This is a genomic window from Nocardia sp. NPDC004340, from assembly GCF_053602575.1.
Window position 1 is genome coordinate 1 of record NZ_JBSGDW010000001.1, and the last position, 919,776, is coordinate 919,776.

Sequence of the window (919,776 nt, forward strand, 5' to 3'; positions counted from 1 at the left end):
GCGCGCTCGGCGATATGACGCGCGGTGACCTTGTCACCCAGATCCCGAATCGACTGCGGCGACGGACCGATCCAGATCAGACCCGCGTCGATCACAGCCTGCGCGAAATCGGCGTTCTCCGACAGGAAGCCGTAACCCGGGTGGATCGCGTCCGCGCCGGCCTTCGAAGCGGCGTCGAGGATCTTGTCGAACACCAGGTACGACTCGGCCGAGGTCTGACCACCGAGCGCGAACGCCTCATCGGCGAGCTTCACGAACGGCGCGTCGGCGTCCGGTTCGGCGTACACGGCCACACTGGCGATACCGGCGTCCTTGGCGGCCCGGATCACGCGCACGGCGATCTCGCCTCGGTTGGCTACGAGGACCTTTGTGATCTGCGCGTTGGCATGGTTGGGCACTGAGCCTCCTGTGCTCTGGATACTTTCGTCTGTCGGCAGTGTAGGCATCGTGCCAACAATGACCGAACCCGGCTAGGGCTACCAATGAGTAGGCCCAGAGAGTGGGCATGCGACTCTCGAGGCCTAATTTTTAGAACCTGTTCTACCAGACTCCGCTGAAGCCTCCACCGGTAATCCCCCGAAGGGGGTTCGGGCGTTACGAGCTTGCCACGACCGAGGGCGTCACGCCGGGTTCTTCACCGATCACGATGGGCGCCCCCACGGCATTGGCCCACTCGGTCCAGGAGCCGTCGTAATTGCGCACCCCGTCCACGCCCAGCAGGTAGGTCAGGACGTACCAGGTCAGCGCCGACCGCTCCCCCACCCGCGAGTAGACCAGCGGCGCGACACCCTCGATCACCCCGCCGTAGATGACGTCCAGCTCGACCCGGGGCCGGAAACGGGCGTCCGCGCCCACCGACGAGGTCCAGGGGATGTTGACCGCGGTCGGAATGTGACCCGCCCGCAGCGCCTGCTCCTCGGGACGGTCCAGCACCACCAGATCGCCGGTGTACTCCTCGAACGCGCGCGAGTCGATGAGCGGCCCGCCCAGATGCGCCACCACGTCCTGCCGGAAGGCGCGCGCGGACTTGTCGTCGCGATCGGCCACCGGGTACTCGCCCAGTCCGGCCGCGGGCACCTCGAAGGTGGTGTCGCGGGCCTCGGAGATCCAGGCGTCGCGGCCACCGTCCAGCAGGCGCACGTCCTCGTGTCCGAAGAGGGAGAACACCCACAGGGTGGCGGCCGCGGTGCCATTGGATTTATCGCCGTAGATGACCACGGTGTCGCCGCGTTCGATGCCCTTGGCCCGCATAAGGTTGGCGAAGGTCGCGCCGTCGACGACATCGCGGGTACGCGGATCGATCAGCTCGGTCCGCCAGTCGATCTTGATGGCACCCGGGACATGGCCGATGTCGTATAGCAATATGTCTTCGTTGGACTCGATGATCTTGAGTCCCGGCGTGCCGATGTTTGCCGACAGCCACTCTGTGGTTACTAGTCGGTGAGGATGTGCGTAGGAGCCGAATGAGTGATGCGGATCCGGAGCGACAGGCACGTTGTGGTCCTTCACGCGTGGTGGGTTAGGTATTGGCTGTTCGATTCTCTGCACCGATCGTAGGCATGTGGCGGTTACGAAACTCGTTTCAGATCACGAATCGGATGATTGGGCGAATTAAGCGCAGCTTCATCCGATAAAGTCTCTCGGAGAGGAGGGGTGAGCTATGTCCGATTCTTGGCCGCGACGGCGACTGCTTGCGATCCTACGTGGCGCCAGCGAGCCTCTCGATGCCCAGGAACTCGCGCGCGTCACCGGACAGCATGTGACAACGGTGCGTTTCCATTTGGATGTGCTGACCCGGGAATCGCTGGTCCGCCAATTCCAGCAGCCGCCGCGCGGCCGCGGCCGCCCGCGCATCGGCTATACCGCTGTACAGCGATCGGTGGGTTATCAGGAATTGGCGCAAGTGCTGGCCGATCAGCTCGGCAGCGACCCGCGCCGCCGCTCGGAAGCCGCGATCAGCGCCGGCCGGGCGTGGGGCTCGAAACTCGAAGCCGCCGACCAGCCCATCGAAACGCTCGAGGACGCCAAGGACCTCACCGTGACCCTGATGTCGGAACTCGGCTTCGCGCCCGAACGCGACCAGGCCGGCGAGACCGAAGAATCCGCCATGATCCGCATGACGGCGTGCCCGCTGCGCGAACTCGCCCGCACCCACTCCGAGGTGGTGTGCGGTGTACACCTGGGCCTGATGCGTGAAGCCCTGGACCGCAACGGCGGCCGGGAGAACGTGAACGTGCGCCTGCACCCGTTCGTGGAGCCCGAATTGTGCGTGGCGCGACTGGAATTGCTCCAGGGCCGCCCCGGCGAGGACGCGCGCGAGGGTCAGGCCGAGACCGGCGAGCCCGGATCAGCCACCGGCGAGCCCAGATTGGCGCCCTCGGCCGGGCGGATCGCGCCGCAACTACGCGCGGCCACCGATCCACAGCCGCGCAATGCCGACACCCACCTCGGCAAGCAGTCGACGAACCAGTGGTAGTCCGATACCGATGACGCTCGACGGGTCGCCGTCGATCTTGTCCACGAACCAGCCGCCCATGCCGTCCAGCGTGAAGGATCCGGCCACCTGCAGCGGCTCCCCCGTCGCGATGTACGCGTCGAGTTCCTCCGGCTCGGGTTTGGCGAAATGCACCGTGGTGGAACTGCAGTCGGCGGCCTCGCCGACGATCTCTCCGGCATTTAGCCGCAGCACACAGTGACCGGTCAGCAGATCAGCGCTGCGTCCGGCCATCTCGGCCCAGCGCGCGCGGGCGACCTCGGGAGTCAGGGGCTTGCCCTGCAGAACGCCGTCGACGAGCAGCATCGAATCGCAGCCCACGACAACGGAATCGGTGAAGGCGGGATCACCCGCCAGTTGCCCGGCCACCTCCAGCGCCTTGGCGCGGGCCAGCTCGATCACCACTCGATCGGGCGGGGTGTCCGGGGGAAGAGCCTCGGCCACGGCGTCCTCGTCCACGTGGGACACCCGGACGACCGGCTCGACGCCCGCGTTGCGCAGGACGCCGAGCCGCGCCGGAGATTGTGACGCCAGTACGAAGACGGTCACAAGCCGTCAGTCGCGCAGGTGCGAGAGGGCCGGAAAGGCGTAGGGGGAGAACGGCGAACTGCCGCGGTGCAGCAGGGTCGGGCGACCCCACATGTCCGCCGGGCCGCGGTCGGCCGGGGCGGCGGCGGTCGCCGACGCGGCGGCGAACACGCTCACCAGGGCGGCGAGCTCGAGGTCGGTCGGGTTGCCCTTCAGGACCTGGATGACCGGACCGGTGCTCGCCGGTTCGATCTCCGCGACGGCGGTGTCGATGGCGTCCGCCAGATCCTCGACAGCCAGATCCAGTTCGGCGGCGCGCAATACCTCTTCATCGGCCATGGTCGTCACAGCGCCAGTCCTCCTGTCCTTCGCCGCGGGGGTGGTGCGGCGTTCCTTCATCTTTGCCCGGATGAGGCGATCGTGCGCGGTACGAGTCCCACTGTCCTATTCGACAGTGTGCGCCTCACACCGCGCATATCGCATTTTCAGAGCGGAATGTTGCCGTGCTTCTTCGGCGGCAGCGACACCATCTTGCGTTCCAGCAGACGCAGCGCCGACACGATCTGGCCGCGGGTGTGCGACGGCGGGATGACCGCGTCGACGTAGCCGCGCTCGGCCGCCACGTACGGGTTCACGAGGGTGTCCTCGTACTCGTTCTGCAGCTCGAGGCGCAGAGCGTCGACGTCGTTGCCCTCGGCGGCCGCGGTCTGCAGCTGCTTGCGGTACACGAAACCGACCGCTCCGGACGCACCCATGACCGCGATCTGAGCGGTCGGCCACGCCAGGTTCACATCGGCGCCCATGTGCTTGGAACCCATGACGTCGTAGGCGCCGCCGTAGGCCTTGCGGGTGATGATTGTGATCTTGCCCACAGTGGCCTCACCGTAGGCGTAGAGCAGCTTGGCGCCGCGGCGGATGATGCCGTTGTACTCCTGGCCGGTGCCCGGCAGGAAGCCCGGCACGTCGACCAGGGTGATGATCGGAATGTTGAAGGCGTCGCAGGTGCGCACGAAGCGCGCGGCCTTCTCCGAGGCGTCGATGTCCAGGCAGCCCGCGAACTGCGAGGGCTGGTTGGCCACGAAGCCGACGCTGCGGCCGTCGATGCGGGCGAAGCCGACGATGACGTTCATCGCGCGCTCGGCCTGGACCTCGAGGAACTCCTCGTCGTCCACCAGGCGCTTGATGACCTCGTGCATGTCGTACGGCTGGTTCGGGGAGTCCGGGACGATGGTGTCCAGCTCGAGGTCGGCCTCGGTGAGGTTCTCCTCGATGGCGCCCGCGTTGGCGGTGGCCGGGAAGCGGGGGGCCTCGGCGCGGTTGTTGCTGGGCAGGTAGCCGAGCAGGTCGCGCACGTAGTCCAGGGCGTCCTGCTCGCCGGAGGCGACGTAGTGCGCGACACCGGACTTGACCATGTGGGTGTGGGCGCCGCCCAGCTCCTCCATGGTGACTTCCTCGCCGGTGACGGTCTTGATCACGTCGGGGCCGGTGACGAACATCTGCGAGGTCTGGTCAACCATGACGACGAAGTCGGTCAGGGCGGGCGAGTAGACGTGGCCACCCGCGGCCGGGCCCATGATCAGCGAGATCTGCGGGATGACACCCGAGGCCTGGATGTTGCGGTGGAAGATCTCACCGTAGAGGCCCAGGGAGACGACGCCCTCCTGGATGCGCGCGCCGGCGCCCTCGTTGATGCCGACGAGCGGACGACCGGTCCGCAGGGCCAGGTCCATCACCTTGACGATCTTCTCGCCGTAGACCTCGCCGAGGGAGCCACCGAAGACGGTGACGTCCTGGGAGAAGATGCAGACGTCGCGGCCGTCGATGGTGCCGTAGCCGGTCACCACGCCGTCGCCCAGCGGACGCTGGTTCTCCAGGCCGAAGTTCACGCTGCGGTGCCGGGCCAGCGCGTCGAGTTCGACGAAGGAGCCCTCGTCGAGCAGGGCGAGGATGCGCTCACGCGCGGTCATCTTGCCCTTGGCGTGGACCTTGTCGACCGCCGCCTCACCCATGGGGTGCTTGGCCTCTTCCAGCCGATTGCGCAGGTCAGCCAGCTTGCCGGCGGTGGTGTGGATATCGGGGGCACCCGCCGAACCCGGCGAAGGCTGATGCTGGACACTCGTCATGCCCCGGAGTGTAACCAGTACCAGACCCGCTTCGTAATCCAGTCGGGGCTACTCGCGAGTACGGTTATTGACTACCCGCCAGTTAAAACCCGCAGGTAGAGCACGATATCCGGCTCCTCCACCGGGCAAACTCGAACAATGTTCAATAGTGGATCTCGCCAGTCATCCCGGCAAGCTTTTGGCGGGGTCCACACTTCGGTTCACCGCGCGTCGCCGGAACCGGCGACGGCTCAACGCATTACGCCCGTGTGGCCCGTCGAGTACCGGCCCGGCTGCGGCCAGATGGTGAGCCCGTGCGCTCCTCGGCCGACCGGAATCCGGGCCAGCAGCTTCCAGTCGACGATGTCGATGGCGTACACCTCGCCGTGGTTGCGACCCGAGACCCAGAACACCCGCCCGTCCGCGGACAGGTTGCCCATATCGGGGCTGCCGCCGCCGGGGATGCGCCAGGTGTCGGCCAGCCGTCCGGTGGCGAAGTCCCAGACCGAGATGCTGCCCTCGCCGCGGTTGGTGATGAGCATCCGCTTCGAGTCGCGGGTGATATAGAGACCGTGGGTGCCGCGGCCGGTCTCGACGAAACCGGTGTTGTCGAAGGTCTGGGCGTCGAAGACATAGATGCCGCCCGCCATCATGTCGGCCACGAAGAAGGTGCGGCCGTCGGGCGAGAGCTTGACGTCCTGCGGCATGCCGGACGACCCGCCGGGCAGGTCGATCATGCGCAGCAGGCTCAGGCCCGCGATGTCGACCACGGCCATGCGCCCACCGAATTCGCAGCTGACCAGGGCGGTACGGCCGTCGGCGGTGAAGTCCATGTGATTGACGCCCTGGCATTCGGGCACCGCGATGTCGTGGAGTTTCTGCCAGCTGTGCGGGTCGTAGAAGTCCAGGGAGCGGTCGGCTTCGGCGACGACCAGGGCGTATTTGCCGTCCGGGGTGAAGTACATGTTGTACGGGTCGCGGACCGGGATGGGGTCGCCGGGCTTGCCGGTGCGCGGGTCGATGGGCAGCAGGCTGCCGCCGCCGATCGGCAGGTCGTTGTTGGCGTAGAGCGTCTGCAGGTCATAGGAGGGCACGACGTGCTGGGGTTCGCTGCCGCCGGAGGGGTAGCTGTCGATGACCTCGAAGGTGGCGGGGTCGATGACGGTGATGGTGTGCGACTCGCTGTTGGGGACGTAGACCCGCGTGGGCTGTCCGGCGACGGCGGGGCTCAGTTCCCGGGTGGCGGCGTAGACGTCGGTGGGTGAGAGCGGCGGCGGCATGCCGGGCAGTAATCGCGGGGCTTCCGCGGCGACGGGGACCGCGCCCGGCGGGGTGGACGACGGTGCGGCGGTGGGCGATGCGGGCCCGGGGTCACCATTCGAGCAACCGGCCAGCATCGCCACCGCGAGAATCAGACCCAGACGTGCACGGCGCGCGATCACAGGCCGCACCGTGCCATACGCGCATTGCGGTGAGCTGACATGTCGTCGAATAGTAGGCGGCGACACGGACGTTCGCGGCGAGATACCGGAGTGTCGTGTCACGCCACGCGGTTCCGGCAAAAGCGATCATCGAGCAAATGGAGGCAAGCCGGACCGCGCGTCCGGCTTGCGGCTCAACCCAATACGCGACCGAGGGCGGCTACCGCCTCGTCGAGTTCCGCCTCGGTTACCGTCAGCGGCGGGCGGAAACGAATGCCGCGTTCCCCGGTGCCGAGGATCAGCACGTGCTCTTCCTCCCGCAGCCGGTTCACCACGTCGTTGCGCCGCTGCGCGGATTCCAGGGTGATGGCGCACATCAGGCCGCGGCCGCGCGGATCGGTGACTTCCGCATGAACGGTGGACAATTCGGTGAGCCGGGCCAGCAGCCGGGGGCCGAGTTCCCGAGCGCGGTCGACCAGGCTCTCGTGCTCGATCACCTCGAGGATCCGCCGGGCCCGGACCATGTCGGCCAGATTGCCGCCCCAGGTGGAGTTGAGGCGCGAGCTGACCCGGAAGACGTTGTCGGGCACCTCGTCCACGCGGCCGCCCGCCATGATGCCGCAGACCTGGGTCTTCTTACCGAAGGCCACCACGTCGGGTTCCAATCCGAACTGTTGGTAGGCCCAGGTGGTGCCGGTCATGCCGACGCCGGTCTGCACCTCGTCGAGGATGAACAGGGCGTCGTGTTCGCGGCACAGCGCCTGGACCGCGCGCAGGAACTCCGGCCGCAGGTGCCGGTCGCCGCCCTCACCCTGGATCGGCTCGGCGATGAAACACGCTATGTCGTGCGGGTTTTCGCCGAAGGCGCGGCGGGCCTGGTCGAGGGCGTGCCGTTCGGCGGCCTCGATGTCGGGATGGTCGGGGCCCACGTACGGGGTGTCGACGCGCGGCCAGTCGAACTTCGGGAAGCGCGCGGTCTTCACCGGATCGGTGTTGGTGAGTGAGAGCGTGTAGCCGCTGCGCCCGTGGAAGGCCCCGGTCAGGTGCAGCACCCGGGTGCCGAGTTCGGCTGGGCGGCCGTGGCTTTCGTTGTGCCGGGACTTCCAGTCGAAGGCGGCCTTGAGGGCGTTCTCGACGGCGAGCGCGCCGCCGTCGATGAAGAACAGGTGCGGCAGTCGCGGATCGCCGAGCACGCGCACGAAAGTGTCTACGAAGCGCGCCATTTCGACGGTGTAGATGTCGGAGTTGCTCGGCTTGTTGAGCGCGGCGGTGGTGAGGCCGGCCAGGAAGGGTTTGTCGCCGAGCAGGGCCGGATGGTTCATGCCCAGCGTGTTGGACGCGAAGAAGCCGAACATGTCCAGGTAGGAGGTGCCGTCGCGGGCGTCGACCAGTCGGAGTCCACGGGACTTGCGGAGGTCCAGTACGAGGTCGAAGCCGTCGGCGAGAATGCTCGCCGACAGGATCTCATGCACCCGGGCGGGGGTGACAAGGGTGGTTTCGGCGGCCGCCCCGAGCCGATCGAGTCCGAGGGTCACGCCCTCAGCGTAAATGAATATTTACGGCAATGCCCGTAAGTTCCGGAACAATTACGTCCGTAACCGTGTCGTCATCCGAATGTCTTCGGCCTGACCGGGGCTACTTGTCATAGAATGTTTGCAGAATGATGGTGCTTCGCGTCCTGACATTGGCCGTAGCGCGGATCTCCTGCAGCAGCTGCTCCAGGTGTCTGGGCGAGGCCACCCGCACCATGAGCATGTAGCTCTCGTCTCCGGCCACCGAATGACACGCCTCGATGCCCGGAATGTGCTGCAGCAGTGCGGGAGCGTCATCGGGTTGCGACGGGTCGAGAGGAGTGATCGCGACGAAAGCCGACAGCATCTGGCCCAGCGCCTCGGGATCGACGTTCGCCGTGTAGCCGCGAATCACGCCCCGCGCCTCGAGCCGCCGCACCCGCGACTGCACCGCGGACACCGAAAGGTTGGCCTTCTCCGCCAGATTGGACAGGGTGGCGCGACCATCGGCAATCAGCTCACGGATCAGCAGTCGATCGATGTCGTCGAGTACAAGTTTCGCCGGTGTATCCGCCATCAGCGAAGGCTAACGCAGCGAAACGAACTCGGTTGCCGGAACCCAACCTGGAGCATGTAATGACTCACGCACTGACCGAGACCGCGACCCGTGAGCTCCGCGAGCGGACGGAGACGCTGCTGCGGCGACTGGGCGTCGACACGCCCGCGCCGGGCGAACTCTCGGCCCGCACCCCGATCACCGGCGGTGAGCTGATCACCCTGCGCGCGAGCGACTCCGCCGCCGTGGACGCCGCCATCGGCCGGGCGCACGCGGCCTTCCGGGACTGGCGGACGGTCCCGGCGCCGCAGCGCGCGGCGGTGGTGCGGCGGCTGGCGGCGCTGCTCACCGACCACCGGGACGACCTGGGCGAACTGGTCACCCTGGAGGCGGGCAAGATCGGCGCGGAGGCCCGCGGCGAGGTCCAGGAGATGATCGATGTCTGCGAGTTCGCCATCGGGCTGTCGCGGCAGCTGTACGGGCGGACCATGCCCTCGGAGCGGCCGGGCCACCGGCTGATGGAGACCTGGCATCCGCTCGGGGTGGTCGGGGTGATCTCGGCGTTCAACTTCCCGGTCGCGGTGTGGGCGTGGAACACCGCCATCGCGCTCGTGTGCGGGGACACGGTGGTGTGGAAGCCGTCGGAGACGACGCCGCTGACCGCGCTGGCCTGTCACGCGCTGCTGCGCCGGGCGGCGGTCGACGTGGGCGCGGATCCCGAAGTGCACCAGTTGATCCAGGGCCCGGCGGCGGTCGGCGAGCAGCTGGTGGACGATCCGCGGGTGGCGCTGGTGAGCGCGACCGGATCGGTGCGGATGGGGCGGCTGGTCGCGCCGCGGGTGGCGGCCCGGTTCGGGCGCTGCCTGCTGGAGCTGGGCGGCAACAATGCCGCCATCGTCGCGCCCTCGGCGGATCTGGAGCTGGCCACCCGGGGCATCGTGTTCGCGGCCGCGGGCACCGCCGGTCAGCGCTGCACCACCCTGCGCCGATTGATCGTGCACGCCGAAGTGGCCGAGCCGCTGCTGAATCGGATCTCGGCGGCGTATCGGCAACTGCGCGTGGGTAATCCGCTCGAGGAGGGCGTTCTCGTCGGGCCGCTCATCAACGAGCGGGCCTACGACGGCATGTGCGCGGCGGTGGCTCGGGCACTGGCCGACGGTGGCGAACTGCTGTGCGGTGGTGAGCGTTTCGAGGGGCCGGACGAGAACGCCTTCTATGTCCGCCCGGCCCTGGTGCGCATGCCCGCGCAGACCGCGGTGGTGCGAGAGGAGACCTTCGCGCCGATCCTCTACGCGATGACCTACCACGATCTGGACGCGGCCATCGAGCTGCACAACGCGGTGCCCCAGGGCCTCTCGTCGTCCATCTTCACCCGGGATCAGCGGGAGGCCGAGCGGTTCCTGGCCGCCGACGGGTCGGACTGCGGCATCGCCAATGTCAATATCGGCACCTCGGGGGCCGAGATCGGCGGCGCTTTCGGCGGCGAGAAGCAGACGGGCGGTGGCCGCGAGTCCGGGTCGGACTCGTGGAAGGCGTACATGCGCCGGGCCACCAACACCGTCAACTACTCCACCGAACTGCCGCTGGCGCAGGGCATCCGGTTCGAGTAGCTAGTCCTCGGAGCCGATCGCGCGCACCTGCTCCTCGTACCGCGCCCGCACCTGCTGGTCGGCGGGGTGCAGGGCGCGGTCGCCGTTGAACAGCCGGCGGACCAGCCGGACCGCGGGCTCGGGCGCGGCGGCCAGGGCGACGTCGATGGGGCCCAGGTAGTTCGGGACGGCGACCTCGGCGCGCCGGCTGCGCACGGTGCCGACGACCGCCGCGGCCACGTCCTCGGGATCCACGGTGGGCATGCCGCCGCCCAGGGCCAGGCCCGAGGACAGCCGGGTGCGCACCGCCGACGGCATGACGCAGCTGACGCTGACACCGTGCGGCGCGAACTCCAGCCGCGTCGCGGCGGACAGGCCGACGGCGGCGAACTTGCTGGCGTTGTAGACGGCCAGGCCCGCGATCGGGATCTTCCCGGCCAGCGAGGCCACGTTCACCACGTGCCCGTGGCCGCGCTCGATCATGCCGGGGACGACCGCGCGCATGCCGTGGATCAGTCCCCAGACATTGACGTCCATGGTGGTGTGACCCACCGTGTCCGATTCGTCGAGGAAGGCGCCCGCGGGCATGACGCCCGCATTGTTGACCAGGATGTCGACGCGGCCGAAGTCGGCGACGACCTTGTCCCACTGCGCCCGGTCCCGCACGTCCAGCTCGAACGCCCGCGCGTCGAGTGCGGCCGCGGCGGCCTGGGCGGCGGCGGTGTCCACGTCGGCGATGGCGACCTGCGCGCCCTTGCTCGCGAACAGTTCGGCCGTGCACTGGCCGATGCCGCGGCCCGCGCCGGTGATCAGGACGCGCGCACCGGCGAGATCGATGGCCGGGTAACCGTTTCCGAGGATGCTCACGCGAAAACTCCCTGTTCGACCCGGCCGCGGAGGCTGCCGAGACTGTGTTCGAAGGTGGGGAGACGGCGGCGGCCGTCCATGAAGTTCGGGCCCATGACCGCGAGGTCCTCGGCGGTGGCGTCGAGGCGCAGCACCTTGACCCCGCTCGCGCGCAGCAGGGCGATCTCGGCATCGAGCTTCTCGCTCATGCGGTTTCGCAGCTGCCGTTCGACGAAGTGGCCCGCGCTGGTGACGGGCAGACGGCCGGTGGAGGCCATGGGCGTGATCACCACGACCTCGTCGAGCCCGGCCGGGATGAGCAGGTCGGCCGAGGCGGTGGAGGCCGCGCCGCCGTCGATGAAGTGCCGGCCCGCGATCGGGACCGCCGGGAACCAGCCGGGCACCGCCCACGAAGCCCGCAGGGCCGCACCGAGATTCGCGTCCGGCGCGGACGGCGATCCGAACGCGACGCGTTCACCACTGGCATTGTCCATGGCCACCAGCCAGGTCGCCGGGTGCCGCACCCAGTCGCGGCCGGGGTTGAGGCGTTCGGCCAGGGACTGCAGCCAGGCCGGGTTGCCGCCCCCCAGCGGCAGCAACCCGCTGCCCGCGGTGAGCAGGGCGTGCCCGTTTCCGGGGCGGGCCAGCAGTTCTCGGACCGCGCGGCCGGGTGCGCCCAGGCGCGGGCGCGGCAGCGGCGGGAATCGTCCGGGCTCCGAACGCATGTGGGCGGTGAGGATCGGGTTGGTCGAGGTGCCGCGCTGCATGGCGACCAGCTCGTCGACGCCGATCCCGCTGCCCAGCATGGTGAGCGCTTCCGCGCCCGCGGAGGTGCCGATCATGACGTCGGCGGTGCGGGGATCCCAGTCCAGGACGTCCTGGACGGCGGCGAGCGCGGCGACGATCCAGGCCATCCCGACGGTGCCGCCGCAACCGATGGCCAGGCCACGTCGCTGTGACCCGTTCCTATTACTCATGGTTTCGCACACTAGCAGTTTTCGAATACCGTCGGTATCCCAAATCTGCGAGAACCTAGAATCTCAGCCATGGCACGACTGACCAGGACCGAGAGCCAGGCCCGCACCCGCGCGGACCTGCTCGCCACCGCGCGCGACATGTTCCTGACAGACGGCTACGCCAAGACCAGCCTGGAACGGGTGGCCGAGGAGGCCGGGTACTCCAAGGGCGCGGTCTACTCCAACTTCCGCACCAAGTCGGCGCTCTGCCTCGAGGTGCTGGCCCTCATTCACGAGACCAAGTTCTCCGAGGTCAGCGAACTGCTCGCGGGCGAGGAGGCGCTGGAGACCCGGCTCGACCGCTTCCAGGACTGGGCCGAACGCACCCTCGGCGACGTCGGCTGGACCATGCTGGAATTCGAGTTCGCCATCGTGGCCCGCGACGATCCGGCGCTGCAGGCCGCCCTGGTGTCGAATCTGAGCCTGGTGCGCGGCACGGTCGCGGCGCAATTGCAGGCGCTGGCCGACTCCACGGGCCTCGCGCTGCCGATGTCACCCGAGGACGCCGCCACCGCGGTGCTGAGTCTCGGTCTGGGACTGGGCATTCAGCGCGCCATCGATCCGAGCCTGCCCGCCCGGCTGATCACCGACGCGGTGCGGGCCATGGTGCTGGCTAACGGAAGTGCAGCGTCCATTCGCCGCGATAGTGCAGCCGGGTCACGCTGATCGGCGGAACGTCGATGCGCCAGAACGAATTCGCGGGCGCGTCCAGGGTGACCAGCAGCGCGGCGCGGATCACCGCGGGGTGCGTGATGGCGATGGTCGGCTCACCGTCGAGGGCGATATCGGCGAGCCACTCCCCCGTGCGCTCGATGACGTCCACGACCGCCTCGCCGCCGTGGCCGCGGAAGTTCGGATCGGTGAGCCAGAGGTAGAGGTCCTCCTTGGGGACGGACATGAGCTCACCTCCGCGCCACGCCCCCGCGTCGAGGTCGCGTAATCGATCGTCCTCGTCACCCATCAGGCCCATGAGGGTGGCGGTCTCGACGGTGCGGCGCTCGGGCGCGGTGATGACGCGCGAGGCGTGCAGCCGCCCGCACGAGGAGACCGCGCGGCGCCCGGCTTCGGTGAGGGGTTCGTCGACGGGGAATCGTGCCTTGCGCATGGCCTCGGTCATACCGTGACTGACCAGGTCCAGCCGGAGCACCTTCTGCACGGTCCGAAGCCTACGCGCGGGGCCGGGGGCCGCGGCGGGATTGCCTGCCCTTCGCTCCGCGCCCGCGCCCCGGGTCACGGGCTCGGCCGGTGGTTCGCGAGCTCTGTCGGTGGGCGGGTGCAGACTGGGACGATGGATCGGTTCTCGCCCGCGACTCGAGCGTGGTTCGACGGCGCCTTCCCCGCGCCGACCGCCGCTCAGCTGGGGGCCTGGGAATCCATCGCGGCGGGGCAGCACACGCTGGTGATCGCGCCCACCGGGTCGGGCAAGACGTTGTCGGCGTTCCTGTGGGCCATCGACCGGCTGGCCACCCGCGAACCCGAGCCGGGGCCGCGCAAGACCTCCGTCCTCTATATCTCGCCGCTGAAAGCGCTGGCGGTGGACGTGGAACGGAATCTGCGCGCCCCGCTGGTGGGGATCACGCAGACGGCGAAACGGCTGGGAGTGGCCGCGCCCGAGATCCGGGTGGGGGTGCGGTCGGGTGACACCAGCGCGGCGGATCGGCGGGGCATGCAGCGCACGCCGCCGGACATTCTGATCACCACGCCGGAATCGCTGTTCCTCATGCTCACCTCGGCGGCGCGGGAGACGCTGAGCGGGGTGCACACGGTCATCGTGGACGAGGTGCACGCCATCGCGGGCTCCAAACGCGGTGCCCACCTGGCGCTTTCACTCGCCCGGCTGGATCAGCTGCGCTCCGCCTCCCCGCGCTTCGAACAGCCGGCGCAACGCATCGGACTGTCGGCGACCGTGCGGCCGCCCGAGGAGGTGGGCCGGTTCCTGGTCGGGGGCGCGCCCATCACCATCGTCGCGCCGCCCGCGCCCAAGACCTTCGACCTGTCGGTGCGGGTGCCGGTGCCGGATATGACCGAACCCGATGCGGGAGCCGAGGATTCGGATCAGCCCGGCTCGATCTGGCCGCACGTGGACGAGGCCATCGTGGATCTGGTGCTCGAGCATCGGTCGTCGATCGTGTTCGCGAATTCGCGGCGGCTCTCCGAGCGGCTCACCGCGCGGTTGAACGAGGCGTACGCGGCGCGGATCGGGGAATCCGTGGACACCGAGCACGCGCCGCCCGCGCAGCTGGGGGCGTCCACCGAGGTGATCCACGGCGCCACAACGCTGCTCGCGCGCGCCCACCACGGGTCGGTGAGCAAGGAGCAGCGGGCGCTCATCGAGGACGACCTCAAGAGCGGGCGGCTGCGGTGCGTGGTCGCGACCAGCAGCCTCGAACTCGGCATCGACATGGGCGCGGTGGATCTGGTGGTGCAGGTCGAGGCGCCGCCCTCGGTGGCGTCCGGACTGCAGCGGGTCGGCCGGGCCGGGCACCAGGTGGGCGAGATCTCGCGGGGCGTCATCTTCCCCAAGCACCGCACCGACGTCATCCACTGCGCGGTGGCGTCACAGCGCATGGTGGCCGGGCAGATCGAGCAACTCCAGGTCCCGCTGCATCCTCTCGACATCCTGGCGCAGCAGACGGTCGCGGCCTGCGCGCTGGAACCCATCGACGCCGACACCTGGTTCGACACCGTCCGCGCCACCGGAAGCTATGCGGCGCTGCCCCGTTCGGCCTACGAATCGGTGCTGGATCTACTGGCGGGCCGCTACCCCTCCGACGAGTTCGCCGAACTGCGGCCCCGCATCGTGTGGGACCACGACGCCGGGACGCTCACCGGCCGTCCGGGCGCGCAGCGGCTGGCCGTCACCTCCGGCGGCGCGATTCCCGATCGCGGCCTGTTCCCGGTGTTCATGGTGGGCGAGAAGGCCTCCCGCGTGGGCGAACTCGACGAGGAGATGGTGTACGAGTCCCGGGTGGGCGATGTGTTCGCCCTGGGCGCGACCAGCTGGCGGATCGAGGAGATCACCTTCGACCGGGTGCTGGTGACGCCCGCGTTCGGGCTGCCCGGCCGATTGCCGTTCTGGCACGGCGATTCCCTGGGCCGCCCGGCCGAACTGGGCGCGGCGCTGGGCGAATTCGTGCGGCACGCCGGGCAGGAGGTCGAGAAGACCACGCGGGCCCGCAAGTCCGCGGCGGACTCCGAGGTCGAAACCGTCGCCCTGCAAGGCGGATTGGACGAGAACGCGACGGCCAACCTGGTCGCGCTGCTGGCCGAGCAGCGGGAGGCCACCGGGCAGCTGCCCACCGACAAGACACTGGTCGTGGAACGCTTCCGCGACGAACTCGGCGACTGGCGCGTTGTGCTGCACTCCCCGTACGGGCTGCCCGTGCACGCGCCGTGGGCGCTGGCGGTCGGGGCGCGGCTGCGGGAACGGTTCGGGGTCGACGCCGCGCCCACGCCCTCCGACGACGGGATCGTGGTCCGGCTCCCGGACACCACCGACGATCCGCCCGGCGCGGAACTGTTCGTCTTCGAGAACGACGAGATCGACGACCTGGTCACCGAACAGGTCGGCGGCTCCGCGCTTTTCGCGTCCCGCTTCCGGGAGTGCGCGGCCCGGGCGCTGCTGCTGCCGCGCCGCGACCCCGGCAAGCGCGCGCCGCTGTGGCAGCAGCGGCAGCGGGCCGCCCAGCTGCTGGACGTGGCACGGAAGTTCCCCGAGTTCCCGATCCTGCTGGAGACGGTCCGCGAATGCCTGCAGGACGTGTACGACCTGCCGTCGCTGCGGGATCTGCTGGGCCGGGTGGCACGACGGCAGATCCGGTTGGTGGAGGTTGAGACCGCCGCCCCGTCGCCGTTCGCGAACTCCCTGCTGTTCGATTACATCGGGCAGTTCATGTACGAGGGCGACAGCCCGCTCGCCGAACGACGCGCGGCCGCGCTGTCCCTGGACTCCAGTCTGCTCGCGGAGCTGCTCGGCCGGGTCGAGCTGCGCGAGCTGCTCGACGCCGCCGTCCTGGAACAGACCGAGCGGGAGTTGCAGCGGCTCACCCCCGAACGTCATGCCCGGGACCTGGAGGGACTCGCCGACCTGCTGCGGCTGCTCGGGCCGTTGACCGCCGCGGAGGCCACCGAGCGGTGCGTGGACGATCCCCGGGAGTGGTTCGCCGAACTCGTGAGATCGCGCCGGGCGCTGGAGGTTTCCTTCGCCGGATCGCAGTGGTGGGTGGCCATCGAGGACGCCTCCCGGCTGCGCGACGCCCTCGGCGTCCCGCTGCCCATCGGCGTCCCCGCGGCCTTCATCGAACCCGTCGCCGACCCGCTCGGCGACCTGATCGGCCGCTACGCCCGCACCCACGGCCCCTTCACGCTGACCCGGGCCGCCCACCGTTTCGGCCTCGGCTCGGCCGTGGCGGCGACCGCCCTGCACCGGCTCGCCCTCGAAAAGCGAGTGGTGGAAGGCGAATTCACACCCGGTGCCGCGGGCACCGAATGGTGTGACAGCGAAGTCCTGCGCCGCCTCCGCCGCCGGTCCCTCGCCGCCGCCCGCAAGGAGGTGGAGCCGGTCGCCACCGCCGCCCTCGGCCGCTTCCTCCCGTCCTGGCAGCACGTCGGCACCGGCGAACTCCGGGGCGTCGACGGCGTGGCCGCGGTGGTGGAACAGCTGGCGGGCGTTCCGATTCCCGCCTCGGCGTGGGAGTCGCTGATCCTCCCGCTCCGGGTCCGCGACTACTCCCCCGCCATGCTCGACGAACTCATGGCCACGGGCGAGGTGATCTGGTCCGGCCACGGCTCCATCACCGCCAAGGACGGCTGGATCGCCCTGCACCCCGCAGAGCAGGCGGGTCTCACCCTGCCTCCGCCCGACGACATCGACCTGTCCGAACGGCACATCAGCATGCTGACGGCCTTGGGCGCCACCGTGATCGGCGGCACCCTGCCCCCGACCGGTGGTTCACCCGGGCGGACCGATGCGGTGAGCCCGGATGACGCCGATGGCCGCAGCGACAGCGCTGGTTCGGGCCGCGAGAGCGCCGAGCCCGTCGGCGTCTCGCTGCCGAAAGGTGAGTACCAGGTCGTCCCGGGCAGCACCGGAGGCGCGTACTTCTTCCGGCAATTGCTCGACAGCGTCCGCGGCCCGCTCCCTTCCGGCCACGCCGCCGGTTCCGGCGGTGGCTCCGATCCGGCGGGCGGCGCCGAGGAGGCCGCGGTGACGGCGGCGCTGTGGGATCTCGTGTGGGCCGGTCACATCGGCGGCGATACCTTCGCCCCCGTGCGCGCGCTGCTGGTGGGGACCGCGCGCACCACCACCGCGCATCGGACGCCCCGGCGCGCGCCCCGCGGCAGGATGTATCTGCCGCGTAGCGGGATGCCCGCGCGCACGTCCTCCCCCCAGGTGGCCGGGCGCTGGTCGCTGCTGCCGGAGCGGGTGGCCGACACCACGGTTCGCGCGCATGCCACCGCGGATGTGCTGCTGGAGCGGTACGGCGTGCTGACCCGGGGTTCGGTGCAGAGCGAAGGGGTGCCGGGCGGGTTCGCGCTCATGTACCGGGTGCTGACCGAGTTCGAGGACCGGGGGCGCTGCCGTCGCGGCTACTTCGTGGATTCGCTGGGCGGCGCGCAGTTCTCGACCACCGATGTGGTGGATCGGCTGCGTTCGTTCGACACCGATCGGAGTCGCTCGGCGGGCGACGGCTTCTCGCACGAGCCGGTGGGTAAGGCCGTGGTTCTGGCCTCCTGCGATCCGGCCAATCCGTATGGCGCGGCGCTGCCCTGGCCCAAGGCCGCGGCCGAGGGCGCGGGACATCGGCCGGGCCGGAAGGCGGGCGCACTGGTGGTGCTGGTGGAGGGCGGGCTGGCGCTGTATCTGGAACGCGGCGGCAAGACATTGCTGACCTTCACCGAGGACCCGGCCGTGCGGACCGCCGCGGCCACCGCCCTGGCCGGACTGGTCCACGACCGCCGCGTCGATTCCCTGGTGATCGACCGGGTGAACGGGGAATCCGTGCACGGCAACACCTTCGCGGGATTCCTCACCGAGGCCGGGTTCGCCGCCACGCCGAAGGGCTTCCGCCTGCGGAGCCGTCCGTGAGGCGCACGACGCGCCCGGCGGCACGACGCCCGGCGTCCTCGGCGGCAGCCACGGGTGGCGGCCGTGCCTGAAGGCGATGCGGTCTTCCACACCGCGCAGCGGCTCCGCAAGGCGCTCGACGGCAAGGTGCTGACGCGCAGCGACTTCCGGGTGCCCCGGTACGCGACGCTGGATCTGCGCGGGCAGCGGGTCGAGAGTGTCGGCACCTACGGCAAGCATTTGTTCGTGCGGACGCCCGAGCTGAGCATTCACACGCATCTGAAGATGGAGGGTGAGTGGCGGGTGTTCGCGCCCGGGCAACGGTGGAATCGGCCGGGGTTCACGGCGCGGCTGGTGCTGGGCACGGAGGACGCGGAGGCGGTCGGGTTCTCGCTGGGGCTGGTGGAGGTGCTGCGGCGGGGCGAGGAGCACACCGTCACCGATCATCTCGGGCCGGATCTGCTCGGGCCGGAGTGGGATGCCGCCGAGGCGGTGCGCCGATTGCTGCGGGAGCCCGCGACGCCGATCGGGCTGGCGTTGCTGGATCAGACCAATCTGGCCGGGATCGGCAATATCTATCGGAGCGAGATCTGCTTTCTGCGGCGCGTGCACCCGGTGACGCCGGTGGGTGAGGTCGACGATCTGCCGGGTCTGGTGGACGAGGCGCATCGGGTGTTGATGAAGGCGGCGCACGAACCGCCCTGGCGGGCACTGGCTTACGGTCGTCAGCGGCGACCGTGCCGGCGCTGCGGCGCCAACCTGGTCGTGCATCTGCTCGGGGACGACGCGCGCGCCGATCGGGCCGAACGAGGCGTCTATTTCTGTCCCCGCTGCCAGCTCCCACCGGACAGCTGACCAGCTCGTACCGGGCGGGCGGGCCGGCGCGCACGGTGACGAGCGGGTTTCAATGGGCTCGAAAGGTGTTCCCGGGCTGGGTTTCCGGGCCTAGGGTGGGCGGCATGAAAATCGGAATCCTGGGCACCGGGGCGGTCGGGCGCACCCTGTCGGCGCGGTTGGCAGAGCTGGGACACGATGTGGTGATCGGCACCCGCGATGTGGCGGCCACCGAGGCGCGGTCGGAGGATCCCTTCCCGGCCCCGCTGGCCAGCGCGGCGGAGGCGGCCGCCGGCGCGGAGTTGATCATCAACGCGACCGCCGGGCAGGCGAGCGTGGTCGCGCTGGACGGCGCGGGGGCCTCGAATCTGGCGGGCAAGGTGGTGATCGACGTGTCGAACCCCCTGGACTTCTCGCAAGGGTTCCCGCCGTTCCTCGCGGTCTGCAATACCGATTCGGTCGGCGAGCGGGTGCAGCGGGCGTTCCCCGAGGCACGGGTGGTGAAGACGCTCAACACGGTGACCGCCGAGGTGATGGTGCATCCGGAGCGGGTGGCGGGTGGCGACCACACCATCTTCGTGTCCGGCGACGACGGCGCCGCCAAGGCCGTGGTCACCGATCTGCTGCGCGAGTTCGGCTGGGACGACATCGTCGATCTGGGTGACATCACCACCGCCCGCGGCACCGAGATGATGCTGCCGCTGTGGGTGCGGCTCATGGGTGCGCTGGGCACCACGGAGTTCAACTACAAACTGGTGCGCTGAACAGCGAACCGGCGCCGCGGAATCCGTGGCGCCGGTTCACCGGACAGGTCTCAGACCGACTCGGGCTGGTTGATCGGCACCGGGTCGAGCACTTCGCGCCGCGCCTCGGGCGCCTCCGAGCGCAGCGCGTCGGCGGAGGCGTCGTCGGGCTGGGTCTGGGATTCGACCTCGGCCCGCACCCGGGCCTGGTACACGCTCACCTCGCGTTCGATATCGGCCTCGGACCAGCCGAGCACCGGGGCCACCAGCCGCGCCACCTCGTCGGCGGAATCCACGCCGCGGTGGGCGTATTCGATGCTGATGCGAGTGCGCCGGGCCAGGATGTCGTCCAGGTGCAGGGCGGCTTCGGCGGCGGCCGCGTAGACGGCCTCGACCCGCAGGTAGCCGGGTGACTCGGTGATCGGTTGCAGCAGATCGGGTTTCCCGGCGGCCAGCCCGAGCACCTCGTCGATGAGGGAGCCGTACCGGTTGAGCAGGTGCTGGATCCGGTACGGGTGGACGCCGTACTTCTCGGCCAGGTGCGGGGTCTGGTTCATCAGCGCGTGGTAGCCGTCGGCGCCGAGCAACGGCACCTTCTCGGTGATGGTGGGCGGCACCCGGCGCGGAATGTCCTGTGCCGCTTCGTCGACGGCGTCGTAGGCCATATTGCGGTAGGTGGTGTACTTGCCGCCCGCGATGGCGACCAGGCCGGGCGCGATGCGGGCGACGGCGTGCTCGCGGGAGAGTTTGGAGGTCTGGTCGCTCTCCCCGGCCAGCAGCGGCCGCAGGCCCGCGTACACGCCGGTGATGTCGGCCTGGGTGAGCGGCGTGACCAGCACCTTGTTGATGCGGGTGAGCAGGTAGTCGATATCGGATTTGGTGGCGGCGGGGTGCGCGAGGTCGAGGTTCCAGTCGGTGTCGGTGGTGCCGATGATCCAGTGGTCGGTGCTCCAGGCGATGACGAAGAGCACGGACTTCTCGGTGCGCAGGATGATGGAGGTGTCGCTGGCGATGCGGTCGCGCGGCACCACGATGTGCACACCCTTGGACGCTCGCACATGGAATCGCCCGCGTTGCTTCGCGAGCGCCTGGAGCTCGTCGGTCCAGACGCCGGTGGCATTGATGACGACGCTGCCGTGCACCTCTGCGGTGCGCCCGTCCTCGCTGTCGCGGACCTTGACGCCGACGACCCGGTCGGCCTCCTTGAGGAATCCGACCACCTGGGTGGAGGTGCGGATGACCGCGCCGTAGTGGGCGGCGGTGCGGGCCACGGTCATGGTGTGGCGGGCGTCGTCGACGACGGTGTCGTAGTAGTTGACGCCGCCGGTGAGGGTGTCCCGCTTCAGGCCGGGGGCCTGGCGCAGGGCGGCGGACCGGGTCAGATGATGCTGTCCGGGAACCGATTTCGCGCCGCCCATGGTGTCGTAGAGAACGAGACCGGCGGTGACGTAGGGGCGTTCCCAGCCGAGGTGGGTGAGCGGGTAGAGGAATTTGAGCGGCTTGACCAGATGCGGCGCGAGGGTCGACAGCGCCAGTTCCCGCTCCTTCAGCGCCTCGCGGACCAGCCCGAACTCCATCATCTCCAGGTAGCGCAGGCCACCGTGGAACATCTTCGAGGACCGGCTGGAGGTGCCCGACGCCAGGTCGCGGGCCTCGACCAGGGCGACTTCGAGCCCCCGGGTGGCCGCGTCCAGGGCGATGCCCGCGCCGACCACGCCGCCGCCGATCACGATGACGTCGAAGGCGTCCTTGCCGAGCTGTCCCCACGCAGCTTCGCGCTGCTCGGGGCCGAGGAACTGCGATCGCGGTTGATTCGTCATACGGAGACTCCTCCGGGCTAATTTTCGGCTACCCAGCGCTACCGTAGCCCACACTAGCCCGGCAGCCGGGCTGTCGTCGGATAGCCTCGATCAATGCGTCGCTATGTGGCCGCCATCGATCAAGGCACGACGTCCAGTCGTTGCATCGTCTTCGATCAGCAGGGCCGAATCACCGGAGTCGCCCAGCGGGAACACGAGCAGATCTTCCCGAAACCCGGATGGGTCGAGCACGATGCCGAATCCATCTGGCGCAATACCGAATCCGTGATCGCCGAGGCCCTCCAGACCTGCGGAATCGGGGCCGTGGACGTGGCGGCCGCCGGGGTCACCAACCAGCGCGAGACCACCGTGGTGTGGGAACGCGCCACCGGCAAGCCGATCCACCACGCCATCGTCTGGCAGGACACCCGCACCGCCGACCTGACCGCCCTGCTGGCCGGCGACCAGGGCCCGAACCGGTACGCCGGCCGCACCGGACTGCCGCTGTCCACCTACTTCTCCGGACCGAAGCTGCGCTGGATCCTGGACACCGTGCCGGGCGCCCGGCTGCGCGCCGAGTCCGGGGAACTGTGCTTCGGCACCATGGACAGCTGGATCCTGTGGAATTTGACCGGCGAGCACATCACCGACGTCACCAATGCCTCGCGCACCATGCTGATGGATCTGCGCACGCTGAACTGGGACCCGCGGATCTGCGCCGAGTTCGACATCCCGATGGCCATGCTGCCCGAGATCCGCAGCAGCTCCGAGGTTTACGCGCCCATCACCTCCGGCGCGCTGGCCGGGGTCCCGGTGGCGGGCATTCTCGGCGACCAGCAGGCCGCCACCTTCGGCCAGGCCTGCCTGTCCCCCGGCGACACCAAGAACACCTACGGCACCGGCAATTTCATGCTCATGAACACCGGCACCACCCCGGTCTTCAGTGAGCACGGCCTGCTCACCACGGTCTGCTATCAGCTGGGCGACCAGCCCGCCGTGTACGCGCTGGAGGGCTCCATCGCCGTCACCGGTTCGCTGGTGCAGTGGCTGCGCGACAATCTCGGCATCATCTCCTCGGCCGAGGAGATCGAACCGCTGGCCCGCACCGTCGCCGACAATGGCGGCGCGTACGTGGTGCCCGCCTTCTCCGGCCTGTTCGCCCCGCGCTGGCGGCCGGACGCGCGCGGCGTGGTGGCGGGCCTGACCCGCTTCGTGAACAAGGGCCATCTGGCGCGAGCGGTGCTGGAGGCCACGGCTTTCCAGACCCGCGAGGTCATCGACGCCATGCGCGCCGACGCCGACGCGCAGCGCCTGGACGTCGAGAAGGTGACCCTCAAGGTGGACGGCGGCATGGTCGGCAACGAACTGCTCATGCAGTTCCAGTCCGACATCCTGGACGCCACGGTGGTGCGCCCGGTGGTCACCGAGACCACGGCGCTGGGCGCGGCCTACGCGGCGGGCCTGGCCGTCGGCTACTGGTCCTCCACCGACGACATCCGGGCCAACTGGGCCGAGGACAAGCGCTGGACCCCGAACATGTCCGCCGCCGACCGCGACCACCTGCTGCGGGAGTGGAACAAGGCGGTGGAGCGCACCTACGACTGGGCGTGAGCCGCCGCCAGCCGATCGACCGCCTGCTCGAGCGTGGCTTCCCCGGAGGTGGTGAAGCACAGGCGCATCGAGCGGGTGTAGTCGGTGGAGACGGCGAAGGCATTGCCGGGCACGTAGGCGACGCCCGCGTCCAGGGCGCGCGGCAGCAGGGCGGTGGTGTCGGTCCCGTCGGCGAAGTCGACCCACACGAACATGCCGCCGGAGGCGTCGGTGCTGACCACGCGGTCCCCGAAGCGGGACCGCACCGCGCCGACCAGCGCCTTGGCCCGGGCGCCGTACACCTGACGCACCGAATCCACGTGGGCGGCAAGCCAATCGGTGTCGGCGAGCAGGTCGGCGGCGATCTGCTGGGTGAGGGCCGAACCGCACAGGTCCGCGCCCTGCTTGAGCAGTTCCACCGCGCGGCAGACCTGGGTGGGCGCGATCATCCAGCCCGCGCGCAGCGTGGGGGCCAGGATCTTGGACGCACTGGACAGGCGAATCACCTGGGGCGAGTGGGTCGCGACCGGCGCGGGTGAGGGCCGGTCGAACCAGAGTTCGCCGTACGGGTCGTCCTCGATGATCCAGAAGCCGTACCGCTCGGCCAGCTCCGCCAGTTCGCGGCGGCGTTCCGGGACCAGGGTGACCCCGCCGGGATTGTGGAAGTTGCTGACCGTGTGGACGACTGCGGGCCGCTCACCGGCGTCCAGTAGTTCACGCAGCGCGTCGATGCGCATACCTTCGGAATCCAGGGGAACGGCCTCGATCCGCGCCCCGGCGGCCCGGAAGACCTGCAGCGCACCGACATACGCGGGATCCTCGACCACGACGAGTGCGCCCGGATCCAGCAGCACCTCCGACAGCAGCGACAGCGCCTGCTGCGAGCCGTGGGTCACGAAGATCTCCTCGACCGGCACCGGGCGGCCCAGCCGGGCGGACTCGCGGACGGCCAGCACCTCGCGCAGCGGACCCCAGCCGGGCGACTCGGTGTACTGCAGCCGGGCGCGGTCGGACAGGGCGGCGTCGGCGGCCGCGGCGATACGGTCGCGGGGCATGAGTTCGGCGTCGGGCAAACCTCCGGCCAAGCTGATGATGTCCGCGCGCGAGGTGAGTTTGAGCAGGTCACGGATCGCCGAGCTCTGCAGGCCGTCGAGCCGCCGCGCGAGGGGCGGGAAGGTCGCGGACATGAACCACCTCCGAGGGAACGCCGGGGTATGCGAAACCCCACCATGTCACACGGAGACCAGGATATGAAATCGCCGTCCCAGATATTGAGACGTCGAGTCCAGTTTCCAGGGCCTGGACCGGACCTGCCCGGGCCTACTCGATGGACTGGATCAGATGCTTGCCGTCGACCACCGCGGTGATGATGTGCTCCACGTACACCTCGGTGGTGCCGTCCACCCGATGCTCGGTGATGTCCACGTCATAGGCCTCCGGGCCGGTCTCGACGATCTTCAGGCAGTAGGTGGTGCCGGGCTTGAGCGGATCGATGCCCTTGGTCTGCATGACCTCGGCGGGCGCCACCGTGGTCGCGCCGGGCACCACGAACGAGTGCGCCTTCGCACCGCTGCGGTCGACATAGAAGGCGTACTGGAAGCCGAGGATGGCGTCCACGCCACTGCCGGTGCCGCCCGCGCCATTGCCGATGGTGAGCTTGCCGTCCCGCTTGGCCGGGCAGCTCAGCGCCGCCACCGTGGGCGAGGGCTTGCCGGTGGTGACCCCGGCCGTCGGAGCGGTGTCGGTGCCGCCCCTGGTCAGCGCGAAGGTGACGCCCCCGGCCACCGCGAGCACCGTCACCGCCGCGCCCGCGATCAGCCCGATCTTGCGCCACGACCGCGGCTCGGGTTCCGGTTTGCGTTGCGGGGCGGTGATTTTCGGCGCGAGCGCCTTGGCGATCGGATCGTCGGACCAGGACAGCGACTCCGCCGGCCCCGCGGCCGATTCCACCGGCGGCGCGGGCGGGAAACCGCTGGGCGCGGACCGCCACCAGGAGTCGGCGGACCCGTCGGCCTCGGCCGGAGCCGAATTCCGTTCCGCGGCCACCGAATCGGCCTCGGGGATCCTGGTCGTCCGCTCCACGTCCACGGCGGCCGATTGCGGCCCGCCAGCCGGGATCTTGACGGTCTTTTCGACGTCGGGGGTAGTGGGAACCTGCGCCACGGGATTCACGGCCGGATACTGGCCCGTGGACGGTCCGGGCATCGCCGGATACTGCCCGGTGGTGGGCTGCCACGCGTCGGGAGCCCGATACTGCGGCGGCGCGCCCGCGGGGCGCCAGGCCAGATCGGGACTCTGCGGACCCGGGGCCGGACTCCAGCCCGGGCCGTCGGCGACCGGGGCCGGACCGAAATCATTGAGGGACGGCCCGAAATCATTGAGCGAGGGCCCGAACTCGGACTCCGGCGCTCCCCCCTCGGATGCCTGACGGTCCGCGGATTCGTCCTTGCCCGAAACCATCACCCGTCCTTTCGCCACAGACACGTGGGGCGGTCGCTACCGACCGCCCCACGCGACGACACTGCTTCTACCGGCACCGTTCCCGGTGTGTTGAACGGTCGGTCAGTACTGGACCGAACCACCCGTCTGCGCGGTCACGCCACCGATGTCGATCGACTGCGACGGCCGCTCGCCTTCGGGGAGCCTACCAATCTGGGCCGCCGCCTCGAGCACCGTGGCGCCGCCCGGGAGCAGGCGGATGAAGTTCTCGGCATTGGCCTTCGCGGCATTGGCCGCGGCGGTGTCCAGCACGAACTCGACCTTCTGGTCGTTGTCCGGGCCGCTGCCCGCGAACGCCGTCACCTTGATCTGGTTGACCGTGGTGAAGTCCAGCGACATGCCGGCCTCGCCCAGCCCGCCCGGCGTGGTGTAGCCGATGGTGCCGACGTAGCCGTCCAGGTTGCTGAAGTGGTGGGTGTTGGCGGCCCAGCCCGGCAGCACCGCGCCGCCGTCGAGGTTGACGCCGAGCTCGGAGTGCGGACCGGACATGGCGACCACCGGGGCGGCCGGGGCCGCGTCCACCGCGGGCGACTGCCACTGCGGCTTGGCCTGCGGGGTGACCGTCTGCGGGCCGGTCATGGTGTCGGCGTCCGGGTTCTGCGCCGGGGTGGTGACCGCCGGATCCGCGCTGCGGTCGTTCGGCTTGACCGGCTGGGTGCCCGGCTGGGTCGACGGCGGGGTGGCCGCGTCCTGCTGCGGGGTGACGACCGCGGGCTGGGCCGGGGTCGACTGGCCCGGCACCGGCAGCGGCGCCACGCGCGGCACGGTCACACCCGGCTGCGACGGGCGCACCGACTTCGGCTGACCCGGGTTGACGCCCGCGGGCTGCGCGCCCTGATCGTTCTTGGGGGCGTTGGCATCCGGCTTCGGGGCGTTCGCGTCCGGCTTGGGCGCGGTGGCGTCCGGCTTCGGGGTGTTGGTGGCGTCGGGCTGGGTCGCGCCCTGCGGCTGACCCGAATCCGGCTTGTCCGCACCGTTGTCCGGCGCGGTGTTGTTCGGCGTGGTGGGGGTGGTGACGCCCGGCTGGCTCTGCTGCGGCTTGGTGGTGCCCGGCTGCGGCTTCTCCGGCTTGGGCGCGGGAACCGACTGCGCCTTCGGGTCCGGGGTGGGGGTGTCGGCGGGCGGCTGCGTGCCGTCGGGCTGCTGCTGGTCGGCGGGTACGGCGCCCGGGTCGGCGGGGGCGGCGTTGGCGGGCGCGGACAGCAGCGACACCACCGCGGCCGCACCGGCCAGCGTCAGGGAGGTGCTCGCCTTGATCCGACTCGGCTTGCGGTGCTTCACGTTTCGCTCAATTCCTTCGTCCCTCGGCGGCACGATCAGCCTGGGCATCGAAGAGCACCGAACGGAGGGAAACGATCACCCCCGATACGTAACACTCGCGACCGCCCTGCCGATCGCTTCCGCCGCGAACTTAATCACAAGGGAGACAAGGCAGCAAGACGGGCCGGTAACAAAGGGGGCGAAACACGTTGCGGTTAGTCCAGATCGTCGTGCCGCATGAGCTGCCGCGCGGCCTCGGTGACCGATCCGGTGAGGGAGGGATACACCGAGAAGGTCTGCGCCAGATCGTTCACCGTGAGGTTGTTCTGCACCGCCAGCGCGATCGGCAGGATCAACTCCGACGCGATCGGGGCGACCACCACGCCGCCGATCACCACACCGGTGGCGGGCCGGCAGAAGATCTTCACGAAACCCCGTCGCAGGCCCGACATCTTGGCCCGCGGGTTGGTGTTCAGCGGCAGCATGACCGTGCGCGCGGGGACCTCGCCCTCGTCGATGGCGGTCTGCGCGACGCCGACCGTCGCGATCTCCGGGCGCGTGAACACCGCGGAGGCAACGGTCTTCAGGCGAATCGGCTGCACGCCCTCACCCAGCGCGTGATACATCGCGATGCGGCCCTGCATGGCGGCCACCGAGGCCAGCGGCAGCAGGCCGGTGCAGTCGCCGGCCGCGTAGACGCCGGGCGCGGTGGTCCGCGACACCCGGTCCACGCGGAGGAAACCACCCTTGTCGAGTTCGATGCCGAGCCGATCCAGGCCCAGCCCGTTGGTGTTCGGGACCGAACCGACCGTCATGAGCGCATGGGTGCCGGTGACCGTGCGGCCGTCGGACAGCTTCACCACGATGCCCTCGGCGGTGCGCTCCACCGCGTCCGCGCGGGCGTGCTTGACCAGCTCCACACCGCGCTCGGCGAGCGCCTCCTCCAGCACCAGCGCGGCGTCGGCGTCCTCACCGGGCAGCACGCGGTCCCGGCTGGAGACCACCTTCACCTGCACGCCCATCTCGGTATAGGCGGAGACGAATTCGGCGCCGGTGACACCGGAACCCACGACCACCAGGGTCTCGGGCAGGTCCCTGAGGTCGTAGAGCTGACGCCAGTTCAGGATTCGCTCACCGTCGGGCTCCGCGCCGGGCAGCACGCGCGGGCTGGCGCCGGTGGCGATCAGCACCACCTCGGCCTCGATGACCCGCTGCTGGCCGTCCTCGAGGGTGGCCTTCACGAGGTGGGTGGCCAGCCCGGGGGCCTGGTCGATGAGCTCGCCGTAGCCGGACAGCACGGTCACGCCCGCGGTCATCAGCTTGGCGCGGATGTCGGAGGACTGCGCCTGCGCGAGCGCCTTCACCCGGGAGTTCACCTCGGCGAGACGCACCTGCGCCTGCGAGGGATGCACGGTGATGCCCAGGTCCCGGGCGCGGCGCAGATCGGTGCGCACGCCGGTGGAGGCGATGAAGGTCTTGGACGGCACGCAATCCCACAGCACGCACGCGCCGCCGATGCCGTCACTGTCGATCAGCGTGACCGGCGCGCCGTGTTGTGCCGCTACCAGTGCCGCCTCGTAACCGGCGGGACCGCCACCGATGATCGCAATGCGGGTCATTGTTCCTCCGCTTCAAGCTCCGGCTCCGGGATCTCCGATGCCGGTCCCTAACGTTATCCGCCCAGCTCCGTGCCGCTATCACCGCATCTCCGGATGATTTTGTCACTGTGGCGCATCCCATTCGTGAAGGTCGGCCGTCATTACCGGAGAGTCGCGCGAACCCGGTGCGGCCGCCCGGTGAATCGCGTCCGAACGGCGGTTTCTACGCAATCCGGCGATCGCGCGGCAATCGGTCATGCGGGGACGAACCGCCTTGTGATCGGGATCAGGGGAGCCTTACGGCGATTGTTCGATAGGCTCTTATGGTGCCGATTTACGCCGCCTATGGGTCCAACATGGATCCCGAGCAGATGCTCAAGCGCTGTCCGCACTCCCCTGTGTACGGAACCGGCTGGCTGGAAGGGTGGCGACTCACCTTCGCCGGGGACGACATCGGCTGGGAGGGACCGCTGGCGACGGTGGTCGAAGAGCCCGGACAACGCGTCTTCGTGGTCCTCTACGACGTTCCCGACGACGACGAGCTGAGTCTCGACCGCTGGGAGGGTTCGGACTTCGGTATCCACAAGAAGATCCGCCTGCGCGTCACCCCCAACCAGGGCCCCACGACCACGCCGGTCCTGGCGTGGCTCTACGTCCTGGACGCCTACGAGGGCGGACTACCCTCCGCCCGCTACATCGGCGTCATCTCCGACGCCGCGGAGAAGGCGGGCGCGCCAGGCGATTACGTGCACGCGCTACGCACGCGCAACAGCAAGAACGTGGGCCCGGGCACCTTCGGGATGTGAGTGTCCGATCGGGCGCCGCGCACCGTGCCGGAAGATTCGGCGCGGCAGCGGCGTTGCGGGAACCGGAACGATCTTCGAACCGTCGAAAGAGGAAGCCGATGCCCGCCACGCCCGTCCCCGCCCCGATCGCCGAATTCCTGGCCCGCCCCAACCCGGCCGTCTTCGCCTCCAACCGCCCGGACGGGCAGCCGGTCTCGGTCGCCACCTGGTACCTGTACGAGAACGACCGAATCCTGGTGAACCTGGCCGACTTCCGCAAGCGCCTGGACTACCTGCGCGAGGACCCGCGGATCACGCTGACCGTGCTGGAAGGCGACAACTGGTACAGCCACGTCAGCATCCAGGGCCGCATCGTCTCCATCGAGAACGACTCGGACTCCTCGGTCATCGACCGCATCGCCGAGCACTACACCGGCGGCGAGTACCCGGTCCGCGATCAGAAGCGCGTCTCGGTCTGGATCGAGATCGACCGCTGGCACGCCTGGGGCGACATCGCCGCGAAGGCGAAGTAACCCGCCGCGCACTGTCTCGACAGCCTCCGAACATGAAGCCGGGCCGCACTTTTCAGTGCGGCCCGGCTTTCGTCTCAGGTGACGCCCGAGTTCAGCGGGCGTTCAGCACGATATTGGTGAACACCCGGACACCCGCCGCGAGCGCGCGCTCGTCGATGTCGAAGGTCGGCTGGTGCAGGTCGAGCTGCTCTCCCGAACCGGACCAGACGCCGAGCCGGCCCATCGCGCCGGGCACCTCCTCCAGGTACCAGGAGAAGTCCTCGCCGCCGCCGGACTGCTGGGTGTCGGCCAGCGCGTCCGGGCCCAGGGCGCGGATCGCGTCCTCGAACATGCGCACGGCCTGCTCGTCGTTCACCACCGGCGGCACGCCGCGCTTGTAGTTGAGCTGGTAGCGCACGCCGGTCGGCGCGAGCAGCCCCTCCACGATCTCGCGGACCATGGGCTCGAGCAGGGACCAGGTGGCGTGATCGCCGGTGCGGACGGTGCCGGTCAGCATGCCGGTCTGCGGAATCGCGTTGGGCGCCTTGCCCGCCGACACCGCGCCCCACACCATGACCGTGCTGGTGCGCGGGTCGATGCGGCGCGAGAGCAGGCCGGGCAGGCCGGTGATGACGGTGCCCATGGCGTAGACCAGGTCGCTGGTCAGGTGCGGGCGGGAGGTGTGGCCGCCGGGGGAATCGAGCACCAGCTCGACGGTGTCGGCGGCCGAGGTGATGGCGCCGATCCGGATGCCGACCTGTCCGACCTCCAGGCGCGGGTCGCAGTGCAGCGCGAACATGCGCGAGACGTCTTCCATGGCGCCGGCGGCGACCATGTCGACGGCGCCGCCGGGCATGACCTCCTCGGCGTGCTGGAACACCAGCCGCACGCCGACCGGGAGGTCCTCGATCTCGGCCAGCGCGAGCGCGGTGCCGAGCAGGATGGTGGTGTGCGCGTCGTGCCCGCAGGCGTGCGAGACGCCGGGCACGGTGGAGGCGAACGCCAGGCCCGTGTACTCCTGCAGCGGCAGCGCGTCCATGTCGGCGCGCAGGCCGATGCGCGGGCCGTCCGGGCCGATGTCACAGATCAGGCCGGTGCCGCTCGGTAGTTTGCGGGGTTCGAGACCGGCCTTGACCAGCCAGGACTCCACGAATTCGGTGGTGCCGAACTCGGTTCGGGACAGTTCCGGGTTGGCGTGGATGTGGCGACGCCACGCCTTCAGGTCGTCCATGTGCTCGGCGAGCCAGGACTCCACGGCCTCGTTCCCGGAAACCGGTTCCCCCGCGACGCCCGACGGCGGCTGCGTAGTCACGCACGACGCCGCGAGTGGCCCGTTGACCCGCGCGGTGTACATCGGGGCGCTCGCGGCGCCCTGCGTAGTTACGCGAGCTGCCGCCTCCGGGCCTGACGCTCCCGCCCGGGACCGGCCGGTTGTGCTCACCGAATGTCCTCCTGTCGCTGAAACTGCCGTTGACCGACTCTCTCCGACAACCTGTCCCTGTGCATTTTGTCGCCTGCGATATGTATCGCCGTCCGGGCCAACGCCGTTGCCCCGTCCAGCACCGCACGGTCGGCCGAGGCGTTGACCGCGGCCGCCGCGAAGGCGGGCTGATGGGTCACCGCGCCCCCGGCATCGATGCCGATGACCGGGTGAATACCGGCGATGACGTTGGTGACGTTGCCCATATCGGTACTGCCCAGCGGCCGTGCCGCCTCGAATTCCGGGGCGATGGGCTCGCGACCGAGCGCGGTTATCTGCTCGCGATAGGCACACAGTAGTGCGCTATCGGGAGTGAGCTCGGTATATGTCGGCGCGAGCTTCCGGATTTCGTGGGTGCATCCGGTTGCCAGGGCACCTGCCTCGAAACAAGCCGATGCTCGTTGCATCAGATCGTCGAGGGTCGCGGAGTCGACCGCACGTAGGTAATACAGCAGTTCCGCGTGACCGGGCACGATATTAGGGGCGACGCCGCCCGACCCGACTATACCGTGCAGCTGCTGCCCGGGGACGAGATGTTGACGCAGCAAACCCAAAGCAACCTGCGCGACGGTGACGGCGTCGAGCGCGTTCCGCCCGTATTGGGGCGCCGCGCTGGCATGCGATTCACGGCCGCTGTAGACCACCGAGAGATCGGCGAGGGCCAGCGAATGCGCGCCGGCGATGTCCTCCGGGCCCGGGTGCACCATCATGGCCATGGCCAGGTCGTCGAACACGCCGCGGTCCAGCATGAGCACCTTGCCGCCGCCCGACTCCTCGGCCGGGGTGCCCAGCACCTTCACGGTGATGTCGCAGGCGTCGGCGACGGCGGCCAGCCCGAGCGCCGCGCCCACCGCGGACGCCGCGATGATGTTGTGCCCGCAGGCATGACCAATTTCGGGCAAAGCGTCATATTCGGCGCAAATACCCACGACGAGTTCGCCACTGCCGAATTCCGCGGTGAATGCGGTCGGCAGCTCCGCCACACCCGATTCGATACGGAATCCGCGTTCGCGCAACGGCTCGATCGTCTTGGCGACACTCCGGAATTCTTCGAACGCCAATTCGGGCTCGGAGTGGATGTCGTGCGAGAGCGCGATCAGCTGATCGCGGTAGCCGGCGATCGCGGCATCGGCCGCGGCCAGCAACGCCGGATCGGCCGATGCCACGGTCGGATGATGCGACGACGACACGGACGTCTCGGGACGTCCGATCGGTGCGCAGGATCTCCGGTCATCGCCGTTGCGCGATGGTGACATCCCAACAGTCTCGCACTGCCGCGCAACTCTGTCGCAGCAGGTAAGCCGGAAAATCTCCGGCGTAGGCGGTCGCTTACGGGTTGAACGCCAGGTTCTCGGGGGTGGTCTCCACGGCCAGGCCGGCCAGCGCCTGCTGATGCAGGGCCTTCTTGATCACCGGCAGGTTCGGCTTGCGGTTGCCCTTGAGCAGGTCCGCCCGGGCGATCGCGGTGGCCAGCAACGTCTCAGCGTCCGCCTTGGCGTCGACGATTCCGGCCGCGAGGGCGTCGTCCGCGCCGTAGCGGCGGCCCGTGGTCATGGCCTCCACCGCGACCTGGTTGATCAGGCGGTTGGTGAGCAGCGCGTTCATGGCGACCGTGAACGGCATGCCCAGATTCACCTCGGGCAGGCACCAGAAGCCGCGATCGGCGCGCATGACCCGGAAATCGCAGGAGGTGGCGAGCATGGCGCCCGCGCCGAAGGCGTGCCCGTTCACCGCGGCCACGGTCGGCATGCCGAAGGTCAGCAGGCGGGAGTACAGCGAGTGCACGCGGTCCAGGTACCAGCAGTTCTTGTCGAAGTTGCCGAACAGCCAGTCGGTGTCGAGGCCGTTGGAGAAGAACTTGCCGTTGGCGGTGACCACCAGCGCGGCCGGGCCCTCGGACGCCTCGACCTCGTCGAGCAGCGCGTGGACCTCGGTGATCCAGTCCGGGTGGAAACGGTTCTCGCTGTCGATGGTCTGACCCCCGGTACCGAGGAACAGCACGAACACATCCCCGTCACGCTTCAAATACGCCATGCGCAGAGGGTAACGCCCGCAAAAGGGATTACTACTCGCGGGTAGCAAGCCTCGCAGGTTCGCGGCCCGCCCCGGTCCGGACTGCGCTCCGCCTCCCCGCGCTCGGAGCGACGGAGCGAAGCGGAGGAGGGAAGACCGGGGTTACGAGGGCCGCGAACAGCCGTAGCGAAGCGGAGGCAATTAGACTCGGCGACATGCTAGCCGAGAAGGCCATGGGCGGGGTTTCCGAACTAGCCGCCACAGCCATTGCCGAACGTACGGGAGTGCAGCAGCATCGCGTCGCCGTGGTGCTGGGATCGGGCTGGCAGGAGGCTGCCGCCGAGATCGGCGAACCATCCACATCCATCCCCATGGCCGAGGTGCCGGGGTTCGGATCGCCCACGGCGCAAGGCCATCAGGGCACCATCCACTCGGTGCACGTCGGCGACTCGCCGGTGCTGCTGCTCATGGGCCGCCAGCATCTCTACGAGGGCCACACGCCGGGCCAGGTCGTGCACAATGTGCGCACCGCGCTGGCCGCGGGCGCGCAGACGGTGCTGCTCACCAATGCCGCGGGCGGGATTCGCGACGGACTGTCGGTCGGCGAGCCGGTGCTCATCAGCGACCACATCAACCTGACCGGCCGCACCCCCATCGAGGGCGCGAACTTCGTGGACCTGGTCGACGCCTGGGATCCCGAATTGCGCACGCTGGCAAAGGAAATCGACCCCAGCCTCACCGAGGGCGTGTACGCGGGCCTGACCGGACCGCAGTACGAGACCCCCGCCGAGATCCGGATGCTGCGCACCATCGGCGCCGATCTGGTCGGCATGTCCACCGTGCTCGAGGCCATCGCCTGCCGCGAGGGCGGGGCCAAGGTGCTCGGCATCTCGCTGGTCACCAACCTGGCGGCCGGCGTCACCGGACAGCATCTCTCGCATGCCGAAGTCCTGGCCGAGGGCCACGCGGCCGCACCGAGATTGGGCAAGCTGCTGCGCGGCGTGCTGGAACGCCTCTAGGCGCGCGGGCATGCTGCGTTTCGGAACCGCCGGGCTGCGCGGTCCGCTCCAGGACGGCCCGGACGGCATGAACATCGACACCGTCGCGCGGGCGTCGGCCGGCATCGCCGCCTGGCTGCGCGACCGCTGCCTCGGCGGCGGGATCGTCATCGTGGGCCGCGACGCCCGCCACGGGTCGGACGAATTCGCCACCGCGGCCGCGGAAGTCTTCGCCGCGGCCGGATTCTCGGTGCTGGCGCTCCCCCACCCGGTACCCACCCCCGTGGTCGCTTTCGCGGTGCGAGAGCTGAAAGCCGTTGCGGGAGTGCAGATCACCGCGTCCCACAATCCGGCCACCGACAACGGCTACAAGGTCTACCTCGACGGCGGCTCGCAGATCGTGCCACCCGCCGACAGCGAGATCGAGCGCTGCATCGACGCCGTCGACGGCCGCATCCCCCGGACCGACCCCGATCCGACCGCCCCCGACCCCGCCCTGCTCGCACTGCCCGCGGGCACCCCGCCGGACGCGATGGGCGAGGAGATCGTCCGCCGGTACCTGACCCGGGTCACCCGGTTGCCCCGCCTCATCGGCGGCGACGCACCACTCAGCGTCGAGGACATCGAGGCGACCGCCGACGATCCCGCCGCGACCGCGCGAGATGTCCGGCAGCGCAGCGATATCCGCATCGTGCTGACCCCCATGCACGGTGTGGGCGGCGAACTGGGCGTCGCCGCGCTGCGGGGCGCCGGGTTCGACGAAGTACTGGTGGTGGCGGAACAGTTCGCCCCGGACCCGGACTTCCCGACCGTGGCGTTCCCGAATCCCGAGGAGCCGGGGGCCGCGGATCTGCTGCTCGACCTGGGCGAGCGGCTCGACGCGGACCTCGCCATCGCGTTGGACCCGGACGCGGATCGGTGTGCGCTCGGCGTGCGCGGGCCGGATGGCTGGCGGATGCTGCGCGGCGACGAAACCGGTATCCTCCTGGGCGATTTCGTGCTGCGGACCGCCGCCCCGGATGCCCTGGTCGCCACCACGATCGTGTCCTCCCGGCTGCTGAGCGAGATCGCCGCCGCTCGCGGGGCGCGGTATGCCGAGACGCTGACCGGGTTCAAGTGGCTGGCCCGCGCGGGCGAGGGGCTGGTCTACGCGTACGAGGAGGCGATCGGGCACTGCGTGGATCCGTCCGCGGTGCGCGACAAGGACGGCATCTCGGCCGCGGTGGTCGCCGCCGATCTGGTCGCCCAACTGAAGGCGCAGGGCCGCACCGTCCTCGACGTCCTCGACGAGTACGCGGTCGAATTCGGCGTGCACGCGGGAGATCAGGTGTCGCTGCGCCTGGCGGACGCGTCGGCCGCGGCCGCGGTCGTCGCCCGGCTGCGCGAGACTCCCCCGAGCGAGATTGCCGGGGAACCCGTGACCTGCACCGATATGGCGCAGATGCGGGGCCGGATGCGCACCGACGCACTGGTTTTCGACGCCGACTCGTTCCGTGTGGTGGTGCGCCCGTCCGGCACCGAACCCAAGCTCAAGTGCTACCTGGAAGCGTTCGAACCCGTGGCCGGGCCGGACGCGCTCGACGACGCGAAGGCCGTCGCCGCGCAGCGGCTCGCCGAGCTCCGCAAGTACTTCCAGCAGCTCTGAGCCGCTGCCACTTCCGGAGCGACGGCCCGGGAGTGGTTCAGCGCGGCCCGAACTGGCGGTCCCCCGCGTCGCCGAGACCCGGCACGATGTAGGCGTCGGAGTTGAGGCCGCGGTCCACCGAGGCGGTGACCAGCAGCACCGCGTGCCCCGACTTCTCCAGCGCCTCAATGCCTTCCGGCGCGGCCACCACGGACACCACGATGATGTCGCGAGCCTTGCGGGCGGCCAGCAGATCCAGGGTGTACACCATGGATCCGCCGGTCGCCAGCATCGGATCCAGCACCATCACCGGCGTGGTGGACAGGTCCTCCGGCAGCGACTCCATGTACGGCGTCGGCTGATGCGTCTCCTCGTCCCGGGCCAGTCCCACGAACCCGATCCGCGCGTCCGGAATCAGATTCTCCGCGGTCTCCACCATCCCCAGCCCCGCCCGGAGCACGGGCACCAACAGCGGCGGCGCGTTCAACCGCGTCCCCTCCGCCGCGGCCACCGGCGTGGCGATGGGAAACCGCTCGACCGGCGCGTCCCGCATCGCCTCGTACACCAGAATCCCCGTCAAATCCCGAAGCGCCGCCCGGAAAGCCGGATTGGTCGTCCGAGCGTCTCGCATGGTGGTCAACAACGCGGCCGCCAGCGGATGGTCCACAACGAGTGTGCGCATAGGAAAACCATAGGTCAGCACCCGCCCTGAAGATCCCTCCACCGCAATTCTCCCCACCCGGAACCGAACAGCCCCCAGCCGCGTCCAACCCGGTACACCACATTTCCGCCCGCCGACCGGGCGAGAAGGGGGCACCATGCACGTCTCGATCCACCCCGATGGCCTGACCACCTACGCGACCACCACCAACGCCCTCGCCACGCGCCTCACCACCGCCGCCCCCACCACCCTCGCCGACGCCCTCGGCTTGATCGGCGCCGACCTGCTGACCGCCTACGCGCGCGCCCACGCCACCCACACCACCACCCTCGCCCACCTCACCACCCTCTTCACCGCAACCAGCGCCGCCACCGAAACCGCCGCGACCACCTACACCGACCACGACCACACCCGGGCCGCCGCCCTGCGCACCGCCACCGAGCTGGACGCATGACCTCCCCGATCCAGATCCCCTGTGCGGCAAGCCCACCCATTCACGGTGACACCCCACTGCCCGAAAGCGGCCACCGTTCAGGGCAATTCGTCCAGGGGTTCGCCGATGAGCGATGACGTGACGGCGGCGGAGCTGGAGAAGCCGATCGTCGAGCTGCTCCGGAGTTTCGGGTCCGGCCGCAGCACCGCTGCCGACGTGTTGCGGGAGACCGTGCGGATTGTCGATGAAGCGCATGCCGAGAGCCGGGGCAGCGTGGATCGGATGTATGACGAGTGGCGGGGGCGGGCCGGGGACGCGGCGTTGGACAAGGCGTTGCGGACCCAGACCACCGCGGCCACCGCTGCTGAGCGGGGGCGGGCGATGGCGGAGATCTTGGACCGGGCGGATGCCGAGGTAGCCACGGGGCGGCGGGAATTGGCGGAGACTCTGCGGGCGTTCCGCGCGGAACTGGCTTCGCTCAGCTCGGAAGGGAACAGTCCGGGTGGCGCGACAGCCGCTGTCGCGTCGGCGATCGACCACATCGGGCGGGCCCTGCGGGTGGTCGAGCGGGTGCGGGCGGAGTTGGCGAGTGAGGCGGCTGCCATGGAGGAGTTGAGTGGGCCGATTCCGGCGCCGGCGGTGGTGGCGCCGGGCGCTCTCGGGGATGGCTACGCGGGGGATGCTCCGCCCGCGGCGGTGACCGGTCCCGGTGCGGTGGGCCCACTTCCGGATTCGGCGGGCGGACCGCCGGACGCGGCGGGCACTGTTCCGGCGGGCACGACCCACGCGGCGGTGAGCGGTGATCCTAGGCCCCGCGCGACAACAGTTCCGGCGGGCCACGACACATCCACTGGCGGCGACACGATCCGGACCATCGGGGGCGGCCTGCTCGGTACGGGGCCGTCCGCGGGCGGCGACGGTCGGCGCGGGGCCGGGCGGTCGAGGGATGACGGGGTGCGGACCACCACCGCGTCGGTGTTCACGGCGAATGGGCCCGGTCATGATTCGCCGGTCGGGTCGCCGCACGAGAGTGGGGTGTGGGTGACGTTGCCGGACGGGAGTCGGGTGGAGGCGCCGAACGAGCGGGCGGCGGAGGCGGTTCGGAAGGCGTTGAGTGCGGTGGGGACGCCGTACGAGTGGGGTGGGGTGACGCCGGGGGTGGGGGTGGATTGCAGTGGGCTGACGCAGTGGGCCTACGGGCAGGCGGGGGTTTCGCTGCCGCGGCTGGCGCAGGAGCAGGGGCTCGGGCATCCGAGTGTCGGTCCAGGGGGCTTGATGCCCGGTGATCTTGCGGTGTGGGACGGGCACGTGGCGCTGGTGATCGGGAACGGGCAGTTGGTGGAGGCGGGCGATCCCGTCCAGATCGGACCGATACGAACGGAGAATTCGGGCATGCGGTTCCTCGGTTTCTACCGGCCGACGGCATGAGCGGGCCGCGGGAATCGGCGCAGGTGCCGCCGGTGACGGTGGCTGCGTCGGGCAATCGGGCGGGCACGGTGACGGTGTCGGCGACCGATCGAGGGATGCCGGTCGAGATCCGGTTCGAGCGCGGCGAATACCGGTACGGCGCACAGGCTCTCGCCGACGAGATCCTCCGGCTGACCCGGCGGTCGGCGCTGGTGGCGCGGTCGCGGCGGCGCGAACAGCTGGCCGCGGCGGGCATGCCCGACACGGTCCTGGACCGGCTCGGCCTGCCCACCCGCCAGGCCGCGGTGGACGAGCTGGATCGGCTCGACGACGCCGACACCGGCCGGGCCAGTTGGTGGCGGAACCGATGAGCGCCGAGATGGACGCCCTGCTCCGAGGCGTCAACTACACGCTGGAAGCCCTCGAGTCGACCCTGCGCGACCTGGGCGGAGTCCGCGGCCGCTGCGCCGCCGAGGACGGTTCGGTCACCGCCGAGGTGGACGCCGACGGCGCCCTGACCGGCCTGTGGCTGGCCGAGTCGGTGACGTCCCGGCCTCCGGCCGAGGTCTCCCGGCTGATCCTGTGGACCGCGCGGCGGGCCGCCGCCGAGGCGACCGCGCAGCGGGCCCGGATCATCACCCGCCTGAACGACGCGCTGATTTCAAAAAATGTTGGGGGCGACCCGGATAGTGCCTGACGCGACGACTGGATAGGCTTCCGGTCATGGCTTCTGGAGACATCGTCCCGATCGCGCTGGGCCTGACCAAAGGCGATCTTGTCACCCTCTGGGCACCCCGCTGGCGAGACGGTGACGATGAGTGGCAGGCATTCCTCGGTCACGAGGAAGACCTCTACGGTTTCGACTCCGTCGCGGAGCTGGCCGCGTTCATCCGCACCAACTCCGACAACGATCTGGTGGATCATCCCGCGTGGAAGATCATCGCCGGTCTGTCGGCGGCCGAACTGGAGCCCGAGGAGCAGTACGTCTTCGATCTGGTCGGCGTGCCCGAGCTGGCCGCCGACGACCCGGATCCGGAGGTGGTCTCCGAGCTCGAGGAGACCCTCGAGATGGTCCGCAATATCGGCGACGTGTGCGAACTCGATCCCGTCACCAAGTTCTTCGGCTCGCACCCGGTACTGGGCGCGCTGGCCGGTGGGGTGAGCGCCTTCCTCGGGCGTGAGGGCGAGGAGCTGTGGGACCAGGTCGGCGCGGCCATCGCCAAGGACTGGGAGAAGGTCATCGACGCCATCGACTCGGTGGTGACGGTGCCCGAGGTGGACGCCGACGCGGTCTCGGTGGCCGAGGCGGAACTGCTTGCGGCGCAGGAGAACATCGTCGACGCCGAGGACGCGGCCGAGGGTGACGACGAGATCGAGGACGTCGACCTGGACGAGGACGACGAGGAGGGCGAGCTGTCCTTCTGGCACGAGGTCGGCATCGACCCGGTGAAGATCATCTCCTCGGACGGCACCTTCTTCACGCTGCGCTGCTACGTCGACGACGAGCCCATCTTCCTGGGCAAGGACGGCTCGATCACGGTCTTCGGTTCCGAGCGCGCGCTGGCCCGCTACCTGGCCGACGACCACGATCACGACTTGGCCCGGGTGAGCACCTACGGCGAGGTGCAGACCGCCGCCGTGGACGGTTCGCTCGAGGTGGAGGTCGACGACGAGAACGTCTACGTGCTGCCCGGTCTGTCCGAGGACCTGGCCTCCGGCCCGAAGTCCGTGGACACCGATCAGCTCGACCTGGCGGTCGAATTGTTCACCGACGCCGCCGACTACGCCGATGACGACGCCGTCGAGTCGGCGCTGGCGGTCTCCACTCCCCTGGGCTGGTACGTCTCCTACCTGCTGAACCCGGACCCGACCCGGATGGCGCCGAACCCGCCGTTCCAGGCCGAGTCGGAGGCGTGGAAGGCGCTGGAGACGGTCTTCGAGGCCCGCCTCCAGAAGGGCTGACCCGGTCCGACCCCCGACACGATTCGAGCCGCACCCCCACGGGTGCGGCTCGAATTGCTTTCCGGCGGGCGCTATCCCAGCAGCACCGCGTAGCCGGGCTTGATCACCTCGTCGATCAGCCGCAGCCGTTCCGGGAACGGGATGAACGCGGACTTCATGGCATTGATGGTGAACCGTTCCAGATCGCTCCAGCCGTACCCGAAGGTCTCCGACAGCTTGAGCATCTCCTTGCTCATGGTGGTGTCGCTCATCAAACGGTTGTCGGTGTTCACGGTGACCCGGAACCGCAGCCGCGCGAGCAGGTCGAACGGGTGCTTGTCGAGCGAGGGCACGGCCCCGGTCTGCACGTTCGAGGAGGGGCACAGTTCCAGCGGAATCCGCATGTCCCGCACATAGTTCGCGACCACGCCGAGGACCGGCCCGTTCGGGCCGTCGGTGATGTCGTCGGTGATGCGCACGCCGTGCCCGAGTCGTTCGCAGCCGCAGAAGGCGACGGCCTCGTGGATGGACGGCAGCCCGAACGCCTCGCCCGCGTGAATCGTGAAGTGCGCGAGGTTGGCCCGCATGTAGTCGAAGGCGTCGAGGTGGCGGCTGGGCGGGTAGCCGGCTTCCGCGCCCGCGATGTCGAAGCCGCCGACGCCGCGGTCGCGCCAGCGCACGGTGAGTTCGGCGATCTCGCGGGAGCGGGCGGCGTGCCGCATGGCGGTGAGCAGGCAGACCACGGTGATGGGGGTGCCCGCCGCGGCGGCGGCCGCCTCGCCCTCCCGGAATCCGGCGATGGTGTGCTCGACGACCTCGTCGAGGGTGAGTCCGGCCTCGATGTGCTGTTCGGGCGCGAACCGCACCTCGGCGTAGACGACGCCGTCGGCGGCGAGGTCCTCGGCGCATTCGCGGGCGACCCGGCGCAGCCCTTCGGGGGTCTGCATGACGGCGACGGTGTGGGCGAAGGTCTCCAGGTAGCGCTCGAGCGAGCCGCTGTCGGCCGCGTCCCGGAACCAGGCGCCGAGGGATTCGGCGTCGCTTGCCGGTAGCTGGTCGTATCCGGCGGCGCGGGCGAGTTCCAGCACCGTCGCGGGTCGCAGCCCGCCGTCGAGGTGATCGTGCAGGACCGCCTTGGGAGCCTGGCGGATCGAGGCGAGAGTGAGGGGCGTCGGTCCAGTCATGTAGCAACGTTAGCCGCATTCCCGTTCTGCGGCAGGACTGTTGACCCGACTCACCGACAGTTCGGCATGTCGTTGCCGTCACGTTGCTGACCGGCACGAATCCTTCATCTTCAGGCGGTGATGCGGTCCAGGATCAGGGGTTGCAGCGGCAACTGGACGGTGCCGTCGATGGTGAACGCGCCGCGCAGCAGGTCCAGCGCCGCCGGGAAGGCCTCGGGGGTGTCGGTGTGCAGGGTGAGCAGCGGCTGCCCCTCGGTGATGGAATCGCCTGGCTTGGCGTGCATTTCGACGCCCGCCCCGGCCTGCACCGGGTCGCCCTGCCGGGCCCGGCCCGCGCCGAGCCGCCAGGCGGCGAGTCCGACGTCGAGGGCGTCGAGGCGGATCAGGGTGCCCCCGGCGGGCGCGCGCAGGGTCTCGGTGTGGCGGGCCTGCGGCAGCGGGGCGTCCGGATCGCCGCCCTGGGCGCGGACCATGGCCCGCCACTGGTCCATGGCGCGGCCGTCGGCGAGCGCGTCGGCCGGGTCGACGTCGGTGATCCCGGCCTGCGCCAGCATCTCCCGGGCCAGGGCGAGGGTGAGGTCGACGACGTCGGCGGGGCCGCCGCCCGCGAGCACGTCGAGGGATTCGCAGACTTCCAGGGCGTTTCCGGCGGTGTGGCCGAGCGGGGTGTCCATGGCGGTGAGCAGGGCCACCGTCCGCACCCCGGCGTCGGTGCCGAGTTCGACCATGGCTGTGGCCAGTTCGCGCGCCTGCGCCTCCTCGCGCAGGAACGCCCCGCGCCCGACCTTCACGTCCAGGACCAGCGCCCCGGTGCCCTCGGCGATCTTCTTGCTCATGATGGAGCTGGCGATCAGGGGGATGGATTCCACGGTCCCGGTGACGTCACGCAGCGCGTAGAGCCGTTTATCGGCGGGGGCCAGGTCGGCTCCGGCGGCGCAGACGACGGCGCCGACGGCGGGATCGGACAGGAGCTCCCGCATGCGCGCGACCGGAAGGTCGGCCTGCCAGCCGGGTATCGCCTCGAGCTTGTCGAGTGTGCCTCCGGTATGCCCCAATCCGCGTCCGGAGAGCTGGGGCACGGCGGCCCCGCAGGCCGCGACCAGCGGTGACAGCGGCAGGGTGATCTTGTCGCCGACTCCGCCGGTGGAGTGTTTGTCGACGGTGGGGCGGCCCAGATCGGTGAAGTCCAAACGCTTCCCGGAGTCGATCATGGCGTGGGTCCAGCGGGCGGTCTCGCGGCGGGTCATGCCGCGCCAGACGATGGCCATGGCCAGCGCCGACATCTGTTCGTCGGCGACCTCCCCGCGGGTGAACGCGTCCACCACCCAATCGATCTGCGCGTCGCTGAGCTGTCCGCCGTCGCGCTTGGCCCGAATCACGTCCACCGCCGAGTGCACCGTCACGCCCTCCACCCTGGCACGGGCTGGGCCGCCTTTCCACGGATTCCCCCGCGCGCCACGATGATCAGCCGTTATAGCGGATTTCTACCGCTGCCCAGCGGCGAGGTCGTCGGGCCCGAAGGAGTCCGGCAGCAGCGTGTTCAGGGTGACTGGCCCGTCGCGGTGATCGACGAGCAAATCGCCGCCGCCGTGCTCGAGCAGAATCTGCCGGCAGCGTCCACAGGGCATGAGCACCGCGCCTCGCGAATCGCAGATCGAGACCGCCCGGAGTCGCCCGCCGCCACCCGAAATCAAGTTACCGACCAGTACACATTCGGCGCAGAGGCCCAAACCGTATGAGACATTTTCCACATTGCAGCCGCTCACCACGCGGTTGTCGGCGGTGAGAGCCGCGGCCCCGACGGGGAATCCGGAATAGGGGGCATACGCCTCTTGCATAACTTCAAAAGCCTTGTAACGCAGGGCTTTCCAGTCAATATCGGACATTTCGGACCATCCTCCTATGGACGTGACAGCACCCCCGTGTTACGCGTTCTGCCTGGTCGCGAAAATCAGGAAAGGCAAACCTAACTCACAACAATTTGAGCCAACGCGCGGCACGCCGAATTAGTTCCCCTCCAAAGCTGGGTTTAGAGTTCACGACAGATCGGTTCAGGTTCCCGACAACGGGCCTGCAGCACTGCCACCGGATGTTGATTCCGCTCGTGAGCAGGTGGTTTCGACAGTCCGAAGGCTCCGCGGCCGGATTCTGACCGGGTCCATCAACGACGTTGGAGGCACCGCACTCTATGACCACGCTAGAAGCTCCGGCCAAGCCGAAGCGAACCTTGTACCGAGGCGACCCCGGCATGTGGTCCTGGGCACTGCACCGCATCACCGGCGTGACGATCTTCTTCTTCCTGTTCGTCCACGTCCTCGATACCGCGTTGGTGCGAGTCAGCCCGGACACCTACGACCGGGCGATCGAGACCTACAAGAACCCCCTCGTCGCCCTCATGGAGATGGGTCTGGTTGTCTGCGTGCTGTTCCACGCGTTCAACGGCATCCGCATCATCCTCGTCGACTTCTGGTCGCAGGGCCCGCGCTACCAGCGGCAGATGCTCTGGATCGTGCTCGCGATCTGGATCCTCGTCGCCGGTGCCGGAGTCGGCCGCCAGTTCTTCTACCTGCTGACGAATTGAGAGCCGACATGACCGCACCTGTTCTCGGTAAGTCCTACGACCGCCCCGCCTCGCTCGACGCCCCGCGCGCGCCCCGCCGCGCCGGCGGCAACAACTTCGAGAAGTACGCCTGGCTCTTCATGCGTGCCTCGGGCCTGCTGCTGGTCATCCTGGTCATCGGCCACATGACGATCATGCTGATGCTCGACGGCGGCGTGCACCGCCTCAACTTCGCGTTCGTCGCCGGCCGCTGGGCCTCCCCGTTCTGGCAGCTCTGGGACCTGACCATGCTGTGGCTGGCCCAGCTGCACGGCGGCAACGGCCTGCGCACCGTGATCGACGATTACGCGCGCAAGGACTCCACCCGCTTCTGGCTGAAGACGGCGCTGGTCATCTCCATGATCCTGGTCATGGTCACCGGCACCTACGTCATCTTCACCTTCGACCCCAACATCAGTTAGGAACAGGCCACCTCGATGAGTGAATCCCGACCGATTCAGGAGCACCGCTACGACGTCGTCATCGTCGGTGCCGGTGGCGCTGGAATGCGTGCGGCGATCGAGGCCGGTCCTCGGGTGCGCACCGCCGTCCTGACCAAGCTCTACCCGACCCGTTCTCACACCGGTGCGGCGCAGGGCGGCATGTGCGCCGCGCTCGCGAACGTGGAAGAGGACAACTGGGAGTGGCACACCTTCGACACCGTCAAGGGTGGTGACTACCTGGTCGACCAGGACGCCGCGGAGATCATGGCCAAGGAGGCCATCGACGCCGTGCTCGACCTGGAGAAGATGGGCCTGCCGTTCAACCGCACGCCCGAGGGCAAGATCGACCAGCGTCGCTTCGGTGGCCACACCCGTGACCACGGCAAGGCGCCCGTGCGTCGCGCGTGCTACGCCGCCGACCGCACCGGCCACATGATCCTGCAGACGCTGTACCAGAACTGCGTCAAGCACGACGTGGAGTTCTACAACGAGTTCTACGTGCTCGACCTGATCCTGTCCGACGGCCCCAACGGCCCGATCGCGACCGGCGTCGTGGCCTACGAGCTGGCCACCGGCGAGCTGCACGTGTTCCACGCGAAGTCGATCATCTTCGCCACCGGTGGTTCGGGTCGTATGTACAAGACCACCTCCAACGCCCACACCCTCACCGGTGACGGCATGGCGATCGTGTTCCGCAAGGGTCTTCCGCTGGAGGACATGGAGTTCCACCAGTTCCACCCGACAGGCCTCGCGGGCCTGGGCATCCTCATCTCCGAGGCGGTCCGTGGTGAGGGCGGCATCCTGCGCAACGCCTCCGGTGAGCGCTTCATGGAGCGCTACGCGCCGACCATCAAGGACCTGGCGCCGCGTGACATCGTCGCGCGCTCCATGGTGCTCGAGGTCCGTGAGGGCCGCGGCGCGGGCCCGAACAAGGACTACGTGCTCATCGACGTGACCCACCTCGGTGAGGACGTGCTCGAGGAGAAGCTCCCCGACATCACCGAGTTCGCCCGCACCTACCTGGGCGTCGACCCGGTCAAGGAGCCGGTGCCGGTCATGCCGACCTGTCACTACGTGATGGGTGGCATCCCGACCCGCATCCGCGGCGAGGTGCTGCGCAACAACACCGACATCGTGCCCGGCCTGTACGCCGCCGGTGAGTGCGCCTGTGTCTCCGTGCACGGCGCCAACCGTCTGGGCACCAACTCGCTGCTGGACATCAACGTGTTCGGCCGGCGCGCGGGCATCGCGGCCGCCGAGTACGCGCAGCGCGCCGAGTTCGTCGAGATGCCGGAGAACCCGGCGCAGATGGTGCAGGACTGGCTGGCCAACCTGCTGGGCGAGCACGGCAACGAGCGCGTCGCCGACATCCGCACCGAGCTGCAGAACTCCATGGACGACAAGGCCGGTGTGTACCGCACCGAGGAGTCGCTGAAGTCCATGCTCGAGGAGATCCAGGTCTTCAAGGAGCGCTACTCGCGGATCACCGTGCAGGACAAGGGCCGTCGCTACAACAGCGACCTGCTCGAGGCCGTCGAGCTGGGCTTCCTGCTGGAGCTGGCCGAGGTGACCGTGGCGGGTGCGGTGAACCGCAAGGAGTCCCGTGGCGGCCACGCGCGCGAGGACTACCCGGACCGCGACGACGTCAACTTCATGCGGCACACCATGGCCTACAAGCAGAGCCCGGAGCTCATCTCCGACATCCGCCTGGACTACAAGCCGGTTGTGCAGACCCGCTACGAGCCGATGGAGCGTAAGTACTGATGACTGCTGTCGCTGAAACGCCGCAGAAGCCGGCTCCGGTGCCGGACGGGTCGACCCTGATCACCGTCAAGGTCGCCCGCTTCAACCCGGAGGACGGGCAGGGCCAGCACTGGGACGAGTTCAAGGTCCCCGTGCTGCCGACCGACCGGTTCCTGAACGTGCTGATCTACATCAAGTCCTACCTGGACGGCACGCTCACCTTCCGTCGCTCCTGCGCGCACGGCGTGTGTGGCTCGGATGCCATGCGCATCAACGGCGTCAACCGCCTGGCGTGCAAGATCCTCATGAAGGACATGCTGCCCAAGGGCGGCAAGGAGCTGACGGTCACCGTCGAGCCGATCCGCGGCCTGCCCGTGGAGAAGGACCTCGTGGTGGACATGGAGCCGTTCTTCGACGCGTTCAAGGCGGTCAAGCCCTACCTGATCACCAAGGGCAACGAGCCGACCTACGAGCGCATCCAGTCCCAGCACGACCGCGCCCGCTTCGATGACACCACCAAGTGCATCCTGTGCGCCTGCTGCACCACCTCCTGCCCCGTGTACTGGAGCGACGGCAGCTACTTCGGCCCGGCCGCGATCGTGAACGCGCACCGCTTCATCTTCGACAGCCGTGACGAGGGCGCCCGCGAGCGTCTGGACATCCTCAACGATGTCGAGGGTGTGTGGCGCTGCCGCACCACCTTCAACTGCACCGACGCGTGCCCCCGTGGCATCGAGGTCACCAAGGCGATCCAGGAAGTCAAGCGCGCGCTGCTGTTCGCCCGCTGAGTCCGGCATAGCCCGAAACACCAAGGCCGCCCGCATCTTCGGATGCGGGCGGCTTTCGTTCGTCAGGCCGGGGACCGGTCCTGGAAGGGGGCCAGCATTTCCCAGGACCAGGTGAGGCTGCCGTCGGCGAGATCCGCGAGAACGCCCTGCAGCCAATGCAATTCGGCTGCCGTGACGGCGCGCTGATACTCGTCCTCGAGCAACACGACGCGCGGGAGGCCGAACTCGGTGGCCCCCGCCAGGCCCGCCTCGATCTCCTCGAGCGCGGCGCGTACGGCGTCGGCCCGCCGGCCGAGTTCGATCCGGGCCGCGTCGGGCGGCAGCAGCATCAGAAACGACAGTGCCGCAGGGAATTCCGGGAATTCGTTGCGCGGCGTCGCGACCATGTCGTCGATCCACGCGAGGCAGGCGGTCCGGCCGTCGTCGGTGATCTCGTAGACGGTGCGCTCGGGGTACTGCTGGTCGCGGACGGTCTCGCGGACGGCCACCAGGCCCGCGTCCTGTAGCCGCGCGATCGTCTTGTACAGCTGCGCCCGCTGGCCGACATTGATGACCTTGTCCTTGCCCCACTCCTTGATCCGGCGCTGGATGGCGTAGGGGTGCATCGGTTCCAGGTGCAGGATGCCGAGCACCGCCATGGCCAAGGGCGAGCGCTTGAACCGCGCGGCCGGAGTCGAAGCTGTCATGTCAACCACCTTACTAGGTGCCCGAAAACTAGTTTCTCCGAACTAGTTGCTTTGCAACTAGTCACCGTGTCACTATTGAGGAGCAGGCGAACCCGACCAGCACCGACTCCTCGAAGGGACCAAGGCCATGAAGACCACCGACACCGTCAAGATCCACACCGATCACGACACCACCAAGCACCTGGGCGACTGGACCGACGCCGCCGCGTTCCAGGTGAAGGTCCGCTACGGCAGCGCCGTCCTGGACCTGCGCTCGCCGCGGATCGCCGGGGACGGGGAGATCGTGATCCACGCCGACCTCGACCACGCCATGGTGAAACTGCTGGTCCCCGAGGACGCGGTCATCGACGCCTCCGAGCTGTCCTGGACCGGCCGCGGCCGGGTCAAGGACATGACCCGCCCCCGTCAGGTCGCCGGCCGCGTCATCCGACTGACCGGTTCCGCCACCACCAGCGAGTTCCGGATCCACCGCGGCGGCATCGCGATCCTGTCGGCGATGTTCAGCCGGGAGTTCCTCGCGGAGGCCAAGGGCCCGGACCGGGAGACCCGGGTGCCGGCCCTGCTCGACCCCGAGCACGCGGCCCGCTGACGCGAGCACGGTGTTCGGCCCGGCTGCAAACGGGACCGAATGCCTAGCTGACGGTGGATCACCGTCCGGAATTCACGGACAAAATGGCGGCCCAGCTGGTCAAACTGACCAGCTGGGCTGCCGTTCGTTGTCTAGATCACCGGTCGGTGCTTGCATCGAAGTATGTTCACCGAGGCCCAGCTGTACTCGCCGGTCACGAAGGGGGCCGACGGCGATGTGACGGTGCACCTGAGCGACGAGCATCCGGGCGTGCACGATCCGGCGTACCGGACCCGCCGCAATGCCATCGCGGCCATGGCCCTCGACTACCGCGCGGGCGATCCCGTACCGCACGTCGAGTACACCGCCGCGGAGCAGGAAGTGTGGCGGATCGTGTCCGCCGAGCTGGCCCGCAAGCGGGCGAAGTACGCGTGCGCGGAGGTCATCGACGCGGCCGAACGACTGGGGCTGCCGTCGGACCACATTCCGCAATTGGACGAGGTGTCCGCGAAGCTGGTGCCGCTCACCGGATTCCGGTACGCGCCCGCCGCCGGACTGGTGCCGCTGCGGCAGTTCTTCGGGTCCTTCGCGGATCGAACCTTCCACTCCACCCAGTACATTCGCCATCACTCGGCGCCGCTGTACACGCCCGAGCCGGACGCCATCCACGAAATCATCGGCCACGCCAATCAATTGGCGAGCCCGCGCTTCGCGGCCCTGTACGAGACGGTCGGCGCGGCGGTGGCCCGGCTGGAGACCGAGCGGGCGCTGAAGTTCCTGGCCGACGTGTTCTGGTTCTCGCTCGAGTTCGGGGTGCTGCGCGAACACGGCGAAGTGCGTTGCTACGGTGCGGGACTGCTGTCCTCGTACGGGGAGATCGAGGAGTTCCGCGACGCCGACCTGCGGCCGCTGGACATCCACGCCATGGGGACCATCGTGTACGACATCACGCACTATCAGCCGGTGCTGTACTGCGCCGAATCGGTCACCGAGATCGAGGACGTGGTGGGCGGGTTCTTCGAGACCATGACCGACGACACGGTGGCGCGGCTGGTGGGCGTGAAACCGGTCTAGAGCGAGGTCATTCCCCCATCGAGGAATTCGATGACACGCACGATCTGGTCCGGCGAGAACGGATACTGGTCGATGAACGCCATCATGGCCCCGGTGAGCGCGCCGGCGAAGGCCATCACCTCGAAGTCGTCGGCGGCGCGCCCGGTCCAGCGCGCGGCGATCTCGGTGACCATCACCATGTTGCGCTGGATCTCCTGGGTGACCGCGCCGCGCAGCTCCGGCACCGAGTAGAGCAGTTCGATACGTTCCTTCTCGAACGCGTACTCCGCGGGGGTGAGCGCCGCGAAGGCGTCCAGGGTGGCCTGTTTGAAAGCGGCCAGCAGGGTGATGTCGCGGGGCTGGGCTTCGATGGACGCGATCATCAGCGGGTCCAGGTCGTCGGCGAGGGCGACCTGTTCCTTGGACGGGAAGTAGCGGAAGAAGGTGCTCGGCGAGATGTCGGCGGCGGCCGCGATCTGCTCGACCGTCGTCTCGGCGTAGCCCTGCTCCCGGAAGAGCCGGAACGCCTCGGTGCGAATGGTGCGGCGGGTGCGTTCCTTCTTCCGTTCACGCAGGCCGCCCCCGGCCGCGGCTTTCGCCGGGGCCGGGGGCGTCGCGGAGGCAGTCTCAGCCGACATGGACCGATTGTCCCGCATCGAGTTCGTCGAGCACGACCGGATCCTTGCGGCGGATCACCAGGGCGGCCAGCACCGCGGCGGCCGCGCAGATGGCGGTGCACACCCACAGCATGGCGCTCATACCGTCGACGAACGCGCTCTGCACGTGCGCCAGCAGCGCTGGATCGCCGAGTTTGCGGGCCACGCCGACCCCGGCGTTCACGCCGTCGGAGATCGGCTCGCGGTCGAAATCACCCAGCCCCGAACGGTATTGGGTCGACAGCACGGTGCCGAGGATGGCGACGCCGATGGTGCCGCCGGCCTGCCGCAGCGCCTGCAGCAGCGCCGACCCGGACCCGGCCCGCTCGGGGCTCAGGTCGTCGGTGGCCGCGCCCATGGCGGCGGGCATCACGAACCCCATGCCGACGCCCAGCAGCACCAGCCCGGTGGCCGCGAACCCGTACCCGCTGTCCACGGTGATCAGCGCCGCCAGTCCGAGACCGGCTGCCAGCAGCACGAATCCGGTGACCAGCACCGCCCGCACACCCACCTTGGGCAGCAGCCGGTCCACCAGCCGGGAGCCGACGGCCAGGCCGCCGATCAGCGGCAGCAGACGCAGGCCGCTACCCAGGGTGTCCGCGCCGAGCACCGCCTGGAAGTACTGCGGCATGGTGAAGAACAGCCCGAACATGGCGAAGTTGACCAGGATCATGAACACGGTGCCCCACCGGAATCCCGGCTCGGCGAACAGGCCCAGATCGACCAGCGGGTGCGCGGTGCGGCGCTGCCACAGTACGAACGCCCCGCCCAGCGCGGCGCCCGCGGCGATGGCGGTCCAGGCCACGGCGTCTCCCCAGCCCTCCTGACCGCAGCGGATGAAACCGTATGTGACGCCGAGCATTCCGGCCGCGGACAGCAGTGCGCCGGGCAGGTCGATGCGGAATCGGTTGCCGCTGCTGGATTCCGGCACCAGCAGGGCGACGGCGAGCGCGCCGACGATCACCAGCGGCACATTGAGCAGGAACGCCGAACCCCACCAGTAGTGCTGCAGCAGCCAGCCGCCGACGATCGGGCCCAGTGGCAGGCCGATGGCGGTGGAGGTGATCCAGATGGTGATGGCCCGCTGCCGCTCCCCCGGTTCCGGGAACAGGGTGGGTAGTACCGCCATGGACAGCGGGATCGTGACCGCGGCCGCCAGCCCGAGCACCACGCGGCCGGCGATGAGCTGGCCGGAGCTGGTGGCGAAGGCGCAGGCGACGGCGGCGACGCCGAACAGCACCAGCGCCCCGAGTAGGAACTTCTTGCGCCCGTAGCGGTCGCCGAGGGCGCCGGCCGGGAGCATGAAGGCGGCCAGGGCCAGGGTGTACGCGCTGCTGAACCACTGCAGCGCGGAGGTGTCGGCGTGCAGGTCGGTCGCCAGGGTGGGCAGGGCGACGGTCAGGACGGTGACATCGAGCCCGATGGTCAGCATCGCGATGGCCAGGGCGCCCAGCGCCAGCCAGCGGCGCACTCCCTCAGCTTTCATGACAGTTCCAATCATTTGAGTGCTTCTCGATAATGAGAGCGTCTCTCATTTTACAGAGACTGTCAATTCTTGTCGTGTCATGGGTTCAGAGAGGCTGCAATGGGGTGTGTCACCATTCCGCTCTTTGGTACTGGTGTCTCAAATGCTCGTCGCGACACGGCATCTCCCTGCTGTTACCGTCATGCGGTCCGTTTTCGAGATCGACGACCCCACAAGGGGTCTGGACACGTGAGGCACGAAATGACCGACCAAGCAACCGAATCCGTCGAGACCCCCCTGCACCTGCAGGGCCGCGACGCCGTGATCGCCGCGGCCGCGCCGGAGGACTGGCGTGAGGGCGCGCCCGACTACCACCTCAGCAAGGAAGTCATCCCGGTCGAGCGCAGCACCCAGCACGCGCCGGATTCGTTGGAGCACATCGTCGAAGAGCTCGTGAAGGTCTTCGAGATGGAGGTCTCGCACAAGAAGGACCCCGCCAAGTGGGTCTCCCTGGTTGCCGAGCACTACCGCGGCCGCGTCAACGGCGGCCAGTGGCAGGACGCCGAGGAGTTCGCGCGCATCGGGTCCTACAACATCCTGATCGGCGAGAACCCCTTCTACGACGTCGCCGGTGAGGACTTCGAGTCCTCGCACAAGATCTTCCACACCGCCTTCCCCGGCGGCTTCTTCTGGGAGGTCCTCGAGGTGCTGTCCGGCCCGCCGACCGTCACCTTCAAGTGGCGCCACTGGGGTCGCTACGAGGGCGAGTACAAGGGCCACCAGCCCACCGGCGAGCTCATCGAGATGACCGGCGTGACCATCGCCAAGGTCTCCGAGGACCTGCGCATCGTCGAACTCGAGCACTTCTACGACAACAACAAGCTGCTCGGCCCACTCGCCCACGGCTGCCCTGTCAACCACTCCGCCAACTAGGCGATAAAGTCGGGCGCGATGAGTAACCGCAGGTATTCGCGCCTTCTCGCCGCCGCGACGCTCGCGACGGGCCTCACCGCGTTCTCGGGCACCGCCTTCGGGCCGGTGCTACCGGGAACCGCGGGAGCCGAGCCGACCACCGCGCCGGCCACCACCACGACGCCGTTCACCACCCCCAATACCGACGACTGCCCGAACAAGACCACGCCGCCATCCCCCATCGACTCCTCCGAGGTGCCCGAACCCGGGCAGAAGGCGCCGGCGGCCCTGCCGATCCCGGATCCGCCCATCGGGGGCAAGCGGCTGGGCGGGTGCGGGGTGATCCTGCCGGCGGGGGCCGCGCCGCTGCCGGAAGGGATTTCGGCGACGGCGTGGGAGGTGGCGGACCTGGACTCCGGCACGGTCCTCGCGGCCAAGGATCCACACGGCCGGTATCGCCCCGCCTCCACCATCAAGGTGCTGCTGGCGGCGGTGGCGATCCCGGCCCTGGACCTGGACACCGTGGTGACCGGCACCCAGGACGACGCGAACGCCGACGGCACCCGGGTCGGCATCGGCCCGGGCGGCAGGTACACCAACAAGCAGCTGTTCCAGGCGCTCATCATGGCGTCGGGAAACGATGCGGCGCATGCCATCTCGACCCAGCTGGGCGGGGACGACGCCACCGTCGCGAAGATGAACGCGATGGCGAAACAGTTGCAGGCGTTCGACACTCGCGCCGCTACCCCGTCCGGACTGGACGGGCCGGGCATGAGCACCTCGGCCTACGACCTGGCCATGCTGTTCCGGCATTCCATGACGCTGCCGCTGTTCGCGGAACTGATCCACACCGAGCAGGTGGACTTCCCCGGCTTCCCCGCCGACCCGAAGATCCCCGGCGACAAGGATCATCCCGGCTTCCCCATCGCCAACGACAACCATCTGCTCTTCGAGTACGACGGCGCGATCGGCGGCAAGACCGGCTACACCGACGACGCCCGGCAGACCTTCGTGGCGGCCGCCGAACGCAATGGCCGCCGCTATGTGGTGAGCCTGCTCAAGGCGGACGTGCGGCCGTTCCGGCCGTGGGAGCAGGCGGCCAAACTGCTCGACTGGGCCTACACGCTCCCGGCCGGGGCGAGTATCGGCACCATGCCCGACGGGTCCGCCGCGGCGAATCCCTCGGTGGCACTGGCCAGTCCGCCCGCGCCGCAGTCGGAGGCCGCCCCGGAGTCGGACACCGGTTCGGGTGACCACCAGGATCTGCGGACCGTGCTCATCGTCGGCGGCGTCTTCCTGGTCGTGGCGCTGCTGCTGGCGGCGCGGAGGCTGAGCCGCCGCCGCTGATCGCGGCCGTTGGTCCGTCATTGGCGCCCCGTTGGTGGGTCCTCGCACAGTGGTCACACGCCGGAATCCCGGTCACGACTCTGGAGGGGACCCCACCATGAAAACCACCCGCAGCTCCCGCCTGCGCCGCCTGGCCCCGCTGGCCGCCGCGGTGCTCGCCCTCGGCGTCTTCGGCGCCACCACCTCCGCCGGGCCCGCGTCCGCGGCCGCCCAGAAGTGGTACTCCTGGGACCACGACCTGCACAGCGGCGACTGCACCCTGTTCGGCGGCGCCAAGTGGACCATCGACTCCGACGGCCACGCCTGGTTCGACGGCACCGTCACCTCGTCGAGCAACAATGACGCCTGGCTGATGTGGGCGGAGCTGCGCGACAGCAGGGGCGCGGTGCTGACCGCGCTGCGCAATGTGCACTTCTACGACGCGCAGGACCAGGCGAAGTTCGCCCAGAACCTGCCCGACAAGCACAAGCAGTACCGCTGGTTCGCGGAGGGCTCGTTCGACAAGAACTTCTACCCGCTCGTCGCGAAGATGAACCTGCGCAGCCACTGCTGAGTCAACGACGGCGCAGCATCGAAAGCAGCACGCCCGCAAACGCTCCCGCCCCGAACCACGCCGCACCCGCTCCCGCCGGGACGCCCGCCGCCGACACCCGCGGCCGGATGACCGCCGGGGCGGGCGCCGGAACATCCTCGGCCACTTCGTTGTCCGAGGCGGTGGCGGCCCAGGCGGTGGCGAACAGGATGATCCGCGCGGTGAAGTAGCTGAACACCATGAGCCCGATGATCGGACCGAACACCACGCCCGCCGGGCCGTTCACCACCGATCGCAGGATGATCGTGGCCAGCTGCTTGAACGCCTCGAACACCACCGCGGCCATCAGGGCCGCGCGGGCCGCGCTGCGGAAGGTGACCGGGTGCAACGGCAACCGCGCGATCATCCACGCGAAGACCGCCCAGTTGGCGAGCACCGCGAGCAGCAACGACACCAGTGTGAGCAGCGCTGTCATCCATGCCGTCTGATGGATGTGCATCCGGTCCAGCAGGCTCCTGATCAGCCCGCTCGACGCCAGCACGGACAGGCCCAGCGAGACGAGGATGGCCAGGAACAACCCGATCAGCGCCAGCAGGTCGGACGCCTTGGATACGAACCAGTTCCGCTTCTTACTGGGCTGGTCCCATTGCTCGGTGAGCGCGGCCCGCAGGTTGGCGATCCAGCCGAGCCCGGCGTACGCGCCGGCCAGCAGACCGATGGTGCCCACGCTCGCCCGCGAATTCACGGCCTGGTGGATCAGATCGTTGATGGAGCTGCCGGCGGCGCCCGGAATGTTCTCGACGATCTTGTCCTGGATGTCGGTGAGCCACTGCGGATTCCGCGACAGCACGAAGCCCGCCACCGCGAATCCCACCATCAGCAGCGGGAACAGCGACAGCACCGTGAAATAGGTGATGCCCGCGGCGTAGTAGTCGCCGCGCTGCCGCTGATACCGGCCGCCGGCCCGGACCAGATGGTCGAGCCAGGGCCGTCGCCGGATCTGCGTCCTGATCCACGTCTCGACGTCGTCGACGAGATTCCCGAACACCGCCACCTCCGCACACCTGGGCGCGCGGCGGCCGGGTCAGCGGGCGAGGAATCCCACCCGGTCGTACACCTGCGCGAGAGTCCGCCCGGCGACCTCCCGTGCCCGCTCGGCTCCGGCGGCGAGGACACGGTCGAGTTCACCCTGGTCAGACATGTATTCTTGCACCTTCGCGCGCAGCGGTGTCACGAACTCGATGAGCGCGTCGGCGGTATCCGATTTCAGGTCACCGTAGCCCTTGCCGTCGTAGTCCTGTTCGAGCGTGACGATCGGAGTGTCGGTGAGCGAGCTGAGGATGACCAGCAGATTGCTCACGCCCGCCTTGGTCTCCGGGTCGTAGCGGATCTCGCGCTCGGTGTCGGTGACCGCGGAGCGGATCTTCTTGGCCGAGACCTTCGGGTCGTCGAGCAGGCTCAGCAGGCCCGAGTCCGAGGCCGCCGACTTGCTCATCTTCGAGGTCGGGTCCTGCAGGTCGTAGATCTTGGCGGTGCCGGTCACGATGTGCGCCTCGGGCACCACGAAGGTCTTCTTGAAGCGAGTGTTGAAGCGCTGCGCCAGGTTTCGCGACAGCTCCAGGTGCTGACGCTGGTCCTCACCGACCGGCACCAGCTGCGGCCGGTAGAGCAGGATGTCGGCCGCCATCAGCACCGGGTAGGTGAACAACCCGACGGTGGCGTTGTCGGCCCCCTGCTTGACCGACTTGTCCTTGAACTGGGTCATCCGGCTGGCCTCGCCGAAGCCGGTGATGCAGTTCAGCACCCAGGCCAGTTCGGCGTGCTCGGGCACCTGCGACTGCACGAACAGCGTCGACTTCTTGGGGTCGACACCCAGCGCCAGCAGCTGCGCGGCCGACACCTTGGTGCGGCGGCGCAACTCCTTGGGATCCTGCGGCACCGTGATGGCGTGCAGGTCCGGAATGAAGTAGAAGGCGTCGAAATCGTCCTGCAGCCGCACCCAATACTGCAGCGCGCCAAGGTAGTTGCCGAGGTGGAAGGAATCGCTGGTGGGCTGGATTCCGGACAGTACCCGCTGCTTACGCTCAGCGGTCGCTTCAGGACTCGACATGCACCGATCTTCGCATGGCCGCTAGGCCGTATTTCTGGCCACCCAGGACCGCGGATCCACCCCCGGCATACTGGCCCGGCCCGAGCCGATCAGGCGCTGTTCGCGTCGGGTGACCAGCTTGTACAGGGGGTAGCTGGGGCCGGTCATGGGGGCGTTGAGGGGGTTGCCGAGCAGGGGTGGGGTGATGTGGGCGGTGCGGACGGCTCGGGCCAGGGCGCGGAAGGCGACTTCTTCGCGGAGTCCCCAGGGGAGGTCGTACATGTCGCGGATGCGGGCGGGGAGGCTGCCCTGGACGAGGAGGGAGAAGCCGGAGAGGGCCTGTTGGGCGGGCATCGGGAGGGGGTGGGGGACGCGCTGGCCCATCAGGTAGGAGCCGACCAGTTTGGCCTCGTCGGTGAGGTGGGGTTCGGCGGAGGCCAGGTAGCCGTCGAAGTAGTCGCGGAATTCGCGATAGGTGTAGGGGGCGGCGGTGCGCGGCATGCCGAACAGTTCGCCCCAGCGGACGTAGTCCTGGTAGAGGCCCTCGCGCTCGGTCGGGGTGAGGCGGCGGACCAGCAGATCGTGCATGACCTCGGCGGAGTCGAAGGTGAAGGCCATGGTCATGAACATCAGGTGCGGGTCGTTGGCGGAGTAGCGGGTGCCCGCCGGGTTCGCCGTGCCCGCGGACTCGGGCAGCGCGCCCTCGACCGGGGCGTGGCGCTTGCGGGTGAATTCCCGTGCGCGGTCGGCTTCTTCGCGGGTGCCCAGGGAGACGGCCTCGAACAGGCGGCCGGTGAGGGCCAGGCGGGTGTACGGGGTGGTCCGGTGCTGGGTGTTCTCGGCGGTCCCGACGTAGAGCAGCGGATGCACCGCGCCGATGACCAGCGCCCGCTGGCCGTAGGTGACTCCGACCGCGCGTTTGCGCATGACCCGCCGGATCATCGAGTCGTCGGAGAAGTAGCCACTCTGTGCAGGCATCGTTGCCTCCCGGTCCGGTGTGATGGCCGCCACCACATCTGGAAACAGAGTCCCCCAGATGACAGATTCTGGCAAGAGCTTCTGCCAGAATCGCTCCCGTGCCAGAATCGGTTCGTGACCGGGCAACGGACCTACGGCGGCGTCTCCGCCGACGAGCGGCGCACCCAGCGCCGCGCCGCCCTGATCGGCGCCGCCCTCGACATCCTCGGCACCCAGGGCCTCGACAAACTCACCGTCTCCGCGCTGTGCACCGGCGCGGGCCTCAACGAGCGCTACTACTACGAGAACTTCGACGGCCGCGACGCCGTGCTGTCGGCCCTGTTCGACACGATCGCCGAGGAACTGGCCGCCGCCCTGATCGCGGGCCTGCACGCCGCCCCCGACGACACCCGCGCCAAGGCGCACGCCGCCATCACCGCCGGCATCGGCGTCCTCACCGACGACCCCCGCAAGGCCCGGGTGGCCCTGGTCGTCAGCACCGCCACCCCCGAATTGCGCACCCGCACAACCCACACCATCAAGGCGTTCGCGAATCTGGTGGCCGCCGAGGGCATCGACTTCTACGGCATCGCCGAGGCCGAACCCGACGCCCTGATCGGCTTCCGCGCCAACTACCTGGTCGGCGGCCTGGTCCACACCCTCTCCGCCTGGCTCCAGGGCGATCTCCCCATGACCCGCGAAGACCTCGTCGACGCCACCACCGACATCTTCGTCCTGCTCGGCGAGGACCTGGCCCGCGGACTGCGGCGCTGATCAGCGCGCGATGGCGGTGACCGTCGCGGGATCGGCGGCGGATTCCACATAGCAGTGGGTGTCGCCGAGGGCGAAGTGGACCTCCTGGCCCGGCTTGTCCGGAATCGACTGCATCCAGCGGATTTTGCTGGTGCGGGCGTCGATGGCGCGCAGGGAGCGGGCGGCCAGCAGGTAGAAGGAGCCCGAGGAACCGTAACCCGCGGCGTCGACGGCGTCGCCCTTGTCGGAGACGGTGAGGCTCCACAGCGGGGAGGTGTCGCCGCCGGGGCTCATGGCGTGCAGTTTCGAACCGTCGCAGAGGAAGTAGGCGTCACCGGAGCCGAAGACCGTGCCGACCGCGTAGGGCAGGGCGGGTGTGGTCCACAGCGCCACACCGGTTCTCGGGTCGAGGCCGGAGACGGTGTGCGCGCCGTCGCTGGCCAGTACCGCGCCTTTGACCAGGCCGGATGCGATGGTGCTCGCCGAGACCGCGCTGTCGCCCGCCCGCGACCAGGCCGTCTCGCCGGTCTCCCGGTCGAGCGCGACGATATCGCCGCCGCTGCCCGGCTTCCGGTTGTACAGCAGCGAACCGCCCTCGGGCACGGTCAGCCCGTCGCTCTCACAGGGCACCCGCCAGCGGACCGTCTTGCTCGCCATGTCCACGGCCCACGCTTCGCGTCCCTTGCCGCCGTGTTCGGTCGCGATCAGGTACAGCACCTGGTCCCGAACCCCGTACACCCCGGCGACCGTCACGCCCTCGGGCGCGTCGAAGGCCCATTTCCGTTGCCCGGACGCCAGATCCACGGCCACCACCCGGTCCCCGGCGGCGTCGGGTTCGGCGCCGGGCACCACCAGGGCCCCGTTCCACAGGCAGGACCGCTGCCCGATACCGGGCGTCGTGATCGGCAGCCGCCACAACTCCCGCCCGGCCTTGGCGTCGATCCCCGTCAGCGTCGAGTCGGATTCGGCCACGACCGTCCCGGCCCCGTACCGCACCCCCTTGACCACGCTGTCGGCCTTGTATTCCCAGGCCACGCTGCCCGACGCCGCGGTCGCGTGCTCCCGCCGCGGCGCCCCGCACGCGGCCAGCACCCCCGCGGTCGCCAGAATCACCCCGCCCCGCAACACATTCCGACGCTCGATCACACCTGTTCCCTACTCGCTCGACACACTGTCAGCGACTATAGGTCCAACCGGCCCCGCCCGAATACGAAACCGCCCGGCCTATTCGAAGCGAAGGGGCCGGGCGGGTTCGGGTCAGCTCGCCGCGCCGGTCCTCGGGTCCAGGCGCAGCACCGGCTGGGCGGGCGTCTGGAAGTCGAACAGGGCGTCCAGGGTTCCGGCCCTCTCGTCGTAGGAGTCGTCGCCGATGCGGCCGGTCTTCCAGTTGTCCTCGATGAACTTCAGGATCGAGGTCTGGTCGGTGACCGTGTGATCGACGAAGTTGGCCTTCGCGTAGGGCGAGACGACCAGCAGCGGAACCCGCTGTCCGTACCCGCACCGGCCCTGATACTTGGCGGGACGCGCCGCCGCGTCACCGCACACGCCGGGCGCGGAGTAGCCGTCCTGCTCGGAGGCGGAGTTCATGACCAGCTGGGGAGCCGCGTGGTCGTACCAGCCGTCGGAGTCGTCGTAGGCGAGCACGACCGCCGTGTCCTTCCACTCGGGCAGCCGCTGCAGGTGGTTGATGGTCTCCACCAGGAACTGCTGCTCGTCGATGGGATCGCTGTAGGCGGCGTGGCCGTCCTGGTAGCCGGGGGCCTTCAGGTAGCTGACGGCGGGCATGTTGCCTTTGTCCGCGGCGGCCCAGAAGTCGGTGAGGTCGTACTGGTGGTTGGCCTGATCGGTGTGCCCGATCCGCTCGACCGAGGTCGGCGGCAGATGGTGCGGGTTGGCTGTCGAGGGGAAGAACTGGAAGGGCTCGTGGTGGGGGATGTAGTCGCCCTTGGTGTCCCACGCCTTGTCGCCGGTCTTGCCGGTGCCGCCCAGGGCCGCACCGACCGTGTGGGTGGCGCCGCAGACCGCCTTGCCGTCCTTGGTGTCGGTGGGCTTGAAGCCGCCCTCGAAGAAGCCCCAGGTGATGTCCTTCTTGTTGAGCAGATCGCCGATGGTGGTGCCGCTCATCTGGACGGTGTCGCGGCTGGAGCAGTCGTCACCGAAGGGCTGCGGGTCGCCGACCACGGTGCCCTGGCGGTTGCCCGCGTTCTCCAGCACGGTGTCCTCGGGAAACGGCTGGCCCGGTTCGGGCGGCTCCATCCGGGTGACGCCGTGGGTCTGTCCCGCGACCAGGTTCAGCGCACCGACGGTGGACGGGCCGAAGGTGGTGGTCCAGGAGTTGTCGCTCATGGCGTAGTGCTGCGCGTAATTCCACAGCGCCGTCACGGAATTGCCGTCGTAGTAGTCCATGACCAGACCGGGCGGACCGTAGGTCGGCTGCTTGCAGGACTTCCCCTCGGACACATTGGTGTGCTGGACGAACTGGTCCATCCGGCCGCCGTTGAGCGCCAGTTGCTCGTCCTTGTACTCGTGGTCCTGGTCGCAGGTGATCTGCTGGCCGGGGCCGCCGAGCCGGACCGGCTGGGCCTGATTGGGGTTGCGGGTCAACAGGTCCGGCGTCAGGCCGTTCACCATCGGGGTGCCCGGCAGCGCCGTGAACGGGGTGCCGTCGGTATTGGCCGCGACCGGATAGGTGCCGAAGTAGTGATCGAAGGAGACGTTCTCCTGGAAGATCACCACCACATGTTCGATCGGGGTCGCGGTGCCGGTGTCCCCGGCCCGATCGGAGCTAGCGGAACAGGCGGTGGCGCTCACCGCGACCAGCGCGGTGAACGCGGCGGCGGCGCGGCCGAGACGCCGTGGGACCGAGGCGGACATGAACCCTCCCGGACTACAGGGATCGCGCGAATCCGCGATCGCACAGTGTGACGATGGCAGCGTCGTGCACAGTTTCGCTCGACCGCGGGTTAACCGGAGGGGAAACTCCGATGAATCACGCCGTCGTGGGTTCCGGATCCAGGGACAGGGGGATCACCGGGAGGCCGGGTGGGGTGGCGTCCTGGAGGACGACGCGGAACGGGATGCCGCGGCCGGCCCAGATGGCGGCGCAGTCGGTCATGGCCTCGGCGAACCAGTCGCGTTCGTCCGGCTGCCGGTCGAGCATGAGGGCCGCGTTGCGGATGACCACCACGTATCCCGGTGCGGCGCCGACGAAATCGTCGATGTCGCGCAGGCACTCGTCGAAGGCGTCCTTGTTCTCCCCGAAGTAGTACGGAAACTGGAAGGCCGCCGCGAACTCGTCGAAGACCTCGGTGACCGTGCGCATCTTGCGGCCGCGCAGTTCCCGGCACAGGTAGCCGTCCGGCATCCGGTAGCGGACGCCGGAGAACTCGGCCGCGCCGACGGGCAGTACACCCAGGACGGGAACGTGGCCGGCCGTGCGCGCGGCGCTATCGGAGATCTCGGTGGCGGTGGGGGCGGAGAGGAACTGCGATAACGGCGTGGGCTCGGTCATTCAGCGCATCCTCGCGAAGGTTTTGTAGTGGTCCCCCGTGTAATAGGCCGAACCGTCGCTGCCGGTGATGATGCGTTCGGCATCGCGGGTCTGACCGCGCTGCTTGGGATTCACATCCCATTCCTGATAGGTGATGGCCTTCCCGGCGGCGTCCTTGCGGGCCAGGCTGCCGTCCCGGTTCTGCCAGGTGTCGCCGCCCTTGGTGCCGGGCGAGTCGGCCGAATCCGGCCAGCGTCCGGCGTCGATCTCCACCAGGGTCGCGTAGGCGCGGTCGGGCACGCCCGCGACCTTGGACGGCGGCGCGGCCTGGTCGGCCGGAGCCGGGGTCGCGCCGCCCGGCTTGGCGGTGGTCCGGACCGTCGAGGTGGCGACGGGCTTGGCGCTGCTCGTGTCCGCCGGATGATCGTTGTTGGCGCGATTGGCGATGAAGGCCACCAGCAAGAGCAGGATCGCGACGCCCAGCGTCAGCCAGGCGCTCGACTTCTTCGACAGCTTCTTCATCGGTACTGCACCGTCACCGGCGCGTGATCGGACCAGCGTTCGGCGTAGGTGGCGGCGCGTTCCACGACGGCCTGCTTGGCACGCGTGGCGATCTCACCGCGGGCCAGCTGGTAGTCGATCCGCCATCCGGCGTCGTTGTCGAACGCGCGGCCGCGGTAGGAGTGCCAGCTGTACGGTCCCGGCACGCCCGGGTGCAGGTCGCGCACCACGTCGGCGTATCCGGCCGACAGCATGGACGACACCCACGCGCGTTCCTGCGGCAGGAAGCCCGCGTTCTTGACGTTGCCCTTCCAATTCTTGATATCGAGTTCGGTGTGCGCCACGTTCCAGTCGCCCATGATCACGAACTCGCCGGGGTGGGCCAGCATGCGCGCGCCGATGGCGTCGAGGAAGCGGTACTTCTCGTCCTGCATCGGGGTGTCGGCCTCGCCGGTGTGGACGTAGACGCTGGCGATGGTGAGGTCCCCGAAATCGGCCTCGACATAGCGGCCCAGGGTGGCGAATTCCTCGACGGGCGACCAGGTTCCGTCGGTGAGCAGGCCGACCCCGATCCGCACCGCGTCCGGCTGGTGCCGGGACAGGATGGCCACGCCCGCCCGGCCCTTCAGACCGGGTTCGGCATGGCTGAGAAACCATCCGGCGTCCAGCGCGGGCGCTAGTGCGCTACGCGTTTGCTCGTCGGTTGCCCGAGTCTCCTGCAGACAGACGATATCGGCCTCGGTAGCGGCCAGCCACTCGAGCAGTCCCTTGCCCGAGGCGGCACGCACTCCGTTCACGTTGCACGTACTGATGATTTTCGCCACTTCACGACCGTACAATGCCCCTTACCGACTCTCTTCACGGACATCGAGGTCCAGGAAGGGGTGACGACGATGACGTCAGGCACCGCCAAGCCCTCCACCCCGCGCGCGCCCGTGCGGGCCCTTCACACCGGCTCCGGTGAACCACTGCTCCTCCTGCACGGATTCATGCTGTCCCCGCACTGCTGGGAGCAGGTGGCGCAACGTATGGCCGGCCATTGCGAAGTGTTCGCTCCCGCCTTCACCGGACATTGGGGCGGGCCCGAGCTCGAGGGCTGGTTCATCGATATCAGCGCCCTTGCCGACAAGGTCGAGGACCAGCTCGACGAGATGGGCTGGCGCACCTGCCATATCGCGGGCAATTCGCTCGGCGGCTGGGTCGGCTTCGAACTCGCCCGCCGCGGCCGGGCCCGCACCCTCACGGCGATCGCGCCCGCAGGCGGCTGGCAAACCCCGTCGCTGCTGCAACTGCGGGTGGGACTGAAATTCGCGTCGATGGTGCCGTTCGTGGAGATCGGCAAGCATCTGCCCGACGCGATCACCTACAGCGGCCTCATCCGGCAGGCGGTGGCCCTGCTACTCACCAAGAACACCGAGGCGGTCCCGCGGGCCGGGCTCGAGGCGGTCATCACCGCGGCCCTGCACTGCCAGGCCATGCTGCCGATGCTGGTGAGCGGCTTGCGTTTCCCCGCCCTCGAGCAGTTGTCCACACTGAGCACGCCGGTGCGGCTGCTGCTGTGCGAGAACGACCGGATCATCCCGAATCGCGTGTACGCGAAGCGTTTTCTGGAGGAACTGCCCGAATCCACGGACCGCATCCTGGTCCACGATGTCGGGCATGTCCCGATGTTGGAGGCCCCGGACCGGATCGCGACACTGATCGCGGAACACGTGTACGCCAGCCGCACCCGCCTGCGCGCGGTCTGAGACCGGGGAACCCCGCGCCGGAAATCGTTCTCTTACATAGGATTGCTGCCACAACGGCGTCCCTCGGAACGGGGTAAGAGGATGATGGAACAACCACAGATCGATCAGTCCAAGCCCAGCATCGCGCGGGTGTACGACTACCTGTTGGGCGGCAAGGACAATTACGCCGCCGATCGGGAGATCGGGGACTTCTTCATCAAGGATCTGCCGGGCTCGGTGGATATCGCGTACGCCAATCGCAATTGCCTGGTGCGCGCGATCGGCGAGATCTCCCGCGCGGGCATCACCCAGTTCATCGACATCGGCAGCGGGCTGCCCACCGCCGACAATGTGCACCAGGTGGCGCAGCGGCACCAGACCGATCCGCACGTGGTCTACGTCGACAACGACCCGATCGTGCTGGCGCACGGCCGCGCGCTGCTGGAGACCGACGAGTTCACCACCGTGCTGCACTCGGACCTGCGCGACTCCGAGGAGATCCGCCACCACTCGGAAGTGGAGCGGCTCATCGACTTCGACCGTCCGGTGGCGGTGATCTTCAGCGCGATCCTGCACCACCTCAACAATGACGAGAAGCCGGACCAGATCGTCCGCTACTGGGCGGACCAGATCCCGTCCGGCAGCATGCTCTACATCTCCCACTTCCGTTCCGGCTTCAACGAGGAGACCCGCCTCGCCGAGCAGAAGCTGCAGGCCAGTTTCGGCCGCGGCCGCTGGCGCTCCGACGAGGAGATCCTCGCCCTCTTCGGCAATCTCGAGATCCTCGAACCCGGCCTGGTCCCCTGCCCCCTGTGGCGCCCCGAACCCACCGCCGAGGGCGTGTCCCGCATCGGCGGCGACCACCACGACCTGAGCGTCTGGGAGCAGCTGATCTCCGCGGCCCTGGCCCGCAAACCCTGACACCTGGCCGGAATCCGCCGGAGAACCCGATCTGAAATGAGTTCCAGTCGAAAGGGTCCCATTCTGGACGATTGACCAGTAGAGTCTGGGCGGCCACCCCAGCGGCGTCGCGCCGCACCCGCACCAGTTCTGGAGATTCCGCCGCGATGAGACCTACGCGCGTCCTGTGTTCGATTCTGTCGGCCGTGGCCATTGTGGCGGGCGGGTCCGCCGTGGCCGCCTCGTCACCCGCGGATGTCGCCGGGACCGGCAGCGCCGGCACGGGCAGCGCGGGCTCGGGTAGCTCCAGCGGTTCAGGATCGGGTAGCGCCAGCGGCTCGGGCACCGGCAGTTCGGGCGCGCCGACCACGGTGAATCCCTTCGGCTCCGACTTCATGTGGGGCGTCGCCATGTCCGGGTTCCAGTCCGAGGGCCGTGCGCCCGACAGCAATTGGAGCCGGTACGCCACCTCCGGGAAGGCACACGACCCCTACCTGAACTCGGTCGACTTCTACGACCGGTACGCCGAGGACATCGACCTCGCCGCGGGTATGGGCCTGAAGGTCTTCCGGCTCAGCATCGAATGGGCGCGCGTGCAGCCGAAGGCGGGCGTGTGGGACGAGCGCGACTTCCAGTTCTACGACACGGTCCTGCAGAAGATCCGCGCGGCGGGCATGCGTCCCATGCTGACCCTCGACCACTGGGTCATCCCCGGCTGGGAAGCCGATCGCGGCGGCTGGAAGAAACAGGACATCGTGACGGACTGGCTCGCCAATATGCGCCGGGTCGTCGACCGGTACGCGAGCTACGACCCGATGTGGGTCACCATCAACGAGCCCATGGGCTATGTCGCGCAGTCGATCAAGATCGGTGACATCGGGGTGCTCGACGCGCTGCCCATGTTCGACCGGATGGTCCAGGCGCACAACTCGATCTACGACTACATCCACGCGCACCAGCCCGGCGCGAAGGTCACCAGCAATATCGCGCAGTACCCGATCGTGCAGGATCTGACCGACATGATGTTCGCCGATCGCATCAAGGGCAAGATGGACTACATCGGCGTCGACTTCTATTACGGCGCGTCCCTGACGAATCTGCCCAGCCCCGCGCTGCTCGGCGACGAACTGTGGAAGAACGCCATCGAACCAGAGGGCATCTACTACAACCTGCGCAACTACACCGAGAAGTTCCCGGGCCTGCCGATCTACGTGGTGGAGAACGGCCTGCCCACCGAGAACGCCGCCCCGCGTTCCGACGGTTACGACCGCGCCGACCACCTGCGCGACACCGTCTACTGGCTGCAGCGCGCCAAGGCCGACGGCATGAACGTGATCGGCTACAACTACTGGAGCCTCACCGACAACTACGAATGGGGCAGCTTCTCACCGCGATTCGGCCTCTACACCGTCGACGCCAAGACCGATCCGTCCCTGACCCGTCGCCCCACCGACGCCGTGGCGGCGTTCAAGGACATCACGGCGCGCGGCGGTGTCGTCTCCGACTACCGTCCCACCCGTAAGCCCGCCTTCTGCTCGGTCGCCATCCCGTTCGGGGACTGCCTGCGCCCGGTCTCCGTGCCCAGCTAGTCGTAGAGCGCCTCGATCACGGCGGCGTACTTCTCGGCGATGGGCTTGCGCTTGAGAGACATCTTCGGCGTGAGCTCATCGCCGCCGGGCTCCCAGGTCACCGGCAGCACCCGATAGCGCTTGATCTGCTCGACCCGCGCCAGCCGGGCATTGGCTTCCCGCATGCCCGACTCGATTTCGGCGAGTACGCCGGGATGCTCGGCGAGCACCGCGGGCGCGCCGTCCGCGAGACCGTGGCGGCGCGCGTAGGCGGCGCAGGCGTCGGGATCCAGGGTCAGCAGGGCCGTCACGTATTTGCGGTTGTCGCCGATGGCCATCACCGACTGCACCAGCGGGCAGGAAACCCGCACCGCGCCTTCGATATTCGACGGCGACATATTCTTGCCCGCCGCGTTGATGATGAGTTCCTTCTTGCGGTCGAGGATACGCACGTAGCCGTCGGCGTCGATGCTCCCGATATCGCCGGTGTGCAGCCAGCCCTCAGCATCGATCGCCGCGGCGGTCTGGTCGGGATCGTGGCGGTAACCACGCATGACCAGCGGTCCGCGAATGAGCAGTTCACCGTCGGCGGCCACCCGCACCTCGACGCCGGGCAGCGCCTGCCCGACCGTCCCGATCCGGATGGCGTCGGGGCGGTTCGCCGTGGCCGCGGCCGAGGACTCGGTCATCCCCCAGGCCTCGCAGACCGGAAAGCCCAGTCCCAGAATGAAGGCCATGGCATCGGGCGCGATCGGTGCGGCGCCGCTGACCGCGATTCTGATGGCGTCGAGTCCCATCCGGGCGCGCAAGGTCCGCAATACCAGGCGGTCGGCCAGGATCAGCTGAATCCGTAGCGACAGCGGCGCGCTCCGCCCCGCGAACCGCAGTCTCGCCGCGCTCGCACCGGTGTCGACGGCCCACCGCAACAACAATCCGCGCGGCGTGGATTGTTCTGCGGCGATGAGGGATTCGATGCCGGATTTCACCTTGTACCAGATGGCGGGGACCGCCAGGAACAGGGTGGGACGGGCCTGCGGCAGGGTGGCGATCAGCTGCTTGGGGTCGGCGACGGTGGTGATCTGCACCCCCCGAATGAGGTTGTTGTAGTGCGCGAACGCCCGATTCGCCAGATGCGCGTCGGGCAGATACGACACCACCCGATCGTCCGGTCCGATCGGGGCCAGCGCCTCCATCGCCGCGAACTCGAACAGCAGATTGGCGTGTGTGAGCTCCACGCCCTTCGGCGGACCCGTGGTGCCGGAGGTGTAGACGATGGTGAGCAGGTCCTCGGCGCGCACCGCACGCCAGGCCGCGCCGAAGTCGAAATCCGCTGCGGGCGTGGCGATGACGGTATCCAGCGTGAGCGTGTCCTCGAATTCACCGTCGACGCAGACGATGTGCTCGATCCGGCCGTCCGGATCGGCGGCACGGACCGTCGCCAGGAAGCGGGCCTCGGTGACCACCACCCGATTTCCCGCGTTCGCGAACAACTGCGCGATCTGTTCGGCGGTGAAGGTGTTGTAGATCGAGAACGGCGTGGCCCCCAGGTGCAGGATGGCGGTGTCGACGAGATGGAACTCGACCCGGTTGGTCAGCATGACGGCGACCGTGTCCCCGGCGACCACCCCGATACCGGCCAGTCCGGCGGCCAAATCCCTTACCCGGCGGGCATAGTCGGCCCAGGTGAGCTCCCGTCCGCAGTCGGCCCCGCGCAGCGCCACCCGGTCCGGGAACCGGGCCGCGGTGCGCTGGAACGCCTCGCACAGGGTGGTCGGATCACCGGTCACGAAGCACTCCATTCGGATCGTGGGTCCACGCGGGCGGCGTGGTCGAGGACGAGGCGCGTGACCTCGGCGGGATAGTCGACCTGCGGGCAGTGTCCGGCGCGCGGCAGCACCACCAGCTCGCTGCCGGGCAGCAGTGCGTGCAGCTCCCGGCTCGCGGCGACCGGGATGAGCCGGTCCTTCGCGCCGTGCACCACCAGGGCCGGGCAGCCGATGCTCAGGTCACCGTGTCCGTTCGGGTGTTCGCGGGCGTAGCGCACGGCATCGCGCGCCCGCGCCGCCGCGGCGGACATGTCGGGGATCGAGCGGAGCCAGGTGTCCACGTACATCGGGTCGGCCGTGACCCCGGGGCCGTAGCAGAAGGCCGCGGCGAGCCGCCGGATCCCCCAGCGCAGGACCGGAGCCGGAACCGGCAGCGCGCCGGCGATGTCGAACAGCCGCGTGTACTCGCGGCGGCGAACCAGCCGGGCCGGGCGATGCCGGGCCAGCAGCGGCTCGTCCAGCAGGACGATCCCCGCCACCCGCCCGTCCCCATGCCGGGCAGCCGCCCGCAGGGTGGTCGCCGCGCCCAGCGAATTCCCCACCAGCACCACCGGACCGTGCGCGGCGACCAGGGCGTCGGCGAACTCGTCGAACTGCGGAGTCAGCGCGCCGGACCGGCGATCCTGCGCCAGGCCGAAGCCGGGCAGATCCACCGCGAGCGCCCGCCGACCGGTCGCGCCCAGCCGGGTCAGCACCCCGCGCCAGGTGTCGGCGCTGTCGGCGTAGCCGTGCAGCAGCACGATCGGTAGCCCGGCTCCCGCGACGGCCAGTTCGCGGGTGCGGACACCGGCGTAGGACACCGTTCGTTCCTCGATCACGGCCCCGGCGGCCGCGTGGTCGTCGGATGACGCCGCCGTCTTGTCGGATGACGCCATTGTCATGCGCTCCTGTCGTCGTGCCGATCGACCCGAGCCGATCAGCGAACGGTCCGCCCGAGCGGTGCGCGGGCGGACCGTGTCGTGGAATCACCGGAACTAGCGGCCGAGCAGGCCCTTGGCGACGTGGGTCACCTGGATCTCGTTGGAGCCCGCGTAGATCATCAGCGACTTGGCGTCGCGGGCCAGTTGTTCGACGTGGTATTCGGCCATGTAGCCGTTGCCGCCGAACAGCTGGACCGCGTCCATGGCCACGTCGGTGGCGACCTCCGCGCAGTACAGCTTCATGGCCGACGCCTCGGCCAGGCTCGGAGGCTTGCCGGCGCGGTTGCGCTCCAGGGCCATGAAGACCATGTTCTGCACATTGATCCGCGCCACCTCCATCTTGGCCAGCTTGAGCTGCACCAGCTGGAAACGGCCGATCTCCTGACCCCACAACTTGCGGGTCTTCGCGTAATCCACACAGAGCCGGTGGCATTCGTTGACGATGCCCAGCGCCATGAAGGCCACGCCGATCCGCTCGGCCGTGAAACTGGACCGCGCGCTCTCGCGGCCGTCGCCGCCCTTGTGCTCCTCGGTCTCGCCGAGCAGCCGGTCCCGGCCCAATCGGACATTGTCGAAGAACAATTCGCCGGTGGGTGAGGCGTGCAGGCCCATCTTCTTGAACGGCTTGCCCTGGGTGAAGCCCTCCATGCCCTTGTCCAGCACGAAGGTCAGCACCTTGCGGTCCCGCTTGTCCGCGCCGTCGCCCTCGTCGAGTTTGGCGTAGACGACCACGGTGTCGGCGTAGGGGCCGTTGGTGATGAAGGTCTTCTGGCCGTTGAGGATGTAGTCCTCACCGTCGCGGCGGACGTAGGTCTTCATGCCGCCGAACGCGTCGGACCCCGAGTCCGGCTCCGTGATCGCCCACGCCGCGACCTTTTTCATGGTCACCAGATCGGGCAGCCAGCGTTCCTTCTGCGCGAGGGTGCCGCGCGCGAGGATGGTGGTCGCGCCCAGGCCGATGCTGACGCCCATGGCGCTCACCAGCCCCATGCACACCCCGGACAGCTCGCTGACCAGCACCGCCATCATCGATTCCTGCCCGGAGAAGGGGCTGCCGTCGCCGGAGCGTTCCTTCTTCTCCGGCAGCGGGTCCCCGGCCGCCAGAGCTTCCTCCCGCTTGCGCTGCCGGGCCAGCAGTTTGGTGATCGCCTCCTCGCCGAGGGCGTCGATCCCGAACTCGCCGAACAGCTTCCGGATGATCGGGTACGGCAGCATCTCGCCGCTGTCGAGGGCGTCGAGGTGCGGCCGCACCTCCTTGGTGATGAAGCCGCGCACCGCGTCGCGGATCAGCTCATCGGTCTCGGACCATTCGAACATCGTTGTCCGCCTTCCTGATTACGGCAGTCGCCCGGCGATATCGTCGATGGCCCACGGGCCCTCGGTCTCGATGGTCTTCACGTCGTGCCAGCCCGCCAGCTCCGAGATGGCGCCGCCCTGCACCGCGAACACCTTGCCGGTGATCGGGCATTTCTCGGTGGCCAGATACGCCACCAGCGGCGAGATATTGGCCGGGCTGAAGGCGTCGAACTCGCCCTCCTCCAGGCCCGCCTGCTGCGCGGCCATCATGTCGCCCATGCCGGGGGTGGCCAGGGTGAGCCGGGTCCGCGCGATCGGCGCGATGGCGTTCACGCGCACGCCGTAGCGGGCCAGCTCATCGGCGGCCACCAGGGTGAGCGCCGCGATACCCGCCTTGGCCGCACCGTAATTCGCCTGTCCCGCATTGGGAACGGTGGTACCCGACGCCGACGCGGTGTTGATGACCGCGGCCGCGGGCTGATTACCCGCCTTGGACTGTTCCTTCCAGTACCCGGCCGCGTGCCGCAGCACCGCCACGTGCCCCTTGAGGTGCACGGCCAGCACCGAATCCCACTGCGACTCCTCCATCCCCGCGATGAAGGCGTCGCGCAGGATGCCCGCGTTGTTCACCACGACATCGAGCCGCCCGAACTCCGACACCGCCTGATCCACCAGGTTCTTCGCGCCCTGCCAGTCGGCCACGCTGTCGGTGTTGGCGATCGCGCGCCCCCCTGCGGCGATGATCTCCTCGGCCACCTGCTGCGCCGGGCCGGCGTCGGCCCCCTCACCGGCATTGCTGCCGCCGAGGTCGTTCACCACGACCGCCGCGCCCTCCCGGGCGAACAGCAGCGCGTGCTCACGGCCGATACCGCGCCCGGCACCGGTGATGATGGCAACCCGTCCCTCGAGTGCACCCATGAATGTCTCCTCAGTTCTCGATCAGTCGGCGATCTCGGCGAGTCCGTCGCTCAGGACGGTGTCGTCGCCGCGCACGGTGCGAAAGGCGTAGGTGGTGATGCCGTCGGCGGAACCGACCTTCCAGATCCGCGTCTCCAGGTCGTCGTTCGGGAAGACCATCTTGGAGAACCGCACCGCGTACCGGCGCAGCTTCGCCACATCCGAACCCGCCACCTGCGACAGCACCCCCCACGACGACATCGCCATGGTGCACAGGCCGTGCGCGATGATGCCGGGCAGACCGGCGTCCTTGGCCACCTGGTCATCCAGGTGCAGCGGCACCGGATCGCCCGAAGCCGGTGCGTAGCGGTAGGTCTGGTCCGCGTCCACGTGCGCCGCGACCGTCGCCAGCGGCGGCAGCTCGGCCAACCCGGCATCGAAGCGGTGCGCCGGAGCGGCCGCGCCGACCTGCCTGCCCGCGTCGACATTCCGGAAGAACGCGGTCAGATACTGCTCGTTGACCAGCTCCCCGGCATCGGACCGGGTTTCGATGTGGATGGTGATGGTGGACCCGTTGTCCTTGCCCTCGAAACCGATGGCGCGGGCCCGGGCGACCAGCTGATCGCCGGGCCGGATCGGGCGGTGGAAGTGGAAGTCCTGCTCCCCGTGCACCACCCGCCCGAAGATGTTCATCGGGGCCACGTCGATGACCGGGGCCATCATGGCGTCGAACACCGGGACGATGGCGAAGACCGGCGGGGCCACATCGCCTTTCAGATGCGCGGCGATGGGATCGTTGGTGGCGGCCGCGTATTCGGCGATCCGTTCCCGGGTGACCTCGAAGGACTCCTCGTCCGACCAGTTGTTCAGGCCGGACTCGTCGAATTCGACTGTCGTCGAGGCCATATCAGGCCGCCGTGGCCAACGCGTCGAGCGCGGTCAACGTCTTGTCCAGCTGGTTCAGGCCGTCCTTCTCGACCGCCTTGCCCAGCGCGCCCTTGATCAGCGCGCCCTCGAAGTCGCCGGCGACGGAGAACTTGCTGCCGCTGCCCTCGGGGGTGATGTCGAAGGAGAACTGCACCTTCACCCCGGCCATGCCGGTTCCGCTGAGCACCAGCTTGTTCGGGGTCTCGACGCTCTCGACCACCCACTCGATCTTGTTGGCCATACCGAGCATGAGGATCTTGGCGGTCAGCTTCGCACCGGGCGCGAGCACGGCGGGCGGCTCTTCCATCCAGCGCTCGTGGATGGAGAACCACTTGTCCCAGGTCTGCGGATCCGAGACCACAGCCCACAGGGCATCGGGGGTCGCGCTGAGGTTCCTGCCGGCTTCGATGTGTCCCATGATGTTTCGCTCCTCGTCGAGTCGTGTGATCAGCGCTCGGCGCGCTGGTAGGCGGTGACGACGGCCGCGCCGCCGAGCCCGATGTTGTGCTGCAGGGCGGCGGTCACGTTGTCGACCTGACGCTTGTCGGCGGTGCCGCGCAGCTGCCAGGTGAGCTCGCTGCACTGCGCCAGACCGGTCGCGCCCAGCGGGTGCCCCTTGGAGATCAGGCCGCCGGACGGGTTCACCACCCACTTGCCGCCGTAGGTGGTCGCGCCGGAGTCGATGAGATGACCGGCCTCGCCCTCCTTGGCCAGCCCCAGCGCCTCGTAGAGCAGCAGCTCATTGGCGGAGAAGCAGTCGTGCAGCTCGATGACCTGGAAGTCCTCAGGCCCGAGACCGGCTTGCGCGTAGACCTTCTCGGCCGCCTGGACATTCATGTCGTAGCCGATGAGGTTCTTGGCGCTGCCGTCGAACGTGGAACCGAAGTCGGTGGTCATGGCCTGGCCGACGATCTCCACCGCCTGCCGCGACAGGTCGTGGCGGTCCACGAAGTCCGCACTGGCGAGGATCACCGCGCCCGAACCGTCGGAGGTCGGTGAGCACTGCAGCTTGGTGAGCGGGTCGTAGATCATCCGCGAGCCCAGGATGTCGTCGAGCGAATACTCGTCCTGGAACTGCGAATACGGGTTGTTCACCGAGTGCTTGTGGTTCTTGTAGCCGATCTTGGCGAAGTGCTCGGCGGTGGTGCCGTACTTGGCCATGTGCTCGCGTCCGGCCGCGCCGAACATCCACGGGGCAACCGGGAACAGCACCTCGGAGATCTCCGCCAGCGCCATGATGTGGCGCGCCATGGGCTGTTCGCGGTCGTCCCACACCGAACCCAGCGAGCCCGGCTGCATCTTCTCGAAGCCCAGGGCCAGGGTGCACTCGGCCAGGCCGCCCCGAATCGCCTGCGCCGCAAGGTAGAGCGCGGTCGAGCCGGTGGAGCAGTTGTTGTTGACGTTCACGACCGGGATTCCGGTCATGCCCAGCTCGTAGACCGCGCGCTGGCCGGAGGTGGACTCACCGAAGACGTAACCGACGTAGGCCTGTTCGACCTCCCGGTAGTCGATTCCCGCGTCCGCGAGCGCCTTGGTGCCGGACTCCCGGGCCATGTCCGGGTAGTCCCAGGCGCTGTCGTCCTCGTTCTTGCGCCGCCCCGGCTTCTCGAACTTCGTCATGCCGACGCCGACGACGTAGACCTTGTTCGTCATCGAACTCCTCACATAGGGGAACAGAAACAAACATACAAAGCTGTATGTAAGGGCGCAAGAGGGTGCGGCGAATCCACGGGGGGACGGCAAGATCAGAAGGTCAGATCGATGCGGCCGCACATACAGCGGCGTCGGTAAGGGTGGCGGTTATCGGTCGCCGAGATGGAAGTCCGGCATGACCGCCGCGGCCGCCAGCCGCAGCTGCGCCGAGGCCCGCAGCCAGCGCCGGTGCGCCCGCTCGGGATCGGGAGAGATGAAGTTGGTGACCAGGATTCCGCGCAGCGTGTCCATGGCCGTGTAGGCGAAGTCGCGGACGTTCTTGCGGTCCAGCTCGTTCGGCACCAGCTGGGCCACCGCCATCAGCACCGCGTTGTTCACGAACGGCTCGACCTTCTCCATCTCCACCGCGAGCACCCGATCGGTGCGGCTGGCCACCCACAATTCGATGGCCGCGATGAACAGCGGGCCCTGATGCAGCTCCCACATGGCCTCGAGGGTCGCGGCGATCGGATCGTCCGTGCTGCGGACCCGCCCGATCTCCTTCATGGCCGCCTCGGTGCGGCGCTGCGCGAGATGACTGATCGCGGCGACGACGAGCTCACTCTTGGAACCGAAGTGATGCACCTGCGCGCCCCGGGTGACGCCCGCGCGCTCGGCCACCCGCGGCGTGGTGGTTCCGGCGTAGCCGTACTCGACCAGGCACTCGATGGTGGCGTCCAGCAATCGCGTGCGCGTCTCGGTGCTGCGTTGTTCCTGGGTGCGGCGCGGCGGCTTCGAGACGGCGGAGCTGGTCATGCCGGAATCTTACACTTACATACACCCGTGTATGTTCGCGCCGGGTTCGCCGGCCGACAGACGGCGTGGGCGCGGTGATGTCACCCACTTCGGTTCCGCGCGACAGCCCGATCTGGTTACCCTGAGCGATACGGCGGTGGGGCTCGCCGCTCCGGACACCGGAACAACCGCGGCGACATCGCCGCCAACAGTCCCTACACCACGAAGACACCAACGTGTGCGCGCTGGAGTAGGAGACCCGTGTGACCCGAGAGCTGGACGCGACCGCCCAGGCGGCCGAACCCATCGACCCCGACATCGATCTGCATCAGCCCGACCAGCGGCAGGAACTGCCGCACTCCCAGGGCGCGATCCTGACCGTCATCTCGATCGGCGGCGCCATCGGCGCACTCGCCCGCTACGGCCTCGCCCAGGTGTGGCCGACTCCCGCGCACGGATTCCCGTGGGCCACCTTCGCCACGAATGTGCTGGGCTGCTTCCTGATCGGCGTGCTCATGGTGATCGTCACCGAACTGCGCACCGCCCACCCACTGGTGCGGCCGTTCCTCGGCGTCGGCATCCTCGGCGGGTTCACCACGTTCTCCACCTACGCCAACGAGACCCGCGCGCTGCTCGAACCCGGCACTGTCGCAACGGCGTTCGGCTATCTGGCCGCCACGCTGGTCTGCGCGCTCCTGGCCACCCTGCTCGCGGTGCGGCTCACCCGCGCGGCGGGCGGCTACCGGAAGGCGGCGGCATGACCGGACTGCTGGTGATCCTCGGCGCGATGGTCGGCGCACCCCTGCGGTACCTCACCGACCGCGCCATCCAGACCCGCCACGACAGCGTGTTCCCATGGGGCACCCTCACCGTCAATCTGGCGGGCTGCCTGATCCTGGGCGCGCTCACCGGCGCGGCCGCCTCCTCCCCCACCTTCGCCCTGCTCGGCACCGGCTTCTGCGGCGCGCTCACCACCTACAGCACCTTCGGCTACGAGACCGTCCGCCTCACCGAGGAACGGTCGTACCTGTACGCCGCCCTCAATGTGACGGTCAGCCTCGTCGCCGGACTGGGCGCGGCGCTGCTGGGGTTCACCACGGCGCACGCCCTGGTCTGACGTGCGCCGGGCGGTTCCGGGCGGTCAGGTGTGCGAGTTGTACATGCAGGCATCGCAGGTCCAGCCCGACGCGGTCATAGCGCAATCCTGCAGCCGGATATAGGAGTTGCCGATCCGCTCGCGACACGCGGTCGCGCAGCCGTTGAGGTCCTGGCCGCAACTGATGGCGTCGGCGGAGGCGATGGCGGGCACGGCGAGGGCGGGCACGATCAGCCCGGCTAGCAAACTCGCGGCGAGGACGGCGGTTCTTACTGCGCGCATGACGGGAAGTCCCTTCTCGGAAGAACGATGTCAGCTCAGCGAAACGCGTGCTCCCACTCCCTACTGGACACTCGAGCGGGTTGCCAGCACTGTTTCAGCAAACAACATTCGCGCCGGTCAGCACAAGACCGGCGCGCACCTGATCCGGGCGGTGTGATCCGGCCCGCAGGCCACACCACACCGCCTGGACAGCGAACGAATCAGGCCGACGCCGACTGCGCCGCCGGAATGACACCGAGCTGCTGCAACATCCCGAGCGTGTCCCAGTTCGCCCAGCTCTCGCCGACCTTGCCGTCGGCCTGGAAGCGGGTGACGGTCATACCCGCGATGACGACCGGCTTGCCGGTGGCGGGCATCCCCATCAGCGGACCCTGATTGGTGCCCGACGCCGTCCACCGGGTGAGGACGAAATCGCCTTCCGCGAACTGCTCGTTGACCAGCATTCTGGTATCGGGGAACGCGGCGAGGTACATCTCCGCCTGCCGCCTGAGCGCCGCGGGACCGTGCACCTCCGCGTGCGGATTCTGTGGATCGTGATCGATGGCGTCCGCCGCGATCACTTCATCGAAGACATCGAGATCCCTGGCGTTCCAGGCATCGAATATGCGCTTGGCCGTGGCTTTGTTCTGCTCTGACATGTCGTTCCCGTCCTTTCGTGCAGGAAACGTCTTCCACTGGTAATTCGGCGCCATATTCATGATCCACCCGCGCCCCCAGAAGGCGAAGGGGCCGAACCGGAAATCCCCGGGCTACCGGCGCTCCGGCCGGCGCGCGAGGGACACGGTCGCCACGAACAGCAGCACGCCCAGCACCGCCAGCCCGGCACCGACCACCGCCGGAGCGGTGTAACCCATCCCCGCGGCGATCACCAGGCCACCCAGCCACGCACCCGCGGCGTTCGCGATATTGAGGGCCGCGTGATTCAAGGCGGCGGCGAGGGTTTGCGCGTCGTGGGCGACATCCATCAGACGGGTCTGCAGGGCCGGGGCCAGCGCCGCGCCCGACGCGCCGACCAGGAACGCCCCGACCGCCGCCGTGTACGGATTGTGGGCCGCCGCAACATAACCCGCCAGAATCACCACCATCGCCAGCAGCGAGACGAACACCGCGCGATCCACGCCGCGGTCGGCCAGCACGCCGCCCGCGATATTGCCCGCCACCATGCCCAGCCCGAACAATGCCAGCACCAGCGGCACCAGGCCGATCCGCACGCCGGCCACATCGGTGAGGGTGGTGGTGATGTAGGTGTAGACCGCGAACATGCCGCCGAAGCCGATCGCGCCGACCAGCAGGGTCAGCAACACCTGCGGACGCCGCAACGCGGTCAGTTCGGTCCGGGGATCGGTCATGCGAATGCCGTGCAGCTCGGGCACGAGCCGGGAGAGCGCGGCCACCGTCGCCACACCGATCACGGCGACCACCGCGAAAGCGGCCCGCCAGCCGAGATTCTGGCCCAGCCAGGTCGCTGCGGGAACGCCGACGACATTGGCGGCGCTCAATCCCAGCATAACCGCGGCCACCGCCTTCGCCCGCTGCCCCACCGGGGCCAAGGACGCCGCCGCCAGCGACGCCACCCCGAAATACGCGCCGTGCGGCAAACCCGAAACGAACCGCGCGAGAGTCAAGGTCGCGAATGTCGGCGCGACCACACTGGCGGCGTTGCCCAGCGTGAACGCCACCATCAACGCCATCAACAGTCGTTTGCGCGGCACCCGCGCGCACAGCGCCGCGATCACCGGGGCGCCCACCACCACGCCCAGCGCGTACGCCGAAACGATATGTCCCGCAGTCGGTTCCGACACCTTCATGGCGTCCGCGATATCGGGCAGCAGACCCATCGTCACGAACTCGGTTGTGCCGATACCGAATCCGCCCGCGGCGAGCGCCAGCATGGCCGCCACCGGCCACCGTCGGGTCTCGCCGGAGGCGACGGCCCCACCCCCGGCGGGAGCGGTCCCGGCGGGAGCCGCGTCGGGCACGTCGGTCGCGGATACAGAGTTCGCCATGGAATTGCGCAACGCCGCCCGCGGCGTCCCGCTTCCCCCTTCGCCCGTGAGTCCGCTCACCCCGCGGGAACCTCCCCGGAAAACAGTTCGGGCACCCGCCCACCCACCGGTTCCGGTGGGGGCAGGTGCCCGTTGGGCGCGGTGGATGTTCTGGCCGGGACTGTGGTCCCGGCCGCCATCGTCACCGCTTCGCGCTGTTCACGTTCGCGCGGCTCTCCTCGGACGTCGGAACGTCCACCCGGAGTAAGGGTTTCAGCGAATCTCGCGAGCCAGGTTGGCGTCCAGCACGCCGAGGAACTCCTCGGTGGTCAGGTAGCCCTGGTCGCCGCCGACCAGCAGCGCGAGGTCCTTGGTCATCTGACCGGACTCGACCGTCTTGATGACGACGTCCTCGAGGGTCTGCGCGAAGCCGATCACCTCGGGGGTGTTGTCCAGCTTGCCGCGGTGGGCCAGGCCACGCGTCCACGCGAAGATCGAGGCGATCGGGTTGGTGGAGGTGGGCTTGCCCTGCTGGTGCTGACGGTAGTGACGGGTCACGGTGCCGTGCGCCGCCTCCGCCTCACAGGTGCGGCCGTCCGGGGTCAGCAGCACGGAGGTCATCAGACCCAGCGAGCCGAAGCCCTGCGCCACGGTGTCGGACTGCACGTCGCCGTCATAGTTCTTGCAGGCCCAGACGTAGCCGCCCTCCCACTTGAGCGCGGAGGCGACCATGTCGTCGATCAGGCGGTGCTCGTAGGTCAGACCGGCCGCGTCGAACTCGTCCTTGAACTCGGTCTGGTACACCTCCTCGAAGGTGTCCTTGAACATGCCGTCGTAGGCCTTGAGGATGGTGTTCTTGGTCGACATGTACACCGGGTAGTTCTGCTGCAGGCCGTAGTTCAGCGAGGCCCGCGCGAAGTCCCGGATGGACTCCTGGAAGTTGTACATGCCCATGACCACGCCGCCGTCTTCCGGCATGCGCACGACCTCGTGCTGGATCGGCTCGGAGCCGTCCTCGGGCGTGAAGGTCAGGGTGACGGTGCCCGCCTGGTGCACCTTGAAATCGGTGGCGCGGTACTGGTCACCGAAGGCGTGACGGCCGATGATGATCGGCTTGGTCCAACCCGGAACCAGACGCGGGACGTTCGAGATGATGATCGGGGCGCGGAAGATCGTGCCACCCAGGATGTTGCGGATGGTGCCGTTCGGCGACCGCCACATCTTCTTGAGGCCGAATTCCTCGACTCGGGCCTCATCGGGGGTGATCGTCGCGCACTTGACGCCGACGCCGTGCTTCTTGATGGCGTTCGCGGCGTCGATCGTGATCTGATCATCGGTCTTGTCGCGGGCTTCGATGCCGAGGTCGTAGTACTCGAGGTTCACGTCGAGATACGGATTGACCAGCTTGTCCTTGATGAACTGCCAGATGATCCGGGTCATCTCGTCGCCATCGAGTTCGACGACAGTCCCTTCAACCTTGATCTTGGACATGGATCTTCGTGTCCTCCTAGGAAGGTGGTGCTCCCATTGCACGGCCGGTGAGCACCGCTTGTAGCGGACCCCAGCTGTTCAACAGACAACGTATACGCATGACTCCCGGCACCGGACCTGTGGTACCAGGTCCATGTCCGATGTGGCGTCAAGCAAGACAAGCGTACTGCTGCTATGGACCTCACCGCGCGGGCAGCCCCCGCTGTGCGGGAACCTGCCCTCAGTTACTCGCAAGTAGGGTGCAAGTGATCGGGCCCACAGTCCCAGTATGCCGACCACCCCCGAGCCCGACCTGCTGGGCATGCGCCTCGCCCACCGCGCCATGATCGCCGACACCGCGCGCTTCACCGAGCTGACCCGCGACATCGCCGCCGGACGCGCGAACTGCCCACCCCGACGAGCCGCGGCCATCGCCGAATACCTGCTGCTGCTCTGCGACAGCATCCACCATCACCACACCATCGAGGACGAGGTGCTGTGGCCGCTGCTGCGCGACACCGGCGCGGTGGACGTGCGCGAACTCGAGGACGACCACGCCCAGCTCGACCCCATCCTGGACAGCGTGCGCGCCGGCGCGCGCGAACTCGCCCGCGCGGGATCCGCGGCGGCGCTCAGCGACCACCTCGCCCACTTGAACGAGTTGCTCAGCGAGCACATCGCCGACGAGGAGGACACCGTCTTCCCGGTGATCACGGCCCACCTCGACGCCCGGCAGTGGAGCGCCGTCGAAGCCGCCGCCCGCAAGGGCGCGACCATGAGCTTCGAACTGCCCCGCATGTTCGGCATGTGCACGCCCGAGGAATGGGAGCGCGCCAACGCCGAGGGCGGGCTCGTGCTCGGACTCATGCTGCGCTGGTTCGGGCGGGGGCATCGGCGACGGGAAGCGCTCATCGCCGGGAACTGATCGGCGGGCCGGGCCGAGTGCCCTGCCGATCAATTCGCGCCCGCCGGTGGGAGGGTCGCGAGCTGGGCGGCGAGATGGGCATCGACCGCGGTCGCGCGGGCTCGATGCGCGGCGGCGGCCTCCGAGTCGCCGAGCGCGTCGGCCAGCTCGGCCAGCACCGTGTCGATCGGACCGTAGACGACCGAACCGGTGTCGAGGCCCGCGACGGCGCCCAAGCGCGGGAGCATGTCCCGATAGCACTCGGCGGCGGCCTCGAGCTCGCCGAGCCGCAGCGCGACCCGGGAACGGAAGACCGCCATGACCGACCAGTAGTGATCCCGGCGGATCGGCGCGGCCGCGGCGAAAACCGCACGCGCCGCGTCGGGTTCACCACTGTCGAGCAGCGCCAGCGCGTACGGGTGCGCGAGCGCCTCGGGCGAGATCGCGTACACCTGCGCCATCGGCTCCACCAGGCCGGACAGGTCGCCGCGCGCCCAGCCCAGCATCATGCCCCCGGCGATGAGCAACTCCGCGCCATTCGCCGCACCCGCCGCGACCATTCGAGCGCTGGCCTCCGCGTACGCGCGCTCGGCGGCGTCGAGGTCGCCGCGCAGCACGGTGAGCACCACATCGAACAGGGTGAGCACGATCAGCATCTGATGCAGCTGACCACCCGTCGCGCACTCCAGCCCGCGCTCGGCCTCCCGGCGCGCCCGCACCAGATCGTTGTCCGCACCGGCGATCAGGCAGCCCAGAAAATGCGCCACCGCCTGGAACTCGACCAGACCCGCCGCCGTGGACACCGCCAGCAGCTCGTCGGCCAACCCCGCCCGTTCGTCCCACAGGTCCGGGCCGAGCGCGACATAGGCGCGGACATTCAAGGCCGCGCACAGCAATTCGGGATCCCCCAGTTCGCGCGCCGTCGCAACCGCCTCCGCGGACGCCGCGAACGCCAGCGCGTCGTCATCACCCTCGACCTCCACGACCAAGGCCACCAGCAGCCGCACCCGCACGGCCGCGGGCAGCGGTCGATCCAGCGCCGCCCGCAACGCACCGATCACCCGATCGTCCGGCAGCCGCTTGTCCCGGGTACCCCAGATCAGCGGCGCCCGCCAGGAACACAGGGCCAGGGCGATGGGATCGATTGCGGCACCGAAGCTCTGGTCACCCATGGCGAGGTGCTCGGCCAGCTCGAGGGCGGCGGCGCGCTCGGCGCGGGCGGCGGCGTCGTTGCCGCGGTAGGCGAGGGCGTTGACCAGGGCGCAGCGGACTTCCAGAATGGCCGCGCCCACAACGGGATCGGGGCCGTCCTCGCGATGGCCCGCAAGCGTGTGCAAATCCAGCGCGGCCCGCCACAGCGGTTCCGCCTCGGCGAACGCGCGGCGGGCACCGTCCTGCCGGGCGGCGGCCAGGACGTACCCCAGCGCCTCCCCGGCGGTGCCCGCGTGTGCGCCGGTCATGGCGTGATGGGCGAGCAGGGCCGGATCCACCGGATTCACCTGCTCGGCCACGCGCAGCGCCGACCAGTGCATGCGGCCCCGACGCAGCGCGGGAATGCCCGCGTAGACCGCGTCCCGGGTCAGCGCGTGCCCGAAACGGATCCGGCCCCCGGGCTCCAGGCGCAGCAGCCCGGCCACCACCACGGTGTCCACCAGATCGACCAGGGCACCTTCGGTTTCGCCCGTCAGCTCCAGCAACGCGTCGAAATCCGACTCGCCGCCCCACACCGCGAGCAGCCGCAGCATGCGCGCCGCCTCGGCGGGCAGACGCGCGATCCGGCGGTGCAGCACATCGCTGACCCCCGCCGGAACCGCCAGCAGATCCCCTTCGGCGGCAGCGAGTTTCGCCAGCTCGGCCACGAACAGCGGATTGCCGCCGGTGCGGTCACGCACCAATTCGGCGGTGGCGTCGTCGATTCCGCGCAGGCCGGCCGTCCTCGCCACGGTCCGCACGGCCTCGAGGTCCAGCCCGGTCAGCTCCAGCCGTCCCGAGGTCACCGCCGCCAGCGCCGCCGACGTGGCCCGAACCTCGTCCCCCACTTCCGATCCGCGCATGGTCACCACGAACAGCACCGGAGCCTGCGCCGACCACGCCACCACCTGCCGCAGGATCTGCAGCGTCGCGCTGTCCGCCCGATGCGCGTCCTCCAGCACCACCAGCACCGGCCCGGCCGCACTCGCCGTATCGACCGATCTCGGGGTATCCGGGGCGACCGGGCCGGGGCTCATCCGCCCACCCGGGGTGTCGATGGGCTGTCCGGTCCATTCGGCGAAGCGATCGACCACGGCCAGCGACAGCCGGAACGGTGTCGCGTCCGCACCGAGATCGGCTGCCTTGCCGCCGGATTCACCGGTCAATTCCATCCAGGCCCAGGCCGCCGGAGCGCCGTCGACCTCGGGGCACCGTCCGACCGCGGTCCGCCAGCCGGCGGCGGCCAGCTCGTCGGCGACCGACCGCACCAGCGTCGTCTTACCGGCTCCCGCCTCGCCTTCCAGCCACACCAATCGGCTGCGGCCGTCCGCGGCTTCGCGGGCGGCGGACAGCAGCGCCGAGCGTTGGCCCGCGTAGCCGACCGGGGCGGACATCGGCGGCACGGGGTCCGGCCGATCGGGCACTACCGATGTGACCGTCGCCGCGAGGTCGGTGGAATGTGAACGGGTCGAGCCTGATTCCGCGGCGACCGGCTCGGCGGGCGTGGGCAGGGTGAGGGCCGGGTCGTGCGCGAGGATGGCGGCTTCCAGCTCGCGCACGGGCGGGCTGGGGTCGATGCCGAATTCGGTGTTGAGGGTGGCACGGAGGTCACGCAGGGTGGCGAGAGCGTCGAGCTGGCGGCCCTGGCGGTAGTGCGCGAGGGCCAGCAGCCGGACGGCGGCCTCCCGTTCGGGGTGTTCGTCGACCAGGCGGCGCAGGGCCGCGACGGCCTCCTCCGGGCGGCCCAGGGCGAGGGCGGCATCGGCCCGCTGTTCCACGGCGGTCCAGCGCCTATCGGTGAGGCGGGCGATATCGGCGGCACTCCAGGCCGCGTCGGCGTAGGCGGCATACGCGGGACCCCGCCACAGCGCCAGCGCGGAATCGAGGAGGCGGTGGCGGGCGGCCGGATCGGATTCGGTGGCGGCGGTGGACACCAGGTGGTCGAAATGCCAGACGTCCACGGCCGAAACCGGCAGGCGCAGCGCGTATCCGGGGGTCTGCGACACGAGCACACCCGCGGGCGCGCGCGGCGGCCGATCCGGCTCCAAGGACCGCCGCAGATACGAGATGTGCGCCTGCAACGCTCCCGAGGCCTTCGGCGGCGGCTCCCCCTGCCACAGATCCTCGATGAGCCGATCCGCCGAAACCACCTCGCCCCCGGCCGAAACCAGGCGCGCCAGCACCGCCCCCTGCCTCGGCCCGCGCAAAGGGGCGGGCCGACCATCCACCGTCACCCGTAGTGCGCCCAGCACTTCCACGAAAACCACGGGTGATACATCGCCTGCGACAGCCGGACCGTAACCGCCGCGGCGAGCCTCACGATCGGAGCGCGCGCACTCCGGCCAGCGCGAGCACCAGTCCGACCCCGATCGTCCCCGGAATGATCCACCAGCCCTCCGCCCCCGGAAGCCCTTCGGCCCCGGCCATCGCGAGCACCGCGACGATCAGCACCACCGCGCCCACCCGGCCGAGCAGCGGACGCGGGGCGGCGAGCGCACACCCGGCCAGCAGCAGGAAACCCACCAGGAAGGCGGCGGCGAGCGGCCCGTTGACCGGGAGCGCGGCCTCCTCGATGGCGGTTTGCTCGTGGTGCGACAGCCGCGAGGCGACATAGACCTCGTGATACGCGCCGATCGGGATCGCGACCGTGAGCCCGACGAACAGCAGGACCCGGGCGGCCGCGGAAACCTTTGCGGGCCAACCCTTCCCATCGCGCCAGGCGGTGAGCAGCACCGGCAGGCCGACCGCCATCAGCACCGCGCCCGTGCCGAAGGTCAGGTGGGCGGCGGCCCAGGTGGCGGACTGTTCGGCCGCCTCGGAGTGTTCCAGCGGGTGCAGGGCATTGCCCACGGCGAACAGCACGCCCCCGGCGATCAGCGCGCCCGCGCGCAGCCGGAGGTCGGGATCAGTCGCGGTGGGCACTTTCGTCATCGTCATGGTCGTACTGTCGGCCGGGGCAATGCACCGCGACTTGCCGCCGACTTGCGGCCGAAACGACGCGTGCCCGCCGCGAGACTCGCGGCGGGCACGGTGCGGAATCACCGGCGGTGGCTCACACGCCCACGTGCACGGCGTGCTCGTCACCCTCGAGCAGGTTCTGCGGCTTGTCCCGGACCATGAACGCCGCGATCGGAACGCACAGCGCGAAGAAGATCGCGCCGATCAGGAACGCCACGTTGTAGGAGTGGATCGAGGCCCGCTCCATCACGTGGTCGACGGTCACGTTGTTGCGCACGTACCGCTCGGCCACCTGGACCGAGATGGTGGTCAGCAGCGCGGTGCCGATGGAACCACCCACCTGCTGGGCGGCGTTCAGCAGCGCGCTGGCCACGCCCGAATCCTCGGCGTCGACCTGGTGCAGCGCGGTGGTCTGCATGGACACGAACAGCGCACCCATGCCCAGGGCGATCAGGATCATGGCGGGCAGCAGGGCGGTCGCGTAGCTGTCGCCGTACTCCAGCCGCGACAGCCACACCAGGCCCGCCGCGCCCAGCACCGAGCCCGCCAGCATGAGCGGCCGCGGCCCGATCTTCGGTAGCACCGCCGAGGCGATACCCGCCGACACCACGATGCCCGCCGGGAACGGCAGGAACGCCACACCCGTCTTCAGCGCCGAGTAGTGCTCCACGATCTGCAGGTAGAAGCTCAGGTTCAGGAACATGGCGAACATGGCGATCGGCACCAGCAGCGCGATCAGATACGACCCGCCGCGGTTGATCTCACCCGGAATACGCAGCGGCAGGAGCGGATTCGCGGTCCGGGCCTCGATGGCCACGAACGCCGCCAGCAGCGCCACACCCACCACGAACAGGGCCAGCGTGGTGGAGGCGGTCCAGCCGTCGGAGGCCGCGCGGCTGAAGCCGTACACGATGGAGATCAGGCCGAGGGTGACGGTGACCGCGCCGGGCAGGTCGTAGCCGCCGGTGCGGGGTGCGGGCACATCCTTGACCACGAAGGCGAACGCGCCGGCCAGGGCGAGCAGCGCGACCGGGGTGTTCACCAGCAGCGACCAGCGCCAGTTCGCGTACTCGACGAGAGCGCCACCGGCGATCAGGCCGAGCGCGGCGCCCGCCGCCGACACACCGGCGAACACGCCGAAGGCCCGGGCCCGTTCCTTGGCCTCGGTGAAGGTCACCGACACCAGCGACAACGCCGCCGGGGCCAGCAGCGCGCCGAACGCGCCCTGCAGCGCGCGGCCCGCGAAGAGTTCGGCCTGGTTCTGGGCGAGACCGGCCAGCGCGGAGGCCGCGGCGAAGCCGATCAGGCCGACCATGAGGATCCGGCGGCGGCCCAGGTAGTCGGCGAGGCGGCCGCCGAGCAGCAGCAGACCGCCGAAGATCAGGGTGTACGCGGTGAAGATCCACTGCTTGTCACCGTCGCTGATGTGCAGATCCTGCTGCGCGAACGGCATGGCGATGGTGACGATCGTTGCGTCCAGGACCACCATCAGCTGTGCCATGGCGATTACGCCGAGCGCCCACCAACGCCTGGAATCTTGTGCGGGACTTGCTTTTTCGTCTGTACCGAGAGCGTCCGTCGCTACGGTCATGAGCCTCTCCTCTGGAGTTCGAAGGCAGCTCCACCATAGTGACCCCCACCGACAATTGGCGTCAAGGGAAAAATGTCGCAGCGCGACAGTTGTCATACTGGGACAGGAAAACGCAGGAAGGACCTACGATGGAGGGATGTCGGAGTTGTCAAGTCACATCGGTGTGATCTCGCGTCACCGCCCCGGCCTGCGTGAACGCAAGAAGCAGCAGACCAGGACCCGGATCATCGACGTCGCCCTGCGGTTGTGCGGCGAACAGGGCTTCGACGCCACCACCGTCGAGCAGATCGCCGACGCCGCCGACGTCTCCCCGCGCACCGTGAACCGGTACTTCGACAGCAAGGAGGCGATCGTCATCGCCCCCATCGAGGGCTGGGGACAGGCCCTCGCCGATCAGCTGCGCGCCCAGCCCGTCACCGGCGACGAGATGGAAGCGCTGCTCGGCGCGTTCCTCGCGGTCGTGGAGCAGATCATCGACTCCGACGCGCCCGTGCCGTTCCGCTGGTTCCAGCAGATGCAGCGCATCACCCGCGACAGCGTCGCCGTGCGCGCGCTCAGCATGGAATCGGCCGACACCAAGACCCGGGCCATGTCCGAGGTGCTGGCCGAACGCCTGGGACTGCCCGAGGACCACCTGACCGTGCGGCTCATCGCCACCACCTGGCACGGCATCGTGCGGGTCGGCATGGAATGCGAGTTCGAGGACAGCGACGAGTTCCCGGACTGCACCACCGTCACCACCGCCCGCATGCTCGCCGACAGCGTCCAGGCGGCATTCGACGAATTCCGGCGGGTCTGTTGTGGTGCGACAACGCTATTTCCCCCCGTAAACGGGGGAAATACCACCGAGAATGCGACAAACCCCACTGCGTAGATCGGGCCGGACGGCCGCTAGAATCCCGCATTAGGTCAAGAGCATCAGCGTTAAGGCCCCGGCTTGCTGATCGGCAACCCTCCAGCTGCGGTGGGGTGCTCCGGGTGCAGACCGGGCGTTCGAGGGCCGAACGCAAGCGCAACTAGGAGGTCTACCGAAATGTGTTGTTGTCGAAGCCCATTCGCTTCTCGATAACGTCAAACTTCCGCCATTCGGCGACCTTGTTTTTGGAGCAGAACACATGAGTGACTCGACCGCGCCCGCGGCCGTCCCCGCTGACGGCACCCTGGATCCGGCCAACTGGTCCTTCGAGACCAAGCAGATTCACGCCGGCCAGGCTCCCGATTCCGCCACCGGAGCCCGCGCCCTGCCCATCTACCAGACCACGTCCTACGCGTTCCGCGACACCGACCACGCCGCCGCGCTGTTCGGACTCGCCGAGCCGGGCAATATCTACACCCGCATCATGAACCCCACCCAGGACGCGGTGGAACAGCGCATCGCCGCCCTCGAGGGTGGTGTTGCCGCGCTGCTGCTGGCCTCCGGACAGGCCGCGGAGACCTACGCGATCCTGAATCTCGCCGAGGCCGGGGACCACATCGTGGCCAGCCCGCACCTGTACGGCGGCACCTACAACCTGCTGCACTACTCGCTGCCCAAGCTGGGCATCCAGGTCAGCTTCGTCGAGGACCCGGACGACCTCGAGCAGTGGCGTGCGGCGGTGCGACCCAACACCAAGGCGTTCTACGGCGAGACCGTCGCCAACCCGAGCAGCTCGGTCCTCGACATTCCGGGCATCGCCGAGGTCGCGCACGCCGCCGGGGTGCCGCTCATCGTGGACAACACCGTCGCCACCCCGTACCTGATCCAGCCGCTGGCGCTGGGCGCGGACATCGTGGTGCACTCGGCCACCAAGTACCTGGGCGGACACGGTTCCGCGGTCGCGGGCGTGATCGTCGACGGCGGCTCCTTCGACTGGACGGTGAAGAACGAGGCGGGCGAGTCCCGCTTCCCCGGCTTCACCACCCCCGACCCGAGCTACCACGGCGCGGTCTTCGCCGACCTCGGCGCTCCGGCCTACGCGCTCAAGGCCCGCGTGCAGCTGCTGCGCGACCTGGGCGCGGCGGTGTCGCCGTTCAACGCGTTCCTCATCGCGCAGGGTCTCGAGACGCTGAGCCTGCGCATCGAGCGGCACGTGGCCAACGCGCAGGCGGTGGCCGAGTTCCTCGCCGGGCAGCCCGGTGTCGAGAAGGTCTACTACGCCGGACTTCCCAGTTCGCCGTGGTTCGAGCGGGGCAAACAGCTGGCACCGAAGGGCGTGGGCGCCATCGTGTCCTTCGAGCTGGCCGGCGGAGTCGACGCGGGCAAGAAGTTCGTGGAGGCGCTGGTGCTCCATAGCCATGTCGCTAACATCGGGGATGTGCGCTCGCTCGTCATCCACCCGGCATCCACCACGCATTCCCAGCTGACCCCGGCCGAGCAGCTGGCCTCCGGCGTCACGCCTGGTCTGGTGCGGTTGGCCGTGGGCATCGAGGGCATCGGCGACATCCTGGCGGATCTGCGCGCCGGACTGACGGCGGCGGCAAGTTGACCGTGAACATCGAATCGCGAACGTCCCGGCACGCGGCGGAGCTGTTGCTGCCGCCGCCCGACGGGACGCTCGGGAGCATCGCCATCGGCGATGTGGAACTCGAGAACGGGGCCGTGATCCCCGACGCCACGCTGGCCGTCCAGCGGTGGGGCGAACTATCGGCGAACGCGGACAACGTGGTGCTCGTGGAGCACGCGCTGACCGGCGACTCGCACGTGGTCGGCCCCGCCGACGTGCACCACAACCAGGCCGGCTGGTGGGACGGCATCGTCGGCCCCGGCGCGCCCGTGGACACCCGCGAATGGTGTGTCATCGCGACCAATGTGCTCGGCGGCTGCAAGGGCAGTACCGGCCCGGCCTCGCTGGCCCCGGACGGGAAGCCGTGGGGCACCCGGTTTCCCGCGCTGTCCATCCGCGACCAGGTGACCGCCGAGGCCAAGCTCTTCGACCTGCTCGGCATCGACCGCCTGGCCGCCGTGATCGGCGGCTCCATGGGCGGCATGCGGGTGCTGGAGTGGATGATCGGCCGGCCCGAACGGGTCGGCGCGGCCCTGGTGCTGGCGGTCGGCGCGCGCGCCACCGCCGACCAGATCGGCACCCAGACCACCCAGATCGCCGCCATCAAGGCCGATCCGGACTGGCAGGGCGGCGACTACCACGGCACCGGGCGCGCGCCCATGACCGGCATGGGCATCGCCCGCCGCATCGCGCACCTGACCTACCGCACCGAGGGCGAGCTCGACCACCGCTTCGAGAACCACGGCCAGGGCGACGAGGATCCGCGCGCGGGCGGCCGCTACGCGGTGCAGAGCTACCTGGAGTACCAGGCGGACAAGCTGATCGCGCGTTTCGATCCGGCCACCTATGTGCTGCTCACCGAGGCCATGAACCGCTACGACGTAGGTCGCGGCCGCGGCGGCGTCGCGGCGGCGCTGGCCTCGACGCCGGTGCCGTGCGTGATCGGCGGGGTGGACTCGGACCGGCTCTACCCGCTGCGCACCCAGCAGGAGCTGGCCGATCTGCTGCCCGGTTCCAAGGGGCTCGAGGTCATCCACTCCAAGGACGGGCACGACGGGTTCCTGACCGAGACCGAGGCGGTCGGCAAACTCATGCTGGAGACCATGGAACTGGCCCGCGCCCAGCGCGTGTCGGGTCACTGAGCCGACGCTGCCCGAACGGCGGCGCCACCGCTGCCATCGCGCCGGTGTCGCCGCTGCCCGAATAGGGTGTCGCCGCTGCCCGAATGCCGTATGTCCGCTGCCCGGCCGCTGCCACAGCCGACGGCACGTTACGCGACGTATCGGGCCTGTTTCCAGTGAATTGTCCTGACGCGCTTTCGGTTTCGCGCGCATGACGCCTCCGTAACCGGTGTTCCGGAATACGTGTGCAGCGGGCATATCAGCCGTAATGTATTCGGCATGACCGCCGCATTCGATGACATGGATCTCCGCGATCTCGTCGATCTGCTCTCCGAGGACGAGCAGCGTGAACTCCGCCCGGCCATACTCCGTGTCCTGCACAGACTCCCGGACCAGGAAGTGCTGCGACGCGAACTCGGCCGCCGCATAACCTCGTTCTAGCTATCCCCCAGCGCCGCCGGTTCGCACCGGCGGCAGAACAACTCGCTCATCTTTTCCAGCGCCGCGACTCCGGTCGCGGCCCCGGCCCCGCGCCCCGCGAGGCCCAACGGCTCCGCTACGTGACGCCGAGACTGCTGATGGTCGCCGCCAGCACGATGATCGCGACACCCAGCACGGTCAGCCAGACCACATCGAAACCCTTGCTGCGCACCGCGAGCAGACCCACCCGATCGGTGGGCAGCATCAGCCGCAGCGCCGCCGCGAGCAGCGTCGCGCCGCCGAAGAAGAATGTTCCGCGCCGCCAGCGATCCCAGGCCAGGAAGACCACGGCCACCACCAGCACCGCGCCCACCAGCAGCATGGGCAGATTCTCGCGGGCGAACTCCCCCGCACGACTGCTGCGACTCTGGGGTGCGGCATGGGCTGGACTCACCGCACGAGCTTAACCGCCGCTCTGCAATGCTGGATCCCGTGTTCCATCTCGTGTTCTTCGAACCCCGCATCCCGCCCAATACCGGCAACGCCATCCGACTGGCCGCCGGCACCGGCTGCGCACTGCACCTGATCGAACCGCTCGGCTTCGACCTATCCGAGCCGAAGCTACGCCGGGCCGGGTTGGACTACCACGACCTGGCCGTCGTCACCGTGCACGAGAGTCTCGCCGCCGCCTGGGAGGCCATCGCCCCCGAACGGGTCTTCGCCTTCACCGCCGCCGCGACCACCCGCAACACCGAGATCACCTACCGCGACGGCGATGTCCTGCTCTTCGGCCCCGAACCCACCGGCCTCCCCGAGGAGGTGCTCGCCGATCCGCGCGTCACCGACCAGCTCCGCATCCCCATGCTTCCCGGCCGCCGCTCCATGAACCTCTCCAACGCCGCCGCGGTCGCGGTGTACGAGGCCTGGCGGCAGATGGGATTCCCGGGCGCGGTCTGACTAGTCGTCGACCTCGAAGCGTTTGAAGCGGGAGGTCGCGCCACCGGTGAGGCGGACCGCGGACTTGGGGACGCCGAAGTGGGCGGCCAGCAGTTCGATGGCGGCCTTGTTCGCCTTGCCCTCCACCGCCGGGGCGCGGACGTACAGCTGCAGCGCGCCGTCGTCGAGGATCTCGACGAGCGGCCCCTTCTTGCTGCCGGGTTTGATGGTCGCCCGGACCACTGTCACGCCGCTCTCCTTCCCTGCTCCCGGGGCGATTCTCCCGCAGTGCCGCGGATGCCGTGGTGGCGGGAGGCGAACGCGACCGACCAGCTGTCGAATCCGGGCGCGGTTCAGCGGAAGTCGCGGGAGCGGCCCTCGATGCGCAGGTCCATGCGTTGCAGATGGTCGGCGACGATGGTGACCGCGCCCTCCGCGTTCTGCACCCGTCCGCGAATGAGCAGGGCGGGGGCGGTGGTGGCCAGGCGGCGGTAGCGGGCCCACAGGCCGACCGAGCAGACCACGTTCACCATGCCGGTCTCGTCCTCCAGATTGAGGAAGGTGACGCCGCCCGCGGTGGCCGGGCGCTGCCGGTGGGTGACCGCGCCGCCGACCAGCACCCGGGTTCCGTCGCGGATGTCGAGGAGCCGGTCGGCGGGGACGACGCCGAGCGCGTCGAGGCGTTCGCGCAGGAATTCGGTCGGGTAGCTGCCGGGTGAGACGCCGGTGGCCCACACGTCGGCGGCGGCCAGTTCCAGCGCGCTCATACCGGGCAGGGCGGGGGCCGCGGTGGCCGCGCCGGTGCCGGGCAGCCGGTCGGATCGTTCCCCCGCGGCCGCGCCCGCCGCCCACAGCGCCTCGCGGCGGGTGCCGCCGAGGCTGTCCAGCGCGCCCGCGGTGGCCAGTGACTCGGCTTGCGGCACGGTCAGTTCCACGCGTCCGGTGAGATCCAGGAACGAGGTGTAGGGCCCGAGCTCGCGGGCGGCCACGATCTGTTCGGCCAGCTCGGCCCCGATGTGCCGGACCGCGGCCAGCCCCAGCCGGATCGCCATCCCCTTCGCCTCCAGGGTCGCCTCGGCCAGGCTGTGGTTGATGTCGGGCCCGTGCACGGTCACCCCGTGCCGCCGCGCGTCGGCGACCAGCGACTGCGGCGAATAGAACCCCATCGGCTGGGCGCGCAGCAGCCCGGCGCAGAAGGCCGCGGGGTGATGCAGTTTGAACCACGCCGAATAGAACACCAGCGAGGCGAAACTCTGCGAATGGCTTTCCGGGAAACCGAAATTCGCGAAAGCGTACACCTTCTCGTAAATGCGGTCGGCCACTTCCCCGGTGATCCCGTGCAGGTCGCGCATGCCCTGATAGAAGCGGGCCCGCAGCCGCTCCATCTTCTGCGTGGAGCGTTTGGATCCCATGGCGCGGCGCAGCTCATCGGCTTCGGCGGGCGTGAATCCGGCGACGTCCACGGCCATCTGCATGAGCTGTTCCTGGAACAGCGGCACGCCGAGGGTGCGTGCCAGCGCGTTCTTCAGTGACGGATGGTCGTAGTCGGGTCTCTCCCGCCCGTTGCGCCGGCGAATGTAGGGGTGCACCGATCCGCCCTGGATCGGTCCGGGCCGGATCAGCGCCACCTCCACCACCAGGTCGTAGAAGTTGCGCGGCCGCAATCGCGGCAGGGTCGCCATCTGGGCGCGCGACTCCACCTGGAACACGCCGACCGAGTCGGCGCGGCACAGCATGTCGTAGACGGCGTCCTCGCCCAGGTCCAGCCGGTGCAGTTCGACGGTCTGGCCCTTGTGCTCGGCCACCAGGTCGATCATGTAGTGCAGCGCCGACAGCATGCCGAGTCCGAGCAGATCGAACTTGACCAGCCCGGCGGACGCGCAGTCGTCCTTGTCCCATTGCAGGACACTGCGATTCGCCATGCGCGCCCATTCGGTCGGGCACACGTCGGCGATGGGCCGGTCGCAGATCACCATGCCGCCGGAGTGGATGCCCAGATGCCGGGGCAGGCCCTCCAATTCCCCGGCCAGCGCGAGCACGTCGTCCGGGATGTCGGTGTGCTGTTCCCCCGCGACGCCGGTCCACCGGCTCACCTGTTTGCTCCAGGCGTCCTGCTGCCCGGTCGAGAAGCCCAGTGCGCGTGCGGCATCGCGCACCGCGGAGCGCCCGCGATAGGTGATCACATTGGCCACCTGCGCCGCGTACTCGCGCCCGTATTTCGCGTAGACGTGTTGAATGGCCTCCTCACGCCGATCCGATTCGATGTCGACGTCGATATCGGGCGGCCCGTCCCGCTCCGGCGACAGGAACCGTTCGAACAGCAGCTGGTTGGCGACCGGATCCACATTGGTGATGCCGATGGCGTAGCAGACCGCCGAATTCGCCGCCGAACCCCTTCCCTGACACAGGATGTCGTTGTCGCGGCAGAAGCTGACGATGTCGTGCACGACCAGGAAGTAGCCCGGGAAGTTCAGGGTCGCGATGACGTTCAGCTCGTGTTCGAGCTGCCGATAGGCGGCCGCGTTCCCGGCGCGCGGACCGTAGCGGCGGGCCGCGCCCGCGAAGGTGAGCTCCCGCAGCCACGAGTTCTCGTCGTGCCCGTCGGGCACGTCGAAGGGCGGCAGTTGCGGCGCGATCAGCCGCAGATCGAACGCGCAGTCCCGGCCCAGCGCAACGGCATTGGGCACGGCCTGCGGGCAGGCCGCGAACAGTCGCGCCATCTCGTCGCCGGAGCGCAGGTGCGCGCCGCCGGTGGGGGCCAGCCAGCCCGCCATGTCGTCGAGGCTGGAACGGGCCCGCACCGCGGCCAGCGCCATGGCCCGGCGGCGGTGCGGCGGGGCCGCGAAATGCGCTCCGGTGGTGGCGATCACGGGCAGCCCGGCCCGGTCGGCGAGAGCGAGCAGCCGGGCATTGCGCTCGTCGTCCTCGGGGATGCCGTGGTGGGTGAGCTCCACGCTCACGTGGTCGCGGCCGAAACGGTCGACCAGGTCGCGCAGCGCCGCCTCGGCCGCCGCGTCGCCCTGCTGCAGGGCCTGTCGCACAGTGCCTTTCCGGCAGCCGGTGAGGATGTGCCAGTGCCCGCCCGCGGCCTCGGTGAGCCGGTCCAGGTCGTAGCGCAGGATGCCCTTCTCCCCCGCCGCCATGTGCGCGGCGGCCATCTCCCGCGACAGCCGCCGGTAGCCTTCCTGCCCGCGCGCCAGCACCAGCAGGTGCGGTCCGGCGGGATCGGGGGTGCCGGTGCGGGGTTCGGAATTCAGTGCGTCCGCGTCGTTTTCGCGGCCGCGCCGCCGGGAGCCCGAGCCGCGTCCGCGCGGCGCGAGATGCGCTCCGGCGCGGGCGGCGGTGCCGATGGACAGCTCGGCGCCGAAGATGGTCGGCATCCGCCATTCCCGGGCCGCCTCGGCGAACCGGACCACCCCGTAGAACCCGTCGTGGTCGGTGAGCGCGAGGGCTTCCAGCCCGAGCCGCACCGCCTCCTCCACCAGTTCCTCGGGCTGGCTGGCCCCGTCGAGGAAGCTGTAGGCGGAGTGGGTGTGCAGTTCGGCGTAGGGCACCGTGGACCGGGCGGCCCGCTCGATGTCCCCGGCCTCGTACTTCTCGCGTTTCCGCGACCAGGCCGGGCTGTCGCCGCCGTCGCCCTCGACCTGTTTGCGCGCGGGATCGGGTCGCCCGGACAGCACCCGTTCCATCTCCGCCCACGTCGGCGGGCCGTTGCCCCATCCCATCGGCCCACCTCCTCCACAATCCGACCGGTCTCGAGTATCGAACATACATTCGAAACCGATCGGTCTCTACGGCGGCACGCCAAATGCCCGTGGCGTCGTAACTTACTTTGGAGTAAGTTCGAGGCAATTCCACCTGCAAGGGAGCAGCGATGAGCGACACCTCGGCCGACAACGGCACCGGCTACCTGGCCCGTCGGCGCGCCCGCCGCGATCTGACCGGCAAGCACGTCGTGATCACCGGCGCGTCCTCCGGCATCGGCCGGGCGGCCGCGCTCGCCGCCGCGCAGAAGGGCGCGCTCGTCATCCTGCTGGCCCGTCGCGCCGAAGAACTGTCCACCGTGGTGGACGAGATCACCGCCGCGGGCGGCGCCGCCTTCGCCTACCCGTGCGACGTCACCGACCAGGACTCCGTCGACCGGACCATCGAGACCGTGCTCGCCGCCCACGGCCACGTCGACATGCTGGTCAACAACGCGGGCCGCTCCATCCGCCGGGCCGTGCACCGCTCCACCGACCGCATGCACGACTTCGAACGCACCATGGCCGTCAACTACTTCGGCGCGGTCCGCATGACCCTGGGCCTGCTGCCCGGCATGCGCGAACGCAAGGACGGCCATATCGTCAACATCTCCAGCGCCGGCGTGCAGGTCGCCACCCCGCGTTTCGCCGCCTACCTGGCCAGCAAGGCCGCCCTCGACAAGTTCGCCGAGGTGACCGCCGCCGAGATGCGCTCCAGCAACATCACTTTCACCACCATCCACATGCCGCTGGTCCGCACCCCCATGATCACCCCTAGCGGCGACCAGGGCGCCGGCACCCAGTCCCCGAAATGGGCCGCCGCCCTCATCGTCCGGGCCCTCACCGAACGGCCCCGCCGCATCGACGTCCCGCTCGGCACCCTCGCCGAATACGGCAACCTGGTGGCCCCCGGCATCAAGGAACGGGTCCTGCACCGGTACTACCGCGCCATCCCGGACTCCCCCGCCGCCAAGGGCGAGACCGTGTCCGAGCCGGAGACCACCGACGTGGAAATCATCGTCCCGCAACGCCATCGCCGCGCCGTGCCCCCGGCCGTCCGCGCCACCGGCACCGCCCTGCGCCGCGCCGCCCGCCTGGTCCCGGGCACGCACTGGTAGTCGGTCACGGAGCCTGGGCGGGAACTATTGCCGCTCAGTCGAGTTGCTGAAAACGATCCAGCACCACCGCGGTGGCGGGTTTGGGCGCCGCGCCGCAACTGGCCTGCCGCGGCGAGTAGGCGGCGGTGCGGGCGGTGACCAGCCAACGGCGGCCGTCCCGATGCGTCACCACGGCCGCACCCGCGAACGTGGCCGGATCGGTCGGGTCTCCGGCATCGGCGGGCGCGGTCTCGACGGTGAGGTCGTCGACGCCCGTATCGGTGATGGCCTGGCGGACCGCTATTTCCGCCACCTGCTCGACCGGGCCGTAGCAGCTGCGGCCGCGCAGGCCCGTGAGCGAGACCTCGCCCTTGTCGGCGGCGGCGAGCATGGCGTGTGCCGAATCCTCGTCCAGGCGGCCGTAAGTGAGACCCGTGGGCAGCACGATGACCGCCGGGGCGAAGCGGTGGCCGCCGGTGTGGGAGCACTCCCACACCCGCTCTGGGTGGGCGGCGGACAGGCTCGCGGCGATGGGACGGCCCAGCAGCGCACAACACTGGTCGCGCTTGCCGTGCGCGCAGACCAGCACCAGTGGATCCGTCACGGCCGCACCGATTCCCGGCGCGGGCCCGTCGACCAGATGCAGATCGATGTCCAGCAGTTCCCGCGGGTCGGTGATCTCGAGCCGCTCACACCACGACCCCTCGGGCCGCGAACTAGCGAGCAGAACCGTTCGGACGCCGGTGAATTCCCGCCGCCCCGCCCGCCGGATCAGGGTGGGCCGCACGTGCGCCGCCTTGGTGCGGGCGGCCAGTTCGGGGGTGATGTCGGGTCCGAGCACCTGGTCGCCGATCACGTCGCGTCCCCAGGCCCCGGGCTGTTCGACGCACAGCCAGCCGGGGATGCGGGTCGCGCTCCCGGGTAGGGGAACCTCCAGTGCGGCAGCCGAACACGACAATCCTTCGAACCCCGTCACAGCCGTCCCTCGGTCACAGTGGTTTCCCGTCGATCAGTTTCGCGATCACCTGCTCCAGCCGCCGCTGCCGGGCCTCCGGCCGCACCGCGCTGCCCAGGTGGTAGCCGACCGCGATCCGCGATTGCACGGGCAGGGTCTCGAAGAACACGGCGGCCTCCGGGTGCCGGGCCAGCGCGTCCAGGAAGTCCGGCGGCAGGTCGTGTCCGACGGCGTTGTCCCAGCGCCCGTCCGCCTTGGCCCGGTCGATCTCGGCCTGCCCGGCCGGATGCACGATCCCGGCCTCGATCAGTTCGCCCGCCAGCCCCACCTCGTGCTGCGTCCACTGGCTGCGCGGGCGGCGCGGGGTGAATCCCATGACGAGGAAATCGTCGTCGAGCTTCCTGGCCTGTCCGTCGATCCAGCCGAAGCACAGGGCCTGTCGCAGCGCGCCGTCATGGTCGAGTGAGGCGTAGGCCGAGCCCTTCTTCGCGAACTTCAGCCAAATGCCGTCCACCGCCGCGTGATTGGCCGACAGCCAGTCCCGGAACGCGGACTCGTCGGGAAACCACAGCGTGGGTCGCTCGGATGCGGACACCGTTCAACTCTAGATACCGGCAGCTCAGTGCCCCAGGAAGGGGAGTACTTCGGCCTCGAAGGCGGGGTAGCGGTCGCGGTGGATGCTGTGCCCGCAGTCGAAGGCGCGGACGGTGCAGTCGGCGAGGCCGGCGCGCAGCTGCTCGAGCTTGTCGGGGTCGACCATGCCGCCGGGGCCGCCGCGCAGGAACAGGGTGGGCGCGGTGATGTCGGACAGCCCGTCCCACCACTCCGGGTAGGGCTTGCGGAACTGTTCGAGCGCGTCGCCGGTCATGGATCGGTCGAAGGCCAGCACCGCGCGCGGGTGCCGCAGCAGGCTGGTGGTGGCGTGCCACAGTTCGGGGATCGACGGCAGCCTGCGGGTGAAGCTCATCTGTTCGTCGCCGGAGCGCAGCGGCAGCGGCTGTTCCTCGATCACCAAGCGCCGGACCAGTTCCGGACGTTGCATGGCCACCCAGGAGATGGCGTAGCCGCCGAGGGAATGCCCGACCAGGTCGACGGTGTCGAGCCCGATCCGGTCGCACAGCGCGAGGATGTCGGAGCCGAATTCCTCGAACCGGTAGGACGCGGTGTGCGCGCTGCGCCCGTGCCCGCGCAGGTCCGGAATGATGACCCGGCGGCCGCGGCGCACCAGCTGGGTCGCGAACCGGTCCCAGGTGTGCCCGTCGCCGCCCATACCGTGCACGAGGACCACCGGCGTGTCGCTGTAGAGATGGCCGCCCGTGGCGCCGGAATCGCGATAGGCGATCGACACGTCATCGAACTCGACCCGGGTGACCGTTGACTCCACGATTGTCCAGAGTACGGATCGCCGAGTGGTCGCCGCCGCAATTTGTGTGCTCCGCCATATCGAATACAGATACGGTTGCCTATTCATTCACTTGACGAATGAATGCGGAACTGCGCAGGTCCAGGCGTGATACCAAGCGTTTTGACCTGTGAAATAGATCACTTTCACATTTTTCGGTAATCGGTCAGCCCTGACGGTAGCGTGATCCCCGATTTAGCAATACTTGTTTGTCGGGGAAATATGGTTCTCAATGCTGCCGCCCCCGCGGTCGAACTCGATGAACCGAGCCCGCCGCGGCCGACCTTCGCTACCGCCTGGGTCCTCCTACTAGCCGCGCTCTGCGGGACCTTTCTCGCCGTCCCGACACTGCGCTACGACTTCTTCGGTGACGAACTGTATTTCATCGCCGCCGGAGCCCACCGCAGTCTCACCTACGCCGACCAAGGCGTCCTGATCCCACTCGTCGCCCACCTGGCCGACGCCGTCGCCCCCGGCTCCGCGCCGATGCTGCGATTACCGGCGGTGCTGATGACCGTCGCCGCCGTCGTGATCAGCGCCGCGGTCGCCTACGAGCTCGGCGGCTCCCGCACCGCCCAACTGATCGCGGCCGCCGCCTACGGCATCTCCCCGCTCGCCGCCACCCAGGCCGTGCAGCTGAGCACCTTCTCCTTCGACGCCACCCTGCAGGCCGCCATCATCTGGCTGCTCATCCGCTGGATCCGCACCCGCGACGACCGGCTGCTCATCGCGGTCGGCGTGGTCGCCGCCGTCGACCTCCAGGTCAAGTGGTTCATCCCCACCATCCTGCTCTGCCTGGCCGCGGGCATCGTCGTCGCCGGACCGCGGGAACTGCTGTGGCGGCGCGGACTCTGGATCGGCGCGGGCATCTTCGCCGCCTCCGCCCTGCCCGGCCTGTGGTGGCAGAACCAGCACGGCTGGCCCGCGCTGGCCATGAGCAAGGTGATCGGCGCCGAACAGGACGCCGCCGGCGGCGGACCGCTGGCCTGCCTGCCGCAGATGATAGGACTGGCCGGACTGCTCGGCGGCCTGCTCGCGGGCTGGGCGTTCTGGAGCCTGGCCCGGGAACGCTGGCTGCGGCCCTACATGTTCATGCTCGTCGCCTCCGGCCTGCTGGTGGCCGTGGTGTTGTTCGGGCACGGGCGGCCGTACTACACCGCCGGATTCCTGCCGGTGCTGTTCGGCATCGGCGCGGTCGCGCTGCCCTACTACCGCGGCGAGCGCGGCAATCGGGTGCTGCGAGTGATCGCGCTGCCGGTCATCGGGTTGTCGCTGGTGATCATCGCGGCGCTGGTGGCCGCCCTGCCGCAGCCGCCGTCGCGGGTGCACACCGCCATCCGCACCCAGGCCGACTTCGCCATGCGGACCAGCATCTACGGCTACTCGGGCTGGTCCGAGCTGACCGCCGAGGTCGCCGACGCCTACCGGCAGCTGCCCGAATCCGAGCGGCCCAAAGCGATCGTCGCCCAGAACTATTGGCAGGCCGCCGCCATCCAGAACTTCGGCCGCGACTACGGCCTGCCGCCCGTCTACAGCCCCAACCGCGGCTTCGGCTACTTCGGCCCGCCGCCCGGCGATATCGGCGCGGTGCTCTACGTCGGGCTCGACAGCACCGAACCGACCCTGCGCCGCCAGTTCGGCAATGTCCGGGTCCTCGACCATCTCGACAACCCCAACGGGTTCCCCGGCGTGAACACCGGCATCGCCATCACGGTCTGCCGCGGCCCGCTGCACCCCTGGCCGGAACTCTGGCCGGACATGATGGATCTGCACCTGCCGCTCGGCATCTGAGACCGCTACTCGTACAGGCCCTCCACGTGCCAGACGTTGTCGTAGCCGATCAGCAGTAGCGCGCGCAGCCGGGTGGCGTCCTCCGCGTCCAGCTGCACCTGGGCGCGCGCGGCGAAACCGTCCTCGAACCGGTGCGTCCACCACCGGTCGTCCACCGGCCACGGTCCCGCCCAGCCCGACAGCCGCCAGGAACTACTGCCCCAGTGCAGCTGAACCGGATCGGCCGTGAACATGCCGCGATCACTGACCCAGACCGGCGACCCGTCGACCCCCTCCAGCCGCACCTCCGGATGATGCGTGAGCACCAGCGCCGGTGCGGGCTCGGGCAATCGGCCCGGCCACGGCTGCGCCGGATCGTTCGCCGGCACCGGCTCGTCCCCGAGCGTCACCATGGTGATCCGCTCCTCCGGACCCCGCCCGCCACTGAGCACCCCCATCCGCACCGCGTCCCCGCCCAGCAGCCCCTGCACCCGGATCAATGCCCGCCGCGCCCGCTCCTCGTCCTCCCCGACCCCACCCCACAGCCCCAGCTGCAAGGCCCCGGCCGACACCACCTCCACGGGTTCCAGCCGCAACAGGGTGACGGCGGCGTTCGGCCCGGACTCCCGGTCCTCGACCGGATCCGGTTCACGCTCAGAGGGCTTCGCCCTGTTCCGGTAGGTGCGGGCGCGGTCCAGGGCGCGGCGGGTGAGCCAGCCGTCGAGCTGCCAGCGGACGCGGTCGGCGGTGCTGTCGGGGGTGAGGGGTTCGGCGCAGCGCCAGATGCGGGAGAACTCCTCGCCCGCCTCGGTTTCGGCGTGGATCACCAGGCGGGTGCAGGCCACCGCGGCCGCGGCCAGCTTGGTGTGCAGTTCGGCGGCGAGCATGCGGCCCGCGAAGGCCGCCATGTCGACGCGTTCGATCGGCGGGTCGCAGCGCTGTTCGACGGTGAGGTCGGCGGCGGGCAGGCGGGCCGCGGGCGGGCGCTCCGGCAGCGCGCGGGCGCACCGGTGCGCGACGATGGCGTCCGCCCCGAACCGCGACGCCACCTCGGCGGGCGTGAGCGCCGCGAAGTCGCCGATCCGGCGCAGCCCCAGCCGGTGCAGCAGATCCACCAGCTCGACCCGCTGCGGCGCGGCCAGCACCGGCTCCCCCGCCAACTCCGAGATCGGCATGGGCGCGAGGAATTCCGCCCCCTTGCCGGACGGCACCAGGGTGGCGCGGCGGGCGGCGAAGACCGCGGTGGACAACTCGTCGGCGATGCCGATCTGGCATTCCACCCCGACCGCCGCCACCGCGTCGACCAGTCGTTCGGCCGCGACCTCCTCCGATCCGAAGAACCGCGCCGCGCCGCGCGCCGACAGCGCCAGCATGCCCGGCCGCAGCACCTCGACCCCCGGCACCGTCGCGTCCACGGCCGTCACCACGGGTTCGAACAGCCGCGCGTCGCGATCCGGATCGTCCTGTGCCACCAGCAGTTCCGGGCACCGGCCCTGCGCCTCCCGCTTCCGCAGCCCGCGCCGGATCCCCTCGGCCCGCGCGGTCGCCGTGCACGCGATCACCCGATTGGCCGCGAGCACCGCCACCGGCCGGGTGGCCTCGGCCCCCGCGTCGGCGGCGGCCGCCACCGCGGGCCAGTCCGGGCACCAGACGACCAGGACCCGCCTAGGCCGGGACATGGCAGCCGCCCGCGGTGCGGTCAGGACGCGGCATGGCGGGCGAGCCGTAGCTCGGGCGCGGCGGGGACGGCGGTGCCGGCGTCCGCGGTGGACACCCATTCGACGCGGCCGTCGGCCGGACTGAGGGACAGGTGGCCGAGCCGGGGCTGGGCGGAGCGGCCGCGGACCGAGACGTCGAGGCGGACGGTCCGCAACCGGCCGCAGCCCCGACCCAGTCCGCTGTACCCGGCGACTCGGGTGTCGATGTGCAGCGCGGACCCCGACCAGGAGCCGTTGGTCACCATCAGCGTGGAGTTCTTGCCGCGGGCACGGGCGGCCAGGACGCGGGCGCGGGACATCGGCACCGCGAGCCCGTTCAGCCCGAGAACCACCAGGTCCAGGCCATCGAGCAATACCGAGGCAACTTCGAGGGGATCAGGCCCGGGATCGGAGACCACGGCCAGCCGGTCCAGCCGCGCCCCCATCTCGGCGGCGGCGAGCAGGCCCAGCCGCGGCAGCCCGACCACGGCGGCGTGCCCGCCGGCGCTGGTCACCGCGGCCAGCAGCCCGGAGATCAGCGAGCCGGCGCCGTTGTAGACGACCACCGAACCCTTGGCCAATCCGCCGTCGGGCAAAAGGTTTTCGAGTGCCGCGGGCACCGGCAACGGCTCCCGCCGCGGCTCCGGCGCCACCGGTACGCGCGCCGTGGCCTCGGCGCCGCGCGCCGGGACCGCGGCCATTCGCCGCCGCAACTCCGCCAGCTGTTCCCGCCTGGCTTCCGCCGCCGCACCCATCCAGTGACCACCTCTCCCAGTCGACGGGCTAGCACCGATCCAGCTACCTGACATAATCGAACCCATGTTCGATCAATGCACAGTAGAACTCGAGTCCCGGGACGCGTCAAGAGTCAGTGGCCCCCACCACGGCCGCACAACCTGTGCGCCCCCTCCCCGCCCGCCGCCCCACCCGGCGGCAACCGGCTGTCCAGAAAAGAGCGTGGGTGGGTCAGGTGTCGTTTCGTCCGGAAGATCCCCGGACCTCCGAGAATCTCCCACCGGACCCGCATCATCGGAGGTCGTGCGAAACACGGTGTGTCCGTATAGGTCTGGAAAGGAATCCGCGAGACCGCGCCGCAAGACCCAGCAAACCCCGGGTTTCGAACCAGGCCAGTCAGGATGGTTTTCCGCTACCCTGCACCCGTGACCGAACGCGCTCGTCCCATTGTCGGCCCCGATTATCTGGTGGCCGGCCGCTACCGTCTGCAATCCAAGCTCGGCGGCGGCGGCATGGGTGCCGTCTGGCTGGCGACCGATCGCCTGCTGCACCGCGATGTCGCCATCAAGCAGGTCCTCACCACGCAGGGCCTGAGCGAGGACGAGGCGCGCGAGGTCCGCAGCCGGATCATGCACGAGGGCCGGGTCGCGGCCAAACTGTCGCACGAGCACGCCATCGCCGTCTACGACGTGGTGCTCGAGGCCGGTGAGCCCTGGCTGGTCATGGAGTACCTGCCATCACGCAGTGTCGCCAAAGCCCTTGCGCTGGTAGATCAGTTGTCCCCGATCGAGGTGGCGCAGATCGGCGCGCAGGTGGCCGACGCGCTCGCCACCGCGCACGCCGCGGGCATCGTGCACCGCGACATCAAGCCCGGCAACATCCTGGTCGCCGACCGCGGCGACGAGGTCGGCATGGTCAAGCTCTCCGACTTCGGCATCTCCAGCGGCGCCAACGACACCAGCGAGGAGATCAGCGACGTCATCACCGGCACCCCCGCCTATCTGCCGCCGGAGGTCGCCCGCGGGGCCCGCCCCACCACCGCCAGCGACGTATTCTCGCTCGGCGCAACGCTGTACACCGCCATCGAGGGTCAGCCGCCCTACGGTTTCGACGAGGACAGCAATGTCATCGTGGAGCGCGCCGCCATGGCCCAGATCGCCCCGCCCGCCCGCAGCGGCCCGCTCACCGAGGTCCTGCTGCACATGATGGAGCCCGCCCCGCAGCGCCGCCCCACCATGACCGAGGCCCGCAACGAGATCCTCACCGCCGCTTTCGGTCCCGGCACCGCGCCCTACATCCTGAACGCTCCGGTCCGCACCGAGGACGGGACGATTCCGGCGTGGGCTGCCCGCAATTCCGCGGCCGGACTGCGCAGCCCCAACTCCAGCCCGCTGCCGCGCCCGCAGCGCACCACCCCCGCGGCCCCGGTCGCGGCGCAGCCCAAGCCGAAGGGCTTCGAGTTCGATTTCAGCAAGCTGGGCCCGAACGCGGGCCCGCTGGCGGTGGCGATCGGCCTGCTCATCGGCCTGCTGATCATCATCGTCATCCTGGTTGCGCTGTAAGCGCTTCCGATCGACGCCCTCAGTCGATGCGACGCCGGTGCGCCCATCGGGTGAGGGCGTTCCGGTTCGACTGCTGGGTCTTGCGCAGCACGTTCGAGGCGTGGGTCTCCACCGTCTTCACCGAGATGAACAGCGTCTCGGCGATCTCGCGATAGGTGTAGCCGCGCGCCAGCAGCCGCAGCACCTCCAGTTCGCGCGGGGTCAGCGAATCCAGTTCCGGATCCAGCGGCGGTTCGGGGACCTGCGACTTGCCGGTGAACGAGTCCAGCACGAACCCGGCCAGCCGCGGCGAGAACACCGCGTCCCCGCCCGACACCCGGCGAATGCCGTCGGCCAGTTCCGGCCCGGAGATGGTCTTGGTGACGTATCCGCGCGCGCCCGCCCGGATCACCGCGATCACGTCCTCGGCCGCGTCGGACACGCTGAGCGCCAGGCACACCGGCCCGGCGTCGATGCCCTGCAGCACCGCGACGCCGCCGCCGTCGGGCATGTGCACGTCGAGCAGCACCACGTCCGGCGCGGTCGCCTTGATCCCGGCGATGGCCTCGCCGACGCCGCCCGCCTCGCCGACCACCTCCATATCGGATTCACGGCTCAGCTCCGCCCGCACCCCGGACCGGAACACCGCATGATCGTCGACCAGAAAGACCCGGACGCTCACCTAGTTCTCCTCACCCTGACGAACCCTGCCCCCATCGGTACCACAAACCCCGGCCCCCGGCGCGCCCCGGAACTCACAGCTGCGCGGCGTCTTCCGGGCCGTCGGTCTGCACCACCAGCCGCTCGTCGCCGCCGTCCTTGCGCGGCATGAAGATTCGCACCTCGGTGCCGTTGCCGGGCGAGGACTTGATCTCCACGTGCCCGCCGCGCCGGTCGATGCGGGCGTGAATGGACTTGGCCACGCCTTGACGGTCCTTGGACACCGCGTCCGGGTCGAAGCCCTTGCCGCGGTCGCGCACGAAGACACTCACCTGATGCGGCTCCACTTCGGCGTACAGGTCGATGGTCGGCACCCCGGCATGCTTGGCGGCATTGACCAGCGCCTCCCGGCTGGCCCCCAGCACCGCGGTGAAATGCTCCTTGGGCAAACCGATTCCGCTGTCGTCGAGATCCATCGACACATCGCCCACGGTGACCGGGGTGACCTTCACCCCGTGCTGATCCTCCACCTCGCCCGCGATGGTGCGCAGCGCCGCGGCCAGGCTCGACTGCGCGGGCCCGGCGTCCTCGAACAGCCACTTGCGTAGCTCGCGTTCCTGACTGCGGGCCAGCCGCACCACTTCCTGCGGATCTTCGGCCTGGCGCTGGATCAGGGCCAGCGTCTGCAGCACCGAGTCGTGCAGATGCGAGGCGATCTCCTCGCGTTCGTCATTGCGGATCCGTGCCGCCCGTTCGGAATTCAGCGCCCGCACCATGCGCAGCCACAGCGGCACGGTCAGCAGTCCGGCGCCCACCAGGGTCACCGCCACCGCCAGCAGCGCCGATCCGAGCGAACTCAGATTGATCCGCCCCAGCACCACCACCCCGAGCCCGACCACGATGAGCGTGGCCCCGCCGACGATGCGCGCCCACGTCACCACCGACGGTTTGGCGGGCAGTCCGATGACCGATCTCGGTCCGTCCGCGTCGAATTCGCGCCACACCAGCGCCGCGCCGACCGCCACCACGATGATCGGCCCCACCACGTGCGCGGCCGTCCCGTTGAACAACCACGCGGTCGACACCGACAGCGCCATACCGAGCAGCGCCATACCGATGGCCTGCCGCCGTTCGGATCCGGTCGGCGGGGCCGCGTCGGCGCCCGCGGGCGTGAAGATCCACAACATGCCGTAGGCGACGATCCCGGCCCCGGCGAGCGCGGACAGCAGCACGAACGCCATCCGCACCTTGAAGACATCGATCCCCAGGTGATCCGAGAGCCCGCCCGCGACCCCGCCGACCACACGCCCACCCGTGCGCCGCACCAGCTTGGGCTGGGTCGCCACGGTGGCGGCCCCGCGGGCAGGGTCGTACAAGGGCGCGGACGGATACATGCCTTCGATACTGGCACGGGTATCCGACACCCGGCATCGGGAAACACCCCGATTCGACCCCTGAGCCGCCGTTTCGTCCGGACCGGCCGGAAAATGGGCGCTGACCTGGGCCGTATCCCATTCGGTCCGGCACGCCCGGGATGCCGGGCCGATGATCGTTCCGCGCCGGACCGGATTATCGCTCGCCCGCGCCCGAACTGCGTTTTCACACCCTGACCGGGTAAATCTCTCAACCCGGCAGCAGACCCCGCTCCCAGGAGCTGAGCGCGATGTCGGACTCCTCGATGACCTCGATGGCCTGCTGGGAGGTGAAGCGTGCCTCGTCGATCCGGCCGGATGCGCGCAGGGCGGCGGCCAGGAGCAGCAGGGAGCGGCCTTCGATGCCGCGGCCGCCCCATTCGGCGGCGATGATCGCCTCCCGGGCCGTGGTCTCGGCGGCGGGGTGGTTCCCGGCCAGCAGGTGGGCGCGGGCGAGGAGCATGAGAGTCCAGCCCTGGATGGAGCGCGCGCCCGAGTTGCGTGCGATGTGAACGGCCTTGGCGCACAGGCGTATCGCGTCGGCGCGGGTGCCCCGGCCGGCATCGACCGTGGTGCTGCCGAGCAGTGACAGGGATCCGGCTTCGAAATGGAGCATGCCGGCCTGCCGGGTCATGGCCAGCGCCACCTGCGCCGCGTCCTGCGCGGGTCCGGCGGCGCCGATCCACAGGAAGCTGTAGCCCGCGAAGTAGTGGGCGGCGAACGCGACCAGCGGGTCCCCGGTCTGTTCGGCGTAGCGCAGGCATTCGCGATACTGGTGCGCCACCCGCGCCTCGGTGTCCTCCATCCAGCAGATGCCCAGGTGCGCGACCGCGGCGGCCCCGGCCAGGCGCGCACTGGGCGGCGGGCCGTCCGCGGCGAACGCGTGCAGGAGATGATCGCGGCTGAGCCGGTACCGCGTCATGGTCGTCGCCAGCCCGGAGCCGAGCGCGATATGCAGGCGCTGCCGGGCCACGGGGTTGCCGAGCCGGCTCGCCGCGTCCAGCACGGTCGTCAGGGCCGCCGACAGGTCGGGGGTGTGCGGTCCCTCGCCGGATTCGGTTGCCGCCAAGGCGATATCGGCCATCAGGTCCACGCTGCGGCCGCCCAGCCGGGCGGCCTGCCGGCCGAGCGCGATCAGATTGCGACGCTCGCCGAAGAACCACAGGAATCCGGCGGTCACATCGGGGAACGAGGTGGGCGGGCAGTGCGTGGCGGCGAGCTCGCCCGGCAAGGTGGTTCCCGGATTGATCACGGAGTTCAGGGATTTCATCGTGGCCAGGTAGTAGTCGAGCAGATCGACGACGGCGTCGGAGGCATCGGTGTCGCCCGCCCGGCGGAGCGCGAACAGCCGGACCAGGTCGTGATAGCGATAACGGCCTGGCGAAGGCGTCTCCAGCAGGCCGAGATTCACCAGCGACTCGCAGATCTCCTCGGCGTCGTGGACGGACATGCCGAGGATGGCTGCCGCGCCGTCGAGGAACAGATCGTCGCATTCCGGGGCGGCGAGCCGATGGAAGGCCCGGCGATGGTCCGGGTCGAGCTGGTCGTGGCTGAGCTCGAACGCGGCCTCGACGCTGACCTCCCCGGCCCGAAGCGCCGGCAACCGCTGCTGTTCGTCGGCGAGGCGCGCGGCCATGCTCGCCAGCGTCCACCCCGGTCGCTGCGCCAGACGCGCACCCGCGATCCGGATCGCCAGCGGCAGCGCACCGCAGTGCGCCACGATCCGCTCGACCGCGGCGGGTTCGGCGACCGCGCGTTCCTTGCCGACGATCTCCCCGAGCAGAATGGCGGCTTCGCGCGGCGTCAGCCCGGCCGGCTGGACCACGGTCGCGCCCGCGATCTCCGGCATCGCGACCCGGCTCGTGATCAATACCGCGCAGCCCGCCGACCCCGGCAGCATCGGCTTGACCTGCGCCGCGCTCGAAGCGTTGTCGAGCACCACCAGCAGCCGCTTGCCGTCCAGCACGCTGCGCAGATACGCGGCCCGCGTCTCCAGCGTCGCGGGTATCGCGCCTTCCCCCACCCCGAGATCCCGCAGGAAGTCACCGATCACGTCGAACGGCTCGGCCGGATTGTTCCCGGCCCCACGCAGATCCACATACAGCTGCCCGTCGGGAAACCGATCCCGGATCCGATGCGCGACCCGAATCGCGAAGGTGGTCTTACCGATCCCGCCCATCCCCGTGATCACCCCGACCGCCACCGCGGCCGGTGAATCGGCGATCAGCTGCGCCGACAGCCGTTCGCAGGCCTCCTCCCGTCCCGTGAAATCGGCGATGGCCCGCGGCAATTGGTGCGGCACGGCCGAGGACTCGGCCGCTGACGAGGCGGCCGCCTTCCACAGGGTCCGCCAATCGGTCAGGTTCGTGAGCGCGGCGGGCATCGGGCGGCCGGTGGCGCGCGCCATGTCCATCAGCGTCAGCAGGACCGGGCTCAGGGATTCGAAGCGGGCGGGCACACTGCGTCCGACCCGCCAGTCACTGACTCGCTGGATGGTCGCCCCGCCGACGTCTCCCCGCGCGCGGGTCGCCCGCATCCTGGCGTTCGCGGCCGCCACCACACCCCGCAGCGTGGGCTGCCCCGCCGCCGCGAACAGCCGCCCGAAACGCGCGGCGAACTCCGCCCGCGGCGAGACGGTGTCGGCACTCGCGCCGGAGTCCGGACTCATGGTCACCGCCCCATCGATCGTGATCTGCTGTAGGACACAGGATCTCACGGCATCGGAGCGGACGCTCGAGTCTTCGGAGCGGAATAGGGCCCGGTCCCGGCCGGTTGGAGTCCACGAGATTCCGAACAGGACAGGTGAGATGAACGCATTCAACGAATCGGTGATCGCGGAGTTCCGCGCCAACGGCGGCAAGGTCGGCGGCCCCTTCGAAGGCCGCACCAATATGGTGCTGATCACCACGACCGGCGCGAAGTCCGGCCGCCCCACCACCAACCCGCTGGTCTACGTCCCCGACACCGACCGCATCGTCCTGATCGCCTCCAACGGCGGCGCCGACAAACACCCCGCCTGGTACCACAACCTCCGCGCCAACCCGGAGCTCACGATCGAACTGGGCACCGAAACCTACACCGGCAAAGCCGAATTCCTCACCGGCGAGGAAGCCGAAACCCTCTACACCCGCATGATCGACCTGATGCCGGTCTTCGCCGAGTACCGAGCCGAAACCACCCGCCGGATCCCGGTCATCGCCGTCCACCGCCGACCCGCGTAGCGCACGTCCGGACGCCAGGATCGGCATACCGCACACCAGCGCGGTGGGCTCGGGGCATGGACCGTCGTTGACCGGGGTGAGGGGCAAGTTCAGGTGGGCATTCAGGGTCATCCCCGATGTGCCTGGGCCGGGGCCGACAGCACGATGGATGGCATGACGAGAACGAGCGACTGGTCCAAGGGTGCTGGGCGTACCGGCTTCTCCGATCAGATTCAGGATCTGTGGCAGACGCGGCCGGTGCGGTTTCCCAAGGACGGGCCGATCGCGGGCGTCGCCGTCGGGTTCGGCCGGCGCTACAACGTGGACCCGGTGCTGGTGCGGGTGGCGTTCGTGGTGTCTGCGCTGTTCGGCGGGGCGGGGGTGGTGCTCTATCTGCTGGGGTGGCTGCTGCTGAACCAGGCCGGAGACCAGTCCTCGGCGGCGGAGTCGCTGTTCGGGCGCGGCCAGGCGTCGCAGCCCTCGTCCAAGACCATCGTGCTCATGGTGGCGTTGGGGATCGCGGTGAGCACGATGGGTCCCGTCGGAGTGGGGCTCGGCGGGTCCGGGGTGATCAGTTTCGCGCTCATGCTGGGCGGGTGGTGGCTGCTGTATCAGCGCCAGATGCAGCCGCCCGCAGGCTATTTCGAGCCGTCGGCGGTCACCGATCCGTTCAACACCGGGTATCCGGGCACCGCGAGCCCGTACTGGACCGGGTATCCGGGCACCAATGCGGTGACCTTCCAGACGTACGGGCCGTACACGACGCTGCCCGACCGCTACGAGCCCGACCCGAACCAGCCGCCCGCCGCGCCGCAGCCGGAACCGGTCGTCACGCAGAAGCTTCCGGAGACCGAACAGGTCACCGAAGTACTGGAGACCCGGTACGCGCCCGCATCGTCGGTGTCCGACACCGTGGTCCTGCACAAGTCCGAATCCGCTTCGGGCCCCGGCGCTTCGGAGCAGTCGGACGAACCGGCGGAAACACCGGCGACGGCTGTCGATCTCACCAAGCCGAAGACCGACGACGATGACGGCGGCACCCCCGAGCCCCCGCCGACCGACGTCGAACCCCCGACCCTGCACCGGATTCCGCCGGCCACCGACCGCCCGCGCGCCGGATTCGGCCCCGCCCCGATCTCCCCCGACTTCGGCCCCACCCCGCCCGGCTGGGATCCCCTGGGCGTGGCCCCGCTGGCCTGGCAGCTGCCCGAGCCGACCACGCCGGTCCAGCAGCAGGTCGTCCAGGCTCCCCCGCCCCGCCCGCGGTCCCGGCTGACCGCCGTCACCATCGGTCTCGCCATCCTGGCCGCCGCCGCGGCGGGTTCGATGGCCGCGTCGGGCGTGGATTGGATGACGCCCGGACGGATCGGCGCCGCCGCACTGGCCGTGGTGGCCGTCGGCCTCATCGTGGGCGCGTTCCTGCGCCGCGGCTACGGCCTGATGGTGGTGCTGGCCCCGCTGGCCGGTTTCGTGATCCTGGCCTCGCTGATCGGCCCGATCCAGTTCGACGAGGGCGCGATGGGCGACCACAAGTGGTCCGCCGCAACCGATTCCGAGCTGCTGCCCGTCTACCACATCTCGATGGGCTCGGGCACCCTCGATCTGAGCCAGCTGAAACTGACCGAGGATCGCGCGGTCGAGGTGAAGGTGCGCATGGGCGACGCCCGCGTGGTCCTGCCGTCGAACCTGCGGGTCAACACGACCTGCAATGTCCGCATGGGTGATTCGAACTGCCCGAGCGGAATCTCGGGCCCGGCGACGGGCCCCGTCCTGAACCTGACCGTCGACGTGCAGATGGGAAACGCGGAGGTGAACCGTGGCTGAGAACAAGAATCGCCGACCCTCGTTCGCACTACTGCTGGCCGGCCTGCTGGGCCTGGGTGTGAGTGTGTGGGCCTTCATCGGCCCCCACTTGTGGCCCGTCTCCGGCGGTCTGTCGCTGGGCTGGATCGTGGTGATCGCCGCCATCGTGGTGGGCGTGATCCTGGTGCTCAGCCCGAAGAAACACCGGGAGTAGACCGCACGCGCCGCCCCCACCCCCTCGCCGGGGGCGGCGTCGCCCTCCTTCCCGGAACTGCCCTTCCGAGAAGGCCGAAGGCCCCGCACCTTTCGCAGGTGCGGGGCCTTCGCGTTCAGCGGGGAGCGCTCACTCCCATTCGATGGTGCCCGGCGGCTTGCTCGTCACGTCGAGCACGACGCGGTTGACGTCGGCCACCTCGTTGGTGATGCGGGTGGAGATCCGCTCCAGCACCTCGTAGGGCAGGCGGGTCCAGTCGGCGGTCATGGCGTCCTCGGACGAGACCGGACGCAACACGATCGGGTGGCCGTAGGTGCGGCCGTCACCCTGCACGCCGACGCTGCGGACATCGGCCAGCAACACCACGGGGCACTGCCAGATCGACTTGTCCAGCCCGGCGGCGGTGAGCTCCTCACGCGCGATGGCGTCGGCCTGGCGCAGCAGCTCCAGCCGGTCGTGGGTGACCTCGCCGATGATGCGGATTGCCAGACCCGGACCCGGGAACGGCTGGCGCGCAACGATTTCCTCGGGCAGCCCCAGCTCGCGGCCGACCGCGCGCACCTCGTCCTTGAACAGCAGCCGCAGCGGCTCGACGAGCGCGAACTCCAGATCGTCGGGCAGACCGCCGACATTGTGGTGCGACTTGATGTTCGCGGTGCCCGCGCCGCCACCGGACTCGACCACGTCCGGGTACAGGGTGCCCTGCACCAGGAACTCGACCTTGGTCTCGCCCTGCTCGCCGACCACCTCGGAGACCGCGTCCTCGAACGACCGGATGAACTCCCGGCCGATGATCTTGCGCTTCTCCTCCGGATCGGTGACGCCCTTCAGCTCACCCAGGAACTTGTCGACCGCGTCGACGGTGACCAGCTTGGCCCCGGTCGCGGCGACGAAATCACGCTGCACCTGCTCACGCTCGCCCGCGCGCAGCAGACCGTGGTCGACGAACACACAGGTGAGGCGGTCACCGATGGCCCGCTGCACCAGCGCGGCCGCGACCGCGGAGTCCACGCCGCCGGACAGACCGCAGATGGCGTGGCCGTCGCCGACCTGCTCGCGCACCTGGGCGATGAGCGCCTCGGCGATATTGGCGGGCGTCCACGCGCCCGGGATGCCGGCGATCTCGTGCAGGAACCGGCTCAGCACCTGCTGGCCGTGCGGCGAGTGCAGCACCTCCGGGTGGTACTGGACGCCGGCGAGCTTGCGCGCCCGATCCTCGAACGCGGCGACCGGCGCGCCCGCGGAGGTCGCGGTCACCTCGAACCCGGCGGGCGCGTCGGTGACGGCGTCGCCGTGGCTCATCCACACCGGCTGCCGGGTGGGCAGGCCGCCGTGCAGGATGCCGCCGTCGACGCTGAGCTCGGTGCGCCCGTACTCGCGAGTCCCGGTGTGCGCCACCGTGCCGCCGAGCGCCTGCGCCATGGCCTGGAAGCCGTAGCAGATACCGAAGACCGGCAGGTCCAGATCGAACAGCCGCGCGTCCAGCTGCGGCGCGCCCTCGGCGTACACGCTGCTGGGTCCGCCGGAGAGGATCACGGCGAGGGGCTGCTTCTCCGCGATCTCCTCGACGGTGATCGTGTGCGGCACCACCTCGGAATACACACTCGCTTCGCGCACCCGGCGCGCGATCAGCTGCGCGTATTGCGCGCCGAAATCGACAACAAGGACTGGTCGCTGGGTTTCTGCCACCTGCACAGTCTAGTGAGCGATTTAGGACACACTCCCCCCGGGCGACCCCCGCTCCCGCCCGCCCCGACCTGCGCGCGAATCACGGTGGACCGCCACCCCGGGCCGGAGTGCGCCGCGGCCTCGAAAGGGGTAGCCCGCCCGACCCGGAAGTGGTGGCATCGGGACGGTATTCGCGTCGGAGGTGGTTCGGATAGGGCCTTCCGCCCTCGCGTGGACGGTAATTCCTACCCGACCGCGGGGGCCGAGCGACACCCGCTGTGCCGGTGGGCAGGAAAGCTCGCCGGTTTGTCACCGGTGCTGGCTATCCTCTACCTCGTGCCATTCGCCCGTGCGATCGATGCCGAGATCCACTACGAGGACAGCGGGGGCGAAGGTCCGGTTGTGCTGCTGGGGCACGAATTCCTCATGGACCGAACGATGTTCGCGTCGCAGCAGGCGGCGTTGACTCCGGAGTTCCGGATCGTGACCTGGGATGCGCGCGGACACGGCCGCACCCGCGACGAGGGGCTGCCGTTCACCTACTGGACCTCCGCCCGGGACGCGCTGACCGTGCTGGATCAGCTGGGCGCGGGCCGGGCCGTGGTGGGCGGAACCTCCCAGGGCGGTTTCATCGCGCTGCGCACCGCGCTGCTGGCCCCCGACCGGGTCGCCGCGCTGGTGCTGCTCAGTAGTGAGGCGCACGAGCCCACCGCCGCCGAACTCACCAATGCCCGAAAGTTTCTGGACAAGTGGCACGAGGACGGTCCCCGCCCCGCGCTCGCCGAATACCTGGCCCGCTGGCTCATCGGCGACGACGACTGGTATCGCGCCGTCTGGGTGAAACGCTGGCTGGCCCGCGACCCGTCGGCCACCGAGGTCGCCGCGGGCGCGCTCCTGGGCCGCGACTCGGTGCTGGAGCGATTACCCGAAATCACCTGCCCCACTTTGGTCATCCACCCGACCCGCTCGGGCGTGCCCCGCTCACACGCCCGGGAACTGGCCGAACGCCTGCCCCGCGCGCACTATGTGGAGATCGACGGCGCCCGGCAGACGGTGAACATGACCCACCCGGTGGCGGTGAACTCCGCGATCCGAGAGTTCCTCCGCGATATCGCGGTACCGCCGCTGCGAGATTTCAGCGCCTGGCCCGGCAGCCGCTGACTCCCCCGCCTCTCCGCGCCTTCAGCGGGCGGCTGAGAGCCGTCCACCGTTCTGCACCCGTGCCGGCGGTTGCCGGCCAAACCGATTGTGGACGTACCCGGGGAGTTACCCGGATCGTCACGACATCAGTTGCCGCGTTGAGAGACGCCCGGATCGAACGTCGGGTCATCGCAGTAGCGCCCCTCGAACACTGTGTGAGTGTGCAAGGGGCGCTACATGTTCCAGCCGTTGTTTCTAGCCGCGCACGTTCAAACCGACCTTCTGGAATTCCTTGAGGTCGCTGTAGCCGGTCTTGGCCATCGAACGACGCAGGCCGCCAACCAGATTCAGCGAGCCGAACGGGTCGTTGGACGGGCCGTTGAGGACCTGGTCCAGCGGGACCCGCTCCTCGTCGACCGCGTACGGCAGCACCGCGCCGCGCGGCACCGACGGGTGCGCGGCGGCCGAGGGCCAGTACCAGCCGTTGCCCGGGGTCTCGCGGGCCATGGCCAGCGGCACGCCCAGCATGACCGCGTCCGCGCCGCAGGCGATGGCCTTGGCGACGTGCCCGGAGGTCAGGGTCTCGCCGTCGGCGATGACGTGCACGTAGCGGCCACCGGTCTCGTCCAGGTAGTCGCGGCGCGCGGCGGCGGCGTCGGCGATGGCGGTGGCCATCGGCACGCCGATGCCGAGCACCTCACCGGTGGTGGTGGAGCCCTGCATCGAGCCGTAGCCCACGATGACGCCGGCCGCGCCGGTGCGCATCAGGTGCAGCGCGGTGCGGTGATCGGACACGCCGCCCGCGACCACCGGCACATCCAGCTCGGCGATGAAGGTCTTGAGGTTCAACGGTTCCCCGTCGCCCACGTGCTCGGCGGAGATGATGGTGCCGTGCACGACCAGCAGGTCGATCCCGGCCTGCACCAGGCTCGGGGTGAGGGCGCGCGCGTTCTGCGGGCTGACCCGCACCGCGGTGGTGACCCCGGCGGCGCGCACCTCGGCGACCGCCGCGGCCAGCAGGTCGGCCTTCATCGGAGCGGCGTGCAGCTGCTGCAGCAGCGCGACCGCCGCCTCGGTGCCTTCCTTCTCCGCGACCTCGGTCAGCTGCTGCACCTTGGCGTCGACGTCGGCGTGCCGGGCCCACAGGCCCTCACCGTTGATGACGCCCAGGCCGCCGGCCCTGCCCAGTTCGATGGCGAACTTCGGCGAGACGAGCGCGTCGGTGGGATGCGCGAGGAACGGGATCTCGAAGCGGTACGCGTCGAGCTGCCAGGCCAGCGACACCTGCTTGGAGGAGCGGGTCCGGCGCGAGGGCACGATGTCGATATCGTCCAGCTCGTAGGTGCGCCGAGCCGTCCGGCCCATGCCGATCTCGACCATATCGCGCATCGTTGTTCAGTCCTTTCGGGTTCGGTTGCCGGACATGACAAAACCGGTCCGCGGCGATGCGCGAACCGGTTCGGTCCGGCTACGAACGAGTGGTGTAGTTGGGAGCCTCGACGGTCATGGTGATGTCGTGCGGGTGCGACTCCTTCAGGCCCGCCGCCGTGATCTGCACGAACTGCGCCGCCTGCAGATCCGGAATGGTCTGCGCGCCGGTGTAACCCATGGCCGCGCGGAGACCGCCGACCAGCTGGTGGATCACCTGGTCCAGCGGGCCGCGGAACGGCACCCGGCCCTCGATGCCCTCGGGCACCAGCTTCTTCTCCGACAGCACGTCGTCCTGGAAGTAGCGGTCCTTGGAGTAGGACTTGGCCTCGCCACGTCCCTGCATGGCGCCCAGCGAACCCATGCCGCGGTAGCTCTTGAACTGCTTGCCGCCCACCAGGATCAGATCGCCCGGCGACTCGGCGGTACCGGCCAGCAGCGAACCCAGCATGACGGTGGAGGCGCCGGCCGCGATGGCCTTGGCGATGTCACCGGAGTACTGCACGCCGCCGTCGGCGATGACCGGCACACCGTGCGGCTTGCACGCCGCGGTGGCCTCCAGGATCGCGGTGATCTGCGGCGCGCCCACACCGGCGACCACGCGGGTGGTGCAGATGGAGCCGGGGCCCACACCCACCTTCACCGCGTCCACACCGGCTTCGACCAGCGCCAGCGCGCCCGCGCGGGTCGCGACATTGCCGCCGACGATCTGCACGCGGTCGCCGACCTCGGCCTTGATCTTGGAGACCATCTGCAGCACGCCCGACTGGTGGCCGTGCGCGGTGTCCACGATGAGCACGTCCACGCCGACCTCGGCCAGCGTCATGGCGCGCGCCCACGCGTCCTCGCCGACACCGACGGCCGCGCCGACCAGCAGCCGGCCGTCGCGGTCCTTGGTGGCGTTCGGGTACTGCTCGGTCTTGACGAAGTCCTTGACCGTGATGAGCCCGCGCAGCTTGCCGGAGCCGTCGACGATCGGCAGCTTCTCGATCTTGTGGCGGCGCAGCAGGCCCAGCGCGGCCTCGGCGGTCACGCCCTCCTGCGCGGTGATCAGCGGCGCCGGGGTCATCACCTCGGCGACCTTGCGGTCCTGGTCGACCTCGAACCGCATATCGCGGTTGGTGATGATGCCGACCAGCATGCCGCGCTCGTCCACCACGGGCAGACCGGAGATGCGGAAGCGGGCGCACATGGCGTCGACCTCGGCGAGGCTGTCGTCGGGGCGACAGGTGACCGGGTCGGTCACCATGCCCGCCTCGGACCGCTTCACGGTCTCGGCCTGCGCGGCCTGCGCCTCCACCGACAGATTGCGATGCAGCACGCCCATACCGCCCGCGCGCGCCATGGCGATGGCCATGCGCGCCTCGGTGACGGTGTCCATGGCCGAACTCACCAGCGGGGTCCGCAGCGAGATGTCGCGGGTCAGCTTGCTGGAGGTGTCGACCGAACTCGGGATCAGATCGGAGGCCGCGGGAAGCAGCAGCACATCGTCGAAGGTGAGGCCGAGCATGGCGATCTTGTTGGGATCGTCGCCGCCCGTATGGGGGCGGCCTGCGTTACGTTCGCCCGTCACGGGACTGCTCATTCGGATCGACCCCTCCTGGACCTCGGCAACACCCACCGGGCCGGGTCCCGGCGGATGCGTAGATGAATGGCAATGCCGGCGATTGCTACCCGGCCTTTGGTCAACCATGGTATCCGTCCGTGAATTCCTGGCCGCACCCGCGCCCGGACCGCCGTCGACGGCGGTCCCGGCGGCCGCATCCGCTGCGTTTTGTCGGCTCAGCCATTACTGTGTCGGCTGTCACGACACGACCGTGCCCGCCCACGCCAGCAAAGTGCGCTGTACCACCAGCGAAGTGGAGGCAAATCCCCTTCAGCGCTGGCGCACATGGGGTGGTTCTGCGTACCGTGGGACTGTGCGTGACCATCTACCACCTGGCTTGCCGCCGGATCCATTCGCCGGAGACCCCTCCGACCCGTCGGCCGCGCTCGATGCCATCGAGCCGGGGGAACCGCTGGATCCTCACGAGCGCCTAGCGGTCGAAGAGGATCTCGCCGACCTCGCGGTGTACGAGGCACTGCTGGCCCACCGCGGCATCCGCGGTCTCGTGGTCAGCTGCGAGGACTGCCGGCAGGATCACTACCACGACTGGGACATGTTGCGCGCCAACCTCCTCCAGCTACTGGTGGACGGCACGGTGCGACCGCACGAACCCGCCTACGACCCGACGCCCGAGGCCTACGTCACCTGGGACTACTGCCGCGGCTACGCGGACGCTTCCATGAACGAGGCACTGCACGGCGACGGATTCGACGGATTCGACGTCTGATTCATCGGAAAGGGCCTGCATCCCCAGGGGATGCAGGCCCTTTCCATTTTCGACTGATGAAACACCGATGGCCGCAGGGCTATCGGGACATGCCTAGTGCGTTCCCGGCACCGGAACCGGCACCACGGGGGCACCGGGCGGCACGGCGAGGGACGACGGCAGCACCGGCGGGATCGTGATCGGCTGCTGCTGAGCCGGCGGCTGCTCGTGGGTGGGCGGCTGCCCGCCGCCCGGAGTCCCACCCTCGGTATTGCCGATGGTCGGCACCACGACCGACGTCGGACCGCCCGCGGTCGGCGGCGCCGTGTGCGGCTGGGTCTCCACCGGCGGCACGGTCGGCACCTGGGTCACCGGCGGCACCACGGGCTGCGTGGAGATGCCGCCACCGGTGGCCGGATTCGGGTTCGGGTTGGTGCCGCCGAGGATCGACGAATCCACCGTGGTCGGCGGATTGCCATCCGTCTTGACCGGCGGAACGACCGGCGACACCGGCACATTCGCGGAGGACGGCACGGCCGGGGCCTTGGTCGTGGCCGGGGCCACAGCCGCCAGCGACTCGGCAACCTTGGGCGCCGTCGCCTGCAGCTGGGTGTAGAGCTGCTGCCAGCGATCGGTCAGGCTGTCCTTCTTGCCCGAGTCGTTGACCTGCGAAGCATTGTCCGCGGCCCGCTCCATCAGCGGCTTGGCCTCGTCGGCCTTGCCCTGCGCGATGAGCTCCTTGGCCTGCTCCAGGTCGCTGTCCGCCCGCGAGACCACGGTGGACTGGGCCTGCTCGCTGAACACGACGGTCTTCATCCGCCAGAGCGGATCGCCGGGACTCGCGTTGTAGGAGAACGCCGTCAGGCCACCGAAGATGAGCGCCAGGGCCGCCGCGGAACCCAGGATCGGCCGGACGAGCCGTAGTCGCCCGCGGTTGCCCGCGCCGATTCTGGCCTGTCGTGCACCGATCTCCTGATTGACCGCGGCGACGATGGCATCCAGGTCCGGTCCGGCCGGCAAAGGCTCGGCCACGATCTCCGCACGCCAGTCGGCCAACAGGGCCGCCAGCTGGTATTCCTCCGAAGTACCCGTCTGCACGGGACCGTCACCGGAGATGGCGTCGATCAGCGCATCGTCGCGTCGCACCGCGGCGATATCGACCGGCCCGGTATCACCGGACGCCTCGGCGTAGGGACCGCTGTTCTGCGATCCAGGTCGCGCCTTGAAGTCGCCCCGACCGCGCTCGCCATCCCTAGCCATACATTTCACCTGCCCTCGCCACTTGAGACTTGAGTTTCGCGAGTGCCCGGTGCTGGGCGACTCGTATAGCACCCGCCGTACTGCCCACGGCGACTGCAGTTTCTTCAGCCGACAGACCCATGACCAGGCGAAGGATCAGGATTTCTCGGTGCTTCTCCGGCAATGTCGCCAACAGTGCGTTCATCTGTCGGCTCGTTTCGGATTCGAGAGCTCGCTGTTCCGGTCCCTGGTCGGTGGATATGACATCCGGTACTTCGGCCATGGCGTCCGCCTTGTTACGGGCGGAATTTCTGTGGGCGTCCGCGACCTTGTGCGAGGCGATGCCGTAGACGAACGCCATGAACGGTCGACCCTGATCCTGATACCGGGGAAGAGCGGTCATGACGGCCAGACAGACCTCCTGCGCGACGTCGTCAGCGGAGAGTTGGCCGCGTTCGGCCGTTCCGATGCGCGCACGGCAATACCGCACCACGAGGGGGCGGATGCTCACCAGTACCTGGGAAAGGGCCGCCCGGTCGCCCTGCGCTGCGGCAGCGACGACAGCGGGATCCAACTCCTCACCCGTGTTGTTCATCGTCAGAGCTGTTCCTGGCGTTTACGAGAGTGGCACGGCGGCGGGATGGCGAGCCGATGCTTCCGCGGAGGGGCGGAACGGTCCAACAATAGCGGCTGGCGTACTGGCACCAATCGTTACGGGGTCGTTCTCGGGGCAGTCTCAGGGAAGTGCCGGAGATCACTCAGGGACGATCGGTGGATCAATCAGGGACGGCCGAGAAGCTCGCTCGCCGAACGCAATCGCCCGCCGCGAGCGGCCAGCAACCGCGCGCACTCGGCCGCCACGGCCGCGCCGTCACCACCGGGTTCGACACCGGAGCGGAGCATGGCGCAGGCCCAGCGCAGCGGGAGCAGCTCGTGTTCGGCACAGGCCCGGTCGACTTCGACTGCGAGAGCACGGGATCGATCGAGGTCGCCGGCGGCGGCGCTGGCGGCGGCCAGCAGTAGCCGAGATTTCACTCGATGCCGCAGCGAGGGCGAGTTTTCCGCGAGCGCGACGGCGGCCTCGGCGTGCGCCAGGGCGGGGTCGGCCGAAACCGGGCGATCGCCCGCGGCGGGATCGGCCGCGGGGGCGGAGATCAATCCGGAGCCGGGGGCCGACAGCGCCGTCTCGGCACTCACCCAATGCAACCGCACGCGCGGCCGCCACGCCGTGTCGGCGGTGGCCAGGTGAACGTCGAGATAATTGCGGCAACGATTCAGCAGCCGGGCGGCAAGCGCCGGGCGGAGGGTGCCCAGGGCATCGGCGGCGAGTCCGGTCAACGCGTCGCAAACGGCTTCCACGGAGCGGATCTCCGCGAGTGTCGCGGCGGGCGCGGGATCGGTGGCAGCGAGCGCGGGCAGCGCCAGGGCGGCGGCGCGCCCGTCCACGACAGCGGCGTGGTTGTGCCAGCCGAGCTGGCGCAGCAACGACGCCTCGGTGCTGTGAGTGAGCGACAGCAGGGCGGGGTCGGTGGTGCCGCGCCGGGCGTGGCGGAGTTCGGCGCGCGCGGCGGCGTAGTAACCGATTCCACTCAGCGAGACAGCGCGCAGCCAGGATCCGGCGGCGTCGGGAGCGGCGGGCAACCCGGCGGCAGCACGCTCGGGCGCGGAACCGAAAGCGGCGTCGGCGAGTACGGAGTTCACTTCGAGCACAGGCACAGCCGCACTGTAACCAGTGGCCGGACATGTGAGGGCAGCCGCCATAGCATAGTTCGCCAGCTATCGACCAGCATTCACCGGAGTCATTGTGTTTCCACTCCGTAAATCTGTCCTCGCTATCGACCAGCACGCCCGTAAGGAATTCGTATAGCGTTTCGCGCTATTAACCCGGCGGCCTCGAAGCGGCCATCTCTACCCTACTCAGCGCCGGATGTCCAATGGCTGAGATCACTCTGATCGAGAGCCTTGCATAGATCGCGGCATCCGGATTCGGGTCCAAAAAGCCTGTCCTACCTGTGGTTTTACCAAGTCGGATGGGCTATCACAGCCAGGTCACGGCGCTGGGCAACCGATCAGTATCACCACAGGCACCCCATCTTGTAAATAGCTCGGATGTTAATTCTCTAATGTGCAGGTATTCGGCTCGAGTCGAATGAAGCTATTGACTCGAATTCGTTTCGCGACCTAACGTACGTCATCGCCGTCGTTGGCGTCGTGCTGAATTGCGGCGCCGATGAAGTGCGATCGCCGGGCCACGGCGATGCGGCCACCTGTTTGCCACCAGCACCGCTCGACAATGCCGACGAGCTCGCACCAAGAGGAGTTCACCATGCCGATGCCAACCCACCTCCCGGGGCCGAACGCCGATGTATGGGATTGGCAGATGCGCGGATCCTGCCGCGGTCAGGACTCCGCCGTGTTCTTCCACCCGGACGGCGAGCGCGGCCGGGCGCGAGCCCAGCGCGAGCTACGGGCCAAGGAAATCTGCAAGGCCTGCCCGGTGCTGCTGCAGTGCCGTTCGCACGCGCTGAAGGTCAGTGAGCCCTACGGCATCTGGGGCGGCATGTCGGAGACCGAGCGCGAGCTGCACGCCCGCCGTAACCGCCGCCGCATCGTCGCGTAATCCGGGCGCCCGCAGGCACTCTCGGCAAACGCGCGGGACCGGTGTTCACCAGCGGTGTTCCTGATGCGACAGCGGGCCGGGCTCGAGATTCTTCCCCATCCTTTCGGGGTGGCGCGCCGAATAGCTAGCAAACACCCGGCACCGCCCGGCGGGGTGGGCAACCTCCGGCGCGTCACGGCGTGTCTTCGATGTCACGATTGCGACGTTTCGGTCATATCGGAAAATCGCTGTGCCACAGTCGCTTTGCCGAATACCCCACCCGAGAGGAGGTCATAGCGGCACGCTACCCTCGTGGCCGATGACACAGAACGGAGCGTTGTGACAACGCGGCCGCCTGCCGCAGAGGGCGACTCGTTCCAGAGCTCGAGGGACGGACGAGGGGTGGATGCACCCAGCGTGGACTCTGCGGTGACGGCGCGCGCAGCCGAAAGTCTCGAACTCGCCGCACTTCTCGAGCGTTGCGGGCAGTCCGATCAGCAGGCCTTCGCCGAGCTGTACGACCGCACCAGCGCGCGAGTGTTCGGCCTGGTCCTACGCGTGCTCCACGATCCGGGATACGCGGAGGAGACCACTCAGGAGGTCTATCTCCAGATCTGGCGCACGGCCGCCAATTTCGATCCCAACAAGGGATCGGCTGTCACCTGGTTGATGACGCTGGCCCATCGCCGCGCGGTCGACCGAGTCCGCGCCGAACAGGCCCACGCCCAGCGTGAGGTCGCGTACGGCACCAGCACCCTCGGTCACGAATTCGACGAGGTCACCGAGGAGGTCGGGCGGCGGCTGGAACAGCAGGCGGTGCTCGCCGGGCTGGCCACCCTGACCGAGACGCAGCGGGAGGCGATCTCGCTCGCGTACTTCGGCGGTCGGACATACGCCGAGGTGGCGGCCTATCTGGGCGTAGGGTTACCTACCGTTAAGTCCCGTATTCGGGACGGACTGACACGACTCAAGAAAAGTTTGGGAGTGACGTGAGATGAACGAAAGCCAGATCGATCTCGCGCACACTGTCGCGCTCGGATCGATCGGCGACGAAGATCAGCGCGCAGTGGCGGACCTTCTGGATACCGATGACCCCGTACTGCGTGCCGCCTTCACCCTGGAAGTGCAGCAGACCCGAGAAGCGCTCGCGCTGGCCGCGTCCGTGCCGGCCGTACCGCCGCCGCCGGCCCTCCGCGACCGCCTTCTCGCCGCGATAGCCACCGACCCGGCCCCGCCGACCCCGATTCACCATTCGCACACCGCTCTCCGCAACGGAAACGGCCGTTCGTCGTTCCCCGTGAGAGATTGACCCACCCCGCGCCCCGGAACGCTCTCCGGGGCAATCTCCCAATTCCACCCCGCCCCTACCCTTTCAACTGGTAAGGGCACCCCCGGGTAGCGCCCCAATCAAATGGGACAATTCGGACACTGGAACTCCGTGCGCGCCATGAGAATTCATGCCCGCACGCAGCCGTCGAGACGACGTGCTCCACAGCCTGAAACGCCGAGGCCCCCGGACGGAATCCGTCCGGGGGCCTCGGTGTCACCGATCGATCAGTGGGAGTGGCCGGCGTGGGCGTCGGCCGCTTCCTCGACGGGCTTGTCGACGATGGCGGACTCGGTGGTCAGCACCATGCGGGCCACCGAGGTGGCGTTCTCGACGGCGGAGCGGGTGACCTTGACCGGGTCGATGACACCCTCGGCGACCAGGTCGCCGTAGGTGAGGGTGGCGGCGTTGAAGCCGTTCTCGCCCTCGGTCACCTTGGAGACGACGACCGCGCCGTCGACACCGGCGTTGCTGGCGATCCAGTACAGCGGGGCCAGCAGGGCCTGACGCACGACCTCGACGCCGACGGCCTCGTCACCGGACAGCGAGTCGCGCAGCGCCGGCAGCGTGGCGGCGGCCTGCACCAGGGCGGTGCCACCGCCGGGGACGATGCCCTCGGCGACCGCGGCCTTGGCCGAGGCGACCGCGTCCTCGACGCGGTACTTGCGCTCCTTGAGCTCGGTCTCGGTGGCCGCGCCGACCTTGATGACGGCGACGCCGCCGGCCAGCTTGGCCAGCCGCTCTTCCAGCTTCTCGCGGTCCCAGTCGGAGTCGGTGTTCTCGATCTCCTTGCGCAGCTGCGCGACCCGGCCGTCGATGTCGGACTGCGCGCCCGCGCCCTCGACGATGGTGGTCTCGTCCTTGGTGACCACGATGCGGCGGGCCTTGCCCAGCACGTCCAGGCCGGCCTCACGCAGGGTGATGCCCAGGTCCGGGTTGACCACGGTGCCGCCGGTGACGATGGCCAGGTCGTCCAGGAACGCCTTGCGGCGGTCACCGAAGAACGGGGCCTTCACCGCGACCACCTTGAGGGTCTTGCGGATCGCGTTCACCACGAGGGTGGACAGCGCCTCGCCGTCGACGTCCTCGGCGATGATGACGACCGGCTTGCCCGACTCGGCGATCTTCTCCAGCAGCGGGAGCAGGTCCGGCAGCGAGCTGATCTTCTCGCGGTTCAGCAGGATCCACGCGTCCTCGTAGACCGCCTGCATGGTCTCCGGGTCGGTGACGAAGTACGGGGACAGGTAGCCCTTGTCGAACTGCACGCCCTCGGTGATGGCGACCTCGGTCTGCAGACCCGAGGACTCCTCGATGGTGACGACGCCGTCCTTGCCGACCTTGGTCAGCGCCTCGGCGACCAGGGCGCCGATCTCCTCGTCCCGCGAGGACACGGTGGCGACCTGCGCGATGGCCTTCTCACCGTTCACCGGGGTGGCGGCGGCGTGCAGGGCGGCGGCGACCGCGTCGGCGGCCTTGCTCATGCCCTTGCCCAGGGTCATCGGGTTGGCGCCCGCGGCGATGTTCTTCAGGCCGCCCTTGATGAGCGCCTGCGCCAGCACGGTGGCGGTGGTGGTGCCGTCGCCGGCGACGTCGTTGGTCTTGGTGGCGACGCTCTTGACCAGCTGCGCGCCCAGGTTCTCGAAGGGGTCCTCGAGGTCGATGTCGCGGGCGATGGTCACACCGTCGTTGGTGACGGTCGGGCCACCGAAGGCCTTGGCCAGCACCACGTGCCGGCCGCGCGGGCCGAGCGTGACCTTGACGGCGTCGGCGAGCTTGTCGACGCCGCGCTCCATAGCGCGACGAGCCTTCTCGTCGAACTCGATCTGCTTTGCCATGTACCTACTCCTGTGAAGGTCGGGGGCGAACGCACTCCGCCCCGGGCCGGTTGCTGTATTGGCAGCTGCGACTCCGGGGCGGTGTCTCTCGTAAGGGGTTCAGGGGAAGCCCCCTGGGCCCCGAGAGTTGGAGCGTTCTTACTTGGTGACGACGGCCAGCAGGTCGCGGGCCGACAGGATCAGGTACTCCGAGCCGTTGTACTTGATCTCGGTGCCGCCGTACTTGCTGTAGATGACGACGTCGCCTTCCTTGACGTCCAGCGGGATGCGCTTCTCGCCGTCCTCGTCCCAGCGGCCGGGGCCGACGGCGATGACGGTGCCCTCCTGGGGCTTCTCCTTCGCCGTGTCAGGGATGACCAGACCGGAGGCGGTGGTGGTTTCGGCCTCGTTGGCCTGGACGAGGATCTTGTCCTCGAGCGGCTTGATGTTCACGCTCGCCACGTTGAGCCCTCCACTTTCAGGGGATTCTTCTCGTCCGGGGCTGTTCCCCGGACGCACGGTTTCGGTCATGTGCGTGACCCTGTGCAATCAGCCCCGTCGTCGCGGGTGCCGGGACCCCTGCTCAGTAGTCATCAGCTGGCACCTGAGCACAAATACCAGTGCCACCTAGCACTCTATACACGGGAGTGCCAGCGCTCAAGGCAAGGGGCTGCCAGCGCACCCTCCTGACACGACTCGCCGACGTGACGGCCCGGGAATCTGAGGTCTTCCAAAGAAATCCGAAAATCTGTAACGTTCGGATAACGGATTGTGACACCATTGACGGCGGCCACGCGGCGAGACCGAATCGGTTGCGTCACGCGCGCCGTCGACAGTTACACATCTGCTTCACCCCGCTTTCCGTGCGGCAACCCCGCGCACGGGCTCGAGAAGAGAGCAAGACCGCAAGTGATCAGTGGCAGGTCCGGATGCCCCATCGGACGCGAGCCCGCCACGGTCCGTAGCTCGCCGGAATCGTCCGCTACCCGTTGGGCGCGCCCGGAGTCCGTTCGAGATGGTCGTCTCCACCAGGACCATCCGCTCGAAGGGAGGTGAACATGCGAACATCCCTCGGCATCTCGGCCGGGAGCGAAGTGGTGTGCTCGGCGACGGTCGCCACCGCGCCCAACGGCGCCCAGAGCTTCGACTACCGGGTCGTGACGGCCGATACCGCGCACTCCGACCTCGGTGATCTCGTGGCCTCCTCGATCGAGTTGATGACCACCCAGATCCCCCGCGACACCGTGCATCCGGTCGGCGCGGGCGCCCGGAACAACGGCCGCCACGAGCCCGACTCCACGCCGCCCGGCGATATCGCGGTCGCCTACCGGGACCGCGAGCAGGCCCAGATCATCCGGTCCGCCATCGGGCGGCAGCGCCACGGCGTGCAACTGATTCCGGAGACCACCGCGGCCCTCGCCTACCTGCGGCACACCGGCCTGCTGGACCGCTGGGACACGGTGGCGGTCATCGACATCGGGGCCAAGGGCACCACGGTCTCGGTCGCCGATCACGCCGACGACACCGTGCTGCGGTCCGAGCGCATCACCACCATCGGCGGCAACGCCATCGACGAACTGATCCTGCAGCACCTGCTGGACTGCCACCTGTCGCGGCGCGGCATCCGCCCGAACCGCGGCATCCTGCTCAATCGCAGCCGCGCCGCCAAGGAGCACCTGTCGGTGGTCCCGGCGGTGACCATCGATCATGTGGCCGGGCAGCCGCTCAAGCTGACCCGGGTGGATTTCGAGGAGATCGTCGCCGATCTGCTGCACGATCTGTCGGTGTTCGCGCGCGGCGTGTTCACGCGGGCCCCGAAGTTCCCGGAGGCGGTCGCGGTGATCGGCGGCGGCGCGAACGTGCCGATCATGGTGGTGGGGCTGGAACGCCAGCTCGACATCCCGGTGGTCACGGTGCCGGAGCCGGAGTCCGCGATCGCGAAAGGCGCGGCGCTGGTGGCGGATTCGACCGTGCCGACCGCCTTCCCGGTGATCGGCCTGGGCTCGGACGCGCCGATCGGCACCTTCACCAAGCTGGCGGGCACGCTCGCCGGGGCGATCGTGGTGGTCGGGCTGATCGTCGGGTACGGGGTCAAGGAGTTCGTGATCGAGGAACCGCAGCCCGCGCATTACTCGCCGACCTCGACGCAGCAGCCGCCGACCACGCCGCCCGTGCCGACGACCACCGTTCCGGCGCCGAGTTCGGTCAACCCGACCACGAACCAGAACCCGAGCCACCGCACCACGGTCGCCGTGCCCCCGGCCCAGACCGGTTCGGCGAACGGCACTCCCACGGTCGTCCCCAGCGTCACCACGCAGCAACCGCCGCTGCGTCCGGACCCGGATCTACCCCAGATTCCGTTCCCCGCGGATCTGCCGCGCCTGCTGGGCCCGCTGCTGGGCACCAAGCTGCCGCCGATCGATCCGGAACCGCACGTCTCGCCGACGCCGCGCGCCACCGCCTATGCCGCCTCCCAGCGATTTCAGCGGCCGGCTCTGAGCCGTTGACCGTCGGCGCCCGTGCCGGGCGACCACCGCGGTCCGACTCTCACAGGTAGCTGGTGGAGACCGGCAGGCCCGGATCGGTGGCCACGGTCAGTGCGGAAGGCTGTGCGCCGCCCGCGATCACGTGCGCGCCGAGGGTGGCGATCATGACGCCGTTGTCGGTGCACAGGCGCGGCTTGGGGACACGCAACGTGATTCCCGCTGTCGTGCACCGCTCTTCGGCCATCGACCGGATGCGGGAGTTGGCGGTCGCGCCGCCGCCGAGCACCAGGGTGTCGACGCCGACGTCCTGCGCCGCGCGCACCGCCTTCATGGTGAGCACGTCCGCGACGGCCTCCTGGAAGGAGGCGGCGATATCGGGGATGGGCAGGTCGCGGCCTTCCCGTTGCGCCGCTTCGACATAGCGGGCGACGGCCGTCTTGAGGCCGGAGAAGGAGAAGTCGTAGCGCGGGTCGCGGGGTCCGGTCATGCCGCGCGGGAAGGCGATGGCCTTCGGATCGCCATCGGTGGCAATGGAATCCAGGACGGGTCCGCCCGGGTAGCCGAGACCGAGCAGCCGGGCCACCTTGTCGAAGGCCTCGCCCGCGGCGTCGTCGACGGTGCTGCCGAGTTCGGTGATGGGCTGTCCGAGGTCGGTCACCTGCAGCAGGTGGGTGTGCCCGCCGGAGACGAGCAGGGCGACCGCGGGCGGCATCGGCCCGTGCTCGAGGGTGTCGACGGCGACGTGCCCGCCCAGGTGGTTGAGCGCGTAGAACGGGATATCCCAGGCCGCCGCATAGGCTTTCGCCGCCGCCACGCCGACCAGCAGGGCACCGGCGAGGCCGGGGCCGATGGTGACGGCGAGCGCGTCGGGCTTGCTGATCCCGGCGGTGGCCAGGGCCCGGCGCATGGCGGGCACGATGGCCTCGAGGTGTGCGCGCGAGGCGATCTCGGGCACCACGCCGCCGAAGCGGGCGTGCTGGTCGACGCTGGAGGCGACCTCGTCGGCGAGCAGTTCGCAGCTGCCGTCCGGCAGCCGCCGCACGATGCCGACTCCCGTTTCGTCGCAGGAGCTTTCGATACCCATGACGATCATGACGAGACCTCGGCGTCCTTGGTGAATCCGTCCTGCGGGAAGCCGGCCATGGCCGGTCGCCGCATGGTGTACGCGTCGGCCCCGCTGGGCTGGTAGTAGTTCTTGCGCAGCCCGATGATGTGGAAGCCGTGCTTCTCGTAGAGCGTGATGGCGGGCGCGTTGTCGGTGCGGACCTCGAGGAAGACGGGTCCGCCGCGGCGTCCGGCCTCCAGCAGCAGCGCCTCGAGCAGCAGGGTGCCGATGCCTCGCCGGTGCTGGTCCGGGTCGACGCCGATGGTGTGGACTTCGGCTTCGGGGTGTTCGGCGGTGCCGAGCAACGCGATTCCGGCGTAGCCCACCATGTCCCCGCCGGCGTCGCGGGCGGTGATGTAGCGGTTGTGCGGTCCGGCCAGTTCCGACAGGAACGACACCTCGTGCCAGGGATCGTCCTCGGGGAAAAGCACCTGCTCGAGCTGTGCGCAGCGGGTGACGTCGGCGGGCCGCATCGGTTCGATGCGGATGGTCATCGGCCCACCTGCGCGTAACTCTTCTCGACGGCGTCCGGGCGGCGCAGGTACAGCGGCACCAGCGGGGCGGGGACGGCGCCGGACAGGATGTCGGCGGCGGCGCAGCGCACCAGCCCGGCCGGGGACGGCGTCTCGACCGGCAGCACGGGCAGGTCGAAAAAGTCGACGTGCGAGGCGGATCCGGCGATCAGGGTGGCGGCGGCCTGGTCCAGGTCGCCGGGCTTGCTCACCTCGGGGCCCTCGCAGCGTTCGAGGACGAGGCTGCCGGGGACGGCGCGGTAGCGCGCCCAGTACACCTCGCGGCGGCGGGCGTCGGTGACGACCAGCAGTTCCACCGGGTCGGAGCTCTCGCGCAGATAGCTCTCGGTGTCGGCGGCGATGGCGTCGAGGCTGCACACCCCGTACACGGGGATGCCGAGCGCGTCGCCGAAGGCGGCGGCGGTGGCCATGCCGACCCGCAGTCCGGTGAACGGCCCCGGCCCGATACCCGCGACGACCGCGGCGATATCGGCCCGCGAGCGGCCCGATTCGGCCAGGCAGGTCAGGATCTGGGGGGTCAGCACCTCGTTGTGCGCGCGTGCGTCCACGGTCACCTCGGCGGTGATCGTGGTGATGCGCGGTGCGTTCGACCCGGGTTGCGCCGGTTCCAGTTCCACCAGTCCCGCTGTGACGGCGGGAGTCGCGGTGTCGACAGCCAATATCAGCATGATTGCCTCAACAATACCGGGTGGTACAGCCCACTCGGCGTGGTGTCTGCCTGCGGGAATCTCGCGCCGGATCAGGTGGCGGCGACCCACTCCCATTCCGCGGTGCGGACATCGGACTCGGGTTCGCGGCGCAGCTGGATCCGCAAGTGGCGGTCGGCCAGGTGTTCGGCCACACCGAGACCCCATTCCACCACCACGACGGCGTGGTCGAGATCGGTGTCGAGGTCGAGGGCGTCGAGTTCGTCGAGGTCGCCGCCGAGCCGGTAGGCGTCCACGTGCACCAGCGCCACCGCGCCCGGGTGCGCGCCGGCGCGGTGCTGGCGGGCGATGATGAAAGTCGGTGAGCTGACCCGTCCTTGGACGCCCAGCCCGGCAGCGATGCCGCGGGTGAGCGCGGTCTTGCCGGCGCCCAGCGGGCCGTCGAGGATGACCAGGTCCCCGGCCTGCAGCTGTTCGGCGATCTCGCGGCCCAGCGCCTCGGTGTCCTCGACGGTGACGAGCGTGCGGTGGTCGTTCACCGGTCACCGCCGATGTGGTCGCGCACGACGCGGCCGCGCGGATTGCACACGATCTCGTAGTTGATGGTGCCGAGCGCGTCGGCCCATTCCTGGGCGCGCGGCTGTCCGGGTTCGCCGCCGAACAGCACCGCGGTGTCGCCCGCCTGGACTCCGGCCTCGTTCTCGCCGAGGTTCACCACGATCTGATCCATGCACACCCGCCCGATCTGGGTTCGGCGCGCGCCGCCCAGCCACACCGAGAACTTCCCGCCGAGGGTGCGCGGCACGCCGTCGGCGTATCCGGCGGGCAGCAGCGCGACGGTGGTGTCGTGTTCGGCGATCCAGTCGTGGCCGTAGGAGACGCCTTCCCCGGCGGCGACTCGCTTCACCCGCAGCACGCGGGCGCGGAAGGTCATGGCCGGGCGCAGCCCGAAGTCGGACAGTTCGGGAATCGGTGACAGGCCGTAGACGGCGATGCCGGGGCGGACCATGTCGAAGGCGAGGTCCGGGCGGGTCAGCGCGGCAGCGGAATTCGCGATGTGCACGAGTTCGGGTTCGAGGCCGTGTTCCTTGGCGGTGGCGATGAACTCGAGGAAGCGTTCGCGCTGCCGGTCGTTGACCGGGTGCTCGGGCTGATCGGCGAGCGCCAGGTGCGAGAAGATCGCGCGCAGCCGCGCGGTCCCGTCGTCGACCAGCCGGCGCAGCAGCTCCAGGACCTCCGGGTATTCGGCGGCGGGAATCCCGTTGCGGTTGAGCCCGGTATCCACTTTCAGGCTGACGGTCGCGGGGCGCCCCAGCTGCCGGGCGGCCGCGGCCACCGCCTCCAGCTGCGCGAGCGCCGACACCCCGATCTCGATATCGGCGGCGATGGCGCTGCCGTAGTCGGCGTCGGAGGTGTTGAGCCAGCACAGGATCGGCGCGGTGATCCCGGCGGTCCGCAAGGCCACCGCCTCGGCGACCGTGGTGGTGCCCAGTTCCCGCGCCCCCGCCGCCAGGGCCGCCCGCGCCACCTCGACCGCACCGTGGTTGTACCCGTCGGCCTTCACCACGACCATGACCGCGGCGTCACCGGCGTGCTCGGCCAGAATGCGCACATTGTGGGCGATGGCGTCCAGGTCGACGAGGGTTTCCACCTGTGGGTCGGGCTGCTTCACACCACCGATCCTGCCATCCGGGCAGGGGCGATTCGCGTCACACCCGAGTCGGGGCGGCCGTCGCGGGGCGGAATCAGATCGCCGCGGCCAGTGCCGCGGGCACGGCGGCCAGGGCTCCGGCGAGGGCTTCGGGGCTCGCCGGCAGCAGCGGCAGCCGCACGTTCGGGGTGGGGATGCGGCCCTGCGCGGCCAGAACCGCCTTCACCACAATGGGATTGGGTTCGGCGAACAGGGCGTCGGCCAGCGGGGCCAGCCGGTTGCCGAGGGCGCGGCCGGTGTCGAGCGCGCCGGTGCGCCAGGCCGCGACCAGGTCGGCGTAGGCCGCAGGTGCGACATTGGCGCACGCGAGAATCGCTCCGGTCGCGCCCAGCGCCAGCAGCGGGGCGGCGAACAGGTCGTCGCCCGCCAGCACCGAGACGTGCTCGGGGACGCGGGCCAGGAAGGCCACCGTGGTCTCGTCGATGCCGCCCGCCGTGTACTTGAAGCCCGCCACGTTCGGCAGTTCGGCCAGCCGGCACAGGGTTTCGGCGCTCAGGGTGCGGGAGGTGCGGTAGGGGATGTGGTAGATCAGCACGGGCACCGGGCTGGCGGCGGCGAGGACCCGGAAGTGTTCCACCACACCGTCTTCCGAGGGCCGGTTGTAGTACGGGACCACGGCGAGGGCGGCGGTGGCGCGCGGGTCGAGGGCGGACAGGGCGCGCGCCGAGTCGTGGGTGGCGTTCGAGCCCGCGCCCACGATCAGAGTGACGTCGCGTTCGGCGCAGACGCGGGCGCAGATATCGATGACGCGCCGCTGTTCGTCGTGGGTGAGGGTGGTGGGTTCGCCGGTGGTGCCCAGCGCGACGAGGCCCGCCGCACCGGCGTCGAGGACCTCGTGGGCGAGCGCCTCCAGGGCGTCCGCGGCCAGCTCGTCGTCGGCGGTGAAGGGCGTGACCAGGGGAACGTAGAGGCCGTTGAATGTCATGGCACCAGCCTGGCCGAGCGGATGCGTCAGGTCTATTTCACGTTTCTATCCCCGAGCATAAGATCAACTGATGCTGGATGTCCGTCGCCTGCGTCTGCTCCGCGAACTCGCGCACCGGAAGACCATCGCCGCGGTCGCCGACGCCCTCACCTACACGCCCTCGGCCGTCTCCCAGCAGCTGACCGCCCTGGAACGCGAGGCCGGGCTGCCGCTGCTGGAACGCACCGGCCGCAGCGTCGTCCTCACCCCCGCCGCGCTGCGTCTGGTCGAGCACACCGAGACCATCCTCGCCGTCCTGGAGCAGGCGACCGCCGAACTCGCCTCCGCCCGAACCGAACTCACCGGCACCCTGCGTATCGGCGCCTTCCCCACGGCTGTCCACCACATCCTCTCCCCCGCCCTGGTCTCCCTCAGCCGCGACCATCCGCTGCTGGAACTCCTGGTCACCGAACTCGATCCGGCCGCCGCCCCCGCCGCGCTGCGCGCCGAAACCCTCGACATCGCCCTGCTCCAGGAATACGACTACGTCCCCCTCACCCCCGAACCCGGCCTCGACACCGAACCCCTCTTCGAGGAGACCATCCACCTCGCCACCCTCACCCCCGGCCCACTCACCGCCCACTCCGATTCCCCCTGGATCGCGGGCACCCCCGGCACCCTCTGCTACGAAATGACCGTCCGCGCCTGCCTGGCCGCCGGCTTCACACCCCGCATCCGCCACCACGCCGACGACTTCGGCACCGTCCTCAACCTGGTCGCCGCGGGCCAGGGCGTAGCCCTCGTCCCCGACCTCGGCACCCATTCCGCCCCGGCCGCCGTCACTCTCACCCCGCTCCCCACCCGCCGCCGCACCCACCTCGCCTACCGCCGCGGCACCGGCGACCACCCCGTCATCGCCGCCGCCCGCACCGCCCTGCACAACGCCGCCACTACCGGTTGATGTGGCCCTCCCCCGCGAGTTCGCGGAGCGTGCCGATGGCCTCGCGGACATGGGAGAGCAAGGGGGACGCGGAGATCGGGGCGCCCGCGGTGGTGGCGGAGTGGGCGGCGAGGTTGGCGGCCAGGGCGTGGACTCGGGCGGCGGCGGCCGCGGCCCAGGCGGGATCGCGGCCGGCGGCCAGCAGGGCCGCGATGATGCCCGAGAGGACATCGCCGGAACCGGCGGTGGCGGCCCAGGAACCACCGGCCTCATTGACGATGACCGGATGGCCGGGGCTCGCGATCAGGGTGGCCCTACCCTTCAAAAGGACTGTGACCTGCCAGGATTCGGAGAGTTTGCGAATCGCGGCGACTCGATCGGGGCCGGGTTCGGCGCCGGTGAGGCGGGCGAACTCGCCGGCGTGCGGGGTGAGGACCGTGGGGGCGGCGCGGCCCGTGACCAGGGTCGGGTCGGCGGCCACAAGGGTGAGGGCGTCGGCGTCCACCACGACGGGGAGGTCGGTGGCGAGGACCTCGGCCAGGCGGTCGCGGGCTGCGGTATCGGTGCCCGCGCCGGGGCCGATGACCCACGACTGCACGCGTCCGGTCGCGGGAATGGATTCGGCGGCAATCACTTCCGGAAAGTGGGCGAGCACCTGCGCCGCGCCGGTCCCCGCGTAGCGCACCATGCCGGAGGTGGCCGCGACCGCGCCGCCGGTGCACAGCACGGCCGCGCCCGGGTAGGTGCCGCTGCCCGCGCACACACCGGTCACGCCCTGCGTGTACTTGTCATCGAACGGTCCGGGGACGGGCCAGCCCGCGCCGACCGCCCGTGGTTCGAGCCCGATCAGATTCGGCTCGGGCAGCCGTAATCCGATGGGTACCAGCTCGATTCGGCCGCAATACGGTGCGGCCAGGGCGTGCACGGGCTTCAACGCGCCGAAGGTGACGGTGACATCCGCCCGGACGGCCGGACCGTTCACCGCCCCCGTGTCGGGGTCGACGCCGCTGGGCAGATCGGCGGCGATGATCGGGCAGCGCACGCCCGCAACCAATTCCGCCGCGACCGGCCGCAGCGCCCCGCGCCCGGAAATCCCGACGATGCCGTCCACCACCAGGTCCGGCAGGCCCAGGATCGCCTCGGCCACGTCTTCCCGCGCCGCCGCGTCCCCGCGCGGCTCGTGCGCGGTGGGGGGAGCCTCGACGATTCGCCCGCCCGCCCGGTGCAGCGCCGCCAATCCCTCGGCGTGGGCGCGCTCGGGGGCGAGCAGGATCGCGCGGACCGCGACGCCGCGGCGACGCAGGAAGGAGCCCGCCCACAGCGCGTCACCGCCGTTGTCGCCGGAGCCGACGAGGAGGGTGACCGCGCGTCCGGCGATGCCGCCGGTACGTTCGCGCAGTTCGCCGACCACCACCTCGGCAAGGCCGAAGGCGGCTCGTCGCATGGGCATTCCGGCGGGTACGCGGGTGAAGAGCTCGGCTTCGGCGGCCCGCACCTCGTCGGCCGTGTAGTAGTCGAGTACCGCGTGGTCGCGCACCGCCGGTGCGGTCATGGGTCGCCTCCCGGATTCGGACTGCCTGCCGTTGTGGAGACTACGCCCGTCGGTTCGCCGCGCAGGTCAGGGCGGTCCCGCGAATGGTCCGCTATCAGCGGGTACTAGCCTGGCTGACATGCCGATACGCCAGTCGTCCTCGCGTGCCCTGCTTCTCGTCGCCGTCGTAGCGGCGGCGCTAGCGGCCGGGGGCTGCTCCTCGGACACCTCGAAGCCCGCCGCCACCTCGACGGCCGCGGCTCCGGCGTCCTCGGCGGCGACCTCGACCGGTCCGGCCGCGCCCGCCGCGGTCACCGTGAACGTGACGGACATGAAGTTCTCCCCGGCGGACATCACCGTGAAGGCCGGGGACACCGTGACCTGGAAGTTCGACGACAAGGCCCCGCACGCGGTGCAGGGCATCGGAGATGTCGCGCTCGGCATCAACAGCCCGATCATCCGCAAGGGCGAGTGGAGCCACACCTTCACCACGCCGGGCACCTACCGCTACCTGTGCCCGCTGCACCCGGACATGAAGGGCACCGTCACCGTCCAGTGACGGGCCGGTCCTACTCGACGGTGACGGACTTGGCCAGGTTGCGCGGCTTGTCCACGTCGTAGCCGCGCGCCTGCGCCACCTCGGCGGCGAAGATCTGCAGCGGGACGGTGGACAGCAGCGGCTGGTACAGCGTTGGGGCCGAAGGGATCTCGATCAGGAAGTCGGCGAACGGCCGCACCGTGTCGTCGCCCTCCTCGGCGATGACGATGGTGCGCGCGCCGCGAGCCTGGATCTCGCGGATATTGCTGAGCAGCTTGGAGTGCAGCACCGCCCGGCCCTTCGGCGACGGCATGACCACGAACACCGGCAGGCCGTCCTCGATGAGCGCGATCGGGCCGTGCTTGAGCTCGCCCGCGGCGAAGCCCTCGGCGTGCATGTACGCGAGTTCCTTGAGCTTGAGCGCGCCTTCGAGGGCGACCGGGTAGCCGACGTGGCGGCCCAGGAACAGCACCGTCGGCACCTGCGCGAACTGGCGGGCGATCGCGCGCACCTTCTCGGCCGATTCCAGCACCTGCGCAACGAGTTTCGGCATGGACTCCAGTTCGGCGAACTCGCGCGCCACCTCGTCCGGGTACTTGGTGCCGCGCGCCTGCGCCAGCGCCAGCCCGACCAGGTAGTTGGCGGTGATCTGGGCCAGGAACGCCTTGGTCGACGCCACCCCGATCTCCGGGCCGGTGCGGGTGTAGAGCACCGCGTCGGCCTCACGGGGGATCTGCGCGCCATTGGTGTTGCAGATGGCGAGGACCCGCGCCTTCTGCTCCTTGGCGTGCCGCACCGCCTCCAGGGTGTCGGCGGTCTCGCCGGACTGGGAGATGGCGACCACCAGGGTGGAGCGGTCCAGAACCGGGTCGCGGTAACGGAATTCGCTGGCCAGCTCGACCTCGACGGGCAGTCGCGTCCAGTGTTCGATGGCGTACTTGGCGAGCAGGCCCGCGTGATACGAACTGCCGCAGGCGACTACGAACACCTTGTCGACCTCGCGCAGCTCCTGGTCGTGCAACCGTTGCTCGTCGAGCACGATGCGGCCGTTCGCGAAGTGACCGATGAGGGTGTCGGCGACACCCGTCGGCTGCTCCTCGATCTCCTTGAGCATGAAGTAGTCGTGGCCGCCCTTCTCGGCGGCGGCCAGGTCCCAGTCGATGGTGAACGGGCGGGTGCGCGCCTCGTCGGCGATGCCCGCGAAGTCGGTGACCCGGTAGCTGTCGGCGGTGATGACCACGGCCTGGTCCTGGCCGAGTTCGACTGCCTCCCGGGTGTGTTCGATGAACGCGGTGACGTCGGAGGCGATGAACATCTCGCCCTGCCCGACCCCGACCACCAGCGGGGTGGAGCGGCGGGCGGCGACGATCGTGCCCGGGTGGTCGGCGTGGGTGAAGACCAGGGTGAACGCGCCCTCCAGGCGGCGCACCACGCTCAGCGCGGAGGCGACGAAATCACCGGCCGTGTCCCCGGCCGCGTAGGCCTGCGACACCAGGTGCACCGCCACCTCGGTGTCGGTGTCGCTGCCCAGCTCGACGCCCGCCTCCTCGAGTTCGCGGCGCAGCGGGGCGAAGTTCTCGATTATGCCGTTGTGCACCACCGCGACCCGGCCGGTGCGGTCGCGGTGCGGGTGGGCATTGCGGTCGGTGGGCGCGCCGTGCGTGGCCCAGCGGGTGTGGCCCATGCCGGTGGACCCGGCGTAGTGCTCGGGCCCGCGATCGACCAGCTCGGCCTCCAGGTTGGCCAGCCGTCCCGCCTTGCGCTCGACCGCCAGCCCGCCGGACCCGTCCAGAATCGCGACTCCGGCCGAGTCGTAGCCCCGATACTCCATGCGGCGCAACGCATCGACCACTACGCCGAGCGCATCCCGGTACCCCACATACCCCACGATTCCGCACATGGCTCACCAGCCTAGCCCCATCCGTTTTGGGTTCCGTGCGTCTCCGCGTGGGTTCGCTCGAGGCATTCGGCCGCCGGACCGACTAAGTTCATCTTCGTGTCGGTGTCTGTGAAATCGCTCCTGAGCACTCTGACCCTGCGTGGCCCGCACGAGGTGCTGCGCGGGAATCTCGGCATCGCCGGGCTGCCCGGGGTGGTGTACACGCCCGGCAAGGGGCTGAACCTGCCCGCGGTGGCCTTCGGGCACGGCTGGCTGACCGGGGTCGGCAACTACCGCCGCCTGCTGGAACACCTCGCTTCCTGGGGTTATGTCGCGGCCGCGCCCGACACCGAGCGCGGGCCGATCCCCTCGCACCTGAACCTGGCCACCGACCTGCTCACCACCCTCGACATCTGCGCCGGGGTGCGGCTGGGCACCGGCAATATCAGCGTCCGCCCCGACCGCCTGGCCCTGGTGGGTCACGGCATGGGCGCGGGCGCGGCTGTCATCGCCGCCTCTCAGCGCGAGGTGGCCGCCGTCGCCGCCCTCTTCCCCTCCCCGACCGCCCCCTCCGCCGAGGCCCTGGCCACCAAGGTCGACGCCCCCGCCCTGATCCTGGCCGGCGCCGCCGACATCGACTCGGTCAGCTCCGATGCCCTCCCCCTGGCCTCCGCCTGGGGCGAAAGCGCGATCCTCCGCTCTCTCGACAAGGCCACCCACAACGGCATGGTCGAGGGCCGCCGCGCCCTCGCCGCCCTGGGCGCGGGCAAGCACGAGCCCAGGACCGAGCGCCTCACCCGCGCCCTCCTGGTCGGCTACCTCAACTACACCCTGCTCGGCGACAAGAAGTACAAGCCGTTCGCCGACCCCGAAGCCCTCATCCCCCACACCCAGGTCGTCGACCCCGACGCCGTCGAGGACGAGCCGGAGCAGCCCCAGAAGCTCCCCGTCCTCCAACTCATCCAGGCCCTCCGCAAGTAACCCGACTCCCAGCGACGGTCAAGGGATCTCGACACCGGCCTCCGGAATCTCAAGCGGCACATCGGGATTTCCTAGGTCCGCGCCAGGATCGGCGGGTGACACCGGCACCGACAGGTCACCAGGCGGCCCCCCTTCGGCCAGTGGCGACTCGTCGCCGCCCAGCGGCGCGGTCAGCTCTGGAGTTCCAGGCACCGCCGGACAGACGGTGGACCCGCCCGGCTCGACGCCGCCGAGCCCGTCGCACCCGGACAGCTCGCCGCCGTCCGGGGACTTTCCGGCGTCCAGCTCAGGAGTTCCGGTGCATGTGGGTGTGGCCGGTTCGTGCCCTCCGGAAGGCGCTGCCGGAGTGGGCGATTCAGCCGATGGCGGAGCCATACAGGGGACCTGAATCGGCGCCAATCCGGTCGGGACCTCCGTAGCGCAAGGTGAACCCGGCGGCGTGGCAGCTTCAACCGGGGGCGAATTTTCTGGTGGGCGCGGGTCTGGCGCGGCAGTCACCGGACCGGGGTCACCGGCGGCAGGGGCGGTCGGGTGCCCGACTGTGGTGTCCGGGGCAAGTGCGGATTTACCGGAGTCGTCGGTTGTCAGGCTCCAGACCTGAGTCCGGCCGGATTCGTCGGTGACGGCGATGGACGTGTCACCCGTCGGATCGCGATCGACTACGAAATGCTTTCCGGCGAGATCGAATTCGAGATGACCGGTCGGAAGGTTCGACGTCGCCGGACCCGGGTGCGGTTCGGCAGACTTCTCCTGCCCTGCGGGTGTCTCTACGTCGCCCGGGGCATCGGACGCGGGGGCGGACAGGGAGCCGAGTTGCTCGAGAACGGCGGAAAATCCCTGCTGCAAACCGGTTTCGAGCTTGCCGACCAGGCCCTCGAGCGCGTGCGCGAACATTTCGGTCTGGGGCTGAGCCTGTTTCGGCACGGCGACGGACCCCGAATCGGACGGGGTGGGTGCATCGGGAACCGGCGGCTCCGCGGCGGTCCCCGGTCCGGCGGAAGCGGGTTCGGTGGCCTCGACCGGACGGGCGGGCGCGGCCTTCAAACACGCGGGGTCACAGGGTTGCCCGGTCGCGGTGCCGGCGGCGGGCCGGCCGGGTCCCTCCTGCGTAGGTTGGCGCGTGCCCGAATCGCCTGGCCCGCAGCAGGCCCGCGACTGTGCCGCCCCGACGTCGGTTTCTGGGCATCGGCCAGGACCTACTGTCGGCGGCGAAGAATCGGGCTCGGACGGCGCGGGAACCACACCGGGCTGCACACCGGCAGGACTGGTCTCCGCCGCAGCCGAGTCGGTCTGCGCCCCAGCAGAGTTGCCGAGCAGGGCTGCGGAGTTCGTCTCCGGTCGGGGCAGCAGGGCTTGGGATGGTTGTGGATAAGTGTGGTCGATGACCTGCTCGAAGGCCGTGATGATGGTGCGGTAGTGGGATTCGATGGTGTCGGCGGTGGCCGCGCAGGTGGCGGTGAAGGCGGCCAGTTGCCGGTCGACCTCGGGCCGGAAGGTGGCTGTGAGCCAGGGGTCCGCTTCCGCGAGGGCGCTGATGGCGTCGGGGGTTCTGCCGTCGAGGGTGACGGGGGCTTCGCCGCCGGGGGTGGGCGCGAGGAGGTCGCGGGTTCGTTCCGCTTTGGTGAGGATGGCGGCGCGGATCGGGTCGAGGGCGGCGGCGATCGCCTGGGAGGCGGTGCGGATGGTGTCGAGGTCTTCGCGGGCCTGCCGCAGTTGGGAATTCAGGAGGGCGAGGGCCTCGGTTCCGGTAGCGCCGGTCCAGGCAGACGGAAGGGAGTTCGCCACCGCTTGGTGTGAGGTGAAGCGGAATTCGGCGTCGGCGAGCGCCTTGTCCAGTTCGCTTCGGGCGGTGTCGAATTCATCGAGGTCGAGGCCACGTTGTTCGTCATAGCGGGCGTAGAGCTCAGTCACGGTCACACCGGCCGGTTCACCGAATGCCTTGGCGTACAAGGGCAGGAGCTGTTCCCAGTAGCGCAGCCCGGGCGCTCCGTGGTCGAGGATCTGGTCGACGGTCTGGCCGGTGGGGTCGAAGGTCATCGGCCGACCTGGTGGAGGGCGGTGACGCGTTCGTGGTCCAGGCGGGCGTATTCGGTGGCCGCGCGGTCGAAGACATCGGCGGTGGCGGCGGCCGCGGCGGCCCAATGCCGGAGGCAGCCTGCCGAACGCTCGAATCCTTGATGGATCCCGGCGCCCTGGGCGGAGTAGTCGCGTCCCACCGCGTCGTCGCCGAGGCCGAAGGCGTGGTCGCCGATGGCGTGGGCGTGCTGTCGCAGCGCCCCGGCGTTGTCCCGCAGGGTGGTGGCCGCGGTGTGCAGGGCGGTGACGCGCACGCCGAAGTCGCCGGATTCACCCATCGATCCCCCCTCGATTCCCCACGGGCTGAAGCCCGTGGCGTGAAACCCCCGTCAGCCCCGGCTAGGTGCCGCCGAGGTGTCCGCCGTCCGTGCGCACCCACGCGGTGGTGCCGTCGGAGTTGTGGTGGAATTCCCAGGCGGCGTAGTCACCGTCGCTGTCCACCACGGTCACATGGTCGGCGTAACCGTCGTGATCCAGATCCGTCCACACCTGCATGGCGTGTGCGGTGCCGGTGGTCACGGTGTCGGCCAGGCCGTCCGCGTCGAGATCCTGTGTGGGGTGCGACAACTCGACCGCACCTAGCCCACCAAGTTCCGAATGCGCGTCCAGTCCGGGCAGATCCAGTCCGGGCAGATCACCCGATGTGACCATGGTGTGCACTCCTCCGCAGTGGCGTGATCACCATCCTGGCACTCGCGATCACCCCTCGCACCACCTTCGATGCCGATTGTGGACAACTCGCGGCCTGGGGATGACTCAGCGCTTGGGGATGATGATCCACAGCGCGATGTAGAGCAGGAACTGCGGTCCGGGCAGCAGGCAGGAGAGGATGAAGAGGAAGCGGACGAGACCGGGGCTCCAGCCGACGTATTCGGCGAGACCGCCGCACACGCCGGCGATCCACTTGTCGTGCTGGGAGCGGGTCAGTCGCTTCGGGGCCGGGGTCGGAAACTCTGTGGTCATGTCTCCACTCTGCCGAGCCACCGCCGCGCGCACATCGGTCGGTCGCCCGATAACGACCCTGAACTTTCCGAGGCCCGACGTCAGGGTGCCACCCTGAACACGGCAGAATCGCCCTGGTGAGCACCACTCTGCATGCGCGCGGCCTGGCCGCCGGACACGGCGAGCGTCTGCTGTTCTCCGACCTGGACCTGATCCTCGCCCCCGGCGATGTGATCGGCCTGGTCGGCGTGAACGGGGCGGGCAAGTCGACCCTGCTGCGCATGCTCGCCGCCGGCGACGCCCACGAGGGCGAGATCGTGCTGAGCCCGCCGGACGCCACCGTCGGCTATCTGGCCCAGGAGCCGGAGCGCGTCGAGGGCGAGACGGTGCTGGAGTTCCTGTACCGCCGCACCGGGGTGGCCGCCGCCCAGCAGACCATGGACGCCGCCGCCGAACGCCTCGCCGACGGCGGGGACGACGAGTACTCCCCCGCCCTGGAGCGCTGGCTCGCCCTGGGCGGCGCGGACCTGGAGCAGCGCGCCGACGAGGTGGCCGCCGATCTGGGCCTCACCGACAGCCTCCCGCACGGCCTGGCCACCCCGATGACCGTGCTCTCCGGTGGTCAGGCGGCTCGCGCCGGTCTGGCCTCGGTCCTGTTGTCCCGCTTCGACATCCTGCTGCTCGACGAGCCCACCAATGACCTCGATCTGGACGGTCTGGCCCGGCTCGAGCAGTTCGTGACCGGGGTCCGCGAGCCGCTCATGGTGATCAGCCACGACCGGGAGTTCCTGGCGCGCACCGTGAATCGCATCGTCGAACTGGATCTGGCGCAGCAGCAGGTCGGCGTGTACGACGGCGGTTACGACTCGTATCTGGAGGAGCGGGCGATCGCGCGCCGCCACGCCCGCGAGGCCTACGACGAGTTCGCCGACACCAAGGCCGGTCTGGAAGCGCGCGCCAATATGCAGCGCAACTGGATGGAACACGGCGTCCGCAATGCCCGCCGCAAGTCGAAGGCGGATTCGGACAAGATGGGCCGCAAGGCCCGCGCGGAGTCCACCGAGAAGCAGGCGTCCAAGGTCAAGCAGACGCTCAAGCGCATCGAACGCCTGGACGCGGTGGAGGAACCGCGCAAGGAGTGGGAGCTGCGCATGTCCATCGCGGCCGCGCCCCGCAGCGGCGCGGTGGTGGCCACCCTGTCCGGCGCGACGGTGTCCCGCGGCGAGTTCACCCTGGGACCGGTGACGGTGCAGGTGGATTGGGGCGACCGCATCGTGCTGACCGGCGCGAACGGCGCGGGCAAATCCACCCTGCTGTCGCTGCTGCTGGGAAAGATGAAGCCGGACAACGGTTCCGCGTCGATCGGTTCGGGCGTCGCGGTCGGCGAGGTCGATCAGGCCCGCGGCCTGTTCCGCGGAACCGCCACCCTCGCGGACACATTCAGCGCGCAGATCCCCGACTGGAACGAGTCGGATGTCCGCACCCTGCTCGCGAAGTTCGGTCTCCGCGGCCCGCACGTGCTGCGCCCCAACGACACACTCTCCCCCGGCGAGCGCACCCGCGCCGCGCTGGCGCTGCTGCAGGCGCGTGGTGTGAACCTGCTGGTGCTCGACGAGCCCACCAACCACCTGGACCTGCCCGCCATCGAGCAGCTGGAGCAGGCCGTCGAATCCTTCGAGGGCACGGTGCTGCTGGTCACCCACGACCGCCGCATGCTCGACACCGTGACGGCGACCCGCCGCTGGCACCTGGCCGCCGGCAGCCTCACCGAAACCCTCTGAAACGCCGAATGGCGCACCCGGGAGGGAAGTCCCGGATGCGCCACTCGACGAGGTGACTAGACGGCTTCGACCAGCTTCGCGAGATGGTCGGCCAGATGCGAGGCCTGCGCCGGATCGGTCGCCTCGACCATGACCCGGACCAGCTGCTCGGTTCCACTGGGGCGCAGCAGGATTCGGCCGGTGTCGCCCAGCAGCTGCTCGGCCTGCGCGACGGCTTCCAGCACCGCGGGCGCGACGGCGACGGCCGCCTTGTCCGTGACCGGGACGTTCACCAGGATCTGCGGGACGACCTTCACGATGCCCGCCAATTCCGCCAGGCTGCTGCCGGTCTCGGCCATCCGGGCCATCAGCTTGAGACCGGTGAGCACGCCGTCGCCGGTGGTGCCGTAGCGCGGGAACACCACGTGCCCGGACTGCTCGCCGCCGAGGGTGTAGCCGCCGTTGCGGAGGTCCTCGAGCACGTAGCGGTCGCCGACGGCGGTGGTGCGCACGGTGATTCCGGCCTCACGCATGGCGATGTGCAGGCCGAGGTTGCTCATGACGGTCGCGACCAGGGTGTTCTCCGCCAGGTCGCCGGAGTCGCGCATGCCGACGGCGAGCACGGCCATGATGGCGTCGCCGTCCACGACCGCGCCGGTGGCGTCCACGGCCAGGCAGCGATCGGCGTCGCCGTCGTGGGCGAGGCCGAGGTCGGCGCCGTGCGCGCGCACCGCGGCCTGGACCTGCTCGAGGTGGGTGGAGCCGCAGCCGTCGTTGATATTGAGGCCGTCGGGGTCGGCGTTGATGGCGATGACGGTCGCGCCCGCCTCGCGGTAGGCGGCGGGCCCGACCTCGGAGGCCGCGCCGTGCGCGCAGTCCACCACGACGGTGAGCCCGCGCAGGTCGCGGCCGGTGGCCTGGACCAAGTGCTCGACATAGCGTTCGTGGGTGCCCTCGAGGCTGTAGCGGTCGTTGACGTCGAAGACGTGTCCGCCCAGGCCGGGGCGTCCGAGGATGCGGCCGATCGCCGCGCCGGTGGGCCGGGTGAAGCCACCCTCCGCGACCAGCGCCTCGATCCGATCCTCGACGGCGTCGTCCAGCTTGTGCCCGCCCGCGGCGAAGATCTTGATGCCGTTGTCCGGCATGGGGTTGTGCGAGGCGGAGATCATGACACCGAGGCACGCGTCGTACACGCCGGTCAGGTACGCGACGGCGGGCGTCGGCAGCACGCCGACCGACAGCACGTCCACGCCCGCGGAGGTGAGGCCCGCGGTGACGGCGGCCTCCAGCATCTCACCGCTGGCGCGGGGATCGCGTCCCACGACGGCAACCGCGCGCTTCTTCCCGCGGCTCAAGACCTGCGCGGCCGCGGCCGAAACCTGTAGCGCCAGTTCCGGACTCAGCGACCCGTTCGCGAGCCCGCGGACACCGTCGGTACCGAACAAACGTCCCATTACCTCAACACCCCTGCAGTTCGGTGGATACAGCACGAGAGCAGGCTTCCAGCCGGTCCGAAAACCGTTGCGGGGAGCCTGCTCTCGCACAGGTTGCCGTGTAGACCGTACCGTGCCCGGTCCCCACGGGGGCCGGGCACGGTAGAGCCTGACGGCGCAATATCAGCGCTTCGAGTACTGAGGCGCCTTACGGGCCTTCTTGAGGCCGTACTTCTTACGCTCGGTGGCACGCGGGTCACGGGTCAGGAAGCCGGCACGCTTGAGGGCGGGACGGTCGTCCGGGGTGACCTCGATCAGCGCGCGGGCGATGGCGAGGCGCAGGGCGCCGGCCTGACCCGACGGGCCGCCGCCGACGAGGCGGGCGTAGATGTCGAAGGTCTCGACGCGCTCGACGGTGACGAGCGGGGACTTCACCAGCTGCTGGTGCACCTTGTTCGGGAAGTAATCCTCGATGGTGCGGCCGTTCAGCACGAAGTTGCCGGAACCCGGCACCAGGCGCACGCGGACCACGGCCTCCTTGCGGCGGCCGACGGTCTGGACCGGACGGTCCATGGCGACCGGGGCGGAGAAGGTCTCGGTGTACTCGGCCTCGGCCTCGTAACCGTCACCCTCTTCGACGACCTCCACGGCGGTGTCCTCGACGACGTAGTCGTCGTTGAATTCCTCAGGAGCGGTCACTGGGCCACCTGCTTGATCTCGAAGGGGATGGGCTGCTGGGCGGCGTGCGGGTGGTTCGGGCCCGCGTAGACCTTCAGCTTGCCGATGATCTGGTTGCCCAGCTTGTTCTTCGGGATCATGCCCTTGACGGCACGCTCGACCAGACGGTCGGGGCGGGTGTCCAGGATCTGGCCCACGGTACGGCCCTTCAGACCACCCGGGTGACCGGAGTGGGTGTAGAGGACCTTGTCCTGCCGCTTGTTGCCGGAGATGGCAACCTTCTCGGCGTTGATGATGATGACGAAGTCGCCACCATCGACGTTCGGGGCGTAGGTCGGCTTGTTCTTGCCACGCAGGATGTTCGCAGCCTGCACGGAAAGACGGCCGAGCACTACGTCAGTGGCGTCGATGACGTACCACTTGCGGGTCACGTCACCGCCCTTGGGGCTGTACGTAGGCACAGTGCATCCCTGTCTGTCGTAGGTTTTGCCAGCCAAGTACGCGATCGAGCTGAATCCCGGCGGCCGGTGGAGACCCGGGGCTCGTGTGACAGCCGGAAACCCGGCCGTACCGCACACCAACGAGCAACCATACCAGCGGGGTCCGCGGACCCTCGAATCGGTCCCCGGCGCCTCTGCCACCGGCCCGATGCGCCCCGCCACCGGCGGATGCGCCGGCCGGCGGTCAGATGTGCAACGGCGGGCCGGGGTCGATCCCGCGCACCGGGCCGGGCAGCGTGTAGCGGAGCGTGTCGATGCCGGACCGCACGCAGTCCGTCTTGTGCGGGTCGCCGATGGTGGCGACGCCGGAGCCGGGCAGCCCCGAGACGAACGGGGTCACCGCGCAGCTCTCACCGACCGGGGACAGCTCGATATCGGTGGCCCGGGTCATCCCGCCGACGGGCGCCGGGGATCCGGCCGTGGGTTCCTGGCGCTGATCCGAGTGCGCGCCCAGGAGCGACAGGGCCGCGGCGCCGACGATGATGGGCGCGCCGAACGGCTTGCGCATCTTGTTCCACAGCTTGCCCTTGCGCTGCTTGCGATCACCCTCGGAGTCGGATCCCGTGTCCGAATCCGACTGCCCAGCGGTATCTTCCGGCGTTTGCGGATTCGACCCACGCACCCCCGACGACATCGACCCACCGTACATCCCGCCGGGCTGACCAGGAGCGTTTCCGCCGGATCCAGCAAAACTCCCGCGACCCGAACCGGACGTATCCCCCTCGGCCCCATAGGGACCCGCCGGGTAACCGCCGCCGCCGTAGCCACCCTGGCCGCCGTAACCGCCCGAGCCGTATCCACCCTGGCCGTACTGCCCGGCAGCGCCCTGCTGGCCGCCGTACTGCCCGCCCTGGCCCGGCTGCGCGCCGACGGGACCGTAACCGCCCTGCGCCGAACCCTCCGAGCCCGGAGCGTTCGCCGAACCGTAGCCCGCGCCGTAGCCGCCCGCCGAGCCCGGACCGCCTGTGCCGGGCCCGAATTGACCCGCCGAGCCGCCCTGCTGCGGATAGCCGCCGGTGGTCGGACCGCCCGGCCCGAAAGCGCCACCCTGGCCCTGACCGTAACCGCCCTGCGTGCCCTGGCCACCGTGTGAACCCTGGCCGCCGTGCGGACCCTGGGCACCGCCCTGCGGCCCCTGTCCGCCGGCGCCGTAGCTCCCGGCCGAACCCTGTTGCGCACCCGCGGAACCCGGCCCGTGGCCGCCCTCGGGGGCGTAGCCCTGCCGGGCCCCGCCCTCACCCAGGACCGTCGTCATCTGATCGTCCGCCGGGGAACCGGGCGGCCGCATGAACCGGCCGCCGACACCTTCCAGCCCCGGCGGCAGCGTGCCACGGCCGCCGATCACCGGCTGCGAACCGGTGGACGGGCCGTCCTGGCCCCGCGTAACCCCTTGCGCCGCATCGCCACCGGCAGAGCCGCCCGCGGCCTGCGCGGAGAGCCGGGCGAGTTCCTCGGCCGTCACCCGCTGGGTGATCCCGCCGGGCCCGGTGTTGCCGGTCGCGCCGCCCTGGGCGGCCTCCTGCGCGGTGATGCGCCGGGTCACGCCCGCGGCGGAGGGATCCGCCGCGGGCTGCGCGCCCTGCCCGGAACCCGCGTCCGCCGCGATCTCGGTCACCGGCTGCGGGCCGGTACCGGGTCGCTGCGTGGCCGGCTCGGGCGGTGAATCCATGTGCCGGGGAACCAATTCCGGCTGATGCGCCAGCGGTTCGGGCTGGCGTTGCAACGGCTGCCCCACGGCGCCGCCCCCGGTGACGTGGCGCGGCCCCTGATCGACCGGACGCGCTTCCGCCCCGGCCGACCGAGAATCCGCGGCGGGAGGCCGGTCGTAGGCGGGGTCGCCCTCACTGTCGGCCACCAGCAGGTGGGTCGCGCCGAGCACGAGCGCGTGCATCGGATGATCGGCCACCTGGAACCGATGGCCCAGGTGGTTCTGGAACGCCAACCGCAGCGCGTCGTTGAAACAGACATTGCCCGTGAGCAACACCGTGGAGGTGTCGGCATTGATGGCCCGCGCCGCGGCCATCACCTCGATGACCACATTGTCGGCGGCGTGCGCCTCGTGCAGCGCCTCGGCGGTGATGGCGACGCTGACCGATTCGGTGGGCTGGTCGTCATTGCCGTGAACCGCGACCACCAGGCATTCACGCCCGTCGGAATACACGCCGACCGCGCCGACGGCGGGCCCGCGGCCGGGTGACCGCACCAGTCCGAGCGCGCGCACGTACCCCGACAGCGCCACCGATTCGGGCAGCGGTTCGGCGGGCACGCCGAGCTGTTCCACCAGCCGCACGAACTCGTCGACCTGGGGGTCGGGCCATTCGTCGGGGTAGGGCAGCGCGAGCACGTCCGGCGTCGTCCCGAGGTGCTCGATGACCGAGGCCAGCGGGTTGTGCATGCGCGCCCGGAACACCAGTTCGGCCGGCCAGGTCGCCCCGGCCACCACGATCTGCGGGTGCCCGATGATGTCGCGGACGTCGGAGATGGCGATGCCGACGTCGGGCCGCCGATCCACGCCCGCGGTGTGCAACCGGCCGGACGAGTCCGCCAACAGGTAGGCGGGAGGGGTGTACGAGCCCTCTACCTGGACCGGGCGGATGGGCGAACCGCCGCCACCGGCGGCCACCGACACCACGTCCCAGCCGAGATGCACTGCCCCAACTCGCGCTGTCACAGTCATCAGTCTGCCTGCTCGCAACGTTGAGCGCGCGACCGAATCACTACTTCGCACCCAGGCCAGGGTGTGGTCCCGCTCACGCCGACAGCTTCTTCAAGCGCAGACGCGACCAGGTGAACAGCGACAGCAGCACGGTGATCCCGACGAGGACGCCGATGTCCATGGCCCAGGTCCCGACGGTGTGCTTCCACAGGAAGTCCTTCTGCGCCTCCGGCATGGACGACATCGAGGGCAGATTGATCGTCGACGCTCCCGCGCCGTAGCCCCAGCGCGACGGGAACAGCCACGACAGCTGCTCCAGCACGGTCTGGCCGGCCACCGAGATCATGCCGCTGGACAGCACCAGCTGCGCCATGATGACGACCACCAGCAGCGGCATCACCTGCTCGTTGGACTTGGCCAGCGAGGACAGCACCAGGCCGAGCACCACACACGACACCGCGGTCAGCGCGACGTCGAGATACAGCTCGAGCGTGCCCGAGGACAACACCAGCCCGGTCCCGGGCGCGGGCTTGAACGCCAGCACGATCCCGATCATCACCGCGGACTGCAGCAGCGCCGCCAGACTGAAGATCACGATCTTCGACATCAGGTATGCGCCCGAACGCAATCCGACCGCGCGTTCCCGGTGGTAGATGGGCCGTTCCCCGACCAGGTCACGCACGGTGAGCGTGGCGCCCATGAAGCAGGCGCCGAGGATCAGCACCACGAGTAGCTGTTGCGCCTCGCCATTGCTGGCGGGTACGAAGTCGCCGTTGGGCAGCTGGGTGAACCCGACGGATTTGAATCCGCTCGAGCCCTTGACCACCAGCGACAGCGCGCCGAGCACGAACGGGAGCACGCACAGGAACGCCAGATACCCGCGGTCGGCGAAGATGAGCCGCGACTGTCTCCGCGCCAGGGTCGAGAACTGTTTGACGGCACTGGATTTCGGCGCCTTGGCCCGCTCCACCGGTTTGACCGGCGCGGGCGGTTCCGCGAAGGCCTGGCGGGAGCGGAAATTCGCGAAGGCCAGGTCCGGGTCGGCGTCGACGCGGCCGAAGATCTCGGCCCAGTCGCTGGTGCCCATGACGTGCCCGACGGTGCCCGGGTGCCCGCAGAAGGCGGTCTTGCCGCCGGGCGCGAGCAGCAGCACCTGGTCGCACATGTCCAGGCAGGCCACCGAGTGGGTGACCACGATGACGGTGCGCCCGGCGTCGGCCAGTTCCCGCAGCATGGTCATGACCTGGCGGTCCAGCGCCGGGTCCAAGCCGGAGGTGGGCTCGTCGAGGATGAGCAGCGAGGGGCCGGTGAGCAGCTCCATGGCCACCGAGGCGCGCTTGCGCTGGCCGCCGGAGAGCCGGTCCACGCGGGTGTCGGCGTGCTGGGTGAGCGAAAGCTCCTTCAGCACATCGGCGATCACCTGCTTGCGGTCGGCCTTGCTGGTGTCCGGGGGCAGGCGCAGCTGGGCGGCGAAGTTGAGCGCCTGCTTGACGGTGAGCTGCCGGTGCAGCACATCGTCCTGCGGCACCATGCCGATGCGGGAGCGCAGCGCCTCGTATTCGGCGTGCAGGTTGCGGCCCTCGAAGGTGACCACGCCCGCGGACGGAAGCGTGGTTCCCGCAATGAGTTTCGACAGCGTGGACTTGCCCGCGCCAGAGGGCCCGATGAGCGCGGTCAGCGATCCGCGTCCGGCCTGCATGTTCACGTCCACGAGCAGCTGCTTGTTGCCCTCGACGGTGAACGAGACGCCGTGCACGTGCAGGCCCTGTTCGGCGACCGGCCGCTGCCGGTGCACGAGCGTGCCTTCCTGCACGACGAAGTCGACGTTACCGATGGTGACGATGTCGCGTTCGCGCAGCAGCGCGCGCTGTTCGCGGCGGCCGTTGACGAAGGTGCCGTTGGCGGAGTTGAGGTCCTCGATGGCGAGGCCCTCGCGGTCGGGCACCAGGCGCGCGTGCTTGCGCGAGGCCATCGGATCGTTGACCACGATCTCGTTGTCGCTGGTGCGACCGATGTGCAGACCGTTGCGCGGGATCCGGTCGGCGCGCGCGATGGCCGCGGTGGAGGCCCGCGCGCGGATCGGCGGCAGCGCCGAGGTGTCCGCCTTGGTGGTCATGTTGATGGGATCGCCGCCCTGCGGCGGCTGGTTGACCGGCGGGCGCACCACATTCGGCGTGGCCGCGTTGCCGACGGGCGGAGTCGGCCGCTGCGGCACCGGATTCGGCTGCTGATGCTGCGGACCCGAGACCGGCCGGTTCGGATTCCACTGATTCTGGTTGGGCTGGGCCACGTTCGGCGGCTGCCAGGCCTGCTGCGGTCGCTGCTGCACCGGCGGGCGCTGCGCGAACGGCTGCTGCGCCTGCTGCGGCTGCCCGACCTGCGGCACCTGCGGCTGCGGCCGGGACGGCGGCCGGTTCTGCGGCGCGGGCCGCTGCTGCGGTTGCGGTTGCGGCGCGCCACCGCCGCCGCGCGCGGGCTGCGGCAGCAGGTGCAGCAGCGGGCCGCTGATGGCGTCGCCGAGCCGCACCTGGGTGGGCCGGTTGATCACCAGCGGCGTGGTCAGCCGGCGGGCGTCCACGAAAACGCCGTTGGTGCTGCCGTTGTCGCTGAGCATCCACGATCCGGCCTCGTAGCTGAGGATCGCGTGCACGCGGGAGACCAGTGGACTGTCGACGAACAGCGTCACCTCCGGCGCCCGGCCCATCGTGATCTGCTGAGTCGCGTCGAAGACCCGTTCGGTTCCATCATGACGCACGGTGATCTGCTGCGCCCCCGGTGAAGACATGGTGGGATGATAATTGAAGCCCCCGGAGTCCGGCGTCGCGCTTCTCGGCCGTCCGTCCGATTCCGGGACACGATCGGCATCGGTTGGCGAGGGAGAACAGGTGGGGAGAGGCCGGGGGGAGGCGGTGCGCACGCGCCGGTCCACGGGGATTCGCCGTGTATTCGTGACGCTGGGCGTAGTGCTCGTGGCGGTCGCGCTCTTGTCCGGATGTACACGAAATATTCACGGCCGGGCCGTATCGATCTACGACGACCCGTTCAAGGTGGCCGGTCTGCCTACCACCGGCGGTCCCAGCGGCCCCCGCTCCGGGGCCCCGGATTCGACGCTGACCGCGGAGAACTCCGACGGCGGCAGCATCGACAAGCTGGTGCTCAACGCGCTCGACGACATCCAGACCTATTGGCAGGGCGAGTTTCCGCGCGAGTTCGGCGGCGCCTTCACGCCGGTGGACCATTTCATCTCCTGGAACGCCAAGACGCCGCGCTCGCAGGCCGGGCAGTTCTGCGGCGAGACCAGCTACCGGCTCGTGAACGCCGCCTACTGCCGGCTGGACGGTTCGGTGGGCTGGGATCGCGGGGTGCTGCTGCCCGCGGTGGCCGACGAGTTCGGGAAGATGTCGGTGGTCATGGTGCTCGCCCACGAGTACGGGCACGCCATTCAGGAGATGGCCAAACTGGTCGGCCGCCGCACCCCGACCATCGTCAAGGAGCAGCAGGCGGATTGCTTCGCGGGCGCGTTCATCCGGAATGTGGCCGAGGGCAAGGCCCCGCACTTCACGATCAACACCTCCGACGGTTTGAACGCGGTGCTGGCCGCGACCGTCGCCTTCCGCGACGCCGATCCCGACGATCCGCAGAGCGTGCACGGTTCGGCGTTCGAGCGGGTGACGGCCGTGCAGATCGGCTTCACCGACGGGGCCAAGGGCTGTAAGGCCATCGACCAGAACGAGATCGACCGCCGCCGCGGCGATCTGCCGCAGACCCTCGGCAACGACGCCAATCACGGCCAGTCCGAGGTGACCCAGTCCAGCTTGCAGGAGCTGGCCAAGGCGATGGCGACCATCATGCCGGTGCGCGCCGAGCCCGAATACGGCTACGACACCGCGAAGCTGAACTGCCGCAACGGCGCCGACACCGTGCCGGTCACCTACTGCCCGGCCACCAATCGGATCGGCACCGATGTGCCCGCGCTGCACGACCGCGGCGTCTCCAATGCCGACGACCAGGACGCCTTGCCCGCCAATGTGACCGGCGACTTCACCGCGTACATCGTCTTCATCTCCCGCTACACCCTCGCCGTGCAGCACGCCGCCGGACTGCCGTTGAAGGGCGCGAAGACCGGCCTGCGCGCGGCCTGCCTGTCCGGGGTGATCTCCGGGAAACTGGCCGACCCGAGCCGCAAGGCGTCCGGCGGCATCTCGCTGTCCGCGGGCGATCTGGACGAGGCGGTCTCCGGCCTGCTCACCGACGGCCTGGCCGCCAGCGACACCGACGGCAAGACGGTGCCCAGCGGCTTCTCCCGGGTGGACGCCTTCCGCGCGGGCGTGCTCGGCGCCAATCAGGAGATCTGCTACTCCCGATACACCTAGGGGCGCGGGAGTTCTCGCGTCCTACCCGAAGGGCGGCGGCGCGACCGGCTCCAACCGCAGCACCCGGTTGCCCAGCATGATCTCCGCGCCCGGCACCAGGGTGAACGGCTGATTCGGTTGCAGCCGAACCCAATCGCGATATCCGGGCGGGCGCACCCGGGTGCCGTTGGTGGAGCCGCGGTCGACGATGGTGACATCCCAGTTCACCAGCCGGATCTCGGCGTGCGCCCGGGACATGCCGCCGGAGCTGTCGTCGATGCGCAGCGGCAGCAGGCCCGCGCGGGCCGGTTCGGACAGTTCGGGATCGCGGCCCACCACGGCGTCGGCCGCCAACATGAAAGTCATGCCGTCATCGAGCACCAGCATGCCCAGCGGCGGCCGGATCACCTCGGACACGTGCTGGGTCTGATCCACCGGCATGCCGCACACGGTGCAGAAGGCGGCCCGCGGATCGCTGGGATGCGCACGCGCGCATTTGAATCCGAGCACCTTCGCGGTGAGCGCGGTCGCCTTGGCGGTAGCCTCGAGCCGTCGCTGCAGGTCCGGATCGGGTTTGGGCGCGGGGTTGGTGCCGCTCAGCTCGCTCGCTCCGCCCATCTCGGTGGGCGCGTGGTGCAGATCCGGCGTCGCCGGAATGCCCTCGGTGACCGGGTCCGCCGGGGCGGGATCCAGGTTCGCGGGAATCCGATTGGAGGTGCGGGTCGGGATCAGGTCCGGGTCCACCGGCGGCGGTTCGGGTTCGGGATCGCGTTCGGCGTCGAAGGCGGCCGTGGGCGGCGGCGGTTCCGCGGCCCGGTGCCGGGCCCCCGCCGGACGCGCCGGGGTGCGTGACACCACCGGTTCGCCCTCGAACCACACCACCGCGCCCGCCGCGGGCGCGAGTCCCTCCACGAGCGAGCCGATTCCGCGCTCGGGCAGTTCCGGCGCCCGCCGCCGCGGTTCGTCGATGAACAGGGCCGCGGCCCGCGCGGGCGGCGCGGCGACCCGGTCCACGGTGAAGGCGGCGTCGCTGCCGCGGTAGTACTCGACCGCTGTTCCGGCCAGCACGGCCGTCACCGATCCGTGCAGGAAGATGGCCAGTCCGCCGGTGTCGGCGGTGGACAGGATGCCGAATTCGATGGGCTGTCCGGGCGAGATCCGCTCGGCCTCCTTCATCAGCCAGCGGGTGGCCTGCCGCGCGATCTGCCGGCCCGGCCCGTCCGGGACCAGATCGGTGGCGTCGGCGACCAGGTCCCCGAGCGCCCGCACCGCCGTCACGGCCCGCGATTCGGGCGTGATCGCGCCCCGCTCCCGATGCGCGACCAGGATCACCGCTCCCGCCACCCGGCTCAGCGCATGGCCGCCCGCGACCACCTCGACCTGCCGATCCATCACGGGAACCGGCCCCCGGGAAGCACGCGACAGGGATCCTTCAGCACAGCCACCAGGTTACGTGCCCGTCCGGCACCGGCTACAGTCGCGGAGAGCAGCGGGGGGAGCCGCTGCGTCCGGCGAGGATCCAGGAGACGATGCGATGGCGATGAGTCCTGGCACCATCGTCGGCGGCTATCGGATCATTCGCGTGCTGGGTTCGGGCGGCATGGGGACCGTGTATCTGGGCAAGCATCCGGAGCTGCCGCGCATGGACGCGTTGAAGGTGCTCTCCGCCGAGCTGACCAGCAACGAGGAGTTCCGCGGCCGCTTCGAACGCGAAGCCAATGTGGTTGCGGGCCTGGACCACCCGAACATCGTCGCCGTGCACAATCGCGGCGAGGAGAGCGGGCAGCTGTGGATCGCCATGCAGTATGTCGAGGGCACCGACGCCTCGGCCGAGCTCAAGCGCGATCCGACCGCCATCCCGCCGCTGCGGGCGCTGTCCATCGTCACCCAGATCGGCCGCGGCCTGGACTACGCGCACCGGCGCGGCCTGCTGCACCGCGACGTGAAGCCCGCCAACTTCCTGCTCTCCACCGCCGCCGGTGAGGACGAGCGCGCCCTGCTGGCCGACTTCGGGGTCGCCAAGTCCACCGAGGACACCACCGAGCTCACCCAGACCGGAAGCTTCGTCGCCACCATCGCCTACGCGCCGCCGGAGCAGCTATCCGGGCTGCCGCTGGACCACCGCGCCGACATCTACAGCCTGGGCTGCTCCTTCTTCAAGTTGCTGACCGGCCGGAACCCGTATCCCGCAACGCAACCGGCGCTGGTCATGATGGGCCACCTCCACGAGCCGCCGCCGCGCGCCACCGATGTCGACCCGCATCTGCCCGCCGCGCTGGATCAGGTCTTCGCACGGGCGATGGCGAAGAACCCGGCCGAGCGTTTCAATTCCTGCCGCGAGTTCACCGAAGCCGCCACGGCCGCGCTGGTGCCGGGCTACAACCCGGTGTCCACCAATACTTCTCCGACCTATCCGATCCAGATCGCGCCGCCGGGCATGCTCCCGGGCGGTGCGACCCAGAGTGGCATACCGGTGTCCGCGTCCGAGCCCACCGAGCTGGAGCTGGTGCGGCCGCCGCGCAATCGGACCCGGATCTACCTGGGTATCGGTGCGGCGACGGTGGCGGCCGCGGTGGCCGTCGGCATCGGCATCGTCGCCAGCGGCGGCAGCGAGACCGGTTCCGCCGCGACGACTTCCGCCGGCGCGGCCCCGGCCGCGAACACGGTCCCGAACTCGGTGGACCAGGCGCGCAAGGACAATCCCGCGTTCCAGGGCAAGTCCGTCACCCTCGTCGACGTGACCGGCGACGACTACAACACCAAGTACAGCATCTACCTGACCGGCAGTGATCAGGCGAAATACCTGGAGAGCCTGGGCTTCGTCTACAACGCCCAGTACCAGCCCGAGGCCGGGGAGACCTCCCCGCGCCCCTCCTCCGGGTGGGGCTCGTTGAAGGTGACCGACAACTCGTACGTCATCGCGGTCCGCAGCGACGCGAAGGCGGGCGGCGGCGGCCTGCTCGGCCTGCCCAGCGAGATCACCAGCTCCCGCGCCATCGTGGTGCCGGTCGACGACGCGTCCGCGGTCGCGGCGATCCGCAGTTGGACCCCCGAATCCGGTCCGGCCCTGCTCACCAAACTGGTACCGGTCCTGCACAACCGGATCAAGTAGGGTTTTGCGCGTCAGTCAGCTCTGGGGAGGGGAACCCATGCGCCAGCGCGTGCGCGCAGCCATGTCCGCGGCTTTCGCCGTCACGGTGGTGATGACCGCCGCCTGCGGCTCGGATCCGGGGCCCACCGCCCCCGCCGAGCCCGTCATCGACCTGGCCAAGCTCGATACCGGGAACCTGATCACCCAGCCCAAGAAGTACGACAAGGCCGAGAGCAAGGAACTCGGCCGCGCCGTGCAGGCCGAGCGGCTGGCCAACTACCTGCCGCTGCCCTCGGAGATCAACCCGGCGGTCAAATATCCCGCGGCCGCGGTGAACGGCGCGATCCGCCCGTTCATCGATTTCGGTTCCAGCGCCATGAAGATCCGCACCAATGCCAAGGCCGCCGACCTGCGGGCCGCCGCGCCGGGCTTCCTGTCCGGCTACGTCACCACCGGCAATTCCGACCGATCGGCGGGCCTGTCGTACGAGTTCGCGAACACCGTGCTGATCTTCACCGACGACGCGGCGGCGAAGGCGGCCGCGCAGGCGCTGGGCCAGGCCGATTTCGACGCCGCCCCGAGCGAGCGCCTGCACCTCGACAAGTACCCGGACGCGTTCGTCTACCTGGACAAGTCCTACGACTTCAACGCCACCGTCCGATCCTGGTACGCCACCGGCAGATTCGTCATCTTCGGCTACGTGTGGGACGACGTGATGGCGGAGACCAAGATCAGCGACCCGGCCGCGCTGCTGGCGCGGGTCCAGCTCGGCATCGACGTGATCCCGGGCGCGCTGGCGAGGTTCCCGGCCGTCGCGCCGGATCAGCTGACCGAGCAGCCCGTCGACCTGGACGGCGTGCTCGGGCGGACGCTGCGCACCGTCGTCGACGATCAGTCCGAGCGCGGCATCCCCGGCGTCTACGACCGGCACGGCGGGCTCCAGATCTTCCCCGGCGACGACAACGCCGCGCTGTTCGAGAAGGCGGGCGTGGACCGGGTGGCGTTCAACGGCGGCTACGTCTTCCGCGCCCGCGACGCCGCCGGGGCCGCGGACATCGTGGCCGAGCGCGCCCGCACCTCGCGCACCTTCCGGCCCGCCGACTCCCCCGCGAACCTGCCGAATGCCCAGTGCCGCAAGTACACCGGGCCGCAGCGCTTCTCGATCGCCTACTACTGCTACGTCACCCACGGCCGCTTCGCCGGGGAGGTGGCGGCGAGTCAGTTGCTCGATGCGCAGCAACGGATCTCGGCGCAGTACGCCCTGTTCGTCAATGCGGAAAAGTGATCGGGAGGGGACGGGAATGATCTCGCGTTTTCGAATGACCGCTCTGCTCGCGATCACCGCGGCGGCGGTGGCGGGCTGCGGTTCGGCCGTCACCGGCACGGCGACCCCGGGTGAAATCGATATCCGCACACTGGATGTCGGCAAGTACTCGACCCTGCCGATGGACCTGCGCTACGAGTACAACCCGCGCATGCGGCTGGCGATCGAGCTGGCGACGCAACGCCTGGCCGACCACGTGGTGAACGGCGCCGACATCGACCCGGCCTTCACCTTCGGCACCGGCGCGGTATCGATGATCAGTACCGAGACCGCCACCCGGGTGCTGGCCGACGTCACCGCGCCGGTGCTCGACGCGAACAAGATGATGTTCGGGCTCTCGGTGGGCCACACCGACAAACAGCCCGACAAGTCCGGCAAGACCGTGGAGGGCAGTTCCTTCACCACGGTCACCGTCCTCCAGTTCCGCGACGCGGCGACCGCCGCCAAGGCCGCCACCGAGTTGGACGAGGCCGACTTCGCGGTGGCCCCGGACGTCAACGAACGGGTCGCGCTGCCGAAATATCCCGACGCCCACACGCATTGGCGGCCCGGCGTCGCCAGCATCGGATCGACGATCGCGCACGGCAATTACGTCGTGAACGCCTATGTCGGTGTGCCGGATCCGGAGCTGCCGAAGCTGACCGCGCTCGCCACGAAGGTCCTCGACGCGCAAGTTCCGCTCCTGGATTCCTTGCCGCCGTTGACTCCGGAGGGCGTGCTGCGCCTGCCGTTCGACGCGGACCACATGCTGCGCCGCACCCTCAATCCCGGCGACAGTTTCCTCCCCGATTTCCAGACGCTGGCCGTGGCCGAGCCGCGCGGCTTCCTGCATCGGGTCGCCGATCAGGCGTATTGGCGGCGGGTCGTCACCGACACCGGAATCGATCGTTACTCGATCGCGGGCGCAAGCTACGACGGTCCGGCCATGCTCTTCCGCACCCGGGACGCGCAAGCCGCGAAACAACTCGCCACCGCCGTTCTCGAACACGGCTATTCGGGCGTCGCGGACGCACCGGCCGGATTCCCGGACGGGAAGTGCGGACAATCCGCCGACGCTCCGGCCTCCAGTCTCACCCGCGCCAAACGCTTCCGGTGCACGGTCAGCTATCGCCAGTACACCGCCGTGGTGGACTCCGATCAGATCTCCGACGCCCATCAGCGGGCCGCCGCCCAATACGCATTGTTCGCGAACAGCACCTGGTAGCAGCGGTGCGCTGCGCACAGCTGCGCACGGGGTGGAACCGGCGGGGCGTGACCGACGTCCAATCACCAAGAGGTCGTCCGCCCCGCGAATCGGAAGGAGGCACCGTGGCCGGTGCATTCGAAGCCAGTAATGAGCTCATCCAGGCCAAGGCCCAGGAGTTCCAGAAGACCCACGACATGCTCATGCACTCCATCGCCGATCTGAAGCGCGACGAGGACAATATGGTCGCCGGCTCGAATTGGCGGGGCGGCGCGGCCGACGCGTTCAACGCGTTCATGCGGCGCTACTACTTCCAGGCCGACAAGCTCAACGACAAGCTCATGCACACCGCCGAGACACTGATCAAGGTCGGCTCGAATTACGAAGAGCACGAGAAGGATTACGAATCCAAGGTCAACGCCCAGATCACGAGCCTCGACCTCCCGGCTGTCTAGCCACTCGGCCACCCCTCGTTCTTTCCGGACAATTGGCAAAGGAGTTCACCATGGCAGCAGTCGACGGCCAGATCATCTCCGCCCATTTCGAGGGCGTCGCCGACGGCGCGAATTCGATCCTCCGCCGCGCGGAGGCCATCCGCGACCAGCTCGAGGCCTTCCACCGCACCGTGGAGGAGTTCGTGCGGAACAACTGGAAGGGTGACGCCAACGACGCGTTCGCCGACCTCCAGCGCCTGTGGAACCAGCACGTCCTCCAGCTCAACACCACCTTGAACGGCGCGGCCACCCTGGTCCGCACCGGCAATGCCGAACTCCAGGCCAAGGACACGGCCCTCGCGAGCCTCTTCTGAGAATTCACAACACTTTCCGGAGAGCGGGCCCGGGCAGTGCGCCCGGGCCCGCTCTCCGTGATCACGGCTCCGCGAGTGGCAGCCAGTCGGTTTGGATGAGGCCCTCGCCCGCGCGGGTGCCGTAGGTGCCGCGGCCCGGGGGCATGAGGACGGGGCGGGTGTTGCCGAAGAGGACGCCCTCGTCGCGGCCGCAGCTCATGATGAGGGACGCGGAGTTGAGTTCCTTGAGGCGGTTGAGGGTGGCCTCGTACATGGCCCGGCCCGCACCGCCGGAGCGGCGGGCCAGGATCAGGTGGAAGCCGAGATCGCGGGCGTGCGCGAGGTGGTCGACCAAGGCGTGCAACGGGTTTCCGCTGGCATTGGCGACCAGGTCGTAGTCGTCGACGATGACGTACAGTTCCGGGCCCTGCCACCAGGATCGGTCCTTGAGCTGCTGTGGGGTCACGTCGGGTCCGGGCATGCGCTGGGTGACGTAGGCGGCCAGGTCGGCCATGTTCCGGGTGAACTGCGGCGCGGTGGTGCCGTACCCGGCGAGGTAGCCCTGCGGGACGGTGCCGAGCATGGTGCGCCGGTAGTCGCCCATGATGATGCGCGCCTGATCGGTGGTGTTGGCCGCGCAGATGGACTGCGTCAGTGACCTCAGCACGGTGGTCTTGCCGCATTCGGAGTCGCCGATGATCACGAAGTGCTGGCTCGTCGCGAGATCCAGGAACACGGGGGCCAGCTGCGCCTCGTCGATGCCGAGCGGGAAGCTGAGGCACGGCCGGGAGCGGTCCACGGTCGCGGGCCAGTCTCCCGCCGCTCGCAGCAGGTCCGCGCGCGGCAACCGCTCGGGCAGCATGCGCACCGCGGGCGCGGATCGCCCCGGAGTCAGCTGTGCGATGACCGAAACGGCCTGCGCCACTCCGGTTCCCAGCGATGCCGGGTCCGGGTCGCCGTCCACCCGAGGGAGCGCGGTCAGCATGTGCAGCCCGTCGGCGGTCATGCCGCGCCCCGGACGGCCCATGGGCACCAGCGCCGCGAACTTGCGCCCGAGGTCCGAGTCCATCGAGTCGCCGAGCCGCAGTTCGACGCGCGTGCCGATCTGATCCTTGAGCGCGGGCCGTGCCTCGGCCCAGCGGTTGAGCGACACGACGATGTGCACACCGTACGAAAGCCCCTGCGCGGCAAGGTTCATGACCGTCTGGTCGAGCAGTTCGAATTCCTGCCGGAACGCGCCGTACCCGTCGATCACCAGGAATACGTCCCCGAACGGGTCCTCCGACACGCCCGCCGCGGCCTCGCCGGCGTCCGGCCCGGTGGCGCGCAGCCGCCGGAACTCGGCCATGGATTCCACGCCCAGCCGCCGGAAGCCGGCCTCGCGGCGGCGCATGATGCCCACCATCTCGGCCACGGTGCGCCGCACCTGATCCGCCTCCATCCGGCTGGCCACCGCGCCCACGTGCGGCAGCCCGTCCAGGCCGACCATGGTGCCGCCGCCGAAGTCGAGCAGATAGAACTGGACCTGTTCGGCGGTGTGCGTCAACGACATCGCCATCACCAGCGCCCGCAGCGCGGTCGACTTGCCCGACTGCGGGCCGCCGACCACGGCAGCGTTGCCGCGCGATCCGGACAGGTCCACCACCATGGGATCACGGCGCTGATCATAGGGCCGGTCGACGATGCCGATCGGGGCGCGCAGGGCCGCCAGCGGGTTCCAGTCGCCGGTGAGGACGGACCGCGGCAGCAGCCGATCCAGGGTGGGCGCGTCGCCGAGCGGCGGCAGCCAGATCTCGTGGGCGGGCCGCCCGTGCCCGCGCACCCGCGACACCAGCATCTGGAGGTTGGAGATCTGGTCCGATTCGGCGGGCGCGCTCACCGGTTCCGGCCACTCCGGCAGCGGAATCCGGTCGGCGGCACGGAATTCCACGTGTGCCGCGCTGAACGGTCGCGCGGCCACGTCGACCTCGCCGGAGCGGGTCACCGTCCCGGCCTCGCGCCGCACCGCGCCACCGGTGTACGGCCCGGAGACATAGGCGGACTGGAACCGCTGGATCTCCCCGGCATCGGCTTTCAGGTAGCCGCCGCCGGGATTGCCGGGCAGGTTGTAGGCGTCGGGCACCCCCAACACCTGCCGGGATTCATTGGCGGAGAACGTCTTGAGGCCGATCCGGTAGGACAGGTGGCTCTCCAGCCCCTTGAGCCGACCCTCCTCGAGCCGCTGCGAGGCCAGCAGCAGGTGCACGTGCAACGAGCGCCCGAGGCGGCCGATCATGGTGAACAGGTCGGCGAAATCCGGGTGCTGTGACAGCAGTTCGGAGAACTCGTCGAGCACCACGAACAACGCGGGCACGGGGTCGAGGTCGGCTCCCGCCGCCCGGGCCCGCTCGTACTCCGAGACATTCGCGAAGTTCCCGGCCGCGCGCAGTAGTTCCTGGCGGCGGTTCAGCTCCCCGGCGAGCGCGTCGCGCATGCGGTCGACGAGGTCGGCTTCCTCTTCCAGATTGGTGATGATGGCCGCGACATGGGCCACCCCTTCCAGCCCGAGGAAGGTCGCGCCGCCCTTGAAGTCCACCAGCACGAAGTTGAGCTGATCGGGCGAGTGCGTGGCGATGAGCGAGAGCACCAGCGTGCGAAGGAATTCCGACTTACCGGAGCCGGTCGCGCCGATGCACAGCCCGTGCGGACCCATGCCACCCTCGGCCGCCTCCTTGATGTCGAGCACCACCGGCTGCCCGTCGGCCCCGATGCCGAACGGCACCCGCAGTCGTTCGCGGCCGTACCGCGGCCGCCATGCGGTCTCGGAAGTGAACGTTCCGAGATCGCCGAGTCCCAGCAGGTGCGCCCAGCTGGAGATCGCCTCGCCGTCGTCACCGCCGGTCTCGGCGACGCGCGGGGCCGGGGCACGGTAGGGCGCAAGCCGCCGGGCCGCCTGTTCCGCCTCGCGCGCGGTGATCCGGTCGATGACGGCGAAGCGCTCCATCACCCCGGACGGTCCGCGCCCGGCACATTCACCGTTCTCCACCACCATCTGGATGCCCCGGGAGGCAGCCAGCCGGGCCGCGTAGCCGCACAGGTCGACGACGGTGACGCCCTCGAACCCGTTCTCGCGCAGCGGATCTTCCTCGGCCTCGAGCAGTCCGCCGTCGACCACCAGCACGATCTGGGCGAGCCCCGGGTCTGCGGGCTGGTTGCGGGAGTACCGAACCCGATTGTGCAGCAGCGGATTCAGATCGGCATGGGCCTCAAGAATGGACCCGTAGACCATGCGCCCGCTGCCCACCCCGTCCTGGGAGTCGGGATGCTGGCTGTGCGGCAGCCATTTGGTCCATTCCCATTCCCGGACCGTGTCGGGTCCGCAGACCACGGCGATCAGCACCTGGTCAGGGCCTTGGAACATGGCCAGTTGCAGGAGCATGGCCCGGGTCATATCGCGGGCCTGGGCGCGGTCGCCGGTGAGCTGGACGGCGGCGAAGCCCTTCACGGCGAGGGCGGTCGGCAGGTCGGGGACGGTGGCGTGGGTGCGCACGAAGCGCCGCAGCGAGACCGCGGCGATGGGTTCGAGCTCTTCGATGGGCCCAGTTTCCGGGGCGACCAGTCTCGTAGCAAGTCTCTGGCTACCGAGCCCGATACGGGCGTGACAGAAGTCCTTGTCCCCCGGCCGGCGCTCCCACATCCGCGCGGTCCCGGCCAGCATCCAGATCAGCCCGGGCTCGGGATGACTCCATTCGACGGCCGCCCGCTGCTGCCCGGCCGTCACCTCCACATCCCGCCGCACCTGATCGAGATAGCGCAGATAGTCCTTGCGGTCCTCGTCGGCCTCGGCCGCCTTCTGCCCCTTGCCGCCCTGCCCCGCATACATCCCGACCATGGAGAACACCATCATCATCGGGAACATGAGGCTCATCGGATTGGACGCGGCACCGCCGCCGGAGGTGAACAGCAGCACCACCATGCCGAGCATGCCGACGCCCATCACCACCGGCATCAGTTTCGCGAAGAGGTTCGCGGGCACCGCTCTCGGGATCTCCGGCGGCGGCTGCAGCGTGACTTCGCCGCCGGGCGAACGCGGCATCTCCCGGCGCGGGCGGCGGTGGAACCGTACGGTGCTCATCGCGGAAATTCCCCCGGTGTTCGGGCCGTCAGTGTACGGACGGCAACCATCATGCCGTACAGTGCGGGCGTGACGCACTCGCGGACGGATCACCTCGAGGACTTCCGCGGCACCGTGCGCGCGCCGGATCTGGCGCGAGTCACCATTCTGGCCAAGCACACTCAGGTCGACATGGCCATTCCCGTCGATGTGCCGGTGGCCCTGATCATTCCGAGCGTGGTCGACATGGTCGATCTGCACAACCGCGCCAACGACTTCGACCTCGACGGCGAGCAGATCGAGCCGCACGACTGGGTGCTGGCTCGCGTCGGGCAGCCGCCCTTCTCCAATTCCCTGAGCCTGGGCGAACAGGGCGTGCGCGACGGCGAACTGCTCATGCTGGAGAGCGCCGAACACAGCGCGCCCGCACCGCTTTTCGACGACATCATGCACAACGTCGCCATCGCCGACGCCGACCACTTCCGCGGCTGGTCGCCGCGGACCGCCCGGCTGACCGGCGCGGTCCTGGCGGTCGCCATCATGCTCACCGGATGCTTCGGCCTGCTGGCCGCCTCCGACGCCATTCCGGCCTGGATCACCGCCACCGTGGCCACCGCCGTCACCCTGCTGCTGGTCACCGCGAGCACCGTGCTCGCCCGCATGTACCGCGACCGCACGAGCGCCCTGGTACTGGGCGGCTGCGCGCTGCCGACCGCGTTCACCGCCGGCCTGCTGTTCGTCCCCGACCACTACGGCTGGGCCAACGCGCTTCTCGGTTCGGTGCTGGCGGGTGCGACCGCCCTGCTGACCTGGCGGGTGACGGGCGTCGGGCCCGGATTGTTCATCGGCGCCGCGACACTGGCCGTCTTCGCCATCCCGGCCACCCTGGTCGGCCTGCTCATCGATCTTCCGCCGCATGCCATCGGCGGCGGTGTCGCGGCGGTCGGCCTGGCCGGATTGTCGCTGGCCCCAAGGCTCTCCATGCTGCTGGCCCGGTTGCCGCTGCCGCCGGTGCCCGCGCCTGGCACCCCCATCGATCCCACCGAGGACGATCCCGACGACCACCGCGCCCTGCCTACCCTGGAGGCGCTGCGCGCGAAATCCGAACGGGCACGCGACTATCTGGCCGGTCTCGTCACCGCCACCACCTTCGTGGTCGTGGCCGGGGCGGTGGCGAGTGTGGATCCGGCTGCCGCCCGGCCGTTCTGGCCCGGCCTGGCTCTGGCCCTGGTGTGCGCGGCGGTCCTGATGTTCCGCAGCCGCACCTACGCGGGCGCGGAACAGGCCGTGGTTCTCATCACCGGCGGCGCGGCCGTCGTGCTGCTGGAACTGATCGGTGCGGCCCTCACCCAGCGGCAGCCGCTCACCGTATTCGGCGTGGCGCTCGCGCTTTTCGCGGCCGCGCTGGTGCTGGGCTTCCTGGTGCCGCGGCAGCAGGCGACCCCGCCCGTACTCCGTGCGGTCGAGTTGCTGGAGTACGGCTTCGTGGCGGCCGTTGCGCCGCTGGCCTTCTGGGTGACCGGCCTCTACGCCCTCGTGCGCGGACTGTGACAGCGGTCGGCCATGCAAGGTAGAGCGCTGAGCACCAGAACCTTCCGATTCGCAACGGCGGCTTCGGCACTCGCGCTGGGGGTGTCGTTCGGATTGGGCTCGGAACAGGGCGTCGCATACGCCGACCGGCCGCCGCCCATCGACGCGGGCCTGCTACCCCCGGGCGGCCCGGCCACCCCGCCGACGCAGACCGAGCATCCCGCCAACTCCCCCTGCTTCAGCACCCAGGCGGGCGGTGACGGTCCGACCGTCCCGGCCACCCAGCGCACCCTGGATCTGCCCCGGGCATGGCAATTCACTCGTGGCGCAGGGCAATTGGTGGCGGTCATCGACACCGGCGTGTCCCCGCACCCCCGTCTGCCCGGACTCATCCCCGAGGGCGATTACGTGGCCACGGGTGGCGACGGTACCGAGGACTGCGACGCCCACGGCACCATCGTGGCGGGCCTGATCGCGGCCACCCAGGTGGGCGGGCAGGGCTTCTCCGGGGTCGCGCCGGAGGCCCGCGTCATGACCATCCGCCAGACCAGCGCGCTCTACCAGGCCAAGAGCGCGGGCCGGGAGAAGGGTCCGGACGATATGCCCGACGGCTACGGCAAGATCTCCGCGCTGGCCTCGGCCGTGCGGCGGGCGGCCGACGCGGGCGCGCGGGTCATCAATATCTCCCTGGTCGCCTGCCCCACCGCCGAACCGGCGAGCGCCGAGATGGGCGCGCTGGGCGCGGCCGTGCAGTACGCGGCGGTCCAGAAGGACGTTGTCATCGTGACCTCGGCGGGCAATACCGACACCTGCAAGGCGAGCAATCCCGGCCCGGATCCGGTGCACCCCGACCGCGATCCGTGGGAGCACGTCACGTCCTACGTGGTCCCGGCGTGGTGGGACGCCTACGTGTTGTCGGTGGGCTCGGTGGACGCCTTCGGTCAGCCGTCGAAGTTCACCGTCCCGGGTCCGTGGGTGGGTGTGGCCGCGCCGGGCGAGAACATCGTCTCGCTCGATCCCCGCGATACCGGGCTCACCACCGCGAAGGTGACCAATCAGGGGCAGGTGCTGCCCTACAGCGGAACGAGTTTCGCCGCACCGCAGGTCGCGGGTGTCGCCGCGCTGGTGCGGGCGCGGTACCCGGACATGCGGGCCGACGAGGTGATCGAACGGATCGAGGCCACGGCGCACGCCCCCGGTGAGGGCTGGAATCCGTACATCGGTTACGGCACGGTCGATCCCGTGGCCGCGCTGACCGCCGAGGTACGCAAGGAACTCCGGCCCAAGCACCCCGCCGACGCACGGGATCAGCAGCTCCCATTGCCCGAACCTGCTCCGGCGCCGGACAACACGGCACGCGATGTGGCGTTGATCGGCAGTGGAGTGGTGGCGCTACTACTGGTTCTGGGATTCCTCGCCTCGTTCCCGCTGCGCCGCAGGTTCGGCAACCGCGACAGCTGACGTCAGTTCGCGCTGGGCCCTCGCGTTTTCACCGGCTCCTCGGCCGGATTCGGGTCGGGCGCGACGCCGTCGTGGGCGACCATCGCACCCTCCCGGCTGAGGGCGGGCCCGGGCGCGAGCAGCCCGAGGATCGGCCACGGCACGGGCTCGGGCCGCACCTTCGCCGGATCCATCCCCAGGGCCTTGGCGGCGTCCAGATTCCGGATGCCGAACCGAACCCCGTAGTCGGACACGAAGAACAGGCTGTCCCGGCGCTGGCTGTCCGGCTCGATCCCGGTGGACCGCACGTACGCGCCCGCCCCCGGCTGCATATGGAAGCTGTCCACATTCGGCCCGGTGCCGTCGGCCTGCGCCAGCGGCACCGGCCGAGCGCGGTCGGGGATCGGGACGGCATGCCCGGTGAGCACGGACACTTCGGCGCGCCTGCTGCCGTCGGAGGTATCGGCGGAACCGACCGGCCGCCAGGACAGGCAGTCGACCGGCTGGTCCTTGCCGTCCACCAGAGTCGGGGCCTGCGCCGGATACGTCGACACCCGCAGCTCCGAGGAGACCGGCGCTCCCGTGCGATCGGCCTGTGCGATAAAGGTGTCGGCGACGCTGGAGCGGTAGGTATTGCGAATGATGTCGGCGGTCAGCGCCGACACCGGCTGTAGCCCGTCGGCCAGCACCGCGTAGTACTTGCCGTCGGTCCGCACCTGCACCACATCGCCGATGCGGTGGTCGCCGAGCGCGTACCCCGGTGCGGCCCCGGCATTCTCGATCAGCGGCGGAACCAGCGGCGGCACCTCCGGAATGGCGTCGAGCAGCCCCGCACTGATCGGCCGCGGCGTCTGCCCGCGCAGGTCCAGCGCGTCGACCACCGCGCGCTCGTCGAGATCGATCCGGGCGCGCTGATCGTCGTAGACCAGATACGTGTGATCGCGCCCCCGCACCAGCAGCGCCCGCCCCGGCTCCAGCGCGGAAGCCTTGTCCGCCAACGCCAATTCGCCGACCAGCACCGAACTGGTGAGGGTACGGCTGCCGTCGTTCGACAGCACGTCGCACACCGTCCAGGCGCGGCCGTCGCCTCCGGTGAACCCCAGGGAGGTCGGCGCGCCCGGAATGCCGAGCAGCTGGCCGCGTGGCTTCTTCGCCAGTTCGGATTCGTCGACGGTGGCCGGTTTGACCGCATCACCCGCCGCCAGCCGGGCCGAGGCCAGGTTCAGCGCCGGGTGCACCACATCGTCGAGCACCACGTAGACCGCGCCGCTGTCCTTGCCGATGAGGATCTTGGTGGACCCGATCCTGTCCTGCGGCCGCAGCAGAGCCAATACTCCGCAACCCGCCAGCGCGACACTCGCGAGGATCAGTCCGGCGAGGAAGGCGCGGGACTGGGAGCGCATGGGATCGTGCAGCATTCGCACATCCCGGCGGACCAGGGCGTGCTCCATGCGACGGACCAGGAAGCGGTAGCCGCTCACCTGCCATCGGGTCGTGGGTTTCGAAGGCATCCAAATCCCGTGGGGTCGTGTGCTTTCACCGGACGAAGTACAGTGACCTGGACATTCAATCGCACTCGGCCCGCGCGCGGGGCCGACATCGGAGAGCCGGGGATCGACGATGACGATCACATCCGGAGAGTCGGCGGGGCGGCCGTCGCGGTCCGGTCGAGGCGGGCGGCCGGGCCGGATCTCGGTGGCGAACCTGGTCTGGGCGCAGCTCGCCGGACTGGTCGTTCTGGTTGTCGCCATGGTGGGCGGACTGGCCTGGTGGGGTGCGCTCACCCTCGCCATAGTGGTCGGTCTGGTTCTACTGCTACCACTCGGCAAACGAACCCTGTCGGACTGGATCGCCACCCGCGGCCGATTCCGAGCCCGCCGCGGCCACCCGCCCGCCGACATCATCGACTTCCGCGCCCCCGACGGCCGTCCGCTCGGCCTCTACCGCGACGGCAGCCGCGTGGTCGCCGTCGTGGAGGTGCTGGCCCCGAAGGGCGGCCTCACCCGACTCGGCCGCGCCACCGTGCACGCCACCCACCTGCTGCCGCTGCCCGACATCGCGAAATGCCTGACCCAGCACGACATTCTGCTGTCCGGGATCGACATCGTCTCGCACGGCTTCCGTAGCCGCTCCGGGACGCCCGCGGGCGCCATCTACGAATCCCTGCTCGGGCCGCTCCCCGCCACCGCGCACCGCACGGTCTGGCTCGCCATCGCTTTCGATCCCGTCACCTGCCCCGACGCCGCGGCTCGGCGGGGCGGTGGACTGCCCGGCGCGTGCCGCGCGGTCACCATCGCCACCGAACGCGTGGTGCGGGTGCTGGAGGACGGCGGCTGCTCGGCCCGCCTGCTCACCGCCCCCGAGATCCGGCAGGCCGCGCTGCAGGTCACCTCAGGCGTGGACCCCGGGCAACTGACCCAGCGCTGGCGCTACGCCGAACTCGGCAACAGCGTGAACATCGGTGCCGCAGTGGATCCCCGGCAGCTGGCCTCGGATCTACTCGCCCAGCTCTGGGTCCCCGCCTCACGCGGCACCACGGTGGCCGTCAAACTGCGCCCGGGCCGCAGCACCGATACCGTGCGCATCGGCGCCGCCTGGCGGCTCACCGCCCAAGAACTGCCCGGGGAACCGGTGCGGCAGCACATGATCTCCATGAACGGCCGCCACCGCGAGGGCCTGCTCGCCCACCTGCCGTTCGCGGTGCCCGGCCTGGACGACACTGTGCCCGCGGAGCTCCGCGAGATCGACGAGCTCGGCGCACTGCACCTGCCCTCGGCGGGCTGCGGGCAGCTGCTCGGCTCCGACGAGGACGGCAACGGCGTCGCCGTTCGCCTGGTGGGCCAGGGCATTTCGAGCGTGTACGTGGCGGGCGAGCCGTATCTCGCACAACAGTTGATCTTCCGTGCCCTCGCCGTCGGCGAACGCGTCCTGATCCGCACCGACCGCCCCGAGGCCTGGCAGCAGCTGGTCGCCGCCATCGGCAACCCGGAACGCCTCGCCCTCGCCGTCGAAACCCACCAGTCCGACGCCGATTTCACCGCCACCCTCGTCGACGGGGTCCTCGCGCCCACCCCGCACGCGGGCCTGACCACCATCTACCTGACGAGCGATCCGCTCGGCTGGCCCGGCGCCGCGCCCGACCTGTCCGTCCACCAGCCAGGTGCGTCCGGGAACCGAATCATCCTGCGCACCGGCGCCACCGAGGTTCCGCTGACGCTGGTCTCCATCCCCCGCGAGTCCACCTACATCGGCCGGCCGCGCGCGGCCGCCGCCGCGCCCTAGCTCCCCGGATACGGATTCGTGGCGCGGGCGGTGCGCAGAGTCGCCGCCCACCAGGCGAGTTGACGCAGCATGCGGTCCGCGGCGTCGAGCGCGGCCCCGTCCCGGGTCTCCCCCTCGGCATCGAACTTGCGTTTGGCCTCATGGAAACTGACGGTCTCGCGCACGGAGACCATGTGGATCTCGGCGACCACCTGCCGCAACTGCTCCACCGCGCGCAGACCGCCGGACAGTCCGCCGTAGCTCACGAAACCGATGGGCTTGCCCCGCCATTCGCGCTTCACACTGTCGAAAGCGGTCTTCAACGACGCCGGATAGCCGTGGTTGTACTCGGAGGTGACCGCAACGAAGGCGTCCGCCGCCTCGACCCGCCGCTGGAAGGCCCGCACCTGGTCGTTCTCGGTGAGATCCACCGGCAGCGGGGTGTCCATCAGATCGATGACACCCACGTCGAACGCGGCGTCTGCGCGCGCCCGGCGCAGGAACCAGTCCGCGACCACCGGCGCGAACCGCTTGGGCCGCACACTGGCGACGATGACCTCGAGCCGGAGCGGGGTGTCCATGCCGAGAGCCTATCGGGCTCGGTCAGCGCCGCCCCGCGCCGCGCTTGGCGTACTCCGCAAGGCCTGCGGCGGGCGTGGTGGGAGCCGTGAAATCCAGGGCGTGCCGGGCTCTTTCCGGATGCGCGACCACATGCCGGACATCGGTGGCCCGGCACTGCCCGGTCACCACCGGCGACGGCCCGTCCACCGCCTTGGCCATGGTCGAGGCCACCTCCCACAAGGTCAGCGGCCGCCCCGAGGCGATATTCAAGGGCACGAAACCCGGCACCGGGCGTTCCACCGCGGCCACCGTTGCCAGCGCCGCGTCACGCACGTGCACGAAGTCCCGGACCTGCCCGCCGTCCTCGAACACCCGCGGCGGCCGGCCCGCCGCCAGTTCGGCCCGGAACCGCGCCACCACACCGGTTTCCGCGGACCGCACCCGCCGCCCGTCGGCCACCGCGTCGCCGTAGAGATTGTGGTAGCGCAGCACCGCGGCATTGCCCCCGGTATTGGCCACCCAGGCCAGCGCGTAATGCTCCTGCGCGACTTTGCTTGCCGCGTAAGCGCTCCGGGGCCGCAGCGGGGCGTCCTCGCCCATCGGCTCCCAGGTCAGCACCTCCCCCGACCGCGGTGCGCGATGATCGAACAGCCCCCGGTCCAGATCACCCCGCCGCCGCAGGCCCGGATAGAACGGCCCGCTGCGCAATCCTCGGTACCGGCCCTCGCCGTACACCGCGACCGAGGACCCGAGCACCAGCCGCGGCACGCCCTCCCGTTCCATGGCGGCCAGCAGCACGGCGGTGCCGACGTCATTGTGCGCGGCGTAGAGCGCGGCCCAGCGCATTCCTTCCGCCCCCGGCCTCTCGGTACCGCCCCGCCCTGATCCGACCGGAGCACGCACACACGGCCCGGCCCCATGTCCGGAATCCTCGCGCCCACGCTGCCCGTCCCCCGCCACCCTGCGGGAATGCCGGACATCCTGCGGGGCAGCCGGATTGGAGGGATCCCCGCGCACCGGCTCGATCGCGCCGCGCACATGCGGCAGCGGCACCGCGGTCGCGAGATGACAGACCGCGTCCACCTCGGCCAGCAGGGCTTCCAGCGCACCCTGATCACGGATGTCGATGCGCGAGACATTCTCCGGAACAACGGGATTCGGACCGTGCACGGTCTCGAGCAGGGCGTCGATGGCGATGACCTCGTGCCCCGCCGCCAGCAGGGCGCGATGGACATGGGAGCCCAGGTAACCGGCCGCCCCGGTCACCAGGACACGCAGGGGGTCACGACCGCCCGCCTTCATGAATCCAGCGTAGGGCATGGCCGGACGTAACCCGAAGGCCTATCGATGGATAGACGGTGTGGGGCAGCTGAACGCCACCCCGCGGATGCCGCCACGAGCAGGTGCAATGACGCACCACGGGGTACAACGGAGTACCCCGGCCGCTCGGGCGGCCATCACGCGTGACCGGCCGTCACGGCCGGGACCGCGTCAGGGCAGCTCGAACGGGAGCTGCACGCCGGTGCCGGTCAGCACGCGGCACTTGTCGCAGGCGTCATCGCCCTCGACGGCGGCGACGGCACGACGCACCATGGCCTTGAACGGCACCAGGTTGCGCTCGAACTCGGCGAACACGTCGGCGGCGCTGACGCCCTCGCCGGACTCCAGCCCGGCGTCCAGGTCGGTGACCAGAGCGATTGCGGAGTAGCACATTTCGAGTTCACGGGCGAGCACGGCCTCCGGGTGCCCGGTCATATTGACCAGCTCCCAGCCCTGTCCGGCGAACCAGCGGCTCTCGGCGCGGGTGGAGAAGCGCGGGCCCTCCACCACGACCATGGTGCCGTGGTCGTGCGCGGGCAGATCGTCGCCGATCGAGGCGATGGCGGCATTGCGCAGCTCGTCGCAGTACGGGTCGGCGAAGGACACGTGCACGCCGCCGGCGTCGTAGAAGGTCTGGGCGCGCCCGGAGGTGCGGTCCACCAGCTGGTCCGGCACGGCGATGGTGCCCGGCCCCCAGTCGGCGCGCAGGCTGCCGACGGCACAGGGACCGAAGATGCGACGCACGCCCAGGGTGCGCAGCGCCCACATATTGGCGCGGTAGGGCACGGTGTGCGGCGAGAACTCGTGCTTGCGGCCGTGCCGGGGCAGGAACGCCACCGAGCGCCCCTCCACCTGGCCGATGGTGATGGGCGCGCTGGGCGCGCCGTAGGGGGTCTCGATCTCGACCGTGGTCGCGTCATCGCCGAAGAAGTCGTAGAAGCCGCTGCCTCCGATGATGGCGAGCGATGCCCGTGCGTCCGAACTCATGCCCCCGATTCTTGCGCACGCGGCCGTGAGTGGTGGTAGCAGGGCGAAGCATGTACCCTAGGGGGGTATTTTCCCCGGGAGTGAGGACAGCGCAGGTGACCAACGACAAGATCGCGACCCAGGACGCCGCCGGGCACGACACCGCCGAGTCCTGCCACGACACCACCTCGCACGGCTATATCACCGCCAAGGACGACTACCTCAAGCGCCTGCGCCGCATCGAAGGCCAGGCCCGCGGCCTGCAGCGCATGGTCGAGGAGGAGAAGTACTGCATCGACATCCTCACCCAGGTGTCGGCCATGACCAAGGCGCTGCAGGCGGTCGCCATGGGGCTGCTCGAGGATCACATCAGCCACTGCGTGGTCGACGCGGCCGTCGCGGGCGGCCCCGAGGCCGAGGCCAAGATCAAGGAAGCCACCGACGCCATCGCGCGCCTCGTGCGCAGCTGACGGCTCTCGCGGCGCTCAGCAGGCCGCGGTGCCGCCGGGGTAGGCGCCCAGGGACGTCGTCGGGAGGGCCCAGCGATCGGGGCCCGACTGCCAGCCCGCGGCGACGCGACGGGAGCCGCGGCGGGTAGGGACGCTGTCCTTGCGGATGTTGTCCTTGCGGTCCCGGGTGGTGCGGACGGAGTCGCAGGGCTGATTGTCGGCGAGCGTCACGGCGATCTCGAGGTCCGCGTAGAGAATGCCCTCCTCGCCCACCGCGAGCGGGGCCACCACTTCGCCGCCGTCGGCGCCGTAGATGCGGGCGCATCCGGTGGGGCCGCCATTGTGGCACTGTGCGCTGCCCACGCCACCGAACGCGGCGTCACCGATCACGGCGGTGGGGGCGATCACGTACGCGCCGACCTCGAGCGCGTACATGCGGCTGAGCGTGGTGCTCGACTCCGGTCCGACCGCGTCGCCGTCGGGGCTGCCGGGCCAGGCGGCCACGTGGATCTGCTCCTCGTCGGCACGTAGCGCGCGGGTGAGCAGCGGCCGCTGATTCTCCTGGCCGGACAGCGCGCCGTACTTGCCGATCGGAGTGTGGTGCACCGCAGGCAGATTCGGAGTTCCGGACGCGAATATCTTGCGTTCCACGCTGTTCAGACCGGCTTTGCGGCGGACCGACAGCAACTGCCCGGAATCGTCGATCACGGCCTGCGACATATAGATTCGCCGTTCCTGGCGCTCACCGAATCCGAGTACGACATGAATGTCGTGTGCGGCGGCGGCAGCGGTGATCGCGCGCATTTCCGCGCCGTCCCGCGTCATCGAATTCTCGCGGCATCTGGTCGAGTATTCGACATTCCACTGATTGGTATCGATCCAACGCCACCACGGATAACCCGGGAGAAACGCCTCCGGGAATGCGACCAGCCGCGCCCCCTGTACCGCTGCCGCCCGGATCAGTTCGACGACCTGATCGACGCCGTCGGAGAGCCGCAGCCAGCTGGGTTCGGCCTGGACGGCGGCAACTCGCACCGTTGTCCTCATCGCTTTTCCCTCATGCACCAGGAGCCTTGCCAAGTTATAGCGATCGAACAATGGCGATGAGTGCCGAATGACCGACTGATCATGCCAGTGTGCGGAATGCTCCCGGAGTTGTGCCCATTTCCAAACGGAAGCTCCGATAGAAGCTACGCTCCGTGAGGAATCCCGCCGCTTTCGCTACCGCCGAAAGCGGCAACTGTGGTGCATTTCTCAGTAGGTCGCAAGCACGTTCGATGCGCATGCGGCGCAACACCGTTCCCGGTCCGCCCTCGAACTCACCGAACACTCGATACAGCGTACGCCGAGACATTCTGCAGCCCTCCGCGATTCGATCGACTCCGAGATCGGGATCGGCGCAGTGGTCGCGCATGTAGTTCAGGACCCGTTGCCGACTGAGCGCGTCCGCCGACTGGTCACGCGGCGTGCGGCCGGACGCGGCGATCGCGGCGGCGGCCAGCAGATCCATTCCGGGCGCGGACAACAGCGCGGCGCTATCGGGATCGGTGCGCTGCAATTCGGCCAGCCCACGAAAGAAGCCGGCCACGATTCCGGGCGCGGTGTTCGCCGAAAATACTGTCGCAGTGGGCAATTCGAGATTGTCGACCCCGTAGCGCTCACGTAGTCGACTGAGCGGGACCTGCACCACGACTTGCTCGAACCGCTCCGACGCGTCCCAGCGGTAGGGACGGGTGCTGTCGTAGAACACGATTCCGCCCGGACCGACATCGGCGACCCGATCGTCCTGGCACAAACGCGCGGTGCCGACGATCGGAATACTGGCGAGCAGATATTCGTCGGCGCTGCGGCCGATGAGTCCGCCGGTTCGGCGAATGGTTTGCGGCGTCGATCCGATTACCGACACATCCATCTCGCCGTAGCTCGTGGATTCGATATAACCTACAAAGCGACCACTCGGTATAGGTTCAACCGACAGCGGCACGTAGGAGGCACTCACCTGCGCCTCCCAGCGCTCGAATGCCTCCGACGGCGTCTGTTCCTGGCCGGACCGAACCTCGATCCGGTTGACCGGTGGTAACCCTTCCACTCCCCATCCCTCGATGACAATGGCGGCCACGTGTACGGCCGAATACTGGGGAGAGTGTGTCAGATCGGACGAATTCCGGCCAATGGGCCGAACTGGTACGAACCAGTAACCGGTACGGACCGGTTATCGAATCAGGCGGCGGACTCGAAGCTCAGATCGAGTTCCAGATCGGCGTACAGCAAACCCTGTTCGTGCCCGCCCAGAGGCGACGCCAGTTCCTCACCGCCCGGCGCGAAGATGCGCGCGTGCCCGCCCGGCCCCGGCACCAGCTGCTTGGCCGGCTCCGCGCCGCGGCGGCTCTCACTGCCCGCCACGTCCATCACCGAGCACGCCGCGATCACGTTCAGCTGCCCGACCACCGCGTACCAGAGCGTGGCCGCGTTGTTCACCCGCACGCCCCAGTCCACGTCCCGCGCCACGATGAAGCCCGGCCAGGACACCACGTGGATCTGTGCCCCGGTGCGCTCCAGCTCCCGCCGCGCGGGCAAATGCAACTGCTCGGAGCCGCCCTGCACCGCGATGCGGCCGATGCCGGTACGGAAGACCTGCGACTCGCCGGGCTCGCCGGAGCGGAAGATCTGGTGCTCCAACGGTGTCAGCTCGGGCTTACGGCGGACTCCGAGCAGTACCCCTCGGTCGTCGATGAGGCACTGGGACATGTACAGCCCGCTGCCACAGCGTTCGCTGAAGCCGAGCAGTACATGGATGCGATGCCGGCGCGCGGCATCGGCGATACGCCGGAACTCGGTGCGCCCCACCGTCATCGAGTTGGTGCGATAGCGCGCGAAGAAGCCCTCGCCCCAGCTCACCGATTCCAGCCACAGCCACCACGGGTAGCCGGGAAGGAAGGTCTCCGGGAAGGCCACCAGCTGTGCGCCACCCGCGGCCGCGTCCTCGATCAGCCCGATGGCCTGCCCGACTCCGGCGGGCAGATCCAGCCATCGCGGCTCGGCTTGGACAGCCGCGACTCGCACCTTCGTGGGCACCTCGGCTCCTTCGACGGATCGGATGATGTGCAATCACCCTTCGCCGAACGCCAGGCGGTCACAGCGACATACCGTGCCGAGCTACCGACAGCGCGTGCCTGTGTCCAATTGCGACCGGAATTGCCCCGGCGTCACGCCGGTTTCCTGGCGAAACGCCCGGTAGAAATGCCGATCCGTGGCGAAACCGGACGCCGCGGCAACCGCCGACAGCGGCCGGGTCGGGTCCGCTCGCAACAGCCGGCGGGCGTGCTCGACCCGCATCTGCCGCACCAGCGCGGCCGGGCCGCCGATCTCCTCGCAGACCCGGTAGAGGGTGCGCCGCGAGACCAGACAGGCGTGCGCCACCTCGTCGACGGTCAGGTCCGGATCGGTGTACCGCTTCCGCAGCACCGCCAGCACCTGCTGGCGGGTGAAGACCGAATCGGCGGGCCCGGGCGAGGAGTGCCCGTTGGCCAGCAGCAACGCCGACGAGAGCATCGAGGTGACCTGCGACTCGAGCACGTCGGCCGCACGGCCGGTCTCCTCCGCGCCGAGCCGGGCCATACCCCGGAAGAAGTCGGCCACCACGCCCATCGCCCCGGTGGCGGGCAGGGCCTTGGCGATGGGCAGCTCGTCGCGCACCAGGCCGGCGTGGTCGAGCACCGCGTCCATGGGCGCGCGCACGATGGTGGACACCGCGTTCTCGGTGGTCCGGCTCTCGATCGGGCGGGCGCTGTCGTAGAAGGCGATGGTCCCGGCCCCGCCCTCGGTGATCCGGCCGCTCTGCTCGGTCCAGTTCGAGCCCTCGACCACGATGTTCACCAGCAGGAAGTCGCCGGCGGCCTGCTCGAGCTGACGCTTGGTGCGCACCACCCGCTGGGCGCTCGAGGTCATCAGCGTGAGGCTGGACCGATCGAACTGGGTGTAGCGGAGTTTGCCGTGCCAGGGCCCGGCGCCGATCGGTTCGACAATCGAGGGCAGCACGGCATCGGCGACGAGGGCCTCCCACTGCTCGAAGGCTTGCCGCGCGGAAACCTCTGAGGTCGTACGGACTTCGGCACTGGCCGTGGAAGCGATACCCACACCTGCATCATTCCACTAGCGGCCGCCGGGAGAATGGGAATGAAGCCGACTGATCCGACAAAACAGACCAATCAGCCCGATTGCTCCGGGAACTCGCCGCCCGGTCACCGGCGGCTCGAGGCGGCGACCGGGCGGCGCGTCCCCAAGTATGCCGCGCCGACGCGGCCCTGTGACTGCCCAACCGTGCCAGTTCACTGCCGATTCAGGTCAGCCGTGAAACACCCCCTGATCAGGCGTGATTTGTCCGGAATTCGCCAGGGGTCATACCGGTTTCGCGTTTGAAGGCCCGGTAGAACTGCCGCTCGGACACGAAGCCCGCCGACCGCGCCACCGACAGCAGCGGCCGCGTCGGATCGGTGCGGATCAACGACAGCGCCCGCTCCACCCGCATCCGCCGCAACATGGCCGCCACCCCGTCCTCACCCTGCTCGAACAGGCGGTACAGCGTGCGCCGCGACACCGCACACGCGCCCGCCACCTGATCGATGGTCAGCTCCGGATCGGCGTAATTCCGCTGAATGAACGCCAGCGCACGCTGTTTGGCCAGGGCGTGCGCGGGCTCGTCGCGCGGCAGGTCGCCCGCGGCCAGCTGGACCACCGAGGCCAGCAGGCCCGTACCGTGTTTGGCCAGCACCGCGGCCTGTTCCGGTGCGGTGTATTGCAACTGCGCCATGCCGCAGAAGAAGCGGCCCACGATCCCGGCCGCGCCCTCGGGCGGGAAGCGCACCGCGGTCGGCATCCGGTCCGCCGGCACCCCCGACGCGCAGACCACCTCGGCCAGCGGCACCTGCACCGCCACCACGCCCCAGGACTGCTCGAAATGCGCACTGAAGGGCCGGGAACTGACATGCAGGGTCAGTCCGCCGTCGGCCAACTCCCCCACTCGCCCGTCCTGCTCCAGCCAGCCGTGGCCGTGCGTGGTGATACAGGCGAACAGCACCGGTTCCTCGGGGTCGTGGATGAGTTGCGGTATCCGGCTCAGATGCTGCCCGCTGGCGGTCACCATCGACACATCGATGCCGTCGAAGCGCGACTGCACGATGCGCGCCCGGAACTCCCCCGACCGCACGGGTGTCACCACCAGCGGAACGTAGGCCGCCGCTACCACGGCCTCCCATTCCTCGAAAGTCTTCTGCTGCGAAACCTCCGGCGTGGAGCGAACCTCCATCACCGAGGGCTCGACGCCGCCCCTCATTGCCCGATTCTCGCATCCCACCCCCACCCCGATCCCCGAATTCCCTTAACAACCTCCAACTTTCACCCAACCGTCCGAATTGGCGCATTGCCCGCAACTCGCACAGCGAATCTTCATCCCGGACTTGCACTTTCATCCGCGCGACCGATCCGCAATCGCGCACGCGTCATCACAGCCGCGACCTCGGCGGAGGGGTGGTCGCGGGTGGGGATGAGCGGGTTGGGCCGATGGGAATCGAACGACGCGCCGGGCGGGCGGCGCGCCGAGAACGGGGTCAGTCCCCGCAGCAGCCTTCGGGATCGGCGGCACCGCCCGCGGGGCCGGGAACGGTGCGAACCTCTCGGGTCTGGATATTGCGGGCGGCCAGATCGGCGTCGGCCGGATAGTCGACGGCGATCAGCGACAGCCCGTGGGCCGGGGCCACGGTCACCGCGCTGGCGCGTTCGCGCTCGTTCAGCAGTCCGGCGATCCACTCGGGGGTACGGCGGCCCTCACCGACGGCCAGCACGCCGCCGACCAGACTGCGGACCATGGACCAGCAGAACGCGTCCGCGCTGACATAGGCGGTCAGCAGGTCGCCCTCGGCGACCCAGTCGAAGCGCTGCAGTTCGCGAATCGTGGTCGCGCCCTCACGCCGACGGCAGAAGGCCGCGAAATCGTGCAGGCCCAACAGGTTTCGGGAGGCCGCGCGCATGGCCTCGAGATCCGGGCCGGGACGGCAGGGCACCACGCCGCGGGCCTGCAGCGGCTCGGCGCCGTAGGGCGCGGTGGTCAGGCGGTAGGCGTAGTGCCGGCGGATCGCCGAGAAGCGGGCGTCGAAGTCCGGCGGCGCGATCCGGGCCTGCTTGACCCGCACGTCCTTGGGCAGGAAGCGGGCCAGCCGGTGCACCAGCTTGGGGCCGTCCACCTCGGTGTGGGTATCGAAGTGCGCGACTTGGCCTTCCGCGTGCACCCCGGCGTCGGTGCGCCCGGCCACGGTGAGCTGGATGGGTTCGCGCTGCACCTTGGACAGCGCGTCCTCCAGCACGCCCTGCACGGTGCGCAGGCCGGGCTGACGGGCCCAGCCGGTGAAATCGGTGCCGTCGTAACTGATGTCCAGCCGTACCCGAATCGAAATGGGTTCGGGCGTCGGATCCTCCACGGTCACAGCGATCTCCTGGTTAACATGGAGAAAGCCCGCCGACCCGGAGGGGACGGCGGGCTCACTCATGAATCCGATAGGGGCGGATTTACTCCGCGTCCTTGGCCTCTTCGGCGGCCGGGGCGTCAGCCACGGTCTCCTCAGCGGCAGCCTCTTCGGCCTTGGCCTCGGCCGGAGCCTCGGTGGCCTTGGAAGCGGCGACACGACGGGCACGATCGGCCTCGTTGGTCACGGTCTTCTCGCGGACCAGCTCGATGATCGCCATCGGAGCGTTGTCACCCTTGCGGGGGATGGTCTTGATGATGCGGGTGTAGCCGCCATCGCGACCCTCGAACGAGGGGCCGATGTCCGCGAACAGCGCGTGAACGATGTCCTTGGAGCGGATCACCTTCATCACCTCGCGACGGTCGGCAAGGGTGCCGCCCTTCGCCTTGGTGACGAGCTTCTCGGCATAGGGGCGCAGCGCCTTGGCCTTGGCCTCGGTGGTCGTGATGCGACCGTGCTCGAAGAGCGCCGTCGCCAGGTTGGCGAAGATCGCCTTCTGGTGCGACGCCGACCCGCCGAAGCGGGCACCCTTCTTGGGCTTGGGCATGTTGGAATCTCCTGTGTTGAAGGCCGATTCGGGGCGCTACACCCCGGATGGCCTAAAGCTGTTCGGTCTCGGCGTAGTCCTGCTCGCCGCTGTCGGTGTCGCTGAACGAGCCGCTGTCGCTCCAGGTACCGCTCGCCGCGTCGTAGCCGACGACGGAGGACGGATCGAAGGAAGCCGGGGAGTCCTTGAGGGACAGGCCGAGCGAGTGCAGCTTGACCTTGACCTCGTCGATGGACTTCTGACCGAAGTTGCGGATGTCCAGCAGGTCCGACTCGGTGCGGGCGACCAGCTCGCCGACGGTGTGCACACCCTCACGCTTGAGGCAGTTGTACGACCGAACGGTGAGATCCAGGTCCTCGATCGGCAGGCCGAACGAGGCGATGTGGTCCGCCTCGGCCGGGCTCGGGCCGATCTCGATGCCCTCGGCCTCGATGTTCAGCTCGCGCGCGAGTCCGAACAGCTCGACCAGGGTCTTGCCCGCCGACGCCAGCGCATCCCGCGCGGAGATCGAGTTCTTGGTCTCGACATCCAGGATGAGCCGGTCGAAGTCGGTGCGCTGCTCGACACGGGTGGCCTCGACCTTGTACGTCACCTTGAGAACCGGCGAGTAGATCGAGTCAACCGGAATCCGGCCGATTTCCGCACCCGACGCCTTGTTCTGCACGGCCGGGACGTAGCCGCGACCGCGCTCGACAACGAGCTCGATCTCCAGCTTGCCCTTGTCGTTCAGGGTGGCGATGTGCATGTCCGGGTTGTGCACGGTCACGCCCGCCGGGGGGACGATGTCACCGGCGGTGACGGTGCCCGGGCCCTGCTTGCGCACGTACATGGTGACCGGCTCGTCCTCTTCGGACGACACGACCAGGCCCTTGAGGTTCAGGATGATGTCGGTGACATCTTCCTTCACGCCCGGGACGGTGGTGAACTCGTGCAGCACGCCGTCGATGCGGATGCTGGTGACCGCGGCACCCGGGATGCTCGAGAGCAGGGTGCGGCGCAGCGAGTTGCCGAGGGTGTAACCGAAACCCGGCTCCAGCGGTTCGATGGTGAACCGCGACCGGTTCTCGGACACGACCTCTTCGGTCAGCGTCGGTCGCTGTGAAATCAGCATTTCTTCCTCCTTCGGACGCCCACTATTTGACGCCCACTATGTGGGGAGCCGTTGTGGCCCTGAGAGTTTCAGGGCCACAACCAGCGGCACGCTTACGCGCACCTATTACTTCGAGTAGAACTCGACGATCAGCTGTTCCTGCAGCGGAACATCGATCTGCGCACGCTCGGGGAGCTGGTGCACCAGGATCCGCAGGCGGCCGGGAACGACCTGCAGCCAGCCCGGGATCGGGCGGTCGCCGACGGTCTCACGCGCCACCTGGAAGGGGTACATGGCCAGCGACTTCGCCTTGACATCGATGATGTCGTACTGCGAGACCTGGAAGCTCGGCACGTCGACCTTCACACCGTTGACGGTGAAGTGGCCGTGCGAGACCAGCTGGCGAGCGCCACGACGGGTACGGGCCAGACCGGCGCGGTACACGACGTTGTCCAGACGGGACTCGAGCAGACGCAGCAGGTTGTCGCCGGTCTTGCCCTTCTGGCGGTTCGCCTCTTCGTAGTACTTGCGGAACTGCTTCTCCATGACGCCGTACGAGAAGCGAGCCTTCTGCTTCTCCTGCAGCTGCATGAGGTACTCGGACTCCTTGATCCGCGCGCGGCCGTGCTGGCCGGGCGGGTAAGGACGACGCTCGAACGCCTGGTCGCCTCCGACGAGGTCGACACGCAGACGACGCGACTTGCGGGTAATGGGGCCTGTATAACGAGCCATTGTTCTGTACCTTTTCCTTCCCGCTTAGACGCGACGCCGCTTGGGCGGACGGCAGCCGTTGTGCGGCTGCGGGGTGACATCGGAGATCGTGCCGACCTCCAGGCCAGCGGCCTGGAGCGAACGGATCGCGGTCTCGCGGCCCGAACCCGGGCCCTTCACGAAGACGTCGACCTTCTTGACGCCGTTCTCCTGCGCCTTGCGGGCAGCGTTCTCGGCGGCGAGCTGAGCGGCGAACGGAGTCGACTTACGCGAGCCCTTGAAACCGACGTGGCCGGAGGACGCCCAGGAGATGACGTTGCCTTCGGGATCGGTGATCGACACGATCGTGTTGTTGAACGTGCTCTTGATGTGAGCGTGGCCGTGCGGGATGTTCTTCTTATCCCGGCGACGCGCTTTCTGAGTCTTCTTCGGGCCCGAGGCCCGGCTCTTCGGAGGCATGCGCTATCCCTACTTCTTCTTGCCGGCGACGGTCTTCTTCGGACCCTTGCGCGTGCGGGCGTTGGTCTTGGTCCGCTGGCCACGCACGGGCAGGCCACGGCGGTGGCGGATGCCCTGGTAGCAGCCGATCTCGATCTTGCGACGGATGTCGGCCTGCACCTCGCGGCGCAGGTCACCCTCGACCTTGAACTCCTGCGCTTCGATGAAGTCGCGGAGCTTGGTCAGGTCGTCGTCGCTGAGGTCCTTCGACCGCAGGTCCGGGCTGACGCCCGTCTCCGCGAGGATCTCCTTGGCGCGGGTACGGCCGATGCCGAAGATGTAGGTCAGCGCGATCTCCATGCGCTTTTCGCGCGGGAGGTCGACGCCCATCAGACGTGCCATGGTTGGCGTTTCCTTACTTTTGCGGAGGTCTGCTCCCTGGCCGTCCCCTCGTAAGTGGGGCCCCGGCCTCCGTACCGGGGGTAGGCCGCCATCCGTCCCCTGACGGGACTCGGCGACGGCGACTGGCGCTGGGAGTGCTTCTTATTGCCAATCCGAACTGCGTTCGGTGCTTGGCGGAGATCAGCCCTGACGCTGCTTGTGGCGCAGGTTCTCGCAGATCACCATGACCCGACCGTGACGGCGGATCACCTTGCACTTCTCGCAGATCGGCTTGACGGACGGCTGAACCTTCACGTCAGATCCAATCTGGGTTGGTGTTCACTGGCCGTGAACACAGTTTTTCCCCGGTCAGTTCGACCGGGGAAACCCGGGGCATATCGCCCCGGAAGTCTTGATGCGCTCCCGCGAGGAGCGACTCACTTGTAGCGGTAGACGATGCGGCCGCGGGTCAAGTCGTAGGGCGAGAGCTCCACGACGACGCGGTCCTCGGGCAGGATGCGGATGTAGTGCTGCCGCATCTTGCCGCTGATGTGGGCCAGAACCTTGTGCCCGTTCTCCAGCTCGATCCGGAACATCGCATTGGGCAACGGCTCGATAACCCGGCCCTCGACCTCGATGGCCCCTTCCTTCTTCGCCATATCCTCCGCGATCCCGGTTAGGCTGAACCTGGTTGGTTCAAGCTCATTACGGCAGGTCGGCCATGAGTTTCGCAGGCGCACCGATGGATTGCTGGTGCACTGTGGCCAACCCGGTGACATACTCACTGGAGGCGGCACGAAGACATGCCACAGCCACTATGTAAGTCACCAGCGACCTACTTTACCCGTCGCCCCAGATCCGGCCAAATACGGGTGCCGTGACGTGCCCCTCCCCGGTCGCGCGGGCCGCACCCCCACCGTGAGCGGCCGGTACACGCCGGGCACGCACTCGCCGGGAATCGCTAAACTACGCCGTGTCCTGCACGATAGATCGAGGCACCCGGGGGTAGATGTGAGTCGCGAGAACGACGGACTCCCGATGCTCCCGCCCTGGCTCTCCGAGAGCGACGTCACCGACACCGGATACGAAGCCCCCGTCGAGAACCTTCCCCAGGACGACCTCATCCCCGAGGAGAAGGGCGGCCGCCGCCTCTTCGGACGCCGCAAGCCCCGCAAGGACTCGCCCGCCGAACCCCTCCCCCGGACCCCCGCCCCCACGTCCGCACCGGCCCCAGAGTCGCGCACCCAGCAGCCGACTCCGCCCACCCCGATGCCGACCCGCGACCCCGGCACCCACTTCAACCTCCCCCAGAACGGCACGCACCCCAACGGCGCCCAGCCGACCCCGCCGTCCTCCCACTCCGGCCGCCACCCCATCGGCCAGAACCCGGCCACCCAGCACCCCAACGGCCAGGCTCCCCAGCATCCGAACGGCCAGGCCCCTTCCAATCAGCCCCCCAACGGGCAGGCACCCCGCCCGAACGGCCAGGCACCTTCCAATCAGCCCCCCGATGGCCAGGCACCCCGTCCGAACGGCCAGGCACCTTTCACACAGCCGCCCGCCGCTCAGCCGCCGCAGCCGCCCCAGCCCAACAGCCAGGCACCATTCACGCAGCCGCCTGTCGGCCCGACGCCTCAGTCGCCGCAGCCCGACAGCCCGGCGCCCGTCGGCCAGGCCCCGCAGGCTCCCCAACCCAATGGCCAATCGCCCTTCACGCAGCCGCCGGTCGCGCCCGAACCCGCTCCGCCCGGCCCTCCTTCGGGGCCGCTCACGCCGCCGCCGGGCCCGCAGTTCTCCCCGCCTCCAACGCCTCCCGTGGCAGCGCCGATCGGCGCTCAGCCCGCGGGCGCGTCCCTCGCGGGCACGCCGACCGTGGGTAATCCGGAGGCCGCCGCCCCCACCCGTCCCCCGGCGGATCCGACCACGCGGATGCCGCTGCCGCCGTCTCCGAGTGAAATGGCCGCGGCGGCAAGCGATCCCGTGGTTCGTGCCGCACGACCGCCGCTGCCGCCGGCTCCGGGAGATCTCGCCGACGGCGACCAGGAGCCGACGCCGCCCGCGGTAAATCCGGCCGAGGTCACCACGAAGATGTCGCAGCCGCCGCTGCCGCCGGCTCCGGGAGATCTCGACGCGACCGGGTCCGGCATCATCGCGCCCGCCGATCCGACTACTCGCCGGCCGCTGCCGCCTGCCCCTGAATCGGGTGCCGACACAAGCGGACCGGAGCCCCTGCCGGCGCCGGGCACGCCGAAGCCGACCTCGGCCGATCGCCCGGGGTCCGGCAATGACATTCCTCCCGTACCGAATACGACGGCCGCCGCGCACGAGCTGCTCGACGCGGAACTGGCGGAGCTCGATGCCGCTGCAGGCGAGGCCTCGGACCCGGAGGCGGATTTCGATCAGGCGATGACGCCGGGCCGCCATCGCGCGGCGGAGGTCACGCCGCCTGTCGACCCGCGCCTCGACATTCCGCCCGCGCCGCCCGGTCTTTCGGCGCCGACGTCGGGCCCGCTGCCGCAGGTCCCGGGTGGCCCACAGCAGTCCGCCGACGCCGGTCAGCAGCTGCCACCGCCGCCGGGACCGTTCCCTGGCGCGCAGCACCTGCCGCCCGCTCCGAGCCCCTTCCCCGGCGCGCAGGGCCTGCCGCCCGCTCCGGGCCCCCTCCCTGGCGCACAGGGGCTGCCGCCTGCCCCGAACTCCGGTGTTCCTCCGATGCCGCCGAACCAGGGATTCCCGGCGGGACCCGTTCCGCCGCAGTTGAATCCGTGGGCGAACGGCCCGCAGACCGAGGCCGCGCCGCATTCGAACGCTCCCATCGGACATGATTCCGACATTCCGGGTATGCCCTCGGGGTTCCCCGCCGGGCAGGGCGTATTGCCATCGGCGGCCGGGGCGCCGGACGGCCATCCCTCGATGCCCGGGCGACACCCCTCGGCGGGCGGTCCCGAACCGGCGGTGGCCGAGGACCCGGACGCGAATCCTTGGGCGAATGCGCCGCTCTCCGAAGCCGCGGCGGCCGGGTTGAGTGGTCGGCACCCGGTCAGCGCGCCGCAGCCCGATTCCGAGATGCCGACTCCGCCGCACGGTTTCCCGGCGGGTCCGTTCACGTCCCAGTCGGCTCCGCAGGATCCCGATGGTGTTGGGGCTGACACGAACCCGTGGTCGAATCCCGCGACGTCCGAGGCTGCGGCCGCCAGATTCAACGGGCCGCAGGCCGACGGGATGATGCCGCCCGGCACGGGTATGCCGGGCGACGGCGCTCCCGCGCAGTCGCAGTGGGGTCCGGGGGCCGATGGACCGCAGGGTGGGCAGATGCCTTGGGCCGCACCCGGGCCGGAGCAGGGCTACCCGGGTGGGCCCGGCCCGTACGCAGCGCCTGGCGCTCCGGGGCAGCCCGGTCCCGGTTTCCCGGGACAGCCCGGCCCGGACCCGCACGTCTGGGGTGATGTGAACGCGCAGCCGGGTGGCCACATGCCCGGGCAGTACGGGATGAGTTCTGTGCAGCCCGGATTCGGTGCGCCCGGTCAGTACGGCGCTCCGGCGCAGCCCGGTCCCCCGCAGGGCGCTCGGGGCCCGGCCGGGTTCGCCGGCGGTCCCGCGCCATCGCTGGATGATGTGCCGTTGCGCCGGGCGAAGAAGGCTCCGGGCTCCGGATGGCGGCGGGCTGTGCACCATATGTCCGGTGGCGCGATCAATCCCGGCATGTCGGCGGAGGAGCGCCGTTTGCAGGAGTTGGTGGCGCGGATCCGGCAGCCGGTGCGCGGGGACTATCGGATCGCGGTGCTGTCGTTGAAGGGCGGCGTCGGCAAGACGACGACCACAATGGGTCTGGGTTCGATCTTCTCGTCGATTCGCGGGGACCGGGTGATCGCGGTGGACGCGAACCCGGACTTCGGGACCCTGTCGCAGCGGGTGCCGTTGCAGACGCGGTCGACGGTGCGGGATCTGTTGCTGGACGACCACATTCAGCGGTATTCGGACGTGCGCCGGCATACCTCGCAGGGCAGCAGCCGGTTGGAGGTGCTGGCCAGTGAGCGGGATCCGGCGGCGTCGGAGGCGTTCAGCGAGGAGGAGTACCGCGCGGTGGCGCGGATCCTGCAGCGCTTCTACAACATCATCCTGACCGACTGCGGTACCGGTCTGATGCATTCGGCGATGGCGGGCGTGCTGGATCTGGCGCATTCGCTGGTGCTGATCTCGAGTTCGGCGATCGACGGCGCGCGCAGTGCGGCGGCGACGCTGGATTGGCTGTCGCTGCACGGTCACGACCATCTGGTCCGCAATGCGGTGGTGGTGATCAACCTGCCCCGCCCGGGCGCCCCGAATGTCGGGATCAATCAGTTGCGCGACTATTTCTTGTCGCGTTGCCGCGCGGTCCACATCATCCCGTACGACGCCCACCTGGGTGAGGGCGCGGAGATCGATCTGCATCGCCTGAGCAAGCCTGTCAAGCGCGCTTATGTGGAGCTGGCGGCCACGGTCGCCGATGATTTCGGCACTGACCACCGGCACTATCGGGGCTGAGCAGGGACCGGTTCCGAAGCGGTTCGGCGGCAGGGCGTTCGACCCGCGGTGACGGTGGCCGCGGGCGGGTGGCTGCGCATGACACGGCTTCCAACGGGTGCTAGTTTGTGGCTCGATCGCGCTGCCGCCCTGTCCGGCGAATTCCTCGCGGCCGACCCCGAGAACTCGGAGTACACCTGGATGCGTAATGTCCGCGGCCTGTCCGCCGCACCCTGCCCGCTCGCGCCGAACCCGGCGGATCTCCGATGAAGGCGCTGTTGCCCGACGATCCGCGCTGGATCGGCCCGCACCACATGATCGCGGTGGTCGGCACGGGTGAGCTGGGCCGGGTGCTCCTGGGTCGGACGCCGACCGGAAAGCTCGTGGCGGTCAAGCGGATTCACGGCTCGCAGCCGGTGGACATGGAGTTCCGGGCTCGCCTGCAGCGGGAGCTGGAGACCGGCAAGCAACTGACCGGTTCCTGGTTCACGCCGGTGGTGGACAGTGACGCGGATGCCGAACGCCCGTGGCTGGCCACCGAATACCTGCCCGCGCCGGATCTGGCGACGGTGATCGCGGGCTGTGGCCCGCTGCCGGTGCCGGGTCTGCGCATGCTGGCGACGGGGCTGGCGTCCGCGCTGCTGGAGGTGCACCGCGCGGTGCTGGTGCACCGGAATCTGAAGCCCGGCAATGTGCTGCTGACCACCGAGGGCCCGCGCCTGGTGGATTTCGGCATCACGCGCGCCCGCGAGGACGGCGCGGCCACCGCCGACGCTCCCGCGTATCTGGCGCCCGAGCAGGCCGAGGGCCAGCCGGTGACCTCGGCGGTCGACATCTACGCGGTGGGCATGCTGCTGGTGCTGGCCGCGACCGGATCCATGTCGGCGACACCGGATCTGCAGGCGGTTCCGCACGCGCTGCGCAAGCTGGTCGAGTCCTGCCTGTCGGCCGATCCGGCGCATCGCCCGTCCGCGCGGCAGCTGCTGGAGCAGGCGGAGCGCATTCCCGGGGAGTCGGCCTGGCCGCAGCCGGTGCTGGATTTCCTGGAGACGCATCGCACCGACGCCGAGTGGTGGGCCTCGAGTGGTGAGCAGGAGACCCGTTACCGGGATCAGCTGGCGCGCTTGGCGGATCGCCGCCGCCGCACCATCGGCTTGGCGGCCGCGGCCGTGACCGGCGTCGTGGTGGTGGGCGGCACGGTGATCGGCCTGGTTCGCGCCTCCGATACCGAGGGTCACGCGCAGGCGCGCACGGATTCGTCCCTGGATCTGACGGCCGCCGAGTTGCGACTGCTGGACACCTGCGCGGTCCTGGACAAGGCACTGCCCGGCAAGCTGGGCACCCGCACCGGCGATCCGGAGGCCCAGCCCGGCGGCTGCGCCACCACGGTGCTCGATTCGTCGCAGCGAAAGGTCCACTACACCCTCGACATTCCCGATGCCGCGATCGGCGTGGACCAGTTGAAGCCGACCACGCGCACCGCGAGCTGGGGCACGATCCTCAGCGCGGGCGCGGCCGACAACAAATGCGACACGGTCCTGGTCGCCAAGTCGGCCGGTGATGTCCCGCTGCGCATGTCGGCCGAGCAGCTGGATCCCGCGGCCCAGCCCGGTGCCGCCTGCACCGCCGCCGAGCAGGCGCTGGCGGCCGTGGCCGAGCACCTGACCGATGTGGTCCCGCAGCGGAAGGTCGCCGCGACGTCGGTCCTGCGCGTGGACCCGTGTTCCCTGCTGCAGGACAGCACGATTCACGACATCACCGGTGAGGTCACCGACCGTCAGCATTCGCCGCACGCGTGCGCGGTGGTCGGCCCCAATGGCTGGGTGCGCGTCGACCTGGTCGACCAGTCCCGCCCCGATCAGGGCGACTGGGCCTACGAGGCCGTGCAGACCGGCGACTACACCACCTATGTGATCGGCGCCCGCACCCCGAACGACTGCAATATCGCCTACCTGGTGCGCCCGACGGACAAGGGCAATGCCGAGCAGCTGAAGTTGCAGGTGTCGGATCAGTCGGCCACTCCGGACGCGTGCGGCAAGGCGGCGAAGCTCCTCGCCGACGCGGTCTCGAAGCTGCCGAAGTAGCCGCCCGCTACAGGTATTGGGCCTTGGCGAGCAGCGCGTACTGCGCGGCCGCGCGTTGCTGGGCGTCCAGGAGCTGGGCCCCGGCGACGCGCGCGACGTAGCGGTCGTAGTGCAGGGTGCAGACGTAGCGGTCGGTGGCGTTCCAGGCCTGGGAGTAGCTGGTGCGGTTGGGGCTGGGGTTCTCGGCGCAGGTCGCCCCGGGCACGCCGGGCGGTGCGTCGGTCGTGCCCTGGATGAGCCCGTTGATGCCGGTCCACAGGCTCGCCGCGGCTTTCGCGTCGCGGGCGCGGAACAGCAATGCGCCCTTGACGGTCGTGGCGGTCAGGTCGACGCCGTTGTCGTCGAGCAGCGGCTTCCACGGCGCTTGATTGTCGACGGTGTGCAGGTAGCCGCGGGATGTTCGCACGGCCTCGTCCTGCCCCGGTCGCGGATAGTCGGCGGGGTGCAGGGTCCGCCGCAGCATGCCTTCGGGGTCGTAGTCGAGGTAGAGGATTTCGCGTGCGGTCAGCGGGGGCGTCTTGTCGAGCAGCGGCAGCTGGGCGTCGATGATCTTGGTGGCCAGTGCTTTCAGGCCGTCGATCTCCGCCTCGGGCGTCCGGACCGCGATATTGATCGCGTACTGGCCGCGGGACACCGTCGCCGCCATGGAGGGAATGCCGGGCCGCCAGTGGGCTTTCGCGGCCGGGTACTTGTCCAGGCTCACCCGCACGTTGTCGGCGGCCGCGACGGCGAAGTCGGCGGACTCGATGCCGTCGGCGGCCGCCCGCGCCTGCTGTTCGTCGGGGAACTGCATCACGGTCACGTTGAGGGTGGTCGCGGTGGGATCGTTCTCCCAGCCTTCGAAGGGACTCGCATTGCCCGAGCTGTGGTCGATGTACAGGGTTTCGAGGCGGGCGTGGTCGCTGACGGTGGTCGAGTAGGCCAGCATCAGGTGATTGGCGTCGAGCACCGGCTTGGCGGCCTGTGCGATCGCGAAGCCGGTCTCGGGCCGGGCCAGCGCCGTGTAGCCGAAGCGCGGGTCGACGTCAGCGCCGCTCACCACGGCGTCGCCGAGCCGCGCGACGGCGATGGCGCTGCCGTCGCGGAACGAGTGATCGTAGGCAGCGCGGAAGTCCATGGGCGTGGTCGGGTAGTTGCCGATGGCCAGGGTGCGGATGTCGATCTCGCCGGCGGCGGGCGACCCGGAGACGGTGCCCCCGCACCCGGCGAGCACCAGGCTGAAACTGGCAGCGGTAGCGGCGAATACGGCCCTACGCCGATTGATCTTGTACACGACTACCCCTATTTGTCGTTGGCGAGAATGGCGTACTGCGCCGAGATCCGCTGATACACGTCCTGCGGCTGCTGCGACCACGCCTCGGCCGCGTACCGCCCGTAGGCGACCATGCAGCGGTACGGGAACTGGAACACGACCGGCCCCTGGTACTTGACGCATCGGGCGTTGGGCAGCCCCTGCGGGGAGTCGATCCGATGCCAGGCGCGGCCAACGGATTCCACGCCGACGAACCCCTCGGCCGCGGCGGCGTCCCTGGTGCGGACCAGCCGACCGGCGCCGAATCCCATGAAGTCGACCCCGTACTTGTCGAAGAGGGCGCGCCCCTCGTTCGGGTCGTCCTCCCGGTGCAGCGCGGCGTCCCGGCTCAGGGTGCCCTGGAGCGCGAAGGCCGTCTGATCACCGTCGGGACGGATCAGGGTCAGCTTCAGAATGCCCTGGGGGTCGATCGGCAGGTTGGCGAGCTGGTCGACCGGAGTCGGCCGGAAGTCCTTCAGCCGTTCGACCGTCACGCCGATCGCCTTGTCCGACAACGCCAGCATGACGTTCGGGTCGGAGATCTTCAGCTCCACGTTCTCGTGGTGGTTGACCACGTCGCCGATCACGTACCGGCCGGTCGCGTACCAGGACGAGAGCGCCTGGAACTGCGGGATCCACACCACGCGCGCGCTCGGATACCCGGTCGACTGCAACAGATCCGGATTGGTGATGGTGTCGAAGCGCATCCCCGACAGCGCGATGGCCGCGGCGGTGGCGGCGGCGTCGCTCTCGAAGATCATCACCGAGTGCCGCAGCGTGTACCCGAGGTTCTTGGTGTCGGCGTTGGAGGCGGCCGCGGTCCCGAATCCGGCGACCAGTCCAGGGGTGGCGGCGGTGAAGGCGTCATTGTCGAAGGACGCGAAAGGTGAACTGTTGCCGAAGGCCTTCACGTCGATGAAGGTGTGCACCCCGCCCAGATTGTGGGTCAGCGCCGGATCGATCTGCTGCGGCAACGGCACGGCGTCCGCGAGGCGCAGGGCTTCCAGGTTGCGGCTCATGCGTGCCGGGTCCTTGGGGACCAGTTGCTGGGGTTTGGTGGCGTAGCTGCCGGTGTCCAGCTTGCCCAGGTCGACGGTTTCGGCGGCGGCCCCCGGGTCGGACCCGCATCCCCCGGTGACGAGTGCCGTAATCGCCAGTAGCGCAGCGGCTATCGCGCGAACTCGTAGCTTGTCCACAACTCCCCTTGTGGTCGAACTCAATGATCGTGCCAACCGTATACGCGGAAACGCAAAGATGACGGTCCGGGCCGCCCTCGGGCCCGGACCGCGCATCGGTCTCGCTGTTTACCAGGCGGGCAGCCGGCGACGCCCGGCGAGAACATCTCGCACGAGATCGTCGTAGGCGTCCGACAATTCGGCTAAATGGTGCCAAGCGCCGTGCAGCATTTCATCATTGGCGTCAAGGGTCATCAACGCGTGATGCGCTCTCACTGATGCGTCCGCGAGCCGGTCGATGACCGATCCGACTGTTTCGGTGTGCAAGGTCGCACCCAGTCGATGCTGGGGAACCGAGCGCACGATCCAATCGTCTATGGCCATGACCAATTCGATTCGGCGACGCTTGTTTTCGATGATCGAGGTCGGATCGGTTTCCGGGCCGATACCGCCGCGCCCGACCACTCGCCGCTCGTGCAGTACCGCGAGATCATGGGCGAACCACAGCAGGGGTCCGCCGATGACCCGGTGACCGCGACAAGCGCGCAGGAGTAGGTCGGAGGTCGGCAATAGGCCGGAAGCCAGTGGCTGCGCCTCCAAGTCCACATAGGAACAGGAGACGTCGGGCAATGCCACAACGACCGTGTTTGATGTCTCCGAACCTGCCACGTTGCCTCGCGTTCGACGTATAACAACACCGCATTCAGGACGTTCATTACAATAAACCTCAGAATGCTCCTGTCAAGCCTTACACGGCAGTAGAACTACCGGAGTAGACTTCCAACCCTTGAAGCAACAACCGAGGAGCGAGATGGCGGACGGTCCGAGATACCAACGGATCGCAGACCTCCTCCGCGAGGAGATCCGCGCCGGCAAGTGGGAACCGGGCGATCGACTACCGAGTCACAATGAGTTGGCCGATCAGATGCAGGTCTCGATTACGACGGCTCGCAATGCGATTCAACTCCTGGTTGCCGAGAATTTGATCTATACAGCGACTTCCCGGGGCACCATTGTGCGCAGCCAGGAGGTCCTGGAATCCGTTGTGACCAACCACATCCGACCTGATCGGCCGCGTGCGGCCCACGACATCTTCTCGGAGATCGCGCGCGCGGCCGGTCGCGAGCCGTCCAAACAGTTCAGCGCGAGAATGGAACCGGCCAGCCAGGAGGTGGCGCACTGGCTGGGCGTGGCGCGCGACGAATGGGTCGTTTCGCGAACTATCATGCAGTATCTGGACAACGAACCGTGGTCATGGGAGGTCAGCTTCTATCCGCGAGATCTGGCCGAGGCCACCGGAATCGACGCGCCGCACGATATCCCCGAGGGGACGACGCGGCGCCTCGCCGACCGCGGTTACGCCGAGACGGCACACCGCGACACGGTCGTTTCCCGTCCCGCCACGGCCGAGGAAGCGACCTTATTGGGCGTCGGTCCAGGCACCATTCTTCTCGATCATTTACGCATCGGGGCCAATCATGATCGCGTCACCCGAGTGACCCGTCATCGTTCCACTGCGGCCCGCAACCGATTGGCATACGAATTGGGCGATGACGAAGGAACGGACATTATTCGTAAAACTCTGGGCGCGCCATTTCCGACCGGTAATTCTCATTCCTTCGGTAATTCCCTGCTACCCGGTTCGCCATGAAACCGCACCTGCGTCGGGCCCGCGTCGCGGATCTGGGGACCATCACCCGGTTCCGGTTGCAGCGCACCAGCTGGCTGGCGGCGCGCGGCAGTGACCAGTGGACGCGGGCCGGACGTGGTCTCCCCATCGAGACCTTCGTCCGGTCCGTGGCCCACGCGGTCCGGCGCGGTGAGACCTGGATAGCGGAGGTGGACGGCGAACCCGCCGGGACCATCACGGTCAACGACCGCGCCGACGAGAACCTCTGGTCCCCCGGCGAATTGGCCGACGCCGTGATCGTCCACTACATGATCGTCGATCTACGCTTCGCCGGAATCCGCGTCGGCGAGGCGCTGCTCGCGCACGCCGCGCTCCTGGCCCGCCGCCAGCACCGCGGCTGGGTCCGCCTGGACGCCTGGACCACCAATCAGGGCCTGCACGCCTACTACCGCCGCGCCGGCTTCCGCCTCGCGCGCATCGCGGGCCCCGAGGCGACCGGCCCCTCCCGTGCCCTCTTCGAACGCCCGACCTCGGCCTGGTCCCACGACCTGGTCCGCCCGACCCTCACCCTGGCCGCCGGCGAAACCACCCGTTTCACCATCGATCCCGCCTCGGCCCCCACCTGGACCCTCACCCAACACCCCTTCATCCGCCCCCACCCTGGCGTGACCGCCGAGCCGGGCTCGGCGGCCACCACCTGAGCTACAGCGCGGGCAGGTCGGCGATCTGGATCATCTCGTCGCCGCGGGAGCGGGACCAGAGGATGCCGCGGCCGGGGGGCAGGCGCATGGGGCGGATGTCGCCGATGAGCTTGCCCTCGTCGCGGGAGCCGCTCATGAGCAGCGCGGGGACGGACAGGTTCTTCATCGAGCCGAGCACCTGGTCGTAGAGGGCTCGGGAGATGCCGCCCATATTGCGGGAGATGACCACGTGCAGGCCGATGTCGCGGGCCTGTGGGAGCAGTTCGATCAACGCACCCAACGGGTTTCCGCCCGCCACCACCATGTCGTAGTCGTCGACCACGACATAGATCTCGGGGCCGGTCCACCAGTCCCGGTCGCGCAGCTGCTGCGGGGTGATGTCGGAGCCGGGGATGCGCTTGGACAGGTAGTTGACGACTTCCTTGATCATGCCGCCGCAGGTCTGCGAGGAGGTGGAGTACCCGGCGAGCTGGTCGCCCTCCAGGACCCCGAGCAGGGTGCGACGGTAGTCGATGAGGATGACGCGCGCGGTGTCGGCGTTGGAGCTCTCGGCGATGCCGCGAATGATGTTGCGCAGCACCGTGGTCTTGCCGGACTCGACCTCGGAGAACACCATGAAGTGCGGGTCGGAGGCGAAGTCCAGCACGATCGGCTGCAGCTCGGATTCGCCGACGCCGATGACCACCTTGGTCGGGCCCTGCTGGATGCCGTGGCGGCGAGCCAGTTCCAGGATCTGCTCGCGGGGCACGTTGCCGGGCAGGGTGCGGACCTCGGGCGCGCGGCGCTCGCCCCAGATGGCCTGCATCTCGGTGCGCGCGGCGGCCACGCCCTCGGCCAGGTTCTGGGCATTGGTGTCGGAGTCCAGGCGCGGCATGGCGATGAGCATGTGCAGCTGGTCGGAGGTGAGACCGCGGCCGGGCCGGTTGAGCGGCACGTTGACCGCGACCCGGCGGCCCATCTCGGAGTCCGAGGGGTCACCCAGTCGCAGTTCGATGCGGGTGCCGATCATGTCCTTGACCGAGGCCCGGATCTCGCCCCACCGGTTGGCGCCCAGGATCACGTGGATGCCGTACGAAAGGCCCTGTGCGGCAAGCTGTCCAACCAGCGGCTCCAGGCTGTCGAATTCCTCGCGGACGACCTGCCAGTTGTCGATGACCAGGAACACGTCGCCGAAGCGGTCGCCCAGCACCGGGTCGTCGGACTGCGGCGCGTTCTGCGCGGCGTGCTTGCGCCGCCGGAACTCGGCCATGGATTCGATGCCCAGCCCGGCGAAGCGCTCCTCGCGTTCGCGCAGCAGGGTGGTGAGCTCGGCGATGGTGCGCCGCACCCGGTCGGAGTCGAGCTTGCCCGCGACCGAACCGACGTGCGGCAGCCCGACCAGACCGGCCATGGAGCCACCACCGAAGTCGAGGCAGTAGAACTGCACCTGTTCGGGCGTGTGGGTGGCCGCCGCGGACATGATGATGGTGCGCAGCGTGGTCGACTTGCCGGACTGCGGACCGCCGACGACGGCCACATTGCCCTGCGCGCCCGCGAGATTGATGGTGAGCACGTCGCGGCGCTGCTCGTAGGGCTTGTCGATGATGCCGATCGGCATCCACAGCTGCCCGTGCCGGTTGACCGGCGAACGCCAGTCCGGATCCGGCAGCAGCATGTCCACGGTCGGCGATTCCTCGAGCGGCGGCAGCCACACCTCGTGGGCGGGACGGCCGTGCCCGGTCAGGCGTTTCACGACGGTCTGCAGCAGGCTGTCGGGCAGGCCCTCGTCGCCCGACGGCGGCGGGGGCGGCAGCAGGTCGAGCGGATCGAACGGGTTCTCCGGTTCGGGCCGCTCGAGGATCTCGACCATGGCGGCGGTGAATTCGCGCGGCGGCGCCTCGACGACGGTGGTGCCGTCGGCGGCCTGGCGGGCCGAACGGGGCGCGACGTAGGGCCCGGACACGTAGGTCGCGTTGAACCGCAACGGATCCGACGCGTCGCTCTTGAGGTAACCGGAACCCGGGATACCGGGCAGGTGGTAGGCGTCGGTGATGCCGAGCACGGCGCGCGACTCGTTGGCCGAGAAGGTTCGCAGACCGATGCGGTACGACAGATGCGAGTCCAGGCCCCGCATCTTGTTCTCCTCGAGCCGCTGCGAGGCGAGCAGCAGGTGCACGTGCAGCGACCGGCCCAGTCGGCCGATCATGACGAACAGATCCGCGAAATCCGGCTTCTGCGAGAGCAATTCGGAGAACTCGTCGATGACCACGAACAGCGCGGGCAGCGGGTCCAGCGGCACCCCGGCCGCGCGCGCCTTCTCGTACTCGACGACATTGGCGAAGTTGCCCGCCGAGCGCAGCAGTTCCTGACGCCGGTTCATCTCACCGGCGAGCGCGTCGCGCATACGGTCGACGAGCTCGAGCTCTTCCTCGAGGTTGGTGATGACCGCCGCCACGTGCGGCAGCGGGTCCATGCCGAGGAAGGTCGCACCACCCTTGAAGTCGACCAGGATCAGGTTGAGCTGGTCCGGCGAGTGCGTGGTGACCATCGAAAGAATCAGCGTGCGAAGGAATTCCGACTTACCGGAACCCGTCGCGCCGATGCACAGGCCGTGCGGGCCCATGCCGTTCTCGGCGGATTCCTTGATGTCGATCTCGACCGGCGTCCCGTCGGGGGTGATGCCGATCGGCACGCGTAGTCGTTCGCGCCCGGCGCGCGGCCGCCACACCTTGGCGGGGTCGATCTGCGCGGCGTCCGGGATCTTGAGCAGGTTCATCAGGCCCGGGTCGCTGGCGGTGGTGTTGTCGCCGAGGCTGACGATCTGCGCCGCGGTGGCGATCCGGAAGCGGGCCAGGCTGCGCGCGAAGGACTCGACCTCGGCCAGCGTCACGGTGTCGGCGTTGGCGAACTTCTCGGTGCCCGCCGCGCTCTTGGCGAACACCTCGCCGCCGGTGGCGACGAGCTGCAGTCCGCGGCGCGCGGCCAGGCTGTTCTCGGCGGCGCTCAGGTCGATGACGGTGACCGCGTCCAGACCGGATTCGCTGATCAAACGCTCACTGCCGCTGACGTATCCGTCGTCGATGATGACGACCAGGTGCAGCCGCCCCTGGGTGGGCTGCGGGTTGCGCATGAACCGGCCGCGCTCGAGCAGGTCGTCGGCGAGCGCGGTCTCCAGCTCGCCGAGCGAGCCGTAGATCATGCGGGACGCGCCCATGCCGTCGCGTTCGCTCGAATGCTGGACGTGCGGCAGCCATTTCGCCCACGCCCAGGCCTCACAGTCGGGTTCGGCGGTGACGATGGCGACGGCGACGTGGTCGGGGCCGTGGAACGCGGTGAGCTCCATGAGCATCGACCACACCAGCCCACGCGCGTCCTCGACCGGGCCCTCCACATTGATGGCCGGGAAGGCGCGCAGCGACACCGCGGTCGGCAGGTGGTGCACCACGGAATGCGTTCGCACGAAACGACGCAACGCCACGGTGGACACCGGCTCCAGGTCCTCGAGCGGTCCGGTCTCCGGCCGCGCCAGCTTGGCGGCGAGCCGGTGGGTGCCGATGCCGACGCGCACGTGCCCGAAGTCGGGGTCGGCGGGCCGCCGCTCCCACATGCGCCGCGAGCCCACGATCGAGGGCAGGTCGGCCGGTTCGGGGTGGCTCCAGATCAGCGTCTCGAGCTGCTTCTGCCCGGTGCGCCGGACTTCGCGGCGGGTCTGGTCGAGGTAGCGGAAGTAGTCCTTGCGTTCCTCGTTCAGTTCCGAGGAGCTCTTGCTGCTGCCGCGCTGACCCATGAGCATGCCGGCCATCGACATGATCATCATCATCGGCATCATCATCATGTACGGGTTGGACAGCATGGAGCGGCCCATGAGGCTCATCATGGCGAGCATGCCGATCATGGCGACCACCATGACGACCGGCATCAGCTTGGCCATCAGGGGCGCGGCGACCGGCCGCGGGATCTCCGGCGGCGCGGTCAGCGCCATCTCCCCGCCGGGCGCGCGGGGTGGCGCGATGCGGGGTCGGCGCACGAAACCTTCGGTAGCCATGGCTGTATCTCCGGTCGTCTAATCGAGGTCGGGCAGCTCGTCGTCGCTGCTGCGGCGGCGGAACGGAATCGACACGGCGAGACCGATTCCCAGCGCGGACAGGCAGACGATGGTGCCGACGGTGGCCACCAGCCGCGGCAGGCGCGGCGGGCCGGCGGGTTGCACGGGCTTGGGGAAGGCGTGGGACTGGTCGGCGTCGGCGTGGATCGGCAGCTCGGGCGTCTCGGCGGTGAGCACGGCCGCCGGGAACACGGTGGTGAGCGCGGCGACCGGGTCGATGAGACCCGCGCCGATGCGATCGTCGCGGCCGGTGCCGGGCTGGTGTGCGGTCAGCATGATCTGGTTCATGACCTGCCGCGCGGTCCAGTCCGGGTTCTTGGCCCGCACCAGCGCCGCCAGGCCCGCCACATACGGTGCGGCGAAACTGGTTCCGTTGAGCGCCTTCTGGCCCGAGTCGACGCCGGTGGCGTTGACCAGTCCGGTCCCGCCCGGCTTGTTGTCGAGGGAGACGATATTGGTGCCGATGGCCGCGACCCCCACCCACGGGCCGTAGAGCGAGAAACTCGACGGGCTGCCGTTGGGGTCGATCGAGGCGACCGGGAGCACGTACTTGTCGAACCAGGCCGGGCTGGCGATGGTCTTGACCTTGCTCCAGCTGATCCGGCTGTCGGTGTAGGTGTCGTTCTGGGTTCCGCAGCCGCTGTTCTGGTCCACGTTGCCCGCGGCCACCACCACGACCACGTTCTGCTCGAAGGCGAAGCGCACCGCGTCGCCGAGTACCGCGTCGGCGGTGTCGCCGCCCGCGGCGGTGCAGGCGTCCTCGGAGATATTGATGACGGTGGCGCCCATGTTCACCGCGCGCACCACGGCCGCGGCGAGGGTCTGCATATTGCCGTAGCCGGACTTGCTCATGCTGCCGGGCGTTTCCCCGCCCGCCGAGTCCTTGGCCTTGTAGGCGTCGCTGAGCTGGCGGATCGACAGGATCTCCGCGTCCGGCGCGACACCCACGAAGGCGTCGTCCGGGCTGGGCTGCGCGCCGATGATGCCGGCCACCAAAGTGCCGTGGCCGTCGCAGTCCTCGCTGGTGCCGTCGCCCTCGGCGACGTAATCGCCGCCGCCCTGGAGGTTCGCCAGCCGGGGGTGCCGATTGACACCGGTGTCGATGACCGCGACCTTCTGCCCCGCGCCCTTGCGGTTCGGGCCGGGATTGGCCCGCCACACCGCGGGCAGGTCGAGCACCTTCTGCGCGACTGGTTCGTCGCGCGGCGCGTCGCCCTTGAGCGACTGTTCCACGCAGACGGCGTTCTTCTGCGTCGGCACCGGTGGCGCGGGCTTACCCGCCAGCCCCTGCGCCTCCCCCAGATGGGACAGGTCGGGATTGGGCTGACTGACAGCCGCATTCGCGACCGGGGCCTGCGGCCCCAGCAGCGCACCGCCGAGAATCGCTGCCGCACACAGTGTTCGCGCCCAGTTTCCGGGACGCGCGATCATATGTTCCGGGCCGTCGAGTAGACATCCATGATCCACAGCACCACCGGGACGATCGAGCAGATCAAGCCGTACTCGAAGATCTCGTTGAAGCGCCGGGTGACCGGGGTGACCTCGACGTGCGGACCGATGACGCCGAATCCGATGGCGCCCACCGCGAAGGCCAGCAGCAGTCCGGCCGAGAGCAACGGCATGCCGTCATCGGCGACCGCCAGCAGCACCGCCAGCCCGATGAAGGTGACGCAGCCGCTGACGATCAGGGTGGCGGCCTGGGTGAGATCGGCGAACGAGCGCCCGCGCAGGCAGAGGATGATCGAGACGACCACGGCGAGCGCGATGCCCTGCCAGCGGTCGGAGTTCAGTGGATCGGCCGTGCCCAGCGCACCGGCGACGGCGCCGATGGCGCTGCCGACCACGATGCCGGTCTGGAACTGATTGGCCGTGCGGGCGCGCTGCCCGAGTCCGTGCGCGGACGGCAGCACGGTGGCGCCGATCGCGCCGATGCCTTCGATGGTGGGCCGGGGTTCGTGGTCGGCCGGGTCGATGGCCGCGCCGGCGGTGGGCACCGGCGGCACGGGTAGTCGGGCCAGCATGGCGGCCAGTCGCGGCACCATCGACAGCACGACGATCGATGCGACCAGAACGCCCGCAGCCACTTTCGGCACTCCGGCGTCCCAGATCATGCGCACGGCGGCGCCGAGTCCGGACAGCAGCACCACGGTCACGACCGCGGACACCACCGCTGCGCCGGCCCCGATGATGCGGTAGCCGACGACGGCGAGCAGCAGGGTCGCGGACGCGCCGAGCATGAGGTGCGGACTGCCGAGCGAACCGGGCACGGCCAGCGCCGCGCCGCCGAAGGCGAGCAGCAGCATGCACAGCGTGAGCACGGTGGCGGTCAGCTCGTCGGCGTACTTGCGCATGGCGATCGCGCCGGCGACCAGTGCTCCGATCGCGCCGAGCAGTAGCAGCGGCGGCGCGACGAACTTGTCGCCGTCCGCACGCGACAACAGCGCCAGCAGTACCGCGAACAGCACCGCCGACACTCCGGCCACCAGACCGGTCCAGCGGGCCGCGGTCGGCGACCAGCTGCGGAACTCCTCGGCCGTGAGTCTCGACACAGCGTCGATCACGTCGTCGAACAGCGCGGGCGCTTCCTTGGCGGAAACCGCTCGCAGCACCAGCAATTCGCCGTCGTAGATCTCGGCGTCATTGAGGGTCTGGCTGGGCGCGATCATGTCGCGGCCCAATTTGGCCAGTGTCCAATGCTGCGATTGGAGTGGCGTGCCACCCTCATCGCCGCCGATCGGATCGGGATTGCGGGATTCGATGAGACGCACCAGATCACCGATGAACGCGGCGATCGGCACGTTGGCCGGCAGACCGACGTCGAGCTGGGTATTCCCCCCGATGACGGACACTCGGCACAATTCGGGTTCAGCCGCCCGCGGGCCGCTGATCGACTGTGCTGTCACTTGCTGAACTGCTCCCCTATAGCTCTCAACAGTTGCCCGCCCAGGGCGGTTAACCATAATGTATCCGACTGTCCCCAGGCGTGCGATTCGCGCGGTGTGGGTGGGGAAAGTGAACGAAAGACCAACCAGGTTCGACGAATTCGGGGTTCGACTAGGATGATCGACACTCGCCAGGCCCAACGCGCCTTCGACGCGGGAGTGCTGTCCTTGGGGTTGAGCATCGAGGGCCAGGAATCGAACCGGGACCTCGACTACGCGAAACTGGCGTTCCAGCGCGCCACGGAGTGGGACCCCACCATGGCCGACGCCTGGCTGGGCCGGGCCGCCGCCGGTGAGGTCACCACGGATGTTCTGAGCAACCTGTACAAGTGCAGCACCGTCTCGCTGGGACGGGAACAGCGCCGGTTGGGCCTGCCGCCACGGACGCTTGCCGGACGTTTCCTGCCGGGCCTCTACATCGACTATCCGCTGGCGAGTTTCACCGAAACCCACCTGGCGTGGGCGGCGCACCTGATCGCGGAGAAGCAGTACGACGAGGCCGAACAGGTCCTCGACGAACTCGAGAAGCACCGCCGGGCGCGGGCCTCGGAACCGGACTTCGAAATCGACGGCCGGATCGCGAAATACGTGCGCGGCATCCTGCACTACAACGCCCAGCGCTGGCCGGACGTGATGACCGTCCTCAATGGCTCCGACAGCTGGGAGGACCCGTATCTGGCCGCCGGCGCGCATGTGATGGTCGGTACGGCCTGCGCGCAGCTGGGCCTGTTCGGTGAGGCGATCCGCCGCATGGAGGCCGCCGAGGCGGGCCCGATTCCGGCGGCCCGCACCGCGGCCATGTTCTGCCGCGGCCTGTGCCTGCGTGAGAACGGCGCGGCCGAGGAGGCGCAGGCGCTGTTCGAGAAGGTGTATTCGCAGGCACCGGATTTCGACGCCAACACCGCGGCCATGCGCGACCGCACCTACCGGATCACGCTCACCTCGAAGGAGGTGATCGAGGCCCGCACCGACCGCTGGGATCCGGCGTCGGCGCCCTCGCTGGAGGAGAAGCAGGCCGCCGAGCACGAGGACCGGGCCAAGGAGATCCTGGCCCAGGCGCGCGCCGAGCTGGACAAGCAGATCGGCCTGGCGGCGGTGAAAACGCAGGTGGCCAAGTTGCAGTCGAGTGCGCAGCTGGCGAAGATCCGGGCGGAGAAGGGGCTTTCGAGCTCCGCGCGCGGCCAGCACCTGGCCTTCACCGGTCCGCCGGGAACCGGTAAGACCACCATCGCGCGCGTGGTCGCCAAGATCTATTGCGGCCTGGGCATTCTCAAGACCGACAAGGTGGTCGAGACCAAGCGCTCCGACTTCGTCGGCCAGCACCTGGGTTCCACCGCCATCAAGACCGACGCCCTGATCGACACCGCCATGGACGGCGTGCTGTTCATCGACGAGGCGTACACCCTGATCCAGACCGGGCTCTCCGGCGGTGACGCGTTCGGCCGCGAGGCCGTCGACACCCTGCTGGCCCGTATGGAGAACGACCGTGACCGCCTGGTGGTGATCATCGCCGGATACGACGGCGAGATCGACCGCTTCCTGGCCGCCAACGACGGTCTGGCGTCCCGCTTCGCCAAGCGGCTCCAGTTCCCGTCCTACACCGCCGAGGAACTCGGCGCGATCGGTGAAGTCGTTGCGTCCAAACGGGATTCGGACCTGTCCGAGGACGCGCTGGCCGCGCTGATCACCACCTGTCAGAAGCTCTACACGATGGAGAGCACCGATCAGAGCGGGCAACCGCGCCGCGGGGTCGACGTGGCCGGCAACGGTCGCTTCATCCGCAACCTGATCGAGGCGGCCGAGGAGGAACGCGAGTTCCGCTTGGCCAACGACGAATCCATCGATCTGAGCGCCGTGGACGAATCGGTGCTCATGCGCATCGAGGGTCCCGACATGAAGGCCGCGTTGAGCACCCTGCTCACCTCGCTGAATCTGGCGTCGGCCGCCGACTGAGGGGCAACTGAACTGTGAACGACTTTCCGCGGGGAGCGGGCGGCTATCAGCCGGGCGGAAATGGTGGGAGCGAGCGGCAGGGCCGTCCACCCCAGGGGTATGGCGATCCGGGGCAGTCGTACGGCCCCGGTCAGGCATACGGTGATCCCGGCCAGGCGCCCGGTCATCCTGGGCAGGCCGGTCATCCCGGCCAAGGGCACGGTAATCCTGGCCAACCGCAGGGCGCGCCCGGCCACTCACCCAGTGGGGGAAGCGGTTTCGGGCGCGAGTTCGATGACTTCCTGAATCGCACCTCGAATGTCGCGGCGCCGCCACGGCCGGTGCCGCCGCCCGCTCCGGCTCCGCAGCCGCAGGCCCCTCAGGCCCCACCGGCCGCGCCGCAATCGTCGGGATCCCAGCCGGACCGCTCGGGCACTCCAGAGCCCGAGGCCCGGTCGCGCAGGCGGCGCGCGCCGCAGTCCAACGCGACCGCTGCCGCGAATGCCGTTGCCTCCGAGCTACGTTCGGACGATCTGTGGCTGCTGCGGAATCTGCCGCTGCGCCTGGTGATTCCGGCCGCGCTGTTGGGCGTCGTGCTCTCCCTGGTCGCGGTGGCGTTGAAGGCCCCGTGGTGGGGTGCGCTCCCGGCCGGTCTGATTCCCGCGCTGATCCTGTTGATCCCGGTGGGCGGCGTCCCGATCGGTCTGCGGCTGGGCCGTTGGGCGACCTACCGCTGGCAGCAGGCCCGCCGCGCGAATCTCGACGAGAACGCCGCGGTCGACGTCCCGCTCCCCGACGGCGGCAGCTGCGGTCTGCGCTGGGACGGCACCCTGCTGACCACCATGCTCCGCATCGACCCGCCGCCGGACACACTGACTCTGCTGCGCCGCGGCTCGCTGAGTACCGATCAGCTGCTGCCGCTCAACGAGATCGCGGCCTGCCTGCGCCAATACGATGTCGAGCTGCATTCGGTGGACGTCATCAGCACCGGCACCCGCACCGCCAGCACCGAGGCGGTGATCTCCGGCTACGCGGCCAGCATCGCCCCGCTGGGCCGTCTCTACGACGAGATCCTGGGCCCGTTGCCCGCCATCGCGCACCGCACCATGTGGCTGGTGCTGCGCCTGAACCCGCTCGACAATGCCAAGGCGGTCGACAATCGCGGCGGCGGCCCCGAGGGCGCGCTCCGTTCGGCCCTGGTCGCCACCCGCCGAGTCGCGAACCGCCTGGCCGGGCACGGCATCACGGCCTCGGTCCTGACCACCTCCGAAATGTCCACCGCCCTGCGCGAACTCACCCGCGGCATCCCCGTCGCCGAGTTCACCGAGCACCCGGACAACCTGGAGCACAACGGCATTCACCTGACCAGCTACCAGATCGATCCGCAGCTGTTCAACTCCGACGGCCTGGCCAAGATCTGGGCGGTCCGCAGCCTCGCCACCACCGTCACCGTCCGCCTGCAGCCGGTCCCCGAGCCCGGCGCCAAGCCCGGCCAGCCCGCCGCCATCGTCGAGGTGGACGCCCGAGTCCGCTACGACACCCCCTACGAGCACGGCGAACCCCCCGTGGCGGGCCTGAAGGAACTCCCCCGCCGCCAACTCTGGGCCCTCATGGACATCCTGTCCTACGGCACCCAGGAGATCCGCCCCTCCGGCTACCGCGGCCCGGTCGACGTCCTCACCGACATCACCATGCCCACCGCCGGCTGCGGCCAGCTCATCGGCGCCGACGCCACCGGCAGCGGTATCGCCGTCCCCCTCATCGGCGACGGCTCCCGCCGCATCGACATCATCGCCAGCCTCCAACTGGCCCAACAGGTCATCATCCGCGCCATCGCCCTCGGCGCCGGCGCGGTAGTCCACACCGCCCGCCCCTGGGCCTGGCAGGGCATGGTCACCAATGTCGCCGCCCCCCACGCCCTCTCCCTGGCCTCCTCGGTAACCCACAGCTCCCGAGGCACAGCCGTCACGGGCCGCCTCGCCAGCCCAGCCGCCACAGTCATCGTCTTCGACGGCGTCCCCACCACAGCTCCCCCGGGCTCGGCCACCGTCGTCACCATCCACGAAGCGATCCCCGCCGACTACCAGCCAGACGCCGACGTGACGATCGTCCAACACCCGGACGCACCGCACACGATCTCGGTCCACACGCCGGCCACCATGACCACCGCCATGATGGTCACCACCCCGGCGGAACAGCACTACCTGAGTGGAGCTGCGGCCCGGCGCTGATCACCGGTCGCGCCGGCCGGTTCGGTCGGCGCGACACTCGGCATTGTGGACGTCTCAGTCGGCGCTGCACACAGTTCGCGAAGGCTGCCGGTTCGTGGGCCTAGCGGACGCGGACACGCACCCAATCGATCGCGGATCCATCGTCCCAGTAGAAGCCCCAGGCGGACCACCCGATGACGGCGGCACACAGCGCGATGATCGACAGCAATGCCCATGCATCCCAAGCCATTACGACCTCCCACATGTTTCGAGCCGATCGACGGCGACCGGTGTCGCCCGATGGCGAAACAATGCGCCGGAAGCGGAAGCCGGATCGGCACGGCGAGTCGATCTGCGAAATTGGCACGAAACCCCAGGTCGCTTCTCACGACACGCATACGCTTTTCTCGGTCCGAGATAAACGACGCAACCTGATGAGAGGGCAGGCGCATGGCGGACGAACCGGAGGACACCGACACCACGTTGCCGCGCCGCCAGCTCGGCCGATTGCTACGGGATGCGAGGGCGATGGCGGGAATGAATCTCGAACAGGCCGCCGCCCTGGTGCAGTGGAGTCGGCCAACATTGAGCCGGCTCGAGCGGGGCGAGACCAAAAAGGTCAGAGTCACAGATATTTTGGCGGTCTGTGAGGCATACGGGCTGGACAAGGATGCGACCGCCGTCGCGAAGGGGCTGGCTGCGCAGGTCCCCGCCAAGTCGTGGTGGCAGGCTTACAGCGATCTCATCCCCGCATGGGCGAACCCGTTTGTCGGACTGGAGTCCCGTGCGACGTCCTTGACCGTCTTTCAGCCCTTGATCGTGCACGGGCTGCTCCAGACCGCCGACTACGCGCGAGCACTCGACCGGCTCTACTTCCCCGATGACACCGAGCACGAACTCGATCGGCGAATCCAGATCCGTGTACAGCGACAATGCATTCTCACGCGCTCACACAAACCAAGCAGGATGTCGATTGTCCTGCACGAGAACGCACTTCGAACCGTCGTCGGGAACAATCGAGTGATGTCGGCACAATGCCGCCACATCGCGAACCTGAGCAGCCAGGACAACATCGATCTCCGCGTGATGAACTATCAGGCGGGTCTCCCTGTCGGAATGGCGGTGCCGCCGTTCACGATCATGGACTTCGCGAGTGACAACCACGGCAATCAACCGGTCGACCCCGCACAGGTCTACTGCGAGGGCTACGCGGGCAGCGCCTACCTCGAGAAGCGATCGGACGTGGAGAAATTCCGGCATGCGTTCCTGAAACTCCACCAGGCGAGCCTGGACGCACGCCCGAGCCGCGACATGATCAGAGAGATAGCCAGGAGGCACGAGAGTGAACGTTGAGCTGCACCGCGGCCAGTGGTTCAAGTCCAGTCACAGCTCAGGGGGCGGGGAGTGTGTGGAGGTCGCCTTCTTCGCGAGCGGCAAGGTAGGCGTCCGCGACTCGAAGAACCCCACCGGCCCGGTACTGACCTTCGCACCTGACGAATGGGACACCTTCACCGCCGGCATCAGCGGAGGTTCGTTCAGCCGGCCCTGATTCCAGGACAGGTGCCGAGGGGAAACCAAGCCCATGAACAATCTATCCACAGCACGTTGGTTCAAGAGCCAGGGCGGGGAGACGTTCGCGTAGGCCGCGCACCTGAGTGGAGGCAGCGTCGGCGTACGGGACTCGAACCTTGGAGAGCGGAGCTCCGTCACGCAGCGGACAACCTACCGCCGCGCGAGCGGTGCGGGCCATGTGCTCAGCGCCGCGGCAGGTTGCCGGCGATCTCCTGCATGATGGATTTCGCTGCGGTGCAGATCTTCTGGCAGAGGTCGCCGCCTTCGCCTGGCGTACGAGGCGAGGAGTTCGACTGCCCGTGAGCTAATATCCGAGCGGGGCCGCAGGGTCGACACTGATACGCGGCACGGTTTCACAGCGAGGGCCGCAACCCCAGGCATGCCGGTATGCTGTGCACGCCAGTAGCTGAGTGCGACTGGTCATTCGGTTTCGTCGGGGGAATATTCGGCATGCGTCACGGTTTCAGCCGACCACGGTCGGCTCGCGTCCTGCTGCGCGCAGCGGCAGCAGCGGCATTGGCAATCACAGTCCTGACAAGTTCGGCTTGCGAATCTGATTACCTTGCGGCTGAGGACAACTCGATCGACCTCAGCAAACTCGATACCGGCAGTTTCGCGACCAAGCCGACGCCGATCACCACCACCGACGCGGCCGAGACCGGCCGACTGGCCGAGGCGCTGCGGCTGGGAAACACTATGCCGCTGCCCACGGAGATCGATCCGGCCCTGTCCCACAATTACATTGGCATACACCCCATCGCCAATACCTCGGATCTGCTGGAAGGCCACCAGATCGCCCTCGGGTGGCTCGCCGGCACCGCTTTCGCTACGAACCCCACGGGCTTCACGGCGGGCTTCGTCACCTCGGCGAGAACAGACGACGATCGCGACCTCGGATACGGGCTCACCGAAGTGGTCATGAGCTTCGACAGCGACGGCGATGCCGCCGCGGCCGCGACCGCCTACGCGGCCAACGGTTTCGTGGATGACGGCACGGGCGCGGGCGAGCCCGCGCGGTCGAGTTCGCATCCCACCGCGCTGCTCTCCTGGCTGCCCCAATTCCAGCACCTGGTGGCGTTTTATCCGACTGGGAAGTTCCTCACCCTCGTGTTGGTGGACGACGCCGAGAACAACAGCTTGAAGATCTCTGATCTGCCTGATCTGATCGGCAAGTCCGACAAGGCCATCGACGCCACGGTGGACCGGCTGAAGTCGTTCCGGCCGACTCCCCCGGACCAGCTCGGCGCGCTGCCGCTGGATCCGCAGGGCATGCTTCGCCTATCCCTGCCCCGTCCGGCCGGAGATCAGACCGAATACGCATTCGAGGGAACCTTGGACGCACGCGGCGCTCTGCAGAACGAGACGGAAGCGACGCCGGCCCGCGCGGCCTTCGATCGGGACGGGGTCGACGCGGTCAGCTACAGAGCGGGAGTTCTGTATCGGACAAGGGATTCGGCGGCGGCCAAGGATCTTCTCGACACCTATTTCCTCGACAGGTTCCATCGTCGGATCGACTCGCCCTCGGGGCTGCCGAACGCGCGATGTGTGAAGTACCACGGCCCCGATACCCGGACGTTCCCCTTCGTCTGCTCGGTCACCTACGGGCGATACGCGGCGCAGGTGTGGTCACAACAGCAGCAGGACGCGTTCCAGCGGATCTCCGCGCAGTTCGCCATCCTCGCCAACGACAAGTGAGGGGGAGCCGATGAAACGCCTCGAGACCGACCGCGGTTACAGCAGAACAGCTTTCGGCATGATCGCGCTCGGCATCGCGACGATCATGGGGATACCAGCGTTGGCCGGATGCGGGATCGATACGTCCGGCGCGGCCGTCGCCGCGGAGGTCGATGTCCGACACTTCCCGATCGGCAACTATTCCACCGATCCGCTCGAATTCCGGGCGAATTATTACCGCTCAGTCATCGACGGCACTCAGCTGGCGATCGCGCGGCTGGCCGACTCCGTCGTCAGCGGAGCCGATGTCGATCCCAAGTTCGATCAAAACCTCCGGGTGGATGTGCTGAGTACGCTGGGATCTGCCTTGCGCGTGCTCGGCGATCCGGTCCAGTCGGCGCTCGAGGGCAACGGAATGATGTTCGGTTTCTCCGCTTCTGTAGGGAACCGCCCACTGACCAGGCTGCAGGACCCGGACTCCACATACAATTACAGCCTCTTCGGCGGGACCATCCCTGCTCCGGGCACCGACTCGTTCAGCATCACCGTGTTGCAATTCCCGGATCGGCAGCGGGCACAGGCGGCCAGCGAGCAGATGGCGGCTGCCGACTTCGGTGTCGCTCCCGACCGGAATGCCCATATCACCTTGGACCGGCATCCGAGCGCAGCAGCTCATTGGCGGCCGGGTGTTCCGACGATGGCTGCAACAGCGACCGAGGGCCAGTATGTTGTCGATGTCTTCACCGCACTGCCGACACCGGATCTCGGTGCACTGCGGGAACTGACCGACAAGGTGCTCGACGCCGAGCTTCCGCTACTCGACAGAACGCCCGCGCTGTCGGCCCGCGAGGTCTATCGCCTCAACTATGACCCGGACGGAATGCTGCGCAGAACCCTACACCCCTTCGACTTTCTCGGAATTCACGGCTTGGATGAAGTCACCCATTCTCCCCGCGGCTACCTGCATCTCGTGGAGAACGCGGGAGCCTGGAAGCCGCTTCTGGCCGCCAACGGGGTGGATCGGGTCTCGACCGCCCACAAGGGCGCGCTGCTGCTCCGAACCCCGAATGCGAAGGCCGCGACCGCCCTGTGGGACGGAATCAACGGACTGCCGGGCGAACCCGTCGACAAACCCGAGGGTGTCCCCGATGTGGTCTGTGCCAGGAACTCCGCCCGCAGAACCAACAGCTGGTCGGGCTTCGAGACCTGGTACACCGACGACACCTATGTCTGCAACCTCCACTACGACCGCTACGTGGCCCGGGTAGCGAGCGACCAACTGCTCGATGCCCAGCAACGCGCAGCTGCCCAGTACGCACTGCTCGCCAACAGCCAATGGATGTGAGAAGTGCCGCAGCGGATTGACGTGGCGCGCACCCCGCCACCATGACGACCGCCCGAATGGTCGCCACGCCGGCGGAACAGCACTACTCGAGCGGAGCCACGGCCCGACGCTGACCCCGTTGGCCCCCGGATCCAGGGGTCCACCTCTGCCCGGACCTACCAGTATGCTCTTTGTGCCAGATGCCAAGGCGCAGAGGGCAATCCGTTCGGGGGAGGTTCTACGTGATTCATGGTGTCGGCCGACCTCAGTCGGCCCGGACAAGGCTGTGTGCGGTAGCGGCATCAGTCGTCATATCTTTCGTGGTGGCTGGGTGCGGGTCGGAATCGACTGCACACGAGGCGGACTCGGTCGATCTGACGTCGCTCGACGCCGGCAGTTACGCCACGACGCCGATACAGGTCACCGCGTCCGACGCCGGTGCGGCGGGCCGCGCCGCGGAGGCGCTGCGGATCGGCGACGCCATGCCGCTGCCGATGGATATCGACCCGGCCCTGACCATCAATGCTGGTGGCGTGCGCCCGTTCACGAATGTCTCCGACCTGCTGATCCCCGAGATGAGGGGCGGTAAGTCGGCCTTCGGGTGGTTGGAGGACACGGCGTTCACGACCGATCCGACGGGGTTCACCGCAGGGTTCGCCACCTCCGCACAGACCGACGTGGATGCCGACCTCGGGTATCGGCTCACCGATCTGGTCCTGTCCTTCGACAGTGCCGGCGACGCCGCCGCGGCAGCGGAGGTATTCGCGTCGGCCCGATTCCTGGATTGGGGCGAGGGCTCCGGCGAGCCCACACGGTCGGAAGCCCACCCCGGTGCGCTGTTGTCCTTGCAGCCCGTCCGCCAGGTCGTCGCCGGGTTCTATCCGGTGGGGAGTTTCGTCATCGGCACGCTGATCCAGAATCAGGAGAAGGCATCCGAGAAGATCTCGGATCTGCCCGACCTGATCGCTAAGTTCGACAAGGCCATTGCCGTCACCGAGGATCGGTTGAAGTCGTTTCGTCCGACGCCGCCGGACCGGCTCACCTCCTTGCCGCTCGACCCGCTGGGCATGAGTCGCCTCACCTTGCCGCGCCCGGCCGGTGATCGAACCGCGCACGGATTCAACGGCGCTCTCGATGCGCACGGCGCACTCCACCGCGAATACGCTTCCGGGGCGGCGCTCTCACTCTTCGCGAAGGACGGCGTGGACGCCGTCGGTTACGGCGCGGGAGTTCTGTATCGCACAAGGGACGACACCGCCGCGAAAGATCTGCTCGACACCTATTTCGTCGACAAGTTCCGCCATCGGATCGAATCGCCCGCGGGTCTCCCGGGCGCCCGGTGCACGAAGTATCACGGCCCGAGCCGCCACGCGTTCCCGTTCGATTGCACAGTCGCCTACGGCCGGTTCGTGGCGCACGTGTGGTCCCAGCAACGGCAGGATGCGTCGCAGCGGATCTCCGCCCCGTACGCCATCCTCGCGAATGACTAGTAGGGGAATCGCGGTGCGAATCGGTACCCGCCGTGAGTGCGGCAGAAAGCTTTTCGGCAGGCTGGCCCTCGGCATCGCGGCCGTCGCGGCCATCCCTTCGCTGGCCGGATGTGGTCACGATGTCTCTGGTGTCGCGGTCGCCGCGGAGGTCGACGTCCGGCAACTGCCGGTGGGGAACTACCCGACCGACCCGCTCGACGTCCGTACGACCTATGACCGGTCCATGATCATCGCGGAGAATCTCGCCACTGCCCGGCTGGCCGACAATGTGGTCGTCGGGCCGGAGGTGGATCCCATGTTCGGTCACACCGTGCTGTCCAGGGTGCTCGGGTCGCCGTCGGGCATCTCCACGATGCTGGGGGATGCGGTGCAACCGGTGCTGGAGCGGAACCACATGGTGTACGGCTATTCCGCTGCGGCCAGCACCGAAGCACGAGACCAGATGATCGGTTTCGAGGTCTCCGGAAACTTCCAGCCGTTCGGCGGCATGATCGCCGGCCCGAACGCCACCTTGTTCAGCGTCACCGTGATCCAGTTCCCCGACGAGGACCAAGCACGAGCCGCGGCCGAGGGGATGGAGGCCGCCGACTTCGACGTGTCTCCCGATCAGAACGTCCGCGTCACCCTGGACCGCACCGCCGCCGCCAAAGCCCATTGGCGACCCGGCACTCCGTCACTCGCCGCCACCATCGCCGACGGACGCTACGTGGCCGATGTGTTCGTCCAGACGCCCACCGCCGACCTGGATGCTCTCCGCTCCCTCGCCGACCGGGTCTTCGCCGCGCAACTCCCTCTGCTCGACCGGGCACCCGGACTGTCCACCCCCGAGATCTTCCGCCTCGACTACGACCCCGACGCCATGCTGCGCCGCACCCTGCACCCCACGGACTACATTGCCCTCGACGCGAACTCGGAGATCACCCATACCGCCCGCGGCTATCTGCACTACGTCCAAGCCCCGGCGACGTGGAAGCCCCTGCTGGACGCACACGGCGTCGACCGCGTCTCCACCGCCGCCCACGGCGGCCTCCTCTTCCGCACACCCGACACCGGGTCCGCCATCGCCCTGCGGAACGCAATCATCGCTCTCACACCGGATTCCGCCGAACCCCCCGCCGTCCCCGACACCACCTGCGCCCGCACCTCCCATCCCGACACCACCTATCCCTGGACCAGCGCCAGCGCCTGGAACCAGAAGGACAAATTCACCTGCACACTCCAGTACCACCGCTACGTGGCCCAGGTCGCCGGCGACCAACTCCTCGATGCCCAACAGAAGGCAGCCGCCCAATACGCCCTACTCGCGAACAGCCAATCCTTCTGACCTGCCAGCCGCCCTTTGAAGCCTCACAACCAGCAAGAACCCTCACAGCGAATCAGCATGGCGCGCCTCACATCCGACCCACCAGTACACTCGGCACACCAGAAGTACGGCGTCACAGGTAATTCGGTATCGGGGGGATGTTTCGACATGCGTCATGGCCATGGCCGACTACGGTCGGCCCGTCTCGGGGTGCGCGCGGCCGCGGCCGCAGCGCTGGCGATTTCGGTCCTGGTGAGCGCGGGGTGCGGGTCGGAATCACATGCGGCTGAACAGCAAACGGTTGATCTGACGAAGCTTGATACGGGCAACTATCCGACGAAGCCGACGTCGTACACACCGACAGACGCTGACCGGGCCGCGCGAACTGCGGAGGCGTTGCGATTGGGCAGCGCGATGCCGCTCCCCATGGAGATCGACCCCGCCTTGACCCACGCAATGGCCGGTCCTCATCCCTTCACCAGTGTGGAGTCCTTCGAGGGCGACCCTTTCCTGATCGTGCTGGACAACGAGCATTTCGCTGCCAACACTCCTGGTCTGGTAGCAGGTTTCGCCGCTGCGGCTCAGTCGGATACCGCCTGGGAAATCTCATACTCGTTGCGAAACGCGGTGATGATCTTCGATAGCGAAGATGCCGCGAATTCCGCCGCAACAGCTCTCGCCCACAGTGGTTTCGCACGGACCGAAAGCACCGACGCTCCAGAACCGGCGCCGTCCACACGGTATCCAACCGCGCAAGTCATCTGGCTGCCCTCGCATCAGGTCCTTGCGTCGTTCTATGCGACCGGAAAATTCGTCATCGTGACGGTCGTGAGAAACTCCGAGAACTCACTGTTGAAGGTCTCGGACCAACCTGGCCTGCTCGGGCTTTCGGACAAGGCGATCACGGCCACGGTCGATCGATTGAAGACCTTTCAACCGACTCCCAAAGACAAGCTCGCAGACCTTCCCCTCGACCCTCAGGGCTTGCTCCGACTGACGCTGCCGGTTCCAAAGGGTGATGTCATCGCCTACACCTACGACGGGACCCTGGACAAACACGCAGCCCTCCTCACCGTGGGCGACTCCGCGAAGTCGCAGGCACGCTTCGACAAAGCGGGGGTCGATTACGTGAGTTACGGTGCAGCACAGCTGATCCGAGCTCGCGATGCAGATGCGGCGGTGACTCTGCTCCAGGAGCGTTCACACAGCAAGTTCGAGCGTCGAATCGAATCGCCATCCGCTCTGCCGATCGCGCAGTGTTTCAAGGTACGCACACCCAATAGCGAACAGTTCGCATATCACTGCTACTTCACCTACGGGCGGTACTCGGTAGAGATCCTCGCCGCACAGCAGCAGGACGCATATCAGCGGATCTCAGCACAGTACGCCATGTTGGCCAACGACAAGTAGGGGGAAATCGTGGGGATCCTGAACACTCGCCAGCCAACGGGCAGAAGAGCTTTCGGCGTCATAGCGATCGTCTTGCTATCGGCGGGCGCAGCCGGCTGCGGGAGCACAGTTCCCGGGACCTCGGCAGCGGGTGAGATCGATGTTCGGAAGCTGGATGTCGGGAAGTACCCGACCGAGCCCTTCGATACCCGGGCCAACTACCAGCACGCGGTTATCTCCGGTAAGGAGCTCGCCGCAGGACGACTCCAAGGCGCGGTTGTGAGTGGTCTCGATGTCGACCCCATGTTCAGTCACAGCGTGCTCGCCCGAACACTGACCAATCCGTACACAGCGGGGGTCTTCGCAAACTCGGTGGCACCGATATTGCAGACCAACCGTATGCAATTTGCCTTCAGTGCCGGTGCGAGCACCCATCCGCTACCCGACAAGTTCATCTCTCAGAACATCTTGATCTATCACCCGCTCGGTGGCGCGGAGACCATCGCCGAGGCGACCTCGTTCAACGTCGCAGTGGTGCAGTTCCCGGATCAGGCACTCGCAAGCAGCTCCGCCGAGCAGATGGAAGCTACCGACTTCAGCGTGGCCGCTGACCAGAACGTCTCGGTGACCCTGGACAAGCATCCGAACGCCAAAGCCCATTGGCGGCCGGGCGTTCCATCGATGTCGGCGACCCTGGCCACCGGACAGTACGTGGTCAGCGTGTTCGTCCAGCAGCCGAAGCCCGAACTCGACGGACTCAAAGCACTGGTAGAGAAGGTACTCGCGGCACAACTACCACTCCTCGATCAGCTATCTCCGCTTTCGGAGCGCGATACCTTGCGGTTGGACTACGACCCGGACGCGATGTTGCGCCGCACACTTCATCCGGCCGGATACGCCTCGCCTGACGCCGAGAACGAAATCACCCGGACGTCTCGCGGATACTTGCATTTCGCCGACGACCAGGCGGCATGGAAGCGGCTGCTCGACGGCAGCGGCGTGGACCGCGTCTCCAACACGAAGAATGGCGCTCTGTTGTTCCGGGCCCGTGACACCGCGGCGGCAACCACGTTGTGGTCCGGAATCAAGGACATCACACCGAATTCCGATGACAAGCCCGCGGGCGTCCCCGGGGTTTCCTGCGCCGAGAACCCGAACGCCAAACCGAGCATGTCACTCGATGCCTGGAATCAGTCGAGCCGCTTCGTCTGCACCCTGCACTACGACCGCTATGTCGCACGAGTGGCAGGTTCGCAGCTGTCCGACGTGCACCTGCGCGCTGCCGCACAGTACGCACTGCTGGCCAACAGCCAGTTCATGTAAGGAAAAGGGATGAACATCGGACCGGGCACCATCGTCCGCGGATATCGCATCGAGCGCGTACTCGGCTCGGGTGGCATGGGCACGGTATTTCTCGCGAGGCATCCCGAGCTCCCCCGTTGGGATGCACTGAAGGTCCTCAGCCCGCAGTACAGCCGCGACCCTGAGTACCGGGCCCGATTTGAGCGCGAAGCGAATCTCGCTGCTGCTCTGGATCATCCGAACATCGTCTCGATTTACAACCGCGGCGAAGACAACGGCCAACTGTGGATCGCGATGCAGTACATAAACGGCATCGACGCGGCCGTGGCGGCGGAGCGCAACCCGCAGTCCATGACGCCGTGGCGTGCGCTGCACATCGTCACCGAGGTCGGGCGCGGTCTGGACCATGCGCATCGCCGCGGGTTGCTCCATCGGGATGTCAAGCCGGCGAACTTCCTGCTGTCCGCAGCGGACAATGGCGAAGAGCGCGTCCTGCTCACCGATTTCGGCGTCGCCAAATCCACCGAGGACACGAATGAACTGACTCAGGCGGGCGGGTTCGTCGCGACCATCGCCTACGCCTCACCTGAGCAGCTGAGCGGGCACAGGCTCGACCATCGCGCGGATATCTACAGCCTCGCCTGCTCGTTCTACCGTCTGCTCACTGGGCAGAATCCCTATCCGGGTACCCAACCGGCCGTCGTGATGATGGGCCACCTCAGCGAGCCGCCGCCTCGCGTCACCGCTGTCGATCCGACGCTTCCACCGGCAGTGGACGAAGTCATCGCGGCCGCTATGGCGAAGGAGCCCACCGAGCGCTTCGATACCTGCCACGAATTCACCGCGGCGCTCAAATCGGCCCTCGAGTACGGCGTTTCCGGGCTGTCCATGCAGACTGTGCCGCACAACCGACCCAGCTCTGCTTCGGCGCCGAAGTCACCTGATCCCACAGATGGCCCGAAGTCCGTTGCGCGACGGCGCACCTGGCTCATCGGTGGGGTCGGCGCGACCGTGGTCGCACTCGCGGCCGGTGTGGGCGTCTGGGCAACCCAGCACGATTTCACCGCCTCGGCAGCGCGCAGCGCCCTGGAGGAGGCACGGTCGCAGAACCCGGCCTTCTACGGGAAAAACCTTGTAGTGATGGATATCTCGGGCACCAGCGGCTCCAAGGCGGAGATGGACGTTCAATTGAAGCCCGGGCCACAATCGAAGTTCCTCGAAGACCTGGGCTTCAATTACAACCCCAACTTCCTCAAGAAGGGCGATGAGCCGAATCCACGGCCCATCGCACCGGGGTCCGACAGCCAATCCAGCGCGCTCACGCCGCTCACGACCGGGTATCTGCTCGTCGTGCGCAGCGATACAGATTCCGGTGGGGGCGGTCTGGTGAACCTTCCGTCCGCGGTCGCGGCGACCAAAGCCTCGGTCATTGTCCTCGACGATCCCATCGCGGTGGCCGCTGTCCGTCAATGGTCCGACAACTCCGAACAGATCCTGATCGAGAAGCTCGTACCGATCCTGCGCAAGAGCGTCCGGTAGTCGGTTCGGCCATCATCGGCCGAACCTTCCGCCACTACCCCGGAAGCGTGTCCCAGTTCTTCAGCGCGTCCTTGTTGGACAGTGTTGGGCCAGGAACTAGCTGGCCGATGATCTCCCACGGAGCAAGATGCGGTGCGGTACCCAACCCGAGGATCTGCGCGGTGGCGAGGTCCGGAATGCCGTAGCGGATTCCATTGTCAGCGATGTAGAAGAGATTCTCGCGCCGCTGGCTACCCGGCTCCACTCCTGTCGTCCGTACAAACTCGCCCGAGGCAGGCGGCACGTAGACCGCGTCGACTCGATCACCCGCAGATCCGTCCTTGGTGGCCAGTGCGACCGGACGCTGCGAATCGGGCAACGGCAGCCGGGTGCCGAGCAACAGCTGGACGGTCGCACGGTCCGAAGGCCCCTCGGTGGCATCCGCCTGCTCCCGACCGAGACCGCTCTTCTTCGCCCAGGAGATGCAGGCTACCGGGTTGTCCTCCGCTGTAATGATCTTCGGTGTGGCCTCGGGGAAGTCATCGACTGGCAGCGAGTGCAGAACCGGGACGCCGTTCAGCACATCCGGTGTCACGGACTTGAACCCGTTCATGCCCTGTGAGTTGTTGGAGCCGATGACCTGCGCGGTGAACGTGGAGATGCGCTGCACGCCGTCGGCGAGCACCACGTAGAGGTCCGATCGATCCGAACCGTCCAAAGCAGCCACCTTGATGATGCCGCCGACCGGCACACTGCTCAGCCTGCCCAGGCCGTTCTCCCCGACTCGGGGAATGGTGGGCGGAACCAGTGGCGGGACCGTGATCGCCGCGCCGATCAGATCACTCGTTGCAGGACGGGAGCGTTTACCGCTGACGCCGAGGGCCTGCGCGATCGAGTCCTTGGTGCGATCGAACTCCGCGGCCTTCCCGTCATAGATCAGGTAGTCCTTGCCACCCTTGTTGGCCCAGATCGCCGAGTCCGCGCCGGCCGCCTTGATGCGGTCGCTGATTTCGAGATGTCCAGAGATGACGGTTGTTTCCGCGCCAGCGGACGAAGCCGCTCCACCGGACGCAGACAGCGGAACCTTGTCACACAGCGTCCATTGGGAACGCTCCCCCTGCCCCGTTCCGGGCAAGGCTGAGGGGACGCCTGGGATTCCGAGGATCGGGCCACGCGGTACCGAGTTGAGCTTGCTGTCCTTGACCGACTTCGGACTCTCACTGGTACCCGAGATCAATCGGGCCGAGGCGAGATTCAACGTCGGATACAGGGTCATCTTGTTCTTGTCATCCTTGTCCCGGATGACGACATAGAGTGCGCCGCTGTCCTTGCCCATCACGATGTTCGCGTCACCGATGGACCCTTGCGGGCGAATGAAGGCCATGATCGCCGCACCCGCCACCACCAGCAGCGCGAGAACCGCACCGACCATGAGTGAACGGGACTGCGACCGCATCGGGTCGTGCAACATGCGCACGTCGCGGCGAATCAATGCGTGGTCCAGCCGACGCAGCAGGAAGCGGTACCCATTGACCTGGGCACGGGTGGTCAATTGGGCTGGCACTAACCAAATCCTCCGTCGAACCGAGAACTACGGGCACGTAGATTACTGGGCGCCGACCGACGACAGCGCACACCCCTGAACGGAGGTGTGCGCTGTCGGGCAGGCACGTTGTCCCTCGCTAGGCGAAGGAGTTGCCGACCTTGGCGTCCGCCGCAAGGGCGTTGCTCAGAGCGTTCTCGACCGCGCTGGCGACCTTGTCCAGGGTGGTCAGGCACTTGTCGTGGTACGCCGAGTCCCAGTCGGCCTTCGCGGTCATGACGGACTGCAGAGCACCGTTCTCCGCGCCGCTGTTCGGGTCCGACCACGCCGTCTTCAGCCGCTCGACAGCCTGGCCGAGGTCGCTGCTGGTGTCGACGGCGGCCGAGCCGTCGCCGGCAACGGCGACCAGGTCGCGGTGGAACTGGCGGAGGTCGTCCACCAGCTGGGTCATGTGGGCCTTGTCGTAAAGCATGTCAAATCCTTTGCAGTGTTGAGAAGTTGGAGCGGGTGCGAGGCCCTACTACCCGAGGTTCGTGAGAGCGGCCTTGAAAGCGTCTTCGTTGGTGATGTCCACGTTGCTGAACACGTCGGTACCCTGACCGACCTTGTCCTGGAACTCGTCCATCGCGTGGTTCAGGGCCTTGGCCTCGATGTCCCAAGCGTCAGCGGCCTGCTTGAACGCATCGGCCGCCGCACCGGCGAAGCCGCCGCGCGAGTTGTCGACGGTCGAGGTGATCTTGCCCAGGATGTCCTTGATCGACGCGACAACGTCGGCCATGTGGGACTGCGCGGCCTTCGCGAGTTCCGCTTCGTTTGCAACCATCGTCTGTACCTTGCCTTTTCTTCGGAAATGGATAGGCGATGCGCTGCGGCATCACCGGTTCGGGGCGTCAGCTGCGAAGTCACAGGTGACTCACGACAGCCACCTCCCCCCGGGCAGCGAGTCGATCAGAGCCGAGATCGACTGCGCGATACGGTGATCACTGCCCGGTGTCAGCGTGGACCAGAGTTGCTGGTCCGGGGCGACGCCCGGTGCGGCCACGATGCGGCCTTGTGCGGTGTCGTAGACCGCGACGGCTCCGGGCGATCGGTCGGTGAGGCCGTCGGCGTAGGCGTAGGCCACGATTTCGGCGTAGGAGTGGGTGGCGGAGAGGGCGAGGCCGTAGGCGGTGGCGTCGGTGTCGGGGACGCCGAGGGTGTAGACGGTGCTCGCGTAGTCTTCGGAAGTTGTTGCGGTGTCGAGGCGTTCGGCCAGGTCGGCGGATTCGGCGCTGAAGGCGGCGAGATCGGCGGGCGGGCAGGGGCCGAGGGCGTCGAGGAGGGGGCGGGCCAGGGAGTCGCCGGAGCCGTCGGACCATAGGGGATTCAGGTCGAGGGTGTCGCCGCGGCGGATGGCGACGGCGTGGCTGTCGGCGCGGCGGGCGACGCAGACGCGTAGTTGGCCGTCTGCGGCGTGGACCCGCATGGCTAGCTCGCGGTCGGGTTGAGCGAGGGTGAAAAGTGTTGTGGCGGTGTCGGTGTCGACGTCTCCGTGGGCGTCGACGATGCGGCGGGCGCGTAGGTCGGCGCGGGCCTGCTCTTGGGCTTCCTGCCAGTCCTGGTAGGCCTCCTGGCGTGGCCCGACGGATAGGACGAGCGGCAAGGTCTGCACACCTAGGTGGCCGGCTAGCGCGATGAGTCCGTCGTTGGTGAGGGTGGTCATGTGGCCGACCCCTGACTGCCGCCGGATTCCGCTGTGCTGGTTGCCTTTTCGGACCCACTGCCCGCGTTGAAGGCGATGTCGACGGGCGCGCGCTGGGCGGCCGGGTCGAGGCCGCCGAGGACGGCGGGCGCGACCTGCATGCCGGAGGTGAGGCCCAGTTCGTTGTCACTGGTGGGCGCGCCGACGAGACCGGCCCGCGGCGTGTGCTCCTCGTCGCTGGACTGGCCGGCGCCCCCCATCGGCGCAGGGGCCATGGTCGTCCCGCTCTGCTGCACCGTAACCGGTTGCGTCACAACGCGTTGCGTGGTGGTTTCCTTGGCCTCGACGGTGGTGGCGCGCACCTGCGTCAACGGCATGGGCGGCAGGTTGAGCGAGCCGAGGTTGATATTCGGCATCGACGGCGTCGGAACCGCGGGCGCTTCCGCCTCGACCGGCGCGACCGGCTGTTCGGCGGGCGTCAGCCCGGCGGTGACCTGCGGCGGCGCCTGGTGTTCCCACGGCTTGGCCAGCGATTCGGTGGCGGCCTCGTAGGTCCGCATGACCCGCGCCGCCTGCGCCTTGGCCGCGTCGGCGTCCATGTCGGTCTTGGCGAGCCCGCCCAGCAGGGGCATCCCGCCCGCCAGCCCGAGCTGCTGCATCAGCTGCTGCAGATCCTTGAGCTTCTCGACCTCGTCGACGTCGGGCATGGTCAGTTTCGCGAGTTCGTATGCGGCCGCGTGCGTTTCGGCCTGAACCGCATTACCGGCGGCCGCGGAGGCAGAAGCCCCCATCCAGTCACGCAGCGCTCTGATGCGTTCGATGAAGGGCCCACTGTGCTTGGATTCCCAAGCACTGTCGAGGATTACGAGAATTCTCTCGTACTCCACAGCGGCGGCGGCGAAACCCGCGCTCAGTCGAGTCCACGCGAGCCCGGCTTCGGCGGCGGGGATCGCCCCGGCGCCCGTCACCAGTTCACGCGCCAGCTCTTCGGGCGGCTTGGATTCCCAAACCGTCTCGGTGAAGCCGGGTTTCGTCGGTTCCAGCATCGAGAAGGGTCTCCGCTCAGCCGGCGAAGCCGAGGACGGACTGCTCCTCGACCTTGCCGAAGGCGTCGAACTGGCTGCGCAGCGTGGAGGCGAGGTTCCGCAGTTCGGTGACGCCGTCGCCGCCGGAGGCCACGAAGGACGCGGCGACCGTGTTGAGGGTCTGTGCGGCGCGCTGCGACACCTCATCGGAGCCGGCGGGCGCGAAGTCCAGCTTCGCCTGCTCCACACCGAGCCCGTTGGCGATGCGGTCGGCGAGCGCGTCCAGCTGGGCCGCGGCGTCGCGAGCGGTCGAGGCGTCGAAGCGCAGACCGTCGAATGCGTTGATGCTCATGCCAATCCTCCTGTGTCCCCTGGCAATTCGAAATCAGAGTGTGAGGGCCTTGTCCGGTGGCTCCTCGATGGCCTCGATGGCGCCGACGACCGGCAGCACCACGCCTTCGATGACGCCGACCACTTCGTCGCCGTGCGCGCCGGTGACCAGGCCCGAGCGGTCCGAGGTGGATTCCTCGTCGGCGGCGCCCGCGCGTCCGGCGGCGCCGGCGCCCGTCATGCCCGGCGAGCTGGTCGAGGTGGTGCGGCCGTTGGCCTCGGTGGTGGTCTTCGGTATTCCGGCGCCGGTGTTGCTGACCTCGCCGGTGGGAATCCGGTTGGCGCCCACCGTGTTCGAGGGCGTCGTGGTGGTGGGCACGCCGCCGCCGAAGATGGTGCTGAGCGGGCTGCCGCCGCCACCGTCGGTCTTGGTGCCGTCCGGGTTCTCGGTCTTCTTGGCCTCGTCGGTCTTGGTGGTGGTCGTCGAGGGCGTCGTGGTGGTGGTCTTGTTGGTGTTGTTGTTCGTATTGGTGTTGTTGTTGCTGGTCAGCGCGGAGCTGAGATCGCTGACGCCGCTGGACAGCACCGTCGCGCCCTTCTCGACCACCTTCTCGGCGACCGTCGGCGCGACACTGGAGATGGGCTGCAGCGCGGTGCCGACCATGTTCACCAGGTTCGAGATATTGGACGCGACGGGCGCGCCCGCGATCATGATCTTCGTGCCGGCCTCGAGGATCTCGGCGGTGCTGCCCGCGAGCTGCACCTTGGTCTTGGCCGCGATGGCCAGGCCCGCATTGATAGTCTCGGTCGCGGTGGCGATCAGCCACGGGATGCCTGCGGGGGTGGCGATCAGCGCGGTCGCCGCGGTCAACTGTGCGATGAATTGCGCGATGAGAGCGGACATTTCGGCGTAGCCCTCAGCGACGATGGCTTCGGCGGAGATCAGGATGCCGTGCTGCTGCGCGCCCTGCGCGGCCACCGTGCCGCTCTGCGCTTCGACCTCGTTGCTCTTGAGCTGAGCGGCGGTCGCCGCGTCCCCGCTGAAAGTGTTCATCAGCGTGCTGGTCGCCGACTTGCTTTGCGAGGTAGCCGAAGTCAGCGCACTGATCAGCGAGGTGATGATGGTCGCCGGGTTGAAACTGCTGTTGCTCAGGCTCCCGGTGCCGAACGACTGCAGCAGGCTGGTGACCGGCTGGATCAACGCCGTGGGGTCGATGGTCGGCAGCGTGGGCAGCTGCAGCCCCGACAGATCCGGCAGGCTGATTTGCGGGATCTGCGGCAGCTGCGGCAATCCCATGGTGCTCAACACATCCGTGACCGGTGTATCGAGGTAAGGGCCGATCGGGCTGCTGCGCAGCCCGTCCAGCACGGTCGGATTCGACGGACTCGTCACAGCATCGTCGATAGGAAGCTCGCCGCCGAGGTCACCTCATTGGTGCCGTAGGTGCCGACCGCCGTGTACGCCGCCGTCGCCGTGTTCGCGTGCACCGCGGCGATCTCCGCCGACGACATCAGGAAGTTCCCCTGCGCGACCGCGAAGGCCGCCAGGAATTCCTGCCCGATCAGACCGAAAACCGGAACCGCCTGCGCCATCGCGGCACCCACGTCCGCGGCTGCCGCCCCCGCGACCTGCGCGGCGATTCCCGCCTTCTCGGTGCCGTACGCCAGGATGAGCGGAAATTCCGCCGCCACGTGATCAGCCATCAGTGTCCCTCCCACTACCCTTGATCTTGCTCAGACTACAAGCACGAAATTTCTTGTGCCAGACCGCAAGATGCAAACTCTGGCGCAAAGTTCTGTTAACAGACCGGCCTACTCGGCCATCTCCTCATTGAACCGGTCGACGATCTCGGCCCGCCGTTCGAACGCCCGCCGCGCCGCCTGCGCCGCCGTCGTCACCACGGCCTGCTCGAACTCCGCCGGCGTCATTCGCGATACCGCGCCACTGAACTGCAGGTCCTTGAGCGCGCCGTTCCCGTCGACCTCCGCAGTCACGGCCCCGTTCTCGGACGTCTCCCGCCCGCGCACGGCCGCCATCTGATCCGCCAAGTCCTGAAACCGATACAGCTGCCGCCGCACCTGCTCCTGCAACTCATCCATCGACGAAACCACGAGCCCCCCTCTCACACCGTCCTGAGCCAACTCTGCGGCTCAGTATCGTAGTCCTGCTCCTCGACAATCTCCTGTCGAGCCACATCCGCCTCGGTAGGAAGCCCCGCCCGAGCCAGCCCCGCCGCATCAACCCCGGCCTCCTCCAACTGCTTCCGCAGCGCGAGTCCAGCCCGATTGGCAGCCTTCTGACAAAGCCGCAACACTTCCCCCGCCAACTGCCCCGGATCCCGGTGCAACTCAGCCGATTCAACCTTCACGGCCAGCGGCAGACCTTGATTGGTAGTCCGCACCCGAATCGACCCGGTCGTATTGGCAACCACCAGCGAGGCCCAATCCCCCTCACCAGCACCAGAACTGACCGCCCCCACCTCAGTCACGGCGAACTCCCTCCCAGTTAGCTTGGCGTATGACTACCATAGGCCACTCCGGCCAGACAAGAACATTTCGGTTTCGGCGATCGATCAGCCGCGCTCGTCCTTGATCACCTGGATCACAGCCGCGACGTAGCTATTGATGACCGAGAGGAATCTGGCTTTGTCCACAGCGAGTGCCCGCGCCGGATTGTCGACGATCACGTAGCGGCCGTCATCCACGAGATCCCGGAACTGCACCTGGTGGCGGGTGATCCCGCGCGGCCCGAATACCGAACTCCCCTGGACGATGTGGATTTCACCGGCGTTCGAGGCTGTGGCCTCGAGGAATTCTCGGGCTCTGGATACCGCGGTGTCCGGCGCCGCAGCAATGGCCGACCGGCCGAAGTCGTGATCGATGTTCTGCTCGTCGGTGACCAGCCCGATGTCTCCCCGCCCGCCCCGGTCACCGGTAGGCATTGCCTCGACAACGGCATCGGCAAGTCGCAGCGGATCACATTCGGCCACCGTATAGCCGCCCCGACGCCAATATGTTGCGCCCGGTAGTTGGCTGATCACATAGCCTTTCGGGCCCTTGCGGGCCGCATGGACGCGCACCATCGACTCGGTGCCCCACCGATCCTGGTCGTCCCACCCGTATCCGGTCAGGAAGAGATCCGGATTCGTCAGTGCGTCGAATACCGTCGAGAAGTCACCACCGAGCTTGTGGCTCAGACTTTCTCGCGCCTCCCGCATTTCCAGGTCGAACTCGTCCGCAGTCCTCGTCGCCGACGTGAACATGAAGGGCTCAGGCGGCTCGACACCTACCCGATCCATCCAGAGCACATAGAACTCGGCCTCCGTGAACCGCCACTGCACCGTCATTTCTCGGCCACCGGGGTGACCGCTGCCGGCGCCTCACCCAGGACTGCCTCGAGATTGTCCAGGTTGGTGAGGAACTGCGGACGCTTGTGTTCCTTGCCCTGCCCCTGCGCACCTGCCGCCCCCATCGGCGAACCACCCATCCCGCCGGACGACCCGGTGGACGAGGACGAACTCGTCGCGGCGAGTCCCGCACGCGATGTCGTGGCCACTTCCTTATCCGCCTCGGTCGTAGATGTCGGATTGGCCGAACGCGGAGCCAGCTGAGTCTTCGGCGTCTGGGGCGAGCCTGTGCCGGTAGGCGTGCCCGACGGGCTGCCTCCGGTCGGAGATCCGGACGGGGTGTTGGTGTTCGGTAGCAGGCCGAGATTCTGCAACTGTTGCGTCAGCTGATTCTGCAGGTCCTCGCTCGGCTTGGTGGTCTGGGTCGTCTGCGTGGTCTGCAGACCAGTCTGAATCGCCGACGCGACCTTCTCCACCCCTTGTTCCACCGCTGTGATCCCGGCCTGCAACACCGTGCTCGCCTGCGTGATCAGCGTTTGCAGGGTGGTATCGGTGGTAGTGGTCGGGTTCTTGTCCGTTGGCGTGGTGGGCGTGGTCGGAGTCGTCGGCTGGGTCGGGCTGTTGTCCAGGTTCGGCACCTGTGTCTGCGGAGTGCCGCTGGGGTCCCCGGTCGGATTGCCGCTGGGGTTTCCAGACGGATTCGGGTTCGGCCCCGGTTGCACCTGCTGCGGCTGGACGGTGATCGCGTCGTTGGGGTTCCCGAGCATGGGTACGGCGGCGCTGGAATCCTTGACGCCCTCGACATACCAGTTGTCCCAGGCCTGCCGCATCTTCGTCATCGCCTCGTCGACATCACGCTTCGAAATGTGCGTGGTGACAGCGCCGCCGCGGGTGGCGGTGGTTACCGTGGTCTGGGAAATGCTGTGATAGGGCAGGAAGTTCTGCAGCTTCTTCAACCAGCCCTGCGCGAAAGCCAGGTTCAGGGCCATCAGATCCATACCGTCGGTGAGGGTTTTCACGCTCTTGAGGTAGTTGGTGATTCCCTGTTGCGCCAGCTTCGCTCCGTCTGAAGCCCAGACCTCGTTCATCTTCGACGTATTGCCTTGATAGCCGGTCAGATACTTGTCGTTGGCGTTCTGGAACGTGGTCATCTGGGCCTTCAGGTACGCGCTCGCCGTGTTCCACGACTGTGCGTAAGCCTCGAGCTTCCCGAGAACCCCTGAATCGTTGATGTATTGCCAATGATTATGGAAGTCGTCCCATTCGTATTGGGCGCCGGGCTCCCCGGTGATTCCCTTCGGATCCAGCTCCACCCCGCTGGCTTTCCCCGAGAGCGCCGATTGCTTGTCAGTCCCTGCCAGCAGATTGCCGTAGTCATCCGAAGAAGTACCGGACCACGTGTACTTGTTCCCTCGACCCGATTGACCCCATCCCGGCATGCTGACCGAATCGACGTGCACCGACGAGACAGCCAACCCCGGCTGCCCCGGCTTCGGCACCATCGACTCGAACTTCACGCGGGCGTCATCACCGGAAAAGGCCGTGGCCGAGGCTTGATCGGTGTCAACGTACAACCGCGCCGCGCCCACGAAAGACTCACCGATCTTGGTGAGCACCTCCTGATGTTCCTTCAGGGTCGTCTCGACCAGCTTCTTCGCGGCCTCGTTGAACTTCTTCGCGAGCTCGTCGCCCGAATGCCGCTGATTCAGCGCGCCCAGATCGGCATGTGGGGCTTTGCCGATGGCGGCATTCACCATCGCGAGCATCGCCGCGGCCTGATCCGCCATCGTCTGCGCGGCTTCACGGTTGAACAGGACGCCCTTCTTGCTCTCGCCATTGAGTCCGGTGAAGTCGTCGTCGGCCATCGCTCTCCCCTCCCAGGTGGACGTGATCGCAGCCTAACCGGTTGCGTGGAGCCCGATCCAGCCGAGCCGTTCACCAGCGACGTGGGTAGGCTGCCTGCGAGGCTCGATATTCGACTGCGGGGGCAATCGTGATCCGCGGTAGTGCTGAGGGGGATTCATGGCCATTGCCATTGTCATCGGAGTGATCGTCGTCGTGGCGCTGGTGGCGCTGAATATCTCCGGCAACGCCCGCGACCGGGAAAGACAAGAGGCAATGGCGGCCGCGATGGGCGGCGCGGTCGGCTGGCCCGCACCCCAGTGGCGTGAGCAGCACGCGGGAATCGGACTGTGCCCGTACCCGTCGAAGGCCAAGTACAAAGCGCCCATCCACGGCCGGGCGGCCGGCGCTCCGTACACCACCTTTCTGGTCGAACACGAGACCATGTTCCAGAACATGATCACCACCTGGCGCCACACCGCCGTCGTCATCGAAGGCGTCGACCGCTCGGTGGACAGGCTGGACCTGCTCTCCACCCAAGGAGAGTGGCTCCTCGAGTTCAACAAGAAGTCGGTCGAACACCGCCGATTCTCCAGCGGCAGTGAAGAATTCGACCGCTGGTATCTCGGCCTGACCCCCAACCACCCCGACCATGCCCGCCAACTCCTGACCCGCCCGGTCATGGCCGCGGCCTACTCCATCGTCCAGATCGCACCCACCGCCCGCATCCGGGTCAACGAGGGCGCGGTCATCTGCTGGATCCGAGGCGTCCACGATCGAGACTCCGCCGCCTATCTCGAAGTCATGCGACTGACCTTCGAGTTCGCCACCGCAATCAATCAGGCTGCGGCACAGATGAATATGGGAAATCAGAGCCACGGCTGACGCTCCCCAGTTTGGCCTGCAGCCACAGGGCGCATGTTCTTCGCTCCGAGGAAAGTACTCGAAGTCCAGGGCGTACGCGTCGGGCGTGAGGCGTGGAACAAAGTCCGGCTCACCGTCGTAGTCGAACGCCGCCCGGCAATCTCCGCCGCGATCGATCACTACTCGCGCAGTGAACCAGGTACCGACCTCGGGAACGAACATCGCCGACCTGAGGTCCGAAAGTTGCTCCATGACGGCGAACGGTGCAGAGATGCGGGCGACCAGCCCCTCTGACGGAACGGATTCCAGGCGATCACTATCAATCTGGATCGTGGCGCGATACTCATACCTGAGTTGAGTCCAGCCGTCTGGCGCCGAATCCATCAGCATGCTGCCGATGGCCTGAATCGCCGCCCAGTCGAGCGGATCACGCTGGCTGACCCTGAAGCAAAATCCATGTCAGGAGCGGGGTTTCGGCGCGAGCACTCGAACAGCTCCACCTCGTGTATTGATCCAGTCTTCCAACTGCGGGCCTCCGAGCGCGTACTCTTCATCACCCGCGGTGATAGTAATAGGCCCGAAAACAGTCCCACACAGGCCTTCGAATACGGTTGTCTCGTCTACCCTTACCTTGAAGGTATTCTCCTCAACTGTCGCGTTGGAGAGATCCGCTCCACGGAAATTGACGTGCAACAGAGAAGAACCCATCAGGGCAGCGCCGCGAAGCGAGGCTCCCGTGGCGTCAACACCATACAGTGAGGCACCGACCAGATTGGCGCCGTCGAGTATGGCGTTCCGGAGGATCGCGTCGTCAAGGTTCACCCGCACCAGGGAAGCGTGCGTCAGATCCGCCCCAGTGAAGTCGGCTCCCTCCGCATCGGATCGATACAGTTCGGCATTGACCAGCTTGGCATTGGTTAATATGGCTCCACCGAGCCAGGATTCGGTGAAGTTGCCTCCAGACAGGTCAGAGTCGCTGAGATCGAGCCCGCCGGCATCAAGCCCACCCACTTTACGTTCGAGCAGCCAGTCGCGCAGCCGCGCCGATGCCTCTACGCTGCTCGGAAACCTGCGGGGGACCCAGTCGTCATGGGTACCAGATGACATTATCGTCCCATCCGTGTGTTTGTACTAACAGCAAGATATCGTCGATTGCGACCTGGTTGGCATTGCGTAGGTCGATGATAACGGTTCGGTCCTTCTCCTCAATCTGCTCACGGAGCTTATCGACCCATCGACTGTTCTTCGCTGGGTCATATGCACCCTTGAACGGTTTCGACTTGTCGCGCACGTTGTTGAACGGTGGCCAGTCCGAGTGAACACCCTTGATGTCGTAATACCTCTCGGCGCTGGGCGAGTAGAACTCGCCACGATCAGCCTGGGCCGGTCGCTGAATATCCTGCGGTAGACGCCCCTGTTCTCGCAGATCCAGTCCCACACGCGCTTCGTCCTTGGACGGTTCGGAAATACCACCATTCTTGTCCGGGTCCCGCTGGAGGTGATCGAATTCCACGGGATGGGCAGCCTCCACCTGGTCGAGGTGTTGCCAATGCTGTGCCCGCTCTCCGTCCGTGAACTCTGGACGTGGGCCAGAAGGAACCGCACCTGACGGAGCCTGGCCACCTTTATCTGCCGCGGGCACGGCCGCCGCGCCGATGCCATCTTCGGGCGGATCTGGTTTGCGGTCGACAGCAGCTTCCGGGCTCGATTCTCGAACCGGTGTGGACGACACCTGCTGGTGGTTGGCCGTGTGGGGCGTATGCGGCGTGACGGCTTCGTTTGCCTTAGGGAGCAGTGTTTGGTGGTGCTGCTCGAAGTACCGGGCGAGTGCGGGATCGTATTCCTTGAGGAGGCGCCAGGGAGTCACGCTCTCGCGGGGGTCCATGAGGCCCACTCGGTCCAGGATCTCGACGAACTTCTCACGGAGCGCGGGTAGTTCGGCCGCGCGCGTCGGCTCGTAGTGAGCCTTCGCGATTTCGCCGGCGGCGGCACGCATTTCCTCGAAACGGGAGGCCAGGTGGGGTGTCAGCGTCGACGGACGTTCTAGGGTCGGATCGAAATGAGTACTGGGCGAGCGTTGTTCGGGTTCAGGGGCTCTTTTGGGAGCCGCGGAATCTTCGCCGGTTAGGTGTTCTCTCCCCGTTCCCGGTTGATCCGGGCGATCTCCGACTCGCCCCATGCCTGCCAGATCTTGATCTGGTCCTCGGTGGCCGGGCGGCGTCCCTTCGCGTCCTTCTCCCGCAGGATCGCCAAGTCGCGGTCGCGCTTCGCCTGGAGTTCCGGGTCCTCGATCTCGTCCCGCATCGTGGGGCCCAGAACCTTCCGCGCTATGCGTTCCATTTCCTCCGGGCTGATGGGCATCGGGGGTCCTTCCTATATCGGTGAGACGGACGACGTACTTACCGCCGATGAGGTCACGGCTTTCGACCTGGAATCGGGTGCCTGGCGGGAAGACAACCTCTTCTTGGGAGAGACTGGCCCAGGAGATGTCCTTCCCGGTGTGGGAATCGATGATCAGCTCGACATTGCCGCCTGGCATCGAGCTGTCTTTGTCCGCCGAGGCGAATCCGGGGTCGACCGGTGGCTCTTTGCCCGGAGAGTAGGCCTCGAGAAACCTCTCCAAAGCGACCGGATCATCGAAGTGGAGCGAGCGATAGACGGTCCCCTCATGATCCGGCAGCTTGTTGTATGCCGAGACCAGGGTGCGGATCTCGACGTCGTGGTCGGCCAGCGCGGTTGGGTTGCCGTTGCGTGTACCTTCGTTGACCGGCTCGTTGAGGTTGAACCCTTGGTTACGACGGATCGCATCCAGTTCGGCATCGGTGAGCCGGGAGATCTCGGGATGGTTCGCGGTCTCGAAGTCGCGGATGGTTTGGACCTCGCCGTGGCTGATCCTGTTCTTCGCGGCGTATTCGTGTGAGGCCGTGGGGTCTTGGTAGCGCGGGTTCGCGTAGTACGGCTTGTCCTCGACCGGCAGCTTCGGGCGCGCGGGCTCGGTGCCGTCCGGGACATGGGCCGGGTTCGCGTGTTCGGGTCCGGCGGGGTGCGAATCCGGTTGACCGATACGGGCTTCCGGCCGTTGGCCGACCGGATTCTCGCGCGGGGCGGATTCGAGCGGGCGCACCGGATTGCCGTGCGAGTCGAAGACGATCGCGTGGGTGGATTTGACGTTGGTGTGGTCCGGTGGGAACGAGTGCGGCCCGCCGGGGACGGCGTTGTCGTGGACTACGAGACGGCCGCCGTCATTGGTGATGGTGTAGGCGTGGGCGCCGACGCCGTTGGCGTCTGTGGGGCCGTGGAATTCGTCCACGACGAGGGCGGTGGCGCCGTCGCCGAGGCGGTGGAGTTGGTCGGCTATGGAGCCCAGGGTTTCGTGGCGGTCGAGGTGGGCGCCGGCCGCGTGCTCGAGTTCCGCGGCGGTCATGCCGTGGTCGGCGATCGTCGGGTCGTCGGGGACGTGGATGTTGGGGTTGCCGGTCAGTTCCTGGACCTGGCGGAGGGCTTGGGGGCCGCAGTCGTTGGTTTCGGTGTGGGTTCGTTCGGGGGCGGTGGGAGGTGGGTCCAGGGTTCGGTTGGAATGAACCAGATCGTCATAGCCGTAGGGGTGTTCACCCTGGTGGCTCTCGGTTTCGGGGGCGCGGAAGCGGGCCGGGTCGTGCGGGCTGGAGCCCAGGGTGCGCTGCCGGGCATTGAGGTCTTCGTGGCCGGGACGGGAGTACTCCGGTAGGAGGTGCGGGGTTTGGCCGGATGCGATGCGGGAGAAGTTGTGCAGGGATTCGCTCGGGACGGAGCGTCCCTCGTCCATGTGGTTGTAGTAGCCGGTGTGTGTCGAGATATCGCTCAACGTGTGTGCGCCGCCGGGGAATTGGGCGGCGATGCGGCGGGCTCCGAAGGCTTCGATGGCGGGGTCCATGCCGAGACCCATGCCGAGTTTCGGTGCGAGACGGCCGATTTCACCGATAGTGTTCGCGCCGATCCAGGTCACCGGGTCGCGGGAGGAGCTGGCGACGAAGACATTGTGTGCGCCGATGCCGAAGTCCGCGGCGTGGCCGACAGGACCAGCCCCGGGTGAGCCGAGCAGCGTGATCGTGGAGATGTCGCCGTGCAGGCGGCCGCCCGCGCCGGCGAAGCTGGTGGTCGTGGAACCGTAACTGTGGCCGAACAGATGGACGTCCGGGGTGGGGTGACCACCGGGCAGTTCCGCGCCCAGTCGTCGAGTTTGACTGAAGGAGGCCACATCTCGGGCCAGCAGCTCCCCGCCACGTTGCGCCAGGCGGGCATCGGTCATCTCGCGGACAATCTTCGGGAATCCGCTCGGAGCGTCGTAGCCGATCCACGCGATGGAGGCGACCATGTCGGGTTCCTGGGTGCGCTGCGTCGTCTCCCACATGTGGTTGAAGGCGTTGTGCAGATTGCCTTCCAGACTGCGGACCGTGGTCGTGATGCCTGGAACGTGGAAGGACACCGACGATGCCTTCGACGTGTCACCGAAGGCCACGACTGCCCGGCCCTCGCCGTTGAATTCCTTCGAGTCGTAGGACAGCACGTGCACCGGCGGTTCTTCGCCACCGAACTTGTCGGCGAACTTCGCTGCGAGATCGCGTGCTTCTTCCAGCGCCTTGACCGTGGATTCGAGGTTCTTCCACTGCCGGAAGTTCTCCGGATCGGTGAATCGGCTCGTCCACTTCTCGATACGCGGATTCTGCTCGTGCAGCGCGTTCAGATCCCGCGTGATGGCGAGACGGTTGGCCTCGTCCTTCACATGGGGCGGCAGACCGTCGGCATTGCCGATCTCGTGCGGATGCGCCTTGATCATCGCGTGCTGCTGCTCAGGTGTGAGGCCGTGCCACCACTCGTGGTTCTCGGTCGCCCGGTTGTGCGCGCCCGCGATATCGGTTTCCGGCGGATGCAGCAGATGTTCGGGTGAGGCGTCGGGGTGCAGTTGCTGGAGGGCTTCGCGCGCATGCGCCTGCTCGGCCTCGGAGATCGGCGAATCCTCCGGCAGCACAGGCCGTTCCACCGTGGGATCACCGACATGACGAGCGCTCTGGTCGCTGACGGGATGATCGCCGGGCCTCGGCGAATCGGGGTCGCTGGTGCGCCGCGGGCCATGTTGTTCCGGCGAGCTCGCAGGGTGCTCGGGTCGCGCACCGATACGGGATTCGGGCCCGGTACTCGCACCGACGAGTTCGCGGTTCTCCGGGCGCGCGGTGGACTCGACCGTGCGTCCGGGATCCGCGAGATCCACACGCTCGCCCACACGACCGGCAGGTACTTCGAGGCCGGTGGCGCGGGCCGCCATCGGCGTCGGCTGGCTCCCCGCGTCACGGATCGTCGCGGGCGTCGCTCGCGGTTCGGCGGGCGGAGTGTGAGCGCCCGGCGCATCAGCGCGGCCGGGGGCCGGCGTGTCCGCGCGTGGCGCCACCGAAGCCTCCGGCCGGGAAAGCACCGGCGTCTCCGCCCGCGGAGCCGCCGCGGGAACCGGCTTCGGTTCACCCGACGCCGGTGTATGCGCGGGATTCGACGGCGATGTGTGCGCGGGATTGGAGTGCTGTGGGCTCCCGACCGGATGCGCGTCGACAACCTGCGCGTTGTGGACCGGAACCTGCGCGACCAGATCCGCCTTGGGCACATTGGCGAGGGACTCCTTGGGCACCCCGGGATCGGTGGGCCGGGGCTGCGGATCCGCCGGCCTGCCTTGCGGATGTTCGCCCGGAGTCGTTCCGCCCGTGTTCTTCTCATGAGACGGAGCCGCGTCATGCGGCGAATTCTCGGTGTGCGCAACGTCGTTGATCGCCGAAGGGTGAACTTGCTTGTCCGTGACCGCCAACGGCGATCCATCGACCTTCGGGCTGGTGACTCCGAGCTTGTCCGGGCTCCCCTTCCAGGGCGACTTGCCCTCATGAGCCATCCCGGGCAGGGTGCCGCCAGCGATGCCCGCGGTGACGACGCGGGGATCGAAATGCCAGTTGTGCGTGACACCGCCGCTCACCGCCCAGCCCGCGAGCCCGGCCACCCCGCCGGCGACTCCACCGCCTAGGAAATTGGCGGCCTTCTCCGCGGTGATCGGCTTGATAGGTGCCTTCGCGATCGGGTTGACCAGCGCCTTCGGTAGCCACTTACCGATGGGAGCCGCGACCAGTCCACCGGCCGCCCCTCCACCGGCCGAGAGCAGCAGCTGCTGCGTATTGATCTCGCTCCGGCGGCCGAACTCGTGCTGGTAAGCCTGAATGCCGCCGTCCTGCAACGCCCCCAGCGCAGCGCCGATGATCGTCTGCCGTAATGCGAACCGCATGAGCGAGATCTCGGTGGCCTTGAGCCCCTCTTTGCCGAGGAAATTGATGGCCCGCCGTGTCAGGATGCGCACCGCGATCCGCCCGATGCCGATCGCCGCGCCCTCCGCCATCGGCGCGGTCGGTGGGAACAGCCAGGCCGCGGCGATATCGGCGGCCAGGGTGATCAGCGTCGTATAGAACATGAGCTTCGTGTATTCGAGCTCGGTTCCGGTGTTCTCCGCAGTGCCGGCGATGGTCTCGAACCATTCCGCGAGTTTGTCGATCGACTGGTCGCCGACGCGCATGGTCCGCAATTGCTCGATGATCTTGTCGCCACCGTCGCCGGTCGGATACGCCCTGCGGACCGCCGCGATGGCCTCGTCGATGTCGGCGTCGATCGAGCGCAGATCCTTGGCGCTGGACTTCCAGTCGTCGGCGATTCCCCACATGGAATCCTCGTTGCCGTCCGGCCATTTCATGCCGACCAGCCACCCGAGCGTCCCCGCGAGCGGCGGCTCCCAGATCATCGCCGACCACCTGCGATGAGAATCACTCGCCCGGTAGTGGTTTCAACCAGACACCCCCGTGACGCCACGACCGCCCCCGAATACGCGCTGACCTGCTCTGCTGATGCGCTGTCCGGCAGCGCCTTTCACGCCGTGACAGCTCACGATCTCGCGCCACGCTGCCACAGAACGCGCCGAGGATCAACTGGGCGGCGCCCCGCCGCTATTGATCGGCTATGGTCGGCGGCAAGATTGCGGCCGGACCGACGCGGAAGGGATGTCGCCGTGCGAACACTGTGGTTCATTCCTCAGGGCGTGCGCCGGATCGGTCCCGAGGAGTACACCGGGTATCGGGGCGGGGTCGCCTCGACGCTGACGCCGATCAGCAAACGCCAGGCCGCCGCGGTGATCGCGCAGGGTGTGCATCGCGCCCGGGAGCTGGTCTCGCTGCTCGAGGGGCTGGGATACGAGCCCGAGCTCGACGGGTCGGAAACCTGGGACAAGGCCGGCCTCGTCGGGGAGGGATTCAACCGCGTCGACAAGGGCTTCAACGGGCGGATTCACCAGATCAGCGCCCGATTCTCCGGCCCGCCGAGCGAATTCGACGACCTGGTACGGCGATTCGCGGCCATGCCGTCGACGGTGGTGACCCGGACGCGAGAGGATTCGTCGGCCAAGACCCGAGACCTGGAGGTTCTGCTCGGCGATCGATACGGGCACAGCGCCCGCATCGACGTGCAGCAGCGCAAGGACTCCGGGCTGATCTCGGCGCGGTTGCAGGTGACCAGTCGCGCCTTCTTCTACCGCTGGGACAAACGCGACGCGGTGTGGAGCATCCTGGCGCGCGGGCGGGGCGAGAACCTGGAGGAGCAGCAGGCCCGGGAGATCGAGCGCCTCGGTTTCCGGCGGCGTCGGCCCTGGCCGGTCCATGACGCTCCCCCCGGCGGGCTGCTGGAATCGGAGGCCACCGACCGGATCCGGCTGTACCTGATCGGCGCGGGCGTCGACACCGACGCCATGTCCTTCGCGCCACAGCGCACCGAAGGCGGCTGGGATGTCGCCATCACCGGCGGGCCGACCGCGGCATTGGACGCGTTGCACATCACCGACGACGGTCACATCGGTCCCCGCGAACACTGAGCTACCCTCGGCGGGGGCCGACACGAGCACCTCGAATGTGTAAGGTCGCACAGGTATCCGACCGGGTGGAACGTGCGGCGGTCGAGGAGGGGAGCTCGAGACGTGGACAGGCCTCAGGCGGGGAATCCGGACGACGAATTCATGCGGTCGTTCATGGCCGGATTCGCGCAGGCGAATGAGGAATCCGACATCGGGTTCAGCGTCGTGTCACACCCGGGACCGGAGTCCATTCCCGACGAGGGCCAGATCGTCGAGCAAGCGCGGGAATTGACCCACCGCATCGCTCGTGAACTCGCGACCGCGGCGCCGGAAGGCTGGGAGCGCGTCGACGCCACCTTCGCGTGGACCGTCACCGCCAAGACCTGGAGCGTGGTGTACTCCGCCGGGGACCAGGCGTTTCGAGCCGAGCCGTCGGAGACCGTCCTGCTGCTCGTGCAGGAACAGCGCGAGATCGCGGCCGCGATGAGCGAAGGCCCGTGGTGGCGGATGCGAATCAGCCTCAATACCGCGGGCCAGGTGCAGACCGACTACGACTACGGCGACGAGCCGTTCCCGGACGACCAGCTCTTTCCGGCCGAGGCGTACCTGGCCGACCTGCGGGAGTATCCCCGCAAACGACTACCCGTCTGGCTGGCGGCGTATGTGAGTCACGGCGAGCGGCTGCTGCGGTCGCCGCGGGTCGCGGCCCAGCAGGCACGATCCGACCGTGCCAAGGAGATCCGCGGACAGGCGACGACCGAGGTCTTCCCGCCGCTGCCGGTGATGTGGTCCAACTGGACCGCCCTCGCGGCGGTGTTCGTCGCCCTCGACGCTCCGCACGGTCCGCGGATACTGCCCGCATTGGCCTGGTTCGAAGGCCCGAACCGCAGCGGGAGCACGCTGTACACGCTGCCCGGCGATCGGGCCGTCATCTCGGGCGGGGTGCTCAACGCGCCCGAGCTCGATGCCGTCTACAACGATGGCGCTCCCCTGCCGAATCTGTATGCGGGCGCACCGGATTGGGTCACGGACGCGGTGCTGAATCCGCGGGCCGCGACCGGGCAGTTGACCTTCTGCTACTGGTGGGAGGACGGACGCTGGTTCCGCGGCGAATCGCCGCTCGGCCCCGGGGTGGCTGCCGCGGTGCCAGGGATCTGGACGACCGGCTCGACCGTCGACACGATCCTGCAGGTGATGAACTCGGCAGGTAAGACGATCACCGATACCACGAAATCCGGTGTCGCGAACCTGGTTTCGGCGGCCCAGGCCGGCGTGGTGACCTACGAGACGGTGGCCGCGGTCTTCGATCCCGCCGAGCACGACGTGGATTCGGCGCTGAACCAGTTCACGCTGGCGGGGTTGCGGACCTTCGTCACCGCGCCTCCGCTGAGCCGGATCGACGCCATCGAACAGGTCCGCCGATTCATCCTCGCGCGCGGGACCGACACCAGCGGATACCCCCTCGACCAGCTGACCGCCGAGCGAATCGACAACGGCTGGATGGTTTTCGTGCCCACCCGGCCCGGCGAGATCATGATCGGCCGCGCCATCTACTACATGGCCGACGACGGGGTGATCGAGGCATCGTCGTCCTCGGTGCCGCCGAACGTGTACATCGCGGGCTTCGCGCAGCGTTTCCAGGAACGGATGCGGCAGCGCGGCTGAATATCGCGTTGGCATCGATGCCGATGCCCAATTAGTGTCGGCGCCAGGGTTGTACGGGGAGGAGTAGTACCAGATGACGGACAAAGTCGAGGTCGATCCGGAGCTGTTGGGGCAGGCGGCCGTCAAGACCGACCACGTCAACAAGCGACTACGCACCGTGGTGGACAGCCTCATGGCTTCCCTCGGCGGCAAGGGCGAACCGTGGGGCAACGACACCTACGGTGAGCAATTCGCGGGCGCCGAGAACGGCTCCGGCTACAAGGCGGCCCGCAAGACGCTGAAGGAGCTCTCCGAGACCCTGGCCAAGAACGCCGGAGACAACTCCGACGGCCAGACCAAGTCCGGCAAGCAGCTCGGCGGCACCGACGAGAACAGCGCCGGCGCGTTCAAGTAATCATGGCGAACGAGAGCGCGAAAGCCGAACTGGCGTCGATGATCGACGAGTTCCAGCAGCAAATGCGGGTCCTCGGCGACATGCAACAGAAGCGTGCCCAACTCATGGCCACCGGCTACGCGCTGCAGAAACGCGTCACCGTAGTCGTGAACGCCGACGGCACCATCATCGAAACCCGCCTGGACCCCGACCTCGAAGACCTCCCACTCCTCGAGCTCGCCAAAGCCATCACCGAAGCCGCCCAAGCCGCTGCCACCGAACTGGCCCGCAAGAGCTCCGAACTCCTGAGCCCGATCCAAGAGCGCCGCGGCCGCATGCCCAAGATGTCCGACCTCATCGAAGGCATGCCCGACCTCACCGAACGCATCCCCGAACCCATCCCCGCCTCCACCGCACCCCCGAACTCCCCCGACCGGCATCTCAACGAACTGGCCATGACCTTCACCGACGTCGAAGAACTCGACGACATCACCCCGGGCCGAATCCGCGCCGACGACTGGTGACCCCTGGCTTCTAGGAGTGGCCACGAATGACACGACTGAAGCCACGGAAGGCTCGGCTGCGCGTGATGCTGCGAGGGCAACTCGATCAAGCCCGACTAGAGCGCCTGCGGGCGGCGCTCGGACTCACTCGAATGGGTCGGTTGACGGATTGGGCAGATGAGCACTTCGGCTATCGGCACATCGGCGGCGACGCCAATCAGTCTGTATGTCTTGATCTGTGGCGGGTCGAGGAAACTCAGTGGTTCCTGTGCGTTTCCGCCACCGATGATGTCGACATCTACGACGAGGAGATTTCCCGGTGGCAGTCGATCTACGTGACGGCCGCACGGGCAGTCGACTTGGAGATTTCCGAGGTCCGAGTATTCCCGCCGCCCCATCGCGACAGCTACGAGACGACATGGCGGAACGAAAACTGGCTGCGCACAGTGCACTGGGACCTGCCCGCTCGGAGCCTCGCTGAACTCTGGCCGATTATCGGCATCGACCCTTCCGCACGCGAGACCGAGAAGCGGGACAGGCTTGCGAGTTTCATGACCAGCCCGACCTGGGAGCCCGCGCCACCTGAGCTGCGTCAACAGGCTGAAGAATTCGTGCACCGGGTGACCGCGAACGAGCTGACCGAAAAGTACAACCAGCTCCGTGCGGCATCTACCGCTGCCCTCGCTGTCCTCAACGATCCCGCAGGTGACCTTGAAGTCCTGCACGCACTTCTGGCCGATGTACACAAAGCGCTACTGGACAAGCACAACGCACCGTCACCATCGCAGCACAACCTCGATCTGGATCCGGTTCACCACTACCTGACGCTGGTCGGATACGACGGAGCGACCCCGCGCCCCTTCACTCTCGACCAACGCGCGGCGACCCTCAGAGACGCGCTGGCAAAAGGGCGGCGTGTCGAGGAGGCGAATCCCGATATCGGCGATTTCAACGTGGAATTGACCGAATTGCAAGGAACTATCACTGGCGACTTGCTACTCGAACTGGCCTCGCGTTTGCGCCGCGGGGCCTCGTTCGGTCCTCGCTCAGACGGCGAGAAGCTTGCCGAGGTCGTCACGGAACTGGCGTGGGCCGTGCTCGACCAGACCGGCCAGCGGCGGCCAGCGGCGACCCGGCTCCTGACTGCGAACGAGGCTCTTTCCCTGCGCAACAGCGCTATTCGTCTTCTGGACACTCTCTCCGATACCGAGAATGACCGCCACGGGACACGTGAACTGCTCGCCGACCTGCATCTCGGCATCGGTAAGAACGAGCCACCACCCGCACAGAGCAACACCAGCCTTGTTCAAGATCCGGCCCGACATCTCCGCAGCCGTGTCGATTCCACCCGAACGCCGACCCGGCCCATCGAACTCGAGACCGAAGCCAGCGATCTGAGCCGCAAACTGCTGGCCGACAGCCGCACGCGCGGATTCGACTCCGGCGCAGCGGAAGTGACCGTCCAGATCACCGGCTTGCAAGGAATGATCATCGGTGAGCTGCTCCGTGAGCTGGCTACCCGGCTGCGACCCGGACAAGCGTTCGGTTCGTCGCGACGCGGCATTCCACTCGCCGACGTCGCCTCCGATCTCGCGAACAGAATCCAGAACCACACGATCATCAGTCCTGAGTGATCGGGGGAACACGAGTGTTCCATGACCGCAACGCATGCCACTTCTGTGGACGATTCGCACTGGAGGCCGAGGGGTGGTCGGAGTCCATCCCGCCCTATCACGCGATCCTGATGAGCTGGGACGATGACGCAACCTTCTTCAACGGCTCGTTCCACCTGGGATGCGTGCGCTGATGGCGATATCTACGAAGACCCCCGGGTCAATCGGTGGGTATTCATCGAAGAAGCCGGTCCGTACCATTTCCTCGGGCTGGACGCTGTCGAGGCTCTGGGTGCCGGCGACCGTATCCGTGCGGACGGCGGAGGAACCTCGCTTATCCTGCCCACGGAACCTGACCCGGGCATCGAATCGTGGAATCTGCCCGAGCTCTTGGATTTCCTCGCAGTCCGTGATCTGTACCAGGGATTGCTCGACCACCTCGAGCCGACGTACAAATTCTGGGAAGGCGGTGTCGGCCGCGCGGGCTACATCCTGACCTACTCGCTTTCGGCGATTCGCCCCCTGCCCAGCAGTATCGGGAACTTCTTCGCTCGGTACCTCCCGACCTACACGTCCAAGCGATTGGAGGACGCCTGACCATGACGGATGACAAGGACCGCCCGGAGCTGTCTCCGAACCGGATTCGCGATGCGCTAATCGATCAGGCCAGGAGTGTCGGATTGCATGACAGGGCCGACGCGCTGTCCGCCCTACCCGACATGCTTCCACCGCTATCGACCATGCCGCTGATCGTCGATACCGACATCGGAGGCGACCCGGATGATGCCATCGCCGTAGCCGTTGCTGCGGGGCGACCAGAGTTGGCTCTCGTAGTCACCAGCGACGAACACGGCGGAAGGCGTGCCCGGCTCGCGCGGTATCTGTTGGATCTGCTGGGTCGATCCGATGTCCCCGTGGCGGCGGGCATTGACCTGGGAAATGAGAGGTACTGGGCGGCAGAAGGTCTCGTTCCACGTGATGTGCCGAACCAGAGCGAAGACGTCCTCGCCGCCGTCCGGAAGGCCATGGGGACGAGCGACGGCAAAGTGCGATGGCTCGGTATCGGTCCTATGTCGAACCTCTCGGCCGTAGTCGCCGAGATTCCTGATGCCACTGGACGACTCATCGTCACGCAGATGGGCGGTGGCCTGAACTACAGGCATGCCGATCGTGCCGAGCACAATATTCGACTCGATGTGGCTGCGGCACGGAAGGTGTTGCACGCCGGGTTGCGGCCATGGATCGTGCCCTCGGATGTCACGTTCCATCCCGACAACGAAATCAACTCCGGCTCACCCGAATACGAGTTGCTCGCCGAGTCAGGGTCCGCGGGCCAACTGATCTGTGCACATTTGGATCAGTGGTTCGCGAGCTTCTACCCGGGGACCATGCAGCACGACGCGATGACTCTCGCCCAGGCGGTGGGGCGCTCCTTCCTGCGAACCAGTCGTGTGGGGGTGGCGCTCGATGAGATCGGAAGGATGATCCCCGGCGAATGCCAGGTCTCCCTCACTCGCTCCGTCGACTACGCGGTCTTCCGATCGTGGCTGATGCAATGTCTAGCCGAAGTCGTGGCGACACCTGACAATCACACATTCGAGAGGCTGCGTACGCTCCGGCTCCGAGAATCTCCGTCATACTTCCGGTTCCGCAACGCCACCATCCGTTTGGAGGAGCAGGACTTCAACCGGGTGGCTGGCCGGAAGCTGAACATCGATACCGGCGCATTCGAGCCCGCAACGAGAGAAGACATCGATGCCGTCCTCCGAACCGGTGCGGATTCGGACTACTCGGCGCTCTCCGAAGATGAGTTCGTGAAGACGACCGAGGAGTTCCGCAGTTACTACCTGAACGGAGAGGGACCGATCTTCGACATCTACCAACAAGTGGACGAAATGCTCGAGCAGGCCCGACGGGAGCGGCGGCGGGTGTCCGACGGCGAGCGCGAGACTATCGCGGCGTTGCGCCGGAAGACCTTTGGCATGTGGGAGGAAGATCAGCGTCGCTGAGCTTCCGTGAAGTCGATCCGAACGGAGAATCAAGGTGCGGGAGTTGCTCACCAGGGAACAGGTCGAACAGCATCTCCGGAAAGCCCGCATAATCCCGCAGAACCAGCGAATGGGCATGCGCCGGACGGAGTACGCCTGGGTCTGCTGGAGGATCCTCACGCCGGACGAGGTGAACAGGGCGGCGAGAACACCGGGGACCGCGAGCTGCCTGATAGTGAATCCTCTCACCGGGGTGGTGACCAGCTACGGCGGCGCGATGCATCCGTTGACATGGGGCGAGATGTACGACCAGTCGGTTCGAACGGGCGAACCGATGCCCGTGTGCGGATAGATCTATCCGCACGCGTAGGAAGGATTGAGGACGGCGGATCAGGCGGTCGTGCCCCACAACCTCACAACGCCGCGCTTGATCATCTGCATTCGGCGATTGCCGAGCAGGTCCAGGTTGGTGAGCTCGCCGGTGAATGGGCCACGGGCCACAGGGATTTCGGGGAGCCATTCCCTGTATCGCCTGCGCAACTCCCCGCTGCTGGAGAACGCTTCGTTGCCCTGCGGCGTCGCGCCGATGCTCCGATAAAGCTGGTCCAGGCGATTGCCTTCGGCCAGTATCTCGTTGCGGTGTCGGCTGTCCCCGTCGCCTTCATATGGGGCCGCATCATGATCTTCCCAAGGAGACGCCCCGGCATCGAGCCCCGCCCTGTGCTGTTCCGAACGCTTCGACTGTTCCTCGCGCGCGGCGAGCACACGGTCCCGCTCGGCTAGCCACCGTTCGGCATTGCTGCCGTCCAACTGTCCCGCGAAGGCGGTGCGAGCGGCGGCCACGAGATCGTCCGGGACATTCGGGCGGGCTTCGGCGATCGCTTCCAGGGCGGTCATCGTCTCTTCGTCCAGCCCGGATCCGCTGAGAAAGCCACCGCCCGAGAGGATTCGCGACAGCATGAAATCGAAGCTGCCCTGCAACTGCGCGTTGATTCGACGACCGCGCACGCCGGACCCCCTTCTCGATCGAACGGACCCCCAGCATTGCGTACGGCTCGCTTCCGCGTCGGCCGGAGGAGCCGTGAGCCGACGGCGGATACGATCGCATGACCGGTAGAGGAGACGGCTGTGCGCCATGGCTATCCCGGCAAGGAACAGTTGAAACTGAACTTCGACAACGCATTGGCGCAGGTGCTGGACGGTCGGGGTGTCCGCACCGAAACGGGGCTCGACATCGAGACCAGAGCCGCGTTGATGGCAGTTGCTCGGGCACACCCGAACGCCACCGATGAACTCGTGGACGCCGCGCGCCAAGCGTTCAGCGGACAACTGGATGGGAGCAATGCCGCCCATCGGCGCGCGGAGCTGGATCGAAAGCTCGCGGAGCGTGCTGCGCGATTGAAGCGCTCGCCCTAGGTCGGTACGCACGCGTCCTCATGGTCGGGCCTTTCTCGGGCACGCTCACGTTGGCGTCCAGAGAACTGGGCAATTAGGGTCGCAGAATCACATGGGGAGGGATGGGCGGAGCTATGAGTTACATGCGGAATGACGGCGTCATGGGTGAGGGCGGGGCGGGGGCCGCGGGTGCGGGGCGGGTCACCGGGGGATTGTTGATCGCGGCGGCGGTGTTGGTGTTCGCGGTGTTGTGGGCGCCTGTGGCGAGCGTTCAGTTCGGTGGCCGGTCGTGGGAAACGTCGGTATGGGAGGGGAACGGGGGATCCGGGCTTGCCGACTGGTTCTCCGCTGTGCCGTATGTGCTGATCGGGCTCGTGGCGGGTGTGACGGGGATATTGCTCTCGGTGGGGGTGGGTGCTCGGCGCAGTGTGCTGTTCTGGGTGGCGGCATTCGCGGGTGGGATGGTGCTGGCGATCTCGTCGGGGGACGTGATGGCTTATGCGCAGGGGTTCAAGGAGAACATCTCACCGGCGGCTGGATTCTGGGTGCTCGTGCTGGCGATGCTGGTTGCGATCGGGGCTCTGGTGAGTGGGCTGCGGGATGCGGTGGTTTCGAAAAGCGGTGCGCTGCAGGCGACCAACGGGGCAGCCGGTGGGGCGGCGGACCGGGTGACGGGTGTGTTCTTGCTTGTCGCGGCCGTTGTCGAACTGGCGGGATCGTTCAAGCCGGCGATCAGCGACAGCTCATACTTCAGGTCCATCTGGCGCACGAACTCGGACGGATCGGCGCCGCTGCTGCTGGTGCATTTCGTACTCATTCTGATCGTGGTGGTCGTGGTGGCGATTGCCCTGCTCACGGGTGCGGGTGCGCGAAATCCGGCAGTGCGCGCGGCAGGTGCGGCCGCCGCCGCGCTCATATTCACGGACGAAATCAACGGGCTGATTTCCACCTTCACCATCATGGGGCTCAACTTCTGGGAATACCTGGGCATCGGTCTCGTCATGATGGTGCTGGCGCTGTTGCTGTCCTTCGCCGCGGCCGTGGCGGGGCTGGTGGCGCAGTCGGCGCGACCACGCGCGGCGGCCCAGCCTCGGGCGAGCTATGCACCGATGAACGCCGCGCCCAACCCGTTCGCGCCGGCGCCCCATCCCTTCGCCCCCGCTCCGGCGGCGAATCCCTTCGCACCCGTTCCGCCGGCCAATCCGTTCGCACCCACTCCCCCGGCGAATCCCTTCGCGCCCGCGCAACCCGCGCCTGCGGTGGAGGCGACCGTCAAGATCGAACCGACACCGGCTGTCGTGCAACCGCCGCGGATGGCGCGCGTCTATGACGGCAAGGATGCCGACGGGCGGCCTGTCGTGGATCGGCCTGCGGTGGAGGGGAATACGCGAACGGCCGTGCTGGCGTATCTGGAGTCGGCGCCGATCGTATTGGCGGCACGGAGTTTCGAGCAGGATGAGTTCGCGCCTGGGGATCGGGATGTGCCGTTGAACTTCCGGACCGATGGGGTGTGGGTGTGGGCGGGGGCGGTGCCGCACTATCTGCACAAGCATGGGCTGGCGCCGGAGCCGGAATTGGTCCGGCACATCACGGATCGCGGGTTTCGGGTCGGTGAGATCGGCGACGCGGCTCAGCAGGCTGCTATTCAGGTGATCACCGGAAGCTGATTGGGTAACGAGGAACAGTGTGAGTCAAGACAATTCGACCGCCGAGTCGCCGGATGTCGGTTTCCGGATGGCTGCGGCAGTCGCGGCGCCCGAGTCGGGCAGCAGTACCGCTGAGCAGGTGGCCGATCGGGTAGCCGACGAACTTCTTGCCCTGATCCCGGACGGGTTCGATCGGCTGGAAGCGGCCATCGCGATGACCGTCACGGATGAGGCCGCGCAGGTCATCGTGTCGGACGGACAGCGCGTCGCGCAGGTGCCGCTGTCGAGGCGTGCGGTCGAATTGCTGCGGGAGGCTCGACAGCTGGCGGCGACGTCGGCCGAAGGGCCCTGGTGGCGGTTTCTCGCCGCTGTCACCACGACCGGTCCGGCACGGATCGAATACGACTACGGCGCTGAGCCTTTCCCCGAGCAGCAACTGTTCCCACCCCAGGCGTACCTCGCCGACCTGCTGGAGTATCCGCGCGAGCGGCTGCCGATCTGGCTGGCGGCGTACATCGGACATGGTGATCGGCAGGCGCGGACTCCGAGTGCCGCCTTCGCGGCGGCGCAGGCCGACGCCACGGCGGTTCCGGCCGGAGAGGGACTTCCGCCGCTCCCAGTCCTGTGGGCGCGGTGGGCACTGATCTCCGCGGCGTTCGTGGCAGTGAAATCTCCGCTCGGACCGCGAGTTACGAGCGCCCTCGGCTGGTTCGAGGGCCGAACTCGCAGCGGTTCGACGCTGCATCGGCTGCCGCACGGGCGGGCGGTGCTGTCCGGTGGCATCTGGAACGCACCGGAGCTGGATGCCGTGTACAACGGCGGCGCGGCGATGCCGCAGTTCTATCGGGGGGCTCCGGATTGGGTCGCGGATCCGGTGTTGAGCCCCAGGGCGGCAAACGGTTTGATGTCGTTCTGCTACTGGTGGGATGGAAACGCGTGGTATCGCGGTGAGTCCCCGGACGCGAACGGTGTGCAGGACGCGCTCCCCGGCGTATGGAATGACGATGCCGTCTACGACGTGCTGACACAGGTATTCGACGGCAATGCGTCGTCCTGGCTCACGGCGCTGATAGCCGCAGCTGATACCGGCACCGTGACCCGCACACTGCTGTCCCGCGCGCTGGTGGGCCCCGACATCGATCTCGACAGCGCCTATTTTCAACTGATCTTGGCAGGTGTCGCCGAGTAGTCGCGTATATGATCGCAACCTGATGGTCAGATGAACATTGGGGGTTCGACGTGAGCAAGGTAGAGGTCGAGATCGCCGGAATGCGTTCCGTAGCAGGTGGACTCGATGACGTGAACACCAAGGTCACCGACATTCTCAACGCGATCACCGCGGCCGCGGACGCTCATGAAGGCGTCTGGGGTCATGACGAATTCGGCGACCAGTTCGCCGAGGGCGAGAGCGGATACGACGCGCGCAAGCCCGGTCTGCTGGCCGCACTCGGGTCGAAGACGACGCTGCTGGCGCAGTACTCGAAGGGCTTGCGCGACGGCGCGACCAAGCTCGAAAACATGGATGAGGCCAACAAGAACGGCTTCTGATCGATGACGAACGAGGTCGCGAAAGCGCAGCTGGCCGATCTGGCCGAGATGGTGCAGGGCAGTTTCGCCGCCGTCGCACGGGCACAGCGGGACCGAGCCCGGCTGACAGCGAGCGCGCGTGCCGGTGGGCGACGGGTCACGGTCACCGTCAATGCCGACGGTGCCGTGATCAAGACCGAATTCTCCGATGACATCGACGAACTGACCTATTCCGAGATCGCCGCCGCCGTCACCGCGGCCGCGCAGGAAGCCGCCGTCCAGGTAAGGGAGAAGTCGCAGGAGATCCTGGCGGCATTGCAGGCCGAGAAGGCGAAGATGCCGACACTGTCCGAGGTCTTCCCGCTCATGCCCGATATCCAGGCCATGATGCCCACTCCCCCTGAGGTTTCGATGGCGCCGCCGAATGCCGCCGAACGCCGGGAACCCGACGCCGACGCCGGGCCGCGATTCGAGAATGTCGAGGAGTTCGAGCACGATCCCAAGGCCCGAGCGCATTCGGATGCCGCGACACCCGGCTGGTGATCGACACCGGGCGAATGATCGGCCGGCGCCCGCCGATGCGATGATGTGGCTCGACCGCGCGGAAGATCCCGAAAGGCAGGCCAATGCTCTGGTTGAAAGAGTCGCCATCCTTCTTCCGGTTCCGCAACGGCACCATTCGCCTCGAGGAGCCCGAGCACGGCATCGTGGTCGGGCAGCGTTTGAACATCCGGACCGGCGCCTTCGAACCGGCGTCGGCGGATGATATCGACGCGGTCCTGAAACCTGGTGCGGATCTGGACTTCTCGGAGCTGACCGAAGAGCGGTTCATCCGCGCGACCGAAGAAGCGCGCAGCACGTATCTCCGCGGTGACGGCCCGATATTCGATATGTACCGCCAGGCGACAGATATATTCGAGCGTGCCGAGCGGGAACGGCGGCGACTCGCCTCCGAGGAGCGGGACCGGATCGCCGACCTCTACCGCACGACTTTCCGGACGTGGGAGGAGGAATTCGCGCGGCGAACCGCGGGCGAGGCTCCGACCTTCCGCTATACCTGGGTGGGCGACGCCCGGTAATCTCGCGAGAATTGGACCGGCAGAAGCACTCTGGGTAGGGTGAATCGGAGAATCTTCCAATCCGGTTGGGAGCCCGGACCTTACGATCAGCTGCGAAGTGGAGCCGATGATTGTCCGGATGGACCTGGGTTGGAGACCACCTACCGAACTGGCTGATGGCGGCCCTCAACTTCGGAATGTCTTATCCGAAGGGCGATCAGGACGCACTCTTCGATCTGGGTGACGCCTGGAAGAAGGCCGCGGCCGACCTGGAAAAGCTCGAACCCGACCTGAGGGCCGTCACCGGCAGGCTGCCCCAGTTCTACGACAGCGACGGCGCGGTGAAAGTCAGCGCGGAGCTAGCGACGCTGTTCGACGGCAAGGACTATTCCGTCCAGAAGCTGGTCGAATGCTTGAACCAGCTCGGCCACGATACGCGCGCCACCGCAACGGAAATCGAGTACGCCAAGATCCAGTCGGAGATCTTCGCGCTGCTCACGCTGTACACCGTGCTCCAGCTGAGCGCGACCCTGTTCGGGGAGGCGCTCGTACCGGAAGTGCTGCTCACCGCCCGCGGGACCCTGCGCATCTTCGCCGAAAAGGTCATGGAGCGGATCGGGCTGCTCCGAGCCCGGGCCGCCCTGGAAACCCTCGCCCAGCCGCTGCTTCGCGAGATCGCCGTGCCGCTGGGCGAAAAACTCGCCGCCCAGGCCGCGACGAAGCCACTGCTCGAAACCGCCCTGAAGTACGGCGGAAAATCCCTCACCGCGGGCCTCGGCGCCGGCGCCATGGGAGCCGGGCTCGATGCCGGTACGCAGTTCATCCAGATCCTGGAGGGCCACCGCGACGACGGCTTCAACCTGAAGCAGACCTTCCAGACCAGTCTCCAGTGGGGCGTGGGCGGCGCCGTCGGTGCGCCGTTCCACGCGAAAGTGGGCGATCTGCTGAGGGATACGCGGCTCCCGTCGAAGCTGGGCGGAGCCATCGCCGGCGGTGTCGGCGGTGGAATGGGCGCCGTCGGCATGTACGGAACCGGGCTCGGGATCCAGCTCTACGAGAACGGCGGTGACTGGAGCAAGGTCGACAAGACGTTCCACACCGAGCTGCTGATCGGCGGCCTGGCCATGGGCGTCGGCGGCGGCGCGAACCATGGGCTGGAGAACGGGCACAGCGCTCCCGGCGACAGCGCGGTCACGGCCAGGAGCGGTCCCGACGGTAGTGCCCCGCATACCCCGGAACCGGAGGTCAGGACGGCGGGCGAGCAGCCCGAACACAGCGTCCAGCCCGAACACGACGCGCCGCACGATGTTCACCCCGCCGCGGCGACCGATCAGCCGGTCAACCATGAACCGGCGGACGGCACGACCCGAGAGCGGGACGCGCCCAGCTCGGAGGCCCCGCGCCATGATCTCGGGACCAATGTCTCGTCCTCGGGTGATGGAGGACCGCGGCAAAGCGACGCGGCGAAGCTGAGCGACGCGGGCACCAAGCCTGGCGATACGGGCACGAAACTCGGCGACACAGGCACCAAGCTCAGTGATGCGGGCCCGAAACTCGGAGACCCGGGTACCAAGCTCGGCGATGCGGGCCCGAAACTCGGGGACACGGGCGCGAAACTCGGCGAATCGTCTCCCAAGGTGTCCGAACCGGCCGCACCACGTGCCGGTACCCCCGCAGCACCGGCAGGTGAAGGACCGCGCGCCACAACAGCTCCGACCGAACATCGCGGCAATCTGGTCTCGGGCACCCAGGACCGAGCCGCGCCGGTGGGCCGCACCCCCGAAGCCCGGCCGGTGGAAGCCACCTCCGATACCCAAACACGGGCTACGCCAGCGGAATCCACCACAAAGGCGGAGCAGTCCCCGGCGAAGCCGACCGACCGCTCCGACCCCACGAGCAAGTCGCCCGAAACGGACCGATCGCGGAGAGATCCCGAAGGGCCCCGGCCCGAGGATTCGACACCGAATCACGCCGAGCAGACGCCGAAAGAGCCTCAGGCCCAGCAGGAACCGCGCGACAAGCCGGCGGCGGAGGGTCAGCGCGAGAACGAACACCGTGACAGCGAACGCCCCGACAGCGGCGACGCGGCGCCGGAGACGCCCGCACCCGCTCTCGTCGTGACAACGATGCCGGGTGAGCCGGGGAGCCACGAGGCCAGGACGCATTCCCCCGATGCGCGCGACAATTCGAGGGCCCGCGCCCACGAGAACTCGAAACCCACCGACGCGCAGGACTCGCACACACCGGCGGAAGCATCGAAACCTGATCCAGCAGAAGGTGATTGGTCGCCACGCCCCGAGGACGAGTGGTCGCACCGGGACAGCACCCAGGTCGCGGACGAACTCGCGAAGCGGTGGAACCTCGAAGTGTCGGGCTTCGACCACCCACTGCTGGACCCCGAGGTAGCGCGCGAGTTCGCCCGCGCCATCGATGACATGCTGACCCGCTACCCGGACGTGGATCTGCGCAAGGTGTCGATCGACTCGATCGGCGACCCCGGCACCTACGCCGCGACGTACGAAGGGCACAGCCCGTCGGGCCGCATGTACACCGACGAGGTGGTCCTGGACCGGGACTACGCGCTCGATCCCGAACGGATGGCCCGCGAGATCGCGGAGGACGAGGCGGACGGTCATCTGGTCCCCGGATCCGCCGACCGTCCGATCCACTCCACCCTGGTGCACGAGTTCGGCCATGTGCTCGCCATCGAGTCCCAGGAACACGCCGAGCTGACCGCGCACAAGGCGCTGGCGGACCATTTCGAGGCCACCCGCGGCGGGATGGACAAGGACGCGTTCCACGAGTGGCTGGACCAGCTCAGCGGCTACAGCTTCGACGAGAACGGCAGATTCGACGGCCCCGAGGCGGTGGCCGAGGCGTTCACCGACGTCCAGTATCACGGTGAAGGCGCCACCGAGCCCGCCCGAGTCCTGTACCACCACCTCCTCGACAGCGCCCGCGACCACGGGAGCACGCCGGACGGCTTCAAACATCGTCCCGACGACGCGGTCCAGGATCCGCGTCTACGAAAAGGACAGTCCCCCAGTCCATCCGAGCCGAACGGCGAGCGCGACGGCCCCGCCGCCGCGCCCGACTCACCCGAGGCCGGTGGGCCCTCCGCGCCCGATGTCGAGAGCTATCTGGAGCAGCCTCGCGTCTCGGCGGCGTTGGACCGCGCGGACGAACTCGGCATCACCACCTCGATCGACGGTGTCGACACACCGGTCAGCGCCGTCATCCGGGATCTGCTGCCCCAGCATCCCGAGCTGGCCGAAATGCTCCGGAGCAACGAGCACCTCGAACGCTCGCTGCTGGAACGCCCGAAGACGCTGGCGTCACTACTCACCCACCCCGATGGTCTGCCCGTTCTGCACGATGCCGTCAAGGCGGTCGCGGAGCGCGGACCGGAATCGGCGCTGGCGGAACCGGTCCACATCGAACCGACCCCGCTGACCCCGGCGGAACGGGCGATGTCGCACGAGATCCGGGACGCGATCGCCGACGTGCCCGAATCGAGCCGCAGGCAGCCCGAATTCGACTACAGCCGAATCGAGGACCCGGAGTACCAGGGCGAGTTCCTGCGGAAGCAGTACGACATCTGGCGGGCTTCGCAGGACGCGCTCAATGACGTCGTGCGGGACATCGCGCGGGAGACCGAGGGCACGCCCGGGTGGCGCGACGCCCCGAAGGACGAGACCCGGGCCTGGGACAAGATCAAGGGATACGACGGCGACGTCTCCCGTTTGACCGACCTGGTCGGCGCGAAGATCGTCTTCGACCACGTCTCCGACGCCTACCGCGCGCTCGAGATGATCGAGAACGATCCCAGAGTGCGGATCGTCGAATTCGAGGACCGCTTCGACCGCCCCACCCCCTCCGGCTACCGCGACCTGCAGATGAAAGTCCAGCTGGAGAACGGCCACATCGCCGAACTGCGCCTGCATCTGAGCCACATCGACGCGGTCGCCAAGTATGAGCACGCGCTCTATGAGGTGCAGCGCGACTTCAAGGCGCTGGCCAAGGACGAGAACCGGGCCATGCACCCGGAGGAAGCGGCGCTCAGCACCGAACTCAAACGCACTGTGAGCGGCCGATTCTGGGAGGCGACGCAGCAGGGGCTCCCGGAAGAGCACGCGCCGACGAGACCGGAACCCCCGGAAAGACGCGGCAGGGCCCGCAGCGGGATCCCTGACGAACCTCGAGACCCCGGGTCGACGCCCTCCGACTCGAACCGGTCCGAACAGCCGATCGGTGAACAGGCGCGAGACAGCGGCGAGCTGACACCGGAACTGCGCGACGGCTTCGACAACCTGCGCAGCCTGGCAACGGAAATCGATCGCGCCGCAGCCGATCCCGCCCGAGCCGACGATTTGACGAACCTTCGTGAGCGATTCGCGGAACAATTCGACGGTCTCGGTCTGCGCGACTCGGAGAACAGCGGTGCCACGTGGCAGCTGTTCGACCAACACGACCAGGCGCTGTCCACCTACCTCGCGGAATACTCGGGTGACTTCCTGCCTCTCGCTGAGGAAGCCGCTCCCGGCCACGAGCAGCTGAAGGGTCGATTCGAGCAGGTCCGCACGCACATCAATGACATCTTCGCGGCCACCAACGATCCCGCCCGAGCTCATGAATTGCCCGAGCTACGTGCGAAATTCGGTGAACTCGTCGACGGTATCGGCCTGCGCGACCAGGACAAGTGGGGCCCGGCGTGGCAGTCGTTCACCGAGCACGACGCGGCTCTCGCCAAGTACGTGGAGCAGAACCACGAGCATCTGCTACCCCGTCCCGAGGATGTCAGCCCGCCCGCGCCCGATCCGATCAAGCCGCTCCCGGGATACCAGGGGAACTTCCACCGGGACGCCCGGGACATCGCGAGCGCGCTCCAGAACGCGGGGCGTCCCGACCTGGCGCAGAAGTTCACGGACCTGGTGAACCGCGAAGTCGACGGCGGCAATGTGGGAGGGCTCGAGGATTGGATGGGAGAGACCACCCCGCGGGCCCGAGCCGGCGATATGGACCAGGTTCTCGACAAGGCCGCCGAGCTCACCGAACTCGACCGCTTGTCCTTCGAGGTCCGAAACGACCCGGAGCTGAGCGTCCGGTTCAATCCCGGCGTATCCGGTGACAGGTCGTTCGACATCCTCGTCGAGCGCACCACCAGCGATGGGTCGACGACGGTCGAACGACGTGTCGAGATCGAACGGATGAAACACCTGCCCGAGCAGGCGACGAGCCTGCACGGCGCCGCATTGCACGGCGCGGACAAAGCCGTAGCGCCGGCGCCGGACCGGATACCGTCCGCCGAGACCACAGTGGTCATGCCCGAGACTCCACCGCAAGGGCGCGTCCAGCCGCTGGGCGGCGGCAACGAACGGCGGTTCGGCGCGAACGGATGGGACTATGAAATCGTCGACCCGAACGGCAATGTCCGCAAGACGGGGAACCTCCTCGACGAGCTGGCCCGGGGTTTCACCGTCAACAAGAAACTGCACCCGAACCTGGCGAACCTCGATGCCGTTCGCTTCGTGGACGAGAATGGCAACCTGCTCGGACAGATCGTCCGAGAGGGTGACGTATGGAGAAAGGTCCAGTGATCGGATTCAGCGAGTATCGGCCGCACGGTGAGAGTTTGACCTTCACCCGCGGCTTTCCCGCGGACGTCGGGAGCTCCGAGGTGCTGTTCGCGGATGCGCTGCGAGTGCGCGACCATCTGGCGAATGTCGTGCGCCCCACGGGCTTCGATCTGTGGTTCACCTGCGCGATCGAAGACACCTTCATCAATGTGGACGACCCGCAGCCCTCCGACCAGTACTGGGAAGTCCTGCGGGCGGATACGACGGCTCTCCAGGGAGACGGCCCGCAACCGGCTGTCGTCACACGGTTTCCGGTCCTCACCGATGCGGACTTGATCGGCACCTACCGGCGGGCGCTGGATACGATCACTTGCCCGCCAGGGTATTTCGTGATGTTCGAGAGCATCGCCCCGCTGGGTGCGACTACCCGCTTCGCACGGAGCGGCGAATCGCCGAGCTCGGAAGTCCTCTCGGTCACCTTGTGGGACGACACCCTGAACCTCCCGGTCACCACCGAGGCGGACGGAACCACATGGCTCGGCCCGCTCCCCGACGCCGCCCCCTACCTGCCACCGGTCGCCTTCAGGATCTGGTTCGACAGCATCCTGGTCCTCACACTCGATGTGAACTGGGGGCGGTGGCTCGAAGCGGGGACCGCGGAGCATGCGCTGCTCCAGGCGGCACTGGACGCACTGCTCGCCGACGACTGGCAGTTGACCTCCGGCGAGCCCCGGCACTTCGAACTCTGAGATCCGGAACGCGAGCCGGGCACAGCGCGGGTATCGGACAGCTCGATACGATGGCCCGGACGCCGAAGCAGAAGGAGACGGACGTGCGGCATGGCCGTCCCAGCCAGGAACAACTGAAGCTGAACTTCGACAGCATGCTGGCCCGCGCGCTGGCGGGACAGGGGCTGCGCAGCTCGACCGGGCTCGACGAGGAGACCCGGACCGCACTCCGAGCTGTCGCCCGCGCCCATCCGAATGCCACCGATGATCTCGTGGAGGCCGCGCGCCACGCCTTCGCCGGCCAACTGGACGGCAGCAATGCCGCCCGCTGGCATGCGCAGACGGACCAGATGCTGAGCGAGATGGAGTCTCGCTCACGCGAATCGGAGTGATCCCGCGGCGTTCACCGCGATCCGGTCAGAGGTTCGTGAAGTCGGTCGAGTTGTCGGTCTCGACCTTGCCGAAGGTGGCGGCCTGCTGCCGCACGACGGCGGCCAGCTTGCGCAATTCGTCGATGCCGCCGCCACTCTGGTCCACGAAGGACGCGCCGACGGCGCTGAGGGTCTCGGCGGCCGACAGCGACACCTTGTCCGAGCCCGCGGCGGGCACGGCCAGGGCCTGAGCGTCCGCGCCGAGCGCGGCCTCCAGGCGATCGGCCACGGCTTCCAGGTCGGCGGCGGCGGCCAGCACCGTGTCCGCGTCGAAACGCACACCGCCCAAGTTGAATTCGCTCATCGTCCCTCCCTTTCGCCGCGAATCCTACCGTGTCGCACCGAAGGACACCGAGCCGGTTTCCGCGGCGTCGATCACCGGTCCGCGCGGTGGATCACTGTGCCGGGCGCGGGCCGTTGGTGCCGACCGCGCCGATCACCGGCACGCCCGTGTAGCCCAGCTCGCCCACGACCTCGTCGCCGTGTTCACCGGTGACCAGGTTGGTGCGCACATCCTCGTCGGCGTCACCGGCCAGTCCGGCGCCGGCACCCGCCGCGCCCATCGGCGGCGGCACCATGCCACCGCCCATACCGGCGCCACCGACCCCGGGCACCGGGGCGGGGACCGCGACCGACGGGGTGGTGGTCGCGCTCATGGTCCGGGGGCTGGTCTGGCCGAGCGGGGCCGCGCCCGCGCCGCCGCCCAGGCCGCCGATCGGCATGAGCCCGCCACCGCCACCGAGTCCACCCGGACCCGGCTGCGTGGTCTTCGGCTCGGTCTCCGGCGTCGGCTGCACGGTCGAGGGCTGACTGATCGACTGCAACTGCTGCAAGGTCTGCGCGCCCTGGCCCGCGACGCTGCTCAACGGCGCGATCGCGCTCAACAGCTGGGTGACCTGCGAGAGCGAGTCCACGCCCTTCGGCGCGTCGGTGACCTTCACCTTGTGCCCGGCCGTGGTCATGTTCGCGCTGTGCACCGTCATCTCGGTGCGGGTCTTGGCCACCACCGCGGTGGCCTCGGCGGCGGTCTCACTGGCCAGTGACAGCAGGAACGCCTGGCCCGGCGGAGTGGCGATGAACGGGGCGGCCAGGGTGACGCCCGTGACGAACTTGGTGATGACGGCCGACATCATCGCGCTGCCCACCGCCACCGAACCCGCGGCGCCGGCCATGACGGTCTTCTGGTGCCCGTTCTGGGTTTCCAGTTCCAGGGCGTTGGTCTGAGCGGCAGCGCCCTTCTCGGCAGCACCCGCCGCGCCCGAACCCTCCCAGGAATTCGAATTGGCCAGCGACATCACCGATTGCGCGATCGACATCACCTGCTGCAAGGCCGAGGAGACACCCGAGAGCATCTGCGACGCGTCCAGGCCCTGCCCCAATTGGCCCGTGCCGAACGTGGAGGCCAGATCGGTGAGCGGCTTGGTGAGCGCGGTCAGATCCAGGGTCGGCAGCGGCGGCATGTCCGGCATCGGGGGCAGCGCCGGAATCTGCGGCAGCGCGGGCAATCCCAGCGTCGACAGCACCTCGGCGACCGGCGAGTCCAGCAGCGGCGCGAAAGCGGTGTCGCGCAGGGCATCCGCCACCGACTGCCCGCTCGCCACCGTGGGAGCGGCCTGCGCGGCTCCCGTCGAACCCTGGTCGAAGGGCGTGCTCACAGGTCCCGCGATAGCGACAGGAAGTCGACGCCCGCGGCGCCGTCGACGGCCTCGTAGGACGCCGCGGCCTCGTGCGCGGTGACCGCGGTCCCGGCGTGCACAGCCGCCAGCTCCGCCACCGACGACAGGTGATTGCCCTGTGCGCCCGCGTAACTCAGCAGGAAGTCCTGGCCGATGAGGCCGAAAACCGGCACCAGTGCGGCGACCGTGGCGACCTGGTCGACCGCGGCGGCGCTCGCCACCGCGGTGGCCATGGCGGCCGAAGCATCGCCGTATGCGCGAATCGCGTCCGGAGTGGCAACGAGATGGCTCATGAGACCCCCATCAGGAAGATCATTTCGGTTCGAACTATACAGAGCGGTGAATCGCCCGGCATAACGAAGAGTTCACTAATTGACCAACAGCCCGGTGAACACAGGGTATTCCCCAGGTGATCGAGGCTGCGGCGGATCGACTTGCCGCACTGTATATTTCACAGGCCTATTCACACGTGCTCAGATCGGGCGGAGCCAGCTGTCGGGCTCGGTCTCGTAATCCTGCTCCTCGACGTACTCCTGTCTGGTCACATCGTCGGTGGTCGGCAAGCCGGTCAGCGCCAACAGCTCCGGAGACAGCCCCGCCGCCCGCAGCTGGGCGCGCCGCTCGACACCGGCGCGGGCCGCGGACTGCTTGCACAGGCGCAGAATCTCCGACGCCAGCAGCTCCGGATCCTGGCGCAAGCGGTCCCGTTCCACCGAAATCGCCCGGGGCAGACCCTGTTCGGTGGTGGTGACCACGATCGCACCGGTCCGTGAGGACAGGGTGAACTCGCTCGGGAATTCCTGGGCGGTCATCGGTTCGTCTCCCATTCGTCGGCGACCGCCAGGACCACTTCGGCGATCCGGATGTTCACTTCGGTGACCACGCGGCGGTGATCGGCGGCCATTGCCACGGGTGGATGGTCGGCGGTGATCAGATAGCGGCCGTCCTCGGCGAGATCACGCCATTGCAGGTGATGCCGGGTGATGCCGCGCGGGCCGAAACGCGAACGGCCCTGCACCACATCGATGGTGCCGAGGGTGGAGGCGGCGACGGCCAGGAAGTCGGCGGCGCGGTCCACCACCCCACCCTCCAGGGTCTCGTGCGCCGGAGACAGGCCGAAACCGTAGTCGGTGTCGACCACGTCCTCGGCCTCGGCGAGCACCAGGTCACCGCCGCGGCCCGCCGGAACCTCCGGCAGCAGGCCCACGACCTGCTCGGCGAGATCACTCGCCCAGAATTCGGTGACCGTGAATCCCGCTGCGCGGCCGATGGTTTCGCCGGGCTCCTGCACGACCAGGTATCCGGCGTCGCCGGACCGCACCCCGAACGCGCGGAGGCTCGACTCGGGCGCGCGCCAATCCACGCCGTCCCAGCCGCGCAGCTCCACCCGGACGTCGGGGGTGTGCAGCGCGCGCAGCACCTCGTCGAATTCCGGGTCGTGGCGCGCACGCAGGCTGTCGCGGGCGTGAATCTTGCTGTCCTGGAACGCGCTCCACAAAGGAGCGCGGCTGGTGAAGAACAGCGGCTCGGGCAGGTGCTCCTCGCCGAGTGCCTCCCACAGCACCAGGAACTCCAGATCGGTGAAGGACCAGGACCGCACCGTCAGCCCTCGACCACCGGCTTGGCCACCACCGGCGCGGTGCCCATCGCCTCGTCCAGATACTCACTGGAATCCAGGAATTCGGGGCGTTTGTGCTCCTTGCCTCCCTGACCCTGACCGCCGGCGCCGTGACCCATCGGGCCCATACCGCCACCGCCGCCCATACCGCCCATTCCGGTCGAGCCCGCCGCGACACCCGCGCGGGCCACGCCCATCGAGGTCGCTTCCGCGGTCTCCGCCAGCGCGGCGCGCGGGAACAGGCGCGAGGTCTCGAGCATCGGCTTCGGCGCGCTGCCACCACCGCCACCACCGCCTCCGCCGCCACCCAGGCCCTTCTTCAGGTCCTCGAGGTTGGGCATGCCCGCCAGCGGGGAGTCCTTCAGCTTGTCCTTCAGTTCCTGCTGCTGCTTCTTCTGCTGCTCGGTCGTCTGCAGGCTCGTCAAGCCCTGCATGCCCTGCTGCAGCGCGCTCGACAGCTGCGACATGCCCTGGCTGGACTGGCCGGAGTTCGAGTTCGGGTTGGTTCCGGACGGATTCCCTTGCGGATTGGTGCCGTTGGGGTTGGTGCCGTTCGGGTTCGTCCCATTCGGGTTGACGCCGTTGGGATTCGTGCCGTTCGGGTTGGTCCCATTGGGGTTCGTCCCGTTCGGATTGATTCCGTTGGGGTTCGTGCCATTGGGGTCGACGCCGTTCGGGTTGATCTTGTTGTTCGGCATACTGCCGAGATTCGGCGCGCCGGCGCCACCGGAACGGTTCTGCGTGCCACCGCCGCCATTGTTGTTGTTCTGGCCGCCACCCACATCCGAACGCCGATCGGGCGGGTCCAGGTTCGGCTTCGCGACCGTCGCGTCCGACAACTTCGGGACCGCCTGGCTCGCACCGATCAAACCCGGCACATACCAGTGCTGGAAGGCCAGCTGCGCGGCCTTGATGATGTTCTGCATGCGCTGGTAGTGGTCGTAGTCGAAGTCGTTCGGCTTGTTGCGGGGCATCATCGCTTTGGTGTTGTCCAGCCAGCCCGCCACATAGTTCAGGTTGGCCGCCATCGCACGCAGGTCGTCGGTGAGCGCGCTCGCCTGATCCTTGAAGGCATTGGCGGCGTCGACGGCGCCCTGCGCGCCCGCGCCGGTCCAGGCCTTGTCGGTCACCATCTTGCCGAGCTGCTTGTTCAACGCGCCGAAGCTCGTGTCGACCTTAACGGCGACCGTGTTCCAGGTCGCGCTGAAATCCGCCACCGTCTGGGGCTGCATGCCCGCACCCGCCTCGTAGAACCAGTCCAGGTCATCGTGGGCGAACGGGTTCTCCGGGTCGATCGCCTCGTAATGGCCGTTCTCGTGGGCGATGTCATAGAGGTTCGGATGACCCTTCTTGTCCTGATCGATGCGCGGCGCGGAATCCCCGGGCAGATCGAGAATCTTGCCACCGGTCATGACCGGTTCGACCGCGCCGCCACCGGCCTCCCGCTTCAATCGGGTGAACTTGGCGGCCGCGTCCTCCTCGTGCGCGTCGTAGGTCTTGTCGGCCTGAATCATGGTGTCGGCCATGGCATTCACCAGCTCGATGTAATGATCCAGAATGGTGCCGAGGCGGCCGCCCTGGTCGTTGAAACGCACCTTGAGGCTCAGGAGCTGTTCCAGTCGGCCGTTGTCGCTGAACCCCTTGTGCTTGGTGAGGAGCTCCACGTAGCTCTTGGCGAACGCCAGGGCATTCGCCGTCGCCGCGGCTACTTTCGCGGCGTCGAGCGCTACACCGTCGCCCAGCTGGAGTTGGTCCGCCTGAGCCTGCGGAACCAGCGCCAGCCAACAATTGTTCGTGTTGTTGCCGTCATCATTGCCCACGTCTCACTCCCAACTCGCGCGACATCCCGACGATAAGGCCCGACACCACCGATACTCCACTCGTCGGCCGCGATCCCGCTACGAATGCCGTTGGCGGAAACGCTGTTCGAAACCGGACAGATAGACCGACGCCGGAGTGCTGGAGGTCGCCGCTTCCAGGACACCGTCATCGGCGACATAGAAGAGCGCGCGATCCAGCACGACCTCCTCTGGCTCCACCGGAACGTACACCAGCCAGCCGACCGTAAGCCGTTCCGCGCGTGTGCGATCCGGCGGGAAGGCGGCGGGGTCGATGCCCTCGGTGGTGAGGTGGTGGCGCACGATCTCCAACGCCTCGGACTGCGGAATCGGTTCCGGGCCCAGGCGCGCCACGCCCGCCAGCGCCAGCTGGTAGTGCACGGCGTCCAGATCGGCCGCGTCGCCGAAGACCTCGTACAGCTGGGCGTGGGTGACATCACGACGCTGCGCGGCATCGACGAAACTCGCGACGGCCGAACGCAATTCCTCCGAGGGTTGCTCGGTGAGCAGGTCGCAGATCACGTCGGCGACGGTGCCGGCGGTCCAGATGCCGGGCACAGCGACCGCGACATCGACGCCCGACGGGGACTCGCCGCGGTACCAGCGGCCGCGCTCCCACCAGTAACAGAAGCTCAGCAGGCCGCCGCCCGCGCGGGTGTTCAGCACCGGGTTCGCCACCCATTCGGGGGCGCCCGCGTACAGGCGGGGCAATGGGGTCTTGCCGTTGTAGGCCACATCGAGTTCCGGGGCGTTCCAGACGCCACCGGACAGCACCGCGCGGCCGCCGGGCAGCTCGTACAGGGAGGAACCGGAGCGGCGGGAGCCCTCGAACCAGCCGAAAGAAGGCAGGACACGTGGACCCCACTCCGAGCCGACCGCCACGAATGCGGCGGCGATGGCCGACCAGCGCGACCACAGCAGGGGGAACGGGGGGAAGTCGTCCTCGGAAACCACCGGGAGATAACCGGATTCGCGATCCGCGCGGGCCTGCTCGGCCGCCTGACGCGGGGAACGGGACTGCCGGTTGCCGTGGCCGACATAGGCGGCCAGCCAGGTGGGGAGCGACTCGCGCGGGGCGGCCTCGAGGTCGGCAAGGTATTCCTGCGGAGAGAACAGCTGGTCGTCCGGGAACGGGTCGTCGCCGTAATCGTGGTCGACGCTCAGCGCGCCCTCGGAGGTGAGGTCCAGTTCCAGACGCCACCACGGGTCGCCGAGTTCGGCGGAGAGGCGGCGGTGCGAGACCACCAGGGTCATGATCGTGTCGGTCGCGGGGACCAGGGCCTGGCGTTGATCGTCGTCGGAGTACAGGATGCGGGAGCGCTGGCCGGAGGCGGCCAGCGCGAAGGCGGCGCGGACCCGGGTCCACCCCTCGGGGGCCAGCTCCTGGAGTTCGGCGGCTATGCGGTGGGCGAGGCGGCGGGCGCGCTCGGGGACGTCGAGTTCCTCGGCGTCCATACTGAAGCCGACGTCAGGGCTGGGTTCCCCTGGGGCGTCCGCGGTTTCGTTCGCGTCCTGAGCCGGGTCCTCACCGAGAACCGCGGACAGCGGGTGGATCTGCGGGCCGTTGTAATCGGCGGCCTTGTCGACGCCGAAATCGGCTGCGGCCGAGTCGGAATCGGTGGCGGGAATGCCGGTTTCGGGCTGCTGATCGGAATTCGGAGTGCCGGAACGGTTTTCACTGAACTCGCGGGATACGGTCACGCGGAATCGTCGCTAACTGTCCGAGGTCCGCTTGCGCTCGGCGAACCGGCGCTCCAGATCTGCGCGCCAGCGGGCGGCATTGCTGCCGTCGAGCTGACCCGCGAAGGACTCGCGGGCGGCGGTCACCAGGTCCTCCGACACGTTCGGGTACGCCTTCGCGATCGCCCACAGGGCGTCCTCGGTCGGCGAATCCAGACCAGACGCGGTCCGGACGCCACGCCCCTCCCGCACATCGGCCAGGATCGTGTCGAAATTCCGCCGCAACTGCTCTTCGCTCGGGCGCTCACCGCGCACGTCGAACCTCCCTCATCCGTTCCGAAAACCAACTGTCAGCATCACATACCTGGGGCAACCGCGCGGTTGCCGGAACCGTAAAAATCGGCGAACACCTCACCGGCGATCACCCGAAGATCCCCAGCCGGCGCGTCGAATCCGACAGCACATCGCGAATCAGCAAACCCAGGTCCGAGTCCGCCGGCCGCTCGCTGTACCGCAGCTCACACCGCACATCGCCCGGACTGCCGATCACCAGGCGCACGAAGCCCTGCCCCGAACGCTCCCACAACGCCCCCGCCGCCATCCGATCCAACTCGATCACCTGATCACCGACCCGCAAGACCAGCCCCGCCGCCGGATCGCGGTAGAAAACAACCCGCAAACCATCCAGCTCATCGAACACACCCGCGGGCGCACCGGTCCCGACCGTCGCGGCACTCAACTGTCCCGTCATCGGATCCATCAACGCGTACTCGCCGAACCCGGAATGCGACCGCAGATAAATCTGCCCACCGGCAGCAGGCCGCCCCGACGCCCGCGGGAACCGGCTGTTCCCACGAGAACCATTCCCGTTCCCGCCACCCGGCGCGCCCTGCGGCGGCATCATAGGCGCGCCACCAGGGAACCCCTGGCCGGCACCGTTGCCAATCCCGTTGCCGCCGTTGGCACTCGCGTGCCCGCCGCCATTCACACCCGGATTCCCGCCATCGGACGAATCCGCCACCCATCGTGGCATACCCGGATCGGTATGCGGATGCCCCTGCTGCGGCGCCTCCGGCTGCGCGGGCATCCGAGACCCCATCGCATCCGTCAACCACTGCGGCAAATGCGACCCACCCGGATTCGAGGGCGTTTGCGGCACGCCCGGCTGATGCTGCCAACCCGGGTCGGCCGGGACCTGCGGCAGACCGGGATTCGTAGGCCAGTTCGGCACGCCAGGCCGCGAGGGCTGCTGCGGCAGCCCCGGATCTCCCGGCTGACCTCCCGGTTGATGAGGCAACTGCGGCCAGCCCGGACTCACCGGGACCTGGGGCATGCCCGGATTCGTCGGAACCTGCGGCATCCCAGGATTCGTCGGCCACTGCGGCGCGCCGGGGTTGGGCGGCAGTTGCGGCCACTGCGGCGGGGTCGGCTGCTGCGGCGCACCCGGGATGTGCGGGGGCTGCGGAAGGTTCGGCGGCTGCGGGATATGAGGCGGCTGCGGTGTATTCGGCGGGACCGGCACCTGCGGCGGCGTCGGCTGATGGGGCTGCGGCGTCGGCTGGTGCGGGGTCGGCTGCGGCTGGTGCGGCTGCGGCGTCGGCTGATGTGGCGTCGGCTGGTGCGGCTGCGGAGGAGTGTGGGGTGGGTTGGGGTCCGGGGGCAGGGTCCACGGGGCGGGCTGCTCCGGGGGCTTCGGGGTGTAGTCGGGGAACTCCGGGTCGAACTGGTGCGGCACCAGGGGCAGGTGCGAGCGCCAGTTCGGGCTGTAGCGGAATGGAGTGTCGTCGTTGGCCGAGGCGTCGCCATCGGAGTGGTCGCCGTCGCCCGCATCCGGTTCCGAGGGCGAGCCGGAACCCGATTCATCCGGATCATCCGCATTTGAACGCCCGGAACCGACATGCTCGCCGGTTCCGCCGGAACCACCGGACTCCCCCGCACCCGCGGGCTCGGAACCATCGGTCGCGCCATCGGAATCACCCTGATCCGGCTGCATCGGGTCGCCTGATGCACCCGACCCATCGGAATCACCTGCACCGACGTGCAAGGGGTCACCCGCCGCACCGGAATCATCGGACCCGTCGGAATCACCCGAAGCGGGCTTGGCCGGATCGCCAGGCGCACCCTGGCTTTCCGAACCGCTGGAATCGTCTCCGGTCGGAGGCGTCGGCTTCGCGGGAACTGATGTGTCGCCGGAGGCCTCAGACTTTGAGGGAGCCGGAAGCGGGGAAACGTCGTCGTCCTGCGGCTTTGCGGTGCCGTCGGTGCTGCCGGGCTCTCCCGCACCGGCGGGCTGAATCGTCTCCGCGGACGTGGAGTCACCGGGCGCGCCTGGGTTGTCCGAACCCTGCGGTGATTCGGCAGGCGGCAGCTGGGAGGCGTTGTCCGCGTGCGGTTTTGCGGGAGTGGGTGGGTCGATGCCGAGGGATGGGCTCGCCGTGGTGACGGCGGACGGGGGCGGGGTGGGGCGTGTCGGGGGCTCGGGGGTCGGTGGGGTGGGGGGTGTTTCGGGGGTTGGGGCGGACGGGAGGTGGCGGATGGCGCGGGCGTCGGTGAGGGTGCCCTGGATGAGGACCTGGTGGAGGAGGTCGTCGAGGTCGTAGGTGGGTTTGAAGCGCCAGGTGGCGTCTTCGGGGGGTGCGCCGGTGCGCCATTCCATGATGAGGCCGTCGTCATGGGCGAAGTGTTCGGCGATCGCGCGATCGCGGGTCCAGGAGGTGGCATCGCTCTCGCTGGAGGGGTGAGAGATGTGGCCTTCGTAGTCGAAATCGGCGTCGCCACGGGCCGCGACCACTCCACGCAGGCCGTCGAGGTATGCGGGACTCACCGAACCATCGGGCAGCAGGCGCGGGACGCCGCGGTAGAGCGGACGGGAATCGGCGTTCGAGGGCAGGTCGCCTTCGAACATGACTGCGCCGTTGACATCAGCGGGAGGTGTGGTCACCTCGGAGACGACCACCGCTGTCGGCGGCTCCGGCGTGGGCGAAGTCGACGAGGTCGGCTGCGAGCTGTGGGCGGCATCGCCTCGGCCGCCAGCGCTGGTCGGTTCGACGGCACCGCCGGATTGCCCAGCAACGCCGGGATGCGCCGAGGCAACGGATTGCCCAGAGGCACTGTGGGTCACGGGAACTCCGGGCTGACCGGGCGCACCAGGATGCACTGGGGTGCCGGGATGGCCGGAACCTCCCGGCTGACCGGGCGTCCCGGGATGGCCAGGGCCTCCGGGTCGACCGGGGGACCCTGGGCTGGCCGGGGGCTTGGTCGGGGGGCCTGAATGCGGGGTGGATTCCGGGGCCGGCGGGGGGTTCGGAAGGTCGAGGTCGTGGACGTGAATGGTGCCGTCGAGATCGACGGTGAGCAGCTTTGCGACTAGCAGAATGTTGTCCCTGGCAAGGACTTCCTGACGCTCCCGCCCGAGGAAGGCAAGGGGGTCGGGGTTCGGGGAGACGACGACGGCGATGTCGTTCTTGCCGTGCACGATCCCGACACCGCTCCCCCACATCTCCGCCCCGAGAGTGGTGAGGATGTCCTTCGCCGCCGCCTCCTGGACCGCTCTGTGGAAGGCCTGCGCCTCTTGCTCGTCCTTGCTGGTGGCCCGGGCAATTCGTTTGCCGTAGTCCGCCAGCTCTCGAACCCGCTGGTCGGTGGCGTGCTTTCGCGCTATTCCTTCCGCGGTGGGTGTTCCCGGAGGCGTCAGGCCGAGCTGTTGCTGGCGCAGCGACTCCTCGTTCACCCGCGACATCAGTAGGTCCTTCAGTATCCCCAGTTCGTGCCCATCCGGATTCACGCCCAGCTCCCGCGCGATCGCGTGCAGGTCGGTCATCATCAGATCGTGCCGCTCGGCCGCAGCGCGGGCCTGAGCCATCGCGCCGTCGGCCCAGGCCGCCAACGCCGGATCCGACCAGGTATGAACGGTTCCCGGCTCGACGACCACCCAGTTCGACCCGGTCGGTGCACTCGTGTACTCGGGCGCGGCGTTCTGTTCCGGCGCGGTATGGGTCTGCTCGCCCGTCTGACCCGAGCCGTTGTGGTGCGGGCCGGCGGACTCCTCCACCCCGGAATGGGTTGTGGTGGTGGACGAATGCGTGACCGGCTGCGCGCCGGATTCGGGCTGCTTGGCTGTCGTGGCCGGGTCGGTGCCGGGTTTGGTGGGGCCGGGGCGGGCGGGGGCGCCGCCGGTGGGGTCGGAGGGCGGGGTGCCGGGGCCGAGGCGCTTCGGGCCGCCGCCGGGTTCGCCTTCGCCGGGGTCGATGGCGCGCACCGGGTCGGGGTAGTGGTTGTCGACCCAGTGGGCGACGGTGTCGGCGGCGTGGAAGGCCTCGGCCGCTGATTGGAGGCGGTCGAAGGCGCGGACCACGTCGGGAAGGTTGCCGTGCGCCCGGCCGAGCAGGTCGGTGATGGTGGCGCGCAGGCGATCCGGGGACAGTGCGGCTTCGGTGACGTCGAGACCGGTGGCGCGCTGGAAGTTCTCGATGGCCGCGCGCAGCTCGGTGTGCGCCTCCTCGCGGGCACGGTGGGCGGCCGTCTGGGGCGTGTCCGCGTCGGCGGCCACGGCATCGGCGATGCGGCGCTGCTCGGCTTCCCATCGGGCGGCGCGATCGGCGGCCGCGTCGCGGCGGGCGGTGTCGCCCTGCGCCTCGGCGGCGGCGAGTTCGTCTCGGGCGGTGGCGAGTTCGCGGGCCGCGGTCTGCTCGGGTGTCTCCGCGGCGCGTGCCGCCGCGGCGGCGGCATCGGCCTCGGCGGTGCGGGCGGCGGCCAGGAACTCGTCGGCCCGCTGGTAGCGGTGCACGGCGTCGCGCAGCGGGACCAGTTCGTCGGTCCAGATCTCGCCCCAGGCCAGCGGCATGCGGGAGAGGCGTTCGATCTGGTCGATGGCGTGGTCGATGCCGTGGGGCGCGGCCGGGTCGGTGGCGACCAGCGCCTCCAGGTCGGCGCGCGCGGATTCGACTTCTCGCCGCCAGGCGTCGGCGGGCGTCTCGCCGGGCTCGGTGGCCGCTTCCATGCCGCGGCGCAGCTCGGTCTCCAGGTCCTGTACCCGGTTCTGCGCCCGATCGAATTCCGCTGCCGCCGTGGACAGGTCGTCGATGCGCTGCTCGTTGCCCGGCAGCTCGCCGCCCTCCGCGCGGTTGCGGTTGGCGAGGTAGTCCTGGGTGCCCGGCAGATTGTCGGGGGTCAGATCGCTGTTGCCGAGCGGGCGGAATTCCTCCCCCTCGCGCTCCCGCCACATGCGGCCCTTGGCGTAGTCGAGGCCCTCCTCGGCGACCTGCAGCTCATGACGGGCCGCCGCGAGTTCGGGTCCCACCGTGTGCGGATCACGCGGCGGCGCTTCGGGTTCCGGCGGATTGGTGAGGTTGTGGTGCTCGGTCGCGAGTCGTTCGAGCAGGTCGATCTCGGCCTTGCGGGCCTGGATCTCCCCGCGCATGGTCTCGACCGCCACGGAGAACTCCTTGGGGCTGAGCCGCTCGTGCTTCTCGATCTTGCCGTCGCGGTACGCCTCGTACACCTCGATGTCGCGCGCCTTGCGCACGACCCGCACGATCTCCGAAACCTGGTCGGGGCTGAGCAGGTTCCGGGTATCGGTCACGCTGTCGCGGTAGACCTGATAGGCCGCGTCCCGCTTGCCGGCGGTGTCGGTCAGGGTCCGCAGCACGTCCCGCAGCTGCGCCGGGCTCATCCGATCGTGCAGGCTGCCGAGGCGGTCCTGGTAGAGCTTGACGGCCTTGTCGATATTGGAGGTGTCCACGCCCAGCAGGCGCGACCAGACCTCGCCGGCCTGGATCAGCTCGTTCGCCAGCGGCGGCTCGCCGACGTAGTCGCCGTACAACGCGCTCAGCAGCGCGCGACCCTTCGGATCGTGCACGGGCAGTTCACCGTCGACGGCCCGCGGGTCCGTGCTCGGGTCGTAGACCAGCCCCTCACGATGCGGGTCGAGCGCGGCGATAGCTTCGATGTAGTCGGTCAGCGCGTCGATGGCATGCGCCCGGCGCTCGTCGGGCCGGAAGGCCATGTTCTCGAAGGCCCTGGCGATGGCGTCCGGAACCGTGGTCTTCTTGTCCTCCTCGAAGCCGACGATCTCGACCTTCTCGGCGTCCTTGACGCCTTTGAGGGCGTGCAGGTTCTCACGATCGACGTCGAGCAGCCGTACCAGCCGGTCCCGGGCTGCGAGCACGGCACTCTCGTGCCCGTTCTTGCGCAGCACGTCCGCGTACTCGATGAGGTCGGCGAACGCCTGATGCCGCAGCTCCCCCATCCGGAACCGCGGATCGCCGAGCGCCTCGGCCACCGCGCGCGGCGACCACTGATCCGGGTCCAGGCCGAGCCGATTGGCGAGATTGCCCAGCGCATGGTCCAGATCGTTGAAGGTGTCGATGGCATCCGCCGTGCGGATGTAATCGGCCATGCCTTCCAGCTGCGAGGCGCGCAGCGAAAGCTCCTGTCGCAGCGACTCGATGGTGCGGCCCAGGTTCTCGCCGAGGTCGAAATCCACCTCGAGCAGCAGGCGGCGCGCCAACTTGTTGCGCTCCTCCCGCAAGGTTTCCGGATCGCGCGGGACGGCCGGTTCATCGCCCGCCTCGTGCGGTGCGGTGACCGGCTCCGGCGTGGGCTCGACCAGCCGCAGGCCCCTGCCGTCCTCACGCATGACCGCGACCGGTCGCGGGTGGCCGTCGACCTCCACGTCGTGGAACTTCACACTGGGCGCGGCTTCCTCGGCCAGCCGGACGTTGCCGTGCTCGTCGAGGTCGACACTGCGGTAATTCAGTTGCAGCTCACCGTGATTCATCATTCGCCGCACGTCGGGGTGCGCGGCGAGCGCGTCCACGAGGTGGATGTCGTGCTCACCGTCGCCGCGAATCACCACGAGGCGTTCCGGGCCGCCGTTCTCGCCCGGGAGCAGCGCCACACCGTGGTCGCGATCGAGCATGACGCCGCCGTTGGCGTCGGCCCATTCCCGGGCCGCTAGATCGGAGACCTCGTGAACGCGTCCGTGAAGCTGCTCGTCCGCGCCGAGGAAACGGTCTGCCATAGCGGCGAACTCGAGCATCCGGGCGCGTCCGTCGCGGACGCTCATGCGCATATCGGAGACGAGGTGATCCAGGTCCGCCTGAGTCTCGATCCGGTTCAGTGCGACCTCGAGCAGCTGCGCCCAGTTCGAGCGCTCGTCCAGCATCTGGTCGCGGCGCAGCGCGTGCTTGAAGAGCGCGCCCTCGCGGGTATCCAGCAGATCCTCGTCGACATCGTCGAAGTGCGGCACCCATTCGCCGCCATTGTTGACGCCCTCCACGTCGAGCAGGGACGGGCGGGGTTCGCGCGCACGGAATTCCAGCGGCGGATCGTCGTGCCCGACACCCGCCTCCTCACGGCGGACCCGCGCCTTCACTTCCTCCAGCTCGAGGCCGCGGGCATGGGCGAACTCGCGCAGGAAGCGGCCCAGCGGATCCTTGTCGAAGATATTGATCTCGCGGCTGAACGGGATGACCTTGTTCTCGACCAGCCAGCGCTGCCCTGCGTCGCGCAACGCCTCGACCGCACCGCCGCGACGCATGAGCCGGTACCGAGCCTCCTCGACCGCGGCCCGCACGGTCTGCGGTTCGGCGTCGGCGAGAGGGATGCGGAGTTCCCGGGCCATGTGCACGAGATCCACCAGCGCGGCGTCGCGGGCGTCCGCGGCGTCCACCAGCGGCTGCGGGACATCGGTGCCCCACTCGTGCGGCTCGGGCCCGGCGGTCACCGGATCGACCGGTTCATGCCGCAGTTCGGGCAGTTCCGACTCGATGGTCATCTCCGCCACGCGCAGCGACTCCTCGACCTCGGCGCGCAGCAGCGGATCGGCCTCGGTGACGTGCGGGCGGTATTCGCCGCCGTCCGCGGTGCGCATGGGGATCTGCGGCGGGGAGATATCGGCGACCCGGCGGGAGAGGCGACGCACGAACGGCAGGTGCTCACGCCCCTCCCACAGGGTCAGGATCTCCTTGCCGATGCGCACCGGGTTGAAGTTGGGCTTCATCCCGAGGAAGTCGTTGTCGTGCAGGACGTGGTAGCCGAACTCCAGTGTCAGCAGGGAGATTCCGGAGGAATCCAGGCGCGAGCCGGACGGGTACTTCGGCGACTGCCCGTGATAGCCCTTCTGCAGGCGCTGCAGCAGGTTGTCGATCCAGCTCGGCGACGGCTTCGCCGCAGGACGGAGCGGACCGAGCTCCGGCCGCGGGACCAGCTCGACACGCTTGGTGCCATCCGGCGATTCGACGATGCGAGCGTGCAGGCGTTCGCCGTCGGTCTCCAGGACCACATGCGCGTGTTCGGAATTCGGGACGTGCAGGGCGGCGACCATGAGGTCGGCGACATCCATCGCACGGCGCAGGGTCTCGGTGCGGGCGGCGGCGAGCACGGCGTCGCGCTGCTCGACGGTGGTGTGCAGGGGATCCAGGACGGATTCGGGGATGCCGAGCAGACGCGCCCACTCGTCGCGCACCCGCGCCAGGTGCTCGCGCTCGGCGCCGGTGGCGGCGTCGTGCAGGCTCAGCACATGGTCGAGGGCCTCGAGTCCGCCGATCCGCAGCATGTTCCGGAACTGCAGGTCACCCGCGAGCTCCGGCAGGTTCCGCCGCTGCAGGTGCTCCTCCGACAGGCCGAACTCACCGGCGAGGCGGTTCCGCAGCTCCTCGAGGGTGAAAACGCGGGATTCGGAGCCTTCCGGATCGTGCGGGCGCTGCGACCAGGTCTCCAGCGGGCGTTCCCGGACTGGTTCGCCGCCGCCTTCGGGATGCGATGCGCTCGAGGGCAATTCGCGCCTGGTGGCGGCGGGGTCGAGGGCCCGGGTCGGCTCCTCGGCCCCGAGCTCGGCCAGCCGGCGGTCCAGACCGGTCTCGCGCAGATGCGCTTCGATGGCGCGCAGCGTCTCCGGGTCGGCCTCGGTGCGCCAGTACTCCTCGGAACCGTAGAGCTCCTCGGGGGTCAACGGCCGATAGTCGTCGGCCTCGCGCATGGGCAGCGGCGGAGCGGTGTCATCGGGGTCGCCGAAGAAGCCGCGCGCCTTGGCCATTTCGGCGATCTCGCGGAAGTGGGCGAGCGGATCGTTGAGGTGGGCCGCGGCGGTATCGAGGCCGAGCGCGTCCATCAGTCGCGCGGTGAACAGCACCGCATTGACCTCACGGCCGGGGGCCAGCGGGTCGTTGACGGCGTCCCGCAGGAAGCGGGCGGCCGCCTGCAGTGACGGCGAGTCCGCCACCGGATCCACCGGCAGCACTTCCTCTTCCACCCGCGGCAGTTCGAGCGTCGCGGCCTCGCTCGGCCGGGTCAGCTCGACGGTCGGATCCTCGCTGCCCGACGGCTTGGCCTCGCTGCCCCGCTCCATCTGCACGGTCGGGTCTTCGTTGCCTTCGAACGGCTTCGAGGACGATTCTTCACCGGGCGGCGGGTTCTTGACCGTCGGATCGTCGTTGCCTTCGAAGGTCTGCTCGTTCGAGGCGTTCTCGCGCGACAGGTTGACCGTGGGGTCGTCGTTGCCCTCGAACGTCTTCGACGTGGACGCCTCGCCCGGCGGCGGGTTCTTGACGGTCGGGTCTTCGCTGCCCTCCGGCAGTTTCTTGGTCGAGTCCTCGCCGCTGGCCGACAGGTTGACCGTCGGGTCTTCGCTGCCCTCCGGCAGTTTCGCGGTCTGCCCGCCGCCGGGCTTCGACGGCGGGGTGGAGTTCTGGTCGCCGTTTCGACCGGAGTTGCCCGGCTCGTCCGGGTCGGGATTCGGTGGGCTGGAGGAGTTCCGGTTCGGGGGCTCCTTGCCGCCGCCGCCCGCGCCGGGCGGGGTCGCGCCGACGGGAGGGGTGGCCGCGGCCGGGCTGGAGCCGGGCGGCTTCGGGTTGCTCGGGCGTGCCGGGATGGGGCCCGGGTCGCCTTCGTCGCCGGTGCGTCCCGCGTCGGAGGCGCGGGCATGCCGCTGGACCTCGTCGAAGCGATCCATCAGGGCGCGGTGCCAGTCGTCGCGGCCCAGGGCGGCGAACTCGGGGGCCAGGCCCTCCAGGCGGGTACGCATGCCGGCCATGTCTCCGGCGCTCAGATCATGGTCGTGCCAGGTGATTTCGCCGTTGGCGCCCTGGGTCGCGTAGTGGCGGGCGAACAGGCTGCTCGACAGTTCGTCACCGCGGCGACCGCCGCCGAAGGCAAGGCTGTGGCCGATTCCGCTGATGTGCCCGTCCGCGGTGATCAGCCAGTTGACGAGGTTGCGGTCGGGGATGCCGACGAGCACGTCGAGCAGGCCGAGCCGACGGCCGTCGGGGGTTGCCAGCGCCGCTTCCAGACCCGCGTCCTCGGGCGTCGTGAAACGGTCCGCCCCGACCTCGCCGGGCATCACCTCCATGTACACCACGCGGTCCTCGACCCGGTGCACCAGCGGCACATTCGCGCCGACCGCCCGGCCGACCAGCGAGACCAGCGCCTCGGCGTGGGAGTGCTGCGGATTGGTGACGATCTTCCGGATCAGCTGCGTCGGCGGCTCGGTGGCGAAGGTGACCAACTCGACCCGCTCGGCCATCCGCCCCATACCGGTGCTGAGGACCACCACCTCGGCCTCACCGGCCGCGATCGCGTCCTCAACACGCCGCGCGAAGGATTGATTGACGTCGGTCTCGCCGGAGTCGTTGTGCGTCACCGCATGAGAGCCGCCCTCCTGGCCGTCGCCCTCCGGATTGCGGGCTGCGGAGGACGGGTCGGAGTTGGGCTGGGTCGGGCCTTGCGGGCGGGTCGGGGCGCCCGAAGCGCCGGGGTCCTCGCCCTCGCGACCGGTGTGGCCGGAGTCCGGGAAGTGGGCGTCGACCCACTCGGTCAGGGCGTCAGCGCGGTGCAGGGCGCGGGCCGCATCCTCGAGTCGCTGGAAAGCTCCGACCACCTCGGGCACGGTGCCGCGCGCCTCGGGGAGCAGGCGGTTGACGGTGTCGCGCAGGTGTTCCGGGGCGAGTTCGGCTTCGGTGACGTCCAGGCCGGTGGCGTGGTGGAAGTCCTCGATGGCTCGGGTGAAGTCATCGTGCGCGGCCGTGCGGGCGCGTTCCGCGGCCTGGTGCGGGGTGTCTGCCGCGTGGGCGGCTCGGGCCTCGAGCAGGCGGTGCTCGGCTTCCCAGCGGGAGACGCGGTCCTGCGCGGCCTGACGGTCATCCGGGGCGGCGTTCGCGAGATCATCTTGGGCCGAGGCCAATTCGCGGGCAGCGGTCTGTTCCGGGGTTTCTGCGGCGCGCGCCGCTGCGGCGGCGTCGGACTCGGCGGCGGTGAGGAATTCTCGGGCCTGCTCGTAGCGGTGGGCCGCGTCGCGCAGCGGGACCAACTCGTCGGTGAACACATCGCCCCACTGCTGGGGCATGCGGGACAGTCGTTCGAGGTCCGCGAGCGTCCGGTCGACACCCTGCCGCGCCCAGCCGGGGTCGGCGGCGATGAGCTCTTCCAATTCCGCTCGCGCCGTGTCGACTTCGCGCTTCCAGGCGTCCACCGGCGACTCGTCCGGACCGGCACCGGCCTCGACGGCGCGACGCATTTCGGCCTCGAGGTCGTGGACCCGGGACTGCGCACCGTCGTGTTCTTCCACGGCCGCGGTCAGATCGGTGAGACGCTGCTCCAGGCCCGTCAGATTTCCGCCCTCTTCGGCGGGACGGTTGCTGAGATAGTCGTTGGTACCCGGCATCCGCTCGGGGGTCAGATCGCCCTCGCGTAGCGGCCGGAAGCCGGGGCCCGGGTTCTCGCGGTAGGCCCGGCCCTGCGCGTAGTCGCGGCCCTCAGCGGCGATCTGCAGTTCGTGGCGGGCGGCGGCGAGATCCGCGGCGACCGCGCGCGGGTCACGCGGCGGGCCCGCCGGCGGACGCGGTTTCGTCAGCTGGTCGTGCTCGGCGGCCAGCTTCTCCAGCAGCTTGATGTCGGCCTCGCGGGCGTTGACGTCGGCGCGCAGTTCGTCGATGGTGGCGGCCAGTTCCTTGGCGCTGAGCCGCTCGTGCTTCTCGATCTTGCCGTCGCGGTAGGCCTCGTACACCTCGGCGTAGCGGGCGCTGCGGACACCGCGCACCAGATCGGAGAGCTGGTCCTTGGACAGGGTCTTGGCCGGGTCGGCGGCGCTGTCGCGGTAGCGCTCGTGGGCCATGGTCAGGTCGCCGGTCTCGCGCAGGGTGGTCAGCACATCGGCGAACTGCTTCGGGGTCACCCGGTCGTGCAGGCCGCCGAGCTGCTCGGTGTAGATCTTCACCGTGCGGGCGAAGTCGTTCATGTGCACGCCGAGCAGACGCGACCACACGGTGGCCGCCGCCGACGGATTGTCGGACAGCGGCGGCTCACCGATGGAGTCGTTCATGAACGCGCGCAGCATCGCCGGGGCGTCGCCGTCGTGGATGGGCAGTTCGCCGTCGACGGCACGCGGGTCGGTCAGCGGGTCGTAGCGCAGGTTCTGGCGGAACGGATCCAGGTCGCCCAGCACACTGCTGTATTCGACCAGGGCCGCCAGCAGTTCCGGGCGTTTGGCGGAGTCGCTCAGCAGGTTGTTGATCGCATCCAGCAGCGCGTGCTTGTCGGTGTTCTTGGAGTCCGTCTTGGTCCCGACGACCTCGCCGTTCTCGGTCTTCGGTTTGGTCGGGGCCAAGTCGTCCGGCTCCACGCCGAGCCGGCTCGCCAGCTCCTTACGGGCCGCGAGCACCGCCTTCTCATCGATGTTCTCGCGCAGCGCCTTCGCGTACTTGATGAAGTCGTCGACGGCCTGCAGACGGCGCACCTTGCGCACGTTCGGGTCGGCCATGGCCTCGGCCAGCTTCCGCGGCGTCAGCGTGTCCGGGTCGAGGTCCAGGCGGTGCGCCAGCTGCTGGAGGGTGCGATCCAGGTCGTGGAAGCTGTCGATGGCGTCCGAGCTGCGAATGAAGTCGGCCATGCCCTCGATCTGGGCGGCGCGCAACGCGTTGTCGTGGTGCAGGTCCTGGATGGTCTGGGCCAGGTTCTTGCCCAGATCCATGTCGTAGACCGATAGGCGGGCGGCCACCGCGTTGCGTTCGGCGCGCACCACGGCCGGATCGCGCGGCGCGGCGGGCTCGGTGGCCGGCTCGGCGTGCGGGGCCCGCGCCTCCGGGGTGGGCTGCACGATGCGCCACGGCTCGAGGCCGTTGCGCAGCAAGGCGACCGGCGTGCGCTCGCCGTCGACGTCGACGTCGTGGAAGCGGACCTGCGGCGGATCCACCTCGATGACCTGGACCCGGTCATTGGCGTCCAGGCCCAGCACACGGTAGTCCAGCCGCAGTTCGCCGCGATTGAGCTGCTCCCGGATCTCCGGGTGCGCGGACAGCGAATCGATCAGGCGCACATCGTGATCCGCTTCACCGCGGATCACCACCAGCCGGCGCGGCTCACCCGGTAACACCGCCAGCCCGCGCTCGGGGTCGAGCATGACACCGCCGTGCTCGTTCACCCAGTCGTGGGCGGCCGCGTCGGCCAGCTCGGCGGCGTGCCGCCGCGCTGCGGCGTCCAGATCGATGAAATGTTTGACGGCCGCGTCGAGTTCGGCGATCCCGTGCGCCTCATCGCGCACGCCCATACGGGCCTCGGTGATGGCGCGCTGCAGCCCCGCCTCGGTTTCGAGCCGTTTCAATTCGATCTCGAGCAGCTGCGCCCAGTTCGAGCGCTCGTCCTGAATCTGGTCGCGGCGCAACGCGTCCTCGAACAGGCGGCCCTCACGCCGGTTGGACAGTTCCTCGTCCGCGTCGTCGAAGTGGCGCGGCCACTCACCGCCATTGTTGACGCCCTGCAGATCCAGGAAGGAGGCGCGCGGGCGGCGGGGGCGGAACTCCAGCGAATCGTCGTCCGGGCCGACGCCCGCCTCCGCGCGGCGGCGCGCGGCCTTCTCCTCCTCGGTGCGGAGCGCCTCCGCGTGCGCGAACTCGCGCAGGTAGCGGCCCAGCGGATCCTTGTCGAAGATGCTGACCTCGCGGCTGAACGGGATCTGCGCGTCCTCCATCAGCCAGCGTTCGCTGACATCGCGCAACGCCTCGATCGCGCCCGCGCGGCGCATGAGCTTGTAGACGGCCTCGTTCACCACGCGGCGCAGGGCTTCCGGGCTGTCGTCGGGAATGTCGATCTTCAGTTCGCGGGCCAGGCGGACCAGATCGCTGAGGGCGGCGTCACGAGTGGTGACCGCGTCGACCAGCGGTTGCGGCAGGTCGGCGCTCCACTCACGGGGCGCGGGCGGATCGAGGACGGGGCCGCGATCGAGCGGTTCGTGCTGCGGCTCCGGCATTTCCGATTCGATCGGCATGTTCGCGCCGCGCAGGGTCTCCTCCACCTCGGCGCGAATCCGCGGATCTGCCTCGGTGACCCACGGGCGGTACTCGCCGCCGTCGCGGGTGCGCATGGGGATCATGGTCCCGGCCACATCGGCCACCCGGGCGGTCAGATGCTTGACCAGCGGCAGGCGCTCGCGCTCCTTCCACAGGGTCGCGGTCTCCTTGAGGATGCGCGCCGGGTTGAACTTGTCCTTCAGATGCAGCAGCGCCTCGTCGTGGGTGACGTAGCCGATCTCCATGGCCAGCATGGTCTGACCCTTGGAGTCATTGCCCGAACCGGACGGGTACTTCGGCGACTGACCGTGATAGCCGTGCATCATGCGCCGCCACATGCGCTTCAGCCAGCCCGGCTTCTTCTCCGGTTCCTTTGTCTCCGCAGGCGTTTCGCGCGGCAGGTCGGGGCGCTGGATGATCTCGGCGCGCTTGTTGCCGTCGGCGTCCTCGGTCACGCGGATGTGGACGCGCTCGCCGTCGGCCTCCAGGACCACGTGGGTGTGGTCGGAGGTCGGGTGGTGGAAGCTCGCGACCATGAGGTCCGCGGCGTCGGCGGCGTGGCGCAGGGTTTCGGCGCGCAGTTCGTCGAGGACGGCGCGGCGCTGCTCGGGGGTGGTGGAGGCCGGGTCGAGCAGGGATTTGTCGACGCCGAGCAGGTCCGCCCAGCCGTCGCGGGTGCGGGCGGCGTGCTCGCGCTCCGGGCCGGTCGCGGTGTCGTGACGCAAGACCGCGTCGCGGAGAGCCTCGATTCCGCCCGCGCGCAACAGGTTCCGCAGCTGCTCGTCACCCACGATGCGCGGCAGCTGATCGTCGGGCGTGGACTCGGGGAGGCCGAGACGGTGCAGGAGTTCGGTGCGCAGCTCCTCCAGGGTGAGCGTGCGCGGCTCCCCGCCCTCGGGCGCGTGCGGACGGGTGTTGAGACCATTCGCCGGATCGTGGAAGAAGCCTTCGGCCGCAGCGGTTTCGGCGAGATGCCGCAACGCGGACAGGGCGTCCGGGCGCTTTGCCAGCGCCTCGACCACACCGAGCGCGTCGGTCAGGCGCGCGCCGTAGACCTGGTCCTCCAGGCTGCGGGGACGCTCCCCGGCCTCCGCATCCGCCGCGCGCAGGCGCTCGAGGGCGGCTTGCAATCCGGGCGAGGCCTCGGCCGGATCGGCGGGCGGCTTGGGCGCCTCCGCCTCCTGGCGCGGAAGCTCCACGGTGGGAGTCTCATTCGGGTTGGACTGCTCGGGCTGCTTCAGCTCGACGGTCGGTGTCTCATCGGGGTTCGACGGCTCCGGGCGCTTGACCTCGACGGTCGGCGTCTCATCCGGGTTGGTCTGCTCCGGCCGCTTGACCTCAACAGTCGGGGTTTCATCCGGGTTCGACTCTGCCGGCCGCTTCACTTCGACCGTCGGAGTCTCGTCGGGGTTCGACCCCTCCGGACGCTTCAGCTCGACAGTCGGTGTCTCATCGGGATTTGTCTGCTCCGGACGCTTGACCTCGACTGTCGGGGTTTCATCAGGGTTCGTGCCCAGCGGTTTCGACCGGGGGCCGGTGCCTTCCGACCCGGCGCCGTCGCCGGAGCGGGGGGCGGTCGTGGAGGGCGGCACGGGGGTGGACGGGCCGGGCGGGGTGAGACGAGCCGGGCGGGACGGATCGTCGGCGGAGCTGCTCGCGGGCTGTTTGGCTGCGGCTTCGCCGGGGGTGGATTCGGGGCGGCCGCCCGCGAAGTCCCACATGTACTCGGCGCGCAAGGCCGACAGGCGGGCCTCGGCGTCGGCCATGCGGGCCTCGAAGCGCGCCTCGCGCTCGAGCTGACTACCGGGTTCGAGCTGGTCAGCCATGTCGTGGAACCACTTGGCGCGCTTGGCATCCATGCCGGCCACCCAGTCGGCCTGGATGGCGCGCTGTTCGTTGAACCACGCGTCCGGATCGTCCGGGGTGGCGGCGGACCGGCGGGGCGGACCGGCGTTCGGCGGCTGACCGTCGCCCGCCGCGGCGGTCTCAGGCGTGTGGTCCTGACCGTCGCGCGACCCGGCCGCATCGTCCTGCCCGGCGCGCGACTCGGTTCCGGAGTCCTTGCCCGTACGCGATACTGCTCCGGACTCTTGGCCCGTCCGCGATCCTGCTCCGGACTCCTGACCGTTCCCCGGACCGGTTGCAGCGCCTTCCTCTCCGACGGGGCGGGTGGCCGGGGCGGGGTCGGGGCGGCCGCCGAGGTCCGCCCAGAGACGGTCGGCGCGTTCGGCGGAGCGGCGGGCCATCTCGTCGACCTCGCGGGCCTGCTCGCGGAACAGGCGTTCCTCGGTGCTGCCGGGAGGCGCGGAATCGGCCATCTCGTGCAGGAAGCGGGCGTGCTTGGCCTCCATGTCCGCCGCGAAATCGGCGTGCTCGGCCATCCGCTGGTCGAACCAGCGGGCGTCGCCCACTGCCGGTTCCATTGCGGGAGTGCCGGATTCGAGGGCCGGTCGCACTGTGCCCGGGGCGATGGGCTGGACGGGTTCCTGGGCACCGGCGGGCGGGTCGTTGGATTCGCGTGGGTCGGACTGGTTCGGGTCGGGACGATCTGGCCGGTTCGGATCGTGGGAATCCGACGAATTCCCGGACGAGTCGCGGGATCCCAGCATGTCGGGGCGGGCGTCCACCCCGGACCGACGCTTGTTGTCGGCCATCGCGGGCTCGCGCTCGACGGGCGCGGACCTACGCTCGCCGGGCGCGGGCTGACGCTCGGCGGGCGCGGCACCCCGCTCGGTAGACGCGGACTCGCGCTCGGGCTGTTCGGATCGACGCTCCGTCGGCGCGGACTCACGCTCAGACGACTTGGACCGATGCTCGGTGGGGGCAGATTCGCGCTCGGACGCCGCGGGCGGACGCTCCGTCGACCCCGACTGCTCGAACGCTGCGGAGCGGAGTTCGGAAGGCGTAGAACGATTTTCGGTCGGTGCGGGTTGGTGTCCGGTCGGGCCCTGATGTCCCGTCGAGCCGTGCGGCTGGAGTATGCCCGAGTCCTGGGCGGCGACGCGGAGCAGCTGGTACATCACCTGCGACGGCTCGGCGGCGTTCCGGCCGTTCAGCATGACATCGCGGAAGCCTTCGGCCAGGGCCTCGCCGTAGTGGAGGGCGCCCTGCTTGTCGAACGCGTAGTCCGGGAGCTGGTGCAGCCACTCGGTGAAGGCGTCGGCATCGAGCGGACCGCTGTGGGTGGCCTCGAAATGCGCTTGCAGGACGTCGATCAGCTCGTAGCGGGCCTCGTGCTCACCGGCGAGGTCCAGCACATGGCCGTACTCGTGCACGATGGCCGAATACACCGGCCGCGCATCGGATCCCGCGACGTGCTTGCCCTGCTCGACATTTGCGCGAATGACCTCCTCGAAGCGGGAGGTGCCCATGACCCATTTGTCATTGAACACCATGCGTTTCGCGATCGGGATATCGCCTTCGTATCCCGGGTAGACGACGGCGATGGCGTCGGGATCCTCCGGGATGAACCCGATCTCGACGCTCTTCGGCTTCACGCCCGGATGCTGGGCGATCATGTCCTCGAGCGCACGGCCGTACTCGCGCAGCGTCTCGACATCGCTCGGGAGATGGAAGCCGACGGTCGGGATGCCGAGCTCGTTCTGGATGTGGTCGACGACGCCCTGGCGGTCCATGGTGGTCCAGTGGTCGACGATAGCCGGAACCTCGGGCGGCTCCGGCGGCGAGAGCACCAGGTCCGGTTCGGGGGAGGGCTTTCCGTCGTCGGACCGCACAGGCTCGGGGCGATCGTCGGCGCGGATGGCGTCGGGGCGATGATCTCCACGGATGGCGTCGGGGTGTGCATCGGCGGGCGGGGTGTCGTGTGGCGCCTCGCCGGCCTGCTTCACCGGTTCGGCCGACGGTGCGGGATCACGGACCAGGTGGGCGTTGTCCGCGGCGCGGTCGGTCAGCAGGCGGTGCAGGACCTTGGCGGGTTCGGTGGCGTGGTCGAAGTTCAGAGTGACGTCGACGAAGGCTTCCGCCAGCGCCTCGGAGTGGTTGATCGAGCCGTCGGCGTTGAAGCTGTAGTCGGAGAGCTGCGAGAGCCAGCCGAGGTATTCGACGGGCGTGGTGTCGCCGTAGGTGCGCACGTAGTGGTCCAGTAGCGCGTTCGCGAGTTCGGAGTGGGCCGCGCGGTTTCCGGCGTGGTCGATCGCATGACCGAGTTCGTGCAGGAAGACCGAGTACATCGGGCGCTCGCCCGCTCCCCGCGGGAACGACCCGCCGGCCTCGCCGCTCCGCACGATCCGGGCCATCTCGGCGGGATCCAGCGCATGCTCCAGGCGCACCACGATCTTGTCGGTGACCAGATTGCCATCCGGGTTGCGCACACTGGTCGCCTCCGCGAGGGAGTCCTCGAAGACCGGCTCGCCGATCTCGATGCCGCGCAAGGTGATCTTGTTTCCGGCGGTGGCATCGTCGAGCGCTCGGGCGAACTCGCGCAACACCTCCGGATCGACCGACGTGTTGTCCAGGCCCTCGAACCTGGTGATGCCGAACAGGTCCCGCATCTCGCGGATGATCCCGCCGCGATCCAGCTCCGACCAGAAGTCGTCCGGGCGCGGCGACCAATCTGCGGGCGGGTGGGCCGGAGCTGGATCGGCCGCATCCTCGGGCGATGCGGAGCGTTCGGGATCGGCCGAATTATGCTGGGTGGCAGGCTTTTCCGCCGGTGACGCGGATTCTTCGTGGGAGCCCAGCCGGTCCTGACGATTCTCTCCGGAGCCGTGCTCGGGCGGCACGGACGGGTCCTGCGCGTGCAGACCCGCGGCGTCGCGCGCGGCGGCGTGCAGCCGGTCCACCATCATCTTCGACAGGTCGGAAGCGTTGTCGCCATTGAGCTTCACATCGCGATACGCCTCGGCCAGCGCCTCCCCCGGATCGAGCAGCCCGTTCTTGTCGAAGGCGTAGCCGGGCAGTTCACCGCGCAGCCAGCGGGTGAACTCGGCGAAGTCGGAGCCCGGATTGGTCTCCACGTACCGTTCGGCCAACGCCTGCAACAGGCCCTCGCGAGCCTCCATCTGGCCGTAATGGTCGACCAGATGACCGTATTCGTGCACGATTACCGCGTACACCGGCCGCGCGTCGGCGCCCGGTACATGGAATCCGGCGGCGCCCGCCGCGCGGACGTTCCGCTCGAACCCCTCAGGATCCATGGCCCACCGGTCGTTGAACACGATCCGATCGGGGCGCCACGGGCCGCTGCCATCCTCGTTCCGGACACCGATCGCGATGGCGTAGGCGTCGGGATCCTTGGGAATCACACCGATTTCGGCGCGCCGCGGCTTGATGCCCGGATTGTCGGCGATCCCCTCCTCCAGGGCCCGGCCGAACTCGCGCAGGATCTCCACATCGCCGACCAGATGGAAGCCGACCGTCTCGATCCCGAGGTCGATATTGATCCGATCCAGCACGCGCTGGCGATCGAGCTCGGTCCAATGATCCACCACCGCTGGCGTTTCGATCGGTTCCGGCGGCTCCAGCACGAATCCCGGTTCCTGCGTGGACTCCGGGTCGACCCGGCGGTCGCTCGCCGCGTATTCCTCCAGCAGGCGGTTGAGGATCTTGGCGGGTTCGCTGGCGTTGTCACCGTTCAGCTTGACGTCGAGGAACGCCTCCGCGAGCGCCTCGGCGGCATTGAGCCCGTCGCCGTCGAAGCTGTAGCCGGACAGCTGCTCGACCCACCGGTCGTAACCCCCCACGAGGTCGCCGTCGGCCTGCATGAAGTGGTCGATCAGCGTCAGCTCGGCGATCTGGCGGGCGCCCTGAGCACCCGCGTTGTCGAGAGCGTGACCGAGCTCGTGCACGATGACCGAATAGAAGGGCCGGTCACCGGTTCCGGGCGGGAAGTGCCCCCGGCTCTCCGCACCCCGGATGGCCTCGGCGAAGACCTGCGGTTTCGAGATCAACTCTTGCCTGAACACGATCCGCTCGGTGACCAGCCGGCCGTCGTGCGTGGTCACGGGCCTGGTCTCAGCGAAGGCCTTCGGGTTCATCGGCTCGCCGATCTCGAGCATCCGCACGTTGATCTGTGGATGGTCGGCCAGCACCCGCTCGAGTCCGCGGGCGAACTCGCGCAACACCTCCGGGTGGATGGCCGGATCGTCGAAACCCAGGAGGGTGAGATCGTGCGCGGCCTGCAGTTCCCCGATGATCCGGTCGCGATCCAACCCGGACCAGAAGTCGTCCGGGCGTGGCGACCAGTCCCCCGGCGGCTCGTCCTGTGGTAGGGCGTCGTGCGGGATCGGCTCCGCGGAGTGCTCGAGGCTGTCCGGCGACATCGCGGCGTGGCCGGCGGCCTCGGCCGGCATCAGGCGATCCACCTGCTGCGGTTGGGGTTCCAGCTCACGGGCGCGGCGGGCGGCCGGGCTCGGATCCTCGTCGACGGGACGGGACCGATGCTCGGGGGCCTCGCGCTCGTAGACCGGGTTGTCGGCGGCGTGCGCGCGGTAGATCTGCTCCAGGTGTTTGTAGAGGATCTGAGCGGGCTCCGAGGCCAACTCGCCATTGAGGACGACGTCGGTGAAGGCCTCGGCCAGAGCCTCCGCATGGTCGTACATGTCGTGCTCGTCGAAGCTGTAACCGCTCAGCTCGTCGTGCAGCCAATCCAGGAAATCCTCTGTATCGCCGCCGTCGGTGCGCTCGAAGTGGCGTTCCAGCGCTTCGAAAGCGTCGACGCGGGCTTTCATCTGGGTGGTGAAGTCGATGGCGTGCGCGAACTCGTGCACGATCGTCGAATAGACCGGGCGGTCACCGGAACCCGGGACCAGGTGGCCGTTCTCCTCGCTGAGCCGGACCCGGCGGGCGAGGTCTTCGGGCCTGCGGGCGAAACGCTCGTTGAGCGTGAGGATATCGGCGAAGTGGCCGTTCTCGTCCTTGCCCGGATCCACCTCGGCGAACACGGAGTCGTCATCGAGGCGGGCTATGCGGACTTCCATCAGCTCGGTGTCCGGGAACCGGTCGAACATGTCCTCGATGGCACGGGCGAATTCGCGCAGCACCTCGACATCGACATGCGTGTTGTCGAAGCCGGTGACCACGAGATCCCATTCCTCGTGCAGCCGCTCGATGATGCGCTCGCGATTCAGCTTCGCCCAGTCGTCCTGTGGGCGGTGCGACCAGTCGGACGCCGCCTCGTCCCCGGGATGCCCTGCGCCGGAATCATTGTCGGCGTCGCGGCGACCGTTGTCCGTGTCCTGACGCTGCTGCGGCCTGCGTTCCGACCCCTCACCACCGGGTGCGGGCAACTCCCGCTGCCGCACCTTCAACCGGCGCAGCACCCGCCGCACCACACCCTCTTCCCGATGCGGGGTGTCGGTGCGAGTCTCGGCGGCCTCGGCGCGAGCATTCTCCGGCCGCGCGATGTCCTCCCGCGTCTCCTGCGGCCGGGCGACGTCCTCGCGTGTCTCGTGCGGGCGCGCAACGTCTTCCCGGGTGTCCTGCGGGTGGACGGCCTTCTCGCGCGCGTCCTGCGCCTGCGCATCCTGGGGCCGGGTGATGTCCTCGCGCGTATCTTGCGGCCGCGCAAGGTCTTCCCGTGACCCTTGCGGCCGGGCAACATCCTCCCGCGTGTCCTGCGTGTGGACAGCCTTCTCGCGCGCTTCCTGCGCCTGCTCGTCTCGCGGTCGTGCGGGGTCTTCCCGCGTTTCCAGCGGCCGCGCAACGTCCTCCCGCATATCTTGCGGGCGCACGAGGTCGTCTCGCGTGTCCTGAGGGTGGACCGCTTCTTCCCGGGTGTCCTGTGAGCGGACGGTCTCGCGCGACTCCCGGGGGGAGTCCTTCGGGCGCACGGTCTCCTCGCGCGTTTCCTGCGGCCGTGCGACGTCTTCGCGAGTTTCGTGCGGGCGGGCGACGTCCTCGCGGGTGGCCTGCGGGCGGCGGGCATCCTCGTGGGGCTCGGGGCGTGTGGGGTCGGTGGACTCTTCGCGGGCGCGGGCGGACTGGTCCTCGGCGTCACGAGACCGCTCGGCGTCGTGGGGCTGCTCGGCGTCACGTGGGCGCTCGGTGGTCGGGCGCTCGTCGGTGCGGGTCGGCGCATCGTCACCGGCGGGTAGGTCGGGACGAGTGCGGTCGTCGCTGGCCGCCGGATTGTCGGCGCGATCCTTGATGGTCGGCGAATCGTCTGTCGGCCTGCGTGTTTCGGGGGCGGCCGCATCCGGGCGGGTGACGTCGGGACGAGGCACTTCCGGGCGCGGCACCGGGGGGCGCGGCGCGTCCGGGCGGGTGTTGTCGGCGCCGGGGCGGTCGGAACCCGCGTCGGGGCGGGTGGGGTGCGGGGTGGCGACGGGCTCGGCCGGGACGACCGTGCCGCGGATGCCGAAGTGGTTGGGGCCGCGGGATTCCACCGAATCGATGCGGATGTCCAGGCCGTGGGCCAGCAGCATCATCGGGAGGGTGGTGCCGAGTCGTGAGAGGTCGCCCAAGTGCAGGGCGGGGGCTCCAGCGGGCACGACCAGTTCGATGTGGTGCTGGTGGCCGTCGTACGACGGCACCATGCCGAGCATCGCGTCGAGGTAGCCGGACAGGTGGTGGACCGTTCCGGGCAGCTCCGAGGGGTGCGCGCCGAACGGGTTCGCGCCGGAGTTGAGGGTCACCATGACCGGCTCCGGCAGTGGGTGCAGGCCGAGGGCGTCGTCGATATCCCGGATCGCGGCGGCGATCTCGGGAGTCAGCTCGCGATCGCCACGCAGCGCGGCCTCGATATCCGAGGCGCTCGGCCGGGAACCCTCCCCTTGCGGGGCGTCATCGGCGTAGGCGCGGATCGCCGCCCGCTGCTCGTCGGACATCCTGGAATGCGCGTCCGACCAGACCTCCCGGCCGTATTCGGCTGGGGCACGCCAGAACTGCGGGGGCACCTCGTCGGTCTCACGGAGGAACCGCACCGGATTGTCGGGATCCGCGTCGTCCGAACCGCGCGGCGGATGCGCCTCACCGACGTGCACGTCCGCCAGATGCAGCAGGCCGGCTCGCACCGCCGCCTTCAGCGGGTGAACCGCCTTGCCGTCGCTGTCGAACAGGATGGCGTGGACGCCCTGGGTCTCCTTCGGCACCCGCGGCGGGAAACCGTGATCGAGCCCGGCGGCCGGGTCCTTGACGACGATCGTGCCGCCCTCGTTGACCAGCAGATAGGCGTGCGCGCCCACACCGTGCTCGTCGACGGGTCCGGCATAACGGTCGACGACCAGCGCGGATGCGCCGTCACCGAGTTTGCGGAGGCGGTTCGCGATGCCCTCGTGGCCCTTGGGGAAATCCTCCAGCTTGCCGCCCGCACCGGCCACCAGCTCCTCGAGGCGCATGCCGTCCGGACCGACCCGGCGCTGCGGCGGGTGGATGGACTCGTTGCCGGTGATCTGGCGCAGCAGGCGCAGAGCCAGCTCGCCGCAGCGGCCGCGGTACTTCTCCCGGACTGCGTCCGGATCGCCGGGCGAGGGCTCGGTCGAATCCTCGTCGCGGACATGAGTATTCGACGGGTCGTCCAGGGTGCCGGGGTGCGGCTTGTGACCGTCGGTGCGCTCCGGCGGGGCTCCGCGCCGGGACTCGCCACGATCGGCTGGCTCGGGGCGAGCCTTGGCCGCGGCCGAGGTTTCGTCTCCAACGGGGCGCTCGCCGGGTGCGCGGCGCTCGCCCTCGTGCGAGCGAACCTCCGGCCCGTCGCCCAGCGGAATCGGCGCGACCACGAAGCCGTCTTCGGGCGTCGATCCATCGCCTGCGCGCCGATCCCGATCCGACGGGTGTGAATCACGTTCGGGGTCCGCGGATTCCGACTGCGGCCGCGTGCCCCGATCCCGACTGTCCGCATCGCGGTGCGCCGGGTCGCCGTGCACCGGTTCGGAGGTGTCCGACGGCGACTTCTCCCCGCTCGGCCGCTTCTCCTCGGCGGGGACATCCTCGTGGCGGTTCGAATCCGGTTCACGCACCGGCTCGTCGGCGGTCGGCTCCCGCCCATCCCGCAGTGGGCGATCCGCAGTTTCCGAGGGTGCGTCCTCATCCCGCGGCCTGACCGAGTCCTCGCGTGCGTCCTCATCACGGGGACGCACCGAATCGTTGTCCCGAATCGCCGGATCATCCTCATGCCGGACGACAGGCTCGTCACCGCGATTGGCTTCCGGCTCACCATCACGCCGGGCAGCGGGGTCATCACGCCGAACTTCCGGCTCATCCCCACGCGGCGTGGTGGGCCCATCGTCACGGCGAGCGTTGGGCTCATCCTCGCGACGGACCGTCGGCTCATCCTCACGGCGAGTGTTGGGCTCGTCGTCACGGCGGGCCGCAGGCTCATCCTCGCGGCGTGTAGTCGGCTCGTCCTCGCGGCGGGTACCAGGGGTGTCTTCGTCACGACGCGCACCAGGCTGGTCCTCGTGGGGCGCCTCGGTCGGCTCGTCAGCTGGACGGCGGGACTCCGGGTGCTGTTCCGGGTGGTTGCTTTCAGCGGGCGGTTCGGCGGACTGGTCGTCGACCGGCTTCCGGGATTCCGTGGGCTCGCCGGCACGGTGGTCGTCGGGGACGTCCGGCTTGTCGGCGGGGTGGTCGGCGGTCGGGTCTGCGCCTTCGCGCGGCGGCGTGGTGTCGGCAGGACGGTCGGAGGGATGGGTCGAATCCCCGCTGCCGCTGGGCTTTTCCGATTCCGGGGCGATGTCGTGGTCGCCCGGGCGGGTGGTGGTCGCTTCGGACGGGTCGCCTTCGGACCGCGTACCGGGGTGGGAATCCTCACCGGTGGATTCGGAGCGCGGAGCTTCGGAGCGCGATTCCGGGGTGCCCGTGCGGCTGTCCGAGGCACCGGCGCGGCCGTCGGAACGCGGAGCGTCGGGGCGGGCGGAGTCGGAGCGCTGGTTGTCCGACCGTGGGGCATCAGACTTGGAAGTGTCGGCTCGGGGCGCATCCGACTTCGGGGCGTCGGCGCGCGGGGCGTCCGCGCGCGGGGCGTCGGCCTTCGGGGCTGTGGCCGCCTCGCCTGCACGGGGGGCGGCTGCGCGCTGGTCCGGTGTGGCGGTGGCTGATTGCTGTGCGCCACTGGCGTGCTGGGTGGTCGAGCCCGGGGCGGCGTTGCCGCCGGCGGAGGCGGCGACGGGAGAGGACGACGGTGAGCCGCTCGCGGCGGTCGCACCGGCGGGAGACGAGGCCCCCGAGCCCGGAGTCGCTCCGGCAGGCGTTGCGGAGGGGGCACCGGCGCGGGATCCGGTGGCGGACGGATCTGCCGGCCCGCCGGTCGATCCCGCGCGCGCGGACGTGTCGGAAGCGGGCGAGCTGCCACCCGGGGCGGACGCCGCGTGGGTAGCGGCTCCATTGGCTCCGGGCGACGAACTGCCGCCCGCGGCGGAAGAACCGCCACCCGTACTTGCCGGGGCTACCGCGGCATTCGAAGAGCCGCCGCCGGTATTCGCCGGGGCTCCACCACTATTCGACGAACCACCAGCGTTCGACGTGCCACCGACGTTCGAGGAGCCACCGACGTTCGAGGAGCCGCCGGCGCTGGAGGAGCCACCTGCGCTGGATGACCCGCCCGATGTCGAGGACGCAGGGGCGGTCGAGCTTCCGCTGTTTGCACCGGCGTTGGAAGTCGGTGCAGCGGAGGATGTGTCGTGGATTCCGCCGCCTTGGACGCCACTCTGCACCGGGGCCGAGGATTCGGGTGCGCTCGCCTGGGGGTGGCTGGCGGGTGCGGCGCCCGCGCCGTTGGTATCGGCGCCGCCATGGGTCTGCGGGGTCGATCCGGAGGTGTTCGACGGGCCGGTCTGGGTGGCGCCGCCCTGGTCGGTGGGGGTGTTGCGATCGGTGGTGCGGGAATCGGTGGTGACGCCGCCGCCGTTCTGGCCGTTGGCGTCGGGGTGCGCGGTGCTGCCGTCGCCGGCCGGGCGGGCTGCGGCATCGCCGGTCGGTTCGCCGCCGTCGACCGAGGACGGATGCAGGCGAGAACCATCGGAGCCGGGGCCTTGCGAGTGAGAACCGTTGGAGCCATTGGTTCCCGGATCGTGGCTGCCACCGGTGCCGTTGACTCCCGGAGTGTCCGGGCGCGAACCCACCAGGGTGAGGTCACCGGGGGTGATACCCGCATGCATGCGGGTGACCTTCGGCTCCCAAACCGTATGCGCCCCCGTGTGATTCACACCCGACACCCCGCCCTGGAACATGCCGCCGGTGAGCATGCGCGGATCGAAGTGGGTGTTCTTCAAGTTGTCGACGGCCTGGTCCCAGCCGTGCTGGGCCACGTCGAAGCCGAATTGCACCGCCGTCGCACCGGCGAAACCCGCACCGCCGCCGATCAATCCGGCGGTGGTACCGGTGATCAGCCCGGTCAGATAACGGTTCATGCCGCGCTCGCCGAGCGCGTTGCCGAGCGCGCCGCCAATCGGGCCCGCGACCGCACCGCCGATGGCGGAGCTGATCGACGTCACTCCGACCTGGGTCCAGTTGACGTTCTTCCTGTGCCCGGTGTCGACCTGGTACTGCTGAATCCCGTAGTCCTGCAAGGTGCCGAGCAGCGTGTTCATCACGATGTGGCGCATCGCGAACTTCACGACCGCGGTGATGCCCATCCGCGCCGCGATGGCGAGGATGCGGTCGAGCGCCGCGCGTCCGATCATCCGCACCGCGATACGCGTGACGGCGACGATCGCCGCCTCCACGAACGGAGCGGTCGGCGGCCAACCCCACGCGATGATGATCTCGCCGAGCGCCATCGCGATCGACGAGTAGAACATCAACTTCGTGTACTGGATCTCGGTGCCGGTCTCCTCGACCGAATCACCCAGCTGCTGGAAATGCTGGGCGAGATCCAGGATCGAATTGCCCTGACCGTCGCCACTCGCCGGTGCGGCCAGCTTGTCGAACAGCTGCGCCATCTCGTCGCGACCGTCGCCGTTCACATAGGCGGCCAGCGTCGCGGACTTGGCATCGGTGATGGACGAGATCTGATCGCGCAGGCCGGCGGCGGCATTGCGCCAGTCCTCGGCCAGCGCCCACATCTGGTCCTCGTCGCCCTCGGGCCATTCCACGCCCACGAGGTAGCCGAGCCATTCGAGTTCCGAAGGCAGGTGGAGGGTCATACGCCGCTAGCCCACCGGTAGGGGCGGTGTCACCATCCGGAATCGGTGGCCCCACCACGATTTCGCCGCGCGTCATCCGAATCCGGGTCCGCCGCACGACGTTCCGGCGCCTTGGGCGGCGCGGTCGACACCACCGGCGGTTCCGGGATCCGCAGCGCCTCCGACAGATCCGGCATGTCGGGCACCAGCTCCGACAGCCTGGGCAGCCGATTGCGGTTCTGCGACACCGGGGCCATGATCTCCCTGCTACGCCGCGCCACCTCGGCCGACGCCTGCTGCGCCGCCTCGGTCACCGCCTTGGCGATCTCCTGATAGTCGAGATCGTCGATGTCCGAGGCGAATTTGGTCTCGATCACCGTGCCATCGGCATTGACGGTGACCGTCACCCGCTTGCCGCGCACGCTCGCGGACGCGGTGATCGCCGCCCGCTGCTGCTGCAACCCGGTGATGGTGCGCATCTGATCGCGGAAGTCGTCGAGAATATCCGAGAAGTCGGCCTTGGCCCGTTCATTCACCATGATCGGTCACTCGAACCCGTCGCCGTTGCCGTGATCCATCTTCTTCAACTCCGCGGCGGCCTTCAGCTGGCCGTCCGAGAAGTTGCCGAAGGTCCCGGCCATATTGTCCGCGCCCTCCATGATGTTCTTGCGGCTGGCGAGATACCCCTGCTCACCATCGGCGAAGTTGCCGCCGAGCGTGTCGTTCCCCCAGGGCGTTCCCCGCCCGTCGGCCGCGGAAGTCAGTGTGCTCACGACTTTTTCGATGCCGTCGCGCACCTTGTCCGTCCGACCAGCCGCCTTGGTCAACAGATCCTCGTAAGCTTCCAGCCGACCGCTCATGGGAGGAAACCCTGTCAGGCGTTGGCAACCAGGTAGTAGCCGGAAGCTGAACGGCGAGTGCCGATTCCAGTGGGGCACGGCGGTGCGGAACCGCCGCGCCCCTACCCGAATCACACGAATTCGTCCTGTTCACCACGGGATTCCATATGCTCGAGAATCCGCGCGATGCTGATATCGATGTAACCCGCGAGCTTTCGGCCGTCCATACCGGTCGCGAACTTCGACTCCTGGTCGTGATCGATCACATAGCGTCCGTCGCCGGGCAGGTCCCGCCACTCCAGCCGCGACATGGCGACACCCCGCGGACCGTACTTCGACCGCGCCTGCAGGATTTGCATCCGCCCGGCCTGATCGGTCGGGCTCGACAGAAAACGCAGGCCGGGCGTCTCGACGGATTCCTCGAAGCTGTCGAAGGCCGAAGCACGCGGCGCCTCATAGGGATCCACGGCCACCTGCTCGTCCACGATCGGGATCGCGGGCGACCGGCCGCCCGGCACCTCCGGAAGCTGCGCCACCAACAGTTGTGCCAACTCCTCCGGCTCACACTCGATCAGCGTGACACCGGTACTGTGCTCGAGCGACTCACCGGGCTGCTGCACGAGCACACAGGCGCGGCGACCACGACGGACCCCGTGCACCCGCACATACGCCTCCGGGTTGTCGAGGTCCGCATCGTTCCAGCCGTACACCACCACCATCACCTCGGGGTTGGCGACCGCTTCGAACACCGGCCGGAAGGTCGAGTCGAGTCGTTGATCGAGCTCGTCCTCCGCCGCCCACAGCTGCCGGCGATATTCGTCGGCATCACTTGTCCGGCAGGTGTACACGAACGGCGCGGGCGTCGAACCCTCCCGATACCGATTGCACAGCACCTTGAACTCGAGGTCGGTGAACTGCCAGGTCATGGCTCGACCACCGCGGGCCCTTCAACGGCCGGCGCGGCCGGATGCGCGATCTCGCGGAAGAAGTCCACCACCTCGCGCACCGGGTCGGCACCGGCCGCGGACGCGGACGTGGCCACCGCGCCCTCGGCGGACCCTGCCGCCACACCGGCCTCCGGCATCACGAAACCGCTGTCGACACCAGCCCGCGGGCCGAACAGATTCGTCAGGCCCCCGAACGGATCCACCATCGCGTGACCCACCATCGGGGACGCAGCGGCACTGCCCATCCGAGCGGTGTCGCCGGGCAACCCGGCCGCGGGGGCGGCGGGCGCGGCAGGCGTGTCCGGGGTCAGACCGAGCAGGTGGGACAACTGCGACAGCTTCGCCGGGTCCTTCTCGATCGCCGCGAACGCGGAGGTCACCTTGTCCTCCGGCACACCCAGCAGATTCGCCAGCGTGGACATGTCGCTCGAGTGCACGGCGGCCTGCAACTGCTGGACCAATTGCGGCAACTGCTGCGAGAGCGTCGAGATGCCTTGGGTCATACCCGAAGCCAGCTGAGTCAGCGCACTGGTCAGCTGGGACGTGTCGGAGTTGCCCGAGCCGCTCGGTGAAGTGCCTTGTGGCGTATTCGTGTTGGGGTTGCCGCCGTTGCCACCGGAGCCGTTCGGGTTCGAACCGTTGGGGTTGTTCCCATTCGGATTCTGCTGATTCGGGTTCTGCTGGTTCGGCTTCTGCTGGTTGTTGTTGCCGTTCTTATCGTGCTTGTCGTTTTTGTTGTGTTGGTCGTTCTTCTTGTCGTGGTTGCCGTTCCCGCCACCCTGGTTGCCACCACCCTGGTTGCCACCACCGTGGTTGCCGCCGCCTTGATTGCCGCCGCCCTGGTTGCCGCCGCCTTGATTGCCGCCGCCCTGGTTGCCACCACCCTGGTGATCGCCCGGCTTGTCCCCCGGTTTGTCCCCAGGCTTATCTCCGGGCTTGTCCCCAGGCTTATCGCCGGTCTTGTCTCCCGGCTTATCGCCCGGGTTATCTCCGGGCTTATCCGCCGGTTTGTCCGCCGGCGGGTTGACGACCGGCCAAGGCCCATCAACCGTTCGCGGCGACGGCACGCCGGGCAGTGCGCCGGCGGTGTGATCGAGGCCCTGGCCGTAGTGCTGCTCGTAAAGGTCGCGCTTGTGCTCGAGACTCTGATCGCCGACCGCGCGATCCGGATCCGGAGGTGTCGGGCTCGTCGGCATCACATGTTTGGTCCACAGCATCCAGCGGCTGACGTACCTCATGACTTGGGCCGAGTAGTCGAGAGTGTCGATCATGGGCTGGAAGTCCTCGTAATAGCGCTGCACCGCACTCTGCGCTCCCGCGGCGCCCTCACCGTGCCACTCGCCCTGCAGACCCTGCACTTCGGTCTTGAAGTTGTTGAGCGAGGTCTCGACGCGCGACTTCAACAGCTTGTACAGCTCATACGCGTTGTTGTAGGGGTCCGGGGACAGCGAGGTGCCGAGCGAGTACAGCATCCCCCATTGCATGAAGTTCTTGGTCTCCGCCGTGACCGAGACGGGATCCTTGGCCTTGCCCTTGTCCCCGACCCAGTTCTTCAGCTTGTCCGGGTAGTTGTCCTCGGCGGAGTTCGAGCCCGCATAGGGCGACGACTTGTGGGGAATGTCGATCTTCACGTCTTTCGACTGGTCCTTGGCGGGACCGTCCGGCGCTTTGGTGTTCAGGCGGCCCAACACTTCCGCCGACAGGTGGTCGGTATTGACGTAGGCCCGGCCCGCGGCGTTGAACGTCTCGATCATGTCCCGCAGAATCGCGACGTGGGTGGTCATCGCGTCCGAGTAGTGCTCGCCCATCTTCCCGAGCGCCGCTGCCAGCTTGCGCCCCGAGTCGAGATTGCCGATGTTGCCGACATATTTGAGATTGCCGTCGATGATCCCCTGGTAGTACAGCAGCTCTTCGATCAGCTTCGCCGCGGCTTTCGCGCCCTTCTCGGCCGCGCCCGGCTCGAACTCCAGCTTGCCGGTACCAGCCTTCTCCCACAGGCTCGGAAAAGCCGTGTGGTCCTTGCCCTTGTACTTCTCACTGTTGTCAGGTGCCATCGTTAACTACTGTCCACTCCGCCTTTGCCCGCTGAAGGTTCCAGCACAGCCTACGTTCGTGAACTCGCCATGGCGCGCAATGAAATTCACGGTCGATCTGCCAGGATGGTTGCCGTGCGGATACTGGTGCAACGAGCGAGCGCGGCGCAGGTGACGGTGGACGGCGAGGTGGTCGGGCGGATCGAGCCCGCCGCGCACGGTGCGCCGCACGGACTCGTGGCGCTGGTGGGCGTGACGCACACCGATACCGAGGCCACGGCGAAGGCGCTGGCGGACAAGCTCTTCCGGCTGCGGATTCTCGAGGGCGAGAAGTCCGCGGCCGATCTGGGCGCACCGGTGCTGGTCATCAGCCAGTTCACGCTCTACGCCGACACCGCCAAGGGGCGGCGGCCGTCCTGGAATCAGGCCGCGCCCGGCGCGGTCGCCGAGCCACTCGTGGAGGTTTTCGCGACGGCGCTGCGCGAACTCGGCGCGACCGTCGCCACGGGTCGTTTCGGCGCGCACATGCACGTCGAACTCGTCAACGACGGTCCGGTCACGCTGTTGCTGGAAGGTTGACTTCGCGCTGACGTGGGTCAGCGGAGCCAGTGGGAAGTGATGCCCGCGACGATGGAGCCGTCCAGATCCGAGAGGCTGGAGGCGACGAAGGAGCGGGCGAAGTCCGATGTCTGCCAGCGGAAGACGATCGGGTAGGCGGTGAGGGCGGACATGACCACAGCGGCCACCTGGTCGGCGGTCTGGCCGGTGGAGTAGGCGCTGCGCGTGCGGTTCATGTAGGCCTCGAGGGCGGGGGCGTACGGGCCCGCCTCAGCGATCGCGGCGGCCGGGTCGATGTGCGCGTTGGCGACGAATTCTGTCGTCACCGCGCCTGGTTCGATGATGCTGACGCCGACGCCGACGGTGGCGGCCACCGGTTCCAGGCTCTGCATGAAGCCCTCGACGGCGAACTTCGCGGCACAGTAGGCCTCGTTGAAGGGCTGGCCGACCGCGCCGCCGACACTGGTCACCGTCACCACGTGGCCCTTGGTGGCGCGCAGGTGCGGCATGGCCGCCTGGGTGACCTCGACGACGCCGAAGTAGTTGACGTCCATGGCGCGCCGGATCTCCGACATCGGCAGATGCTCGATCGTGCCGAACACCGAGACGCCGGCGTTGTTGACGACGGCGTCCAAGCGGCCGTAATCGGCGACGACGCCGTCTATGCACTCGGTGATCGAGGCCGAGTCCGTCACGTCGAGTCGGCGCACGTCGGCGCCGGTTTCGAGTACCGGGCCCGCCTTGTCCGGGTTGCGGAGAGTCGCGACCGTTCGGTACCCGGCCCGGACCGCCGCCGCGGCGACCGCCAGTCCGATTCCGCTGGAGGTCCCGGTGATGAGAACAACCTTCTCGGCCATTGCCCCATAGAACCAGGACGCGCGCCCGGCCCTCGGACGCCACGCCCAAGCCTCGGGCCCGGCTGCCGGTAGCTCAGGATTCGCGGGCTGGGGTCACCAAGGCGGCGATCAGACCGATGGCCCCCAGGACCAGGATCACGCCGGGCCAGAGCCAGCTGGTGGTCAGCACCAGGGCCAGCACACCGAGCAACAGGGTGAAGGCCGCCAGGACCAGGCTGCGGACATCGCGGTTCATGGCGTCACTTCCCGGACTTGAAGGAATTCCCTTGGCAGACAGCGCGAATGGAGACGGTGGCGGCGTCCAGTTCCTCGTCCTTGACCCACGCGCCAGCCGGATTACTGCGGGGGTGGGACGAACATGACCATGCCGGCCACGAAGGCGTATACGGCTCGCGATCGCGGATCGACGGCCGAACCAACGAGCAACTTCATGCCCGTCTCGATGGAGGCGTCGCTCAGGCGACGTTCCGCGAGTTCGACGATCAGCAGCTGGTAGCCGTCCCGACCATTGTCGGCGACATACGCGACGTGCCGCACGGGATCCACGCCGATCGAACCGGATGCGCCCACCACCCGGAGGGTGGCCTCGACCGTCCGACTCACGGTGTCGGCGAGACGGATCGCGTCACTGCCGACCAGGACGAGCGTATTCGCGGTGAAATCCGCCGCGATCCCGACCAGACCGGCATCCGGGACGGTGATCTGTCCCGCGACCTGGTTCGATGCCAGGTCGACCACGATGACGCCGTTCTCGCTCCCTCGCACCTGGTCGTAGCGCGAACCCGCGACATAGGCGACCCGGGTAGCCGGATCGATCAGCACTTCCCCGGCGGCCGTCCCGAGCTCGAACGACGCGGCCACGGTCGCGGACCGCGGATCGATCACCGAAAGCGTCGCTGCCGCATTGACGTTCACCGTCTTCGGGTCCAGCTGGTACCCGAGGAACCGCTCATTCGTGACGTACACCAGGTGGGTGCCCGGATCGACCGCCACACCCCGCCCTTCCGAACCGGTCTCGATCGTGGCGACCACGCCGTTCGTCGTGGTGTCCACCACCCACAGCACGGCCCGGATCGCGGCATGCGCATGACCCCGATCGCCCTGCCCCGCGACGTACAGCCGGTGCAGCTCCGGATCGAGTGCGATCCCCACGATCTCGTCCTGGAAGGAAATCGTGCTGACCACGGTGTGATTCGCGGTATCGACCACCGCTACGGACTTGGCCATATCGTCCGCCACGTACAGCCGTCCGGCCGCGCTGTCGACCACCCCCTGCTTGGACCCTGCCTCCCGCCCTACCTGGACCGTGGGGTAGTCCGGCGCGGCCCGCCGGTCACCACCACCCATGGCGACCACGACTCCGACCGCCACCACAATGACCACCAGGACCGCGAAAATGATCAACGGGAGATTCGATCTCGAGTTCGGCCGACCCACCGGACACGTCGGCCCAGGACCCACGAACGGAACCGGCTGCGGCACTAACTGTTTCACACGCTGATCGGCGCACAGTGGCCGAAATGCCTGCTGTACCACCGGATTATGTGCGGCATACCCCGCGAGATACAGCGCATGGATGTCGTCCGGCGAGGTGATACCGGCGCCGCGCAGGACATCGACCGCGGCACTCACCACCGGCGGCAGGCCCGACTCCGTCAGATCCCCGGCGGAAACCGGTGGGAGCTCCCGAGAGTCGACCACCCGTGCCGAGCCATCCGCCGAGGCCGTCAGCAGCGCGACGGTCAACGCCGCCGAACCGAAGTCGATCACCGCGATCCGCGAACCCCCCGGGGCCGGAGCGATTCCGGTGGTCGGGCCGGACACATCGACACCCGTCAAGACAATCCCCTCCCCTGGACCACTGCGACCTCGATCGTAACCCGCGCAAACGACCGCACCCGCCTCGGCGAGGCCGAGGCGGGTGCGGAAGCGGATTGCGGCGGAGGGTTACTCCGGGCGCAGCGTGAGGATGCGGGGACCGTTCTCGGTCACCGCGACCGTGTGCTCCCAGTGAGCGGCGCGGGAGCCGTCATCGGTGACGACGGTCCAATGATCGTCCAGCTCATGGGTTTCCGTGGTGCCGAGGGTGAGCATGGGCTCGATGGCCAGGACCGAGCCGACACGCAGCTCGGGCCCCTTGCCGGGAGCGCCCTCGTTCGGCAGGAACGGGTCCATGTGCATCTCACGGCCGATGGCGTGGCCGCCGTAGCCGGAGACGATGCCGTACTTGCGGCCGTGCAGCTTCTCCGCGGCGTAGGTGCCCTGCTCGATGGCGTGCGAGACGTCCGAGAGCCGGTTGCCAGGGATCATGGCGGCGATGCCGGCCTCCATCGAGAGCTTGGTCGCCTCGCTGAGCAGGCGGTCCGCCTCGATGATGGTGCCGACGCCGAAGGTCCACGCCGAGTCGCCGTGCCAGCCGTCGAGGATGGCGCCGCAGTCGATGGAGACCAGATCGCCCTCGGACAGGATGTCGCCCTTGGACGGGATGCCGTGCACCACACGGTCGTTCACCGACGAGCAGATCGAGCCCGGGAAGCCGTGGTAGCCCTTGAACGACGGGATCGCATTGGCCTCGCGGATGACCTGCTCGGCCACCTCGTCCAGCTCCAGGGTCGAAACCCCGGGCTTGGCGGCGTCGCGCACCGCCACCAGCGCGCGGCCGACGATAGCGCCGGCCGCCGCCATGGCATCCAGTTCACCGGCGGTGCGGAAAGGCACCACCCGCTTGCTCTTACGGCCGAAGACCATTCAGCGACCCAGGGCCTTGAGCGCGTTCTCGTTGACCTCGGTGATCTCGCCGACGCCCTCGACCGACACGACCTGGCCGTCGTAGTGCACCAGCAGCGGCTCGGTCTCCTCGCGGTAGACGCGCATGCGGTTGCGGATGACCTCTTCGGTGTCGTCGCCGCGGCCACGGGCCAGCATGCGCTCGACCACCACGTCCTCGTCGACCACGAAGGACAGCACGGCGTCGAGCTCCTTGCCCATGCCCTTGAGCATCTTCTCCAGCGCCTCGGCCTGATCCACGGTGCGCGGGTAGCCGTCCAGGATGAAGCCGTTGACAGCGTCCGGCTCGGCGATCCGGGCCTCGACCATGCGGTTGGTCACGTCCGACGGCACCAGGTTGCCGGCGTCGATGTACCCCTGGGCTTCCTTGCCCAGCGCGGTCTGCTGGTCGATGTTCGTGCGAAACAGGGCTCCAGTGGAGATGTGCGGAACACCGAGCTTTTCCGACAACAGTTCGGCCTGGGTGCCTTTACCGGCGCCGGGCGGTCCGAGCAGTACGAGTCTCACTTCAGGAACCCTTCGTAGTTTCGGTTCATCAACTGGCTCTCGATTTGTTTCACGGTATCGAGGCCGACGCTCACAATGATCAGCACCGCGGTACCACCGAACGGCAGATTCGTCACGCCGCCGGAGGCTCCGATGCCGAGGAGCAAGTTCGGCAGAACAGCGACAGCACCGAGGTAGATGGAGCCGGGGAGGGTGATCCGGCTCAGGACATAGTTCAGGTAATCGGCGGTCGGCTTGCCCGGCCGGTAGCCCGGGATGAAGCCGCCGAACTTCTTCATCTCGTCCGCGCGCTCCTCCGGGTTGAAGGTGATCGCGACGTAGAAGTAGGTGAAGAACACGATCAGGGCGAAGTAGATCGCCACGTAGACCGGGTTGCTCGGGTTGACCAGATACTTCTGGATCAGCTCCTGCCACTTGGCCGGATTGCCCGTGCTCTTCTGGGTCAGCTGCGCCAGCAGGTTCGGCAGGTACAGCAGCGACGACGCGAAGATCACCGGGATGACACCCGCCTGGTTGACCTTCAACGGCAGATAGGTCGAGGAGCCGCCGTACATCTTCCGGCCGACCACACGCTTGGCGTACTGCACCGGAATCCGGCGCTGGCCCTGCTCGACGAAGATGACGCCGACGATGACCACCAGGGCGGCCGCGCAGACCAGGGCGAAGATGCCCACGCCGCGGCTGTCCCAGATCATCTTGCCCTCGGAGGGGATACGGGCGGCGATACCCGCGAAGATCAACAGCGACATACCGTTACCGATGCCGCGCTCGGTGATCTGCTCGCCGAACCACATGACCAGGGCCGCGCCCGCGGTCATGACCAGCACGATGATGATCATGCCGAAGATAGAGGTGTCGTCGAGAATGTCCTTGGGGCAGCCACGCAGCAGCTGACCGCGGGAGGCGAGCGCGACCAGACCGGTCGACTGCAGGATCGCCAGCGCCACGGACAGATAGCGCGTGTACTGGGTCATCTTGTTCTGACCCGCTTGACCCTCTTTTCGCAGTTCCTCGAACCGCGGGATCACGACGGTCAACAGCTGGATGATGATGCTGGCCGTGATGTACGGCATGATGCCGATCGCGAACACGGACAGCTGCAGCAGCGCGCCGCCGGAGAAGAGGTTGATCAGCTGGTAGATACCGGCGGAGTCACCGCCGTTGACCAGATTGACGCACTCTTGAACGTTCTTGTAACTGACGCCCGGCGAGGGCAGCGACGCACCGAGCCGGTAGAGCGCGATCAGTCCCAGCGTGAAGAGAATCTTCCGCCGTAAGTCCGGGGTCCGGAAAGCCGACACGAAGGCGGAAAGCACAGATCCTCCTGGCTAACGACATAGGTCAGGCCACGGAATCAGCGCAGAGTACGCCGAGATCCATGACGGTGTTGGCAGACAACACTTGAACTTTAACAGCGACACCGGGCGAGCTCGCGACTCGCCCGGTGCCATTGCTACTTCAGGTTACCGTCAGGCCAGCTCGGTGGCAGTGCCACCCGCTGCGGCGATCTTCTCCTTGGCGGAGCCGGAGAACTTGTCGGCCGAAACCTGCACGGCCACAGTGATTTCGCCCTCGCCGAGCACCTTCACGAGCTCGTTCTTGCGAACGAGGCCGTTGGCGACCAGCTCGGCCTTGCCGATGGTTCCGCCCTGAGGGAACACGCGGGCGATGTCACCGACGTTCACGACCTGGTACTCGGTGCGGAACGGGTTGGTGAAGCCCTTGAGCTTGGGCAGACGCATGTGAATCGGCATCTGACCGCCCTCGAAGCGGACGGGGACGTTCTTGCGAGCCTTCGTACCCTTGGTACCGCGGCCCGCGGTCTTACCCTTGGAACCCTCACCGCGACCCACACGGGTCTTCTCGGTCTTGGCACCCGGGGCAGGACGCAGGTGATGCAACTTGATGGTCATGCTTAGACCTCCTCAACTTCCACGAGGTGGCGCACGACGTTGATCAGGCCGCGGTTCTGCGCGTTGTCCTCACGCGTCACGGACTGGCGGATCTTGCGCAGCCCGAGGGTGCGCAGCGACTCGCGCTGATTCGCCTTGGCGCCGATGCTGGACTTGACCTGGGTCACTTTCAGCTGTGCCATATCAGACTCCCTGTCCCGCGCGCGCACGCAGCATGCCGGCCGGGGCCACGTCCTCGATCGGCAGACCACGACGGGCCGCGACCTCTTCGGGACGCTGCAGCATCTTCAGAGCCGCAACCGTGGCGTGCACGACGTTGATGGCGTTGTCGCTACCGAGCGACTTGGCCAGAACATCATGGATGCCGGCGCACTCCAGAACGGCACGGCACGCGCCACCGGCGATCACACCGGTACCGGGCGAAGCCGGACGCAGCATGACGACACCGGCAGCCGCCTCACCCTGAACCGGGTGGGTGACCGTGGAGCCGATCATCGGAACGCGGAAGAAGTTCTTGCGAGCCTCTTCGACACCCTTCTGGATGGCCGCGGGAACTTCCTTGGCCTTGCCGTAGCCGACGCCGACGAGACCGTTGCCGTCACCGACGATCACGAGGGCGGTGAAGCTGAAGCGACGACCACCCTTCACGACCTTGGAGACGCGGTTGATCGCGACGACGCGCTCGAGCTGGTTCTTCTCGGCGGCATTGTCCCGACGATTGTCGTCGCGACGGCCGCGACCGCCACCACGCTGATCGCGGTTGTCGCTGCCACTGTTCTGTCCGGCGGGACCGTTGCTTCCGCCGTCACGCCGCTGACGTCCCGGCATCAGACGTTCCCTTCGTTCGCAGTGTTGATCATCAGAACTTCAGCCCACCTTCACGGGCGGCGTCGGCGAGAGCCGCGATACGGCCGTGGTAGTCGTGACCACCACGGTCGAACACGACCGCCTCGACGCCGGCAGCCTTGGCGCGGGCGGCGATGAGCTCGCCGACCTTGGCGCCCTTGGCGGACTTGTCACCCTCGAGCGCACGCACATCGGCCTCGATGGTCGACGCGGCGGCAATGGTCTTGCCGGCGGAATCGTCGATCAGCTGGGCGTGCAGGTGGCGCGCGGAGCGGTTGACCACCAGGCGCGGACGCTCGGTGGTGCCGACGACCTTCTTGCGCAGACGGAAGTGACGACGCGTCTTCGACAGGCGGCGCGAGGTCGAGGCGTCCTTGCCGATCGGCTTACGAGCGGCCTTCTGCTTTTCGGTTTGTGCCATGGCTTACTTACCCGTCTTTCCGACCTTGCGGCGAACGACCTCGCCGGCGTAGCGGATGCCCTTGCCCTTGTACGGATCGGGCTTACGCAGGCCGTGGATCACCGCGGCGATCTGGCCGACCTTCTGCTTGTCGATGCCGGACACCGAGAACTTGGTCGGGGACTCCACCGCGAAGGTGATGCCCTCGGGGGCGTCGACCGGAACCGGGTGCGAGTAACCCAGGGCGAACTCGAGGTTCGAGCCCTTGGCCGCCACGCGGTAACCGACGCCGAAGATTTCCATCTTCTTCTCGTAACCCTTGGTGACGCCCTCGATCATGTTGCTGATCAGGGTGCGGGTCAGGCCGTGCAGCGAGCGGTTCTGACGCTCGTCGTTCGGACGAACGACCTCGAGCTCACCGGACTCCGCCTTGACGACGGTGATCGGCTCGGCGACAACGTGGGACAGGGTGCCCTTGGAACCCTTGACCGACACGTTCTGGCCGTCGATGGTCACCTCGACGCCGGCGGGAACCGGGATCGGCTTCTTACCGATACGCGACATTGTTCCTACCTCCCTTACCAGACGTAGGCGAGGACTTCGCCGCCCACGCCCTGCTGCTTGGCCTGACGGTCAGTGAGCAGACCGGAGGACGTGGAGATAATCGCCACGCCGAGGCCGCCGAGCACCTTGGGCAGGTTGGTGGACTTCGCGTAAACCCGGAGGCCCGGCTTCGACACGCGGCGCACACCCTGCAGGGAGCGCTCGCGGCTCGGGCCGTACTTCAGGTCGACGATCAGGTTCTTGCCGACGGGGGCGTCTTCGACGCGGAAGTCGGCGATGTAGCCCTCGCGCTTGAGGATCTCGGCGATGTTCACCTTGAGCTTCGAGTGCGGCGCCTTCACCTGATCGTGGTACGCCGAGTTGGCGTTGCGCAGACGAGTCAAGAAGTCTGCGATGGGATCAGTCATGGTCATGTGTTTGACCGGTACCTTTCTCGCCGCGGTTCCCATTCAGCACCGTCTGAGATCGGCGGTCGTGGGCCTACGACAATTCGGGGCGGTCCAGCCGGGAGTGCCCGACCGGATCAATCGCTTGCGCCCGGAGCAACGCCGCACGCGAGAGCGCGTGCGGACACAGCTGTGCCCGAGCAACCGGTCTAGTGTAGACAACCCCTGATCAGCGACCAAATCGAGGTCCGCGTCACATCAACGCGGCGACCCGAGGCAGTAGACCTTCGGCATGATCTCGCCGGCCTGTTGATAGGAGTAGCTCGCGATGGAGCCCGCGACGCGGTCGCAGAGGGATTTGTCGAGAACCGAGCTGAGGATCTTGTACTTCGCGTCCGACGCGGTGCAGCCGGTGATCTCGACGTCGTTGGCGCCGGTCTTCTTCAGGCAGTCGCCGACCTTGGCGTTGTCGATCGTGCGGGTCGCGTCGGAATCCTTTGCGATCAAACAGAATACGATGCCGGTCCCGAACGCCCCGATGCCCTTCTTGGCCTTGAGCAGGTAGCTGTAGGTGGTCTGCGTGCCCGCGACGTTCTTGCAGGCCGAATCCGTCATGAACTCCGAGCCGTCGGGACGGGCCAGGACGCGATAGACGGCGGTCACGTCGGTGCACGGCACCTTCTGCACAGCACCGCCCTTGGTGTCGGTGAGGCAATCACCCTTCTGCGCCGCGTTCGCCGCCCGAGCCGGATCAGCGCCCTTGATCCCGACGCAGATCGAGCCACTCCCCTTGTCCGTATATACGTACTCAGTTCCCGGCACATCCACACACCGGTTGTGCGGTTTGTCGCTACCCGCCCGCTCGAGCACCACGAACCCGGCGTCCGAGGACGAGCACGACACCTTGTCGAAGCCTTCGTCACCGGACTTCTTCAGACAGTCGCCCTGCGAGACATTGTTCGCCGAACCATCGATCAGCCCGCACCCACCGGTGCACAACGCCAACAACAACGCCGCCACGGCCACGATCCAGCGCATCCGGAACCCCACCCCCGATTGAAACCCGTCATTTCCGACGAATCGTCACGGTAGCGCGCCGGTGCCGCGACGGCCAATCCGCGCGGGCGCCAGCGGGTTACAGGACCCGGCCGTCGGGGAGGATGCCCGGACGGAAGGGTTCGACGCCGACGGTGCGGTGGATGCGGTCGGGCTGGATGAGGACCGCGACCCGCTGCTCGCCGTCGATCAGCCAGGGGAAGGTTGCTGCGTTCAGGTACTTCTGGGCCAGGCGGTCCATGATATGGACTGCTTCCTGGCCTTCGATGAATCCGACTGCGCGGCCATGGATCTCGATGCGATCGTAGGGCTGGCCGGGGTCGAAGCTGGACAGGGACAGGCGGGGGTCGCGGCGGAGGTTCTGTTCCTTGATGCGGCCCACGGACGTGTTCATCACGATGTGCTCTGTGCCGTCGACGGTTTCGAGGCCGACCCACATGGGGGTCAGCTGGGGAGAGCCGTCCTCGTTCAGGGTGCCGACGGTCCAGAACCGGGGCTCCTCGAGCCATTTGCGAACGTCCCCAACAACTTCGACCGTCATGTGTCATCCCTCCGTGCGAGCGAACCCGAGTGTAGGTCGCACACAGTCCGGCGGCGGCCTTCTTCGACAATCAGTTCGCATCGACATGTCCGCGGCGGAGACACTCACGTCAAGGGCGAAACCGGGCCGTGGCGAGCTGGCCGGCATCACTCGCAACAGAGGCTCACCGAGCCTGAAAGAGGCAGAACGCCTCCGAGGACGCGGCCGCGGACCCGGTGCCGCCCGTCTGACAAGGGCGGTTGGCGTCCTTGGTTTCCAGATACAGCTCGTAGTTGTAGTCGCCCGTGGCCGAATTCGGCGAGGTAGCGCTACACCTGTAGCCGAGCACGGAACCGCTCACCCGGGCCTTGCCGGCGCTCTCGCATGCCGCACGTGTGTGATACGACCCCGCGTCGACAGTGGCAGCCATGCCTGTCCCGGCAGCGAATCCAGTGGCGGCGATACCAGCCACAGCGAACCCGAGGAGACGCTTCACGAGGATTTCCTTTCGTTCCATGACGATTCGGCGACCGATTCGCCGACCCGCCGAAGGTATCTGCTCGATCGCGGATTCGAATCGGCAAGGCTATCGGTCATCGTTTTCGTTTCGGGCTGAACCGCGTAACGCTGGATTGCCGAACTCGAAGTACGAGCGACGGCGACGAGCGGAAGGCGGCAACAATCGATGGGTTTCTATCTGGGGAAGTCGCTGCGGGCCGGACCATTCCGGTTCAACCTGAGCACGGCCGGCGTCGGCGTCAGCGTGGGGGTGCCCGGATTTCGACTAGGGACGGGCCCTCGCGGCAACTATGTCTCGGTCGGCGCGGGCGGAATCAGGTATCGCACGTCGATCGGCGCGGGTACCGCCGGCACCCCAGGCCCAGCCGTATCCCCTTCCGGCGTCATGTCCCAGCGATCCGCCCCGCTGACCGATCTCTCCGGAGCGTCCGCAGAGTCCCTGGTACCCACCGGCGGAGACGACCTGGTGCGTCAGCTCGATATCGCGGCTCGCCGATGGCGCTGGTCGCTGATCGCGACCTTTATCGTCGTCATCGTCGGCCTGGCCACCTTTCCGTTCGGGCTGATTGCCGGCGCGGTAGCCCTACCGGCAATCTGGTGGCTGGCGCAATTCGACCAGGGCCGACGAAACGTGGTCGTGTTCTATGACGTCGAAGGCGCGTCAGCGACCTGGTTCGAATCGCTGGTTACTGACGCCCAGGCAATGGCCCAGGCGCAGAAGCTCTGGCGGCTCCAGACGAGCCGACAGCTCACCGGGAATCATCAGCGGAAGACCAATGCGCTGGCCGGCAGCCTCGTCCAACGCTCGTCACTAACGCTGACCTTCACACAGCCGAAACACCTCATCACCAATGTGGTTGTCCCCACCCTGACCTGTGGACGTGATGCGCTGTACCTACTGCCGGACCGCGTACTCGTCCGCAGCGGAAGCGCGTTCAGTGACATCGCCTATTCCCGCCTCTGCCTGAACTGGTCGGCATCCCGATTCATCGAGAACAGCGCCCCTCCACGAGACGCCCGTCAGGTCGATACCCGCTGGCAGTACTCCAACCTCAACGGCGGACCTGACCGGCGCTTCAAAAACAATCGCCGACTCCCGGTGATGCTGTACGACGAGCTGTCGCTGACAACCCAGGAAGGGCTGAGCTGGATTCTCCAGTCGTCCAAGCCGGATTCGGCTCGGCAGCTGGGCAATACGCTCGAGCGGTCACCAGTGCTCACTGTGATCGACTCGCCAGCAACGTCTTTCATGCATACTCCCGTCGCGTCTCGACCCGCCCCCACGGCACCCACACCGCCCGGGCGCGCCGCACCCCTGCCGAATTGGTTCCCAGATCCAGCGAATACTCAACTCCTTCGCTGGTGGGATGGTCGCGGCTGGACGGAGCACACCCAGCCGGTTCAGCGCTGACACCGCATCGACAGCAGATCGACCGACGAGAGGAGTTATCAGGACGCGGAGTCGGTGGGGAAGCACATGGCGAGCCAGCCGGAGGCGGCGGGGATCAGGGATTCGCGCCAGAGCGTCATGGTCGCGGTGGACGGGGTCCAGACTCGGCGGTCGCTCTCGGGGCGGCGGACGTAGACATCGCCGGTGGCCCAGAATCGGCGGAAATCGGGGTGGCGAACGGACAATTCGCGGACGATGTCAGCGGTGACGCCGATGTCGTCGGTGGCTCCGAGGCCGGGCGCGGCGACGTAGTAGTGGCGCAGGATGCCGACCATGTACGCGGCCTCGGTCTGCCAGTCGGGCAGCACCATCCGGGACCGGGGGTCCCCGAACAGCCAGTGGGCGATGCTGGGCGCCTCAGCGATACCGGCCAGGAGCCGACGGTATTGATCGTTCGCGGCGGCGACGCCCCAATTCACCACCCAGGCAGCGGGAATCGAGGTGAGCTGGTCGAGCAGCGCCGACATGTCGGCGGCGGAGGCGGCCCCGCCGAGCGCGAAACCGGGGCGACCGCCCAGGGCGCGCAGATGCTCGCGCTCATGTTCGTTGTCGCAGACGGCGTCCGCGAGTGCCGACAGCGCGCGGTCCCCCACGCTGACCTTGTCGCCCTGCTCGAGCTTCTGCACGGTACCGATACCGAGGTGGGCGTGCTGTGCGAACTCACGCTGCGTCCAGCCGCGGCGCAACCGCATGCGCTTCACGAACGCCGCCAAAGTCGGCATTTCGACGTCGACCTCATTGTCGAAGTGCATGTGTGAACCCTTTGCGGCCGTGCGAGATCGAGGTCCCCCACATTGGGGGTAGAGCGCACGACGCTACCACCAGGTTGGGATAGCTCCTGATCTTGCTCCTGGGATCGGCCGATTGACAGGATTGACCCTCGGTGGCGCCCTGGCCGTCATTGGAGGGGAGGGTCAGGTCGTCTCCGAATTGTGCGGGTCAACGGGGACCTGAACGCCGCAGGCCCCCCATCGGGACGAATCCCGGTGGGAGGCTTGCGGTCGAGTCTCGGGCAGATCGAAAGTAGCCGCACCGACACCCGATTCGAATCGGCCGGGCAATCGGTCATCAGGGGCCGGTGTCGGCCGGAATCGATCAGCGACCGTCCAGCACTGCTAGGCTCCCCCGTCTGACGATGGGGGAGGGGACCGGCTCATGCCCGGAAAGAGTGGGACGCCAACCGATAGACCGCGCAAGCGCTCACTTCGAGTGTCATATCTGCTACCGGCGACGGTGGCGGCCGCGCTGGTTTCGAGCGGGTGCGTCGCCGCCCCCTCCGAACGGGCGGCCCCGAGCACCTCCCTGCCACCGACCGCCCTGGCAACCCTGCGGCCGACGACCACCACACCAGCGCCGACCACCACGGTCCCGCCGACCACCACCCTGGCCCCGACCACCACCGACGTGGACACCGAACCGACCGATGTGGCGATCTGCGTGGATCCGGAAACCAACGTCCGAGTCGACGATGACCTGTGCGACACCGACGAGGACACGTATTCACGCTTCTGGCTACATCATTCCTCGGCGCTGATCTATCCCGCCGTCGGCGCGGTCGTGGGCCTGACACTGGGCAGCTTCATCCGGCCCACCGCCGGCCGCGTCCTCGACCGCGGCGTCCCCACCTCCGGCGGCCGGGTGTTGCGCGGCGGATTCGGCGGCCATCTCCCCGGTGGCAGCTGAAGCGATTAATTCGTGTGGCTCGCGTCGTCCAATCTTTCGAGGCCGCACCGACGCGGCCCGGGATCGAGAAACTCGGGAGACAGGACAAGACGATGAGTAACCCGGAAACCACCTTCACCGCCGAGCCCGACAGCCATGTGGCGACCACAGTCGCCCTGATCGACGCGCCCAAGGCCGCCGTGTACCGCGCCTACACCGAAGCGGACCTGATGGTGCGCTGGTGGGGGCCGCGCGAGCTCACCAGCAAAGTCGAGCGGTTCGAGCCGGTGACCGGCGGATCGTGGCACATCGTGCATGTCGATCCCGCGGGCAACGAGTACGGATTCCGCGGCGTCTACCACGAGGTCGGCGCCGACCGGATCGTGAACACCTTCGAGTTCGACGGCACGCCCGGACACGTGTGCCTGGAATCGGTCACCTTCGAGGAAGAGGACGGCAAGACGCGGGTGACGTCGCTGTCGGTGTTCCAGTCCATCGCGGATCGGGACGGCATGGCGGCCTCGGGGATGGCGGAATTCGCGCCGATCGGGATGGCGCAGCTGCAGGAGGTAGCCGCCGGCCTGTGACCGCCTGCGGCACAACGCCGACCCCCACCGGGAGACTTATCTCGATGGGGGCCGCGAATCGTGCTGTATGGCCCGGATATACGTGCCTACTCGAGTGGTGTGGTGGGCGCGCAGGTGCGGTCTTCCGCCGGGAAGGTTCCATCGCCGAAGTAGCGGTTGGTGGTGTCGAGGATGCAGGTGCTCAGACCCGGGCGCAGCACCATGTGGATCCTGGTGTCGGTCAAGGTGATCAAGCGCGACCCCGACATCTGCTGGTGGAGTGCTACGGCATGGGGGTAGGGCGTCCGGTTGTCGCCGGTGGCCTGCAGGATCAGTGCGGGCACGGGATTGTCGACCACGGTGGGCGGTTCCGGGGGCGGCGACCAGAATGCGCAGGGTTGAATATTGTTGGCCAGTGCGGCGAAGATCGGCTGGCTCGGACGCGCCGCCTGGATCGCGTTCCAGTACCAGGCGGGGTCGGCGGGCATCGGCGCGTCCGCACACCAGATCTGCACCATGACCGAATCTTCCCCCTGCTTCTCGGCCTCGATCTGCTGGTGCAGCTGTGGGGGCACCTGCGGCGTGCGTCCGTCGGCCGCGTCGGCGACGGCCCGTACCGATGACGCCAGAGCCTCGTTCAATCGCGCGTCCCGCAACATCGTCCACAGCAGGTTCGGCAGGAGATGATCGTCGAAACCGAAGCCCTCGACCACGATCGGCGACAGTGACGCACGGTCGATCAGGTCCTCGACTCCACGCCGTACCGCGGTCGCGGAGTCGCCGAGGTGGTACTGCTGGTCACGCGCGGCGACCCAGTCGGCCCAGTCGTCGAAGGCCGCTTCCACCGCAGGCCCCCAGTCCTGCTGCAACCCCAGCCAGTAGCGCCGCGGATCGATGACACTGTCGAGCACCATGCGATCGGATCGGTCGGGGAACAGCTGGGCGTAGACCGCACCCAGGTAGGTCCCATATGACACGCCGTAATAGCTGATGCGGTCCTCACTCAACGCGGCACGGATCACGTCCATGTCGCGGGCGGTGTTGCGAGTGCTGAGCTGCCGCATCCAATCCCGATCGCCCACCAGGCAATCGGCGGCCAGCTGTGCCTGCAGGACTGTTTCGGCGACGAATCCGGGGAACCCGACACCGGCCGAGCGGATCGAGCTGGCGACCGGCCATCCGCACCGCTGGTGCCGCCCGGAACGGGCGACTCCCCGCGGGTCGAATCCGATCAGGTCGTAGTGGCTCAGCACATCCGGTTCGAGAACATCACCGACGAGATCGAACGCATCGAGCCCCGGCGTGCCCGGTCCGCCCGAGTTGGTCAGCAGCACACCGCGACGGTGTGCCACGTCGCGGGCCGGGATCCGCGAGACGACAATGGTGATGCTCGGCCCGTCCGGCCTGCCGTAATCGAGTGGCACGGTGACATCCGTACAGGCCGCGCCCTCCGCCGTCAGGGCCGCATCCTCGCAGGTACGCCAGTCGAGATGTTGCTGATGAAAGCGCGCCAACGGATCTCCCGGTTCAGCGCCCGCGACACCCGAAGCAGGGGCCACCGTGACCGCGAGTACGGCGACGATCACCGTCGCGACAACACCCCACACATCATTCAGCGAACTTCGGGGGCGACGCTCAGGGGACGTGATCGCGTACGGATCTCCAACACCCACGAGGACAAGACCTTTCAGCAAGTCGAGATCGAATCGCACCGGGAGCCACCGCCAACCACCCAGCCGCGCGTAAATCAGTCCGGGTCAACCGCAAATCTGGGCAATTCCGGGAAACCCGCGGAATTCCGCGTCTCGGCCACGTATTTCGCGGTGGGTTGGCGAACCGAGTGTAGCGTCCGATCACTGGATGGCCGGCCAGGCGAAAAGTCGCGCCGAAACCGGTACCACCCACATCCGAAACCCTGCCCGCAACCGCCCTTTTCGGATAAATCGTCACATTTAGTGCGGCCAGGCGCGGCAACAACCAAATCCGGGCAGTTCAGTATTTCCGGACATCGCTGGCGATTAGGGTGCCCCACTCTGTGTGGCGTACCGCACACCGGTGAATTCGATGCCTAAGGTCTGGTGCGGTCCGCCCCATCAGGGGCAGCTGAGTGGAGGGATTCGAAGAGTGAAGTTCGAGAAGATCACCGCCGTCGTCTTCATGGCCATCTCGGCCGTGGGTATTACCGCGGCAACCGCCCATGCGGAGCCGGCCGTCGCCGAGCAGCCGGCTGCGGCGGACGTCATTTCCGGTGTGGATCATGAAATCGGGTACCAGATCACCATTTCGCCAGTCGACAAGGTCATCACGACCACCGTTCAGAATGGCAAGTTCGAGATGGCGCGAAACGGCGCGGTGGTGCTCGAGTCCGGCAATGGAGCGGTGATGACCGAAATGCCGCAACGGTTCGCCGTCGACGGGCGTTCGATTCCGCTCGTGCAGCACATCGCTGCGGACGGCCGCACCTTGACGCTGACACCGACCCCGACGGCGGAAGACACTGCGCAACTGAAGAACATCAGCTCCTACGACCGCCTGAAGGAACAGATCGACAAAAACCTGCCCGGCGTCGCCGCCGGCGCCATTGTGGGCGGCCTCCTCGGGGCGTGCGTGTTCCTGTTGTGGGGCCTCACCATTCCCGTGGGTGCGCTGATCGGCGCGACCATCGGCGGATACGTGACAGGCGGCCCGGAGTTCCTCGACGCCGTAACGGCGTGGGTCACCGCCCAGCCGTGAAACCGGCAGGTGAGTAAGGGCCAACTGGTCGGGGTCGAGGAGCAGCTGCGAGAAATCGGGTTTGACGACAATGCCGAAGGCCCCCACCGGGACGAATCTCGGTGGGGGCCTTCGGGTGTGGAGTTGTCAGCTCACGAGGAGCTTCGGCTCACCAGGACGACTTGTGGACGCCCGGGAGCTCGCCGCGGTGGGCCATCTCGCGCAGGCACACGCGGCACAGGCCGAACTTGCGGTACACAGCGTGCGGACGACCGCAGCGCTGGCAGCGGGTGTAGGCACGCACCGCGAACTTCGGCTTGGCGTTGGCCTTGTTGATCAGAGCCTTCTTAGCCATGGATCAGTTCTCCTTGAACGGGAAGCCGAGGGCCTTCAGCAGGGCGCGGCCTTCTTCGTTGTTGGTCGCGGTGGTCACCACGGTGATGTCCATACCACGCGGACGGTCGATCTTGTCGACGTCGATCTCGTGGAACATCGACTGCTCGGAGAGACCGAAGGTGTAGTTGCCGTGGCCGTCGAACTGCTTCGGCGAGAGACCGCGGAAGTCGCGGATACGCGGAAGAGCGATCGAGATCAGACGGTCCAGGAACTCCCACATGCGGTCGCCGCGCAGGGTGACCTTCGCGCCGATCGGCATGCCCTCACGCAGCTTGAACTGCGCGATGGACTTGGTGGCCTTGCGGATCTCGGGCTTCTGGCCGGTGATCAGGGTGAGGTCGGCGACCGCACCGTTGATCAGCTTCGCGTCACGGGCGGCGTCACCGACACCCATGTTCACGACGACCTTCACGACGCCCGGGATCTGCATCACGTTGGCGTAGTTGAACTCGTTGTTCAGGGCCGGCTTGATTTCCTCGCGGTAGCGGGTCTTCAGGCGGGGCTGAACCTTGTTCTCGGTAGAAGTCATCTCAGATGTCCTTCCCGTTGCGACGGGAGATGCGGACCCGCTTGCCGTTCTCATCGGTGCGGTAGCCCACGCGGGTCGGCTTGCCGTCGGAGTCGACGACCATCACGTTGGAGGCCTGGATCGGCGCTTCCTGGGTGACGATGCCGCCCGAGCTGGCGCCACGCTGGTTCGCGGAATCCGCGACGTGCTTCTTGATGCGGTTCACGCCCTCGACGAGGACCTTGCCGGTCGCCGGGAAGGCCTGGATGACCTTGCCCTTGGCGCCCTTGTCCTTGCCCGAGATCACGATGACCGTGTCGCCCTTGTGCACCTTCATGGTTACAGCACCTCCGGGGCCAGCGAGACGATCTTCATGAAGCGCTTCTCACGCAGCTCACGGCCGACCGGGCCGAAGATGCGGGTGCCACGCGGATCGTTGTCCGCCTTGATGAGCACCGCGGCGTTCTCGTCGAACTTGATGTACGAGCCATCCGGGCGACGACGCTCCTTGACGGTGCGCACGACGACGGCCTTGACGACCTCGCCCTTCTTGACGTTGCCGCCGGGGATGGCGTCCTTGACAGTGGCGACGATGATGTCACCGATGCCGGCATAGCGACGCGACGAACCACCGAGAACGCGGATGCAGAGGATCTCCTTGGCACCCGTGTTGTCGGCGACGCGCAGTCGCGACTCTTGCTGAATCACTTCAGCTCCTCCTAGACCTGGACGAAATGCACGCCGGATTGCCGACCCGACGGGCATGGTCAGTTGCCCCTCAACGCGCGCCTGCCAGCGGTTTTTCACCAAACTGGGAGAACAACCACTGTGGGTTCGCGGCCGAAGTGCGGGCATAGCTCCCGCAGGCAACCGGAACAGTTTAGCGAAGGCCCAGGTCGTACCCAAATCAGGGGGTTCGGCGCGGATTCAGGGGTTCCTCAGCCGGGTCCACTAGCGTCGGCTCGAGCAACGTATGAGCAATCCGATTATCCGGTAGAGGAGATTCGCGTTGACTTCCGAGCGTCCGGCTCTCGACCGCCGTGGCTTCCTGATCGCGCTGGGGCTGGTGCCCGCCGCGGCCGTGCTGGCCTCCTGCGACAAGAACGATGCCCCAGCCACGAAACCGACGTCGCTGATCGGCCCCGACCTGGCCGGATCGGATCCGACGATCCGGCCGCAGGACGACCTGTACCGGTTCATCAACGGGAAATGGCTGCGTGAGTACCAGCTGCCGCCGGACAAGTCGTCCTTCGGCACCTTCGACGAGGTGCAGGAACGGGTGGAGCAGCAGCTCAAGGAGATCATCGAGGGGATCAGCGACCCGAAGGGCGGATCCGACGCGCAGCGGATCCGCGATCTCTACGACGGCCGCATGGACAAGGATGTCATCGAGCAGCTCGGCATCACGCCGCTCAACGATCTGTTCGAGCAGATCGACCGGGCCGCGACCAAGGCCGACCTCGCCAAGGTGATGGGCTCGCTGCCCGGCGTCGGACTGATCGGGATCGGAGTGGGACCCGACCCGAAGGACTCCAACGCCTATCTGGCCGGGGTCTCGCAGGCGGGTCTCGGGCTGGACGAGCAGTACTACCGCAAGCCCGAGAACGCGGACAAGCTCGCCAAGTACCGGACCTACATGCAGCGCATCGCGGCCGGCGCCGGGTTCGCCGACCCCACCGCCCTGGCCGACCGGGTGGTCGACCTGGAGCAGCGGATCGCCGGATTCCATTGGGACAATGTGAAACTGCGCGACACCGACGCCACCTACAACCTGAAGACGTGGGCCGACCTGACCGCGCTGGGGCCCCAATTCGATTGGGACCCTTGGCTGGCGGGCACCACCGACCGGCCCAAGGACCTGTTCGGCAAGGTCAATGTGGGCGAGCCGTCGTTCATCACGGGCGCGGCGCAACTGTGGGCCCAGGTCGACATCCCCGCCTGGCGCGAATATCTGAAGCTGGGGCTGGTGCGCGGCTTCGCCACCTATCTGCCCAAGGCCATCGCCGACCCGAACTTCGACTTCTTCGGCCGGGAGATGGCGGGCCTGCAGCAGCGGCCCGACCTGTGGAAGTCCGCGGTGTCCACGGTGAACGGGGCGGTCGGCGAGGCGCTCGGAAAACTGTACGTGGACAAGCACTTCCCGCCCGAGGCCAAGAAGCGGGCGCTGGAGATGGTCGGCGATGTGCGCGCGGCCTATCGGGACAACTTCAAGAATTCGACCTGGATGTCGCCGCCCACCCGGGCGGCGGCCATCGCCAAGCTGGAGAAGATCGACGCCAAGATCGGCTACCCGGACAAGTGGGAGGACTACGGCAAGCTCACCATCACCCGCGGCCGGTTGATCGAATCCCTGCGCGCCTCCGCGGCCTTCGACGCCAACCGCATGTTCGACCGGCTGGGGACGCCTGTGGACAAGTCGGAGTGGAGCATGCCGCCGCAGACGGTGAACGCCTACTACAACCCCAGCGCCAACGAGATCGTCTTCCCCGCGGCGTTCCTGCAGCCGCCGTTCTTCGACCCGAACGCCGCGCCCGCGGTGAACTACGGCGCGGGCGGCGCGGTCATCGGCCACGAGATCGGGCACGGCTTCGACGATCAGGGCGCGAAGTTCGACGGGGACGGCAACCTGAAGGACTGGTGGACCCCGCAGGACAAGGCCGCCTTCCAGGCCAAGACCGAGCAGCTCATCGCGCAGTACAACACGCTGGTGCCCGAGGGTCTGCCCGCCGATCAGCATGTGAACGGGGCGCTCACCGTCGGCGAGAACCTGGCCGACCTGCGCGGACTGGAGATCTCGCTGGCCGCGTACCGCATGGTGCAGCAGCGTGCCGGGACCGCGACGCCCGACTACAAGCCGATGTTCGAATCCTGGGGCCGCACCTGGCGGACCAAGATGACCGACCAAGCGCTGGAACAGCAGCTCGCCGATGATCCGCACTCGCCCGCGGAATTCCGGTGCAACCAGGTGGTGCGCAATCTCGGCGAGTTCTACGCGACCTACGACGTGAAGGAAGGCGACAAGGCGTACCTGCCGCCGGACCAGCGCGTCACCCTCTGAGCGATCAGCCCGCGCGATCGGGAGGCTCGCGACACCCCGCGCGGGGCCGCCTTCCCCGGTAGCCTCGCGTCGGTAATGCAGCTTCACGAGAGGTAGTGCCTGTGACTTCGTCGGGTTCGGCGCGCTTGGATCGTCGCGCATTCCTGATCGCCCTCGGGCTGGTTCCGGCCGCGGCCGCCTTGGCCTCCTGCAGCAAGGGTTCGGCGGCGAAAACGCTGACGGGACCGGATCTTTCGGGAGCCGACGAGGCGGTCCGGGTGCAGGACGACCTGTACCGGTACGTCAACGGCAAGTGGCTGCGGGAGTACCAGCTGCCCCCGGACAAGCCCGCCTTCGGTGCGATCAGCGAGGCCAACGAGCGCACGCTGAACCAGCTGCGGGAGATCATCGACGGGATCAAGGACCCGGAACCGGGTTCGGACGCGCAGAAGATCCGCGACCTCTACGACGCGCGCGTCGACTGGGACACCGTCGAGAAGCTCGGGATGTCGCCGCTGCAGGAGCTGTTCGACCAGGTCGACAAGGCCGCGACCAAGCCCGACCTGGCGAAGGTGATGGGCGCGTTGCCGATCGGCGGGCTGATCGGGATCGGCGTCAGCATCGACCGCAAGAACTCCAACGCCTACATCCCCGGGATCGGGCAGTCCGGGATCGGGCTGGAGGAGGACTACTACAGCAAGCCGCAGTACGCCGAGAAGCTGAAGGGGTACCGGGTCTATCTGGAAGCGATCGCCAAGGGCGCCGGGTTCGCCGATCCGAGCGGCATGGCGCAGCGGATCCTCGACCTGGAGACCCGCATCGCGGCCGTCTTCTGGGATCGGGTGCGGCGCCGCGACGCCGACGCCTCCTACAACCGCATGACCTGGCAGCAGCTGACCGAACTCGGCCGCGGCTTCGACTTCGAGCCGTGGCTGGCCGGATGCACCGACCGGCCCAAGGACCTGTTCGCGGAAGTGGTTGTCGCGCAGCCGTCCTACATCACCGCGGCCGGGCAAATCTGGGCCGACACCGATATCGCGATCTGGCGCGACTATCTGAAGCTGTCGGTGGTCCGCGCCTACGCGCCCTACCTGCCGATCGCGATCAACGACGCCTACTTCCAGTTCGCCGGGCGGGTCATGCGCGGGCAGCAGGAGCGGCAGGAACGCTGGAAGTACGGCGTCAACCTGGCCACGTCGCAGCTGCCCGAATCGCTGGGAAAGCTGTACGTGGACAAGCACTTCCCGCCCTCCGCCAAGGACGAGGTCAAGCGGATGGTGGACGACCTGCTGGCCGCCTACCGCGAGAACTTCCGCAACTCGGCCTGGATGACGCAGCCCACCCGGGACGCGGCGCTGGCCAAGCTGGACAAGATGCGGGTCAAGATCGGGTACCCGGACAAGTGGGACGACTACTCGAAGCTGACCATCACCCGCGGCAAGCTCATCCAATCCCTGCTCGCCATCAACGCTTTCAACAACAAGAAGGACTGGGACCGGCTCGGCACGCCGGTCGACAAGTCCGAATGGGGCATGAGCCCGCAGACCGTCAACGCGTACTACTCGGCGACCAATAACGAGATCGTCTTCCCCGCCGCGTATCTGCAGCCACCGTACTTCGACAAGGACGCGCAGCTGGCGGTGAACTTCGGCGCGGTCGGCGCGACCATCGGCCACGAGATCGGGCACGGGTTCGACGATCAGGGCCGCAAGTACGACGGCGACGGCAATCTGCGGGACTGGTGGACGCCGGAGGACAAGGCCGCCTTCGAAGCCCGCGCGGCCAAGGTGGTCGCCCAGTACGACGGCCTGGTGCCCGAAGGGGTGACGCCCGAGAACAAGGTGAACGGCAAACTCACGCTCGGCGAGAACCTGGCCGACCTGCGCGGACTCCAGATCGCGCTGGCCGCCTACCGGCTCGCCGAGCAGCGCGCGGGCAACGCCAACCCGGACTACCGCACCATGTTCCTGTCCTGGGCCCGGGGCTGGCGGGCGAAGCAGACCCCCGAGCTCACCGCCGAGGGGCTCTCCGACACCCACTCCCCCGACGAATTCCGGTGCAATCAGGTGGTCCGCAACCTGCCGGAGTTCTACAGCACGTTCGGCGTCACCTCCGGCGACAAGCTCTTCATGCCCGAGGACCAGCGCGTCACCTTCTGACCGGCGTGGACCCGGCCGCTCAGGCCGGGTCCGTCAACTCCCGGGGTGCGGCCTGCCGCCACGAGTCGGTGACGATGGCGTCCAGCTCGTCGCGATCGTCCAAGGCGGCCAGGCGAACCCGGACCCAGGCGTTGCCCGCCTCGTGCGGGGCGATCCAGAACTTGTCCGGCTCGGCCTGCACAAGTTCGTCGCGGTCGGCGATGGGGCACCGGACGGCCATCGAGGTCTCGTTCTCGGGCAGGGTCAGGAACAGTTTCCCCGCGACCCGGAAGGTCGGCATCTGCCATTCGAACTGCTCGGAGGTGCGCGCCAGCGAAAGCGCCACCGCCCGAACATCATCCCCGGTCACCGTCATGCGATCGATCCTCCCAGGCGGGTCCGACAACCGGTTCAGGCGGCGGGGGTGCCCAGAATGACGCTGCCCACGTTGCATTCCTCCAGTTCGGAGACGCCGGTGGCGGCGGTGAACGCGGCGGTGTCGGAAAAGCCCTGGGCCACCGCGCCCAGACCCATGGCGGTGGCCGCCAGATAGAGGGTCTGCATGAGGACGCCCACGTGTTTGAGCATATTGGCGTAGGCGACCGACTCGTAGGACCACATGACCCGGCCCGCGCGCGCCGAGATCAACAGCAGCAGTTGGGGCTCGGACGCGTTGGCCAGGGTCGCCGTCGTGGTGCGGAGCAGACGCTCGACCTCGGGGGAATCGGCGGGGGCCACCGGGCGCAGGACGTGGTCGAAGGAGTCGTAGTGGTACATGGCGGGGGGCAGGCCCTCGACATTGCGGACCACCGGGTAGAGCTCCAGTTCGTGGACGCCGCCACCCGAAGGGTAAGGGCGGGAAGCGAGTTCGCCGCCGTCCGGAGTCCGTTCCACCGAGCGGGTGCGGGCGGTCCGGTAGAGCAGTTCCGCCAGCTGGGCCAGGGTGATGGGGTTGCTGTCGTCGAAGGCGCGGTGGGAGCGGCGGTCCTCGATCACGGCCGTCAGGGACGGGTCCGAGGCGCGCAGCGCGGCCAGATCGGGGGCCGGGAGCGCGATCGGATCGCCCGGGTAGGCCGGACGGTGCGCGGGGAGCTGCGGGAACTCGTCCTTCGCCCACGCCGTCGGGCCGAAGTTGTCCCAGGTGACCGTGCGGGAGCCCAGCGTGCTGCGCCGGTGGAACCACAGGTCGGGGGCGCTCCAGCTGCGGGTGGTGAAGTCGCCGGACTCGGTGGACGGGTCGGCGGTGAAGCCGCCCCAGACCAGGTCCGCGGCGATGCGGGCCGAAAGATGCTCGGGCAGGCCGAGTTCGGACGGGCTCGCACCGCCCGCCAAGGCGAGCAGGCGCGGGTCGTGCACGCGCACGTCGCACCAGGAGGTGGGGTGTTCCAGCACCAGGCCCTCCGAATCACGGTGGATCACCGTGAATTTCGAGAGGGGGGCCGCCGCCGCGCCCGCCGGACGGGCGGGCGGGGTGGCGAAGGGGCGCAGGGTGTAGAGGTCCCGATCGCCGTCACGAACGGTGACCTCCAGCCAGCCCTGACCGGTCAGACGGTCGAGCAGCGGTGTCACCGAATCGGATTCGGGCTCCAGCTGGGTGAGCGTCGCCGGGCCGCGGTTGAGGGTCTTCAGGGCCTGGCTCTGGGGTGCGGTCAGGCCCGTCAGCTTCTCGTTGCGGGGCGGGTTCAGCAGGACCGCGCCGCCCGGCATCGTCAGGCAGGTGACGCCGGGGCGCAGGGCGTAGCGGTGGTCGGCGCGGGTCATTTGGCGGCGTTGGCCAGGGCCGGCTCGAGCTTGTCGAGCAGGTAGGGCAGGGCCAGCGGGGTGGGCTGGTTGATGGCGCTGATCTCCTGGACGGTGAGGAAGACGATGGAGTTCTTCTTCACGGAGGGCAGGTCGTTGTACCCCGGCAGGGCGCGGTACTTCTCGTCCAGGCCCGGCGAGTAGCCGGCCAGCAGCAGGTCGGAGTTCAGTTCGTCGAGGCGCTCCGGCGACAGGGCCAGGCGGCCGCCGTTGCCGCCCTGCTCCACCAGGCGCTGCGGGATGGTCATGCCGAGCTGGGTGAACAGGCGGCTGGATCCGTCCTTCGGGTCGGTGAGGACCATCAGCTGCGACGGCCCGGCCAGCCAGGAGCTGATGAAGGTCTTGCCCTTCAAGCCCGGATTGCGCTGCGCGATGCCGTCGATGCGGCCGTTGAGGTCGGCGACCACCTTGTCGGCGGCGGCGGTCTTGTGCAGCACCTGGCCCAGCGCGTGCACCTGGTCGGCCCAGGGGGTCACGGCTTCCTTGGTGAGGCCGGGCAGGGTGGGCGCGACCTTGGACAGGTCGCCGTAGGTCTTGGCGTCGGCGATGAAGGGGTCGGCCAGGATCAGGTCCGGGTTCAGCGCGGCGACCTGTTCGGCCAGACTTCCGGTGGTCGAGAGGGCCTTGGACTGCGACAGCGCGGCCGGCTCCCAGGGCGGGGCGCCCTTGCTGAGCACGGCGATGTTGTCGATGTAGCCGACCGGGGTGACGCCGAGCGCCTGTGCGGTGTCGAGCCACTGGTTGCCCAGGGCGACGATGCGGGTCGGGGTGCCCTCGACCGTGGTCTGGCCGTGCGCGTGGGTGATGGTGACCGGGGCGCCGCCGCCGGAGGCGGTGTCATCGGAGCTGGATCCGCAGGCCGTGAGCCCGAGCGCGAGCAGGCCTGCGACCGCCGCGAGGGCGGCCCTTGCGGTGAACGACCGCGACTTCATCGTGCTCTCCTTCTGCTCTGCCCGACCGGATCGACCGAGCGCGCCCGGCCGAAACGGCCAAGCGGTAGGTGAGCCTAGCCTAATTTTCTCCCGAGTTGCAGACCGTTGTCGCCGATTCGATCCCCGAAGGGGTGGCCGATCGTGCCCTTCATGGATTAGGTTAGGGTTGCATAAGTTAGTACCGGGGGTTTGGAACGATGGAGCGTGCGGTGCCGGATTCACTGTCCGCCGTCGAGCGTCACCGGCTCGCGGACGAATGGGCCAATGGGGTCGAACTGTACGACGTCCCCTCGGTATCCATGCTCATCGACTGCGGACGCCGCGTGCCGTCACTGCGCACGGCCGTCCGCTGCGGCGGGCACATCCTCACCTATGCCGAACTCTACGAACGGCTCGACGGCGGCGTGACCGGCACGGCCGGACCCACCCTCGACGATCTGGCCCGCATCCTCTGCGATATCGCCAGCGCCGCCGAATTCGGCACGGTGCTGGCCGAACTGGGCCCCACCGGCACCGGACTGAAGCCGGTCGCGGTGGCCGCGGCCGCCGACGACCGCCGCGCGGTAGCCGCCGATCAGCGCTCCTGTCAGATCGACCGCGCCTACGGCTCGCCGGATTCGCGACTGCTCGCCACCCGCTGGGACACCACCGACGCCGCGGTCGAACTGCTGGCCGCACTGGCCGACGGGGCGACACTGGTCCTGGCCACGGCCCCGCAGCGCGCCGACGCGGGCGCCCTCGCCGAACTCATCGCGCTGAGCGCGGCCACCCACGTGGTGGCCGACGCCGACACCCTGGCCAACCTCGCCTTCCTCCCCTCCCCCGCGCTGCCCACCGTGCGCCGCTGGGACGTGTTCGGGAACGACTGCCCGGCTGCGCTGTCGGCGCTGCTGCACGAACTGGCTCCGGGCTCCTGCACCGGATTCGCCTACACCACACCGGAATACGCGGGCGTGGCAGCGCGCGGACCCCTGGACGGTTCGGGGCGGGTGCGGCCGATTCCGGGCGCTCGGCTGCTGGTGCTCGACGATGCGCTGCGGCTGGTGCCGCCTGGCCGGTCCGGCCGTGTGTACCTGGGCGGTTCGGCGCTGGCGCTGGAATTGGACGGCGCTGCCGAAGGATTCGTCAACGACCCGTTCGTGCCGGGCGGACGCCTGGCGCGGACCGATATCCACGGCGGCTGGACGCCCGACGGCTGGCTGCTGCTCGATCTGGAGGGATCCGCCGCTCCCGCGGCGCTGTCGGCCATCGAGGCGAGGCTCTCCATGCCGCACCACGGTCACCGTGGCGAATCCGCCGCCGCCTGATTCCTTCTCGGATACGAACGGCCGCCGACCTTTTCGAGGTCGACGGCCGTTTTCGTCTCGTCTACCGCTGGGCGGCGGCCGCCAGCGCGGCCAGGCTGCGCTGCCACAGTTCGGTGAGGCGGGTGGCTTCCGCCTCGGTGAACAGGGTCTCGCTCCAGCGCCAATTCGTGGTCAGCTGCGGGCCTTCCGGGGTCGAGCCGATGCCCGCGATGACATCGAGGGCGTAGCGCAGCGGCAGCTCCGGTTCCGGATCCAGCGGCAGCGACTCGTTGAGCGGGCCGGTGAGCAGCGACCACGAGTCGGCGGCCTGGCCGCTGAGGTCCACGCGGCCCAGGTAGTTGAACTCGACCTGCGGGTGCCGCGCGGTGGCCAGCTCCGGCACGCCGGTGGTGTAGCGCAGCAGACCGTAGTCCAGGCCGCCGTTCGGGATGGCGGACAGCTGCGCGGTCACAGCGTCCAGCAGAGCGCGCGCCGCCGCCGGATCCTGTTCGGCGCGTTCGATGTCCACCGTCGCGCCCGCGCCCAGGCGGACCGGGAACACGGTGGTGAACCAGCCGAGGGTGTTGCTGGTGTCGGTGCCGAGCAGGTCGTCGGCGCGACCGTGCCCCTCGAGCGCGATGAGCGCGCCGTGCGCGGGATCCTGGGCGCGCTCGCGCCGCCAGCTCGCCAGGGTGACGGTGAGGGCGGTGAGCAGGAATTCGCGCACGCCTTCGTCGCGGGTGAGGGAGGCCAGCACCCGCTCGGTCACGGGGACCGGGGTGACGGCCGTGGCGACCCGCAGCGACGACCAGGTGTCGGTGTCCGGGTACGGGATGCGGCGGCCGATGGCCGGGTCGGGGGCATCCAGCTGATCGCGCCAATACGCGCTCTGGGACAGGATTTCCGCCGACTCGGCGCGCTCGGCCATGCGCCCGGAGAACTCCCGGTACGAGGTGGACTCCGGCAGCGCGGCGCCCTCACCGAGGGCGGCGATCAGCAGGTGCCACGACACCACGTCGACGGCCAGGTGGTGGATGGTGAGCAGCAGGACGTCACCCTGATCGGTGCCGGAGAACCAGGCCGCGCGCACCATATCGCCCGTGCGCGGGTCGATCTCGTCCATCAGGACCCGGGCCACGCTGTGCACGGCCTCGGCCGTGTCGGCGGGATCGGTGATCTGGGTGAGGATGTCGGCCGCCCGCACCGTGCCGGGCGGCGCGGTGACCAGGCATGTGCCGTCCTCGGTGTCGGTGAGGCTGGAGCGCAGCGTGTCGTAGCCGTCCAGCACGCCCTGGAGCGCGGCCTCGATGCCCTGCCGGTCGATGCCGGTGGGCAGGCGCAGCAGCGCGGTCTGGGTGAAGCGGCGGTAGTTGCCGTACTCGTACATCCACGACACCACCGGAAGCGGGCGCACCGCACCGTAATCCGCGACCTTCTCGGCGGCGGCGGTCTCGGCCGCGTCGAGGGCGGCGGCCAGTTCCCGGATGGTGGGGGTGGCCAGGACCATGCGCGGGGTCAGGGTGAGACCGCGACGACGGGCCTTGTTGACCAGGGAGATGGCGACGATGCTGTCCACGCCGAGGGCGAAGAAGTCGTCGTCCACGCCGGGCGCGCGGCCGTCGAAGAGCTCGGCCAGCAGTTCGGCCAGTTCCTTCTCGGTGGCGGTGCGCGGCGCGGTGTCGGAGCCGGTGTCGGCCAGGGCGGCCTCGGCCAGCCGGGTCAGGGCCGGACCGTCGAGCTTGCCGTTGGCATTGACCGGCAGCTGCGGCAACGCGAGCACCCGGGCCGGAATCATGTAGGCGGGCAGGCTCTCCGAGAGCGCGGCGCGGGTGCGCACCGGGTCCACGACCCGATCCGCCCGGCCGACCACGAAGCCCACCAGACTCGCCCCGCCCGCCCGGCGGACCACGGTGACGGCCGCGGTGTCCACGCCGGGCAGCCGGCGCAGCGCGGTCTCGATCTCGCCGATCTCGATGCGGTAGCCGCGCACCTTGACCTGCGCGTCGGCGCGGCCCAGGTAGCCGAGGCCGCCGTGCGGCAGGTGCCGGACCAGGTCGCCGGTGCGATACATGCGGCGGCCGGGCCGGAACGGGTCGGCCACGAACCGGTCCGAAGTCGTCGCCGCGCGGCCGATGTAGCCGCGGGCCAGCTGCGGACCCGACAGGTACAGCTCACCGACGACGCCACCGGGGACCGGGCGCAACATGGAATCCAGGACATAGCCCGACATTCCGGCATTCGGGGTGCCGATGGTCGGGGTCTCGAACTCGGCGATGGGGGCGACCACCGCCTCGACGGTGGTCTCGGTCGGGCCGTAGCAGTTGTACACCGCGGTCCCGCCGCGTCCGCTGCTGGCGCTGAGGGCCAGCTCGCGTAGTCGCGCCCACAGGGCGGCGTCGATGGCCTCGCCGCCCAGTGCCAGCACCGGCAGTTCGCGGTCGACGAGTCCGGCGGCATTGAGCTGCGCGAACATCGACGGCGTGGTGTCGATCATGTCGATGTCGCTGGCGATCATGCCCGCGCACAACCGGTGCGCGTCGCGCATCTCCACGGCGTCGAACAGGTGGATGGCCTGCCCGGCCAGCAGGCCGACCATGGGCTGCCAGGAGGCGTCGAAGCTCAGCGACCAGGCGTGCGCGATGCGCAGCGGGCGGCCCAGCCGCGCCATGGCGGGGCCGTAGACGCGGTCGCGGTGATCGGCGAAGTAGGCCATGAGCGCGGCCTGGGTTCCGGCGACGCCCTTGGGTTCACCGGTCGAGCCGGAGGTGAAGATGAGGTACGCGAGCTGATCCGAATGGCGGACGACCGGCGGGGTCGCGACATGCTCGCCCGAAAGTCCCTGTGCGACAAGGGAATCGTCCAGCACCAGCACGGAACCGGCCAGCACTGTGCCCTCGGGATCGAGGTCAGCGCGGGTGGCGGCATCGGTGACCACCAGCGCCGGGTTCGCCTGCCGCAGGATCGACTCGATGCGGGACGCGGGCAGGGTGGTGTCCACCGGCACATACGCGCCACCCGCGGCGAACGCGGCCAGCAGCGCGATGATCGATCGCGGCGAGCGCGGCATGACCAGCGCGACAACGCTTTCCGCGCCGACGCCGCGCCCGGCGAACTCGACCGCCTGCCGGGCGGCCAGCTCCCGCAGCTCCCGGTAGGTCAGCCGGAGTCCGGAACTGTCCTGGAGCGCAATGGCTTCCGGGGTCGCGGCGACCTGCCGCTCGAACAGCTCCCACACCGCATCGGCGGGCTCGGCCGGGTCCACGCCCGGGGTCTCGGCGGCGGCGAACGCGGCGCGCTCGGCGTCGGTGAGCACGCTGAGCGCATCCGGTGCGGCCGCACCGATTCCGGGCAGCTGACGCAGCACGGCCAGCAACCGCTCGCCGAGGCCCTCGGCGGGCAGGTACGGCAGGGCGGCGGGCATGGCCTCGAACTGGACCAGCAGTTCGTCACCGCTCATGTGGGCGACCACGGTGAGCGGGTAGTGCGCGAGGGATTCCATCTCGACCGGCCGGAACCGGGCCCCGTCCGGAGCGGTGACGGTGCGGATGGCGTCGTCGATGGGCGCGTTCTCGAACACGAACAGGGTGTCGAAGAGGGTGCCGTGCCCGGCGGCGCGCTGCACCGACGACAGGCTCACGTGGCCGATGTCGCGCATGGCCGCGCATTCGCGCTGCAGGCGCGCGCACTGCTCGACCACCGACAGCTCGCGGTCCAGGCGGTGGGTGACCGGCACGGTGTTGATGAACAGCCCGACCATGCCCTCCACGCCCGGAAGCTGGTCGGGGCGACCGGAAATGGTGGTGCCGTAGACGACGTCGCGGCGGTCGGTGAGGCGGCCGAGCAGGACCGTCCAGGCGAACTGCACCGCGGTGTTGAGGGTCAGGCCGTGGGCGCCCGCCCAGGACCGGACGGCCTCGGTGTCGGCGGCCGACAGCAGCAGCCGGGTCTTCTCCGGCACCGCGTCGGCGGCGATCGGCGCGCCGCCCGCCAGCAGCAGCGGGCCGGTCAATTCGGCCAGGTAGTCGGTCCACCGCTGGGTGACGGCCGCGGTGTCCTGCGCGCCGAGCCAGGCGATGTAGTCGCGGTACGGGCGCGGTTTCGGCAGTGCGGCAACGGATCCGCCCGCCTGGTAGACGGCCAGCAGTTCGGTGAAGTAGATCGCCACCGCCCAGCCGTCCATCAGGATGTGGTGGGCGGTGAGGATCATGCGCCGCGCGCCGGTCTCGGGCACGGTGAGCAGCAGCACGCGCAGGGCGGGGCCGCGGCTCAGGTCGAACGGGACCCGCCGTTCGGCGGCGGCGAGATCGTCGAATTCCTCGGGCCGCGCGTCCTGTTCGGTCCACGGCATCTCGGCGTGGGCGGGCACGATCTGCACCGGCCGCGGCACGTTCTCGTCCCAGAACGCGGCGCGCAGGTTGGGGTGGCGGTCCAGCATGGCCTGGGCGCTGCGGCGCAGCAGGCCGGTGTCGAGCGGGCCGTCGATGTCCACCACGAATTGCATGGTGTACAGGTCGATTCCGTCGCCGGCGAGCCGCGACAACGAGAACAAGCCCTCCTGTAGCGGGCTCAGCGCGAGGACGTCCTCGATCCGCGGCGGGGCGGCGGCGCTCGGGGTTCCGGCGGCGGTGGTCATCGTGCTCCCCAGGAGGCGGTCAGGGCGGCGAGGGCGTCGGCGTCGAGGCCGGAGGCGCTCATGGGTGCGGATTCCTCCTGTGGAATCGACTCCGCTTGCGCGGGAACGGGTTCGGCGGCGTCGACCGCGGCGGCCAGTTCGGCGATGGTGAGGTGCTCGAACACCAGCTGCGGGGTGAGCGCCAGGCCGAGCGCGGTGGCGCGGGCCGACCACTGGATGGAGATGACGCTGTCGCCGCCGAGGGCGAAGAAATTGTCGTCGGCCTCGACATCGTCGATCTCGAGCAGCTCTTCCAGCAGGTCGATGAGGGCGCGCTCGGTGCCGGAGTGGTCGCCGGTGGCCACCCCGAGGGTCCGCGCGGCGGGCGCGGGCGGCGCGAGCAGCCGGTCCAGGTCGGCGACCGGCAGCACCTCGAGCTCGACCACGGTGCGGTCGGGCGCGGTCGCGTACGCCTCCAGAGTGGTGACCAGCGCGGACCCGATGAGCCGCACGGTCTCCGGCTCGTACAGGTCGGCGTTGGCGACCACGCGCACGGCCAGTCCGCCGTCGCCGGTGACGTTCACCGAGATATTGAGATCCAGGAACGACACGTCGAAGTCGACGGGCAGCACGGTGGCGGTGGTGGCGCCGGCCACGGTCACCGTCGCCGGGGCCCAGTCCGCGCCGCGGAAGTGCAGCATGCTCTGGAACAGCGGATTGCGGGAGCGGGAACGCGCCGGGTTGAGCGCCTCCACCAGGCGTTCGATCGGAAGTTCCTGGTGCGCGTGGGCGTCCAGCACCACCTCGCGGCCCCGGCGCACGGTGTCGCGCAGGGTCGGCGTGCCGGACAGGTCGTTGCGCAGCACCGCCATATTGGCGAACAGGCCGACCAGCGGCGCGGTGGCCGGGTCGACACGGCTGGCCACCGGGGTGCCGAGGGCGATGTCGGAGCCGCCGCCCAGCTTGTGCAGCAGGGTCGCGACAGCGGCCTGGTAGACCATGAATTCCGTTGCGCCGCAGGACTCGGCGAGGGCAGCGAGCCCGGTGCGCAGGGCCGCGGGGGCGGCGAAGGTGGCGACCTCGCCGCGCTTGCCGAGCACCGCGGGCCGGGCCCGGTCGGGCGCGACGTCGATCTGGTCCGGTACGTCGGCGAGCGCGCCGCGCCAGTGCTCGAGCTGCGCCCGGCCGTAGTCGCGCGCCGCGGAATCCGTTCCCGGCCCGAAGACGTCGTGCTGCCACAGCACGTAATCCGCGTACTGCACGGCGAGCGGGGTCCACTCCGGAGCCCGGCCGCCCTCGACGCGGGCGCGGTAGGCGGCGATCAGGTCGTCGAGCAGGATGCCCAGCGAGGCGTGGTCGGCCACGATGTGGTGCACCAGCAGCGACAGCACCTGGGTGCTCGGGTCGAGCACCAGCAGCCGGGCGCGCAGCAGCGGCTCGGATTCGACGGTGAAGGCGTAGCGGCCGATCTCGGCGAGCTCGTCCGCCAGCAGTTCGGGGTCGACGCCGGTCACGTCGAGCGTGACCTCCCCGGCCGCCCGGATCTCCTGGTACGGAATGCCGTCCTGCTCACCGAATCCGGTGCGCAGCGCCTCGTGCCGGGCCACCACGTCGGTGAGCGCGGCGCGCAGCGCGGGAATGTCGAGGCCGCCGTCGAAACGCACGGCGAAGGGCAGGTTGCCGACCGCGCTGGGGCCCTCCATGCGGTACTGGAACCACATGGCCAGCTGCGAGTACGACAGCGGCAGTCGCTCCGGGCGCTCCCGTTCGGTCACGGCGGGGCGGCCGGAAACTGGTGCGGGGAGCACGGTTTCGACCGGCTCGGCGGTCTCGTCCTCGTCGTCCATGGCGTCCAGGTCGATGCCGAACTCGTCCCGGAACCGGGCGACGAGACCGGCCGCGAGACCGGCCGGGGTCGGGGTGTCGAACACGATCCGCACATCCAGCTCGACACCGAACTCCGCGCGGATCTGCGCGACCAGGCGGGCCGCCAGCAGCGAGTGGCCGCCGAGTTCGAAGAACGAATCGTCCGCGCCGACGACCGGGACGCCGAACAGGTGTGAGTAGATCCCGCACAGGCGGCGTTCGGTGGCGGTGGCGGGTGCGCGGTGCGCGCGCTCCACGGCCGGGGCCGGGGCGGGCAGGGCGCGCTTGTCCAGCTTGCCGTTGACGGTCAGCGGGATCTCGTCGATCACGGCGAAAGCACTGGGCACCATGTACTCCGGCAGCGCGGCGGCGGCCTGGGCGCGGACCTGCTCCACGTCCACGGTCGCGCCGGCGGCGGGCACCAGGTAGGCGGCCAGCTGGGCGCCGACGGCCGGATCCTCGGTCACCACGACCACGCAGTGGCCGACGGTCGGGTGCGCGGCCAGCGCGGACTCCACCTCTCCGAGTTCGATCCGGAAGCCGCGCACCTTCACCTGCTCGTCGGCGCGGCCGACGAAGTCGATCTCGCCGAACTCGTTGCGGCGGGCCAGGTCTCCGGAGCGGTACAGGCGCGCGCCCGGGGTGAACGGGTCGGCGACGAAACGGCTCGCGGTGAGGGCCGGGCGGCCCAGGTAGCCGCGCGCCAATTGCGCACCGCCCAGGTAGATCTCGCCGACCACACCGGCGGGCACCAGCTGCAGGGCCTCGTCGAGCAGGTAGGCGTGCACGTTCTGATTGGGGACGCCGATCGGCACGATCCCGGTGCCCTGCGGGCCCGACACCGGCTGATGGGTGGCGCACACGACGGCCTCGGTCGGGCCGTAGTGGTTGCGCAGTTCGGCGTCGAAGACGGTCGCGAACTTGTCGGCCACCTCGCCCGGCAGCGCCTCGCCGCCGACCGGGACGTGACGCAGCGCCCGCCACTCGCTCACCTCGGGCAGCAGCAGGAAGGTGCTGAGCATGGATGGCACCATGTGCAACACGGTGACGCCGCGGCGGGTGATCAGGTCGGCGACGTAGCGGATGTCGCGGAACGCCTCCGGCTTGGGCACGATCAGGCGCGCGCCCAAGGCGAGGGTGACGAAGATGTCGAGCAGGGAGGCGTCGAAGGACACCGAAGACGACTGCAGCAGTACGTCTTCCGAGGTAATGCCCCATTCGGCGGTGAAGCTGACCACGTGCTCGGCGATCGCGGCGTGCGAGACCGGGACGCCCTTGGGCTTGCCCGTCGACCCCGAGGTGTAGATGACGTAGGCCAGGTTGGCCGGCAGCAGCGGGCGGACGCGGTCGGCGTCGGAGGGGTCGGTGTCGGGCAGCCCGGCGGCGGCCTCCTCCGCGGCGTCGAGCTCGACCCGGCCCAGCACCAGCCGCGGGGCGGCGTCGGCGACCAGGTAGTCGATGCGATCGTCCGGGTAGGCGGGGTCGATGGGCAGGTAGGCCGCGCCCGCCTTGAGCACGGCGTAGACGGCCACGATGAACTCGACCGAATTGCTCATGCGCAGGGCGACGATGTCCTCGCCGCCCAGGCCCTCGCGAATCAGCCAGTGCGCCAGGCGGTTCGCGCGGCGGTTCAGGGCGGCGTAGGTGAGTTCGGTGTCGTCCGAGACCAGGGCGAGGGTCTCGGGTCCGGCGGCGACGGCGGCCTCGAACAGGTCGACCATGGTGGTGTCGTCCGAGGGCACCTGCGCACCGCGCGACTGCTCCAGGATCGCGGTGCGGTCGTCGCCGCCCAGCATGTCGAGGTCGGCCAGGCGGGCGGCGGGCGCGCTCAGCGCCCGATCCAGCAGGCGCACGAAGTGTTCCAGCATGCGCCGCACCAGCGGCTCGGACAGCACGTCCACCTGGTATTCGGCCTCGAGCACCGCGCCGTGCGCGCTCTCGGTGACGACGGCCAGGGCCAGCGGCACCTGCGCGGTCGGCGCGCCCAGCTCGTCCAGCTGCACCGAGGAGACCTCGCGCAGCGCGAAACCGTCGGCGCTCTTGCGGACGCTGAAGCCCAGGCGCACCAGCTGATCCATGCCGTCGCGGCCGGCGACCCGCTCCGGGTTCACCTCTCGGACGACCCGGTCGATGCCGACGGCCTGATGCGCGAAGGCGTCCAGGCAGGTGCGCTTGGTGGACTCGACCAGACCGGCGAAGGTCTCGGTGCGGGCGAAGGTCTCGCGCAGCAGCAGGGTGTTGCCGAAGTAGCCGATGAGCTGTTCGGCGGCGGCCGAGCGACGGTTGGTGACCGGGATGGACACCAGGAAGTCCTCGGCGGCGGTGTAGCGCTGGATCAGCGCGGCGTACCCGGCGAGCAGCACCATGAAGGGGCTGGCCGCGTGCTCACGGGCGAAGGCGTCCACCCGGTCGAGCAGGTCGGCGGGCAGCGCCACGGTGCAGCGGTCGGCGCGCTTGGAGGGTGCGGCCACGGCCGCGCCGGGTAGCTCGAGCGGTTCGGGCAAGGGGCGCAGGGTGTTCCGCCAGTAGGCGATGTCCGCCTCGTCGTCGGCGGGGGCGTCGAGGACCTCGAGGTCGACGAACTGCGCGGGCGGGGCGGTCTGCGCGGCGCCGTTGTAGGCGGCGTTCAGGTCGGCGAAGAACACGCCCCAGGCGTCGTCGTCCCAGCAGCCGTGGTGCGCCGACAGCAGCAGCACCCACTCCTGGGTTCCGGTGCGCGCCAGCGTGATCCGCAGCGGCAGTTCGGTCGCCAGATCGAAGGGGCGGCCGAACGCGCGGCGGGCCAGCACCTCCACCCGCACCGGGCGGGCGGACTCGGCCAGGTCGGTCAGATCGTGCGACTGCCAGGGCACGGTGATCTCGTCGGTGAACACCTGGAAGGGTTCGCCGTTCTCGTCCACACCGAAGGTGGTGCGCAGCACGTCGTGCCGGGCGAACACCGACGCCACCGCCTGCCGCAGCCGCTCCTCGTCCAGCGCGCCGGTCAACCGGTACGCCACGCAGATGTTCAGCGTGGTGTCCTCGGGATCGCGGGTCTGCAGAAACCACATGCGGCGCTGACCGGCCGACAGCGCCCGCCGCTCCCCCGCCGCGGTGCGGCGCACCGGGGCGGCGGTGTCGACGGCCAGGCCCTGCTCGGCCAGCTTGCGCCGCAACAGTTCCCGGCGCCGGTCGGCGACGGAGTTTCCGGCCACGGTGGCATCGGTGTCTGACATGAAATCTGGCCCCTAGCCCTTTAGTTGGTGTTCGCTGCCATGAGCAGCACGACATCGTCGAGTGACGCGCCGCCGAGAATCGCGGCGACCGGCAGATCCCGGTCCAGCGACGCCTGCACGCGCTTGCGGAAGTCCAAGGCCTGCAAAGAATCCAGGCCCAGGGCGACCAGCGGCACCGAACGGTCGATGCTGTCGCCGGTGTCGATGCCCATGACGCGTTCGAGCTCGGCGAGCACCTGATCCGCCAGCGGGCGGTCGGCGACGACCGGCGCGGGCGCCACGGGAGCGACGGGCGCCGGCGCGACCTCGGCCGCGACGGGCGCTTCCGGCGCCGCGGCGACGATCGCCGGGATCGGTTCCGGCTCCGGCACTTCCGACAGCACCGACGCCTGACCGAACGCGCCCATGACATCGCGCAGGAACGGCCAGTCCGCGGAGATGACGATGGCGTCGGTCGGCTGCCCGGTGAATCCGGCGGCGATCGCGTCGGCGGGATGCATCGGGAAGACCCCGGCGCCCTCGACCCGCGCCATGCCCGCCTCGTCCAGCGGACCCGCGACACTCCACAGGCCCCACTCCAGCGACGAGCAGTCGATGCCGCGCTCCCGCACCCGGCGGGCGAGCACATCGAGCATCCGGTTGGTGACCGCGTACAGGATCTGCCCGCGCCCACCGAGGGTCGCGGCCATGGACGAGCACAGCAGCACCCGGCCGGTCGCGCTCAACGGCACCGCGTCCAGCACGGCTTCCAGGCCCAGCACCTTCGACGCGGCGGCGGTGGCCACCATGTCGGCGGTGATCTCCTCGATGCCCGCGTCCACATAGTTGACGGCGGCGTGGACGAGCAGGCTCACCGGCCGCTCCCCCAGGCTCGACACCAGGCGCGCAACATCCTCGGCGGCATTCACATCACAGGCCTCGACCACGATCTCGGTGGCTCCGACGGCCCGCACCCGCGCCAAATCCGCGGCGGCCGCACCGGATTCGCCGGACCGGCTGACCAGGGTGACCCGGCCCGCGCCCTGCCGGGCGAAATGCTCCGCGAACAGCAGGCCGAGCTTGCCGGTGCCGCCCACGATCAGCACGTGATCGAGATCGGCGGCCGCGCCCGGCTCGGACTCGTCGGCGACCAGGCGCTTGGCGAAGACCTTCCCGCCGCGCAGCGCGACCTCCGGCTCACCGGCCGTATGCAGCGCCGCCACCATCCGATTCGACTCCGCGGTCCCGGCAACGGCCGCGAGATCCAGGTGCCGGAACAGCACGCCGGGCTTCTCCACACCGACACACCGGAATCCGGAGGCCACCGCGCTGTGGAACAGCTGCGGCAGCTGGTCCTCGGGCACCACGTGCTCGCCGCCGACCGTCACCAGCCAGCAGTCACCGCCCGGGCGCAGCGCGTCCAGCGCGGGCAGCCAGGCGCGCCCGGCGAAGAACTCGCTCAGCTCGGCGATGGCGTCGGCGCTGGAGTCCTCGCTCAGCGCGGGCCACAGGACCACCACGCTGTCGAAGGAAGCGGCCGCGAGGGCCTCGGTGCCGCCGGAGGCGAGCCCGGCCGGGGTCAGCACCGTAGCGGTCGCGCCGTAGCGGTCGGCGGCGGTCAGCAACGCGGCAAGCCGATCGGCGCAACGGCCGCTCGGGTCGACGAAGGCCAGGCGGCGCGGGGCGGTCAGGGAGCGGCGCTCCCACGGCGTCCAGTGCTCCACCAGGCGTTGGGGTTTCGGCACGGCCGGAGCCGGGGCGGTCACCTTGTCGGGGGCGTAGCCCGGGTTCGCCCACAGGCGCTTGGGGTTCATGACCGTGTGCGGGAAGTCGCGCAGCGGGAGCGCCGGGGCCGCGTCGGTGCGCAGGGCATTCCAGTCGTAGCCGAGGTCGTGGACCGCGACAGTCGCCAGGTTGCGGGTGAATTCGCGCAGCGAGGTCGCGGTGCGCAGCGAGGTGCCGAGGACCTTGAAATCGCGGGGGCCGCGGGCCGGGTCCGGCGGGACCAGGGTGAGGTTCTCCTGGAGGGCCAGCTGCAGCACCGGATGCTCGACGACCTCGATGAGGGTGTCGATGCCGTCACGGGCCGCCGCCACCACGGCGCGGTCGAAGCGGACGCGGTTGCGCAGGTTCCAGTACCAGTACTGTTCCTGGATCAGGTCGGCGGTGATGGGCGCGCCCAAGGTCGCTCCATAGCACTGGATTCGAGTATCGAGGAAGGTCGCGCTGCTCATCTCGCCGCCGAGGAAGCCCTCGAACTCCTCGCGCAGCTCGGCCACGATCGAGGTGTGGGCCGGGTAGGCGACACCGATCTCGCGGGCGAACTGGCCCTGGGCGGTGGCCGCGGCGACCATGTCGGTGATGGTCTCGCGGTCACCGGAGATGGCCATGATGTGCGGGGCGTTCACCACCGACAGCTCGGCCCAGCCGGAGTTCCGCGCCAGCAGCGCCTCGCAGTCCTCGCGGTCCATGGCCAGCACCGCCATGGAGAAGCCGCGCGGGGACAGCCGCTCGACCAGGCGTGCGCGGTGGGTGACCACCAGCACGGCGTCACGCACCGACATCACCCGCGAGACCGCGCCCGCGGCCAGCTCACCCTGGCTGTGCCCGACGGTCGCGGCGGGCTCGACGCCCGCGGCCCGCCACATGGCGGCCAGACCGGCCATGTGGAACATCAAGGCGGGCTGCACTTCCCAGACCGTGTCCTGGTACTTGCCCTCGGAGCCGAGCAGGTAGTGCAGCGGCTGGTCGTGGCCGAAGCGTTCGGCGTGCAGGCCCGAGCATTCGTCGACCGCCGCCCGATAGGCCGGGGACAGCTCGTAGTACAGCTTGCCCATGCCCGGGCGTTGACTGCCCTGGCCGGGGAACACGAAACCGATCCGGCGCGCGGTGGCGGGACCCTCGCCGGCCACCACCGCGGCGTGCGCGGTCCCGGCGGCGACGGCGCGCAGCGCGTCGAGCAGTTCCTCACGTCCGGTGACCATGGCCAGCGCCCGGTACCGGCGGGCGGTCCGGGTGCGGAACAGCATGTCCGCCACCCGATCCGGGGTGACCGCGGGCCGCGACTCCAGGAACTCCAGGATGCCCGCGGCCTCGGCGCGCACGCCGTCGGCGGTGTCGGACGAGAGCAGAACGGGGATGCTGCCATCGGGCAGCCGGTGGCTACACATCGCTTTCCTCCAGCTCGGGCAGGGCGACCAGGGCGTGCGCGTTGGTACCCGCGACACCGAACGAGGACACGGCCGCGTAGCGCACACCGTCCACGGCGGACCACGTCTCGAGCTCGGTGGCGAGCCGCAGACTGGTGGCGTCCCAATCGATTTCGCCGGTCGGGCGCTCGGCGTGCAGGGTGGGCGGGATCTGCCCGTGCATCCCGGCCAGCAGCACTTTGATCAGGGCCAGCAGACCCGAGGCCGCCTGCGCGTGACCGGCATTGGACTTCACCGAGCCCAGACGCGGGGTGTCGGCGCGCTCGACGCCGTAAGTCGCTGCGAGAGCGGCCAATTCGAGCGGGTCGCCGACCGGGGTCCCGGTGCCGTGGCCCTCAATGAGCCCGACCTGCCCGGCGGTGATGCCGGACACCGCCAGGGTGTCGCGGATCAGCCGTTCCTGCGCGGCCGCGCTGGGCACCGCGATCGGCGCGCCCTTGCCGTTGTGGTTGACGCGCGAGCCCAGCAGCCGTCCGTACACCCGGTGTCCGAGCGCCCGCGCCCGTGATTCCCGTTCCAGCACAACGACTCCCGCGCCCTCACCCCAGAGTGTTCCGGTGGCGTCGGCGGCGTAGGAGCGGCAGTGGCCGTCGGAGGCCAGGGCGTTGTTCTTGGAGAACTCGTAGAACGCGCCCGGCGAACCCATGACGCACACGCCGCCCGCGAGCGCCCACTCGCACTCGCCCGCCCGGATGGCGGCGGCGGCCTGGTGCACGGCGGTGAGCGCGGACGCGCACGCGGTGTCGACGCTGATCGAGGGCCCGGTCAGGCCCAGCCCGTGCGAGATGCGCCCGGCCACCGCGCCCAGCGCGGTCCCGGTGACCCGGTAGCCGCTGTGCTCGTTGACCGAGGCCACCCGGGGCCCGTACTCCATCACGGAGACGCCCATCCAGCAGCCCGCCGAATCGCCCTCCACCGCGGCGGGATTGATCCCGGCTTGCTCGAGCGCCCGCCAGGCCACCCGCATGCCGGCCCGCTGCTGCGGGTCCATGGCGACCGCCTCGCGCGGGGTGATGCCGAAGAACAGTGGATCGAACTCGGTCGCGCCGGTGAGGAAGCCGCCCGCGTCGGGGACCGCGCCCCAGCCGTCCCGGGCGCCCAGGCCCAGCAATTCCGCCAGCGGCCAGTCCCGGTCCCGCGGGAACGGTCCCAGCAGTTCCCGGCCCGAGGCCAGCGCCGACCAGAATTCCGCGAGGGTGTCCACGCCGCCGGGCGCCTCGATACCCATGCCGACGATCACGATCGGATCGCCGGAGTCCACACCGGTCACGCGACGACGCTCTTCTCCGCGACGAGCAGTTCGGCGATGCCGTCCACGTGCTGGTCCAGATAGAAGTGCCCGCCCGCGAACATGGTGACCCGGATGCCCGCGCGCGAGTGGCCCTCCCACGCGAACAGGTCACGCGGCGCGACGAATTCGTCCTCGTCGCCGCCGAGCACGTGAATGGGGGCGTCCACGGCGACCTCGGCCGGGCAGGAGTAGGCGTCGAAGGCGCGGTAGTCGGCCTTCATCACCGGCAGCGCCATGCGCAGCACGTCGCGGCTGCCCAGCACCTCCGCGCCGGTGCCGTTGAGCGCCGACATGTGGTCGAGCAGCGCCTCGTCGTCGGTGGGGTGGTTCGGCAGGTCGGCGATGCGCGCGGGGGCGGCGGCCGAGGAGGCCGCCAGCAACTGCACGGTCAACCCGGCGGCCTCGGCCAGCCGGGCGAATTCGAAGGCGACGATCGCGCCCATGCTGTGGCCGAAGATGGTCAGCGGCGCACCCGAGTAGTGCGCGGAGTCCCGGAAGGCCTCGAAGGCTCCGGCGGCCATGTCCGGCAGCCTCTCCGCCGCGGCCTCGCGGGCGCGGTCCTGGCGGCCCGGGTACTGGAACACCACGACATCGAAGTCAGCGGCCATCTTCTTGGCGAAGACCCGGTACGCGGAGGCGCCCGCACCCGCGTGCGGGAAGATCAGCAGCGGTGGCGCGGATTCCGCACTCGGGGCCTGAAATTGCCTGATCCAGCCGAGTTCCCGTGCCATGTCCGCATCTCTCCTACGACCCACCCGACAGCATCAGCCGCCGGTTCTGCTTGTCCCCCTTGCAATGTCCGGGCAACCGTAACACCGCCTAGTTAGTATAGGCTAGCCTTACCAACCAGGGTGATCAAGCTAACCGACGAACGGAGCGCCACAGCGATGAACCGGACGACCTACGTCCTCGCGCGCGAACTCACGGACCTTCCGGACCACATCCGCCGCGCCCCCGCACCCGTGGTGCCCGAGTTCCCCGCGCCGTTCACGCTGCGCCTGGTGGATGTCGAATCCGGCGACCCGGAGACCATCACCGAATGGATGCACCGGCCGCACCTGCTCGAGACCTGGGAACAGGCCTGGGACGCCGACCGCCGTCGCCTCGACTGCGCGACCCAGCTGGCCGGAACCTTCTCCCGCCCCTGCGTTCTCGAATACGACTTCACCGCGCTCGATCGGCCCGACCTGGGCAATCGCGAGGTCGCCTATGTGGAGTTGTACCGGCCCGCCAAGGACGAGATCGCCCGCCTCTACGACGCCGACGCCCACGACATGGGCTTCCACATCGCCACCGCGGACACCAATCTCCTGGGCCGCGGCGTCATGTCGGACTGGATGCGGCAGCTCGGCGAGGCGGTCCTGGCGGCCGAACCCGAATGCCGCCGGCTGCTGTGCGAACCCGATCACCGCAACGCCCCCATGCGGAAGGCGTTGGAGAAGATCGGGTGGCAGCACCTCGGCGACTTCGACGTTCGACCGGACCGTCGGATCTCGCTCTACACGCTGCCGCGGACCGCGGCGGACCTGCCCGAGATCCGGTAGCGCGGACCGGGATTCACCACCGGCTGCAGGATCCGGTCCGACAGCTCGCCCAGGCAGCTGAGATTCGGGAAACCCGGACCCTGCGCCATGGCGGCCATATTCGGCAGATACAGCTTGGCGTCCAGCCCGGACACCGCCAGGTCGTAGCCGATGGCCGCCTCCAGCCGCCCATGCTCGAGCGGACCGCCGACGGCCAGCTCCAGCAGATCGGTTGCGGCGGAATCGAACAGATCCAGGAACCACAGCGGCTGCCCGCCCGTGGCGTCCACCACCAGATCGAAGGTGTGCACCTGATCCGGGCGTAGATCGTTGCGCAGGGTCAGGGCCACCCGGTCGTCCTGCTCGGTCATGCTCACGACGCGGCCCTGCAGGTGATGCACCCGGTTGTCGCCCAGCAGGCTCTCCTGCACGCGCACCGAGAACACGCCGCGATCGGTGCGGCGGATGACATCCCGGCGCTCGGCCATGCCCAGCCCGGCCCACTTGGTCGGATCGCTGTAGAGCGAGTTCTCGAAATAGCTTTCCCCGCGGGTGTACAGCGTGGCCTTGGGCGAGATCACCGAGACCGTCAGCATGTCGTGGTTGACCAGCTCGTCCAGCGCCGAACCCGCAGTCTCGCCGCCGCCGATCACCGCGACGCGCGAGGACGGCGGCAGCTCGCGGCGGCCCGCCAGCTCCCAGAACTCGGAGATGCTGAGCACCTTCGGGTGCTCGGCCAGGGCGCGGTCGCTGCGGCCGGGACCGGTGATCATGACGGCGTCGCAATCGATCTCGTCGACCCCACCGGCGGCGTCGGTGACCGAGACCAGCCAGCCGTCGGCCGCGGCGGCGATGCCCGTCACCGAGCCCTGGACCAGGTCCATGTCGCAACGCTTGGCCACCCACTGCAGGTACTTGGCCCACACGTGATGCTGCGGGCTGGGACGGCCGCGGTCGATCCACTCGGCGTAGGTGCCGTGCTCGACCAGGAAGGCGGTCCAGCTGAACGCCCGCATGGCCTCGTCGATTTCGCGGTTGCGGCCGCGGGCCCAGGTGGAGTGGTACGGGAAGCCGACATCCTTCTCCGGGCTGGTGCCCAGGCGGTGCCGTCCGTCGGTCCAGCCGCCGGTCGGCAGCCAATTGCCGCCCACCGTCTGGGCTTCGACGACCGTCACCCGCGGCGCGGGCAGGCCCAGGTCCCGCAGCACCCGCGACTTGGCCGCTACCGCCAAGGCTTTCGGCCCCGCTCCGACCACCAGAAGTGTTTCCACCGGTTCTCCGTCCCAGTTGCTCAACTGTTGCCTGCCTCGCACAACCCGCCCACCACTTAGGTTTGCATAGCCTTACCTTATCTTGCTCGACAGCGGTTGCGAAGCGCTGAGACGAAAAGATCGGACAGAACACATGCCCCGTACGTCCCGCCTCCTCGCCACCGCCGCGATGCCCTGCGGCCTCTGACGATCGGATGGTTCGTCCGCACGAACGGCCCCGGATCCCAAGGGATCCGGGGCCGTTCCGCTAGGCGGAGACCGGAGCCAGACGCCAGCCCGACGCCCGGGTGCGCTCGCTCCAGAAGGCGGCGTAGCGGCCGTCGAGGGCGATCAGCTCCGCGTGGGTGCCGCGTTCGACGATGCGACCGGCCTCCATGAACAGGATCTGATCGGCGTGCGCGATGGTCGCCAGCCGGTGCGCCACCACGAGTACCGTGCGGCCCCGGGTGAGTTCGTGCACACCGCGCACCACGGCCGCCTCGTTGTGCGGGTCCAGCGCACTGGTCGCCTCGTCCAACAGCACGATCGGGGCGTCCTTGACCAGGGCGCGCGCGATCGAAACCCGCTGACGCTCACCGCCGGACAGCGCCGAACCGCCCTCCCCGACCGCGGTCTGCCAGCCGTCGGGCAGCCGCTCGGCGATCTCGTCCACGCGCGCGGTGCGCGCGGCCGCCAGGACCTCGTCATCGGAGGCGTCCGGACGGCCCGCCCGAATGTTCTCCAGCACAGAGCGATCGAAGAGGTAGACGCTCTGGAAGACCAGCGCCAGCCGGCTCAGCAGCGACTCGGCGGGCTGGTCACGGACATCGTGGCCGCCGACCGAGACCCGGCCCGAATCCGCGTCGTGGAACCGGGCCGCCAGACGCAGCAGCGTGGACTTGCCCGCGCCGCTGGGACCGACGATGGCGGTCGTGGTGCCGGGAGCGGCGGTGAACGAGATGTCCTCCAGAACCGTCTTGCCCGGGCCGTAACCGAAGGTGACGCCGTCGAACTCCACCCGCGCGGCAGCGTGCTCGACCGGCGAATCCGGCTGCGCCAGTCCCGGTTCCGCCAGCAGCGCGCTCACCCGATCGGCGGCGGCCGCAGCCGTGCGCAACGCGCCACCCAGCTGGGCGGCCTGGGTCAGCGGCTCGATGAAACGCGCGCTCACCGCGATCAGGGCGATCGCCGCGGCGGCCGAGATCGCGCCGTCGGTGGCCCGGCCCACCACCAGGTACACCAGCACCAGGAAGACGGCCTGCACCACCAGCGCGAACCCGATCAGACCGGGCACCGCCGCGACGAGCATGCCGTTGGCGGCGGTGCGCTGGCGCGCCAGGGCCGCGTCCAGCGCCCGGTTGCCCGCGCCGACCGCGCCCAGCGAACGCAGCATCGGCTGCGCCTGAGCGAATTCCAGCACCCGGCCGTTCGCCTCGGTCGCGGCCTCGTGCATGCGCTCGTCGGCCGTCACATAGGAACGGTTGGCCCACAGGTTCACCAGGAACAGCACCGGCGCGGTCACCAGCATGGCCAGCGAGATCCGCCAGTCCACGAACAGCATGCCCAGCGCGACGCCCAGCGGAACCAGCACGCCGGTCAGCATCTTCGCCAGCAGATAGGCGATCAGGCCCTGCACCTCGCGGACGTTCTCGACCATCACCCGCGACAGCTCACCCGCGTGCCGGTCGTCGAACCAGCCCAGCGGCAACGCGTTCAGATGATCGCCGAGCCGGGTCTGCAGGCCGTGCTGCATACCGACACCGACCCGCAGGCCCAGCACCGACTGCAGATAGCCGAACACCACGACCCCGGCCACGGCCAGCGCCAGCCACAGCGTCCACCACCAGGCCCGGCCCAGATCCTGGGCGAACAGGGCCTTCAGCACGGGCACCAGCAGCACGTACGCGGCCGCCTGCGACAGCGCCTGGGCCACGATGGCGAGCAGCAATCGCGGTGTCAGCGCGGCGAATTCGCCCGGCACCAGGCCGAGCACCTTGCGGATCATCGGAGGGCCTCCTCGACATCGGCGCGAACCGGAGCGGCGGGACGGTCGGTGGCCGCGACATCGGCCAGGGCCGCCGCGTTGATCTCCCAGAGCCGCTGGTACAGGCCGCCGGCGGCGTGCAGGCTCGCGTGATCGCCCTGTTCGACCAGGGTTCCGTTCTCCAGCACCAGGATTCGGTCCACACCGGTGATGGTGTGCAGGCGGTGCGCGATCACCAGGACCGTGCGGCCGGCCACCAGCTCGGCCAGCGCGTCCTGGACCGCGGCCTCGGATTCGGGGTCGGCGAAGGCGGTGGCCTCGTCCAGCACCAGGATCGGGGTGTCGGCCAGCAGCGTGCGGGCGATCGAAAGCCGCTGCGCCTCACCGCCGGACAGCACGACGTCCACGCCGATCTCGGAGTCGTAGCCGCGGGGCAGCGCGGTGATGCGGTCGTGGATGCGGGCGGCCCGGGCCGCGCGTTCCAGCTCGGCGGGGTCGGCCTCGGGGCGGGCCAGGCGCAGATTGTCGGCGATGGTGCCGCGGATCAGCCGCACGTCCTGGAAGACGAAGCCGACCGTGCGATACAGCTCCGCGCTCGGGATGTCGCGAATGTCCCTGCCGCCGATGGTGATCCGGCCGCTGTCCACGTCGTAGAAGCGCGGCAGCAGCTTGGCCAGCGTCGACTTGCCGGAGCCGCTCGGGCCCACCAGGGCGGTCATGGTGCCGGGCGCCAGCTCGAGGTCGACGCCGCGCAGCACCTGATGATCGGCGCGGTAGCCGAAGCTCACGCCCTCGAAACGGATCAGGCCCGCGGGCGCGTCCGGCGCCGCGGATTCCCCGGCGCCGGAAGCCAATTCCGGGGTCTGCATGAGTTCGTGCAGACGCAGCGCGGCGTCACCGGCCGTGCGCAGCGCCTGCGTGCCGTAGCCCAGGCCCAGCAGCGAACTGCCCAGGCCCAGTCCGACCAGCAGGAACGGCAACAGGTCGAGGGGCTCCAGCCAGTCCAGGCCGACACCCGCGAGCCCGGCCACCACGACCAGCAGCATGACGAACACCGGGGAGACCACGGTGTCCGAGATCGACTGCACCGTCATGACGGGCAGCTTCAGCCGCCGCAGCCGGTCGGTCTGCTCCTCGACGGCCGCGCGGAACTCGCTGTGCGCCTTGCCCGCCCGCCCGAAGGCCCGCACCACCTGGATGCCGTCCACGAATTCGACGGTGGCGGCGCGGGTGCGCTGTTCGGCGGCGTTGTAGGCGAGCAGCCGCTCCCGGCCGGGCTCGTCCAGCATGGCGCGCATGCACAGGGCGTACACGATCAGCGGGATCAGCAGGACCAGGGTCAGCCGCCAGTCGACCGTGGCCAGGTACACCAGGGTCACCAGCGGCGCGGTCACCGAACCGATGAAGTCCAGGCGCGCGTGCGCCACCAGGTAGTGCAGCGCCTCGACGTCGTCCTGCAGGTACTTCTTCACGTCGGCGGAGGCGCGGGCGCCGAACCAGCCCAGCGGCACTCGGGTCAGCTTGTCGGCCAGCAGCCGGCGCAGGGTCAGCTGATAGCGCGCGTCGACGGCGTGCGACCAGGTCAACGCGACCGCCTGCAGGATCGCGCGGGCCACCAGGACCAGCACCGCGATCAGCAGCAGCCGCCACACCCGATCGGTGTCGGGGACCTCCCGCAGCAGCTCCCGGCAGGCCGAGACGATCAGCAGGAACGGGACCACCGAGCAGACGGCGGCCACGGCCACGATCAGTCCGGCGGCCGTGAGCGGCCCGCGCACCGGCGCGAGGATCTCCTTGCGGGCGGCGGCTTCCGCCTGCCGCCGCGCTTTCGCCTCGGCCTTCACGTCGGGCCCGCTCGGCTCGGGGCCCGCCTCGACCGCGGGCGGTGACTCGACCGTCATCAGTCCGCCTTCCACCTTCATCCGTCCGGCGCTCCCACGAACACCGGCGAGAAGATAGGTTAGGCTAACTTTCGCTTGACGACCACACCGAGGGTCAGCGCGGCACCTTCTTGGTCAGCTTCGAACCGTCCGCGTTGTGCACCATGCAGGTCGCGCGGCCGTTCGACTTGTTCCACTGGGTCTCGTTCGCCGGATAGAGGATGAACGACTCCAGCTTGTCGACCACCGGGCTCGAGGCCAGCAGCTTGTCCAGCTGCACCTGGCAGGCCTCGCTCGCCTTGTCGAAGGACGCGTCACCCGAACCCGGCCACGAACCCGGCAGGTGCACCTGGGTGATCACCTCGCCGTCGTGCGGGGAATCGCAGGGCAGCACGGTCACCTTGCGGATGCGGTTTTTCTCCTCCACCGTCTGCACGCAGTCACCGGTCTTCACCTCGTCGATGGAGATGGAGGTCGGCGAATCCGACAGGGCCGAGGTGCGGGTCGTATTGTCCTGCGCCGCCGTGGTGTTCGAGTCGGTCACCGCGGCGATGGCCACGATGACCACGGCGAACACGACCCACAGACCCGAGGCGATCAGACCGGCGATGGCCAGACCCCGCCCGGCCTGATTGCGCTGCTTGGTCTGATTCAGCGCAATGATGCCGAACGGGACGGCGAGCAGACAGGTACCGAGCAGACCGAAGATCAGCGCGGCGATGGCGAAGCCATTGGTGCCCTGCGCGGGCGGCGGCGCCACCGGATAGCCGGGAGGCATCGGCTGATAGCCAGGCTGACCGTAATCCGGCTGACCGTAGGCGGGCTGCTGACCGTAGTCCGGCTGGCCGTACCCGGGCTGACCATATTCCGGCTGCCCGGGCTGCGGATAGCCGTACTGGCCCGACTGCGGCTGACCGGGCTGACCCGGCACACCCTGAGGCTGTTGGTCGTTCGGATACACGAGACCCCCGATCACTGCGCTGACCCGGACATTCCAGGCGTCGGCCCACCGTACCCCGCAATCCGGACATACCCGGGGGCTAGGGTTTCCCAGGTGAGACGCAGGCAGCAACCACCGCTACCGAAGCGGCACGGATTGGATCCGGCCCGGTTGCGGCTACCCGAGGAGGGCGACTGGGCGACCATCCGCGACCACCTCGTGGAACGGCTGCCCCGGGTCCGGCCCGAACGCATCGACGAACTGCTGCGCGAGGGCGGCATCGTCGACCTGGCGGGACCCATCGCCCTCGACAGCCCCTACGTGCCCGGCGGCGCGGTGTGGTTCCACCGCGATCTGCCCGAGGAGACCGAGGTCCCCTTCCCGCTCGGCATCGTCCACCGCGACGACGACATTCTGATCGTGGACAAGCCGCACTTCCTCTCGACCATCCCCCGCGGCCAGCACATCCTGCAGACCGCCCTGGTGAAGCTGCGCCGCGAACTGGACCTGCCGGATCTGGTGCCCGCGCACCGGCTGGACCGGGTGACCGCCGGACTCGTGCTCTTCATCATCAATCCGGCTCGGCGCGGGGCGTATCAGACCATGTTCCACAAGCGCCTGGTCCACAAGGAGTACGAGGCCATCGCGCGCTTCGATCCCGAGCTGGAGCTGCCGCGCACGGTCATCAGCCGCATCGTCAAGGAACGCCAGGTGCTCAAGGCCTACGAGACGGAGGGCGAGCCGAACGCCGAGACGCTGATCGAACTCCTCGACCACCGCAACGGGCTGGGCCGCTACCGGGTGCGACCGCGGACCGGGCGCACCCACCAGATCCGCATCCATATGAACAGTCTCGGGATCCCGATCCTGGGCGACGACTTCTACCCGGAACTCACCGACAAGCCGGTCGACGACTACACCCGGCCGCTGCAGTTGCTGGCGTCCGCGCTGGAGTTCCCCGACCCCGTCACCCGCGAGCCCCGGCGATTCGAAACCGCGCGCACCCTGCGGGCCTGGGACGACCCCGCGGGCTGGGCGAGCGATTAACCACAATCGAAGCGGATTCCAAGAATTCGCTCGTACACTGGCCCGGATGTCTCGAAACGATAACGGCGCGGCGGTGGCACTGCCGGAAGCGCCCACCCCGACCGGCCACAAGCTGCACGCCTACGTGGACGTTGCCGTCGTTGTCGTCGTCTTGACCTGCACCAACCTCATCGCGCACTTCACCAACCAGTGGGCCAGCATCCTCTCGGTGCCGATTGCCGCGGTGGTGCTGGTGGCCATGGTCCGGCGGCGCGGACTGGGCTGGGCGGAGCTGGGACTCTCCCCCTCCCAGTGGCGGCGCGGCTCGGTCTGGGCGCTGGCGGCGGTGGGCGTGGTGCTGGCCGCCGTGGCCATCGGCGCGGCCCTGCCCATCACTCGGCCGTTCTTCCTGAACGACCGCTACGCCGCGGTCTCGGGCGCGCTCATCGCGTCCATGATCGTCATCCCCTTGCAGACCGCGATTCCGGAGGAGCTCGCCTTCCGCGGCGTGCTGCACGGCACCTTGGATCGCGTGGTCGGCGCGCGCGGCGTGTTCGCCACCGGGTCGATGTTGTTCGGGCTCTGGCACATTGCCTCGTCACTGGGATTGACCAGCGGCAACAAGGGCCTCACCGGATTCCTGGGCAGCGGCCCGGCCGGGCAGATCCTCGGGATCGCGCTCGCGGTGCTGGCGACGGCCGGGGCGGGCATGGTCTTCACCTGGCTGCGGCGGCGCAGCGGGAGCCTGCTCGCGCCGATCGCGCTGCACTGGGCGGTGAACGGCGCGGGCGCGCTGGCCGCCGCGGTGGTGTGGCACGTGACCGTGCGCTAGCGGCGGCCCCTCCGGCGAAAGAAGAGGAGGCCGGCTGACCTGGGAACAGAGGATTATGGTCAGCCGGCCCGGGTCGGTTCGGCGGGTTGGGCCACGCCGAACCGAGTCTGTGCGTCGGACCGAACTGTATCGGTTGTCCAGTTCAGCCCGAGGCACTTTCGCGAAAAAAGTGAAACACGTTTCTGTCAGACCAGCTCAGGCCGGGTGGTTCCACCCCAGATCGCGCCCCAGCAGCTCGAACAGCTCCTCGTTGTACGGGCGGTAGAACTCCCGCAACCGGCCCAGCGACTCGGCCTCGGCGGGCGGATACTCCAGCGGATTGCGGTTCACCACCTCCGCGTGCAACTCCGGCTCCACCGCGGGCAGCCCGAGGAACTCGTGGATGCCGCACACCGTCTTGGACACATCGGCGAAGAAGTCCTCCGCCGCGACCAGGTGCACGTTCTCGCGGCCGTAGGTGTCCAGCCAGCGCCGCACCGAATTCACATAGATCCCGGCCGCCAGCATCGGCATGGTCGGCAGCATGGTCGGCGGCGGCGGACCCGGGAAGGCCCCCAGCGCCAGCGACACGTACTCGCCGAAGTTCTCGCCGTAACGCCCACTGCGCAAACCGTTCTCACCACTGAGGAACAGATCCCACTTGTAGTGCGAATACGCCCGCCGCACCGGATCGCGCAGCATGATGATGACCTTCGCGCCCGGACTGGACTCGCGGAGGTTGTCGATCAGCGGCACATCGTGCAGCAGCGGATCGAAATGCCCCACCAGCGCCCGGCCGGTGCGCTCGGCGACCGCCGCCTTCTCCCGTTCGGTCGGCAGGTACGGACCCCAGGCGGCCGGGAAACCGTGGCCGATCTCCTTCGTCAGCGGCACCACCACGCTCGGATGCTGCATCAAATAGGCTGCCAGATCGGTCGTTCCGCTCTTCAGTGCTCCCACACACGTGAAGTCGGGCAAAGCGCGCGGTCCGCCGAAACGGGACCGCCACCAGAGCCGAATCGGTGGCACCGCACCGAAATAGTGGCTCAGCGTCAGGTACCGCCAGCCCAGGCGCAGGCTGCGAACCGGATGCTGCACATGGCGCTCATTGCGGTATCGCTGCAACTGCCATTGCTCGAATACCTGGAAGCCCTCCGTATACCGGTCATTGCCGGTACAGGCCCCCTCCTGAACAGCACTGTCGGACTTACTCATTCATTTATCCCCTCACCAGGCGATCCCACTGCCACCGGGAATCGACTGACGAAGACGGTATCAGCGAACTGGCCCGCTTCTCGAAAGGAGAAGCGGGCCAGCCTATTCGGATACCTATTCGAAACTTAGTGTCGCGATTGTCCGCTCACCACATCGGTTTCCGACCATTCGGCATCCCACACGGGCGGATTTTCGGCATCCCCGCCGTGTCCCGGCCACCAGGCGAAGCGGCCGACCAGAGCCGTCACCGCGGGGGTGAAGAACATCGCCATGACGAACGCCGCGATGGTGATACCCAGCGAGATCGCGAAACCCATCTGGGAGAGCACCGAATTGCCCGCCAGCATCATGGAGGCGAAAGTGCCCGCCAGAATGACACCGGCCGCCGCCACCGTCGGACCCGTGTGCCGCACCGCCAGCGCCGCGGCGGCGTGCGGATCGTTGCCCTCGCGGGCCTCCTCCCGCAAACGGGCCACCATGAGGATGTTGTAGTCGGTGCCCAGCGCCACCACGAACAGGTACATGATCAACGGCAATTGGAAGATCAGACCCTGCTCGCCCTGGATGCGCTGGAACACCAGCACCGCGGAACCCAGGGTCGCCGCGAAGCCCAGGAACACCGAGGCCATCAGATACCAGGGCGCGACCACACTGCGCAGCAGCAGCGCCAGCACGATCATGATCAGGATGCCCGCGACCGGGAACACCACCGTGTAGTCACGGTTCATGGCGTGCTGGAAGTCGACGAACACCGAGGTCATACCGCCCACCACCGCGGTGGTGCCGGCCGGGGCCGAACCGTGCGCGGTGTCGCGCAGCGGACCCTTCACGGTGTCCAGCGCGGCATCGGATTCCGGCTTGTCGGCGAGGGTCACCTGGAACTCGGCCACCGCGCTGTCCTTCGACAGCGTCGCCGGCGACACCTGGCCCACACCCTTCACACCGGTGAGCGCGGCCCGGAAGGTGTCGAGCTCGCCCTGGTTCAGCGTGCCCTGCTCGGCGCGCAGGTAGACCTGCGACGGCTGGGTGCTACCCGCGGGCATGCCCTTGAGCAATTCCTTGCCGTACACGGTGGATTCGGCCGCGTTCGAGGTCGAGCCGGAGCTCAGATCGAAGGTCGGGTTGAAGCCCAGCGCGAAGACGCCCAGCACCAGCAGCACGCCGCCGGACACCGCGGCGAACACCGCCGGACGCTTGCCCAGCGCATTGCCGACCGCCCGGAACCGCGCGCCCTCGGGTTCGGTCTGCCACGCCTTCGACGGCCAGAACACCTTGGTGCCCAACAGCGAGACGATCGCGGGGACCAGGGTCAGGCCCGCCAGCAGCGCCACCGCCACCGCGATGGCCAGGGCGATGCCCATGGACCGGAACATGCCCAGGGTGGACAGGGTGAGCGCGCCGAAGGCGATGATCACCGCCGCCGCGGCCGAGGTGATGGCCTCGCCGACCCGGGTGACCGAGCTGACCATGGCCGTCTTGGGGTCCTCACCGGCGCGCAGGCGCTCCCGGTAGCGGAACATCAGGAACAGGATGTAGTCGGTGCCGACGCCGAACAGCACCACGACCAGCAACGACTGCACCGAGTTGTCGATCTTGAGATCGAATGCCTCACTGGCCGCGGCGATCACGCCGTTCGCCAGCGCGGACACCATGCCGATCACGATGATCGGGAGTAGCGCGATGATCGGGCTGCGGAAGATGACCAGCAACAACACCAGGATCAGCACCACCGTCGCGATGCCGATGATGGCCAGGCCCTTCTGACTGGAATCCTGCTGATCCAGCATCTGAGCCACGGTGCCGGTGACGCCGGCCTTCAGATCGGTGCCGGAGACCTGTTCCTTCAGAGCGTCACGCAGCGCCTTGACCGCGTCGGTCTGGTTCTTGGCCGCCTGGTCGGTCTGCTTGGTCATGCCGACCGCGACCACGCCGATGGCCTTGGTCTCCGACGGGGGCAGCGCCTGGACGCCGGTGACGTCCTTGATGTTCCGCTCGGACAGCTTGGTGGCGGTCGCGGCGATGGTGGCCACGTCCTGGTCGGTCAGCGGGGCCCCGTCGGAGCGCTCGAAGACGATCAGCGCGGCCGGGGTGTTGCTGTTGGGGAAGGCCTTCTGCTGCAACTCCATCGCCTGGACGGATTCGTAGTGCGAAGGCAGGAAGTCTGATTGCTCGGTGGTGGCGGTGAGCTTGGGCGCCGTGGCGACGACCGCCACGATCGCGATCAGCCACGCGCCGATCACCAGCCACGGGAATCGGACGACCAGGCGTCCTAGTCCGGAGAACATGCGGGAGAAGTCCTTTCGGGGGGTTTCGGCCGCGCTATTCAGATGTCGAGGACCTGGGATGCCGGGTTGTCCAACGCATCGGCGACGATCCGGTAGACCTTCGCCGGAACAAGATCACGCAACTCCCCCGGCGAGTCCACGATGTCGACGGTGAAGTCGCCGTATCCATCCTTACCCAACTGAAGGAATTCGCGCCACCCCCCAAAACCCTTGAGCCATTCCGTCATCAGCGAGAGCTCCGACTGATCGGAACCCTTCCGGACGGTCAGGTACTCGTCCTTGCGCTCCTCCGCGGCGTTCCGGGTAGCCCGCGCGAAGTCCGTCCAGTCGAGGAAGTGCCGGTGGACGACCAGCTTGCCCTTGCGACTCTGGAAGACCTGGACCGATTCGCTCCCCTCCCCGGTGACCTTGCGGCCGTCCGCCAGCGGGCGGCCGACGAAGCGCTGCGTGCGACCGCCGCCGGGGCCGACGCGCAGGGTGATCTCACGCATGCCCTCAGGGAGGGGATCGGGGACCAGATCGGTGGCGGGCTTGTCCATTTCGAGGGCCATGACGTGCTCCGAATCATTCGTGGATGCATATATGGGCATGCGTGTACGACACGACACCGCGGGCGTCATACCCGCTGCGCCGCAGTCGATCTCAGCGATTGCCGACGGCCGTTCGCCGTCTTCAGTCACTATAAGTAGACGTATACGTATAGAGCAACCCTGAGACGACCCTGAACTTTCTCCAGCCCGATCCCTGAGCCGCACACGCGAAATGGGCCCGCCTCCCGAACGGGAGACGGGCCCTCACAAGGGGATTCAGCGACCGCGCCGCTTGCCCGGCTTCTTCGCGCCGCCCTGCTTCGACTTCGCCGCGGCCGCGGGCTGCTTCGCGGGGACGGGCTTGCGCTTGGCCGAGGACTGTTGTTTACCAGCCTTGTCCGGCTGCTTACCCGACGGCGAGCGGGTGCTGCGCTGGGAGCGGCCACGCACCACGCCCACGAACTCCTCCACCAGTTCGGTGGTGCGGTCGGCCGGCCAGGCCAGCGCGATCTCGGTCTCGGGCACATCGGTGACCGTGCGGTAGACCAGGTCCCTGCGGTGGTGCAGGCGGGCGATCGAATGCGGGACGATGGCGGCGCCGCTCACCGCGGCCACCAGTTCCATGGTCATGGCCGCTTCGTCCAGGTCGGCGGCGTCCTGCATGCGCTCGTCGGCCAGATCGGTCGTGGCGACCTGATCGAACAGGGCGACCGGGTGGTCCTTGGGGACCACGACCACCGGGACCTCGCGGTACAGCGGGATCGCGCTCATGCCGTCACGGTCGATGGGCAGGCGCACGAAGCACATGTCGACCGCGTCCGTGCGCAGCGCCGTCTCCTGCTCCTTCATCGGAACCGGGATCAGGTCGAGGGCGACCTCGGGGAAACGCTCACCCCAGATGCGCTCCCACTTGGTGACGGTCACGCCCGGGACGAAACCGACGCGCAGGCGATCCACCGCCTCCGGGGCGGCGACCGGTTCCGGCGGCGCGGCCGCGATGAGCGCCCGGGCCTGCTCGAGCACCGCATGCCCGTCCTCGCTCAGCTGGGTCGGCTGCGCGCCGGGCACGAACAGCTTGGTCTCGAGCTCTTCCTCCAGCTCGATGACCGTGCCGCTCAAACGCTGCCGGGAAATGCCCAGGCCACGCGCCGCCCGGGCGAAGTGCAACTCCTCGGCAACAGCGACGAACCAGCGCAGACGCGTGATGTCGATGGACTCCAACCGGCCCTGACCTGTCATGGGGTCCAGGTTATTGCACCGGCCAGCGGGTTCTCCCCACCCGCCCGATACGCTGGACCGGTGAGCCCGGACAAGAACACCCAGACCATGAAGCCGCTGACCGCGGCGAACAAACTCGGCATCTACCTCCCGGCTACCCCGGAGGAGTTCCAGAGCTCACCCATCACCCGCGCTCAGCTCGACGAACTGCGCGCCAACCCGCCGCAGTGGCTGACCGACCTGTACGCCAACGGCCCGTTCCCGCGCGACGTGGTGGCCCGGAAGCTCGGCATCTCCAACTCCGGCCTGGGCCGCGCGGGGGTGTCCGACGCGCTCACCGCGGAGGAGATCACCGCCCTCCTCGCCGACCCGCCGGAATGGCTGGTCCGCGAACGCGAGAACCTGGTGGCCGTCCGCAAGGAAGCCGACCGGGTCAAGGAGAAGGACGCCGCGCGCCGCGCCGCCTCCAACCGTCCGCCCAAGAACCTCTTCGGCCCCAAGTAGCCGGTCCTCCACGAACACCGAAGGCCCGCCCCCGAATCGGGGAGCGGGCCTTCGGCTTTCGAGGATGCGAGGGGTTCGGGTCAGCAGTAGTAGCAGACGCCGTTGGCGGGCAGCTCGGTGAAGCAGTTGACGCAGACGGCCTTGCGCGCCTCCGGCTCCGGCTTGGCGGCCGGGGCGGGGCCCGCGGCGGTGACCCGGCGCGGCGCGCCGCCATTGCGCGGGATCAGCGGCGGGATGCCACCGTCGGTCGGGATCTCCGCGCCGTAGGCGGCGTAGCACTGCCAGCGGGCGTAGGCAGCGTGCACCTCGAGATCGGCCGGGACGGGCAGGTGCGCCAGCTCGAGCACGTACTTGTAGCTGTCGCTGACCTTGTGATTCTGCTTGACGCACAGGGCGGTCAGCGGCGGTTCGCCGGCATTGTGGCAGCGGCGCGCGACCTTGCGCAGGATGGCGTCCATCCAGGTGCGGGTCGGCGCGTCGGTGCGAATGCCCGACATCTCCTGAACACGCTCGGCCAGTTCGTTCACTGTGACGAAATGTCCGTAGCCGGAAGCACATTCGGCCAGTACCTCGTGGGCGGCCAGGGACCAGGCCACGGCCGCGTCGCGGAAAGTCACCGCGGTCCGGTCGTCGATCCGCCAAGCCCCGGAAGTTGTTGTCGCAGCATCCCTCATAGCTCGTACACGCTAACGCTTCTGCCGGGCGACACGCCAATTCCATTTGGACATATGGGGTTTCAGTTTGGTCACACTCGTCGAGGGTTTGGCATTACCGGCCAGTACCCGGACAAAAAGAAAGGAACCGCTTCACGAATGGCAAGCGATTCCCGCACTCTCCCCAGAAAACACACCGGTCCGCTTCCCCACAGGGAAGCGGACCGGTGATCAATGACTTGGTTCAAGTCATGGAGCAGGCTACTTGGCCTTCTCCAGGACCTCGACCAGACGCCACCGCTTGGTGGCGGACAGCGGACGGGTCTCCATCAGCTGCACGCGGTCGCCGATGCCGGCGATCTCGTTCTCGTCGTGAGCCTTCACCTTCGAGGTGGTGCGGATGATCTTGCCGTAAAGCTTGTGCTTCACGCGATCTTCCAGCTCGACCACGATGGTCTTGGTCATCTTGTCGGAGACGACGTAGCCGATGCGCGTCTTGCGCTGGCCCCGCTCCTCCTGGTTGGCCGGCGTCTTGGCCGGGCCCTTTACGTCGCTCATGCGGCGTCTCCCTTGCCTTCAGGACCGGAGGCCAAGCCGAGCTCGCGCTCACGCATGACCGTGTAGATGCGCGCGATCTCGTGGCGGACCACGCGCAGGCGGCGGTTGTTCTGCAACTGACCGGTCGCCATCTGGAAGCGCAGGTTGAACAGCTCTTCCTTGGACTCGCGCAGCTTGGCGACGAGCGCCTCATTGTCGAGCTCGCGGAGCTCTGCAGTCGGGTTGGCGGTAGCCATCAGAACTGCTCCTCCCTGGTCACGATCCGGCACTTCATCGGGAGCTTGTGCATCGCGCGGCGCAGGGCCTCACGAGCGATCTCCTCGGTCGGGTACGACAGCTCGAACATGACGCGTCCGGGCTTGACGTTCGCGATCCACCACTCCGGCGAACCCTTACCGGAACCCATGCGGGTTTCGGCCGGCTTCTTGGTGAGCGGGCGGTCCGGGTAGATGTTGATCCAGACCTTGCCGCCACGCTTGATGTGGCGGGTCATCGCGATACGAGCCGACTCGATCTGACGGTTGGTGACGTAGGCCGGCTCGAGAGCCTGGATGCCGTACTCACCGAACGTCACCGCGGTGCCGCCCTTCGCCATGCCGGAACGGCCGGGGTGGTGCTGCTTACGGTGCTTGACCTTGCGGGGCATCAACATAGGTCAGCCCTCCTGATTCTCTGCCGGTGCCTCCGCGACTGCAGTCGCGGCGCGTCCGGCCTCAGTGCTGGTCGCGGTGGTGCCCTGGGCACCGCTACGACGCGGACGGCTCGGCCGCTCGCGGCGCGGGCGGTCGTCACGGTCACGGCCGGACGGGGCCACAGCGGTGACCTCGCGCTTGCCGCCGACGATGTCGCCCTTGTAGATCCAGACCTTCACGCCGATGCGGCCGAAGGTGGTCTTCGCCTCGTACAGGCCGTAATCGATGTCGGCGCGCAGCGTGTGCAGCGGCACCCGACCCTCACGGTAGAACTCCGAGCGCGACATTTCGGCGCCACCGAGGCGGCCCGAGCACTGCACACGGATGCCCTTGACGTTCGGCGAACGCATGGCCGACTGGATGGCCTTGCGCATCGCGCGACGGAACGCCACACGGTTGGACAGCTGCTCGGCAACACCCTGAGCAACCAGCTGAGCGTCCGACTCGGGGTTCTTGACCTCGAGGATGTTCAGCTGAACCTGCTTCTTGGTGAGCTTCTCCAGCTCGGCGCGAATGCGGTCGGCCTCGGCGCCACGACGGCCGATCACGATGCCCGGGCGCGCGGTGTGGATGTCCACACGCACGCGGTCACGGGTGCGCTCGATCTCGACCTTCGAGATGCCGGCCCGCTCCATGCCGGTGGCGAGGAGCTTGCGGATCGCGACGTCTTCCTTCACGTAGTCCGCGTACTGCTTGTCCGCGTACCAACGCGACTTCCAGTCGGTGGTGATACCGAGGCGGAAGCCATGGGGATTGATCTTCTGTCCCATTTACTTTGCCCCTCCCTTCCGGCGGCTACGAGTGGCAGCGCCGGCGGTGGGCACGCTCTCGACCTCGATGGTGATGTGGCTGGTGCGCTTGCGGATCCGGAACGCGCGGCCCTGGGCACGCGGCTGGAAACGCTTCATGGTCGCGCCCTCGTCGACGAACGCGGTCGAGATGACGAGGGTGGCCGGGTTGAGGCCGAGGTTGTTCTCGGCGTTGGCCGCCGCCGAGGCGACAACCTTCGCAACCGGCTCGCTCGCGGCCTGCGGCGCGAACTTCAGGATGTTCAGCGCGTCCTGCACGCTACGGCCACGGACCAGGTCCACGACGCGACGCGCCTTCATCGGCGTCACGCGAACGTGCTTGGCGGTCGCGCGCGCGGTCGGGTTCTGAGTTTCAGTGCTCATCGCCGCTTGCTCTTCCGATCTTCCTTGACGTGGCTCTTGAACGTGCGGGTCGGCGCGAATTCACCGAGCTTGTGTCCAACCATGTTCTCCGACACGAACACCGGCACGTGCTTGCGGCCGTCGTGGACCGAGAACGTGTGGCCGATGAAATCGGGGATGATGGTGGAACGACGCGACCAGGTCTTGATGACCTGCTTCGTGCCCTTCTCGTTCTGGACGTCCACCTTCTTGAGGAGGTGTTCGTCGACGAACGGGCCCTTCTTCAGGCTGCGTGGCATGTCTAACCTCCTCCTTAACGCTTCTTGCCGCGGCGGCGGACGATGAGCTTGTCGCTGGGACGGTTGGGCTTACGGGTGCGGCCCTCGGGCTTGCCCCACGGGGAGACCGGGTGGCGACCACCGGAGGTCTTACCCTCACCACCACCGTGCGGGTGGTCGACCGGGTTCATGACCACACCACGGACGGTCGGGCGAACGCCCTTCCACCGCATACGGCCGGCCTTACCCCAGTTGATGTTCGACTGCTCGGCGTTGCCGACCTCGCCGATGGTGGCGCGGCAGCGCACATCGACACGACGGATCTCACCGGAGGGCATACGCAGGACGGCGTAGGCGCCTTCCTTACCCAGCAGCTGGATGGACATGCCCGCGGCACGAGCCAGCTTGGCGCCACCACCCGGACGCAGCTCCACGGCGTGAACCGTGGTACCGGTCGGGATCGAACGCAGCGGCAGGTTGTTGCCGGGCTTGATGTCGGCGCCGGGGCCCGACTCGATCTTCGTGCCCTGGGCGATGCCCTTGGGCGCGATGATGTAGCGCTTCTCGCCGTCGGCGAAGTGCAGCAGCGCGATGTTGGCGGTGCGGTTCGGGTCGTACTCGATGTGAGCGACCTTGGCCGGGATGCCGTCCTTGTCCAGACGACGGAAGTCGATCAGACGGTAGGCGCGCTTGTGACCGCCACCCTTGTGACGGGTGGTGATGCGACCCTGCGCGTTACGGCCACCGGTCTTGGTGAGCGGACGCAGCAGCGACTTCTCGGGGGTCGAGCGGGTGATCTCGGCGAAATCCGAGACCGAGGCACCGCGGCGACCCGGGGTTGTCGGCTTGTACTTACGAATTGCCATGAGTTCTTCTGCCTTTCTGAAGTCCCCGCCGCTTACGCGACCGGGCCTCCGAAGATCTCGATGGGCTTGCTGTCGGCCGAGATGGTGACGAGCGCGCGCTTGGTGCTCTTACGCGTGCCGTAACCGAAGCGGGTCCGCTTGCGCTTGCCCTGACGGTTGGCGGTGTTGACGCTGGTCACCTTGACGCCGAAAACCTTCTCGACAGCAATCTTGATCTGCGTCTTGTTCGAATCCGGGTGCACGATGAAGGTGTAGGTGCCCTCCTCGATCAGTCCGTAGGACTTCTCGGAGATCACCGGCGCCAGCAGAATGTCGCGCGGGTCGGCGATGGTGGTCACTTGCTCTCCTCCTGTGCAGCTTCGGCGGGGCCGTGCACGAAGGCGTTGAGCGCCTCGACCGAGAACACGATTTCGTCGCTCTTGAGAACGTCGTAGGTGTTCAGCTGGTCGGGGGCGATCGGGTGCACACCCTGCAGGTTCGCCACGCTCTTCCACGTGGTGACATCTTCACGGCCGACGACGACCAGGATGTTCTTCCGCTCCGACAGCTCGGCGAGGAAGGACTTGGCCGCCTTGGTCGACGGGGTCTGACCCGCCACCAGCTCGGTGATCACGTGGATGCGCTCGTTGCGAGCCCGGTCCGACAGAGCGCCACGCAGCGCGGCGACCTTCATCTTCTTGGGCAGACGCTGGGTGTAGTCACGCGGCTGCGGGCCGTGGACGGTGCCACCGCCGGCGAACTGCGGCGCACGGGTCGAACCCTGGCGCGCACGGCCGGTGCCCTTCTGGCGGTACGGCTTCTTGCCACCACCGCGGACCATGCCGCGGGTCTTGGTGGCGTGCGTGCCCTGGCGAGCCGCGGCCTGCTGGGCCACGACGACCTGGTGCATCAACGCGATGTTCGCGGTCACGTCGAAGATCTCCGCGGGGAGCTCGACGGTGCCCTCGGTCTTGCCGCCAGCGGCCTTGACCGTGAGCGTCAGGTTGGTCTTGGTCTCGGTGCTCATGCCCGGGCACCACCCTTCACTGCACTCTTGACGATCACGATGCCGCCGGTGCGGCCCGGGATCGCGCCCTTGATCAGCAGCAGGCCGTTCTCGGCGTCCACCTTGTGGACCGAGAGGTTCTGCGTGGTGACGCGGTCGTTACCCATGCGGCCCGACATGCGCATGCCCTTGAAGACACGGCCCGGGGTGGAGCAACCACCGATGGAACCCGGACGACGGTGCACGGCCTGCGCACCGTGCGAGGCACCCTGGCCACGGAAACCGTGGCGCTTCATGGTGCCCGCGAAGCCCTTGCCCTTGGAGGTGCCGGTCACGTCGACGTAGCTGCCCTCTTCGAAGGCATCCGCGTTGATCTCCTGGCCGACCTCGAAGGCGGCGGCGTCGGCGACGCGCAGCTCGGCGATGTGGCGGCGAGGGGTGACACCGGCCTTGGCGAACTGACCGGAAACCGGCTTGTTCACCTTGCGGGGGTCGATGGCGCCGTACGCGACCTGGATGGCGGCGTAGCCGTCGCGCTCCTGGGTACGGATCTGGGTAACGACGTTCGGGCCCGCCTTGATGACGGTCACGGGAACGACGCGGTTCTTCTCGTCGAAGACCTGGGTCATGCCGAGCTTGGTGCCCAGGATGCCCGCGGCCGGACGGCTCTTGTTGTCAGTCATATTCGAAGTCCCCGTCACTGAATGTTGACGTCGACGCTGGCCGGCAGGTCGATACGCATCAGGGCGTCAACCGTCTTCGGCGTCGGGTCGAGGATGTCGATAAGCCGCTTGTGCGTACGCATCTCGAAGTGCTCGCGCGAGTCCTTGTACTTGTGCGGCGACCGGATGACGCAGTAGATGTTCTTCTCGGTGGGCAACGGCACCGGGCCGACCACACGGGCACCGGTACGGGTCACCGTCTCGACGATCTTGCGCGCGGACGCGTCGATCGCCTCATGGTCGTAGGCCTTGAGCCTGATGCGGATCTTCTGTCCCGCCACGCTGAGTGTCCTTTTCTCCGCTTGCGTTGTGATCCAGGAGCTTTCACTCCCGAACCACCCTCATTTGCACTGCCGAACACACGAAGACGCATCAGCCACCACACGACCGAGGCCCGAGGCCCGATCCATCGCCGCTGTTCATCTGTCATGGTTCATCCGGTCCACGCGGTCGGGCGTGTCGCTCCGCCGCTCATTCCTCGGCCCCGGACCAAAATCCTTACAAGCCTCGGAACAGTGTTCCGGACGCACCCACGCCGCAAATCAGCGGGGTGCAAAATTGGGTCTTTCTCACCCACCACCAGCGCCGATCCAACGGAAAAGACGCAACCCGGTGTGGGCAACCCGAACAGTATGCCTCGAGGCCCCGCCCCACTTCAAATCGCCCCCTCCCCCACCCCCGGGCCAATGGCCCTGGTCACACCCGGTCGAGCCCCCCGGCTCGGGCCGCGCGCCGGCCGGTGCGGAATTCGGTTCGCGCACCGGCCATTTCACCCTCAGTTGTCGTGCATGTGGCGCAGGTAATAGTCCCAGCCGCCGAGATCCTGGATCAGCAGGAAGTTGCCGCCGCGGAACCGGGCGGGATCCACCAGGTACAGCCCGACCTGTCCGCCCGGAACGTCGGCGGCCTCGCCGACGACCTGGGTCATGCTCCCGTGCGGGCGGCCGTCGACCACCAGATCGGAGTAGGTCGGATCGGGGGCGATCATATTGTGACCGCCGTTGATCTGGGTGATGGCCGCCGGGATCCAGCTGTTGGACAGGGCCACGGTCTCGTCGTGGGTCAGGTCCACGCCGAGGAAGATGCCCTCACCCGGGTTGGAGTACGGCGTGAAGGCGGCGGCCGAGCCGGCGGATGCGGTGGCGGCGGCCGCCCCCACGAGTGCGATGCCGACGGTGGCCACCGCGGTGCGAATACGCATGATGTCGAGAGCTCCTATTTGTCCCCGATAGCCGGGCCGAGCGGCACCGGCTCCCAGCCGCGCCCGCGGCGCAGCCTTCCCAGATAACTGGCAACCGGTTGGTTTCGCGCGACGAGGCAATCCGTCGACCGATCCGATGACCTATACAACACGGCACTTCCGTGGAACTTACTTTTGAGTAAGATACGGGCCATGGGTAAAGAGACCGCTACGTATCGCGGGTGGAAGAAGCTTCCGGACAACCGGATCGGGCACACGCTGTTCTCGCTCGGCATGGTGGCCCGGGTGCCGTACTTCGGCACCGTGCTGCCGAGCGTGGTGCGGCTGGAACCGGGACTGTGCGAGGTGACCGCGCCCAAGTGGTTCGGCATCCACAATCACCTGGGGACCTTCCACGCCATCGCGGCGTGCAACCTGGCCGAGGTGGCGATGGGGATGCTGTCCGAGGCCACCGTGCCCGACACCCACCGCTGGATTCCCAAGGCCATGAACGTGCAGTACCTGGCCAAGGCCAACTCCGGCCTGCGGGCGGTCGCGAAACTGGACGAGGTGCCGGACTTCGCGCAGATCACCGAGGGGCGCGAACTCGTGGTGCCGGTGTCGATCTACGACCGGTCCGGGCTCGAGGTCGTGCACGCCGACATCACCACCTGGGTGACGCCCAAGTAATAGGGGTGCGAAGTCGGGACCGACCTGGCGGGCACGGGGTCCCGGCTGTTTGAATGCGGGTATGAGTGGCCGGGAGGTCGGCAGGGCCGCCGACGTGTGTGTGGTGGGGCTCGGTCCCACCGGGCGGGCATTGGCGCACCGCGCCATGGTGGCGGGCCTGCGGGTGGTCGCGGTGGATCCGCGGCCGACGCGGCTGTGGGCCCCGACCTTCTCCTGCTGGGTGGACGAACTGCCGCAGTGGCTTTCGCACAGCGCCATCGCCAGCCGGATCGAGGCGCCCGCGGTGTGGACCACCACCGAGCATCGGATTCCGCGGCCCTACTGCGTGCTGTCCAAGCAGGGCCTGTTCGACGCGCTCCCGCTCGACGACGCCACCGTGATCACCGGTCGCGCCCGCGTCGTCGAGGCGCACCGGGTGGAGCTGGCCGACGGCACCGAGGTGCGCGCGGCCACCGTCTTCGACACCCGCGGGCAGGCCACGCCGGGCGCGCGCCGCACGGCGAGCGCGCACGGCATCTTCGTGGACGAGGACATCGCCGCGCCCATGGTCACCGCCGGTGAAGGGCTGCTGCTGGACTGGCGCGACGAGAACGGCGCGGGACCGGACGAGCCGCCGTCGTTCCTGTACTCGGTGCCGCTCGGCGACGGCACGGTCATCTTCGAGGAGACCAGCCTGGGCCTGCGCGGCGGCATGCCGCAGCACGAGTTGCGGCGGCGCACCCTGAATCGGCTGGCGGCGCACGGGATTCGGCTGCGCGGCGACGAGCCGACCGAGGCCGCCCACTATCCGCTCGACGAGCTGCCGCCGAAAGCCGGTCGCGGCGCGGTGATTCCGTTCGGTTCGCGCGGCGGCATGATGCATCCGATCACCGGGTACTGCGTGGCGGATTCGCTGGCGCTGGTCGACACCGCGCTGGACGCGGTGCAGCGCGGCGACGATCCGATCGAGGCGCTGTGGCCGTGGCAGGCGCGGCTGGTCTATTGGATGCGCATGCGCGGCGTGTACGGGCTGGGGCGGCTCACCACCGCGCAGTCCATCGCCATGTTCGAGGCGTTCTTCACCCGGCCGCCGCGGCAGCAGCGCGCCCTGCTGTCGGCGCACGACGACTACTCGGCGCTGGGGTCGGCGCTGTTCATGACGGTCGCGACCACCTGGCCGTTCACCTGGCGATACGACCTGGTCGGCTGGACCAATCGAAACCGCTGGGTCGGTTGGGATTACGGGCGGGCCCGCGCACTGGATGATCTGCTGCTGCCCCCGGACAGCCTGCTACCCGGGGACAACACGCCCTGAGGCCGCGGCAGCCCGGACGCGGGCTCGCGCCTCAGACCCAGTTCTCGATCCAGTACTTCCACACCACCCCGGCGTAGGCGGCCAGCGGCGGGACCTTGATATCGGTCCCGGCGAGGGCGGCCGCGGCATTGTGGGAGTCGAAGCGGCAGGCGAACTCGCAGTCCTCGATGACCTCCATCGGGATGCCGATCTGACGCAGCGCCCACCCCATGCCGGGCACCCGCAGCGTGACGTCGAGGGTCTGCTTGGGCATCACCTCGATCAGGTGCGGGGCGCCGGCCTCGTCGGCGAAGAGGTTGAACGCCTCGGCGACGCTCTGCTCGCGCGGGTCCACCAGGTGGTAGGTGTCCGGCCCGTCGCCGTTTCGGTGCGCGATGTGGTCGAGCGCGCGGGCCACGAAATCGACCGGCACCATATTGGTTTCACCGAGCTGGGGCGCCACCACGGGCAGGATGCGCGGCAGTTGCGCGGCCATGCGCAGCAGCCGGAAGAAGTAGTAGGGGCCGTCGATGCGGTCGATCTCGCCGGTGCGCGAGTGGCCGATCACGATGGCCGGGCGGTAGATCCGCCAGGGCACCGCGGTCTGGTCGCGCACCTCCTGTTCGGCGCGCAGCATGGCGCGCTGGTGGGGGGTGGGCAGCAGCTGGCCGACGTCGGTCATGTCCTCGGTGAACACGCCCTCCCAGGCCCCGGCCACGCGCATGGTCGAAACATGGTGCAGCCGTCCCGCGTCCAGCGCGCCGGCGAGTTCGGCCACCCGGAGGGCGCCGCCGCCCGCGCCGGTGGCGTCGAACCCGGCGGCCAGGTGGAAGACGTGGTCGATCGAACCGCGGTGCGCGGCAATCCAGCTCGCGTCGACGCCGAGTCCGGGCGCGGCGAGGTCGCCGCGGACCGGGTGAACCCGGTCGCGGTCGCCCCAGTCGCGTAGGCAGCGGTTGTAGCGCAGAACCGAGTCCTCGCCCGGCCGCACCAGGACGTGAACGTCCGCGTCGCGCTTCAGGAGTTCGGGTACGAGAAACCGACCGATGAACCCAGTTGCCCCGGTCACCAGGTATGACATGGGGGCCACCTTAACGTGACGCACGCCACTCGAAACCCGAGGGTCATACCCGGGGGAACCGGTCGGGCGTGTCCGCCCGACCGGTTCCCGTCGTGTCTAGGCTCCGGTCTCGGCCGCGCGCCGGTACCCGCGGATGGCGGGGTAGGCGAACACGACGATCATGCCGATCGCCCAGGCGGCGGTCTTCCACAGCGGGGTCGCGATGGGCCCGTCGTAGGACAGACCGCGCATGGCGTCGATGGCCGTACTCATCGGCTGGTTCTCGACCGTCTTCTGCAACCACACCGGGTAGGCGAAGACCGGCACGAACCCGGAGTTGAAGAACATCAGCAGCGTGTTGATGATGCCCACCAGCGACACCAGCATGACGCCTTCGGTCAGCGTGGCCAGCGCCGTCACCAGCACCGCGAATCCGAGCGCGAACAGCACCGGAATCGCCAGCATGGCAATCGAAGCCGCGGGTCCGTACCAGAACCGGAAGCCGAGCGCGACGCCCACCGCGAGCACGAACAGCGAGGTGATCACCACGCGGATGGCCTCGGCCATCAGTCGTCCGGTGAGCCCGGCGGCGCGGTGGATGGGCATGGTGTAGAACCGCCCGAGCAGACCGGTCGCCTTCTCCACCTTGAAGCCGAGCGCGCTCACCACCGATCCGGACATGGCCGCGACCAGCATGACCATCGGCACGGTGCCGTAGATGCTGGGCATGCCGGTGGCCATGGTGATCGAGTCACCGAGCACGATCCGGAACATGAGCAGCGTGGCGGCCGGGTAGACCAGGGTCTGAATGGTGGTGGCGGGGTCGCGCATCCAGCCGATGAGCATGCGCTTGCACTGGATCACGCTCTGCTGCGCCCACACCGAGAGCGCGCGCTCCGAGCGGGGTTTCACCACGGGCAGCGGCTGATGCCCCGCCCACGAATCGGATTGGGTCACCGGATTCCCGGATTCCTCGACGGCCGTCTCGGCCGTGGTCGCCGTGCTCATGACCGCCTCACGCTCGCCCAGACCGCCAGCGGCAGGAAGACGACCAGCAGGCCGCCCAGCCACACCAGCGGCACCCACAACACATTCCAGGTCACCCCGTGCTGAGCCATGTCGCGCAGTGCGAAGGAGAACTGCGAGATCGGCTGGTTGCGCACGAACGGCCGCACCCACACGGGGAATCCGTTCTCCGGCACGAAGCCGCAGGACAGCATGCCGAAGATGAGGGTCGGCAGGGTCAGGGCCTGGCTCAGGGATTCGGGGCTCTTGGTCAGCGACCCGAGCCCGTCGGCGCCGATGGCCAGGATGGTGCCGACGGCGAGGGAGAACCCGCAGAACAGCGCGGCCTGACCCCAGCCGGCGACGAAGTGGAATCCGATGAGGTGTCCCCAGGCCAGCGCCGCGATCAGCGAGACCACCGAGCGCACGAAGCCCGCGGACAGTCGCGACACCAGCGGCACCATCTTGCCGATGGGCATGGTCTGCATGCGGGTGTTGAGTCCGGTCATGGCTTCGAACGCGGCCAGCTGCGCGTTGGACATCATGGTGAAGGACATGGTCTGCAGCACGATGATCGGCATGACGAACTGGGCGTAGTCGATGCCCTGGAACTTCATCACGTAGCGCAGCGGCAGGTAGAAGCCGAGGGTGAAGACCAGCGGCACGATGACCGCGATGAGCATCTCGCCCTTGGTGAACATCACCCAGACCACGCGCCCGGTCAGGGCCCGCCACTGCGCGAAGCTGTTGGGCCGGGCCGGGGGCACCCCGGCGAAGAGATCGGCGGCGTTCGCCGCGGGCGCGGTCACGCGGCGCCTTCCGCGCCGACGGTCTCCTTGGTGCCGGAGTGTCCGGTGAGGGTGAGGAAGACGTCGTCGAGCGAGGGGCGGCGCAGGCCGATGTCGGCGAGCTTGACGGCCGCGCTGTCGAGCCGGCGCAACGCCTCGGAGAGGGTGGCCGCGCCCTCGGGGGCGGGGATGGACAGCCGGTCGCCGGAGAGTTCGGCGCGGACCGCGGCGGGCACCAGGTCGCCGAGGGCGTCGGCGACCTTGGTCAGCTGGGTCGGGTCGAGTGGCACGACCTCGCAGTAGCTGCCGCCGGTCTTCTCCTTGAGGGCGTCGGCGGTGCCTTCGGCGATGACCGTGCCCTTGTCGATGACGATGATGTTGTCGCTGAGCACGTCGGCCTCTTCGAGGTACTGCGTGGTCAGCAGGACGGTGATGCCCTGGGTCTTGAGCGCGGTGACGAGGTCCCAGACGCCCTGGCGCGAGCGGGGATCCAGGCCGGTGGTGGGTTCGTCGAGGAACACCACCTCGGGCCGGACCACGAGGCCGCAGGCGATGTCGACGCGGCGGCGCATACCGCCGGAGTAGTGCCGGACCGCGCGGCGGCCGGCGCCGGTGAGGTCGAATTCCTCGAGCAGGTTGTCGGCGCGCTGCCGGGCGGCCTTGCGGGGCAGGCCCATGAGGCGGCCGAAGAGCTCGAGGTTCTCGCGGCCCGAGAGGTTCTCGTCGAGGGCGGCGTACTGGCCGGTCATCATGATGGACCGGCGCACGGCGGCCGGATCGGTGCGGACGTCGTGCCCGGCGATGCGGGCGACGCCGGAGTCCGGGCGCAGCAGGGTGGACAGGATCTTGACCGTGGTGGTCTTGCCCGCCCCGTTGGGGCCGAGGATGCCGAGGACCTGGCCGCGGGCGGCGGTGAAGCTGACCCCTTGCAGCGCGTGCACATCGCCGAAGGACTTGCGAATGTCTTCGACGAAAACGGCCGGATCGTCGGCTGCTACGGGTTCCGGTCTGTCCAAACTGGGCATCAACTCTCCACTATCGGCTGGTCGGGCTGAACGATGTCGCCCCGGGGCGGCGGGTCCCCACATCGCGCGGCGGAGGTAGTTACCGCCCGCCGGGATGATCCACACCGCCGGCCGTGATGTTACCGGCGTGCCGCCCGGCAGGCCGTTTCTTTGCCGAAGCAGCGAATTTCAAACTGTGCCCTTGGTCACAAACCCCGAGCTCGCCGAATAGCCGCTGATCCAGGCGCAGACCGGGCGGTATGCGGCGATTTCGCTACCTTGTCGCATCTGCGCCTCGAACCATAGTCTGGCCTTGGCGGGGAGAGACATTCACAGGCCACGAGAGGTTGACCATGGCCGAGTCGGCGCAGCCGGCAGCAGGACGCGCCGGCGCGCGCAGATCCAAGGTACTCACGTCCTACGACCCCAGAACCGGGGAAGTCGTGGGCGAATACGCAGGTATGGGGGCGGGCGAACTGACCCGCACCGTGCGCTCCGCCCGCAGCGCCGAACAATGGTGGGCGGCACTGGGATTCGACGCCCGCAAACGGTGGCTGCTGGATTGGAAACGCAGCCTGGCCCGCGGCACCCGCGACCTGGTGGAGTTGATCAGCCGCGAGACCGGCAAGCCGCGCATCGACGCGGCCATCGAGGTCACCCTGGCCGTCGAGCATCTGGATTGGGTTGCGCGACATGCCGAACGGACGCTGGGCCGCACCACCCGGCTGGGCGCCACGCTGCGCCGCGAACCGACCGGCACCATCGGCTACCTGCCGCTGGGTGTGGTCGGCGTACTGGGGCCCTGGCACAATCCCGTTCTCACCCCGATGAATTCGATCGCCAGCGCGATGGCGTCGGGCAACGCGGTGGTGTTCAAGCCCAGCGAACTCACGCCCGGCGTGGGCGCGTGGCTGGCCGACACCTGGAATCACCTGGCTCCGAATCAGCCGGTGCTGCAGGTGGTCACCGGTGACAGCGGGACCGCCGCCGCCCTGTGCCGGGCGCCGTTGGACAAGCTCGCCTACGCCGGGTCGGGCGCGGGGGCGCGCGAGGTGGCCGCGCTGGCCGCCGAGGCGTCCACGCCCCTGGTCATCGAGCCGGGCGGGCGCGGGTCGATGGTGGTCCAGGTCGACGCCAAACTCGACAGCGCCGCGGCCGCCGCGGTGTACGGCGCCATGGCCAATTCGGGCCAGCAGCCGGCCGGGGTGCAGTGCGTGTACGTGGCCGACTCGGTGTACGAGCCGTTCCTGGAGCTGGTCGCCGATCAGGCCCGGCGGCTGCGGCCCGGGGCGGACCGGCGCGCCTCCTACGGGCCGATGATCGTGGACGCACAGATCGACGTGGTGCGCCGCCAGGTGCGCGACGCGGTGACCCGGGGCGCGCGGCTGGTGGTCGGGAGTCTGGAATCGATTCGCGAGCCCTACATCGAACCGATCGTGCTCACCGAGGTGCCGGAGAACAGCGCCGCGGTGACCGGCGAGGCCGTGGGCCCGGTGCTGGTGGTGAATCGGGTGGCCACCATGGACGAGGCCGCCGATCGCGTGAACGCGGATCGGAAGCCGCGCACGGTCTCGGTGTTCACTCGCGACGTCCGCTCGGTCCCGGAGTTCGCGGCCCGGCTGCGCAGTGAGCTGATCACGGTGAACGCGGCCCCGGTGTACGGCGTGAACGGTCCCGGCCGGATCCGGGATCCGCGCACGCTGCGGGAGTTCACGCGGCCGCAGACGATCACCGAGAAGCACCCGCCGGACCAGATCACCTCGGGCACGTTCGAGAAGCATCCGCGCCGTTTGCGGGTGGCGCGGGCGCTGTTCCGGATGCGGCACCGGGTCTGAGGATTCGGGAGGGCCTGCCGCCGAAGCCGATTCGGCGGTGGGCCCGACCTGTTCGCCGGATCTATTCGGCGGCGGGCGCGCCCAGCAGCACCGCGCGCATGAGCGCGCTCACCCGGGCCAGGTTCTCCGGCCGCCCGTCGAAGCGGATGCGCCGGCCCACGTCGATGACCTGGGCGATGGCGGCGTGCACCCGGAAGCGGGCCTCGACCTGGTCGCCGTCGAGCAGGTTCGCCCATTCCAGGACGTTCTGCCGCTGCACCGACCGCAGCCGATGCTGTTCGGAGGCGGGCAGATTGGAGAATTCGGAGAAGTAGACCGGCAGGATCTCCGGCATGGCGAAGGTCATGCGGGCGAAGCGGTCCGCGATCCGCACGGCGGCGTCGGAGCGGCTGGTGGCCTCGGCGAGAGCCTCGTTGTTGGCGATGGCGACGCGTTCGCCGGTGCGGTTGAAGGCGGCGGCGAGCAGGTCCGACTTGCTGGCGAAGTAGCGGTAGACGCTGGAGGCGTTGATGCCCGCGGCCGCGCCGATCTCCTCGATGCTGGCCTCGTGGTAGCCCTGCCGTCCGAAGATGCGGATGGCCTCGGTGAGCAGCTGCTCGCGCTTGGAGATGACGGGCAGGCCGCGCACCAGCGGCTCACCGGTGACCGGGGCGGGCGCGGGCGGCAGGTCGGCGCGCAGGATGTCCCAGCAGATCTCGGTGAGCAGGTTGACCAGCCGGGTGGTGGACAGCGCGGTGCGGTGCGCGGTGATGGATCCGATGGCGCTGAGCAGGGCGGCGGCCCGCAGCTGGGTGTCGGCCGGATCGGCGTCGGGATAGAGCGCTGCGATGGCGGCGGCGACGGTGTCGTGCAGTTCGGTGTAGATGACCCGGATGCGGGCGCGGTCCTCGCGTTCCAGGTAGCGGCGTTCCCACCGGTACAGGCCGCCCTCGCGGCGCACGTCGATGGTGTACTCGGCGACGCCGCGGATCAGCGCGGTGAGTCGCGGTTCCGGTTCCAGGCCGGGATTGTCGGCGGCCTTGGCGGCGTCGAGCAATTGCTGCGCGCCCATTTCGGCGGCGGCGACCAGCAGCGCGTACTTGTTGCGGAAGTGGCGGTAGAGGGCGGGGCCGGAAATGCCCACCTCGGCCGCGATCTCGTCGACGCCGACCGGGTGGTATCCGCGTTCGGCGAAGGCTCGCGCCGCTACTCGCACGATTTGCGCCTTGCGGTTCTTGGGGCGGCGGCGGGGGCCGGATTCCCCGTCCGGAGTACCGGCCGGTCGCCCGGTAGCGAGGGCGGCCTCGCTGCGATCGGCGACCATACAGTTTCTCCTTCTCGATGACTCCGGCTGTTGACAGTGCCGGACGAACGCTCCTAAGTTAACCACAATTCGCAAAGCCGAACACACAGCCTGCGGCCAGGCCGCATATATATCTGGGGAGCGCCCGATGACCACGAGCACGCCGGGGTACACCGCGATCAGGGACGGGCGCGTCCTGCGCATCACCATCACCAATCCCAAGCGCAAGAACGCGCTCAGCTACGACACCATGGAGGGCCTGGGCGACGCCGTGCTCGCGGCCTCCGCGGATCCGGCCGTGCGGGTCATCGTGCTGACCGGTGAGGGCGGCGACTTCTGCACCGGCGCCGACCTGTCCTCCGCCCCGGAGGAGAAGGCCCGCGGCATCACCCCCGAGATGACCATGGACGTGGCCAACCGGATGATCCGCGCCATCGTGGACGCGCCGATCCCGGTCATCGCCCGGATCAAGGGCGCGGCCGCCGGGGTGGGCGTGGCCTTCGCGCTGGCCGCCGATCTCACCTACGCCGCCGAGGACTCCTACCTGCTGCTGGCCTTCATCAATATCGGCCTGATGCCCGACGGCGGGGCGGCGGCGCTGGTGGCGGCCGCGGCCGGACGTCCGCTGGCCGCCGAGATGGCGCTGCTGGGCGAGCGGCTCCCGGCCCGGAAGGCCCTGGAGCACAGCCTGATCGCGGGCGTGCACTCCGACGAGGAACTGGACGCCAAGGTGGAGGCGGTGATCGCCAAGCTGGCGCATGGCCCGCGCCGGGCGCTGGAGCTCACCAAGCGCGCTCTCAACGCGGCGGCGCTGACCTCGCTGGAAGCCGCCCTGGACGCCGAGAAGTCCGGCCAGTGCGAACTGCTGGGCTCCGACGATTTCGCCGAGGGCGCGGCGGCCATGCTCCAGAAGCGCAAGGCCGTCTTCGCCGAATAGCGCCGGGCGTCAGCCCTTTCCGGTGGCCGTCAGGTAGATCAGCACCACGTTGAGCGTGGTGATGATGGCGGCCACCAGCCAGGCCAATCCGGTGGTGACACGGTGATTGACGTTCTCCCCCATGAGTTCCGGGTCGCTGGTAAACCGGACCAGCGGGATGAGCGCGAACGGGATTCCGAACGACAGCACCACCTGCGAGATGATCAGTGCCCGCGTGGGATCGATGCCGATGGCGAGCACCACCAGGGCGGGGATCAGCGTGATCACGCGGCGCACCACCAGCGGAACGTGCCGGTGCAGCAGGCCCTGCATGATCATCGCGCCCGCGTAGGCCCCGACCGAGGTGGACGCCAGCCCGGAGGCGAGCAATCCGACCGCGAGGAGCAGTCCCGCGACGGGACCGAGTACGTCCTGCACCGCGGCGTGCGCGCCCTCGATGGTGTCGACGCCGTCGCGGCCGCGCAGGGTCTTGGCGGCCATGAGCAGCATGGCCAGGTTCACGGTGCCCGCGAGCAGCATGGCCAGGGCGACGTCGTAGCGGGTGATGCGCAGCAGACGATTTCGGGCCGCGCCGACCTCGGGGTGCCCGTGCCGGTCGCGAGCCATGCCGGAGTGCAGGTAGACCACGTGCGGCATGACGGTCGCGCCGATCATGGCGGCGGCCAGCAGCACGCTGCCGGAGTCGGCGAAGCGGGGCACCAGGCCGCCGACGGTGCCGGACGCGGAGGGCGGTGAGATGACCACGGAGGCAAGGAATCCGATGGCGATGATGCCGAGCAGTCCGGTGATGACGCGTTCGAAGGGCCGTTGCCCGCGATGGTTCTGGATGAGCAGCAGGATCATCGACACGAAGCCGGTGATGATGCCGCCGACCATGAGCGGTAGCCCGAAGAGCAGGTTGAGCGCGATGGCGCCGCCGACGACCTCGGCGAGATCGGTTGCCACCGCGACGGTCTCGGCCTGGGCCCAGTAGCTGAGCCGCACCCAGCGACCGGCCTTGGCGCGCACCACTTCCGGCAGGGAGCGGCCGGTCACCAGGCCGAGTTTCGCGGACAGGAACTGCACCAGCCCGGCCATGATGTTGGCCATCACCACGACCCAGACGAGCAGGTAGCCGTATTGGGCGCCGGCGCTGATATTGGAGGCGACATTGCCGGGATCGACATAGGCGATCGCGGCGACGAAGGCGGGGCCCAGCAGCACACTGGCCGACCGCGCTCGCTGGAACGGGGTGCTGCTCTTATCGGCCACGCTGGTACTCACAAGATGAGTTTACGGGTTCCCGAACTTTTTGTTTAGCCCTTCCGTGCACCCTGTGACCACAGCCATAACGGCGAACGGCCCGGCACCTTCCGGTGCCGGGCCGTATCACGTTGTGCGCGTGGGTCTCTAGATGCCGAGACCCTGGGCGAGCAGCGGCCACGACGCGATGAACTCGTCGTTCCAGTAGCCCCACGAGTGGGTACCGGTCGGCCGGAAGTTGTAGGTCGCCGGGATGCCCAGCGAGTTCAGCTTGTTCGCGAGGTTGTGGCTGCAGAAGTTGGTGCCCGCCTCGATGACGCCACCGATGATCATCTGGTTGGCCAGGCCGTAGGAGCCGGCCAGCGCGTAGGGGCCGTTCAGAGTGTCGTACTGGCCGGGCAGACCGCTACCGGAGGAAATGTAGAGGTTGATGCCGCGCAGCTTGTCCGCGTTGATGACCGGGTCGTGGGCCGCCCAGTCGGGCGAGTTCGCCGGGCCGTACATGTTCTCCAGCTTGCCGCCGCCCCAGGTCTCGACGGTCAGGCGCATGAACTCCTGGCCCTGCGGGTCGGCCATCTGGGCGCAGCCGGAGTAGGCGGCGACGGACTTGTACAGGTCCGGCTTGGCCTCGGCCAGGGTGAGCACGGTGGTGCCCGAGGTGGAGATGCCGGCGATGGCGTTGACGCCGTTGGTGCCGAGCGCGGCGTCGATCAGCGGGGGCAGTTCCTCGCTGAAGAAGGTGGTCCACTTGTTGCGGCCCAGGGTCGGGTCGTCGTTGTTCCAGTCCTGGTAGTAGGACCACTTGCCGCCGATGGGCTGGACCACGTTGACGTTCTTGTCGCCGAGGAAGCCGTTGACGATATTGGTCTTCTTCACCCAGGAGGCGTCGTCCTGACCGCCGCCGGCGCCATTGAGCAGGTACAGGGTCGGGCGCGGGACCGAGGTGTCGGCGGGGCGCTGCACATCGACCGGGTAGGTGGCGCTCATGGCCGCGGAGTAGACGTAGAGCCGGATGTTCCGGTCGTCCTTCATCTCGGCCTTGGTGATCTTCGAACCGTCCGCCGAGACCGGGTCGGCCAGCAGCTTCTTGCCGTCGATGATCGGGTCAGCGGAGGCGGAACCGCCGCCGACACCGGTCATCAGACCGGTGAGAACCGCTGTGGCGGCGAGGAGGGCGGCGGCTCGCGCCCCGCGCCGGCCGTTCCGGACATGTCGACGAATCAATGTTTCGCACCTTCATCTCGTGTCGTTTGCTGGTCTGAGACCACGCGGTCCGGTATTCCGGTTGGCTCGACCCCCGACAGACCATACGGCTTATCCCATCGCCGCAACAGCCGCAATGTTACGGGCGGGTCGCGCGGCGGGGCCCATCGGCCCACCGCGCGTCGCCCATCGATCTCCGTTCACGTCCAGCTCAGCGGCTGTGCGGTCGCCCGCTAACGGCCGTGTTCGGCGAGCCCGGCCAGCGCCTGCACCCAGCCCTCGACCAGCTGCTTGACCTGGTCCAGGGTCAAGACCGCGCCGACGAAGTCGAAGCGGGCGACGAGCCCGTCCTGACTGGTGTCGACGGTGACGTCCAGGTACAGGTCGGCGGCCACCGGCTCCGGGTAGACCTCGGCGGGCCGCAGGTCCCGGTATCGGAAGCCGATGCGGCCCAACGGAAGCACCGCGATCTCGGCGACCGTGTCCGGGTTCAGGTACCGCAGCAGCCCGAATCCGACACCGTGCGAGGGCACCTCGCGCGCGAAGTCCCGGATCTGCTCGATGATCGAGCCCGCGCTGGGCCCACCGGAGCGCACCTCGGCCAGGTCCAGGCCCTCGAGCCGGAGCGGGAACGGGTAGCTGGTGCTGAACGCGCCGACCGTGCGCAGCCCGTCCCGGTCGCCGGGGACGCGGCCGTCGGCGATCAGGCGCACCACCGAACCCAGTGTGTCGCGCAGTGTTTCGGAGTCCGGGTCGAGCAGGGTCGCGGCCAGCGCGGTGAGCAGCACCTCGTCGATGCTGGCGTGGTAGCGGCGGGCGACGGAGTCGACGGCCGCGGCGCCCTCCCCGGTGATGGCCACCGAGACCCGCCCGCGGCTGCCGGAGTCGGCCTCGCCGAGCACCAGGTCCGGGGAGATGCCCTCGGTCACGCCCGCGAGCGCCTTACGCCACCAGTCCAATTCGTCGACGGTGGCGTCGTCCACGGCGCGGTCGGCCAGGGCCCGGGCGACGCCGCGCGGGTGCGCGTCGGCGCTGTGCGGGGTGGCGTGGCCGCCGGACCAGGAGGCGGTGAGGTCCTCGATGACGGTGCGCCACGAGGCGTCGTCCACCACCAGGCCATTGGCGACCACCACCAGCACGGCGGCGGGACGGTCCCCGGCATCGCCGCCTCCGGCGGCGTTCTCGAGCAGGACGAAGCGCATGTTGTAGCCGCGCTCCGGGTCGAGTTCGGCTGCGGCGGCGTGGATCACGGCCTCGATGGGGTCACCGACGGCCTCGACGTTCGGGTCGATCTGCCACACGACGGCGGCGCCGCGCGGCTGCACGGCCGGAATGTCCAACGCCACGGTGTCGCCGTCGCGGCGCAGGCGGGCCCACAGCCCGGGGTGCCGGTCCAGGAGTCCGGCGACCGAACGGCGCACGCGGGTGCCGGAGATGCCGGCGGCGATGTCGAGGGTGATGGCCCGGACCCAGATGCCGGACGGCTCCACCTCGAGCAGGCCGATGGCTCCGGCGGGCAGCGGCGACACCTCGCCGACCGCGCTGAGCGCGGGGCCGGACGTGGCGGACACCGGGACCGCGGGGCGGTCGGTGCTCGGCGCGGCGGGGGTGTCGACGGCCGAATCCGGTTCGGTCGCGCGCTGATCCGCCGCATCGCGGGACGCGGCGGGCCCGGATTCCGAGGCCGCCGGCACGTCGTACCGAGGCGCGGCGGTCTCCGGCTCCGGCCGGAACGCGACGTCCGGTTCGAAGGCGACATCGGGTTCGAAGGCCGCGTCGGGCTCGTAGGCGCGGTCGGGTTCGGAGCCCACCGAGCGCGCGGGTTCGGCGGGATCGTGCAGTTTGACCGGCGGCGCGAGGTCTTCGGGCCGGATGATCGGCAGCACCTGGGTGATGGCCCAGTCGTCGACGTTGTTCATCGAGTCGGCGTTGTTCGCCGGTTCGGCGCTCTCCACCGGTTCAGCTTTGTCCACCGTCGCCGAGTTGTCCGCGGGTCCGCCGGTTTCCGGCGTTTCGCCACGGTCGGCACGCTCGATGAGCTCGGCCAGGCGCGGGCCGATGACCGCGAACGCCTCCGGGGTGCACATGAGCTGATGCCGCACCGGGACAACGTGTTCGGCGATGCGGCCGGTGACGTAGGGCCGCCAGTCCTCGACGCTGTGCGGTTCGCCGTCCTCGCGGCCGAATTCGGCGGAGAACAGGTCCATCCGGGTGTCGAGCACCGAATGCCGGTAGCGCGCACCGAGTTCCACGGTGCGGACCGCGCCGCGGTACATGCGCCGCAGCCGGTCCACGGTGAGCACGGCCAGTTCGGCGGGGATGGCGGCGTGCAGGGCGTGCAGCGCCTCGTCGCTGAGGTCCTGCAGGTCGCCCGCGGGCAGCGCGTCCTCGCCGACGCCGAATTCCGCGAACTGCGCGCGCAGATCCTCACGGAAGCTGTCGAATTCGGCGCCCGGGTAGGCGTCGAGCACGGCCAGCAGGTCGACCCGGTCGCCGGCGGCCCGCAGTTCGGTGGCGATGGCGTGCGCGAGCACGCCGCCGAGGGAGTAGCCGAGCAGCCGGTACGGGCCCTCGGGCTGGACCTCACGCATGGCCTCGATGTAGGTCCGCGCGACCTCGGTCAGCGATTCGGGCCGATAGTCGTCCGCGGTGAGGGCCGGGGACTGCAGACCGTAGATCGGCTGGTCCTCGGGCAGGAACCGGGACAGTCCGGCGTAGGGCCAGGCCATGCCGACCATGGGCGGCGCGCAGAACAGCGGCGCGCGGGTGCCGGTGGCCCGGATGGGCAGCAGCACCCCGAGGGCCGAGTCGGCCGCGGCGTCGAAGTCGTGCTCGCCCTCGAGGGCCGCGGCGATGCGGGCGCTGAGCCCGGCCACCGTGGGCTCGGTGAAGAACCAGGACACCAGGACCTCGGCGCCGGTGAGCTCGCGCAGTTTGGCGACGATGCCGGTGGCCAGCAGCGAGTTGCCGCCGATGGCGAAGAAGTCGTCGTCGACGCCGACCCGGTCGAGGCCGATGGCCTCGGCGAAGGCGGCGGCCACCGTCTCCTCGAGCGGGTTGCTCGGGGCGCGGTATTCGCCTTGGCGCAGTTCGGGTTCCGGCAGGGCCTTGCGGTCCAGCTTGCCGACCGGGGTGAGCGGCAGTTCGTCGAGGACCAGGATGGCGGCGGGCACCATGTGCGGCGGCAGGGTCCGCGCGGCGTGCTCGGTGAGCAGGTCCGGGTCGGGCGAGTGGCCGGGCGTGGCCAGCACGTACGACACCAGGACGGTGACGCCCGCGTGGTTCTTGCGGCCCACGGTGACGGCGTACTCGACCGCCGGGTGGGTGGCCAGCACGGCGTCGATCTCGCCGAGTTCGATGCGGAAGCCGCGCACCTTGACCTGGAAGTCGGAGCGCCCGACGTAGTCGAGCTCCCAGCTGACCTGGGTCCCGGCCAGATTGCCGTCCCGGAGTTCGGGTTCGGCGAACCAGCGGACCACGTCGCCGGTGCGGTACATGCGCGAGCCGGGTTCACCCCACGGGTTCGCGACGAACCGTTCCGCCGAGAGCGCGGCCCGGTTGCGGTAGCCGCGCGCGAGCGCGCCGCCGGACAGGTACAGCTCGCCCGCGACGCCCGGCGGCACCGGGTTCAGGCGGGAGTCCAGCACCAGCGCCGACATGCCGTGCACCGGGGAGCCGATGGTGATGTGGCGGCCCGGTTCCAGCTGCGCGTAGGTGGAGATGATGGTGGTCTCGGTGGGCCCGTACGCGTTGTGGTAGACGCGATTTCCGGTCTTCCACTTGGCCACCAGTTCCGGCGGGGTGACGTCGCCGCCGACCGACACCACTTCCATCTGCGACTGCCCGGCCGGGTCGACGGTGCCGAGCACCGCGGGGGTGATGATCGCGTGGGTGACGTTCTCGCGGCGCATGAGTTCCGCGAGCTCGGGTCCGCCGAGGATGTCCCGGGGCACGATCACCAGGGCCGCGCCGGTGGAGAAGGCGCAGATCCACTCCAGCACCGAGGGATCGAAGCTGGGTGAGCAGATGTGCAGCATCCGGTGCTCGGGATCGAGGTCGTAGAGACCGGTCGCGTAGTCGCTCAGGCCGCCCAGGCCCGCGTGGGTCACGGTGACGCCCTTGGGCATTCCGGTGGAACCCGAGGTGTAGATGACGTAGGCCGGGTTGGCCATGCGGATGGGCGCGATCCGGTCGGCGTCGGTCACCGGCGCCGGGGACTCGGCCGCGGCCCGGCGGTCGGTGGCGGCGTCGTCGAGGCACAGCCATTCGACCTCACCGGGCAGCGTGGGCTGGAAGGCCTTGCTGGTGATGCCGATGACGGCGCCGGAGTCGGAGACCATGTGCCGCACCCGGTCCGCCGGATAGGCGGGGTCGACGGGCACGTGCGCGCCACCGGCCTTGGCGATGGCGAGCACCGCGGCGACCATCTCGAACGAGCGCGGGAAGGCCACGGCGACCAGCTTTTCCGGGCCGACGCCGTGCCGGATGAGGACCCGGGCCAGCTGCGAGGAGTAGTCGTCGAGTTCGCCGTAGCTGATGGAGTGCCCGCGGTAGCGGATGGCGACACGGTCGCGACCGAGGGCGACGCCGCGGGTGAGCAGCTCGGGCAGCAGCGCGGTGGCCATCACCTCGTCGCCGTGCACGTGGGTGAGCAGTTCGTACTCGTCGGCGTCGAGCAGCGGCAGGTCGCCGATGGCGGTGACGGGCCGGTCCACGATGGCCTCGAGCAGCCGGACGAAGCGCTCCGCGAAGACTTCCACGGTGCGCTGTTCGAAAAGGTCGCGCGCGTAGGTGAACACGGCGTGCAGGCCGCTGTCCGCGTCGCCCTCGCGGACGGTCAGCGACAGGTCGAACTGGGAGGTCTGGATGCCGGAGTCCAGGGCGCTGATCCGCAGTCCGGGCAGCTCGAAGTCGCTGTCGGGGGTGTTCTGGAAGGCCAGCATGACCTGGAACAGCGGGTTGCGGGCGGTGGACCGCTCGGGGTTGAGCACCTCGACGAGCCGCTCGAACGGCAGGTCCGCGTGCGCGAAGGCCTGCAGGTCGGCTTCCTTGGTGGCGGCGAGCAGTTCGTGGAAGCGGAGTCCGCCGTCCACGTGCGAACGCAGCACCAGGGTGTTGACGAACATGCCGATGACGTCGTCGAGGGCGGCCTCGCCGCGGCCCGCGACGGGCGTGCCGATGGCGATGTCGTCGGTCCCGGACAGTCGCGCCAGGAACAGGGCCAGCGCGGAGTGCACGACCATGAACAGGGTGGCGTTCTGCTCGCGGGCGATGCGCGCCAGACCCTGCTGGAGTTCGGCGTCGATGTGGAAGGGCACCAGGCCGCCGCGGAAGCTGGACACCGGCGGGCGCGGGTGGTCGGCGGGCAGGTTGAGCTCGTCCGGCAGCCCGGCCAGCGCGGTGCGCCAGTAGGCGGCCTGCTCCGAGATCAGGCTCTGCTCATCGGTTTCCGAGCCCAGGACGGCGCGCTGCCACAGGCTGTAGTCGGCGTACTGGACGGTGAGCGGGGTCCACGCGGGCGCGGCACCGGCCGAGCGCGCGATGTAGGCGGTCATCAGGTCGCGGGCCAGCGGGCCCATGGACCAGCCGTCGGCGCTGATGTGGTGGGCGACCAGCACGATCACGTGCACGGCGGGTTCCACCTCGAAAAGGCGGACGCGCAGCGGGATCTCGCGGGTGACGTCGAAGCCGGTGGCCAGCAGTGTGCCGATCAGCTCGGGCAGGTCGGCGGCCGCGGCGGGCTCGGCGGTGAGTTCCGGCACCGCCTGCTCGGCGGGCAGCACCACCTGGTGGGCCGCTCCCCCGCTCTGCGGGTACACGGTGCGCAGGGTCTCGTGGCGGGCCACCAGGTCCGCGACGGCCTGACGCAGCGCCTCGACGTTCAGCTCGCCGTCCAGGCGCAGGGCCATCGGCAGGTTGTAAGCGGTTGCGGCGGTGTCGAACTGGTTGAGGAACCACATCCGCTGCTGAGCCAGCGAGAGCGGCACCAGCTCCGGGCGCGGGCCCGCGACCAGCGGCGGACGGCGGCGGCCGCCGCTGCCGGTCAGCACGCGTCGCGCCAGTTCGTCGACGGTGGTGGCCTCGAACAGGTCGCGCACGCCGAGCCCGGATTCGAGCGCGGTGTTGATGCGAGCCACCACCTGGGTGGCGACCAGCGAGTTGCCGCCGAGGGCGAAGAAGTCGTCGTCGAGGCCGACGGGCCGGTCCAGGCCGAGGGTCTCGGCGAAGACGGCCGCGACGGCCAGTTCGACCGTGGAGACGGGGGCGCGGAACTCGCGCGCCTCGAATTCCGGTGCGGGCAGGGCCTTCCGGTCCAGTTTGCCGTTGGCGTTGACCGGCATGGCGTCCAGCACCACCGTGGCGGCGGGCACCATGTAGGACGGCAGCCGGGCGGCCAGGTGGGTACGCAGCGCGTCCTGATCGATGGCGCCGCCGGCGGTGGGCACCACGTAGGCGGCCAGCATGTCGCCGGTGTGCTCGGAGGAGTGCAGCACCACCACGGCCTGGTCCACGGCCGGGTGCGCGGTGAGGGCGGCCTCGATCTCGCCGAGTTCGATGCGCAGGCCGCGCAGCTTCACCTGGAAGTCGCTGCGGCCCAGGTAGACCAGGTCGCCGTCGGCGTTCCACTTCACCAGGTCGCCGGTGCGGTACATGCGTTCGCCGCGGCCGAAGGGGCTGGCCACGAAGCGTTCCGCGCTCAGGTCGGGGCGGCCGACGTAGCCGCGCGCCAGCTGCGCGCCGGCCAGGTACAGCTCGCCCACCAGGCCGGGGGCGACCGGGTGCAGGCGCGCGTCGAGTACGTAGGCGCGGGCGTTCCAGACCGGGCCGCCGATCGGCACGGCCCCGGCCACGTCGGCGGGGACGGGCGCGGCGGTGGCGTGCACGGTGAATTCGGTGGGCCCGTACAGGTTGTGCAGGGCGGCCGGGCTGATCGCCCGGAAGGCGTCCACGGCGTCGGAGGTGAAGGCCTCACCGGCCACCAGCAGCGCGCGCAGCGAGCCGATCCGCTCCGGATCGGCGGTGGCGGCGAACATCCGCAGCATGGACGGCACGAACGAGGTGATGGTGACGTTGTGCGCGGCGATCACGTCGGCCAGGTACTGCGGGTCGCGGTGGCCGTCGGGGGTGGCGACGATCATGCGGCCACCGGTGGCCAAGGGGGCGAACAGTTCCCACACCGAGACGTCGAAGGTGGCCGGGGTCTTGAACAGCACCACGTCGTCGCGGCCGATCCCGTATTCGCCGGTGATCCAGCGGATCTGGTTCACGGCGGCCGCGTGCGGCACCGCGACGCCCTTGGGGCGGCCGGTGGATCCGGAGGTGAAGATGACGTACGCGGTGTGCTCGGGACGCAGTGGCGCCCGGCGTTCCCCGTCGGTCACCGGGTATTCGGCGTAACCCGCCAGGATCGCGGTGTCGACCTCGAGCACGCGGCGCTCGCCGGCGTCGAAGCTGTCGCGCGAGGTGGTGAGCACGCACACCGGGTCGGCGGTGTCGAGCACGTGGGCGACCCGCTCGGCGGGCTGGTCCGGATCCAGCGGCACGTACGCGCCGCCCGCCGCCAGCACCGCGTAGGCGGCGGTGACGAAGTCCAGCGACCGCCGGATGTGCAGGGCCACCAGCGTTTCCGGGCCGACGCCCTCGGCGATCAGGCGTCGCGCCAAGCGGTGCACGCGGGCCGCGAACTCGCCGTAGGTGACCCGCTCGCCGCCACTGTCGATCGCGATCGCGTCGGGGGTGCGCAGGGTCTGGGTCTCGAACTGCGAGAGCAGCGTGGAGCTCCAGGCGTGCTGCCCGGCCGTGAGGTCGACGGTGGTGGCGTTCCAGTCCGTCATCACGCGCTGGCGTTCGTCCACGGCCAGCAGGTCGAAGTCGCCGACGGCGCGTTCGGGGTGGGTGGCGGCGGCGACCAGGGTGCGGCGCAGGCGCTCGGCCAGGCGGTCCATGGTGTCGGCGTCGAACAGGTCGGTGGCGTAGGTGAAGGCGGCCGAGATGCCCTGCGCCACACCGTCGGTGGAGGTGCGCTCGACCAGGGTGAGGTCCAGGTCGAACTTGGCGACCGGCACGGTCAGGTCGACGTCGGAGACGGTGACGCCGGGCAGCTCGAACACCGCCGGGGTCATGTTCTGCAGCGTCATCGACACCTGGAACAGCGGGTGCCGGGCCTGCGAGCGCGGCGGATCCAGCAGTTCCACGATGCGTTCGAACGGCGCGTCGGCGTGCTCGAAGGCAGCCAGGTCGGTGCGGCGGACCGCGGTCAGCAGTTCCGCGAAACCGGCGTTGGGGTCGACCTCGGTGCGCAGCACCAGGGTGTTGACGAACATGCCGATGAGCTCGTCCAGGGCGGCCTCGCCGCGGCCCGCGATGGGCGCGCCGATGGCGATGTCGCGGGTGCCCGACACGCGTGCCAGCAGCACCGCGAAGGCGGCGTGCAGCACCATGAACAGGGTCGTGTTGTGCTGCTGCGCAACCCGGTTCAGGGCGGCGTGCACGTGCGGATCGATGTCGAAGACGTGCACCGCGCCGCGACCGGAGGCCACCACCGGGCGCGGCCGGTCGGTGGGCAGTTCCAGCTGGTCGGGCAGTCCGGCCAGGGTGTCGCGCCAGAAGTCGAACTGGCGGGCCAGCGGCGAGGCGGGGTCGTGCTCGTCGCCGAGGCTCTCGCGCTGCCACAGCGCGAAGTCCGCGTACTGCACCGGCAGCGGCGACCACTCCGGATCCTGGCCCCGCATGCGGCCGAAGTAGGCGGTCATCAGGTCGCGGGTGAGCGGGCCGCCGGAGAAGCCGTCACCGGCGATGTGGTGGACCACGCACACCAGCACGTGGTCGTCGTCGCTGAGGCGCAGCAGGCGCAGCCGCAGCGGCGGCGCGACGGTCACGTCGAACGGCGAGAACGCGGCCTCCGAGACCACCTGGGCCACTTCGGCTTCGGTGACCTGCACGACCGGCAGCGACGGCATGGCGTCGGGCGCGTCGACGGCCAGGATCAGCTGGTGGCCGACGCCGTCGTGCTCGGGGTAGTAGGTGCGCAGCACCTCGTGCCGGGCCACCAGGTCGGCCACGGCGTCGCGCAGCGCGGGCACGTCGAGCGGGCCGGCGACGCGCAGCGCGGTGGGCAGGTTGTAGGTGGCCGCCTCCGGATCGAGCCGGTTGAGGAACCACATGCGCTGCTGGGCGTAGGACAGCGGGATCAGCTCCGGGCGCGGCATGGGCCGCAGCGGGGCGGCCCCGGCGACGGCCGAATCGGCCAGCGCGTCCAGGGAATTCGCGAGTTCGGCGACGGTCGGGTGCTCGAACAGGGCGCGGACCGGGACGCGGGCGCCGATGGCCGCGCCCAAGCGGGCCACCACCTGGGTGGCGTTGAGCGAGTTGCCGCCGAGTTCGAAGAAGTCGTCGTCGGCGCCGACGCGGTCGGCGCGCAGCACGGTCGCGAAGATCTCGGCCACCGTCTGCTCGGCGGCCGTGGCGGGCTCGCGGTATTCGCGGGCCTGGAACTGCGGCACCGGCAGCGCCTTGCGGTCGAGCTTGCCGGAGGCGTTGAGCGGCATGGCCTCCAGGCGCACCACGGCCGAGGGCACCATGTAGGAGGGCACGGATTCGCGGGTGTGGGCGAGCAGGTCGGCGTCGGTGACCTGCGTATCGTCCTCGAGGACGACGTAGGCGACCAGGCGGTCGCCGGTCTCGCCGCGCACCAGGGAGACGGCGGCGCGGTGCACGGCGGGGTGGCCGAGCAGCACGGTCTCGATCTCGCCGAGTTCGATGCGCTGGCCGCGCAGCTTGATCTGGAAGTCGCTGCGGCCCAGGTATTCCAGGGCGTGGCCGGCGCCGGACGGCACCCAGCGGACCACGTCACCGGTGCGGTAGAGCCGCTGCCCGTTCTCGTGGGCGACGAAGCGTTCGGCGGTCAGCGCGGGCGCGCCGAGGTAGCCGCGCGCCAATTGCACACCGGCGACATACAGTTCGCCGGCCGCGCCGAACGGCACGGGGCGCAGCTGCCGGTCCAGCACCAGGACCCGGGTGTTGGCGACGGGGCCGCCGATCGGCACCGCGACACCGTGGGTGTGCTCGGCCGGGTGGGCGGTGACCACGGTGGCCTCGGCGGGGCCGTACCAGTTCACCAGTCGCGTATCCGGCAGCGCCGCCGCGAATTTCGCGGCGCTCTCGGCGGACAGCGCCTCACCGGCGGCGAACACCCAGCGCAGCGAGGGGTGCCGCCGGGCCGCGCCGTCGAGGTAGGCGTCGAGCATGGACGGCACGAAATGCACGGAGGTGACCGCGTATTCGTCGATCACCCGCGCGATGTAGGCCGGGTCGCGGTGCCCGTCCGGCTCGGCGACCACCACGGTCGCGCCGGTCTGCAGGGGCCAGAACAGCTCCCAGGTGGAGATGTCGAAGGTGATCGGCGTCTTGTGCAGCACCACGTCGCCGGGACGGTGCGGGTAGGTGCGCTGCGACCAGCGGAACTGGTTGGCCATCTGCCGGTGGGTGATCACCACGCCCTTGGGGCGGCCGGTGGAGCCGGAGGTGTAGATGACGTAGGCGGCATTGTCCGGGCGCACCGGCGCGGGGGCCACCTCGACGAACTGGTCCGCGCCCGCGAGCGCGTCCACGAAGAACAGCGGGACGCCGGAAGTGGTTTCGAAGTCGTCGGCGGCGCGGGTGAGCACGCACACCGGCGCGGATCCGGCCAGCACGTACTCGTTGCGCTCGGCCGGATGGTCGGGGTCGACCGGCACGTACGCGCCGCCGGACCGCAGCACCGCGTAGACGGCCACGACCAGGTCGATGCTGCGCCGCATGGCCACGGCCACCCGGGATTCCGCGCCGACGCCGCGCAGGGTGAGCTCCTGCGCCAGGCGGCGGGAGCGGGCGTCGAGCTCGGCGTAGGTGAGGCTGGTGCGGTCGAAGACGACGGCGGGGGCGTCGGGGGTCCGGGCCACCTGGGCGTCGAACAGGGTGAGCAGCGTCGAATCGTCCCGCAGCTCGGGCACATCGGTGGCGTTGACCTCCGCCAGCGCGCGGCGTTCGCCGTCGAGCAGCGCGTCGATCTCGGCCACGCGGGCCCGCGGATCGGCGGCGATGCGGCCGAGCAGCGCCGCGAGCCGGTCGGCGATGGCCTGCGCGGCGTCCTCGTCGAAGAGGTCGCGCAGGTACTTCACGCCGAAGCCGAGACCCTTGCCGCGCGGCTGCACCATGACGGTGAGCGGGTAGTGGGTGCCGTTGGTCGCGGACGCGCCGAGGATGCCCGCGCCGTCGATGGGCGCGGCGGCGTCGTCGAGCGACTCCTCGTCCACCGGGAACGAGGCGAACACCACGATGGAGTCGAAAAGCCCGTCGACGCCGGCGATCTCCTGGATCTCGCCCAGGCCGACGTAGTGGTGGTCGAGCAGGGCGGCCTGCTCGTCCTGCAGCGACCGCAGCACCTGCGTGAGGGTGTCGCCCGCGTTCAGCCGCACCCGCACCGGGATGGCGTTGAGGAACAGGCCGATCATGGTCTCGATGCCCGCCAGCTGCGGCGGACGGCCGGAGACGGTGGCGCCGAAGACCACGTCGTCGCGGTCGGTGCTGCGGCCGATGAGCAGACCCCACGCGGCCTGCACGACGGTGTTGAGCGTGACGCCGGCATTGTGGGCCACCTTGGTCAGGGTGGCGGTGTCGGTCTCGGACAGCGTGAAGGTGATTTCGCCGATGCCCGAGGTGATCTCACGGGAGGGGTCGACCGCGGCCAGCGGGGTCGGATCGTCGAATCCGGCCAGGGTCTCGCGCCAGGCCTCGCGCGCCGCGCCGTGGTCGCGGGCGGCCAGCCAGGCCAGGTAGTCGCGGTACGGGCGCACCGCGGGGATCCGGGAGGCGTCGCCGTCGGCCGCGTAGAGCAGCAGCATGTCCTGCACCAGCAGCGGCATGGACCAGCCGTCGATGAGGATGTGGTGGCTGGTGACGCAGACCCGGTACGCTCCACCTCCCTGCGCTTGGTCCGCGGCGGTCCGGAACAGCGTGATGCGCAGCAGCGGGCCCGCGCCCATGTCGAAGTGGCGGGCCACGTCGAAGGCCATGAGCCGGTCGGTCTCGGCCAGCGCCTCGGCGGGTTCGCGGTCGCTGAGATCCAGGTACTGCCAGGGCAGTTCGACGTCGTCGAGGATGACCTGCAGCGGATTGCCCGCGCTGTCCTCGGCGAAGACGGCCCGCAGGTTGACGTGCCGTTCCAGCATGGCGCGGGCGGCGGCGTGCACGCGCTCCACGTCGATCTCACCGGCCACGTCGAGAGCGAACTGCACCATGTAGGCGTCGACCGAGGATTCGGCCAGGCGGGCGTGGAACAGCATGCCGGACTGCAGCGGCGTCAGCGGCCACACCTCGGACAGGTTCGGGTACCGCTCGCGCAGCCGCGCCTCGTCGGCCGCGTCCAGCTCGACCAGCGGGCCGGTCGCGAGTTCCTCGGTGGCGGTGGCGTTCTCGACCGGCACCGCGACCTCGGCCAGCGCGGCCACGGTGCGGGCGGCGAACATCTCGCGCGGCTTGAAGCCCAGGCCGCGGGCGCGCGCCCGGGACACGATCTGGATGGCGGTGATGGAATCCACACCGAGGCTGAAGAAGTCGTCGTCGAGGCCGACCCGGTCCAGGTGCAGCACCTCGGCGATGACCTCGGCCACCGCCTGCTGCGCGGGGGTCTCCGGCGCGCGGTACTCGCCGATCTCGAGCTGCGGTTCCGGCAGCGCGCGGCGGTCCAGCTTGCCGGCGGGGGTCAGCGGGATCTCGTCGAGTTCCATGATGGCGGCGGGCACCATGTGCGCGGGCAGCGCCCGTTCCGCCAGCTCGGACAGTTGCAGGGTGTCGATCGAATAGCCCGGGGCGGCATGCACGTACGAGACCAGCGCGGTGGCGCGCCCGTTCACCTCGTGGCCGATGGTCACCGCGAAGTCGACCGACTCGTCGCCCGCCAGCACGGCGTCGATCTCGCCGAGTTCGATGCGCAGGCCGCGGATCTTGACCTGGAAGTCGTTGCGGCCCAGGTACTCCAGTTCCCCGGCGGCATTGGCGCGCACCAGGTCGCCGGTGCGGTAGAGCCGGGAGCCGTTGGCCTCGAATGGATTCGCCACGAAGCGCGACGAGGTCAGTTCGGGGCGGGCGTGATAGCCGCGGGCCAGCAACGCGCCCGCGATGTACAGCTCACCGGGCGCTCCCGCCGGGACCGGCCGCAGCCGCTCGTCCAGCACGTGCGCCGCCGCGCCGCGGACCGCCGCACCGATGGTGACCGTGCGGTCGGCCGCCAGCGGATCGGAGATATTGGTGGCGATAGTGGCCTCGGTGGGCCCGTAGGCATTGAAGAACCGGCGGTTGCCCGACGGGCTCGTCGACCATCGACGCACCAGCTCCGGCGACACCGCCTCGCCGCCACCGACGATGGACTCCATGCCCGTCAGCTGCTCGGGATCCAGGGAGGCCAGCACCGACGGCGTGATCAGGCCGTGTGTGACGCCCTCGCGGGCGATCAGCACGCCCAGCTCCGGGCCGCCGTACACGTCGGGCACGGTGACCACCAGGGTCGCGGCCGCGCCCACGGCCATCAGCAGTTCCATGATGGAGGCGTCGAACGACGGGGTGGCCACGTGCAGCACCCGCGACTCCGGGCCGATGCCGAAGCGTTCCCGCATCTCGGCGGTGAGCGCGGCCAGGCCGGTGTGGGTGACCACGACGCCCTTGGGCAGACCGGTGGAACCCGAGGTGTAGATGGCGTAGGCGGCGTGCTCGGCGCGCAGGGGGCGCACCCGGTCGGCATTGGTGACGGGTTCGGCGGAGTAGGTGTTCGCGGCGGCCAGGAACTCGTCGGTGTCGATGTCGAGCCACGGCACGGCGGCGGGCAGCGCGGAGCGGGTGTCGGCGACGGTCAGGCCGAGGACCGCGCCGGAGTCGGTGACCATGTGCAGCACGCGGTCGGCCGGGTAGCTGGGGTCGACGGGCACGAAACCGGCGCCGGTCTTGGCGACCGCCCAGACCGCGACCACGGACTCCACCGAGCGACGGATGCCGACCGCGACCAGATCCTCCGGGCCGAGGCCGCGCGCGATGAGCAGCCGGGCCAGCCGGTTGGAGCGTTCGTCGAGTTCGCCGTAGCCGAGGCGGGCCAGAGCGGCGTCGGCGTCGGCCAGGACGACGGCGGCGCCGCCCGGGTTGGCCTCCACGGCGGTGGCCATGAGTTGCGGCAGGGTCGGGACATGCGGTCCGCGGCGGGTCCGGGTCGGGCGTACGCGAGCCGTGCGGGTCATGCCTGCACCGCCACGAGCTCGTTCTTCCGGTCCCCGACCACCCGAATCATGCAGCTTGTCCTCATCCTGTCCGTGTTGCTCTACCGCCGCGTGCACCGACAAACTTCATCGGATCCACGTAGGCCGCGTTACTCCGCCCTGCCGGTGGCAGGGTGGTTCGCCGCCCTCGGAGACGGCGGGTTCACGCGGGGCTTCCCCAGAGTATTCAGCCCGGCGGGCGGGAGAGCCACTCCGGGAGGTCAACCCGTGGTCATCACACCCCACCCGCCCCGGGAAGGGCGATCACGGTGTGACCGGACCACTGCGCGGGGACCGGGAGCGCGTCCACCACCAGGGCCCGCAGATCCTCCAACTCGGCGGGGTCCACCCGGCCGACACCGTCGCGTTCGGCGAACAGGTGGGTGACCCATTCGTCGGCGAGCGTCCCGGTCAGGTCGGCGCCCGGCTCGGCCAGCACCATCGACGCCCCGACGCCGCCGGCGGCGATCACCTCCAGCAGCGCGAAGGGATGGTCCACCGCGCCCGTCCGGAAGGTGCGGGATTCGAAGGTCAGCTCCGATTCGCCGCGAATCCGGTCCACCAGGGCGGCCACCGCGTCGTAGCCCAGGGAGGCCCGCCCGGGGGCGGCGAAGGCGGTGTCGTCGCCGCGCAGGGCGCGGGTGCGGTGCGCGTAGGTGACCGGCCGCGCGGATTCGGCGGCGATCTCGGCGGCCACGCCCGGATCGTCGAGGGCCAGCCAGTCGAGGCCGGCGACCGCCATGGGCGTCCCGGTGGTGAGACCGACCTTCATATCCAGTCCGGCCGGGGGCAGCCGGTCGAGGGAGGCCAGCGGTACCGCGGCGGCACCGGCCTTGAGCACCGCCCAGGTGGCCACGGCCAGGTCGACGCCGCGGTCCAGGCGCAGGCCCACGCCCGTGCCCGGGCCACAGCCGCGCCCGATGAGGACGCGGGCCAGCCGGGAGGAGCGGGCGTCGAGGTCCTGGTAGGTGACGGATTCGTCGCCGTGGACCAGGGCCGGGCCGTCCGGATCGTCCTCGACCGTGACCGACAGCGACTGCGGCAGCGCGGCGCCGTGGGCGGTGGTGGTAACCACCGGCACGGGGGTGGGCGCGGCTTGTACGCGGGAACGCTCGGCCGAGTCCAGCAAATCGATATCGCCGACCGGCATGTGCGAGTCGGCGGCCACCGCGGCCAGCACCCGCAGCAGTCGTGCGCCCAGCACCTCGATGGTCGATTCGTCGAAAAGGTCGGTGGCGTAGGAGAACACGACGGCGAGATCGCCGGGGGTCCCGTCGGCGGCGGGCGGGTGCGCCTCGACACCGATCTGGAGATCGAACTTGGCGGCGGTCAGGTCGGCGTCCACGCCGGAGACGGTCAGCCCCGGTAGTTCGAGTTCGGCGACCTCGTTGTTCTGCAGGGCCAGCACCACTTGTAGTAGCGGTCCCGCGCCGGGCGCGACCGCCTCCACCACCCGCTCGTAGGGCAGGTCCGCGTGCGCGAAGGCCGACAGGTCGGTTTCGCGAGCCGCGGCGACCAGGTCGTCGAAGGAGGCTGCGGGGTCCACGGCGGTGCGCAGGGTGAGGGTGTTGACGAACATGCCGACCAGGCCGTCGAGCACCCGTTCGCCGCGGCCCGCGACCGCGGTGCCGACCACGATGTCCGAGCTGCCCGACTGCCGGGCCAGCAGCACGGCGAGGGCCGCGTGCATGACCATGAACAGCGACGCGTTGTGGCGGCGCGCGATCCGGTTCAGTTCGGCGTGGATCTCGGCCGGCACCACGTAGTCGACCAGCGCGCCGCGCATGGACGGCGCGGCCGGGCGGGGCCGGTCCAGCGCCAGCGGCGGCCGCGCCGGCAGGTCCGCGAGCTGTTCGCGCCAGTACGCCAATTGCGCTGCCGCGACGGAGTTCTCGTCGGTGTCGACGCCGATCATGGCGCGCTGCCAGAGCGCGAAGTCGGCGTACTGCACGGGCAGCGGGGCCCAGCCGGGGGTCTCGCCCTCGGCGCGGGACAGGTACGCGGTCATCAGGTCGCGGGCCAGCGGGGCGAAGGACGCGCCGTCGGCCGCGATGTGGTGGGCGACCAGGATCAGCAGGTAGTCGTCGGGCGCGTCACCGGCGAGCAGCCGCAGCCGCACCGGAACCTGCTGCGCCACATCGAATCCGGTGCCGACCAGCTGGTGCACGCACGCGCCGATATCACCGGTGCGCCGCAGTTCGAGGCCACCGGGTAGCGCCTCGGTGAGCGAGAGCACCTCCTGGTACGGCGCGCCACCGGGTTCGGATTCCGGGTAGCGGGTGCGCAGGATCTCGTGCCGGGTCAGCACGTCCTCCGCGGCGAGGGTCAGCGCCGTGACGTCGAGCGCGCCGGTGAGCCGGATGACCATGGGGATGTTGTAGGCCGCCGACTCCGGGTCGAGCTGGTTGAGCACCCACATGCGCTGCTGCGCCAGCGACAGCGGAACGCGGGCGGGCCGCTCCCCCGCCACCAGCGCGGGCCGGGTGCCCGCCGCCGCGCCCGGAACGATCCGGGCGGCCAGGCCGGAAACCGTTGGGGTCTCGAAGAGTTCGCGCACGGTGACGGTGCCCTCGAGGGCCTCGTTGACGCGGGAGACCGCCCGGGTGGCGATGAGCGAGTTGCCGCCGAGTTCGAAGAAGTCGTCGTCCGCGCCGACCCCGTCCACACCGAGCAGGTCCGCGAAGACGCCCGCCACGATCTCCTCGATCGGGGTCGAGGGCGCGCGGAATCGGCGGGGCTGGATGAGCGGGGCGGGCAGCGCGCGGCGGTCCAGTTTGCCGGAGGCGTTGAGCGGGAAGGCTTCCATCACGGCGACCGCCGACGGCACCATGTAGGCCGGAAGCTGCTGCGCAACAGCAGTTTTCACCTCGGTCGGATCGACGTCGACGCCGGGTTCGCGAACCACGTAGCCGATCAGCTGGTCGCCGGTGACGGCGTCGGACCGCACCACCACGACCGACTGCGCGACACCCGGCTGCGCCAGCAGCGCGGCCTCGATCTCGCCCAGTTCGATGCGCAGACCGCGCAGTTTCACCTGGAAGTCGGTGCGGCCCAGGTATTCGACCTCGCCCTCGGCGGTCCACTTCACCAGGTCGCCGGTGCGGTACATGCGCTCGCCGTGGCCGAAGGGGTCGGCCACGAAGCGGTCGGCGGTCAGGTCCGGGCGGGCCACGTAGCCGATGGCCAGCTGGTCACCGGCCAGGTACAGCTCGCCCGCGACGCCGGGCGCCACCGGTCGCAAGCGCGAATCCAGCACGTAGAGGCGGGTATTGAAGACCGGCCGCCCGATCGGCACCGAGACCGTGTCGGCGTCGGTCACCTCGTGATAGGTGACGTCGACCGCGGCCTCGGTCGGGCCGTACAGGTTGTGCAGCCGCGCGCCGGTGAGTTCCCGCAGCCGCTGCGCGGTGGGCGCGGGCAGCGCCTCGCCGGAGGCGAACACCTGCCGCAGCGCGGTCCCCGCGAAGCTGCCCTCGCCCAGGGTGGACAGGAACATGGCGAGCATGGACGGCACGAAATGCGCCGTGGTGACGCCTTGTTCGGCGATCACCTCGGCCAGGTACATCGGGTCCCGGTGCCCGTCGGGCCGGGCGACGACCAGGCGCGCGCCGGTCTGCAACGGCCAGAAGAACTCCCACACCGACACGTCGAAGGTCGCCGGGGTCTTCTGCAGCACCACGTCGGTGTAGGTCAGCCGGTATTCCGCCTGCATCCAGACCAGGCGGTTGACGATCGCCGCGTGGCTCACCGCCACGCCCTTGGGCCGCCCGGTCGAACCGGAGGTGAAGATGACGTAGGCGGGATGCGCGGGCCGCAGGGGTCGCACCCGGTCGAGCTCGCCGATCGGTTCGGCCGAGCGGTGCCGCGCCCGGTCCTCGGCGTCCTCCACCAGCACGGTGGAAATGCCGTCCCCGCCGTCGAATCCGTCGGCGCGGGTGGTGAGCACCAGGCGCGGGCGGGCGGTGTCGAGAATGTGGGCGATGCGGTCGTGCGGCTGTTCGGGGTCCAGCGGCACGTAGGCCGCGCCCGCCTCGACGATGGCGTACATGGCCACCACGAGTTCGGTGGAGCGCCGGATGGCCAGGGCGACCAGGGTTTCCGGGCCGACGCCGTACTCGTCCACCAGTTCGCGGGCGAGACGGCGGGCGCGCCGGGCGAGTTCGCGGTAGGTGAGGCGTTCGTGCTCGAACACGAGCGCCACGGCATCGGGGGTACTCGCGACCTGCGCCTCGAACATCGAGACCAGGGTCGGCGCGCTGCCACGCGGCAGGCCCACGGCCGCGACCACGTCGCAATCGGTGGCGTTCCAGTCGGTGAGGACCCGGCGCTGTTCCTGCTCCGACAGCAGGGCGAGATCGCCGACCGGACCGGCGGGGTCGCCGCCGACCAGTTCGAGCACGCGGGCGAACCGGCGTGCGAAGGAGGCGACGGTGTCCTCGTCGAAAAGGTCGAGCGCGTAGGAGAATTCGGCCGCCATGCCGGTGCCGTCGCCGTGCTCGTCGACCCGTTCCTGCACGGTCAGTTGCAGGTCGAATTTGGCGAACGGCACCTCGAGGTCCGCGCCGGAGACGGTGAGGCCGGGCAGGCGCAGGTCGGCGGGCGCCAGGTTCTGGAACGACAGCATGACCTGGAACAGCGGGTTGCGGGCCTGCGAGCGGGCCGGTTCGAGCAGGTCCACCAGTCGTTCGAAGGGCACGTCGGCATTGCCGAAGGCGCGCAGGTCGGATTCGCGGACCCGGCCCAGGAGTTCGGTGAACCCGAGCGCCGGATCGACGTCGGTGCGCAGCACCAGGGTGTTGACGAACATGCCGATGAGGTCGTCGAGTTCGGCGTCGCCGCGGCCCGCGACCGGGGTGCCCACGGCGATGTCGCGGGTGCCGGAGAGCCGGGCCAGCAGCACCGCGAGCGCCGCGTGCACGACCATGAAGGTGGTGCCGTTGTGGGCGCGGGCCAGTCGCCGCACGCCCGCGTACACGTCGTCGGCCAGTTCGAAGCGGAAGGTGCCGCCGCGGTAGGACGCGACCGGCGGGCGCGGGCGGTCCGCGGGCAGCACCAGCTCGTCGGGCAGTTCGGCGAGGGTGTCGCGCCAGAACGCGATCTGCCGTGCGATGGCCGAGGTCGCGTCGTCCTCGCTGCCGAGCGCGGCCCGCTGCCAGAGCGTGTAGTCGGCGTACTGGACCGGCAGCGGCTGCCACCGCGGCGCGTCGCCGGAGCCGCGGGAGACGTAGGCGGTCACCAGGTCCCGCACCAGCGGTCCCATGGAGAACCCGTCGGCGGCGATGTGGTGGACCACGCAGACCAGGACGTGCTCGTCCGGTCCCAGCCGCAGGACGCATAGTCGCAGGGGCGGTTCGGCGGTGACGTCGAAGCCGGTGCCGCCGAGTTCCATGACCCGTGGGGTCAGCTCGGCGAGGTCGATGTCGTCGATCGGAAGTGCCGGGATCGCACGGGAATCGGTGAGGGGCAGCACCTGCTGGTAGCCCTCGCCGTCGACCTCCGGGTAGATGGTGCGCAGCACTTCGTGCCGTTCCACCAGGTCCCGGGCCGCGGCGCGCATGGCGTCCAGGTCCAGTGCGCCGGACAGCCGGACCGCGAGCGGGACATTGTCGACCGCGCTGGCGGGATCGAACCGATTGAGGAACCACATGCGCTGCTGCGCGTAGGACAGCGGGACCCGGTCCGGGCGCGGCCCGGCGACCAGTGCGGGCGCGACGTTCCCGGTGGTGAGTTCGTCCTCGACCAGCCGGGCCAGCGCGGACACGGTGGAGGCGTCGAAGAGCACCCGCACCGGCACCCGCGTGTCGAGCGCGTTCCCGATGCGGGCCACGGCCTGCGCGGCCAGCAGCGAATTGCCGCCGAGTTCGAAGAAGTCGTCGTCGGCGCCGACCCGCACCGGGTCCGCGCCGGGCGGGGTGAGCAGGCCCGAGAAGATCTCGGCGACGGCCTGTTCCGCGGGCGTGGCCGGGGCCCTGAAGGCGCGGGCGGCGAAGACCGGTGCGGGCAGGCGGGCGCGGTCGACCTTGCCTACCGGGGTCAGCGGGATCTCGTCGAGGGCGACGATGGCCGCGGGAACCATGTAGGCGGGCAGCGACTCTCCCGCGAAGGCCGTCAGGGCGGCGACGTCCACGGTCGCGCCGGCGGTGGGGAGCACGTAGGTGACGAGGGCGGCGGCGCCGGTCGGCAGGGTGGTGCCGAGGGTGACGGCGAAGTCGACGTCCGGATGCGCGGTCACCGCGCTGTCGATCTCCCCGAGTTCGATGCGCAGACCGCGGATCTTGACCTGGAAGTCGGTGCGGCCGTGGTGTTCGAAGGTCCCGTCCTCGCGGCGGCGGACCAGGTCGCCGGTGCGGTAGAGCCGCTGCCCGGGTTCGCCGTAGGGGCTCGCGACGAAGCGTTCCGAGGTCAGTCCGGGCCGGTTCAGGTAGCCCATGGCGAGCGCCTGACCCGCCAGATACAGTTCGCCGATCACACCGGGCGGCACCGGCCGCAGCCCCGCGTCCAGCACATACGCGCCGATGCCGGCGAGCAGCGAGCCGATGTGGGTGCCGCCGCCGGGCTGTAGCGCGTCGGTGGCGGTGGCGATGGCGGTGACCTCGCTCGGGCCGTATTCGATGAAGAACTCGCGGTCGGGGGTGACCCACCGGTCGACCAGCGCGGACGGCACCCGCTCGCCACCGCACATGACGGCCTGCAGGTCCTGCGGCACCGCCGGATCCAGCGATTCCAGCACGGCCGGGGTGATGCAGAGGTGGGTGATGCGTTCGCGGCGTAGCAGTTCGGTCAGTTCCGGGCCGCCGAACACGTGCGGCGGCACCACCACCAGGGTCGCGCCCGCGCTGAACGCCCACAGCAGTTCGACGATGGAGAAGTCGAAGCTGGGGGTGATGAGGTGGGTGAGCCGCGAATCCTCGGTGATGCCACGGTGTTCCCGGCGGGCGGCCAGCACGGCCAGGCCCGCGTGGTCGATGGCCACGCCCTTGGGCTTGCCGGTGGATCCGGAGGTGTAGATGACGTAGGCCAGGTGCTGTTCGGTCAGCGCCCGGGTGCGGTCGGCGTAGGAGATGGGGTGCGAGGGCCGGGCGGTGATGCGTTCGGCGCGGGCGGGATCGTCGAGTTCGACCCAGTAGGCGGCGGTTCCGAGACCGCGGCGGTGGGCGGCCACGGTGACGCCGAATTTCGCGCCGGAGTCGGTGAGCATGTGCTCGATCCGGTCGGCCGGGTAGGTCGGGTCCACCGGCAGGTAGGCCGCGCCGGTCTTCACGATGGCCCACACCGCGAGCACCGATTCCACCGAGCGCGCGATGGCCATGGCCACCACGTCGCCGGGACCCACGCCCAGCGCGATCAGTTCGCGGGCGACCTGCGAGGACCGCTCGTCGAGTTCGCGGTAGGTGAGCTCGACCAGGTCGGCCGGATCTCCGGTGGGGTTGAAACTGACGGCGACGGCGGTGGCGGAGGATTCGACCGCGGCGGTGAGCAATTGGCCGAAGAATGGGCTGCCGGACCTGCGTCGTCGACTACCACGAGCTGCTCTGCGGGCAGTTTCCATACAGTTGTTCACCTCACAGATACAGCAATCCACACACGTCGAAGGTCTTCGACCAGCCCGAGCCGACAGTGCCTGCCGGCCGGGCGAACGCGCACAGCATATCCGCGCACGGCTGGTCCGACCGCTCGAACTGGAAGGACTATCGATGGCAGCGACACGGCGTTGCATGATGTGATCTGCGCCATAGCCATTCGTGATGGCTACCAACGGCGCCGACGGGAGGTGAATTCCGCCGGCGCCGACGCGGTCCGGGGGGACCGCTCTGCACGAGGGCTACCGCGACGCGAACGCGGCAGCGTCGTCTCCGCTACTCCGGCGGCACCGTCCCATCGGCCGGTAGCACCGCCACGGTGGCGGTCTGCGCCCACGGCTCGGCGGCCGCGGTGGGGGCGTCGAGCACGACGGCCCGAAGATCCTCGAGCGGGGCCGGATCCAGCTCGCCGAGGCGATCGGCCTCGGCGAAGACGTGAGTGACCCACTCGTCGGCGAGCACGTCCGACAGTTCCGCGCCGGGCTCGGCGGGCACCAGCACCACCGACGCCCCGACCGCTCCGGCCGCGACCGCTTCGATCATGGCCAGCGCGGAATCCGCGGCGCCGTGATGGAAGGTGCGCGATTCGAAGGTGAGGTCCAGGCCGCGGGCGCGGTCCACGGCGGCGGCCAGCTCGTCGTAGGTGAGCGTCCCGTCCGCCGACGTGCGGGCCCGGTCGTCGCCGCGCAGCGCGCGAATCCGGTTGGCGTAGGTGACCGGTCGCGCCGATTCGGCCGCGACCTCGGCCGCGGTCTCCGGATCGTCGAGCACCACCCAGTCGATGCCGCGCACGCCCTCGGGCGCGCGGCCGACGGTGATGCCGACCTTCACGTCCTGGCCGGGCGTCTCGGCGGCGGCGAACGGCACCATCATGGTGCCTGCCTTGAGCACCGCCCAGATGGCGACCACCTGGTCGACGCCGCGGTCCAGGCGCAGCACCACTCCGGTGCCGGGTCCGCTGCCGCGGGCGATCAGCACCCGGGCCAGCCGCGAGGAGCGGGCGTCGAGTTCGGAGTAGGTGAGCGCCTCGTCGCCCCACACCAGGGCGGGGCCGTCCGGGTCGTCCTCGGCGGCGGTGGTGAGCAGCTGGGACAGCGCCGCACCGCGCACGCCGAACCCGGCCGGTTCCGGCGCGGACTGCGACATCGCCTGCACCGCAACAGATTCCGCGGCGTCGAGCAGTTCGATGTCGCCGACTGCCAGCTGCGGGTCGGCGGCGACGGCGGTGAGCGTCCGTTCCAGCGCCCGCCCGAACGACGCCATCGAGAATTCCTCGAACAGATCGGTGTCGTAGTTGAGGATGACGGCCAGTTCACCGGTCGCGCCGTCCACGCCGGGGCGCGGTTCGACGCTGATCTGCAGATCGAATTTGGCGGTGGCCAGGGCGGTGTCGACGGCGGCCACGGTCAGGCCCGGCAGTTCCAGCACCGGGGTCTCGGTGTTCTGCAGCGAAAGCACTACTTGGAGCAGCGGATTCGCGGTGGTGCGGGCGGTGAGCTCGGAGACCCGTTCGAACGGGATGTCCGCGTGCGCGAACGCCGACAGGTCGGTCTCGCGGGCTCGCTCGACCAGCTCGTCGAACGACGCGGCCGGATCCACCCGGGTCCGCAGCGTCAGCGTGTTGACGAACATGCCGACCAGATCGTCGAGCGCGCGTTCGCCGCGGCCCGCGACGGCGGTGCCGAGCACCACGTCGGCGCTGCCCGAAAGCCGCGACAGCCAGGCCGCCACCGCCGCGTGCACCACCATGAACAGTGACGCGTTGTGCTGGCGCGCCAGGCGATTCAGGCCCGTGTGCACCTGCGGCGACAGCGTGAAGTCGAGCAGCGCGCCGCGCATGGACGCTACCGCCGGACGCGGCCGGTCCAGCGGCAGCATCGGACGGTCGGGCAGTCCGGCCAGCTGGTCGCGCCAGAACGCGATCTGCGCGGCGGCCGCCGAATCGGCGTCGTCCTCGAGACCGAGCGCGGCCCGCTGCCACACCGCGTAGTCCGCGTACTGCACCGCGAGCGGCTGCCAGGCCGGGGCCTCGCCCGCGGCGTGCGCCAGGTACGCGGTCATCAGGTCGCGGGCCAGCGGCGCCATGGAGGCGCCGTCGGCGGCGATGTGGTGGGCGACCAGGACCAGCAGGTAGTCGTCCGGGTCGTCGCCGGTGATGAGCCGTACCCGCACCGGAACCCGCTGCGCCACATCGAATCCCGTGCCGACCAGCGCGCCGATCCGGCCGCCGATATCGCCGGCCCGCTCCACCTCGAGACCGTGCGGCAGCACGTCGGCGACCGAGAGGATCTCCTGGAAGGCGGGCCCGCCCGGCGTGGTCTCCGGGTAGCGGGTACGCAGCACCTCGTGGCGGGTGAGCACGTCCTCGACGGCGTGGCGCAGGGCGGGCACGTCGAGCGCGCCGGTGAGCCGGATGACCATCGGGATGTTGTAGACGGGGGAATCCGGGTCGAGCTGGTTGAGCACCCACATGCGCTGCTGCGCCAGCGACAGCGGAACGCGGGCGGGCCGCTCCCCCGCCACCAGCGCCGGCCGCGCCCCGGCGCCCGCACCCGGCACGATGCGCGCCGCGAGTCCGGAAACCGTTGCGGTCTCGAAGATCTCGCGCACCGCGACGGTGGTGTCGAGGGCGGCGTTGATCCGCGCCACCGCCCGGGTCGCGATGAGCGAGTTGCCGCCCAGCTCGAAGAAGTCGTCGTCCGCGCCGACCCGGTCGGCGCCGAGCAGCTCGCCGAACACCCCGGCCACGATCTCCTCGATCGGGGTCGACGGGGCGCGGAAGCTCTTGGCCTCGAACACCGGCGCCGGGAGCGCCTTGCGATCCAGCTTGCCGGAGGCGTTGAGCGGGAACTCGTCGAGCACGACGATCGCGCTCGGCACCATGTACGCCGGAAGCGACCGGGCCAGACCGGCTTTCAGCTCCTCGGGGGTGGTGTCGGCGGCGACGGCGTAGCCGACCAGCTGGTCGCCGGTGTGCGCGTCGGCGCGCACCACGACCACCGACTGCGCGACGCCCGGCTGCGCCAGCAGCGCGGCCTCGATCTCGCCCAGTTCGATGCGCAGACCGCGCAGCTTCACCTGGAAGTCGGTGCGGCCCAGGTACTCCAGCTCGCCCTCGGCGGTCCACTTCACCAGATCGCCGGTGCGGTAGAGGCGTTCACCGGCGCCGAACGGGTCGGCGACGAAGCGGTCCGCGGTCAGGTCCGGGCGTTCGACGTAGCCGCGCGCCAGCTGCACACCCGCCAGGTACAGTTCGCCCGCGACCCCGGCCGGGACCGGGTTGAGGCGGGAATCCAGCACGTAGACACGGGTATTGAAGACCGGACGCCCGATCGGCATCGACACCGTGTCGGCGTCGACGGCCTCGTGATAGGTGACGTCGACGGCGGCTTCGGTCGGGCCGTACAGGTTGTGCAGACGGGCCCCGGTCAGCTCGCGCAGCTGTCGCGCGGTCGGCGCGGGCAGCGCCTCACCGGAGGCGAACACCTGCCGCAGACCGCGGCCCGCGCGCGCCAGTTCGCTGTCGTTGTCCAGCGTGGCCACGAAGGCCGACAACATGGATGGCACGAAATGCGCGGTGGTGATGCGCTGTTCGGCGATGATCTGCGCCAGGTACACCGGGTCGCGGTGGCCGTCCGGCTTGGCGACCACCAGGCGCGCACCGGTCTGCAAGGGCCAGAAGAACTCCCACACCGACACGTCGAAGGTGGCCGGAGTCTTCTGCAGCACCGCGTCGTCGGCGGTCAGCGCGTATTCGTGCTGCATCCACACCAGGCGGTTGACGATGGCGCGGTGCTCGACGGCGACGCCCTTGGGGCGGCCGGTCGAGCCGGAGGTGAAGATGACGTAGGCGGCGTGCTCGGGGCGCAGCGGTCGGACGCGCTCGGCCTGGGTGATCGGCGCGCCGCCCAGGGCGCGCGCGGACGCCTCGGCCCGTTCGACCGACAGGGTGGCGACATCCCTTGCCCCGGCCTCGAATTCGTCCGCTTCCGCGATGAGCAGCAGTCGCGGCCGCGCGGTGTCGAGGATGTGGCCGATGCGGTCGGCGGGCTGGTCCGGATCCAGCGGCACGTAGGCCGCACCGGCCTGCAGCACCGCGTACATGGCCACGACCAGCTCGGTCGACCGGCGCAGGGCCAGGGCCACCAGCGATTCCGGCCCGACACCTTCGGCGATCAGCAGTCGCGCCAGGCGGTTGGCGCGCTCCGCGAGCTCACGGTAGGTCAGCGTCTCGTCCGCGAAGACCAGTGCGACGGCGTCCGGGGTCGCCACCGCCTGGGCGTCGAACCGCGAAACCAGGGTCGCCGCAGCGCCTTCGGGCAGCGTGGCCGCCACGTCGAAGCCGGTGGCGTTCCAGTCGGTCAGCACCCGCTGTCGTTCCCCGGCGGAGAACAGCGCCAGATCGCCGACCGGCGCGGCCGGGTCGGCGGTCAGCGCGGCCAGCACCCGCTGGAAGCGGGCGGCCAGTTCGGCGACCGTGGCGGCGTCGAAAAGGTCCATGGCGTAGGAGAACTCGGCGGCCATGCCGGTGGCGTGGCCTCGCTCGTCGAGCGATTCCTGCAGGGTGAGCTGCAGATCGAACTTGGCGAACGGGATCTCCAGGTCCGCGCCCGCCACCGTGAGGCCGGGCAGTTCCAGCCGGGTGGGGGCCATGTTCTGGAAGGTCAGCATGACCTGGAACAGCGGGTTGCGGGCCTGCGAGCGGGCCGGGTCCAGCAGTTCCACCAGGCGCTCGAACGGCACGTCGGCGTGGCCGAAGGCGCGCACGTCGTTCTCGCGCACCGCCGCCACCAGCTCGGTGAAGGAGGCGGCGGGGTCGATGTCGCTGCGCAGCACCAGCGTGTTGACGAACATGCCGATCAGGTCGTCGAGCTCGGCCTCGCCACGCCCGGCCACCGGGGTGCCGATGGCGATGTCGCGGGTGCCGGAGAGCCGGGCCAGCAGCACCGCGAGCGCGGTGTGCACCACCATGAACAGCGTGGTGTTGTGGGTCTCGGCGAATCGGCGTGCGGCCGCGTAGATCTCGTCGTCGAACCGGAAGTTGTGGTTGCCGCCGCGGTAGGAGGCGACGGCGGGCCGCGGCCGATCCCAGGGCAGCACCAGTTCGTCGGGCAGGTCGGCGAGGTTCTCGCGCCAGTAGGCGATCTGGCGGGCCAGCGGCGAGTCCGGGTCGTCCTCGCTGCCCAGCGATTCCCGCTGCCACACCGCGTAATCCGCGTACTGCACGGGGAGCGGGGCCCACTGCGGAGCGGCCCCGTTCATGCGCTGCGCGTACGCGGTGACCAGGTCCCGGGCCAGCACGCCGATCGAGACGCCGTCGGCGGCGATGTGATAGATCGCGGCGACCAGCACGTGCTCGTCGGGCGCGAGGCGCAGCAGGCGCAGGCGCAGCGGCGGCGCGGCGGTGACGTCGAAGCCCGCGCCGACCACCTCGGCGACCCGGTCGGCGATCTCGGCGGCATCGATCTCGGTGACCGGCAGTTCGGGCAGGGCCCGCGGGTCGGTGGCGGGCAGCACCTGCTGGAAGCCCTCGCCGTCGACCTCGGGGTAGATGGTGCGCAGCACCTCGTGGCGGGCGACCAGGTCCGCGGCCGCGGCGCGCATGGCGTCCACGTCGAGGGCGCCGGTGAGCCGCACCGCGAGGGGCATGTTGTCGACCGCGCTGTTCGGGTCGAAGCGGTTGAGGAACCACATACGCTGCTGCGCGAAGGACAGCGGCACCCGGTTCGGGCGGGGCAGCGAGCCGAGCGCGGGCCCGGTGGCGGCCGGGGCCGTCTCGCCCTCGAGGCGGCGGGCCAGTTCGGCCACGGTGGAGCCGTCGAACAGCACGTGCACCGGCACCCGCACGCCGAGGGCGGTGCCGATGCGGGCGGCGGCCTGGGCGGCGAGCAGCGAGTTGCCGCCGAGTTCGAAGAAGTCGTCGTCCGCACCGACCCGGGCGTCCGGATTGTCGGGAATCAGCAAGGCGGCGAACACGTCCGCGATGACTTCCTCGGCACGGGTCGACGGAGCCCGGAACTCGCGGGCCGCGAACACCGGCTCCGGCAGGGCATTCCGGTCCAGCTTGCCGACCGGGGTCAGCGGGATCTCGGCCAGCACCACGATGGCCGTGGGCACCATGTACGCGGGCAGCGACTCGCCGACGTGCGCGGCCAGCGCCGCGGTGTCCACGGTCACGCCCGGGCGGGGCAGCACGTACGAGACCAGGGCGGTCGCGCCCGACGGCAGCGCCCGGCCCAGGGTCGCGGCGAAATCCACATCCGGGTGCGCGCTCAGGGCATTGTCGATCTCGCCCAATTCGATACGCAGACCGCGGATCTTGACCTGGAAGTCGGAGCGGCCCAGATATTCGATGACGCCCGGCTGCTCGGATTCGGCCGGATTGCGGCGCACCAGGTCACCGGTGCGGTACAGCCGCGAACCCGGGCTTCCGGCCGCCTCGCCGAACGGGCTCACCACGAAACGCTCGGCGGTCAGACCGGGGCGGCCCTTGTATCCCTGCGCCAGTGCGGGTCCCGACAGGTACAGCTCACCGACCACGCCGTCCGGCACCGGCCGCAGCCGCGAATCCAGCACGTACGCACCGACACCCGCGATGGCGGCGCCGATGGTGATGGGCTCGCCCGGCAGCAGCGGAGCGCTGGAGGTGGCGAGAATGGTCGCCTCGGTGGGGCCGTAGCCGTTGAAGAAGGAGCGCTCATCGGTCGCCCAGCGCGACACCAGTTCCGGGCCGAACTTGTCACCGGCCACCACGACGGTGGTCAGCTCGCTGAGCCCGGCCGGGTCCACGGATTCCAGCGCGCCGGGCGTGATGAACACGTGGGTGACGCTCTCGCGGTCCAGCAGGTCGGACAGTTCCACACCGCCGAAGACACCGGCGGGCGCGATGACGAGGGTCGCACCCGCGGTGAAGGTCAGCAGCAGTTCCAGCACCGAGACGTCGAAGCTGGGAGAACAGACGTGCAGCACCCGCGAATCCGCGGAGACCGCGTAGTGCTCACGTTCGGCGGCAACCAGCCCGGCCAGGCCGGTGTGGGTGACCACCACGCCCTTGGGCTTGCCTGTGGAACCGGAGGTGTAGATGACGTACGCGGGGTGCTGCTCGGTGAGCGTGCCCACCCGGTCGGCGTAGGAGATCGGGTGGTCCGGGTGCGCGGTGACGCGCTGCTGCTGCGCCGGATCGTCGAGTTCGATCCAGGTGGCGGCGTCGCCCAGGCCCGCGCGGTACTCCCGGGTGGTCAGGCCCAGCACCGCGCCGGAGTCGGTGAGCAGGTGTTCGATGCGGTCGGGCGGGTACGCGGGGTCGACCGGCACGTAGGCCGCGCCGGTCTTGGCGATGGCCCAGACCGCCAGCACGGATTCGATCGAGCGGGTGATCCCGATGGCGACCATGTCGCCGGGGCCGACGCCGCGGGCGATCAGTTCCCGGGCCAGCTGCGAGGAGCGCGCGTCCAGCTCGCGGTAGCTGATCTCGCGTTGAGCGGCCGGATCCCCGGTCGGGTTGAAGCGGATGGCGATGGCGTCACCGGCGGATTCGACCGACGCGGTGAGCAACTGCCCGAAGAGTGGGCTGCCGGACCGACGCCGACGAGTACCGCGTGCTGTACGGCGGGCAGTATCCATACGCGTGCAATCACCTCTCGGGTTGGTCTTTTCCGCAGCCGAAGACACTCGGCGGACCCACGAAAACTGACGTCTGTTCCCGGGACGTCAAAAGGTCAGCGGACGAAAACAATCATATCGATGCTCGCGAAGTGCCCCGAGCAGCCATGCATGATGAATATCGCTGACCAGCGAGAAGTGTTGCTGTCAGGTGACTTGCGCCACAGACCCCTAGAGCCAGCCGCGGCGTGTCGCCTGCACTCCGGCCTGGAAACGGGTGCTGGCGCCCAGCCGTTCGAGCAGACTCGCGGTGCGGCGCACCACGGTTCGACGCGACAGGCCCAGCCGGCGCGCGATGGTGTCGTCGGTCGCGCCCATGCTCATCAGGGTGAGGATGGCCTTGTCCCGATCGTCGAGCGCCTCGGACGGGTTCACCGAGATCGGCGTGGCGGTCAGCCACAGCGCGTCGAAGGTCTTGACCAGCAGGTCCAGGGTCGGCGACGGGCCGACGCGGACACCCATGGGGTCGCCGCGGCGCTCGTCGGTGTGCAGCACCAGCACCGCGCGCCGATCGTCGGCGACGATCAGCTTCATCGGCGGGTCGGCGAGCGTACGCGCCTGCGCGCCAACGGCGTTGGTGGCCAGCACGTGGCGCAGCCGTTCCGGATCCTGGTAGATGGTCTCCTGGTACAGGGTCCGGTAGTCGATGCCGGCGGCGATGCGCGAGGTCTTGAGCTCGAACATCCGCTCCTCGGTCTCCACATCGGAGAGGAACGGCCCGCGTTCGACCACCTTCACGGTGGCGTGCGCGGTGTGCTGCAGGTCCTCGAAGTCGGCCAGCAGCTGGCGGCGCTCGTAGACGGCCACCACCGCGCCGTCGGCGTCGGTGGTGCGGCGCACCGAGCGGAAGGTCTCCCCCAGGCGCGCGGCGGCCGACTGCATGCGCAGCATGTCCTGATTACGGCGGCGAGTCTCGGCCTCCGACAAGGCTTCCGGGGCATGCGCGTCGAAACGCACCACGCCCTTGCCGTCGGTGAGCCGGACCACGGCCTCGAGCTGGCACAGCGCCTCCAGCGCGGTCTCGGCCACGCGGGGCGGCACGGTCAGCCGCTCGGCGACCTCGAGCACCGTCGAACGCGGGTGCTGAACCAGCACCGCGTAGGAACGGCCGTGCACGGAGGCAGGGTCGAAGAGTTCGTCCAGTGTCGTCACCGCACCCACCGGCAGACGCCGGTCCGGAAAACGCCCGGTCATCGCGGGGGCCGGTGAACGATCTACTGGTCCGGTCCCCACTGCTGCTGCATGAGAACGCCCTTGCTGGCTAGCCATGGCAGCGGATCCATCTTGTTGTCGGCGGCATCCCAGATCTCCAGGTGTAGGTGGGGACCGGTGGAGTTACCGCGGTTTCCCACGGAGGCGATCACATCGCCGGTGTTCACCCGCTGGCCCACATTGACGTACATGTCGTTGACGTGTCCATAGACCGCGGTGGTGCCGTCGTCCTGCTTGACGCGCACCCAGAGGCCGAAGCCCGAGGCCGGGCCGGCATCGATGACCGTGCCGCCCATCACCGAGTGGATGGGGGTACCGATCGGGTCGGCGAAGTCGATGCCGTAATGCATTGCGCCCCAGCGCATGCCGAAGCCGGAGGAGAGCTGGCCGTCGACCGGCTTCACCACGCCCGGACCCGGGTTGAGCTGCTGCTGAAGGGACTTCAGAGTCTGTTCGGCCTGCGCCAGCGGGGCGGAGATCTCCGGCGGCAGGTTCTGCAGGCCGAAGGGGGCCGGGTTCGGCGCGGGGGCCGCGACCGGGGCCGCGGGGGCGGGCTCGGCGATGGGGGCCGCCACGTCCTTGGCCTGCTTCAGCTCGGCGGTCGCCGCGACGGGGGCGATGTCCTCCGCGATGGTGGCGGCCTTCTCGTCGTGCGTGGGGAGCAGCGGAGCGGCGTGCGCGAGAGCGGGGACCAGCTGCGATCCGGTGCCGATGAGCGCACCGGCCGCGACCGCGAAACTGGCGGCGGTCTTGACCTTGTCGGCGGCGGCGGGCTCGGCCCGGTGCCGCCTGCGCGAGGTGACGCCAGTGCGGACAGCACCGGAATCACCAAGCAAATCCATGACTGATACGGAGTTCGCGGTCGTTCGGTGATGCGGCACTGCAAGTCCTAGCGTTCGGAGGGTCCGGTAACGATTCGGCATCGCTGTGATGGAAACAGTACTCGCTTGTGACCATTTCGCAACCTTCTGTGCGATAACGCCCGCTCGAGCACTCGAACCCTTGATCACAAACCGTAACCGAAAAGGCACAATGGTGAGATGGTTCTCGACGAGTTGCGTACGCCGATCGTCCTGGCACCCATGGCCGGGGGGCCGTCCACCCCGGAACTGGCCGCCGCCGTGACCGACGCGGGCGGGCTGGGCTTCGTTGCCGCCGGATATCTGCCCGCGAGTGAGCTGGCAGCGCGGATCGCCGCGACGCGGGCGCTCACCGCCGGCGCGTTCGGGGTGAATCTCTTCTATCCCTCCGAGCCGAGCCCGACCGATCGGTTCGATACATATGTGGGCGGCCTGGCCGCCGAGTTCCCCGTCGGCGAGCCCCGCTACGACAGCGACGACTGGGACGCCAAGCTCGACCTGCTCACCGCCGACCCCGTGCCCGTGGTGTCGACCACCTTCGGCTGCCCGTCCGCCGCCGAGATCGCGCGCCTGCACGCGGCCGGGACCGAGGTCTGGGTGACGGTCACGACCGTCGCCGAGGCGCGCGAAGCGGTGGCCGCGGGCGCGGACGTGCTGATCGCACAGGGCGCCAAGGCGGGCGGGCACCGCGGCGTGTTCGTCGACGATCCCGCCGACGACCTCACCGACCCCCTGGGCCTGCTGACCCTGCTGCAACTGCTGCGCGACGCCGTGGACGCCCCGATCGTGGCGGCGGGCGGCATCGCGACCGGCGCGGGCGTGGCCGCCGCGCTCTCGGCGGGCGCGGCCGCCGCACAGCTGGGCACCGCGTTCCTGCGCTGCCCCGAGGCCGGAACCGCGCCGGTGGTGCGCGCGGCGATCGTCACCGACGCCCCGACCATGCTGACCCGCGCCTTCACCGGCCGCCGGGCGCGCGGGCTGCGGAATCGATTCCTGGTGGAGCATCAGGACGCTCCGGTCGCCTACCCCGAGATCCATTACGCCACCGGGCCTTTGCGGGCGGCGGCACGGGCCGAGGGCAATGCCGACGCGGTGAATCTCTGGGCAGGTCAGGCGCATGCGCTGGCGCCGGAGCTACCGGCGGGCGAGCTGGTCCGAACCCTGACCGCGGACGCGAAAAAGGCTCTGGAGCGGGCACTTTCGTCGCGAATCCAGACTTATTGACAACGGATTCCATCTACAATCGGCTGACACCTTCCGCCATCCCATGAGGAGAGCGTTATGTCACTCGATGTACCCACCGCACTACTCGAGCGCGCCGAACGCGGTGAAGTCAGCGACGCAGAGTTCGTCGAATGCGTCCGCACCTCGCTGCCCTACGCCTACGAGGTCGTCAGCCGGGTAGCCGACGATCTGCGTTCCGGCACGGCGGAATACGCCGACAACACCATCGCGCCGCCGGACGAGACGGCCCGCGGTCAGCTGCTGCGGGCCATGGCCTCCGACGCCATTCGCGGCGGCCTGGAACGCCATTTCGGCATCAAACTCGCCTTCCAGAACTGCCACCGGGTCGCGGCCTTCCCGCTCGCCTCGGTCGGCGGCGACACCTACTCCACCTTCATCTCCACCCGGGCCCAGCTGCTCAACCAGAGCCCGGAACTGCGCAACTGCTGAGCGCCCCATCCGGATTCGGCGCGACCGCGACCCGGTCGCGCCGTTTCCGCGCTACCCCCGCGCCCGGAACCGGCGCACCTCCAGCACCGTCACCCAGATCGATCCCGCGAACGGCGCGACGAAGATCAGATACGCGATCAACGTCTCCAGCCAGTCGTCGAACCCTTCGGAGAACGTCACCGCCAGCACGCCGACGCTCATGATCCCGAAGAACAGCACGCCCACTCCGAGCACCGCCCACCACACCGGCTGCCACGGCCGAATTCCCTCCCGCCGCAACGGCTTCGCCACCGCACCGCCGAAACCGGCGGTATACGGCGACGCGAACCCCATCGCCCCGGTCATCGGCTGAGCCACCGGACCCAGGCCCGGCTGCCCCGCCGCACCCGCCGCGACCCCGCCCGGCAGCGGCGCAGCGCCCGAACCCATCACGCCGGGCAGCGGCGTAGTGCCCGAACCCATGGCACCCGGCAGTGGCGTTGCACCAGAGCTCATCCCGGGCGGGATGCCACCACCCACGCCCATGCCGGTCGGCGGAAGTGCCCCGCCCGCAGCGCTTCGACCGGGCGGCGGAGTCGCACCCGAGCCGATCCGGCTCGGCGGAGGTGCCGCACCGGCGTTCATCCGACTCGGCGGAGGTGTTGCGCCCGAAGGGGTTCTGGTCTGCGGTGACGGTCCGGCCGCTGAGCGGCCATAGGATGCCGGGCGCGGCCCAGGGCCTGGTGTCGAGTCAGGGCCTGGCGCTGAGCCGGGTCCCGAACCCTGGCCTGGGCTCGACCCGAGGTTCGCCGGTCTCGGGGGCGGAGTGTAGGGCGCGTACCGGGATGCGGGGGTGGGAGTGTGGCCCGGGAAGCCGTTCGCGCCATCCCATTTCGCGGTGGGTTCGGCCCGGCGGTGCGGGGTTTGACGCGGGGCCGGAGTGGATTCCAGCGCGGTGCGGGCGGCGGCGGCCAGCGCGCCCGCGGAGGGGAAACGGTGGGCGGGGTCCTTGGCCATGCCGCGCGCGATGACGGCGTCGAGGGCGGCCGGGACCCGGGGGTTGCGGTCGGCGGCGCGGGGCGGATCGGTGGTGAGGTGGGCGGCCATCTGCTGGACCGGGTCGGTGTGGGCGAAAGGTTTCGCGGCGGTGAGGGTTTCGTACAGCAGGCAGGCCAGCGAGTAGACGTCCGAGCGCAGGTCCTCGGTGCCGGAGTAGCGCTCGGGGGCCATGTAGGCCCAGGTCCCCACGGCCACACCGGTGCCCGTGATGGTGGCCTGGCCGACGCCGCGGGCGATGCCGAAGTCGATGAGATAGGCGAAGCCGTTCGGCAGGGTGAGCACGTTGGAGGGCTTCACATCCCGGTGCACCAGCCCGGCCTTGTGCGCGATGTCGAGGGCCTCGGCGACCTGCGAGACGAGTTCGACGGCCCGCTCGGGCGTCATCGCGCCGTCGGCGCGCAGGGTCTTGCCCAGATCGGAGCCGTCGATCAGCTCCATATCGATGTAGAGCCGGCCGTCGAGTTCTCCGAAGGCGTGGATGGGCACCACGTGCGGCCCGCGTAGTCGGGCGGCCAGCCGGGCCTCGCGTTCGAAGCGCCGCCGGTAGTCCTCGTCGGCGGCGAGTTCCGCGGGGAGCAGTTTGAGGGCCACGTCCCGTTCCAGCCGGGTGTCCTCGGCCAGCCACACCTGCCCCATGCCGCCGCGACCGAGCAGCTCGACGAGCCGATAGTGGCCGAGATTGCCTGCCCCCGGCACGTGCCCTCCCTAGCTCGACCGCGTACTGCGATGCTCAGCATACGGCGCGGTCCGCCGGAAGGGCAGGCGCCGGATGCGCCTGCGGCTCAGACCTCCTGGAGCTTGCGCTTGAGCACCTTGCCGGTGGGGTTGCGCGGCAGTTCGGCGAGGAACACCACCTCGCGCGGCACCTTGTACCGGGCCAGGTTGTCCTTCACGAACTCCTTGACCTCGGGTTCGGTGAAGGACCTGCCGTCGTGGACGACCACGAAAGCCTTGAGCCGCGCACCGAATTGCTCGTCCGCGACGCCGATGACCGCCGCCTCCCGCACCGCCGGATGCGTGTAGAGCAGTTCCTCCACCTCGGCCGGGAAGACGTTCTCGCCGCCGGACACGATCATGTCGTCGTCGCGGCCGTCGATGAAAAGCCGTCCCGCGGCGTCGAAGTGGCCGACGTCCCCGGAGGACATGAGCCCGCGCACGAATTCCTTGTTCCCGCCGCCGGTGTAGCCCTCGAACTGGATGCTGTTGCCGACGAAGATGCGTCCGGTCGCGCCGTTCGGCACGGCCCGCCCGCGCTCGTCGAGGATCTCCACACGCGCCCCCAGCACCGGTTTGCCCACGCAGCCGGGCTCTTCGGCCAGATCGGCGGGGGTGGCGATGGTGGCGTAGGCGACCTCGGTGGACCCGTACAGGTTGTAGACGACCGGTCCGAACGCCGCCGTCACCTCCCGGCACAGTTGCGCGCCCAGCTGGGATCCGGCCACGAACACGATGCGCAGCGCGGACAGGTCGTGCCCGGTGAGAGCCTGGCCACCCAGATCCATCATGCGCGACAACATGACCGGCACCGCGATCACCGTGGTGGCCCCGTGCCGGGCCATGGAGTCGATGGCGGCCTGCGGGTCGAAGCGGCGGCGGATCACCAGGGTGGAGCCGAAGCCCAGCGTCAGCACGGCGCAGGCGAAGCCGAGCGTGTGGAACATCGGGGCGCAGCATTCGGTCACCTCGTTCACCCGGAACGGGACCTTGGACAGCAGACCGCCCAGGGACAGCAGCGATTTCGGTTCCGCGCGGGGCGCGCCCTTAGGGGTGCCGGTGGTGCCGCTGGTGAGCAGGATGATCTTGGGTTCGGCCCCGGGCGCGGGCGGCGCGGCGGGCGATCCGGTGGCGATGAGGTGTTCGAGGCTGTCCTCGCGAGGCTCCTCGGTCCAGGCCCGGTAGCTGCCGCGCTTGGGGTGCACCTCGCCGAGCAGTTCGGCGTACTCGTCGTCGTAGACGAGCAGGTCGGTGCCCTCGCGGGTGGCGACGTCGCGGATCTGCGGGGCCGCGAAATCGGTGTTGAGCAGGATGATCCGGGCCCCGCACTTGGCGGCGGCGAAGATGGCGTCGATCAGGCCGCGGTGATTGCGGGCCAGCACGGCCACGCCCTCACGCGGTTTCAGTCCGCGTTCGCGCCAGGCGTTGGCGAGCCGGTTGGAGCGGTCCTCGAGTTCGGCGAAGGTGAGTTCGCCCAGTTCGTCGATGACGGCGGTGCGACCGCCGTAGCGCGCCGCGGACAGCCGCAGCCCGGCGGCCAGGGTGCCGTAGCGCAGCATGGCGGTGGCGGCGGCCAGCAGCACGGCCGGGGATTCCAGTCGCGCCAACCCGGCTTCCATGGCCAGGCGCGCGGATTCGGCCTCCAGGTAGGCCCGCTCCCCCACCGACTTGATCAGCCCGAATGTCATGCCTGACCACCCTGTTTCGATTGCACCCCGGACCTCCTCGTCCACCCCTGCGGATTGCGGGCATCTGCCCTCAAACTAACCGTACGGACCCGGGGCCGCGACCGGAACTGCCTATCATGGCGACCGTGACAGATCCGTTGTCGGCGAATCGGCGGAACTGGGATGCCCGCGCCGGCATCCACGCCGCCAGCCGTTTCTACCGTGATCACGATGCGAGCTACTGGTTCGCGCCCTTCGAATGGGATGCCCTGGGGGATGTGGGCGGCCTGGACGTCGCCCATCTGCAATGCCATCTCGGCACGGAGACAATCGAATTCGCGCGCCGGGGCGCTCGCGCGGTGGGCTTGGACTTCTCGCCGGAGTCGGTCCGGCACGCGCGCGAATTGGCCGGGGATGCCGTCGAATACGTGTGCGCCGACGTGTACGACGCGCGAGAAGCGCTGGGCGAGAAGAGTTTCGATGTCGTCTACACCGGCAAGGGCGCGCTCTGCTACCTGCCGGACCTGACCCGCTGGGCCCAGGTGGTCGCCGACCTGCTGCGGCCCGGCGGGCTGTTCTATCTGGTGGAATTCCATCCGCTGCTGCACGCGCTGGGACCCACGCCGCCGCCGGAGATCGATCCGAGTCAGCTCGTCCTGCACGACGACTATCTGGCCGGGCGCGGCGCGCAACGCCGCGACAGCGCGCACACCTACACCGACGGCCCGGATCTCACCTCCGACACCACCGCCTACGAATGGCGGCACGGTCTCGGCGAGGTGGTCACCGCCCTGCTCGACGCGGGCCTGCGCATCACCGGCCTGACCGAGACCGACACCCTGCCGTGGCCGCGCTGGCCGCAGATGGTGCCGACCGAGACCGGCTGGTGGCGGCTCCCGCCCGCGGATCCGATCGTCCCGGTGCTCTACGGATTGAGCGCCGTCAAGGATAGATAGCAACAAGCTATTGACTGGCGATCCCGACGGCGAGACACTTGAGTTCACACCGGAACACCAGGGCGAGCCATAGTGTCGAACGAGACGTCGGAAGACATGGGTGGCATGTTCGAGGAATCCGGCCAGGCCCCCGGCAAGCCAGTCGGATGGAGAGTAATCAGCGACGACTGATACTCCGAATTCGGTGGAGACTACCGGGGACTGATCTGTATATGGGGGAATTCGAGCCGGTCAGGCACCTATTTCGAGCCGCGTCCCGTGGGGACGCGGCTCGAGCTGTATCTCGGGTGCAGCGATCAGGCCAGTGTGACGACCGTCAGCGAGCCATCGGCGTGCTGGGCGCGCAGCCGCTTCTTGTCGAACTTGCCGACACTGGTCTTGGGCACCTCCGCGATGAAGGCCCAGTGTTCGGGCAGCTGCCACTTGGCGAACTTCGGCGCGATGAAGTCGCGCAGCTCTTCGGGTTTGGCCGCGGAGCCGTCGGCCAGCACGATGGCGACCAGCGGGCGCTCGTCCCACTTCTCGTCCGGGATGCCGATGACGGCGGCCTCGGCGACGGCCGGGTGGCCCATGACCGCGTTCTCCAGGTCCACCGAGGAGATCCACTCACCACCGGACTTGATGACGTCCTTGGAGCGGTCGACCAGGGTGAGGTAGCCGTTGGGGCTGATCTTGCCGACGTCACCGGTGCGCAGCCAGCCGTCGTGGAACTTGTCGGGATCCACCTCGGCGCCGGACGGCGAGTAGTACGCGCCGGTGATCCACTGACCGCGAACCTCCAACTCGCCCAGCGCTTCTCCGTCGTTCGGCAGCACCGAGCCGTCGTCGGCAACCAGGCGGGCCTGCACACCGGCCGGGAAGCGGCCCTGGGTGTAGCGGTAGTTCCAGGCCTCCTCGCCCTCGGCGCCGGCGGGCGGGTGCGCGACCGAACCCAGCGGGGAGGTCTCGGTCATGCCCCAGGCGTGCAGCAGCTTGACGCCGTGCCGCTCCTGGAAGGCCTGCATCATCGACGGCGGCACGGCCGCGCCGCCGACCACGCAGGTGCGCAGGTGCGAGATGTCCTGCGGCTGCGCCTGCAGCCCGGCCAGCACGCCACCCCAGATGGTGGGGACGGCGGCGGCGAAGGTGGGCTTGGCGGCGGCCATCATCTCCAGCAGCGGGGCGGGCTGCAGGAAGCGGTCGGGCATGAGCACATTGGCGCCGGACATCATGGCGGCGTACGGGATGCCCCAGGCGTTGGCGTGGAACAGCGGCACGATGGCGAGCACGGTGTCGGCGGCGTCGAAACCCATGCCGTTGGGCGAGATCACCTGCATGGCGTGCAGCCAGTTGGAGCGGTGCGAGTAGACGACGCCCTTGGGGTCGCCGGTGGTGCCGGAGGTGTAGCACATGCCGGCGGCGGAGCGCTCGTCGATGACCGGGAAGTCGTAGCTGTCGGACTGGGCGTCGAGCAGCTCGCGGTAGGAGTGCACGGTGACGCCCTCGGGAGCCTGGAGCGCGGCCGCGTCGCCATTGGCGACGATCACGTGGCGGACGGTCTTCAGGTTGGGCAGGTACTGGGCGAACATCGGCAGCAGCGAGCCGTCGACGATCACGACCTGGTCTTCGGCGTGGTTGGCCACGAAGACCAGCTGCTCGGGGAACAGGCGGATGTTCAGGGCGTGCAGCACCGCGCCCATCGCCGGTACCGCGATGTAGGCGACCATGTGCTCGTTGTTGTTCCACATGAAGGTGCCGACCCGGTCTCCGACGCCGATGCCCAGGTCACGCAGGGCATTGGCGAGTCGGGCCGCGTCCTGGCCGACCTCACGATAGGTCTGGGTGCGTAAGCCGTCGCCGGTCCAGGTGGAGACGTAGCTGTCGCCCTGGAAGGTGGAGGCGTAGCGCAGCAGTGTCGCGAGTGACAGCTGCTCGTCCTGCATGGTGCTCAACATTTCCCAACCGCTCCTTGCATGTACCTACGAGTGACGTGAACTGAGTCACTTGCGGCGAGCCTAGCCGAATTCGGATGTGAGCTGCGAGGAAGTCGTCCCGGGTCGAGGGACGAGGTCTCGGGCTGCGGACGACGAACCCCACCCTCGCCGTCCGCAGCCCGTTGCCGACCCGCCGCCGCCCAACACGACGACCAGCCGGCCCCGCGGTCCTGATCAGCGACACGGCGCGCTGACGACGCCCCCTGCGGCGGCGCAGAATAGCCAATCACTAACCAGGACAAGCAAATTGGAGCAAAGACTTCCGTGAATATAGGGAGTGTGACACCGGGCTGTCCAGTCGGGGACAGCGTCGCAGGTCAGACGGCGCTCACTGACCCGGACAGTGGGCAGTGAGAACGACATTCCGGCAACTATCGGCATCCGAATCCGGGCTCGCAAACCGGAGTGGCCGAAAATACCGATTCACTGACCGGCGATGTCTGCATGACCAGCGGTAATGCGCCCTACCGTTGCTGACATGCAGCGGGAGCCGTCCATTCTGATCATCGGTGCCGGATTCGCCGGACTGGGTATGGCGCTGGAATTGCAGCGCCACGGCCTGACCAACTTCACCATTCTGGAGAAGGCCGCCGACCTCGGCGGGGTCTGGCGGGAGAACACCTATCCGGGCGCGGCCTGCGATGTGCCGTCGCCGCTGTACTCGTGGTCGTTCGAGCCGAAATCGGATTGGCCGCGGCGCTTCTCGCAGCAGGCCGATATCCACGCGTACATGTGCACGGTCGCCGAGAAGCATGGCCTGCCCGCGAAGATCGAGTTCGGGGCCGAGGTGGTGGACGCCGAGTTCGACGAGTCGAGCGCGATGTGGCGGGTCCGCACCGCCGACGGCGTCACCCACCTGGCGGATGTGCTGATTCCCGCGGTCGGGCAGCTGTCCCGGCCCGCCATGCCGAATCTGCCCGGCATCGATTCCTTCACCGGCGCGGCGTTCCATTCGGCCGAATGGGATCATTCGGTGGATCTGACCGGTAAGCGGGTGGCGTGTATCGGCACGGGAGCCAGTGCCATTCAATATATTCCGGCGATCCAGCCGAAGGTCGACCATCTGACGCTGTTCCAGCGTTCGGCCGCCTGGGTGCTGCCGAAGTTCGATGTCGAGTACACCCGGCTGCATCACGCCCTGTTCGAGTACGTGCCCGGTGCGCGGCTGGCGGAGCGGTTCGCCATCTGGACCTTCTTCGAGGTGATGGCGTTGGCGCTCACCGACATTCCGGCGATCAAGCATCCGGTGATCGCGATCGCCGACCGGCACCGCGCCAAGCAGGTTCCGGACGAGGCCCTGCGCACCAAGCTGACCCCCGACTACGCGGCGGGCTGCAAGCGCGGCCTGTTCTCCAACGAGTATTTCCCCGCCCTGTCGCAGCCCAATGTGACGGTCGAGACCACCGCCATCGAGGCGGTGACGCCCAACGGAATTCGCACCGCGGACGGCGTCGAGCACCCGGTCGACGTGATCGTCTACGGCACCGGTTTCAAGGGCACCGAGTTCCTGGCCCCCATGCACATCTACGGCCTGCACGGCCGCAAACTGGCCGACGAGTGGTCCCCCGAGGGCGCCCGCGCCTTCCTGGGCATGTCGGTCCCCGGTTTCCCGAACCTGTTCCTCATGTACGGCCCCAACACCAATGTCGGTTCCGGCTCCATCATCTACATGCTGGAGTCCCAGTCCCGCTACATCCGCCAGGCCATCTCCTATTTGTCCCGCCGCCCCGGCCGCTACCTGGCCGCCACCCCCGAGGCGGAACAGTCCTGGGACGACTGGCTGCAGCGCCGCCTGAAGGACACCCCCTGGAACTTCTGCTCCAGCTGGTACCGCAACGCCTCGGGCCGCATCACCAACAACTGGCCCGGCGCCACCCTCCTGTTCCGCTGGAAAACAACCAGATTCACCCCCGCCGACTACCTCGAATCCGAGGCCTCCCGCCGCTGACCCAGCGGATGCGACCCCCGAGCCCCCAACCAGGTAGACTGCCGACGACCCGGCCTCGGCCGGGCGGTCAGCCCTCGTAGCTCAGGGGATAGAGCACCGCTCTCCTAAAGCGGGTGTCGCAGGTTCGAATCCTGCCGAGGGCACACTTTCGGCCGCAGGTCAGGCCGTTTTCTTGCCCGAGTCCGCACCCTTAGCCCCCGGACCGGTACGCAGAGAGTGCGCCGTTGCGAAACCCGTGCGTGCCTTGTTGAGCTTGCCCGCCACGTCTTCAAGAGCGGCGCGCGGAGCGCGCCGCTCCGCGACGGGCTCTCGCTCAGAATCAACAGGCGCGGCTTGATTTCTGACCAGTTCGCCGGCCGCATCGGTCCGGTTACGCCGCCTCCACCGAGGACGGCAGTGTTCAGCGGAACATAAGTCGTCCATAAGGTTCCATCCGCAAGATCACTGTCGATCACGAGGATGCGGAAGGATCGGCATATGCGTTTCAGGGCAGTGGCTTCGGCGGTGCTGGTGGTGGCCGGGGCGGTAGTACCCTGCATGGCGGCGGGACAGGCGCAGGCGGATGAGCCGTGGTGCGGGGCCTCCCGGCTGGGCCTCACAGTGCAGCCCGAGCTCGGACAGCCCGGCGGAAGTCAGCGCACCGCGAGCGTTGTGCTGACGAATCTGTCTCAGGAATCCTGTGTCCTGCAAGGCTTCCCGGGAGTCGATCTGGCCGCGGTGGGCGACAATGGCCGCGCCTCGCTGCCCCGAACCTCCGAACAGGGCCAACCGGTCCACCTGCCCCCGGGAGGTCAGGCCAAGAGCACCCTGACCTACGCGACCGGCACCAGTACCCCCACCGAAATCATCGTCACCCCACCCGATTCCACCACCCAACTGCATGCTGTCTGGCCTGCCGCTCTGGGCTCGATCATGGTATGGCCCGAAGGTGCGACCCATCCGGGCACCTTCATCGGTCCGCTGCGCGGCTGAGCGCTCGCCGGGATTGTGCCCGTGCTCCCGTAACCGACAGTTCGTAGGCTGGTCCGTCAGGTCCAGCGGGCCATCATCGCCGCCGCGCACGCACCAAATGATCAGTTCGTACGCGGGCACTTACTGACGAGCAAAACGCGCTGCATTCGGCATGAGCGGATGTTCTGCACCGCTCCAGGTTCCGGCTGCCGGCGCCCGCGCTGGCCGGTTCGGTCAGCGCGGCATGCGGCATTTGCGGATACCCAGTCAGATACGGCCAGACCGGTCAGCTAGCCCAATTGGCAGCGAGGGTGAGGCAGAACGGGTGGCCGCTCGGATCGAGCAGCACCCGCCAGCTTTCACCCGGTTGGAACTCGGGCACCGTAGCGCCCAACTCGACCAGTTGCTTACTGGCCATCTCGAGGTCTTCGACCGCCAAATCCAGGTGGAACTGCTTGGTTCCATTCTCGTTCGGCCAGGTGGGCGGCTGATAGCCCGCGACCGTGCCGAATCCCAGCGCGTGGTCTGGACCAGTGAGCATGGCGTACTCGTCCTGCACGTGGGCGATCTCCCAACCGAGCGCGGCCGCCCAGAACTCCGCGTCTCGGCGCGCGTCGGCACTGTCCAGGGTGAGCATCTTCAGCGTGGCAACTGCCATGGATCTTTCCTCTCCGCAACAACATTGCTGTCAGCCCAGTCTGGATCGCCGACGCCGCCCACGATTGTAAGAACGCGACACCGGCCGCTGCCGCTTCGACGACTCATCGAATGAGGCGCCGTGACCCGACCACCGGATCCCGAACGGCTGCGCGAGGCGACGGCCACCGACGAGGGCGCTCCCGCAGCCAAGGGCGACTAGATCGGTTTCAGCAGATCCGTCACGAACACCGCAGTTCGTGATGGTCTTTGCCGTGCCCCCAAGACTTGGGGCGATCTCGAGTCCATGCGCTGCGGTATCTTCCATGCGATCGCCGCACCCTGGTCGGCGCGCAGAGGAAGCACGCCACTTGTTCAACAAATCCTTTGCGGCCGCCGCCCTCTCGGTGAGCGCCGCTGCCATTCTTGCGGCACCACCCGCCGCCGCCGACCCCGTCAACTGGGGCGCCGTTTCCCTCAGCGCGTGGGGCAACGTCTACGCGTTTTCGGTCAACCACCCGACGGAAGCCGACGCCATTCGAGCCGCCGACCGAACGTGCAAGGGTCAAGGCATCATCGACTGCCGGATGATGGTGACGTTCGCGAACGGCTGCGGTGCAGTCGTGACGAGTCCACTCGCGATCGTCGCAGGGTTCCCGATCGTGGGCTTCGGTAAGGGGGCGACCCCGGGGGAGGCATACGCAGACGCCACCCGCAACCTCCCCACCGGCACCGGAAGCGTCGGCTCGTTCAATCGCGAACATGCCTGCACCCAGCCTTGATCTAGTTCCAGCAGGTCCTCGGCAGTAGCGGATGTTCCGCCGACCTCGGATCGGCACGGCCAGTTGATCTTCCGATGCCCAGCGCTGGCCGGTTCGGTCAGCGCGGTATGCGGCAATAGCGTGCGTCGCGAGAGCCAGCGAGGACGAGGCGGACGTTCAGGGCGGGCCAGCCGTGCACCGGCATCAGCCGGGGCAATAGGCAGTCTCGGCGGCGTTCACGAAGGCCATCGCCGAGCCGAACTCGCCTGGCTCTTCGCTCGAGAACTCGACCAGACTGTGCTTCGATAGGCCGCCCGCGAGCAGATTGCCCCGGCTCGAAGTAGCGGTGCCCTCCCGCACGGACACCAACTAGTGTGCGGTCTGGGAGGCGGCGGCGGTCTCGTCCAGGTCGGCGAGCGAAAGCAGGTGGCGGGGCGGGGAATCCCGAATAATGCTGGACCGCACGTGCAGATGCTCGGTGACATGGAGCAGTTCACCGGAGGCGAGGAGCCTCCATCCGGGGTCGTTGTCCATGCGTTCGGTGGCGATGACGACAGCGGGATAGTCGGTCAGCACGCCACTGCTGGCGCGAATGCCCCTATGACTCGTGTGGTCGAGCCGCTGATCGCCCTGTGCGCCACCGGCGGCACGCTCGAGGACATACAGGTCGTGGGTGTCGGGATAGCGCAGGGCCCACAGTTCGGTCGCGGTGGTGAGAATCATGTTGAGTGCGTAGAGCGGCAGCCGGTCGGCGATCCAGCCGACCGCGTCGGTGATGCCCGCGGTGACATCGCCCGCGTGATGGTCGATCCGGGCCGTGATCAGGGCGAAGAAGCGCTCGGAGTCGGTGTCGCCGTGGACGAGTTGGCGATAGTCGCCGAGTTCGCGCTCCAGCTCGTCGAGCCCCTCCAGCACCCCGTTGTGCGCGAACAGGCGTCCGTGCTGCTCGAACGGATGGGTATTGCGCACGTTCAGCCCGCCCGTGGAGGCGAAGCGGACATGTGCGACGAAGGTTTCGGATTCGCGTTCGCGGGCCTCCTGCGCGAAGAGCTGATCCTCGTAGGCGGCGATCGGCTGCTTCTCCACCAGCGGCGCGCCCGTAGCGGTGAAAGTACCCAGGCCCACGCCGTCAGGTTCGCGGTGACTTTGCCGCGACAGGCTGTCGGGCGCCTTCAGCAACCAGAAGGTGGCGCGCACCCGCTGCGGCGCGGCTGAGAGTCCGAACAGGCGGCACATGACCCCTCCCACAAGAAGCGAAGACGCGCGGACTGCACGGCCGGGCTGAGGGAAGATAGAGCCATGTCAGGCAAGCCGTCGGTGCTCGAGCATCATCGTAACCCCGAGCATGTACGCGATGGATCACCTCACCACCTAACCCGACGGTGCGCACACCGCCCGCAGGGATAACCCACGGCATGCCCGGATCCGCAGCACCTAGCGCTGACCGGTTCGGTCAGCGCGGTAGCGTTCATGCCCAAGATCGAATAACTTGTCGAGGCATCGCACGGCAGGATCGGTGTCGGCGTCCGCGTTGCGCCCGGCGGCTGTGGCGGCAGGGCGCTGGGTCGGTTCTACTGCGTGGTCTTGCGCGTCGGCAAACCAAGCTTGGCCGCAAGCGCCTCCAGCAGCTCGACCTGCTGCTCCGGGTTCGAGGGCAGCAGATGGATCGCGATGTGCATCTCGTCGGCGCCGACGGCTGAGGCATGGTCGAGGTCGCTCAGCGCGGTGTCGGTGAAAGCGCTGGGAGATGGGTACTGGTCGCGACGGCTCGGGAGCGTATTCACCACGACGGTGCCTGTGCCGCCGGCCTCTCGGTACCAGCGGACGTTTCTACGGGTGTCGTCCCAGTCGACCGCGGTGGTGATGAAGCCGTCCGCAATGCGGGCTGCCCGTTCGATCGTGTGACGGGTTATCGCGCCGATGAACAGGGGCAGGGTGCCTGCGTACGGCTTCGGGCCGACCATGGACAGCGGGATCTGGTAGTGCTCGCCATCGAACTCAACGGGGTCGGGTGCCCAGCATGCCCGCATCGCGGCGATGTGCTCGACGAATCCGGCGCCTCTGCGGCTGGCCGGCACCCCCGCCGCAATGAACTCCTCGGGGATGTAGAACGGTGGCAGCCGAGTGCCGCCGCCTTGGCCGACGCCGACATCCAACCGACCGCCGGACAGTCGGTCGAGCGTGGCCAGTCGACGGGCCAGGTTGATCGGCGAGTGGAAGATCGAGTTCACGATGTCCGTGCACACGCGGATCCGCTGGGTGTGGGCGGCCGCCCAGCTCAGCACCTCCAGTGAGTCCCAGACGTGGGACTCGGGCAGGCCCGCGTCGTTGTTCCAGTGCGGTCCGGCAGGGATCAGGAGCCGATCGCTGGCGGACACGGAGTGAAACCCGAGCCGTTCGGTCGCCTGGGCCACTGCGACGATGGCGTCCGGACCGGCATGTGGGCCGACGTAGGGCAGGCTGACGCCGATGCGCGGAAGATTCATTCCGATACTCCATTGTTGACCGTTGGGTGCGGAACGCTCAGGTGAGGCGTCCCTTCGGGTCTTAGTCGGAGCGGGCAGCAGAATTTTGCGGTCCGGCACCGCAAGAATGCGTCACCGGCTCCGACTTTATGGTGAACGGTGCCTCGAGGGCGCCGCCTGACCATCGAAGGAGACGCTGTGAAGTTCTTGTTGATCATGCACAACAACCCGCAGATCTGGGATGCGCTGACCGAAGAGGAGCGCCAAAAGGTGATGAGCGGCCACGGCGCGTTCATGGAGGCCGTCACCAAGTCGGGGGAGATGATCAGCACCGCGGTACTGGCCGACCCGTCGCAGAGCGCTGTGGTCAGGGTCCGGGGCGGCGTTCCCGCGGTGACCGACGGGCCATACCTCGAGGCCAAGGAGTACCTCGGCGGGTATTACATGGTGGAGTGCGGCAGCCGGGAACGTGCGCTGGAGCTGGCCGCGCTCATCCCGGACGCCGGTGTAGAGGGCCTCGGCATCGAGGTGCGGCAGATCATCTTCGAAGACACAGCCGACCGCTGAGCACCCCGTGAAGTTCCTGCTGAATCTCTATCTGAGCACTGCGGCCGTACAGGGGGAAGGATTCGACCTCGAGCAGTCGTTGGCCGCGACCGGGCGTGCGGGGGAACTGATCAACGCTCACCTTCTTGCTGATCCGTCCATCAGCGCCGTGGTACGGGTTTCGGATGGCGCGGTGACCGTGACCGAGGGCCCGTACCTGCAGGCCCCGGATCATGTCGCCGGCCAGTTCTTGGTCGATTGCGAAAGCCGCGAGCGCGCCGTGGAACTGGCAGCTCTGCTACCGAGCGGTCAGATCGGTGCCGTGGAGGTACGTCCGTTGATGGACTCGGCCGGGATGGAGATGTGAGCGCGTCCGAACGTCTCGAGGACCTGCTGCGCGACCTGGCGCCGCAGGTTCTCGGGGTGCTTCTGCGCCGCTACGGCGGGTTCGAGGAATGCGAGGACGCGGTCCAGGAGGCGTTGCTCGCCGCGGCGCTGCAGTGGCCCGCCGAGGGTCTCCCGGAAAACCCGCGGTCCTGGCTGATCACCGTCGCCGCCCGCCGTCTGGTCGATCAAGTGCGCAACGAGCAGGCACGCCGCCGCAGGGAAGTCACCGCAGCCGCGCGGGAGACACCGGACACAGACCTTTCGCCGCCGCCGGGCGACGAAAGCCCCGGCGACCAGGACGACACGCTCGCACTGTTGTTCCTGTGCTGCCTTCCGGCACTGACGCCCGCTTCTCAGGTTGCACTCACGCTGCGGGCCGTCGGCGGGCTCACCACAGCCGAGGTGGCGCGGGCCTTCCTCGTGCCGGAGGCCACCATGGCGCCACGGATCAGCCGCGCCAAGCAACGGATAAGGGCAGCAGGAGCGTCGTTAGCGATGCCGGGCGCCCAAGAATGGGCCGAACGGCTGGACGCTGTCCTGCACGTGCTCTACCTGATCTTCAACGAGGGCTACACCGCCAGTTCCGGACCGGATCTGCATCGCAGTGAACTCACCACAGAGGCGATCCGCCTCACCCGAATGCTGCACCGGTCCTTGCCGGATGACGGTGAAGTCGCCGGGGTTCTGGCGCTGATGCTGCTGACCGACGCCCGCCGTGCGGCCCGCACCGGCCCGGACGGTGCCCTCATTCCGCTGGCCGAGCAGGACCGGAACCGGTGGGACGCCGCCTTGATCGAAGAGGGCACAGCGCTGGTAACCGCCGCCATGTCCTCCTCGCCTATCGGCCCGTACCAACTCCAGGCGGCGATCGCTGCGCTGCATGTCCAGGCACCGCGGGCCGCGGATACCGACTGGGAGCAGATCCGGATCCTGTACGAAATCCTGAGCCGGATCGCGCCGAATCCTATGGTCACGCTCAATTACGCCGTCGCGGTCGCGATGACCCACGGTCCCCAGGCGGGACTCGAACTGCTGGAAGGACTGGACAGCGACCCTCGGATCGGCCGACACCACCGCCTCTACGCCGTTCGCGCCCACTTACAGGAGCTGGCGGGCGAGTTCGCCGCTGCTCGGGCGAACTACCGTCTGGCGGCCCAGCGCACCACAAGTCTTCCCGAACAGCGCTACCTTCGAGACAAGGCGGGCCGACCCGACCGATAGCGGCCGGCAAGCGAAGGTCGTTGGACGACTGCCTACGTCCTGTCGCGGCTCATCACCCGGTTGCGGGAAAACGATGGCGGGCTCAAACGGTCAGTGCGTCACCGCTGTTCAGGTGGCCGGCGTAGACCTCGGCGGGACTGCAGTGGCCTTGGGTTCGTTTCACGCGAGGGGGCATCTGTTGACCGAACAGGCAGTCGGAGAAGATCTTTCTCCGACCGAAACAGACGCGGCGCCGACAGCTCGGTCATTGCGCAAGCAGCGAATCATCTGGGCCATCGCCGTTTGGCCTCCTGACCTTCCCCGTCTGGCTGATTTCGCTGCTGCTCGTATCCTCCTGGCCATCCAACGATGACCTCACCCGGATCGTGCAGGTTCAGCCCAGTCCCGACGGCCGGGTAGAGGCCGTCACCGAAACCTTCTACAACGTGATCGACCCCTCGTGCCGAGTCTGGCTGCGTGAACCCGACGGCCTGTTCGCCCGCCGTGTCCTGCTCTGGCGGAGAATCGAATCCGGCTGCCCTCACATCCGGTTCCTCGACAACACCACGATCAGCATCGACCAGCGCGACGGCCAACCACCCCTGACCACCACCTTCGATCCGGACCGCATGCAGGTGGCCGAGTCCTTCGTGTCATAGCTCCGACCGTCGTCGGACCCACCCACACAAGCACTTTCACTACCGGGGCTGTTCGGCGACTTCTCCCGAGCAGGTTGGCCAAGCGTGAAAACTCAGCGCTCAATTCCCATCAGCGGGCGGTCGGGTTATGTGGAGAGGGGTTCCAAGTCGCCGGGTGTCCAGGTTTGGTCGTAGAAGGTTTTGCCGGGGCCGTAGAGGCGGACGATGACGAAGAAGCCTTTGCCGGGAACTGTTCGGAGCCAGTTCTTTTCGCCGATGCCGACGGGCTTGTCGGGGCCGAAGCCGATGGTGTGGGAGCCGTCGGGGTTGGTGGCGGGTTTGTCCATGGTGTTGATCGAGGGGAACCGCTGTCCGTTGTCGAGTCCGGAGGCGGTGACCGGGTCGTAAAGCGCGACCGACCAGAACAGTTTCGCGGGTATGTCGGCGGGCAGGGTCAGGGTGTAATGGCGGGCGCCGTCGAGACGGTCGCCGTTGGTGTCTCGCATGGTTACCGGGTATTTCGCGCCCTTGTCGACAAGGTTGACAACCATGGCCGGTGAGTCGGAATAGGCGGAGGTGAAGTAGCCGGCGCGTTGTTCCAGGTTGGTGAAGGTTCCGCTGGATTGGAATTCGGTGTTCTCGCCGGCGAAGACGTTGAGCCACGGGCGGTTCGGGAAGTAAGTGCCGCCGGGCTCGTTCGGAAGCAGGTCGGTGATGGCGACCTTGGACAGGGCGAATGCGGTGCGCGCGGCTTTGTCGAGCAGTTCGCGCTGGTGCGGGGTGGGGGTGAAGGCTCCGCCCTTCTCGATGCCGAGGGTGTGCAGGAACCCTCGCATGTCCAGGTCGGCGGGATCGACGGCTTCGGCTTGGATGAATCGGTCCAGCATGTCGAAATATGAACCGTCGCGAGGGAACAGCATGTCGAGTTCGACGCCGGAGGCATGCGGGAATTCCATCGGCACAGCGCTGTTTTCGGAGCCCAGCGGGTAGATCACGGTGGCTTTGATCCGGGCGACGGTCGCGCTCAGGTCGGTGGGGTCGTCGAAGAACGATCGCCAGAACAGGAAGACGTTGTCCGTTCTGGAGCGGTAGACGAATCCGGAGTCGGGTTCGTCACCGGTGTACCCGGGTGAGAGCAGGACGTATCGTCCGCCCTCTCCACCGTCCGGACCGACCAATCCGACATCGCCTTTGTGCTGGTGCCCGTCGATGATCGGTCCGAGGATGGGGCGCTGCCAGAAGTCGTCGAGGATGCCCTGCACGCCCGGGGGAGCCTCGATCACCAGGGGGCCGTGGGCGGCCAGGTCGAGGTAGCCCATGGCGTAGACAACATCGAAGTTCGGTGTGGTGACCAGGGTTTTGGCGTCGATACGATCCTGCCACACGGGCAGGATGTGGTAGCCGCCGCCGAAGCGGCGGTCGGACGCTTCCTTCATCGCCCAGATGTTGATCGCGGGCAGCGCCCACAGATACGCCTGCACCGCCCTCTGGAACAGCAGTTCGTCGCGCAGTACGCCGACGGTGTCCGGTGTGGGAAATCCATCCTCGAAACGGGAATCGGCCAGGTCGTCATAGCGCGTCATCAACACTCCTCTTCGATGCCGGAAGCGGGGAAGTCATTCGGGTCAGGCCGGTTGGATCGCCGGTGGCTGCCATGTGCCGTCGGTGATGGGGGCCTTGCCCCAGTAGGCGCGGATGTAGAGTGAGAACGGTCCGGGAGGCGCTGGGAGCCAATTGGATTCGCGTTCGGGTCCCGGGGATCGGGTTCCGGCGTGGAGGGTCAGCGACCCGTCGGGGTTGCGCTTCAGATCCTTGTTCTTGGTGCCCAGTGAATACCGTTTGAGCTCGTTGGGGTTGAACAGGTGCTTGTCGTTGTAGAGCGTCAGCGACCAGAATCCCTGTACGGGTGGCTCTTGCCCGACCGCGAAAGTGACGCTGTAACTGCGATTGCCGTCCAGTGGTGCGCCGGTGGCGTCGTTGTCGGTGTAGAAGTACTGGGTTTCGATGGGCCGGTTGTCGAACATGTTCGACTTCGAGGTGCCGGTGCGGTTGAAGTAGTCCAGGCCGTATTGGGCGTTGTTGACCGAGCGGTTCCAGCCGTTGCCGGCGGGGCGGCCATTGTGTGCCCATGCGAAGAACTGTTTGATGACGTCGTTTTCGGTAGCGACCGCGGTGTCGGTGAGAAGCTGCTTCAAAGAAGGGTTCTTCTCCGCGGCGTCGAGCAGGCTGCGGAATTGACCGTAGAGCCCTTCCTCACCCGGCAGCGGCGGCACCTGGTCCAGGACGGAGGCGAATTGGTCGAAGAACTTCTCCGGCACGACCCATTTCGTTTCGCCGCCCTCGGACGAGCCACCCGACAGCGACGGAAGTTTCGACCATTCCTTGGTTTTCATCTTCCCGTCGAAGTCTCCGAGCGGGTAGATCATCACCTGATTGATCACCGACTGGATCGCGGTGCGGTCCTCGGGGGTGTCGTCCATGAACACGCGCGGGATGGCATTGGCGATGCGGGTCGGGCTACGCAGCACCTTCTGGACGCCTTTGGGGGTGTCGCCGTTCCAGTTCGGCCCGGCCAGCAGATAGAACCCGGACTTGGTGCCGTACGGCTCACCGAGCTGCCCGAACTGATCGGTGCGATGGTCATACAGTGCGTACACCCAGAATCGATCGCCGAAGTCGGGGACCTGCACGATGACCGGCTGGGCGTCGAGGTCGAAGTAGGCGAGCCCGTAGACGACGTCCTGGTTGGGGCAGGCGACAAAGGTCTCCGCCGGGTCGATGTAGCTCGACAGCATGCTCAGATAGCCCTGCGGCGCGGCCGGAACCACCCCGTTGAGCAGTCCGGGTTCAGGGGCCTGGGTGATCTGGTCGTGACGGTTGCGCATGTTGACCAGCGGCCACCCCCACACATAGGCGGTCTGGGCGATCGTGCGCGCATAGGAGTCGAACATCTCGATCCCGGTTACCGGCTTGGTCAGCTCCGCCGAGGACCCCGATGCGGGCGCGTCGATCTCGACCGCGTTCTTCTGGTTCAACGGGGCCGCCGACGTAGTCGACGAGCTGCTACCGCTGGAACCCGAATCACTCGAACACGCCGCGAGCGCCGCTCCCGCGCCAAGCGTGACGGTGGCCAGGCCCGCGCCCCGCAGCGTCGCCCGTCGCGAGAACCGCGGCTGAGGCGGTGAGCTGTCCTTGTCTCCGGCGATGGCCGAGTTTCCCATGCGCATTGCCCACCATTTGCCCAAAGCCCTCTCCTGCCTGATTAGTTGACGAGATGTCCATAAAACAGCAAATGAAATGCCACGCTAACACCGCAAAAGTAGATAACTAAAGATTCTCCGCACTCTGGCGGGTGGGCGCACCGGCCAGTCGGACAAGGTCACTCAGCTCGGCATTACAGCGCGTACGCAGTGCGTACGCAGCAGCGCCACATGGCACCGGCTCCCACCAACAGGCCCAACGATGATTCGCCCCGGTCAGACCAACCCCGCCAACGCTGCCAACCACTCACATACCGGGCAAACAGACTCAGGAGGCTCTACGAACGCGAGTGTCGCAGGTTCGAATCCTGCCGAGGGCACAAGCTCCACCGCAGGTCAGGCCGCTTTCCGGTATGCGTCCAATCTGTGTGACCTGCTGCGCGTCAGTCCTGCAGCCAGTCCAGCTCGTGTGCAAGGGTTTTGGCGACGGTACGGATGCGGCGGTGTAGTGGTGACTGCACGCGTGGGAGGACCAGGTGGATGGTCAGGGTGGGTGCGCCCCGCAGTGGTCGCCAGGTGAGACCGGCCGGTTGCGTCGTGACCGCGACTTCGCCGGCCGGAGCGAGGGTGAGCCCGTCGCGTAGGTCGTGTTGAGACATGTCGAAAGAGACTGCGGGCGTGTGGAATCGGGGGCTCGGGCGGATGTCGCGGAAGAGCGCGGACAGCTGATCGTGGATGACGGGGTTGGCCGTACGGTCCGGGAGTCGCAGCGGGTACGCGGCCGCATCGGCGATCTCGATCTCCGGGTGTTCAGCGAGCGGATGATGCTGTGCCAGTTGGACCCCGACGCGCATACGCCGCAGCAGGAACCGGCGCACGCCACGGCCCGGCTGTTCACCGCGGGTGATGCCCGCGTCGATGCGGCCGTCGGCGACCGCGGCGGAGATCTCCGGTGTCGCCATCGGGACGGCACTGACCTCGAGTCCGGGGCTGCTGCGAATGAGCCTGTCCACCAGGGCCGGTGCCGTCTCGGCCCCCGCGCTGAGGCTGTATCCGATGCGCAGCGTGCCCAGTTCACCGGCCCCCGCGTTCCGGGCGGTGTCCCATGCCCGGTCCAGCGCCGCCAGCGCGGGCGGCGCGGACTCCGCCAAAGCCGCACCGGCCGTGGTCAATACGACGCTACGCGTGTTGCGGACCAGCAGACTGGTACCGAGTTCCGCCTCCAGTCGGCGCATCCGGGCACTGAGTGCGGGCTGCGCGATACCGATTCGTGCGGCCGCGCGGGTGAAGTTCAACTCCTGCGCCAGCACCAGAAAGTACCGCAGGCTCACCGTATCCGGCGCCACATGCCCTCCCTGCTGATTGATAACGATCCGTTCTGAGTCTATCTCGTTCCGGTCTTTCCCTCGACCGCACATCAAGCCCTAACCTGCGGATATGACGATTCAATCGACCGTGGTAGCCGCAGGAGGCAGTCATGCATAAATTGGTGGTCCTCTATCCCAAGCCCGCCGACCCCGACCACTTCCGCGACTACTACGTGAACAACCACCTTCCGCTGGTCGCGAATTGGCCCGGCGTGCTCGCGTGGCGCTACAGCTTCGACGTGGCGTCGCGGAATGGAGATGCGCCGTATTTCGCGGTCTTCGAAGCCGATTTCGCTGACGCCGACGCCTTGGCCGCGATGCGGGCGTCGGAGTACGGCAAGCGGGCGGCCGACGATGTCGTCAACTACGCCACCGGCGGTGTGGACGTCATCGACTATCCGGTGCAGAACGGCATCGGCTGAGGCAGGGCGGCACGCTCCGGTCGGCCGACGTCCCCGGCCGAGCGCGGTGGTCAGGCTGCGCTGCGGTGTGATGCCCGCCTTCGGGCTACTCCCTGCTTCGGGCCGAGCACGGCCCCGCGACCACCACCGTGGTGGCTCCGGATTCAGCGGACGTAGCGGGTGTGGACGGCGTTGGCGAGGGCGGTGTCGCCCTGGGTCGACGGGTGGAAGGGGAGGCCGTCGATTCCGGTGCGGGGGTCGAGGATTCCGTTCAGCCAGGGCTGCGAGGAGCAGAGGTCGTGGCCGGCGGTGAGGGTGCGGGTGTCGAAGAAATCGATCCCCAGCAGCTGGGCGGCTTCTCGTTGCGCTACGTCGATGCGGTCGAGGTACTCGACCAACGCGCGGCCGCGGGGATTGATGAACGGCGCTGCGCCCAGGATGGAGAGGCAGATGGTGCTGCTGCCCGGGGTGAAGAGTTCGGGGTAGCCGACCGAGACGATGCGGGCGTTCGGGGCGTAGTACTTGATGTAGGTGACGGCGTTGCTCATTCGATGGGCCATCAACTCACCGGAGACACCGGTGTAGTCCGTCATCCGGCCCTGGGCGACGGAATCCGTGTCACAACCCTGTTCGAGGTTGAAGACGCAGGAATGCAGGGAACTCCACAGTGTCCGAGCTGATGCTCCCCATCTGTCGTTCATCCCGAACTGGAGTGTCACCAGTTTCGTGTTCGGCCCGAAAGCGCCCGCTGTCGCCGCCCGCGCCGCTTCCTGACTCAGGGTCCATCCGGGCCCGGTGTCGATCGACGCACCCGGACACGAGGCGTCGGACACCCGCTCGGTCCCGTACACGTCCATCAGTTTGGCGAGCTGCACCGGCCAGGCCGTGGGCCCGTGACGATTGCAACCGTACGAATCGTCGAAATGGTTCCAGTCGTTGGCGGAGAACGAGTCCCCCAGCACCACAAGCTCTTTGCCCGCCGGAGCCGGTTCCGCGACGACGCCGCCCGCCGTCGCCGTGGTGACCGCGACCGCCGCGATGGCGGCGCATATCCACCGCCTGCCATTACCCAGCGGCCCCGGGCGTCGCGGGTTCGAATCCCGCGCAGGGCACATGGTCAGTGTCCGTATCGGGTGTGGATCGCGTTCGCGAGGACGGTGTCGCCCTGGGTCGACGGGTGGAAGGGGAGGCCGTCCATTCCGGTGCGGGGGTCGAGGATTCCGTTCAGCCACGGCTGCGGGGAGCAGAGGTCGTGGCCGGCGGAAAGGGCTCGGGCGTCGAAGAAGTCGATGCCCAGCAACTGCGCGGCTTCTCGCTGGGCTACGTCGATGCGGTCGAGGAATTCCACAAGCGCGCGGCCGCGCGGGTTGACGAACGGTGCGACGCCCAGGACGGAGAGGCAGATGGTGGTGCTGCCCGGGGTCAAGACCTCCGGGTAGCCGACCAGGACGATGCGGGCGTTCGGGGCGTAGTACTTGATGTAGGTGACGGCGTTGCTCATTCGCTTCGCCATCAGGGCGCCGGAGACACCGGTGTAGTCGGTCATGCGACCCTGCTCGACCGAGTCGGGATCACAGCCCAGTTCGAGGTTGAAGACGCAGGACTGCAGGGATGTGAACAGGGTCTGATCCGAGCTTCCCCATTTGTCGTTCATCCCGAATTGCAGTGTCACCAGTTTGGTATTCGGACCGAATGCGCCCTCTTTGTCGGCACGCTGCGCCTGCTGGGCCATGGTCCAGCCGGGACCGCTGTCGATCGAGGCACCCGGGCACGAAGGGTCGGATACCAGCTCGGTTCCGTGCACGCCCATCAGCTTGGCCAGCTGCACCGGCCAGGCGGTGGCGCCGTGCCGGTTGCAGTCGTTCTTGCCTTCGAAGTGATCCCAGTCATTGGCGGAGAACGAATCCCCCAGCACCACAAGCTCTTTGCCCGCCGGAGCCGGTTCCGCGACGACGCTGCCCGCCGTCGCCGTGGTGACCGCGAGCGCCGCGATGGCCGCGCACATCCACCGTCGGCCAGTACCCAGCGACCCAACAGACACTATCGACACCCCGAATCCAGACTGAAGCGAGATCTTTTCAACTCAACCGGGCAGCGTATCCGACCGGAGGCCCGCCCACCCCGATTTCGGGAGGCATCAGGTCGTGAGCCCGCGCAGGAGCTCGGCGACTCGGGCTCGGTACGCGTCGACGTTGGCGGCCTTGATGGACTCGTAGCCGCGGATCATGTCGGGCAGGTCGGCGATTTCGACGGCCAGAGCGTGGGTGCCGGGATTCAGGGCGTCGAGAACTTCCGTGACTGTGGTGCGGTATTCGGTGATCAGGGCGCGTTCGGTCCTCCGGATCGCGGCGGGACCGAAGGGGTCCAGGCGGGTGCCGCGGAGGCGACGGCAGGCCACCAGCGCGCGGTAGACGGGACGGAACCAGGGTCCCAACTCCAGTTTGTTCTTCATGCCGAGGGCCCGCAGGGCCGGGGGATGCAGGCGGTAGGAGATGCGGGCGCCGGGACCGAATTCGGCTTCGACAGCGCGGCGGACTTCGGGAGCCAGGGAGAGGCGGGCCACCTCGTATTCGTCCTTGTAGGCCATGAGTTTGTACAGGTTTCGGGCGACGGATTCGGTGAGAGCGGTCGAGCCGGGGACCCGTTCGGATTCGACGCGGAGAACGTGGGCGACGAAAGTGCCGTATTGCCTCGCGTAGCTGAGGTTCTGGTACTCGATCAGGTCCGGGACGCGGATGCCGAGCAGGCGATGCAGCTCCGAGTCGGGCTCGGCGCCAACGGTCGCGATGAGGTCCGCCGCCGAATTCGACAGTGGCCGAACAGGTTCGATCCGCCCGCGGGCTCGCTCCAGCGCGGCAGCGAAGGCCGCGGGGTCGGCGACCGACAGCCGGCCGTACCGGAACGCGGCCGTATTCGCCTCGGCTTGAACACCATTGAGGACAATGGCCTCCTCGATGGCGGCGGGCGGCAGCGGTAGCGCCCCCGCCTGCACGGCCGCGCCCGCGAGCAGCAGATTCGCGAACTGATCCGCGCCGAGCAGCACGTTCGCCGCGCTGCGCGCATCGAGGAAGCGGGCATCGGCGGCAGCGGCCCGGATCGTGTCCTGGATGGGCCCGGACGCGGGGAAGGAGACGGTGGGGTCGATGACCATCTGCCCGGTCGGGACCTCACTGGTGGAGATCACCGCGACGGTCCGGGCCGGGTCGACGGCCGCGAGGTAGCGGGGTTCCGCCGCGACGAGCAGGTCACAACCGAGATAGAGGTCGCACTCGTCGGCGGTCGCCTTGCTGCCCTGTTCGATCGGCTGGTCGGAGAACTTGAGGTCGGAGACGACGGCGCCGCCCTTCTGCGCGAGCCCGGTCTGATCTAGCGCGCGGACGCGATGCCCGGCGAGGGTGGCCGCGGTGCTGAGCAACTGGGCCAGCGTCACCACACCGGACCCGCCGACGCCGGTGATGCGTGTCGTGTGGGTGCCGACGAAGGTTCCGGGCGGGTCGGGCAGGTCGTCCGGGTCGAGGGCCGCGGGCGCGGTCCGGGCCTTCTTGCCGGCCGGAACGACGGACAGGAACGACGGGCAGTCCCCCGCCAGGCAGGACCGGTCGATATTGCAGGAGGACTGGTCGATACGGGTCTTGCGGCCGAATTCGGTGTCGAATGGTTGCACGGAAAGGCAATTCGACTTCTGCCCGCAATCACCGCAGCCCTCGCAGACGCGTTCATTGATGACAATGCGGTCCACCGGGGTGGGCGCGAGCCCGCGTTTGCGTTTGCGCCGCAGCTCGGTGGCGCACTCCTGATCGTGGATCAACAGGGTGACACCGGCTGTGCGGGACAGGGTTTCCTGCGCCTCGATCAGACGGTCACGGTGCCAGACCTGAACTTCCTTGGGCAACCGGACTTTTCGATACCGCTTGACGTCCTCGGTCGTCACGATGATCCGCGCGACGCCCTCGGCGAGCATGGCGGTGCAGATCGCCGGCACCGGCATCACCCCGACGGCCTGCTGACCGCCGGTCATCGCCACCGCCGAGTTGTACAGCAGTTTGTAGGTGATGTGACTGCCCGCGGCGATCGCCGCACGTACCGCCAGGCTGCCCGAATGGTGGAAGGTGCCATCGCCGAGATTCTGGATCAGATGGCTGCGGGAGAGGAACGGCGCCATGCCGATCCACTGGGTGCCCTCGCCACCCATCTGGGTCAGGCCGGTGATGTCGCCGACCTGGTCCGGGCTCATCAGGGACACCATGCCGTGGCAGCCGATGCCCGCACCGACGGTGGCCCCGTCCGGCGTCTTGGTGGAGACATTGTGCGGGCAGCCCGAGCAGAAGTACGGCGTTCGGGTGACGAGTGGCAGTGCGCGCGAACCGATTCCGGTGCGGCGGTGGCCACGCCATTGCTCGGCGGAGGGGAATCCGCCGATCGCGGACAGTCGGACGGCCAGCTTCGCGGCGATGATGTCCGGGTCGAGTTCGCCGTCCGCGGGCATGAACACCGTGCCGTCGGGCAGCCGCTTGCCGTGGACGGGGGGCGCTCCGGGGCTGCCGTACAGCAGGTCCTTGACCGCGAGTTCGAGGAAGGGCCGCTTCTCCTCGATCACCAGGATCTCGTCGAGGCCCTCGGCGAATCGTCGGACGATCGACGGCTCGAGCGGATGAATCATCCCGAGCCGCAACAGCCGGACGCCGCGGCGGGCGAGCTCGGCTTCGTCGAGGCCGAGCATCCGCAAGGCTTGCCGCACATCGAGATACGTCTTGCCCGCGGCGACGATCCCCAGCCGGTCGCCCGCGCCGGACCGGGTGATCCGGTTGAGGTCGTTGGCCAGGGCGTAGCGGCGCGCGAGCTCGAGCCGCGCGCCCTCACGACTGCGTTCGAGCACTCCCAGCGTCGGCTGCAGGACGTGCGCGGTCACCTCGTGCCGGTAGGCGGCGCCGTCGACCGTCAGGTCGGGCACGACGGGCCGCACCCGGTCGGGGTCCAGATCGACCGTCCCCGAACCGTCCGCCACATTGGTGGCGATCTTCAGCGCCACCCACAGTCCGCACGCCCGCGACATCGCCACCCCGTGCAGCCCGAAGTCCAAGGCCTCCTGCGGATCCGCCGGATACAGGGTCGGCAGGCCGAGATCGGCCAGCAGCCCCTCGGACGCGCCGGGCACGGTGGAGGATTTGGCGGCCGGATCGTCTCCGACCAGGGCCAGCACCCCGCCTTCGGGGTGGGTGCCCATCAGGTTCGCGTGCCGGATGGCGTCGGAGGCGCGGTCCAGGCCCGGCGACTTGCCGTACCAGAGCGCGAGGACGCCGTCGACTCGCTTGTCGTCCTGGGTCGCCGCCCATTGCGTGCCCTGGACGGCGGTCGCCGCCAGTTCTTCGTTGACCCCGGGGCGGAACACGATGTCGTGCTCGTCGAGCAGCGCCGCATTGCGGGCGAGTTCGGTGTCGTAGCCGGCGAGCGGCGAGCCCTCGTAGCCGGAGATGAAGGCGGCGGTGCGGCGTCCTGCCCGCTGGTCCGCGCGCCGCAATTCCAGTGGCAGCCGGGCCAGCGCCTGGATGCCGGTGAGGTGCACGGCTCCGGTCTGCCGGGTGTAGCGGTCCGACAACGCTGCCGGGGCGATCTGATCGGTCATGGGGATGGCTTCCTGCGTGAGGCCGCGTCAGGCGACGGATTCGCGAGCGCCGCAGGCGGTTCGGAGCGCGGCGGCGAGATCGGCGGCGGGTGTGTCGGATCCGGAATCGGTCGACCAGGCGATATGCCCGTCCGGCCGGACCAGGATGGCACCGGCCACGCCGATGCCGAATCGAGCCGTGTCGAGGTCGAGATCGTGTCCGACGATGAAGGCCCGGCAGGGAATTCGCCCGGACACCTCGGACAGTGCTGTGGCCCAGCCGGTTCCGGACGGCGCGGCGATGAGGGTGAACCAAGGCCCGAGCAGGTCGAGGGTCGACACCGTGCTGCCCTCGTGTGTGGTCCACGCGTGCGGCAGGCGAGCGCCGAGCACCGCGGTGGCGATCGGATCGGGGCCGTCCTCCTGCTCGCCGTACACGTAGGCCAATTCCTGGTCCAGGTCGTCGAAATGCGCTCGGTGCCGGGGAATCGCCGTGGCCAGCAGCTCGCGCTCACGCTGGGCGACGGACGGTTCCGCGCTGTCGAGGCGCTCGGCGATCTGGACGGTGAGCGGACCGATTCCGGCGTCGAACATCTTCAGGGCATTGGCGACACTGCGCTCGGTATTGCTGAGCGCGACCACGCTGCGCTCGGTTTCGTAGGTGTCGAGCAGGGTTTCCGGAGCCCAGCCGCCGAGTACCGCGGCCAGCTTCCACCCCAGGTTGTCGGCGTCGGCGAGTCCGGTGTTCATGCCGAGCCCGCCGGTCGGCGGGAACTGGTGCGCGCTGTCGCCGGCCAGCAGCACCCGGCCCTTGCGGTAGCTCTCGGCCGTGCGGGCGGCCATGGTCCAGGCACCGACCGACCGGATGTCGACGGCGAGGTCCGGGCTGCCGACCGCGGTGCGGACCAGGTCGACGCAGCGCTGTGGGGTGTAGTCCGACAGCGATTCCAGGTCCGGGTCGAACGGCCGGTTGAGCGTCCAGCGATGCTTGCCGTCCATGCCGATGAGCACGCCCGGTGACGCGGCGTTGATCATCCAGATCAGCAGGGCCGGATCGGCGTCGGTCCACGGCGACAGGTCGGCGTGGAAGTAGATGTTCACCTGGTGCCCCAGCTCGGGCAGTCCCGCCATGCCGATGCCGAGGTCGGCGCGGAGCGTGCCCGCCGCCCCATCGGCCGCGACCAGGTACCGCGCCGCGATGGTTCTCGTCGCGCCCGCGGATTCGACGGTGACCTCGACCTGCTCCCCGGTATCGACAGCGCGGACCACGTCGGTGTCGAAGTGGAGCGTGGCCAGACCCTGTGCCCGCAGCGCGTCGAGCAGCCGCTGCTGCACCCGATCCTGTGCGCAGGAGGTGATCAGCTCCGGAGAGGCGTTGCCGCGGCGCGCGATTCGCTCCGCGCCGCCCTCGGCCAGATTGATCCGGCCGAGCGGCTCGCCCGCGAGGGTCTGCTTCCAGACGATGTTCAGCATCCACTCCGGCGCGACCGCGTCCTCGGTGACGGCCGCGGCGATGCCCCACGCGCGCAGCAGTTCCATCGATCGCGTATTGACCACGTGGGCCCGGGGGTGCGGATTGACCGCCCCGTAGCGCTCGCAGACGATGCTCGGAATACCGTGTCGCCCCAGCACATACGCGGTCGCGAGACCGACCGGGCCCGCTCCGGCGATGAGCACCGGGGTCTGTTCGGCCGCGCTCACGGCCGCCGCACCAGGTCGGCGAGCGGCTCGCCGGACTCGAAGCGGGCGACGAGGTCGTCCGCGTCGAATTCGACGCCGATGGGGTTGGCGTCGAACGCGCCGGAGTCGAAGAAGGCGTCCAGCTCCGCGTCGGTGGCGAAGTTGTCGATCTGCAATTCGATGTGGTTGCCCTCGGGGTCCTCGTAGTACATCGAGGTGGTGGGGCCGTGGTTGATCGTCCAGAACGGTTGCACGCCAACGCTCTTCAGGCGCTGATAGGTGCCGAGCAGATCGCCGAGCGTGTCATAGGTGAAGGCGACGTGATGCAGCCCGGTATGGGCGTCGCTGGGCCGCTGGGACGCGCCGGTGGCGAGGAAGGCGACGCGATGATGCTCGTCGTCGTAGGTGACGAAGGCCAGCATGTCGGTGCCGAACACGAGGCGGCCCTCGAGCACCTGCACGTACCAGTCGACCATCTCCGGCAGGCGGCCGGTGCGCAGGACGACGTGGGCGAGTTTGGCTGGTGATGCCATGAGCGGACTCTCCTTCGAGCCGAGAACATCTCTTGAATGCGATACAAGAGAAGCTAGGCCCGCTCATGAATGGAAGTCAAGAGGTGATTATCGACTCGCCTCCGCGGTGGCCACCAGCGAGGTGATGAGCAGGTCGACCAGTTCACCGGTGGGTCGATCCAGCCGGCGGACGCTGATCAGCAGCCCCTCGAACAGCACGTGGGCGAGATCGGTGATCGACGCCAGGTCCGCGCCGGCGGCGGCACGCCGCGAGATCGCGGCCAGCAGTCGCTCCTCGAGCCAGTCCTGCATGCGCCCGTAGACCTCACGCAGCGACTCGGTCTCGTCCATGCGCTCGTAGGCGACGCGATGCAGTCCGCGATAGGGCTCCATACGCACCAGCAGGTCGACCAATTCGTCCCGCGGATCCCCCGCCGACTCGGCCTCGACCAGGGCGCGCGTCTCGGTGAAGACCGAATCGACGACGGCGGCGAAAAGATCGTCCTTGGTGGGGAAATACCAGTGCACCGCGGCGGGCGCGATGCCGGCGGCCCGGCCGACCGCCGCCACGCTGGTGCCGCGGTAGCCGTTCGCGGCGAAGAGTTCGCGAGCGTGCGCGACCAGTTCGGCCTGCCGTTCGGCCTTGGGGATGTCCTGGCGATTCTTGGGCATGAGGCAACTCTAGGCCCGCTCTTGACTGAGAGCTAAGACGTGCTCTTAACTATGAATCAAGAGAAGGCCGGTGCGATGCCGGCGAACAAGGAGGTTCGGCATGCGTCTCTACTCGACCGACGACGGGCTCGCGCGAGAGGACCGCACCGGCGTGCTCGCCGTGCTCGACCTGCCCTACTCCGACGTCGGCGCACTGTTGCGCGGTCCGGGACTCGACGCGGCCCGCACCGCGCCGGTGCTGCGCGAACTGGCCGTCGACCAGGCGGTGCTGCGGCCGCCGGTGGCGCGCCCCGGGAAGGTCCTGATCATCGGATTGAACTACGGGAGCCACGCGACCGAAGCCCTCGAAATGTTCGCGACCCTGGGAAAGACCGGCATCGAACTGCCCAGCGAACCGAACATGCAGGTCACCGCGGGGTCGGCGGTCATCGGTCCCGGTGACCCGATCGTGCTGCCGGACGTGGCGGCCGACCAGGTCGACTACGAGGGTGAGGTCGCGGTCGTCATCGGCACAGCCGCCCGCGGCGTGCCCGTCGACCAGGCCTGGGGTCATGTGGCCGGGCTGACCATCGTCAACGATGCCTCCGCCCGCGATATCCAGCTGCGCGCGATGACCGGCGACGCCACCGCGTCCATCGGCGTCGCCAAGAGCTTCGATACCTTCAAACCCCTCGGTCCCTGCCTGGTGACCGCCGACGAATTCACCGAGACGCCCGACCTCGCCCTCCGGACCCGGGTGAACGGGGAACTGCGCCAGGAGGATCGGACCAGCGGCTTCATCCACTCCATACCGGAGTTGATCGCACACGTGTCGCGCTATCAGACCCTCGAACCCGGCGACGTGATCTGCACCGGCACGCCGCGCGGAGCCGGTGTGTTCTCCGGGCGGTATCTGCGGGCGGGCGATCTCGTCGAGGTGGAGGTGGAGGGCATCGGCGTGCTCGCGAACCGGGTGGTGCGCGCGTGACCGCCGGGCTCGACCCGAACCTGGCGGCCGTCGAACTCGCGCGCCTCGAATCGATCCCGCTCGACGATCGGGATCTGCCGCGCAGCACCTACGAGTTGATCGCGCGGACGGCCCGCCGCCATCCGGACCGGCCCGCGCTGCGTCTGCTACCAGGCGGGAAGGGGTGGGATCAGCCCGAAACCTGGTCGTACCGTGAGCTTCTGCGGCGCGTCGACCAGGCCGCGAATCTGTACGCCGCGCTCGGACTCGAGCCCGGCGGCGTCGTCGGTTTGATGCTCCCCAATACCGGGACCACCTATTCCGCATTGTTCGGCGCGCAGGTGATCGGCATCGCCAACCCGGTCAATCCGATGCTCGCCACGGAACACATCGTCGACATCTTCCGGCTCACCGGAGCGCGCGTACTGGTCGCTCCCGCACCGGAACTCGATGCCGGGGCATGGGGTAAAGCCTGTGCGGCCGCCGCGATGCTGCCCGACCTGCGCGCCCTGATCTCCGTCGGCGGCCGGGTCGACGATGCTCCGCGGCACTGGGTCGGGGACTTCGACGCGCTGGCCGCCGCCCAGCCCGCGGAGCTCACGGTCACCCGGCGGCCCGGGCCCGCGGATGTGGCCGCGTATTTCCATACCGGCGGCACCACCGGCACCCCCAAGGTGGCGCCGCAGACCCACGCGAATCAGGTTTACGTCGCTTGGGCTCTCGCCCAGCACGCGTTGTTCGCGGGCGAGTCGGTGATGCTGGCCGGGCTGCCGTTGTTCCACGTCAATGCCGTGCACATCACCGCGCTCGCGCCCTTCTATTCGGGGCGGTCCACTGTCTCGCTCGGCCCCCTCGGTTACCGGGATCGCGCGGCGATGGCCGACTTCTGGCGGATCGTGGAACGCTATGGAATCACCGGTTTTTCGGCGGTGCCGACCGTTTACGCCGGTCTGCCCGCGGTGCCGGACGGCGTCGACATCTCCAGCCTGCGGGCCGGAATCGTCGGGGCCGCACCACTTCCCAGCCGGGTCCGGGCGGATTTCGAATCCGCGACCGGGATACCGATGCTCGAGGGCTACGGCCTCACCGAGGGCACCTGCGTGAGCGTGCTCGCACCGGTGACCGGCAACCGGCCGGACGCGGTCGGGCTGCGGCTGCCGTACCAGCGGATCAAGGCCGTCCACGTCGATGACGACGGGCTTCCCGGCGCCGATTGCGCGCCCGGCGAGCCCGGAGTGCTCGCCATCCAGGGCCCCAATGTGTTTCCCGGATATCTTCGAGCCGGACCCGCCGGAGCCGAGCCCGACCCCGCCGGAATCGTGGTCGACGGCTGGTTGATCACCGGCGATCTCGGCCGGGTCGACGCCGCTGGATTCGTCACCCTGACCGGGCGGGCCCGCGACGTCATCATCCGCGGCGGACACAATATCGACCCGCGCCTGGTCGAGGAGTCACTGCTCGAGCATCCGGATATCGTTGCCGCCGCTGTGGTTCCGAGACCGGACGCGTATGCCGGAGAGGTTCCCGCCGCGTACGTGGTCCTGCGTTCGGAGGCGACGACACCGCCCACGGAACTACTGGCCTGGGCCGCCGCCCACGCACCCGAACCGGCCGCCGCCCCGAAGTTCGTCGACCGCATCGCCGCGATCCCCCTCACGGCCGTCGGCAAGGTCCACAAGGTGCCGCTGGTCCACGATGCGGTGCGCCAGGTCGCGGCGCAGGAGCTGCGGCAGGCCGGGCTGCGTGGCGATATCGCCGTCTCCACCCGGCACGGCCGCCCGCACGCGCATATCGCGCTGGACGACGCCGCACCCGGCGATCCGGTCGCGGTCCTGACCGGACGGCTGGACGCGTACTCGTTCTCCTACACCGTCGATCGGACCTAGTCGACGCCGTCCCGTCCGCGGGCACGACGCCATTCGGCGGGGCTGCAGCCGTGGTGGCGGCGGAACCAGCGGGAGAAGTTGGCGGGGGCGGAGTAGCCGAGGAGGCCGGCGGTTTCGGTGAGGGAGCGGCGGGGGTTGGCGACCAGGTGGCGGGCCAGTTCGGCTCGGGTGGAGTCGAGGAGGCCGCTGAAGGTTTCGCCTTCGGCGGCCAGGCGGCGGTGGATGGTGCGGCGGTCGACGCCGAGGCTGCGGGCCACATTGTCGACCGAGCAGCGGCCGGTGGGGAGGAGTAGTTCGATGAGTTCGCGGACGCGTTCGGCGGTGGTGACGGGGCGGATGGGGAGGACGGGGTCCAGGAGCTGCTGGGTGTAGGCGCGCAGTTGCGGGTCGGCCATGGCGTTGGGAGCGTCGAGATCGCTTGTGTAGGCGATGATTCCGTTGAAGTCCTGACCGAAGGTGACGTGCGGGCCGAAGGTGCGGTAGTGGGCGCGCACATCGGGCGGGGCGGGGTGGGTGAAGCGGACCTCGACGGGTTGCCAGGCGGCGCCGCGGAATCCGGCGAGCAGGCCGTGCAGGACGCCGACGGACAGTTCGACGGATTGGCGGGTCTCGCCGGACTGACCGATATCGAGGGTGAGGCGGATGGTGGCTACGCCGTTCTGTTCGGTCAGGCGGGTGCGCAGCGCCTCGTTGTAGGTGTCCTCGTGGCGTGACATCACCCGCAGGGCGCTGCGCACATCCGGTTCCTCGCGAATGACGAGGCTGAGCGGTCCCAGGTTGGCGAAGCGGCGGCGGGCAGCCAGGCGCAGCCCGAAATCGGGGCAGTCGGCCGCGGCGGCGGAGCGTTCGAGCAGGTCGGCTATCGCTGCGGCGGGGACCCATCGGTCCTGCAGGCTCAGTCCGGCCGGGTCGAGGCCCGAAGACCGCAGTAGTCCCACCGGGTCGATCCCCAGCGATCTACCCAGGTCAACGTACTCGTTCAGCGCTGCGTAGCGGGCCAGCGGTTTCAATAGCTCTCCGATGTCCCCGAATGATCAACACTCTGTCTCGTAATGATAAGCGATCGTCATCTTAGCTACCTAAAGTTAGTTACGTTCCAGCTACCGCATTCAGATCGAAGTGGAAGGACGAGAACGTGGCCACGAGCAACGAGGATTGGTCCAAGCCCGCAGCAATGGCACTCCCCGAGACCGGGTATTTCGAATTCGAGCAGGGCAGGTACGGACCGACCTATCCCCGCACCCCCGCCAACTTCGGATTCTCGATCATCGCCAAAGTGAAGCCCGGTCACGAGGCGGCCCTCCGCGAGCACGGCAAAGTGATCCAGTCCGCGGTCGAGCAGGACCCGAATGTGCTTGCGCCCCTGCGGCTGCACTATCTGCGCTGGGTGCTGTTCGACATCGGCGACGGCCTCACGTTCCAGTACCAGGGCATCTTCGACACCGATTTCGACAAGTACCTCGAGGACGCACTCGACCTGTTCCTCGCCACAGGCATCACCACCGCGTTCGTGAATCTCGAAGGCTTTCCCGAGGATTGGCGCACCAACCGCGCCGCCGCCATCGAATTCTTCCGCGCGCACCAGTTCCCGAGCTTCCTCGAGTACGGCGAATACCCGTACGTGACCTCGGACGAGATCAAGAAGGCCCTGCGACTCAAGTCGGCATTCTCGAACATGCTCGACGAGATGCAGTAGCGGGATCGATCGTGCTCGAATTCGACGATATCCAGCACATCCTGATCACCCGGGTGCCCGCGCTGACCGGGCGCTACGAATTCCTCTCCTTCACCGACCCGGCCGGGGCGCGCGCGTGGCTCGCGGCCATGACCGACCGCGTGCCCTCGGTCGGCGACCTCCAAGAATCGGTCGACACCGACAAGCAGTGGGTGTCAGTGGCTTTCACCTGGAACGGCCTGCGCGCACTCGGCGTCACGGAGGACTCGCTGGCCAGTTTTCCGGAGGAGTTCCGCCAGGGCATGGCCGCCCGGTCGGAGATCTTGGGCGACGAGGGCGCCAACCATCCCGACCATTGGATCGACGGCACCGCGAGCGAGGATCTGCACGCCATCGTGATCCTGTTCGCCCGCGACGCCGCCGAACGTGAACGCCGGGTGGCCGACCACAATGCCCTGCTCGCCGAATGTCCGGGCGTGACCGTGCTGTCCTCGCTGGACCTGGAGGCGGTGCCGCCGTTCGAGTACGCCCACGACCACTTCGGTTATCGGGATCGCCTGTCGCAGCCGGTGATCGAGGGCAGCGACGAGGAGCCCACGCCCGGCAGCGGTGCGCCGGTGAAGGCCGGGGAATTCATCCTGGGCTATCCGGACGAGCGGGGCGAGCCGGAAGATCTGCCGCAGCCCGAAGTCCTTTCGCGCAACGGCACCTTCATGGCCTACCGGCGACTGCGCGAGCATGTGGGGCGGTTCCGCGACTTCCTGGCCGAGCACGGCGAGACCGCCGATGACCAGGAGCTGGTGGCCGCCAAGTTGATGGGCCGGTGGCGCAGTGGCGCGCCCCTGGTCCTGGCCCCGGAGACCGATGACCCGGAGCTGGGCGCGGATCTGTCGCGCAACAACGATTTCAACTACAAGGAAATGGATCCGCACGGTTACGCGGTGCCGCTCGGCTCTCATATCCGCCGCATGAATCCGCGCGATACCGGCGTGAACATCCAGCGCCGCAGGATGATTCGGCGGGGCGCGACCTACGGCCCCTACCTGCCGGAAGGCACGCCCGAGGACGGCGCGGACCGCGGGATCGCGGCCTTCGTGCTGTGCGCGAGCCTGGTGCGCCAGTTCGAGTTCGCCCAGAACGTGTGGGTCAACGACAAGACCTTCCACGAACTGGGCAACGAGCGCGATCCGATCATCGGCAATCAGGACGGCACCCTGGAATACAAGATTCCGAAGCGCCCGATTCGCAAGACCATCAAGGGAATTCCCGCGTTCACCAATGTCAGCGGTGGCGCGTATTTCTTCCTGCCGGGGCTGCGGGCCCTGCGCTATCTGACCACTCTCACCGACAGCGAGGAAGCATGAGCTCGTTCACCCCGGCACGAACCTATAACCAGTACCACGTGGCCCGCCCCTACACGCCGGGCAAGCGCCGCATCAGCATCTACTGGACGTGGAGTTATCCCTGGGAGTCCCAGCGGAATCCGGCCGAGCTGGACAACCGCTTCTCCACCATGACCGAGGTGCGCCAGGTCACCTGGCCCGCCTACGAGACCCCCGAATACGACGCCGCCCACTTCCTGCAGGGCATCGCGGGCACCCTCGAACTGTTCCACCGCTCCACCCTGCACTTCCAGCAGTTGGCCGGTGAGGAGACCGGGCATCCGGTGGCGGTGTTCCAGCGCATCGACCAGGCGGGATACAAGCAGCCGATCGACGAGCGCATCCTCGCCGACACCGACACCCTCATGGTGTTCGGCCTGGACCACCTGCTCGCGCAGGAGGCGGCGGCGCCCGAGGAGATCGCGGCCATCCAGCAGTGGCTGCAGCGGGAGGGCACCTGCCTGCTGCTCGCGCCGCACCACGATGTCGGTTTCACCGATGACCTGGCGCAGCGTCAGGTGGAGTTCGAGCACCACGGCGACCCGCTGGTGCCGCGTCAGCAGCGGTTCGGCGCGTACACCCGCTCGCTGATGACGGCCCTGAACGTCCCCGTCCACAATGTGTACGGCCTGCGCCCCGCGGTCGTCGAGGGCACCCGGTCGATCGCGCCGCTCACCACGTTCCGCGACCTGGACACGCCGCGCCTGCTCGACAACGTCACCACCTTCAATTTCCACCCGCACCTGCCGCACTACCAGCTCACCGAGCCGGAGAGCGATTCCGTGCGGCTGCTCGGCCGGCAGCCGATCGAGTTGTCCCGTCCGCACCCGTTCATCGAGGCGGGCAATACCGAGTTCAACACCCTGCTGTGGTTGCCGCCCAACGATGTTCGCGCCGGTGACATCGTGATGGCCGACTCCACCAACTTCACGACGCTGTTCGGCGGCACCGACAGCCTCGCGAACTTCTGGCGCAATCTCGCGGCGATGGCCTCGTGATCGCAGATCTACTGCCCTTGGCGATCGGCGTGGCGCTCTCGCCCATTCCGGTGGTGGCGGCCATCCTCATGCTGTTGTCCACCAATGCCGGACGGGCGAGCGCGGGCTTCGCGCTCGGCTGGGTGACGGGGATCGTGACGGTCGCGGGCCTCGTCACCGCCGCCGCGGCATCGGGTTTGATGCGATCGGCGAGCCAGCCGTCGATCGCGGCCTCGGTGATCAAGACCGTCATGGGACTGCTGCTGGTGTACATCGCGGTACGCCAGTGGGGCAGTCGCAAGGACGACTCGATTCCGGGGTGGATGAAGGCCATCGACGAACTCGGGGTCGCGAAGGCCGCGGGCTTCGGACTGCTGGTGTCCCTGCTGAATCCGAAGAACCTGCTGCTGTGCATCACGGCGGGGGTCACCATCGGCACCGCGGGCCTCAATCCGACCGGTACGGCGGCGGCCTTGACCGTCTTCGTCCTGCTGGGCGCGGCCTCGGTGCTCGTCCCCGTCGGCGGATACGCCGTCGCGGCCGATCAACTGCGCGGCGCCCTGGCCCGCCTGAAGAACTGGTTACAGGCGAACAATCACACCGTGATCGCCGTCGTGTTCATGGTCATGGGCACCACCGCCATCGCCAAGGGCGTGAGCGGATTCTGACGGGCCGGCGTGTGCCGCAACGAAACCGGCCACCGGGACCAACAACTGGGGGAGTTTGTTTCGGAGTGGACAGTGAAGATCACCGCTGTCGAGGAGTTTCTCGAGAGCGGTGATCTTCAGGAGTGAGGGCGGGTTACCACTGGCCGGGGGTGTAGGAGCCGCCCGCCATGCCCGCGAGGACGTTGAGGCGGTTCCAGGCGTTGATGGTGGCGATCAGGGAGATCAGGGCGCCGATCTGGTCGTCGTCGTAGTGCTTGCGGACCTGGGCCCAGGTGTCCTCGGTGATGGCGGTGGAGGTGTCGGCCAGGCGGGTGCCTTCCTCGGTGAGGGCCAGGGCGGCGCGTTCGGGGTCGGTGAAGACGGTGGATTCGCGCCAGGCCGCGATCATGGCCAGGCGGACGGGGGTCTCGCCGGCGTGGGCGGCGTCCTTGGTGTGCATGTCCAGGCACATGCCGCAGCCGTTGATCTGGGAGGAACGGATCTTCACCAGTTCCTGGGTGGCCTTGGGCAGGCTGGACTCGTCGATGACGCGGGCGGCGGTGACCAGTCGCTTGTTGAACTTGGCGGCAACGTCGTTGGCGTACAGGTTGAAACGCGGTTCCATGATCTTCTCTTCTCTCGATTGATGGGTTGGTAATCGGACTCGGTCAGGCGGCGAAGCCCAGGCCCATGGCCACGGCGACGGGCACCAGGTACAACAGGGGGAACGGAATGCTGCCGAAATGGCGGGCCCGTACGATGGTGATCACCGCACCCGCGAAGTACAGGATCAAGCCGATGGCCGCGGCCACCCCGACCAAGGGGATGAACAGCCCGGCGATAAGTCCGACCGCGCCCGCCCCTTTGGCCAGGGCCAGCGGGGTCCACCACGCCTCGGGCACCGAGTACTGCCGCAGCGGCTCGACCACGAACTCGGCCCGGCGGTACAGCGAGAACGCCGAGAACCCCACCCAAGCGGCGGCCACGACGGTGACGATCACATAGGCGATGAACATGACAGACTCCAATTTCCTTGTGGGAGAGAGCGATAACCGCCCTCTTCGAGTGGTGCAGCCGGGGCCTGGAACGCGGTGCGTTTCAGTCGGCTTCGTCAAGGTGACGACGCAGCCCGGGGATGTGTGACACGGCCGATCGCGCAACGTTTCTCGGGTGGTCCGCGAATAACTCGGTGATACCGAGGGGAGAGGACTGGTCATGAAGAAGATCGTCGGGATTGGTGTGGCGGTGGCGGCTCTGGGGCTGGCTGCTGGTTGTCAGGACGGGGCTACGGTGCCGAAGCCGGGTGGGGTGGCGACCACCACGGTGGGTGCGCCCGGGGGTGGGCAGCCGACGGGTGGGGAGCAGACACCGGGTCGGGAGCAGGCGCCGGTGGTGACGACGCCTGCGGGGGATGGGGTGCCTGCTACGGCGGGTGGGGGGAATTGTGTGGATTTGAAGTCGCCGGTGGTGACGGCGGCGTTGGGGAAGCTCGGGGCGAATGTGGGTGGGGAGGGGTTCTTCGCGCAGAGCGGGACCGAGGCGAAGGTGGGGTCCTGTCCGGCGCTGATGTGGGTGCTGGCGGATACGCCGCACGGGACGGCCAGTTCGCCGTGGCACGTGATGTTGTTCAACCAGGCCGGGTTCCTGGGGACCGCGACGAAGAAGTCGACGTCGTATACGTCGGTGGTCGGATCCTCGGATCGCAGTGTGCAGGTGCGGTACCGGTGGCTGGCGGGGAGTGACCCCAGCTGCTGTCCGTCGGGTGGCCCCGTGGTCGTGACGCTCACGTTGGGGGCGGACGGTCATACGGTGACGCCGGATCGGGACTTCCCGACCGAGGTGACCAATCCCAAGTAGGCCTGTCGAAAAGTGAGCAATCCTGCTGCTCCGGTGGACCGGGAGCGGCGGGATTTGCTGTATCTGGAGGATGAATACGCTGGTGGGACAGGGTATTCCAGGGATGCGGAGGGGTGGTCCGAAAGGGAGTAGAAGGTGAGCTGGTGGTCACTTTAGAGTTCGGATCACCGTGAACTTGCGGTAGATCACCTCGGAAGGGAGTCGATGATGACAACCGACCCAGCGCTCCGCACCGGGCTGACCGTGTCCGGCCGTCCCATGTCCGGGCCGCTGCAGGACGTGCGCACGCTGTCCCGGCAATTGGTGGGGCATTTCGTCGACACCGTGATCCCCTGCGGCACCCTGCCCGGGGATGTGATCTCCGGGGACGTCACCCGGGTCACCCGGGTCTGTCTGGAGCTGGCCGTCAGCATGTTGGACGGCAAGGACATTCCCGCGAAGGTCGAACGGCTGTCGGAGGCGGCTGCGGGCTGGGCGCGGGAGGGGGTGCCGATCGACACCGTGCTGCATTCGGTCCACGAGGGATTCAAGGTCGGGATGGACCTGATCACCTCCGGGGCCACCGCACAGGACTACGCGCACCTGATGGACGCCGCGAGACTGGTGGTGGAGCTGCTGGACACCATCAGCGCGACGGTGGCGCGGGCGTACGTGAGCGAGCTCCGGGCGGTGGTGAGCGAACACCACAATGCCGTGCACACCCTCACCTCGGCGCTGCTGGGCGGCCACCCGACCTCCACCATGGCCCGCGAATGCGGAATCGATATCGCGGCCGAGTATTCGGTGGTTGCCCTGGACATTCCGCGGCACCCGGACGAACAGCACCCGATGCTGGACGGAAAAGTGGTGGCCCGCCGCAAATTACGCCGAGTACAGGCCGAACTCGCCACACGCTGCGGAGAATCCGCGCTGGCTCTGTTGAGCGTGGACGGCGGCACCGTCCTGCTGCCCACCACGAGCCCGATCACCGAACAGCTCGACGAACTGATCACGCAATTGTCCGCGGCCGCACGCGTTCCCATCACCGCGACGGTGGTCGTCGCCGCACCGGCCGATATCCCGTCGGCAGCCGACCGCGCCCACGAACTCGTCGACATCGTGCACCGCCTGGCCTGCGAACCGGGCCTCTACCGATTCACCGATATGGCGCTGGAATACCAGCTCACCCGCCCCGGCCTGGGCCGCGAAACCCTCGGGGCCCTGCTGGATCCCCTCGACGCGCACCCCGAACTGCTGCAAACCCTGCGCTGCCACATCAGCACGAACCTCAACCGCCGTCGCACCGCGCGATTGATGCACATCCACACCAATACCGTCGACTACCGGGTCAAACGCATCTGCCAGATCACCGGTTTCGACCCGACGGTGACTTCCGGTCTGTGGCAGCTGCGGGCGGCCCTGATCGCCCGCTCCTTCACCGACCGCGATTAGCCGCGAACGACACTTCCGCGGTGGCGTAGCCGAACAGCTTGCGCCCCTGCGATCGGGCGTCGATCGCGATCGTCGCGGTCCGCCGCCGCCGATCGCAGGCCAGCACCCGGCCGTTGAATTCGATATCCGCGCCCGTGAATCGCGGAACCGCCAGATAGTGCACGTGATTGGCGAACTCCGCCCAGAACCGCACGACAGCCGCCGGGTCATGAGTCCACGAACTGACATATCCGGTGGCCAGGGCCAGTACCAGCTGGCCCGGCGCGATCAGGACCGGTTGCCCCGCGCGGGTCAGCCGGTCGCGGTCGATCGACTCCGTATCCCCCACCACGAGCGCGTAATTCGCGAGATCGGCGGCCGTGACAGTGACTCCCGCCGTCGGCAGCGCGGTATTCACCGCGAGCCGATTGATGTCGAGACCGCCGGCGCGAGGCCGCCCGCAGTGCCGCACCGCGGCCCGCACCACCGGATCGGCACGATCGGCGAATCTCGCGGGCGCCCGTGGACGGCGGGCGGTGTCGGCCTCACCGCCACCGACCAGCATGGCCGTGGAACACGTCTGCACCGGCCTCCCCCGCTGATCGGTGAGCGCCCCGGTCACGGTCACCACGTCGAAGGACCGGAAATGCCGGAACGATTCGATCGTGAAGTCGCAGTTCAGCACATCCCCCGCGAGCAGCGGCCGCCCGATCTCCAGGGTCTGATCCACATGCACCACCCGATCCACCCGATACCCGGTGATGAGCCGCTCCAGAATCTCCCGCCGCGCCTGCTGCCACACCAGCGCGGCGAAGGTCGGCGGCGCGACCAGCGCGTCGAATCCCAGCCGCGCCGCGGCTGATTCATGCCAGTGCGCGGGGTGATACGCCTGCACCGCCCGCGCGAATTCACGAATTCGACCACGCTCCACCGGAAACGAGCCGGTGCACCGATAGTGCTGCCCGACCAGGGCTCGCACCTGTTCCGCGGCGGCGCTCCGAGCAGTGTTGTTCACCCGATCGATGATTCGCCCCCGGAGAGCGTCCCGGTTGTCTTGTCCGCCGTATTCAGAAGATTCACCGCGATCCGCACCCGGATTTGTGACGGCGGCTCCCTTTGTTGCGCGCCATGGCTGGGCCCCCGCCGATTCGGGCACCTTTCCAAACTCCCGCTCAGCACCGTCCCGACCAGCACGTCCGCTCCTACGTTCGCCCCATGAGACGAAGAACCCGCCCGCACGCGCTACGGGCACTGGTCATAGTGGGAGTGTCACTGCTGACGCTCGGACTCGCGGGAACGGCGGCGGCCGAACCCTCCGGCAGCGGCGGCACCGGATCGGCCTGCACCTCCGGCAGCGGCGCCGGCTCGGGCAATGGCTCCGGAAACTGTTTCGGCGGTTCGGGATCCAGTACCGGACTGTCGGGCGGCTACGCCTCCGACACCGTCGGCTACGGCCCGACCATGACGTCCTGGCTGGCCGCGTTCGGGTACGGCCTGGCCAATCCGGATGTCGCGCCGCCCGGCACCAATGACTGGAACTGCAAGCCGACCGCCGCGCATCCGCGTCCGGTGGTGCTGGTGCACGGCACCTGGATGAACGCCTACAACGGTTTCGCGTACATGAGCAAGCCCATCACCGACGCCGGATTCTGCACCTTCACCTTCAATTACGGCCGCTCCGGCCTGGTGCAGGGCGGCGGGCTGGGTTCGGTGCTGCCGGGCGTGATGGGCACCGGCTACATCCAGGATTCGGCGAAGCAGCTGGTCGTGTTCGTGGATCGAGTGCTGGCGGCGACCGGCGCGCCGCAGGTCGATATCGTCGCGCATTCGCAGGGCGGGCCGATGTCGGGCTGGTACACCAAGTTCGAGGGCGGCGGCGCGAAGGTGAAACACCTGATCACCTATGGCGCGACGCATCACGGCACCTCGCTGGACGGGATCGGCGCGCTGGGCCGGGCGATCAACAACTTCGGCATCGACGTGCTCGGTTTCGTGGAGCTGTTCGTCGGGCACGCCGGGATCCAGCAGACCATCGGCTCGGATTTCATCAACAAGTTGAACGCGGGCGGCGACACCGTGCCGGGCATCGACTACACGGTGGTCGGCACCCGCTACGACGAGATCACCAACCCGTCGGAGCTGACCTACCTGAAGGCGGGTCCCGGTGCGCGCGTGGACAATATCGTGCTCCAGGACGGCTGTGAGCAGGATGTCTCCGACCATCTGACGCTCATGTACTCGCCGCGCGCGCTGTCGATCGCCTTGCGGTCGCTGGATCCGGAGCGGTTCCCGACGCTGCAGTGCACCTTCAATCCGTGGGTGATCGGCGGCGGCGGAGGGTTGTAGACGCGTCGGTCGGGGGGCTCGGCGGGCATCGCCATCACCGTCATCGGGTGGTGTCCGCCGGGCTGCCGTCCATTTCGGCGCCGATCCACGCCGCGATCATGTACCCGGTCATTGCGACGACCTCCTGCCGTTCGTCACTGCCGACCTCGAGCGCGGACGCGCGCATCACCCCCGCGAATCCGGTATTGACCAGCACCGCGGCCATCACATCGTATTTGTGGTCGTTGCCCGGGCCGAGCAGCTGGATCAGCAGCACCTTGACCAGCAGCCGCAGCCGCGGCTCGAACTCCGGCAGGCCGCTGTTGTAGAACTGCACGCCGCCGACCAGGGCCCGCACCAGTTTCGCGTTGGCGACCGGTTCCTGGGTGAACATCTCCAGCAGTCCGGTCACGACCTCGGTGCGCGACTGGAGGGTCTGCGTCTCCGATTGCGGCGGCAACCCGGAAAGCCATTGCGTGAAACGGTTCTCGACCCGTTGCAACAGCTGCTCGAGCAGTTCGTCCACCATGACGCCGCGGTCGGCGAAGTACCGGTAGACGGTGCCGATGCTGACCTCGGCCTCGGCCGCGATCCGATTGGTGGAGGTGTCGGCGATGCCGCGCTCCCCGAACAGCCGCGCGGCGGTGTCGAGGATGTGCGCGCGGGTGGCCTTCGACCGCTCCTGAGTGGGTCCGCGACGCTGTCGCGCTGCCTTCGGCGGCATCACAGCCTCCCTGCTGTGCGGCGAAAATGAGCTTTGCTCATCTTAGGGTGACGAGCGCGACCCGGCTGTATGTTGTTGCCACACAGGCTCGACGGCCCAACGGAGGTGCCATCCATGACCGGTCGAGTTCGCGGCGGCCGGGTGGCCCGGGGCGGCCGATTGGGCAAGCTGGCCGCCGGACAAGCCCTGCGCGGAGCGGGAACCCGATTGCAGATGATCGGCCGCACCGAGGAGGCCCGGCGCATCCTCGCCGAACGGTCCACATTGCAGGCGGCGCAACAGCTGGTTACCGTCCTCGGCGGGATGAAGGGCGCGGCGATGAAGCTGGGCCAGATGCTGTCGGTGCTCGAGGTGGACCTGATCCCGGAGGCGCATCGGGAGATGTTCCGCGCCAAGCTCGCCGAACTGCGCGACCGCGCCCCCGCCGTGGATTTCGCCGCCATGCGCAAGGTCATCGAGGACGATCTCGGTCCGTTGTCACGCGTCTTCGCCGATTTCGACGAGACCCCGGTGGCGGCCGCCTCCATCGGGCAGGTCTACCGCGCCACCCTGCACGACGGGCGCACCGTGGCGGTGAAGGCCAAATATCCGGGCGTCGACGACGCCGTCGCCGCGGACATGCGCAATCTCGAATTCTTCAGCAGGCTCTGGAAATCCGCGCTACCCAGCGCCGCCGACGGCGGCGTCCGCGACGAGATCGCCCGCAATATCGGCACCGAACTCGACTACGTGCGCGAGGCCCGCACCCAGCACCGCGTCGCCGCCCGCTTCCGCGGCCACCCCTACATCCTGGTCCCCGACAGCATCGAAGAACTCTGCGCGCCAAACGTTCTTGTCACCGAGTTCATCGACGGCTCCCCCTTCGAGCACATCCGCACCCTGCCCGCCGCCGACCGCGACCGCATCGGCGAACTCATCTACCGCTTCTACATCACCCGCCTGTTCACCGACGCAGAGTTCTGCGGCGACCCCCACCCCGGCAATATGCTGCTCGCCTCCGACGGCCGCATCGGCTTCGTCGATTTCGGCCTCTACCACCGGATGGACCCGCGGCACGTCGAATTCGAACGCACCGCCCTGCGCGCCGCCGCCGAGAACCGCCCCCAGGACCTGTACGACCTGTGGACCAACCGCGGCATCATCGCCCCCGCCGCGGGCGTCACTCCCCAGGAGTGCTTCGAATACATGTGGGCCGCGGCCGGATGGCACCTCCTCGACGAGGAGATCACCATCACCCCCGAACTCGCCACGGCCGCCGTCGTCCACGCCGTCGACCCCCGCTCGGCCGACTTCCGCGGCATGCGCCGCCAGCTTCTGCCACCCGAGCACGTCTTCTCCCGCCGCGCCGACCTGCTCACCTTCGCGGCGCTCGGCCAACTCGGAGCGACCGGCAACTGGCACCGGATCGCCCGAGAATGGCTCTACGACGAACCGCCGGTCACCGAGATCGGCCGCCGTTCGCGCCTTCTCGCATGACCGTCCGGAAGCCGAGGTGGCAGGTGGCCGTGTCCTCGGTCTGGCCTTGCCGGGCCGCCGGTCGATACCGGAGGCAGTAGTTGGGGGCGCACAGGAACGAGCCGCCCTTGGTGACGCGGCGCGGAAAGCGTTCCGCTGTATCGGATTCCGCGACCACGGGATTGGCGGGCGCGCAGCAGGAGGCGGGGGCGGGACGCCGGTGGTCGGCGGTGAAGAGGTCGCTGGTCCATTCCCAGACGTTGCCGGTCATGTCCGACAGGCCGTAGCCGTTGGGCGGATAGGTGCCGATGGCGGTGGTGCCGGGCTGGTCGGATTGTCCACGGGCGGGGAGGAATTCCCACGGGAAGCGGCCCGCCCAGGTGTTGGCCATGCGACGGCCGCGCGGCTCGAATTCGTCACCCCAGGCGTAGGTGGCCGCGTCGAGGCCGCCGCGCGCGGCGAATTCCCATTCGACCTCCGTCGGCAGCGATCTGCCCGCCCAGGTCGCGTAGGCAGTGGCGTCCTCGTGGGCGATCTGGGTGACCGGATGACGGTCCAGGCCGTCGAGGGTGCTGCCCGGGCCGCGCGGTTGCCGCCACGACGCTCCGGGCACGTATGCCCACCACTGCCGGTAGTCGTCGAGGCGGACCGGTCCGGTGGTGCGCTGGAAGACCAACCCCCCGGGGACGAGGTCGGCGGGATCTGCGCCCGGGAAATCGGCTGGGTCCAAAGGTCTTTCGGCGACCGTCACGTAGCCGGTCGCCTTCACGAAGCGGCGGAACTCGGCATTGGTGACCGGGTGTTCGTCGATCCAGAACGGCTCGACGGTCACGGTGTGGACCGGTCGCTCCTCGGGGAAGAAGTCCTCCGATCCCATGACGAAGCTGCCGCCCGGCACCCGCGCCATGCCCTTGAGTCCGAGCTCGGGCGTGGTCATCGTTCGTCGAAGCCCGCCGAAGGGCCGCGACGGCGGTCGGTGCGGTGGGATAGTCGCTCGGAGAAGGTCTCGGTCCAGGCCATCGACTCGGTCTCGTCGGTGATCTTCGCGCGACGGCGGGTCGCCGACGGGGACGTCGACGGCCGGCGCTTCGAGCCGCCCGGGCGCGCCTGGAACGCCAAAACCCGAACTCCCCAGGCCACGTATGCCGCCACGCTCATCCCCGCGCATTCGGCGGCATCGCTGAGGGTGAGCCAGTCGTCATCCCCGACGCTCACCACGATGTCCCTGCTTGCCATGACTGAACGGTAGTCCGATCGGGTCTCCGTCGCCGGTAAACCCGGGTCCAATGCCGTGTCAGGAGTGTCAGGAGCCGTATCAGGTCGGCATCAGGCCGATATCAGGCGCCGGGTCGACAGTTCTCCTCATGAACAGCACAGCAATCGCGGCCTCGGGGCTGCGGAAGGCATACGGGGACAAGACGATCCTCGACGGCATCGATCTGACCATCGCGACCGGCAGCATCTTCTCGCTGCTCGGACCGAACGGGGCGGGCAAGACGACCACGGTCAACGTGCTGACCACCCTGCTGCGGGCCGACGGGGGGACGGCCCGCGTCGCCGGATACGACATCGCCACCGAGACCCGCGCGGTGCGGTCGGCGATCGGGGTCACCGGTCAGTTCGCGGCGGTCGACGACCTGCTCACCGGCGAGGAGAACCTGCGGCTCATGGCGGACCTGCACCGCCTGCGCGGCAGCGAGAGCAAGCGGGTGGTCGCCGGTCTGCTCGAGCGGTTCGAGCTGACCGAATCGGCGCGCAAACCGGCCTCGACCTACTCCGGCGGCATGCGCCGCAAACTGGACCTGGCCATGACCCTGGTGACCAAGCCGGACATCGTCTTCCTCGACGAGCCGACCACCGGACTGGACCCGCGCAGCCGCCGCACCATGTGGGAGATCGTGCGCGAGTTGACCGCCGACGGCGTCACCATCTTCCTCACCACCCAGTACCTCGAGGAAGCCGACCAGCTGGCCGACCGGATCGCGGTGCTCGACGGCGGCCGCATCGTCGCCGAGGGCACGCCCGACGACCTCAAGCGCCGGGTGCCGGGCAGCTACCTGCAGCTCCGGTTCCGCGACAACGCGCAACTGGAAGCGGCCGCGCGGATCCTGCCCGACGGCACCGCCGACCACGAGGCCCTCACCCTCCAGGTGCCGGGCGACGGCGGGTCGAATGCCCTGCGCGCCTTGCTGAACCGGCTCGCCGACCACTCGGTCGAGGCCACCGACGTTTCCATCCACACCCCCGATCTCGACGACGTTTTCCTTGCCCTGACCGGGCACGCCACCACGGAGGCCGACGCAGCATGAGCACCATCGTTTCCACCGAATCCACCGCGACCGACCGCACCGGCGGCACCGGCGGCCTGACCGCCTCGCTCGGCGACTCCGCGATCATGTTGCGCCGCAACTTCAAACACATCGCCCGCAACCCCGTCGCCATCTTCAATGCCGCGCTGATGCCGGTGATGATGCTGCTGATCTTCGTCTACGTGTTCGGCAGCGCCTTCAATGTCGGCGAGGACTACATCAACTACGCGACACCCGGCATGATTCTGCTGGCCATCAGCTACGGACTCTCCGGCACCGCGGTGTCGGTCAGCTCGGACATGGCCAAGGGCATCATCAACCGGTTCAAGGTCATGGACGTCTCCCGCGGCGCGGTGCTGACCGGGCACGTGGTGGCGACCATGCTGACCAACCTGATCGCCATCGCCGCCGTGCTCGGCGTGGCCCTCGCCCTGGGCTTCCGGTCCCCGGCCTCGGCCACCGAATGGCTGGGCGCGATCGGCGTCATGGTGGCCACCTCGTTCGCGGCCTCCTGGCTGACCGTCGCGCTGGGCATGGCGGCCAAGACCCCGGAGTCGGCGGGCATGTCGGTGGTGCCGCTGATCATGCTGCCCTTCGTCAGCAGCGCGATCGTCCCGGCCGACCAGATGGGCCAGGGCGTGCGGCAGTTCGCCCAGTACCAGCCCTTCACCCCGATCATCGAGGCCCTGCGCGGCTTCCTGACCGGTCACCCGTCGGGCGGCTACACCGCCGCCGCGCTGGCCTGGTGCGCCGGGTTCGCCATCGTCGGATACCTGTGGTCGCGAGCCACTTTCAGCAAGCGAGCGTGACCCGGGCCAGCTCGTGCCAGTCCGCCCGCGCCCCCTCCCCCGCCGCCTCGGTGAAGCCGTCTTCACCGAGGCGGCTTCGTGTCGTCTGCTCGATGCGGGCCACATCCGGATGCGAGCGGTCGGCCAGGCCGCGCACCGCGTCACCGGCCGCCAGCAGCCGCACGGCCTGTTCGGCCTGGCCGTCGCGCAGGGCCAGATCGGCGATGCCGACGATGATCCGGGCCAGCAGGGGCGCGTGCCCGCCGGCGGTCGCCGCCTGAAAAGCCGCGGCGCGTTCGGTTCTGGCGGCGACGATGTCCTCGGCCAGATAGCCGCGCAGATCGTGGATCAGGGCGCTCATGAAGGGCTGGCCCACGTCCTCACCCAACATCGAGGTCGCGAACGCGATCTGGCGCACGGTCTCCGCGCCTTCGCCCTTCCAGCGGGCCAATTCCGCTCGGGCCAAAGCGAGTTCGGCCAGACCGCTCGGCCACGCCGCTTGATCCGCGTACCGCTGCGCCTCGGTCAGCGCTACCGCGCTCGCATCGAAATCGCCGAGCAACCAGTACAACTGGGCCTGCCGTGACCGCATCCGGACGGCGTCCTCGATCGCGCCGACCTCGGTGGCAGCGGCCACCGCCTGCTCGAAATACGCGCACGCGCGGCCGAATTCACCGCGCATGGCGATCCGGTCGGCCAGCTCGGTCAGCGCGAACGACATGCCCCAACGCTCACCGATGGCCCGGAACTCGGCCAGCGCCAACTCCAGCTGCTCGTCGGCCTGCTCCCCGTCCTGACCGAGCACGACCCGCAGCTTGCCGGTCTGCAATCGGGCCAGGGCCCGCACCCACGGGTCCGCGTCGTCGAGCAGCGCTTCGAAGGCGGGCAGGAACTCGTCGGGCCCCTTCAACATTCGTTCCAGGGCGGCGAGGAAGGCCAGGGCCGGATGGCTGGCCTGGATGCCCTGGCTGACCTCGCTCGCCTTGTGGATCCACTCCTCCACCTGACGCTGGTCGCCGGGGCCGGAGGTCACGAAGTGCACGACCAACCCGTACACGGTGGCCCGCGTCTCGGCGTCGACCGTCTCGCCGGGCAGAGCCGCGGCGGCGCTCACCAGTTCCAGGCCCTCGGCCTTGTGGCCGCTGAGCCACCAGTACCAGCCCGCGGCGGCGGCCAGGCCCAGCGCGCCGGGCGCGTCCTCGGCGGCGAGGGCGCCGCGCATGGCGGCGGCGATGTTGTCGTACTCGGCGTCCAGAACCGCCAGCCATTGCACCTGTTCGGCGCGGCGCAGATGCGGTTCCGCGGTCGCGGCCAGTGCCGTGAAGCAGGCGAGATGCGCGCGGCGCGCGGCGTCGGACTCCCCCGCTTCGACGAGACGATCGCGGGCGTACTGCTTGATGGTGTCGAGCATGCGGTAGCGCGGCTCGTCGTCACCGGCGGTGCGCAGCAAGGACTTCTCGGTCAGCGTGGTCAGCAGTTCGAGCACCTCCCACTGCTCGACCGTCGCGTCCGCACCGAACTCGGCGGCCGCGCACACCTGTTCGGCCGCTTCGAGAGTCGCGCCGCCGGAGAACACGGCCAAGCGGCGCAAGACCTTTCGCTCGGCGTCGGTGAGCAGCTCCCAGCTCCAGTCGAACACCGCGCGCAGGGTGCGGTGCTGCGGGATCGCGGTGCGGCTGCCGCCGGTCAGCAGCCGGAAGCGGTCGTCGAGACGATCGGCCAGCTGCTCGAGGGACATGGTGCGCAGGCGCGCGGCGGCCAGTTCGATGGCCAGCGGGATCCCGTCCAGCGCCCGGCACACCCGGGCCATGGTCGCCAGGGTGCGGGCATCGGTCGCGAGATCCTTGCGGACCGCGCTCGCCCGATCACGCAACAGCTGGACGGCCGGGGAGGATTCGATCGCGGCGGCGGCCGCGTTCCCGGCGGGCAGGGCCAGCGGCTCGACCTGCCAGAGCGCCTCACCCGTGATGCCCAGGGGCTCACGGCTGGTCGCGAGGATGCGCAACCGCCGGCACTCGCCGAGCATGCGGTGCGCGAAGGCGGCCGCGGCCTCGATGACATGCTCGCAGTTGTCGAGGATCAGCAGCATGTCGCGGTCGCGGACGGCCGCGATGAGCCGGTCGACGGGTTCCGCGTTGGGCGCGCCGCCGAGCAGCGCGTCGCGCAGACCGAGCGCGGCCAGCGCTGATTGGGCGAGATCGCCGCCCACGCCCGCCGACGCCAGCTCCACCAGCCACGCGCCGTCCGGCAGCTCGGCGAGCATGGCCCGCCCGGTCTCGGTGGCCAGCCGGGTCTTACCGGAACCACCGGGACCGGTCAGCGTGGTGAGCCGATGCGCCGCAACGAGTTCCCGCACAGCGTCGAGGTCCGTCTGCTTGCCGACGAAGCTGGTCAGCTCGGCGCGCAGATTGGTGCGGCGGTCCTCCTCACGCTGTGCGCCCACCTCGCCGCGCAGCAGCGCGACATGCAGCGCGGACAGTTCCGGCGAAGGGTCCACGCCCAGCTCGTCGGCGAGAGCCTCGCGGGTGCGCTGGTAGACGGTCAACGCCTCCGCGCCCCGGCCCGCTGCTGCCAGCGCGCGCATCAGGGCACCGGCGAGGCGCTCCCGCACCGGGTTTCGATCCACCAGCTCGGTCAGCTCGGCGACCAGGCCCGCGCCGCGACCGAGCCGGACCTCGGTCTCGTAGAGATCCTCGGCGGCGGCCAGGCGCAGGCCGTCGAAGCGGGTGATCGCGGCGTCGACGGCCGCGTTCTCCTGCGCGGCGAGGTCCTGCAGGGGCACGCCCCGCCACAGTTCCAGGGCCTCGCGCAGGGCCTGCGCCTGCTGGGCCTCCGCGCCGCCGCGGGCCGTCTCCAGCAGCTGTTCGAAGCGGACCGCGTCCACCGCGCGGGGCGTCACGGCCAACCGGTAGCCGCCGGGCTGCACGTCGATCACGCCGTCCGGCAGCACCTTTCGCAGCCGGGACACCAGCGCCTGCAAGGCGTTCGCCGCGTCGGCGGGCGGCTGTTCGCCCCAGATCCAGTCGACCAGCGTGGTTTTCGCGACCGCGCGGCCGGGTTCGAGGGCCAGCGCGATCAACAAGGCCCGCAACCGGACACCCGGCACGTCCAGGGATCCACCGTCCTCGGTTCGGATCTCGAGCGGTCCAAGCATCCTGATCTGCACCGGACCATTGTGCCGTCAACCCCCGACCGGGGCAGAACCTGTATCAGCGGCCGTGTCAGGGCAGCGTCAGCCCGCTGTCAGCGCGGGCGATCAGAGTTACTCCCATCAGCCCGGTACCACCCCGGAATCGCATCCAAAGGAGCACGTCATGACCGCCTTCGAGACCCTCTCCCCCATCACCGTCGCCGTCGCCGTGGCCGCCGGGAACGTCACCGTCACCGCCGCCGACCGCACCGAGACCGTCGTCGACGTCCGGCCCGCGAACCCCGCCAAGAAGGAGGACGTGCGCGCCGCGGAACAGGTCCAGGTCGACTTCACCGACGGCGTCCTCACCGTGAAGACCCCCACCGGCTGGCGCGCCCACAACCCGTTCACCACCGTCGGGACCATCGTGGTCACCATCGCCGTCCCCACGGGCTCCCGCCTCACCGGCACGGTCGGACTGGGCAACCTGTACGGCACCGGCGGCCTCGGCGACTGCGAACTCGAGGTGTCCGCCGGCGACATCACCGTCGAACGCCCCCAGGGCTCGGTGACCGCGAAGGTCGCCAAGGGCGACATCCACATCACCGAGGCCGCCCGCGGCGTCCTGCGCCTGGAGACCTCCATGGGCGACCTCACCGTCGGCATCAAGCCCGGCAGCGCCGCCCAGCTGGAGTCCAACACCAAGTCCGGCTCGGTCCAGAACCGCCTGGCCGCCGTCGACCAGCCGCAGGACCTCGTCCAGGTGTACGCCCACACCTCCTTCGGCAACGTCAGCATCGGCCAGTCCGCCGCCTGACCCTTCCGACCACGTTGACCGGCCCGGTCGCCGCCCCGCGGCGCCGGGCCGAACGCGTGTCCGTACGGAAGTCCCGGCCACCAGCGGGCGCGGTAGCGGTCCGAAAGGGCGGCGGTATCGTGGCGATCGTGGATGGTGGTATCGCCGAGGTCGGGTCGCCCGACGTGGGTCAGGTGCGGGAATGGCTGGCCGAGGCGGAGCGGAATCCCGCGGGCCTGCCGGACGCGGGATACCTCGCGCTGCTGGAGACCGACGGCCCCGAACTGGACCGGCTGGGGGAACTCGCGGACGCGGTGCGGAAGCAGAGCGTCGGCGACGCGGTTACCTATGTCGTGAATCGGAACCTGGACACGGCCGCGGTGTCGGGCTCGGCCGCGCGGGATCGGCTGGCCGCCCTCGTCGCCGAAGCGTACGAGCTCGGCGCTACCGAGATCTGCATGCAGGGCCCGCTGCCCGCCGACAGTGATGACGACTATCTGTCGCTGGTCTCGGCCGTCACCGGCAGCGCACCTCTGCATCTGCACGCCTTCCGGCCCGAGGAGCTGCTCGACGGGGCAGCGCGGCTGGGAGTGCCATTGGACGAATTCCTGATGCGGGCCAAGGCTTCCGGGCTGGGATCGGTGCCCGGCACCGGTGCTCGGATTCTCGACGACGACGTTCGTGCCCGGCTCAAGGGCGGGCCGGATCTGCCGGTGAGCGAATGGGTTCGGGTGATCGAGGCCGCGCATCGCGCGGGGCTGACCTCGACCGCGACCATGGTGTACGGGCATATCGAGACGCCGGCGCAGCAGCTCGCGCACATGCGGCTGCTCGCCGAGATCCAGGACCGCACCGGCGGCTTCACCGAATTCATCGCCATGCCCATGGATCCCGTGACCGCGGCGGCCGGATACCGCACGCCCGAGGTGCCGGAACGCCTGCGGCGGCAGTCCCGGGCCGTGCACGCGGTCGCACGACTGCTGTTGCACGGGCGGATCGACAATATTCAGGCGGCCTGGCCGCGGCTAGGTGTGTCGGCGGCGGTCGAGCTGCTGAACTGCGGCGCCAACGATTTCGGCGGACTGCTGCTCGACGGACGGCTCGCGCCGGAATCGGGTCCCGAGGCGGGACTGACCCTCACCGTCGACGATGTCGAGCGGATCGCCGGCGAGCTGGGCCGCACCCTGCGGCAGCGCACCACCCAGTACGGCTGGATCTGACGCCATGGCTTCGAATTTCGCCGCGGCACCTGCCCCGCAAGAGGTCGACGTCCTGATCGTCGGCGCCGGGTTCGCCGGTATCGGCATGGGCATCCAGCTGGCCCGCCGGGGCCGGGAATCGTTCGTGATCATCGAACAGGCCGAAGATGTGGGCGGCACCTGGCGCGATAACCGCTATCCCGGTGTGGCCTGCGATATTCCGGCGCACCTGTACTCGTTCTCGTTCCTGCCGAACCCGCGCTGGTCGCGAGTGTTCGCCGAGGGCGCGGAGATTCACGACTACCTGCGCTCCTGCGTGAAGCAGGAAGCCCTCGAACCGTATCTGCGGCTGAATTGCGCACTGGAACAGGCGGAATGGCTCGAGGCCGAAGAGCGCTGGCGGGTCCGCACCTCACAGGGCGAGTTCTCGGCGGCGAATCTGGTCATCGCGACCGGGCGGCTGACCGAACCCAAGATCCCGCCGATCGCGAATCTCACCGAATTCCGGGGCCGCCGTTGGCATTCGGCGCGCTGGAATCCGAAGGTCTCCCTGGTCGGCAAGCGGGTCGGACTGGTGGGCACGGGCGCGTCCGCGGTGCAGATCCTGCCGCGGCTGGCGGGCGAGGCCAGTGAGGTCGTGGTCTTCCAGCGCTCCGCCCCCTACGTGCTGCCGCGCGGGGACCGCTTCTACACCCCCGACGAACTGGCCGGATTCGCCGCCGACCCGCGGTCCATCACCGCGCTGCGGGACGAGCTGTTCGCCGAGGCGGAGCTCAGCATCGCCGCGCGCCGCCGCCGGCACCCGGAGATCGACCTGCTCAGCCGCCGCGCGCTCGACCATCTGGCCGGGCAGGTCCGCGATCCGGAACTGCGGCGGCGGCTCACCCCGGATTACGAGATCGGCTGCAAGCGAATCCTGTTCTCCGACGAGTACTACGCGGCCCTGCAACAGGACAATGTGCGGCTGGAGTCGACCGAGCTGACCCACATCAGCGACGGGCGGGCCATCGCGGCCAGCGGCGCCTCCTACGACCCCGAGGTGCTGGTCTTCGCCACCGGCTTCAACGCCACCCGGCCCTCCATCGCCAAGCACATCCGCGGCCGCGGCGCCCGGCTGCTGGCCGAGCGCTGGAGCAACGGCATGGTCGCGCACGCCTCCACGACCGTGGACGGCTTCCCGAACATGTACGTCCTGGACGGGCCGAACGCGGCGCTGGGCCACAACTCGGCCATCTACGTGATCGAAACCCAGATCGATTACGTGCTCAGCGCTTTCGACCACCTGGCCGCGGTGCCGGAAACCGTCCTCGAGGTCACGCCCGAGGCGGTCGAATCCTCCATGGCCGATATCGAGAACCGCGCCCGCGACACCGTCTGGACCCAGGGCCGGTGCACCAGTTGGTATCGCGACGAGCAGACCGGCCGGGTCACCCTGCTGTGGCCGGACTCGGCGGAATCGTTCCGGGCGTCCAACGGGGCCTTCGACATCAACGCCTATCGGTGACTCGGCCGCGGGGCTCGCGGGCCGCGACCCGGCGGCGGGCGTAGCCGAGAGCGGGCAGCGGCGCGCCGAGCCCGTGCAGGAAGACGCTGCCCAGCAAGGTGATCACCATGGCGGTCAGCGCCAGCTCCGCGTCGGACTCCTGCAGTTTGTTGAAGGCCAGCAGCCCGAACACGATCGAGGTGGTGCCGCGCGGGCCGAGCCAGGCGATGAGCAGATCCTCGACGCGGGTGAGCCGGGCGCCGGTCAGCGCCAGCATCACCGGAACCATCCGGACCACCGTGAGCACGGCCAGGCAGAACAGCAACAGCCGCCACGGCACCCCGCCCCACAGGGTGAACACCGCGACCACGCCGAACACGAACCACATCATGATGGTGAGCAGGAACCCGACATCGTCGATGAGTTCCAGTTCGCCCTGATGCCGCTCCTCGTCACGGACCCGCTGGAAGACCAGACCGCAGACGAACGCCGCCACGAAGCCGTTGCCGTCGATGCCCACCGACAGCGCGTAGGAACCCAGCGGGGCCGCGACCAGAATCACCCGCTTGGCCTGCGCGGTCATCAGTCCCGCGGCGTCGGCGCGATTGACCAGGAAGGCCAGCGCCGCACCGCAGGCCGCACCCACCAGGATCGCCTTCGCGGCGGCCGGGAAGGCGGTGCCGAGCGCGGTCACCGGCGAATGCTGCTGTGTGATGTCACCGGCCAGGATCAGCGCGAAAATAATGATCGGCGAGACGATTCCGTCGTTGTATCCGCTCTCGCTGTTGAGGATATTGCGCACCCGCACCGGAATCCGCTTGTCGCGCAGGATGGCCGCGGCGGGCGCGAAGTCGATGGGCACCACCACGCAGGCGACGACCAACATCACCGCCCAGTGGTAACCGGGCAGCAACCACATTCCCAACCCGACGGCGGCGGCCAGGGACAGCGGCAGCGCGATCAGCAGCAGCCGGAGCGTCGCCCCCGGATTGCGGCCGAGCAGGCCGCCGCGCACCTCCGTCGCGTCCACGAACAACAGCACGGCCAGCACGATTTCCGCGAAATGCAAGGCGACATCGGTGTTCAGCGTGCCCGCGATGCTGTCCCGCACGGTCAGGCCCACCACCAGTCCGGTGCTGACCGCGACCATCGGCGGACTGATGCGCCAGCGGTCGAGCCGGGTGGCCAACAACGCCCAGACGATCAGTGCGACGGCGATCGCGGCCATGGTGGCAATCATTCAGCCATCTTGGCAGACGAAGCCGGGCAATTCGTGTGCGCGGCCGCTCGCCCGCCGATGGTTTCGTGGGCGGTGGCCGATGGTTTCATGGGCGGTGGACCGCGGCTGCGGGTCGAGCAGCCGTGCCGAGACCCCGTGGAGCCTGCCCGTGGAATTGCGCCAGTTGCGGTACTTCGTGACCGTCGCCGAGGAACTGCACTTCGGCCGAGCCGCCGAGCGCCTGCACATCGCGCAACCCGCCGTCAGCCAGCAGGTGCGGCGGCTGGAACGCGACCTGCGGGTGCAGCTGCTGGACCGCTCGCCGCGGAAGGTGCTGCTCACCGAGGCCGGACAGCGTTTCCTGCCCGCGGCCCGGGCCGTGCTGGCCGCCGCGGATCAGGCGCGGGCGTCGGTCGCGGATCTGGCGGGCGGCCGGGCGGAGGTCTTCCGGCTCGGGACGGTGACCGGGCTCGCCGAACGACTGGACGCGGTCCTGGACACCTTCGCCGAGCAGGCGCCCGGGGTGCGGGTGGAACTGGTGGCGCTGCCCGTGCGTGACCGGCTGGCACAGGTGGCCGACGGCAGCCTGGACGCGGCCTTCGTCCGCTCCCCCGCGCCCGGCGAGACCCCGGACCTGGACTTCCTACCCGCCTGGGACGATCCGCTGGTGGTGGCATTGTCCGCCAAACACGCACTGGCGAAACAGGATTCGGTGCGACTGGCCGATCTGGCCGCGGTGCCGCTGCGGCTGACCGAGCGACGCAATCACCCGGCCCTGGTGGATCTGGTGCTGACCGCGTGCGCGCGAGCCGGATTCGAACCGGTACCCGCACCCTCGTCGACCACTTTGCAGGACACCCTCGCCGCCATCGGCGCGGGCTCGCCCATGTGGACGGTGGTGTACGCGTCCAATGCCCGGCAGGTGCACAACCCACGGGTCACGTTCCTGCCCATCGCCGATCCGGGGATGAGCCTGCCCATCGCGTTGGCCGTGCGGGCGGATGCGGCCTCGCCGAATCTGCGCCTGCTGGGCGCGCTGCTGGCGGGCGCGGGGCGATAAGGATCGCTTATCGCTGCGCGCACGAGCCGGCCATTGGTCGGCGTCGGGAGATCCGGTGAACTGTTCTCAGTCCCAATGGATTTCACGAAAGAGAGAACATCATGCCGATCGTCACCGTGCAGCAGGGTCCCCGCACCGTCGAGCTGAAGCGGGATCTGGTGCGCCGCATCACCGACGCGTTCGTGGACGCGTATCAGATTCCGGCCGAGGCCGTGCAGGTCTGGATCCACGAGACCCCCGCGGACAGCTGGGGCGCCGCCGGTCGCCTGACCGCGGACGGCAAGTAGCGGTGAACCGGCGGGTCGCTGGAATCGGACCCCGCGGTCCTAATCGACTGCGGCACACCTGAACCGACCCGCCGGTACCGCGAGATGTCGGACCCGTGACAACCTGGCATCGACTGCACATACTCGCAGGTAGACCCCAATTTCAGTGATACAACGGCAGCATGACGGAGGTTGTCGGCCCCAAGCTCGTACCCACACCCGCGGGTCACTCGGTCGAATTCTGGGGCTATTGCATGTGGGGCCTGGCCGCGCTGGCCATTGCCGTATCGGAACTGGCATCGGTGTTCGGCCTGGCGAGTTGGCCCACCATCTCGAACACGGTCGGCCATCTCGAGACCCAGCATTCGATCGTGCGGGTGGTCGTGGTGACGGTGATCGTGCTGCTCGCCTATTACGCGGTCCCGCAACTGACCACCCCGCCCGAACCCGTCGTACAGCAGGTGGCGGGACGCACCATCACCGTGAACGGCCGTGTCACCAAGACGGATTCGGTGATCACGCTGCTGGGCGCGGGCTATCTCACGGCAGCCTTCGCGACCTACGCCTTCGGCGTGCTGTTCGCCGTCACCGACCGCGGCATGAACCCGCACTCCTACCTGGGCGCGTACGTGCTCTACGGACTGATCGCCCTGATGTGGGTCATCGTGCCCAGTGTGCTGGCCATGGTCTTCACCCGAGATGTCCCGTTCCCCACGCTGTTTCGCACCATCGGCTACCTGGAGCGACGCGCGCACCCGGTCGCCGCGCTCCTGCTCGCCGGACTCGTGGTGCTGCTGATCCACCTGGCCTTCTACCCCTGGCCGCGCGTGCAGAGCTGATCGTGGACGGCGTGAAAACCATTGTCAGCGAATTATTTACGCCCCCGTAGGAGTAGGAAGGCCGCATAGGCCGCGCCCGAGAGACCGATCACCGCGACGACACCGATGGTTGTCAGGATTGCGTCCACCCTCTCGATTTTATGGACCCGGCGGGTCACGCATGCCCGATCGCGGGAAAAGGCGTATGCAGGAGTTATGGGTCGCCATCCGCAGCGGACCCCCCTCTATGGGGCGTTGATGCTGGTCGGGGTCATGCTCACCGGACTCTGGGTCCGGGACTGGCCCTGGCTGTGGCTGCGGGCGCTGGGTTTCATCGCGTTGTTCGTGATCGCCTTCGCCGGGTTCCTCATGACCTTCCGAGATCTCTCATGACCAGGTCGGAGCACATTTCCGGCAATCCGGTCGAATCGAACGTATCGCAAACATTGCACACATAGCGATTTATGCATATGGTCTTGTTCGAGCGGCAACGGAGGAGGGTTATGAGCGACCACGGGCATTCACACGGACACGATCACGCCGGGCATTCGCACGGCGCGACCGCCGACAGCGACAAACGCTGGCTGGCCGGCGCGCTCGCCGTCATCGTCGTGTTCCTGCTCGGCGAGGTCGTCGTCGGCCTGGTCGCCCAATCGCTGGCCCTGCTCTCCGACGCCGCGCACATGCTCACCGACGCCGCCTCGATCGTGCTGGCGCTGTGGGCCATCCGCCTGGCGGCCCGGCCCGCCGCGGGCCGCATGACCTACGGCTGGAAACGCGCCGAGATCCTCTCCGCCCAGGCCAACGGCCTCACCCTGCTGGGGCTCGCGGGCTGGCTCACCTACGAGGCCATCCGCCGCCTCATCGACCCGCCCGACGTCACCGGCGGCCTGGTGCTGGTCACCGCGCTGGCGGGAATCGTGGTGAATGTGCTGGCCAGTTGGATGATCAGCAAGGCCAACCGCACCAGCCTCAATGTCGAGGGCGCGTACCAGCACATCCTCAACGACCTGTTCGCCTTCATCGCCACCGCGGTCGCCGGTCTGATCATCATGCTCACCGGCTTCGCCCGCGCCGACGGCATCGCCACCCTGATCGTGGTGGTGCTCATGGTGAAGGCCGGCGTGGGCCTGGTCCGCGCCTCCGGCCGCATCTTCCTCGAGGCCGCGCCCGCCTACCTCGACCCGGTCGAGATCGGCGCCGAGATGGCCGCGGTCGACTCCGTGATCGAGGTGCACGACCTGCACGTCTGGGAGATCACCTCGGGCACCCCGTCCCTGTCGGCGCACATCCTGGTCGCCGAGGACGCGGACAGTCAGGCGGTGCGGGCCGCGGTCGCCCACATGCTGGCCGAGAAGCATCACATCGACCACAGCGTGCTGCAGGTCGACTACACCGACCACGCGGAATGCCCCGACGACGACCACGACCACGTCCCGCACTGCCAGGACGCGCACGGCCCGGTGCACCGCAAGACCATTGCGACGAACTGAGATCCGGCCCGCGGATCAGACACCGACTGAACGCAGGCCCGCCAGCCGGGCCAGCGCCTCGGCGGTCGGCGACCCCGGCGCGGCGGTGTAGACCACCAGCAGCTGATCCGGATCGGCGGGCAGCGCCAAGGTCTCGTAGCCGAGTTCGAGGCGGCCCACCTCCGGATGCTGGATCAGCTTGGCGCCGCGCGTCTTCTCCTTGACCGGATGCGACTCCCACAGCCGCCGGAAGTCCGGGCTGCGCTCGGACAGCTCCGCGACCAGAGTGGCGAGGCGCGGGTCGTCGGGGTGCAGGCCCGCGTCGCGGCGCAGGAACGCGACCGTCTCACCGGCCACCGTCTCCCACTCCGGGTAATAGGTCGGCGCGGCGGGTTCCAGGAACAGGTAGCGGGCCTGATTGCGCTCCTCCGCCGGAACCCGGGAGAAGCCGGACACCGAGTCGCCCAGGGCATTCCAGGCCAGCACATCCATCCGCCTGCCCAGCACGAAAGCCGGTGCGGTGAGCGCGTCGAGCACCAGCCGGACACCCGGATGGACGGCGTCGCTGTACACGCCCGACGCCGTGGTGGGATGCGCGTCGACGGTGCCGCCCGGCCGGGCCAGCGCGTACAGGTGCAGCCGCTCCGGATCGGTGAGCCGCAGCGCCCGGGCCACCGCGTCCAGCACGGCGTCCGAAACATGTTTGCCGCGACCCTGTTCCAGCCGGATGTAGTAGTCGACGCTCACCCCGGCCAGCTGCGCCACCTCCTCGCGGCGCAGGCCCGGGACCCGGCGGCGGCCGTATTCACGCAGCCCGGCGTCGCCCGGCTGGATACGGGAGCGGCGGGAGCGCAGGAAGTCACCGAGGTCGTTCTGCATGGGATCCAGCGTACGAACCCATCCTGGTACCGGCAGACCCAGGAAAAGCGCAACCCTCGTTGCGCGCTGGAAACGCTCGCAGGATGAGGACATGACTTACGAGAACCTGTCCGGCCGCACCGCCGTCATCGTCGGAGCCGCCAGCGGCATGGGCGAGGCAACCGCCCTGCTGCTCGCCCGCAACGGGGCCCGCGTCGCCCTGCTGGCCCGCCGCGCCGACCGCCTGGAAACCCTGGCCGCCAAGATCGAGGCCGACGGCGGGACCGCGCTGGCCGTCACCGTCGACGTCACCGACTCGGCGAGCGTGACCGCCGCGGCCGCCGCCGTGCACGCCGCCTTCGGCCCCGCCGACCTGGTCGTGAACTCGGCGGGCGTGATGCTGCCCAACCCGATCACCGAGGGCCGCGAGGACGAGTGGACCCGCATGCTCGAGACCAATGTCGCGGGCCGCCTGCGCGTCATCCGCGCCTTCCTGCCCGACCTGCTCGCCGCCGCCGACGCGGGCCGCCCCGCCGACCTGGTGAACATCTCCTCCATCGGCGCGCACGTCACCTTCCCCGCCTACTCGGTGTACGGGGCCACCCAGGCCGCCATCACCCAGCTCTCCGCCACCCTGCGCACCGAACTCGGCGCCCGCAAGGTCCGCGTCACCAATATCGAGCCCGGTCTCACCGACACCGAACTCGGCACCCACATCGACAATCCGGAGATCAGCGGCCAGCTCGACGGCATGTTCGGGCTCATCGACGCCCTCGGCGCCGCCGATATCGCCGACCTGATCGCCTACACCACCAGCCGGCCGGCGCATGTGAATCTCCGCCAGGTCATCGTGCTCCCGACCCAGCAGGCGTGAACCCCCGACGGCAGCTGCCGCGCGGCGAAATCAGCCGCGCGGCAGCACTTTTCGAGCTCGTTCGGGACCGCCGTCAGCGCCAGACGGCCGCCGTGTTGTTGAGGACGGTGGCGTCGCCGTAGCCGACCAGTTGGCCGATGGGGAGCATGCCGAGGCGGCCGTGGTGGTCGAGTTCGCCGTCGCCGCGCCAGCAGCCGATCTCGCCGGTGCGGAACATCCGGTCGCCCGGATCCCCGAACGGGTCGGCGACCAGGCGCTCGCCGGTGGGGGCGGCGCGGCGGTGGTAGCCACGGGCCAATCCCGCACCGGCGACATAGATTTCACCGATCACACCGGGCGGGAGCGGGTTCAGCTTCTCGTCCAGGATGTAGCAGCGGGTGCCGACCACCGGGCCGCCGATCGAGACCGCCACGTGCGGCGCGACCGGGGTCAGGGGGCGGCTCACGGTGGCGTGCAGGCCGGTCTCGGCCCAGCCGTAGCCGCTCACGAACGACCGTCCGGCCGACCAGATTCCGGTCAGCTTGGCGGGGCAGGCCGCCCCCGTGGTAGCCAGCAGCCGCAGGTCCGGGAGCGGTTCCGCGCCGGGCAGGGTGGCCAGGATGTACGGGGTCAGCACGGCGTGGGTGATCCGGGCGTCCCGCATGAGTTCGTACAGGTCCGCACCCGCGTACGGCCCGGCCGGAGCGAGCACCAGGGTGGCCCCGGAGGCCAAGGCCAGCAACAGTTCCCAGACGGCGGTGTCACGACCCGGGGTGGCGGCGGCCAGCACCCGGGCGTCGGGATCGGTGTCGCAGCGCTGCGCCTGGGTCACCACGAGATGGGCGAGCGCGGCGTGGGTCATGGTCGCGCCCCGCACCACACCGCTCGATTCCAGCGGGTAGACGAGGTAGGCGGGATTCCGCAGGTGCAGCGGGCGGACCCGCTCGGCATCGGTGATCGGGCCGGCGAGCGGCGCCGCCCACACCCCGGCCGGGCCGGGCGCGCTCTCACCGCTGGTCCGGCGCAGCGGCGCGTCGGCGCCCTCGGCCACCAGTTCCCGGGCCCGCGCGTCGAGCACCTCCAGCGCGTCCTCACCATCCCCGTCCAAGGAGGTGATCGGACCGATGCTCAGCCACGGACCGGTGCCCGACGCGGGGAGCGAGTCCCGCCGGTAATCGGCCGTAATCCCCGCGACCGCACCGGAATCCGCGAGGATCGGGGCGATCCGGGTGATCGGCGCGTCCGGGTCGACCGCGAGGAAGGCGGCCCCGGCATGGGCCACCGCGCACACCGCCACCACCCATTCCGGCGACCGCGGCAGCGCCACCGCCACCACGTCCTCGGGGCCGATGCCCGCACCGATCAGCTTGCGCGCCAATCTGTTCGCGTGCGCGTCCAGTTCGCGATAGCTGAGGGTCAGGCCCCCGCACACCACGGCCGGGGCCTCCGGATCGTAGGAGGCGGCCCGGGTCAGCAGACGGGGCAGGGTCAGCGCGACGGCCGTGCTGGTGTCGTTCCAGCGCCGTAGTTGCCGTTGCCAGTCGTAGGGCGAGTCGATGGACTCGGCGGTGCGACGGGCGAAAGCCGGTGCGGCATCGCAAACATCCGGAGAATCGGCGAGCATTGTCCCTCCCGAAGTCGAGACCTGCGGATTGCGCCGGAGCGCGGCGGTTTCGCGCTCCCGCTGCGGACAGTACAGCACCGAGGCAGCAAGTCCGCTGCTATTCCTTTCGTGCCGCAAATGGACGCACGATCAGGCGTTTTATGGACATCCGATCAGGCCGCTGCCGCGCCGGCGCCCGGAGCTGTGATCCAGCCCCGAACCGCGAACGCGGCGGCCGTCCGGAGACGACCGCCGCGTTCGACGTGCGGGAAGCTAGGTGGAGGCCTTCTCGGTCTCCTGCACCGTGTGCTGGCCCGAACCCCAGCCCACATGGGCCTCCGCGCGCATGCGCTCGACCATGTGCGGGTAGTGCAGCTCGAAAGCCGGTCGCTCCGAACGGATTCGGGGCAGCTCGTAGAAGTTGTGCCGGGGCGGCGGGCAGGACGTCGCCCATTCGAGCGAGTTACCGTAGCCCCACGGGTCGTCCACCGTCACGACCTCGCCGTAGCGGTAGGACTTGAAGACGTTCCAGACGAACGGCACCATCGACGCGCCGAGAATGAACGAGCCGATGGTGGAGACGGTGTTCAGCGTGGTGAAACCGTCGCTCGGCAGGTAGTCGGCGTAGCGGCGCGGCATACCCATATTGCCCAGCCAGTGCTGCACCAGGAACGTCAGGTGGAAACCGATGAACGTGGTCCAGAAATGCCACTTGCCCAGACGCTCGTCCAGCATGCGGCCCGACATCTTCGGGAACCAGAAGTAGATGCCCGCGAAGGTCGCGAAGGCGATGGTGCCGAAGAGCACGTAGTGGAAGTGCGCCACCACGAAATAGGTGTCGGAGACATGGAAGTCCAGCGGCGGGCTCGCCAGGATGACACCCGACAGACCGCCGAAGAGGAACGTCACGATGAAGCCGAGCGACCACAGCATGGGTGTCTCGAACGTGAGCTGACCTCGCCACATGGTGCCGATCCAGTTGAAGAACTTCACACCGGTCGGAACCGCGATGAGGAAGGTCATGAACGAGAAGTACGGCAGCAGCACCGCGCCCGTGGCGTACATGTGATGCGCCCACACCGCGATCGAGAGCGCCGCGATGGCGATGGTCGCGTACACCAGGGTGGTGTAACCGAAGATCGGCTTGCGGCTGAAGACCGGGTAGATCTCCGACACGATGCCGAAGAACGGCAGCGCGATGATGTACACCTCGGGATGGCCGAAGTACCAGAACAGGTGCTGCCACAGCAGATTGCCGCCATTGGCCGGGTCGTAGATGTGGCCGTGCAGGTGCCGGTCGTAGAACAGGGCCAGCGCGGCCGAGGTCAGGATCGGGAAGGCCAGCAGGATCAGCAGACTCGTGATGGCGATGTTCCAGGTGAAGATCGGCATCCGGAACATGGTCATGCCGGGACAGCGCAGGCACACCACCGTGGTGATGAAGTTGACGCCACCCAGGATGGTGCCCAGACCGGAGACGGCGACACCCAGGATCCACAGGTCACCGCCCACGCCGGGCGCGTGCACGATGTCCGACAGCGGGGTGTAGGCGGTCCAGCCGAAGTCGGCCGCGCCGCCGGGGGTGAGGAAACCCGCGGTCGCCATGCTGGCGCCGAACAGGTACAGCCAGTAGCTCAGCGCGTTCAGTCGCGGGAAGGCGACATCGGGCGCGCCGATCTGTAGCGGCACAATGATATTCGCGAAGGCGAACACCACGGCGGTGGCGTAGAACAGCAGCATGATGGTGCCGTGCATGGTGAACAGCTGGTTGAACTGTTCCGGGGACAGGAACTGCATGCCGGGCCGCGCCAGCTCACCGCGCATGAGCAGCGCCATCAGACCGCCGATCAGGAAGAACGAGATCGACGTGAACAAGTACATCTGACCGAGCATCTTGGGGTCGGTCGTGGTGACCAATTGATAGATGAACGATCCTTTGGAGCGCTTCCGGGGCGGGTAGGGCCGGACCGCCTCGAGGTCCTGTTCGGGCTTTGGAGATACCGCAGTCACCACATCCTCCTCGGGAGGGTTCCGTCCAGCTCTACCAATCGGGGCACATAGAACGGCGCACAGCGTACCGACAGCTATTAGATCTTCGCCGAAAACACTCCGGTCGGCACGGATAGCGGTCGAAATGCACGATACTGCAGGGCAACCGTGATGCTCACAGCGGCCGCCACCCAGGTTTGGCATGTTGTTCACCAGCGATTCACGCCTCGACATCATCAAAAGCTCATATGGCGCGGTCCAATATCAGTGTTATGTCTCGATCGCTGCGCAACCGCGTACTCACCGTCACCGTGGTCGGCAGCCTCGGCCTCCTGCTCGCCGTGGGGTCGGCCACCACCGCCAATGGCGAACCCCGGGCAGTCATCCAGGGGCGCGGCGAGGTGACCGCGCACGTCACCGGCGAGAAGCCGAACAACAAGTGCCAGATCGCGGGACACGACGTGAGCGGGCCGTGGGGGGTCGTCGGGGCCGACGGGACGGTGGACCTCACCCTCGGCGCGGCGTATCGCGGCGGCAAACGACTACGGGTGATCTGCGAGGACCCCAAACGCGGTGACGCCAGCCTGCACACCGTGAAGTCGGACCGCGTCGCCTTCGACGGGCTGCTCTCCCCGATCCGCCAGATCATGCACCACCACTTCTTCGGGGCCTGATCGACTCTCGGGGGCTTCGCCCCCGAACCCCCTCGAGATTCGCGGGGCTCAGCCCCGCAACCCTAAAGAGGCGGGTGCCCCGCGCGCGCCGCGGCGACCGCCGCTCGAACCGCGGGCGCGGTCTCGGCCGCGAAATGCTGGGTGGGGCGCTCGCCTTCGGGATCGACGGGGAGCAGGAACTGGCTGATGCCCTGAGTCAGGGCGAGGTCGGTGAGCTGGGGCGGGCTCATGGTGGGGTCGATGACGTAGGCGCGGCGGATCAGGGCGGGGATACGGCCGGATGATCGGGCGGCGTCGTCGATGGCGGCCATGCGGGCCGGGAGGGTGACAGGCGGGGCGTACGCGGCGCTGCCGAGCCAGCCGTCGGCGAGTTCACCGGTCAGGCGGAGCGCGCGGGGACCGTAGACGCCGAGCCAGATGCCGATCGGATGTGCCGGGAGCGGGCCGGGTTTCGCGCCGCGCAGCGGGTAGAAGTCGCCGGGGAGGCGGGAGCGGTCGGCCTCGCCCCAGAGCGCGCGCAGCACGCCGATGGCCTCGCGCAGCGCGCTCAGGGCCTGGCCCGGGGTGCGGCGCGCGCCGCCCATGGCCTCGATGGCGTCCCAGAACGCGCCCGCGCCCAGACCCAGTTCGACGCGGCCCGCGCTGAGCAGGTCCAGGCTGGCGGCGCTGCGGGCCAGCACCGCGGGCTGGCGCAACGGCAGATTGGCGACCGCGGGCATCAGGGTCAGGGTGCGGGTGACGCCGGCCAGATAGGACAGCAGGGTCCAGGTGTCGAGGAAGGCGGGCTGATACGGATGATCCTGGACGGCCAGCACTTCCAGCCCGGAGTCGTCGGCCTGCCGGACCAGGCGCAGCAGGGCACGCCCGCGCGCCGCATCGGGCGGGACGAAGATGCCGAACCTGAGCTCATGCCCGTAATCCGCCATAGCAATTATCAAGCTACCGCGCGGGCCCGGGGTGCGGGCGATATCGGGCCGATTCGGCGCGTCCGGCGAAGATATCCGTTCCATATCGTGATCGAGCGGAAACCCAACTCCACAGTCGTTGCCGGACAACGCAATACAATCGAATCCGAAAGGGCGTGCGCGATGCGGGTTCACAACACGGTCGATACGGCTCGGCGGCACCTGAGGGAGGTCGATCCCTCGGCTCTGGACCACGCGCGAAAACGGTTGGCCGAGACCGGAATCGCCAAGCTGAGCTTCCTGCTCCCGCACCGGGTCAAACGCGTGCTCGCGGCCGAGACCCTCGCCCTGCTCGACCACCATCGGCAGTGGGGCGAGCTGCTCCCCGAGGGCGAGGGCCTGGCCCGCCAGCAAGTGGACTTGACCGGCGCCGACGTCGCGGCCCACACCGCCTGCATCCCCCGGCTCTACGACTGTGAACCCTTGCGGCACAGCCTGTCCGTGATCACGGCCGAACCCGTGCTGCCCTGCCCCGAACCCGAGCGCTTCCACGTCAGCCGCCGCCGGCACGACGACGCGCTCGGCCGATGGCATTGGGACGCTTACGCTTTCACGCTGGTTCTGGTGGTGGAATGCCCGCCGCTGGCCGAGGGCGGCTTCGTGCAGACGGTGGCGCACACTTGCCCCGACCCCTACGACGCCGACGTGCACCGGATCCTGACGCGCAATCCGATCCACTCCTGGGAACTCGGCCCCGGAGATCTCTACCTGCTCCGCACCGACACCACCCTGCATCGCGTGCACCCGTTCGCGCACGGCCGCCGAACCACCGTCGCCATGTCCTTTGCGGCCCGGACGGAACGCGATGCCGTAGGTTTGCTCAAACGCTCAACGAGAGCCGAATCACAGACAGTGATAGCCTGATTTTCTGTTAACGCAGCGGGGGGCAGCGTCGCCGCACCGTATTCCGCTCCGGGCAGTTGTGCCCACCCGGCAAAGGCGGCTCCCATGGACCTTCTCAATCCGCTCGACGCGATATTCCTGGCCATCGAATCCCGCGAGCACCCCATGCACGTGGGTGGCCTCCAGCTGTTCGAGCCGCCCGCCGACGCGGGCCCCGACTACACCCACGAACTGTTCGAGGCCATGGCCGCGAGCACCCAGGTCCGCACCCGCTTCCGCCGCAAACCCAGCCGGCTCCTGGGCGGCTTCTCCAGCCTCGCCTGGTCGCACGCCGACACCGTGGATCTCGGCTACCACCTGCGCCGATCGGCGCTGCCCGCGCCCGGCGGCATGGGTGATCTGCTGGATCTCACCGAGCGTCTGCACGGCATCCTGCTGGACCGGCACCGGCCACTGTGGGAGGGCCGCCTCATCGAGGGCCTGAGCGACGGCCGCTTCGCGCTCTACATGAAGATGCACCACGCCCTCATCGACGGCGTCTCGGCCATGCGGCTGCTGCAGCGCACCCTCACCGACGACCCGCTCGACACCCGGATCGCCGTCCCGTGGGGCACCCCGCCGGTGCCGCGCGACGACAGCGCCGAACCCGAGAGCCCGTGGGCCCAGGTGCGGAAGGCGGTGCCGCGGTTGCTGCGCGCGAGCGGGTCGATCGCCGCGCCGTTGCGGGGCGCCCTGGACGGGCGGCTCACCCTGCCCATGACCGCGCCGCGCACCCTGCTCAACACCTCCATCGGCGGGGCCCGGCGCATCGCCGTGCGGTCCTGGCCGCTGGAACGGATCAACGACGTCCGGCAGGCCACCGGGGCCACCGTCAACGACGTGGTGCTGGCCATGAGCTCCGCCGCGCTGCGCGCCTACCTGCTCGAGCGGGACGCGCTGCCCGACGAGCCGTTGATCGCCATGGTCCCGGTCAATATCCGCAATGCCGCCGAGGCCGACACCTCCGAGGGCAATATGGTCGCGGCCTGCCTGGCGAACCTCGGCACCCACCTCGCCGACCCGGTGGAGCGACTCGAACAGATCCGCACCTCCATGCGCGACGCCAAGCAGGTGTTCACGCAGCTGCCGAAGCTGGAGGCGATGCTGCTGTCGGCCGCGCTGATGACGCCGCTGGGCGTCTCCCTGCTACCCGGTTTCGAGGCGTTGCCGCGCATGCCGTTCAACCTGGTGATCTCGAATGTGCCGGGACCGCGCAAGCCGGTCTACCTGCAGGGCGCGCGGCTGGACGCCAACTATCCGCTCTCGATTCCCTTCGAATCGCAGGCCATGAACATCACGCTCACCACCAATGGCGACAACCTCGACTTCGGTCTGGTCGGCTGCCGCCGCACGGTGCCGGACCTCGATCGCATGATCGACCATCTGGAGAACGGTCTGGCCGAGCTGGAGAAAGCGGTCGCCTGACGCGGAGCCGAGAGTTGGCCCTCGCTACGCTGGAGCGGGTGATGTCGTGGCCCGAACTGCGGAAAGAATGCCTGCTCCTCGAGGACGAGGCGGTGCTGGCGTTGAACAAGCCCGCCGGGATCTCCGTCACCGGTGAACGCCACGACACCGACATCGTGGAAATGGCCGCCGCGCAGGGCGAGACGCTCTACCCGGTGCACCGCATCGACAAGGTCACCTCGGGTCTGGTGCTGCTGGCCAGGGAGCTGCCCGCGCACGGGCAGCTCACCCGCCAGTTCAACAAGCGGACCGTGGAGAAGGCGTACCTGGCCGTCACCGCGTCCACCGGGCTCCCCGACCGCGGCGTCATCGACCTGCCGTTGAGCGTGGGCCGCAAGAACCGGGTGCGCATCGCCGCGCCCCGCGAGAGCATCCGCCGCGACGGCGACACCTGGCGCGTCGACGACCAGGATGTGCTGGCGGGCAAGAATTATCCGTCGGTCACCGAATTCACCACGCTGGCTCGCGGCGCGGACAGCACCGTCCTGGCATTGCGCCCGATCACCGGGCGGCGGCACCAGATTCGCGTCCACCTGGCCTGGATCGGCCACGCCATCGCCGGCGACCCGCTCTTCGACAGGTCCGGCGCGTTCCCCCGCACCCACCTGCACTCCTGGCGGCTGTCGCTGGACGCGTCCTGGCGGCCGTCGGGCCGTCTGGAGCTGGAAGCCGAGCCGGGTGCGGACTTCTGGCGCGTCGGCGACGCCACCGTGGTGGACGACCCTCGGCAACTGCTGAGCAGCGCAAGCGAACTCATGGCCCGCACCACATCACCGGGTCACTGATTTGCGTTCGCTATATTGGGTGGCGGGTCTCACCACGACCACATCCGGGCAGGTCAATTAGCCTGAATGGGGTGCTGCGGTGCGGCGGCACAGCCGGGCGCAATGCTGCGACCCATGACAGAAAGCGAACGCCGATGGTTCTGCTCGCTCAGCTCAGTGACACCCACTTCAATATGGGCGCACGCAATGTCGAACGCGCCGAACGGGTGATGGCGTTCCTGGCCGAGCTGCCGCGGCGACCCGACGCCATCATCGTCACCGGCGACATCGCCGACGAGGGCGAGCCGGGGGAATACCAGCAGGCCCGCGCCGCGCTGACCGCCGATCTGCCCGTGCTGATCCTGCCCGGCAATCACGACGACCGCGGCAATATGCGCAGCGTCCTGTTCCCCGGCGCCGAGGGCACCGGCCCGATCAACCAGTCCTACCGCGTCGACGGTGTCACCCTCGCGCTGCTCGACTCCAGCATCCCCGGCAAACCGGAGGGCATGCTCGAGGACGAGACCTACGACTTCCTCACCGACCTGCTCGCCGCCACCCCCGCCGACCAGACCGTGCTGATCGCCATGCACCATCCGCCGGTGCCGGTGCGGTCCACCGTGGTCGACCCGATCCGGCTCACCAATCCGGAACGGCTGGCCGAGATCGTGGCCGGCGACGACCGGATCGCCGCGGTGCTCACCGGGCACGTGCACGCCGGGCTGATGACCCAGTTCGCGGGCAAGCCGCTGATCGTCGCGCCGAGCGTGTCCTCCACCATCGGCTGCGAATGGGAAACGGCCGCACCGGGACACGTGCCGATCGACTTCGCGCCCGACCCGTCGATCATCTTCCACTCCATCGAGGACGGCCGGCTGCTGTCCATGTTCCGGCCCATCGCCATGGGCGGCTGGCTCAGCGAACCGCTGGACTGACCGCGCCGCGCCGGTACGCCGACGGGGTGGTGCCGGTCCAGCGTTTGAAGGCGTGGATGAAGGTCGACGCCTCCGCGTAGCCGAGCCGGATCGCCACATCGCTGACCGACAGCGGTGTGGCGGTGAGCATCTCCTCCGCCAGCGCGCGCCGCACCTCGTCCAGCAGCTGGCGGTAGCTGGTGCCCGCCGCGTCCAGGTGGCGGCGCAGGGTGCGGGTGCTCATGTTCAGATCCCGTGCCACCGAGTCGATTCCGGGCGGCACCGCGAAACCGTCCAGTCCGCCGCGCGGCACCAGCCGCTCCCGCACCTCCGCGGCGATGCCGGTGCGGGCGCGGCGGCGCGACACCAGTTCGCGGCACTGCGCCAGGCACATGGCCCAGGTGTGCTCGTTGGCCTGCGGCAGCGGCCGTTCCAGGACCGCCGGATCCATCGTGAACAGGTTGTGATCGGCCTCGAAAGTCGGTGTCACGCCGTAGATTTCGGTGTACATGTCGAGGCTGCCGGGGGCCGGGAAGTCGAAGTCGGCGCGCAGCAGGTGGATCCGGTTGCCGGTCAGATCCGACATCATCTGGTGCATGGCGGTGACATCACGCTCCACCAGGAAACGGCGGACATCGGCGGGCACGCCCTCGTCGTGGATCCGGGCCACGAACTCGCCGGGCCGCCAGCGGGCCGCCGGGATGCAGAAGGTGAAGCTCAACTCCAGGTAGCGCAGGGCGAAGGCGATGGCCTCTCCGAGGGTTGGGCTGCTGACGCAGGCGAAACCGAAGATACCGAACGTGGTGATGCGGTACCGCCGGCCCACCTCCAGCCCGAGGTTCGGGCGCGCACCCAGCTCACGCACCAGATTCCGGATCACCGCCAGCTCGGTGTGCGCGTCGATCTGCTCGTCCGGGTTGGCCAGCTGCCGCTCGCTCAGCCCGCTGCCCTGCAGCATCCGCGCCGCCGGGACCCCGTGTTCGCGTGCGAAACCGACCATGAGCGCGACACTCGCCACGCCGCGTGGGAAGTCCCAATCCCGGATTCCCGCCTCCTGCACCGTGCCCATAGCCTGATTATGGCCGAAATTCTCGATCCGGTCGCCCACTAAATTCGACGAGCGCTCCTACCCTGAGAAGAGTCTTCGATGTGTGAGGAGCACCACAATGCCGGAGGTCATCATCATCGGCGCGGGGTTCGGCGGGCTCGGCATGGCGATCGAGCTGCAACGCAACGGCTTCCGTGAATTCACCATTCTGGAACGGGCCGCGGACCTGGGCGGAGTGTGGCGGGAGAACACCTACCCCGGGGCGGCCTGCGATGTGCCGTCACCGCTCTACTCCTTCGCGCACGAACCCAAACCGAGGTGGCGGCAGCGGTATTCGACGCGCGAGGACATCTGGGAGTACATGCGCGGGATCGCCGATCGGCACGGGCTGCGCGACCACATCGTGTTCGGGGCCGACGTCAGCGAGGCGGAATTCGACGAGACGACCGGGCAGTGGACGGTACGGACCGCCGACGGGGTGGCCCGGACCGCCGACGTGCTGATCTCGGCGGTCGGGCAGCTGTCACGACCGGCCATGCCGCCGATACCCGGGATCGAACGGTTCGCCGGGGAATCCTTCCACTCGGCGCAGTGGGATCACGACGTGAAGTTGGCCGGCAAGCGGGTGGCCTGCATCGGGACCGGCGCGAGCGCCATCCAGTACGTTCCCGAGATCCAGCCGCAGGCCGCGCACCTGACGGTGTTCCAGCGCACCGCGGCCTGGGTGCTGCCCAAGTTCGACACCGACTACAAGCCGGTGCATCAGCGGGTGCTGGTCGCGGTGCCGGGAATGCCGGTGGCCGAACGGCTCTCGTGGTGGCTGATGGCCGAATTCCTGGCACTGGGCCTGGTCGAGTTCCCCGGAATCGCGCGGGTCGTGTCCGGGATCGCGGCGAAGCATCTCGAGGAGCAGGTCGCCGATCCGGAGCTGCGCGCCAAGCTCACCCCCGACTTCCCGATCGGCTGCAAACGCGCGCTGTTCTCCAACGACTACTACCCGGCCCTGTGCGAACCCAATGTCACCGTGGAGACCACCGCCATCGGTGAGATCGTCCCCGAGGGCATCCGCACCGCCGACGGCGCGCTGCACGAGGCCGACGTGATCATCTACGGCACCGGCTTCAAGGGCACGGAATTCCTGTGGCCCATGAAGATTCGCGGCCGCGGCGGCCGCAACCTGGAGGACGCCTGGGACGGCGGCGCACACGCCTACCTCGGCATCACCGTCCCCGAATTCCCCAACCTGTTCCTGGTCTACGGCCCCAACACCAACCTCGGCGTCGGCTCCATCATCTACATGATCGAATCCCAGGCCCGCTACATCCGCCGCGCCCTGCAACTCCTCGGCGAGCGCCCCCGCACCTACCTCGAAGTCCGCCCCGACCCCGAACGCGCCTACAACGACGCCCTCCAGCACCGCCTGGCCCGCACCCCCTGGAACTTCTGCACCAGCTGGTACCGCACCGCCTCCGGCCGGATCACCAACAACTGGCCCGGCACCACCCGCAGCTACCGCCGCCGCACCCGCGACCTCCACCTCCCCGACTACACCTTCACCCAGGTCGGTTCCCAGCCACACGAATTCCAGTAGTCCGGACACCGCCCTCAGATGGCCAACTCCTCCCGAGTGTCCGGCTCCGCTTCGGGCGCGAGTTCCGCCTCGTGGAAGCCCGGCAGGTAGCGGTCCACGAACGGGATCATGAGCTGGATCAGCGGGCCGATGCCGAACGCGTACACCAGGGTGCCGACGCCGACGCTGCCACCGAGCAGCCAACCTACGGACAATACGGTCGCCTCCAGCCCTGTCCGCACGGCCCAAACCGGTCGGCCCGTACGGCGAACCAGGCCAGTCATCAGGCCATCGCGCGGACCCGGACCCATCCCCGCGCCGATATAGAGAACCGTCGCCACCGCATTGAGGACCACGGCCGCGCCCATCGCCCCGATCCGGAGCGGCAGCCCGGGCAACTCCGGCAGCAGCCAGAGGCCGGCGTCCACCGAGACGCCGATGACGACCACATTGCTGACCGTGCCCAGACCTGGCCACTGGCGCAAGGGAATCCACGCCAGGAGGACGGCCGCGCCGGTGATCGCGACCACGGTGCCGAAGCTCAGCGGGACGTGGTCGGCGACGCCCTGATGGAAGACGTCCCAGGGGTCCAGGCCGAGGGCGGCGCGGATCATGACGGCCATGGAGAGGCCGTAGAGCCAGAGTCCGATGTAGAGGGCGAGGAGGCGACGCAGCATTGGTCGAGCATGGCGGCAACTGGCATGCAAACGGTAGATCCAGTTACGAAGAGCTGGACTTCTTGCTGGATATATCTTTTCGTGTGACAAACCGCGCAACGCCGTAGTTACGGCGCGCGGGACGCCATTGACCGGGTCGGACGACGGCAGTACCTTGGGGTCTCCGATGTGCCGGAGTGATCAGGCGCGAACAGCGGGTCCGTGGTGTCCGGAGTGTCGGGAAGTGCGACGCTGGAGGCGTGATGCGGCGGGATGGCGCATGGTTCGGATCGGGGTGGCGGATCGGGCTGATCGGCGCGGCGGCCCTATTGGCGGCGGTGATCGCCGGGCCCGGCGCCAGGGCGGAGATTCCGGTTCCCGACGCCGACCCGTTCTATTCGACGCCAATCGACCTGGGAGAGTACGGAAACGGGACGATTCTCGATTCCCGGCCGATCGCCGTCCTGGGGCTGCCGCTACCGGTCGCGGGCTGGCAGGTGCGATACCGCACCACCGATTCCGCCGGGCAGGCCGCCGCCGACGTGGCCACGGTGATGGCTCCGCTCACCCCGTGGACCGGGCCCGGGGATCGCCCGTTGCTGTCGTATCAAATTGCCGAGGACAGTCTCGGAACCCGTTGCGCCCCATCGTTCGCACTGGGCGGGGGCCGCGACCTCGCGATCACCAACACCCTGCTCGACGTGCCGTTCCTGACCGAGGCACTGCGGCGCGGCTGGGCGGTGGTGGTGTCCGATTACGAGGGCGCGCAGTCCCGATTCTTCGACGGAATCAACTCCGGCCGCGCGGTCCTGGACGGCGTTCGCGCCGCCAAAGCCTTTGCACCGCTGGGCATCACCGATGCCAGCCCGCTCGGGGCCTGGGGCTATTCCGGCGGGGCCTTCGCGACCCTGTGGGCCATGCAGCTGCGGGCGAGCTATGCGCCCGAGCTCTGGTTCTCCGGGGTGAGCTCCGGCGGCGTCCCCGCCGACATCCCCGCCATCGCCAGCGGCGTGGACGGCAGCGTACAGGCCGGACTGGGGGTGCTGATCCTGATCGCCATGACACGCAACGATCCCGGCCTGTCGGACTCGCTCAATGACAGTGGCCGCGCGCTGATCGAACAGGAATCCGCTTCCTGCGGAAGCGATCTCGTGGCCCACCACGCGTTCCGGCACATTGACGACTACTCGGCGATCCCGGACATCCTCGGCAGCCAGGTCTTCCGGTCCGTCACCGATCGCCAGGAACTGGGTGGCTGGGCGCCGGACGTGCCGCTGTACCTGTACCACAGCAATTCCGACGACGTGATCCCGTCTCGGGGCTTCAGCGATCTCGTCGACCGCTACTGCGCGCTGGGCGCGACCCTCACCGCCGTGCACTCGGACATCCCGGGACACAACCCGGCGGCGGTGATAGAAGCCTTGGGCGCCATGGACTTCCTGGCCGACCGCTTCGCGGGCGAGCCGGTCACCGCCGGGTGCACCGTGCGCTGAGGCGCGGCGCACCCGGCGGCCGGAGCCTTACGCGCCGGGGTTCGCCCACTTGGTGGTGCCGGGCGCCGCGGTCAGCGTGCTGATCAGGTCGACGCCCGCGATGAGCAGGGCCGGGCCGCCGACCACCAGGGTGCCGATGATGGCACCCACGGTGGCCGCGACCGGCACCGTCGCGAGGCCGGCGGGACCACCGGCGAATCCGATGAGACCGACGACCGCGCCGAGGGCCAGGCCGACAAAGCTCCCGATGGCGGTCGCGATGCCGAACTGGCTGGCGAAGGTCTGCATGGCCAGCTGGTTCTCGGCCAGCGACGCCACCGGGCGCAGCACCGGGGTGGCCGCCGCGACATCCTTGACCGCGGTCATGTTCAGGACGGTGCCGTCGTCGCTGACGGTGGCGGGCACCGGGTAGCTCAGACCGTCCTGGGTGAAGGACAGTGGCAGCTCGAGCACGGTCGCACCGGAGGCGTCCTTGATATCGACGGCGCCGCCGGACAGGTCGAAGGTGCCGTCGGTGAGGGTGGTGACGACGGTGTTGCCGACCAGCTGGGTCTGGTAACCGATATCGGGCACCGTGGCGTCGGCGTGGGCCACACCGGCTCCGGCGATGGCGACGGCCGTGACTACCGGCGCGGCGACAGCGGTGATCTTGCGCAGCATCATGGGTCTTCCAATCTTCATCAGGTTTTTGTGGCAACACACGGCTCAGGTTGAAGAATTCCCCCTTGTGTGTCCGCCCTGAGCCCGCTTGCTATTCGGCAACGCGCTCTACGCGCCTCACGGTAACGTGCGATGCCGACAACCTCGATGATTTTCGGGCCGCGTCGTCCTATATGACCAGTTCCACGGCGATTCCGAGCGCGCACACCAATCCCACCACCAGAAGCGCCACCGCATCGGCGCGTCCCGGCGAGCTGGGCCGGGCGGTCAACTCGCCGGTGCCGCCGCGGGTCGTGATGGCCTCGCCGAGCTCGCCGGCACGGCGGCTGGAGACGGCCATGCTCGCGGTCAGAATGTCGACGAGCGGATTCTCGGCGGCGCGGTGCAGCAGCGAATCCTTGGGCCGCAGCCGCCGCGCCGCCCGCAGCAGGCGCATCTCCTCGAGCAGCAGCGGCAGGCCGCGCAGCGTCAGCGCCACCACCACCGCCCACTCGTCGACGGGCACCGAGTGGCGAACCCCGTTGCGGGTCCAGCCGATTCGCTTCAGCGGCGCGCCGAGCCGGGCCAGCGCGGGCGCGACCTCACCCATCGGCGTGGTCCAGGCGACCAGGAACGACGCGCCCAGCAGCAGGAATCCGAACACGATCACCTGCGCGTACCGCAGCAGCGCGGACGACCCGACCGGCGCGTTGATGGCCGCGCCGATCGCGATGCCCAGCCAGAGCAGCCACGGGAAACGCGGCAGCGTGCCCAGCGGCAGGCGGGCCAGCAGGAAGACCGCGATCAGGAACGCGGCCGCCACCCCGAGCAGCGCCCACGACGGGATGAACATGAGCAGCAGGCTGATCGCGAAGACGGCGATCATCTTGGTGCCGGCCCACAGTCGATGCACGGGGCTGTCGACGGGGACCTCACGGAGGACGACGCTGCTCATCGGAGACCTCCGGTGAAGTCGTGCGCGTACGGCGCCGCGGCGGTGGCGTTCTCGACGAGCCGGCCGTCGCGCAGGTGGACGGTGCGGTCGCAGACGGCGGCCATATCGGCCACGTCGTGCGAGATGACGATCAGGGTCAGACCCGAATCACGCAGGCGGGCAAGCAGTTCCACCACTCCCGCGCGGCCTTCGGGGTCCAGTCCGGCGAGCGGCTCGTCGAGCACCACCACGTGCGGGTGGCTGGCCACGATGGCCGCCAGCACCACGCGTTTGGCCTGGCCGCCACTGAGTTCCTCGATCGATCGGGTGGCCAGGCTCCGGTCCAGACCGACCTCGTCCAGCGCGCGGGCCACCGCGTAACTGCCGCGGCCGCCCCAGTCCTCGATCTCCTCGCCCACGTCCTGACGCTGCAGCTGCAGGCGGGAATGCTGGAAAGCCAACTGCACGGCCCCGATTCGCTTGTGCACCGGATGGGTCGTGCCCATGGGTTCGCGCAGGGTGCAGGTGCCCGAGGTGGGCACGGTCAGCCCGGCCATGATCCACGCGAGTGTCGATTTGCCGGACCCGTTGCCGCCCACGATGAGCAGGGCCTCGCCCCGCCGGACGCTGAGGTCGACATCGTGCACGGCGGGCGCTTCCCACGGGGTGCTGCGGTTGTAGGTGTGGCCGACCCCGGTCAATTCGAGAACAGGCTCACCCATCGGCCGACGCCGCGGGTCGCCGGCCGGACGCGGCCAGGCGGGCAGGTGCGCGACCGAACGGCCCTGTTCGAGATGGATCACCCGGTCGGCCGCGGACGCGTCCGCTTCGTGGTGGGTCACCAGCACGACGGCCATGGGGTGGCGACGCGGCAGGCGAGTCAGCAGTGCGACCAGGTCGCGGCGGCCTTCGGGGTCGATCATCGAGGTCGCCTCGTCGGCGATGAGCAGGGTGGGCTGCCGGGCCAGGGCGGCCGCGACGGCGAGTCGCTGCTGCTGGCCGCCGGACAGCGTCGCGGTCTCACGCCCGCCCATGCCGGTCAATCCGACCTCGGCGAGCAGTCCGTCGATGTCCACGGCCGCCGCGTCCGCGGTGGGCAGACCCCACACCACGTCGTCCGCGACGAGCACGCCCAGGGTCTGACTCTCGGGTCGCTGCAACACCATCGCGGTGCCGCCGCGCACGCCGAGGCCCGCCGCGCCCGGGCGGGTCACCGTTCCGGAGGTGGGCGGACGGCCCGCGAGAATCCTGGTGAGCGTGGACTTTCCGGACCCGTTGTGCCCGACCACCGCCACGAACTCGCCGACATCGACGGTCAGATCGATGCCGTGCAGGGCATCCGCGCGGGCGCCCTGATAGCGGAAGGTGACGCCGCGCAAGGTCACCGGCAGCGGGGCGACCGGTCGCGGATCGTCCGGCGCGTCGAGCAGGCTGTCCCGCCCCGGCAGCCAGGCCAGCCGATCCAGCACCCGCCCCAGCACGAACCACGAGAACACGCCGCTGACCAGCATCGCGGCAATGATTCCGCCGCCCACGAATGCCCACCACCAGTGCAGGATGGTGTCGGTGTACCCGGCGATCGCGCGCCCGATCGGCTGCAGCGCATCCTGCTTCGCCGCAAGACTCTCCAGACCCTTCGAGGAGTTCCGGATGCTGTCGAACAGCAGGTTCCGCGACCGCGAGAACACCAGCAGCATCCCGATCGTGAGCGTCGCCATCACGGACCCGGCCATCGCCGACAACGCCACCACCGCGGGCAGCCCGCCGCGCCGCCGCTTCACCGTCCCGATGATGCCGCCGATGACGGCGACGCCGACCAGGTTCTCCGCGGGCAGCAGACCCGCCGCCACGAACGTCACCAGCGTGCCCGCGATGGTGGTCGCCAACTGCGCCCGGAATCGATGCCGGTGCGCGAGCAGTCCCATCGGCACGGCGGCCACCAACTGCAGCACCGCCGCGAACGGCACCAGCGACCCGAGGGTCACCAGCCCCACCGTGGCCCCGCCCAGCACGGCTCCGGCCGCCAGCTCGATGGGCCGCAACGCCCCGTGCGGCAGCGTCGGCCCCTCGGTTCTTCCGGCCTGCGCCACGCCGACGGGCTCGGCCAGGCCGCCGCGAATCCGGTACGAATCGGTCACGTCTACCAGTCTGCCGTGTCCGGGCCCCGACCCCCGCAGACCTCTCAACATCTCCACAGAGTCCGGGCACCACCCGCACAATCCGGCGGGGCGGGATTCAGCTCGGGTCGATGAGGTCGGCGAAGATGCGGGTGATGCGGTCGGTCAGCGCTTCCGGGGTGGTGCCGGATTGGGTGGCGCGGAGGGCGAATTTGCCGTCGACGGTGAGAGAGGCCATGCCGTGGGCGAGGGACCACCAGGCCAGGGTGGTGGTTTCGGTGTCGGTGGCGGGGAGGAAGCCGGAGTCGGCGGCCGCGGCGACGGCGTCGACGAGGACGGCGTAGGCGGCGTCGCCGGCGGCTTCGGTGTCGGGGTGTTTGTCCGGCTGGGAGAGTTCGGGGCGGAACATGATGCGGAAGTAGGCGGCGTGGTCGCGGGCGAAGGCGACGTAGCCGTCGGCCATGGCGATCAGGGCGGCGCGCGGATCGGGGGCGGTGTCGCGGGCGGATGTCATTGCGGCGCCGAGGATTTCGAAGCCGCGGGCGGCGAGGGCGGACATCAGGGCGGCGCGGTCGGCGAAGTGGTGGTAGGGCGCGCCGGGGCTGACGCCCGCGGTGCGGGCCACCTTGCGCAGGCTCACCGCGGCCAGGCCCTCGGACTCGATCAGCCGCAGAGAGGCGCGCAGTAGTTCCTCGCGGAGGTCTCCGTGGTGATAGCGGTCCTTGGTCGGCGGCATGGCATGAGCGTAAGGGGTTGACGGCGCGCGGCCTCGCAATCTATACATTGTTCAGATTCTAAACACTGCTCAGATTGGAGTCGGAGATGTCCGATCTCGTTCTCGTCACCGGTGCTTCGGGGTATGTCGCGGGGCATGTCATCCAGGAATTGCTCGGCCACGACTATCGAGTGCGCGGCACGGTCCGCTCGGCCGCCCGCGCCGCCGACGTGGCCGCACTGCTGCCCGGCATCGAACTGGTCGAAGCCGACCTCGGCGCGGACGCGGGCTGGGCGGCGGCCGTCGCCGGCTGCCGGTACGTGCTGCACACCGCGTCGCCCTTCCCCTCCGACGCGCCGGAAAACGAGGACGACCTGATCCGCCCGGCCGTCGACGGCACTCTGCGGGTGCTGCGCGCGGCCGCCGCCGGTGGCGTCGAACGCGTCGTGGTCACCTCCTCGATCGCCGCCATCCAGGCCGGGCACGAGGGCCGCCTGCTCACCGAGGCCGACTGGTCCGACCTCGCGGCCTGCGAGGCCTACCCGAAGAGCAAGACCCTGGCCGAGCGCGCCGCCTGGGATTTCGCCGCCGAACACCCGGAACTCGAACTGGCTGTGATCAATCCGGGCATGATCATCGGGCCCGTGCTGCGCGCCGAGGCGGGCACCTCCGTGGACGGCATCCGCGCCCTGCTCGCCGGGGGCATGCCCGGCGTGCCGCGCCTGAACTTCGCCACGGTCGACGTGCGCGACCTCGCCGTCGCCCACCGTCTCGCCATGGAAACCCCCGGCGCCGCCGGCAACCGGTACATCTGCGCGGGCGACAGCATCGCCTTCCCCGAGATGGCCCGCATACTCGCCGGCCGCTACCAGGTCCCCACCCGCGCCCTGCCCGACTGGCTGGTCCGGTTGAGCGCCGCCTTCAACGCCGACGCCCGCACCGCCGTCCGCTACCTCGGTCGCAAGGAGACCGTCAGCGCGGACAAGGCCCGCCGCGAACTGAACTGGACCATGCGCCCGGTCGCCGACTCCTTGCTGGACACCGCCGACAGCCTGGTCCGGTTCGGCCTCGTCCCCGCGCCCAAGCCCGCCCGCGCCGCGGCCGCCTGACCGTCCGGCACCGTTCCGCACAGGCGTAGGGTGGCGAAAGAGGGTGGGGCAGAAAGCGATTGCGGAGGGCTTATGCGGCGCGGCAACGGTGTGGAGATTCCGGAGACGCTCGAGGATGTGTGCGCACCGGACAAGATGGCGGTCATCGTCTACGACATGCAGGCCGGAGTGCTGGGCCAGCTCGACGACGGCCCGGCGATCACCGAGCGCGTCGTGCGCGTGGTCGAGGCCGCGCGGCGCGGCGGCTACCCGATCATCTTCCTGCGGCACTTCTTCCTGCCCAAGCGGCTCATGGGCAGTTTCGCCATGCGGATGGCGATGACCTGGCAGGGCAAGGACTCCATCGACGACGTGGTCCCGATCCTGCAGCGCGACACCCCGGGCTTCCAGCTGGTGCCGGAACTGCAACCGCGGGAGGGCGAGGTCGTCTTCGACAAGACGTCGATGTCGGCGTTCGAGGGCACCCCGCTCGCCTCGACGCTGCGTGACCTCGGGATCGGGTCCTACGCCATCGTCGGCGTCGCGCTGGAGATCGGGATCGCGCCGACGGTGTGCCACTCCACCGATCTGGGCTTCGTGCCGGTCGTCGTCCGCGACGGGGTCGGCGGGCGCGACGAGCCCGGCAAGCAGCGCGCCTGGGAGGACTTCGAATTCCAGGGGCACGCCATCGTCACCGACTCCGACAGCCTGATTCCGTTGCTGGAGAAGTCGAGCTAGTCGGAGCCGGGGATCCAGGCCGGATGCCACAGGCGTCCGGTCTCGGTCCAGTTCTGGAAGCGGACCATGCCCGTGAGCTTCGGCGTCACCCAGACCGCGTCGCGGCGCTCGTCGGCGGTGAGCTCGTTGTCGAACGGGCTGGTCTTGCGTTCCAGCCGGCGCAGGCGGTCGGCGAGATCGCTCATCTCCTGCTCGCTGAAACCGGTGCCGACCCGGCCCAGGTAGTACAGCTCGCCCTGATGCGGGACGCCGACCAGCAGGGACGCGAACTGCCGCGCCGCCGAACGCCGGTAGCCGCCGATCACCACGGACAGCGTCCGCCAATTGCGGGTCTTGATCCAGGACTGGCCGCGGCGGCCCGGGAGGTAGACCGAGTCGCGCCGCTTCGCGACCACGCCCTCCATGCCGTGCTCCTGGCTGTAGCGCAGCGCGTCCGCGCCGGACCCCGGCAACCGCGCCGGCACGATCAGCGAACGCGCCTGCCCGGCGAGGGCTTCCAGCACGCGCCGCCGATCGTCGTAGCGTTTGCGGATCAGCGAGGTGCCGTCCAGGTACAGCAGGTCGAAGGCCAGGAAGACCGCGCGGCCCGAATCCGCGCGCAGCAGGCCGAGATTCGCGCCGCCGTGATCGTCGAAGACCACCGCCTCGCCGTCGAGCACCGCGGAATGGCCGGACAGTTCCTCGCCGAGCACGGCCAGGCCGGGGTATTTCCCGGTGACGACGTGCCCGGCGCGGCTGTGCAGGGTCACCGCGCCGTCCTCGATCTCGGCGATCAGCCGGAACCCGTCCCATTTGGTCTCGAACGCCCACTGTTCGGCGTCGAGCGTGGTCACGTCACCGGCGGTGGCCAGCATCGGCATGACACCGCGCGGCATGGGCGCGGGCGTCCGCGGCGTCGAGACCGCCTGCGCCCCCGCGCCTTCCTTCCCATTGCCGCCCGGCGGCGTCTGATCCTTCATCAGGTGCATGAGCCACTGGTTGCCGTTGGTCTGGATGAGCGCGTACCGCCCGCTCAGCCGCTGTCCGCGCAGCCACACGATGACCTCGTCGTCACGCCACTTCTCGGTCTCGTAGGTGCCGGAATCCCAGATGGTCATCTCGCCGCCGCCGTACTCGCCCTTCGGGATGGACCCGTGGAAGGTGAGGTACTCGATGGGGTGGTCCTCGGTGTGCACGGCCAGCCGGTTCTCGCCGGTGTCGGTGGGCGGGCCCTTGGGCACGGCCCAGGAGGCGAGCACGCCGTCGCGTTCCAGCCGGACGTCCCAGTGCACGCGGCGGGCGTGATGCTCCTGCACGACGAAACGATCGCCCGGCCCGTCCGCCGGTGGGCCCGGGGGCACCGGTTCGGGGGTGCGGCCCGGGTCACGCATGGATCGGTAGGTGTCGAGCCGATCCGGTCGCGGCACCGCGTCGTCGAGTCCGTCGAGCAGGTCGCCCTGATCCCCGAAGCGGCGCAGGACCTCGTCGAAGGTCAAGTGCCGCAACTTCTTCGGCTTCTCGATCTCCGCCCAGGACCGGGGCGCGGCCACCCAGGGCTGGGCGCGGCCGCGCAGCGAGTACGGCGCGATGGTGGTCTTGGCCGGATTGTTCTGGCTCCAGTCCAGGAACACCTTGCCCTCGCGCGCCGACTTGGCCATGGTGGCCGTGACCAGCTCGGGGCGCAGCTGCTGCAGATTGGTGGCGACCTGTTTGGCCACGGCCGAGGCCCCGTTCGGGCCGAGCCTGCGGTCCAGCGGGACGTAGATGTGAATTCCCTTGGAGCCGCTGGTGACCGGGTACGCCGGCAGGCCCACCTCGCGGACCACATCGCGCAGGATGAGCGCGACCTCGGCGCATTGCGCCAGCCCGGCGCCCGGCCCGGGGTCCAGGTCGAAGACCAGCCGGGTGATGTCGCCGACCTCGGGGCCGTCGAAACACCATTGCGGCACATGCAATTCCAGGGCGGCCTGCTGGCCGAGCCAGGCCATGCCCGCGACGGTGTCGATGAGCGGATACGTGACCGGCCGGTCGGAATGCTGAACGGTGCGTCGCGCCAACCACTTCGGCGCGTGCTCGGCCAGATTCTTCTCGAAGAACGACTGCTCGTCCACGCCGTTCGGCCAGCGCTTGCGGGTCACCGGCCGCTCCGCGATATGCGGCAGCAGGGCCGGGGCGATGGCGGTGAAATAGTCGATGACCTCGCCCTTGGTGGTCCCGGTGGCCGGGTACAGCACCTTGTCGAGGTTGGTCAGCCCAACCTCGATGCCCCCGAAATCCCTGCGGGACCCCATGACAGCAGTTTAGAGCCGGGACCCGCCGAAAACCGGCAACCCGGAAGGCCGGTGAAAAGCCAACGGGCCGTTCGGGTCAAGCGGCGGAGCTGCCCCGCCACTCCCGAACGGCCCGTGGATGACCGCTACGACTACGCCGGAGGCTGTTCGCCTTCCGGGGTTTCCGGGGCCGGGGCGGGTTCGGCCGCCGCCTCGGCGGGCGCCGGCTCCGCCGCGGGGGCCGCCGCCGCGCCCTCGGCCGCGTCGGTCCCGAGCGCCGACTTGACCGCGTCCGTGCCCTTGTCGATCTGGGAGGAGTACTTCCCCCCGGTCTTCTCGTCGATCACCTGACCGGCCTTGTCGACCGCCTGCTCGATCTTCTCGGCGTTCTGGGCCGCCACCTCTTTGCCCTTGCCGACCAAGCCCTTGAGCGTGTCCATGAGACTCACAGCCCTGCTCCTTCACTCCGGTCCGTTATTGGCGAACATCTTCCCACCACGAATCCCGTGGTGGGAGGCCAATCGGGTCGATCCGCTGGCCGGGCTTCGGCACGGCGATGCGTGTCCCGGCGGCCTCCGCCGCCTCGACCAGTCGGCGCACCGGCTCCGACCAGCCGTGGAAGGCCAGATTGAAGGTGGCCCAGTGAATCGGCACCAGCACCCCGAACTCCGCGTCGCCGACACACAGGTCGGAGTGGGCGCGGACCGCCTCCTCCGGGTTCATGTGCACGTCCGGCCAGTGCCGGTCGTAGGCGCCGATGGGCAGCAGGGTCAGGTCGAACGGGCCCATGCGCGCGCCCGCCTCGGCGAACGCCTTCGTATAGCCGGTGTCACCACCGAAGTAGACCCGCCGGGTCGGGCCCGCGATCGACCACGACGCCCACAGCGTGGTGTTGCGCACCAGACCGCGACCCGAGAAGTGCCGCGCCTCCGAGCAGGTGATCACCAGGTCCGTGCCGTCACCGCGGTCGCGCCGCAGCTCCGACAGCGAAACCGAGGCGGCCCAATCCAATTCGACGATGCGGTGCTCCGGCACCGACCAGTGCCGCAGATGCGCGCCGATGCCGACGGGCACGATGAACACGCAGTCCTGGCCCTCGATCAGGCCGGTCACGGTGTCGCGATCCAGGTGGTCGTAGTGGTCGTGGGAGATGAGCACCGCGTCCAGCGGCGGCAGCGCCGACAGCGGCGACGGCACCGGGTGCAGGCGGGCCGGGCCCACCAGCGGCGACGGCGACACCCGCTCGCTCCACACCGGATCGGTCAGCACCCGGTAGCCGTCCACCTCGACCAGGCAGGTGGCGTGCCCGTACCAGGTCACCGCCAGTTCCCCGGCCTGCTCCGGCAGTTCCGGCGTCACCAGCGGGATGGTCCCGGACGGGCGGCCGTTATTGCGCTGGGTGGCCAGCTGATAGAGCAACTCCAGCGGAGAACCGCTGAGCTGACTGCTCGGTTCGGTGTTGTGGAACTGCCGATTGCGATAGGTGGTCGCCCCGCGCGCGGTCGGCGCGATCGCCGAGATCGACGCACCCATGGCCGAGGGAATCCCCCATGCCGCCCGAAACACCCAGGAAAGACCGAAAGCGCCCGCTGCCATACCTACCAGTCTCCGCGCATTGTCGCGCGCGCGCCGCCCGTTCATCGGCCCTCGAACTTCGCGGACCGCTTCTCCTGGCGAGCCGCGCGCGCCTCCTGCGCGTCGGCGCTCTGCCAGGCGGCGTCGAGGGCGGCGCTCTGCGCGGCGGTGTCGGGGCCGCGGGTGTCGTCGTCGTTGAAGACCAGCTTCAGATGCCGCAGCGACAGCGGCGCGAGCTCGGCGATCTGCTTGGCCCAGGCCTGCGCGTCGGCCAGGGTCCCGATCTTGTTGGCGAAGCCGAAGTTGTAGGCGTCCGCGGCGGGGACCCGCTCGGCGCCCAGCAGAATCGTGCGCGCCGGACCGGCGCCGATCAGCGACGACAGCCGTCGCACGGTCCAACGGTCAACGGAGATACCGAGTTTCGCGGCCGGGACCGCGATGAACGAATCCGGCGACATCACGCGGAGGTCCGAGGCCAGGGCCAGTTGCACGCCCGCACCCAGCGCGCCCCCGTTGATCGCCGCGATCACCGGCACCGGAATGGTCTCGATGGTGTGCAGCATGGCCAGCAGACCGGTCAGGAAGCTGTCCGAATACACCCCGTCCAGATCCGCGCCCGCACTGAAGATCGGCCCCTGACCGGTCAGCACGATCACCCGCGCCGACTCCGCGGCCTCGTCGAGGGCCGCACGCAGGCGGCCGATGAGCTCCTCGTTCAGGGCGTTCCGGCGATCCGGACGCTGCAGTTCGATGGTCACGACCTCGCCATCGCGGCTGACTCCGAGCATCTGTACCTTCCCCACTGTCCACCTCAACGGGCTGCCTACCCATGATCTGCCTTCACTGTAGGTGGGCGTACCGTCGGGTCCGTGACCGCAACACCCGATGTCGACATCCTTGTAATCGGCGCGGGACAGGCCGGATTGTCGGTCGGCTACCACCTCAGGCGGCTCGGGCTGCGACCCGAACAGGACTTCCTGATCGTCGACCACTCCCCCGGCGCGGGCGGGGCGTGGCAGTTCCGGTGGCCGTCACTGACATTGAGCACCGTCAACCGGGTGCACGACCTGCCCGGCATGTCGTTCCAGGAGACCCTGCCCGCCGGATCGGACAATGCGCAGGCCGCCACCGCGGTGCCGCACTACTTCGAACTGTACGAGAAGCGCTTCGACCTGCGCGTGCACCGGCCCATCTCGGTGACCGTGGTGTGCGACCGCGCCACCGCCGCCACCTGCCCGAACCAGGAGGTCGACGGGCTGCTGCACGCCGAACTGAACCCGGGCGCGACGGTGCGGGCACGCGGACTGGTCAATGCCACCGGCACCTGGGACAAGCCGTTCATCCCCTACTACCGGGGTGCGGAGACCTTCGCCGGACGCCAGCTGCACGCCCACGACTACCGTGCCGCAACGGAATTCGAGGGCAAGCACGTCGTCGTGGTCGGCGGCGGGATCACCGCCATCCAACTGCTGGACGAGATCTCGCAGGTCACCGGCACCACCTGGGTGACCCGCCGCGAACCCGTCTTCCGCTCCGGGCAATTCGCGCCCGAGGACGGGCGGGCCGCGGTGGCCATGGTGGAAGACCGTGTCCGGCGCGGACTTCCGCCCGGATCGGTGGTGTCGGTGACCGGGCTGCCCGAGGACGCGCGGGTGCGGGCCATGCGCGCCCGCGGAGCCCTGGAGCGGCGACCGCTGTTCGACCACATCGAACCCGACGGCATCCGCTGGGCCGACGGCAGCTTCCAGCGCGCCGACGTCATCCTGTGGGCCACCGGATTTCGCAGCGCCCTCGACCATCTGGCCCCGCTGCGACTGCGCGGGCCCGGCGGCGGCATCACCATGGGCGGTCGCCTCGCCACCCGGGTCGAGGCCGATCCGCGCATCCACCTGATCGGCTACGGGCCCTCGGCCAGCACCATCGGCGCGAACCGCGCGGGGCGGGCGGCGGCCGTCGAATTGACCTCGTACCTGGGCGTTCCGACCCAGCGGAACGGCGATCCGGAGAGCTGAAGCGTCAGGCGGGCGCGTCCATATCGAAGAGGTCCGGGTCCGCGCCCTGCCGCGCGCCCTTGTCCAGACCGGCGATCTGGGTCATCTCCCGGCCGGTCAGCTCGAAATCGAAGATGGCCAGGTTCTCCGCCATCCGCGACGGGGTGTTGGACTTCGGGATGGCCACGTTCCCCAGCTGCATGTGCCAGCGCAGGATGATCTGCGCCGGCGTGCGGCCCAGCTTGTCGGCCAGGGCGATGATCACCGAATCGTTGAACTCCGCGCCGCGGCCCAGCGGACTCCACGCCTCGGTCACGATGCCGTGCGCGGCGTGGAAGGCACGCAGCTCCGACTGGGCGTAATACGGGTGCAGCTCAACCTGATTGATGGCGGGCACCTCACCGGTCTCGGCCATCACCCGCTCCAGGTGCGCCCGGGTGAAATTCGAGACGCCGATCGAGACGACCCGGCCCTGGCGCTTGAGCGCCTGCAAGGCGCGGAAGGTGTCGACATAGAGATCCGCGGACGGCACCGGCCAATGGATGAGGAACAGGTCGACGGCGTCCAGGCCCAGCCGCTTGGCGCCGGCGTCGAAGGCGCGCAGGGTGGCGTCGTAGCCGTGGTCGGCGTTCCACAGCTTGGTGGTGACGAACACTTCGTCACGCGGCAGCCCGGACTCGTGGACGGCGCGGCCCACTTCCTCCTCGTTGCCGTAGAAGGCCGCAGTGTCGAGACTGCGATACCCGAATTCGAGCGCCTTGACGATGGTGCCGACCCCTTCGCCGCCGTCGACCTTGTAGACGCCGAACCCCAGTTTGGGCATCACCTGGCCGTCACTGAGCACGATCGCTGGAATGTCGCTGACCTCGAACCGGTATGTCACCATTTCGAAGTTAGAAGCGCAGGTCCGCGGCGTCAACCGAGTGCTCTATACCGAAATCCGCGTGTCGAGCCCCCACGGCAGCAAATAGACAGCTTCGCGAAGGTTCGACGTGACGAGAACTACGTTTGCAGGCCCAGTCGCCGATAGCGCAGGTGCCGGGCGGCGAGCAGCTCCGCCGGGGAACGAGCGGTCAGACCGGCCAGTTCGCCCGCGATTGCCTCCACCATGCGCAGCGCGAAATCCGCGGGCTCCTCGGCGGCGTCCGGATACTCGTGCACGATCCGGTCCACGATGCCGTCCTCGCGCAGGTCCACCGCCCGAATCCGCTGGGCGGCAGCCAGTTCCGGGGCGTGCCAGGTGTCGCGGTAGACGATCTCGCTCGCACCCTCCGGTGGCAAGGGGGCCAGCCAGCCATTGGCGGCGGCCAGCACCCGATCGGCGGGCAGGAGGGCCAGCGCGCCGCCGCCCGTGCCCTGCCCCAGCAGCACCGAGACGGTCGGGGTGTCCAGGGTGACGAGATCGGCGATGCAGCGGGCGATCTCGGGGGCCAGACCCCGCTCCTCCGCCTCCCGGGACAACGACGCACCCGCGGTGTCGATCACCAGGACCAGGGGGACGCGCAGTTCGGCGGCCAGATGCATGCTGCGCCGGGCCTCCCGCAGCGCCGCCGGGCCCATGGTGTGCTCCGGCGACTGACCCGCGCGGTCGTGGCCGAACACGATGCACGGCTGACCCCGGAACCGGGCCAGGGCGTGCGCCACCGTGCGGTCCAGCTCGCCTTGTCCGGTGCCGGACAACGGAACTCGATCGGTGACGTGGCGCAGCAGCTCACGAATGCCCGGACGATCCCCGCGCCGGGAGATGAGCACCGTCTGCCAGGCGTGCACCTCGGCGGTGTCCAGCACCGCGATACCGCCGCGCTCCTGCGGACCCGCCAGGAAGGAACCCGACCCGAGCGCGGGTGGCAGTGCGTCACCGGCCTTTTCGGGCAGCGGAGCCGGACCGTCGCACAACACGGTGAGCGCCCGATGCACGATGCGACGGAACACCGGCACCGGCACGACACCGTCGATAACGCCGTTGCGGTAAAGGTTTTCGGCGGTCTGCACGCCCTCCGGGAACTGTTTCCCGTACAGCGCCTTGTAGACCCGCGGCCCCAGGAAGCCGACCAGTGCCCCCGGTTCGGCGAATGTCATGTGCCCCAACGACCCCCACGACGCGAACACCCCGCCCATGGTCGGATCGCGCAGATACACCAGATACGGATGCCCCGCCGCCTTGTGCACCGCCAACGCCCCCGCCACTTTCACCATCTGCACGAAAGCGACTGTGCCCTCCTGCATTCGGGTCCCGCCGGAGGTCGGCGAGGCGAGCAGCGGCAAGCCCAGCTCGGTCGCGCGCTCCACCGCGGACACGATCCGCTCGGCGGCGGCCACCCCGATCGACCCCGCGAGAAACGCGAACTCGCACGCGATCACGGCAACGCGCCGTCCGCGCAGCAACCCCTCCCCGGTGAGCACCGCTTCATCGGTGCCCGCCGTTGCCGCGGCAGCCAGCAAATCCTCGCGATACCCGGGCGACGCCGCCACCGGCACCGGTGGCCGATCCCAGCTCACGAAGGAACCGGGATCCAGCAATTCGCCCAGCAACTCCCGCGCCGTGATCGTCACGGCGCGAGCTTATAGCCTGCGCGGCTCAGTAACCCTGAACGACCTTGCGCAGTGCGTACTCGGTGACCGCGACCAGAGCCTGCTTCACCGGCTCCCGACGACGGGCGTCGATCGAGAGGATCGGCACGTCCGCGGGCACCGCCAGCGCCTGACGGATGTCCTCCACCGGATACCGTGGCGCATCATCGAATTCGTTGATGGCCACCAGGAAGGGTAGGTTGCGCGCCTCGAAGTAATCGACGGCGGCGAAACTGTCCTCCAGCCGGCGGGTGTCGACCAGCACCACCGCGCCGATGGCGCCCTTGATCAAGTCGTCCCACATGAACCAGAAGCGGTACTGGCCCGGCGTACCGAACAGGTACAGCACCAGGTCATCGGCCAGGCTGATGCGGCCGAAGTCCATGGCCACCGTGGTGGTGGCCTTCGACGGGACACCGGTCAGGGAGTCCACGCCCACACTGGCATTGGTCACCAACGCCTCGGTGCGCAGCGGAACGATCTCCGACACGGCACCGACCAGGGTGGTCTTGCCGACACCGAAACCACCGGCCACGACGATCTTGGCCGACGTGGGCTTGCTGGTGCGCGTGTCGACCTGTGTCGTCGAATCAAATACGCCGGAGTCCACTGAGAACCCTTTCGATCAGCTCGCGACGTTCATCGTCGCTGGAATCGTCTTTCAAAGTCGCCGATACCCGCACATGGCCGGCATCGATGAGGTCCGCGACCAGCACCCGCGCGACCCCGAGCGGGATGCCCAGACGCGCGGCCACCTCGGCAACCGACGGCGATTCTCTGCACAACTCCACGATTGACGTCTCGATGTTGGTGAGTTCGAACTGCCGCTCGAGGGCGACCGGATGCGATGCGACGAGCGCCTCCAAGGCGAGCTCCACCTTCGGCCGGGTGCGACCGGCCGTCAGTGAATAGGGGCGAACCAGGCTCGGTTCGGCGCTCCCAACGCGTTCGTTGTCTATGTCCATCCCGCCATCAGGAACCCATCGTGACGCGAGGTGTGGCCTGAACCGTCTGGCCCACTCGCTCGACCAACAACGCCATCTCGTATCCGACCTGACCGATGTCACACGAGGTGTTGGTCAGGACCGCCAGATACGAGCCGTCACCGACAGCCATGAGCAGCAGGTAGCCGTGTTCCATCTCGACCACCGACTGCAACACGGTGCCGCCCTCGAACAAGTTCGACACACCCACCGAGAGGCTCGCGAGCCCCGCGGTCACTGCGGACAGCTGTTCGGCACGGTCCACGGGCAGCTGCGCGCTCGCGGCCATCAGCAGGCCGTCGGCGGATACCAGGACCGCGTGCGCAACGCCGGGAACCTCATTGGCGAAGTTCGAAACCAGCCAATCCAGCTGACGCTTCGTACCACCTAGATCGGGGTTCATCGGTCTCCTTTATCTCCGGTTAGGTTCATAGCTTGCATCGCGCGGCCATCCCGGACGCCCTTCTGGTGGCGACTCAGACTTGACCTGATGGATTCTGGGTCTCGGTGGGCCGCCTTGTCAGCGTTTCCGTTCACACCGCCGGGCACAAGTCGGTTACCCGGATCACGTTGCGGCAGACCGGCGGCCGTCCGCCTCTCCGGCGCCGATTGGCTGACCCGGTGTGCGGCCTGCCAGCCCTCGTCGCCCGGTGATTCGAAGGACGAGGCCACCTGGGACCGGTCGGCATTCGGATCGGAGAGCCACGCCGACATCATCTCCGCGAAGATCGGCGTGCCGCCCATGATCGAGTCACCGGGGGCGTCCGTCGGCTGCAAACGCGTCTGGAAGAACGACGCCGCCTTGGCCGGGTTCGACCGGAAGCTGTGCCGTCCGGGCTCCTTGACGCCGTCGTCACCGCGCTGCGGCAGACCGACACCCGGAATCGGGGACGGACGCTGCGGCAACACCGAGCCCGGATCCCGCTGCGGCAGACCGGTAGCGCCGCGCTGCGGCAAGCCACCGTCCCGCTGCGGCAGCGGGTCGTTCAACGGATCACGCTGCGGGAGCGGACCACTCAGCGGATCACGCTGAGTCAGACCACCCGAGAGCGAATCGGCACCCGCGGCGGCCGGGCGCTGCGGCTGACCGGCACCCGGACCACGCTGCGGCAAACCACTACCGGAATCCCGCTGCGGCAAGCCGTTCGGGCCACGCTGCGGCAGACCACCAGCGGCGGGACCACCATCACGCTGGGGCAGACCACCGGCGGCAGGGCCACCATCACGCTGCGGCAGACCACCAGCGGCAGGACCACCATCACGCTGCGGCAGACCACCCGGACCACGCTGCGGCAGACCGCCCGCGTTCGAATCACGCTGCGGCAGACCACCGGGAGCGGCATCCCGCTGCGGCAGGCCGCCATCACGCGGGGCGAGACCGTCCCGCGGACGCAGACCCTGCTTGTCCGAATCCTGTGCGGCAAGACCATTGGCCCCGTCGCGCTGCGGCGCGGCACCACGCTGCGGGAGACCACCCGGCGCTCCCGGACCACGCTGCGCCGGAGCGCCATTGGCACCGGGCTGACGGGTCGGCAGACCACCCGCGGCCGAATCACGCGGCGGCAGACCACCGGCAGCGGAGTCACGCTGCGGGAGACCACCAGCGGCAGGGTCGCGCGGCGGCAGACCACCGGCGGCAGAGTCACGCTGCGGGAGACCACCAGCAGCAGGGTCGCGCGGCGGCAGACCACCGGCGGCAGGCTCACGACGGGTCGGGCCCGAGTCCGCGCCACGCGGCGCGGGAGCGCCATTGGCGCCCGGCTCACGCTGCGGCATACCGCTGGGGGCGGAACGCTGCGGCTGTCCCAGCCCGGCTTCACGACCGGGGGCGCCATTGGCGCCCGGCTGACGGGTCGGCAGACCACCCGGCCCGGCCGGAGCCGCGCCCGGCGCGGATTCCCGCGACGGCGGAAGACCCACAGAGGGATTGCGCTGCGGCATCGCACCGGTCTGACCCGGCTGCGGCGCTCCCCCCTGCCCCGGACCACGCGGCGCGGGTCCCGGCTCCCCCGGTGCGCCCGGTCGCGGCGGCATGCCGCCCGGAGCACCTTGACGCTTGAGCATATTGGCGGCGAGGCCGCCCCGCGGCTGCGCCGGGGCCTCGCCCTGGCCGCGCTGCGGAAGGTTGGATCCCGGCTGAACGGCGGGCGCGGACGGACCGTTCGCACCCGGATCCCGCACGGGTAGGCCCGGTCTCGCACCACCCGGCGCGGAACCACCCGGAGCGGAACCGCCCGGCGCGGACACGGTGTGCTTGACGGTCGGACCATTCACACCCGGCTGACGGGTCGGCAGACCGCCCGGCACCTGGGCGCCCGGCTGGCGAGTGGGCAGACCGGTCGCGGCGCTCGCCGCGGCCGGAGCCGGAGCGGGGCTCGGGGCGGCGCCCGCCGCCGTGCCCGCCGGAATCGGCCCGCTCACACCCGGATCCACGGTGACCATGACATTTCCGGTCGCCGTGCGGGTGACCGCGCGCATCTGCATGGAGGCCGGGGCACCGGCCTGGTTGCCCGCACCCTGCGGCGCGGACGCCGTCGGGGCCGGGGCGGGAGCCGGCTGCTGCTGACCCTGCTGCGGCGGCACCGAGATGGCGCCACCCGGCGAGACGATCAGCGGCTTGGGCACGTGCACGGTGACGGTCACACCCGGATCCCGGGCGGTGTCGAAGGTCGGGCGCAGGCGCACCGTCAGGCCGTGGCGCTCGGCCAGGCGGCCGACCACGAACAGACCCATGTGACGCGCGGTGTCCGGGCCGACCTCGGCCACGGCCTCCAGTCGCCGGTTGATCTCGGCCATCTCGGCCGGGGGCATACCGATACCGCGGTCCGCGACCTCGATCAGCAGACCCTGATCGTGGGCCTGGGCGAAGGTGAACTTGACGTCGGTCTCCGGCGGAGAGGCGCGCAGCGCGTTGTCCAGGAGCTCGGCGAACAGGTGCGCGAGGTCGGACGCGGCCGGCTCGACCAGCGAACCACGCGGGGTGGCGCCCAGCTTGACGCGCTCGTAGTCCTCCACCTCGGAGATGGCGGCGCGCAGCACGTCGGCGATCTCGACCGGCGCGGACTTGGTCCGGCGCTGCTTGGTACCGGCCAGAATCAGCAGGTTGTCGCCGTTTCGCCGCATACGGGCGGCGAGGTGGTCGAGACGGAAGAGGTTCTCGAGCAGGCGCGGGTCCTTCTCGTCGTACTCCATCGCCTCGATGAGCGAGAGCTGATGGTCGACAAGGGACTTGGAGCGCCGCGCCAGGGTCTCGAACATGTCGTTGACCTGGGTACGCATGGCGGCCTGGTCGGCGGCCAGGCGCAGCGCCTGACCGTGGATGTCGTCGACGGCGCGAGCCAGCTGGCCGACCTCTTCGTCGGTGTGCACCGGCATCGGTTCCAGCGGAACGTCTTCGGGGTCGGCGCCCTCACGCAGCGCGGAGACTTCCTGGCCGAGGTCGTATTCGGCGACGCGCAGGGCGGCCAGGCGCAGACGGCGCAGCGGGACGATCATCGCGCGCGCGATCAGCACGGCCAGCGCCAAGGCGCCGAGGATGGTGGCGATCACGATGATCGAGTAGCGGATGGCGTCCGAACGGGCCGCCGCCGCCAGGTCGTCGACTCGGGACACGATGTCCTTGGTCGCGCCCGCCGCGATCGACTGATAGCCGTTGATGCTCGCGACCAGCGAGTCCTTCAGCTCGGCCACCGGCAGCTGACCGGCCAGCGCCTGCGGGCCGTTCACCAGCTGCACGCGGGTGTCCGCGCCACGCTGCAGATCGGCGATGGTCGCGTCGCCGTCCGGGAAGCGGTGGGCCAGCACGGCGAGCATCTGCCGCTCGGTGCTGACACTGATCTGGATGTCCTTGAGGCCATCCTTCGGGTTGCTGCGGAGCGCCTCCGCCATGCCGGCGACCTCGTTGAACAGCATCCATCGGGTGTTCAGCGAGTCGACCAGGCGCAGCTTGGACTGGTCCACGTTCTTGTCGGCGATGGTCGCCACGATGGATTCCACCGTGCGCACGCTGTCGCCACGAATCCGCTCGACCTGGGCGACGGTGTCGGGAATCGACTTCGAGGGCGCGAGGCCCTGCGCCCGGATCGCCTTGGCGCCCACGATCATCTCGTCCAGCGCCGAACGGGCGGTGGGGAGGTCACTCAGCCGGGTCGCGGCCTTCTCGGCGAACGAGATCGCCGTATCCAATTGAGTGAGTTCCGGGTCGGAGGTCAAGGACTGGTTCGGGCCCAGCATGACCATCTGGCCACTGGCCACCTGCGCCGCGTCCGCACTGAGACCGGTGATCGCCGGGATCACCCCGACGTGGTCGGTCGCCGTCGAGAGCCTGCTCGAATCGGCGAACTCCGCCGAGATCCTGGACGCACCCAGCACAACAGCGACCAACAACGGCACGGCGAGCACCGCCGTGACCTTCCATCGCAGGTCCCAGTTGCTCAGCGCCCAGCGCTTATTGCTGCCGGACCTAGCGGCGTCACGCATCTCCCACTCACTTTCCAAACTGGCCCCAGCCACGCGCCATCAGCGAGCCTCCGAGCGATCGCACGCTCGGCTCGACAGACGGAGCTGACCGAGAACGGCGGCTGGCCGAGAAATTGCGTCCATGACGGCCGAAATATGTGACATGCGATTCTAACGGATCAATAACTTCTTGTGTGACCTCTTGGCAACCACCGGTCCCTGACCTGCCTATTCCAGGCAAAATCAAAGGTCGCGGCGCCCGCCCGGACGTCGCGTGAAGTCTGCCACAATCAGGCTGATCTATCGAGGCGGGCATCTTCAGCGCTTCTCAGGACACAAGGCGGAGCTAGGGAGTCACCGGGTTGAACGCGAAGCAGGAGTACCGACCGGCGTATCAGCTGAGCCTGGTCGATCCCTCGGAGTTCTGGCGCACCGCGGCCGAATCCATCAGCTGGGACGTGCCTCCCACCCAGATTCTCGATACTGCCGCCCGCCCGGCGGCGCGGTGGTTTCCCGACGCTCGCCTCAACACCTCCTACAACGCGCTGGATCGACATGTGCGCGAGATCACAACTCCCGAAGGCTCTCTCGAAGGCCAGGAGGGAGGCCGCGCCCAACAACCGGCCCTAATATACGACTCGGCTATGACCGGGTCCAGGCGGATTTACACATATCGGGAGTTGCTCGACGAAGTCGCCCGATTTGCCGGATCCATGCTGCGACTGGGCGTCAAGACCGGTGACCGCGTCGTCATCTATATGCCGATGATTCCCGAGGCCGTGATCGCCATGCTCGCCTGCGCCCGGATCGGCGCGGTGCACTCGGTGGTCTTCGGCGGTTTCGCCGCCCACGAACTCGCGGCCCGCATCGACGACGCCGAACCTGTGTTGATCATCACGGCCTCCGGCGGCCTGGAACCCGGACGCCGCATCGAATACCCGCCGATCGTGCTCGCCGCCCTCGACCTCGCCGAGACCACCGCCCCGAGAACCGTGCTGGTCAAGCAGCGGGAGGGCTTCCCCACCATTCGCTTTCCGGCCGCGCAGGCCGCCACCGACTCGCTGCCCGCCTCCAGCGAGACCGTGGTGGCCCGGTGGCTCGATTGGGACGAGGCGCAGATCGGGGCGGAACCGGCCGATCCGGTGTCGATGGCCGCGACCGATCCCCTCTATATCCTCTACACCTCCGGCACCACCGGGAAACCCAAGGGCGTGGTGCGCGACAACGGCGGCCACGCGGTCGCCATGGCCTGGTCCATGCGCAATATCTACGAGGTCGGCGCGGGGCAGACCATGCTCACCACATCCGATATCGGCTGGGTGGTCGGGCACTCCTACATCGTCTACGCGCCGCTGCTGGTCGGGGCCACCACCGTGCTCTACGAGGGCAAGCCGATCGGGACCCCCGACGCGGGCACCTTCTGGCGGTTGGTCGACGAGTACCAGGTGGATGTGATGTTCACCGCGCCGACCGCGCTGCGGGCCATCCGCCGCGCCGACCCGGACGCCGCGCTCGCCCATCAGCACGATCTGTCTCGGCTGCGGGCGCTGTTCTGCGCCGGGGAACGCCTGGATCCGGCCACCTACGAGTGGACCGTGGAGACCCTGCTCGCCGACCGCCCCGACTGCCCGGTGGTGGACCACTGGTGGCAGACCGAGACCGGCTGGCCCATCTGCGCGAACCCGCTCGGACTGCAGCAGCTTCCGATCAAGCCCGGTTCGGCGTCGGTGCCGGTGCCCGGGTACCGGCTGCGGGTGCTGGACTCCGAGGGCAACGCGGTCGCCGCGAACACCGAGGGCAATATCGTCATCGGGCTGCCGCTGCCGCCCGGCACCCTGACCACGCTGTGGAAGGACGACGAGAGGTACGAGCGCTCCTATCTCTCCGCGTACCCCGGCCACTATCTGACCGGGGACTCCGGCTATTTCGACGAGGACGGCTACCTGTTCGTCCTGGGCCGCAGTGACGACGTCATCAATATGGCCGGGCACCGGCTGTCCGCGGGCGGGATCGAGGCGGCCATCGCCGGGCATCCGGCCGTGGCCGAGACCGCGGTCGTCGGTATCCCCGACGAGCTCAAGGGACAGCGGCCGATCGGGTACGTGGTGCTCAAGACCGGCGTCGACATGGAGGCCGAGCGGCTGCGCGCGGAGATCATCGACCGGGTGCGGGAGCGGGTCGGGGCCATCGCCACCCTCTACGACGTGGTCGTGGTCACCTCGCTGCCCAAGACCCGGTCGGGAAAGATCCTGCGCCGCACCATGCGTCAGATCGCCTCGGGTGAATCCTTCGAGGTGCCGCCGACCATCGACGACGCCACCATGCTGCCCACCCTGGAGAAGCAGATCCGCGACGCGGTGACCTTGATGGAGGACAAGGAGCGCATCGCCGCCGCCGATGCCGCCGCGGTCGCCACCACCCCGATCCGCCGCCCGGACCCGGCCGCCGCCGATCCGGCCGCTCAGCCCGGGGATCAAGCCGTCTCGGGCTAGCCTCAGAGTCTTTTCAGAATTGGCTCATCGACCTCCTAGAGCGGTCGTTTAGCGTCGGTCGGGCGCGCGGGAATCGCGCGCGCCCCGTTGCTGTGCCTACTGAGAAGAAGGTCGCTGTATGAGCTTCGTCCGTAATCGTCGTGCCGGTGTGCTCTTCGGAGCCGGTGCGGTCGCCGCCGTCGCCCTCGCCTTCGCGCCCGCCACCGCCTCCGCCTCACCCGCGGATCTGGTTGCGCCGCTCCTGAACTCCACCTGCAGCTTCGCCCAGGTGGACGCCGCCCTGCACGACAAGTCCCCGATGCTGGCCCAGTACCTCGATCAGAACCCCGGCTACAAGGCGGAATTGAAGGCCAAGTTCGACCTCTCCCCCGCCGAGCGACAGGCCGAGCTCGACCAGTACCTGCGCGCCAACCCGGACGCCGCCAACCAGGCCGCGAGCGACCCGCGCGCCGGTGGAATCGCCGCCACGATCCAGCAGGTCGCCGATTCCTGCCACAACTACTGACACCCCGGCTGCCAGAATGGAGCCCGTGGTCGAACGCGGTGAGGTACCAACAGTCCTGGTCGTCGACGACGATGAGGACGTGCTCGCATCGGTCGAGCGCGGGCTCCGGCTGTCCGGTTTCCGGGTGGTGATCGCCCGGGACGGGGCGGCGGCGCTCCGCAGTGTCAATGAATTCGCCCCGGACGCGGTCGTGCTCGATATGAACATGCCGATCCTGGACGGGGCGGGCGTGGTGACCGCGCTGCGGGCCATGGGCAACGAGGTGCCGATCTGTGTGCTGTCGGCCCGCAGTTCGGTGGACGACCGCATCGCCGGGCTGGAGTCGGGGGCCGACGATTACCTGGTCAAACCGTTCGTGCTCGCCGAGCTCGTGGCGCGGATCAAAGCGCTGCTGCGGCGGCGCAGTGACGTACCGGCCTCCGCGATCCCGGGCGCGATCACCGTGGGGCCCTTGGAAGTCGATGTCGCGGGCTATCGGGCGCTGCTGCACGGCACCGAGATCGAGCTCACCAAGCGCGAATTCGAGTTGTTGTCCACGCTGGCCCGCAGCGCCGGGGTGGTGCTGAGCCGGGAACGGCTGCTGGAACTGGTGTGGGGCTACGACTTCGCGGCCGACACCAATGTGGTGGACGTGTTCGTGGGTTATCTGCGGCGTAAGCTCGAGGTCGAGGGCGCCCCGCGCCTGCTGCACACCATCCGCGGCGTCGGGTTCGTCCTGCGGGCGCCGAAATGACGTCCGCGGCGGGCCCTTCCGCGCCCGGGGGCAGCCGCCGCCGCTGGTCCTACACGCTGCGGGTGCGCGTCGCCGCCGCCGCGGCGCTGGGCGCGACCGTCATCGTGGCGATCCTGAGCTGGATCACCATCTACGCCATCGGCCGCAGCAATATGGCCCAGGCCGATCAGCAGTTGTCGATGGTGTCGCGCCTGGTGCTGATCCAGCCGGTCTTCGCGGTCAATGTGGTCGACATCCTCGCGCCCAACAAGGAAATGGCGCTGACGGTCCGCCTGAACGACCGCGCGCTGGCCAGTACGCCGGTGAAACTGCCGGTGCTGCCGGTCGGCAATGCCACCGTCACCGTGGACGGCAACGCCTACCGGGTGCTCACCACCACCGAGGCGCAGCCCGCGGGACAGGTTGTGTCCCTGGGCATTCCGACCAATCAGACCGAGAAGACCATCAATGAGCAGCGACGCTGGGTGTACCTGGCCGCGGCGCTCGCGGTGACCGCGTCGGCGGGGCTGGGCTGGCTGTTCGGCGGGCGCGCGGTGCGGCCCATCGTGAAACTCACCCGGGACCTCGACGAGCGCGGGCCCACCGGGGAATCGGAAGTCCCGCTCTCGGTGGACGGTTCGGGCGTGAAGGAGGCGGACAAGCTCGCCGAGGCCGTCAACACGCTGCTGGAACGGGTGGACCGGGCGCAGACCGAGACCGCCACCGCGCTCGAGACCGCCCGCGATTTCGCGGCGGTGTCCGCGCACGAACTGCGCACCCCGCTCACCGCCATGCGCACCGACCTCGAGGTGCTCAGCACCCTGGACCTGAACGAGGAACAGCGCCGCGAGATCCTCACCGACCTGCAACGCGGTCAGAATCGGGTGGAGACCACGCTGGCCGCGCTGGAACGGCTGGCCGCCGGCGACCTCACCCACGAACGCGACCACGTGGTCACCGACGTGGTCGAGCTGTGCGACGCCGCCGCCCACGACGCCATGCGGCACTTCCCGCAGCTGAAGGTGTGGATCGAGGCCGACGCCGAGCTCGTCACCCGGGGACTGCCCACCGGGCTGCGGCTGGCCGTGGACAACGCGCTCACCAATTCCGCGCGGCACGGCGGGGCCACCGAGGCGCTGGTGACGGCGCATCGCGCGCCCGACGGACGCATCGTGATCACCGTCGACGACAACGGCCGCGGCCTGCCCGCCCACGAGCGGGAGCAGGTGTTCGCGCGCTTCTTCCGGGGCAGCCAGGCCACCAAGGGCGGGTCCGGGCTGGGTCTGGCGCTGGTGGCGCAGCAGGCCCAATTGCACGGCGGCCGAGCCTATTTCGACGACGGCATGCTGGGTGGGGTGCGGCTGGTGCTGGAGCTCCCCGATCGCGGGGCGTGGCCGCCGCCACCCGCGCGGATGTGAACGCACCGGTCTTTACCGAACTCTCAGACATCCATCAGAGCAGCGGACATACCCGGCCTCTACGGTCTGAATCGTGTTCGGAAAACGTGCTCGCTGGGTCCTGATCGTCCTGCTGCTCGCCGCCGCGGTCGCTGCGAGCGTCGTCGGCATCGGCCGCCTGCGGACCGCGCCCACGGCGGTCGCGCTCGTCAACGGCGATTCCGGCCCGCTGGGCGCGCGCATCGCGAAGGACTTGCAGGCCAGTGGAATCCGGCACTGGGAGGTGGTCGACGAGGCGAGCCCCACGGACTACGCCGCGGTGATCACGCTGCCCGCCGACCTGACCGCCGACATCAACTCCCTGGTCACCGACAAGCCGAAGAAGGCTCAGGTCACCGTGGCCACGCACGACCGCGCCGACCCGAACCTGGTCAACGACGCGGTGAGCGAGGTGACCAAGAAGGTCAGCGCGGCCGGGCTGGACACCCTGTTCTCGACCATGAACACCGCGCGCCTGCAGGTGTCGCAGATCGCCGGGACCTCGGGCATGCTGAGCGCGGGCGTGCAGGCGGCCGCGGACGGCGCGCAGCAGTTCTCCGGCGGCGCGGATCAGCTGACCGATTTCCTGGCGCAGGCGAAAGCCGGTGCGGGGCAGCTGACTTCGGGAATCGACGCCCTGAACACCACCCTGTCGGCGGCGACCACGCAGGCGAATCAGCTTGCCACGGCGCTGGATTCGACCGGCGTCACCATGTGGCAGGTCTCGCAGGCGGCGAGTGCGCTGTCGGGCGGGTTGAACGTGGTGGTGCCGTTGTTGCAGGGGCTGCCGATCGCCACGGATCCGCAATTGGCGAGTGTGATCACCCAATTGCAGGGTCTGCGCAATATCGCGAATCAGGCGGATGTCCAGCTCAGTGGCTTCGCGAATCTGACAGGCACGCAAGTCACTCCGGATACCAAGGTCGGGCAGCTGCTGCGTGACGCGGCCGGACGACTGAATGACGCAAGCGCCCAGTTGAATCAGGGCGCGTCGCTCGCACAGAGCATTCCCGCGATCGCCGATCAGGCCGGCGCCCAGCTGGTCACCGCCATGCAGGCACTGACCGGCGGCGTGGCCCAATTGCAGTCCGTCACCAAGCTTCTGAGCAATCAGACCAACCAGGCCATGGGCGCGCTCCCCCAGCTCGGCGTGCCGCAGCAGACCGTGATCGCGGCCGCCCTCACCGATCCCGTGGACATCGTGCGAAAATAACGTTCGCAAACAATTAGCAACGATCGGCGGTTCGCCGGAGTACACTGTGCCCGAATTGCTCTAATCGACCCGTTTCATGAGCTCGTCCGCTTCATCCGCATCTTGGCTCCACTCAGCGCCCGGTATCGGAGAGGAAACGATCGTGAGCATGCTCATCGCCGCACACGACATGTACGGCACGGTTCTCGCCCAGCTCGGCAATCCCACCGCGGAAACCCCGCCCATGGCGGACAAGATGATGAAGATGTTCCGCTACTTCACCTGGTTCACCCAGATGTCCGGCATCGCGGCCATCACCTACGGTGGCGGGCGTTTCGCCTGGGAAAAGTGGGGCGGCGGCTCGGCCTCGCCCAAGATGGTCGCCAACGCGATGCTGGGCGGCGCGACCGCCACCAGCGCGGGAACCATCATGAACGCCATCGTCGGCTAGCGATTCGGGGGGGACAATGCGGGGGCCATACCGTTCACGGAATGTGTTGCTTTGTTCCGTGACCTGCCCGATTGCTCGGACAGGGTTGACCCGCAACCATGATTGCGGGTCTTCCCGTGGCGATACCGCTGCCCGGCGAACCGGGTCTGACACGGTTTCCATCGGGCATGTTTACCGTCGCGCCGCAACTCTGCGTCGACGCCCACGCTGCCAAATTGCTGGCAGCGTTGAGATCACGATCCAGTACGAGTCCGCACCGATCGCACACGAACACCCGCTCGGACAAGGCCAGTTTGGCTTTCACCCACCCACACGACGAGCAAGTCTTGGAACTCGGAAAGAACCGATCCGCCACCACCAGACGACCACCACGGCGGCGAGTCTTGTAGTCGAGTTGACGTCGTAACTCAGCGAACCCCACGTCAGCGATGTGCTTGGCGAGACGCCGATTGCTCAGCATTCCCGCCACATTGAGATCTTCGACCACGATGGTGCCGAACCGGGCTGCCAGTGCAGTAGTGAGCTTGTGCAGGCGGTCGCGGCGCATCGCTGCTACTCGCGCCTCCATTAAGACAACTCGAGCGTTGGCTTCCGACCACCGCGCTGACGGCGACACCCCGCGGCGGTGGTCCGGTCCCTGTCGTCGAGCGCGGGTGCGAGCCAGACGACGTCGGCACCGTTGGAGGCGCAGGTAAGGACGGGGATTAGGTACTCGCCCTTCTGGATCGGTGAGACCGGGCATCGGGCCGGAGATAACGGCGAGATTCTTCACCCCGACATCCACCCCCACCCGAGCGTCTGGCAGGACCGGTGGCCGGTCACAGCGTCGCACGTGGACGGTGAACGACACCCACCAGCGTCCACCCTGCCACGCGAGGGTCATCGATCCCAGCCGGGCCGTCCCGTTCGCCAGGCGCCGCGCCAGTTTCCGGGTCGATTCCCCGGTCCGCACCGACCCGATACGAGGAATCTTCACCCTGCGACATCCGTCGCTTAGACCATAGGAACCGGTGGTCACAGTGAACGAGGCCCGCGACTGCTTCCTCTTCCATCGTGGCAACCCGATCCGCCGCCCGGGCCGGGCACCCCGTTTGGATGCCGCGTAGTTGGCGAACGCCTCGGCAAGCTGAGCGAGTCCGCTCGCGTAGGCCTCCTTGCTGTTCTCTGCCCACCATGGGGCGACCTGGTCCTTGTTCGCGTTCCAGGCTTTGCGTAATCCATAGGCGGACAGGGTGATCCACGGGGTGAGGTCGTCCGCTGCGATACCGTAGCTGGATTCGGCGGCACGTTGGTCCCAGTTGGCGAGCACCTGGCGCAAGCCCCAGTTGTAGGCGAAACGGGCTGCCCCGCAGTGAGACCGCAAGGCTTGTTCTTGCTCGGTGGTCGGTTCCAGGGCGAACCGGTAGGCCTGCAGAGTCGACTCCGCCACCGCATCGGGTGACACAGGCGAGGCCCCAGTTTCGCTCACGTGTTCGAGGCTAGGAATCTCCCGGCGACACGACAACCCTCAAACCGTTGACACGCCATAATAATCCATGCCAGGCCACGGCTGGCCCGCTACGGAACACTACGAGCCGGCACGAAAGACCCAACAGTCGAAACCCCGCATCCTCTTGGGGAGGAACCGATGACCTACGGCAACGATCCCTACTCGCAGCAGCCGCCTCCGGGGTACGGGCAGCAACCGCCTCCCGGATACGGTCAGCAACCGCCCGGCGGCTTCCCCGGGCAGCCCGGGGGCTACGGCTACCAGCCGGGCTACGCCGCCTATCCCCCGCCGCCCTACGCCAGCTGGGGCGCGCGTGTCGGCGCGTACCTGATCGACCGGCTGATCGTGTTCGTGCCCGCGGCCATCTTCTACGGGCTCGGCTTCGCCATCGGGTTCAAGGACGCCGACTGCGTGACCGAGCAGACCGACACCTCCTACAGCACCAACTGCTCGGGCGGACTGTCGGGCGCGGGCGTCGCGCTCATCGTGGTCGGCGCTCTCATCGCCTTCATCGGCGCGCTCTGGCTCATCTACCGGGAAGGCACCACCGGTCAGACCCCGGGCCGGAAGATGCTCGGCATCAAGCTCGTTCGCGAAGCGGACGGCCAGGTGCTGGGCTTCGGCATGGCCTTCGTCCGCCAGCTCTGCCACGTCGTGGACAGCCTCGCCTGCTATATAGGCTGGTTCTGGCCGATCTGGGACGCCAAGCGGCAGACCTTCGCCGACAAGATCATGAGCAGCATCGTCGTCAAGGTGTGAGGCTTCGGAGACAACAGTGCCCGCCGCGCGGAATGCGCGGCGGGCACGTGTTTTTCAGCGACCCGGAGGCGTCAGTTCACGACGTCCAGCAGGTCGATGACGAAGACCAGGGTCTTGCCCGAGAGCTGGTGACCGCCGCCGGCCTCGCCGTAGGCCAGCTTCGGCGGGATGGTCAGCTGGCGACGGCCGCCCACCTTCATGCCGGGGATGCCGTCCTGCCAGCCCTGGATCAGGCCGCGCAGCGGGAAGACGATCGACTCGCCACGGTCCCAGGAGGCGTCGAACTGCGCGCCGGAGTCGTACTCGACACCCACGTAGTGGACATCGACGGTGTCGCCGGGCTTGGCTTCACTGCCCTCACCCACGACGAGGTCCTTGATCACGAGCTCGGCGGGGGCGGGGCCGTCCTGAAACTCGATTTCCGGCTTGCTGCTCATGGGCTGTCCTCTTCGATTAGGGGATCGGAACGTGATCTACCCTATGCCCCGCCCATTCGCCCGCCCCGAGCGGAGGCGAAAATGGGCGCGTGGCCGAAGTGATCGATATCGACGACCCCGCCGATCCCCGGGTCGCCGATTTCCGCGACCTCAATAACGCCGACCGCCGACCCGATCTGCCGGGCGGAAAAGGCCTGGTGATCGCGGAGGGCGTGGTGGTGGTGCAGCGCATGCTGGCGTCGCGGTTCACGCCGTTCGCATTGTTCGGCGTCGCGAACCGATATGAGCAGCTGCGCGAGGATCTCGCGGCCGTGGATATTCCGTATTACCGCACCAGTGCCGCGGTGATGGCGGAGGTCGTGGGATTCCATTTGAATCGAGGCGTGCTCGCGGGGGCTTATCGGCCGCGTGAACTCGGTGCCGCGGAAGTACTGGAGGACGCGCGCACCGTCGCGGTGCTCGAGGGCGTGAACGACCACGAGAACATCGGTTCCGTCTTCCGCAACGCGGCCGGACTCGGCGCGGACGCGGTGCTGTTCGGCGACCGCTGCTCGGATCCGCTGTACCGGCGCGCCGTGCGCGTGTCCATGGGGCACGTGCTGCGGGTGCCGTTCGCCCAGCTGCCGCCGTTCCCGGCGGGCCTGGAGGTGCTGCGCGAGCGCGGTTTCCAGATCGTCGCGCTCACCCCGAACCCGAAGGCGGGCACCCTCGCCACCGCCATGACCGGCGACCGGGTGGCGCTGCTGCTCGGCGCGGAAGGCCCCGGCCTGACCGAGGAGACCATGCGCGCCAGCGACATTCGGGCCCGCATCCCTATGACTCCCGGCACCGATTCCCTTAATGTGGCGACAGCGGCCGCCATGGCCTTCTACGAGAGAGTGCGTGCGCAGTGAGTCATCCGCCCGACGGACCGTACGGATACGGATATTCCGAACCCACGCCCTGGGCCAGCGGCATCGCCGTGGTCGTCATGGTGGCGGCGCTGACCGCGACGGGCGTGTACGCCTTCGGGGCGGCGCTGGCGCAGATCCATCCGCTGCTGTCGGTGGTGGTCAATCTGATCGCGGTGGGCGGGGCCGCGCCGACGGCCTGGCGCTGGCGGTTCGCCCCGGTGACCCGCTGGGTGATCGCGGGACTGGGCGTGGGCGTGCTGGTGGCCTGGCTGAGCCTGCTGCTGTCCTGAACCGGCCGGGAGAATTCGGTCAGGAGACGCGGTCCCGGCCGCGCAGCCAGCCGAACAGTCCGCGTCTGCCGTTGCCGTGCTCGATCGGGGGTTCCGGTGCGCTGTCCAGCCGCGGCGCTTCACCCTTGGGGTACAGCGAGAATCCGCAGACCTCGATCTGCTCGGAGGTCAGGGCGTCCGCGGAAGTTTTGCCGCGGTAACGGAATCCGAGCCACTGCTCGTTGGCGGCGTCCGCGAAGGCGGGCGGATCGAAGGGCAGCAGCTGCGGGTCGAGCAGTTCGCCGGGGGTGAGGACGATCGGATGCTCGCCCGCCCAGTACGGCCGCTCCCAGACCCGCGGCATGCCCTCGTCCTCGAGGATATTGACCCGGGTCGCGCTGAAGGAGCGGCGGAATTCGCCACGCTCCCAATGCGCGAACGCCCCCCAGCCCAGCGACAGGTCGTAGGAGATCAGGTAGGTCTGCTCGGAGGCGAGCGGGCGGACCAGCAGTTCGGGCAGCCGGGTGGGCCGCGGCAGCGCGGCCTGGGTGGAACACACCACCGTGACGCCGGGATAGCAACCGATGTACATGGATTCGGGGTCCGGGCCGGCCCACACCTTCATGCTGCCGGAGGCGGCGGGCACCACGTCCCGGTCCGGATTGAGCTGCCGGGCGAGCGCGAAGGCGGCATCGGGATCGGGTCCTGGATGCGCGCGCAGCACGGCCACCGGATCGGGGGCGTCGACGTACCACAGGGATGAGACCGTTGATGGCACCGACGTCACCTCCCTCGCGCACTGGCTACTTTTGAGCAACGCATAGCGGCCGGTCGGGGCCGACATCGATCGGCCGGGACCGACCCGCCAACAGGATTGAATCTACCCCCGCGACAGCCCGAAATGCGGCTGTTGCCAACGCCGTTTCGCGGCGCGGCGACGAACGACCTGCCGGAAGATCAGCAACCCTCCGGCATTCGCGAAGATCGAAAAAGCGTCAGCGACTCGAGCCGAACGCGATCAGTGACCCGAGCTGCGCACGCCTAGGAGCACGTCCTCCCAGGACGGCATCGGCGCCTTACCGCCACGCTTGGCCCGATTCGGCTTCTGCGCGTTGGACTTCGCCGCGGGCTGTGCGGGAGCCGGGGCCGGCGCCGGTTCCGGCGTGGGCTCGGCGGCCGGAGCCGGAGCGGGCGGGGTGGCGGGCGGCGCCGGGGCGGCCGCCGCCGGAGTCGCGGGCTGCGCCGGAGCCGCCGGTTCCTTCGCGGCCGGAGCCGGAGCGGGAGCGGGCGCCGGAGCGCCCGCGGTGGTCACCGGCACGGTGCCGTCACCGACCGCGGCACGCTGCTCGTAGTAGTCATCCACGTTCTGCTGCTGGGCGACTCGCGCGGGGGCGGGCTCGTAGTCGGAGCCGCGCTCCTCACGCACCGCGGGCGCGGGCGCGGGGACCGTCTCCACCACCGGATCGGTCTGGTCCGGCAGGATGGTCGCCAGGCCGCGCAGGGCCCGGCCGAAGTCGGGGTCGATGAGGTCGGAGGCCGGATCGTCGAGCGGCACCACGGAGCCGCCGTGCGCGTCGGGCTGGTAGCGCCAGTGCGCGGCGATCACCGAACGGCCCGCCTGCCACTGCAATTGGGCCACCCAGTAGCCCTTCTCGTCCTTCCAGGCGTCCCATTCGGCGACCTCGATATTGTGGCCGCGCTCGGCGAACGCGGCCGACACGATCTCGATCAGGGTCTCCACGGCGGGGCCGTCGTTGCGGACCGGGTGGGCCTTCTGCGCCAGCTCCGCGGCCCGGGCGCGTTCCAGCAGAACGGGATACGCGAAACGTTCGACGCGAGACAGCGGCATGCCCGACTCTTCGGTGACCTGCTCCACCGAGGCGCCGGCACGGATACGAGCCTGGATATCGCGAGGGCGCATCGTGGCTTCCGTTTCGATCTCGATTTGGCCGAATCGGGCAAGATCTCCGCGGGCAGCGGCGCGCAGTTTATCGTCGGCGGCAAGCCGGTACTTCTGGCCGCTCTCCGTATCGATGCATACGATATGCGTGGAATCGGGCGTCAATCCGATTACTCGAAGTTCACGCACCGTTACCTCCTGTTCGCTGCGCAACTCACAGCTATAGCTAGGCTCGCGACACCGCCCACGTTCTGGAACAGTAGTGCACTTCTGTGAATCATGGGGCAAGACACGCGGCGCGGAAATCTGTTCCCAGACTTCCGCGCCGCATTAGTGTGATCGATTCGCCTCAGCTCCGAAACCGGGTTTCGCGAGGCGCGTTCGCCCGGTCAGATGCCATTTCTACTGCTCAGCCGAGCTTTTCGACGACCCAGTCGACGCAGCGGGTCAGCTGCGACACATCGTCGGGGTCGATGGCCGGGAACATGCCGACACGCAGCTGGTTACGACCCAGCTTCCGGTACGGCTCGGTGTCCACGATGCCGTTGGCGCGCAGCACCTTCGCGACCTGCGCGGCGTCCACGCTGTCGGCGAAGTCGATGGTGCCCACGACCTGCGAGCGCAGCGCCGGGTTGCCGACGAACGGGGTGGCGTACTCGCTGGTCTCGGCCCACGAGTACAGACGCGAGGAGGAGTCGGCGGTGCGCTTCACGGCCCAGTCCAGACCGCCATTGCCGTTCATCCACTCGATCTGGTTGGCGAACAGCAACAGGGTGGCAAGCGCCGGGGTGTTGTAGGTCTGGTCCTTGGTGGAGTTGTCGATCGCGATCGGCAGCGACAGGAACTCCGGGGTCCAGCGACCCGAGTTCTTGATCTCCTCCACGCGCTCCAGAGCCTTCGGGCTCATCAGCGCGATCCACAGGCCGCCGTCGGAGGCGAAGCACTTCTGCGGGGCGAAGTAGTACACGTCGGTGTCGGCGATGTTCACCGGCAGACCGCCCGCGCCGGAGGTGGCGTCGATGGCGACCAGGGCGTGCTCGGAACCGGCCGGACGCGACACCGGGATGGCGACACCGGTCGAGGTCTCGTTGTGGGCCCAGCCGATGAGGTCGGCCGACGGGTCGGAGGTCGGCTCGGGGGCGTCGCCCGGCTCCGACTTCACGACGATCGGGTCACCGATGAACGGGTTGCCCTTGGCGACCGAGGCGAACTTCGAGGAGAACTCGCCGTTGCTCAGGTGCAGCGACTTCTCGCGGATCAGGCCGAAGGCGGCGGCGTCCCAGAACGCGGTGGTGCCACCGTTGCCCAGCACGACCTCGTAGCCGTCGGGCAGGGAGAACAGGTCGCGCAGACCGGAGCGCACCCGCGCCACCACGTCCTTGACCGGCTTCTGCCGGTGCGAGGTACCGAACACCGAAGCGCCGGTGTCCACCAGGGACTGCAGCTGCTCGGGGCGGACCTTGGAGGGGCCGCAACCGAACCGTCCGTCGGCGGGCTTGAGATCGTCGGGGATGGTCGGGAACGCAGAGGTCATGGCGACAAGGGTAGTGGGGCTATCACCCGCGCTCACGGCCGGGTCCGGGGTGAAAAAACAATCTCGCCAGCGGGTTCGGCAAACGGCGCGTATCGCTGTGTGCCTCGCCACAGACGCACTACGGTTCAGCACCATGGACATGGCCGCGGACAAGCGACCGAACACCGCATCCGACCAGCAGACCGCTCCCGCTCCCGGGCTGTCCCCGGATTCCGCGCGGCCGCGGCCCGACAACGGGCCGCGTCTGGGCCTGCTGGCCCGGCTGTCCTCACAGTTCGGATCGCGCGGCCTGACCCGGCGGGGTCCCGTTCTCGACGACGCCGCCCGCCGGGCGCTGCTGCTGCACGGTCTGGAGGGCACGGCCACCATCCTCGGCGTCCGCGACGACGGGCCCGCCCCGGAGTTCTGGATGCGGGTCCAGATCGAGGGCCGGCACGGTTACGAGACCCGGGTCCGGCAGCGGGCGGCCGCCGCCGACCGGGAGTGGATGCAGCCCGGCGACGTCGTCTGCTGCCGGGCCGATCCCGTCGATCCCGACCGGGTGGTGCTGTATCTACCCGCGCCGGAGGAGACCTCGCGCACCAATATCGCCAAGATCCTGGCCGACGGCCGGCGCGCCCGCGCGACCGTGCTGGCCGCCACCCCGGTCGCGGCCGATTACAGCGGGCGCGACGATCCGGTGCTGCGGCTGGATCTGGAACTGCACGCCTGGGACGAGCCCGGCCCGTGGCGGGTGCGGGTGGTGCAGCCGGTGCCGCTCTCGGCGCTGGAACTGGTCGATCTGGGCCGTCACCTGGATGTGGCGTTCTTCACCGTGGATCGCGGCGAATCCGTGGCCGTCGACTGGGCGGCCTCCCGGCGCAACTGACCGTCGCGCCGGAGGCGGGTCGAAGTACTAGGGCAGATGCACGAATTGGAAGCCGTTGGCCTTCAGCGCCGGGAGCGCGGCCAGCATGCCCGGACCGGTGCCCGACTTGGGCCGATGCATGTGGGCCAGGGAGATGCCGCCGGACTTGGCTCCCGACATCGCCGACTGCACCTGCGCGGCCGAGGCGGTCGCGCCGAAGTCCGCGTTCACCGTATATCCGACCGGGGTCTCCCCCAGGTCCTGCACGATCGACACCGCCACCTCGTCGTAGTGGGCGGTGCCGGCGCGGAAGAACCGCGGCCCGTGCCCGGTCAGGGCGGCGATGCGCTGGTGGTTGCCCCACACCTCGTCCACCGCGGCCTGCGCGGAGGCGGTGCCCTTGATCTCGTAGGCGGCGCGGCCGTTCACCGAGAGCGGGCAGTGCGCGGTGCCGTGATTGCCGATCTCGAACAGCGGGTTGGCGGCCAGCTGCCCGGCGCGGGCCGGGTTGGCGTCGATCCAGCGCTTGTTCAGGAACAGGGTGGCCGGGATCTGCTGGGCCTGCAGGAAGGCGAGCAGGTTCTCGTCGATGTCGTTGTTGCCGGGGCCGCCGCAGGCGTCGAAGGTGACGGCGAACTGCTTGCCGGTGGGGTTGAAGCCGGTCAGGATGCCGTCGACGTCGACACCCCAGGCCTTCGGGGTGCGGCCCGCGTACTTGGCCGCGACGGCGTCCGGGGACACCGTGGAGACGGGTAGCCGGGCCGGCGCGGAGGCCGGATCGGCGGCGCCACGCGGTGGATCGAGGATGCGGTCGGACGAGTTGCCGTTCGCCACACCGCATCCGGCGGTGGCGAGGCCCGCGGCCAGCGCCGCGCCCGCGGCGAAGAAGCCGCGCCTGGACAGTCCTGCGTCGAGCACCGGAGCAGGTTATGTGAATCCCGGCGCGCAATCTACGGTCTGAATCAGGATTCTCGCCGCCTTCGCGGTCTGGCAACCAATTCGCCACCGCAGTTGGGGCATACGTAATCCATTGTTCGACCACACGATTCACAGAAGGTGCACTCGTAGCTGCAGATCAGCGCCGGACCCTCAGCAGGTAAATGGGCAATCTCGCATCGTTCACAGCGTGTCCGCATTTCCAGCGCCATCCGGTCTCCTCGTCCGCGCGCTTCCGGTCCCCCGTGCGCGAGTGTGATCGATTTCCTTTTCATATCGAAGGCCCGAGTGCCCCAGACTGTAGCCTGCCTGTCCGAATCAACCCTTTTGCAAGGAAACGCATTGACTTACCCGAACAACCCGTACCCGCAACAGCAGCCGGGGTACGGCTACCCGCCCGCCGATCAGCCCGCCCCGGGCTACGGTGCGCCCCAGCCCGGTTACGCGGCCCCGCCGCCGGGTTACGGCGCACCGCAACCCGCGTACGGCGCACCGCAACCCGCGTACGGCGCGCCCCAGCCCGGCTACGGCGCACCGCAGCAGCCGGCGTACGGCGCTCCCCAGTCACCCTATGGCGCACCGCAACCCGCGTTCGGTGCACCTCAGCCCGGCTACGCTCCGTTCGGGGGGTTCGGAGCGGAGTATGCGGGCTGGGGCGCACGCGCGGGCGCACGCCTGCTGGACGGGCTGATCATCGGAGGCCCGTTCCTGCTGCTGACGATCCTCGCCAACACCGTGGGCACCTCCGAGCCCACCTGCACGACCAGCCAGTACTCGGGCTACACCCGGTGTGACGCCGGGTCCATGAACGCCCTGGGCATCATCTGCGCCCTGATCGGCTTGGTGGCGGCCATCGGCACCGCGCTGTACTTCGCCTACCAGGAGGGCACGACCGGCCAGACGGTCGGCAAGCGGGCGCTCGGCATTCGCGTGATCCGCGAATCGACCCGCCAGCCAATCGGTTTCGGCATGGCCATCGTGCGCTACTTCGCCGGAAATGTGAACAGTCTGGCCTGCTACCTCGGCTGGCTGTGGCCGCTCTGGGATGAGAAGAAGCAGACCCTGAGCGACAAGATCGTGGGGACGATCGTCGTCAAGGCGTAGGACGAAGAACAATGGCCCGCGGCGAATTCTCGCCGCGGGCCATTGTTCGTTCAGCGCACTCTACTTGTGCGACACCAGGTTCCAGCCGGTGACGGTCTCCGGCTTGCGCGGGGCCGGGCCGGTGTAGATGGCGGCCGGGCGGACCAGCTTGCCGAGCTGCTTCTGCTCCAGGATGTGGGCACACCAGCCGGCGGTGCGGCCACAGGTGAACATGGCGGGCATCATGTGCGCCGGGACCTCGGCGAAGTCCAGGATCACGGCGGCCCAGAACTCGACATTGGTCTCGATGGCGCGGTCGGGGCGACGCTCGCGCAGCTCGGCCAGGGCGGCCTGCTCCAGCGCGGCGGCGACCTCGAAGCGCGGGGCGTCCAGGCGCTGGGCGGTGGCGCGCAGCACGCGGGCGCGCGGGTCCTCGGCGCGGTAGACGCGGTGGCCGAAGCCCATCAGCTTTTCCTTGCGGTCCAGGATGCCCTTGACCAGAGCCCGTGCGTCGCCGGACTTCTCGACCTCTTCGATCATCGGGAGCACGCGGGCCGGGGCGCCGCCGTGCAGCGGGCCGGACATGGCGCCGATGGCGCCGGACAGCGAAGCCGCCACGTCGGCGCCGGTGGAGGCGATGACCCGGGCGGTGAAGGTGGAGGCGTTCATGCCGTGCTCGGCGGCGGACACCCAGTAGGCGTCGATGGCCTCGGTGTGGCGCGGGTCCGGGTCACCCTTCCAGCGGGTCATGAACCGCTCGGTGATGGTGGCCGATTCGTCGATCTTCGACTGTGGCACGGCGGGCTGGTAGATGCCGCGCGCCGACTGGGCGACATAGGACAGCGCCATGACCGAGGCCCGGGCGAGGTTCTCGCGGGCGGTGTCGTCGTCGATGTCGAGCAGCGGCTCGTAACCCCAGATCGGGGCCAGCATGGCCAGACCGGCCTGCACGTCGACGCGGACGTCGCCGGTATGGATGGGGAGCGGGAACGGTTCGGCGGGCGGTAGGCCGCGGCCGAATTCGCCGTCCACGAGCAGGGCCCAGACATCACCGAAGGTGACCCGGTTACCGACCAGGTCCTCGATGTCGACGCCGCGGTACCGGAGCGCACCGCCGTCCTTGTCCGGTTCGGCGATATCGGTGGTGAAGGCCACCACGCCTTCGAGACCGCTCACGAAGCCGTCGGGGACGACATTGGGTACCGCAGCGCTGGCAGTCATGTTGTGACTCTCCTTGCATGTCGGGCTGCCCGATCCCTGAGCAGCCACGCCGATCACCTGGAGCTTAACCCCCGCATTACTCCGGAGTAACGTCTGGCCCATGGTTGACCAGGAGAAATTCGCGACATCCGACCTCGATCTCGCGGCCTTGCGCGTCGAGTACGGAGTCGATCAGGGCGACAACCATCCGCCCCGCGATACCGACCTGGACGAGACCTGGCTGGCCGAGGGCTGGGAGCCGTTGCTGCGCAATTGGATCGAGGACGCCACCAGCGCGGGCCTGACCGACGCGAACTCGATGGTGCTGAGCACCGTCGAGATCGCCGAGACCGGTCCGCGGCCGTCGTCGCGAACCGTCCTGTGCAAGGGGCTTTCTCCCGAGGGTGTGACTTTTTACACGAATTACGACTCGTTCAAGGGCCGTCAGCTGACCCAAACCGCCTACGCGTCGGCCACATTCGTCTGGCAGGCGATGGGGCGGCAGGTGACGGTGCGCGGCCCGGTGCTGCGGGTGCCCGCCGAGGCCACCGAGGTGTACTGGCAGTCCCGGCCGCGTGGCTCCCGACTGGGTGCGTGGGCGTCGGAGCAGTCGCGGACCATCGCCTCGCGGGCCGAGCTGGATGAGCGCATGGCCGCGACCGAGGCCCGGTTCGCCGAGGTGGACGACATTCCGGTGCCGCCGTTCTGGGGCGGTTTCCAGATCCGGCCGGAGACCGTCGAGTTCTGGCAGGGCCGTCGCAGCCGCATGCACAACCGCATCCGGGTGACCATGGAACCGGGCAATTCGGACGTGTCGGCCATGAAAGTCGAACGCCTCCAACCCTGATGCCCCGGCAAGGCCCCGAAAGAGTTGGATATCTCACGTTCAAATGATGGGATGATCGGTCCAAAATAAGTCGGTGAAGCTGCTCGCCGACATAACTCCATTACGGAATCCCGACTACCGGAGGCTCTGGACCACCGGCATCGTCACCGTGATCGGCGCGCAGCTGTCCGTCGTAGCCGTCCCCAAACAGCTCTACGACATCACCCACAGTTCCTCCTACGTCGGCCTGGCCGGACTGTTCGGCCTCGTCCCGCTCATCGTCTTCGGACTCTGGGGCGGCGCGCTCGCCGACGCCATGGACCGCCGCAAGATGCTGCTCGTCACCTCCGCGGGCACCGGCCTGACCGCCCTCGCCTTCTGGGCGCAGGCCGCGGCGGGACTGAACAATGTGTGGCTGGTGCTGATCCTGTTCGCGGCGCAGCAGGCGTTCTTCGCCATGAACCAGCCCGCCCGCAGCGCCATCTACCCGCGCCTGCTGCCGCCCGAGCAGCTGCCCGCGGCGAACTCGCTGAGCATGACCGTCATGCAGTTCGGCGCCATCGCCGGACCGGTGCTGGCGGGCATGCTGATTCCGCTCGCGGGCCTGTCCACGCTGTACCTGCTGGACGCCATCGCGCTGCTGGCCACGCTGTGGGCCACCTGGAAGCTGCCGCCCATCCCGCCGCACGGCGAAGCCCGCCGGGCCGGACTGCGCGAGGTATTCGACGGCTTCGCCTATCTGGCCACCCAGCGCATCCTGCTGGCCTCCTTCGCGGTGGACGTGGTGGCCATGGTGTTCGGCATGCCGCGCGCCCTGTTCCCGCAGATCGCCCAGGACAGCTTCGGCGACTCCGCTTCGGGCGGAACGGCTCTGGGGCTGCTGTTCGCGGCCATGTCGGTGGGCGCGGTGCTGGGCGGGGTGTTCTCCGGCTGGCTGTCGCGGGTGCGGCGGCAGGGCCTGGCCGTGGTGGTCTGCATCGTGCTGTGGGGTCTGGGCATGGTCGGGTTCGGCCTGGCCGTAGGCCTGGTCGGGCACGGGCTGAGCATGACCCTGGCGCTCTGGATCGCGCTGGCCTGCCTGGCCTTCGGCGGCGCGGTCGACATGTTCTCGGCGGCTTTGCGCACCACCATGCTGCAGTCGGTGGCGACCGACGAGATGCGCGGGCGGTTGCAGGGCGTGTTCATCGTTGTCGTGGCGGGTGGACCGCGCGTCGGTGATGTTGCGCACGGTTTCGCGGCAGCGGCGGTGGGTACCGCGGCGACCGCCGCGGGCGGCGGCGTGCTCGTCGTGGTCGGCATGATGCTGGCCGTCGTGGCATTTCCCGCGTTCGTGCGATACCGGGTGGCACGTGCCCATTCGGAGGTGCCGGTCGCCTGAGGTCCGGCGTTCATGCGCATAGCACATGACCGCCGCTCGCCTCACCTGCGAACGACGTGACTGTGAGGTAGTCAAGGGACACCCTCATTACTCGGGCGTAGTGGACAGCGGCTAGCGTTGAGTACAAGCGCATCGTGTGTCACCCGCGTCGATGCCTACGGTTTCAAGCCTGAGAGGGATCCTTCCGTGCCCGCTGAGAACATCATCAACGTCGACGACGACGCCAAGCCGGTACTGCAATACCCGGGCGGCGAGTACCCGATGACCGTCGCCAAGGCTGTCGAGGGTAATGACGGGATCGACCTGGGCAAGCTGCTCGCCAGCACCGGGTACACGACCTACGACCCCGGCTTCATGAACACCGCGTCGACCAAGTCGGCCATCACCTACATCGACGGCGAGGCGGGCATCCTGCGCTACCGCGGGTACCCGATCGAGCAGCTCGCGGGCAAGGCGACCTTCATCGAGGTCAGCTACCTGCTCATCTACGGCGAGCTGCCGACCCCGACGCAGCTCGACGACTTCACCGACCGGATCCGCCGGCACACCCTGCTGCACGAGGACCTGAAGCGGTTCTTCGACGGCTTCCCGCGCAACGCGCACCCGATGCCGGTGCTGTCGTCGGCGGTCAACGCGCTGTCGGCGTACTACCAGGACTCGCTGGACCCGCGCGACCCCGAGCAGGTCGAGCTGTCCACCATCCGACTACTCGCCAAGCTGCCGACCATCGCGGCCTACGCGTACAAGAAGTCGGTCGGCCAGCCGTTCCTGTACCCGGACAACTCGCTGTCGCTGGTGGAGAACTTCCTGCGGATGACCTTCGGCTTCCCGGCCGAGCCCTACGAGGTCGACCCGGAGATCGCCGCCGCGCTGGACATGCTGCTGGTCCTGCACGCCGACCACGAGCAGAACTGCTCGACTTCGACCGTGCGCCTGGTCGGTTCGTCCGACGCCAACCTGTTCACCTCGGTGTCCGGCGGCATCAACGCGCTCTGGGGCCCGCTGCACGGCGGCGCCAACCAGGCCGTGCTGGAGATGCTCGACGACATCAAGGCCAATGGCGGCGACGTCAAGGAGTTCGTCCGCAAGGTCAAGAACAAGGAAGACGGCGTGAAGCTCATGGGCTTCGGGCACCGCGTCTACCGCAACTACGACCCGCGCGCGACGCTGGTCAAGCAGGTCGCGGACGGCATCCTGGCCAAGATCGGCGGCGACGACCAGCTGCTCGACATCGCCAAGGCGCTCGAAGAGGCCGCGCTGACCGACGAGTACTTCATCGAGCGTCGCCTGTACCCGAACGTCGACTTCTACACCGGCGTCATCTACCGGGCCATGGGCTTCCCGACCCGCATGTTCACCGTGCTGTTCGCCATGGGCCGCCTGCCGGGCTGGATCGCCCACTGGCGCGAGATGCACAGCGAGCCGCTGAAGATCGGCCGTCCGCGCCAGATCTACACCGGCTACGGCGAGCGCGACTACGTGGAGATCAACGGCCGTTGATCCCTCGGGCCCTGGGCCCGAACGCTTTTCCCGGGAAATCCCCGTCGTCACACCTCGTGGCGGCGGGGATTTCTCGTTGCCGACGACCTGTCGTTGACAAGGACTTGTTAAGGATCTCGCTGGCGTGGGGCGGCACTCTTGTTCTCACGGGGGTCAGCTGCCGCGGCGGGGGCGGCAGCTGGCCCCCGAAGAAATCGGATGCGGGGAACCGGAAATCCTGGGATCTTCGGGGAATGGCATCGACGAATGGCATTACCGTGCGTTCGGCACGAGCTGAGGAACGGCCGGAACTCGTCCAGCTGATGGACATGGGCTTCGGCATGCGTGGCGGTCCGGCGGACGTCGAGTTCGGGCCGCAGGTCTTCCCCACCGAACGAGCCCTGGTCGCCGTCGACGGCGATCGTCTCGTCGGGCACGTCAACGACCGCGTCATGACCGTCACGGTGCCGGGCCCACGCACCGTCCAGGCCAGTGGCGTCACCGGCGTCGCGGTCGCGCCCACGCATCGGCGGCGCGGCATTCTGCGGGCGCTCTACACCGCGCTGCACGAGCGCATCGAGGCCGAGGGCCTGCCGCTCACCATCTTCACCGTCAGCGAGGGCGGCATCTACGGCCGCTTCGGCTACGGGCCCTCGATCCAGGAGATCGACCTCTCGATTCGCGGGCGCACCGCCGAATTCCGGCCCACCACACCGGATCCCGGCGGCGTGCGGGTCGCGGCCCTGGCCGAGGCGGAGCAGGTCCTGCCCGAGATCTACGACCGCTGGCGACGACTCACGCCCGGTGCGCAGGTGCGTCCCGAAGCCCGGTGGCAGCAGCGGTTCTTCGCCGAAGCGGTGCAGAACGAGGACGGCGCGCCGCAGTTCTTCCTGATCCACCCGGACGGGTACGCCATCCTGCGCCGCTCCTGGCACGACTACAAGAACACCGCCACCATCCGCGAAATGCGCACCGTCACACCGGAAGCCCACATCGCGCTGTGGCGGGTGCTGTTGAGCATGGACCTGGTGCACGACATCAGAGCGAGCACCTACGACGGGGATCCGCTCCCCTTCCTGGTCACCGATCCGCGTCTGATCGAGGTCGTCGGCCGCCACGACACGCTGTGGACCCGCCTCATGGACGTGCCCGGCGCGCTGACCGCGCGCACGTATCAGCGGGACCTGGATGTGGTGCTGGCCGTGGACGATCCGTTCCGCGACGCGGGCGGCACCTTCGCGCTGCGGGTGCGCGACGGGATCGCCGAGTGCGCGCCCACCGATCGCGCCCCGGATCTGGAACTCGGCATCGACGTGCTCGGCAGCCTCTACTTCGGCGGCTACCGGGCCCGGGTCTATGCCGCCGCCAACCGGATCCAGGCCAAGGACGCGACGGTGCTGCGGGCCTTCGACGAGGCGTTCACCGCCGAGCGGGAGGCCGAGCTGGGCTGGTTCTTCTGAGCCCGGAACGGGCAGTGGCCGGGCCACACCCGAGGGTGCGGCCCGGCCACTGACTCCCACCCGGCCCTGGGACGAGGCCGAATGCTCTACCGACCGGCGATCTTCGCGCGGAACGGTCCGCCGACGCTGTTGAACAGCAGATCGCCGTTGGGGAAGCCCTCCACGATGGCGTAGGCGCCGTTGCCGAGGTTGGACTGCCCGAAGATGGTGCGGTGCACCGTCTCCCCGGTCTTCCAGTCCAGGCCGGTCACCTCCCAGCCGTCGGCCTTGCTGTAGCCGTTGACGAAGACCATCCCGGTCGTGGTCGAGGTGGCCGGAACCATGGAGGTCGAGACCACGTCACCGCGCTCCCACACCGAATTCCACTTGTCCGCCTTCGGATCCCATTCGAAGCGCTGCATGCCGTGCGGCGGCGCGTCGACCGGGCCGTTGGAGAGCACGTCCACCAGGCGATCGGGTTCGCCGCCGGAACCGATGTTCTGCACCACGAACGCGCCGTACCCGTTGACCACCACGGACTGCTCGGACTGGATGAACTCCGGCTTCGGATCGGTCAGACCGGCGGTCACCTCGATCTGGTCGGCGATCCGGTTCGACTCGGCGCCGGGCTTCTGGGCGAAGCCCTCGGGAATCTTGTTGCGCCAGAACGCGACCAGCTTCATGTGGTCCGCGCCGTCGGTGATCACGACCAGTTCGTCGTTGTCCTTGCCGTAGCCCATCAGGGTCGGCGTGGATCCGGTGCCGATGCCGAACTTCACCGCCGGGGGCTGGCGGCCGAAGTCGTAGGGCGAGGACCACGCGCCGTCGCTCTCCTCGGTGGAGAGCTTGCTGCCGGTCCACACCACCTTGCGCATGATCTTGTCGCTGGCGATGTAGATGCCGCCGTCCTCGTCATTGGCCATGGAGTTCGACACGGTCTCGTCGCTGCCGAAGCGCACCTGCTGGGGCGTGCCCGCCAGGTCGCGGTCGAAGGCCAGCAGGCCGCGCGAGGACGCCACGATCACGTGGCCGTCGTAGGTCATGGAGACGCCGACGATGTTCTCCGGCATGCCCAGCGAGGTGGTCCCGGTGCCCAGGTACTGCTTCAGGTCGATGTGCTTGACGACCTCGATGCCGTCCTCGGGCTTGTCCTTGTTCTTCAGCGCGAAGATGAACAGCTGCGAGTCGAAGGTGTTGAAGTAGACCCGGTTGTCCTTGTCGACCAGGCCGTAGACGCCATTGGCGATGCGGGTCCAGTTCGCGCCGCCCCAGTCCTGGGCGATGGCGTTCTGGATCTGCCCGGCGTCGGTGAAGTTCTGGTCCAGCACCTGGTCCAGGGCCTGCGGGCTGATCGATGCGATGCCCGGGGTGTCCAGGGCCGCGATCTCCTTGAAGCCGCCGTCGGAGACGTCGACGTAGCGGACGCCCTGGGTCGAGGAGATCCAGCGGTATTTGTCCGAGGTGGAGGCCAGGGTCATGATGCTCACCGGGCCGACCGGCACCCGCGGCATGGCCTTCGGGTCGATATGGAAGGTGCCGCGCGGAATCGGGTCCGGGAAACTGTCGGACTGCGCGGAATCCAGGTGGGTGATGGCGTAGTGGTCGGCGGCCAGATACGGATTGCGCGCGGGGCCCGAGCCGGCCGAGCCGGGCTCCGATCTCGCGGTGGAGTTCGCTGCCGAACCCGAGGAATTGCCGCTACTGCACGCGGCCAGGCCGCCCGTTGCGACAAGGGCCAGCGCGGTCAGGCCTACCGATAGTCGTTTAATGTTGCTCAAAGTATGCCCACGCTTTCTCCGAATATCGAGACAGCATCTGGAACTGGCTAGATCTTGGATAGCGTGAGATTAGCAGTGAGCTGATTCACCAATCGGGAAATCCACCGGGTTTCACCCGTTACCGGACAGGGCCACCACCGATCAGTCAGGGTTTTCCCGGTGGTGCGGGCCCGTGCCCGCTGGCATGCTGGAACCGTGAAACCGATCCAGTTGATCCTGAACATCCTGTGGCTCGTGCTGGTCGGGTTCTGGATGGCCATCGGCTATGTGATCGCCGGGCTGATCTGCTGCATCCTGATCATCACCATCCCCTGGGGAATCGCCTCGTTCCGCATCGCCTATTTCGTGCTCTGGCCCTTCGGCCGCGAAGCGGTGGAGAAGCCGGACGCGGGTGTGGGATCGATGCTCGGCAATATCGTGTGGATCGTGGTGGCCGGGTGGTGGCTGGCGCTGGGGCACCTGATGACCAGCATCGCGCTCGCGGTCACCATCATCGGAATCCCGTTCGCCTGGGCGAATCTCAAGCTGATCCCGGTATCGCTGTTCCCCCTGGGCCGCGAAATCGTCGACAGCGACCGACGTTTCGGCTACTAGGACGGCGAGGCGCCCCGGCGAATCGGTACGCCTTACTCCGACTCGTCGACGATCTGCTTCATGATGCCGACCGCTTCGCGGAGCACGCCGACCTGGCTGGGCGTCAGCTGCGAGAGCTGATCGGTCATCCACGCCTCGCGGGCCTGATTCTCGTCCGCTATCAAGGCCCGGCCCGCGTCCGACAGCGACACGATGATCTGCCGTCCGTCGGTGGGGTGCGGATTGCGTTCCACCAGATCCATTTCCGACAGCGAGGCGATGACCCGGGTCATCGACGGCGGCTGCACCCGCTCCTTGGCGGCCAGCGCGCCCGGCGTCATGGCGCCCTCCCGATTCAGCGTGGCGAGCGCGGACAGCTGCGTCAGCGAAATCTGGGCATCGGCCCGCCGGCCTCGCAGATGCCGAGTCAAGCGCACCACCGCCAGCGAGAGTTCACCGGCGAGCGCTCGAATGTCGGAAGGCGTTGTCACAGAGGCAAACGATACGGGAACGCCCGCGCGGGGGTCGCCGGTTCGCCTGGTCCAGCGCCGAGCGCACCGGCGCGCCACCGGAACGGCTCGCGCCCTCTAGTCTGAGGGGGTGACCCCGCCGACCGTCCCGGAGATTCCGCCGCGCTTCACCGATCCGCGTCCCGTACTCCTGGTGGGCGCCATCGGTTTCCTGATCGCGACGGTCGCGGTGTGGCTGAACGACGCGTGGGCGACCGCGCGTCCGGTGTGCCTGATGGGATTGGGCGTCGGACTGCTGGGCTACACCATCTTCGCGATTCAGCGGCGGAGTGCGCGTCGGGGTGATAAAGGCGCACAACGCGGTCTGGATTAGCACAGGGAAGCGACTGGTCATCTGACCAACAGGCATGCCAAGCAAACTTGTGTAGCCCGCGAATTGACTGCACGCGCCTCGGAGGCTTAACTCCCTGGAGTGTCCTCCCGATTGAGCGTCGAAGAACGACGGGCCCACCTTATCGAGGCAGCCATCGGCCTTGCCGAAAAAAAGGGCGTGGCCGGGGTTACCACCCGCGATGTCGCGCAGGCAGCCGGTGTTTCCCTCGGTGTGGTGCATTACTGTTTCGAAAACAAAGATCAGCTGATGACCGAGCTGGTCAAGGCGCTTTCGATGGAATTGCGTGATTCCGTCGACGCCAACGAAACCGTATGGCAGGACGTCGGAACCGGAAAAGCCGCGTTTCAGCAATTGGTGCGTGCCGGCCTGGAACTCATGTGGCTCAACATCGAAGCCACCCCGGAACGACAACTACTCACCTACGAGACCACCACCTACGCGCTACGCGAAGGGGAACAGACCCCCGCCAAACTGGCCATCGCCCGCGAGCAGTACACCTTCAACGACTCCACGGTCGCCGATATCTTCGAGCACGCGCGCGAAGCCACCGACTGCCAGTGGACCGTTCCGGTCGGCACCCTGTCCCGCTTCATCCTCGCCACCATCGACGGCATCGTGCTGCGCTGGCTGGTCGACAACGACAGCGCCGCCGTCCGTGACCAACTGGACGTCCTCGCCACCACCGTGGCAGCCCACGCGGCCTGACCCGACCCCCCTTCTCCTCCGGCGCGGGCAGCGTGATCGCCCGCGCCGGACCCGATCTCAGCGACGCGAGAAGTTCTGCGGCTGCCCCTGCACATGGGTGACATCGCCCTCGCGCCACCACGCCACCTCGACCGTGGCCTCGAACGCGCCGGTCAACCGGACCCGCAATTCGTCGTGCACCACCAGATCGCCTGCCGGAAGCGGCATATCGAACTGCAGGCGCAACAGCACGCCCAGCGGATCCGCGGTCCAGCTGGTCTCGCGACCCGTGCTCACCACCTCCGCCGTCACCGCCTCCGAGGCCAGCGGCAGATCCAGCAGGGTGGCCAGCGGACGCGCGCACGCCATGTCCCCGACCACCAGGCGATCCGCGGGCAGCGCCGGACCGAACCACGGGCGATCCAGCACCAGCGCGTCGGCGGCCGGAATCACCTCCCCGCTCAGCGCGCGCACCTGACCCGGCAGCACCAGGTCCTCGGTGTCCAGCCGGCCCGCGTCCAGCGCCTCCGCCAAACGCCGGTAGGTCTGCGAAATCGATTCGGGCGTAGGCACTCTCGCCGGATCGGCCAGCGCGTCGAGCAGCTCCTCGGCGAGCGCGGGCGTCAGCACCTCCGGATCGGCGAGAACACTGCGCAGCACCGCCAGGTCCTGGGCGCCGAAGCCCGGCAGCTGCGGGAGCAGGCCCGCGAACAAGGTGTCGTCCGGATGGCGCAGCAGGCCCAGCGGAATGCCGTCGATGTGCGCGTGATGCCGCAGCCACCACGCGGTGTAGCCGTCACGGTCGGCGACCAGGCGGCGGGTGCTCTCCTCGGCCAGCAGCAGGCGCAGGGCCTCCGGCCATTCGGCGTCGTCCACCAGGTCCAGGTCGCGGACCGCCACCAGTTCGGACGGATCCTCGACCAGGCTCTCCCACCAGGTCTCCTCGTCGTCGAGGTGATGGTCGGGGCCGGTCGGATCGGACTCGGCGACCAGGGTGAAACCCCAGCCGACGCCGATGGCGCGCAAAGCTTCCGAGCCGTAGCGCTCCAGGACCGCGGAATCCACGGTGGAGAACGGCGAATCCGCGACCAGCACCCGGTCCAGCGGCGCGCCCGGCAGGAGCAGTTCGTCGGCGGGCGTCAATTCGCCGTCCACGTCCGGCAATTCGATCAAGCCGAGCCAGGACGGCAACGCGCCCGGCGCGGCCAGGGAATGCGCGGCCAGACCCAGCACCGCGTCCACGGTGTCGGGATCGCTGGGATCGTCCTCCAGCACCGCCTGCAGGCCCGGATCGTTCAGCAGATCCTCCGGCGTGGCCGGACGCGCGCCCAGGCGGCCCAGCAGCTCATGCGCCGCCTCCGGATGCGCCAACCGCGCCCAGTGCACCGGAATCGCCTGCTCCAGACGGGCATCCAACACCACCGTGCGCGGACCCGTCACCAGCCGGCCGTCCACCAGCGGCACCGCCAGCGCGCCCAGCTCCTCCACCGACAGCGGATCCACCGCGAACGACTCCAGGGCGTCGTACAGCGAATACCACCACCGCGGTTCGCGTTCCAGGCCGCCGGACAGCTCCGCGATCCGGGCCAGGCCGATCCGGTGCACATCCAGGGCCGCCAGCGCGTCCGTGAACAGGCGGCCCGACAGCTCCGGAATCACCAGCGGTCCGGTCATCTCCGCCAGCAGATCCGCCAATTCCGTGGTCACGCCGGTGAAGACGCCGGCCCGGCGAGGCGAGGCCACACCGATCCGGACCTCCCCGGCCGCCGGAATTCCGGCCGGATGAGATTCATCCACAGCGATCCCCAGCCCGCCGAGGTCGAATTCGGCCGCGCCGGTGGACGCGGTCAGGTCCTCGACCCCGGCCAGGTCGGCGGCTCGGGCCAGATCCGCGGCGGCGGCCAGATCGCCGGACTCGGCCGCGCCGTAACCGGCCACCACATCGTGCGGGCCGATGGCGTCATGGGGTTCGACGGCGTCCGAAGACGATTCGTCCTCGGGCAGGTCCCACAGCGGCAGCGTCTCCGGCTCGGCGGGGCGCGCGGCGCGCGGCTTGGCCGACGGCACGGGGGCATCGGGGCTCGCCACCGGTGCCGGGGCGGAAGCGCTGGGTTCCGAGGCCTCGGCCGGTTGTGGAGCAAGCGTGGGTTCGAGGAGCGCCGCATCGAAATCCGCTGGGGCGAGCGCGGGTTCGGCATCCTGGTGGACGGTGAGGACCGGCAGCCACTCGTTGTCGCGGAGCTCGGCGATGAGGGCTTCGCGCAGGACGGCGTCGGTCTCACTGCGGGCGAAGCCCGGGGTGGGGACCAGGACCAGCCGGTCGCGGGGCGGGAGGGCGCGCGCGAAGGCGGCGTAGTCGGTCGCGAGCTCGGCCGGGCGGGCGCTCGGGAGCAGGCGGCGGCGGTCGGGCTGCATGGGGATGTCGGCGATGAGGACCGCGGGGAGCGAGAGTTCCTCGTCCGAGCGGGTGGGGGCGCGCAGCACGTCCGGGCGGGTGGCGACCGGGCGGCCGTCGCGTACCGGGAGCAGCCAGCGGGCGCGCTCGGTGCGGTACTGCCACCACAGGCGCTCATCGGAATTCGGCCCGGTGACCGTGAGTTCGGTGAGGCCGCCCTCCAGTTCGCGCCGGGTGCTCGCGATCTCGTCGTCGCCGATGCGAATGCTGGTCAGGGCGGGCAGTTCCAGCAGCAGGTCGGGAGCCTCGGCGCGCATCTCGGCGAGCAGCTCGACCGGGTCCACCGATTCGCGCAGGCGCAGCACGATCTCGCTGTCGAAGCCGTCCGCGGGCCGCTCGGCGATGGCCCAGGCCAGGCGCAACGCGGGCGGCTCGAAATCGCCGGACTGCTCCGGGATCTCGATGCCCTGCACGCCGAGCAGCGCCCAGGTCTCGCCCCGGGAGAACCGCACCGACCCGCTGGTCGACCGGAACTCCACCTCGTCGGACACGGTCAGCACCGCGGTGAAACCCACCCCGAACTGCCCGACGGCCGCGCCCTCGGTCTTCCCGGAGGCGCGCAGGGCGGTCAGCGCGTGCACGCCCGAGACGTCCAGCGGCGCACCGCTGTTGGCGATGTGCAGGGTACGGCCGTCCAGCCATACCGCGATCCGGCCGGGCACCCCGGCCTTCACCGCCGCGTCGGCGGCGTTCTGAGCCAGCTCGGTCAGCAGCCGGTCCCGGTATCCGGCCCGCACCAGATCCGCCTCGGTGGCGGCGTCCTCGCGCAACCGGGTGGGCGAGCCGCGCCAGGCGGCCACCACTCCGGCGCGCAATTCCGCCGTGCCGAACGGATCCTCGAATTCGGTCGCGACCACGCGCTACGCCCTTTCCCGAAAGCGGTTGTTGGCACGCCAAGGCCAAGCATCCGGGGTATTACACAGGATCCGGCGCGATCCACCGAAATCCAGCGCTGCCGGGAACTTCCGCGACCGGGCTCAGCGCGACTCCGCCGACCCGGTCTCGGGTTCCACCGACACCGCGGTCACCGCCCACGCGTCGTCGTACACCGCGTCCGGATCGGCCGACTCGAACACGCCGGGATCGGCCTGCTCGGCCTCGGTCTCCCCCGTCGCGGCGGTCTCGCCCTCCGCGACGGAGACCTCGGTCACCTCGACATCGGCGTCCACCACACCGGCCGCCACATCGGCGGACTCGGTCGGGGTCTGCGTTTCGGCGGCGCTCGCCTCGGCGTCGGCGTCGTCAGCCGCCGCGGTCTCGCCTGCGGCGGCGTTCTCCGACTCGGCGGCAGCGCCCGATTCGGCTTCGGCCGCAGTGTTTTCCGCACCCTCGGTCGCGCCGGATTCGTCCGCCGCGGCGGCGGTTTCCGGGCGGAGTTCGGCGAGCGGGATCAGTTCCACGGCGGCGTCGTCGTACGCCTCGTACAGCGGGGAGCCGTTGCCGGTGGGCAGTTCCACGTCCGAGTGCGCGCCGCAGCCGTAGGCCACGTGCACGACACGCCCGTCGGCGCCCATGGCATTGCCGCACACGCCGAAGGCGGCGCGCAGGGAACCGGCGAGCGGGACGTAGAAGCCGCAAAGGCCGCAGGTGGACGGCGCGGAACGGGCCATGTCGGTGTCGGGGCCGAATTCGGAGAACCAGCGGTCGGCGGCCTCCTCGCGGCCCTCGCGGGACAGCACCCGGGTGCGGCCGAGGCCGATCTCGAGCGCGACCTCGTCGACGGCCGGGTCACCGGTGGCGACGTAGCCGGGCACCAGGCGCGGGTCGTTCGCGCGCGGGGCCAGCAGGTCGCCGGGGGCGAGATCGCCGGGGCGGATGCGCTGATCCCACGGGATGAAGTCGGGCGCCACCAGGGCGTCCGGACCCGGCAGCAGGGCCGACTCGCTGACGGTGGCGACCGTCGCCTCCGGCGGGGCCGCCACCACGACCGCCCACTGCCAGCCGTGATAGCCGGGCAGGGTGGCCTCGAAGTGATGGGTGGCCGAGGATTCGTCCTCGCCCGTCACGCCCAGATGCGCGCCCACGCCGACCGGCTCCAGATCCAGCAGCGCACGGCGGGCCAGCTGGACCGCCTCCGCCAGGATCGGCCGCACACCGGACTCCGAAACTCCAACCGCGCTCACGCCCTACATTTTGCCGTATGGAGCGCAAACGCCGTGCACCGGTAGCGGCCGCCACGATCACGCTGTCCACGGCCCTGGCCCTGGCCGGGACCATCACCGGCTGCACCAGCACCGACAACACGCCGAAGTGGCGTGTCGAAGTGGTCGCGACACGGCCGCACGACCCGGGCGCGTTCACCGAGGGATTGGAAGCAGACGGTTCGGTTCTTTATGAGGGCACCGGACTCTCCGGCCACTCGTCCGTCGTGTCCACCGACCTGAACACCGGGGCCGAACTCGCCCGCGCCGAGCTGCCCGCCCCGCTCTTCGGCGAGGGCATCACCCGCGCCGGGGACCTGCTCTGGCAGCTCACCTGGAAGGACGGGCTCGCCATCGCCCGAAACCCCGCCACCCTGACCGAGATCCGCACCGCCCGCTTCGACGGCGAGGGCTGGGGCCTGTGCACACGCGGTGATCGCGTGGTCATGAGCAATGGGAGTTCCACCCTGACCTTCCGCGATCCCCGGACCTTCGCCGTCACCGGGACCGTCACGCTCACCAGCCACGAGAACGCTCACCTCAACGAACTGGATTGCGCCCCGGACGGTTCCGTCTACGCCAACACCTGGGCCACCGACACCATCCTGCGCATCGACCCCGACACCGGTGACGTGCTGGCGAGCATCGACGCCTCCGGTCTGCTGCCCGGCAGCGCCCGCACCCCCGACACGGACGTGCTCAATGGCATCGCCCATCTGCCCGGCACCGATCGCTTCCTGCTCACCGGCAAGAAGTGGCCCACCGCCTACGAAGTCCGTTTCGTTCCCGCCTGACCCGCCAAAACGACCGGTCTCTCCAACTTGTGGCGTCCCACACCGGCGGTAGTGCAGCCGCACGCCGACGGCACTGCAAGAATTGGGGGCGTGACTGCCCCCCGTGACCCCGGTGCCGATCCCGGTCGCTGGGGCGACGAGGACTCACCCATGATCGAACGGCATCCGGGGTACGACCGCTATCCGCCCGCGAACCGCGCCGGGCGGCGGCCCGCGCCGCCGCGCGACCAGGACGACGTGCCGGAATTCCTCACCCGGCGCGCACCCATCCGACCCGCCGAACCGTCCTCGGGGGTGCGCAGCGAACCCGCGCGCGACCGCGGCGGCGACGCACCGCGCGAATCGGAGGCCCGGACCTCACGCTGGGCGCAGCGCCGCCACGCCAAGTCCGATTCCGGTGACAACCCGCCGACCCGGCCCTACGAGACCCAGCCGTCCCGGGGAACCGGGGACGAGCCGGAGATGTGGCAGCAGCCGCACGACTTCAACACCACCCGGCGCGTGCGCTACGACGCCGCCTCGGGACACGCCCCGGAGCCCGAGAGCTCGCCCCCGCGCGGGCACACGCCGCACCGTCACGACCCGAAACCGACAAGCGCGCTCGGACCCGAGGGCCGCGACACCGCCGCCGAATCCTCGGAAACGGCTCATACGCAGCAGCTTTCAGCCGGTGACAACCCGGACGCCCACGACAGCGGCGGGCTGCACAAGCCGCCCCGGAAGCTGACCGTCACCCGGGTCGCGGCACGCCGCAGCATCGAACTGACGCAGAGCGGTTTCGCGACCTTCCAGCGCGCCGCCAAGGCCGACGGCGCGGAGGAGTCCGGCCTCACCGCGCTCGTGTACGCCACCATGGCGAACTTCGCGACCGACGCCGCCATCGCGGTGGCCCTGGCCAATACGTTGTTCTTCGCCAGCGCGACCGCGGAGTCGGTCACCAAGGTGGCGCTGTACCTGGTGATCACCATCGCCCCGTTCGCGGTCATCGCACCGGTGATCGGCCCGATGCTGGACCGCCTGCAGCACGGCCGCCGGATCGCGCTGGCGGGTTCGTTCGCGATCCGCGTGCTGGTGGCCGGATTGCTGATCTTCAATATCGACAACTGGGCGCTGTACCCGCTGGCCCTGTGCATGATGGTGCTCAGCAAGTCGTTCTCGGTGCTGAAGTCCGCGGTCACCCCGCGCGTGCTGCCGCCGGGAATCGACCTGGTGCGCACCAACTCTCGCCTCACCGTCTTCGGACTGGTCGGCGGCACCCTGTGCGCGGGCGGCGTGGCCGCGCTGATCGCCAAGGTGACCGGCTCGACCGGCGCGCTGCTGTTCGCGGCCGCGCTGGCCGCCGCCGGCATGTTCCTGAGCCTGCGCATCCCGGCCTGGGTGGAGAACACCGAGGGCGAGGTGCCGGCCACCCTCGGCTACCACGGCGACGACTCCCGCACCGAGGTGCTGGACCCGAGCCGGGCCGGGGACGTGCCGCCCACCAAACGCCGTCAGCCGCTGGGCCGTTCGGTGGTGACCGGCCTGTGGGGCAACAGCACGGTGCGGGTGCTGACCGGCTTCCTCACCTTCTATGTGGCGTTCGTGGTCAAGGCCACCGACAAGCACGGCGTGCAGCAGATCGCCATGCTGGGCATCGTCGGCGCGGCCGCGGCCATCGGCAATTTCGCGGGCAATGCGACGGGCGCCCGCATGAAACTCGGCCGCCCCCAGCTGATCGTGCTGATCTGCACCGTCGCCTGCGTCACCGCCGCCGTCGCCGCGGCGGTCCTGGACAGCCTGCTGGGCGCGGCGCTCGCCACGCTGATCGCGGCGGGCGCGAGCGCGCTGGCCAAGGTGTCACTGGACGCTTCTATCCAGGACGACCTGCCCCCGGAATCGGTCGCGTCCGGTTTCGGCCGCTCCGAGACCGTCCTGCAGCTGGCGTGGGTCTTCGGCGGCGCGCTGGGCGTCCTGCTGCCCACCCTGTGGATGCCGACCATGTGGTGGAAGGGGTTCGCCGTGGTCTCGGTCATCATGGCGCTGGGCTTGATCCAGACCGTGGTCAGCTACCGTGGTCATTCGCTGCTGCCCGGTTTGGGCGGTAACCGACCTCAGCACGCCAAGCAGGAGATCCCCGGTGCGCACGGCGCGGGGAACCCACCCAGTAACGGACAGGAAACCCGGTGAGCCAACCCAAAGCCCGCACGATCATCGCTCTGCTGGCGGTTCTAGCCGTGGTGGCCGTGGCCTACTTCGCCGCGATCGTGGTCATCGCCCGCCACACCGACAAGTCCGAGCCCGCGATCACCGCGTACGCGCACGGCAAGTCCGTGACGGTCGAGCCCTTCCTGTACTGCGACCTCGAGATCTCCAAGGAACGCCTCTCGATGGGCAAGTGCAACACCACCGAGGCGGTCTCCGACCTCGACGTGCCGCCCGGCTCCACCATCCAGCTGTCGCTGCCCAAGGAGATCGTCGACTCCCCGTGGGAGCTGCTGATCGGCTACCGCCTGCCGAACAACAAGGCCGACGCGGAGATCCTCACCTACAAGGAGCCGTGGAAGCTGTCCGGCAAGCCGGAGCGCGACCAGGACTCCAAGTGGGACAAGCCGCGCACGCTGACCATCAAGACCCCCGCCAACGAGGGCGTGAAGCTGGCCATCATGGAGCTGCACCTGCCCATTCCGGCGCGCGACGAGGCCGGCAACGAGGGCGTCATCTCCCGCGGCATCTGGGCGGTGCACACCCCCGCGTTCGATCCCGCGCTGTTCAGCTGATCTCGGCCGGATCCGGGAAACCGGGTCCGCCCCAACGTGAATCGGGCCCCGGTGATCGAATCACCGGGGCCCGATTGCCGTTTCGAGCGCGTGCGACCTAGTGGTCGAGCTCGCGCGCCACGCCGCGCACCACTTCGGCGATGCGCTGGGCGGTCTTGCGGTCCGGGTACTTGCCGCGACGCAGGTCCGGCTGCACCTTGGTCTCCAGCAGCGTGATCATGTCTTCGATGAGGCCGTGCAGCTCGTCCGGCGACTTCCGGTTGACGGGGGCGCCGTCGGTGCGGCCGCCGCGGCCACCGCGCTCGCCCCGGCCGCCGCGCTCCTCGCGCAGGGTGGGGGTCTCCAGCAGCTTCAGCGAAAGCGCCTGCGGGCCACGGCGACCCGCGGCCATCCCGAACTCGACGCGCTGACCCGGCTTCAGGGCCTCGACACCATCGGGCAGCGCCGACGATCGAACATAGACGTCTTCTCCCTCATCCTGGGACAGGAAGCCGAAGCCCTTTTCGACGTCGTACCACTTCACCTTGCCGGTCGGCACTGCGCTCACCCGTTCGTCATTCCAGCCCGGAGCAACCGGGCAAAAGAACGCGCCCCACACAGCTATGCAGGACGCGACTGAACTCCGAGTCTACCCCGGTGCGAATAGCCCGAGCACATCAGTTTTACGGTCTTGAGGTGTCCGACACTTCTTCCGAGCAGGCCCCTCGCCGTTCCGCGAGCTGGCTGCTCTACATCGCCATGGGACTGTTCGCGATCGGATTGCTGGCGGTCTTCGCCATCTTCGGCATCGGGCTGCTGACCGATTCGAAGCCGGGGGTGTGGCTGTACCTGCTCGCCATGTGCGCGCCGCTGGGCTTCCTGCTGTCGATCGTCTACGCGCTGTGGTCGGGGCGCCGGACGCGCTGAGATTGCCCAGTTCGTTACCCGGCCATGCCTGTGATCTTCGTCACATAACGAGACGGTCACGGAGTGGTGACAGACCCCTATCGGCCGAGACTCGCCGTGACCACCAGCACAGACGCCCGATGGAAGCCGTTGCGCCGGTAAATGACCCGCCGGACACGACGGTTATCAAATGGTGATTTTTCGCGGCGGGCGTCGTAATGTTCTCCCCGCCGGGTCAGCCCGGCGCCACCGGCCCGCCGCACCGAACTTCGCCCCGCGGGTACGGACCCCCAACTGGAACAAGGGGCGAAGACGAGGCATAGCGCACAGCCAGTGCGCCGGGCCGGACGACCTCTCAGTCCGACCCCGGTAGTCGGTCTCGCAGGCGCGTACGAGAGGAAAGACCCGAAAATGAGTGGACGCCATCGCAAGCCGACCAACACCGGCCGCACTGTCGCCAAGGTTGCCCTGACCGGCATCGCTCTCGGCGGCGCCGGAGTGGCCATGGCAGGAAACGCCAGCGCGGCACCCGACTCCGACTGGGACAAGCTCGCACAGTGCGAAGCCGGCGGTAACTGGGGCATCAACACCGGCAACGGTTTCCAGGGCGGACTGCAGTTCTCCCCCGGCACCTGGACCGCCCACGGCGGCGGCGAGTACGCCGCGACCGCCAACCAGGCCAGCCGTGAACAGCAGATCGCGGTCGCCGAGAAGGTCCTCGCCACGCAGGGTTGGGGCGCATGGCCCGGCTGCTCCTCGAGTCTCGGCCTCTCCAGCTCCGCCACCCCGCGTACGGCCCCCGCGCCCGCCGCGTCCGACGTCCCGCAGTGGGCTCCGCAGCAGGCCGGCCCCGGCGGCGCCACCAACGGCACGCAGGAAGTCTTCCAGGCCGTCGACCGCGCCATCGCGGTCGCCCAGCAGCAGGGCATTCAGATCCCGCAGCCCGCACTGGATTTCCTCAACGCCACCAAGGCCAATGGAACCCAGCTCGATCCGGGCGTCGTGAACTTCTTCCAGGCGAACAAGGGCCTGCTGCCGCAGTAGGCAGCCCCCTGTTCCCTGCTCCCGAATGCCCCGCATCAATGGCGATGCGGGGCATTCGTGCGTTTCGGCCCGAGGTTGCTGGTGGAACGCCATGACGGGCGCGAACTTCCGGGTGCCGGGGAGGGCGGCCCCGGGGTGCTCGTGCCAGAATGAGCGACGTGGTGAACAAATCGAACAAACCCTATGTGGACAACGGCTGGCCGGAGACCAACGGCGATCACGCGGTCACCGAGCTCTCCTCGACCCGCTCCGGTGGACTCTCCCCCTACGGCGAGGACACGGAGTTCCCGCTGCCGGTCGAGCAGCTGCCCTACGTGCACCCGCACACCATCGTCAACCGCTGATCCGTCGTACCGACCGATATGCGGTTGACGGCGCTCGTTCCCGGGCGACCGCCGCGTACGACTCCAGGCCCTGTCTACCGCCTGGTGGCCGCGGCGGTCGCTGAACCGCGCCCGCACTCCCCGACGGATCGGGTGAAGTGACCGAAACCCCCACCCCGGCGGGCGACCCGGACGCGCCCGCCGATTCCACGGCCAAGCCCGCGAAATCCGCCAAATCCACGGATCCGACGCTGGCCGAGTGGCTCTCCAAGCGCGGCGACGACGAACTCGTGACGCTGCTGGAACTGCGCCCCGACCTGGCCGTCCCGCTGCCCGCCTCGATGGCCGTGCTGGCCGCCCGCACCGAGCAGCGTGCCTCGGTGCTGCGCGCGGGCGACGAGCTGAACACCCTCGACTTCGCCGTCATCGAAACCCTTGTGGTGCAAGGAGCCGGGGACGGCCGCCACGGCGCTCCCCTGCCCGCCAAGACGCTGCGCAAGCTGCTCTCGGACCGGGTGCCCGCCGCCCCCGTGAACGCCGCGCTGGCCAAGCTGCGCGCCCGCGCCCTGGTCTGGGGCCCCGACACCGCCCTGCGGGTGTCACCGGCCGCGCAGGAGGCCCTGCCCTGGCCGCTGGGCAGCACCACAGAATTGCCGGACTCGCTCACCGAGCCCGAGATCACCGCCGCCCTGGCCGCGGCCACGCCGCAGGAACGCGCGCTGCTGGAGAAGCTGGCGGGCACCGGCCCGCGCGGCCGCACCCGCGACGCCGCGCCCGGCACCCCCGACGACCGTCCGGTCCAGCGGCTGCTGGCGCAGCGGCTGCTCAACTGGATCGACGAGGAGACCGTGGAGCTGCCGGTCTCGGTCGGGCAGGTGCTGCGCAACGAACCGGTCACCGATCCGCACGCGCTCGCGGCCCCGCACCCCGACACCACCAAGCACGCCCCCGCCGACATCAACGCGGTGGCCGCGGGCGAGGCGGGGGAACTGTTGCGGCACAGCGCCTCCGTGCTGGAGGTGCTCGGCCGCGCACCCGCCCCGATACTGCGCTCGGGCGGCCTCGGGGTCCGCGAGCTGCGCCGGGTCGCCAAGCAGACCGGCATCGACGAGGACCGGCTCGGCCTGCTCGCCGAGATCCTGGCCGCCGCCCGCCTGATCGACAAGGGCACCCCCGAACCCGCGCCCGACGGCGACGGCGCCGACGACTTCTGGACGCCGACCACCACCTCCGACGCCTGGCTCGCCGTGGTGCCGTCGCGCCGCTGGGCGGTGCTGGCGCAGGCCTGGCTGGAACTGGACCGGCTGCCGTGGATGATCGGGCTGCGCGACGCCAACGACAAACCCCTGGCGGCGCTCTCGGCGGAGCTGCGCACCGTGTACGCGGTCCGCGACCGGCACGCCGTCCTGGGCCTGCTGGCCGAATTCCCGCCCGGCACCGAGGTTTCCGCCGCCGACCTGGGTCGCATCCTGGCCTGGCGGGAACCGCGCCGGCGCCGCCACTACCGGCTGGAGGCGGTGCGCGCCACCCTCGCCGAGGCCGAGGCGCTCGGACTGCTGGCGCGCGGCGCGGTCACCTCCGCGGGGCGCGCCCTGCTGCACGGCAGTCCCGAGGACGCCGAATCGGAGATGGCGATCGCGCTGCCCGAACCGGTGGATCACGTGCTGGTGCAGGCGGATCTGACGGTCATCGCGCCCGGCCCGCTGGTGCCCGAACTGCAGGACCGGATCGCCATGGTCGCCGACGTCGAATCGGCGGGCGCGGCCACGGTGTACCGGATCAGCGAGACCTCGGTGCGCCGCGCCCTGGACGCCGGGGCCACGTCCGCCGAACTGCACCACCTGTTCACCACCCACTCCCGCACCCCGGTCCCGCAGTCGCTGACCTATCTCATCGACGATGTGGCCCGCCGCCACGGCCGCCTGCGCGCGGGCATGGCCCAGAGTTTCGTGCGCAGCGACGACCCCACGCTGCTCGCCGAGGTGCTGGCCGCGCCCGTCGCCGGGGAACTGGCCCTGCGCGCGGTGGCCCCGACGGTCGCCATCTCCCAGGCCCCGCTGGGCGAGGTGCTGGAACGCTTGCGCGCCGCCGGATTCAGCCCCGCGGGCGAGGATTCCGCGGGCGCCATCGTGGACCTGCGGCCGCGCGGCGCGCGCCTGCCGGCCCGGCAGCGCCCGCACCCGAACTGGCGGCCCAACCCGCCCAGCACCGACCAGCTGCGGTCCCTGGTGGCCGAGCTGCGCGCGAGCGAGCGCGCCGCGAATGCCCGTGCCGGGCAGACGGTTCGCTCCGACGGCTCCCGCACCAGCACCCAGGCCACCCTCAACCTGCTCCAGCTGGCCGCCCGCACCCGCCGCCGCGTCCACATCGGCTACGTGGACGCCCAAGGCGTCGCCTCACAGCGCGTGGTCGAACCCCTCAAGGTCGGCGGCGGGCAACTCGACGCCCTGGACCCGGTCACGGGCGCGGTCCGCCACTTCACCCTGCACCGCATCGCCTCGGTCGCCTTGGTCGAATAGGAAAAGCCCGGCGCCCGAACGGCATTGGTGATGCCGACGAGTACCGGGCTGATTCTTGGTCCCGAGACCTGGGTTTACCCCTTGGGGTTGCCTAGGCAGAAGGTGGTCTTCGGATCGGGGACGATGCGGAACCCGATCGCGGTGCTCGGGTCGCAGGCGAATTCGTCGGCCTGGCCGTCGATCCGGTCGATCACCTTGAACGAGGCTTCCGGAGCCGTGCACGCCACGAACTTGTAGCCGGTGGTCTGGCTCTCGTTGTAGCAGGAGCCCTTCTTGAAGTTGGGGCTCAGGCACAGGAAGGCCGTGGTGCCGCCGTTGAGGGTCTCCTCGTAGGAGGTCTGCTCTTCCTTGCAGTCGGTCTTCTTGTCCGCGACCGCGGCGACCTTGTAGACCGCCTTCTGGTCGGAGCAGTCGACGGGCGCGGTCTTGGAGTCGGTGGCGGAGCCCTCGATCACATTGATGCAGTCACCGACCTTGGACTTGGCGGTGTCGGACTTGCTGGCGTTCTGGAGCGCCGAACAGCCGGAAACGGCGAATACGGCCACGGCCACCGCCACGAGGGCGAGCACCAGGCGCACCAACGGCCTCGTTCCTGCGAGCTTCACTAGCGAAAACCTTTCTCACCGAACCGTTCACTGCTGTGAACGCGGTGAGAATACCTGTGTGCCGCCCGGACCCGCATCCGACGCCGGGTTATATCCGGACGGCATCACCGATCAGTGCCCGCGACTCAGTGCGGCAGCATGGACAATCCGCGCATACCCAGCCACGAGAGGTTCACGAGCAGGGTGGGCAGGGTGCTGAGCATCGGCAGGCCGAAATACAACATGGGTTACCTCTCGATCGACAAAACTGGGCGCGTGACCAACAGCGCCCCTTTGCCGTGTGTCGATATCCGTGCCCCACTCGTTACACAAGCGGGGCAATAGCTTTCGCGCATCATTGTGCCGAACCGGAGCCCGATCCGCTGCCCGACCCGGAATCCGCGGAGCCGCTCGCCGAGCCGCTGCCCGCCGAACCGCTCGCCGACCCACTGGCCGAACCCGTCCCGATCGGACCGGTGGGCACGGTCGCGCCCTTCGACCCCGGACGGTTGATGTACACGGTCACCGCGGTCGACGCGTCGGCCTCCACCGTCACCACCCGCGCACCCGGCGCTGAGGTCACGTGGCCGCCCTCGACCCGCACCGTGTAGCCGTCCGGATAGTGGACGTCCGACGCGTAGATCTCCGTGGTTCCCGCGCGCGGGGTGTAGCGGTAGGCGAAGTCACCGGTGTCCGGATCGAAGATCATCCGCCCGGGCGTGCCCGCGGTCGCCCGCGGATAGGTGCGCACCAGCTGCTTGCCGACGTCCCCGAGGAACGGATCCGGCTTCGGACCGCCCGCCCCGAAGCGCGAGGAGTAGTGCCAGTACTGCCAGCTCGCGAACCGCTCGTCCGCGCGGACCAGGGTATTGCGCAGCACCGTCGCGTCCCCGTCGCCGAATTCGGTGACCAGCGTGGGCAATTGGGTGCGTGCGGTGAGGGCGTCGATATTGCCCCAGGTCTTGTCCTGCTGCAGCGGGCACAGACCGCGCAGGAAGGTGGGCAGGCCCATGTAGATGGCCATCTGGCTGGGCATGCAGTAGTCGTGCGGCGCGAACGCGATGTTCGGCGCGCTGATCGGCGGATTCTTGCCCAGGTTGCTGGGCATGGTCTCGTTCCAGGTGACGTTGGGCTCCCACAGCACCATGAGGTCGCCATTGCTCCCGCGCACCGCGTCGGTCAGCTTCTGCATGGCCGCTTGGTATTTCACGTCGAAGCCCGGGCAGCCGTTCGGGAAGCAGGACAGGAACGCGCTCCCCGGCCACGGCTCGTTGAGCAGTTCGATGCCCATCGCGCCGGGATGGCCGCTCATCTTCGCGGCGAGCGCGCCGAGCGCCTGGCCGAGGTAGTCGAGGGCGCCGTAGGAGTTGTTCCACACCTCGTCCCAGCCCGCGTTCATGCTGGGCATCAGATAGTAGAGGGGGAAGCCGAGATTGGGCTCACCCGCTCCCGGGCGGGCGTGGAGGGACCACTCCGGAAAACCGTTGCCGCCCCACACCTTCGACAAACCGTCCTGGTGGTTGTCGAGCACGGTGTGGATCCCGTACTCCGCCAGGGTGTCCACGATGCCCGCGACCCGATCCAGGTACGCGGTGTCGACGACGCCCTGGGTCGGCATCAGCCCGTCGAAGGACACGCCCAGCCGGACGGTGTTGAAGCCGTGGCGGGCGAGCAGCGCCGCGTCGTCCTCGGTGACGGTGAGCCCGTCCCCCGCCTGGAGGAAGGGCGGTTCCTTGTCGACATTGTTGACCCCGTGCAGCAGCACGACCCGGCCGCTGTCGTCCACGAAGCGCGAGCCGTCGGTGTGGATCCGCCCGATCGAGGCGGCGGTGGGCGCGGCGTCCGCGACGACCGCGGAGGCCATCATCCCGCCCGCGATGGCGGCGGCCAGGAGCCCGCGCGTCCAGCGTCTCTGCATTCTTTTCGGTTCCCTCAGGTCAAACGTCCAAATGGACAAGCGTCCAATTTTCGAGTGATCGTAGCCACCAGAAGTCTGGGCTTGACCGTTTTCACCGAATCCGGCGCGACGGATGGGCCCGGTCAGGGGCATGCTCGACCACCGATCCGGGCACGGGACGCAGGTCACGTGGCTTTGTCGGTGTCTTCCTGGAGAATGGTCAAGGCCCGTTCGGGCCCGGATCAAGCCAGGAGGTGTTCGTGACCGACGGTCCACTCATCGTGCAGAGTGACAAAACGCTGCTGCTGGAGGTCGATCATGAGTCGGCCGGCGCGGCGCGGCAGGCCATCGCGCCGTTCGCGGAGCTCGAACGCGCGCCCGAGCACGTGCACACCTATCGGGTGACGCCGCTCGCGCTGTGGAACGCGCGGGCCGCCGGGCACGACGCCGAGCAGGTGGTCGACGCACTGGTCAACTTCAGCCGGTACGCGGTGCCGCAGCCGCTGCTGGTCGACATCGTCGACACCATGGCCCGCTACGGGCGGCTGCAGTTGATGAAGCACCCGGCGCACGGGCTGGTCCTGGTCAGCCTGGATCGCGCGGTGCTGGAGGAAATCCTGCGGCACAAGAAGATCCAGCCGATGCTGGGCGCGCGCATCGACGACGACACGGTGATCGTGCATCCGTCCGAGCGCGGCCGCATCAAGCAGATGCTGCTCAAGGTCGGCTGGCCCGCCGAGGACCTGGCCGGCTACGTCGACGGCGAGGCGCACCAGATCGACCTGGACTACCAGTCCAGCGACTGGCATCTGCGCGACTATCAGGAACTGGCCGCGGAGTCGTTCTGGGCGGGCGGCTCCGGTGTGGTGGTGCTGCCGTGTGGCGCGGGCAAGACCATGGTGGGCGCGGCGGCGATGGCGAAGGCCAAGGCCACCACGCTGATCCTGGTCACCAATACCGTGGCCGGGCGGCAGTGGCGGCGCGAGCTGCTGGCCCGCACCTCGCTGACCGAGGACGAGATCGGCGAGTACTCCGGGGAGCGCAAGGAGATCCGTCCGGTCACCATCGCCACCTATCAGGTGATCACGCGCAAGACCAAGGGCGAGTATCGCCACCTCGAGCTGTTCGACAGCCGCGACTGGGGCCTGGTCATCTACGACGAGGTACACCTGCTGCCCGCCCCGGTCTTCCGGATGACCGCCGATCTGCAGTCGCGCCGCCGGCTCGGGCTGACCGCCACCCTGGTGCGCGAGGACGGCCGCGAGGGCGACGTGTTCTCGCTGATCGGCCCGAAACGCTACGACGCACCGTGGAAGGACATCGAGTCGCAGGGCTGGATCGCGCCCGCGGACTGCGTCGAGGTGCGGGTCACCCTGACCGATGCCGAGCGCATGGCCTACGCCACCGCCGAGCCGGAGGAGCGCTACAAGCTGTGCTCCACCGCGCGCACCAAACTGCCGGTGGTGGAGTCGATCCTGGCCCGGCACAAGGACGCGCCGAGCCTGGTGATCGGGGCCTACCTGGATCAGCTGGACGAGCTGGGCGAACACCTGAACGCCCCGGTCATCCAGGGTTCCACCCGCACCAAGGAGCGCGAGGAGCTGTTCGACGCCTTCCGTCGCGGCGAGATCCCGGTGCTGGTGGTGTCGAAGGTGGCCAACTTCTCCATCGACCTGCCGGAAGCCTCGGTGGCGGTGCAGGTTTCGGGCACCTTCGGGTCGCGGCAGGAGGAGGCGCAGCGGCTCGGGCGGCTGTTGCGGCCGAAACACGACGGGGGCCAGGCTCACTTCTATTCCGTGGTCGCACGTGACACGCTGGACGCCGAGTATGCCGCGCACCGGCAGCGTTTCCTGGCCGAGCAGGGGTATGCCTATCGCATCACCGATGCGGACGACCTGCTGGGTCCGACGATAGGATAAGTGGAGGAAGAGCCTCCATAAGGCGGGAGGGACGTACGTGCGGCGCTTCGAATTCGCGGTGGACCGTGACCATGCTCGGGCGGTCAACGAGGTGGTGGCGTACCTGCGGCGACTCCGCATCTGGGCATACACGGCCGCCGCCGCGCTGGGACTGGGCACCGCGTTCCTGATCTGGGTGAACCACCCGTGGTCCTGGCTGCTGGCGGTGGCCTTCCTGGCCGCCGCGGTGACCGCGCTGTTCATCGGATACTGGATGCCGCATCGCGGCCGGGTGGACAAGCTCTACGCCGCGGGCGACCTGGTGCCCGCGGTGGTGTCGGAGACCCACGGGAACGGGGCCACCCTGCTGGCCCTGGTCGATCTGGCCAAGCCGAACACCCCCGGCCCCCGCTACGCCCTGGTGACCCGCACGGTCCGCTCCCTACCCGGGCACCGGGCCCGCACCGGGGAACGGGTGCCCGCGGTGACCGTGCGCGTGGACCGCGCCCCCGGCCCGGTCGGCGACCTGTGGCAGTCGGTGAGCGCCATGCCCATCGCCTGGGGCACCCGGGACCTGAACATCATCGAACGCGCCCGCGAGGCCATCCACGAGGTCGAGTGGAAGCTGCTCACCGACAATCTGGATCTGGCCATCAAGGTGCGCGGCGCGGACGCCAAGCGCCTGCTGCTGGACCCGCAGCAGCTGCCGGAGGAGTTGCGCGGCTGAGCGATCCGCTCCGAACCCGCGTTTTTCGCTTGCGCCGCTTCGTAGGATGGGGTGATGGTTCCCGTCACGAATCTGGTGGCGTTTCTGATCGCGGCCGTCGCGCTGATCGTAATCCCCGGCCCCGGAGTGCTTTTCGTCATCGGCCGGGCGCTGTCCTACGGGCGGCGGGCCGCGCTGCTGTCCGTGCTCGGCCATTCCCTGGGCGTCCTCGGCGTCATGGTGCTGGTCGCGGCCGGTCTGGGCACGCTGCTGGCCGCGTCCGCGATCGCGCTGGCGATCGTGAAGTTCGCGGGCGCGCTCTATCTCATCTACCTCGGGGTGCAGGCGATCCGGGATCGCCGCGCGCTGCGGGAGGCGTTCCAGGCGCGGGCCGAGCCGGTCGGCACCGGCCGTGCGCTGCGGCAGTCGATGCTGGTGGGCGTCACCAATCCGAAGGCGATCATCTTCTTCTCCGCCGTGCTGCCGCAGTTCGTGGCCCCGCACGCCGGCCCGGTCCCGGTGCAGATGCTGATCCTCGGGCTGGTGTTCATCGCCGTCGCGCTGGTCTCCGACTCGGTGTGGGCGCTGGCGGCCGGTTCGGCGCGGGAATGGTTCGCGCGCTCGCCGAAGCGGCTGGAGGCGGTCGGCGGCGCGGGCGGGGTGATGATCATCGGCCTGGGGGCGAGCGTGGCCGTGTCGGGCAGCGGTAGCTGAGTCCGGAGCCGATTAGCATCAGCTCGTCGGCACTCGTAGGTGTGTGGAAAGGGCGGCTGGAGCGGATGCTTCGGAACTGGCGGTACCTGACAGTGGGGGCGGTACTGCTGCTCGGCGCGAACGCGGCTCCCGCGCAGGCGGATTCGAGCGACCCGTTCACGGGCGCGCCCGGCGCGGGCGATCCGTACTACCCGCTGGACGGCAACGGCGGCTACGACGTCGGCCACTACGACGTCACCATCTCCTATGACCCGCCGACGCATCAGCTGACCGGGGACACCCGCGTCGACGCGGTGGCGACCCAGGCGCTGCGGGTGTTCAACCTGGACTACAGCGGCCCGGCGGTGTCCAAGGTGACCGTCAACAACCTGCCCGCCTGGTTCGACCGCAACGGCGAGCACGAACTGTCCGTCACCCCACTGATCCCGCTGCTCCCGGGCCTGCCGTTCACCGTGCGGGTGGAGTACGCGGGCGAGGTGACCGGCACCGAGGGCGAGGGCTGGGTGTTCTCGCCCAGCGGCGGCGCGTTCGTAGCGGGTGAACCGCATTCGGCGAGCAGCTGGTACCCGCTCAACGACACGCCCCTGGACAAGGCGACCTTCACCCTGCACGCCACGGTGCCGCAGGAGTGGGAGGTGATGTCGATCGGCGACAAGGTGTCCGACACCGTGCAGGGCGCGAACCGGACCGTGTCCTGGGAGATGCGTCAGCCGGTGGTCGGCTACCTGACCACGGTCGCCGTCGACCGGTTCGAATTCCTGGACCAGCGGCGCGCCAATGGAACTCCGCTGCTGAGCGCCTTCGCGCCGAGCGCGGGCAAGGGCCGGGACCTGGAGACGCGGCTGCCCGAGATCCTGGACTTCCAGGAGGAGCTGTACGGCCCGTACCCGTTCGACACCGCGGGCGGCCTCTACGTCGACACCGGACTCCAGTTCTCGCTGGAGACGCAGTCTCGCCCGATCTACGCGCCCTGGACCGATCTGAGCACCGTGGTGCACGAGATCGCCCACCAGTGGTGGGGCGATTCCATGTCGGTGAAGCAGTGGTCCGACATCTGCCTGAACGAGTGCTTCGCCAGCTATACCGCCGACTACCTGTGGCCGGAACGCAAGGACGGCAAGGACGTCGACGCCGAGTACCGCGACACCGTCGCGAAATACCATGACGATCCGAAGTTCTGGGAGATCGCGCTCCAGAACCCGGGCAAGGACAACGAATTCACCGCGGTCTACTACCGGGGTCCACTCTTCCTGCACGCCCTGCGCCGGACCATGGGCGATGCCGCGTTCTTCGGAGCGGTCCGTGATTTCGTCATGGCGCACCGGTACGGCAACGCGTCCATGCCCGAGTTCCGGACTTTCCTGCAGTCGCGCTCGCCGGTCGATCTGATCGGGTTCCTGGCCGCCTGGCTGGACCGCACCGACCGACCGTCCGACGAGTTCCTCTACCCCGGCCCGCTGCGCGCCTGATCAGGCCGGGACCGGCCGCGCCCGGTCCGAGAGGACCAGCGCGGCCATACCGCCGAGCACCGACCCGGTGACGTACCGCTGCGCCCGCAGCCACAGCGGCCGCCGCGCCAGGAAGGTCGAGACCGCGCCCGCGCTCAACACGATCAGGGCGTTCACGGTGACCGCGATGGCGATCTGCACCGCGCCCAGCGACAGGCTCTGCAACCAGACCCGCCCGTGCGCCGGCACCACGAACTGCGGGATCAGCGCCATGTAGAGGATGGCGATCTTGGGGTTGAGCAGATTGGTGACCAGCCCCATCGTGAACAGCCGCCGGGCCGGATCGGCGGGCAGCTCGGTCGGCGCGAACAGTCCGGCCCCGCCCGGCCGCAAGGTCTTCCAGGCCAAGTGGACCAGATACAGCGCGCCCGCGACCTTCAACGTCAGGTACAGCGCGGGCACCATGGCGAAGACCGCGGTGATCCCGGCCGTCGCGGCCGCCAGATACACCCCGAATCCGACCGCCACCCCGCCCAGCGACACGAGTCCGGCCCGCCGCCCCTGCGACACGGTCCGCGACACCAGGTACATCATGTTCGGCCCCGGCGTGAGCACCAGCCCCAGCGCCGCGACGGCCACGCCCAGAACCGCACTCGCTTCGATCATGCGACCGATTCTCCGGCCGCATCGGTCCGCTGTCGCGGGCCACTCACCACCGACTGGACCCCCGACCGGAGGCCACCGGGGTCCGGGTCAGCGCACCGCTTCGGCCTGGTGTCCGGCCCGGAGGCGGCGCACGCCCTCGGCGATGGTCTCCTCCTTCTTGCAGAAGGTGAAGCGCACCAGGTGGTTCCACGCGGCCTTGTCGTCGGCGAAGACACTGACCGGCACCGCGGCCACGCCGAGGCGCTCGGGCAGTTCACGGCAGAAGGCGTAGGCGTCGGACGCGCCGAGCGGGGTGATGTCGGCGCACACGAAATAGGTGCCGTCACTGCGCTTCACGCCGAAACCGGCCTCGGACAGGGCGGCGGAGAGGCGGAGTCGCTTCTCGGCGAGGGTGTCCCGCAGCGCGGCCACCCACTGCTGCTCGTTGTTGAGGGCGTGGGCGACGGCGGGCTGGAAGGGGCCGCCGCCGACGAAGGTGAGGAACTGCTTGGCGGCCAGCACCGCGTCCAGCAGCGGGGCGGGCGCGCAGGCCCAGCCGATCTTCCAGCCGGTGACACTGAAAGTCTTGGCGGCGCTGGAGATCACGATGGTGCGCTCGAACATGCCGGGCAGCGTGGACAGGCTGATGTGCTCGTGCCCGTCGTAGCAGAGGTGCTCGTACGCCTCGTCGGACATGACGTACAGGTCGTGTTCGATGGCGAGTTCGGCGATGGCGGTGAGATCGGCGCGCGAGAGCACGGTGCCGGTCGGATTGTGCGGCGAATTCACCAGCAGCATCCGGGTTTTCGGGGTGATGGCGGCGCGCAGGCTGTCCAGGTCGAGGGCGAAGCCGTTGCCGTCGGGCACCAGCCGGGCGGTGCGGCGCCGCGCTCCGGCCAAGGCGATGGCCGCCGCGTAGGAGTCGTAGTAGGGCTCGATGAGCACCACGTCGTCGCCGGGTTCGACCAGGCCGAGCACGGTCGCCGCGATCGCCTCGGTGGCGCCGACGGTGACCAGCACCTGACTGTCGGGGTCGTAGTGGGTGCCGTAGCGGCGGGCGCGGTCCGCGGCGATGGCCTGCCGCAGCGCGGGCACGCCGCGGCCGGGCGGGTACTGGTTGAAGCCGTCGGCTATGGCCTGCCGCGCCACCTCGAGCATGCCCGCGGGGCCGTCGCTGTCCGGGAAGCCCTGGCCGAGGTTGACCGCGCCGTGGCGCACGGCCAGTTCGGTCATCTCGGCGAAGATCGTCGACGCGAACGGCTGCAGACGGGCGACGGTCGGAATACGCGGCATGTCCGGAGCCTAATCCATCGCCGAGAACGGCCGACGGCCGTGATTCACCGCACAGCCAGGTCAGCGCGGGAGCCGGATGCCGCTCAGTTTGTCCGGGTTCACCACGTCGTAGACGCCCCACACCTTGCCGTCGCGCACGGTGAACGCGTACACCCGCCGCGGATTGCCCGCATTGCCGTCCCGGGCCGGGATCGAGTGCGCCAGGATGCCGTGCTGCCCGTTGACCAGGACCGGTTCGAGTTCCCGGCCGGGCGCGGGATCGCCGGGGCCGCCGCCCGCGCCGACCAGCATGAACCTGCGCCACAGCCCCAGCCACAGGCGCGCGTTCTTGTCCACGCCGGCAACCACATTGACCGCGGTGGACACCTTGCCGCCGCCGTCGCCGACGGTGCGCACGTCCGGATGCAGCGCCGCCACCACGGCGTCGACGTTCCCGCTGGCCAGCGCGTCCAGCAGCGCCCGCACCGCGGCCTCGTGCTCGGCGTCGGCGGCCGGTTCCGGCGCGTCCGCCACCGCTTTCCGGGCCCGGGTGGCGAGCTGCCGCGCGGCGTCCACGGAAACGTCCAGGATGTCGGCGATCTCGGTGAACGGCACCGAGAAGCCGTCGTGCAGAACGAAAGCCACCCGCTGCGGCGGGGTCAGCGTGTCCAGCACCACGAGGGCGGCGAACCGGAACTCCTGTTTACGCATCACCGCGGCCAGCGGAGCGGGGGTGCTGGACGGCGTCACCGCGGTGACCACCGGTTCCGGGAGCCATTGCCCAACATAGGTTTCGCGGCGCACCGCCGCGCTGCGCAACCGGTCCAGACAGAGGCGGCTGACCACGGTGGTGAGCCAGGCGCGCAGGTCGTGGATCTCGGATTGGCGGGCCGCGGCGAGCCGTAGCCAGCTCTCCTGCACGGCGTCCTCGGCGTCGCTCACGCTCCCGGTGAGCCGGTAGGCCACCGAGACCAGATGCGGCCGATGCGTTTCGAACAAGTCGGCCAGGAGAACCGCCACCATCTCTCCGATCCTACGGCTGGGCACCGACAGCCTCGCGGGCGGTCACCACGAATTACCGGCCGCCCATGCCCGATTCCGTGACAGCATGACCGCATGGACGCGGAATTCCTTTCCGACGGCACGGTCTGGTTGTCGCCGCCCGCCGTCTCCGACATCGATGCCATCACCGCCCTGTGCCAGGAGCCCTCGATCGGCGCGTGGACCACCATGCCGGTCCCCTACCACCGCGCCGACGCGGAGAAGTTCATCTACGACATCGTCGGCCCCGGCTGGGCCGCCCGCAGCCCCACCTGGGCGGTGCGCGGGTCGGCCGACGGCCCGGTGGTCGGCATGATCGGGCTGAGCCCGCTCTACCCCCGCCGCGACGACGAGACCGCCGAGATCGGCTTCTGGCTCACCCCCACCGCCCGCGGCGCGGGCGTGATGACCCGGTCGGCGCGGCTGGTCGCGGCCGCCGGACTGGATCCCGAGACGCTGGGCTTCGAGCGCCTGGAGTGGCGGGCCTTCACCGGAAACCATCCGTCCGCGGCCGTGGCCCGCCGCATCGGCATGCACTACGAGGGCCTGATCCGCGGCGGCGGCACGCAACGCGGTGTCCGCCGCGACATCTGGGTGGCGGGGCGGCTGCGCACCGATCCCGATACCCCGAGCCCGCACTGGCCCGCAGGCCTCTGACCTGGCCATACCCCCGAAAAGCGTTCGGCGCACACCCGCCGGACTGGGTGTGCGCCGAACTCAGTGTGCACGCCGGATGCGTTCGGCGCGAGGCGAACTCGCCGCGCCCGGGTGCGGGTCTATCGGATCGGGGACCTACGCGCGGGCCGCGCGGCGCTGGGCGACCGCGTCGGCGAGGCGCTCCAACTGGGCGACCGTGGTGTCCCAGTCGATGCAGGCGTCGGTGATGGACTGGCCGTAGGTGAGGTCCTCCGGCTTGCCGAGGGTGAGGTCCTGGCGACCGGCGACGATGAAGGACTCCATCATCAGGCCGACCACGGTGTCCTCGCCGCCCGCGATGCGCTCGGCCAGATCGGTGACCACGTCGACCTGCTTGTTGTGGTCCTTGTTGGAGTTGCCGTGCGAGGCGTCCACCACCAGGCGCTGGGGCAGCGACGACTTCTCCAGGCGCAGCAGGGCTTCCGAGCAGGAGGCGGCGTCGAAGTTGGGGCCGTTGGAGCCGCCGCGCAGGATGACGTGGCAGTCCGGGTTGCCGGCGGTGCGGATGAGCGCCGAACGCCCGTCCAGGTCGGTGCCGGGGAACACGTGCGAGGCGGCCGCGGCGCGCACGCCGTCCACCGCGACCTGCACGTCGCCGTCGGTGCCGTTCTTGATGCCGACCGGCATGGACAGCGCCGAGGACAGCTGCCGGTGCACCTGGCTGGCGGCCGTGCGGGCGCCGATCGCGCCGTAGGCGACCAGGTCGGCGATGTACTGCGGGGTGATCGGGTCCAGGAACTCGCACGCCACCGGCAGGCCGAGCGCGGTGATGTCGACCAGCAGGCGGCGACCCAGGTCCAGGCCGGTGTTGATGTCGAAGCTGCCGTCCAGGTGCGGGTCGTTGATCAGGCCCTTCCAGCCCAGCGTGGTGCGCGGCTTCTCGAAGTAGACGCGCATCACCACGTGCAGGCGGTCGTCCAGTTCGGCGGCCTTGGCGGCCAGGCGACGGGCGTAGTCCATGGCGGCTTCGGGATCGTGCACCGAACACGGGCCGACGATCACCATGAGGCGGTCATCGGAGCCGTTGAGCACGTCGACGGTGGCCTTGCGACCGGCGCGCACGGTGTCGGCGAGGATGTCGTCGATCGGGTGGGCGGCACGGACCTCGCGCGGCGAGCTCAGCGGGCTGACGCTGAGAGTGCGCTGGTCATCGAGATCGGCATGCCGGTCGAGATCGGCGGTGGTGGTCATGGGTGGATTTCCTTGTCCCAGGCCGACCCACGGAGAATTGCGAAACCCCTAGGAGCCGGTCTGATTTCGTCCGGCTCGGGGTGGAGGATGTCAGCGCGAGGTCACGCCGCACGACCCACCCGGGGCCGGCTGGCTAAACCAGAAATACTGACGCTGCATGCCAGGCACTGTACCAGAGATCCCTTTTCGTGCGTGTGGCGTACGCCACGGCCGCTGGGATGGGCGTCCCACCTGATGGGATGCGCATCTCGGCGCCGGACGGCGCCGGGTCAGTGCAGGATGTAATGCAGGATCACGTCGTGCACGTGCCGCGTCTTGTCGTCGCCGCGGAACTCCACCTCGTAGGTGTGGTGCCCGGTGCTGATGGCGATGTGCCCCGACGAGAAGAACTGGCCCGCGAACGACTTGTTGGTCAGGATGCTCACGCTCGAGATCCGCGCGTAGGGGATGGACGTGATCGCGATCTTCTTACCCACGAACGAGTTGTCCTGGATGACGACCCGCCGGTCGGTGAGCCCCAGGAATCCGGTGCCCACCCCGATGGCGTCGTACACGGCGAGGATCTGCTCGCCCTGCATCAACCCCTGCCGGATCTTGTCGAGTTGATCCTGTCGATCGAATGGAATGCTCACCAACCCCGCCTTTCGGCTCAGCGATGCTCCCGGATTTCGGTTCAGCGGCGCACGAACGGATAACTGACCTTGGTCAGCTGCTCGGACAGCTCCCACAGCCGCCGCGCGGTCACCTCGTCCTTGGAGGCCGCGCTGGACGGGCTGGGCCCGGGGTAGCCGCGCATGCCGCGCAGCCCGGTGGGCCCGTAGAAGCCGCCCGGCTCGACCTCGGCGGTGGCGGCGAACAGCGTTGGCAGCGCGCCCATCTCGGCGCTCTGCGCGAACAGCCGGTTGCCGATCGACATCAGGGTGTCGTAGATCGACTCGGTGTGCCCCTGCAGGTCGGTGGCGGCATAGCCGGGGTGCGCGGCCACCGACAGCTTCGCCGATCCGGCGGCGGTCAGGCGGCGCTGCAGTTCCCGCGCGAACATCAGGTTGGCGAGCTTGGACTGGCCGTAGGCGGCCCAGCGCTGATAGCTGCGCCGCTCCCAGTCCAGGTCCTCGAGATCGATGCGGCCGATGGCGTGCATGCCCGAGGACAGCGTGACCACCCGGTCGCGGATCTTGTCCAGCAGCAGCCCGGTCAGCGCGAAATGGCCGAGATGGTTTGTGCCGATCTGCATTTCGAAGCCCTCGGCGGTGCGCTTGAGCGGCACCGCCATCACGCCCGCGTTGTTGATCAGCACGTCCGCGCCGTCGACCGAGTCGGCGAACTCGTGCACCGAGGCGAGGTCGGCCAGGTCCAGGCGGCGCACCTGGGCGTTCGGGCCGATCCGATCGGCCACCGCTCTCGCCTTCACCTCATTGCGGCACGCCATGATCACCTTCGCGCCCGCGCCGGCGAGCGCTCGCGCGGTGGCCGCGCCCAGCCCGCTGTTGGCCCCGGTGACGATGAAGGTCCGGCCCGCTTGATCGGGGATGTCGGAGATGTCCCAGCCGCTCACGGGGTCGAGTCTAGGTGCGCGGAGGCGCGCACGTCCGATGTCGGCGTGAACCGTTCCCGGACGCGGGATTTGCCGACCGTCCCGGGCGGTGGCCGAGCGCGGCGTGTCCGTGTCCGATTAATCCCATTTGACCTGGGTGAGCGGTAGCGTCCGCGACCATGGACACCCTGATACTCGCGGGTTTGCTGGGCATTCTGGCTTGCGGCTGACATGGTGACCGACATCGGCACCGAGCCCGTCGAGACCGCGCGCGGCGGTGGCTTCGCCGGGCCTCGGGCTCGTGATCGTCGTCAACCTGATCGCGACCTTACTTCCTGGAAGGGTTCCACCCGGTGCTGCCCGACGATCCGTCCTGCTACCGGCTGCTGCACGATCTCGGCGTCCTGAAGGACGGCCGCACGCGCACTGAGAGACCTGCCGTGGATCCCCGCGCCCTCCGGCAAGGGCGCGGGGATCACGCTCTTCAGGACAGGGCGAGCACCTCGTCGTCGGACATGGCGGCCACCTCCAGGTAGAGGCGGGCCACGCCGTCGAGCCGACCGGTGGCGCCGGCGCGGCGTTCCCGCTCCAGCAGCCGCGTGGTCAGCCCCTCGACCGTGCGGGCTGCGAAGAAGTCGGCGACCACGGTGTCCGGGGAGTCCAGCCAGTCCCGCACGCGGGCGATGACCGCGGTGGCCAGCACCGAATCGCCGCCCAGGGCGAAGAAGTCGTCGGTCACGCCGACGGTCTCGCGGCCCAGCACCGACGCGATGATATCGGCCACGGCGCGCTCGACATCGGTTCGGGGCGCGACGAATTCGCCCGCCCGCTCGCCCTCGGCCAGCAGCCCGGCGATGGCCTTGCGGTCCGGTTTGCCGTTCGAGGTGAAGGGCAGCTCGGCGAGCGTCTCCACCCGATCCGGAATCATGTAGGCGGGCAACAGATTCGCGGCCGCCGCCAACAGCACCGGGACGTCCAGCGCGACGCCGTCGTCGGCCACCAGGACGGCGGCCAGCTTCGGCGCGGCCGCGCCCACCACGGCGGCGATGGCGTGCCGCACGCCCGGCAGGCCGCGCAGCGCGCTCTCCACCTCGCCGAGTTCCACCCGGTAGCCGCGGATCTTGACCTGATGGTCGGCGCGGCCCAGGAATTCCAGGCAGCCGTCGGGCAGGTAGCGGGCCAGATCGCCGGTGCGATACCAGTTCAGGCCGTCATGGGTGACGAACCGGTCGGCGGTGCGCTCCGGATCCCCGCGATACCCGGCGGCCACACCCTCGCCGCCGATCCACAGTTCACCCGTCACCCAGTCCGGGCAGTCCTGACCGGACGGGCCGACCACCCGGCAGCGCACATTGCGCAGCGGGGTGCCGTACGGGACGGCCGACCACTCCGCCGGCACCTCGGCGTTCACGACCTCGCGGATCGTGGAGTGGATGGCCGTCTCGGTGGCCCCGCCCAGCCCCGCGAACCGGCAGCCGGGAGCCACCGCGGCGAGGCGGCCCGGCAGCGCCACATCGACCCAGTCGCCGCCCAGGATCACCATGCGCAGACTGTCCACAGGTTTCCCGGCCGCGGCCTCCAGCGTCATGTCCAGCAGGCTGGGGACGCAGTTCAGCACCGACACCCGGTGGCGGCGGATGAGTTCCACCCAGCGGCCCGGCTCCGCGCGCTGTCCCTCATCCAGCGCGATCACCGCGCCTCCGGCGCTCAGCAGACCGAAGATGTCGTAGACGGACAGGTCGAATTCGAGCGCCGACAGGGCCAATGCCCGGTCATCCACACCGATCCCGAAGCGTTCGTTCAGGTCGTCGATGGTGTTCATGGCCGCCCGGTGCGGCACCTCCACACCCTTCGGCCGCCCGGTGGAGCCGGAGGTGAACAACACGTAGGCGATGGCCTCCGGATCCGGGATCACGGCCTGCGCCAACGGCTCCGGGTACTCCCGCGCCGCGCGCAACGCCACGGTCGGCAGCCCGGGCACCTCGCCACCGGCGGTCACCGCCGCGACGACCGCACCGGTGCGCAGGATCTCGGCGCGCCGCCGGTCGGGCTGATCGAAACCGATCGGCACGTACACGGCTCCGGCGGCCAGCACGCCGACCGTAGCCAGGATCTGATCCGGGCCCTTCGGCAACTGCACGGCGACCGCGTCGCCCGGCCGGACGCCCACCGCCCGCAGCGCGCCCGCCACCGCGAGCGCCTGCGCGGCCAGCTCGCGATAGGTGAGAACACTTGTGACAGCGCCCGATTCGCGGCCGTCCGCCGTTGCGGCGACCCCGCCCGGCACATCGACGCGGTCGGACTCCCAGACGATCGCGGGAGCGTCCGGGTTCGCGGCGGCGTTGTCGAACAGGCCGCTGTGCAGGGCGCGGCCGCTGACCGCGCCGTCGGTGGCGTTCACCTGGGCGCGAACCACCGCCTGCTCCACGGGAATTCGCACCGCGGCCTCGGCGTCCCACCCCGCGCCGCCGAAACCGGCGGCGGCGGGTGCGGCGTCGGCATCGGCGTCCGGCCCGGGCTCGTCACTGCCCGCCAGGCGCAGGACGGCGTCGATGTAGCGGGTGAACATGGTCTCGACCATGGCCGGCGGGAAGGCGTCGGAGCGGACGTCCCAGTTCAGCAGCAGGCCGCCGCGAACCTCGGTGACCTGCGCGTCGAGCAGCACCTGCGGACCCTGCGAGATGATCCAGACCGGGTCGCCGAAGGTGTCGGTGACCTGGTCGGCGAACAGTTCGCCCAGGTTGATGGCGCTGGTGTAGACGATCGGGGCCAGCACCGGCTCGGCGCGCAGGCGGCCCAGATCGCGCAACACCTCCAGGCCGGAGTAGCCGGAATGCGCCCCGGCGGCGTGCAATTCGCGCTGCAGCGCCCGGGCGCGCTCGGTGACGGTAGCCGGCTCGGTGACATCCACCTCCAGCAACACCGAGGAGGTGAAGTCGCCGACCACGCCGTCCACCTGCGGATGCACCGGCTCCCGGTGGAACAGCGGCAGATTCAGCAGGAACCGGCGCTGCGCCGACCAGCCGCCGATGCTCTCGGCGAACACCGAGGCCAAGGCCATGGCCGGGGTGATGCCGCGGGCGTGCGCCGCGGCGAACATGCGGCCCTTGGCCTCCGGCGACAGCCAGCGGTGCAACCGCACGGTCCGCGCCGCCCGCTCCCCCGGCTCCGCCACCGCGGTCTCGGCGGCGCGCGGCAGTTCCGGCGCGCCCGGCAGCTCGGGCAGGCGGGCCTGCCACCACGCGCGGTCGGCGGCGTGTTCCGGTGCGGGACCGGCGTGTTCGGCCAGGTACTCGCGGAAGGTGTAGTCCTGCGGCGACAGCTGCTCACCGTGGTACAGGCGCGCCAGGTCCGCGACCAGGATGCGGTAGCTCATGGCGTCGGCCGCGAGCATGTCCACGTCCAGGTGCAGCCGGGTGCGGCCCGCCGGCAGCAGGGTCAGCGCGATATCGACGACCTGGCCGTCCTCGACCGCCATCAGCTGGTGGGTCCGGCGGTCCCGCAGCTCCTCCAGCGCCCGTTCCGCCGCCTCGGGCGTGGCGTCGCGCAGGTCGGTGACGCTCCAGACGTCCCGGCCGGGGCGTTCCAGGGTCTGCTGGGTGCCGTCGGGCAGGAACCGGGTGCGCAGCATCGGATGCCGCCGCACCAGCGCCTCGACGGCGGTGCCCAAGCGGGCGGGATCGACACCGGCCCCGTCGAATTCGACGTAGAGGTGGGCGGCGACCGCGCCGAGTTGCTGGCTGTCGGACCGCCCGATCCAGTACGCGTGCTGCATGGGCGCGAGCGCGAACGGGGCGCCGTCGTCGACGCCGGTGGCGAGGCCATCGGCCGCCGCGGCGGGCTCGCCGCTCGGCTCCTGAGCCGAATCGGTCTGCGCGGCCTCGTGATTCGTCTCCGCCGCGCTCTCCTCGCCGGTCCCGCCCAGCAGGCCGTGCCAGGCGGCGACCGTGGGCTCGGCGGCGAGCTGGGCGAAGTTCACGGCCAGACCGCGCTTGCGCCAGGCGCCCGCGAGTTTCATGGTGCGGATGGAGTCGAGGCCGAGCTGGATGAGGTCGTCGTGGTCGGCGATGTCGGCCGGTTCGAGACCGAGGTGTCCCGCGATGGCGGCGCGGATCTCGTCCCGGGCGATGTTCGCCGACGGCCCCTGGGGTGACTCCATTCCGCTGGTACTCCTTGTTCGACGGGATCGGTGGGCAGAAGCGTAACCCATTGAGATAGGGTTGCCTAACCTATGCAAGGACACCCTTACCAGCAAGAGGTCAGAGCCGTGACAACGACCGCACCCGCCGCCGCGGGCCACCGCGACGGATTCGTCGCCTTCCCCGCCGACCTCGCCGAGCGGTACCGGCGCGAGGGCTACTGGGCGGGCCGCCCGCTCGGGGAACTCCTGCGCGACGCCGCCCGGCAGTGGCCCACGCGACCCGCGCTGCTGAGCGACGAGTCCGGCCGCGCCCCGGCCACCTACGCCGACCTCGACCGCGCCGCCGACCGGATGGCGCACGGCCTCCTGAAGCTCGGCATCCGGTCCGGCGACCGCGTGGTGGTCCAGCTGCCCAACACCCCCGCGTTCCTGCCGCTGCTGTTCGGCCTGCTGCGCGCCGGGATCATCCCGGTGCTCACCCTGCCCGCGCACCGCCGCGCCGAAATCGAGCACCTGGCCCGGCTTTCCGGCGCGGTCGCCTACGTCGCGGCCGACCGGCTCGGCGACTTCGACTACCGCGCCCTGGCCGCCGAGGTCCGCCCACAGCTCCCGGACCTGCGCCACATCCTGATCCTCGGCGATCCCGGGCCGTTCACCGACCTGGATTCGATTCCCGCCGACGGTGATTCGCTGCCCGAGGTGGACGCCTCCGACATCGCGCTCATGCTGGTGTCCGGCGGCACCACCGGGCTGCCCAAGCTGATCGCCCGCACCCACGACGACTACGTCTACAACGCCACCGCCAGCGCCGCGGTCTGCGAACTCGGCCCCGACGACGTCTACCTCGCGACCCTGCCCGTCGCCCACAACTTCCCGCTCGCCTGCCCCGGCGTGCTCGGCACCGTCGCCACCGGCGGGGCCATGGCCTTCGTCACCGACCCCAGCCCGGAGAGCGCGTTCGCCGCCATCGAACGTCACCGGGTGACCGTCACCGCCGTGGTGCCGCCGCTGGCCCAATTGTGGTGCGCGGCAGTCGAATGGGAGGACGCCGACCTGTCCTCGCTGCGGCTGCTCCAGGTCGGCGGCGCGAAACTGGCCGAGGTGAACGCCCGCGAGGTCACCCCCGCCCTGGACTGCCGCCTGCAGCAGGTGTTCGGCATGGCCGAGGGCCTGCTCAACTACACCCGCGCCGAGGATTCCGACGACCTGGTGTGCACCACCCAGGGCCGCCCGCTCGCGCCCGCCGACGAGGTGCGGGTGGTGGACGAGCACGGCCGGGACGTCGCCGACGGCGAGGAGGGCGAACTGCTCACCCGCGGCCCCTACACGCTGCGCGGCTACTACCGCGCCCCCGAGCACAATGCCCGCGCCTTCACCCCCGACGGCTTCTACCGCAGCGGCGACCTGGTGCGCCGCCTGCCCAGCGGCCACCTGATCGTGTCCGGCCGGATCAAGGACGTGATCAACCGCGGCGGCGAGAACATCTCCTGCGACGAACTCGAGGAGCACCTGCTCGCCTACCCGGGTGTCCGGCACGCGGCCGCCGTGGGCCTGCCCGACGCGGCCCTGGGTGAGAAGGTCGGCGTGTTCCTGGTGACCGAGGGTGAGCTGCCGTCCCTGGCCGCCGTCAAAACCTTCCTCACCGAGCGGGGCCTGGCCACCTACAAACTCCCGGATGTGTTGCGGCAGACCGATTCCCTGCCCGTGACGGCGGTCGGCAAGATCGACAAGAAGGCCCTCGCCGCGCGCTGAGAGCCGTTCCGTCATAGAGTTCTCCTATGGGTGGGTGGAACGAATCGGATATTCCTGACCAGAGTGGCCGGATCGTCATCGTCACCGGAGCGACCAGCGGCCTGGGCGAGGCCACCGCGCGCGCCCTGGCCGCCGCCGGAGCGCGCGTGATCATGGCCTGCCGCAACGAGATCAAGGCGCGGACGGTGGCCGCCACCATGCCCGGGGACGTGCACATCCGCGCCCTCGATCTGGCCGACCTGGCCTCCGTGCGCGCCTTCGCCGACACCGTCGAGCGGGCCGACGTGCTCATCAACAACGCGGGCGTGATGGCGGTGCCCCAGCGGGCCACCGCCGACGGCTTCGAATTGCAGATCGGCACCAACTATCTCGGCCACTTCGCGCTGACCGGCCTACTGCTGGACCGGATCTCGGAGCGTGTGGTCAACACCTCCAGCCTCACCCACCTGATCGGGCGCATCGACCTGGAGGACCTGAACTGGGAGCGGCGCGCCTACTCCCGGTTCGGCGCGTACGCGCAATCCAAGCTCGCCACGCTGCTGTTCACCTACGAACTCCAGCGGCGGCTCACGGTCACCGGATCGGCCAAGCTGGCGGTCGCCGCGCACCCCGGCTACGCCGCCACCGAGATCAGCTCCGAGACCCAGAACGTGCTCGAACAGCTGGTCGGCCTCGGCAACCGGCTGATCGCGCAGAACGCCGCCATGGGCGCGCTGCCGACCCTGTACGCGGCCACCGCCGACGTCGAACCCGGCGCCTACTACGGGCCGGACCGATTCAACTGGCGCGGCCACCCGACCCGGGTCGGCTCGAATGCCGCCTCCCACGACGAGAAAACCGCCCGGCAGCTCTGGGAGCTGTCCGAGCGGTTGACGGATGTCGAATTCCCGATCTGAATCTCGGATATCCGGTTCCGGGATCAGGCTCGCACCACGTACGGCGCGACGCTGCCCAGCTTCTCGCAGGTCTCCTCGAACTCCCGCTCCGGCCGCGACTGCCCGACCACGCCCGCGCCCGCGCGCAGCCACGCGCCGGCGCCCGACTGGTAGACCGCGCGCAGCACCAGCGTCGCCTCCAGCGCGCCGTCGGGGGAAACCGTCACCACCGCACCGGAATACAGGCCGCGCGGATCGTGGTCGAGACGGAACACCGCGTCCACCCCCTCGGCCTTGGGGATGCCGGAGGCGGTGACGGACGGGAACAGCATCTCCAGCGCGTCCCACGGGCTGCGGTCGGCGGCCAGCCGTCCGCGCACGGTGGAGGCCAGGTGCTGCACGCTGCCGCGCTCGCGGACGGCCATGAAGTCGGAGACCGCGGTGGTGTCCGGCTCGGCGACCGCGGCGATCTCGGCGAAGGAGGTCTGCACCGAGATGGCGTGCTCGACGATCTCCTTCGGGTCGCGCACCAGGTCGGCGCGGGCGGCCAGATCGATGTCGTCGCCGCGGCCGAAGGCGCGGGTCCCGGCCAGCGGCTCGGTGGTGACCACCCGGTCGCGGTCCACGGCCGCGACCAGTTCCGGGCTGAAGCCCGCGGCTTCCAGGCCGCCCAGGCGCAGCAGGAACGAGCGCGCCGGGGTGTTGTTCGCACGGCCCAGGCGGTAGGTGGCGGGGATGTTGACCGCGAAGGGCAGATCGACCTTCCGGGACAGAATCACCTTCTGGTACTTGCCGTCCCGGATCTCGGCCACGCCCGCGGCGACCCGGTCCTGATAGCCGGTCGGGTCCGGGGTGACGTCCACGGGGTGCGCGACGGGCAGCGCGGTGTCCTGGGCGGCGGCGATCAGCTCGTGGATGTCGCCGGTCTCGGCGGGCGTCGCGCCCGACACCCGCACGCCGGTGGCGTCGATGCGGACCTCGATGCGCGGAATCATCAAGTGCGCCAGGGTGGCCCGCGGGTGCACGTGCTCGGTCGCGCCCAGCGACCAGGCGCAGAACTCGAAGCCGATCCAGCCGAAGGCGTTGCGGCCCTCCAGGGGCAGTCCGGCCAGCGCGCGGTCCAGGGCCTGCGCCGGATTGCCCGACCACGGTCCCGCGGTGGTCCGTCCGTCCCAGCTCACCCGCAGTTCGCCCGCGTCCAGCTCGACGCCGCCCAGCGGGTCGGCGGCGAAGACCCATTCGCCGGGCCGTTCGTAGACCACGTACTCACCGAAGCGATCCGCCGCCGCCAGCGCGGTGACGGCCGCGACCGGATCGGTGACGTACTCTCCCCACCGCTGCTCCCCCTCGAGCCGTACCCGTTCGTCAGCGACCGACACCAGACCTCCAAGGTTATGCTTACCTAACTCGTGAGTGAGGTTAGCATTACCTTTCCCTTTGCGGGGAGGCCCGCGTCGCGACGTCCGTCACCACCGCCGCGCAACACGGCGAAACCCCGGGTCGGACCGGTGAATTGCCCGACCTCCCGTCCCATCGCCCCGGTTTGGGCTTCAATGGATCGCAGCGGCTCATGCGGAGGGAACGAAGATGCTCGATCACGACAGCCGGCTCCCCGAAGCCGCGCTCACCGCCCCGCAATCCGTGGTCGCCCTGGTCGACGCCGCCTCCCGGGTGGAACGCGAACTCATCGGGGGCTGGCTCGCCGAAGGCGGCATCACCCAGGAGTTCGGCACCTCCGCCCCCGTCACCCAGATCGACCTCGACCCCGCCGCCGTCACCGACCGCCTCGTCGGACGCGCCGACGACCCGCTGGTGGTGCCGGTCCGCGTGCTGTGGCTGCCACCCGAACGAGACGGCGTGCGCCGCACCACCTTCAGCGACCTGCTGTCCCTGTCCAACCCGCGCAAACCGCACCGTCTCATGCAGCGGCGGCTCGTCGGCAAGGCGCCCGACCGGCACCTGATCCTCACCGGGCAGCCCGCCCGGCTCAGCGAGCTGCGCGCCAACAACCCCGGATCCGCCATCGTGCCCGACGCTTTCGGGCGGGCCATCGTGCGCGCGGGCATCGTCGCGCTGGAACGCGCCGAGCGTGCCGTCATCGGCGACCGGTACAAGGTGCCGCGACTGGTGGTCGAGGAGATCCTGGACTCCCCCGAATTCCTGCGCCGACTCGACGTCATCGCCCTGGAATCCGGACTCCCCCCACGCGAGGTCTACCGCCGTGCCGAGCGAGGCCTGCGCGAACTCGTCGCCGCCCAGAGCCGCCTCGTCTCCGACCTGTTCACCCAGGCCATGCGGCCCGTGCACGCCTCCACCTGGAACGTCGACGCCGACGAGACCGGACTCGACCGGTTGCGCTCGCTCAACCGGCGCTATCCGCTGGTCTTCCTGCCCTCGCACCGCTCCTATGTGGACGCCTTCGTGCTCGGGGACATCCTGGCGCGCAACGACTTCCCGCCCAACCACGTGGTCGGCGGCGCCAACCTCAAGTTCTGGCCGATCGGTCCCATCGCCCGGCGCACCGGAACCGTGTTCATCCGCCGCAGTTTCGGCGACGACGAGGTCTACAAGGCCGTCGTCGAGGAGTACTTCGCCTACCTGCTCACCAAACGCTTCAACCTGGAGTGGTACTTCGAGGGCGGGCGCACCCGCACCGGGAAACTCCGGCCCCCGCGCTACGGACTGCTGAACTACCTTGCGGCGGCGCTGCGTTCGAAACGCATCGACGACGTCATGCTGGTGCCGGTCTCCATCACCTACGAACGACTCAACGAGATCGGGGCCATCGCCGACGAACAGACCGGCGGCCGCAAACAACCCGAGGGCCTCACCTGGCTGGCCCGCTACGTCCGCAACCAGCAGCACTCCGCCGGGCACGTGTACGTGCGCTTCGGCACCCCGCTCTCGGCCCGCGACCGCCTGGCCGCCAACGGGGATCCGCTGACCGGACACCAGGATCCGGGCACCGAGCAGGCCGTCGAACGCGAACAGCTGGCCGTGCAACGGCTCGCCTTCGAGGTCGCCGTCGGCATCAACGAGGTCACCCCGATCACCGTCAACGCCCTCACCACCCTGGTGCTGCTCGGCGTCCACGAACGCGCGCTGACCCGGCCCGAACTCCGCAACGCCATCGCCCCCGTGCTCGGCTACATCGAGAGCCGCGGCCTGCCGACCGGCGAACTCGACACGCTGCGCGACGATCACGGGCTCGCCGTGGTCCTCGAACAGCTGGCCGTCGCCACCGTCGTCACCGTGTACCGGGCCGGACTGGAACCGGTGTACGCCATCAACGCGGGCGCGCACCTGGAGGCCGCGTTCTACCGCAACAGCGCCGTGCACTGGTTCGTCAACCGCGCCATCCTCGAGCTCGCCGTCCTCACCGGCGTCGAAGCCCCCGAAGGCGACCAGCTGCGCGCCGGATGGGACGCCGCCTACCGGCTGCGCGACCTGCTCAAGTTCGAGTTCTTCTTCCCCGAACGAGCCGAATTCACCAGCCAGCTCACCGCGGAGATGCTGCGCGTGGACCCCGAATGGCATCACCGCACCGCCGCGGGCACCCTCGGCTCCGAGATCCTGGCCCGGCTCGCCGACTCCGGCTTCATGATGGCCCACCGCGTCCTGCGCTCCTTCTTCGACGCGCAACTGGTGGTGGCTGAACGGCTCGCCGCCCGCGACCCGGTCGACCCCGTCGACCGCAAGGCCCTCATCGACGAATGCCTCCAGGTCGGCAAACAGATGCTGCTGCAACAACGGCTGCACAGCCCCGAATCGGTGTCCTCGGAATTGTTCGGCAGCGCGGTCAAACTCGCCGACAACCACGGCTTGCTCACCCCCGCCGGCGATCCGGCCGACCTGGCCGCCCGGCGCAGCGCCCTCGCCGCCGAACTGCGCGCCATCGGGCAGCGCATCACCCGGGCCGCCACCCTCGACCCCTCCAACCGGATGGAAGCGCTGTGACCCACCGGGTCCGGGGCCGCGCGGCGGGACGCACCACCCCGACCCTGCGGCCCGGCGTCGGCGTCACCCAGCGGCCCATCGGCGCACAGGATCTCGCCACCGCCCTCGAAGCCGTGCGCACCGGACCACAGGGCCCGCAGGTCGCCGCCGTCTTCGACTTCGGCGGCACCGTCGTGCACGGCTTCAACCCGCCCCCGCTCGCCCGCCGCCTGCTGCGCCGCGGCAGCGCCCGCGGCGCACTCACCGCCAGCCTGCTCGGCAGCATCCGCGGCGCCCGCAGCGAAGGCGAATACGAACGCTTCCTGCAATCGGCCATGTACGACTGGGCCGGGGTACCCGAAGCCGACCTGATCGACCTCGGACGGCAGGTGTTCACGCGCAATGTGTACGGGCACATCTACCCCGAGGCCTGGCGGCTGGTCCGCGAACACGAGGCCGCCGGGCACACCCTGGTCCTGATCAGCTCGATCAGCCGCTACCAGGTGGAACCAGTCGCCGCCGAACTCGGCATCCCGCACGTGCTGAGCACCGTCATGGCCGTGCAGGACGGCGTGCTCACCGGGCACGTGGAGGGAAAGACGCTGTGGCGCAACGGCAAGGCCGACGCCGTGCGCCGCTTCGCCATCACCCACGACATCGATCTCACCCGCAGCTGGGCCTACGCCGACAGCGCCGCCGACCTGCCGCTGCTCCAGACCGCCGGGCACCCGGTGGCCGTCAACCCGGACCCGCGGGTCGTGCTCGAGGCGGCCGAAAGGGAATGGCCGGTTCTGCATTTCCGGCCCCGGCAGGCCCCCAAGGCCACCGACTACGCCCGCACCCTGGCCGGATTCACGGGTTTGCTGGGCGGCGCGCTGTTCGGCGTGGCCGCCAAGGCGCACACGAAACAGCGCCGCCAGATGGCGGATTCGATGATGACCCACGCCGCCGACTCGACCCTGCGCGGCACCCGGGTCAAAGTACGGGTGACCGGCGCCGAACATGCCCGCGCGCCCCGGCCGGCGGTGTTCATCTTCAACCACCAGAGCCAGTTCGACATCGTGGTGCTGGCCGAGGTGCTGGGTACCGGATTCACCGGCATCGCCAAACGCGAGATCACCAAGAACCCGGTCTTCGGGCCCCTCATGCGGTTCGTGGAGGTCACCTTCATCGACCGCGCCGACACCAAGGCCGCGAAGGCCGCGCTGGAACCTGTGGTCGAAACGCTGCGCGGCGGACTGTCGGTGGTGATCGCCCCCGAGGGCACCCGCTCGCTCACCCCGCGGGTCGGCGCCTTCAAGAAGGGCGCGTTCCACATCGCCATGCAGGCGGGCGTGCCGATCATCCCCGTCGTGATCCGCAATGCGGGCGAGATCGCCTGGCGCAACTCCGCGATCGTCCGCAAGGGCGTGGTGGACGTGGACGTCCTACCGCCGATCGATGTCAGCGGCTGGGACCCGGCCCGCCTGGATACGGAAGTGGAGCAGGTCCGACAGTTGTTCGTCGACACCCTGCTCCACTGGCCCGAAACTTAGACAGCCCGCCCGAACAGCAGCTTCCACGGCATGGCCGCGGACTCGAGCTGCACCTTGAGGCTCATCTTCGAGGCGCCCTTGGTGCGCTCCTCGAAGCGGATCGGCACCTCGGCGATGGAGATGCCCTTCTTGACGGTGCGGTAGTTCATCTCGACCTGGAACGAGTAACCGTTCGACTTGATCGAGGCCACGTCGATGGCGCGCAGCGTGTCGGCCTTCCACGCCTTGAACCCGGCCGTGGCGTCCTTCACGCCCAGGCGCAGGATCAGGTTGACGTAGAAGTTGGCCCAGGCGGAGAGCGCCTTGCGGTACCACTTCCACTCCTCGGCGGTGGAACCGCCGGGGACGTACCGGGATCCGAGCACCACGCCGGCGTCGGTGGTCTTCAGCTTGTCGAGCATGGCGGGAATGACCTCGGCCGGGTGCGACAGGTCGGCGTCCATCTGGATCACCACGTCGGCGCCGTCGTCGAGCGCCTTGGTGATGCCGGCGATGTAGGCGCGGCCCAGGCCGTCCTTCTCCGTCCGGTGCAGCACGCTGACCACGTTCGGCAGATCGGCGGCCAGCTTGTCCGCGACCTCGCCGGTGCCGTCGGGTGAATTGTCGTCCACCACCAGCACATGCAGGTCCTCCACCGGCAGTGCGGTCAGCCGCTCCACCGCAACGGGCAGGTTCTCCCGCTCGTTGTAGGTCGGCACCACCACGGTGACCTTCAAGGTACGCCCTCCCGATCGGTCGTCTTCTCGCTACGAAACCGTACCTGGTCCACCTGAGTGCCTCGTGATCGCACCATGTAGGCGCGTCACCCCCGTCACCCCGGCGTCAGTCGTCCTCTTGGTCGGCACGCCGATTTCGCTCTCGCACAATATCCAACGCCCGCTCGGCTGTCGCCTGATCCGGATAAGGGCCCATCCGGTCACCGACCCAGCAGGACTTCCCCTGCTCCGCCTTGTGATGGGAGATGCAGTAATACCACTGGTTGTCCTCGGCCATGCCATCCAGCATTCCACCAAGATCAGCCCCTCAGGTGAGAACACGCGAAGAACCCCGGGAACGCCGGAAGCCCCCGTCCGATGGACGGGGGCTTCCAGAGCTGGTGGCCAGAGCCGGGATTGAACCGGCGACCTTCCGCTTTTCAGGCGGACGCTCGTACCAACTGAGCTACCTGGCCGAAAGGCACCCGATTCGAATGCCAAGCTTCGTGCGCTTCTTGCTATCGCAAAAAGATCTTGCGACCCTGACGGGACTCGAACCCGCGACCTCCGCCGTGACAGGGCGGCGCGCTAACCAACTGCGCCACAGGGCCTTGCTACTTGCTCCGACAACGATGTCACCATCGTTGTACCCCCTACGGGATTCGAACCCGCGCTACCGCCTTGAAAGGGCGGCGTCCTAGGCCGCTAGACGAAGGGGGCCCGCCGGATTTCTCCGGACCGTTTGCTCAACGGCTTCCGTTGGGAGCGGAGATAGCTTATGACAGGCTCCGCGTGATTCCCAAATCAGCTGGTCAGAGTCCCAAGTTGAGATCTTCGAGCCGGGCTGACACCCGCCAGCCCACGCGGCGGAACTCCTCGGCCCACTCCGGTGTCGCGGTGGCGTCGACGATCACCTCGAGCGCCTCGGCGAACCGGGCTCGCAGATCGGCCGGACCGGTGAGCACGTCGGCGATGTAGCGCTGGCCCGCGAGGGCCGCCGCCAGGGTGCGGGTGAACCGGTCCGGGTCCGAATCCGGGCGCAGCTGTTTGTGCTCCGCGGCCCGGACCGCGAGCTGCCGGATGGCGCGCCCGAGGATGCGGCCGCCGCCGGCCTGGATGTCGCGATAGAACTCCGGCTCGATGATGAGCCGGAACTCGGCCTGGATGATGATGTCGTTCTCCAGCCGCAATGCGATCTCGTCGATCATGCCGTGCAGCACGTCGAGTGGACCGAGATCGGTTCGGGTGAGCCACCTTTCGGTCGATGCCCGGTAGCGGTCGACCGCCGCTTCCAGCACCGCGCGCGCCAAGTCCTCCTTGGAGTCGAAGTGAAAGTACATGGCCCCCTTGGTCGCCCGGGAACCTTCCAATATGCGGTTGAGCGATGCAGCGGCATAGCCGCTCTTCCCGAACTCAACGGCGGCGGACCTGATGATCGCCGCGCGTGTCCGGCGGGCCCGCTCTTGCTGCCGTGCCATGCTCGAAACGCCTCCGAAGCTAGCTAACCGTCGCCGACCGCGGTACGGCCTCGACGCGAAGTTACGTGTCTTTCAAATACTTCAAATCGGGCTACGCCCGGAATTACCAAACTTTTGGTACGAAAAAGCGCGAGAAACTTGAAACACACCAACTGGTATAGGTTTTCCCGCCCGGTGTGCCCCGGAGGTGCGTATCCGGGCGTTCACGTCGTCCTGGTCCGCCTCCCCGCAGCTTCATCTGTTGGAGCCGCGATCGGATGGGCCGGTCGCGACACGTTCGGGCACATCAACGATAGGCCGAATCCCGTGCCGCCGGGGCAATCCCAGCTCCTCGGGAATTCACCAGTCGGTCACCGTACCCGGAAAGCGCACCCAGCGTGACGTGTACCGGAAAGTCAGTTAGCCAGCACACCTCCTTTCGAAAACCGCAATTCCCCAGCAATCGTATGGACGATTGGTTCGAAACGACGAATTCGCCCATATCTCATCGGAGTTCGCACCGGTGATCATGGAAACACGCGCCGACGCCGCCCGGCCCGCGGTACCGCCGAGCCGCCACCCCCGCGCTCGGACCGGACCGGGCCGGTCGCTTCCCCCCACCCAAAAAGCTTGCCACGCATCACCATTGGATGATATTCACACTCCATGGCCACGAAACAAACTGAGTGGCAAGGCGATTGCCGGGGCCGCCCGAGCCCGGGATCGACGCGAGCCCGCGAGAGCGCGAAGGGTCGCCCGGACGCGTCCGGGCACGACGGGACCACACCGTCCCCTCACCCCGCCCACACTCCGCGCCGACCCCCGTGGCACCCCGGCTCTGCCCCGTCGCGGTGACGCACCGACCGGTCCGCACCCTCACAGCGCCACATCGTCCCTCCCCCGCGCCGCCGCGGCTCCCCGAGCCTCGGCGATAGGCACGGCCGGTCACACCATCGGCACAACCCGTCACGCCCCTCACGCCGTCCGAGCGCCCCTCCCCGACCCGCCGCACGCCCGAGGCCACCACCATGACCTGCGCAAATACCGTCTGCCAGAGCACAATCGGATACTCGTTTAACACTTGCGGGCCCCGCCCATTAAACTGACGTCCCGCACGCCCCTATAGCTCAGTTGGTAGAGCTACGGACTTTTAATCCGCAGGTCCCAGGTTCGAGCCCTGGTGGGGGCACAGCCGTGCGAGGGCCCGGAACACCCGTTCCGGGCCCTCGCCACATCCGCGAATCTGTGGCAATCTGTCCGGTTTTCACCTACCGTGACCCCGGTAGGGCTTTTCCCCGGGAATCCATCACCACAGGCGGAGTTCATGACTTCCTTCGATGACCTGCTCTCTCGAGTTCCTATCGCCCAGATCGCCGAACAGCTCGGCGTCGACGAGGCCACCGCCAAGACCGCGGTCGACGCGGCCGTGCCCGTCCTGCTCGGCGGTTTCCAGGCACAGGCCGGCAACCCCGAGGTCGGTCTGAATCTGGAGAACGAGGTCGCCAACCAGCCGCTCGGTCTGCTGGACGGCGGCGTCGACATGAGTCAGGTGGATGTCTCCAACGGCAGCCAGATCGTCGACCAGACGTTCGGCGCCGAGAAGAACACCGTGATCAACGCGCTCGGAAATGTCGGCGGCAGCAACATCAGCCAGGACCTGATGGGCAAGCTGCTCCCGATGCTCGCGCCGATCGTGCTGGCCTACCTCGGCAAGAAGGTGCTCGGCGGCGGAGCGGCCGCCCAGCCCAGCGCGGCCGGCGCCGGCGGCCTCGGCGACATCCTCGGCAGCCTGCTCGGCGGGGCCACCAGCGGCCAGGGCGGCGCGGGCGGGCTGGGCGATATCCTCGGCAAGGCCATGGGCCAGAACGCCGGTGGCGTCCTCGGCAGCGTGCTGGGCGGTCTGCTCGGGAAGAAGTGATCTCGCAGCCATTGCTGATGCACGGCTAACGAAGCGCGGCCCACAGCGATAGACCCCCTAACGCTGTGGGCCGCGCTTCTTATGACATCCCTCACCAACCTCGCAATGGCGCACAGATGAGTTTCACATCACCCTACGGTCACGTAAGGTATGGGCCGCGGCGGCAGGCCGGCGAGGGTACGACAGCACGACGCATGACACGAAGGGCATATGTATGGCAAAGGATCTGACTCAACTCGAGCTACTGACGGAGTTGGAGCCGGTTGCCGAGGAGAACGTCAATCGCCACCTCTCCCTGGCCAAGGAATGGCACCCGCACGATTACGTGCCGTGGGACGAAGGCCGCAACTTCGCGGCCATGGGCGGCGACGACTGGGATCCGTCGCAGTCGAAGCTGAGTGAACTGGCCAAGGCGGCCATGATCACCAACCTGCTCACCGAGGACAACCTGCCCTCCTACCACCGTGAGATCGCCGAGAACTTCTCCCAGGACGGCGCCTGGGGCACCTGGGTCGGCCGCTGGACCGCCGAGGAGAACCGCCACGGCATCGTGATGCGCGACTACCTGGTCGTCACTCGCGGCGTCGACCCGGTCGCCCTCGAGCAGGCCCGCATGATCCACATGACCAACGGGTTCGCCTCCCCCACCGAGCAACTGGAGCAGACCGGCAGCGCCGGCTTCCTGCACTCGGTGGCGTACGTGACCTTCCAGGAACTCGCCACCCGCGTCTCGCACCGCAACACCGGCCGCGTGTGCGACGACCCGATCGCCGACCGCATGCTGCAGCGCATCGCCGCCGACGAGAACCTGCACATGATCTTCTACCGCAACATGTGCGGCGCGGCCCTGGATCTCTGCCCGGACCAGGCCCTCGAGGCGATCACCATGATCCTGGAGAACTTCCAGATGCCCGGCGCCGGCATGCCCAACTTCCGCCGCAACGGCGTGCTGATGGCCAAGCACGGCATCTACGACCTGCGCCAGCACCTCGAAGAGGTGGTGAACCCGGTGCTCAAGAAGTGGCAGATCTTCGAGCGCACCGACTTCACCGCGCGCGGCGAGGAGACCCGCGAGCGTCTGGGCGTCTTCCTCGAGCAGCTCGGCAAGGACGTCGTGAAGTTCGAGGAGCAGCGCGACAAGATGCTGGCCCGCGAGGCCGCCAAGCGCGATCGGGACCTGGCCTCGGCCAACGCCTGATCCGGCTCGAATTCGGCACGGCCCCTCGGGATTCCGATCCCGGGGGGCCGTCGTCGTCTCCGGGTCAGTCGATCTCGTCGACCGCCTCCTGGAACGCCAGGCCCGCGCGCTCGAAGTAGTCGAACAGGACCTCCTGCTGCTCAGGGGTGTAGCCAAGCAGGATCTCGCCGACCTTGCGGCGTGCGGGGGCGAGCACCCGCTCGAGGTCGCCGGGGTTCGGGATCGGTTCGATGAGGACCTTGCGGCGGTCGGCGGCGTCGGGGACGCGGCGCACGTGGCCCGCCTGCTCCAGGCGGTCGATGAGGCGGGTGGTGGGCCCGGTGGTCAGTCCGGTGCGGGCGGCGAGCTCACCCGGCGTCATGGCGCCGTTCAGGTCGAGGATGTTGAGGGCGTACAGGTCGGTCGCGCCGAGTCCGACGGCCCGCGCCCCGGCCTGGGCGTGCAGCACCAGGGCGCTGAGGTAGCGGCGATAGATCGCACTGGCCCGTGCGGGGTCCGACAGCATGGGACGCCTCCGATTCAATTCTCTTCTTGAAGGAAGATACTTCTCATGAGAAGATACTTTCCAGGAGCAGCAAACACCTGAAGGGGATTGAACCATGAACGGCAACACCGATTTCGACGCCATCCACGCCCTGCTCGACCGTGTCGCCGCGGCCTGGAACGACGGCGACGGCACCGCGTACGGCCACTGCTTCACCGCCGACGCCACCGACGTCACCTTCGCCGGGACCGTCTACCACGGCGGCGCGGAGATCGGCCGGGCCCACCAGGCGCTGTTCGACTCCTTCCTGAAGGGCACCCGCATGTGGGGCGAGACCCTCGACATCCGCCGCTACGGCGCCGACACCGTCGTCGTCGTATCCGCCGGAGACGTGGGCAAGAAGCAGCCCAAGAAGCTCGGCAAGCTCGTCACCTACACCGTCGTGCGCGACACCGACGGCGAGTGGCGAATCGCCGCGATCCAGAAGACCCAGCGCAAGCCCGTCATGGAGGCGATCAGCTTCAAGTTCCAGCCCGGCACCCGGCCCGCCGCCCGCTGACGCTGTGACCGGGGGCACTCGAGTGGACGGGCGGCTCTGGCCGCGACGGCGCGGATGAGAGACTGGGAGGCGTGACTGCCTCGCTCGAAGCCCCCAAGACCGAGTTGCGAATCGGGCCCTACCCGCTCGATCCGCCGGTCGTGCTGGCCCCGATGGCGGGCATCACCAATGTCGCCTTCCGCACCCTGTGCCGCGAATTCGGCAGCGCCACATCGCTGTACGTGTGCGAGATGATCACCGCCCGCGCCATCGTCGAGCGCAACGAGAAGACCCTCAACATGATGGCCTTCGGCCCCGACGAATCGCCGCGCTCCATGCAGCTCTACGGCGTCGACCCCAAGACCCTCGGCGAGGCCGTGCGGATCATCGTCGGCGAGGGCTGGGCCGACCACATCGACATGAACCTGGGCTGCCCGGTCCGCAAGGTCACCCGCCTCGGCGGCGGCTCCGCCCTGCCCTACAAGCGGCGGCTGTTCCGCGAGATCGTGCGCGAAATGGTCTCGGCCGCAGGCGAAGTGCCGGTCACCTTCAAATTCCGCATCGGCATCGACGACGACCACACCACCTACCTCGACACCGGCCGGATCGCCGAAGAGGAAGGCGCGGCGATGGTTTCGCTGCACGCCCGCACCGCCGCCCAGCTCTACTCCGGGCAGGCCGACTGGTCGGCCATCGCGCGGCTCAAGGAGACCGTCACCACCATCCCGGTGCTCGGCAACGGCGACATCTTCAGCGCCGACGACGCCCTGCGCATGATGGCCGAGACCGGCTGCGACGGCGTCGTGGTGGGCCGCGGCTGCCTGGGACGGCCGTGGCTGTTCGGAGAACTCAGCGCGGCCCTGCGCGGCGAGCCCATTCCGGCCGGACCCTCGCTCGGCAAGGTCGGCGAGATCCTCTACCGGCACGCCGCTCTGCTCGCCGAGCACGACGGCGAGGACAAGGCGATGCGCGATATTCGCAAGCACATGGCCTGGTACCTGATGGGCTTCCCGGTCGGCTCGGCGCTGCGGCGGCAGTTCGCCACCGTGACCAGCCTGGCTCAGATCGGGGATCTGGTCGGGCAGCTGGATCCGGACGTGCCGTTCCCGGAGGACGCGCTCGGACCGCGCGGACGGCAGGGCTCCCCGCAGACGAAGGTCGCGTTGCCCGACGGCTGGCTCGACGATCCAGAGGACGCGACCGTCCCGACCGCCGCCGACGTCATGCACTCCGGCGGCTAGCGACCGCCCTGGTTCAGCCGCCTGTCGCCGCCGGCGATCCGGCACGATCCGGTCAATGTCCGGCCCAGCTCCCGGGTGCTGGGCCCAGGCCCTGGCACACTTTGCGGAACGTTCGTCCCAGCGGTCGAAGCATTCCGACAAAGCAGAAAAAACGGATCTACCTGGGTGGACACATGTTCGAGTGGTTCGCCGTGGCGAAATCGTTATCATGGCCCTCGGCATCAAGAGCAAAGTGAGGTTCGTTGGTGGGTGACGATCGGTACGGGCGTACGCCACGGCCCGGAGGTCGCGCCCCCTGGGAGCGCTACTCCGAGGACGGGGACGATCTGTCGCGCGCGGGCCGCCGCTCCCGGCACACCGACGACGCCGATTCCGCCGCCGCGCCCATCTCGGTGCAGGACCTGGTCGAACGGGTGGACAGCGAGCGCCAGACGCGCCGCCGTCCCCGCCCCGACACGGGCAAGCAGAACGCACCGGCGGCCACCAACGGCACAGCCGACCGAGAACCGGCCGCACCGGCACCCGTGCCCCCGCCGGACGGCGCACCCGCCGCCGGCGCCCGGCCCGTGGTTCCCCCGCCCGCACCGGGCACCCAGCCTCCGCCCGCCGGAAACCAGCCCGGCACGGGTTCGCAGCGCACCGTGCGCGACGACAGCCACCTCCGCCGGGTGGCGGCCGCACCGGGCACCGGCAGCGGCCGGACCGTCCGCCGCACCGACCCGACCGCCGATCTGGTCACCGACGAACTACCCCCGGTCACCGAGGCCATCCCCGCCGCCGCCCCGACCACGGCCGCGCGTGCCCGCGCCCTGCTGGGCCGCCGGGTCGCCTCGCCCGCCGACTATCCGACCACCGCGCTGCCCGCCTCCGTGGGTTCCGCGCCGGCCAAATGGGTGTCGAGCACCCAACGCCGCCGCAGCCGCCGCGCCGGTCTGGTGGCCCGCGGCGCCACCGCGATGTTCGCGGTGCTCGCGCTGCTGGTGACCGCGGGCGGCTGGAGCTATCTGCGCGCCAAGGACGGCAATTTCCAGCAGGTCGTCGCGCTCGATCCGAACAGCACCGACGTCGTCGACGCCGACGGGCAGAACGGCGACGAGAACTTCCTGATCGTGGGCACCGACACCCGGGCGGGCACCAACAGCACGCTCGGCGCGGGCAGTGTGGACGACGCCGAGGGCGCGCGCTCGGACACGGTCATGCTGGTCAACATCCCGGCCAACCGGTCCCGCGTGGTCGCGGTGTCCTTCCCCCGCGACCTGGACGTCTCCCGTCCGATCTGCGAGGGCTGGGACAACGAGAAGGCCACCTACTCCAGCCAGAAGTTCCCGGCCGCCGACGGCGACAAGCTCAATGCCACCTACGCGCTGGGCGGGCCGAAGTGCCTGACCAAGGTGATCACCAAGATGTCGGGCCTGAAGATCAACCACTTCGTCGGCATCGACTTCGCCGGATTCGAGTCCATGGTCGACGTGGTCGGCGGCGTCGAGGTGTGCACCACCAAGCCGCTGGTCGACGAGGTCCTCGGCACCGTCCTCACCACCCCGGGCAAGCAGACGGTCAATGGTTCCACCGCGCTGGACTACGTGCGCGCCCGCCACGTGTACGGCGAGGAACGCAGCGACTACGACCGGATCAACCGGCAGCAGCGCTTCCTGTCGTCCCTGCTGCGCAGCGCGCTGTCCAGCAAGGTGCTGTTCGACCCGGCCAAGCTCGACGGGTTCATCAACGCCTTCGCCAAGCACTCGTTCATGGACAGCGTCACCACCAAGGACCTGCTCACGCTGGGCCGTTCCATGCAGAAGATGCAGGCCGGGAGCATCACCTTCCTGACCGTCCCGACCGCGGGCACCACGTCGTACGGCAACGAGATCCCGCGCGAGTCGGACATCAAGGCCATCTTCCGCGCGGTCATCGACGACCAGCCGCTGCCCGGTGAGAAGAAGTCCGAGCCCCCGGCGGCCCCCGCCGGCGTGCCCGTCGCCAAACCCAAACCGGCCGCGGTGGATCCGCAGACGGTCTCGGTGCAGGTGTCCAACGGTTCCGGCCAGGGCGGCATCGCGGGCACCACCGCGACCAAGCTGGCCGCGCAGGGCTTCCAGATCTACAGCACCGGCAATTACGCCGACGGCGTCTCCGCCAAGACCAAGGTCCGCTACTCCAGCGGCCACGAGGCCGACGCCGGAACCGTGGCCAGCGCGATTCCGGGCTCGATCCTGGAACCCGCGAGCGGGCTGGGCAGCATCGTCGAGGTCGTGGTGGGGTCCGATTTCTCGGGCACCGTGAAGACCCCGACCGCCTTCGGGCAGACCCTGCCCGACACGCCGAGCGACGCGGGCGGGCCCAGTGCGGCTCCCGTCACACTGCCCTCCGACCTCGAGCATGTGAACGCCGCTGACGACCTCTGCAAGTAGGCCGGCCCCCGGACCGGTCGGAGCTGCGGCGACGTTGCCGGAACCGACCGGAACCTACGTTTAACCCACCGTTGGTGACTTGGTCAAGGTCGCGCACTAATGTCTGACTCATGCGTGTCATCTACAACGAACAAATGGCCGAGCTCGCCGATCTGCTCGGCGGCATGGCCGGGCTCGCCGGATCGGCGATGGAGCGGGCCACCGAGTCCCTGCTCACCGCCGATCTCGAGCTCGCGGAGCAGGTGATCAGCGAGTACGACCGGATCGCCGAGATGATCACCCTGGCCGAGGAGAAGGCCTTCGCGCTGCTCGCGCTACAGGCCCCGGTCGCCGGTGATTTGCGGCAGGTCGTCAGCGCCATCCAGATCGTCTCCGACGTGAACCGGATGGGCGTGCTGTCCCTGCACGTCGCCAAGATGACCCGGCGCCGCTTCCCGGCCCACGCCGTGCCGGAGGCCGTGAACAGCTACTTCGCCGAGATGGGTCGCGTCGCGGTCAAGATGGGCGCCACCGCCAAGGAGGTGCTGGAGACCCGCGATCCCGAGCGGGCCGCCAAGCTCACCGACGACGACGAGGCGATGGACGACCTGCGCAAGCACCTGTTCACGCTGATCATGGACCGCGACTGGCAGTTCGGCGTCGCGGCGGCCGTGGACGTGGCGCTGCTGGGTCGCTACTACGAGCGCTTCGCAGACCACGCCGTGGAGATCGGCCGCCGCGTCGTCTTCCTCGTCACCGGCGTGCTGCCGCCCGACCCGGATTCCGAGAAGGAATCGATCTAGTCCTCGTCGGACTCACGCCAGCCCATCAGGACCGAACGGCCCCGTTCGGGACGCCAGGGCAAGGTCGCGGCCACGATGACCGCGCATACGACCAGGGTGCCGACCGCGACGTACGACGCGGCCTCGGCGCCCTGCATGGCCGCGACCTTCATGGCGTGAATCAGATCCGCTTTCGCCGGTGCGACAAGCGGATTCACCGGGGCCTTCACGATCTCCAGGATGCTGATCGGCGTATTGCCCGCCAGCTCCTTCTGCTGCGGATTCATGATCTGCGCGGGAATCGCCGCGATCCGGCCGCCGATCCGGTCGGCGTACACCGAGGACATGATCGACCCCAGCAGGGCCACCCCGAGCGCTCCGCCCACCTCCCGCGTGGTGTCGTTGACCGCCGAGCCCGCACCGGCTTCCTCCACAGGCACCGCGCCCATGATGGATTCGGTCGCCGGACCCTGAACCACCGCGAATCCCAGGCCCATCAGGATCATGGACACCACCACCGGTCCCAGATACGGGGTGTCGACGGTGGTCCGGCCCGCGATGTACATGGCCACCGCCAGGATCAGCAGCCCCGACACCACCATGGCCGTGGTGCCCAGCCGCTGCGCCAGCAGGGTCGCGATGGGCGCGCCGAAGCCGACCGCCACCGCGAAAGGCAGTGAGTGGATGCCGAATTCGAGCGGCGACAGCTCCTTCACGCCCTGGAAGTACTGGGTGATCAGGAACAGGAAGCCGAACGCCGAGAAGTAGGACACGGTGATGGCCAGCGACGGCAGCGCGAAGCGGCGGTTGCGGAACAGGCGCATGTTCAGCACCGGCGTGGGCACGCGTAGTTCCCAGGCCACGAACGCGGCCAGCAGCGCGGCCGAGAGCAGGTAGCCCGCAAGGCTTTCGGTGGCGAACCAGCCGTGCTTGGGGGCCTCGATGATGGACCACACCAGCGCGGTCACCCCGGCCAGGGAGAGCAGGATGCCGACCCGGTCGAGCCGATCCACGTGCGGTGCACGGGATTCCGGCACGGCGGCCAGCACCGCGCCGATGGCCACCAGCGCCACCGGAACATTGATCCAGAACACCGAGTGCCAGGAGAAGTACTCGAGCAGCCAGCCGCCCACGGTCGGTCCGAGAGCGATGGCGATCCCGGCCATGGCCGTCCACAGCGCGATGGCGGCGGCGCGTTCGCGGGACTTGGTGAAGATATTGGTGAGCAGGGCCAGGGTGGCCGGGAAGACCACGGCCGCGAACACGCCCATGCCGGCGCGGGCCGCGATGACCTGGCCGAGGCCGGAGGACAGCGCGCCCGCCGCGGACATGACCGCGACGCCGCCCAGTCCGATGATCATGAACAGCCGTCGCCCGTAGCGGTCGCCGAGGTGTCCCATGGCGAGCAGCAGGCCGGAGAAGGCCAGGGTGAACGCGTCCACGATCCATTGCAGGCCGCTCATATCGGCCCGCAGCTCCACGGCCATGGACGGCAGGGCCACATTGACCAGTGTGTTGTCCAGGACCACGAGCAGTTCCGCGAGACAGATGGCGACCAGAGCCGCGATCTTCGCCCGTTGCGGCAGGTCCGCCGCGGCCCGTCCGGATTTCGGGCTCGCCGTTGAGACGGTCATCCGACACCTCCTTGTACTAAACCAATCGGTTTACCAACGAGCGTCAGACTAACTGTTACTGGCGGTTGCACACAACCACCCAGGGCATAGAAAACGACCCCTGCCGCAAGGGCAGGGGCCGTCAGACGCCGGAAGGTCTGTGACTATCCGAAGCGACCCGAGATGTAGTCCTCGGTCTGCTTCTGCGACGGGTTCGAGAAGATCTTCTCGGTCTCGTCGATCTCGATGAGCTTGCCCGGCTTGCCCTGCGCCTCCAGGTTGAAGAAGGCGGTCTGGTCACTCACACGCGCGGCCTGCTGCATGTTGTGGGTGACGATGACGATGGTGTACTCCTTCTTCAGCTCGGTGATCAGATCCTCGATCGCGAGCGTGGAGATGGGGTCCAGGGCCGAACACGGCTCGTCCATGAGCAGCACGTCCGGCGACACCGCGATGGCGCGGGCGATGCACAGACGCTGCTGCTGGCCACCGGAGAGGCCGCCGCCCGGCTTGTCCAGGCGGTCCTTGACCTCGTTCCAGAGATTGGCGCCGCGCAGCGACTGCTCGGCCACCTCGTCCAGCTGACCCTTGTTGCGCACGCCCTGCAGCTTCAGACCGGCCACCACATTGTCGCGAATCGACATGGTGGGGAACGGGTTCGGCCGCTGGAACACCATGCCGATGGTGCGGCGCACGCCGACCGGGTCGACGGTGGCGCCGTAGATGTCCTCGCCGTCGAGCAGCACCGCGCCCTCGACGCGGGCCTCCGGGGTCACCTCGTGCATGCGGTTGAGCGCGCGGAGCACGGTCGACTTGCCACAACCGGACGGACCGATGAAGGCGGTCACGCTGCGCGGCAACACCGTCAGCCCGACATTGGCGACCGCGTGGAACTTGCCGTAGTAGATATTGAGGTCTTTGACGTCAATTCGCTTGGCCATCAGTCTTTCCTTCTATCGGTTCCGCGTGAGCAGCTTGTTGACCGCCGCGGCGGCGAGGTACAGCAGCGCGATGATCAGGATCAGGGTCAGCGCGGCACCCCAGATGCGCTCGCGGCCGGCGGGCTCGGGGTTCGACAGCTCCTGGTACATCAGCAGCGGAAGCGAGGCCATATTGCCGTTGAAGACATCGAAATTGATCGCCTTGGAGTAACCCACCAGCACCAGCACCGGCGCGGTCTCACCCATGACACGGGCGACGGCCAGCAGCATGCCGGAGATCATGCCGGGCGCGGCGGTCGGAATGACGATCCGCACAATGGTTTTCCACTTCGGGATACCGAGCGCGTAGGACGCCTCACGCAGTTCGTCCGGAACCAGCTTGAGCATTTCCTCGGTGCTGCGCACCACCACCGGCAGCATCAGCAGCACCAGGGCCAGCGACACCGCGAAGGCGCTCTGCGGGTTGCCGAAGGTGGCGATCCACAGCGCGAAGATGAAGAGCGCGGCCACGATCGAGGGCACACCCGCGAGGATGTCGACCATGAAGGTGGTGGTCTTGGCCAGCCAGCCCCGGCCGTACTCGACCAGGTAGACCGCGGCCATGATGCCCAGCGGCACCGCGATCACCGCGGCGATACCGGACTGCACGATGGTGCCGTAGATGGCGTGATAGACACCGCCGGTGCGCTGGTCGGGCAGGACGCCGTTCTGCGACTTGGTCCACCAGCCGACCGAGGCCACGATGGCCCCGCCCTTCTGCAGCACCACGAACAGCACCCACAGCAGCGGCACCAGTGCGAGGCCGAAGCACAACCAGACCAGACCGGTGGCGACGTTGTTCTTGATCCGGCGAACGGGGCTGACATGCCGGAAGGTCGGCGCCTTGATCGGCTTGTCGAGTGTGGTGGTCATCCGTTGACCTTCCCGCCGGCGGCGAGCCGAGCCAGTGCGTTGACGACGAACGTCAGTGCGAACAACACGAAACCGGCGGCGATGTAGGCACCGGTCGGCAGCTTCGAGCTGAATTCCGAAGCCGCGGAGGCGATCTTCGAGGCGAAGGTGTAGCCGCCGTCGAACAGCGACCAGCCGCCCGCCTTGGTCGAGGTGCGCAGCACGATGAGGACCGCGATGGTCTCACCGAGCGCGCGACCCAGGCCCAGCATGGAACCGGCGATCACGCCGGAGCGGCCGAAGGGCAGCACGGTGAGGCGCACGACCTCCCACTTGGTGGCGCCCAGCGCCTGCGCCGCCTCGATGTGCGAGCGCGGGGTCAGGCCGAACACCTCCCGGGAGACCGAGGTGATGATCGGCAGGATCATCACCGCGAGCACCACGCCCGCGGTGAAGATGGTGCCGCCGCCGGCAATGCTGACATTGCCGTCGGAGAAGAGGAACAACCAGCTCAGGTGCTTGTTCAGGAAGTCCTGGAAGGGCCCCAGCTTGGGGGCCACGACCAGGAATCCCCAGAGACCGAACACGATCGACGGCACCGCGGCCAGCAGATCCACGATGACCGAGAACGGACGCGCCAGCGCCTTCGGCGAATACTGCGTCAGGAACAGCGCGATCCCCACCCCGATCGGCACCGCGATGGCAAGGGCGAACAGCGAACTCAGCACCGTGACCATGAACAGGTCCTTGATGCCGAACTGCAGGTTGTTCTCGTCCTTGACGTTGAACTCGGTGGTGGTGAAGAAGTTCGCCTTGTTCGCCATGATCGAGGGCCACGCCCGGATCAGCAGGAACAGGGCGATCAGGGCGATGGCGGCGACGATGATCCCGCCGGCGGCCGTGGCCGCCGAGCGGAAAGCGAACTCCGCGCCGAACTTCTTGGGTGCGCGCCCCGCGGCCGGGGTGGTGCTGGGTTCGGTCGGCATGAGCGCAGTATCCCCCGGCAGTTGGGCACGGTCTTCCCGCGGGTCGGTCGAAACGGACAGACCCGCGGATGCAATGTCGTCGTGCACGGTCATCGTGTTTCGATCAGGCGATCAGGAGATGGCGTTGATCGCGGTGGTGAGCTTGGTCTTGAACGCGTCCGGCAGCGGCACGTAGCCGGACTCGGCGAGACCGGTCTGGCCGTTGCCGACCGCGGAGGTCAGGAACGCCTTGACGGCCTTGGCGGTGTCGGCGTCGCTGTACTTCGAGCAGACGATCTCGTAGGTGGCCAGCATGATCGGGTACGCGCCCGCGGCGGTGGGCTTGTAGATCGAGCTGTTGTCCAGCACCAGGTCGTTGCCCTCGCCCTTGATCTTGGCGGCGTCGACGGCCTTGCCCGCGGACTCGGCGGTCAGCTCGACCGGCTTCGGGTCGTTGGAGGTGGCGGTGGTCAGCACGCGCACCGAGGACAGCTTCTGCGCCTTGGCGAAGGACCACTCGGTGTAGGTGATGGTGAACTTGGTGTTCGCGACCGCGGCCGAGGTGCCGTCCGAGCCCTTGGCGCCCTCGCCGACGCCACCGTTGAACGCCTTGCCGGCGCCCTTGGTGTAGCCACCGGCGGTGGTCAGGTACTTCTGGAAGTTGTCGGTGGTGCCCGACTCGTCGGAGCGGAAGATCACGCCGATCTTGTCCGACGGCAGCTTGTCGGCCTTGTTGGTGTTCAGGGCCCGGATCGCCTGGTCGTTCCACGCGGTGATGTCACCGGAGAAGATCTTGGCGATGGTCGGCGGGTCCAGGACCAGGTCCTCGATGCCGGGCAGGTTGTAGGCCACGGAGATCGGGCCGAAGACGGCCGGCAGGTTCCAGGCGGGGCTGGCGCAACGAGCGGCGGCCTTGTCGGTCTCGCCCTTCTCGGCGTTCAGCGGCGAGTCGGAGCCCGCGAAATCGGTCTGGTTGCCGATGAACTCGTTGACGCCGGCGCCCGAGCCCGAACCGGTGTAGTCGAGCTTCGCGCCCGAGCAGTTGGTCTGGTACGCGGCGACGAAGCGGTCCATCGCGTTCTTCTGCGCGGTGGAACCACTGGCCTTCAGCGAGGTCTTGCCGCCACAGGCGACATCGATCTTGGCGCCGCCGCCGGTGGCGTTGTTGTCACTGCCACAAGCCGACAGAGTCAGGGCGCCGGCCGCGGCCAACACACCGAGCAGGGCGCTGCTGCGCTTGAGATTCACCAATTCCTCCGGGGGAATCACTTGCACGTCCAACCCCTCAACGGTCGGACGGGCGCGTTTGGCGGCTGTTCGCTGCGAACTAGCGCACCGGGCAGCGGTCTGCGGCCCACTTGCAACGTAAGGGCGGCTGGTAGACAGTTGGACCAGGGCAGGTGAACGACAGATGAACAACCCACCCTGATTGCGGCGCACCACGTGTGACATTAGCCGCACCGTTGCCGAGCGTAATTTACGACACGCTGGAGTAGGCGACGTCGATGTGGAATCGAGTGAATCCGAGCCGGGTGTAGGTGTGCACGGCCGCGGTGTTGTCGCCCTCGGTGTAGAGCAGCACGGCGTCCAGGCCGCGGTCCTTCAGATAGTGCAGACCCGCCAGCGTGAGCAGCCGGCCGAGGCCGCGCCCCTGCGCGTCGGGGTCGATGCCGACCACGTAGACCTCGCCGATCGGCGGCGTCTCGTCGGAATGCACCTTGGTCCAGTGGAATCCGAGGATGCGGTCCGGGTGGGCCGGATCCACGGCGATGAACAGACCCTTCGGGTCGAACCAGGATTCGGCGCGGCGGGCGTCGATATCGCGCTGGGTCCAGCCGCCCTGTTCGGGATGCCAGGAGAAGGCCGAGGCGTTCACGCGGAGCAGTTCGGCGTCGTCGGAAGGCCCGGCGTAGGTGCGCAGTTCGAGTTCGGCGGGTACCGCCAGCTCGGGTAGCTCAGAGTTAGCCAGTTCTCTTCGCATTTGCCACAATTCACGCGAAACGGACAAGCCCAGTCGGGCCGCCACCGCCCGCGCGGGCGGCAGATCACCGTGCGCCCACACGCGCGCGCCGGGACCCCCGGCCGCCAGCGCGGCAGCCACCAGACCTGCGCCGATACCGTGGCCGCGGGCCGCAGGATCGACCGCCACCTCCGCCATCGAGGGGTGCTCGTCGTGCGCCGGCACGAGGTTCGCGTACCCCACGACCACGCCGTCCCGGATGTCCACCAGATGTCTTGCGGGCGAATCAGTTCCGGCCAGCGAGAGCACCGCCTGCTCCGACACCGGGGCCACGCCGTCGGCCGCGGTGGCCCGCTCCAGCAACGCCCGCACCTGCCCGGCCGTCTCGGAATCGGGCCGTTCGGTCCAGGAGGCCATCAGATCGCGCCGTTCGCCGAGGTCAGCTCGGAGTCGTCGGTGCCGTCGGAGTCGGGGAAGGTGACCGCGTCGCCCTTGCCCGGGGTGCGCGCCGGGCGCACCGCCTTGTAGCCGACATTGCGCACGGTGCCGATCAGCGACTCGTACTCGCTACCGAGCTTGGCGCGCAGTCGTCGCACGTGCACGTCCACGGTGCGGGTGCCGCCGAAGAAGTCGTAGCCCCAGACCTCCTGGAGCAGCTGGGCGCGGGTGAACACCCGGCCGGCGTGCTGCGCCAGGTACTTGAGGAGCTCGAACTCCTTGTAGGTCAGGTCCAGCGGGCGGCCGCGCAGTCGCGCGGTGTAGGTGCCCTCGTCGATGACCAGCTCACCGAGGGTGATCTTGCCGGTGTTCTCCGGGCTGGCCACGCCGCCGTTGCGCGCCACCAGGAGTCGCAGCCGGGCGTCCAGTTCGGCGGGCCCGGTACCGGGCAGCAGGATGTCGTCCAGGCCCCAGTCGGCGTTCACCGCGACCAGACCGCCCTCGGTCAGCACGGCCACCACCGGCACCGACGAGCCGGTGCTCCCCAGCAAACGACACAAGCCGCGCGCGGCGGCCAGGTCGGTGCGCGCGTCCACCAGCGCCACGTCGGCGGATCCCGCCTCGAGCAGGGACGCCACCTCCGTCGGAGCGGGCCGCACGTGATGCGGCAGCAACGCCAGCGACGGCAGCACCGCCTCGGGGTTGGGGTCGGAGGTCAGCAGGAGCAGCTCCATGGGGGCCCTCCATCCCATCTGGCATGTGTGTGGCTACCGCGCTGTCGGCCACTACCTCATGCAGGTCATCACAGGTAATCGCTGCCTACATTAGCCTGTGGTGTCTCGGAATTGCCCCCCGCTGCCGCCATGGGCGGGTTGACGGCGCGAATCACCAGCGTCCGCCCCTCCCGAGCGGACTCCCGTAGGTGGATCCGACGCGGATCGGCGACGGCCCCCTATTAGTGTGCAGCTATGCGTTTCCGGAGGCTGCTCATCGGATTGCTCTGCCTGGCAGGGCTGGTCGTGCTGCTCGATTTCGGGGTCGCGGCCTACTCCGAGTACCGCGTCTCGCGGCTGCTGCGAACCGGTTCGGATCTGAGCGCCGACCCGGAGATCACCTTCCACGAGTCGCTGCGCCACCCGTTCGTGGTCCAGTCCCTGGACGGCGAGTACATCAATATGGACATCCGCGCCCGGGCCATGCGCCCCGACATCCCCGGCAAGATCATGGTCGAGGCCAATCTGAAGGGCGTCCGCCTGCCCATGCGTCAGCTGATCGACGGCGAGGTGGCGCAGGTCCCGGTCGACGAGGTGCAGGCTCGCATGCGCATAGAACCCAATGAGCTCGGCCGGCTGTTCAAGATTCCGGACCTCCAGGTCTTCGGCCCGCCCACCGACAAGTCCGACGGCTCCGGCAATGCCGCCAGCACCGGTCCCAGCACCACGGGCATCATCATCCTGGAGGGCACCGTGCCGATCGGCCCGAACGCCGACACCGTCGCGGTCACCGATTCTCGCGCGGACACCGCGCAGAAGGTCGCCAAGAAGAAGGTCCACGTGCTGGCCGAACTGAAACTCGAGGGCGCCGAGGTACGCATCACCGCGATATCGATCGCCGGGCGCGATCTGCAGTCCGACTCCGATTCGGTACTGCCCGAACAGGATCGGACCGTCATCTCCGAACAGGACAAGCCCGCCATCCTGGCCCGCTTCACCCACACCATCGACACCCGCAATATGCCGTTCGGCATCGCGCCCACCTCGGTGGAGGCCAATGCCGGGCAGATCGTGGTGGAGGGCACCGGTCGCGCCGTGACCGTCGACCTGGATCGGCTACAGAGATGATCGCCCTCGGAATCCTGGCGGTCATCTTGGTCGCGGCGGTCGCCGTCGGCCTGCTGCTGCGCCGCAACGAGGGCCGGGTGCGCGAGCTCGCCGTCGCGCCGCGGCCGCTCGAACCGGAATCCAACCGGGCCGCCCTGCTGGCCGCGGCCGGGGTGACAGCGGGCCGCCCGACCGTCCTGCACTTCTCCGCCGACTGGTGCGGCCCGTGCGCGGCCGTGCGGCGCGTGGTCGCGGGCGTGGTGGCCGAACTGGCCGACGCCGAGCTGCCGCCGCTGGATCTGGAGGTCGACATCGACGAGTTCGCGGAGCTCGCCCGGGAGCTGAACGTGCTCTCGCTGCCGACCACTTTCGGATTGGATTCTCGAGGATTGGAACGCTTCCGGATCTCCGGCGTTCCGAAGGCCGCGGATCTGCGCACGTCAATGGCCTCTTTGACGGCCGCCGCGTCCGATGAGTGACCAGCATTACGGACCCCGGGTCCAATTTCCCCCGAAAATTGGGTAAACTCCCTCTCGTGCAATCCAACCGCGAGCTGATGCTCACCCGACGCCGCACGGTAGACCTGTGCCGGCTCGGTGGTTGTTGCTGCCTGTGCCGCTAGCCGGTCGGCCTTTCTATAACTCTGTCGCCGACCGGTTGTATCCCCCGCTGTTGAGAGATCATGTCGATCCTCCGGCGATCTGGCCAATACATCCTCGAGCGCAGGAGTACTTCCTTCCATGTCGAACACCATTACGAGCGCACCGCCCGTGGAGCAGGTCGACGTCCGGGGTCCCCGGTTCGCGGCCTGGATCACCACCGCAGTGCTCGCCCTGGTCCTGATTCTCGCTTCCGTCTCGGTCCCCGTGGCCGCCGTACTGCTGGCCGTGCAGGCCGTGGTCTTCGGCCTGGGTGCGGCCACCGGCCCCAAGCGCAGCCCGTACGGCCGGATCTACGCCACCCTGGTCGCGCCGCGCAACGGCGCGCCGACCGAGCTGGAACCCGTTGCCCCGCTGCGGTTCGCACAGCTGGTGGGTCTGATCTTCGCGGCGCTGGGCGTGATCGGCTTCGCCGCCGGCAGCACGGTGGTGGGCTCGATCTTCGCCGGATTCGCACTGTTCGCGGCCTTCCTGAACGCGGCGTTCGGCATCTGCCTGGGTTGCCAGATCTATCCGCTGGTCGCCCGACTCCGCCCCTGACCATTCCTATTACTCAGCCACACGAACGCAACGCCTGAACACGGCACCGCACCGAAAGGAACAACATGGCTCGCTCCGATGTCCTGGTCTCCGCAGACTGGGTCGAAGAGAACCTGAACACCCCGGGCGTCGTCCTGGTCGAGGTGGACGAGGACACCTCGGCCTACGACCTGGGGCACATCGAGGGCGCCGTGCGTCTCGACTGGAAGAAGGACCTGCAGGACCAGGTCCGCCGCGACTTCGTGAACCAGGAGCAGTTCTCCGCACTGCTGTCCGAGCGCGGTATCTCCAACGACGACACCGTGGTGCTGTACGGCGGCAACAACAACTGGTTCGCCGCCTACGCCTACTGGTACTTCAAGCTCTACGGCCACCAGGACGTGAAGCTGCTCGACGGTGGCCGCAAGAAGTGGGAGCTGGACGGCCGCCCGCTGGTCAAGGACGTCAAGGTGCGCCCGGCCACCGACTACAAGGCCTCCGCCCAGGACCTGTCCATCCGCGCCTTCCGTGACGAGGTCGTCGACGCCATCGGCGCCAAGAACCTGGTCGACGTGCGCTCGCCCGACGAGTTCTCGGGCAAGATCCTGGCTCCGGCGCACCTGCCGCAGGAGCAGTCGCAGCGTCCGGGCCACATCCCGACCGCCATCAACGTGCCGTGGTCGAAGGCCGCGAACGAGGACGGCACCTTCAAGAGCGACGCCGAGCTGGCGGAGATCTACAAGGAGGCCGGGCTGGACGGCGACAAGCTGACCATCGCCTACTGCCGCATCGGTGAGCGTTCCTCGCACACCTGGTTCGTGCTGCAGGAGCTGCTGGGCCACCAGAACGTCAAGAACTACGACGGGTCCTGGACCGAATACGGTTCCCTCGTCGGTGTACCGATCGAGTTGGGAGCGTAATCAATATGTGTGCAGCACCTACCCAGGGACAGGCCATCCCGGCCGGCGTCGACGTCGAGAAGGAGACGGTCATCACCGGCCGCGTCCTGACCGCTGACGGCCAGACCGTCGGTGGCGCGTTCGTCCGCCTGCTGGACGGCAACGGCGACTTCACCGCCGAGGTCGTGGCCTCGGGCACCGGCGACTTCCGCTTCTTCGCCGCGCCGGGCTCGTGGACCCTGCGCGCGCTGTCGGCGTCCGGCAACGGCACCGCCGAGGTGTCGCCGGAGGGCAACGGCATCCACAACGTGGACGTCACCGTCGCCAAGTAAGCGAAACATCAAGAACGGCCCCGGGATTCATGATCCCGGGGCCGTTCTCGTCTGTCGGCGGGATTTTCCCGGGGTCGTTTTCACCGGATCGCGGCGGTGCGATTAGACTCCGAGACGTGGTGCTTACCTTCGAAATTCTGCTGGTACTCGTGTCCGTGCTGATCGCCTGGTTCGGTCTGTACGTCCTCTACCGGCTGTTCACCGAGTCGTGACAGATCCGGCCCACGAGAACACCGAAAACGGAGTGGCCAACGGCTCGGCGTCCGATGACGCCGCCGGTTCGCGCCGCAGCGGCGACCAGGCGGTCGCGGAGGCGGTCGAGCGGGCCAAGTCGACCGGGGGGCTGAACGTTCCGACGCTCCCCGATCTGCCGCTGCCCGTGGACACCGCGAATCTGCGGCTGGGCCCCGATCTGAGTTCGTCCATGCTCGCGCTGCTGCCGCTGGTCGGCGTGTGGCGCGGTGAGGGCGAGGGCAACGACCCCGAGACCGGCGACTACCGCTTCGGTCAGCAGATCGTCGTCGCCCACGACGGCGGCGACTACCTGACCTGGGAAGCCCGGTCCTGGAAGCTGACCACCGAGGGCGAGTACGACGGCCCGGACCTGCGTGAGAGCGGTTTCTGGCGGGTCGGCATCGACGGCGACGACGAGGTGCTGGAGCTGCTGCTCACCCACTCGACCGGCATCGTCGAGCTGTTCTACGGCCAGGCCCTGACCCAGTCGTCCTGGGAGCTGGCCACCGACGTGGTGATCCGCAGCCAGTCCGGCATCGTGGTGGGCGGCGCGAAGCGGCTCTACGGCATCGTCGAGGGCGGCGACCTGGGCTACGTCGAGGAGCGCATCGCGGCCGACGGCGCACTGGAGCCGCGGCTCTCGGCCCGCCTCAAGCGCTACATCGGCTGAAACTGCCGTTCGGCGCGAGACAACTGATTTCGTTGCGATGGGGGTACCTCCTGGGGTACCCCCAAAATTGTTTCGGCACCCAGCGCAGGCACGGAATGCCGGGGCCAACGGCTCTCAGCCGCCCGCTGAAGTCTCGGGGAGGCGGAATAGGTACGGCCCCCGAGTTGTACCTGCGGAAGGATGCAACGTTCTTCACGCAAGTCCGGTCGGACGGACCGTAACTCGGGGGCCGGGTGACTGCCGTGGATTCGCGAGGGCTCGCGCGATCGGAATCCGATTGCAGCGGTAGCGCCTAGCTGGCAGCCACCTCACGCGTCCTAGAAATCATTCTCGAACCACCTCCTTCCTGTGTACCGACGAAATTAGTCGGATCCGGCAGTTGCGGCAACGTATTTTCGCGGACTGCGAAAAGGCAGGTCAGACCGTGGTTTCGGGAATACGGGGACCGATGTCGATCGCGCCGCCGGGTTCGACGCGAACGATGGTGTCGGCCTTGGCGTCCGAGGGCAGCTGGTGGGTGACGACCACGACCCTGCGGTCGCGATCCACCAGGCCGCTCGATTCGTCCAGGAGGCGGCGCAGCAAGTCGGCCCCGGCCTCCGCCTCCAGATGTTCGGTGGGTTCGTCGAGCAGCAGCACCCGCGCGGGCGAGAGCAGGGCGCGGGCCAGCAGGATCCGGCGACGCTGGCCGCCCGAGACCGCGGCGGCTCCCCCGACCAGATCGGTCTCGACGCCGTCGGGCAGTGAGTCCAGCCACTCCCCCGCACCGACCGCGCGCAGGGCGGCATCGGCCTCGGCGGCGGTGATGTCGCCGCGGGCGACGCGCAGGTTCTCCAGCACGGTGGTGCCGAACAGGTGCGCGTCCTCGGCGAAGAAGGTGACGCCGGGCTCGGGTGTGCCGAACAGGCCCGCCCATGCCATGAGCAGGGTCGTCTTCCCCGCACCGCTGGGCCCGGTCACCGCGATCCGGCGGCCCGGCGGCAGGGCCGGGAATTTCGGTGCGGCAGTCTCGGATTCGGGGCGAGCCGGGTCTCCGGCTTCCAGCTCGTCGAGGCGGCGCAGGGCGGCGCGGCCGGTGGTGAGCGCCTGCGCGGCGGCGGGCAGCACCGCGACCGCCTCGAAGGCCGACAGCGGCACCAGCACGAGCACCGTGAACGCCATCGGCGAGATGCCGCCGGGCGCGACGGTCTGGAACCCGGCGGTCGGCACCGGAGATCCGCCGCCGTACAACACGATCCCGATGAGCAGCGCCCCCAGCACGCTGGCCCCGATGGACAGCGGCAGCACCGCCGCCGCCCAGGCGCCGTGCGCCGCCGCCCGGTCCTCCGCCGCGACCGCGCGCCGCCCCGCCGCGGTGGCCGCGCCGACCGCTTCGGAAAGCCGTCCCGCGACCCGCAATTCGGGTGCGTGATCCAGCACGGTGAGCGCCTCGGCGGTGAACTCGGTGCGGTCGGCCCGCACCGCCAGTTCGGCCTCTTCGGCCGCCCGCGCCGACAGCCAGGGCGCGACGATCCCCGACACCGCCAGCGCCACCGCCAGAATCACCGCCGCGGGCACCGAGATGCTCGCCAGCAGTCCGACCGCGAGCAGGGACAGGATCACCGCCACCGCGATCGGCACGAACGCCCGCACCACCACGGCTCCGAGGTCGTCGATATCGCTCATCACTCGCCCGAGCAGTTCGCCCCGGCGCAACTGGGTCGGATCCCCGTGCCGGGCCTCGGCTTCGGTCCGGGGCGAACCGGTGGAACCGCCCGCCTCGTCCACTGCTCCGAGACTCGCGGCACCGGTCGTGCCGGTCCGTCGCGGCCGCCAGATGTTCGCGCCGGCCAGCGTGCGATAGGTGGTGGTCCGTGCCGTGCTCATGGCCCGCAGCGCGACGTCGTGGGTGGCGAGCCGCTCGAGATACCGGCACAACCCTCGCGAGATGCCCAGTGCCCGAACGGTCACCACGGCCAGGCTCAGGTCCAGGACCGGCGGCATCTGCCAGGCCCGGGCGATCAGCCAGGCCGCGAGCGCGGCCAGGCCGAGCCCGCTGCCGAGCGCGAGCACGCCCCAGCCGACCGAGAGCGCCATGCGCGCCCGCGACAGTTCGAGGAGTTCCCGGATCCGCCGGAAGTCGGCCATGACCGCTCTCATCGCGTCGACACCTCCCGGCCCGATCCGGTGACGCTCGCCTCCGGGTCGTCGAGTGTCGTTCGCCTGGCGCGGACTTCGACGATGCGGTCGGCGACCGCGAGGACCGAGGCCCGATGGGCGACCACGACGACGGTGGCGCCGGCGCGGGCGCGGGCGGTGAGGGCCGCGAGCACCGTGGCCTCGGCGGCGTCGTCGAGGTGGGCGGTGGGTTCGTCGAGGAGCAGGATCGAGCGGGGGGCCGCGAGGGTACGGGTCAGGGCCAGGCGCTGCCGCTGGCCGAGGGACAGGCCGACGCCGCCCGCGCCGACGACGGTGTCCCAGCGGTCCGGGAGGGTGTCGAGGACGGCGTCGAAACCGGTGGCGGCGCAGGCGGCGTCGATCTGGTCGTCCCCGGACGGGGGTCCGAGGAGTTCGAGGTTGGCGCGCAGGGTGCCGGGGAGCAGGACCGGGCGTTGCGGGAGCCAGGCGATGGAGGACCAGTATTCGTCGGGGTCCAGCTCGGGGACGGGGGTGCCGTCGACGGTGACCGTGCCCGTGCCGGGGGCGAGGAGGCCCAGGACGGCTTGCAGGGCGGTCGATTTGCCGCAGCCGTTGGGGCCGGTGAGGACGGCGACCTCGCCGGGCTGGAGGGTGGCGGTGAGGCCGTCGGGCGCGTTGCCGTCGCGGGCGGTGATGCCGAGGTCCCGGATCTCGATGTGGCCGAGCAGGTTTCGACGCACGGTTCCGGCGGGGGCCGCGGGCGCGGCGTCGGCGTCGGGTTCGAGGACGGCGAAAGCCCGTTCGGCCGCGGCCATTCCGTCCTGGGCGGCGTGGAAGCGTTCGCCGACGGCGCGCAGCGGCAGGTACACCTCGGGGGCGAGGATCAGGGCGAGCAGCCCGGCGTAGAGGCCCATGTGGCCGAAGACCAGTCGCATGCCGATGGACACGGCGACCAGGGCCACGCACAGGGTGGCGAGCATCTCCAGCACCATCGAGGACAGGAAGGCCAGACGCAGCGCGGCCATGGTGCGCCGATGCAGGGCGTCGCCGAGTTCGCGGACGCGTCCGGCCATGCTGCGGGCCGAATCATCCTGCGGCGCCGGTCCCTTGGCCGTCTCGCGGCCGAGGGCGCGCAGGGTGGGCATGCCCGCGAACAGGTCCAGCAGTTGATCCGACAGCCGGGTGGTCGCGGCCAGGGTGTCCGCGGACTTCCCCTGGGTGAGCAGCCCGATGAGGATCATGAAGATCGGGATCAGCGGCAGCGTGACGGCGATGATCGCGCCGGACACCCAGTCGTGGACGGCGATGACGGCCAGCACCACCGGGGGCACGAGGGCGGCCAGGATCAGGGCGGGCAGATACCCCGCGAGGTAGGCCCGCAGCCCGCTGAGCCCGGAGCCGACCACGACCGCGAGTTCGGTACGGCGGCTCTCCAGTTCGCGCGGCGGGAGCTGGGCCCCGGCCGCCAGCGCGGCGGTCTCGAGCTCGGCCACGACCTGCGCCCCGGCCCGGTGCGCGAGCCGGGACTGCCACCAGGTGGCGGCCGCCCGGCACAGCACGGCGGCCGCGAACACCGCCAATTCGACCGTCCACGACCCGATCCGGCGGTGTTCCGGTTCGGTGACGACCCCCGCGAGCACCCGGGCCAGGGCGAGCGCCCCGATCACGATGCATCCGGTGGTGATCAGCGAGAGTCCCACGCTGAGTCCGAGATACCGGCGCGCGGAGCGGGCGTGCCGCCACAGCCGCGGGTCCACCGGTCGTGCCATGGTCGATCTCCTCTGCGAAAAGACGCGCCGCCCAAGTTCTTCCGGGGGCGGCGCGCCCCGGGTTCAGCTCTTCGCGGATTCCATGGGCAGCCCGATCGGGGCCGGGATCTGTTCCATGGTGAGCCGCTTGCGGAACACCCAGTACGTCCAGGTCTGGTAGACCAGCACGACCGGGACCAGCGCCACCGCGACCCAGCTCATCACCACCAGCGTGTAGTGGGTGGAGGAGGCGGCGACGGTGCCGTCGCGGCCATCGACGGTGAGGCTGAACGCGTCGTTGATGGTGGACGGCAGCACATTCGGGAACAGCGACCCGAACAGCAGCACGGTGGCGGCCGCGATGGTGATCGCGGTGCCGGTGAACGCCCAGCCGTCGCGCCCCTGGCTCGCGGCGAAGCCCGCGACCAGCAATCCGATCACGGCCAGCGCCAGCGGAATCCAGGTCCAGCCGTGCCCGTGGGCGAGCTGGGTCCAGACGCCGAAGGCGGCCACCACGACGGCGGTGGGCACGAACAGCACGCGGATGATGCGTTGCGCGTCGTCGCGGACCTCGTTGCCGGTCTTGAGGGCGATGAACAGCGCGCCGTGCAGCATGAACAGCAGCAGCGTGGTCAGCCCGCCGAGCAAGGCGTAGGGGTTGAGCAGGTCGAAGAAGTTGCCCTCGATCTGCTTGCGCTCGTTGAGCTTCACCCCGTGCACGATGTTCGCGAAGGCCAGACCCCAGGCCAGTGCGGGGATCCAGGAGCCCAGGCCGATGCCGATGTCGCACCAGGTGCGCCAGCGCGGGTCATTGATCTTGCCGCGCCATTCGATGGCGCAGGCCCGCGCGATCAGCCCGACCAGGATGAGCAGCAGCGCCAGGTAGAACCCGGAGAACAGGCTGGCGTACCACTCGGGGAAGGCGGCGAACATGGCGCCGCCGCCGGTGAGCAGCCACACCTCGTTGCCGTCCCACACCGGTCCGATGGTGTTGAGCACGGTGCGCTTCTTCTGCTCGTCGCCGCGTCCGATGATCGGCATCAGCATGCCGACGCCGAAGTCGAAGCCCTCCAGCACGAAGTAGCCGGTGAACAGGACCGCGATCAGCAGAAACCAGAATTCAGGGAGACTCATCCTCGGCTCCTAGTAGGCGAAGGAAAGCTTCTCGACGGGCTCCCCGGTCATCTTCGGGGTGTCCGGGGTGGATGCCTGTTCGGGTCCGGCGATCACGTAGCGGCGCATCAGATAGAACCATCCGATGGCCAGCAGTCCGTAGAGCGCGGTGAACACGATCAGCGAGGTGAGGATCGTGCCCGCCGAGACCCCGGAGACGCCCTGCTGCACCGTCATCCGGATGTGCCGGTCGCCGGTCGGGTTGGGTGCGACGACCCAGGGCTGGCGGCCCATCTCGGTGAAGATCCAGCCGGAGATATTGCCCAGGAACGGGGTGGCGATCGCGATCAGCGACAGCCAGCTGAACCAGGTCTGGTCCGGGACCCGGCCGCGGCGGGTGACCCAGAATCCGGCCAGCGCCAACAGGATCGAGCCGGCCATCCAGGTGATCATGGCGCGGAAGGACCAGTAGGTGACGAACAGGTTGGGCCGGTAGTCGCCGACGCCGAACTTCTGGTTGTACTCGACCTGGAGGTCCTTGACGCCCTGCAGGGTGACGCCGGTGAATTCGCCGGTGGCCAGCCACGGCAGCACGTAGGGCACCTCGATGAGGTGATCCACGCTGTCGCAGTTGTTGTGGGTGCCGACGGTCAGCACGGAGAAGTCCGGATCGGTCTCGGTGTGGCAGAGCGATTCGGCGGACGCCATCTTCATGGGCTGCTGTTTGAACATCAGCTTGCCCTGGATGTCACCGGTGAAGATCAGCGCCACCGCGGCGATGAGCACGACGTACAGGCCCATGCGCGCGCTCGGCCGCCACATGGTGCGGGCGTCCTCGAGGAGCGCGTCGTTGCCTTCCGCCTTGGCTTTTCGGGCATTGCGCACCATCCACCAGCCGGCGATGCCCGCCACGAAGGTGCCCGCGGTGAGGAAGGCTCCGGCGATGACGTGCGGGAAGGCGGCGAGGGTGGTGTTGTTGGTGAGCACCGCCCAGATGCTGTGCAGTTCGGCGCGACCGGTCTCCGGGTTGTACTCCGCGCCGACCGGGTGCTGCATGAACGAGTTGGCGGCGATGATGAAGTAGGCGGAGGCGTTGGTGCCGATGGCGACCAGCCAGATGCACGCCAGGTGCACCTTCTTCGGCAGCCGGGTCCAGCCGAAGATCCACAGGCCCAGGAAGGTCGATTCCATGAAGAAGGCGACCAGCGCCTCCATGGCCAGCGGGGCGCCGAACACGTCGCCGACGAAGCGGGAGTATTCGCTCCAGCCCATGCCGAACTGGAATTCCTGCACGATGCCCGTGGCGACGCCGAGGGCGAAGTTGATCAGGAACAGTTTGCCGAAAAACTTTGTGAGCCTGAGCCAGTGCTCCTTACCGGTGATCACCCACGCGGTCTGCATGCCCGCGACGAGCGGTGCGAGGCCGATGGTGAGCGGCACCAGGATGAAGTGATAGACGGTGGTAATTCCGAACTGCCAGCGCGCCAGATCTACGACGCTCATCCGACCTCCCTGCCGATCTACGACATGACGTAGTAATAGAGACTACGCGTCGGGAGGCGCGGATCAACGTATGCCTCGCCACAGTGAGCCCGATATTTGCTGGAACGTGATCGGGACTACCAGTCGGCGAGGCTCCCGGGGAGCGCGATGCCGCGGTTCACCATCTCCACGATCTCGGCCGCGTTCTCCGGCGGCGACATGCGCAGTCCGTCCAGCGAATTGACCCGCGCGACCAGAGTGATCGAGGACAGCATCCACACGGCGTCGGCGGTGATCAGGTCGGCCGTGAACAGCGGCTCGTAGCGGCACTCCCAGCCCGCCTTCTCCGCCTGCGTGAACAGCGCCCGCTGGGTGGTGCCGGGCAGAACGCCGTTGCGGGCGGGCGGGGTGATGAGCTGGTTGTCGCGCTGCACGACCACGGTCGAGCGCGGACCCTCGAGGACGCGGTGCTCGGTGCTGGTGAAGATGACGTCGTCGGCGCCCATCCGCTGGGCGAAGCGCAGCGCGGACATATTCGTCGCGTACGACAGGGTTTTCGCGCCCATCAGCAGCCACGGCGCGTTCTGCGCCAGGTCGATGGAGATGCCCTTGGAGAGGGTGATCACCGAAACGCCTTCGGTGCGCGCCTTTTCCACCCGCGCGGGGACGCCGACCACGAAAACGTAACCGGTGGTGGCGGGTTCGGCTCCGGCCAGATCGCCGGTCTTGTTCGCCGGACGTCGGCCGGCTCCGCCGTGATCGCTGTCACGTCCGCGGGTCAGGACCATCCGCAGGGTGCCCTCGCGGTCCTTGCCCCATTCCTCGGCGGCCAACTCGACCGCGAACCGCCATGCCTCGAGGTCCGGCGCGGGCAGATCCAGCGCCTCCGCCGAACGCCGTAGCCGCGCCAGATGCATTTCCAGCGCGCACGGCACACCGTCGCGCACCAGCACCGTCTCGAAGACGCCGTCGCCCCGCAACGCACCGATATCGTCCGCATACAACAACGGCGCGTCCGGATCCCGGATCGCGCCGTCGAGTGTCACCAGAACCCGTTCCACCATGTGATGAGCCTAGGGGAGTCGACGGGTCCTGGGTGCCATACTGTGCCACCCGGCCCGTCAAGCCACCTGCCACGACCTGCTGGAAGCGGTGCTGGCGTTTCAAACCTGCCCAAATGCGCCACCGGCGCGTCTCCGGGACGACATCGGTCCGGGTCCCGTTCCCGAGCCGTGCGCCCGAGGCCTGTCGCCGCGAGCCGCTAGGGTGGAGTCGTGTCCTCCTCGGTTGCCAGTCCGATCTTGCAGGTTCCAGGGGCTGTCGCGGGTCTGCCGGAGTCACCGGATGCCTCGGTCGCGTGGCATTACGGCGATCCCTTCGGGGAGCAGCGCGCGGCGGCGGAGCGGGTCGCGGTGGTGGATCGCTCCCACCGGTTCGTGCTCTCGATCACCGGCAAGGAACGGCTGAGCTGGCTGCACACCATCTCCAGCCAAGCCGTCGCGAATCTCGGTGACGGAGAGTCCGCGGAGAACCTGGACCTCGATCTCAACGGCCGCGTGCTGAACCACTTCGTGCTCACCGAACTCGACGGCACGGTGTGGATCGACACCGAGGGCGCCCGCGGACCCGACCTGCTGAGCTTCCTGCAGAAGATGGTGTTCTGGGCCGACGCCAAGCCCGTCGACGCCAACGACCACGCGGTCCTGAGCCTGCTGGGCCCGGCCGCGGCCGACCTCGTCGACGCCCTGGGCGTGCCCGCCCTGCCCGACACCTACCGCGCGGTCCCGCTGCCCGGCGGGGGCTTCCTGCGCCGCATGCCCTGGCCCACCGCCGACTCCTTCGACCTGCTGGTCCCCCGCGACCAGCTCGCCGCCTGGTGGACCAAGCTGCGCGACGCGGGCGCGGCGGCCGCGGGCCTGTGGGCGTTCGAGGCGCTGCGGGTGGCCGCCCTGCGCCCCCGCCTGGGCCTGGACACCGACGACCGCACCATCCCGCACGAGGTGAACTGGATCGGCGGCCCCGCCGAACACGGCGCCGTGCACCTGAACAAGGGCTGCTACCGCGGCCAGGAGACGGTCGCGCGGGTGCACAATCTCGGCAAGCCGCCCCGGCACCTGGTGCTGCTGCACCTGGACGGCTCGGCGGATTCCCGTCCGGCGTCCGGTGATCCGGTGACGGCGGGCGGCCGCGCGGTCGGCACGCTCGGCACGGTGATCGACCACTACGAGCTCGGCCCGATCGCGCTGGCCTTGATCAAACGCACCATCCCGGTGGACACCGAACTGGTGGCCGGCCCGTGCGCGGCGGCCATCGACGCGGATTCGATGCCCACGCACGACGAACCGCAGGCCGGGCGGCTCGCCGTCGAGAAGCTGCGCGGCCGATGATCGTCGCCCCCGTCGGCCGGGTGCTGGCCGTCTGCGTCGTGCACGCCGAACTCGAGGTGCCCGCCAAGTCCTCGAAGGTGGGCCGCACCGCCATCGACAAACGTCCGGTGCCGCACCGGGTTCCGGTCCGGGCCCTCGGCCTGGACGGCGACCACGTGTGCGACACCAAGCATCACGGCGGCACCCACCAGGCCGTCTACGCCTACGCCGAGGAGGACGCGCGGGGCTGGTCCGCCGAACTGGGCCGCGACCTCGCGGCGGGCTGGTTCGGCGAGAACCTGCGCATCGCCGGGCTCCCCGTGAGTGACGCGGTGATCGGTGAGCGCTGGGCCATCGGCGACACCCTGCTCGAGGTGTCCGCGCCGCGGGTCCCGTGCGCCACCTTCCAGTGGCGCGCCGGTGAGCCGCAGTGGGTGAAACGCTTTACGGCACAGGCGAACACGGGCGCTTACCTGCGAGTTCTGACCGAGGGCGGGATCAGCGCGGGCGACGAGGTGCGGGTGGTGCACGTGCCCGAGCACGGGGTCACCGTCCGCGATCTGTTCACCGGCGCGGACCCCGGGCGCCTGGAGTTGCTGGAATCCGCCGAGCCCACCATCTCCGACGACGTCCGCATGCAGATCGACCGTCACCGCCGCCGCCACACCGCGGCGGCCCGATGACAGCGAAGGGGCACCGATGAGCGTCGATCTGGTCGAGGTGGTGCGGTCCGGTTTCCGCGAGTGCGTGCACCGCGGTTCCGCGGTGGTGCTGCGCCCCGACGGTGAGCCGCTGGTCGAGGTGGGTGCGGTGCACGGCCCGATCTTCCCGCGCTCCACCAACAAGCCGCTGCAGGCGCTCACCCTGCTGCGCAACGGTTTCGAACCGGTCGACGACGCCGAGCTGGCCATCGCCACCGCCTCGCATTTCGGCGAGCCGGATCACGTGGAGCTGGTGCAGCGATTGCTCGACCGCTTCGGTTTCACCGAGGACGATCTGGAGTGCCCGCCGGATCTGCCGTTCGAGGAGCAGGCCCGGGCCCGCGTGCTGGCCGGCGCCGACCGCGACAAGGCGGCTCGACGGATCTTCATGAACTGCTCCGGCAAACATGCCGCCATGCTCGCCACCTGCGCGATCAACGACTGGCCGACCCGCGGCTACCTCGAGGTCGGGCACCCGTTGCAGCAGGCGGTGCTGGACACCGTGGCCGAGGTGACCGGTGAGCCGGAAACCGATCTCGGTATCGACGGGTGCGGCCTGCCCATCGTGCCGGTGTCGCTGGTGAATCTGGCCCGCGCCTACGCGGCGTTCGCCACCGCGCCCGAGGGTGCGCCGGAACGCCGTGTCGCGGACGCGATCCGGACCCATCCGCGAGTGATTTCCGGCACGGACGGCCCCGATTTTCGCGTTATGTCCGCGACGCCGGGACTGGTGTGCAAGATCGGCGCGGACGGTGTGCACGCGGGTGCGCTGCCGGACGGTTCGGCCTTCGCGTACAAGATCGATGACGGCGCCGATCGCGCGCGGCTTCCGCTGACGCTGGCCATTCTCCAGCGTATGGGGGTCGAGTGGACCGATGCGCACGCTGAGCTGGCAACGCCCGCGGTGCTGGGCGGCGGAGCTCGCGTCGGCATCATTCGAGCGATTCCCGGCGTCCTGTCGTAGCCGGTCGGCAGGGTTTTCAGGATCGCCCGGTCGTCGCCGGTCCCGGCCCCGGGACGTTTATCCCCCACTCCTGGAAGCGCGACCGCCTGACACACGCTAAAGTGTTCGTCAGGAAGAGTATTAATTCGAACGGGGCCGCCAAACCCACCCCAGGCCGCCCCGCAGTGACGCGAGGGGGTCAGCCATGGGCCGTGGCCGGGCTAAGGCAAAGCAGACCAAGGTTGCACGTGAGCTCAAGTACAGCTCACCGTCGACCGACTTCACGAGCCTTCAGCGCGAACTGTCGGGGAGTCCCTCCGACACGCAGCTGAGTGGTGCTGTGCTTTCCGACGAGCACGACGCGAAGGACTCGCGTGCGGGCTGGGACGAAGACGACTACGACGACTGGCGTCGCTGACCTCGGATTTTCGCCGTGTAAGGGGGAGGCCCACTATGGCCTTCCCCTTTAGCACGTCGATATGCCCCGAGGTCGGAGCCATTCGCTGAGCATCCGCGGCGAACAACTACTGCCGGTCCCCCTTCCTACCGGCGAAAAGACAAACGGCCCCGGCACTCTCGCGAGTGCCGGGGCCGTTCTCTGTCTGCTAGAAGCGCGGGTGGTCGCCCACCAGCGCGACGCGGGCGGAGTCGGCGTCCTTGGCCTTCTTCACCGTGCCGAGGGTCCAGCAGTCGATGTGGCGGGCGGTGAGGACGGCCAGCGCGCGGTCGGCGTCCTCGGGCGCGACGACGGCGACCATGCCGACGCCCATGTTGAAGGTCTTCTCCATCTCCAGGCGCTCGACGCGGCCGCGCTGGGCGATCATCTTGAAGACGGGGGCCGGGTTCCAGGTGCCGCGGTCGAGCTCGGCGACGAGTCCGGCGGGAAGCACGCGGGCCAGGTTCTGGGCCAGGCCGCCGCCCGTCACGTGGCAGAAGGTGCGCACGTCGGTCTCGGCGATCAGGGCCAGGCAGTCCTTGGCGTAGATCTTGGTCGGCTCGAGCAGTTCCTCGCCGAGGGTGCGGCCGAATTCCTCGACGTGCCCGGTGAGGGACATGCGGTCGATGTCGAGCAGCACCTTGCGGGCCAGCGAGTAGCCGTTGGAGTGCAGGCCCGAGGAGCCCATGCCGATGACGACGTCGCCGGGGCGGACGCGGTCCGGGCCGAGCACGGCGTCGGCTTCGACAACGCCCACGCCGGTGGCGGACAGGTCGTAGTCGTCCACGCCCATCAGGCCCGGGTGTTCGGCGGTCTCGCCACCGAGCAGGGCGCAGCCGGCGATGACGCAGCCCTCGGCGATGCCGGAGACGATCTGCGCGACGCGTTCCGGGACCACCTTGCCGACCGCGATGTAGTCCTGCAGGAACAGCGGTTCGGCGCCGCAGACCACCAGGTCGTCGACGACCATGGCGACCAGGTCGAGGCCGACGGTGTCGTGCTTGTCGAGCGCCTGCGCGACCGCGATCTTGGTGCCGACGCCGTCGGTGGAGGCGGCGAGCAGGGGCTCCTTGTAGCCGCCCTTCAGTGCGAACAGTCCTGCGAAGCCGCCGAGACCGCCCTGCACTTCGGGGCGGGAGGCCTTCTTGGCCAGGGGCGCGAACAGCTCGACTGCGCGGTCACCGGCTTCGATATCGACGCCGGCCGCCGCATACGAGGCACCGGCACCACTGGGGGTCTGTTCAGTCATTGTCGGGGAGAGCTCCAAGCCGAATCGTCGGATAGATGCCTGCTCACGCTAGCAGGAGCGCCGTTGCGCACCGGAGGCGCACGGCGTTGCGACCGTCCACCCGTTATGCGTGCGGGCGGGTAGTCACGGGAAAGCCACGGCGCCCGTTCGCGATTGCGCGAGCGGGCGCCGAGACCGCTTGCGCGGTGGCCACTCAGCGCTGAGCGCTAGGGGCGACTCAGCGCCGAGGCGTTGGCGTTGTCGGCCAGCAGCTCGGTTTCGGTGGTGCCGGACAGCATGCCCTCGAGCACGTTCTTGCCGATGGCGGTTTCCACCGGCAGCGCGATCGGGTACTCGCCGTCGAAGCAGGCGCAGCACAGCCGCGAGCGCGGCTGTTCGGTGGCGGCGACCATGCTGTCGAGGGAGATGTAGCCGAGGCTGTCCGCGCCGATGGAGCGGCGCACGCCCTCCACCATGTCGTCGAGGCTCTCGCCCTCGATGCCGTCGGGGCCCGCGCCGTTGGCGATCAGCTCCGCGCGCGAGGCGAAGTCGATGCCGTAGAAGCAGGGCCACTTGACCGGCGGGGAGGCGATCCGGACGTGGATCTCCAAGGCGCCCGCCTCCCGCAGCATGCGGATCAACGCCCGCTGGGTGTTGCCGCGCACGATGGAGTCGTCGACCACGATGAGCCGCTTGCCGCGGATGACCTCGCGAAGCGGGTTGAGCTTCAACCGGATTCCGAGCTGGCGGATGGTCTGGCTGGGCTGGATGAAGGTGCGGCCCACGTAGGCGTTCTTCATCAGGCCCTGGCCGTAGGGGACGCCGGAGCCCTGCGCGTAGCCGACGGCGGCCGGGGTGCCGGATTCCGGGACCGGGATGACCAGGTCGGCCTCGACGGGGTGTTCGGCGGCCAGGCGGCGGCCGATGTCGACGCGGGTGGCGTGCACCGAACGGCCCGAGATGGTGGAGTCGGGGCGGGCCAGGTACACGAATTCGAAGACGCAGCCCTTGGGGGTGGGGTTGGCGAAGCGCAGGGAGCGCACGCCGTCGGCGTCGATGGCGAGCAGTTCGCCCGGCTCGATCTCGCGGACGAACGAGGCGCCCACGATGTCGAGGGCGGCGGTCTCACTGGCGACCACCCAGCCGCGGTCGAGGCGGCCCAGGCACAGCGGGCGCACCCCGTGCGGGTCGCGGGCGGCGTAGAGGGTGTGCTCGTCCATGAAGGTGAGGCAGAACGCGCCCTGCAGGGTCGGCAGCAGCTCCATGGCGGCCTGCTCGATGCTCTTGTCGGCGGCGGCGTGCGCGAGCAGCGCGGTCATCACGTCGGAGTCGGAGGTGGCGGCCATACCGCCGGCCAGGCGGCCGGTGACCAGACCGAGTTCCCGTGCGCGGGCGCTCAATTCGGCGGTGTTGACCAGGTTTCCGTTGTGGCCCAACGCGATTCCGGTTCCGACCGCGGTGGTGCGGAAGATCGGCTGCGCGTTCTCCCAGGTGGTGGAACCGGTTGTGGAGTAACGACAGTGGCCGACGGCCACGTGGCCGGGCATGGCGGCCAGGGTTTGTTCGTCGAAGACCTGACTGACCAGGCCGAGATCCTTGAATACCAGCACCTGCGAGCCGTCGGCGACCGCGATGCCCGCCGCCTCCTGCCCGCGATGCTGCAATGCGTATAGTCCGTAATACGTGAGCTTTGCCACATCTTCGCCCGGTGCCCAGACACCGAACACACCACACTCTTCGCGCGGTTCGTTCTCGTCCTGATCAACGGTCGTGGCGGAGGCGGGGAGATTCACCGTTTGCTCCCTGTTCGGCGGGCTGGGGGCGAGAGCCATTCTACGGGTAACCGCAAGGCAACCCGCCGTTGGGATAACGGAGATGGCAGGCGGTTTGCTGTTAGCGTGCGACGGTGGCGAGCACCGACAGCACCGGTCGCGCGGAAACCGGTCCACGACGCAGGCATCTGAGCCCGATCCGGTGGGCTTTCCCGATCGTGGTGGTCACGCTGCTGGCCTCGCTGCTGGGTGTCATGTATCTCGACTACGTCGTGGACCCGGAGAAGAATCTGCACGATTTCCCGATCGCTCTGGTGAACCAGGATGTCGGCGACGACCTGAAGACCGGCGATCAGGTCCAGCACGTGAACTTCGGTGATCAGGTCGCGGACGGGCTCACCAAGGCGGTCCCGGCGGACAAGATCGATCTGCGGGTGCTCGGCATCAACGAGGCGCAGCTGCAGATGCAGTCGGCGCGGGTGTACGGCACCATCATCATTCCCAGCGACTTCTCCAAACGGCTCGGCATCCTCGGGGTCGGCAGCGTGGTGCCGGGCGAGATCTCCAAGCCGGCGCTGACGCTGCAGACCAATCCGCGCACCGGCGCGTTCGCGACCGCGGTGGTGCAGAAGTTCGGTGAGCAAGCTCTCACCCAGGTGAACTCCGAGGTCGGCAAGCAGCTGACCGATCAGGTCATCAAGCAGCTGACTCCGCCGCCGGGCGCGCCCCCGACCGAACTGTCCGCGGCCACCCGGCTGGTGCTGGCGCAGCCGCTGGACATCGTGACCGAGCAGTTCCGGCCGCTCCCGGGCGGTTCCGGCGAGGGGCTCACCGCCTTCTTCTACAGCCTGCTGCTCCTGCTGGTCGGCATGGTCGGCGCGATGATCATCCACCAGCTCATCGACTCCGCCCTCGGCTTCCTGCCGACCGAGTGGGGTCCCTGGTACGTGCACTATCCGCGCGCGTCCATCTCCCGGGTGCGCACCCTGCTGATCAAGTGGTCGGCGATCGCGGTGATGGCGGTGGTGGTGTCGGGGACGTTGGAGGGCATCGCGTCGCTGCTCGGCATGCCGATCGACAAACCGCTCCTGCTCTTCCTCTACGGCGCGCTGGTGATCACCGCCGTCGGCTTCACCTGCGCCTCGACGCTGGCCGCGATCGGCACCGCCGGCCTGATCATCAACCTGATCGTGTTCATCATCCTCGGCCTGCCGTCCTCGGGCGGCACCATCCCGATCGAGGCGACCCCGAAGTACTTCGGCTGGCTGGCGAAGTTCGAGCCCATGCACCAGGTGTTCCTGGGCACCCGCTCGATCCTCTACTTCTTCGGCGACGGGCAGGCCGGCCTGACCCGCGGCGTCTGGATGGCGCTGCTGGGCCTGGCCATCGGCGTGGTGTTCGGCCTGTTCATCACGCGCTTCTACGACCGGAAAGGCTTGGAACGCAAGCCCGCGACCCTGCCGGACGCGGCGGCGTAGCGGTCAGAGCGGGACGACCGGCAGCCAGCGCGCGACCTCGCCCGCGCGGCTCCCGGAGGCGGTGAGGGCGGCCGACTCCACCGCGGCGGTGAAGTCGAGCAGACCGGTCGCCAGCAACAGCCAAGTCCGAGCATCTGTTTCGACAACATTGGGCGGATTGCCGCGGGTGTGCCTGGGGCCCTCGATGCATTGGACGGCGACGAAGGGCGGAACCCGCACCTCGACCGAGTGACCGGGGGCGTCGGCCGCGAGCGCCCGGGCGGTGCCGCGGACGGCCGCCGCGATCTCGGTGCGGGCGGGCACGGGCGCGGAGTCGTCGCGCAGCCACTCCCCCACCGCGGCGACCGCCGCTCGCACCTCCGCCGGATCCACCGCACCTCGTCGCGCCATGCCGTGAGGCTACTGCGCGAGGCGGCGGGCCAGTCGAGGGGCGAGGGCTCCGCCCGCGTTCAGGGCCAGATGCAGCAGGGCCGGGGCGGCGGCGCTGCCGGTGTGGCGGCGCAGCAGGTCGAACACCAGCCCCGCCCCCGCGGTGAGGGCGACGGTGCCGGTGATCGGGTCGGCGGCGGCGCGGGCGGGCTGGATGTGGGAGAAGCCGAAAACCAGTGCGCCCACACCGGTTCCGATCTCGCCCGCCGAGCGTTCCAGCAGCGGCGTCAGGGTGGCGCGGTAGGCGAGTTCCTCGGTCAGGACGGTGCCGCCGGGAATGTGCAGGGCGGTCCATTCCAGGGTGGAGACGCCGGGGCCGCGGTCGGCCAGTCCGGCGAGGTGGCGGCGGGCGGCCGGAATGGCAAGGGCCGCAGCGTAGCCGGACAGCACGGTGGCCGCGGCGACAGCACCGGCCCGGATGCCGCGGCGGGACAGGAAGTTCGGGTCTCCCCGAAAGACGAGGGTGTACGCGAGCGCGTAGCCGGTGTTGGCGGCGGTGCGGCCGCGCAGGTCCAGGCGCAGGGCCGGGAGCAGGTAGTTGCTCCAGGCCAGCGGTATCACCATGGCGGCCAGGGCTTTCGGATGCAGCAGCGCGTGAGCCCGGGCGCGCACGCTACTTGACCGCCCGCTCGTACGCCTCCGCGAGCTCGATCTGGGTGCGGATGCGTTCCCCGAGGACCGGCGTCCAGTCCGGCGGCGCGGCGACGGCGGCCCAGCCGTCGAGGACCAGGGAGCCGTACCGGTGGCCGTGCCCGTCGCTGACGCCCTGGGCGTTGGTGAGGTCGGCGACGACCTGCCAGAAGGTGACGAACGGCCACCACCGCATCTGCGAGGACACGTCCGCGCCGCGCGGTTCGGACAGCCAATCCGGTTGGGAGAAGATGAGATCCGACGACCACCACACGATGGGGTCGGACGGATGCTGCAGGTAGGCGATGCGCGGTTTGCGCCACTCCGGTGAGGGCCGGTTCAAATCCTCGGCGGTGGCGGCGAACCGGACCACCAGCCCGTCGGCGTAGATCGGATCCACTTCGCGGGTGCCCAGGTCGCGGCGTTGAACGAACTGCCGCCACAGTCGATTCGAGTTGGGCGGCCCCACCCACAGCGCGCCGTCGACCTTGGAGCGCAGATCGGCCAGCCCATCGAAGGCGGACTCGGAGCCCTGCGAGCCGAGGCTCTCGCCGTACACGAGCAGCTTGGGCCGATGGTCGGCCGGCCGTTGCGACCAGGCCCGGTACACCGCGTCGAACATGGTGCGCCCGTTGGCCGCGACCTTCTCACGGTCCGCCAGGAACGACAGCACGCTCGGCAGATACGAGTACTGCGAGGCCACGATCGCGGTGTCGCCGCCCCACATGTATTCGAGCGCGGCGGCCGCCTCCCCGTTCACCCAGCCGGTCCCGGTGGTGGTGGCCAGCACCAGCACCTTGCGGTCGAAGGCCCCGGTGCGCTCGAGTTCGGCGACGGCCATGTCCTCCTCGCGCATGTCCTGGGTCGCCGATTTCAGTCCCACGTACACCCGAATCGGTTCGCGCGCGGGCTTTCCGGTGACGGCGCTGATCAATACCGGATCGGGTCCGTGTGAGACGAACCACCGCCCCTCCGACCCCAGCGTCTCCCACTTGGCCAGTGAGGCCGGGCTCCCGGAACGCTCCGGCTTCACCGGCTGCACCGCGAAGTCGCTCATCTTGTCATTGCGCACACTGAACGCCGAGTTGGCGACCGCGAAGAAGGCCCGGGTGGCGACGCCGTTGAACAGGGTCACGATCAGCACGGTCAGCAGCAGCGCCCCGATGGCGGGCGCGAGCGCGGGCGGCACCTTCACCCACCGGCTGAGCAGCCGAGCCAGGAACCGCACCGCCTCCCGCAGCGTCCGGTAGACGGCGACGACGAGCGCGCCGACCGCCACGCTCAGTCCACCCGTACGCAGATACGCGGCGCGGGTGGTGCCCTCCATGTTCATGAGGCTGGTGATCTCGCGCTGCCAGTCCGCCGACAGCACCAGCATGTAGGCGGCCACCAGGGCGCACGCCGCGACCACCGCGACCTTCACCAGGTAGCGCACCCATTCGGGCGGGGTCTCGACCGGAATTCGTGGCCGCGCCCACCGCAGGAACGCCCATTGCAGAACACATCCGACGCCGTACCCGATGGCGGCGTTGAGCCCCGAGATCAGGCCCTGGAACAACCAATCTCGCGGCACCAGCGAGGGCGTCACCGACCACGCGAAGAAGATGGTCGCCACCACCAACCCCGTGTGATTGAGGTCGATGATGTCCTCCGCCCGTCGCGCGACCACGGCGGCGCGTGTGCGCAACCGGGTCAGGGCGTCGGCGGAGTCCAGCACCCGTCAAGTATGGACGCAACCGGCCCGAATCCGGGGAGCCCCACGTGTGAGAGGGGCCATCACCCGGGCGTGTCGGACACGGCTTCTACCGACCCGGCTCGAGTAGATGTACTCGGTCGATTCGACGGCGCGACAGCCACACTCGGATTCATGAGCAACCCCAGCGCACAGACCAAGTCCACCACGGCGTTTCTGGCGCAGGCCGCGATCGCCTTCGGAATCAGCTTCTGCGCCTTGATCATCGGCATCGCCTACCTCCCCCTCGACATCTGGCAGCGCGGCTTCCTCCTGATGGCCATGCTGTTCCTGGTCAGCAGCAGCTTCACGCTCGCGAAAGTCATTCGCGACCAGCATGAATCGTCGAAGGTGCACCAGCGCATCGACGAGGCCCGGATGGAGAAACTGATGGCCGAACACGACCCTTTCAAGATCAACTAGATTGTCGCCCCGAGCGGATACGCTGGCCGTCCCCCTTGATCTCCAAGGGGTTTGGTTAGGGGAGTACAAAGCATGAAGAAGTCGATCCTGGGCCGTTCGAGCATCGGGTTCGCTGCCATGGCAGCGGTGGGGGCGGCCGCGGTCGCGACAGCGACGACCGCGTCGGCGGGCGTGGTGAACACCCTGCAACTGCAGGCCTCGCAGGCCTACTGCGTCGGCACCACCTACACGATCAGCCTGTCCGCCACCGATGCCACGGCATTGATGGCCCAGGCCGCGGGCTACTCGAGCATCACGTTCGTCTGGGCGCCCGCCCCGCAGGGCACGACCACCACCATCGCCACCCTGCCGTATGTGGCGGGCCAGGGCATGACCGTGAATTGGGCGCCCACCTATGCGGGCGATACCAGCCTCGGGGCATTCGCCTACGACTCGGTGCTCGGCCCCAACGCGATCATCGATTCCATGATCCCCAACGTCCACGTGGTCCAGAGCGCTCCCGCCGGAGCGAGCTGCACACCGACGACTCCGCCGACCACGACGCCGCCGACGACCGGAACCGGTAGCGCGAGCTCGATTCCGGTGATCGGCCCGCTGCTGAGCAGTCTGTTCCACTAGGTCCGCGCCGCGGCGGCGACTCGATCGAGCTGTCCCGCAAGCAAATATGGCGAGAGCCCGCCGGAAGCATCCGGCGGGCTCTCGTCGTCACTGTCGACTCAGTGGTCGGCGTTGCCGAAGAGGGCGGGAAGGGTGCCCTCGTGGGCGGCGCGGAGCTCGTCGAGGGTGGCCTTGAACAGACCCTGGACCTCGACGGAGTCGGAGCCGTCGTCGACGACGCCGATGCGGGCCCAGGGGAGGCCGCGGGCGTCGCACATCTTGGTGAAGCGGGTCTCCTCCGAGCGGGGGACGGCGACCAGGACGCGGCCGGCGGACTCGGAGAAGAGGGTGACGAACGGGTCGGCGCCCTCGGGAAGGATGATGCGGCAGGCGGTTTCACCGGCCAGGGCGGCCTCGACGACGGTCTGGATCAGGCCGCCTTCGGAGACGTCGTGGGCGGCGGAGACCATGCCGTCGCGGGAGCCGGAGACCAGGATCTCGGAGATCAGCTGCTCGCGGGCGAAGTCGACCTTCGGGGGCAGGCCGCCGAGGTGGTCGTGCTCGACCTGCGCCCAGATGGAGCCGTCGAGCTCGTCGTGGGTCTCGCCGAGCAGGATCAGGGTCTCGCCGGGCTCGGTGCCCAGGCCGGTCGGGATGCGGCGGTGCACATCGTCGATGACGCCGAGCACGCCGACCACGGGGGTCGGCAGGATGGCGGTCTGGCCGGTCTGGTTGTAGAACGACACATTGCCGCCGGTGACCGGAATGCCCAGGGCCGCACAGCCGTCCGCGAGACCGCGCACGGCCTGCTGGAACTGCCACATGACGCCCGGGTCCTCCGGCGAACCGAAGTTGAGGCAGTTGGTGACGGCCTTCGGGACGGCGCCGGTGACGGCGACATTGCGGAAGGCCTCGGCCAGCGCCAGCTGCGCGCCGGTGTACGGGTCCAGCTTGGTGTAGCGGCCGGAGGCGTCGGTGGCCAGGGCGATGCCGCGGCCGGACTCCTCGTCGATGCGGACCACGCCGGCGTCGGCGTGCTCGGCGAGCACGGTGTTGCCGCGCACGTAGCGGTCGTACTGCTCGGTGATCCACTTGCGCGAGCACAGCTGCGGGCTGGCCAGCATCTTCATCAGGGTGGCGCGCAGTTCGTCGCCGGTCTGCGGGCGGTTCAGGCGCGAGGCCGAATCCGCGTTCAGCGCATCCTGATCCGCGGGCCGCTGCACCGGGCGCTCGTAGACCGGGCCCTGGTGGGCGACGGTGCGCGGCGGCACGTCGACGACGGTCTCGCCGTGCCAGGTGATGACCAGGCGGTCGCCGTCGGTGACCTCACCGATGACATTGGCGTTGACGTCCCACTTCGCGCAGACGGCCATGAAGGCGTCCACGTTCTCGGGGGTGACGACCGCGCACATGCGCTCCTGCGATTCGCTCGACAGGATCTCGGCGGCGGTCATGCCGGCGGCGCGCAGCGGGACCTGGTCCAGGTCGACCAGCATGCCGCCGTCACCGGCCGCGGCCAGTTCGGAGGTGGCGCAGGACAGACCGGCGCCGCCGAGGTCCTGGATGCCGACCACGAGTCCGGCGTGGTACAGCTCGAGACAGCACTCGATGAGGACCTTCTCGGCGAACGGGTCGCCGACCTGGACGCTGGGGAGCTTCTTGCGGCCGGAGCCGGATTCGTCGCCGGAGAAGGTGTCCGAGGCGAGCACGGACACGCCGCCGATGCCGTCGAGGCCGGTGCGCGCGCCGAACAGGATGATCTTGTTGCCCTGGCCGGAGGCGAAGGCCAGGTGCAGGTCCTCGACCCGCATGACGCCCGCGCACAGCGCGTTGACGAGCGGGTTGCCCTGGTAGGACGAGTCGAACACGGTCTCGCCGCCCACGTTCGGCAGGCCCAGCGAGTTGCCGTAGCCGCCGACGCCGCGGACGACGCCGTCGACCACGCGCCGGGTGTCGGGGTGGTCGGCCGCACCGAAGCGCAGCTGGTCCATCACCGCGATCGGGCGCGCGCCCATGGCCATGATGTCGCGCACGATGCCGCCGACGCCGGTGGCCGCGCCCTGGTAGGGCTCCACGTAGGAGGGGTGGTTGTGCGATTCGACCTTGAAGGTGACCGCCCAGCCGTCGCCGATGTCGACCACGCCGGCGTTCTCGCCGATGCCGGCGAGCATCGACTTCTTCATCTCGTCGGTGGTGGTCTCACCGAAGTAGCGCAGGTGCACCTTGGAGGACTTGTAGGAGCAGTGCTCCGACCACATCACCGAGTACATGGCGAGCTCGGCGTCGGTGGGACGGCGCCCGAGGATCTCCTTGATCCGGGCGTACTCGTCGTCCTTGAGGCCGAGTTCCTTGTAGGGCTGCGGGTGGTCCGAGGTGGCCGCGGCGTTGCTGACGGTATCGACGTGGCTGGTCACGGGAATACCAGAGTCCTTTCGGCCGGGCAGGTCGGAAGCGAATGCCCGCGTTGCTGGATGTCGGCGAGATACGAACCGAGTCTATTGCCTGGGTTTTCCGCGCTTGACGCCGCCTCCTCCGCCTCCCCGTGACTTCAGCGCCCGGCGAACGGGCCGTAACCGGTCCCACATGCGGACCGGCGGTCGATTTCCTGACCGATTCTGGGCGTGCCCAGGGAGTTACCCGCATCGGCGCGAAATCAGTTGTCACTACAGCGGACGAGAACAACACCGCCACGCTGTGATGACCGCCACTTCCCGGCCCTGGACCGCCGCCCGGGGCGAGGGCGGTCACCCGTTACTCTGTGGCGGTGAACGATCGATCCGGGGTCGCGGATCCGACCGAACAACCCGTGACCACGCCTGCGGGGCTGACTCGGCGGCAGGGAGAGCTGCTCCTCGTCGCGGTCGCACTGTTCGCGGTGTCCGCTTTCATCAGCTATCAGGCCAAGCTCTGGCACGGATACATCGACCTGCAGGTGTACCGCAACGGTGCGCGGGCCTGGCTCGACGGCAAGGATCTGTACGGCCCGATGCCGCCGGTCTACGGACTCGGACTGCCGTTCACCTATCCCCCGCTGGCCGCGTTGTTCTTCGCGCCGCTGGCCCTGATGCCGCTGGCCGTCGCCGAATGGGCGGTATTGGCGGTGTCGATCGCCTCGCTGGGCGTGACCCTGTGGGTGGTGCTGGACCGGATCCGCCCGACCCTGGCCTGGCAGACCCGCGTGGCGATCGTGATCGGCGCGGTCGCGCTGTTGCAGCTGCTGGAACCGATCCGCCAGACCTATGGATTCGGCCAGATCAACCTGGTGCTGATGGCCGCGGTGGCGCTGGACTGCCTGGCGCGCAAGACCTTCTGGCCGCGCGGCATGCTGATCGGCATCGCGGTGTCGGTGAAGCTGACCCCCGGCGGCTATCTCCTCTACTTCCTGCTGCGCAAGGACTGGAAGGGCGCGATCACGCTCATCGTGTCCGCCATCGGCGCGGTGGCGGTCGGTTTCGTGCTGTTCCCGCACGATTCGCCGGAGTACTGGTTCCACACGCTGGCCGACACCGGCCGTATCGGCCCGCCCTGGTACGCGGGCAATCAGTCGATCAAGGGCTTCGTGTTCCGGCTCGGCTACTCGACCTCGATGTCCACGCTGATCTGGCTGGTGCTGTCGGTGGCCGCGGTGGCCCTGGCCGCGCTGTGGATGAAGCGGCTGCTGGACGCGGGCTCGAATGTGGCCGCGCTGATGGTGAATGCCGCGGCGGTGCTGCTGGTCTCGCCGGTCTCCTGGTCGCATCACTGGGTGTGGATCGCGCCCGCGCTGATCGTGGCCGCCGACGCGATCTCGCGCGGCCGCCGCAATCCGTGGTTCCTGGGCGCGGTGGGCGCGGCCGTGGTGATGTTCGCGATCGGCCCGATGTGGCTGCTCCCGCACGACCACGACCGCGAGCTGACCTGGAACTGGTGGCAGCAGATCGTGGGCAACAGCTACGTGCTGTTCACGCTGATCGTGTTCGTGGTGGCGGCGCTGACCTATCACCCGAAGGCCGCGGCGGCCGACGCCGAACTGTCGAAGGCCTAGTACCCCGAAACGACGAAAGGGCCGCCCGCACGAATTGTGCGGGCGGCCCTTCGTTTCGGACGGTGGATCAGCCGACGGCTTCCGGCGTCAGGAACGCCGCGAGCGCCGCCGCGTAGGCGGCCACATCGGCCGCGCCCATCATTTCGCGCGCCGAGTGCATGGCCAGCTGGGCCGCGCCGACATCCACGGTGGGCATGCCGGTGCGGGCCGCGGTCATCGGCCCGATGGTGGAGCCGCACGGCAGGTCGGCCCGGTGCACGTAGCGCTGCAGCGGGACATCGGCCTGTGCGCAGGCCAGCGCGAAGGCGCCCGCGCCGGTGGCGTCGGTGGCGTAGCGCAGGTTCTGGTTGACCTTGAGCACCGGTCCCCCGTTCACCTCGATGCGGTGCAGGGGCTCGTGCCGGTCCGGGTAGTTGGGGTGGGTGGCGTGCGCCATGTCGCCGGACGCGCAGATCGAACCGGCCAGCGCCGTCAGGTATTCGGCGCGGCCGCCGCCGCGGGTGAGCACGATGCGTTCCAGCACGGTGGGCAGCAGGTCGGACTGCGCGCCGCGATCGGACTGGCTGCCGACCTCCTCGTGGTCGAACATGGCCAGCACCGGCACGGCCGCACCGGGTTCGGCGATGGCGGCCAGGAAGGCGCGCAGGCCGGCGTAGCAGGTGCCCTGATTGTCGAGCCGGGGCGCGCTGACCAGGTCGCGGTCGCGGCCGATCAGCGTGGACGGCGCCAGATCATGGGTCATGAGTTCCCAGCCGAGCACCGCCTCGGGCTCGATGCCGGAGCGTTCGGCGACGAACGCCAGGAAGGAGCGCGGTTCGCCGCCGATCCCCCACACCGCGTTCACGTGCCGCTGCGGATCCAGCTGCACCCCGCGCCGGTCGTCGGAGAGGTGGATGGCCAGTTGCGGCACCCGCAGGAGGGGTTCGTCGATGCGAATCAGCCGCTCCCGCACCAGGTTTCCGTCGCGCACCGAGATCCGCCCGGAGATGCCGAGGTCGCGGTCGAGCCAGGAGTTGAGCCAGGCGCCGCCGTAGGGTTCCAGCCCGACCATCTGCCAGCCCGCGACGGCCGTGTCCGGGTGCTGCTTCACCCGCAGGTTGGGGCTGTCGGTGTGCGCGCCGACCACGCGGAAGGGCGTGGCCTGCCCGGCGGGCGCGCCGGGTCCGCCGTCCGCCCACGCGACCAGGGAGCCGCCGCGCACCACGTAGTAGCGGCCCGCGCTGCCGGAAGGCCAGGGCGCCGATTCGGAGAGCCGGGTGAAGCCGTGGTCGTCGAGTTCCGCTGCGACAGTGCGGCAAACGTGGAACGGCGACGGGGAGGCATCGATGAACGCACACAGGCCGGCGGCGGTCGCGGTGGTCTCGGCAACAGGCATGGCCTCGAGCTTATCCGCCGACCCGAGCCCACGGCGGGCAGCCGGGAGCTACCCGGGCAGCGGGGCTTCGGCGACGCGGCCCAGCAGGCGGACCAGCTCGAGGTAGTCGTCGTTGCCGAGACTGCGGCGCATCTCGGCCTCGGCGCGGGCCTCCTCGGCGCGCACCTCGGCGACGAGTTCCTCGCCGCGGCGGCTCAATCCGATGAGGATGCGGCGGCGGTCGTCGGCCGCGGCGACCCGGAAGATGAGTCCGCGCTCGGCCAGGTGATCGGCGTGCCGGGTGGCCGAGGACGGGGCCAGCTGGGCCCGCGACGCCAGTTCACTCATGGTGATGCCGATGTCGGCGGAGAGATTGGTGAGCATGCACCACTGGTCGGCGGTCAGCCGCCGCGCGCACAGCGCGGCGTCCAGGTGACGAAGCCAACTCCGCTCGGCAGCCCGGAGGGCTCCATGCAAGGTAGAAAATCCACCTAGAATTGTCGCCATATTTCCCGCCCGTCAGAAAACCGCTTGAACGAGGGGAAGGGTAACCGATGTCCCCGTTCGACGGGAATCCCGAGAACGTCTTCGAGATCATCAACATAGTTCCGCAGCAGGGTCCCGGCGGTATCTTCGGGCCTTCCTGTGAGGCGGCCATTTCTCTGGCGTTGGAAGAAATCAACTCCGGTACCGGAATTCTCGGAAGAGAATTGCGCGTCACCCACATAGACGGCGGCCGGGAACCGCCCGTGGTGGCGGCGGAGGTGTCCGCGCTGCTGGCCACCGGCCTGGTGCGGGCTGTCACGGGATGGCACACCTCGGCGGTGCGGCGGGCGGTGGAGCGGGTGACCGCGGGACGGGTGCCCTATCTGTTCGCCACCGATCACGAGGGCATGGACTCGGCATCGGCCCCCGCGGGCCTGTTCATGATCGGCGCGGACCCGCAGCATCAGATCCTGCCCGCCCTGGACTGGCTGCGCCGCTCCTGCGACGCGCGCCGTTGGGCGATCATCGGCAACGACTACGTGTGGCCGCGGCGCACGGCGGCGGCGGTGCGGGCCGCGCTCACGGATCCGGAGCTGATCCCACTGGAGGTGTTCGTGCCCATGAACACCCACGATTTCCGGGACTTCCTCGACGATCCGCGACTGGATTCGGCGGACGGAGTGATCGTGCTGCTGGTGGGCGCGGACGTGGCCCGCTTCAATGTGCAGTTCACCCGCGCCGGCCGGACCGCGCAGCAGGTCCGGGTGAGCCCGGCGGTGGACGAGAACGTGCTGCTGGCCGCGGGCGGCGGCGCGAATCACAATCTGTTCGTGCCGTCCGGATTCTTCGTGAACGGCCCGCACGACCGGGAGCGGCAGAACCGCTACCGCCGACTACACGGGGGCTTCGCGCCCTCCCTGACGAACTTCAGCAACACCAGTTACGAGGCCATCCACACCCTGCGCGGCATGGCGGAGCTGGCCGGTTCCCTGGACGTGCGGCGGATCCAGTCCGCGATCGCGGACCGTCCGGTCATCGAAACCCCGTGGGGCGAGCTCGGATTCGAGGGCCGACAAGCGATCCGCCCGACCTGGCTGGCCAGGGCGGGCGGTATCGACTTCGAGATCCTCGACGGGATCTAGTTATTCGTTTGTTCGCGTGATTACGCGGAGACCAGGCTGTCCAGCACGGACAGGAACAGGCCCAGGCCGTCGTCGCTGGGGCCGGTGAGCGGCTCGGTGGCGTGCTCGGGGTGCGGCATCAGGCCGACGATGCGACGGTTCGCGGAGGTGATGCCCGCGATGTCGCGCTGCGACCCGTTGGGGTTGCCGCCCGCGTAGCGGAAGACCACGCGGCCCTCGCCCTCGAGCTCGTCGAGCACCTCGGCGGACGCCTGGAAGCGGCCCTCGGCGTTCTTGACGGGGATGAGGATCTGGGCGCCCGGCTCGTAGCGGGTGGTCCAGGCGGTGTCGGTCTGCTCGACGGTCAGCCACTGGTCGCGGCAGACGAAGTGCAGGCCCTCGTTGCGGGTCAGCGCGCCCGGCAGCAGGCCCGCCTCGCAGAGGATCTGGAAGCCGTTGCAGATGCCCAGGATCGGCATGCCCTGCTCGGCGGCCTTGATGACCTCGCCCATGACGGGGGCCATCGAGGCGATGGCGCCCGCGCGCAGGTAGTCGCCGTAGGAGAACCCGCCGGGCACGACGACCGCGTCGACCTGCTTGAGGTCGGCATCGGCGTGCCACAGCGAAACGGGCTCGGATCCGGCCAGTTTCACGGCCCGGGCGGCGTCGACGTCGTCGAGCGTGCCCGGGAAGGTGATGACACCGATGCGGGCGCTCACAGCCGGACGACCTTCCAGTCCTCGATCACGACGTTGGCCAGCAGCGTTTCGGCGATCTGCTCGAGATCGGCGTCGCTGACGTCGTCGGCGACGTCCAGCTCGAATCGCTTGCCCTGCCGCACATCCGAGATCCCGGGGTGCCCGAGACGCCCCAGCGCTCCGACGATGGCCTGTCCCTGCGGATCCAGGATCTCGGCCTTCGGCATCACCTCGACCACGACACGTGCCACGCGTTGCTCCTCAGCTGGTGGGGCGGCGCTCGGTCCGGGCATGCCGGGCCGAGCGGGGGGTATCGCTGATCAGCGTAGTTGGCGGGGGCGGCGCGGGCCGCGCCGGGGCTGACCGTCCGTGGCCTGCGCCACAATGGGGTCGGCCGCGACCCGGGGCGACTGACGGAGCGTGCCAGGCCGCTGCGGGGCTACCGTTGTCCCATGCGCATAGCCCATTTCGGACATTCCTGCATTCTGGTGGAACTGAACGGCGCGAAGATCCTATTCGATCCGGGCAATTTCTCGCACGGATTCGAGGGCATCACCGGATTGGACGCCATCGCGGTCACCCATCAGCACCCCGACCACATCGACTCGAACCGGATCGGGGCCCTGATCGAGGCGAATCCGCAGGCCAGGCTCCTGTCGGACCCGCAGACCGCGCTGCAGCGGGGTGAGCCCTGGGAGGCGGTTCATGCCGGAAATGTACTGAAAGTCGGTGACGTCCAAATTACTGGCGGCGGTGGCCGGCACGCGGTCATCCACCCGGAGATCCCGGTAATAGACAACACTGTCTTCCAACTCGGCACCGCGGAAGATCCATCTCAACTCGTCCACCCCGGTGATTCACTGTGGGTTCCGCCGACACCCGTCGGCGTTCTCGCCATTCCCGCCGTCGCACCGTGGATGCGTATCAGCGAGGCCGTCGATTACCTGCGGGCGGTAAATCCCCGCATCGCCTTCCCCATCCACTACGGGATCATCGAGCCCGCGGCACAGGGCATCTATTTCGGTCGGCTGGCCGAAATGGGTCCGGCCAATACCGAATTCCGGGTCGTGGAACCCGAGGACAACGCCGAATTCTGATTCCGCGCCACCGGGCGGGAGCGGCCACCGCCCGGCGGCGCGAGTTCATGGAAACTACTGCGGCGGAGGCGGATTCGTGGTGAACTGCGCGACCGCCGCGCCGACCCCGGCGCCCACCAGAGCGCCGACCAGGGCACTCGCGCCGCCGATGATGGCCGCGCCCAGGGTGCAGCCGCCGACGGTGCCGGTGATCGCGCCGCCCGCGACGCCGAGCGCCGCGCCGGCCTCCGCGAATCCGGGCACCAGCACCATCTCACCGGAGACGATGACCGGCGCCAGCAGCGCGGCCGCGATGATGCCCGCGATGAACCCGAGCACGCCGCCCGCGATGGCTCCGACGCCCGCGCCTGGCCCCGCGCCGAGGGCACAGCCCGCCGCCGCCCCCGGGATGCCGCCGGCGAGCGCGCCGATGGCCGCGCCCTGCGCGACGGTGGTGTCGAACCTGTCCTGTTGCTGCTGCTGGGTGTCGGGCAGCGGCAGGGCGCCGGGGGTGGGGTCGAGGATGGCCTGGCCGGGATCGGATTCCGGGGTCAGCTCGACCGACTGGTCGGAGACCAGGGCTCGGATCGGGTACCGGAGGTCGTCGACCTTGTAGTACAGCGCGAGGGTGCGGACGACCCGCCCGCCCGGCTCGCGGATGACCAGAGTGCCGTTCTCGACGGCGAAGCTGCCGTTGTCGAGTGTGATCGAGGCGGTTCTGTCGGCCAGGCTCGCGGTGACGGTGACGTCTTCCGGGGCGGCCGTGGTGGTGCCGGAGGTGATGAACAGCGATGACAGTGTGACGGTGGTGAGAAACGCGGCCGTGGTGGCCGGGGTTCTGCCGTGCTTCATGCTGGCTCCCTCGAGTCGGCGAACCTTCCCTTCTCTGACCGAAATGACCAGTTCAGTGTTCACCGACTCGAGCACCCGCACGGCGGAACGCGAAAAAATTACCGCTGACCCGCGCTATCGGTAGGAAGCCAGGAAGAGCGCCTCGGCGAGGGCCATGTTCTCGATCTCCGTCGGATCGACGCTCTCGTTCGGCGCGTGGATCAGGCACTTGGGTTCCTCGACGCCCATGAGCATGATCTCGGCCTCCGGATAGGTGTCGGCGAAGACATTGCACAGCGGGATCGAGCCGCCCTGCCCCTCGGTGGTGGCGGGCCGGCCGTAGGCGGCCTCCATGGCCGACGACATGGCTTGCCGCGCCGGGCCGTCGGTGCTGCCGACGAACGGCGAGCCGGTGGCCTCGGTCTCGACGGTCACCTTCGCGTGCCACGGCGCGTGCGACTTCAGGTGTGCGGTCAGAGCTTTCAGCGCCTCGTCCGGCTTGGTGCCCGGCGGGATCCGCAGGTTGAGCCGCGCCCGGGTCTTGGGCTGGATGGCCGCCGAGGAGCCGACCACGGCCGGGACGTCCATGCCGAGCACGGTCAGCGCCGGTCGAGCCCACAGCATGTCGGCCACCCTGCCGCTGCCGAGCAGGTCGACACCGTCGAGAACATCGGCGTCGGAACGGAATTGGGCCTCCGGGTAGTCGTGGCCCTCCCACACCTGGTCGTTGCGCAGGCCGTCGACGGTGGTGTTGCCGTCCGCGTCGCGCAGCGTGCCCAGCAGGTGGATCATGGCCGCGAGCGCGTCGGGGGCCGGACCGCCGAACATGCCGGAATGCATGGGGCCGGACAGGGTTTCGACGGTGACGACCACGTTCACATTGCCGCGCAGGGTCTGGGTGAAGGTGGGGACGCCGACTGCGAAGTTGCCGCAGTCGCAGATCAGCAGGGTGTCGGCGCGCAGCAGGTCGGCATTGCCGGGCACGAACTCCTCCAGGCCGCCGGTGCCCTGCTCCTCGGAGCCCTCCGACACCAGCACCAGCCCGACCGGGAAGTCGTCGCCGTACACCTTGCGCAGCGCCCGCAGCGCGGTCAGGTGCATGACGATATTGCCCTTGCAGTCGGCGGCGCCGCGCCCGTACCAGCGGCCGTTCTTCTCGGTGAGCTGCCAGACCGGGGTCTGCCAGGCGGCGTCGTCGAGCGGCGGCTGCACGTCGTAGTGGCAGTACAGCATGATCGTCGGCGCGCCCGCGGGGGTCTCGCTGCGCGCGACCACGGCCTTGCTGCCGTCGGGCGTCTCGTACAGCCCGACATCGGTGAGGCCCTCCGCCCGGAAGGCGTCGGCCACCCACTTCGCGGTCTTCTCGCATTCCTCGATCGGGAACTGCCGGGCGTCGTACACCGACTTGAACGAGACGAGCTGGGCGAGATCGCTTTTCGCCCGCGGCATGAGTTCCTTCACGGCCGCGCGCAGAGCGGCCGTCGTCGAATCGTCCTCGGTTTCAACGGTACTGGTCATGGGCGTCCTCGCGTGGTCAGTGGTGGTCGTCGGAATCGACCGTGTCACCAGTCTTCAGGTCGCCGACACTCTTCAGGTAGGAAGTGCTTGCCATATAAGCCAACAGGCTCGGGTAGTAGAAGATCGTCATGGCGAATTGGCACCACACGGCCAGGAATCCCCTTTCCAGTCACTCCACCGAACCGTTCCCCGCCACCGTGCTGAATAGTAACCTTTCAGCAACTATCTACCGATTACGAAACGGTAGCTTGCAGAACCAGTTTCGATGAGCAGAGCTGGCTACCATCGATGCGGCAAACCTCTGCGTGCGCGAGATCGGAGCCCCATGACCGGCATTCTCGAACCCGACGACGTCTTCGCGATGCCCGGCATCAAACGCGCCGCGCCACACCGCGGGTTCCCCGAGCACGAGACGTTCCCGCAGGTCGCCTACCAGATCGTGCACGACGAACTGCTGCTCGACGGCGTCTCCCGGATGAACCTGGCCACCTTCTGCACCACCTGGGTCGACGACCAGGCCCGGCGGCTGATGAACGAATGCCTGGACAAGAACATCGTCGACAAGGACGAATACCCCCAGACCGCCGAACTCGAGCAGCGCTGCGTGCACATGCTGGCCGACCTGTGGAACTCCCCCGACCCGATGGGCACCCTCGGCACCTCCACCACCGGGTCCAGCGAGGCCGCCATGCTGGGCGGACTGGCCGCCAAGTTCCGCTGGCGCAAACGCGGCGGCACCGGCCTCCCCAACTTCGTGTGCGGTCCGGTGCAGGTGTGCTGGGAGAAGTTCGCCCGCTACTTCGACGTGGAGATCCGGCAGGTCCCGTTGCGCGGCGAGCGCTACACCATGCACCCCGACGACGTCGCCGCCCACTGCGACGAGAACACCATCATGGTGGTGCCGACCTTCGGCCAGACCTTCACCGGCCTGTTCGAGGATGTCGAGGGCATCAGCGACGCGCTCGACGCGCTACAGGAGAAGACCGGCCTCGACATCCCGATCCACGTCGACGCGGCCAGCGGCGGCTTCCTCGCCCCCTTCTGCGCACCCGAGATCAGCTGGGATTTCCGGCTCCCCCGGGTCAAGTCCATCAACGCCTCCGGCCACAAGACCGGACTCGCGCCGCTGGGCGCGGGCTGGGCGATCTGGCGGACCGAGGCGGACCTGCCCGAGGAACTCATCTTCAACGTCGACTACCTCGGCGGCAATATGCCCACCTTCAACCTGAACTTCTCCCGCCCCGGCGGGCAGGCCGTCACCCAGTACTACGACTTCATCCGGCTCGGCCGCATCGGCTACCACAATGTGCAGACCGCCATCTACAACGCCGGGCAGCATCTGGCCAAGGGGCTCACCGAGATCGGGCCGTTCGAACTCATCCACGACTCCGACCCGCGCCGCGGCATCACCGCCGTCTCCTGGAAGGTCGCGGGCGACTCGACGCTCAACCTCTACGACCTGTCCGATCGCCTGCGCACCCGCGGCTGGCTGATCGCCGCCTACCCCCTGCCCGCCGACCGCCAGGACGAGACCATCCTGCGCGCGGTGCTGCGCCACGGCTTCACCCACGACATGGCCGACCTGCTGCTCGCGGACCTGGCCCGCAGCCTGAAGGTGCTCGACAAGCACCCGATGCGCACCTCGCTCACGCGCGAGGAGGCCGGCGGCTTCACCCACAGCGCCGAGCCCGCCGTCCCCACGGCGGACCTGATGGCCGCCGCGAGGACCAAGCGAAAGAAAAAGAAGAAGTGACCTACGCGCCGCTCGCGCCCACGGTGTCCAGCACCCAGGCGAACTCGAAGGCGACTTCCTTCCACTTCTCGTAGCGGCCGCTGACGCCGCCGTGGCCGGCGCTCATCTCGGTCTTCAGCAGCAGCTGCGAGTCGCCGGTCTTGGTGGCGCGGAGCTTGGCCACCCACTTGGCGGGCTCGACGTAGAGCACGCGGGTGTCGTTGAGACCGGTGATGGCGAGGATCGCCGGGTAGTCCTGGGCCGTGACGTTTTCGTACGGCGAGTAGGACTTCATGTACTCGTAGACTTCCTTGTCCTCCAACGGGTTTCCCCACTCGTCCCACTCGGTGACGGTGAGCGGCAGGGAGGGGTCGAGGATGGAGGTCAGCGGGTCCACGAACGGCACGTTGGACAGGATGCCCGCGAACAGTTCGGGGGCGAGGTTCGCCACCGCGCCCATGAGCAGGCCGCCCGCACTGCCGCCGTCGGCCACCATGCGGTCCGGCGCGGTCACCCCGGAATCCACCAGATGCCGTGCGACGGAGACGAAGTCGGTGAAGGTGTTCTTCTTGGTGAGGGTCTTGCCGTGCTCGTACCAGAGCCGGCCCATCTCACCGCCGCCGCGCACGTGCGCCACCGCGAACACCATGCCGCGGTCCAGCAGCGACAGCCGCGCCACCGAGAAGTACGGGTCGATGGCCGCTTCGTAGGAGCCGTACCCGTAGAGCAGCAACGGCTTCGGCTCCGCGACCGCGTCCTTCCGCATCACCAGCGAGATCGGCACCCGGGTGCCGTCCGCTGCCACCGCCCAATCCCGGTGCTGCACATACTCGTCGGCGTCGTAGCCGCCGAGCACCACCTGCTCCTTGCGCAGCAGCAGCTCACCGGTCTCGGGCACGTAGTCGAAGACCTGGGTCGGGGTGATGAAGGAGGTGAGCCCGATGCGCAGCATGGGCTGCTCCCACTCCGGGTTCGCGCTCAGCCCGGCCGAGAACAGGGCCAGGTCGAAGTCGATGTCCTTCAGCTCGCCGTAACCGTCGGCGGTCAGCGGCCACACCGCGACCCGGGGCAGCGCCTCGCGGCGGTAGCTCAGCACCAGCTTGTCGGCGAAGGCGTCGATGTCCTCGAGCCGCACGTCGTCGCGGTGCGGAATCAGGATCTTCATGGCGGCCGGATCGGCCAGCGGGGCCTCGGCCAGCACGAAGTTGACCGCCTTCGCGCCGTCCACCACGTCGTTGTGCAGGATGAGCAGCTTGTCCTCGCCGCCGATGACGGCGTGCTCGGCCGAGTACTCCACGCCCTCGCGGCGCGGGATGAGCACCCGGAACTCGCCCTCGGGGTTGTCCGCCTCCAGGATCCAGTTCTCGGTGGTGATCTTGGATCCGGTCATGATGACCAGGAACTGCTCCGAGCGGGTGGCGCCGATGCTGACCCAGAAGCTCTCGTCCGGCTCGTGGAAGACCCGGACGTCGGCGGACTGCTCGGTGCCCAGCCGGTGCCGCCACACGCTGTCGGGCCGCCAGGAGTCGTCGAGGGTCTGATAGAAGACGTGGGTGCCGTCCAGCGACCAGGTCGCGCCGGGCGCGATGTTCGGGATCTCGTCGGCCAGCAGTTCACCGGTGCGCAGGTTCTTGATGCGCAGCGTGTACCGCTCGTTGCCGAGGGTGTCGGCCGAGTAGGCGAGCATGTCACCGGCGTGGCTCAGCGAGTACGCGCCGAGCGCGAAGAAGTCGTGGCCCTCGGCCAGCTCGTTGGAGTCGAGCACGATCTCCTCGCCCGGGATCTCGACGTCGGCCTCCAGCTTGGGCGGGGTCCAGTCGTCCGAGTCGGCGATCGGGCAGCGGCAGTGCACACCGTGCTGCTTGCCCTCGAAGGTGCGCGAGTAGTACCAGTAGTCGCCCATGCGGGTGGGCAGCGACAGGTCGGTCTCCTGGGTCCGCCCCTTGATCTCCTCGAAGATCTTCTCCCGGAGCGGGCCCAGCTCGGCGGTCTGCGCCTCGGTGTAGGCGTTCTCCGCCTCCAGATACGCGATGACCTCGGGGTTCTCCTTGTCCCGCAGCCACTCGTACTCTTCGATGACGACGTCCCCGTGGTGCACGCGCTCCGTCGGCACCCGCTTGGCGATCGGCGCCACCACCGCGCCGCTGATTGACGTCGTGCTCCCACTGTCCAAAGCCATGGGACCAACTTAGTGGGGAACCCCCGCGGTGGGGGTCAACGGGCGCGGCGCTGCCTCGGCAGGGCCGTCACGCGCTGCTCGTACAGGTAGAAAACGGCCGCCTTCCGGCGAGCGCATTGATCGGTGGGGCAACTTCGGTGGATCCGCAGGATGCTGTGGGCCAATTCCACCGAGAACCGCTCGGGAACCACCGCACAGCTGTCGGAGACCGGGGCTGCGCGTTGCGGGGACCATGGCGTGCGCACCACATACCTCCTTCCGCTGACAGAAGATGGAATATCCGATCCGAACCCTTCACAAACACTGGCATGATGAGTGCGATCTACATCACCGACCAGTCCTGCTGGTCTGCGCACAGGGGAGGCGACAGTGGAAGCGAAGAACCGCGTGATCGAAGCCGACGTGGTGTGGCGGCGCGGGGACGACACCACCGACGGCGTCGAGATCGCCTTCCTGGCCAGCGGAAACATCGGATTACGGGATTCCCGGACTCCGGACGGCCCGGTGCTGATCTTCACTCCCGGCGAGTGGGAGGCCTTCGTCGCCGGCGCCAAGGACGGCGAATTCAACCGGCCCGGAGCCTGATTCGACCGTGCCCGGCTCGAAGCGAGCCGGGCACAACGCCGTTCGATCCCGGGCAGGGAAATTGTTCAGGCCCCTATCGCCCCGCTGATGGTCGGCCAGGAATTGTGCAGCGTGTCCTGCCAGTACGACCACGAATGCGTGCCCACCGGTGAATGTTCCACCCGCGCCGGAATGTTCAACGAACGCAACCGCTGTTCGAACGCGGTGACACAGGCGTCCACCCCGAACTCGATGGGACCGCCGAAGAAGATGTTCTCCGGCAACTGCGGCTTGATCTCCAGCTCGTGCGGACCGGGCAGGCCGGTGCCGGTGGACAGGAAGATGGTCTTGCCGCGCAACGCCTCGGTCAGCACCGCCGGATTGTGGTCGGTCCAGACCGGACCGCCCGGCGCGCCCCACATGTTCAGCGGATTCCCGCCGCGATTGGCCACCGAGAACATCATGGCGCCCTGCGCGATGGTGGTGTCCGGGCAGGCGCTGTAGCCCGCCACCGCCCGATACATCTCCGGATGCCGCACCGCCAGCACGAACGCCGCGATCCCGCCCATGGACAGGCCGCCGATGGCATTCACGCCGTTACCGGCGAAATACCCGTCGATGATCGGCGGAAGTTCCTGCGTCAGAAAGGTTTCCCACTTGTAGCGGCCGAAGCGCGGATCGTCGGACACCCAGTCGGTGTAGTAGCTGGCCTGGCCGCCCATCGGCAGCACCACGTTCACGTTCTTGCCCTGGAAGAACGGCTCCGCGTCGGTGGCATTGGTCCAGGTGCTCTGGACGGCGCCGGGATCGAGGCCGTCGAGGAGGTAGTAGGTGGGACGCTCGCCGCCGCCGGCCGGATGCAGCACCTGCACCTGGATCGTGCGACCCATTGCCACGGAGTCGATGAACAACGCCGAACGGGTGGGACTCAGCTCGTCGACCCGGACCACCTCGGCGGCGCGGGCGATGGTCGGTGGCGCGGCCGCCGGATAGAGCAAGCCTGCGGCAATTGCCAAAACAGCTGCGGCAACGGCTCTTCTGCGCATTCCCCACCTCCATCAGCCCACCACAATCGCAATCCAACGTAACTCGAGAAACTCGCGTGACGTCGGGGAATGCGGTTACGGCGTGTCCTTGGCAAACCAGACGGTTCGGATATGGTAATGCACTGCCGCTATGAACTCGCGGCGATTCGAGCCAGCGCCCCCTTGATAGATCCCGCCAGATAATCCAGGTCCGCGCGCGCCGGGGACGTCGGGCGCGCCCGCAACCCGAAACCGTCCCCCGGAGTGCGCGGAATCACGTGCAGATGCACGTGGAACACCTCCTGACCCGCCGTCACCCCGTCGGCCAGGAAGAAATTCACGCCGTCGCAGCCCACCTCGGACTCCCGCAGACCCGCCGCGATCCGCTGCCCCACCTGGAACAACTTGCCGCCCATCGCCGGATCCAGCTCCGCCAGACTCCGCGCCGGCACCTTCGGAATCACCAGCACATGGCCCGGCGTCACCGGCCGAATGTCCATGAACGCCAGGCAATCCTCGTCCTCGTACACCGTCGAGGACGGGGCCCGGCCGGCGACGATATCGGCGAAGATCGTGTAAGGATTCATGCCCGCAGCCTAGAGAGCGTGCCGCCACCCGCCTCGGCTCCCCCGACCACCGGGCAAACGGATCCCCCGACCACCCCGGACATGCGCTCGCCCCCGGCTCCATACCGGAACCGGGGGCGAGAGTTGTTGTACCCCTACAGAATCGGCGAGGGGGTGTAGCGCGCCGCTTCTGGGTCGGCGTCCACCAGCTTCTGCACCTGGGCGATCACCTCGGCGGCCTGCGCCTCGGCCGCACCGATGAAGGCGGACCGGTCGGCCAGCGCCGCGTCCAGGGCGGCCCGGTCCAGCGGCATCCGGTCGTCGGCGGCCAGCCGGTCCAGCAGATCGGGCTCGCGGCCCTGCTCACGCATGGCCAGCGCCACCGCCACCGCGTGCTCCTTGATGACCTCGTGCGCGGTCTCGCGGCCCACGCCCGCGCGCACCGCCGCCATCAGGATGCGGGTGGTGGCCAGGAACGGCAGGTAGCGGTTGAGCTCGCGGTCCACCACGGCCGGGTAGGCGCCGAACTCGGCCAGCACGGTCAGGAAGGTCTCCATCATGCCGTCGATGGCGAAGAAGGCGTCCGGCAGCGCGACGCGGCGCACCACCGAGCAGAACACGTCGCCCTCGTTCCACTGCGCGCCCGCCAGTTCGGCGGCCATCGAGCCGTAGCCGCGCAGCACCACCTGCAGGCCGTTGACGCGCTCGCAGGAGCGGGTGTTCATCTTGTGCGGCATGGCCGAGGAGCCGACCTGGCCGGGCTGGAAGCCCTCGGTGACCAGCTCGTGGCCCGCCATCAGGCGAATGGTGTGCGCGAACGAGGACGGGCCCGCGCCCACCTGCACCAGCGCGGAGATCACGTCGTGGTCCAGCGAGCGCGGGTAGATCTGGCCGACGCTGGTGAAGACGTTCGCGAAGCCCAGGTGCTTGGACACCTTCTGCTCCAGCTGCGCCAGCTTGGCCGGGTCTCCGCCGAGCAGGTCCAGCATGTCCTGGGCGGTGCCCATCGGGCCCTTGATGCCGCGCAGCGGGTAGCGGTCGATGAGCTCCCGCAGCCGGGTCAGCGCGATGAGCAATTCGTCTGCGGCGGAAGCGAATCGCTTGCCGAGGGTGGTGGCCTGCGCGGCCACGTTGTGCGAGCGGCCCGCCATCACCAGGGTCTGGTACTGGGCAGCGCGCTCGGCCAGCCGCGCCGCGATGGCCACGCCGTGGCGGTACACGTGCTGCAGCGAGAGCCGGATCTGCAGCTGCTCCACATTCTCGGTGAGGTCGCGGGAGGTCATGCCCTTGTGCACGTGCTCGTGCCCGGCGAGCGCGTTGAACTCCTCGATCCGCGCCTTCACGTCGTGGCGGGTGACCCGCTCGCGCTCGGCGATGGACTTCAGATCGACCTGATCGATGACCCGCTCGTAGTCCTCGACGACACCGGCCGGAACATCGATCCCCAGCTCGGCCTGCGCCCGGAGAACCTCGAGCCACAGCCGCCGCTCGAGCACGATCTTGTTCTCGGGCGACCAGAGGTGAACCAGCTCGGGGCTGGCGTAACGGGTGGCGAGGACGTTCGGCACAAGACTCACGTTGTGCCAGTTTACCGGCTGTGTGCTGCGGGTTAAGCCGGTGGGGCGACGATGTCGATGATCTCCAAGAGCGCCCCGCGTGCCATGCGGCGGGGTTGGGGGTCGAACTCACCGAGCGCGGTCACCACCGCCCCATCGACTACCGCCACCAGACGGCGGGTCTGTTCCGGGCGGACCACCCGGTCGGACCGACGCAGGACATCGGTCAGCAGTTCGTCCAGCTGGGCGCGTAGTCGCAGCTGGACCTCCCGTAGTTCGGGGTGGCGGGCCGAGGCGACGGAACGTTCGTAGCGGGCGATCAACTGGCCGCGCGCGTCCTCGTCCTGAATCTCGGGGCCCACCAACAGGTCCAGCACCAGTTCGACCGTCGCCTCCGCGCCGCGGCGGCGATGCGTCACCTCGCCGACCCGGCGGCGCATGGCCTCGAGTTCGGCGGTGCCGGAGAATTCGACCGCCCGCGCGATCAGATCCTCCAGCGATTCGAAGTAGTAGGTGGTCGACGCGAGCGGCAGATCCGCCCGGGTCGCCACCGAGCGGTGCCGGACCGCCTCGAAGCCACCCTCGAGCAGTAGCTCGGCGGCGGCACAAACCAGTGCATGGCGACGCCGTTCGCCTTTCGGAGTCGTCGCAGTGGTCACGGTGCAATCGTGCCAGTCATCAGCGGCGCTGTGTTCATTTTGCCCACCGCGCTCAATCCTCTTGGCAGATCAGGCCAAATACCGTTCCAACCGGTCCAGTGCCTCTTCGATGTCGGCGGCGGCTCCGGCGAACGAGAAGCGAACGGTGTGATGGCCGTGGCGGGTGTCGAAGTCGATGCCGGGGGCGAGTGCCACACCCGTCGCGTCGAGCACCTCGGTGCACCAGCGCATCGAATCATCGGTCAGGTGCGCGATATCCGCGTAAACATAGAACGCGCCGTCGGCGGGGGCGAGGTCGGTGATTCCGAGCTTCGGCAGGCGCGTCAGCAGCAGCTGGCGATTTGCCGCATAGCGTTTCACATGACCGTCCAGTTCGGCTTTGGCTTCCGGACCGAACGCATGCACTGCCGCAAACTGAGAAATAGCTGGAGGGCATACGGTCATGTTCGAGGCGAGCCGTTGCAACGCCGGACGCAGTGACTGCGGCACCAGCATCCAGCCCAGCCGCCAACCCGTCATCGAGAAGTACTTCGACACCGAGCCGATCACGACGGACTCACGCGAGGTCTCCCACGCGGAGGAGGTCGGTTCCGTGTCGTCGTAGACGATGCCGTGATAGATCTCGTCCGAGATGAGCAGCGTCCCGTGCTCGTCGCACCAGCGGGCCAGCGCCGCCAGCTCCTCCGGCGCGATCATGGTGCCGGTCGGATTGGCCGGGCTGGCCACGATCAACCCCGCGGGCGGCTCGGACAGCGCCTCCAGCATGGCCACGGTCGGCTGGAACCGGGTCTCCGGACCGCAGTCCAGCTCCACCACGTCACAGCCCAGCGCGGTCAGCGTGTTCCGGTAGGCCGGATACCCCGGCCGGGCCACCACCACGGTGTCCCCGGCATCGAACGCGGCCAGGAACAGCAGCGTGAACGCACCGGACGACCCGGTCGTGACCACGACATCGTCCGCCTCCACCCGCACCCCGTAGGTGCTCCGATGGTGCTCGGCGATGGCCTCCCGCAACGCCAGAACCCCGAATGTCTCGGTATAACCCAGCAATTCGGAATCCATGGCCTGTTTGGTGGCCCGCAAAACCGCCTCCGGAGCGGGCGTGGAAGGCTGCCCCGCGGCCAGCACCAGCACGTCGCCATGGGTCCGAGCCCGTTCAGCTGCTGCTTTCCAGACGTCCATCACGTAAAAAGGTGGAATGGTCGACCGGCGAGATTCGATACGCACCCGACAGACGGTAGAGCACCCGCTCCCCCGGCTGTCCGGGAACGGTCGTGCGAATGCCTGAGGAGGCCGCTGTGCAGGGGGGACCAGCAACCACCGGGAACACCCCGGACACCACCCCACCCCAGCCCACCTCACCCGCACCGGACGAATCCTCGGAAGGCCGCGGCCGTCAGCCACTCCGGGCGGGGGCCGCGATGCGCCGCATGCTCCGGCGCGCCGAGGCCACCACCGACCTTCGGCCCGCAACCGAGAGCGGCGAGCCACCGAACACGGACGTGGACCGGGGTGGGCAGCGTGGCCGCTTTCCGGCCACCGAGACATACACCCCCGGGCTGCGGTCACTGCCGGGCGGTGAAAGACCGTCGCCGGTCCGTAAGGCTTCGAAGCGGGCCGGGCTGTGGGTGGTTCAGCTCGTCGAGCGGGTGATCGCGTATCTGCGGGTGTTCGCGCCGATCGTGCGAGCGCGGGCCGTCGAGTTGTGGTCGCGGCGGCCACGCTCCTGGGGCGAAGCTGTCGAGTTGGGGCAGCGGGGGCGGGCCGAGGCACGGCGGCAGTGGCCGGTGGTGCGGGCGTGGAGTATTCAGCATCGGGTGCTGATCGGGGGGATGACGGCGGTACTCGTGTTCGCGAGCGCGGATGGGGCGCTGGGGTTGATCCCCACCGACGCCGCGGTGAGTCCCGGTGTGGCGGTGCGCATTCCGGTGCAGTATCCGTTGCAGATCCAGGCCACGCGGGAATCGTCGAAGCGGTACATGGACGCCATCAACAATGGTGAACACCTGCGCGAGCAGGCCGTGGTCTCGGCGGCCGCGGCGGCGACCCTGGAACGCGCCAAGGCCGAGGCGGCCGCGGCCGTGGCCGGTCAGCCGCAGCCCTGGCTGACCCCGTCTCCGGACGCGACTCTGCCGCCGGGATTCGTGCTCCCGGGGGTCGGCGGTTTCGCGCTGCCCGCGAAGGGCCTGTTCACCTCCGGATTCGGCGCGCGCTGGGGCACTTTCCACGCGGGCATCGATATCGCCGCCCCGCTGGGTTCACCGATCTACGCGGTCGCGGCGGGCACGGTCATCGACGCGGGCCCGGCCCAGGGCTTCGGCCTCTGGGTGCGCATCCGCCACGACGACGGCGCCATCTCGATCTACGGCCACATGTACGACTTCTCGGTCTCCGTCGGCGAACGCGTCCCGGCGGGCATGCAGATCGCCCGCATCGGCAACCGCGGCGACTCCACAGGCCCCCACCTGCATTTCGAGATCGTCATCAACGGCCAGCACGTCGACCCCCAACCCTGGCTCGCCCAACGCGGCATCGTTCTCGGCTGATATCCAGGCCCGGGGCACGGAATATGGCTGGGCTCCAGCCGAATACGAGAACGCCCGACCGAACCGGGTTCGGGCGGGCGTTCTTTCGTCAGTCACGGCACGAGAGTCGGCCGCGGCGAGCGGGATTCAGTTCGCGGTCGGCACCGTGATGCGGCCCTCGGTGGCGGCCAGCGCGATGTCGGTGCGGAAGTGGCCGCCCGGCAGCTTGATTCCGGCGAGGCGCTCGTAGGCGTTCTTGCGGGCCTCGACCAGGTCGGCGCCTTGGCCGACGATGGCCAGCACGCGGCCGCCCGCGGACACCAGCGCGCCGTCCTCACGCTGCGCGGTACCGGCGTGCAGCACCTCGGATTCGACTCCGGTGCCGGTGGATTCGGCGCCGGTGATGACGTCGCCGCTGCGCGGGCGGGCCGGGTAGTTCTCGGCGGCCAGCACCACGGTGACGGCCGCGCCGTCCTTCCAGCGCGGCGCGGCGACCTGGTCGAGGGTGCCGGTGGCGGTGGCGTGCAGGAGTTCACCGAGCGGGCTGTCCAGCATGGCCAGCACCGCCTGGGTCTCGGGATCGCCGAAGCGGCAGTTGAATTCGACCACGGCGGGGCCGTTCTGGCCGATGGCGAGGCCGGCGTAGAGCAGGCCGCTGAACGGCACTCCGCGCTTCACCATCTCGGCGGCGACAGGCTTGACCACGTCGTCGACGATGGCCTGCAGGGTGGCTTCGGGCAGCCACGGCAGCGGCGTGTACGCGCCCATGCCGCCGGTGTTGGGGCCGGTGTCGCCGTCGCCGACCCGCTTGTGGTCCTGGGCGGGCAGCAGCGGCACCACGGTCTCACCGTCGACCAGACAGAACAGCGACACCTCGGGGCCGTCGAGGAACGACTCCAGCAGCACCGGGTGGCCCTGCTCGAGCAGTTCGGCGCCATGCTCACGGGCGACCGAACGGTCCGGGGTCACCACGACGCCCTTGCCCGCGGCCAGCCCGTCGTCCTTGACCACCCAGGTCGGGCCGAAACGGTCCAGCGCCGCATCCAATTCGCCCGGGTGATCCACGATCTCGCTGTGCGCGGTCCGCACGCCGGCCGCGTTCATCACGTCCTTGGCGAACGCCTTCGAGCCTTCGATCCGCGCGGCGGCGGCCGACGGGCCGAACACCGGGATCCCGGCCGCGCGCACCGCGTCGGCCACACCGAGCACCAGCGGCACCTCGGGCCCGACCACCACGAGGTCGGCGGCCAGCTCCTGAGCCAGCGCCACCACCTCGTCGCCGGAGGAGGCGTCGACCGCCCGCACCTCGGCATGCTGGGCGATGCCGGCATTGCCGGGCGCCGCGTAGACCGCGGTCACCGCCGGGTCCTTGCGCAGTGCCAGGACGAGGGCATGTTCACGGGCTCCGGAACCGATGACGAGTACGCGCACGGCGAACAGCTTAAGGGGCCGCGCCCACCCACTCGATAGCGGTCCAGCAACTGTTCACGAGACCCGCCCACAGGTTCGGGGCGCGTCTCGTTCTGGACTGACCGGAGCGGAGGAGCGAAGCGGGGGAGCGGAGGGAGGGAAGAACGAGACCTCCAGCGCCCCGAACCCGCCCGGAGCGAAGCGGAGGGCAATATATGGAGCATGGCTTCTGTTTTCTCCGCAATCATGGACGGTCAGCTGCCGGGCCGGTTCGTCTGGGAGGACGACGAATTCGTCGGCTTCCTCACGATCGCCCCGGTGACGCAGGGGCACACCCTGGTGGTGCCGCGCAAGGAGATCGACCAGTGGCAGGACGTCGATCCGGGCACCATGGCCCGCCTGACCGGTGTCGCCCAGAAGATCGGCCAGGCCGTGCGCGCCGCCTGGGACGCCCCGCGCGCGGGCCTGCTCATCGCCGGACTGGAGGTGCCGCACCTGCACGTGCACGTGTTCCCGGCCTTCTCGATGGGCAACTTCGACATCTCCGGCGCCGACCCGCGGCCCAGCCCCGAATCCCTGGACGAGGCCCAGACCATGATCAAGCAGGCGCTGCGCGATCTCGGCTACGGCGCGAACGTCCCGAAGTGACCCGATCGGGTGCGCGCCCGGAGCGCGCACCCGCCATTACGTCTCCGCGCGCGGCAGCCGCACGGTGAACGTCGTGCCCTCCCCCGGCGCACTCGTCACCGACACCGCTCCCCCGTGCGCCGCCACGAGCGCCTGCACGATCGACAGTCCCAGCCCCGTCCCGCCGCTGACCCGGCTGCGCGACACGTCGGTGCGATAGAACCGCTCGAACACGCGCTCGGCCTGCTCGGCCGCCAGTCCCGGCCCGGTGTCGGCCACTTCGATCAGCACCTCGCTCGCGGCGGGTGTGAGCCGCACGGCCACCTCCGCGTCCGGCGGGGTGTGCACGAGCGCGTTGTTGATCAGGTTGGCCAGCACCTGCCGGAGCCGCGTCTCGTCGCCGAGGATCTCCAGAGTGCCGGGGCCGGGCCGGATTTCGAGGTCGATCTTGCGTTCCGGGCCTTCCGGATGCTGCGCCGCCGCCAGGGCGCGCGCCCCGTGCACGGCATCGCTGGCCAGCATGAGCAGATCCACCGATCGTCGTTCGACGGGCCGCTGCGCGTCCAGTCGGGCCAGCATGAGCAGGTCCTCGACCAGCAGCCCCATCCGGTTGGATTCGCGTTCGATGCGGTCCATGAGCAGGTCGGGCTCGGTGATCGCGCCCTGCCGGTACAGCTCGGAGAAGCCCTTGATGGTGGTGAGCGGGGTGCGCAGTTCGTGGCTGGCGTCGGCGACGAACTGCCGCATCTTGGCCTCGGAGCGGCGGGCCGCCTCCTCCGACGCCTCGGTGGCGGCGAAGGCCTGCTGGATCTGGGTGAGCATGGTGTTCAGCGACTGCGAGAGGTGATCGACCTCGGTGTCGGTGCCGCGCACCGGAACTCGCCGATGCAGGTCGCCGCCCGCGATGGCGGCCGCCGTGCCCTCGACTTCCCGCAATGGCCGCAGACTGCGCCGGATCACCATGCGCGCCACCGCGGCCAGCGCGGCCAGCACCAGCGCGCCGATCACCAGTTGCAGCACGATCAGCTTGTCCAGCAGCGAGTTCGTCTCGTCCATGCGCAGCGCGATGGTGCTGGTGCCTTGGTCGTTGACGGTCCGCAGCACCCGCCATTCCTCGCCGGAGGCCCCGATCGAGCCGACCGTGCGGGGCTTGTTGCCCAGGTCGGCGGGCACGTCGGGTTCCTGCACCCCGGCCGTCAGGGTCAGCGTCGGCTGTCCGGCCGTGTCGCGCACCTGCACCCAGTACAGGTGCGGGGGCCGTTCCCGCCCGCGCACGGTGGGCAGCGGTTCGGGTCGTTGCGCGCCGGGCGCGGCCCAGCTGTGGGCGGCGTCGGACAGCTGCCGGTCGATGCGCTCGACCAGCACGTTCCGCATGAGCGAGGTGACCGCGATCCCGGAGACCAGCAGCCCGAACCCGACCAGCGACACCAGCGCCAGCACCAGGGTGGTACGCAGCGGGACCGCGGCGAGCCGGTCGGTGATCTTGCCGCGCAGTCCGCGAGCCGCCTCGGCCGCGTTCACTGTGCCGCCGTGCGACCGCGCGGCTCCCGCATCACGTATCCGACCCCGCGCAGTGTGTGGATGAGCCGATCGGGCCCGGTGTCGACCTTCTTGCGCAGGTACGACACGTAGGTCTCGACCACGCCGACCTCGCCGCCGAAGTCGTAGCGCCACACGTGGTCCAGGATCCGCGGCTTGCTCAGCACGGTGCCGGCGTTGACCAGGAAGTACCGCAGCAGCGTGAACTCGGTGGGCGACAGGGCGACCGGTTCACCCGCCTTCCACACCTCGTGGGTGTCGTCGTCGAGCTCGATATCGGCGAACCGCAGCCGCGAGGACTTCGTCTCCGGCGCGGACCGTCCGGCGCGGCGCAGGATCACCCGCAGCCGGGCCACCACTTCCTCGAGGCTGAACGGTTTGGTGACGTAGTCGTCGGCCCCGAGCGTCAGCCCGGTGATCTTGTCGTCCACGTCGTCGCGGGCGGTCAGGAACAGCACGGGCGCGTCGATCCCGTCGGCCCGCAGCCGCCGCAGCAGCCCGAATCCGTCCATGCCGGGCATCATCACGTCGATGATCATGGCGTCGGGCCGGAAGGTCTTGGCCCGGTCCAGCCCTTCGGTCCCGCTGGCGGCGCTGGCGACCTCGAAGCCCTGATACCGCAGGCTCACGGACAGCAACTCGACGATCATCGGCTCGTCGTCGACGACGAGCACTCTGGCCTCGGGTTCGCGTCCTTGCGCAGGCACACCTGTCATGGCCTCATATTCTGCGCCGCGCCCGCGAGAACGCTGGTCCTTCCCTGGGAGTTTCCTGCGAACGCGCCGGGACCCCCGGATACGACGAACGCCGGTCGATGTCTCGACCGGCGTTCGTGCACGAGCCCCCTGTCAGGATTGAACTGACGACCTTCGCTTTACAAGAGCGGTGCTCTACCACTGAGCTAAGGAGGCGGAAAGCGGAGCCATCATAACCGGGGTGGCCGGCTGCGCGGAAAAGCCGGCTTCCCGGTCGGAACGATGCTGACCGCGAACACCGGGACGCGGCCTGTCGACGCTCGTGGCATCGACGGCCGCGTTCGGAAGTCGTTCGCGCAGTATCGGACTAACCGCTGAGTGTCAGGACTGGGCCGCCTGACGAGCCGCGTCGTCCGCCGCCATGGCGTCACGCAGGCTCTTGGGCCGCATGTCGGTCCAGTTCTTCTCGACGTACTCGACGCATGCGGCGCGGGAGTCCTCGCCGAACACGACTCGCCAACCCGCCGGAACCTCGGCGAAGGCCGGCCAGAGGGAGTGCTGTTCCTCATCGTTGACCAGGACGAAGAACCGGCCGTCTTCGTCATCGAAGGGATTGGTGCTCATTTCACCTCACTGGATACTGGCGCTGTGTACGGGTACGTAGACGGATCGTCCAGCCACCGCAGTGTTGGAACGAGCCCCCGACGTTGATTCGACCCTAGCAAGGCAGGCGTTACCGCTGGGCGGTTACCTGCACTTCGTTCAGGCCACGAAGAATTCGACAAGGATCTTATTGACGACCTCCGGTTGCTCCAGGTAGCCGAAGTGCCCGGCGTCGGGAACCTCCTGGTAGCGGGCACCCGGAATGATATCGGCGACCTCTCGCGCGAGGTAGGGCGGGATCATCCGATCGTCGGCGAAGCCCAGCGCCAGGCAGGGCACGGTGATGCCGCGATAGGCCGCGGTGCGGTCGAAATCGTGGTCCATGCGGCGCTGCGCCCGCACGCCCGGGGTGACCGGGCCGCCGGTGAATTCGAACAGGTCGAGCCAGTCGCGGGCGGCGTGCTGGTCGGCCAGCGAGGCCGGGGACAGGTTCATCAGGGCGGTCATGGCGGCCTCGTATTTGGCGGGCAGCCGTACGCCGGCGTCGTCGAGGTCGTGCTCGCCGTGTCCGAGAGTTTTCTGGAACTGGTCGAGCCGGGCGTGTCCCGCCATGAACACGGCCTTGCGGACCAGATCGGGGCGGGCGAGCGCCACTTCTTGTGCGACCCGCGAGCCCATCGACTGGCCGACCAGGAAGACCGGGCCCTCACCGAGGAATTCGATCAGGGCGACCGTGTCGCGGACCAGGTCCTCGATGGTGATCCCGGCGGGCGATTCGAAGGAGGGCGCGATGCCGCGGTTGTCGAACGTGCAGACCCGGTATCCGGCCGCGACCAGCGCGGGGACCTGGTGCAGTTCCCAGACCCGGCCGCCGCTGCCGGTGCCCATGATCATGACGACCAGCGGCGCCGACCCCTTGACGTCGGTGCCTCTGGACCGGTCTCCCTTGACCTGGTAGTTCAGCGAGATTCCGTTCACCGTCGCCAACGGCATGCTTGCGACCCCTAACATCAGGTGTTGCCACTCTCTTTGCGTCCACCGTATAGGTCCGGGCCGACGGATTGTTCCGTCCCCGGTCGCATTGCGGTTAGGGCTCGCAATGCACGCAGCGGCGAGGCCCGACTTACCTGGCAGATACGATGGACTCCTCGCACCGAGCAGACTTCTCCGAGAGGACATGAGATGGCCGCGAAGACCGGCGCAAACGACATCGCGGACGACGATCTGGAGCCGCTCGCCGACGAAACCGCTCGCCAGGCGCAGCGCGTGGTGGCGGCGTACGCCACCGACGCCGACGAATGCCGCATGCTGCTGTCGATGCTGGGCATCGCTCCGACGCGAGGCGAATGACCCGTGCACCCGGATAGCTCCGGCTCCGGTTTCGTCGTCGTCGCCAACCGGCTCCCGGTCGACCTGGAGCGCCTGCCCGACGGAACCACTCGCTGGAAGCGCAGCCCCGGCGGTCTGGTCACGGCACTGGAACCGGTACTGCGCAATAACAAGGGCGCCTGGGTCGGCTGGGCCGGCGTCCCGGACGTGGAGCTCGATCCGATCGTCGAGGACGGTCTGGAACTGCATCCCGTCCCGTTGTCGGGCGACGAGGTCGCCGATTACTACGAGGGCTTCTCCAACGCGACGCTGTGGCCGCTGTATCACGACGTGATCGTGCGGCCGGTCTACGACCGCCAGTGGTGGCAGGCGTACGTGCAGGTGAATCGGCGTTTCGCCGAGTACACCGCGAAGGTGGCCGCCGAGGGCGCGACCGTGTGGGTCCAGGACTACCAGCTGCAGCTGGTGCCGAAGATGCTGCGCATGCTCCGCCCCGACCTGACCATCGGCTTCTTCCTGCACATTCCGTTCCCGCCGGTGGAACTGTTCATGCAGATGCCGTGGCGCACCGAGATCGTCGAGGGCCTGCTCGGCGCCGACCTGATCGGCTTCCATCTCCCGGGCGGCGCGCAGAACTTCCTGTATCTGGCCAGGAGGCTGGCCGGGCAGCCGACGTCGCGCGGCAATGTGGGCGTGCGTTCGAAGCTCGGTGTGGTGCAGGTGGGTTTCCGCACCGTGCGGGTGGGCGCGTTCCCGATCTCCATCACCTCCGCGGAACTGGACGAGTATTCGCGTCGCCGCGATGTGCGGGAGCGGGCCGCGAAAATCCGTGCGGAACTGGGCAATCCGAAGACGATCCTGCTGGGCGTCGACCGCCTCGACTACACCAAGGGCATCGACATCCGGCTCGCCGCGCTCGAGGAGCTGCTGCACGACGGCCGCATCGATCCCACGGACACGGTGATGGTGCAGCTGGCCACGCCGTCCCGCGAACGCGTCGAGTCCTACAAGCAGATGCGCGGCGATATCGAACGCCAGGTGGGCCGCATCAACGGTGAGTTCGCCCGGGTGGGTTACCCGGTGGTGCACTATCTGCACCGCCCCATCCCGCGCGAGGAGCTGATCGCGTTCTTCGTGGCCGCCGACGTCATGGTGGTGACCCCGCTGCGCGACGGCATGAACCTGGTCGCCAAGGAGTACGTGGCCTGCCAGGGCAGCCTCAACGGCGCACTCGTGCTGAGCGAGTTCACCGGCGCGGCAGCCGAATTGCGGCAGGCCTACCTGTGCAACCCGCACGACCTGGACAGCGTCAAGGACGCGTTGATCGGCGCGATCGACGACGACCGTGACACCCGCCGCCGGCGCATGCGCTCCATGCGACGCCAGGTCCTGACCCACGACGTCGACCGGTGGGCCCGCGCCTTCCTCGACGCCCTGGCCACCGACCGCGTCGCGGGCAGCGCCCTGCTCACCGACGACGACGTGGACCCGGACCTGAGCCGCTGACCGCTCGAAACTCGAACGCCCCCTGGAGTTCCCAGGGGGCGTTCGCCGTAGTGCGTCCTATTCCGCTGTCTCGCCGCCGAATTCGCCGAACCGGTAGGTGACACCCGTGAGCCGTTCGGATTCGGCCCACACCCGCGCCGCCAGTTCCGGATCGAGCGCCTGCTCGCTGGGCGCGTTCAGGACGGGGTAGCCCTTGGTGAACCCGGTCGGCCCGAACAGATCTGCGGGCTGGACGGCGGGATCGGTCGCCGCCCGCAGCATCGGCAGCGCACCCATCTCCACGGTCTGCATGGCCACCCGGAACACCCAGCGCAGCGACGGCCGCGACAGGTAGGTGAGGACGGGCCCGAGATTCTGCGCGAAATCCGATTCGGCGGCCCCCGGATGCGCGGCGATCGACATCAGCTCGGCATCCGTGCCATTGAGCCGCCGCTGCAGTTCGAACGCGGTCAGCACATTGGCCAGCTTCGACTGCGCGTACGCCTGGAATCCCTTGTAGGGCCGCTGTTCGAAGAACAGATCGTCGAGGTCGATCGCGGCTTCCTTCTTGGAGGCGAGCCCCGTGGTCACGGCCACCACCCGACCCGCGGGCGCCGCGAGCAACAGGTCCAGCACCAGCCCGGTGAACGCGAACGGCCCGAGATGGTTTGTCGCGAAGGTCGTCTCGAACCCGTCCACGGTGAGGCTCCGCGTCCGGCCCAGCATCCCCGCGTTGTTGATCAGCAGATCGACCCGCTCGACCTCGTCGTGCAGCCGTGCCGCGGCCTTGCCGACCGAATCCAGCGAAGCCAGATCCAGCTCCACGAACGACAATTCGGCGTCCGGCACCCGCGCCCGAACGAGATCCGCTGCCGCCCCGGCTTTCTCCGCATTCCGGCAGGCCATGACCACACGCGCCCCGTGCTCGGCCAGCCGCAGCGCGGTCTCCAGTCCCAGCCCGGCACTGGACCCGGTGACGATCGCGGTGCGCCCGTGGAGATCCGGGATATCGGCGGCGGTCCAGCGCGTGTTCTTGGTACCCATGCATTACATCCTGAACGGTCCGCTTCCACTTAGCGCGGCGACCGTCCACCTACTGGCAAACGCACAGGGCGCACAGCATTTCGCTGTGCGCCCTGTGCTTCGGCGTGCTTCCCCGGCCTCAGATCGGGGTGACCTCCGAGACGAGCCAGCGGTTGCCGCTCTTCTCCAGGTCGACCCGCACCCGGCTGCCGCTCGCGGTGGCCTGGGGGTTGTCCTTGCTGGTGGTCATCTGGTTGAGGAACAGCATCACCTTGGCGTGCTTGGTGTCGACGTCGATGACGCCGCCCGCCTGCGTGGAGGCGATGACGGTGAGCTGCTTCTCCTTGGCGCCGGGGGCGATGGATTCGTTGACGAGCTTGAGGTAGTCGTCCTTGAAGCCACCGGAGAGGTCGTCGGCGACCTTGGGCAGTTCCTTGTCGACGGAGTTGAAGTTGTAGCTGAACATCGACTCGACCGTCTTGCGGGCGGCGTCCACCGAATCGGTACGGGCGTGATCGAGCTGCTTCATGTGCCAGGCGTCGTAGCCGAACCAGCCGGCTGCCGCCAGCATGGCCACCATGACGGCCGCGATGGCCGAGATCCGGATGCGGTTCTGGTTCACGAGACGAACTCCAGCTTCGAGGCGGTGAAATGGTCACCGTCGTGGGTGATCGTCACCCGGAATCGGTAGACGCGCTGCTGCGGCTGATCCGTGCCGGCATTGGTGAGGTTCTGCTTGGCGGCGACCAGGATCTGGGCGGAGTTGTCGTCGTAGGACTCGACGGCGGTCTCCACGACCTGGCCGCTGGCCTTCACGTTCGCCTGCTTGATGACATCGGCGTAAGCATCGCTGCGGGAGGAGTATTCGTCCTTGAGCTGACCCGACGCCACGGAGAGCACCCGGTTGATGTCGTCCTTGACGGTGTCCACCTTGATGGTGGTGATATTGAGGACGGCCTGCTTGGCGGTCTGGGTGTAGTCCGCGCGCAGCTGCTCGTTCTTGTCCGCGGCGTTGTGCGCCGGAATCCAGAAGATCAGGCTGGTCGCCAGCGCGACCAGGCACAGCGCCGCGGCGGCGCCGAGCAGCAGGACCGGCCAGTTGCGGCCGCCCTTCGACTCCTCGTCGGCCGTGTCCTCGGACTCGTCGGCGTCGGCCGCGATGGCCGGGGCGCCCTCGGTCACGACCAGCGGCTCGTCGGCGGCCGAGTCGTCCGAGGCAGCTGCGGGCGCCTCGGGCGAATCATCCGCAACCGCAACCGCGGCCTTCGCCACGGGCGTGGCGTCGGCCTTGGCGAGGTCGATGGCCGCGGCTTCCACCGCGGCGCTCTCGACCTTCACGGTGGTGTCCGCTGTCACGGGAGCATCCCCGTCGTGCACGGGCGGTCCTTCTGACCGCACCGCCTTTCGCCGGTTCTTGCTGTTCACCACCGTGGGATCACTCATCGTTGTTGCTCCTGAAGCATTGTTTGCCAGTTAGCCGGCACGATGCCGGAACCATCGGGCCCGATATCGGCCTGGCGGGTGAGTACACCGTCCGGCCCGAGATACGTGCCACTCTTCGGATCGTACGTTCTCGTCGTCACACTCGCAGGCGCGGCTCCCGGTTGCCCGCCGGTCTCCAGCGAACTCGGGGTGAACGTGGGCTTGCCGTTGTTGTCCACCGGGTTCGGCTTACCGAAGGCCGGGTTGTCACCGAGCGGCTGGTAGCCCTCGGGGGCATGGCACTGTTCCACGGTCGCCGCGCGCTTGCCCGGCACATCCATACAGGGGTTGTTGCGGACACCGCGGACCACGTCCTGGGAGTTCTGCGGAATCTTGCAGTACAGCCCCTTCTGGGTCTCCGGAGTGGGCCCGGTGTAGTCGTTGGGCGAGCGCCGCTCCTCCGGTGACAGGAAACCCGTGGTGCAGCCCTTCGGGTCATTGAGGCCGATCTTGAAGTCGACCTTGCCACCGTACTCGGTCGGGCTGCCCTTGGCGAGCGTCATCAACGCACCGACCAGCGGCGGGAAAACGACCAGCAACTGCTCCACGCTGGCGTGGTAGGTGACGCCGACCTGGCCGAGGCTGACCAGGTTCTGCGCCAGCAGCGGCACGGTCGGCTTCAGGTCCTCGAACAGCTTGGTGGCCTTGTTGAGCGCACCCGGACCGTGGTCGATGACATTGCGCAGCGCCGGATCGTGCTCCCGCAGTTGATCGGTGACGGTGGCCAGGTCCCTGGTCCACCCGCGGATGGCGGAGTCGGACTCGATCTGGGTGTCCAGCAGCGGGCCGATCTTGTCGATCAGATCCTTGGTGGCGTCGGTATTGGTCTTGGCCTCCTGGACCAGCAGCGACGCGGAGTCGAGCAGCCGTTCCAGATCCGGTCCGGCGCCGTTGAAGGCGACGAACGCCTCCTCGATCACCTGCTGCAGGCGGGTGTCCGCGACGCTGGAGAGCAGCCGGTCAGTGCGGTCCAGAATGCCGCCGATATCCATCGGCAGCTTGGTGCGATCGATCGGGATGACCGAACCGTCACGCAGATTGCCGCCCTGCGGGTTGTCCTTGGGCACCAGATCCACGTACTGCTCACCGATGGCCGAGACCGACTTGACCCAGGCGTCCACATCGGACGGGATCTTGAAGTCGGATTCGATGGACAGCTTGGCGTCGACCCCCTGCGGGGTCAGCACCACCGAATTCACCTTGCCCACATTGGTTCCGCGGTAGGCGACATTGGCATGCTCGTACAGACCGCCGGTAGCGGCCAGCTTCACCGTCACGTCATACCGGCCGATGCCGAACATGGCGGGCAGCTTCACGTACTCCCCACCCATCACCGTGATGCCGATGACGGTCAGCACGGTGAAGATGGCGAGCTGAATCTTGACGAAGCGACTCAGTTTCATTTGCCCGGATCCCCTTGCGGCACGGTGATTCCGGGAATGGCGGGCAGGCCCGGAATGTTCAGGCCCGGCATGCCGGGCACGGTCGGCGACGGCTGGGTCGAGGGCGGTTGCTGCTGCAGCGGAGTCTTGGCGGGATCGCCCTGATCGCCCGCTACACCTGCTCCTTGCCCGAGCGCGCCCTCAACACCGCCGAACCGTCCACCCAGCGGGGTTCCGGTCAGGAAGTTGGAATCCAGCCGGGCCGCGGTCAGATCGAAGGTGATCTTCACGTTCATGTAGTCACCGCGGATGTACCGGTCGATGTACTTGAAGGGGAACGGGAAGGTCAGCGCCATGTTCAGCGACCTGGCGAAGTTGTCGCTGGTGTTGGCGATCTGTTCCAGAGTCGGTCCCAGATCGGCGATCTCGGCCTTCAGATCGTCACCGGCGTTGTCGATGATCCGTTTGACCACCTCGCTGAGGTCACCCGCCGCGGTCAGCGCGTTGGTGATCTGCTCCCGCTTGTTCGCGAGCACGGTCAGCGCGGGATGGATGTTGTCGATTGCGCTCGCCACCCGATCCTTCTCCTGCGCAAGCGTTCCCGAGACGCGATCCAGCCCGCTCATGGCGTTGATGATGTCGGTGGTCTGGGCGTTGAGCGTCCCGACCATCTGGTTCAACTGCGGCAGCAGATCGCGAATGGAGTCGGTGCGGCCGGTGAAAGCGGTGTTCAGCTCGTGGGTGATGTTCTCCAGCTGGCTGATACCGCCACCGTTGAGCACCACCGACAACGAGGACAGCGTCTGCTCGGTGGTCGGGTACTGTCCCGCCCGCTCCAGCGTGATGGTGTCACCGTCGTGCAGCTGCCCGGTGGCGGGAACATCGGCCGGTGCGGCCAATTCGACGTGATTACTGCCCAGCAGTGAGGTCTGCCCGATCTTCGCGATGGCGTTCGCGGGCAGCTTCACGTCCTTGTCGAGTCCGATGCTGACCAGCGCGTGCCAGTCCTGCACCTCGATACCGGTGACGGTGCCGACGGTCACGTCGTTCACCAGGACCGGCGAATTGCGGGTCAGGGTGGTGACATTCGGCATCTGCACCTTGATGTGCCAAGCATCGGAACCGGTTCCGGCGGAACCCGGCATGGAGACGGTGTTGAGGCCGTCCCAGTCACATCCGGTGACGCTCAGAGCGACCGCGACACCGATCGCCAGGCCTGCCACCCCGCGGCGACGCGTATTCATCAGTTCCCTCCCGGAATGGCAAGACCCGAAAGCCCGTTCGGGATCCCGACCGGCGCCCGTTCACCCTGCGCGGCGTACCGCGCGGCGACGTCGGGCGTACTGGGCACCAGCTGGTGCGGCATCGCCGTCGCGCCCGTGCCGTCGTTCAGCAGCAGCGGCGGGTAGTTCATCGCCAGGTTCTGGATCACCGGGGCCAGGTACTGCGCGCACATCTGGGCGCTCTCGTGGCCGTTGCCGGTGGAGAGGGTGTCGATGGAGCCACAGATGAAGCTCAACGGTGAGTTGAAGCCGGCGAATACCGGATAGCCGGCGACGGTGCCCTGCGCGGGGTTGTACAGCTGATAGAAGTTCACCAGCGCGGTCGGCGCGGTGTGCAGCACCTGTTCGATCTGCGGCTTGCTCTGCACCAGTGTGTTGGTGACATCGGCGAGCTGCGCCAGGTCGGTGCTCAGCGCCCCGCCGTGCTCGTCGAGGAACTTCTTCACGTCGGAGACCGCGGAGTCCAGATTGTCCAAACCCGCTCCGAGATCACCGGATACGCCCGCCAGCACCTGCGACACCGACGCGAGCCGGCCGCCGAACTGCACGATCTGGTCGTTGCTCTTGGAGAGCACGTCCACGAACTGCTGCAGGTTCTTGATGGTGCCGAACAGGTCGGTGCGACCGTCGGACAGCGTGGTCAGCGTGGCCGACAGCTCGCGGAGGGTGTCGCGGAAGGCCTGGCCGTTGCCGTCGAGATTGTCGGCGGCGGTGTTGACCAGGCGCCCGAAAGAGCCCTGCTTGTCCTCGCCGACCGGGCCGAGAGACGTTGCCAGCTTGTTCAATTCGGCCTTGATGTCGTCCCATTCGACCGGGACGGCGGTGCGCTCGAGCGGAATGACCGAGCCGTCGTGCATCTTCGCGCCGCCGGTGTAGGCGGGCGCCAGCTGGATGAACCGGGCCGACACCACCGACGGGGAGACCAGCACGGCCTTGGCGTCGGCGGGGATGTCGATGCCGCGGTCGATGGTCATCTTGACCGTGGCCTTGTCCTTGCCCGGATCCACGGAGTCGATGGTGCCCACGCGGACACCGAGAATCCGCACCTCGTCGCCCTTGTACAGGCCGACGGTGGACGGGAAGTAGGCGGTGATCTGCGGCTTGCCGATCCGGGAGACCCCGGTGTACGCACCCCCGGCCACGATCGCGACCAAGGTCACGATCGCCGCCACGCGGGTCCAGCGCGGCAGACCGCGGATTCTACTGAGCAAAGTCGTCATTTCGGCAGCTCCGTGATCAGCGGGCGAGGCTGGAGGCCGCCGCTCTGCATGTTCTTCAGCGCTTCGGGCAGGTTCTGCGGCCAGACCAGCGCGTCCGAAAGAGCCTGCAGCATCGGGCTGTTCCAGTTGACGACGTACGCCTGGAAGTACGGACCGCTGCCGACCTGCTCACCGAGCGCACTGGCGTAGGGGCCGAGCGCGTCGAGCGCGTCGGAGATGTTCTGCTTGTTCTTCTGCAGCAGCGCCAGCACCGAATTCAACTTGTCCAGCGCCGGTTTCAGCGCCGCCTGGTTGTCGTTGACGAAGCCGCTGAGCTGTTTGGCCAGGCCGTTGATGTAGGTGATCAGCTGGCTGATCGCGCCCCGGCGGGCATCCAGTTCACCGAGCAGGCTGTTGCCGTCCACGAGCAGCGAATTGATCTTCGCGGCCCGATCGGACAGCACCTTGGTGACGCCCTGGGCCTTGCCCAGCAGCTCGGTCAGCGCCTTGTCGCGGGTGTTGATGCTCTTGGACAGCTGGGTGATGCCGTCCAGCGCCGAGCGCAGCGGAGCCGGCGTGTCCTTGAAGGTGGTCGACAGCGCGTCCAGGGTCTGGTTGACCCGGTCCATGTCGAGGTCCTTCACGGTGCCGGACAGATCCTGCAACGCGTCGTTGAGCGAGTACGGAGATGTGGTGCGCTCCAGGGGAATCGGCTGATCGCGCTGCAGCGCGCCGTCCCCTTCCGGAGCCACCTCGAGCGACTTGCGGCCCAGCACCGTGTTGGTCTTGATCGCGGCGGTGGTCTTGGTGCCCAGCACGATCGACTCGTCCAGGGTGAAGGAGACCTTCACCTTCGGGCCGTCCAGCGCCACTTTGTCCACCCGGCCGGACTTCACGCCGGCCACCTGGACCTGATCACCCGGCAGCAGCCCGCCCGCGTCGGCGAAGTACGCGCTGAACTGCGCGCCCGAGCGGACGAAGGGCAGCCGATCGAATTGCAGGGCGGTGAGGCAGATGCTCACGACCACGACGATGCCGATGACGCCGATATTGATGACGCGTTGTCCCATGACTATCCACACCTCCCGTCGAACTGGCTGCCAGGCAGGGCGAGACGCACGTCCTTGCCGTCGGGCCCAGTGAACATGATGTCGGTGCTGCACGCGTAGATGTTCAGGAACGATCCGTAGGCACCGATGCGGGTCAGCTTCTTGTAGGTACTCGGCAGCGCCGCGAGCACGGTCTGGAGCTCGTCGCGGCTGTCGTCGAGAGTCGTTGCCGCGCGGCCCAACTGCTCCACCGTGTTCTTCAGGTCCGGCCGAGCCGTCCGGAGCAGATCGGTGAGATCACCGGTGGCTCCGGCGATCCGGGGCAGGGCCGCGCCGATCGGGTCCTTGTCCGCGGCCAATCCACTGACCAGACGCTGCAATTCGTCCAGGGTGGTGCCGAACGCCTTGTCGCGGTCGTCGATGGTGGCCAGCACCGTCTTCAGGTTCTCGATCACGCTGCCGATCAGGGCATCGCGCGAGGCGAGGGTCTTGCCGAAGTCACCGCCGCTGTTCAGCAGCGAGACCAGCGTGCCGCCCTGTCCCTGGAAGATCTGCAGCAGCGCCTCGGTCAGGCTGTTGACCTGGGTCGGATTCAGACCGCGCAGCAGCGGTTTGAACCCGCCCAGCAGCATGTCCAGATCCAGCGCGGGCTGGGTGTGGTCGAGGTCGATGGTGCCGCCGGAGCGCAGCGCGGTCGCCGTGCCCGGTCCGTCCATCAGTTCGAGGTAGCGGTCGCCGACCAGGTTCTCGTAGCGAATGGCCGCCTTGGTGCTGGCGTAGAGCTTGTACTTGCGGTCCACATCGAACTCGACGTGCGCCTGGTGGTCCTTGCCGACGTAGACCCGGCTCACCGAACCGACCGGGACACCCGCGATCCGCACCTTCGACCCGGGCAGCATGCCCGAGGACGAGGTGAACACCGCGCGATAGCCGGTCTCGCGGGCGAACCGCATCTGGCTGAAGACGACCACCAACAGCGCCAGGATCAGCAGCATGGCGATGCCGAAAACGCTGAGTTTGACAGTGGTGGCGTGTGGTTTGAATTTCACTTCTTACCGACCCCCGGGAGCTGGTCGAACAGGATCTCGAAGACGGTCTTGGACGGATGCGGCTGCGTGGCCGGGGCCCAGATGTGGCCCTCCGAGGTATCGGTCATCAGGTAGTCGGCCTTCTGACCGCCAGTCAGCTCGTAGGTGTTCTCACAGTGCGGGCCACCGGTGGCGTTCACCTTCGGCAAGTCCTCGGGGAACGAGTACGGCGTACCGCTGGGCATGATGCCGGCGTTCATGGCGAAGGCCGGGTACCTGCCACCGATGAGTTCGTCCATCAGCGGAACGTTCATACCGAAGGTCATGATGGTGCAGTACAGCGCCGACCGGTACTCGAACAGCAGATCCGTGGTGGGCCGCAACAGGTTCAGCGACTTGATCAGATCGTTCTCGCTGGGCTTCAGCACCGAGTTCGAGGTGTCGGCCAACCCGATGAGGTTGGTCAGCAGATCATCCACACGCGCCTGCTCATCGGTAATGGTCTTACCGGTGACCTGCATGTTGTCGGTGACGCGCAGCAGATCCCCCACGGTGTCGGCGTAGGTGCCGGTCACCGAGGCGGTCTTGCGCAGATCCTCCTGCAACGTGGGCAGCGAGGGGTTGATCTGCTTGAGGAACTCGTCGCTGTCGGACAGCAGCAGGCCCAGCTTCTCGCCGCGACCCTGCAGGGCGGTGCCCAGCGCGGTCAGCGTGGCGTTCAGCTTCTCCGGCTGCACCTTGTTGAGCACGTCGCTCAAATGCTGGAACAGCGTATTGAATTCGACGGTCACGCCATCGGCCTGCACCACGGCTCCCGCGCGCAGCTGCCCCGACGGGTTCTGCGGCTCGATGAAGTTGATGTACTTCGCGCCGAACACGGTGGTGGAGTTGATGTCCACGGTCGCGTTGGCCGGCACCAGCTTCAGCTTGTCCGGATCCATGGAGAGTTCGATGCGCGCGCCCTCGGGCGTCTGGTCGATCGACTTGACCCGGCCGATCTCGACACCGCGGATCTTCACCTTGGCGTCGCGATCCATGACCAGACCCGCGCGCGGCGAATTGACGGTCACCAGAGCGGTATTCGTGAAACCGCCGGCGAAACTCACCAGGCAGAACACGACTACGGCGACCAGGCCGAGCACCATACCGGCGCCGGCCAGCCGGATCACCCACCCCTGGTCGAGGTGGCGCTTCGGCGCCGGCTTCTGGACGAACGGCGTGCCGATCGGGCTCGCCGTGCCGCCTTGTTGTTGGACCATGTTCGTCCCGCCCCTACCCGGAGAGATGGAAATTGCCGGAGGTGCCGTAGATGGCCAGCGACATCAGCAGCGTCACCGTGACGACTGCGATCAGCGAGGCCCGCACCGCATTACCTACCGCCACGCCTACGCCGACCGGTCCGCCCGCGGCGTTGTAGCCGTAGTAGGTGTGGATCAGCATGACCGCCATGGCCATGAAGATCGCCTGCGCGAAGGACCAGAGGATGTCGCTGGGGATCAGGAAGGTCGAGAAGTAGTGGTCGTACACACCGGCCGACTGCCCGTAGATCTGCACCGTCGCGAAGCGCGAGGCGATGAACGAGGCGATGACCGCCAGTGAGTACAACGGGATGATGGCGAGGATGCCCGCCAGCATGCGGGTGCCCACCAGGAAGGGGATGGGCCGGATGGCCATCACCTCGAGGGCGTCGATCTCTTCGGAGACGCGCATGGCCCCCAATTGTGCCGTGGTTCCCGCGCCCAGCGTCGCCGCCAGGCCGATGCCCGAGATGACCGGCGCCGCAATGCGAACGTTGATGAACGCCGCGAAGAAGCCGGTGAGGGCCTCGACGCCGATATTGCCGAGCGAGCTGTAGCCCTGCACGGCGATGGTGCCACCCGCGGCCAGGGTCAGGAAGCCGACGATCACGACGGTGCCGCCGATGACCGCGAGAGCGCCCGTGCCCATGGAGATCTCGGCGATCAGCCGGATGGTCTCGGTGCGGTAGTGCACCAGTGCCTTCGGCACCGAGGCGATCGAGCGCCCGTAGAACACCGCGTGCTTGCCGACCGAGTCGAGCGCGTCGGTGAAGCGCTGAAAGCGCTTGGTCACCTTGGGAAAACGAGACTGGATTACGAAAGCCATCTGATCACCGAGCCGCGAACTTGATGCTGATGGCGGTCATCACGACATTGATGACGAACAGCGCCATGAAGGCGAACACGACCGTCTGGTTGACAGCGTCGCCGACACTCTTGGGACCGCCCTTGACGTTCAGGCCCAGGTAGCACGCGACCAGTCCGGCGACGAGACCGAACAGCATGGCCTTCACCTCGGAGATGACGAGCTCCGGGAGGTGGGTCAGCAGGGTGATGCCGTTGACGAACGCGCCCGGGTTCACGCCCTGCAAGAAGACCGAGAACACGAAACCGCCCAGGATGCCGATCGCGGACACCAGGCCGTTGAGCAAGAAGGCCACGAACATCGAGGCCAGCACGCGCGGAACCACCAGGCGCTGAATCGGATCGATGCCGAGCACCTTCATCGCGTCGATCTCTTCGCGGATGGTGCGGGCGCCGAGGTCGGCGCAGATGGCCGTAGCGCCCGCGCCGGCGACGATGAGCACCGTGACCATCGGGCCGATCTGGGTGATCGCGCCGAAGGCCGCACCCGCGCCCGAAAGGTCGGCCGCACCGATCTCGCGCAAAAGAATGTTGAGCGTGAAAACCACGAGCACGGTGAACGGAATCGCCACCATCAGCGTGGGAAACATGGAGACCCTGGCGATGAACCAGGACTGATCGATGAATTCCCGTCGCTGGAACGGGGGCCGTACTGCGGCGCGAGCGACAGCGCCGGCGAGTTCGAAGAACCCTCCGACCGCCCGCAGCGGTACGGCAAGGACTTCATTCATTCCCGCTATTCCTCCTGCCCCTGCCTAGCGATAGCAACCGAAATCTGAATGTGATCTCGGTCCCGCCGAAGATTAGAACACGTTCTCATACGGTTCGGGAAGGTTTCCAATGCTTTGAACAGGCTCTCTTTCTGAACTGGTGTCCAGTTTCAAGAACATGTTCAGGTGAGCCTAACCGTCAGAGGTATGCCGCATTGTGAGGCGACACACATAGTTGATCCCCATTCCTACCAATGATCGATCTCGCGATCAACCGCGGGGTCGGGGGCCGGGTCTGTCAAGCGGACACGCGGCCCCCGCACGGGGAATCGAGGTGAAAACCTCAGCCCAGATCCTTCAGAGAGGAAGCCGAGAAAGTGGCGTCCGACGCCCGGTCCGCGAAGTAGCCGCCGAGGCTCTCGGCCAGGCCCTCACGGGTGAACTCGCCGACGGCGTCGAAGCGCTGCTCGACGACGGGGGCCGCCATCAGGGCCACCATCGGGCCGTAGACGACGAACAGCTGGCCGGTGATCTTCTCGGCCGCCGGGGAGGCCAGGAAGGCCACCAGGCGCGCGACGTGATCGGGCGACAGCGGGTCCGGGCCCTCGTCGGGGGCCGCCGAGAACACGTTCTCGGTCATGGCGGTACGCGCGCGGGGAGCAATCGCGTTGGCGCGCACGCCGACCTGCTCCAGGGCACGGGCCGCGGACAGAGTCAGCGCGGTGATACCGGCCTTGGCCGCACCGTAGTTCGCCTGACCGGCAGGGCCGAGCAGACCGGCCTCGGAGGAGGTGTTGATGATGCGCCCGTAGACGGGGGCACCGGTCTCCTTGAACTTGGCGCGCCAGTAGGCGGCCGCGTTGCGGGTCAGCAGGAAGTGCCCGCGCAGATGCACGGCGACGACCGCGTCGAAGTCCTCGTCGGACATGTTGAACAACATCTTGTCCCGGGTGATCCCGGCATTGTTGACCACGATGTCCAGGCCGCCGAGGGACTCCTCGGCGGTACGGATGATGGCATCGGCGGTGGACCGCTCGGCAATGCTGCCGCCGACGAACTCCGCCTTCACACCCAGCGCCCGGATATCGGCGAGGGTTGCGCTGACCGCGTCGTTCTCGGCAAGGTCGTTGACAATGATCGACGCGCCCGCGCGGGCCAACTCGAGGGCTTCGGCCCGGCCGAGCCCGGCGCCGGCACCGGTAACGACGGCAACCCGGCCGGAAAGACTCACATCAGATTCGCTCACGAGGGCGACTCTAGAACGTGTTCCACCCGCCGGGCAAGGACCGGTCCCGGCGGGCGGCGCCGGCCTCAGACCAGCTTCAGCGCGGCCTTGGGGCATTGCGCCACGGACGACTCGATGTCCTTGCGGTTGTCCTCGGTGACCGCGACCTCGTTGACGTGCAAGTTGTCGTCGTCATCGAGATCGAACACGTCAGGGGCGATTCCAACGCAGATCCCGTTCGCTTCGCACTGATCGAAATCGACGATGACCTTCATAGTTCTCTCCTTCAACACAGGTTCTCTCCGAGCCTAACAAGCAGACCCCCGCCCGGAACAGCAAAGTAGCCCTAACCGGAACCAATACTGGAACATGTTTCACTCGCGTGCGATGATCGGCAGAACCGAGAAACGAAGGCTAGAGGTACTGCTATGCGTATCGCCTACACGCCGCAACAGGAACAGCTGCGTGCCGAGCTGCGTGACTATTTCACCAAGCTCATCACTCCCGAACGGCGGCAAGCGCTTTCGGCCCAGACCGGAGAGTACGGCGAGGGCAATGTCTACCGTGAGGTCGTCGAGGAGATGGGCCGCGACGGCTGGCTCGCCCTGGGCTGGCCCAAGGAGTACGGCGGCCAGGACCGGTCCACCATGGATCAGCTGATCTTCACCGACGAGGCCGCCATCGCGGGCGCCCCGGTGCCGTTCCTGACCATCAACTCGGTCGCGCCGACCATCATGCACTACGGCACCGAAGAGCAGAAGAAGTTCTTCCTGCCCAAGATCGCTGCCGGTCAGCTGCACTTCGCCATCGGCTATTCGGAGCCCGGCGCCGGCACCGACCTGGCCTCGCTGCGCACCTCCGCGGTCCGCGACGGCGACGACTGGATCATCAACGGCCAGAAGATGTGGACCTCCCTCATCGCCTACGCCGACTACGTGTGGCTGGCCGCCCGGACCGATCCGAGCGCCAAGAAGCACAAGGGCATCTCGATGTTCATCATGCCGACCGACGCCGAGGGCTTCTCCTGGACGCCGGTGCACACCATGGCCGGTCCGGACACCTCCGCCACCTACTACCAGGACGTGCGGGTCAAGCACTCCGACATGGTGGGCCCGGAGAACGGCGGCTGGGCGCTGGTCACCAACCAGCTCAACCACGAGCGCGTCGCGCTGACCTCCTCCGCACCGCTGGCCCTGGCCGTCGCCCAGGTCACCGAGTGGGCGCGCAACACCAAGACCGCCAACGGCCAGCGCGTCATCGACCAGGAATGGGTGCAGATCTCGCTGGCCCGCATCCACGCCAAGGTCGAATACCTGAAGCTGACCAACTGGGAGATCGCCTCGCGCGCCGACCAGGGCGGCGACGCCGCGCCGCGGCCGTGGGACGCCTCCGCCACCAAGGTGTACGGCACCGAACTGGCCACCGAGGCCTACCGGGCGCTGATGGAGATCCTCGGCCCGCAGGCCTACCTGCGCCAGGACTCGGCCGGCTCGCAGCTGCGCGGCCGCCTCGAGCGCATGCACCGCGCCTGCCTGATCCTCACCTTCGGCGGCGGCACCAACGAGGTGCAGCGCGACATCATCGCCATGACCGCCCTCAAGCAGCCCGCCGCCGCGCGCTAACCGAAACCAAGGTACCCATCATGGATTTCACCCTCACCGAGGCGCAGCAGGATCTGGCCCGCCTCACCGCCGAGGTCACCGGCAAGCTGGTCACCGCCGACCGGCTGCGTGAGCTCGACAAGAACACCGACGCCGACGGCAACCGCACCGTGCGCTTCGACTCCGGCCTGTGGGACTCGCTCGCCGAGACCGGCGTGCTGGCGGCGGCCCTGCCGGAGAGCGTGGGCGGCAGCGACTTCGGCGTGCTCGAGCAGACCGCGATCCTGCGCGAGATCGGCAAGTCCGTCGCCCCCGTGCCCTACCTGTGGTCGATCGTGCTCGGCGCGGGCGCGCTCGCGCAGTTCGGTTCCGCCGCCCAGCGCGAGCTGGCCGCCCAGGCCGCGACCGGCGAGATCATCCTCACCGCCGCGCTGAGCGAGGAGCGCAACTGGGAGCCGGCCAAGCCCGTCACCACCGCCATCGCGGGCGACGGCTGGCAGCTCACCGGCCTCAAGACCACCGTGCCCTTCGCCCGCCAGGCGGCGCGAATCCTGGTGTCCGCCAGCGTCGACGGCGCCCCCGCCGTCTTCCTGGTCGACCCGTCGCACGCCTCGGTGCGCATCGAGGACCAGATCGTCACCGACCGCTCCCCCGAGGCCGAGGTCGAATTCGCCGGCACCCCCGCCGAACTGGTGGGCACCCTCGAACAGGGCGGCGAGGTCCTGACCTGGCTGCTGGAGCGGGCCTGGCTCGGCCTGGCCGCCACCCAGCTCGGCGTGGTCGAGAAGGGCCTGGAACTGGTCGCCGACTACGCCCGCGAGCGCGAGCAGTTCAACCGCAAGATCGGTAGCTTCCAGGCCGTGGCCCAGCGCCTCGCCGACGGCTACATCGACGTGCAGGGCGTGCGCCTGGCCGTGCAGCAGGCGGCCTGGCGGATCGCCGAGGGCCTGCCCGCCACCGCCGAGGTGCACACCGCCAAGTTCTGGGCCGCCGAGGCCGGACACCGCGTCGCCCACACCGTGGTGCACGTGCACGGCGGCGTCGGCATCGACCGCGACCACATCGTGAACCAGTACTTCACGGCGGCCAAGCACAACGAGTTCGCACTCGGCGGCGCGACCGATCACCTGCGCGCCCTGGGCTCCCTGCTCGCCGACGCGCAGTAGGAACGAACAGCTCCCACGGCCCGGTTGGGCCTGGAGACTCGGCCGACCCTGCAAACGCGGCCGACGGCGAGGCGGTGGCTCCCATACCGGCCACTGCCTCGCCGTTTCCGTTTCACCACCTCGCCGTTCTCCGTGCCGGGGAACGGTTTACGCCGTCACGGCACCAGCGGACCCGCGAGGACCTGCTTGCCCTCCGCCCAGTTCCCCTGCCAGCTGAGCGCGGCGTCGTCGGGCTCCTTGCGCGCCCACAGCGCCAGCAGCAGATCCGAGGCGGTGCCGGAGAGTTCGGCCACCGGCGCGCCCGGGCCGTAGGTCCAGCTGTCGCCGGTGTCGGTGGCGCGCACGCTGATCGCCGCGGTCGGCTCGCTCGCCAGGCCGCGCAGGATCATGCGGGGCGCGAACAGTTCGAACACCTCGGTCACGCCATCGGAGGCGAGCGCCGGATCGAACGCCTCGGCCGCGCCCAGCGCGTCCTGGCCGTCCCACAGGTGCATGAGGGTCTCCTGCGCGCGGCGGCGCTGCCAGAAGCCGACCTTGCGCGGCATCTGCGAGGTGAAGGTCCAGGCCGGAGTCTCGGGATCGACCGACAGGGCGTCGATCATCGCCTTCGCCGTGCCGTCGTACCAGGTCCGCAGCCCTGCCGCGTCCTTGGGCGCGGGCTCGCCCTGAAAGTCGCCCCGCTGCTCCAGGACCGCCGCGGTCACCCACAGATTCCCCTGACCGACATGGTCGACCAGGTCGTAGAAGGTCCAGTCGCCGCAGGCCGGGACGGGCGCGGACAGCTCGACCTCCGGCGTGATCAGTTCGCCGAACTCGTTCAACTTCTCGCGCACAACGGCCAGGAAATCCATGCGGCTCACGCTAAACAGAGAAACCGCAGCGTGCCAGCCATATCCGGCCGGTGGCACGCGAAATTCGGCCAAACCTCCGGTGTCGCGCGGATGCTCAGGACTCGAGTTCGCGCACCGAGAAGACCCGCTCCCCCACCTGTTCGGGGTGTTCGGGCGACGGTTCCAGCTCGCGCAGCAGCGCCTCGCCGCGCGCGTCGCGGCGGATGGCGCGGCCCAGCTCGGCGGCCGCGCGATAGTGGGCCGGGGTGCGCAGGGTGTGGCGGACGGCCCGGGCGATGCGCTGCGGAGTGGCGGTGCGCGGCAAGACGATTCCGGCGTCGTGACCACGGACGCGGGCGGCGTTGTCGGCATTGTCGCGTCCGTGTGGGAGGACCACGACCGGCAGGTCGGCGGCGAAGGATTTCATCAGCGTGCCGTGGCCGCCGTGGGTGACGACCAGGCTGGCGTGGCGCATGAGCTCGCGGTGCGGGGCGTCGCGCAGGACCGACACATTGTGGGGCACACGGAGTTCGGCGGGATCGATCGCGGGGCCCGTGGTGATGACGCCGCGCACGGGTAGCTGGCCCAGGGCCTCGGAAATCCTTTGCAGGCAGTCGGTTTGATGCTGGAACGTGGTGGACAGCGCGACCAGCACCAGCGGATCGCCGCCGTCGGTCTGGGTCCAGGTGGTGTCGGTGACCCAGTCGGGTTCGTCGAGGATGGGGCCGACCCAGCGCACCCCGTCGGGTCCCTGACCCGGGAAATCGAAAGCGGCACTGGACAAGACGAGCTGGCGGCGGGCCAGTCGCGCCTGATCCTGGTAGTGCGCCAGACGTTCCAGCCCGAAATCCGAGCGCAGGGCGTTGAGCTTGGGTAGCAGCTCCTCGTCCCAGCGCCGCTGCACCAGCGAACCGACCAAGCGGTCACGTAGCCGCCCGACCGGTCCGTGCGCGGGCGTGAAGCCGGTGCCCGGCGGCGGACCACCCTCCACGGGTAGCGGATAGACACCCGGGATCAGCACCGAGAACGGCGTCTCACAGGCCTGCGCGGCGACCATGGCGCCGAAGGCGAAGAACGAGGCCAGCACCAGATCGGGCCGATTCGCGTCGATCTCGTCGGCGGTGTCGCGCGCGAACCCGGCCCCGGCCCGGAGGCGCAGCCGCGCGCCGGTCGCGGCCACCGACTCGGCCAGCGATTCCTCCGCCAGCACCGTCACCCGATGGCCCCGGCGTACCAGCCGCCGCACCACCCCCAGCTCCGGCGGAACCGTTCCCCCGCTGCCGGTGAGAGCGATCAGATAGCTGTGGCTCATCGGGCACCTCCACCGGCAACTCTCGCACGACCGATGAGTTTCGCGCACCCGCTTCGTCCTCATCAGTACATCGAATGAGAGGGGAACGCGCCACCATGCCGAGCAAGATGATCTTCATCAATCTGCCCGTCGCCGACCTGGACCGGTCCAAGCGCTTCTACGAGTCCGTCGGCTGGAAGGTGAATCAGGACTTCACCGACGGCAATGCCGCCTGCATCGTGGTCGACGACAACATCTGCGTCATGCTGCTGACGCACGAGTTCTTCACCACCTTCGGCCGCCGCCCGCTGGGCGACACCCGCGGCACCGTCGGCAGTGTCTACGCGCTCGCCCTGGGCAGCAACCATGAGGTCGACGCGCTGGTGGAGGCCGCCCTCGCCGCGGGCGGCCAGGAGGAGGTCAGTGCGGACCGGCGGGCCCAGGAGGCCGAGGTCGGCATGTACAGCCGCACCTTCCTCGACCCCGACGGCCACCAGTGGGAGCCGTTCTACATGGCTTATCCTGTGTGATCGATGCGCGCCGACAGTCCCGAGTCCGAAGGCCCCCACGGGATATCACTCGGCGCGTACCTCAAGCGGGAGCGACTCCGCCGCGGCATGACCCAGCGCGCCGTCGCCGAGGCGCTGCACATGTCCCGCAGCGGCTACGAGAAGATCGAGAACGGCCAGCGCCTCCCGCATCCCGGCATGCTCAACGCGCTGGCCGCGCTCTTCGAGATCCCGGTGAACCGGCGGCGGGTGCTGTGGTCCATCGCCACCGGCGACGACCTGTCGGTGTCGGCCGCCGCCGGAGGTTCGGTGACCGACGGCATGCTGACCTTCATGCGCAATCTGCGCGGACCCGCCTCGCTGCACCAGGTGCCGGAGAACAACATCCTCGCCGCCAATACCGCTGCGGTCCGGCTGTTCCCGTGGCTGGACCCGCGGCTCGGCTCCCGGGACCGGCCGCTCAATGTCATCGTCGCCACGATGAACGACCCGCGCGCCGGCCGATACATGGTGAACTGGGTCGATTTCATCCACCGCCTGGTCTTCGGCCTGACCGAGTATTCGCTCGCCAACACCCCCGCCGACCGGGTCCGCGAGATCCGCGAAGCCTGCCGGGCCAGCCCCGAGTTCGACCGGGTCTGGAACACCCCGTGCCCGCCCGCCGTGCTCGCCGATGACACCGTCCTGCTGCGCGACCCCGACACCGGCGCCGTCACCGAGTACCAGATCGACTGTCTGCGCTGGGCTTTCCCGCACCGCGACGCGGAGCTGTTCACGCTGTCCCCGCGCGGCATCGACCCCGCCACCGCGGATCCGGACACCTCGGACATCATCCTCTGGTGATCCGCAAATCCTCGGGCCACCCGATGCGGGTGACTTCCTGATCTTGATCTCGAGCGGCCGGGCGGCGAGGGTAGGAGAGCCGCGGGCCGGGTTCATGTCTACATGTCTGGACGGGAGGGGATCGGCCCGCGGAACACCCCCGCGCGCCCGGGCCGTGACAGCTTCCTGCCAACCGATGAACCCGCGCTCCATCCCCGCGAAAGCGAGGGTGGGCCCATGGCTTTCACTGTTGCGGACCTGTTCGAGCACGCGGTCGACGCGGTCCCGGAGCGGACCGCCCTCATCTGCGAAGACCGGCGACTCACCTACCGCGAACTCGACGACCGCGCCAACCGGCTCGCCCACCACCTGGCCGCCCGCGGCATCGGAGCCGGCGACCACGTCGGCGTCTACTCGCGCAATTCCATCGAGGCGCTGGAAACGATGCTCGCGACCTACAAACTGCGGGCCGTCTCGGTGAGCGTGAATTATCGGTACGTGGCCGACGAGGTGCGCTACCTCGTCGGCAACGCGGATTTGAAAGCAATTATCCACGAAGCGAAATTCGGGGAAATCATTTCCGAGGTTCGCGAATCCGCGACCGGCCTCACCGAAACCCTCGCCATCGGACCCGATTACGACGACGCGCTGGCCGCGCACTCTCCCGACCGGGATTTCGGTCCCCGCAGCGGCGACGATCTGTACATCCTCTACACGGGCGGCACCACCGGCCTGCCCAAGGGCGTCATGTGGCGGCACGAGGACGTCTGGCGGGCACTCGGCGGTGGCATCAACCATGTCACCGGCGAATACGTCTCGGACGAATGGGCATTGGCGGCCGATGCCCGGTCCGCGCCCGAGGGCATCGTCATGGCCCCGCTCTCGCCGCTCATCCACGGCGCGGCCCAGTGGGCGACGTTCCTCGCCCTGAACTCGGGCGGCACAGTGGTTTTCGTGCCACAGTTCGACGCCGACGAGGTCTGGCGGGTGGTGGCGAAGCACCGGGTCAATGTGCTGACCGTGGTCGGCGACGCCATGGCCAAGCCGCTGCTCGAGGCGTATCACGCGGGGCGGTACCAGGTTCCGTCCCTGTGGGCGTTCAGCAGTCACGCCGCGCTGTTCTCGCACTCACTGAAACAGCAGTACCTCGCGACCTTCCCGAATCTGTTCGTCACCGACGTGATCGGGTCGTCGGAGAGCGGCAGCACCGGACTGTCCACGGTCACCAAGGATTCCGACCACACGCAGGGCCCGCGGGTGAAGTTCGGGGCGCAGTCCGCGCTACTGGACGACGACGGCCGCCTCGTGCCGCCCGTCCCCGGAGCCGTCGGCCGGATGGCGCGGACCGGGCACGTGCCGATCGGGTACTACAAGGACCCGGAGAAGACGAAGACCATCTTCGTCGAGGTCGACGGCAAACGGTATGTGGCGCCGGGCGATTACGCCCGTTACGAGGCCGATGGCACCGTCACCCTGCTCGGGCGCGGCTCCGAGTGCATCAATACCGGTGGCGAGAAGGTGTTCCCCGAGGAGGTCGAGACGGCGCTCAAATCGCACCCGGACGTCTTCGACACACTGGTGATCGGCATCCCGCACGAACGGTTCGGGCAGACGGTCGCCGCGGTGGTGCAGCCGCGGACCGGGACCGCGATCGATCTCACCGAACTCGACGCCCACGTGCGGACCAAAGTCGCGGGATACAAGGCGCCACGCGGCTATTGGCTGGTCGGCACGGTCATGCGGCAGCCGAGCGGCAAGGCGAACTATCCCGCCGCCAAACGGTTCGCGGCCGAGCACCCCGAGGATCTGCGCACACCCCGCTGATCAGCACTGTGGCCGGCTGATCAGCCCAGCAGCCCGAGCTCCCGCACCCGCACCCCGAGTTGGAAGCGGGTGCTCACCTCGAACCGCGTCATGAGCTGGGCGACGTAGCGCCGGTAGGTGCGCAGCGAAACCCCCAGCACCCGGGCCGCGGTCTCGTCCTTCGCGCCGGCGTACAGCTGCTCGACCACCGCAAGCGCCACCGCGTCCAGGCCGTCCCGCACCTCCAGGTGGTCGCGCAGGTCACGCGCGGAATGCCAGGTGCGGGTGGCGAACTGGTGCACCACCCCGAGCAGCGCGGGTTCGGCCACCAGGTATCCGCGCGGCGCCTCCCCCGGCGCGGCCGACCACAGCGCCGCTCGCTCACGATCGACGATCAGCGCATTGCAGAACTCGGTATCGGTGACCCGGATCCGCGAGCCGAGAGTGAACTGCCGTAGCACCGACTGGCGGCCCCGGCTGCTCACGTACGCGGCCGACAGCAGCACCCGCACCTGTTTCCCGGCCTCGTGCAATTGCCGGAAAACCGTGTCCTCCGCGCGGTATTCGGTCTCCGGCCGCACCGGGCGGGCGATGGCCATGACGGCCTCGTGCCGTGCCCCCACCAGCATGCGGCGCAGGTTCTGCGCCCACCGCTCGTCCGCGTGCAACTCGACCGTCATGCGCCCCTCCCCGGACTCCCGTGGCGGAGAGCCTAGTTCGGGCGAAGCTCCATGGGGAGGCCGAAGAGGGGGAACAGCTTCTCGGTGTCGAGGAAGAAGGTGAGGCCGGAGATGCGGTCCCCGGAGAGTTCCAGCGTGGTGATGGACCACGGGATCCAGACGCCGGGCTCGTCGCCGGGCTTGTAGTGGCCGAAGGCGGGCAGGCCGTTCGCGCCCTCCAGCGGCACCATGCGGGAATCGCGGCAGGCCTGGCCGGTGCCGAGCATGAAGGCGGCCACGTTCTCGGGGCCGGACACCCACAGCGAGAACGGCGGCATGGACAGGGCCACATCGGCTTTCAGCAGCTCGGTCAGGGCGCTCATGTCGTAGGCCTCGAAGGCCTTCACGAAGTCGTCGACCAGCTTGCGCTGCTGCTCGTCGCGCTCGTCGAAGGGATCGGAGACGGTGGCGGTCTCCTGCACCTTCGACATGGTGGCGCGGGCGCGCTGCAGGGCGCTGTTCACCGAGGCGGGCGAGACGTTCAGCATGTCCGCGGTCTCACCGGCGGAGAAGCGCAGCACCTCACGCATGATGAGGATGGCGCGCTGGCTGGCGGGCAGGTGCTGCACGGCGGCGACGAAGGCCAGGCGCAGGGTGTCCTTGGTGCTGGCGGCCTCGGCGGGGTCGGCACCGAAGGCGAGCGCGTTCGGAATCGGTTCCACCCACACGTAATCCGGCTCCGGCGCGGGCAACTGCGAATCGGGAGTCGAAGGTCCGTTGAGGTCCATGGGCCGGGCCCGGCGCTGCGGGCCGTCCAGCATGTCCAGACAGACATTGGTGGCGATCTTGTACAGCCAGGAGCGGACGCTGGCCCGGCCCTCGAACGAGTCGTAGGACTTCCAGGCCCGCGTGAAGGTCTCCTGCACCGCGTCCTCGGCCTCGAACGAGGACCCGAGCATTCGATACGCGTAGGCGCACAGTTCGCGCCGATGGCCCTCGAAAGACCGCAGTACGTCATCCGATACGGTGCCGCCCACCTTCTCGCTCATGCCAGACAGCCTGACACAACCCACCGACAACAAACACCCATCGAAACGATCAGTGCCCGCCTGCGACGGCACGCGGGCACTGACTTCTCATGACCTACTTGGTGGTCGGGGCCTGGGCGTGGTCGTCGGCCTCGCGGGCCTCGGTCTGCGCCTTGGCCCACTTGTAGTCGGGCTTGCCGGCGGGCGAACGCTTGATCTCGTCCACGTACCACAGGCTGCGCGGCATCTTGTAGGAGGAGATCTCCTTGACCAGGGTGGGACGCAGTTCCTCGAGGGTCGGGCGGGTGCCGTCGGTGCACTGCACGACCGCGACGACGCGGTGGCCCCAGCGCTCGTCGGGCACGCCCACGACCAGCGCGTCGAAGACGTCCGGGTGCGCCTTGAGCGCGCCCTCGACCTCTTCCGGGAAGATCTTCTCGCCACCGGAGTTGATGGACACCGAACCACGGCCGAGCATGGTGACGGTGCCGTCCTCCTCCACCCGGGCGAAGTCGCCGGGGATGGAGTAGCGGACGCCGTTGAAGGTCTTGAAGGTCTCGGCGGTCTTCACCGGGTCGTTGTAGTAGCCGACCGGAATGTTGCCGGTGCGCGCGAGCAGGCCGACCTGGCCGGAGCCGGCGACGACCTCGTTGCCTTCCTCGTCGATGACCTTGGTGGACCCGTCGATCTTCACCCGCGGGCCGCCGGTGTGGGTCGCGCCCTTGGTGGCCACGGCCAGACCGCCGAAGCCGGTCTCGGAGGCGCCGATGGAGTCGGTGATGAGCGCGTTCGGGAACTTCTCGATGAACTGGTCCTTGAGCGCCGGCGAGAACAGCGCGGCGCTGCTGGCCAGCACCCACATGCTCGAATGCTGGTACGGCTGACCGGTTTCCGGGTTGCCCTGGGCCAGCGCGTCGAGCAGCGGGCGAGCCATGGCGTCACCGACGATGAAGATCATGTTGACGCCGTGGCGCTCCACGGCCCGCCACACGCCGTGCCCGCTGAACTCGGGCAGCATGACGGCGGTGCCGCCGTCGAACAGGCTGTGCAGGGTGGCGGTGAACGCGCCGCCGTGGATCAGCGGCGGGATCGGGTAGCGCACCATCGGCGCGTTGCCGCTGGCGCCGCCCTTGGCCTGCTCCCACTCGTCCTCGATGAAGACGCCGGTGTAGAAGTTGATGCCACCGCCGAGGACGCGCCACCAGTCCTCCTGGCGCCACATGACGCCCTTGGGCATGCCGGTGGTGCCGCCGGTGTAGATCATCATGATGTCGTCGGAGGAGCGCTCGTCGAAGTCGCGCTCGCCGTGCGAGCCGGCCAGCACCGCTTCGTATTCGCCCGCGCCGGGGGGCAGCGGCAGGTCGGTGCCGTCCTCGACGGTGACGACCGACTTGATCTTCGGCGTGTTCGGCAGCACGTTGGCCACCTTGTCGGAATAGCGACGCTCGTGCAGCAGCGCGACCATGTCCGAGTTCTCGAAGATGTACTGCAACTCGTTCTCAACGTAGCGGTAGTTCACGTTGATCATGACTGCCCGCGCCTTGAAGATGGCCACCATGGCCTCGACGGCCTCGATGGTGTTGCGCGAGTAGACGCCGACCTTGTCACCCGGCTGCACTCCCTGTTCCTGCAGGTAGTGCGCCAGCCGGTTGGCACGGTCCTCCAGCTCGGCGTAGGTGACCGAGCGGGTGTCGTCAACCAGCGCGACACGTTCCGGCATGAGGTCGATGGTGTGCTCGACAAGGTCCGCAATGTTGTAGCTCACAGGGACCAAAATAGAACGTGTTCTTGTGTGTGACAAGCCACTGTTTTCGCTCACGTCCCGCTGAGCGGACGTGCCCCCGCTCTCACAGTACGGCGACGTACGCCCCGCGGGGGACAAACGAGAAGAGCGCACCCCGCTCAGCGAGGCGCGCTCCGCACCGGATCACGACCGATTACGACTCGATGAGCGGCTTCAACCGTTCGAACTGCTCCACGTCGCGGACGCCGACCAGCATCATGGTGACGCCCGCCTGCTCCCACACCTTCAGCTGCTCACGCACCTGCGCCTCGTTGCCGATGATGGTGGTGTCGAGGATCAGCTCGTCGGGCACCACCGCCGCGGCCTCCTCCTTGCGGCCGGTGCGGAAGAGCCGGGTGATCTCGTCGACCTGCTCGCCGTAACCCATGCGCCGGTACACCTCGGCGTGGAAGTTGAGTTCCTCCGCGCCCATGCCGCCGATGTAGAGCGCCATGAACGGCCGCAGCCGATCCAGTTCGGCCTTGGGGTCGTCGGTGAGGATGACCTGCGCGGTGGCCGCGATCTCGAAGTCCTCGCGCGAGCGCCGCGCGCCCGGCCGGGAGAAGCCCTCGTCGAGCCATTCGTTGTACATGTCGGCCAGCCGCGGCGTGTAGTAGATGGCCAGCCAGCCGTCCGCGATCTCCGCGGTCATCGCGACGTTCTTCGGGCCTTCGGCGCCCAGCCAGATCGGGATGTCCGAGCGCAGCGGGTGGGTGATCGGCTTGAGCGGCTTGCCGAATCCGGTGGCGCCCGGGCCGTTGTAGGGCAGCGGATAGTGCGGGCCCGCACTGGTCACCTTGCCCTCGCGGGTGAGCACCTGCCGCACGATCGAGACGTACTCACGAGTGCGCGCGAGGGGCTTGCCGAAGGGCTGGCCGTACCAGCCCTCGACCACCTGCGGGCCGGAGACGCCGAGCCCGAGGATGTGCCGGCCACCGCTGAGATGGTCGATGGTCAGCGCGGCCATGGCGGTCGCGGTGGGGGTGCGGGCCGACATCTGCACCACCGAGGTGCCCAATCGCACCCGGCTGGTGTCGGAGCCGTACCAGGCCAACGGGGTGAAGGCGTCCGAGCCCCACGACTCGGCGGTGAAGACGGCGTCGAATCCGGTCTCCTCCGCGGCCGCGATCAGCTCCCGCGTATTGACGGGCGGCTGCGCGCCCCAATATCCGAGTTGCAAGCCAAAGCGCATTACTGCATTTCCTTTCGCACCAGAGCGGAGCGCTCCATGGTTACGCTCCGCTGCCTCCTCCGCGCCTGACCGCTCAGGCACGGAGGTTCCTTCCTAGAACATCCGGGGCCGGTCTTCGAGGCCGCAGCCCGTACTCTTGCCACCGCCACTAGAACCTGTTCTACTCGATCTCGTGACTCTGGGGAACACCGAAATACTGTCCGCGCCGCTGCGGATGACATTCGACTACACCCGCTCCACCGGTCCGACCATCGGGCGCTTCCTCACGGAACTGCGCGCCGGCAAGGTCATCGGGGTGCGGGGTTCCGATGGGCGCGTGATCGTGCCGCCCGCGGAATACGATCCGAAGACCAGCGAACCGCTGACCGAATTCGTCGACGTCGCCGACGTCGGCACCGTGCAGTCTTGGTCCTGGGTGGCCGAGCCGCTGCCGAGTCAGCCCTTCGACCGGCCCTTCGCCTACGCGCTGATCAAGCTGGACGGCGCGGACACCGCCATGCTGCACGCGGTGGATGTGGCGAGCCCCGCCGACATCACCACCGGCATGCGGGTGCGCGCCCGCTGGGCCGCCGAGCGCACCGGCCATATTCGCGACATCGTGGCCTTCGAGCCGGGCGAAACCTCCACGGCCCCGGCGGCCGGGGCGTCCGACGCCGAGCCGGTCACCGGAGTGGTGACCCCGGTCGACTATTCGGTCAAGCACACCGCCGCACCGCAGGAAGCCGTCTTCCTGAAGGGCCTGATGGAGGGCAAGCTGCTGGGTGCGCGGGCCAAGCTCGACGGCAAGGTGTACTTCCCGCCGCGCGGGGCCGACCCGCGCGACGGCGAGCCGACCGACGACTTCGTCGAGGTGTCCGACAAGGGCATCGTGACCACGTACTGCATCGTGAACGTGCCGTTCATGGGCCAGCGCCTGAAGCCGCCGTACGTGGCCGCCTACGTGCTGCTCGACGGCGCCGATATCCCGTTCCTGCACCTGGTGCTCGGCGTCGACGCGAACGAGGTCCGAATGGGCATGCGGATCGAGGCGGTGTGGAAGCCGCGCGAGGAGTGGGGCCTGTCCATGGCCAATATCGACCACTTCCGGCCCACCGGCGAACCGGACGCCGACTACGACTCTTTCGCGCACCACCTGTAGAGAGGCGCTGAAATACCTTGAGTAACACAGCAACCGACATCGCGGTAGTGGGCTTCGCGCACGCGCCGCACGTGCCGGAGACCTTCGGCACCACCAATGGCGTGGAGATGCTCGCGCCGTGCTTCCAGGAGCTCAAGCAGAAGCTCGGCGTCGGCGTCGCCGATATCGACTTCTGGTGCTCGGGCTCCTCGGATTACCTTGCGGGACGGGCGTTCTCGTTCATCTCGGCGATCGACTCGATCGGCGCGGTGCCGCCGATCAACGAGTCTCACGTGGAGATGGACGCGGCCTGGGCGCTGTACGAGGCGTGGGTGAAACTCCGCTCCGGACAGGCGAAGACGGCGCTGGTCTACGGTTTCGGCAAGTCGTCGGCCGGTACCCTGCGCCAGATCCTGGGTCTGCAGACCGACCCGTACCTGGTCGCGCCGCTGGGCGTGGACTCGCTGTCCATGGCCGGACTGCAGGCCCGCGCGGGCCTGGACGCGGGCCGCTGGACCGAGGCCGACATGGCCGCCGTCGCCGCCCGCACCACCGGCGGTGACATCGACAAGCTGCTGGCCGCGCCGAAGATCAATGATCCGCTGCGCGCCCACGACATCGCCCCGATCACCGACGGCGCCGCCGCCATCGTGCTGGCCGTCGGCGACCGGGCCCGCGAACTGTGCGAGCGTCCGGCCTGGCTGACCGGCATGGCGCACTACATCGACTCCCCCGTGCTGGGCGCCCGCGACCTGACCGTCTCGGAGTCCGCTACCAAGGCCGCGAACGCCGTGACCGGCGGTGACGCAAGCGGTTTCGACCTCGCCGAGCTGCACGCGCAATTCACCCACGAGGAGCTGATCCTGAAGCAGGCCATCGGCCTGAAGGGGGACACCCGGATCAACCCGTCCGGCGGCGCGCTGTCGGGCAACCCCATGTTCGCGGCCGGTCTGGAGCGCATCGGCTTCGCCGCCCGGGAAATCATCAATGGCACCGCGAATCGCGCACTGGCGCACGCCGCCAGCGGCCCCGCGTTGCAGCAGAACCTTGTGGCCACCCTGGAGGCACGTTCATGAGCTACGCAGCTGCCGTCCTCGGCACCGGTCAGACCCATCACGTGACCAAACGGTCCGATGTCTCGATGGCCGGAATGATCCGCGAGGCCATCGACCGGGCGCTCACGGACTCCGGCCTGACCATGGCCGATATCGACGCCATCGTGATCGGCAAGGCCCCCGACTTCTTCGAGGGCTCCATGATGCCGGAGCTGTTCCTCGCGGACGCCCTGGGCGCCACCGGAAAACCGCTGCTCCGGGTGCACACCGCGGGTTCCGTCGGCGGCTCCACGGCCGTCGTCGCGGCCAACCAGGTGCAGGCCGGCGTGCACCGCCGGGTGCTGGCCGTGGCGTGGGAGAAGCAGTCCGAGTCCAACGCCATGTGGGCGCTGTCGAGCCCGGTGCCGTTCACCATGCCGGTCGGCGCGGGCGCGGGCGGCTACTTCGCCCCGCACGTGCGCGCCTACATCCGTCGCTCCAACGCGCCACTGCACGTGGGCGCCATGGTCGCGGTGAAGGATCGCCGCAATGGCGCGCGCAATCCGTTCGCGCACCTGCACCAGCCCGACATCAGCGTGGAATCGGTGATGGCGTCCCAGATGCTGTGGGACCCCATCCGTTTCGACGAGACCTGCCCGTCCTCGGACGGCGCCTGCGCCATCGTGATCGGTGACGAGGAATCGGCCAAGGCCGTGGAGGCGCAGGGCAAGAAGGTCGCGTGGGTGCACGGCACCGCCATGCGCACCGAGCCGCTGGCCTACGCGGGCCGCGACCAGGTGAACCCGCAGGCCGGCCAGGCCGCCGCGAAGGCGCTGTGGCAGCAGGCCGGGATCACCAACCCGCTCGAGGAGATCGACGCGGCCGAGATCTACGTCCCGTTCTCGTGGTTCGAGCCGATGTGGCTGGAGAACCTGGGCTTCATGCCCGAGGGCGAGGGCTGGAAGCTCACCGACGCCGGCGAGACCGCCATCGGTGGGAAGCTGCCGGTCAACCCGTCGGGCGGCGTGCTGTCCTCCAACCCGATCGGCGCGTCCGGCATGATCCGCTTCGCCGAGGCCGCCAAGCAGGTCATGGGCCGCGCGGGCGACTACCAGGTGGAGAACGCCCGCAAGGCCTTCGGCCACGCGTACGGCGGTGGCTCGCAGTACTTCTCGATGTGGGTCGTCGGCAGCGAGCAACGATGACCACCACCTCCGAGCACCCCGCGCGGGTGGCGGGCGCGGCTTCTCAGGCCGCGGTGCGCGCCAAGGACAAGGACGCCTGGGTGGCGTTGTTCGCCGCCGACGGCATCGTGGAGGATCCCGTCGGGCCGTCCTTCTTCGATCCCGAGGGCGTGGGACACCGTGGCGCGGAAGCGATCGCGGCGTTCTGGGACAAGGCGATCGCCCAGACGGAGTCGATCGAGTTCCTCTTCGACGACTCCTTCGCCTGTGGGCAGGAGGTGGCCTTCACCGGCCGCATCCGCACCACCATGGGCGGGCACATCGTGGATGCCGAGGGCGTGTTCACCTACAAGGTGGACGCTGACGGCAAAATCGCTGCGCTGCGCGCCTTCTGGGAGACCGAGCGTGCGATGGCGACGATGAAGAAGGCCTAGGGCCTCGAAAACCGAAGCGGGCGACTGGATGATCCAGTCGCCCGCTTCTATTTTGTCTCCGCCCTGAGGAGTGAGAGGGGTACAGGGCGGATCAAACCATCAGTGCCTCAGTGCTTTACAGGGCAGCCGCCCTTGTAGTCCACCTGCATCTCCTTGATGCCGTTGAGCCAGCCCGAGCGCAGGCGCTTGGGGTCGCCCAGCTTGGTGATGTCGGGCATGTGGTCGGCGATGGCGTTGAAGATGATCTCGATCTCGAGTCGAGCCAGGTTCGCGCCGATGCAGAAGTGCGCGCCGGTACCGCCGAAGGACAGGTGCGGGTTCGGGTCACGCAGGATGTTGAAGGTGTACGGGTCCTCGAACACCTCTTCGTCGAAGTTGGCCGAGCGGTAGGACAGGATGACCCGCTGGCCCTTCTTGATCTCCACACCGCCGACCTCGACGTCCTCGAGCGCGGTGCGCTGGAAGGAGCTGACCGGGGTGGCCCAGCGGATGATCTCGTCGGCGGCGGTCTTGGGCCGCTCCTTCTTGTAGAGCTCCCACTGGTCGGGGTTCTCCATGAAGGCGATCATGCCGTGCGTGGTGGCATTACGGGTGGTCTCGTTGCCCGCGACCGCCAGCATCATGACGAAGAAGCCGAACTCCTCCGGCAGCAGCGCCTCGCCGTCCATATCGGCATTGATCAGCTGGGTGACGATGTCGTCGGCCGGGCAGGCGCGACGGGCTTCGGCCATCTGGTACGAGTAGCCGAGGATCTCGGTGGAGGCGACCACCGGGTCGGCGTTCGATTCCGGATCGTCGTAGCTGGTCATGTCGTTGGACCACTGGAAGAGCTTCATACGGTCTTCCTGCGGCACACCGATCAGCTCGGCGATGGCCTGCAGCGGCAGCTCGGCGGCCACCTGCTCCACGAAGTCGCCGTTGCCGGACTCGACGGCGGCCTTCACGATGGACTCCGCGCGGGCGGTCAGCTCGGCGCGCAGGCCGTTGATGACGCGCGGCGTGAAGCCCTTGGAGATGATCTTGCGGAGCTTGGTGTGCTCCGGGGCGTCCTTGTTCAGCAGGACGAACCGCTGCAGATCGATCTGCTCGCGGGTGATGTCGTCCTGGAACCGCGGGATGGCGGTGTTCTCATAGGTGGAGAACACGTCATCGCGGCGCGAGACGGTCTTCACATCGGCATGCTTGGACAGGACCCAGAAGCCGTCGTCGGTGAAGCCACCGACCTCCGGCGACTTCGGGTTCCACCAGATAGGCGCAGTTCTGCGCAGTTCGGCAAGCTCCTCGGCCGGCACTCGCTTCGCCCAAATTTCGGGGTCGGTGACGTCGAATCCATCCGGCACTCCGGGCCGGGCTGCAGTGTCAACCACCAGCAGTCTCCTTTGACCAACTGAAACACGTTCTACCGCTATTGAAGCACAGGGGGTAGAACAAGAGAAGGGACTAGGTAATAGTCCGGAACAGACTTACGTTACTGGTCGTGAACTCGTTGCAGTTCTGATCCGGAAGGAAAGACAATGGGTACTCCCGTCATCGTCGAGGCCGCGCGCACCCCGATCGGCAAGCGCAATGGCTGGCTCGCCGGCCTGCACGCCGCCGAACTGCTCGGCGCCGCACAGCAGGGCGTGCTCCAGCGCGCGGAGCTGAACCCGGCTCTGGTCGAGCAGGTCGTCGGCGGCTGCGTCATGCAGGTGGGCGAGCAGGGCAACAATGTCACCCGCACCGCGTGGCTGCACGCCGGACTGCCGTGGCAGACCGGCGCCGTCACCATCGACAACCAGTGCGGTTCCGCGCAGCAGGCCGCGGGCATGGTGGCCGGCCTGATCGCCACCGGCGCCATCGAGGTCGGCATGGCCTGCGGCATCGAGTCCATGAGCCATGTTCCGTTGGGCGCCAACGTCGGAACGCACGCCGGGCCGCGTCGCCCCGCGTCGTGGGACATCGACATGCCGAACCAGTTCGAGGCCGCCGAGCGAATCGCCAAGCGGCGCGGCATCACTCGCGACGACGTCGAGGAGCTGGGCGTGCGCTCGCAGCGGCTGGCCGCGCAGGCGTGGGCCGAGGGCCGCTTCGATCGCGAGGTGCTGACCATCAAGAACGCCCCGCAGGTCGACAAGGAGGGCAACCTCACCGGCGAGTTCGCCGACATCAGCAAGGACCAGGGTCTGCGCGCTACCGACCGCGAGGGCCTGGCGAAGCTGAAGCCGGTGCTGGAGGGCGGAATTCACACCGCCGGTACGTCCTCGCAGATCTCCGACGGTGCCGCCGCCGTACTGCTGATGGACGAAAAGGCCGCGCAGCGTGAGGGTTTGCGTCCGCGCGCCCGCATCGTCTCGCAGTGCCTGGTCGGTGGCGAGCCGGAATTCCACCTCGACGGCCCGGTGCAGGCGTGCGAGCGACTGCTCGAGCGTTCCGGCATGAGCATCTCCGATATCGACTTGTTCGAGATCAATGAGGCTTTCGCTTCCGTGGTGCTGTCGTGGGCCTCGGTGCACAAGCCGGATTTCGATCGCGTGAACGTCAATGGCGGTGCGATCGCGCTCGGCCACCCGGTCGGCAGCACCGGATCCCGCTTGATCACAACGGCTTTGCACGAGCTGGAGCGCACCGACAAGAGCACCGCCATGATCCTGATGTGCTGTGGCGGCGCCCTCGCGACCGGCACGATCATCGAACGGATCTAGTCTCTCAATGATTTTCGGCCAGGTTGAACGTTCATCCGTCTTGCCCTGAGACGTGGCGTACGCCACACAAAATCCGGTACAGACAAGAAGATGATCCATCAGCTATCTTATGGCTACCCGAGGCCCGTCCGGGAAGACCCCCGCGACGGGCCAGAACCGGGGCTCTTAAGCCCTTGGCAAGAACCGTGGGGTTGGCCCGCAAACGCCCAAGCCACAGCGGGTGAACCGGATCACCGCCTAGAAGCTTCAAGGAAATCGCGAATCAGGCGTAGGTTTTCAGTTACTGAGCCGCTAATATCAATGATACGTATCCGAGATAACGACTGTTAGTACAGCGAAGGGAATTGGGCGGCTCACAATGGCTGATTTCGCGGCGCGGCTGAACAAGCTGTTCGAAACCGTGCATCCCCCGGGGCGTAAGCCGCACACGAACGCAGAGGTGGCGGCCGCCTTGACGGCATCCGGCCACCCGATCTCGAAACCGTATCTGTCGCAGTTGCGGTCGGGACAGCGCACGAACCCGTCGGATGAGACGGTGGCTGCTCTGGCAAAGTTCTTCAAGGTCAAACCGGACTACTTCTTCAACGACATCTACGCGGCGAAGATCGATCACGATCTCGAGCTGCTGTCCCAGCTGCAGGGCTATGGACTCCGTCGTCTGTCGAGCAGGGCGTTCGACCTGTCCGAAGAATCTCAGAATCTCCTCACGTCTATGGCGGAGAAGTTGCGGGCAAGCGAAGGTTTGCCCGAAATTCCTCCGGATGGCACGGAATAAGCACTGCCACAGAGCAACACAGTGCGGCTAGCTCGGAGGCCGCACTGTGTTGGTTTGTTACAGGGCTTGCTCCAGACCGGACATAAGGCGGCCGCCGGTACTGCTTGCAGGGCAGTACCGGCGTCTCCGCCGGACCATGCGGTCCACGTGAAGGATGTTGCACCGGTCTCAGCCCGCTGAGGCCATGTGGCGCAGACCCCTGCGCTGGTGCAGTATGCACAAAGCTGGCATAACGCCGTCCAGGTGTACCTGGATGGCCGAATCAGTTGTTTTGTGCACTATGTCGTTTTGTGCACTGTGAGTGTTTCGCCCCATTGCACCAACCGGACAAGCACGAGTGACAACTTCAAGTGACAAGCAAAGTCCCGTACCACGCACGGCGGGTTCGGTGAGACGAAACCTCGGATACGAAGTCTCATCGAGAAGGCCCGCCGGAATGCCGCGCCCATGGCAATCACGCGAGGTACGGGACTTGCGCATTTGCGACAGGATCGCAAAAGCGTCGGTGATCTCCGCGTGATCAACTTCGAGGCCCTTCCGGACGGTAATGCCCGGCGGACTCAGAAGGTAATGGAAGAGTAAATGTCTACCGTTTGGCAGACCCCGGAACCGTGGCCTGCGCCGGCGCCGCGTCATACGCGCGCGCGATGGCCTGCACCCACCCGCGCGGACTGACCCCCGCGGGCGGCGAGATCCAGCGGCCGTCGATCACTGTCTCGCCGAACGGATTCCGCGCCCACTCGGCCACCCGCCGCGCCCGATCGGCCACCGAGACCGGCGGCTGACCCGCCGCGACCAGTTCCACACCGCCGCCGGACTGCAGATAGAGCGCGTCCATGATCTGCGCGACCTGGTCCGATGCCTTGAGCTGGGTGCCCGAACCGGTCTGTTCGTGCGCCACCACCTCCGGGAACCGCGCGATCAGCACCCGGTGCAGGGTGCGAATCTGTTTGAGCAGCACCCGCGCCCGCCACCACAGCTCGATCACGATCCACACCGCGCCGATGGCGATGAGCAGCGCCGCGATCTGCCACATCGGCCAGAACCAGCCCTCGTCACCCGGATTCGGCATGAGCTCGTCGTTCACCGCGCGGCGAATCGACAGGGCCGCCAGCAAGCCGACCACCGCGGTACCGGTCGTATACAGCGCGATGCCGCGGCCGAGGGTGGTCCAATCCAGGTTGCGCACACCGGTGATCACGATGAAGACGCACTCCACCAGCACGATCGCCCAGCCGAAGGTGACCGACCAGAGTAGGGTCAGCAGCATGGCGAGCGCACCACCGCCATAGATCATCATGGCGATCTGGCGCAGATTGCGACGCGACACCACCGGCCACGCGGCCGAGGCCACCACCGAGGTGGCGGTGGCGAACATGATCCACGCGGCCGTCACCACCCGGTCGCCCAGCCACAGACCGCGCACACCGTTCGGTATCAGATGATCAACGGCCAGACCGATTTCCGGCACTCCGACCGTCGCCGCCAACGCGACCGCGGCCACCGCGATGACGATCGCGACCCGAGCTGTCGTCGCAGGTTTCACCAGCACACGCCCGACGCGCGCGCCCGAGGCCATCCACACCAGCATGGCCACCAACCAGAACGTCATGCCGCGTCCTTTCGGGGATGACCGAGGGCCCCTACGTGGTTACGCAAGCTGCCGCCTCCGGGGCCTGACTCGGTCATCCCAGCGCCTCATCGAATCGAAGGACCGAGACGCCCGCGCCCCGGCTGTTGAACACCCGCAGGCGGGTCATCAGCATGCTCGCGAAAGTCTCCGCTTCCCATTCGCACTGCTCGTCGTCGCCCAGATCGATGGCCTTCTGATGCGCGCGCTGGCTGAGCATGTAGGCGATCAGATCGTCGCTGGCCTCCAGCACCACCTCGGTCGCCGCCTCGCCCGGATGGTCGAAGACGATGTGGCCGAGCTCGTGCGCGAGGGTGTGCTCACGGCTGGGCAGCGCCTGCGCCAGCACGATCACGTCCCGGTCCGGATAGCTGCGGCGCTGGCCGCACACGCCCGGACCCAGTGTGGCGCTGGCGATCTCGATCGGCCGCCGCCGCTCCGCGGAGATGGCGAGCACCACCTCGTCGAGGTCGGTGGCGTCGAAGTCGGCCGCCACCGCGCACACCGCGTCCACCGCGGCGGCCACCCGGCGGTAGGACCCGATGCTATGAGCCTTGCTCTCGGTCATCGCGGTCCCCTCATGCCCTCGGTCCGAAGAATGCCGCGCGCGCGGCGTCGACCCGGGCCTGCGCCGCGGACGCGCTCTGGAAACTGACCGCACCCGACCCGGTGCCCGCCAGCGCCATGGCGATCAGGCCGCCGATCACCGACAGCGGCTTCCACGGCGGCAGTGGCGAGTTGTGCGAGGTCGGCTTCACATCCGGATCCGGTTGCGCCAGAACGGGAGCGGGCTTCGGGGCGGGCGGCGCCGGGGCGGCGGGCACGGCCTCCGGCACCGGCGCGGCGACCACGGGGGCCACCACCGCGGGCAGCGCCGGAACGGCCGGGGGCTGCGGAATCTCCAGCGGCACCGACGGCACCGCGGGCGCGGGCGGCGGCGGAATCAGCAACAGCAGCAACGGCGAGGCGCAGATGGCGGCGGAACCGAGTCCCGCCGAACCGAGCACCGCGGAACCCACCGCCGCCGAACCCAGATCGGCCGAGCCCGCGGCGGAACCCACACCGGCCGAGCCGACACCCGAGCCGGTGGCGGCCGAACCCGCGCCGGAGCCCGCCGAACCCAGCCCGGTGAGCGCACCGACCGCGGAACCCACACCGGCGGAACCGATTCCGGCCGAGCCGACCGCGGCCGAACCGGTGCACAGCGCGGCCAGTCCGGCCGAGCCCACGGCGGCCGAACCGACCGCGGCGGAACCCGTTGCGGCCGAACCGGTGCCGAGCAGTAGCCCCAGCAGCGCGGAGCCGGTGCCGAGCCCCGCCGAGCCGACGCCCGCGGAGCCCAGGCCCAGCACCGATCCGGTGCCCAGTCCGGCGGAACCGACGGCGGCGGAGCCGGTGCCCAGCACGGCCGAACCGGTGGCGGCGCCCGCGGAACCGGTGCCCGCCACGGCGGAACCCAATCCCGCACCGGCGGAACCGGTTACGGCCGAACCGCTACCCAGTGCCGCCGAACCGGTGCCGCCCAGCACGGCGCCCAGGCCCGCGGAGCCGACCGCGGCCGAGCCGACGCCCAGTCCGGCCGAGCCGGTACCGAGGCCGAGCAGAATGGAGAGCAGATCCTGAGGTCCGGCCACCGGGGTGCCGGGCACGGCGACCGGCTGCGATGGGGCCGCCGATGCGGGCGTCTGGCCGAGGGGCGCCGGATCCTGGCCGGCGGGCGCGGGATCGAGCGGCAGGCCCGGCTGCGCCTCCGCGGCAGCGGGCCCGAGCAACGCCGAACCGGCGACAGCTGCGATCACTGCCACCAGACGCATTGCACGATCGACGATCATGCGACAGCCATCCCCTCATCGATACCGCGCGCTTTGGCTTGCTCCGCACCAGGGGCACGGAATCCCGATCCGCGACAGGCGGTTCGGGACAGGTGTCGAGCTCACACTGTCGCCCCGATTGCCGGGCTGTTGCGGAACGCGGTCATCGTACCGGTCGCTACGTCATTCCGCACAAGTCCCGATCGCATTAGGGGTGCTCACAAACCGTACGCCCGCGCTTACCCCCTCGTCCCCAATATCACCAAGCAGCGCAGGCGAATTGCCCGTGATCAGGTATTCTCGCCCGACCTCACGAGCGAATCGGCGGGCTGTGAGATTCCGGCCTCCCCCTGCGGGACCGATAGTTCAGACAAATCGGACAGTTTGCGGCCGGGTATCCGCTCCACCCGACCCCGGAAAGCGCGAAGCCGCCCCCGGGCGAGAGGTTCCGGGAGCGGCTCGGTGCGCCGGACATGCGGCGCGCAATGGATCCGATGGTGTGCGGATCCGGGGTGCGCGGCCGGGCTGTGGTGGCCGCGCACGTCGGGGGCGTCAGGCCGAAGTCGTGACGCGGTACTCGGCGAGGCTGTCGATGCGCTCGACGGCCTCGGTGATGATGCTGTCCATCAGGTCCGCCACGCTCGGCAGATCCTCGATGATGCCCGCGACCTGACCCGAGGCGAGCACACCGGCTTCGGTGTTGCCCTCCACCAGACCGGCCTTCAGGTACATGGCGGTGTTCGCGCCCATGATGACCTGCGACCAGGTGAGGTCCTTGTGCTTGCGGGTGTTGAGGCCCTCCTTGGCCAGCGTCGTCCACTTCATGCCGGTCATCGACTTGAACTTGGCGGCGTTGACCAGCGCGGCGTACAGGCCGCGGATATTGCCCGAGTGCTCGAGCTTCTCGACCAGCTCGGTCTTGAGCACGCGGTGCGGCATGCCGTCGACCTTGAGCGAGACCACGGTGTCCTGCAGCCCGCGCTTGAGGTACTCCTGCTTCACCGAATCCGGGACGCTGGAGTCCTGGGTCAGCAGGAAGCGGGTGCCCATGGCGACACCGGCCGCGCCGTAGGACAGCGCGGCGGCCAGGCCGCGACCGTCGAAGAAGCCGCCACCGGCCACGACCGGGATGTCGACGGCGTCCAGGACCGACGGCAGCAGCAGGGTGGTCGCGACGGAACCGGTGTGGCCACCGCCCTCGCCGCCCTGCACGATCACCGCGTCCGCGCCCCAGGAGGCGACCTTCACCGCGTGCTTGGCCGCGCCGATGGACGGCATCACGACGACGCCGTTGTCCTTCAGCTTCGCGATCAGCTCCTTCTTGGGAGCCAGCGCGAACGAGGCCACCTTCACGCCCTCGCGGATCATCATGTCGATGCGGTCCGGGGCGTCCGACAGGTCGGCGCGGATGTTCACGCCGAAGGGCTTGTCGGTCTTGGCCTTGGTCTTGGCGATGGCCACCTCGAGCTCGTCGAGGTCCATGGTCGCCGAGGCCAGGATGCCGAGGCCGCCCGCATTCGCGGTGGCCGCGACCAGGCCGGGTCCGGCGACCCAGCCCATGCCGGTCTGCACGACCGGGTGCTCGATGCCGACCAGTTCGGTCAGCGGCGTCTTCAAACGCTGAGCGGTCATGCCGTCACTTCCTTCTCGCGGAAACCCTTCGGGTCCAGCACGGTCCGGATGATGGTGAGCTCTTCCTCGGTCGGCAGCCGGGTCTCGCCCGCCTCGGCCAGACCGGCGACCTCGAACGAAGTGTTCTCCGCGACCTCGTCGGCGGTCACACCGGGGTGCAGCGACAGCGCGCGCAGGGTGTGGTCCGGACCGTTGAAGTCGAACACGCCCAGGTTCGAGACCACCCGGTGCAGGTGGTGGAACCGGTAGGCCGGGTTCTCCGGGTCGATCTTGTCGTAGCCGATGCCGGAGACGATGTCGACCTGGTCCACGAACACCCGCTTGTTGTGCTTGGGCACGAAGTAGCTGGTGGCGTGGTTGATGGTGTTGCCCGGCGCGCCGCGCACACCGAACATCTGGCGGGTCGGCTGCTGCAGCGGGCCGAACGCCGACAGGTTCTGGTTGCCGAAGCGGTCGAGCTGGTTGGCGCCCATGACCACGTGGCGGCGACCGGAGTTCACGACGTCGAAGACCTTCGAGAACGGGATCCAGCCCTCGATGGGAGCCTTGCCGCCGATCGGCGGGACCTCGGCGAAGAACAGCGCCTCACCGTCGGACAGCAGCAGGTCGGGCTCGAAGGTGAGCCGCGCCAGGCGCGCGCCGATGGTGGTGACGGTGGACATCGGGGAGGCCATGATCTCGCCCGCGCCCCGGAAGATCTCCGCGGCCGCGACGACGCAGATCTCGGCCCGAGTGATCGTGGTGGTGTCGGTCATTACTTCTGCTCCTCGGCGAAAGCCTTGACGGCGGCCTGGTATTCGGCCTCGGACACGTCCAGGAAGCGAGCCTTGAACTCGGCCCACGACTCGGGGGTCTTGGCGGCCTCGACGTAGTGGCGCTGGAACTTCTCGTCGCGGCCGTAGCTGCCGGAGAAGGTGAAGTGCGCGCCGCCGGGAGCCTCGACGACTCCGTCGACCATCATGCGGTTCAGGACGAGGGACTGCGTCGGAACGGCTTTCACCAGTTCCTCGGTCTCGACCAGGCGGTCCACCGACAGGTAGCGCTTCTCGGCCGAGAGCATGTACAGGTCGTCCATGTACGGGTCGACGCCGGTGTAGGCGGCGTTGCCGTGCTTGTCGCCCAGGTCCAGGTGCACGAAGGCGGCGTCCAGGTTCAGCGCGGGCATGGCGACCAGGGTCTCGTTCTTGCCGTCGGTCGGGTACGGCGACTGAACGGTCTTCAGCTCGCCCTCCCAGAAATCGACGACGGCGGAACCCAGGCCGGCGCGGATCGGCAGGAACGGCAGGCGGGCCGCGGCGGCCTGCAGACCGCACTTGACCATGCCCTCGTCCATCTCGCGCACGGTGATCGCGCCCTCGGTCCGGGCCTTGGCGAACCACGGGTCGTAGAACGGCGCCGAGTCCAGGGACACGAAGCCGTAGTACGCCTTCTTGACCTTGCCCGCCGAGCACAGCAGACCCAGGTCCGGGCCGCCGTAGGTGACGACGGTCAGATCGGTGACGTCCGAACGCAGCAGGGCGCGCACGAAGGCCATCGGCTTACGCCGGGAACCCCAGCCGCCGATGCCGATGGTCATGCCGCTGCGCAGCTCGCCGACGACCTCGTCGAGGTTCATTCGCTTGTCGCGCATGGCTTTACTTCCCCTTCTTCTGCGCGGCCAGGTCGTCGTCGAAGCGCGCCCGGATCTCGTCGGCCACACCCGCGAGGTTCAGCTCCATGGTGAAGCCCTGCTCGAAGCGGTACGAGCGGTGCACGTCCTGCACGTCGATGCCGTTGAGCGCCTTCTTGGCGGCGCGGATCACGCGGCCGTCCTTGTTGGCGATGTTCTTGGCGACCTCCATGGCGGCGGCGTCCAGTTCGGCGCGCGGCACCACCTTGAAGACCGAGCCGTAGTGGTGCAGCTGCTGCGCGGTCAGGGTGCCCGCGGTGTAGAACATGGTCCGCATCAGGTGCTGGGGGACCAGTCGGGCCAGGTGGGTGGCCGCACCGAGCGCGCCGCGGTCGACCTCGGGGAGGCCGAAGGTCGCGTCGTCGGAGGCGACGATGACGTCGGAGTTGCCGACCAGGCCGATGCCGCCGCCGAGGCAGAAGCCGTTCACGGCGGTGACGACCGGGACCTCACAGTCGTAGATCGCGGCGAACGCGGCGAAGCAGCCGTGGTTCGCGCGGATCAGCGCGGTGTGGCCGGTGTCGGCGTTCATCTCCTTGATGTCCACGCCGGCGTTGAAGCCGCGGCCCTCGGCGCGCAGCACCACGACCCGGGTCTCCGGGTTCTTACCGGCCTGGGTGACGGCGTCGGCCAGGGCGAACCAGCCGTCGGAAGGCAGAGCGTTGACCGGGGCGTAGTCGACAGTGACGACTTCGACGCCCTCGGTTTCGGTGTGACGGTTGATCCCCATCGCGAGTCCCATCGTTGGCAAAACAAGCAAGTGCTTGGTAGGTTAGCACGGTGGGAATCGAAGTAAACCTGTCCGGCTCGGTCGTCTTGGTCACCGGCGGCGTGCGCGGCGTCGGCGCCGGCATCAGCCGGGTGTTCCTGGACGCGGGCGCGACCGTGGTGGCCTGCGCGCGACGCCCCGGCGACACCCCTGTCGAGAGCAATGGCCGCACCATCGACTTCCTGCCGTGCGACGTGCGCGATGTGGATTCGGTGCGCGGGCTCGTCGAGACGATCGTCGAGAAGTACGGGCGCCTGGACACCGTCGTGAACAACGCCGGCGGCGCGCCCTTCGCCCTGGCCGCCGACGCCAGCGCCAACTTCCACTCGAAGATCGTGCAGCTGAACCTGCTCGCGCCGCTGCTGGTTTCGCAGATCGCCAACGAGGTCATGCAGAAGCAGGACACCGGCGGTTCGATCGTGATGATCTCCAGCGTCTCCGGGCACCGGCCCTCCCCCGGCACCGCGGCCTACGGCGCCGCCAAAGCCGGTGTGGACAGCCTGGTTTCGTCGCTCGCGGTGGAATGGGCGCCCAAGGTCCGGATGAACTCCGTCATCTGCGGCCTGGTCAACACCGAGTCCTCGCACCTGCACTACGGCGACGAGGACGGCATCGCCTCGGTCAGCGCCACGGTGCCCATGGGGCGCATGGCGACCCCGGAGGACATCGGCCGCACCGCCGCCTTCCTGGCCTCCCCGCTCGCGTCCTATGTCACCGGCAGCGCGCTGCTGGTGCACGGCGGCGGCGAGAAGCCCGCCTTCCTGGAAGCCTCCACCGCGGACGTCCCCGCCGTCTCAGGCCACTAGACCGACCGAACACACGAAGAGGTAATCGATATGACGGACAAGAAGATCTGCGACGGCCGCGTCGTCATCGTGACCGGTGCGGGTCAGGGCATCGGCCGCGCGCACGCGCTGGCTTTCGCCGCCGCCGGCGCCAAGGTCGTGGTGAACGACCTGGGTGCCGAGCTCGACGGCACGCCCAAGCCGGACTCCGGTGCCGCGAAGGTGGTCGAGGAGATTCGTGCCGCGGGTGGCGAAGCCGTGGTGAACGGTGACGATGTCTCCGATTGGGAGGGTGCGCGTCGTTTGGTCTCCACCGCCATCGAGACCTTCGGCGGTCTGGACGTTCTGGTGAACAATGCCGGTATCGTCCGCGACCGTATGCTGGTCAACCTCGGCGAAGACGAGTGGGACGCGGTCATCAAGGTGCATCTCAAGGGCCACTTCGCCCCGATGCGTCACGCCGCCGAATACTGGCGCAACGAGTCCAAGGCGGGCCGTCAGCCCCAGGCGCGCGTCATCAACACCAGCTCGGGCGCGGGTCTGCTCGGTTCGGTCGGTCAGGGCAACTACTCCGCCGCCAAGGCCGGTATCGCAGGCCTGACCATTACCGCCGCTGCCGAAATGGGTCGCTACGGCATTACCGTGAACGCCATCGCCCCGGCCGCGCGCACCCGCATGACCGAAACCGTGTTCGCCGAGACCATGGCGGCTCCCGAGGACGGCGGCTTCGACGCCATGGCCCCGGAAAACGTCTCCCCCCTGGTGGTTTGGCTGGGTAGCGCCGAGTCCGCCGCCGTCACCGGCCGTATGTTCGAGGTAGAGGCCGGCAAGGTCACCGTCATGGACGGCCACCGTCACGGCGTCTCCGTCGATCGCGGTGCCCGCTGGAACCCGGCCGACCTGGGCCCGGTCGTGAACGACCTGCTCGCCAAGGCCGTCACCCCGGAGCCGGTCTACGGCGCGTAATACGCACCGCCCGAAGCGCTTCGACCGCCGGTACCCGTCTCGATGGGTACCGGCGGTTCTGTTTTCTCGGCCGCCGCTACTTCTTCTTGCTGATGCCCGAGACCAGGGCGAAGAGGGTGTCCAGCACCGGGGTCGGGGTCAGGGCGGTAGCGACCACCTGGACCTTTCCGGCGAGGCCGGGGATGTAGCGGGCGCTCGGTCGCTTTGCGGTGAGCGCCTTTTCGACCTCCCTGACCACCGACTCGACCGGGGCGGCGATCTTGGGGACCTGCTGGGACATCCGGCGCAGACCCGCGAGGTGCGCGGCGTAGAGGGTGCGCTGGTCATCGGTGAGGTGGGCGGTGGTGGAGTCGACCATATCGGTCGCGCCGAACCAGAGGTCGGTGGCGATCGGGCCGGGCTCGATCAGCGAGGTGCGGATTCCCCAGGGGCGCAGCTCCACTCGCAGGGCGTCGACCAGGCCCTCGAGCGCGAACTTGGACGCGTTGTACGCGCCGGTGCCGGGGGTGGAGATGCGGCCGGACAGCGAGGAGATGAAGACCACCCGGCCCCGAGTGGCGCGCAGGCGCGGGAGGACGGCCTGGGTGACGGCGACCGCGCCGAAGACATTGACCTCGAACTGGTTTCGGAGTTCCTCCTGGGTGAGCAGCTCCACGGGGCCGTCGACGACGACGCCCGCGTTGTTGACCACGGCGGTGAGGTCGGCGGGCAGCGCCGCGTCGAGGGCCGCGATCTGGTCGGGGTCGGTGACGTCCAGGACGACAGGGGTGATGGCGGGATTCGCGGCGGTCAGGGCCTCGCCGTCGGAGAGCTTGCGGACGCCCGCGTAGACCTGCCAGCCCCGCTGCGCCATCCGCAGGCAGATGGCTTTTCCGATACCGCGGGCCGCTCCGGTGACCAACACAGAATTCATGTGGTCAGCCTAATTCCGTCATGCCACGATGTGGCGATGGGGAATGTCCTGATTGTCGGAGACCTGCACGGGAACACCGAGCACGCGCTGAAGCTGGTGCGGGTCGCGGCACACCGTGACTGCGCGAAGCTGTTCGCGGTCGGCGACTTCGGGGCCTGGGAGCACACGCCCGCCGGACGGCGGTACTTCGACGTGGTGAACAAGGCGGCCAAGAAGGCCGGGATCACCGTGTACTTCCTCGACGGCAACCACGACAAGACCTCGCTGCTGCACGAACTCTACGACAAGCAGCGCGACGACGAGGGCTTCCTGATCTGCCGCAAGCACCTGCGGTACGCGCCCCGCGGACACCGCTGGACGTGGGAGGGCACCACTTTCGCCGCGTTCGGTGGGGCCCGCTCCACCGACAAGGGCCGCCGTCTGGCCTGGGAGGCGCGCAAGGCCGCCCAGCTCGACAAGCGCCGTCGCTACGGTTCCTCGAAACGCCCGGATACCGCCGGCACGCTGTGGTTTCCGGAGGAGGAGATGACCGACGACGAGCTGGCCGAGCTGCTCGCGGCCGACAGCTCGCCGGTGGACGTGCTGCTCACCCATGACAAACCGCGCGCCTCGCAACCGAAGTGGAATCGCAAGGACAAGCCCGAGTGCTTTCCCAACCAGGACCGCATCCAGACCGTCGTGGGCGCCCTGCGGCCGGACCTGCTCTTCCACGGCCACCTGCATGTCCGCTACACCGACACCATCGCCGCCGGTGACGGCGACTGGACCCGGGTCGAGGGCCTGGCCTGCGATCCGGACGCCTCGCAGTACCTGGAGTATTCGACCGACCACACCTGGTATGTCCTGCAACTCCCCTATGCCGGGGCGGACACGGCCGAACCCCGTTCGCTACCCGCCTGATTCGTCGTAGGAGGAGGTGCCCTCGTCCAGCAGGGGCTCCTCCCCCTTGAAGTGCGCGGGGGCGAACACGCGCAGCACGTGGTAGCCGGTGATGACGACCAGGGCGCCCAGCGCGATGCCGCTCAGGGTGAAGGTGTCGGTGAACTTCATGCTCACATTGCCGATGCCGATGATCAGGCCCGCCGCGGCCGGGACCAGGTTCAGCGGATTGCGCAGATCGACCCGGGCATTGGTCCAGATCTGCGCGCCGAGCAGGCCGATCATGCCGTAGAGGATGACGGTGATCCCGCCCAGCACGCCGCCGGGGATGGCCGCGACGATGGCCCCGAACTTGGGACACAGGCCGAACAGCAGGGCGAAGAACGCGGCGGCCCAGTAGGCGGCCGTGGAGTACACCCGGGTGGCGGCCATGACCCCGATGTTCTCGGAGTAGGTGGTGTTGGGCGGGCCGCCGACCGCGGTGGACAGCATGGATGCCGCGCCGTCGGCGGCGATGGCGGTGCCGAGCTTGTCGTCGAGGTCGCCCCCGGTCATCTCGCCGACCGCCTTCACGTGCCCGGCGTTCTCGGCGACCAGCGCGATCACCACGGGCAGGGCCACCAGGACGGCCGACCACTGGAAGGCCGGGGCATGGAAACTGGGCAGTCCGATCCAATCCGCCTGGGCCACACCGGAAAGATCGAGCCGCCAGTGGTCGGTGACCTTGCCGCTGCCGTCGGCGGAGTGGATCCGCCCGAACACCCGGTCCAGCAGCCAGGACAGCCCGTACCCGAACACCAGGCCCAGGAAGATGGCGATGCGCGCGAAGAAGCCACGCAGCGCCACCACCGCCAGCCCGGTGAACAGCATGACCAGCAGCGCGGTCCACTGGTCCTGCGGCCAGTAGGTCGTGGCGGTGACCGGGGCCAGGTTGAAGCCGATCAGCATGACCACCGCGCCGGTCACCACGGGCGGCATGGCGGCGTGGATGACGCGCGCGCCGAAGCGCTGCACGGCCAGGCCGATCAGGAACAGTGCGGCCCCGACCACCAGGCAGGCCCCGGTCACCGTGGCGCTACTGCCACCCTGCGCCCGGATCACCGCGGCCACGCCGACGAAAGACAGTGAGCAGCCCAGATAGCTGGGCACCCGGCCGCGCGTGGCCAGCAGGAACAGGGCGGTCGCGACGCCGGACATCATGATGGCAAGGTTGGGATCCAGCCCCATCAGGACCGGCGCGACGAAGCTCGCGCCGAACATCGCCACCACATGCTGCGCGCCGAGGCCGAAGGTGCGCGGCCAGGACAGCCGCTCGTCGGGCCGCACCACGGCTCCCGGTGCGGGCGTGCGACCGTCGCCGTGCACCGTCCAGCGGACACCCAAATCCATGAACTGCCCGCTTTCTCCCGAAGGTCCGAAGTGCTTCGCGGCCATCATAATCCGAGCAAACTTACAGCTCACGACCCCACGCGGCCGGTCCCGACGCCGGGCACTGAGACTTCAAGATCACCAATGCCCGGATTCACGGTCCGGGCCCGCCGCCGAGACAATGTCCCGCAACCTTCACCGTCGCCGGTCCACGCCGTAGCGCCGCCCGATGGCGAACGGCAGCGCATACGGATTCGGAGTCTCCGCCGAGCCGGATCCGGAACTATTCTGCGAGACACAGATATTCGACGGCTCGACGGCCGCGGGTAGCCATCGGCGCAGCGCCGCCGCCACGGTCGGATCGGCGGTGAACTCGCGGCGCAGGGCCGCGACCCGCTCTCGCGCCCGTGCGTACGCACGCTCATGTGCCCGCGTAATCGACTGTGCCATACCGGAATCCGGTAGCACCAGGGTGATGATCCGGCCGTCGAACGCCACCTCGACGCGCACGCCGTCCACCGCGGCGCGGGCGCGGACCCGCTCGACCGCGTCTTGGACCTGACGCGCCAAGCGCGCCACCTCCTCGAACCGAGCATCCACCGAATTCGGCATGCGGGAAAGCCTAGGAGGGATCGACGAGATGCCGTGCGGCATCGAGAACTTCGCGCACCCGCTCGTCAGGGCAGCACACGAATCCGCTGCATCATGTCGTGATCGGCGTGGTCGAGATTGTGGCAGTGCCAGACGTAGCCGCGCACCTCCGCGGCCTCGGCCATCCCGTCGGGCATGGCCATGTCCGCATCCGGGTGCGGCGCCACCACCTCCGCGCCCGGCGGCGCCGCGACGACGGCGTCCGGATCGAACCCGAGTTCCACCACCGACGGCCATCGCACCAGCACCCGGGTGATGGTGTCGGTCGGGCACTCGACGGTGTCCTTCCAGCCGACTTCCCAAGGGGGCGGGCCTTGTTCGGGCCCCAGGGCGTAGGCGTCGGCCGACGGCGCCCAGCGGGTCCCGAATCCGGGCGGATGGTTGGCGGCGATGTAGGCGGAGGTCAGGATGGGCTGACGGCCGATCACCCGCAGCCGGGCCAGGTGCAGGTGGATGGGGTGATCGAAGGGCGTGGTGTTGACGATGTCCCACCGTTCGGTGGTCCCGGCCCGCGCCAGATCGATGTCCGAGCTCAGGAAGGCCAGGTTGTTCAGCGCCATCATGGTCGAGAAGACCACCGGCCGGGAATCGTCGTTGAGGCCCATCAGGGTCACGGTGCGCACCGAGTCCGGCCGGTGGGTCGGTTCCAGCGGATCGGGCAGTCCCGGACCGCCGCGCAGGACGGGCGGGAGGTCGGCGGCGGGCCCGCCGCCCGCGCCCGTGAAGCGCATGACCGACCGCAGTTCGGGGGCCATGAACACGGTATTGCCGAAATCGTTGAGGGCGGTGTTGATCAGGTCGACGTGCTCCCCGTCGCGAATCCCGCGGAAATCGACGAGCAGGTCGACCCGCTCCCCCGGGCTGACCCGCACCCACGGCGCGATCACCGGCGCGTCGAGCAGCCCCAGGTCACCGCCGATGACGTAGAACGGCTGGGCATTGGAGAACTCGAAGACGTAGGGCCGTGAATTGGATCCGTTGAGCAGCCGGAACCGGTAGACGGTGCGCCGGACCTCCAGCCGCGGCCACGCCACCCCGTTCACGCAGCACACGTCGCCGAGCTGCCCGGATTGGTTGTAGCCCTGCGGAATATAGGTGGCCACCATGGGTTGCAGGCTGCCGTCGGCATTGAACGTGCGGTCCTGCACGATGAGCGGGATCTCGAATTCACCGCTGGGCAGGCCGACCGGATTGTCGTCGCGGCCGGTGTCGAATTCGTCGCGCAGGTAATACATTCCGGCCAGCCCGGCCTGGATGTTCAATCTGGTGATCCCCATGGCGTGGTCGTGATACCAGAGGGTGGCCGCCTCCTGCCGATTGCCGTAGGTGAAGGTCGGCCCGCCGCCATTGCGCCAGCCGATCAGCGGATGCCCGTCGGCGTCCGGGGAATTCGCGCCGCCGTGCAGATGCACGGTGAAGCGTGGATCGGTGCGATCCGCCTCGGTGACGCCGTGCATGGTGGTGTCCACGTGCGCGGCCAGCACGTGCTCGCCCAGCTGATTGCGAAACCTGATGCGCGCCATTCGATCCCGCACGGCCTCCAGGTTCGGGCCGAGCACCGGCCGACCGAAGCCCCAGCTGCGGGTTTCCGGGAGGTCGCGATGGTATCGGTGCGTCCCCGATATCACGTCCAATTCTCCTGCCGCCAGCCGTGTTTCGGGAATGGGCAGCTCGTCGACGAAAGGCCGCAACGGCGGCGAGTGGTAGTTGAACGGCGTCACCGGGGGCGCCGGAATGGCCGGCAGCGGCACCGGCGGTGGCGGCAGGGGCGACGGTTCGGCCGCGGCCGCGGCCAGGTAGCCCATGCCCGCGAATCCGAAGGCCCCCAAGAGGAACCCCCGTCGCGGCAGGTTCTCGTTCATCCAGCTCAACCCCTGGACAATGCCCGACTGTCAACGGGTCTGCCTTCGACGATAACCGACGGTCCGGGCACGCAAAGCCGAAAGCCGCACACCGTAATCCGGTGTGCGGCTTTCGAAACGGTCGGGCGGGACTAGCCCAGGCGCTCGATGATGGTGACGTTGGCGGTGCCGCCACCCTCACAGATGGTGAGCAGACCGTAGCGGCCGTTCACCCGCTCCAGCTCGTTGAGCAGGGTCGAGAACAGCTTGGCGCCGGTGGCGCCCAGCGGGTGGCCGAGCGCGATGGCGCCACCGTTGACGTTCACCTTGTCCGGGTCGGCGCCAGTCTCCTTGATCCAGGCCAGGACGACCGAGGCGAAGGCCTCGTTGATCTCGATGACGTCCATGTCGTGGATGGTGAGGCCGGTCTTCTCCAGCGCCCACTGGGTGGCCGGGATCGGCGCGGTGAGCATGAAGATCGGGTCCGCGCCACGGGCGCTCACGTGGTGGATGCGGGCGCGCGGGGTCAGGCCGTACTCCTGCACCGCCCACTCCGAGGCGAGCAGGGTAGCGCTGGAGCCGTCGGAGATCTGGCTGGCCAGCGCGGCGGTGATGCGGCTGCCCTCGGCGAGCGGCTGCAGGCCGGCCATCTTCTCCAGGGTGGTCTCGCGCGGGCACTCGTCGATCGAGAACTCGCCGACCGGGATGATCTCGCGGTCGAACTTGCCGTCCACGATGGCCTTGCGGGCGCGGTCGTGGCTGCGCAGCGCCCACTCCTCCATCTCCTGACGGGAGATCTCCCACTTCTCGGCGATCATGGTGGCCGAATTGAACTGCGACACTTCACCGGTGCCGTAGCGGTGGTCCCAGCCCTGCGCGCCGACGAACGGCGAGTCGAAGCCGTACTGCTGGCCGGCCAGCATGGCCGCGGAGATCGGGATGGCGCTCATGTTCTGCACGCCGCCCGCCACGATCACCTCGGCGGTGCCGGACATGATGGCCTGCGCGCCGAAGGTGATGGCCTGCTGCGAGGAACCGCACTGACGGTCCACGGTCACACCCGGCACCGACTCGGGGTAGCCGGCGGCCAGCCACGAGGAGCGGGCGATATTGCCGGCCTGCGGGCCGATGGTGTCGCAGCAGCCGAACACCACGTCGTCCACGGCGGCCGGGTCCAGGTTGTGGCGCTCGAGCAGGCCCTTGATGGCGGCCGCGCCCAGGTCGGCCGGGTGCACGGCGGACAGCGAGCCGCCCCGCTTGCCGACCGGGGTGCGCACGGCGTCGATCACGTACGCCTCACGCATCGGCGAGTACTGGCGGCGGGACGGTGCTGACATGAAAACTCCTACTGCTCTAGGCGCGCTGGTCGGGGCTGGTGAGCCCGTCGAGAACGATGGTCAGGTACTGCTTGGCGAGGTTGTCCACGGTGATCCGGCCGCCGGGCTGGTACCAGCGCACCGACACCCAGACGGTGTCGCGCAGGAACCGGTAGGCCAGCTCGATGTCCATCTCCGGACGGAAGCTGCCGTCGGCGACGCCCTTGGCCAGCACCTGGTGCCAGAGCTCGCGGAACTCCTTGTTGTATTCGGCGATGTAGTCGAATCGCGGAGTGCCACTGAGGCGTTTGGCCTCGGCCTGGTAGATGGCGACGGCGGCGTGGAACCGGTCGAAGGATTCGTAGGACGCGGTGACCAGGGCCTCGAGGGTGTCGCGCGCGGGCACGCCGGCCGACACGATCTCGCGGTAGCGTCCGAAGAGGTCGTCGAGGAACCCGCGCAGGATTTCGTCCACCATGGCTTCTTTGGAATCGAAGTGGTGGTACAGACTCCCGGATAGAATCCCCGCCGCGTCGGCAATGTCGCGCACCGTGGTGGCACGCAGGCCACGCTCCGCGAATAGGTTCGCGGCGAGGCCGAGCAGCTCGGTGCGACGTGCCGATTTGGAGGGGTCTGGTTGGGTCACTCCGTCAATATACAACCAAGCATTTGCTTGGTCCAGGCGCTCCCCCGCTCCACTCGGTCCGGAACGAGACGCGCCGCGAATCTTCGGCTGGTCAACGCATCGAGAAGCGCAGCGGCGAGGACACGGACAGGTCCGCCAGCAGGCGGTCGCAGATGATCACGGGCGAAATGCCCGCTCGGGCCATTCGCGCGACAAGAGCCAATCGACGTTCGGGACTGTCCCACTCGACGGTGAGCGGATCCCGGCCCGGACCGGCGTCCACGGTGGCCATCACCCGGGGCGGGGCGCCTCCCCGCGCGGGTTCCTCGATGAGCTTCAGCACCATGCCGCGCTGCCACGCGCGATAGGTCTCCATATCCGCGCCGACCACCAATTTGTCGGTGGCGGCGCACAATCCCTGCGCGATCCCGTCGGCGAAGGCCACGTGGTCGTAGCGCAGGCGGCGGCAGGTCCGGACCACCTCGAGCAGGTCGGCCCGCACCTCGCACAGCAGGGCCGTTCGTTTTCGGCGGCGTTGTTCGGCCTCGGTGTCCGGATGCCCGGCGGCCCGGGACAGACCGAGGCGGCGGGCGCGATCGCGGTCGCGAATCATGTCCTGCCGCAACGCGGCCCGCGGGTCGCGTGTCACATCCGATTCATCGACGGCGTGTTGTTCGAGGATCTGCGCCGCGCGCATGGCGGTGGCGCACTCCGAGTCATGGTCGAGTAATTCCGCACCCAAAGTCAGTGCGGCCAGAACGACATTGTCGAGCCTGCGGCGCGCCAGTACGACCTCGCGCACCAGCTCGAGTTCCATTTCCTCGTGGGCTCGTTCTGGAGGTGCTTGTTGTCGGCGATCCGGACCCATGGGTCGTGCCCTTCGACTAGCGGTACCGGCCTAAACCAGGATTGCACAACGACAGGGTCGGCGCGCCAGCCATTTATTTCTTGGGTAAAACGGGCACTGCCGCGTCCCCCGGAGGGAACGCGGCAGTGAGAAAAGCTGCGACCGCACGGCACAGCATTTCGCATCGGCCGAACGCACTAATTCGGCCGAGCCCGAAACGAATTACGCCCGCTGGCTCGAAATGGAGACGACCTCACCGGTCAGGTAGGTGGTGTAGTCGCTGGCGAGCATGGCGATGGTGGCGGCCACCTCCCACGGCTCGGCGGCGCGGCCGAAGGCCTCACCGGCGGCCAGGCGGTCGAGCAGGTCGCCCGAGGTGACCTTGTCCAGGAAGGCGTGGCGGGCGATGGACGGGGCCACCGCGTTGATCCGCACGCCGTACTCGGCGGCCTCGACGGCCGAGCAGCGGGTCAGCGCCATCACGCCGGCCTTGGCGGCGGCGTAGTGGGCCTGGCCGTGCTGGGCGCGCCAGCCGAGCACCGAGGCGTTGTTCACGACGACGCCGCCGTGGCCCGCCTCGCGGAAGTACTTCAGCACCGCGCGGGTGGCGCGGAAGGTGCCGTTGAGGGTGATGTCGAGGACCTTGTCCCACTGCTCGTCGGTCATGTCGACGACCGGGACCTCGCCGCCCAGACCGGCGTTGTTGACCATGACGTCGATGCGGCCGAACGCGGCGACGGCCCCGGCGATCAGGGCGTCGACCTGCTCGGTGGAGCTGACGTCGCACGGCACGGAGGCGACCCGGCGGTCCGGGAACTCGGCCTGCAGGGCCTCCTCGGTCTCCTTCAGGCGGCGCTCGTGCCAGTCGGAGACGACCACGTCCGCACCCTCGGAGAGCAGGCGGCGCGCGGTGGCCGAACCGATGCCGGTGCCCGCGGCGGCGGTCACGACCGCGATCTTGCCCGCGAGCAGGTTGTGGCCGGGGGTGATTTCGGGGGCGGTGGACAGATCCGTCACGGTCGAGCCTCTCGGGGAAGTCCGAGCACGCGCTCGGAAATGATATTGCGCTGCACTTCGTTCGAACCGCCGTAGATGGTGTCCGCGCGAGTGAAGAGGAACATGCGCTGCCAGGCGTTCAGGTCATCGCCCTCGCCGTCGGCGATCAGGCCGGGCGCGCCGAGCACGTCCATGGCCAGCTCACCCAGGTCGCGGTGCCAGTTGGCCCACAGCAGCTTGGTGACCGACGCCTGACCGGCCGCGGTGCGGGCGTCCACGGACGCGCCGTCGTGGCCGGACTCGAGGGTGCGCAGCACGTGGGCGCGCAGCACCCGCAGGCCGACCCACGCCTTGTCCAGGCGATCGGCGATGACCGGGTTGTCGATGGCGCCGTTCTCCTTGGCCACGGCCTCCAGATCGGCAAGCTCCCGCGCGTAGCGGATCTGCTGGCCTACCGTGGAGATGCCGCGCTCGAAGGTGAGCGTGCCCATGGCGACCTTCCAGCCGTCGCCGGGCTGCCCGACCACCAGATCGGCGGCGGTGCGGGCGTTCTCGAAGAAGACCTCGTTGAATTCCGCGGTCCCGGTGAGCTGGATGATCGGCCGCACCTCGACGCCCGGCTGCTTCATGGGCACGAGCAGATAGGACAGGCCGTGATGGCGGGTCGAGCCCTTCTCGGTGCGAGCGACCACGAAGCACCAGTCCGACAGATGCGCCAGCGAGGTCCAGACCTTCTGGCCGTTGATGACCCACTCGTCGCCCTCGAGCTGGGCGGAGGTGGTGACGGCCGCCAGGTCCGAACCCGCGCCCGGCTCCGAGTAGCCCTGGCACCACAGTTCGGTGACATTGCGGATGCCGGGCAGGAAGCGCTGCTTCTGCTCCTCGGTGCCGAAGGCCAGAACGGTCGGGCCGAGCAGTTCCTCACCCAGGTGCGAGACCCGGGCCGGGGCGTCGGCCTTGGCGTATTCCTCGTGGAAGATGACCTGCTGGCGCAGGGTGGCGTCGCGACCGCCCCACTCCTTGGGCCAGCCCAGGCAGGTCAGCCCGGCGGCGGCGAGGGCGCGGTCCCATTCGAGCCGCTCCTCGAAAGCCTCGTGCTCGCGCCCGGGACCACCGAGCCCGCGCAGCTCGCGGAACTGGCCGTTCAGGTTCTCTTCCAGCCAATCACGCACCTCGGCGCGGAATGCGGCATCCTCCGCGGGTTCGATCCCGCTGGCCGGTTCGGGGGTCTGGATCATGCTCACGTCGGTAGAGTAACCTACCAAGCACTTGCTTTGTTAGACCCATTCCCGGACAGCGAGGAAGCCCAGTGACATCTCCTCCGCAGACCACACCGCTCGCTCTGCACGCGGCGGCGGACGCCTACGGTGACGCGCCCGCCGTCGCCGACGGTGCCGTGCGACTGAGCTGGTCGCAACTGCTGGACTCGGTCCGTGAGACCGCCCGTGCGCTCATGGCCCGCGGTATCGAACGCGGCGATCGCATCGGCATCTGGGCGCCCAACACCCACCACTGGGTGACCGCGGTACTGGCCGCCCACTACGTGGGCGCGACCATCGTGCCGCTGAACACGCGGTACGTCGCGGACGAGGCGGCGGACACGCTGTCGCGGGTGCACGCCAAGGCGCTGTTCATCGCCGGTGAGTTCCTCGGCCGCGATCGGCTGGCCGAATTGCGGGCGCACGCACCGGAACTGGGCATCGAGACGATCGTCGTGATTCCGGTCGAGGGCGAGGCTCCCGTCGAGAACGCCATCGCCTGGTCCGATCTGGGCAAGGTGGCCGAGACCGTCAGCCTCGACGAGGTCGTGGCGCGCGCGGAATCGGTGTCGCCGGACGATCTTTCCGACATCCTGTTCACCTCGGGCACCACCGGACGCAGCAAGGGCGCGCTCATCGCGCACCACCAGCTGCTGACCAGCGCCCGGGCCTGGGCCGACTGCGCCACCCTGAACAGCGACGACCGCTACCTGGTGGTGCCGCCGTTCTTCCACAGCTTCGGCTACAAGGCGGGCATCATCACCTGCCTGGCCACCGGCGCGACCATCGTGCCGCAGGCCGTGTTCGACGTGCCCGAGACCATGCGCTTGATCGCCGCCGAGCGCATCACCGTGCTCACCGGCCCGCCGACCATTCACCAGACCATCCTCGATCACCCCCAGCGGGATGCCGCGGATCTGTCCAGCCTGCGCGTCGCGGTGACCGGTGCGGCCACCGTGCCGGTGGTGCTCATCGAAAGACTGCGCTCGGAGCTGACTTTCGACGTGGTGCTGACCGCCTACGGCCAGACCGAGTCCGGCGGCTTCGGCACCATGTGCCGCCCCGAGGACTCCAGCGAGACCATCGCCAACACCTGCGGCCGCACCATCGACGGCTTCGAGATGAAGCTGGCCGACAACGGCGAACTGCTGCTGCGCAGCGACCAGGTGATGCGCGGCTACCTCGACGACCCGCAGGCCACCGCCGCCACCATCGATCCGGACGGCTGGCTGCACACCGGCGATGTCGCGGTGATCGACGAGCGCGGGTACATGAAGGTCACCGACCGGCTCAAGGACATGTACATCTCCGGCGGCTTCAATGTGTATCCCGCCGAGGTGGAGCAGGCCATGGCCCGCATCGAGGGCGTCGCCGAGACCGCGGTCATCGGCGTGCCCGACGAGCGCATGGGCGAGGTCGGCAAGGTGTACGTGGTGCGCCGGGCGGGCTCGGAGCTCACCGCCGAGGACGTGATCGCGCAGGCCAAGACCATGCTGGCCAACTTCAAGGTGCCGCGCTTCGTGGAGTTCCGCGACGCGCTGCCCTACAACGCGGCGGGAAAGGTCCTGAAGCGGAACCTACGTGATGAGGAGAAGGCGTGAGCCAGGAATTGGGGCCCATCCCCGATGAGGGCGAAGTCGTCCTCTACGAGAAGCGCGGCCCGATCGCGGTCGTCACGCTGAACCGGCCGGACTTCCGCAACGCGCAGAACTCGGTCATGACCTACGCCCTCGACGCCGCCTTCACCAAGGCCGTCGAGGACGCCGAGGTCAAGGTGATCGTCCTGGCCGGGGCCGGAAAGCATTTCAGCGCCGGGCACGACATCGGCACGCAGGGCCGCGACCACCACATCTCCTACGAGAACCAGGCCGTCATGTGGTGGGACCACGTGGACCGGCCGGGCGGCGATCAGCGGTTCGCGCGCGAGTCCGAGGTGTACCTGGGCATGTGCCGGCGCTGGCGGGAGATCCCCAAGCCGACCATCGCCATGGTGCAGGGCGCGTGCATCGCGGGCGCGCTCATGCTGGCGTGGGCCTGCGACATGATCGTGGCCTCCGAGGACGCGTTCTTCTCCGATCCGGTGGTGCGCATGGGCATTCCGGGCGTCGAGTACTTCGCGCACCCGTGGGTGCTGGGTCCGCGTCGCGCCAAGGAGGTGCTGTTCACCGGTGAGCGCTTCACCGCGGCACAGGCTTACGAGTGGGGCATGCTGAATCGCGTTGTCCCGCGCGAGGAGCTGGAGGCGCAGACCTTCGCGCTCGCCGAGAAGATCGCGGAGATGCCGCAGTTCGGGCTGGCGCTCACCAAGAAGGCCGTCAACCAGTGCGAGGACCTGATGGGGATGCGCGCGGGCATGGATTCCGTGTTCGGGCTGCATCACTTCGCGCACGCGCACAACGCCGAGGTCGGCACCGGCTCACTGGGCGGTATGGACGCCAAGTCCATGAAGGCTGCCGCTACCACCAACGACAGGGCAAAGTAAGTGGATCTCGAATTCGACAGCAAGACCGAGGAATTCCGCGCCGAGGTGCGCGACTTCCTGGCGGCCAACAAGCCCGCCGCTCCCCTGCCGTCCATGGACACCAAGGCCGGTTTCGAACTGCACCGCGAGTGGGAGGCCAAGCTGGCCGACGCCCGCCTGTCGTGTGTGGCCTGGCCCGCCGAGTACGGCGGCCGCGACGCCTCGCTGACCGAATGGGTCATCTTCGAGGAGGAGTACTACGCCGCGGGCGCGCCCGGTCGTGTCTCGCAGAACGGCATCTTCCTGCTGGCGCCCACCCTGTTCGAGCACGGTTCGCCCGAGCAGCTGGCCCGCATCCTGCCGAGAATGGCGCGCGCCGACGACATCTGGGCGCAGGCCTGGTCCGAGCCGGAGGCCGGTTCCGACCTGGCCGGTATCCGCTCCACCGCCAAGCGCACCGAGGGCGGCTGGCTGCTCAACGGTCAGAAGACCTGGAGCTCGCGGGCCTCGTTCGCGGACTGGGGTTTCGGCCTGTTCCGCAGTGACCCGGAGGCCGAGCGCCACCGCGGCCTCACCTACCTGATGTTCCCGCTCACCGCCGAGGGCATCACGGTGCGCCCGATTCCGCAGCTGGACGGCGAGCCGGGCTTCGCGGAGATCTTCCTGGACAACGTGTTCGTGCCGGATCAGGACGTGATCGGCGAGGCGAACAACGGCTGGAAGGTCGCCATGGCGACCTCGAGCAACGAGCGCGGTCTGTCGCTGCGCGCGCCGGGCCGGTTCAACGCCACCGCCCGCAAGCTGATCGAGCTGTGGACGGGCTCGGCCGCCGAATCCGACACCGCCGCCGCCGACCGCGTGGTCGACGCGTGGGTGGGCGCGGAGGCGTACCGCCTCAACACCTGGGCCACCGTGACCCGTCTGGCCGACGGCGGCCAGCTGGGCGCGGAGTCCTCGGTGAACAAGGTGTTCTGGTCGGATCTGGACATCGTCATGCACGAGACCGCGCTCGATCTGCACGGCGCGGCCGCGGAGCAGGAGTCGGCGTGGACCGACGGCTACCTGTTCTCGCTGGCGGGCCCGATCTACGCCGGCACCAACGAGATCCAGCGCAACATCATCGCCGAACGCCTGCTCGGCCTGCCGCGATAGCCACAGGGAGGACGACGACATGCGATTCGCATTGACCGCAGAACAGAACGATTTCGCCGCCAGCCTGCGCAAGATGGGCGAGGCCGCCAAGACGCCGGGCGTGGTCCGGGCGTGGGGCGAGGGCGAGGCCGCCGCCGGGCGCGCGCTGATCGGCCAGCTGGCCGAGGCGGGCGCGCTGGGCCTGACCGTCTCCGAGGACAACGGCGGCTTCGGCGCCGGTCCGGTCGAGATGATCGTGGCCTTCACCGAGATCGGCCGGGCCGCCGTGCCGGGTCCGCTGGTGGAGACCGCCGCCGCGATTCCCGCACTGCTGCAGGCGCTTCCGGACTCGGCGCTCGCCGCCGAGAAGCTGCCGGAGCTGGCCGAGGGCGCGAAGCTGGGCACCCTGGCGCTGACCGCAGCGGCGGGTGCCAACGCGGGCCGCTCCGCCGGCGCCGCCACCGCGCTGGACGCCGATGTGGCCGACCTGGTGCTGATCGCCGAGGGCGACCGCATCGCGGTGGGCACCGCCGGTAACCTGGTCACGTCGGTGGATGCCGCGCGCCGCCTGTACACCGTGACCGCGGGCGAGACCCTGGCCGAGGGCGAAGGCGTCAGCGCCGCCATCGATCTGGCCTTCGACACCGCCGCCCTGGCCGCCGCCGCGCAGCTGCTCGGCGCGGGCCGGGCCATGTTGGACACCAGCGTCGAGTACGTGAAGCAGCGCCAGCAGTTCGGTACCCCGATCGGCCGCAACCAGGCCATCAAGCACCACCTGGCCAATGCCCACATCGGCCTGGAGATGGCGCTGCCGCTGCTCTACCGCGCCGCCCTGACCCTGGAGTCGGGCGCGGACGCCGAGACCCGCGGTCGCGACGTCTCCGCGGCCAAGCTGGCCTGCGGCGAGGCGGCGTACCAGACCGCGCGCATCGCGCTGCAGGTGCACGGCGCGATCGGCTACACCGCCGAATGCGATCTGTCGCTGTGGCTGACCAAGGTCACCGCCCTGCGTTCGGCCTGGGGCACCCCGGCCGAGCACCGCGCCCGCATCGCCGCCGCCCTGCGCGCCGGCAACGTGGCATGAGCGAGTCAGGCCCGGAGGCGGTAGCGCAGCGTAACCACGCAGGGCCCTCGCTCATGCCGAATATGCGCAGCATGAGCACCTATTACCCGTTGGGAGCGAACGCATGAGCCTCACTGCCGAACAGCAGGAACTCGTCACCACCGTGCGCGCGGTGCTGACCAAGCACGGTGACAGCGCGGCCATGCGGCGCGGGCTGGAGACCGAGCACGGCTACGACGAACAGCTGTGGAAGCTGCTGTGCGAGCAGGTCGGCGTCGCGGCCCTGGCCATTCCGGAGGAGTTCGGCGGCATCGGGGTCGGCCTGGTCGAATCCCTGCTGGTGGTCGAGGAACTCGGCCGCACGCTGTCCGCGCCCCCGATGCTCGGTTCGGCCGTGCTGGGCGTGCAGGCGCTGCTGCTGGCCGGGAACACCGAGGCCAACGAGCGGCTGCTGCCGGAGGTCGCCGAGGGCGCGCGGACGCTGGCCCTGTGCTGGGCGGCGGCGAGCGGCTGGGACGCCTTCGGTGTCCAGTCGAACGGCGGAACCCTCTCGGGCTCAGCGCATTACGTGCTCGACGGCGCGTTCGCCGACACCCTGCTGGTGCTCACCGCCGACGGCCTGTTCGAGGTCGCGGGCGACGCGGCGGGGGTCACCCGCACCGCCGTGGTCACCCAGGACCCGACCCGCAAGCTGGCGCGCATCGAATTCGACTCCGTGGCGGCGACCCCGCTGGGGCAGCTCGACGTCACCCGCCTGCGTGAGATCGCCTGGGCCGCAATGGTGGCCGAGCAGATCGGCGCGGCCGAGCAGTGCCTCGACATGACCGTCGAGTACTCGAAGTCGCGTGTGCAGTTCGGCCGCCCGATCGGCAGCTTCCAGGCCCTCAAGCACCGCATGGCCGACATGTACGTGCTGGTGGAGTCGGCCCGCTCGCTGGGCTACCTGGCGATCGCCGGTCTCGCCGAGGGCGCGATCGACCCGATCGACATCCAGGCCGCTCGCCTGCACGCCATCGACACCTTCAACTCGGTGGTCTCGGAGACCGTCCAGATGCACGGCGGCATCGCCATCACCTGGGAACACGACGCGCACCTGTTCTTCAAGCGCGCCCACGCCGACGCCCAGCTGTTCGGCACCCCCGCCCGCCCCCTGGCCCGCCCGGCCTAGCGGCGACGCTTTCCCGAACGGCCCGTGCGCGATTCACCGCGCACGGGCCGTTCGCCGTCCCCGGCCCGTTCACCTGGATGCCGCCCGCGGTCGATTCCGCCCCGTACCATCCCGCTCATGAACCAACCCATGCCGCCGCAGCAGCCCTATCAGCAGCAGTACCCGCAGCAGGGTCCCGGCCAGCAGCCGTATCCCCCGCAGGGCCAGGCCCCCTACCCGCAGCAGGGCCAGCCGCAGCCGCAGCAGCCTCCGGCCCCGCAGTTCCCGATCCTGGTGTCCACCATGAACGATGTGCCGGGTCAGGAGATCGTCCGGGTGATCGGTGAGGTCGCGGGGCTGACCGTGCGCAGTCGTGGTCTGGGCGCGAACTTCGCGGCCGGGTTCCGGGCCTTGGGCGGCGGCGAGATTCACGAGTACACGCAGCTGCTGTACCAGTCGCGGCACGAGGCGATCATGCGAATGTGCCAGCACGCCATGGCTTATGGCGCGAACGCCGTCGTCGCCATGCGATTCGACTGCAACGAGATCGCCAACACCATGAGCGAGGTCGCCGCCTACGGCACCGCGGTCGTGGTCAAGCCGGCCGGGGAGTAGCCGGGGCGGTCAGTGGTGGAGCACCTCGACCTCGCGGACCGGCTTCTTGCGGCCGAATTTGGCGCGCAGGGGGTAGATCGCCATGACCGCCAGGAGGCTGACGGTGGAGGCGATGAGCTGGTTGCGCTGGTCGGGGTTGCGGGCCATGGCGACGAAGACGGCGAACAGGGCGATGATCACGGCCCAGCTGATGTAGGGGTAGCCCCACATGCGGTAGGTGAGGGCGGAGGGGTCCTCGCGGCGGAGGCGGGCGCGCAGGCGGAGCTGGGAGAACATGATCGCCACGTAGACGAAGGCCAGCACCACGCCGATGGAGTTCACCAGGAAGGTGAAGACCTTGTCCGGGGAGACGTAGGAGGCGATGACCGCGCCCCAGGCGGCGGTGGTGCCGAGCAGGACGGCCCGGGCGGGGACGCCGCGCTTGTTGAGTTTCACCAGGGCGGCGGGGGCGTCGCCGTCGCGGGTGAGGACGTAGAGCGTGCGGGAGGAGACGTAGATGGCCGAGTTCAGCACCGACAGCACCGCGGTCAGGATGACGACCTGCATGATGGTGCCCGCGGCGGGGATGCCGATGTGTTCGAGGGCGCTGACGAAGGGGCTCGTCAGCACCTTGGCGTCGTTCCACGGCAGGATCGTGACCACCAGGAAGATCGAGGCCACGTAGAACAGGCCCACCCGCCACAGCACGCTGTTGGTGGCGCGGGTGACGGCCTTGGCCGGTTCCTCGGTCTCGGCGGCCGCGACGGTGACGATCTCGGTGCCGCCGAAGGCGAACATCACCACCACGATTGCCGAGAAGATGCCTGTGACCCCGTTGGGTGCGAAACCGCCATGGCCGGTGAGGTTCCCGAATCCGGACTGCGACCCGGGCCAGAGCCCGAAGATCCAGGCCAGCCCGACCGCCAGGAAGCCGACGATGGCCACCACCTTGATGGAGGCGAACCAGAACTCGAACTCGCCGAACGACTTCACCGACAGCAGGTTGACGGCGGTCATGATGATCAGCAGTCCGGCCGAGAGCACCCACTGGTCCAGGTCGACCCAGGTGCCGAGGATGGCCGCCCCGGCCACCGCCTCGGCGCCGACCAGGATGACGTAGAGGTACCAGTACAGCCAGCCGACGGTGAATCCGGCGAACGGACCCATGGCCAGGCGCGCGTACTCCCCCATCGATCCGGCGACCGGTCGGGCGACCACCATTTCCCCGAGGGCCCGCAGCACGGCCAGCACCACCAGCCCGGCGGCCGCGTAGGACAGCACGGCGGCGGGCCCGGCGGTCTGGATGACCGAGCCGCTGCCCACGAACAGGCCCGCGCCGATCGCCCCGCCGATGCCGATCATGGTCATGTGACGGCGCCGGAGCCCGGTGCGCAGCCCCTGCGGCTCGGATGGCGTGGCGTCGATGCCCGCCGTCAGCGTGCCGTCCGGCCCCGTCACGCGCGCCTCGACCGGTTCCGACATCTGACCGCCACCTTCTTGTGTTGCCCATAAATTGCCAGCCCACCCTATCGAGCCTGGTCAGCCGGGGAAAATCGCCTCCGGAACCGAGCCGGACACGCATCGGCCCACGTCCCGAATCCGCTTCGCCGCCAGCCGCTTCCATGGCGGGCGTACCGTCGGAAGGTATGACCGAGACTCAGCGCGGCCGAGTACGCGTCGAACCGAGCGCCAAGCGGGTACGCGCCTACCTCGGCGGTCACCTGGCCGCGGACACCGTCACTCCGACGCTGGTGTGGGAGTCCCCGCACTACCCCACCTACTACCTGCCGGTCGCCGACCTGCGGGCCAAGCTGGAACCCAATGGCAAGACCCGCCCGTCCCCCAGCCGCGGCACCGGCACCGAGTTCGATGTGGTGACCGACGGCGTCGTGGCGGCCGGCGCGGCCGTCCGGCACCTCGATTCCCCGCTCCCGGAACTGCGTGACCTGGTGAAACTGGATTTCCACGCCATGACGGAATGGTTCGAGGAGGACGAACCGATCTACGTGCACCCGCGCGACCCCTACACCCGGGTGGACATCCTCGGCAGTTCCCGGCACGTGCGGGTGGAACTGAACGGCCAGGTGCTGGCCGATTCGCACGGCCCGCGCATCCTGTTCGAGACCGGCCTGCCGGCGCGCTACTACGTGCCGCTCACCGATGTCCGGATGGACCTGCTGACACCGTCCGACACCGAGACGCACTGCCCGTACAAGGGCACCGCCGAATACTGGTCGGTTCGGCTCGGCGAGGAGGAGTTCCCGGACCTGGTCTGGATCTACCGCACCCCGCTGCCGGAGAGCCAGAAGATCGCCGGGCTCGCCTGCTTCTACAACGAGAAGATCGACCTGTGGATCGACGGCGAACTCCAGGCCCGCCCGAAGACCCCGTTCAGCTGAAACCCTCAGTCCCCCAGGATCTCCGACACCAACCGGGGTAGCGCGACACCGATCGGGTCGCGCACGATCTCGGCGGCGTACTCGTCGTACGGGGTCGGCTCGGCGTTCACCACGACCAGGTCCGCGCCCGCGTCCACGGCCACCGCGCACATCGAGGCCGCGGGCTCGACCTGGAGCGTACTGCCCACGGCCAGGAAGATCTCCGCGGTCTCGGCGATCTGCACGGCCGCCCGGATCGCATCCGAATCCAGGTGCTGCCCGAACATGATGGTGGCCGCCTTGAGGATGCCGCCGCACTCCGGGCACGCGGGATCCGGGTCCCCGGCGGCGACCTTCTCCAGGGTGGCCGCCATGGAGTCGGTGAATTCGCAGTCGATGCAGACGACTTCGAACATATTGCCGTGGATCTCCACGACCGTGTCCGAGCCCGCCCGTTGATGCAGCCGGTCGATGTTCTGCGTGATGATCCCGACCTGGCGCTCCGCCGCCAGCCTGGCCAGCGCGCGATGGGCGTCGTTCGGGGTGGCCGTCCAGGCCGGATTGTCGCGGCGGGCCAGCCAGGCCCGCGCCCGTAATTCCGGATCGGCCACATAGTTCTGATAGGTGGAGAGCAGTTCCGCGATCGGATCCTCGGTCCAGACCCCGCGCGGCCCACGGAAATCCGGAATCCCGGAATCGGTGGAGATGCCCGCGCCCGTCAGTACCCCGATCGGCCCCTTGCGTGCACGCCAGTCCGTCACGCCTGCCAGCCTAGGCCGCCGCGCCGCCCTTCCGCCTCCGGATTCACCGGCCGTTCAGCAGCCCGCCCGTCTCACACCGCGATGACCGCGGGCTGATCCTCCGCGCGCCGGTACTGTCCGGGCGCCAGCCCGTATTCGCGTTTGAACGCCTTCGCGAACGCGAATTCGCTCTGGTAGCCGACCTTCCGGGCGACGGTCGACAACGGGGTGTCGGATTCCCGGAGCAGTCGCGCCGCGGTGAGCATGCGCCACCGGGTGAGGTAGGACAGCGGCGGCTCACCGACCGTGGCCGTGAAGCGCCGGGCCAGGGTGGCCCGCGAAACACCCGCCACGGCAGCGAGTTCGGGTACCGCCCAGCCCCGCTCGGGCGCTTCGTGCATGGCGCGCAGGGCGGTCGCGACGGCCGGATCGGTGAAGGCCGCGGCCCAGCCGGTCGGCGCGTCGGCCCGATCGTCGAACCAGGCGCGCAGCGCGAACAGCAGCAGGGTCTCCAGCAGGGCCGGGATCGCGGCGTCGGTGCCCGCCCGCGGTTCGGAGATCTCGGCGGCGAGCAGGTCCACCGCTCCGCGCAGGGCGGGGTGGCGGCCGGGACGGGCGGGGAGATGGATGAATTCGGGCAGCTCGTCCAGCAGCGGGTGGCTGCGCTGCCGCCCGAGTTCGTAGGCCCCGCAGACCAGCACGCAGCGCGCGCCCGGCCCGGTGATCTCCCGCGGCTCGCCCGGCCGCGCCCGCTCGGTGACGGCGCTGTCGAGACTGTCCACCAGCAGGTGGTCGGCCCCGCGGGGCATGAAGATCACATCGCCGACGCCGAGGGCCATCGGTTCTCCGTCCGGCGGCACCAGCCAGCACGAACCCTGCAGCACCACATGGAATCCCGAGCCGGGCACCACCGGATACGCGCGGCCCCACGGCGCGTGCCGCACGAACATGCCGGAGGTGGGGTGACCGGTCCGAATGGCGGAGATGGCTTCGCTGAGCAGGTCCACGTTTCGACCGTATCCGCTCGCCGCAGCGTGGTGATTCTCGCGCCGCCCCGCATCCCGGGGCGTCGGGAAATACAGTGAACCGATGAGCGACGACCGTCCGAAACTGGCCGTGGAATTGGATCTTCAGCCGCATCCCGAGGGTGGCTGGTATCGCGAAACCTGGCGCAGCCCAGTGGAATTCACGCCGGAGGACTATCCGGGGCCGCGGGCGAGCGGCACCGCGATCTACTTCCTGCTGCTGCCGGGTGAGAAGTCCGCGCCGCACACGGTGGCCTCGGACGAGATCTGGTTCTGGCATCGGGGTGGTCCCCTGCTGCTGAACATCGGGGGTGAGGAGATCGTCCTCGGACCCGATGTCGAGCAGGGGCAGCGCCCCCAGGCGGTGGTTCCCGGCGGGATCAGCCAGGCCGCCCGTCCGGCGGGAGACGACTACGCGCTGGTGAGTTGCGTCGTCTCCCCCGGATTCGACTTCGCCGACTTCCGGCTCGACTGAGGGAATTTCCACTCTTCGGTTCTCGTGCCCGCCGTGCTTTCGCGCGGCGGGCACACCGCAGGTGGAACCCGGTGGGTCGGCCGATTCAGTCGTCGATCCCGAGAAGTCCTTCGGCGACCGCGTGGTCGATGGTCTTCTCGAGGTTCGGGCACGAGTCCGGCTTCCCGGTGGTGGGACCGGACTCGGCCAGCTTGCGGAAGACGGGGCAGGTGGCGGCCGGGTCGGTCGTCCACTGCACCGTCTTCTGGTTGTGGCTGTGCTTGCGCACCTGCACCTGGGTGCCGCAGGTCTGACACGCGATCGGCGTCAGACCGGACTCCATGTAGTGCTCTTTGTCGACGACCGTCTGGGCGCGCACCTGCGCTCGCTGTTCCGGCCGGTCCGCGAAATCGGGTGCCTTCGCCCAGGTGGTCATCAGGCGTTCGCCTCCTGCGCGGCGGCCGCTTCGGCCTCCGCCTTCTTGCGCAGGTTCTCCTCGACCTCGAGACCCCACTGCTCGTTGGCCTTGGAGGTGTCGATCTCGAATTCGAAGCGCTGCGTCATCTTCGGGTCGATGTCGGCGACATCGACGTAGAACTGCTCGTACCAGCGACGCAGCTGGTAGACCGGGCCGTCTTCCTCGGTCAGCAGCGGGTTGTCGATCTTGGACTTGTGCTTCCAGATCTCGACGTCCTGCAGGAAGCCCTCGGACACGCCCTCGGTCATCTTGGCGGCGAACTTGTCCGCCTGCGCCTCGGGCAGCCCCTGCGGCTTCTGCAGCGACACGCCCCACTGCAGCACGAACGAGTCCTGAGAGACCGGGTAGTGGCAGTTGATCAGGACCGTCTTGACCTCGAAGCCGCTGTAGATGTTGAGCAGCGGGTTGATCATGTACGACGGGCCGAAGTACGACGCCTCGGACTTGAGCAGCACGTCGATGCCGTTCGCGGCCGCCTGGCCGATGTCCGGGCGACCCTTGGTCTCGAGGTACTGGGTGGCGACGTGACCCTCGAGGACGTTCTTGAAGTACGTCGGGAAGGCGTAGTGGATATAGAAGAAGTGCGCCATATCCACGACGTTGTCGATGATCTCGCGGCAGTTGGAGCCCTCGATCAGCAGCGAGTGCCAGGTCCAGTCGGTCCAGCCGTCGTTGAGGCTCTCCGACGGGGTGCCGTCGGCATTGGTGTACGGACCCTCGATGTAGGGGATCGTCACCTCGTCCGAGGGCGGGTTGCCCTCGTGGTCGTGCCACACGTACAGCTGACCGTTGCGCTCGAGCGTGATCCACGCGCGGGTGCGGGCCAGCGGGGGCACGCGGCGGGCGTACGGGATGCCGGTGCACTTGCCGTTGCCGCCCCAGCGCCAGTCGTGGAACGGGCAAGCGATGGAATCGCCCTTGACCTCACCCATGGAGAGGTCGCCGCCGAGATGGCGGCAGTAGGAGTCCAGGACCTTCAGTTCACCCTGGCTGTTCATGAAAACGACCAGCTTGGTGCCGAAAATATTGACCGAGTGCGGCTTGCCGTCCCGGAAGTCCTTGGCCAGGCCTACACAGTGCCAGCCCCGGGCAAAACGGGTGGGCGCGGCGCCCACGTCGATCTCGCGGACCTTTCCGCGGGGCCCTTGGGGGGTTGTCGCCATTTCCTGATCCTCCTATGGATGTACTAGAACACGTTACAAAATCGGCTGGCCGTTTGCCAGCGATAGGACCAACTACCAGGATGGCGTCTCTCTGAGCTGGGCATGAACCGCGTTCTCGACAGGAATAAGAACGTGTTCTACTCTCAGGGGCAAACGAAGACCGCTTCCGGTCCCCGTACCAGGCAGGAGCAACTGGCGAGATGACGCAAGAAGTAGTTGAGCGGGTAGAGGCGCTGCTGCCGACCCTGCGTGAGCGCGCCCAGGAGACCGAGGATCTGCGCCGCCTTCCGGACCAGACCGTCAAGGATCTGCAGGCGACCGGCTTCTTCAAGCTCGTGCAGCCCAAGCAGTGGGGCGGCTACGCCTGCGACCCGGTGATCTTCTATGACCAGGTCCGCAAGCTGGCCAGCGCCTGCGGTTCGACCGGCTGGTGTGCCGGCATCCTCGGCATCCACAACTGGCACCTGGCGCTGTTCGACCAGAAGGCCCAGGAAGAGGTCTGGGGCAACGACACCGAGGTCCGGATCTCCTCCTCCTACGCCCCGATGGGCGCGGGTGTGGTGACCGAGGACGGCTCGGGCTACACCGTCAACGGTTCGTGGGCCTGGTCCTCAGGTTCCGATCACGCCGACTGGGTGTTCGTCGGCGGTCCGGTCATCAAGAACGGCAAGCCGGTCGACTTCGGCTCGTTCCTGATCCCCCGCAGCGAGTACGTCGTCAACGATGTGTGGCACGTGGTGGGCCTGCGCGGCACCGGCTCCAACACCGTCGTGGTCAAGGACGTTTTCGTTCCCAAGCACCGTTTCCTCAGCATGCGGACCATGGGCGAACTGAAATCGCCTGGCCTGGAGCAGAATACCGATCCGCTGTACAAGATGCCGTGGGGCAGCATCCACCCCGCCACCATCACCGCGCCGATCATCGGCATGGGTTACGGCGCCTACGAGGCCCACGTCGAGCACCAGGGCAAGCGCGTGCGCGCCGCCTTCGCCGGCGAGAACGCCAAGGACGACCCGTTCGCCAAGGTCCGGATCGCCGAGGCCGCCAGTGACATCGACGCCGCCTGGCGTCAGCTGTCCGGCAATATCGCCGACGAGTACGCGTGCATCGTGGCGGGCAAGGACGTCCCGTTCGAGATGCGTGCCGCCGCCCGCCGCGACCAGGTGCGCGCCACCGGCCGCGTGATCGCCTCCGTCGACCGCCTCTTCGAGGCCGCCGGCGCCACCGCACTGGTGGAAGGCACTCCGCTGCAGCGCTTCTGGCGTGACGCCCACGCCGGCCGCGTGCACGCCTCGCAGGATCCCGAGCGCGCCTACGTCATGTACGGCACCCACGCGTTCGGCCTGCCGGTCACCGACGGAATGGTGTAATCCGTGACGGCCGTAGAGGAAATCACCTACGAGTCCACCTCGCGCTTCGCGCAGGTGCGACCGGACCTGAAGCTGCACTACCACGAGGCGGGCGTCGGTAACGGCCCCACCATCGTGCTGCTGCACGGCGGCGGTCCGGGCGCGAGCTCCTGGTCGAACTTCGCCAAGAACATTCCGGTGCTGGCCAAGGACTTCCACGTCCTCGCCGTCGACCAGCCCGGCTTCGGGCAGTCCGACAAGCCGACCGAGCACCCGCAGTACTTCGTGCACTCGTCCTCGGCGCTGAAGGACCTGCTCGACACCCTCGGCATCACCGATCGCGTTCACCTGCTGGGCAATTCGCTCGGCGGCGGCGCGGCCACCCGCTTCGCGCTGGACTACCCGGACCGCGCCGGCAAGCTGGTGCTGATGGGCCCGGGCGGCCTGTCCACCAACCTGTTCGCGCCGGACCCGACCGAGGGCGTGAAGCTGCTGTCCAAGTTCAACTTCGAACCCACGAAGGAGAACCTGGAGGCGTTCCTGCGGATCATGGTCTTCGACCAGTCGCTGATCACGCCGGAACTCGTCGAGGAGCGTTTCGCCTCGGCCTCGCAGCCGGAATCCCTGGCCGCCACCCGCGCCATGGGCAAGTCCTTCGCGGGCGCCGACTTCGCCAAGGGCATGATCTGGCGCGACGCGTTCAAGCTGCGTCAGCCGGTGCTGATGATCTGGGGCCGCGAGGACCGCGTGAACCCGATCGACGGCGCGCTCGTGGCGTTGAAGATGGTGCCGCGCGTGCAGCTGCACGTGTTCGGCGGTTGCGGGCACTGGGCGCAGCTGGAGAAGTTCGACGAGTTCAACCGCCTGGCAACCGACTTCCTGCTCGGCGTCAAGGAGAAGTGACCATGAGTATCAAGGCACTCGGGTACATGCGCATCGAGGCCACCGACATGGCGGCCTGGCGCGAGTACGGCCTCAAGGTGCTCGGGATGATGGAGGGCTCGGGGCTCAACCCCGACGCGCTCTACCTGCGTATGGACGACTTCGCCGCGCGTCTGATCATCGTGCCGGGCGAGCAGGACCGCCTGCTGGTCTCCGGCTGGGAGGTCACCGACGCCAAAGGCCTGCAGGAGCTGCGCGAGAGCCTGGACAAGGCCGGGGTCGCCTTCACCGAGGGCACCAAGGAAGAACTCGGTGAGCGTCGCGTCGAGGGCATGATCCGTTTCCAGGATCCGGCCGGCAACACCCTGGAGGCGTTCTACGGCGCCCAGTACCTGGGTCGCCGTTTCGTCAGCCCGTACGGCCACAAGTTCGTGACCGCCGAGCAGGGTCTGGGCCACGTGGTCCTCACCTGCACGGACGACGCTGCGGCACAGGCGTTCTACCAGGACGTGCTGGGCTTCCGCCTGCGTGACTCCATGCGTCTGCCCCCGCAGATGGTGGGCCGTCCCGCCGACGGCGACCCGGCCTGGCTGCGCTTCTACGGCTGCAACCCGCGCCACCACGCGCTGGCCTTCCTGCCGCTGCCGAACCCGACCGGGATCGTGCACCTGATGGTCGAGGTGGAGAACTCCGACGATGTCGGCCTCTGCCTGGATCGCGCGAACCGCAAGAAGGTCAAGATGTCGGCGACCCTGGGTCGCCACATCAACGACAAGATGCTCTCCTTCTACATGAAGACGCCGGGCGGATTCGACATCGAATTCGGCTGTGAGGGACTCGAGGTCGACGACCACTCGTGGATCGCGCGCGAATCCACCGCGGTCAGCCTGTGGGGCCACGACTTCACTGTCGGATTCAAGTAGCGAGTACGGACAACAGGGGCGGCCGAACAGTGACCGAGGCAGAATTGACCACGAACGCGACCACCGACGGGCACCCCGTCATCGATGGCCGGCAGTTCCGGAATGTGCTGGGGCAGTTCTGCACCGGCATCACCGTCATCACCACCTTCGACGGCGAGGGTGACGAGCGGGCGCCGATCGGCTTCGCGTGCCAGTCGTTCGCCGCCCTGTCCCTCGATCCGCCGCTGGTGCTCTTCTGCCCCACCAAGGAGTCCCGCTCCTGGAAGGCGATCGAACGCAACGGCAGTTTCGCCGTGAACATGCTGGCCGAGGAGCAACAGCCGGTGTGCGCCCGCTTCGGTTCCCGCGAACCCGACAAGTTCGGTGGAATCGACTGGCACACCTCGGAACTGGACCTCCCGGTTTTGGACGGCGCGTTGGCCACGATCCAGTGCACTGTGGACAACGTGCTCGACGGCGGCGATCACTACATCGTGATCGGCCGGGTACAGGCCCTGTCGGAGTCCACCGACTCCGGCAGGCCGCTGCTCTTCTACCGCGGCCAGTACACGGCCATCGAACCGGAGAAGACCACCCCCGCCCCCTGGCGCGCCGACCTCGAACACTTCCTCACCACCACCACGCTCGACACCTGGCTGTGAGGCGGGTTCCTCCAGAACCCTGGCGATAGAAAAAGGCCCCTGTGGATTTCATCCACAGGGGCCTTTCACATTGGGGAAGGCTGGGGGCAAACCCCCACCCTCAACGTCGATAGTTCCTCTTGGACTGGAAAACCTCCAGATCGACAGCGCCTTCGGCCACTGCCTTCTGGAGACGAGCAAGAGCCGAAGCTCGGCGGCGAACAGCGCGGAGTTCCCGCAGGACCGCTCGTACAGATCGCATCACACCACCCCTCATAGTTCTGAACTAGCCCGCCGACGAACGCATCGAATGCGTCCGCGAGTTGCTCGAAAACCTGTTGGCGGGGACGGAAACCGGCCTGTTGCTGCCCTTCGCCCGATCTCTTCGCGAATGGCAGGCCACCGCTGAGATCCACTCCGACCCCGAGTTGACCCGCCGCCTACGCGGACCGTTCGACATCAGCGACGCTACCGATGTCGAACGCCCGGGTAGGACCGATGGCTGATCAACTCGGCAGAGGCGATGAAGTACGACGACCTGACGCGCCAGCACTCGCTCAGGGGCGCGCTCGGGCACGTCGAGGTAGGCGAAATGCGTTTGGATCAATGGCAATACGAGGTCACCGGCAGTGGCCGGATCTGGTATGCGATCGATGACGAGCGACGCATCGTGTGGGTGACTCTCGCGGGGACCGGCCATCCCCGCCAAACCGATAAACGTCGACATTGAACGCCACCGGGCCGCAACCGGAGTCGGTTGCGGCCCAGTGGAGACCGGGGTCAGGAGTGGGTGAGGACCACGTCGGCGAGGACGGGGGCGTCGTCACGCTCGACGACGGTCACCGCGATGACGAGCTCGCCATCCTGCTGCCAGATGCGGGAGCGGAGGGTCTCGCCGGGGTACATGACGCCGGCGAAGCGGGCGCGGAAACCCTTGACGCGGGAGACATCCGAGGCCAGGGCGGTGTCCGTGGCGGTCTTGAGGACCAGGCCGTAGGTGCACAGGCCGTGCAGGATGGGGTTCGGGAAGCCGGCGTTGCGGGCGAACTCGGGGTCCGAGTGCAGCGGGTTGCGGTCACCGCACATGCGGTAGAGCAGGGCCTGCTGCGGCAGGGTGGGGGTGAGCACCTCGAAATCCGGTGCGCGGTCCGGGAGTTCGGTCTTGGCGGACGGGCCGCGGTCGCCGCCGAAGCCGCCCTCGCCCTTCGCGAAGATGGAGGAGCGGGAGGTCCACAGGGGTTCGCCGTCGGAGCCGACCGCGGTGTCCTCACGCCAGATGACGGCGTTGGAGCCCTTGTCCCAGATCTCGCTGATCTTGCCCGCGATGGTGCCCTTGCCCGACGCCGGGATCGGGCGGTGCACGATGATCTCCTGGCTGCCGTGCACGACCTTCGCCAGGTCGATGTCGATGCCGTCGAACTTGACCTTCGGCGCCTCGGTCTCGTGGAACGAGGGCGCGACGGTGCCGAAGGACGGCAGCACGGCCGGGTCCCGGTCGTCGAGGTAGCGCAGCTCGGCCGGGTCGGTCCAGCGGTTGCCCGCGCCCAGCGCCAGGTTGTAGGTCTGCACGTCGCTGGCCGACCAGCTGAAATCGCGCGCCGGGATCTGCGCGCCGAGCGCGACACTCAAGTCGATGGGCATGAAAGTTCTCCTCGTGATCGCGACCCCACTCGGGTCCGAGTTGACGTCGTAGTGCCGAACCCGCGAGCCCCGTTCGTTGGGTCCGATGGTTCAACGCGGCCGCCGAGTCCGCAAGCTTGCGCCCGCTGACCGGGTAGCGCGTCGCCGCGCACGGCTCCTGATGCTCGGGATATAGACCGGACCCGCCATCGGAAAGAGCGTTCGCGATGGCGGATCCGGGTTCTTCAGTTGTCGTCACACACCCCGCCGGGATAGAGCGGTACGACGGGATGTGTGGGTGGGTTGGGCGCGGACTCGACGTGACCCGACTCGCGCCCAACCCGATCCTGAACCGGGTTGGGACGGTTCAGGACGCCTTGTCGGCCGTCACCGGCGCGCCGTTCTTCGCCTTGGCGGCGATGTCGAGAGCGGCCAGGTAGCCGAAGGTGATCGCGGGTCCGATGGTCGCGCCGGGACCGGCATAGGTGTGGCCCATGACCGGCGACGAGGTGTTGCCGGCGGCGTAGAGGCCGTCGATCACGGTGCCGTCCTCGCGCAGCACGCGGGCGTCGTTGTCGGTGACCAGACCACCCTTGGTGCCCAGGTCGCCGGGGACCATCTTGACCGCGTAGAACGGGCCGACCTCGAGCTTGTTGAGGCACGGGTTCGGCTTGATGGTCTCGTCGCCGTAGTAGCGGTCGTAGGCGGAGTCGCCGCGCTTGTAGTCGAGATCCTTGCCGGTCTCGGCGAAGCCGTTGAAGCGCTCGATGGTGGCGGCCAGGTTGTCGGCGGGGACGCCGATCTTCTCCGCGAGAGCTTCGACCGAAGAGGCCTTGACAATGAGGTCGTTTTCCATCCAGCGGGACGGAATCGGCTGGCCAGGCTGCAATCCGGCGAAGATGTAGCGAGACCGGTAGCGCTGATCGAACACGAGCCAGCACGGCACGTTCTCGCCCGGACCCTCACCCTGCCCGTATTCGCCGCCGTACATGGTGTGCACAGCCTCGACGTAAGGAGCGGACTCATTACCGAATCGCTGACCTTGCGTGTTGATCATGATGGATCCGGGCAGGTTTCGCTCGGCGAGGCAGAACCAGGGCTTGCCTTCGCCGCGGAAGGTGGTCGGACCCCACCACGAGTCGTCCATGAAGTCGATCGCGCCGCCCGCTTCGATGCCCGCGCGGATGCCGTCGCCGGTGTTGGCCTCGGCGCCGGTGGTCCACTCGGTGGTGATGGGCTCACGCTGGTACTTGTGCCGCATGTCGGCGTTGCGCTCGAAGCCGCCGCTGCCCAGGATCACGCCGTACTTGGCGTTGAACCGCACGGTCTCGCCGTTCTCGGTGGCCTCGACGCCGGTGACCACGCCGTTCTCGATGACCAGGCCGGTCAGCGGGGTGTTCAGCAGCACCGGGACGTTCGCGTCCAGCAGGCCCTTGCGCAGACCCGCGATGATCGCCTGGCCCATGCCGACCAGCGCCTTGCCGGTGGCCTTGCCCCACGCCCAGCGGGTGCCGACGCGCAGCACGCGCAGGATGCCGCTCGGGTGGCGGCGGATCAGGTTGAGCTTCTTGTAGTCGGCCTGCATGACGACCACGTTCAGCGGCGCCTTGCTGTAGGGCGGCTCCAGATTGAAGCGCTCTGCGCCCAGTACCTTCAGGTTGAAGGGCTTGGGCTCGCAGGAGCGGCCGTCCGCCTTGCCGCCCGGTGCCTCCGGGTAGTAGTCGGAGTAGCCCGGCACCCAGGTCATCTTCAGCGCGGAGTGGTCCAGGACGTAGTCGAACGCCTCGGCGCCGCGATCGATGTAGGTGTCGATCTTCTCCTTGGGCACCACGTCGCCGATGATGCTGTAGAGGTAGGTCCGCGCCTCGTCCAGGTCGTCGCCCTTGCCGGCGGCCTTGAGCACCTTGTTTCCGGGAATCCAGACGCCACCGCCCGAACGCGCGGTAGAACCGCCGTAATGAGCGGCTTTTTCGATGAGCACCGTGCGCAGACCGTGGTGCGCAGCGGTGAGGGCGGCGGACATACCGGCGGCACCGCTGCCGACCACCACCACGTCGTAATCCCGATCAGTCATGTAGAACACGTTATAGAATCAATCCTGGTTTGGTCTATGTTGGTCTGGCAGATGGGACTGCTGAAGCGATGTTCTTCACAAAAACTCGTTTCAATTTCTAGTCTCGTTACCGTAGGGCCACCGGCCGGTACCCCCGATGGAAGGAACACAGCGTGCTGACCGACGCGCTTCGCAAGGAACTGGCTGACGAACTCGCCGCGGCCGAACGGGATCGCACCCCGATCGACCCGCTGGTCGCGCGGCACCCCGAGATCGACGTGGTCGACGCGTACGAGATCCAGCTGATCAACATGCGGCAGCGGTTCGCCGGTGGCGCGAAGGTGGTGGGCCACAAGGTCGGCCTGTCCTCGCTGGCCATGCAGCAGATGATGGGCGTCGACGAGCCCGACTACGGGCACCTGCTCGCGGAAATGGAAGTCTTCGAAGACGTTCCGGTCGACACCGCCAAGTACCTGTACCCCCGCGTGGAGGTCGAGGTCGGGTTCATCCTGGGCGCCGACCTGCCCGGCGAGGACTGCACCGAGGAGGACGTCCGCAAGGCCACCGTCGCCTACGCGCCCTCCATCGAGCTGATCGACACCCGCATCAAGGAGTGGAAGATCGGCCTCTGCGACACCATCGCCGACAACGCCTCCTCGGCCGGCTACGTGCTCGGCCAGGCCCGCGTCGCGCCGGAACTGCTGGACATCAAGGCCATCGACGCCGTGCTGACCCGCAATGGCGAGGTCATCGCCGAGGGCCGTTCCGACGCCGTGCTCGGCGATCCCACCATCGCCGTCGCCTGGCTGGCCCGCAAGGTCGCCCAGTTCGGCGTGCGGTTGAAGGCGGGCGACATCGTGCTGCCCGGCTCCTGCACCCGTGCCATCGACGCCCGCCCGGGCGACGAGTTCATCGCCGAGTTCGCCGGACTCGGTTCCGTCCACCTGGGTTTCGCGTAAGCGCCGCCCCGACTGACACAGACCTCACCGAGTAGGAGAAAGCCGTGACTGCAAGCAAAGTCACCGCCGCGATCGTCGGGTCCGGCAACATCAGCACCGACCTGCTGTACAAGCTGCTGCGTTCGGACAAGATCGAGCCGCGCTGGATGATCGGCATCGACCCCGATTCCGAGGGCCTCAAGCGCGCCCGCGGCCTCGGCCTGGAGACCTCCGCCGAAGGCGCGGACTGGCTGCTGGCGCTGCCGGAGAAGCCGGACCTGCTGTTCGAGGCCACCTCCGCGTACGTGCACCGCGCCTACGCGCCCAAGTACGCCGAGGCCGGCATCCGTGCCATCGACCTCACCCCGGCCGCCGTCGGCCCCGCTGTCATCCCGCCGGTCAACCTCGACACCCTGCGTGACGAGATGAACGTCAACATGATCACCTGCGGTGGCCAGGCGACGATTCCGATGGTGCACGCGGTGTCCCGCGTCGTTCCGGTCGACTACGCCGAGATCGTGGCGTCGGTGTCCTCGGTGTCCGCTGGTCCGGGTACCCGCGCCAACATCGACGAGTTCACCAAGACCACCTCCGCGGGTGTCATGAACATCGGTGGCGCCAAGCGCGGCAAGGCCATCATCATCCTGAACCCGGCCGAGCCGCCGATGATCATGCGCGACACCATCTTCTGCTCGATCCCCGAGGATGCCGACCGCGACGCGATCACCGAGTCGGTGCACCGCATGGAGAAGGCCATCCAGGAGTACGTGCCCGGCTACCGCCTGCTCAACGAGCCGCAGTTCGACGAGCCGTCGCTGGTGTCCGGTGGCATGGCGAAGGTGTCGATCTTCGTCGAGGTCGAGGGCGCGGGCGACTTCCTGCCGCCGTACTCGGGCAACCTCGACATCATGACCGCGGCCGCCACCCAGGTGGGCAATGTGCTGGCCGACCAGATCATCTCGGCTCGGGTGTAAGGAGAACCGACAGTGAGCAATTCGAACATTCTGAAGCCGTTCTCCGCGGATCTCGACGTCCGGGTGACCGACACGTCGCTGCGCGACGGCTCGCACCACAAGCGCCACCAGTTCGTGGTGGAAGAGGTCCGTGACATCGTCGCCGCCCTCGACAACTCCGGCGTGCCGGTCATCGAAGTCACCCACGGTGACGGCCTCGGCGGTTCCTCGTTCAACTACGGTTTCTCGAAAACCCCTGAGCAGGAACTGATCAAGGTCGCGGCCGAGACCGCCAAGCAGGCCAAGATCGCCTTCCTCATGCTGCCGGGCGTCGGCGTCAAGGAAGACATCAAGATCTCGCAGGACAATGGCGCGAGCATCTGCCGCATCGCCACCCACTGCACCGAGGCCGATGTCTCGATCCAGCACTTCAACATGGCACGCGACCTCGGCCTCGAGACCGTCGGCTTCCTGATGATGGCGCACTCCACCACCCCGGAGAACCTCGCCAAGCAGGCCCGCATCATGGCCGACGCCGGCTGCCAGTGCATCTACGTCGTCGACTCCGCCGGCGCGCTGGTGCTGGAGCAGGTCTCCGACCGCGTCTCCGCCCTGGTCGCCGAGCTCGGCAATGACGCGCAGGTCGGCTTCCACGGCCACGAGAACCTGGGCCTCGCGGTCGCGAACTCGGTGTACGCCGTGCGCGCGGGCGCCACCCAGATCGACGGCAGCGCACGCCGTTTCGGCGCGGGCGCGGGCAACCTGCCCGTCGAGGCCTTCATCGGCGTCTGCGACAAGCTCGGCATCAAGACCGGTGTCGACTTCTTCGCCATCACCGACGCCGCCGAGGACGTCGTCCGCCCGGCCATGCCGAGCGAGTGCCTCCTCGACCGCCAGGCCCTCATGATGGGCTACGCGGGCGTCTACTCCTCCTTCCTCCGCCACGCCGAGCGCCAGGCCGAACGCTACGGCGTCTCCGCGGCCGAAATGCTCGTCCGCGCCGGCCAGCGCAAGCTGGTGGGTGGCCAGGAAGACCAGCTCATCGACATCGCCCTGGAGCTCCAGCGCGAAAAGGAGAAGTCGGCCGCCAACGCCTGACCCACCCGCTCGACGCTGGGCCGCAACCGAATTCGGTTGCGGCCCAGCGTCGTTTGGGGTGGATGCAGGTCAGGCGCCGCGAGCGGCGATGCGGCCGTGGTTCTCGCGGGCGAACTGTCTGGGGGACTGGCCTTTCTAGGCGCGGAAGGCGGAGACGCTGGCGGAGCCGAGGCGCTGGGCGGCCTGTTCGACGGTCATGCCGGTGACGAGGAATCCCCAGACAGCAAACCGACCGTTTCGGTTGAAAGTTCGCGGAAGGTGGTGCCCTCGTCGGCGAAGCGGCGGCGCAATGTTCGGACGCTGCTGTCCAATTCGGCGGCTATGCGCGATTGGTCGGCTATTCCTCCGCGAGCGATGAGCAGGTGCCGGGCGCAGCCGCTGACGCCCTGGCGGCGTTTCCGGCGTTGCAGGAGTTCGGCGCACTGGCGTTCATAGAAACGGGCGGTCGCGTAATTCGCCTGAGGTAGTGGAAGTTTCTGAATACTGGACGGTCCGGCAAGAACTGAACGCTGCGCGTTGAAGACCACCTCCTCGACGCCGAGCATCGCCCCGAACATCTCGTAGACCGGATGCGGAGGGAAGGCGACCGCGACCCGGGCGATGGGCGGGCGCAGCGGCATCACGTCCTGCTGAATTGTCCAGATGGCGGCCACATCCCGCTCCACCGCGAAACGCCGCAGGTCGGCGGGCACGCCGCTGCCGTCGCGGACGATGGAGACATCGTCGCCGGTGACGACCAGGTGGTGCCGCGCCACGGTGAACGACAGGTCCGCGTAGCGCAGGGCCAGATCCACGGCCTCGCGGACGGTCGGGCAGCTCATCAGGGCGGACCCGAGGACGCCGAGACTCGGTGGATGACACAGCAATCCGGCCATAAGCCCCATACCGGGCTCACCCCCGACTCCGGCCACGACATTGCGTATCAGGGCCAGCTCCTGCGCGAGGCTGATCTCGGCGGCCGAATCCATCAGATCCCGCTCACGAATTCCGGTGTAGTGCAGCAGATCAGCGGCTGCCAGGCCATTGGCCGACCGCGAATTCGACGAGGAGCGCCGCACTGGTGATGGAGCGCGACTGGGCATGACCGTCCGCCACCTCGAAATAGTCGCAAACATTCAGCGTGCCGCGCGGTGCCCCGAGCGGGGGAGTTGCTGAAAGCGGCCGAAATTCGATTGTTCCTGACCCAGGACACGCTGGAGGCGTAACGTTTCAGGGCATACGGTGAATATCTAGCTATCAACTGAATATCTCTCTGACTACATCCGATAGACATGGAGAAGGTGAACGAATGGCCGCCTGGCAAGTGTTCACGGCCACCCTCGCAGCGCTCGTGGTCACGGCAATCGCCATCATGAGTCTGCACCACCCCCACCAGGATCCCGATCGGCTCTCAGTGGATCGGATCCGCGATCGAATCACCAAGGAGCACAACGCCTTGGCGTTGGCTGCCACCGCACCATCCTCCTGGTCGCACCTCGCCCCCGATCACCCCCTGGGCGTCCAGGAAGCCCACCGCACCATGCAGCAGCACCGCCGCTGCCCGGTCGCCGAATGTCAGCGCAAAGCCGCGGCATTCCGGGCGCTCATCGACGCCGGCCGGATCAAGCCGACCCGGATGCCGCCCGCGCTCCAATAATTCCCGCCCACCGTGGATTCCGTCCTGCTCGAGTCCTGCCGGGAGCTCACAGACCGGCGAGGTAACCGGGCGGGACGGCGGCCACCAGCCAGACCCCATTGGCGCTGACCCGGAACTCGTGACCGTCGCGGTGCATCGCGGCGGCGTCCACGGTCAGCACGATGGGTCGGCCTCGACGTGAACCGACCTTGACGGCGGTCTCGGTATCCGCCGACAGATGGACGTCGTGGCGGCGCATGGGCCGCAGGCCCTCGGCGCGAATTCCGGACAGGGCCGCGGCAACGGTGCCGTGGTAGAGCAGTTCGGGCGGCGTGGTCGCCCGGTACTCCAGGTCTACGTCGACACTGTGCCCCTGACTCGCGCGGATCCGAGTCCCCGTCGCGTCGAATTCGAAGCGGCGCTTGTTGTTCCGTGCCACCACCTCGTCCAGTTCGGGCCGCGTGACGCCGCGGCCGTGCCGGGCCAGTCCCGCCAGCAGCGCGGTGACATCCACCCAGCCGGCCGAGTCCAGGGTGAGCCCGATCGCCTCGGGGGCGTGCCGCAGATGCCGGGACAGCCGCTTGGAGGTCCGGACGAGCTGTTGCTCGTTCATGCGATAGTCGTTCATGTTCGCGAGTGAAGCAGTCCCGCACGCGAATTCGAAGCGATTTTCGCCGGGACGCTAGGCCGCCGGGTCGCTCGACAGCCCGCGCACCAGCATGGCGTACAAGGCGATCACGGCGAACGGCGCGAGGATCGGCACCCAGGTCAGTCCGGCGGGCAGCACGGTCGCCGCCCCGGCCGCCACGGTGAACAGGAGCGCGCCCGCGACCGACGGAATCGTGGTGGGCACCACGCCCGCCGGGGCCGACACGCTGGCGATGTTCAGCAGATAGGTGGTGGCGACCAGCCCGATGCCGCCCGCGACCAGCGCCCCGGTGCCGACCCAGGCAAGCGCCGCCATGGCGGCCAGCACGGCAAGCACCGCGCAGGCTCGCCAGCGCCAGCCCGCCGCGGCCAGCACGGCCACCGGCACTGCGGCCCAGGGCAGGATGACGGCCACCGCGCCCGCGAGCAGAACGCCGGACAGTACGGCCAGGAACTTCGTCATCGGCGAACCCTCACGGTGCGGCGGTGTTCGGGCAGCATCCGCATCACCTGGTCGAGCCGGGTGTCCTCGGGCCAGGGCACGATGTCGACGCCGACGGTGCCCATGTCGCGGTACATGGAGGTGCGTTCCAGCTGCCACATGCGGGCGAGCGTATTGTCCAGGCCCTCGCCGAACGGCGGCCCGCGCAGCACGTCGATCACCACCACGACGTGGCCGCGTTTGCGCAGATCGATGAGGGCCAGCGCGAATTGGGTGTCGAGCAGGGTCGAGAAGGCGATGATGACCGCGCCGATCGGGACCGCGGAGTGCGGGGCCAGCGAACCCTGCATTTCCATGTGCTCGTCGCCGACGTCGAGGACCGCGTCCACGATGCGATAGAACTGGCGGCGGCCGATATCGGGCCGCAGCCAGCGCGGGCTGCGGCCCAGGCACACCACCGCGGTGCGGTCACCGGCCTGCAGCGCGGACTGCGCCACCTGGGCGGCGCCGCGCACCGACAGCTCCAGCGACTCCGAGGCGGGGCCGGGGGCCTGCATCGAGGTGTCCACCAGCACCACCACGTCCGCGGCCCGGTTGGTGAAGCGTTCGGTCACGAACAGCTGCCCGCGCCGCGCGCTCACCGGCCAGTTGACGGTGCGCAGCTGGTCGCCCGGGGTGTAGGCCCGGATGTCGGCGTATTCGACGCCGGGGCCGTGCCGCCGGGTCAGGTGCGAGCCCATACGTTCGGGAAGTTCGGTGCGCGGCAACCGCATCCGCTGCGGGTCGGTGATCGGGTAGATGTACAGCTCCCCCGCGGGCAGCCGCACCGAGGCCACCGCCAGTCCGGCGGGGCTGAGCGCGGTGATCCGCATGGGCACCGGGTACCGGCCCCAGCGCGCCGCCGACAGCGCCAGCCGCAGCCCGGCCGGGGAGACGCCGGAGTCGACCGTCTCCTCGACGTGGATCTCCATGTCCGGCAGGGGTTCCGGATGCAGCCGCAGCAGCGCGTGGCCGCTCTCCACGAAGGCGGCGGCGGTCAGCACCACCTCCTCGGTCTCGAAGCAGCGCAACACCCCGGACCCGTCGATCTGGATCCGGGTGCGCGACTGCTGCAAGGGCGCGGAGGCCAGCACCCCGAGCATGGGCGCGGCGAACACCACCAGCTGCCATTTGCCCAGGATCACCGCCAGCACCAGCGCGAGCGCCGACACCGCGGCGAGCATGAACACCAACGGCGCGGGCCGCCAGCGCAGTTCGGCCTCGACGGAGGCGGTGGTGTCGCGATGCTTCATGCGTGCCTCAAGCGGTGGTGGCGCGCGGGACGGGCAGGCGGCGCAGCAGTTCGGAGATGACGTCCTCGCCGCGGATGCGGCGCACCCACATCTCGGGGCGCAGCGTGATGCGGTGCGCCATGGCGGGAATGGCCAGCGCCTTCACGTCCTCGGGGACCACGTAGTCGCGGCCGTTCAGCAGGGCGCGGGCGCGCGCCATCTGCACCAGGTCGAGTTCGGCGCGCGGGCTGGCGCCGACCTCCACCTGCGGGTGGCCGCGGGTGGCGGAGGCGAGCGAGACCACGTAGCCGACCACATCGGGGTGCACGGTCACGAATTCGACGGACTGCCGCATCTCGAGCAGGCCCTCGGCGTCCACGACCTGCCCGATCTGGGCGGGCTGCGCACCGCGTTCCAGGCGGCGGCGGATCATGTTCATCTCGTCGTTCTCCGACAGGTACCCGAGCCGCAGCTGCATGGCGAAGCGGTCGAGCTGGGCCTCGGGCAGCGGGTAGGTGCCCTCGTACTCGATCGGGTTGTCGGTGGCGAAGACGATGAAAGGCTGTGGCAGCGGGAAGGTCTCACCGTCGATCGAGACCTGGCCCTCGGCCATGGCCTCCAGCAGGGCGGCCTGGGTCTTGGGCGGGGTGCGATTGACCTCGTCGGCCAGCAGCATATTGGTGAACACCGGGCCGCGCCGGAAACTGAAACGGCCCGAATGCATGTCGTAGATGGTGGAGCCGATCAGGTCGGCGGGCAGCAGGTCCGGGGTGAACTGCACGCGGGTGAAGTTCAGCCCGAGCGCGGTCGCGAAGGAGCGCGCGATCAGGGTCTTGCCCAGGCCGGGCAGATCCTCGATCAGGATGTGGCCGCCGGACAGCACCGCGATCATGATCAGCTGCAGCTCGTCCCGCTTGCCGACCACGACCCGGGATACTTCGCGCAGTACGGCGTCGGTGCGCTTGATGGTCACGTCCATCGGTGATGTCATGGCAACTCTCGCATCTCATCTCACATGTCTTGTAGCCGACGCAGGATCTCGTCGAGGGCTTCACGGCCGGGGGCGCGATTGACCTCGTCGCGCAGCGCCGAGTTGGCCGGGTCCACCCACCGCCACAGTTCGGGGCCGAACTGTAGCTGTCCCGCCACCTCGAGGGCCCGGCGGTTCTTGTTCATCCGATGCCCGCTGGTCAGCTCGAATTCCTTGGCCAGCAGCGGCCGCAGGTGCCGGTCCCAGTCGGCGCGGGTGCCCTCGGACCGGTCGGCCAGCATCGTGGCGCGCGCCTGCCAGCGGCGCAGCATCTCGACGGGGCCGTTGTCGATGTCGTTGTCCTCCTCGACGGGGGCGAGCCGCCGCGACCGCTCGACCAGCGTCCACACCAGCAGTCCGAGTGCGCCCGCCACCGGAATGCCGGTGAGCAGCGGCAGCAGTTCGCGCTGATTGCCGAGCGCGACGAACTCGAACAACACCACCAGCACCACCGCGCCGGTCACGATCGCGCCCCGATTCATGGCCGATCCCCCGTTCGGTCCACCCAGATCTCCCCCGCCACAACAGCTTTCATGCGGCCAGCCCCTGAAGATCTGCCAATACGATACGCAGCAGCTGCTCGGCCCGCATCCGCTGCCACTCCAGCATGGAGTGCGGACTGAAGCGCGCCTCCTCGAACAGCGACACCAGTTCCCGCGCCGACGCGTCGTGCAGGAAGCCGCGGTCGAAGGCCCGCGCCAGCACCTCGGAGGGGGTGTCGGAGGCCAGCGGCGCGACCTCCCGCGCCTGCGCCAGACCGCTTTCCATGGCCACGTAGCAGGCGATGATGGCGGTGCGCGGATCCTGTCCGGGCGCGATCATGGCGGCCAGGCCCATCTCGGCCACCTTGGCCAGCGAGACCGCCTCGGTGGGGCTGGGCTGCGGCAGCGGGGTGCGGGTCAGGGCGGGCCGGCGGTTCGAGTTGACCGCCACCACGACCAGGCCGGTCATGGCGATCAGCACCAGCACGGTGGCGGTGATGCCGACCAGCAGCAGCGCGGTGCCGCTCAGCGACGGCTCCGGCACCGAGTCCATCGGGGGCGCGGTGGTTTCCAGGGGTTCCGTGGCGCCGGGCGTCGCGGTGGGCTGGGTGCCGCTCTCGCCGTGCCGTGCGGGGGTCACCAGGTAGATCGACAGCACCGCGGTCACGATCAGCGCCAGCGCCGCGACGCCGACCACCACCAGCAACCCGAGCCGCCGCAGTCCCGGGACGCGCACCAGGTTCTCGCGATCGGGTTCGGGCATGGCGAGCGGCAGCCGGTGCCGGCTGTTGATCACACCGGCCACCAGGATCACCATCGAGACCAGCAGCAGCACCGGCATCAATGCCAGGGACACCGCCGACGACGGATGCGGCGCCGCGGGTCCTCCGGTTCCCGGAACGTACCCGCGCAGTGCGACGACAGCCAGCACGACGAGACCGATCAGTGCGATCGTCCGCGTTGCCACCGTCCCCACCCCAGTCACGACCACTCCTAACCAGAGTCCAGCAGAAACAGGCACATAGTTACATGCCAAGCGGTTCGTCAGGACCAAAATCGGGAAGCTGGAATCACATACCCGCCGCGCATAAATCCCCCACCTGCGCGGCGAGCGTCACCAGCCCCGAAAACCCAGGTCATCCCGCCCGCGCCGGGCAGCCGACGCGCAACCCCACTTATCACCATCGGTGGTGGATCGCGGGCACGACGGACCGCCCGTCGAGGTCGGACGGGCGATACCGGAGCGGGATCGGGAGGGCCGGAATCGACAGCGGTCAGGCGGTACCGGTAGTGATCAAGCCGTGCGGCGCACCCGGGCGCGCAGACGCGTCAGCGGCGACGGCTGTTGCAGGGCGCGGGCCGGTTCGGCCACGTCCCGGATCGCCGTCGGACCCGGGTAGGAGCTCCCGGCCGGGGCGCCGACCGCACCGGCGGCCGTCCGCGGCTCCACCAGGCGGCCCAGGGCGCGGAAGTCCCAGCCCGCGGCCAGCCACGGCTCCGGGTCCAGGGTGTTGCGGGCGTCGATGATCACGCGCCCGCGCGCGACGGTGCGCAGGAAACCGGGGTCCAGCTCCCGGAATTCCCGCCACTCGGTCAGGTGCAGCACCACGTCCGCCTCGTGCAGGGCGGCGGCCGGGGTGGCCGCGAACACCAGCTGCGGCGCCACCGCGCGCGCCGGACCCGTCGCGGCCGGATCGAAGACGGTCACCTCGACGCCCGCCGCGTGCAGCCGCCGCGCCACGTCCAGGGCCGGGGAGTCGCGCACGTCGTCGGAGAGCGGCTTGAAGGCCGCGCCCAGGATGCCCACCCGGCCGACCGGCCGGTGCTCGCCGCCGAGCAGTTCGAGGGTCTCGCGCACCACTCGCTCGCGGCGGCGCAGGTTCACCGCGTCGACGTCGCGCAGGAACGCCACCGACTCCCCCGCGCCGAGTTCGGTCGCGCGGGCGATCAGGGCGCGCACGTCCTTCGGCAGGCAGCCGCCGCCGTAGCCCAGACCGGCGCCCAGGAACTTGCGGCCGATCCGGTCGTCGTGGCCCAGGGCGTCGGCCAGCAGGGTCACGTCCGCGCCGGTCAGATCACACAGCTCGGCCATGGCGTTGATGAACGAGATCTTGGTCGCCAGAAAGGCGTTCGCGGACACCTTGATCAGTTCCGCGGTGGGCAGGTTGGTGATCACCACCGGCGATCCCCCGGCGATGGGGGTGGCGTAGACCTGCCGCAGCGCCCATTCGGCGTCCGGGGTGGTCACGCCGAACACCAGCCGGTTCGGGTGCAGGGTGTCGTGGACGGCGTGCCCCTCGCGCAGGAACTCCGGGTTCCAGGCCAGATCCACCGAGATGCCCTCCGGAGCCAGCTCGGCGATGCGCGCGGTGAGCGCCTCGGCCGTGCCCACCGGCACCGTGGACTTGCCGACGATCAGGCAGTTGCGGGTCAGGTGCGGCACCAGGCCGTCCAGCGCGCTGTAGAGCTGCGACAGGTCCGCGGCCCCGTTCACGCCGGGCGGCGTTCCCACACAGAGGAAGTGGACGTCGGCGAACTCGGCGGCCGCGATCAGCGAGGTGCCGAAGCGCAGGCGGCCGTTGGCCACGTGCCCGGCCAGCAGGTCCGGCAGGCCGGGTTCGTGGAAGGGCACCCGCCCGGCCGACAGCGCCGCGGCCTTGGCCGGGTCGTTGTCCACCCCGAGCACGTCGAATCCGAGTTCGGCCATGCCCGCGGCGTGGGTGGCGCCCAGGTAGCCGGTGCCGATGACGGAGATGCGCAGCATCAGGATGCCTCCTTGGCAGCCGGGACCTCGCCCGGCACCGGGTCGGACCGCAGCGCCGAATCGGGCTGCGCGCGTTCCGCGATCACCTCGCGGTAGTGGCGGATGAGCAGGTCGTTGACCGCGGCCCAGGAGCGGTCGCGCACGCTGCGCACCGCGGTGGCCGCGGTCTGCTCGCGCAGCCGGTCGTCCTCGACCAGGCGGCGCACCAGCGCGGTCATGGCGTCGGCGTCGCCGGGCGGGTAGAGGAATCCGGCGCCGGGCGTGATCACGTCGATCGGGCCGCCGGACTTGGGCGCGACCACCGGCACCCCGGAGGCCAGGGCCTCCTGCGCTGCCTGGCAATAGGTTTCGTGGCGGCCGGTGTGCACGAAGACGTCCAGCGAGGCGTACGCGGCCGCGAGTTCCTCACCGTGCAGGACGCCGAGGAACTCCGCGTCCGGCAGCAGCTTGCGCAGCCGCTTCTCCTCCGGGCCGCCGCCCACGATGACGAGCCGCACCCCGGGCAGCGGGCGTAGTGCGGCCAGCAGCTCGAGTTCCTTCTCCGGCGCGAGCCGCCCGATGTAGCCGATCAGGGCTTCACCATTGGGGGCCAAGCGCTTTCGCAGCTCCTTCGAGCGACGGAAGGGCCCGAACTGCTGCAGGTCCACGCCGCGCGGCCAGCGACCCAGCCCCGGGATGCCCATCAGCTCCAGCTGGCGCAGGCTGGCGGTGGAGGGCGCGAGGGTGCGGTCCACCCGCAGGTGGATGCGGCGGGTCAGGGCCGTCATGGCGCGCACGCCGCCGGGCAGGTCGTAGCGCAGCGCGAAACCCACCAGATCGGTCTGATAGATGGCGACCGTCGGAATCCCGAGTTCGCCCGCGACCTTGGCCGCCTGATAACCCAGCGTGGCCGGGGAGGCGATGTGCACGACGTCGGGCCGGAATTCGCGCATGATCTTGCGCAGCCGCCGGCGGGTCTCGAGCCCGATCCGGAAGTCCCGATAGAACGGCAGCCGGGCTCCGCGCACCACGTGTACGCGGAACCCGGCGTATTTCGCCGGTCCGGTCGGGGCCACCAGTGTGGCTTCGTGACCCTTGGCGGCCAGGTGATCCAGCACCCGCCGTACGGAGTTGGTCACGCCGTTGACCTGGGGAAGAAAGGACTCGGCGACGACCAACACCCGCAGGCGGGCACTGTTCCGGAGATGGGGGCTATTACTCGGTCTGCTCGGGTTCCGCGGCGCGGAATCCCTTGCCTGCTCGCGGATTCGCATCGGTCCCCTCCGGTTCGGTGCAGCTCCTGACGCCACGGTAGGAAGCGGCCCGAAACCCGAGCCCCCCTCCGCATGGCCGGGACGTGAACCGTGCACGTCGATCTCCCCGGCCAGTTCACCGGGGCTTCGCCGAACGGCTATCGAGCCTCGAGATTGGCCGGTTCCCGCAGCTCGCCGAGGCGGCTGAGGGTGCGGTAGAGATCGGGGACGCGGCGCACCTCAGCGCCGAGTTCGGCCAGCGGGACCTCGGCGTAGACCGACAGTTCGAGGTCGGCGTCGTAGAGCACGTCGACCAGGTTCACGAAGCGCATCACCCAGTCCGGCGGGACCGTGCCCAGCGGCGGGACGTCGCACACCACCCAGGTGTGGAGGTCGGCGGTGAGTTCGAGGAAATCGGCCGCCGACACCGGGATGCCGCACAGCTCCGCGAATCCGACGGTGATCACGCCGTTTTCGACCGCGCGGGCGTGCAGCTGCCGGTGGGCGACCGGCAGGTCCACGGCCCCGCTCTCGGGGCAGGCGCCGACCACGTAGTGCCCGGCCGCGAATCCGGTGTGCCGCCCGCCGAGCGTGCGGTAGTCCGTCGGCCCGTTCACCGACACCACGTCGAGGTGCTCGAGGATGCGGTCGATGGTCGGCACGAACATGGCGTGCATGTAGGGATTGGGCAGCAGGTCCTGTGGCGGGTAGTTCGAGGTCACCACCAACGTGATGTGCCGGGCGAACAGGGTGTCCAGCAGCCGGGCCACCAGGCGGGCGTCGCCCGAGTCGTGGACGTGGAATTCGTCGAAGCAGATCAGCTCGGCGTCGCCCAGCAGCGCGGCCGCCGAGGCGTCGATGCCGCCGTACTCGTGGATGCCCGCGTTCAGCCGCGCGAAGAAGGCGTGGAAGTGGTAGCGCCGCTTGCGCGCCGTGGGGACCGATTCGAAGAAGCGGTTCATCAGCATGGTCTTGCCGCGGCCCGGCCCGCCGTACAGGTAGAGCCCGCGCGGCCGCCGCCACCGCTTGCCGACCCGGGCGGCGATGGCGTCGAGTCGGTCGGCGGCCGACCGCTGGTCGGCGTCGAGCACGATCTCCGTGGTTTCCATTGCGACCTCCCTGCTTCCTCTACCGCTGTAGAGCGTCCTCTATAGTTGTAGAGGATCGCGAAGCCGCAGAGGAGCGAAGGTGACCACTCCCACAACCGATCGGCGCAGTCTCATCGTGGACAGCGCCATAGATCTCATTGCCGCGCAAGGACTCCGGGCCCTCACCCATCGGGCCCTCGACACCGCGCTGGAACTTCCCGCGGGCTCGACGTCGTATTACTTCCGCACCAAACGCGCGCTCATCGAGGCCGTCGTGGACCGCATCACCACCCGCTCCCGCACCGATTTCACGGCCGGACAGGGCGGTCTGGTCACGCCCACGGCCCTGCCGGGCACGCGCGAGGACATCGACCTGGACGCGCTCGCGACCGGCATCGCGGGCTGGCTGGATCATCTACTGGCACATCGCCGCAACCATCTGATCGCGCGGCAGGCGCTCATTCTCGAATTGCTCGGCGACGCCGAACTGCGGCCGCGACTGGTGCGCAGCCTCTTCTCCCACCAGCACGCCACCGGCCTGTTCGACACCCTGGGCGCGGCCGAACCCGCCACCGCCGCGGCCGATTTCATCGCGGTCATCGAGGGCCTGGTCTTCGACCGTTTCGCCGGCGCCCGCACCGACCTCGCACCGGGCACGCCGGCGAGCGTCGCACAGCTGAAAGGCGTACTCGCCGTTCAGCTCAGAGGTGCTTCGTCACCGTGATCCGGGTGTCCGGCCACGGCGGCCGCTTGATCATGGCCGCGGTCGCGAATGTCGCCGCGATCAACCCCGTGAGCACGCCGAGCAGCGCGACCCGCTCACCATTGGCGGTGCACACCCACTCGACGTTCCCGCCGCTGACCACGAACATGCCGCGCGCCCGCGGACCGAACAGCCCGGGCTCGGTCACGGTGATGACCGTTGTCCCGTCCGAGGTCTCGTACGGCTCCCCGAACACCGGCGCGCCACGCAGCGGCGACAGCTCGTTCAGACGGTCTCGCACGGTCATGACGACCCCTTCCCGACAGGCGAATCCCGTCCCAATGTACGCCCCGAAAGCAGAAGTCCACCGGCGTGATTCACGCCGGTGGACTCCTTGTCCCCTCGAATCGAGGTCGGGTTCGATCGAGGTCAGTTGGCGGTGAGCACCAGGCCCGAGGTCGGGACGCCGGTGCCGGCGGTCACCACGATGTTCTCCAGGCCCTGGACCTGGTTGACCGAGGTGCCGCGGATCTGGCGCACGCCCTCGGCGATGCCGTTCATGCCGTGGATGTAGGCCTCGCCGAGCTGGCCACCGTGGGTGTTCAGCGGCAACCGGCCGCCGATCTCGATGGCGCCGTCGGCGATGAAGTCCTTGGCCTCACCGCGACCACAGAAGCCCAGCTCCTCGAGCTGCATCAGCACGAAGGGGGTGAAGTGGTCGTAGAGGATGCCCGCCTGCATGTCCTCCGGACGCAGACCGGACTGCGCCCACAGCTGGTCGCCGACCAGGCCCATCTCCGGCAGACCCGTCATGCCGTCGCGGTAGTAGCTGGTCATGACGTACTGGTCCGCACCCGAACCCTGCGCGGCGCCCGCGATCAGCGCGGGCTTGTTGGGCAGATCCTTGGCCCGCTCCGCGGAGGTGATGACGATGGCCACGCCGCCGTCGGTCTCCTGGCAGCAGTCCAGCAGGTGCAGCGGCTCGGCGATGTAGCGCGAGGCCTGGTGCTCCTCGAGGGTGATCGGCTTGCCGTAGAAGTGGGCCGCCGGGTTCACCGCCGCGTGCTTGCGGTCGGCCACCGCGATGCGGCCGAAATCCTCACTGCGCGCGCCGTACACGTGCATGTAGCGGCGGGCCACCATGGCCACCTGCGCGGCCGGGGTGCCCAGGCCGTGGGTGTAGGAGAAGCCGTTGTCCACACCCGAGGAGCTCGGGTTGCCGGTCGCCAGGTGAGTGGCGAACTGGCCGAAGCGGTTTCCGGAGCGCTCGTTGAACGCGCGGTACGCCACGACGACATCCGCGATCCCGGTCGCCACCGCCATGGCGGCGTGCTGCACGGTCGCGGCGGCCGCGCCACCGCCGAACGGGATGTTGGAGAAGAACTTCAGGGACGGGATACCGGTGGCGCGCGCGACGGCGGCCTGGGTATTGGTGTCCATGGTGAAGGTCGTCAGGCCGTCCACGTCGGCGGGGGTGAGGCCCGCGTCGGCGAGGGCGGCGGTGACCGCCTCGGCGGCCAGACGCAGTTCACTGCGGCCGGAGTCCTTGGAGAAGTCGGTCGCGCCGATGCCGACGATCGCGGCTTCGCGGCTCAGCCCGGTCACTGTGCCTCCTGAAGGGAGATAACGGCTTTCGCCGTGATGTGGTCGCCGAGCGAATCCTTGCCGACCACGTCGATGGTGACAGTCGAGCCCTCGACGGCCGAGACGGTGCCGGACAGGGTGAGGGTGTCACCCGCGTACAGCGGCACGCCCAGGCGCAGCGACAGCGACTTGACGAGAGCCGTCGGCCCCGCCCAATCGGTGACGAACCGCTGCACCAGACCGGTGTCGGTGAGGATATTGACGAAGATGTCCTTGGAGCCGCGCGCCAGCGCCTTGTCGCGGTCGTGGTGCACGTCCTGGAAGTCGCGGGTGGCCAGCGCCGTCGACACGATGAACGTGGTATCGGCGTGGATCACCAACTCCGGCAACGTGGTTCCGACCTGGACGGCCGACAGTTCGACGGTTGTCATTTGACGGCCTTCCAGTAGGGCACGGTGTTGTCGTCGTCGAGCTTCAGGAACGCGGCCTCGACCGGCATGCCGACCTCGACGTCGGCCGGGTCGACCCCGGCCAGCTCGCCGAGCATGCGCACGCCCTCCTCCAGCTCGACCAGGGCGACCACGTACGGCAGCTGCCGTCCGGGCACCCGGGGCGCGTGGTGCACCACGAAGCTGAAGACCGTGCCGCGGCCCGAGGCCACCACGTAGTCGGTGGGCTCCGAGTGGTGCTTCCACAGCGCGGGCACCGGCGGGTGCTGCAGGGTGCCGTCGGGCCGCTGCTGGATGCGCAGCTCCCCGGCCTTGACGCCCTCCCAGTAGAACTCGGTGTCCTTGGAGACGGTCGGCCGCACCCGCTTGGCGAGATCCTCGGCCGAGACGTCACCGGAAGCCGCGGGGGCCTCGGTCTTTCCGGTCCCGGGCGCGAACTTCAGCATCCGGAACTTCATCTCGGTGACCAGTTCGTCGCCCACGTACCAGTTGGTGAGGTAGGTGGTGAACCAGCCGTCGCCGAGCCCGGTCTTCTTGGGGCCCACGATGTCACCGATGCTGGAGCGCACCGTCACCTGCTCGCCGAGCTGCACGTAGCGGTGGTAGACCTGCTCACAATTGGTGGCGACCACCGAGGTGAAGCCGGCCGCGTCGAACAGCTCGTTGGTGCGGGTCATCGGGTCGTCGTCGGCGCGGACGCCGCCCAGGCCCAGCATGGTCCACACCTGCGCCATGGCCGGCGGGGCCACGATGCCGGGGTGCCCGGCCGCCTGTGCGGCGGCCTCGTCCACGTAGATCGGGTTGGCGTCGCCGAGGGCCTCGACCCAGTTGTTGATCATCGGCTGGTTGATCGGGTCGCGGCCCGCGCGGGGCGCGGACTCGCCGTCGGCCTTGATCTTCTCCAGGCCGTCGCGGATCTCGTCGGCCGTGAAACTCTTCGTCACGCTCTGCTCCTCTGCGATCTAGCGCGGCACCCGCGGCAGCCGCAGGCCCATCTGGGCGATCAGCTCGCGCATGACCTCGTTGACACCGCCACCGAAGGTCACCACCAGGTTCTGCTTGGTGCGGCGGTCCAGCCAGACCAGCAGTTCGGCGGTGGCCGGGTCGGCGGGATCGCCGAAGCGGCCCACGATCTCCTCGGCCAGGCGGCCGGCTTCCTGCAGCGCCTCGGTGGAGAACACCTTGGTCGCCGAGGCGTCGGCGATCACGTCGCGCGGATCGGCGTCGGGGCGTTCCATATTGGACGCCACCTGCCAGTTCAGCAGTTCGTTGAGCCGGGTCATGGCGTGCAGGCGGCCCAGCGAGCGGCGCACCTCGGCCTGACCGAGCACACCCTGCTTCTGCGCCCACTCGCGCACCCGCTCGTAGAGCTGCTCGATCTTGCCGGACGGGCCGAGGCTGACCCGCTCATGGTTGAGCTGGGTGGTGATCAGCTTCCAGCCGCCGTCGACCTCGCCGACGACCATGTTCGCGGGGACGCGGACATTGTCGAAGTAGGTGGCGTTGGTGTGGTGCGCGCCGTCGGCGGTGATGATCGGCGTCCAGGAGTAGCCCGGGTCCTTGGTGTCCACGATCAGGATCGTGATGCCCTTGTGGCGGGACTCCACGGTGCCGGTGCGGACGGCCAGCCAGACGTAGTCGGCCTCGTGCGCGCCGGTGGTGAAGATCTTCTGGCCGTTGACGATCCAGTCGCCGTTGGCGTCGCGCACCGCGGAGGTGCGCAGCGCCGCCAGGTCGGTGCCGGCGTCCGGCTCCGAGTAACCGATGGCGAAATGCACGTCACCGGTGAGGATTCCGGGCAGGAACTTCTGCTTCTGCTCCTCGGTGCCGAACGACTGCAGCGCCGGGCCCACGGTCAGCAGGGTCACCAGGGGCACGGGCACGTCGGCCCGGACCGCCTCGTTGTAGAAGATCTGCTGTTCCAGCGGACCGAAGCCCTGGCCGCCGTACTCCTTGGGCCAGCCGACGCCGAGCTTGCCGTCGCGGCCCATGCGCTTGACCACCGCGCGGTAGGCGTCGCCGTGCCGGTTCACCAGCATCTCGGCCTCCTCTTCGGGAGTCACGAGACCGGTGAAGTACGAGCGCAATTCGTCGCGCAGTTGCCGCTGTTCCGCGGTCAGTTCGATGAACATCTGGCTCCCATACGGTCCAGCCGGAACGATTCGCCGCCGAGCCAGCGGGCGATGTCCTTGGCCTGTGAGTAGTAGCGGTGCAGCGGGTGGGTGATGTCGACGCCCAGGCCGCCGTGCAGGTGGTGACACTGCTGCATGGCCGCGGGCAGTTCCGAGGCCACCGTGTACGCCAGCACGTCGAGATCGTCGTCGATCCGCTCCAGGTGCTCCGCGCTGGGGTCTTCCTGGGCGAGCGCCCAGGCCGCCGACAGCGCGACCGCGTGCAGGGTCCGCGAGACCACGTACACATCGGCGATCTGCTGCGCGACCGCCTGGAATTCGGCCAGCGCGCGGCCGAACTGCTGCCGGGTCCGCACGTGCTCGGCGGTCAGCCGGACCACACCCGCGAGCAGGCCGTCGGCCACCGAGCCCAGGCCCGCCAGCGCGTACCGGTGCAGCTCGGTGAGCCCGCCCGGCAGCAGCTGCCCGGCGGGAATCGCGACTCCGTCGAAGCGGACCGAGAACTCCGGCACACCGTCGGAGGTGGGGCTCGCGACGCGGGTGATGCCGGCGGCGTCACCGTCGACCACGGCGAGGCCGTTGTCGGTCGGCACCAGGATCCAGCGCGCGGTGTCGGCGTAGGGCACCGCCACCTTCTGGCCGGTGACGCGCACGGTCGCGCCGTCGCTCACCGCGGTGGTCTCGGGCTTCACCGTGAACGGCGCGCCGGTCTCGTGCAGGGCCGCGGTCAGCACCGCGCCCTCGGCCACGGCCGGGAACACCTTCTCCGCCAAGGCATCCGGCACGCCGATCGCCTTCAGCGGCAGCACGCCGAACGCGAGGGTGGCCAGCGCGGGCACCTGCGCGGCGTCGGTGGCCAGCTCGGTGAGCATGGCCGAGACCTCGAGCAGACCCATATCGTCGCCGCCGAAGCGTTCGGGCAGCGGCACGGCCAGCAGACCGCTCTCCGCGATGATGGGCCAGAGCGCGATATCGCGTGCGCTTTCACGCTCCAGCAAACTTACGACAACCTCGGCGACAGCGTCCTGGCTCTCGTCCCTGGTGAAGTCCAATTCAATGCTCCCGGTTGAGTGTGGGCTAGCTGCTCGACTCGCGAGGCAGCCCGAGAATCCGTTCACCGGCGACGGTCAACAGAATCTGTTCGGTACCGCCAGCAATCGACAAACAGCGTGTGAGCAGGAATTCCTTCACCACAGGGGTTTCCAGAGCGCCCGCGACACCGGACAATTCGACGGCGAACTCGGCCACCGCCTGCCGGTGCCTGACACCGACCAGTTTGCGCACACTGCTCTCCGCGGCGGGGTCCCCGCCGGTCAGCAGTTTCCGGGCCGCACGGGCCTCCAACAATGTTCCCGCAACCGACTCCGCGACGAGTCCGCCGAGCCGATCCGCGACCAGTTCGGCGCCCGGGCCCGAGACGGGCGCGGCGGCGATCAACGCCTCCAGCTCGTCGCCGATTCCCTTGCCGCCCATGGCCACCCGCTCCGCCGACAGCGTCGACCGGGCGATCTTCCAGCCATTGCCGAGCTCGCCGACCAGGCAGTCGTCCGGCACGAAGACGTCGTCGAGGAACACCTCGTTGAAGCGCGCCTCACCGGTGATCTCCACCAGCGGCCGGATGTCCAGCCCCGCGCTCTTCATGTCGACCAGGAAGTAGCTGATGCCCTTGTGCTTCGGCGCGGACGCGTCGGTGCGGGCCAGGCAGATGCCCCAGGTGGCGCGATCGGCCAGCGAGGTCCACACCTTCTGACCGCGCAGCTTCCAGCCGCCCTCGACCCGCTCGGCCACCGTGCGCAGCGCCGCCAGGTCCGAACCGGCGCCCGGCTCGGAGAAGAGCTGGCACCAGATGACCTCGCCGGTCAGCGTCGGCAGGGCGTAGCGCTCGATCTGCTCGGGGGTGCCCCACTGCAGCAGGGTCGGGATCGCCCAGTTGGCGATCGCGATGTCCGGCAGCGTGATCCCGGCCTTGCGGACCTGATCGTCGAGGCGGGTGCGCAGCAGCGGGCCGGCGCCGCGACCGTAGGGCGCGGGCCAGTGCGCGGCGATCAGTCCGGCCTCGGCCAGCGCCAGGCGCTGCTCGGCCTCGGGCAGGGCCGCGATCTTGGCCAGGTCGGCTTCCAGCACGGCCGCCTCGGCGGCGTCCAAACCGCCCGTCTCCCACTCCGATTCGGCCTCGCCGCCCAGGTCGATGCCGACGGTGCGGCGCACGCCCGCCAGGGTGAGCTCGGTGACCCGGGCCCGCCAGCGCGCGGTGCCGCCCAGCAGCTGCCGCAGCGCGGTGGCGCGGCGCAGGTACAGGTGGGCGTCGTGCTCCCAGGTGAAGCCGATGCCGCCCAGCACCTGGATGCAGTCCTTGGCGTTCTCGACCGCGGCGTCAAGGGACATCGACAGCGCGACGGCGGCGGCCAGCGGGAGCTCGGCGCTCCCGGCGTCCGCGGCCGCGGCGGCATCGGCGGCCACCGCGCGAATCTGCTCGACCCGGCACAGCATCCAGGCGCAGATGTGCTTGACGGCCTGGAACTCGCCGATCCGGCGGCCGAACTGCTCGCGCACCTTCGCGTATTCGGTGGCGGTCTCCAGGGCCCAGCCGGCGATGCCCGCCAGCTCGGCGGCGACCAGGGTGGCGGCCAGGTCCAGCACCGAGAAGCCGGGCTCGAACAGCCGGTCCGCGGCCACGGCGACCTCGGCGCAGACCACGCGGGACAGCGGCACGCTCTGGTCGATCGCGTCCAGCGGCTCGACGGTCAGTCCGGCGGCGTCGGCGTCGATCAGCGCCCACAGGTGGCGGTCGCCGTCACGGACCGGAACCAGCACGGCGGTTCCCGGCGCGGCGCCCGGAACCGAGTCCCACTCACCGGACACCACGGCGCCCGAGGCGCTCGCCGAGATCGCGATTTCGCCCTCGAGCGCGACGCCGCATGGCGTAGTCTCGTCGAGCGCCTCGCCGACGACGAGACCTGCCAGCGCCGTCGCGAGAACCGGTCCGCCGACGAGGTCGTGCGCCGCCTGTTCGATCAGGACGGCCAAGTCCCCGACGGTGCCGCCCGCGCCCCCGGCCTCTTCCGGAACCGCGACCCGGAAAACCCCGAGATCGGCCAGGCGCGGCCAGTATTCGTGCCAGAAATCTGGTGCGCCGGAACGCATTGTTGCAATTGGTCGCACTGCCGAAGCCCATCCGCGCATCGACTCCTGGACGGCTTTATGCTCGTCAGTGGTGGCTATGGTCACAACCCCTACCTTCTTCCCGGCGTGACTTCCACTCCTAGAACATGTTCTAATGTTCGAGCCGGGCGGAAGTCAAGCGCCGTCCCGACGACGCGGTACGAACTCGTGTCCGGCGCGTGTCTGCCGGGTGAGATGAACCGAACGATTCGTGCGAAAGGACTTTCAACCGATGGCCAGTCCCTCCCGATCGCAGGCCGCCGACGGGGCGCCCGGTGGACGCACCGCGCCCGTCACCACCCTCAGCGAGGAGGATCTGAGCTCGGCGGCCCAGCGCGACCGGCGTAAACGCATCCTCGACGCGACCCTCGCACTCGCCTCCAAGGGCGGCTACGACGCGGTCCAGATGCGGGCCGTCGCCGAACGCGCGGACGTCGCCGTCGGCACGCTCTACCGGTACTTCCCGTCCAAGGTGCACCTGCTGGTGTCCGCCCTGGCCCGGGAGTTCGAGTCCTTCGAGGGCCGCCGCAAGCCGCTGGCCGGGGCCACCCCGCAGGAGCGCATGCACCTGCTGCTCACCCAGGTCACCCGGGCCATGCAGCGCGACCCGCTGCTCACCGAGGCCATGACCCGCGCCTTCATGTTCGCCGACGCGTCCGCGGCCGCCGAGGTCGATCGGGTCGGCAAGGTGATGGACCGGTTCTTCGCCCGCGCCCTGTCCGACGAGATCCCCAGCGACCGCCAGCTCGCCATCGCCCGCGTCATCTCCGATGTGTGGCTGTCGAATCTGGTCGCCTGGCTGACCCGTCGCGCGTCCGCCACGGACGTCACCGAGCGCCTGGAGCTGACCGTCGATCTGCTCATCGGCGGCGACAAGGAGTAGCGAACGCACTACTGCGTTCGCGAAGCGAGACGGGCTGCCCGGTCCGGAGAGCCGGGCAGCCCGTTGACATTTCCGGGGTCCGGGTTTGCTGGAACAGCGCTGGTCAGCCGGGGTGAACAGCGAGCAACCCGGGTGTGTCTCACACACGGCGTGATCGACGCGAAAGTGTCTTGTAAACGCTATGTATCACCGCACACACGAGCGGGCAATCAAGACCCAGTAGCATCACTCGCGCCCTGAAAAATCTCCTCCGATCACTAGGTTGGATGCGTGAGCGCACAGGATTTGTCACTCGAACTGCGCCGTGCCCTGTCGGCCATCGCCCGCGTGCCACGGTTGCTGGTTGCTTCGGACTACGACGGGACCATCGCGCCCATCGTCTCCGACCCGGCCAAGGCCTATCCCCATCGAGAATCGGTGAGCGCCTTACGCGCTCTCGCCGGACTCACCGGCACCACGGCTGCCGTCATCTCGGGCCGCGCCCTGCGAGATCTCGCGGCGCTGTCGCGACTTCCGGTCGAGGTTCAGCTGATCGGTAGTCACGGTTCGGAATTCGATGTCGGCTTCGTGCACGCCATCGACAACGACGCGAAACAGCTACTGCAAGAGGTCACTACGACTTTGACGCAGATCGCTCAGGACAACCCGGGCGCCTCGGTCGAGATCAAACCCGCCAGCGTGGCCCTGCACGTCCGCAACGCCAGCCCCGAAATCGGCCGTCGCGCACTGGTTCAGGTGCGTCAGGGTCCGGCCAGCTGGGTCGGCGTGCAGACCACCGAAGGCAAGGAAGTCATCGAGCTCGCGGTCGTCGAGACCGACAAGGGCGCGGCCCTCGACATCGTCCGGCACCAGCAGGGCGCCTCCGCGGCACTGTTCATCGGCGACGACGTGACCGACGAGAAGGCGTTCAAACGCCTCTCCGGACCCGACGTCGGCATCAAGGTCGGCGACGGGGAGTCCCTCGCGAAATACCATGTGGCCAGCACCGAGGAGGTGTCGAAGGCGCTGGCGTTCCTACTCGAGGAGCGCCGCACATGGTTGGCAGGTGCCTCGGCCCCTCGAATCGAGCGGCTGACCATGCTGGCCAGCCCTCGCTCCAAAGCCCTTGTCACACCGGACGGTACCGTCACCTGGCTGTGCCACCCCGAACCCGACTCGGCCGCCGTCTTCGCCCACCTGCTGGGCGGACCGGGCGCGGGGCACTTCACCATTCAGCCCGAGCGCGCGGGGCTGCCGCTGTCGCAGCGGTACGTCGACGGCACCATGACCGTCGAAACCCGTTGGTCCAGTTTGCAGGTCGTGGACTACCTGCCGCACGACGTGGTCCCCGAGCGCACCGACCTCACCCGTGTCATCACCGGTGATGCCAAGGCGGTCATCATCTTTGCGCCCCGGCCCGAATTCGGGCAGGTGCCGGTGCGGCTGGTGCACGCCACCGGCGGGCTCAAGCTCGAGGGCACCAACGATCCGATGGTGCTGCGCTCCCCCGGCGTCGAATGGGAGATCATCGACGAGGGCAACCACCACACCGCCCGCGCCGTCGTGGACCCCTCCCAGGGTCCGGTCGTACTCGAACTGCGCTGCGGCACCTCCGATCTCGCGCCCGCCATGCGGCCCGAGACGGACCGCCGCCGCGACGCCGAGCGCTACTGGGGGGAATGGGTCGGCACCCTCGAACTGCCGCCGCTCAAGCCCGACCTGATGAAGCGCTCCGCGCTCACCCTGCGCGGACTCGTGCACGCGCCGTCCGGGTCCATCCTGGCCGCGGCCACCACCTCGCTGCCCGAGGACATCGGCGGCGTGCGCAACTGGGACTACCGCTACTGCTGGCTGCGCGACGCCTCGCTGACCGCGTCCGCGCTGGTCTCGCTGGGCTCCACCGGCGAGGCCGAGGAACTGCTGGCCTGGGTGCACCGGGTGCTCGAGACGCTGCCCGGACCCGAGCGGCTGCACCCGCTGTACACCCTCTACGGCGAGACCCTGCCGCCCGAGGCCGTCATCGACCAGCTGCCCGGCTACGCCGGCTCGCGGCCGGTGCGCGTCGGCAACGCGGCGAACATGCAGGTCCAGCTGGACGTGTTCGGGCCCATCGTGGACCTCATCTCGCAGCTCGCGCACACCCGGGAACGCCAGGGCATCAACGATCCCGCCAAGGCGCTGCCGGACGCGGACTGGGAGTTGGTGCACGCCATGGTGTCCGCGGTGCAGCGGCGCTGGCGTGAGGCCGACCACGGCATCTGGGAGATCCGCGGCAATCCGCGCCACCACGTGTACTCGAAGGTCATGGGCTGGCTGACGGTGGACCGGGCGCTGACCCTGGCCAAGCAGTTCGGCCGCCCGGCCGACCCGGAGTGGGCGCCGCTGCGCGACACCATCGCCGACGAGGTCAAGACCGAGGGCTGGAACGACGAAGTCCAGTCCTACACAGCGGCTTACGACGGCACCGACCTGGACGCCGCCACCCTGCACATCGGATTGAGCGGGCTGATCGAGCCCTCCGACCCGCGCTTCGCGGCGACCGTGGTGGCCACCGAGGCGGAGCTGCGCAGCGGGTCGACGGTGTACCGGTACCACCACGACGACGGGCTGCCCGGCGGCGAGGGCGGGTTCCACCTGTGCGCCGCGTGGCTGGTCGAGGCGTATCTGCTGATCGGCAAGCGGGAGGACGCGGAGGCGTTGTTCGCGCAGCTGGTGGATGTGGCGGGACCGACCGGCCTGCTCTCCGAGGAGTACGACCCGGTCGCCGAACGCTCGCTCGGCAATCACCCGCAGGCGTACAGCCACCTCGGTCTGCTGCGCTGCGCCCAGTTGCTGAGCCAGCCGGTCGCGGCCTTCACCAGCCACTGACCTGAGGATTCGATAGTTCCGAAAGGCCCGGAGAGCAGCTTGCTCTCCGGGCCTTTCGTGTCGCGGACCACATCCGCGGATCGGGGCTAGGGACTCGCCCGGGGCGTGCGCTACATTCAAATGGCAATCGTTTTCGTTATTGATAAGCCGTAGTGCCAGGAGTGCCCCGCGTGACCAGAAGCTCTGCCCGAGGATTCGCCGTGTTCGCCGCAGGACTCGCGACCGTCGCCACCCTGACCGCCTGCGGCAGCACCAAGACCTCGGACCAGCTCACCGTCGTCGCGTCCACCAATGTCTGGGGCGACATCACCCGGGCCGTCGCCGGACCCGACGTGAAGGTCGAATCGATCATCGACGACCCCAAGGTGGACCCGCACTCGTTCGAGGTCACTCCCGCCGACGCCGCCCGGATCACCGATGCCGCGCTCGTCGTCTACAACGGCGGCCTCTACGACGAATTCATCGACAAGGCCATCGCGGGCCGGGACAAGAAGACCGTCAACGCCTTCGACATCGCGACCGAGAGCGGCCACGCCCACGAGAGCGCCTCCGCCGCACCGACATCCGCCAAGACCGAGGCCGCCGGTCACGACCACGAGGCCAACGAGCACATCTGGTACGACGTGCACCAGGTCGGCCACGTCGCCGAGCACATCGCCGAAGCCCTCGGCGCCGTCGACCCCGCCCACAAGCAGGACTACACCGACCGCGCCGCCGCGTTCACCGCGAAACTCGCGCCCGTCGAGGCCGTCACCGCCAAGATCGCCGCCGAGCACCCGAACCAGCCGGTCCTGCAGACCGAACCGCTGGCCGCGTACCTGCTCACCGCCGCCAAGGCCGACGACAAGACCCCGCGCGCCTTCCAGGAGGCCATCGAGCAGGGCACCGACCCGGCCCCCGCCGACGTGGCCGCCGTCCGGGACCTGGTGAACGCCAAGCAGGTTCGCGCCCTCGTCTACAACATCCAGACCGAGGACAAACTCACCAAGGACCTCCGCGCCGCCGCCGACAAGTCCGGCGTCGCCGTCGTCGAGGTCACCGAAACCCTCCCTCAGGGCCTGGACTACGTCACCTGGATGACGAACAACGCCCAGTCCCTCGCCAAGGCTCTCGCATAAACACCCGCAGCACCGCCGGATCCGGGAGGACCACCATGACCGCGAACCCCGCGACCAACCCCGGGGTCACCACCCCCAAGGCCGGTTGCGCCCTCACCGGAGCCCGCCCCCGCACCCCCGGGCGCTCCGGCCGCGCGGAACCCACCCGGACCGTCGCCGCACCCCAGCCGGAAACCGTGCGGCGCCAGGGCGTCCCCGCGGTGCGGCTGGCGGGCGCACGGCTGGCGTTCGGCGAACGGACGCTGTGGGACGGACTGGATCTCGAGGTCCAGCCGGGCGAGTTCATCGCGGTGCTCGGGCCCAACGGCTCCGGGAAGACCTCGCTCATGCGAATGCTGCTGGGGCAGCTGGGGTTGACCGCCGGAGCCGCCGAGATCGCGGGATCGCCGGTGCGCGTGGGCAACCCGGATATCGGCTACGTGCCGCAGCAGAAGACCATCGAAGGCGGCGGGCAGCTGCGCGGCGTGGATCTGGTGGGCTTGGGCGTCGACGGGCACCGGTGGGGACTCGGGCTGCGCGGGCGCAAGGAACGCAAACGGAAAGTGGCCGAGGCGATCTCGGCGGTCGGGGCGGAACACTTCGCGTACGCGCCGCTGGACGCGCTGTCCGGCGGCGAACAGCAGCGGCTGCGGGTCGCGCAGGCACTGGCCGGTGACCCCCAGGTGTTGTTGTGCGACGAGCCGCTGCTGTCCCTGGATCTGGCGAATCAGCGGCTGGTGTCGGAGCTCATCGATCGGCGGCGGCGCAGCCACGAGACGGCCGTGCTGTTCGTGACCCACGAGATCAATCCCATTCTGCCGCTGGTGGATCGGGTGCTGTACCTGGTGGACGGGAAGTTCCGGATCGGCACGCCCGACGAGGTGATGACCTCCGAGACCCTCTCCGAGCTCTACGGCACCGAGGTCGACGTGCTGCGGGTGCGCGGCCGCCTCGTCGTGGTCGGCACCGGCGACGCCATGGACGCGCTCGGTGAATCCGGCGCGGCCCACTGCCAGCCGGAGGTGCGGGCCTGATGGAGAAGCTGTCCAAGCTGTTCTCACAGCTGTTCGACGTGTCCACCACCACGCATCTGCTGGCCTACGACTTCGTGCAGCAGGCCGTGATCGCCGCCGCGCTGCTGGGCCTGCTGGCCGGGGCCATCGGGCCGCTCATCATCAGCCGGCAGATGTCGTTCGCCGTGCACGGCACCAGCGAGCTGTCGCTGACCGGCGCGGCCGCCGCGCTGCTCGCCGGGATCGGGGTGGGCGTCGGCGCGATCATCGGGTCGGTGGTGGCGGCCGTGCTGTTCGGCGTGCTCGGATCCCGGGCCCGCGAACGTGATTCGGTGATCGCGGTGGTGCTGTCCTTCGGCCTCGGCCTGTCGGTGCTGTTCCTGTGGCTCGGCCCGGAACGCGCGGGCTCCAAGTTCTCGCTGCTCACCGGCCAGGTGGTGAGCGTCGGCAACTCCGGTCTCGGGCTGCTGGCCACCTGCACGGCCGCGGTACTGGTGGTGCTGGCCGCCGTCTACCGGCCGCTGCTGTTCGCCAGCGCCGATCCGGAAGTGGCTGTCGCGCGCGGGGTTCCGGTGCGGGCGCTGTCGATCGTGTTCGCGGTGCTGCTCGGCGTGACGGCCGCCTTCGGCGTGCAGATCGTGGGCGCGCTGCTGGTGCTGTCGCTGCTCATCACGCCCGCCGCGGCGGCCGCGCAGCTCACCGCGAGCCCGGCCCGGGTGGCGGTGCTGTCGATCGTGTTCGCCGAGATCGCCGCGGTCGGAGGCATTCTGCTGTCGCTGGCCCCCGGCGTCCCGATCTCGACCTTCGTCACCACCATCTCGTTCACCATCTACCTGATCTGCCGCGTGGTCGGGTCCCGCACCCGCAATCGGCGCACAGCCCTGGTCGCCGCCTGAGTTTCGCGGCGATCCCGCGAAACCGGCCACACCCCACCCGATCTGCCGCATGAGGGGCGGCAGATCGTGCCCGCTCGCCTGCTCCCGGGCCGTCACGCATCGGCCCGGGACGGGCGGCGCGGGGTCAGCTCCCCTCGCCCGCCAGCGCGAACAAACCGTCGGGGGTCTGCTCGATGAGACCGTCGACCAGCAGCGAATCCAGGGCCCGGTCCCGCTGGCCCGGATCGCGAGTCCAGGCCAGGTCCAGGCGAACCCGCTCCACCGGCCCCGACGAATCCCGCAGCACATCGAGCAGCCGTCCGCGCGCCTGCCGATCGGTGCCCTCGTACTTCTGCACCTTGCGCACCACCTCCGAGGCCGGACGGCCCGCCGACACCCACGCGCACGCGGGCAGCGGGCAGCGCTCGCAGTCGGGGGTGCGGGCGGTGCAGACCAGCGCGCCCAGCTCCATCAGCGCCGCCGACATGACCGCGGCCCGATCGACCCGCGCGGGCAACAGCTCCTCGGTCTCGGCCAGATCGCGGGCCGCGGGATTGCCGGCCTCGGCACGCCCGTGCACAGCCCGCGCCACCACCCGGCGAACATTGGTGTCCACCACCGGAACTCGCTGCCCGTACGCGAAACACGCGACCGCGCGGGCGGTGTACGCCCCGATGCCCGGCAGGCCCAGCAGCACATCCACATCGGCGGGCACCTCGTCGCCGTGCTCGGCGGCCAGCACCTGCGCGCACTCGTGCAGTCGCAGCGCCCGCCGCGGATACCCGAGCTTGCCCCAGGCGCGCAGCACCTCACCTTGCGGCGCGGCCGCCATCGCCGACGGCACCGGCCAGCGCGCCACCCACTCCCGCCAGATCGGCTCCACCCGAACCACTGGCGTCTGCTGCAGCATGATCTCGCTCATCAGAATCTGCCACGCGGTAACCCCCGGCCGCCGCCACGGCAGGTCCCGAGCAGTCTCCTGGTACCAGTCGATCAGCACGTCGCTGTCCATGCCCATTGGCCCTCCGTTGCGCTCCGGGCGGGTTCGCGGCCCCGAGGTCTCGATTCTTCCCTCCTCCGCTCCTCCGCTTCGCTCCCCCGCTCCGTCAGTCCAGAATCGAGACGGCCGCGAACCTGTGGGAACGCCTGCGAGGAGGTTGGGGCACAGGAAATCCTGCAGACCGCCGTTGGCGATGGTATCCATATCCGGGAGGCTGGTTTTCCCGACCCAGCGTGCCGCACACGAGCAGTCTCCCGGCGTGTCTGGCAGCTCACCGTGCGCACGCCAACATGGTCGGCCCGTCTTTGCCGGACCGTAACGCCATGGACTCGCCGGTAACCGAGGGGCTATGGAAAATAGGTCACATGCCGCATAACAACCCGATCAGTGCGTGGAAAGCCCTGCGCGAAGGCAATGAACGCTTCGTCAACGGCCAGTTGCGGCACCCTAGCCAAGGCGCGATCGACCGGGCCAAGCTCGTCGACGGACAGCAGCCCGGCGCGGTGTTGTTCGGCTGCGGCGACTCTCGCGTGGCCGCCGAGATCATCTTCGATCAGGGCCTCGGCGACATGTTCGTGGTGCGCACCGCCGGACACGTCATCGACGCCTCCGTGCTGGGCTCCATCGAATACGGCGTGCAGGTCCTGAACGTGCCGCTCATCGTGGTCCTCGGCCACGACAGCTGCGGCGCGGTCCGGGCCACCATCGACGCCCTCGACCACGGCAATGTGCCCGGCGGCTTCATCCGCTCGGTCGTCGAACGCGTCACCCCGTCCATCCTGATCGGCCGCCGCGAGGGCCTGGAGGGCGTCGACGAACTCGAGGCCCGCCACGTCGAGGAGACCGCCCGCCTGCTCATGCAGCGGTCGATGATCATCTCCCAGCGGGTCGCCACCGGCGAGTGCGCCATCGCCTGCGTCACCTACAACCTCGGCGAAGGCCAGATCAAGCTGCACCGCGTCATCGGCAATATCGGCGAAGTGGTCTGACCCGGCGCGGGGGCCGGAATTTACCGGCCCCGTAGCCGCTTTCGCGACCGACACGCCGAGACCCTGCTCGGGATGACCGGGACGGTGCGCTTACCGTTGTCACCGTGCTGGAACCGAACGGACCACTCCCACCGGAAATCTACTGGCGTCGACGCGCGGTCGCGATCGGCGCGATGGTGATCGGGCTCGCCCTGGTGCTCTGGGTGGGCTTCGCGCTGCTGAAGGGCGGCGGCGACCACAAGTCCGACACCAAGGCCGCCGCGAGCTCCAGTGCGGCGGCCAGCGGTAAGCCCTCGGGCAGCGCCACGGGCACTCCGGACCCGAGCTCGGCCAAGCCGTCCGCCGCGTCGTCGAGCGGCGCGGCCCCGGCGGCGCAGGCCCAGTGCACCGATCAGTCACTGGCCGTGAAGGTCACCGTCGGGCAGGCCAGCTACAAGGTCGGTGAGCAGCCGCAGTTCGGCATCGTCATCACCAATATCTCCAGCGGCGTCTGCGAACGCGATATGGGTTCCGGACTCCAGCTGGTCCAGGTGCAGTCCCTCGACGGCCAGCGCAAGCTGTGGTCCAGCACCGACTGCTACCCGGACGGCACCCCCGACATGCGCACCCTGGCCCCCGGCCAGCAGGCCGCCTTCACCGTGACCTGGTCGGGCGCCAGCTCGCAGCCGGGCTGCGCGGGCGAGCGCCTGCAGGTTCCGTCCGGGCCGTACACCGTTGTGGCCCAGCTCGGTTCGGTCCGCAGCCAGCCGGAACCCTTCAATATCGCCTGACGCCTCCAGCACACCGAAGGCCGGGATCCGATCACACGGATCCCGGCCTTCGTCGTTTCCGGGGAATTCCGGTATTCACGAAGCGAATTCCGCCCCCCATTTCGAATTCGCGCTCCCGCTATTCGATTCCGGCGTTCACTCCGCCATTTCCATGGGCTCCTCCTGATCGCGCCGCCGGCGGCGCAGACCGGTAACCGACAGTGCCGCACGGATATCGGCCACCTCGCGCAAGGTCATGGTGCGGCCGGTGCGGTCCACGCCCGGCGGGACCAGGGCCTCGGTGAAGCCCAGCCGCTCCGCCTCCGCCAGCCGGCGGGTCAGCCCGGTCACCTGGCGCACCTCGCCCGCCAGCCCGACCTCGCCCAGCACCACCATGCCGGTCGGCAGCGCCAGGTCCTGGCTGGCGCTCGCGATGGCAAGCGCGACAGCCAGATCCGCCGCGGGCTCGGTGAGCCGCATACCGCCCACGGTGGCCGCGTAGACGTCCTGCTTGCCCACGTACACGCCCCCACGGCTCTGCAGGACCGCCAGGACCATGGAAACGCGGTTGTAGTCCAGCCCGCTGACCGCGCGCCGCGGAGCGGGCGCCTGGGTGTCCACGGTGAGGCCCTGCACCTCACCCAGCATGGGGCGCTTGCCGTCCATGGCGACCGTGACCGCGGTCCCGGGCACCGCATCGGTGCGGTGGTGCAGGAACAGCCCGGAAGGGTCGTCCACGCAACGGATTCCCGCCTCCACCATCTCGAAGCAGCCCACCTCGTCGGTGCTGCCGAAACGGTTCTTGATGCCGCGCACCATGCGCAGCGACGAATGCTTGTCCCCCTCGAACTGCAGCACCACGTCCACCAGGTGCTCCAGGGTGCGCGGACCGGCCACCGCGCCGTCCTTGGTGACGTGCCCGACCAGCAGCACCGCGATCCCGGTCGCCTTAGCCAGCGAGGTTAGCGCCGCCGTCACCGACCGCACCTGGGTGACACCGCCGATCACGCCGTCCGCGTCGGCGGCCAGCATGGTCTGCACCGAGTCCACCACCAGCAGACTGGGTTTCACCTGCTCCACATGGCCCAGGATGGTCGCCAGATCGGATTCCGCGGCCAGGTACACCTTTTCGTGCACCGCGTCGGTCCGGTCCGCCCGCAGCCGCACCTGACCCGCCGACTCCTCGGCGGTCACGTACAGCGCGATCTCGTCACGCGCCCGCGCCCACCGGTGCGCCACCTCGAGCAGCAGCGTCGACTTGCCGACGCCCGGCTCCCCCGACAGCAGCACCACCGAACCGGGGATGATCCCGCCGCCCAGCACCCGGTCCAGCTCGGACACGCCCGTCGACCGCGACTGCGTCTTCTTGGAGTCGATGCTCGAGATCGGCGTGGCCGCCGTGCTCGGCAGCATGGCGCGGCGCCCCACCGCCATCGCGCCCGAGGACGCGGCCACCTCCTCGATGCTCCCCCACGCCCCGCAATCCGGGCAGCGCCCAACCCATTTGGCGACCTCGCACGTGCACTCCGCACACCGGTACACCGATTTCACCTTGGCCACGCGGGCAGCCTAGCCAGGGCCCCCGACACACTCCGGCAACCACGCGCGCCGAAGTCTCCCCGCCGGGCCCGGATACGACGGTGCCCGCCCCGGAATCCGGGACGGGCACCGTCGGAGGTTCAGCGCGAGCTCAGTGCTCGCCGCCCTTCTTCTCCGCCTTGGCTGGCTCGGGGCGCGGGTTGTTCGGACCGGCGTCGACCGGGGTGTTGACGACGACGGTGCCACCCTCCTTGAAGTTGAAGGTGAGCGGGTAGGTCAGGCCCGGGTTGACGTCCTTGGCGAGACCGGTGACCTCGATCAGGATCGGCTTGGCGTTGGGGTCCGCGACCTTGTCGGAGGCGGGCTGGCCGGCGTTCTGCTCGTGCACGGCGGAGGCCTGGGCGGCGTCCTTGGCGGTCGGCTTGTCGGCGACGACGGCGCTGGACGGCTTGATCTCGATCTTGCTGTCCAGCTTGACCGTGCCCAGGCCCTCGGCGGTGATGCTGACCAGCTCGTCGGTCTTGCTGTCGCTCATGTTCACGGCGGTGAAGGCCAGCACGGCCTTGCCACCCTTGGTGTTGCCGGATTCCTCGCCCTGCGGCAGCAGGAAGCGCACGTCGCGCAACGCGATGGACCCGACATTGGCGGTGCTGCCGTTGACGGCGGCGACCTGGGTGGCGGTCTGCGAGATCTGACCGGCGCCGCAACCCGACAGCGCGAGCACCGCACCCGCAGCGAGTGCAGCAACTGTCACGGCACGCCGCCGCGACTTCGACGCAGTGGTGGCTTTCAGGGCAGTCACGGTGTCCTCCATGTCGACCGGGCTCACTCCACTATGGAGAGTAGTAGTCAATGAGAGTAGTGCGTCGCTTCCCCCGTGCTACACGCGGGCGGTGTCGTGCGCGCGTCACGCGGTAGCCGGTTGCGAGCGCCGTGCGATATCGGATCGAACGTCGGTCGGTATCGGGCGAGCGCGTCACAGATCACACGGAGCGACCGGGTGGGATGTGTCAGGGGGCATGACAGAGATTCCGAGACGAGTTCTCGTGAGCGGCATTGCCGTTTATGCGAGGGTGCCCGGTCGCGTATGCGAACTACGCACTCGCATATGCGCGCGAACAGCGCGATGCGCTATCCCCTTATGCCACAACGGGATGCACACGATTCGTCATCTGTCAACCCCCGCCGCCGCTCCGTTGTGGCCCTGACCTGCGCCGTTGATCGCGCCGTTACCGAGTCGCATGTTAAACTGTGAACATCGAAAGGGGCACGGGACACATGATTTTTAAGGTCGGAGACACCGTCGTTTACCCCCACCACGGAGCGGCGCTGATCGAAGCTATCGAAACCCGCACCATCAAGGGTGTACAAAAGGAGTATCTGGTCCTGAAGGTCGCACAGGGCGACCTGACCGTTCGGGTTCCCGCAGAGAATGCGGAGTATGTCGGCGTCCGCGACGTCGTCGGCCAGGAGGGCTTGGACAAGGTCTTCCAGGTCCTGCGGGCTCCGCACACCGAAGAGCCGACCAACTGGTCCCGCCGCTACAAGGCCAACCTCGAGAAGCTCGCCTCCGGCGATGTGAACAAGGTGGCCGAGGTCGTTCGCGACCTGTGGCGTCGTGAGCAGGACCGCGGCCTGTCCGCCGGCGAGAAGCGGATGCTGGCCAAGGCCCGTCAGATCCTCGTCGGCGAGCTCGCGCTCGCGGAAGGCACCGACGACGTCAAGGCGGAGACCCTGCTCGACGAGGTTCTCGCAGCGGCCTCCTGACCGTGAAAACAACACCCGGCGACGGCGTTCGCGTCGTCGCCTTGGTTCCTGCCGCCGGCATGGGCGTGCGTCTCGGTGAGAACAAGCCGAAGGCCTTCGTCCACGTCGGCGGCAGTCCCATGCTCACTCTCGCGGTCCAGGGGCTGATCGATTCCGGGTCGGTCGACGACGTTGTGGTTATGGTGCCCGCCGAACTCGTCGCACAGACCCGTGCCCTGCTGCCCGACTCCGACGTCCCCGTGCACGTGGTCGCCGGTGGTGCCGAGCGGACCGATTCGGTGCGGGCCGGCCTCGCGGCCGCCCCCGACGCCACCCTGGTGCTGGTGCACGACGCCGCCCGGGCCCTGACTCCCCCGGCCCTGATCACCCGGGTCGTGGACGCGCTGCGCGCGGGTGCGCGGGCCGTGGTGCCCGCCCTGCCGGTGGCCGACACCATCAAATCCGTGGACGCCTCGGGCGCGGTGACCGGCACGCCGGACCGCTCTGAGCTGCGCGCCATCCAGACTCCGCAGGGCTTCGACGCCGAGCTGCTGCGCTCCGCCTACGCTGTGGGTACACAGGCGACCGATGACGCGGGGTTGGTGGAGATGCTGGGTGCGACCGTCGAGACGGTGCTCGGTGACGCCCTGGCTTTCAAGATCACTTCGCCCTTGGACCTGGTCCTGGCCAATACCCTGGCCGCCCGCCGTGATTCGCCCGACACCGCAGGTGGGCTGGACACGACACGCGCGGCGGTGATCGCGCCGTGACGGATCCGATGAGCCTGCGCACCGGCATCGGCAGCGATGTCCACCCCATCGAACCCGGCCGCCCCTGCTGGATGGCGGGCCTGCTGTTCGAGGGTGACAGCGGCTGCGAGGGCCATTCCGACGGCGATGTCGCCGCCCACGCGCTCTGCGACGCCCTGCTCTCGGCCGCCGGACTCGGCGATGTCGGCGCGGTCTTCGGCACCGGCCGTCCCGAATGGGAGGGCGTGTCCGGCGCGGCCATGCTGAAAGAAGTCCGGCGACTGCTCGACGAGGCCGGATTCTCGATTGTCAATGCGGCTGTACAGGTCATCGGAAATCGGCCCAAAATCGGTCCCCGGCGGGCCGAGGCGCAACAGGTGCTGGGTGAGATCCTGGGTGCGCCGATCTCGGTGTCGGGCACCACGACCGACGGTCTGGGCCTCACCGGCCGCGGCGAGGGCGTGGCCGCGGTGGCCACCGCCCTGCTGTGTTGCCGCGCCTGACGCACCCGTAATCCGCCCATTTCCCAACAGCTAGGATGCTCTGTCGTGACTCTGCGCCTTTTCGACACCGAGACGCGGACCCTGCGTGATTTCACGCCGCTGGTCCCCGGCAAAGCCTCGGTGTACCTGTGCGGCGCGACCGTTCAGGGGGAACCCCACATCGGGCACGTGCGCAGCGGCGTCGCCTTCGACGTGCTGCGACGGTGGCTGGCCGCCAACGGTTTCGACGTGGCCTTCATCCGCAATGTCACCGATATCGACGACAAGATCCTGACCAAGGCCGCCGAGCACGGCCGCCCCTGGTGGGAGTGGGCGGCCACGCACGAGCGCGCCTTCGACCGCGCCTACGAGACGCTCGGCGTGCTGCCGCCGTCCGCGGAGCCGCGCGCGACCGGGCACATCACCCAGATGGTCGGGATGATGGAACGGCTCATCGAGCGCGGCCACGCTTATGCCTCCGACGGCAATGTCTATTTCGATGTGCTGAGCTTCCCGGATTACGGAAAGTTGTCCGGGCACAAGCTCGATGACGTGCATCAGGGTGAGAGCGCGGGCACCGGTAAGAAGGATCCGCGCGATTTCACGCTGTGGAAGGCCGCGAAACCCGGTGAGCCGAATTGGCCGTCGCCGTGGGGTCCCGGCCGGCCGGGCTGGCATTTGGAATGCTCCGCGATGGCCGAGTTCTATCTCGGTCCGGAATTCGATATTCATTGCGGTGGAATGGATCTGGTTTTCCCGCACCACGAGAACGAGATCGCGCAGTCGCGCGCGGCGGGGGACGGATTCGCGCGCTACTGGCTGCACAACGGCTGGGTGACCATGGGCGGCGAGAAGATGTCCAAGTCGCTGGGCAATGTGCTGTCCATTCCGAATGTGCTGGAACGGGTCGGGGTGCGCGCGGTCGAATTGCGCTACTACCTCGGCAGCGTGGGCTACCGGTCGATGGTCGAATATTCCGATCAGGCGCTGACCGAAGCCGCCGCCGGATACCAGCGCCTGGAGGCCTTCGTGCTGCGGGTCGCCGAGCGCACCGGTGACGTGCCGGTCGGCACCTGGACCCCGGCCTTCGCCGAGGCGCTCGACGACGATCTCGGTGTTCCGCAGGCGCTGGCCGCGATTCACGGCGTGGTGAGCGAGGGCAACAAGGCCCTCGACGCCGGGGACCTCTCGGGCGCGCGCATGCTCGCCGGTCAGGTCCGGGCCATGCTGGGCATTCTCGGCGTGGACCCGCTGGACGCGCACTGGGCCGCGCCCGCCGACAACTCGAACGCCATCGCCGCGCTGGACGTGCTGATCGGCGCGGAACTGGGCCGGCGGCAGCAGGCGCGCGCCGACAAGGATTGGGCCACCGCCGACGCGGTCCGCGACCGGCTGCAGGCCGCAGGCGTCGAGGTCACCGACACGCCGCAGGGCGCGGAGTGGGCCTTGTCCAAGGAGAAGAAGTAGCGGTTCCGAGCAGGAGCGGCGGTTCCCGGTCGGTGTGGCGGAGCGCACCGAATTCGGGACCGCGGACCAGCGTGGGGCACAATTCTCAGTGACCCTCCGGCAATGCCAGGCCCGGAGGATGTTCGAGATGGGCGCAGCCGCACGCTGCGCCGACCGGAGGCAGGTTTCCCGCAGGATCGAGAGTGAGCGGGTTCGTCCCGCGCCCGGCTCGAGGCGGGTTTACCGCGTGCTGTGTGCATTTAACAGATTCGGAAGGCGAAGTGATGGCAGGCAACTCCCAGCGACGCGGGGCGACCCGGAAGACCGGAAGCAAGAAGGGCGCGGTCGTCGGTTCCGGCGGGCAGCGCCGGCGTGGGCTCGAGGGCAAGGGGGCGACCCCCAAGGCCGAGGACCGCGTCTATCACGTCGCCGCCAAGCGCGCGAAGGCGAAGGCCAAGGCCGAGGCGACGGCCGCCACCACCCGGTCGCGCAATGCCTCGCGGCCGATCGCGGGCCGCAAGGACAACGAGGGTCCCGAGCTGGTGCTCGGCCGGAACCCGGTCGTGGAGTGCCTGCGCGCCGGTGTGCCCGCGACCGCCCTGTACGTCGCCAACGGCACCGAGAACGACGACCGGCTCTCCGAGGCGGTGAAGACGGCCGCCGAGATCGGCATCTCGATCCTGGAGGTGCCGCGCACCGACCTGGACAAGATGAGCCACAACGGCATGCACCAGGGCATGGCGCTGCAGGTGCCGCCGTACAAGTACGCGCACCCCGACGACCTGGTGGACCGGGTGCGCAACTCGGGCGAGCCGGCGCTGATCGTGGCGCTGGACAACATCACCGACCCGCGCAACCTAGGCGCGGTCATCCGGTCCGTGGCGGCGTTCGGCGGGCACGGCGTGGTCATCCCGCAGCGGCGCAGCGCCAGCGTCACCGCGGTGGCGTGGCGCACGAGCGCCGGTGCGGCGGCGCGGCTTCCGGTCGCGCGGGCCACGAATCTGACTCGCACGCTGAAGGATTGGGCCAACAAGGGCTACCAGATCGTCGGGCTCGACGCGGGCGGGGACACCACCCTCGACGAATTCGACGGCAGCGCACCGACGGTCGTCGTGGTCGGCTCCGAGGGCAAGGGGCTCTCGCGGCTGGTGCGCGAGAACTGCGATTCGATCCTGAGCATTCCGATGGCGGGGCCGGTGGAGTCGCTGAACGCGTCGGTGGCGGCCGGTGTGGTGCTGGCCGAAGTGGCTCGTCAGCGCCGCTCCTGACCCCAAATCGGTCGCTCGACCATCACTGTGGGGCGTCCAGTTCCGCCTCGATAATCAAGTGGCCCAAGCGAACACCGCGCGTCCACCTGCCGCGCGGTGCCTTTCGCCCGTAAACTTTGGCGGTGGTCTTCGATCAGCCGCCCCTCGGGTCCCCCGTCGAGCACGAGCACGCAACCGCCGTCCTGCTACTGGGCGCGCTCAGCGTGTTCTGCTGCGGCGCGCTGGGACCGATCGCGTGGGCCCTCGGCCGACGCGCGCTCAACGACATCGAGGAGGGCGGGGGCCGCTTCGGCGGCCGGGTGCAGGTCCTGGTCGGCTATGTCCTCGGCGTCATCGGGACATTCATGATGGTCGTGTTCGGCAGCATCTTCCTGATGATGGTGATCAGCGGAAGGGCCTGATCATCAGTCCAGGCCCGGGCGCTGCTCGCCGCCGGTGATGCCGTCCCAGGCGGGCCATTCCCCCGCGACGCTGCCGGTCCACTTCGGCGGGCGGCGGTCCTTCAGGGCCGCGACACCTTCGCCGCCGTCGGTGCTCTTGGCGACGTAGTCGTTGAGCTCGGTTTCCAAGCGGCCCACGGTGTCCGGGTCCATGGTGGGGGCCTCCCAGAGCAGGCGCTTGGACAGCGCCACCGGGAGCGGGGCCGAGCCGTGGGCGATGTCGTGGGCCACCTCGAGGGCGGTGGGCAGGACCTCGGCGGCGTGCAGGCAGGAATTGGCGATGCCGAGCGAGTACGCCTCGTCACCGTCGAAGGTGCGACCGGTGAGCAGCAGGTCGGCGGCGCGGGCGCTGCCGATCAGGCGGGGCAGGGTCCAGTGTGCGAAGCCGTCGGCGAGCGCGCCGCGGCGGACCTGGTTGAGGGCGTACACGGCGTCGCGGGCCACGTAGCGCAGGTCGCACTGCAGCGCGATCTCCAGGCCGATGCCGACGGCGTGCCCGTTGACGGCGGCGATGACCGGTTTTCGGATCCGGAACGGCGCCGGGTCGATGAGGCCGTTGACCTCGCCGACCTTGAGCGACAGGTCCGCGCCCGCGCAGAACGCGGGCGCGGTGCCGGTGATGACGACCGCGCCGATGGCGTCGTCGTTGTCGCAGCGGCGCAGGGACGCACCGAGTTCCGACGCCATGGCCGGAGTCAGCGCGTTCTGCTGGGCGGGCCGGTTGAGCGTCAGGACCGCGACGCCCCCGGAGACGTCCACAAGCAATTCCGAACTCATGCGGTGCATATTAGGCCCTGTGCCCGACTCCGGGCGGGTTCCCACAGTTCAGGCGCGGAGGATCTGCCGGCCGATGGCGTACTTGTGCACCTCGGTGGGGCCGTCGTAGAGGCGGAAGGCGCGCATGTCGCGGAAGATCATCTCGACCACGGTCTCGTCGGAGATGCCGATGCCGCCGAGCACCTGGACACAGCGGTCGGTGACCTTGAACAGTTCCTCGGAGACATAGGACTTGGCGATCGAGGACTCGTGGCGGGCCTTGTGGCCCTGATCCATCAGCCAGCAGGCGTGCCAGATGGTGAGGCGGCACTGGTGCAGCGCGATCTCATTGTCCGCCAGCATGAACGACACGCCCTGGTGCTCGCCGATCGGCTTGCCGAAGGCGGTGCGGGTCTTGGCGTAGTCGACCGCGATGGCCTGGGCGCGTTCGGCCGCGCCGAGCCAGCGCATGCAGTGGGTGAGGCGGGCCGGGGCCAGCCGCAGCTGGGCGTAGCGCAGCGCCTGGCCGGTCTCGCCGAGCACGGATTCCTTGGGCAGGACCAGGTTTTCGAAGTTCACCACCGCGTGGCCGCCGACGTAGTTGCGGTCCATGGTGTTCATGATCCGCTCGATGACGATGCCCTCGGTGTCGCCGTCGCAGAGGAACAGGGTGGGGCCCTCGGGCAGGTGCGGGTTGGCGGCCAGGCGCGCCATGATGATCCAGGTCTTGGCGCCGTCGGCGCCGGTGATCAGCCATTTGCGGCCGTTGATGGTGAAGTTCTCACCGTCGAAGACGGCCTCGGTGGCGAGCTGGTTGGGGTCGGAGCCCGCGCCGCCCGGCTCGGTCATGGCGAAGACGGAGCGCTGGTGGCCGTCGATGACCGGCTGCAGGAAGCGTTGCGTCTGTTCCGGATTCGCGATCTTGGACAGCATGAACATATTGCCCTCGTCGGGGGCGGCGCAGTTCATGGCGACCGGGCCGAGGGTGGACCAGCCGGCGGCCTCGTACAGCACGGCCTGTTCGACGTGGGTCAGGCCGCGCCCGCCCAGCTCGACGGGGGCCTGGATGGTGAGCAGCTTCTCGGCGCGGGCCAGCTCCACCATTTCCTGGCGCAGTTCGTCGTTGGGGCCGTGCGCGGTCAGGCGCGGGTCGCGTTCGAAGGGCACGATCTTGTCGATGACGAACTGGCGAACGCGGTCGCGTTCGGCAGCGAGGTCGGCGGGAATCGAGAAGTCGATCATCGTGGTCACCATCCGTCAGGAGTCGCGGTCGAGCCGAGCATACGACGACCACCCCACCCGACTGAAGGCACCCGCCCTCAAACGAGGACGCGACGCAGGAAATCCTCGACTTCGGCCCGGTAGGCGGCCGGTTGATCGTCGTGCACCAGGTGCCCGGCGTCCGCGATCACCACGTGCCGGGCGTCCGGATGCAGCGCTGCCATCTCCCGCATCTGCCCCGGCGGCGTGATGGTGTGCTCGCCCTCGATCAGCAGCGCGGGCACGGTCACCGACTTCCACTGCGCCCAGAAGTCGCGGGTGCCCCACTCCTCGGAGATGTCCCGGAAGGTCGGCACCTCGCCGTGCAGGTGGTAGCCGTCGGGCTCGAGGCGGAACGAGTCCAGGAAGTAGCGTCCGGCCACCGGCCCGAAGAACTCCAGCACCGCTGCCTCGGTGGCGAACGGGACCGGCCAGGCCTCGACCATGGCCGCCCAGTCCGCCGCGGTGCGGCCCTGGAAGTCGGGGGCCATGTCCTCGACCACCAGCGCCCGGACCCGGTCCGGGTGGGCGGCGGTGAACATCCAGCCGTGCAGGCCGCCCATGGAGTGCCCGATCACGACCATCGGCTCGTCGATGTGCGCGGTCGCTTCCGCGAGATCGGCCACGAAGGCCTCGGTGGTGAGCCGCGGCGGTGCGGGCCGCCCGTGCCCGGCCGCGTCGAACGTGTACACGTGCCCGAATTCCCGCACCCAGGGCAGCTGCGCCCGCCAGGTCCGGGCACTGCCCATCAGCCCATGCAGCAGCAGGATCGGAGTCCCGGTGCCGCCTTCGTCATACAACATCGCCCCGAACGATACGTCCGGAGTGCCGGAGTACATTCGCAGGCATGGCAGTCGTCAAGATCAACGCAATCGAGGTCCCCGAGGGCGCCGGCCCCGAACTGGAGAAGCGTTTCGCGCACCGCGCGCACGCGGTCGAGAACTCGCCCGGGTTCCTGGGCTTCCAGCTGCTCCGCCCGGTCGCCGGCGACAACCGCTACTTCGTTGTCACGCAGTGGGATTCGGAGGAGTCCTTCGCGGCGTGGCGGGACGGCCCGGCGCGCGAGGCGCACGCGGGCGAGGCGCGCAAGCCCGTCTCGACCGGCGCGTCGCTGCTGGAGTTCGAGGTCGTCCTGGATGTGGCGGGCAAGAACGCCTGATCAGGCCCGATAGGTGACCTTGTGGAGCAGCCATTCCGCCGGACCGCGGCGGAAGCGGTAGCGCCACAGGGTCGCCGCCAGCAGCGAGCCGAGCGCCAGCAGGGCCAGTAGTTCCCAGCCCGGTCCGTGGATACCGCCGGGCAGCGACGTCGCTTCCGGATCCGGGACCGGCACCAGCACGCTGACCGCGACCACCTGCAGGATGTAGAGGCTCAGGGCGCAGGAGCCCGCGGCGATCAAGGGCCGCACCGCGATTCCGGTGCGCGGCACCACCGCCATCAGGACGCCGATCACGAGGAAGGCGACGCCGGTCGCGCCGAACACCTCGAACGGGGTGCCGCTGTGCGGGGTCGCGACGGTCAGCCACCACGGGCTGGTCGTGGACACCACGCCGAATCCGGCCGCGTCGATGACCCGGCCCGGATCGAAGTCGGTGATGCCCGCCGCCGCCATGTTCCGGGTGAGCAGCTCCGCGAGCTGCGCACGGCCACCGAACGGATGCTGCGCCAGCCAGGAACCGCCGTAGCCGAGCAGCGTGAGCGCCGCGCCGACACCGATCACCGGTAGCGGACGCAGCGCGCGAATCCCCCAGCGGCCCAGGGCCATTCCGGCGAAGAGGAACGGCATCCAGGTCAGGGCCGGGTAGGTGCCGGTGAGCGTCAGCATCTGGAACACCTCCCGCACGCCGGACCAGGAGGTCAGCATGCCGAAGTCGGGATCGCCGCCGAAAGCACTCTGCTCCATCTGATTTCGGATCGCGTACGACTCGAGCGGTCCCGCGATCGCCCAGATCGCTGCCAGCAGGGCCAGTCCCCGCGCGCTCAGCCACAGCGCGGGCAGCGCCAGCAGGAAGAACAGGCCGTAATAGACCAAGATGAGCGCGATTCCGATACCGGAATGCAGTTGCGCCAGTGCCAGACCCAGCAGCGCCACCAGGATCGCCCGGGCGGCGATGCGGACCACCGCGCGGCGACCGGCCGGACCGGTGGCGGGTTGCGCCCCACCGGACATGAGGGCCAGGGACACGCCCGCGAGCACTGCGAACAGGGCCGCCGAACGGCCCTCGAAGACCGTCAGCCAGCCCGCGCCGGGACTCTCCCGCGGTGGTCCGACGTGGACCGCGAACATGCCGAGCACCGCGATTCCGCGGGCGGCGTCCAGCGCGAGCACCCGCGGCAGCGGATCGACCGCATTCGATTCCCGCGCCGCCTCGACCGCGACCGGTGACTCCATCACCACTGCTCACCTCCACATTTCGACCGGCAGTGAGGGCGAGGCTAATGGTGGGGCAGCGTGAATTTCGAGCCCATTGCCCGATTCCGGGCGAACTCTGACCGAAAGAACTAGTCCCGGCAGACAAGAGTGTCAGCCGGGACCGCGCGCACTGCGCCTCGAGGACTACGCCTCGAAGGTGGCGGCCAGTTCGATGGTGTCGACGCCGGTCAGCGCCTTGGACACCGGGCAGCCCGCCTTGGCGGCCTCGGCGGCGGCCAGGAACCCGGCCTCGTCGATGCCGGAGGCCTTGCCGACCACGGTCAGCTTGATCTTGGTGATGCGGAAGCCGCCGGCCGGGTCCGGGCCCAGGGTGACGTCGGCGGTGATGTCGAGGCTCTGCACGGTGCCGCCCGCATTGCCGATCTGGCCGGACAGGGCCATGGCGTAGCAGGAGGAGTGCGCGGCCGCGATGAGCTCTTCGGGGCTGGTGGTGCCGTCGGCCGCGTCGGCGGCGCGCTTGGGGAACGAGACGTCGTACTTGCCGACGCCCGAGCTGACCAGCTCGACCTGACCGGAACCGTCCTGCAGACCACCGGACCAGCTGGTATGCGCGGAACGTGTAGGCATCGTTACGTCCTTTCGTGTGGGGGAACTCGACTTCGGATCGAACCTACCCGGTGGCGGCGGCGCTGTGGTCCCAGTGTTCGAGGATGCGCGGCCAGGACTGCCGATGCCGGTCCCGGGCGGGCTCGTCGGGGAATCCGGCGTGGGTGAGCACCAGGGCGGTGCCCGCGCCGTGCGCCGAGAGTTCCACCGTGAGTACGGTTTCCGCGCCCGCCGTGCCATCGGTGATCCAGGTGAGTTCCACCAGATTGTCCGGGACCAGGCGCAGGAAGCGCCCGTAGTGCGGGTGGCCGCCGCCCGCGGTGAAGTAGAACGGCTCGTTCACCTCGGGCCGCATCCGCACCGAACCCGGGTCCGCGAACCAGGTTCCGAACTGTCTGGTGGCCATGCGGTACAGCTCGGCCGGGGAGGCGGCCATGATGCGTTCGGCGACCAGCGAGAACGGTCGCGCGGCGAGGTCGGGTGGCCGCGGGGGCGCAGCGTTCATGGGCGGCGACGATACCGCCCCGAACCGCGCTCACCCGGGATTGGTGACCCGGGCGAGGACGATGCCGCCGATGATCATGGACAGCGCCAGCATCCGGCCCACACTGAGCGGGTCCTTCTGCACCAGCACGCCCAGCGCGATCGCGCCGACCGCCCCGATGCCGGTGAAGATCGCGTACGCGGTGCCCACCGGCAGCGACTGCATGGCGTAGGACAGCAGGTACACCGCGACCGCCGCGAGCAGGAAGCACACCAGGGTCGGGAGCGGCTTGGTGAAATTCTGGGTCGGTTTGATGGACTGCGACCAGGCGATCTCCACCAGGCCGGCCAAACCCAGGACGAGCCAGTTCATGTCAGTACTCCTTACCGAGCGCGCGGACCGCGTCGAGGGCGGCCGCGTAGGAGGCGTCGTGCTTGTCGCGCAGATGGGCCAGCGCCGGATCGTGGCGGGCGTTCACCAGTTCGGCATTGACGAAAACCGTGTCCTCGACGGCGAAGTGGCCGGCGAAGAAGTCGCGCAGGTAGCGCTCCTGGTAGTCGTAGATCGCCTTCGGCGCGCCCGGGGAGTACGCGCCGCCGCGGGCGGTCACCACCACGAATCGGGTGGGGGCCAGCGACATTCGCGGGAAGGTGATCTGGTCCAGCCAGGCCTTGAGGCTCGCCGGGATCGAGTAGTTGTACATCGGCGTGCCGATCAGCACGACATCGGCGGCGCGGACCTCGGCGAGCAGGGGTTCGACGATCTTCCAGGCCCGCTGCTGCTCGGGTGAGTCCACCAGGTCGGCCAGGCGGTCCAGGTCGGTGCTGCCGTGCGCGAGGACGCGGTCGCACAGTTCGGTCCAGCCCTCGCCGATGAACGGGATGGGGTCGGCGGCCAGGTCGCGGTGGACGTAGGCGCCGTCGGGGTGTTCGGCCCGCCAGGCGTCGGCGAAGGTCGCGCCGAGCAGACGGCTGACGGAGTTGCGGCGGGCGCTGGCGTCGAGGTGCAGCAGGGCGGTCATGAGCGGGTCTCCCATCAAGTGGACATATTGTCCGGTTACTTCTCCGACGGTAGACCTTAACCGGACATATTGTCCACTTATTCCTCGAAGGCTACAGTGAGCTGCATGAACACCCCCGGCCTACCGCTCATCGACGACCAGGCCGCGCCCGTCGAGCGCGCTGACGCGGCCCGCAACCGGGCCAAGGTGCTGGCCGCCGCCGCGCGACTGTTCGCCGACCGCGACCCGCGCACGGTCACCATGGACGACATCGCCAAGGCCGCCGGAGTCGGCCGCGGGACGCTGTACCGGCGCTATCCGGATGTGGGCTCGATCGCGGTGGCCCTGCTCGACGACCACGAGAAGGCGCTCCAGGAACAGCTCCTGCGCGGGGAACCGCCGCTCGGGCCGGGCGCGCCGCCCGCCGAACGGCTCGCCGCGTTCTACGCCGCGATGCTCGAATTGCTCGACACCCACGCCAATTTGGTGCTCGGCGCGGAGACCGGGGGCGCGCGCTTCCGCACCGGGGCCTACCAGTTCTGGGCGGTGCACGTCCGGACGCTGCTCGTCGAAGCCGGTGTGGCCGAACCGGATGCGCTGGTGGACGCACTCCTCGCGCCGCTCGCCGCCGAGGTGTACCGGCAGCAGCGCGACCGCGGGCTCAGCACCGATCGGATCGCCGCCGGACTCGTGCGGATCGCGCACGGCGTACTGGACTCGCCCCGGCCGTGACACGGCGCCGCGACCGCCCACCGGTGGGATGGACGGTCGCGGAACACGGTATCCGCCTGCGCCTCAAGCCATGTCGCGACGACGGACCAGCCAGATCGTGCCGCCCGCGAACAGCATGACGTAGACGGCCAGGACGATCAGGGACTCACCGCGCGAGAGCACACTCAGTACGCCCGGCGTCGCCGGGCCGCTCACCGTGCGCACCGAGCCCGCGAGCGAACCGGCCGCCGTACCGGGCAGGTGATCGGTCACCGCCTGGATCGGCGAGAAGATCGCGCCCACGCCGCGGAGCAGATTCTCCACCACCAGCACCCACACCAGGCCCAGGCCGACCGCCAGTGCGGGCCCCCGGGCCGCGGTCCCGACCAAGGCGCCCGCCAGCGTCCACATGCTCAGAATCGCCGCGCCCGAACCGATTCCGAGCAGTATCCGGCCCATGGACGGCAGCGCCAGAGACTGCCCCTGGCTGCCCGCGATGAGCATCGCCACCCCGGTGTCCACCGCGAAGGCGACCAGCACCAGCGCGACCACCGTCAGCGCCAGGCTCAGCACCACCGCGCCGATCACGTTCGCCCGCGAAGGGCCTTGGGTGAGCGCGGTTTTCCAGCTGCCCCAGCCGTACCCGCTGCCCGTCGCCAGCGCGCCCAGCACCAGCAGCAGCGCGCCCCCGAACAGCGCCATGCCCTGCGTGAACACCTCCGGTACCGCGGCGGGCAGCATCTGCTGCAGGAGCGCATCTCGGGGCAGCCCATTGGACATGCGCGTACTGCTGCCGGTCGTGTAGGCGAGGTAGTTGAACAGGTAGGCGAAGGTGAGGTTCAGCAGGATCCAGGTGCCGAGCACGATCCAGAACGCGGGCCACTTGCGCAGCCGTAGCAGTTCGGCCCGGACACTGGCCACCAGAGCCGGGAACGCGCCGTGGTTGTCGAGGGTGCCGCGGTCTGTCATTTCGCTGTCTCCGTCATCTCGAAAAACACTTCCTCCAGGGACTTTTCGTCGCTGCGCAGTTCGAGCAGGTCCGCGCCGGCCTCGACGACAGCGCGCGCCACCGCCGGTGCCTCGGCGGCTCCGGCGTCCACCCGGATCCCGGCGGCGGTGAGCAGCGCGGACCGCTCCCCCGCCACCGCGCGCACCGCCGGGAACGCCAGGGCCAGGGGTTCGGCCCGGACCAGCAGCGAGGCGGTGCCGCGCAGGTCCCGCACCGTCGATTCGGTGAGCAGGCGGCCGTCGGAGATGACGCCGACGCGATCGCAGATCTCCTGCACTTCACTGAGCAGGTGACTGGACAGCACGACGGTGTGCCCGTCGGCGGCGAGTCCGGTGATGAGTTCCCGCATGTCGGCCATGCCCGCGGGATCCAGGCCATTGGTGGGTTCGTCGAGGATCAGCAGGTCGGGGTGGCCGAGCAGGGCGGCCGCGACGCCGAGACGCTGCTTCATGCCGAGCGAGTAGGTGCGGAACCTGTCCTTACCGCGGGCGGACAGGTCCACCCGGGCCAGAGCGTCGGCGACCGCGTCGTCGCCGACACCCCGATAGCGGGCCAGGACGCGCAGGTTGTCACGGCCCGAGAGGTAGGGGTAGAAGCCGGGGCCCTCGATGAGAACGCCCATGCGGCGCAAGGCATCCGGGTCGCCGGGCGCGCGGCCGAGCACGGTCGCGGCGCCAGAGTCCGGGCGGATGAGACCGGCCAGCATGCGCAGCGTAGTGGTCTTGCCCGCGCCGTTGGGGCCCAGGAAGCCGTAGATCTCGCCGCGGCGCACGCTCATGCTGACCGCGTCCACGGCGGTGTGGGGGCCGTAGCGCTTGGTCAGCCGGTCGGTGACGGCGATCGCTTCGTTCATGGCTTCCACGATCCGATTCCGGGGACGGAAAGTAATCCGTCCCGGCGCGTGATCGGGTGTACGTATCGAGACGTATTCGGGGGCCGTATCCGGACGTATTTCGGTGCGACACGGTGCCGCTGCCCGACGACGGCGCTACGGTGCTGCTATGGACACACGCGGGGGAAGGCTGGGTCGGCGCGACGTGCTCCCGGCTCTGGCGGTGGGGGCGATACAACTCGGCGCGGGCACGCTGGCCAATCACCATCAGAACGTGCCGCGCGCCCTCGACCTGCTCGGATACGCGCTGCTCGCGGTGGGTCCGGTGCTGCTTCTGCTGCGGCGGCGGTACCCGCTGGGGGTGTTCTACGGGACGATGGCCGTCACCGTCGCATACCTACTGTTCGGTTATGGATACGGGCCGATCTTCGTCTCGCTCGTCGTCGCCTTCATGACCGCCGCCGTCCGCGGATCCCGTTGGCACACCTACCCGTTCGTCGCCGTCGGGTACCTGCTCATGGTGTGGCCGGTCCCCGGGTGGTGCGGGTACCGGACCAGCGTCTGGCAGGAATTCGGTTTGCTCGCTTGGCTTTTCCTGCTCGCGGCCGCCGCCGAGGGGTTTCGGCAACGCTGCGTCGCCCTCATCGCCCGGCGACAGCGCGCCGAAGCCGCCGCCCGCGAGGAAGAGGCCGAGCGCCAGCGGGCGCGCACCCAGTACGCGCTGGAATCGGCCGAACGGGAACAGCGGGTCACCGAGGAGCGCCTGGCGATCGCGCGCGAACTGCACGACGTGCTGGCGCACAGCCTGTCACTGATCAATGTGCAGTCCTCGGTCGCGCTGGAGTTGTTCGAGCGCAAGCCCGAACAGGCCGCCACCGCGCTGGCCGCCATCAAGACCGCCAGCAAGGACGCGCTCGGCGAGGTCAACGCGCTGCTGCGGTCCATACGCGGCGGCACCGCCACCGTCGCCGCCCCCACCACGCCCACCATCGGCATCACCGACCTCGACAAACTCACCGGACCGGCCCGGGCCGCCGGCCTCGAGGTGCACACCATGGTCACCGGCGGACCGCGCCGGCTGCCCGCCGTGGTCGACGTGGCCGCCGCCCGCATCGTGCAGGAGTCGCTCACCAATGTGGTGCGGCACGCGCCCGGCGCGAGCGTGCTCGTCACCGTGCACTACGCGGCCGAACGGCTGCAGCTCACCATCGACAACACCCGGCCCACCCGCCAGCCCGCACCCCAATCGCCGTCCGGCGGGCACGGCATCACCGGCATGACCGAACGCGCCCACGCGCTGGGCGGGCAGCTGTCCGCCGAACCCAAGGCCGACGGCGGCTTCCGGGTCAAGGCGCGCCTGCCCACCCACCTGGCTCACCCCGAACCGGCTGCGTAACCTGGGAATTCGAGGAGGACCGATGCCGATCCGCGTGGTGATCGCCGACGACCAGGCGCTGGTGCGCGCGGGCTTCGTCGCGCTGCTCGGCGCCCAGGACGATATCGAGGTGGTGGGCGAGGCCGACCACGGCGGCCAGGCCGTCGACCTGGCCCGGGCGCTGGTCCCCGACATCGTGCTCATGGACATCCGCATGCCGGTCCTGGACGGACTGGCCGCCACCCGCGCCATTGCCGCCGACCCGGCCCTCGCCGCGGTGAAGGTCATCGTGCTCACCACCTTCGACCTCGACGAATACGTCTTCGAGGCGATGCGCGCCGGGGCCACCGGCTTCCTGGTCAAACACACCGAACCCGCCGACCTGGTCAAGGCCGTCCGGGTGGTCGCGGGCGGCGACGCCCTGCTCTCCCCCAGCGTCACCAAACGCCTGGTCGAGGAATTCGCCACCCACGCCAAACCCGCCCCCGCCGCCGCCTTCTCCGAGCTCACCGACCGCGAACGCGAGGTCATGACGCTCGTCGCCGAGGGCCTCACCAACGCCGAGATCGCCGAACGCCTCTACCTCAGCCCCGCCACCGCCCGCACCCACGTCAGCCGCATCCTGGTCAAACTCGGCGCCCGCGACCGCACCCAACTGGTGGTGCTGGCCTACGAATCCGGCCTGGTGCGGCCCGGCTGGCAGTGATCAGAAGGTGCTCCAGTACTCCCCCACCGTGAAGCTCTGCACCACACCGCGTTTCATCTGCGGATCATCGGTGATCGTCACCATCTGACGCGACAGGTCCAGCTTCATGCCGTCCGCGGCGAGGAACTGCTGGCTGTTGGCGGTGAAGGTGAAGAACTTGGCCTCGAACGGCTGCGCCCGCAACTGCGGGACATCGGCCCGCAGCACCCGCGGACCGCCGGGCTCCTCGCACACCGCCAAGCGCTGCGTGGTGCCGAGCAGAGCGCCGATCAGCAGGACCGGGCGTTCACCATCTCCGCAGCGCGCGAAGGAATCCCGCCAGCCCTGCGCGTCCGCGGCGGGCGGCAGGGCGCCGGAGGTGGCGGGGATCGACGGCGTCGCCGCGGCGGTCGTCGTTCCCGCCGGCGGCGTGGCGGTCGCGGGTGACGCGGTATTGCTCCCCGAGCAGGCCGCCGTGGACGCCAGGACCGCGAGCCCGGTCAACACTGGAAAACAGGAACGAACCGCGAACATCGGGGCAGGGTAGCAAGCACGCGAACCTCCCCGAATCGGTCGCCGATTAGGTCGCCGCCGGGTACGCACCCGGACGTAGTCGAGAAGCCGACGCGAAGCGGATTCCCCGCCAATCGAATCCGCGCATGCTCGAAGACATGAGCATGAACTTCGGCATTGTCATCGCGCCCCGGTCGGGGGCCACATGGATCGAGGCGGTTCGGACCGCCGAGCGGCAGGGTTACGGCACCGTGCTGCTGCCCGACACGCTCTATACCCCCTCACCGTTCCCGGCGCTGGCCGCCGCGGCCGCCGTCACCACCACCCTGCGGCTGCGGCCCAATGTGCTGGCCGCGCCGATGCGGTCGGCGGCCGTCACCGTGCGCGAAACGGCTGCGCTGCAATTGCTTTCCGACGGACGGTTCGAGCTCGGACTCGGGACCGGACGGCCCGATGCGGCGGCCGAGGCCGAAAAGCTCGGTGTCGCTTTCGGTTCCGCGGCACAGCGGAGGGCGCAGCTGGTGGAGGTCGCGCGGGCGGTACGGTCGGAGGTGACGCCCGCACCGCCCATCGTCATCGCGGCCGCCGGGGCGCGGATGCTCGCCGCCTGCGCGGAGATCGCGGACCGGGTTCATCTGGCCGTCGCGCCGACCGCCGGTGAACAGGACCTGGCCGACATCGTGGCCCGGGTCCGGGATCTCACCGACCGGCCGATCGCGTTCAGCCTGCAACTGGTGGCGATCGGGGACGCGCTGCCGCCGTTCATGAGCAAGTTCATGGGCGTCACCCTCGAGCAGCTGCGCGAGGCGAACGCGGCCGCCCTGCTGCCGGCCGACCCGGCCGCGGCGGCCGAACTGCTCGAGCACCGCCGCGAGAAGCTCGGCATCGACGAAACCCTGGTCCCCGGCGACCTTTCCGAGGCGTTCGCGCCGGTGCTGAACCGCTTCCGCTGACCCGTCAGCGCACCGGCTCGCCCAGCCCCTGCCGAATGGCCTGTTCCACAGGGGAATACGCGCCGTCCGGCCGATCCAGGTCGCACGGCTCCCGCAGCAGCAGCGGCGGCTGGGCCATGAACTTCGGGCGGCCGGTGCGATTGGGCTGGGCGGCGTGGATGAGGAAGGGGTGACACAGAAACACGTCACCCGCCTTGCCGGTGGCCGCGGCCTCGGGCAGATCGGCGCAGTCGGTGTAGAACTCGTGCAGATCGAACATCGTGGTGCCCGCCTCGCCGAACGGACGCAGGACCGGGGCGAGGCGCCGATGCGAGCCGACCCGAATCCGGGTGGGGGCGTCGTCGGGGCCGACATCGGAGAAGAGGAACAGCATGAGCAGGGCACGGCCCGTGGAGTAGACGTTCACCCGCCAGCTCAGGTAGTCGTCGCGGTCGGCGTCGCCCGGGAAACTGACATCGACATGCCAGCCGGCATCGCCGGGCGATTCCGGACTCGGGAAGCGAATCGGCCAGCTGCCCAGGCTCTTCCGCGGCAGCCAGCGGCCCGGGCCCACCAGCTGGTCGAAGGCCTCCAGCAGAGCGGGAGCGGTGACCGCGCGCTGGAAGGGCTCCTCGGCGTGATCCCAGAGCCGGATGACCGGCTCGGTCCAGGTGGCGGGATCGTCCGGATCGCATCCGGTCTCGCGCCAGAGGATTTCGCGGCCCGCCGCGGCGGTCGCCGCGGAGAAGACCCCGTCGACCTTCACGAAGCCATCGGTGACAAAGGCGGCGATCTGAGCGTCGGTGAGCATTGCTCGAGCATCCGCGACACCCGGGTCGTTCCGCCACCGAATTTCGTTCCCGGACACAGCAGCAGCCCCGCCCTCCCGGAGGAGAACGGGGCTGCTGTCGTCTTGCTGAGAACTACTCGCCGGAGGCGGCGGCCGGAGCCTCACCCGCGAGGGCGGCGACCGGCTTGTCCTCGGCGGCCGAGTCGGCCTTCTTGGTCAGCTTGGCCTTGGCCGCGAAGGTGAACTTCGCGTTCTCGCCCTGGCCTTCGCCGTCCCAGCCCTCGACGTCGACCACCACGATCTGACCGGCGCCCAGCTCGCCGAAGAGGATCTTCTCCGACAGCTGGTCCTCGATCTCGCGCTGAATGGTGCGACGCAGCGGGCGGGCGCCCAGGACCGGGTCGAAACCGCGCTTGGCGAGCAGGCTCTTGGCCTTCTCGGACAGCTCGATCTCCATGTCCTTGTTCCGCAGCTGGTTCGCGACGCGTCCGATCATCAGGTCGACCATCTGGATGATCTGGTCCTGGGTCAGCTGGTGGAACACGATCACGTCGTCGATGCGGTTCAGGAACTCCGGGCGGAAGTGCTTCTTCAGCTCGTCGTTGACCTTCAGCTTCATCCGCTCGTAGTTCGAGCCCTCCGCGTTGGACTGGGCGAAGCCCAGGCCCACGGCCTTGGAGATGTCCGAGGTACCGAGGTTCGAGGTGAAGATCAGCACGGTGTTCTTGAAGTCGACCGTACGACCCTGACCGTCGGTCAGGCGACCGTCCTCCAGGACCTGCAACAGGGTGTTGTAGATCTCCTGGTGCGCCTTCTCGATCTCGTCGAACAGCACCACCGAGAACGGCTTGCGGCGCACCTTCTCGGTGAGCTGGCCGCCCTCCTCGTAACCGACGTAGCCCGGAGGGGCACCGAACAGACGCGAGGCGGTGAAGCGGTCGTGGAACTCGCCCATGTCGATCTGGATGAGCGCGTCGTCGTCGCCGAACAGGAAGTTCGCCAGCGCCTTCGACAGCTCGGTCTTACCGACACCGGACGGACCGGCGAAGATGAACGAGCCCGACGGACGCTTCGGGTCCTTCAGACCGGCGCGGGTGCGGCGGATGGCCTTGGACACGGCCTTGACCGCGTCCTCCTGGCCGATGATCCGCTTGTGCAGCTCGTCCTCCATGCGGAGCAGACGGGTGGTCTCCTCCTCGGTGAGCTTGAACACCGGGATACCGGTCCAGTTGGCCAGCACTTCTGCGATCTGCTCGTCGTCGACCTCGGCCACGACGTCCAGATCACCGGAGCGCCACTGCTTTTCGCGCTCGGCCCGCTTGGCGACGAGCTGCTTCTCCTTGTCGCGCAGACGCGCGGCCTTCTCGAAGTCCTGCGCGTCGATCGCGGACTCCTTCTCCCGGCGCGCCTCGGCGATCTTGTCGTCGAATTCGCGCAGGTCCGGCGGCGCGGTCATCCGGCGGATGCGCATGCGCGCGCCCGCCTCGTCGATGAGGTCGATCGCCTTGTCCGGCAGGAAGCGGTCGTTGATGTAGCGGTCGGCCAGCGTGGCCGCGGCGACGAGAGCGCCATCGGTGATGGAGACCCGGTGGTGCGCCTCGTAGCGGTCGCGCAGACCCTTGAGGATGTTGATGGTGTGCTCGACCGTCGGCTCGCCCACCTGGACCGGCTGGAACCGGCGCTCCAGGGCGGCGTCCTTCTCGATGTACTTGCGGTACTCGTCGAGGGTGGTGGCGCCGATGGTCTGCAGCTCACCGCGAGCCAGCTTGGGCTTCAGGATCGAGGCCGCGTCGATGGCGCCCTCGGCCGCGCCCGCACCCACCAGGGTGTGCAGCTCGTCGATGAACAGGATGATGTCGCCGCGGGTGTTGATCTCCTTGAGCACCTTCTTCAGGCGCTCCTCGAAATCACCGCGGTAGCGGCTGCCCGCGACCAGGGAACCCAGGTCGAGGGTGTACAGCTGCTTGTCCTTCAGCGTCTCCGGCACCTCGCCGTTGACGATGGCCTGGGCGAGACCCTCCACGACGGCGGTCTTACCGACGCCGGGCTCACCGATCAGGACCGGGTTGTTCTTGGTACGGCGGCTCAGCACCTGCATGACGCGCTCGATTTCCTTCGAGCGGCCGATGACCGGGTCGAGCTTGCCCTCGAGGGCGGCCTGGGTCAGGTTGCGGCCAAACTGGTCCAGCACCAGCGAGGTGGACGGGGTGCCCTGCTCGCCACGCGAACCGGAACCCTCGACCGGCTCCTTGCCCTGGTACCCGGACAGCAGCTGGATGACCTGCTGACGGACGCGGTTGAGATCCGCGCCCAGCTTCACCAGCACCTGCGCCGCGACGCCCTCACCCTCGCGGATCAGGCCGAGCAGGATGTGCTCGGTGCCGATGTAGTTGTGGCCGAGCTGCAGCGCCTCACGCAACGACAGCTCGAGCACCTTCTTGGCACGCGGGGTGAAGGGAATGTGACCGGACGGCGCCTGCTGGCCCTGCCCGATGATCTCCTCGACCTGCGAACGCACACCCTCCAGCGAGATACCAAGGGACTCCAGCGACTTCGCCGCGACGCCCTCGCCCTCGTGGATCAGGCCCAGCAGGATGTGCTCGGTGCCGATGTAGTTGTGGTTGAGCATCCGGGCCTCTTCTTGGGCCAGGACAACGACCCGCCGCGCGCGGTCGGTGAACCTCTCGAACATCGCTCCCTCACTCTCCTGCTCCGCCATCACTGGCATCCGGCGCTTCAGACCCTGTGCTGCCCTTCTGGTCGCCAGCCTGCCATGAAGCCCTGGGGTTGCATCCCCCGACTCCACTCTAGTTGCCGGGGGTCACGCACGTCGTCCGTCCACCCTATTGCGAACCGGCGACAGTACGACTCATTCAGTCATAACGGGGCAGTTGCGCGGCTCGTTTCCGAACTCGCTACGCCCACAGCGAACAAGCCGGTCAGTCCCGGAAATCGAGCGGGTCGGCTATCCGGTGAGCGGCGGGACGAACTCACACGGGACCGGCCGCGGATGCTCCGGATCCAGAGCGTTGAGCGCGATCATCGCCCCGCGATGACTCCCCGCGATGGCGAGGTGGTCGGAGTAGTCGATCGGGCAACCGTCCTGCATGAAGAAGTTCGTGACGTTCGGACCGGGCACCAGGCCGATCGTGTACGGCACGATCAGCTCGTCGTAGCGGGTGTCCAGGTTGGTGTACGCCACGGTCGGGTCGTACACGCCGTCGGCGTTCAGGGCCGTCATGAAGGGATCCCCGCCGAGCATCTCCGAACAGGCCGGGCACACGCCCAGGCCGACCGCGGCGTCCACGGTCGCGGTGTCGGCCCCCAGCCGCGCGGCGAAGGCCCGGACCACGGCCATGTTGTCGCCGTAGGTGCCGAGCCACGGCGCCGCGATGGCCACGAACTTGTCCACCTGACCCGAACCGCCGAGCCGCTTGACGAAGTACTGGCCGACGATATTGCCCTGCGAATGGGCGATCAGGTCCACCTTCAGGGCGCCCGTCGCGACCGACACCCGGGCCACGAAGGCGGCCAGCTGCGCCGAACTGTCCTCGATGGTCCGGAACCCGCCCATGGCCGACAACGGCCACGGCACGTCCAGCGCGCCGTAGGTCAGGGCGAACACGCAGTAACCCTCATTGGCCAGCAGCGGCGCGTAGGCGCCCCAGTTGGTCTGCGCCCCACCGGCGGTGCCGTGCACCAGCACCACCGGATCCGGATGCGCCGCGGAGGGCTTGCAGTTCCAGTCGTTCGAGCCCGGCAGCGAACCACCGGGATCGGCGAGCTCGTACGGAATACCCGCGAAGAAGTTGAAGCTCACCGGATACTCCGCGCGAGCCGCACCGCTCGCGGTGATTCCCAGCATGGCCGATACCGCCAGGATCAACAGCGAAACCGATGTTCCCCGCATCCTTGTCATCATCCCTCCCGATGCCCCGAATCCCAAGGTGAATCGGCCGGTCAGGCGCCCGTGAAGGGCGGGACGAACTCGCACGGGACCGGACGGGGGTGCGCCGGGTCCAGGGCGTTGAGCGTCATCATGGCCGCGCGGCGACTGCCCGCGATGGCCATGTGATCGGAGAAGTCGAGCGCGCAGCCTTCCTGCATCAGGTCGTTGGTGACGTTCGCGCCGGGGACCAGGGCGATCGACGGCCACACCGCCTCGTCGAAATTGGAGGCCAGGTTGGTGTAGGTGACCGACGGGTCGAACACGCCGTCGGCGTTCAGCGCGTTCATGAACGAGGAGTTGCCGAGCATCTCCGGGCAGGCCTGGCAGATGACGCCCACGGTGGCCAGGTTGTCGATCTGGTCCGCGGTCGCGCCCAACTGCTGACCGAAGGCCCGGATCACGTTCATCTGGTCGCCGAAGATGCCCAGCCACGGGGGCGCGATGGCCGCGAAGTGGTTGACCTTGCCGGCGCCGCCGAGCCGCTTGATGAAGTAGTTGCCGACGGTGTTGCCCTGCGAGTGGGCGACGAAGTCGACCTGCGCGGCGCCGGTCGCCGACAGCACCCGGTTCACGAACGCGGCCAGCTGAGCGGCACTTTCGGGGATCGGCTTCATCCCGCCCAGGGCGTTCAACGGCCACGGGACGTCGAGGGCGCCGTAGGTCAGGGCGAACACGCAGTAACCCTCGTTGGCGAGCAGCGGCGCGTAGGCGCCCCAGTTGGTCTGCGCGCCGCCCGCGGTGCCGTGGATCAGCACCACCGGATCGGGGTGCGTGGCCGTGGGCTTGCACGACCAGTCATTGGCGCCCGGCAGCGAGCCGCCCGGATTCAGCAGCTCGTTCGGGATACCCGCGAAGAAACTGTATGTGACCGGGTATTCCGCGCGAGCCGTACCGCTCGCGGTGATACCTAATATCGCCAGCACCGCCATGATCAGCAGTGATCCTGGCGTTCCACGCATGGGCATCCTCTGCATGTTCCCTCCCAAATTAGAACGCGTTCCGACAACCTAGTCAGGAAACAAGCACGGAGGATGGATTACTGACGGGTAAGTTCTGAAACTGGTTTCACTACAGGAAAACGGCGATGGCCGGGACCCGCAGGCGGCTTGTGTTGCCGCACATAAGGTCCCGGCCACCGCCGGAAAAGCGTGCTGAATTACTGCCGGGCGGAAGGGAATCCGGGCTGCGGGGCGTACTGCGGGTACATCGGAGCCGAGGCCGCGGCCGGAGCCGACACCGCCTTCTGATCCGCCTTGGCGTGCTGCATGCCCGCCACGAACAGCGCACCCGTCAGCACCAGGAAGGCGAGGGTGTGGATCACCGCGCGCACGACGTTCCAAGCCACCCAGGAGCTTTCGAACTGGGACCGCACCGCCGCCAGATCCGGGATCTGAGCGACATCACCGGCATTGGCCAGCTGGTTGTTGAGCGGCACGTTCAGGCCGGAGGTCACCGCGAAGGCGATCACATTGAGCGCCAGCGCGACGCCGACCCAGATCAGCGTGGTGCGGGTGTCCTTGCCCAGGTGCAGGGCCGCGGCCAGCACGGTGAAGCCGACCGAACCCATGAAGGCGAGCATGAACGGCGGGTTGATGATGACCACATTGATCTTCTGCATGATGTCGACGAAGGTGCGGTCGTCGGACTGACCCAGCGCCGTCATCACCGAGGTCGCGTAGGCGAAGAAGATGCCGGCGGTGAGACCGGTGGTCAGCGTCGCCGCCACCAGCGCGGCCGTGCGAAGTGCGAACATCGATCTCTCCTGACTGGATCCGCCACCCGGACTCCCGGGCGATCAACTACATCCAGTCAACAGTCCGCGGCCCCGGAAACCCATGGCTCAGAAGCTCACCCCCATGCGCGCGGGTCCAGGGTCAGAGATCGCGCTCCGAGATGACGCCGGACTGCATGGCCAGGTTGGCGAGGCGGACGCGCTTCTGGTTCTGCGGCAGGTCCTCGACGCCGAACTTGGCGAACAGAGCGCGCAGGTGGGTCTTGATGGCGTCGACACTGAGGAAGAGTTCGGCCGCGATCTGCTGGTTCGAGGCGGGCGAGGCGAAGCCGTCATTACCGCGCAGGGGGCGGCAGAGCGCGATCAGCACCGACCGCTGGGTCTCGGTGAGCGAGCGGAGCGTGGGCAGCCCACCGGTCGAGGTCTGCGTGACATCGCCTGCGGCGCCGCTGAAGTCATGGAAGGTGACCCGCGAGGTCCCCATCCGGATGACATCCCCCGGCTGCAACCGATGCCGCCCCACCAGGCGGTCACCGTTGACGAAGGTGCCGTTGCGGGACAGGCCGTCATCCACGATGGTCCAGTGCGCGCCCAGGTACTCCGCGGTCGCGTGCAGGCGCGACACCTCGGCGTCCCAGGACAGCGACAGATCGGCCTGCGGGGAGCGGCCGATGGTGATCCGGGGCTGGTCGGAGGACAGCATCAACTCGTGCTGGCGTCCCTCTTGGTCCTTGACCCGGAGGAAGGAACCGTGGAAAGCGGTCACTGTGCCGATACCTCTTCTCTACGCCCAGCCAGTGACGTCGTCTGCACGTTTCAATGGTGCCTGGCCACCCCGGGCGGTAGCAAGATCGCAGTTGATCCTCTGGTTATACGCAAAGCGTATGAATAAACCACTGCCGCCCGGGTCGCACGAACACCCGGACGGCAGTCGAATCGGCGACTAGCGGACACTAGTTCTTAGCGGCGGCCTTGTTGTAAGCCTCGGTGATGTCAGCGGAGATACGACCACGGGCGGACACCTTGTGTCCATTCCGGCGAGCCCATTCGCGAATGGCCGCGCTTTGTTCACGGTCGATCGAGACCCGGTTCTTCGGTCCCGCGGCCGGAGCGCCGGCCACCTTGGTGCGACGCCGTCCGCTCGTGCGCCGAGCGGCCGAAACCCAAGTCTCCAGACCCTCCCGAAGCTTGGCCGCATTCGCCGTCGACAAGTCGATCTCGTACGAGACGCCATCGATAGCGAACTCGATGGTCTCGTCCGCGATGGACTCACCGTCGACATCGTCGATCAAGCTAACGGTGACCTTCTTTGCCATGAGATGAACGTCCTCTCGAAATCGTGCGACCCACATAGTCAGGCCGATTACCCGACGCCAGAATACCGCTAATTCCGATAGTCCCAGAACAGGCCCCGGAAATGCAATCCGGAGAACTAACGGGCGGCCGGCCGCACAATTGGAAAGAGTATCGTTTCCCGGATTCCGTGGCCAGTCAGGGCCATCAGCAAACGATCGATACCCATGCCCGTTCCCGTTGTGGGGGGCATACCGTGCTCCATCGCGGCGAGGAAGTCCTCGTCCAGGCGCATGGCCTCGTCGTCACCGGCCGCCGCCAAACGCGCCTGATCCATGAATCGTTCCCGCTGGATCACCGGATCCACCAGTTCCGAATAGCCGGTGGCCAGTTCGAAGCCGCGCACGTACAGGTCCCACTTCTCGGTAACCCCGGGCTTGCTCCGATGCTGACGGGTCAGCGGCGATGTCTCCACCGGGAAGTCGCGCACGAAAGTCGGGGCATAGAGCTTGTCGCCGTAGACGTGCTCCCACAGTTCCTCGACCAGTTTGCCGTGTCCGTAGCCCTTACCCTGCGGAATTTCCAGACCGACCCGATCCGCGAGCGCCAGCAATTCCTCGACGGAAGTTTCCGGGGTGACCTCGGTACCGATCTGCTCGGACAGCGACGGGTACATCTCGACGGTCGCCCACTCGCCGGACAGATCGTATTCGGTGCCGTCGGCCAGCGTCACCACCTGCGTGCCGTAGACCTCCTGCGCGACTTCCTGGATCAATTCGCGCATCATCACGGCGGAATCATCGTAGGTGCCGTACGCCTCGTAGGTTTCCAGCATTGCGAACTCGGGCGAATGGGTGGAGTCCGCGCCCTCGTTGCGGAAGTTCCGGTTGATCTCGAAGACCTTCTCGATGCCGCCCACCACGCAACGCTTCAGGAACAGCTCCGGCGCGATGCGCAGGAACAGCTCCATGTCGAGCGCGTTGGAGTGGGTGGCGAACGGACGGGCCGCCGCGCCGCCGTGGATGGTCTGCAGCATCGGGGTCTCGACCTCGAGGAATCCCCTGCGCTCCATCGCGTTTCGCAGCGCGCGCACCGCGGCGACGCGGGTGCGGGCCATCTCACGCGCCTCCGGGCGCACGATCAGGTCGACATAGCGCTGCCGGACCCGGGACTCCTCGTTCATCTCCTTGTGCGCCACCGGCAGCGGGCGCAGCGACTTCGCCGCCATCTCCCACGAGTCGGCCATGACGCTCAATTCGCCACTGCGCGAGGCGATCACCTCACCGTGCACGAACACGAAGTCACCCAGGTCGACATCGGCCTTCCAGGCCGCCAGCGACTCCGCGCCGACCCCGTTCAGGCTGATCATCGCCTGCAGCTTGGTGCCGTCGCCCTCCTGCAGGGTGGCGAAACACAACTTGCCGGTATTACGGACGAAAATGACGCGACCCGCGATCCCGACCGTCTGACCGGTCTGGGTATCGGGCGCCAGCTCCGGGTACGCCGCCCGAATTTCGGCGAGCGTGTGGGTGCGATCCACCACCACCGGATAAGCCTCGCGGCCCTCCCCCAGCAACCGCTCCCGCTTCTCCTGGCGAATCCGCATCTGCTCGGGGACGTCATGCTCCACCGCGGGCGCCGCGGCACGCTTTTGCCCAGCGGAAACAGTGATGCTTGCAGAAGAAGAAGAGGGAGGGGTGCTCACGGGTACCCAGCCTATCCTGCGGCGGAAACCTTTTTCACTCCCCCGCCTCCCCGCGACTCCAGCGCCCGACCCGGGCAGCGTCGACCGTCTCGCACGCGTGCCAGCGGTCGAGTGCCGAAACAATTTCGGCCGTACCCGACGAGTTACCCCGGGCGGCACGAAATCAGTCGGCAACTCCGCGATCGAAAGCTACAGCCACGCCAGGGTGGCGACCTCGCGTTCGAAGTGCGGCGCCGAGGCGGCGACGGTCAGCAGACCGGCGGCCTTCAGCGCCTGATATCCGCCTTCCAGGTCGGTGGCGCGGCGCAGGCCGAGCTGCTGCAGCGAGGCGGCGGCCAGGCTGGAGGTGTAGCCCTCCGAGCAAACGACGATCCATTCCACGTCGTGGTGCTCGGCCATTGCCAAACGCGCGGAACTGGACGGATCCAAACGCCATTCCAGCACATTCCGCTCGATGACCAGCGCGCCCGGCAGGGTGCCCTCGCGCAGGCGCTGCGCCTGCGGGCGAATATCCACCAGAATCGCGCCGCGGGCGATGGCCTGGGGCAATTCGATCGGGAGCAGGCGACGCAGCTGCCGGCGCGCCTGGGCGAGCATGCCGTCGATCGTCATGTGGGTCATTCGAGTTCGCCTTCGGGCTGGTCGGTGAGGACGGAACGGGTGCGCCGCAGGGTGCCGTGGCCGGTGACCTCGTAATAGGACATGGCCGTCAGCGGCGGGGAATAGGCGTGCACGCTCAGGGTCGGATTGAGCGGGCCGGTGATGCCCGCCTCGGATTCGGGGGCCCGCACCACGTCGTGCACCCAGCCGAGCGGGAAGGAGGCCTGGTCGCCGGCGGTGAGGGTGCGGCGGCGCAGGTCCCGGCCGTTCCAGCGGTATTCCGAGAGCGCGCCGGACAGCACGGTCAGCGCGCCCAGCGAGCCCGCGTGGTCGTGCAGTTCGGTGTACTTGCCCTCCACCCAGCTGATCAGCCAGACGTCGACCTCGTCGTCCGCGACAAGCCTTGCGGCCCAGCGGTTCTCGGTGGGCCACAGGCCGCCGTCGGGCAGCAGGTGATCGTAGCGGCCCTCCAGCACGTCCTGGGCGCCCTCATCGGTCAGGCGCAGCAGGTCGGCCGGACGCAGCCGGGTGGGCAGGGCGGAGGCGGTGGCGCGCTCGGTGACCTCGGGCAACAGGCCCGACGTGGCGGCGGCACGCGAATCGACAGGTAAGGAAAGAACAGAGGAACGCATGAGCGCATCTCCAAGAAGTGTGAAAGTGGCCGGGGGCTATACGAAGCCTCGACGACCGTCGAGGCGAATCAGCCTCGACAACACTCCTGGGTGCTCACACGGAAATACACGAGGGCGAGTTTAACAGCGGATCGCCGGGAATCACCAGGCCCCCCGGCGACGACTGCGTCACTTTTATTCCGCCCGGTCGGTTCAGGGCCGGGTGCGGCGCGCCTGATTGCGCTCGTACACCAGCCGCAGGCCGTCCAGGGTCAGGTTCGGCTCGTGATGCTCGATGGTCTCCGACTCCGGCACGATCAGCGGCGCCGTCGCACCCGTCGCCACCACCGCCACATCGTCGCCGGAGAAGGCGTCGATATCCCGGATCCGGTCGATCAGGCCGTCCACCAGGCCCGCGAAACCGAAGATGGCGCCCGACTGCAGGCACTCCATGCTGTTCTTGCCCACCACCGACCGCGGACGGGTCAACTCCGCGCGCCGCAGCGCGCTGCGGGAGATCAGCGCCTCGGTGGAAATCTCCACACCCGGCGCGATACTGCCGCCCAGGAATTCACCCTTCGCCGACACCAGGTCCACACAGATGGCCGTCCCGAAATCCACCACGATGGCCGGGGATTGGAAACGGTGATATGCCGCAAGACAATTCACGATCCGGTCCGCGCCGACCTCTTTGGGATTGTCCACCAGCAACGGAATACCCGTGCGCACACCGGGTTCCACGAGCACATGCGGCACGTGACCCCAATAGCGCGAGAGCATCTCGCGTAGCTCACGCAGCACCGGCGGCACCGTGGACAGCGCCGCGACACCCACCACCTGATCGGCGTCCGCACCGATCAGACCGCGCACCTGCAGCGCGAACTCGTCCGCGGTCAACAGCGGATTGGTGTGCATCCGCCAGCGCTGGGCCAGCTTCGCGTGCTCCCCGCTGCCGGAGAACAGGCCCAGCTCGATGCTGGTATTGCGGACGTCGATACAGAGCAGCATGCCCGCCCCGCCGCTCAGGCCATCGTGAGCGAACGCGGCGAGATCAGGTCCGAGCCCTCCGGGGCGTGCGCCGGATCGGTGCCCAGCTCGATCGGGCGATTGCGTTCGTCGACGAAAACCACGTGCGGAGCGTAGTTCTCGAGCTCCTTCGCGTCCAACATGCCGTAGGCGATGAGGATCACCAGGTCGCCCGGGTGCACGAGATGCGCTGCCGCGCCGTTGATTCCGATCACGCCGGAACCGCGCTCACCGGCGATCACATAGGTCTCGAGGCGGGCCCCGTTGGTGATGTCGACAATGCTGACCTTCTCACCCTCGAGCAGGTCGGCCGCATCGAGCAGGTCCTGGTCCACGGTCACCGAACCCACGTAATGCAGATCGGCGTGAGTCACCGTGGCGCGGTGGATCTTCGACGTCATCATGGTGCGCAACATCGTCGTCGCCTTCCTACTGGGTCGCCTGGGCAGGCTGGTCGGGAACGGTGGGCAGGCCGTCGAGGGCCTGTCCGACGGGAACATGCATGTTGTCGATCAAGCGGGTGCTGCCGATCCGGGCCGCGATCAGCAGCCGGGCATTGCCGGTCGGCCACGCCTCGGAGAAATCGGAGCCGCGCAGGGTCAGGTAGTCGACCTCGATATCGGGCGCCGTGTCCAGCACCGACTGCGCGGTCTCCAGCACGGCCTCCGGGCCCTTGCCGGCCGCGTGCCGACCGGCCAGCAGCGCGGCCGACAGGGTGGTGGCCAGCTCGCGCTCCTCGGGGTTCAGGAAGCGGTTGCGCGAAGACAGCGCCAGACCGTCGGCCTCGCGAATGGTGGCCGCGGGCACCACCTTCACGTCCATGTTCAGATCCACCACCATCTGGCGGATCAGGGACAGCTGCTGGTAGTCCTTCTCACCGAAGAACGCCTCGTGCGGCTGACAGATATTGAGCAGCTTCGACACCACGGTCAGCACGCCGGAGAAATGACCCGGCCGGGTCGCGCCCTCGAGGATGTCGCCGTACGGACCGGCCTGCACGGTGGTGCGGGGACCGAACGGGTACATGCTCTGCGCGCTCGGTGCGAAGACCAGCTCCACACCCTCACCGCGCAGCAGCTCCACATCCGCGTCCAGGGTGCGCGGGTACTTGTCGAGATCCTCGTTCGCGCCGAACTGCAGCGGATTCACGAAGATCGACACGATCACGGTGGTGTTGGTGACCTTGGCCAGCCGCACCAGCTCCAGATGGCCCTCGTGCAGCGCGCCCATGGTCGGCACCAGCGCGATCCGGCGGCCCACCGAACGCAACGCTTTCACGACCTTGGTCATGACGGCCGGATCGTGGTGCACGGTCAGCTCGCCGCGCTTGTACGTTCCGATCAGCTTGGGGTCCATCAGTGTCCTTTCTCCGGCCGGTCGGGGGCCTCCGTGGTTACGCTTCGCTGCCGCCTCCGGCCCTGACCGCCCGGCCGGGGTCCTGCCAACAGATCGATGAGAGCGGGATCGGTGCGGGCGCGCTCGGCCGCACGCAGCGACTGGGCCCGATAACCGGCGGCCAGGCGCGGATCCAGCGCCTCGAAAGCCTCCAGGTGCGCGGCCACCGCGGCCACGTCACCACGGGCGACCGGACCGGTCAACGCGGCCGGGCCGCGCCGCAGGGCATTGTCGAGAGCCGCCGAGGCCAGCGGGGCGAGCACGCGCTCGGCCAGGCCGTTCGGCTGATCGTCCACGATCTGCTGACCCAGCAGACCCGGACCGGACAGGGCCGCGCGCAACGCCTCCACCGCATCCACAATCAGGGTCACCAGATGGTTGCTGCCATGCGCGAGAGCCGCGTGATAGAGGGTGCGGTTCTCCTCCGCCACCCGCACCGGCTCGCCGCCCATCTCGATCACCAGCGACTGCGCGATGGCGTAGCCGATGTCGTCCGCGGCGGTCACGCCGAAGCAGGCGTTCGCCAGCCGGGCCACATCCTCGTCGTGCCCGGTGAACGTCATGGCCGGGTGAATCGCCAACGGCAACGCGCCCAGCTCGGTCAGCGGCGCGAGCACTCCGACACCGTTGGCACCCGAGGTGTGCACCACGATCGTGCCCGAGCGCACCGCGCGCGCGGCCGCCAAACCCGCGACCAGACCGGGCAACTCGCTGTCCGGAACGGCGAGAACCAGCAGTTCACTGCGGGCCGCCACCTCCTCGGCCGGCAGGATGTGGGAATCCGGCAGGCGCGTGGTGGCACGCCGCACCGAGGCGTCCGAAATCGCGGACACCCCGAAAACGACATGGCCGGCACGCTCCAGTGCCACACCCAGTGCTGAGCCGACGCGTCCCGCCGAGACGATTCCCACCGTCAACCGTGCAGGCGCAGGATCGGTCCCGCAGACATCCTTGTCCGAGGTCACTTCGTCCTCTCGAAAGTCGTTCCAGTCCCGCCATGCGGGTACCGGACGTTACGAGAGCGAGAATATCGCCGCCGATTCGCCAGAGCTACCCAGTGTGGGATAGGCAACTCTCGCGGCACTCAGGGGCACTGCTAGTTGCTGCTCTCCGACTTCAAGTTCGCCATGATCTCGGCGACCGAGAGGCGCTGGGTGCCTTCGGGGTCGGCGCTGTCGTCACGGCGACGGCGGCGGGAGGTGGCCCGGCCGACGGGGACCGCGGCGGCGGGCTCGGGGACCAGGCGCGGGACCGGGGTGGCGGCGCTGTCCTTGCCGTTGTCGGTGGCGTGGCCGTTGGTGGCGGGTTCGGGCTCCGGAGTTTCGGCGGGGGCGGCCGGGGCCTCCGGGTCGGCGGCCGGGGGTTCGGGGGCCGGGTCGGCGGCGCGTTCGGCCTCGTAGTCCTGACGCATGGCGTCGGTGATGATCGAGGTTTCGGCGGTGACCGGGTCGTCGAAGGGGGTCGCGAAGGCCGGGGGCTCGGGGTGCGAGGGGTCGAATTTGGGGGCGATGCGGGCGCGCGGATCGTCCTCGTCCTCGGCCTGATCGGGGGACGACCACGGGTCCCAGGGGTCCGCGTTCGGCCAGTTATCGTTCGCCGCTTCCGGAGCCGTAACCGTGTCGCCACCCGGAAGTTCTTGGACCCGAACGGCATCGGCGCGCAGGGCGGGGCGCTCGGAGGGCAGATCGCCGTCGAAGAGGCGCTGCAGGCTCTCGCGCAGGACCGTCAGTTCAGCGCGCAGCGCGGCCATTTCCGTGGCGTCCGCGCCGACCTCGTGGCGGACCCGGGTCTCCACGCCCAGCTCGTATTCGCGGCGGGCAGCAACCTCGCGTTCCAGCTGCAGTTGGTAGACCTTCTGGAGGTCGCCCACTTTCGCCTTGTCGACGGCCGCCTCCCTGCGATAACGGGTGGCCGCTAGGGCGCCGATGGCGGCCGCCCAGAGCGCCGCGACCAGGCCCACCCGGATCAGGTGGAGGTTGTCACTGAAGACCAGGAAAACGCTGGCAACCAGTCCGAGGAGAAGCAGAAAGCCGGTGAAGAACTTTCCCGCATCCTCCCGGCGGCGACGGGAAGCACTGCTACGGGAGGGTGAAACCATGTCAGCCAGCGTAGCGTGATCTTCCGGGCACGTCCCCAACCTTGGCGATGATCAGCATCATTACGTTAGCTATGAAGTAGCTGCCTCATCGGGCGGCTCGATGGGCGCGCGACAGCAATACTCCAGCCACAACGCCGCCGCGACCAGCGCGATACCGCTGACCAGACCCACCACGGTGCCCGGCGTATCCGCGGTCGCCGCACGCAGATCCGAATGCATGGCCAGCCACACCAGGAAACCCAGCCAGATCCCGCCCACCAGCGAGCCCACCTGCGCCGACGCCTTGGCCAGCGCCACCGCGCGGGCCGCCGTGATCGGATGCAGCTGCCCCGAACCGGGACCGATCCCGTGATTGTCCTTGCGCTGCCGAATCACGAAGGCCAGCACCACCTCCAGCAGCGCCACCGGCAGCAGCGACGCACCCGAGAACACCGAGATCGGCGGAAAGCTGGAGTACGCCACATTGGTGGCGATCCACGCCACCACCGCGGCCAGCAGCACGTTCGCGCACAGATCGAGAATGCGAGTCGGCTTCACCGCGGCACCCAGCCCAGCGTCAACTCGGTGCGGCGCACGCCCAGCACCTCGGCGCCGTCCAAGGCGGACAGCCACTCTCGCAGCGAGCGCAGCGCCCCGGCCGCCTCCAGCTCCGCGTCCGGCTCCACCTCGAGCCACGGCACCAGCACGAACGCGCGGTGATGCGCCTGCGGGTGCGGCAGCGTCAGCACCGGATCCAGACTGCGCACCACGGTCCGGCCGTCGCGGCGGCGCTGCTCGGCGGACACCACGTCCACGTCGAGAGTGCGCGCGCCCCAACGGACTTCCCGGACCCGGCCCGCGGCGTGCTCCAGTTCCTGCCCGAGGCGTAGCCAGTCCGAGGGCTCCAACGCCGGATCGTCGGCCACCAGGACCGCATTCAGATAGTCCTGCTGCGGCACCCCGCCCCAGGGCGGCGTCGAGTACACCGACGAGACCGCCACCAGGCGCGGGCCCAGCGCCTCCACGACACTGCGCAGATGCGCGAGCCGGTCGCCGAGATTGGATCCGATGGACAGGACTACGCGGGTCACCGCTACTCCTCCGCTCCCTCAGGGTCTGCTGCGCGCCGGCGGGACGTGACTACACGGACGTCTTCGAAGGTATGCGGAATCGGCGCGAAAGGCTTGTGCAGCACCACTTCCAGCGCCTGGATGCGGGAATCGGCCATCACCTCGTCGGCGATGTTCGAGACCACCGTCTCGATCAGGTCCTTCGGCTCGCCCGCCACGATGGCCACCACCTGCTCGGCGAGCTCGCCGTAGTGGATGGTGTCGGCGATGTCGTCGGATTTCGCGGCGGCCGAGAAGTCGGTCCACAGCGTGAGATCCACGACGAACTCCTGGCCGTCGCGCTTCTCGAAGTCGAACACCCCGTGGTGGCCGAAGACGCGCAGGCCGCGCAATTCGATCCGGTCCCCGCTCACCGCCGCTGCCCCGCTTCCCGCCGATACCGCTCCCGCAGCCGCCGCGCGGCCCGGGTGGTGGCGTCCACCACCGAAATCGCGTCGAGCGACGACCGCACGTCGTGCACCCGCACACCCCACGCGCCGTGCTCGGCGGCCAGCGCCGAGATCGTGGCCGTGGCCACCTCGCGGCCGTCGGGCGGACGCGGGGTCTCGCCCTCGGCCAGCAGCGCGCCGAGGAAACGCTTGCGGGAGGCCCCGATCAGGATCGGGATCCCGGCGTCCATCATCTCGGTCATGCGATAGAACAAGCCGCCCAGCAACTCCCAGTTGTGGTCGGAGTTCTTGGCGAAGCCCAGGCCCGGATCCAGCACCAGCTGGTCCAGGCCGACGCCGCCGGCGAGCGCGAACTCGACCTGCGCCTCGAGTTCCTCCCACACCTTCGACACGACGTCGTCGTACTGCTCGGCGGGCCCGGCGTGCCGGTAGTCGGCCTCTGCGCGCCAGTGCATGAGGATCCACGGAATCCCGGACTCCGCGACCACTTTCACCATGTCCGGGTCGGCGCGACCGCCGGACACATCGTTGACCATGGTCACGCCCGCCGCGATCGCCGCGGCGGCCACATCGGCCCGCATGGTGTCCACGCTGGTCGGCACGCCCGCCGCGGCCAGCTCGCGGATCACCGGAACCACCCGCGCCGCTTCGGTTTCCGGATCGATCCGGATCGCGCCCGGCCGCGTCGACTCACCGCCGACATCGACGATGTCCGCACCCATCGCGTACAGCTCGAGCCCGTGCGCGACCGCCAGACCGGGATCCAGGTAGCGGCCGCCGTCGGAGAACGAATCGCTGGTGACGTTCACCACGCCCATGACCACGCACGAGCGGCCCCCACGAGGAACAACCAGTTCGGCCCCCCGCGTACCGCTCTCGGCCATGGTCAGCGCGCTCACTTTCGGAGGATGAGGTCCAGGGCCTCGGCGCGCGAGGAGGCATTGCTCTGCAGCATGCCGCGCACGGCCGAGGTGGTGGTGGACGCGCCCGGCTTGCGGATGCCGCGCATCGCCATGCACAGGTGCTCGGCCTCGATCACCACGATCGCGCCGCGCGGATCCAGCTTCTCCATCACCGCGTCGGCGATCTGGGAGGTGAGCCGCTCCTGCACCTGCGGGCGCTTGGCGTAGAGGTCGACCAGGCGGGCCAGCTTGGACAGACCGGTCACCCGGCCGTGCGGGCCGGGGATGTAGCCGACGTGCGCGACGCCGTGGAACGCCACCAGGTGGTGTTCACAGGTCGAGTACATGGGGATGTCGCGCACCAGCACCAGTTCCTGGTGCCCTTCCTCGAACGTGGTGTTGAGGACGTCGGACGGATCGGTGAACAAGCCCGCGAACATCTCGCGGTAGGCCCGGGCCACCCGGGCCGGGGTATCGGCCAGACCGGGACGGTCCGGGTCCTCGCCGACCGCGATCAGCAGTTCGCGGACAGCGGCCTCGGCACGGTCCTGATCGAACGGCCGACCGGTGTCGCGCGCGATCGGGCCGGATACGACACGATTGTTGGTGGCCGACAATCGACACCTCCTGTGTTGACTTGCCGCACATACAGACGCGGCCTGGACGCGGTCGCCGTGCCACTCGGGCGAGTTCCTTCGCGTGGGCAATCGCCCCGCGAACGAACTCGCCCGAGCCGGGCCGCGAACCCCTAGAGCGTATCGGGACCGCGGTCAGCGACGACCGTTCGGTCCGTCCCAACCGTTCTTCTCGTCCTCGTCATTCCCGGCGGCGGCGGGCGGCGCGGCCGGGGCCTCCGGCGGCTGATAGCCCGGCTGGTACTGACCGCCCGGCTGATACCGCTGGTTACCGGCGGGCGCCCAGCCGCCGTACGCGCCGCGCGGCTGCGGGGACTGACCCTCGTCCTCCTGCGGCGGCCAGCCCGGCGCGGACCAGCCGGCCGGAGCGCCGTAGTCCGGACGCGAACCGTGCGTGGGCGAGCCGTGGCGCGGGTAGGCCGGAGCCTGCGGCGCCGCCGGGTAGCCCTGCGGCGCGGGGGCGGGATAGCCGCCGCCGTACTGCGGCTGCGCCCCGGCGTAGGCCGGATCCGGGTACCCGTTGGCGGGCTGCGCCGCCGGGCGCGACTCCTCCTCCGGGAACGGCTCACCGCGTTCGGCGGCCAGCTCGCGCGGCGTCTTCACCGGCGGGCGGTCCGAGGGCTTGCGCTCACCGAAATCGTTGAAAGCCGTGATGCGCGGCCGCTTCTCGACGGTGGCGAGGATGGTCTCGAGGTCCTTGCGGTGCAGGGTCTCGCGTTCCAGCAGCGCGGTGGCCAGCGAGTCCAGCTCGTCGCGGTAGTCGTTGAGCACCGACCAGGCCTCGGTGTGCGCGGCCTCGATGAGGTTGCGCACCTCCTCGTCGATCTCGCGGGCCACCTCGTGCGAGTAGTCCGAACCCATACCCATGGACCGGCCCAGGAACGGATCGCCCTGCTCCTGGCCGTAGCGGACCGCGCCCAGGCGGGCGCTCATGCCGTACTCGGTGACCATGGCCTTCGCGGTCTTGGTGGCCTGGTCGATATCGGACGACGCACCCGTGGTCGGCTCGTGGAACACCAGTTCCTCGGCCGCGCGACCACCCATGGCGAACACCAGGCGGGCGATCATCTCCGAGCGGGTCATCAGACCCTTGTCGTCCTCGGGCACGGTCATGGCGTGGCCGCCGGTGCGGCCGCGGGCCAGGATGGTGACCTTGTAAACGGGCTCGATATCGGGCATCGCCCAGGCGGCCAGGGTGTGACCGGCTTCGTGGTAGGCGGTGATCTTCTTCTCGTGCTCGCTGATCACCCGCGACTTGCGGCGGGGGCCGCCGATGACGCGGTCGACCGACTCCTCCAGGGCCGCACCGGTGATCACGGTGCCGTGCACGCGCGCGGTGAGCAGCGCGGCCTCGTTGATGACGTTCGCCAGATCCGCGCCCGACATGCCGACCGTGCGCTTGGCCAGACCGTCCAGGTCCGCTTCCGGCGAGATCGGCTTGCCCTTGGAGTGCACGGCCAGAATCGCGCGGCGGCCCTTGAGGTCCGGGTTGCCGACCGGGATCTGCCGGTCGAAACGGCCCGGGCGCAGCAGCGCCGGGTCCAGGATGTCGGGCCGGTTGGTGGCCGCCATGATGATGACGCCGGTGCGCTCACCGAAGCCGTCCATCTCGACCAGCAGCTGGTTCAGGGTCTGCTCGCGCTCGTCGTGACCGCCGCCCAGGCCCGCGCCGCGCTGGCGGCCGACCGCGTCGATCTCGTCGACGAAGATGATGCAGGGGCTGTTCTGCTTGGCCTGATCGAACAGGTCGCGCACGCGGGAGGCGCCGACACCGACGAACATCTCGACGAAGTCCGAACCGGAGATGGTGAAGAACGGGACGCCCGCCTCACCGGCAACGGCCTTGGCCAGCAACGTCTTTCCGGTGCCGGGCGGGCCGTAGAGCAGCACGCCCTTGGGGATCTTCGCGCCCAGCGCCTGGTACCGCGCCGGGTTCTGCAGGAAGTCCTTGATCTCCTCGAGCTCTTCGATGGCCTCGTCGGCGCCCGCCACATCCTGGAACGTGGTCTTGGGCATGTCCTTCGACAGCAGCTTGGCCTTCGACTTGCCGAAGCCCATCATGCCGCCGCGGCCGCCGCCCTGCATGCGCGACATCACGAAGATGAACAGGCCCAGCAGGATCACCATGGGCAGCATGAAGAGCAGGATCTGGCTCAGCCACGAGTCCTGCTTGACCGAGGTGTTCACCTTGGCGCCGGAATCCTGCGCGGCCTTGAACATCTGCGCGGACACCTCACCGCCGCCCGGATACTTGGCGAGCAGCTTGGTCTCGCCCTTGGTCGCGTCGGTGGGATTCTTCAGCGTGATGCGCAGCTGCTGTTCTTTGTCGTCGATCTGAACCGATTCGACATTCTGCTTGTCCTGCAGCTGGGACAGCGCCACCGAAGTATCGACGCTATGCCAGCCGCGCGTGTCGTTGCTGAAATAGCTGACCAACCAGATCACGAGCAGAAAGCCCGCGACTATGGCCAGGTTGCGGAACACATTCTTGCGGGTCATAGAGCGTCGGCCGGAGGCCAGTCCTTTCCGGGGGGTGTATCCGGTTGCCTGCTGTGCTTTCGGGGCACGCCCGTTCCGGCGAACGGATGCGGACATGCCACGGTACCGCGTACGGTCTAGTCGTTACATCGCGCAGTTCGGCAGCTAGTGCAGTTCAACAGGTAAACGGCTGGAGAACGCGGGTGGTTCCCCGACCACTTGCGGCAACACGTCGGTTCGATCACCCCCTGGTGTCGGACCTCGTGGTCACAATCATGGCATGGTCGTTACATCGTGAGTGGCGACACAACAGAGCGCAGGGGGTATGGACATAGTCGAGCTACGGACACCCACGGCGATTGTGCGTCATGGCAACGGGCGGTTGACGGTGCTGCGACCTGGAACGGACGGCGAGCGCGTGCTCGACGTGCCGGTGAGCGACCTGCTGAAGGTGCGTTTGAACCGGCGCGCCGATGACGCCGTCGTCATCGAGATCTACCTCCGCTACCCCACCCCGGTCCTGACCGGAGTCCCCGCCGACCGGACCCCGCTGCCGGTGCTCATCGCCGAACACGATGTGCCCGCCGCGACCGTCATCGTCGAGCGGATCAACAACCAGATCCTGGCCACCCAGCGGCTGGACGTGGCCGCCCCCGATCTGACCCCGCCCGCGCCCTCCTGGGGCCGCGGCGGACCCGCCCGCGCCGACGTGGACCGCGCGGTGCGGCGCATGGCCCCCAAGCGGGACGCCAAGCCCGCGATCGCGGCATTGCAGCGGTTCGTCACGCCCGGCGAGTACGTGCTGGAGACCGCCCTGGTCACCGCGCAGGCGCCCGCGCCCAAGGCCACCGGCCTGCTCGCGGTCACCACCACGCGGCTGATCTTCGTGGCCCTCGGCTCGGGCAAGCGTTTCGCCCACGAGCTGCCGATCGCGACCCTGCTGTGGGCTCGCACCACCGACGACGAGGACGCGGCGGACTCGGCCCCGGGTGAATACGGTTTCGAGGTCAGTGACGGCAATCTGATCTGGAATTTCCTCGGCACCGATCGCGCCGACACCGATCGGGTCGCGGGCGCGTTGAATTTCGCCATTCAGCGCGAGGTCGCCGACGGCGCGGCCGGGCCGGCCGATCCGGGTGTGGCGAAGCTGTACTCGGAGTGGGAATTGCTGGTCGAGCGGCATTCGCTCGGCATGGTCGACGACGCGCAGTTCCAGCGCTATGGCCGCGGAATTCTCCGGTCCCTGCCGGACTAGATCGACACGGCCGGAACCGAGGCAGGGTTTGGGGGCGAATGGCCCCCGAACCGGGGATGTTATTCGTCCGGCTGCAGCGTGATCCGCCGCCATGGGCTGGTCGGCCGCATCCACAGGCGCAGCAATTCCATGCGCCGGTCCACGCCGCCGGATTTCAGTTCCGCGAGGTCCTCGCAGGCCTGCCAGTAGGTCCACCCGGCCAGGTAGGCGTCGCCGAATTGCCGCCAGTTGCGGTATTTGCGCTGGGCCGGGGGCAGGGCCCGCATCAGGTAGTCCCAGGCGACGTCGGCGTCGAGGTAGCCGGCGGTGTAGGCCATGCGCGCGACGGCCACCACCCGGGCCAGATCCCAGGCCTGGATATCGGTGGGCAGCGGGCGGACCAGGTGGTCGGTGAGACCGAGTTTGATGGCCTGCGACCAGATGTCGTAATCGCGGACCAGGGCTTCGGGATTCTCCATGCCGCGGAAGGATCCGACCTGGCGTAGGAACGCGCGATGACGATCCGCGCGTTCGCCGAAGCGGTCGCGTTCAGGGGAGTTGATGGCCGCCATGACGAGCGGATGCACGAGCGCGTAGAGCGGGCCGTGCATGCCGTCGAGCAGTTGTTCCATCGAGGCCATGGCCTCGGTGCCGTCGGTGATGCCCCAGGCGCCGGTGAGGGTGTCGATGGCAAGTTCGCGGCGATCACCCAGGGGGTGGTCGCGTTCGGGTCCGAGCAACAGCGCGTCGTGGAAGGCGTCCCAGCGCGCTGAATAGAAGCCGCCGAGCGCCAGTGCGCGCAGTTCGTCGTCCGAGACCTGCGCACCGGACCAATGATCGTCTTCGCGCTGGTCCAGCTCCGGATAGGGAAATGTGGTCAGCGTGGGTACGTCGCGGGCGGGCATAACCCGATTGTTCCCCATCGATCTTGGAGTGGCCGCCTATTCGCCGATCGCGTCTGCCACACCCGTCGCGGCGGGTGCGAATTATCGGCAAACCATTCGGTCCGTAATTTCAGCGAACCCGGCACGACACAGTCACGCAATTGTCTGAATCTTGCCCTGTCACAGCGGGTAATCCGACGCTAACCTCTGGGGGCATGAGTGGGAACATCACCCTGCTGCGCGGACTCACACCGGCCGCCACCGAGCAGGAAATCTATGCCGCCGCACAGGAATACGTGCGGAAAGTCGGCGGGGTGTCGGGATTGACAACGACTACCAAGACGGCGGTGGACAAGGCGGTCGCCGCGATCGCCGCCGCCACCACCCAATTGCTGGCCGAATTACCGGAACGCCGGGCCTCGGAGGGCGAACCGCCCACCCGTCGCCGGGCCGCCCGGGAGGCCATCGCGGAGGAGGCGAGCTGAGGCTCGCCGAATCACACGCCGTACACCGCCACGCAGTCGAGCGCGATCTCCAGCCGAGGTCCGCGCTGGTCGAGTGAGTGACCGAGTAGTTCTTCTATGCGCTGAATGCGGTATCGCACCGTGTTCTTGTGCACGCCGAGCGTTTTCGCGGCCGCGTCGGGGCTGCGCCGGGCTCGGAGATAGGCATGCAAGGTTTCGCGCAATCGCGCCGACTGCGGGTCGGGCGCGGCGAGTGCGCCCAGTTCCCGTTCGATGAGCGATCGCATCGCGGCCTCGTCGGTTCCCGCCAGATAGGCGACCTCCACCTCCGAGTAGTGCAGCACCCGCGGCGTACCCGGCCGGGCCCGTTCGGCGACCTGCCGGGCCGCGACCGCCTCGCGGTGGCTGGCCCGGAATCCGGCGGTGTGCGCGGCGGGCACGCCGACCGCGACGCGCACGGGCGCGTCCACCGACCACACCGGATCGTCCGGCCCGGGAATCGCCGGGCCGGACACTCCGTCGCCGTCGACGCCGATCCAGGCCCACAGCGCGGTCGCGCCGGAGGGCACGGTGAGCAGGCTGCCGTTGCCGAGCGTGCCCGCGAATCGGGCCACGATCCGGTCGAGCCGGCCCACCGCCTCGCCACTGCCGTCGGACGGCAACGGCGCGGCATCCTCGTCGGTCCACACCACGAGCGCCAGATGCCGCTGGCCGAGCCGGTATCCGAGCCGGGCGGACGCGCTCTCGGTGTCCACGTCGGCGCCGTCGAGCAGGCTGCGCACGATCTCGGCGCGCTGGGTGAGGGCGGCACGCAGACCACGTTCGCGTTCGGCCATGTAGGTGTCGGTGAGGGTTTCGACCGAGGTGCTGACCCAGCGCGTGGTGCGGTCGAAAAGCCGTAGCAGCAGCGATCTTTCGATATCGCGCGGCAGCTGCCGCTGTTCGAGCACCTCGGTCATGTAGTCGATGCAGGCTTCCTGACCGAGGTGGTACACGCGCAGCAGCAGGCGCACGTCGTAGCCGCGGCGGGCGACGGTGCGGGCGAAGGCGTGGGCTTCCTCGGGGACCGGGTAGTCGAAGCGGTCCTGGGTGAGGCCGCTGAGCACGGCGACGGCGTGGGCACGGCTACTGGCGGCGAGGTCGCGGCGCATATCGCGGTCACGCAGTTCGGGGATGCGGGCGATGATCGCGTTGTCGAGGCGGGTGACGACCTGTTCGAGGGTTTCGGCGGGCAGGGTCTCGGCGACGAAATCGGCGATCCATTGCCGGATCTCGGCGCTGTTCAGCGTCGTCGTCACGGGGCACCTCCGGGGTTTGTACTCCGAGCACAAAACCGACCGGAACTATTGACCCGATTGGCCAAGCATGGGCTCGCGAAATTGTGTCACGATCATAGTCCGGTGAGCTGGCACACAGCTCGCCATCGCAACGAAGCGCATGGGGAGAGGCACATCGTGACCAATACCGAACCCGCCGCGGGCACCGCTCGCAAGACCGGGACCCGCAAGGCAGCCGGGACCGCGACCAAGGCCGCCCCGCAGCCCGAGGCCCCGAAACCGGCCACCGAGCTCGAGGTCCGCAACCCCGCGACCGGGGCGCTCGCCGGGACGGTCCCGATCGACTCGGCCGACACCGTCGCGGCCAAGGTCCGCGAACTGCGCGCGCACCAGCCCGCCTGGGAGGCCCTGGGCCCCGACGGCCGCAAGGAATGGCTGCTCAAGCTCCAGGACTGGCTGGTCGACAATACCGACCACCTGGCCGACGTGCTGCAGTCCGAGACCGGCAAGGCCCGCGTGGACTCGCTCATCGACCCGGCCTTCTCGGTCGACCTCACCGGCTACTACGCCCGCCGCGCCGCGAAATTCCTGGCCGACGAACACCCTTCGCCGCACAGCCCGCTGGCCCGGGTCAAGCAGCTGACCACCGTCTTCCGCCCGTACCCGGTGGTCGGCGTGATCACCCCGTGGAACTTCCCGCTGGCCATGCCGGTCATCGACGTGATCCCGGCGCTGGCCGCCGGCGCGGCGGTCATCCTCAAGCCCTCCGAGGTGACCCCGCTCTCGGCCGTCGAACTGGCGCGCGGCTGGCGTGAGATCGGCGCGCCCCCGGTGTTCGAGGTCGTCACCGGCGCGGGCGAGACCGGCGCGGCCGTGGTCGGCAACGCCGACTACATCCAGTTCACCGGTTCCACCGCCACCGGCCGCAAGATCGCCGCGGCCTGCACCGAGCGGATGATCCCGTTCAGCCTGGAGCTCGGCGGCAAGGACCCGGCCATCGTGCTGGCCGACGCCGACCTGGACCGGGCGGCGCACGGCATCGCCTTCGGCGGGCTGTTCAACGCCGGGCAGGTGTGCATCTCGGTGGAGCGCGTGTACGTGGAAGCCGCTGTCTACGACGAGTTCCTGGCGAAGCTGACCGCCGCGGTCAAGGAGGTCCGCCAGGGCGTGGACGGCCGCAAGCCGCAGTACGACATGGGCGCGCTGGCCAACGAGAACCAGGCGCAGATCGTGCAGCGGCACGTCGAGGAAGCCGTCAAGGCGGGTGCGCGAATCACCACCGGCGGCAAGCGGACCGGCGTCGGCACCCTGTTCGAGCCGACCGTGCTCGCCGACGTGGACCACACCATGACCTGCATGACCGAGGAGACCTTCGGTCCCACATTGCCGGTCATGAAGGTCGCCAACGAGGCGGAAGCCATTCGGCTGGCCAATGATTCGATCTACGGCCTGTCCGCGTCGGTGTGGTCGGGCGACAACGATCGCGCCGAACGCGTTGCGCGCCAGCTGAACGCGGGCGCGGTCAATATCAACGACGTGTTCGCCAATATGTTCAGCTTCGCGCTGCCCATGGGCGGCTGGGGTCTGTCCGGCACCGGCGCGCGCTGGGGCGGCCCCAACGGCGTGCGCAAGTACTGCCGCCAGCAGGCCATCACCAAGCCGATCCTGCCCACCATGACCAAGGAACCGCTCTGGTTCCCGTATTCGCCGCCCAAGCTGATGTTCGCCATGAGCGCCATGCGAGCCGCGGGCACCCGCGGGCTGCGGCGTCTGAACGTGCCCGCCATCGTCAAGACCGTGCGGGGGCTGTGATGACCGACTTCGGAACCATCGCCGGCAAGGTCGTGGTGATCACCGGCGGCGCGCGCGGCATCGGCCTGGCCACCGCCACCGCCCTGCAGGCGCTCGGCGCGAAGATCGCCATCGGCGACATCGACGAGACCACCGTCAAGGAGTCCGGCGCGGCACGGGATTTCGACGTGTACGACAAGCTGGACGTCACCGACCAGCAGTCCTTCGAGGGCTTCCTCGACGAGGTGGAACGCCGGCTCGGCCCGATCGACGTGCTGATCAACAATGCCGGGATCATGCCCACCGGACGCGTGGTGGACGAGCCGGACCAGATCACCCGCCGCATCCTCGACATCAATGTGTACGGCGTGATCCTCGGCTCCAAGCTGGGCATCGCCCGTATGCTGCCGCGCGGGCGCGGGCACGTCATCAATATCGCGTCGTTGGCGGGCGAGAGCCACATTCCCGGCCTGGCCACCTACAACGCCAGCAAGCACGCGGTGCTCGGCTTCACCGATACCCTGCGCGAGGAGTACCGGGGCACCGGGCTCGAGTTCTCCTCGGTGCTGCCCACGCTCACCAAAACCGAACTGGGCTCCGGGGTTTCACTGCCCAAGCTGATGCGCGCGGCCGAACCGGAGGAGATCGCGGACGCCATCGCCAAGCTGATCGTGGCGCCCAAGGCGAAGGCACGGGTCACCGCGGTGGCGGGGATCATCGCGCAGGCCGTCGGGCTGCTGCCGCAGTTCGTGGGTGACGCCATCGGGCGGGCGCTGGGTTCGCAGACCGCCTTCCTCGACGACGTGGACGGCGACGCGCGCAAGGCCTACGAGCATCGGGTGCGCGACTAGCTCACCGTAGGGTCGGCGGCATGGGAAGCAGGAGTGCGGTTTTCGCCGGATTGTCGACATTGGATCTCGCCTATGCCGTCGACCGGTATCCCGCCGAGGACTCCAAGACCCAGGCCGCCGACCTGTTCCTGGGCGCGGGCGGACCGGCCGCCAACGCGGCGGTCACCTACGCGTTCCTGTCCGGCGTGCACCCCGCGCTGGTCACCGCGTTGGGGAAACACCCACTGGCGGAACTGATCCGGAGTGATCTGCGGCAGCACGGCGTCACCATCGTGGACCTCACCCCGGACGGTGATCAGCAACCGCCGGTGTCCTCGATCATCGTCGCCACGGCGGCGGCCACCCGGACCATCGTGTCGCTGGACGGCTCGCGGATCCATCCGGGTCTCGACGACTCGACGGCCGATACGGTCGCGGACGCGTCGCTGCTGCTGGTGGACGGTCACTACCCCGACCATGCCGTACGGCTCGCGACAGCGGCTCGGGCAGCGGGAGTGCCGGTGGTGCTCGATGCCGGACGCTGGCGGCCGGTGCATGCCGAACTGCTGCCGATCGTGGATATCGCGATCTGCTCGAGTGCCTTCACTCCGCCTGGGGTGGCGGCGGATTCGGCGGATGAGGTGTTCGACCGCCTGCACGCGGTGGGCCCGGCGCTGGTGGCGGTAACCGGGGGCGGCGGCCCGATCCGCTATTCGATGCCGGGCGGCCGCGGCGAGATCCGGGTTCCCGCCGAACCCGCGATCGACACGCTCGGGGCGGGCGACATCCTGCACGGCGCGTTCTGCCACTTCCACGAACGCGGCGCCGACTTCCCGGCCGCGCTGCGCGAGGCAGCCGTCGTGGCCGGCGCTTCCTGTCGCTACGTCGGCACGCGGGAATGGATGCGGCACTTCGACACTCGGCCGGTGCGGTGACCGCTCAGTCGATGCGGTAGCCGCGACCTGCTTTCCGGAGCACCAGATCGGCTCGGCCGCGGGTGGATTCGACCAGGACGGCATTGCGCAGGTCGCTGTTCATCACCTTGTCGCGGGCGGCCGCGGGGGTGCGGCCGCCGCGAATATGTCGGCGCAGCAGGCGTTGTTCGATGATCGGGCGCGGCACGTCCAGGTACCAGGCCTCGTCGAGCTGGGGGCGGACGGCGGCCCAGCCCGGGTGGGAACGGTCGTCGAGGAGCAGGTAGTTGCCCTCGGTGACGACGATCGTGTGGTGGTCGAAGACGACGCCGCCGGGCACCGGTTCGTGCAGATCGCGGTCGTAGGTGGGCCAGGGCACCGGGGTGCCGGGGGTGGCGTCGCGGAGCGTTCGGAGCAGCGCCGCATAGCCTTCGGCGTCGAAGGTCCCCGGTTCGCCCTTGCGGTCCAGGATTCCGGCGGCGCGCAGCCGGTCGTTGGTGAGGTGGAAGCCGTCCATGGGCGCGACTTCGGCGATGGCGGTCCCGGCGGCCAGGTTCAGTTCGTCGCGGATGCCGCGGGCGAGGGTGGATTTGCCCGCCCCGGGCGGGCCCGCGATCCCCAGCAGAAACCGACCGGAATGACCTTCAGCACGCCGGCGGACCCGCGCCGCCAACTCCGCCAAGGAGGTTTCGACACTGCCACGTATCGCCACCCCACGAGCCTACGGGGAATCAGTGCCCGCCTTCGGGAATGGCGCGAACCAGCGCCCCCAGATCGGCTTCCAGCATTCGCGACAACCGGTAGATCACCACGAACGCCAGCACGCCGCCCACGCTGAGGATGCGCAGCGGCACGATCACCAACCCCAGATCGTCGGTCGACACGAACGTCACCGACGCCACCCCGAGCAGCGGCACCGACGCCGCCGCGGCCAGATAGAAATTGCTGCGTCGCGCCAGCGCCGCCAGCTGCCGCCGATCCTCGTGCCCCACCGAACCGCGCGCCAACAACTGCGGATACAGCGACCGCACCGAATACACCATGATCAGGAAGAACGGATAGGCCAGCGCGATGGTCGCGCACACCACCTGCGCGGTGAAGAAATGCGCGAAAGCCATGTGCGGCAGGCGCGCTCCCGCACCGGCCAGCGCCAGCGGCCACGCGATTCCGGCGATCAGCCACAAGGCGAACGGCACCCACACCACCCGCTCCCCCAGCAGCAGCGTGTCCGCGCGGGCGCGGGCCAGCTGATCCGGGGTGTACTCGTGGCCGCGGCGCAGCCGGTACGAGACCGTCAGCGGTCGCCGCGCCAGCCACAACAACAGCAGCGCCGCCACCGGGAAGGCCGCCAGATTGTTGATCAGCGCCACCTGCTCGAACCGGTACTGATCCGACGCCGACAGCTCATCCACGATGAGGCTCTTGTTGATCCGGATGTTGTACCAACTGGCCAGGGCGTTCGGCAGACCCACGCACAGCATCGCGATCGGCACCGGCCAGCTCCGCAACCGCGACCACAGACTGTGCGCGGGCGGGTCGATCAGATCCCGGGCATCGGGGTCCAGGCACAGGTCCAGCTGCCCGGCCAGCTGACCGCCGCTCTGCCAACGCCGGGACGCGTCGGGGCGCAGGCATTCCAGCAGCACGCGCCGCAGGGTGGCGGGGGTGTCCGGGGGCAGGTTGTCCAAGGCCGCCGCGGGCACCCCGGCCATGCGGCGGGCCAGCATCTCCGGCACGGCGTCGGTCCCGACCTCGGGATCGTCGAACGGCAGTGAGCCGGTGAGCATTTCCCACAGCACCACGCCGAGCGAGTAGATGTCACTGGCGGGACCGGGCGACGGCGCGGCCGAATCCAGCAGGGCCCGCAGCGCTTCCGGCGATCGATACCGCAGGGCCCCCGCGCCATTCGCACTCGCGCTCCTGGCACCGATGAACCCGGTGCTCCAATACATCGGCCCCAGTGCGAAATCCGCGAGTTTGGGCACCCCTTCGGCCGTGAACAGCACATTGGCGGGGCGGATGTCGTGGTGCAGTACCCCTTGCCGCTCCCCGTATTCGAGTGCCTCGGCGAGCCGTCGCCCCACCCAGGCCACGGTTTCGGGCCAGCTCAGGGCGGCGATGTCGGTACGTACCGGCGATCCGGACGGGCGGCTCTCGCCCTTGGCCTCCATGGCGGAATCGATGGCGCGCAGCAGCAATCCGCCGTCGGGCAGTCCGTTCGCGGCGGGGGCGGTGCGGTGGATCATGCGGCCGCCGGGTTTGCCGCCATTGCCCGCCACCTGGGCTTCGCGGCGCAGCTGGGCGAGCACGCCCTCGGCGGTGCCGCCGGGCACGTACTGCATGTACAGCAGTCGCAGTGGCTTCCCCGTGCTGCCGTCCGCGATCAGCCGCTGGTCGAAGACGCGCACGATGTACTGGTGGTCGAGCTGGGCGACGGTGTCGGTGTCGCTGTCCGCGCCCGCCTCCACCCGGACCGCGACCAGACGCTGCATGGAGCGCTGCCGGGCCAGGAACATGCGGCTGTAGTCGGCGCCGCCGAGATCGGTGAGCAGGTCGAAATCGTCGAGGCGACGACCGGTTTCGATGCCCTCGGGCAGCACCGGCGGCGGGGGCGGCGGGGTCTCGCCGGTGAAGCGACGGCGGATCTCGGTGGCGACCTCGGGGTATTCGGCGGTGAAGCTGTCCACGTCGAGCGGCCGGAAGCGGCTGCGGGCCAGGTACTCCTCGCACACCAGATCGGCGAAGGCCGGACTGGTTCCCATCTCCGGGAATTCCCGGCGGTACTCCGCGATCCGCTTCTCCAGTCCGGCGCGCCGCCAGCGCTGCCGCATGTCGATGCGGACCAGGTCGGTGAGGACCTCGAGCCGGACCGCGCGCCCGTCGGGCAGGTACCCGGCCAGGGGCGGTGGTTCCTGGCGGTCGCCGCGCAGCGTTGATTCCCAGTCGGCGGAGAAGCGTGCGAGAGCTCGGGCCGAGAGTTCACTCACGGCGTGGCATCCGGGTCGCCATCGGCGCCGGGCGCCGCGGTCTTGCCATCGCCGGCCGGGCGCGCCGAGCGGGCCGGGGCGACCACGCGTTCCAGCGCCGCCAGGTCCGCTTCGAGGGCCCGGAAGATGGCGTAGATCAGCACGAACGCGGCGATGCCGCCGACGCTGAGCACCCGGACCGCCACGATCACCTTCGGAATGTCCTCCGGCGGCAGGAACGTCACGCCCGCGACCGCGAGCAGCGGCACCGACGCCGCCACCGCCAGATAGGTGGTGCAGCGGCGGCCCAGCCGGTGCAGCCACACCGCGTCCTCGCCGCTGATGTCGCCGTGCCGCAGGAACATGGGATAGATGCACCGCACCAGATAGAAGGCGACCAGGAAGAAGGGGTACGCCACCGCGATCGCCCCGCACACCACCAGTGACACCAGGAAGTGCAGGACGCCGCGCACCGGCAGGTCGGTGGCGGTCATGCGCAGCACCATCGGGAAGGTGAAGCCCGCGACCACCCACAGCGCGAACACCACCAAGGAGATGCGTTCCCCGGCGAGCAGCACGTCCGCCCGGGCTCTGCGCAGTGTCTCGGCGTCGTATTCACGGCCCTTGCGGAGTCCGCGCGGCACCACGATCACCGAGCGGCACAGGTAGGCGATGACGGCGGTGCCGAGCGGGAAGAACACCAGGTTCACCGAGCCGGTGGTGAGCACGAAGGTGCGCATGGCCGACTCGGACAGATGGCTGATGATGAAGGCCCGGTTGTGCGCGATGTTGTACAGCGAGGCCAGCGTGTTCGGGATCGCCACGGCCAGCGTGACCAGGGGAATCAACCACGGCCGCAACCGCATCCGCCAGCTGTCCGGGGGCGGGTCGACCAGGTCGCGGGCGCGCTCGTCCAGGCACATGTCGAGCTGGCCGGCCAGCACGGCGCCGCTGCTCCAGCGTTGGTCGCGTTCGGGCGCCAAACAGGTGAGCAGGACCCGGCGCAGCGCGGCCGGGCAGTCCGGCGGCACCCGGTCCAGGGCCACGTGGTCGACGCCGCCGCGGCGGCGGGCGAGCATGGCCTCGAGGGTGGTGCGGTCGCCGTGGTCGCCGGGTCCGGCGGTGCTGTCGTCGAAGGGTTTGGCCCCGGTGAGCAGCTCCCACAGCACGACCCCGAGGGAGAAGATGTCGGCGCGAGTGTCCAGGTCGGCGGCACTGGTCGCGGCCGCCGGATGGCAGGCCTCCAGCTGTTCCGGGGACATGTAGGAGAGCGAACCACCGAAGTAGGCGACCGGGCTGGAACTGTCCAGATTGCGGCTGAAACTGATATTGAAGTCGGCCAGTTTCGGCACGGCCTCGGCCGTGAGCAGCACGTTCGCGGGTTTCACGTCGCGGTGCAGCACCCCGTGCGAGTCCGCGTAGTCCAGCGCCTCGGCCAGTCTGCGGCCCAGCCACGCAACGGTTTCCGGCCAGCTCAGCCCGGCCAGTTCGGCGCGCACGCTGGAGTCGGTGGGCCGGATCTCGCCCTTCTCCTCCATGGCGGCGTCCACCGCGTCCAGCAGCAGCTGCCCGCTGCGTTCGGCGGGCGGGGTGGCGCGCACCCAGCGCAGCACGCCGAGCAGGGTGCCGCCGGGCAGGAACTGCATGTACAGCAGCCGCAGCCGCCGCCCGGATTCGGTGCGCACGTCCGAGAGCAGGCGCTGGTCGAAGACGCGCACGATGTAGTCGTGGTCGAGCTGGGCCAGGGTCTGCGGTTCGGTGCCGTGATCGGCGGAGATCTTCACCGCGACCAGACGTTGCAGGGACCGCTGCCGGGCCAGGAAGACGCGGGCGAACGCCCCGGAACCGAGGCTGGTCAGCAGGTCGAAGTCGTCGATGCGCTGGCCGATCTCGATGCGGTCGAGCAGCGCGCCGGTCTCGGGCGTGGTGGCGACCCCGACGGTGGCGCGGGTGGGATCGGCCGGGTCGCCGATCAGCTGCGAGGGGTCCTCGTACTGGGTCAGCTCGCTCGCGTCGGGCACCCGGGTGGTGTCGCCGTCGACCGGCGGTTCGGCGCGGGTGGTGGCCTCGACCGGGAGCCGGGTGGATTCGTCGAGCCAGGCGCCGCGGGTGGACGCGTCCAGCTCGAAATCGCCGCGGGTGGACTCGCCGGGCCCGGCGCGGCGGGTGCTCTGGTCCTCGTCGTCGGCATTGAGCAGCTGCCGCAGCTCGCCCGCCTGATCCGGGTACTCACGCAGGCAGTCGCGCGGATCCACGCGCTCGCCGCTGTGGCGGCGGATGACGAACTCCTCGTACACCAGCCCGGCGGGCAGGTCGGCCGGCGTGAGCTCGGGGAATTCGGCGCTGTAGTCGCGCAGTCGTTTGGGCGGGGTGGCCGGTTCCCCGGTGGTGCGCCGCAGCCAGCGGTGGCGCATGTCGATGCGGATCAGTTCCAGCAGGGCGCCCCGGCGCAGCGTGCTGGCGTCGGGCAGATAGGCGGCGATGCTGGGCGGGGCCGCAGCGGAGTCCCAGGCCGCCGCGAAGGCGACGACCGCGCTCGATTCGGTTCCGGCCGAGTATGCGCCGGAACGGTGGTCGGAACCAGAAGTCATGTCCGCACCCATCTGGCTCGGCACGGATGTCGTCGATCCGCACTGTCGATCCGGGGATGTCGTGGATTCCGAGATTCGGTCAAAGAAGCCGCCACACCCGACACCATCATCCCCGACCTTCAGCCGGAATGATAACTTGCGGGCCACGAGCGGATCACCCGATTTCGACACGATGCGACGGGGGAAGACCAGCATGTACGACGAGGGCACGGCATTAGCGGCGGAGATCGCCGCGGCCGACGCCGCCGAGGAGGAAGCGGTGGCACCAAACGCGCGAGACGGGGGAGCCGACACGCCCGATTCCGACACCCCGTCCGACCGTCCCCCGATGGATCCGACCACCGCGATCGGCGTCGCCACCGCGGTCCAGAACGGCGCCCTGTCCCCCGAGGACGCCGTCGAGGCCGCGCTGACCCGGATCCGCGCCCGCGATCGGAAGCTGAACGCCTTCACCCTGGTCCGTGAGGAGGCCGCCCGCGCCGAGGCGCGCGCCGTCGCCGAGCGGGCCGATCTGGACATGCTGCCGCTGGCGGGGGTGCCGGTCGCGGTCAAGAACAACATCGATGTCGCGGGCGAGGTGACCCGGGGCGGGTCGCTGTCCGGGTCCGATCTGGCCGCCACCAGCGATCACGTCGTGGTGCGGCGACTGCGGGCGGCGGGCGCGGTGGTCGTCGGGCTCACCCACATGCCCGAGTTCGGGCTGTGGGGCGTCACCGACGGTCCGGGCAGCATCACCCGCAGCCCCTGGAACACCCGCTACTCCGCGGGCGGTTCGTCGGGCGGCTCCGGCGCGGCGGTCGGCTCCGGCATGGTGCCGATAGCGCACGGCAACGACGGACTCGGCTCGGTGCGCATCCCGGCGGCCTGCTCCGGCGTGGTCGGCATGAAGCCGGGCCGCGGCCTGGTGCCCGCGGACGTGGGCATCGACTCGTGGGGCGGAATGACCGAAAACGGCGTTCTCGCAACGACTGTCGCCGATACCGCGCTCATGCTGTCGGTGCTGGCGGACCGCCCCGACCTGGCCGACCTGGACACCCCGCAGACCCTGCGCATCGGCCTGGCGACCGGGGCGCCGACGCCGCTCACCCACGTCGACCTGGCCTGGACCGCGGCCGCCGACAAGGCCGCGGCGGCCGCCTCGCTGGCCGGGCACATCATCGGCGTGGCCGAACTCCCTTATCAGGGCGTGACTTTCGCGCTGCTGCTGCGCTGGCTGGCCAATGCCGCCCGCGAGGCCGCGACCGTGCCGCACCCGGACCGGCTGCAGCGCCGCACCCGCACCCACGTGGCGCTGGGCCGGACGGTGCTGAAGTCGGGTCTGCTGCGGGCCTCGCAGGTCGACCGGGTGGAATCACGCCTGCTGGACTACTTCGAGCGCTACGACGTGGTCATCACGCCCACGCTGGCCACCCCCGCGCCGCGCGCCCGCCGCTGGCATTCGCGGCCGTGGCTGGCGAATGTGCTTGCCAACGTGAAGTTCTCGCCGTTCACGCCGCTGTGGAATCTGGTCGGCTGGCCCGCCATCTCCATTCCGATGGGCCTGCACCCGCGCTCCGGCACCCCGGTAGCGGCGCAGATCGCGGGCCCGCCCGGCAGCGAGGCCACCATCCTGCGGCTGGCCGCCCAGATCGAGGCCGCCCACCCTTGGCAGCGGACCGTCTCCTGACGGGATCGGGCCCCGTCTCCTGACCGTCCCCGGACACAGGACAGCGCCGCGTCACCGAAGTGACGCGGCGCTGTCGTCGTGTCGATCCCGCACCCCGTTGTGCCGGTCCCACACTGCCCGTACGGACCGCGGCAACCTCCGACCCACTGCCGCCGCCCGTCCCGGACGGTCCTTCCCTCGGGCCTAGACGGCCGCGAGCGGTTCCTGTTCGGCGAAGCCGCCGTCGAGCACGCGGGCCGCGAACTCGAGGATGGTCGGGCGGTCGTCGTCGGCGCGCCAGGCGACCGCGAGTTCACACGGGGCCAGGCCGGTCACCGGGCGGGCGGTCAGGCCCGGCCAGCGGTACATGGGGACGTTGTTCTCGGCCAGCAGGCAGACGCCCAGGCCGAGGCTGACCGCCTCGAGGCGTTCCTCGGCGGTGGCGGCTTCCGCGCCGATCTTGGCCTGGCGGCCGCCGCGGGAGTCGGCACCGAGCCAGAAGTCGCGGGCCGCACCGGCTTCGGCGGGCATGGCGACGAAGGGCTCGTCGATCAGGTCGGCGAAGTCGATGCTCTCCTGGCCGGCGAGGGCGTGGTTCTCGGGCAGCAGCACCCAGCGCGGCTCGGTACGCAGCACCTGCCAGCGGTAGCGGCTGGTGTCGGGCACGGGCAGCCACATGAGCGCCAGATCCGCCTGGCGGCCGGCGAGGCCGCTGGACGGGTCGGTCCAGGACGCGGAGTGCAGGGCGAGCCGGTGGCCGCTGGCGCTCTCCAGGTCGGTGATCAGGCCGCGGCCGATGGAGGACTGGATGCCGACGCGCAGCACCTCACCGGCCTCCTGCAGGGCGACATTGGTGACTTCCCAGAGTTCGAGGATCTTCCGGGCGCCTTCGAGCAGTTCCTTGCCGGCGACGGTCAGGGCCACGCTGCGCTGGTTGCGGTCGAACAGCACGACGTCCAGCTGGCGTTCCAACTGCCGGATCTGTCGTGACAGGGTGGGTTGAGCGATGTGCAGGCGTTGCGCCGCGTTGGTGAAATGAAGTTCCTCAGCGACGGCGACGAAATACCGCAGGTCGCGCAAATGCGGGTCCATAGCCCCTTGCTATCAGAATCGGTCTTGATTTTCCAGCCGTATCCGACCCAAAAGTTTGCAACAGGATCAGAAAACAGCCGTCAGGTTTGTTACGGACAGCATATGACGCCAGTTCAACATTCCGTTAACCGGACTCGCGAATTCCTGGCCATTTGCCAGCACTCCCCCAAGCGCCTCGGAACGGACGCTTGACCAGCATTGATTCGTGATCTTGGTCGGTCTGCGATCCGAAAGCGATCCGAGCGCTGACCTTCAGCAACAACGCTCCGCCCCGGCCCACACCCCAAACCAGCCGATCGAGTGAGTTTGGTCACATAGAAGCAAAAAGGCCGCCTCCCACAGTGGAAGGCGGCCTGTTTTTCGACCCGGTGAGGCGGCGGTTACTCCCCGCCGTAGACCTTCGGATCCAGGGTGCCGATGTAAGGCAGATCGCGGTACCGCTCGGCGTAGTCGAGGCCGTAGCCGACCACGAACTCGTTCGGGATGTCGAAGCCGACGGCCATCACGTCCACCTGGGTGCGCAACGCGTCGGGCTTGCGCAGCAGCGTGACGACCTCGAGCGAGGCCGGATTGCGGCTGGACAGGTTGCGCAGCAGCCACGACAGCGTCAGGCCGGAGTCGATGATGTCCTCGACGATCAGCACATTGCGCCCGGCGATGTCCTTGTCCAGGTCCTTCATGATGCGCACCACGCCCGAGGACGAGGTGGAGGAGCCGTACGACGAGACGGCCATGAACTCCATCTGCGTCGGCACGGTGAGCTTCTTGGCCAGGTCGGTCATGAAGAAGATCGCGCCCTTGAGCACGCCCACCAGCAGCAGGTCGCCCTCGGGGGCATCGGCGGGATACCGCTTGGCGACCAGTTCGGCCAGTTCCTCGACCTTGGCGGCGATCTCTTCCTCGCTGATCAGCACCGACGCGATGTCGTCCCCGTACACGTCCGCTGGTTTCCCTTCAGTCGACCCGACTGTGACTCTTGCAATGAACGGGTTCACTCCGACCCGAGTATGAGCCTGCCATGTTCACGCGCGGCAACCAACCTGGTCCCGCTGGGTGAACCACCCACCGCGACCCCGCCCTGCCCACGCCACCGCGTGACCAGCGCTTCCACCGCGCGTAAATTGCTGTCCGTCAATGATTTTGCGCCACGTTCGAGCAGCCACGCGCGAATGACGCGGCGCCGGATCGCGGGTTCGGCAGTGGCGAGCGTCTCGATCCCCAGCCCGTCGCCCGCCCGCGCGGCCGCCAGCAACCGACCGGCGAGCGCGTCCAGCACCGCCGAGTCCTCGCGCAGCTGCACCGCCGTCCGCGCCAGCGCCTCGGCCACCCCGCCCCCGAGCACCTCCTCGAGCAACGGCAGCACCTCGGCGCGCAGCCGGACCCGGGTGAACTCCGGCGCGCTGTTGTGCGGATCCTCCCAGGCCTCGAGCCCCAGGTCCGCGCACAGCTCCCGGGTCACGCGCCGCCGCACCCCGAGCAGCGGCCGCCCCCACGGCTCGTCGTACTCCCCCATCCCCCTGATCGATCGCGCCCCCGACCCGCGACCGAGGCCCAGCAACACGGTCTCGGCCTGGTCGTCGAGGGTGTGCCCGAGCAACACCGGCTTGCCTTCACGGGCCGCTCGCAACGCGTCGTATCGGGCTCGCCGCGCAGCCGCTTCGGGCCCGCCCGGAAACCTGTCGCCCGCGAGACCGCTGCCCGCCGGTTCCTCCCCGGCCGCCCACTCCGCCGCCGGAACGAGCCCGTCCTCCAGCGTCGACCCGTTCTCGGCTGCAAGTAGCGCGGTCGGATCTGCCGACCGCACCGACCGGATCGACCCGTTCGGTGCGCTGCGCTCGACCTGAACGCGCAGCACCCTGGCGGACCGGCACCCGAGGCCCAGCGCGGTGGCCGCGGCGCGATCCGCCACGTCGGCCGAGCCGTCCTGCAGGCCGTGGTCCACGATCAGCGCGTCGACCACGTCGGCTTCGGCGCAAGCGGCGGCGGTCAGGGCCAGCGAGTCCGCGCCGCCGGAGAGGGCCACCCGGACCACACCCTCGGGCGCGTAGCGGCCCAGCCACTCCCGGACGGCGCGGCGCAGCTCCAGCGCGGCGCGCGTCTCGGGTAGTCGGGGCCGTTCGTTCACGCCCCGATCGTCGCACGCGGCCGGGGCGCGGTGCCGTGCGGCGAGGATTCCTGCCGGGTACGTCCCGAATTCCGGCGTGCCGCAAGCGCTCCGGAGGGACGGGGGCCGGGGATCAGCCCAGGACCCGGGTGACCCACCGTTGCGGTTCGCCGATCTCGTCGGTGCGAGGCAGGGTTTCCGGTTCGGTCCAGATGGTGTTGAAGCGGGCCATGCCGACGGTGTCGACCACCTCGTCGACGAAGGCCTTGCCGCGCACGTACTGGGCGACCTTGGCGTCCATGCCGAGCAGGGCGCGCAGCAGGCGCTGGATCGGGTTGGCGGGCCGCTTGCGGCGCTGATCGAAGGCCGCGCGAATCCGGGTGACGGAGGGGACCACGGCCGGGCCGACGGCGTCCATGACGTGGTCGGCGTGGCCTTCCAGCAGGGTGCCGAGCATGAGTAGTCGATCCAGGGCCAGGCGCTGGGGTTCGGCCTGGGTGGCGCGCAGCAACCCGATGACGCCGCCCGCGGGGTCCTCGACGCCGCGGCGGCGTTCCTTCACGGCGTCGGCGAGCCGGGCCAGGATGTCGGCGAGCGGTTCGTCGCCCGCCTCGCCCAGGGTCTCGACATTGCGGCGCATGTAGTCGGCGATCCAAGGGGCGGACGAGAATTGGACCCGGTGGGTGACCTCGTGCAGGCACACCCAGAGCCGGAAGTCGCTGGGCGGCACGCCGAGTGCGCGTTCCACCGCCATGATGTTGGGCGCCACCAGCAGCAGCGTGCCGTCCGGCCCGGTGAACGGGTCGTACTGGCCGAGGATGGCGGTGGACAGGAAGGCCAGCATGGCCCCGGCCTGCAGTCCGGCCGGTTTGCCGACCAGTTTGCCCTTCTCGCCGGGTTCGATGCCGCTGCCGGTGAGCTGGGCCATGGAGTCGGCGGCGGCCCGGATCCAGCCCGGCCGGTCCACGATCAGCGCGTCGGGCACCACCGAGCCGTCGTCGAGCCCGCTGACCTCACGCACCGGCGCCTCGGCGCGAACCGAGGCGGCGGCGAGTTCGGCGACCGCGTGCTCGGCCGAGTACCGCGAGGTGCGCGGCCCGGCCGGGACCAGGGCCGCGCCGGTGCGGGCGGCCACGTTCCAGTCCACCGACCCGGTCAGCGTGGTCCGGGTACGGGCGGGGGCGGCGGGGTTGTCGGATCCGGTCATGTTCATCCACCCGTCAGGAGCAGCCACAGTTGCGCAGTGCGTTGGCGACGGCGTCCAGCGCGGGTCGGCTCACTTCCGGCGGCCGATCGTTCGACATGAGCGCGAACGTCAGGACGCGTCCGTCACGGTCCAGCACATAACCGACCAACGCACTCGATACGGACAGAGTTCCGGTTTTGGCCCGGATCCAACCCGCGCCCTCGCGATCGCGGTCCACATAACGGCTCGCCAGCGAGCCGGTGCCGCCCGCGACCGGCAGATAGTCCAGCAGCGGCGCGAGCGGGGAGCCGGGGGTGGTGACCGCGGCCGGATCGACGGTCGAATTGCCTTGCGGAGCAGCGCCGTTGGGCAGCGCGGCCACCGTCAGCACCCGGTTGAGCAGGCGCGGCGGGATCCGGTCGTCGGTCGAGAGTCCGCTGTTGTCGGCCATTTTCAGGCCGGCGAGGTCGAATCCGGCGGCCTGCAGCACGGTGTTCAGGGCGGTGACCGCGCCGGTGAAGGAGGCCTCCTGCCCGCCGGCCACCGCGACCTCGCGGCCGATGGCCTCGGCCAGCACGTTGTCGGAGTGCACCATGGCCTGCAGCAGGCGGTCCCGCAGCGGCGCGGACTGCACCGCGGCCAGCTGGGTGGCCGTCGCCGGCGCGCTGCCCGCCTTCACCTTCGCACCGTCCACGCCCAGTTCGGCGGCCATCCTGCGGCCCGCGTCGAGGGCGGGAGTGGCGGTGCGGGGCGAGTATTCGACCAGCGGGTCCAGGCGGCCGCCGTCGATCATCACCGCGTCCATGGGCGCGATGGAGCCGCCCCCGATGTCGGCGGCGTCCCAGCCCGGCGCGAAGTTCGGTCCCGGGTAGGCGGAGGTGTCGACGGTGATCGAGTCCACCCGCTGTCCGGTGGCCTTGATCTGCGCGACCAGGTCCTGCAGGCGCGGCGCGCCCGGGTAGTAGCCCTTGCCGTCGGGCTGCGCGGTGACGGTGGGATCGCCGCCACCGACCAGCACGATCTCGCCGGGGGCCGCGCCGGTCACCACCTTGGTGGTGACCCGGTGGTCGGCGGGCAGCGCAAGCAGGGCGGCCGCGACGGTGAGGATCTTGGCGGTGGAGGACGGGATCATCGCCTTGTCCGGGTCCAGCGTCCACAGCACCTTGCCGGTGTCCCCATCGGACACCGAGGCGGCGAACGCGCCGAGGTCCGGGTTGCCGACGACCGGCGCGAGCGCGGCCGCCAGACCGGCGGTGCTCGCCGCGGGCGCGGTCTCGGGGGCGGGCGCGACCTGCGGGATCGGTTTCACCGGCGCGGGCGGGTCGGCAATCGTCAAACCCCCGTGCTGGAACTCCTCGGTCCAGGGCTTCAGGATCAGCACCACGGCAGTGGCGGCCACCAGCATGACGACCAGCACCGATGACACCACGATCCAGGTTCTGCGTCGGCGCTTGGCCTCCAGACCACCGATGTTCTGCTTGTTCCGACCAAACACCTGCCGCTGTCTCCCTGATACCTGTGGTGGGGCTGATGGCTCTACCGCGGTCCACACTATCCTCGTTGCGCAGTCGTTCCCCCGAACGTGCTGGCGAGTCGGCAGCCTTACCGCCCACCGAAGAAGGAGATGACGTGGAGTTCGACGTCACCATCGAGATCCCCCGGGGTCAGCGCAACAAGTACGAGGTTGATCACGAGACCGGACGCGTGCGGCTGGACCGCTACCTGTACACCCCGATGATGTACCCGGCCGACTACGGCTACATCGAGAACACCCTGGGCGGCGACGGCGACCCGCTGGACTGCATGGTCCTGCTGCCCGAGCCCGTGTTCCCGGGTGTCTTGGTCGAGGCCCGCCCGGTCGGCGTGCTCATCATGAGCGACGAGGCCGGCACCGACGAGAAGCTGGTCGCGGTCCCCAACAAGGACAAGCGCTGGGACCACATCCAGGACGTCGAGGACATCCCGGAGTTCCAGCGCAAGGAGATCGCGCACTTCTTCGAGCGCTACAAGGACCTGGAGCCGGGCAAGTGGGTCAAGGTCGAGGGCTGGGAGGGCCGTGAGAAGGCCGAGAAGCTCGTCGACGAGGCCTACGCCCGTCTGAAGGAGCAGGGCGGCCACTAGGTCACGCCGAGTGCGGGGCGGCACGGATTTCCGTGCCGCCCTTCGCTTTATTCGGGAACGGAATCCACTCCCGCTGTGGTGCGGAGTGGGACTTCCTTCCAGAACAGCACCAGCACGAACGCGACCAGAGCGACCGCGGAGGTCGTCAGGAAAACCGTGGACAGCGAATCCGCGAATCCGACCTTGAACGGATGCGCCAGAACGGGATTCAGCTTCTGAATGATCGAACTGTCCTTCAGCACGCCCTGCGCCGCCGAGGTGTCGTGATTCAGGAATCCCTGCGCCAGCCGCATATCCACCGGATTTCCGTCGTGCGCGGCGTTGACCACGGCTTTCTGGAAAGCCGGATCGGTGCTGGACGTCTCCAGTTGAGTGCGAATATTCGGCCCCAGCCGGTCGAAGAGGATGGACAGGAATACGGCCGCGCCGAGAGTGCCGCCGATCTGCCGGAAGAATGTCGCCGACGCGGTGGACACACCCATGTCCTTGGGCGGCAACGCATTCTGCAAGGCCACGATGAGCGGCTGCATGAGATTGCCGAGCCCGAATCCCACGCACAACATGAACAGCACCACGACCCAGAACGCCGTATCGGCCTGCAAATAGTGCAGCAGGAAAAGCCCGAGGGTGATCATGGCCGCGCCGAGCAGTGTGTAGATCCGGTAATGCCCGGTGCGCGAGATCAATTGGCCCGACAGCACCGAACCGATCATCATCCCCAGCACCATGGGAATCATCTGCAATCCGCCCAGCATCGGGCTCGCGCCCCGGTCGGCCTGCAAATACTGCGGCAGCAACAGGATTCCGCCGAACATGCCCGCGCCGACCACGAACGAGATGACCACGCCGAGCGCGAAGGTGCGATTGGCGAAGATGCGCAGCGGGATCAGCGCCGCGTCCCCCAGCGCGCGCTCGATCAGCACGAACGCGGCGACGCCGAGCGCCCCGATGAGGTAGCAGGCCACGGATCTCCCACTGCTCCACCCCCATTCGCGCCCTTGCTGGGCCACGATCAACAGCGGGCTCATGGCGACGATCAAGGCGAGCGCGCCCCAATAGTCCACGCGGTCACGGGATTTCTCGCGCGGCGGCAGCCGTAGCACGCGGGTCACCACCACCAGCGTGAACAATCCGATGGGAACGTTCACCAGGAACACCCACCGCCACCCCGCGATCCCCAGAATGCTGTGCTGCCCCGCGAACAGCCCGCCCAGCACCGGCCCGATCACGCTGGAGGTGCCGAACACGGCCAGGAAATACCCCTGGTACCTGGACCTTTCGCGCGGACTCACGATATCGCCGACGATGGTCAGCGCCAGCGACATCAACCCGCCCGCGCCCAGCCCCTGCAGCGCCCGGAACACCGCCAGCTCGTACATGGACTGCGCGAACGTGCACAGCAGCGAGCCGGTCACGAAGATGGTGATCGAGGCCAGGTAGAAGGGCTTGCGCCCGTACATGTCCGACAGCTTGCCGTACAGGGGCGTGGCCAGTGTCGCGGTGATCAGGTACGCGGTGGTCGCCCAGGCCTGTAGCGAATACCCGTTCAGGTCATCGGCGATGGTGCGGATCGCGGTGGACACGATCGTCTGATCGAGCGCCGCGAGCAGAATGCCCAGCAGCAGCCCGGAGAGGATCACCAATATCTGCCGATGCGTGAAGCCGCCCTCGCCGGTCGCTTCGCCCACTTCGGATGTCGCCATGCCATACCTCCAGCCCCGACCAAAACGATAGGCCGGGAACCGGAGGCATGGGGTCCCTTTTCGGGACCGGGCCCGAAGGGTGGGGGTTCCAGGGGCGAAAGCCCCTGAGAGCCACGAGAGTTGCTATTTACCCTTGAACTGCGGGTCCCGCTTCTCGAAGACGGCCTGGATGGCCTCGGTCAGGTCCTCCGAGGGCAGGAACGCCGAGTTCCAGGCGGAGACGTAGCGCAGCCCGTCGGCGATCTTGCCGCGCTTGGGCTGGTCCAGGACGTCCTTGATGCCCTGCACCACCAACGGCGGGTTGGCCGCGATCTCGCGCGCCATGGCGTAGGCGGCGTCGAGCACGGCTTCCTGGTCGGCGTACACGTCGTTGACCAGCCCGATCTTCTCGGCGCGGGCGGCGTCGATGTCCTTGCCGGTGTAGGCGAGTTCGCGTACGTGTCCCTCGCCGATGATGCCCGGCAGCCGGTGCAGCGAGCCGATGTCGGCCACGATGGCCACCTTGGCCTCGCGCAGGCTGAACTTGGCGTCGGCGCTGGCCAGCCGGACGTCGGCGGCGGCGATGAGGTCCAGTCCGCCGCCGATGCACCAGCCGGAGATGGCCGCGATCACCGGCTTCACGCAGTCGGCGACCGCGGTCACCGAGTCCTGCATGCTGCGCACGTGCTTGAGGAAGTCGGTGCGGGGCCCGGCGAGCGCCTTGTCGGCCAGCAGCGGCCCGAACAGCGGGCTCATGGCCGGGAGGTCCAGTCCGTAGGAGAAGTGCTTCCCGGAGCCGGTGAGCACGATGGCCCGGATGTCGGGGTTCGCGTCGAGCTCACCGAAGATGATCGGCAGCTCGCGCCAGAAGTCGGGGCCCATGGCATTGCCCTTGCCGGGACCGGTGAGTGTCACCTGGGCGATGTGGTCCTTGCTTTCGACCTCGAAAGCCTTCCATTCGGTCATCGGTCCAGCGTATAGGGGTTACCCGCGAGTAGGTAGGCCGGTGTAAACCCTGTGCTAAATCTGCTGCGTCCCACCGTTTTCACCACACGGGGAGGCGGACGATTATCGCGTCCGCACAAACTGCTCCTCCTGTGTGTGAGGTCACGATGATGCATCACGGAATCGGCCTCGACCGCTTCAACGCGCTCCCCCGCCATCGCGCGATTCATGCCCTGTACGAATGCTGCTGCAATGTCACCTGGGCGCAGAAGATCGCCGACGGCCGCCCCTACCCCGGCCACGCCGCGTTGCAGACCGCGGCGGCCGCGGAACTGCGCGCCATGTCCGCCGTCGATCTGGAACGGGTCTTCGATTCCTGTGCGCACCAGCCGGTTTCGGAGCGCACCGTGGAGGAGCTCGCCCCGATCGTGTCCAACCGCCTGACCACGATGCTGGGCCCCGAGGAGGGCTACCCCGACTACTGATCCCCCCGCACATCCACCGCAATCGCTCTACCCTGGTTGCCATGCGCAGGTCCCTGCCACCGGTCGCGTCGAAGGTTTCCGACACCTTGATCGCGCGCGGCCATCACGGGGTGATCATCACCCAGCCCACACCCACCCCCACCGCGCGCGATGCGGCCGACGCGGTCGGCGTCACCATCGGGGCCATCACCAAATCCCTGGTGTTCCTGCTCGACGACGACCCCGTACTGCTGCTCGTCTCCGGCGCGCACCAGGTGCATCTGGCGCGCACCGGGCAACGTCTGGAGGGCACGCTCAGCCGGGCGCCCGCGGCCATGGTCCAGGAGGTGACCGGGCAGCCCATAGGCGGCGTCGCGCCGCTCGGGCACCCCACCAACCTGCCCACCTTCGTCGACAACGCGCTGGCCCAGTACCAGGAGCTGTGGGCGGCGGGCGGGCATCCGAACACCCTGTTCCGCACGACCTTCGGCGAGCTGTGCCGAATCACCGCGGGCCTGGCCATCGACGTGGACTGACCGCCGTCGACGGGGTTTTCCGCCGGCGTGGAATACCTGGGCCCGCGACCACGTAGGTTCTTGACGTGACCGATTCTCCGACGCCCGGCGCCGAGTTACACGTGCCCGACGACCTGAGCGGCATCACCGCGCAGCAGTTCCGTGCCGCCATGCGGCACTATCCGGCCGGCGTCACCATCGTCACGCTGAACTCCGCGCAGGGTCCGGTCGGATTCACCGCGACCTCGTTCGCCTCACTGTCGGCGCAGCCGCCGCTCATCTCGTTCAATATCGCCGAGACCTCCTCCAGCATCGAGGCCATGCTCGGGGCCGAATCGGTGGTGGTGCACTTCCTGGGCGAACATCAGAAGCATCTGGCGCAGCGGTTCAGCCGGTCCGCCGAGGAGCGCTTCACCGACAAGTCCTTGTGGGCCACGCTCGGCTCCGGCGAACCGGTCCTGCACGGCACCCCGATCTGGGTGCGCGCGACCGTGCACCAGCTGATCCCCGTCGGCGATCACACGCTGGTGATCGGACTGGTCACGCAGGTGCACGACAACACCGAGAGCTCGCCCGCGGCCGGCCCGCTGGTGTACTACAACGGCGCCTATCACCGCGCCGAGATCGCCGACTGACCTCAGGCCGCCGAGGCCGCGGTGCCGATACCCAGCGCCGCCAGGATGGCCGCGCTCGCCTGTTCCAGCCGGGCCCGGATCCGCGGCCGCTTCAACAGCGTGACCGCGCGGGCGGCGGCCACCGCGAGCAGGATCATCTCGATCGCCGCGATGCTGGATTCGATGGCGCCGAGGGTGAGCGTGTTCAGGAAGGTCACCTCGGTCAGGAACTGCGGCAGCACCGCGAGGTAGAACAACCCCACCTTCGGGTTGAAAACACAGGACAGCAATCCGGCAGCGAACGCCGAGCGCATCGACGCGGGCGTGCCCTGCGCGACCGTCACCTCCGGCTCGGCCTCCGCGTTCCGTGCGCGCCGATGCTCGACCAGCGCCCGAATCCCCAGGTACAGCAGGTAGATTCCGCCGATCACCTTCAGCGTGCGATACGCGGTCGCCGACTGTTCCAGCAACGCTGCCACTCCGGCCGCCACCACCGTCGCCCAGACGATCCCGCCGAACGCCGAGCCCACCGCCGCCGCGATCCCGGGTCGCGGTCCGGCCATCGAGAATCGCAGCACCAGAAAGGTATCGGGACCCGGTGTGAGCGCCAGCAGCACGCACAACCCCGCGAAACTCAACAGCAGCGGAAGACTCATGCCCTCCATGGCAACCCATCGCGGCGACGCGACGCAAGGGTGATATCGCTGACCCTGCCCCCGACGAGCAGGGCCAACGGTGCGCCCCCGAGCACGGCGAAGGCCGCCGCCCCCGCCTGGTGGACGGAGCGCGACGGCCTCTGGTGACGGTGTTCTAGTTCCGCGCGCCGAACTCCGCACCGAGTTCACGGAACAGATCGGTGTTCATCGTGAACGCCAGTCGCGCCTCGTCGAGCACGCGATCGACTTCGGGACCTTCGAGGGGAAGCTGGTCCAGGGCCTCGCGGTACTCGCGCTTGAACGCGGCCGGATTGGTGATCTCGTCGAAGACGTAGAAGCGCACGCCGTCGCCCTTCTTGGGCAGGTCCCACAGCTTCTCGGCGGTGCCGCGGATGACCTGGCCGCCGGAGAGATCACCCAGGTAGCGGGTGTAGTGGTGGACGACGTACCCGGCCGGCCACTCCTGCGCGCACTCTTCGATGCGGGCGGCGTAGGCGGCGGTGGCCGGCAGCGGCTGCAGCTCGTCGCGCCAGTTCGCGCCGCCCAGGTGGGCCAGGTCGGTCTCGAGCGCGGCCAGGCGCGCCAGTTCCGGCTTCACGAACGGGCCCGCGACGGAGTCGGATGCCAGTGTGGCGGAATGCTTTTCGAGGGCCTCGTAGACGAACCAGAGCTGGCCGGTGTAGCGGAGGAAGGCCTCGACGCCGAGCTGGCCGGTGAGCAGGTCACGCATGAACGTGGAGTGCTCGGCCTCGTTGTGCTGCTGCTCGGTCGCGGTGCGAATGAGCGTCGAGAACGGGGCGGCGGCGGTGTCCGTGTCCAACATGGTCGGGCTCCTCGTGGTCAACTCCGGGGGCACCACTTTGGCTACCCTAACTTCCTCATCGACCCTACGCCCCAGCAACGATCGCGCGATTCGAACTTTGCGGCCCACCCACTCCAACTTTCGGATGATTTTTCCGATTCGCCGGTGCCGTTGGTCACAGGTTCTCAGCGGGCCTGGAGGTCGTGTGCGGTCCGCCGCAGCGCCACCGCGGCCCGGGCGAAGTAGTCGAAGAGCACCAAGCCCCTCGGCCGCGGCGGCGAACGGTCCCCGGCCTCGAACGCTGCGTCTCCGCCGTGAAGATCTGACCCGGCAGGCCGGGCCGGGCAGGGTTGACAAGCCCGCGACGCGTCTGCCAATCTCGCACTCAGGTCATGAGTACCAGCGCTAAGCCCCGGCTAGCTGGTCGGCAACCCTCCACCGCGGCGGGGTGCTCCGGGTGACGACCGGGCCGTCGCCCGACCGGGCGCGGCAAGCGCGGACTCACGATCGATTCCTGTTTTCCGATCGCGTGTCCCCTGAATCCGATGGGATTTGTGATGACCGCTTTCGCCGACCAGACCTGTGCTCCCCTCGCCACCGTGTCCGGCTGTGACCTCCGGGTTCCGCTGGTCCAGGGCGGGACCACGGGCTACGCCAACTTCGACTACGCCGCCAGCGCGCCCGCGTTGCGGCAGGTCACCGACCGGGTCGCCGACCTGCTGCCGTTCTACGCCAGCGTGCACCGCGGCGCCGGATACGCCTCCCGCGTCTCCACCGACTGCTACGAATCGGCCCGCGGCTCCGTCGCCCGCTTCCTCAACGCCGCCGACGACCAGGTGGTGGTCTTCACCCGCAACACCACCGACTCGCTGAACCTGCTGGCCGCGTGCGTGCCCGGCGACACCGTGGTGCTGGATGTCGAACACCACGCCAACTTCCTGCCCTGGACCCGGCACGGCCGCCGCGTGGTGCCGGTCGCCGACACCATCGAGGAGACCATCCAGCGACTGGTCGCCGAACTGTGCTCGAAACCCGCTGCGCTGCTGGCGGTTACCGGCGCTTCCAATGTGACCGGCGAACTGCTGCCGCTGGAACGGCTGGCCTGGATCGCGCACCAGTGCGGCACCCGCATCCTGGTCGACGCCGCCCAGCTGGCCCCGCACCGACGGATCGACCTGCGCACCACCGGCATCGACTACCTGGCCTTCTCCGGGCACAAGGCGTACGCGCCGTTCGGCGCCGGCGTCCTGGTCGGCCGCCGGGACTGGCTCGACGCCGCCGAGCCGTACCTGGCGGGCGGCGGCGCGGTGCGCTCGGTCACCGCCGACAGCGTGGAGTGGGCGCCCGCGCCGCAGCGCCACGAGGCCGGTTCCCCGAACGTGCTCGGGGTGGCCGCCCTGGCCGCCGCCTGCGACGCGCTCGCCGACCTGGACGAGACCACCGTCGTCGAGCACGAGCAGTACCTCACCCACCGGCTGCGCTACGGGCTGAAAACCGTTCCGGGCGTGAACTTCCTGCGCGTGTGGCGCGACAGCACCGACGCCGTCGGCATCGTCGCGTTCACGGTCGACGGCTTCGAGCCCGGCCAGGTGGCCGCGTACCTCTCCGCCGAACACGGGATCGGTGTGCGCGACGGACGGTTCTGCGCGCACCCGCTGCTGTCGCGGCTCGGGGTGGACGCGGCGCTGCGCGCCAGCATCGGACTCGGCACCACCGCCGCCGACGTGGACCGCCTCATCGACGCCGTCGCCACCCTGGTCGAGCACGGTCCGAGCTGGGATTACGCCCGCACCGACGGCCACTGGAACCCGATCCCGGAAACCCGGCCCTTCGGCGGTTCCGCGGACGGCGGAGCACCCTGCGGATTCTGAGTCGCGCGGAGCGGGTCAGGGCACCATGTAGCGAGCCGCGAGCTCCTCGACGAAAGGGTCGTCCTCGCTGACGGCTTCGAGCAGGTCCAGATCGTTCTGGACCGATACCTGCCGGGTGTCCTGCCGCTCCGGATCGGGCGGTCCGTCCTCGTCGAGCTGGCGGATCAGCTTGTTCCGAACCCGCTCCTTCAGCGATTCGCTCATAGCAAGAGCATCCTCCGCCTAGACGGGTGCGATCCACGTACCCCACGGCGTGTTCCGGACGACCGTGAACACGACGAGGAAGGCCACCGCGATCCACATCGCCGACCTGGGCAGAATCCGCGGTAGTCGCGGCGGCGTCGCCCGGCCCCGCCAGGCGCGCACCAGCCAGGTGCCCCACCAGGCGAGGAAGCCGAGCGTCAACGGCAACAGCAGCACATTGCTGTGGATGGCGTCGAGGAACCGGCCATCGGTCAGATTGTGCAGGCCGCGCAGGCCGCCGCAGCCGGGACACCAGTACCCGGTCAGTTCGTAGAACGGGCAGAACCCGTAGGCCCCCTGCACGTGCGGGTCCCGGAAGTGCAGCAGCGCCAGGCCGCCGGCGACGGCCGCGCCGCTCAGCAGCGGGAGTCCGACGCCGAGCCGTCGCGGGCGCGTCGGCCCTGGTTCGGCTCCCGCCGTCGGTACTGCTGCCGTGGTGTCCACGAGAATCAACGGTAGCCGGGCCGCCGCCCACCTGCCAGGTCGCGCCGAACTTCGCACCCCGGTCGCGCTGGGTCACATCCGATTGTGTTGCGGCCTCAGCGGATCGGGGCGCGTTCCACGACCGGGGCGGTGAGCGCGCCCGCGAGCATGTCCACGATTTCTCCCCAGGCATCCACATCCCCCGCGGCGACCTTGCCCGCCTCGACCGCGCGTTCGTGATCGGCGAGCAGCGCGAACAGCACGGTCGGCAGCGCGCGCAACCGCCGCAGCCGCAAGCGTTTCGGCAGGTCGGCGAGTTCCCGATCGAGCTGCTGCATGATCACGCGGACCGAGGTGCGCTGGGCGGAGGCCAGATTCGCGGCATCGGTGACGGCTCGATGGGTGTGGATTTGTTCGAGGAAGCGCGCGTAATGGTGGATCCCGTGCCGGTCCCCCAGTTCGAGCATGGGGATGACCAGTGCTTCGAGCAGGTCGTGAACGCTGGTCACGCCGGTGCCGGCCTGTTCGGCCAGCAATTCGAGGCGCCGGATCTCCAGGGTGGCGAGCCGGTGTTCGACCACCGCCTCGATGAGCCCGTCGCGGGAGCCGAAGTGGTACTGGACCGCGGAGTTGTTGCGCTGTTCGGCGGCCGCGGCGATATCGCGCAGCGGCACCGCCGGTCCGCGCTCGGCGATCAGCTGTTCCGCCGCCAGGATGATGCGCTCGCGCGCCCCCGTGACTGCCATTCGAGTACCGCCACCCTCCTTGTCCACAGTCTGCACTGTAGCCGTTCACCTGGGGATAAAGAACTTGTCCTTGACGGTTAAGAACTAATGCTTAAAAGTGTCGAGTGACTGTCGTCACCCTCGAAGGACTGAATTAGCGATGATCCTGGACACCTTCCGACTGGACGGCCGCGTCGCCGTCGTGACCGGCGCGGGCCGCGGCATCGGCGCCGCCACCGCCCTAGCGCTCGCCGAAGCCGGTGCGGACGTGGCCATCTCGGCCCGCACCGCCGCCCAGCTCGACGAGGTCGCCGGCAAGATCCGCGCGCTGGGCCGCCGGTGCGTCACCGTCCCCGCGGACCTGTCGGACCTCTCGGCCGTCACCGCGCTGGCCGAGACCGCCGCCGCCGAACTGGGCGGCATCGACATCGTGGTCAACAATGTCGGCGGCACCATGCCGAACACCTTCCTCACCAGCACCCCCGAGTTCCTGGAGGAGGCGTTCCGGTTCAACGTGTCGACCGCGCACGCCCTCACCCAGGCCGCGGTGCCGTACATGCTGAAGCGCGGCGGCGGCTCGGTCGTGAGCATCTCCTCGCGCATGGGCATCAGCGCGGGCCGCGGCTTCCTGGCCTACGGCACCGCCAAGGCCGCGCTCGCGCACTGGACCAAGCTGGCCGCCGCCGACCTGTCCCCGCGTATCCGGGTGAATGCCATCGCGGTCGGCTCGGTGCTCACCTCGGCACTGGAAGTCGTTGCGCAGCAACCGGAGATCAAGCAGCAGATGGAGGACGCCACCCCGCTGCACCGCCTCGGCGAGCCGTGGGAGATCGCCGCCGCCATCGTCTACCTGAGCTCCCGCGCGGGCGGCTACATCACCGGCAAGGTGCTCGAGGTGGACGGCGGCATCGACGCCCCCAACCTGGCCCTCCCCATCCCCGACCTGTAATCCGCCGCGCCCCAGGAGTTTTCCATGACCTACCGCGTAGTCCAGTGGAGCACAGGCAATGTCGGCCGCCGCGCCCTGCGCTCCATCATCAACCGCCCCGAACTCGAACTGGTCGGCGTCTGGGTGTCCAGCGTCGAGAAGGCCGGCAAGGATGCCGGTGAACTGGCCGGTCTCGACCGCGAGACCGGCGTCCTGGCCACCCGGGACGCCGAGGCCCTGCTGGCCCTGAAGCCCGACTGCATCGTCCACACCGCCATGGCCGACGACCGCCTGATGGAGGCCGTCGAGGACCTGAAGACCTTCCTCCGCGCCGGCATCAACGTGGTCTCCAGCAGCCCGGTCTTCCTCCAATTCCCTTACGGCACTCTGCCCGACGAGGCCATCGCCCCCATCATCGAGGCCGCCGAGGAAGGCGGCGCGTCCCTCTGGGTCAACGGCATCGACCCCGGCTGGGCCAACGACTGGCTGCCACTGCTCCTGTCCAGCGGCTCCGAGCGCATCGACCGGGTCATCTGCTCGGAGATCATGGACTATTCGACCTACGACAACCCGAAGGTCGTCTTCGACATCATGGGCTTCGGCAGCAAGCTCGACGACCTCCCCCTGCTCCTGCAGCCCGGCATCCTCACCCTCGCCTGGGGCAGCGTCATCCGCCAGCTCGCCGCCGCCCTCGACATCGAACTCGACTCGGTCACACAGCATTTCGAACGCCTCCCCGCGACCGAACCGATCCGCATCGGCGCCCACACCGTCGAGGAGGGCACCGCCGCCGCACTCCGCTTCCAGATCCACGGCATCCGCGACGGCCGCGAAATCCTCACCCTCGAACACGTCACCCGCCTCCACCCCGACCTGGCCCCCGACTGGCCCCAACCGGCCGGATCCGGTTGCTACCGAGTGGAAATCAAGGGCGAACCCGACTACCTCCTCGACCTGCAGCTCTACAGCAACGGCGACCACGCCGAAGCCGGAGTGGTCGGCACCGCCGCCCGCCTGGTCAGCACCATCCCCGCCGTCGTCCAAGCCCGCCCCGGCTTGCTGACCGCGATGGACCTCCCCCTGACCACCGGCCGCGGCCTCGTCTCCTGACCCGCCAACGACAAAGGTGAGGACCACAACGGTCCTCACCTTTTCTTTTGCCCTGGGGAATCGAACCCCCGACCGTTCCATAACGGCAGGTCACGACTGCGCCACATGGTTCAGCGCTGTTGATCACCTGAGTAAAATTCTGATCAGGTCGATCGCAGATGGGGGTATCTCCGCCCGAAAGGCAATGATGATGACCAACGAGACCTACCGAAATGTCATGCGTCAGCTGTTCACCACGTTCGTGCTGGCAGGGGTGGTGATGGCGGTTCCCGCGACGGCGGCAGGTCCGGCCGTGGCCACGGCGAGTGCGTCGTCCGGCGTCGTGCAGGTCGCCGAGCCGGTTCCGCCGCCTCCGCCGGTCCCGCCCCATGGCTGCGACAACGAAAACTGCGGGGAGGGCGGTGGGGGCGAGAAGACCTGCACCGATCCCAGCGAGACCGGGAACGGCTGCACCGACAACGGCGAACACGGCGGGACCGGAGGTGGGCCAGGGGTCGCCGAAGCCCGCGGAATCCACGACGGCACGGGTACGTCCCCAGCGATCGGGTAGCGGCGGAAACGACAACAGGTGGAGAGCGACAATCGCTCTCCACCTGCTTGTTTGGAGCCGCCTGGGGGAATCGAACCCCCGACCTTTTCATTACGAGTGAAGCGCTCTACCGACTGAGCTAAGGCGGCGTGCCTTCCGGCGGTGCGAGTCTATCGTCTCGGGGCCGGATCGCGAAAACGGGTGGTCGGGTGACCGGGAACACTCTCGGTCAGGCGGAACGGGCCGCCATCAGGGCGGCGACCATGGCGGCGAGGGCGAAGCGGGGCTTCACATTGGTCTCGAGGGCCTCGCGGCAGTCGAGGACCGCCTGGATGGAGAGGAGCAGGCCCTCGGGGCGGACGTCGGTGGCCAGTTCGCGGATCTGGTCGGCCATATCCGGGTGGGTGAGGGTGACGCCGGAGGAGGAATCGGCGGCGGCCGCACCGAAGCGGACGGCGAGGGCGTCGCGGTAGAGGCCCGCGACATCGATGAGGGAACGGTCCAGGGCATCGCGGCCGGTGCGGGTGGCGCGGGACTTCTGGCGTTTCTCCAGATCCTTGAGGGCGCCGGCGGAACCTCGGGTGGCCGATGCGGTGCCCTTGCCGGTGCCGCCGGCGCCGAGGGCGGTAGCCAGGGCGTCGCGTTCCTTCTCGTCGCGTTCGGCGCTGACCAGTTTGGCCTCGTCGTCGGCGGACTTCACCAGTTCGTCGGCGGCGGCGTAGGCCTGCGCCGGGCGGGCGGTCGCCGCGACCAGGGCCAGCGCCCGGCGGCGGCGGGCGCGGGCGTCGTCATCGGTGGCCAGCCGGCGGGCGCGGCCGACGTGGCCGCCACTCACCGAGGCCGCCCAACCGGCGACCTTGGCGTCCAGGCCGTCCCGGTCACGCAGCACCTGGGCGATCGACTCCACCGATGGCGACGCCAAATGCACGTGGCGGCAGCGGGATCGCAGGGTCACCGAGATGTCCTCCGGATCCACCGAAGGCGCGCAGAGCAGGAACACGGTGCGCGCCGGCGGCTCCTCGACCACCTTGAGCAGCACATTGCCGGCGGCCTCGGTCAAGCGGTCGGCGTCCTCGACCACGACGATCTGCCAGCGGCCGGTGCTCGGCCGCCGCGACGCCACCTGCACGATCTCGCGCATCTCCTTGGTGCCGATGCTCAAACCCTCCGGCACCACCCGGCGCACATCACCGTGGGTGCCGGCCATGGTGGTGGTGCAGGCGTGGCAGCGGCCGCAGCCGGGTGTTCCCTCGTCCGTGCACTGCAGGGCGGCCGCGAAACACAGCGCCGCCACCGACCGCCCCGAACCGGGCGGACCGGTGAACAACCAGGAATGCGTCATGGCCGACGACGATCCGGCCCCACCCCGCGCCGCCACCGCCGCAGCCGTCAACGCGGACTCGACCGCACCCTGGCCGACCAGCCGATCGAAGACACCCGCCACGCCGACCACCTTAGCGGCCACCCCCGACAGCGCCGCCGAGTGTCAGTTCGCGCGCTGGTATGTCGTGTTCGCGCCGTCCAGCGCCTCACGCAGGATATCCGCGTGGCCGGAATGGTGCGCGATCTCCCGCAGGATGTGCAGCAGGATGTAGCGCACGGTCAGCCACTCCCGCTCCGGCGCCCACGGGGCGGTCGGCGTCGGCACCGAATCCTCGAGGTTCGGCAGTTCGCGGATCAGCTTCGCGGTGTGCTCGGCCACCGCCTCCCACTCGGTGAGCAGCCCCGCGACCGTCTGGTCCGCGTCCAGCCGGTACTCGGAATCCATTCGGGAGACGTCGAATTCGGAGTTCGGGTCCCGCTCGACCAGGATGGTGGTCCAGTGCCGCTCGACATTCACACAATGACTGAGCAGCCCACCGAGGGTGAGTTCACTGATCGTGGTGCGCTGGCGCGCCTGTTCGTCGTCGATGCCCCGGACCGTGATCCGGAACAGGTCCCGCTGGCTCGCGAGAACCTTGATCAGCTCTTCCCGCTCGTGGTCGACCGTCATCGAATGCCCTTCCGCTGGTGCGTGTTCCGAACTGCACGCTACGGCAGGGCACCGACGATCGTCAGGATTGCGCCGACGCGGCGCTCTTCGTCGCGGCCTTCTTGACCGGGGCCTTCTTCGCCGCCGCGGCCTTCTTGGTGGTGACGCCGTCGGCCGTCTTGGCCGCCGCCTTCTTCGCCGCCGCCTTCTTGACCACGGTCTTGGCGACCGCCGTCTTCTTGGCCGGGGTCTTCTTCGCCGCCGCCTTCTTGGCCGTCTTCTTCGCGGCCTTCTTCACCGGGCCGCGCGCCCGCCGGTCCGCCAGCAGCTCCGAAGCCCGGGCGTCGGTGATGGATTCGACCTCGTCGCCCTTGCGCAGGCTGGCATTGGTCTCGCCATCGGTGACATACGGACCGAAACGGCCGTCCTTGATCACCATCGGCTTCTCCGACACCGGGTCGACGCCCAGTTCCCGCAGCGGCGGCGCGCTCGCCGCCTGCCCGCCGCGCCGCTTGGGCTCGGCGTAGATCTTGAGCGCCTCCTCGAGGGTCACCGTGAAGATCTGGTCCTCGTTGGTGAGCGACCGAGAGTCGGTGCCCTTCTTCAGGTACGGCCCGTAGCGACCGTTCTGCGAGGTGATCTCGTCCCCGGAAGTCGGGTCGACGCCGACCACGCGCGGCAACGACAGCAGCCGCAGCGCCTCGTCCAGCGTCACCGTCTCCACGCTCATGGACTTGAACAGCGAGCCGGTGCGCGGCTTCGGCTTGTCGGCCGCCTTCTTGGTCTTCTTCGCGCCGGTGTCGGCCTCCTCGACCGGCTCGGGCAGGACCTCGGTGACGTACGGGCCGAAACGTCCTTCCTTGGCGACGATTTCGTGCGCGGACACCGGATCCACACCCAGCGATCGACCCTCCTGCGGCGTCGCGAACAGCTTCTCCGCGACCTCCGGGGTCAGCTCGTCCGGCGGCAGATCGTCGGGCAGGTTGGCGCGCTGCGAGACCGGATCCCCGTCCGGGTCATCGGGATTGACGACCATGCGCTCCAGGTACGGCCCGAACTTGCCGACCCGGACCACCACATCGCGGCCCTCTTCGTCGGCGAAGAGCTTGATGGAGTTCACTTCTCGCGCGTCGATGCCGTCGAGCCGTTCGCCCACCATCTTTTTCAGGCCGCCCTCGCGCGCGACCGAACCCTGCGCACCGTGATCGCCACCGAAATAGAAGGAGGACAACCAGTTTCCGCGCTGCTCGCGACCGCCGGCGATGGCGTCGAGGTCATCTTCCATGGCCGCGGTGAAGTCGAAGTCCACCAGCCGCCCGAAGTGTTCCTCCAGCAGGCCGATCACCGCGAACGCCACCCACGACGGCACCAGCGCGCTACCGCGCTTGTACACGTAACCGCGGTCGAGAATGGTCTTGATGATCGAGGAGTAGGTGGACGGACGGCCGATGCCGAGGTCTTCCAGCGCCTTGATCAGCGAGGCTTCGGTGAATCGCGCGGGCGGATTGGTGGTGTGCCCGTCCGGCAGCAGCTCGATGGCGGTGACGCCCTGGCCCTCGGTCAGCGCGGGCAGGCGCGATTCGGCGTCATCGGACTGGCCGCCCGCCTCCTCGTCGACACTCTCCACGTACGCCTTGAGGAAGCCCGCGAAGGTGATGGTCCGGCCCGACGCCGAGAACACGCACTCCTCACCGGAATTCGCGACACCGGTGATGCGGACGGTCAGCGTGGTGCCGCGCGCGTCCTGCATCTGCGAGGCCACGGTGCGCTGCCAGATCAGCTCGTACAGACGGAATTCGTCGTTGTCGACCTTGTTGTGCAGCTGCCCCGGCGTGGCGAAGGTGTCACCGGCGGGGCGAATCGCCTCGTGTGCTTCCTGCGCGTTCTTGACCTTGCGCGTGTACTGGCGCGGCGTCGGGCTGACGTACTCCGCACCGTACAACTGGGTGGCCTGCGACCGCGCCGCCTGAATCGCCGACTCCGACAGCGTCGTCGAGTCGGTACGCATGTAGGTGATGTAGCCGTTCTCGTACAGCCGCTGCGCCACCCGCATGGTGCGCTCGGAGGTGAAACGCAGCTTGCGTGCCGCCTCCTGTTGCAGGGTCGAGGTCATGAACGGCGCGTACGGCTTTCGCGTGTACGGCTTGGACTCCACCGAGGTGACGGCGAGATTCACACCGTGCAGCGACTCGGCCAGGTGCTGCGCGTCGTGGGCGTGTAGCACCCGCACGGTCGGGGCATTGCGCTCGCCGGACTTCAGCTGCCCGTCGGCGCCGAAATCACGACCGGTCGCGACCCGCAGACCGTCGACACTGACCAGGCGCGCGCCGAAGACCCGCGGATTCCCGCCGTCCTCCTTGCCGCCGGCATCCAGTTTGGCCGCGATGTCCCAGTACTCCGCGGACCGGAACGCCATGCGCTCCCGCTCGCGCTGCACGATGACGCGCGTCGCCACGGACTGCACGCGGCCCGCCGACAGCCGCGGCATGACCTTCTTCCACAGCACCGGCGACACTTCGTAGCCGTAGAGGCGGTCCAGGATGCGCCGCGTCTCCTGCGCGTCGACCAGATCCTGGTCCAGTTCCCGGGTGTCGGCGGCGGCCGCGCGGATCGCGGGCTCGGTGATCTCGTGGAACACCATGCGCCGGACCGGCACCTTGGGCTTGAGGGTTTCGAGCAGATGCCAGGCGATGGCCTCGCCCTCGCGGTCGGGGTCGGTGGCGAGGTAGAGCTCGTCGGCGTCGGCCAGCAGGCTCTTCAGCTCGCTGACCTTCCCCTTCTTTTCGGGGCTGACAACATAGATGGGCTCGAAATCATGGTCGACGTCGACGCCGAGCCGGGCCCACTGTTGTCCTTTGTATTTGGCGGGCACATCCGCCGCACCACGCGGCAGGTCCCGAATGTGGCCGACCGACGCCTCGACCACATAACCGCGGCCCAGATACGGGGCGATCTTCTTGGCCTTCGTCGGCGACTCGACGATCACGAGACGACGCAGGGAACGGCCCTGGTCGGGCGCTGCCTCGGGGTTCGGCGCTGCACCGCGGTCTCGTGTTGCCACCGGCGAACACACCTTTCGTCTCGATCCGCGCCGGAGCTTGGTGTACGCGCTCTACGCGGCTGGGGCAAAGCGGCTGCGATGTCCGATATCGCTGCCAGCAACGTTTATACCGTGTTCAAAGGCCGCGGCTGGTGCGCGGCGACGATGTAGCCCCTGATCGTGATCGAGTGTAATGGGTCAAGATATGGGTCGTCCCCCACCGCCGGCGGCGATGGGGGACGGAACCTTAGGGGTTGGCGCGCTCAGAGCGCGCGAACACCGGTGGCCTGCGGGCCCTTGGTGCCCTGACCAACCTCGAACTCGACCTTCTGGTTCTCCTCGAGGGTGCGGAAGCCCGACCCCTGGATCTCGGAGTAGTGGACGAAGACGTCAGCGGAGCCGTCCTCGGGCGCGATGAAGCCGAACCCCTTCTCCGCGTTGAACCACTTCACAGTTCCCTGTGCCATTCTGTTCCTTCTCTTTCCATACCGGAACGGCGGACAACTGGGTTCATCCACCGGGTCCGTTGAGACCGCTGTACTCTGTTCCCCCTGCAGGAAAGCACCTAGTACACCGTTCGCAACATCGATCCTGCTGATGGTTTGGACTTTAGATCCGTTCCCTCGAACACAGAAGCTTGCGACCAGGGACCAGTGAACCATGTCTTCGGGCAATTCAACAGCGGAGTTACCCACAATTTGCAAAAAAGTTGATCTTGCGAATGCGCAGGTGAGGGGCATAATGCCCAAATCCGTACTTGAAGTTGGTTTGCTTCCGGATAACAGAGCGAGCATCTGGCAAACAGGGTGTGAGGCAGGTCGCTACCCTGTAGTGAAATGGCAGGTAGAGCGGCGGACGCACACACGTTTCGCACCCCTTCGGCGTGTCGCGATGGCGCTTCGATGATTGATCGAGATCCGGCGCCGCGATCCGGAGATGCGAGCGACATCAGCTACGGGAGATCGTTGCTGAATCGTGTCCTAAACGGCCCTGTTTCAGGTGACCCCCGGCTCACCCATGTTCGTGAGCTACCACCGCGCGCGGCGCAGGTCACGAAATGGCCCGAATGGACATCTCCCGACGTCATCGCCGCAGTTCAGGCGGCCGGCGTCGCGGAGCCGTGGAGCCACCAGAGCCGGGCCGCGGACCTCGCCGCGGCGGGCCGGCACGTGGTGGTGTCGACCGGAACGGCGTCTGGAAAGTCGCTGGCGTACCAGCTGCCGGTGCTGACCGCGCTACAGGAGGATCCGCGGGCCACCGCGCTGTATCTCGCGCCGACCAAAGCGCTGGGAGCCGACCAGCTGCGCATGGTCAACGAGCTGACCAGCGAAGATCCGCTGCGGAGCATCCATCCCGCGCCCTACGACGGCGACACGCCGGCGGAGATCCGGCAGTGGGTGCGAGCGCACGCGCGCTGGGTCTTCACCAATCCGGACATGCTGCACGTCGGCATGTTGCGGTCGCATCAGCGGTGGGCGCGGCTGTTTCGGCAGCTGAAGTACATCGTGGTCGACGAATGCCATATCTACCGGGGAGTTTTCGGGTCGCACGTGGCCCTGGTGCTGCGCCGACTCCGGCGACTCGCCGAGCGGTACGGGGCCGATCCGGTCTTCGTGCTGTGCTCGGCGACCGCCGCCGACCCCGCCGCCACCGCCGAGAAGCTCATCGGCGCACCGTGTGTCGCGGTCACCGAGGACGGGTCGCCGCAGGGCGCGCGGACCGTGGCGCTGTGGGAGCCGCCGCTCGTCGGCAGCGGCGTGACCGGGGAAAACGGTGCGGCCCTGCGGCGTTCGGCCGGGGCGGAAGCGGCCACCGTGATGGCCGATCTGGTCGCCGAGGGCGCCCGCACCCTGACCTTCGTGCGGTCCCGGCGCGGCGCGGAACTCATCGCCATGGACACCCGGCGGCTGCTCGCCGACGTGGACGCGGGACTGCCCGGGCGTGTCGCGGCCTATCGGGCCGGGTACCTGGCCGAGGACCGGCGCGCCCTGGAAGCCGCCCTGTCGGAGGGCACGCTACTGGGGGCGGCCACCACGAATGCCCTGGAACTGGGCGTGGACATCGCCGGACTGGACGCCGTCGTGGTGGCGGGATACCCGGGGACGGTCGCCTCGTTCTGGCAGCAGGCCGGGCGCGCCGGGCGCCGCACGCAGGGGTCGTTGGTGCTGCTCATCGCCCGTGACGACCCGCTGGACACCTACCTCGTGCACCACCCGGAAGCGCTGCTCGGGCGGCCGCTGGAAGCGACGATCACCGACCCGCACAATCCGTACGTGCTCGGGCCGCACCTGCTGTGCGCGGCGCTGGAACAGCCGCTCAGCGACGCCGAGGTGCACGCCTTCGAAGCCTGGGAACTGCTGTCCGACCTGGCCGAACAGGGTCTGATCCGGCGGCGCGCGGGGGTGGCGCGGGACGGGTCGGCGCGCTGGTTCGTGACGGCCGACGCGCACCCGCACGACGCGGTGGACGTGCGCGGCGGCATCGGCACCGCGATCGCCGTGGTGGACGTCGAATCGGGGCGCATGCTGGGCACCACCGACGCCGGGCGCGCCCCCGCCACCCTGCACCCGGGCGCGGTGCACCTGCATCAGGGCGAGAGCTATGTGGTCGACGAGCTGGACCTGGAGGAGGGTGTCGCCCTGGTCCGCGCCGACACGCCGGGGTGGAGCACCAGCGCGCGGGCGGTGACCACGCTGGAGATCGAGGCGGTCACCGAGGAACGGCGGTACGGCTCGGTCACCACGGGTTTGGCCCAGGTGCTGGTCACCCGGCAGGTCATCGCCTACCTGCGCAGACTGCCCAGCGGCGAGGTGCTGGACCTGATCTCGCTGGACATGCCCGCCCAGACCCTGCCGACCCGGGCGGTGTACTACACGGTCACGCCGGATCTGCTGGCCCGGGCCGGGATCGATGCGCGACACGCCGCGGGCGCGCTGCACGCGACCGAACACGCCGCCATCGGCATGCTGCCGCTGGTCGCGACCTGCGATCGGTGGGACATCGGCGGAGTGTCGACGGCTGAACATGCCGACACCGGCCTGCCGACAGTATTCGTCTACGACGGACATCCCGGCGGGGCCGGATTCGCCGAACGCGGGTTCCTGCGACTGCGACACTGGCTCACCGCCACGCTGGGCGTGATCGACTCCTGCGGCTGCGCGGCCGGGTGCCCGTCCTGCGTGCAGTCGCCCAAGTGCGGGAACGGCAACAATCCCCTGGACAAGGCCGGGGCAGCCCGGCTCCTCCGGGCGGTTCTGGCCGATCTCGGCGAAGGTGACGACGGCACTCCCGAACCGTGACGCCGCCGTCGCCGCGGTGAGACCGGAGCGCCATCCGACCAACCGGTCGGCGTCGTCAACTGGCAGATATCGGGCCGAATCCGGATGCTGGAGGGTGGCGGCGACACGCCGAGGCGTCAAGTCGATTAAAAAGGGATGTGATCCTGTTAACTGAGGGGTTGCTCCACTCGAATATGTCACCCGCGGATTTACCTGTGCATTCATTCGAATGAGTCTCGGGCAACGAATTGCAATGCAATCGACACCTCTTCAATTCGCCTAAAGCTTTCATCGAATTTCCGCATTGATCGACCACCGATGTGGCCCGCGCCATCACAATTCTAACCAACCGCTCGGTACGAGATATCCCCTCGCAACCCCAGGTCATCCCCCAAGCCGGCCCGAGCGGCGGCCCGGACATCCCGCTCCCCGATCGGCCCGAGCCACACCCGCCCGACGACCGTCACCGTCACGTCCCATCCCCGCGCCTCGCACCCGACAGACCGGACACCCATGCGGTCCGCGATCTCGGCGGCCCGGCGGCACGCGGCGCCGACACCGCCGTCCAGGGCACCCGCCGCCGCGAGCGCGCCCAGATCCGCGGCGGCCTGCACCCGATGCCGGGCCGTGACCGCCACCCCGACCTGCGCGACCAGGATCGTCACCGCGAACAGGCCGATCAGCGCCAGGCACGCGGTCACCGTCACCCCGCCCGAATCCCACGTCGCGCGATCCCGGCGCAGGCGGATCATGGCGACTCCCCCGGTTCCCGAGCCGCGACCGCCGCCGCGTGCAGCGTCACCGGGACCAGCGCGGCGTGGGCGCTCACCTCGGCCACCACGAGCTCCCCCTCGGACCGGACGACGATCCGGGCATCCGACGGTGCCAGCCGCCGGGCGGTCGCGACGCCCGCGTCGGTCTCGCCGCGAGCCGCCAGCCGGGCCGCCTCACGGGCGGCGTCGACACAGCGCACCTGCGCCGACACCGCCAGCAGGGCGCCCACCCCGAGAATCACGACCGCGACCAGCGCGGCCAGCGCGATCGCCGCCTCAACGGTCGCCATCCCCGCCTCGGCATGATCAGGTGGTGTGGCATACGTCACTTGACGGGAGTCTTCAGAGCTCGGTCGATGATGGCGGTCAGGGCGCTCACGATGCTGTTCCCGGTGACCACGGTGTAGAGCACCGCGCCGAAGGCCGCGGCCGCGATGGTGCCGATCGCGTACTCGGCGGTGCTCATGCCGGAGTCGGCGGTCAGGGCGTGCAGCAGTCTGGCGCGCAGTTCCCAGTACAGGTGCCGGACGGTCGTTCCCACGGTCTCTCCCTCCCTCGTCGCGGCGCGGCCGTTCCGCGCCGGCACAGTCGTCGGCGGTCACAGCAGACCGCCGTCCAGTACCCGGCCCGCCAGACCCAGCACCACCGGGACGATGCCCAGGCATACGAAGGCGGGCAGGAAGCAGAGACCGAGCGGGCCGCCGATCAGCACCCCGGCCCGCTCGGCGCGGGCGGCGGCGGCATCCTCGAGCTCCCCGCGGCGGCGTTCCGCCAATTCGGTGACGGCGGTGGCCAATCCGGTCCCCGAACGCGCCGACCGGCGGGCCATCCGGGCCAGCGCCGCCACCGCGTCGTCGGCGATGCCCTCGGTGGCCTGCGCCCAGGCGCTCGTCGGATCCGCGCCCAGCATCAGCAGATCCGAGACCCGCGACAGTGCCGACGCCAAGGGCTCAGGCGATTCGGTGGCCACCGCGGCGGCAGCCTGTGCGGTGGGCAGTCCGGCTCGCAGGCAGGCCGCGAGCAGATCGAGCGCCGAGGCGACACCCAGCACGTCCGGATCGGCCGGATACGCCGACGGCACCGGCGGTTCCGCCGACGTCGAGTCGCGCATCCAGCGCAGTCTGCGCACCGCGCCGCCCCGACCCGGCAGGACCAGCAGGGCGAGGGCCGCCAGCACAGCGACAGCCGGACTCATCGCAGCACCTTGCCCGCGATGGCATCGGACCACAGCAGACCGGCACAGGTGAGCGCGGAACCCAACGGCAGCAAAGCCGTTCCCGCCGGGGACAGGAACAGTACCCGCAGTGGGGCCGCGCCCATCAGCTGTCCGAGGCCGATACCGAGCACCGGCAGTAGGGCCAGCACCACCGCTGTCGCCCGGGCTCCGGCCAGCGCCGCGGCGGTGCGGTCCCGGAAGCGCTTGCGACCCAGTAGATCCAGACGGGCGGCCGTCAGCAGCTCGGCCAATGCGAGACCGTACCGTTCCGCCACCCGCCAGGCACCGGCCACCCGGGACAGTTCTCGAGCCACCACCGAATCGGGGCGGCGCAGGCCCTCAGCGCCGGACCCTCCCAGCCGGCTGCGCGCGGAGCTGACCGCGAAGGCCCTGGCCACCTCACCCTCGGTCTCGACGGCCGCCACCGCGGCCGCCGCGCTCGGGTGCGCGCCAATGCGCAGTTCACCGATCACCGCCTCCAGCCCCTCCAGGAGCTGCGCGGTGGCGGCGATCCGCGACCGCTCCCGACGGGTACGCCGAGAGCGGATCACAAGGGTCGCGAGAATCAGCAGACCCGCCAGAACCGGTCCGGGACCGGCGAACAGAAGCAGGGGCGCGGCGGCGAGCGGCAGAGCACGAACGGTCCAGGTGCACTGCGCCTTTCGCGCGACCGCAGGTTGATCGAACAACATGTTCATCCGTCGCCGGGCGATGGGCGGCGGCAACACGAACAGCGCGAGCGCGACACACGCCAGCACGGACGCGGGCTGGCCGATGGTGGTCGACATCAGTTGCCTTCGCTCATCGACGTTGTCGACTCATCTTGTGCCCCACGGGAATCACTGTTCGAACAGCGACAGCATCCGACGGGCCGGGCCAGCCTGATACCTGGGAACCGCGACCCGTGCACCCCGAATGGATTGCAGCACGGCGCATTACCGACCGGAACCGGGTAGGTCTTCTCCAGACGGACACGTGGAGCCTCCGCGGGCCGCGGGCACCCACACGAACCCGAGCACTCGTCACTCGCGGGAATCATCAGGGGTCCTTTCGTCGAGCAGGGTCAGCAGGGCGGACGCCGCCGGGGCCGGACGGTCGTCGGCGGTCCATGCGGGTACGAACCGCACCCGGCCGCGGTCGGCCGTGACCAGGCCGATCTCGCGGAGTGTGCGGCGGCCGTCGGGGTGGCGGTGAACGTGCAGGATCACCTGGATCGCCGCCGCCAGCTGGCTGTGCAGGGCGGCCGCGGGCAGGCCGCCGAGGGCGGCCAGCGCCTCCAGGCGGGCTGGGACCTCGCCGGGCGAGTTCGCGTGCACCGTGCCCGCCCCGCCGTCGTGCCCGGTGTTCAGGGCCGTCAGGAGGTCCACCACCTCCGCGCCGCGGACCTCCCCGACGACTATGCGGTCGGGTCGCATGCGGAGCGCCTGGCGGACCAGGTCGCGCATCGTGACCTGGCCCGCACCTTCGACATTGGCGGGCCGGGCCACCAGCCGGACCACGTGCGGATGCGGCGGCGCGAGCTCGGCCGCGTCCTCGACGCAGACGATGCGCTCGGCCGGATCGACCATGGCCAGCAGGCTCGACAGCAGGGTTGTCTTGCCCGACCCGGTACCGCCCACCACCAGGAAGGCGAGCCGGGCGCGAATGATGCGCTCCAGCAGCGACTTCGCGTCGGAGTTCACCGCCCCGGCCGCCGCGAGGGCATCCAAGCCCAGGGTGGCGGGCCGCAGGACGCGCAGGGACAGGCAAGTGCCGCCGTGCGCGATCGGCGAGAGCACCGCGTGCAGTCGGACGCCGAACGAATGCCCCTGTGCCGCACCGATTCCCGGCAGTCGACCGTCCACCCACGGCTGCGCGTCGTCCAGCCTGCGCCCCGCCGCCAGTGCGAGCCGCTGGGCCAGTCGCCGCACCGCCGCCTCGTCCGGGAATCGGATCGAGGTGCGTCGCAACCCCCGCCCGCGATCCACCCACACCGACTCCGGTCCGGTGACCAGCACATCGGCCACCTCGGGATCGTGCAGCAGCGGTTCCAGCACCCCGGCTCCGGTCATCTCGGTCTGCAGCATTCGCAAGGCGCGCAACAGATCCGTGTCGGCCAGCACCCCGCCCGCCTCGGTCCGGATGGCCGCCGCCACCCGCGCCGGATCCGGGTCGGCGGCCCCGTCGGCCAGCCGTTCCCGCACCCGCTCCAGCAGTTCGGCCGTCACCAGCTCACTCATCGCGCACCTCCACATCGAACGCGAGCCACCGGCAGCCCGGCCCGGACCCGATACGGCAGTAGGTCAACCGCCCGGCGGTCGACCGCGCGTGCGCCAGCGGACCGCCGCCCGATGCCTGTGGCATCCCCGCATCCGGCCAGATGCCCACGAGCACCCGCCGCAATCGGCAGCGCCCGCATCCCGGCGTCATCGGCCCACCTGTGCTGACGCCCGCGACCCCGCATGGGTGCCACGCGTCCGGGCGACACTCCACCAGAACGGGCCCGGGTGGCGCGCGACGCGGTCGTGGCCGGGACCACCGGTGAACAAGGCCGTCAGCGCGGATTCAGCGGCGGTGCGGAGCGGACCACGACGACGCACGGTGAGGCCACCCCGCTCCAGGCGCTCGGTCAGCCCCGGCTGGGAGGGAACGGCCGACAGCAGTGGCAGCGCGAGGGTCTCCGCGATATCCGTGGGCGCGAGGCCGCCCGGGGCCGGTCCACGGATGATCAAGCGCACATGCGGGTTTCGGGCCTTCAGGTAGGCCGCTGCGGATTCCGCCGCGGCGATCGAACGGAGTCGCGCCTGCGTCACCAGCACCACCAGATCCGCCAGATCGAGAACTTGGTCCGTGTGCGGACCATGGTCGCTGGACAGGTCGGCGACCACCAGATCACCGGCCGCACGACCACCCTCCAGGACGGCACGCACCGCAGCCGGCGCCAGCGGCGAATTCGCTCCACCGCCATCCACCCACGCGCCGCTCGACGTGTCCGATCCGGAGCCGAGTTCGGTTGCCACTCCGGAGATTCCGGAGTAACCGGCCATCACTCCTCGATCGATTTCACAGCCCTCCGCATCGAGTTCCCCTGCGGGAGCGGCTCTTCCACAGGAGAGGACGGCCAGCCCCGAGGTGACGGGCAACGCCTGGTGCAGCGCCGAGGCGGCGACCCGGCCGTGTTCGATGGTGAGGTCGGGCCACCGCAGGCCCGCGTGCTTCTCCAGACCGAGCAGCAGATCGAGGCCGCCGCCGTAGGGCGCGCAGTCGACGAGCAGGGTGCGGTCGCGGAAACGCCCTGCGGCGGTGAGGGCTACGGCGGCGGCGAGCACCGAGGCGCCCGCACCGGCGCCCGCCCCCGCGACCGCGAGGACCGCGCCGTCGCCGGGACGGCGGCCGTCGTGGGCGGCGAAGGCGGCGATCAAGGCGTCGGCCGCGGCGGGCAGGGGAAGGACTTGTTCGGCGCCCGCCGCGGTGGCGGCTTGCCAGTCGAGCAAACTCGGCTCGCCGTCGGTCACCAGGAGGATCCCCGAGCGGCGGGGGTGCCCGGCGGATACGCAGCTATGCGCGGCGGCGGTATCGAGGACGATGACGGACGCGGCTGTCCAGGGGTGTCGACCCGGGGGCGGCACGCGTTCGTCGAGCGGGCGGTCGGCCGCGGCGGCGATACGGCGGATCTCCTCGCGCAGACGGGGATCGGCGACCAGTGCGAGCGCGGGTGGGGTGGCGACATCGGAGTTCATGCAGGTCAGCGTCGCCCGAATGACGAAGCGACGACAGCGGCCCGACGGCGAGTGTGGATAACACGCGGCCTGTGGACAATTCGGGAAGTGTGGGCGGATCCGAAACCGCCTGAAAATAGAGGACGGCCCCAGCCGGGGGGGGAGGAGGCTGGGGCCGTCGGGTTCAGCCCCGGGGGGTCGGGCTGAACGCGCCTGGACCATGTCCAGGTAACTGCGATACTACACCCAAGCCCCGGCCGTATTGCAAGTCCGCCCGGCGAGTCTTTTTCCCGTCCTGACCGCCCGGCTTCCCGCTGGCTAACCCCGACGAACCCCAGTTCAAACGTGACGTCGACCATGGCCGCCGACCGCGTCGCATGAAGGACCCCGGCGCATCGAGGACCCGCGCGGGACGACCCACGACGCCCGCCGCGCGACCCGGAACCATATCCTGGACCCGTGACAGCCGAACGCGGACGAGTCGCCGCCTTCTTCGATCTCGACAAGACGGTGATCGCCCGGTCGAGCGCCTTCGTCTTCAGCAAGCCGTTCCTGGACCAGGGCCTGCTCAGCCGGCGCGCGGTGCTGGAGAGCAGCTACGCGCACTTCCTGTTCCTGCTGTCCGGCGCCGATCACGACCAGATGGAGCGCATGCGCGAGCACCTCACCAAGATGTGCGCGGGCTGGGATGTCGACCAGGTGCGCTCGATCGTCGCCGAGACCCTGCACGACATCGTGGACCCGCTGATCTACGCCGAGGCCGCGGATCTCATTGCGGACCATCGGATTCGGGGACACGACGTGGTGATCGTCTCCGCCTCCGGCGAGGAGGTGGTGGCCCCGATCGCGGCCGCCCTGGGCGCGGACCACTTCGCCGCCACCCGGATGGTGATCGAGAGCGGCCGGTACGCGGGCGAAGTGGAGTTCTACTGCTACGGCCCCGGCAAGGTCGAGGCGATCGAAAAGCTTGCCGCGCAATACGATTACGATCTGGACCGCTGTTACGCCTACTCCGACTCGGTGACCGATCTGCCGATGCTGGAGGTGGTCGGTCATCCGACCGCGGTGAACCCGGACCGGGGTCTGCGGCGCGAGGCCGCCGCCCGCGGCTGGCCGGTGCTGGCCTTCTCGAACCCGGTGTCGCTGTGGGCCCGGATCCCGGCGCCGACGACCACCACGGTGGCCGCGACGGTCGCGGTCGGCTTGAGCGCGGTGGCGGCCGGGGCGCTGAGTTACCGGCTGCTGCGCCGTCGTCGCTGACCCGGTCATTCGTCCGAAATACCGGGCGTGAAACGAGACGGACACGCCGGGATTGGAAAGTTTCCGCAGGTCTTGATGTGACGGCGGTCACGGGGTAACAATGGAGGCACGGAAGGACGGAAGGCCAAGATCGGATCGGAAGAGAAGATTCGACCTCCCATCCCACCCTTCCCAGCACGGACACCAGGCACCCACGCGGAGCACGCCGCGACAAGGGCACGGATAGTTGTGGGCCTGCGTTATCCAGGATTTCGACGGCGAGGGCCTCGCATCCAATGCGGGGATGAACCACCGGATCCCGGAGAGCTCGCCGAGGCCGAAGAGAACACAACCCGAAAAGCACGCTTGGTAACCAGGTAGTCCGTGCTAGCGGGCGGTGAGGTCGCAATCGCGACAACGCCGCCCGCTCTTAATGCGTGTGAGACCTCGAATCACGGTGGGGCACACGCATTTTCGATGCCAGGGGTGTTTACCCCGAGGCCGCGTCCGCGATCGAGCGGGCTTCGCGCGCGCCGTCCTCGAGCGCGCCGCAGGTGAAGATCACCCAGCCGCCGACCCCGTCGGCGGTGCCCATGCCGAAGGAGGCCGCCGCGTCCAGGTACGCCTGACGGCGGCGGAGCCAGAAAACCTCGGGGACGCCGAGGCTGTGGGGGTCAAGACCACTGGACACCGCGACGAGCCGGGAGGCGGCCCGGGCGACGATCCCGTCGGCGGTGCCGAAGGGGCGCAGCGAGAGCAGCTCCCCGTGGACGACGGCCGCGATGACCGGCGCGGGCGCTTTGGTCGTGGTGACGGTCTGGGCCAGCAGGTCCAGGCGTTCGGCGACTCCGGGCACATTGCGCGGGCGGCCCAGCTGCTGCTGGTCCTCGACCATGTCGGCCGCGGCGAGCAGGTGCAGGCGGGCCAGAGCCTGGAGGGGCGCGCGCTGCCAGACGCCGACCAGGTTGGTGAGGGCCTCCGCGTCCAGGGCCTGCCCTACCCGCAGCGAACCGGCGAGGATCGGGTCCTCGACATTGCCGTCGGCGGGCAGATCGATGGTGCCGCCCTCGATGGCGGCCGAGGAGCGGGCCGCGCGGACGGCGGCCTCGGCGGCGGTGGTGGGCCAGCCGCGGCGGTTCGCCCGGTGGCGGTGCACCTCGGCGAGAGCGTCACGGGCCTTGTCGGCGGCGTCGCGCACGCCGGGCAGGTCGACGAGGGGCTGCAGCGGGTCGGTCACGAGATACGAGGCTACTGGCTGGTCACCAGCGCCCCGGCCACCACCTCGTACCCCGGGCCCGTCAGCTCACATGCAGATCACGGCCGGGGATGGCTTCGAGCAGGCGCTGGGTATACGGCGACCGCGGGTTCGCGAACAGGTCAATGGTGGGCGCCGATTCGGCCACCTTCCCGTCCTGCATGACCAGGACCGAATCGGCGATCTGCCGCACCACCGCGAGGTCGTGGGTGATGAACAGGTAGGAGAGCCCGAATTCGGCCTGCAGGGTGTTGAGCAGCTCGAGGATCTGGTCCTGCACCAGGACGTCGAGCGCGGACACGGCCTCGTCGCACACGATCAGCTCGGGTTCCAGCGCCAGCGCGCGGGCGATGGCGACGCGTTGCCTTTGGCCGCCGGACAATTCGCGCGGATAGCGGGCGGCGACGGCGGACGGCAGGGCCACCAGGTCCAGGAGTTCCCGGACGCGGGCGTCGCGTGACTCCCGGGTGCCGATGCGGTGGGTGCGCAGCGGTTCGGCGATGGCTCGATGGATCGAGTAGGTGGGATCCAGTGACCCGTAAGGGTTCTGGAAGATCGGCTGGATCCGCCGCCGGAAGGCGAGCGGCGTCCGGCGGGCGAGTTCGGCGACGTCCTTGCCGTCGAAGTGCACCGAACCCGCTGTGGGCGTGTCCAATCCGAGTACCAGCGACGCCACCGTCGTCTTGCCCGAGCCCGATTCCCCCACCAGCGCGGTGGTGGTGCCCCGCCGCAGCCGGAACGAGACGTCCTCGGCCGCAGTGAATTCCGTGTGCTTCCACGGCACCGATCCACGCACCCGATACCGCTTGGTGAGCCCCTCGGCGACCACGATGTCGTCGGGCACGTCGGCCGCTTCGGCGTCGGCCACGTCGATGGCGAGGTCCCGGTAGGCGGCGCGTTCGGTGGTGGTGGCGCTGCGCCGCGCGGCCAGCGAGGGCGCCGCGGCCACCAGTCGTCGCGTGTATTCGTGGCGCGGATCGCGCAGGATCTCCGCGGCCGGTCCGGATTCCACCACCCGCCCGCGATACATGACCACCAGGTGTTCGGCGCGTTCGGCGGCGAGTCCGAGGTCGTGGGTGATGAGCAGCAGCGCGGTGCCGAGTTCGCGGGTCAGTTCGTCGATGTGGTCGAGGATTTGGCGTTGCACGGTGACGTCGAGCGCGGAGGTCGGTTCGTCGGCGATGAGCAGTGTGGGCCGCGCCGAGAGCCCGATGGCGATGAGCGCGCGCTGCCGCATCCCGCCGGAGTATTCGTGCGGGTACTGGCCGGCCCGCCGTTCGGGTTCCTTGATCCCCGCCTCGGCGAGCAGTTCCACCGCTCGCTGCCGGGCGGCACGTCCGCGCGCGATGCCGTTGGCGGCCAGGGTTTCCGAGATCTGGAATCCGACCTTCCATACCGGGTCGAGGTTGGACATGGGGTCCTGCGGCACGAATCCGATCCCGTTGCCGCGCACCGCGACCAGCTCCGACTCGGATGCTCCCGCGAGATCCCGCCCCTGGAACAGGATGCTGCCGGATTCGACGCGCCCGCCGCCGGGCAGCAGTCCGATGACCGCGTGCGCGGTGGTGGATTTCCCGGACCCGGACTCCCCCACGATGGCCACGGTCTGGCCGGGGTACACGGTGAGGTTCACCCCGCGCACCGCCTCGACCCGGTTGTCGCCGGATCCGAAACACACTCGCAGGTCCCGGATGTCGAGCAGGGGCTCGGTCATCGTCGCTCCTTGGGGTCGAGTGCGTCGCGCAGGGCGTCGCCGAGCATGATGAAGCCGAGCACGGTCAATGCCAGCGCGGTGGCCGGGTAGAACAGGATGAGCGATCCGGCGCGCAGTTGCCGCTGTCCGGCCGCGATGTCGGCGCCCCAGGAGACTTCGGTGGGCGGCAGTCCGACGCCGAGGAACGACAGGGTGGCCTCGGTGACGATGAAGACGCCCAGCCAGATGGTGGTCACGACGATGACCGGTCCGAGCGCGTTGGGGATGATGTGCCGCACCAGGATCCGGAATCGCGACACCCCGAGCGCCTCGGCCGCGAGCACGTAGTCGCTGCCCTTGGCGGCGAGCACGGAGCCGCGGGCGATGCGCGCGACCTGCGGCCAGGTGAAGGCCGCGAGGATGGCGATCACCACCCAGATGGTGCGGTGCCCGGCCAGCTGCATGAGGACGATGGCGGCCAGCATGAGCGGGATGGCGTACACGATCTCGGCGATCCGGGAGATGATCGAATCCAGCGGTCCCCCATAGAATCCCGCGAGCGCGCCGAGGCTGCCGCCGACGAGCAGGAACAGCAGGGTGGCCCCTACGCCGGTGAGCACGGAGGCCCGCGCGCCGTAGATGGTGCGGGCGTAGATGTCGCAGCCTTGCAGGTCGTAGCCGAACCAGTGGTCCCGATTCGGCGGGGCGAGACTGAAATCCACCACGCAGTGCCGCGGATCCTGTCCGGTGAACAGCCCCGGGAAGACGGCGACCAGCAGCACCAGCACGATGATGGCCATCGAGACCAGAAACAGCGGCTTGCGGCGCAGCTGCCGCCAGGCCGAGCCCCAGAATCCGGCGGGCGCGCCGTGCACGTCGACCCGGTCGGTGGCGACCACTTCGACGGCGTCGGGCGGCGCCACCCAGCGTTCCTGACCGGGTCGCGGATCACGCCGGGGCGGTGAGGTTTCGGGCATGTCGGCGCTCCCGTCAGGCATAGCGGATCCGCGGGTCGAGCACGGCGTAGAGCAGGTCCACGATCAGGTTGGAGAGCAGGAAGATGACGATGAGCGCGGTCACGAAGGACACCACGGTCGGCGCCTCACCGCGCACCACGGCCTGGTAGAGGGTGCCGCCGACGCCGGGGATATTGAAGATCCCCTCGGTGACGATGGCCCCGCCCATGAGCGCGCCCAGGTCGGCACCGACGAAGGTGACCACCGGGATCAGCGAGTTGCGCAGGATGTGCACCAAGACCACCCGCCGCCGCGGCAGGCCCTTGGCGGTGGCAGTGCGCACGAAGTCGGCGTCCTTGTTCTCCGCCACCGAGTTCCGGGTCAGCCGCAGCACATAGGCGAAGGACAGCGAGGCGAGGACCAGCGCGGGCAGGACGAGCCGCGGGATGCTCACGTCGGACCCGACGGTGACGGGCGCGAGATGCCAGGTGACGCCGAACAGGAACTGGGCCAGGAATCCGATCACGAAGATGGGCATGGCGATCACGAGCAGGCTGAGCACCAGCATGGTGGAGTCGAACCAGCCGCCCTTGCGCAGTCCGGCGATCACGCCGAACGCAATGCCGAACACGGCCTCGAAGAACACCGCGAGCAGCGCCAGCCGAAAGGTGATCGGGAAGGCGCGGGCGAGCACTTCACGTACGGGCCGTCCCGAGTACGAGGTGCCGAAGTCGAGGGTGACGATGCCCTTCAGGTAGTGCAGGTATTGCCACCAGAACGGTTTGTCCAGACCGTATTGCGCTTTCAGTTGCGCTTCCAGCGCCGGTGTCAGCGTGCGCTGCCCGGCCAGCGCCGTGACCGACCCGCCGGTGACCTTCCAGATCAGGAAGTAGATGAGCAGTGTCGCGCCGAAGAACACCGGGATCATCTGCAGCAGCCGCCGCGCTATGTACCAGGCCATCAGGTCACCTCAGCTCGATGTTCTCGAAGTCGGCCAGGCCGTTCCAGGTCATGACCACATTGCGGACGCGTTTGGAGTAGCCGGCGGAGTTGATGTAGTCGAAGACCGGGATGGTGGGCAGGTCGTGCAGCAGCACGGATTGGGCCTGCCCCACCAGCTTCCACGATTCCTGTTCGGTGGGGGCGGCTTCGGCGGCGGTGAGCAGCCGGTCGAATTCCGGGTTGCTGTAGTCGACGTCGTTGGTCTCCGAGCCGGTCACGAAGCCGGGTTCGAGGAATTGCAGCATGGTCGGGTAGTCGCCCTGCCAGCCGTAGCGGAAGGCCTTGCCGATGGTGCGGTGCACGATCTGGTCGCGCAGTTGCTTGAAGGTCGGGTAGGGCGCGCCGACCGCGTCGATGTGCAGCGTGTTGCGAATGCTGTTGGCCAGGGCGTCGATCCAGGACTGGTGGCCGCCGTCGGCGTTGTAGGCGATCTCGAAGCGCCCGCTCCAGGGCGCGATGGCGTCGGCCTGGCTCCACAGCCGGGCCGCTTCGGCCGGGTTGTAGTCGAGGACGTTCGAGCCGGGCAGGTCCGGGTTGTAGCCGGGCAGCACCGCGGAGGTGAAGTCGCGAGCGGGAATGCGGGTGCCGTGGAAGATCTTCCGCCCGATCTGCGCGCGGTCGATGGCCATCGAGAGCGCCTGTCGGCGCAGCCGTCCCTCCTCGCCGCCGAAATGCGCCATGTTGGGTTGGAATCCGAGCCACTGGTTCTGCGCGGTCGGGGCCTCGATCGCGCGGTCGCCGAGATCGTGTTTGTAGACGGCGATGGCGCTGTCGGGGATGGTGTCGAGCACGTCGAGGTTGTCGGCCAGCAGATCCGAGTAGGCGGCGTCGAAGTTGGAGTAGAACACGAAGGTGAGGCCCTTGTTGCGCGGCGGCCGCCCACCCCGGTAGCTCTCGTTGGGCACCACGGTGAGCTGGACGTCGTGCTGCCAGGCATTGCCGTCGGCGAATCGGTAGGGGCCGTTGCCGATCGGGTGCTCCCCGAAGGCCTTCATGTCCTTGAAAGCGATGGTGGGCAGCGGATAGAACGGCGCGTAGGCCAGCCGGGTCCGGAAGTCGATGGTGGGCGCCACCAGGTCGACGGTGAAGTGCAGGTCGTCGACCACCTTCAGCCCCGACATGGTCTGCGCGCGTGGCGGATCCGCCTGCACGTCCGCGAATCCCGCGATCGGCCCGTAGGTGTAGCTCTGCAGTTGCGCGTTGGTGACCAGCGCCCCGTAGTTCCAGGCGTCCACGAAAGAGTGTGCGGTGACGGGTGTTCCGTCGCCGAAGGTCCACCCGGGCTTCAGTGTGATCCGGTAGTGCTGCTGGTCGGTGGTGTCGATGGATTCGGCCACCTCGTCGTGCAGCGCGCCGCGCTGGTCGATGTAGCGCAGTCCCGCGAACAGCCGGTCGACGATGCGCCCGCCGCCGTTCTCGTTGGTATTGGACGGGATCAGCGGATTCTGCGGTTCGCTGCCGTTGACGGCGATCATGTCGCCGTAGGCCGGAGTGACGGCGCATCCGGTCAGGCTCGCGCCCGCGATCAGCGCGAGTACGGCGGCCAGCACGGCGATCCCTCTGATTCTCAACGCGTTCTCCCGCCTCGAGCCGCTGTCGGTGACAGGGACAGTAGTGACCCTCACCGCCCTTGTCAGGGGATCGCATCACCGTGTGTCCCCGGGGCCGCCCCACCGATCGAGACAGCGAAGCCCGGCCCAGGTCACAGTCGGTTAGGGTCGGACGTGGCCGTCGTCACCCACGCGGCTTGCACGCGAGAGAAGAAGAGACGAGATGACCGAGACATCCGCAGACCACCTGGATGCCTATCCGCCCAGCGCTGAGTTCGCGGCCGCCGCCAATGGCGACGCCTCTCTTTATGCTCGATCCCAGTCCGACCGGGAGGACTTCTGGGCCGAGCAGGCGCAGCGCCTGCACTGGCATCAGCCCTTCACCCAGGTGCTGGACTGGACCGACGCCCCCTTCGCCAAGTGGTTCGCCGACGGCAAGCTGAACGTCGCCTACAACTGTGTGGACCGGCACGTGCTCGACGGGCACGGCGATCAGGTCGCCATCCACTGGGAGGGCGAGCCGGGCGATTCCCGCGACCTCACCTACGCCGACCTGCTGGCCGAGGTGTCGAAGGCCGCCAACTACCTGACCGGCCTGGGCCTGGTCGCCGGCGACCGGGTCGCCATCTACATGCCGATGGTCCCCGAGGCCATCGTGTCGATGCTGGCGTGCGCCCGCCTGGGCCTGACCCATTCGGTGGTGTTCGCGGGCTTCTCGCCCAGCGCCCTGCGCCAGCGCGTCGACGACGCCGCGGCCAAGCTGGTCATCACCACCGACGGCCAGTGGCGGCGCGGCGCCGCGGCCCCGCTCAAGGCGGCCGTGGACGAGGCGCTCGCCGAGGGCGATTCGACCGTCGAGCACGTGCTCGTGGTGCGCCGCACCGGCCTCGACACCGAGATGACCGAGGGCCGCGACCTGTGGTGGGACGAGACGGTCGCGCTGTCCTCCCCCGAACACGAGGCCCAGGCCTTCGACGCCGAGCACCCGCTGTTCATCCTCTACACCTCCGGCACCACCGGGAAGCCCAAGGGCATCCTGCACACCTCCGGCGGCTACCTGACCCAGGCGGCGTACACCCACCACCAGGTGTTCGACCACAAGCCGGGCCAGGACGTGTACTGGTGCACCGCCGACATCGGCTGGGTGACCGGGCACAGCTACATCGTGTACGGCCCGCTGGCCAACCGCGCCACCGAGATCGTCTACGAGGGCACCCCGAACTTCCCGGACGAGCACCGGCACTGGCAGATCATCGAGAAGTACGGCGTCAGCATCTATTACACGGCGCCGACGCTGGTCCGCACCTTCATGAAGTGGGGTCGCGAGATCCCCGACGCCCACGACCTGTCGAGCCTGCGGCTGCTGGGCTCGGTCGGTGAGCCGATCAACCCCGAGGCCTGGCGCTGGTACCGGGACGTGGTGGGCGGCAACAAGACTCCCATCGTGGACACCTGGTGGCAGACCGAGACCGGCGCCATCATGATCTCCCCGCTGCCCGGCGTCACCTCGGCCAAGCCGGGCGCGGCCATGACCCCGCTGCCCGGTATCTCCGCGAAAGTCGTTGACGAGGAGGGCAATCCGGTCCAGCTGGGCGAGACCGAGGCCAACGGGTACCTGGTGCTCGACGAGCCGTGGCCGTCCATGCTGCGCGGCATCTGGGGCGACAACGACCGCTACGTGGACACCTACTGGTCCCGCTACGCCGAGAAGGGCTGGTACTTCGCCGGCGACGGCGCGAAGCTCGACAAGGACGGGGACCTGTGGGTGCTCGGCCGCGTCGACGACGTGATGAACGTGTCGGGCCACCGCATCTCGACCGCCGAGGTGGAGTCCGCGCTGGTCGGACACTCGGGCGTGGCCGAGGCGGCGGTGGTCGGCGCGTCCGACGACACCACCGGCCAGGGCATCGTGGCGTTCGTGATCCTGACCGCCGAGGCCAAGGACACCGGCGCGGATCTGATCACCGAGCTCAAGGCCGAGGTCTCCCGTGAGATCTCCCCCATCGCGCGCCCGCGGGAGATCCACGTGGTGCCGGAGCTGCCCAAGACCCGCTCGGGCAAGATCATGCGCCGCCTGCTGCGCGATGTCGCCGAGGGCCGCGAACTGGGCGACACCTCAACCCTGGTGGACCCCAACGTCTTCGAGGCCATCCGGGCCGGCAAGGCGTAACCGGTAGCACCCCGCGTGAGGCCCTCCGATCGCTGATCGGGGGGCCTCGCAGCTGTGGGATGGTCAAGAAGTTCCGGGCAAACCGTTAGAATTGCGCAAAAGGTGTGCCGGGAAGTCTGGTCGGCATGCGGTTGTGCCGTTGATCCCGTCAGTGGTGTGCACGCCGCTGTTCTGTCGAACGTACGGCTGAAAGGTGCACCCGGTGATCACTCAGGTCCGATCGGAGCTCACGCGCTATCTGAGAACCGAAACCTTCGGTGGCGCACTCCTTCTCATCGCCGCCGCGAGCGCGCTCATCTGGGTCAACTCGCCGTGGGGCGCGAGCTACACCACCATGGTCGACACCAAGCTCGCGATTCCCGCCCTCCACCTGGACCTCACGCTGGCCGACTGGACCAAGGACGGCCTGCTCGCCATCTTCTTCTTCGTCGCCGGCCTGGAGCTCAAACGCGAGCTGGTGGTCGGCGAGCTCGCCGATCGCAAACGCGCCACCCTGCCCATCGTGGCCGCGATCGGCGGCGTGATCATGCCCGCGGTCATCGCCATGGTGGTCGGGCACGGCGTGGAGGGCATGGATCGCGGCTGGGCCATCCCGGTCGCCACCGACATCGCCTTCGCGCTGGCGGTGCTGGCCATGACCGGGTCGCGGATCCCGGCCGGCGCCCGGGTGTTCCTGCTCAGCCTCGCCGTGGTGGACGACCTGATCGCCATCATCCTGATCGCGGTGCTGTTCACCACCACCCTGAAGATGCTGTGGCTGCTGATCGCCTTCCTGTGCTTCGCGGGCTGGGCGCTGGGCCAGCGGTTCCGGATCGGCACCCCGTTCCTCTATGTGCCGCTGGGCCTGCTCTCCTGGTACGCCCTGCACGAGGCCGGGATTCACGCCACCCTGGCGGGCGTCGCGTGCGGCCTGCTCACCCGGGTGCGCCCGGATCCCGGCGAGGACGAGCACTGTGTGCCCGCCGCCCGGCTCGAGCACTTCTTCCAGCCCATCTCCGCGGCGCTGTGCGTGCCGCTGTTCGCGCTGTTCGCCTCCGGCGTCCCGCTGGATTCGGCCGTGCTGTCGCAGCTGTTCACCAACCGGATGTCGCTGGCCATCATCCTGGGTCTACTGGTCGGCAAGACAGTCGGTATCTTCGGATTCAGTTGGCTCGCCGTGCGGTTGAGGATCGCCGAACGACCGGGAGATCTCGGGTATCGGGATATGTTCGCCCTGTCGGTACTGGGCGCGATCGGCTTCACCGTTAGCCTCTTGGTGGCAGAACTGGCCTTGGAAGACGTCGGCGACGGGTCGGCGGCAGAACTCGCGAAAGCGGCTGTGTTGCTCACGTCTTTGGCGGCTTCCCTGGCCGGTTCGGCGCTACTGTTGCGTCGTGGCCGTGCTCACCAGGCACGACGTGACGAGCGCGCACTGCAAAGTCAAGAGTGACACCGGAACGTACTACCGGGACATGGAGAAGGGTCGAGCAATTGAGCTTCACACAGGGCGGTAACGGCTACGACGGGAACCGCACCCGCACCGTCACCTCGATTCCGTTGTCCGATATCGACGCCCATCAGTCGGCCACCATCGGCAGTCTGGTCCGCGACGCTACCGAGCAGATGTCGACCCTGGTGCGCGCCGAGGTGGAGCTCGCCAAGACCGAGGTCACCGGCGAGATCAAGAAGGGCCTGCAGGGCAGCGTCTTCTTCATCCTGGCGCTGACCATCCTGCTCTTCAGCTCCTTCTTCTTTTTCTTCTTCCTCGCCGAACTGCTCGACGTGTGGCTGTACCGCTGGGCCGCGTTCCTGGTGGTGTTCCTGCTGATGATCGCGGCGGTCGCGGCCTTCGCGCTGCTCGGCTACCTCAAGGTGCGCAAACTGCGCGCGCCGGAGAAGACCATCGGCTCGCTGAAGGAGACCCAGACACTGCTGTCGAGCAGCTTCAGCCACTCCGACGAGCACGCGGTGGACGCCACGGCAGTCGGCAAGCCCCGGACCTAGACCTTCGATTACGCTCCTTCGGCGTGTCGTCGAAATCGCAGCCGGATCCGTCCGCAGTCCGCTATGACGGGCCGTGGACCCATCGCGACGTGCGCGCCAACGGCATTCGCTTCCACGTCGTCGAGGCCGCGCCCGAACCCGCCCAGCCCGGAACCAGCACGCCGCTGGTGCTGTTGCTGCACGGTTTCGGCGATTTCTGGTGGTCGTGGCGGCATCAGCTGACCGGGCTGGCCGCGCGCGGCTACCGCGCCGTCGCGGTGGACCTGCGCGGCTACGGCGACACCGACAAGCCGCCGCGCGGCTACGACGGCTGGACCCTCGCCGGTGACGTGGCCGGACTGGTCCGGGCCCTCGGGCACACCGAGGCCACCCTGGTCGGGCACGCCGAGGGCGGGCTGGTGTGCTGGGCCACCGCGGTCCTGCACCCCCGGGTGGTGCGGTCCATCGCCCTGATCAGCTCCCCGCACCCGGTGGCGCTGAAAAGAGCCGTGCTGCGCGACGACGCGCAACGCTCGGCCTGGCTGCCCGGCTTCCTGCGCTACCAGCTGCCGCGCCTGCCCGAGCATCGGCTCACCCGCGACGACGGCATCGAGATCGAACTCCAGCTGCGCGACCGGGTCAGCGAACGGTTCTCGGCCACCGAGGAATTCGCCGACACCGCCCGCCGCATGCGCACCGCCATCCGGATCCCCGGTGCCGCGCACTGTGCGCTGGAATACCAGCGCTGGGCCTTCCGCAGCCAATGGCGGCCCGACGGACGGCGATTCATGTCCGCCATGAGCGAGCCCGTGCGGGTGCCGACCCTGGCGATGTACGGCGACCGCGACCCCTATATCCTGCCCGGCACCATCCACCGGGGACGGCAGCTGTCGCCGGAGCGGCGGCTGGTCGAGATTCCCGGCGCGGGTCACTATGCGCACCAGGAGAATCCGGAACCGGTGACCGCGGAGATCGCGAAACTGCTGGCCTGACCGGCCCACCACCGACAACGGCCCCCGGCGAATCAGTTCGCCGGGGGCCGCTTTCGGTCTCGATCAGCTCAGCACGCAGCTGCCGGTGCCGACGGCCGTCGACTGGTTCGACGCCGCATCCAGTTCCGGCTTCACCTCGTCGAGGGTCAGCACGTACCCGGTGTCGTCGTCGGTGACGGCCGCGCCGAACACCACGCCCAGGATCCGGCCGTCGGTGTCCACCAGCGGACCGCCCGAGTTACCGGCCCGGACCTGACCGCGGATGGTGTACACCTCACGCTTGACGTCGGCGTCGCGGTAGATGTTGGGGCCCTTGAGGTTCAGCGTCTCGCGCACCCGGGCCGCGCTGGCCGTGTAGCGCCCGCCGCCGGGGTAACCGAGCACGATGGAGCTCTCGCCCGTGCCGGCGTCCTTCGGGGCCAGCGCCAGCGGCTGGGCGTTGAGGCCCGGCACCGCGAGGATCGCGACGTCCTTCTGCGAATCGAAGAGCACCACGGTCGCCGGCAGCGCGCCGCGCGCGGTGTCCACGCTGACGCTGTTGGTGCCCGCCACCACGTGCGCGTTGGTCATGACCCGCTCCGGGGCCACCACGAAGCCCGAACCCTCCAGCTGCCGTTGGCAACTGGGCGCGATGCCGCGGATGCGCAGCACGCTGCCCTGCAACTGCTGGGCGATGGGCAGCTGCAGCACGCTGGCGTCGGGCGGCTCCACCGCGGTGATCGGGACATGCCCGAACGGGCCGATGACGTCCGGCAGCCCGGAGGTGTTGAGCAGGTTGGAGAAGTCGGTCGGCACCCGCCGCAGCCAGTCCGGCGCGACATGGTCGACATTGCGCAGCACCTGGGAGTTGGTGACCGCGGCCGCGATGCCCGGCTGCGAGGAGTTGGTCAGCGGCAGCGCCAGCAGCCACGCGGTGGCCAGCACCGCCACCGCCTGCAGGCCCGCGCCCACCACGCTGTCCACGCTGCGGGTGAACGGATCCCGCATGCCGCCGCGCGCGGCCCGCCCGAGCACCATGCCCGCGACCTCGCCGATGATCACCAGCGCCACGATGAGCAGCACGCCCACCAGCACCCGCGTCCGGCCCTCGCTGAGGTGCTTCAGAATGTGCGGCGCGATCAGGATCCCGGCCACCGCGCCCAGGATGACGCCCAGGAAGGCGAGCGCCGAGGCGACCGCGCCCTGCCGCCACCCGGAGGTGGCCGCGAGCAACGCCAGAATGATGATGCCGAGGTCGAGCCAGCCAGAGGCGCTCATAATGTCATCCCTACCGCGGCCAGCGAGGCCTGCAGATCACGTACATCGTGATGGTCCCATTCGTGTTCCCACCCGGATACCGCCAGCAGTCCGGCGAGCACGCCGGCGGTGAACCCCCACACCAGCATTCCGTCCACGGTGAACGCCGGGCCCATATAACCCAGCGGATGCCGCACCACGAAACGATTGGCCGGATCGATGAGCTCCGTCACCGGCACCCGCGCCACCCGGGCCGCCTCGGTCTCGCTCACCACGCCTACCGCGCCGGGCGTGCGCCAATAGGCGACCACCGGCGTCACATCGAACCGCGACGGCGGCACGAAGATCTTGGGCAGCACCGCGAGCGGCTCCACGCTCGCCGGATCGAGGCCGGTCTCCTCGTTGGCCTCGCGCAGGGCGGTGCTGATCGGGCCGTCGTCCTGCGGCTCCACCCCGCCGCCGGGGAACGCCACCTGGCCGCTGTGCTGACGCAGGGTGGCGGCACGCTGGGTGAGCAGCACGTCGGCGTCGGCCGGAAGTCCGCCCGGCGTAGCGGGATCCGCCTCCGGGGATCCGCCGAACAGCACCAGCACGGCCGCGTCCCGGGGCCGGGTCGCGGCGGCGGCGAAGCGCCGCATGGCGCTGCGGCGCAGGACCGGGTTCACGCCGGTGGGGTCGGCCGGATCATGCTCGGCCACCCCGCGTAGCCAGGCCGGAATCCCATTGCTGGACGCCTCGAGTCTCATCACCACACCCTCACCGAAAACCGCGGACCGGCCGCGCTCACGCCCGGACTCCCAATTCGGCCGCGACGGTATCGGATATGTCCTCGACGCTGCGGAACGGGCGCACCACGACTTTGGCAACGGTGCCGTCCGCGCGCAACAGCACCGAGATCGGCAGCACGGCGGGCGCTCCGACGGCGGCGCGGACCTTGGAGTTCGGATCCACGACACCCGGCAGGTGGATGCCCAGCCCGCTCAGCCGCGACAGCGCCTTGCCGGTGCCGGGATCGCTGTGCACGGTCAGCACGGTGAGCGCGTTCCCCGCCTGCTGCGAGAACTGTTGCAGCAGGGGCAGTTCCTCCGCGCACGGGCCGCACCAGTAGGCCCACAGGTTGATCAGGGCGGGCTTGCCCGCCAGCGCCGCGACCAGGTCCACGGGCTTGCCGTCGGCCAGGCAGTCCAGGGTGATGCCGCGCAGCGGGGTGTCGCCGACGGGCGCGCCGGTGGGCAGCGGGCAGGACGCCAGCGCGGCCGCGGCCCGATCTGCCTCGGCGACCGCCGGTTCGGCGGGGACGGTGGTCGACCCGGTGGCGGTGCTCTTGTCATCGGTGCGGGTGAGCTGCGGCCACAGCGCGACGACGGCCGCCACGGCGACGATCACCGCCACCAGGACCCAGCGCCACCAGGTGTTGCCCCGCGTCGCCTCGGCGCTCACAGGCCGACCAGTTCGAGAAGGTGCTCGGTCTCCGGGCCCTTCACGAGTTTGGCGGCCTCGGCCGGATCGGTCGGCCCGGTCCCGAAGGACGGGCAGTCGTTGGCCAGCAGGCAGGCGCCGCACGCGGGCTTGCGGGCATGGCAGACGCGGCGGCCGTGGAAGATCACCCGGTGCGAGAGCATGGTCCAGTCCCGGCGCTCGATCAGCGCGCCGACGGCGTGCTCGACCTTGACCGGATCCTCCTCGGCGGTCCAGCCCCAGCGCCGCACCAGCCGCCCGAAGTGGGTGTCGACGGTGATGCCGGGGACCCCGAAGGCATTGCCGAGAACGACATTCGCGGTCTTGCGCCCGATCCCGGGCAGGGTGACGAGCTCGTCCAGGGTGCCGGGCAGTTCTCCGTCGAATCGCTCGACCAGTTCCTGGCCGAGCCCGATCAGCGAATTGGTCTTGTTCCGATAGAAGCCGGTCGGCCGGATGTACTCCTCCAGCTCGGCGCGATTGGCCTCGGCGTAATCGCGTGCGCTGCGGTACTTCACGAACAATGCCGGTGTGGTCTGGTTCACCCGCACATCGGTGCACTGCGCGGAAAGAATTGTGGCGACCGCCAATTCGAGCGGCGTAGTGAAATCAAGCTCACAGTGCGCGTCCGGGAACTCCCGTGTCATTTCCCGATACATCCGCCGCGCGCGCCTGACCAGGCCGGTCCGAGTCTCTTTGTCGCGCTTGCGCGCTTTGGCCGGGCGCGTGAACGATGGCGCATCCGCGACAACGACCGCGGCCTCGGCAGGAACCGTGGCAGCGTCCGATTTCGCTGTCGCGAGGCCCGAATTATCCGGGTCTGCCCCGCTCAGGGCCGCGTTGGATTCAGTGACACGCACGCGTCCACCTTACGGAACCCGCACTCCGTCACAACCGGCCAGCGGGCCTCCCGTGTTCCATCTGAGACCTTCGGCGTGTTTACTGCTGCCTATGCAAGGACTCGCTGTGGTGCTGTTTCCGATAGCGCTGATGCTGTTCGCGTTGGTGATGGAACGGGTCGAGAATCGACTGCGCAAGTTGCTCGAACCCGACCCGGAGGTCCAGCAGTACCTCGATCGAGCCACGAATGCCGAGGTCAGCGATCTGACCAAGCTGGGATTGCCGGCCGCCGCCGCGCGGCCCCGGCGGGCCCGGCCCGCGGCCAAGGGAATGGACGTCGCGCAGGCCAGCTGACCCGGGCGGGTCGGCGGTCGGGTGGTCCGGTGGCTTCGAGCCCCGGACCACTTTTTACGATCTTCATGACGCCGGTCTCACGGCGTGTCGTAGATTCGTATGAAGCGTGTCGCACGTTGCGTTGTGTGTCGCGTACTGGGGCTCCGCGTATCCGAGTATCAGCTCGGCGCGTGGTGTCTATCACTACCCGGCGGTAATGCAAAGTAGACTGCACTGTCGGCCGAGTCGTTTCGGTCCAGGACAGAGCCATTTCCCATAAGGAGCACATTCGTGGACGAGGCCCTCGCCAGAGCAGGCATCTTCCAAGGCGTCGAGCCCACCGCGGTGGCCGCTCTCGCCAAACAACTACAGCCCGTTGATTTTCCGCGCGGCCACGTCATCTTCAACGAGGGTGAGCCCGGCGACCGGCTGTACATCATCACCTCGGGCAAGGTGAAGATCGGCCGCCGCTCCCCCGACGGCCGGGAGAACCTGCTGACGATCATGGGCCCGTCCGACATGTTCGGCGAGCTCTCGATCTTCGACCCGGGCCCGCGGACCTCGACGGCCACCACCGTCACCGAGGTCAGAGCCGTCACCATGGACCGGGACGCGCTCAAGGCGTGGATCGACCAGCGTCCGGAGATCGCCGAGCAGCTGCTGCGGGTGCTCGCCCGCCGCCTGCGGCGCACCAACAACAACCTGGCCGACCTGATCTTCACCGACGTGCCGGGTCGTGTCGCCAAGGCGCTGCTGCAGCTCGCCCAGCGCTTCGGCACCCAGGAAGCGGGCGCCCTGCGGGTGACCCACGACCTGACCCAGGAAGAGATCGCCCAGCTGGTCGGCGCCTCCCGCGAAACCGTGAACAAGGCCCTGGCCGACTTCGCGCACCGCGGCTGGCTGCGGCTCGAGGGCAAGAGCGTGCTGATCTCCGACTCGGAGCGACTGGCGCGCCGCGCTCGCTGACGCGAGACGGACAAACGAATACGTCGAAGGATCGGGCATCACCTCCGTAGCGGTGCCCGATCCTTTCGCGTTTCCGTGCGATCCGTGTGCCTAGCCCTGCGAACGCAGGTAGGCCAGCTGGGCTTTCACCGAACTGCGCGCGGCGGGCCAGAGCCGCTTGTCGACATCGGCGTAGACCTCGGCGACGATCTGCAGGGATTTGGCGTTGGGGCCCAGCTTCTCCAGCGCCGCGCGCACCTGGTTCAGGCGCTCCTCGCGGTGCGCGATGTAGTAGCGGATGACCGGTTCGGCATCCGGATGGTCCGGGCCGTGCGCCGGGAGCAGGGTGCGGCCGGGAGCCACCGACACCAGGCGATTCAGCGAATCCAGGTACGCGGCCAGCGCGCCGTCGGAGGATTCGAGGACCGTGGTCCCACTCCCCAGGACGGTGTCGCCGGTGAGCAGGACTCGCTCGTCGTCCGGGCCGTCGACCAGAAAACTCAGGGAATCCCCGGTGTGACCGGGGGTGGCGAGCACGGTGATGCGCACGCCGGCCGCCTCGATGACCTCACCGTCGGCCAGGACCGTGCCCGAGCCGCGCAGGAAGTCGGAGCCCTTGGCGCGCACCGGGGTTCCGGTGGCCTTCACCAGGTGGTCGATGCCGCCCGTGTGATCCGCGTGCTCATGGGTGATCAGGGTCAGCACGATCTCGCCGCCGGTCGCGCGGACCAGCGCCTCGGTGTGCTTGCGATCCTTCGGACCCGGGTCCACCACAACGTATTCCGTGGCGCCGGGGGCGCGGAGCAGCCAGGTGTTGGTGCCCTGCAATGTCATTCCGCTGGGGTTGTCGGCCAGGACGACGGCGGCGGACGGAGTCACTTGCCGCAGTTGTTCGTACGCGGGGTGGGTGAGCGTCATACTTTTCCGTCCTAATGCACCGCGCGTGATGCGTCCAGTGTTGGACGCATCACGCTTTCGACTGTGCCCCAAGCATTTCGGGGTTATCGCACCTCGGCGATGAGCTCCACCTCGACCGGGGTGTTCAGCGGCAGCTCGTTGACTCCGACCGCGGAGCGGGCGTGCACCCCGGCCTCGCCGAGGACCGCGCCCAGCAGCTCGGACGCGCCATTGATGACCAGCGGCTGACTGTTGAAACCCGCCGCCGAGGCCACGAAGCCGACCACCTTGACGATGCGCACGACATTGTCGAGGCCGACCAGGTCGTGCACCACCGCGAGCGCGTTGAGCGCGGCCAGCTTGGCCATCTCCGCGCCCTGCTCGATGGTGATCTCGGCGCCGAGCTTGCCGGTCAGCGGCAGTTCGCCGTTGACGAACGGCAGCTGGCCGGAGGTGTAGACGTAGTTGCCGGTCCGGACGCCCGGCACGTACACCGCGACCGGCTTCGGCGCGACCGGCAGTTCGAGTCCGAGCTCCTTCAGGTTCTCGGCCCAGGTCATCAGTTCTTCGCCCGCTTCAGGTAGGCGACGTGCTGTTCACCGGTCGGTCCGGGCAGCACGGTGACGAGTTCCCAGCCGTCGGAACCCCACTGGTCGAGGATGGCCTTGGTGGCATGGGTCAACAGGGGCACCGTCGCGTACTCCCACACGGTCACTTCACTCATGCGCTGAGAGTAGCCCCGGCCGCGTTCCCCCAGTGCTGCACCCCATCTGCCTCCGCTTCGCTACGGCTGTTCGCGGCCCTCGTAACCTCGGCCTTCCCTCCTCCGCTCCTCCGCTCCGCTCCCGTTTCCGCTCCAAGCGCGGGGAGGCGGAGCGCAGTCCAGGCCGAGGCGGGCCGCGAACCAGAAGTGGTGTATCAGACAGTTTGTCGCGCCTGTGGGCAGGAATACGGAACGAGTTATAGGCTCGCGAGCGTGGGAGTACCGATAGCAGTGCCCGTTTCGGTTGAGCCGGGGGTCGAGGCAGGTTGGCCGGAGCGGGCGGACAAGGCCCGCCTGCATTACGTATCCGGGAAGGGGGGCACCGGGAAGTCGACGGTCGCCGCGGCGCTCGCGCTGGCACTGGCCGCCGGGGGGCGCCGGGTGCTGTTGGTCGAGGTCGAGGGCAGACAGTCCATCGCGCAGCTGTTCGATCTGCCGCCCTTGCCGCCCACCGAGACTCGCATCGCCACCGCGGACGGCGGCGGCGAGGTGATGGCGCTGGCCCTCGACGTCGAGCACGCCTTCCTGGAATACCTCGACATGTTCTACAACCTGGGCTTCGCCGGCCGGGCCATGCGCCGGGTCGGGGCCATCGAGTTCGTCACCACCATCGCGCCGGGCCTGCGGGACGTCATCCTCACCGGCAAGATCAAGGAATGCGCGGTGCGGGCCGACAAGTCCGGCAAGCCCGCCTTCGACGAGATCGTCATCGACGCGCCCCCGACCGGCCGGATCGCCAGCTTCCTGGACGTCACCCAGGCCATGGCCGACATCGCCGGCGGCGGGCCGATCGCCTCGCAGGCCGAAGGCGTGTCCAAGCTGCTGCACTCCGAGCAGACCATGATCCACCTGGTCACGCTGCTGGAGGCGCTGCCGGTGCAGGAGACCGCCGACGCGGTCGCCGAGCTCACCGCCAACGACCTGAACATCGGCACGGTCATCGTGAACCGGGCCAGCGAGGGCTACCTGCCGCGCAACGTGCGCGAACGGGCCGCCCTCGGCGAGGTCGACGTCGACGCCCTGAAGGCCGGGCTCGCCGAGGCCGGAGTCACCTTGTCCGAGGCCGATTTCCAGGGCCTGATCACCGAGACCGTCGAGCACTCCGCACGCCTGGCCGCCCAGGACGAGAGCGCCGCCGAGCTGTCCCAGCTCGACATCTCGCGGCTGTACCTGCCGTCGCTCACCGACGGCATGGATCTGGGCGGGCTCTACGAGCTGGCCGAAGTCTTGAGCGCGCAGGGGGTTCGCTAGTCATGGTCGTTCCGGCAGGCACTGTGCCCCTGGATATCTCGAAGATCATCGCCGACCCGTCGGCGCGGATCGTGGTGTGCTGCGGTTCCGGCGGCGTCGGCAAGACCACCACGGCCGCGGCCATCGCGCTGCGCGCGGCCGAGGCCGGCCGCAAGGTCGTGGTGCTGACCATCGACCCGGCCCGCCGCCTGGCCCAGTCACTGGGCGTCAGCGATCTGGGCAATGTGCCGCAGAAGGTCGAGCTGGGGCCGGAGGCCGAGGGCGAACTGTTCGCCATGATGCTGAACATGCGCCGCACCTTCGACGACATGGTGCTCGAGCACACCACCCCGGACAAGGCCGAGCAGATCTTCGCCAACCCGATCTACCAGACCGTGGCGTCCTCCTTCGGTGGCACGCAGGAGTACATGGCCATGGAGAAGCTCGGGCAGCTCGCCGCCAAGCGGGAGTGGGACCTGATCGTGGTCGACACCCCGCCCTCGCGGAACGCCCTGGACTTCCTGGACGCGCCGAAGCGGCTGGGCAACTTCCTCAACGGCAAGATGATCCGGGTCATCATGGCCCCGGGCCGCGGCGTCGGGAAGTTCGTCGCGGGCGCCATGAGCCTCGCCCTGCGCGGTGTCTCGACCATCGTCGGCGGCCAGCTTCTCAAAGACGCCAGTGTCTTCTTGCAGTCACTGGAATCCATGTTCGGCGGCTTCCAGGATCGGGCCGACCGCACCTACGCGATGCTGTCCCGGCCGGGCACCCACTTCCTGGTGGTGGCCGCGGCCGAACCGGACGCGCTGCGTGAGGCCAGCTTCTTCGTGGACCGGCTCTCGACCGACAAGATGCCGATGGCCGGACTGGTGCTCAACCGCACCCACCCGGTCCTGAGCTCGATGTCCGCCGAGCAGGCGCAGGTCGCTGCGGATCGCCTGGTCCCGGAATCCGAGAACGGTGCGACGCCGGAACCCGAGGTGGAGACGCCGGAGGCGCTCGCGGCCGCGGTGCTGCGCATCCACGCCCATCGGGCCGCCACCGCCAAGCGGGAACAGCATCTGCTGCACCGGTTCACGGGCGCTCACCCGAGCGTGCCCATCGTGGCCGTCACCGCGCTGCCCTTCGAGGTGGCCGATCTGGAGGCGCTGCGCGCCGTCGGTGACCAGCTCGTCGAGGCCGGCGACAAGCCCGCCTGACGCGGACCCGCCGAGCCCTCGGCTCGGTTTTCGGCTTTCGACCCTTTGGTTTGAAATGCCCGATCCGACCCCGGACACGGATCGAGCCCGCTCCCGCGGGCTCGATCCGTTCTGCTTATAGGGGGGATCTAGGTAAGGGATACTCGCTTACATCGCTACCTTCTGTGATCGCTGGACGCGGAAGAAGTCCGCCCAGCTCGTCACCTCCGGGTGCTGCTTCAGCAGCGCACGGCGCTGCCGCTCGGTCATACCGCCCCACACACCGAACTCGACTCGGTTGTCGAGGGCGTCAGCACCGCACTCCATCAGCACCGGGCAGTGCCGGCAGATGGTTGCGGCCTTGCGCTGTGCCGCGCCACGCACGAACAGCTGGTCGGGATCCACTTCCTTGCATCGGGCCTGGGAAACCCAGGCGATTCTCGCTTCGGCCTGCTCCACGTCCAATCGAGCGATCGGGGTAGTCATGTGCATTTGGTGTGCCCCTTTGCAGTCCGAACACCGGGTCACGGCGCTCCAGAATCGCGAGTGCAGCGCGCAGTTACCCAACCCCACTGCGTTCTGCACCACATTCCACTTTGAGTGTTAGCTCTATCACACTGGGTTCTCAATCTAGGTAAAGGTGTGCGGCCTGCGCAAGACCGTCCCGAGATTTTCTGGTACGTCCGTCCACGCATTCGTTGCCAAGAACCGGGCAGTCCGTACCTTTAGGGACGAAAGGACACCCGTGTGGGGACGGAAGGACACCCATGGCGGGCGAACACCGAGTGTCCGAAAGGCCAATTAGGCTAGGGCCCGTGCCGATCACACGAACGCTCTGGAGACTGGCAGGCGCGTGCGTCTTGGCAGCCGTGCTGCTGGCCGGATTGCTGTTCCCGTTGGCCGGTGGCTTCGGGTTCATCTCCAACCGGGCCGCCGACGCCGTCGACAACGTCTCCGCCGAACTTGTCGAGGGCAGCGTGCCCGCGGTCTCGACCATGGTGGACACCAATGGGACGCCTTTCGCCTGGCTGTACGAGCAGCGCCGCTTCGAGGTGCCCAGCGACAAGATCTCCAACAACATGAAGCTGGCCCTGGTCTCGGTCGAGGACAAGCGCTTCGCCGACCACCACGGTGTGGACTGGCAGGGCACCTTCCGGGCCTTCCTGACCAACACCTCCGGCGGCCAGGTCTCCCAAGGTGGCTCGACCCTCGACCAGCAGTACGTGAAGAACTACCTGCTGCTCGTGGTGGCCAAGACCGACGCCGAGCGCCGCGCCGCCACCGAGACCACCCCGGCCCGCAAGATCCGTGAGATCCGCATGGCGCTGACGCTGGACAAGCGGCTCACCAAGGACGAGATCCTCACCCGGTATCTCAACCTGGTGCCCTTCGGCAACGGCTCCTACGGCATCCAGGACGCCGCGCAGACGTACTTCGGCGTGGACGCCAAGGACCTGACCATGACGCAGTCGGCCATGCTGGCCGGCATGGTGCAGTCCAGCTCCAAGCTGAACCCGTACACCAACCCCACGGGCGTGCTGGAGCGCCGGAACACCGTGCTCGACACCTTGATCCAGAACGTGCCCAGCCGGGCGGAGGAGTTCCGTAAGGCCAAGGACACAGGCCTGGGCGTGCTGCCCGAGCCCAAGGGCCTCTCGCGCGGCTGCATCGCGGCCAACGACCGCGGCTTCTTCTGCGACTACGCGATGCAGTACCTGACCAACGCCGGCATCAGCCGCGATCAGCTGGAGAAGGGTGGCTACCTGATCAAGACCACCCTGGACCCGGCCGTGCAGGACCAGGTGCGGGACTCGCTGGCCGCCAACACCAACCCGAACCTCGACGACATCGCCGAGGTCATGAACATCATCGCCCCCGGCCAGGACTCGCATCCGCTGCTGGCCATGGGCTCGAGCCGCGTCTACGGCCTGGACGCGGGCGCGCATCAGACCGTGCAGCCGCAGCCGTACTCGATGGTCGGCGACGGCGCGGGCTCGATCTTCAAGATCTTCACCACGGCCGCGGCCATGGAGAAGGGCCTGGGCATCAACGCCACCCTCGATGTTCCGGCGTTCTTCTCCGCCAAGGGCATGGGTAACTCCGGCACGCCCGGCTGCCCGCCCGAGACGTACTGCGTGAAGAACGCGGGCGCCTACAAGGGTTCGATGTCGGTGACCGAGGCGCTGGCCACCTCGCCGAACACTGCCTTCGTCAAGCTGATCCAGGCCGTCGGCGTGGCCCCGACCGTGGACATGGCGATCCGGCTCGGCATGCGCTCGTACACCCTGCCCGGCACCTCCGGCCACGGGAACCAGAGCCTCGCGGACATGATCAAGGATCAGAACCTGGGCTCGTTCACCCTGGGACCGGTCGCGATCAACCCGGTGGAGCTGTCGAATGTGGCCGCCACCCTGGCCTCCGGCGGCAAGTGGTGCCCGCCCACCCCGATCCGGGAGGTGATCGACCGCAGCGGCAAGCAGGTGCCGCTGACCCAGCAGGCGTGTGAGCAGGTGGTCGACCCGGGTCTGGCGAATACCCTCGCGGTGGCGCTGGGCCAGGACGTGGTGAGCGGCACCGGTGCCGGTTCCGCGCATTCCGTCGGCTGGAACATTCCGACCTCGGCGAAGACCGGCACCACCGAGAGTCACCGGTCCTCGGCCTTCCTGGCCTTCACCAACGGTTTCGCGGGCGCCTCCTACGTCTACGGCGACAGCCCGACGCCCGGTGAGATCTGCTCGTTCCCGCTGCGCAGCTGCGGCAGCGGAAACCTGTACGGCGGTAACGAGCCGGCCCGCACGTACCTGGGCGCGATGAAGAACGTGCTCGATCGGTTCCCGCCGGCCGCGCTGCCGCCGGTCGACGACAAGTACGTGCGCGGATCGAACAACTCGCAGATCCCGGATGTGATCGGCATGCAGCAGGCCGAGGCCAACGCGGCGCTGGTCGGCGCGGGCTTCCAGGTGTCGGTGGTGACACAGCCGGGCGCGGGCAAGGGCACGGTCATGAACGTGTCGCCCAATGGCTCGGCGATTCCCGGCTCGGTGATCACCATGTACGTCAGCGACGGCAGTCAGCTGCCGGTGCCGACGCCGCCGAACGCACCGCCGACGGTGCCGGGGCTGCCGGGCATCACGATCCCGGCGCTGCCGCCGATCCCGATCCCGATTCCCATCCCGCGCTAGCCGGATACGAAAGGCCCGGAGCGAGTCATCCGCTCCGGGCCTTTCGTATTAATAGCGGTACCGCATGAACCGCCGTCGTAACCGTCTCAGAGGCGGGCCTTCACGGCCGCGGAGATCCGGGTGCCGTCGGCGCGCCCGGCGGCCAGCGCGGTCGCGGCCTTCATGACCTGACCCATCTGCCGCATGCCCGGCCGCTCGCCCAGCTGCTCGGCGACCTGCGCGATGGCGGTGTCGGCGATGTCGCCGACCTCGGCCTCGGTGAGCTGGGTGGGCAGGTACTCGTCGATGATCGATTCCTCGGCGCGCTCGTTGGCGGCGAGCTCGCCACGCCCGGCCTGCTCGTAGACCACGGCGGCCTCGTTGCGCTTCTTCGCCTCCTTCTGCAGGACGGCGATGATCTCGGGGTCGGAGAGCTCGCGCGCCTCGGGTCCGGCGACCTCGGCGTTCTGGATCGCCGACAGCAGCATCCGCAGGGTGCCTAGGCGCAGCGCGTCCTTGCTCTTCATCGCGGCGGTCATATCCGTGCGCAGCGTGGTTTTGAGTTCCGACATGAGCGACACGCTACGAGGGACTTCTATCGTGGTCCAGCTCATTTGACTCGATGTTTCTCCGTCGGGTCGCCTATTCTGGGCAAATGCCCGTCTTCTCGACCACCGCCCTCAGCCGTGCCGCCCTGGGAGCCGCCGGGGCCGCGGTCGCCGGAATCGGATACGCGACGCTCATCGAGCGCAACGCCTTCACCCTGCGGGAGGCGACGCTGCCGGTGCTGGAACCGGGCAAGCCGTCGCTGCGGGTGCTGCACATCAGCGACCTGCACATGATGCCCGGGCAGCAGTTGAAACAGGCGTGGCTACGCGAGCTGGATCGACTGGAACCGGATCTGGTGGTGAACACCGGGGACAACCTCTCGCACCTGAAGTCGGTGCCCGCCGTGGTGCAGGCGCTGGGCGGATTGCTCGGGCGCCCCGGCATTTTCGTGTTCGGGTCGAACGACTACTTCGCGCCGGTGCCGAAGAACCCGCTCAAGTACTTCAAGAAGGACCACAAGCGCGTCTACGGCGAGCCGCTGCCCTGGCAGGACATGCGGGCCGCGTTCACCGAGCGCGGCTGGCTGGACCTGACCCACGTGCGCCGCGATATCGAGGTGGCGGGCGTGAAGATCTCCACCTCTGGCGTGGACGACCCGCACCTGAAGCGGGACCGCTACGAGACCGTCGCGGGCGCGCCGAATCCGCTGGCGGACTTGAGCATCGGGCTCACCCACTCGCCGGAGCCGCGGGTGCTGGACCGGTTCGCGGCCGACGGCTACGACCTGGTGATGGCCGGGCACACCCACGGCGGGCAGCTGTGCGTGCCCGGTTTCGGCGCGCTGGTGACCAACTGCGGGATCGACCGGGCCCGGGTGAAGGGCGCGTCGCGTTGGGGCGCGCACACCCGGCTGCACGTGTCGGCCGGTCTGGGCACCTCGCCGTGGGCTCCGTACCGGTTCTGCTGCCGCCCGGAGGCGACGCTGCTGACGCTGGTCGGCGCGCCGCCGAAGAAGCCGGTGGCCGAGTCGGGGCGCGGCCGGGCCGCGTCCTCGGAGGCCGTCGCCCACTGAATCCGCCGCGGCGATATGCCCTGAGCGTCTGCCGCGATATACAGCGCGGTATGTAGTCGTCAGTCAGGGGGCCATCGTGACCAGTGGAGACAACCACCGCGACGAGGCCGGTTCGGAACCCGATCCGAATTGGTGGCAGGGCGCGCCCGCGCAGGAGCCGGGATGGGGACAGCCGGGATATCCGGCGCCCCAGCCGAATCAGCCGCCGGCGTGGCCGCAGCAGGGGTATCAGCCGACCACGCCGATGCCCGCCGGGCAGTACGCGCCGCCGCCGCAGTATCCGCCGACGCAGGCGTTCGCCCAGCCGCCCGGCTACGGTCAGCAGCCGTATCCCCCGCCGCCTGGCGGCGGTAAGAGCAAGGCGTGGTTGTTCGGCGGGCTCGCCGTGCTGGTGGTGGCGATCGTCGCGGCCGTGGTGGTGGTCGCGCTGGTGAACAAGGGCTCGAATTCGCCGTCGGCCAAGTCGAATACGACGCCGTCGCTGATCAGCGCGCTCACCTCGACCACCGCCAAGCCGCCGTCCTCGGGCAAGCCGACGCCCGGCAAGACCACCGCCCCGAAGGCGACCGATACGCCCGGCGCGGTGATTCCCGGCTATCAGGTCGTGACGATCCCGAACAACGGTGCGGCCTATGACATTCCGCAGGGCTGGAAGCTGGACCACACCGGTCAGGACTCGTTCAGCAAGGGCACGGACTCCGTTCCGGTGGCCGGGCTGGCGCAGGACGGCGTCGACTACTGCCCGGAGAACGTGCGCACCAACGTCTTCCTGACCCAGTCCGACGAGACCGATCCGGGCAAGGCCGCCACCGACATCGGAACCCGCCTGGGCCGCATCGGCTGGTCCACCTCCACCGGCACCACGCCCGGCGCACCCGAGTCGTTCCAGTCCTCGGACGGACAGTTGCAGGGCGTCTACCTGGAGACCAAGGGGACGGCCACCCCGTCGACCTCGGGTTGTGCGTCGACCTACTCGATCTACACCTTCGCGTTTCCCGGCGACAGCGGCGCTTTCGTGTTCACGATCGCCGCGGACACCGGAGTCGCGCAGGCGGTGGACGCGACCTTGGCGAAGAAGATCCTCGCCAGCATCCGCCCGATCCAGTAGGCGGCACGACTCGTCGGACAGGGGGCTGCGGTGAGCGGAGAACGCGACGACCAGGGCGACGACCCGGATCGAACGGCATCCAGCGGCGACTGGTGGCAGGGCCCGGTCCACAACCGCCCCGCCACCCCGCCTGTGCCGCCGTACCGCCCGACCCCGAATCCCCCTGCCCCCGAACCGAACCCGTACCGATCCGGACCGAGCCCCCAGGTTTCCGGTTCGAATCCGCACGCCTCCGGACCGAATCCCCAAGCGTCCGGCCGTAACCCGTACGCGTCCGACCCCAATCCCTACGCCTCGGGGCCGAATCCGGTTCCACCAGTCGCGAATTCGTACGGCACCGGCCCCGCCCCCGTGTCACCCGGCTCGCCACTGCCCGGCACCTATCCACCCCCGCGCGGCGATCGTGGCCGCCTGTGGCTGCTGGCGGCCATCGGCGCGGTCGTGGTGGCGATCGTCGCCATCGCCGCCATCGTGTTCGTCGTGCGCGATTCCGGCTCCACCCCGGATCCCACCACTCCACCGTCGTCGGCCGAGCCGACCACCACGGCCCCGCGCACCTCCACGACCGCCCCGGCCTCCACTCTGACCCCACGCATCCCCGGCTACCAGGTGGTGGTCCCCAAGGACCTGAAGGCCGCCTGGGACGTCCCCCAGGACTGGACCGTCGACCTCTCCACCGCCAAGTACGGCACCGACGCCGACCACATCCCCGCCGCCGGTTTCGCCCAGGAGGGCGTCGACTACTGCCCGAACAATGTGCGCACCAACATGTTTCTCTCCACCTCCGATCTCTCCGACGCCACCGCCGCGGCCACCGACATCGGCGCCCACGCCGCCCGCATCGGCTGGTCCACCCAATCCTCGTCGAAAGCGGGCACCCCCCAACCCCTGGACTCCGGCGACAACACCCTCCACGGCACCTTCGTCGAGACCACCGGCACCCTCACCGCCCCCGCCGGCTGCGCTACCACGTTCTCGGTCTTCACGTACGCCGTGAGCGCCGGCCCCACCAGCGGCTCCCTGGTCCTGGTCATAGTCGCCGACACCGGCGTGGACCGCTCCGTCTCGGCCGATCTAGCCCGCCGAATCTTCGCCACTTTCCGCCTCCTTTAGCCCCCTGACCAGCCGATTTAACACCTGGACAACGGGTGCGCTAAGCTACTGCAGGTTCACTTCACGGGGTGTGGCGCAGCTTGGTAGCGCGCTTCGTTCGGGACGAAGAGGTCGCAGGTTCAAATCCTGTCACCCCGACTGTGTGGTTGAGACACAACTCGGCCCCCGGCTCTTACCAGAGCCGGGGGTTTTGTGTTTCCCGAGTTCAGACCGTGGACCCGCGATCGGGTCCGGTCACACCGCGGGTTCCTCGTACCGGATGCGATGCCCGGCGGCAATGGGGTTGATCTTGGCCGGGTCGAGGGCGCCCGCGGTGAACACGGTCGGCCCCGCCTCGATCAGATCCTCCAGATAGCACTCCCAGCCGCCCGGTGACGAGATCTGGATGAGCCGCGGCGGGAGGGCGGAGCCGCGGCGCAGCGCGTGCGGAATGCCATGTGGGAGTAGGACGAACATCCCGGCGGTGGCGCGCTCGACCCGGTCGTCGAATTCCACTTCGAGCGTGCCGTCCAGCACGTAGATGCATTCGTCGGCCACATGATGGGTGTGGCGGGGGATGTCGTGCGCGAGGGTGACTTCCAGGAGTGAGAAGCGGCCTTCGGTATCGGCGGTGGTGGCCTTCACGGCGAACGCGGGCGGCAGGGGCACGCGGCCCGGTCGAACCGCGCCGACGTCGAGCAGCAGAAATCGATTGTGGGACATGGTGGTACCCTTCGACTCAAGAGAAACGGAACCGGAATCCGGATCCGTTTTGAGTGTAGGCCGGAAGGGAACCCAGGTGTCAAGCCCATCATCACCGTCGCGCAAGCCGCGCGCGGATGCCTCCCGCAATCGTGACCGCATCCTGGACGCCGCACGAAACCTGTTCGCGGAGCGGGGAAGCCAGGTCCAGCTGCCGGAGGTGGCGCGGGCCGCGGGTGTCGGGATCGGCACCGTGTACCGGCACTTCCCGACCCAGGCCGACCTGATCGAAGCCGCGGCCGCGCAACGCTTCGCCGAGATCGGGGAGTACGCGCGCACCGAATGCCTGGACCGCTCCGAGCCCGGACGCGCGGTGCTGCGCTACCTGACCCATGTCGGCACCATCCTGGCGGCCGACAGCGGATTGTCGGCTGCCATCGAAGCCGCCCGCCGATCGCGCGGCAGTGAACCGCGCGGTGCGGCCCTGGAACAGCTCGCCGAGATCATCGGCGCCCTCATCGAATCCGATCGGGCCGCCGGAACGGTGCGCCCGGACCTGTCCGTCGCCGACGTCTACATGGTCGTCGGCGCGCTGTCGGCCACCATTCGCTCCGGTAGCGGCGACTGGCGCCGGTTGCTCACCCTGTTGTACGAGGGGCTGCGGGTCTAACCGGCCCCGTGGTTGTCTCGCGTGGCCGCGTTCGGCATGCGCAGGTGGCGGCTGAGGTCGCCCGTCAAGTGCATCGTGACTCGGCGCTCGGCGAATCGCCACTGCCCGTCGAGGCATTGGAAGCGGTCGCGGTAGCGGCCCGCGGCTATGGCCTGCAAGGGCAGGTCCGGGAGGGCCTGGAAGACGGTGAAGTAGGCGCGCGCCGTGGCCGTGGTCGCCGGGTCGTCGAATTCCAGCGCGATGTTGGTGGTGACGTGGTGGGTGCGTGGGGTGCCGTCGTCGTAGCGAATCACCAGGCTGGTGAACATGCGCTCGATGGCGGCGCTGCCGCGGACCGATCCGCCGTTGCCGACGAATTCGGCGTCCTCGAACAGCGCGCCGACGCCGGCGAAGTCTCCGGTGTCGATCAGGTCGGCGTATTTCGCGATCAGGTTCGTCACGGCGGTGGTGTCGGCGGCGGTGCTCATGGAGCGGACGATACGCGTCGGTCACCCGGCGACGGGGCGAAGTCGGGTGGTGGCCAGGCGGTTTGCGTGGGCGGTGAGGAGGGTGCGCAGGGCGGCGGTGGTGGCGGGGTCCGCCGGGGTGAGGATCGTGAGGGTGTGGTCGGGGTCATTGGGGCTGGTGAGGCTGTCGTAGGCGACGGTGAGGTCGCCGGCTTCGGGGTGGCGGATGCGTTTGGTGCCGTGGCTGCGGTCCTGGACGGTGTGGTCGTCCCACCAGTCGGCGAATTCGGGGCTGTCCGTGTGCAATTCGGCGATGAGGGCGCGCAGACCAGGGTCGGCCGGGTGGCGGGCCTGGTTGCGGCGGAGGATGCCGACGGTCTCGCGGGCGATGCGCGCCCAGTCGAGTTGACTGGCACGGATGCCGGGATCGAGGAGGGTCAGGCGGGCGGTATTGGTGCCGGAGTCGAATCCGGGGCCGAAGAGGGCCACGGCGGCGGTGTTGCGGGCGAGGACGTCCAGGCGGAAGTCGGTCAGGTAGGCGGGAAGGGCGGGCATGCCGTCGAGGATCGCCAGGAGCGAGGCGGGCGGGGCGGCGACGGGGGTGCGGGCCGGGGGTGTGGCGCCGCGGGCGATGAGGTGGAGGTGGGCGCGTTCGGTGCCGGTGAGGCGCAGCGCCTCGGCGAGGGCGTCGAGGATCGCGGCGCCGGGGGTGCCGACGCGGCCCTGTTCGAGGCGGATGTACCAGTCGATGCTGACGGCGGCGAGCTGCGCGACTTCCTGCCTGCGCAAGCCGGGGGTGCGGCGTCGGCCGACGGCCGGGAGACCCGCTTGCTCCGGTGTCAGCCGCTCACGCATGGCGCGTAGGAACGCGCCGAGCTCCTGGCCGGATGTCGTTGTGTCCACGCTCGCTCCTTCACTCGGGACCAGCGTAGGAGCGGCCGGGTGGTACGCGGAATACCAGGGTGCGGAGGCTCTCCCTGGGGCTTCCGGATTCCGGGATGCTCGTCGTGTCATTCGAACACGAGGAGAACCGCCATGACTCGCATCGCACGCACCGTTTCCGCGACCTTCGCCGTGGCGGCCCTGCTGTCCGCCGCCGCCTGCGGCAATGACGGGGATTCGACGCCCACCACCACGAATCCGGCTGCGTCCGTGCAGGTTCGGCCCGTGGTCCCGGCCTCGGCCGCGCAGTTCACGGTCACCACCCCGGACGGCACCGCCGAGCACGCCTTCCCCGCAGACTTCTACGCGGGAGCGTTCGGCTGCACCGCCGCCAATCACGCCCCGCGCTTGCAATGGTCGGGAGCTCCGGCGGCCGCGAAGAGCTTCGCGGTCACCATGTTCGATCCGGACGCCCCGACCGGCGCGGGCTTCTGGCACTGGCTGAACTGGGATATCCCCGCCACCGCAACCGATTTCACCGCGGGCGCGGCGGGCGTCGCGGGGACCAATGACGCGGGCGCCCCCGGCTACCTGGGCCCATGCCCGCCCGCCGGCGACCGACCGCACACCTATCAGATCTCGGTCCTGGCCCTGGACACCCCGAGCCTGGGCCTGCCCGCCGCCACCACCCCGGCGGTCGCCTCGTTCTCGATGGGCTCGCACATCATCGGCGTCGCGCACCTGTCGCTGACCGCGCAGCGCCCCTGACCCGAACGCACAGGGTCCCGGCCATCTCGGCCGGGACCCTGTGTCGTGGAACGGTTTACCGCAGCCGTCAGCCCAGGTGCAGGCGACGCATGAGGCGCAGCGTGACCAGGGTCGACTTGAGCTGCTTCTCGTACGGCATGGACGAGCGGGAGGCCATGATCTGCTTCTTCTGGACACCGACATTGATGGTGTCGGTGTACTTCAGCAGGCCGGCCGCGCCGTGCCGGGTGCCGACGCCGGACTGCTTGACGCCGCCCGACGGCGTGCCCTTGGCGGCGTAGCTGGTGATGAAGCCGTCGTTGATGTTGATCGAGCCGGAATCGATGCGCTCGGCGAGTTTCGTTGCACGGTCGATGTTTCCGGTCCAGATGGCGGCGTTCAGTCCATACGCGGTGTCGTTCGCGAGCGCCACGGCCTCGTCGTCGGTCTTGTACTTGTAGATGCTGACGACCGGCCCGAAGGTCTCCATGGTGGCCAGCGCCATGTCCTTGGTGACGTCGGTGAGGACGGTCGGCTCGAAGAAGGCCGGTCCGAGATCGGGACGCGGGTTGCCGCCGGTGACGACGGTCGCGCCCTTCTCCCGTGCCTCGTCGACATGCGCCGCCACGCGCTTCATGTGGTCGACGGAGACCAGCGACCCCATCTCGGGTTCGAAGTCGTAGGACGCGCCCGTCTTCGCGGCGAGTTCCTCCGCGGCCGCGCTGAACCGGCGCAGGAACTCGTCGTAGATGCGTTCCTGCACGTAGATGCGCTCGATGTGCATGCAGATCTGGCCGGCGTTGCCGAAGGCGGCGAACAGGATCGACGGGATGGCCTCGTCGAAGTTGACGTCGTCGAGCACGATCATCGGGTTCTTGCCGCCGAGCTCGAGGCTGCATCCGATGAGGTTGCGCCCGGACTGCTCGCCGATGGTGCGGCCGGTGGCGGTGGAGCCGGTGAACATGACGAACTCGACATTGTCGATCAGGGTCGGGCCGACGTCGGGGCCGACGCCGCAGACCACCTGGACGAGCCCGCGCGGCAGCCCCGCCTTGTGCAGCAGTTCGATGCCGTACAGCGTGCACAGCGCGGTCTTGTTGTCCGGCTTCATGATCACGCCGTTGCCCGCGATGAGCGCCGGGGTGGAGTCGGACATGGAGATGGCGAACGGGAAGTTCCACGGCGCGATGACCGCGACGACGCCCTTCGGCCGGTGCTCCTCGGTGGAGGAGGTGATGACCGGCATGGGCCCGGAGCGCTTCTTGGGCTTGAGCGTCTTCTCGGCCGTCTTGAGGTATTGCGCGATCACCAGCGGGGTGTCGCACACTTCCTCGATGGCCATGCGCCGGGCCTTGCCGCAGCCGATCTGGATCAGGTCGGCGAGCGTCTCGATCTCGGTGAGCAGCAGCTCGTGGGCGCGCTCGAACACGGCGAGACGGTCCTTGAGCGGCCGGGCGGCCCATTCCTTCTGCGCGGCGCGGGCCATTTCGGCCGCTGCCACCACGTCTTCGGGGGAGGATTGGGGCAGGTAGCCGACGACGTCGCCGGTGTAGACCTCGGTCATCTCGAAGGGCTCGCGGGCCTCGCCGGCCTTGCCCGCGGTCACCATCGCGGTCAGCCGGTTGACGAGGGATTCCGTGACGCGCGGCGGCAGCTTGGCCTTGCTCGTTGTGCTCATGGGACTCTCTCCACTACTTGCCGCCCGTGACGGCGGTCACCATGATCCAAACTAGAACACGTTATTGTTTAGGACAACGGCGCGGGGTACTTTCGTGCCGGAATCTTGGTTCGTCCATATCGAAAGAAGGGTCGGCGATGACCGCAGCGACTGCTGAAACCCCCGCCAACACCGAGCCGCACGCGCTGGTCGAGAAGCGTGGCGCGACGCTCATCGTCACCATGAACCGCCCGAAGTCCAAGAATGCGCTGACCGGCGAGATGCTGGCCATCATGACCGAGGCGTGGGACACGGTCGACAACGATCCGGAGATCCGCTCCTGCATCCTCACCGGTGCCGGCGGCGCGTTCTGCGCGGGCGCGGACCTGAAGAACATGAACAAGAACAAGCCCGAGGACGGCATGAAGGAGGGTTCGGCCTTCGACCCGTCCCGCATGCCGGGTCTGCTCAAGGGCCGCCGTCTGACCAAGCCGCTGATCGCGGCGGTCGAGGGCGCGGCCATCGCGGGTGGCACCGAGATCCTGCAGGGCACCGACATCCGCATCGCCGGTGAGAGCGCCAAGTTCGGTGTGTCCGAGGCGAAGTGGAGCCTGTTCCCGATGGGCGGCTCGGCGGTGCGCCTGCCGCGCCAGATCCCGTACACCGTGGCCGCGGAGCTGCTGCTGACCGGCCGCCACATCACCGCCGCGGAGGCGCTGAACTTCGGTCTGATCGGCCACGTGGTGCCGGACGGCACCGCGCTGGACAAGGCCCTGGAGATCGCCGAGCTGATCAACAACAACGGCCCGCTGGCCGTGCAGGCGATCCTGAAGGTCATCCGCGACACCGAGGGCCTGCACGAGGAAGAGGCGTTCAAGATCGACGCCAAGGTCGGTCTGCCGGTCTTCCGCAGCAATGACGCCAAGGAAGGCCCGCGCGCGTTCGCCGAGAAGCGCAAGCCGAACTTCCAGGGCAACTGAGGAATTCGAGGTGGCGACGGAACCTCTCCCGTCACCACCTCGAACCATCAGCGGGCGGCCACTTCCTCGGCGAGGAATCCGCCGGACTGGTGCCGCCACAGCTGCGCATAGGTGCCTTCACCGTGCAGCAACTCTTCGTGGCTGCCCTGTTCGACGATCCGCCCGCGATCGAGCACGATGAGCCGGTCCATCCCGGCCACGGTGCTCAGCCGGTGCGCGACCACCAGCGCCGTACGCCCTTCCATCAACTCCCAGAGCGCCTGTTGCACCAGGAGCTCGCTCTCGGAGTCGAGGGCGCTGGTGGCCTCGTCCAGGAGCAGGATCGGCGCGTCGCGCAGGATCGCCCGCGCGAGCGCGACCCGCTGGCGTTGTCCGCCGGACAGTTTCACGCCGCGCTCGCCGATGAGCGTGTCCATGCCGTCGGGCAGCCCGTCCGCGAATTCGGTGACGTGCGCGGCCTTGGCGGCGCGCCGCACCTCCTCATCGGTGGCCTCGGGCCGGGCGAAGCGGATGTTGTCGCTCAGCGACCGGTGGAACATGGCCGGGTCCTGCGGCACGTAGGACAGCAGGCTGCGCAGATCGCTCTGACGCAGTCGCGAGATGTCCTGTCCACCAATGCGGATCACGCCGCCGTCGATGTCCATCATGCGCAGCAGCAGCTGGGTGAGCGTGCTCTTGCCGCCGCCGGACCGGCCGACCAGACCGATGCGCGCGCCGCTGGGCACGTCCAGATCCAGGCCGCGGAACAGCGGCTGCGCCCCCGGGTGCGCGAAGTTCACCTGCTCGAACCGGATGTCGGACCCCTTGGGCCGCAGGGGTTCCGGTTCGGCGACGTCTAGCACGGTCGGCGATTCCAGCAGTAGTTCGGTGAACTGCGCGGCCTCGGTGGTGGTGCTCTCCAGCCGCCGGTAGATCTGGTTGAACCGGAACATGATCCCGGTGGCGTTCCAGTAGTAGGTGAAGGCCACCATGATCACCTCGACCGACGCGTGCCCGCCGCCCATGCCGAGGGCGATGAGCAGACCGGCCACATTGACGATCACCATCAGCGGGGTGATGGCGGTGTCGATGTAGAGATTGTTGTAGTCCCACGACAGCAACGACTTTCGCCGTTGCACCGCGACCCGCCGCCGGTGTTCGGCGATCTCCTCGGGTTCGGCCGCGAAGGCCCGCACCGCCTGCATGTTCGACAGGGTGTCGGAGACGTGCCCGGACACCAGGGCGATGGCCGCCTCACGATCGTCGACCAGATGCTGGCGGCGGCGGATGAGCGGGGCGACGACCACGCCGCTGACGGCGATGAGGCCGAGCAGCACGATGACCAGCATCGGGTCGTAGCGCCACAGCACCACCGACGCGAAGGTCAGCGGCACGAAGGCGGCGACGATCTCGAAGGCGAAGGTGTCGGCGAAGTCCTCGAACCGGGTGGCGAAACTCAGCGCGCGCTTGGTCAGCGAGCCCGCGAAGTTGTTGTGGAAGAACGCGGAGTCCTTGGCGAGGAGTTCGTCCATCGCGGTGTTGTAGAGATTCTCGATCCCGTTGGCGTCCAACCGGTTCAGGAAGTGGATGCCGATGCGCCAGCACACCTCGGCGATGAACAGCAGCGCGCCGAACCCCACCACGTAGGGCGCGAGCGCGCCGATGGACGAGTCGCCGGTGGCGGCGACCTTGCCGACGACAATCGCGACCAGCAGCGGCGCGATGTAGAGCTGGCAGATATTGCCGAAGGCGGGCCCCAGCATGGCCGTGATCGTGATGGCTTTGCGCCGGGCCATTTCCCGGCCGTAATAGCGCAGAACCAGCCGTACCGCGGACGTGCGCGTACTCATTCATCCCCTCTCGGCTAGTGCTTGCAGAGAGCCCAGAGTGCCCGGAGGGGAGTGATAGCGCTACTGAATTATCGCTGGATGGTTGCGGGATACGGGTGCTGGGCGGCCGCAGAGCCCGGCCGCCCAGCACCGGAGCGGATGCCGATCGGAGCACGTGCCGGCATCCACGTTCGGGGGATCTACTCGACCGGACGGATGGTGCGCCGGATGATGGCGCGCGCCACGCCCGGCAGGAATCGCCGCATGTAGTAGGCGGGCCGAGCCTCTCCGGGGAACACGTAGAGCGGCGTCTTCGGTGCGGCCAACGCCTTTTCCAGGGTGTCGACGACGAATTCCGGGGTGACGGGGACCGCGTTGCCGAGCACGCTGGCGTTCTCCTCGCGGACCACGTCCAGGAACGGGGTCTCGACGCCGGGCGGGCACAGGACGAGCAGTCGCACGCCGGTGCCGTGCAGTTCGTAGGAGAGGCTCTCGGCGAAGCCGATGACCGCGTGCTTGGACGCGGTGTATCCGGCCATGCCGGGTGAGGGCAGCCAGCCGACGAGCGAGGCGAACAGCACCACGGTCCCCGCGCCCGCGTCCCGCATGGCGGGCACGACCGCCTGCACCAGGTTGACGGTCCCGATGTAGTTGACGTCCATCATCTTCCGGATCAGGGCCACGTCGTGGTCCAGCACCGAGGCGTGCACATGGCCGATGCCGGCCGCGTGCACCAGCCGGTCGATGGTCCCCAGTTCCGAGCGCACCTTGTCCACGACGGCCCGGACCTGCGCGGCGTCGGAGACATCGCATTCGTAGGTGTGGGTATTGGGCGAGCGGGCGGCGGTGACGGCCAGCCCGTCGGCGTTCACGTCGACCGCGGCCACCTGCCAGCCCGCGGCGGCGAGGCGTTGCGCGACGACGCGGCCCTGACCGCTGGCCGCTCCGGTGACCAGTGCGATGCGGCTCATCGGACCTCCTGGGTCTGCAAGACGGTGGCGGCGTCCTCGAAAGTCATACGGAGCGCGCCGATCCGGCTGGAGAACAGTGCCCGCCCGGGCAGCCCGAGGGCGCGCAGTTGATCGGAGACGGGGTGGTCTCCGAGGTGGATGCGCGCGCCGCCCGGCCGTCCCCGGACCTGGCCGGGGTTCATGATCCAGGGTGTGCGACGCAGGATTCCGTTGCGCGAGGTGTAGGCGTCGATGGAGGCCCCGCCCGCGCCGGCGGGCATCGGGACGCCGTCCGCGACTCGCAGCGCGAGCACGAACTGCCCGTCGACGCGGACCTCGCACCGGTGCCCACGTCCGTCGGGCGCGATATCGATGTCGGCCATGAGCTTGGGGAAGCCCCAGATCGACTGTCCCGCTGCGCAGGTGAAGCTCTGGTTCACCGGCAGCCAGTGGATGTAGGCCCCGGTGCTGTCCCGGCGTCCGGGCTGTTTCGCCATGATCGAGAACGCGAATTCGTGGTACGGCCCGAGGTCACCGTCGACGTAGCGCACGAAGGCCAGCGAGAGCACGGCCTTGCCGAGCAGGGTGAGCGGCTCCAGCCCGGTGCCGGTGAGCAGTTCGGCGGCGGCGCGGGCGTCGACGAGGAACAGCGCCGAACTCGCGTCCGCGTGCCGGATTCGCACCGGCATGCTGACCCGCTCCCCGAGCACGGTGTGGGCATCAACCATGTTCGAATTAGAACAGGTTTCACCTAGGCGCGCCGGACGTTTCACGCAGTTCGTCCGCTCACCGGGTCACCTACTTTCATGGTCTGGCGCCCGCTCCGCGACATATGCCTTCGCCCATCGGTAATCGGGCTTCCCACTCGGTGTCCGGGCGACGGTCTCGGCCACCCAGATCCGGCGTGCCAGTTTGTATCCGGCGAGGCGCTCGCGCACATGGGTCTCCAGCGCCGCCAGGTCGATATCGCCGTCCGCCGGGGACACCACGGCCGCCACCAGCTGCCCCCACCGCTCGTGCGGCACCCCCACCACGACCGCGTCGTAGACCGACGGATGCGCCTTGAGCGTGGCCTCCACCTCCTCGGGGAAGACCTTCTCGCCGCCGGTGTTGATGACCATATTGCCGCGCCCGATCAAGGTGACCGACCCGTCGGATTCGACGCGCGCGCGATCGTCGGTGATCACCATCCGCACGCCGTCCACGGTGCGGAACAGCTTGCCGGTCTTGACCGGATCCTTGTAGTACCCGATCGGCACATTGCCGGTCTTGGCCACCCATCCCTCGCCGCCGGGTGCGACCGGCCGCCCGTCATCGTCGACCACCAGCGCGCCTCGGCCGGTGTTCACCCGCGGCGCGCGAGCCGGATCGTCGTCCTTCTGCGCGAATCCGATTCCGCCGAAACCGGTTTCGGACGACCCGATGGACTCGGTGACCAGGGTGCTCGGAAACAGTTCCAGCAGTGCGTTCTTCACCGGCTGGGTCAGCTGCGCCGCCCCGGATCCGATGGAGACGAGCGAGGAGGCGTCGACGGGCGCGGCCCGATACGAGTCCACCAGCGGTCGCGCGATGGCGTCGCCGGTGACGACCAGGACGTGCGGCCGTTCCCGCGCCACCACCCGCCACACCTCGTCGGGATCGAAGCGCGGCTGGAACACCACCGCGTTGCCCGACCACAGCGCGGTGAAGGTGGGCATCATGGCGGCGGCGTGGATCAGCGGCGGCAGCACGAACCAGGTCATGGGGAACTCGTTCTGCGCGGCCACCCGGGACTGTTGGTATTCGTCGGCGACGGGTTCACCGGTGTAGAAGTCGATGCCGCCGCCGAGCACCCGCCACATGTCCTCCTGCCGCCAGATGACGCCCTTGGGCAGGCCGGTGGTGCCGCCGGTGTACATGATGAAGTGGTCGTCGGCGCTGCGCGGCCCGAAATCCCGGATGTCGGAGGCGGATTCGAGCGCGTCCTCGTACGGCAGCGACCGGCTCGGCAGTCCCGCTCCCCCTTGGTCGTCCTCCACGACCAGGGTGTGCCGCAGCTTCGGCAGCTGATCGCGGATCTCCTCGATGAGTGGCGCGTAGCAGCGGTGGTGCACCGCCATCTCGAGGTCGGCGTTGTCGTAGACGTAGCGCAGTTCCTCGGCCCGGTACCGGTAGTTGATATTGACCGGCACCGCGCGAATCTTGTAGCAGCCGAGCAGGGTTTCGAGGCTCTCGATGCTGTTGTGCATGTGGAACCCGACGTGGGTGCCGGGCCTGGCCCCGGCCGCCGCCAGGTGGTGGGCGAGCCGGTTGGCGCGGGCGTCGAGCTGGGCGAAGGTGAGCCGTCGTGTCCCCTCGATCACGGCGGTCCGGTCCGGCACGGCGTCGGCCGAATGTTCGTAGAGGTCGGCGAAGTTGCACGCCATGGCCGTTTCTCCTGGTGTGTTCCGGCTACAGGACGGTGAGCGGCAGCGGTGTGCCCCGGTCGGTGAAGGTGAAGGCCGCCCCGGAGCTGAACCGCGTGATGGCGACCTCGTCGGCTTCCCGGAACGGCAGTTCGGCGCAACCGATCTCGAGGGTGAGCCCGCAGTCGGCGGCCTCGCGAACCCGGGCGTGGAAGCGCGGGTTCACCCCGCGCACCAGGGCGTCGAGCGGCTGGAGATGGTCGGGGTCGAGCAGAGCCGGCCAGGCGCCGTCGTCGACCGCGCCGCAGCCGCGGCCGATGCGCAGTTCGACCAGTTGCTCGCCGCCGGTGGTCTCGGCGGTGACGTCGACGTCGACATAGGCGGCCGGGTTCAGCGCCGGGTGCAGGCGCAGCACCTTGGCCAGCGCCGCCATATCGTCGCCGAGCCCGAGCGCGGTGCGGATGCGTTCGGCGGTGAGGCCCGCGATGCCGGTGAACTGCTTGCGCAGGATGTCCAGCGCCACTTCCGGTTTCGCGCGCGACTCCACCGCGGTCCGGTAGCCGAGGGTGAGCAGGTGGTGCTGCAGGCACACCTCGTCGGCGATCCGGATCAGCGCCGAGCGCGAGAAGTCCTCGAACCGCAGGTCGCTCAGCAGCGGCCCCGCGTAGTCCGCCTGCCCGGGATCTTCCGGGTCGATGGGATCGAGCACGGTGGCGGCGGCCTCGGACCCGGCCACCACCTGCGCGTCCTCGTGCGGAGTCGGCGGTTCGTGCGCGGGATCGATGGTGACGGTCCACGCGCACACCGGTTTCCGGTCCGCGGGTTCGCGGGGCGGCCGGTGCACGGGCCGCACCTGGGCGTACGGATTGGTGGCGAGCGCGGTCGCGTCGAAGGTGGGGTCCTCGATGTCGTGGCACATGGCCACCACGAATTCGGTCCCCATCGGCTCGACGTCGGCGAGCGCGCCGCAGTGGTCGAGATGGAATTCCCCGTGATCGTGGTCGATCACCTTGTAGCGGAAGTCCATGAACTGCGGTGGCGCGCCGATATCCAGCTGGAAGCCCTTGAAGATGGCGTCCACCCCGTCACTCGTGATGCCGAGCGCCCGCCGCATGCGCCGGGTGTAGACCGGGCTGGCCAGCTGCCATTCGTCGATGGCGACCGCGGTCATGCCCTCCCGGCCGAGCGCGCCGAGCACGTGCGCCATGCCGGACCGGTCGATGAGGTGCCCGCACAGCAGTAGTTCCGGAACCAGCAGGGCCAGTTCGGATCTGGTGAGTGATGCGTATCTGCTGGTCACCATAGGGGCGCCGGCCCCTTCCCGACCGGGTACCAGCCGGGCAGCGGTTCGCCCGACATGGACCGTTCCATGCGCTTGCGCATGCCGGACGAGAGCGCGTTGTTCGAGATCATCTCCACGAACAGCGCGGTCACATTGCCGAAGTCGAAGAAGTCGCGCTGCCAGCTCCACTGGTAGTTCCCGGCGTAGCGGAACCAGCTGCCGCCGAGCCCTTCCGGGCTGTAGGGCCGTCCGTCGGCCCGCTGCTGATCGTTGACCTGCTTCCAGAAGCCGATCACGCTGCCGGTGCGCTCGTCGACCACGAATTCCTGGTACGGATATGTCCAGCCCTCGAGCCCGAACATCTCCTGGCCGAGCGCGATATCGCGGATCTCGTCGCGCCCGACGGCCATGAATTCCTGCTGCGGACCGTAGTTCCAGCCGTAGGTGGCGTCGTCGGTGTAGAAGTGCTCGAGGGGTTTCCAGTCCCCGGCCGCCTCACACTGTTTGTTCTCGTCCACCCAGCGGCGGATCATCTCGTCGAGTTCGTCTCGGGACCAGCTCACGGCTGTCTCCTTCATTCGACAGCGCTGTCGTCTACGAGCGACAGGGCCTGGGTCGGGCAGTAGCGGACGGCGGCGCGGGCCGCGTCCAGGTCGGTGCCGGGGTCGGTGCGCAGGATCCGCACCTGTCCCTGTTTGGGCACCTCGAAGAGGTCGGGGGCCTCGTCCTGGCAGACGGCGTGGCCCTGGCAGAGGTCGAGATCGACGACCAGGCGCATGGTCAGGGTCCTTCCGGATTCGGTTCGCGCAGTGGCGCTTCCGGCTGGACCTCCACCAGCACGAGGTGCGCCCCGCGCGGGGTGGATACGACCGCGGACACGGCCGCCGCGAGATCGGCGGGCCGCAGGAACTGCGGGTGCCGGGCGAATCCCCATTTCACCCAGTTCTCCAGCAGCGGACCCACCACTTCCGGGGTGGCCTGCATGCCCATGCCGGTGAGGGTCTGGCCCGGCCGCACGATGGACGAGCGCACGCCGGTGCCCTCCAACTCCATGCGCAACTGGGTGGCGAAGGCCTCGACGCCGGTCTTGGCGGCGTTGTACGCGCCCGCGCCCGGCCGGGCCCGCACCGCGCAGTCGGAGCCGATGACCACGAAGTCGCCGCGCTGCCGCTCGATCATGCCGGGCAGCACCCGGTGCGCGAGGCGTTGCGCGCCGACCAGGTGCACCCGCACCTGGGATTCGAACAGGTCGGGATCCATTTCCCAGCCCTGCCCGAATTCGAGATCGCCCGCGCCGGAGACCAGGATCTCGGTGGGCCCGAGCGCCGCTTCGGCGGCGGTGACGAATTCGTGCACCGAGGCGGTGTCGCAGACGTCGAGCGGTCCGGCGAAGGCTTCCCCGCCCTCGGCGCGGATCTTCTCGGCGAGGGTCTCGCAGATCTCCACCCGGCGCGCACCCAGCGCGACCGGGTGTCCCAGCGCGGCAAGGGCTTCCGCGGTGGCGGCCCCGATTCCGGAGGACGCGCCCGCGACGATGGCGGGGCGGCGGGCGGGATGCGGTGCGAAGCGGGCCATTCAGCGAACCTCCACGGAGACGGGCAAGTGGGCGAAGCCGCGCACATTCACCGAATGCACGCGCTGGATACCGGTGTCGGCGATGCCGTACGAGCGGACGCGAGCGGCGAACTCGCGCAAGACGATCGAGGCCTCCAGTCGCGCCAGGTGCGCGCCGAGGCAGAAGTGCACGCCGCGGCCGAAGCTGATCAGCCCGCCCTTGTCGCCGCGTTCGAGGTCGTAGCGGTCCGGGTCGTGGAAGACGGCGTCGTCGCGATTGGCGGATCCGATGAGCAGCAGCACCTTCGAGCCCGCGGGAATGGTCTGCCCGTAGTACTCGAGGTCCTCGACGGCGGTGCGCGCCAGGATCTGACTGGAGGCGTCGTAGCGCAGGGTCTCCTCGACCCAGTCCTCCACGAGTTCGGGGTGGGCGGCGGCCTTGGCGTACTGCTCGGGATTGCGGCCCGCCCAGTACAGGGCGTTGCCGAGCAGTTTGGTGGTGGTCTCGTTGCCGGCGACCACCATGAGGAACATGAAGCCGAGGATCTCCTCGTCGGTCAGCCGGTCCCCGTCGGCCTCGGCGTCGAGCAGGGCCGAGGTGAGGTCGTCGGCGCGTTTGCGCTTCCGTTCGGCGAGGATCTCGTTGTAGTAGCCCGCGAGTTTCATGGCCGCCTCCATGGCCGCGACCGGCACGTCCAGCACGCCCTCCTCACGATGCACCAGCAGGTCGGCCAGCCGCCGGAGTTCGGCGCGATCGGCCTCGGGCACCCCGAGCAGTTCGGAGATGACGTCCATCGGGACCTGGCCCGCGACCGCGTCGATCCAGTCGAAATCGCGACCGGCCAGCGCCGGTTCGAGGTAGCGCAGGGTGATCTCGCGGATCCGCTCGCCCATCTCGGTCACCCGCCGGGGGGTGAAGCCCTGGTAGACGAGCTTGCGCAGGCGCAGGTGCCGGGGGTCGTCCATGGCCAGGAAGGACATGGTTCGCCAGGCGTGCGGCCCCCAGGCGGCGGGGTCGAGCGAGACCCCGTTGGCGCTGGACAGTCGCACGTTGTCCCGGAAGCCGGCCGCCACGTCCCCGTGTCGCGAGAGCGCCCAGAAGTCCAGGTCGGGGTGGTGGTACACCGGGGCCTCGGTGCGCAACCGCTGGTACACGGGGTAGGGGTCCTCGTGGATGCGGTAGTCGTAGGGGTCGAACAGCAGCGGCTCCAGCGAGGCTGCGGTCATGGTGGGTCCACCTCGTATTCGATAACTCGTTCATCGGCTCTGACGAACGTTTTCCAGCAACGGAGACACGTAGCTGGACATGTGTCTGTACGGTACTAGCGACGGGATCACCTCACAACGGAATCCCGCGAAGAAAATCGGCCGGACCGCAGAAACTGAAACCTGTTCTTGCGCGTTTCCGAGCCGCGAACCTATAGTCCGTACACGTGTCCGGACAGCATGGGAGCTACCTATGAGCCCGAGCGATCTCGTCCCCGACGGCGGTTCGCACCTGCTGATCGGCGGCAAGTTGACGCCCGGCGGCGGCGGTGTGTTCACCACCGCCGACCCGGCCACCGGGGAACCCCTCGGCTACGCCGCCAATGCCGACTCCGCCGATATGGACGCGGCCATCGCCGCGGCCCGCACCGCCTTCGACACCACCGACTGGTCCCGCGATCCGGCCTTCCGTGCGGCCTGCCTCCGGCAGCTGCGCGACGCCCTGCGCGGCCACATCGAGGAACTGCGCGAGATCACCATCGCCGAGGCGGGCGCGCCCCGCATGCTCACCAGCGGCCCGCAGCTGGAGGGACCGGTCGGGGATCTCGGCTACTTCGCCGATCTGGCCGAGAACTACGCGTGGGAAACCGATCTCGGGGTCGCCGCGCCCATGGGGATCAAGAGCTCGCGCCGGCTGCGGCGCGAACCCATCGGCGTGGTCGGGGCCATCACGCCCTGGAATTTCCCGCACCAGATCAACTTCGCGAAGCTGGGTCCGGCGCTGGCGGCCGGGAACACCGTGGTCCTCAAGCCCGCGCCCGACACCCCGTGGTGCGCGGCCGCCGTGGGCCGGATCATCGCCGAGGAGACCGACATTCCGGCCGGGGTGGTCAATATCGTCACCTCCGACGATCACGGCCTCGGCACGCAGCTGGTCACCGACCCGCGGGTGGACATGATCTCGTTCACCGGGTCCACCCAGACCGGCAAGGCCGTGATGACCGCCGCGGCGGCGTCCCTGAAGAAGGTGTTCCTGGAGCTGGGCGGCAAGTCGGCGTTCATCGTGCTCGACGACGCCGACATCACGGCCGCCGCGAGCTATGCCGCGTTCGGCGTGTGCGTGCACGCGGGCCAGGGCTGTGCGATCAGCACCCGCCTGCTGGTGCCGCGCGAACTGCACGATCAGGCCGTCGAAGCCGCGGCGCGCACCATGGCGGGCATCAAGCCCGGCGATCCGGCGAAGCCCGGAACCGTGTGCGGCCCGGTCATTTCCGAACGGCAGCGGGCGCGGATCGAGCGCTATCTCGATATCGCGCGCGCCGAGGGCGGCACCATCGTCACCGGAGGCAAGCGGCCCGACCGTGAGCACGGCTGGTTCGTCGAGCCGACGCTGATCACCGGCCTGCCCAACAGTTCCGCCGTGGCCCAGGAGGAGATCTTCGGGCCCGTTCTCACCGTCATCCCGCACGACGGTGACGCCGATGCCGTCCGCATCGCCAACGACTCCCCCTACGGCCTGTCCGGCACGGTGTGGGGCAGCGACCCCGAGCGGCTGCGCGAGGTGGTGAACGGCGTGCGCACCGGGACGCTCAGCGTCAACGGCGGCATCTGGTATTCGGCCGACGCGCCCTTCGGCGGCTACAAGCAGTCCGGCGTGGGCCGGGAAATGGGCGTCCTCGGATTCGAGGAATACACCGAGACCAAACTCATCGCGACCGGCGTCTGAGGAGTACCGACATGAGCCGATTCACCGACAGATCGATCATCGTCACCGGCGCCGCGCGCGGCATCGGGGCGGCCTACGCGAAGGCGCTGGCCGCCGAGGGCGCGAAAGTCGTCGTCGCCGACCTGAACAGCGAACTGGGCGAGGCGACCGCCAAGGAGATCACCGCCGACGGCGGCGTCGCGGTCTTCGCGCCGGTCGACGTCGCCGATCCGGAATCCGCCAAGGCCCTGGCCGATTTCACCGTCGCCGAGTTCGGCGGCATCAACCACCTGGTCAACAATGCCGCCATCTACGGCGACATGAAGCTGGACCTGCTGGTGTCCGTGCCGTGGGACTACTACAAGAAGTTCATGGCCGTGAACCTCGACGGCGCGCTGAACGTGACGCGCGCGGTCTACAAGCACATCGCCAAGGCGGGCGGCGGTTCCATCGTGAACCAGTCGTCCACCGCCGCCTGGACCTACTCCGGCTTCTACGGGCTGGCCAAGGCCGGGATCAACAGCCTCACCCAGCAGCTGGCGCACGAGCTGGGGCACTCCAGGATCCGGGTGAACGCCATCGCGCCGGGACCCACCGACACCGAGGCCACCCGCAGCATCGTGCCCGAGCAGTTCGTGGATCAGCTGGTGAAGCAGATGGCGCTCAAGCGGCTCGGCACCACCGAGGACATGGTCGGGGCCTGCCTGTACCTGCTGTCCGACGACGCGGGCTGGGTCACCGGTCAGGTGCTGAATGTCGATGGCGGGCAGGTGTTCCGGCCATGAGCGAGGACATCTCGGTCGGGTTCATCGGGCTCGGCAATATGGGTGCGCCGATGGCGCAGCGCCTGGTCGAGTGGCCGGGCGGGCTCGTGGTCTGCGATATGCGGGCCGACGCGGTGCAGCCGTTCACCGATGCGGGGGCGACCGCCGCCGCGACCGCCGCGGAGGTGGCCGAGCGGTGCCGGGTCATCTCGGTGGTCGTCCTCGACGACTCGCAGGTACGCACGGTGGTGACCGGCCCGGACGGTCTGCTCCAGACCGCGAAGCCCGGCACCGTGATCGCGGTGCACTCCACCATCTCCGACCGGACCGCCGTGGAACTCGGCGCCGAATGCGCTTCGCACGGTGTCGAATTCGTGGACGCGCCGATCAGCGGCGGGGCGCCCGCCGCGCAGAAGGGCGCGCTCGCGGTCATGGTGGGCGGCAGTCCCGCCGCCTTCGAGGCGGTGCGCGAGCCGTTCGGGCGGTTCGGATCGCTGGTCATCCACGCCGGTGAGGTCGGCGCGGGAACGCGAATGAAGCTGGCGCGCAACCTGCTCCACTTCGTCGCCTTCACCGCGGCGGCGGAGGCGCAGCAGCTGGCCGAGGCCGCCGGGCTGGACATCACCGCGCTCGGCAAGGTGGTCCGGCATTCCGACTCGCACACGGGCGGGCCGGGCGCGATCATGCTGCGCAAGACGACCGCGCCGGTCGAGGCGGACGACTTCTGGTTCCCCATCCTCGGCCATGTGCGTGATCTCGGTGAGAAGGATCTGTCCTTGGCGCTGGATCTGGCGGGCCGGTTGGATCTCGACCTACCGCTGGCGCGCAAGGCATTGCACAACCTGGGTGACGGGCTCGGTGTGGGGCCCGGATCGATCGCTAAGGAGCAGTCATGACCGACGAGCAGTCCTCGGAGCGGCGGCAGCAGGGTTTGAAGAAGATGTCGGAGGTGTACGGCTTCGATCTGCCGAACTTCGCCGGCGACCCGTTCTTCGAGGTCACCGCGGATCACCTCTTCGCCGACATCTGGAATCGGCCCGGACTATCGCTGCGGGACCGGCGCCTGCTGCTGCTCGGCGCGATCACCGCGCAGGGGCACGCGGACATCCTCGAGATCCAGGTGGGCGCGGCCCTGCGCAACGGTGAGCTCGATGCCGACCAGCTGCGCGAGATCGCGGTGTTCCTGGCCCACTACGTGGGCTGGCCCGGCGCCACCAAGCTCGACGGCGCCGTCCGCAAGACGCTCGCCAAGGACCAGAAGAAATAATCCCTACCCGCAGTGAGGAATTCAGAGAACATGGCGGAAATCGCTAGCGTCCGGCCCATCCTGGCCAGCGAGGTCGAGACCTGGGACCACCAGGCCGACGTCGTGGTCGTCGGCTTCGGCATCGCGGGGGTGTGCGCCTCCCTGGAGGCCGCCCGCTCCGGGGCCGACGTGCTGGTGCTGGAACGCACCGGCGGCTGGGGCGGAGCGGCCGCCATGTCCGGCGGCTTCATCTATCTCGGCGGTGGCACGGCGCTCCAGAGGAAACTGGGCTTCGAGGACACCGCCGAGAACATGGAGGCGTTCCTCACCGCGGCCCTGGGCCCCGGCGTCGACAAGGCCAAGATCCACGACTACTGCCAGGGCAGTGTCGAGCACTTCGATTGGCTTGTCGCGCAGGGTGTCCCGTTCAACGAGGTGTTCTGGGGCGAACCCGGCTACGAGCCACCCGCCGACGAGGGTCTGATGTTCTCCGGCGGCGAGAACGCCGCCCCCTTCAAGGACAAGATCCCGCCCGCCCCGCGCGGTCACCTGGCCTGGACCAAGGACAAGAAGCTGGGTGAGAAGGGCGGCGGCTACATGCTGATGGAGCCGCTCGCCCAGATGGCCGACGAACTCGGCGTGCGGCACGAGTACGACGTGCGCATGCGGCGGCTCATCGTGGACGAGACCGGCCGCGTGGTCGGCGTGGCCGCCACCCGCTACGGCAAGCCGGTGCACGTGCGCGCCGAGCGCGGCGTGGTGCTGGCGACCGGCAGCTTCGCCTACAACCACGAGATGGTGGAACAGTTCGCGCCCAAGATCGCCGGTCGCCCGGCCGCCACGGTCGAGGAGCACGACGGCATCGGCATCCGGGTCGCGCAGGCGCTCGGCGCGGACCTCGCCCACATGGACGCCACCGAGGTGGCCCTGGTGGTGGACCCGCAGCTGGTGGCGCGCGGCATCCTGGTGAACGGGCACGGGCAGCGGTTCATCACCGAGGACACCTACCCCGGGCGCATGGGTCAGGCAGTGCTGCAGGATCAGGACAACAAGGCGTACCTGGTGATCGACGAGCTCGCGCTGGAGGAGGCCATGGAGACCAAGTCGTCCATGTCGTTCCTGCGCATCGCGCCGACCTGGGTCGCCGAGACCGTGGCGGAGCTGGAAGGCGAGATGGGGCTGCCGGAGCACACCCTCCAGTCGACCATCGACCTCTACAACCACCACGCGGCGCAGGGCGACGACCCGTTCCTGAACAAGAAGACCGAGTGGGTCAAGCCCATCCGGACGCCGCTGGGCGCCTACGACCTGCGCGGCTACACCGGCGGTTTCACCCTCGGCGGCCTGCGCACCGATCTGGACTCGCGGGTTCTCCACGTCTCCGGCGAACCGATCCCCGGGCTGTACGCCGCGGGTCGCGTCACCTCCGGCATCTGCGCCGGCGGATACGCCTCCGGTTGTTCCCTCGGCGACGGCAGTTTCTTCGGCCGCCGCGCCGGCGTCTCCGCTGCCAAGCAGCTCTGAAAGGACCTCTCCCCCATGCGTTTCGGCATCGTTCTCTTCACCAGCGACCGCGGCATCACGCCCGCGGCCGCCGCCAAGGCCGCCGAGGACCGCGGCTTCGACTCGTTCTACGTGCCCGAGCACACCCACATCCCGATCCGGCGCGACGCCGCCCACCCGCACACGGGCACCAGCGAACTGCCCGACGACCGCTACACCCGCACCCTCGACCCGTGGGTCGCGCTGGGCACCGCGGCCGCCGTCACCTCGCGCATCGAGTTGTCCACCGCGGTGGCGCTGCCCACCGAGAGCGACCCGATCACCCTCGCGAAGACCATCGCCACCCTGGACCACCTCTCCGGCGGCCGGGTCACCATCGGCGCCGGATTCGGCTGGAACACCGACGAACTCACCGATCACGGCGTCCCCGGCAACAAGCGCCGCACCGTGCTGCGCGAGTACATGGAGGCGATGCGGACGCTCTGGACCGAGGAAGAGGCCTCCTACAGCGGCGATTTCATCTCCTTCGGACCCAGCTGGGCCTGGCCCAAGCCGGTCCAGTCGCACATTCCGCTGCTGATCGGCGCGGGCGGCACCGAGAAGACCTTCAAGTGGATCGCCCGCTCCGGCGACGGCTGGATCACCACGCCGTACGAGTCCGACATCTCCGCTTCCACCGCCCTGCTGCTGAAGCACTGGCAGGAAGCCGGCCGCGAGGGCGCCCCGCGCGTGGTGGCGCTGGCCGGTAAGCCGAACGCCGAACAGCTCGCGGCCTGGGCCGAAGCCGGGGTCACCGACGCCGTCTACGGCCTGCCCGACAAGTCCGAGGACGAGGTCCTCGCCTACCTGGACCGGCTGGCCGCCAAGCTCGCCCCGCTGGGTCTCCAGGCCCCGTCCGCCTGACCGGATCGGCCGTCATGGCCGATTCACCTGCGGATTCGGTACGGCGGCAAGAATCGTACGCTCGAGCCGTGTTCGAACCCTTGCCGCCGATGCCCGGCCTGCCCGACCCGACCGCGGTGTTCATCACGCACGAGGACACCGCGCGGGAGCTGGCCGAGTCGGCACTGGCCTGGGTGCGACGGCATTCCCGGCGACGACGACGCAATGCGTTGCGCTGGGTGATCACGGCGATCGTGCTGTACTCGCTGTGGTCACTCGGCGGCCTGCTGATCGGGCTGGCGATCTGCGCGGCGCTGGTCGGGATGTACCGGCGGCGCTGGAATTCCGATCCCGTCCGGACGGTGGCCCTGTTCTCGGCCATGGCCGCGCCGGGCACGGTGATGGCGAGCCGGTTCGGCCCGGCCGCGTTCGACATCCAGGTGGGCGCGGACACCCACCGCCGGATCCACTACGACAGCATCCGCGACCTCGAGGTGACGCCCGCGGCGGTAGCCTTCGGCGAGGGTCCGCAGTACCACACCTATCCGCGAGAACTGTTCCCCGACAGCGCACTCGAACTCATGACGGCGGACACCCACCCGGTCGAACCGCCGAGTCCGATTCCGCCGCTGGCCGATCCGTCGGCCGTCTATGTCGTGCGCCCCGGCGACACGAGCCGGCTGGTCCGGGTTCCGGCGCACCGATTCCGGGTGCGACGGGCGATCATCTTCGCCCTGCTCTCGTCGATCTACCTGATCACGTTGTATCTGATCCGCGGTTCGGGGCCGGTTCCGCTCGCGACCGCGGGCATCCTGCTGCTGGCCGTCGTGTTCTCCCTGACCTACACCGCGGACCGGAATCGGCGGGAAAGGGAAATGGCGCACCAGTTCCCGCCGGGCACGGGCTTCGCGGCGCGGTTCGGGCCCGACGCGGCCGATATTCACCTGGGCAGCCGCCGAACCCGCATCCGGTACGAATGGATCAACGAGGTGCGCATCGAGGACGGCGTGGTCGAACTGCGGGGCCTGGACGGCGGGGCGTACCCGCGGGAATTGTTACCGGACTTCGCGATCGCCTACATTCGCGCGCTGAATGCCGAAATGGCGGCGAGCCGCTAGTTGCAGGCGGCGACGCGCTGCAGGACGCGCAGGGTTCCGGCGGCGGCGAGGGTGCGGAACTTCCCGGTGGCCTCGGCGCGGCGGTAGAGCTCGTCGGCGGCGCGCAGTGCCAGCAGGCCGCCACCCGCCACCCAGTGGGACCAGTCGTCGTAGGCGCGGTCGGCGGCAACGGAGTCGGAGCCGGTGATCAGTAGCAGGCGCAGCGGGGTGTGCCATTCCCGGACCGCGGTGGCGTACGCGTCGGCGGCGTCGCCGGGCGCCGTGGTGATCTCCAGGATCGCGCCCTTGCTCGCATAGGTGCGGGCGGCCTCGGACAATGCTCGGGCTTCGTCCGGGGGCAGCGTGGCGGCGATTTGCTCGATGAGTGCGGGCAATTCGCGCGGGGTGGCGGAGAGCGCGGCGGGGAGCATTCGAAAGCCTTTCCGGTGCGGTCTCATTCATACCGATCGCGCATACCGCGAGTTGCTCGGCGGGCCGAGTCATAGTAGCATCCGGACACGTGTCTGATCCCCTTTCCGACCGCTCAGCGGTGAGCATGGAGGCCACCCGCCGGCGGCTCACCGAGAAGCAGGCCGACACCGTGGACAAGCTCACCCGGGCGGCCATGGACGTGCTGTCCCGGGAGGGGTTCGCGGGGCTCACCGTGCGCATGGTCGCGGCCCAGGCCGGGGTCGGCACGGCCACCGCGTACACGTATTTCTCCTCGAAGGAACACCTGGTCGCGGAGATGTTCTGGCGGCGGCTCGCCGCCACGGACGCACCCGCCGGGGAGGGCGTCGACTCCACCGCCCGGGTGCTGGCGGTGCTGCGGCAGATCGCCATGCTGATGGCCGACGAACCCACGCTCGCGGGCGCGGTGACGGCCGCGCTGCTGGGTGTCGATCCGGATGTGGCGCATCTGCGGCTGCGGATCGGCGGTGAGATCCGGCGGCGGTTGATCGACGCGCTGGGCTCCGACTCCGATCCCGAACTCATCGAGACGCTCGAAATGATCTACGCCGGCGCACTGGTGCGCGCGGGCATGGGTTACGCGTCCTACGCCGAAATTGCCGAGCGCATGGAGAAATCCGCGCTGCGCATCCTGCGGCCCTGAAATAACCATTCCGATTTCGCGCGGGAATCCGTGGGATCCCTTGCCGTGTAATCCCTTCCGTAGTACCGTCTGGACAGGTGTCTACCCGGGAGGTCACAGATGACCCTGGCCAAACCGCGCGCGGTATCCGGTGGCGAGCACGAGCACGGCCACTTGGAGGAATTCCGCACCGATCCCATCGCCCTCATGGCTCGGGTTCGGCAAGAATGCGGTGATATCGGCTCGTTCCGATTGGCGGATCGCGATGTCATCCTGCTGACCGGCGCGCAGGCCAACGAGTTCTTCTTCCGCGCCGGCGACGATGAACTCGATCAAGCCGCGGCATATCCGTTCATGAAGCCGATCTTCGGCGAGGGCGTGGTCTTCGACGCCCCACCCGAGCGGCGCAAGGAAATGCTGCACAACACGGCCCTGCGCGCCGAGCAGATGCGCGGCCACGCCACCACCATCGCCCGCGAGGTGGAGCGCATGCTGGCCCGCTGGGGCGACGAGGGCGAGATCGACCTGCTCGAGTTCTTCGCCGAACTCACCATCTACACGTCCTCGGCCTGCCTGATCGGAACCAAGTTCCGCGAGGAGCTCGACGACCGCTTCGCGCACCTCTACCACGAGCTCGAGCGCGGCACCGACGCCTACTGCTACGTCGACCCGTACGCCGATATCGAGAGCTTCCGCCGCCGCGACGAGGCCCGCCACCAGCTGGTGAAGCTGGTGCGCCACATCATGGCGGGGCGGATGGCGAATCCGCCGACCGGCAAGGACGATCGGGACATGCTCGACGTGCTGGTGTCGGTGCGCGACGACCGCCCCGCCTCCCCGCGCTTTGGCCAGCCCCGCTTCTCCGCCAGCGAGGTCACCGGCATCTTCATCTCCATGATGTTCGCCGGGCACCACACGACCTCGGGCACGGCCGCCTGGACCATCATCGAACTGCTCCGGCATCCGGAGGTGCTCGGCCAGGTGGTCGCCGAGCTGGACACCCTCTACGCCGACGGCGCGGACGTGAGTTTCCATGCGCTGCGCCAGATTCCGAATCTGGAGGCGGTGCTGAAGGAGGCGCTGCGGCTGCACCCGCCGCTCATCATCCTGATGCGGGTGGCGCGCGAGGAGTTCGAGGTGTGCGGCCACCGCATCGATCCCGGCGACCTGGTGGCGGCGAGTCCCGCTGTCTCCAACCGGATTCCGGAGGCCTTCCCGGACCCGGAGCACTTCGATCCGGGCCGCTACCTGGACCCGAATCAGGAGGATCTGGCCAACCGCTGGAACTGGATCCCGTTCGGCGCGGGCCGGCACCGCTGTGTGGGCGCGGCGTTCGCGCTCATGCAGCTGAAGGCGATCTTCTCGATCCTGTTGCGGGACTGGGAGTTCGAACTGGCGCAGCCGTCCGACAGCTACCGCAACGACCACTCCAAGATGGTGGTCCAGCTGGAACAGCCGTGCGCGGTCCGCTACCGCCGCCGCGCCCGGCCGTCCCAGGACTGATCAGAGCTCTGCCGCGAGGCGGATCAGAGCGCGGCCTCGATCGCGGCGACGATCGCCGCGTCCTTGGGCTCGGTGCGCGGGCGGAAACGGCCCAGCACCGAGCCGTCCCGGCCGATCAGGAACTTCTCGAAGTTCCACTGGATGTCCCCGGCCGCGCCCTCGGCGTCGGCGACCTGGGTCAGCTCCTGGTACAGCGGGATGCGGCCGTCGCCGTTCACGTCGCTCTTCTCCAGCAGCGGGAAGTCCACGCCGTAGGTCGCCGAGCAGAACTCGGCGATCTCCTCGGCGGTGCCCGGCTCCTGGCCCATGAACTGGTTGCACGGCACGCCGATCACGGTGAACCCGCGCGACCCGTAGGTCTGCTGGAGTTCGACCAGGCCCGAGTACTGCGGGGTGAGCCCGCACTTGGAGGCGACGTTGACCAGCAGCACGACCTGGTCGTCGGCCAGCTCGGCCAGCGAGGTGGGCTTGTCGGTCAGGGTGCGCAGCGGAATCTCGCGAAGATTGGTCACAAGGCCGAATTCTAGAACGAGTTCGACGGGGTCACCGGTTCAGGAGTAGCGGACCTGCCAATGCTTGATCCCATTGATCCAGCCCGAACGCAGCCGCTGCGGCGGCTCCACCTCGCGGATTTCCGGCATGGCGTCGGCGATGGCATTGAACATCAGGTCGATCTCCAGCCGCGCCAGATTCGCGCCGACACAGAAATGCGTGCCGGTGCCGCCGAATCCGACGTGCGGATTGGGATCGCGCAGCACATCGAATTCGAAGGGGCGGTCGAAGACCTCCTCGTCGAAGTTGGCCGAGCTGTAGAACAATCCGACGCGCTGGCCTTCGCGGATCTTCTGCCCGCCGAGTTCGGTGTCCTGGGTGGCGGTCCGCTGGAACGCCGTCACCGGCGTCGCCCAGCGCACGATCTCGTCGGGCGCGGTGTGCGGGCGGCGCTCCCGGTAGAGCTCCCACTGATCGGGGTTGTCGACGAAGGCCTTCATCCCGTGCGCGATGGCATTGCGGGTGGTCTCGTTGCCGGCCACCGACAGCAGGATGACGAAGAATCCGAATTCGTCGGAGCCCAGCGCCTCGCCGTCGACATCGGCGGTCACCAGCTGGCTGACGATGTCGCCGACCGGGCAGGCCCGCCGCTGCTCGGCCATGTTGTAGGCGTAGCCCAGCAATTCGGCGTTGGCGGCCATGTTCTGGCCCTCGAACTCCGGATCGTCGTAGTTCATCAGCTGGTTGGACCAGTGGAACAGCTTGTATCGATCGTCCTGCGGCACCCCGAGCAGTTCGGCGATGGCCTGCAGCGGGAGTTCACACGCCACCTGCTCGATGAAATCGCCGCCGCCGGTCGATTTCGCCTCCCGCACAATCTTCTCCGCGCGTTCGGTGAGCGCGGCCCGCAAGCCCTCCACGGCGCGCGGGGTGAAGCCCTTGGACACGATGCGCCGAATCTTGGTGTGTTTCGGCGGATCCATGTTCACCAGCAGCGCTTCGCGGCCGAGTTCGAGCTGTTCGGGCTCGGAGTCGGCGGGCATCCGGATGATCGAGCCCTTGCGGTTCGAGGACCAGAGTTCGGGCCGCCGGGAGATCTCCTTGATGTCCTCGTGGCGGGTGATCACCCAGTACCCGTCGTCGTCCATGGGGGCGGCCTGCGCGGGCGTCTGCGCGTTCCACCAGACGGGCGCGGTGCGCCGCAGCAGAGCGAATTCCTCGACCGGACTACGGTCGGCCCAGAGCGCGGGATCGGTGAAGTCGAAGCCGACGGGCAGTGACGGAACAGACACTGTTCCTCCTCGGGCAAAGTGCCGCTAAGATCACGAAATTGGAACGTGTTTCACAGGAATTCAACCATGCCGACCGGCCCCAGGGCGGCGTTTCCAGCCTCCAACCCGAAGTCGATCTCGAGACTGGACAGCCCATCCCGGGTGTCGGCAGACTAGAACCTGTTCTACAGTGATGCCAGGCACACTCGAAGATGAGGTAACTGATATGACCCCTTCCCCGGGCTCCACGTCCGAAGCCGATTACGTCGTCGTTGGCGCGGGCAGCGCCGGCGCGGTCCTGGCCGGGCGCCTCGCGCAGGCCGGCGCGAGCGTGATCCTGTTGGAGGCCGGGCGCAAGGACAACTCCCAGCTGGTCACCCGCCCCGGCATGATCTCGATGGTTCACACCGTCCCGCAGCTGAAGAAGCTGGTGACCTGGAAGCAGTACTCGGTCCCGCAGAAGCACGCCAACGACCGCAAGATCCCGATGACCCGCGGCAAGGTGCTCGGCGGCTCGTCCTCGGTCAACGGCATGCTCTACGTGCGCGGCAACAAGGCCAACTTCGACTCCTGGGCCGCCGAGGGCAACAAGGGCTGGTCCTACGACGAGATCCTGCCCGCCTACAAGCGCCTGGAGAACTGGGTCGACGGCGCCGACGACTACCGCGCCACCGGCGGCCCCATCGAGGTCACCCGCCCCCGCGAGATCACCCCGATCGCCGAGCAGTTCATGACCGCCGCCTCCGAGTCCCTCGGCACGCCGATCATCAAGGACTACAACGGCGAGTCGCAGGAAGGCATCTCGATCTTCCAGCAGTCCGTCAAGGACGGCATCCGCTACAGCTCCTCGCGCGGCTTCATCACCAACATGCCGAACTCGCACATGACCGTGCTCACGCACGTGCACGCCACCCGCGTGGTCATCGAGAACGGCCGCGCCACCGGCGTCGAGATCGCCGAGAAGAACGGCACCCGCCGGATCGTGAAGGCCGCCAAGGAGGTCATCGTCTCCGGTGGTGTGATCGGCTCCCCGCAGCTGCTCATGCTCTCGGGCATCGGCCCGGCCGCGCAGCTGCGCGAGCACGGCATCGAGGTCGTCGCGGACCTGCCGGTCGGCCAGAACCTGCACGACCACCTGTTCGTGCCCATGACCTTCGTGTCCAAGAAGGCCCTCCACCGCGGCATCCCGACCTACTTCGCGCGCGGCATCCTCAAGGAGATGCGCAACCCGGGCAGCTCCTTCATGGGCCGCACGGTCTTCGAGGCCGCCGGCTTCGTCAAGACCAAGTTCGCCGAGGGCGACCACCCGGACATGCAGATCCACACCCTGCCGTGGAGCTACCCGACGCCCAACCAGGACGCCGACAAGCTGCACCTGGTGGACCGCCGCCCGGCCTTCACCATCATGCCGTCGCTCATCTACCCGAAGAGCCGCGGCGAGATGAAGCTGGCCTCGGCGGACCCGTTCGCCTCGCCGCTCATCGACCCGGGCTACCTGACCGACCCGTGGGACACCGAGTTCCTGGTCGAGGGCATCAAGATGATCAAGGAGATCATGTCGCACGCGAGCATCGCGGGCGACTGGACCGAGAACTTCTTCCCGGGCCAGCAGTGGGCGGACGAGACCGCGCTGCGCCGCGAGCTCCCCAACCGCGTGCACTCGATCTACCACCCGGTCGGCACCTGCCGCATGGGTGTGGACGAGCGCGCGGTCGTCGACCCGACCCTGAAGGTGCACGGCATCGAGGGCCTGCGCGTCGCCGACGCCTCGATCATGCCCAGCATCACCGGCGGCAACACCAACGCGCCGAGCTACATGATCGGCGAGAAGGCCGCCGAGTTCATCAACGGCGGACAGTAATCCCACCGAGCCGCTCCGGAGACTGCTACTTCCCTGGTAGCTCCGGCGCGCGGGTCAGCGGCCACGACCATCGCTGACCTGTGACAGCCCCGGGCCTCCTACCTCTCGGCCCGGGGCTGTTGTCCTTTCTCCCGAGGAGTCAGCGGTGTCCCTGCCCGTCGATCTGTGGCTCAACGCGCCACTGGCCGAATCCGCTTCGCGCGCCGCGCGATTGCGCGAACTCGGGGTGGACGGCGTGTTCACCTTCGAGGGCGCGCACGACGTGTTCGCGCCGCTCACCCTGGCCGCCACCGCCGGAACCGACATCATGACCAATGTGGCCATGGCGTTCCCGCGCAGCCCGATGCACCTCGCGCACACCGCGTGGGATCTGCAGGCGCTCTCGGGCGGGCGGTTCCGGCTCGGGCTCGGCAGCCAGATCCGGCCGCACATCGAGAAGCGGTACGGCAGCGTCTGGTCGGAACCGGTGGAGCGGATGCGCGACACCGTGCTCGCGGTACAAGCGATTCTGCGGGCCTGGCAGACCGGGGAACGCCTCGACTACCGCGGGCGGTTCTGGCAGCACACGCTCATGACGCCACAATTCGATCCGGGACCGAATCCGTCCGGGCCGCCGCCGGTGCTGGTCGGCGCGCTGGGGCCGCGCATGACCGCCATGGCCGCCGAGGTCGCGGACGGGCTGCTGGTCATGCCGTTCAATACCGAGCGCCACTACCGGGAGCGGACCCTCGCGGCGGTGGAAAAAGGCCGCGGCGACTCCACCCGGCCGTTCGAGATCATCGTGGAAGCCATTGTGGCCATGGGTGATACGGACGAGGAGCTGGCCGCGGCGCGCAAGGCGGTGCGAAACCTGCTGGCGTTCTACGGTTCCACGCCCGCTTACCGCCCGGTGCTGGAGGTCGAGGGCTGGGCGGATCTGCAGCCCGAGCTCAATCTGCTGTCCAAGCAGGGGCGCTGGCGGGAGATGGCCGGACTGATCGACGACACCATGGTGGACGCGCTCACCGTCAGCGGCACGCCCGCCGAGTGCGCCGACCGGATCCGGAATCGTTTCGGGGACACCGCCGCTCGCGTCTGCTGCTACTTCCCCGGCTACCAGGTCGGCGACGAGGCCATCGCCGACCTGGTGACCGCACTGCACGCCTGATCGACACCGCGCGCCTGATCAGCCCACGGTGATGGGCTCGGCCAGCTCGTACAGACTCCGGCGGCCGGTCATATCGGTGACCACCAGTCGCGGCAGGTTCGGGCCGAGCCCGTTGTAGACGTGCGAGGCCGCCGGATCGGTGGTGGTCTCGTGCGAGCCGTCGCCGAAGTACCAGTCATAGCGGCGAATGGCGCCGCCCGCCCGCTCGGCGTCGAAACTGACCGCATTGCCGGACCGGGCGGTCACCTTCGACGCCGTGAACCCGATGCCGAACGGCTCACCGCCACCGAACCATTCGCTGATCCGGGGATTCATCAGGAAGACGTCGGCGTGCTTGCGCGCGACCTCGAGGTCGGGCGGTGACACGGCCGGAATGGCCCGGCACTGCGGCAGGTCGTTGGCCTGCGGGCAGACCAGCAGCCGCAGCGACGCCGCCTCGTCGCCGAGCGGGTTCAGGGCCGGCGTGCGCTCGGCCGGCTGTGCGATGTCCCGGGGCGTCGTCTGCGCGGGGTCCGGCACGACCTGCGCCGGATCCCGAACGCCCACGGCGTCCTCGGTGAACAGCCCGTCGGCGGCCGTGGCGTACTCCTCGTCCGCGGCGGCATTGGCGTCGGCGACGGCCTGCCGGAACAACTCCGAGGACACCCGCACGAACTCCGACCAACGCTGGGTCAGCGACTCCGGCACCCGATCCCCGTCGTAGCCGTGGAAGTAGTTGCCCACCAGCACCTTCGGCGTTCCGGGCAGTTGGTGCGCGGCCTGCACCGCCTCCCGCATACCGCGACCGCCGTAGCCGAGGGTGGCCCCGCTGTAATAGGGCACGGCGGCGGCCGGGTTCACCGCGTCCGCGCCCACCCCGCCGCATTCGCGGTGCACGGCGGACGCCAGATCCTGGGTGCCGGGCGTGACGCCCACCGGAATGCCGAAGATCGGGTCCAGATCGTTGAGGCAGCCGTCGATCAGCACCAGATCGACCGGGTAGCCGTTCGCGGCGGCGTCGCCGGTGGCCTTGGCGAGCTGGCAGAACACGTCGAGGGTGGCGTCCCCGCCGGGGCATTTGCCGGTCGGGTGTTCACCGGGTGCGTCCAGGGCGGCGCCGGAGGCGGTGTAGTCGTGCAGGGTGGCGCCGCGGCCGGTCCTGGATCCCAGGGCATCGGCCACCACATTGGCGAAGCTGTGCTTGCGCGGGGCGCTCACGCCACCGAGCACCGACTGGCCCCACAGCACCGAGTCGCCGACCGAGACCACGTGCAGCGGACGGCAATCCCGGTTCACCCGGAAGTTCCACGGCTTGCCGTAGCCGGTGACGTCACCGCCCGGGATCCGGGCGCGGGCGTCCACGCGGAGCAGGCCGTCGGTGGGGAGCTCGTCGTGGCGGAGGTCGAACCCGACCGTCATCACGTCGTTCTGCACCACGGTGATGCCGCTGCGAATCGGCTGTCCGCCACCGAGAATCCGCCACTCCACCTCCGCGTGCGAGTCGACGCCCGGCGGGAAGTAGACGGCGGCGGTGCCGTGCAGCGGTCCGGCGCACGGCCCGTCGGGGGGTGCGCTGACGTCGATGACGAGGGGAAGGTCGCTCGCGGGTTCGGCGGCGGCGGGTAGCGGCCGACCGGCCTGCGCCACGATTCCGGCCACCGCGATCGCACCCGCCAGGGCCGGCAGCAGGGCCGCGCGACACCGGCGAGATCGCCACACTTTCATTGCTCCTCCTGGGACATGCGCAATCCAACAGCAGACATGGTGCGGATGCGGCGGCACGGCACCCGTAGGCGCGCCGAAATGGCCCAATTTAGCTCGTTCTACCTGCGAATCTGTTAGACAAAAGGGATGAACGCGAGAAATCTGACACTCGCTACAGCCGCCTTCGCCCTCACCTTCTGGGCATGGAATCTGATTGGTCCGCTATCGAGCAGCTACACCAAGCGGCTGGACCTCTCCCCGGGCCGGCAATCACTCTTGGTCGCCACCCCGGTCCTGGTCGGATCGCTGGGCCGGATTCCGGTCGGCGTGCTCACCGACAAGTGCGGCGGGCGGTTGATGTTCACCGCCGTCTGCTTCATCTCGATCATCCCGGTGCTGCTCGTCGGCTGGTCGAACCCGCGCGCGTCGGCACCGTGACCGGTCTGGTCGGCGCGGCCGGTGGCCTCGGCGGCTACTTCCCGCCGCTGGTGATGGGCGCGGTCTACAGCGCGAACCACGACTACACCTTCGGCTACATCCTGCTGGCCCTCACCGCCGTCGCCGTCCTGCTCTTCACCCTGAGGATCGGTCGCGAGCTGCGCCAGACCGCACCGGCCACCGAAGTCCGCCAACGCGTTTGACCACTCCGGAACGGATAGCTCCCCGAAAAAGGGGGATTAGCAGGACTTTTCACTGTTACAAGATCTTGTTAAGGCCGTGCCAAGCACGGCTGGGCATCGTTGTGTCCAACGCCGGAACGCACCGGCGGACCCACCGAGCCACCTTTCCTGGGGCGGGAATGCTGGGGCCGGCCCGTCCACGAGGGGTGACGGGCCGCCCACAGCACACCGATCGACTGGCGTCTCGCTGGGTATCCGGCCTGCCGCGAAGGGGGTGGCAGGCAGGCGCAGAACCCGCGAGTCCGTCCACGAGGGGTGACGGACACGCGGGTTCTCTGTTTTGTCTGCCCTCCGCTTCGCTCCGGGCGGGTTCGTGGCGCTGGAGGTCTCGTTCTTCCCTCCCTCCGCTCCTCCGCTTCGCTCCCCCGCTCCACTCAGTCCAGAACGAGACGCGCCACGAACCACCGCGCACTCGCCGGGTGGACAGGGGCCGAATGATCTTGTTATCCGCGAATGTGGCCTTCGTGACTCGAGAGACGGCATCATGGAAGGCAAGAGCGCCAAGCAGATTGGGATGGACGATGGAAACCTTGGTCGTACTGGCTCTGGCCTGCCTGATCTACTGGTGGGGTCTACTCTGACCGGGGAGTTTGCGCGACCGCGTAGAGGGCGTCGGCGATCCGGCGGCTGAAGTGGTCGGCATCCTCGGTGCCGTGGGTGAGTGCGCGCATCAGGGTCGCACCCCGGAGGAATTCGAAGACCGCCTCGGTGTCGCAGGTGCGGGCCGCCTGGCCGGACTCGGCGGCCGCCGTCAGCAGATCGCCCAGCGCTTGAATCGTGGGGCGCTCGCCGCCGTCGAGCAGGCGGCGGTAGCTCTCCCGATCGTCGTGATACTCCGACAGCAGGCCGGGAATGGCCGAGCGGGCGGCGGGGTGCGCGGCCGCGTTCAGGAACAGGCGCGTCCACGCCAATAGGTCGGCGCGCAGATCGCCGGTGGGGGCCGGATGGTTCTCGGTGTCCAGCGCGAAGATCGCGTCCTCCACCAGCGCCCGCTTCCCCGGCCAGCGGCGGTAGATCGAGGTGGTGACCACCCCGGCCCGGCGGGCCACGGCCGCGATGGTGGTGGCCTGGTAGCCGTCCTCCACCAGCAGTTCCTGGGTGGCGGTCAGCACCTGGGCGTCCAGCTGCGGATCCCGGGGACGGCCGGGGCCGGTGCGGGCGGTCCCTGTCGCTGCGGTCACGTGGTCTCCCTCTGGTCGGCCGGCCAATCTTCTGGAACAGGTTACATTCTCGCCGGAATTCGAATACGCTGCGCCTCGTATTCTAATTCACCGTGGCCCACGCCACACCTCCGAGAGGCAGCCGTCGATGTTGACGCCCCAGGACGAACTACTCGCCCACCAGCTCCCCACCACCTTCGACCACGTGCAGCAGAGCGATCTGCGCTGGACCGAACGCGTCGTCCTGTACGGCTTCGACACCACCGGCGAGATCAGCGTCATGACCGGCATGGCGCGCTACCCCAACCGCAATGTGCTCGACGCGTACGCCATGGTCACCGTCGGCAACAAGACCGCCCACGTGGTCCGGCTCTCCCGCGAGATCGGCGACCGCTACGACGGCATCGCCGACTGGACCGTCGGACCGTTCAAGTACGAGATCGTGGAACCCCTGCGCAAGGTCCGCGCCACCCTCGGCGACAACGAGCACGGCGTCCGGCTGCACCTCGACTTCGAGGGCCAGTTCCCGGCCTACGAGCAGGAGCCCGCCTTCTTCCGCACCCGCGGCCGGGTCCGCGAGGACGCCCGGCGCTACTACCAGAACGGGCGCATCTCCGGCTGGATCGAGGTCGAGGGCAAGCGCTACGACATCGACCCGGAGACCTGGTGGTTCGGTCGCGACCACTCCTGGGGCACCCGGCACGGCGGTGGCGGCGGCAGCCTCGGCGAGGGCGACGGCGTGCAGCCGTCCGAGATCCCCGACGGCGTCCTCTACTACATGGGCATCTTCCAGTTCGAGGACGAGCTGGTGCATTTCGCGCAGCGTGAGACCGCGGACGGCCGGCGCTGGCACTTCGAGGGCATCGTGCTGCCGCCGCTGGACTCGGGCAAGCAGCCCGTTCCGATCGCCACCACCGACCACGCGCTCACCTTCCGCGACGACTTCCGCATCGTCAGCGGCGGCAGCTTCACCGTGCGGTCCACCGACGGCCGCGATCGCGAATTCACCATCACCCCGATCTCCGATTTCTGGCCCGGCATAGCCGGCTACGACTTCTACCGCGGGTACGCCTCGGGCCTGTGGCGCGGGGAGAACTGGAGCGAGGGCCTGACGGTCGACCTCACCGACACCGCCGACCTGAAGCAGGCCAGCATGCTCAGCGAGACCTTCTGCCGCGTCGAGACCGAGGGCAAGGTCGGCTACGGGCTGGTCGAAATGGTGTTCATGGGCCGCAATACGCGGTACGGGTACGAGGGATTCTGACGGTGAGCGCCACCCGAATTCCCGCCGAGCACCTCGGCGTGGCACTGGAACCACTGGTGCGTGAGCACTTTCCGAGCACCGGCCAGGTCAGGGTCGGCGGATTCGCCCGCACCGAACGCGGATTCGCCACCGAGACCTATCTTTTCGACGTCAACGACGAGTACGGCACCGTTCCGCTGGTGATGCGGCGGCCACCGGACATGTCGCTGTTCCCCGACTACGACCTGCTGCGGCAGGTACTGGTCATGAAACGGCTGGCCGGTACCGGCATCCCGGTCCCGACCGTGGCCTGGCTCGAACGCGACGACAACCCGCTCGGCAGCCCGTACTTCGTCATGAACCGCCTGGAGGGACGAGCGCCGAGCGACTATCCGTCGTATCACGCCGCCGGAACCTATTTCGAGGCCACGCCGGAGCAGCGGGCCCGCATGTGGTGGGGGTGCGTGGACACCATCGCCGAGGTCAGCCGGATCGATTGGCGCGCCTCGGGATTGGAGTTCCTCGCCTTCCCGCAGCACGGGAACGGGGTCATCGAGCAGGGAGTGAACTATCTCGACGCGGCCCTGCACTGGGCGTGCGAGGGCGACGTGCCCGAAACGTACCGGCGGGCGATCGCGTTCCTGCGCGAGCATCTCTACGAACCCGATGAAGCTGTGCTGTGCTGGGGCGACGCCCGGATGTCGAACATCCTCTACGACCAGGACTTCCGGGTCCGCGGCGTGCTCGACTGGGAGATCGCCCACCTCGGGGCCCCCGAATCCGATCTCGCCTGGCTGCTGTTCCTGGACTGGGCGTGCAGCGAATACGAGGGCCACGCTCCCCTGCCGGGCACGCCCTCCCGCGCGGAGACCATCGCCTACTACGAGAAGCTCACCGGCAACCCGGTCCGCAATCTCGAATACCAGGAGATCTTCTCCGCCGCGCTGCTATCGGTTCCGCTGCTGCGCATGACCCATCGCGTGCAGCTGCCCCCGGAAATGAACATCACCGGCTTCTGCACCGCCCGCATCGAGCAATTACTGAACTGACAGTGTCGCCGTCCACCGATACGCTGTCGCGGCACATTTCATTTCGATCGGGGGGGTTCCCTAATGCTGCGTCTGGGTATCTGGATGGCGATTCTCGGCTTCGGCTCGCTGTTCCTGGAGCAGGCCAATATGCACTTCATCATCCTGGCCTGGGCTGACAATATGCAGCCCGGCTTCGGCATCGTGCTCGGGGCGATCGGTGTACTGGTGGCGCTGGTCTCGTTCGGCATGCAGGCCAAGGACGAGTCGGCCTGAGCCACCGGGAAATAGACGACTCCGCCCCCGGCAGGACGCCGGGGGCGGAATCGTTTTCGGGTATCGGCTAGCGGGCCTCGGCCAGTTCCGGCTCGGCCGCCTCCTCCGGAAGTCCTTCCGGCGCTGCCGCCTTCGCGCCCTTCATCAGGAAGAAGGCGATCACCGTGGCGGCCAGTACCGCCGCGCCACCCGCCAGGAAGGTGGTCGACATGGCGTGGGTGAAGGCGTCGCGAGCCGCGTTCAGCAGGGTCGCGTCACCGGTGGCGAAGGCTCCGGCGATGCTGTCGCGGGCCGCCGCCGGGGCGTCGGAAGGCATTCCGTCGGTGTAGGTTCCGGCCAGGATGGCACCCAGCACGGCCACGCCCAGCGCGCCACCGGTCTGCTGGATGGTGTCGTTCAGGGCCGAACCGACACCGGCCTGCTCCGGCGGGATGGCCCCCATCAGCGCGCCGATCGCGGCGGGCATGGCCAGACCGGCGCCCGCGCCGACCAGCGCCATGGCCAGGGCCGCGGCCCAGAAGCCCGAGTCGGTGTCGAGCGCGGCCAGGGCGCCCGAACCGGCGGCCAGCACCAGCATGCCGAGCAGGGTCAGCGGGCGGACGCCCAGCTTCCGCACCAGACCCGCGCCCACACCCTGCGCCACCAGGGCGGCGAAGGCCAGCGGGGTGAAGGCCAGCGCGGTCTTCATCGGCGTGTAGCCGAGCACGAACTGCAGGTACTGGGTCAGCAGCAGGAGCAGACCGGCATTGGCGAAGGTGACCAGCACCAGGGAGAAGCTGGACCCGGTGAAGACGCGGTTGCGGAACAGCTGCAGCGGCACCATCGGGTGCTCGGCCTTCAGTTCGCGAATCAGGAAGGCCACCAGGAAGAGCGCGGCGATGAGCAGCGAAACCCAGGTTCCGGCAAGGCCCTTGGTCGGGAACTCGATGATGCCCCACACCAGCGCCACGGTGCCGACGATGGACAGCGCCATGCCCGGCAGATCGGTCGGGCGGGCCGGGCCCTTGGACTCCGGCATCAGGGTCATGGCCGCCACGATGGCCACCGCCGCGATCGGCACGTTCAGCAGGAAGACCGCGCCCCACCACACGTGTTCGAGCATGAGGCCGCCCAGCACCGGGCCGCCGACCATGCCGATCATGGCGACACTGCTCCAGGCGGCGATCGCCTTCGGACGCTCCTGCTCGTCGAACACGGTGATCAGGATGGACAGGGTGCTCGGCATGATGAGCGCGCCGCCGATACCCATGATCACCCGGCCGCCGATCAGCATCTCGGGGCTGGTGGCGTAGGCGGCCAGCAGTGAGGCCGCGCCGAAGAGCACCAGGCCCAGGACCATCACCAGCCGGCGGCCGAAGCGGTCGGAGAGGCTGCCCGTGGTGAGCAGCAGGCCGGCGAAGACCAGGATGTAGGAGTCGATCACCCACTGCAGCGCCTGCGGGCCGGCGTGCAGGTCGGTGGCGATCTGGGGCAGGGCGACGGTGAGCACCATATTGTCGATCACCAGCACCAGGGAGCTCAGGCAGAGCACCACCAGGATCAGCCAGCGCCGCGGGTCGCGCTGGGCGACCGGCGCGGTCAGCGCCTCGGCCATGTCTTTCGCAGTCATTGTCGTGTCCCCTTCGAGAAGCGGTTCCGCACACTGTGCGGCGTTGTCGAACACTGTACGGTCTCCGTACACTGTTCGCAAGAGGGAACGGTGTACGGCAGCACGAACGGCGTTCTAGCTGGGGTTATGCTGTTCGGCAGACAAAGGAGGAAGAGCCATGGCGGCCAAGGCACAGGAGTTCTCGTCGGTGTGGACCCGACCGGAACGACAGCGCAAGGATCAGCCCGCACTGAGCCGGGAACAGATCGTCACCGAGGCGCTCGCCCTGCTCGATACCGAGGGCTACGACGCGCTCAGCATGCGCCGGCTCGGAACCCGGCTCAATGCGGGCGCGACCTCGCTCTACACCCACGTCACCAACAAGGACGAGATCCTCGAACTCGTCATCGACGAGGCCTTCGGCGAGGTCCGGATGCCGCCCCTCGCCCCCGAGCGGTGGCGCGCCGATCTCCTGGCGGTCGGCCGCGAACTGCGAGCCACCATTCTGCGACACCCCTGGATCAGCATCGCCATGACCGGCGCCGGACTCGCCTATCTCGGCCCGAACCTGCTGCGCCTGTCCGAGGGCATGCTCGCCCTGCTCGAGGCGGCCGGGTTCGACGACTACGCCGCCGACCGCGGCTCCAATGCCATCTGGTCCTACGTGATCGGCTCCACCGGCGGCGAGACCGCCATGGTCACCACCGTCGCGCGCAGCGGACAGACCGAACAGGAGTGGTTCGCCAAGATGATGGTGATGGCGGGGCAGGCGACGCAGGGATATCCGCACATCACCAAGCGACATCGCAGCCTGGGCGATATCGACGTCGCCCAGACCCGCGAGGACTTCTTCGACTCCGAACTCAGTCTCATCCTGGACGGCCTGGAACTGCGCCGCGACCGCGCGGCCGGGAAATAGCCTGCCGCGACGGCGGATTCAGCGACCGGTCGCCAGACCGGTCCCCCCGTTGACATCGAGGACGACGCCGGTGGTGAAGCCGTTCACCGCCAGCAGGTGAATGGCGGCCGCGACATCCTCCGGGCGGCCGACCCGGCCCACCGGGGTGGTGGCGACCAGACCGTCGAACAGAGCGGTGCGCTGCGCCTCGGGAACCCGGTCCCACCAAGGCGTATCGATGACACCCGGGGCGACCGCGTTGATCCGCAGCGGGGCGAGCTCGACCGCCAGCGGCGCGACCATGGCATTGAGCGCGCCGTTGATGGCGGCCAGACCCGCCGTGCCCGGGAAGGCCGAGCGGGCCGAGGCGGCGGTCACCAAGGTCACCGAGCCGTGCGAATCCAGGTGCGGCAGCGCTGCTTTCAGGATGCGGACCTGCGGCCAGAACTTGCCGTCGAAACCGGCGGCCAGCTGATCCAGGCCGAGTTCGGCGAACGGGCCGCTGCCGGCCGAACCGCTTACCGAGATAATCAGGTGGTCAAGGGTTCCCAGCCCGGCGAAGAAGGCGTCGACCGCGGCCTGGTCGGTGGCGTCCACGGCGTGACCGGTGGTTGCGCCGCCGATGCGAGCCACGGCCGCGTCCAGCTTGCCCCGGTCGCGACCGGTGATGACGACCTCCGCGCCCGCGGCCGCGAAGACGGCGGCGGTGGCCTCGCCGATGCCGGAACTGCCGCCCATGATGACGACGCGCTGTGTTGTGGTCATTGCCGGAACCTCCAGTTTGTTGGAACTGATAGTCTCGACAACAGCGAAACCGAGACTTTTAGTCTCGACAGAACGGTGAGCTGCGCCACAGGAGGACATCGATGAACACCACAGGGCCGCAGACCGATCCGCAGCGACCTCATACCGGCCGCCGCCGCAACGAGGCCACCCACCAGGCCATCCTCGACACGGCGCTGCGGCTGCTCGGCGAATCCGGGGGCGCGCCCGTCACCATCGACGCCATCGCGCGGGCGGCCGGAGTCGGGAAGCAGACCGTCTACCGCTGGTGGCCGTCCAAAGGCGCGCTGCTGCTGGACGCGCTCACCGAGCGATCGGCCCTGCACGTGCCGACGCCCGACACCGGTACGGTGCGCGCCGACCTGCTCGCGATCATCGACTCGACCTTCCGTGGCGCGCAGAGTGATTCGACCGCGCCCGCCCTGCGCACCCTGGTTCGCGAGGCGGCGCAGGACCCGCACCTGGCCGAACTGCTGGAAACCTTTACGGCGCAACGGCGTCGGGCCGTCCGGGAGGTCCTGGAGCGGGGGCGCGAACGCGGCGAACTGGCCGATGACGCCGATCTCGATCTCATGGTCGACCAGTTCTACGGCGTGTTCTGGTACCGCTTCCTGCTCGGCCACGCACCCCTCGATACCGCCGTGGCCGAACGGCTCACCGATTCGATTCTGGCCGGGAACATATGAAAGAAGCCCGCGCCGCAGATTGCGGCGCGGGCTTCGATCTCGAGTTCAGAGCTGTTCGCGGACAGCCACTTCGATGCGCTTGCCGAGGTCGGCGTCCACGCTCTTCCAGTAGTCGAACACGCGGCTCAGGATCGGCTCGCGCACCCCGCCCAGGATGTGCCCGGCCACATTGCTCACCAGTCGATCCCGCTGGGCGTCGTCCATGACCTCACGCACCAGGGTGCCCGCCTGCGCGAAGTCGTTGTCCTCGCGGTGGGTGACGTACCCGGCGCGGATCATGGTCGAGTCGAACGCCCACGCGCCGTCGTCGATGGCGCGGGCCGGGTCGGCGTGCGCGCCGCCGAAGGAGTTGGGCGCGTATACCGGAACGGTCGGCGCGTTGTGGCCGGAGCGCATGGCGCCGTCCTGCGAGTAGGAGTTCACCGGGGCGGCCTTGGCGCGGTTCGGCGGCAGCTGCGCGTGGTTGGCGCCGATCCGGTAGCGGTGCGCGTCGGCGTAGGCGAAGACGCGGCCCAGCAGCATCTTGTCGGGCGAGAAGGCGATGCCGGACACCACGTTCGAGGGCGCGAAGGCGGCCTGCTCGATGTCCACGAAGTAGTTCGCGGGGTTGCGGTTCAGGGTCCAGCGGCCGACCTCGATGAGCGGGTAGTCCTGCTGCGACCAGACCTTGGTCAGGTCGAACGGGTTGAAGCGGTAGTTCTCAGCCTCGGCGACCGGCATGATCTGGACCTTCAGCGTCCAGCTCGGGTGGTCGCCGCGCTCGATGGCCTCGTACAGGTCGCGCCGGTGGTAGTCGGCGTCCTTGCCGGCGAGTTCGTCGGCCTCGGCCTGGGTGAGGGTCTTGATGCCCTGGTCGGTCTTGAAGTGGTACTTCACCCAGAAGCGTTCGCCCGCTTCGTTGATCCACTGGTAGGTGTGCGATCCGAAGCCGTCCATGTGGCGCAGGGTGGCGGGGATGCCGCGGTCGCCCATGAGCCAGGTGACCTGGTGGGCGGTCTCCGGGCGCAGGGTCCAGAAGTCCCACTGCATGGTCGCGTCGCGCAGGCCGGAGCCGGGCAGGCGCTTCTGCGAGTGGATGAAGTCGGGGAACTTGATCGGGTCCTTGATGAAGAAGACCGGGGTGTTGTTGCCGACGATGTCGTAGTTGCCCTCGGTGGTGTAGAACTTCACCGCGAAACCGCGCGGGTCGCGCCAGGTGTCGGGGCTGCCCTGCTCACCGGCGACGGTGGAGAACCGCACCAGCGATTCGGTGCGGGTGCCCGGCTGGAACAGCGCGGCCTTGGTGTAGCGGCTGACGTCGCCGGTGACCACCAGTTCGCCGAACGCGCCCGCGCCCTTGGCGTGCACCACGCGCTCCGGGACGCGTTCCCGGTTGAAGTGCGCGAGCTTCTCGATCAGGTAGTGATCGTGCAGCAGGATCGGGCCCTGGGCGCCCGCGGTGAGCGATTCGTTGTCGCTGGGCACCGGGGCGCCGGAGTTGGTGGTGGTCGCCTTGGTCATGTCGCCGAGCGTGCTCGGTTTTCTGGAACTAGTCAAGAAAAGCGGGCGTAAACAAAGGTGTATACAGTCCGGGGCTACCGCGGCGGCGGCATCCGATAGGTCGGGAAGTCGCCGGGCCAGGTGGGCATCGGCGGCACCGTGAGCGGGTATTGCCGCAGGTAGGACGGGAACGTCGGCGGCGCGTTGTAGCGCGGCGGCGTGTAGTGGGTCGTGGTCGGCGCGGAGTCATGATCCGAACCCAGCGCGGCGATCACCACCCGGATCACCAGCAGCACCCCGACCACCGCCGCCCACCGCCCGAACCGGCTGCCATCGGACCTCGGCCGCGAAACCGGCACCTGGACAGCGGCTTTCCGGGTGCCGGACGGACGACGGGACGCGCCTCCGGCCGCGGCCTCCCGGACCGCCCGCGCCCGCAGCTCGTCCTGCGCGGCCAGCCACGCCAGCTGCTCCCGCACCACATCGCCGTACGCCGGATCCAACTGCGCGACCCGCCGCAATTGCTCCGCGCCCGCCCGGTTGTCCCCTCGATCCACGGCGAGCAGCGCGAGCTCGTACAGCGCTTCCGCATGGTCCGGCTCCAGCCGCAGCACCTCCCGGAACGCGGCCTCCGCCTGCGCCTGCGCATCGGGCCCGTGCACGTTCCGCCGCAGGGTCAGCCCGCGCAGCAGATGCGTGTGCGGGTCATCCGGTTCCAGCTCGAGCGCCAGTTCCAGATTCTCGAGCGCCGCCGCCGGATCGGTATCCCGTTGCGTGGCAGCCAGTATCCGGAAATTCACCGCCTCGTCCGGCTCGAGTTCGACAGCCCGCCGAGCCGCCGCCAGCGCCCGCACCCGCCGCTGTGCCCCCTCGTCGCCGGCCGCGGCCCGGCTCAACTGCAATTCCGCCAGTGCCCGCACCCGCCACACGAACGGCTCGTCCGGCACCACCCGCATGGCGGTCCCCGCGAACTCCAGCGCCCGCTCGTACTCCCCCGCCCGATAGGCCAGATTGGCCATATCCGCCAACGCCTCGGGATCCTCCGGATCCCCCGCCAGCACCTCCCCCAACATCTCCCGGGCCGCCTCGAACCGCCCGAGATCCGCCAGCACCCTGGCCTTCTCGATCTTCTCGCTCATCGATCGGCGATCCGGGATCAGCGGTTGTCGCGAGCGCGCATGTAGGCGGCCAGTTCGTCGTAACTGCCGTCGTTGTTGGCGAATTCGACCACGTTGCGGGCGGATTCGAACCAGGCGCCGGTGCTGGGGCGGGTTTGGGTGAGGGCGGCGGCGAGGTCGTCCATGCGGACCGGGCGGACGGCGCCGGTGCGGATGGAGTCGGCCATGGCGAGTTGGGTTGCGGACTTGCAGATTTGGGCCAGGTCGGCGCCGGAGTAGTTCTCGGTGCGGGCGGCGACGGCGGCGAGGTCGATGCCTTCGACGGGGCGGTCCTTCAGGTGGTGGCGCAGGATCGAGACCCGGGCCTCCGGGTCGGGGAGCGCGACCAGGACCATGCGGTCGAAGCGGCCGGGGCGGCGCAGGGCGACGTCGACGTCCCAGGGGTGGTTGGTGGCGCCGATGATGTAGACGCCCTCGTTGTCGCTGGTCATCGAATCCATCTCGGTGAGCAGCTGATTGACGGTGGAGCGCAGGGAACTGGAGCCGGAGAGGTGGCTGCGCTTGTGGCCGAGGGCGTCGATCTCGTCGAAGAACAGGACACAGGGGGCCTTGCGGCGCGCGGTGCGGAAGACCTGTTTGAGGTTGTACTCGCTGCGGCCGGTGTACCAGTTCAGGATGTCGGCGATCTCGATGGCATAGAAGTTCGCGCCCAGCTCACCGGCCACCGCCGACGCCACGAACGTCTTGCCGCAACCTGGCGGACCGTAGAGCAGCAGACCGCCGCGGGCGCTGGTGCCGAAGGCCTTGGCCAGTTCCGGGTTTCGGACCGGGCCCAGCAGCGACAACTCCAGCTGCTGCTTGACGTGCTCCATGCCACCGACATCGGCGAGAGTCAGCTTGGGGCGCTCGAACAGGCCGACATCGCCCTCTGCGTACGGTTCGGACCGCTCGTTCACGAAGGCGGGCTGGATGATGTCGCCCACCTGCTCCTCGGCGGCGTCCCAGTCGTAGCCGGAATCAGCCGCCTCGGAACCGATCGCGGGCGAGGTCGCGGAAACCGGTGCGACCGCGGCCGATTCACCGGCCTCGCCGCCCGCCAGCGCCGCGGTGCAGCGTTGCAGCAGCGCCGTCACCTGCGCGTTGACCGGATCCTGGGCCAGCGCCGTGGCGCACTGCGACAGCGCCTCCGCGTGGCGGCCCCGGGCGGCCAGCAGTTCGATCACGCTGATCCGCACCGGCAGCAGCTCGGGATTGGCGTCGAGCACGGTCAGCAGATTGGCGATCACCGGATCGTCGGTCACAGCTCCCCCAAGAGAAGTACAGATTGTTCTTCGCCGAATGCTAAACGCTCCGGGTGACACCGGTCACCACCGCACAGACGTCACCCGGATCATGCCGGCGTGCCATCCCGTGGTTTTGAACCCGGACTCTCCATAGGCGTTGTGAGGCATCGCCCAGATCACAGTGCCGCAGCTGGAATAGATCGGTGCGGAGCCTCGTTGATCCACTCTGCCGGCGTCGGAACAGCCCCGGGCCGCACCCTTCGTCGCTACGAGCGACCACTCGCCGAGAGGCGCTTGTTGGGCGTCGGCTTCTACTTTCCGGGTTAGCCTGAACTCCATGCGGCGCATGCGCAGGGGGATGGCCGGGGCGTTGGCGACGGTAGTGATGGCGGGCAGCGTGATCCTCGGCGGAGGAACCGCGACAGCGGCCACCGATCCGGCGTACTGCGCACAACCCACGGGGCGCGACTTCGTGCGCGCCGCACCCGAGGACACCGGGGTCGACCCCGGGCCGCTGGCCGACGCCCTCGCTTTCGCGGCCACCCGAAACCGCTTGAACGTCCAGGTCTTTCGGCACAACTGCCTGATCGGCACCGGCCCCTCGAACGCCGAGACCGACACCGTCCCGTGGAACGTCTGGAGCGTCACCAAGAGCGTCGTCTCGCTGCTCGCCGGAATCGCCTGGGACCGCGGGAAACTCGACATCGACGCGACCCTGGACAGCTATCTCCCGCCGGACATCGGCGATGCCGGGCACCGCGCCATCACCGTGGAGAACCTGCTCCAGGAGACCTCGGGCCTGCGGGTCGGCGCGGCCACCGAGGGCATCACCGGTGTCGTCCCCATCGACCCGTTCAGCGCGATCCAGGCCCTGGGCGTGCCCTTCGACACCGCGCCGGGCAGCGCCTTCCAATACAGCCAGCGCAATGTGGACCTGCTGTCGTATGTGATCGAACTGGCCACCGGCGAACCGCTCCAGGACTTCGCGCAGCGGGAACTGTTCGGCCCCTTGGGCATCGAGCGCGGCGACTACTACTGGGCGCGGGACCGTTCCGGCCACACCTACGGGTACGCGCACCTGTTCATCCCGCCCGCCGATCTGGCGCGGCTGGGCATGCTGGTCGCCGCGCACGGCCGCTGGAACGGCCGCGCCGTCGTCTCCCAGACCTACCTGGATCGGGCCGTCACGCCGTCGGGCACCAACCGCTGCTACGGCTACCTGTTCTGGCTCGGCCCGGGCTGCGCGGAGAATCCCGAATTCCTGCCCGCCGACACGTATTCCATGTCCGGCCTCGGCCTGCAGAACGTCTTCGTGGTGCCCGATCTGGACCTGATGGTGGTGTGGACCGGCGCGTTCGGCGTGCACAGCGGTCAAGGCCCCGGTGGCCTCCTGCAATACGGCGACGAGCCGTCGCACGAGTTCTTCCGCCGCCTGCTGTCCGGGTTCCGCGACCATCCGATGCCGGATCCGGGCCCATACGTGGAGACGCCGCTGCGGGTGGACTACCGCGCCTACTTCGACACCGATATCGCGCTGGCGGTCTTCGGCGTCGGCGCGGACGCCTATCCCGGCTGTACCGTGTTGTCCTGCTTGAACCTTCCGCTCGCCCCGCCGTTCAGTGACGCGCCCCCGGGCTGCCTGCTGCTGGCGTGCGTCGGCCCCGACCCGCGCACCCCGGGTGTGCGCTGACTCCGGCGACAGCGCCTAGGGCGTGACCGCGGCCCGGCCCGCCAGCTCCCGTAATTCGTCGGCCGGTCGGCGGCCGGCGAACTGCAGCAGATCGCGCACCACCTCGCGGGCGCGATGATCGGTGTGGACCAGTTCGGGCGTTAGTCGCTCGGCATTGAGCAACGCCTCCAACGCTTCCGCCGCCTGCCGCCGCTGCGCGTGCGCGCGAGCCACGTCGACCAGGAAGCGGGCCTGCCGTTCCGGCGACAGGATCGACGCGTCGACGGTGCGCGCGGTGTCGAGCGCCTCGCCGGCGTCACCCAGTTCGACGGCCACGGCCACCGCGTGCACGGCGACCCCGGTCGGACCGAACTCGGTGTCGAAGTCGTTGCGGCCCTCGCCCAGTCGATCGGCGGCCGTGCGCGCCGCCGCCAACCCGGCCCGGGCCGCGGTGCGATTCCCGTCCGTCGCCGCGATCACCGCCAGCATGAGCTGCAGAGATCCGTAGAGCGACAGCACTTCCGGCTGCGGGTGGTCGGCCGCCGCGCGGGCGGCCAGCGCCGCCACCGACACCCGTGCCGCCCGTTCGGCCTGTTCCAGTCGTTGCAGGCGCAGGAAGGCCTGTGCCATGCGATAGGTTCCGGCCACGACGCTGAGCGCGTCGCCGGATTCCTCGGCCGCGGACAGGGCGCGATCGGCCGCGACCCACGCCGCGTCGACCTCCTCCTGACGGGTGAACGCGGTCGCGGCCACCTGATAGGCGCGCGAGAGCTGGGTCAGCACTTCCGGCCGCCGCGGGGTGTTCGCCCGCGCGGCGTGTTCCAGGTCCGGGATCAGTTCCAGCAGGCTGCCGCCCACCTCGACCAAGCGGGATTCGTGGGCCAGCTGCCAGGCCAGGTCCACGCGCTGTTGCAGCTCGGGGAGTTTCGCGTCCGCTGCGTTCGGCTCGGGAACGCGGTCGGCCGCGTCGCCCAGGAGCTGGTCCAGTGCGGGATGTCCGGTGAGCATCAGCCGCAGCTGCTCGAAGACCGCCGAGCCGGGCCGATGCCCGTCACCGCGGTCGGCGGCCACCGGTTCGGCCGCTTCGGGACGCAGATCGCGTACCGCCACGCCGAGCACGTCCGCCAGTCTTTGCAGAACGGACAGTCGCTCAACAGGCAGGACGTCTCGCTCGACCTGCGACACCCAGCTTTCCGAGCGCCGAATCGCCGCGCCCAGCTCTTTCTGCGATAGTCCCCGCCGCCGGCGCAACTCCGCTACCCGTGCCCCAAGGGTACTTTCGGCCACCGGGTCAAACTCCTTCTGCCTGATCGGCTTTCCCGGCCGTCACCGCCCGCTTGTTTCGCCGATGTCTACCATGCCCTTCTCCTTCCGCCCATTCCTTCCAAGGGGGGATCTGCCGACAAGGATTCCAGACCGGGCGAGCTTACGGCGCACAGTATGGAACATGGATTTTTCTTATTGCACCGCAATTTTTCTGTGTTTAACGTTTGAAGAGGACCCGTCGCACCAAACGGACGACAAGAGGTGGTCATGCCCGGCGAACTTCTCTTCTTCCTACTCGGAGCCGGAATCGGCGGCGCGGCAATGTGGTTCGCGGCGTGCGCCCTAGCGGCCACCAAGTATTCCTCCGCTGCCGACGGGGCGACGGTGCAATCGATCACCGCTCGCCTCGAACGCGAGGGTAACCGGAACTCTCGCGCGGCGAAAGGTCAACCAGTCACTCACCGGGCGCCCGCCCGATGACGGCCGCCCCCAAAACCGATGAAGTCCATGTGCGCCTGCGGTTTCCCGGCGGAATGATCTTGGATTACCGCGCCGAGCGAGCAATTGCGGAACGTCTCGCAGCGCATTTGAGACCACATCGCATTGAAGTCATCATCGACGGCATGCCCATCGATCGGCTCGCGCCACTACCGTGCGCGGAACTCTGGGCCGATTGATCATATCCGAAAACGGACCGCGCACTTTGTGTGCACGGTCCGTAACGGTTAGTTCCGATCAGAGAAACTGATCAGTTGTTCAAAAGAACTTCCGCGATCTGAATGGTGTTCAGCGCTGCGCCCTTACGCAGATTGTCGCCCGAGATGAACAGCGCCAGACCGCGACCGTCGGGCGCACCCGGATCCTGGCGGATACGACCCACCAGCGACTCGTCCTGGCCGGCGGCGGCCAGCGGCGTCGGCACATCGGTCAGCCGCACGCCGGGCGCCTTGGCCAGCAATTCCTCAGCGCGCTCCACCGAGATCGGCCGGGCGAACTCGGCATTGATCGACAGCGAGTGCCCGGTGAACACCGGAACGCGCACGCAGGTGCCGCTCACCAGCAGGTCCGGCAGACCCAGGATCTTGCGGGACTCGTTGCGCAGCTTCTGATCCTCGTCGGTCTCACCGCTGCCGTCGTCCACCAGTGAGCCCGCGAGCGGAATCACATCGAAGGCGATGGGGGCCACGTACTTGTTCGGCGCCGGGAAGTCCACGGCCGAACCGTCGTGCACCAGCTTCTCGGCGTCGCCGATCACCGCGCGCACCTGCGATGCCAGCTCCTCCACACCGGCCAGGCCGGAGCCCGAGACCGCCTGGTAGCTGGACACGATCAGCCGCTGCAGACCGGCCTCGTCGTGCAGCACCTTGAGCACCGGCATGGCGGCCATGGTGGTGCAGTTCGGGTTCGCGATGATGCCCTTGACCAGGTTGCGGGTCGCCTCCGGATTCACCTCGGAGACCACCAGCGGCACCTCGGGATCCTTGCGCCAGGCCGAGGAGTTGTCGATGACGGTGACACCGGCGGCCGCGAAGCGCGGCGCCTGCACCCGGGACATGGTGGCGCCGGCCGAGAACAGCGCGATGTCCAGTCCGGTCGGGTCCGCAGTCTCGGTGTCCTCGACCACGATGTCCTTGCCGCGGAACGGCAGCGTCTTGCCCGCCGAGCGCGAGGACGCGAAGAAGCGCACCTCGTCGGCCGGGAAGTTGCGCTCCTCCAGCAGCTTTCGCATGACCGCGCCGACCTGACCGGTCGCGCCGACGACGCCTACACGCACACCCATGCCTCTACCGTCCCGTTCCGCCGTGCACCACGGCGACCTCGTCGCCGCCCAGATCGAACGCCGAGTGCAGCACCTTCACGGCCTCGTCCAGGTCGGTGTCCTTGACCAGCACCGAGATCCGGATCTCCGAGGTGGAGATCAGGTCGATATTGATGCCCGCGTCCGCGAGCGACTCGCAGAAGGTGGCGGTCACGCCCGGGTGCGACTTCATGCCCGCGCCGACCAGCGACACCTTGCCGATGTGGTCGTCGTACACGACCTGGGAGAAGCCGATCTCGCCCTGCCGCTTGGTGAGCAGCTCGACGGCGCGCGGGCCCTCCAGCTTGGGCAGGGTGAAGGTGATGTCGGTCTTACCCGTCTCCACCTTGGAGATGTTCTGCAGCACCATGTCGATATTGATCTCGGCATCGGCGACCGCGCGGAACACCTTGGCGGCGTAGCCCGGCTCGTCCGGAATGCCGACCACGGTCACCTTGGCCTCGCTGCGGTCGTGCGCGACGCCCGTGAGGATTGCTTGCTCCAAGGGGATGTCCTCCATCGATCCGGTAATCATGGTGCCCGTCTTGTCCGTGTACGAGGACCGCACATGGACGGGCACGTTGTAGCGGCGCGCGTACTCGACGCAACGCAGCATCAGAACTTTCGAGCCGCAGGCCGCCATCTCCAGCATCTCCTCGTAGGAGACGGAGTCCAGCTTCTGGGCGTCGGTGACGATGCGCGGGTCAGCGGAGAAGACGCCGTCCACATCGGTGTAGATCTCGCACACATCGGCATTGAGCGCGGCGGCCAGCGCGACCGCGGTGGTGTCGGAACCACCGCGACCCAGCGTGGTCACGTCCTTGCTGTCCTGGGACACGCCCTGGAAACCCGCGACCAGCACGATGGTGCCCTCGCCGAGCGCCTGCTGCACCCGGCCCGGGGCCACATCGATGATCTTGGCGTTGCCGTGCGTGCCGGTGGTGATGACACCGGCCTGCGAGCCGGTGAAGGACCGGGCCTCGGCGCCGAGCGAGTGGATGGCCATGGCCACCAACGCGTTGGAGATGCGCTCACCGGACGTGAGGAGCATGTCCATCTCGCGGGCCGGCGCGGCGGGCGCGACCTGCTGGGCCAGATCCAGGAGTTCGTCGGTGGTGTCGCCCATGGCCGAGCACACCACGACCACATCGTGGCCCAGCTTCTTGGTCTCGACGATCCGCTCGGCGACCCTCCGGATGCGCTCGGCGGTGGCGACCGAGGATCCTCCGTATTTCTGGACGACGAGAGCCACGGCGGAAATCCTCCAAGATCGACAAACTGCTGCTACCGAGCCCCAAGACTACCGGCCGAGGTCCACGAGATTTCGCCCCACCTCTCGTCGGCCGAGTTCAGCCATCCGGTAGCTATTCCGAACGCACCCGGTCCAGCCAGGTGACCTGCGTGCCATTGCCGAATTCCCGGCGCTCGGTGACGGCGAACCGGGTGGGATGGAACCCGCCGGCGAAGAGCGGGATGCCCGCACCGGCGATCACCGGGTAACTCTTGAGGATCAGCCGGTCGACCTCATCGATCAGTTGTCCGGCCAGATTCGCGCCACCGCAGAGCCAGATGTCGAGCCCCTCCTCCTTCTTCAATCGGCGCACCAGCTCCACCGGATCGCCCGCGACCACTTCCACCTGCGGGTTGTCGACCGGCGCGAGGGTCGTGGAGAAGACGTACTGCTTCATGTGGTCGTAGGGGCTGGCGATGCCCGCGGCCAGCGCGGGCTCATAGGTGGCGCGACCCATGAGGACCGTGTCCCACTGCCGGTTCGGGGTATCGGCCGGCAGGCCGGCGTGTTCGCGGATGTGGGTCGGGACGACCTCCGGGACCCGCTCGTTGAACCAGGCCGACAGGTCGTCACCGACCGGATAGAAGTCGACCTCGTTATCCGGACCTGCGATGAAGCCGTCGAGAGTGACCGCCACGTAGTAGACGAGGTTTCGCATATTTTACCGCCTCATTCGTAGTACTGTGTCCGTAGTGGTTACGAACATAGTACTACGGATGGAGTGGTGTCAATGGTTCGGACGAATCCGGAACGACGCAATGCCCTGATCGACGCGGCCATCGAGGTCCTGGCCCGCGACGGCGCCCGCGGACTGACCTTCCGCGCGGTCGACAAGGAGGCCGGCGTACCAGCGGGAACGGCCTCGAACTACTTCCCGAACCGGGACGAACTCTTCGTGCAGGCGGGACACCGCTTCTACGAACGGCTGCAACCCAGCGCCGAGACGATGGACCACCTCGCGACCGGCCCGCGCACCCGCCAGACCATCACCGAGCTGATGACCGAGACCGTCGCCCGGATCACGGGCTTCCGGACCGGCTACCTCGCCCTGCTGGAATTGCGCCTGGAGGCCACCCGCCGCCCGGAGTTGCAGGCGATCCTCACCGAGCGGGTGCGGGCCGACATCGAGTTCAATGTCCGCAACCATCTGGACTCCGGGCTGCCGGGCGATGCCGACTCCGTATTGCTGCTGTACCTGGCCTTGAACTGGCTGATCGTCGAAAGGCTCACGCTGCCCGAGATCTTCGACGACGCGGAGGCCGCGCGGCTGATCGAGGCGGCGGTGGAACGGGCCATTCCGGCCATGTGACCGCCGTCACTTCGCACCGCCCGAATACCGGCTTTGCCCAAGATTTCCGGTTTATCTACAGCCGTGGCGGATTTCCACGCGGAGCTGGGACATTGCGACCAATCAGACCGACCAGTCGGTCAGAAGTGGTGGGATGCGCAGTTGACTCTGGCAGCGACCCTGGTCACAATCGGTCCCCGAGTGGAGGGTAGATATGCGCACGAAAACTGACCACCGGTTCGTGATCGACCTCGATCCCGATCAGGTGATGGACGCGTTGCTCATGGTCGAGCAGATGCCCGACTGGTCGCCCTCGCACCAGGACGTCCGGGTCGCCAGCCGCGACCGGTTCGGCCGACCGAAGCGGGTCTACGTCTCGGCCAATCTGATGGGCCGGCCGGACCGGCAGGTCGTCGAGTTCAGCTGCACCGAGACCCGCGTCGAATGGCGGGTCACCGAGTCCAGCGCCGGCGCCGGCGGCACCAGCTGGTTCGACCTCGCCGAAATCGAGGACGGCGCAACCGAAGTCTGGTACCACTCCGAGCTCTACCTGCCGATCCCGGTGCCCGGCATGGTCCTCAAGCGCAGCGCGCGCCGCGAGGGCGAGGCGATGATCAGCAACTTCATCGCCTTCGTCGAATCCGTCACCGGCCTGCAGGGCCTCGGCGAGGTCGAGGCCGCTCCGGCCGAGGCCGCCGAACCCGCGCCCTACGCCGAGGGTTACGAGCAGGGCTACGCCCAGCCCGGCTACCCGCAGCGTCTGGACTACGGCCGCGGCTTCGAGCCCGGCTTCGGCACCGCGTAACCCCGGCTCACCCCGTAACGCCGAGGGCGAACACTCGCCGCTGACACTGCCGTTCGCCCGCGCGAACCGGCAGTATGTCTGCCATGCCCGGTTCGGTTCGCACCCGCATGACCCCGGTCGCCGAGGACGCCTCGGTGACCCAGCTGGAACTGTTCTTCGACCTGGTGATCGTCTTCGCGTTCACCATGGTCACCGACTTCGCCGCGCACGACACCTCCGGTGTCACGCTGCTGCGCGCCCTGCTGATGCTGACCATGCTCTGGTGGGCCTGGATCGGCTACTCCTGGCTCGGCAATGTGATCAAGGCCGACGAGGGCATCGCCCGGGTGGCCATGTTCGTGGCCATGGGCGCGGTGTTCATCATCGCGCTCACCATTCCCGAGGCCTTCCACGATCTGCCCGGCGGCTGGTACGGGCCGCTGGTCTTCGTGATCGGCTACCTGGTCGTGCGGCTCGTCCATCTGACCGTGTTCTGGATGGCCAGCACCCACGACGCCCAATTGCGGCGGCAGGTGATCCGCTGGGCTGCAGGATCACTCAGCGTGGCCAGCGTGCTGCTGGTCACGGGCGCGCTCACCTCCGGCGCCGCCCAGCTCGGTCTGTGGCTGGCCGCCCTGGTGTGGGAGATGGGCTGGACGTTCTTCGCGGGCAACGAATGGCGGCTCTACTCGGCCTCGCACTTCGCCGAGCGGTACGGGCTGATCGTCATCATCGCGCTGGGCGAGTCCATCGTGTCCATCGGCGTCGGCGTGGCCGGACTGCCCATCTCGTGGTCCATCACGGTCGGCTCGATGCTGGGGCTCGGCGTGGCCGGGCTGCTGTGGTGGGCCTACTTCGACGTGGCCGCGCTGGTGGTGGAACGCGCCATGCACCAGGCCGGCGGCGAGCGCCGCATCCAGATCGCCCGCAACTGCTACACCTTCTGGCACTTCCCGATGATCGCCGGAATCGTGGCCATGGCACTGGGTTTGAAGAAGGTGCTCAACTACGTGGGTGGGGCGCAAGGGCATTCGCTCAACGACCAGCTGCACGGGATCCCGCTGTTCGCGCTGTACGGCGGTGTGGCGGCCTATCTGCTGGCGCTGGTCGGGTTCCGGCACTACGCGACCGGCACGGTGCTGGTGCCGCGACTGGTGGCCGCCGTGATCCTGGTGGCGCTGATCCCGCTCGCCTCGGCGCTGCCCGCGCTGGCGGCGCTGGGCATCCTGTGCGCGGTGCTGCTGGCGCTGATCGTGTTCGAGGTGGTGCGCTACGCCCAGCCGCGCGATCTCATCCGGCACGGGACGCACTGAGCGGTCATACGGGCGCGCCGGGGACCGGGGTGATCCGGTGGTTGATCGCCTCCGGCACCCGGGTGCCCGCGTGCACGGCGTCGCGGAGCTGATTGATGTTCTCCCGCAGCGCGTCCGCGACCAGTTCGTCGGTGCGCGGATCGGCCAGCACCTGGAAGATGACCCGGAAGCTGGCGTCCGCGATGCCCCGGATCATGTCCTCGTGGAACGGGATGTAGCGCACCTTCCCCAGCTGCGGATCGCTCCGGATCACCTCGACGATCATCTGATCGATCTCGGAGCGGTTCTCCTCCAGCGCATTCGCGATATTGCGGGTGTAGTGCCCGGCGCGCATCACCTCGCCGACCTCGTCGAGCACCCGGATCGTGAGCGGCCGTTCGATGGCCTCGACGATGGCCCCGATCGAGCGGTTCACCACCGCCGCGGTGATCCGGTCGCCGAAGGCGCGGTCGGCCACCCGGCCCAGCCGCACCACGATCACCACGATCCGCAGCAGCCGGAACCCGCGGAAGAACGGGCTGGTCACCGGAATCATGCCGAGGACCTCGTACCAGTAGATGAACGGGAACGTCCAGCTCCAGCCCTCGCGCCGCCAGCGCCACAGGAATTCGGCGGCGAAGACCGCGCAGATGCTGTAGTCGGCGATCCGGATCGTCCGGTAGGTGTGGTCGGACACCGGGAAGAAGGTGATCCAGGCGACCAGCACGACGGACACCACCGCGAGGGCGAGCATGAGGAAATCGCTCCACAGGGCCGGGGGCTTGTGCGGAAACTCATCGGCCTCCGCTGCGCCGAGCTCGGTCACGACGTCCCCTTCCTCCTCGAACGGTCGCCGCCAGCGTAGTCGGCGCAAACCCTCGGTGAGGCGGTGTTCCGCACAGCAGATTTCCCGCCGACCGGTCTTTCCCTATCACAGCATTCCGCGTCGCAAATTTGTCCACAGCGCCCTGGGGAACTGTGGACAACGGCGAAATGCCTTCCGCCCGGCTACTTTCCGGCGCGGATGATCGCCTCGATATTGCGTTCGGCGATCGCGGTGATGGTGAGCGACGGGTTCACCGTGGCGGTGCTGCCCGGGATGGCCGCGCCGTCCATGACGTACAGGCCGGGGTGGCCGACGACCCGCCCGTAGCCGTCGGTCGCGCGGCCGAGCACCGCACCGCCCAGCGGATGCGCGGTGAAGAAGCCCTGCGCGTCGAATCCGATGGCGGTGTAGTCCACCATCGCGCCGCTGGCCTGTCCCACCTTGTGATCCACCGCGCGGCACGCGTCCACGATCCGATCCTGCGCCGCGCGCGGCCAGGCCAGTCCGACGGCATTGCGGCCGCCGTCGTAGCCGAAGCGGGCGCGGGTCGGGTCCAGCACGATGCCCAGCGAGGCGATGGCGCCGGTGTCCATGGGAATGCCCGGCACGTACCAGTTCTCGAGGTGCAGCGGCATGCCCGCGTCGTCGAAGATGCGGCTGGCGCTGGGGACGCCGCCGCCGTTCATGGACGGGTAGCTGAAGCTGCGGGCCAGCACCACGTCGCCGTTGGTGCCCCAGCCGTCGCCGACGTGCTCGTTGAGGTTGCGCAGGGCGCCGGTGGCCTGGGCACGCACCAGCAGTTCGGAGGTGCCGACCGAGCCCGCGCCAAGGAACAGCTTGTCGCAGGTGAGGGTGCGGGTGCGCAGCACCTGACCGGTCGGGGCCAGCTTGCTCACGGTGACAACGTATTTGCCGTTGGCGTCCTGGCCGATGGTGTCGACCCGGTGGCCCGGGAAGATGCCGGTGCGGCCGGTGCCCTCGGCGTAGCGCAGGTAGTTCTGGTTGAGGTCGAACTTCGCGCCGTTGGAGTTGCCGAGATTGCTGCGCGCCGCGGTGGCCGAGGCGCGGCTGTTGCCCGCCAGCTCGGCGCGCACCACGTCCCAGTTGAAGATCGAGTCGTTGGCCTCCGGCGTGTACCCAGCGGCCCGCACCTGCTGGTCCCACACCCGCGAGTGCGCGAACGGCCCGGAGTCGTAGACGTCCTGCGGCATCGGGGACAGCCGCAGCATCTGCCGGACCCGGGGGTAGTACACCGAGTCCAGTTCGTCGAAGTTCACCACGCCGCCGAAGACGTGGTCGAACAGGTGCTTCGGCGGCGCGACCATGGCGCCGGTGAACACGATCGAGCCGCCGCCCACCGCGGAGGCGCGCCACACGTCGATGCCGGGGTACTCGGTGACGTCCAGGACGCCGCCGAAGGACGCGCACGGCACCGGCACCTTGGTGACGCCGGTGAAGCTGGTGCGATGCCAGAAGCCGCGACCGTCGGGCAGTTCGTCGCCGGTGAAGATCTCCCGCCACGGGTCGTTGGGCCAGCGGGAACCACGTTCCAGGACGGTGTTCTGGATACCGGCCTCGGCCAGTCGCAGCGCGGTCACCGCGGCGCCGAAACCGGAGCCGATGACGATGGCCTCGGTGTGTTCGGGCGGATCCGGCAGTGGCGCAAAGATTTCCGGGACCCACGCCTCGAACAGCGCGTTCCACAACGGATTGGCCGACGCGGACCCGGCGCCGCGCGTAGCGGCACCCGTTCCTACGCCCGCCAGCACAGCCGCCCACCCGGCAGCCTTCAACATGGTGCGCCTACGCAACCGGTCACCTCCCTCATCACGCGTGACCGCGCGCGAGATTACCGGCCGGTCGCCATCGCCTCAACACCTTCGTGAGAGATCACTAACCGGACATTCGAGACGGCTGTGCCGCGGCACAAGCCCCCGATCCCGTGGGCGACGCCGAAATCAGCCCGCCATCAGGCCCGGAGGCGTTCCCGGCGGAGCTGATCGACCTCCGGAAGCTCCAGCGGCGGAAGCGAATCCACGCCCAGCGCGCGGCCGAGCAGATAGTCGGCGAGCTCGGGATTGCGGGCCAGGGCGGGGCCGTGCATGTAGGTGCCGAGCACCGAACCCTGGATGACGCCCTCGAGCCCGTCCCCGACCCCGTTGCCGACGCCCTTGGTGACCCGGGCCAGCGGTTTGGCGTCGCCGCCGAGTTTGGTTCCGCCGCGATGGTTCTCGAAGCCGGTGAGCGGCTGGGACAGGCCGGGCACCAGCGGCTGGGTCGCGACCTCGCCGATGGCCCGCTTGTCCTGGGGCGCGGTGGTGACGTCGAACAGGCCCACGCCGTCGACGCGTTCGCCCGACGACGTCTCGTACCAGTGGCCCAGCACCTGGATGGCCGCGCAGATGGCCAGCACCGGCGCACCCCGTCCAGCGGCCTCCTGGAGGCCCGGATAGCGCTGCAGATGGCGGGTGGCCAGCCGCTGGGCCGAGTCCTCCGCGCCGCCGAGGGTGTAGAGGTCCAGGGAATTGGGAACCGGCTCGGTGAGCGGGATCTCGACGATCTCGGCGTCGTAGCCACGCATGCGCAGCCGCTGACGCAACACCACGGCATTGCCGCCGTCGCCGTAGGTGCCCATCACGTCCGGGAGCACGAGGCCGATGCGGACGATCGATTCTCGTGTCATGCTCTATCCTCTCGCACCTTCGCGGGGCCCTCCGTGGTTACACTGCGCTGCCGCCTCCGGGCCTGACCACTCATGCGCGGACGCCCGTCTTCTCTTCGAGGTCGCGGTTCAGGTCGCGGAACGCGGTGTAGTTGGCCAGCACCTCGACCCGCCCCGGCGGGCAGGAGGCGATGGCGCGCAACGGATCCGCCACCGTGATGTGCTCGACGCCGGCGTAGGTGAGGCGGACCGCGAGGTCGGTGGCGCGCTCGCCGGCGGCCACCACCTGGGTGCCCTCGAAGTGCTCGAAGCGCACGTCCCACAGCCAGGACAGGTCCTCGCCGTCGGGCACCTGGCCGTTGACCGCGATCACCAGACCCGTTGCGGCCGGGTCGATCATGGACAGTGCTTCCTGCCAGCCCGCCGGGTTCTTGGCCAGCAGCATGCGGGTGCTGCGGCCGTCCACGTCGACGCTGCGGTAGCGGCCCGCGATCTCCTTCACGGTGCCGGTGGCCGCGGCGGCCACGGCCGGATCCGCGCCCAGCGCGACCGCGGCGGCCACCGCCTGGGCGGCATTGCCGCGGTTGGCGCGGCCCGGAAGGGCAAGGGAGAGCGGCAGTTCCAGGCCGTCGGGGCCGTGCAGGCCCGCCTCGTCGACCCGCCACTGCGGCTCCGGGCGCTGGAAGTCCGCACCCGTGCTGTACCAGTGCTCGCCCTCCCACACGATGGGCTCGCCGCTGCGCGGGCAGCTGGTGGCGTCCACGGCCCAGCCGCTGCCGGCCGAGACCCACACCACGTTCGGGTGGTCGTAGGCGATGGAGGTGACCAGCACGTCGTCGCAGTTGGCGACCAGGACGGCCGCGGGATGCCGGGCCATGCCCTCGCGCAGGCGGCGCTCGATCATATTGATCTCGCCGACCCGGTCGAGCTGGTCGCGGGACAGGTTCAGGAGCACCACCACCGACGGGTTCAGCGCGTCGGCGACGTGCGGCAGGTGCAGTTCGTCGACCTCGATGGCCGCCAGCGGCGCGGTGCGGTGCGCGGTGAGCGCGGCCACGATCCCGGCGTCCATGTTCGCGCCGTCGGCCTGGGTGGCGACCCGGCCCAGCGACTGCAGCGCCGCGGTGGTCATGCGGGTGGTGGTGGACTTGCCGTTGGTGCCGGTCACCAGCACCGTGCGCTTGCCACGGCCGAGCTGCGTCATGAGCGAGGGATCGATCTTCAGCGCGATCAAACCGCCGATCATCGAGCCGTTGCCCCGCCCGGCCCGCCGCGAGGCCCACGACGCCGCCGTCGCCGCCCGCAGCGCCAGCTGTCCGCGCATCGAGATGTCTGCCACGCCCGCGAGTTTATGGGGAACGAGGAACCAGCGTGCACGCGGTGCTGTGTCCAATTTGCCCTCCGCTCCGCTCCGGGCGGTTCGCGGCCCCCGAAGTCTCGTTCTTCCCTCCCTCCGCTCCCCCGCTTCGCTCCTCCGCTCCACTCAGTCCAGAACGAGACGGGCCGCGAACATGCCTGCTCAGCCGTTGTAGAGCATCTTTCGGTAGCTGTCGGCGCTGTAGTACTCCTCGAGCTGTTCGACGGTCTCGGGTGTGGCCGACTGCACATCCTTGACCAGACGTGCCGTACCCGGCAGCGTGTCGGCCGCCCAGCTCTCCGGCTGCCAGAGCGCGCTGCGCATGAACGCCTTGGCGCAATGGAAGAAGATCTGCTCGATCTCGATCTCGATGGCGAGGATCGGGCGATGGCCCTTGACGATCATGTCGTCGAAATACGGTGCGTCCCGGAGCAATCGGGCGCGGCCGTTGATCCGCAGGGTGTCGTTGCGGCCCGGAATCATGAAGAGCACGCCCACATGCGGATTGCTCAGGATATTGAGGTAGCCGTCGGCGCGGCGGTTGCCGGGCCGCTCCGGGATCGCGATGGTCTTGTCGTCGAGCACCCGCACGAATCCGACCGGATCGCCCTTCGGCGAGGCGTCGCAGGTGCCGTCCGCGGCGCTGGTGGCCAGCACCACGAACGGCGAGCGCGCGATCCACTCCCGATCCCGCTCGTGCAGGGTGTAGCGGTCCTTGTTCCGCGGCCGCGGAGCGACCTCCCCCAGCAGTTCACGCAGTTCGACCGGGTCCGTGATCTCGCTCATGTCCCCGATTCAACGCGCACGGGATGCCCCCACACCAGCTCTTTTCCGCCGGTGTGAGGAATTCCCTCAGGCGTCGAACAGATTCGGCTGACCGGCGGCGTACCGCTGGACATCCAGCTGCCGGAACGGCTCCAACTCGGGGGCGCGGTAGAGCGTGAACAGCTTGCAGCGCGGCGCGTCCGAACCGGCCACGTCGAGCAGCTTGTTGACCGCCGCGCGGGCCGATTCCGAAGCACCCTCCATGGTGGCGAGGTCCACGTTGGTGCGTACGTAATCGCCCGCCAGATACAGGTTCTGGAGGCTGTCGGAGTGCGAATCGGGGCGCAACGCCAGCGAACCCGCGGTATTGATCAGCAGCGGGTCGGCATTGGTGTTGCGCTGCTGAGCGGCGTCCCACGTGATGCCGGTGTCGAGGAACCAGGAGTGCAGGTCGTCCTTGCGCAGCAGCTCACCGCGGTCGTTGAGGTGCGCGTCGAGCTGCGCCCAGGTCTCGCGGGCGATCTCCTCGTGCGTGCACTCCTTGGCCGGTTTGCCGTAGAGGATGCCCGGGGTGTTCCAGTCGGAGATGTCGACCGACAGGCAGTCCTGCACGGTGCCGTCACCGAGGCCGGTGACCGGGGTGCGATTCCAGAACTGGCCCTGCGCGATCGAGGTGAGCGACCACGGCGAATCCACGTAGGCGACGTGGCCGCGCGCGATATCGGTGCGGCGGCGGAGGAAGAACTGGATGCCGCTCATCCAGTCCACCGTGAGCTGGCTCATGCCCGCCAATTCCGGTCGCAGCGACAGGATCTCGGGCGTCCACAGGGTGCGGGCCACCTCGACGGGCAGCGCGCTCACGAAATGGTCGGCCTCGATTGTCTGGGCCGCTCCCGACGAATCCACCATCCGCGCACCGGAAATGCGCGCCCCGTCCAGTTCCAGTCCACGGATCTCGGCGTTGACGAAGGTGACGCCGAGTTCGCGCAGCCGGTTGACCCACGGGTCGATCCAGGCCTCGTTGGTGGAGCCGTTCAGCAGCCGGTCGAGCGGGCCGTCATTACCGGTCTCGAGCGGGTTGCCCAGGAACTGCTCGCCCATATTGCCGATGGTGCGGGTGCTGGCCTTGTCGTCCTTGGCGGCCACCAGCAGGGTGGTGAGCGTTCTGGACAGCAGCATGCGGAATTCGTTGGAGCGCTTGCCCGCACCGACGTAGTCCCGCCACGCCACGCTGTCCCACTGACCGTTGCGGCGCGCGTCGCAACTCGTGTTGAAGACCAGCAGGCGATTGGCGAAGTAGAGGGCGTCGGCCGTGCCCATATTGGTGGAGGTGGTGATCGCGGACCCGACTGTTTCGCGGAAGTTGTCGGGGCTGGACCACGGTTTCCCGGCTTTGCCCATCGGAATGATGGTGTCGTCGGTGCCCTTGCGCGAGAAGCGCGCCTCCGACGCCGCGACCAGGTTGTCCCATACGCCATTGGCATTGCCCGCGAACGGGATTCGCCGCATGGTGTCTGGAATGTGACGGTAGAACCCGGGGAAGAAACGGAATCCGTGCTCACCCCACAGTTCCGTCTTCCCGTCCTTGCCGCTGCCCGGGACGGGAATGCTGCGCGCCTTGCCGCCCAGCGCCCGCCGCTCGTACAGGGTCACCTCGAAACCGCGTTCGGCCAGTTCGTGCGCCGCGGTCAGACCCGCGACACCGCCGCCCAGCACGGCTACCCGACGTCCGGCGGCCGCGTGGGCGGTGCCGGGACGGGCGGCCCCCGCCGCCACCGCTCCCGCCATCGCCCCGGCCGCCATTGCTCCACGCAGCACTGATCGCCGCGTGACGGACAAACGCTGTCCTGCCATACCCGTTACCTCCCACGCCTGGTCAGCATCCTATGGAGCTGTCGCAGACAGATGGTCGGTTGGGGTGGAAATTTTCATCCCGAAGGTCCGTAATTCGATCGAACAGCAACAAACCGGACTGCTCAGCTAGGCCTCGACGAGCGTGGGGTCCTGAATTTGGCGGTGTGTCGGCTGGGCGTGTCGAATTTGCCCGGGCGTGGCGGCCTCCACCTCGACCGCCGGGACCCGGCGGCCCGCCGAGGTCGCGGTGAACGCGCCCACGATCACGATCACCGCCCCGACCAGCGACAATGCCGAGGGCGACTCGTGCAGGAAGGCCCACGAGGCGGCGATCCCCACCACCGGCACGGCCAGCGACAGCGGGGCCACCGTGCTCGCCGGATAGCGGCTCATCAGATAGGTCCACAGGCCCGAACCCGCGATGGTGCCCAGCGCCACGATGTAGGCCAGGGCGGCGAAGGCGGGCCATCCGGTCGCCGAGAACGACGCGATCAGGTCGTTCCAGCCGGTGCTCGGCCCCTCGGTGAGCGCGGACAGCGCGAACATGGGGATCGGCGGCACCACGGCCATCCACAGCGTGAGGTGCAGCGGATTCACGTCCGCCGACGAGGCCGCGGCCAGCCGGGACCCGATATTGCCGAAGGCCCAGCCCAAGCCGCCCAGCAGCGTCAGCAGCAGGGGCGCCAGGGCCGCGTGATGCGCCCGATCCCAGCCGATCACCGCCATGCCCGCCATGGCCACCGCGATCCCCGCCAACTGGACCCCGCGCAGCCGTTCCCGCAGGAACACCGCGCCCAGCAGCACCGTGAACGGCGCGGACGACTGCAGCACCAGCGAGGACAGCCCGGTCGGCATCCCCGTCCGCAGGGCGGTGAACAGGAAGGCGAACTGCAGGATCCCGAACCCGATCCCGTAGAGCAGCAACCACTTCCACGCCACCCGGGGCCGCGGCACGAACAACAGCACCGGAATCGCGATGACGGCGAACCGCAGTCCCGCGAAGAAGAACGGCGGGAAGTGCTCCAGCCCGACGTGGATGGCGAGGAAGTTCAGGCCCCACAGCACCACGACGGCGAGTCCGAGCAGGCGATCGCGATTGGTCATGCCGAGAATATTGCTGGCGCTAATAAGTAAGGACAATCGAATAATTCTGCACTCACGATGTAGTAGAACTTAATTGTGCCGACCCCCGAACCGCCCCGCGCCGACGGGCCGCTGATGTCGCTCGAACGGCTGCGGGTGCTGCGGGAACTGGCCGATCGCGGAACAGTTGCCGCGGTCGCCGAAGCCCTGTCCATGACGCCGTCCGCCGTCTCGCAGCAACTGAAGGTGCTGGCCCGCGAGGCCGGGGTGGCGCTGCTCGAGCCGGACGGCCGGCGGGTGCGGCTCACCGACGCCGGGCGGGCGCTGGTGGTGCGCGCGGACGAGGTGCTCGCGGCCATGGAACGCGCGGTCACCGAGATGGCCGAGTACCGGGGATCGCCGCGTGGACGGGTCCGGGTGGCGCTCTTCCCGTCCGGGGCCGCGCTGCTGCTGCCGCACGTGCTGGCCGAACTGGCGGGCGGCGGCGTCGACGTGGTGGCCAGCGACGAGGACGTGCCGCCCAGCGAGGTGCCGCGCTTGCTGGCCGATTACGACGTGGTGCTGACCCACCGCGACGAGCGCGCGCCGTCGCTCACCGGGCCGCGGGTGGCGTCGCGGGTGCTGATGCGGGAGCCCATCGACGTCGTAGTCGCACCCGACCACCGGCTGGCGCGGCAGGGCGCGGTGGTGCCCGCGGAACTCGCCGACGAGACCTGGATCAGCGTGCGCACCGGCTTCCCGGTCGACGACGTGCTGCGCTCCATCGCCACCGTGACCGGCGTGCAACCGCGGATCGCCCAGCGGCTCAACGAGTTCAGCGTGATCGAGGCCCTGGTGGCCACCGGGTACGGCGTCGCCCTCATGCCCCGCTACGCGGTCCGCCACCCGCACCTGGTGATGCTGCGCCTGGCCGGGGTGCGCGCCGCCCGCGTCTACGATCTGGCCACCCGCCCGCACGCCGAGAAGCGGCCCGCCGTCGCCATGGTGATCGCCGCCTTCCAGGCCGCCGCCCGCCACGCCACCACCTGACCCCACGCCGGGGCGACCGGGTTGGAATTTCAGCGGTTGACTTGGAGTGCGCTCCAAGTCCTACCGTGGCGCTCATGAGCATTCGACTCGGGTATCAGATGCCGAACTTCAGCTACGGGGTCGCGCCCCGGGACCTCTTCCCGGCGGTGGTGGCCCAGGCGCGCGAGGCCGAGGCGGCGGGCTTCGACGCGGCCTTCGTGATGGACCACTTCTACCAGTTGCCGCTCCTCGGAGCGCCCGAGGAACCGATGCTGGAGGCGTACACCGCGCTGTCCGGCCTGGCGGCCTCGACCGAGCGAATCCAGTTGTCCGCCTTGGTGACCGGCAACACCTACCGCAACCCGGCGCTCACCGCCAAGACCGTCACCACCCTGGACGTGGTGAGCCGGGGGCGGGCCGTGCTCGGCATCGGCGCGGGCTGGTTCGAGCTCGAGCACCAGGCCTACGGCTTCGACTTCGGCACCTTCACCGAGCGCTTCGAGAAGCTCGGGGAGGCCCTCGAGATCATCACGCCGATGCTGCGCGGCGAGCACTCCACCTTCGACGGCAAGTGGTACCGGACGAAGAACGCCATGAACGAGCCGCGGGTGCGCGACGACCTGCCGATCCTGCTGGGCGGCGGCGGCGAGAGGAAGACCTTCGGGCTGGCGGCCCGCTTCGCCGACCATCTCAACATCATCTGCAACGCCTCCGAGCTGCCCCGCAAGCTGGACGCCCTGCACGCACGCCTGGACGAAGCGGGCCGCGACCCGAAGACCCTGGAGACCAGCTTCCTGGCCTTCGTCATCGTCGACGAGGACGGCGACCGCGCCCGCAAGACCCAGGCCGAGATGCTGGCCCGCATCGGCATCACCGACCTGGGCGCGCTGCCCGCCGAGGCGCTGCGCAACTCCCCCGCCGACCGGCAATTCGTCGGCACCCCGGACGAAGTGGCCGAGCAGATCCAGTCGCGGGTCCTCGATCACGGCATCGACGGCATCATCGTCAACCTGGTCACCAACGGGCACGAGGCGGGCACGGTCGAACTGGCCGGGCGCGCACTCTCGCCCCTGGTCCAGGGCTGAATCGCCGCACGGCACCGATAGACGAAACCCCGCGGTTCTGTTGAACCGCGGGGTTTTTCGTTCGTCGGATCCGGCCGGGGCTCAGCCCTGCGGCGGGAACCCGCCCGGCTGGAAGCCACCCTGCGGCGGCATCCCACCCTGCTGCGGGGGCATACCGCCTTGCTGCGGGGGCATTCCGCCCTGGGGCGGCGGGAATCCACCCTGCGGCGGGAAGCCCCCCTGCTGGGGCGGGAAACCTTGCGCGGCAGCCTGATAGCCGAAGTCGTCGGCCACCATGGCGGCCAGCTCCAGCAGCGCCCGGCGGGTGGGCTTGCCGACCAGTTCGAGGTCGATCTCCGCGCCCTCGGCCAGGTGGTCGTCGAACGGGACGACCTGCACGGCCCGGGTGCGGTCCAGGAACAGCTTGCGCAGCTGGTCCAGGTCCACCGTCGAGGAGCCCTTGCGAGAGGCGTTGACCACCACCACGGTTCGCTCCACCAGCTTGTGGTAGCCGTGGTGGTCGAGCCAGTCCAGGGTGGCCGAGGCGCTGCGCGCGCCGTCGATGGCCGGCGAGGTGACCAGCACCAGCGAGCTCGCCATATCCAGCACGCCGGACATGGCCGAGTGCATCAGACCGGTACCGCAGTCGGTCAGGATGATGTTGTAGAACTGCTGCAGGATGCCGATGGCCTTGCGGTAGTCCGCCTCCGAGAAGGCCTCCGACACGGCCGGATCCTGTTCGGAGGCCAGCACTTCCAGCCGGCTCGGGGCCTGCGAGGTGTGGGCCCGCACATCGGAGTACCGGCTGATGTGCCCGTCCTCCAGCAGGTTTCGCACCGTGGAGCGGGTCTGCCGCGGCACCCGGTGCGCGAGCGTCCCGAGGTCGGGGTTGGCGTCGATGGCGATCACCCGGTCACCGCGCAGCGACGCGAAGGTGGAGCCCAAACCGACAGTGGTGGTGGTCTTTCCGACGCCGCCCTTGAGCGACAGGATGGCGATCCGGTAGTCGCCGCGCACCGGCTGGTTCACCCGGTCCACCAGCTGCCGGTACACCACGTCCGCGGCGGACTCGCCCGGATTGATGACACCGCCGGACGCCTTGTGCACGGCGCGCCGCCAGCCGCTGCCCGGCGCGCGCCGGGCCCGCTTCAAGAGATTGAGGTCATTGACCGAATGTCCGGGCGGCGGCGGCTGCTGACCGTACTGCTGCCCGAACGAGCCCGGCTGCGGCGGAATCCCCTGCTGCTGCTGGGCATTCCAGCCCGGCTGGAAACCGACCTGGGGCTGCGGCTGCTGCGGCGGCGCGGCCGGGGGCGGCGACCAGCTGTAGATCGGCCCGCCCGGCTGGTCGTTGGAGGGCGCGAACTGCCCGGGCTGTCCGGGACCGCCGAAGTGGCCCGGCTCCATCGGTTCACCCGGCTGCTGCTCGGGAAACACCCGGCGCACCATGCCGTCGCTGCCGATCTCCTGCCGGACCTCGCCGTAGGGCGTCTGCTCGCGCACTTCGCCGATCGGCGGAAACCCGCCCGGCACACCGGGATTCGGCGGCGGGGCGAACTGCCCGGCATCCGGCGGCGGAAAGCCGCCCGCGGGTGGGAATCCCGGCGGGCCGTACGGTCCGGGCCCGCCCGGCGCGAACGGATTGTGGCCGTCGGCCGCGAAGGGATTGTGGCCGTCGGGCCCCTGGGGTCCCGGGAACGGTCCGCCATTGCCGGGATACACCACGGTCTGGTCGATCGAATCCGGTACCGGCGGAAAGAATCCGGCCGCCTGCTCCTCGGAATCGGATTCCTTCGACTCGGCGGGCCCGCCCGCTTCCACCTCGTCGAGGATGTCTTCGACGTCCTCCGCCACGATCGGCTTCGCGGTCGAATTCTGATCTTTCGTAGTCACGTGTCCCCCATCTGCTCGACAGCTCGAACAGAGAGCTCGGCGCTATTGCGACCCAACGCTAGCATTGTTGACCCGCCCGGACGCGGCGAGGCAATACCGCCTCCCCGCGACTTCGGCGCACAACCGAGAGCCGCCGACACTCCTGCATGCGTGCCTGCGTTGGGTGCCCAAACCATTGTGGACGTACCCGGTGAGTTACCCCGATCGTCACGAAATCAGGCGTTGCGTTCGCGACGATCGGGGCGCGTTGTCAGGCCTTACGGGCAGCGCGGTTGACCGCCGAGACCACCGCGCGCAGCGAGGCGGTCGTGATCGAGGTGGCGATGCCGACGCCCCACGTGACCTGATCGCCGATGGCGCATTCGACGTAGGCCGCGGCCTGGGCGTCGTCGCCGGAGGACATGGCGTGCTCGCTGTAGTCCAGCACCCGCACGTCGTAGTCGATGGTGGCCAGCGCGTCGACGAAGGCGGCCAGCGGGCCGTTGCCCTCACCGGCGATGGCGTGCTCGACACCGTCGACCTTGACCACGGCCTCGATGTGGTCGACGCCGCCGTCGGTCTCGGACGCGGTCACCTTCTGGCGCATGCGCTCCAGCGGCAGGATCGGGGTCAGGTACTCCTCGGAGAAGACGTCCCACATCTCCTTCGGGGTGACCTCGCCGCCCTCGCCGTCGGTGATCCGCTGCACGGCCTGCGAGAACTCGATCTGCAGGCGGCGCGGCAGCACCAGCCCGTGATCGGTCTTCATGATGTAGGCGACGCCGCCCTTGCCGGACTGCGAGTTCACCCGGATCACGGCCTCGTAGGTGCGGCCGACGTCCTTCGGGTCGATGGGCAGGTACGGAACCTCCCACACGATGTCGTCGACGTCCGCGCCCTGCGCGTCGGCGGCGGCCTTCATGGCGTCCAGGCCCTTGTTGATGGCGTCCTGGTGCGAACCGGAGAAGGCGGTGTAGACCAGGTCGCCGCCGTAGGGGTGGCGCTCGGCGACGGGCAGCTGGTTGCAGTACTCGACCGTGCGGCGGATCTCGTCGATGTTCGAGAAGTCGATCTGCGGGTCCACGCCACGGGAGAACATGTTCATGCCCAGCGTGACCAGGCAGACGTTGCCGGTGCGCTCGCCGTTGCCGAACAGGCAGCCCTCGATGCGGTCGGCGCCGGCCTGGTAGCCCAGTTCGGCGGCGGCCACGGCGGTGCCGCGGTCGTTGTGCGGGTGCAGCGACAGCAGGATGGAGTCGCGGCGGGCCAGGTTGCGGTGCATCCACTCGATGGAGTCGGCGTAGACGTTGGGCGTCGCCATCTCCACGGTCGCGGGCAGGTTGATGATCAGCGGCTTCTCGGGGGTCGGCGCGATGATCTCGGAGACCGCGTCGCAGACCTCACGGGCGTAGTCCAGCTCGGTGCCGGTGTAGGACTCGGGGCTGTACTCGTAGCGCCAGTTGGTGTCCGGGTACCGCTTCTCCACCTCCAGGCACAGCGCGGCCGCGTCGGTGGCGATCTTCTTGACCGCGTCC

General features: G+C 69.0%; 799 protein-coding genes, 8 tRNA genes, 2 pseudogenes and 2 riboswitches (1 of these 811 only partly in view). Of the genes and pseudogenes, 324 read left to right on the forward strand and 485 right to left on the reverse strand.

Annotation, left to right across the window (positions count from 1 at the left end; all coding sequences use genetic code 11):
• Both ACWEOI_RS00005 and ACWEOI_RS00010 read right to left on the reverse strand, forming a co-directional pair.
• The coding region (locus tag ACWEOI_RS00005; RefSeq protein ID WP_452358522.1) for a biotin carboxylase N-terminal domain-containing protein at nt 1–398 on the reverse strand (398 nt) is incomplete at its 3' end.
• 196 nt (nt 399–594) lie between these two features.
• Nucleotides 595–1,494: a rhodanese-like domain-containing protein gene (locus ACWEOI_RS00010; protein WP_433673243.1), complete on the reverse strand. Its 900-nt coding sequence runs from the start codon at nt 1,492–1,494 to the stop codon at nt 595–597.
• Nucleotides 1,495–1,768: 274 nt separating this feature from the next.
• On the opposite strand from ACWEOI_RS00010, the gene ACWEOI_RS00015 reads away from it, so the two are divergent.
• Nucleotides 1,769–2,476, forward strand: a complete 708-nt coding sequence (locus ACWEOI_RS00015; RefSeq protein ID WP_379277569.1) for a helix-turn-helix transcriptional regulator — start codon at nt 1,769–1,771, stop codon at nt 2,474–2,476.
• On the opposite strand, the gene ACWEOI_RS00020 is transcribed toward ACWEOI_RS00015, so the two are convergent.
• The 6 genes from ACWEOI_RS00020 to ACWEOI_RS00045 all read right to left on the reverse strand — a co-directional run bounded on the left by ACWEOI_RS00020 (nt 2,402) and on the right by ACWEOI_RS00045 (nt 8,633).
• The gene (locus tag ACWEOI_RS00020) at nt 2,402–3,043 is read right to left on the reverse strand and encodes a Maf family protein (protein ID WP_357098483.1); all 642 of its coding nucleotides are present in this window, start codon (nt 3,041–3,043) and stop codon (nt 2,402–2,404) included. The genes ACWEOI_RS00015 and ACWEOI_RS00020 overlap by 75 nt on opposite strands.
• A gap of 6 nt (nt 3,044–3,049) precedes the next feature.
• Nucleotides 3,050–3,361, reverse strand: coding sequence for an acyl-CoA carboxylase subunit epsilon (locus ACWEOI_RS00025; protein ID WP_357098496.1), 312 nt, complete (start codon nt 3,359–3,361; stop codon nt 3,050–3,052).
• Nucleotides 3,362–3,507: 146 nt separating this feature from the next.
• A complete protein-coding gene (locus ACWEOI_RS00030; protein ID WP_357098480.1) occupies nt 3,508–5,145 on the reverse strand; it encodes an acyl-CoA carboxylase subunit beta in 1,638 nt (545 codons plus the stop codon).
• 230 nt (nt 5,146–5,375) lie between these two features.
• Nucleotides 5,376–6,566 (reverse strand): YVTN family beta-propeller repeat protein, encoded by a 1,191-nt coding sequence (locus ACWEOI_RS00035; protein ID WP_452358523.1) that lies wholly within the window; start codon nt 6,564–6,566, stop codon nt 5,376–5,378.
• A gap of 173 nt (nt 6,567–6,739) precedes the next feature.
• Entirely contained in the window at nt 6,740–8,080 is a 1,341-nt protein-coding gene (gene lat / locus ACWEOI_RS00040; RefSeq protein ID WP_452358524.1) for an L-lysine 6-transaminase, read from the reverse strand.
• Between the two features lie 100 nt (nt 8,081–8,180).
• Nucleotides 8,181–8,633 carry an Lrp/AsnC family transcriptional regulator gene (locus ACWEOI_RS00045; RefSeq protein ID WP_040855781.1) on the reverse strand — a complete coding sequence of 151 codons (453 nt, stop codon included), beginning with the start codon at nt 8,631–8,633 and terminating at the stop codon, nt 8,181–8,183.
• Nucleotides 8,634–8,692: 59 nt separating this feature from the next.
• On the opposite strand from ACWEOI_RS00045, the gene amaB reads away from it, so the two are divergent.
• Nucleotides 8,693–10,222 carry an L-piperidine-6-carboxylate dehydrogenase gene (amaB, locus tag ACWEOI_RS00050; protein ID WP_452358525.1) on the forward strand — a complete coding sequence of 510 codons (1,530 nt, stop codon included), beginning with the start codon at nt 8,693–8,695 and terminating at the stop codon, nt 10,220–10,222.
• On the opposite strand, the gene ACWEOI_RS00055 is transcribed toward amaB, so the two are convergent.
• Nucleotides 10,223–11,068 carry an SDR family oxidoreductase gene (locus tag ACWEOI_RS00055; RefSeq protein WP_433670962.1) on the reverse strand — a complete coding sequence of 282 codons (846 nt, stop codon included), beginning with the start codon at nt 11,066–11,068 and terminating at the stop codon, nt 10,223–10,225. It lies immediately after the preceding gene.
• The gene (locus tag ACWEOI_RS00060; RefSeq protein ID WP_452358526.1) at nt 11,065–12,024 is read right to left on the reverse strand and encodes a patatin-like phospholipase family protein; all 960 of its coding nucleotides are present in this window, start codon (nt 12,022–12,024) and stop codon (nt 11,065–11,067) included. The genes ACWEOI_RS00055 and ACWEOI_RS00060 overlap by 4 nt, the downstream gene beginning before the upstream one ends.
• A 69-nt stretch (nt 12,025–12,093) precedes the next feature.
• Here ACWEOI_RS00060 and ACWEOI_RS00065 point away from each other — a divergent pair, with 69 nt between their 5' ends.
• Nucleotides 12,094–12,729: a TetR/AcrR family transcriptional regulator gene (locus ACWEOI_RS00065; protein ID WP_452358527.1), complete on the forward strand. Its 636-nt coding sequence runs from the start codon at nt 12,094–12,096 to the stop codon at nt 12,727–12,729.
• Here ACWEOI_RS00065 and ACWEOI_RS00070 read toward each other — a convergent pair.
• Nucleotides 12,677–13,219 (reverse strand): histidine phosphatase family protein, encoded by a 543-nt coding sequence (locus ACWEOI_RS00070; RefSeq protein ID WP_452358528.1) that lies wholly within the window; start codon nt 13,217–13,219, stop codon nt 12,677–12,679. The genes ACWEOI_RS00065 and ACWEOI_RS00070 overlap by 53 nt on opposite strands.
• A gap of 132 nt (nt 13,220–13,351) precedes the next feature.
• Here ACWEOI_RS00070 and ACWEOI_RS00075 point away from each other — a divergent pair, with 132 nt between their 5' ends.
• The 3 genes from ACWEOI_RS00075 to ACWEOI_RS00085 all read left to right on the forward strand — a co-directional run bounded on the left by ACWEOI_RS00075 (nt 13,352) and on the right by ACWEOI_RS00085 (nt 19,728).
• A complete protein-coding gene (locus ACWEOI_RS00075; protein ID WP_452358529.1) occupies nt 13,352–18,151 on the forward strand; it encodes an ATP-dependent helicase in 4,800 nt (1,599 codons plus the stop codon).
• A 63-nt stretch (nt 18,152–18,214) separates the two neighbouring features.
• Nucleotides 18,215–18,985, forward strand: coding sequence for a DNA-formamidopyrimidine glycosylase family protein (locus ACWEOI_RS00080; RefSeq protein ID WP_452358530.1), 771 nt, complete (start codon nt 18,215–18,217; stop codon nt 18,983–18,985).
• Between the two features lie 104 nt (nt 18,986–19,089).
• Nucleotides 19,090–19,728: an NAD(P)-binding domain-containing protein gene (locus ACWEOI_RS00085; protein WP_433670954.1), complete on the forward strand. Its 639-nt coding sequence runs from the start codon at nt 19,090–19,092 to the stop codon at nt 19,726–19,728.
• 50 nt (nt 19,729–19,778) lie between these two features.
• On the opposite strand, the gene glpD is transcribed toward ACWEOI_RS00085, so the two are convergent.
• Entirely contained in the window at nt 19,779–21,527 is a 1,749-nt protein-coding gene (gene glpD, locus ACWEOI_RS00090; RefSeq protein ID WP_433670952.1) for a glycerol-3-phosphate dehydrogenase, read from the reverse strand.
• A 93-nt stretch (nt 21,528–21,620) separates the two neighbouring features.
• Here glpD and glpK point away from each other — a divergent pair, with 93 nt between their 5' ends.
• On the forward strand, nt 21,621–23,117 hold the full coding sequence (gene glpK, locus ACWEOI_RS00095) for a glycerol kinase GlpK (protein ID WP_433670950.1): 1,497 nt from the start codon (nt 21,621–21,623) through the stop codon (nt 23,115–23,117).
• Here glpK and ACWEOI_RS00100 read toward each other — a convergent pair.
• The 4 genes from ACWEOI_RS00100 to ACWEOI_RS00115 all read right to left on the reverse strand — a co-directional run bounded on the left by ACWEOI_RS00100 (nt 23,102) and on the right by ACWEOI_RS00115 (nt 28,474).
• Nucleotides 23,102–24,283, reverse strand: a complete 1,182-nt coding sequence (locus ACWEOI_RS00100; protein ID WP_452358531.1) for an aminotransferase-like domain-containing protein — start codon at nt 24,281–24,283, stop codon at nt 23,102–23,104. The two genes, glpK and ACWEOI_RS00100, sit on opposite strands and share 16 nt — an antisense overlap.
• A gap of 133 nt (nt 24,284–24,416) precedes the next feature.
• Nucleotides 24,417–25,556: a hypothetical protein gene (locus ACWEOI_RS00105; RefSeq protein WP_452358532.1), complete on the reverse strand. Its 1,140-nt coding sequence runs from the start codon at nt 25,554–25,556 to the stop codon at nt 24,417–24,419.
• Nucleotides 25,557–25,658: 102 nt separating this feature from the next.
• Nucleotides 25,659–26,876, reverse strand: a complete 1,218-nt coding sequence (locus ACWEOI_RS00110; protein ID WP_452358533.1) for a hypothetical protein — start codon at nt 26,874–26,876, stop codon at nt 25,659–25,661.
• 194 nt (nt 26,877–27,070) lie between these two features.
• A complete protein-coding gene (locus tag ACWEOI_RS00115) occupies nt 27,071–28,474 on the reverse strand; it encodes an NAD(P)H-quinone dehydrogenase (protein ID WP_433670943.1) in 1,404 nt (467 codons plus the stop codon).
• Nucleotides 28,475–28,779: 305 nt separating this feature from the next.
• Here ACWEOI_RS00115 and ACWEOI_RS00120 point away from each other — a divergent pair, with 305 nt between their 5' ends.
• Both ACWEOI_RS00120 and ACWEOI_RS00125 read left to right on the forward strand, forming a co-directional pair.
• Nucleotides 28,780–29,259 (forward strand): gamma-glutamylcyclotransferase, encoded by a 480-nt coding sequence (locus ACWEOI_RS00120; RefSeq protein ID WP_379280572.1) that lies wholly within the window; start codon nt 28,780–28,782, stop codon nt 29,257–29,259.
• A gap of 98 nt (nt 29,260–29,357) precedes the next feature.
• Complete coding sequence (locus tag ACWEOI_RS00125) at nt 29,358–29,771, forward strand: TIGR03618 family F420-dependent PPOX class oxidoreductase (RefSeq protein ID WP_433670940.1); 414 nt, start codon at nt 29,358–29,360, stop codon at nt 29,769–29,771.
• Between the two features lie 91 nt (nt 29,772–29,862).
• Here the strand turns inward: ACWEOI_RS00125 and ACWEOI_RS00130 are convergent, their stop codons facing one another.
• From ACWEOI_RS00130 to ACWEOI_RS00140, 3 genes are all read right to left on the reverse strand, one after another.
• Complete coding sequence (locus ACWEOI_RS00130) at nt 29,863–30,981, reverse strand: M20 family metallopeptidase (RefSeq protein WP_433673242.1); 1,119 nt, start codon at nt 30,979–30,981, stop codon at nt 29,863–29,865.
• 206 nt (nt 30,982–31,187) lie between these two features.
• Entirely contained in the window at nt 31,188–32,375 is a 1,188-nt protein-coding gene (locus ACWEOI_RS00135) for a M20 family metallopeptidase (RefSeq protein WP_452358534.1), read from the reverse strand.
• Nucleotides 32,376–32,559: 184 nt separating this feature from the next.
• Nucleotides 32,560–33,264 (reverse strand): enoyl-CoA hydratase/isomerase family protein, encoded by a 705-nt coding sequence (locus ACWEOI_RS00140; RefSeq protein ID WP_452358535.1) that lies wholly within the window; start codon nt 33,262–33,264, stop codon nt 32,560–32,562.
• Nucleotides 33,265–33,458: 194 nt separating this feature from the next.
• Between ACWEOI_RS00140 and ACWEOI_RS00145 the strand changes: the two genes are divergently transcribed.
• Nucleotides 33,459–34,262 (forward strand): purine-nucleoside phosphorylase, encoded by an 804-nt coding sequence (locus ACWEOI_RS00145; RefSeq protein ID WP_433670936.1) that lies wholly within the window; start codon nt 33,459–33,461, stop codon nt 34,260–34,262.
• Nucleotides 34,263–34,272: 10 nt separating this feature from the next.
• On the forward strand, nt 34,273–35,886 hold the full coding sequence (locus ACWEOI_RS00150; protein WP_452358536.1) for a phospho-sugar mutase: 1,614 nt from the start codon (nt 34,273–34,275) through the stop codon (nt 35,884–35,886).
• A 37-nt stretch (nt 35,887–35,923) separates the two neighbouring features.
• Here the strand turns inward: ACWEOI_RS00150 and upp are convergent, their stop codons facing one another.
• On the reverse strand, nt 35,924–36,547 hold the full coding sequence (gene upp / locus ACWEOI_RS00155) for a uracil phosphoribosyltransferase (protein WP_433670932.1): 624 nt from the start codon (nt 36,545–36,547) through the stop codon (nt 35,924–35,926).
• A gap of 136 nt (nt 36,548–36,683) precedes the next feature.
• On the opposite strand from upp, the gene ACWEOI_RS00160 reads away from it, so the two are divergent.
• The 5 genes from ACWEOI_RS00160 (at nt 36,684) to ACWEOI_RS00180 (ending at nt 40,328) form a co-directional block, all read left to right on the forward strand.
• On the forward strand, nt 36,684–36,980 hold the full coding sequence (locus ACWEOI_RS00160) for a type VII secretion target (RefSeq protein WP_452358537.1): 297 nt from the start codon (nt 36,684–36,686) through the stop codon (nt 36,978–36,980).
• A gap of 105 nt (nt 36,981–37,085) precedes the next feature.
• Entirely contained in the window at nt 37,086–38,387 is a 1,302-nt protein-coding gene (locus ACWEOI_RS00165; protein ID WP_452358538.1) for an NlpC/P60 family protein, read from the forward strand.
• Nucleotides 38,384–38,737: a hypothetical protein gene (locus ACWEOI_RS00170; RefSeq protein ID WP_452358539.1), complete on the forward strand. Its 354-nt coding sequence runs from the start codon at nt 38,384–38,386 to the stop codon at nt 38,735–38,737. The genes ACWEOI_RS00165 and ACWEOI_RS00170 overlap by 4 nt, the downstream gene beginning before the upstream one ends.
• Nucleotides 38,734–39,063, forward strand: coding sequence for a YbaB/EbfC family nucleoid-associated protein (locus tag ACWEOI_RS00175; RefSeq protein WP_452358540.1), 330 nt, complete (start codon nt 38,734–38,736; stop codon nt 39,061–39,063). The genes ACWEOI_RS00170 and ACWEOI_RS00175 overlap by 4 nt, the downstream gene beginning before the upstream one ends.
• Nucleotides 39,064–39,089: 26 nt before the next feature.
• Nucleotides 39,090–40,328, forward strand: coding sequence for a primosomal protein (locus ACWEOI_RS00180; protein WP_433670923.1), 1,239 nt, complete (start codon nt 39,090–39,092; stop codon nt 40,326–40,328).
• 71 nt (nt 40,329–40,399) lie between these two features.
• Here the strand turns inward: ACWEOI_RS00180 and ACWEOI_RS00185 are convergent, their stop codons facing one another.
• From ACWEOI_RS00185 to ACWEOI_RS00195, 3 genes are all read right to left on the reverse strand, one after another.
• Nucleotides 40,400–41,491 (reverse strand): adenosine deaminase, encoded by a 1,092-nt coding sequence (locus ACWEOI_RS00185; protein ID WP_452358541.1) that lies wholly within the window; start codon nt 41,489–41,491, stop codon nt 40,400–40,402.
• Between the two features lie 110 nt (nt 41,492–41,601).
• A complete protein-coding gene (locus tag ACWEOI_RS00190; RefSeq protein WP_433673240.1) occupies nt 41,602–42,888 on the reverse strand; it encodes a thymidine phosphorylase in 1,287 nt (428 codons plus the stop codon).
• Nucleotides 42,889–42,975: 87 nt separating this feature from the next.
• Nucleotides 42,976–43,377 (reverse strand): cytidine deaminase, encoded by a 402-nt coding sequence (locus tag ACWEOI_RS00195; RefSeq protein ID WP_433670919.1) that lies wholly within the window; start codon nt 43,375–43,377, stop codon nt 42,976–42,978.
• A gap of 302 nt (nt 43,378–43,679) precedes the next feature.
• On the opposite strand from ACWEOI_RS00195, the gene sdhC reads away from it, so the two are divergent.
• Genes sdhC through ACWEOI_RS00215 form a run of 4 tightly spaced genes read left to right on the forward strand, consistent with a single transcriptional unit; the run spans nt 43,680 to nt 47,064 of the window.
• A complete protein-coding gene (gene sdhC / locus ACWEOI_RS00200) occupies nt 43,680–44,072 on the forward strand; it encodes a succinate dehydrogenase, cytochrome b556 subunit (RefSeq protein WP_379105442.1) in 393 nt (130 codons plus the stop codon).
• 8 nt (nt 44,073–44,080) lie between these two features.
• The gene (locus tag ACWEOI_RS00205) at nt 44,081–44,512 is read left to right on the forward strand and encodes a succinate dehydrogenase hydrophobic membrane anchor subunit (protein ID WP_433670917.1); all 432 of its coding nucleotides are present in this window, start codon (nt 44,081–44,083) and stop codon (nt 44,510–44,512) included.
• Nucleotides 44,513–44,527: 15 nt separating this feature from the next.
• Complete coding sequence (gene sdhA / locus ACWEOI_RS00210; RefSeq protein WP_357098387.1) at nt 44,528–46,297, forward strand: succinate dehydrogenase flavoprotein subunit; 1,770 nt, start codon at nt 44,528–44,530, stop codon at nt 46,295–46,297.
• Entirely contained in the window at nt 46,297–47,064 is a 768-nt protein-coding gene (locus tag ACWEOI_RS00215) for a succinate dehydrogenase iron-sulfur subunit (protein WP_379280293.1), read from the forward strand. The genes sdhA and ACWEOI_RS00215 overlap by 1 nt, the downstream gene beginning before the upstream one ends.
• Before the next feature lie 62 nt (nt 47,065–47,126).
• On the opposite strand, the gene ACWEOI_RS00220 is transcribed toward ACWEOI_RS00215, so the two are convergent.
• Nucleotides 47,127–47,750, reverse strand: a complete 624-nt coding sequence (locus ACWEOI_RS00220) for a PadR family transcriptional regulator (RefSeq protein WP_452358542.1) — start codon at nt 47,748–47,750, stop codon at nt 47,127–47,129.
• 127 nt (nt 47,751–47,877) lie between these two features.
• On the opposite strand from ACWEOI_RS00220, the gene ACWEOI_RS00225 reads away from it, so the two are divergent.
• Nucleotides 47,878–48,339 (forward strand): hypothetical protein, encoded by a 462-nt coding sequence (locus ACWEOI_RS00225; RefSeq protein ID WP_452358543.1) that lies wholly within the window; start codon nt 47,878–47,880, stop codon nt 48,337–48,339.
• A gap of 162 nt (nt 48,340–48,501) precedes the next feature.
• Nucleotides 48,502–49,392: a phenylalanine 4-monooxygenase gene (locus ACWEOI_RS00230; protein WP_452358544.1), complete on the forward strand. Its 891-nt coding sequence runs from the start codon at nt 48,502–48,504 to the stop codon at nt 49,390–49,392.
• Here the strand turns inward: ACWEOI_RS00230 and ACWEOI_RS00235 are convergent.
• Both ACWEOI_RS00235 and ACWEOI_RS00240 read right to left on the reverse strand, forming a co-directional pair.
• A complete protein-coding gene (locus ACWEOI_RS00235; protein WP_452358545.1) occupies nt 49,389–50,009 on the reverse strand; it encodes an acyl-CoA-like ligand-binding transcription factor in 621 nt (206 codons plus the stop codon). The genes ACWEOI_RS00230 and ACWEOI_RS00235 overlap by 4 nt on opposite strands.
• Nucleotides 49,999–51,513 (reverse strand): MFS transporter, encoded by a 1,515-nt coding sequence (locus ACWEOI_RS00240; RefSeq protein ID WP_452358546.1) that lies wholly within the window; start codon nt 51,511–51,513, stop codon nt 49,999–50,001. The genes ACWEOI_RS00235 and ACWEOI_RS00240 overlap by 11 nt, the downstream gene beginning before the upstream one ends.
• Before the next feature lie 240 nt (nt 51,514–51,753).
• Between ACWEOI_RS00240 and ACWEOI_RS00245 the strand changes: the two genes are divergently transcribed.
• From ACWEOI_RS00245 to ACWEOI_RS00255, 3 genes are all read left to right on the forward strand, one after another.
• Nucleotides 51,754–52,425 (forward strand): ester cyclase, encoded by a 672-nt coding sequence (locus ACWEOI_RS00245; RefSeq protein WP_357282202.1) that lies wholly within the window; start codon nt 51,754–51,756, stop codon nt 52,423–52,425.
• A gap of 18 nt (nt 52,426–52,443) precedes the next feature.
• The gene (locus tag ACWEOI_RS00250) at nt 52,444–53,751 is read left to right on the forward strand and encodes a D-alanyl-D-alanine carboxypeptidase family protein (protein WP_452358547.1); all 1,308 of its coding nucleotides are present in this window, start codon (nt 52,444–52,446) and stop codon (nt 53,749–53,751) included.
• Nucleotides 53,752–53,848: 97 nt separating this feature from the next.
• Nucleotides 53,849–54,304 (forward strand): DUF6294 family protein, encoded by a 456-nt coding sequence (locus ACWEOI_RS00255; protein ID WP_379271874.1) that lies wholly within the window; start codon nt 53,849–53,851, stop codon nt 54,302–54,304.
• A gap of 1 nt (nt 54,305) precedes the next feature.
• Here ACWEOI_RS00255 and yhjD read toward each other — a convergent pair whose 3' ends face one another.
• Genes yhjD through ACWEOI_RS00270 form a run of 3 tightly spaced genes read right to left on the reverse strand, consistent with a single transcriptional unit; the run spans nt 54,306 to nt 57,350 of the window.
• Entirely contained in the window at nt 54,306–55,337 is a 1,032-nt protein-coding gene (gene yhjD / locus ACWEOI_RS00260) for an inner membrane protein YhjD (protein ID WP_452358548.1), read from the reverse strand.
• Nucleotides 55,338–55,367: 30 nt separating this feature from the next.
• On the reverse strand, nt 55,368–56,393 hold the full coding sequence (gene trpS / locus ACWEOI_RS00265) for a tryptophan--tRNA ligase (protein ID WP_433670893.1): 1,026 nt from the start codon (nt 56,391–56,393) through the stop codon (nt 55,368–55,370).
• Between the two features lie 21 nt (nt 56,394–56,414).
• Entirely contained in the window at nt 56,415–57,350 is a 936-nt protein-coding gene (locus ACWEOI_RS00270) for an oxygenase MpaB family protein (RefSeq protein ID WP_433670891.1), read from the reverse strand.
• Between the two features lie 114 nt (nt 57,351–57,464).
• Between ACWEOI_RS00270 and ACWEOI_RS00275 the strand changes: the two genes are divergently transcribed.
• Entirely contained in the window at nt 57,465–58,103 is a 639-nt protein-coding gene (locus ACWEOI_RS00275; protein WP_357098711.1) for a TetR/AcrR family transcriptional regulator, read from the forward strand.
• On the opposite strand, the gene ACWEOI_RS00280 is transcribed toward ACWEOI_RS00275, so the two are convergent.
• The 5 genes from ACWEOI_RS00280 to ACWEOI_RS00300 form a co-directional block, all read right to left on the reverse strand.
• Complete coding sequence (locus tag ACWEOI_RS00280; protein WP_452358549.1) at nt 58,104–59,228, reverse strand: outer membrane protein assembly factor BamB family protein; 1,125 nt, start codon at nt 59,226–59,228, stop codon at nt 58,104–58,106.
• 111 nt (nt 59,229–59,339) lie between these two features.
• Nucleotides 59,340–60,956: a phospholipase C gene (locus ACWEOI_RS00285; RefSeq protein ID WP_452358550.1), complete on the reverse strand. Its 1,617-nt coding sequence runs from the start codon at nt 60,954–60,956 to the stop codon at nt 59,340–59,342.
• 115 nt (nt 60,957–61,071) lie between these two features.
• Entirely contained in the window at nt 61,072–61,593 is a 522-nt protein-coding gene (locus ACWEOI_RS00290; protein WP_452358551.1) for a barstar family protein, read from the reverse strand.
• Nucleotides 61,594–62,094: a ribonuclease domain-containing protein gene (locus tag ACWEOI_RS00295; RefSeq protein ID WP_433670886.1), complete on the reverse strand. Its 501-nt coding sequence runs from the start codon at nt 62,092–62,094 to the stop codon at nt 61,594–61,596. It lies immediately after the preceding gene.
• Nucleotides 62,091–62,897, reverse strand: a complete 807-nt coding sequence (locus ACWEOI_RS00300) for an exodeoxyribonuclease III (RefSeq protein ID WP_433670884.1) — start codon at nt 62,895–62,897, stop codon at nt 62,091–62,093. Before ACWEOI_RS00300 ends, ACWEOI_RS00295 begins: the two co-directional genes overlap by 4 nt.
• A gap of 69 nt (nt 62,898–62,966) precedes the next feature.
• On the opposite strand from ACWEOI_RS00300, the gene ACWEOI_RS00305 reads away from it, so the two are divergent.
• The 3 genes from ACWEOI_RS00305 to ACWEOI_RS00315 all read left to right on the forward strand — a co-directional run bounded on the left by ACWEOI_RS00305 (nt 62,967) and on the right by ACWEOI_RS00315 (nt 66,289).
• A complete protein-coding gene (locus ACWEOI_RS00305) occupies nt 62,967–63,821 on the forward strand; it encodes an alpha/beta fold hydrolase (protein ID WP_433670882.1) in 855 nt (284 codons plus the stop codon).
• A gap of 84 nt (nt 63,822–63,905) precedes the next feature.
• Entirely contained in the window at nt 63,906–64,721 is an 816-nt protein-coding gene (locus ACWEOI_RS00310; protein WP_452358552.1) for an SAM-dependent methyltransferase, read from the forward strand.
• Between the two features lie 185 nt (nt 64,722–64,906).
• Complete coding sequence (locus tag ACWEOI_RS00315; protein ID WP_433670878.1) at nt 64,907–66,289, forward strand: family 1 glycosylhydrolase; 1,383 nt, start codon at nt 64,907–64,909, stop codon at nt 66,287–66,289.
• Here the strand turns inward: ACWEOI_RS00315 and ACWEOI_RS00320 are convergent.
• The 8 genes from ACWEOI_RS00320 to ACWEOI_RS00355 all read right to left on the reverse strand — a co-directional run bounded on the left by ACWEOI_RS00320 (nt 66,286) and on the right by ACWEOI_RS00355 (nt 74,582).
• Nucleotides 66,286–68,055 carry an AMP-binding protein gene (locus ACWEOI_RS00320; protein WP_433670877.1) on the reverse strand — a complete coding sequence of 590 codons (1,770 nt, stop codon included), beginning with the start codon at nt 68,053–68,055 and terminating at the stop codon, nt 66,286–66,288. The two genes, ACWEOI_RS00315 and ACWEOI_RS00320, sit on opposite strands and share 4 nt — an antisense overlap.
• Nucleotides 68,052–68,969 carry an alpha/beta fold hydrolase gene (locus ACWEOI_RS00325; protein ID WP_452358553.1) on the reverse strand — a complete coding sequence of 306 codons (918 nt, stop codon included), beginning with the start codon at nt 68,967–68,969 and terminating at the stop codon, nt 68,052–68,054. Before ACWEOI_RS00325 ends, ACWEOI_RS00320 begins: the two co-directional genes overlap by 4 nt.
• Before the next feature lie 99 nt (nt 68,970–69,068).
• On the reverse strand, nt 69,069–70,331 hold the full coding sequence (locus tag ACWEOI_RS00330; RefSeq protein ID WP_452358554.1) for an acyl-CoA dehydrogenase family protein: 1,263 nt from the start codon (nt 70,329–70,331) through the stop codon (nt 69,069–69,071).
• An 18-nt stretch (nt 70,332–70,349) separates the two neighbouring features.
• Nucleotides 70,350–71,228 (reverse strand): SDR family oxidoreductase, encoded by an 879-nt coding sequence (locus ACWEOI_RS00335; RefSeq protein ID WP_433670873.1) that lies wholly within the window; start codon nt 71,226–71,228, stop codon nt 70,350–70,352.
• Nucleotides 71,229–71,249: 21 nt separating this feature from the next.
• Nucleotides 71,250–72,113: a MaoC/PaaZ C-terminal domain-containing protein gene (locus ACWEOI_RS00340; RefSeq protein WP_452358555.1), complete on the reverse strand. Its 864-nt coding sequence runs from the start codon at nt 72,111–72,113 to the stop codon at nt 71,250–71,252.
• A gap of 1 nt (nt 72,114) precedes the next feature.
• The gene (locus tag ACWEOI_RS00345; protein WP_452358556.1) at nt 72,115–72,552 is read right to left on the reverse strand and encodes a type II toxin-antitoxin system Rv0910 family toxin; all 438 of its coding nucleotides are present in this window, start codon (nt 72,550–72,552) and stop codon (nt 72,115–72,117) included.
• 29 nt (nt 72,553–72,581) lie between these two features.
• On the reverse strand, nt 72,582–73,787 hold the full coding sequence (locus ACWEOI_RS00350) for a lipid-transfer protein (RefSeq protein WP_433670869.1): 1,206 nt from the start codon (nt 73,785–73,787) through the stop codon (nt 72,582–72,584).
• Nucleotides 73,788–73,934: 147 nt separating this feature from the next.
• Complete coding sequence (locus ACWEOI_RS00355; protein ID WP_379271903.1) at nt 73,935–74,582, reverse strand: TetR/AcrR family transcriptional regulator; 648 nt, start codon at nt 74,580–74,582, stop codon at nt 73,935–73,937.
• Nucleotides 74,583–74,824: 242 nt separating this feature from the next.
• Here ACWEOI_RS00355 and crcB (ACWEOI_RS00360) point away from each other — a divergent pair, with 242 nt between their 5' ends.
• Together crcB (ACWEOI_RS00360) and crcB (ACWEOI_RS00365) are read left to right on the forward strand one after the other, a co-directional pair.
• A complete protein-coding gene (gene crcB / locus ACWEOI_RS00360) occupies nt 74,825–75,322 on the forward strand; it encodes a fluoride efflux transporter CrcB (protein ID WP_433670867.1) in 498 nt (165 codons plus the stop codon).
• Nucleotides 75,319–75,678, forward strand: a complete 360-nt coding sequence (gene crcB / locus ACWEOI_RS00365; RefSeq protein ID WP_452358557.1) for a fluoride efflux transporter CrcB — start codon at nt 75,319–75,321, stop codon at nt 75,676–75,678. The genes crcB (ACWEOI_RS00360) and crcB (ACWEOI_RS00365) overlap by 4 nt, the downstream gene beginning before the upstream one ends.
• Before the next feature lie 24 nt (nt 75,679–75,702).
• Here crcB (ACWEOI_RS00365) and ACWEOI_RS00370 read toward each other — a convergent pair whose 3' ends face one another.
• The 4 genes from ACWEOI_RS00370 to ACWEOI_RS00385 form a co-directional block, all read right to left on the reverse strand.
• On the reverse strand, nt 75,703–75,939 hold the full coding sequence (locus ACWEOI_RS00370) for a hypothetical protein (protein ID WP_433670863.1): 237 nt from the start codon (nt 75,937–75,939) through the stop codon (nt 75,703–75,705).
• A 200-nt stretch (nt 75,940–76,139) separates the two neighbouring features.
• Entirely contained in the window at nt 76,140–76,631 is a 492-nt protein-coding gene (locus tag ACWEOI_RS00375; protein WP_433670861.1) for an ester cyclase, read from the reverse strand.
• Between the two features lie 57 nt (nt 76,632–76,688).
• Nucleotides 76,689–77,831 (reverse strand): MFS transporter, encoded by a 1,143-nt coding sequence (locus tag ACWEOI_RS00380; RefSeq protein ID WP_433673239.1) that lies wholly within the window; start codon nt 77,829–77,831, stop codon nt 76,689–76,691.
• Between the two features lie 366 nt (nt 77,832–78,197).
• The gene (locus ACWEOI_RS00385) at nt 78,198–79,415 is read right to left on the reverse strand and encodes an NADP-dependent isocitrate dehydrogenase (RefSeq protein WP_357282226.1); all 1,218 of its coding nucleotides are present in this window, start codon (nt 79,413–79,415) and stop codon (nt 78,198–78,200) included.
• Between the two features lie 268 nt (nt 79,416–79,683).
• Here ACWEOI_RS00385 and ACWEOI_RS00390 point away from each other — a divergent pair, with 268 nt between their 5' ends.
• Entirely contained in the window at nt 79,684–80,319 is a 636-nt protein-coding gene (locus ACWEOI_RS00390; protein ID WP_452358558.1) for a hemerythrin domain-containing protein, read from the forward strand.
• 29 nt (nt 80,320–80,348) lie between these two features.
• Here ACWEOI_RS00390 and ACWEOI_RS00395 read toward each other — a convergent pair whose 3' ends face one another.
• The 3 genes from ACWEOI_RS00395 to ACWEOI_RS00405 all read right to left on the reverse strand — a co-directional run bounded on the left by ACWEOI_RS00395 (nt 80,349) and on the right by ACWEOI_RS00405 (nt 85,948).
• A complete protein-coding gene (locus ACWEOI_RS00395; protein ID WP_452358559.1) occupies nt 80,349–83,756 on the reverse strand; it encodes a BTAD domain-containing putative transcriptional regulator in 3,408 nt (1,135 codons plus the stop codon).
• Between the two features lie 49 nt (nt 83,757–83,805).
• The gene (locus ACWEOI_RS00400; protein WP_433670857.1) at nt 83,806–84,426 is read right to left on the reverse strand and encodes a hypothetical protein; all 621 of its coding nucleotides are present in this window, start codon (nt 84,424–84,426) and stop codon (nt 83,806–83,808) included.
• 115 nt (nt 84,427–84,541) lie between these two features.
• A complete protein-coding gene (locus ACWEOI_RS00405; protein ID WP_433670855.1) occupies nt 84,542–85,948 on the reverse strand; it encodes an MFS transporter in 1,407 nt (468 codons plus the stop codon).
• A 226-nt stretch (nt 85,949–86,174) separates the two neighbouring features.
• On the opposite strand from ACWEOI_RS00405, the gene ACWEOI_RS00410 reads away from it, so the two are divergent.
• From ACWEOI_RS00410 to ACWEOI_RS00425, 4 genes are all read left to right on the forward strand, one after another.
• On the forward strand, nt 86,175–86,912 hold the full coding sequence (locus tag ACWEOI_RS00410; RefSeq protein ID WP_452358560.1) for a TetR/AcrR family transcriptional regulator: 738 nt from the start codon (nt 86,175–86,177) through the stop codon (nt 86,910–86,912).
• A 33-nt stretch (nt 86,913–86,945) separates the two neighbouring features.
• Nucleotides 86,946–87,057: riboswitch (SAM riboswitch) on the forward strand.
• A gap of 96 nt (nt 87,058–87,153) precedes the next feature.
• Nucleotides 87,154–88,503 (forward strand): bifunctional o-acetylhomoserine/o-acetylserine sulfhydrylase, encoded by a 1,350-nt coding sequence (locus ACWEOI_RS00415; RefSeq protein WP_433670852.1) that lies wholly within the window; start codon nt 87,154–87,156, stop codon nt 88,501–88,503.
• On the forward strand, nt 88,500–89,663 hold the full coding sequence (metX, locus tag ACWEOI_RS00420; RefSeq protein WP_433670850.1) for a homoserine O-acetyltransferase MetX: 1,164 nt from the start codon (nt 88,500–88,502) through the stop codon (nt 89,661–89,663). The genes ACWEOI_RS00415 and metX overlap by 4 nt, the downstream gene beginning before the upstream one ends.
• Nucleotides 89,664–89,921: 258 nt before the next feature.
• Nucleotides 89,922–90,083 carry a hypothetical protein gene (locus tag ACWEOI_RS00425; protein ID WP_433670848.1) on the forward strand — a complete coding sequence of 54 codons (162 nt, stop codon included), beginning with the start codon at nt 89,922–89,924 and terminating at the stop codon, nt 90,081–90,083.
• A gap of 115 nt (nt 90,084–90,198) precedes the next feature.
• Here the strand turns inward: ACWEOI_RS00425 and ACWEOI_RS00430 are convergent, their stop codons facing one another.
• The gene (locus tag ACWEOI_RS00430) at nt 90,199–90,444 is read right to left on the reverse strand and encodes a DUF3017 domain-containing protein (protein ID WP_379271967.1); all 246 of its coding nucleotides are present in this window, start codon (nt 90,442–90,444) and stop codon (nt 90,199–90,201) included.
• Nucleotides 90,445–90,542: 98 nt separating this feature from the next.
• Between ACWEOI_RS00430 and ACWEOI_RS00435 the strand changes: the two genes are divergently transcribed.
• Complete coding sequence (locus tag ACWEOI_RS00435) at nt 90,543–91,019, forward strand: tRNA (cytidine(34)-2'-O)-methyltransferase (RefSeq protein ID WP_452358561.1); 477 nt, start codon at nt 90,543–90,545, stop codon at nt 91,017–91,019.
• Here ACWEOI_RS00435 and ACWEOI_RS00440 read toward each other — a convergent pair whose 3' ends face one another.
• A complete protein-coding gene (locus ACWEOI_RS00440) occupies nt 91,020–91,247 on the reverse strand; it encodes a DUF167 domain-containing protein (RefSeq protein ID WP_357098257.1) in 228 nt (75 codons plus the stop codon). It lies immediately after the preceding gene.
• Nucleotides 91,248–91,351: 104 nt separating this feature from the next.
• Nucleotides 91,352–94,723, reverse strand: coding sequence for an error-prone DNA polymerase (locus tag ACWEOI_RS00445; RefSeq protein WP_433670845.1), 3,372 nt, complete (start codon nt 94,721–94,723; stop codon nt 91,352–91,354).
• Nucleotides 94,724–94,872: 149 nt separating this feature from the next.
• On the opposite strand from ACWEOI_RS00445, the gene ACWEOI_RS00450 reads away from it, so the two are divergent.
• The gene (locus tag ACWEOI_RS00450; RefSeq protein ID WP_452358562.1) at nt 94,873–95,859 is read left to right on the forward strand and encodes an SDR family NAD(P)-dependent oxidoreductase; all 987 of its coding nucleotides are present in this window, start codon (nt 94,873–94,875) and stop codon (nt 95,857–95,859) included.
• Nucleotides 95,860–95,893: 34 nt separating this feature from the next.
• Here ACWEOI_RS00450 and ACWEOI_RS00455 read toward each other — a convergent pair whose 3' ends face one another.
• The 3 genes from ACWEOI_RS00455 to ACWEOI_RS00465 are packed head-to-tail and all read right to left on the reverse strand — an operon-like array spanning nt 95,894 to nt 98,177.
• On the reverse strand, nt 95,894–96,814 hold the full coding sequence (locus ACWEOI_RS00455) for a sucrase ferredoxin (protein WP_452358563.1): 921 nt from the start codon (nt 96,812–96,814) through the stop codon (nt 95,894–95,896).
• A 13-nt stretch (nt 96,815–96,827) separates the two neighbouring features.
• On the reverse strand, nt 96,828–97,388 hold the full coding sequence (locus tag ACWEOI_RS00460) for a YdeI/OmpD-associated family protein (RefSeq protein ID WP_452358564.1): 561 nt from the start codon (nt 97,386–97,388) through the stop codon (nt 96,828–96,830).
• Between the two features lie 24 nt (nt 97,389–97,412).
• Nucleotides 97,413–98,177, reverse strand: a complete 765-nt coding sequence (locus tag ACWEOI_RS00465; RefSeq protein ID WP_452358565.1) for an alpha/beta fold hydrolase — start codon at nt 98,175–98,177, stop codon at nt 97,413–97,415.
• Nucleotides 98,178–98,417: 240 nt separating this feature from the next.
• On the opposite strand from ACWEOI_RS00465, the gene ACWEOI_RS00470 reads away from it, so the two are divergent.
• Nucleotides 98,418–99,986, forward strand: a complete 1,569-nt coding sequence (locus ACWEOI_RS00470; protein ID WP_433670836.1) for an ArnT family glycosyltransferase — start codon at nt 98,418–98,420, stop codon at nt 99,984–99,986.
• A 5-nt stretch (nt 99,987–99,991) separates the two neighbouring features.
• Here ACWEOI_RS00470 and ACWEOI_RS00475 read toward each other — a convergent pair whose 3' ends face one another.
• Entirely contained in the window at nt 99,992–101,644 is a 1,653-nt protein-coding gene (locus tag ACWEOI_RS00475) for a DNA polymerase Y family protein (RefSeq protein ID WP_452358566.1), read from the reverse strand.
• 20 nt (nt 101,645–101,664) lie between these two features.
• Nucleotides 101,665–102,417 (reverse strand): hypothetical protein, encoded by a 753-nt coding sequence (locus ACWEOI_RS00480; protein WP_452358567.1) that lies wholly within the window; start codon nt 102,415–102,417, stop codon nt 101,665–101,667.
• Nucleotides 102,418–102,822: 405 nt separating this feature from the next.
• Here ACWEOI_RS00480 and ACWEOI_RS00485 point away from each other — a divergent pair, with 405 nt between their 5' ends.
• The gene (locus tag ACWEOI_RS00485) at nt 102,823–103,959 is read left to right on the forward strand and encodes a protein kinase domain-containing protein (RefSeq protein ID WP_433670831.1); all 1,137 of its coding nucleotides are present in this window, start codon (nt 102,823–102,825) and stop codon (nt 103,957–103,959) included.
• A 19-nt stretch (nt 103,960–103,978) separates the two neighbouring features.
• Here the strand turns inward: ACWEOI_RS00485 and ACWEOI_RS00490 are convergent, their stop codons facing one another.
• From ACWEOI_RS00490 to ACWEOI_RS00500, 3 genes are all read right to left on the reverse strand, one after another.
• Nucleotides 103,979–104,620, reverse strand: coding sequence for a response regulator (locus ACWEOI_RS00490; RefSeq protein ID WP_213557894.1), 642 nt, complete (start codon nt 104,618–104,620; stop codon nt 103,979–103,981).
• Between the two features lie 73 nt (nt 104,621–104,693).
• Nucleotides 104,694–105,992 carry a PspC domain-containing protein gene (locus ACWEOI_RS00495; RefSeq protein WP_433670830.1) on the reverse strand — a complete coding sequence of 433 codons (1,299 nt, stop codon included), beginning with the start codon at nt 105,990–105,992 and terminating at the stop codon, nt 104,694–104,696.
• 229 nt (nt 105,993–106,221) lie between these two features.
• Nucleotides 106,222–108,678 carry an ATP-binding protein gene (locus ACWEOI_RS00500; RefSeq protein WP_452358568.1) on the reverse strand — a complete coding sequence of 819 codons (2,457 nt, stop codon included), beginning with the start codon at nt 108,676–108,678 and terminating at the stop codon, nt 106,222–106,224.
• Nucleotides 108,679–108,817: 139 nt separating this feature from the next.
• On the opposite strand from ACWEOI_RS00500, the gene ACWEOI_RS00505 reads away from it, so the two are divergent.
• The 3 genes from ACWEOI_RS00505 (at nt 108,818) to ACWEOI_RS00515 (ending at nt 111,227) form a co-directional block, all read left to right on the forward strand.
• On the forward strand, nt 108,818–109,231 hold the full coding sequence (locus ACWEOI_RS00505) for a nitroreductase/quinone reductase family protein (RefSeq protein WP_433670827.1): 414 nt from the start codon (nt 108,818–108,820) through the stop codon (nt 109,229–109,231).
• 153 nt (nt 109,232–109,384) lie between these two features.
• Nucleotides 109,385–111,034: a PspC domain-containing protein gene (locus ACWEOI_RS00510; RefSeq protein ID WP_452358569.1), complete on the forward strand. Its 1,650-nt coding sequence runs from the start codon at nt 109,385–109,387 to the stop codon at nt 111,032–111,034.
• Nucleotides 111,027–111,227, forward strand: a complete 201-nt coding sequence (locus ACWEOI_RS00515) for a hypothetical protein (RefSeq protein WP_452358570.1) — start codon at nt 111,027–111,029, stop codon at nt 111,225–111,227. Before ACWEOI_RS00510 ends, ACWEOI_RS00515 begins: the two co-directional genes overlap by 8 nt.
• A gap of 129 nt (nt 111,228–111,356) precedes the next feature.
• Here the strand turns inward: ACWEOI_RS00515 and guaA are convergent, their stop codons facing one another.
• Nucleotides 111,357–112,922, reverse strand: a complete 1,566-nt coding sequence (gene guaA / locus ACWEOI_RS00520) for a glutamine-hydrolyzing GMP synthase (RefSeq protein ID WP_433670824.1) — start codon at nt 112,920–112,922, stop codon at nt 111,357–111,359.
• 309 nt (nt 112,923–113,231) lie between these two features.
• On the opposite strand from guaA, the gene ACWEOI_RS00525 reads away from it, so the two are divergent.
• Nucleotides 113,232–114,056, forward strand: a complete 825-nt coding sequence (locus ACWEOI_RS00525; RefSeq protein WP_433670822.1) for an alpha/beta fold hydrolase — start codon at nt 113,232–113,234, stop codon at nt 114,054–114,056.
• A 234-nt stretch (nt 114,057–114,290) separates the two neighbouring features.
• On the opposite strand, the gene ACWEOI_RS00530 is transcribed toward ACWEOI_RS00525, so the two are convergent.
• Both ACWEOI_RS00530 and guaB read right to left on the reverse strand, forming a co-directional pair.
• Complete coding sequence (locus ACWEOI_RS00530) at nt 114,291–115,424, reverse strand: GuaB3 family IMP dehydrogenase-related protein (RefSeq protein ID WP_433670820.1); 1,134 nt, start codon at nt 115,422–115,424, stop codon at nt 114,291–114,293.
• 79 nt (nt 115,425–115,503) lie between these two features.
• Nucleotides 115,504–117,048, reverse strand: a complete 1,545-nt coding sequence (gene guaB, locus ACWEOI_RS00535; RefSeq protein ID WP_357098363.1) for an IMP dehydrogenase — start codon at nt 117,046–117,048, stop codon at nt 115,504–115,506.
• 334 nt (nt 117,049–117,382) lie between these two features.
• Here guaB and ACWEOI_RS00540 point away from each other — a divergent pair, with 334 nt between their 5' ends.
• Entirely contained in the window at nt 117,383–117,796 is a 414-nt protein-coding gene (locus tag ACWEOI_RS00540) for a DUF5319 domain-containing protein (protein WP_029923780.1), read from the forward strand.
• Nucleotides 117,797–117,889: 93 nt separating this feature from the next.
• On the opposite strand, the gene ACWEOI_RS00545 is transcribed toward ACWEOI_RS00540, so the two are convergent.
• The 3 genes from ACWEOI_RS00545 to ACWEOI_RS00555 form a co-directional block, all read right to left on the reverse strand.
• Nucleotides 117,890–119,035 carry an anti-sigma-D factor RsdA gene (locus tag ACWEOI_RS00545; RefSeq protein ID WP_452358571.1) on the reverse strand — a complete coding sequence of 382 codons (1,146 nt, stop codon included), beginning with the start codon at nt 119,033–119,035 and terminating at the stop codon, nt 117,890–117,892.
• Nucleotides 119,028–119,609 (reverse strand): sigma-70 family RNA polymerase sigma factor, encoded by a 582-nt coding sequence (locus ACWEOI_RS00550; RefSeq protein ID WP_154786124.1) that lies wholly within the window; start codon nt 119,607–119,609, stop codon nt 119,028–119,030. Before ACWEOI_RS00550 ends, ACWEOI_RS00545 begins: the two co-directional genes overlap by 8 nt.
• 185 nt (nt 119,610–119,794) lie before the next feature.
• Complete coding sequence (locus ACWEOI_RS00555; protein WP_452358572.1) at nt 119,795–120,730, reverse strand: hypothetical protein; 936 nt, start codon at nt 120,728–120,730, stop codon at nt 119,795–119,797.
• 610 nt (nt 120,731–121,340) lie between these two features.
• Here ACWEOI_RS00555 and ACWEOI_RS00560 point away from each other — a divergent pair.
• From ACWEOI_RS00560 to ACWEOI_RS00570, 3 genes are all read left to right on the forward strand, one after another.
• The gene (locus ACWEOI_RS00560) at nt 121,341–121,634 is read left to right on the forward strand and encodes a WhiB family transcriptional regulator (protein ID WP_357088823.1); all 294 of its coding nucleotides are present in this window, start codon (nt 121,341–121,343) and stop codon (nt 121,632–121,634) included.
• 396 nt (nt 121,635–122,030) lie between these two features.
• Nucleotides 122,031–122,606, forward strand: a complete 576-nt coding sequence (locus tag ACWEOI_RS00565) for a sigma-70 family RNA polymerase sigma factor (protein ID WP_452358573.1) — start codon at nt 122,031–122,033, stop codon at nt 122,604–122,606.
• A gap of 1 nt (nt 122,607) precedes the next feature.
• Nucleotides 122,608–122,922 (forward strand): RskA family anti-sigma factor, encoded by a 315-nt coding sequence (locus tag ACWEOI_RS00570; RefSeq protein WP_452358574.1) that lies wholly within the window; start codon nt 122,608–122,610, stop codon nt 122,920–122,922.
• A gap of 245 nt (nt 122,923–123,167) precedes the next feature.
• Here ACWEOI_RS00570 and groL read toward each other — a convergent pair whose 3' ends face one another.
• Entirely contained in the window at nt 123,168–124,775 is a 1,608-nt protein-coding gene (groL, locus tag ACWEOI_RS00575) for a chaperonin GroEL (protein ID WP_433670813.1), read from the reverse strand.
• 138 nt (nt 124,776–124,913) lie between these two features.
• Nucleotides 124,914–125,216, reverse strand: a complete 303-nt coding sequence (gene groES / locus ACWEOI_RS00580) for a co-chaperone GroES (RefSeq protein ID WP_033086015.1) — start codon at nt 125,214–125,216, stop codon at nt 124,914–124,916.
• Nucleotides 125,217–125,812: 596 nt separating this feature from the next.
• On the opposite strand from groES, the gene ACWEOI_RS00585 reads away from it, so the two are divergent.
• The gene (locus ACWEOI_RS00585) at nt 125,813–127,261 is read left to right on the forward strand and encodes an Hsp70 family protein (RefSeq protein ID WP_452358575.1); all 1,449 of its coding nucleotides are present in this window, start codon (nt 125,813–125,815) and stop codon (nt 127,259–127,261) included.
• A 40-nt stretch (nt 127,262–127,301) separates the two neighbouring features.
• On the opposite strand, the gene tsaD is transcribed toward ACWEOI_RS00585, so the two are convergent.
• From tsaD to dapA, 6 genes are all read right to left on the reverse strand, one after another.
• The gene (tsaD, locus tag ACWEOI_RS00590; protein WP_452358576.1) at nt 127,302–128,333 is read right to left on the reverse strand and encodes a tRNA (adenosine(37)-N6)-threonylcarbamoyltransferase complex transferase subunit TsaD; all 1,032 of its coding nucleotides are present in this window, start codon (nt 128,331–128,333) and stop codon (nt 127,302–127,304) included.
• Nucleotides 128,330–128,839, reverse strand: a complete 510-nt coding sequence (gene rimI, locus ACWEOI_RS00595) for a ribosomal protein S18-alanine N-acetyltransferase (protein ID WP_433670810.1) — start codon at nt 128,837–128,839, stop codon at nt 128,330–128,332. The genes tsaD and rimI overlap by 4 nt, the downstream gene beginning before the upstream one ends.
• Nucleotides 128,836–129,546: a tRNA (adenosine(37)-N6)-threonylcarbamoyltransferase complex dimerization subunit type 1 TsaB gene (gene tsaB, locus ACWEOI_RS00600; RefSeq protein ID WP_433670808.1), complete on the reverse strand. Its 711-nt coding sequence runs from the start codon at nt 129,544–129,546 to the stop codon at nt 128,836–128,838. Before tsaB ends, rimI begins: the two co-directional genes overlap by 4 nt.
• A gap of 71 nt (nt 129,547–129,617) precedes the next feature.
• Nucleotides 129,618–130,064, reverse strand: coding sequence for a tRNA (adenosine(37)-N6)-threonylcarbamoyltransferase complex ATPase subunit type 1 TsaE (gene tsaE / locus ACWEOI_RS00605; protein ID WP_433670807.1), 447 nt, complete (start codon nt 130,062–130,064; stop codon nt 129,618–129,620).
• The gene (gene alr / locus ACWEOI_RS00610) at nt 130,061–131,197 is read right to left on the reverse strand and encodes an alanine racemase (RefSeq protein WP_433670806.1); all 1,137 of its coding nucleotides are present in this window, start codon (nt 131,195–131,197) and stop codon (nt 130,061–130,063) included. The genes tsaE and alr overlap by 4 nt, the downstream gene beginning before the upstream one ends.
• Before the next feature lie 73 nt (nt 131,198–131,270).
• Entirely contained in the window at nt 131,271–132,161 is an 891-nt protein-coding gene (gene dapA, locus ACWEOI_RS00615) for a 4-hydroxy-tetrahydrodipicolinate synthase (protein ID WP_452358577.1), read from the reverse strand.
• A gap of 70 nt (nt 132,162–132,231) precedes the next feature.
• Between dapA and ACWEOI_RS00620 the strand changes: the two genes are divergently transcribed.
• Nucleotides 132,232–133,101: a LysR substrate-binding domain-containing protein gene (locus ACWEOI_RS00620; RefSeq protein ID WP_433670802.1), complete on the forward strand. Its 870-nt coding sequence runs from the start codon at nt 132,232–132,234 to the stop codon at nt 133,099–133,101.
• Here ACWEOI_RS00620 and ACWEOI_RS00625 read toward each other — a convergent pair.
• A complete protein-coding gene (locus ACWEOI_RS00625; protein WP_452358578.1) occupies nt 133,091–134,632 on the reverse strand; it encodes an NAD(P)H-hydrate dehydratase in 1,542 nt (513 codons plus the stop codon). The genes ACWEOI_RS00620 and ACWEOI_RS00625 overlap by 11 nt on opposite strands.
• A 118-nt stretch (nt 134,633–134,750) precedes the next feature.
• On the opposite strand from ACWEOI_RS00625, the gene ACWEOI_RS00630 reads away from it, so the two are divergent.
• Complete coding sequence (locus tag ACWEOI_RS00630; protein ID WP_452358579.1) at nt 134,751–135,170, forward strand: cupredoxin domain-containing protein; 420 nt, start codon at nt 134,751–134,753, stop codon at nt 135,168–135,170.
• Between the two features lie 10 nt (nt 135,171–135,180).
• Here the strand turns inward: ACWEOI_RS00630 and glmS are convergent, their stop codons facing one another.
• Entirely contained in the window at nt 135,181–137,049 is a 1,869-nt protein-coding gene (gene glmS, locus ACWEOI_RS00635) for a glutamine--fructose-6-phosphate transaminase (isomerizing) (protein WP_433670796.1), read from the reverse strand.
• 96 nt (nt 137,050–137,145) lie between these two features.
• Here glmS and ACWEOI_RS00640 point away from each other — a divergent pair, with 96 nt between their 5' ends.
• On the forward strand, nt 137,146–138,009 hold the full coding sequence (locus ACWEOI_RS00640) for a poly(ethylene terephthalate) hydrolase family protein (protein WP_433670794.1): 864 nt from the start codon (nt 137,146–137,148) through the stop codon (nt 138,007–138,009).
• Between the two features lie 18 nt (nt 138,010–138,027).
• On the opposite strand, the gene ACWEOI_RS00645 is transcribed toward ACWEOI_RS00640, so the two are convergent.
• The 4 genes from ACWEOI_RS00645 to ACWEOI_RS00660 all read right to left on the reverse strand — a co-directional run bounded on the left by ACWEOI_RS00645 (nt 138,028) and on the right by ACWEOI_RS00660 (nt 141,048).
• A complete protein-coding gene (locus tag ACWEOI_RS00645) occupies nt 138,028–140,046 on the reverse strand; it encodes a hypothetical protein (protein WP_452358580.1) in 2,019 nt (672 codons plus the stop codon).
• Nucleotides 140,043–140,363 (reverse strand): hypothetical protein, encoded by a 321-nt coding sequence (locus ACWEOI_RS00650; RefSeq protein WP_452358581.1) that lies wholly within the window; start codon nt 140,361–140,363, stop codon nt 140,043–140,045. The genes ACWEOI_RS00645 and ACWEOI_RS00650 overlap by 4 nt, the downstream gene beginning before the upstream one ends.
• A 61-nt stretch (nt 140,364–140,424) precedes the next feature.
• Nucleotides 140,425–140,736: a DUF6802 family protein gene (locus tag ACWEOI_RS00655; protein ID WP_452358582.1), complete on the reverse strand. Its 312-nt coding sequence runs from the start codon at nt 140,734–140,736 to the stop codon at nt 140,425–140,427.
• A gap of 105 nt (nt 140,737–140,841) precedes the next feature.
• A complete protein-coding gene (locus ACWEOI_RS00660; protein WP_357088867.1) occupies nt 140,842–141,048 on the reverse strand; it encodes a PspC domain-containing protein in 207 nt (68 codons plus the stop codon).
• A gap of 116 nt (nt 141,049–141,164) precedes the next feature.
• Here ACWEOI_RS00660 and ACWEOI_RS00665 point away from each other — a divergent pair, with 116 nt between their 5' ends.
• Nucleotides 141,165–142,808 (forward strand): ATP-binding cassette domain-containing protein, encoded by a 1,644-nt coding sequence (locus ACWEOI_RS00665; RefSeq protein ID WP_433670788.1) that lies wholly within the window; start codon nt 141,165–141,167, stop codon nt 142,806–142,808.
• Between the two features lie 56 nt (nt 142,809–142,864).
• On the opposite strand, the gene glmM is transcribed toward ACWEOI_RS00665, so the two are convergent.
• From glmM to ACWEOI_RS00690, 5 genes are all read right to left on the reverse strand, one after another.
• Nucleotides 142,865–144,241: a phosphoglucosamine mutase gene (gene glmM, locus ACWEOI_RS00670; RefSeq protein WP_452358583.1), complete on the reverse strand. Its 1,377-nt coding sequence runs from the start codon at nt 144,239–144,241 to the stop codon at nt 142,865–142,867.
• 162 nt (nt 144,242–144,403) lie between these two features.
• Entirely contained in the window at nt 144,404–144,919 is a 516-nt protein-coding gene (gene rpsI / locus ACWEOI_RS00675; protein ID WP_357088875.1) for a 30S ribosomal protein S9, read from the reverse strand.
• On the reverse strand, nt 144,916–145,359 hold the full coding sequence (gene rplM, locus ACWEOI_RS00680; RefSeq protein WP_213557937.1) for a 50S ribosomal protein L13: 444 nt from the start codon (nt 145,357–145,359) through the stop codon (nt 144,916–144,918). Before rplM ends, rpsI begins: the two co-directional genes overlap by 4 nt.
• A gap of 223 nt (nt 145,360–145,582) precedes the next feature.
• Nucleotides 145,583–148,069, reverse strand: coding sequence for a hypothetical protein (locus ACWEOI_RS00685; RefSeq protein WP_452358584.1), 2,487 nt, complete (start codon nt 148,067–148,069; stop codon nt 145,583–145,585).
• 79 nt (nt 148,070–148,148) lie between these two features.
• Nucleotides 148,149–150,839: an ATP-binding cassette domain-containing protein gene (locus ACWEOI_RS00690; protein ID WP_433670782.1), complete on the reverse strand. Its 2,691-nt coding sequence runs from the start codon at nt 150,837–150,839 to the stop codon at nt 148,149–148,151.
• Between the two features lie 169 nt (nt 150,840–151,008).
• On the opposite strand from ACWEOI_RS00690, the gene ACWEOI_RS00695 reads away from it, so the two are divergent.
• Nucleotides 151,009–152,427, forward strand: coding sequence for a metallopeptidase (locus tag ACWEOI_RS00695; protein WP_433673238.1), 1,419 nt, complete (start codon nt 151,009–151,011; stop codon nt 152,425–152,427).
• A gap of 21 nt (nt 152,428–152,448) precedes the next feature.
• Here ACWEOI_RS00695 and ACWEOI_RS00700 read toward each other — a convergent pair whose 3' ends face one another.
• The gene (locus ACWEOI_RS00700) at nt 152,449–153,798 is read right to left on the reverse strand and encodes an FHA domain-containing protein (RefSeq protein WP_433670780.1); all 1,350 of its coding nucleotides are present in this window, start codon (nt 153,796–153,798) and stop codon (nt 152,449–152,451) included.
• Between the two features lie 142 nt (nt 153,799–153,940).
• Here ACWEOI_RS00700 and ACWEOI_RS00705 point away from each other — a divergent pair, with 142 nt between their 5' ends.
• The 5 genes from ACWEOI_RS00705 (at nt 153,941) to ACWEOI_RS00725 (ending at nt 158,812) form a co-directional block, all read left to right on the forward strand.
• Nucleotides 153,941–155,518: a protein kinase domain-containing protein gene (locus tag ACWEOI_RS00705; protein ID WP_433670778.1), complete on the forward strand. Its 1,578-nt coding sequence runs from the start codon at nt 153,941–153,943 to the stop codon at nt 155,516–155,518.
• 37 nt (nt 155,519–155,555) lie between these two features.
• The gene (locus tag ACWEOI_RS00710; protein WP_452358585.1) at nt 155,556–156,782 is read left to right on the forward strand and encodes a DUF7373 family lipoprotein; all 1,227 of its coding nucleotides are present in this window, start codon (nt 155,556–155,558) and stop codon (nt 156,780–156,782) included.
• Nucleotides 156,783–156,816: 34 nt separating this feature from the next.
• Nucleotides 156,817–158,025, forward strand: a complete 1,209-nt coding sequence (locus tag ACWEOI_RS00715) for a DUF7373 family lipoprotein (RefSeq protein WP_433670775.1) — start codon at nt 156,817–156,819, stop codon at nt 158,023–158,025.
• Between the two features lie 104 nt (nt 158,026–158,129).
• The gene (locus tag ACWEOI_RS00720; protein ID WP_452358586.1) at nt 158,130–158,459 is read left to right on the forward strand and encodes a WXG100 family type VII secretion target; all 330 of its coding nucleotides are present in this window, start codon (nt 158,130–158,132) and stop codon (nt 158,457–158,459) included.
• Nucleotides 158,460–158,509: 50 nt separating this feature from the next.
• Nucleotides 158,510–158,812, forward strand: a complete 303-nt coding sequence (locus ACWEOI_RS00725; RefSeq protein WP_452358587.1) for a WXG100 family type VII secretion target — start codon at nt 158,510–158,512, stop codon at nt 158,810–158,812.
• A gap of 61 nt (nt 158,813–158,873) precedes the next feature.
• Here the strand turns inward: ACWEOI_RS00725 and eccCa (ACWEOI_RS00730) are convergent, their stop codons facing one another.
• The gene (eccCa, locus tag ACWEOI_RS00730) at nt 158,874–162,905 is read right to left on the reverse strand and encodes a type VII secretion protein EccCa (RefSeq protein ID WP_452358588.1); all 4,032 of its coding nucleotides are present in this window, start codon (nt 162,903–162,905) and stop codon (nt 158,874–158,876) included.
• A gap of 69 nt (nt 162,906–162,974) precedes the next feature.
• Here eccCa (ACWEOI_RS00730) and eccD (ACWEOI_RS00735) point away from each other — a divergent pair, with 69 nt between their 5' ends.
• On the forward strand, nt 162,975–164,435 hold the full coding sequence (gene eccD / locus ACWEOI_RS00735; RefSeq protein ID WP_452358589.1) for a type VII secretion integral membrane protein EccD: 1,461 nt from the start codon (nt 162,975–162,977) through the stop codon (nt 164,433–164,435).
• Nucleotides 164,436–164,447: 12 nt separating this feature from the next.
• Nucleotides 164,448–165,875 carry a type VII secretion-associated serine protease mycosin gene (mycP, locus tag ACWEOI_RS00740; protein WP_452358590.1) on the forward strand — a complete coding sequence of 476 codons (1,428 nt, stop codon included), beginning with the start codon at nt 164,448–164,450 and terminating at the stop codon, nt 165,873–165,875.
• Between the two features lie 2 nt (nt 165,876–165,877).
• Here the strand turns inward: mycP (ACWEOI_RS00740) and eccB (ACWEOI_RS00745) are convergent, their stop codons facing one another.
• A complete protein-coding gene (eccB, locus tag ACWEOI_RS00745) occupies nt 165,878–167,365 on the reverse strand; it encodes a type VII secretion protein EccB (RefSeq protein ID WP_452358591.1) in 1,488 nt (495 codons plus the stop codon).
• A 109-nt stretch (nt 167,366–167,474) separates the two neighbouring features.
• Here eccB (ACWEOI_RS00745) and eccE (ACWEOI_RS00750) point away from each other — a divergent pair, with 109 nt between their 5' ends.
• A complete protein-coding gene (gene eccE, locus ACWEOI_RS00750; RefSeq protein ID WP_452358592.1) occupies nt 167,475–169,136 on the forward strand; it encodes a type VII secretion protein EccE in 1,662 nt (553 codons plus the stop codon).
• Here eccE (ACWEOI_RS00750) and ACWEOI_RS00755 read toward each other — a convergent pair.
• The 3 genes from ACWEOI_RS00755 to ACWEOI_RS00765 all read right to left on the reverse strand — a co-directional run bounded on the left by ACWEOI_RS00755 (nt 169,133) and on the right by ACWEOI_RS00765 (nt 171,983).
• Nucleotides 169,133–169,696 carry an NAD(P)H-dependent oxidoreductase gene (locus tag ACWEOI_RS00755; protein WP_433670761.1) on the reverse strand — a complete coding sequence of 188 codons (564 nt, stop codon included), beginning with the start codon at nt 169,694–169,696 and terminating at the stop codon, nt 169,133–169,135. The genes eccE (ACWEOI_RS00750) and ACWEOI_RS00755 overlap by 4 nt on opposite strands.
• Before the next feature lie 22 nt (nt 169,697–169,718).
• A complete protein-coding gene (locus ACWEOI_RS00760) occupies nt 169,719–170,978 on the reverse strand; it encodes an NAD-dependent epimerase/dehydratase family protein (RefSeq protein ID WP_433670759.1) in 1,260 nt (419 codons plus the stop codon).
• A gap of 189 nt (nt 170,979–171,167) precedes the next feature.
• Nucleotides 171,168–171,983: an S-methyl-5'-thioadenosine phosphorylase gene (locus ACWEOI_RS00765; protein ID WP_452358593.1), complete on the reverse strand. Its 816-nt coding sequence runs from the start codon at nt 171,981–171,983 to the stop codon at nt 171,168–171,170.
• Nucleotides 171,984–172,078: 95 nt separating this feature from the next.
• On the opposite strand from ACWEOI_RS00765, the gene ACWEOI_RS00770 reads away from it, so the two are divergent.
• Complete coding sequence (locus tag ACWEOI_RS00770) at nt 172,079–172,432, forward strand: metal-sensitive transcriptional regulator (RefSeq protein WP_433670755.1); 354 nt, start codon at nt 172,079–172,081, stop codon at nt 172,430–172,432.
• Between the two features lie 15 nt (nt 172,433–172,447).
• Here the strand turns inward: ACWEOI_RS00770 and ACWEOI_RS00775 are convergent, their stop codons facing one another.
• The 13 genes from ACWEOI_RS00775 to infA all read right to left on the reverse strand — a co-directional run bounded on the left by ACWEOI_RS00775 (nt 172,448) and on the right by infA (nt 182,755).
• A complete protein-coding gene (locus ACWEOI_RS00775; protein WP_452358594.1) occupies nt 172,448–173,458 on the reverse strand; it encodes a nitrilase-related carbon-nitrogen hydrolase in 1,011 nt (336 codons plus the stop codon).
• 79 nt (nt 173,459–173,537) lie between these two features.
• Nucleotides 173,538–174,530 carry an AraC family transcriptional regulator gene (locus ACWEOI_RS00780; RefSeq protein WP_452358595.1) on the reverse strand — a complete coding sequence of 331 codons (993 nt, stop codon included), beginning with the start codon at nt 174,528–174,530 and terminating at the stop codon, nt 173,538–173,540.
• 101 nt (nt 174,531–174,631) lie between these two features.
• On the reverse strand, nt 174,632–175,486 hold the full coding sequence (locus ACWEOI_RS00785) for a nitrilase-related carbon-nitrogen hydrolase (RefSeq protein ID WP_452358596.1): 855 nt from the start codon (nt 175,484–175,486) through the stop codon (nt 174,632–174,634).
• Between the two features lie 81 nt (nt 175,487–175,567).
• Nucleotides 175,568–176,548 carry an AraC family transcriptional regulator gene (locus ACWEOI_RS00790; RefSeq protein ID WP_452358597.1) on the reverse strand — a complete coding sequence of 327 codons (981 nt, stop codon included), beginning with the start codon at nt 176,546–176,548 and terminating at the stop codon, nt 175,568–175,570.
• A 229-nt stretch (nt 176,549–176,777) separates the two neighbouring features.
• Nucleotides 176,778–177,743, reverse strand: a complete 966-nt coding sequence (locus ACWEOI_RS00795; protein WP_433670746.1) for a helix-turn-helix domain-containing protein — start codon at nt 177,741–177,743, stop codon at nt 176,778–176,780.
• A gap of 274 nt (nt 177,744–178,017) precedes the next feature.
• Entirely contained in the window at nt 178,018–178,953 is a 936-nt protein-coding gene (truA, locus tag ACWEOI_RS00800; RefSeq protein WP_452358598.1) for a tRNA pseudouridine(38-40) synthase TruA, read from the reverse strand.
• Between the two features lie 19 nt (nt 178,954–178,972).
• Nucleotides 178,973–179,476: a 50S ribosomal protein L17 gene (rplQ, locus tag ACWEOI_RS00805; protein ID WP_433670742.1), complete on the reverse strand. Its 504-nt coding sequence runs from the start codon at nt 179,474–179,476 to the stop codon at nt 178,973–178,975.
• A 52-nt stretch (nt 179,477–179,528) separates the two neighbouring features.
• The gene (locus ACWEOI_RS00810; RefSeq protein WP_033085978.1) at nt 179,529–180,587 is read right to left on the reverse strand and encodes a DNA-directed RNA polymerase subunit alpha; all 1,059 of its coding nucleotides are present in this window, start codon (nt 180,585–180,587) and stop codon (nt 179,529–179,531) included.
• 105 nt (nt 180,588–180,692) lie between these two features.
• Nucleotides 180,693–181,298, reverse strand: a complete 606-nt coding sequence (rpsD, locus tag ACWEOI_RS00815) for a 30S ribosomal protein S4 (protein ID WP_357088930.1) — start codon at nt 181,296–181,298, stop codon at nt 180,693–180,695.
• Nucleotides 181,299–181,322: 24 nt separating this feature from the next.
• Nucleotides 181,323–181,736, reverse strand: a complete 414-nt coding sequence (gene rpsK, locus ACWEOI_RS00820; protein WP_213557959.1) for a 30S ribosomal protein S11 — start codon at nt 181,734–181,736, stop codon at nt 181,323–181,325.
• A gap of 9 nt (nt 181,737–181,745) precedes the next feature.
• Complete coding sequence (gene rpsM, locus ACWEOI_RS00825; RefSeq protein WP_213557960.1) at nt 181,746–182,117, reverse strand: 30S ribosomal protein S13; 372 nt, start codon at nt 182,115–182,117, stop codon at nt 181,746–181,748.
• Nucleotides 182,118–182,297: 180 nt separating this feature from the next.
• A complete protein-coding gene (rpmJ, locus tag ACWEOI_RS00830; protein ID WP_033085975.1) occupies nt 182,298–182,411 on the reverse strand; it encodes a 50S ribosomal protein L36 in 114 nt (37 codons plus the stop codon).
• A gap of 122 nt (nt 182,412–182,533) precedes the next feature.
• Nucleotides 182,534–182,755: a translation initiation factor IF-1 gene (gene infA, locus ACWEOI_RS00835; protein WP_040804562.1), complete on the reverse strand. Its 222-nt coding sequence runs from the start codon at nt 182,753–182,755 to the stop codon at nt 182,534–182,536.
• A 352-nt stretch (nt 182,756–183,107) separates the two neighbouring features.
• On the opposite strand from infA, the gene ACWEOI_RS00840 reads away from it, so the two are divergent.
• A complete protein-coding gene (locus tag ACWEOI_RS00840; protein WP_452358599.1) occupies nt 183,108–186,620 on the forward strand; it encodes a nucleotide-binding protein in 3,513 nt (1,170 codons plus the stop codon).
• A 245-nt stretch (nt 186,621–186,865) separates the two neighbouring features.
• Complete coding sequence (locus tag ACWEOI_RS00845; protein WP_452358600.1) at nt 186,866–188,683, forward strand: serine/threonine-protein kinase; 1,818 nt, start codon at nt 186,866–186,868, stop codon at nt 188,681–188,683.
• A gap of 7 nt (nt 188,684–188,690) precedes the next feature.
• Here ACWEOI_RS00845 and ACWEOI_RS00850 read toward each other — a convergent pair whose 3' ends face one another.
• The 3 genes from ACWEOI_RS00850 to ACWEOI_RS00860 all read right to left on the reverse strand — a co-directional run bounded on the left by ACWEOI_RS00850 (nt 188,691) and on the right by ACWEOI_RS00860 (nt 191,785).
• Nucleotides 188,691–189,956: a DUF7373 family lipoprotein gene (locus tag ACWEOI_RS00850; RefSeq protein WP_452358601.1), complete on the reverse strand. Its 1,266-nt coding sequence runs from the start codon at nt 189,954–189,956 to the stop codon at nt 188,691–188,693.
• An 8-nt stretch (nt 189,957–189,964) separates the two neighbouring features.
• Nucleotides 189,965–191,170 (reverse strand): DUF7373 family lipoprotein, encoded by a 1,206-nt coding sequence (locus tag ACWEOI_RS00855; RefSeq protein WP_452358602.1) that lies wholly within the window; start codon nt 191,168–191,170, stop codon nt 189,965–189,967.
• A 108-nt stretch (nt 191,171–191,278) separates the two neighbouring features.
• Nucleotides 191,279–191,785 (reverse strand): DUF4254 domain-containing protein, encoded by a 507-nt coding sequence (locus ACWEOI_RS00860; RefSeq protein ID WP_357088942.1) that lies wholly within the window; start codon nt 191,783–191,785, stop codon nt 191,279–191,281.
• Between the two features lie 151 nt (nt 191,786–191,936).
• Between ACWEOI_RS00860 and ACWEOI_RS00865 the strand changes: the two genes are divergently transcribed.
• Together ACWEOI_RS00865 and ACWEOI_RS00870 are read left to right on the forward strand one after the other, a co-directional pair.
• Nucleotides 191,937–192,800 (forward strand): GntR family transcriptional regulator, encoded by an 864-nt coding sequence (locus ACWEOI_RS00865; protein ID WP_452358603.1) that lies wholly within the window; start codon nt 191,937–191,939, stop codon nt 192,798–192,800.
• Nucleotides 192,797–193,480, forward strand: coding sequence for a GNAT family N-acetyltransferase (locus ACWEOI_RS00870; protein WP_433670734.1), 684 nt, complete (start codon nt 192,797–192,799; stop codon nt 193,478–193,480). The genes ACWEOI_RS00865 and ACWEOI_RS00870 overlap by 4 nt, the downstream gene beginning before the upstream one ends.
• Nucleotide 193,481: 1 nt before the next feature.
• On the opposite strand, the gene eccCa (ACWEOI_RS00875) is transcribed toward ACWEOI_RS00870, so the two are convergent.
• The 3 genes from eccCa (ACWEOI_RS00875) to eccD (ACWEOI_RS00885) are packed head-to-tail and all read right to left on the reverse strand — an operon-like array spanning nt 193,482 to nt 200,413.
• Complete coding sequence (gene eccCa, locus ACWEOI_RS00875) at nt 193,482–197,504, reverse strand: type VII secretion protein EccCa (protein WP_452358604.1); 4,023 nt, start codon at nt 197,502–197,504, stop codon at nt 193,482–193,484.
• An 18-nt stretch (nt 197,505–197,522) separates the two neighbouring features.
• Complete coding sequence (gene mycP, locus ACWEOI_RS00880; protein ID WP_452358605.1) at nt 197,523–198,995, reverse strand: type VII secretion-associated serine protease mycosin; 1,473 nt, start codon at nt 198,993–198,995, stop codon at nt 197,523–197,525.
• Nucleotides 198,992–200,413 carry a type VII secretion integral membrane protein EccD gene (gene eccD / locus ACWEOI_RS00885; protein WP_452358606.1) on the reverse strand — a complete coding sequence of 474 codons (1,422 nt, stop codon included), beginning with the start codon at nt 200,411–200,413 and terminating at the stop codon, nt 198,992–198,994. Before eccD (ACWEOI_RS00885) ends, mycP (ACWEOI_RS00880) begins: the two co-directional genes overlap by 4 nt.
• A gap of 210 nt (nt 200,414–200,623) precedes the next feature.
• Here eccD (ACWEOI_RS00885) and eccA point away from each other — a divergent pair, with 210 nt between their 5' ends.
• Both eccA and eccE (ACWEOI_RS00895) read left to right on the forward strand, forming a co-directional pair.
• A complete protein-coding gene (gene eccA, locus ACWEOI_RS00890; protein ID WP_433670727.1) occupies nt 200,624–202,459 on the forward strand; it encodes a type VII secretion AAA-ATPase EccA in 1,836 nt (611 codons plus the stop codon).
• 14 nt (nt 202,460–202,473) lie between these two features.
• Entirely contained in the window at nt 202,474–204,669 is a 2,196-nt protein-coding gene (eccE, locus tag ACWEOI_RS00895) for a type VII secretion protein EccE (protein ID WP_452358607.1), read from the forward strand.
• A gap of 100 nt (nt 204,670–204,769) precedes the next feature.
• On the opposite strand, the gene ACWEOI_RS00900 is transcribed toward eccE (ACWEOI_RS00895), so the two are convergent.
• Nucleotides 204,770–204,898, reverse strand: coding sequence for a hypothetical protein (locus tag ACWEOI_RS00900; RefSeq protein WP_433670724.1), 129 nt, complete (start codon nt 204,896–204,898; stop codon nt 204,770–204,772).
• 200 nt (nt 204,899–205,098) lie between these two features.
• Between ACWEOI_RS00900 and ACWEOI_RS00905 the strand changes: the two genes are divergently transcribed.
• From ACWEOI_RS00905 to ACWEOI_RS00945, 9 genes are all read left to right on the forward strand, one after another.
• Complete coding sequence (locus ACWEOI_RS00905; RefSeq protein ID WP_433670723.1) at nt 205,099–206,001, forward strand: Scr1 family TA system antitoxin-like transcriptional regulator; 903 nt, start codon at nt 205,099–205,101, stop codon at nt 205,999–206,001.
• Nucleotides 205,991–206,197, forward strand: a complete 207-nt coding sequence (locus tag ACWEOI_RS00910; protein ID WP_433670722.1) for a DUF397 domain-containing protein — start codon at nt 205,991–205,993, stop codon at nt 206,195–206,197. Before ACWEOI_RS00905 ends, ACWEOI_RS00910 begins: the two co-directional genes overlap by 11 nt.
• Before the next feature lie 410 nt (nt 206,198–206,607).
• Nucleotides 206,608–207,915 (forward strand): DUF7373 family lipoprotein, encoded by a 1,308-nt coding sequence (locus tag ACWEOI_RS00915; RefSeq protein WP_452358608.1) that lies wholly within the window; start codon nt 206,608–206,610, stop codon nt 207,913–207,915.
• 10 nt (nt 207,916–207,925) lie between these two features.
• Nucleotides 207,926–209,239, forward strand: a complete 1,314-nt coding sequence (locus ACWEOI_RS00920) for a DUF7373 family lipoprotein (protein WP_452358609.1) — start codon at nt 207,926–207,928, stop codon at nt 209,237–209,239.
• 302 nt (nt 209,240–209,541) lie between these two features.
• Nucleotides 209,542–210,708, forward strand: coding sequence for a DUF7373 family lipoprotein (locus ACWEOI_RS00925; RefSeq protein ID WP_452358610.1), 1,167 nt, complete (start codon nt 209,542–209,544; stop codon nt 210,706–210,708).
• Between the two features lie 13 nt (nt 210,709–210,721).
• Nucleotides 210,722–212,032, forward strand: a complete 1,311-nt coding sequence (locus tag ACWEOI_RS00930; protein WP_452358611.1) for a DUF7373 family lipoprotein — start codon at nt 210,722–210,724, stop codon at nt 212,030–212,032.
• A 147-nt stretch (nt 212,033–212,179) separates the two neighbouring features.
• Nucleotides 212,180–213,421, forward strand: a complete 1,242-nt coding sequence (locus tag ACWEOI_RS00935; protein WP_452358612.1) for a DUF7373 family lipoprotein — start codon at nt 212,180–212,182, stop codon at nt 213,419–213,421.
• Nucleotides 213,422–213,430: 9 nt separating this feature from the next.
• A complete protein-coding gene (locus ACWEOI_RS00940; RefSeq protein ID WP_452358613.1) occupies nt 213,431–214,723 on the forward strand; it encodes a DUF7373 family lipoprotein in 1,293 nt (430 codons plus the stop codon).
• A gap of 9 nt (nt 214,724–214,732) precedes the next feature.
• Entirely contained in the window at nt 214,733–216,241 is a 1,509-nt protein-coding gene (locus ACWEOI_RS00945; protein WP_452358614.1) for a serine/threonine-protein kinase, read from the forward strand.
• 34 nt (nt 216,242–216,275) lie between these two features.
• On the opposite strand, the gene eccB (ACWEOI_RS00950) is transcribed toward ACWEOI_RS00945, so the two are convergent.
• The 12 genes from eccB (ACWEOI_RS00950) to ACWEOI_RS01005 all read right to left on the reverse strand — a co-directional run bounded on the left by eccB (ACWEOI_RS00950) (nt 216,276) and on the right by ACWEOI_RS01005 (nt 226,011).
• The gene (gene eccB, locus ACWEOI_RS00950) at nt 216,276–217,784 is read right to left on the reverse strand and encodes a type VII secretion protein EccB (RefSeq protein ID WP_452358615.1); all 1,509 of its coding nucleotides are present in this window, start codon (nt 217,782–217,784) and stop codon (nt 216,276–216,278) included.
• 118 nt (nt 217,785–217,902) lie between these two features.
• Complete coding sequence (locus tag ACWEOI_RS00955; RefSeq protein ID WP_452358616.1) at nt 217,903–218,235, reverse strand: hypothetical protein; 333 nt, start codon at nt 218,233–218,235, stop codon at nt 217,903–217,905.
• A 48-nt stretch (nt 218,236–218,283) separates the two neighbouring features.
• Entirely contained in the window at nt 218,284–218,586 is a 303-nt protein-coding gene (locus ACWEOI_RS00960) for a WXG100 family type VII secretion target (protein ID WP_452358617.1), read from the reverse strand.
• A 90-nt stretch (nt 218,587–218,676) separates the two neighbouring features.
• Nucleotides 218,677–219,465 (reverse strand): ESX secretion-associated protein EspG, encoded by a 789-nt coding sequence (locus ACWEOI_RS00965; RefSeq protein ID WP_452358618.1) that lies wholly within the window; start codon nt 219,463–219,465, stop codon nt 218,677–218,679.
• On the reverse strand, nt 219,462–220,490 hold the full coding sequence (locus ACWEOI_RS00970) for a PPE domain-containing protein (protein ID WP_452358619.1): 1,029 nt from the start codon (nt 220,488–220,490) through the stop codon (nt 219,462–219,464). The genes ACWEOI_RS00965 and ACWEOI_RS00970 overlap by 4 nt, the downstream gene beginning before the upstream one ends.
• A 16-nt stretch (nt 220,491–220,506) precedes the next feature.
• Nucleotides 220,507–220,821, reverse strand: coding sequence for a PE family protein (locus ACWEOI_RS00975; RefSeq protein ID WP_357088993.1), 315 nt, complete (start codon nt 220,819–220,821; stop codon nt 220,507–220,509).
• A 33-nt stretch (nt 220,822–220,854) separates the two neighbouring features.
• A complete protein-coding gene (locus tag ACWEOI_RS00980) occupies nt 220,855–222,192 on the reverse strand; it encodes a hypothetical protein (protein WP_433670701.1) in 1,338 nt (445 codons plus the stop codon).
• Nucleotides 222,189–222,503 carry a hypothetical protein gene (locus ACWEOI_RS00985; protein WP_452358620.1) on the reverse strand — a complete coding sequence of 105 codons (315 nt, stop codon included), beginning with the start codon at nt 222,501–222,503 and terminating at the stop codon, nt 222,189–222,191. Before ACWEOI_RS00985 ends, ACWEOI_RS00980 begins: the two co-directional genes overlap by 4 nt.
• A 108-nt stretch (nt 222,504–222,611) precedes the next feature.
• Nucleotides 222,612–222,911: a YbaB/EbfC family nucleoid-associated protein gene (locus ACWEOI_RS00990; protein ID WP_452358621.1), complete on the reverse strand. Its 300-nt coding sequence runs from the start codon at nt 222,909–222,911 to the stop codon at nt 222,612–222,614.
• 11 nt (nt 222,912–222,922) lie between these two features.
• Complete coding sequence (locus ACWEOI_RS00995) at nt 222,923–223,288, reverse strand: hypothetical protein (RefSeq protein WP_357089002.1); 366 nt, start codon at nt 223,286–223,288, stop codon at nt 222,923–222,925.
• Between the two features lie 84 nt (nt 223,289–223,372).
• Nucleotides 223,373–224,146 (reverse strand): ESX secretion-associated protein EspG, encoded by a 774-nt coding sequence (locus ACWEOI_RS01000; protein ID WP_452358622.1) that lies wholly within the window; start codon nt 224,144–224,146, stop codon nt 223,373–223,375.
• A complete protein-coding gene (locus ACWEOI_RS01005) occupies nt 224,143–226,011 on the reverse strand; it encodes a hypothetical protein (RefSeq protein WP_452358623.1) in 1,869 nt (622 codons plus the stop codon). Before ACWEOI_RS01005 ends, ACWEOI_RS01000 begins: the two co-directional genes overlap by 4 nt.
• A gap of 157 nt (nt 226,012–226,168) precedes the next feature.
• Between ACWEOI_RS01005 and ACWEOI_RS01010 the strand changes: the two genes are divergently transcribed.
• Nucleotides 226,169–226,873, forward strand: coding sequence for a hypothetical protein (locus ACWEOI_RS01010; RefSeq protein WP_433670696.1), 705 nt, complete (start codon nt 226,169–226,171; stop codon nt 226,871–226,873).
• Nucleotides 226,874–227,311: 438 nt separating this feature from the next.
• Here ACWEOI_RS01010 and ACWEOI_RS01015 read toward each other — a convergent pair whose 3' ends face one another.
• Nucleotides 227,312–227,959 carry a pentapeptide repeat-containing protein gene (locus tag ACWEOI_RS01015; protein ID WP_452358624.1) on the reverse strand — a complete coding sequence of 216 codons (648 nt, stop codon included), beginning with the start codon at nt 227,957–227,959 and terminating at the stop codon, nt 227,312–227,314.
• Nucleotides 227,940–233,654 (reverse strand): alpha/beta hydrolase, encoded by a 5,715-nt coding sequence (locus tag ACWEOI_RS01020; RefSeq protein WP_452358625.1) that lies wholly within the window; start codon nt 233,652–233,654, stop codon nt 227,940–227,942. Before ACWEOI_RS01020 ends, ACWEOI_RS01015 begins: the two co-directional genes overlap by 20 nt.
• A gap of 264 nt (nt 233,655–233,918) precedes the next feature.
• On the opposite strand from ACWEOI_RS01020, the gene ACWEOI_RS01025 reads away from it, so the two are divergent.
• From ACWEOI_RS01025 to ACWEOI_RS01055, 7 genes are all read left to right on the forward strand, one after another.
• The gene (locus ACWEOI_RS01025; protein ID WP_452358626.1) at nt 233,919–234,773 is read left to right on the forward strand and encodes a hypothetical protein; all 855 of its coding nucleotides are present in this window, start codon (nt 233,919–233,921) and stop codon (nt 234,771–234,773) included.
• A gap of 102 nt (nt 234,774–234,875) precedes the next feature.
• The gene (locus ACWEOI_RS01030) at nt 234,876–236,417 is read left to right on the forward strand and encodes a hypothetical protein (RefSeq protein WP_452358627.1); all 1,542 of its coding nucleotides are present in this window, start codon (nt 234,876–234,878) and stop codon (nt 236,415–236,417) included.
• Nucleotides 236,418–236,490: 73 nt separating this feature from the next.
• Nucleotides 236,491–236,811 carry a hypothetical protein gene (locus ACWEOI_RS01035; protein WP_452358628.1) on the forward strand — a complete coding sequence of 107 codons (321 nt, stop codon included), beginning with the start codon at nt 236,491–236,493 and terminating at the stop codon, nt 236,809–236,811.
• Nucleotides 236,812–236,813: 2 nt separating this feature from the next.
• The gene (locus tag ACWEOI_RS01040; protein WP_452358629.1) at nt 236,814–237,314 is read left to right on the forward strand and encodes a YbaB/EbfC family nucleoid-associated protein; all 501 of its coding nucleotides are present in this window, start codon (nt 236,814–236,816) and stop codon (nt 237,312–237,314) included.
• Between the two features lie 26 nt (nt 237,315–237,340).
• Nucleotides 237,341–238,927: a hypothetical protein gene (locus ACWEOI_RS01045; protein WP_452358630.1), complete on the forward strand. Its 1,587-nt coding sequence runs from the start codon at nt 237,341–237,343 to the stop codon at nt 238,925–238,927.
• 123 nt (nt 238,928–239,050) lie between these two features.
• Nucleotides 239,051–239,503 (forward strand): hypothetical protein, encoded by a 453-nt coding sequence (locus tag ACWEOI_RS01050; RefSeq protein WP_452358631.1) that lies wholly within the window; start codon nt 239,051–239,053, stop codon nt 239,501–239,503.
• Between the two features lie 2 nt (nt 239,504–239,505).
• Nucleotides 239,506–240,915, forward strand: a complete 1,410-nt coding sequence (locus ACWEOI_RS01055) for a nucleoside hydrolase (RefSeq protein ID WP_452358632.1) — start codon at nt 239,506–239,508, stop codon at nt 240,913–240,915.
• Nucleotides 240,916–241,284: 369 nt separating this feature from the next.
• Here ACWEOI_RS01055 and ACWEOI_RS01060 read toward each other — a convergent pair whose 3' ends face one another.
• Nucleotides 241,285–241,902 (reverse strand): hypothetical protein, encoded by a 618-nt coding sequence (locus tag ACWEOI_RS01060; protein ID WP_452358633.1) that lies wholly within the window; start codon nt 241,900–241,902, stop codon nt 241,285–241,287.
• A 120-nt stretch (nt 241,903–242,022) separates the two neighbouring features.
• Here ACWEOI_RS01060 and ACWEOI_RS01065 point away from each other — a divergent pair, with 120 nt between their 5' ends.
• The 9 genes from ACWEOI_RS01065 to ACWEOI_RS01105 all read left to right on the forward strand — a co-directional run bounded on the left by ACWEOI_RS01065 (nt 242,023) and on the right by ACWEOI_RS01105 (nt 253,216).
• Nucleotides 242,023–242,310: a hypothetical protein gene (locus ACWEOI_RS01065; RefSeq protein WP_452358634.1), complete on the forward strand. Its 288-nt coding sequence runs from the start codon at nt 242,023–242,025 to the stop codon at nt 242,308–242,310.
• A 113-nt stretch (nt 242,311–242,423) separates the two neighbouring features.
• Nucleotides 242,424–243,956 (forward strand): hypothetical protein, encoded by a 1,533-nt coding sequence (locus tag ACWEOI_RS01070; RefSeq protein WP_452358635.1) that lies wholly within the window; start codon nt 242,424–242,426, stop codon nt 243,954–243,956.
• Between the two features lie 19 nt (nt 243,957–243,975).
• Nucleotides 243,976–245,124, forward strand: a complete 1,149-nt coding sequence (locus ACWEOI_RS01075; RefSeq protein ID WP_452358636.1) for a hypothetical protein — start codon at nt 243,976–243,978, stop codon at nt 245,122–245,124.
• Between the two features lie 50 nt (nt 245,125–245,174).
• A complete protein-coding gene (locus ACWEOI_RS01080) occupies nt 245,175–245,483 on the forward strand; it encodes a WXG100 family type VII secretion target (protein ID WP_357285220.1) in 309 nt (102 codons plus the stop codon).
• Nucleotides 245,484–245,486: 3 nt separating this feature from the next.
• Nucleotides 245,487–246,005 (forward strand): YbaB/EbfC family nucleoid-associated protein, encoded by a 519-nt coding sequence (locus ACWEOI_RS01085; RefSeq protein ID WP_357285218.1) that lies wholly within the window; start codon nt 245,487–245,489, stop codon nt 246,003–246,005.
• Nucleotides 246,006–246,088: 83 nt separating this feature from the next.
• Entirely contained in the window at nt 246,089–246,541 is a 453-nt protein-coding gene (locus ACWEOI_RS01090) for a hypothetical protein (RefSeq protein WP_452358637.1), read from the forward strand.
• A gap of 155 nt (nt 246,542–246,696) precedes the next feature.
• A complete protein-coding gene (locus ACWEOI_RS01095; protein WP_452358638.1) occupies nt 246,697–252,117 on the forward strand; it encodes a WXG100-like domain-containing protein in 5,421 nt (1,806 codons plus the stop codon).
• Nucleotides 252,099–252,845, forward strand: coding sequence for a hypothetical protein (locus ACWEOI_RS01100; RefSeq protein ID WP_452358639.1), 747 nt, complete (start codon nt 252,099–252,101; stop codon nt 252,843–252,845). Before ACWEOI_RS01095 ends, ACWEOI_RS01100 begins: the two co-directional genes overlap by 19 nt.
• An 83-nt stretch (nt 252,846–252,928) precedes the next feature.
• Nucleotides 252,929–253,216 carry a hypothetical protein gene (locus ACWEOI_RS01105; protein WP_433670669.1) on the forward strand — a complete coding sequence of 96 codons (288 nt, stop codon included), beginning with the start codon at nt 252,929–252,931 and terminating at the stop codon, nt 253,214–253,216.
• Nucleotides 253,217–253,241: 25 nt separating this feature from the next.
• Here ACWEOI_RS01105 and ACWEOI_RS01110 read toward each other — a convergent pair whose 3' ends face one another.
• The 13 genes from ACWEOI_RS01110 to ACWEOI_RS01170 all read right to left on the reverse strand — a co-directional run bounded on the left by ACWEOI_RS01110 (nt 253,242) and on the right by ACWEOI_RS01170 (nt 291,208).
• A complete protein-coding gene (locus ACWEOI_RS01110) occupies nt 253,242–253,559 on the reverse strand; it encodes a PE family protein (protein WP_357285204.1) in 318 nt (105 codons plus the stop codon).
• 91 nt (nt 253,560–253,650) lie between these two features.
• Nucleotides 253,651–254,910, reverse strand: coding sequence for a hypothetical protein (locus ACWEOI_RS01115; protein WP_433670668.1), 1,260 nt, complete (start codon nt 254,908–254,910; stop codon nt 253,651–253,653).
• Nucleotides 254,907–255,224 carry a type VII secretion target gene (locus tag ACWEOI_RS01120; protein ID WP_357089064.1) on the reverse strand — a complete coding sequence of 106 codons (318 nt, stop codon included), beginning with the start codon at nt 255,222–255,224 and terminating at the stop codon, nt 254,907–254,909. Before ACWEOI_RS01120 ends, ACWEOI_RS01115 begins: the two co-directional genes overlap by 4 nt.
• A 180-nt stretch (nt 255,225–255,404) precedes the next feature.
• Nucleotides 255,405–255,743: a hypothetical protein gene (locus ACWEOI_RS01125; protein WP_433670666.1), complete on the reverse strand. Its 339-nt coding sequence runs from the start codon at nt 255,741–255,743 to the stop codon at nt 255,405–255,407.
• Nucleotides 255,740–256,531: an ESX secretion-associated protein EspG gene (locus ACWEOI_RS01130; RefSeq protein ID WP_433670665.1), complete on the reverse strand. Its 792-nt coding sequence runs from the start codon at nt 256,529–256,531 to the stop codon at nt 255,740–255,742. Before ACWEOI_RS01130 ends, ACWEOI_RS01125 begins: the two co-directional genes overlap by 4 nt.
• A 2-nt stretch (nt 256,532–256,533) precedes the next feature.
• Nucleotides 256,534–258,369 (reverse strand): WXG100 family type VII secretion target, encoded by a 1,836-nt coding sequence (locus tag ACWEOI_RS01135; RefSeq protein ID WP_452358640.1) that lies wholly within the window; start codon nt 258,367–258,369, stop codon nt 256,534–256,536.
• 78 nt (nt 258,370–258,447) lie between these two features.
• Nucleotides 258,448–260,088 carry a hypothetical protein gene (locus ACWEOI_RS01140; RefSeq protein WP_452358641.1) on the reverse strand — a complete coding sequence of 547 codons (1,641 nt, stop codon included), beginning with the start codon at nt 260,086–260,088 and terminating at the stop codon, nt 258,448–258,450.
• A gap of 12 nt (nt 260,089–260,100) precedes the next feature.
• Nucleotides 260,101–260,382, reverse strand: coding sequence for a hypothetical protein (locus ACWEOI_RS01145; protein WP_357285189.1), 282 nt, complete (start codon nt 260,380–260,382; stop codon nt 260,101–260,103).
• A gap of 106 nt (nt 260,383–260,488) precedes the next feature.
• Nucleotides 260,489–287,389: a WXG100-like domain-containing protein gene (locus tag ACWEOI_RS01150; protein ID WP_452358642.1), complete on the reverse strand. Its 26,901-nt coding sequence runs from the start codon at nt 287,387–287,389 to the stop codon at nt 260,489–260,491.
• Nucleotides 287,390–287,418: 29 nt separating this feature from the next.
• Nucleotides 287,419–287,907: a YbaB/EbfC family nucleoid-associated protein gene (locus ACWEOI_RS01155; RefSeq protein ID WP_357089079.1), complete on the reverse strand. Its 489-nt coding sequence runs from the start codon at nt 287,905–287,907 to the stop codon at nt 287,419–287,421.
• A gap of 6 nt (nt 287,908–287,913) precedes the next feature.
• Complete coding sequence (locus ACWEOI_RS01160; protein ID WP_452358643.1) at nt 287,914–288,228, reverse strand: hypothetical protein; 315 nt, start codon at nt 288,226–288,228, stop codon at nt 287,914–287,916.
• A gap of 110 nt (nt 288,229–288,338) precedes the next feature.
• The gene (locus ACWEOI_RS01165) at nt 288,339–289,133 is read right to left on the reverse strand and encodes an ESX secretion-associated protein EspG (RefSeq protein WP_433670659.1); all 795 of its coding nucleotides are present in this window, start codon (nt 289,131–289,133) and stop codon (nt 288,339–288,341) included.
• Nucleotides 289,130–291,208, reverse strand: coding sequence for a hypothetical protein (locus ACWEOI_RS01170; RefSeq protein ID WP_452358644.1), 2,079 nt, complete (start codon nt 291,206–291,208; stop codon nt 289,130–289,132). The genes ACWEOI_RS01165 and ACWEOI_RS01170 overlap by 4 nt, the downstream gene beginning before the upstream one ends.
• 114 nt (nt 291,209–291,322) lie before the next feature.
• On the opposite strand from ACWEOI_RS01170, the gene dtd reads away from it, so the two are divergent.
• Nucleotides 291,323–291,766: a D-aminoacyl-tRNA deacylase gene (dtd, locus tag ACWEOI_RS01175; protein WP_433670656.1), complete on the forward strand. Its 444-nt coding sequence runs from the start codon at nt 291,323–291,325 to the stop codon at nt 291,764–291,766.
• 17 nt (nt 291,767–291,783) lie between these two features.
• Here dtd and ACWEOI_RS01180 read toward each other — a convergent pair whose 3' ends face one another.
• The 15 genes from ACWEOI_RS01180 to ACWEOI_RS01250 form a co-directional block, all read right to left on the reverse strand.
• A complete protein-coding gene (locus tag ACWEOI_RS01180) occupies nt 291,784–292,602 on the reverse strand; it encodes an SDR family oxidoreductase (RefSeq protein ID WP_452358645.1) in 819 nt (272 codons plus the stop codon).
• A 73-nt stretch (nt 292,603–292,675) separates the two neighbouring features.
• Complete coding sequence (locus tag ACWEOI_RS01185; protein ID WP_433670654.1) at nt 292,676–292,837, reverse strand: hypothetical protein; 162 nt, start codon at nt 292,835–292,837, stop codon at nt 292,676–292,678.
• Nucleotides 292,838–292,938: 101 nt separating this feature from the next.
• On the reverse strand, nt 292,939–294,441 hold the full coding sequence (locus tag ACWEOI_RS01190) for a YncE family protein (RefSeq protein ID WP_452358646.1): 1,503 nt from the start codon (nt 294,439–294,441) through the stop codon (nt 292,939–292,941).
• A 108-nt stretch (nt 294,442–294,549) separates the two neighbouring features.
• Nucleotides 294,550–295,350 carry a type I methionyl aminopeptidase gene (gene map, locus ACWEOI_RS01195; protein WP_357089095.1) on the reverse strand — a complete coding sequence of 267 codons (801 nt, stop codon included), beginning with the start codon at nt 295,348–295,350 and terminating at the stop codon, nt 294,550–294,552.
• Nucleotides 295,351–295,896, reverse strand: coding sequence for an adenylate kinase (locus ACWEOI_RS01200; RefSeq protein ID WP_433670652.1), 546 nt, complete (start codon nt 295,894–295,896; stop codon nt 295,351–295,353).
• Nucleotides 295,893–297,212, reverse strand: coding sequence for a preprotein translocase subunit SecY (gene secY / locus ACWEOI_RS01205; RefSeq protein ID WP_357089100.1), 1,320 nt, complete (start codon nt 297,210–297,212; stop codon nt 295,893–295,895). The genes ACWEOI_RS01200 and secY overlap by 4 nt, the downstream gene beginning before the upstream one ends.
• Nucleotides 297,213–297,365: 153 nt before the next feature.
• Nucleotides 297,366–297,809, reverse strand: coding sequence for a 50S ribosomal protein L15 (gene rplO / locus ACWEOI_RS01210; RefSeq protein WP_357089102.1), 444 nt, complete (start codon nt 297,807–297,809; stop codon nt 297,366–297,368).
• A gap of 2 nt (nt 297,810–297,811) precedes the next feature.
• Nucleotides 297,812–297,991 carry a 50S ribosomal protein L30 gene (gene rpmD / locus ACWEOI_RS01215; RefSeq protein WP_040804320.1) on the reverse strand — a complete coding sequence of 60 codons (180 nt, stop codon included), beginning with the start codon at nt 297,989–297,991 and terminating at the stop codon, nt 297,812–297,814.
• Nucleotide 297,992: 1 nt separating this feature from the next.
• Nucleotides 297,993–298,637 carry a 30S ribosomal protein S5 gene (gene rpsE, locus ACWEOI_RS01220; RefSeq protein WP_379277994.1) on the reverse strand — a complete coding sequence of 215 codons (645 nt, stop codon included), beginning with the start codon at nt 298,635–298,637 and terminating at the stop codon, nt 297,993–297,995.
• A 31-nt stretch (nt 298,638–298,668) separates the two neighbouring features.
• Nucleotides 298,669–299,076: a 50S ribosomal protein L18 gene (rplR, locus tag ACWEOI_RS01225; RefSeq protein ID WP_357089108.1), complete on the reverse strand. Its 408-nt coding sequence runs from the start codon at nt 299,074–299,076 to the stop codon at nt 298,669–298,671.
• Nucleotides 299,077–299,079: 3 nt separating this feature from the next.
• Nucleotides 299,080–299,619 (reverse strand): 50S ribosomal protein L6, encoded by a 540-nt coding sequence (gene rplF / locus ACWEOI_RS01230; RefSeq protein WP_357089111.1) that lies wholly within the window; start codon nt 299,617–299,619, stop codon nt 299,080–299,082.
• Nucleotides 299,620–299,633: 14 nt separating this feature from the next.
• A complete protein-coding gene (rpsH, locus tag ACWEOI_RS01235) occupies nt 299,634–300,032 on the reverse strand; it encodes a 30S ribosomal protein S8 (protein ID WP_213558035.1) in 399 nt (132 codons plus the stop codon).
• Nucleotides 300,033–300,263: 231 nt separating this feature from the next.
• Nucleotides 300,264–301,031: an LppU/SCO3897 family protein gene (locus tag ACWEOI_RS01240; RefSeq protein ID WP_452358647.1), complete on the reverse strand. Its 768-nt coding sequence runs from the start codon at nt 301,029–301,031 to the stop codon at nt 300,264–300,266.
• 109 nt (nt 301,032–301,140) lie between these two features.
• Entirely contained in the window at nt 301,141–301,602 is a 462-nt protein-coding gene (locus ACWEOI_RS01245; RefSeq protein ID WP_452358648.1) for a PPOX class F420-dependent oxidoreductase, read from the reverse strand.
• Nucleotides 301,603–301,765: 163 nt separating this feature from the next.
• Nucleotides 301,766–302,011: a hypothetical protein gene (locus tag ACWEOI_RS01250; RefSeq protein ID WP_379475986.1), complete on the reverse strand. Its 246-nt coding sequence runs from the start codon at nt 302,009–302,011 to the stop codon at nt 301,766–301,768.
• Nucleotides 302,012–302,266: 255 nt separating this feature from the next.
• Between ACWEOI_RS01250 and ACWEOI_RS01255 the strand changes: the two genes are divergently transcribed.
• Nucleotides 302,267–303,511, forward strand: a complete 1,245-nt coding sequence (locus tag ACWEOI_RS01255) for a DUF2510 domain-containing protein (protein WP_452358649.1) — start codon at nt 302,267–302,269, stop codon at nt 303,509–303,511.
• Nucleotides 303,512–303,549: 38 nt separating this feature from the next.
• Here the strand turns inward: ACWEOI_RS01255 and ACWEOI_RS01260 are convergent, their stop codons facing one another.
• Nucleotides 303,550–304,302 carry a helix-turn-helix transcriptional regulator gene (locus ACWEOI_RS01260; protein WP_452358650.1) on the reverse strand — a complete coding sequence of 251 codons (753 nt, stop codon included), beginning with the start codon at nt 304,300–304,302 and terminating at the stop codon, nt 303,550–303,552.
• 457 nt (nt 304,303–304,759) lie between these two features.
• Here ACWEOI_RS01260 and ACWEOI_RS01265 point away from each other — a divergent pair, with 457 nt between their 5' ends.
• Both ACWEOI_RS01265 and ACWEOI_RS01270 read left to right on the forward strand, forming a co-directional pair.
• Complete coding sequence (locus ACWEOI_RS01265; RefSeq protein ID WP_452358651.1) at nt 304,760–305,233, forward strand: hypothetical protein; 474 nt, start codon at nt 304,760–304,762, stop codon at nt 305,231–305,233.
• A 92-nt stretch (nt 305,234–305,325) separates the two neighbouring features.
• Nucleotides 305,326–305,799, forward strand: a complete 474-nt coding sequence (locus tag ACWEOI_RS01270; RefSeq protein WP_452358652.1) for an SRPBCC family protein — start codon at nt 305,326–305,328, stop codon at nt 305,797–305,799.
• An 86-nt stretch (nt 305,800–305,885) separates the two neighbouring features.
• On the opposite strand, the gene ACWEOI_RS01275 is transcribed toward ACWEOI_RS01270, so the two are convergent.
• A complete protein-coding gene (locus ACWEOI_RS01275) occupies nt 305,886–307,202 on the reverse strand; it encodes an alpha/beta fold hydrolase (RefSeq protein ID WP_452358653.1) in 1,317 nt (438 codons plus the stop codon).
• Nucleotides 307,203–307,902: 700 nt separating this feature from the next.
• Here ACWEOI_RS01275 and ACWEOI_RS01280 point away from each other — a divergent pair.
• Nucleotides 307,903–308,511, forward strand: a complete 609-nt coding sequence (locus tag ACWEOI_RS01280) for a hypothetical protein (RefSeq protein WP_433670639.1) — start codon at nt 307,903–307,905, stop codon at nt 308,509–308,511.
• A 148-nt stretch (nt 308,512–308,659) separates the two neighbouring features.
• On the opposite strand, the gene ACWEOI_RS01285 is transcribed toward ACWEOI_RS01280, so the two are convergent.
• Genes ACWEOI_RS01285 through rplN form a run of 4 tightly spaced genes read right to left on the reverse strand, consistent with a single transcriptional unit; the run spans nt 308,660 to nt 310,102 of the window.
• Complete coding sequence (locus tag ACWEOI_RS01285; RefSeq protein ID WP_029923637.1) at nt 308,660–308,845, reverse strand: type Z 30S ribosomal protein S14; 186 nt, start codon at nt 308,843–308,845, stop codon at nt 308,660–308,662.
• 3 nt (nt 308,846–308,848) lie between these two features.
• Entirely contained in the window at nt 308,849–309,415 is a 567-nt protein-coding gene (gene rplE, locus ACWEOI_RS01290; RefSeq protein WP_040855261.1) for a 50S ribosomal protein L5, read from the reverse strand.
• Between the two features lies 1 nt (nt 309,416).
• On the reverse strand, nt 309,417–309,731 hold the full coding sequence (rplX, locus tag ACWEOI_RS01295) for a 50S ribosomal protein L24 (RefSeq protein WP_357089127.1): 315 nt from the start codon (nt 309,729–309,731) through the stop codon (nt 309,417–309,419).
• 2 nt (nt 309,732–309,733) lie between these two features.
• Complete coding sequence (gene rplN / locus ACWEOI_RS01300; protein WP_033090674.1) at nt 309,734–310,102, reverse strand: 50S ribosomal protein L14; 369 nt, start codon at nt 310,100–310,102, stop codon at nt 309,734–309,736.
• Between the two features lie 301 nt (nt 310,103–310,403).
• On the opposite strand from rplN, the gene ACWEOI_RS01305 reads away from it, so the two are divergent.
• Together ACWEOI_RS01305 and ACWEOI_RS01310 are read left to right on the forward strand one after the other, a co-directional pair.
• On the forward strand, nt 310,404–312,452 hold the full coding sequence (locus ACWEOI_RS01305) for a M13-type metalloendopeptidase (RefSeq protein WP_433670638.1): 2,049 nt from the start codon (nt 310,404–310,406) through the stop codon (nt 312,450–312,452).
• Nucleotides 312,453–312,553: 101 nt separating this feature from the next.
• Nucleotides 312,554–314,590, forward strand: coding sequence for a M13-type metalloendopeptidase (locus tag ACWEOI_RS01310; protein ID WP_433670637.1), 2,037 nt, complete (start codon nt 312,554–312,556; stop codon nt 314,588–314,590).
• Nucleotides 314,591–314,609: 19 nt separating this feature from the next.
• Here the strand turns inward: ACWEOI_RS01310 and ACWEOI_RS01315 are convergent, their stop codons facing one another.
• The 3 genes from ACWEOI_RS01315 to ACWEOI_RS01325 are packed head-to-tail and all read right to left on the reverse strand — an operon-like array spanning nt 314,610 to nt 317,301.
• The gene (locus tag ACWEOI_RS01315; protein ID WP_433670636.1) at nt 314,610–314,945 is read right to left on the reverse strand and encodes an MmcQ/YjbR family DNA-binding protein; all 336 of its coding nucleotides are present in this window, start codon (nt 314,943–314,945) and stop codon (nt 314,610–314,612) included.
• Between the two features lie 35 nt (nt 314,946–314,980).
• Complete coding sequence (locus ACWEOI_RS01320) at nt 314,981–316,330, reverse strand: SagB family peptide dehydrogenase (RefSeq protein WP_433670635.1); 1,350 nt, start codon at nt 316,328–316,330, stop codon at nt 314,981–314,983.
• A complete protein-coding gene (locus ACWEOI_RS01325) occupies nt 316,327–317,301 on the reverse strand; it encodes an ABC transporter substrate-binding protein (RefSeq protein ID WP_433670633.1) in 975 nt (324 codons plus the stop codon). The genes ACWEOI_RS01320 and ACWEOI_RS01325 overlap by 4 nt, the downstream gene beginning before the upstream one ends.
• A gap of 209 nt (nt 317,302–317,510) precedes the next feature.
• On the opposite strand from ACWEOI_RS01325, the gene ACWEOI_RS01330 reads away from it, so the two are divergent.
• Complete coding sequence (locus ACWEOI_RS01330) at nt 317,511–318,608, forward strand: AMP-binding protein (RefSeq protein ID WP_433670632.1); 1,098 nt, start codon at nt 317,511–317,513, stop codon at nt 318,606–318,608.
• Nucleotides 318,609–318,669: 61 nt separating this feature from the next.
• Here ACWEOI_RS01330 and ACWEOI_RS01335 read toward each other — a convergent pair whose 3' ends face one another.
• Genes ACWEOI_RS01335 through ACWEOI_RS01355 form a run of 5 tightly spaced genes read right to left on the reverse strand, consistent with a single transcriptional unit; the run spans nt 318,670 to nt 333,490 of the window.
• Complete coding sequence (locus ACWEOI_RS01335) at nt 318,670–323,220, reverse strand: amino acid adenylation domain-containing protein (RefSeq protein ID WP_452358654.1); 4,551 nt, start codon at nt 323,218–323,220, stop codon at nt 318,670–318,672.
• Entirely contained in the window at nt 323,217–328,280 is a 5,064-nt protein-coding gene (locus ACWEOI_RS01340) for an amino acid adenylation domain-containing protein (protein ID WP_452358655.1), read from the reverse strand. The genes ACWEOI_RS01335 and ACWEOI_RS01340 overlap by 4 nt, the downstream gene beginning before the upstream one ends.
• 20 nt (nt 328,281–328,300) lie before the next feature.
• Nucleotides 328,301–331,429, reverse strand: coding sequence for a nocobactin polyketide synthase NbtC (nbtC, locus tag ACWEOI_RS01345; protein WP_452358656.1), 3,129 nt, complete (start codon nt 331,427–331,429; stop codon nt 328,301–328,303).
• Complete coding sequence (locus ACWEOI_RS01350) at nt 331,422–332,729, reverse strand: beta-ketoacyl [acyl carrier protein] synthase domain-containing protein (RefSeq protein ID WP_452359180.1); 1,308 nt, start codon at nt 332,727–332,729, stop codon at nt 331,422–331,424. The genes nbtC and ACWEOI_RS01350 overlap by 8 nt, the downstream gene beginning before the upstream one ends.
• Before the next feature lie 5 nt (nt 332,730–332,734).
• Complete coding sequence (locus ACWEOI_RS01355; protein WP_452358657.1) at nt 332,735–333,490, reverse strand: thioesterase II family protein; 756 nt, start codon at nt 333,488–333,490, stop codon at nt 332,735–332,737.
• 156 nt (nt 333,491–333,646) lie between these two features.
• Between ACWEOI_RS01355 and ACWEOI_RS01360 the strand changes: the two genes are divergently transcribed.
• A complete protein-coding gene (locus tag ACWEOI_RS01360; protein WP_452358658.1) occupies nt 333,647–334,303 on the forward strand; it encodes a GNAT family N-acetyltransferase in 657 nt (218 codons plus the stop codon).
• On the opposite strand, the gene ACWEOI_RS01365 is transcribed toward ACWEOI_RS01360, so the two are convergent.
• The 4 genes from ACWEOI_RS01365 to ACWEOI_RS01380 form a co-directional block, all read right to left on the reverse strand.
• A complete protein-coding gene (locus tag ACWEOI_RS01365) occupies nt 334,258–335,553 on the reverse strand; it encodes a SidA/IucD/PvdA family monooxygenase (protein WP_433670624.1) in 1,296 nt (431 codons plus the stop codon). The genes ACWEOI_RS01360 and ACWEOI_RS01365 overlap by 46 nt on opposite strands.
• Nucleotides 335,554–335,800: 247 nt before the next feature.
• Nucleotides 335,801–337,537, reverse strand: a complete 1,737-nt coding sequence (locus tag ACWEOI_RS01370; RefSeq protein WP_452358659.1) for an ABC transporter ATP-binding protein — start codon at nt 337,535–337,537, stop codon at nt 335,801–335,803.
• Complete coding sequence (locus ACWEOI_RS01375) at nt 337,534–339,417, reverse strand: ATP-binding cassette domain-containing protein (protein ID WP_433670621.1); 1,884 nt, start codon at nt 339,415–339,417, stop codon at nt 337,534–337,536. Before ACWEOI_RS01375 ends, ACWEOI_RS01370 begins: the two co-directional genes overlap by 4 nt.
• A gap of 94 nt (nt 339,418–339,511) precedes the next feature.
• Complete coding sequence (locus ACWEOI_RS01380) at nt 339,512–340,327, reverse strand: DUF4190 domain-containing protein (protein ID WP_452358660.1); 816 nt, start codon at nt 340,325–340,327, stop codon at nt 339,512–339,514.
• A 123-nt stretch (nt 340,328–340,450) separates the two neighbouring features.
• Between ACWEOI_RS01380 and ACWEOI_RS01385 the strand changes: the two genes are divergently transcribed.
• Both ACWEOI_RS01385 and ACWEOI_RS01390 read left to right on the forward strand, forming a co-directional pair.
• A complete protein-coding gene (locus ACWEOI_RS01385) occupies nt 340,451–341,383 on the forward strand; it encodes a pseudouridine synthase (RefSeq protein ID WP_452358661.1) in 933 nt (310 codons plus the stop codon).
• Between the two features lie 46 nt (nt 341,384–341,429).
• Complete coding sequence (locus ACWEOI_RS01390) at nt 341,430–342,194, forward strand: CPBP family intramembrane glutamic endopeptidase (protein ID WP_452358662.1); 765 nt, start codon at nt 341,430–341,432, stop codon at nt 342,192–342,194.
• Between the two features lie 195 nt (nt 342,195–342,389).
• Here the strand turns inward: ACWEOI_RS01390 and ACWEOI_RS01395 are convergent, their stop codons facing one another.
• From ACWEOI_RS01395 to ACWEOI_RS01410, 4 genes are all read right to left on the reverse strand, one after another.
• On the reverse strand, nt 342,390–343,388 hold the full coding sequence (locus tag ACWEOI_RS01395; RefSeq protein ID WP_452358663.1) for a sulfotransferase domain-containing protein: 999 nt from the start codon (nt 343,386–343,388) through the stop codon (nt 342,390–342,392).
• Between the two features lie 125 nt (nt 343,389–343,513).
• Nucleotides 343,514–345,673 carry an MMPL family transporter gene (locus ACWEOI_RS01400; RefSeq protein ID WP_452358664.1) on the reverse strand — a complete coding sequence of 720 codons (2,160 nt, stop codon included), beginning with the start codon at nt 345,671–345,673 and terminating at the stop codon, nt 343,514–343,516.
• 38 nt (nt 345,674–345,711) lie between these two features.
• Complete coding sequence (locus tag ACWEOI_RS01405) at nt 345,712–346,224, reverse strand: EXLDI protein (protein WP_433670614.1); 513 nt, start codon at nt 346,222–346,224, stop codon at nt 345,712–345,714.
• Nucleotides 346,225–346,479: 255 nt separating this feature from the next.
• Nucleotides 346,480–347,442, reverse strand: a complete 963-nt coding sequence (locus ACWEOI_RS01410; RefSeq protein ID WP_452358665.1) for a LysR family transcriptional regulator — start codon at nt 347,440–347,442, stop codon at nt 346,480–346,482.
• Nucleotides 347,443–347,502: 60 nt separating this feature from the next.
• On the opposite strand from ACWEOI_RS01410, the gene ACWEOI_RS01415 reads away from it, so the two are divergent.
• A complete protein-coding gene (locus ACWEOI_RS01415; RefSeq protein ID WP_357089166.1) occupies nt 347,503–347,925 on the forward strand; it encodes a DUF5997 family protein in 423 nt (140 codons plus the stop codon).
• A gap of 80 nt (nt 347,926–348,005) precedes the next feature.
• Here ACWEOI_RS01415 and ACWEOI_RS01420 read toward each other — a convergent pair whose 3' ends face one another.
• From ACWEOI_RS01420 to ACWEOI_RS01480, 13 genes are all read right to left on the reverse strand, one after another.
• Entirely contained in the window at nt 348,006–348,599 is a 594-nt protein-coding gene (locus ACWEOI_RS01420; protein WP_452358666.1) for a hypothetical protein, read from the reverse strand.
• Between the two features lie 240 nt (nt 348,600–348,839).
• Nucleotides 348,840–349,136, reverse strand: coding sequence for a 30S ribosomal protein S17 (gene rpsQ / locus ACWEOI_RS01425; RefSeq protein ID WP_213558067.1), 297 nt, complete (start codon nt 349,134–349,136; stop codon nt 348,840–348,842).
• A complete protein-coding gene (rpmC, locus tag ACWEOI_RS01430) occupies nt 349,133–349,372 on the reverse strand; it encodes a 50S ribosomal protein L29 (protein ID WP_040804215.1) in 240 nt (79 codons plus the stop codon). Before rpmC ends, rpsQ begins: the two co-directional genes overlap by 4 nt.
• Nucleotides 349,372–349,788, reverse strand: coding sequence for a 50S ribosomal protein L16 (rplP, locus tag ACWEOI_RS01435; RefSeq protein WP_213558068.1), 417 nt, complete (start codon nt 349,786–349,788; stop codon nt 349,372–349,374). Before rplP ends, rpmC begins: the two co-directional genes overlap by 1 nt.
• Before the next feature lie 3 nt (nt 349,789–349,791).
• Nucleotides 349,792–350,598 carry a 30S ribosomal protein S3 gene (gene rpsC, locus ACWEOI_RS01440; protein ID WP_033091021.1) on the reverse strand — a complete coding sequence of 269 codons (807 nt, stop codon included), beginning with the start codon at nt 350,596–350,598 and terminating at the stop codon, nt 349,792–349,794.
• On the reverse strand, nt 350,599–351,000 hold the full coding sequence (rplV, locus tag ACWEOI_RS01445; RefSeq protein WP_213558069.1) for a 50S ribosomal protein L22: 402 nt from the start codon (nt 350,998–351,000) through the stop codon (nt 350,599–350,601).
• Nucleotides 350,997–351,278, reverse strand: coding sequence for a 30S ribosomal protein S19 (gene rpsS, locus ACWEOI_RS01450; protein WP_019931198.1), 282 nt, complete (start codon nt 351,276–351,278; stop codon nt 350,997–350,999). Before rpsS ends, rplV begins: the two co-directional genes overlap by 4 nt.
• A 14-nt stretch (nt 351,279–351,292) precedes the next feature.
• Nucleotides 351,293–352,123, reverse strand: coding sequence for a 50S ribosomal protein L2 (gene rplB, locus ACWEOI_RS01455; protein WP_067712165.1), 831 nt, complete (start codon nt 352,121–352,123; stop codon nt 351,293–351,295).
• 32 nt (nt 352,124–352,155) lie between these two features.
• A complete protein-coding gene (gene rplW, locus ACWEOI_RS01460) occupies nt 352,156–352,461 on the reverse strand; it encodes a 50S ribosomal protein L23 (protein WP_067712168.1) in 306 nt (101 codons plus the stop codon).
• Entirely contained in the window at nt 352,458–353,129 is a 672-nt protein-coding gene (rplD, locus tag ACWEOI_RS01465; RefSeq protein WP_357089175.1) for a 50S ribosomal protein L4, read from the reverse strand. The genes rplW and rplD overlap by 4 nt, the downstream gene beginning before the upstream one ends.
• Nucleotides 353,126–353,791, reverse strand: coding sequence for a 50S ribosomal protein L3 (rplC, locus tag ACWEOI_RS01470; RefSeq protein ID WP_433670610.1), 666 nt, complete (start codon nt 353,789–353,791; stop codon nt 353,126–353,128). The genes rplD and rplC overlap by 4 nt, the downstream gene beginning before the upstream one ends.
• A 14-nt stretch (nt 353,792–353,805) precedes the next feature.
• Nucleotides 353,806–354,111 carry a 30S ribosomal protein S10 gene (gene rpsJ / locus ACWEOI_RS01475; protein ID WP_040804197.1) on the reverse strand — a complete coding sequence of 102 codons (306 nt, stop codon included), beginning with the start codon at nt 354,109–354,111 and terminating at the stop codon, nt 353,806–353,808.
• Between the two features lie 494 nt (nt 354,112–354,605).
• Entirely contained in the window at nt 354,606–355,031 is a 426-nt protein-coding gene (locus ACWEOI_RS01480) for a hypothetical protein (protein ID WP_452358667.1), read from the reverse strand.
• 192 nt (nt 355,032–355,223) lie between these two features.
• Here ACWEOI_RS01480 and ACWEOI_RS01485 point away from each other — a divergent pair, with 192 nt between their 5' ends.
• The gene (locus ACWEOI_RS01485; RefSeq protein WP_379278432.1) at nt 355,224–355,700 is read left to right on the forward strand and encodes a hotdog fold domain-containing protein; all 477 of its coding nucleotides are present in this window, start codon (nt 355,224–355,226) and stop codon (nt 355,698–355,700) included.
• A gap of 61 nt (nt 355,701–355,761) precedes the next feature.
• Nucleotides 355,762–356,994 (forward strand): lycopene cyclase family protein, encoded by a 1,233-nt coding sequence (locus ACWEOI_RS01490; protein WP_433670608.1) that lies wholly within the window; start codon nt 355,762–355,764, stop codon nt 356,992–356,994.
• 31 nt (nt 356,995–357,025) lie between these two features.
• Here ACWEOI_RS01490 and ACWEOI_RS01495 read toward each other — a convergent pair whose 3' ends face one another.
• From ACWEOI_RS01495 to ACWEOI_RS01510, 4 genes are all read right to left on the reverse strand, one after another.
• Complete coding sequence (locus tag ACWEOI_RS01495; protein ID WP_452358668.1) at nt 357,026–358,054, reverse strand: SDR family oxidoreductase; 1,029 nt, start codon at nt 358,052–358,054, stop codon at nt 357,026–357,028.
• 96 nt (nt 358,055–358,150) lie between these two features.
• Nucleotides 358,151–359,041, reverse strand: a complete 891-nt coding sequence (locus tag ACWEOI_RS01500; RefSeq protein ID WP_433670606.1) for an ABC transporter permease — start codon at nt 359,039–359,041, stop codon at nt 358,151–358,153.
• Entirely contained in the window at nt 359,038–359,847 is an 810-nt protein-coding gene (locus ACWEOI_RS01505; protein ID WP_433670605.1) for an ABC transporter permease, read from the reverse strand. The genes ACWEOI_RS01500 and ACWEOI_RS01505 overlap by 4 nt, the downstream gene beginning before the upstream one ends.
• Nucleotides 359,844–360,851, reverse strand: a complete 1,008-nt coding sequence (locus tag ACWEOI_RS01510; RefSeq protein ID WP_357285051.1) for an ATP-binding cassette domain-containing protein — start codon at nt 360,849–360,851, stop codon at nt 359,844–359,846. The genes ACWEOI_RS01505 and ACWEOI_RS01510 overlap by 4 nt, the downstream gene beginning before the upstream one ends.
• Before the next feature lie 332 nt (nt 360,852–361,183).
• Here ACWEOI_RS01510 and ACWEOI_RS01515 point away from each other — a divergent pair, with 332 nt between their 5' ends.
• Entirely contained in the window at nt 361,184–362,665 is a 1,482-nt protein-coding gene (locus ACWEOI_RS01515) for an aldehyde dehydrogenase family protein (protein ID WP_452358669.1), read from the forward strand.
• A gap of 61 nt (nt 362,666–362,726) precedes the next feature.
• On the opposite strand, the gene ACWEOI_RS01520 is transcribed toward ACWEOI_RS01515, so the two are convergent.
• Complete coding sequence (locus ACWEOI_RS01520) at nt 362,727–363,968, reverse strand: TetR family transcriptional regulator (RefSeq protein ID WP_433670602.1); 1,242 nt, start codon at nt 363,966–363,968, stop codon at nt 362,727–362,729.
• Nucleotides 363,969–364,095: 127 nt separating this feature from the next.
• Between ACWEOI_RS01520 and ACWEOI_RS01525 the strand changes: the two genes are divergently transcribed.
• Nucleotides 364,096–364,884: an enoyl-CoA hydratase-related protein gene (locus ACWEOI_RS01525; protein ID WP_452358670.1), complete on the forward strand. Its 789-nt coding sequence runs from the start codon at nt 364,096–364,098 to the stop codon at nt 364,882–364,884.
• A 9-nt stretch (nt 364,885–364,893) separates the two neighbouring features.
• Here the strand turns inward: ACWEOI_RS01525 and ACWEOI_RS01530 are convergent, their stop codons facing one another.
• From ACWEOI_RS01530 to ACWEOI_RS01560, 7 genes and pseudogenes are all read right to left on the reverse strand, one after another.
• On the reverse strand, nt 364,894–366,135 hold the full coding sequence (locus ACWEOI_RS01530; RefSeq protein WP_433673235.1) for an Nramp family divalent metal transporter: 1,242 nt from the start codon (nt 366,133–366,135) through the stop codon (nt 364,894–364,896).
• 138 nt (nt 366,136–366,273) lie between these two features.
• Complete coding sequence (locus tag ACWEOI_RS01535) at nt 366,274–367,266, reverse strand: alpha/beta hydrolase-fold protein (RefSeq protein ID WP_433673234.1); 993 nt, start codon at nt 367,264–367,266, stop codon at nt 366,274–366,276.
• Nucleotides 367,267–367,562: 296 nt separating this feature from the next.
• Nucleotides 367,563–381,536: pseudogene (locus ACWEOI_RS01540) on the reverse strand (amino acid adenylation domain-containing protein); the annotation flags it as partial.
• 310 nt (nt 381,537–381,846) lie between these two features.
• On the reverse strand, nt 381,847–389,160 hold the full coding sequence (locus ACWEOI_RS01545) for an amino acid adenylation domain-containing protein (protein WP_452358671.1): 7,314 nt from the start codon (nt 389,158–389,160) through the stop codon (nt 381,847–381,849).
• Nucleotides 389,161–389,467: 307 nt separating this feature from the next.
• Nucleotides 389,468–396,814 carry an amino acid adenylation domain-containing protein gene (locus ACWEOI_RS01550; RefSeq protein WP_452358672.1) on the reverse strand — a complete coding sequence of 2,449 codons (7,347 nt, stop codon included), beginning with the start codon at nt 396,812–396,814 and terminating at the stop codon, nt 389,468–389,470.
• Nucleotides 396,815–397,024: 210 nt separating this feature from the next.
• Nucleotides 397,025–398,005: a LuxR C-terminal-related transcriptional regulator gene (locus ACWEOI_RS01555; protein WP_433670598.1), complete on the reverse strand. Its 981-nt coding sequence runs from the start codon at nt 398,003–398,005 to the stop codon at nt 397,025–397,027.
• A gap of 62 nt (nt 398,006–398,067) precedes the next feature.
• Nucleotides 398,068–398,907 (reverse strand): peptidoglycan DD-metalloendopeptidase family protein, encoded by an 840-nt coding sequence (locus ACWEOI_RS01560; RefSeq protein WP_433670597.1) that lies wholly within the window; start codon nt 398,905–398,907, stop codon nt 398,068–398,070.
• A gap of 198 nt (nt 398,908–399,105) precedes the next feature.
• Between ACWEOI_RS01560 and ACWEOI_RS01565 the strand changes: the two genes are divergently transcribed.
• Nucleotides 399,106–400,149: a nitronate monooxygenase gene (locus ACWEOI_RS01565; RefSeq protein WP_452358673.1), complete on the forward strand. Its 1,044-nt coding sequence runs from the start codon at nt 399,106–399,108 to the stop codon at nt 400,147–400,149.
• A gap of 57 nt (nt 400,150–400,206) precedes the next feature.
• A complete protein-coding gene (locus ACWEOI_RS01570; protein WP_433670595.1) occupies nt 400,207–400,599 on the forward strand; it encodes an SCO5389 family protein in 393 nt (130 codons plus the stop codon).
• Between the two features lie 51 nt (nt 400,600–400,650).
• On the opposite strand, the gene ACWEOI_RS01575 is transcribed toward ACWEOI_RS01570, so the two are convergent.
• Both ACWEOI_RS01575 and ACWEOI_RS01580 read right to left on the reverse strand, forming a co-directional pair.
• Entirely contained in the window at nt 400,651–402,333 is a 1,683-nt protein-coding gene (locus ACWEOI_RS01575) for a protein kinase domain-containing protein (protein ID WP_452358674.1), read from the reverse strand.
• Between the two features lie 86 nt (nt 402,334–402,419).
• The gene (locus ACWEOI_RS01580) at nt 402,420–404,039 is read right to left on the reverse strand and encodes an acyl-CoA synthetase (protein ID WP_452358675.1); all 1,620 of its coding nucleotides are present in this window, start codon (nt 404,037–404,039) and stop codon (nt 402,420–402,422) included.
• 116 nt (nt 404,040–404,155) lie between these two features.
• Here ACWEOI_RS01580 and ACWEOI_RS01585 point away from each other — a divergent pair, with 116 nt between their 5' ends.
• Entirely contained in the window at nt 404,156–404,974 is an 819-nt protein-coding gene (locus ACWEOI_RS01585) for a class I SAM-dependent methyltransferase (RefSeq protein WP_452358676.1), read from the forward strand.
• Between the two features lie 296 nt (nt 404,975–405,270).
• On the opposite strand, the gene ACWEOI_RS01590 is transcribed toward ACWEOI_RS01585, so the two are convergent.
• Nucleotides 405,271–406,908, reverse strand: coding sequence for a long-chain fatty acid--CoA ligase (locus tag ACWEOI_RS01590; RefSeq protein WP_433670589.1), 1,638 nt, complete (start codon nt 406,906–406,908; stop codon nt 405,271–405,273).
• 517 nt (nt 406,909–407,425) lie between these two features.
• Between ACWEOI_RS01590 and ACWEOI_RS01595 the strand changes: the two genes are divergently transcribed.
• The 3 genes from ACWEOI_RS01595 (at nt 407,426) to ACWEOI_RS01605 (ending at nt 409,867) form a co-directional block, all read left to right on the forward strand.
• The gene (locus ACWEOI_RS01595; RefSeq protein ID WP_452358677.1) at nt 407,426–408,895 is read left to right on the forward strand and encodes a flavin-containing monooxygenase; all 1,470 of its coding nucleotides are present in this window, start codon (nt 407,426–407,428) and stop codon (nt 408,893–408,895) included.
• Between the two features lie 70 nt (nt 408,896–408,965).
• A tRNA-Arg gene (locus ACWEOI_RS01600) sits at nt 408,966–409,038 on the forward strand.
• A 334-nt stretch (nt 409,039–409,372) separates the two neighbouring features.
• The gene (locus ACWEOI_RS01605) at nt 409,373–409,867 is read left to right on the forward strand and encodes a DUF4232 domain-containing protein (RefSeq protein WP_452358678.1); all 495 of its coding nucleotides are present in this window, start codon (nt 409,373–409,375) and stop codon (nt 409,865–409,867) included.
• Between the two features lie 265 nt (nt 409,868–410,132).
• Here ACWEOI_RS01605 and ACWEOI_RS01610 read toward each other — a convergent pair whose 3' ends face one another.
• Nucleotides 410,133–410,504 (reverse strand): VOC family protein, encoded by a 372-nt coding sequence (locus ACWEOI_RS01610; RefSeq protein ID WP_357089235.1) that lies wholly within the window; start codon nt 410,502–410,504, stop codon nt 410,133–410,135.
• A 349-nt stretch (nt 410,505–410,853) separates the two neighbouring features.
• On the opposite strand from ACWEOI_RS01610, the gene ACWEOI_RS01615 reads away from it, so the two are divergent.
• Nucleotides 410,854–411,264, forward strand: coding sequence for a DUF4189 domain-containing protein (locus ACWEOI_RS01615; protein ID WP_387455384.1), 411 nt, complete (start codon nt 410,854–410,856; stop codon nt 411,262–411,264).
• 348 nt (nt 411,265–411,612) lie between these two features.
• Here the strand turns inward: ACWEOI_RS01615 and ACWEOI_RS01620 are convergent, their stop codons facing one another.
• Nucleotides 411,613–412,479: a class II glutamine amidotransferase gene (locus tag ACWEOI_RS01620; RefSeq protein WP_452358679.1), complete on the reverse strand. Its 867-nt coding sequence runs from the start codon at nt 412,477–412,479 to the stop codon at nt 411,613–411,615.
• A gap of 335 nt (nt 412,480–412,814) precedes the next feature.
• A complete protein-coding gene (locus ACWEOI_RS01625; protein WP_433670585.1) occupies nt 412,815–413,729 on the reverse strand; it encodes a TIGR03619 family F420-dependent LLM class oxidoreductase in 915 nt (304 codons plus the stop codon).
• A gap of 177 nt (nt 413,730–413,906) precedes the next feature.
• Here ACWEOI_RS01625 and ACWEOI_RS01630 point away from each other — a divergent pair, with 177 nt between their 5' ends.
• From ACWEOI_RS01630 to ACWEOI_RS01645, 4 genes are all read left to right on the forward strand, one after another.
• Nucleotides 413,907–414,275: a YciI family protein gene (locus tag ACWEOI_RS01630; RefSeq protein WP_433670584.1), complete on the forward strand. Its 369-nt coding sequence runs from the start codon at nt 413,907–413,909 to the stop codon at nt 414,273–414,275.
• Between the two features lie 7 nt (nt 414,276–414,282).
• Complete coding sequence (locus ACWEOI_RS01635) at nt 414,283–414,621, forward strand: YciI family protein (RefSeq protein WP_452358680.1); 339 nt, start codon at nt 414,283–414,285, stop codon at nt 414,619–414,621.
• Nucleotides 414,618–415,862 carry a sigma-70 family RNA polymerase sigma factor gene (locus tag ACWEOI_RS01640; protein ID WP_433670581.1) on the forward strand — a complete coding sequence of 415 codons (1,245 nt, stop codon included), beginning with the start codon at nt 414,618–414,620 and terminating at the stop codon, nt 415,860–415,862. The genes ACWEOI_RS01635 and ACWEOI_RS01640 overlap by 4 nt, the downstream gene beginning before the upstream one ends.
• Nucleotides 415,863–416,227: 365 nt before the next feature.
• Nucleotides 416,228–416,500 (forward strand): hypothetical protein, encoded by a 273-nt coding sequence (locus tag ACWEOI_RS01645; RefSeq protein ID WP_452358681.1) that lies wholly within the window; start codon nt 416,228–416,230, stop codon nt 416,498–416,500.
• A gap of 125 nt (nt 416,501–416,625) precedes the next feature.
• Here the strand turns inward: ACWEOI_RS01645 and ACWEOI_RS01650 are convergent, their stop codons facing one another.
• The 3 genes from ACWEOI_RS01650 to ACWEOI_RS01660 all read right to left on the reverse strand — a co-directional run bounded on the left by ACWEOI_RS01650 (nt 416,626) and on the right by ACWEOI_RS01660 (nt 421,025).
• Nucleotides 416,626–418,062: a DUF1254 domain-containing protein gene (locus ACWEOI_RS01650; protein ID WP_452358682.1), complete on the reverse strand. Its 1,437-nt coding sequence runs from the start codon at nt 418,060–418,062 to the stop codon at nt 416,626–416,628.
• Between the two features lie 42 nt (nt 418,063–418,104).
• Entirely contained in the window at nt 418,105–419,700 is a 1,596-nt protein-coding gene (locus ACWEOI_RS01655; protein ID WP_452358683.1) for a DUF1254 domain-containing protein, read from the reverse strand.
• Between the two features lie 422 nt (nt 419,701–420,122).
• Nucleotides 420,123–421,025 carry a LysR substrate-binding domain-containing protein gene (locus ACWEOI_RS01660; protein WP_452358684.1) on the reverse strand — a complete coding sequence of 301 codons (903 nt, stop codon included), beginning with the start codon at nt 421,023–421,025 and terminating at the stop codon, nt 420,123–420,125.
• Between the two features lie 131 nt (nt 421,026–421,156).
• Here ACWEOI_RS01660 and ACWEOI_RS01665 point away from each other — a divergent pair, with 131 nt between their 5' ends.
• The gene (locus ACWEOI_RS01665) at nt 421,157–421,468 is read left to right on the forward strand and encodes an EthD family reductase (RefSeq protein WP_452358685.1); all 312 of its coding nucleotides are present in this window, start codon (nt 421,157–421,159) and stop codon (nt 421,466–421,468) included.
• Between the two features lie 143 nt (nt 421,469–421,611).
• Here ACWEOI_RS01665 and ACWEOI_RS01670 read toward each other — a convergent pair whose 3' ends face one another.
• The 6 genes from ACWEOI_RS01670 to ACWEOI_RS01695 form a co-directional block, all read right to left on the reverse strand.
• On the reverse strand, nt 421,612–422,562 hold the full coding sequence (locus tag ACWEOI_RS01670; protein ID WP_452358686.1) for an SGNH/GDSL hydrolase family protein: 951 nt from the start codon (nt 422,560–422,562) through the stop codon (nt 421,612–421,614).
• A 2-nt stretch (nt 422,563–422,564) separates the two neighbouring features.
• Nucleotides 422,565–423,488 carry a GDSL-type esterase/lipase family protein gene (locus tag ACWEOI_RS01675; RefSeq protein ID WP_433670575.1) on the reverse strand — a complete coding sequence of 308 codons (924 nt, stop codon included), beginning with the start codon at nt 423,486–423,488 and terminating at the stop codon, nt 422,565–422,567.
• A gap of 96 nt (nt 423,489–423,584) precedes the next feature.
• Nucleotides 423,585–427,070, reverse strand: coding sequence for an indolepyruvate ferredoxin oxidoreductase family protein (locus ACWEOI_RS01680; protein WP_452358687.1), 3,486 nt, complete (start codon nt 427,068–427,070; stop codon nt 423,585–423,587).
• A 27-nt stretch (nt 427,071–427,097) separates the two neighbouring features.
• Nucleotides 427,098–428,750: an FAD-dependent monooxygenase gene (locus tag ACWEOI_RS01685; protein ID WP_452358688.1), complete on the reverse strand. Its 1,653-nt coding sequence runs from the start codon at nt 428,748–428,750 to the stop codon at nt 427,098–427,100.
• A complete protein-coding gene (locus ACWEOI_RS01690) occupies nt 428,747–429,262 on the reverse strand; it encodes a VOC family protein (protein ID WP_433670571.1) in 516 nt (171 codons plus the stop codon). The genes ACWEOI_RS01685 and ACWEOI_RS01690 overlap by 4 nt, the downstream gene beginning before the upstream one ends.
• 87 nt (nt 429,263–429,349) lie before the next feature.
• Entirely contained in the window at nt 429,350–429,913 is a 564-nt protein-coding gene (locus tag ACWEOI_RS01695) for a TetR family transcriptional regulator (protein WP_433670570.1), read from the reverse strand.
• Between the two features lie 100 nt (nt 429,914–430,013).
• Here ACWEOI_RS01695 and ACWEOI_RS01700 point away from each other — a divergent pair, with 100 nt between their 5' ends.
• Both ACWEOI_RS01700 and ACWEOI_RS01705 read left to right on the forward strand, forming a co-directional pair.
• Complete coding sequence (locus ACWEOI_RS01700; RefSeq protein WP_452358689.1) at nt 430,014–430,880, forward strand: fumarylacetoacetate hydrolase family protein; 867 nt, start codon at nt 430,014–430,016, stop codon at nt 430,878–430,880.
• Nucleotides 430,877–432,745, forward strand: a complete 1,869-nt coding sequence (locus tag ACWEOI_RS01705; protein WP_452358690.1) for an acyl-CoA synthetase — start codon at nt 430,877–430,879, stop codon at nt 432,743–432,745. Before ACWEOI_RS01700 ends, ACWEOI_RS01705 begins: the two co-directional genes overlap by 4 nt.
• Here the strand turns inward: ACWEOI_RS01705 and ACWEOI_RS01710 are convergent.
• Nucleotides 432,742–433,755 (reverse strand): AraC family transcriptional regulator ligand-binding domain-containing protein, encoded by a 1,014-nt coding sequence (locus ACWEOI_RS01710; RefSeq protein WP_452358691.1) that lies wholly within the window; start codon nt 433,753–433,755, stop codon nt 432,742–432,744. The two genes, ACWEOI_RS01705 and ACWEOI_RS01710, sit on opposite strands and share 4 nt — an antisense overlap.
• Before the next feature lie 164 nt (nt 433,756–433,919).
• Between ACWEOI_RS01710 and ACWEOI_RS01715 the strand changes: the two genes are divergently transcribed.
• The 4 genes from ACWEOI_RS01715 to ACWEOI_RS01730 are packed head-to-tail and all read left to right on the forward strand — an operon-like array spanning nt 433,920 to nt 437,447.
• Nucleotides 433,920–434,441, forward strand: coding sequence for a hypothetical protein (locus ACWEOI_RS01715; protein WP_433673233.1), 522 nt, complete (start codon nt 433,920–433,922; stop codon nt 434,439–434,441).
• A gap of 11 nt (nt 434,442–434,452) precedes the next feature.
• The gene (locus tag ACWEOI_RS01720; RefSeq protein WP_452358692.1) at nt 434,453–435,784 is read left to right on the forward strand and encodes a Dyp-type peroxidase; all 1,332 of its coding nucleotides are present in this window, start codon (nt 434,453–434,455) and stop codon (nt 435,782–435,784) included.
• Nucleotides 435,781–436,800, forward strand: a complete 1,020-nt coding sequence (locus tag ACWEOI_RS01725) for a hypothetical protein (RefSeq protein ID WP_452358693.1) — start codon at nt 435,781–435,783, stop codon at nt 436,798–436,800. Before ACWEOI_RS01720 ends, ACWEOI_RS01725 begins: the two co-directional genes overlap by 4 nt.
• Nucleotides 436,797–437,447, forward strand: a complete 651-nt coding sequence (locus tag ACWEOI_RS01730) for a GAP family protein (protein ID WP_452358694.1) — start codon at nt 436,797–436,799, stop codon at nt 437,445–437,447. The genes ACWEOI_RS01725 and ACWEOI_RS01730 overlap by 4 nt, the downstream gene beginning before the upstream one ends.
• A gap of 133 nt (nt 437,448–437,580) precedes the next feature.
• On the opposite strand, the gene ACWEOI_RS01735 is transcribed toward ACWEOI_RS01730, so the two are convergent.
• Nucleotides 437,581–438,051, reverse strand: coding sequence for a carboxymuconolactone decarboxylase family protein (locus tag ACWEOI_RS01735; protein WP_452358695.1), 471 nt, complete (start codon nt 438,049–438,051; stop codon nt 437,581–437,583).
• A 43-nt stretch (nt 438,052–438,094) separates the two neighbouring features.
• Nucleotides 438,095–438,442 carry a DoxX family protein gene (locus tag ACWEOI_RS01740; RefSeq protein WP_433670559.1) on the reverse strand — a complete coding sequence of 116 codons (348 nt, stop codon included), beginning with the start codon at nt 438,440–438,442 and terminating at the stop codon, nt 438,095–438,097.
• A 430-nt stretch (nt 438,443–438,872) separates the two neighbouring features.
• On the opposite strand from ACWEOI_RS01740, the gene ACWEOI_RS01745 reads away from it, so the two are divergent.
• Nucleotides 438,873–439,283, forward strand: coding sequence for an LppP/LprE family lipoprotein (locus ACWEOI_RS01745; protein ID WP_379276209.1), 411 nt, complete (start codon nt 438,873–438,875; stop codon nt 439,281–439,283).
• Between the two features lie 207 nt (nt 439,284–439,490).
• Nucleotides 439,491–440,714, forward strand: a complete 1,224-nt coding sequence (locus ACWEOI_RS01750; RefSeq protein ID WP_452358696.1) for a PucR family transcriptional regulator — start codon at nt 439,491–439,493, stop codon at nt 440,712–440,714.
• Here ACWEOI_RS01750 and ACWEOI_RS01755 read toward each other — a convergent pair.
• Entirely contained in the window at nt 440,698–441,708 is a 1,011-nt protein-coding gene (locus ACWEOI_RS01755; RefSeq protein WP_452358697.1) for an FAS1-like dehydratase domain-containing protein, read from the reverse strand. The two genes, ACWEOI_RS01750 and ACWEOI_RS01755, sit on opposite strands and share 17 nt — an antisense overlap.
• Nucleotides 441,709–441,908: 200 nt before the next feature.
• On the opposite strand from ACWEOI_RS01755, the gene ACWEOI_RS01760 reads away from it, so the two are divergent.
• The gene (locus ACWEOI_RS01760) at nt 441,909–443,039 is read left to right on the forward strand and encodes an esterase/lipase family protein (protein WP_452358698.1); all 1,131 of its coding nucleotides are present in this window, start codon (nt 441,909–441,911) and stop codon (nt 443,037–443,039) included.
• 40 nt (nt 443,040–443,079) lie between these two features.
• Here the strand turns inward: ACWEOI_RS01760 and ACWEOI_RS01765 are convergent, their stop codons facing one another.
• A complete protein-coding gene (locus ACWEOI_RS01765; RefSeq protein WP_433670552.1) occupies nt 443,080–443,742 on the reverse strand; it encodes a TetR family transcriptional regulator in 663 nt (220 codons plus the stop codon).
• A gap of 114 nt (nt 443,743–443,856) precedes the next feature.
• Between ACWEOI_RS01765 and ACWEOI_RS01770 the strand changes: the two genes are divergently transcribed.
• A complete protein-coding gene (locus tag ACWEOI_RS01770) occupies nt 443,857–445,218 on the forward strand; it encodes an ABC1 kinase family protein (protein ID WP_452358699.1) in 1,362 nt (453 codons plus the stop codon).
• On the opposite strand, the gene ACWEOI_RS01775 is transcribed toward ACWEOI_RS01770, so the two are convergent.
• Nucleotides 445,181–446,134: an SUMF1/EgtB/PvdO family nonheme iron enzyme gene (locus ACWEOI_RS01775; protein WP_433670550.1), complete on the reverse strand. Its 954-nt coding sequence runs from the start codon at nt 446,132–446,134 to the stop codon at nt 445,181–445,183. The genes ACWEOI_RS01770 and ACWEOI_RS01775 overlap by 38 nt on opposite strands.
• Entirely contained in the window at nt 446,131–446,433 is a 303-nt protein-coding gene (locus tag ACWEOI_RS01780) for a hypothetical protein (protein WP_433670548.1), read from the reverse strand. Before ACWEOI_RS01780 ends, ACWEOI_RS01775 begins: the two co-directional genes overlap by 4 nt.
• A gap of 128 nt (nt 446,434–446,561) precedes the next feature.
• Here ACWEOI_RS01780 and ACWEOI_RS01785 point away from each other — a divergent pair, with 128 nt between their 5' ends.
• Nucleotides 446,562–447,506 carry an ATP-binding cassette domain-containing protein gene (locus ACWEOI_RS01785; RefSeq protein WP_452358700.1) on the forward strand — a complete coding sequence of 315 codons (945 nt, stop codon included), beginning with the start codon at nt 446,562–446,564 and terminating at the stop codon, nt 447,504–447,506.
• Complete coding sequence (locus ACWEOI_RS01790; RefSeq protein ID WP_433670545.1) at nt 447,503–448,315, forward strand: ABC transporter permease; 813 nt, start codon at nt 447,503–447,505, stop codon at nt 448,313–448,315. The genes ACWEOI_RS01785 and ACWEOI_RS01790 overlap by 4 nt, the downstream gene beginning before the upstream one ends.
• On the opposite strand, the gene ACWEOI_RS01795 is transcribed toward ACWEOI_RS01790, so the two are convergent.
• Nucleotides 448,299–451,460: a BTAD domain-containing putative transcriptional regulator gene (locus ACWEOI_RS01795; RefSeq protein ID WP_452358701.1), complete on the reverse strand. Its 3,162-nt coding sequence runs from the start codon at nt 451,458–451,460 to the stop codon at nt 448,299–448,301. The genes ACWEOI_RS01790 and ACWEOI_RS01795 overlap by 17 nt on opposite strands.
• A 148-nt stretch (nt 451,461–451,608) precedes the next feature.
• Between ACWEOI_RS01795 and ACWEOI_RS01800 the strand changes: the two genes are divergently transcribed.
• The 3 genes from ACWEOI_RS01800 (at nt 451,609) to ACWEOI_RS01810 (ending at nt 454,923) form a co-directional block, all read left to right on the forward strand.
• Nucleotides 451,609–452,241: a DUF4097 family beta strand repeat-containing protein gene (locus ACWEOI_RS01800; RefSeq protein ID WP_433670541.1), complete on the forward strand. Its 633-nt coding sequence runs from the start codon at nt 451,609–451,611 to the stop codon at nt 452,239–452,241.
• 128 nt (nt 452,242–452,369) lie between these two features.
• Complete coding sequence (locus tag ACWEOI_RS01805) at nt 452,370–453,440, forward strand: FO synthase (RefSeq protein WP_433670539.1); 1,071 nt, start codon at nt 452,370–452,372, stop codon at nt 453,438–453,440.
• Between the two features lie 4 nt (nt 453,441–453,444).
• Nucleotides 453,445–454,923 (forward strand): NAD(P)-binding domain-containing protein, encoded by a 1,479-nt coding sequence (locus ACWEOI_RS01810; protein ID WP_433670538.1) that lies wholly within the window; start codon nt 453,445–453,447, stop codon nt 454,921–454,923.
• Here ACWEOI_RS01810 and ACWEOI_RS01815 read toward each other — a convergent pair.
• Nucleotides 454,907–456,142: a cation:proton antiporter domain-containing protein gene (locus ACWEOI_RS01815; protein WP_433670536.1), complete on the reverse strand. Its 1,236-nt coding sequence runs from the start codon at nt 456,140–456,142 to the stop codon at nt 454,907–454,909. The genes ACWEOI_RS01810 and ACWEOI_RS01815 overlap by 17 nt on opposite strands.
• 79 nt (nt 456,143–456,221) lie before the next feature.
• Between ACWEOI_RS01815 and ACWEOI_RS01820 the strand changes: the two genes are divergently transcribed.
• From ACWEOI_RS01820 to ACWEOI_RS01840, 5 genes and pseudogenes are all read left to right on the forward strand, one after another.
• A complete protein-coding gene (locus tag ACWEOI_RS01820) occupies nt 456,222–457,181 on the forward strand; it encodes a LysR substrate-binding domain-containing protein (protein WP_452358702.1) in 960 nt (319 codons plus the stop codon).
• Between the two features lie 95 nt (nt 457,182–457,276).
• Nucleotides 457,277–457,468, forward strand: a pseudogene (dmpI, locus tag ACWEOI_RS01825) (4-oxalocrotonate tautomerase DmpI); the annotation flags it as partial.
• 161 nt (nt 457,469–457,629) lie between these two features.
• Nucleotides 457,630–458,286: a hypothetical protein gene (locus ACWEOI_RS01830; RefSeq protein WP_433670532.1), complete on the forward strand. Its 657-nt coding sequence runs from the start codon at nt 457,630–457,632 to the stop codon at nt 458,284–458,286.
• A gap of 195 nt (nt 458,287–458,481) precedes the next feature.
• The gene (locus tag ACWEOI_RS01835; RefSeq protein WP_357089339.1) at nt 458,482–458,658 is read left to right on the forward strand and encodes a hypothetical protein; all 177 of its coding nucleotides are present in this window, start codon (nt 458,482–458,484) and stop codon (nt 458,656–458,658) included.
• A 110-nt stretch (nt 458,659–458,768) separates the two neighbouring features.
• Nucleotides 458,769–459,758, forward strand: a complete 990-nt coding sequence (locus ACWEOI_RS01840; RefSeq protein ID WP_452358703.1) for a cation diffusion facilitator family transporter — start codon at nt 458,769–458,771, stop codon at nt 459,756–459,758.
• 15 nt (nt 459,759–459,773) lie between these two features.
• Here the strand turns inward: ACWEOI_RS01840 and ACWEOI_RS01845 are convergent, their stop codons facing one another.
• Nucleotides 459,774–460,616: an MmyB family transcriptional regulator gene (locus tag ACWEOI_RS01845; protein WP_433670527.1), complete on the reverse strand. Its 843-nt coding sequence runs from the start codon at nt 460,614–460,616 to the stop codon at nt 459,774–459,776.
• Between the two features lie 91 nt (nt 460,617–460,707).
• Between ACWEOI_RS01845 and ACWEOI_RS01850 the strand changes: the two genes are divergently transcribed.
• Nucleotides 460,708–461,469 (forward strand): SDR family oxidoreductase, encoded by a 762-nt coding sequence (locus ACWEOI_RS01850; protein ID WP_452358704.1) that lies wholly within the window; start codon nt 460,708–460,710, stop codon nt 461,467–461,469.
• Between the two features lie 73 nt (nt 461,470–461,542).
• Here ACWEOI_RS01850 and ACWEOI_RS01855 read toward each other — a convergent pair whose 3' ends face one another.
• Together ACWEOI_RS01855 and ctaD are read right to left on the reverse strand one after the other, a co-directional pair.
• Entirely contained in the window at nt 461,543–463,072 is a 1,530-nt protein-coding gene (locus ACWEOI_RS01855; protein ID WP_452358705.1) for an AMP-binding protein, read from the reverse strand.
• A gap of 252 nt (nt 463,073–463,324) precedes the next feature.
• Nucleotides 463,325–465,061 (reverse strand): aa3-type cytochrome oxidase subunit I, encoded by a 1,737-nt coding sequence (gene ctaD / locus ACWEOI_RS01860; RefSeq protein WP_433670521.1) that lies wholly within the window; start codon nt 465,059–465,061, stop codon nt 463,325–463,327.
• A gap of 251 nt (nt 465,062–465,312) precedes the next feature.
• Here ctaD and ACWEOI_RS01865 point away from each other — a divergent pair, with 251 nt between their 5' ends.
• Nucleotides 465,313–465,714 carry a hypothetical protein gene (locus tag ACWEOI_RS01865; RefSeq protein ID WP_433670519.1) on the forward strand — a complete coding sequence of 134 codons (402 nt, stop codon included), beginning with the start codon at nt 465,313–465,315 and terminating at the stop codon, nt 465,712–465,714.
• A gap of 62 nt (nt 465,715–465,776) precedes the next feature.
• Here ACWEOI_RS01865 and ACWEOI_RS01870 read toward each other — a convergent pair whose 3' ends face one another.
• On the reverse strand, nt 465,777–466,640 hold the full coding sequence (locus ACWEOI_RS01870) for an LLM class flavin-dependent oxidoreductase (protein ID WP_452358706.1): 864 nt from the start codon (nt 466,638–466,640) through the stop codon (nt 465,777–465,779).
• 162 nt (nt 466,641–466,802) lie between these two features.
• On the opposite strand from ACWEOI_RS01870, the gene ACWEOI_RS01875 reads away from it, so the two are divergent.
• The 4 genes from ACWEOI_RS01875 (at nt 466,803) to ACWEOI_RS01890 (ending at nt 470,724) form a co-directional block, all read left to right on the forward strand.
• On the forward strand, nt 466,803–467,543 hold the full coding sequence (locus ACWEOI_RS01875; protein ID WP_452358707.1) for a HalD/BesD family halogenase: 741 nt from the start codon (nt 466,803–466,805) through the stop codon (nt 467,541–467,543).
• Between the two features lie 84 nt (nt 467,544–467,627).
• The gene (locus ACWEOI_RS01880; RefSeq protein ID WP_452358708.1) at nt 467,628–468,986 is read left to right on the forward strand and encodes a WS/DGAT/MGAT family O-acyltransferase; all 1,359 of its coding nucleotides are present in this window, start codon (nt 467,628–467,630) and stop codon (nt 468,984–468,986) included.
• Nucleotides 468,987–469,000: 14 nt separating this feature from the next.
• Nucleotides 469,001–469,810, forward strand: a complete 810-nt coding sequence (locus ACWEOI_RS01885) for an RluA family pseudouridine synthase (protein WP_452358709.1) — start codon at nt 469,001–469,003, stop codon at nt 469,808–469,810.
• A gap of 134 nt (nt 469,811–469,944) precedes the next feature.
• Nucleotides 469,945–470,724 carry a metallophosphoesterase gene (locus tag ACWEOI_RS01890; protein ID WP_433670509.1) on the forward strand — a complete coding sequence of 260 codons (780 nt, stop codon included), beginning with the start codon at nt 469,945–469,947 and terminating at the stop codon, nt 470,722–470,724.
• On the opposite strand, the gene ACWEOI_RS01895 is transcribed toward ACWEOI_RS01890, so the two are convergent.
• Entirely contained in the window at nt 470,705–471,772 is a 1,068-nt protein-coding gene (locus ACWEOI_RS01895) for an AraC family transcriptional regulator ligand-binding domain-containing protein (RefSeq protein WP_433670507.1), read from the reverse strand. The genes ACWEOI_RS01890 and ACWEOI_RS01895 overlap by 20 nt on opposite strands.
• A 97-nt stretch (nt 471,773–471,869) precedes the next feature.
• Between ACWEOI_RS01895 and ACWEOI_RS01900 the strand changes: the two genes are divergently transcribed.
• The gene (locus tag ACWEOI_RS01900; RefSeq protein ID WP_452358710.1) at nt 471,870–473,342 is read left to right on the forward strand and encodes a flavin-containing monooxygenase; all 1,473 of its coding nucleotides are present in this window, start codon (nt 471,870–471,872) and stop codon (nt 473,340–473,342) included.
• A 14-nt stretch (nt 473,343–473,356) separates the two neighbouring features.
• Here the strand turns inward: ACWEOI_RS01900 and yczE are convergent, their stop codons facing one another.
• Nucleotides 473,357–473,998, reverse strand: coding sequence for a membrane protein YczE (gene yczE / locus ACWEOI_RS01905; RefSeq protein ID WP_452358711.1), 642 nt, complete (start codon nt 473,996–473,998; stop codon nt 473,357–473,359).
• Nucleotides 473,999–474,240: 242 nt separating this feature from the next.
• Here yczE and ACWEOI_RS01910 point away from each other — a divergent pair, with 242 nt between their 5' ends.
• Nucleotides 474,241–475,470, forward strand: a complete 1,230-nt coding sequence (locus tag ACWEOI_RS01910; RefSeq protein WP_433673232.1) for a lipase family protein — start codon at nt 474,241–474,243, stop codon at nt 475,468–475,470.
• A gap of 27 nt (nt 475,471–475,497) precedes the next feature.
• On the opposite strand, the gene ACWEOI_RS01915 is transcribed toward ACWEOI_RS01910, so the two are convergent.
• The 4 genes from ACWEOI_RS01915 to ACWEOI_RS01930 form a co-directional block, all read right to left on the reverse strand.
• Nucleotides 475,498–476,151 carry an ammonium transporter gene (locus ACWEOI_RS01915; protein ID WP_452358712.1) on the reverse strand — a complete coding sequence of 218 codons (654 nt, stop codon included), beginning with the start codon at nt 476,149–476,151 and terminating at the stop codon, nt 475,498–475,500.
• 148 nt (nt 476,152–476,299) lie between these two features.
• The gene (locus tag ACWEOI_RS01920; protein WP_433670499.1) at nt 476,300–477,064 is read right to left on the reverse strand and encodes a CbiQ family ECF transporter T component; all 765 of its coding nucleotides are present in this window, start codon (nt 477,062–477,064) and stop codon (nt 476,300–476,302) included.
• Nucleotides 477,061–479,133, reverse strand: a complete 2,073-nt coding sequence (locus ACWEOI_RS01925) for an ABC transporter ATP-binding protein (protein ID WP_452359181.1) — start codon at nt 479,131–479,133, stop codon at nt 477,061–477,063. Before ACWEOI_RS01925 ends, ACWEOI_RS01920 begins: the two co-directional genes overlap by 4 nt.
• A gap of 145 nt (nt 479,134–479,278) precedes the next feature.
• Complete coding sequence (locus ACWEOI_RS01930; RefSeq protein WP_452358713.1) at nt 479,279–479,896, reverse strand: TetR/AcrR family transcriptional regulator; 618 nt, start codon at nt 479,894–479,896, stop codon at nt 479,279–479,281.
• An 86-nt stretch (nt 479,897–479,982) separates the two neighbouring features.
• On the opposite strand from ACWEOI_RS01930, the gene ACWEOI_RS01935 reads away from it, so the two are divergent.
• Both ACWEOI_RS01935 and ACWEOI_RS01940 read left to right on the forward strand, forming a co-directional pair.
• A complete protein-coding gene (locus ACWEOI_RS01935; RefSeq protein WP_452358714.1) occupies nt 479,983–480,984 on the forward strand; it encodes an NAD-dependent epimerase/dehydratase family protein in 1,002 nt (333 codons plus the stop codon).
• Between the two features lie 72 nt (nt 480,985–481,056).
• A complete protein-coding gene (locus ACWEOI_RS01940) occupies nt 481,057–481,701 on the forward strand; it encodes an isochorismatase family protein (protein WP_433670493.1) in 645 nt (214 codons plus the stop codon).
• Here ACWEOI_RS01940 and ACWEOI_RS01945 read toward each other — a convergent pair.
• The 4 genes from ACWEOI_RS01945 to ACWEOI_RS01960 all read right to left on the reverse strand — a co-directional run bounded on the left by ACWEOI_RS01945 (nt 481,698) and on the right by ACWEOI_RS01960 (nt 486,313).
• Complete coding sequence (locus ACWEOI_RS01945) at nt 481,698–483,971, reverse strand: ATP-dependent DNA ligase (protein WP_452358715.1); 2,274 nt, start codon at nt 483,969–483,971, stop codon at nt 481,698–481,700. The two genes, ACWEOI_RS01940 and ACWEOI_RS01945, sit on opposite strands and share 4 nt — an antisense overlap.
• Before the next feature lie 131 nt (nt 483,972–484,102).
• Nucleotides 484,103–484,390 (reverse strand): antitoxin, encoded by a 288-nt coding sequence (locus tag ACWEOI_RS01950; protein ID WP_452359182.1) that lies wholly within the window; start codon nt 484,388–484,390, stop codon nt 484,103–484,105.
• A gap of 34 nt (nt 484,391–484,424) precedes the next feature.
• Nucleotides 484,425–485,546, reverse strand: a complete 1,122-nt coding sequence (locus ACWEOI_RS01955) for an MBL fold metallo-hydrolase (RefSeq protein ID WP_452358716.1) — start codon at nt 485,544–485,546, stop codon at nt 484,425–484,427.
• A gap of 41 nt (nt 485,547–485,587) precedes the next feature.
• On the reverse strand, nt 485,588–486,313 hold the full coding sequence (locus ACWEOI_RS01960; protein ID WP_433673229.1) for an enoyl-CoA hydratase: 726 nt from the start codon (nt 486,311–486,313) through the stop codon (nt 485,588–485,590).
• 81 nt (nt 486,314–486,394) lie between these two features.
• Between ACWEOI_RS01960 and ACWEOI_RS01965 the strand changes: the two genes are divergently transcribed.
• Entirely contained in the window at nt 486,395–487,537 is a 1,143-nt protein-coding gene (locus tag ACWEOI_RS01965; protein ID WP_433670487.1) for an NAD(P)-binding domain-containing protein, read from the forward strand.
• 4 nt (nt 487,538–487,541) lie between these two features.
• Here ACWEOI_RS01965 and ACWEOI_RS01970 read toward each other — a convergent pair whose 3' ends face one another.
• The 6 genes from ACWEOI_RS01970 to ACWEOI_RS01995 all read right to left on the reverse strand — a co-directional run bounded on the left by ACWEOI_RS01970 (nt 487,542) and on the right by ACWEOI_RS01995 (nt 495,549).
• On the reverse strand, nt 487,542–488,399 hold the full coding sequence (locus tag ACWEOI_RS01970) for an aldo/keto reductase (protein WP_452358717.1): 858 nt from the start codon (nt 488,397–488,399) through the stop codon (nt 487,542–487,544).
• A gap of 119 nt (nt 488,400–488,518) precedes the next feature.
• The gene (locus ACWEOI_RS01975; protein WP_433670483.1) at nt 488,519–490,069 is read right to left on the reverse strand and encodes a carboxyl transferase domain-containing protein; all 1,551 of its coding nucleotides are present in this window, start codon (nt 490,067–490,069) and stop codon (nt 488,519–488,521) included.
• Nucleotides 490,070–490,094: 25 nt separating this feature from the next.
• Entirely contained in the window at nt 490,095–490,697 is a 603-nt protein-coding gene (locus ACWEOI_RS01980; protein ID WP_174391578.1) for a GTP-binding protein, read from the reverse strand.
• Nucleotides 490,678–491,052, reverse strand: a complete 375-nt coding sequence (locus tag ACWEOI_RS01985) for a DUF742 domain-containing protein (RefSeq protein WP_033085504.1) — start codon at nt 491,050–491,052, stop codon at nt 490,678–490,680. Before ACWEOI_RS01985 ends, ACWEOI_RS01980 begins: the two co-directional genes overlap by 20 nt.
• A 7-nt stretch (nt 491,053–491,059) precedes the next feature.
• Nucleotides 491,060–491,473: a roadblock/LC7 domain-containing protein gene (locus ACWEOI_RS01990; protein WP_029930951.1), complete on the reverse strand. Its 414-nt coding sequence runs from the start codon at nt 491,471–491,473 to the stop codon at nt 491,060–491,062.
• A complete protein-coding gene (locus ACWEOI_RS01995) occupies nt 491,470–495,549 on the reverse strand; it encodes an ATP-binding protein (protein ID WP_452358718.1) in 4,080 nt (1,359 codons plus the stop codon). Before ACWEOI_RS01995 ends, ACWEOI_RS01990 begins: the two co-directional genes overlap by 4 nt.
• A 341-nt stretch (nt 495,550–495,890) precedes the next feature.
• On the opposite strand from ACWEOI_RS01995, the gene ACWEOI_RS02000 reads away from it, so the two are divergent.
• The 6 genes from ACWEOI_RS02000 (at nt 495,891) to ACWEOI_RS02025 (ending at nt 502,316) form a co-directional block, all read left to right on the forward strand.
• A complete protein-coding gene (locus ACWEOI_RS02000) occupies nt 495,891–498,020 on the forward strand; it encodes an AMP-binding protein (RefSeq protein ID WP_452358719.1) in 2,130 nt (709 codons plus the stop codon).
• Nucleotides 498,021–498,138: 118 nt separating this feature from the next.
• A complete protein-coding gene (locus ACWEOI_RS02005; RefSeq protein WP_452358720.1) occupies nt 498,139–498,525 on the forward strand; it encodes a hemophore-related protein in 387 nt (128 codons plus the stop codon).
• A 25-nt stretch (nt 498,526–498,550) separates the two neighbouring features.
• Complete coding sequence (locus ACWEOI_RS02010) at nt 498,551–499,258, forward strand: response regulator (RefSeq protein ID WP_433670477.1); 708 nt, start codon at nt 498,551–498,553, stop codon at nt 499,256–499,258.
• Nucleotides 499,255–500,655 carry an ATP-binding protein gene (locus ACWEOI_RS02015; RefSeq protein ID WP_452358721.1) on the forward strand — a complete coding sequence of 467 codons (1,401 nt, stop codon included), beginning with the start codon at nt 499,255–499,257 and terminating at the stop codon, nt 500,653–500,655. Before ACWEOI_RS02010 ends, ACWEOI_RS02015 begins: the two co-directional genes overlap by 4 nt.
• Nucleotides 500,656–500,728: 73 nt before the next feature.
• Nucleotides 500,729–501,886 carry a YhgE/Pip domain-containing protein gene (locus ACWEOI_RS02020; protein WP_379278520.1) on the forward strand — a complete coding sequence of 386 codons (1,158 nt, stop codon included), beginning with the start codon at nt 500,729–500,731 and terminating at the stop codon, nt 501,884–501,886.
• Nucleotides 501,887–502,034: 148 nt separating this feature from the next.
• Complete coding sequence (locus tag ACWEOI_RS02025) at nt 502,035–502,316, forward strand: hypothetical protein (RefSeq protein WP_357089931.1); 282 nt, start codon at nt 502,035–502,037, stop codon at nt 502,314–502,316.
• Nucleotides 502,317–502,350: 34 nt separating this feature from the next.
• Here the strand turns inward: ACWEOI_RS02025 and tnpB are convergent, their stop codons facing one another.
• Nucleotides 502,351–503,784, reverse strand: coding sequence for an IS607 family element RNA-guided endonuclease TnpB (gene tnpB, locus ACWEOI_RS02030; RefSeq protein ID WP_452358722.1), 1,434 nt, complete (start codon nt 503,782–503,784; stop codon nt 502,351–502,353).
• 159 nt (nt 503,785–503,943) lie between these two features.
• On the opposite strand from tnpB, the gene ACWEOI_RS02035 reads away from it, so the two are divergent.
• A complete protein-coding gene (locus tag ACWEOI_RS02035; RefSeq protein WP_452358723.1) occupies nt 503,944–504,564 on the forward strand; it encodes an RDD family protein in 621 nt (206 codons plus the stop codon).
• 71 nt (nt 504,565–504,635) lie between these two features.
• On the opposite strand, the gene ACWEOI_RS02040 is transcribed toward ACWEOI_RS02035, so the two are convergent.
• Nucleotides 504,636–505,001 (reverse strand): FKBP-type peptidyl-prolyl cis-trans isomerase, encoded by a 366-nt coding sequence (locus ACWEOI_RS02040; protein ID WP_433670471.1) that lies wholly within the window; start codon nt 504,999–505,001, stop codon nt 504,636–504,638.
• Between the two features lie 89 nt (nt 505,002–505,090).
• On the opposite strand from ACWEOI_RS02040, the gene ACWEOI_RS02045 reads away from it, so the two are divergent.
• Together ACWEOI_RS02045 and ACWEOI_RS02050 are read left to right on the forward strand one after the other, a co-directional pair.
• Complete coding sequence (locus ACWEOI_RS02045) at nt 505,091–505,894, forward strand: TrmH family RNA methyltransferase (RefSeq protein ID WP_452358724.1); 804 nt, start codon at nt 505,091–505,093, stop codon at nt 505,892–505,894.
• Nucleotides 505,891–506,184 carry a DUF2537 domain-containing protein gene (locus ACWEOI_RS02050; RefSeq protein ID WP_379278516.1) on the forward strand — a complete coding sequence of 98 codons (294 nt, stop codon included), beginning with the start codon at nt 505,891–505,893 and terminating at the stop codon, nt 506,182–506,184. The genes ACWEOI_RS02045 and ACWEOI_RS02050 overlap by 4 nt, the downstream gene beginning before the upstream one ends.
• A gap of 19 nt (nt 506,185–506,203) precedes the next feature.
• Here the strand turns inward: ACWEOI_RS02050 and ACWEOI_RS02055 are convergent, their stop codons facing one another.
• The 3 genes from ACWEOI_RS02055 to serC form a co-directional block, all read right to left on the reverse strand.
• Nucleotides 506,204–506,941 carry a DUF6928 family protein gene (locus tag ACWEOI_RS02055; RefSeq protein WP_433670467.1) on the reverse strand — a complete coding sequence of 246 codons (738 nt, stop codon included), beginning with the start codon at nt 506,939–506,941 and terminating at the stop codon, nt 506,204–506,206.
• Nucleotides 506,942–507,181: 240 nt separating this feature from the next.
• Complete coding sequence (gene sepH, locus ACWEOI_RS02060; protein ID WP_452358725.1) at nt 507,182–508,252, reverse strand: septation protein SepH; 1,071 nt, start codon at nt 508,250–508,252, stop codon at nt 507,182–507,184.
• A gap of 220 nt (nt 508,253–508,472) precedes the next feature.
• Complete coding sequence (gene serC, locus ACWEOI_RS02065; RefSeq protein WP_379105744.1) at nt 508,473–509,597, reverse strand: phosphoserine transaminase; 1,125 nt, start codon at nt 509,595–509,597, stop codon at nt 508,473–508,475.
• A 133-nt stretch (nt 509,598–509,730) separates the two neighbouring features.
• Between serC and ACWEOI_RS02070 the strand changes: the two genes are divergently transcribed.
• Nucleotides 509,731–510,465, forward strand: coding sequence for a hypothetical protein (locus tag ACWEOI_RS02070; protein ID WP_452358726.1), 735 nt, complete (start codon nt 509,731–509,733; stop codon nt 510,463–510,465).
• 27 nt (nt 510,466–510,492) lie between these two features.
• Here the strand turns inward: ACWEOI_RS02070 and ACWEOI_RS02075 are convergent, their stop codons facing one another.
• A complete protein-coding gene (locus ACWEOI_RS02075) occupies nt 510,493–511,362 on the reverse strand; it encodes a polysaccharide deacetylase family protein (protein WP_452358727.1) in 870 nt (289 codons plus the stop codon).
• Between the two features lie 44 nt (nt 511,363–511,406).
• On the reverse strand, nt 511,407–511,655 hold the full coding sequence (locus ACWEOI_RS02080) for a DUF1272 domain-containing protein (RefSeq protein WP_452358728.1): 249 nt from the start codon (nt 511,653–511,655) through the stop codon (nt 511,407–511,409).
• Between the two features lie 67 nt (nt 511,656–511,722).
• Between ACWEOI_RS02080 and ACWEOI_RS02085 the strand changes: the two genes are divergently transcribed.
• Nucleotides 511,723–512,484: an RDD family protein gene (locus ACWEOI_RS02085; protein ID WP_452358729.1), complete on the forward strand. Its 762-nt coding sequence runs from the start codon at nt 511,723–511,725 to the stop codon at nt 512,482–512,484.
• 60 nt (nt 512,485–512,544) lie between these two features.
• Here ACWEOI_RS02085 and ACWEOI_RS02090 read toward each other — a convergent pair whose 3' ends face one another.
• Entirely contained in the window at nt 512,545–513,684 is a 1,140-nt protein-coding gene (locus ACWEOI_RS02090) for a citrate synthase 2 (protein ID WP_433670458.1), read from the reverse strand.
• 100 nt (nt 513,685–513,784) lie between these two features.
• On the opposite strand from ACWEOI_RS02090, the gene pdxH reads away from it, so the two are divergent.
• The 4 genes from pdxH to ACWEOI_RS02110 all read left to right on the forward strand — a co-directional run bounded on the left by pdxH (nt 513,785) and on the right by ACWEOI_RS02110 (nt 518,806).
• Nucleotides 513,785–514,510: a pyridoxamine 5'-phosphate oxidase gene (gene pdxH / locus ACWEOI_RS02095; protein WP_452358730.1), complete on the forward strand. Its 726-nt coding sequence runs from the start codon at nt 513,785–513,787 to the stop codon at nt 514,508–514,510.
• Between the two features lie 73 nt (nt 514,511–514,583).
• The gene (locus ACWEOI_RS02100) at nt 514,584–515,867 is read left to right on the forward strand and encodes an MFS transporter (protein ID WP_433670454.1); all 1,284 of its coding nucleotides are present in this window, start codon (nt 514,584–514,586) and stop codon (nt 515,865–515,867) included.
• A gap of 186 nt (nt 515,868–516,053) precedes the next feature.
• Entirely contained in the window at nt 516,054–517,367 is a 1,314-nt protein-coding gene (locus ACWEOI_RS02105; protein WP_433670452.1) for a citrate synthase, read from the forward strand.
• A 233-nt stretch (nt 517,368–517,600) separates the two neighbouring features.
• On the forward strand, nt 517,601–518,806 hold the full coding sequence (locus ACWEOI_RS02110; protein ID WP_452358731.1) for a GNAT family N-acetyltransferase: 1,206 nt from the start codon (nt 517,601–517,603) through the stop codon (nt 518,804–518,806).
• 86 nt (nt 518,807–518,892) lie between these two features.
• Here the strand turns inward: ACWEOI_RS02110 and ACWEOI_RS02115 are convergent, their stop codons facing one another.
• Nucleotides 518,893–520,563: a hypothetical protein gene (locus ACWEOI_RS02115; protein ID WP_452358732.1), complete on the reverse strand. Its 1,671-nt coding sequence runs from the start codon at nt 520,561–520,563 to the stop codon at nt 518,893–518,895.
• A gap of 195 nt (nt 520,564–520,758) precedes the next feature.
• Between ACWEOI_RS02115 and ACWEOI_RS02120 the strand changes: the two genes are divergently transcribed.
• A complete protein-coding gene (locus ACWEOI_RS02120) occupies nt 520,759–521,157 on the forward strand; it encodes a YccF domain-containing protein (protein ID WP_387300377.1) in 399 nt (132 codons plus the stop codon).
• A gap of 32 nt (nt 521,158–521,189) precedes the next feature.
• Here the strand turns inward: ACWEOI_RS02120 and ACWEOI_RS02125 are convergent, their stop codons facing one another.
• Nucleotides 521,190–521,627, reverse strand: a complete 438-nt coding sequence (locus tag ACWEOI_RS02125) for a MarR family winged helix-turn-helix transcriptional regulator (protein ID WP_357089467.1) — start codon at nt 521,625–521,627, stop codon at nt 521,190–521,192.
• 109 nt (nt 521,628–521,736) lie between these two features.
• Between ACWEOI_RS02125 and ACWEOI_RS02130 the strand changes: the two genes are divergently transcribed.
• Both ACWEOI_RS02130 and ACWEOI_RS02135 read left to right on the forward strand, forming a co-directional pair.
• Nucleotides 521,737–521,979, forward strand: a complete 243-nt coding sequence (locus tag ACWEOI_RS02130; protein ID WP_379272159.1) for a DUF2530 domain-containing protein — start codon at nt 521,737–521,739, stop codon at nt 521,977–521,979.
• Between the two features lie 111 nt (nt 521,980–522,090).
• Entirely contained in the window at nt 522,091–522,705 is a 615-nt protein-coding gene (locus ACWEOI_RS02135; protein ID WP_433670445.1) for a TetR family transcriptional regulator, read from the forward strand.
• 57 nt (nt 522,706–522,762) lie between these two features.
• Here ACWEOI_RS02135 and ACWEOI_RS02140 read toward each other — a convergent pair whose 3' ends face one another.
• Nucleotides 522,763–525,996 (reverse strand): sacsin N-terminal ATP-binding-like domain-containing protein, encoded by a 3,234-nt coding sequence (locus ACWEOI_RS02140; protein WP_452358733.1) that lies wholly within the window; start codon nt 525,994–525,996, stop codon nt 522,763–522,765.
• 120 nt (nt 525,997–526,116) lie between these two features.
• Nucleotides 526,117–527,262 carry a DUF3027 domain-containing protein gene (locus ACWEOI_RS02145; protein ID WP_452358734.1) on the reverse strand — a complete coding sequence of 382 codons (1,146 nt, stop codon included), beginning with the start codon at nt 527,260–527,262 and terminating at the stop codon, nt 526,117–526,119.
• Nucleotides 527,263–527,279: 17 nt separating this feature from the next.
• On the opposite strand from ACWEOI_RS02145, the gene ACWEOI_RS02150 reads away from it, so the two are divergent.
• The 3 genes from ACWEOI_RS02150 (at nt 527,280) to ACWEOI_RS02160 (ending at nt 530,830) form a co-directional block, all read left to right on the forward strand.
• Nucleotides 527,280–528,074, forward strand: a complete 795-nt coding sequence (locus ACWEOI_RS02150) for a glutaminyl-peptide cyclotransferase (RefSeq protein WP_452358735.1) — start codon at nt 527,280–527,282, stop codon at nt 528,072–528,074.
• Nucleotides 528,075–528,536: 462 nt separating this feature from the next.
• Nucleotides 528,537–530,240 (forward strand): MFS transporter, encoded by a 1,704-nt coding sequence (locus ACWEOI_RS02155; RefSeq protein ID WP_433673227.1) that lies wholly within the window; start codon nt 528,537–528,539, stop codon nt 530,238–530,240.
• The gene (locus tag ACWEOI_RS02160) at nt 530,237–530,830 is read left to right on the forward strand and encodes a DUF2771 family protein (RefSeq protein WP_433670437.1); all 594 of its coding nucleotides are present in this window, start codon (nt 530,237–530,239) and stop codon (nt 530,828–530,830) included. Before ACWEOI_RS02155 ends, ACWEOI_RS02160 begins: the two co-directional genes overlap by 4 nt.
• Nucleotides 530,831–530,927: 97 nt before the next feature.
• On the opposite strand, the gene ACWEOI_RS02165 is transcribed toward ACWEOI_RS02160, so the two are convergent.
• A complete protein-coding gene (locus ACWEOI_RS02165; protein ID WP_357282822.1) occupies nt 530,928–531,368 on the reverse strand; it encodes a cold-shock protein in 441 nt (146 codons plus the stop codon).
• A 137-nt stretch (nt 531,369–531,505) separates the two neighbouring features.
• Between ACWEOI_RS02165 and ACWEOI_RS02170 the strand changes: the two genes are divergently transcribed.
• The 4 genes from ACWEOI_RS02170 (at nt 531,506) to ACWEOI_RS02185 (ending at nt 535,601) form a co-directional block, all read left to right on the forward strand.
• Complete coding sequence (locus ACWEOI_RS02170; protein WP_433670435.1) at nt 531,506–531,736, forward strand: hypothetical protein; 231 nt, start codon at nt 531,506–531,508, stop codon at nt 531,734–531,736.
• A 390-nt stretch (nt 531,737–532,126) separates the two neighbouring features.
• The gene (locus ACWEOI_RS02175) at nt 532,127–532,759 is read left to right on the forward strand and encodes a resuscitation-promoting factor Rpf1 domain-containing protein (protein ID WP_433670433.1); all 633 of its coding nucleotides are present in this window, start codon (nt 532,127–532,129) and stop codon (nt 532,757–532,759) included.
• 149 nt (nt 532,760–532,908) lie between these two features.
• The gene (locus tag ACWEOI_RS02180; RefSeq protein WP_452358736.1) at nt 532,909–533,103 is read left to right on the forward strand and encodes a hypothetical protein; all 195 of its coding nucleotides are present in this window, start codon (nt 532,909–532,911) and stop codon (nt 533,101–533,103) included.
• A gap of 137 nt (nt 533,104–533,240) precedes the next feature.
• Nucleotides 533,241–535,601, forward strand: coding sequence for a helicase-associated domain-containing protein (locus ACWEOI_RS02185; protein ID WP_452358737.1), 2,361 nt, complete (start codon nt 533,241–533,243; stop codon nt 535,599–535,601).
• A gap of 74 nt (nt 535,602–535,675) precedes the next feature.
• Here ACWEOI_RS02185 and ACWEOI_RS02190 read toward each other — a convergent pair whose 3' ends face one another.
• Nucleotides 535,676–536,206, reverse strand: a complete 531-nt coding sequence (locus ACWEOI_RS02190; RefSeq protein ID WP_433670427.1) for an LppU/SCO3897 family protein — start codon at nt 536,204–536,206, stop codon at nt 535,676–535,678.
• A gap of 334 nt (nt 536,207–536,540) precedes the next feature.
• Nucleotides 536,541–538,103, reverse strand: coding sequence for an endoglycoceramidase I (locus ACWEOI_RS02195; protein ID WP_452358738.1), 1,563 nt, complete (start codon nt 538,101–538,103; stop codon nt 536,541–536,543).
• 239 nt (nt 538,104–538,342) lie between these two features.
• On the opposite strand from ACWEOI_RS02195, the gene ACWEOI_RS02200 reads away from it, so the two are divergent.
• From ACWEOI_RS02200 to ACWEOI_RS02215, 4 genes are all read left to right on the forward strand, one after another.
• Entirely contained in the window at nt 538,343–540,001 is a 1,659-nt protein-coding gene (locus tag ACWEOI_RS02200) for a DNA repair helicase XPB (protein ID WP_433670423.1), read from the forward strand.
• A gap of 37 nt (nt 540,002–540,038) precedes the next feature.
• Complete coding sequence (locus ACWEOI_RS02205) at nt 540,039–540,707, forward strand: DUF3239 domain-containing protein (protein WP_433670421.1); 669 nt, start codon at nt 540,039–540,041, stop codon at nt 540,705–540,707.
• Nucleotides 540,708–540,761: 54 nt separating this feature from the next.
• On the forward strand, nt 540,762–541,400 hold the full coding sequence (locus ACWEOI_RS02210; protein ID WP_433670419.1) for a LysE family transporter: 639 nt from the start codon (nt 540,762–540,764) through the stop codon (nt 541,398–541,400).
• Between the two features lie 92 nt (nt 541,401–541,492).
• A complete protein-coding gene (locus ACWEOI_RS02215) occupies nt 541,493–542,869 on the forward strand; it encodes a M1 family metallopeptidase (protein ID WP_452358739.1) in 1,377 nt (458 codons plus the stop codon).
• On the opposite strand, the gene ACWEOI_RS02220 is transcribed toward ACWEOI_RS02215, so the two are convergent.
• From ACWEOI_RS02220 to sigJ, 3 genes are all read right to left on the reverse strand, one after another.
• Nucleotides 542,870–543,514: a LysE family translocator gene (locus tag ACWEOI_RS02220; protein ID WP_452358740.1), complete on the reverse strand. Its 645-nt coding sequence runs from the start codon at nt 543,512–543,514 to the stop codon at nt 542,870–542,872.
• Between the two features lie 87 nt (nt 543,515–543,601).
• The gene (locus tag ACWEOI_RS02225) at nt 543,602–544,786 is read right to left on the reverse strand and encodes a pyridoxal phosphate-dependent aminotransferase (protein WP_452358741.1); all 1,185 of its coding nucleotides are present in this window, start codon (nt 544,784–544,786) and stop codon (nt 543,602–543,604) included.
• A gap of 60 nt (nt 544,787–544,846) precedes the next feature.
• Complete coding sequence (gene sigJ, locus ACWEOI_RS02230) at nt 544,847–545,788, reverse strand: RNA polymerase sigma factor SigJ (RefSeq protein ID WP_452358742.1); 942 nt, start codon at nt 545,786–545,788, stop codon at nt 544,847–544,849.
• A 93-nt stretch (nt 545,789–545,881) separates the two neighbouring features.
• On the opposite strand from sigJ, the gene ACWEOI_RS02235 reads away from it, so the two are divergent.
• Nucleotides 545,882–546,463, forward strand: a complete 582-nt coding sequence (locus ACWEOI_RS02235; RefSeq protein WP_433670410.1) for a GNAT family N-acetyltransferase — start codon at nt 545,882–545,884, stop codon at nt 546,461–546,463.
• 135 nt (nt 546,464–546,598) lie between these two features.
• Here ACWEOI_RS02235 and ACWEOI_RS02240 read toward each other — a convergent pair whose 3' ends face one another.
• From ACWEOI_RS02240 to ACWEOI_RS02255, 4 genes are all read right to left on the reverse strand, one after another.
• Nucleotides 546,599–547,693 (reverse strand): 3-deoxy-7-phosphoheptulonate synthase, encoded by a 1,095-nt coding sequence (locus ACWEOI_RS02240; protein WP_452358743.1) that lies wholly within the window; start codon nt 547,691–547,693, stop codon nt 546,599–546,601.
• Nucleotides 547,694–547,962: 269 nt separating this feature from the next.
• Nucleotides 547,963–548,325 (reverse strand): PH domain-containing protein, encoded by a 363-nt coding sequence (locus tag ACWEOI_RS02245; RefSeq protein ID WP_357282611.1) that lies wholly within the window; start codon nt 548,323–548,325, stop codon nt 547,963–547,965.
• A gap of 41 nt (nt 548,326–548,366) precedes the next feature.
• Nucleotides 548,367–549,248, reverse strand: coding sequence for an oxidoreductase (locus ACWEOI_RS02250; protein WP_357282613.1), 882 nt, complete (start codon nt 549,246–549,248; stop codon nt 548,367–548,369).
• A 463-nt stretch (nt 549,249–549,711) separates the two neighbouring features.
• Nucleotides 549,712–553,386, reverse strand: coding sequence for a non-ribosomal peptide synthetase (locus ACWEOI_RS02255; RefSeq protein WP_452358744.1), 3,675 nt, complete (start codon nt 553,384–553,386; stop codon nt 549,712–549,714).
• Nucleotides 553,387–553,494: 108 nt separating this feature from the next.
• Between ACWEOI_RS02255 and ACWEOI_RS02260 the strand changes: the two genes are divergently transcribed.
• The gene (locus ACWEOI_RS02260) at nt 553,495–555,120 is read left to right on the forward strand and encodes a (2,3-dihydroxybenzoyl)adenylate synthase (RefSeq protein WP_452358745.1); all 1,626 of its coding nucleotides are present in this window, start codon (nt 553,495–553,497) and stop codon (nt 555,118–555,120) included.
• Between the two features lie 26 nt (nt 555,121–555,146).
• Nucleotides 555,147–556,016 (forward strand): oxidoreductase, encoded by an 870-nt coding sequence (locus ACWEOI_RS02265; protein ID WP_452358746.1) that lies wholly within the window; start codon nt 555,147–555,149, stop codon nt 556,014–556,016.
• Nucleotides 556,017–556,039: 23 nt separating this feature from the next.
• Here ACWEOI_RS02265 and ACWEOI_RS02270 read toward each other — a convergent pair whose 3' ends face one another.
• Nucleotides 556,040–557,374, reverse strand: coding sequence for a salicylate synthase (locus tag ACWEOI_RS02270; protein WP_452358747.1), 1,335 nt, complete (start codon nt 557,372–557,374; stop codon nt 556,040–556,042).
• Between the two features lie 208 nt (nt 557,375–557,582).
• Between ACWEOI_RS02270 and ACWEOI_RS02275 the strand changes: the two genes are divergently transcribed.
• Nucleotides 557,583–559,952 (forward strand): glycerol-3-phosphate 1-O-acyltransferase, encoded by a 2,370-nt coding sequence (locus ACWEOI_RS02275; RefSeq protein ID WP_452358748.1) that lies wholly within the window; start codon nt 557,583–557,585, stop codon nt 559,950–559,952.
• Nucleotides 559,949–561,466, forward strand: a complete 1,518-nt coding sequence (locus ACWEOI_RS02280) for an HAD-IB family hydrolase (RefSeq protein ID WP_452358749.1) — start codon at nt 559,949–559,951, stop codon at nt 561,464–561,466. The genes ACWEOI_RS02275 and ACWEOI_RS02280 overlap by 4 nt, the downstream gene beginning before the upstream one ends.
• On the opposite strand, the gene ACWEOI_RS02285 is transcribed toward ACWEOI_RS02280, so the two are convergent.
• The 6 genes from ACWEOI_RS02285 to ACWEOI_RS02310 all read right to left on the reverse strand — a co-directional run bounded on the left by ACWEOI_RS02285 (nt 561,463) and on the right by ACWEOI_RS02310 (nt 563,639).
• Entirely contained in the window at nt 561,463–562,164 is a 702-nt protein-coding gene (locus ACWEOI_RS02285; RefSeq protein ID WP_433673226.1) for a glycosyltransferase, read from the reverse strand. The two genes, ACWEOI_RS02280 and ACWEOI_RS02285, sit on opposite strands and share 4 nt — an antisense overlap.
• Before the next feature lie 124 nt (nt 562,165–562,288).
• Nucleotides 562,289–562,459: a hypothetical protein gene (locus ACWEOI_RS02290; protein ID WP_357089550.1), complete on the reverse strand. Its 171-nt coding sequence runs from the start codon at nt 562,457–562,459 to the stop codon at nt 562,289–562,291.
• A 101-nt stretch (nt 562,460–562,560) separates the two neighbouring features.
• Nucleotides 562,561–562,637 (reverse strand) — tRNA-Phe (locus ACWEOI_RS02295).
• Between the two features lie 61 nt (nt 562,638–562,698).
• Nucleotides 562,699–562,772, reverse strand: a tRNA-Asp gene (locus tag ACWEOI_RS02300).
• Nucleotides 562,773–562,808: 36 nt separating this feature from the next.
• Nucleotides 562,809–562,881, reverse strand: a tRNA-Glu gene (locus ACWEOI_RS02305).
• A gap of 92 nt (nt 562,882–562,973) precedes the next feature.
• Nucleotides 562,974–563,639 (reverse strand): TetR/AcrR family transcriptional regulator, encoded by a 666-nt coding sequence (locus ACWEOI_RS02310; RefSeq protein WP_357089553.1) that lies wholly within the window; start codon nt 563,637–563,639, stop codon nt 562,974–562,976.
• A gap of 1,095 nt (nt 563,640–564,734) precedes the next feature.
• Here ACWEOI_RS02310 and ACWEOI_RS02315 point away from each other — a divergent pair.
• From ACWEOI_RS02315 to ACWEOI_RS02325, 3 genes are all read left to right on the forward strand, one after another.
• Nucleotides 564,735–564,807 (forward strand) — tRNA-Lys (locus ACWEOI_RS02315).
• A gap of 135 nt (nt 564,808–564,942) precedes the next feature.
• Complete coding sequence (locus ACWEOI_RS02320; protein ID WP_452358750.1) at nt 564,943–565,536, forward strand: DUF937 domain-containing protein; 594 nt, start codon at nt 564,943–564,945, stop codon at nt 565,534–565,536.
• Between the two features lie 214 nt (nt 565,537–565,750).
• Nucleotides 565,751–566,734, forward strand: coding sequence for an acyl-ACP desaturase (locus ACWEOI_RS02325; RefSeq protein WP_433670389.1), 984 nt, complete (start codon nt 565,751–565,753; stop codon nt 566,732–566,734).
• 64 nt (nt 566,735–566,798) lie between these two features.
• Here ACWEOI_RS02325 and ACWEOI_RS02330 read toward each other — a convergent pair whose 3' ends face one another.
• Nucleotides 566,799–567,239, reverse strand: a complete 441-nt coding sequence (locus ACWEOI_RS02330) for a MarR family winged helix-turn-helix transcriptional regulator (protein WP_357089559.1) — start codon at nt 567,237–567,239, stop codon at nt 566,799–566,801.
• 94 nt (nt 567,240–567,333) lie between these two features.
• Between ACWEOI_RS02330 and ACWEOI_RS02335 the strand changes: the two genes are divergently transcribed.
• The 4 genes from ACWEOI_RS02335 to phoU all read left to right on the forward strand — a co-directional run bounded on the left by ACWEOI_RS02335 (nt 567,334) and on the right by phoU (nt 572,190).
• Nucleotides 567,334–567,777, forward strand: a complete 444-nt coding sequence (locus ACWEOI_RS02335) for an SgcJ/EcaC family oxidoreductase (RefSeq protein WP_433670388.1) — start codon at nt 567,334–567,336, stop codon at nt 567,775–567,777.
• 71 nt (nt 567,778–567,848) lie between these two features.
• Entirely contained in the window at nt 567,849–568,997 is a 1,149-nt protein-coding gene (gene dusB / locus ACWEOI_RS02340; RefSeq protein ID WP_452358751.1) for a tRNA dihydrouridine synthase DusB, read from the forward strand.
• Between the two features lie 245 nt (nt 568,998–569,242).
• Complete coding sequence (locus ACWEOI_RS02345) at nt 569,243–571,408, forward strand: LCP family protein (RefSeq protein ID WP_452358752.1); 2,166 nt, start codon at nt 569,243–569,245, stop codon at nt 571,406–571,408.
• A 110-nt stretch (nt 571,409–571,518) separates the two neighbouring features.
• Complete coding sequence (phoU, locus tag ACWEOI_RS02350) at nt 571,519–572,190, forward strand: phosphate signaling complex protein PhoU (RefSeq protein WP_357089567.1); 672 nt, start codon at nt 571,519–571,521, stop codon at nt 572,188–572,190.
• Here the strand turns inward: phoU and ACWEOI_RS02355 are convergent.
• The 7 genes from ACWEOI_RS02355 to ACWEOI_RS02385 form a co-directional block, all read right to left on the reverse strand.
• Nucleotides 572,187–573,803, reverse strand: coding sequence for a DHA2 family efflux MFS transporter permease subunit (locus ACWEOI_RS02355; protein ID WP_433670381.1), 1,617 nt, complete (start codon nt 573,801–573,803; stop codon nt 572,187–572,189). The two genes, phoU and ACWEOI_RS02355, sit on opposite strands and share 4 nt — an antisense overlap.
• A gap of 143 nt (nt 573,804–573,946) precedes the next feature.
• A complete protein-coding gene (gene pstB, locus ACWEOI_RS02360; protein ID WP_433670379.1) occupies nt 573,947–574,723 on the reverse strand; it encodes a phosphate ABC transporter ATP-binding protein PstB in 777 nt (258 codons plus the stop codon).
• A gap of 12 nt (nt 574,724–574,735) precedes the next feature.
• Entirely contained in the window at nt 574,736–575,635 is a 900-nt protein-coding gene (gene pstA / locus ACWEOI_RS02365; protein WP_433670377.1) for a phosphate ABC transporter permease PstA, read from the reverse strand.
• Nucleotides 575,632–576,600, reverse strand: coding sequence for a phosphate ABC transporter permease subunit PstC (gene pstC / locus ACWEOI_RS02370; RefSeq protein ID WP_452358753.1), 969 nt, complete (start codon nt 576,598–576,600; stop codon nt 575,632–575,634). The genes pstA and pstC overlap by 4 nt, the downstream gene beginning before the upstream one ends.
• Before the next feature lie 111 nt (nt 576,601–576,711).
• Complete coding sequence (gene pstS, locus ACWEOI_RS02375; protein WP_433673225.1) at nt 576,712–577,827, reverse strand: phosphate ABC transporter substrate-binding protein PstS; 1,116 nt, start codon at nt 577,825–577,827, stop codon at nt 576,712–576,714.
• A 229-nt stretch (nt 577,828–578,056) separates the two neighbouring features.
• Complete coding sequence (mshD, locus tag ACWEOI_RS02380) at nt 578,057–578,956, reverse strand: mycothiol synthase (RefSeq protein WP_452358754.1); 900 nt, start codon at nt 578,954–578,956, stop codon at nt 578,057–578,059.
• Nucleotides 578,956–579,711, reverse strand: a complete 756-nt coding sequence (locus ACWEOI_RS02385; RefSeq protein ID WP_357089585.1) for a winged helix-turn-helix transcriptional regulator — start codon at nt 579,709–579,711, stop codon at nt 578,956–578,958. Before ACWEOI_RS02385 ends, mshD begins: the two co-directional genes overlap by 1 nt.
• Before the next feature lie 234 nt (nt 579,712–579,945).
• Here ACWEOI_RS02385 and ACWEOI_RS02390 point away from each other — a divergent pair, with 234 nt between their 5' ends.
• From ACWEOI_RS02390 to ACWEOI_RS02415, 6 genes are all read left to right on the forward strand, one after another.
• Nucleotides 579,946–580,818 (forward strand): LmeA family phospholipid-binding protein, encoded by an 873-nt coding sequence (locus tag ACWEOI_RS02390; protein ID WP_433670371.1) that lies wholly within the window; start codon nt 579,946–579,948, stop codon nt 580,816–580,818.
• Nucleotides 580,815–581,276: a thioredoxin family protein gene (locus ACWEOI_RS02395; RefSeq protein ID WP_452358755.1), complete on the forward strand. Its 462-nt coding sequence runs from the start codon at nt 580,815–580,817 to the stop codon at nt 581,274–581,276. The genes ACWEOI_RS02390 and ACWEOI_RS02395 overlap by 4 nt, the downstream gene beginning before the upstream one ends.
• A 261-nt stretch (nt 581,277–581,537) precedes the next feature.
• On the forward strand, nt 581,538–581,996 hold the full coding sequence (locus ACWEOI_RS02400; protein WP_452358756.1) for a DUF4395 domain-containing protein: 459 nt from the start codon (nt 581,538–581,540) through the stop codon (nt 581,994–581,996).
• Nucleotides 581,997–582,061: 65 nt separating this feature from the next.
• Nucleotides 582,062–582,895, forward strand: coding sequence for a rhodanese-like domain-containing protein (locus tag ACWEOI_RS02405; RefSeq protein WP_433670366.1), 834 nt, complete (start codon nt 582,062–582,064; stop codon nt 582,893–582,895).
• A 5-nt stretch (nt 582,896–582,900) separates the two neighbouring features.
• The gene (locus tag ACWEOI_RS02410; RefSeq protein ID WP_379105858.1) at nt 582,901–583,206 is read left to right on the forward strand and encodes a DUF1416 domain-containing protein; all 306 of its coding nucleotides are present in this window, start codon (nt 582,901–582,903) and stop codon (nt 583,204–583,206) included.
• A gap of 244 nt (nt 583,207–583,450) precedes the next feature.
• The gene (locus ACWEOI_RS02415) at nt 583,451–584,110 is read left to right on the forward strand and encodes an FABP family protein (RefSeq protein ID WP_433673224.1); all 660 of its coding nucleotides are present in this window, start codon (nt 583,451–583,453) and stop codon (nt 584,108–584,110) included.
• A gap of 417 nt (nt 584,111–584,527) precedes the next feature.
• On the opposite strand, the gene ACWEOI_RS02420 is transcribed toward ACWEOI_RS02415, so the two are convergent.
• The 5 genes from ACWEOI_RS02420 to ACWEOI_RS02440 form a co-directional block, all read right to left on the reverse strand.
• A complete protein-coding gene (locus tag ACWEOI_RS02420; protein ID WP_452358757.1) occupies nt 584,528–586,249 on the reverse strand; it encodes an ATP-binding cassette domain-containing protein in 1,722 nt (573 codons plus the stop codon).
• Nucleotides 586,246–587,997 (reverse strand): thiol reductant ABC exporter subunit CydD, encoded by a 1,752-nt coding sequence (cydD, locus tag ACWEOI_RS02425; RefSeq protein WP_452358758.1) that lies wholly within the window; start codon nt 587,995–587,997, stop codon nt 586,246–586,248. The genes ACWEOI_RS02420 and cydD overlap by 4 nt, the downstream gene beginning before the upstream one ends.
• 63 nt (nt 587,998–588,060) lie before the next feature.
• Nucleotides 588,061–589,110 (reverse strand): cytochrome d ubiquinol oxidase subunit II, encoded by a 1,050-nt coding sequence (gene cydB / locus ACWEOI_RS02430; protein ID WP_433670360.1) that lies wholly within the window; start codon nt 589,108–589,110, stop codon nt 588,061–588,063.
• 9 nt (nt 589,111–589,119) lie between these two features.
• Nucleotides 589,120–590,592, reverse strand: a complete 1,473-nt coding sequence (locus ACWEOI_RS02435; protein WP_452358759.1) for a cytochrome ubiquinol oxidase subunit I — start codon at nt 590,590–590,592, stop codon at nt 589,120–589,122.
• A gap of 116 nt (nt 590,593–590,708) precedes the next feature.
• Entirely contained in the window at nt 590,709–591,635 is a 927-nt protein-coding gene (locus ACWEOI_RS02440) for an aminodeoxychorismate lyase (protein WP_452358760.1), read from the reverse strand.
• A gap of 210 nt (nt 591,636–591,845) precedes the next feature.
• Here ACWEOI_RS02440 and ygfZ point away from each other — a divergent pair, with 210 nt between their 5' ends.
• The 4 genes from ygfZ (at nt 591,846) to ACWEOI_RS02460 (ending at nt 594,999) form a co-directional block, all read left to right on the forward strand.
• Nucleotides 591,846–592,958, forward strand: coding sequence for a CAF17-like 4Fe-4S cluster assembly/insertion protein YgfZ (ygfZ, locus tag ACWEOI_RS02445; RefSeq protein WP_452358761.1), 1,113 nt, complete (start codon nt 591,846–591,848; stop codon nt 592,956–592,958).
• On the forward strand, nt 592,955–593,620 hold the full coding sequence (locus ACWEOI_RS02450; protein ID WP_452358762.1) for an MOSC domain-containing protein: 666 nt from the start codon (nt 592,955–592,957) through the stop codon (nt 593,618–593,620). Before ygfZ ends, ACWEOI_RS02450 begins: the two co-directional genes overlap by 4 nt.
• Before the next feature lie 16 nt (nt 593,621–593,636).
• Nucleotides 593,637–594,602 (forward strand): asparaginase, encoded by a 966-nt coding sequence (locus tag ACWEOI_RS02455; protein WP_433670352.1) that lies wholly within the window; start codon nt 593,637–593,639, stop codon nt 594,600–594,602.
• 184 nt (nt 594,603–594,786) lie between these two features.
• Nucleotides 594,787–594,999 carry a DUF3073 domain-containing protein gene (locus ACWEOI_RS02460; protein WP_213558229.1) on the forward strand — a complete coding sequence of 71 codons (213 nt, stop codon included), beginning with the start codon at nt 594,787–594,789 and terminating at the stop codon, nt 594,997–594,999.
• A 187-nt stretch (nt 595,000–595,186) separates the two neighbouring features.
• Here the strand turns inward: ACWEOI_RS02460 and purM are convergent, their stop codons facing one another.
• Nucleotides 595,187–596,266 (reverse strand): phosphoribosylformylglycinamidine cyclo-ligase, encoded by a 1,080-nt coding sequence (purM, locus tag ACWEOI_RS02465; RefSeq protein ID WP_452358763.1) that lies wholly within the window; start codon nt 596,264–596,266, stop codon nt 595,187–595,189.
• Nucleotides 596,267–596,472: 206 nt separating this feature from the next.
• Nucleotides 596,473–598,077 (reverse strand): amidophosphoribosyltransferase, encoded by a 1,605-nt coding sequence (gene purF / locus ACWEOI_RS02470; protein ID WP_433670350.1) that lies wholly within the window; start codon nt 598,075–598,077, stop codon nt 596,473–596,475.
• Nucleotides 598,078–598,151: 74 nt separating this feature from the next.
• Between purF and ACWEOI_RS02475 the strand changes: the two genes are divergently transcribed.
• Nucleotides 598,152–599,495, forward strand: coding sequence for an ABC transporter permease (locus tag ACWEOI_RS02475; protein WP_433670348.1), 1,344 nt, complete (start codon nt 598,152–598,154; stop codon nt 599,493–599,495).
• Between the two features lie 3 nt (nt 599,496–599,498).
• Here ACWEOI_RS02475 and ACWEOI_RS02480 read toward each other — a convergent pair whose 3' ends face one another.
• From ACWEOI_RS02480 to ACWEOI_RS02490, 3 genes are read right to left on the reverse strand one after another with little or no spacing between them, the layout of a single operon-like run.
• Nucleotides 599,499–599,885 (reverse strand): sterol carrier family protein, encoded by a 387-nt coding sequence (locus ACWEOI_RS02480; protein ID WP_452358764.1) that lies wholly within the window; start codon nt 599,883–599,885, stop codon nt 599,499–599,501.
• 9 nt (nt 599,886–599,894) lie between these two features.
• Nucleotides 599,895–600,536 carry a CPBP family glutamic-type intramembrane protease gene (locus ACWEOI_RS02485; RefSeq protein WP_452358765.1) on the reverse strand — a complete coding sequence of 214 codons (642 nt, stop codon included), beginning with the start codon at nt 600,534–600,536 and terminating at the stop codon, nt 599,895–599,897.
• Nucleotide 600,537: 1 nt separating this feature from the next.
• Complete coding sequence (locus ACWEOI_RS02490) at nt 600,538–602,271, reverse strand: alpha/beta hydrolase (protein ID WP_452358766.1); 1,734 nt, start codon at nt 602,269–602,271, stop codon at nt 600,538–600,540.
• Nucleotides 602,272–602,421: 150 nt separating this feature from the next.
• Between ACWEOI_RS02490 and ACWEOI_RS02495 the strand changes: the two genes are divergently transcribed.
• Together ACWEOI_RS02495 and ACWEOI_RS02500 are read left to right on the forward strand one after the other, a co-directional pair.
• Nucleotides 602,422–602,709: a YiaA/YiaB family inner membrane protein gene (locus ACWEOI_RS02495; RefSeq protein ID WP_357089635.1), complete on the forward strand. Its 288-nt coding sequence runs from the start codon at nt 602,422–602,424 to the stop codon at nt 602,707–602,709.
• 72 nt (nt 602,710–602,781) lie between these two features.
• The gene (locus ACWEOI_RS02500; protein WP_433670342.1) at nt 602,782–603,327 is read left to right on the forward strand and encodes a hypothetical protein; all 546 of its coding nucleotides are present in this window, start codon (nt 602,782–602,784) and stop codon (nt 603,325–603,327) included.
• Between the two features lie 98 nt (nt 603,328–603,425).
• Here ACWEOI_RS02500 and purL read toward each other — a convergent pair whose 3' ends face one another.
• A complete protein-coding gene (gene purL / locus ACWEOI_RS02505; RefSeq protein ID WP_452358767.1) occupies nt 603,426–605,720 on the reverse strand; it encodes a phosphoribosylformylglycinamidine synthase subunit PurL in 2,295 nt (764 codons plus the stop codon).
• 350 nt (nt 605,721–606,070) lie between these two features.
• Here purL and ACWEOI_RS02510 point away from each other — a divergent pair, with 350 nt between their 5' ends.
• Nucleotides 606,071–607,330, forward strand: a complete 1,260-nt coding sequence (locus ACWEOI_RS02510) for a glycosyltransferase 87 family protein (RefSeq protein WP_433670338.1) — start codon at nt 606,071–606,073, stop codon at nt 607,328–607,330.
• A gap of 67 nt (nt 607,331–607,397) precedes the next feature.
• On the opposite strand, the gene ACWEOI_RS02515 is transcribed toward ACWEOI_RS02510, so the two are convergent.
• Together ACWEOI_RS02515 and ACWEOI_RS02520 are read right to left on the reverse strand one after the other, a co-directional pair.
• The gene (locus tag ACWEOI_RS02515; RefSeq protein ID WP_433670336.1) at nt 607,398–608,705 is read right to left on the reverse strand and encodes a M18 family aminopeptidase; all 1,308 of its coding nucleotides are present in this window, start codon (nt 608,703–608,705) and stop codon (nt 607,398–607,400) included.
• 48 nt (nt 608,706–608,753) lie between these two features.
• The gene (locus ACWEOI_RS02520) at nt 608,754–609,161 is read right to left on the reverse strand and encodes a MarR family transcriptional regulator (RefSeq protein WP_433670334.1); all 408 of its coding nucleotides are present in this window, start codon (nt 609,159–609,161) and stop codon (nt 608,754–608,756) included.
• A gap of 77 nt (nt 609,162–609,238) precedes the next feature.
• Here ACWEOI_RS02520 and ACWEOI_RS02525 point away from each other — a divergent pair, with 77 nt between their 5' ends.
• The gene (locus ACWEOI_RS02525; RefSeq protein WP_452358768.1) at nt 609,239–610,312 is read left to right on the forward strand and encodes a substrate-binding domain-containing protein; all 1,074 of its coding nucleotides are present in this window, start codon (nt 609,239–609,241) and stop codon (nt 610,310–610,312) included.
• A 20-nt stretch (nt 610,313–610,332) separates the two neighbouring features.
• Here the strand turns inward: ACWEOI_RS02525 and purQ are convergent, their stop codons facing one another.
• Together purQ and purS are read right to left on the reverse strand one after the other, a co-directional pair.
• Complete coding sequence (gene purQ, locus ACWEOI_RS02530; protein ID WP_379105899.1) at nt 610,333–611,010, reverse strand: phosphoribosylformylglycinamidine synthase subunit PurQ; 678 nt, start codon at nt 611,008–611,010, stop codon at nt 610,333–610,335.
• Nucleotides 611,007–611,240, reverse strand: coding sequence for a phosphoribosylformylglycinamidine synthase subunit PurS (gene purS, locus ACWEOI_RS02535; protein WP_357089657.1), 234 nt, complete (start codon nt 611,238–611,240; stop codon nt 611,007–611,009). The genes purQ and purS overlap by 4 nt, the downstream gene beginning before the upstream one ends.
• A gap of 201 nt (nt 611,241–611,441) precedes the next feature.
• Here purS and ACWEOI_RS02540 point away from each other — a divergent pair, with 201 nt between their 5' ends.
• Nucleotides 611,442–612,086, forward strand: coding sequence for an MBL fold metallo-hydrolase (locus tag ACWEOI_RS02540; protein WP_357089660.1), 645 nt, complete (start codon nt 611,442–611,444; stop codon nt 612,084–612,086).
• A gap of 54 nt (nt 612,087–612,140) precedes the next feature.
• On the opposite strand, the gene ACWEOI_RS02545 is transcribed toward ACWEOI_RS02540, so the two are convergent.
• Both ACWEOI_RS02545 and ACWEOI_RS02550 read right to left on the reverse strand, forming a co-directional pair.
• Nucleotides 612,141–612,917, reverse strand: coding sequence for a hypothetical protein (locus tag ACWEOI_RS02545; protein ID WP_452358769.1), 777 nt, complete (start codon nt 612,915–612,917; stop codon nt 612,141–612,143).
• A gap of 114 nt (nt 612,918–613,031) precedes the next feature.
• The gene (locus tag ACWEOI_RS02550) at nt 613,032–614,414 is read right to left on the reverse strand and encodes a M20/M25/M40 family metallo-hydrolase (protein WP_452358770.1); all 1,383 of its coding nucleotides are present in this window, start codon (nt 614,412–614,414) and stop codon (nt 613,032–613,034) included.
• Nucleotides 614,415–614,739: 325 nt separating this feature from the next.
• On the opposite strand from ACWEOI_RS02550, the gene ACWEOI_RS02555 reads away from it, so the two are divergent.
• Complete coding sequence (locus ACWEOI_RS02555) at nt 614,740–616,167, forward strand: glutamate decarboxylase (protein WP_433670327.1); 1,428 nt, start codon at nt 614,740–614,742, stop codon at nt 616,165–616,167.
• A 1-nt stretch (nt 616,168) separates the two neighbouring features.
• On the opposite strand, the gene ACWEOI_RS02560 is transcribed toward ACWEOI_RS02555, so the two are convergent.
• Nucleotides 616,169–618,325 (reverse strand): S9 family peptidase, encoded by a 2,157-nt coding sequence (locus tag ACWEOI_RS02560; protein WP_452358771.1) that lies wholly within the window; start codon nt 618,323–618,325, stop codon nt 616,169–616,171.
• Between the two features lie 369 nt (nt 618,326–618,694).
• Between ACWEOI_RS02560 and ACWEOI_RS02565 the strand changes: the two genes are divergently transcribed.
• Nucleotides 618,695–618,910, forward strand: a complete 216-nt coding sequence (locus ACWEOI_RS02565) for a DUF397 domain-containing protein (RefSeq protein WP_452358772.1) — start codon at nt 618,695–618,697, stop codon at nt 618,908–618,910.
• Nucleotides 618,911–618,975: 65 nt separating this feature from the next.
• Here ACWEOI_RS02565 and ACWEOI_RS02570 read toward each other — a convergent pair whose 3' ends face one another.
• The 5 genes from ACWEOI_RS02570 to ACWEOI_RS02590 all read right to left on the reverse strand — a co-directional run bounded on the left by ACWEOI_RS02570 (nt 618,976) and on the right by ACWEOI_RS02590 (nt 623,922).
• Complete coding sequence (locus ACWEOI_RS02570) at nt 618,976–619,935, reverse strand: alpha/beta hydrolase (protein ID WP_452358773.1); 960 nt, start codon at nt 619,933–619,935, stop codon at nt 618,976–618,978.
• A 128-nt stretch (nt 619,936–620,063) separates the two neighbouring features.
• Nucleotides 620,064–620,501 (reverse strand): HIT domain-containing protein, encoded by a 438-nt coding sequence (locus ACWEOI_RS02575; RefSeq protein ID WP_433670321.1) that lies wholly within the window; start codon nt 620,499–620,501, stop codon nt 620,064–620,066.
• 134 nt (nt 620,502–620,635) lie between these two features.
• A complete protein-coding gene (purB, locus tag ACWEOI_RS02580; RefSeq protein WP_452358774.1) occupies nt 620,636–622,057 on the reverse strand; it encodes an adenylosuccinate lyase in 1,422 nt (473 codons plus the stop codon).
• Nucleotides 622,058–622,089: 32 nt separating this feature from the next.
• Entirely contained in the window at nt 622,090–622,695 is a 606-nt protein-coding gene (locus tag ACWEOI_RS02585; RefSeq protein ID WP_357089689.1) for a TetR/AcrR family transcriptional regulator, read from the reverse strand.
• 69 nt (nt 622,696–622,764) lie between these two features.
• A complete protein-coding gene (locus ACWEOI_RS02590; RefSeq protein ID WP_452358775.1) occupies nt 622,765–623,922 on the reverse strand; it encodes a pyridoxal phosphate-dependent aminotransferase in 1,158 nt (385 codons plus the stop codon).
• A 332-nt stretch (nt 623,923–624,254) separates the two neighbouring features.
• Here ACWEOI_RS02590 and ACWEOI_RS02595 point away from each other — a divergent pair, with 332 nt between their 5' ends.
• Entirely contained in the window at nt 624,255–625,241 is a 987-nt protein-coding gene (locus ACWEOI_RS02595) for a peptidoglycan DD-metalloendopeptidase family protein (RefSeq protein ID WP_433673223.1), read from the forward strand.
• A 126-nt stretch (nt 625,242–625,367) separates the two neighbouring features.
• On the opposite strand, the gene purD is transcribed toward ACWEOI_RS02595, so the two are convergent.
• Nucleotides 625,368–626,651, reverse strand: coding sequence for a phosphoribosylamine--glycine ligase (gene purD, locus ACWEOI_RS02600; protein WP_357089695.1), 1,284 nt, complete (start codon nt 626,649–626,651; stop codon nt 625,368–625,370).
• A 201-nt stretch (nt 626,652–626,852) separates the two neighbouring features.
• On the opposite strand from purD, the gene ACWEOI_RS02605 reads away from it, so the two are divergent.
• Nucleotides 626,853–627,278 (forward strand): HIT family protein, encoded by a 426-nt coding sequence (locus ACWEOI_RS02605; RefSeq protein ID WP_452358776.1) that lies wholly within the window; start codon nt 626,853–626,855, stop codon nt 627,276–627,278.
• Nucleotides 627,279–627,314: 36 nt separating this feature from the next.
• Here ACWEOI_RS02605 and ACWEOI_RS02610 read toward each other — a convergent pair whose 3' ends face one another.
• From ACWEOI_RS02610 to ACWEOI_RS02630, 5 genes are all read right to left on the reverse strand, one after another.
• A complete protein-coding gene (locus ACWEOI_RS02610) occupies nt 627,315–628,778 on the reverse strand; it encodes an ATP-binding protein (protein ID WP_433670316.1) in 1,464 nt (487 codons plus the stop codon).
• Entirely contained in the window at nt 628,775–629,512 is a 738-nt protein-coding gene (locus tag ACWEOI_RS02615) for a response regulator transcription factor (protein WP_357282717.1), read from the reverse strand. Before ACWEOI_RS02615 ends, ACWEOI_RS02610 begins: the two co-directional genes overlap by 4 nt.
• A 123-nt stretch (nt 629,513–629,635) precedes the next feature.
• A tRNA-Thr gene (locus tag ACWEOI_RS02620) sits at nt 629,636–629,707 on the reverse strand.
• Between the two features lie 165 nt (nt 629,708–629,872).
• Nucleotides 629,873–630,115, reverse strand: a complete 243-nt coding sequence (locus ACWEOI_RS02625; protein WP_019931522.1) for an MbtH family protein — start codon at nt 630,113–630,115, stop codon at nt 629,873–629,875.
• Nucleotides 630,116–630,253: 138 nt separating this feature from the next.
• A complete protein-coding gene (locus ACWEOI_RS02630; RefSeq protein WP_433670294.1) occupies nt 630,254–631,087 on the reverse strand; it encodes an alpha/beta fold hydrolase in 834 nt (277 codons plus the stop codon).
• A gap of 189 nt (nt 631,088–631,276) precedes the next feature.
• On the opposite strand from ACWEOI_RS02630, the gene ACWEOI_RS02635 reads away from it, so the two are divergent.
• Nucleotides 631,277–631,444 carry a hypothetical protein gene (locus ACWEOI_RS02635; RefSeq protein ID WP_167659823.1) on the forward strand — a complete coding sequence of 56 codons (168 nt, stop codon included), beginning with the start codon at nt 631,277–631,279 and terminating at the stop codon, nt 631,442–631,444.
• 3 nt (nt 631,445–631,447) lie between these two features.
• Entirely contained in the window at nt 631,448–632,929 is a 1,482-nt protein-coding gene (locus tag ACWEOI_RS02640) for an alpha,alpha-trehalose-phosphate synthase (UDP-forming) (RefSeq protein WP_357089708.1), read from the forward strand.
• Nucleotides 632,930–632,986: 57 nt separating this feature from the next.
• On the opposite strand, the gene ACWEOI_RS02645 is transcribed toward ACWEOI_RS02640, so the two are convergent.
• The 13 genes from ACWEOI_RS02645 to ACWEOI_RS02705 form a co-directional block, all read right to left on the reverse strand.
• Nucleotides 632,987–633,952: an oxidoreductase gene (locus tag ACWEOI_RS02645; RefSeq protein WP_433670290.1), complete on the reverse strand. Its 966-nt coding sequence runs from the start codon at nt 633,950–633,952 to the stop codon at nt 632,987–632,989.
• 118 nt (nt 633,953–634,070) lie between these two features.
• Nucleotides 634,071–634,553, reverse strand: a complete 483-nt coding sequence (locus ACWEOI_RS02650) for a h domain protein (protein ID WP_433670288.1) — start codon at nt 634,551–634,553, stop codon at nt 634,071–634,073.
• Nucleotides 634,550–635,287: a hypothetical protein gene (locus ACWEOI_RS02655; protein WP_452358777.1), complete on the reverse strand. Its 738-nt coding sequence runs from the start codon at nt 635,285–635,287 to the stop codon at nt 634,550–634,552. The genes ACWEOI_RS02650 and ACWEOI_RS02655 overlap by 4 nt, the downstream gene beginning before the upstream one ends.
• Nucleotides 635,288–635,370: 83 nt before the next feature.
• Entirely contained in the window at nt 635,371–636,816 is a 1,446-nt protein-coding gene (locus ACWEOI_RS02660) for an MCE family protein (protein ID WP_433670284.1), read from the reverse strand.
• The gene (locus tag ACWEOI_RS02665; protein WP_433670282.1) at nt 636,813–638,039 is read right to left on the reverse strand and encodes an MCE family protein; all 1,227 of its coding nucleotides are present in this window, start codon (nt 638,037–638,039) and stop codon (nt 636,813–636,815) included. Before ACWEOI_RS02665 ends, ACWEOI_RS02660 begins: the two co-directional genes overlap by 4 nt.
• Entirely contained in the window at nt 638,039–639,298 is a 1,260-nt protein-coding gene (locus ACWEOI_RS02670) for an MCE family protein (protein ID WP_452358778.1), read from the reverse strand. The genes ACWEOI_RS02665 and ACWEOI_RS02670 overlap by 1 nt, the downstream gene beginning before the upstream one ends.
• Nucleotides 639,295–640,347, reverse strand: coding sequence for an MCE family protein (locus ACWEOI_RS02675; RefSeq protein ID WP_452358779.1), 1,053 nt, complete (start codon nt 640,345–640,347; stop codon nt 639,295–639,297). The genes ACWEOI_RS02670 and ACWEOI_RS02675 overlap by 4 nt, the downstream gene beginning before the upstream one ends.
• Before the next feature lie 2 nt (nt 640,348–640,349).
• A complete protein-coding gene (locus ACWEOI_RS02680) occupies nt 640,350–641,375 on the reverse strand; it encodes an MCE family protein (RefSeq protein ID WP_452358780.1) in 1,026 nt (341 codons plus the stop codon).
• A complete protein-coding gene (locus ACWEOI_RS02685) occupies nt 641,372–642,499 on the reverse strand; it encodes an MCE family protein (RefSeq protein ID WP_452359183.1) in 1,128 nt (375 codons plus the stop codon). Before ACWEOI_RS02685 ends, ACWEOI_RS02680 begins: the two co-directional genes overlap by 4 nt.
• A 127-nt stretch (nt 642,500–642,626) precedes the next feature.
• Nucleotides 642,627–643,478 carry an ABC transporter permease gene (locus ACWEOI_RS02690; protein WP_433670273.1) on the reverse strand — a complete coding sequence of 284 codons (852 nt, stop codon included), beginning with the start codon at nt 643,476–643,478 and terminating at the stop codon, nt 642,627–642,629.
• Nucleotides 643,479–643,482: 4 nt separating this feature from the next.
• Nucleotides 643,483–644,247: an MlaE family ABC transporter permease gene (locus tag ACWEOI_RS02695; RefSeq protein ID WP_357282736.1), complete on the reverse strand. Its 765-nt coding sequence runs from the start codon at nt 644,245–644,247 to the stop codon at nt 643,483–643,485.
• A gap of 322 nt (nt 644,248–644,569) precedes the next feature.
• Entirely contained in the window at nt 644,570–645,568 is a 999-nt protein-coding gene (locus ACWEOI_RS02700; protein ID WP_433670271.1) for a 3-oxoacyl-ACP reductase, read from the reverse strand.
• Nucleotides 645,538–645,726, reverse strand: a complete 189-nt coding sequence (locus ACWEOI_RS02705) for a ferredoxin (protein WP_213558270.1) — start codon at nt 645,724–645,726, stop codon at nt 645,538–645,540. Before ACWEOI_RS02705 ends, ACWEOI_RS02700 begins: the two co-directional genes overlap by 31 nt.
• A 153-nt stretch (nt 645,727–645,879) precedes the next feature.
• Here ACWEOI_RS02705 and ACWEOI_RS02710 point away from each other — a divergent pair, with 153 nt between their 5' ends.
• The gene (locus ACWEOI_RS02710; RefSeq protein WP_433670269.1) at nt 645,880–647,073 is read left to right on the forward strand and encodes an acyl-CoA dehydrogenase family protein; all 1,194 of its coding nucleotides are present in this window, start codon (nt 645,880–645,882) and stop codon (nt 647,071–647,073) included.
• Nucleotides 647,074–647,093: 20 nt separating this feature from the next.
• On the forward strand, nt 647,094–648,218 hold the full coding sequence (locus ACWEOI_RS02715) for an acyl-CoA dehydrogenase family protein (protein WP_433670267.1): 1,125 nt from the start codon (nt 647,094–647,096) through the stop codon (nt 648,216–648,218).
• A 155-nt stretch (nt 648,219–648,373) separates the two neighbouring features.
• Here ACWEOI_RS02715 and ACWEOI_RS02720 read toward each other — a convergent pair whose 3' ends face one another.
• Nucleotides 648,374–649,069, reverse strand: coding sequence for a maleylpyruvate isomerase family mycothiol-dependent enzyme (locus ACWEOI_RS02720; protein WP_433670265.1), 696 nt, complete (start codon nt 649,067–649,069; stop codon nt 648,374–648,376).
• Between the two features lie 94 nt (nt 649,070–649,163).
• Nucleotides 649,164–650,360 carry a nucleotide disphospho-sugar-binding domain-containing protein gene (locus tag ACWEOI_RS02725; RefSeq protein ID WP_433670263.1) on the reverse strand — a complete coding sequence of 399 codons (1,197 nt, stop codon included), beginning with the start codon at nt 650,358–650,360 and terminating at the stop codon, nt 649,164–649,166.
• A 95-nt stretch (nt 650,361–650,455) separates the two neighbouring features.
• On the opposite strand from ACWEOI_RS02725, the gene ACWEOI_RS02730 reads away from it, so the two are divergent.
• The 3 genes from ACWEOI_RS02730 to ACWEOI_RS02740 all read left to right on the forward strand — a co-directional run bounded on the left by ACWEOI_RS02730 (nt 650,456) and on the right by ACWEOI_RS02740 (nt 653,494).
• A complete protein-coding gene (locus tag ACWEOI_RS02730; protein ID WP_452358781.1) occupies nt 650,456–650,869 on the forward strand; it encodes a VOC family protein in 414 nt (137 codons plus the stop codon).
• A 3-nt stretch (nt 650,870–650,872) separates the two neighbouring features.
• Entirely contained in the window at nt 650,873–651,691 is an 819-nt protein-coding gene (locus tag ACWEOI_RS02735; RefSeq protein WP_433670259.1) for a helix-turn-helix domain-containing protein, read from the forward strand.
• 216 nt (nt 651,692–651,907) lie between these two features.
• Nucleotides 651,908–653,494 carry an acyl-CoA synthetase gene (locus ACWEOI_RS02740; protein WP_452358782.1) on the forward strand — a complete coding sequence of 529 codons (1,587 nt, stop codon included), beginning with the start codon at nt 651,908–651,910 and terminating at the stop codon, nt 653,492–653,494.
• Between the two features lie 20 nt (nt 653,495–653,514).
• Here the strand turns inward: ACWEOI_RS02740 and ACWEOI_RS02745 are convergent, their stop codons facing one another.
• The 4 genes from ACWEOI_RS02745 to ACWEOI_RS02760 form a co-directional block, all read right to left on the reverse strand.
• Nucleotides 653,515–654,153, reverse strand: a complete 639-nt coding sequence (locus ACWEOI_RS02745; RefSeq protein WP_452358783.1) for a hypothetical protein — start codon at nt 654,151–654,153, stop codon at nt 653,515–653,517.
• Between the two features lie 32 nt (nt 654,154–654,185).
• Nucleotides 654,186–655,181 carry a sigma-70 family RNA polymerase sigma factor gene (locus ACWEOI_RS02750; RefSeq protein ID WP_452358784.1) on the reverse strand — a complete coding sequence of 332 codons (996 nt, stop codon included), beginning with the start codon at nt 655,179–655,181 and terminating at the stop codon, nt 654,186–654,188.
• 94 nt (nt 655,182–655,275) lie between these two features.
• Nucleotides 655,276–656,925 (reverse strand): acyl-CoA synthetase, encoded by a 1,650-nt coding sequence (locus ACWEOI_RS02755; protein ID WP_452358785.1) that lies wholly within the window; start codon nt 656,923–656,925, stop codon nt 655,276–655,278.
• 172 nt (nt 656,926–657,097) lie between these two features.
• Nucleotides 657,098–658,135 (reverse strand): LLM class F420-dependent oxidoreductase, encoded by a 1,038-nt coding sequence (locus ACWEOI_RS02760; protein WP_452358786.1) that lies wholly within the window; start codon nt 658,133–658,135, stop codon nt 657,098–657,100.
• 214 nt (nt 658,136–658,349) lie between these two features.
• On the opposite strand from ACWEOI_RS02760, the gene ACWEOI_RS02765 reads away from it, so the two are divergent.
• The 4 genes from ACWEOI_RS02765 to ACWEOI_RS02780 are packed head-to-tail and all read left to right on the forward strand — an operon-like array spanning nt 658,350 to nt 661,904.
• Nucleotides 658,350–659,273, forward strand: coding sequence for a Zn-ribbon domain-containing OB-fold protein (locus ACWEOI_RS02765; protein WP_452359184.1), 924 nt, complete (start codon nt 658,350–658,352; stop codon nt 659,271–659,273).
• A gap of 17 nt (nt 659,274–659,290) precedes the next feature.
• Nucleotides 659,291–660,328: a thiolase domain-containing protein gene (locus ACWEOI_RS02770; protein WP_452358787.1), complete on the forward strand. Its 1,038-nt coding sequence runs from the start codon at nt 659,291–659,293 to the stop codon at nt 660,326–660,328.
• Nucleotides 660,325–661,491 (forward strand): thiolase domain-containing protein, encoded by a 1,167-nt coding sequence (locus ACWEOI_RS02775; RefSeq protein ID WP_452358788.1) that lies wholly within the window; start codon nt 660,325–660,327, stop codon nt 661,489–661,491. Before ACWEOI_RS02770 ends, ACWEOI_RS02775 begins: the two co-directional genes overlap by 4 nt.
• Nucleotides 661,488–661,904, forward strand: a complete 417-nt coding sequence (locus ACWEOI_RS02780) for a nuclear transport factor 2 family protein (protein ID WP_452358789.1) — start codon at nt 661,488–661,490, stop codon at nt 661,902–661,904. The genes ACWEOI_RS02775 and ACWEOI_RS02780 overlap by 4 nt, the downstream gene beginning before the upstream one ends.
• Nucleotides 661,905–662,011: 107 nt before the next feature.
• Here ACWEOI_RS02780 and ACWEOI_RS02785 read toward each other — a convergent pair whose 3' ends face one another.
• A complete protein-coding gene (locus ACWEOI_RS02785) occupies nt 662,012–663,271 on the reverse strand; it encodes a cytochrome P450 (RefSeq protein WP_452358790.1) in 1,260 nt (419 codons plus the stop codon).
• 147 nt (nt 663,272–663,418) lie between these two features.
• On the opposite strand from ACWEOI_RS02785, the gene ACWEOI_RS02790 reads away from it, so the two are divergent.
• Together ACWEOI_RS02790 and ACWEOI_RS02795 are read left to right on the forward strand one after the other, a co-directional pair.
• The gene (locus ACWEOI_RS02790) at nt 663,419–664,585 is read left to right on the forward strand and encodes a steroid 3-ketoacyl-CoA thiolase (protein WP_357089770.1); all 1,167 of its coding nucleotides are present in this window, start codon (nt 663,419–663,421) and stop codon (nt 664,583–664,585) included.
• Nucleotides 664,586–664,943: 358 nt separating this feature from the next.
• Nucleotides 664,944–665,360 (forward strand): helix-turn-helix domain-containing protein, encoded by a 417-nt coding sequence (locus ACWEOI_RS02795; RefSeq protein WP_011207048.1) that lies wholly within the window; start codon nt 664,944–664,946, stop codon nt 665,358–665,360.
• A 586-nt stretch (nt 665,361–665,946) separates the two neighbouring features.
• Here the strand turns inward: ACWEOI_RS02795 and ACWEOI_RS02800 are convergent.
• The 7 genes from ACWEOI_RS02800 to ACWEOI_RS02830 form a co-directional block, all read right to left on the reverse strand.
• Nucleotides 665,947–666,972, reverse strand: a complete 1,026-nt coding sequence (locus ACWEOI_RS02800; RefSeq protein ID WP_452358791.1) for a hypothetical protein — start codon at nt 666,970–666,972, stop codon at nt 665,947–665,949.
• 73 nt (nt 666,973–667,045) lie between these two features.
• Nucleotides 667,046–667,558 carry an ImmA/IrrE family metallo-endopeptidase gene (locus tag ACWEOI_RS02805; RefSeq protein ID WP_357089776.1) on the reverse strand — a complete coding sequence of 171 codons (513 nt, stop codon included), beginning with the start codon at nt 667,556–667,558 and terminating at the stop codon, nt 667,046–667,048.
• Nucleotides 667,559–667,568: 10 nt separating this feature from the next.
• Nucleotides 667,569–668,795: a hypothetical protein gene (locus ACWEOI_RS02810; protein WP_452358792.1), complete on the reverse strand. Its 1,227-nt coding sequence runs from the start codon at nt 668,793–668,795 to the stop codon at nt 667,569–667,571.
• A 558-nt stretch (nt 668,796–669,353) separates the two neighbouring features.
• The gene (locus ACWEOI_RS02815; RefSeq protein WP_452358793.1) at nt 669,354–670,433 is read right to left on the reverse strand and encodes an NAD(P)H-dependent flavin oxidoreductase; all 1,080 of its coding nucleotides are present in this window, start codon (nt 670,431–670,433) and stop codon (nt 669,354–669,356) included.
• The gene (locus tag ACWEOI_RS02820; RefSeq protein WP_433670237.1) at nt 670,430–671,188 is read right to left on the reverse strand and encodes a CoA-transferase subunit beta; all 759 of its coding nucleotides are present in this window, start codon (nt 671,186–671,188) and stop codon (nt 670,430–670,432) included. Before ACWEOI_RS02820 ends, ACWEOI_RS02815 begins: the two co-directional genes overlap by 4 nt.
• Nucleotides 671,188–672,063 (reverse strand): CoA transferase subunit A, encoded by an 876-nt coding sequence (locus tag ACWEOI_RS02825; RefSeq protein ID WP_452358794.1) that lies wholly within the window; start codon nt 672,061–672,063, stop codon nt 671,188–671,190. Before ACWEOI_RS02825 ends, ACWEOI_RS02820 begins: the two co-directional genes overlap by 1 nt.
• Nucleotides 672,064–672,067: 4 nt before the next feature.
• Nucleotides 672,068–672,832 (reverse strand): enoyl-CoA hydratase family protein, encoded by a 765-nt coding sequence (locus tag ACWEOI_RS02830; protein ID WP_357089788.1) that lies wholly within the window; start codon nt 672,830–672,832, stop codon nt 672,068–672,070.
• Nucleotides 672,833–672,882: 50 nt separating this feature from the next.
• Here ACWEOI_RS02830 and ACWEOI_RS02835 point away from each other — a divergent pair, with 50 nt between their 5' ends.
• Together ACWEOI_RS02835 and ACWEOI_RS02840 are read left to right on the forward strand one after the other, a co-directional pair.
• Nucleotides 672,883–673,677 carry an SDR family oxidoreductase gene (locus ACWEOI_RS02835; protein ID WP_452358795.1) on the forward strand — a complete coding sequence of 265 codons (795 nt, stop codon included), beginning with the start codon at nt 672,883–672,885 and terminating at the stop codon, nt 673,675–673,677.
• 30 nt (nt 673,678–673,707) lie between these two features.
• The gene (locus ACWEOI_RS02840) at nt 673,708–674,622 is read left to right on the forward strand and encodes an SDR family oxidoreductase (RefSeq protein WP_433670232.1); all 915 of its coding nucleotides are present in this window, start codon (nt 673,708–673,710) and stop codon (nt 674,620–674,622) included.
• Nucleotides 674,623–674,698: 76 nt separating this feature from the next.
• Here ACWEOI_RS02840 and ACWEOI_RS02845 read toward each other — a convergent pair whose 3' ends face one another.
• On the reverse strand, nt 674,699–675,535 hold the full coding sequence (locus tag ACWEOI_RS02845) for an SDR family NAD(P)-dependent oxidoreductase (RefSeq protein WP_452358796.1): 837 nt from the start codon (nt 675,533–675,535) through the stop codon (nt 674,699–674,701).
• A 36-nt stretch (nt 675,536–675,571) separates the two neighbouring features.
• Between ACWEOI_RS02845 and ACWEOI_RS02850 the strand changes: the two genes are divergently transcribed.
• Nucleotides 675,572–676,435, forward strand: coding sequence for a metallophosphoesterase (locus ACWEOI_RS02850; protein WP_433670231.1), 864 nt, complete (start codon nt 675,572–675,574; stop codon nt 676,433–676,435).
• Here the strand turns inward: ACWEOI_RS02850 and ACWEOI_RS02855 are convergent.
• The 8 genes from ACWEOI_RS02855 to ACWEOI_RS02890 form a co-directional block, all read right to left on the reverse strand.
• Entirely contained in the window at nt 676,424–677,803 is a 1,380-nt protein-coding gene (locus ACWEOI_RS02855) for a uracil-xanthine permease family protein (RefSeq protein ID WP_452358797.1), read from the reverse strand. The two genes, ACWEOI_RS02850 and ACWEOI_RS02855, sit on opposite strands and share 12 nt — an antisense overlap.
• Before the next feature lie 174 nt (nt 677,804–677,977).
• Entirely contained in the window at nt 677,978–678,394 is a 417-nt protein-coding gene (locus ACWEOI_RS02860) for a hypothetical protein (protein ID WP_452358798.1), read from the reverse strand.
• 65 nt (nt 678,395–678,459) lie between these two features.
• Nucleotides 678,460–680,295, reverse strand: coding sequence for a multicopper oxidase family protein (locus tag ACWEOI_RS02865; protein WP_452358799.1), 1,836 nt, complete (start codon nt 680,293–680,295; stop codon nt 678,460–678,462).
• A 131-nt stretch (nt 680,296–680,426) separates the two neighbouring features.
• Nucleotides 680,427–681,578 carry an acetyl-CoA C-acetyltransferase gene (locus ACWEOI_RS02870; protein ID WP_452359185.1) on the reverse strand — a complete coding sequence of 384 codons (1,152 nt, stop codon included), beginning with the start codon at nt 681,576–681,578 and terminating at the stop codon, nt 680,427–680,429.
• 49 nt (nt 681,579–681,627) lie between these two features.
• Nucleotides 681,628–682,236 carry a TetR/AcrR family transcriptional regulator gene (locus tag ACWEOI_RS02875; protein ID WP_357089804.1) on the reverse strand — a complete coding sequence of 203 codons (609 nt, stop codon included), beginning with the start codon at nt 682,234–682,236 and terminating at the stop codon, nt 681,628–681,630.
• A gap of 91 nt (nt 682,237–682,327) precedes the next feature.
• On the reverse strand, nt 682,328–683,032 hold the full coding sequence (locus ACWEOI_RS02880) for a hypothetical protein (protein WP_433670223.1): 705 nt from the start codon (nt 683,030–683,032) through the stop codon (nt 682,328–682,330).
• A gap of 252 nt (nt 683,033–683,284) precedes the next feature.
• A complete protein-coding gene (locus ACWEOI_RS02885; protein ID WP_213558297.1) occupies nt 683,285–684,079 on the reverse strand; it encodes an SDR family oxidoreductase in 795 nt (264 codons plus the stop codon).
• Nucleotides 684,076–685,296 carry an acyl-CoA dehydrogenase family protein gene (locus tag ACWEOI_RS02890; protein ID WP_433673220.1) on the reverse strand — a complete coding sequence of 407 codons (1,221 nt, stop codon included), beginning with the start codon at nt 685,294–685,296 and terminating at the stop codon, nt 684,076–684,078. Before ACWEOI_RS02890 ends, ACWEOI_RS02885 begins: the two co-directional genes overlap by 4 nt.
• A 71-nt stretch (nt 685,297–685,367) precedes the next feature.
• Between ACWEOI_RS02890 and ACWEOI_RS02895 the strand changes: the two genes are divergently transcribed.
• The 6 genes from ACWEOI_RS02895 (at nt 685,368) to ACWEOI_RS02920 (ending at nt 691,734) form a co-directional block, all read left to right on the forward strand.
• Nucleotides 685,368–686,918, forward strand: a complete 1,551-nt coding sequence (locus tag ACWEOI_RS02895; protein ID WP_433670221.1) for a FadD3 family acyl-CoA ligase — start codon at nt 685,368–685,370, stop codon at nt 686,916–686,918.
• Nucleotides 686,915–687,799: an enoyl-CoA hydratase gene (locus ACWEOI_RS02900; protein WP_357089815.1), complete on the forward strand. Its 885-nt coding sequence runs from the start codon at nt 686,915–686,917 to the stop codon at nt 687,797–687,799. Before ACWEOI_RS02895 ends, ACWEOI_RS02900 begins: the two co-directional genes overlap by 4 nt.
• The gene (locus ACWEOI_RS02905) at nt 687,800–688,930 is read left to right on the forward strand and encodes an acyl-CoA dehydrogenase family protein (protein ID WP_452358800.1); all 1,131 of its coding nucleotides are present in this window, start codon (nt 687,800–687,802) and stop codon (nt 688,928–688,930) included.
• 19 nt (nt 688,931–688,949) lie between these two features.
• Entirely contained in the window at nt 688,950–689,993 is a 1,044-nt protein-coding gene (locus tag ACWEOI_RS02910) for an acyl-CoA dehydrogenase family protein (protein ID WP_452358801.1), read from the forward strand.
• Between the two features lie 103 nt (nt 689,994–690,096).
• The gene (locus tag ACWEOI_RS02915) at nt 690,097–691,140 is read left to right on the forward strand and encodes an acyl-CoA dehydrogenase family protein (RefSeq protein WP_452358802.1); all 1,044 of its coding nucleotides are present in this window, start codon (nt 690,097–690,099) and stop codon (nt 691,138–691,140) included.
• A gap of 117 nt (nt 691,141–691,257) precedes the next feature.
• On the forward strand, nt 691,258–691,734 hold the full coding sequence (locus tag ACWEOI_RS02920; RefSeq protein WP_433670214.1) for a YbjQ family protein: 477 nt from the start codon (nt 691,258–691,260) through the stop codon (nt 691,732–691,734).
• Nucleotides 691,735–691,743: 9 nt separating this feature from the next.
• Here the strand turns inward: ACWEOI_RS02920 and ACWEOI_RS02925 are convergent, their stop codons facing one another.
• Nucleotides 691,744–693,195, reverse strand: a complete 1,452-nt coding sequence (locus tag ACWEOI_RS02925; protein WP_433670212.1) for an amino acid permease — start codon at nt 693,193–693,195, stop codon at nt 691,744–691,746.
• Nucleotides 693,196–693,359: 164 nt separating this feature from the next.
• Between ACWEOI_RS02925 and ACWEOI_RS02930 the strand changes: the two genes are divergently transcribed.
• Nucleotides 693,360–694,112 carry a DUF427 domain-containing protein gene (locus tag ACWEOI_RS02930; protein WP_379279914.1) on the forward strand — a complete coding sequence of 251 codons (753 nt, stop codon included), beginning with the start codon at nt 693,360–693,362 and terminating at the stop codon, nt 694,110–694,112.
• 5 nt (nt 694,113–694,117) lie between these two features.
• Here the strand turns inward: ACWEOI_RS02930 and ACWEOI_RS02935 are convergent, their stop codons facing one another.
• Entirely contained in the window at nt 694,118–694,852 is a 735-nt protein-coding gene (locus ACWEOI_RS02935) for a Sir2 family NAD-dependent protein deacetylase (RefSeq protein WP_433670210.1), read from the reverse strand.
• Nucleotides 694,853–694,923: 71 nt separating this feature from the next.
• Nucleotides 694,924–695,838, reverse strand: coding sequence for a cupin domain-containing protein (locus ACWEOI_RS02940; RefSeq protein WP_433670208.1), 915 nt, complete (start codon nt 695,836–695,838; stop codon nt 694,924–694,926).
• An 82-nt stretch (nt 695,839–695,920) separates the two neighbouring features.
• Here ACWEOI_RS02940 and ACWEOI_RS02945 point away from each other — a divergent pair, with 82 nt between their 5' ends.
• On the forward strand, nt 695,921–696,331 hold the full coding sequence (locus ACWEOI_RS02945; protein WP_379279917.1) for a cupin domain-containing protein: 411 nt from the start codon (nt 695,921–695,923) through the stop codon (nt 696,329–696,331).
• Between the two features lie 85 nt (nt 696,332–696,416).
• On the opposite strand, the gene ACWEOI_RS02950 is transcribed toward ACWEOI_RS02945, so the two are convergent.
• A complete protein-coding gene (locus tag ACWEOI_RS02950; protein ID WP_357089840.1) occupies nt 696,417–696,746 on the reverse strand; it encodes a hypothetical protein in 330 nt (109 codons plus the stop codon).
• On the reverse strand, nt 696,746–697,951 hold the full coding sequence (locus ACWEOI_RS02955) for a Rieske 2Fe-2S domain-containing protein (protein ID WP_433670206.1): 1,206 nt from the start codon (nt 697,949–697,951) through the stop codon (nt 696,746–696,748). The genes ACWEOI_RS02950 and ACWEOI_RS02955 overlap by 1 nt, the downstream gene beginning before the upstream one ends.
• Before the next feature lie 200 nt (nt 697,952–698,151).
• On the opposite strand from ACWEOI_RS02955, the gene hsaA reads away from it, so the two are divergent.
• The 5 genes from hsaA (at nt 698,152) to ACWEOI_RS02980 (ending at nt 702,455) form a co-directional block, all read left to right on the forward strand.
• Nucleotides 698,152–699,321, forward strand: coding sequence for a 3-hydroxy-9,10-secoandrosta-1,3,5(10)-triene-9,17-dione monooxygenase oxygenase subunit (gene hsaA / locus ACWEOI_RS02960; protein ID WP_379106041.1), 1,170 nt, complete (start codon nt 698,152–698,154; stop codon nt 699,319–699,321).
• Nucleotides 699,322–699,324: 3 nt separating this feature from the next.
• Entirely contained in the window at nt 699,325–700,203 is an 879-nt protein-coding gene (hsaD, locus tag ACWEOI_RS02965; RefSeq protein ID WP_357089847.1) for a 4,5:9,10-diseco-3-hydroxy-5,9,17-trioxoandrosta-1(10),2-diene-4-oate hydrolase, read from the forward strand.
• Between the two features lie 2 nt (nt 700,204–700,205).
• Nucleotides 700,206–701,105, forward strand: a complete 900-nt coding sequence (hsaC, locus tag ACWEOI_RS02970) for an iron-dependent extradiol dioxygenase HsaC (protein ID WP_433670201.1) — start codon at nt 700,206–700,208, stop codon at nt 701,103–701,105.
• Between the two features lie 29 nt (nt 701,106–701,134).
• Entirely contained in the window at nt 701,135–701,746 is a 612-nt protein-coding gene (hsaB, locus tag ACWEOI_RS02975; protein WP_433670199.1) for a 3-hydroxy-9,10-secoandrosta-1,3,5(10)-triene-9,17-dione monooxygenase reductase subunit, read from the forward strand.
• Nucleotides 701,747–702,248: 502 nt separating this feature from the next.
• Nucleotides 702,249–702,455, forward strand: a complete 207-nt coding sequence (locus tag ACWEOI_RS02980; RefSeq protein WP_452358803.1) for a hypothetical protein — start codon at nt 702,249–702,251, stop codon at nt 702,453–702,455.
• A 50-nt stretch (nt 702,456–702,505) separates the two neighbouring features.
• On the opposite strand, the gene ACWEOI_RS02985 is transcribed toward ACWEOI_RS02980, so the two are convergent.
• Nucleotides 702,506–703,366: a MaoC family dehydratase gene (locus tag ACWEOI_RS02985; protein ID WP_379278611.1), complete on the reverse strand. Its 861-nt coding sequence runs from the start codon at nt 703,364–703,366 to the stop codon at nt 702,506–702,508.
• 346 nt (nt 703,367–703,712) lie between these two features.
• Nucleotides 703,713–705,428 carry a 3-oxosteroid 1-dehydrogenase gene (kstD, locus tag ACWEOI_RS02990; RefSeq protein WP_433670197.1) on the reverse strand — a complete coding sequence of 572 codons (1,716 nt, stop codon included), beginning with the start codon at nt 705,426–705,428 and terminating at the stop codon, nt 703,713–703,715.
• 143 nt (nt 705,429–705,571) lie between these two features.
• Between kstD and ACWEOI_RS02995 the strand changes: the two genes are divergently transcribed.
• From ACWEOI_RS02995 to dmpG, 3 genes are read left to right on the forward strand one after another with little or no spacing between them, the layout of a single operon-like run.
• Nucleotides 705,572–706,357, forward strand: a complete 786-nt coding sequence (locus ACWEOI_RS02995; RefSeq protein ID WP_433670195.1) for a fumarylacetoacetate hydrolase family protein — start codon at nt 705,572–705,574, stop codon at nt 706,355–706,357.
• Between the two features lie 44 nt (nt 706,358–706,401).
• Complete coding sequence (locus ACWEOI_RS03000; protein WP_213558314.1) at nt 706,402–707,310, forward strand: acetaldehyde dehydrogenase (acetylating); 909 nt, start codon at nt 706,402–706,404, stop codon at nt 707,308–707,310.
• 12 nt (nt 707,311–707,322) lie between these two features.
• Nucleotides 707,323–708,387, forward strand: a complete 1,065-nt coding sequence (gene dmpG / locus ACWEOI_RS03005; RefSeq protein WP_246598189.1) for a 4-hydroxy-2-oxovalerate aldolase — start codon at nt 707,323–707,325, stop codon at nt 708,385–708,387.
• Between the two features lie 194 nt (nt 708,388–708,581).
• Here dmpG and ACWEOI_RS03010 read toward each other — a convergent pair whose 3' ends face one another.
• Nucleotides 708,582–709,469, reverse strand: coding sequence for an AraC family transcriptional regulator ligand-binding domain-containing protein (locus ACWEOI_RS03010; protein WP_452358804.1), 888 nt, complete (start codon nt 709,467–709,469; stop codon nt 708,582–708,584).
• A gap of 206 nt (nt 709,470–709,675) precedes the next feature.
• Between ACWEOI_RS03010 and ACWEOI_RS03015 the strand changes: the two genes are divergently transcribed.
• On the forward strand, nt 709,676–710,023 hold the full coding sequence (locus ACWEOI_RS03015) for a hypothetical protein (RefSeq protein ID WP_433670189.1): 348 nt from the start codon (nt 709,676–709,678) through the stop codon (nt 710,021–710,023).
• A 46-nt stretch (nt 710,024–710,069) separates the two neighbouring features.
• Here the strand turns inward: ACWEOI_RS03015 and ACWEOI_RS03020 are convergent, their stop codons facing one another.
• The 9 genes from ACWEOI_RS03020 to zapE all read right to left on the reverse strand — a co-directional run bounded on the left by ACWEOI_RS03020 (nt 710,070) and on the right by zapE (nt 718,980).
• Nucleotides 710,070–710,630, reverse strand: coding sequence for an RNA 2'-phosphotransferase (locus tag ACWEOI_RS03020; RefSeq protein WP_452358805.1), 561 nt, complete (start codon nt 710,628–710,630; stop codon nt 710,070–710,072).
• Nucleotides 710,631–710,684: 54 nt separating this feature from the next.
• Nucleotides 710,685–711,113 (reverse strand): hypothetical protein, encoded by a 429-nt coding sequence (locus ACWEOI_RS03025; RefSeq protein ID WP_433670186.1) that lies wholly within the window; start codon nt 711,111–711,113, stop codon nt 710,685–710,687.
• Nucleotides 711,110–712,384 (reverse strand): DUF58 domain-containing protein, encoded by a 1,275-nt coding sequence (locus tag ACWEOI_RS03030; protein ID WP_433670184.1) that lies wholly within the window; start codon nt 712,382–712,384, stop codon nt 711,110–711,112. Before ACWEOI_RS03030 ends, ACWEOI_RS03025 begins: the two co-directional genes overlap by 4 nt.
• A 7-nt stretch (nt 712,385–712,391) precedes the next feature.
• The gene (locus ACWEOI_RS03035) at nt 712,392–713,354 is read right to left on the reverse strand and encodes an AAA family ATPase (protein WP_357275813.1); all 963 of its coding nucleotides are present in this window, start codon (nt 713,352–713,354) and stop codon (nt 712,392–712,394) included.
• Between the two features lie 20 nt (nt 713,355–713,374).
• On the reverse strand, nt 713,375–713,875 hold the full coding sequence (locus ACWEOI_RS03040; protein ID WP_357275810.1) for a hypothetical protein: 501 nt from the start codon (nt 713,873–713,875) through the stop codon (nt 713,375–713,377).
• Nucleotides 713,876–713,924: 49 nt separating this feature from the next.
• Nucleotides 713,925–714,860 carry a DUF4129 domain-containing protein gene (locus ACWEOI_RS03045; RefSeq protein ID WP_452358806.1) on the reverse strand — a complete coding sequence of 312 codons (936 nt, stop codon included), beginning with the start codon at nt 714,858–714,860 and terminating at the stop codon, nt 713,925–713,927.
• A gap of 309 nt (nt 714,861–715,169) precedes the next feature.
• On the reverse strand, nt 715,170–716,636 hold the full coding sequence (locus tag ACWEOI_RS03050; RefSeq protein WP_433673219.1) for a nucleotide sugar dehydrogenase: 1,467 nt from the start codon (nt 716,634–716,636) through the stop codon (nt 715,170–715,172).
• Nucleotides 716,637–716,638: 2 nt separating this feature from the next.
• On the reverse strand, nt 716,639–717,757 hold the full coding sequence (locus tag ACWEOI_RS03055; protein WP_452358807.1) for a glycosyltransferase family 4 protein: 1,119 nt from the start codon (nt 717,755–717,757) through the stop codon (nt 716,639–716,641).
• Between the two features lie 272 nt (nt 717,758–718,029).
• Nucleotides 718,030–718,980, reverse strand: coding sequence for a cell division protein ZapE (zapE, locus tag ACWEOI_RS03060; protein ID WP_452358808.1), 951 nt, complete (start codon nt 718,978–718,980; stop codon nt 718,030–718,032).
• 79 nt (nt 718,981–719,059) lie between these two features.
• Here zapE and ACWEOI_RS03065 point away from each other — a divergent pair, with 79 nt between their 5' ends.
• Entirely contained in the window at nt 719,060–719,683 is a 624-nt protein-coding gene (locus tag ACWEOI_RS03065; RefSeq protein WP_433670176.1) for a TetR family transcriptional regulator, read from the forward strand.
• On the opposite strand, the gene ACWEOI_RS03070 is transcribed toward ACWEOI_RS03065, so the two are convergent.
• The 7 genes from ACWEOI_RS03070 to ACWEOI_RS03100 all read right to left on the reverse strand — a co-directional run bounded on the left by ACWEOI_RS03070 (nt 719,661) and on the right by ACWEOI_RS03100 (nt 727,055).
• Nucleotides 719,661–719,969, reverse strand: coding sequence for a hypothetical protein (locus ACWEOI_RS03070; protein WP_433670174.1), 309 nt, complete (start codon nt 719,967–719,969; stop codon nt 719,661–719,663). The genes ACWEOI_RS03065 and ACWEOI_RS03070 overlap by 23 nt on opposite strands.
• A 122-nt stretch (nt 719,970–720,091) precedes the next feature.
• Nucleotides 720,092–721,267: a lipid-transfer protein gene (locus ACWEOI_RS03075; protein WP_357275796.1), complete on the reverse strand. Its 1,176-nt coding sequence runs from the start codon at nt 721,265–721,267 to the stop codon at nt 720,092–720,094.
• Nucleotides 721,264–721,677 carry a MaoC family dehydratase gene (locus ACWEOI_RS03080; RefSeq protein ID WP_357087381.1) on the reverse strand — a complete coding sequence of 138 codons (414 nt, stop codon included), beginning with the start codon at nt 721,675–721,677 and terminating at the stop codon, nt 721,264–721,266. Before ACWEOI_RS03080 ends, ACWEOI_RS03075 begins: the two co-directional genes overlap by 4 nt.
• On the reverse strand, nt 721,674–722,639 hold the full coding sequence (locus ACWEOI_RS03085) for an OB-fold domain-containing protein (RefSeq protein WP_433670172.1): 966 nt from the start codon (nt 722,637–722,639) through the stop codon (nt 721,674–721,676). The genes ACWEOI_RS03080 and ACWEOI_RS03085 overlap by 4 nt, the downstream gene beginning before the upstream one ends.
• A gap of 18 nt (nt 722,640–722,657) precedes the next feature.
• Nucleotides 722,658–723,827, reverse strand: a complete 1,170-nt coding sequence (locus ACWEOI_RS03090) for an acyl-CoA dehydrogenase family protein (RefSeq protein ID WP_357275790.1) — start codon at nt 723,825–723,827, stop codon at nt 722,658–722,660.
• On the reverse strand, nt 723,812–724,879 hold the full coding sequence (locus ACWEOI_RS03095) for an acyl-CoA dehydrogenase family protein (protein ID WP_452358809.1): 1,068 nt from the start codon (nt 724,877–724,879) through the stop codon (nt 723,812–723,814). Before ACWEOI_RS03095 ends, ACWEOI_RS03090 begins: the two co-directional genes overlap by 16 nt.
• 25 nt (nt 724,880–724,904) lie before the next feature.
• Nucleotides 724,905–727,055, reverse strand: a complete 2,151-nt coding sequence (locus tag ACWEOI_RS03100; protein WP_433670168.1) for an acyl-CoA dehydrogenase family protein — start codon at nt 727,053–727,055, stop codon at nt 724,905–724,907.
• A gap of 166 nt (nt 727,056–727,221) precedes the next feature.
• On the opposite strand from ACWEOI_RS03100, the gene kstR reads away from it, so the two are divergent.
• The 5 genes from kstR to ACWEOI_RS03125 all read left to right on the forward strand — a co-directional run bounded on the left by kstR (nt 727,222) and on the right by ACWEOI_RS03125 (nt 733,725).
• Nucleotides 727,222–727,872 carry a cholesterol catabolism transcriptional regulator KstR gene (gene kstR / locus ACWEOI_RS03105; RefSeq protein ID WP_357087396.1) on the forward strand — a complete coding sequence of 217 codons (651 nt, stop codon included), beginning with the start codon at nt 727,222–727,224 and terminating at the stop codon, nt 727,870–727,872.
• Nucleotides 727,873–728,142: 270 nt separating this feature from the next.
• Nucleotides 728,143–730,719, forward strand: a complete 2,577-nt coding sequence (gene otsB / locus ACWEOI_RS03110; protein WP_433670167.1) for a trehalose-phosphatase — start codon at nt 728,143–728,145, stop codon at nt 730,717–730,719.
• A gap of 170 nt (nt 730,720–730,889) precedes the next feature.
• Nucleotides 730,890–731,837: a metal ABC transporter solute-binding protein, Zn/Mn family gene (locus ACWEOI_RS03115; protein ID WP_452358810.1), complete on the forward strand. Its 948-nt coding sequence runs from the start codon at nt 730,890–730,892 to the stop codon at nt 731,835–731,837.
• Nucleotides 731,838–731,872: 35 nt separating this feature from the next.
• Nucleotides 731,873–732,850: a metal ABC transporter ATP-binding protein gene (locus tag ACWEOI_RS03120; protein WP_452358811.1), complete on the forward strand. Its 978-nt coding sequence runs from the start codon at nt 731,873–731,875 to the stop codon at nt 732,848–732,850.
• The gene (locus ACWEOI_RS03125; RefSeq protein ID WP_379280338.1) at nt 732,850–733,725 is read left to right on the forward strand and encodes a metal ABC transporter permease; all 876 of its coding nucleotides are present in this window, start codon (nt 732,850–732,852) and stop codon (nt 733,723–733,725) included. Before ACWEOI_RS03120 ends, ACWEOI_RS03125 begins: the two co-directional genes overlap by 1 nt.
• Before the next feature lie 124 nt (nt 733,726–733,849).
• Here the strand turns inward: ACWEOI_RS03125 and ACWEOI_RS03130 are convergent, their stop codons facing one another.
• Nucleotides 733,850–734,722, reverse strand: a complete 873-nt coding sequence (locus ACWEOI_RS03130; protein WP_433670161.1) for an A/G-specific adenine glycosylase — start codon at nt 734,720–734,722, stop codon at nt 733,850–733,852.
• 347 nt (nt 734,723–735,069) lie between these two features.
• On the opposite strand from ACWEOI_RS03130, the gene ACWEOI_RS03135 reads away from it, so the two are divergent.
• Together ACWEOI_RS03135 and ACWEOI_RS03140 are read left to right on the forward strand one after the other, a co-directional pair.
• Nucleotides 735,070–735,693, forward strand: coding sequence for a carbonic anhydrase (locus tag ACWEOI_RS03135; RefSeq protein WP_357087408.1), 624 nt, complete (start codon nt 735,070–735,072; stop codon nt 735,691–735,693).
• A 104-nt stretch (nt 735,694–735,797) separates the two neighbouring features.
• Nucleotides 735,798–736,463, forward strand: a complete 666-nt coding sequence (locus ACWEOI_RS03140) for a hypothetical protein (protein WP_433670159.1) — start codon at nt 735,798–735,800, stop codon at nt 736,461–736,463.
• A gap of 135 nt (nt 736,464–736,598) precedes the next feature.
• On the opposite strand, the gene radA is transcribed toward ACWEOI_RS03140, so the two are convergent.
• Together radA and ACWEOI_RS03150 are read right to left on the reverse strand one after the other, a co-directional pair.
• Entirely contained in the window at nt 736,599–738,002 is a 1,404-nt protein-coding gene (radA, locus tag ACWEOI_RS03145) for a DNA repair protein RadA (RefSeq protein ID WP_433670157.1), read from the reverse strand.
• Nucleotides 738,003–738,132: 130 nt separating this feature from the next.
• Nucleotides 738,133–738,783, reverse strand: a complete 651-nt coding sequence (locus ACWEOI_RS03150; RefSeq protein ID WP_452358812.1) for a hypothetical protein — start codon at nt 738,781–738,783, stop codon at nt 738,133–738,135.
• Nucleotides 738,784–739,259: 476 nt separating this feature from the next.
• Between ACWEOI_RS03150 and carD the strand changes: the two genes are divergently transcribed.
• The 6 genes from carD (at nt 739,260) to ACWEOI_RS03180 (ending at nt 744,073) form a co-directional block, all read left to right on the forward strand.
• Nucleotides 739,260–739,748 carry an RNA polymerase-binding transcription factor CarD gene (carD, locus tag ACWEOI_RS03155; RefSeq protein WP_025346809.1) on the forward strand — a complete coding sequence of 163 codons (489 nt, stop codon included), beginning with the start codon at nt 739,260–739,262 and terminating at the stop codon, nt 739,746–739,748.
• Between the two features lie 2 nt (nt 739,749–739,750).
• The gene (ispD, locus tag ACWEOI_RS03160) at nt 739,751–740,497 is read left to right on the forward strand and encodes a 2-C-methyl-D-erythritol 4-phosphate cytidylyltransferase (RefSeq protein WP_452358813.1); all 747 of its coding nucleotides are present in this window, start codon (nt 739,751–739,753) and stop codon (nt 740,495–740,497) included.
• A gap of 14 nt (nt 740,498–740,511) precedes the next feature.
• Nucleotides 740,512–740,979, forward strand: a complete 468-nt coding sequence (gene ispF / locus ACWEOI_RS03165) for a 2-C-methyl-D-erythritol 2,4-cyclodiphosphate synthase (RefSeq protein WP_379106264.1) — start codon at nt 740,512–740,514, stop codon at nt 740,977–740,979.
• A gap of 45 nt (nt 740,980–741,024) precedes the next feature.
• Nucleotides 741,025–742,425 (forward strand): cysteine--tRNA ligase, encoded by a 1,401-nt coding sequence (cysS, locus tag ACWEOI_RS03170; protein WP_433670152.1) that lies wholly within the window; start codon nt 741,025–741,027, stop codon nt 742,423–742,425.
• A gap of 263 nt (nt 742,426–742,688) precedes the next feature.
• Nucleotides 742,689–743,672 (forward strand): 23S rRNA (guanosine(2251)-2'-O)-methyltransferase RlmB, encoded by a 984-nt coding sequence (rlmB, locus tag ACWEOI_RS03175; RefSeq protein WP_433670150.1) that lies wholly within the window; start codon nt 742,689–742,691, stop codon nt 743,670–743,672.
• A 122-nt stretch (nt 743,673–743,794) separates the two neighbouring features.
• A complete protein-coding gene (locus ACWEOI_RS03180) occupies nt 743,795–744,073 on the forward strand; it encodes a DUF4190 domain-containing protein (protein WP_357087423.1) in 279 nt (92 codons plus the stop codon).
• A gap of 3 nt (nt 744,074–744,076) precedes the next feature.
• On the opposite strand, the gene ACWEOI_RS03185 is transcribed toward ACWEOI_RS03180, so the two are convergent.
• The 3 genes from ACWEOI_RS03185 to ACWEOI_RS03195 form a co-directional block, all read right to left on the reverse strand.
• Nucleotides 744,077–744,889, reverse strand: coding sequence for an enoyl-CoA hydratase/isomerase family protein (locus tag ACWEOI_RS03185; protein ID WP_452358814.1), 813 nt, complete (start codon nt 744,887–744,889; stop codon nt 744,077–744,079).
• A gap of 48 nt (nt 744,890–744,937) precedes the next feature.
• Entirely contained in the window at nt 744,938–746,110 is a 1,173-nt protein-coding gene (locus tag ACWEOI_RS03190) for an acyl-CoA dehydrogenase family protein (RefSeq protein WP_433670146.1), read from the reverse strand.
• Between the two features lie 77 nt (nt 746,111–746,187).
• Nucleotides 746,188–746,931, reverse strand: coding sequence for an alpha/beta fold hydrolase (locus ACWEOI_RS03195; RefSeq protein WP_452358815.1), 744 nt, complete (start codon nt 746,929–746,931; stop codon nt 746,188–746,190).
• A gap of 44 nt (nt 746,932–746,975) precedes the next feature.
• On the opposite strand from ACWEOI_RS03195, the gene mhuD reads away from it, so the two are divergent.
• Nucleotides 746,976–747,287, forward strand: coding sequence for a mycobilin-forming heme oxygenase MhuD (gene mhuD, locus ACWEOI_RS03200; RefSeq protein WP_357087432.1), 312 nt, complete (start codon nt 746,976–746,978; stop codon nt 747,285–747,287).
• On the opposite strand, the gene ACWEOI_RS03205 is transcribed toward mhuD, so the two are convergent.
• The 5 genes from ACWEOI_RS03205 to ACWEOI_RS03225 all read right to left on the reverse strand — a co-directional run bounded on the left by ACWEOI_RS03205 (nt 747,288) and on the right by ACWEOI_RS03225 (nt 750,613).
• On the reverse strand, nt 747,288–748,520 hold the full coding sequence (locus ACWEOI_RS03205; RefSeq protein ID WP_452358816.1) for a DUF418 domain-containing protein: 1,233 nt from the start codon (nt 748,518–748,520) through the stop codon (nt 747,288–747,290).
• A 165-nt stretch (nt 748,521–748,685) separates the two neighbouring features.
• On the reverse strand, nt 748,686–749,129 hold the full coding sequence (locus ACWEOI_RS03210) for an OsmC family peroxiredoxin (protein WP_433670140.1): 444 nt from the start codon (nt 749,127–749,129) through the stop codon (nt 748,686–748,688).
• 43 nt (nt 749,130–749,172) lie between these two features.
• Nucleotides 749,173–749,613, reverse strand: coding sequence for an SRPBCC domain-containing protein (locus tag ACWEOI_RS03215; protein WP_433670139.1), 441 nt, complete (start codon nt 749,611–749,613; stop codon nt 749,173–749,175).
• 30 nt (nt 749,614–749,643) lie between these two features.
• Complete coding sequence (locus ACWEOI_RS03220) at nt 749,644–749,964, reverse strand: DMT family transporter (RefSeq protein ID WP_357087443.1); 321 nt, start codon at nt 749,962–749,964, stop codon at nt 749,644–749,646.
• A 1-nt stretch (nt 749,965) separates the two neighbouring features.
• Nucleotides 749,966–750,613 (reverse strand): FMN-dependent NADH-azoreductase, encoded by a 648-nt coding sequence (locus tag ACWEOI_RS03225; protein WP_452358817.1) that lies wholly within the window; start codon nt 750,611–750,613, stop codon nt 749,966–749,968.
• Nucleotides 750,614–750,718: 105 nt separating this feature from the next.
• Here ACWEOI_RS03225 and ACWEOI_RS03230 point away from each other — a divergent pair, with 105 nt between their 5' ends.
• Nucleotides 750,719–751,324: a TetR/AcrR family transcriptional regulator gene (locus tag ACWEOI_RS03230; protein WP_452358818.1), complete on the forward strand. Its 606-nt coding sequence runs from the start codon at nt 750,719–750,721 to the stop codon at nt 751,322–751,324.
• A 63-nt stretch (nt 751,325–751,387) separates the two neighbouring features.
• On the opposite strand, the gene ACWEOI_RS03235 is transcribed toward ACWEOI_RS03230, so the two are convergent.
• Both ACWEOI_RS03235 and ACWEOI_RS03240 read right to left on the reverse strand, forming a co-directional pair.
• Nucleotides 751,388–752,272 (reverse strand): ABC transporter permease, encoded by an 885-nt coding sequence (locus tag ACWEOI_RS03235; protein ID WP_452358819.1) that lies wholly within the window; start codon nt 752,270–752,272, stop codon nt 751,388–751,390.
• On the reverse strand, nt 752,269–753,165 hold the full coding sequence (locus ACWEOI_RS03240) for an ABC transporter ATP-binding protein (RefSeq protein WP_452358820.1): 897 nt from the start codon (nt 753,163–753,165) through the stop codon (nt 752,269–752,271). Before ACWEOI_RS03240 ends, ACWEOI_RS03235 begins: the two co-directional genes overlap by 4 nt.
• A 148-nt stretch (nt 753,166–753,313) precedes the next feature.
• Here ACWEOI_RS03240 and ACWEOI_RS03245 point away from each other — a divergent pair, with 148 nt between their 5' ends.
• Together ACWEOI_RS03245 and ACWEOI_RS03250 are read left to right on the forward strand one after the other, a co-directional pair.
• Nucleotides 753,314–754,540, forward strand: coding sequence for a sensor histidine kinase (locus ACWEOI_RS03245; RefSeq protein ID WP_452358821.1), 1,227 nt, complete (start codon nt 753,314–753,316; stop codon nt 754,538–754,540).
• A 22-nt stretch (nt 754,541–754,562) separates the two neighbouring features.
• Nucleotides 754,563–755,225, forward strand: coding sequence for a response regulator (locus ACWEOI_RS03250; protein WP_433670128.1), 663 nt, complete (start codon nt 754,563–754,565; stop codon nt 755,223–755,225).
• Here ACWEOI_RS03250 and ACWEOI_RS03255 read toward each other — a convergent pair whose 3' ends face one another.
• Nucleotides 755,226–755,738: a hypothetical protein gene (locus ACWEOI_RS03255; RefSeq protein WP_452358822.1), complete on the reverse strand. Its 513-nt coding sequence runs from the start codon at nt 755,736–755,738 to the stop codon at nt 755,226–755,228.
• 137 nt (nt 755,739–755,875) lie between these two features.
• Between ACWEOI_RS03255 and ACWEOI_RS03260 the strand changes: the two genes are divergently transcribed.
• Nucleotides 755,876–756,670 carry an LLM class flavin-dependent oxidoreductase gene (locus ACWEOI_RS03260; protein WP_452358823.1) on the forward strand — a complete coding sequence of 265 codons (795 nt, stop codon included), beginning with the start codon at nt 755,876–755,878 and terminating at the stop codon, nt 756,668–756,670.
• Nucleotides 756,671–756,674: 4 nt separating this feature from the next.
• On the opposite strand, the gene ACWEOI_RS03265 is transcribed toward ACWEOI_RS03260, so the two are convergent.
• The 21 genes from ACWEOI_RS03265 to ftsH form a co-directional block, all read right to left on the reverse strand.
• Complete coding sequence (locus ACWEOI_RS03265) at nt 756,675–757,460, reverse strand: phytanoyl-CoA dioxygenase family protein (RefSeq protein ID WP_452358824.1); 786 nt, start codon at nt 757,458–757,460, stop codon at nt 756,675–756,677.
• A gap of 112 nt (nt 757,461–757,572) precedes the next feature.
• Complete coding sequence (locus tag ACWEOI_RS03270; RefSeq protein WP_433670121.1) at nt 757,573–760,131, reverse strand: AAA family ATPase; 2,559 nt, start codon at nt 760,129–760,131, stop codon at nt 757,573–757,575.
• A 273-nt stretch (nt 760,132–760,404) separates the two neighbouring features.
• Complete coding sequence (locus ACWEOI_RS03275) at nt 760,405–761,349, reverse strand: esterase/lipase family protein (protein ID WP_452358825.1); 945 nt, start codon at nt 761,347–761,349, stop codon at nt 760,405–760,407.
• Between the two features lie 50 nt (nt 761,350–761,399).
• A complete protein-coding gene (locus ACWEOI_RS03280; RefSeq protein ID WP_433670118.1) occupies nt 761,400–762,347 on the reverse strand; it encodes an esterase/lipase family protein in 948 nt (315 codons plus the stop codon).
• Nucleotides 762,348–762,544: 197 nt separating this feature from the next.
• Nucleotides 762,545–763,141 carry an anthrone oxygenase family protein gene (locus tag ACWEOI_RS03285; RefSeq protein WP_433670116.1) on the reverse strand — a complete coding sequence of 199 codons (597 nt, stop codon included), beginning with the start codon at nt 763,139–763,141 and terminating at the stop codon, nt 762,545–762,547.
• 121 nt (nt 763,142–763,262) lie between these two features.
• On the reverse strand, nt 763,263–763,886 hold the full coding sequence (locus ACWEOI_RS03290) for an FHA domain-containing protein (RefSeq protein ID WP_379273295.1): 624 nt from the start codon (nt 763,884–763,886) through the stop codon (nt 763,263–763,265).
• A 187-nt stretch (nt 763,887–764,073) separates the two neighbouring features.
• On the reverse strand, nt 764,074–764,436 hold the full coding sequence (locus ACWEOI_RS03295) for a histone-like nucleoid-structuring protein Lsr2 (RefSeq protein WP_357087475.1): 363 nt from the start codon (nt 764,434–764,436) through the stop codon (nt 764,074–764,076).
• Between the two features lie 116 nt (nt 764,437–764,552).
• Nucleotides 764,553–766,019, reverse strand: coding sequence for a lysine--tRNA ligase (gene lysS / locus ACWEOI_RS03300; RefSeq protein WP_433673218.1), 1,467 nt, complete (start codon nt 766,017–766,019; stop codon nt 764,553–764,555).
• Nucleotides 766,020–766,307: 288 nt separating this feature from the next.
• On the reverse strand, nt 766,308–766,730 hold the full coding sequence (locus ACWEOI_RS03305; RefSeq protein ID WP_433594547.1) for a rhodanese-like domain-containing protein: 423 nt from the start codon (nt 766,728–766,730) through the stop codon (nt 766,308–766,310).
• Nucleotides 766,731–766,735: 5 nt separating this feature from the next.
• The gene (locus tag ACWEOI_RS03310; protein WP_357087477.1) at nt 766,736–767,350 is read right to left on the reverse strand and encodes a cysteine dioxygenase; all 615 of its coding nucleotides are present in this window, start codon (nt 767,348–767,350) and stop codon (nt 766,736–766,738) included.
• A gap of 192 nt (nt 767,351–767,542) precedes the next feature.
• The gene (locus ACWEOI_RS03315) at nt 767,543–768,337 is read right to left on the reverse strand and encodes a type III pantothenate kinase (RefSeq protein ID WP_433670112.1); all 795 of its coding nucleotides are present in this window, start codon (nt 768,335–768,337) and stop codon (nt 767,543–767,545) included.
• Between the two features lie 14 nt (nt 768,338–768,351).
• The gene (gene panD, locus ACWEOI_RS03320) at nt 768,352–768,771 is read right to left on the reverse strand and encodes an aspartate 1-decarboxylase (protein ID WP_452358826.1); all 420 of its coding nucleotides are present in this window, start codon (nt 768,769–768,771) and stop codon (nt 768,352–768,354) included.
• A gap of 13 nt (nt 768,772–768,784) precedes the next feature.
• Complete coding sequence (gene panC / locus ACWEOI_RS03325) at nt 768,785–769,711, reverse strand: pantoate--beta-alanine ligase (protein ID WP_433670110.1); 927 nt, start codon at nt 769,709–769,711, stop codon at nt 768,785–768,787.
• Nucleotides 769,711–770,715 carry a Rossmann-like and DUF2520 domain-containing protein gene (locus ACWEOI_RS03330; RefSeq protein WP_452358827.1) on the reverse strand — a complete coding sequence of 335 codons (1,005 nt, stop codon included), beginning with the start codon at nt 770,713–770,715 and terminating at the stop codon, nt 769,711–769,713. Before ACWEOI_RS03330 ends, panC begins: the two co-directional genes overlap by 1 nt.
• 131 nt (nt 770,716–770,846) lie before the next feature.
• The gene (locus tag ACWEOI_RS03335) at nt 770,847–771,848 is read right to left on the reverse strand and encodes a DUF6779 domain-containing protein (RefSeq protein ID WP_452358828.1); all 1,002 of its coding nucleotides are present in this window, start codon (nt 771,846–771,848) and stop codon (nt 770,847–770,849) included.
• Between the two features lie 69 nt (nt 771,849–771,917).
• Nucleotides 771,918–772,385, reverse strand: coding sequence for a DUF3180 domain-containing protein (locus ACWEOI_RS03340; protein ID WP_357087494.1), 468 nt, complete (start codon nt 772,383–772,385; stop codon nt 771,918–771,920).
• Nucleotides 772,382–772,918, reverse strand: coding sequence for a 2-amino-4-hydroxy-6-hydroxymethyldihydropteridine diphosphokinase (gene folK / locus ACWEOI_RS03345; RefSeq protein ID WP_452358829.1), 537 nt, complete (start codon nt 772,916–772,918; stop codon nt 772,382–772,384). The genes ACWEOI_RS03340 and folK overlap by 4 nt, the downstream gene beginning before the upstream one ends.
• 2 nt (nt 772,919–772,920) lie before the next feature.
• Nucleotides 772,921–773,310, reverse strand: coding sequence for a dihydroneopterin aldolase (folB, locus tag ACWEOI_RS03350; RefSeq protein ID WP_357087499.1), 390 nt, complete (start codon nt 773,308–773,310; stop codon nt 772,921–772,923).
• Nucleotides 773,307–774,230 (reverse strand): dihydropteroate synthase, encoded by a 924-nt coding sequence (folP, locus tag ACWEOI_RS03355; protein ID WP_452359186.1) that lies wholly within the window; start codon nt 774,228–774,230, stop codon nt 773,307–773,309. Before folP ends, folB begins: the two co-directional genes overlap by 4 nt.
• 11 nt (nt 774,231–774,241) lie before the next feature.
• Entirely contained in the window at nt 774,242–774,865 is a 624-nt protein-coding gene (gene folE, locus ACWEOI_RS03360) for a GTP cyclohydrolase I FolE (protein ID WP_433670102.1), read from the reverse strand.
• Nucleotides 774,866–775,018: 153 nt separating this feature from the next.
• Nucleotides 775,019–777,382, reverse strand: a complete 2,364-nt coding sequence (ftsH, locus tag ACWEOI_RS03365; protein WP_433670100.1) for an ATP-dependent zinc metalloprotease FtsH — start codon at nt 777,380–777,382, stop codon at nt 775,019–775,021.
• 367 nt (nt 777,383–777,749) lie between these two features.
• Between ftsH and ACWEOI_RS03370 the strand changes: the two genes are divergently transcribed.
• Nucleotides 777,750–778,616, forward strand: a complete 867-nt coding sequence (locus ACWEOI_RS03370) for a hypothetical protein (protein WP_357087508.1) — start codon at nt 777,750–777,752, stop codon at nt 778,614–778,616.
• A gap of 59 nt (nt 778,617–778,675) precedes the next feature.
• Here ACWEOI_RS03370 and ACWEOI_RS03375 read toward each other — a convergent pair whose 3' ends face one another.
• Nucleotides 778,676–779,500: a DUF1266 domain-containing protein gene (locus tag ACWEOI_RS03375; protein ID WP_357087511.1), complete on the reverse strand. Its 825-nt coding sequence runs from the start codon at nt 779,498–779,500 to the stop codon at nt 778,676–778,678.
• A 194-nt stretch (nt 779,501–779,694) separates the two neighbouring features.
• Here ACWEOI_RS03375 and ACWEOI_RS03380 point away from each other — a divergent pair, with 194 nt between their 5' ends.
• The gene (locus ACWEOI_RS03380) at nt 779,695–779,964 is read left to right on the forward strand and encodes a DUF2277 family protein (RefSeq protein ID WP_433670098.1); all 270 of its coding nucleotides are present in this window, start codon (nt 779,695–779,697) and stop codon (nt 779,962–779,964) included.
• A gap of 11 nt (nt 779,965–779,975) precedes the next feature.
• Here ACWEOI_RS03380 and ACWEOI_RS03385 read toward each other — a convergent pair whose 3' ends face one another.
• Nucleotides 779,976–781,241, reverse strand: a complete 1,266-nt coding sequence (locus ACWEOI_RS03385) for a PucR family transcriptional regulator (protein WP_357087514.1) — start codon at nt 781,239–781,241, stop codon at nt 779,976–779,978.
• A gap of 156 nt (nt 781,242–781,397) precedes the next feature.
• On the opposite strand from ACWEOI_RS03385, the gene ACWEOI_RS03390 reads away from it, so the two are divergent.
• The 3 genes from ACWEOI_RS03390 to ACWEOI_RS03400 are packed head-to-tail and all read left to right on the forward strand — an operon-like array spanning nt 781,398 to nt 784,776.
• The gene (locus ACWEOI_RS03390; protein ID WP_452358830.1) at nt 781,398–783,032 is read left to right on the forward strand and encodes an aldehyde dehydrogenase family protein; all 1,635 of its coding nucleotides are present in this window, start codon (nt 781,398–781,400) and stop codon (nt 783,030–783,032) included.
• Entirely contained in the window at nt 783,032–783,862 is an 831-nt protein-coding gene (locus tag ACWEOI_RS03395) for an SDR family oxidoreductase (RefSeq protein ID WP_357087520.1), read from the forward strand. The genes ACWEOI_RS03390 and ACWEOI_RS03395 overlap by 1 nt, the downstream gene beginning before the upstream one ends.
• 20 nt (nt 783,863–783,882) lie before the next feature.
• Nucleotides 783,883–784,776 carry a PfkB family carbohydrate kinase gene (locus ACWEOI_RS03400; protein ID WP_452358831.1) on the forward strand — a complete coding sequence of 298 codons (894 nt, stop codon included), beginning with the start codon at nt 783,883–783,885 and terminating at the stop codon, nt 784,774–784,776.
• A 4-nt stretch (nt 784,777–784,780) separates the two neighbouring features.
• Here ACWEOI_RS03400 and ACWEOI_RS03405 read toward each other — a convergent pair whose 3' ends face one another.
• Genes ACWEOI_RS03405 through ACWEOI_RS03415 form a run of 3 tightly spaced genes read right to left on the reverse strand, consistent with a single transcriptional unit; the run spans nt 784,781 to nt 790,312 of the window.
• Nucleotides 784,781–785,467 carry a nucleoside/nucleotide kinase family protein gene (locus ACWEOI_RS03405; RefSeq protein WP_433670092.1) on the reverse strand — a complete coding sequence of 229 codons (687 nt, stop codon included), beginning with the start codon at nt 785,465–785,467 and terminating at the stop codon, nt 784,781–784,783.
• 19 nt (nt 785,468–785,486) lie between these two features.
• On the reverse strand, nt 785,487–787,742 hold the full coding sequence (locus tag ACWEOI_RS03410) for a protein kinase domain-containing protein (protein WP_452358832.1): 2,256 nt from the start codon (nt 787,740–787,742) through the stop codon (nt 785,487–785,489).
• Entirely contained in the window at nt 787,739–790,312 is a 2,574-nt protein-coding gene (locus ACWEOI_RS03415) for a serine/threonine-protein kinase (protein WP_452358833.1), read from the reverse strand. The genes ACWEOI_RS03410 and ACWEOI_RS03415 overlap by 4 nt, the downstream gene beginning before the upstream one ends.
• Before the next feature lie 328 nt (nt 790,313–790,640).
• Here ACWEOI_RS03415 and ACWEOI_RS03420 point away from each other — a divergent pair, with 328 nt between their 5' ends.
• The gene (locus tag ACWEOI_RS03420) at nt 790,641–791,978 is read left to right on the forward strand and encodes an amidase (RefSeq protein ID WP_452359187.1); all 1,338 of its coding nucleotides are present in this window, start codon (nt 790,641–790,643) and stop codon (nt 791,976–791,978) included.
• Between the two features lie 183 nt (nt 791,979–792,161).
• On the opposite strand, the gene ACWEOI_RS03425 is transcribed toward ACWEOI_RS03420, so the two are convergent.
• The 5 genes from ACWEOI_RS03425 to dacB form a co-directional block, all read right to left on the reverse strand.
• Complete coding sequence (locus ACWEOI_RS03425) at nt 792,162–793,049, reverse strand: LysR family transcriptional regulator (RefSeq protein WP_357275660.1); 888 nt, start codon at nt 793,047–793,049, stop codon at nt 792,162–792,164.
• A 380-nt stretch (nt 793,050–793,429) separates the two neighbouring features.
• Nucleotides 793,430–793,987, reverse strand: coding sequence for a hypoxanthine phosphoribosyltransferase (hpt, locus tag ACWEOI_RS03430; protein WP_357087534.1), 558 nt, complete (start codon nt 793,985–793,987; stop codon nt 793,430–793,432).
• Between the two features lie 53 nt (nt 793,988–794,040).
• Nucleotides 794,041–795,174, reverse strand: a complete 1,134-nt coding sequence (locus ACWEOI_RS03435; protein WP_452358834.1) for a tRNA lysidine(34) synthetase — start codon at nt 795,172–795,174, stop codon at nt 794,041–794,043.
• A 112-nt stretch (nt 795,175–795,286) separates the two neighbouring features.
• Nucleotides 795,287–796,360: a zinc-dependent metalloprotease gene (locus tag ACWEOI_RS03440; protein WP_433592577.1), complete on the reverse strand. Its 1,074-nt coding sequence runs from the start codon at nt 796,358–796,360 to the stop codon at nt 795,287–795,289.
• Between the two features lie 13 nt (nt 796,361–796,373).
• Nucleotides 796,374–797,834, reverse strand: coding sequence for a D-alanyl-D-alanine carboxypeptidase/D-alanyl-D-alanine endopeptidase (dacB, locus tag ACWEOI_RS03445; RefSeq protein ID WP_452358835.1), 1,461 nt, complete (start codon nt 797,832–797,834; stop codon nt 796,374–796,376).
• Between the two features lie 134 nt (nt 797,835–797,968).
• On the opposite strand from dacB, the gene ppa reads away from it, so the two are divergent.
• On the forward strand, nt 797,969–798,460 hold the full coding sequence (ppa, locus tag ACWEOI_RS03450; protein ID WP_040802838.1) for an inorganic diphosphatase: 492 nt from the start codon (nt 797,969–797,971) through the stop codon (nt 798,458–798,460).
• 47 nt (nt 798,461–798,507) lie between these two features.
• Here the strand turns inward: ppa and ACWEOI_RS03455 are convergent, their stop codons facing one another.
• Both ACWEOI_RS03455 and ACWEOI_RS03460 read right to left on the reverse strand, forming a co-directional pair.
• On the reverse strand, nt 798,508–800,163 hold the full coding sequence (locus ACWEOI_RS03455) for a DHA2 family efflux MFS transporter permease subunit (protein WP_433670082.1): 1,656 nt from the start codon (nt 800,161–800,163) through the stop codon (nt 798,508–798,510).
• Between the two features lie 123 nt (nt 800,164–800,286).
• Complete coding sequence (locus tag ACWEOI_RS03460) at nt 800,287–801,108, reverse strand: crotonase/enoyl-CoA hydratase family protein (protein WP_433670080.1); 822 nt, start codon at nt 801,106–801,108, stop codon at nt 800,287–800,289.
• Nucleotides 801,109–801,257: 149 nt separating this feature from the next.
• On the opposite strand from ACWEOI_RS03460, the gene ACWEOI_RS03465 reads away from it, so the two are divergent.
• The 3 genes from ACWEOI_RS03465 to ACWEOI_RS03475 all read left to right on the forward strand — a co-directional run bounded on the left by ACWEOI_RS03465 (nt 801,258) and on the right by ACWEOI_RS03475 (nt 802,701).
• The gene (locus ACWEOI_RS03465; protein ID WP_433670078.1) at nt 801,258–801,572 is read left to right on the forward strand and encodes a 2-oxo-4-hydroxy-4-carboxy-5-ureidoimidazoline decarboxylase; all 315 of its coding nucleotides are present in this window, start codon (nt 801,258–801,260) and stop codon (nt 801,570–801,572) included.
• 41 nt (nt 801,573–801,613) lie between these two features.
• The gene (locus ACWEOI_RS03470) at nt 801,614–802,087 is read left to right on the forward strand and encodes a YbaK/EbsC family protein (protein ID WP_452358836.1); all 474 of its coding nucleotides are present in this window, start codon (nt 801,614–801,616) and stop codon (nt 802,085–802,087) included.
• Nucleotides 802,088–802,236: 149 nt separating this feature from the next.
• A complete protein-coding gene (locus ACWEOI_RS03475) occupies nt 802,237–802,701 on the forward strand; it encodes a flavin reductase (protein ID WP_433673215.1) in 465 nt (154 codons plus the stop codon).
• 2 nt (nt 802,702–802,703) lie between these two features.
• Here ACWEOI_RS03475 and ACWEOI_RS03480 read toward each other — a convergent pair whose 3' ends face one another.
• Together ACWEOI_RS03480 and ACWEOI_RS03485 are read right to left on the reverse strand one after the other, a co-directional pair.
• On the reverse strand, nt 802,704–803,336 hold the full coding sequence (locus ACWEOI_RS03480; RefSeq protein WP_433670075.1) for a LysE family transporter: 633 nt from the start codon (nt 803,334–803,336) through the stop codon (nt 802,704–802,706).
• A gap of 154 nt (nt 803,337–803,490) precedes the next feature.
• Nucleotides 803,491–804,159: a biliverdin-producing heme oxygenase gene (locus ACWEOI_RS03485; RefSeq protein WP_433670073.1), complete on the reverse strand. Its 669-nt coding sequence runs from the start codon at nt 804,157–804,159 to the stop codon at nt 803,491–803,493.
• A gap of 367 nt (nt 804,160–804,526) precedes the next feature.
• A riboswitch (SAM riboswitch) is annotated at nt 804,527–804,640 on the forward strand.
• Nucleotides 804,641–804,695: 55 nt separating this feature from the next.
• On the opposite strand from ACWEOI_RS03485, the gene ACWEOI_RS03490 reads away from it, so the two are divergent.
• Nucleotides 804,696–806,009, forward strand: a complete 1,314-nt coding sequence (locus tag ACWEOI_RS03490) for an aminotransferase class V-fold PLP-dependent enzyme (RefSeq protein ID WP_452358837.1) — start codon at nt 804,696–804,698, stop codon at nt 806,007–806,009.
• 15 nt (nt 806,010–806,024) lie between these two features.
• Here the strand turns inward: ACWEOI_RS03490 and ACWEOI_RS03495 are convergent, their stop codons facing one another.
• The 3 genes from ACWEOI_RS03495 to ACWEOI_RS03505 form a co-directional block, all read right to left on the reverse strand.
• Entirely contained in the window at nt 806,025–806,213 is a 189-nt protein-coding gene (locus ACWEOI_RS03495; protein ID WP_433670070.1) for a hypothetical protein, read from the reverse strand.
• 18 nt (nt 806,214–806,231) lie between these two features.
• A complete protein-coding gene (locus tag ACWEOI_RS03500; protein ID WP_357087566.1) occupies nt 806,232–806,696 on the reverse strand; it encodes a DUF2752 domain-containing protein in 465 nt (154 codons plus the stop codon).
• A 95-nt stretch (nt 806,697–806,791) separates the two neighbouring features.
• Nucleotides 806,792–807,421, reverse strand: a complete 630-nt coding sequence (locus ACWEOI_RS03505) for a TetR family transcriptional regulator (protein ID WP_433670069.1) — start codon at nt 807,419–807,421, stop codon at nt 806,792–806,794.
• 139 nt (nt 807,422–807,560) lie between these two features.
• Between ACWEOI_RS03505 and ACWEOI_RS03510 the strand changes: the two genes are divergently transcribed.
• The 3 genes from ACWEOI_RS03510 to ACWEOI_RS03520 all read left to right on the forward strand — a co-directional run bounded on the left by ACWEOI_RS03510 (nt 807,561) and on the right by ACWEOI_RS03520 (nt 809,988).
• On the forward strand, nt 807,561–808,349 hold the full coding sequence (locus ACWEOI_RS03510) for an SDR family oxidoreductase (protein ID WP_433670067.1): 789 nt from the start codon (nt 807,561–807,563) through the stop codon (nt 808,347–808,349).
• A gap of 24 nt (nt 808,350–808,373) precedes the next feature.
• Entirely contained in the window at nt 808,374–809,438 is a 1,065-nt protein-coding gene (locus ACWEOI_RS03515; RefSeq protein ID WP_433670065.1) for an NAD(P)H-dependent amine dehydrogenase family protein, read from the forward strand.
• A 190-nt stretch (nt 809,439–809,628) separates the two neighbouring features.
• Nucleotides 809,629–809,988 (forward strand): hypothetical protein, encoded by a 360-nt coding sequence (locus ACWEOI_RS03520; RefSeq protein WP_452358838.1) that lies wholly within the window; start codon nt 809,629–809,631, stop codon nt 809,986–809,988.
• Between the two features lie 52 nt (nt 809,989–810,040).
• On the opposite strand, the gene ACWEOI_RS03525 is transcribed toward ACWEOI_RS03520, so the two are convergent.
• The 5 genes from ACWEOI_RS03525 to ACWEOI_RS03545 all read right to left on the reverse strand — a co-directional run bounded on the left by ACWEOI_RS03525 (nt 810,041) and on the right by ACWEOI_RS03545 (nt 815,446).
• A tRNA-Thr gene (locus ACWEOI_RS03525) sits at nt 810,041–810,116 on the reverse strand.
• 80 nt (nt 810,117–810,196) lie between these two features.
• Entirely contained in the window at nt 810,197–811,411 is a 1,215-nt protein-coding gene (locus tag ACWEOI_RS03530) for a DNA polymerase III subunit delta' (protein WP_452358839.1), read from the reverse strand.
• Between the two features lie 42 nt (nt 811,412–811,453).
• A complete protein-coding gene (locus ACWEOI_RS03535; protein WP_404204449.1) occupies nt 811,454–811,960 on the reverse strand; it encodes a DinB family protein in 507 nt (168 codons plus the stop codon).
• A 61-nt stretch (nt 811,961–812,021) separates the two neighbouring features.
• Nucleotides 812,022–814,925, reverse strand: coding sequence for a type I DNA topoisomerase (gene topA, locus ACWEOI_RS03540; RefSeq protein WP_452359188.1), 2,904 nt, complete (start codon nt 814,923–814,925; stop codon nt 812,022–812,024).
• Nucleotides 814,926–815,242: 317 nt separating this feature from the next.
• The gene (locus ACWEOI_RS03545; protein ID WP_029925108.1) at nt 815,243–815,446 is read right to left on the reverse strand and encodes a cold-shock protein; all 204 of its coding nucleotides are present in this window, start codon (nt 815,444–815,446) and stop codon (nt 815,243–815,245) included.
• 435 nt (nt 815,447–815,881) lie between these two features.
• Here ACWEOI_RS03545 and ACWEOI_RS03550 point away from each other — a divergent pair, with 435 nt between their 5' ends.
• On the forward strand, nt 815,882–818,278 hold the full coding sequence (locus ACWEOI_RS03550) for a DEAD/DEAH box helicase (RefSeq protein WP_452358840.1): 2,397 nt from the start codon (nt 815,882–815,884) through the stop codon (nt 818,276–818,278).
• 320 nt (nt 818,279–818,598) lie between these two features.
• Here ACWEOI_RS03550 and ACWEOI_RS03555 read toward each other — a convergent pair whose 3' ends face one another.
• From ACWEOI_RS03555 to ssd, 7 genes are all read right to left on the reverse strand, one after another.
• Nucleotides 818,599–819,009 (reverse strand): Rv3654c family TadE-like protein, encoded by a 411-nt coding sequence (locus tag ACWEOI_RS03555; RefSeq protein ID WP_452358841.1) that lies wholly within the window; start codon nt 819,007–819,009, stop codon nt 818,599–818,601.
• Nucleotides 819,006–819,320 (reverse strand): TadE family type IV pilus minor pilin, encoded by a 315-nt coding sequence (locus tag ACWEOI_RS03560; protein WP_452358842.1) that lies wholly within the window; start codon nt 819,318–819,320, stop codon nt 819,006–819,008. Before ACWEOI_RS03560 ends, ACWEOI_RS03555 begins: the two co-directional genes overlap by 4 nt.
• Nucleotides 819,321–819,355: 35 nt before the next feature.
• The gene (locus tag ACWEOI_RS03565; protein ID WP_433673213.1) at nt 819,356–819,550 is read right to left on the reverse strand and encodes a DUF4244 domain-containing protein; all 195 of its coding nucleotides are present in this window, start codon (nt 819,548–819,550) and stop codon (nt 819,356–819,358) included.
• A gap of 78 nt (nt 819,551–819,628) precedes the next feature.
• On the reverse strand, nt 819,629–820,225 hold the full coding sequence (locus ACWEOI_RS03570) for a type II secretion system F family protein (protein ID WP_433670054.1): 597 nt from the start codon (nt 820,223–820,225) through the stop codon (nt 819,629–819,631).
• Complete coding sequence (locus ACWEOI_RS03575) at nt 820,222–821,034, reverse strand: type II secretion system F family protein (RefSeq protein ID WP_452358843.1); 813 nt, start codon at nt 821,032–821,034, stop codon at nt 820,222–820,224. The genes ACWEOI_RS03570 and ACWEOI_RS03575 overlap by 4 nt, the downstream gene beginning before the upstream one ends.
• Before the next feature lie 234 nt (nt 821,035–821,268).
• A complete protein-coding gene (locus ACWEOI_RS03580) occupies nt 821,269–822,465 on the reverse strand; it encodes a TadA family conjugal transfer-associated ATPase (RefSeq protein WP_452358844.1) in 1,197 nt (398 codons plus the stop codon).
• Nucleotides 822,466–822,651: 186 nt separating this feature from the next.
• The gene (gene ssd, locus ACWEOI_RS03585; RefSeq protein WP_452358845.1) at nt 822,652–823,965 is read right to left on the reverse strand and encodes a septum site-determining protein Ssd; all 1,314 of its coding nucleotides are present in this window, start codon (nt 823,963–823,965) and stop codon (nt 822,652–822,654) included.
• A gap of 438 nt (nt 823,966–824,403) precedes the next feature.
• On the opposite strand from ssd, the gene ACWEOI_RS03590 reads away from it, so the two are divergent.
• The gene (locus ACWEOI_RS03590; RefSeq protein WP_433670046.1) at nt 824,404–825,204 is read left to right on the forward strand and encodes an HAD-IB family hydrolase; all 801 of its coding nucleotides are present in this window, start codon (nt 824,404–824,406) and stop codon (nt 825,202–825,204) included.
• Between the two features lie 469 nt (nt 825,205–825,673).
• Here ACWEOI_RS03590 and ACWEOI_RS03595 read toward each other — a convergent pair whose 3' ends face one another.
• The 5 genes from ACWEOI_RS03595 to ACWEOI_RS03615 form a co-directional block, all read right to left on the reverse strand.
• Entirely contained in the window at nt 825,674–826,420 is a 747-nt protein-coding gene (locus ACWEOI_RS03595; protein WP_357087649.1) for a Fic family protein, read from the reverse strand.
• Between the two features lie 61 nt (nt 826,421–826,481).
• Nucleotides 826,482–828,152 (reverse strand): dipeptide ABC transporter ATP-binding protein, encoded by a 1,671-nt coding sequence (locus tag ACWEOI_RS03600; protein WP_452358846.1) that lies wholly within the window; start codon nt 828,150–828,152, stop codon nt 826,482–826,484.
• Entirely contained in the window at nt 828,149–829,108 is a 960-nt protein-coding gene (locus ACWEOI_RS03605) for an ABC transporter permease subunit (protein WP_433670042.1), read from the reverse strand. The genes ACWEOI_RS03600 and ACWEOI_RS03605 overlap by 4 nt, the downstream gene beginning before the upstream one ends.
• Before the next feature lie 13 nt (nt 829,109–829,121).
• On the reverse strand, nt 829,122–830,048 hold the full coding sequence (locus ACWEOI_RS03610; RefSeq protein WP_452358847.1) for an ABC transporter permease: 927 nt from the start codon (nt 830,046–830,048) through the stop codon (nt 829,122–829,124).
• 4 nt (nt 830,049–830,052) lie between these two features.
• Nucleotides 830,053–831,564 carry a peptide ABC transporter substrate-binding protein gene (locus tag ACWEOI_RS03615; protein ID WP_452359189.1) on the reverse strand — a complete coding sequence of 504 codons (1,512 nt, stop codon included), beginning with the start codon at nt 831,562–831,564 and terminating at the stop codon, nt 830,053–830,055.
• Between the two features lie 298 nt (nt 831,565–831,862).
• Between ACWEOI_RS03615 and acs the strand changes: the two genes are divergently transcribed.
• The 4 genes from acs (at nt 831,863) to ACWEOI_RS03635 (ending at nt 836,763) form a co-directional block, all read left to right on the forward strand.
• Nucleotides 831,863–833,809 (forward strand): acetate--CoA ligase, encoded by a 1,947-nt coding sequence (acs, locus tag ACWEOI_RS03620; protein ID WP_452358848.1) that lies wholly within the window; start codon nt 831,863–831,865, stop codon nt 833,807–833,809.
• Between the two features lie 205 nt (nt 833,810–834,014).
• Nucleotides 834,015–835,238 carry a Na+/H+ antiporter NhaA gene (gene nhaA, locus ACWEOI_RS03625; RefSeq protein ID WP_433673211.1) on the forward strand — a complete coding sequence of 408 codons (1,224 nt, stop codon included), beginning with the start codon at nt 834,015–834,017 and terminating at the stop codon, nt 835,236–835,238.
• A 41-nt stretch (nt 835,239–835,279) separates the two neighbouring features.
• Complete coding sequence (locus ACWEOI_RS03630; protein WP_433670039.1) at nt 835,280–835,792, forward strand: phage holin family protein; 513 nt, start codon at nt 835,280–835,282, stop codon at nt 835,790–835,792.
• A gap of 23 nt (nt 835,793–835,815) precedes the next feature.
• Nucleotides 835,816–836,763 (forward strand): alpha/beta fold hydrolase, encoded by a 948-nt coding sequence (locus ACWEOI_RS03635; protein ID WP_452358849.1) that lies wholly within the window; start codon nt 835,816–835,818, stop codon nt 836,761–836,763.
• Nucleotides 836,764–836,826: 63 nt separating this feature from the next.
• Here ACWEOI_RS03635 and ACWEOI_RS03640 read toward each other — a convergent pair whose 3' ends face one another.
• Genes ACWEOI_RS03640 through nth form a run of 4 tightly spaced genes read right to left on the reverse strand, consistent with a single transcriptional unit; the run spans nt 836,827 to nt 840,116 of the window.
• Nucleotides 836,827–838,020: a MarP family serine protease gene (locus ACWEOI_RS03640; protein ID WP_433670036.1), complete on the reverse strand. Its 1,194-nt coding sequence runs from the start codon at nt 838,018–838,020 to the stop codon at nt 836,827–836,829.
• On the reverse strand, nt 838,017–838,745 hold the full coding sequence (locus ACWEOI_RS03645) for an NUDIX domain-containing protein (protein WP_433670034.1): 729 nt from the start codon (nt 838,743–838,745) through the stop codon (nt 838,017–838,019). Before ACWEOI_RS03645 ends, ACWEOI_RS03640 begins: the two co-directional genes overlap by 4 nt.
• A 37-nt stretch (nt 838,746–838,782) precedes the next feature.
• Nucleotides 838,783–839,439, reverse strand: a complete 657-nt coding sequence (locus ACWEOI_RS03650) for a TlpA family protein disulfide reductase (protein WP_452358850.1) — start codon at nt 839,437–839,439, stop codon at nt 838,783–838,785.
• Nucleotides 839,436–840,116 (reverse strand): endonuclease III, encoded by a 681-nt coding sequence (gene nth / locus ACWEOI_RS03655; protein ID WP_433670032.1) that lies wholly within the window; start codon nt 840,114–840,116, stop codon nt 839,436–839,438. Before nth ends, ACWEOI_RS03650 begins: the two co-directional genes overlap by 4 nt.
• Nucleotides 840,117–840,408: 292 nt before the next feature.
• Here nth and ACWEOI_RS03660 point away from each other — a divergent pair, with 292 nt between their 5' ends.
• Both ACWEOI_RS03660 and ACWEOI_RS03665 read left to right on the forward strand, forming a co-directional pair.
• The gene (locus ACWEOI_RS03660) at nt 840,409–840,651 is read left to right on the forward strand and encodes a hypothetical protein (protein ID WP_033089361.1); all 243 of its coding nucleotides are present in this window, start codon (nt 840,409–840,411) and stop codon (nt 840,649–840,651) included.
• Nucleotides 840,652–840,921: 270 nt separating this feature from the next.
• Nucleotides 840,922–841,596: a Crp/Fnr family transcriptional regulator gene (locus tag ACWEOI_RS03665; RefSeq protein WP_019044571.1), complete on the forward strand. Its 675-nt coding sequence runs from the start codon at nt 840,922–840,924 to the stop codon at nt 841,594–841,596.
• 90 nt (nt 841,597–841,686) lie between these two features.
• On the opposite strand, the gene ACWEOI_RS03670 is transcribed toward ACWEOI_RS03665, so the two are convergent.
• The 3 genes from ACWEOI_RS03670 to ACWEOI_RS03680 all read right to left on the reverse strand — a co-directional run bounded on the left by ACWEOI_RS03670 (nt 841,687) and on the right by ACWEOI_RS03680 (nt 843,196).
• Nucleotides 841,687–842,493: an MBL fold metallo-hydrolase gene (locus tag ACWEOI_RS03670; RefSeq protein ID WP_433670030.1), complete on the reverse strand. Its 807-nt coding sequence runs from the start codon at nt 842,491–842,493 to the stop codon at nt 841,687–841,689.
• A gap of 83 nt (nt 842,494–842,576) precedes the next feature.
• Nucleotides 842,577–843,032: a RidA family protein gene (locus ACWEOI_RS03675; protein ID WP_404204432.1), complete on the reverse strand. Its 456-nt coding sequence runs from the start codon at nt 843,030–843,032 to the stop codon at nt 842,577–842,579.
• Nucleotides 843,032–843,196 carry a hypothetical protein gene (locus ACWEOI_RS03680; protein ID WP_404204436.1) on the reverse strand — a complete coding sequence of 55 codons (165 nt, stop codon included), beginning with the start codon at nt 843,194–843,196 and terminating at the stop codon, nt 843,032–843,034. The genes ACWEOI_RS03675 and ACWEOI_RS03680 overlap by 1 nt, the downstream gene beginning before the upstream one ends.
• A gap of 270 nt (nt 843,197–843,466) precedes the next feature.
• Between ACWEOI_RS03680 and ACWEOI_RS03685 the strand changes: the two genes are divergently transcribed.
• Nucleotides 843,467–844,486, forward strand: a complete 1,020-nt coding sequence (locus ACWEOI_RS03685) for an ArsA-related P-loop ATPase (protein ID WP_433670029.1) — start codon at nt 843,467–843,469, stop codon at nt 844,484–844,486.
• A 2-nt stretch (nt 844,487–844,488) separates the two neighbouring features.
• Nucleotides 844,489–845,664: an ArsA-related P-loop ATPase gene (locus ACWEOI_RS03690; protein ID WP_433670027.1), complete on the forward strand. Its 1,176-nt coding sequence runs from the start codon at nt 844,489–844,491 to the stop codon at nt 845,662–845,664.
• Nucleotides 845,665–845,811: 147 nt separating this feature from the next.
• Here ACWEOI_RS03690 and ACWEOI_RS03695 read toward each other — a convergent pair whose 3' ends face one another.
• Entirely contained in the window at nt 845,812–846,135 is a 324-nt protein-coding gene (locus ACWEOI_RS03695) for a WhiB family transcriptional regulator (RefSeq protein WP_033089817.1), read from the reverse strand.
• Between the two features lie 323 nt (nt 846,136–846,458).
• Here ACWEOI_RS03695 and ACWEOI_RS03700 point away from each other — a divergent pair, with 323 nt between their 5' ends.
• Nucleotides 846,459–848,825 carry a penicillin-binding protein gene (locus ACWEOI_RS03700; RefSeq protein ID WP_433670025.1) on the forward strand — a complete coding sequence of 789 codons (2,367 nt, stop codon included), beginning with the start codon at nt 846,459–846,461 and terminating at the stop codon, nt 848,823–848,825.
• A gap of 86 nt (nt 848,826–848,911) precedes the next feature.
• On the opposite strand, the gene ACWEOI_RS03705 is transcribed toward ACWEOI_RS03700, so the two are convergent.
• Nucleotides 848,912–849,376 carry a GatB/YqeY domain-containing protein gene (locus ACWEOI_RS03705; protein ID WP_357087687.1) on the reverse strand — a complete coding sequence of 155 codons (465 nt, stop codon included), beginning with the start codon at nt 849,374–849,376 and terminating at the stop codon, nt 848,912–848,914.
• A gap of 83 nt (nt 849,377–849,459) precedes the next feature.
• Between ACWEOI_RS03705 and ACWEOI_RS03710 the strand changes: the two genes are divergently transcribed.
• The 4 genes from ACWEOI_RS03710 to ACWEOI_RS03725 all read left to right on the forward strand — a co-directional run bounded on the left by ACWEOI_RS03710 (nt 849,460) and on the right by ACWEOI_RS03725 (nt 852,784).
• Nucleotides 849,460–850,425 carry a metallophosphoesterase gene (locus ACWEOI_RS03710; protein ID WP_452358851.1) on the forward strand — a complete coding sequence of 322 codons (966 nt, stop codon included), beginning with the start codon at nt 849,460–849,462 and terminating at the stop codon, nt 850,423–850,425.
• A 76-nt stretch (nt 850,426–850,501) separates the two neighbouring features.
• Nucleotides 850,502–851,533, forward strand: a complete 1,032-nt coding sequence (locus tag ACWEOI_RS03715) for a hypothetical protein (protein WP_452358852.1) — start codon at nt 850,502–850,504, stop codon at nt 851,531–851,533.
• 30 nt (nt 851,534–851,563) lie between these two features.
• Nucleotides 851,564–852,646 (forward strand): hypothetical protein, encoded by a 1,083-nt coding sequence (locus ACWEOI_RS03720; RefSeq protein ID WP_452358853.1) that lies wholly within the window; start codon nt 851,564–851,566, stop codon nt 852,644–852,646.
• A 64-nt stretch (nt 852,647–852,710) separates the two neighbouring features.
• Nucleotides 852,711–852,784: transfer RNA gene (locus tag ACWEOI_RS03725), tRNA-Pro, on the forward strand.
• Between the two features lie 96 nt (nt 852,785–852,880).
• Here the strand turns inward: ACWEOI_RS03725 and ACWEOI_RS03730 are convergent.
• The gene (locus ACWEOI_RS03730; protein ID WP_452358854.1) at nt 852,881–853,348 is read right to left on the reverse strand and encodes a cupin domain-containing protein; all 468 of its coding nucleotides are present in this window, start codon (nt 853,346–853,348) and stop codon (nt 852,881–852,883) included.
• A gap of 76 nt (nt 853,349–853,424) precedes the next feature.
• Between ACWEOI_RS03730 and ACWEOI_RS03735 the strand changes: the two genes are divergently transcribed.
• Nucleotides 853,425–853,997: a TetR family transcriptional regulator gene (locus ACWEOI_RS03735; protein WP_433670014.1), complete on the forward strand. Its 573-nt coding sequence runs from the start codon at nt 853,425–853,427 to the stop codon at nt 853,995–853,997.
• Here ACWEOI_RS03735 and ACWEOI_RS03740 read toward each other — a convergent pair.
• Entirely contained in the window at nt 853,994–854,464 is a 471-nt protein-coding gene (locus tag ACWEOI_RS03740) for a nuclear transport factor 2 family protein (protein ID WP_452358855.1), read from the reverse strand. The genes ACWEOI_RS03735 and ACWEOI_RS03740 overlap by 4 nt on opposite strands.
• A gap of 21 nt (nt 854,465–854,485) precedes the next feature.
• Nucleotides 854,486–855,346 carry a helix-turn-helix transcriptional regulator gene (locus ACWEOI_RS03745; RefSeq protein ID WP_452358856.1) on the reverse strand — a complete coding sequence of 287 codons (861 nt, stop codon included), beginning with the start codon at nt 855,344–855,346 and terminating at the stop codon, nt 854,486–854,488.
• A 132-nt stretch (nt 855,347–855,478) separates the two neighbouring features.
• Here ACWEOI_RS03745 and ACWEOI_RS03750 point away from each other — a divergent pair, with 132 nt between their 5' ends.
• Nucleotides 855,479–856,093, forward strand: coding sequence for a YbhB/YbcL family Raf kinase inhibitor-like protein (locus tag ACWEOI_RS03750; protein WP_452358857.1), 615 nt, complete (start codon nt 855,479–855,481; stop codon nt 856,091–856,093).
• 67 nt (nt 856,094–856,160) lie between these two features.
• Here the strand turns inward: ACWEOI_RS03750 and ACWEOI_RS03755 are convergent, their stop codons facing one another.
• Nucleotides 856,161–857,750, reverse strand: a complete 1,590-nt coding sequence (locus ACWEOI_RS03755) for a succinic semialdehyde dehydrogenase (protein WP_433670007.1) — start codon at nt 857,748–857,750, stop codon at nt 856,161–856,163.
• Nucleotides 857,751–857,887: 137 nt separating this feature from the next.
• Between ACWEOI_RS03755 and ACWEOI_RS03760 the strand changes: the two genes are divergently transcribed.
• Nucleotides 857,888–858,709: a crotonase/enoyl-CoA hydratase family protein gene (locus ACWEOI_RS03760; protein ID WP_357087710.1), complete on the forward strand. Its 822-nt coding sequence runs from the start codon at nt 857,888–857,890 to the stop codon at nt 858,707–858,709.
• A 47-nt stretch (nt 858,710–858,756) separates the two neighbouring features.
• On the opposite strand, the gene ACWEOI_RS03765 is transcribed toward ACWEOI_RS03760, so the two are convergent.
• From ACWEOI_RS03765 to ACWEOI_RS03805, 9 genes are all read right to left on the reverse strand, one after another.
• Complete coding sequence (locus ACWEOI_RS03765) at nt 858,757–860,538, reverse strand: ABC transporter ATP-binding protein (RefSeq protein WP_452358858.1); 1,782 nt, start codon at nt 860,536–860,538, stop codon at nt 858,757–858,759.
• Nucleotides 860,539–860,717: 179 nt separating this feature from the next.
• A complete protein-coding gene (locus ACWEOI_RS03770; RefSeq protein ID WP_452358859.1) occupies nt 860,718–861,488 on the reverse strand; it encodes an SDR family NAD(P)-dependent oxidoreductase in 771 nt (256 codons plus the stop codon).
• On the reverse strand, nt 861,485–862,195 hold the full coding sequence (locus ACWEOI_RS03775) for an acetoacetate decarboxylase family protein (protein ID WP_452358860.1): 711 nt from the start codon (nt 862,193–862,195) through the stop codon (nt 861,485–861,487). The genes ACWEOI_RS03770 and ACWEOI_RS03775 overlap by 4 nt, the downstream gene beginning before the upstream one ends.
• 66 nt (nt 862,196–862,261) lie before the next feature.
• The gene (locus ACWEOI_RS03780; protein WP_452358861.1) at nt 862,262–863,872 is read right to left on the reverse strand and encodes an acyl-CoA synthetase; all 1,611 of its coding nucleotides are present in this window, start codon (nt 863,870–863,872) and stop codon (nt 862,262–862,264) included.
• Nucleotides 863,873–863,897: 25 nt separating this feature from the next.
• Nucleotides 863,898–865,154 (reverse strand): hypothetical protein, encoded by a 1,257-nt coding sequence (locus tag ACWEOI_RS03785; protein WP_452358862.1) that lies wholly within the window; start codon nt 865,152–865,154, stop codon nt 863,898–863,900.
• Nucleotides 865,148–865,711, reverse strand: coding sequence for a nuclear transport factor 2 family protein (locus tag ACWEOI_RS03790; RefSeq protein WP_433669997.1), 564 nt, complete (start codon nt 865,709–865,711; stop codon nt 865,148–865,150). The genes ACWEOI_RS03785 and ACWEOI_RS03790 overlap by 7 nt, the downstream gene beginning before the upstream one ends.
• Nucleotides 865,708–865,911 (reverse strand): ferredoxin, encoded by a 204-nt coding sequence (locus ACWEOI_RS03795; protein ID WP_433669995.1) that lies wholly within the window; start codon nt 865,909–865,911, stop codon nt 865,708–865,710. Before ACWEOI_RS03795 ends, ACWEOI_RS03790 begins: the two co-directional genes overlap by 4 nt.
• Before the next feature lie 2 nt (nt 865,912–865,913).
• Nucleotides 865,914–866,708, reverse strand: coding sequence for an SDR family oxidoreductase (locus ACWEOI_RS03800; RefSeq protein WP_433669994.1), 795 nt, complete (start codon nt 866,706–866,708; stop codon nt 865,914–865,916).
• The gene (locus ACWEOI_RS03805) at nt 866,709–867,914 is read right to left on the reverse strand and encodes a cytochrome P450 (RefSeq protein WP_452358863.1); all 1,206 of its coding nucleotides are present in this window, start codon (nt 867,912–867,914) and stop codon (nt 866,709–866,711) included.
• Nucleotides 867,915–868,146: 232 nt separating this feature from the next.
• On the opposite strand from ACWEOI_RS03805, the gene ACWEOI_RS03810 reads away from it, so the two are divergent.
• The 7 genes from ACWEOI_RS03810 to ACWEOI_RS03840 all read left to right on the forward strand — a co-directional run bounded on the left by ACWEOI_RS03810 (nt 868,147) and on the right by ACWEOI_RS03840 (nt 875,111).
• Nucleotides 868,147–869,619 (forward strand): aldehyde dehydrogenase, encoded by a 1,473-nt coding sequence (locus tag ACWEOI_RS03810; RefSeq protein WP_452358864.1) that lies wholly within the window; start codon nt 868,147–868,149, stop codon nt 869,617–869,619.
• 11 nt (nt 869,620–869,630) lie between these two features.
• On the forward strand, nt 869,631–870,383 hold the full coding sequence (locus ACWEOI_RS03815) for an SDR family oxidoreductase (protein WP_357275517.1): 753 nt from the start codon (nt 869,631–869,633) through the stop codon (nt 870,381–870,383).
• The gene (locus ACWEOI_RS03820; protein ID WP_452358865.1) at nt 870,380–871,258 is read left to right on the forward strand and encodes an NAD(P)-dependent oxidoreductase; all 879 of its coding nucleotides are present in this window, start codon (nt 870,380–870,382) and stop codon (nt 871,256–871,258) included. The genes ACWEOI_RS03815 and ACWEOI_RS03820 overlap by 4 nt, the downstream gene beginning before the upstream one ends.
• Nucleotides 871,255–871,629 carry a carboxymuconolactone decarboxylase family protein gene (locus tag ACWEOI_RS03825; RefSeq protein WP_452358866.1) on the forward strand — a complete coding sequence of 125 codons (375 nt, stop codon included), beginning with the start codon at nt 871,255–871,257 and terminating at the stop codon, nt 871,627–871,629. Before ACWEOI_RS03820 ends, ACWEOI_RS03825 begins: the two co-directional genes overlap by 4 nt.
• 30 nt (nt 871,630–871,659) lie before the next feature.
• The gene (locus ACWEOI_RS03830) at nt 871,660–873,132 is read left to right on the forward strand and encodes an FAD-dependent oxidoreductase (protein ID WP_433669984.1); all 1,473 of its coding nucleotides are present in this window, start codon (nt 871,660–871,662) and stop codon (nt 873,130–873,132) included.
• A gap of 15 nt (nt 873,133–873,147) precedes the next feature.
• Nucleotides 873,148–874,014, forward strand: coding sequence for a TIGR03619 family F420-dependent LLM class oxidoreductase (locus tag ACWEOI_RS03835; RefSeq protein ID WP_433669983.1), 867 nt, complete (start codon nt 873,148–873,150; stop codon nt 874,012–874,014).
• Nucleotides 874,015–874,082: 68 nt separating this feature from the next.
• Nucleotides 874,083–875,111, forward strand: coding sequence for a hypothetical protein (locus ACWEOI_RS03840; RefSeq protein ID WP_452358867.1), 1,029 nt, complete (start codon nt 874,083–874,085; stop codon nt 875,109–875,111).
• On the opposite strand, the gene ACWEOI_RS03845 is transcribed toward ACWEOI_RS03840, so the two are convergent.
• On the reverse strand, nt 875,108–875,521 hold the full coding sequence (locus tag ACWEOI_RS03845; protein WP_452358868.1) for a hypothetical protein: 414 nt from the start codon (nt 875,519–875,521) through the stop codon (nt 875,108–875,110). The genes ACWEOI_RS03840 and ACWEOI_RS03845 overlap by 4 nt on opposite strands.
• A 119-nt stretch (nt 875,522–875,640) precedes the next feature.
• Between ACWEOI_RS03845 and ACWEOI_RS03850 the strand changes: the two genes are divergently transcribed.
• Nucleotides 875,641–876,204, forward strand: a complete 564-nt coding sequence (locus ACWEOI_RS03850; RefSeq protein WP_433673210.1) for a TetR family transcriptional regulator — start codon at nt 875,641–875,643, stop codon at nt 876,202–876,204.
• Between the two features lie 99 nt (nt 876,205–876,303).
• Complete coding sequence (locus ACWEOI_RS03855; protein ID WP_452358869.1) at nt 876,304–877,686, forward strand: cytochrome P450; 1,383 nt, start codon at nt 876,304–876,306, stop codon at nt 877,684–877,686.
• A 23-nt stretch (nt 877,687–877,709) separates the two neighbouring features.
• Here the strand turns inward: ACWEOI_RS03855 and ACWEOI_RS03860 are convergent, their stop codons facing one another.
• Nucleotides 877,710–878,174: a glutathione peroxidase gene (locus tag ACWEOI_RS03860; RefSeq protein WP_433673209.1), complete on the reverse strand. Its 465-nt coding sequence runs from the start codon at nt 878,172–878,174 to the stop codon at nt 877,710–877,712.
• 63 nt (nt 878,175–878,237) lie between these two features.
• Nucleotides 878,238–879,470: a cytochrome P450 gene (locus ACWEOI_RS03865; RefSeq protein ID WP_433669975.1), complete on the reverse strand. Its 1,233-nt coding sequence runs from the start codon at nt 879,468–879,470 to the stop codon at nt 878,238–878,240.
• 205 nt (nt 879,471–879,675) lie between these two features.
• Here ACWEOI_RS03865 and ACWEOI_RS03870 point away from each other — a divergent pair, with 205 nt between their 5' ends.
• Both ACWEOI_RS03870 and ACWEOI_RS03875 read left to right on the forward strand, forming a co-directional pair.
• Nucleotides 879,676–881,310, forward strand: a complete 1,635-nt coding sequence (locus ACWEOI_RS03870; RefSeq protein WP_433669973.1) for a GMC family oxidoreductase N-terminal domain-containing protein — start codon at nt 879,676–879,678, stop codon at nt 881,308–881,310.
• A gap of 151 nt (nt 881,311–881,461) precedes the next feature.
• Nucleotides 881,462–882,457: a TIGR03617 family F420-dependent LLM class oxidoreductase gene (locus tag ACWEOI_RS03875; protein WP_452359190.1), complete on the forward strand. Its 996-nt coding sequence runs from the start codon at nt 881,462–881,464 to the stop codon at nt 882,455–882,457.
• A gap of 18 nt (nt 882,458–882,475) precedes the next feature.
• Here the strand turns inward: ACWEOI_RS03875 and ACWEOI_RS03880 are convergent, their stop codons facing one another.
• Nucleotides 882,476–884,161, reverse strand: coding sequence for a PKD domain-containing protein (locus ACWEOI_RS03880; protein WP_452358870.1), 1,686 nt, complete (start codon nt 884,159–884,161; stop codon nt 882,476–882,478).
• A gap of 126 nt (nt 884,162–884,287) precedes the next feature.
• On the opposite strand from ACWEOI_RS03880, the gene ACWEOI_RS03885 reads away from it, so the two are divergent.
• Nucleotides 884,288–884,578: a hypothetical protein gene (locus ACWEOI_RS03885; RefSeq protein WP_452358871.1), complete on the forward strand. Its 291-nt coding sequence runs from the start codon at nt 884,288–884,290 to the stop codon at nt 884,576–884,578.
• A complete protein-coding gene (locus ACWEOI_RS03890) occupies nt 884,575–884,781 on the forward strand; it encodes a hypothetical protein (RefSeq protein WP_433669969.1) in 207 nt (68 codons plus the stop codon). Before ACWEOI_RS03885 ends, ACWEOI_RS03890 begins: the two co-directional genes overlap by 4 nt.
• A 611-nt stretch (nt 884,782–885,392) precedes the next feature.
• Here ACWEOI_RS03890 and ACWEOI_RS03895 read toward each other — a convergent pair.
• A complete protein-coding gene (locus ACWEOI_RS03895; protein ID WP_433669968.1) occupies nt 885,393–886,001 on the reverse strand; it encodes a TetR/AcrR family transcriptional regulator C-terminal ligand-binding domain-containing protein in 609 nt (202 codons plus the stop codon).
• A 127-nt stretch (nt 886,002–886,128) separates the two neighbouring features.
• Between ACWEOI_RS03895 and ACWEOI_RS03900 the strand changes: the two genes are divergently transcribed.
• The 3 genes from ACWEOI_RS03900 (at nt 886,129) to ACWEOI_RS03910 (ending at nt 888,527) form a co-directional block, all read left to right on the forward strand.
• On the forward strand, nt 886,129–887,244 hold the full coding sequence (locus ACWEOI_RS03900) for a hypothetical protein (RefSeq protein WP_452358872.1): 1,116 nt from the start codon (nt 886,129–886,131) through the stop codon (nt 887,242–887,244).
• Nucleotides 887,245–887,246: 2 nt separating this feature from the next.
• The gene (locus tag ACWEOI_RS03905) at nt 887,247–888,272 is read left to right on the forward strand and encodes a phosphotransferase (protein WP_433669964.1); all 1,026 of its coding nucleotides are present in this window, start codon (nt 887,247–887,249) and stop codon (nt 888,270–888,272) included.
• A 63-nt stretch (nt 888,273–888,335) separates the two neighbouring features.
• Nucleotides 888,336–888,527: a hypothetical protein gene (locus ACWEOI_RS03910; protein ID WP_433669963.1), complete on the forward strand. Its 192-nt coding sequence runs from the start codon at nt 888,336–888,338 to the stop codon at nt 888,525–888,527.
• A gap of 67 nt (nt 888,528–888,594) precedes the next feature.
• On the opposite strand, the gene ACWEOI_RS03915 is transcribed toward ACWEOI_RS03910, so the two are convergent.
• The gene (locus ACWEOI_RS03915) at nt 888,595–890,136 is read right to left on the reverse strand and encodes an MFS transporter (protein ID WP_452358873.1); all 1,542 of its coding nucleotides are present in this window, start codon (nt 890,134–890,136) and stop codon (nt 888,595–888,597) included.
• Between the two features lie 157 nt (nt 890,137–890,293).
• Here ACWEOI_RS03915 and ACWEOI_RS03920 point away from each other — a divergent pair, with 157 nt between their 5' ends.
• Nucleotides 890,294–891,034, forward strand: coding sequence for a TetR/AcrR family transcriptional regulator C-terminal domain-containing protein (locus ACWEOI_RS03920; RefSeq protein WP_433669960.1), 741 nt, complete (start codon nt 890,294–890,296; stop codon nt 891,032–891,034).
• Between the two features lie 18 nt (nt 891,035–891,052).
• On the opposite strand, the gene ACWEOI_RS03925 is transcribed toward ACWEOI_RS03920, so the two are convergent.
• Entirely contained in the window at nt 891,053–891,778 is a 726-nt protein-coding gene (locus ACWEOI_RS03925) for an SDR family oxidoreductase (protein WP_433669958.1), read from the reverse strand.
• A gap of 101 nt (nt 891,779–891,879) precedes the next feature.
• Here ACWEOI_RS03925 and ACWEOI_RS03930 point away from each other — a divergent pair, with 101 nt between their 5' ends.
• Entirely contained in the window at nt 891,880–892,482 is a 603-nt protein-coding gene (locus ACWEOI_RS03930) for a TetR/AcrR family transcriptional regulator (RefSeq protein WP_452358874.1), read from the forward strand.
• A 45-nt stretch (nt 892,483–892,527) separates the two neighbouring features.
• Here ACWEOI_RS03930 and ACWEOI_RS03935 read toward each other — a convergent pair whose 3' ends face one another.
• The 3 genes from ACWEOI_RS03935 to ACWEOI_RS03945 form a co-directional block, all read right to left on the reverse strand.
• A complete protein-coding gene (locus tag ACWEOI_RS03935) occupies nt 892,528–893,982 on the reverse strand; it encodes a catalase (protein WP_452358875.1) in 1,455 nt (484 codons plus the stop codon).
• Between the two features lie 74 nt (nt 893,983–894,056).
• Nucleotides 894,057–895,100 carry a tetratricopeptide repeat protein gene (locus tag ACWEOI_RS03940; protein WP_452358876.1) on the reverse strand — a complete coding sequence of 348 codons (1,044 nt, stop codon included), beginning with the start codon at nt 895,098–895,100 and terminating at the stop codon, nt 894,057–894,059.
• Nucleotides 895,101–895,117: 17 nt separating this feature from the next.
• Nucleotides 895,118–896,380: an AAA family ATPase gene (locus tag ACWEOI_RS03945; RefSeq protein ID WP_452358877.1), complete on the reverse strand. Its 1,263-nt coding sequence runs from the start codon at nt 896,378–896,380 to the stop codon at nt 895,118–895,120.
• A 319-nt stretch (nt 896,381–896,699) separates the two neighbouring features.
• Between ACWEOI_RS03945 and ACWEOI_RS03950 the strand changes: the two genes are divergently transcribed.
• Nucleotides 896,700–898,052, forward strand: a complete 1,353-nt coding sequence (locus ACWEOI_RS03950) for a serine hydrolase domain-containing protein (RefSeq protein ID WP_452358878.1) — start codon at nt 896,700–896,702, stop codon at nt 898,050–898,052.
• Between the two features lie 15 nt (nt 898,053–898,067).
• Here ACWEOI_RS03950 and ACWEOI_RS03955 read toward each other — a convergent pair whose 3' ends face one another.
• Nucleotides 898,068–899,318, reverse strand: a complete 1,251-nt coding sequence (locus ACWEOI_RS03955; protein WP_452358879.1) for a helix-turn-helix domain-containing protein — start codon at nt 899,316–899,318, stop codon at nt 898,068–898,070.
• A gap of 455 nt (nt 899,319–899,773) precedes the next feature.
• Here ACWEOI_RS03955 and ACWEOI_RS03960 point away from each other — a divergent pair, with 455 nt between their 5' ends.
• Entirely contained in the window at nt 899,774–899,974 is a 201-nt protein-coding gene (locus ACWEOI_RS03960) for a hypothetical protein (RefSeq protein ID WP_379103533.1), read from the forward strand.
• Nucleotides 899,975–900,045: 71 nt separating this feature from the next.
• Here the strand turns inward: ACWEOI_RS03960 and ACWEOI_RS03965 are convergent, their stop codons facing one another.
• The 3 genes from ACWEOI_RS03965 to ACWEOI_RS03975 form a co-directional block, all read right to left on the reverse strand.
• Nucleotides 900,046–901,077 (reverse strand): aspartate-semialdehyde dehydrogenase, encoded by a 1,032-nt coding sequence (locus tag ACWEOI_RS03965; RefSeq protein ID WP_387300785.1) that lies wholly within the window; start codon nt 901,075–901,077, stop codon nt 900,046–900,048.
• Between the two features lie 4 nt (nt 901,078–901,081).
• On the reverse strand, nt 901,082–902,347 hold the full coding sequence (locus ACWEOI_RS03970; protein WP_357275449.1) for an aspartate kinase: 1,266 nt from the start codon (nt 902,345–902,347) through the stop codon (nt 901,082–901,084).
• Between the two features lie 112 nt (nt 902,348–902,459).
• A complete protein-coding gene (locus tag ACWEOI_RS03975) occupies nt 902,460–903,044 on the reverse strand; it encodes a dihydrofolate reductase family protein (protein WP_433669946.1) in 585 nt (194 codons plus the stop codon).
• A 72-nt stretch (nt 903,045–903,116) separates the two neighbouring features.
• Here ACWEOI_RS03975 and ACWEOI_RS03980 point away from each other — a divergent pair, with 72 nt between their 5' ends.
• The 3 genes from ACWEOI_RS03980 (at nt 903,117) to ACWEOI_RS03990 (ending at nt 905,771) form a co-directional block, all read left to right on the forward strand.
• The gene (locus tag ACWEOI_RS03980) at nt 903,117–903,695 is read left to right on the forward strand and encodes a TetR/AcrR family transcriptional regulator (protein ID WP_452358880.1); all 579 of its coding nucleotides are present in this window, start codon (nt 903,117–903,119) and stop codon (nt 903,693–903,695) included.
• Nucleotides 903,696–903,888: 193 nt separating this feature from the next.
• Complete coding sequence (locus tag ACWEOI_RS03985; RefSeq protein ID WP_433669942.1) at nt 903,889–904,479, forward strand: SRPBCC family protein; 591 nt, start codon at nt 903,889–903,891, stop codon at nt 904,477–904,479.
• Between the two features lie 83 nt (nt 904,480–904,562).
• Nucleotides 904,563–905,771, forward strand: coding sequence for a low temperature requirement protein A (locus ACWEOI_RS03990; RefSeq protein ID WP_433669940.1), 1,209 nt, complete (start codon nt 904,563–904,565; stop codon nt 905,769–905,771).
• A 4-nt stretch (nt 905,772–905,775) separates the two neighbouring features.
• Here ACWEOI_RS03990 and ACWEOI_RS03995 read toward each other — a convergent pair whose 3' ends face one another.
• From ACWEOI_RS03995 to ACWEOI_RS04025, 7 genes are all read right to left on the reverse strand, one after another.
• Nucleotides 905,776–906,576: an ion transporter gene (locus ACWEOI_RS03995; RefSeq protein ID WP_433669938.1), complete on the reverse strand. Its 801-nt coding sequence runs from the start codon at nt 906,574–906,576 to the stop codon at nt 905,776–905,778.
• Between the two features lie 182 nt (nt 906,577–906,758).
• The gene (locus ACWEOI_RS04000; protein ID WP_452358881.1) at nt 906,759–908,372 is read right to left on the reverse strand and encodes a GMC oxidoreductase; all 1,614 of its coding nucleotides are present in this window, start codon (nt 908,370–908,372) and stop codon (nt 906,759–906,761) included.
• Nucleotides 908,373–908,545: 173 nt separating this feature from the next.
• Nucleotides 908,546–909,259 carry a type 1 glutamine amidotransferase gene (locus ACWEOI_RS04005; protein WP_452358882.1) on the reverse strand — a complete coding sequence of 238 codons (714 nt, stop codon included), beginning with the start codon at nt 909,257–909,259 and terminating at the stop codon, nt 908,546–908,548.
• A gap of 70 nt (nt 909,260–909,329) precedes the next feature.
• Nucleotides 909,330–910,562, reverse strand: coding sequence for a MurT ligase domain-containing protein (locus ACWEOI_RS04010; RefSeq protein ID WP_433673207.1), 1,233 nt, complete (start codon nt 910,560–910,562; stop codon nt 909,330–909,332).
• 195 nt (nt 910,563–910,757) lie between these two features.
• On the reverse strand, nt 910,758–911,381 hold the full coding sequence (locus ACWEOI_RS04015; RefSeq protein ID WP_452358883.1) for a pyridoxamine 5'-phosphate oxidase family protein: 624 nt from the start codon (nt 911,379–911,381) through the stop codon (nt 910,758–910,760).
• Nucleotides 911,382–911,447: 66 nt separating this feature from the next.
• Nucleotides 911,448–913,148 carry an FAD-dependent oxidoreductase gene (locus ACWEOI_RS04020; protein WP_433673206.1) on the reverse strand — a complete coding sequence of 567 codons (1,701 nt, stop codon included), beginning with the start codon at nt 913,146–913,148 and terminating at the stop codon, nt 911,448–911,450.
• Nucleotides 913,149–913,340: 192 nt separating this feature from the next.
• Entirely contained in the window at nt 913,341–914,318 is a 978-nt protein-coding gene (locus ACWEOI_RS04025; protein WP_452358884.1) for an EamA family transporter, read from the reverse strand.
• Nucleotides 914,319–914,432: 114 nt separating this feature from the next.
• Here ACWEOI_RS04025 and ACWEOI_RS04030 point away from each other — a divergent pair, with 114 nt between their 5' ends.
• Entirely contained in the window at nt 914,433–915,326 is an 894-nt protein-coding gene (locus tag ACWEOI_RS04030; RefSeq protein WP_452359191.1) for a LysR family transcriptional regulator, read from the forward strand.
• 74 nt (nt 915,327–915,400) lie between these two features.
• Complete coding sequence (locus tag ACWEOI_RS04035; RefSeq protein ID WP_452358885.1) at nt 915,401–916,390, forward strand: LLM class F420-dependent oxidoreductase; 990 nt, start codon at nt 915,401–915,403, stop codon at nt 916,388–916,390.
• 81 nt (nt 916,391–916,471) lie between these two features.
• Here the strand turns inward: ACWEOI_RS04035 and ACWEOI_RS04040 are convergent, their stop codons facing one another.
• Together ACWEOI_RS04040 and leuA are read right to left on the reverse strand one after the other, a co-directional pair.
• Nucleotides 916,472–918,262: a MinD/ParA family ATP-binding protein gene (locus ACWEOI_RS04040; RefSeq protein ID WP_452358886.1), complete on the reverse strand. Its 1,791-nt coding sequence runs from the start codon at nt 918,260–918,262 to the stop codon at nt 916,472–916,474.
• A 250-nt stretch (nt 918,263–918,512) separates the two neighbouring features.
• Nucleotides 918,513–919,776 carry the 3' portion of a 2-isopropylmalate synthase gene (gene leuA, locus ACWEOI_RS04045; protein ID WP_452358887.1) on the reverse strand. 539 nt of this gene lie beyond the right edge of the window, so only the last 1,264 of its 1,803 coding nucleotides appear in the window; its start codon lies beyond the right edge, outside the window; the stop codon is at nt 918,513–918,515.

Bases quoted from the DNA above. Each gene is read 5' to 3' on its own strand.
- ACWEOI_RS00025 (WP_357098496.1), bottom strand. From the start codon at position 3,361: ATGGCCGATGAAGAGGTATTGCGCGCCGCCGAACTGGATCTGGCTGTC.
- ACWEOI_RS00030 (WP_357098480.1), bottom strand. From the start codon at position 5,145: ATGACGAGTGTCCAGCATCAGCCTTCGCCGGGTTCGGCGGGTGCCCCC.
- ACWEOI_RS00045 (WP_040855781.1), bottom strand. From the start codon at position 8,633: ATGGCGGATACACCGGCGAAACTTGTACTCGACGACATCGATCGACTG.
- amaB (WP_452358525.1), top strand. From the start codon at position 8,693: ATGACTCACGCACTGACCGAGACCGCGACCCGTGAGCTCCGCGAGCGG.
- ACWEOI_RS00060 (WP_452358526.1), bottom strand. From the start codon at position 12,024: ATGAGTAATAGGAACGGGTCACAGCGACGTGGCCTGGCCATCGGTTGC.
- ACWEOI_RS00065 (WP_452358527.1), top strand. From the start codon at position 12,094: ATGGCACGACTGACCAGGACCGAGAGCCAGGCCCGCACCCGCGCGGAC.
- ACWEOI_RS00075 (WP_452358529.1), top strand. From the start codon at position 13,352: ATGGATCGGTTCTCGCCCGCGACTCGAGCGTGGTTCGACGGCGCCTTC.
- ACWEOI_RS00085 (WP_433670954.1), top strand. From the start codon at position 19,090: ATGAAAATCGGAATCCTGGGCACCGGGGCGGTCGGGCGCACCCTGTCG.
- glpD (WP_433670952.1), bottom strand. From the start codon at position 21,527: ATGACGAATCAACCGCGATCGCAGTTCCTCGGCCCCGAGCAGCGCGAA.
- glpK (WP_433670950.1), top strand. From the start codon at position 21,621: ATGCGTCGCTATGTGGCCGCCATCGATCAAGGCACGACGTCCAGTCGT.
- ACWEOI_RS00100 (WP_452358531.1), bottom strand. From the start codon at position 24,283: ATGTCCGCGACCTTCCCGCCCCTCGCGCGGCGGCTCGACGGCCTGCAG.
- ACWEOI_RS00105 (WP_452358532.1), bottom strand. From the start codon at position 25,556: ATGGTTTCGGGCAAGGACGAATCCGCGGACCGTCAGGCATCCGAGGGG.
- ACWEOI_RS00115 (WP_433670943.1), bottom strand. From the start codon at position 28,474: ATGACCCGCATTGCGATCATCGGTGGCGGTCCCGCCGGTTACGAGGCG.
- ACWEOI_RS00125 (WP_433670940.1), top strand. From the start codon at position 29,358: ATGCCCGCCACGCCCGTCCCCGCCCCGATCGCCGAATTCCTGGCCCGC.
- ACWEOI_RS00130 (WP_433673242.1), bottom strand. From the start codon at position 30,981: ATGGACGACCTGAAGGCGTGGCGTCGCCACATCCACGCCAACCCGGAA.
- ACWEOI_RS00140 (WP_452358535.1), bottom strand. From the start codon at position 33,264: ATGGCGTATTTGAAGCGTGACGGGGATGTGTTCGTGCTGTTCCTCGGT.
- ACWEOI_RS00145 (WP_433670936.1), top strand. From the start codon at position 33,459: ATGCTAGCCGAGAAGGCCATGGGCGGGGTTTCCGAACTAGCCGCCACA.
- ACWEOI_RS00150 (WP_452358536.1), top strand. From the start codon at position 34,273: ATGCTGCGTTTCGGAACCGCCGGGCTGCGCGGTCCGCTCCAGGACGGC.
- upp (WP_433670932.1), bottom strand. From the start codon at position 36,547: ATGCGCACACTCGTTGTGGACCATCCGCTGGCGGCCGCGTTGTTGACC.
- ACWEOI_RS00160 (WP_452358537.1), top strand. From the start codon at position 36,684: ATGCACGTCTCGATCCACCCCGATGGCCTGACCACCTACGCGACCACC.
- ACWEOI_RS00165 (WP_452358538.1), top strand. From the start codon at position 37,086: ATGAGCGATGACGTGACGGCGGCGGAGCTGGAGAAGCCGATCGTCGAG.
- ACWEOI_RS00170 (WP_452358539.1), top strand. From the start codon at position 38,384: ATGAGCGGGCCGCGGGAATCGGCGCAGGTGCCGCCGGTGACGGTGGCT.
- ACWEOI_RS00175 (WP_452358540.1), top strand. From the start codon at position 38,734: ATGAGCGCCGAGATGGACGCCCTGCTCCGAGGCGTCAACTACACGCTG.
- ACWEOI_RS00180 (WP_433670923.1), top strand. From the start codon at position 39,090: ATGGCTTCTGGAGACATCGTCCCGATCGCGCTGGGCCTGACCAAAGGC.
- ACWEOI_RS00185 (WP_452358541.1), bottom strand. From the start codon at position 41,491: ATGACTGGACCGACGCCCCTCACTCTCGCCTCGATCCGCCAGGCTCCC.
- ACWEOI_RS00195 (WP_433670919.1), bottom strand. From the start codon at position 43,377: ATGTCCGATATTGACTGGAAAGCCCTGCGTTACAAGGCTTTTGAAGTT.
- sdhC (WP_379105442.1), top strand. From the start codon at position 43,680: ATGACCACGCTAGAAGCTCCGGCCAAGCCGAAGCGAACCTTGTACCGA.
- ACWEOI_RS00205 (WP_433670917.1), top strand. From the start codon at position 44,081: ATGACCGCACCTGTTCTCGGTAAGTCCTACGACCGCCCCGCCTCGCTC.
- sdhA (WP_357098387.1), top strand. From the start codon at position 44,528: ATGAGTGAATCCCGACCGATTCAGGAGCACCGCTACGACGTCGTCATC.
- ACWEOI_RS00215 (WP_379280293.1), top strand. From the start codon at position 46,297: ATGACTGCTGTCGCTGAAACGCCGCAGAAGCCGGCTCCGGTGCCGGAC.
- ACWEOI_RS00220 (WP_452358542.1), bottom strand. From the start codon at position 47,750: ATGACAGCTTCGACTCCGGCCGCGCGGTTCAAGCGCTCGCCCTTGGCC.
- ACWEOI_RS00225 (WP_452358543.1), top strand. From the start codon at position 47,878: ATGAAGACCACCGACACCGTCAAGATCCACACCGATCACGACACCACC.
- ACWEOI_RS00230 (WP_452358544.1), top strand. From the start codon at position 48,502: ATGTTCACCGAGGCCCAGCTGTACTCGCCGGTCACGAAGGGGGCCGAC.
- ACWEOI_RS00235 (WP_452358545.1), bottom strand. From the start codon at position 50,009: ATGTCGGCTGAGACTGCCTCCGCGACGCCCCCGGCCCCGGCGAAAGCC.
- ACWEOI_RS00240 (WP_452358546.1), bottom strand. From the start codon at position 51,513: ATGAAAGCTGAGGGAGTGCGCCGCTGGCTGGCGCTGGGCGCCCTGGCC.
- ACWEOI_RS00245 (WP_357282202.1), top strand. From the start codon at position 51,754: ATGACCGACCAAGCAACCGAATCCGTCGAGACCCCCCTGCACCTGCAG.
- ACWEOI_RS00250 (WP_452358547.1), top strand. From the start codon at position 52,444: ATGAGTAACCGCAGGTATTCGCGCCTTCTCGCCGCCGCGACGCTCGCG.
- ACWEOI_RS00255 (WP_379271874.1), top strand. From the start codon at position 53,849: ATGAAAACCACCCGCAGCTCCCGCCTGCGCCGCCTGGCCCCGCTGGCC.
- trpS (WP_433670893.1), bottom strand. From the start codon at position 56,393: ATGTCGAGTCCTGAAGCGACCGCTGAGCGTAAGCAGCGGGTACTGTCC.
- ACWEOI_RS00270 (WP_433670891.1), bottom strand. From the start codon at position 57,350: ATGCCTGCACAGAGTGGCTACTTCTCCGACGACTCGATGATCCGGCGG.
- ACWEOI_RS00285 (WP_452358550.1), bottom strand. From the start codon at position 60,956: ATGTCCGCCTCGGTCCCACGGCGTCTCGGCCGCGCCGCCGCCGCGTTC.
- ACWEOI_RS00290 (WP_452358551.1), bottom strand. From the start codon at position 61,593: ATGACCGAGCCCACGCCGTTATCGCAGTTCCTCTCCGCCCCCACCGCC.
- ACWEOI_RS00295 (WP_433670886.1), bottom strand. From the start codon at position 62,094: ATGAAGAAGCTGTCGAAGAAGTCGAGCGCCTGGCTGACGCTGGGCGTC.
- ACWEOI_RS00305 (WP_433670882.1), top strand. From the start codon at position 62,967: ATGACGTCAGGCACCGCCAAGCCCTCCACCCCGCGCGCGCCCGTGCGG.
- ACWEOI_RS00310 (WP_452358552.1), top strand. From the start codon at position 63,906: ATGGAACAACCACAGATCGATCAGTCCAAGCCCAGCATCGCGCGGGTG.
- ACWEOI_RS00325 (WP_452358553.1), bottom strand. From the start codon at position 68,969: ATGGCGTCATCCGACAAGACGGCGGCGTCATCCGACGACCACGCGGCC.
- ACWEOI_RS00330 (WP_452358554.1), bottom strand. From the start codon at position 70,331: ATGTTCGAATGGTCCGAGACCGATGAGCTGATCCGCGACGCGGTGCGC.
- ACWEOI_RS00335 (WP_433670873.1), bottom strand. From the start codon at position 71,228: ATGGGTGCACTCGAGGGACGGGTTGCCATCATCACCGGTGCCGGGCGC.
- ACWEOI_RS00340 (WP_452358555.1), bottom strand. From the start codon at position 72,113: ATGGCCTCGACGACAGTCGAATTCGACGAGTCCGGCCTGAACAACTGG.
- ACWEOI_RS00345 (WP_452358556.1), bottom strand. From the start codon at position 72,552: ATGGGACACATCGAAGCCGGCAGGAACCTCAGCGCGACCCCCGATGCC.
- ACWEOI_RS00350 (WP_433670869.1), bottom strand. From the start codon at position 73,787: ATGACGAACAAGGTCTACGTCGTCGGCGTCGGCATGACGAAGTTCGAG.
- ACWEOI_RS00355 (WP_379271903.1), bottom strand. From the start codon at position 74,582: ATGACCAGCTCCGCCGTCTCGAAGCCGCCGCGCCGCACCCAGGAACAA.
- crcB (WP_452358557.1), top strand. From the start codon at position 75,319: ATGACCGGACTGCTGGTGATCCTCGGCGCGATGGTCGGCGCACCCCTG.
- ACWEOI_RS00370 (WP_433670863.1), bottom strand. From the start codon at position 75,939: ATGCGCGCAGTAAGAACCGCCGTCCTCGCCGCGAGTTTGCTAGCCGGG.
- ACWEOI_RS00375 (WP_433670861.1), bottom strand. From the start codon at position 76,631: ATGGCGCCGAATTACCAGTGGAAGACGTTTCCTGCACGAAAGGACGGG.
- ACWEOI_RS00380 (WP_433673239.1), bottom strand. From the start codon at position 77,831: ATGCTGGCGCTCGCCGCGGGCGGATTCGGTATCGGCACAACCGAGTTC.
- ACWEOI_RS00385 (WP_357282226.1), bottom strand. From the start codon at position 79,415: ATGTCCAAGATCAAGGTTGAAGGGACTGTCGTCGAACTCGATGGCGAC.
- ACWEOI_RS00390 (WP_452358558.1), top strand. From the start codon at position 79,684: ATGCCGACCACCCCCGAGCCCGACCTGCTGGGCATGCGCCTCGCCCAC.
- ACWEOI_RS00400 (WP_433670857.1), bottom strand. From the start codon at position 84,426: ATGACGATGACGAAAGTGCCCACCGCGACTGATCCCGACCTCCGGCTG.
- ACWEOI_RS00405 (WP_433670855.1), bottom strand. From the start codon at position 85,948: ATGGCACAGCTGATGGTGGTCCTGGACGCAACGATCGTCACCATCGCC.
- ACWEOI_RS00410 (WP_452358560.1), top strand. From the start codon at position 86,175: ATGTCGGAGTTGTCAAGTCACATCGGTGTGATCTCGCGTCACCGCCCC.
- ACWEOI_RS00415 (WP_433670852.1), top strand. From the start codon at position 87,154: ATGAGTGACTCGACCGCGCCCGCGGCCGTCCCCGCTGACGGCACCCTG.
- ACWEOI_RS00425 (WP_433670848.1), top strand. From the start codon at position 89,922: ATGACCGCCGCATTCGATGACATGGATCTCCGCGATCTCGTCGATCTG.
- ACWEOI_RS00430 (WP_379271967.1), bottom strand. From the start codon at position 90,444: ATGCTGCTGGTGGGCGCGGTGCTGGTGGTGGCCGTGGTCTTCCTGGCC.
- ACWEOI_RS00435 (WP_452358561.1), top strand. From the start codon at position 90,543: ATGCTGGATCCCGTGTTCCATCTCGTGTTCTTCGAACCCCGCATCCCG.
- ACWEOI_RS00445 (WP_433670845.1), bottom strand. From the start codon at position 94,723: ATGGGATGGGGCAACGGCCCGCCGACGTGGGCGGAGATGGAACGGGTG.
- ACWEOI_RS00450 (WP_452358562.1), top strand. From the start codon at position 94,873: ATGAGCGACACCTCGGCCGACAACGGCACCGGCTACCTGGCCCGTCGG.
- ACWEOI_RS00470 (WP_433670836.1), top strand. From the start codon at position 98,418: ATGGTTCTCAATGCTGCCGCCCCCGCGGTCGAACTCGATGAACCGAGC.
- ACWEOI_RS00475 (WP_452358566.1), bottom strand. From the start codon at position 101,644: ATGTCCCGGCCTAGGCGGGTCCTGGTCGTCTGGTGCCCGGACTGGCCC.
- ACWEOI_RS00480 (WP_452358567.1), bottom strand. From the start codon at position 102,417: ATGGGTGCGGCGGCGGAAGCCAGGCGGGAACAGCTGGCGGAGTTGCGG.
- ACWEOI_RS00495 (WP_433670830.1), bottom strand. From the start codon at position 105,992: ATGTATCCGTCCGCGCCCTTGTACGACCCTGCCCGCGGGGCCGCCACC.
- ACWEOI_RS00500 (WP_452358568.1), bottom strand. From the start codon at position 108,678: ATGAGTCCGGACTCCGGCGCGAGTGCCGACACCGTCTCGCCGCGGGCG.
- ACWEOI_RS00505 (WP_433670827.1), top strand. From the start codon at position 108,818: ATGAACGCATTCAACGAATCGGTGATCGCGGAGTTCCGCGCCAACGGC.
- ACWEOI_RS00510 (WP_452358569.1), top strand. From the start codon at position 109,385: ATGACGAGAACGAGCGACTGGTCCAAGGGTGCTGGGCGTACCGGCTTC.
- ACWEOI_RS00530 (WP_433670820.1), bottom strand. From the start codon at position 115,424: ATGCGCGATATGGTCGAGATCGGCATGGGCCGGACGGCTCGGCGCACC.
- guaB (WP_357098363.1), bottom strand. From the start codon at position 117,048: ATGAGCAGTCCCGTGACGGGCGAACGTAACGCAGGCCGCCCCCATACG.
- ACWEOI_RS00545 (WP_452358571.1), bottom strand. From the start codon at position 119,035: ATGGCTAGGGATGGCGAGCGCGGTCGGGGCGACTTCAAGGCGCGACCT.
- ACWEOI_RS00550 (WP_154786124.1), bottom strand. From the start codon at position 119,609: ATGAACAACACGGGTGAGGAGTTGGATCCCGCTGTCGTCGCTGCCGCA.
- ACWEOI_RS00560 (WP_357088823.1), top strand. From the start codon at position 121,341: ATGCCGATGCCAACCCACCTCCCGGGGCCGAACGCCGATGTATGGGAT.
- ACWEOI_RS00570 (WP_452358574.1), top strand. From the start codon at position 122,608: ATGAACGAAAGCCAGATCGATCTCGCGCACACTGTCGCGCTCGGATCG.
- groL (WP_433670813.1), bottom strand. From the start codon at position 124,775: ATGGCAAAGCAGATCGAGTTCGACGAGAAGGCTCGTCGCGCTATGGAG.
- ACWEOI_RS00585 (WP_452358575.1), top strand. From the start codon at position 125,813: ATGCGAACATCCCTCGGCATCTCGGCCGGGAGCGAAGTGGTGTGCTCG.
- tsaD (WP_452358576.1), bottom strand. From the start codon at position 128,333: ATGATCGTCATGGGTATCGAAAGCTCCTGCGACGAAACGGGAGTCGGC.
- rimI (WP_433670810.1), bottom strand. From the start codon at position 128,839: ATGACCATCCGCATCGAACCGATGCGGCCCGCCGACGTCACCCGCTGC.
- tsaB (WP_433670808.1), bottom strand. From the start codon at position 129,546: ATGCTGATATTGGCTGTCGACACCGCGACTCCCGCCGTCACAGCGGGA.
- dapA (WP_452358577.1), bottom strand. From the start codon at position 132,161: ATGACATTCAACGGCCTCTACGTTCCCCTGGTCACGCCCTTCACCGCC.
- ACWEOI_RS00620 (WP_433670802.1), top strand. From the start codon at position 132,232: ATGCTGGATGTCCGTCGCCTGCGTCTGCTCCGCGAACTCGCGCACCGG.
- ACWEOI_RS00625 (WP_452358578.1), bottom strand. From the start codon at position 134,632: ATGACCGCACCGGCGGTGCGCGACCACGCGGTACTCGACTACTACACG.
- ACWEOI_RS00630 (WP_452358579.1), top strand. From the start codon at position 134,751: ATGCCGATACGCCAGTCGTCCTCGCGTGCCCTGCTTCTCGTCGCCGTC.
- glmS (WP_433670796.1), bottom strand. From the start codon at position 137,049: ATGTGCGGAATCGTGGGGTATGTGGGGTACCGGGATGCGCTCGGCGTA.
- ACWEOI_RS00645 (WP_452358580.1), bottom strand. From the start codon at position 140,046: ATGACCTTCGACCCCACCGGCCAGACCGTCGACCAGATCCTCGACCAC.
- ACWEOI_RS00650 (WP_452358581.1), bottom strand. From the start codon at position 140,363: ATGGGTGAATCCGGCGACTTCGGCGTGCGCGTCACCGCCCTGCACACC.
- ACWEOI_RS00655 (WP_452358582.1), bottom strand. From the start codon at position 140,736: ATGGTCACATCGGGTGATCTGCCCGGACTGGATCTGCCCGGACTGGAC.
- ACWEOI_RS00660 (WP_357088867.1), bottom strand. From the start codon at position 141,048: ATGACCACAGAGTTTCCGACCCCGGCCCCGAAGCGACTGACCCGCTCC.
- glmM (WP_452358583.1), bottom strand. From the start codon at position 144,241: ATGGGACGTTTGTTCGGTACCGACGGTGTCCGCGGGCTCGCGAACGGG.
- ACWEOI_RS00690 (WP_433670782.1), bottom strand. From the start codon at position 150,839: ATGTCTTCACCGGGGGCGCAGCAGATCACCGTGCGTCATGATGGAACC.
- ACWEOI_RS00700 (WP_433670780.1), bottom strand. From the start codon at position 153,798: ATGGATCGGCAGGTCGAGGTGGTCGCGGGCGGCCATGCGCTGAGCCGG.
- ACWEOI_RS00705 (WP_433670778.1), top strand. From the start codon at position 153,941: ATGGCGATGAGTCCTGGCACCATCGTCGGCGGCTATCGGATCATTCGC.
- ACWEOI_RS00710 (WP_452358585.1), top strand. From the start codon at position 155,556: ATGCGCCAGCGCGTGCGCGCAGCCATGTCCGCGGCTTTCGCCGTCACG.
- ACWEOI_RS00715 (WP_433670775.1), top strand. From the start codon at position 156,817: ATGACCGCTCTGCTCGCGATCACCGCGGCGGCGGTGGCGGGCTGCGGT.
- ACWEOI_RS00725 (WP_452358587.1), top strand. From the start codon at position 158,510: ATGGCAGCAGTCGACGGCCAGATCATCTCCGCCCATTTCGAGGGCGTC.
- eccCa (WP_452358588.1), bottom strand. From the start codon at position 162,905: ATGAGCACCGTACGGTTCCACCGCCGCCCGCGCCGGGAGATGCCGCGT.
- mycP (WP_452358590.1), top strand. From the start codon at position 164,448: ATGCAAGGTAGAGCGCTGAGCACCAGAACCTTCCGATTCGCAACGGCG.
- eccB (WP_452358591.1), bottom strand. From the start codon at position 167,365: ATGCCTTCGAAACCCACGACCCGATGGCAGGTGAGCGGCTACCGCTTC.
- eccE (WP_452358592.1), top strand. From the start codon at position 167,475: ATGACGATCACATCCGGAGAGTCGGCGGGGCGGCCGTCGCGGTCCGGT.
- ACWEOI_RS00755 (WP_433670761.1), bottom strand. From the start codon at position 169,696: ATGGACACCCCGCTCCGGCTCGAGGTCATCGTCGCCAGTGTGCGGCCC.
- ACWEOI_RS00760 (WP_433670759.1), bottom strand. From the start codon at position 170,978: ATGAAGGCGGGCGGTCGTGACCCCCTGCGTGTCCTGGTGACCGGGGCG.
- ACWEOI_RS00765 (WP_452358593.1), bottom strand. From the start codon at position 171,983: ATGAGTTCGGACGCACGGGCATCGCTCGCCATCATCGGAGGCAGCGGC.
- ACWEOI_RS00775 (WP_452358594.1), bottom strand. From the start codon at position 173,458: ATGAGGACAACGGTGCGAGTTGCCGCCGTCCAGGCCGAACCCAGCTGG.
- ACWEOI_RS00795 (WP_433670746.1), bottom strand. From the start codon at position 177,743: ATGAGGGGCGGCGTCGAGCCCTCGGTGATGGAGGTTCGCTCCACGCCG.
- truA (WP_452358598.1), bottom strand. From the start codon at position 178,953: ATGAGTGAGCCCGCCGTCCCCTCCGGGTCGGCGGGCTTTCTCCATGTT.
- rplQ (WP_433670742.1), bottom strand. From the start codon at position 179,476: ATGCCCAAGCCCAAGAAGGGTGCCCGCTTCGGCGGGTCGGCGTCGCAC.
- ACWEOI_RS00810 (WP_033085978.1), bottom strand. From the start codon at position 180,587: ATGCTGATTTCACAGCGACCGACGCTGACCGAAGAGGTCGTGTCCGAG.
- rpsD (WP_357088930.1), bottom strand. From the start codon at position 181,298: ATGGCTCGTTATACAGGCCCCATTACCCGCAAGTCGCGTCGTCTGCGT.
- rpsK (WP_213557959.1), bottom strand. From the start codon at position 181,736: ATGCCTCCGAAGAGCCGGGCCTCGGGCCCGAAGAAGACTCAGAAAGCG.
- rpsM (WP_213557960.1), bottom strand. From the start codon at position 182,117: ATGGCACGTCTGATGGGCGTCGACCTCCCGCGCGAAAAGCGCATGGAG.
- infA (WP_040804562.1), bottom strand. From the start codon at position 182,755: ATGGCGAAGAAGGAAGGGGCCATCGAGGTCGAGGGCCGGGTTATCGAG.
- ACWEOI_RS00845 (WP_452358600.1), top strand. From the start codon at position 186,866: ATGAAGGCGCTGTTGCCCGACGATCCGCGCTGGATCGGCCCGCACCAC.
- ACWEOI_RS00870 (WP_433670734.1), top strand. From the start codon at position 192,797: ATGAAACCGCACCTGCGTCGGGCCCGCGTCGCGGATCTGGGGACCATC.
- eccCa (WP_452358604.1), bottom strand. From the start codon at position 197,504: ATGGCTACCGAAGGTTTCGTGCGCCGACCCCGCATCGCGCCACCCCGC.
- mycP (WP_452358605.1), bottom strand. From the start codon at position 198,995: ATGATCGCGCGTCCCGGAAACTGGGCGCGAACACTGTGTGCGGCAGCG.
- eccA (WP_433670727.1), top strand. From the start codon at position 200,624: ATGATCGACACTCGCCAGGCCCAACGCGCCTTCGACGCGGGAGTGCTG.
- ACWEOI_RS00900 (WP_433670724.1), bottom strand. From the start codon at position 204,898: ATGGCTTGGGATGCATGGGCATTGCTGTCGATCATCGCGCTGTGTGCC.
- ACWEOI_RS00905 (WP_433670723.1), top strand. From the start codon at position 205,099: ATGGCGGACGAACCGGAGGACACCGACACCACGTTGCCGCGCCGCCAG.
- ACWEOI_RS00915 (WP_452358608.1), top strand. From the start codon at position 206,608: ATGCTGTGCACGCCAGTAGCTGAGTGCGACTGGTCATTCGGTTTCGTC.
- ACWEOI_RS00920 (WP_452358609.1), top strand. From the start codon at position 207,926: ATGAAACGCCTCGAGACCGACCGCGGTTACAGCAGAACAGCTTTCGGC.
- ACWEOI_RS00935 (WP_452358612.1), top strand. From the start codon at position 212,180: ATGCGTCATGGCCATGGCCGACTACGGTCGGCCCGTCTCGGGGTGCGC.
- ACWEOI_RS00945 (WP_452358614.1), top strand. From the start codon at position 214,733: ATGAACATCGGACCGGGCACCATCGTCCGCGGATATCGCATCGAGCGC.
- ACWEOI_RS00955 (WP_452358616.1), bottom strand. From the start codon at position 218,235: ATGCTTTACGACAAGGCCCACATGACCCAGCTGGTGGACGACCTCCGC.
- ACWEOI_RS00960 (WP_452358617.1), bottom strand. From the start codon at position 218,586: ATGGTTGCAAACGAAGCGGAACTCGCGAAGGCCGCGCAGTCCCACATG.
- ACWEOI_RS00965 (WP_452358618.1), bottom strand. From the start codon at position 219,465: ATGACCACCCTCACCAACGACGGACTCATCGCGCTAGCCGGCCACCTA.
- ACWEOI_RS00970 (WP_452358619.1), bottom strand. From the start codon at position 220,490: ATGCTGGAACCGACGAAACCCGGCTTCACCGAGACGGTTTGGGAATCC.
- ACWEOI_RS00975 (WP_357088993.1), bottom strand. From the start codon at position 220,821: ATGAGCATCAACGCATTCGACGGTCTGCGCTTCGACGCCTCGACCGCT.
- ACWEOI_RS00985 (WP_452358620.1), bottom strand. From the start codon at position 222,503: ATGGCTGATCACGTGGCGGCGGAATTTCCGCTCATCCTGGCGTACGGC.
- ACWEOI_RS01000 (WP_452358622.1), bottom strand. From the start codon at position 224,146: ATGACGGTGCAGTGGCGGTTCACGGAGGCCGAGTTCTATGTGCTCTGG.
- ACWEOI_RS01005 (WP_452358623.1), bottom strand. From the start codon at position 226,011: ATGGCCGACGACGACTTCACCGGACTCAATGGCGAGAGCAAGAAGGGC.
- ACWEOI_RS01010 (WP_433670696.1), top strand. From the start codon at position 226,169: ATGGCCATTGCCATTGTCATCGGAGTGATCGTCGTCGTGGCGCTGGTG.
- ACWEOI_RS01015 (WP_452358624.1), bottom strand. From the start codon at position 227,959: ATGTCATCTGGTACCCATGACGACTGGGTCCCCCGCAGGTTTCCGAGC.
- ACWEOI_RS01020 (WP_452358625.1), bottom strand. From the start codon at position 233,654: ATGATCTGGGAGCCGCCGCTCGCGGGGACGCTCGGGTGGCTGGTCGGC.
- ACWEOI_RS01035 (WP_452358628.1), top strand. From the start codon at position 236,491: ATGACGGACAAAGTCGAGGTCGATCCGGAGCTGTTGGGGCAGGCGGCC.
- ACWEOI_RS01040 (WP_452358629.1), top strand. From the start codon at position 236,814: ATGGCGAACGAGAGCGCGAAAGCCGAACTGGCGTCGATGATCGACGAG.
- ACWEOI_RS01045 (WP_452358630.1), top strand. From the start codon at position 237,341: ATGACACGACTGAAGCCACGGAAGGCTCGGCTGCGCGTGATGCTGCGA.
- ACWEOI_RS01050 (WP_452358631.1), top strand. From the start codon at position 239,051: ATGACGCAACCTTCTTCAACGGCTCGTTCCACCTGGGATGCGTGCGCT.
- ACWEOI_RS01055 (WP_452358632.1), top strand. From the start codon at position 239,506: ATGACGGATGACAAGGACCGCCCGGAGCTGTCTCCGAACCGGATTCGC.
- ACWEOI_RS01070 (WP_452358635.1), top strand. From the start codon at position 242,424: ATGAGTTACATGCGGAATGACGGCGTCATGGGTGAGGGCGGGGCGGGG.
- ACWEOI_RS01085 (WP_357285218.1), top strand. From the start codon at position 245,487: ATGACGAACGAGGTCGCGAAAGCGCAGCTGGCCGATCTGGCCGAGATG.
- ACWEOI_RS01090 (WP_452358637.1), top strand. From the start codon at position 246,089: ATGCTCTGGTTGAAAGAGTCGCCATCCTTCTTCCGGTTCCGCAACGGC.
- ACWEOI_RS01095 (WP_452358638.1), top strand. From the start codon at position 246,697: ATGGCGGCCCTCAACTTCGGAATGTCTTATCCGAAGGGCGATCAGGAC.
- ACWEOI_RS01100 (WP_452358639.1), top strand. From the start codon at position 252,099: ATGGAGAAAGGTCCAGTGATCGGATTCAGCGAGTATCGGCCGCACGGT.
- ACWEOI_RS01110 (WP_357285204.1), bottom strand. From the start codon at position 253,559: ATGAGCGAATTCAACTTGGGCGGTGTGCGTTTCGACGCGGACACGGTG.
- ACWEOI_RS01120 (WP_357089064.1), bottom strand. From the start codon at position 255,224: ATGAGCCATCTCGTTGCCACTCCGGACGCGATTCGCGCATACGGCGAT.
- ACWEOI_RS01125 (WP_433670666.1), bottom strand. From the start codon at position 255,743: ATGACCGCCCAGGAATTCCCGAGCGAGTTCACCCTGTCCTCACGGACC.
- ACWEOI_RS01150 (WP_452358642.1), bottom strand. From the start codon at position 287,389: ATGACCCTCCACCTGCCTTCGGAACTCGAATGGCTCGGCTACCTCGTG.
- ACWEOI_RS01155 (WP_357089079.1), bottom strand. From the start codon at position 287,907: ATGGTGAATGAACGGGCCAAGGCCGACTTCTCGGATATTCTCGACGAC.
- ACWEOI_RS01160 (WP_452358643.1), bottom strand. From the start codon at position 288,228: ATGAGCGGTCGGCTGGAAGCTTACGAGGATCTGTTGACCAAGGCGGCT.
- ACWEOI_RS01165 (WP_433670659.1), bottom strand. From the start codon at position 289,133: ATGACCTGGCAGTTCACCGACCTCGAGTTCAAGGTGCTGTGCAATCGG.
- ACWEOI_RS01170 (WP_452358644.1), bottom strand. From the start codon at position 291,208: ATGGCACCTGACAACAGTGAGAAGTACAAGGGCAAGGACCACACGGCT.
- ACWEOI_RS01180 (WP_452358645.1), bottom strand. From the start codon at position 292,602: ATGGCCGAGAAGGTTGTTCTCATCACCGGGACCTCCAGCGGAATCGGA.
- ACWEOI_RS01185 (WP_433670654.1), bottom strand. From the start codon at position 292,837: ATGAACCGCGATGTCCGCAGCCTGGTCCTGGCGGCCTTCACCCTGTTG.
- map (WP_357089095.1), bottom strand. From the start codon at position 295,350: ATGGTCTTCGGCCGTAAGAGCAAGCGGGTGGTGCCTTTCCGCACCGCC.
- rplO (WP_357089102.1), bottom strand. From the start codon at position 297,809: ATGACCATCAAGTTGCATCACCTGCGTCCTGCCCCGGGTGCCAAGACC.
- rpmD (WP_040804320.1), bottom strand. From the start codon at position 297,991: ATGGCACAGCTGAAAGTGACCCAGGTCAAGTCCAGCATCGGCGCCAAG.
- rpsE (WP_379277994.1), bottom strand. From the start codon at position 298,637: ATGCCGGGACGTCAGCGGCGTGACGGCGGAAGCAACGGTCCCGCCGGA.
- rplR (WP_357089108.1), bottom strand. From the start codon at position 299,076: ATGGCACAAACCGAAAAGCAGAAGGCCGCTCGTAAGCCGATCGGCAAG.
- rplF (WP_357089111.1), bottom strand. From the start codon at position 299,619: ATGTCGCGTATCGGTAAGAAGCCGATCCCGGTTCCCGCCGGCGTCGAG.
- rpsH (WP_213558035.1), bottom strand. From the start codon at position 300,032: ATGACCATGACTGATCCCATCGCAGACTTCTTGACTCGTCTGCGCAAC.
- ACWEOI_RS01245 (WP_452358648.1), bottom strand. From the start codon at position 301,602: ATGACGGTCGAAGTTGTTGGGGACGTTCGCAAATGGCTCGAGGAGCCC.
- ACWEOI_RS01250 (WP_379475986.1), bottom strand. From the start codon at position 302,011: ATGGCTGCCACTGTCGACGCGGGGTCGTATCACACACGTGCGGCATGC.
- ACWEOI_RS01255 (WP_452358649.1), top strand. From the start codon at position 302,267: ATGGGTTTCTATCTGGGGAAGTCGCTGCGGGCCGGACCATTCCGGTTC.
- ACWEOI_RS01260 (WP_452358650.1), bottom strand. From the start codon at position 304,302: ATGCACTTCGACAATGAGGTCGACGTCGAAATGCCGACTTTGGCGGCG.
- ACWEOI_RS01270 (WP_452358652.1), top strand. From the start codon at position 305,326: ATGAGTAACCCGGAAACCACCTTCACCGCCGAGCCCGACAGCCATGTG.
- ACWEOI_RS01285 (WP_029923637.1), bottom strand. From the start codon at position 308,845: ATGGCTAAGAAGGCTCTGATCAACAAGGCCAACGCCAAGCCGAAGTTC.
- rplE (WP_040855261.1), bottom strand. From the start codon at position 309,415: ATGACTTCTACCGAGAACAAGGTTCAGCCCCGCCTGAAGACCCGCTAC.
- rplX (WP_357089127.1), bottom strand. From the start codon at position 309,731: ATGAAGGTGCACAAGGGCGACACGGTCATCGTGATCTCGGGCAAGGAC.
- ACWEOI_RS01315 (WP_433670636.1), bottom strand. From the start codon at position 314,945: ATGACGGTGACCGGGGATGATGTTCGGGCGGTGGCGCTTTCGCTGGCG.
- ACWEOI_RS01320 (WP_433670635.1), bottom strand. From the start codon at position 316,330: ATGACCCGCGCCGACCACCGCTACGCCCTGCGCCCCGGCGTCACCTGC.
- ACWEOI_RS01325 (WP_433670633.1), bottom strand. From the start codon at position 317,301: ATGAAGTCGCGGTCGTTCACCGCAAGGGCCGCCCTCGCGGCGGTCGCA.
- ACWEOI_RS01335 (WP_452358654.1), bottom strand. From the start codon at position 323,220: ATGACCACCGCCGCCGGAACCCCGAGCGCCGCCGCCCCGCCGCGGATC.
- ACWEOI_RS01340 (WP_452358655.1), bottom strand. From the start codon at position 328,280: ATGTCAGACACCGATGCCACCGTGGCCGGAAACTCCGTCGCCGACCGG.
- nbtC (WP_452358656.1), bottom strand. From the start codon at position 331,429: ATGTGTAGCCACCGGCTGCCCGATGGCAGCATCCCCGTTCTGCTCTCG.
- ACWEOI_RS01355 (WP_452358657.1), bottom strand. From the start codon at position 333,490: ATGGCACGGGAACTCGGCTGGATCAGGCAATTTCAGGCCCCGAGTGCG.
- ACWEOI_RS01360 (WP_452358658.1), top strand. From the start codon at position 333,647: ATGAACCGGACGACCTACGTCCTCGCGCGCGAACTCACGGACCTTCCG.
- ACWEOI_RS01370 (WP_452358659.1), bottom strand. From the start codon at position 337,537: ATGATCCGCAAGGTGCTCGGCCTGGTGCCGGGCGAATTCGCCGCGCTG.
- ACWEOI_RS01375 (WP_433670621.1), bottom strand. From the start codon at position 339,417: ATGACGGTCGAGTCACCGCCCGCGGTCGAGGCGGGCCCCGAGCCGAGC.
- ACWEOI_RS01390 (WP_452358662.1), top strand. From the start codon at position 341,430: ATGTCTCGAAACGATAACGGCGCGGCGGTGGCACTGCCGGAAGCGCCC.
- ACWEOI_RS01395 (WP_452358663.1), bottom strand. From the start codon at position 343,388: ATGAGTAAGTCCGACAGTGCTGTTCAGGAGGGGGCCTGTACCGGCAAT.
- ACWEOI_RS01400 (WP_452358664.1), bottom strand. From the start codon at position 345,673: ATGTTCTCCGGACTAGGACGCCTGGTCGTCCGATTCCCGTGGCTGGTG.
- ACWEOI_RS01405 (WP_433670614.1), bottom strand. From the start codon at position 346,224: ATGGCCCTCGAAATGGACAAGCCCGCCACCGATCTGGTCCCCGATCCC.
- ACWEOI_RS01410 (WP_452358665.1), bottom strand. From the start codon at position 347,442: ATGACAGGTCAGGGCCGGTTGGAGTCCATCGACATCACGCGTCTGCGC.
- ACWEOI_RS01420 (WP_452358666.1), bottom strand. From the start codon at position 348,599: ATGAGGGATGCTGCGACAACAACTTCCGGGGCTTGGCGGATCGACGAC.
- rpsQ (WP_213558067.1), bottom strand. From the start codon at position 349,136: ATGAGCGACGTAAAGGGCCCGGCCAAGACGCCGGCCAACCAGGAGGAG.
- rpmC (WP_040804215.1), bottom strand. From the start codon at position 349,372: ATGGCTACCGCCAACCCGACTGCAGAGCTCCGCGAGCTCGACAATGAG.
- rplP (WP_213558068.1), bottom strand. From the start codon at position 349,788: ATGTTGATGCCCCGCAAGGTCAAGCACCGTAAGCAGCACCACCCCGGC.
- rpsC (WP_033091021.1), bottom strand. From the start codon at position 350,598: ATGGGACAGAAGATCAATCCCCATGGCTTCCGCCTCGGTATCACCACC.
- rplV (WP_213558069.1), bottom strand. From the start codon at position 351,000: ATGAGCACTGAAACTCAGAACCCGACCGCGCGCGCGACCGCCAAGCAC.
- rpsS (WP_019931198.1), bottom strand. From the start codon at position 351,278: ATGCCACGCAGCCTGAAGAAGGGCCCGTTCGTCGACGAACACCTCCTC.
- rplB (WP_067712165.1), bottom strand. From the start codon at position 352,123: ATGGCAATTCGTAAGTACAAGCCGACAACCCCGGGTCGCCGCGGTGCC.
- rplD (WP_357089175.1), bottom strand. From the start codon at position 353,129: ATGAGCACCGAGACCAAGACCAACCTGACGCTCACGGTCAAGGCCGCT.
- rplC (WP_433670610.1), bottom strand. From the start codon at position 353,791: ATGACTGACAACAAGAGCCGTCCGGCCGCGGGCATCCTGGGCACCAAG.
- ACWEOI_RS01480 (WP_452358667.1), bottom strand. From the start codon at position 355,031: ATGCGTATTCGCACCGCGGTGGCCACCGTCGGCATCGCACTCGTGGGG.
- ACWEOI_RS01485 (WP_379278432.1), top strand. From the start codon at position 355,224: ATGGGTAAAGAGACCGCTACGTATCGCGGGTGGAAGAAGCTTCCGGAC.
- ACWEOI_RS01490 (WP_433670608.1), top strand. From the start codon at position 355,762: ATGAGTGGCCGGGAGGTCGGCAGGGCCGCCGACGTGTGTGTGGTGGGG.
- ACWEOI_RS01495 (WP_452358668.1), bottom strand. From the start codon at position 358,054: ATGTCATACCTGGTGACCGGGGCAACTGGGTTCATCGGTCGGTTTCTC.
- ACWEOI_RS01500 (WP_433670606.1), bottom strand. From the start codon at position 359,041: ATGAGCACGGCGACCACGGCCGAGACGGCCGTCGAGGAATCCGGGAAT.
- ACWEOI_RS01510 (WP_357285051.1), bottom strand. From the start codon at position 360,851: ATGCCCAGTTTGGACAGACCGGAACCCGTAGCAGCCGACGATCCGGCC.
- ACWEOI_RS01515 (WP_452358669.1), top strand. From the start codon at position 361,184: ATGGCCGAGTCGGCGCAGCCGGCAGCAGGACGCGCCGGCGCGCGCAGA.
- ACWEOI_RS01520 (WP_433670602.1), bottom strand. From the start codon at position 363,968: ATGGTCGCCGATCGCAGCGAGGCCGCCCTCGCTACCGGGCGACCGGCC.
- ACWEOI_RS01525 (WP_452358670.1), top strand. From the start codon at position 364,096: ATGACCACGAGCACGCCGGGGTACACCGCGATCAGGGACGGGCGCGTC.
- ACWEOI_RS01535 (WP_433673234.1), bottom strand. From the start codon at position 367,266: ATGACCGGTGTCGGCGGCGGTTCCGCCTCCGCTGACCCGATCATCGAC.
- ACWEOI_RS01545 (WP_452358671.1), bottom strand. From the start codon at position 389,160: ATGGAAACTGCCCGCAGAGCAGCTCGTGGTAGTCGACGACGCAGGTCC.
- ACWEOI_RS01550 (WP_452358672.1), bottom strand. From the start codon at position 396,814: ATGGATACTGCCCGCCGTACAGCACGCGGTACTCGTCGGCGTCGGTCC.
- ACWEOI_RS01560 (WP_433670597.1), bottom strand. From the start codon at position 398,907: ATGGATTTGCTTGGTGATTCCGGTGCTGTCCGCACTGGCGTCACCTCG.
- ACWEOI_RS01565 (WP_452358673.1), top strand. From the start codon at position 399,106: ATGGTTCTCGACGAGTTGCGTACGCCGATCGTCCTGGCACCCATGGCC.
- ACWEOI_RS01570 (WP_433670595.1), top strand. From the start codon at position 400,207: ATGTCACTCGATGTACCCACCGCACTACTCGAGCGCGCCGAACGCGGT.
- ACWEOI_RS01580 (WP_452358675.1), bottom strand. From the start codon at position 404,039: ATGACATTCGGGCTGATCAAGTCGGTGGGGGAGCGGGCCTACCTGGAG.
- ACWEOI_RS01585 (WP_452358676.1), top strand. From the start codon at position 404,156: ATGGCGACCGTGACAGATCCGTTGTCGGCGAATCGGCGGAACTGGGAT.
- ACWEOI_RS01590 (WP_433670589.1), bottom strand. From the start codon at position 406,908: ATGTTGAGCACCATGCAGGACGAGCAGCTGTCACTCGCGACACTGCTG.
- ACWEOI_RS01595 (WP_452358677.1), top strand. From the start codon at position 407,426: ATGCAGCGGGAGCCGTCCATTCTGATCATCGGTGCCGGATTCGCCGGA.
- ACWEOI_RS01605 (WP_452358678.1), top strand. From the start codon at position 409,373: ATGCGTTTCAGGGCAGTGGCTTCGGCGGTGCTGGTGGTGGCCGGGGCG.
- ACWEOI_RS01610 (WP_357089235.1), bottom strand. From the start codon at position 410,504: ATGGCAGTTGCCACGCTGAAGATGCTCACCCTGGACAGTGCCGACGCG.
- ACWEOI_RS01620 (WP_452358679.1), bottom strand. From the start codon at position 412,479: ATGTGCCGCCTGTTCGGACTCTCAGCCGCGCCGCAGCGGGTGCGCGCC.
- ACWEOI_RS01625 (WP_433670585.1), bottom strand. From the start codon at position 413,729: ATGAATCTTCCGCGCATCGGCGTCAGCCTGCCCTACGTCGGCCCACAT.
- ACWEOI_RS01650 (WP_452358682.1), bottom strand. From the start codon at position 418,062: ATGACGCGCTATGACGACCTGGCCGATTCCCGTTTCGAGGATGGATTT.
- ACWEOI_RS01655 (WP_452358683.1), bottom strand. From the start codon at position 419,700: ATGGGAAACTCGGCCATCGCCGGAGACAAGGACAGCTCACCGCCTCAG.
- ACWEOI_RS01665 (WP_452358685.1), top strand. From the start codon at position 421,157: ATGCATAAATTGGTGGTCCTCTATCCCAAGCCCGCCGACCCCGACCAC.
- ACWEOI_RS01670 (WP_452358686.1), bottom strand. From the start codon at position 422,562: ATGTGCCCTGCGCGGGATTCGAACCCGCGACGCCCGGGGCCGCTGGGT.
- ACWEOI_RS01680 (WP_452358687.1), bottom strand. From the start codon at position 427,070: ATGACCGATCAGATCGCCCCGGCAGCGTTGTCGGACCGCTACACCCGG.
- ACWEOI_RS01690 (WP_433670571.1), bottom strand. From the start codon at position 429,262: ATGGCATCACCAGCCAAACTCGCCCACGTCGTCCTGCGCACCGGCCGC.
- ACWEOI_RS01695 (WP_433670570.1), bottom strand. From the start codon at position 429,913: ATGCCCAAGAATCGCCAGGACATCCCCAAGGCCGAACGGCAGGCCGAA.
- ACWEOI_RS01700 (WP_452358689.1), top strand. From the start codon at position 430,014: ATGCGTCTCTACTCGACCGACGACGGGCTCGCGCGAGAGGACCGCACC.
- ACWEOI_RS01715 (WP_433673233.1), top strand. From the start codon at position 433,920: ATGGCACTCCCCGAGACCGGGTATTTCGAATTCGAGCAGGGCAGGTAC.
- ACWEOI_RS01725 (WP_452358693.1), top strand. From the start codon at position 435,781: ATGAGCTCGTTCACCCCGGCACGAACCTATAACCAGTACCACGTGGCC.
- ACWEOI_RS01735 (WP_452358695.1), bottom strand. From the start codon at position 438,051: ATGGAACCGCGTTTCAACCTGTACGCCAACGACGTTGCCGCCAAGTTC.
- ACWEOI_RS01740 (WP_433670559.1), bottom strand. From the start codon at position 438,442: ATGTTCATCGCCTATGTGATCGTCACCGTCGTGGCCGCCGCTTGGGTG.
- ACWEOI_RS01750 (WP_452358696.1), top strand. From the start codon at position 439,491: ATGACAACCGACCCAGCGCTCCGCACCGGGCTGACCGTGTCCGGCCGT.
- ACWEOI_RS01760 (WP_452358698.1), top strand. From the start codon at position 441,909: ATGAGACGAAGAACCCGCCCGCACGCGCTACGGGCACTGGTCATAGTG.
- ACWEOI_RS01765 (WP_433670552.1), bottom strand. From the start codon at position 443,742: ATGCCGCCGAAGGCAGCGCGACAGCGTCGCGGACCCACTCAGGAGCGG.
- ACWEOI_RS01770 (WP_452358699.1), top strand. From the start codon at position 443,857: ATGACCGGTCGAGTTCGCGGCGGCCGGGTGGCCCGGGGCGGCCGATTG.
- ACWEOI_RS01775 (WP_433670550.1), bottom strand. From the start codon at position 446,134: ATGACCACGCCCGAGCTCGGACTCAAGGGCATGGCGCGGGTGCCGGGC.
- ACWEOI_RS01780 (WP_433670548.1), bottom strand. From the start codon at position 446,433: ATGGCAAGCAGGGACATCGTGGTGAGCGTCGGGGATGACGACTGGCTC.
- ACWEOI_RS01785 (WP_452358700.1), top strand. From the start codon at position 446,562: ATGAACAGCACAGCAATCGCGGCCTCGGGGCTGCGGAAGGCATACGGG.
- ACWEOI_RS01790 (WP_433670545.1), top strand. From the start codon at position 447,503: ATGAGCACCATCGTTTCCACCGAATCCACCGCGACCGACCGCACCGGC.
- ACWEOI_RS01800 (WP_433670541.1), top strand. From the start codon at position 451,609: ATGACCGCCTTCGAGACCCTCTCCCCCATCACCGTCGCCGTCGCCGTG.
- ACWEOI_RS01810 (WP_433670538.1), top strand. From the start codon at position 453,445: ATGGCTTCGAATTTCGCCGCGGCACCTGCCCCGCAAGAGGTCGACGTC.
- ACWEOI_RS01815 (WP_433670536.1), bottom strand. From the start codon at position 456,142: ATGATTGCCACCATGGCCGCGATCGCCGTCGCACTGATCGTCTGGGCG.
- ACWEOI_RS01820 (WP_452358702.1), top strand. From the start codon at position 456,222: ATGGTTTCATGGGCGGTGGACCGCGGCTGCGGGTCGAGCAGCCGTGCC.
- ACWEOI_RS01830 (WP_433670532.1), top strand. From the start codon at position 457,630: ATGACGGAGGTTGTCGGCCCCAAGCTCGTACCCACACCCGCGGGTCAC.
- ACWEOI_RS01835 (WP_357089339.1), top strand. From the start codon at position 458,482: ATGGGTCGCCATCCGCAGCGGACCCCCCTCTATGGGGCGTTGATGCTG.
- ACWEOI_RS01840 (WP_452358703.1), top strand. From the start codon at position 458,769: ATGAGCGACCACGGGCATTCACACGGACACGATCACGCCGGGCATTCG.
- ACWEOI_RS01845 (WP_433670527.1), bottom strand. From the start codon at position 460,616: ATGCAGAACGACCTCGGTGACTTCCTGCGCTCCCGCCGCTCCCGTATC.
- ACWEOI_RS01850 (WP_452358704.1), top strand. From the start codon at position 460,708: ATGACTTACGAGAACCTGTCCGGCCGCACCGCCGTCATCGTCGGAGCC.
- ACWEOI_RS01855 (WP_452358705.1), bottom strand. From the start codon at position 463,072: ATGCTCGCCGATTCTCCGGATGTTTGCGATGCCGCACCGGCTTTCGCC.
- ACWEOI_RS01865 (WP_433670519.1), top strand. From the start codon at position 465,313: ATGTCTCGATCGCTGCGCAACCGCGTACTCACCGTCACCGTGGTCGGC.
- ACWEOI_RS01870 (WP_452358706.1), bottom strand. From the start codon at position 466,640: ATGGCGGATTACGGGCATGAGCTCAGGTTCGGCATCTTCGTCCCGCCC.
- ACWEOI_RS01875 (WP_452358707.1), top strand. From the start codon at position 466,803: ATGCGGGTTCACAACACGGTCGATACGGCTCGGCGGCACCTGAGGGAG.
- ACWEOI_RS01880 (WP_452358708.1), top strand. From the start codon at position 467,628: ATGGACCTTCTCAATCCGCTCGACGCGATATTCCTGGCCATCGAATCC.
- ACWEOI_RS01890 (WP_433670509.1), top strand. From the start codon at position 469,945: ATGGTTCTGCTCGCTCAGCTCAGTGACACCCACTTCAATATGGGCGCA.
- ACWEOI_RS01895 (WP_433670507.1), bottom strand. From the start codon at position 471,772: ATGGGCACGGTGCAGGAGGCGGGAATCCGGGATTGGGACTTCCCACGC.
- ACWEOI_RS01900 (WP_452358710.1), top strand. From the start codon at position 471,870: ATGCCGGAGGTCATCATCATCGGCGCGGGGTTCGGCGGGCTCGGCATG.
- yczE (WP_452358711.1), bottom strand. From the start codon at position 473,998: ATGCTGCGTCGCCTCCTCGCCCTCTACATCGGACTCTGGCTCTACGGC.
- ACWEOI_RS01910 (WP_433673232.1), top strand. From the start codon at position 474,241: ATGCGGCGGGATGGCGCATGGTTCGGATCGGGGTGGCGGATCGGGCTG.
- ACWEOI_RS01915 (WP_452358712.1), bottom strand. From the start codon at position 476,151: ATGAAGATTGGAAGACCCATGATGCTGCGCAAGATCACCGCTGTCGCC.
- ACWEOI_RS01920 (WP_433670499.1), bottom strand. From the start codon at position 477,064: ATGAGCAGCGTCGTCCTCCGTGAGGTCCCCGTCGACAGCCCCGTGCAT.
- ACWEOI_RS01930 (WP_452358713.1), bottom strand. From the start codon at position 479,896: ATGCCGCCGACCAAGGACCGCTATCACCACGGAGACCTCCGCGAGGAA.
- ACWEOI_RS01935 (WP_452358714.1), top strand. From the start codon at position 479,983: ATGTCCGATCTCGTTCTCGTCACCGGTGCTTCGGGGTATGTCGCGGGG.
- ACWEOI_RS01940 (WP_433670493.1), top strand. From the start codon at position 481,057: ATGCGGCGCGGCAACGGTGTGGAGATTCCGGAGACGCTCGAGGATGTG.
- ACWEOI_RS01945 (WP_452358715.1), bottom strand. From the start codon at position 483,971: ATGGGGTCCCGCAGGGATTTCGGGGGCATCGAGGTTGGGCTGACCAAC.
- ACWEOI_RS01950 (WP_452359182.1), bottom strand. From the start codon at position 484,390: ATGGACACGCTCAAGGGCTTGGTCGGCAAGGGCAAAGAGGTGGCGGCC.
- ACWEOI_RS01955 (WP_452358716.1), bottom strand. From the start codon at position 485,546: ATGGCAGCGGGCGCTTTCGGTCTTTCCTGGGTGTTTCGGGCGGCATGG.
- ACWEOI_RS01960 (WP_433673229.1), bottom strand. From the start codon at position 486,313: ATGCTCGGAGTCAGCCGCGATGGCGAGGTCGTGACCATCGAACTGCAG.
- ACWEOI_RS01985 (WP_033085504.1), bottom strand. From the start codon at position 491,052: ATGGACATAGACAACGAACGCGTTGGGAGCGCCGAACCGAGCCTGGTT.
- ACWEOI_RS01990 (WP_029930951.1), bottom strand. From the start codon at position 491,473: ATGAACCCCGATCTAGGTGGTACGAAGCGTCAGCTGGATTGGCTGGTT.
- ACWEOI_RS01995 (WP_452358718.1), bottom strand. From the start codon at position 495,549: ATGCGTGACGCCGCTAGGTCCGGCAGCAATAAGCGCTGGGCGCTGAGC.
- ACWEOI_RS02005 (WP_452358720.1), top strand. From the start codon at position 498,139: ATGAGCTTCGTCCGTAATCGTCGTGCCGGTGTGCTCTTCGGAGCCGGT.
- ACWEOI_RS02015 (WP_452358721.1), top strand. From the start codon at position 499,255: ATGACGTCCGCGGCGGGCCCTTCCGCGCCCGGGGGCAGCCGCCGCCGC.
- ACWEOI_RS02025 (WP_357089931.1), top strand. From the start codon at position 502,035: ATGCTCATCGCCGCACACGACATGTACGGCACGGTTCTCGCCCAGCTC.
- ACWEOI_RS02035 (WP_452358723.1), top strand. From the start codon at position 503,944: ATGACCTACGGCAACGATCCCTACTCGCAGCAGCCGCCTCCGGGGTAC.
- ACWEOI_RS02040 (WP_433670471.1), bottom strand. From the start codon at position 505,001: ATGAGCAGCAAGCCGGAAATCGAGTTTCAGGACGGCCCCGCCCCCGCC.
- serC (WP_379105744.1), bottom strand. From the start codon at position 509,597: ATGACCTCTGCGTTCCCGACCATCCCCGACGATCTCAAGCCCGCCGAC.
- ACWEOI_RS02070 (WP_452358726.1), top strand. From the start codon at position 509,731: ATGGACATGGCCGCGGACAAGCGACCGAACACCGCATCCGACCAGCAG.
- ACWEOI_RS02080 (WP_452358728.1), bottom strand. From the start codon at position 511,655: ATGAAAAGGAAATCGATCACACTCGCGCACGGGGGACCGGAAGCGCGC.
- ACWEOI_RS02090 (WP_433670458.1), bottom strand. From the start codon at position 513,684: ATGACTGCCAGCGCTGCGGTACCCAATGTCGTCCCCGACGGCTTCGTG.
- pdxH (WP_452358730.1), top strand. From the start codon at position 513,785: ATGGTTGACCAGGAGAAATTCGCGACATCCGACCTCGATCTCGCGGCC.
- ACWEOI_RS02110 (WP_452358731.1), top strand. From the start codon at position 517,601: ATGGCATCGACGAATGGCATTACCGTGCGTTCGGCACGAGCTGAGGAA.
- ACWEOI_RS02150 (WP_452358735.1), top strand. From the start codon at position 527,280: ATGGAGCGCAAACGCCGTGCACCGGTAGCGGCCGCCACGATCACGCTG.
- ACWEOI_RS02155 (WP_433673227.1), top strand. From the start codon at position 528,537: ATGTGGCAGCAGCCGCACGACTTCAACACCACCCGGCGCGTGCGCTAC.
- ACWEOI_RS02175 (WP_433670433.1), top strand. From the start codon at position 532,127: ATGAGTGGACGCCATCGCAAGCCGACCAACACCGGCCGCACTGTCGCC.
- ACWEOI_RS02180 (WP_452358736.1), top strand. From the start codon at position 532,909: ATGAGCGACGTGGTGAACAAATCGAACAAACCCTATGTGGACAACGGC.
- ACWEOI_RS02195 (WP_452358738.1), bottom strand. From the start codon at position 538,103: ATGCAGAGACGCTGGACGCGCGGGCTCCTGGCCGCCGCCATCGCGGGC.
- ACWEOI_RS02210 (WP_433670419.1), top strand. From the start codon at position 540,762: ATGGTTCCCGTCACGAATCTGGTGGCGTTTCTGATCGCGGCCGTCGCG.
- ACWEOI_RS02220 (WP_452358740.1), bottom strand. From the start codon at position 543,514: ATGATCGAAGCGAGTGCGGTTCTGGGCGTGGCCGTCGCGGCGCTGGGG.
- ACWEOI_RS02225 (WP_452358741.1), bottom strand. From the start codon at position 544,786: ATGCCGCGTATTCCGACCGTCGCCCGTCTGCAGCCGTTCGCGTCGACG.
- sigJ (WP_452358742.1), bottom strand. From the start codon at position 545,788: ATGGTGGCGGTTCTCCTGGCCGACTTGTTCGAAACGCATCGGCCGCAT.
- ACWEOI_RS02235 (WP_433670410.1), top strand. From the start codon at position 545,882: ATGGACGCGGAATTCCTTTCCGACGGCACGGTCTGGTTGTCGCCGCCC.
- ACWEOI_RS02240 (WP_452358743.1), bottom strand. From the start codon at position 547,693: ATGACCACCACCGCCGATCTCGACCGGCATGCCGATCTCGATGACCAG.
- ACWEOI_RS02255 (WP_452358744.1), bottom strand. From the start codon at position 553,386: ATGGAGTCACCCCAGGGGCCGTCGGCGAACATCGCCCGGGACGAGATC.
- ACWEOI_RS02265 (WP_452358746.1), top strand. From the start codon at position 555,147: ATGGGTGGGTGGAACGAATCGGATATTCCTGACCAGAGTGGCCGGATC.
- ACWEOI_RS02275 (WP_452358748.1), top strand. From the start codon at position 557,583: ATGCTCGATCACGACAGCCGGCTCCCCGAAGCCGCGCTCACCGCCCCG.
- ACWEOI_RS02290 (WP_357089550.1), bottom strand. From the start codon at position 562,459: ATGGCCGAGGACAACCAGTGGTATTACTGCATCTCCCATCACAAGGCG.
- ACWEOI_RS02310 (WP_357089553.1), bottom strand. From the start codon at position 563,639: ATGGCACGGCAGCAAGAGCGGGCCCGCCGGACACGCGCGGCGATCATC.
- ACWEOI_RS02320 (WP_452358750.1), top strand. From the start codon at position 564,943: ATGACTTCCTTCGATGACCTGCTCTCTCGAGTTCCTATCGCCCAGATC.
- ACWEOI_RS02325 (WP_433670389.1), top strand. From the start codon at position 565,751: ATGGCAAAGGATCTGACTCAACTCGAGCTACTGACGGAGTTGGAGCCG.
- ACWEOI_RS02330 (WP_357089559.1), bottom strand. From the start codon at position 567,239: ATGCTGTCGGACCCCGCACGGGCCAGTGCGATCTATCGCCGCTACCTC.
- ACWEOI_RS02335 (WP_433670388.1), top strand. From the start codon at position 567,334: ATGAACGGCAACACCGATTTCGACGCCATCCACGCCCTGCTCGACCGT.
- phoU (WP_357089567.1), top strand. From the start codon at position 571,519: ATGCGTGTCATCTACAACGAACAAATGGCCGAGCTCGCCGATCTGCTC.
- ACWEOI_RS02355 (WP_433670381.1), bottom strand. From the start codon at position 573,803: ATGACCGTCTCAACGGCGAGCCCGAAATCCGGACGGGCCGCGGCGGAC.
- pstB (WP_433670379.1), bottom strand. From the start codon at position 574,723: ATGGCCAAGCGAATTGACGTCAAAGACCTCAATATCTACTACGGCAAG.
- pstA (WP_433670377.1), bottom strand. From the start codon at position 575,635: ATGACCACCACACTCGACAAGCCGATCAAGGCGCCGACCTTCCGGCAT.
- pstC (WP_452358753.1), bottom strand. From the start codon at position 576,600: ATGCCGACCGAACCCAGCACCACCCCGGCCGCGGGGCGCGCACCCAAG.
- mshD (WP_452358754.1), bottom strand. From the start codon at position 578,956: ATGGCCTCCTGGACCGAACGGCCCGATTCCGAGACGGCCGGGCAGGTG.
- ACWEOI_RS02385 (WP_357089585.1), bottom strand. From the start codon at position 579,711: ATGGAGCTGCTCCTGCTGACCTCCGACCCCAACCCCGAGGCGGTGCTG.
- ACWEOI_RS02390 (WP_433670371.1), top strand. From the start codon at position 579,946: ATGCGTTTCCGGAGGCTGCTCATCGGATTGCTCTGCCTGGCAGGGCTG.
- ACWEOI_RS02395 (WP_452358755.1), top strand. From the start codon at position 580,815: ATGATCGCCCTCGGAATCCTGGCGGTCATCTTGGTCGCGGCGGTCGCC.
- ACWEOI_RS02400 (WP_452358756.1), top strand. From the start codon at position 581,538: ATGTCGAACACCATTACGAGCGCACCGCCCGTGGAGCAGGTCGACGTC.
- ACWEOI_RS02405 (WP_433670366.1), top strand. From the start codon at position 582,062: ATGGCTCGCTCCGATGTCCTGGTCTCCGCAGACTGGGTCGAAGAGAAC.
- ACWEOI_RS02410 (WP_379105858.1), top strand. From the start codon at position 582,901: ATGTGTGCAGCACCTACCCAGGGACAGGCCATCCCGGCCGGCGTCGAC.
- ACWEOI_RS02420 (WP_452358757.1), bottom strand. From the start codon at position 586,249: ATGAGAGCGGTCATGGCCGACTTCCGGCGGATCCGGGAACTCCTCGAA.
- cydD (WP_452358758.1), bottom strand. From the start codon at position 587,997: ATGGCACGACCGGTGGACCCGCGGCTGTGGCGGCACGCCCGCTCCGCG.
- cydB (WP_433670360.1), bottom strand. From the start codon at position 589,110: ATGAGTCTCCCTGAATTCTGGTTTCTGCTGATCGCGGTCCTGTTCACC.
- ACWEOI_RS02435 (WP_452358759.1), bottom strand. From the start codon at position 590,592: ATGAGCGTCGTAGATCTGGCGCGCTGGCAGTTCGGAATTACCACCGTC.
- ACWEOI_RS02440 (WP_452358760.1), bottom strand. From the start codon at position 591,635: ATGGTGGAACGGGTTCTGGTGACACTCGACGGCGCGATCCGGGATCCG.
- ACWEOI_RS02450 (WP_452358762.1), top strand. From the start codon at position 592,955: ATGATCGTCGCCCCCGTCGGCCGGGTGCTGGCCGTCTGCGTCGTGCAC.
- ACWEOI_RS02455 (WP_433670352.1), top strand. From the start codon at position 593,637: ATGAGCGTCGATCTGGTCGAGGTGGTGCGGTCCGGTTTCCGCGAGTGC.
- ACWEOI_RS02460 (WP_213558229.1), top strand. From the start codon at position 594,787: ATGGGCCGTGGCCGGGCTAAGGCAAAGCAGACCAAGGTTGCACGTGAG.
- purM (WP_452358763.1), bottom strand. From the start codon at position 596,266: ATGACTGAACAGACCCCCAGTGGTGCCGGTGCCTCGTATGCGGCGGCC.
- purF (WP_433670350.1), bottom strand. From the start codon at position 598,077: ATGGCTCTCGCCCCCAGCCCGCCGAACAGGGAGCAAACGGTGAATCTC.
- ACWEOI_RS02480 (WP_452358764.1), bottom strand. From the start codon at position 599,885: ATGGCGCGACGAGGTGCGGTGGATCCGGCGGAGGTGCGAGCGGCGGTC.
- ACWEOI_RS02495 (WP_357089635.1), top strand. From the start codon at position 602,422: ATGAGCAACCCCAGCGCACAGACCAAGTCCACCACGGCGTTTCTGGCG.
- ACWEOI_RS02500 (WP_433670342.1), top strand. From the start codon at position 602,782: ATGAAGAAGTCGATCCTGGGCCGTTCGAGCATCGGGTTCGCTGCCATG.
- ACWEOI_RS02515 (WP_433670336.1), bottom strand. From the start codon at position 608,705: ATGCCTGTTGCCGAGACCACCGCGACCGCCGCCGGCCTGTGTGCGTTC.
- ACWEOI_RS02525 (WP_452358768.1), top strand. From the start codon at position 609,239: ATGTCCCCGTTCGACGGGAATCCCGAGAACGTCTTCGAGATCATCAAC.
- ACWEOI_RS02540 (WP_357089660.1), top strand. From the start codon at position 611,442: ATGCGCATAGCCCATTTCGGACATTCCTGCATTCTGGTGGAACTGAAC.
- ACWEOI_RS02545 (WP_452358769.1), bottom strand. From the start codon at position 612,917: ATGAAGCACGGCAGAACCCCGGCCACCACGGCCGCGTTTCTCACCACC.
- ACWEOI_RS02550 (WP_452358770.1), bottom strand. From the start codon at position 614,414: ATGACCAGTACCGTTGAAACCGAGGACGATTCGACGACGGCCGCTCTG.
- ACWEOI_RS02555 (WP_433670327.1), top strand. From the start codon at position 614,740: ATGACCGGCATTCTCGAACCCGACGACGTCTTCGCGATGCCCGGCATC.
- ACWEOI_RS02560 (WP_452358771.1), bottom strand. From the start codon at position 618,325: ATGGCTTTGGACAGTGGGAGCACGACGTCAATCAGCGGCGCGGTGGTG.
- ACWEOI_RS02570 (WP_452358773.1), bottom strand. From the start codon at position 619,935: ATGCGCAGAAGAGCCGTTGCCGCAGCTGTTTTGGCAATTGCCGCAGGC.
- ACWEOI_RS02575 (WP_433670321.1), bottom strand. From the start codon at position 620,501: ATGAATCCTTACACGATCTTCGCCGATATCGTCGCCGGCCGGGCCCCG.
- ACWEOI_RS02605 (WP_452358776.1), top strand. From the start codon at position 626,853: ATGGCTTCTGTTTTCTCCGCAATCATGGACGGTCAGCTGCCGGGCCGG.
- ACWEOI_RS02615 (WP_357282717.1), bottom strand. From the start codon at position 629,512: ATGACAGGTGTGCCTGCGCAAGGACGCGAACCCGAGGCCAGAGTGCTC.
- ACWEOI_RS02625 (WP_019931522.1), bottom strand. From the start codon at position 630,115: ATGAGCACCAATCCCTTCGATGACGAAGACGGCCGGTTCTTCGTCCTG.
- ACWEOI_RS02630 (WP_433670294.1), bottom strand. From the start codon at position 631,087: ATGCCGTTGGCGACGGTGAACGGAATCTCGCTGAACTACCAGGTCAAG.
- ACWEOI_RS02635 (WP_167659823.1), top strand. From the start codon at position 631,277: ATGGCCGCGAAGACCGGCGCAAACGACATCGCGGACGACGATCTGGAG.
- ACWEOI_RS02645 (WP_433670290.1), bottom strand. From the start codon at position 633,952: ATGGGTACCAAGAACACGCGCTGGACCGCCGCCGATATCCCGGATCTC.
- ACWEOI_RS02660 (WP_433670284.1), bottom strand. From the start codon at position 636,816: ATGAAACTGAGTCGCTTCGTCAAGATTCAGCTCGCCATCTTCACCGTG.
- ACWEOI_RS02665 (WP_433670282.1), bottom strand. From the start codon at position 638,039: ATGAATACGCGTCGCCGCGGGGTGGCAGGCCTGGCGATCGGTGTCGCG.
- ACWEOI_RS02670 (WP_452358778.1), bottom strand. From the start codon at position 639,298: ATGACGACTTTGCTCAGTAGAATCCGCGGTCTGCCGCGCTGGACCCGC.
- ACWEOI_RS02675 (WP_452358779.1), bottom strand. From the start codon at position 640,347: ATGGGACAACGCGTCATCAATATCGGCGTCATCGGCATCGTCGTGGTC.
- ACWEOI_RS02685 (WP_452359183.1), bottom strand. From the start codon at position 642,499: ATGGTGCTCGGCCTGGTCGCCGTAGTCGTGTTCTGCCTGGTGAGTTTC.
- ACWEOI_RS02690 (WP_433670273.1), bottom strand. From the start codon at position 643,478: ATGGCTTTCGTAATCCAGTCTCGTTTTCCCAAGGTGACCAAGCGCTTT.
- ACWEOI_RS02695 (WP_357282736.1), bottom strand. From the start codon at position 644,247: ATGAATGAAGTCCTTGCCGTACCGCTGCGGGCGGTCGGAGGGTTCTTC.
- ACWEOI_RS02700 (WP_433670271.1), bottom strand. From the start codon at position 645,568: ATGCCCCAAGGCCGCGCTGAAGCTGGTCTGAGGCCGGCGCCGCCCGCC.
- ACWEOI_RS02705 (WP_213558270.1), bottom strand. From the start codon at position 645,726: ATGAAGGTCATCGTCGATTTCGATCAGTGCGAAGCGAACGGGATCTGC.
- ACWEOI_RS02710 (WP_433670269.1), top strand. From the start codon at position 645,880: ATGCGTATCGCCTACACGCCGCAACAGGAACAGCTGCGTGCCGAGCTG.
- ACWEOI_RS02715 (WP_433670267.1), top strand. From the start codon at position 647,094: ATGGATTTCACCCTCACCGAGGCGCAGCAGGATCTGGCCCGCCTCACC.
- ACWEOI_RS02720 (WP_433670265.1), bottom strand. From the start codon at position 649,069: ATGGATTTCCTGGCCGTTGTGCGCGAGAAGTTGAACGAGTTCGGCGAA.
- ACWEOI_RS02725 (WP_433670263.1), bottom strand. From the start codon at position 650,360: ATGAGCCACAGCTATCTGATCGCTCTCACCGGCAGCGGGGGAACGGTT.
- ACWEOI_RS02730 (WP_452358781.1), top strand. From the start codon at position 650,456: ATGCCGAGCAAGATGATCTTCATCAATCTGCCCGTCGCCGACCTGGAC.
- ACWEOI_RS02735 (WP_433670259.1), top strand. From the start codon at position 650,873: ATGCGCGCCGACAGTCCCGAGTCCGAAGGCCCCCACGGGATATCACTC.
- ACWEOI_RS02740 (WP_452358782.1), top strand. From the start codon at position 651,908: ATGGCTTTCACTGTTGCGGACCTGTTCGAGCACGCGGTCGACGCGGTC.
- ACWEOI_RS02745 (WP_452358783.1), bottom strand. From the start codon at position 654,153: ATGACGGTCGAGTTGCACGCGGACGAGCGGTGGGCGCAGAACCTGCGC.
- ACWEOI_RS02750 (WP_452358784.1), bottom strand. From the start codon at position 655,181: ATGAGCGAGAAGGTGGGCGGCACCGTATCGGATGACGTACTGCGGTCT.
- ACWEOI_RS02760 (WP_452358786.1), bottom strand. From the start codon at position 658,135: ATGCGCTTTGGCTTGCAACTCGGATATTGGGGCGCGCAGCCGCCCGTC.
- ACWEOI_RS02765 (WP_452359184.1), top strand. From the start codon at position 658,350: ATGACATTCGACTACACCCGCTCCACCGGTCCGACCATCGGGCGCTTC.
- ACWEOI_RS02775 (WP_452358788.1), top strand. From the start codon at position 660,325: ATGAGCTACGCAGCTGCCGTCCTCGGCACCGGTCAGACCCATCACGTG.
- ACWEOI_RS02780 (WP_452358789.1), top strand. From the start codon at position 661,488: ATGACCACCACCTCCGAGCACCCCGCGCGGGTGGCGGGCGCGGCTTCT.
- ACWEOI_RS02790 (WP_357089770.1), top strand. From the start codon at position 663,419: ATGGGTACTCCCGTCATCGTCGAGGCCGCGCGCACCCCGATCGGCAAG.
- ACWEOI_RS02795 (WP_011207048.1), top strand. From the start codon at position 664,944: ATGGCTGATTTCGCGGCGCGGCTGAACAAGCTGTTCGAAACCGTGCAT.
- ACWEOI_RS02800 (WP_452358791.1), bottom strand. From the start codon at position 666,972: ATGACGTTCTGGTTGGTGGCCATGCTGGTGTGGATGGCCTCGGGCGCG.
- ACWEOI_RS02805 (WP_357089776.1), bottom strand. From the start codon at position 667,558: ATGACCGAGAGCAAGGCTCATAGCATCGGGTCCTACCGCCGGGTGGCC.
- ACWEOI_RS02815 (WP_452358793.1), bottom strand. From the start codon at position 670,433: ATGACCGCTCAGCGTTTGAAGACGCCGCTGACCGAACTGGTCGGCATC.
- ACWEOI_RS02820 (WP_433670237.1), bottom strand. From the start codon at position 671,188: ATGACCGACACCACCACGATCACTCGGGCCGAGATCTGCGTCGTCGCG.
- ACWEOI_RS02825 (WP_452358794.1), bottom strand. From the start codon at position 672,063: ATGCGCGACAAGCGAATGAACCTCGACGAGGTCGTCGGCGAGCTGCGC.
- ACWEOI_RS02830 (WP_357089788.1), bottom strand. From the start codon at position 672,832: ATGGGGATCAACCGTCACACCGAAACCGAGGGCGTCGAAGTCGTCACT.
- ACWEOI_RS02840 (WP_433670232.1), top strand. From the start codon at position 673,708: ATGACGGACAAGAAGATCTGCGACGGCCGCGTCGTCATCGTGACCGGT.
- ACWEOI_RS02845 (WP_452358796.1), bottom strand. From the start codon at position 675,535: ATGAATTCTGTGTTGGTCACCGGAGCGGCCCGCGGTATCGGAAAAGCC.
- ACWEOI_RS02850 (WP_433670231.1), top strand. From the start codon at position 675,572: ATGGGGAATGTCCTGATTGTCGGAGACCTGCACGGGAACACCGAGCAC.
- ACWEOI_RS02855 (WP_452358797.1), bottom strand. From the start codon at position 677,803: ATGGATTTGGGTGTCCGCTGGACGGTGCACGGCGACGGTCGCACGCCC.
- ACWEOI_RS02860 (WP_452358798.1), bottom strand. From the start codon at position 678,394: ATGCCGAATTCGGTGGATGCTCGGTTCGAGGAGGTGGCGCGCTTGGCG.
- ACWEOI_RS02865 (WP_452358799.1), bottom strand. From the start codon at position 680,295: ATGAACGAGAACCTGCCGCGACGGGGGTTCCTCTTGGGGGCCTTCGGA.
- ACWEOI_RS02870 (WP_452359185.1), bottom strand. From the start codon at position 681,578: ATGCGTGAGGCGTACGTGATCGACGCCGTGCGCACCCCGGTCGGCAAG.
- ACWEOI_RS02880 (WP_433670223.1), bottom strand. From the start codon at position 683,032: ATGGAACTCGAGCTGGTGCGCGAGGTCGTACTGGCGCGCCGCAGGCTC.
- ACWEOI_RS02890 (WP_433673220.1), bottom strand. From the start codon at position 685,296: ATGATCCAGACCCCCGAACCGGCCAGCGGGATCGAACCCGCGGAGGAT.
- ACWEOI_RS02910 (WP_452358801.1), top strand. From the start codon at position 688,950: ATGCGATTCGCATTGACCGCAGAACAGAACGATTTCGCCGCCAGCCTG.
- ACWEOI_RS02915 (WP_452358802.1), top strand. From the start codon at position 690,097: ATGAGCCTCACTGCCGAACAGCAGGAACTCGTCACCACCGTGCGCGCG.
- ACWEOI_RS02920 (WP_433670214.1), top strand. From the start codon at position 691,258: ATGAACCAACCCATGCCGCCGCAGCAGCCCTATCAGCAGCAGTACCCG.
- ACWEOI_RS02925 (WP_433670212.1), bottom strand. From the start codon at position 693,195: ATGTCGGAACCGGTCGAGGCGCGCGTGACGGGGCCGGACGGCACGCTG.
- ACWEOI_RS02930 (WP_379279914.1), top strand. From the start codon at position 693,360: ATGACCGAGACTCAGCGCGGCCGAGTACGCGTCGAACCGAGCGCCAAG.
- ACWEOI_RS02945 (WP_379279917.1), top strand. From the start codon at position 695,921: ATGAGCGACGACCGTCCGAAACTGGCCGTGGAATTGGATCTTCAGCCG.
- ACWEOI_RS02950 (WP_357089840.1), bottom strand. From the start codon at position 696,746: ATGACCACCTGGGCGAAGGCACCCGATTTCGCGGACCGGCCGGAACAG.
- ACWEOI_RS02955 (WP_433670206.1), bottom strand. From the start codon at position 697,951: ATGGCGACAACCCCCCAAGGGCCCCGCGGAAAGGTCCGCGAGATCGAC.
- hsaA (WP_379106041.1), top strand. From the start codon at position 698,152: ATGACGCAAGAAGTAGTTGAGCGGGTAGAGGCGCTGCTGCCGACCCTG.
- hsaC (WP_433670201.1), top strand. From the start codon at position 700,206: ATGAGTATCAAGGCACTCGGGTACATGCGCATCGAGGCCACCGACATG.
- ACWEOI_RS02980 (WP_452358803.1), top strand. From the start codon at position 702,249: ATGAAGTACGACGACCTGACGCGCCAGCACTCGCTCAGGGGCGCGCTC.
- ACWEOI_RS02985 (WP_379278611.1), bottom strand. From the start codon at position 703,366: ATGCCCATCGACTTGAGTGTCGCGCTCGGCGCGCAGATCCCGGCGCGC.
- ACWEOI_RS03010 (WP_452358804.1), bottom strand. From the start codon at position 709,469: ATGCCCAGTCGCGCTCCATCACCAGTGCGGCGCTCCTCGTCGAATTCG.
- ACWEOI_RS03015 (WP_433670189.1), top strand. From the start codon at position 709,676: ATGGCCGCCTGGCAAGTGTTCACGGCCACCCTCGCAGCGCTCGTGGTC.
- ACWEOI_RS03020 (WP_452358805.1), bottom strand. From the start codon at position 710,630: ATGAACGACTATCGCATGAACGAGCAACAGCTCGTCCGGACCTCCAAG.
- ACWEOI_RS03025 (WP_433670186.1), bottom strand. From the start codon at position 711,113: ATGACGAAGTTCCTGGCCGTACTGTCCGGCGTTCTGCTCGCGGGCGCG.
- ACWEOI_RS03030 (WP_433670184.1), bottom strand. From the start codon at position 712,384: ATGAAGCATCGCGACACCACCGCCTCCGTCGAGGCCGAACTGCGCTGG.
- ACWEOI_RS03035 (WP_357275813.1), bottom strand. From the start codon at position 713,354: ATGACATCACCGATGGACGTGACCATCAAGCGCACCGACGCCGTACTG.
- ACWEOI_RS03040 (WP_357275810.1), bottom strand. From the start codon at position 713,875: ATGAATCGGGGCGCGATCGTGACCGGCGCGGTGGTGCTGGTGGTGTTG.
- zapE (WP_452358808.1), bottom strand. From the start codon at position 718,980: ATGGAAACCACGGAGATCGTGCTCGACGCCGACCAGCGGTCGGCCGCC.
- ACWEOI_RS03070 (WP_433670174.1), bottom strand. From the start codon at position 719,969: ATGACCGTGCGAGACCGTCTGAACGAGCTGTCGCCGCTGCGTGGCGCG.
- ACWEOI_RS03080 (WP_357087381.1), bottom strand. From the start codon at position 721,677: ATGACAACCGTCGAACTGTCGGCCGTCCAGGTCGGAACCACGTTGCCG.
- ACWEOI_RS03090 (WP_357275790.1), bottom strand. From the start codon at position 723,827: ATGTTCATCGAACTGACCGCGGAACAGCGGCAACTGCGCGACGAATTG.
- kstR (WP_357087396.1), top strand. From the start codon at position 727,222: ATGGCCAGTCCCTCCCGATCGCAGGCCGCCGACGGGGCGCCCGGTGGA.
- ACWEOI_RS03120 (WP_452358811.1), top strand. From the start codon at position 731,873: ATGACCGCGAACCCCGCGACCAACCCCGGGGTCACCACCCCCAAGGCC.
- ACWEOI_RS03125 (WP_379280338.1), top strand. From the start codon at position 732,850: ATGGAGAAGCTGTCCAAGCTGTTCTCACAGCTGTTCGACGTGTCCACC.
- ACWEOI_RS03130 (WP_433670161.1), bottom strand. From the start codon at position 734,722: ATGGGCATGGACAGCGACGTGCTGATCGACTGGTACCAGGAGACTGCT.
- ACWEOI_RS03135 (WP_357087408.1), top strand. From the start codon at position 735,070: ATGCCGCATAACAACCCGATCAGTGCGTGGAAAGCCCTGCGCGAAGGC.
- carD (WP_025346809.1), top strand. From the start codon at position 739,260: ATGATTTTTAAGGTCGGAGACACCGTCGTTTACCCCCACCACGGAGCG.
- rlmB (WP_433670150.1), top strand. From the start codon at position 742,689: ATGGCAGGCAACTCCCAGCGACGCGGGGCGACCCGGAAGACCGGAAGC.
- ACWEOI_RS03185 (WP_452358814.1), bottom strand. From the start codon at position 744,889: ATGAGTTCGGAATTGCTTGTGGACGTCTCCGGGGGCGTCGCGGTCCTG.
- ACWEOI_RS03190 (WP_433670146.1), bottom strand. From the start codon at position 746,110: ATGATCGACTTCTCGATTCCCGCCGACCTCGCTGCCGAACGCGACCGC.
- ACWEOI_RS03195 (WP_452358815.1), bottom strand. From the start codon at position 746,931: ATGTTGTATGACGAAGGCGGCACCGGGACTCCGATCCTGCTGCTGCAT.
- mhuD (WP_357087432.1), top strand. From the start codon at position 746,976: ATGGCAGTCGTCAAGATCAACGCAATCGAGGTCCCCGAGGGCGCCGGC.
- ACWEOI_RS03205 (WP_452358816.1), bottom strand. From the start codon at position 748,520: ATGGAGTCACCGGTCGCGGTCGAGGCGGCGCGGGAATCGAATGCGGTC.
- ACWEOI_RS03210 (WP_433670140.1), bottom strand. From the start codon at position 749,129: ATGCCTACACGTTCCGCGCATACCAGCTGGTCCGGTGGTCTGCAGGAC.
- ACWEOI_RS03215 (WP_433670139.1), bottom strand. From the start codon at position 749,613: ATGAACGCTGCGCCCCCGCGGCCACCCGACCTCGCCGCGCGACCGTTC.
- ACWEOI_RS03220 (WP_357087443.1), bottom strand. From the start codon at position 749,964: ATGAACTGGCTCGTCCTGGGTTTGGCCGGCCTGGTGGAGATCGCCTGG.
- ACWEOI_RS03225 (WP_452358817.1), bottom strand. From the start codon at position 750,613: ATGACCGCCCTGCTGCACCTCGACGCCAGCGCCCGCCGCAACTCCGTC.
- ACWEOI_RS03230 (WP_452358818.1), top strand. From the start codon at position 750,719: ATGAACACCCCCGGCCTACCGCTCATCGACGACCAGGCCGCGCCCGTC.
- ACWEOI_RS03235 (WP_452358819.1), bottom strand. From the start codon at position 752,272: ATGACAGACCGCGGCACCCTCGACAACCACGGCGCGTTCCCGGCTCTG.
- ACWEOI_RS03240 (WP_452358820.1), bottom strand. From the start codon at position 753,165: ATGAACGAAGCGATCGCCGTCACCGACCGGCTGACCAAGCGCTACGGC.
- ACWEOI_RS03245 (WP_452358821.1), top strand. From the start codon at position 753,314: ATGGACACACGCGGGGGAAGGCTGGGTCGGCGCGACGTGCTCCCGGCT.
- ACWEOI_RS03250 (WP_433670128.1), top strand. From the start codon at position 754,563: ATGCCGATCCGCGTGGTGATCGCCGACGACCAGGCGCTGGTGCGCGCG.
- ACWEOI_RS03255 (WP_452358822.1), bottom strand. From the start codon at position 755,738: ATGTTCGCGGTTCGTTCCTGTTTTCCAGTGTTGACCGGGCTCGCGGTC.
- ACWEOI_RS03260 (WP_452358823.1), top strand. From the start codon at position 755,876: ATGAGCATGAACTTCGGCATTGTCATCGCGCCCCGGTCGGGGGCCACA.
- ACWEOI_RS03265 (WP_452358824.1), bottom strand. From the start codon at position 757,460: ATGCTCACCGACGCTCAGATCGCCGCCTTTGTCACCGATGGCTTCGTG.
- ACWEOI_RS03270 (WP_433670121.1), bottom strand. From the start codon at position 760,131: ATGTTCGAGAGGTTCACCGACCGCGCGCGGCGGGTCGTTGTCCTGGCC.
- ACWEOI_RS03275 (WP_452358825.1), bottom strand. From the start codon at position 761,349: ATGCGGGGAACATCGGTTTCGCTGTTGATCCTGGCGGTATCGGCCATG.
- ACWEOI_RS03280 (WP_433670118.1), bottom strand. From the start codon at position 762,347: ATGCGTGGAACGCCAGGATCACTGCTGATCATGGCGGTGCTGGCGATA.
- ACWEOI_RS03285 (WP_433670116.1), bottom strand. From the start codon at position 763,141: ATGTTCGCACTTCGCACGGCCGCGCTGGTGGCGGCGACGCTGACCACC.
- ACWEOI_RS03295 (WP_357087475.1), bottom strand. From the start codon at position 764,436: ATGGCAAAGAAGGTCACCGTTAGCTTGATCGACGATGTCGACGGTGAG.
- lysS (WP_433673218.1), bottom strand. From the start codon at position 766,019: ATGCGGATTCGCCAGGAGAAGCGGGAGCGGTTGCTGGGGGAGGGCCGC.
- ACWEOI_RS03305 (WP_433594547.1), bottom strand. From the start codon at position 766,730: ATGACGATCGACGGCATGCTCGCCCAGGCGCGCCGGCAGCTGCGTCGC.
- ACWEOI_RS03310 (WP_357087477.1), bottom strand. From the start codon at position 767,350: ATGCGTTCCTCTGTTCTTTCCTTACCTGTCGATTCGCGTGCCGCCGCC.
- ACWEOI_RS03315 (WP_433670112.1), bottom strand. From the start codon at position 768,337: ATGCTGCTCTGTATCGACGTCCGCAATACCAGCATCGAGCTGGGCCTG.
- panD (WP_452358826.1), bottom strand. From the start codon at position 768,771: ATGTTGCGCACCATGATGACGTCGAAGATCCACCGCGCCACGGTGACT.
- panC (WP_433670110.1), bottom strand. From the start codon at position 769,711: ATGGACCCCAAGCTGATCGGAACGTACAAGCGCGGCGAGCTGACCGTG.
- ACWEOI_RS03335 (WP_452358828.1), bottom strand. From the start codon at position 771,848: ATGGTTTCACCCTCCCGTAGCAGTGCTTCCCGTCGCCGCCGGGAGGAT.
- folP (WP_452359186.1), bottom strand. From the start codon at position 774,230: ATGGCCGAGAGCGGTACGCGGGGGGCCGAACTGGTTGTTCCTCGTGGG.
- ftsH (WP_433670100.1), bottom strand. From the start codon at position 777,382: ATGACCCGCAAGAATGTGTTCCGCAACCTGGCCATAGTCGCGGGCTTT.
- ACWEOI_RS03375 (WP_357087511.1), bottom strand. From the start codon at position 779,500: ATGCCCGCCCGCGACGTACCCACGCTGACCACATTTCCCTATCCGGAG.
- ACWEOI_RS03380 (WP_433670098.1), top strand. From the start codon at position 779,695: ATGAGTGGGAACATCACCCTGCTGCGCGGACTCACACCGGCCGCCACC.
- ACWEOI_RS03395 (WP_357087520.1), top strand. From the start codon at position 783,032: ATGACCGACTTCGGAACCATCGCCGGCAAGGTCGTGGTGATCACCGGC.
- ACWEOI_RS03400 (WP_452358831.1), top strand. From the start codon at position 783,883: ATGGGAAGCAGGAGTGCGGTTTTCGCCGGATTGTCGACATTGGATCTC.
- ACWEOI_RS03415 (WP_452358833.1), bottom strand. From the start codon at position 790,312: ATGACTTCTGGTTCCGACCACCGTTCCGGCGCATACTCGGCCGGAACC.
- ACWEOI_RS03420 (WP_452359187.1), top strand. From the start codon at position 790,641: ATGGATCCGACCACCGCGATCGGCGTCGCCACCGCGGTCCAGAACGGC.
- ACWEOI_RS03425 (WP_357275660.1), bottom strand. From the start codon at position 793,049: ATGGACCCGCATTTGCGCGACCTGCGGTATTTCGTCGCCGTCGCTGAG.
- ACWEOI_RS03440 (WP_433592577.1), bottom strand. From the start codon at position 796,360: ATGACCGGATCCGACAACCCCGCCGCCCCCGCCCGTACCCGGACCACG.
- ACWEOI_RS03455 (WP_433670082.1), bottom strand. From the start codon at position 800,163: ATGGCGACATCCGAAGTGGGCGAAGCGACCGGCGAGGGCGGCTTCACG.
- ACWEOI_RS03460 (WP_433670080.1), bottom strand. From the start codon at position 801,108: ATGACCGAATGGAAGGCTTTCGAGGTCGAAAGCAAGGACCACATCGCC.
- ACWEOI_RS03465 (WP_433670078.1), top strand. From the start codon at position 801,258: ATGCATCACGGAATCGGCCTCGACCGCTTCAACGCGCTCCCCCGCCAT.
- ACWEOI_RS03470 (WP_452358836.1), top strand. From the start codon at position 801,614: ATGCGCAGGTCCCTGCCACCGGTCGCGTCGAAGGTTTCCGACACCTTG.
- ACWEOI_RS03475 (WP_433673215.1), top strand. From the start codon at position 802,237: ATGCGGCACTATCCGGCCGGCGTCACCATCGTCACGCTGAACTCCGCG.
- ACWEOI_RS03480 (WP_433670075.1), bottom strand. From the start codon at position 803,336: ATGAGTCTTCCGCTGCTGTTGAGTTTCGCGGGGTTGTGCGTGCTGCTG.
- ACWEOI_RS03485 (WP_433670073.1), bottom strand. From the start codon at position 804,159: ATGTTGGACACGGACACCGCCGCCGCCCCGTTCTCGACGCTCATTCGC.
- ACWEOI_RS03490 (WP_452358837.1), top strand. From the start codon at position 804,696: ATGACCGCTTTCGCCGACCAGACCTGTGCTCCCCTCGCCACCGTGTCC.
- ACWEOI_RS03495 (WP_433670070.1), bottom strand. From the start codon at position 806,213: ATGAGCGAATCGCTGAAGGAGCGGGTTCGGAACAAGCTGATCCGCCAG.
- ACWEOI_RS03505 (WP_433670069.1), bottom strand. From the start codon at position 807,421: ATGGCAGTCACGGGGGCGCGCGAGCGCATCATCCTGGCGGCGGAACAG.
- ACWEOI_RS03510 (WP_433670067.1), top strand. From the start codon at position 807,561: ATGATCCTGGACACCTTCCGACTGGACGGCCGCGTCGCCGTCGTGACC.
- ACWEOI_RS03515 (WP_433670065.1), top strand. From the start codon at position 808,374: ATGACCTACCGCGTAGTCCAGTGGAGCACAGGCAATGTCGGCCGCCGC.
- ACWEOI_RS03520 (WP_452358838.1), top strand. From the start codon at position 809,629: ATGACCAACGAGACCTACCGAAATGTCATGCGTCAGCTGTTCACCACG.
- ACWEOI_RS03535 (WP_404204449.1), bottom strand. From the start codon at position 811,960: ATGACGGTCGACCACGAGCGGGAAGAGCTGATCAAGGTTCTCGCGAGC.
- ACWEOI_RS03545 (WP_029925108.1), bottom strand. From the start codon at position 815,446: ATGGCACAGGGAACTGTGAAGTGGTTCAACGCGGAGAAGGGGTTCGGC.
- ACWEOI_RS03550 (WP_452358840.1), top strand. From the start codon at position 815,882: ATGATTGATCGAGATCCGGCGCCGCGATCCGGAGATGCGAGCGACATC.
- ACWEOI_RS03555 (WP_452358841.1), bottom strand. From the start codon at position 819,009: ATGATCCGCCTGCGCCGGGATCGCGCGACGTGGGATTCGGGCGGGGTG.
- ACWEOI_RS03560 (WP_452358842.1), bottom strand. From the start codon at position 819,320: ATGGCGACCGTTGAGGCGGCGATCGCGCTGGCCGCGCTGGTCGCGGTC.
- ACWEOI_RS03570 (WP_433670054.1), bottom strand. From the start codon at position 820,225: ATGAGTCCGGCTGTCGCTGTGCTGGCGGCCCTCGCCCTGCTGGTCCTG.
- ACWEOI_RS03575 (WP_452358843.1), bottom strand. From the start codon at position 821,034: ATGTCGACCACCATCGGCCAGCCCGCGTCCGTGCTGGCGTGTGTCGCG.
- ACWEOI_RS03580 (WP_452358844.1), bottom strand. From the start codon at position 822,465: ATGAGTGAGCTGGTGACGGCCGAACTGCTGGAGCGGGTGCGGGAACGG.
- ssd (WP_452358845.1), bottom strand. From the start codon at position 823,965: ATGAACTCCGATGTCGCCACCCCACCCGCGCTCGCACTGGTCGCCGAT.
- ACWEOI_RS03600 (WP_452358846.1), bottom strand. From the start codon at position 828,152: ATGACCGAGCCCCTGCTCGACATCCGGGACCTGCGAGTGTGTTTCGGA.
- ACWEOI_RS03605 (WP_433670042.1), bottom strand. From the start codon at position 829,108: ATGCCCGAAACCTCACCGCCCCGGCGTGATCCGCGACCCGGTCAGGAA.
- ACWEOI_RS03610 (WP_452358847.1), bottom strand. From the start codon at position 830,048: ATGGCCTGGTACATAGCGCGGCGGCTGCTGCAGATGATCCCGGTGTTC.
- ACWEOI_RS03615 (WP_452359189.1), bottom strand. From the start codon at position 831,564: ATGATCGCCGTCAACGGCAGCGAACCGCAGAATCCGCTGATCCCGTCC.
- acs (WP_452358848.1), top strand. From the start codon at position 831,863: ATGACCGAGACATCCGCAGACCACCTGGATGCCTATCCGCCCAGCGCT.
- ACWEOI_RS03640 (WP_433670036.1), bottom strand. From the start codon at position 838,020: ATGAGCGCCTCTGGCTGGCTCGACCTCGGCATCATCATTCTGGCGTTG.
- ACWEOI_RS03645 (WP_433670034.1), bottom strand. From the start codon at position 838,745: ATGAGACTCGAGGCGTCCAGCAATGGGATTCCGGCCTGGCTACGCGGG.
- nth (WP_433670032.1), bottom strand. From the start codon at position 840,116: ATGTATCGGGAAATGACACGGGAGTTCCCGGACGCGCACTGTGAGCTT.
- ACWEOI_RS03660 (WP_033089361.1), top strand. From the start codon at position 840,409: ATGCAAGGACTCGCTGTGGTGCTGTTTCCGATAGCGCTGATGCTGTTC.
- ACWEOI_RS03670 (WP_433670030.1), bottom strand. From the start codon at position 842,493: ATGACGCTCACCCACCCCGCGTACGAACAACTGCGGCAAGTGACTCCG.
- ACWEOI_RS03675 (WP_404204432.1), bottom strand. From the start codon at position 843,032: ATGACCTGGGCCGAGAACCTGAAGGAGCTCGGACTCGAACTGCCGGTC.
- ACWEOI_RS03680 (WP_404204436.1), bottom strand. From the start codon at position 843,196: ATGAGTGAAGTGACCGTGTGGGAGTACGCGACGGTGCCCCTGTTGACC.
- ACWEOI_RS03690 (WP_433670027.1), top strand. From the start codon at position 844,489: ATGGTCGTTCCGGCAGGCACTGTGCCCCTGGATATCTCGAAGATCATC.
- ACWEOI_RS03695 (WP_033089817.1), bottom strand. From the start codon at position 846,135: ATGCACATGACTACCCCGATCGCTCGATTGGACGTGGAGCAGGCCGAA.
- ACWEOI_RS03705 (WP_357087687.1), bottom strand. From the start codon at position 849,376: ATGTCGGAACTCAAAACCACGCTGCGCACGGATATGACCGCCGCGATG.
- ACWEOI_RS03710 (WP_452358851.1), top strand. From the start codon at position 849,460: ATGCCCGTCTTCTCGACCACCGCCCTCAGCCGTGCCGCCCTGGGAGCC.
- ACWEOI_RS03730 (WP_452358854.1), bottom strand. From the start codon at position 853,348: ATGTCCCACAATCGATTTCTGCTGCTCGACGTCGGCGCGGTTCGACCG.
- ACWEOI_RS03740 (WP_452358855.1), bottom strand. From the start codon at position 854,464: ATGAGCACCGCCGCCGACACCACCGCCGTGACGAACCTGATCGCGAAA.
- ACWEOI_RS03750 (WP_452358857.1), top strand. From the start codon at position 855,479: ATGACTCGCATCGCACGCACCGTTTCCGCGACCTTCGCCGTGGCGGCC.
- ACWEOI_RS03755 (WP_433670007.1), bottom strand. From the start codon at position 857,750: ATGAGCACAACGAGCAAGGCCAAGCTGCCGCCGCGCGTCACGGAATCC.
- ACWEOI_RS03760 (WP_357087710.1), top strand. From the start codon at position 857,888: ATGACCGCAGCGACTGCTGAAACCCCCGCCAACACCGAGCCGCACGCG.
- ACWEOI_RS03765 (WP_452358858.1), bottom strand. From the start codon at position 860,538: ATGAGTACGCGCACGTCCGCGGTACGGCTGGTTCTGCGCTATTACGGC.
- ACWEOI_RS03770 (WP_452358859.1), bottom strand. From the start codon at position 861,488: ATGAGCCGCATCGCACTGGTCACCGGAGCGGCCAGCGGTCAGGGCCGC.
- ACWEOI_RS03775 (WP_452358860.1), bottom strand. From the start codon at position 862,195: ATGGTTGATGCCCACACCGTGCTCGGGGAGCGGGTCAGCATGCCGGTG.
- ACWEOI_RS03780 (WP_452358861.1), bottom strand. From the start codon at position 863,872: ATGGCGTGCAACTTCGCCGACCTCTACGAACATTCGGCCGACGCCGTG.
- ACWEOI_RS03785 (WP_452358862.1), bottom strand. From the start codon at position 865,154: ATGGTGACCAGCAGATACGCATCACTCACCAGATCCGAACTGGCCCTG.
- ACWEOI_RS03790 (WP_433669997.1), bottom strand. From the start codon at position 865,711: ATGAAGGAGACAGCCGTGAGCTGGTCCCGAGACGAACTCGACGAGATG.
- ACWEOI_RS03795 (WP_433669995.1), bottom strand. From the start codon at position 865,911: ATGCGCCTGGTCGTCGATCTCGACCTCTGCCAGGGCCACGCCGTCTGC.
- ACWEOI_RS03800 (WP_433669994.1), bottom strand. From the start codon at position 866,708: ATGGCCCGCTTCGCACCGCATCCCGCCCGCCGCCCCGCCATCGTCGCG.
- ACWEOI_RS03805 (WP_452358863.1), bottom strand. From the start codon at position 867,914: ATGACCGCAGCCTCGCTGGAGCCGCTGCTGTTCGACCCCTACGACTAC.
- ACWEOI_RS03810 (WP_452358864.1), top strand. From the start codon at position 868,147: ATGAGCCCGAGCGATCTCGTCCCCGACGGCGGTTCGCACCTGCTGATC.
- ACWEOI_RS03815 (WP_357275517.1), top strand. From the start codon at position 869,631: ATGAGCCGATTCACCGACAGATCGATCATCGTCACCGGCGCCGCGCGC.
- ACWEOI_RS03820 (WP_452358865.1), top strand. From the start codon at position 870,380: ATGAGCGAGGACATCTCGGTCGGGTTCATCGGGCTCGGCAATATGGGT.
- ACWEOI_RS03825 (WP_452358866.1), top strand. From the start codon at position 871,255: ATGACCGACGAGCAGTCCTCGGAGCGGCGGCAGCAGGGTTTGAAGAAG.
- ACWEOI_RS03830 (WP_433669984.1), top strand. From the start codon at position 871,660: ATGGCGGAAATCGCTAGCGTCCGGCCCATCCTGGCCAGCGAGGTCGAG.
- ACWEOI_RS03835 (WP_433669983.1), top strand. From the start codon at position 873,148: ATGCGTTTCGGCATCGTTCTCTTCACCAGCGACCGCGGCATCACGCCC.
- ACWEOI_RS03845 (WP_452358868.1), bottom strand. From the start codon at position 875,521: ATGCTCCCCGCCGCGCTCTCCGCCACCCCGCGCGAATTGCCCGCACTC.
- ACWEOI_RS03855 (WP_452358869.1), top strand. From the start codon at position 876,304: ATGACCCTGGCCAAACCGCGCGCGGTATCCGGTGGCGAGCACGAGCAC.
- ACWEOI_RS03870 (WP_433669973.1), top strand. From the start codon at position 879,676: ATGACCCCTTCCCCGGGCTCCACGTCCGAAGCCGATTACGTCGTCGTT.
- ACWEOI_RS03880 (WP_452358870.1), bottom strand. From the start codon at position 884,161: ATGAAAGTGTGGCGATCTCGCCGGTGTCGCGCGGCCCTGCTGCCGGCC.
- ACWEOI_RS03885 (WP_452358871.1), top strand. From the start codon at position 884,288: ATGAACGCGAGAAATCTGACACTCGCTACAGCCGCCTTCGCCCTCACC.
- ACWEOI_RS03900 (WP_452358872.1), top strand. From the start codon at position 886,129: ATGTTGACGCCCCAGGACGAACTACTCGCCCACCAGCTCCCCACCACC.
- ACWEOI_RS03910 (WP_433669963.1), top strand. From the start codon at position 888,336: ATGCTGCGTCTGGGTATCTGGATGGCGATTCTCGGCTTCGGCTCGCTG.
- ACWEOI_RS03915 (WP_452358873.1), bottom strand. From the start codon at position 890,136: ATGACTGCGAAAGACATGGCCGAGGCGCTGACCGCGCCGGTCGCCCAG.
- ACWEOI_RS03920 (WP_433669960.1), top strand. From the start codon at position 890,294: ATGGCGGCCAAGGCACAGGAGTTCTCGTCGGTGTGGACCCGACCGGAA.
- ACWEOI_RS03925 (WP_433669958.1), bottom strand. From the start codon at position 891,778: ATGACCACAACACAGCGCGTCGTCATCATGGGCGGCAGTTCCGGCATC.
- ACWEOI_RS03930 (WP_452358874.1), top strand. From the start codon at position 891,880: ATGAACACCACAGGGCCGCAGACCGATCCGCAGCGACCTCATACCGGC.
- ACWEOI_RS03935 (WP_452358875.1), bottom strand. From the start codon at position 893,982: ATGACCAAGGCGACCACCACCAACTCCGGCGCCCCGGTGCCCAGCGAC.
- ACWEOI_RS03940 (WP_452358876.1), bottom strand. From the start codon at position 895,100: ATGAGCGAGAAGATCGAGAAGGCCAGGGTGCTGGCGGATCTCGGGCGG.
- ACWEOI_RS03950 (WP_452358878.1), top strand. From the start codon at position 896,700: ATGCGGCGCATGCGCAGGGGGATGGCCGGGGCGTTGGCGACGGTAGTG.
- ACWEOI_RS03960 (WP_379103533.1), top strand. From the start codon at position 899,774: ATGACGGCCGCCCCCAAAACCGATGAAGTCCATGTGCGCCTGCGGTTT.
- ACWEOI_RS03965 (WP_387300785.1), bottom strand. From the start codon at position 901,077: ATGGGTGTGCGTGTAGGCGTCGTCGGCGCGACCGGTCAGGTCGGCGCG.
- ACWEOI_RS03975 (WP_433669946.1), bottom strand. From the start codon at position 903,044: ATGCGAAACCTCGTCTACTACGTGGCGGTCACTCTCGACGGCTTCATC.
- ACWEOI_RS03980 (WP_452358880.1), top strand. From the start codon at position 903,117: ATGGTTCGGACGAATCCGGAACGACGCAATGCCCTGATCGACGCGGCC.
- ACWEOI_RS03985 (WP_433669942.1), top strand. From the start codon at position 903,889: ATGCGCACGAAAACTGACCACCGGTTCGTGATCGACCTCGATCCCGAT.
- ACWEOI_RS03990 (WP_433669940.1), top strand. From the start codon at position 904,563: ATGCCCGGTTCGGTTCGCACCCGCATGACCCCGGTCGCCGAGGACGCC.
- ACWEOI_RS04000 (WP_452358881.1), bottom strand. From the start codon at position 908,372: ATGTTGAAGGCTGCCGGGTGGGCGGCTGTGCTGGCGGGCGTAGGAACG.
- ACWEOI_RS04005 (WP_452358882.1), bottom strand. From the start codon at position 909,259: ATGACACGAGAATCGATCGTCCGCATCGGCCTCGTGCTCCCGGACGTG.
- ACWEOI_RS04010 (WP_433673207.1), bottom strand. From the start codon at position 910,562: ATGCGCGGACAGCTGGCGCTGCGGGCGGCGACGGCGGCGTCGTGGGCC.
- ACWEOI_RS04015 (WP_452358883.1), bottom strand. From the start codon at position 911,381: ATGAGCGAGATCACGGACCCGGTCGAACTGCGTGAACTGCTGGGGGAG.
- ACWEOI_RS04020 (WP_433673206.1), bottom strand. From the start codon at position 913,148: ATGGCGGGAGCGGTGGCGGCGGGGGCCGCCCGTCCCGGCACCGCCCAC.
- ACWEOI_RS04025 (WP_452358884.1), bottom strand. From the start codon at position 914,318: ATGACCAATCGCGATCGCCTGCTCGGACTCGCCGTCGTGGTGCTGTGG.
- ACWEOI_RS04030 (WP_452359191.1), top strand. From the start codon at position 914,433: ATGTCGCTCGAACGGCTGCGGGTGCTGCGGGAACTGGCCGATCGCGGA.
- ACWEOI_RS04035 (WP_452358885.1), top strand. From the start codon at position 915,401: ATGAGCATTCGACTCGGGTATCAGATGCCGAACTTCAGCTACGGGGTC.